This window comes from Enterobacter sp. BNK-8, from assembly GCF_048685095.1.
Classification (GTDB): domain Bacteria; phylum Pseudomonadota; class Gammaproteobacteria; order Enterobacterales; family Enterobacteriaceae; genus Enterobacter; species Enterobacter quasiroggenkampii.
Window position 1 is genome coordinate 2,155,512 of the sequence record NZ_JBLQTN010000001.1, and the last position, 922,746, is coordinate 3,078,257.

The 922,746-nt window shown below is 54.9% G+C and carries 862 protein-coding genes, 17 tRNA genes, 1 other RNA gene, 17 pseudogenes, 2 riboswitches and 2 other annotated features (2 of these 901 running past the window's edge); of the genes and pseudogenes, 333 read left to right on the plus strand and 564 right to left on the minus strand.

Annotated elements, in window-relative coordinates:
* On the plus strand, positions 1-934 hold the 3' portion of the coding sequence (locus tag ACMGGU_RS10385; RefSeq protein WP_420300970.1) for a hypothetical protein. Its footprint begins 257 nt before the window's first position; the window shows 934 of its 1,191 coding nt (coding positions 258-1,191); the start codon falls outside the window, past its left edge; it ends in the stop codon at positions 932-934.
* 199 nt (positions 935-1,133) lie between these two features.
* On the opposite strand, the gene ACMGGU_RS10390 is transcribed toward ACMGGU_RS10385, so the two are convergent.
* Complete coding sequence (locus ACMGGU_RS10390) at positions 1,134-1,817, minus strand: replication protein P (protein WP_420300515.1); 684 nt, start codon at positions 1,815-1,817, stop codon at positions 1,134-1,136.
* On the minus strand, positions 1,814-2,365 hold the full coding sequence (locus ACMGGU_RS10395; protein WP_420300516.1) for a hypothetical protein: 552 nt from the start codon (positions 2,363-2,365) through the stop codon (positions 1,814-1,816). Before ACMGGU_RS10395 ends, ACMGGU_RS10390 begins: the two co-directional genes overlap by 4 nt.
* On the opposite strand from ACMGGU_RS10395, the pseudogene ACMGGU_RS10400 reads away from it, so the two are divergent.
* Both ACMGGU_RS10400 and ACMGGU_RS10405 read left to right on the plus strand, forming a co-directional pair.
* Positions 2,353-2,775, plus strand: a pseudogene (locus ACMGGU_RS10400) (tyrosine-type recombinase/integrase); the annotation flags it as partial. The gene ACMGGU_RS10395 and the pseudogene ACMGGU_RS10400 sit on opposite strands and share 13 nt — an antisense overlap.
* A 313-nt stretch (positions 2,776-3,088) precedes the next feature.
* Positions 3,089-3,763 carry an SOS response-associated peptidase gene (locus ACMGGU_RS10405; protein ID WP_420300517.1) on the plus strand — a complete coding sequence of 225 codons (675 nt, stop codon included), beginning with the start codon at positions 3,089-3,091 and terminating at the stop codon, positions 3,761-3,763.
* A gap of 51 nt (positions 3,764-3,814) precedes the next feature.
* Here the strand turns inward: ACMGGU_RS10405 and cspF are convergent, their stop codons facing one another.
* Positions 3,815-4,027, minus strand: coding sequence for a cold shock-like protein CspF (gene cspF, locus ACMGGU_RS10410; protein WP_420300971.1), 213 nt, complete (start codon positions 4,025-4,027; stop codon positions 3,815-3,817).
* A gap of 287 nt (positions 4,028-4,314) precedes the next feature.
* On the opposite strand from cspF, the gene ACMGGU_RS10415 reads away from it, so the two are divergent.
* Entirely contained in the window at positions 4,315-4,533 is a 219-nt protein-coding gene (locus ACMGGU_RS10415; RefSeq protein WP_045370991.1) for a cold shock domain-containing protein, read from the plus strand.
* A 248-nt stretch (positions 4,534-4,781) separates the two neighbouring features.
* Here the strand turns inward: ACMGGU_RS10415 and ACMGGU_RS10420 are convergent, their stop codons facing one another.
* Positions 4,782-4,946 (minus strand): YnfU family zinc-binding protein, encoded by a 165-nt coding sequence (locus tag ACMGGU_RS10420; RefSeq protein WP_213758942.1) that lies wholly within the window; start codon positions 4,944-4,946, stop codon positions 4,782-4,784.
* Positions 4,947-5,094: 148 nt separating this feature from the next.
* Here ACMGGU_RS10420 and ACMGGU_RS10425 point away from each other — a divergent pair, with 148 nt between their 5' ends.
* Both ACMGGU_RS10425 and ACMGGU_RS10430 read left to right on the plus strand, forming a co-directional pair.
* Positions 5,095-5,322: a hypothetical protein gene (locus ACMGGU_RS10425; protein ID WP_025910815.1), complete on the plus strand. Its 228-nt coding sequence runs from the start codon at positions 5,095-5,097 to the stop codon at positions 5,320-5,322.
* A 173-nt stretch (positions 5,323-5,495) separates the two neighbouring features.
* Positions 5,496-5,834 (plus strand): hypothetical protein, encoded by a 339-nt coding sequence (locus ACMGGU_RS10430; protein WP_126296580.1) that lies wholly within the window; start codon positions 5,496-5,498, stop codon positions 5,832-5,834.
* Between the two features lie 376 nt (positions 5,835-6,210).
* Here ACMGGU_RS10430 and ACMGGU_RS10435 read toward each other — a convergent pair whose 3' ends face one another.
* The 3 genes from ACMGGU_RS10435 to ACMGGU_RS10445 all read right to left on the minus strand — a co-directional run bounded on the left by ACMGGU_RS10435 (position 6,211) and on the right by ACMGGU_RS10445 (position 8,625).
* On the minus strand, positions 6,211-7,479 hold the full coding sequence (locus tag ACMGGU_RS10435) for a Y-family DNA polymerase (protein ID WP_420300518.1): 1,269 nt from the start codon (positions 7,477-7,479) through the stop codon (positions 6,211-6,213).
* 2 nt (positions 7,480-7,481) lie between these two features.
* Positions 7,482-7,901: a translesion error-prone DNA polymerase V autoproteolytic subunit gene (locus ACMGGU_RS10440; RefSeq protein ID WP_062936140.1), complete on the minus strand. Its 420-nt coding sequence runs from the start codon at positions 7,899-7,901 to the stop codon at positions 7,482-7,484.
* A 172-nt stretch (positions 7,902-8,073) separates the two neighbouring features.
* Positions 8,074-8,625: a recombinase family protein gene (locus ACMGGU_RS10445; protein WP_420300972.1), complete on the minus strand. Its 552-nt coding sequence runs from the start codon at positions 8,623-8,625 to the stop codon at positions 8,074-8,076.
* Between the two features lie 202 nt (positions 8,626-8,827).
* Between ACMGGU_RS10445 and ACMGGU_RS10450 the strand changes: the two genes are divergently transcribed.
* Positions 8,828-9,391, plus strand: a complete 564-nt coding sequence (locus ACMGGU_RS10450) for a tail fiber domain-containing protein (protein ID WP_420289998.1) — start codon at positions 8,828-8,830, stop codon at positions 9,389-9,391.
* On the opposite strand, the gene ACMGGU_RS10455 is transcribed toward ACMGGU_RS10450, so the two are convergent.
* The 10 genes from ACMGGU_RS10455 to ACMGGU_RS10500 form a co-directional block, all read right to left on the minus strand.
* A complete protein-coding gene (locus ACMGGU_RS10455; protein WP_420300519.1) occupies positions 9,366-10,574 on the minus strand; it encodes a tail fiber domain-containing protein in 1,209 nt (402 codons plus the stop codon). The two genes, ACMGGU_RS10450 and ACMGGU_RS10455, sit on opposite strands and share 26 nt — an antisense overlap.
* A 61-nt stretch (positions 10,575-10,635) precedes the next feature.
* Positions 10,636-10,869 (minus strand): phage exclusion lipoprotein Cor, encoded by a 234-nt coding sequence (gene cor, locus ACMGGU_RS10460; protein WP_248273447.1) that lies wholly within the window; start codon positions 10,867-10,869, stop codon positions 10,636-10,638.
* Positions 10,870-10,976: 107 nt separating this feature from the next.
* Complete coding sequence (locus ACMGGU_RS10465; RefSeq protein WP_420300520.1) at positions 10,977-11,648, minus strand: hypothetical protein; 672 nt, start codon at positions 11,646-11,648, stop codon at positions 10,977-10,979.
* On the minus strand, positions 11,649-11,963 hold the full coding sequence (locus ACMGGU_RS10470; protein WP_229225958.1) for a hypothetical protein: 315 nt from the start codon (positions 11,961-11,963) through the stop codon (positions 11,649-11,651).
* 41 nt (positions 11,964-12,004) lie between these two features.
* A complete protein-coding gene (locus ACMGGU_RS10475) occupies positions 12,005-15,193 on the minus strand; it encodes a host specificity protein J (protein WP_420300521.1) in 3,189 nt (1,062 codons plus the stop codon).
* Between the two features lie 62 nt (positions 15,194-15,255).
* Positions 15,256-15,822: a hypothetical protein gene (locus ACMGGU_RS10480; protein ID WP_065102461.1), complete on the minus strand. Its 567-nt coding sequence runs from the start codon at positions 15,820-15,822 to the stop codon at positions 15,256-15,258.
* A gap of 60 nt (positions 15,823-15,882) precedes the next feature.
* Positions 15,883-16,470 (minus strand): tail assembly protein, encoded by a 588-nt coding sequence (locus tag ACMGGU_RS10485; RefSeq protein ID WP_065102460.1) that lies wholly within the window; start codon positions 16,468-16,470, stop codon positions 15,883-15,885.
* Positions 16,470-17,192, minus strand: coding sequence for a C40 family peptidase (locus tag ACMGGU_RS10490; protein WP_065102459.1), 723 nt, complete (start codon positions 17,190-17,192; stop codon positions 16,470-16,472). The genes ACMGGU_RS10485 and ACMGGU_RS10490 overlap by 1 nt, the downstream gene beginning before the upstream one ends.
* A 1-nt stretch (position 17,193) precedes the next feature.
* The gene (locus ACMGGU_RS10495; RefSeq protein ID WP_420300522.1) at positions 17,194-17,949 is read right to left on the minus strand and encodes a phage minor tail protein L; all 756 of its coding nucleotides are present in this window, start codon (positions 17,947-17,949) and stop codon (positions 17,194-17,196) included.
* The gene (locus ACMGGU_RS10500) at positions 17,946-18,293 is read right to left on the minus strand and encodes a phage tail protein (protein WP_065102457.1); all 348 of its coding nucleotides are present in this window, start codon (positions 18,291-18,293) and stop codon (positions 17,946-17,948) included. Before ACMGGU_RS10500 ends, ACMGGU_RS10495 begins: the two co-directional genes overlap by 4 nt.
* Positions 18,294-18,989: 696 nt before the next feature.
* On the opposite strand from ACMGGU_RS10500, the gene ACMGGU_RS10505 reads away from it, so the two are divergent.
* A complete protein-coding gene (locus ACMGGU_RS10505) occupies positions 18,990-19,250 on the plus strand; it encodes a hypothetical protein (protein ID WP_045371007.1) in 261 nt (86 codons plus the stop codon).
* 64 nt (positions 19,251-19,314) lie between these two features.
* On the opposite strand, the gene ACMGGU_RS10510 is transcribed toward ACMGGU_RS10505, so the two are convergent.
* From ACMGGU_RS10510 to ACMGGU_RS10645, 28 genes are all read right to left on the minus strand, one after another.
* Positions 19,315-22,227, minus strand: a complete 2,913-nt coding sequence (locus tag ACMGGU_RS10510; protein WP_420300523.1) for a phage tail tape measure protein — start codon at positions 22,225-22,227, stop codon at positions 19,315-19,317.
* Positions 22,224-22,538, minus strand: a complete 315-nt coding sequence (locus ACMGGU_RS10515) for a DUF1799 domain-containing protein (protein ID WP_084832900.1) — start codon at positions 22,536-22,538, stop codon at positions 22,224-22,226. The genes ACMGGU_RS10510 and ACMGGU_RS10515 overlap by 4 nt, the downstream gene beginning before the upstream one ends.
* Positions 22,535-22,846 carry a phage tail assembly chaperone gene (locus tag ACMGGU_RS10520; RefSeq protein WP_023344275.1) on the minus strand — a complete coding sequence of 104 codons (312 nt, stop codon included), beginning with the start codon at positions 22,844-22,846 and terminating at the stop codon, positions 22,535-22,537. The genes ACMGGU_RS10515 and ACMGGU_RS10520 overlap by 4 nt, the downstream gene beginning before the upstream one ends.
* Before the next feature lie 65 nt (positions 22,847-22,911).
* Positions 22,912-23,583: a phage tail protein gene (locus tag ACMGGU_RS10525; RefSeq protein WP_046092062.1), complete on the minus strand. Its 672-nt coding sequence runs from the start codon at positions 23,581-23,583 to the stop codon at positions 22,912-22,914.
* A 69-nt stretch (positions 23,584-23,652) separates the two neighbouring features.
* A complete protein-coding gene (locus ACMGGU_RS10530) occupies positions 23,653-24,063 on the minus strand; it encodes a DUF4128 domain-containing protein (protein ID WP_257183833.1) in 411 nt (136 codons plus the stop codon).
* Positions 24,060-24,644 (minus strand): hypothetical protein, encoded by a 585-nt coding sequence (locus tag ACMGGU_RS10535; protein ID WP_159125293.1) that lies wholly within the window; start codon positions 24,642-24,644, stop codon positions 24,060-24,062. Before ACMGGU_RS10535 ends, ACMGGU_RS10530 begins: the two co-directional genes overlap by 4 nt.
* Before the next feature lies 1 nt (position 24,645).
* A complete protein-coding gene (locus ACMGGU_RS10540) occupies positions 24,646-24,996 on the minus strand; it encodes a hypothetical protein (RefSeq protein WP_159125294.1) in 351 nt (116 codons plus the stop codon).
* The gene (locus tag ACMGGU_RS10545) at positions 24,996-25,478 is read right to left on the minus strand and encodes a DnaT-like ssDNA-binding protein (RefSeq protein WP_420300524.1); all 483 of its coding nucleotides are present in this window, start codon (positions 25,476-25,478) and stop codon (positions 24,996-24,998) included. The genes ACMGGU_RS10540 and ACMGGU_RS10545 overlap by 1 nt, the downstream gene beginning before the upstream one ends.
* Before the next feature lie 36 nt (positions 25,479-25,514).
* Positions 25,515-25,844: an Ig-like domain-containing protein gene (locus ACMGGU_RS10550; RefSeq protein WP_420300973.1), complete on the minus strand. Its 330-nt coding sequence runs from the start codon at positions 25,842-25,844 to the stop codon at positions 25,515-25,517.
* Positions 25,796-26,749: a major capsid protein gene (locus ACMGGU_RS10555; protein ID WP_069719113.1), complete on the minus strand. Its 954-nt coding sequence runs from the start codon at positions 26,747-26,749 to the stop codon at positions 25,796-25,798. The genes ACMGGU_RS10550 and ACMGGU_RS10555 overlap by 49 nt, the downstream gene beginning before the upstream one ends.
* Before the next feature lie 11 nt (positions 26,750-26,760).
* Entirely contained in the window at positions 26,761-27,531 is a 771-nt protein-coding gene (locus ACMGGU_RS10560; protein ID WP_046092055.1) for a hypothetical protein, read from the minus strand.
* A gap of 80 nt (positions 27,532-27,611) precedes the next feature.
* On the minus strand, positions 27,612-28,709 hold the full coding sequence (locus ACMGGU_RS10565; protein WP_348554869.1) for a phage minor head protein: 1,098 nt from the start codon (positions 28,707-28,709) through the stop codon (positions 27,612-27,614).
* A gap of 1 nt (position 28,710) precedes the next feature.
* Positions 28,711-30,099 (minus strand): DUF4055 domain-containing protein, encoded by a 1,389-nt coding sequence (locus tag ACMGGU_RS10570; RefSeq protein WP_420300525.1) that lies wholly within the window; start codon positions 30,097-30,099, stop codon positions 28,711-28,713.
* Position 30,100: 1 nt separating this feature from the next.
* On the minus strand, positions 30,101-31,408 hold the full coding sequence (locus tag ACMGGU_RS10575) for a terminase large subunit domain-containing protein (RefSeq protein WP_420300526.1): 1,308 nt from the start codon (positions 31,406-31,408) through the stop codon (positions 30,101-30,103).
* Entirely contained in the window at positions 31,386-32,378 is a 993-nt protein-coding gene (locus ACMGGU_RS10580; protein ID WP_420300527.1) for a terminase small subunit, read from the minus strand. Before ACMGGU_RS10580 ends, ACMGGU_RS10575 begins: the two co-directional genes overlap by 23 nt.
* Before the next feature lie 451 nt (positions 32,379-32,829).
* A complete protein-coding gene (locus tag ACMGGU_RS10585; protein ID WP_100121971.1) occupies positions 32,830-33,243 on the minus strand; it encodes an Ivy family c-type lysozyme inhibitor in 414 nt (137 codons plus the stop codon).
* 388 nt (positions 33,244-33,631) lie between these two features.
* Positions 33,632-34,150 (minus strand): hypothetical protein, encoded by a 519-nt coding sequence (locus tag ACMGGU_RS10590; RefSeq protein ID WP_045371018.1) that lies wholly within the window; start codon positions 34,148-34,150, stop codon positions 33,632-33,634.
* Positions 34,147-34,683: a lysozyme gene (locus tag ACMGGU_RS10595; protein WP_234098956.1), complete on the minus strand. Its 537-nt coding sequence runs from the start codon at positions 34,681-34,683 to the stop codon at positions 34,147-34,149. The genes ACMGGU_RS10590 and ACMGGU_RS10595 overlap by 4 nt, the downstream gene beginning before the upstream one ends.
* A complete protein-coding gene (locus tag ACMGGU_RS10600; RefSeq protein WP_196367702.1) occupies positions 34,683-34,985 on the minus strand; it encodes a hypothetical protein in 303 nt (100 codons plus the stop codon). Before ACMGGU_RS10600 ends, ACMGGU_RS10595 begins: the two co-directional genes overlap by 1 nt.
* Positions 34,986-36,064: 1,079 nt before the next feature.
* Positions 36,065-36,256 carry a hypothetical protein gene (locus ACMGGU_RS10605; protein WP_126328676.1) on the minus strand — a complete coding sequence of 64 codons (192 nt, stop codon included), beginning with the start codon at positions 36,254-36,256 and terminating at the stop codon, positions 36,065-36,067.
* Between the two features lie 192 nt (positions 36,257-36,448).
* Positions 36,449-37,264 (minus strand): antitermination protein, encoded by an 816-nt coding sequence (locus ACMGGU_RS10610; protein ID WP_420300528.1) that lies wholly within the window; start codon positions 37,262-37,264, stop codon positions 36,449-36,451.
* Positions 37,261-37,623 carry a crossover junction endodeoxyribonuclease RusA gene (rusA, locus tag ACMGGU_RS10615; RefSeq protein WP_420300529.1) on the minus strand — a complete coding sequence of 121 codons (363 nt, stop codon included), beginning with the start codon at positions 37,621-37,623 and terminating at the stop codon, positions 37,261-37,263. The genes ACMGGU_RS10610 and rusA overlap by 4 nt, the downstream gene beginning before the upstream one ends.
* Before the next feature lie 2 nt (positions 37,624-37,625).
* Positions 37,626-37,832, minus strand: a complete 207-nt coding sequence (locus tag ACMGGU_RS10620) for a hypothetical protein (protein ID WP_025913038.1) — start codon at positions 37,830-37,832, stop codon at positions 37,626-37,628.
* The gene (locus tag ACMGGU_RS10625; RefSeq protein ID WP_420300530.1) at positions 37,832-38,434 is read right to left on the minus strand and encodes a DUF1367 family protein; all 603 of its coding nucleotides are present in this window, start codon (positions 38,432-38,434) and stop codon (positions 37,832-37,834) included. The genes ACMGGU_RS10620 and ACMGGU_RS10625 overlap by 1 nt, the downstream gene beginning before the upstream one ends.
* 39 nt (positions 38,435-38,473) lie before the next feature.
* Positions 38,474-38,716, minus strand: coding sequence for a hypothetical protein (locus ACMGGU_RS10630; RefSeq protein ID WP_420300531.1), 243 nt, complete (start codon positions 38,714-38,716; stop codon positions 38,474-38,476).
* A 106-nt stretch (positions 38,717-38,822) separates the two neighbouring features.
* Positions 38,823-39,047: a DinI-like family protein gene (locus ACMGGU_RS10635; protein ID WP_420300532.1), complete on the minus strand. Its 225-nt coding sequence runs from the start codon at positions 39,045-39,047 to the stop codon at positions 38,823-38,825.
* Between the two features lie 256 nt (positions 39,048-39,303).
* A complete protein-coding gene (locus ACMGGU_RS10640) occupies positions 39,304-39,789 on the minus strand; it encodes a hypothetical protein (RefSeq protein WP_420300533.1) in 486 nt (161 codons plus the stop codon).
* Entirely contained in the window at positions 39,776-40,582 is an 807-nt protein-coding gene (locus tag ACMGGU_RS10645) for a winged helix-turn-helix domain-containing protein (RefSeq protein WP_420300534.1), read from the minus strand. The genes ACMGGU_RS10640 and ACMGGU_RS10645 overlap by 14 nt, the downstream gene beginning before the upstream one ends.
* A gap of 342 nt (positions 40,583-40,924) precedes the next feature.
* Between ACMGGU_RS10645 and ACMGGU_RS10650 the strand changes: the two genes are divergently transcribed.
* The 3 genes from ACMGGU_RS10650 (at position 40,925) to ACMGGU_RS10660 (ending at position 45,143) form a co-directional block, all read left to right on the plus strand.
* Positions 40,925-41,722, plus strand: coding sequence for an EAL domain-containing protein (locus ACMGGU_RS10650; protein WP_420300535.1), 798 nt, complete (start codon positions 40,925-40,927; stop codon positions 41,720-41,722).
* 45 nt (positions 41,723-41,767) lie between these two features.
* The gene (locus tag ACMGGU_RS10655; protein WP_420300536.1) at positions 41,768-44,548 is read left to right on the plus strand and encodes an autotransporter outer membrane beta-barrel domain-containing protein; all 2,781 of its coding nucleotides are present in this window, start codon (positions 41,768-41,770) and stop codon (positions 44,546-44,548) included.
* A gap of 397 nt (positions 44,549-44,945) precedes the next feature.
* Entirely contained in the window at positions 44,946-45,143 is a 198-nt protein-coding gene (locus ACMGGU_RS10660) for a hypothetical protein (RefSeq protein WP_325838045.1), read from the plus strand.
* Between the two features lie 166 nt (positions 45,144-45,309).
* On the opposite strand, the gene ACMGGU_RS10665 is transcribed toward ACMGGU_RS10660, so the two are convergent.
* From ACMGGU_RS10665 to ACMGGU_RS10695, 7 genes are all read right to left on the minus strand, one after another.
* Complete coding sequence (locus ACMGGU_RS10665) at positions 45,310-45,537, minus strand: hypothetical protein (RefSeq protein ID WP_420300537.1); 228 nt, start codon at positions 45,535-45,537, stop codon at positions 45,310-45,312.
* 361 nt (positions 45,538-45,898) lie between these two features.
* Positions 45,899-46,135 carry a hypothetical protein gene (locus ACMGGU_RS10670; protein WP_420300538.1) on the minus strand — a complete coding sequence of 79 codons (237 nt, stop codon included), beginning with the start codon at positions 46,133-46,135 and terminating at the stop codon, positions 45,899-45,901.
* A complete protein-coding gene (locus ACMGGU_RS10675; protein WP_196352920.1) occupies positions 46,135-46,395 on the minus strand; it encodes a hypothetical protein in 261 nt (86 codons plus the stop codon). Before ACMGGU_RS10675 ends, ACMGGU_RS10670 begins: the two co-directional genes overlap by 1 nt.
* A gap of 169 nt (positions 46,396-46,564) precedes the next feature.
* Entirely contained in the window at positions 46,565-47,251 is a 687-nt protein-coding gene (locus tag ACMGGU_RS10680) for a replication protein P (protein ID WP_420300539.1), read from the minus strand.
* Entirely contained in the window at positions 47,248-48,165 is a 918-nt protein-coding gene (locus ACMGGU_RS10685; RefSeq protein WP_420300540.1) for a replication protein, read from the minus strand. The genes ACMGGU_RS10680 and ACMGGU_RS10685 overlap by 4 nt, the downstream gene beginning before the upstream one ends.
* Before the next feature lie 84 nt (positions 48,166-48,249).
* Positions 48,250-48,801 (minus strand): toxin YdaT family protein, encoded by a 552-nt coding sequence (locus ACMGGU_RS10690; protein ID WP_420300541.1) that lies wholly within the window; start codon positions 48,799-48,801, stop codon positions 48,250-48,252.
* Between the two features lie 2 nt (positions 48,802-48,803).
* The gene (locus tag ACMGGU_RS10695; protein ID WP_061098051.1) at positions 48,804-49,031 is read right to left on the minus strand and encodes a transcriptional regulator; all 228 of its coding nucleotides are present in this window, start codon (positions 49,029-49,031) and stop codon (positions 48,804-48,806) included.
* 102 nt (positions 49,032-49,133) lie between these two features.
* On the opposite strand from ACMGGU_RS10695, the gene ACMGGU_RS10700 reads away from it, so the two are divergent.
* From ACMGGU_RS10700 to ttcA, 10 genes and pseudogenes are all read left to right on the plus strand, one after another.
* Positions 49,134-49,517, plus strand: a complete 384-nt coding sequence (locus tag ACMGGU_RS10700; protein WP_061098050.1) for a helix-turn-helix domain-containing protein — start codon at positions 49,134-49,136, stop codon at positions 49,515-49,517.
* Positions 49,518-49,835: 318 nt separating this feature from the next.
* Positions 49,836-50,912 carry a ParA family protein gene (locus ACMGGU_RS10705; RefSeq protein WP_061099659.1) on the plus strand — a complete coding sequence of 359 codons (1,077 nt, stop codon included), beginning with the start codon at positions 49,836-49,838 and terminating at the stop codon, positions 50,910-50,912.
* Between the two features lie 395 nt (positions 50,913-51,307).
* Positions 51,308-51,463: pseudogene (locus ACMGGU_RS10710) on the plus strand (hypothetical protein); the annotation flags it as partial.
* Positions 51,456-51,620: a YdaE family protein gene (locus tag ACMGGU_RS10715; RefSeq protein ID WP_420300542.1), complete on the plus strand. Its 165-nt coding sequence runs from the start codon at positions 51,456-51,458 to the stop codon at positions 51,618-51,620. The pseudogene ACMGGU_RS10710 and the gene ACMGGU_RS10715, both read left to right, overlap by 8 nt.
* 140 nt (positions 51,621-51,760) lie before the next feature.
* On the plus strand, positions 51,761-54,922 hold the full coding sequence (locus ACMGGU_RS10720; RefSeq protein ID WP_420300543.1) for a RecE family exodeoxyribonuclease: 3,162 nt from the start codon (positions 51,761-51,763) through the stop codon (positions 54,920-54,922).
* A 9-nt stretch (positions 54,923-54,931) separates the two neighbouring features.
* Positions 54,932-56,017, plus strand: coding sequence for a RecT family recombinase (locus ACMGGU_RS10725; RefSeq protein ID WP_059357662.1), 1,086 nt, complete (start codon positions 54,932-54,934; stop codon positions 56,015-56,017).
* Between the two features lie 38 nt (positions 56,018-56,055).
* Positions 56,056-56,298 (plus strand): DUF4060 family protein, encoded by a 243-nt coding sequence (locus tag ACMGGU_RS10730; protein ID WP_020882485.1) that lies wholly within the window; start codon positions 56,056-56,058, stop codon positions 56,296-56,298.
* Positions 56,299-56,362: 64 nt separating this feature from the next.
* Complete coding sequence (gene xisR, locus ACMGGU_RS10735) at positions 56,363-56,575, plus strand: excisionase family protein (protein WP_014884030.1); 213 nt, start codon at positions 56,363-56,365, stop codon at positions 56,573-56,575.
* 1 nt (position 56,576) lies between these two features.
* Positions 56,577-57,815, plus strand: a complete 1,239-nt coding sequence (locus ACMGGU_RS10740) for a site-specific integrase (protein WP_136431216.1) — start codon at positions 56,577-56,579, stop codon at positions 57,813-57,815.
* Between the two features lie 49 nt (positions 57,816-57,864).
* Positions 57,865-58,800 (plus strand): tRNA 2-thiocytidine(32) synthetase TtcA, encoded by a 936-nt coding sequence (ttcA, locus tag ACMGGU_RS10745; RefSeq protein WP_048223561.1) that lies wholly within the window; start codon positions 57,865-57,867, stop codon positions 58,798-58,800.
* Positions 58,801-58,842: 42 nt separating this feature from the next.
* On the opposite strand, the gene dbpA is transcribed toward ttcA, so the two are convergent.
* From dbpA to ACMGGU_RS10765, 4 genes are all read right to left on the minus strand, one after another.
* Positions 58,843-60,216, minus strand: coding sequence for an ATP-dependent RNA helicase DbpA (dbpA, locus tag ACMGGU_RS10750; protein WP_252077048.1), 1,374 nt, complete (start codon positions 60,214-60,216; stop codon positions 58,843-58,845).
* A gap of 27 nt (positions 60,217-60,243) precedes the next feature.
* A complete protein-coding gene (locus tag ACMGGU_RS10755; RefSeq protein WP_304665500.1) occupies positions 60,244-60,408 on the minus strand; it encodes a hypothetical protein in 165 nt (54 codons plus the stop codon).
* A 291-nt stretch (positions 60,409-60,699) separates the two neighbouring features.
* Entirely contained in the window at positions 60,700-61,683 is a 984-nt protein-coding gene (gene zntB, locus ACMGGU_RS10760) for a zinc transporter ZntB (RefSeq protein ID WP_023292275.1), read from the minus strand.
* Positions 61,684-61,926: 243 nt separating this feature from the next.
* Complete coding sequence (locus tag ACMGGU_RS10765; protein WP_069719081.1) at positions 61,927-63,069, minus strand: methyl-accepting chemotaxis protein; 1,143 nt, start codon at positions 63,067-63,069, stop codon at positions 61,927-61,929.
* A gap of 457 nt (positions 63,070-63,526) precedes the next feature.
* On the opposite strand from ACMGGU_RS10765, the gene ACMGGU_RS10770 reads away from it, so the two are divergent.
* From ACMGGU_RS10770 to ACMGGU_RS10785, 4 genes are all read left to right on the plus strand, one after another.
* A complete protein-coding gene (locus ACMGGU_RS10770) occupies positions 63,527-65,650 on the plus strand; it encodes a putative bifunctional diguanylate cyclase/phosphodiesterase (protein ID WP_252077047.1) in 2,124 nt (707 codons plus the stop codon).
* Between the two features lie 92 nt (positions 65,651-65,742).
* Positions 65,743-66,975: a sensor domain-containing diguanylate cyclase gene (locus tag ACMGGU_RS10775; RefSeq protein ID WP_252077046.1), complete on the plus strand. Its 1,233-nt coding sequence runs from the start codon at positions 65,743-65,745 to the stop codon at positions 66,973-66,975.
* A 74-nt stretch (positions 66,976-67,049) separates the two neighbouring features.
* Positions 67,050-67,190, plus strand: coding sequence for an Ecr family regulatory small membrane protein (locus ACMGGU_RS10780; RefSeq protein ID WP_045909000.1), 141 nt, complete (start codon positions 67,050-67,052; stop codon positions 67,188-67,190).
* Positions 67,191-67,407: 217 nt separating this feature from the next.
* The gene (locus ACMGGU_RS10785) at positions 67,408-67,974 is read left to right on the plus strand and encodes a DJ-1/PfpI family protein (RefSeq protein WP_080347316.1); all 567 of its coding nucleotides are present in this window, start codon (positions 67,408-67,410) and stop codon (positions 67,972-67,974) included.
* A 133-nt stretch (positions 67,975-68,107) separates the two neighbouring features.
* Here ACMGGU_RS10785 and ACMGGU_RS10790 read toward each other — a convergent pair whose 3' ends face one another.
* From ACMGGU_RS10790 to ACMGGU_RS10800, 3 genes are all read right to left on the minus strand, one after another.
* Positions 68,108-68,446: an STAS domain-containing protein gene (locus tag ACMGGU_RS10790; RefSeq protein ID WP_157189288.1), complete on the minus strand. Its 339-nt coding sequence runs from the start codon at positions 68,444-68,446 to the stop codon at positions 68,108-68,110.
* A gap of 91 nt (positions 68,447-68,537) precedes the next feature.
* A complete protein-coding gene (locus tag ACMGGU_RS10795; RefSeq protein WP_353143078.1) occupies positions 68,538-70,955 on the minus strand; it encodes a glycogen/starch/alpha-glucan phosphorylase in 2,418 nt (805 codons plus the stop codon).
* Between the two features lie 263 nt (positions 70,956-71,218).
* Entirely contained in the window at positions 71,219-72,835 is a 1,617-nt protein-coding gene (locus ACMGGU_RS10800) for a peptide ABC transporter substrate-binding protein (protein ID WP_262789627.1), read from the minus strand.
* Positions 72,836-73,020: 185 nt separating this feature from the next.
* Between ACMGGU_RS10800 and mpaA the strand changes: the two genes are divergently transcribed.
* Entirely contained in the window at positions 73,021-73,734 is a 714-nt protein-coding gene (gene mpaA / locus ACMGGU_RS10805) for a murein tripeptide amidase MpaA (RefSeq protein ID WP_104950820.1), read from the plus strand.
* On the opposite strand, the gene ycjG is transcribed toward mpaA, so the two are convergent.
* Complete coding sequence (gene ycjG, locus ACMGGU_RS10810; RefSeq protein ID WP_420300544.1) at positions 73,725-74,690, minus strand: L-Ala-D/L-Glu epimerase; 966 nt, start codon at positions 74,688-74,690, stop codon at positions 73,725-73,727. The genes mpaA and ycjG overlap by 10 nt on opposite strands.
* 107 nt (positions 74,691-74,797) lie before the next feature.
* Here ycjG and tpx point away from each other — a divergent pair, with 107 nt between their 5' ends.
* On the plus strand, positions 74,798-75,304 hold the full coding sequence (gene tpx, locus ACMGGU_RS10815; protein ID WP_023335907.1) for a thiol peroxidase: 507 nt from the start codon (positions 74,798-74,800) through the stop codon (positions 75,302-75,304).
* 275 nt (positions 75,305-75,579) lie between these two features.
* Positions 75,580-76,788 carry an aldose 1-epimerase family protein gene (locus ACMGGU_RS10820; RefSeq protein ID WP_167211065.1) on the plus strand — a complete coding sequence of 403 codons (1,209 nt, stop codon included), beginning with the start codon at positions 75,580-75,582 and terminating at the stop codon, positions 76,786-76,788.
* Between the two features lie 44 nt (positions 76,789-76,832).
* On the opposite strand, the gene tyrR is transcribed toward ACMGGU_RS10820, so the two are convergent.
* From tyrR to ACMGGU_RS10835, 3 genes are all read right to left on the minus strand, one after another.
* The gene (gene tyrR, locus ACMGGU_RS10825; RefSeq protein WP_008501254.1) at positions 76,833-78,374 is read right to left on the minus strand and encodes a transcriptional regulator TyrR; all 1,542 of its coding nucleotides are present in this window, start codon (positions 78,372-78,374) and stop codon (positions 76,833-76,835) included.
* A 112-nt stretch (positions 78,375-78,486) separates the two neighbouring features.
* A complete protein-coding gene (locus tag ACMGGU_RS10830) occupies positions 78,487-79,539 on the minus strand; it encodes a YcjF family protein (RefSeq protein ID WP_032674907.1) in 1,053 nt (350 codons plus the stop codon).
* Complete coding sequence (locus ACMGGU_RS10835) at positions 79,536-80,933, minus strand: YcjX family protein (RefSeq protein ID WP_045415711.1); 1,398 nt, start codon at positions 80,931-80,933, stop codon at positions 79,536-79,538. The genes ACMGGU_RS10830 and ACMGGU_RS10835 overlap by 4 nt, the downstream gene beginning before the upstream one ends.
* A gap of 155 nt (positions 80,934-81,088) precedes the next feature.
* On the opposite strand from ACMGGU_RS10835, the gene ACMGGU_RS10840 reads away from it, so the two are divergent.
* Positions 81,089-82,099: a LacI family DNA-binding transcriptional regulator gene (locus tag ACMGGU_RS10840; RefSeq protein ID WP_032674909.1), complete on the plus strand. Its 1,011-nt coding sequence runs from the start codon at positions 81,089-81,091 to the stop codon at positions 82,097-82,099.
* 34 nt (positions 82,100-82,133) lie between these two features.
* On the opposite strand, the gene ACMGGU_RS10845 is transcribed toward ACMGGU_RS10840, so the two are convergent.
* From ACMGGU_RS10845 to pspA, 15 genes and pseudogenes are all read right to left on the minus strand, one after another.
* Positions 82,134-83,048 (minus strand): OmpG family monomeric porin, encoded by a 915-nt coding sequence (locus ACMGGU_RS10845; RefSeq protein ID WP_045908864.1) that lies wholly within the window; start codon positions 83,046-83,048, stop codon positions 82,134-82,136.
* Between the two features lie 66 nt (positions 83,049-83,114).
* Positions 83,115-84,197 carry an ABC transporter ATP-binding protein gene (locus ACMGGU_RS10850; RefSeq protein WP_048223583.1) on the minus strand — a complete coding sequence of 361 codons (1,083 nt, stop codon included), beginning with the start codon at positions 84,195-84,197 and terminating at the stop codon, positions 83,115-83,117.
* Positions 84,198-84,210: 13 nt separating this feature from the next.
* Complete coding sequence (gene pgmB, locus ACMGGU_RS10855; protein WP_048223585.1) at positions 84,211-84,876, minus strand: beta-phosphoglucomutase; 666 nt, start codon at positions 84,874-84,876, stop codon at positions 84,211-84,213.
* A pseudogene (locus ACMGGU_RS10860) lies at positions 84,866-87,144 on the minus strand (glycoside hydrolase family 65 protein). The gene pgmB and the pseudogene ACMGGU_RS10860 overlap by 11 nt, the downstream one beginning before the upstream one ends.
* Positions 87,138-88,196: a Gfo/Idh/MocA family protein gene (locus ACMGGU_RS10865; RefSeq protein ID WP_395299345.1), complete on the minus strand. Its 1,059-nt coding sequence runs from the start codon at positions 88,194-88,196 to the stop codon at positions 87,138-87,140. Before ACMGGU_RS10865 ends, ACMGGU_RS10860 begins: the two are co-directional and overlap by 7 nt.
* Positions 88,197-88,207: 11 nt before the next feature.
* Positions 88,208-88,996, minus strand: a complete 789-nt coding sequence (locus ACMGGU_RS10870) for a sugar phosphate isomerase/epimerase family protein (RefSeq protein WP_045908869.1) — start codon at positions 88,994-88,996, stop codon at positions 88,208-88,210.
* 17 nt (positions 88,997-89,013) lie between these two features.
* Positions 89,014-90,066, minus strand: coding sequence for a zinc-dependent alcohol dehydrogenase (locus tag ACMGGU_RS10875; protein ID WP_048029783.1), 1,053 nt, complete (start codon positions 90,064-90,066; stop codon positions 89,014-89,016).
* 28 nt (positions 90,067-90,094) lie between these two features.
* Positions 90,095-90,937, minus strand: coding sequence for a carbohydrate ABC transporter permease (locus ACMGGU_RS10880; RefSeq protein ID WP_008501243.1), 843 nt, complete (start codon positions 90,935-90,937; stop codon positions 90,095-90,097).
* Positions 90,924-91,805 (minus strand): carbohydrate ABC transporter permease, encoded by an 882-nt coding sequence (locus ACMGGU_RS10885; protein ID WP_420300545.1) that lies wholly within the window; start codon positions 91,803-91,805, stop codon positions 90,924-90,926. The genes ACMGGU_RS10880 and ACMGGU_RS10885 overlap by 14 nt, the downstream gene beginning before the upstream one ends.
* A 22-nt stretch (positions 91,806-91,827) precedes the next feature.
* The gene (locus ACMGGU_RS10890; RefSeq protein WP_063621847.1) at positions 91,828-93,120 is read right to left on the minus strand and encodes an ABC transporter substrate-binding protein; all 1,293 of its coding nucleotides are present in this window, start codon (positions 93,118-93,120) and stop codon (positions 91,828-91,830) included.
* Positions 93,121-93,134: 14 nt separating this feature from the next.
* Entirely contained in the window at positions 93,135-94,832 is a 1,698-nt protein-coding gene (locus ACMGGU_RS10895; RefSeq protein ID WP_420300546.1) for an alpha-amylase family glycosyl hydrolase, read from the minus strand.
* A gap of 196 nt (positions 94,833-95,028) precedes the next feature.
* Positions 95,029-95,253, minus strand: a complete 225-nt coding sequence (pspD, locus tag ACMGGU_RS10900) for a phage shock protein PspD (RefSeq protein WP_023312043.1) — start codon at positions 95,251-95,253, stop codon at positions 95,029-95,031.
* Positions 95,254-95,265: 12 nt separating this feature from the next.
* The gene (pspC, locus tag ACMGGU_RS10905) at positions 95,266-95,625 is read right to left on the minus strand and encodes an envelope stress response membrane protein PspC (RefSeq protein WP_023617934.1); all 360 of its coding nucleotides are present in this window, start codon (positions 95,623-95,625) and stop codon (positions 95,266-95,268) included.
* Positions 95,625-95,849 carry an envelope stress response membrane protein PspB gene (gene pspB, locus ACMGGU_RS10910; protein ID WP_023312045.1) on the minus strand — a complete coding sequence of 75 codons (225 nt, stop codon included), beginning with the start codon at positions 95,847-95,849 and terminating at the stop codon, positions 95,625-95,627. Before pspB ends, pspC begins: the two co-directional genes overlap by 1 nt.
* Before the next feature lie 49 nt (positions 95,850-95,898).
* Complete coding sequence (gene pspA / locus ACMGGU_RS10915; protein WP_023617933.1) at positions 95,899-96,567, minus strand: phage shock protein PspA; 669 nt, start codon at positions 96,565-96,567, stop codon at positions 95,899-95,901.
* 151 nt (positions 96,568-96,718) lie between these two features.
* On the opposite strand from pspA, the gene pspF reads away from it, so the two are divergent.
* Together pspF and ACMGGU_RS10925 are read left to right on the plus strand one after the other, a co-directional pair.
* Positions 96,719-97,711 (plus strand): phage shock protein operon transcriptional activator, encoded by a 993-nt coding sequence (gene pspF / locus ACMGGU_RS10920; RefSeq protein WP_262777938.1) that lies wholly within the window; start codon positions 96,719-96,721, stop codon positions 97,709-97,711.
* Between the two features lie 81 nt (positions 97,712-97,792).
* Positions 97,793-98,068 (plus strand): hypothetical protein, encoded by a 276-nt coding sequence (locus ACMGGU_RS10925; RefSeq protein WP_395299347.1) that lies wholly within the window; start codon positions 97,793-97,795, stop codon positions 98,066-98,068.
* Positions 98,069-98,130: 62 nt separating this feature from the next.
* Here the strand turns inward: ACMGGU_RS10925 and ACMGGU_RS10930 are convergent, their stop codons facing one another.
* Positions 98,131-98,679: a hypothetical protein gene (locus ACMGGU_RS10930; protein WP_139177171.1), complete on the minus strand. Its 549-nt coding sequence runs from the start codon at positions 98,677-98,679 to the stop codon at positions 98,131-98,133.
* 377 nt (positions 98,680-99,056) lie between these two features.
* Here ACMGGU_RS10930 and sapA point away from each other — a divergent pair, with 377 nt between their 5' ends.
* The 6 genes from sapA to ACMGGU_RS10960 all read left to right on the plus strand — a co-directional run bounded on the left by sapA (position 99,057) and on the right by ACMGGU_RS10960 (position 105,426).
* The gene (gene sapA / locus ACMGGU_RS10935; protein WP_395299348.1) at positions 99,057-100,697 is read left to right on the plus strand and encodes an ABC transporter substrate-binding protein SapA; all 1,641 of its coding nucleotides are present in this window, start codon (positions 99,057-99,059) and stop codon (positions 100,695-100,697) included.
* Positions 100,694-101,659, plus strand: a complete 966-nt coding sequence (gene sapB, locus ACMGGU_RS10940; RefSeq protein ID WP_069719064.1) for a putrescine export ABC transporter permease SapB — start codon at positions 100,694-100,696, stop codon at positions 101,657-101,659. The genes sapA and sapB overlap by 4 nt, the downstream gene beginning before the upstream one ends.
* Positions 101,646-102,536, plus strand: a complete 891-nt coding sequence (sapC, locus tag ACMGGU_RS10945; RefSeq protein ID WP_045908876.1) for a putrescine export ABC transporter permease SapC — start codon at positions 101,646-101,648, stop codon at positions 102,534-102,536. Before sapB ends, sapC begins: the two co-directional genes overlap by 14 nt.
* A complete protein-coding gene (sapD, locus tag ACMGGU_RS10950) occupies positions 102,536-103,528 on the plus strand; it encodes a putrescine export ABC transporter ATP-binding protein SapD (protein WP_025756605.1) in 993 nt (330 codons plus the stop codon). Before sapC ends, sapD begins: the two co-directional genes overlap by 1 nt.
* A gap of 1 nt (position 103,529) precedes the next feature.
* The gene (sapF, locus tag ACMGGU_RS10955) at positions 103,530-104,336 is read left to right on the plus strand and encodes a putrescine export ABC transporter ATP-binding protein SapF (protein WP_008501227.1); all 807 of its coding nucleotides are present in this window, start codon (positions 103,530-103,532) and stop codon (positions 104,334-104,336) included.
* A gap of 148 nt (positions 104,337-104,484) precedes the next feature.
* Positions 104,485-105,426: an ATP-grasp fold amidoligase family protein gene (locus ACMGGU_RS10960; RefSeq protein ID WP_196364480.1), complete on the plus strand. Its 942-nt coding sequence runs from the start codon at positions 104,485-104,487 to the stop codon at positions 105,424-105,426.
* Here the strand turns inward: ACMGGU_RS10960 and ACMGGU_RS10965 are convergent.
* Entirely contained in the window at positions 105,407-106,471 is a 1,065-nt protein-coding gene (locus ACMGGU_RS10965) for an ATP-binding protein (RefSeq protein ID WP_021240288.1), read from the minus strand. The two genes, ACMGGU_RS10960 and ACMGGU_RS10965, sit on opposite strands and share 20 nt — an antisense overlap.
* Entirely contained in the window at positions 106,468-107,172 is a 705-nt protein-coding gene (locus ACMGGU_RS10970) for a response regulator (protein WP_223539067.1), read from the minus strand. The genes ACMGGU_RS10965 and ACMGGU_RS10970 overlap by 4 nt, the downstream gene beginning before the upstream one ends.
* A gap of 247 nt (positions 107,173-107,419) precedes the next feature.
* On the opposite strand from ACMGGU_RS10970, the gene ACMGGU_RS10975 reads away from it, so the two are divergent.
* The 6 genes and pseudogenes from ACMGGU_RS10975 to pdeR all read left to right on the plus strand — a co-directional run bounded on the left by ACMGGU_RS10975 (position 107,420) and on the right by pdeR (position 117,559).
* Positions 107,420-107,830, plus strand: a complete 411-nt coding sequence (locus ACMGGU_RS10975) for a transporter (RefSeq protein ID WP_080276751.1) — start codon at positions 107,420-107,422, stop codon at positions 107,828-107,830.
* Positions 107,831-107,925: 95 nt separating this feature from the next.
* Positions 107,926-111,021: pseudogene (locus ACMGGU_RS10980) on the plus strand (multidrug efflux RND transporter permease subunit).
* A 270-nt stretch (positions 111,022-111,291) separates the two neighbouring features.
* A complete protein-coding gene (gene fabI / locus ACMGGU_RS10985; RefSeq protein WP_003856831.1) occupies positions 111,292-112,080 on the plus strand; it encodes an enoyl-ACP reductase FabI in 789 nt (262 codons plus the stop codon).
* Between the two features lie 154 nt (positions 112,081-112,234).
* On the plus strand, positions 112,235-113,221 hold the full coding sequence (locus ACMGGU_RS10990) for a CMD domain-containing protein (RefSeq protein WP_008501221.1): 987 nt from the start codon (positions 112,235-112,237) through the stop codon (positions 113,219-113,221).
* 88 nt (positions 113,222-113,309) lie between these two features.
* On the plus strand, positions 113,310-115,244 hold the full coding sequence (locus ACMGGU_RS10995) for an exoribonuclease II (RefSeq protein WP_032647557.1): 1,935 nt from the start codon (positions 113,310-113,312) through the stop codon (positions 115,242-115,244).
* Positions 115,245-115,567: 323 nt separating this feature from the next.
* A complete protein-coding gene (gene pdeR, locus ACMGGU_RS11000; RefSeq protein WP_111966564.1) occupies positions 115,568-117,559 on the plus strand; it encodes a cyclic di-GMP phosphodiesterase in 1,992 nt (663 codons plus the stop codon).
* Here pdeR and ACMGGU_RS11005 read toward each other — a convergent pair.
* Positions 117,556-118,425 (minus strand): crotonase/enoyl-CoA hydratase family protein, encoded by an 870-nt coding sequence (locus ACMGGU_RS11005; protein ID WP_420300547.1) that lies wholly within the window; start codon positions 118,423-118,425, stop codon positions 117,556-117,558. The genes pdeR and ACMGGU_RS11005 overlap by 4 nt on opposite strands.
* A 193-nt stretch (positions 118,426-118,618) precedes the next feature.
* Here ACMGGU_RS11005 and ACMGGU_RS11010 point away from each other — a divergent pair, with 193 nt between their 5' ends.
* The 3 genes from ACMGGU_RS11010 to osmB all read left to right on the plus strand — a co-directional run bounded on the left by ACMGGU_RS11010 (position 118,619) and on the right by osmB (position 120,077).
* Positions 118,619-118,801: a hypothetical protein gene (locus ACMGGU_RS11010; RefSeq protein ID WP_045908883.1), complete on the plus strand. Its 183-nt coding sequence runs from the start codon at positions 118,619-118,621 to the stop codon at positions 118,799-118,801.
* A gap of 44 nt (positions 118,802-118,845) precedes the next feature.
* Positions 118,846-119,598: a DNA-binding transcriptional regulator YciT gene (locus ACMGGU_RS11015; protein ID WP_045908884.1), complete on the plus strand. Its 753-nt coding sequence runs from the start codon at positions 118,846-118,848 to the stop codon at positions 119,596-119,598.
* A gap of 260 nt (positions 119,599-119,858) precedes the next feature.
* On the plus strand, positions 119,859-120,077 hold the full coding sequence (gene osmB, locus ACMGGU_RS11020) for an osmotically-inducible lipoprotein OsmB (RefSeq protein ID WP_008501216.1): 219 nt from the start codon (positions 119,859-119,861) through the stop codon (positions 120,075-120,077).
* 105 nt (positions 120,078-120,182) lie between these two features.
* On the opposite strand, the gene yciH is transcribed toward osmB, so the two are convergent.
* From yciH to pgpB, 5 genes are all read right to left on the minus strand, one after another.
* Positions 120,183-120,509, minus strand: coding sequence for a stress response translation initiation inhibitor YciH (gene yciH, locus ACMGGU_RS11025; protein ID WP_063145056.1), 327 nt, complete (start codon positions 120,507-120,509; stop codon positions 120,183-120,185).
* A complete protein-coding gene (gene pyrF, locus ACMGGU_RS11030; RefSeq protein ID WP_063621865.1) occupies positions 120,509-121,246 on the minus strand; it encodes an orotidine-5'-phosphate decarboxylase in 738 nt (245 codons plus the stop codon). Before pyrF ends, yciH begins: the two co-directional genes overlap by 1 nt.
* Positions 121,247-121,431: 185 nt before the next feature.
* On the minus strand, positions 121,432-122,601 hold the full coding sequence (gene lapB / locus ACMGGU_RS11035) for a lipopolysaccharide assembly protein LapB (protein WP_063621868.1): 1,170 nt from the start codon (positions 122,599-122,601) through the stop codon (positions 121,432-121,434).
* Positions 122,602-122,607: 6 nt separating this feature from the next.
* Positions 122,608-122,916: a LapA family protein gene (locus tag ACMGGU_RS11040; protein WP_008501212.1), complete on the minus strand. Its 309-nt coding sequence runs from the start codon at positions 122,914-122,916 to the stop codon at positions 122,608-122,610.
* Between the two features lie 148 nt (positions 122,917-123,064).
* The gene (pgpB, locus tag ACMGGU_RS11045) at positions 123,065-123,832 is read right to left on the minus strand and encodes a phosphatidylglycerophosphatase B (protein ID WP_048223612.1); all 768 of its coding nucleotides are present in this window, start codon (positions 123,830-123,832) and stop codon (positions 123,065-123,067) included.
* A 197-nt stretch (positions 123,833-124,029) separates the two neighbouring features.
* Between pgpB and ribA the strand changes: the two genes are divergently transcribed.
* Positions 124,030-124,620, plus strand: a complete 591-nt coding sequence (ribA, locus tag ACMGGU_RS11050) for a GTP cyclohydrolase II (RefSeq protein ID WP_008501210.1) — start codon at positions 124,030-124,032, stop codon at positions 124,618-124,620.
* Positions 124,621-124,655: 35 nt separating this feature from the next.
* On the opposite strand, the gene acnA is transcribed toward ribA, so the two are convergent.
* From acnA to topA, 5 genes are all read right to left on the minus strand, one after another.
* Positions 124,656-127,331: an aconitate hydratase AcnA gene (gene acnA / locus ACMGGU_RS11055; RefSeq protein ID WP_032674926.1), complete on the minus strand. Its 2,676-nt coding sequence runs from the start codon at positions 127,329-127,331 to the stop codon at positions 124,656-124,658.
* Positions 127,332-127,491: 160 nt separating this feature from the next.
* The gene (gene ymiC / locus ACMGGU_RS11060) at positions 127,492-127,590 is read right to left on the minus strand and encodes a small membrane protein YmiC (RefSeq protein ID WP_032623144.1); all 99 of its coding nucleotides are present in this window, start codon (positions 127,588-127,590) and stop codon (positions 127,492-127,494) included.
* A 310-nt stretch (positions 127,591-127,900) separates the two neighbouring features.
* Complete coding sequence (locus ACMGGU_RS11065) at positions 127,901-128,041, minus strand: YmiA family putative membrane protein (protein ID WP_213327741.1); 141 nt, start codon at positions 128,039-128,041, stop codon at positions 127,901-127,903.
* A 338-nt stretch (positions 128,042-128,379) separates the two neighbouring features.
* Positions 128,380-129,354: an HTH-type transcriptional regulator CysB gene (cysB, locus tag ACMGGU_RS11070; RefSeq protein ID WP_008502814.1), complete on the minus strand. Its 975-nt coding sequence runs from the start codon at positions 129,352-129,354 to the stop codon at positions 128,380-128,382.
* A gap of 187 nt (positions 129,355-129,541) precedes the next feature.
* Positions 129,542-132,139, minus strand: coding sequence for a type I DNA topoisomerase (gene topA, locus ACMGGU_RS11075; RefSeq protein ID WP_059365098.1), 2,598 nt, complete (start codon positions 132,137-132,139; stop codon positions 129,542-129,544).
* Between the two features lie 399 nt (positions 132,140-132,538).
* Between topA and ACMGGU_RS11080 the strand changes: the two genes are divergently transcribed.
* Positions 132,539-132,790, plus strand: coding sequence for a YciN family protein (locus tag ACMGGU_RS11080; RefSeq protein WP_003856804.1), 252 nt, complete (start codon positions 132,539-132,541; stop codon positions 132,788-132,790).
* 34 nt (positions 132,791-132,824) lie between these two features.
* On the opposite strand, the gene sohB is transcribed toward ACMGGU_RS11080, so the two are convergent.
* Positions 132,825-133,871 (minus strand): protease SohB, encoded by a 1,047-nt coding sequence (sohB, locus tag ACMGGU_RS11085; protein WP_048029763.1) that lies wholly within the window; start codon positions 133,869-133,871, stop codon positions 132,825-132,827.
* A gap of 251 nt (positions 133,872-134,122) precedes the next feature.
* Between sohB and ACMGGU_RS11090 the strand changes: the two genes are divergently transcribed.
* Together ACMGGU_RS11090 and cobO are read left to right on the plus strand one after the other, a co-directional pair.
* Positions 134,123-134,884, plus strand: coding sequence for a YciK family oxidoreductase (locus ACMGGU_RS11090; RefSeq protein WP_420300548.1), 762 nt, complete (start codon positions 134,123-134,125; stop codon positions 134,882-134,884).
* Positions 134,881-135,471 (plus strand): cob(I)yrinic acid a,c-diamide adenosyltransferase, encoded by a 591-nt coding sequence (gene cobO / locus ACMGGU_RS11095; protein ID WP_420300549.1) that lies wholly within the window; start codon positions 134,881-134,883, stop codon positions 135,469-135,471. The genes ACMGGU_RS11090 and cobO overlap by 4 nt, the downstream gene beginning before the upstream one ends.
* 35 nt (positions 135,472-135,506) lie before the next feature.
* Here the strand turns inward: cobO and rluB are convergent, their stop codons facing one another.
* The 3 genes from rluB to rnm all read right to left on the minus strand — a co-directional run bounded on the left by rluB (position 135,507) and on the right by rnm (position 137,977).
* Positions 135,507-136,382 carry a 23S rRNA pseudouridine(2605) synthase RluB gene (rluB, locus tag ACMGGU_RS11100; RefSeq protein WP_420300550.1) on the minus strand — a complete coding sequence of 292 codons (876 nt, stop codon included), beginning with the start codon at positions 136,380-136,382 and terminating at the stop codon, positions 135,507-135,509.
* Positions 136,383-136,478: 96 nt separating this feature from the next.
* Positions 136,479-137,099 carry an L-threonylcarbamoyladenylate synthase gene (locus tag ACMGGU_RS11105; RefSeq protein WP_003856793.1) on the minus strand — a complete coding sequence of 207 codons (621 nt, stop codon included), beginning with the start codon at positions 137,097-137,099 and terminating at the stop codon, positions 136,479-136,481.
* The gene (gene rnm / locus ACMGGU_RS11110; RefSeq protein WP_420300551.1) at positions 137,096-137,977 is read right to left on the minus strand and encodes an RNase RNM; all 882 of its coding nucleotides are present in this window, start codon (positions 137,975-137,977) and stop codon (positions 137,096-137,098) included. The genes ACMGGU_RS11105 and rnm overlap by 4 nt, the downstream gene beginning before the upstream one ends.
* A gap of 139 nt (positions 137,978-138,116) precedes the next feature.
* Here rnm and trpL point away from each other — a divergent pair, with 139 nt between their 5' ends.
* The 9 genes from trpL to ACMGGU_RS11155 all read left to right on the plus strand — a co-directional run bounded on the left by trpL (position 138,117) and on the right by ACMGGU_RS11155 (position 146,877).
* Positions 138,117-138,161 (plus strand): trp operon leader peptide, encoded by a 45-nt coding sequence (gene trpL, locus ACMGGU_RS11115; protein ID WP_106993556.1) that lies wholly within the window; start codon positions 138,117-138,119, stop codon positions 138,159-138,161.
* Positions 138,138-138,231, plus strand: a sequence feature (Trp leader region). Its footprint overlaps the gene before it by 24 nt.
* Positions 138,232-138,256: 25 nt before the next feature.
* Complete coding sequence (locus tag ACMGGU_RS11120; RefSeq protein ID WP_395299354.1) at positions 138,257-139,819, plus strand: anthranilate synthase component 1; 1,563 nt, start codon at positions 138,257-138,259, stop codon at positions 139,817-139,819.
* Entirely contained in the window at positions 139,819-141,414 is a 1,596-nt protein-coding gene (trpD, locus tag ACMGGU_RS11125) for a bifunctional anthranilate synthase glutamate amidotransferase component TrpG/anthranilate phosphoribosyltransferase TrpD (RefSeq protein WP_008502806.1), read from the plus strand. The genes ACMGGU_RS11120 and trpD overlap by 1 nt, the downstream gene beginning before the upstream one ends.
* 3 nt (positions 141,415-141,417) lie before the next feature.
* The gene (gene trpCF / locus ACMGGU_RS11130; RefSeq protein ID WP_008502805.1) at positions 141,418-142,776 is read left to right on the plus strand and encodes a bifunctional indole-3-glycerol-phosphate synthase TrpC/phosphoribosylanthranilate isomerase TrpF; all 1,359 of its coding nucleotides are present in this window, start codon (positions 141,418-141,420) and stop codon (positions 142,774-142,776) included.
* A 10-nt stretch (positions 142,777-142,786) separates the two neighbouring features.
* The gene (trpB, locus tag ACMGGU_RS11135) at positions 142,787-143,980 is read left to right on the plus strand and encodes a tryptophan synthase subunit beta (protein ID WP_045908896.1); all 1,194 of its coding nucleotides are present in this window, start codon (positions 142,787-142,789) and stop codon (positions 143,978-143,980) included.
* Positions 143,980-144,789, plus strand: a complete 810-nt coding sequence (gene trpA / locus ACMGGU_RS11140; RefSeq protein ID WP_023312082.1) for a tryptophan synthase subunit alpha — start codon at positions 143,980-143,982, stop codon at positions 144,787-144,789. Before trpB ends, trpA begins: the two co-directional genes overlap by 1 nt.
* 181 nt (positions 144,790-144,970) lie before the next feature.
* Positions 144,971-146,182, plus strand: coding sequence for a selenium metabolism membrane protein YedE/FdhT (gene yedE / locus ACMGGU_RS11145; protein ID WP_420300552.1), 1,212 nt, complete (start codon positions 144,971-144,973; stop codon positions 146,180-146,182).
* Positions 146,179-146,412, plus strand: a complete 234-nt coding sequence (yedF, locus tag ACMGGU_RS11150) for a sulfurtransferase-like selenium metabolism protein YedF (RefSeq protein WP_003856774.1) — start codon at positions 146,179-146,181, stop codon at positions 146,410-146,412. The genes yedE and yedF overlap by 4 nt, the downstream gene beginning before the upstream one ends.
* Positions 146,413-146,538: 126 nt before the next feature.
* Positions 146,539-146,877: a hypothetical protein gene (locus ACMGGU_RS11155; protein WP_063621876.1), complete on the plus strand. Its 339-nt coding sequence runs from the start codon at positions 146,539-146,541 to the stop codon at positions 146,875-146,877.
* Positions 146,878-146,923: 46 nt separating this feature from the next.
* On the opposite strand, the gene ompW is transcribed toward ACMGGU_RS11155, so the two are convergent.
* Positions 146,924-147,556, minus strand: coding sequence for an outer membrane protein OmpW (gene ompW, locus ACMGGU_RS11160; protein WP_032674934.1), 633 nt, complete (start codon positions 147,554-147,556; stop codon positions 146,924-146,926).
* A 282-nt stretch (positions 147,557-147,838) separates the two neighbouring features.
* On the opposite strand from ompW, the gene ACMGGU_RS11165 reads away from it, so the two are divergent.
* The 4 genes from ACMGGU_RS11165 (at position 147,839) to yciA (ending at position 150,108) form a co-directional block, all read left to right on the plus strand.
* Positions 147,839-148,243: a YkgJ family cysteine cluster protein gene (locus ACMGGU_RS11165; RefSeq protein WP_420300553.1), complete on the plus strand. Its 405-nt coding sequence runs from the start codon at positions 147,839-147,841 to the stop codon at positions 148,241-148,243.
* A gap of 25 nt (positions 148,244-148,268) precedes the next feature.
* Positions 148,269-149,012: a YciC family protein gene (locus ACMGGU_RS11170; RefSeq protein ID WP_033145752.1), complete on the plus strand. Its 744-nt coding sequence runs from the start codon at positions 148,269-148,271 to the stop codon at positions 149,010-149,012.
* A 56-nt stretch (positions 149,013-149,068) separates the two neighbouring features.
* The gene (locus ACMGGU_RS11175; protein ID WP_126533730.1) at positions 149,069-149,608 is read left to right on the plus strand and encodes a septation protein A; all 540 of its coding nucleotides are present in this window, start codon (positions 149,069-149,071) and stop codon (positions 149,606-149,608) included.
* Positions 149,609-149,712: 104 nt separating this feature from the next.
* Positions 149,713-150,108, plus strand: a complete 396-nt coding sequence (yciA, locus tag ACMGGU_RS11180; RefSeq protein ID WP_008502796.1) for an acyl-CoA thioester hydrolase YciA — start codon at positions 149,713-149,715, stop codon at positions 150,106-150,108.
* A gap of 38 nt (positions 150,109-150,146) precedes the next feature.
* Here the strand turns inward: yciA and tonB are convergent, their stop codons facing one another.
* A complete protein-coding gene (gene tonB / locus ACMGGU_RS11185; protein ID WP_196364980.1) occupies positions 150,147-150,869 on the minus strand; it encodes a TonB system transport protein TonB in 723 nt (240 codons plus the stop codon).
* A gap of 220 nt (positions 150,870-151,089) precedes the next feature.
* Here tonB and ACMGGU_RS11190 point away from each other — a divergent pair, with 220 nt between their 5' ends.
* Positions 151,090-151,386, plus strand: a complete 297-nt coding sequence (locus tag ACMGGU_RS11190; protein WP_023327637.1) for a YciI family protein — start codon at positions 151,090-151,092, stop codon at positions 151,384-151,386.
* A gap of 41 nt (positions 151,387-151,427) precedes the next feature.
* Here ACMGGU_RS11190 and ACMGGU_RS11195 read toward each other — a convergent pair whose 3' ends face one another.
* The 7 genes and pseudogenes from ACMGGU_RS11195 to ACMGGU_RS11225 form a co-directional block, all read right to left on the minus strand.
* Positions 151,428-152,381, minus strand: coding sequence for a bifunctional helix-turn-helix transcriptional regulator/GNAT family N-acetyltransferase (locus tag ACMGGU_RS11195; RefSeq protein WP_420300554.1), 954 nt, complete (start codon positions 152,379-152,381; stop codon positions 151,428-151,430).
* Positions 152,382-152,598: 217 nt separating this feature from the next.
* A complete protein-coding gene (locus ACMGGU_RS11200; RefSeq protein WP_420300555.1) occupies positions 152,599-154,056 on the minus strand; it encodes an SIR2 family protein in 1,458 nt (485 codons plus the stop codon).
* Positions 154,057-154,111: 55 nt separating this feature from the next.
* Entirely contained in the window at positions 154,112-154,786 is a 675-nt protein-coding gene (locus ACMGGU_RS11205; protein ID WP_420300556.1) for a hypothetical protein, read from the minus strand.
* Between the two features lie 363 nt (positions 154,787-155,149).
* Positions 155,150-155,371 (minus strand): DNA-binding transcriptional regulator, encoded by a 222-nt coding sequence (locus ACMGGU_RS11210; protein ID WP_014884122.1) that lies wholly within the window; start codon positions 155,369-155,371, stop codon positions 155,150-155,152.
* 76 nt (positions 155,372-155,447) lie between these two features.
* A pseudogene (locus ACMGGU_RS11215) lies at positions 155,448-156,562 on the minus strand (phage late control D family protein).
* A gap of 102 nt (positions 156,563-156,664) precedes the next feature.
* A complete protein-coding gene (leuE, locus tag ACMGGU_RS11220; RefSeq protein ID WP_196346497.1) occupies positions 156,665-157,300 on the minus strand; it encodes a leucine efflux protein LeuE in 636 nt (211 codons plus the stop codon).
* Positions 157,301-157,411: 111 nt separating this feature from the next.
* Positions 157,412-157,585 carry a YciY family protein gene (locus tag ACMGGU_RS11225; RefSeq protein WP_021240326.1) on the minus strand — a complete coding sequence of 58 codons (174 nt, stop codon included), beginning with the start codon at positions 157,583-157,585 and terminating at the stop codon, positions 157,412-157,414.
* 144 nt (positions 157,586-157,729) lie between these two features.
* Between ACMGGU_RS11225 and cls the strand changes: the two genes are divergently transcribed.
* The gene (cls, locus tag ACMGGU_RS11230; protein WP_008502791.1) at positions 157,730-159,190 is read left to right on the plus strand and encodes a cardiolipin synthase; all 1,461 of its coding nucleotides are present in this window, start codon (positions 157,730-157,732) and stop codon (positions 159,188-159,190) included.
* A 33-nt stretch (positions 159,191-159,223) separates the two neighbouring features.
* Positions 159,224-159,553 (plus strand): HI1450 family dsDNA-mimic protein, encoded by a 330-nt coding sequence (locus ACMGGU_RS11235; protein ID WP_006810881.1) that lies wholly within the window; start codon positions 159,224-159,226, stop codon positions 159,551-159,553.
* A 31-nt stretch (positions 159,554-159,584) separates the two neighbouring features.
* On the opposite strand, the gene ACMGGU_RS11240 is transcribed toward ACMGGU_RS11235, so the two are convergent.
* The 7 genes from ACMGGU_RS11240 to ACMGGU_RS11270 form a co-directional block, all read right to left on the minus strand.
* Positions 159,585-160,454 carry an ion transporter gene (locus ACMGGU_RS11240; protein WP_048223634.1) on the minus strand — a complete coding sequence of 290 codons (870 nt, stop codon included), beginning with the start codon at positions 160,452-160,454 and terminating at the stop codon, positions 159,585-159,587.
* Positions 160,455-160,468: 14 nt separating this feature from the next.
* Positions 160,469-161,473: a murein tripeptide/oligopeptide ABC transporter ATP-binding protein OppF gene (gene oppF, locus ACMGGU_RS11245; protein ID WP_008502789.1), complete on the minus strand. Its 1,005-nt coding sequence runs from the start codon at positions 161,471-161,473 to the stop codon at positions 160,469-160,471.
* The gene (locus ACMGGU_RS11250; protein WP_420300557.1) at positions 161,470-162,483 is read right to left on the minus strand and encodes an ABC transporter ATP-binding protein; all 1,014 of its coding nucleotides are present in this window, start codon (positions 162,481-162,483) and stop codon (positions 161,470-161,472) included. Before ACMGGU_RS11250 ends, oppF begins: the two co-directional genes overlap by 4 nt.
* 11 nt (positions 162,484-162,494) lie before the next feature.
* On the minus strand, positions 162,495-163,403 hold the full coding sequence (gene oppC / locus ACMGGU_RS11255) for an oligopeptide ABC transporter permease OppC (protein ID WP_008502787.1): 909 nt from the start codon (positions 163,401-163,403) through the stop codon (positions 162,495-162,497).
* Positions 163,404-163,415: 12 nt separating this feature from the next.
* On the minus strand, positions 163,416-164,336 hold the full coding sequence (gene oppB, locus ACMGGU_RS11260) for an oligopeptide ABC transporter permease OppB (protein WP_008502786.1): 921 nt from the start codon (positions 164,334-164,336) through the stop codon (positions 163,416-163,418).
* A gap of 84 nt (positions 164,337-164,420) precedes the next feature.
* The gene (gene oppA, locus ACMGGU_RS11265; protein WP_008502785.1) at positions 164,421-166,052 is read right to left on the minus strand and encodes an oligopeptide ABC transporter substrate-binding protein OppA; all 1,632 of its coding nucleotides are present in this window, start codon (positions 166,050-166,052) and stop codon (positions 164,421-164,423) included.
* Between the two features lie 770 nt (positions 166,053-166,822).
* Positions 166,823-167,470, minus strand: a complete 648-nt coding sequence (locus ACMGGU_RS11270; protein WP_008502784.1) for a YchE family NAAT transporter — start codon at positions 167,468-167,470, stop codon at positions 166,823-166,825.
* A gap of 478 nt (positions 167,471-167,948) precedes the next feature.
* On the opposite strand from ACMGGU_RS11270, the gene adhE reads away from it, so the two are divergent.
* Positions 167,949-170,627 (plus strand): bifunctional acetaldehyde-CoA/alcohol dehydrogenase, encoded by a 2,679-nt coding sequence (gene adhE, locus ACMGGU_RS11275; protein WP_028013432.1) that lies wholly within the window; start codon positions 167,949-167,951, stop codon positions 170,625-170,627.
* Positions 170,628-170,695: 68 nt separating this feature from the next.
* On the opposite strand, the gene tdk is transcribed toward adhE, so the two are convergent.
* Positions 170,696-171,310 carry a thymidine kinase gene (tdk, locus tag ACMGGU_RS11280; protein ID WP_021240332.1) on the minus strand — a complete coding sequence of 205 codons (615 nt, stop codon included), beginning with the start codon at positions 171,308-171,310 and terminating at the stop codon, positions 170,696-170,698.
* A 550-nt stretch (positions 171,311-171,860) separates the two neighbouring features.
* Between tdk and hns the strand changes: the two genes are divergently transcribed.
* Positions 171,861-172,274 carry a histone-like nucleoid-structuring protein H-NS gene (hns, locus tag ACMGGU_RS11285; RefSeq protein WP_008502781.1) on the plus strand — a complete coding sequence of 138 codons (414 nt, stop codon included), beginning with the start codon at positions 171,861-171,863 and terminating at the stop codon, positions 172,272-172,274.
* A gap of 202 nt (positions 172,275-172,476) precedes the next feature.
* Here hns and galU read toward each other — a convergent pair whose 3' ends face one another.
* From galU to rssA, 3 genes are all read right to left on the minus strand, one after another.
* A complete protein-coding gene (gene galU / locus ACMGGU_RS11290; RefSeq protein WP_395299363.1) occupies positions 172,477-173,385 on the minus strand; it encodes a UTP--glucose-1-phosphate uridylyltransferase GalU in 909 nt (302 codons plus the stop codon).
* A gap of 200 nt (positions 173,386-173,585) precedes the next feature.
* A complete protein-coding gene (gene rssB, locus ACMGGU_RS11295) occupies positions 173,586-174,599 on the minus strand; it encodes a two-component system response regulator RssB (protein ID WP_032647605.1) in 1,014 nt (337 codons plus the stop codon).
* Between the two features lie 91 nt (positions 174,600-174,690).
* Positions 174,691-175,593 (minus strand): patatin-like phospholipase RssA, encoded by a 903-nt coding sequence (gene rssA / locus ACMGGU_RS11300; protein ID WP_348957364.1) that lies wholly within the window; start codon positions 175,591-175,593, stop codon positions 174,691-174,693.
* Between the two features lie 114 nt (positions 175,594-175,707).
* Between rssA and ACMGGU_RS11305 the strand changes: the two genes are divergently transcribed.
* The 4 genes from ACMGGU_RS11305 (at position 175,708) to ACMGGU_RS11320 (ending at position 177,417) form a co-directional block, all read left to right on the plus strand.
* The gene (locus tag ACMGGU_RS11305) at positions 175,708-176,166 is read left to right on the plus strand and encodes a YchJ family protein (protein ID WP_045908969.1); all 459 of its coding nucleotides are present in this window, start codon (positions 175,708-175,710) and stop codon (positions 176,164-176,166) included.
* 46 nt (positions 176,167-176,212) lie between these two features.
* Positions 176,213-177,055, plus strand: a complete 843-nt coding sequence (purU, locus tag ACMGGU_RS11310) for a formyltetrahydrofolate deformylase (protein ID WP_023312104.1) — start codon at positions 176,213-176,215, stop codon at positions 177,053-177,055.
* A gap of 157 nt (positions 177,056-177,212) precedes the next feature.
* Positions 177,213-177,297, plus strand: a tRNA-Tyr gene (locus ACMGGU_RS11315).
* A 35-nt stretch (positions 177,298-177,332) separates the two neighbouring features.
* Positions 177,333-177,417, plus strand: a tRNA-Tyr gene (locus tag ACMGGU_RS11320).
* Positions 177,418-177,494: 77 nt separating this feature from the next.
* On the opposite strand, the gene ACMGGU_RS11325 is transcribed toward ACMGGU_RS11320, so the two are convergent.
* Positions 177,495-177,938, minus strand: coding sequence for an Lrp/AsnC family transcriptional regulator (locus ACMGGU_RS11325; protein ID WP_021240337.1), 444 nt, complete (start codon positions 177,936-177,938; stop codon positions 177,495-177,497).
* A 107-nt stretch (positions 177,939-178,045) separates the two neighbouring features.
* Between ACMGGU_RS11325 and ACMGGU_RS11330 the strand changes: the two genes are divergently transcribed.
* Entirely contained in the window at positions 178,046-178,942 is an 897-nt protein-coding gene (locus tag ACMGGU_RS11330) for a DMT family transporter (protein ID WP_395299996.1), read from the plus strand.
* Here the strand turns inward: ACMGGU_RS11330 and narI are convergent.
* From narI to ACMGGU_RS11355, 5 genes are all read right to left on the minus strand, one after another.
* Complete coding sequence (narI, locus tag ACMGGU_RS11335; protein ID WP_023312107.1) at positions 178,939-179,616, minus strand: respiratory nitrate reductase subunit gamma; 678 nt, start codon at positions 179,614-179,616, stop codon at positions 178,939-178,941. The genes ACMGGU_RS11330 and narI overlap by 4 nt on opposite strands.
* Complete coding sequence (gene narJ, locus ACMGGU_RS11340; RefSeq protein ID WP_045908972.1) at positions 179,616-180,326, minus strand: nitrate reductase molybdenum cofactor assembly chaperone; 711 nt, start codon at positions 180,324-180,326, stop codon at positions 179,616-179,618. The genes narI and narJ overlap by 1 nt, the downstream gene beginning before the upstream one ends.
* The gene (gene narH / locus ACMGGU_RS11345) at positions 180,323-181,858 is read right to left on the minus strand and encodes a nitrate reductase subunit beta (protein ID WP_420300558.1); all 1,536 of its coding nucleotides are present in this window, start codon (positions 181,856-181,858) and stop codon (positions 180,323-180,325) included. The genes narJ and narH overlap by 4 nt, the downstream gene beginning before the upstream one ends.
* Positions 181,855-185,598 carry a nitrate reductase subunit alpha gene (locus ACMGGU_RS11350; RefSeq protein WP_420300559.1) on the minus strand — a complete coding sequence of 1,248 codons (3,744 nt, stop codon included), beginning with the start codon at positions 185,596-185,598 and terminating at the stop codon, positions 181,855-181,857. Before ACMGGU_RS11350 ends, narH begins: the two co-directional genes overlap by 4 nt.
* Positions 185,599-185,978: 380 nt before the next feature.
* Positions 185,979-187,376 (minus strand): NarK family nitrate/nitrite MFS transporter, encoded by a 1,398-nt coding sequence (locus ACMGGU_RS11355; protein WP_196352995.1) that lies wholly within the window; start codon positions 187,374-187,376, stop codon positions 185,979-185,981.
* 309 nt (positions 187,377-187,685) lie between these two features.
* Between ACMGGU_RS11355 and narX the strand changes: the two genes are divergently transcribed.
* Together narX and narL are read left to right on the plus strand one after the other, a co-directional pair.
* Positions 187,686-189,482 (plus strand): nitrate/nitrite two-component system sensor histidine kinase NarX, encoded by a 1,797-nt coding sequence (gene narX, locus ACMGGU_RS11360; RefSeq protein WP_048223642.1) that lies wholly within the window; start codon positions 187,686-187,688, stop codon positions 189,480-189,482.
* The gene (gene narL, locus ACMGGU_RS11365) at positions 189,475-190,125 is read left to right on the plus strand and encodes a two-component system response regulator NarL (RefSeq protein WP_008499531.1); all 651 of its coding nucleotides are present in this window, start codon (positions 189,475-189,477) and stop codon (positions 190,123-190,125) included. Before narX ends, narL begins: the two co-directional genes overlap by 8 nt.
* A 3-nt stretch (positions 190,126-190,128) precedes the next feature.
* On the opposite strand, the gene ACMGGU_RS11370 is transcribed toward narL, so the two are convergent.
* The 7 genes from ACMGGU_RS11370 to nasR all read right to left on the minus strand — a co-directional run bounded on the left by ACMGGU_RS11370 (position 190,129) and on the right by nasR (position 202,444).
* Positions 190,129-191,535, minus strand: a complete 1,407-nt coding sequence (locus tag ACMGGU_RS11370; RefSeq protein ID WP_196346465.1) for a YchO/YchP family invasin — start codon at positions 191,533-191,535, stop codon at positions 190,129-190,131.
* Between the two features lie 47 nt (positions 191,536-191,582).
* Entirely contained in the window at positions 191,583-194,108 is a 2,526-nt protein-coding gene (locus tag ACMGGU_RS11375; RefSeq protein ID WP_420300560.1) for a molybdopterin-dependent oxidoreductase, read from the minus strand.
* Positions 194,105-198,091 carry a nitrite reductase large subunit NirB gene (gene nirB, locus ACMGGU_RS11380; protein WP_420300561.1) on the minus strand — a complete coding sequence of 1,329 codons (3,987 nt, stop codon included), beginning with the start codon at positions 198,089-198,091 and terminating at the stop codon, positions 194,105-194,107. Before nirB ends, ACMGGU_RS11375 begins: the two co-directional genes overlap by 4 nt.
* A gap of 13 nt (positions 198,092-198,104) precedes the next feature.
* Complete coding sequence (locus ACMGGU_RS11385) at positions 198,105-198,893, minus strand: ABC transporter ATP-binding protein (RefSeq protein ID WP_252077017.1); 789 nt, start codon at positions 198,891-198,893, stop codon at positions 198,105-198,107.
* Positions 198,894-198,902: 9 nt separating this feature from the next.
* Positions 198,903-199,781 carry a nitrate ABC transporter permease gene (ntrB, locus tag ACMGGU_RS11390; protein ID WP_045908981.1) on the minus strand — a complete coding sequence of 293 codons (879 nt, stop codon included), beginning with the start codon at positions 199,779-199,781 and terminating at the stop codon, positions 198,903-198,905.
* A gap of 2 nt (positions 199,782-199,783) precedes the next feature.
* Complete coding sequence (locus ACMGGU_RS11395; protein ID WP_045908982.1) at positions 199,784-201,031, minus strand: CmpA/NrtA family ABC transporter substrate-binding protein; 1,248 nt, start codon at positions 201,029-201,031, stop codon at positions 199,784-199,786.
* A gap of 228 nt (positions 201,032-201,259) precedes the next feature.
* Positions 201,260-202,444 (minus strand): nitrate regulatory protein NasR, encoded by a 1,185-nt coding sequence (nasR, locus tag ACMGGU_RS11400; RefSeq protein WP_045908983.1) that lies wholly within the window; start codon positions 202,442-202,444, stop codon positions 201,260-201,262.
* A gap of 72 nt (positions 202,445-202,516) precedes the next feature.
* On the opposite strand from nasR, the gene ACMGGU_RS11405 reads away from it, so the two are divergent.
* From ACMGGU_RS11405 to ACMGGU_RS11415, 3 genes are all read left to right on the plus strand, one after another.
* On the plus strand, positions 202,517-202,870 hold the full coding sequence (locus ACMGGU_RS11405; protein ID WP_008499522.1) for a DsrE/DsrF/TusD sulfur relay family protein: 354 nt from the start codon (positions 202,517-202,519) through the stop codon (positions 202,868-202,870).
* 106 nt (positions 202,871-202,976) lie between these two features.
* Positions 202,977-204,761 carry a methyl-accepting chemotaxis protein gene (locus ACMGGU_RS11410; RefSeq protein ID WP_008499521.1) on the plus strand — a complete coding sequence of 595 codons (1,785 nt, stop codon included), beginning with the start codon at positions 202,977-202,979 and terminating at the stop codon, positions 204,759-204,761.
* Between the two features lie 211 nt (positions 204,762-204,972).
* Positions 204,973-205,212, plus strand: a complete 240-nt coding sequence (locus tag ACMGGU_RS11415) for a DUF1883 domain-containing protein (RefSeq protein ID WP_013096243.1) — start codon at positions 204,973-204,975, stop codon at positions 205,210-205,212.
* A gap of 30 nt (positions 205,213-205,242) precedes the next feature.
* On the opposite strand, the gene ACMGGU_RS11420 is transcribed toward ACMGGU_RS11415, so the two are convergent.
* A complete protein-coding gene (locus ACMGGU_RS11420; protein ID WP_048223647.1) occupies positions 205,243-205,938 on the minus strand; it encodes a gamma-glutamylcyclotransferase in 696 nt (231 codons plus the stop codon).
* A gap of 177 nt (positions 205,939-206,115) precedes the next feature.
* Positions 206,116-206,346, minus strand: coding sequence for a putative cation transport regulator ChaB (chaB, locus tag ACMGGU_RS11425; RefSeq protein WP_045908986.1), 231 nt, complete (start codon positions 206,344-206,346; stop codon positions 206,116-206,118).
* Positions 206,347-206,616: 270 nt separating this feature from the next.
* Between chaB and chaA the strand changes: the two genes are divergently transcribed.
* Positions 206,617-207,717: a sodium-potassium/proton antiporter ChaA gene (gene chaA / locus ACMGGU_RS11430; protein WP_045908987.1), complete on the plus strand. Its 1,101-nt coding sequence runs from the start codon at positions 206,617-206,619 to the stop codon at positions 207,715-207,717.
* A 114-nt stretch (positions 207,718-207,831) separates the two neighbouring features.
* Here chaA and kdsA read toward each other — a convergent pair whose 3' ends face one another.
* The 6 genes and pseudogenes from kdsA to hemA form a co-directional block, all read right to left on the minus strand.
* A complete protein-coding gene (kdsA, locus tag ACMGGU_RS11435; RefSeq protein ID WP_395299366.1) occupies positions 207,832-208,686 on the minus strand; it encodes a 3-deoxy-8-phosphooctulonate synthase in 855 nt (284 codons plus the stop codon).
* A gap of 36 nt (positions 208,687-208,722) precedes the next feature.
* The gene (gene sirB1 / locus ACMGGU_RS11440) at positions 208,723-209,532 is read right to left on the minus strand and encodes an invasion regulator SirB1 (protein WP_024907069.1); all 810 of its coding nucleotides are present in this window, start codon (positions 209,530-209,532) and stop codon (positions 208,723-208,725) included.
* Positions 209,533-209,561: 29 nt separating this feature from the next.
* Positions 209,562-209,684, minus strand: a pseudogene (locus tag ACMGGU_RS11445) (siroheme synthase); the annotation flags it as partial.
* A complete protein-coding gene (gene prmC / locus ACMGGU_RS11450; protein ID WP_395299367.1) occupies positions 209,666-210,496 on the minus strand; it encodes a peptide chain release factor N(5)-glutamine methyltransferase in 831 nt (276 codons plus the stop codon). The gene prmC and the pseudogene ACMGGU_RS11445, both read right to left, overlap by 19 nt.
* Positions 210,496-211,578: a peptide chain release factor 1 gene (gene prfA / locus ACMGGU_RS11455; RefSeq protein WP_021240360.1), complete on the minus strand. Its 1,083-nt coding sequence runs from the start codon at positions 211,576-211,578 to the stop codon at positions 210,496-210,498. The genes prmC and prfA overlap by 1 nt, the downstream gene beginning before the upstream one ends.
* Positions 211,579-211,619: 41 nt before the next feature.
* Positions 211,620-212,876 (minus strand): glutamyl-tRNA reductase, encoded by a 1,257-nt coding sequence (gene hemA, locus ACMGGU_RS11460; protein ID WP_024907067.1) that lies wholly within the window; start codon positions 212,874-212,876, stop codon positions 211,620-211,622.
* Between the two features lie 201 nt (positions 212,877-213,077).
* Between hemA and lolB the strand changes: the two genes are divergently transcribed.
* From lolB to dauA, 4 genes are all read left to right on the plus strand, one after another.
* Positions 213,078-213,689 (plus strand): lipoprotein insertase outer membrane protein LolB, encoded by a 612-nt coding sequence (gene lolB / locus ACMGGU_RS11465; RefSeq protein WP_063621904.1) that lies wholly within the window; start codon positions 213,078-213,080, stop codon positions 213,687-213,689.
* Positions 213,686-214,555, plus strand: a complete 870-nt coding sequence (ispE, locus tag ACMGGU_RS11470) for a 4-(cytidine 5'-diphospho)-2-C-methyl-D-erythritol kinase (protein WP_420300562.1) — start codon at positions 213,686-213,688, stop codon at positions 214,553-214,555. The genes lolB and ispE overlap by 4 nt, the downstream gene beginning before the upstream one ends.
* Positions 214,556-214,680: 125 nt before the next feature.
* Complete coding sequence (gene prs / locus ACMGGU_RS11475) at positions 214,681-215,628, plus strand: ribose-phosphate diphosphokinase (RefSeq protein ID WP_003856663.1); 948 nt, start codon at positions 214,681-214,683, stop codon at positions 215,626-215,628.
* Between the two features lie 124 nt (positions 215,629-215,752).
* Positions 215,753-217,432, plus strand: a complete 1,680-nt coding sequence (dauA, locus tag ACMGGU_RS11480; RefSeq protein ID WP_063621908.1) for a C4-dicarboxylic acid transporter DauA — start codon at positions 215,753-215,755, stop codon at positions 217,430-217,432.
* Here the strand turns inward: dauA and ACMGGU_RS11485 are convergent.
* The gene (locus ACMGGU_RS11485; RefSeq protein ID WP_395299368.1) at positions 217,418-218,476 is read right to left on the minus strand and encodes a MerR family transcriptional regulator; all 1,059 of its coding nucleotides are present in this window, start codon (positions 218,474-218,476) and stop codon (positions 217,418-217,420) included. The genes dauA and ACMGGU_RS11485 overlap by 15 nt on opposite strands.
* A 120-nt stretch (positions 218,477-218,596) precedes the next feature.
* Positions 218,597-218,872, minus strand: coding sequence for a stress-induced protein YchH (gene ychH / locus ACMGGU_RS11490; protein WP_024907062.1), 276 nt, complete (start codon positions 218,870-218,872; stop codon positions 218,597-218,599).
* Positions 218,873-219,146: 274 nt separating this feature from the next.
* Here ychH and pth point away from each other — a divergent pair, with 274 nt between their 5' ends.
* The gene (gene pth / locus ACMGGU_RS11495; protein WP_023336005.1) at positions 219,147-219,731 is read left to right on the plus strand and encodes an aminoacyl-tRNA hydrolase; all 585 of its coding nucleotides are present in this window, start codon (positions 219,147-219,149) and stop codon (positions 219,729-219,731) included.
* Positions 219,732-219,857: 126 nt separating this feature from the next.
* The gene (gene ychF, locus ACMGGU_RS11500; RefSeq protein ID WP_003856650.1) at positions 219,858-220,952 is read left to right on the plus strand and encodes a redox-regulated ATPase YchF; all 1,095 of its coding nucleotides are present in this window, start codon (positions 219,858-219,860) and stop codon (positions 220,950-220,952) included.
* Positions 220,953-221,010: 58 nt separating this feature from the next.
* On the opposite strand, the gene ACMGGU_RS11505 is transcribed toward ychF, so the two are convergent.
* The 36 genes from ACMGGU_RS11505 to ACMGGU_RS11680 all read right to left on the minus strand — a co-directional run bounded on the left by ACMGGU_RS11505 (position 221,011) and on the right by ACMGGU_RS11680 (position 263,424).
* Positions 221,011-221,436 (minus strand): hypothetical protein, encoded by a 426-nt coding sequence (locus ACMGGU_RS11505; RefSeq protein ID WP_395299369.1) that lies wholly within the window; start codon positions 221,434-221,436, stop codon positions 221,011-221,013.
* Between the two features lie 396 nt (positions 221,437-221,832).
* Positions 221,833-222,276 (minus strand): DUF6386 family protein, encoded by a 444-nt coding sequence (locus ACMGGU_RS11510; protein ID WP_048029736.1) that lies wholly within the window; start codon positions 222,274-222,276, stop codon positions 221,833-221,835.
* Between the two features lie 41 nt (positions 222,277-222,317).
* The gene (locus tag ACMGGU_RS11515; RefSeq protein ID WP_048029735.1) at positions 222,318-222,788 is read right to left on the minus strand and encodes an Imm26 family immunity protein; all 471 of its coding nucleotides are present in this window, start codon (positions 222,786-222,788) and stop codon (positions 222,318-222,320) included.
* A complete protein-coding gene (locus tag ACMGGU_RS11520) occupies positions 222,767-227,146 on the minus strand; it encodes an RHS repeat-associated core domain-containing protein (protein WP_420300563.1) in 4,380 nt (1,459 codons plus the stop codon). Before ACMGGU_RS11520 ends, ACMGGU_RS11515 begins: the two co-directional genes overlap by 22 nt.
* Positions 227,147-227,149: 3 nt before the next feature.
* Entirely contained in the window at positions 227,150-227,590 is a 441-nt protein-coding gene (locus tag ACMGGU_RS11525; protein WP_023344371.1) for a DcrB-related protein, read from the minus strand.
* A 75-nt stretch (positions 227,591-227,665) separates the two neighbouring features.
* Positions 227,666-228,742, minus strand: a complete 1,077-nt coding sequence (locus ACMGGU_RS11530) for a hypothetical protein (RefSeq protein WP_252077008.1) — start codon at positions 228,740-228,742, stop codon at positions 227,666-227,668.
* 3 nt (positions 228,743-228,745) lie between these two features.
* Positions 228,746-229,300 carry a hypothetical protein gene (locus tag ACMGGU_RS11535; protein ID WP_252073156.1) on the minus strand — a complete coding sequence of 185 codons (555 nt, stop codon included), beginning with the start codon at positions 229,298-229,300 and terminating at the stop codon, positions 228,746-228,748.
* Between the two features lie 75 nt (positions 229,301-229,375).
* A complete protein-coding gene (locus ACMGGU_RS11540; RefSeq protein ID WP_420300564.1) occupies positions 229,376-229,873 on the minus strand; it encodes a hypothetical protein in 498 nt (165 codons plus the stop codon).
* Complete coding sequence (locus ACMGGU_RS11545) at positions 229,866-231,788, minus strand: type VI secretion system Vgr family protein (RefSeq protein ID WP_090392345.1); 1,923 nt, start codon at positions 231,786-231,788, stop codon at positions 229,866-229,868. The genes ACMGGU_RS11540 and ACMGGU_RS11545 overlap by 8 nt, the downstream gene beginning before the upstream one ends.
* A gap of 59 nt (positions 231,789-231,847) precedes the next feature.
* Entirely contained in the window at positions 231,848-232,285 is a 438-nt protein-coding gene (locus ACMGGU_RS11550; protein WP_234083768.1) for a hypothetical protein, read from the minus strand.
* 364 nt (positions 232,286-232,649) lie between these two features.
* Complete coding sequence (tri1, locus tag ACMGGU_RS11555) at positions 232,650-233,720, minus strand: ADP-ribosylarginine hydrolase Tri1 (protein WP_420300565.1); 1,071 nt, start codon at positions 233,718-233,720, stop codon at positions 232,650-232,652.
* The gene (locus ACMGGU_RS11560; protein WP_177317618.1) at positions 233,717-235,051 is read right to left on the minus strand and encodes a PAAR domain-containing protein; all 1,335 of its coding nucleotides are present in this window, start codon (positions 235,049-235,051) and stop codon (positions 233,717-233,719) included. Before ACMGGU_RS11560 ends, tri1 begins: the two co-directional genes overlap by 4 nt.
* 2 nt (positions 235,052-235,053) lie before the next feature.
* Positions 235,054-235,848, minus strand: coding sequence for a DcrB-related protein (locus ACMGGU_RS11565; protein ID WP_196347504.1), 795 nt, complete (start codon positions 235,846-235,848; stop codon positions 235,054-235,056).
* Between the two features lie 11 nt (positions 235,849-235,859).
* On the minus strand, positions 235,860-237,788 hold the full coding sequence (locus ACMGGU_RS11570) for a type VI secretion system Vgr family protein (RefSeq protein ID WP_420300566.1): 1,929 nt from the start codon (positions 237,786-237,788) through the stop codon (positions 235,860-235,862).
* Positions 237,789-237,905: 117 nt separating this feature from the next.
* Complete coding sequence (locus ACMGGU_RS11575; protein WP_420300567.1) at positions 237,906-238,262, minus strand: hypothetical protein; 357 nt, start codon at positions 238,260-238,262, stop codon at positions 237,906-237,908.
* A gap of 233 nt (positions 238,263-238,495) precedes the next feature.
* Complete coding sequence (locus ACMGGU_RS11580) at positions 238,496-239,914, minus strand: serine/threonine protein kinase (protein WP_090392343.1); 1,419 nt, start codon at positions 239,912-239,914, stop codon at positions 238,496-238,498.
* Positions 239,915-239,938: 24 nt separating this feature from the next.
* The gene (tssH, locus tag ACMGGU_RS11585; RefSeq protein ID WP_420300568.1) at positions 239,939-242,554 is read right to left on the minus strand and encodes a type VI secretion system ATPase TssH; all 2,616 of its coding nucleotides are present in this window, start codon (positions 242,552-242,554) and stop codon (positions 239,939-239,941) included.
* Positions 242,555-242,592: 38 nt separating this feature from the next.
* On the minus strand, positions 242,593-243,636 hold the full coding sequence (gene tssG / locus ACMGGU_RS11590; protein ID WP_234083777.1) for a type VI secretion system baseplate subunit TssG: 1,044 nt from the start codon (positions 243,634-243,636) through the stop codon (positions 242,593-242,595).
* Positions 243,633-245,504, minus strand: a complete 1,872-nt coding sequence (tssF, locus tag ACMGGU_RS11595) for a type VI secretion system baseplate subunit TssF (RefSeq protein WP_420300569.1) — start codon at positions 245,502-245,504, stop codon at positions 243,633-243,635. The genes tssG (ACMGGU_RS11590) and tssF (ACMGGU_RS11595) overlap by 4 nt, the downstream gene beginning before the upstream one ends.
* Positions 245,505-245,506: 2 nt before the next feature.
* Positions 245,507-246,070: a type VI secretion system baseplate subunit TssE gene (tssE, locus tag ACMGGU_RS11600; RefSeq protein WP_024909842.1), complete on the minus strand. Its 564-nt coding sequence runs from the start codon at positions 246,068-246,070 to the stop codon at positions 245,507-245,509.
* Entirely contained in the window at positions 246,063-246,875 is an 813-nt protein-coding gene (locus tag ACMGGU_RS11605) for a type VI secretion system accessory protein TagJ (protein ID WP_420300570.1), read from the minus strand. The genes tssE (ACMGGU_RS11600) and ACMGGU_RS11605 overlap by 8 nt, the downstream gene beginning before the upstream one ends.
* A gap of 9 nt (positions 246,876-246,884) precedes the next feature.
* The gene (locus tag ACMGGU_RS11610; RefSeq protein WP_069719024.1) at positions 246,885-247,883 is read right to left on the minus strand and encodes a hypothetical protein; all 999 of its coding nucleotides are present in this window, start codon (positions 247,881-247,883) and stop codon (positions 246,885-246,887) included.
* A 16-nt stretch (positions 247,884-247,899) separates the two neighbouring features.
* A complete protein-coding gene (locus ACMGGU_RS11615) occupies positions 247,900-248,697 on the minus strand; it encodes a PP2C family protein-serine/threonine phosphatase (RefSeq protein WP_008502637.1) in 798 nt (265 codons plus the stop codon).
* Entirely contained in the window at positions 248,694-250,457 is a 1,764-nt protein-coding gene (tagH, locus tag ACMGGU_RS11620) for a type VI secretion system-associated FHA domain protein TagH (RefSeq protein ID WP_420300571.1), read from the minus strand. The genes ACMGGU_RS11615 and tagH overlap by 4 nt, the downstream gene beginning before the upstream one ends.
* 86 nt (positions 250,458-250,543) lie before the next feature.
* Positions 250,544-250,897 (minus strand): T6SS amidase immunity protein Tai4 family protein, encoded by a 354-nt coding sequence (locus ACMGGU_RS11625; RefSeq protein WP_045908268.1) that lies wholly within the window; start codon positions 250,895-250,897, stop codon positions 250,544-250,546.
* Positions 250,894-251,385, minus strand: coding sequence for a type VI secretion system amidase effector protein Tae4 (locus tag ACMGGU_RS11630; protein ID WP_032645536.1), 492 nt, complete (start codon positions 251,383-251,385; stop codon positions 250,894-250,896). Before ACMGGU_RS11630 ends, ACMGGU_RS11625 begins: the two co-directional genes overlap by 4 nt.
* A 58-nt stretch (positions 251,386-251,443) precedes the next feature.
* Complete coding sequence (locus ACMGGU_RS11635) at positions 251,444-251,926, minus strand: Hcp family type VI secretion system effector (RefSeq protein WP_008502640.1); 483 nt, start codon at positions 251,924-251,926, stop codon at positions 251,444-251,446.
* A 360-nt stretch (positions 251,927-252,286) separates the two neighbouring features.
* Entirely contained in the window at positions 252,287-253,786 is a 1,500-nt protein-coding gene (tssC, locus tag ACMGGU_RS11640; RefSeq protein WP_021240385.1) for a type VI secretion system contractile sheath large subunit, read from the minus strand.
* 3 nt (positions 253,787-253,789) lie between these two features.
* Positions 253,790-254,314, minus strand: coding sequence for a type VI secretion system contractile sheath small subunit (gene tssB, locus ACMGGU_RS11645; protein WP_008502644.1), 525 nt, complete (start codon positions 254,312-254,314; stop codon positions 253,790-253,792).
* 75 nt (positions 254,315-254,389) lie between these two features.
* Positions 254,390-255,406 carry a type VI secretion system protein TssA gene (gene tssA, locus ACMGGU_RS11650; protein ID WP_229226049.1) on the minus strand — a complete coding sequence of 339 codons (1,017 nt, stop codon included), beginning with the start codon at positions 255,404-255,406 and terminating at the stop codon, positions 254,390-254,392.
* A gap of 11 nt (positions 255,407-255,417) precedes the next feature.
* A complete protein-coding gene (tagF, locus tag ACMGGU_RS11655; RefSeq protein WP_045908265.1) occupies positions 255,418-256,134 on the minus strand; it encodes a type VI secretion system-associated protein TagF in 717 nt (238 codons plus the stop codon).
* 16 nt (positions 256,135-256,150) lie between these two features.
* Positions 256,151-259,771, minus strand: coding sequence for a type VI secretion system membrane subunit TssM (gene tssM, locus ACMGGU_RS11660; RefSeq protein WP_063621960.1), 3,621 nt, complete (start codon positions 259,769-259,771; stop codon positions 256,151-256,153).
* A 3-nt stretch (positions 259,772-259,774) separates the two neighbouring features.
* Positions 259,775-261,013, minus strand: a complete 1,239-nt coding sequence (locus ACMGGU_RS11665) for a DotU family type VI secretion system protein (RefSeq protein ID WP_045908263.1) — start codon at positions 261,011-261,013, stop codon at positions 259,775-259,777.
* A gap of 17 nt (positions 261,014-261,030) precedes the next feature.
* Entirely contained in the window at positions 261,031-262,374 is a 1,344-nt protein-coding gene (gene tssK / locus ACMGGU_RS11670; protein WP_029740099.1) for a type VI secretion system baseplate subunit TssK, read from the minus strand.
* A gap of 28 nt (positions 262,375-262,402) precedes the next feature.
* Positions 262,403-262,906, minus strand: a complete 504-nt coding sequence (gene tssJ, locus ACMGGU_RS11675; RefSeq protein WP_023618341.1) for a type VI secretion system lipoprotein TssJ — start codon at positions 262,904-262,906, stop codon at positions 262,403-262,405.
* 23 nt (positions 262,907-262,929) lie between these two features.
* On the minus strand, positions 262,930-263,424 hold the full coding sequence (locus tag ACMGGU_RS11680; RefSeq protein ID WP_045908262.1) for a hypothetical protein: 495 nt from the start codon (positions 263,422-263,424) through the stop codon (positions 262,930-262,932).
* A 1,004-nt stretch (positions 263,425-264,428) separates the two neighbouring features.
* On the opposite strand from ACMGGU_RS11680, the gene ACMGGU_RS11685 reads away from it, so the two are divergent.
* Both ACMGGU_RS11685 and ACMGGU_RS11690 read left to right on the plus strand, forming a co-directional pair.
* Positions 264,429-266,717: an FdhF/YdeP family oxidoreductase gene (locus ACMGGU_RS11685; RefSeq protein ID WP_045908261.1), complete on the plus strand. Its 2,289-nt coding sequence runs from the start codon at positions 264,429-264,431 to the stop codon at positions 266,715-266,717.
* 22 nt (positions 266,718-266,739) lie between these two features.
* The gene (locus tag ACMGGU_RS11690) at positions 266,740-267,636 is read left to right on the plus strand and encodes a LysR family transcriptional regulator (protein ID WP_420300572.1); all 897 of its coding nucleotides are present in this window, start codon (positions 266,740-266,742) and stop codon (positions 267,634-267,636) included.
* Here the strand turns inward: ACMGGU_RS11690 and ACMGGU_RS11695 are convergent.
* Positions 267,615-268,373: a phosphate/phosphite/phosphonate ABC transporter substrate-binding protein gene (locus ACMGGU_RS11695; protein ID WP_262811280.1), complete on the minus strand. Its 759-nt coding sequence runs from the start codon at positions 268,371-268,373 to the stop codon at positions 267,615-267,617. The two genes, ACMGGU_RS11690 and ACMGGU_RS11695, sit on opposite strands and share 22 nt — an antisense overlap.
* A complete protein-coding gene (locus ACMGGU_RS11700; protein ID WP_420300573.1) occupies positions 268,366-269,337 on the minus strand; it encodes a fatty acid desaturase in 972 nt (323 codons plus the stop codon). Before ACMGGU_RS11700 ends, ACMGGU_RS11695 begins: the two co-directional genes overlap by 8 nt.
* A 149-nt stretch (positions 269,338-269,486) precedes the next feature.
* Here ACMGGU_RS11700 and ACMGGU_RS11705 point away from each other — a divergent pair, with 149 nt between their 5' ends.
* A complete protein-coding gene (locus tag ACMGGU_RS11705) occupies positions 269,487-270,467 on the plus strand; it encodes a GlxA family transcriptional regulator (protein ID WP_420300574.1) in 981 nt (326 codons plus the stop codon).
* A gap of 79 nt (positions 270,468-270,546) precedes the next feature.
* Positions 270,547-271,557, plus strand: a complete 1,011-nt coding sequence (gene gap / locus ACMGGU_RS11710; protein ID WP_045908256.1) for a type I glyceraldehyde-3-phosphate dehydrogenase — start codon at positions 270,547-270,549, stop codon at positions 271,555-271,557.
* A 40-nt stretch (positions 271,558-271,597) separates the two neighbouring features.
* Here the strand turns inward: gap and ACMGGU_RS11715 are convergent, their stop codons facing one another.
* Entirely contained in the window at positions 271,598-272,785 is a 1,188-nt protein-coding gene (locus ACMGGU_RS11715; protein ID WP_420300575.1) for an MFS transporter, read from the minus strand.
* A gap of 115 nt (positions 272,786-272,900) precedes the next feature.
* On the opposite strand from ACMGGU_RS11715, the gene ACMGGU_RS11720 reads away from it, so the two are divergent.
* Entirely contained in the window at positions 272,901-273,857 is a 957-nt protein-coding gene (locus ACMGGU_RS11720; protein ID WP_048029460.1) for an AraC family transcriptional regulator, read from the plus strand.
* A gap of 13 nt (positions 273,858-273,870) precedes the next feature.
* On the opposite strand, the gene ACMGGU_RS11725 is transcribed toward ACMGGU_RS11720, so the two are convergent.
* Entirely contained in the window at positions 273,871-275,208 is a 1,338-nt protein-coding gene (locus ACMGGU_RS11725) for a carbohydrate porin (protein ID WP_048029459.1), read from the minus strand.
* Between the two features lie 425 nt (positions 275,209-275,633).
* On the opposite strand from ACMGGU_RS11725, the gene ACMGGU_RS11730 reads away from it, so the two are divergent.
* Positions 275,634-277,319, plus strand: coding sequence for an alpha,alpha-trehalase (locus ACMGGU_RS11730; RefSeq protein ID WP_420300576.1), 1,686 nt, complete (start codon positions 275,634-275,636; stop codon positions 277,317-277,319).
* 64 nt (positions 277,320-277,383) lie between these two features.
* Here the strand turns inward: ACMGGU_RS11730 and ACMGGU_RS11735 are convergent, their stop codons facing one another.
* Both ACMGGU_RS11735 and ACMGGU_RS11740 read right to left on the minus strand, forming a co-directional pair.
* Positions 277,384-279,486, minus strand: coding sequence for a TonB-dependent siderophore receptor (locus tag ACMGGU_RS11735; RefSeq protein ID WP_420300577.1), 2,103 nt, complete (start codon positions 279,484-279,486; stop codon positions 277,384-277,386).
* 112 nt (positions 279,487-279,598) lie between these two features.
* The gene (locus tag ACMGGU_RS11740) at positions 279,599-279,853 is read right to left on the minus strand and encodes a GlsB/YeaQ/YmgE family stress response membrane protein (RefSeq protein WP_008502662.1); all 255 of its coding nucleotides are present in this window, start codon (positions 279,851-279,853) and stop codon (positions 279,599-279,601) included.
* Positions 279,854-280,061: 208 nt separating this feature from the next.
* On the opposite strand from ACMGGU_RS11740, the gene ycgR reads away from it, so the two are divergent.
* A complete protein-coding gene (ycgR, locus tag ACMGGU_RS11745) occupies positions 280,062-280,793 on the plus strand; it encodes a flagellar brake protein YcgR (protein WP_048029456.1) in 732 nt (243 codons plus the stop codon).
* Positions 280,794-280,831: 38 nt separating this feature from the next.
* Here the strand turns inward: ycgR and emtA are convergent, their stop codons facing one another.
* The gene (gene emtA / locus ACMGGU_RS11750; protein WP_420300578.1) at positions 280,832-281,443 is read right to left on the minus strand and encodes a membrane-bound lytic murein transglycosylase EmtA; all 612 of its coding nucleotides are present in this window, start codon (positions 281,441-281,443) and stop codon (positions 280,832-280,834) included.
* Positions 281,444-281,549: 106 nt separating this feature from the next.
* Here emtA and ldcA point away from each other — a divergent pair, with 106 nt between their 5' ends.
* Together ldcA and ACMGGU_RS11760 are read left to right on the plus strand one after the other, a co-directional pair.
* Positions 281,550-282,464, plus strand: coding sequence for a muramoyltetrapeptide carboxypeptidase (gene ldcA / locus ACMGGU_RS11755; protein ID WP_420300579.1), 915 nt, complete (start codon positions 281,550-281,552; stop codon positions 282,462-282,464).
* Positions 282,465-282,561: 97 nt separating this feature from the next.
* Positions 282,562-284,295, plus strand: a complete 1,734-nt coding sequence (locus ACMGGU_RS11760) for a potassium/proton antiporter (protein WP_045908249.1) — start codon at positions 282,562-282,564, stop codon at positions 284,293-284,295.
* Positions 284,296-284,392: 97 nt separating this feature from the next.
* On the opposite strand, the gene dadX is transcribed toward ACMGGU_RS11760, so the two are convergent.
* Together dadX and ACMGGU_RS11770 are read right to left on the minus strand one after the other, a co-directional pair.
* Positions 284,393-285,463, minus strand: a complete 1,071-nt coding sequence (dadX, locus tag ACMGGU_RS11765; RefSeq protein ID WP_008500515.1) for a catabolic alanine racemase DadX — start codon at positions 285,461-285,463, stop codon at positions 284,393-284,395.
* 9 nt (positions 285,464-285,472) lie between these two features.
* The gene (locus tag ACMGGU_RS11770; protein WP_045908248.1) at positions 285,473-286,771 is read right to left on the minus strand and encodes a D-amino acid dehydrogenase; all 1,299 of its coding nucleotides are present in this window, start codon (positions 286,769-286,771) and stop codon (positions 285,473-285,475) included.
* Between the two features lie 321 nt (positions 286,772-287,092).
* On the opposite strand from ACMGGU_RS11770, the gene ACMGGU_RS11775 reads away from it, so the two are divergent.
* The gene (locus ACMGGU_RS11775) at positions 287,093-288,625 is read left to right on the plus strand and encodes a SpoVR family protein (protein ID WP_023293929.1); all 1,533 of its coding nucleotides are present in this window, start codon (positions 287,093-287,095) and stop codon (positions 288,623-288,625) included.
* Between the two features lie 116 nt (positions 288,626-288,741).
* Here the strand turns inward: ACMGGU_RS11775 and fadR are convergent, their stop codons facing one another.
* Positions 288,742-289,461, minus strand: a complete 720-nt coding sequence (fadR, locus tag ACMGGU_RS11780; RefSeq protein ID WP_008500512.1) for a fatty acid metabolism transcriptional regulator FadR — start codon at positions 289,459-289,461, stop codon at positions 288,742-288,744.
* A 201-nt stretch (positions 289,462-289,662) separates the two neighbouring features.
* Between fadR and nhaB the strand changes: the two genes are divergently transcribed.
* A complete protein-coding gene (gene nhaB / locus ACMGGU_RS11785; RefSeq protein WP_420300580.1) occupies positions 289,663-291,201 on the plus strand; it encodes a Na(+)/H(+) antiporter NhaB in 1,539 nt (512 codons plus the stop codon).
* Between the two features lie 143 nt (positions 291,202-291,344).
* A complete protein-coding gene (gene dsbB, locus ACMGGU_RS11790; RefSeq protein WP_045908244.1) occupies positions 291,345-291,875 on the plus strand; it encodes a disulfide bond formation protein DsbB in 531 nt (176 codons plus the stop codon).
* A 105-nt stretch (positions 291,876-291,980) separates the two neighbouring features.
* Here dsbB and ACMGGU_RS11795 read toward each other — a convergent pair whose 3' ends face one another.
* The 3 genes from ACMGGU_RS11795 to ACMGGU_RS11805 form a co-directional block, all read right to left on the minus strand.
* Entirely contained in the window at positions 291,981-292,421 is a 441-nt protein-coding gene (locus ACMGGU_RS11795; protein WP_045908282.1) for a YcgN family cysteine cluster protein, read from the minus strand.
* A gap of 93 nt (positions 292,422-292,514) precedes the next feature.
* Positions 292,515-293,174 (minus strand): fumarylacetoacetate hydrolase family protein, encoded by a 660-nt coding sequence (locus ACMGGU_RS11800; RefSeq protein ID WP_024909871.1) that lies wholly within the window; start codon positions 293,172-293,174, stop codon positions 292,515-292,517.
* Positions 293,175-293,221: 47 nt separating this feature from the next.
* Positions 293,222-293,497 (minus strand): YcgL domain-containing protein, encoded by a 276-nt coding sequence (locus ACMGGU_RS11805; RefSeq protein WP_008500507.1) that lies wholly within the window; start codon positions 293,495-293,497, stop codon positions 293,222-293,224.
* A 123-nt stretch (positions 293,498-293,620) separates the two neighbouring features.
* Here ACMGGU_RS11805 and minC point away from each other — a divergent pair, with 123 nt between their 5' ends.
* Genes minC through minE form a run of 3 tightly spaced genes read left to right on the plus strand, consistent with a single transcriptional unit; the run spans position 293,621 to position 295,437 of the window.
* Positions 293,621-294,328: a septum site-determining protein MinC gene (gene minC, locus ACMGGU_RS11810; protein WP_045908243.1), complete on the plus strand. Its 708-nt coding sequence runs from the start codon at positions 293,621-293,623 to the stop codon at positions 294,326-294,328.
* A gap of 23 nt (positions 294,329-294,351) precedes the next feature.
* Complete coding sequence (gene minD, locus ACMGGU_RS11815; RefSeq protein WP_008500505.1) at positions 294,352-295,164, plus strand: septum site-determining protein MinD; 813 nt, start codon at positions 294,352-294,354, stop codon at positions 295,162-295,164.
* A 3-nt stretch (positions 295,165-295,167) separates the two neighbouring features.
* Positions 295,168-295,437: a cell division topological specificity factor MinE gene (minE, locus tag ACMGGU_RS11820; protein WP_008500504.1), complete on the plus strand. Its 270-nt coding sequence runs from the start codon at positions 295,168-295,170 to the stop codon at positions 295,435-295,437.
* A gap of 72 nt (positions 295,438-295,509) precedes the next feature.
* Here minE and rnd read toward each other — a convergent pair whose 3' ends face one another.
* The 5 genes from rnd to ACMGGU_RS11845 form a co-directional block, all read right to left on the minus strand.
* Positions 295,510-296,637: a ribonuclease D gene (rnd, locus tag ACMGGU_RS11825; RefSeq protein WP_090392675.1), complete on the minus strand. Its 1,128-nt coding sequence runs from the start codon at positions 296,635-296,637 to the stop codon at positions 295,510-295,512.
* 71 nt (positions 296,638-296,708) lie between these two features.
* Entirely contained in the window at positions 296,709-298,394 is a 1,686-nt protein-coding gene (gene fadD / locus ACMGGU_RS11830; RefSeq protein ID WP_074180385.1) for a long-chain-fatty-acid--CoA ligase FadD, read from the minus strand.
* Positions 298,395-298,597: 203 nt separating this feature from the next.
* Positions 298,598-299,179, minus strand: a complete 582-nt coding sequence (locus ACMGGU_RS11835) for a Slp family lipoprotein (RefSeq protein ID WP_028018678.1) — start codon at positions 299,177-299,179, stop codon at positions 298,598-298,600.
* 37 nt (positions 299,180-299,216) lie between these two features.
* On the minus strand, positions 299,217-299,912 hold the full coding sequence (tsaB, locus tag ACMGGU_RS11840) for a tRNA (adenosine(37)-N6)-threonylcarbamoyltransferase complex dimerization subunit type 1 TsaB (protein WP_045908240.1): 696 nt from the start codon (positions 299,910-299,912) through the stop codon (positions 299,217-299,219).
* 66 nt (positions 299,913-299,978) lie between these two features.
* Positions 299,979-301,889: an ATP-dependent DNA helicase gene (locus ACMGGU_RS11845; RefSeq protein ID WP_023325496.1), complete on the minus strand. Its 1,911-nt coding sequence runs from the start codon at positions 301,887-301,889 to the stop codon at positions 299,979-299,981.
* A gap of 133 nt (positions 301,890-302,022) precedes the next feature.
* On the opposite strand from ACMGGU_RS11845, the gene ACMGGU_RS11850 reads away from it, so the two are divergent.
* Positions 302,023-302,367, plus strand: coding sequence for a RidA family protein (locus ACMGGU_RS11850; protein WP_008500498.1), 345 nt, complete (start codon positions 302,023-302,025; stop codon positions 302,365-302,367).
* A 6-nt stretch (positions 302,368-302,373) separates the two neighbouring features.
* Here ACMGGU_RS11850 and ACMGGU_RS11855 read toward each other — a convergent pair whose 3' ends face one another.
* Positions 302,374-302,562 (minus strand): YoaH family protein, encoded by a 189-nt coding sequence (locus tag ACMGGU_RS11855; RefSeq protein ID WP_252076989.1) that lies wholly within the window; start codon positions 302,560-302,562, stop codon positions 302,374-302,376.
* Between the two features lie 61 nt (positions 302,563-302,623).
* Here ACMGGU_RS11855 and pabB point away from each other — a divergent pair, with 61 nt between their 5' ends.
* From pabB to ACMGGU_RS11875, 4 genes are all read left to right on the plus strand, one after another.
* Complete coding sequence (pabB, locus tag ACMGGU_RS11860; protein ID WP_252077517.1) at positions 302,624-303,949, plus strand: aminodeoxychorismate synthase component 1; 1,326 nt, start codon at positions 302,624-302,626, stop codon at positions 303,947-303,949.
* A 6-nt stretch (positions 303,950-303,955) separates the two neighbouring features.
* Positions 303,956-304,534 (plus strand): CoA pyrophosphatase, encoded by a 579-nt coding sequence (locus tag ACMGGU_RS11865; RefSeq protein ID WP_045908238.1) that lies wholly within the window; start codon positions 303,956-303,958, stop codon positions 304,532-304,534.
* Positions 304,535-304,719: 185 nt separating this feature from the next.
* A complete protein-coding gene (gene sdaA / locus ACMGGU_RS11870) occupies positions 304,720-306,084 on the plus strand; it encodes an L-serine ammonia-lyase (protein ID WP_008500494.1) in 1,365 nt (454 codons plus the stop codon).
* Positions 306,085-306,214: 130 nt separating this feature from the next.
* Positions 306,215-307,813, plus strand: coding sequence for a cyclic diguanylate phosphodiesterase (locus ACMGGU_RS11875; protein ID WP_069719002.1), 1,599 nt, complete (start codon positions 306,215-306,217; stop codon positions 307,811-307,813).
* A gap of 6 nt (positions 307,814-307,819) precedes the next feature.
* On the opposite strand, the gene yoaE is transcribed toward ACMGGU_RS11875, so the two are convergent.
* Complete coding sequence (yoaE, locus tag ACMGGU_RS11880) at positions 307,820-309,379, minus strand: CNNM family cation transport protein YoaE (protein WP_008500492.1); 1,560 nt, start codon at positions 309,377-309,379, stop codon at positions 307,820-307,822.
* Positions 309,367-309,576: a protein YoaL gene (locus ACMGGU_RS11885; RefSeq protein WP_072052259.1), complete on the minus strand. Its 210-nt coding sequence runs from the start codon at positions 309,574-309,576 to the stop codon at positions 309,367-309,369. Before ACMGGU_RS11885 ends, yoaE begins: the two co-directional genes overlap by 13 nt.
* A gap of 265 nt (positions 309,577-309,841) precedes the next feature.
* Here ACMGGU_RS11885 and manX point away from each other — a divergent pair, with 265 nt between their 5' ends.
* The 5 genes from manX (at position 309,842) to mntP (ending at position 313,998) form a co-directional block, all read left to right on the plus strand.
* Positions 309,842-310,807, plus strand: a complete 966-nt coding sequence (manX, locus tag ACMGGU_RS11890) for a PTS mannose transporter subunit IIAB (protein ID WP_045908235.1) — start codon at positions 309,842-309,844, stop codon at positions 310,805-310,807.
* Between the two features lie 47 nt (positions 310,808-310,854).
* Positions 310,855-311,655, plus strand: a complete 801-nt coding sequence (gene manY, locus ACMGGU_RS11895) for a PTS mannose transporter subunit IIC (protein ID WP_024909729.1) — start codon at positions 310,855-310,857, stop codon at positions 311,653-311,655.
* Between the two features lie 12 nt (positions 311,656-311,667).
* Entirely contained in the window at positions 311,668-312,519 is an 852-nt protein-coding gene (locus ACMGGU_RS11900) for a PTS mannose transporter subunit IID (RefSeq protein ID WP_006810994.1), read from the plus strand.
* A gap of 55 nt (positions 312,520-312,574) precedes the next feature.
* The gene (locus ACMGGU_RS11905; RefSeq protein WP_048029444.1) at positions 312,575-313,033 is read left to right on the plus strand and encodes a DUF986 family protein; all 459 of its coding nucleotides are present in this window, start codon (positions 312,575-312,577) and stop codon (positions 313,031-313,033) included.
* A gap of 198 nt (positions 313,034-313,231) precedes the next feature.
* A riboswitch (yybP-ykoY riboswitch) is annotated at positions 313,232-313,421 on the plus strand.
* 10 nt (positions 313,422-313,431) lie between these two features.
* Positions 313,432-313,998, plus strand: coding sequence for a manganese efflux pump MntP (gene mntP, locus ACMGGU_RS11910; protein ID WP_045908281.1), 567 nt, complete (start codon positions 313,432-313,434; stop codon positions 313,996-313,998).
* Here mntP and rlmA read toward each other — a convergent pair.
* The 7 genes and pseudogenes from rlmA to mgrB form a co-directional block, all read right to left on the minus strand.
* Positions 313,995-314,810, minus strand: coding sequence for a 23S rRNA (guanine(745)-N(1))-methyltransferase (gene rlmA / locus ACMGGU_RS11915; protein ID WP_395299385.1), 816 nt, complete (start codon positions 314,808-314,810; stop codon positions 313,995-313,997). The two genes, mntP and rlmA, sit on opposite strands and share 4 nt — an antisense overlap.
* Before the next feature lie 65 nt (positions 314,811-314,875).
* Positions 314,876-316,594: a peptidoglycan glycosyltransferase FtsI gene (ftsI, locus tag ACMGGU_RS11920; RefSeq protein ID WP_045908232.1), complete on the minus strand. Its 1,719-nt coding sequence runs from the start codon at positions 316,592-316,594 to the stop codon at positions 314,876-314,878.
* A gap of 219 nt (positions 316,595-316,813) precedes the next feature.
* Positions 316,814-317,023: a transcription antiterminator/RNA stability regulator CspE gene (gene cspE / locus ACMGGU_RS11925; protein WP_001062678.1), complete on the minus strand. Its 210-nt coding sequence runs from the start codon at positions 317,021-317,023 to the stop codon at positions 316,814-316,816.
* Positions 317,024-317,036: 13 nt separating this feature from the next.
* Positions 317,037-317,181, minus strand: a pseudogene (locus ACMGGU_RS11930) (DUF2627 domain-containing protein).
* Positions 317,182-317,706: 525 nt separating this feature from the next.
* The gene (locus ACMGGU_RS11935) at positions 317,707-318,696 is read right to left on the minus strand and encodes an MBL fold metallo-hydrolase (protein WP_420300581.1); all 990 of its coding nucleotides are present in this window, start codon (positions 318,694-318,696) and stop codon (positions 317,707-317,709) included.
* 23 nt (positions 318,697-318,719) lie between these two features.
* Complete coding sequence (locus tag ACMGGU_RS11940; protein ID WP_024909723.1) at positions 318,720-319,010, minus strand: YebO family protein; 291 nt, start codon at positions 319,008-319,010, stop codon at positions 318,720-318,722.
* A gap of 74 nt (positions 319,011-319,084) precedes the next feature.
* Positions 319,085-319,228 carry a PhoP/PhoQ regulator MgrB gene (gene mgrB, locus ACMGGU_RS11945; protein ID WP_006175995.1) on the minus strand — a complete coding sequence of 48 codons (144 nt, stop codon included), beginning with the start codon at positions 319,226-319,228 and terminating at the stop codon, positions 319,085-319,087.
* A 161-nt stretch (positions 319,229-319,389) separates the two neighbouring features.
* On the opposite strand from mgrB, the gene ACMGGU_RS11950 reads away from it, so the two are divergent.
* Positions 319,390-319,629 carry a YobH family protein gene (locus tag ACMGGU_RS11950; RefSeq protein WP_045908230.1) on the plus strand — a complete coding sequence of 80 codons (240 nt, stop codon included), beginning with the start codon at positions 319,390-319,392 and terminating at the stop codon, positions 319,627-319,629.
* A gap of 65 nt (positions 319,630-319,694) precedes the next feature.
* Here the strand turns inward: ACMGGU_RS11950 and kdgR are convergent, their stop codons facing one another.
* On the minus strand, positions 319,695-320,486 hold the full coding sequence (gene kdgR, locus ACMGGU_RS11955; protein WP_023312208.1) for a DNA-binding transcriptional regulator KdgR: 792 nt from the start codon (positions 320,484-320,486) through the stop codon (positions 319,695-319,697).
* A gap of 178 nt (positions 320,487-320,664) precedes the next feature.
* Here kdgR and ACMGGU_RS11960 point away from each other — a divergent pair, with 178 nt between their 5' ends.
* Positions 320,665-322,038, plus strand: a complete 1,374-nt coding sequence (locus ACMGGU_RS11960; protein ID WP_262823382.1) for an MFS transporter — start codon at positions 320,665-320,667, stop codon at positions 322,036-322,038.
* 50 nt (positions 322,039-322,088) lie between these two features.
* On the opposite strand, the gene htpX is transcribed toward ACMGGU_RS11960, so the two are convergent.
* The 4 genes from htpX to ACMGGU_RS11980 all read right to left on the minus strand — a co-directional run bounded on the left by htpX (position 322,089) and on the right by ACMGGU_RS11980 (position 326,512).
* Positions 322,089-322,970, minus strand: coding sequence for a protease HtpX (gene htpX / locus ACMGGU_RS11965; protein ID WP_014884290.1), 882 nt, complete (start codon positions 322,968-322,970; stop codon positions 322,089-322,091).
* A 193-nt stretch (positions 322,971-323,163) separates the two neighbouring features.
* The gene (gene prc, locus ACMGGU_RS11970) at positions 323,164-325,212 is read right to left on the minus strand and encodes a carboxy terminal-processing peptidase (RefSeq protein WP_420300582.1); all 2,049 of its coding nucleotides are present in this window, start codon (positions 325,210-325,212) and stop codon (positions 323,164-323,166) included.
* Between the two features lie 19 nt (positions 325,213-325,231).
* Positions 325,232-325,918, minus strand: a complete 687-nt coding sequence (gene proQ, locus ACMGGU_RS11975) for an RNA chaperone ProQ (RefSeq protein ID WP_014884292.1) — start codon at positions 325,916-325,918, stop codon at positions 325,232-325,234.
* Between the two features lie 96 nt (positions 325,919-326,014).
* Positions 326,015-326,512 carry a GAF domain-containing protein gene (locus ACMGGU_RS11980; RefSeq protein ID WP_008500476.1) on the minus strand — a complete coding sequence of 166 codons (498 nt, stop codon included), beginning with the start codon at positions 326,510-326,512 and terminating at the stop codon, positions 326,015-326,017.
* Positions 326,513-326,644: 132 nt separating this feature from the next.
* Here ACMGGU_RS11980 and yebS point away from each other — a divergent pair, with 132 nt between their 5' ends.
* The 4 genes from yebS to ACMGGU_RS12000 all read left to right on the plus strand — a co-directional run bounded on the left by yebS (position 326,645) and on the right by ACMGGU_RS12000 (position 332,396).
* Positions 326,645-327,928: a membrane integrity lipid transport subunit YebS gene (gene yebS, locus ACMGGU_RS11985; RefSeq protein WP_045908227.1), complete on the plus strand. Its 1,284-nt coding sequence runs from the start codon at positions 326,645-326,647 to the stop codon at positions 327,926-327,928.
* Positions 327,897-330,530, plus strand: coding sequence for a PqiB family protein (locus tag ACMGGU_RS11990; protein WP_045908226.1), 2,634 nt, complete (start codon positions 327,897-327,899; stop codon positions 330,528-330,530). Before yebS ends, ACMGGU_RS11990 begins: the two co-directional genes overlap by 32 nt.
* 77 nt (positions 330,531-330,607) lie before the next feature.
* Positions 330,608-332,050 carry a 16S rRNA (cytosine(1407)-C(5))-methyltransferase RsmF gene (rsmF, locus tag ACMGGU_RS11995; RefSeq protein ID WP_395299387.1) on the plus strand — a complete coding sequence of 481 codons (1,443 nt, stop codon included), beginning with the start codon at positions 330,608-330,610 and terminating at the stop codon, positions 332,048-332,050.
* A 106-nt stretch (positions 332,051-332,156) separates the two neighbouring features.
* Entirely contained in the window at positions 332,157-332,396 is a 240-nt protein-coding gene (locus tag ACMGGU_RS12000) for a YebV family protein (RefSeq protein ID WP_008500472.1), read from the plus strand.
* Between the two features lie 34 nt (positions 332,397-332,430).
* Here the strand turns inward: ACMGGU_RS12000 and pphA are convergent, their stop codons facing one another.
* Entirely contained in the window at positions 332,431-333,075 is a 645-nt protein-coding gene (pphA, locus tag ACMGGU_RS12005; RefSeq protein ID WP_048223724.1) for a protein-serine/threonine phosphatase, read from the minus strand.
* 166 nt (positions 333,076-333,241) lie between these two features.
* Between pphA and ACMGGU_RS12010 the strand changes: the two genes are divergently transcribed.
* Positions 333,242-334,183 carry a VirK/YbjX family protein gene (locus ACMGGU_RS12010; protein WP_395299388.1) on the plus strand — a complete coding sequence of 314 codons (942 nt, stop codon included), beginning with the start codon at positions 333,242-333,244 and terminating at the stop codon, positions 334,181-334,183.
* A 304-nt stretch (positions 334,184-334,487) separates the two neighbouring features.
* Here the strand turns inward: ACMGGU_RS12010 and ACMGGU_RS12015 are convergent, their stop codons facing one another.
* The 4 genes from ACMGGU_RS12015 to yobA all read right to left on the minus strand — a co-directional run bounded on the left by ACMGGU_RS12015 (position 334,488) and on the right by yobA (position 337,231).
* Positions 334,488-334,979, minus strand: a complete 492-nt coding sequence (locus ACMGGU_RS12015) for a hypothetical protein (protein ID WP_395299389.1) — start codon at positions 334,977-334,979, stop codon at positions 334,488-334,490.
* A 654-nt stretch (positions 334,980-335,633) separates the two neighbouring features.
* Complete coding sequence (locus tag ACMGGU_RS12020) at positions 335,634-335,972, minus strand: YebY family protein (RefSeq protein WP_048029434.1); 339 nt, start codon at positions 335,970-335,972, stop codon at positions 335,634-335,636.
* 16 nt (positions 335,973-335,988) lie between these two features.
* Positions 335,989-336,858: a copper homeostasis membrane protein CopD gene (copD, locus tag ACMGGU_RS12025; RefSeq protein ID WP_126533677.1), complete on the minus strand. Its 870-nt coding sequence runs from the start codon at positions 336,856-336,858 to the stop codon at positions 335,989-335,991.
* 1 nt (position 336,859) lies between these two features.
* A complete protein-coding gene (gene yobA, locus ACMGGU_RS12030; protein WP_048029432.1) occupies positions 336,860-337,231 on the minus strand; it encodes a CopC domain-containing protein YobA in 372 nt (123 codons plus the stop codon).
* 137 nt (positions 337,232-337,368) lie between these two features.
* On the opposite strand from yobA, the gene ACMGGU_RS12035 reads away from it, so the two are divergent.
* The 3 genes from ACMGGU_RS12035 (at position 337,369) to exoX (ending at position 339,047) form a co-directional block, all read left to right on the plus strand.
* The gene (locus ACMGGU_RS12035; protein WP_008500465.1) at positions 337,369-337,599 is read left to right on the plus strand and encodes a DNA polymerase III subunit theta; all 231 of its coding nucleotides are present in this window, start codon (positions 337,369-337,371) and stop codon (positions 337,597-337,599) included.
* A 110-nt stretch (positions 337,600-337,709) separates the two neighbouring features.
* Positions 337,710-338,360 carry a carbon-nitrogen hydrolase family protein gene (locus ACMGGU_RS12040; RefSeq protein ID WP_048223735.1) on the plus strand — a complete coding sequence of 217 codons (651 nt, stop codon included), beginning with the start codon at positions 337,710-337,712 and terminating at the stop codon, positions 338,358-338,360.
* Between the two features lie 24 nt (positions 338,361-338,384).
* Positions 338,385-339,047: an exodeoxyribonuclease X gene (gene exoX, locus ACMGGU_RS12045; RefSeq protein WP_008500463.1), complete on the plus strand. Its 663-nt coding sequence runs from the start codon at positions 338,385-338,387 to the stop codon at positions 339,045-339,047.
* Here exoX and ptrB read toward each other — a convergent pair.
* Complete coding sequence (gene ptrB, locus ACMGGU_RS12050; protein WP_045908214.1) at positions 339,044-341,104, minus strand: oligopeptidase B; 2,061 nt, start codon at positions 341,102-341,104, stop codon at positions 339,044-339,046. The genes exoX and ptrB overlap by 4 nt on opposite strands.
* A gap of 85 nt (positions 341,105-341,189) precedes the next feature.
* Positions 341,190-341,840 (minus strand): tellurite resistance TerB family protein, encoded by a 651-nt coding sequence (locus ACMGGU_RS12055; protein ID WP_008500461.1) that lies wholly within the window; start codon positions 341,838-341,840, stop codon positions 341,190-341,192.
* 171 nt (positions 341,841-342,011) lie between these two features.
* Here ACMGGU_RS12055 and purT point away from each other — a divergent pair, with 171 nt between their 5' ends.
* Entirely contained in the window at positions 342,012-343,190 is a 1,179-nt protein-coding gene (gene purT, locus ACMGGU_RS12060) for a formate-dependent phosphoribosylglycinamide formyltransferase (RefSeq protein ID WP_395299390.1), read from the plus strand.
* Positions 343,191-343,232: 42 nt separating this feature from the next.
* Here purT and kdgA read toward each other — a convergent pair whose 3' ends face one another.
* The 3 genes from kdgA to zwf all read right to left on the minus strand — a co-directional run bounded on the left by kdgA (position 343,233) and on the right by zwf (position 347,434).
* Positions 343,233-343,874: a bifunctional 4-hydroxy-2-oxoglutarate aldolase/2-dehydro-3-deoxy-phosphogluconate aldolase gene (kdgA, locus tag ACMGGU_RS12065; RefSeq protein ID WP_008500459.1), complete on the minus strand. Its 642-nt coding sequence runs from the start codon at positions 343,872-343,874 to the stop codon at positions 343,233-343,235.
* 39 nt (positions 343,875-343,913) lie between these two features.
* On the minus strand, positions 343,914-345,725 hold the full coding sequence (gene edd, locus ACMGGU_RS12070; protein WP_045908212.1) for a phosphogluconate dehydratase: 1,812 nt from the start codon (positions 345,723-345,725) through the stop codon (positions 343,914-343,916).
* Positions 345,726-345,958: 233 nt separating this feature from the next.
* On the minus strand, positions 345,959-347,434 hold the full coding sequence (zwf, locus tag ACMGGU_RS12075; RefSeq protein ID WP_023312228.1) for a glucose-6-phosphate dehydrogenase: 1,476 nt from the start codon (positions 347,432-347,434) through the stop codon (positions 345,959-345,961).
* Positions 347,435-347,790: 356 nt separating this feature from the next.
* On the opposite strand from zwf, the gene ACMGGU_RS12080 reads away from it, so the two are divergent.
* Together ACMGGU_RS12080 and pyk are read left to right on the plus strand one after the other, a co-directional pair.
* The gene (locus tag ACMGGU_RS12080; protein WP_023312229.1) at positions 347,791-348,660 is read left to right on the plus strand and encodes a MurR/RpiR family transcriptional regulator; all 870 of its coding nucleotides are present in this window, start codon (positions 347,791-347,793) and stop codon (positions 348,658-348,660) included.
* 140 nt (positions 348,661-348,800) lie between these two features.
* Complete coding sequence (pyk, locus tag ACMGGU_RS12085) at positions 348,801-350,243, plus strand: pyruvate kinase (protein ID WP_008500455.1); 1,443 nt, start codon at positions 348,801-348,803, stop codon at positions 350,241-350,243.
* 45 nt (positions 350,244-350,288) lie between these two features.
* On the opposite strand, the gene lpxM is transcribed toward pyk, so the two are convergent.
* From lpxM to znuA, 3 genes are all read right to left on the minus strand, one after another.
* The gene (gene lpxM, locus ACMGGU_RS12090; protein ID WP_045908211.1) at positions 350,289-351,260 is read right to left on the minus strand and encodes a lauroyl-Kdo(2)-lipid IV(A) myristoyltransferase; all 972 of its coding nucleotides are present in this window, start codon (positions 351,258-351,260) and stop codon (positions 350,289-350,291) included.
* Between the two features lie 121 nt (positions 351,261-351,381).
* The gene (gene mepM, locus ACMGGU_RS12095; protein WP_048029426.1) at positions 351,382-352,701 is read right to left on the minus strand and encodes a murein DD-endopeptidase MepM; all 1,320 of its coding nucleotides are present in this window, start codon (positions 352,699-352,701) and stop codon (positions 351,382-351,384) included.
* A 15-nt stretch (positions 352,702-352,716) separates the two neighbouring features.
* The gene (gene znuA, locus ACMGGU_RS12100; RefSeq protein WP_045908280.1) at positions 352,717-353,661 is read right to left on the minus strand and encodes a zinc ABC transporter substrate-binding protein ZnuA; all 945 of its coding nucleotides are present in this window, start codon (positions 353,659-353,661) and stop codon (positions 352,717-352,719) included.
* A gap of 77 nt (positions 353,662-353,738) precedes the next feature.
* Between znuA and znuC the strand changes: the two genes are divergently transcribed.
* Positions 353,739-354,494 carry a zinc ABC transporter ATP-binding protein ZnuC gene (gene znuC, locus ACMGGU_RS12105; RefSeq protein ID WP_048029425.1) on the plus strand — a complete coding sequence of 252 codons (756 nt, stop codon included), beginning with the start codon at positions 353,739-353,741 and terminating at the stop codon, positions 354,492-354,494.
* On the plus strand, positions 354,491-355,276 hold the full coding sequence (gene znuB / locus ACMGGU_RS12110) for a zinc ABC transporter permease subunit ZnuB (RefSeq protein WP_048029424.1): 786 nt from the start codon (positions 354,491-354,493) through the stop codon (positions 355,274-355,276). Before znuC ends, znuB begins: the two co-directional genes overlap by 4 nt.
* Before the next feature lie 52 nt (positions 355,277-355,328).
* Here znuB and ruvB read toward each other — a convergent pair whose 3' ends face one another.
* The 6 genes from ruvB to aspS all read right to left on the minus strand — a co-directional run bounded on the left by ruvB (position 355,329) and on the right by aspS (position 360,584).
* Positions 355,329-356,339 carry a Holliday junction branch migration DNA helicase RuvB gene (gene ruvB / locus ACMGGU_RS12115; RefSeq protein ID WP_008500449.1) on the minus strand — a complete coding sequence of 337 codons (1,011 nt, stop codon included), beginning with the start codon at positions 356,337-356,339 and terminating at the stop codon, positions 355,329-355,331.
* Positions 356,340-356,347: 8 nt separating this feature from the next.
* Positions 356,348-356,962: a Holliday junction branch migration protein RuvA gene (gene ruvA, locus ACMGGU_RS12120; RefSeq protein ID WP_048223742.1), complete on the minus strand. Its 615-nt coding sequence runs from the start codon at positions 356,960-356,962 to the stop codon at positions 356,348-356,350.
* Between the two features lie 80 nt (positions 356,963-357,042).
* On the minus strand, positions 357,043-357,564 hold the full coding sequence (gene ruvC / locus ACMGGU_RS12125) for a crossover junction endodeoxyribonuclease RuvC (RefSeq protein ID WP_003859749.1): 522 nt from the start codon (positions 357,562-357,564) through the stop codon (positions 357,043-357,045).
* A 34-nt stretch (positions 357,565-357,598) separates the two neighbouring features.
* A complete protein-coding gene (locus tag ACMGGU_RS12130) occupies positions 357,599-358,339 on the minus strand; it encodes a YebC/PmpR family DNA-binding transcriptional regulator (protein ID WP_008500447.1) in 741 nt (246 codons plus the stop codon).
* Between the two features lie 27 nt (positions 358,340-358,366).
* Entirely contained in the window at positions 358,367-358,810 is a 444-nt protein-coding gene (gene nudB / locus ACMGGU_RS12135; protein ID WP_008500446.1) for a dihydroneopterin triphosphate diphosphatase, read from the minus strand.
* Position 358,811: 1 nt separating this feature from the next.
* A complete protein-coding gene (gene aspS, locus ACMGGU_RS12140) occupies positions 358,812-360,584 on the minus strand; it encodes an aspartate--tRNA ligase (protein WP_420300583.1) in 1,773 nt (590 codons plus the stop codon).
* A gap of 263 nt (positions 360,585-360,847) precedes the next feature.
* Here aspS and ACMGGU_RS12145 point away from each other — a divergent pair, with 263 nt between their 5' ends.
* Genes ACMGGU_RS12145 through cmoB form a run of 5 tightly spaced genes read left to right on the plus strand, consistent with a single transcriptional unit; the run spans position 360,848 to position 364,428 of the window.
* Entirely contained in the window at positions 360,848-361,414 is a 567-nt protein-coding gene (locus tag ACMGGU_RS12145) for a hydrolase (protein WP_045908206.1), read from the plus strand.
* Complete coding sequence (locus ACMGGU_RS12150) at positions 361,411-362,229, plus strand: DUF72 domain-containing protein (protein WP_420300584.1); 819 nt, start codon at positions 361,411-361,413, stop codon at positions 362,227-362,229. Before ACMGGU_RS12145 ends, ACMGGU_RS12150 begins: the two co-directional genes overlap by 4 nt.
* 51 nt (positions 362,230-362,280) lie before the next feature.
* Positions 362,281-362,676 (plus strand): MAPEG family protein, encoded by a 396-nt coding sequence (locus ACMGGU_RS12155; protein WP_021240443.1) that lies wholly within the window; start codon positions 362,281-362,283, stop codon positions 362,674-362,676.
* Positions 362,677-362,716: 40 nt separating this feature from the next.
* On the plus strand, positions 362,717-363,460 hold the full coding sequence (cmoA, locus tag ACMGGU_RS12160) for a carboxy-S-adenosyl-L-methionine synthase CmoA (protein WP_420300585.1): 744 nt from the start codon (positions 362,717-362,719) through the stop codon (positions 363,458-363,460).
* Positions 363,457-364,428 carry a tRNA 5-methoxyuridine(34)/uridine 5-oxyacetic acid(34) synthase CmoB gene (gene cmoB, locus ACMGGU_RS12165; RefSeq protein ID WP_045908203.1) on the plus strand — a complete coding sequence of 324 codons (972 nt, stop codon included), beginning with the start codon at positions 363,457-363,459 and terminating at the stop codon, positions 364,426-364,428. The genes cmoA and cmoB overlap by 4 nt, the downstream gene beginning before the upstream one ends.
* 262 nt (positions 364,429-364,690) lie before the next feature.
* Here the strand turns inward: cmoB and cutC are convergent, their stop codons facing one another.
* Positions 364,691-365,434 carry a copper homeostasis protein CutC gene (cutC, locus tag ACMGGU_RS12170; protein WP_063621990.1) on the minus strand — a complete coding sequence of 248 codons (744 nt, stop codon included), beginning with the start codon at positions 365,432-365,434 and terminating at the stop codon, positions 364,691-364,693.
* A 69-nt stretch (positions 365,435-365,503) separates the two neighbouring features.
* Positions 365,504-366,073 carry a VOC family protein gene (locus ACMGGU_RS12175; protein ID WP_045908201.1) on the minus strand — a complete coding sequence of 190 codons (570 nt, stop codon included), beginning with the start codon at positions 366,071-366,073 and terminating at the stop codon, positions 365,504-365,506.
* Positions 366,074-366,312: 239 nt separating this feature from the next.
* On the opposite strand from ACMGGU_RS12175, the gene argS reads away from it, so the two are divergent.
* Positions 366,313-368,046, plus strand: coding sequence for an arginine--tRNA ligase (gene argS, locus ACMGGU_RS12180; protein WP_008500436.1), 1,734 nt, complete (start codon positions 366,313-366,315; stop codon positions 368,044-368,046).
* A 76-nt stretch (positions 368,047-368,122) separates the two neighbouring features.
* Here the strand turns inward: argS and ACMGGU_RS12185 are convergent, their stop codons facing one another.
* From ACMGGU_RS12185 to ACMGGU_RS12260, 16 genes are all read right to left on the minus strand, one after another.
* Positions 368,123-369,262, minus strand: a complete 1,140-nt coding sequence (locus ACMGGU_RS12185; protein WP_420300974.1) for a glycoside hydrolase family 88/105 protein — start codon at positions 369,260-369,262, stop codon at positions 368,123-368,125.
* Positions 369,263-369,266: 4 nt separating this feature from the next.
* Positions 369,267-370,847, minus strand: coding sequence for an MFS transporter (locus ACMGGU_RS12190; RefSeq protein ID WP_420300586.1), 1,581 nt, complete (start codon positions 370,845-370,847; stop codon positions 369,267-369,269).
* 262 nt (positions 370,848-371,109) lie between these two features.
* On the minus strand, positions 371,110-371,502 hold the full coding sequence (gene flhE / locus ACMGGU_RS12195) for a flagellar protein FlhE (protein WP_045908198.1): 393 nt from the start codon (positions 371,500-371,502) through the stop codon (positions 371,110-371,112).
* A complete protein-coding gene (gene flhA / locus ACMGGU_RS12200) occupies positions 371,502-373,580 on the minus strand; it encodes a flagellar biosynthesis protein FlhA (protein WP_045908197.1) in 2,079 nt (692 codons plus the stop codon). Before flhA ends, flhE begins: the two co-directional genes overlap by 1 nt.
* Positions 373,573-374,721: a flagellar biosynthesis protein FlhB gene (flhB, locus tag ACMGGU_RS12205; RefSeq protein ID WP_021240449.1), complete on the minus strand. Its 1,149-nt coding sequence runs from the start codon at positions 374,719-374,721 to the stop codon at positions 373,573-373,575. Before flhB ends, flhA begins: the two co-directional genes overlap by 8 nt.
* 148 nt (positions 374,722-374,869) lie before the next feature.
* Entirely contained in the window at positions 374,870-375,514 is a 645-nt protein-coding gene (cheZ, locus tag ACMGGU_RS12210; RefSeq protein ID WP_008500432.1) for a protein phosphatase CheZ, read from the minus strand.
* A 10-nt stretch (positions 375,515-375,524) separates the two neighbouring features.
* Entirely contained in the window at positions 375,525-375,914 is a 390-nt protein-coding gene (gene cheY, locus ACMGGU_RS12215; protein WP_008500431.1) for a chemotaxis response regulator CheY, read from the minus strand.
* A 17-nt stretch (positions 375,915-375,931) separates the two neighbouring features.
* Positions 375,932-376,981 (minus strand): protein-glutamate methylesterase/protein-glutamine glutaminase, encoded by a 1,050-nt coding sequence (locus tag ACMGGU_RS12220; RefSeq protein WP_008500430.1) that lies wholly within the window; start codon positions 376,979-376,981, stop codon positions 375,932-375,934.
* Complete coding sequence (gene cheR / locus ACMGGU_RS12225) at positions 376,978-377,844, minus strand: protein-glutamate O-methyltransferase CheR (RefSeq protein WP_008500429.1); 867 nt, start codon at positions 377,842-377,844, stop codon at positions 376,978-376,980. Before cheR ends, ACMGGU_RS12220 begins: the two co-directional genes overlap by 4 nt.
* A gap of 19 nt (positions 377,845-377,863) precedes the next feature.
* On the minus strand, positions 377,864-379,465 hold the full coding sequence (tap, locus tag ACMGGU_RS12230; RefSeq protein WP_420300587.1) for a methyl-accepting chemotaxis protein IV: 1,602 nt from the start codon (positions 379,463-379,465) through the stop codon (positions 377,864-377,866).
* Positions 379,466-379,509: 44 nt separating this feature from the next.
* Positions 379,510-381,177, minus strand: a complete 1,668-nt coding sequence (gene tar / locus ACMGGU_RS12235; protein WP_063621994.1) for a methyl-accepting chemotaxis protein II — start codon at positions 381,175-381,177, stop codon at positions 379,510-379,512.
* Positions 381,178-381,261: 84 nt separating this feature from the next.
* Positions 381,262-382,224, minus strand: a complete 963-nt coding sequence (locus tag ACMGGU_RS12240) for a spore coat U domain-containing protein (RefSeq protein ID WP_045908193.1) — start codon at positions 382,222-382,224, stop codon at positions 381,262-381,264.
* Positions 382,221-384,605 carry a fimbria/pilus outer membrane usher protein gene (locus tag ACMGGU_RS12245; RefSeq protein WP_334761076.1) on the minus strand — a complete coding sequence of 795 codons (2,385 nt, stop codon included), beginning with the start codon at positions 384,603-384,605 and terminating at the stop codon, positions 382,221-382,223. Before ACMGGU_RS12245 ends, ACMGGU_RS12240 begins: the two co-directional genes overlap by 4 nt.
* Positions 384,581-385,339: a molecular chaperone gene (locus ACMGGU_RS12250; RefSeq protein ID WP_248221796.1), complete on the minus strand. Its 759-nt coding sequence runs from the start codon at positions 385,337-385,339 to the stop codon at positions 384,581-384,583. Before ACMGGU_RS12250 ends, ACMGGU_RS12245 begins: the two co-directional genes overlap by 25 nt.
* Before the next feature lie 16 nt (positions 385,340-385,355).
* Positions 385,356-385,904, minus strand: coding sequence for a spore coat U domain-containing protein (locus ACMGGU_RS12255; RefSeq protein ID WP_045908190.1), 549 nt, complete (start codon positions 385,902-385,904; stop codon positions 385,356-385,358).
* 12 nt (positions 385,905-385,916) lie between these two features.
* Positions 385,917-386,489 (minus strand): spore coat U domain-containing protein, encoded by a 573-nt coding sequence (locus ACMGGU_RS12260; RefSeq protein ID WP_008500422.1) that lies wholly within the window; start codon positions 386,487-386,489, stop codon positions 385,917-385,919.
* A gap of 430 nt (positions 386,490-386,919) precedes the next feature.
* Between ACMGGU_RS12260 and ACMGGU_RS12265 the strand changes: the two genes are divergently transcribed.
* Entirely contained in the window at positions 386,920-388,185 is a 1,266-nt protein-coding gene (locus ACMGGU_RS12265) for a dicarboxylate/amino acid:cation symporter (RefSeq protein ID WP_039266615.1), read from the plus strand.
* Positions 388,186-388,655: 470 nt separating this feature from the next.
* On the opposite strand, the gene cheW is transcribed toward ACMGGU_RS12265, so the two are convergent.
* The 6 genes from cheW to flhD all read right to left on the minus strand — a co-directional run bounded on the left by cheW (position 388,656) and on the right by flhD (position 394,088).
* Entirely contained in the window at positions 388,656-389,159 is a 504-nt protein-coding gene (cheW, locus tag ACMGGU_RS12270) for a chemotaxis protein CheW (RefSeq protein WP_008500420.1), read from the minus strand.
* Positions 389,160-389,178: 19 nt separating this feature from the next.
* Entirely contained in the window at positions 389,179-391,215 is a 2,037-nt protein-coding gene (gene cheA, locus ACMGGU_RS12275) for a chemotaxis protein CheA (protein WP_395299395.1), read from the minus strand.
* Positions 391,216-391,219: 4 nt separating this feature from the next.
* On the minus strand, positions 391,220-392,149 hold the full coding sequence (motB, locus tag ACMGGU_RS12280) for a flagellar motor protein MotB (RefSeq protein WP_032658606.1): 930 nt from the start codon (positions 392,147-392,149) through the stop codon (positions 391,220-391,222).
* A complete protein-coding gene (motA, locus tag ACMGGU_RS12285; RefSeq protein ID WP_008500417.1) occupies positions 392,146-393,033 on the minus strand; it encodes a flagellar motor stator protein MotA in 888 nt (295 codons plus the stop codon). The genes motB and motA overlap by 4 nt, the downstream gene beginning before the upstream one ends.
* 123 nt (positions 393,034-393,156) lie before the next feature.
* The gene (gene flhC / locus ACMGGU_RS12290) at positions 393,157-393,735 is read right to left on the minus strand and encodes a flagellar transcriptional regulator FlhC (RefSeq protein WP_008500416.1); all 579 of its coding nucleotides are present in this window, start codon (positions 393,733-393,735) and stop codon (positions 393,157-393,159) included.
* Between the two features lie 2 nt (positions 393,736-393,737).
* Positions 393,738-394,088 (minus strand): flagellar transcriptional regulator FlhD, encoded by a 351-nt coding sequence (flhD, locus tag ACMGGU_RS12295; protein WP_008500415.1) that lies wholly within the window; start codon positions 394,086-394,088, stop codon positions 393,738-393,740.
* Positions 394,089-394,883: 795 nt separating this feature from the next.
* Between flhD and uspC the strand changes: the two genes are divergently transcribed.
* Positions 394,884-395,312, plus strand: a complete 429-nt coding sequence (gene uspC / locus ACMGGU_RS12300; RefSeq protein ID WP_045908186.1) for a universal stress protein UspC — start codon at positions 394,884-394,886, stop codon at positions 395,310-395,312.
* A 15-nt stretch (positions 395,313-395,327) separates the two neighbouring features.
* Here uspC and otsA read toward each other — a convergent pair whose 3' ends face one another.
* From otsA to araF, 5 genes are all read right to left on the minus strand, one after another.
* On the minus strand, positions 395,328-396,752 hold the full coding sequence (gene otsA, locus ACMGGU_RS12305; protein WP_021240457.1) for an alpha,alpha-trehalose-phosphate synthase: 1,425 nt from the start codon (positions 396,750-396,752) through the stop codon (positions 395,328-395,330).
* The gene (otsB, locus tag ACMGGU_RS12310) at positions 396,727-397,530 is read right to left on the minus strand and encodes a trehalose-phosphatase (RefSeq protein ID WP_045908184.1); all 804 of its coding nucleotides are present in this window, start codon (positions 397,528-397,530) and stop codon (positions 396,727-396,729) included. Before otsB ends, otsA begins: the two co-directional genes overlap by 26 nt.
* Positions 397,531-397,706: 176 nt before the next feature.
* Entirely contained in the window at positions 397,707-398,696 is a 990-nt protein-coding gene (gene araH, locus ACMGGU_RS12315) for an L-arabinose ABC transporter permease AraH (RefSeq protein WP_171843394.1), read from the minus strand.
* An 11-nt stretch (positions 398,697-398,707) separates the two neighbouring features.
* Positions 398,708-400,222 carry an L-arabinose ABC transporter ATP-binding protein AraG gene (gene araG, locus ACMGGU_RS12320; RefSeq protein WP_045908182.1) on the minus strand — a complete coding sequence of 505 codons (1,515 nt, stop codon included), beginning with the start codon at positions 400,220-400,222 and terminating at the stop codon, positions 398,708-398,710.
* Positions 400,223-400,293: 71 nt separating this feature from the next.
* A complete protein-coding gene (gene araF, locus ACMGGU_RS12325; RefSeq protein ID WP_008500409.1) occupies positions 400,294-401,283 on the minus strand; it encodes an arabinose ABC transporter substrate-binding protein AraF in 990 nt (329 codons plus the stop codon).
* Between the two features lie 788 nt (positions 401,284-402,071).
* On the opposite strand from araF, the gene ACMGGU_RS12330 reads away from it, so the two are divergent.
* Positions 402,072-402,575: a non-heme ferritin-like protein gene (locus tag ACMGGU_RS12330; RefSeq protein WP_045908180.1), complete on the plus strand. Its 504-nt coding sequence runs from the start codon at positions 402,072-402,074 to the stop codon at positions 402,573-402,575.
* A 156-nt stretch (positions 402,576-402,731) separates the two neighbouring features.
* On the plus strand, positions 402,732-404,075 hold the full coding sequence (locus tag ACMGGU_RS12335) for an anaerobic C4-dicarboxylate transporter (protein WP_262805081.1): 1,344 nt from the start codon (positions 402,732-402,734) through the stop codon (positions 404,073-404,075).
* Positions 404,076-404,117: 42 nt separating this feature from the next.
* Here ACMGGU_RS12335 and ACMGGU_RS12340 read toward each other — a convergent pair whose 3' ends face one another.
* Positions 404,118-404,369, minus strand: coding sequence for a DUF2766 family protein (locus tag ACMGGU_RS12340; RefSeq protein ID WP_008500405.1), 252 nt, complete (start codon positions 404,367-404,369; stop codon positions 404,118-404,120).
* A 109-nt stretch (positions 404,370-404,478) separates the two neighbouring features.
* The gene (azuC, locus tag ACMGGU_RS12345) at positions 404,479-404,562 is read right to left on the minus strand and encodes a stress response protein AzuC (protein WP_014884364.1); all 84 of its coding nucleotides are present in this window, start codon (positions 404,560-404,562) and stop codon (positions 404,479-404,481) included.
* Between the two features lie 234 nt (positions 404,563-404,796).
* On the opposite strand from azuC, the gene yecR reads away from it, so the two are divergent.
* Together yecR and ftnA are read left to right on the plus strand one after the other, a co-directional pair.
* The gene (gene yecR, locus ACMGGU_RS12350; RefSeq protein ID WP_045908178.1) at positions 404,797-405,135 is read left to right on the plus strand and encodes a YecR family lipoprotein; all 339 of its coding nucleotides are present in this window, start codon (positions 404,797-404,799) and stop codon (positions 405,133-405,135) included.
* 202 nt (positions 405,136-405,337) lie between these two features.
* Complete coding sequence (gene ftnA, locus ACMGGU_RS12355) at positions 405,338-405,835, plus strand: non-heme ferritin (RefSeq protein ID WP_395299396.1); 498 nt, start codon at positions 405,338-405,340, stop codon at positions 405,833-405,835.
* A 36-nt stretch (positions 405,836-405,871) separates the two neighbouring features.
* Here the strand turns inward: ftnA and ACMGGU_RS12360 are convergent, their stop codons facing one another.
* Entirely contained in the window at positions 405,872-406,213 is a 342-nt protein-coding gene (locus ACMGGU_RS12360) for a hypothetical protein (RefSeq protein WP_395299397.1), read from the minus strand.
* Between the two features lie 228 nt (positions 406,214-406,441).
* Between ACMGGU_RS12360 and tyrP the strand changes: the two genes are divergently transcribed.
* Positions 406,442-407,653 (plus strand): tyrosine transporter TyrP, encoded by a 1,212-nt coding sequence (gene tyrP, locus ACMGGU_RS12365; RefSeq protein ID WP_024909783.1) that lies wholly within the window; start codon positions 406,442-406,444, stop codon positions 407,651-407,653.
* A gap of 156 nt (positions 407,654-407,809) precedes the next feature.
* Here the strand turns inward: tyrP and ACMGGU_RS12370 are convergent, their stop codons facing one another.
* Entirely contained in the window at positions 407,810-408,478 is a 669-nt protein-coding gene (locus ACMGGU_RS12370; protein WP_395299398.1) for a YecA family protein, read from the minus strand.
* Positions 408,479-408,901: 423 nt separating this feature from the next.
* Between ACMGGU_RS12370 and ACMGGU_RS12375 the strand changes: the two genes are divergently transcribed.
* The 5 genes from ACMGGU_RS12375 to ACMGGU_RS12395 all read left to right on the plus strand — a co-directional run bounded on the left by ACMGGU_RS12375 (position 408,902) and on the right by ACMGGU_RS12395 (position 413,908).
* The gene (locus tag ACMGGU_RS12375) at positions 408,902-410,023 is read left to right on the plus strand and encodes a branched-chain amino acid ABC transporter substrate-binding protein (protein WP_023312277.1); all 1,122 of its coding nucleotides are present in this window, start codon (positions 408,902-408,904) and stop codon (positions 410,021-410,023) included.
* Between the two features lie 99 nt (positions 410,024-410,122).
* The gene (locus ACMGGU_RS12380) at positions 410,123-411,037 is read left to right on the plus strand and encodes an ABC transporter permease subunit (protein WP_395299399.1); all 915 of its coding nucleotides are present in this window, start codon (positions 410,123-410,125) and stop codon (positions 411,035-411,037) included.
* Positions 411,038-411,048: 11 nt separating this feature from the next.
* Positions 411,049-412,323, plus strand: a complete 1,275-nt coding sequence (livM, locus tag ACMGGU_RS12385) for a high-affinity branched-chain amino acid ABC transporter permease LivM (RefSeq protein ID WP_063622006.1) — start codon at positions 411,049-411,051, stop codon at positions 412,321-412,323.
* Positions 412,320-413,195, plus strand: coding sequence for an ATP-binding cassette domain-containing protein (locus ACMGGU_RS12390; protein WP_063622007.1), 876 nt, complete (start codon positions 412,320-412,322; stop codon positions 413,193-413,195). The genes livM and ACMGGU_RS12390 overlap by 4 nt, the downstream gene beginning before the upstream one ends.
* Positions 413,192-413,908 carry an ABC transporter ATP-binding protein gene (locus ACMGGU_RS12395; protein WP_048223773.1) on the plus strand — a complete coding sequence of 239 codons (717 nt, stop codon included), beginning with the start codon at positions 413,192-413,194 and terminating at the stop codon, positions 413,906-413,908. Before ACMGGU_RS12390 ends, ACMGGU_RS12395 begins: the two co-directional genes overlap by 4 nt.
* A gap of 279 nt (positions 413,909-414,187) precedes the next feature.
* On the opposite strand, the gene ACMGGU_RS12400 is transcribed toward ACMGGU_RS12395, so the two are convergent.
* Complete coding sequence (locus tag ACMGGU_RS12400; RefSeq protein WP_395299400.1) at positions 414,188-414,865, minus strand: DUF2076 domain-containing protein; 678 nt, start codon at positions 414,863-414,865, stop codon at positions 414,188-414,190.
* 180 nt (positions 414,866-415,045) lie between these two features.
* Between ACMGGU_RS12400 and ACMGGU_RS12405 the strand changes: the two genes are divergently transcribed.
* On the plus strand, positions 415,046-415,417 hold the full coding sequence (locus ACMGGU_RS12405; protein ID WP_111966384.1) for a hypothetical protein: 372 nt from the start codon (positions 415,046-415,048) through the stop codon (positions 415,415-415,417).
* 497 nt (positions 415,418-415,914) lie between these two features.
* Here the strand turns inward: ACMGGU_RS12405 and ACMGGU_RS12410 are convergent.
* From ACMGGU_RS12410 to uvrY, 6 genes are all read right to left on the minus strand, one after another.
* Positions 415,915-416,001: transfer RNA gene (locus tag ACMGGU_RS12410), tRNA-Leu, on the minus strand.
* 11 nt (positions 416,002-416,012) lie between these two features.
* Positions 416,013-416,086: transfer RNA gene (locus ACMGGU_RS12415), tRNA-Cys, on the minus strand.
* 46 nt (positions 416,087-416,132) lie between these two features.
* A tRNA-Gly gene (locus ACMGGU_RS12420) sits at positions 416,133-416,208 on the minus strand.
* 152 nt (positions 416,209-416,360) lie between these two features.
* A complete protein-coding gene (gene pgsA / locus ACMGGU_RS12425) occupies positions 416,361-416,909 on the minus strand; it encodes a CDP-diacylglycerol--glycerol-3-phosphate 3-phosphatidyltransferase (protein WP_008500348.1) in 549 nt (182 codons plus the stop codon).
* A gap of 56 nt (positions 416,910-416,965) precedes the next feature.
* Positions 416,966-418,798 carry an excinuclease ABC subunit UvrC gene (gene uvrC / locus ACMGGU_RS12430; protein WP_126533632.1) on the minus strand — a complete coding sequence of 611 codons (1,833 nt, stop codon included), beginning with the start codon at positions 418,796-418,798 and terminating at the stop codon, positions 416,966-416,968.
* On the minus strand, positions 418,795-419,451 hold the full coding sequence (uvrY, locus tag ACMGGU_RS12435) for a UvrY/SirA/GacA family response regulator transcription factor (protein WP_008500346.1): 657 nt from the start codon (positions 419,449-419,451) through the stop codon (positions 418,795-418,797). Before uvrY ends, uvrC begins: the two co-directional genes overlap by 4 nt.
* Before the next feature lie 466 nt (positions 419,452-419,917).
* Between uvrY and ACMGGU_RS12440 the strand changes: the two genes are divergently transcribed.
* A complete protein-coding gene (locus tag ACMGGU_RS12440; protein ID WP_008500345.1) occupies positions 419,918-420,142 on the plus strand; it encodes a DUF2594 family protein in 225 nt (74 codons plus the stop codon).
* A 66-nt stretch (positions 420,143-420,208) separates the two neighbouring features.
* On the opposite strand, the gene sdiA is transcribed toward ACMGGU_RS12440, so the two are convergent.
* From sdiA to ACMGGU_RS12485, 9 genes are all read right to left on the minus strand, one after another.
* On the minus strand, positions 420,209-420,931 hold the full coding sequence (gene sdiA, locus ACMGGU_RS12445; RefSeq protein WP_045908171.1) for a transcriptional regulator SdiA: 723 nt from the start codon (positions 420,929-420,931) through the stop codon (positions 420,209-420,211).
* A gap of 221 nt (positions 420,932-421,152) precedes the next feature.
* Positions 421,153-421,905 carry an L-cystine ABC transporter ATP-binding protein TcyN gene (gene tcyN, locus ACMGGU_RS12450; RefSeq protein ID WP_008500343.1) on the minus strand — a complete coding sequence of 251 codons (753 nt, stop codon included), beginning with the start codon at positions 421,903-421,905 and terminating at the stop codon, positions 421,153-421,155.
* Positions 421,902-422,570: a cystine ABC transporter permease gene (gene tcyL / locus ACMGGU_RS12455; RefSeq protein ID WP_014884380.1), complete on the minus strand. Its 669-nt coding sequence runs from the start codon at positions 422,568-422,570 to the stop codon at positions 421,902-421,904. The genes tcyN and tcyL overlap by 4 nt, the downstream gene beginning before the upstream one ends.
* A 21-nt stretch (positions 422,571-422,591) precedes the next feature.
* A complete protein-coding gene (gene dcyD / locus ACMGGU_RS12460; RefSeq protein WP_395299401.1) occupies positions 422,592-423,578 on the minus strand; it encodes a D-cysteine desulfhydrase in 987 nt (328 codons plus the stop codon).
* Positions 423,579-423,684: 106 nt separating this feature from the next.
* Entirely contained in the window at positions 423,685-424,485 is an 801-nt protein-coding gene (gene tcyJ, locus ACMGGU_RS12465; protein WP_045908169.1) for a cystine ABC transporter substrate-binding protein, read from the minus strand.
* A gap of 86 nt (positions 424,486-424,571) precedes the next feature.
* Entirely contained in the window at positions 424,572-425,123 is a 552-nt protein-coding gene (fliZ, locus tag ACMGGU_RS12470; RefSeq protein ID WP_008500339.1) for a flagella biosynthesis regulatory protein FliZ, read from the minus strand.
* Between the two features lie 54 nt (positions 425,124-425,177).
* Positions 425,178-425,897: an RNA polymerase sigma factor FliA gene (locus tag ACMGGU_RS12475; protein ID WP_008500338.1), complete on the minus strand. Its 720-nt coding sequence runs from the start codon at positions 425,895-425,897 to the stop codon at positions 425,178-425,180.
* 129 nt (positions 425,898-426,026) lie between these two features.
* Positions 426,027-427,232 carry a flagellin lysine-N-methylase gene (gene fliB / locus ACMGGU_RS12480; RefSeq protein ID WP_262796424.1) on the minus strand — a complete coding sequence of 402 codons (1,206 nt, stop codon included), beginning with the start codon at positions 427,230-427,232 and terminating at the stop codon, positions 426,027-426,029.
* A 62-nt stretch (positions 427,233-427,294) separates the two neighbouring features.
* The gene (locus ACMGGU_RS12485) at positions 427,295-428,119 is read right to left on the minus strand and encodes a flagellin (protein ID WP_045908167.1); all 825 of its coding nucleotides are present in this window, start codon (positions 428,117-428,119) and stop codon (positions 427,295-427,297) included.
* 401 nt (positions 428,120-428,520) lie between these two features.
* Between ACMGGU_RS12485 and fliD the strand changes: the two genes are divergently transcribed.
* Genes fliD through amyA form a run of 4 tightly spaced genes read left to right on the plus strand, consistent with a single transcriptional unit; the run spans position 428,521 to position 432,290 of the window.
* Positions 428,521-429,945: a flagellar filament capping protein FliD gene (gene fliD / locus ACMGGU_RS12490; protein WP_045908166.1), complete on the plus strand. Its 1,425-nt coding sequence runs from the start codon at positions 428,521-428,523 to the stop codon at positions 429,943-429,945.
* 21 nt (positions 429,946-429,966) lie between these two features.
* Positions 429,967-430,371 (plus strand): flagellar export chaperone FliS, encoded by a 405-nt coding sequence (gene fliS, locus ACMGGU_RS12495; RefSeq protein WP_023312296.1) that lies wholly within the window; start codon positions 429,967-429,969, stop codon positions 430,369-430,371.
* Between the two features lie 5 nt (positions 430,372-430,376).
* Complete coding sequence (fliT, locus tag ACMGGU_RS12500; protein ID WP_045908165.1) at positions 430,377-430,751, plus strand: flagella biosynthesis regulatory protein FliT; 375 nt, start codon at positions 430,377-430,379, stop codon at positions 430,749-430,751.
* Positions 430,752-430,802: 51 nt separating this feature from the next.
* Positions 430,803-432,290, plus strand: coding sequence for an alpha-amylase (amyA, locus tag ACMGGU_RS12505; RefSeq protein WP_262778455.1), 1,488 nt, complete (start codon positions 430,803-430,805; stop codon positions 432,288-432,290).
* Between the two features lie 94 nt (positions 432,291-432,384).
* Here the strand turns inward: amyA and yedD are convergent, their stop codons facing one another.
* The 47 genes from yedD to ACMGGU_RS12740 all read right to left on the minus strand — a co-directional run bounded on the left by yedD (position 432,385) and on the right by ACMGGU_RS12740 (position 465,752).
* A complete protein-coding gene (gene yedD, locus ACMGGU_RS12510) occupies positions 432,385-432,798 on the minus strand; it encodes a lipoprotein YedD (protein WP_032652553.1) in 414 nt (137 codons plus the stop codon).
* 231 nt (positions 432,799-433,029) lie between these two features.
* On the minus strand, positions 433,030-433,419 hold the full coding sequence (locus ACMGGU_RS12515; RefSeq protein ID WP_196095649.1) for a S24 family peptidase: 390 nt from the start codon (positions 433,417-433,419) through the stop codon (positions 433,030-433,032).
* A 289-nt stretch (positions 433,420-433,708) separates the two neighbouring features.
* Positions 433,709-434,092 carry a hypothetical protein gene (locus ACMGGU_RS12520; protein WP_180759287.1) on the minus strand — a complete coding sequence of 128 codons (384 nt, stop codon included), beginning with the start codon at positions 434,090-434,092 and terminating at the stop codon, positions 433,709-433,711.
* 60 nt (positions 434,093-434,152) lie between these two features.
* The gene (locus tag ACMGGU_RS12525; RefSeq protein ID WP_420300588.1) at positions 434,153-435,265 is read right to left on the minus strand and encodes an acyltransferase family protein; all 1,113 of its coding nucleotides are present in this window, start codon (positions 435,263-435,265) and stop codon (positions 434,153-434,155) included.
* Between the two features lie 95 nt (positions 435,266-435,360).
* Complete coding sequence (locus ACMGGU_RS12530; protein ID WP_420300589.1) at positions 435,361-436,344, minus strand: hypothetical protein; 984 nt, start codon at positions 436,342-436,344, stop codon at positions 435,361-435,363.
* Positions 436,345-436,439: 95 nt separating this feature from the next.
* The gene (locus ACMGGU_RS12535) at positions 436,440-437,072 is read right to left on the minus strand and encodes a hypothetical protein (protein ID WP_420300590.1); all 633 of its coding nucleotides are present in this window, start codon (positions 437,070-437,072) and stop codon (positions 436,440-436,442) included.
* A gap of 57 nt (positions 437,073-437,129) precedes the next feature.
* Positions 437,130-437,834, minus strand: coding sequence for a hypothetical protein (locus ACMGGU_RS12540; protein ID WP_420300591.1), 705 nt, complete (start codon positions 437,832-437,834; stop codon positions 437,130-437,132).
* A gap of 1 nt (position 437,835) precedes the next feature.
* On the minus strand, positions 437,836-439,254 hold the full coding sequence (locus ACMGGU_RS12545; RefSeq protein ID WP_420300592.1) for a ubiquitin-activating E1 FCCH domain-containing protein: 1,419 nt from the start codon (positions 439,252-439,254) through the stop codon (positions 437,836-437,838).
* The gene (locus ACMGGU_RS12550; protein WP_241187615.1) at positions 439,251-439,583 is read right to left on the minus strand and encodes a hypothetical protein; all 333 of its coding nucleotides are present in this window, start codon (positions 439,581-439,583) and stop codon (positions 439,251-439,253) included. The genes ACMGGU_RS12545 and ACMGGU_RS12550 overlap by 4 nt, the downstream gene beginning before the upstream one ends.
* A complete protein-coding gene (locus ACMGGU_RS12555; protein WP_249564934.1) occupies positions 439,580-440,296 on the minus strand; it encodes a hypothetical protein in 717 nt (238 codons plus the stop codon). The genes ACMGGU_RS12550 and ACMGGU_RS12555 overlap by 4 nt, the downstream gene beginning before the upstream one ends.
* A complete protein-coding gene (locus tag ACMGGU_RS12560) occupies positions 440,293-441,312 on the minus strand; it encodes a hypothetical protein (RefSeq protein ID WP_420300593.1) in 1,020 nt (339 codons plus the stop codon). Before ACMGGU_RS12560 ends, ACMGGU_RS12555 begins: the two co-directional genes overlap by 4 nt.
* The gene (locus tag ACMGGU_RS12565) at positions 441,312-441,587 is read right to left on the minus strand and encodes a phage baseplate plug family protein (protein ID WP_032656038.1); all 276 of its coding nucleotides are present in this window, start codon (positions 441,585-441,587) and stop codon (positions 441,312-441,314) included. Before ACMGGU_RS12565 ends, ACMGGU_RS12560 begins: the two co-directional genes overlap by 1 nt.
* Positions 441,584-442,300: a hypothetical protein gene (locus ACMGGU_RS12570; protein ID WP_420300594.1), complete on the minus strand. Its 717-nt coding sequence runs from the start codon at positions 442,298-442,300 to the stop codon at positions 441,584-441,586. The genes ACMGGU_RS12565 and ACMGGU_RS12570 overlap by 4 nt, the downstream gene beginning before the upstream one ends.
* Positions 442,300-444,120 (minus strand): hypothetical protein, encoded by a 1,821-nt coding sequence (locus ACMGGU_RS12575; RefSeq protein ID WP_420300595.1) that lies wholly within the window; start codon positions 444,118-444,120, stop codon positions 442,300-442,302. Before ACMGGU_RS12575 ends, ACMGGU_RS12570 begins: the two co-directional genes overlap by 1 nt.
* 123 nt (positions 444,121-444,243) lie before the next feature.
* A complete protein-coding gene (locus tag ACMGGU_RS12580; RefSeq protein WP_420300596.1) occupies positions 444,244-444,846 on the minus strand; it encodes a hypothetical protein in 603 nt (200 codons plus the stop codon).
* A gap of 2 nt (positions 444,847-444,848) precedes the next feature.
* Complete coding sequence (locus ACMGGU_RS12585; RefSeq protein ID WP_023327272.1) at positions 444,849-445,286, minus strand: hypothetical protein; 438 nt, start codon at positions 445,284-445,286, stop codon at positions 444,849-444,851.
* A gap of 3 nt (positions 445,287-445,289) precedes the next feature.
* Entirely contained in the window at positions 445,290-446,684 is a 1,395-nt protein-coding gene (locus tag ACMGGU_RS12590) for a hypothetical protein (protein ID WP_420300597.1), read from the minus strand.
* Between the two features lie 4 nt (positions 446,685-446,688).
* Positions 446,689-447,630 carry a hypothetical protein gene (locus ACMGGU_RS12595; protein WP_420300598.1) on the minus strand — a complete coding sequence of 314 codons (942 nt, stop codon included), beginning with the start codon at positions 447,628-447,630 and terminating at the stop codon, positions 446,689-446,691.
* Positions 447,614-448,048 carry a hypothetical protein gene (locus tag ACMGGU_RS12600; RefSeq protein WP_023327269.1) on the minus strand — a complete coding sequence of 145 codons (435 nt, stop codon included), beginning with the start codon at positions 448,046-448,048 and terminating at the stop codon, positions 447,614-447,616. Before ACMGGU_RS12600 ends, ACMGGU_RS12595 begins: the two co-directional genes overlap by 17 nt.
* Positions 448,045-448,473, minus strand: a complete 429-nt coding sequence (locus ACMGGU_RS12605) for a hypothetical protein (RefSeq protein WP_111971718.1) — start codon at positions 448,471-448,473, stop codon at positions 448,045-448,047. The genes ACMGGU_RS12600 and ACMGGU_RS12605 overlap by 4 nt, the downstream gene beginning before the upstream one ends.
* Positions 448,470-448,952: a hypothetical protein gene (locus ACMGGU_RS12610; RefSeq protein WP_113073259.1), complete on the minus strand. Its 483-nt coding sequence runs from the start codon at positions 448,950-448,952 to the stop codon at positions 448,470-448,472. Before ACMGGU_RS12610 ends, ACMGGU_RS12605 begins: the two co-directional genes overlap by 4 nt.
* Before the next feature lie 68 nt (positions 448,953-449,020).
* Entirely contained in the window at positions 449,021-450,052 is a 1,032-nt protein-coding gene (locus ACMGGU_RS12615; RefSeq protein ID WP_045407450.1) for a hypothetical protein, read from the minus strand.
* A gap of 16 nt (positions 450,053-450,068) precedes the next feature.
* Positions 450,069-450,929: a hypothetical protein gene (locus tag ACMGGU_RS12620; RefSeq protein WP_420300599.1), complete on the minus strand. Its 861-nt coding sequence runs from the start codon at positions 450,927-450,929 to the stop codon at positions 450,069-450,071.
* A 15-nt stretch (positions 450,930-450,944) separates the two neighbouring features.
* Positions 450,945-452,558: an NUDIX domain-containing protein gene (locus tag ACMGGU_RS12625; protein ID WP_420300600.1), complete on the minus strand. Its 1,614-nt coding sequence runs from the start codon at positions 452,556-452,558 to the stop codon at positions 450,945-450,947.
* Positions 452,559-452,570: 12 nt separating this feature from the next.
* The gene (locus ACMGGU_RS12630) at positions 452,571-453,395 is read right to left on the minus strand and encodes a hypothetical protein (protein ID WP_109536373.1); all 825 of its coding nucleotides are present in this window, start codon (positions 453,393-453,395) and stop codon (positions 452,571-452,573) included.
* Positions 453,392-454,813, minus strand: coding sequence for an anti-CBASS protein Acb1 family protein (locus ACMGGU_RS12635; protein ID WP_420300601.1), 1,422 nt, complete (start codon positions 454,811-454,813; stop codon positions 453,392-453,394). The genes ACMGGU_RS12630 and ACMGGU_RS12635 overlap by 4 nt, the downstream gene beginning before the upstream one ends.
* An 11-nt stretch (positions 454,814-454,824) precedes the next feature.
* Entirely contained in the window at positions 454,825-456,156 is a 1,332-nt protein-coding gene (locus tag ACMGGU_RS12640; RefSeq protein WP_420300602.1) for a terminase large subunit domain-containing protein, read from the minus strand.
* Between the two features lies 1 nt (position 456,157).
* Positions 456,158-456,898 carry a hypothetical protein gene (locus ACMGGU_RS12645; RefSeq protein ID WP_320738747.1) on the minus strand — a complete coding sequence of 247 codons (741 nt, stop codon included), beginning with the start codon at positions 456,896-456,898 and terminating at the stop codon, positions 456,158-456,160.
* Between the two features lie 65 nt (positions 456,899-456,963).
* The gene (locus ACMGGU_RS12650; RefSeq protein ID WP_420300603.1) at positions 456,964-457,539 is read right to left on the minus strand and encodes a hypothetical protein; all 576 of its coding nucleotides are present in this window, start codon (positions 457,537-457,539) and stop codon (positions 456,964-456,966) included.
* A 123-nt stretch (positions 457,540-457,662) separates the two neighbouring features.
* On the minus strand, positions 457,663-457,986 hold the full coding sequence (lysC, locus tag ACMGGU_RS12655; RefSeq protein WP_420300604.1) for an Rz1-like lysis system protein LysC: 324 nt from the start codon (positions 457,984-457,986) through the stop codon (positions 457,663-457,665).
* 204 nt (positions 457,987-458,190) lie between these two features.
* On the minus strand, positions 458,191-458,730 hold the full coding sequence (locus tag ACMGGU_RS12660) for a lysozyme (protein ID WP_420300605.1): 540 nt from the start codon (positions 458,728-458,730) through the stop codon (positions 458,191-458,193).
* Between the two features lies 1 nt (position 458,731).
* A complete protein-coding gene (locus tag ACMGGU_RS12665; protein WP_008499363.1) occupies positions 458,732-458,980 on the minus strand; it encodes a class II holin family protein in 249 nt (82 codons plus the stop codon).
* Between the two features lie 279 nt (positions 458,981-459,259).
* Positions 459,260-459,949 (minus strand): bacteriophage antitermination protein Q, encoded by a 690-nt coding sequence (locus ACMGGU_RS12670; RefSeq protein WP_420300606.1) that lies wholly within the window; start codon positions 459,947-459,949, stop codon positions 459,260-459,262.
* Positions 459,946-460,086 carry a YlcG family protein gene (locus ACMGGU_RS12675; RefSeq protein ID WP_017693180.1) on the minus strand — a complete coding sequence of 47 codons (141 nt, stop codon included), beginning with the start codon at positions 460,084-460,086 and terminating at the stop codon, positions 459,946-459,948. Before ACMGGU_RS12675 ends, ACMGGU_RS12670 begins: the two co-directional genes overlap by 4 nt.
* Positions 460,083-460,307, minus strand: coding sequence for a hypothetical protein (locus ACMGGU_RS12680; RefSeq protein ID WP_048223834.1), 225 nt, complete (start codon positions 460,305-460,307; stop codon positions 460,083-460,085). Before ACMGGU_RS12680 ends, ACMGGU_RS12675 begins: the two co-directional genes overlap by 4 nt.
* A complete protein-coding gene (locus ACMGGU_RS12685) occupies positions 460,304-460,915 on the minus strand; it encodes a recombination protein NinG (RefSeq protein ID WP_420300607.1) in 612 nt (203 codons plus the stop codon). Before ACMGGU_RS12685 ends, ACMGGU_RS12680 begins: the two co-directional genes overlap by 4 nt.
* On the minus strand, positions 460,908-461,078 hold the full coding sequence (locus ACMGGU_RS12690; protein ID WP_182014234.1) for a NinE family protein: 171 nt from the start codon (positions 461,076-461,078) through the stop codon (positions 460,908-460,910). The genes ACMGGU_RS12685 and ACMGGU_RS12690 overlap by 8 nt, the downstream gene beginning before the upstream one ends.
* Positions 461,071-461,520, minus strand: coding sequence for a recombination protein NinB (locus ACMGGU_RS12695; RefSeq protein ID WP_420300608.1), 450 nt, complete (start codon positions 461,518-461,520; stop codon positions 461,071-461,073). Before ACMGGU_RS12695 ends, ACMGGU_RS12690 begins: the two co-directional genes overlap by 8 nt.
* Positions 461,521-461,731: 211 nt before the next feature.
* Positions 461,732-462,016, minus strand: coding sequence for a DUF4752 family protein (locus ACMGGU_RS12700; RefSeq protein WP_420300609.1), 285 nt, complete (start codon positions 462,014-462,016; stop codon positions 461,732-461,734).
* A complete protein-coding gene (locus ACMGGU_RS12705; RefSeq protein ID WP_420300610.1) occupies positions 462,016-462,813 on the minus strand; it encodes a hypothetical protein in 798 nt (265 codons plus the stop codon). Before ACMGGU_RS12705 ends, ACMGGU_RS12700 begins: the two co-directional genes overlap by 1 nt.
* Complete coding sequence (locus tag ACMGGU_RS12710; RefSeq protein WP_320714356.1) at positions 462,810-463,088, minus strand: hypothetical protein; 279 nt, start codon at positions 463,086-463,088, stop codon at positions 462,810-462,812. Before ACMGGU_RS12710 ends, ACMGGU_RS12705 begins: the two co-directional genes overlap by 4 nt.
* A complete protein-coding gene (locus ACMGGU_RS12715) occupies positions 463,085-463,384 on the minus strand; it encodes a protein ren (protein WP_420300611.1) in 300 nt (99 codons plus the stop codon). Before ACMGGU_RS12715 ends, ACMGGU_RS12710 begins: the two co-directional genes overlap by 4 nt.
* Positions 463,381-464,175: a replication protein P gene (locus tag ACMGGU_RS12720; RefSeq protein WP_420300612.1), complete on the minus strand. Its 795-nt coding sequence runs from the start codon at positions 464,173-464,175 to the stop codon at positions 463,381-463,383. The genes ACMGGU_RS12715 and ACMGGU_RS12720 overlap by 4 nt, the downstream gene beginning before the upstream one ends.
* Positions 464,157-464,885 (minus strand): helix-turn-helix domain-containing protein, encoded by a 729-nt coding sequence (locus tag ACMGGU_RS12725; protein WP_420300975.1) that lies wholly within the window; start codon positions 464,883-464,885, stop codon positions 464,157-464,159. The genes ACMGGU_RS12720 and ACMGGU_RS12725 overlap by 19 nt, the downstream gene beginning before the upstream one ends.
* Before the next feature lie 123 nt (positions 464,886-465,008).
* Positions 465,009-465,263 carry a hypothetical protein gene (locus tag ACMGGU_RS12730; protein WP_420300613.1) on the minus strand — a complete coding sequence of 85 codons (255 nt, stop codon included), beginning with the start codon at positions 465,261-465,263 and terminating at the stop codon, positions 465,009-465,011.
* A gap of 5 nt (positions 465,264-465,268) precedes the next feature.
* On the minus strand, positions 465,269-465,490 hold the full coding sequence (locus tag ACMGGU_RS12735; RefSeq protein ID WP_058654021.1) for a CII family transcriptional regulator: 222 nt from the start codon (positions 465,488-465,490) through the stop codon (positions 465,269-465,271).
* A gap of 40 nt (positions 465,491-465,530) precedes the next feature.
* On the minus strand, positions 465,531-465,752 hold the full coding sequence (locus ACMGGU_RS12740; protein WP_023296412.1) for a helix-turn-helix domain-containing protein: 222 nt from the start codon (positions 465,750-465,752) through the stop codon (positions 465,531-465,533).
* A 98-nt stretch (positions 465,753-465,850) separates the two neighbouring features.
* On the opposite strand from ACMGGU_RS12740, the gene ACMGGU_RS12745 reads away from it, so the two are divergent.
* The 23 genes and pseudogenes from ACMGGU_RS12745 (at position 465,851) to ACMGGU_RS12855 (ending at position 477,568) form a co-directional block, all read left to right on the plus strand.
* Positions 465,851-466,483, plus strand: a complete 633-nt coding sequence (locus tag ACMGGU_RS12745; RefSeq protein WP_045269903.1) for a LexA family protein — start codon at positions 465,851-465,853, stop codon at positions 466,481-466,483.
* 711 nt (positions 466,484-467,194) lie between these two features.
* Entirely contained in the window at positions 467,195-467,479 is a 285-nt protein-coding gene (locus tag ACMGGU_RS12750) for a hypothetical protein (RefSeq protein ID WP_420300614.1), read from the plus strand.
* Between the two features lie 149 nt (positions 467,480-467,628).
* Positions 467,629-467,877, plus strand: a complete 249-nt coding sequence (locus tag ACMGGU_RS12755; RefSeq protein ID WP_199991764.1) for a DUF7446 family protein — start codon at positions 467,629-467,631, stop codon at positions 467,875-467,877.
* Complete coding sequence (locus ACMGGU_RS12760) at positions 467,874-468,032, plus strand: hypothetical protein (protein WP_023327240.1); 159 nt, start codon at positions 467,874-467,876, stop codon at positions 468,030-468,032. Before ACMGGU_RS12755 ends, ACMGGU_RS12760 begins: the two co-directional genes overlap by 4 nt.
* Positions 468,029-468,169 (plus strand): host cell division inhibitory peptide Kil, encoded by a 141-nt coding sequence (locus tag ACMGGU_RS12765; RefSeq protein WP_163321452.1) that lies wholly within the window; start codon positions 468,029-468,031, stop codon positions 468,167-468,169. Before ACMGGU_RS12760 ends, ACMGGU_RS12765 begins: the two co-directional genes overlap by 4 nt.
* A gap of 70 nt (positions 468,170-468,239) precedes the next feature.
* Complete coding sequence (locus ACMGGU_RS12770; RefSeq protein ID WP_420300615.1) at positions 468,240-469,211, plus strand: hypothetical protein; 972 nt, start codon at positions 468,240-468,242, stop codon at positions 469,209-469,211.
* Positions 469,212-469,218: 7 nt separating this feature from the next.
* Positions 469,219-469,497: a host nuclease inhibitor GamL gene (gamL, locus tag ACMGGU_RS12775; RefSeq protein WP_420300616.1), complete on the plus strand. Its 279-nt coding sequence runs from the start codon at positions 469,219-469,221 to the stop codon at positions 469,495-469,497.
* 9 nt (positions 469,498-469,506) lie between these two features.
* Positions 469,507-470,424, plus strand: a complete 918-nt coding sequence (locus ACMGGU_RS12780; protein ID WP_000059964.1) for a recombinase RecT — start codon at positions 469,507-469,509, stop codon at positions 470,422-470,424.
* The gene (locus tag ACMGGU_RS12785; protein WP_420300617.1) at positions 470,421-471,101 is read left to right on the plus strand and encodes a lambda exonuclease family protein; all 681 of its coding nucleotides are present in this window, start codon (positions 470,421-470,423) and stop codon (positions 471,099-471,101) included. Before ACMGGU_RS12780 ends, ACMGGU_RS12785 begins: the two co-directional genes overlap by 4 nt.
* Positions 471,102-471,103: 2 nt before the next feature.
* Positions 471,104-471,565 carry a hypothetical protein gene (locus tag ACMGGU_RS12790; RefSeq protein WP_420300991.1) on the plus strand — a complete coding sequence of 154 codons (462 nt, stop codon included), beginning with the start codon at positions 471,104-471,106 and terminating at the stop codon, positions 471,563-471,565.
* Complete coding sequence (locus ACMGGU_RS12795) at positions 471,562-473,109, plus strand: phage N-6-adenine-methyltransferase (protein ID WP_420300618.1); 1,548 nt, start codon at positions 471,562-471,564, stop codon at positions 473,107-473,109. The genes ACMGGU_RS12790 and ACMGGU_RS12795 overlap by 4 nt, the downstream gene beginning before the upstream one ends.
* Positions 473,106-473,316: pseudogene (locus ACMGGU_RS12800) on the plus strand (hypothetical protein). The gene ACMGGU_RS12795 and the pseudogene ACMGGU_RS12800 overlap by 4 nt, the downstream one beginning before the upstream one ends.
* Complete coding sequence (locus ACMGGU_RS12805; protein ID WP_420300619.1) at positions 473,313-473,630, plus strand: hypothetical protein; 318 nt, start codon at positions 473,313-473,315, stop codon at positions 473,628-473,630. The pseudogene ACMGGU_RS12800 and the gene ACMGGU_RS12805 overlap by 4 nt, the downstream one beginning before the upstream one ends.
* Positions 473,627-473,818: a DUF1382 family protein gene (locus ACMGGU_RS12810; protein ID WP_420300620.1), complete on the plus strand. Its 192-nt coding sequence runs from the start codon at positions 473,627-473,629 to the stop codon at positions 473,816-473,818. Before ACMGGU_RS12805 ends, ACMGGU_RS12810 begins: the two co-directional genes overlap by 4 nt.
* Positions 473,815-474,045, plus strand: coding sequence for a hypothetical protein (locus ACMGGU_RS12815; RefSeq protein ID WP_420300621.1), 231 nt, complete (start codon positions 473,815-473,817; stop codon positions 474,043-474,045). The genes ACMGGU_RS12810 and ACMGGU_RS12815 overlap by 4 nt, the downstream gene beginning before the upstream one ends.
* Positions 474,046-474,136: 91 nt before the next feature.
* Positions 474,137-474,355, plus strand: coding sequence for a TraR/DksA family transcriptional regulator (locus ACMGGU_RS12820; RefSeq protein WP_420300622.1), 219 nt, complete (start codon positions 474,137-474,139; stop codon positions 474,353-474,355).
* Positions 474,355-474,738 carry a hypothetical protein gene (locus tag ACMGGU_RS12825; RefSeq protein WP_420300623.1) on the plus strand — a complete coding sequence of 128 codons (384 nt, stop codon included), beginning with the start codon at positions 474,355-474,357 and terminating at the stop codon, positions 474,736-474,738. Before ACMGGU_RS12820 ends, ACMGGU_RS12825 begins: the two co-directional genes overlap by 1 nt.
* 16 nt (positions 474,739-474,754) lie before the next feature.
* A complete protein-coding gene (locus ACMGGU_RS12830; RefSeq protein ID WP_420300624.1) occupies positions 474,755-474,994 on the plus strand; it encodes a DUF4222 domain-containing protein in 240 nt (79 codons plus the stop codon).
* 57 nt (positions 474,995-475,051) lie between these two features.
* Positions 475,052-475,324 (plus strand): annotated as a pseudogene (locus ACMGGU_RS12835) (DUF550 domain-containing protein); the annotation flags it as partial.
* A 90-nt stretch (positions 475,325-475,414) separates the two neighbouring features.
* Positions 475,415-475,612 (plus strand): hypothetical protein, encoded by a 198-nt coding sequence (locus ACMGGU_RS12840; protein WP_287658433.1) that lies wholly within the window; start codon positions 475,415-475,417, stop codon positions 475,610-475,612.
* A 160-nt stretch (positions 475,613-475,772) separates the two neighbouring features.
* Positions 475,773-475,973: a hypothetical protein gene (locus tag ACMGGU_RS12845; protein ID WP_174340436.1), complete on the plus strand. Its 201-nt coding sequence runs from the start codon at positions 475,773-475,775 to the stop codon at positions 475,971-475,973.
* A gap of 8 nt (positions 475,974-475,981) precedes the next feature.
* Positions 475,982-476,227, plus strand: coding sequence for an excisionase family protein (gene xisR / locus ACMGGU_RS12850; protein WP_025913358.1), 246 nt, complete (start codon positions 475,982-475,984; stop codon positions 476,225-476,227).
* 45 nt (positions 476,228-476,272) lie between these two features.
* Complete coding sequence (locus ACMGGU_RS12855) at positions 476,273-477,568, plus strand: tyrosine-type recombinase/integrase (protein ID WP_045407522.1); 1,296 nt, start codon at positions 476,273-476,275, stop codon at positions 477,566-477,568.
* A gap of 26 nt (positions 477,569-477,594) precedes the next feature.
* Here the strand turns inward: ACMGGU_RS12855 and fliE are convergent, their stop codons facing one another.
* A complete protein-coding gene (gene fliE / locus ACMGGU_RS12860; protein ID WP_008500329.1) occupies positions 477,595-477,909 on the minus strand; it encodes a flagellar hook-basal body complex protein FliE in 315 nt (104 codons plus the stop codon).
* A gap of 228 nt (positions 477,910-478,137) precedes the next feature.
* Here fliE and fliF point away from each other — a divergent pair.
* From fliF to rcsA, 14 genes and pseudogenes are all read left to right on the plus strand, one after another.
* Positions 478,138-479,816: pseudogene (gene fliF / locus ACMGGU_RS12865) on the plus strand (flagellar basal-body MS-ring/collar protein FliF).
* Positions 479,809-480,807, plus strand: a complete 999-nt coding sequence (gene fliG, locus ACMGGU_RS12870; RefSeq protein WP_008500327.1) for a flagellar motor switch protein FliG — start codon at positions 479,809-479,811, stop codon at positions 480,805-480,807. The pseudogene fliF and the gene fliG overlap by 8 nt, the downstream one beginning before the upstream one ends.
* Entirely contained in the window at positions 480,800-481,507 is a 708-nt protein-coding gene (fliH, locus tag ACMGGU_RS12875; protein WP_045908162.1) for a flagellar assembly protein FliH, read from the plus strand. The genes fliG and fliH overlap by 8 nt, the downstream gene beginning before the upstream one ends.
* Complete coding sequence (fliI, locus tag ACMGGU_RS12880; protein ID WP_045908161.1) at positions 481,507-482,877, plus strand: flagellar protein export ATPase FliI; 1,371 nt, start codon at positions 481,507-481,509, stop codon at positions 482,875-482,877. Before fliH ends, fliI begins: the two co-directional genes overlap by 1 nt.
* Before the next feature lie 21 nt (positions 482,878-482,898).
* Positions 482,899-483,342 (plus strand): flagellar export protein FliJ, encoded by a 444-nt coding sequence (gene fliJ, locus ACMGGU_RS12885; RefSeq protein WP_021241386.1) that lies wholly within the window; start codon positions 482,899-482,901, stop codon positions 483,340-483,342.
* Positions 483,339-484,571, plus strand: coding sequence for a flagellar hook length control protein FliK (fliK, locus tag ACMGGU_RS12890; protein WP_262766028.1), 1,233 nt, complete (start codon positions 483,339-483,341; stop codon positions 484,569-484,571). Before fliJ ends, fliK begins: the two co-directional genes overlap by 4 nt.
* Positions 484,572-484,677: 106 nt before the next feature.
* A complete protein-coding gene (gene fliL / locus ACMGGU_RS12895) occupies positions 484,678-485,148 on the plus strand; it encodes a flagellar basal body-associated protein FliL (protein ID WP_021241388.1) in 471 nt (156 codons plus the stop codon).
* A gap of 4 nt (positions 485,149-485,152) precedes the next feature.
* A complete protein-coding gene (gene fliM, locus ACMGGU_RS12900; protein ID WP_008500320.1) occupies positions 485,153-486,157 on the plus strand; it encodes a flagellar motor switch protein FliM in 1,005 nt (334 codons plus the stop codon).
* The gene (gene fliN, locus ACMGGU_RS12905; protein ID WP_008500318.1) at positions 486,154-486,567 is read left to right on the plus strand and encodes a flagellar motor switch protein FliN; all 414 of its coding nucleotides are present in this window, start codon (positions 486,154-486,156) and stop codon (positions 486,565-486,567) included. The genes fliM and fliN overlap by 4 nt, the downstream gene beginning before the upstream one ends.
* A gap of 2 nt (positions 486,568-486,569) precedes the next feature.
* Positions 486,570-486,944 carry a flagellar biosynthetic protein FliO gene (gene fliO / locus ACMGGU_RS12910; protein ID WP_028016024.1) on the plus strand — a complete coding sequence of 125 codons (375 nt, stop codon included), beginning with the start codon at positions 486,570-486,572 and terminating at the stop codon, positions 486,942-486,944.
* Positions 486,944-487,681, plus strand: coding sequence for a flagellar type III secretion system pore protein FliP (gene fliP, locus ACMGGU_RS12915; protein ID WP_008500316.1), 738 nt, complete (start codon positions 486,944-486,946; stop codon positions 487,679-487,681). The genes fliO and fliP overlap by 1 nt, the downstream gene beginning before the upstream one ends.
* 9 nt (positions 487,682-487,690) lie before the next feature.
* On the plus strand, positions 487,691-487,960 hold the full coding sequence (fliQ, locus tag ACMGGU_RS12920) for a flagellar biosynthesis protein FliQ (protein ID WP_008500315.1): 270 nt from the start codon (positions 487,691-487,693) through the stop codon (positions 487,958-487,960).
* Positions 487,961-487,967: 7 nt separating this feature from the next.
* Positions 487,968-488,760, plus strand: a pseudogene (gene fliR, locus ACMGGU_RS12925) (flagellar biosynthetic protein FliR); the annotation flags it as partial.
* A 287-nt stretch (positions 488,761-489,047) separates the two neighbouring features.
* Complete coding sequence (gene rcsA, locus ACMGGU_RS12930) at positions 489,048-489,671, plus strand: transcriptional regulator RcsA (protein WP_008500313.1); 624 nt, start codon at positions 489,048-489,050, stop codon at positions 489,669-489,671.
* Positions 489,672-489,773: 102 nt separating this feature from the next.
* On the opposite strand, the gene dsrB is transcribed toward rcsA, so the two are convergent.
* The gene (dsrB, locus tag ACMGGU_RS12935; protein ID WP_008500312.1) at positions 489,774-489,962 is read right to left on the minus strand and encodes a protein DsrB; all 189 of its coding nucleotides are present in this window, start codon (positions 489,960-489,962) and stop codon (positions 489,774-489,776) included.
* A gap of 129 nt (positions 489,963-490,091) precedes the next feature.
* Here dsrB and yodD point away from each other — a divergent pair, with 129 nt between their 5' ends.
* Both yodD and ACMGGU_RS12945 read left to right on the plus strand, forming a co-directional pair.
* Positions 490,092-490,319, plus strand: coding sequence for a YodD family peroxide/acid resistance protein (gene yodD, locus ACMGGU_RS12940; protein WP_013097742.1), 228 nt, complete (start codon positions 490,092-490,094; stop codon positions 490,317-490,319).
* Positions 490,320-490,620: 301 nt separating this feature from the next.
* Positions 490,621-491,421 (plus strand): mannosyl-3-phosphoglycerate phosphatase-related protein, encoded by an 801-nt coding sequence (locus tag ACMGGU_RS12945; RefSeq protein WP_420300625.1) that lies wholly within the window; start codon positions 490,621-490,623, stop codon positions 491,419-491,421.
* On the opposite strand, the gene dgcQ is transcribed toward ACMGGU_RS12945, so the two are convergent.
* The 3 genes from dgcQ to ACMGGU_RS12960 all read right to left on the minus strand — a co-directional run bounded on the left by dgcQ (position 491,406) and on the right by ACMGGU_RS12960 (position 494,352).
* Positions 491,406-493,106, minus strand: coding sequence for a cellulose biosynthesis regulator diguanylate cyclase DgcQ (gene dgcQ / locus ACMGGU_RS12950; protein ID WP_420300626.1), 1,701 nt, complete (start codon positions 493,104-493,106; stop codon positions 491,406-491,408). The two genes, ACMGGU_RS12945 and dgcQ, sit on opposite strands and share 16 nt — an antisense overlap.
* 73 nt (positions 493,107-493,179) lie before the next feature.
* On the minus strand, positions 493,180-493,362 hold the full coding sequence (locus ACMGGU_RS12955) for a YodC family protein (protein WP_420300627.1): 183 nt from the start codon (positions 493,360-493,362) through the stop codon (positions 493,180-493,182).
* Between the two features lie 78 nt (positions 493,363-493,440).
* Positions 493,441-494,352 carry a DUF808 domain-containing protein gene (locus ACMGGU_RS12960; RefSeq protein WP_048223883.1) on the minus strand — a complete coding sequence of 304 codons (912 nt, stop codon included), beginning with the start codon at positions 494,350-494,352 and terminating at the stop codon, positions 493,441-493,443.
* A 178-nt stretch (positions 494,353-494,530) separates the two neighbouring features.
* Between ACMGGU_RS12960 and yedA the strand changes: the two genes are divergently transcribed.
* Entirely contained in the window at positions 494,531-495,445 is a 915-nt protein-coding gene (gene yedA / locus ACMGGU_RS12965; RefSeq protein WP_262801481.1) for a drug/metabolite exporter YedA, read from the plus strand.
* On the opposite strand, the gene ACMGGU_RS12970 is transcribed toward yedA, so the two are convergent.
* The 3 genes from ACMGGU_RS12970 to ACMGGU_RS12980 form a co-directional block, all read right to left on the minus strand.
* Entirely contained in the window at positions 495,417-495,908 is a 492-nt protein-coding gene (locus ACMGGU_RS12970; RefSeq protein ID WP_048029388.1) for a very short patch repair endonuclease, read from the minus strand. The genes yedA and ACMGGU_RS12970 overlap by 29 nt on opposite strands.
* Positions 495,889-497,304: a DNA cytosine methyltransferase gene (locus ACMGGU_RS12975; protein ID WP_350223604.1), complete on the minus strand. Its 1,416-nt coding sequence runs from the start codon at positions 497,302-497,304 to the stop codon at positions 495,889-495,891. The genes ACMGGU_RS12970 and ACMGGU_RS12975 overlap by 20 nt, the downstream gene beginning before the upstream one ends.
* Positions 497,305-497,365: 61 nt before the next feature.
* Positions 497,366-498,067: a phosphohydrolase gene (locus ACMGGU_RS12980; RefSeq protein ID WP_252076961.1), complete on the minus strand. Its 702-nt coding sequence runs from the start codon at positions 498,065-498,067 to the stop codon at positions 497,366-497,368.
* Positions 498,068-498,351: 284 nt separating this feature from the next.
* On the opposite strand from ACMGGU_RS12980, the gene ompC reads away from it, so the two are divergent.
* Positions 498,352-499,515, plus strand: a complete 1,164-nt coding sequence (gene ompC / locus ACMGGU_RS12985; protein WP_325841193.1) for a porin OmpC — start codon at positions 498,352-498,354, stop codon at positions 499,513-499,515.
* A gap of 57 nt (positions 499,516-499,572) precedes the next feature.
* Here the strand turns inward: ompC and ACMGGU_RS12990 are convergent, their stop codons facing one another.
* Positions 499,573-500,436, minus strand: coding sequence for an N-acetylmuramic acid 6-phosphate etherase (locus tag ACMGGU_RS12990; RefSeq protein ID WP_048223889.1), 864 nt, complete (start codon positions 500,434-500,436; stop codon positions 499,573-499,575).
* 165 nt (positions 500,437-500,601) lie between these two features.
* Between ACMGGU_RS12990 and ACMGGU_RS12995 the strand changes: the two genes are divergently transcribed.
* Together ACMGGU_RS12995 and dcuR are read left to right on the plus strand one after the other, a co-directional pair.
* On the plus strand, positions 500,602-502,218 hold the full coding sequence (locus ACMGGU_RS12995; protein WP_048223891.1) for a sensor histidine kinase: 1,617 nt from the start codon (positions 500,602-500,604) through the stop codon (positions 502,216-502,218).
* A complete protein-coding gene (dcuR, locus tag ACMGGU_RS13000; protein WP_045908149.1) occupies positions 502,215-502,934 on the plus strand; it encodes a two-component system response regulator DcuR in 720 nt (239 codons plus the stop codon). The genes ACMGGU_RS12995 and dcuR overlap by 4 nt, the downstream gene beginning before the upstream one ends.
* Here dcuR and ACMGGU_RS13005 read toward each other — a convergent pair.
* Together ACMGGU_RS13005 and ACMGGU_RS13010 are read right to left on the minus strand one after the other, a co-directional pair.
* Positions 502,915-503,877: an FAD:protein FMN transferase gene (locus ACMGGU_RS13005; RefSeq protein WP_048223892.1), complete on the minus strand. Its 963-nt coding sequence runs from the start codon at positions 503,875-503,877 to the stop codon at positions 502,915-502,917. The two genes, dcuR and ACMGGU_RS13005, sit on opposite strands and share 20 nt — an antisense overlap.
* A gap of 94 nt (positions 503,878-503,971) precedes the next feature.
* Positions 503,972-506,752: a flavocytochrome c gene (locus tag ACMGGU_RS13010; protein ID WP_420300628.1), complete on the minus strand. Its 2,781-nt coding sequence runs from the start codon at positions 506,750-506,752 to the stop codon at positions 503,972-503,974.
* 608 nt (positions 506,753-507,360) lie between these two features.
* Between ACMGGU_RS13010 and ACMGGU_RS13015 the strand changes: the two genes are divergently transcribed.
* Together ACMGGU_RS13015 and fumA are read left to right on the plus strand one after the other, a co-directional pair.
* The gene (locus ACMGGU_RS13015) at positions 507,361-508,869 is read left to right on the plus strand and encodes an anion permease (RefSeq protein WP_008500292.1); all 1,509 of its coding nucleotides are present in this window, start codon (positions 507,361-507,363) and stop codon (positions 508,867-508,869) included.
* A gap of 52 nt (positions 508,870-508,921) precedes the next feature.
* Positions 508,922-510,571: a class I fumarate hydratase FumA gene (gene fumA / locus ACMGGU_RS13020; RefSeq protein ID WP_420300629.1), complete on the plus strand. Its 1,650-nt coding sequence runs from the start codon at positions 508,922-508,924 to the stop codon at positions 510,569-510,571.
* Here the strand turns inward: fumA and ACMGGU_RS13025 are convergent.
* Positions 510,560-511,453, minus strand: a complete 894-nt coding sequence (locus ACMGGU_RS13025) for a LysR family transcriptional regulator (protein ID WP_048029380.1) — start codon at positions 511,451-511,453, stop codon at positions 510,560-510,562. The genes fumA and ACMGGU_RS13025 overlap by 12 nt on opposite strands.
* 106 nt (positions 511,454-511,559) lie before the next feature.
* On the opposite strand from ACMGGU_RS13025, the gene ACMGGU_RS13030 reads away from it, so the two are divergent.
* The 3 genes from ACMGGU_RS13030 (at position 511,560) to ACMGGU_RS13040 (ending at position 515,237) form a co-directional block, all read left to right on the plus strand.
* Positions 511,560-512,858, plus strand: a complete 1,299-nt coding sequence (locus ACMGGU_RS13030) for a serine hydrolase domain-containing protein (protein ID WP_420300630.1) — start codon at positions 511,560-511,562, stop codon at positions 512,856-512,858.
* Positions 512,859-513,138: 280 nt separating this feature from the next.
* A complete protein-coding gene (locus tag ACMGGU_RS13035) occupies positions 513,139-514,452 on the plus strand; it encodes an MFS transporter (protein WP_420300631.1) in 1,314 nt (437 codons plus the stop codon).
* On the plus strand, positions 514,449-515,237 hold the full coding sequence (locus tag ACMGGU_RS13040) for a substrate-binding domain-containing protein (protein ID WP_420300632.1): 789 nt from the start codon (positions 514,449-514,451) through the stop codon (positions 515,235-515,237). The genes ACMGGU_RS13035 and ACMGGU_RS13040 overlap by 4 nt, the downstream gene beginning before the upstream one ends.
* Here the strand turns inward: ACMGGU_RS13040 and ACMGGU_RS13045 are convergent.
* The 3 genes from ACMGGU_RS13045 to ACMGGU_RS13055 form a co-directional block, all read right to left on the minus strand.
* Positions 515,212-516,111, minus strand: a complete 900-nt coding sequence (locus tag ACMGGU_RS13045; protein WP_045908141.1) for a LysR family transcriptional regulator — start codon at positions 516,109-516,111, stop codon at positions 515,212-515,214. The genes ACMGGU_RS13040 and ACMGGU_RS13045 overlap by 26 nt on opposite strands.
* Before the next feature lie 94 nt (positions 516,112-516,205).
* Positions 516,206-517,735, minus strand: coding sequence for a cryptochrome/photolyase family protein (locus tag ACMGGU_RS13050; protein ID WP_420300633.1), 1,530 nt, complete (start codon positions 517,733-517,735; stop codon positions 516,206-516,208).
* The gene (locus ACMGGU_RS13055) at positions 517,732-517,878 is read right to left on the minus strand and encodes a DUF2256 domain-containing protein (protein WP_071530926.1); all 147 of its coding nucleotides are present in this window, start codon (positions 517,876-517,878) and stop codon (positions 517,732-517,734) included. Before ACMGGU_RS13055 ends, ACMGGU_RS13050 begins: the two co-directional genes overlap by 4 nt.
* Before the next feature lie 216 nt (positions 517,879-518,094).
* Between ACMGGU_RS13055 and mtfA the strand changes: the two genes are divergently transcribed.
* Positions 518,095-518,892, plus strand: a complete 798-nt coding sequence (mtfA, locus tag ACMGGU_RS13060; RefSeq protein WP_223539213.1) for a DgsA anti-repressor MtfA — start codon at positions 518,095-518,097, stop codon at positions 518,890-518,892.
* On the opposite strand, the gene ACMGGU_RS13065 is transcribed toward mtfA, so the two are convergent.
* Positions 518,889-520,100 (minus strand): MFS transporter, encoded by a 1,212-nt coding sequence (locus ACMGGU_RS13065; protein ID WP_420300634.1) that lies wholly within the window; start codon positions 520,098-520,100, stop codon positions 518,889-518,891. The genes mtfA and ACMGGU_RS13065 overlap by 4 nt on opposite strands.
* A gap of 138 nt (positions 520,101-520,238) precedes the next feature.
* On the opposite strand from ACMGGU_RS13065, the gene ACMGGU_RS13070 reads away from it, so the two are divergent.
* From ACMGGU_RS13070 to ACMGGU_RS13095, 6 genes are all read left to right on the plus strand, one after another.
* On the plus strand, positions 520,239-521,981 hold the full coding sequence (locus tag ACMGGU_RS13070; RefSeq protein ID WP_420300635.1) for an IucA/IucC family protein: 1,743 nt from the start codon (positions 520,239-520,241) through the stop codon (positions 521,979-521,981).
* The gene (locus ACMGGU_RS13075) at positions 521,981-522,928 is read left to right on the plus strand and encodes a GNAT family N-acetyltransferase (RefSeq protein WP_262808468.1); all 948 of its coding nucleotides are present in this window, start codon (positions 521,981-521,983) and stop codon (positions 522,926-522,928) included. The genes ACMGGU_RS13070 and ACMGGU_RS13075 overlap by 1 nt, the downstream gene beginning before the upstream one ends.
* Positions 522,925-524,667, plus strand: coding sequence for an aerobactin synthase IucC (gene iucC, locus ACMGGU_RS13080; protein ID WP_420300636.1), 1,743 nt, complete (start codon positions 522,925-522,927; stop codon positions 524,665-524,667). Before ACMGGU_RS13075 ends, iucC begins: the two co-directional genes overlap by 4 nt.
* Complete coding sequence (locus tag ACMGGU_RS13085) at positions 524,664-525,989, plus strand: lysine N(6)-hydroxylase/L-ornithine N(5)-oxygenase family protein (protein WP_223539215.1); 1,326 nt, start codon at positions 524,664-524,666, stop codon at positions 525,987-525,989. The genes iucC and ACMGGU_RS13085 overlap by 4 nt, the downstream gene beginning before the upstream one ends.
* Before the next feature lie 26 nt (positions 525,990-526,015).
* Positions 526,016-528,205, plus strand: a complete 2,190-nt coding sequence (locus tag ACMGGU_RS13090; RefSeq protein WP_111968096.1) for a TonB-dependent siderophore receptor — start codon at positions 526,016-526,018, stop codon at positions 528,203-528,205.
* Positions 528,206-528,369: 164 nt separating this feature from the next.
* Positions 528,370-528,445: transfer RNA gene (locus ACMGGU_RS13095), tRNA-Asn, on the plus strand.
* A gap of 192 nt (positions 528,446-528,637) precedes the next feature.
* On the opposite strand, the gene ACMGGU_RS13100 is transcribed toward ACMGGU_RS13095, so the two are convergent.
* The gene (locus ACMGGU_RS13100) at positions 528,638-529,027 is read right to left on the minus strand and encodes a RidA family protein (RefSeq protein ID WP_045908132.1); all 390 of its coding nucleotides are present in this window, start codon (positions 529,025-529,027) and stop codon (positions 528,638-528,640) included.
* Positions 529,028-529,168: 141 nt separating this feature from the next.
* On the opposite strand from ACMGGU_RS13100, the gene ACMGGU_RS13105 reads away from it, so the two are divergent.
* Positions 529,169-530,101, plus strand: a complete 933-nt coding sequence (locus tag ACMGGU_RS13105) for a LysR substrate-binding domain-containing protein (RefSeq protein ID WP_420300637.1) — start codon at positions 529,169-529,171, stop codon at positions 530,099-530,101.
* Between the two features lie 73 nt (positions 530,102-530,174).
* Here ACMGGU_RS13105 and ACMGGU_RS13110 read toward each other — a convergent pair whose 3' ends face one another.
* The 3 genes and pseudogenes from ACMGGU_RS13110 to ACMGGU_RS13120 form a co-directional block, all read right to left on the minus strand.
* Positions 530,175-530,477, minus strand: a complete 303-nt coding sequence (locus ACMGGU_RS13110; protein ID WP_069718933.1) for an XRE family transcriptional regulator — start codon at positions 530,475-530,477, stop codon at positions 530,175-530,177.
* Complete coding sequence (locus ACMGGU_RS13115; protein ID WP_069718932.1) at positions 530,461-530,835, minus strand: type II toxin-antitoxin system RelE/ParE family toxin; 375 nt, start codon at positions 530,833-530,835, stop codon at positions 530,461-530,463. Before ACMGGU_RS13115 ends, ACMGGU_RS13110 begins: the two co-directional genes overlap by 17 nt.
* Before the next feature lie 178 nt (positions 530,836-531,013).
* Positions 531,014-531,151 (minus strand): annotated as a pseudogene (locus tag ACMGGU_RS13120) (transcriptional regulator); the annotation flags it as partial.
* On the opposite strand from ACMGGU_RS13120, the pseudogene ACMGGU_RS13125 reads away from it, so the two are divergent.
* Positions 531,144-531,359 (plus strand): annotated as a pseudogene (locus ACMGGU_RS13125) (glutathione S-transferase); the annotation flags it as partial. The pseudogenes ACMGGU_RS13120 and ACMGGU_RS13125 sit on opposite strands and share 8 nt — an antisense overlap.
* 19 nt (positions 531,360-531,378) lie before the next feature.
* On the opposite strand, the gene cbl reads toward ACMGGU_RS13125, so the two are convergent.
* A complete protein-coding gene (gene cbl / locus ACMGGU_RS13130; protein ID WP_028013741.1) occupies positions 531,379-532,329 on the minus strand; it encodes an HTH-type transcriptional regulator Cbl in 951 nt (316 codons plus the stop codon).
* Positions 532,330-532,425: 96 nt separating this feature from the next.
* Complete coding sequence (nac, locus tag ACMGGU_RS13135) at positions 532,426-533,343, minus strand: nitrogen assimilation transcriptional regulator NAC (RefSeq protein WP_045908128.1); 918 nt, start codon at positions 533,341-533,343, stop codon at positions 532,426-532,428.
* A 320-nt stretch (positions 533,344-533,663) separates the two neighbouring features.
* Between nac and ACMGGU_RS13140 the strand changes: the two genes are divergently transcribed.
* Positions 533,664-533,739, plus strand: a tRNA-Asn gene (locus ACMGGU_RS13140).
* Between the two features lie 134 nt (positions 533,740-533,873).
* Here the strand turns inward: ACMGGU_RS13140 and ldtA are convergent.
* The 3 genes from ldtA to ACMGGU_RS13155 form a co-directional block, all read right to left on the minus strand.
* Positions 533,874-534,770 (minus strand): L,D-transpeptidase, encoded by an 897-nt coding sequence (gene ldtA, locus ACMGGU_RS13145; RefSeq protein ID WP_045908127.1) that lies wholly within the window; start codon positions 534,768-534,770, stop codon positions 533,874-533,876.
* Positions 534,771-534,831: 61 nt separating this feature from the next.
* On the minus strand, positions 534,832-537,525 hold the full coding sequence (locus tag ACMGGU_RS13150; protein ID WP_420300638.1) for a cation-transporting P-type ATPase: 2,694 nt from the start codon (positions 537,523-537,525) through the stop codon (positions 534,832-534,834).
* Between the two features lie 47 nt (positions 537,526-537,572).
* Positions 537,573-538,004 (minus strand): universal stress protein, encoded by a 432-nt coding sequence (locus ACMGGU_RS13155; protein WP_028019628.1) that lies wholly within the window; start codon positions 538,002-538,004, stop codon positions 537,573-537,575.
* Between the two features lie 396 nt (positions 538,005-538,400).
* On the opposite strand from ACMGGU_RS13155, the gene ACMGGU_RS13160 reads away from it, so the two are divergent.
* The 3 genes from ACMGGU_RS13160 to ACMGGU_RS13170 are packed head-to-tail and all read left to right on the plus strand — an operon-like array spanning position 538,401 to position 543,510.
* Complete coding sequence (locus ACMGGU_RS13160; protein WP_048223940.1) at positions 538,401-539,486, plus strand: efflux RND transporter periplasmic adaptor subunit; 1,086 nt, start codon at positions 538,401-538,403, stop codon at positions 539,484-539,486.
* Positions 539,486-542,548 (plus strand): efflux RND transporter permease subunit, encoded by a 3,063-nt coding sequence (locus ACMGGU_RS13165; RefSeq protein WP_420300639.1) that lies wholly within the window; start codon positions 539,486-539,488, stop codon positions 542,546-542,548. The genes ACMGGU_RS13160 and ACMGGU_RS13165 overlap by 1 nt, the downstream gene beginning before the upstream one ends.
* Positions 542,545-543,510, plus strand: coding sequence for an acyltransferase (locus tag ACMGGU_RS13170; protein WP_420300640.1), 966 nt, complete (start codon positions 542,545-542,547; stop codon positions 543,508-543,510). Before ACMGGU_RS13165 ends, ACMGGU_RS13170 begins: the two co-directional genes overlap by 4 nt.
* Here the strand turns inward: ACMGGU_RS13170 and pagP are convergent.
* A complete protein-coding gene (gene pagP, locus ACMGGU_RS13175; RefSeq protein WP_045908122.1) occupies positions 543,507-544,082 on the minus strand; it encodes a lipid IV(A) palmitoyltransferase PagP in 576 nt (191 codons plus the stop codon). The two genes, ACMGGU_RS13170 and pagP, sit on opposite strands and share 4 nt — an antisense overlap.
* 256 nt (positions 544,083-544,338) lie before the next feature.
* Here pagP and shiA point away from each other — a divergent pair, with 256 nt between their 5' ends.
* The 3 genes from shiA to ACMGGU_RS13190 all read left to right on the plus strand — a co-directional run bounded on the left by shiA (position 544,339) and on the right by ACMGGU_RS13190 (position 548,974).
* On the plus strand, positions 544,339-545,655 hold the full coding sequence (gene shiA / locus ACMGGU_RS13180) for a shikimate transporter (protein WP_420300641.1): 1,317 nt from the start codon (positions 544,339-544,341) through the stop codon (positions 545,653-545,655).
* 73 nt (positions 545,656-545,728) lie between these two features.
* Positions 545,729-547,183 carry an AMP nucleosidase gene (locus ACMGGU_RS13185; protein ID WP_420300642.1) on the plus strand — a complete coding sequence of 485 codons (1,455 nt, stop codon included), beginning with the start codon at positions 545,729-545,731 and terminating at the stop codon, positions 547,181-547,183.
* A gap of 18 nt (positions 547,184-547,201) precedes the next feature.
* Positions 547,202-548,974 carry an aminopeptidase P family protein gene (locus ACMGGU_RS13190; RefSeq protein ID WP_420300643.1) on the plus strand — a complete coding sequence of 591 codons (1,773 nt, stop codon included), beginning with the start codon at positions 547,202-547,204 and terminating at the stop codon, positions 548,972-548,974.
* A gap of 145 nt (positions 548,975-549,119) precedes the next feature.
* On the opposite strand, the gene ACMGGU_RS13195 is transcribed toward ACMGGU_RS13190, so the two are convergent.
* Both ACMGGU_RS13195 and emmdR read right to left on the minus strand, forming a co-directional pair.
* Positions 549,120-549,195, minus strand: a tRNA-Asn gene (locus tag ACMGGU_RS13195).
* A gap of 103 nt (positions 549,196-549,298) precedes the next feature.
* A complete protein-coding gene (gene emmdR / locus ACMGGU_RS13200; protein WP_139125340.1) occupies positions 549,299-550,753 on the minus strand; it encodes a multidrug efflux MATE transporter EmmdR in 1,455 nt (484 codons plus the stop codon).
* Positions 550,754-550,914: 161 nt separating this feature from the next.
* On the opposite strand from emmdR, the gene ACMGGU_RS13205 reads away from it, so the two are divergent.
* Both ACMGGU_RS13205 and ACMGGU_RS13210 read left to right on the plus strand, forming a co-directional pair.
* Positions 550,915-550,990 (plus strand) — tRNA-Asn (locus ACMGGU_RS13205).
* Between the two features lie 53 nt (positions 550,991-551,043).
* Entirely contained in the window at positions 551,044-551,379 is a 336-nt protein-coding gene (locus ACMGGU_RS13210; RefSeq protein ID WP_063622051.1) for a gamma-glutamylcyclotransferase family protein, read from the plus strand.
* A 47-nt stretch (positions 551,380-551,426) separates the two neighbouring features.
* Here the strand turns inward: ACMGGU_RS13210 and ACMGGU_RS13215 are convergent, their stop codons facing one another.
* From ACMGGU_RS13215 to dacD, 4 genes are all read right to left on the minus strand, one after another.
* Positions 551,427-551,762 carry a DUF496 family protein gene (locus ACMGGU_RS13215; RefSeq protein WP_008499467.1) on the minus strand — a complete coding sequence of 112 codons (336 nt, stop codon included), beginning with the start codon at positions 551,760-551,762 and terminating at the stop codon, positions 551,427-551,429.
* Positions 551,763-551,920: 158 nt separating this feature from the next.
* Positions 551,921-552,979: an FUSC family protein gene (locus ACMGGU_RS13220; RefSeq protein ID WP_045908595.1), complete on the minus strand. Its 1,059-nt coding sequence runs from the start codon at positions 552,977-552,979 to the stop codon at positions 551,921-551,923.
* Positions 552,980-553,071: 92 nt separating this feature from the next.
* Positions 553,072-553,545, minus strand: coding sequence for a DNA gyrase inhibitor SbmC (gene sbmC, locus ACMGGU_RS13225; protein ID WP_045908596.1), 474 nt, complete (start codon positions 553,543-553,545; stop codon positions 553,072-553,074).
* A 119-nt stretch (positions 553,546-553,664) separates the two neighbouring features.
* The gene (gene dacD, locus ACMGGU_RS13230; protein WP_032646438.1) at positions 553,665-554,831 is read right to left on the minus strand and encodes a serine-type D-Ala-D-Ala carboxypeptidase DacD; all 1,167 of its coding nucleotides are present in this window, start codon (positions 554,829-554,831) and stop codon (positions 553,665-553,667) included.
* Between the two features lie 198 nt (positions 554,832-555,029).
* Between dacD and sbcB the strand changes: the two genes are divergently transcribed.
* Entirely contained in the window at positions 555,030-556,466 is a 1,437-nt protein-coding gene (sbcB, locus tag ACMGGU_RS13235; protein WP_370974986.1) for an exodeoxyribonuclease I, read from the plus strand.
* A gap of 123 nt (positions 556,467-556,589) precedes the next feature.
* Here sbcB and plaP read toward each other — a convergent pair whose 3' ends face one another.
* The 4 genes from plaP to ACMGGU_RS13255 all read right to left on the minus strand — a co-directional run bounded on the left by plaP (position 556,590) and on the right by ACMGGU_RS13255 (position 560,015).
* Positions 556,590-557,948, minus strand: a complete 1,359-nt coding sequence (gene plaP, locus ACMGGU_RS13240) for a putrescine/proton symporter PlaP (protein ID WP_008499462.1) — start codon at positions 557,946-557,948, stop codon at positions 556,590-556,592.
* A complete protein-coding gene (yoeI, locus tag ACMGGU_RS13245) occupies positions 557,938-558,000 on the minus strand; it encodes a membrane protein YoeI (protein WP_100245854.1) in 63 nt (20 codons plus the stop codon). Before yoeI ends, plaP begins: the two co-directional genes overlap by 11 nt.
* Before the next feature lie 219 nt (positions 558,001-558,219).
* On the minus strand, positions 558,220-559,149 hold the full coding sequence (locus ACMGGU_RS13250) for a LysR substrate-binding domain-containing protein (RefSeq protein WP_045908598.1): 930 nt from the start codon (positions 559,147-559,149) through the stop codon (positions 558,220-558,222).
* Positions 559,150-559,190: 41 nt separating this feature from the next.
* On the minus strand, positions 559,191-560,015 hold the full coding sequence (locus ACMGGU_RS13255) for an SDR family oxidoreductase (protein WP_045908599.1): 825 nt from the start codon (positions 560,013-560,015) through the stop codon (positions 559,191-559,193).
* Positions 560,016-560,190: 175 nt separating this feature from the next.
* Here ACMGGU_RS13255 and hisL point away from each other — a divergent pair, with 175 nt between their 5' ends.
* The 10 genes from hisL (at position 560,191) to ACMGGU_RS13305 (ending at position 568,552) form a co-directional block, all read left to right on the plus strand.
* Entirely contained in the window at positions 560,191-560,241 is a 51-nt protein-coding gene (gene hisL / locus ACMGGU_RS13260) for a his operon leader peptide (protein WP_001364200.1), read from the plus strand.
* Positions 560,217-560,339, plus strand: a sequence feature (His leader region). It overlaps the preceding gene by 25 nt.
* A gap of 44 nt (positions 560,340-560,383) precedes the next feature.
* The gene (gene hisG, locus ACMGGU_RS13265; RefSeq protein WP_000886595.1) at positions 560,384-561,283 is read left to right on the plus strand and encodes an ATP phosphoribosyltransferase; all 900 of its coding nucleotides are present in this window, start codon (positions 560,384-560,386) and stop codon (positions 561,281-561,283) included.
* A 5-nt stretch (positions 561,284-561,288) separates the two neighbouring features.
* Complete coding sequence (gene hisD, locus ACMGGU_RS13270; RefSeq protein ID WP_045908762.1) at positions 561,289-562,593, plus strand: histidinol dehydrogenase; 1,305 nt, start codon at positions 561,289-561,291, stop codon at positions 562,591-562,593.
* A complete protein-coding gene (gene hisC / locus ACMGGU_RS13275; protein ID WP_395299419.1) occupies positions 562,590-563,651 on the plus strand; it encodes a histidinol-phosphate transaminase in 1,062 nt (353 codons plus the stop codon). Before hisD ends, hisC begins: the two co-directional genes overlap by 4 nt.
* Positions 563,648-564,715 (plus strand): bifunctional histidinol-phosphatase/imidazoleglycerol-phosphate dehydratase HisB, encoded by a 1,068-nt coding sequence (hisB, locus tag ACMGGU_RS13280; RefSeq protein WP_126534992.1) that lies wholly within the window; start codon positions 563,648-563,650, stop codon positions 564,713-564,715. The genes hisC and hisB overlap by 4 nt, the downstream gene beginning before the upstream one ends.
* Positions 564,715-565,305: an imidazole glycerol phosphate synthase subunit HisH gene (gene hisH / locus ACMGGU_RS13285; RefSeq protein ID WP_126534993.1), complete on the plus strand. Its 591-nt coding sequence runs from the start codon at positions 564,715-564,717 to the stop codon at positions 565,303-565,305. The genes hisB and hisH overlap by 1 nt, the downstream gene beginning before the upstream one ends.
* Positions 565,305-566,042, plus strand: a complete 738-nt coding sequence (hisA, locus tag ACMGGU_RS13290) for a 1-(5-phosphoribosyl)-5-[(5-phosphoribosylamino)methylideneamino]imidazole-4-carboxamide isomerase (RefSeq protein WP_223539236.1) — start codon at positions 565,305-565,307, stop codon at positions 566,040-566,042. The genes hisH and hisA overlap by 1 nt, the downstream gene beginning before the upstream one ends.
* Positions 566,024-566,800, plus strand: coding sequence for an imidazole glycerol phosphate synthase subunit HisF (gene hisF / locus ACMGGU_RS13295; RefSeq protein WP_048029350.1), 777 nt, complete (start codon positions 566,024-566,026; stop codon positions 566,798-566,800). Before hisA ends, hisF begins: the two co-directional genes overlap by 19 nt.
* Positions 566,794-567,405 carry a bifunctional phosphoribosyl-AMP cyclohydrolase/phosphoribosyl-ATP diphosphatase HisIE gene (gene hisIE, locus ACMGGU_RS13300; protein WP_223539237.1) on the plus strand — a complete coding sequence of 204 codons (612 nt, stop codon included), beginning with the start codon at positions 566,794-566,796 and terminating at the stop codon, positions 567,403-567,405. Before hisF ends, hisIE begins: the two co-directional genes overlap by 7 nt.
* Positions 567,406-567,547: 142 nt before the next feature.
* Positions 567,548-568,552, plus strand: a complete 1,005-nt coding sequence (locus tag ACMGGU_RS13305; RefSeq protein ID WP_395299420.1) for an NAD-dependent epimerase — start codon at positions 567,548-567,550, stop codon at positions 568,550-568,552.
* A 52-nt stretch (positions 568,553-568,604) separates the two neighbouring features.
* Here the strand turns inward: ACMGGU_RS13305 and ugd are convergent, their stop codons facing one another.
* The 35 genes from ugd to ACMGGU_RS13480 all read right to left on the minus strand — a co-directional run bounded on the left by ugd (position 568,605) and on the right by ACMGGU_RS13480 (position 611,004).
* Complete coding sequence (gene ugd, locus ACMGGU_RS13310) at positions 568,605-569,771, minus strand: UDP-glucose 6-dehydrogenase (RefSeq protein ID WP_021241437.1); 1,167 nt, start codon at positions 569,769-569,771, stop codon at positions 568,605-568,607.
* 230 nt (positions 569,772-570,001) lie between these two features.
* Entirely contained in the window at positions 570,002-571,408 is a 1,407-nt protein-coding gene (gndA, locus tag ACMGGU_RS13315; RefSeq protein ID WP_069720594.1) for an NADP-dependent phosphogluconate dehydrogenase, read from the minus strand.
* 135 nt (positions 571,409-571,543) lie between these two features.
* Positions 571,544-572,770, minus strand: coding sequence for an acyltransferase family protein (locus tag ACMGGU_RS13320; protein ID WP_395299421.1), 1,227 nt, complete (start codon positions 572,768-572,770; stop codon positions 571,544-571,546).
* A gap of 42 nt (positions 572,771-572,812) precedes the next feature.
* A complete protein-coding gene (locus ACMGGU_RS13325; protein WP_126535000.1) occupies positions 572,813-574,162 on the minus strand; it encodes a glycosyltransferase in 1,350 nt (449 codons plus the stop codon).
* 26 nt (positions 574,163-574,188) lie between these two features.
* On the minus strand, positions 574,189-575,124 hold the full coding sequence (locus tag ACMGGU_RS13330; RefSeq protein WP_069720597.1) for an NAD-dependent epimerase/dehydratase family protein: 936 nt from the start codon (positions 575,122-575,124) through the stop codon (positions 574,189-574,191).
* A 66-nt stretch (positions 575,125-575,190) separates the two neighbouring features.
* Entirely contained in the window at positions 575,191-576,531 is a 1,341-nt protein-coding gene (locus ACMGGU_RS13335; protein WP_126535001.1) for a glycosyltransferase family 4 protein, read from the minus strand.
* Between the two features lie 11 nt (positions 576,532-576,542).
* On the minus strand, positions 576,543-580,172 hold the full coding sequence (locus ACMGGU_RS13340; RefSeq protein WP_252076935.1) for a methyltransferase domain-containing protein: 3,630 nt from the start codon (positions 580,170-580,172) through the stop codon (positions 576,543-576,545).
* A gap of 59 nt (positions 580,173-580,231) precedes the next feature.
* Entirely contained in the window at positions 580,232-581,668 is a 1,437-nt protein-coding gene (locus ACMGGU_RS13345; protein WP_262796445.1) for an ABC transporter ATP-binding protein, read from the minus strand.
* Entirely contained in the window at positions 581,658-582,476 is an 819-nt protein-coding gene (locus ACMGGU_RS13350; protein WP_065102659.1) for an ABC transporter permease, read from the minus strand. The genes ACMGGU_RS13345 and ACMGGU_RS13350 overlap by 11 nt, the downstream gene beginning before the upstream one ends.
* Positions 582,477-582,527: 51 nt before the next feature.
* Positions 582,528-583,457 carry a glycosyltransferase family 2 protein gene (locus tag ACMGGU_RS13355; RefSeq protein WP_262796446.1) on the minus strand — a complete coding sequence of 310 codons (930 nt, stop codon included), beginning with the start codon at positions 583,455-583,457 and terminating at the stop codon, positions 582,528-582,530.
* A gap of 83 nt (positions 583,458-583,540) precedes the next feature.
* Entirely contained in the window at positions 583,541-584,089 is a 549-nt protein-coding gene (gene rfbC / locus ACMGGU_RS13360) for a dTDP-4-dehydrorhamnose 3,5-epimerase (RefSeq protein ID WP_069720601.1), read from the minus strand.
* 12 nt (positions 584,090-584,101) lie between these two features.
* The gene (rfbD, locus tag ACMGGU_RS13365; protein ID WP_069720602.1) at positions 584,102-584,992 is read right to left on the minus strand and encodes a dTDP-4-dehydrorhamnose reductase; all 891 of its coding nucleotides are present in this window, start codon (positions 584,990-584,992) and stop codon (positions 584,102-584,104) included.
* Between the two features lie 24 nt (positions 584,993-585,016).
* The gene (gene rfbA, locus ACMGGU_RS13370; RefSeq protein ID WP_069720648.1) at positions 585,017-585,889 is read right to left on the minus strand and encodes a glucose-1-phosphate thymidylyltransferase RfbA; all 873 of its coding nucleotides are present in this window, start codon (positions 585,887-585,889) and stop codon (positions 585,017-585,019) included.
* A 13-nt stretch (positions 585,890-585,902) separates the two neighbouring features.
* Complete coding sequence (rfbB, locus tag ACMGGU_RS13375; protein WP_069720603.1) at positions 585,903-586,991, minus strand: dTDP-glucose 4,6-dehydratase; 1,089 nt, start codon at positions 586,989-586,991, stop codon at positions 585,903-585,905.
* A gap of 389 nt (positions 586,992-587,380) precedes the next feature.
* Positions 587,381-588,274 (minus strand): GalU regulator GalF, encoded by an 894-nt coding sequence (gene galF, locus ACMGGU_RS13380; RefSeq protein WP_048223999.1) that lies wholly within the window; start codon positions 588,272-588,274, stop codon positions 587,381-587,383.
* Positions 588,275-588,450: 176 nt separating this feature from the next.
* Positions 588,451-589,842: a colanic acid biosynthesis protein WcaM gene (gene wcaM, locus ACMGGU_RS13385; protein WP_420300644.1), complete on the minus strand. Its 1,392-nt coding sequence runs from the start codon at positions 589,840-589,842 to the stop codon at positions 588,451-588,453.
* A 12-nt stretch (positions 589,843-589,854) separates the two neighbouring features.
* Entirely contained in the window at positions 589,855-591,075 is a 1,221-nt protein-coding gene (gene wcaL / locus ACMGGU_RS13390; protein WP_063622062.1) for a colanic acid biosynthesis glycosyltransferase WcaL, read from the minus strand.
* Complete coding sequence (gene wcaK, locus ACMGGU_RS13395) at positions 591,072-592,352, minus strand: colanic acid biosynthesis pyruvyl transferase WcaK (protein ID WP_045908618.1); 1,281 nt, start codon at positions 592,350-592,352, stop codon at positions 591,072-591,074. The genes wcaL and wcaK overlap by 4 nt, the downstream gene beginning before the upstream one ends.
* A gap of 17 nt (positions 592,353-592,369) precedes the next feature.
* Entirely contained in the window at positions 592,370-593,848 is a 1,479-nt protein-coding gene (gene wzxC / locus ACMGGU_RS13400) for a colanic acid undecaprenyl disphosphate flippase WzxC (RefSeq protein WP_032646471.1), read from the minus strand.
* Between the two features lies 1 nt (position 593,849).
* Complete coding sequence (wcaJ, locus tag ACMGGU_RS13405; RefSeq protein WP_045908619.1) at positions 593,850-595,244, minus strand: undecaprenyl-phosphate glucose phosphotransferase; 1,395 nt, start codon at positions 595,242-595,244, stop codon at positions 593,850-593,852.
* 46 nt (positions 595,245-595,290) lie between these two features.
* On the minus strand, positions 595,291-596,661 hold the full coding sequence (gene cpsG / locus ACMGGU_RS13410) for a colanic acid biosynthesis phosphomannomutase CpsG (protein WP_029742028.1): 1,371 nt from the start codon (positions 596,659-596,661) through the stop codon (positions 595,291-595,293).
* A 111-nt stretch (positions 596,662-596,772) separates the two neighbouring features.
* Positions 596,773-598,209: a mannose-1-phosphate guanyltransferase gene (gene cpsB, locus ACMGGU_RS13415; protein WP_045908620.1), complete on the minus strand. Its 1,437-nt coding sequence runs from the start codon at positions 598,207-598,209 to the stop codon at positions 596,773-596,775.
* A gap of 3 nt (positions 598,210-598,212) precedes the next feature.
* Positions 598,213-599,436 carry a colanic acid biosynthesis fucosyltransferase WcaI gene (wcaI, locus tag ACMGGU_RS13420; RefSeq protein WP_063622063.1) on the minus strand — a complete coding sequence of 408 codons (1,224 nt, stop codon included), beginning with the start codon at positions 599,434-599,436 and terminating at the stop codon, positions 598,213-598,215.
* Positions 599,433-599,912, minus strand: coding sequence for a GDP-mannose mannosyl hydrolase (locus ACMGGU_RS13425; RefSeq protein ID WP_045418617.1), 480 nt, complete (start codon positions 599,910-599,912; stop codon positions 599,433-599,435). The genes wcaI and ACMGGU_RS13425 overlap by 4 nt, the downstream gene beginning before the upstream one ends.
* 2 nt (positions 599,913-599,914) lie before the next feature.
* Positions 599,915-600,880, minus strand: coding sequence for a GDP-L-fucose synthase (gene fcl, locus ACMGGU_RS13430; RefSeq protein WP_420300645.1), 966 nt, complete (start codon positions 600,878-600,880; stop codon positions 599,915-599,917).
* Positions 600,881-600,882: 2 nt separating this feature from the next.
* Complete coding sequence (gmd, locus tag ACMGGU_RS13435) at positions 600,883-602,004, minus strand: GDP-mannose 4,6-dehydratase (RefSeq protein ID WP_003863514.1); 1,122 nt, start codon at positions 602,002-602,004, stop codon at positions 600,883-600,885.
* A gap of 24 nt (positions 602,005-602,028) precedes the next feature.
* Positions 602,029-602,577 carry a colanic acid biosynthesis acetyltransferase WcaF gene (gene wcaF / locus ACMGGU_RS13440; protein WP_045908623.1) on the minus strand — a complete coding sequence of 183 codons (549 nt, stop codon included), beginning with the start codon at positions 602,575-602,577 and terminating at the stop codon, positions 602,029-602,031.
* Between the two features lie 15 nt (positions 602,578-602,592).
* Positions 602,593-603,339 carry a colanic acid biosynthesis glycosyltransferase WcaE gene (gene wcaE, locus ACMGGU_RS13445; protein ID WP_008499420.1) on the minus strand — a complete coding sequence of 249 codons (747 nt, stop codon included), beginning with the start codon at positions 603,337-603,339 and terminating at the stop codon, positions 602,593-602,595.
* Between the two features lie 16 nt (positions 603,340-603,355).
* Positions 603,356-604,576: a colanic acid polymerase WcaD gene (gene wcaD / locus ACMGGU_RS13450; RefSeq protein ID WP_045908624.1), complete on the minus strand. Its 1,221-nt coding sequence runs from the start codon at positions 604,574-604,576 to the stop codon at positions 603,356-603,358.
* Positions 604,551-605,768 carry a colanic acid biosynthesis glycosyltransferase WcaC gene (wcaC, locus tag ACMGGU_RS13455; RefSeq protein ID WP_223539248.1) on the minus strand — a complete coding sequence of 406 codons (1,218 nt, stop codon included), beginning with the start codon at positions 605,766-605,768 and terminating at the stop codon, positions 604,551-604,553. Before wcaC ends, wcaD begins: the two co-directional genes overlap by 26 nt.
* Entirely contained in the window at positions 605,765-606,256 is a 492-nt protein-coding gene (wcaB, locus tag ACMGGU_RS13460) for a colanic acid biosynthesis acetyltransferase WcaB (RefSeq protein ID WP_039025009.1), read from the minus strand. Before wcaB ends, wcaC begins: the two co-directional genes overlap by 4 nt.
* Positions 606,256-607,098, minus strand: coding sequence for a colanic acid biosynthesis glycosyltransferase WcaA (wcaA, locus tag ACMGGU_RS13465; protein ID WP_045908626.1), 843 nt, complete (start codon positions 607,096-607,098; stop codon positions 606,256-606,258). The genes wcaB and wcaA overlap by 1 nt, the downstream gene beginning before the upstream one ends.
* A gap of 151 nt (positions 607,099-607,249) precedes the next feature.
* A complete protein-coding gene (gene wzc / locus ACMGGU_RS13470; RefSeq protein WP_048028312.1) occupies positions 607,250-609,412 on the minus strand; it encodes a tyrosine-protein kinase Wzc in 2,163 nt (720 codons plus the stop codon).
* A 2-nt stretch (positions 609,413-609,414) separates the two neighbouring features.
* Positions 609,415-609,858, minus strand: coding sequence for a low molecular weight protein-tyrosine-phosphatase Wzb (gene wzb, locus ACMGGU_RS13475; RefSeq protein ID WP_045908628.1), 444 nt, complete (start codon positions 609,856-609,858; stop codon positions 609,415-609,417).
* Positions 609,859-609,864: 6 nt separating this feature from the next.
* The gene (locus ACMGGU_RS13480; RefSeq protein ID WP_008499413.1) at positions 609,865-611,004 is read right to left on the minus strand and encodes a polysaccharide export protein; all 1,140 of its coding nucleotides are present in this window, start codon (positions 611,002-611,004) and stop codon (positions 609,865-609,867) included.
* A 684-nt stretch (positions 611,005-611,688) separates the two neighbouring features.
* On the opposite strand from ACMGGU_RS13480, the gene ACMGGU_RS13485 reads away from it, so the two are divergent.
* The gene (locus ACMGGU_RS13485) at positions 611,689-613,272 is read left to right on the plus strand and encodes a TerC family protein (RefSeq protein ID WP_196346848.1); all 1,584 of its coding nucleotides are present in this window, start codon (positions 611,689-611,691) and stop codon (positions 613,270-613,272) included.
* A gap of 75 nt (positions 613,273-613,347) precedes the next feature.
* Here the strand turns inward: ACMGGU_RS13485 and asmA are convergent, their stop codons facing one another.
* The 3 genes from asmA to udk form a co-directional block, all read right to left on the minus strand.
* Positions 613,348-615,198: an outer membrane assembly protein AsmA gene (gene asmA, locus ACMGGU_RS13490; RefSeq protein WP_420300646.1), complete on the minus strand. Its 1,851-nt coding sequence runs from the start codon at positions 615,196-615,198 to the stop codon at positions 613,348-613,350.
* Between the two features lie 22 nt (positions 615,199-615,220).
* Positions 615,221-615,802, minus strand: a complete 582-nt coding sequence (gene dcd / locus ACMGGU_RS13495) for a dCTP deaminase (RefSeq protein ID WP_024908111.1) — start codon at positions 615,800-615,802, stop codon at positions 615,221-615,223.
* Positions 615,803-615,893: 91 nt separating this feature from the next.
* Entirely contained in the window at positions 615,894-616,535 is a 642-nt protein-coding gene (udk, locus tag ACMGGU_RS13500; RefSeq protein WP_334399673.1) for a uridine kinase, read from the minus strand.
* 343 nt (positions 616,536-616,878) lie between these two features.
* Here udk and ACMGGU_RS13505 point away from each other — a divergent pair, with 343 nt between their 5' ends.
* Positions 616,879-620,208: a diguanylate cyclase gene (locus ACMGGU_RS13505; RefSeq protein ID WP_045908631.1), complete on the plus strand. Its 3,330-nt coding sequence runs from the start codon at positions 616,879-616,881 to the stop codon at positions 620,206-620,208.
* Here the strand turns inward: ACMGGU_RS13505 and alkA are convergent.
* The gene (alkA, locus tag ACMGGU_RS13510; protein WP_420300976.1) at positions 620,167-621,045 is read right to left on the minus strand and encodes a DNA-3-methyladenine glycosylase 2; all 879 of its coding nucleotides are present in this window, start codon (positions 621,043-621,045) and stop codon (positions 620,167-620,169) included. The genes ACMGGU_RS13505 and alkA overlap by 42 nt on opposite strands.
* Positions 621,046-621,175: 130 nt before the next feature.
* On the opposite strand from alkA, the gene yegD reads away from it, so the two are divergent.
* The 8 genes from yegD to yegQ all read left to right on the plus strand — a co-directional run bounded on the left by yegD (position 621,176) and on the right by yegQ (position 635,262).
* Positions 621,176-622,528: a molecular chaperone gene (yegD, locus tag ACMGGU_RS13515; RefSeq protein ID WP_196365086.1), complete on the plus strand. Its 1,353-nt coding sequence runs from the start codon at positions 621,176-621,178 to the stop codon at positions 622,526-622,528.
* Positions 622,529-622,794: 266 nt separating this feature from the next.
* On the plus strand, positions 622,795-623,997 hold the full coding sequence (locus tag ACMGGU_RS13520) for an MdtA/MuxA family multidrug efflux RND transporter periplasmic adaptor subunit (RefSeq protein WP_325841167.1): 1,203 nt from the start codon (positions 622,795-622,797) through the stop codon (positions 623,995-623,997).
* Positions 623,997-627,119, plus strand: a complete 3,123-nt coding sequence (locus tag ACMGGU_RS13525) for an MdtB/MuxB family multidrug efflux RND transporter permease subunit (protein WP_063622070.1) — start codon at positions 623,997-623,999, stop codon at positions 627,117-627,119. Before ACMGGU_RS13520 ends, ACMGGU_RS13525 begins: the two co-directional genes overlap by 1 nt.
* Positions 627,120-630,197, plus strand: a complete 3,078-nt coding sequence (mdtC, locus tag ACMGGU_RS13530; protein ID WP_048028294.1) for a multidrug efflux RND transporter permease subunit MdtC — start codon at positions 627,120-627,122, stop codon at positions 630,195-630,197.
* Positions 630,198-631,613, plus strand: coding sequence for an MFS transporter (locus ACMGGU_RS13535; RefSeq protein WP_420300647.1), 1,416 nt, complete (start codon positions 630,198-630,200; stop codon positions 631,611-631,613).
* Positions 631,610-633,013, plus strand: a complete 1,404-nt coding sequence (gene baeS / locus ACMGGU_RS13540) for a two-component system sensor histidine kinase BaeS (protein WP_039025016.1) — start codon at positions 631,610-631,612, stop codon at positions 633,011-633,013. Before ACMGGU_RS13535 ends, baeS begins: the two co-directional genes overlap by 4 nt.
* Positions 633,010-633,732: a two-component system response regulator BaeR gene (gene baeR, locus ACMGGU_RS13545; RefSeq protein ID WP_024908120.1), complete on the plus strand. Its 723-nt coding sequence runs from the start codon at positions 633,010-633,012 to the stop codon at positions 633,730-633,732. Before baeS ends, baeR begins: the two co-directional genes overlap by 4 nt.
* A gap of 168 nt (positions 633,733-633,900) precedes the next feature.
* A complete protein-coding gene (gene yegQ / locus ACMGGU_RS13550) occupies positions 633,901-635,262 on the plus strand; it encodes a tRNA 5-hydroxyuridine modification protein YegQ (protein WP_008500866.1) in 1,362 nt (453 codons plus the stop codon).
* A 161-nt stretch (positions 635,263-635,423) separates the two neighbouring features.
* Here yegQ and ACMGGU_RS13555 read toward each other — a convergent pair whose 3' ends face one another.
* Positions 635,424-635,924: a DUF523 domain-containing protein gene (locus tag ACMGGU_RS13555; protein WP_229226130.1), complete on the minus strand. Its 501-nt coding sequence runs from the start codon at positions 635,922-635,924 to the stop codon at positions 635,424-635,426.
* Positions 635,925-636,065: 141 nt separating this feature from the next.
* On the opposite strand from ACMGGU_RS13555, the gene yegS reads away from it, so the two are divergent.
* Positions 636,066-636,965: a lipid kinase YegS gene (gene yegS / locus ACMGGU_RS13560; protein WP_045908639.1), complete on the plus strand. Its 900-nt coding sequence runs from the start codon at positions 636,066-636,068 to the stop codon at positions 636,963-636,965.
* Between the two features lie 53 nt (positions 636,966-637,018).
* On the opposite strand, the gene fbaB is transcribed toward yegS, so the two are convergent.
* A complete protein-coding gene (gene fbaB / locus ACMGGU_RS13565; protein WP_008500869.1) occupies positions 637,019-638,071 on the minus strand; it encodes a class I fructose-bisphosphate aldolase in 1,053 nt (350 codons plus the stop codon).
* Positions 638,072-638,321: 250 nt separating this feature from the next.
* On the opposite strand from fbaB, the gene ACMGGU_RS13570 reads away from it, so the two are divergent.
* The 3 genes from ACMGGU_RS13570 to ACMGGU_RS13580 are packed head-to-tail and all read left to right on the plus strand — an operon-like array spanning position 638,322 to position 641,550.
* On the plus strand, positions 638,322-639,599 hold the full coding sequence (locus ACMGGU_RS13570; protein ID WP_045908640.1) for a nucleoside permease: 1,278 nt from the start codon (positions 638,322-638,324) through the stop codon (positions 639,597-639,599).
* A complete protein-coding gene (locus tag ACMGGU_RS13575) occupies positions 639,596-640,600 on the plus strand; it encodes an ADP-ribosylglycohydrolase family protein (protein ID WP_420300648.1) in 1,005 nt (334 codons plus the stop codon). The genes ACMGGU_RS13570 and ACMGGU_RS13575 overlap by 4 nt, the downstream gene beginning before the upstream one ends.
* Entirely contained in the window at positions 640,597-641,550 is a 954-nt protein-coding gene (locus ACMGGU_RS13580; protein ID WP_395299430.1) for a PfkB family carbohydrate kinase, read from the plus strand. Before ACMGGU_RS13575 ends, ACMGGU_RS13580 begins: the two co-directional genes overlap by 4 nt.
* Here ACMGGU_RS13580 and ACMGGU_RS13585 read toward each other — a convergent pair.
* The 3 genes from ACMGGU_RS13585 to thiM are packed head-to-tail and all read right to left on the minus strand — an operon-like array spanning position 641,524 to position 643,880.
* Positions 641,524-642,270 carry a GntR family transcriptional regulator gene (locus tag ACMGGU_RS13585; protein WP_045908643.1) on the minus strand — a complete coding sequence of 249 codons (747 nt, stop codon included), beginning with the start codon at positions 642,268-642,270 and terminating at the stop codon, positions 641,524-641,526. The two genes, ACMGGU_RS13580 and ACMGGU_RS13585, sit on opposite strands and share 27 nt — an antisense overlap.
* A 42-nt stretch (positions 642,271-642,312) precedes the next feature.
* On the minus strand, positions 642,313-643,113 hold the full coding sequence (thiD, locus tag ACMGGU_RS13590) for a bifunctional hydroxymethylpyrimidine kinase/phosphomethylpyrimidine kinase (RefSeq protein ID WP_048028285.1): 801 nt from the start codon (positions 643,111-643,113) through the stop codon (positions 642,313-642,315).
* Positions 643,110-643,880, minus strand: coding sequence for a hydroxyethylthiazole kinase (gene thiM / locus ACMGGU_RS13595; RefSeq protein ID WP_069720626.1), 771 nt, complete (start codon positions 643,878-643,880; stop codon positions 643,110-643,112). The genes thiD and thiM overlap by 4 nt, the downstream gene beginning before the upstream one ends.
* A gap of 35 nt (positions 643,881-643,915) precedes the next feature.
* A riboswitch (TPP riboswitch) is annotated at positions 643,916-644,012 on the minus strand.
* Positions 644,013-644,430: 418 nt separating this feature from the next.
* Between thiM and ACMGGU_RS13600 the strand changes: the two genes are divergently transcribed.
* The 5 genes from ACMGGU_RS13600 to ACMGGU_RS13620 all read left to right on the plus strand — a co-directional run bounded on the left by ACMGGU_RS13600 (position 644,431) and on the right by ACMGGU_RS13620 (position 647,976).
* Positions 644,431-644,880 carry an STM2901 family protein gene (locus ACMGGU_RS13600; RefSeq protein ID WP_395299431.1) on the plus strand — a complete coding sequence of 150 codons (450 nt, stop codon included), beginning with the start codon at positions 644,431-644,433 and terminating at the stop codon, positions 644,878-644,880.
* Positions 644,874-645,200, plus strand: coding sequence for a DUF1493 family protein (locus ACMGGU_RS13605; protein ID WP_025913229.1), 327 nt, complete (start codon positions 644,874-644,876; stop codon positions 645,198-645,200). The genes ACMGGU_RS13600 and ACMGGU_RS13605 overlap by 7 nt, the downstream gene beginning before the upstream one ends.
* Before the next feature lie 18 nt (positions 645,201-645,218).
* Complete coding sequence (locus ACMGGU_RS13610) at positions 645,219-645,704, plus strand: Hcp family type VI secretion system effector (protein ID WP_045908646.1); 486 nt, start codon at positions 645,219-645,221, stop codon at positions 645,702-645,704.
* Between the two features lie 589 nt (positions 645,705-646,293).
* Positions 646,294-647,301 carry a YadA C-terminal domain-containing protein gene (locus tag ACMGGU_RS13615; protein WP_395299432.1) on the plus strand — a complete coding sequence of 336 codons (1,008 nt, stop codon included), beginning with the start codon at positions 646,294-646,296 and terminating at the stop codon, positions 647,299-647,301.
* A gap of 213 nt (positions 647,302-647,514) precedes the next feature.
* Positions 647,515-647,976, plus strand: a complete 462-nt coding sequence (locus tag ACMGGU_RS13620) for a hypothetical protein (protein WP_196346890.1) — start codon at positions 647,515-647,517, stop codon at positions 647,974-647,976.
* A gap of 84 nt (positions 647,977-648,060) precedes the next feature.
* Here the strand turns inward: ACMGGU_RS13620 and ACMGGU_RS13625 are convergent, their stop codons facing one another.
* Positions 648,061-649,494 carry a glycoside hydrolase family 32 protein gene (locus ACMGGU_RS13625; protein ID WP_420300649.1) on the minus strand — a complete coding sequence of 478 codons (1,434 nt, stop codon included), beginning with the start codon at positions 649,492-649,494 and terminating at the stop codon, positions 648,061-648,063.
* Positions 649,495-649,509: 15 nt separating this feature from the next.
* Positions 649,510-650,751 carry an MFS transporter gene (locus tag ACMGGU_RS13630; protein ID WP_420300650.1) on the minus strand — a complete coding sequence of 414 codons (1,242 nt, stop codon included), beginning with the start codon at positions 650,749-650,751 and terminating at the stop codon, positions 649,510-649,512.
* Between the two features lie 238 nt (positions 650,752-650,989).
* Here ACMGGU_RS13630 and ACMGGU_RS13635 point away from each other — a divergent pair, with 238 nt between their 5' ends.
* From ACMGGU_RS13635 to ACMGGU_RS13645, 3 genes are all read left to right on the plus strand, one after another.
* The gene (locus tag ACMGGU_RS13635; protein ID WP_111967526.1) at positions 650,990-651,997 is read left to right on the plus strand and encodes a LacI family DNA-binding transcriptional regulator; all 1,008 of its coding nucleotides are present in this window, start codon (positions 650,990-650,992) and stop codon (positions 651,995-651,997) included.
* A gap of 333 nt (positions 651,998-652,330) precedes the next feature.
* Complete coding sequence (locus ACMGGU_RS13640; RefSeq protein ID WP_014884533.1) at positions 652,331-653,707, plus strand: diaminobutyrate--2-oxoglutarate transaminase; 1,377 nt, start codon at positions 652,331-652,333, stop codon at positions 653,705-653,707.
* A gap of 18 nt (positions 653,708-653,725) precedes the next feature.
* A complete protein-coding gene (locus ACMGGU_RS13645; RefSeq protein ID WP_420300651.1) occupies positions 653,726-655,192 on the plus strand; it encodes a pyridoxal phosphate-dependent decarboxylase family protein in 1,467 nt (488 codons plus the stop codon).
* Positions 655,193-655,228: 36 nt separating this feature from the next.
* On the opposite strand, the gene ACMGGU_RS13650 is transcribed toward ACMGGU_RS13645, so the two are convergent.
* The 4 genes and pseudogenes from ACMGGU_RS13650 to ACMGGU_RS13665 all read right to left on the minus strand — a co-directional run bounded on the left by ACMGGU_RS13650 (position 655,229) and on the right by ACMGGU_RS13665 (position 659,275).
* Positions 655,229-655,744 carry a protein disulfide oxidoreductase gene (locus ACMGGU_RS13650; RefSeq protein ID WP_048028262.1) on the minus strand — a complete coding sequence of 172 codons (516 nt, stop codon included), beginning with the start codon at positions 655,742-655,744 and terminating at the stop codon, positions 655,229-655,231.
* A 76-nt stretch (positions 655,745-655,820) separates the two neighbouring features.
* The gene (locus ACMGGU_RS13655) at positions 655,821-658,001 is read right to left on the minus strand and encodes a polysaccharide biosynthesis tyrosine autokinase (RefSeq protein ID WP_395299436.1); all 2,181 of its coding nucleotides are present in this window, start codon (positions 657,999-658,001) and stop codon (positions 655,821-655,823) included.
* A 22-nt stretch (positions 658,002-658,023) separates the two neighbouring features.
* Positions 658,024-658,137 carry a hypothetical protein gene (locus ACMGGU_RS13660; RefSeq protein WP_205246186.1) on the minus strand — a complete coding sequence of 38 codons (114 nt, stop codon included), beginning with the start codon at positions 658,135-658,137 and terminating at the stop codon, positions 658,024-658,026.
* Positions 658,137-659,275, minus strand: a pseudogene (locus tag ACMGGU_RS13665) (polysaccharide export protein). The gene ACMGGU_RS13660 and the pseudogene ACMGGU_RS13665 overlap by 1 nt, the downstream one beginning before the upstream one ends.
* Before the next feature lie 488 nt (positions 659,276-659,763).
* Between ACMGGU_RS13665 and ACMGGU_RS13670 the strand changes: the two are divergent.
* Complete coding sequence (locus ACMGGU_RS13670) at positions 659,764-660,096, plus strand: RcnB family protein (RefSeq protein ID WP_008500887.1); 333 nt, start codon at positions 659,764-659,766, stop codon at positions 660,094-660,096.
* Positions 660,047-660,526, plus strand: a complete 480-nt coding sequence (locus tag ACMGGU_RS13675) for a GNAT family N-acetyltransferase (RefSeq protein WP_353145810.1) — start codon at positions 660,047-660,049, stop codon at positions 660,524-660,526. The genes ACMGGU_RS13670 and ACMGGU_RS13675 overlap by 50 nt, the downstream gene beginning before the upstream one ends.
* A gap of 95 nt (positions 660,527-660,621) precedes the next feature.
* Here the strand turns inward: ACMGGU_RS13675 and apbC are convergent, their stop codons facing one another.
* A complete protein-coding gene (apbC, locus tag ACMGGU_RS13680) occupies positions 660,622-661,731 on the minus strand; it encodes an iron-sulfur cluster carrier protein ApbC (RefSeq protein ID WP_395299437.1) in 1,110 nt (369 codons plus the stop codon).
* Between the two features lie 137 nt (positions 661,732-661,868).
* On the opposite strand from apbC, the gene metG reads away from it, so the two are divergent.
* A complete protein-coding gene (gene metG / locus ACMGGU_RS13685) occupies positions 661,869-663,902 on the plus strand; it encodes a methionine--tRNA ligase (RefSeq protein WP_048224083.1) in 2,034 nt (677 codons plus the stop codon).
* Positions 663,903-664,012: 110 nt separating this feature from the next.
* Here metG and ACMGGU_RS13690 read toward each other — a convergent pair whose 3' ends face one another.
* Genes ACMGGU_RS13690 through ACMGGU_RS13700 form a run of 3 tightly spaced genes read right to left on the minus strand, consistent with a single transcriptional unit; the run spans position 664,013 to position 666,928 of the window.
* A complete protein-coding gene (locus tag ACMGGU_RS13690) occupies positions 664,013-664,483 on the minus strand; it encodes a DUF1456 family protein (RefSeq protein ID WP_008500891.1) in 471 nt (156 codons plus the stop codon).
* A gap of 46 nt (positions 664,484-664,529) precedes the next feature.
* A complete protein-coding gene (btsR, locus tag ACMGGU_RS13695) occupies positions 664,530-665,249 on the minus strand; it encodes a two-component system response regulator BtsR (protein ID WP_196365094.1) in 720 nt (239 codons plus the stop codon).
* Entirely contained in the window at positions 665,243-666,928 is a 1,686-nt protein-coding gene (locus tag ACMGGU_RS13700; RefSeq protein WP_024908145.1) for a sensor histidine kinase, read from the minus strand. Before ACMGGU_RS13700 ends, btsR begins: the two co-directional genes overlap by 7 nt.
* 217 nt (positions 666,929-667,145) lie before the next feature.
* On the opposite strand from ACMGGU_RS13700, the gene mlrA reads away from it, so the two are divergent.
* Together mlrA and ACMGGU_RS13710 are read left to right on the plus strand one after the other, a co-directional pair.
* The gene (mlrA, locus tag ACMGGU_RS13705) at positions 667,146-667,886 is read left to right on the plus strand and encodes an HTH-type transcriptional regulator MlrA (protein ID WP_045908660.1); all 741 of its coding nucleotides are present in this window, start codon (positions 667,146-667,148) and stop codon (positions 667,884-667,886) included.
* Positions 667,887-667,955: 69 nt separating this feature from the next.
* A complete protein-coding gene (locus ACMGGU_RS13710) occupies positions 667,956-668,069 on the plus strand; it encodes a protein YohO (protein ID WP_008500895.1) in 114 nt (37 codons plus the stop codon).
* Here ACMGGU_RS13710 and ACMGGU_RS13715 read toward each other — a convergent pair.
* The 5 genes from ACMGGU_RS13715 to bglX form a co-directional block, all read right to left on the minus strand.
* Positions 668,044-668,781, minus strand: coding sequence for an ABC transporter permease (locus tag ACMGGU_RS13715; protein WP_048028250.1), 738 nt, complete (start codon positions 668,779-668,781; stop codon positions 668,044-668,046). The genes ACMGGU_RS13710 and ACMGGU_RS13715 overlap by 26 nt on opposite strands.
* Complete coding sequence (locus tag ACMGGU_RS13720) at positions 668,765-669,715, minus strand: ABC transporter ATP-binding protein (RefSeq protein ID WP_262811665.1); 951 nt, start codon at positions 669,713-669,715, stop codon at positions 668,765-668,767. The genes ACMGGU_RS13715 and ACMGGU_RS13720 overlap by 17 nt, the downstream gene beginning before the upstream one ends.
* Positions 669,708-670,865 carry an ABC transporter permease gene (locus tag ACMGGU_RS13725; RefSeq protein ID WP_196346830.1) on the minus strand — a complete coding sequence of 386 codons (1,158 nt, stop codon included), beginning with the start codon at positions 670,863-670,865 and terminating at the stop codon, positions 669,708-669,710. Before ACMGGU_RS13725 ends, ACMGGU_RS13720 begins: the two co-directional genes overlap by 8 nt.
* Positions 670,866-670,877: 12 nt before the next feature.
* Positions 670,878-671,795, minus strand: coding sequence for a glycine betaine ABC transporter substrate-binding protein OsmF (gene osmF / locus ACMGGU_RS13730; protein ID WP_420300652.1), 918 nt, complete (start codon positions 671,793-671,795; stop codon positions 670,878-670,880).
* A gap of 147 nt (positions 671,796-671,942) precedes the next feature.
* Positions 671,943-674,240: a beta-glucosidase BglX gene (gene bglX / locus ACMGGU_RS13735; protein WP_048028242.1), complete on the minus strand. Its 2,298-nt coding sequence runs from the start codon at positions 674,238-674,240 to the stop codon at positions 671,943-671,945.
* 189 nt (positions 674,241-674,429) lie between these two features.
* On the opposite strand from bglX, the gene dld reads away from it, so the two are divergent.
* Complete coding sequence (gene dld / locus ACMGGU_RS13740; RefSeq protein ID WP_048028241.1) at positions 674,430-676,178, plus strand: D-lactate dehydrogenase; 1,749 nt, start codon at positions 674,430-674,432, stop codon at positions 676,176-676,178.
* A gap of 112 nt (positions 676,179-676,290) precedes the next feature.
* Positions 676,291-676,845 (plus strand): GNAT family N-acetyltransferase, encoded by a 555-nt coding sequence (locus tag ACMGGU_RS13745; RefSeq protein ID WP_045908666.1) that lies wholly within the window; start codon positions 676,291-676,293, stop codon positions 676,843-676,845.
* A gap of 96 nt (positions 676,846-676,941) precedes the next feature.
* On the opposite strand, the gene pbpG is transcribed toward ACMGGU_RS13745, so the two are convergent.
* A complete protein-coding gene (pbpG, locus tag ACMGGU_RS13750; protein WP_420300653.1) occupies positions 676,942-677,865 on the minus strand; it encodes a D-alanyl-D-alanine endopeptidase in 924 nt (307 codons plus the stop codon).
* A 167-nt stretch (positions 677,866-678,032) separates the two neighbouring features.
* Positions 678,033-678,620 carry a Yip1 family protein gene (locus ACMGGU_RS13755; protein ID WP_023312454.1) on the minus strand — a complete coding sequence of 196 codons (588 nt, stop codon included), beginning with the start codon at positions 678,618-678,620 and terminating at the stop codon, positions 678,033-678,035.
* A gap of 157 nt (positions 678,621-678,777) precedes the next feature.
* Here ACMGGU_RS13755 and ACMGGU_RS13760 point away from each other — a divergent pair, with 157 nt between their 5' ends.
* Positions 678,778-679,350 (plus strand): DedA family protein, encoded by a 573-nt coding sequence (locus ACMGGU_RS13760; RefSeq protein ID WP_048028237.1) that lies wholly within the window; start codon positions 678,778-678,780, stop codon positions 679,348-679,350.
* Positions 679,351-679,775: 425 nt separating this feature from the next.
* On the opposite strand, the gene ACMGGU_RS13765 is transcribed toward ACMGGU_RS13760, so the two are convergent.
* From ACMGGU_RS13765 to ACMGGU_RS13800, 8 genes and pseudogenes are all read right to left on the minus strand, one after another.
* A complete protein-coding gene (locus tag ACMGGU_RS13765) occupies positions 679,776-680,540 on the minus strand; it encodes an SDR family oxidoreductase (RefSeq protein WP_023615867.1) in 765 nt (254 codons plus the stop codon).
* A gap of 50 nt (positions 680,541-680,590) precedes the next feature.
* Positions 680,591-682,009 carry a multidrug resistance outer membrane protein MdtQ gene (mdtQ, locus tag ACMGGU_RS13770; protein ID WP_420300654.1) on the minus strand — a complete coding sequence of 473 codons (1,419 nt, stop codon included), beginning with the start codon at positions 682,007-682,009 and terminating at the stop codon, positions 680,591-680,593.
* Positions 682,010-682,210: 201 nt separating this feature from the next.
* A complete protein-coding gene (locus ACMGGU_RS13775; protein ID WP_045908670.1) occupies positions 682,211-683,605 on the minus strand; it encodes a glycoside hydrolase family 1 protein in 1,395 nt (464 codons plus the stop codon).
* Between the two features lie 12 nt (positions 683,606-683,617).
* Positions 683,618-685,578: pseudogene (bglF, locus tag ACMGGU_RS13780) on the minus strand (PTS beta-glucoside transporter subunit IIABC); the annotation flags it as partial.
* 29 nt (positions 685,579-685,607) lie between these two features.
* Positions 685,608-686,441 carry a BglG family transcription antiterminator LicT gene (gene licT, locus ACMGGU_RS13785; RefSeq protein ID WP_023616723.1) on the minus strand — a complete coding sequence of 278 codons (834 nt, stop codon included), beginning with the start codon at positions 686,439-686,441 and terminating at the stop codon, positions 685,608-685,610.
* A gap of 166 nt (positions 686,442-686,607) precedes the next feature.
* Entirely contained in the window at positions 686,608-687,897 is a 1,290-nt protein-coding gene (locus tag ACMGGU_RS13790) for a carbohydrate porin (RefSeq protein ID WP_420300977.1), read from the minus strand.
* 359 nt (positions 687,898-688,256) lie between these two features.
* Positions 688,257-689,189 carry a tRNA dihydrouridine(16) synthase DusC gene (gene dusC / locus ACMGGU_RS13795; protein WP_235402161.1) on the minus strand — a complete coding sequence of 311 codons (933 nt, stop codon included), beginning with the start codon at positions 689,187-689,189 and terminating at the stop codon, positions 688,257-688,259.
* Positions 689,190-689,230: 41 nt separating this feature from the next.
* Entirely contained in the window at positions 689,231-690,028 is a 798-nt protein-coding gene (locus ACMGGU_RS13800) for a helix-turn-helix domain-containing protein (protein WP_420300655.1), read from the minus strand.
* A gap of 59 nt (positions 690,029-690,087) precedes the next feature.
* On the opposite strand from ACMGGU_RS13800, the gene ACMGGU_RS13805 reads away from it, so the two are divergent.
* From ACMGGU_RS13805 to ACMGGU_RS13830, 6 genes are all read left to right on the plus strand, one after another.
* Positions 690,088-690,798, plus strand: a complete 711-nt coding sequence (locus ACMGGU_RS13805; RefSeq protein WP_420300656.1) for a type 1 glutamine amidotransferase — start codon at positions 690,088-690,090, stop codon at positions 690,796-690,798.
* 184 nt (positions 690,799-690,982) lie between these two features.
* A complete protein-coding gene (locus tag ACMGGU_RS13810; RefSeq protein WP_014884558.1) occupies positions 690,983-691,378 on the plus strand; it encodes a CidA/LrgA family protein in 396 nt (131 codons plus the stop codon).
* Positions 691,375-692,070 carry a CidB/LrgB family autolysis modulator gene (locus ACMGGU_RS13815; protein ID WP_008500916.1) on the plus strand — a complete coding sequence of 232 codons (696 nt, stop codon included), beginning with the start codon at positions 691,375-691,377 and terminating at the stop codon, positions 692,068-692,070. The genes ACMGGU_RS13810 and ACMGGU_RS13815 overlap by 4 nt, the downstream gene beginning before the upstream one ends.
* 129 nt (positions 692,071-692,199) lie before the next feature.
* Positions 692,200-693,084 carry a cytidine deaminase gene (gene cdd / locus ACMGGU_RS13820; protein ID WP_046091540.1) on the plus strand — a complete coding sequence of 295 codons (885 nt, stop codon included), beginning with the start codon at positions 692,200-692,202 and terminating at the stop codon, positions 693,082-693,084.
* Positions 693,085-693,211: 127 nt separating this feature from the next.
* Complete coding sequence (gene sanA / locus ACMGGU_RS13825; protein WP_008500918.1) at positions 693,212-693,928, plus strand: outer membrane permeability protein SanA; 717 nt, start codon at positions 693,212-693,214, stop codon at positions 693,926-693,928.
* A 124-nt stretch (positions 693,929-694,052) separates the two neighbouring features.
* A complete protein-coding gene (locus ACMGGU_RS13830) occupies positions 694,053-695,441 on the plus strand; it encodes a glutamine synthetase family protein (protein WP_420300978.1) in 1,389 nt (462 codons plus the stop codon).
* Positions 695,442-695,490: 49 nt separating this feature from the next.
* Here ACMGGU_RS13830 and mglC read toward each other — a convergent pair whose 3' ends face one another.
* The 7 genes from mglC to ACMGGU_RS13865 all read right to left on the minus strand — a co-directional run bounded on the left by mglC (position 695,491) and on the right by ACMGGU_RS13865 (position 703,685).
* The gene (mglC, locus tag ACMGGU_RS13835; protein WP_008500921.1) at positions 695,491-696,501 is read right to left on the minus strand and encodes a galactose/methyl galactoside ABC transporter permease MglC; all 1,011 of its coding nucleotides are present in this window, start codon (positions 696,499-696,501) and stop codon (positions 695,491-695,493) included.
* Between the two features lie 15 nt (positions 696,502-696,516).
* Positions 696,517-698,037, minus strand: coding sequence for a galactose/methyl galactoside ABC transporter ATP-binding protein MglA (gene mglA / locus ACMGGU_RS13840; protein WP_420300657.1), 1,521 nt, complete (start codon positions 698,035-698,037; stop codon positions 696,517-696,519).
* A 79-nt stretch (positions 698,038-698,116) separates the two neighbouring features.
* Positions 698,117-699,115 carry a galactose/glucose ABC transporter substrate-binding protein MglB gene (mglB, locus tag ACMGGU_RS13845; protein WP_008500923.1) on the minus strand — a complete coding sequence of 333 codons (999 nt, stop codon included), beginning with the start codon at positions 699,113-699,115 and terminating at the stop codon, positions 698,117-698,119.
* A gap of 295 nt (positions 699,116-699,410) precedes the next feature.
* The gene (gene galS / locus ACMGGU_RS13850) at positions 699,411-700,433 is read right to left on the minus strand and encodes an HTH-type transcriptional regulator GalS (RefSeq protein ID WP_196365105.1); all 1,023 of its coding nucleotides are present in this window, start codon (positions 700,431-700,433) and stop codon (positions 699,411-699,413) included.
* Between the two features lie 155 nt (positions 700,434-700,588).
* Entirely contained in the window at positions 700,589-701,746 is a 1,158-nt protein-coding gene (gene yeiB, locus ACMGGU_RS13855) for a DUF418 domain-containing protein YeiB (RefSeq protein ID WP_420300658.1), read from the minus strand.
* A 19-nt stretch (positions 701,747-701,765) separates the two neighbouring features.
* Entirely contained in the window at positions 701,766-702,434 is a 669-nt protein-coding gene (gene folE / locus ACMGGU_RS13860; RefSeq protein ID WP_008500927.1) for a GTP cyclohydrolase I FolE, read from the minus strand.
* Positions 702,435-702,536: 102 nt separating this feature from the next.
* The gene (locus ACMGGU_RS13865) at positions 702,537-703,685 is read right to left on the minus strand and encodes a YbfB/YjiJ family MFS transporter (RefSeq protein WP_395299444.1); all 1,149 of its coding nucleotides are present in this window, start codon (positions 703,683-703,685) and stop codon (positions 702,537-702,539) included.
* A gap of 138 nt (positions 703,686-703,823) precedes the next feature.
* On the opposite strand from ACMGGU_RS13865, the gene fghA reads away from it, so the two are divergent.
* Positions 703,824-704,651, plus strand: a complete 828-nt coding sequence (fghA, locus tag ACMGGU_RS13870) for an S-formylglutathione hydrolase (protein ID WP_325841147.1) — start codon at positions 703,824-703,826, stop codon at positions 704,649-704,651.
* Positions 704,652-704,750: 99 nt separating this feature from the next.
* On the opposite strand, the gene cirA is transcribed toward fghA, so the two are convergent.
* The 3 genes from cirA to yieE all read right to left on the minus strand — a co-directional run bounded on the left by cirA (position 704,751) and on the right by yieE (position 709,440).
* The gene (cirA, locus tag ACMGGU_RS13875) at positions 704,751-706,721 is read right to left on the minus strand and encodes a catecholate siderophore receptor CirA (protein WP_008500930.1); all 1,971 of its coding nucleotides are present in this window, start codon (positions 706,719-706,721) and stop codon (positions 704,751-704,753) included.
* Between the two features lie 224 nt (positions 706,722-706,945).
* On the minus strand, positions 706,946-708,415 hold the full coding sequence (locus tag ACMGGU_RS13880; protein WP_008500931.1) for an amino acid permease: 1,470 nt from the start codon (positions 708,413-708,415) through the stop codon (positions 706,946-706,948).
* Between the two features lie 158 nt (positions 708,416-708,573).
* Positions 708,574-709,440 (minus strand): DNA-binding transcriptional regulator YeiE, encoded by an 867-nt coding sequence (yieE, locus tag ACMGGU_RS13885; RefSeq protein ID WP_045908684.1) that lies wholly within the window; start codon positions 709,438-709,440, stop codon positions 708,574-708,576.
* A gap of 97 nt (positions 709,441-709,537) precedes the next feature.
* Here yieE and ACMGGU_RS13890 point away from each other — a divergent pair, with 97 nt between their 5' ends.
* Positions 709,538-710,584 carry a YeiH family protein gene (locus ACMGGU_RS13890; RefSeq protein WP_023294037.1) on the plus strand — a complete coding sequence of 349 codons (1,047 nt, stop codon included), beginning with the start codon at positions 709,538-709,540 and terminating at the stop codon, positions 710,582-710,584.
* A 64-nt stretch (positions 710,585-710,648) separates the two neighbouring features.
* The gene (nfo, locus tag ACMGGU_RS13895) at positions 710,649-711,506 is read left to right on the plus strand and encodes a deoxyribonuclease IV (protein WP_023294038.1); all 858 of its coding nucleotides are present in this window, start codon (positions 710,649-710,651) and stop codon (positions 711,504-711,506) included.
* Positions 711,507-711,553: 47 nt separating this feature from the next.
* Here the strand turns inward: nfo and fruA are convergent, their stop codons facing one another.
* Genes fruA through fruB form a run of 3 tightly spaced genes read right to left on the minus strand, consistent with a single transcriptional unit; the run spans position 711,554 to position 715,324 of the window.
* Positions 711,554-713,239, minus strand: coding sequence for a PTS fructose transporter subunit IIBC (gene fruA, locus ACMGGU_RS13900; protein WP_048028207.1), 1,686 nt, complete (start codon positions 713,237-713,239; stop codon positions 711,554-711,556).
* 16 nt (positions 713,240-713,255) lie between these two features.
* Positions 713,256-714,194, minus strand: coding sequence for a 1-phosphofructokinase (gene fruK / locus ACMGGU_RS13905; RefSeq protein ID WP_008500936.1), 939 nt, complete (start codon positions 714,192-714,194; stop codon positions 713,256-713,258).
* Positions 714,194-715,324: a fused PTS fructose transporter subunit IIA/HPr protein gene (gene fruB / locus ACMGGU_RS13910; RefSeq protein WP_126534658.1), complete on the minus strand. Its 1,131-nt coding sequence runs from the start codon at positions 715,322-715,324 to the stop codon at positions 714,194-714,196. The genes fruK and fruB overlap by 1 nt, the downstream gene beginning before the upstream one ends.
* A gap of 361 nt (positions 715,325-715,685) precedes the next feature.
* Here fruB and setB point away from each other — a divergent pair, with 361 nt between their 5' ends.
* Entirely contained in the window at positions 715,686-716,867 is a 1,182-nt protein-coding gene (gene setB / locus ACMGGU_RS13915) for a sugar efflux transporter SetB (protein ID WP_063622108.1), read from the plus strand.
* On the opposite strand, the gene ACMGGU_RS13920 is transcribed toward setB, so the two are convergent.
* Positions 716,864-717,049: a Fe-S-cluster oxidoreductase gene (locus tag ACMGGU_RS13920; RefSeq protein WP_084832304.1), complete on the minus strand. Its 186-nt coding sequence runs from the start codon at positions 717,047-717,049 to the stop codon at positions 716,864-716,866. The two genes, setB and ACMGGU_RS13920, sit on opposite strands and share 4 nt — an antisense overlap.
* Before the next feature lie 89 nt (positions 717,050-717,138).
* Between ACMGGU_RS13920 and ACMGGU_RS13925 the strand changes: the two genes are divergently transcribed.
* On the plus strand, positions 717,139-719,055 hold the full coding sequence (locus ACMGGU_RS13925) for a recombinase family protein (protein ID WP_338627819.1): 1,917 nt from the start codon (positions 717,139-717,141) through the stop codon (positions 719,053-719,055).
* A 200-nt stretch (positions 719,056-719,255) separates the two neighbouring features.
* Here the strand turns inward: ACMGGU_RS13925 and ACMGGU_RS13930 are convergent, their stop codons facing one another.
* On the minus strand, positions 719,256-720,008 hold the full coding sequence (locus ACMGGU_RS13930; RefSeq protein WP_420300659.1) for a hypothetical protein: 753 nt from the start codon (positions 720,006-720,008) through the stop codon (positions 719,256-719,258).
* 1,492 nt (positions 720,009-721,500) lie between these two features.
* Here ACMGGU_RS13930 and ACMGGU_RS13935 point away from each other — a divergent pair.
* The 7 genes from ACMGGU_RS13935 to ACMGGU_RS13965 all read left to right on the plus strand — a co-directional run bounded on the left by ACMGGU_RS13935 (position 721,501) and on the right by ACMGGU_RS13965 (position 727,934).
* Entirely contained in the window at positions 721,501-722,265 is a 765-nt protein-coding gene (locus tag ACMGGU_RS13935; RefSeq protein ID WP_420300660.1) for a lysozyme inhibitor LprI family protein, read from the plus strand.
* Positions 722,255-722,623 (plus strand): hypothetical protein, encoded by a 369-nt coding sequence (locus tag ACMGGU_RS13940; protein ID WP_338627822.1) that lies wholly within the window; start codon positions 722,255-722,257, stop codon positions 722,621-722,623. The genes ACMGGU_RS13935 and ACMGGU_RS13940 overlap by 11 nt, the downstream gene beginning before the upstream one ends.
* The gene (locus tag ACMGGU_RS13945; RefSeq protein ID WP_338627823.1) at positions 722,607-723,203 is read left to right on the plus strand and encodes a hypothetical protein; all 597 of its coding nucleotides are present in this window, start codon (positions 722,607-722,609) and stop codon (positions 723,201-723,203) included. Before ACMGGU_RS13940 ends, ACMGGU_RS13945 begins: the two co-directional genes overlap by 17 nt.
* A gap of 557 nt (positions 723,204-723,760) precedes the next feature.
* The gene (locus ACMGGU_RS13950) at positions 723,761-725,512 is read left to right on the plus strand and encodes a hypothetical protein (protein WP_338627824.1); all 1,752 of its coding nucleotides are present in this window, start codon (positions 723,761-723,763) and stop codon (positions 725,510-725,512) included.
* 294 nt (positions 725,513-725,806) lie between these two features.
* Complete coding sequence (locus tag ACMGGU_RS13955) at positions 725,807-726,478, plus strand: recombinase family protein (protein WP_338628662.1); 672 nt, start codon at positions 725,807-725,809, stop codon at positions 726,476-726,478.
* 527 nt (positions 726,479-727,005) lie between these two features.
* Complete coding sequence (locus ACMGGU_RS13960; RefSeq protein ID WP_420300661.1) at positions 727,006-727,278, plus strand: hypothetical protein; 273 nt, start codon at positions 727,006-727,008, stop codon at positions 727,276-727,278.
* A complete protein-coding gene (locus ACMGGU_RS13965) occupies positions 727,275-727,934 on the plus strand; it encodes a hypothetical protein (protein WP_338627825.1) in 660 nt (219 codons plus the stop codon). Before ACMGGU_RS13960 ends, ACMGGU_RS13965 begins: the two co-directional genes overlap by 4 nt.
* A 93-nt stretch (positions 727,935-728,027) precedes the next feature.
* Here ACMGGU_RS13965 and ACMGGU_RS13970 read toward each other — a convergent pair whose 3' ends face one another.
* The 3 genes from ACMGGU_RS13970 to ACMGGU_RS13980 form a co-directional block, all read right to left on the minus strand.
* Positions 728,028-729,179: a hypothetical protein gene (locus tag ACMGGU_RS13970; RefSeq protein ID WP_420300662.1), complete on the minus strand. Its 1,152-nt coding sequence runs from the start codon at positions 729,177-729,179 to the stop codon at positions 728,028-728,030.
* Complete coding sequence (locus ACMGGU_RS13975; RefSeq protein ID WP_338627827.1) at positions 729,172-729,798, minus strand: hypothetical protein; 627 nt, start codon at positions 729,796-729,798, stop codon at positions 729,172-729,174. Before ACMGGU_RS13975 ends, ACMGGU_RS13970 begins: the two co-directional genes overlap by 8 nt.
* Positions 729,799-730,105: 307 nt before the next feature.
* Positions 730,106-730,372, minus strand: coding sequence for a YkgJ family cysteine cluster protein (locus tag ACMGGU_RS13980; RefSeq protein ID WP_072059494.1), 267 nt, complete (start codon positions 730,370-730,372; stop codon positions 730,106-730,108).
* 219 nt (positions 730,373-730,591) lie between these two features.
* Between ACMGGU_RS13980 and ACMGGU_RS13985 the strand changes: the two genes are divergently transcribed.
* Positions 730,592-731,683, plus strand: coding sequence for a DUF4236 domain-containing protein (locus tag ACMGGU_RS13985; protein ID WP_338627828.1), 1,092 nt, complete (start codon positions 730,592-730,594; stop codon positions 731,681-731,683).
* A gap of 35 nt (positions 731,684-731,718) precedes the next feature.
* Here the strand turns inward: ACMGGU_RS13985 and ACMGGU_RS13990 are convergent.
* Positions 731,719-731,802, minus strand: a pseudogene (locus ACMGGU_RS13990) (YkgJ family cysteine cluster protein); the annotation flags it as partial.
* A gap of 164 nt (positions 731,803-731,966) precedes the next feature.
* On the opposite strand from ACMGGU_RS13990, the gene yeiP reads away from it, so the two are divergent.
* On the plus strand, positions 731,967-732,539 hold the full coding sequence (gene yeiP, locus ACMGGU_RS13995) for an elongation factor P-like protein YeiP (protein ID WP_008500940.1): 573 nt from the start codon (positions 731,967-731,969) through the stop codon (positions 732,537-732,539).
* Positions 732,540-732,656: 117 nt separating this feature from the next.
* Here the strand turns inward: yeiP and uxuA are convergent, their stop codons facing one another.
* On the minus strand, positions 732,657-733,847 hold the full coding sequence (gene uxuA / locus ACMGGU_RS14000; RefSeq protein ID WP_420300663.1) for a mannonate dehydratase: 1,191 nt from the start codon (positions 733,845-733,847) through the stop codon (positions 732,657-732,659).
* Between the two features lie 205 nt (positions 733,848-734,052).
* Between uxuA and ACMGGU_RS14005 the strand changes: the two genes are divergently transcribed.
* The 9 genes from ACMGGU_RS14005 to yejF all read left to right on the plus strand — a co-directional run bounded on the left by ACMGGU_RS14005 (position 734,053) and on the right by yejF (position 745,644).
* The gene (locus ACMGGU_RS14005; protein WP_420300664.1) at positions 734,053-735,519 is read left to right on the plus strand and encodes a mannitol dehydrogenase family protein; all 1,467 of its coding nucleotides are present in this window, start codon (positions 734,053-734,055) and stop codon (positions 735,517-735,519) included.
* Between the two features lie 122 nt (positions 735,520-735,641).
* Positions 735,642-736,628 (plus strand): CobW family GTP-binding protein, encoded by a 987-nt coding sequence (locus tag ACMGGU_RS14010; RefSeq protein ID WP_126534661.1) that lies wholly within the window; start codon positions 735,642-735,644, stop codon positions 736,626-736,628.
* Positions 736,629-736,661: 33 nt separating this feature from the next.
* Complete coding sequence (locus tag ACMGGU_RS14015; protein ID WP_164712107.1) at positions 736,662-737,363, plus strand: phosphatase PAP2 family protein; 702 nt, start codon at positions 736,662-736,664, stop codon at positions 737,361-737,363.
* A 427-nt stretch (positions 737,364-737,790) separates the two neighbouring features.
* Positions 737,791-738,360 carry a bifunctional murein DD-endopeptidase/murein LD-carboxypeptidase gene (gene mepS, locus ACMGGU_RS14020; protein ID WP_008500946.1) on the plus strand — a complete coding sequence of 190 codons (570 nt, stop codon included), beginning with the start codon at positions 737,791-737,793 and terminating at the stop codon, positions 738,358-738,360.
* Between the two features lie 127 nt (positions 738,361-738,487).
* Positions 738,488-740,044: a cyclic di-GMP phosphodiesterase gene (locus ACMGGU_RS14025; protein WP_420300665.1), complete on the plus strand. Its 1,557-nt coding sequence runs from the start codon at positions 738,488-738,490 to the stop codon at positions 740,042-740,044.
* A 74-nt stretch (positions 740,045-740,118) separates the two neighbouring features.
* Positions 740,119-741,924, plus strand: a complete 1,806-nt coding sequence (locus ACMGGU_RS14030; protein ID WP_045334345.1) for an extracellular solute-binding protein — start codon at positions 740,119-740,121, stop codon at positions 741,922-741,924.
* 9 nt (positions 741,925-741,933) lie between these two features.
* Positions 741,934-743,028 carry a microcin C ABC transporter permease YejB gene (locus tag ACMGGU_RS14035; RefSeq protein ID WP_045334343.1) on the plus strand — a complete coding sequence of 365 codons (1,095 nt, stop codon included), beginning with the start codon at positions 741,934-741,936 and terminating at the stop codon, positions 743,026-743,028.
* Complete coding sequence (locus ACMGGU_RS14040; protein ID WP_045334341.1) at positions 743,028-744,053, plus strand: ABC transporter permease; 1,026 nt, start codon at positions 743,028-743,030, stop codon at positions 744,051-744,053. The genes ACMGGU_RS14035 and ACMGGU_RS14040 overlap by 1 nt, the downstream gene beginning before the upstream one ends.
* Before the next feature lies 1 nt (position 744,054).
* Positions 744,055-745,644: a microcin C ABC transporter ATP-binding protein YejF gene (yejF, locus tag ACMGGU_RS14045; RefSeq protein WP_045334339.1), complete on the plus strand. Its 1,590-nt coding sequence runs from the start codon at positions 744,055-744,057 to the stop codon at positions 745,642-745,644.
* 3 nt (positions 745,645-745,647) lie between these two features.
* On the opposite strand, the gene ACMGGU_RS14050 is transcribed toward yejF, so the two are convergent.
* The 3 genes from ACMGGU_RS14050 to rsuA form a co-directional block, all read right to left on the minus strand.
* Positions 745,648-745,992: a YejG family protein gene (locus ACMGGU_RS14050; RefSeq protein WP_008500952.1), complete on the minus strand. Its 345-nt coding sequence runs from the start codon at positions 745,990-745,992 to the stop codon at positions 745,648-745,650.
* 278 nt (positions 745,993-746,270) lie between these two features.
* Entirely contained in the window at positions 746,271-747,467 is a 1,197-nt protein-coding gene (locus tag ACMGGU_RS14055; protein ID WP_420300666.1) for a Bcr/CflA family multidrug efflux MFS transporter, read from the minus strand.
* A gap of 15 nt (positions 747,468-747,482) precedes the next feature.
* Positions 747,483-748,190 carry a 16S rRNA pseudouridine(516) synthase RsuA gene (gene rsuA / locus ACMGGU_RS14060; protein ID WP_021241522.1) on the minus strand — a complete coding sequence of 236 codons (708 nt, stop codon included), beginning with the start codon at positions 748,188-748,190 and terminating at the stop codon, positions 747,483-747,485.
* A gap of 349 nt (positions 748,191-748,539) precedes the next feature.
* Between rsuA and ACMGGU_RS14065 the strand changes: the two genes are divergently transcribed.
* Positions 748,540-750,300: a DEAD/DEAH box helicase gene (locus ACMGGU_RS14065; protein WP_262820968.1), complete on the plus strand. Its 1,761-nt coding sequence runs from the start codon at positions 748,540-748,542 to the stop codon at positions 750,298-750,300.
* A gap of 125 nt (positions 750,301-750,425) precedes the next feature.
* Positions 750,426-750,710, plus strand: a complete 285-nt coding sequence (rplY, locus tag ACMGGU_RS14070; protein WP_008500956.1) for a 50S ribosomal protein L25 — start codon at positions 750,426-750,428, stop codon at positions 750,708-750,710.
* 50 nt (positions 750,711-750,760) lie between these two features.
* Here rplY and yejK read toward each other — a convergent pair whose 3' ends face one another.
* Positions 750,761-751,768: a nucleoid-associated protein YejK gene (gene yejK / locus ACMGGU_RS14075; protein ID WP_008500957.1), complete on the minus strand. Its 1,008-nt coding sequence runs from the start codon at positions 751,766-751,768 to the stop codon at positions 750,761-750,763.
* Between the two features lie 134 nt (positions 751,769-751,902).
* Here yejK and ACMGGU_RS14080 point away from each other — a divergent pair, with 134 nt between their 5' ends.
* The 3 genes from ACMGGU_RS14080 to ACMGGU_RS14090 all read left to right on the plus strand — a co-directional run bounded on the left by ACMGGU_RS14080 (position 751,903) and on the right by ACMGGU_RS14090 (position 754,059).
* Positions 751,903-752,130: a YejL family protein gene (locus tag ACMGGU_RS14080; RefSeq protein WP_008500958.1), complete on the plus strand. Its 228-nt coding sequence runs from the start codon at positions 751,903-751,905 to the stop codon at positions 752,128-752,130.
* A gap of 19 nt (positions 752,131-752,149) precedes the next feature.
* Positions 752,150-753,910, plus strand: a complete 1,761-nt coding sequence (yejM, locus tag ACMGGU_RS14085) for an LPS biosynthesis-modulating metalloenzyme YejM (RefSeq protein ID WP_048028179.1) — start codon at positions 752,150-752,152, stop codon at positions 753,908-753,910.
* Positions 753,911-753,982: 72 nt separating this feature from the next.
* Positions 753,983-754,059 (plus strand) — tRNA-Pro (locus ACMGGU_RS14090).
* A gap of 38 nt (positions 754,060-754,097) precedes the next feature.
* On the opposite strand, the gene ACMGGU_RS14095 is transcribed toward ACMGGU_RS14090, so the two are convergent.
* Positions 754,098-755,285: an MFS transporter gene (locus ACMGGU_RS14095; RefSeq protein ID WP_420300667.1), complete on the minus strand. Its 1,188-nt coding sequence runs from the start codon at positions 755,283-755,285 to the stop codon at positions 754,098-754,100.
* A gap of 125 nt (positions 755,286-755,410) precedes the next feature.
* Entirely contained in the window at positions 755,411-755,671 is a 261-nt protein-coding gene (locus tag ACMGGU_RS14100; protein WP_420300668.1) for a DUF2534 family protein, read from the minus strand.
* Between the two features lie 209 nt (positions 755,672-755,880).
* Here ACMGGU_RS14100 and eco point away from each other — a divergent pair, with 209 nt between their 5' ends.
* Positions 755,881-756,384 (plus strand): serine protease inhibitor ecotin, encoded by a 504-nt coding sequence (eco, locus tag ACMGGU_RS14105; RefSeq protein WP_045351839.1) that lies wholly within the window; start codon positions 755,881-755,883, stop codon positions 756,382-756,384.
* A gap of 93 nt (positions 756,385-756,477) precedes the next feature.
* Here the strand turns inward: eco and mqo are convergent, their stop codons facing one another.
* Complete coding sequence (gene mqo / locus ACMGGU_RS14110; protein ID WP_420300669.1) at positions 756,478-758,127, minus strand: malate dehydrogenase (quinone); 1,650 nt, start codon at positions 758,125-758,127, stop codon at positions 756,478-756,480.
* A gap of 187 nt (positions 758,128-758,314) precedes the next feature.
* Here mqo and ACMGGU_RS14115 point away from each other — a divergent pair, with 187 nt between their 5' ends.
* Positions 758,315-759,604 carry a SulP family inorganic anion transporter gene (locus ACMGGU_RS14115; protein WP_196351919.1) on the plus strand — a complete coding sequence of 430 codons (1,290 nt, stop codon included), beginning with the start codon at positions 758,315-758,317 and terminating at the stop codon, positions 759,602-759,604.
* Here ACMGGU_RS14115 and mgtE read toward each other — a convergent pair.
* The 6 genes from mgtE to ACMGGU_RS14145 all read right to left on the minus strand — a co-directional run bounded on the left by mgtE (position 759,567) and on the right by ACMGGU_RS14145 (position 766,912).
* Entirely contained in the window at positions 759,567-761,003 is a 1,437-nt protein-coding gene (gene mgtE, locus ACMGGU_RS14120; protein ID WP_420300670.1) for a magnesium transporter, read from the minus strand. The genes ACMGGU_RS14115 and mgtE overlap by 38 nt on opposite strands.
* 148 nt (positions 761,004-761,151) lie before the next feature.
* The gene (locus ACMGGU_RS14125; RefSeq protein ID WP_045908765.1) at positions 761,152-762,795 is read right to left on the minus strand and encodes a multidrug ABC transporter permease/ATP-binding protein; all 1,644 of its coding nucleotides are present in this window, start codon (positions 762,793-762,795) and stop codon (positions 761,152-761,154) included.
* 69 nt (positions 762,796-762,864) lie between these two features.
* On the minus strand, positions 762,865-763,521 hold the full coding sequence (alkB, locus tag ACMGGU_RS14130; protein WP_063622154.1) for a DNA oxidative demethylase AlkB: 657 nt from the start codon (positions 763,519-763,521) through the stop codon (positions 762,865-762,867).
* The gene (gene ada, locus ACMGGU_RS14135; RefSeq protein ID WP_420300671.1) at positions 763,521-764,579 is read right to left on the minus strand and encodes a bifunctional DNA-binding transcriptional regulator/O6-methylguanine-DNA methyltransferase Ada; all 1,059 of its coding nucleotides are present in this window, start codon (positions 764,577-764,579) and stop codon (positions 763,521-763,523) included. The genes alkB and ada overlap by 1 nt, the downstream gene beginning before the upstream one ends.
* A gap of 72 nt (positions 764,580-764,651) precedes the next feature.
* A complete protein-coding gene (gene apbE / locus ACMGGU_RS14140; RefSeq protein WP_045908705.1) occupies positions 764,652-765,707 on the minus strand; it encodes an FAD:protein FMN transferase ApbE in 1,056 nt (351 codons plus the stop codon).
* Positions 765,708-765,823: 116 nt separating this feature from the next.
* On the minus strand, positions 765,824-766,912 hold the full coding sequence (locus tag ACMGGU_RS14145; protein ID WP_032663173.1) for a porin OmpC: 1,089 nt from the start codon (positions 766,910-766,912) through the stop codon (positions 765,824-765,826).
* 743 nt (positions 766,913-767,655) lie between these two features.
* Here ACMGGU_RS14145 and rcsD point away from each other — a divergent pair.
* Together rcsD and rcsB are read left to right on the plus strand one after the other, a co-directional pair.
* The gene (rcsD, locus tag ACMGGU_RS14150; RefSeq protein ID WP_045908706.1) at positions 767,656-770,328 is read left to right on the plus strand and encodes a phosphotransferase RcsD; all 2,673 of its coding nucleotides are present in this window, start codon (positions 767,656-767,658) and stop codon (positions 770,326-770,328) included.
* A 16-nt stretch (positions 770,329-770,344) separates the two neighbouring features.
* The gene (gene rcsB / locus ACMGGU_RS14155; RefSeq protein ID WP_003859405.1) at positions 770,345-770,995 is read left to right on the plus strand and encodes a response regulator transcription factor RcsB; all 651 of its coding nucleotides are present in this window, start codon (positions 770,345-770,347) and stop codon (positions 770,993-770,995) included.
* Positions 770,996-771,106: 111 nt separating this feature from the next.
* On the opposite strand, the gene rcsC is transcribed toward rcsB, so the two are convergent.
* On the minus strand, positions 771,107-773,953 hold the full coding sequence (gene rcsC, locus ACMGGU_RS14160; protein WP_420300672.1) for a two-component system sensor histidine kinase RcsC: 2,847 nt from the start codon (positions 773,951-773,953) through the stop codon (positions 771,107-771,109).
* A gap of 135 nt (positions 773,954-774,088) precedes the next feature.
* Positions 774,089-776,725 carry a DNA topoisomerase (ATP-hydrolyzing) subunit A gene (gene gyrA / locus ACMGGU_RS14165; RefSeq protein ID WP_045908708.1) on the minus strand — a complete coding sequence of 879 codons (2,637 nt, stop codon included), beginning with the start codon at positions 776,723-776,725 and terminating at the stop codon, positions 774,089-774,091.
* Between the two features lie 146 nt (positions 776,726-776,871).
* Here gyrA and ubiG point away from each other — a divergent pair, with 146 nt between their 5' ends.
* The 4 genes from ubiG (at position 776,872) to yfaE (ending at position 781,718) form a co-directional block, all read left to right on the plus strand.
* Positions 776,872-777,600: a bifunctional 2-polyprenyl-6-hydroxyphenol methylase/3-demethylubiquinol 3-O-methyltransferase UbiG gene (gene ubiG / locus ACMGGU_RS14170; RefSeq protein WP_252076894.1), complete on the plus strand. Its 729-nt coding sequence runs from the start codon at positions 776,872-776,874 to the stop codon at positions 777,598-777,600.
* A 347-nt stretch (positions 777,601-777,947) separates the two neighbouring features.
* Positions 777,948-780,233 (plus strand): class 1a ribonucleoside-diphosphate reductase subunit alpha, encoded by a 2,286-nt coding sequence (gene nrdA, locus ACMGGU_RS14175; protein WP_045908710.1) that lies wholly within the window; start codon positions 777,948-777,950, stop codon positions 780,231-780,233.
* 100 nt (positions 780,234-780,333) lie between these two features.
* Positions 780,334-781,464 carry a class Ia ribonucleoside-diphosphate reductase subunit beta gene (nrdB, locus tag ACMGGU_RS14180; RefSeq protein ID WP_045908711.1) on the plus strand — a complete coding sequence of 377 codons (1,131 nt, stop codon included), beginning with the start codon at positions 780,334-780,336 and terminating at the stop codon, positions 781,462-781,464.
* A complete protein-coding gene (gene yfaE, locus ACMGGU_RS14185) occupies positions 781,464-781,718 on the plus strand; it encodes a class I ribonucleotide reductase maintenance protein YfaE (protein WP_025757202.1) in 255 nt (84 codons plus the stop codon). Before nrdB ends, yfaE begins: the two co-directional genes overlap by 1 nt.
* 89 nt (positions 781,719-781,807) lie before the next feature.
* Here yfaE and glpQ read toward each other — a convergent pair whose 3' ends face one another.
* Together glpQ and glpT are read right to left on the minus strand one after the other, a co-directional pair.
* On the minus strand, positions 781,808-782,863 hold the full coding sequence (glpQ, locus tag ACMGGU_RS14190; RefSeq protein ID WP_048029690.1) for a glycerophosphodiester phosphodiesterase: 1,056 nt from the start codon (positions 782,861-782,863) through the stop codon (positions 781,808-781,810).
* Between the two features lie 11 nt (positions 782,864-782,874).
* On the minus strand, positions 782,875-784,227 hold the full coding sequence (gene glpT, locus ACMGGU_RS14195; RefSeq protein ID WP_045354273.1) for a glycerol-3-phosphate transporter: 1,353 nt from the start codon (positions 784,225-784,227) through the stop codon (positions 782,875-782,877).
* Between the two features lie 251 nt (positions 784,228-784,478).
* Here glpT and glpA point away from each other — a divergent pair, with 251 nt between their 5' ends.
* The 3 genes from glpA to glpC are packed head-to-tail and all read left to right on the plus strand — an operon-like array spanning position 784,479 to position 788,501.
* Positions 784,479-786,107, plus strand: coding sequence for an anaerobic glycerol-3-phosphate dehydrogenase subunit A (glpA, locus tag ACMGGU_RS14200; protein ID WP_167211668.1), 1,629 nt, complete (start codon positions 784,479-784,481; stop codon positions 786,105-786,107).
* Positions 786,097-787,314 carry a glycerol-3-phosphate dehydrogenase subunit GlpB gene (gene glpB / locus ACMGGU_RS14205; RefSeq protein WP_262802404.1) on the plus strand — a complete coding sequence of 406 codons (1,218 nt, stop codon included), beginning with the start codon at positions 786,097-786,099 and terminating at the stop codon, positions 787,312-787,314. The genes glpA and glpB overlap by 11 nt, the downstream gene beginning before the upstream one ends.
* On the plus strand, positions 787,311-788,501 hold the full coding sequence (gene glpC / locus ACMGGU_RS14210) for an anaerobic glycerol-3-phosphate dehydrogenase subunit GlpC (protein WP_262802405.1): 1,191 nt from the start codon (positions 787,311-787,313) through the stop codon (positions 788,499-788,501). Before glpB ends, glpC begins: the two co-directional genes overlap by 4 nt.
* Before the next feature lie 33 nt (positions 788,502-788,534).
* Here glpC and ACMGGU_RS14215 read toward each other — a convergent pair whose 3' ends face one another.
* The 10 genes from ACMGGU_RS14215 to ACMGGU_RS14260 all read right to left on the minus strand — a co-directional run bounded on the left by ACMGGU_RS14215 (position 788,535) and on the right by ACMGGU_RS14260 (position 798,403).
* On the minus strand, positions 788,535-789,734 hold the full coding sequence (locus tag ACMGGU_RS14215) for a nicotinamide mononucleotide deamidase-related protein YfaY (RefSeq protein ID WP_045908716.1): 1,200 nt from the start codon (positions 789,732-789,734) through the stop codon (positions 788,535-788,537).
* A gap of 93 nt (positions 789,735-789,827) precedes the next feature.
* Positions 789,828-790,367, minus strand: a complete 540-nt coding sequence (locus ACMGGU_RS14220) for a YfaZ family outer membrane protein (protein WP_196365123.1) — start codon at positions 790,365-790,367, stop codon at positions 789,828-789,830.
* Positions 790,368-790,491: 124 nt separating this feature from the next.
* Positions 790,492-791,853: an o-succinylbenzoate--CoA ligase gene (gene menE, locus ACMGGU_RS14225; protein ID WP_406915634.1), complete on the minus strand. Its 1,362-nt coding sequence runs from the start codon at positions 791,851-791,853 to the stop codon at positions 790,492-790,494.
* Entirely contained in the window at positions 791,850-792,815 is a 966-nt protein-coding gene (gene menC / locus ACMGGU_RS14230; protein ID WP_229226166.1) for an o-succinylbenzoate synthase, read from the minus strand. The genes menE and menC overlap by 4 nt, the downstream gene beginning before the upstream one ends.
* The gene (gene menB, locus ACMGGU_RS14235; protein ID WP_008500223.1) at positions 792,815-793,672 is read right to left on the minus strand and encodes a 1,4-dihydroxy-2-naphthoyl-CoA synthase; all 858 of its coding nucleotides are present in this window, start codon (positions 793,670-793,672) and stop codon (positions 792,815-792,817) included. The genes menC and menB overlap by 1 nt, the downstream gene beginning before the upstream one ends.
* Complete coding sequence (gene menH, locus ACMGGU_RS14240) at positions 793,669-794,445, minus strand: 2-succinyl-6-hydroxy-2,4-cyclohexadiene-1-carboxylate synthase (RefSeq protein WP_420300673.1); 777 nt, start codon at positions 794,443-794,445, stop codon at positions 793,669-793,671. Before menH ends, menB begins: the two co-directional genes overlap by 4 nt.
* Positions 794,442-796,112 (minus strand): 2-succinyl-5-enolpyruvyl-6-hydroxy-3-cyclohexene-1-carboxylic-acid synthase, encoded by a 1,671-nt coding sequence (gene menD, locus ACMGGU_RS14245; RefSeq protein ID WP_048029683.1) that lies wholly within the window; start codon positions 796,110-796,112, stop codon positions 794,442-794,444. The genes menH and menD overlap by 4 nt, the downstream gene beginning before the upstream one ends.
* Before the next feature lie 88 nt (positions 796,113-796,200).
* On the minus strand, positions 796,201-797,496 hold the full coding sequence (menF, locus tag ACMGGU_RS14250) for an isochorismate synthase MenF (RefSeq protein ID WP_048224229.1): 1,296 nt from the start codon (positions 797,494-797,496) through the stop codon (positions 796,201-796,203).
* Between the two features lie 86 nt (positions 797,497-797,582).
* Positions 797,583-797,888 carry a stress response protein ElaB gene (gene elaB, locus ACMGGU_RS14255; protein WP_008500219.1) on the minus strand — a complete coding sequence of 102 codons (306 nt, stop codon included), beginning with the start codon at positions 797,886-797,888 and terminating at the stop codon, positions 797,583-797,585.
* Between the two features lie 53 nt (positions 797,889-797,941).
* Entirely contained in the window at positions 797,942-798,403 is a 462-nt protein-coding gene (locus tag ACMGGU_RS14260; protein ID WP_023344582.1) for a GNAT family N-acetyltransferase, read from the minus strand.
* A gap of 71 nt (positions 798,404-798,474) precedes the next feature.
* Between ACMGGU_RS14260 and rbn the strand changes: the two genes are divergently transcribed.
* Both rbn and ACMGGU_RS14270 read left to right on the plus strand, forming a co-directional pair.
* Positions 798,475-799,392: a ribonuclease BN gene (rbn, locus tag ACMGGU_RS14265; protein WP_045908723.1), complete on the plus strand. Its 918-nt coding sequence runs from the start codon at positions 798,475-798,477 to the stop codon at positions 799,390-799,392.
* A 64-nt stretch (positions 799,393-799,456) separates the two neighbouring features.
* Positions 799,457-800,461: a chemotaxis protein gene (locus ACMGGU_RS14270; protein ID WP_262811159.1), complete on the plus strand. Its 1,005-nt coding sequence runs from the start codon at positions 799,457-799,459 to the stop codon at positions 800,459-800,461.
* 92 nt (positions 800,462-800,553) lie between these two features.
* On the opposite strand, the gene nuoN is transcribed toward ACMGGU_RS14270, so the two are convergent.
* The 14 genes from nuoN to lrhA form a co-directional block, all read right to left on the minus strand.
* Positions 800,554-802,011 carry an NADH-quinone oxidoreductase subunit NuoN gene (gene nuoN / locus ACMGGU_RS14275; RefSeq protein WP_024908971.1) on the minus strand — a complete coding sequence of 486 codons (1,458 nt, stop codon included), beginning with the start codon at positions 802,009-802,011 and terminating at the stop codon, positions 800,554-800,556.
* A 6-nt stretch (positions 802,012-802,017) separates the two neighbouring features.
* The gene (gene nuoM / locus ACMGGU_RS14280; RefSeq protein WP_008500214.1) at positions 802,018-803,547 is read right to left on the minus strand and encodes an NADH-quinone oxidoreductase subunit M; all 1,530 of its coding nucleotides are present in this window, start codon (positions 803,545-803,547) and stop codon (positions 802,018-802,020) included.
* 76 nt (positions 803,548-803,623) lie between these two features.
* Positions 803,624-805,465: an NADH-quinone oxidoreductase subunit L gene (gene nuoL, locus ACMGGU_RS14285; RefSeq protein ID WP_023325763.1), complete on the minus strand. Its 1,842-nt coding sequence runs from the start codon at positions 805,463-805,465 to the stop codon at positions 803,624-803,626.
* A complete protein-coding gene (gene nuoK / locus ACMGGU_RS14290) occupies positions 805,462-805,764 on the minus strand; it encodes an NADH-quinone oxidoreductase subunit NuoK (protein ID WP_003861496.1) in 303 nt (100 codons plus the stop codon). Before nuoK ends, nuoL begins: the two co-directional genes overlap by 4 nt.
* Positions 805,761-806,315: an NADH-quinone oxidoreductase subunit J gene (gene nuoJ / locus ACMGGU_RS14295; RefSeq protein WP_008500212.1), complete on the minus strand. Its 555-nt coding sequence runs from the start codon at positions 806,313-806,315 to the stop codon at positions 805,761-805,763. Before nuoJ ends, nuoK begins: the two co-directional genes overlap by 4 nt.
* A 10-nt stretch (positions 806,316-806,325) precedes the next feature.
* Positions 806,326-806,868, minus strand: a complete 543-nt coding sequence (nuoI, locus tag ACMGGU_RS14300) for an NADH-quinone oxidoreductase subunit NuoI (protein ID WP_003861491.1) — start codon at positions 806,866-806,868, stop codon at positions 806,326-806,328.
* A 13-nt stretch (positions 806,869-806,881) separates the two neighbouring features.
* A complete protein-coding gene (nuoH, locus tag ACMGGU_RS14305) occupies positions 806,882-807,859 on the minus strand; it encodes an NADH-quinone oxidoreductase subunit NuoH (protein ID WP_008500211.1) in 978 nt (325 codons plus the stop codon).
* Complete coding sequence (nuoG, locus tag ACMGGU_RS14310) at positions 807,856-810,579, minus strand: NADH-quinone oxidoreductase subunit NuoG (protein ID WP_021241554.1); 2,724 nt, start codon at positions 810,577-810,579, stop codon at positions 807,856-807,858. The genes nuoH and nuoG overlap by 4 nt, the downstream gene beginning before the upstream one ends.
* Before the next feature lie 55 nt (positions 810,580-810,634).
* Positions 810,635-811,972, minus strand: a complete 1,338-nt coding sequence (nuoF, locus tag ACMGGU_RS14315) for an NADH-quinone oxidoreductase subunit NuoF (protein ID WP_008500209.1) — start codon at positions 811,970-811,972, stop codon at positions 810,635-810,637.
* A complete protein-coding gene (nuoE, locus tag ACMGGU_RS14320) occupies positions 811,969-812,469 on the minus strand; it encodes an NADH-quinone oxidoreductase subunit NuoE (RefSeq protein ID WP_008500208.1) in 501 nt (166 codons plus the stop codon). The genes nuoF and nuoE overlap by 4 nt, the downstream gene beginning before the upstream one ends.
* 2 nt (positions 812,470-812,471) lie before the next feature.
* On the minus strand, positions 812,472-814,274 hold the full coding sequence (gene nuoC, locus ACMGGU_RS14325) for an NADH-quinone oxidoreductase subunit C/D (RefSeq protein ID WP_023312537.1): 1,803 nt from the start codon (positions 814,272-814,274) through the stop codon (positions 812,472-812,474).
* A gap of 89 nt (positions 814,275-814,363) precedes the next feature.
* A complete protein-coding gene (gene nuoB, locus ACMGGU_RS14330) occupies positions 814,364-815,038 on the minus strand; it encodes an NADH-quinone oxidoreductase subunit NuoB (protein WP_003861482.1) in 675 nt (224 codons plus the stop codon).
* A gap of 15 nt (positions 815,039-815,053) precedes the next feature.
* Complete coding sequence (gene nuoA, locus ACMGGU_RS14335) at positions 815,054-815,494, minus strand: NADH-quinone oxidoreductase subunit NuoA (protein WP_006176516.1); 441 nt, start codon at positions 815,492-815,494, stop codon at positions 815,054-815,056.
* Between the two features lie 630 nt (positions 815,495-816,124).
* Entirely contained in the window at positions 816,125-817,063 is a 939-nt protein-coding gene (gene lrhA / locus ACMGGU_RS14340) for a transcriptional regulator LrhA (RefSeq protein ID WP_021241557.1), read from the minus strand.
* A gap of 938 nt (positions 817,064-818,001) precedes the next feature.
* On the opposite strand from lrhA, the gene alaA reads away from it, so the two are divergent.
* Positions 818,002-819,216 carry an alanine transaminase AlaA gene (alaA, locus tag ACMGGU_RS14345; RefSeq protein ID WP_008500204.1) on the plus strand — a complete coding sequence of 405 codons (1,215 nt, stop codon included), beginning with the start codon at positions 818,002-818,004 and terminating at the stop codon, positions 819,214-819,216.
* Between the two features lie 118 nt (positions 819,217-819,334).
* Positions 819,335-819,934, plus strand: coding sequence for a 5'-deoxynucleotidase (gene yfbR / locus ACMGGU_RS14350; protein WP_008503531.1), 600 nt, complete (start codon positions 819,335-819,337; stop codon positions 819,932-819,934).
* Between the two features lie 80 nt (positions 819,935-820,014).
* Here yfbR and ACMGGU_RS14355 read toward each other — a convergent pair whose 3' ends face one another.
* From ACMGGU_RS14355 to yfbV, 4 genes are all read right to left on the minus strand, one after another.
* On the minus strand, positions 820,015-821,847 hold the full coding sequence (locus ACMGGU_RS14355; protein ID WP_023344589.1) for an SLC13 family permease: 1,833 nt from the start codon (positions 821,845-821,847) through the stop codon (positions 820,015-820,017).
* A 75-nt stretch (positions 821,848-821,922) separates the two neighbouring features.
* Positions 821,923-822,582, minus strand: coding sequence for a sugar phosphatase (locus ACMGGU_RS14360; RefSeq protein ID WP_420300674.1), 660 nt, complete (start codon positions 822,580-822,582; stop codon positions 821,923-821,925).
* Between the two features lie 11 nt (positions 822,583-822,593).
* Positions 822,594-823,088 carry a YfbU family protein gene (locus ACMGGU_RS14365; protein ID WP_008502874.1) on the minus strand — a complete coding sequence of 165 codons (495 nt, stop codon included), beginning with the start codon at positions 823,086-823,088 and terminating at the stop codon, positions 822,594-822,596.
* 91 nt (positions 823,089-823,179) lie between these two features.
* On the minus strand, positions 823,180-823,635 hold the full coding sequence (gene yfbV, locus ACMGGU_RS14370) for a terminus macrodomain insulation protein YfbV (RefSeq protein ID WP_008502875.1): 456 nt from the start codon (positions 823,633-823,635) through the stop codon (positions 823,180-823,182).
* Positions 823,636-823,972: 337 nt separating this feature from the next.
* On the opposite strand from yfbV, the gene ackA reads away from it, so the two are divergent.
* Positions 823,973-825,175 (plus strand): acetate kinase, encoded by a 1,203-nt coding sequence (ackA, locus tag ACMGGU_RS14375; protein WP_045334289.1) that lies wholly within the window; start codon positions 823,973-823,975, stop codon positions 825,173-825,175.
* 76 nt (positions 825,176-825,251) lie between these two features.
* Positions 825,252-827,393, plus strand: coding sequence for a phosphate acetyltransferase (gene pta / locus ACMGGU_RS14380; RefSeq protein WP_008502877.1), 2,142 nt, complete (start codon positions 825,252-825,254; stop codon positions 827,391-827,393).
* A gap of 111 nt (positions 827,394-827,504) precedes the next feature.
* On the opposite strand, the gene ACMGGU_RS14385 is transcribed toward pta, so the two are convergent.
* From ACMGGU_RS14385 to ACMGGU_RS14405, 5 genes are all read right to left on the minus strand, one after another.
* Complete coding sequence (locus ACMGGU_RS14385) at positions 827,505-828,458, minus strand: transketolase family protein (RefSeq protein WP_045908729.1); 954 nt, start codon at positions 828,456-828,458, stop codon at positions 827,505-827,507.
* Positions 828,451-829,281 (minus strand): transketolase, encoded by an 831-nt coding sequence (locus ACMGGU_RS14390; RefSeq protein WP_045908730.1) that lies wholly within the window; start codon positions 829,279-829,281, stop codon positions 828,451-828,453. The genes ACMGGU_RS14385 and ACMGGU_RS14390 overlap by 8 nt, the downstream gene beginning before the upstream one ends.
* A complete protein-coding gene (locus tag ACMGGU_RS14395) occupies positions 829,278-830,669 on the minus strand; it encodes a PTS ascorbate transporter subunit IIC (protein ID WP_023617386.1) in 1,392 nt (463 codons plus the stop codon). The genes ACMGGU_RS14390 and ACMGGU_RS14395 overlap by 4 nt, the downstream gene beginning before the upstream one ends.
* A 21-nt stretch (positions 830,670-830,690) precedes the next feature.
* Positions 830,691-830,963, minus strand: coding sequence for a PTS sugar transporter subunit IIB (locus tag ACMGGU_RS14400; protein WP_024908960.1), 273 nt, complete (start codon positions 830,961-830,963; stop codon positions 830,691-830,693).
* Positions 830,964-831,043: 80 nt separating this feature from the next.
* Complete coding sequence (locus tag ACMGGU_RS14405) at positions 831,044-831,487, minus strand: PTS sugar transporter subunit IIA (RefSeq protein WP_048029678.1); 444 nt, start codon at positions 831,485-831,487, stop codon at positions 831,044-831,046.
* A 234-nt stretch (positions 831,488-831,721) separates the two neighbouring features.
* On the opposite strand from ACMGGU_RS14405, the gene ACMGGU_RS14410 reads away from it, so the two are divergent.
* A complete protein-coding gene (locus tag ACMGGU_RS14410; protein ID WP_024908958.1) occupies positions 831,722-832,741 on the plus strand; it encodes a LacI family DNA-binding transcriptional regulator in 1,020 nt (339 codons plus the stop codon).
* A 3-nt stretch (positions 832,742-832,744) separates the two neighbouring features.
* Here ACMGGU_RS14410 and yfcD read toward each other — a convergent pair whose 3' ends face one another.
* From yfcD to yfcF, 3 genes are read right to left on the minus strand one after another with little or no spacing between them, the layout of a single operon-like run.
* Complete coding sequence (gene yfcD / locus ACMGGU_RS14415; protein ID WP_420300675.1) at positions 832,745-833,293, minus strand: NUDIX hydrolase YfcD; 549 nt, start codon at positions 833,291-833,293, stop codon at positions 832,745-832,747.
* Between the two features lie 55 nt (positions 833,294-833,348).
* Positions 833,349-833,900 (minus strand): phosphodiesterase, encoded by a 552-nt coding sequence (yfcE, locus tag ACMGGU_RS14420; RefSeq protein WP_420300676.1) that lies wholly within the window; start codon positions 833,898-833,900, stop codon positions 833,349-833,351.
* 56 nt (positions 833,901-833,956) lie between these two features.
* Positions 833,957-834,601 (minus strand): glutathione transferase, encoded by a 645-nt coding sequence (yfcF, locus tag ACMGGU_RS14425; protein WP_406915629.1) that lies wholly within the window; start codon positions 834,599-834,601, stop codon positions 833,957-833,959.
* A gap of 140 nt (positions 834,602-834,741) precedes the next feature.
* Here yfcF and yfcG point away from each other — a divergent pair, with 140 nt between their 5' ends.
* The 4 genes from yfcG to ACMGGU_RS14445 all read left to right on the plus strand — a co-directional run bounded on the left by yfcG (position 834,742) and on the right by ACMGGU_RS14445 (position 837,276).
* Positions 834,742-835,371 (plus strand): GSH-dependent disulfide bond oxidoreductase, encoded by a 630-nt coding sequence (gene yfcG / locus ACMGGU_RS14430; protein WP_048029675.1) that lies wholly within the window; start codon positions 834,742-834,744, stop codon positions 835,369-835,371.
* Between the two features lie 75 nt (positions 835,372-835,446).
* Positions 835,447-835,815, plus strand: a complete 369-nt coding sequence (gene folX, locus ACMGGU_RS14435) for a dihydroneopterin triphosphate 2'-epimerase (protein WP_023616057.1) — start codon at positions 835,447-835,449, stop codon at positions 835,813-835,815.
* Positions 835,816-835,828: 13 nt separating this feature from the next.
* The gene (locus tag ACMGGU_RS14440) at positions 835,829-836,722 is read left to right on the plus strand and encodes a TIGR01777 family oxidoreductase (protein WP_045908733.1); all 894 of its coding nucleotides are present in this window, start codon (positions 835,829-835,831) and stop codon (positions 836,720-836,722) included.
* 44 nt (positions 836,723-836,766) lie between these two features.
* The gene (locus ACMGGU_RS14445) at positions 836,767-837,276 is read left to right on the plus strand and encodes a GNAT family N-acetyltransferase (protein WP_048224257.1); all 510 of its coding nucleotides are present in this window, start codon (positions 836,767-836,769) and stop codon (positions 837,274-837,276) included.
* 98 nt (positions 837,277-837,374) lie between these two features.
* Here ACMGGU_RS14445 and hisP read toward each other — a convergent pair whose 3' ends face one another.
* The 15 genes from hisP to pdxB all read right to left on the minus strand — a co-directional run bounded on the left by hisP (position 837,375) and on the right by pdxB (position 851,396).
* Positions 837,375-838,148, minus strand: coding sequence for a histidine ABC transporter ATP-binding protein HisP (gene hisP / locus ACMGGU_RS14450; protein ID WP_045908735.1), 774 nt, complete (start codon positions 838,146-838,148; stop codon positions 837,375-837,377).
* A gap of 8 nt (positions 838,149-838,156) precedes the next feature.
* Positions 838,157-838,873: an ABC transporter permease gene (locus tag ACMGGU_RS14455; protein WP_008502590.1), complete on the minus strand. Its 717-nt coding sequence runs from the start codon at positions 838,871-838,873 to the stop codon at positions 838,157-838,159.
* Positions 838,870-839,556 carry a histidine ABC transporter permease HisQ gene (locus ACMGGU_RS14460; RefSeq protein ID WP_014832782.1) on the minus strand — a complete coding sequence of 229 codons (687 nt, stop codon included), beginning with the start codon at positions 839,554-839,556 and terminating at the stop codon, positions 838,870-838,872. Before ACMGGU_RS14460 ends, ACMGGU_RS14455 begins: the two co-directional genes overlap by 4 nt.
* 88 nt (positions 839,557-839,644) lie before the next feature.
* Positions 839,645-840,427 carry a histidine ABC transporter substrate-binding protein HisJ gene (hisJ, locus tag ACMGGU_RS14465; RefSeq protein ID WP_008502592.1) on the minus strand — a complete coding sequence of 261 codons (783 nt, stop codon included), beginning with the start codon at positions 840,425-840,427 and terminating at the stop codon, positions 839,645-839,647.
* Positions 840,428-840,653: 226 nt separating this feature from the next.
* Positions 840,654-841,436, minus strand: a complete 783-nt coding sequence (gene argT, locus ACMGGU_RS14470) for a lysine/arginine/ornithine ABC transporter substrate-binding protein ArgT (RefSeq protein WP_023616063.1) — start codon at positions 841,434-841,436, stop codon at positions 840,654-840,656.
* A gap of 291 nt (positions 841,437-841,727) precedes the next feature.
* On the minus strand, positions 841,728-842,297 hold the full coding sequence (locus tag ACMGGU_RS14475; RefSeq protein WP_045908736.1) for a UbiX family flavin prenyltransferase: 570 nt from the start codon (positions 842,295-842,297) through the stop codon (positions 841,728-841,730).
* Between the two features lie 89 nt (positions 842,298-842,386).
* The gene (gene purF, locus ACMGGU_RS14480; protein WP_021241570.1) at positions 842,387-843,904 is read right to left on the minus strand and encodes an amidophosphoribosyltransferase; all 1,518 of its coding nucleotides are present in this window, start codon (positions 843,902-843,904) and stop codon (positions 842,387-842,389) included.
* Positions 843,905-843,937: 33 nt separating this feature from the next.
* A complete protein-coding gene (gene cvpA, locus ACMGGU_RS14485; RefSeq protein WP_000262116.1) occupies positions 843,938-844,426 on the minus strand; it encodes a colicin V production protein in 489 nt (162 codons plus the stop codon).
* A gap of 165 nt (positions 844,427-844,591) precedes the next feature.
* A complete protein-coding gene (gene dedD, locus ACMGGU_RS14490; RefSeq protein WP_045908737.1) occupies positions 844,592-845,290 on the minus strand; it encodes a cell division protein DedD in 699 nt (232 codons plus the stop codon).
* A complete protein-coding gene (gene folC / locus ACMGGU_RS14495; RefSeq protein WP_196365139.1) occupies positions 845,280-846,548 on the minus strand; it encodes a bifunctional tetrahydrofolate synthase/dihydrofolate synthase in 1,269 nt (422 codons plus the stop codon). The genes dedD and folC overlap by 11 nt, the downstream gene beginning before the upstream one ends.
* Positions 846,549-846,618: 70 nt before the next feature.
* The gene (accD, locus tag ACMGGU_RS14500) at positions 846,619-847,524 is read right to left on the minus strand and encodes an acetyl-CoA carboxylase, carboxyltransferase subunit beta (protein WP_023312564.1); all 906 of its coding nucleotides are present in this window, start codon (positions 847,522-847,524) and stop codon (positions 846,619-846,621) included.
* A gap of 154 nt (positions 847,525-847,678) precedes the next feature.
* Entirely contained in the window at positions 847,679-848,338 is a 660-nt protein-coding gene (locus ACMGGU_RS14505) for a DedA family protein (protein WP_008502599.1), read from the minus strand.
* Between the two features lie 28 nt (positions 848,339-848,366).
* Positions 848,367-849,179: a tRNA pseudouridine(38-40) synthase TruA gene (gene truA / locus ACMGGU_RS14510; RefSeq protein ID WP_420300677.1), complete on the minus strand. Its 813-nt coding sequence runs from the start codon at positions 849,177-849,179 to the stop codon at positions 848,367-848,369.
* The gene (locus ACMGGU_RS14515) at positions 849,179-850,192 is read right to left on the minus strand and encodes an aspartate-semialdehyde dehydrogenase (RefSeq protein ID WP_032646629.1); all 1,014 of its coding nucleotides are present in this window, start codon (positions 850,190-850,192) and stop codon (positions 849,179-849,181) included. The genes truA and ACMGGU_RS14515 overlap by 1 nt, the downstream gene beginning before the upstream one ends.
* A gap of 67 nt (positions 850,193-850,259) precedes the next feature.
* Positions 850,260-851,396 carry a 4-phosphoerythronate dehydrogenase PdxB gene (gene pdxB, locus ACMGGU_RS14520; protein WP_252076882.1) on the minus strand — a complete coding sequence of 379 codons (1,137 nt, stop codon included), beginning with the start codon at positions 851,394-851,396 and terminating at the stop codon, positions 850,260-850,262.
* A gap of 113 nt (positions 851,397-851,509) precedes the next feature.
* Between pdxB and flk the strand changes: the two genes are divergently transcribed.
* A complete protein-coding gene (gene flk, locus ACMGGU_RS14525) occupies positions 851,510-852,514 on the plus strand; it encodes a flagella biosynthesis regulator Flk (RefSeq protein WP_420300678.1) in 1,005 nt (334 codons plus the stop codon).
* 90 nt (positions 852,515-852,604) lie between these two features.
* Here flk and ACMGGU_RS14530 read toward each other — a convergent pair whose 3' ends face one another.
* Both ACMGGU_RS14530 and fabB read right to left on the minus strand, forming a co-directional pair.
* The gene (locus ACMGGU_RS14530) at positions 852,605-853,783 is read right to left on the minus strand and encodes an MFS transporter (RefSeq protein WP_039023974.1); all 1,179 of its coding nucleotides are present in this window, start codon (positions 853,781-853,783) and stop codon (positions 852,605-852,607) included.
* A gap of 208 nt (positions 853,784-853,991) precedes the next feature.
* Positions 853,992-855,209, minus strand: coding sequence for a beta-ketoacyl-ACP synthase I (gene fabB, locus ACMGGU_RS14535; RefSeq protein WP_014832795.1), 1,218 nt, complete (start codon positions 855,207-855,209; stop codon positions 853,992-853,994).
* A gap of 158 nt (positions 855,210-855,367) precedes the next feature.
* Here fabB and mnmC point away from each other — a divergent pair, with 158 nt between their 5' ends.
* The gene (gene mnmC / locus ACMGGU_RS14540; protein WP_420300679.1) at positions 855,368-857,365 is read left to right on the plus strand and encodes a bifunctional tRNA (5-methylaminomethyl-2-thiouridine)(34)-methyltransferase MnmD/FAD-dependent 5-carboxymethylaminomethyl-2-thiouridine(34) oxidoreductase MnmC; all 1,998 of its coding nucleotides are present in this window, start codon (positions 855,368-855,370) and stop codon (positions 857,363-857,365) included.
* A gap of 63 nt (positions 857,366-857,428) precedes the next feature.
* Here the strand turns inward: mnmC and ACMGGU_RS14545 are convergent, their stop codons facing one another.
* The 6 genes from ACMGGU_RS14545 to prmB are packed head-to-tail and all read right to left on the minus strand — an operon-like array spanning position 857,429 to position 861,977.
* On the minus strand, positions 857,429-857,704 hold the full coding sequence (locus ACMGGU_RS14545) for a YfcL family protein (RefSeq protein ID WP_008502607.1): 276 nt from the start codon (positions 857,702-857,704) through the stop codon (positions 857,429-857,431).
* A gap of 13 nt (positions 857,705-857,717) precedes the next feature.
* Complete coding sequence (locus ACMGGU_RS14550) at positions 857,718-858,263, minus strand: elongation factor P hydroxylase (RefSeq protein ID WP_048029666.1); 546 nt, start codon at positions 858,261-858,263, stop codon at positions 857,718-857,720.
* Positions 858,263-859,072, minus strand: a complete 810-nt coding sequence (locus tag ACMGGU_RS14555) for a sulfite exporter TauE/SafE family protein (protein WP_045908744.1) — start codon at positions 859,070-859,072, stop codon at positions 858,263-858,265. The genes ACMGGU_RS14550 and ACMGGU_RS14555 overlap by 1 nt, the downstream gene beginning before the upstream one ends.
* The gene (gene mepA, locus ACMGGU_RS14560) at positions 859,072-859,896 is read right to left on the minus strand and encodes a penicillin-insensitive murein endopeptidase (protein WP_420300680.1); all 825 of its coding nucleotides are present in this window, start codon (positions 859,894-859,896) and stop codon (positions 859,072-859,074) included. Before mepA ends, ACMGGU_RS14555 begins: the two co-directional genes overlap by 1 nt.
* Before the next feature lie 2 nt (positions 859,897-859,898).
* Positions 859,899-860,984 (minus strand): chorismate synthase, encoded by a 1,086-nt coding sequence (gene aroC / locus ACMGGU_RS14565; protein WP_045908745.1) that lies wholly within the window; start codon positions 860,982-860,984, stop codon positions 859,899-859,901.
* 60 nt (positions 860,985-861,044) lie between these two features.
* Positions 861,045-861,977, minus strand: a complete 933-nt coding sequence (gene prmB, locus ACMGGU_RS14570; protein ID WP_008502612.1) for a 50S ribosomal protein L3 N(5)-glutamine methyltransferase — start codon at positions 861,975-861,977, stop codon at positions 861,045-861,047.
* Positions 861,978-862,122: 145 nt separating this feature from the next.
* Between prmB and smrB the strand changes: the two genes are divergently transcribed.
* Complete coding sequence (gene smrB, locus ACMGGU_RS14575) at positions 862,123-862,674, plus strand: endonuclease SmrB (protein ID WP_008502613.1); 552 nt, start codon at positions 862,123-862,125, stop codon at positions 862,672-862,674.
* A gap of 49 nt (positions 862,675-862,723) precedes the next feature.
* On the opposite strand, the gene sixA is transcribed toward smrB, so the two are convergent.
* From sixA to ACMGGU_RS14595, 4 genes are all read right to left on the minus strand, one after another.
* Positions 862,724-863,209 (minus strand): phosphohistidine phosphatase SixA, encoded by a 486-nt coding sequence (sixA, locus tag ACMGGU_RS14580; RefSeq protein WP_262790487.1) that lies wholly within the window; start codon positions 863,207-863,209, stop codon positions 862,724-862,726.
* Positions 863,210-863,418: 209 nt separating this feature from the next.
* Positions 863,419-865,566, minus strand: a complete 2,148-nt coding sequence (gene fadJ, locus ACMGGU_RS14585; RefSeq protein WP_420300681.1) for a fatty acid oxidation complex subunit alpha FadJ — start codon at positions 865,564-865,566, stop codon at positions 863,419-863,421.
* Complete coding sequence (fadI, locus tag ACMGGU_RS14590) at positions 865,566-866,876, minus strand: acetyl-CoA C-acyltransferase FadI (RefSeq protein ID WP_021241580.1); 1,311 nt, start codon at positions 866,874-866,876, stop codon at positions 865,566-865,568. The genes fadJ and fadI overlap by 1 nt, the downstream gene beginning before the upstream one ends.
* Before the next feature lie 246 nt (positions 866,877-867,122).
* Positions 867,123-867,407: a YfcZ/YiiS family protein gene (locus tag ACMGGU_RS14595; protein ID WP_023336445.1), complete on the minus strand. Its 285-nt coding sequence runs from the start codon at positions 867,405-867,407 to the stop codon at positions 867,123-867,125.
* Positions 867,408-867,779: 372 nt separating this feature from the next.
* Here ACMGGU_RS14595 and fadL point away from each other — a divergent pair, with 372 nt between their 5' ends.
* Positions 867,780-869,063, plus strand: coding sequence for a long-chain fatty acid transporter FadL (fadL, locus tag ACMGGU_RS14600; RefSeq protein WP_045908748.1), 1,284 nt, complete (start codon positions 867,780-867,782; stop codon positions 869,061-869,063).
* 44 nt (positions 869,064-869,107) lie between these two features.
* Here the strand turns inward: fadL and mlaA are convergent, their stop codons facing one another.
* The gene (gene mlaA, locus ACMGGU_RS14605; RefSeq protein WP_023336447.1) at positions 869,108-869,860 is read right to left on the minus strand and encodes a phospholipid-binding lipoprotein MlaA; all 753 of its coding nucleotides are present in this window, start codon (positions 869,858-869,860) and stop codon (positions 869,108-869,110) included.
* 315 nt (positions 869,861-870,175) lie between these two features.
* Between mlaA and ACMGGU_RS14610 the strand changes: the two genes are divergently transcribed.
* Together ACMGGU_RS14610 and ACMGGU_RS14615 are read left to right on the plus strand one after the other, a co-directional pair.
* Positions 870,176-871,105, plus strand: coding sequence for a formate/nitrite transporter family protein (locus ACMGGU_RS14610; protein WP_045908749.1), 930 nt, complete (start codon positions 870,176-870,178; stop codon positions 871,103-871,105).
* A gap of 75 nt (positions 871,106-871,180) precedes the next feature.
* Positions 871,181-871,252, plus strand: a tRNA-Arg gene (locus ACMGGU_RS14615).
* Positions 871,253-871,301: 49 nt separating this feature from the next.
* Here the strand turns inward: ACMGGU_RS14615 and ACMGGU_RS14620 are convergent.
* The 25 genes and pseudogenes from ACMGGU_RS14620 to ACMGGU_RS14740 all read right to left on the minus strand — a co-directional run bounded on the left by ACMGGU_RS14620 (position 871,302) and on the right by ACMGGU_RS14740 (position 901,748).
* On the minus strand, positions 871,302-872,633 hold the full coding sequence (locus ACMGGU_RS14620; protein WP_420300682.1) for a VasL domain-containing protein: 1,332 nt from the start codon (positions 872,631-872,633) through the stop codon (positions 871,302-871,304).
* 91 nt (positions 872,634-872,724) lie between these two features.
* Entirely contained in the window at positions 872,725-873,195 is a 471-nt protein-coding gene (locus ACMGGU_RS14625) for a hypothetical protein (RefSeq protein WP_252076875.1), read from the minus strand.
* Between the two features lie 14 nt (positions 873,196-873,209).
* Positions 873,210-873,665, minus strand: coding sequence for a type VI secretion system baseplate subunit TssE (gene tssE / locus ACMGGU_RS14630; RefSeq protein ID WP_059355594.1), 456 nt, complete (start codon positions 873,663-873,665; stop codon positions 873,210-873,212).
* A complete protein-coding gene (gene tssJ / locus ACMGGU_RS14635; RefSeq protein ID WP_048029648.1) occupies positions 873,665-874,210 on the minus strand; it encodes a type VI secretion system lipoprotein TssJ in 546 nt (181 codons plus the stop codon). Before tssJ (ACMGGU_RS14635) ends, tssE (ACMGGU_RS14630) begins: the two co-directional genes overlap by 1 nt.
* Entirely contained in the window at positions 874,188-875,273 is a 1,086-nt protein-coding gene (tssG, locus tag ACMGGU_RS14640; protein ID WP_420300683.1) for a type VI secretion system baseplate subunit TssG, read from the minus strand. The genes tssJ (ACMGGU_RS14635) and tssG (ACMGGU_RS14640) overlap by 23 nt, the downstream gene beginning before the upstream one ends.
* Positions 875,237-876,991: a type VI secretion system baseplate subunit TssF gene (gene tssF, locus ACMGGU_RS14645; protein ID WP_025912752.1), complete on the minus strand. Its 1,755-nt coding sequence runs from the start codon at positions 876,989-876,991 to the stop codon at positions 875,237-875,239. Before tssF (ACMGGU_RS14645) ends, tssG (ACMGGU_RS14640) begins: the two co-directional genes overlap by 37 nt.
* 42 nt (positions 876,992-877,033) lie before the next feature.
* Complete coding sequence (tssA, locus tag ACMGGU_RS14650) at positions 877,034-878,635, minus strand: type VI secretion system protein TssA (RefSeq protein WP_395299475.1); 1,602 nt, start codon at positions 878,633-878,635, stop codon at positions 877,034-877,036.
* Positions 878,635-882,072, minus strand: a complete 3,438-nt coding sequence (locus ACMGGU_RS14655; RefSeq protein WP_420300684.1) for an ImcF-related family protein — start codon at positions 882,070-882,072, stop codon at positions 878,635-878,637. The genes tssA (ACMGGU_RS14650) and ACMGGU_RS14655 overlap by 1 nt, the downstream gene beginning before the upstream one ends.
* Positions 882,050-883,177, minus strand: a complete 1,128-nt coding sequence (locus tag ACMGGU_RS14660) for a hypothetical protein (protein ID WP_395299477.1) — start codon at positions 883,175-883,177, stop codon at positions 882,050-882,052. The genes ACMGGU_RS14655 and ACMGGU_RS14660 overlap by 23 nt, the downstream gene beginning before the upstream one ends.
* A 5-nt stretch (positions 883,178-883,182) precedes the next feature.
* Entirely contained in the window at positions 883,183-883,440 is a 258-nt protein-coding gene (locus tag ACMGGU_RS14665) for a PAAR domain-containing protein (RefSeq protein ID WP_025912756.1), read from the minus strand.
* 14 nt (positions 883,441-883,454) lie between these two features.
* Positions 883,455-885,899 carry a T6SS phospholipase effector Tle1-like catalytic domain-containing protein gene (locus tag ACMGGU_RS14670; protein ID WP_395299478.1) on the minus strand — a complete coding sequence of 815 codons (2,445 nt, stop codon included), beginning with the start codon at positions 885,897-885,899 and terminating at the stop codon, positions 883,455-883,457.
* Positions 885,887-886,419, minus strand: a pseudogene (locus ACMGGU_RS14675) (DUF3304 domain-containing protein). The gene ACMGGU_RS14670 and the pseudogene ACMGGU_RS14675 overlap by 13 nt, the downstream one beginning before the upstream one ends.
* 181 nt (positions 886,420-886,600) lie before the next feature.
* Positions 886,601-887,134 carry a DUF3304 domain-containing protein gene (locus tag ACMGGU_RS14680; RefSeq protein ID WP_014884701.1) on the minus strand — a complete coding sequence of 178 codons (534 nt, stop codon included), beginning with the start codon at positions 887,132-887,134 and terminating at the stop codon, positions 886,601-886,603.
* Positions 887,135-887,315: 181 nt separating this feature from the next.
* The gene (locus tag ACMGGU_RS14685) at positions 887,316-887,849 is read right to left on the minus strand and encodes a DUF3304 domain-containing protein (RefSeq protein ID WP_417929466.1); all 534 of its coding nucleotides are present in this window, start codon (positions 887,847-887,849) and stop codon (positions 887,316-887,318) included.
* Positions 887,850-888,030: 181 nt separating this feature from the next.
* Positions 888,031-888,564, minus strand: coding sequence for a DUF3304 domain-containing protein (locus ACMGGU_RS14690; protein ID WP_045418373.1), 534 nt, complete (start codon positions 888,562-888,564; stop codon positions 888,031-888,033).
* A 114-nt stretch (positions 888,565-888,678) separates the two neighbouring features.
* Positions 888,679-889,461, minus strand: coding sequence for a DUF4123 domain-containing protein (locus ACMGGU_RS14695; RefSeq protein WP_248271490.1), 783 nt, complete (start codon positions 889,459-889,461; stop codon positions 888,679-888,681).
* Positions 889,462-889,464: 3 nt separating this feature from the next.
* Positions 889,465-891,843 (minus strand): type VI secretion system Vgr family protein, encoded by a 2,379-nt coding sequence (locus ACMGGU_RS14700; protein ID WP_395299480.1) that lies wholly within the window; start codon positions 891,841-891,843, stop codon positions 889,465-889,467.
* Positions 891,840-894,494 carry a type VI secretion system ATPase TssH gene (tssH, locus tag ACMGGU_RS14705; protein ID WP_395299481.1) on the minus strand — a complete coding sequence of 885 codons (2,655 nt, stop codon included), beginning with the start codon at positions 894,492-894,494 and terminating at the stop codon, positions 891,840-891,842. The genes ACMGGU_RS14700 and tssH (ACMGGU_RS14705) overlap by 4 nt, the downstream gene beginning before the upstream one ends.
* Before the next feature lie 158 nt (positions 894,495-894,652).
* A complete protein-coding gene (gene hcp / locus ACMGGU_RS14710) occupies positions 894,653-895,144 on the minus strand; it encodes a type VI secretion system effector Hcp (RefSeq protein WP_023325816.1) in 492 nt (163 codons plus the stop codon).
* A gap of 4 nt (positions 895,145-895,148) precedes the next feature.
* Positions 895,149-896,855 carry an OmpA family protein gene (locus ACMGGU_RS14715; RefSeq protein WP_045909382.1) on the minus strand — a complete coding sequence of 569 codons (1,707 nt, stop codon included), beginning with the start codon at positions 896,853-896,855 and terminating at the stop codon, positions 895,149-895,151.
* The gene (gene tssL / locus ACMGGU_RS14720; protein WP_420300685.1) at positions 896,852-897,541 is read right to left on the minus strand and encodes a type VI secretion system protein TssL, short form; all 690 of its coding nucleotides are present in this window, start codon (positions 897,539-897,541) and stop codon (positions 896,852-896,854) included. Before tssL ends, ACMGGU_RS14715 begins: the two co-directional genes overlap by 4 nt.
* Complete coding sequence (tssK, locus tag ACMGGU_RS14725) at positions 897,538-898,878, minus strand: type VI secretion system baseplate subunit TssK (protein WP_045909384.1); 1,341 nt, start codon at positions 898,876-898,878, stop codon at positions 897,538-897,540. Before tssK (ACMGGU_RS14725) ends, tssL begins: the two co-directional genes overlap by 4 nt.
* Before the next feature lie 17 nt (positions 898,879-898,895).
* Positions 898,896-900,440, minus strand: coding sequence for a type VI secretion system contractile sheath large subunit (gene tssC, locus ACMGGU_RS14730; RefSeq protein ID WP_045909385.1), 1,545 nt, complete (start codon positions 900,438-900,440; stop codon positions 898,896-898,898).
* A gap of 32 nt (positions 900,441-900,472) precedes the next feature.
* On the minus strand, positions 900,473-900,970 hold the full coding sequence (gene tssB, locus ACMGGU_RS14735; protein ID WP_045909386.1) for a type VI secretion system contractile sheath small subunit: 498 nt from the start codon (positions 900,968-900,970) through the stop codon (positions 900,473-900,475).
* Positions 900,971-901,610: 640 nt separating this feature from the next.
* Positions 901,611-901,748: a hypothetical protein gene (locus ACMGGU_RS14740; RefSeq protein WP_159427010.1), complete on the minus strand. Its 138-nt coding sequence runs from the start codon at positions 901,746-901,748 to the stop codon at positions 901,611-901,613.
* A 12-nt stretch (positions 901,749-901,760) separates the two neighbouring features.
* Between ACMGGU_RS14740 and lpxP the strand changes: the two genes are divergently transcribed.
* Positions 901,761-902,681 (plus strand): kdo(2)-lipid IV(A) palmitoleoyltransferase, encoded by a 921-nt coding sequence (gene lpxP, locus ACMGGU_RS14745; protein ID WP_395300002.1) that lies wholly within the window; start codon positions 901,761-901,763, stop codon positions 902,679-902,681.
* Positions 902,682-903,039: 358 nt separating this feature from the next.
* Positions 903,040-903,111, plus strand: a complete 72-nt coding sequence (ypdK, locus tag ACMGGU_RS14750) for a membrane protein YpdK (protein ID WP_099458937.1) — start codon at positions 903,040-903,042, stop codon at positions 903,109-903,111.
* Positions 903,112-903,163: 52 nt separating this feature from the next.
* Here the strand turns inward: ypdK and alaC are convergent, their stop codons facing one another.
* Entirely contained in the window at positions 903,164-904,402 is a 1,239-nt protein-coding gene (gene alaC, locus ACMGGU_RS14755; protein ID WP_045909388.1) for an alanine transaminase, read from the minus strand.
* A gap of 386 nt (positions 904,403-904,788) precedes the next feature.
* Between alaC and ACMGGU_RS14760 the strand changes: the two genes are divergently transcribed.
* Positions 904,789-906,495 carry a sensor histidine kinase gene (locus ACMGGU_RS14760; RefSeq protein ID WP_048029636.1) on the plus strand — a complete coding sequence of 569 codons (1,707 nt, stop codon included), beginning with the start codon at positions 904,789-904,791 and terminating at the stop codon, positions 906,493-906,495.
* A gap of 3 nt (positions 906,496-906,498) precedes the next feature.
* Entirely contained in the window at positions 906,499-907,230 is a 732-nt protein-coding gene (locus tag ACMGGU_RS14765) for a LytR/AlgR family response regulator transcription factor (protein ID WP_023294232.1), read from the plus strand.
* Between the two features lie 35 nt (positions 907,231-907,265).
* Here the strand turns inward: ACMGGU_RS14765 and glk are convergent, their stop codons facing one another.
* The gene (gene glk, locus ACMGGU_RS14770; protein ID WP_048029635.1) at positions 907,266-908,231 is read right to left on the minus strand and encodes a glucokinase; all 966 of its coding nucleotides are present in this window, start codon (positions 908,229-908,231) and stop codon (positions 907,266-907,268) included.
* 205 nt (positions 908,232-908,436) lie between these two features.
* Here glk and ACMGGU_RS14775 point away from each other — a divergent pair, with 205 nt between their 5' ends.
* On the plus strand, positions 908,437-909,672 hold the full coding sequence (locus tag ACMGGU_RS14775) for an ion channel protein (RefSeq protein WP_045909392.1): 1,236 nt from the start codon (positions 908,437-908,439) through the stop codon (positions 909,670-909,672).
* On the opposite strand, the gene ipdC is transcribed toward ACMGGU_RS14775, so the two are convergent.
* Entirely contained in the window at positions 909,673-911,331 is a 1,659-nt protein-coding gene (gene ipdC / locus ACMGGU_RS14780; protein ID WP_420300686.1) for an indolepyruvate decarboxylase, read from the minus strand.
* Positions 911,332-911,518: 187 nt separating this feature from the next.
* On the opposite strand from ipdC, the gene mgrA reads away from it, so the two are divergent.
* Entirely contained in the window at positions 911,519-912,517 is a 999-nt protein-coding gene (mgrA, locus tag ACMGGU_RS14785; protein ID WP_262805750.1) for an L-glyceraldehyde 3-phosphate reductase, read from the plus strand.
* Between the two features lie 127 nt (positions 912,518-912,644).
* Positions 912,645-912,995 (plus strand): DUF2502 domain-containing protein, encoded by a 351-nt coding sequence (locus ACMGGU_RS14790; RefSeq protein WP_048224360.1) that lies wholly within the window; start codon positions 912,645-912,647, stop codon positions 912,993-912,995.
* A 33-nt stretch (positions 912,996-913,028) separates the two neighbouring features.
* Here the strand turns inward: ACMGGU_RS14790 and ACMGGU_RS14795 are convergent, their stop codons facing one another.
* Complete coding sequence (locus ACMGGU_RS14795) at positions 913,029-914,267, minus strand: Nramp family divalent metal transporter (RefSeq protein WP_048029632.1); 1,239 nt, start codon at positions 914,265-914,267, stop codon at positions 913,029-913,031.
* 348 nt (positions 914,268-914,615) lie between these two features.
* Here ACMGGU_RS14795 and ACMGGU_RS14800 point away from each other — a divergent pair, with 348 nt between their 5' ends.
* Positions 914,616-915,803, plus strand: coding sequence for a NupC/NupG family nucleoside CNT transporter (locus tag ACMGGU_RS14800; protein ID WP_045909397.1), 1,188 nt, complete (start codon positions 914,616-914,618; stop codon positions 915,801-915,803).
* Positions 915,804-915,846: 43 nt separating this feature from the next.
* On the opposite strand, the gene ACMGGU_RS14805 is transcribed toward ACMGGU_RS14800, so the two are convergent.
* The 3 genes from ACMGGU_RS14805 to ACMGGU_RS14815 all read right to left on the minus strand — a co-directional run bounded on the left by ACMGGU_RS14805 (position 915,847) and on the right by ACMGGU_RS14815 (position 918,444).
* Positions 915,847-918,036: an EAL domain-containing protein gene (locus ACMGGU_RS14805; protein ID WP_420300687.1), complete on the minus strand. Its 2,190-nt coding sequence runs from the start codon at positions 918,034-918,036 to the stop codon at positions 915,847-915,849.
* 215 nt (positions 918,037-918,251) lie between these two features.
* Positions 918,252-918,327, minus strand: a tRNA-Ala gene (locus ACMGGU_RS14810).
* A 41-nt stretch (positions 918,328-918,368) separates the two neighbouring features.
* Positions 918,369-918,444: transfer RNA gene (locus ACMGGU_RS14815), tRNA-Ala, on the minus strand.
* Positions 918,445-918,661: 217 nt separating this feature from the next.
* Here ACMGGU_RS14815 and ACMGGU_RS14820 point away from each other — a divergent pair.
* Entirely contained in the window at positions 918,662-919,024 is a 363-nt protein-coding gene (locus tag ACMGGU_RS14820) for a YfeC-like transcriptional regulator (RefSeq protein ID WP_045909399.1), read from the plus strand.
* 1 nt (position 919,025) lies between these two features.
* Positions 919,026-919,418, plus strand: a complete 393-nt coding sequence (locus tag ACMGGU_RS14825) for a YfeC-like transcriptional regulator (protein ID WP_069719726.1) — start codon at positions 919,026-919,028, stop codon at positions 919,416-919,418.
* 42 nt (positions 919,419-919,460) lie between these two features.
* Here ACMGGU_RS14825 and gltX read toward each other — a convergent pair whose 3' ends face one another.
* Positions 919,461-920,876: a glutamate--tRNA ligase gene (gene gltX / locus ACMGGU_RS14830; protein WP_063622216.1), complete on the minus strand. Its 1,416-nt coding sequence runs from the start codon at positions 920,874-920,876 to the stop codon at positions 919,461-919,463.
* A gap of 258 nt (positions 920,877-921,134) precedes the next feature.
* Here gltX and ACMGGU_RS14835 point away from each other — a divergent pair.
* The 5 genes from ACMGGU_RS14835 (at position 921,135) to ACMGGU_RS14855 (ending at position 921,667) form a co-directional block, all read left to right on the plus strand.
* Positions 921,135-921,210: transfer RNA gene (locus ACMGGU_RS14835), tRNA-Val, on the plus strand.
* A gap of 41 nt (positions 921,211-921,251) precedes the next feature.
* A tRNA-Val gene (locus ACMGGU_RS14840) sits at positions 921,252-921,327 on the plus strand.
* Between the two features lie 29 nt (positions 921,328-921,356).
* Positions 921,357-921,432: transfer RNA gene (locus ACMGGU_RS14845), tRNA-Val, on the plus strand.
* Positions 921,433-921,436: 4 nt separating this feature from the next.
* Positions 921,437-921,512 (plus strand) — tRNA-Lys (locus ACMGGU_RS14850).
* 26 nt (positions 921,513-921,538) lie between these two features.
* Positions 921,539-921,667, plus strand: a non-coding RNA gene (locus ACMGGU_RS14855) — RtT sRNA.
* 99 nt (positions 921,668-921,766) lie between these two features.
* Here ACMGGU_RS14855 and ACMGGU_RS14860 read toward each other — a convergent pair.
* Together ACMGGU_RS14860 and ACMGGU_RS14865 are read right to left on the minus strand one after the other, a co-directional pair.
* A complete protein-coding gene (locus ACMGGU_RS14860; RefSeq protein WP_420300688.1) occupies positions 921,767-922,654 on the minus strand; it encodes a LysR family transcriptional regulator in 888 nt (295 codons plus the stop codon).
* Positions 922,655-922,721: 67 nt separating this feature from the next.
* On the minus strand, positions 922,722-922,746 hold the 3' portion of the coding sequence (locus ACMGGU_RS14865; RefSeq protein WP_420300689.1) for a nucleoside permease. Its footprint extends 1,232 nt past the window's final position; only the last 25 of its 1,257 coding nucleotides appear in the window; its start codon lies beyond the right edge, outside the window — the gene reads right to left on this strand; the stop codon is at positions 922,722-922,724.

Genomic DNA, 922,746 nt, shown 5'->3' on the forward strand with positions numbered 1-922,746 from the left:
CAGAAAATTAAATCTAACTTTAACAACAAATCTTCAACTGCCATTAACTAACAAAGAAAACAAAAGTCTTGTTTATCAAGAGCTTTGCAATGCAATCCAAATTATCAGCATATTTTCGCAAACAAACTCAAGCTTAATTGTTAGGGACATATTGAGCACATCATACACAGAAACAAAAATGTCCGCTCTAAGAAATAAGATACTTGATCTTATAAAAATAAAGAATGGCAGCCCTCTAAATAAAGACACCATTTCATTATTCCCGTCATGGATTTGTTCAATACAAAATATATTTAATTACTCACTCATTGATAGAGACACTGCGTATCAACTAAACCGATTTCTTGATATTTATGCCTGCCCATATTGTAATAGTGAAAATATAGAACCGATAATTGATGAAGCAGGTACTGATTACAGACCTGCATTTGATCACTTCATTCCAAAGTATAAATACCCCTTGATTTCTTTTAGCTTATTCAACTTGATTCCAAGCTGCGGTAAATGTAATAGTACCTATAAAAAAACTCTCGACCCAATCATGACCCCATTTTCTAACCCGTTCATCGAAGGAGTCAATGATACCCAACTTTTCATGTTCAATTACGACTTGAATTATATCTACAGGGATGGGAATATTAGCGACGACAATATCGTTGTTGTATTAATAAACCAAAATAGCAATATTGATAGGAATATGACCGAGTTTAGTATAAGAGCAAGATATAACGCCTATAATACCAAAAAAATTGCAAGAGCAATTGCGAAACAAGCTTTTGATCTAAATTCCCTCGAAAACAACCTCGATAGTGTACCATCTCTTTTCGCTTCTTTTGCTTATGAAGTTAATGTTGAACCACTTAAACAAATGCATAAAAAATTCATGCAAGATGCAATATTAACTTTTGCGAATAAACGTGTACCGTTAATTTAGTGAGTGTAAATAAAATGAATCTGATCCAAATCGAGTTCCATTCCGAAAAAGTATCACGGCTGGATCACATTCTGGGTCAGGGTCTTTGCGGCATTACTAATCCTGCATAGGAAATAAAAATTGAAAGCCAAAAAAACTATCATTGCTTGACGTTCATTAAACGCGTGGACGTTTATCCAACAATTTTGGCTCGCATTGGTTATCCCCCCTTGTCTTTGATGAGTTTGTACTGTGCTAGTAACATCTGTGCCGGTGTTGGCCCCCTCGGAGTCACTGGCGCTCCCAACGCCCGTCGAACAGGCGGGATCGGCTTTCCGGCCAAAACCCGCTTTTCCCACATACTCAAAAGATCACCGGCCTCGCGCTCGAGTTCTTTGTGACACAGCTGGCCATCGGTTCCGCGGCGACGCAGTTCGAGGCAAATATGGTAAAAAACCGGCTTCGGCCATGGGTATTGCTCGCTGCTAGGATATCGGAACACCAGCTTACGCCACTTCCAGTACTCAGTCATGACGTCAGCGGTGGTGATCCCCAGCACGCAGCGCCCTTCCCTGCACCACTTGATGAACTGGCCTGGCGAAGGCAGGAATGGGCGCTCCTGCCGCCGTACCATGCGCATGCCCGCTTCAACCTGCTCCAGAGTGTTAATCCCGTTTTCTTTGAAGGCCAGCACCCACTGACGGCGAATCTCGTTCACGTCTTCCTGGCTGCGATTAACCAGGCTTGCCGGGAACGCGGCCGCCAGCTGTACGAACAGCCCGTTGATAATCTGCGCCACCTGCTGCGTTTGTTCGCGTTCGGTGTACTGCTCGGGTAGGTTGTGCGCCACGCGGCGAGCCTGTTCCCGGTCAAAATTGCGAATGCTCTCGGCAAAGTTTTTCATTCCAGCACCCCGTCAATCCAGTCGGTGTTATGCAGGTCGATGCTGCCCAGGGAAGGTTTTGCCGTTCCGGTTGCACGCAGCCGCTTGGTAGTGAGCTGATCCCACTGCTTGCGCAGACTCGAAGGGCTCAGGATGTTGTCTTTCCAGAACTCATCCCGGTTGGCCCACTGGAACAGGTCACAAATTTCGTAGTGAGTACGCTTGTCCTGGACACGCATCAGCCTGATGGTGTTTGCCCATTCAGCCCAGTTGGGTTCGGATAGCGATGCGTTGACAGTGAGAAGCCTGTCGTAAATCCAGCGTGCGGCCTTAAGGTCGTCAGCGGATCCCCATGATTTACCTGCAGGGGTGTATATCCCGGCGGCTGCTTCTGGATGGCGTGAGAGAAACTTTTGAGTTTTCTGGTTTCGGGATTCGTCAGAATTCCGAGACGAGGATATTTTAATATTGTTCTTGTTATAGTCTTGGGTGTCTACCGTTTCCGGGAAGGTTTTTCCCGTTTTCGGGAAGGTTTTTCCCGATTTCGGTTTGTCTAAATATGTGGACATTCGCAGTTTATACAGGTGTCCGTCATGGAGAGCTTGCAGCTCTTGCCTGGGAAGATATCGACTGGGAAAAAGGGACGATTCATATACAGCGCAACCTTAATGCGCTAGGAATGTTCGTCCCACCAAAAACTGATGCAGGTGATCGAGTTATCACGCTATTAGAGCCCGCACTTGGGGCTTTGAAGGCACAGCATACGCTGACCTCGTTACAGCCTAAAACCGAGATTGTTTTTCATCACCGTGAGTATGGTGCGATGGAATATCAAAACCTGCGATTTGTTTTCATGCCCAGGATGCGCAAGGGCAAACAGAAAGCCTACTACTCTTTATCGAGTATCGGCGCCAGATTTCACGCAGCAGTAAAACGTGCTGGCATTCGCCGCCGGAATCCGTACCATACGCGGCATACAATTTTTGCCCCTGCTGGCTCCGAAGGTAGTACTCAATGCAAGAGAATCAAGAGATTAACAAAAAAGAGCAATACAACCTGAATAAGCTACGCTGATTTTGCCAACTCATTGATATCATTTACTTTACCATTGAATTCAATTAGTTATAGCATAATAACTTCTCCCTAAAGCTACCCAGATCTACATTTTTAGTGCCCTTTTTTTGCCCCTATTTCGCATTTTTGCCCCTAAATTTGCCCCTAACACTAGCCAGTGCGCCCCCCTTCTTCTCCCTGCCCTATACTTTTATTCTGACATCTGGTTAGAGGTTTCTATGTGTGGACGTTTTGCACAAGCTCAAACGCGTGAAGAATACCTGGCTTACCTGTCCGATGAAGCTGATCGCGACATCGCATACGACCCTGAACCTATTGGCCGATACAACGTCGCGCCCGGCACCAAAGTGCTGCTGTTGAGCGAACGCGACGAGCAGCTGCATCTTGATCCGGTTTTTTGGGGTTATGCGCCCGGATGGTGGAATAAGCCGCCACTGATTAACGCTCGCGTCGAAACCGCGGCCGCAAGCAGAATGTTTAAACCTCTGTGGCAACATGGCCGGGCGATCTGCTTTGCAGATGGGTGGTTCGAATGGAAGAAAGAAGGTGACAAGAAACAGCCTTATTTTATCCATCGGGCAGACGGTCAGCCGATTTTTATGGCGGCGATCGGCAGCACACCGTTTGAGCGATGCGATGAGGCAGAAGGTTTTCTGATAGTAACGTCTGCCGCTGACAAAGGCCTAGTGGATATTCACGACCGCCGGCCCCTGGTCCTATCGCCAGAAGCGGCCCGGGAATGGATGCGCCAGGACGTTGGAGGGAAAGAAGCGGAAGAGATTGTATCTGACGGCTCTGTACCAGCTGAGATGTTTATCTGGCATGCTGTGACCCGTGAAGTAGGAAATGTAAAAAATCAGGGGAGAAAATTGATAGAACAAATAGATATATAATCTGATGTACTTTTGATGTGTACTTTATATTTGGTTCAATATTATCTCACCTTAAGAAAGAAATATATTTGCAGCCATCGGACCACTAAGCCCATTTATACGATAAAATTCAACACGAACGCCAGGTTTTAACGTTTGGCCTTCATTATTTCTTAATGCAGAAATATGTAAAAAAACATCTTTTCTGCCATCTGATGGGATAATCAATCCCTTTCCGCTCTTGAAGTCAAAACTTTTGACAATTCCTGTCATTTTACGAGACAAATATTTTCCTAAGGGCAATCCAGATTTGACTATACAGGATTGGTTAATAATAGCCAATCCTATTTTATTGGCCTTCCGGAAGGCTAAAATAAAATTTGCTTAATCATTCAGCACGTGCCTTAATGGTTTGACTGATTCGTTGCGATGATGAATCTAACTTTTCCAAAAGCCGTTCTCATAACCAGGTGTTATCTCTGATACCTCCTCCTCTTGAGTCCATACATATACCAGCATACGTTTCTTATCATGAGCTTGCTTGTCAGTTGAAATGTTCAAACGGAGTTTGTATGTCATCTAAAATCATAGGTCTTGTTAAGTGGTTTAACGAAGATAAGGGGTTTGGTTTTATCTCCCCACTCGATGGAAGTAAAGATGTTGTTGTTCACACTTCTTCCCTGCTGGGAGAAACATTTAATACTCTATTTGAAGGACAAAAAGTCAAATTCGCTATCATAGCTGGAACTAAAGGTCCAATCGCTGCCAATGTAACACTTTGCGATAGATAATTTTTAGATGGTTTACTTAACTTAAGCCAGCATGACTTTATCAGTGGAAGGTGATTGTTCGGTTACGCACATCATTACAACAGGCCAGCATGTTTACTTACCATCAAGTTTGCTGACCGATGTGATGAAATGCAGGACTGCTGCATGAACAGTCTCAAAGCAGAAGCTAACTGCTTATAAAATATTAAAGTGCGTAAGAGGTTAGGCAGCCTCTAAAAGCATCACTTCTTATTTTTTTATTAATTTTTTTAGAAGCGCTGGGGAGATTTGAATAAAGCACAGCAGTATGGGCACACCAATTGAGCCCCCTTTTGTACACGATTGTAACTATGTTCGGAGTCTTTTGAGCAGTTTGGACAAGGGCATTTTACTAAATAATTTCGGCGGAATTGAGTGTTTTTACGTGCTGACATAGACTTCTCCAGTTCAAATGGACCGTTACAGTACACGTTAAGTCAGTATAATGCTTGTTTTAATTTCGAAAGAGGCAAAAAAAATGAACAAACAGCCCCCTTTCGAACACCTGCAGGGGCTAAAAGCCCTCAAAATACATGGTGATATATGAAAAAAGTAATCATTTTTTTTAATGGTAAGCCAAGTAAAGTTATCACTGTGCTTAAAGGTGTGACATCAATACGCGAAGAATATCCTAATGGAGAAGTGATAAACCTTCAGATAATGTCAGCAGGTTTTCCTTCTTTAACAGGTGACCATGAAGTGGTCTATGTGGCTTCAGATCGAGAGCTTACCTCTCAGGAAATATTAGATGCGGCGCAGAAGTATCTTTGACGCTTGGGATTCAACACCAAAATTCATGAAATCATTATTATAACTACGTTTAATTATTATAGCCTGCTTAACGCAGGCCTTTTTTTACCCCCACACAAACATTTATAATTAAGACTTGTACATCCAACGCCATGGCAATATGACTTTATTGCTGAAGCAACCATAAGGCTTCCATGAAAATCCTACATTACACAGTATTAATAGTTATTGAAGCCCCATTCTCAGATAATAATATCAACCCTCTTATCTTAGGTCTCTTGCATGACCGAAACTATTCAAGCAAGTCAAACCGAGGCGTTAAACTACCATCCCATGCATTCATTGGTTCAGAGGGTCAGGCAGTTTTAGAGTGGGAGTCTGAAAAAGATGGAGCAGAAAAACTAAAAAAAAGACTCTACCAGATGCTGCATGGAATTACACGTTTAGAAGAGTCTCCCACAGCAATTTTTCTAATGATTTGCCCAGAAGATAAAACCTTAACCTTTGTTTCAAGACTTAAAGTAAAAAAATGAACATCGATATTTTAACCTTCACCATCTGAAAATACCGTGACCGTGAAAACTGCGAAAGAAAATCATGAGGCACATCAGTAAATTTTGTATCATTTGCTAAGCATTGCTGTTACATTCGGTTTTATGATGAATCCTCCTCAGCGGCAGGGCTAACTAACCTGATGATTTGTATATCAAGCGGCTCATCGTGAATTTCTGAAGCAGCGAGTCACGAGTGGTTAGCTCAATGACTCACCGGGAGGCACCCGGCATCATATCCATAAGCCCCTGTATAATTGCAGGGGCTTATTTACATTACAAAAGCATAGTAGTAGACATATTACTCTTAATACTCATAGCCGATAATTAGGTTCGAATGAATATACCGTTTAAAGAATCATCTAACTTTTATTAGGTCTGAATACCTCGTAGTATATCGTGGAGATAACATATCCCGTTTCATCTGCCATTGCTGCTGTATGCCCTGCCCGGCAAAATAAAGTGTTCCCTTTCCATCTTTCGCGTTCAGATAATCCAGAACTTCCATCAACCTCTCGCTACCAGCACGCGGCGCGTTCTCGTCGAACAAGTTGAGCTGGGCCACACCATGGCTAAAGAAGTCACCCAGCATAATGCCGGCTTTCTGGTAACGGTGTCCGTCTTTCCAGATTTTGTCCAGGCACTTTACCGCGGCGTTAATGATGTCGCGTGAATCCTGAGTGGGGGTAAGAAGCTTCATGGACGCACTGTTACCGTAATACGGCTCGTTAAGCGCAAAGGGAGAGGTTTTCACGAACGCAGAGATAAACCGGCAATACTGGTGCTCACCACGAAGCTTTTCAGCACCACGGGCCGCATAGCTGCAGATGGCCTGACGCATCTGCTCATATTCTGTAACGCGTTCACCGAAAGAACGACTGCAGACGATTTCCTGCTTTGCCGGCGCAAACTCTTCCAGCTCAAGACAAGACTCGCCGCGCAACTCCCGGACGGTTCGCTCCAGCACGACATTGAAGTGTTTGCGAATAATCCATGTGCTTTGTTCTGATAAGTCCAGAGCCGTTTTAATACCCATGGCGTTAAGCTTCTTACTGATGCGGCGGCCAACGCCCCATACGTCCTCTACCGGCACAATAGACAACAACCGACGCTGGCGATCGATATTGGATAAATCAACCACTCCGCCCGTCTGCCGCTGCCATTTCTTTGCAGCGTGGTTTGCCAGCTTAGCGAGTGTTTTTGTCTGCGCAATGCCAACCCCGACAGTCAGGTGCGTACGCTTCAGAACTGTAGCGCGGATTTCTTTGCCGAAGTCAGTCAGGTCCCGGCAGTTCCTGACACCCGCCAGGTCACAAAATGCTTCATCGATACTGTAAATTTCAACGCGGGGGCTCATTTCCTCAAGCGTCGTCATTACCCGGTTCGACATGTCCGCATACAGCTCGTAGTTACTGCTGAAGCAAACCACGCCAGCGCGCCGGAAAAGCTCCTTTTGCTTGAAGAACGGCTCTCCCATAGTAATTCCAGCAGCTTTGGCCTCCGCGCTGCGCGCGATTACGCAGCCGTCATTATTCGACAGAACAACCACTGGCCGCCCTTTTAAATCGGGCCGAAACACCGTCTCGCATGATGCATAGAACGAATTCACATCACAGAGCGCAAACATATTCAGCTCGCAGATTTAACGATGAAAGTCACGACGCCGAAAACGTCGAGCGTGTCCTCGCTGCCGACGATGATCGGTGAGTATGCGCTATTCATCGGAATGAGCTGGACTGTCGGGCGCAGCTGCAGGCGTTTAACCGTAAACTCCCCTTCCACCGCCGCGATTACGATATCCCCATGCTCAGCTGTACGCGAACTATCGACCACCAGCAGATCGCCGTCGCTAATCCCGGCTTCGATCATAGAATCCCCCGCGGCTTTGACGAAATATGTGGAGCTCGGGTGAGCGACAAGTAACTCATTGAGATCAATGCGCTGTTCAACGTAATCAGCCGCGGGGCTTGGAAAACCACACTGTACTAAGTCACTGAAAAGCGGGAGAGCAATAATTTCTCGCAGTTCTGCAGGCCTGATAAATTCCATGTTACATACCTCAAATACTGTTTTTATATACAGTAGTTTCATTTGGGTATGCTCGCAAGACAGAGGGTCTGTCATGAATGATTAAAGCTTCGCCGTTTCGTTTCTAAGTTTCTATGCCGCTTCAAATTATGAGTTTTGTAAATTTTGTGACAGTAACTCTATGTGAGCAAATTTAAGCCGGTTTTGAAACGGGGAATTTTTTATAAAGCGTACATACTGCCACGTCATAAATTATCGCTACCTGCTTCCTGTCTACTCCGTTCGCTATCAGTCGGCCTGCTTGCGCCCATTGCTCATGGGTAAGCTTCGGACGCCTGCCACCTATTCGTCCTTTCTCTCGAGCAGCCGCCAACCCCGCCCGGGTGCGCTCAACGATCAACTCTCTCTCCATTTCAGCCAGAGCTGACATGATATGAAAGATGAAGCGCCCCATCGGGCTGGATGTATCGATACTGTCCGTGAGGCTCTTAAAGTGGATGCCGCGCTGCCGGAGTTCGTCCACCAGCAGCACGAGATTCCGCATGCTTCGCCCAAGACGATCCAGTTTCCAGACCACCAACGTGTCCCCTTCATTCAATGCCTTAAGGAGCTTTTTTAGTGCTGGACGATTTGCCACTGTTCCGCTCATTTTTTCTTCGAAAATCTGTTCACATCCTGCGCGTTCGAGTGCTTGCCGCTGAAGATCCGTATTTTGGTCAGTTGTTGACACCCTTACATAGCCAATTTACATATTTTTCACCCAGTTATTTCTGCAAAAAAATCAGGTGAAGGTATCGGCCGGGCCGCTCAAGAGCAATCTATAAAACGTCGGTTTGGGAGACAGTTCCACGAGGAACGTCGGAACCGCGGCGGGAACGGTTGCCGCCGGGGATGACGATCGACTCAGCACTCTTGAAGGTAAAACGGGAGGGTCAATCAAAGGGGCGGTGATTGCTAAAAGAACTTCTGATTCCAACCCTGCATCAGGCGGTGAGCTTGAGTCCGTTCTGCAAAACTCTGGCGGTGCTGCTCTTTCACAGTTTCACATGTTTACTCAGATGGCTGGTAATACCCGCTATGGATTCCTTCGCGTATGGGATTCTTCGACATTTAAAGACTGGTACTTCGACCATTCCAGCGGAAATGCTTATGCTGCAGCGTCATGGGTAAATAACTCAGATCGCCGGATTAAAGATGACCTCAACCCGATTGACGACCCGCTGGGAAAAATGAAAAAAGTACGCGGCTATACGTGGGTGCGGAAAGATGACCAGATGAAAGGCTCTTTTGGGATTGGCTTTGTGGCTCAGGAGGTGCAGGAGGTATTTCCTGAGGCTGTATCACATGCCCAGGAGGGTTCTTTGACAGTAGATGGCCAAGTGATAGAGCAACCATTGGCGCTATCACCTGGTGATGTGGCTGCGGCTCTCCACCATGAAGCTATATTGGAGCTTATGGAAGAGATCGCTGAGCTAAAAAAACAAGTCAGCTCCCTTTCATCTCAACACTGAGCATCCTTTTCAGTTCGTTTACTTCGTCAATGAGAGCAAGGATCGCTTCATGGTGAAGCGCTGCAGCAACTCCGTACGTATCTGGTGAAAGAACACCTTCGACTACAGAGCCATCTGAAAGAGTAACGTTCAGCCCCTTAGAAACAGCCTCAGGAAATACTTTTTGTACTTCCTGAGCTGTAAATCCGATCCCAAATGAGCCGGTTGATTTCCATTTCCAGGTTTGCCCGCGTATTAGACGCATTTTTTCAAGCGGCTCACTAATTGGGCCATCAATATCTTTAAGTCGTTCGTCACAAGTCGGTGACCATGCTACCCCCTGGGCCACTCCATCTTGTCTGAATGACCAATAGGCCGGAGTGCCACCGAACGCAAGCTGAAGATAGCCGAAGGTTCCCGTTCCCTGTACAACCTGAGCATATAATGAGAAATCAATCCCGTTATAAACTCCTGATCTGAATCTGGAGCCAATAAGTTCAGCGTTTGTTACTGTTCCTGCTGGCGGGGTGCTAGCTGGAGATGCACCGCCGGCTTTAACCTGTCCTGAAATAACCCCGCCTGTTTTTCCATTTATGCTGTCAAAGCGAGAATCGTCACCAGCGGCCACAGTTCCTAACACTGTTCCGACGTTCCTCGTGGAACTGTCTCCCAAACCGAGGTTTGTGCGAGCGCCTGACGCGGTTGTCGAACCGGTACCGCCCTGAGCTACAGACAGCGCTGTAGACAGTCCGCTGAGCGAGGTGATGTCATTGTTTGCACCTTTTGCCGCCTTGCCTGCGAGAGAAGTGGTAATGCTATTCCAGGCTGGGCCCGTCCATGTTGTTCCATCAGGCAGAGTTATCGTTATATTGCCGTTTCCAGAAAAAATGCTTTGCCAGTTCTGTTTATCGTAATTCAGTCCACGCAGTGCTTCAGCACTTTGCGCCACCAGCGCGGCAGTGACCATGTTCAATGCCACACGGGGAACAGCTGACCAGGCTGCGCCGGATTGCGTTGGCCCAGTAAAGCTGATGACCAGCGTAAGTTGCACGTTACTCTCAACCGATTTTACGGGCAATGTGTACGGTACACCGCCCACAGTAGAGACAATAAAGTCACCTGCGGCGAGTTCTGTTGCGAATGAGGTTCCGGAACCGCCAACAATAGCGGATCCGTTTGTCAGGGTGATAGTTCCTGCAGACATCTGTACTCCTTACGGGCAATAAAAAACCCCGCCGGAGCGAGGTTTATTCAAATATGACTGACTATTGGCAGGTGGTACTACTGAACGTGTTTTCGCTAACCCATGACCAGTTAAATGGGTAACCGGCGCGGTACTGGGTCTGATTACTTTGCTTCCGCACTCCGTAAATCTGGACGATGTTCTCCTGTCCGCCGATTAGGGCCGTTCCGGTACATATGGGATGCTGCTTCTGAAGAACGCCAGCGCAACCAGAGAGCAATGCAGCCACCGCCAGGCAAAGAATCATGTATTTCATAGTGGTTATATCCCAGGGTATTCAAGAGGTTAAACAATAACAAGATGAATCAAAGGGATATAATTGATTCTGTAGATCAATTTCATAAGATTGATCGCTGAAAACGATCAATCGTAGTTGGCGCAGTTGATGGCCATAATCACGTTTCTCAGATTAGAATACGCGACGTTCTGAAGGTTTCCGCTGGGCGTTGTTTGTGGTCTGGCGAATATTCGCGTATTGCCTCCCTCAAGTTTTGCCATACTCTTGTAAATCGCCGAGTAGGGCTGCGGCTGGCCGCCGGCCGATATAACTCCAGTAATTAGACCCAGCATGGCAGGTATACAGGCCCATTTCCCCGCCAGCGTGGTATTGATGTTATAACCTGAACTTGCATCTACCCCGGCAGTACCGAGGGTTACCACATCACTGAGTGTGCGCGTTTCGTTTGTCAAAATAAGCGTCCCTGACGCATCCCAGACGGCCAGCCCGAAGTCTGGCTTTGTCTGTGGGAAAATAGAGAAAAAATAAACGTACGCTGTGCCGGTTGCATTTGGTCTGAGGAAATCAACCGTAATAGTGTTCCCGCTTATCGTCTGGGTGATTTCCGCCTCAACCGTGCAATGAACGAAGGCGGCAACGGGCTGCCCTGAGGGAAATGTGTGCGTCACTTTGGTATTGAAACCCGATGTCCCCTGTAGTTCTGCTGTCTTCCGTGCCTGCAACGAAATAGGCGAACTGTTAGCGGTGACCCATACTTCTCCGGCCGTAGTCGTCAGTAAAACGCCATACTGCGCCATTTATGCCCTCTCTATCTGGAAAATGAGATACGCCGCAGCCGCAGGCTCAGTCCCTGCGGAGTAGTCGGTATCGCCTACTGCCGATACCGTTGCGGTGCCACCTGAAATAGTGATCTTCCTCCGGCTCGTTCCCCACTGATCACCGTTCATGATCTGAAAATAAGTCAGCTTACACCCCGGTGGAAGCACGACTGAGTAAAAGCCTGTTTTCTGGTTCTGAGCCAATTGAAGATATCCACTTACACTGACTGGCTTAATCCCATAGTTGTTCACCCTGCCTGAGGCGTCCCAGGTTTCAACACCGTACTGAGCCATAGCTGTTCATCCTAAAAAGGGCCCCACCTGAGGCCCAATGTTTACCATGTTCCCGTGATTCTCCCGATCTGCACCCTCAACACATTGTTGGCGTCACGCACACTGATTGTCTGGTTTGTCTGTTTCATGGCTCCCTCTCCAGCTGTCGAACCGTAGTTCTCGAATGTTCCTGATTTATCCAGCCTCCATCCGACAGACCCAGCAACGTAGTTATTGGACTGGATGAAGTCGCCGATTTTGGCATTGGTGATCGTGCCATCCTGAATAAATGCGGAGCTCATAAAGACTTGACCATTGATGACAGCGAACGGAGAGTACTGGGTATCACCGCTGCCGCTCATCAGTACAAACTGGTTAGCGTTGAAACCAACTCGGGTGACTACCGGCTTCCCCGCCTCTGCAAGCACTGCAATAGACATCCCGGCGTTGTACATCACCCCGTTTATTCTCACACCTGTTTTGAGGGTGTAGATTGCCGAAGCACCGGAGGCATCTACGACGGCTGTAAGCTTGTCTTCCAGAGAAGCGGTGACGTCCTCTATCTGCGCCTGTACCTGCGTCGAAAGTTCGGCCATTGCCTTATCAACTTCAGCAATCGTCGTTTTAACAACCAGAATATCGGCGCGCACTTCCCCGTATTGTGCCCACTGGTGCTCAACTGTTCCGTGGTTCGCCAGGGCGTTTTGTAGTATTCCCTCAATGTTTGTATCTATGTCACCAGTGAGGCGATCCCCATCAGAAGAGGTAAGAAAATCGTTAGCGATATCACCCAGATAATCATCGGCGTTATCGTTAGACATCCCCCGGATCCAGTCGGTATACCCGGACTCGTTACCCGTTCTGTCGACAAGCTGTGCGCGGTACCAGAATTCCTGCCCTGCTCTAAGGCCGAGCTGGGTGTATTCCGCAGATGGATAAGGCACGTCTGAGAGCAAAAATGGATCTGAAAAGTCACTGTTTGCTGTGTACTGAATTTCCGTTTTTAGCGTATCGCCGGTGTTTGCCGGGAAACCCCAGTTAAGACGAATCCCCCAGTTAATGCCCGTGGCTGTGAATCCTACTGGCTTAGGTGGATTGCCAACTTTGCCGGTCAACGTCTTCTCTTCTGAATATCCCCATCCTGAGGAAATTTCAGCGGCATTGATTGCACGCACGCGCACCAGGTAGCGCCCGGCATAAATCCCCGGGACGTCGAATGATGTGGTGGAGCTGCGCGGCACGTTAACCCAGTTCCCGTCGTTGCGGCGCCATTGCGCCTCATAGGCGATAGCATTTTGAGCCTGGTCCCAGCTCACGCGCATGGTTTCGACGCTGATATTCTGCTGCACCACGGAAAACGAATTGATCGCGATCTTGCCTGGTGGCGACTGGTTACCAGGAGGAATGACACTCACCGGCCGCTGATCTATAACGGCACCTGTATCGATACGGGCATATTTATCCGGATCGTGATTTGCCCCCGTGATGGTATATGTCCCGTCATTGTTATCGGTGACACTAACCACCCTGTACTGCTGCGCATAGAGTTCATCACTTTCAATAACCCATACAGCCTCGGCCTGTGGAAGCTCGCTAAAAGCGGTGGTCACGGTGACCATTTCACCTGACAGGGACTGAATCGTTCGGGATTGGGTGATACCCGACGGCAGGTTTACCATTATCCTGTCACCGGCCTTAGCACTTGGTACCCGGTCAAGTTTGAGTACACGACCATTAACCGCGGATAATCGACCGCCTAAATCTCTCCCTGAAAGATTTCGGTCAGAAACAGCAATTATGTAGCCCGGCTGAGGAATATTGCCGTCCAAGCCAACGTCAAACGTTACAACCCTGTCTTTATTGTTGGTCAGGATCCCCCAGCGCCCTTTTCTGTTAGCCTCAGACTGCCGGGTGCAACCAATGGCGGTGATCTCAAGCTGGTTGAAACCATAGCGCGCCACCAACTCCTGTTCGAAGACTGGCTCCATTGCATCAGCATACCCATTTGCCGGATCAGACCAGGAAACAAGAGCGTTTGTGTAGCGACTTTTGGTTGTGCTGCTGGAATATACGAATTTGCCGTCGACAACGTTAGCATGCGTGTAGGTAAAATCGACATCTCTGGGCATGTCCGCAAGGGCAACAATCTGGTCATCTCCCCAGTAGGTCATGCCTCGAAAAATGGCGGCGAAGTCACGCAGGACGGTGTAAGCGTCATTTCGATCCTGAATGTATACGTTGCAGGTGTAACGAGGTTCAGTTCCGCTACCACCCTTACCATCCGGTACCGGTTGATCACAATATTGAGCGACCTGATAAAGCGTCCATTTGTCGATATTGGCTGCCGTTAGCCGATTACCAAGGCCGAAGCGGTCAGTGACCACCAGATCGTAAAATATCCACGCAGGGTTATCCGTCCATGCCCACTTAAAAGCGCCCGTCCAGGTACCGCTGTACGTTCGTGTTTCGGGGTCATAGTTATCGGGCACACGAATAACACGCCCGCTGGGCTCGCAGGAAATTTGCGGAATTGAGCCATTGAACTGGCTCGAGTCAAATTCGATGTATAGTAACGCGGTATTCGGATAACGCAGTTTGGCGTCGATTACTTCCGTGAAGCTTTGCAGAGTCAACTTATCGCCGATCTTCGCGCTATTTGCGTCAGCTGTAATCTTACGCAGCCTGATGGTCCAGGTGCTGCCAGCCTGAGGAAAATCGATACGGTGGCTGCGCTCGTAACCAGAAGTCGTTTTGCCGGTCACGCTGGTATTGAGTACCGTCTGCCATGTGCCACCATCTGTCTGCAGGTCAATTGCATAGTTGACCGAATAGCCAACCAGATCGCCATCGTCCTCCTGTTTGAAGAGAGAAGGCCATTTTAGACGCAGGCGAACAGCTGAAAGCTGCGTATTGGTAAAAGTACGCGTCCATGCGGTGGTGCTGGAAACTTCGGTACCCACGTTAATTTCGTTTTCGGTACCCGGGATCCCTTGAATGTATTTTTGCGCCTGAGTTCCAGAACGAAACTCCCACGTCACACCGCTGAAGTTCTGTGAACCATCTGCGTTCTCAAGTGCGGTGCCATCGAGATAAATATCGCGCGCAGTAAGGCCACCAGCAAATTCACCCTCTCCCAGCGCGAGAAGGATTTTTGCCTTGGCTACTGACTGCAGATCGTCTGGCTGTTCTGTAGGAGTTCTTGAGCTTGAACTGCCGCCCTTGCGGCCTTTAATAGCGGTTGCTATAGCCATATTGCGCCCATAAAAAAAGCCACCCAGAGGTGGCCATGATTAGAACAATGTTGAATTAAATATTATTTGATAAGCAAACCAAAATAATAGTGTTCATCGAAAATACGGAGAAAGCGAATTGCACAATTACGAACGTACTCTAATTGTTTCGAGCGAGGAATGTCACCGTGTCGCGGATAGTTCAGGTAATAATACCCAACCTCATATTCATAATTATTTATAAAATCATCATGCAATGCGCTCCAGTACGTCATTACTCTATATAAAAGGCCATTTGGCAAGTCATACCATTTAACAAAAGTTCTAGTTAATTCACTCCAAACATCATCCTCAAGTTCAGCATAGGCGAGCTTTTTGAATGTTAGTCTCATTGCCAATATGAACGCGACTCGTTCAGTTGGCATCACTTCTCCAATCTCATCAACGTAGCCATCAAAATAGCGAAACACCTCATCTTTCGAGATTTCCTTATCTAATCCCAAAGATGCCAAAATCAAAAGATTTGAAGACTCATTGCCGGCAGAAATCTGGTTTTCAGCCCAGTCTGTGAACGCCCTTCTGTCCAAACCAGGCTCGTTTAATTTTCTTAATCCAAGCAAATCTTGAAAGTCTATAGCATAACCATCCATAAGCATTTCCAGTCTTATAATGCGTTATTTCAAGAAGATACTCTTTGTTTGGCACTATAGCTACTGCTGATCGTCAACATAAATGCCAGCAGAAATGATCGCTCCACCGATGCGGCGCTTGCCGTAAAGGAGCGGCACAGGATAACCCTGGGCTGTCGTATTGGTTACTCCCCCAAAGGCATAACTGGCCTTATTGTCTGCCGATTGCTTGCTGGCAAGTCCGGTTGTCTGTGGAGAGAGCATTTGTACGACACCGCCCAAGGCCATTGCCCCTCCGATCTGGAACATAATGTTACTCGCTGCGATACCTACTCCAGGCATCCATACTGCAGCAGCAACAAGTGCAACGCCGAGGATGGTTTGGAAAATACCCCCTCGCTTACTACCAACGATAACTGGTGCGATGCGAATATCAGCGGAGCTCTGATCCATGACGAGTTCATCATTGTTCAGGTTACGCTTACCGCTGAAAACAGCGTAGGTTAGGCCGCGCTGCTTGCTGGTATTCAAAAAACGCTCAAAGCCTGGCACGATAACGCACAATGCGCGGATGGCTTCTTTTGGTGAGGCTACCGAAAGTTGGAATTCGCGGCCAAACGTAGTACCCAAAACACCATATAGGCGAACAATACGGACGGGTTCGCACATTATCCCTCCTGCATGATTAGGTTTTTATGCCTGACAATTTTCATGGTTCTCTCCATCCAGTAACCTCCATATGGCACACGTTGACTGAGGTGACCATAAAGATGATGGAGAAGCATGTTCCCCTCCAGCAAGATCCCTGAATGGTTCCACTTATTCGATTCCACCTGCATGATGATCAAATCGCCCGGCATTGGTGATCCACTAAATTCGCGGAAACCACATTCGTACCAGCAATCCTGATAGAAATTATCCGGATAGGAGTCCTCCCACCACGGATAATCAACACGGTAATCCTTAAGTTCGACATCAAGCTCCTGCCGGAAATAGCTCATTACCAGCCCCCAACAGTCGTAGTGTCCGAGCACAAACGGGCGCCCGAGCAACGGTAATTCGCCGCGGGGAGTAATGGTACGAAAGTCTCCTTCCGGCCAACTGACAATGTGCCAGGGCAGCAACGTTGCATCGCATTGAGCCTTGTCCAGTTCGCTTGGCTGGGTCGTCGCGTCCGGGTGGCTATGTACGATTCCCGTTATCGTCCCCCAGTCTTCAGCAGCAGCGTAATCCTCTGGCGCAAGGTGAAACTGTTCCGTTGGTTCGACAGCCAGATTACGGCATGGGAAATAGCGTTCCACCCGGCTTTTCTGCGCTATCACGCCACAGCATTCGCGGGGATATTCTTTCGCAGCATGCGCCAAGATATCCTGAATTGTTTTCTGACGCATGTTAGCTCCTGATCAAAGATGTTCCAGGAAAACCACCGAAAGGAAGTTCATTGTTTTCACCAAACCGAAGCTTGCAGGCGGTGAGCGTGCCGTTGCATTCATCCAATGAGGGATCGCTTACCGGATTGTTGTTTCTGTCGAAGTAAAGCGTGCCGGCATAATCGCACCCATCGCCGGTGCGGTACCTATTCCGGATGCACCATGTGCAAAGGGAATGCAGCTGTCTGGTCGGAATCATCAACCCCTGCAGATCCATCGGGCTGGTAAGAAAAAACTCGATACTTTCACCGGGAAGCTCGCTATTTTTAGCGTCGATATAGAAAACCCGCTTTCTCACCTGCAAGGGATCTGCTGTTGGATTTCCATCCGGGAAATTGCGCGCATCCAGGTAATGCGCAAAAGTGTCATGAATCGTAACTTTGGCCTGCAGCATATCGTCATAGGCCAGACAGAGCGCAGTGATAGAGCTGTCAATGTTGGCAACAGTGAGCGTCGGCTGGGCGCTACTGCCATCGGTTGAAGCTTCCAGTCCCTCGAGCTTATATGGCCAGGCACCATACTCTTCGCCCTGCCACCAGATACTCTTCGCCTTTAACTTTGATTCGTCGCCACCAGCAGCCGCAATCTCCTCTTCAGTATGCGGGAGGTTATAAGCGTGAAAGCGCAGAACGTCGTCCAGACCAAACGCAGAACCGTCTACCTCAAGAAGACGTATTTTTTCACCCGGTTCGAGGCGTTGATAATCTTCAGTAATCATGGTGCGTATGCCTGTTTGAAGGTTGCTTTTATGGTCATCACTTTGCTGGATAGCGGCTGGGCTTTAATGGAATCAGCTTCAATCCGGTATAAACCGGTTTCGCCAACAGGAGACGTCCAGATAAAGGATTTTGTGATGTGCTTGCGGCAAAAACTCAGCGCATCGAGCATCTCTGCTTTTTTTCCCGTTAAGGTCATCGGCCATGACTGTTTTTCAGGGTTGATGCCTTCACCGGCGATCTGTTCAAACCCGTCTCCGAAGGATGCAGAGCGTGTAGCGTAAGTGAGCTCCCCTTCCATTCCCGCCTGAATCTGGGTTCGCCAGATAAATGTTTCGATCGCCAACTTTCCTCCGGGTATAAAAAAACCCGCCGAAGCGGGTCAATTGCTTAACAAAAATGATGTGTTCTTAAATGGAGTAACGTTGAAGTGCTGTCTGGCCATAAAATCAATAAGGTAACATCGCGCGGATTTCAGCATACCATTCGTTGACAGCGGGGATATCCCTTAAGAGCCAGAATCCTACGCCAATTAGCAAGAAGCTCGCTCCAAACTCAAAGATAATGCTGAACCAGTATTCAAAGGGCCTGGCATCCTTGTGAATGTACTCCTTTCGACTCGTTCCCTTGAATGTTTTGGTATAGATTCCCTTGCGCAGGTAGCCGAAAGACTGAACCAATGTTATAGGACCAATCAAAAAACAAGCACATACGGTAAACCAATATGAAAATCCCATCGCCCTTCATCCATTCATTGCATTAACACTATTATCGCATAGAAAGAATGCTAAATACCTACGATTGAAGGGTTAGTTATCACCAAGAACAGTAGTGGGATTCGTTTAATATTAATCTTTTGAAATGTTGTCGACGAACCGTGCGTTTTTGTGATTTGATAAAAAAACTCAAAAAAAGTCGAAGCGGTCTCCCCTTCACATATCTAGCAAAATGCGGGTTATGGAAAGATATCTGTCTCAGGCAGTTAAAAATACCCCACTATAAATTTAGGTTAGAGCAACCCAATATTCGCGATTGAAGTCCTATGAACAGACTGACGACACTATATATTAAAGCGCGGGCCGGGCTGTCTCCCTATGAAAAGACACCTGAAGCATCATTGATTAAAATGGCTAAGAAATGTGGCCGCAATGAAATAGCCGCCATTAACATCAGGCTCAAACAGTTCCGCTCTGAACTAGCGATGGTTGAAGAGTGGGATGGAGATCAGCAGGATATGATATGGGATGCAATTGACGAGCATTGTAAGTTATTACAACTGATCACCGACAAACAGCCCACCTGAGTAGGCTGTTTGTCGTGCTAATCGTTAGAGCCATGGAACGGTATTTCGAAGGACTGACTAAGCTTCATCGCGTTCCTTTTATTGCATTCCATAAAGGCGTCCCCGGCCGCTGCGCCTGCTCAGATATTACGTTAACTATTGCCGGCTTGAGCTGTTTGATGATATCCACATTATTTGCTGGAGCCGACCTTGTCGTTGGTTGCTCACGTCCCTGAATCACAACACCACCGACATTAACATTTATAGCGGAACTACCTCCCTGTAACCCGAACATCGGTGCGTTTCCGACGTAGCCGCCGTTTGCATATCCCTGAGCTCCACGCATAAGCGCATAGAGATTGCCAACACCAAGTGCACTGGTCGCTTCCTTCGTAAATACAAACTCACCACCATGAACTACGCCTTTCGGTTGGTATTTACCGCCATCACCGGTGTAACCGCCGCTATCGAATCCCGGCACCAGACCACCACCAGAGAAACCAAAGAACGCACCGATACCCGTTCCACCAAACGCTGACTTCATTCCATTAACCAAAGCCAGTTGTGTCAGCATCTGGGCGATGCCCTTGAGGAAAGTAGAAAGGAAGTCTGAGAAGTTAGATTTACCTGTAGTAAAAAAGTCGGTGAGCGTGCTGGCCATCCCGGCGAACGCATTGCTGGTAATCGTCTGCACCTGCGAGTAAACATTAGTCGCGCTGTCCTCAAATTCAGCCCAACCCTTTTTCACGCCGGTCAACCAGTCGCCACGCAACCTGTCCTCTGCATCATAGTAATCATTCGCCGCCTTAAGCTGCTTCTGATAGCCCTCGTCGTCAAGCGTGCCGCCGGAGTTGAACCAGCCAGAGGAAAGCTGGCTCTTTGCCAGCTCACGTTGAGCCTGACGGTCACTCATCCCGGCACCGTTCACTAATGCAGCCTGCTTCTCTGCCATCTGTGTGACGTATTTCTGCGAGGTATCCATTCGCTTGTTCAGCTGTTCCTGTGCGGTAATCTGATCACCTAACAGGGCTTTCTGCCGTGCCAACTGAAGCACCTGGTCTTTACTCGCCAGCAGGGATTGCTCCTGCTTTGTCAGAGAGCGAGATCGGGAGGCCTCCTCCAGCACCTGAAATTTCGCTTCAGTCGTCCACAGATCTTTGCGCTGCTGGCTGATAGTGTCGTTCAGCCCTTTATGCTGCTGCAGCGCGCGTAACTGAGACTGAAGCGCCAGCAACTCGGCCTGGGCAGCATCCGTGCTGCGATCGCCAGCCGATAAAGTGCCCTGCTTTCCGGTTTGCGTCTTTTTATCAAAAGAAGCGACTCCTTCCCGATCCTTCTGGGTGGTTGCGGTACTTATCTTTCTGGTCGTATCGAGGTATTTACCTGCACTGATATCAGCGGCATCCCAGTCTTTTTTCAGCTGAGAGACGCTGTCGCCATAAGCGCCGGCCATTTGTTCGTTGTAGTCCTGCCATCCCTGCAAAGTATCTGTTTTCGCCCAGTCGGGAACGAGGTTAATCGCGGCAGCGATAGAGGAAGAAATGATCTGGTTCAGCTTCTGGAAAACGATCGCAACGCTGTAATAAATTGCGTTGAATTCCTTCAGAGTATTTGATGCCAGCTCAGCTACCCACTGACCAATACTCTGCATGGCCTCAGACGCCCAGCCTTTGATATCCAGCCACAGGCGACCAAACGGTGTCAGCGAGTCATAAGCCTGCTCTCCGCGCTCAGCCATTGTGTCGCCAAACAAATCCATGGCCTGTGTAACTGCAGCAGTCTGGTCCTTCTGCTTCACCAGCTCATCAATGTGCTTAAGCTGCGAAACAGTCAGGAAGTTGTATTGTTCGTTTAGACTCTGAAGGGCTTTAACCGGATCCTTTTCAATATCCTGATATGCCTTGGTGATGTCCTGCGCCGACACAATACCGGTTTGAACTGCAAGTGCCGTAGAGCCCGCCGCTTTTTCGAGCTGCTGCTGTGTGAGCGAACCCATGCTAATCAGTTCAGTCATTAGACTCTGAACGGTTCCTACAGTAGCGCCAGTAGAGGCAGCAATAGACTGGGAGGAAGCCATGATCTGGAGCGCTGACGTGCCGGCAATGTTGCCAGTTCTGATAATAGCCTTGTTGATTTCGTCGTAGGCGGTGAAATAGTCCGCTCCCGCTTTGGCCGCAATCAGTACAGCGCCAGCCAGGCCACCAATGGCCACTCGGGCAGGAGTCACCATCGACAACATCGCTTTCAGAGCATTGCCTACACCGCCAAACGAATCGCGCAGCTGGCCGCCCTGCTGAATGGCCACCATATAAACCGGCATACCGGACGCCAGTGAGGTCACAATGTCGGTCATTTGCATCGGGAGATAACGCATCGCGTTGCGGTATTGCCCCGCGCTGATCGCTCCTGACTTCCACGCTTCCTCCTGCTCTTTCAGTCGGGCGATCATCGGTGCAGCACGATCGGACACGCCAAGTTGGGCTGCTTTTAGCTCTAACAGTTCTGCGCGCGTTTTTCCGATTGCTGTGACCTGCTCTTCCAGCGAATCGATAAAGGTTTTGCCCGCAGCAGCTGCACGCTGCGCTGCCTGAGCCTGCTCAATGCGAGCCCGCCCCTCTGCGGTTTCAGACTCCATTACCTGTGCCAGTTTTGCCCGCGTCGTCTCAAGCACGCTGTTGTAACGAGAAAAATCCTCGTCTCCCACCAGCCCTTTACCGCGAAATTTCGCCAGGCTCTCCTGGATAGTGTCCAGTTCATCCAGCGCCTTGTTTACCGGGCTGATTTTATTCAGCAGGTTCTGCAGCTCCTGACGCTGTTGCTTCAGGCTTTCGCTATTTTTCTTTTGGTTATCGATACCGGTACGGAACGTACTGTTCAGGTCATCCGCTTTACCTGCCGCGGCGGACGCCGTCTCCTGAAAGCGATCCAGTGCCTGGTTACCACGCTCCAGCTCACTGGTATTTACACGCAGGGAAATCGTGGCGATATCGTTACTCATTCCGCTCTCTCTTTATGCATAATTTTTAGCGCAGCACTTTCCATCACCCGGATATCCGAAAGCGCGGTTGCCTCATCGTCGACGTTGTGCAGGCGCATCACCCAGGACAAAACGTTGTAGTCGAGTCCGGATGGCCCGCCCATACCCGTTCGCCATTGCGTGCTGACGGCCTGAAATACGAGGAATGAAGACCAGATATCAGGCCAGACGTCGATGTATTGATCGTCGTAGTCATCCGGCGTAAGCCCGTATGGCGCCAGGTCTGCCGCTGTGGGTTCAGGCGTATAGAATGCAGAGGCAACCGCTATCAGTTTTTTTCGCGCTGCCCCATCAGTTCGCGATAGTAGGTTTCAGGGATAGCCTTCATTGCAGCCGGATAGTTTTCCAGCAGCACCGACAGATTCTCCGCGTTGAATGCATCGGGGAGCGCCCAGCCAGAAATAATTTCCATCAGAAAATCAGTGGCAGTTTTGCCTTCGAGTTTTTCCAGGTCAGCCAGTTCTTTAAGTGGTTTGTGATTAAACGTGAACGTCAGCACGCCATCCTCATCGCCGGCTCGGGGGATTGAGACATTGGCCTTAAATGTTGGTTTGGGCTGAAGAGTGAATTTGGTCGCCATCGATACCTCTTAACGAAAAAAAGCCTCCGTTATGGGAGGCTTGGAATAGTGAAAGCTCTGACGGGTCAGGCGGCAGCGTCAGTCACCTTGTAGAACGTCATCGCCGGTGACTGCAGGTTCAGCACAACACTTACTGTCTCTACCTCGTTAACCGCAGTAGTTGGCGTATCGTCAAAGGACGCCGTGGCCGCCCAGTAACGGTTTTCCTTCGCCTTCGGCACGTACATGTAAGCCGCAACCGTCTCTTCGTCTTCGTCCAGTTGGCGCAGCAACGGATATACCGGGAGAGTTGAGTCATGCGCGATCGAGTAGGTCTGGGAGACTGCGGATTTATAGGTATTCAGGTTGCGCTGGCGATCATCGCTGAGGAACTGAATCTGTGTGGTGTTCTGATCGCCACCAGATTTCGACACCTCAGTTATTTGCGGCAGCTCGGTCCATTCAAGCACCTTACGGATCGAACCGGTACCGCCACCAGCGGCATATTTGTTTTTGTTGGTGGTATTGATATTGCGAAGGGTTACGGCGCTTTCTGCAATCGCATCAATTTTTGCAATTACGTTATCAACACCGGACCAGTTGCAGTTCACATGAACAATATCACCCACCTTGAGTGCGTCCGCTTCACTCACGGTGATCACCATATTTTCGGCGTTCGTCGCCCCGGTGAAAGTAATGGCTGGGCCATAACCCGATGCCAGATAGACGTGAGCGCCGTTAGGCAATGCAAAGCCCATATTGGTTACTCCTTTAGAAACGGGAAAACCGGCTCAAGACCGGTCAGTTGTGGGACATCACAGAGGGAATCAGTTGGTAATGTCTGCCCGATAATTCAGGCTGACAGGAACGGTGTAGGACACAGGTGTAGGAACGCCGCGGAATATGCCAGGCGCGCTGCTAATCCAGCAGGTAAAGTCTTTGCCTGCAATTTCCAGCCCCTCGGGGAACAATTCAGCCACGCGGTCAGCCAGAGCCACAACATCGGTACGGCCTATGCCGACAGGGGCCACAACGTTAATCTGGTATACACCTGAATAAATGCGGCAGCGCAAACCAAGGTCCAGCGTACGCGGTGTGGCGGGCATGTCATGGACAGCAAGATAGAACCCATCAGATGGCGGTGTGAAAGGCACGTTTTCCCAGGCTACTGGGATCCCTTCAGCATCAGCCCACTCGCCGAGTCTGGCGGCCAGCGCCGCCGCGATATCGGGAATCATTTAGTCACCTCCCTTACTGCTTCCTCAAAAAATCGCTGAAACTCAGCAGCAGTAATGCGTACCATCCCTCCCGGAGCCTGGGAAGAGTGCCCCATCTCCAGTCGATACGCGTAAGGGACGTTGTTGCAGAAATAAATAGCCTTCATCCCGACTTTGAACAGCGACAGCGTGTAATTGCCGGCGGCTTTTGTCAGATTTCCGGTTTTATCGACACGGCCCGTTTCATCAGTGGTCGGTGCATCAAAGGATACCTGCCAGTTACCTCGAAAACGGCCGCCCGTATAACCCGGAGGCGCTTTGACATCCATCCCATCCACCAGCCGTGCCTTTTTCTTTAACCGTCCGGTTTTAGTCAGATTATTAGGGTCCGATTTTTGCGCTTCGTTATGGTCGTATACCGCCTGATTGTAAGAGGCTGCCGTCTGGTTGATGCCCCAGAGTTCGGGGTTGCCGACAGGTGACATCAACACCAGTTGATTAAGGATCCGAATGCCGACAGCACGTACGACCGCTTCCTGATTCGCTTTGGCTTTGTCCACGAACGCGGTGATAGCAGCCGTGAACGCCTTATTATCGCTCATGCTATGTCCTCAACTGAGATTTGTAGCAGAGCACCACCGCACCCGGTTTCACGGGGTTAGGTTTAACTACGCGGTGGCTTACGCCGTCCACGACGATCAGATCGCCGGTTTTAATTTCCTTCTCAGCAGTGAAGACAATCCGAATATCGCCGTTTTCAATGACGGTTCCATCAATTTCGCCTGGCGCGTAATCCGTCTTCACTCCTATGGCGGTGAACTGGATATCCTCGGAACGATGCTCCACACCACCGATGACGATTAACGTGCCCTTACGCGTGACATCGTATGCAATGCCGTTCTGCTTGAGCATGCGAGTCGTTGTCGCCTGCATTCTCTGATAGTTGATGGCCATTACGCGCGCTCCGCGAAAGTATTGATTGCATATCCACGCCCACCAGCTAGGTCGCCCAGAATAGCCATTACCGCCGGGTAAGTTGGCGTAAACACCTCACCGTCGGCAACCGCATAAGTCATGGTTACGGCGCCTTCGACACGTTCGGTTTTAACCGCGGCCTCACGAACGCTTGAAAGCAGATCGCCCTCAATCGCCTCGATAGCCAGCATGCATTGTGCGGTGATAACCTGCCGCGGCACCTGGTCGGGTGGGAAGTCGTGTCCATCCAGAATGACATTTGCGCGTGGCCAGGCCAGCGGCTGTCGAGGGTCTGCTTTGGAACCTACCCAATCAAGACCTTCCAGGTAGTCCATCGCCTTAATCAGTAATGGTGTGAGCTTTTCAGGCAGCTCAACTCCTCTCAGCACGGCAAATGACGCCAGTTCATCTTCACTGGCGTAACTGTTAACGTCAGCGGCGGTGATATCAGTAATAATCATCTGAGCATCCGTTGAATGGGGCTTACGCCCCATCGGTTAGCCTGCAGCAAGTGCGGTGAAGGTGATTTCCTCACTCGATTTAGCAACACCATCAACAGTACCGGTGACTGTGAAAGTACCTGCTGTATCAGAGGTAAGTTTGACCGTGGCCCCACCAGCAGAGCCGGTTTGCGAACTGGCAGTGCTAAGCGTGCCGCCGGTTGAATTCCAGGCAACGGTTTTGCCGGAAAGACCTGCGCCATTCAGCGTGTACTTCAGAGAAACAGTTACCGCGTCTGTGCTGTCAGCAGTTGCGGAGGTTTTATCCGCTGACAGCGTTACTCCCCCACTGCGGATTCCAGTTTGATCAGCACGCCTGCCGTTGATTTGTTACTGGTGAAATGCTTCTTCCAGTTACCTGCAGTGCCGATTTTGGTCAGGTCCGGGTTGTCGCCTTTGGAGGTATCCCAGCTGTAACCCAGCAAATCGACATTAACAACGCCTTCAGCACGGTAGCCGATCGCCAGGTTTTCCTGATCGTTGATGTCGTAGGAACGGAACCCCGGCGCCTGCGACTCGGTGACGGTAACCGCTCCGGCTACCAGCCCAAGGATCGCATCAGCGTCCATGGTGTCGGTCACAAGCACAGGTTTACCCAACGTACCCGGCTGCCCGCCGTAAACCACCACGCCAGCTTCTTCGTAGATTTTGTTGGCGATCGCCTCATCCACGATGTCGAAGTAAGTGGCGGAGTGCATAACGAAGAGAACAACACGGTTGAACTTGTCGCCGTACTTACGCAGGCCGCGCGTCAGGGTCTTCTTACCGTCTGTTTCGATATCGGCGGTAACCACCATGTCCGCGTTTGCGCCAATAGCAGCCGTAAGCGCCTTTAGGCCGTACTTCACGTAGCCTTCCAGCGTCGCGTCAGCCACATCAGTGCCGATTACTTCGGAGAACTCATCAACCGAGCGGCCGCGGCGTTTGAACGCTTCTTCAGTAGTTTCGTATGGACCGTATTTCCACGGTGCTTTGACGGATACGGCTTCACCGGCGCCAATCTTCTTACCCGTCACTTTTTCGGTGGAGTTAACGTCACGCGATTCGATAGAACCGCCCACTTTGTAGAAGGCTCGCTTGCGGAAGTCGCCTTCAATCAGCTCATTATCCAGCAGGATCGCACCGTTGGAGGACGCGTTGAAAATTGCGAGGTTGTCCTGGCGGCGCTCTAGGAAAGCGGTCTGCGCCAGGTCGTCATAAATGATCAGGTCACTATTAACAGTGGTAGACATGGGTTAATCCCTTATTTCGGAAGTTTGAGGAAGGCCTGCTGGCCATGCTTGCGGATGTAGTCCGCTTTGTCGCTGGCGCTCATTTCGGAACGTTTCAGGCTGCCACCACCGTTTGGTTTGTGTCCGCCCGCGCCGGTGCCTTCCGCGCGTGGGAACAGATGCGGGGCCGTCTCCTTAAGAGACTCCGCCCACTCAAGCGGGCTTAGTGGGGTTTTGCCGTCTTTACCGAACAGAACATCGCCATTTGCATCAACTGCTACGGCCTCGCCTTCGTCGTTGAGCTGGAATGTGCCTTTGGCACGCAGAATCAGATCGTCGGATGCTTCAGGCAGCGCGCCAGCTTTTGAGGCTGCTGCACGGATTGCATCGCCCAGAACTCGATCCCGGAATTTGTTGGAGAACGCTTCGGCTTTGTCGGCGCGTTCATTTGCGGCTTTGATTTGCTTATCAACGTCAGCACGCAGACGCTCGGTGCGCTTATCGAGCACCTCATCGATTTTTCCGGCGGCAATCAGCTTTGCCTCTTCGTCGTCGGAAAAACGCTGGAGGATCCCGCGCACTGCATCAGGGTCGATACCATCGAAGCGAGACAGGTTTTCTTTTTGCTGCTTGATGGTCCCCAGCAGCTCAGAGTTTTTTGATTTCAGGCCAGTGACTTCGTTGGTCACGCGCTCATCTATCAGCTTCTGGATTTCTGGGGTGATTTCGATACCACCGCCACCGCTGCCCTCGCCGCCGCTTTCAGGTGCGTAATATTTCAGAAGCATGTTTCGAATTAACATAATTTCCCCTCGGGATTTTGCCGGGCCTCGCCCATAAAAAAGCCCCGGCGGATGCCAGGGCGTGGAGTAAGATGTGATTGTTAGTTGTTTGTGCCTGAGAGCTGCTTCAGCCGTTCCAGGCTGATCCATTCGCCTTTGTCAGTGAACATATCAGTCAGGTCGATTTCACCCGCGCGGAACAGACGTCCACGCTCGGCACCCAGAACCTGATCCTGGCGTTGTGCCGACTGGCGCGCGAGCCATTCCAGATACGTGGTTTTAGCCGGTACCTGTCCATCCATGCTGGCACGACTCCCCTCGTCCATCTCATCAATATGAATGCCGAGTTCGCGCCAGGACTTGAGAATCAGGGTTTCAGTAGAACGACAGCAAAAATGAATCTTCCCGGGTCCCTGTAGGTAAGGCACCTTATGCCCGACCGGTTTGTTATCCAGGGTGTAACGCAACAGGTCACGAATAATGCAGTCGTGGCTGGTTTTATTGTCCAGCGTAGATAGCCACTGTTTACCTTTTACGATATCGCTGTTGGCGCTGGTGAAGCTGTTGCGTGCTGTGGCAGCCAGATGATTCACGGCTGTTTTAGCGATGCTGGCAGCGTTTGCCCTGCTCATCTGCAGCGCGCCGTCGCGATAATTTTTATTGGCGTGGCCGCGAACACTGCGCGCGATTGTTTCTACCGTGTCGCCGGCAAGATACCCCCTGCGGACGGCGTTCACTATCCGCGCCAGCCTGTCCGATTCCAGATTCTCCGCCCACTCACTCAGCAGCCTCCCCTGAAAGGGCTGCGCCATTGCTGCGGCATACACCATATCGGCGGTGATGCCCTGCAGAGGATAGTGAGACAGGACCTGTGATGGCAGAAGGGAATCGAACAGGCTCAGCTGATAACTGGCTTCGTTCTTTGCAAGCGCCACCAGCTCGCTCTCGAGCCCTGCCTGCATGGTGGCTACGGCCTGATGGTTAAGCTCACGCACGCTGCCCAGTAAACTCTGCAGACGGCTAACGGTGAAGCTCTCAGGAGGCAATCTGTCCAGCGCATCCAGTAGACGTGCCGACAGGTCCGCGTCCGTCTCGTTAAGCAACTTCACCATCCGGTTTGCCACTCCAGTGGCGTAGCGGCTCAACCAGACGGAATGTGCGATCGACTCATCGCGCAGGCTTTCGTTTACGGTTGCCATATCAGCCTCCGGTCAACGTGGGTGCCTGATTGCGAAGCGCATCAATAACCTCGTCCGGGCTGTCTGCCGGGTCAATGAGATCGAGCTTCTGCAGCGCGCGAATCATATCGCTATCGCGCAGCGCACCGGACTGCCAGGCGTTGACGATCGCCGTCACCATGCCCGACTCAGCAACCTTCGCAATGAATTCCTGATTGATGGTGTAACTCGTCGTTTCGCCCTTGATGCCGAGGTATTTCGCACACCAGCCAAGCGCCAGCGTATAGGCTTCAGAAACGTTTGAAACGCAGATACCGAGCACCGATGTTGAGGATGTTTGCTCACCGCTCGCCTGGGTAGCAGTCTTCGCCGTGGCGTTCTGCTCAATCAATCGGGCGCCCAGCTGCACCATGTAATCGCGTTTGCTGTCCATGGCCTCTTTAGCCAGCATGTTCGGCTGCGCCTGGGCATAGCCAAACGAGCCCTCCTTGGGAAGCAAAAGCGGTGATCGGGAACCAATTTTCACCCCCTTCTTCTCGAGGTGATCGCGCCAGCCGGTATCGAGTCCAGTCATGTACGGCTGCACCTGGCCACAGAACCACACGCTGTCCTCATAGTCAGCACTGTTTCGGTAATGACCGTGATTTATCTCCACCAGTGCAGCCAGCGGTGAATCATCAATAGTGGGATCGTTGTTCTGAGCGCCGACGAAGGTAAACGGAATTTCATCCCAGTAGTCCTTTCCTTTCGGCTTAGGGTGGTACTCACTGTCAACGGTATAGGTTCCGCTTGCGGTGCCACCAGCCCGGCGCCATACCCGGCAGATAAACCGCCCTTCTTCCAGCGCCAGTTCGCGATACTGGATTTCATCCTTGTACGCGTAACCATCTGGCTCTTCTACGCATTCGCGCAGTACCACCAGCACCAGCTGATCGCGTCCGTTAATACGCTTTGTTCGCCAGTTAATGATGTTCTCTGCCGGGTAGCGGAGGATGATTGCTTCGTCGGATTCTTCAGCGTAATCGACGTAAATGCCCTCTCGCGCAACTTCCAGCACGTTCTCGGCCACCAGCTGCGACTGCTGGTAGATACTGGTGCCGGCCCCGTCAGCATTGTCTAACAGGTAATTGAGCTTTTCAGGGCCGTTAAACGTGGGGTCCTTGCGATACGCCATCCCAAGCATGCCGATTTTCGTATTACCGGCAATGGCATAGAACACCGCGCGGCTCAGATAGTCCTCATTGCGCTTGCGATTGCGAGTGGATTTATCAGTTGGGTCGAGATAAGGCAGGTACTTATTACCCGCTGCCTTTACGGCCTCAGCTCCTTTGCAAAAGTCCCTGTATTTCCGCCAGGCAGCAGAAGCCGCCCGGTGTTCTGGTCGAACCCAGGTGATGTCGTCGTTTGCCATATCAGAAAGTGGTATCCATGGTGATTGAGTATGCCGGTTTCACGATGGGGTAATCCTTCACGATGAAGTACCCACCAGCATCATTGGGGTGATCGTTATCAGCTGATTTGTCTGGTTCGCCATTAGCCGCCCAGATTTGCTGCTCGAGGCTCTCGGTGTAAACCGGGCAGTTCTGAACGTTCACCAGATAGCGGCGTTCTCCGTTGGCGTTACAGAACATGGCGTTCATTGAGTTGATGCGGTCTTTAACCGGCGGGTTGGCATCATCAACAATGACGCTGAACCCGGCATCATTAAGCTGGGCAATATCGGTCTTGCTGGCGTTCTGCGATTTGCGTGAGTCGCCAGAGGCATCCGGATAGATGTAAATCTCCCGGCTCTTCACGTAGCGTCCATCCTCGTAGCGCCAGAACTCTTCCTGAATGCGCTTAATCATCGCCGGCGTGTCGTAGACCTTCACCAGCTCACGAACCGCGCGCGGCAGGCCGTTACGCTTAACGTGAACAATCGCGGCCATTTTCCCAACGTTGAAGTCCATACCGATAAACAGCGGATCCCCATCCTGAACCTCATCAGAACAGTTATTCAGCTTACGGTTGAACGTGTGGTATATGGTCCCGCTGTTGAGGTTGGTGAATTTTCCTCGCAGGTATGCCTGAATAAGTTCGTCAGGGTAAGAGCTCAGCAGCGATGGGATGTAATCAGGCGGTAGATTCTTCGCATTGTCGAACGTGCTGGCCTGGATCAGTCCGTATAGAGCCGCAAGCTCTGGCTTTTCACGTACCGCCTTCACGAACTGCTGGTAGACGAACTTGAACCCTTCTGGAGTTGTCGTTACATCGATGCCATTACGTAGCCCATCAACCTTGTAACGCATACGAGCGATGATTTTTCGCCACGCCTGCTGCGCTTTGGCAGCCGCCATGACGTCCAGCTCATCCACCATCGCATTACCGATTTTGAAACCGACTATCGAGCCGGGCTTCTCCATCGAGCGGCAGATGGTTGTTCCGCGGTAGCGCCGCCCCTCGTAGAAGTGAACCTCTTTGTTCCCCTCGTTGATTTTGACGGTTAGCCCCCAGTCAAAGGCCACCTCTTCAATCGTCGGATAGAAGATGTCACGAATCTGAGGGTAAGTTGGCGCAAAATAGCCCTGGTTAATCTTTGGGTGCTCCCACATCCCTTTGCAGATGCCTCCACAACCCACCCATGTCTTACCGGAACCGAACCCGGCAACGTAGGCCTTGAATTTGTGCTGCATCGCAAGGAAGCGCGCCTGAGGGATGTTAAGTGTCGGGCTGATCCCCATCGTCTGCCCTCGCATCCACTACGTTGATATTGATTGCAACTGGCGTTGGTTCATCATCCTCACCATCACTGGCCAGCTCTTTACGGAGTTTCTCGACCTCAAGCTGCCGGCGCTCGATTTCAATCTGCTGCAGGCGCTGGGCGAATTCGCTATCGGCTAGGCCAAGGCGTTTCATTACTGCTTCGAACATTCTTTCGCGGCTGATGGCTGTGATTTCGACGCCATTCTTGCCAACCTTCACGCCTGAATAGGCGAGCCGGGAAACTGCGGGAAGTTTACGTGTATCAGGGAAGTAAGGCTGGCCAATGCCGTCACCATTGCATCGCGGGCATTCAGGGTTTGGCTCTTTGTTGTGGTCGTAGCCATAGCCGCCTGTGTCTTCTGGTTGCCGGGCTCCTTCCCTTCCCTCAGCCTTTGCTGTTTCCTCATCAAACTCAACTGCATCGCGCCACTGGTAGTGGTGACCGAATCCCCAGCAATAACGACACGCACCGCGGCGATATTGCGAAAGCTGGTTTGCATCGAAAGTGGCGAGCTGCCACATCTGCGCAAGGACTTCATCAGCACTTCCAAGCGTGCGCGCAATGGACGCTTTTTGCTGCTGCGCAATGGCCTGCGCAACGTTAGGATTCGCTATGAGCTGACGACCGTAATTTGGGTCGCTATAACCAGCACGTGCAGCGGCAGCGGTGGCGTTATTGTCCTTCAGGTACTCCGCGACAAATAAACGCTGCTGAGCGGTAAGTCCATCATCTTCCACCAGCTCATTTGCGCTTTTATCTTTCTGCGCAGTGCGCACTATCTTTCGCGGGTAAATTTTTGTATTTTGCGCAGCAGTTTTCTTGATATAGCGGCGAGCAGTTACATAATTAAGGTTATGTGCCTCGCACCATTCCTTAGGGGATATGCCAGTAGCAGCGTGATCAGACAGGAACCGCTTCTGCAGCTCGCCCCAGTCCGGCTTAGCCATTGTTACCTCTAAACTGAATGAACTTTAGACGTCACTCACAGCTTCAGTATTTGAAGCAATGAAGTATTTTTCTCAAAGAAATCTTGAAATGAGGATTTAAGTTTATGAAATATGTATAACTACGATGACGTACATAAAATCAAGGCCAATCTCGAGTGGATAGTGCATCAAGCCTCTGCCCGGTCTCCTTTGCGCACTGAGCATGATCAATTAGTGATTTCCGATCTAATGGAACTCATCCAGACATATGAAACTCTTCTTGACCTCGTAAGCAAATTTGGTGCTTCTGTCTTAAATTCGGAAATCATAGCGGGTCTATCAATCACAGAGGAATTCATCGCTAAAGTTAAGCGAAATGAGGGTGCGATGTGAGCGACCAACACACTGAGTGGCGATTGATTTGTGTTTTGAAGCTTCAAACTGGTGGATTACAGTTTGAAGCTTGGGTTATTTAATTGCCGTACAGTCGATTTAAAAGCGCATTTTTCATCGCATTAGAATCAATCGGATCCACGTTTAACCAGGTCAATGTCTCACGATTCTTTTCTGCATTGAAATCAGAAAACACACCATGAATATCACCGCTATCAGGTGAGTAGAGAACAGCAATATTCTGTTCTGGACAACTGTGTGGTTTACACCCTGACAGTGCAATATACTTTTTTCCCGCAACTGTTACTTCGGTTGATGGCGTGCTCGTGCCACCACTTTTTACCCATGCAGGTAGTTTGTTTTTACTAATCAGCTGGGAGTAGCTTTTAGACGTGCTTTTTGCACTGGCGAAATCAGAAAGATACTGCCCCTCGTCGGCAAGAGCACTGAAAGATACAAAAGCCATAGCAGCGATAAACACTTTACCTTTCATATTAATCCTCATTCCATAAAGACATCTCAACACTATACCTTAGCGGCTACTATGTCAGCCCTACAGTTAGCTAGAGGATTCCATATTACTGCCTATCCCAAGTGATTAACTCAGAATCATCCTAATAGCTACCGCTTATGCTTGTTGATTACGGACTGCTTGCCAGACTATTCAAGACTCTGATGAGGAGTTTGCCAACTCCAGGGAAACATCCATAAAAAGAGCAAGTGAAACTGAGACTCTGGTAGCCCTCCTTGTGAGGGCATTTTTTTACAATGCTGCGCTTCGCTTGTTAAATATTGAGTCTTTTCTACAATTTAATAGTGCTTTGCTATGTCAGGTAAAGCCGTCGTTCAGGAATACCCGTGTGCTCAAGGACGAGCCATCCCTAATTCTTTCTTTCCAACTCGATCTGCCTTATGCCAGCGAAATTATTGTTGCCCTTTTCAATTACAGCCAGTAGCGGCTTAATCCACAATACTGCCTGGCAGTACGTCATGGAGTTGGTGGCAACGGCACGATCATCGGCTGTGTCAGGTCCATTGGAATCGGTGTGCATGGCGCTGGCACGTAAACGGTGCGCGTATTTGAGCAACCCACCAGCAATGTCAGCAGGAACAGGCAGATCACAGGTTTTTTCACGGCGGAAAATCTCCCGGTATTCGATTACGGTTTCTTCGGTGCTGGAATCAATCAGGGAGTTGAGCCTATTGGCATGTTCTGCAACCTGATTGAATCGATTGAAGTTGAATGCCTGGGTAGCGATAACCTGCCCCTGCAGAGAATTGTCACTTCGCAGAACGTCGTTTTCGCTTTGAAGATTACTGGCCTCCGAGCAGCTCCGAACGAGGGCAACCGAAAGGCCAGCAATAATGACAACGCCGATAATACCCGGATTAATTTTCACTGGTCTATCCCCCAGCACGCCAAAGCACTTTCCTGGTCTCGCCGTTCTACCTGACCATAGCAGCCGTTCTTCTGGCCTTTGGTTAGCCTGCAGTCGCGACCACCGTCTCTAATCCACCAGCGAATTGCCTCGCATGCCCCGTGGCGGTCACCGGCATTGATGCGCTTATAGAACGTGGACGGGAAGCACTTACCCGGCCCGATGTTGTACGGACAGAAAGATGCAATCCCAGCTTTCTGCGGTTCGGTAAGCGGTACCGAAATATTACGGTCAACCCATGCCAGAGCCTTATTGCGTTCGATAGCATTCACCTGATTGCATTTGGCCTGTGTCAATTTCATGCCCTGCACAACCGGTTTACCATCAACCATCGTTGCGCCGCGGCAAATAGTCCAAATACCACCGCCATCTTTGTACGCCGTGAGGCTGTTACCTTCTTTCTCATTCAGAAACTGATCGAGAATAACTGACGCCGGTGCGCCAGCCAGTACTAGGCCCAGAACTGCTGTACTCAACTTTGCTCTGGATCTCATCACTCACCTTCCTTTTGTAAGGCCTCAACGACCACGCTTGCAGCGGCAGGACGCTCTTGAATGGGTTTATCACCAACGCCTTTCAGGTAGTCATTGACCATTTTTGTTCGCTTCTCATCCTCTCTGCGCCTGCGGTTTGCATCTACCCGCCCGTTAATGTACGAGGCTAGCGAGATAAGCAGACCAGCAGCGCCAAAGAACATGAACACCAGATCCTGAGTGGTAAATCCAATGGCTGACGCCAGAGCTGCTACCCACGCGAAGAACTGCGTGAAGATGTTCCCTGAATCATTCATTTTCATGGTCTCTCACCTCGCTAGGTGCGGGTGCTGATTTTGGAATAAAAAAAGGCCGCCAAACGGCTGCCTTGTGAGGATTGAAATCTGCTGCAGCTTCCTTCTCCTGAGAAGTGCAATAAATTAAATAATCCTTAAGAAGAGCTATTTAACCCCTTAAAATAATTAACTTTTCACATAGTTTTTAACTGTTATCATTTGCGTTAAGTTAATGACTTATCCTCGTAGGGAAAAAAGAGATACAAGCAGGTAGCACTGGCATTATTCATGCGGAGAAGATTGATGTCGTTCTCCGCACTTTTTTTTTGTGCACTGAGCTAGCTATCAAATGTCCACCAGCCATTACATTAGTGCCAGAAACATGACTAGATATTTAGCCCCCTATTTCTTTCCTACCCCATTCAGAAAATTTGAATGGATAGAAAAAAAGCCCGCTCTTTTGAAACGGGCCAATGAGTTGACTATTTGTAAGGTAGGTGTGAGTAAGACTTATGCTCAGAGGTGAAGCTGTATGGGCTGATTCACTATCGGTCCAGGAGAATCACTGGGCATTCAGTTACTTCCCACAACTCAAAGCGTAGCAGCAGTTTGCAAAACCATAAAAAAGGCCTGCGTTTAATGGCAGGCTCTCAAGGAATTTGAAACTTGTATTGTTATTGTCATGGTGCCGGGTGCCTCCCGGTGACTCTACCCCAGTCAGCAAAGCCGCGCGCATACCTGCAGATAGCAGTTGACTGGAACGCCCTTTCGCTTAGAAAGGATTCACCACGTGAATAAATTACGATTAATTCATTCACCCGGTCAATACTGTTCACCATTCACAAAAAAAAGCCTGCTCGGACAAGCAGGCATAAATAGCTAGTTGGCAATAACTGAGGGAGTGGTGCCGGGTGCCTCCCGGTGGAAATGACCACAGCATTCATTTCCGCGCGCTGGTTGGACACTCTGGAGAAATGTCCTGCTGAACCGCCCCTCCGCTTAGGGGGATCCACCACAAAAACGCTTTCAGAAACATCCATTCCGCAGGATGCTTATGAAGCATATGTGCAGTATGGAGAATCTGCCACGTAATCAGGTGAATATATTCATTTAAATGGTACAGGCAGAGGGCCTTCAATCACCTCGGCCTCTCCGTTGTCGCAGATGTCGTCACCCTGTGTCAGGTGCCAAATGCCATTACAAGTTAGTCCCGTCTCAAGGTCTTCTGTAACACCATTGCTAAAGTAAGCAACCTGAATCCTGCCGTTGTGCTGTATCCAGTAGAAGCCTTCTTCCATTTTCCCTCCTGCGTGATTGGGAAAATTATAGGTGACCGCGGGCTTGTGCGGTTTTAGAAATTCTTAAATCTCTATTAAGCAAAAAGCCCCACGGGGTTAACCGCAGGGCTTTAAACGAAGGCAATGACCCATCGTTAGAGCAAAATTACCACAGATTCGGGAAAAGTAAATAGCTCACGATAAAATAACGTCCTATTTTGTTATCTGCTTAAGCTGCGCATCAGCCCATGCTTCTTCGATGTCAAACTTGGTGATTAGCTGATCGTAAAATGGCTTAACAGACTTCTTCCAGGTATCGAGGCTGATTGCATCAGTTATCTGGCACACCGCAGCGTAAGCCTCAGTTGAGGGGATACGCTCATATCCACGTCCGCCGCAGCGCTTACAGTCGGCAATAATTGGCACGCCCTGCTTTTCAGTGAGGTCTTGATTCACTGCTTTACCGCGCCCGTGGCAGTCTTTGCAGGCGCAACTGACCACTTTTTTCCCCTTGCAGGTCGAGCAAAGTACCTTAGCGACTTCTTTCACCTGGCGCTTAACCTCGAAATCACTCGGAGATTGCTTAAGGTCTTTTGCCCACTGTGGAAGCTTCATGGTGTAGTGCGATTTCATCGTGAAAACATCAGCCTCAATGAATCCTTGACCCGAGCAGCAATCACACTGTTTCACGCTGGCGGCGCTGCGGGAATAGTCCTCGAACGCGAAGGTGGCCAGCTGATGCATCACCAGTGGTTTAACCCCTGGCTCCAGCTTGCGCAGCGCCGCCACCCGATCGCACTTAGTCAGCGCATACTGGGCCAGCAACTCGATCGCCCTCTCCCGGTCATTGTTGCTGATACCCATCTTCCCGAGAAAGGCGCTATAACCCAAGGCTGCCCGTTCCTGCGTCATACCCATAGCGGCCATGATATCCGTTCCGGTTAATGAGTCTGACGCCGTTGCACGCGGAGAGTCGCTAATCATTGTCGATTTGGCAAAGTGATATTTGAGGGTGCTTTCAAGGTTCATGCGGTCTCCATCTCGGTAATGGTGAGTTCTAATTTCCCGCCCTTAACGACAGGCATTTTCACAACGCGATAGTCGACAACCTGGCAGTCATCCCGCCAGAATCCCGCCTTGGTCAAAGCGTCAAATGCAGCTTTCTGCAGGTTATCCAGATCACGGCGCCGGCGGTCGGGCATGTGATATTCAATGCGTATTTTGAGTGGTGCAGCCGTCCGGATATTAAGCCGGGCGCTTCGAATGACACTGGCAACCGCGTAGCGGTACGCTACACCATCAGCGCTAATGTGCGTGCGCCCGCGGTTGTGCCGGTAATACCGGTTGTTGCTCGGCGGCCAGGGCAAAGAGATTTGATATGTCTTCACGTTCACCCCCACATCCGGTTTCGCCAGCGACTGTCCGGGCGCGCTGGTGTATTTGAGGTCGGCAGGAATGCACTGACAGTCCAGGTCACGTAATCCGGGTTAAGACTGCGCTCGACGCGCACGCCGCGCGCTTTGTAACGCTTGACCAGTTCGTCGGCCTGTTCGGTGCTGCAATCGGTGTGGTGGAACCAAGTTTTCTTCATCCCCATTACCCCGCAAAGCCAAGCAGCTGCGCGGCGACGTTTTCAGCCTCATCGCGACTGCGGAATGAACGGGACAAGACCCAGCGCCAAAGTACATCGAGCGCAGCTTTATAGAGCTGCTGGAACTCGAGTTCGTCCATGTTGGCGAATGAGATGCTGCGAGGATGCTTTTTGAGTGTTCCGTCTGGCAGCTGAATGGCATCAAAGTGCCCTGCCTCAACGATGACCCATGAGCGGTAAGCATCGAAGGATTTGCACAGGCTAATGCCATTTGTGACGCGCCGATAAGCAACCTGCTCAAGATACTGCTCAGCAGCATCGATTAGCGCGCCCTCATTCCCGCCATAAGAAGCCAGGAATTTCGCGTAGCCGATAATCAGCTTCCGCTCGTTGCTAGAAATAGCCCCGCCGGTTGGTTCCCAGTATTCAAAACCGAGATTGAGAAGCGCGAAAAAGCGCCGATGAAATGCAGGGTTTCGTACCCGCCTGAACTCGGCAACAAGAACATCGCCGAGCCGGGTTTTTGATTGCAGGATATCGTTGGTCTCGGGGGTAGCCGGGATCAGTATTCCTGAGTGGTGTTTGATAAGTTGTAATTCTAGCGCCATGGTTCTCTCCGTGGCGCATCAGGTATAGGGTGTTCAGGCCTATGAAAGAATAATATCAGACGGTGGTGTAACTCGGTACCCCAGTCGTTTTGCAAATTGCATAAACCCGTTGAGAGTGAATATTTCTTCCTCTTCGAGTAACGGTCGTAATGAAACTATTCCATTTACTCGATAAACCAGATATCTCCCTTCCGCCGGGAAGCTACAGATAACTGCGTTATCGGCCCTTCTGACCACGTCGTACCATTGATCATCTGCATTAAAGGCATCTGCACTACACACTATTTCCCCCAGAGCGACTTATTGACGCGGTAAACAGTAATCGGGAACAGCCCGGGGAACGCAAACAGCGATACTCTTTGAAACTGCTCCAGTGAAATTCACGCGATTAATTAAACCACTCGTCAGCGCTTTCCCAGGTCTCCTGCACGATATGTTCGACCTCTTTCTTTTCGCCTCCGAAAACAGTCAGCCCATCATTGCTGGCACGCTTGATCGTTAGCTGACAATTATAGAACTGCTTGCTGAGCCTTTTGAGCAGTTCTGACTCGGGTGCAGGTATAGCCCCATCAGGAAGTTTCTTCATGCGATCAATGGTTAACTCAATTTTCATTTTTCCCTCCGCAATGAACTACTGTATGCATATACAGTATATTTATAAACGTATCTCTCGGTTTTTGCAACGCTTTAACAGCTCACTAATCACAAGGATGATGAAACAGCCAAGCAAACTACTGGCGGCTTCTTAACGCGGATTTAATGGAAGCCTAAAGTTCTTCTGGATGGAAGTTCGGGGAGAAAATCAGGTTGATTTGTGGCTCTTCTGCTGTTCGGGGTATTCGCACGCAGCAGGAAGAGCCGGTTAAGTCTCATCTGTTTACGCAAAGCGCAAACGGGGACTGCAGGTTTCCTATCAGCCAGCCATTACTTGTAGGCTCTATCTTAAGCTGGCGAACGGTACCTTCAGGAACGTAAAAGAAGCTGCTTTTGAAACTTTCATCATCAGCAGTATCGCGTGGATTTTTAACGTAGCGTGTATCGGTCAGTGAAATCTCACCCGGCCTGTTCATCTCATAGCTAAAGAGAATTGTACGTGAGATTACATTAACACCTTTGTCTGACTGGATATTACCCGACAGGACAGCCTGGCCATCGTGGTTTTTATCCAAACGGAAAACAAACTCCAGCGTAGCGATGAAATCAGGTTCATGGTGGTTATAACGTACTATTGTGGAACAGTTTACATTTAACGCACTCTGTTTTTGATGCATGTGAACATAGAACCATACCGATAACGCCAGGATGATCATTAAAATTACGGCCAGCACCCCTGTTTTTTTATTAATTGCGTTCATAACCACTCCAGTAGTTATTGAGGCAGGAAATGTATTTATCATTTCTGGCTGTACATCGACTAATAAAAGCTCGACCTTTGTTGCCGTAAAGATATGACTCAGAAACCTGGTACAAAAATGATGTTCCCTCAAGACAGTTAATACCACTCCCCTTCGCCAACTCGATGAACAATTCCTTTTTTTGTTCAGAAAGCGATGCGGAGTTTCTTTGTACAGTGTATACAGGGCACGAACCATAGTTAAAGAGAAAATAAGTCTTCAATTCTCTTACCTGAGTCAAATCTTTTGATGGAACCCTAAGCCCTAACATAATTAAGATCGCGCTTATTAAAACGACTGCCAGTGACAGAGCGATAGGTAATTTTCTGTATTTGACTCGCGCCGGAGATCGTTCTTTTACTACTTGCGCATCATTTTTATCATCTTCTAACCGAGACTCATCCTCAATAGTGGGTTGAGTCAAAACTCTCACCTCGACATCACTATTAAACATAAAACCAACGCGAGGCACAGTAGTAATACACTCCTCGACAATCCCAAGCTGTACGAAATGCTTTCTCAGTTCGGAGATATATTTGTTCAGCGTGTGACTAGAAGAACGGAGGCCATGAGCATCCCAGACGCTTTCCAGAAGTTCGTTTCGGGTCAGCACCTGACCATGCTTTTCCAGAAGACATGCAAGAAGTCTGTTCATTGTCAGGGTCAGAATGACAGTAGAGCCCTCGTCTCCGGATGGCCATATAGCACCATCTTCCGAGCGATAGAAAACCCTATTATCAATCACGAAAACCATCTCTGACTCCTTATCCATGATGGTAATTGAATGGTTTCTCTCGTTTCTCCAACTTACGGAAACCCATCAGCTTCTTTCCTTCATCCTAGCACAGCCAGGCGTAGCAGCAGTTTTTGCAGTCATATTGCTTGTAAATGGATCAACACTCAGAGCATTGATTTGTAATTTAACAAATTACCGATACATATAGCTGCATTACGTTTTTGGTTGATAGGATTATTCGCAGAAGTGAATGAGCAGGTTCTTAATCTTCAGGACGAGTCATCCGCCCTACCTCCATTCACAGCCCCGGGAACGAAGAGACCGCTCGGGTAGCGAATCCAGTAGATAAGGAGCGACATTATGATAAGCACCAAAATGCTCATGAAAGCAGAACGTTTCTTCATCAAAGCTCGTACATTGATTAGAGAAACAATCTTATCAGCGGAACTGACCAATGCTGAATTTGTACCCTTTATCCAGCCCGTATGTAAGGGAGATAAGATCGTAGGCGGAGAGGTATTACTCAGAGTTCTCAAAGATGGGATTTACCAATCTCCCGAAAAATACCTTTCGGCAATGGAATCATGTGAGGTGATTAATGATGTCACTTGCAGTCTGATGTCTGATGTTAAAACATTTTTCGAAGGCTATGAAGGTACTCTACCTGATGACTTTTATCTCTCCTTCAACATCTGTGCGAGACAGTTGAACTCTTCAAGAGTTATTGAAGCAGTGACGGACTTTAAGAAAACATTCGACGGACGCATTTCTGTCACGCTGGAAATTGTCGAACGCGGAACAATGAACCTGGACGACTTTGCACTCGAGGCTATGCAGCAACTTACTGAGTCAGGTGTGCGATTTGCGATTGATGATTTCGGCAGCGGGAGTTCATGCCTTAAATATATTGAACATGCAGGTTTCTCAACTATCAAGATTGATAAATGCCTCACAATTGCCAGCAATGGATCATTAATCTATTCCGCGGTGATTGATTCAATTATCACTCTCGCAGAGCGGCTACAAATTCATGTCATTGCTGAAGGTATAGAAAATAAAGAACAACTATCGCTTTTGAAAGATAAAGGGGTGGATATTTTTCAGGGTTATCTATTTTCAAAACCTGTAAGCATGAACGAGTTTTCCTCACATCTTTAACAGTTCATTTATCACGACACTTATTACTTATATATTGGAGTAACTATGAAATTCAGACTTTCAAAAGTGGCTATTGCTTTAGCCACAATAATTAGTTTCGTTTCATCAGGAAATGCTGTAGCGGTAGACTACCTTGTTCCCGCTGGAGCAGTTGAATCTAACGTTATTTTAAACACAGATGACATTCAAAATGTATATGGAATGTCAGTAAACACTGAAATAAACGATGGCCTACAAGCAATATATCAAGGGGGTGTAGCCATTAACAGCACGATTAACGAAGGAGTAATGAATGTAAAAAATAGAGGGTCAGATAATGGCACAACTATAAATGGAGGGACATTGGTCACAGATGGCTATACATCTGGAACTGTCATGCACAGTGGAACAATACAAGCAAGCAGAACAAGCACATTAAGAGACATAACATTACATGGTGGTGAGATATCCACTTCCGGTTATGTATCGAACATCTCATTACATAATAGCATAATGTCAATAAAAAGTAATAGTTCATCAATAGATGGAACGCGTATTTATGATGGTGGCTTCCAAGAAATACGAGACACTTACGGAGTAACAACAGGAAAAATAACCAACACTGAGATATATGGCGGGGGAAGGCAATTCGTCTATAGCGGCCATATTGATGGCGTTGACATATACAATGGAGGACATCAACAAATTTCCTATTCAGAGGAAAATTCTATAATCACCAACGTAAAAATTCATGAAGGAGGAACACAAACTTCTACAGGTGGAGTTATAAACGGAGTTGAGATTAATGGTGGTTTACAGACCCTGGCTGGATACGGTGTTACCGGATTAGTGAGTCAAGTATCAAATGTAACCATTAAAAATAATGGTCACCAGGAAATTAAAAATGGAACTGTCAAAAACACTGACACTATCAATGGAACACAGAATTTACACTATGCTATAAATTTGCCCTACCCTTTTGACATGGATGGGATTGCACTAGCCGTTAGCACAACTGTACACAACAAAGGAGTTCAAATTGTTGGTAGAGATACTCAAACCCATTTCGATGGGTATGAAATTAGAAAAGCAAGTGTAATCGATACAAATATCCTTGAGGGTGGAAACCAATTTGTATATGAGCACGGCACAACTACCGATACTAAAGTTAATGGAGGAAAGACTTGGCTCTTTACTGGTGCACTTGCCGATGGGAAAACACAAATTTACGACGCAGGTGAAATGGTTATGGAAGCAGGCTCCCGTGCTACTGATATTGCAATTAATGGCGGAACGCTTTCTATTACCGATCTGACAGATGAGACATCCAGCCTGACGCCGGCACAGGTCGATAAGCTGACAATGGATGGAGGTTCTGTCTCCTTCCTGCGCGACAGCGAAGGCGAATTCGCAGCGCTGAACATTACTGAACTTAACGGAACCGGGAACTTTCTATTTAATTCCTCTCTGGCTGAGCGTAACTCTAACTTTGTGACTATTGAGCAGGGTTCTGGTCATTTTGGTATTGCTGTATCCGACTCAGGAAAAGATATATCAGATCATACGGATCTGACTGTAAACCTCATTCACGAACAAGGCGGTGACATTGATTTTGAGATGGTTACACCCTCCGGACGAAGTACCAGAGCCGTTGACGGCGGTACCTATATGTACACATTGTTTAGCCAGCAGGATAAGGATGGTCTGAATGGAGGCAATGTATGGTATCTCGGAGCTATGACTGATGAACCTGGTGGTGGCGAGAACCCTGGCGGTGGCGAGAACCCTGGCGGTGGCGAGAACCCTGGCGGCGGTGAGAACCCTGGTGGTGGTGAGAATCCTGGCGGCGGCGAGAACACTGGCGGCGGTGAGAACCCTGGTGGCGGTGATAACGGCAACACCGGTGGTAACGGTAACGGTGGCAAGAAGCCAATGACTACCCCTGCAACCGATGCCATTCTGGCCATGTCCAATGCAGGTCTGAACGTCATCCATTCTGAGCTGGATGGCCTGCGCACTTATCGCGCAAGTCTGGATAAATCCGGACCAGAAAGTAACGTCTGGGGTCACTACCTCGGAAGCAAAAACAATATTGATACCAGCAATGGCGCTGCTTATCAGCTCAATCAAAACGGTATGGAAATCGGGGCAGATACCCGAGCTGATTTTGAACGTGGCAGCCTCGTCACGGGCGCATTCATGTCCTACAGCGACAATAAGGTTAAACATGACCGCGGCGGCAAGAGCAAAATCGACAGCTACGGCCTTGGCCTGTATGCCACCTGGTTCGATGCCAGCGGATTCTATGTTGACGGCGTAGTTAAGGGTAACCGCCTCAACAACAAACTGAGTGCAGTCATGACCAACGGCGGTAAGACCAGCGGAGACTGGAAACAATACGCGCTTAGCACTGCAGTCGAAGGCGGCTATCAGTTCGATCTAAAAGATGACGTAAGCATCACGCCTTATGGACGCCTGGCATTTGTTCAGATGACCAGTGAGGATGTGAAACTCAGCAATGGCATGAAAGGCAATACGGGCACTCCACGCTCTGTCACAGGTGAAGCCGGTGCGAAGCTTTCCGGCAAATTCAGTCTTGGTTCAACTGAATTCAAACCTTACCTGACAGCTGCGGTTGTGCAAGAGTTTGCTGACTCAAACGAAGTCACCATCAATGAGCGCAATCGCTTCGACAACAACGTCAAAGGCACATCAGGCAAGTACGGTCTGGGCGCATCAGTCAACGTCAGTAAAGACGTAACCTTGTACGGTGAGGCTAATTATCGTCAGGGTAGCCAAATCGAAACACCAATTCAGGGTGTCGCTGGTATCCGTATCGGATTCTGATGTTACCAGAGGGGGCCTTAGGGCCCCTTTTCACATTGTTCTGAGATGTTCAGGTTTTTTTATGCCTCACATGATTTTGACGAAAGATGTATTTTTGAATAAAGCGCTGTCTGTCATCCTTCAGCAAGCGTCCCCCAGCAGAAAGGTTTGCATCGTAGATATTGAATCATTCAGAAGCCTGGGTACTATTTACAACCTTCTGAAAAGGAAGAAACTGACGGAAAAACATCAGGTGATGTTCATCGGTGGAAAGGACGTCAGCTCAAGGGTCCTGGAACCACTTGTGACGATCTACAGGAAATCGTGCTTTAAGGATTTTCGAAAACAACTCATTGACGGACGGATGCATTCTCCTGAGTATGTGTTGAACCACATAGCGCGGTGCAGGAGTCTCAGTATGCTGTCAGCACAGGAAAAAAAGACTTTTTTCGCCTTGCTAGATACTGACGATACTTACACGGCAGCAAGTAAAATTTACCTGTCACCCAAAACTATCTACACCTACACCAATAATATCGGGCACAAACTTAATCTCAATTCGATACTTCAAGTCAGGCAATTTATTTATGCTGAATTTGGATTAGGGAAAGAATAAATTCCACTTCCAAGCCGCTTTTAAATTTGCTTTTTCGTTCGTGTATCGACTTAAGCTACTCCGCTGGTGTCGGCCCCTACGGAGATACTGGCGTAACCAACGCGCGGCGTATATACGGTATCGCCTACTTTCTATCATACATGTAGCAACATCGAAATATTATTTATCAAAAGTGCTCACGCCTGCATCCCCTTCCCCCTGCCAGGTTAATTCTGTCAACGCATTCCCTCAATGCTTTGACTTGATCCGGAGAGAGTTCAGATTCATCAATTGTGGCGAGAAGTGCATTGAGGGAACGTTCAATATCATTTTTAGTCAATCGTAAACAGATAACCTTAACCCAACGTGGCGAGAATTTGCTGAGGCCGATTGCTCTTGTGATGCGTAGTTTCATGAGATGCCTCTTACCACCAGTGGTGGCGATTTGTAACTCGGTTATAACACACAGTGGAGAAGACTTATGTGATTATTTCGCCATAGAAATTTCTAAGGGTCGTTTAGACTGGGCAATGAGGCTTTCAGTAAACATCTAGGTTGGTTTTCCAGCATGTCACACAAGCGCCTCGTCATAACCCGAAGCGGCTTATCACGTGAAGGTAGTTTTTACGGTCATGCACAGGCTGGGATGTCAGCTTTGTGCCAAGAGCGGACATTCATATCTTAGTATTGAGAGCCTTAAACCGCTTTGCTAATGAGGACAGGCGATCTGTGCCCAACACACAATGCGACTTCCATACCTCGTTCAGCTCTGAAACTCACCAAAGCCAACGTCTCCTGGGTTCTTGCCAGGCCCCCTGCCACAGGTCAAAACGTGTGAGTGGTTCAAGTTTTTTTAGAATAGCAGCTTCACCCACTGATGAGAGACTTCGCTCCGAAATGGAAATACCGAAAAGGCCTTCAGCGACCGGGAATATTTCACATTCTGACGTCAGCGATCCCAATGCTTTTTCTATCTTGCTACGTTCTGCTTTGATAATTAACTGAAGCACCATCAGCTTTTAAACTCCACAATGGCTACTTGCTCAAGCGCTTGCCTGACCTGGGCCTGAATCTGATCAGGGATGGATTTCCCTCTGATGTCATAGACGACCCGGCAAGTGTGAATGTGCGGTGGAAGCTGCGATAGTCCCCAGCCTATTCTGGCAATATTGTATGCAATACTGAGTCTTATCGATTCCGGTGATGCCAGGCTGTGGTTGGCCACAAGGAGAAACTCGCCGCGGTCTTCATTTATAAACTCCGGAGTAAACATTATTCCTCCCTTCCATTATCTTCGCCAACTTCTGGTAATTGAATGCTTTTTCATCAATGCATTATCTTAGCAGGAATCCTGTTCGAGTCACGATGTCCGCTTGGCGTTCAGAACGGTTCTTAAACGTCTTTATCCGTCAGCTCTTCGCTCATAGCAGACCATTTCTTTCCTATGCTCTTCCTTCAGCCTTCATCCGCTTGTACTTGGCTTTGAGAAGCTCTGCAGGTGTCGGCCCCTTCGGTGCCACTGGTGCTGTCAGCACCCTACGAACAGGCGGGATTGGCTTCCCATCCAGTACCCGCTTTTCCCACATACCCAGTATATCTCCAGCCTCACGCTCAAGCTCTTTGTGGCTCAGTTGACCATCAGTTCCGCGGCGCCGCAGCTCGAGGCAAATGTGGTAAAAAACCGGCTTCGGCCAGGGATACTGCTCGCTGTTCGGGTACCGAAACACCAGCTTGCGCCACTTCCAGTATTCAGCCATCACATCAGCGGTGGTAACCCCCAGCACGCAGCGCCCTTCCCTGCACCACTTGATAAACTGGCCCGGAGACGGCAGGAACGGACGCTCCTGACGGCGTACCATGCGCATCCCGGCTTCAACCTGCTCCAAAGTGGTGATCCTGTTTTCTTTGAACGCCAGCACCCACTGCCGGCGGATCTCATTCACGTCTTCCTGACTGCGGTTAACCAGGCTTGCCGGGAACGCGGCAGCCAGCTGTACGAACAGCCCGTTGATAATCTGCGCCACCTGCTGCGTTTGTTCGCGCTCGGTGTACTGCTCTGGCATGTTGTGCGCCACGCGGCGAGCCTGTTCCCGGTCAAAATTGCGAATGCTCTCGGCAAGGTTTTTCATTCCAGCACCCCGTCAATCCAGTCGGTGTTATGCAGGTCGATGCTGCCCCGGGAAGGCTTTGCCGTTCCGGTTGCACGCAGCCGTTTGGTAGTGAGCTGATCCCACTGCTTGCGCAGACTGGAAGGGCTCAGGATGTTGTCTTTCCAGAACTCGTCCCTGTTTGCCCACTGGAACAGGTCGCAGATTTCGTAGTGCGTGCGCTTGTCTTGGACGCGCATCAGCCTGATGGTGTTTGCCCATTCAGCCCAGTTTGGCTCGGATAGCGATGCGTTGACGGTGAGAAGCCTGTCGTAAATCCAGCGTGCGGCCTTGAGGTCGTCAGCGGATCCCCATGATTTACCTGCCGGGGTATATATCCCGGCGGCAGCTTCTGGATGGCGAGAGAGAAACTTTTGAGTTTTCTGGTTTCGGGATTCGTCAGAATTCCGAGACGAGGATATTTTAATATTGTTCTTGTTATAGTCTTGGGTGTCTACCGTTTTCGGGAAGGTTTTTCCCGTTTTCGGTAACACTTTTCCTGATTTCGGGAAGACTTTTCCCGATTTCGGTTTGTCTAAAATCCAGGCAGAAAGGTCAGTATTTATACCGACAGTTTTCATTACGCCCTGCTTTTGACTGAAGATGATTTTGCGTTCTGCAAGTGATTTGAGCACATCAGAAACATGCGAATCACTCAACCCTGTAAGCTCGGCGATCACCGTGTTCGTAACGCGGTCCTGTTTCTTGTTCCAGCCGTAGGTAAGCCAGATCACCGCCTCAAAACACTGCCACTCCCGGCCTGACATTCTCAGACGAGGCTTAAGCTGTTGGATCTCATTAGCGACCTTGGTATACCCGTTCGACAGGTCGGCCATACGACCTCCCGGTTGTTCGGTTCTGTGGGGGAAATTGATAATTTCAGCTGTGTTTGACATACTTAGCTCCGCAATTACACTCCGTATTTGCACCTGAAAGTCGGTTCTGTTCGCGCAGACCGGCTTTCGCCTTTTCTGAAGTCTTCACATTGCCCCCAGCATGGTTGTGACCATCGCCAGCAGCGGCGCCGTAAGGTCCGGATCGATCCTGAACATTTCGAAAATCCCCTCGCCTAACTCCTTCAGTTTTTCCTTCTTCGGTGCATCGAGCATCAGAGCTTGCTTCGCCTCACTCACCTCTTTTTCCAACCTGGCCATGCGGTAGGCAAACGAGTCGTTTTTAACGACACGGTCGCGGTATCGAAGCGGTAAGACAGACATGATCGCGGGTACCAGCTGTTCGACGTTCTTTCGGTACGATGCGGAGTCTTCTTTGTTGTCGAGCCAGCGGAACAGCTTCACGTTCCAGACATCGGCCTGGCCTGAGAAATTCACGCCATCAGGTTGAAGTTCTTCCGCCGCTTCCTGGATTTGAAGTGCAACAGCTACGCGCCCTTCTGCCGCAGCCCAAGCTCGAACCGCTGAGCAGATATCGCGATGATCAATATCCTGCACTGCCGATTCGCTTTGATGACACTGGAATATCAGTGGATTAGAGGAAGCTCTGTTACTCTGTTGGAATGAAACAGTCTGCATTGTTAAGGCTCCTGTTTAGGTAAACCATCAGTGGGGTTTGGGTAGAGATCTGGGCGCAGCTCGTGGGGGGTAACACCTGTCATTTTGAAAATGGGGAAGATGTAATTTGGCGGGACTATACCATGGTCACGATTCTTCCAATGACTTACAGACATACTCGTCACGCCAAGCGCGAGACCGAGTTTTCTGGCTGAGCCAGCGGCTTTGATTGCTTTATCGAGTGCGGACATTGTCTTCTCCTGCTTATTCACAGAAAAAGTAAACCACAGATTTATACAAATTACAAACCCAGTCTTTATTGAGTGTATAAACCAAATATTTACAATGGACCTATGAGAAAAGAAGAACCCAACCAGGTACTGGTAGAAAGGCTCAACGAGATCAATGCTCGTGGAGTAACAAAAGCCGATATGGCAAGAATCGCTGGAGTTACACCTCAGGCCGTGAACGGCTGGTTTAAAAAAGGCGTAATAAGCAAAAAATCTGCTCTTGCAATCGCTGATGCGGTAGGGATATCTGTGGCATGGCTTTTAGGGGAAGAGGTAAATGAAAAGGATGGACTCAAGCAGGATGAGCAGAAGCTTTTAGAACTCTACCGCCAGTTACCGGAAGAAGAACAACAAAATATGTTGCGTATCTTTTCTATTAGGTTGAAAGAACTTGACGCTCTTTATGAAAAATACATGAGCAGGAGAGTTAAAGGTGAGCCTGAGTAACGCTTAATCTGTTAACTCTTCTAAACGCATTACTACTTGTTTAATCCTTTTCCAGACATCTTAAGATGCGGGTCTTTAGTAAATGATGTTTATGTTTAGATGGGAAAGGTTGCAACCACAAGGATGTGATGCGTTCATCTATTTGAATTCGAACAATAAAATTCGAATATGAATGTTTAGTTTCAACCTTAAACCATCTACTCATACTTCTCGTTAGGGCTAATTAGCTTCAGGCTTTTCGCACCAAAATGTTAATTTTTTGTTAATGACATCTTTACGTTAATATTTTTTATGGATACAGCAAATTAGGATATGATTATGGAAACAGAAACGGTTGAAGTCGCTAATGATATGATTGATACAAACAAAAAATACTTGATTTGGAACAACAAAGGTGGTGTAGGAAAGACTTTTCTTACATACAACCTTGCAGTTGAGTATGCGATTGCCCATGAGAATGAAGACGTTGTAGTTATTGATGCTTGCCCGCAATCAAACGTTTCGGAAATTATCCTTGGGGGAAATGGTGTTGGTGAAGAAAACCTTAACCAACTCAGGGACAGAAATACAACTATCGCTGGATATATCAAAGAGCGGTTCAGCAAATCTCCTCTTTCTAGATTAGGTAATGAATCTTCTTATTTTGTTAAGGCTGATTCTGTAAATGCTAAAATGCCACCTAATTTATATTTGTTACCAGGTGATGTGGATTTAGATATTTGCTCACGTCTAATTGCTCATATTGGTTCTTCTCCAGTCAAAGAAGCCTGGAAAAAAAGTCGCTCTTTATTAATAGATCTAATTGCTTCTTTTGAAGCTGACAAAACAATTTCTGAAAGACCTAAAACCTTTTTCATTGATTGCAATCCAAGCTTCGCGAGTTATACTGAACTCGGTGTTGTTGCGTCAAATAGAGTTATAATCCCTTGTACTGCTGATGCAGCATCTATCCGTGGAATCAAAAACTTAGTTAAGTTAATCTATGGTGTATCAATTGATAACTCGGAACAAGACGAGATGTTCCTTGATTTCAATAAGGAAGCAAAACAGAGTAAGATTGAATTCCCTAAACTTCATGTATTTGTTCAAAACCGCTCCAGAACGAATGAGAAAGACGCTGCAAAAGCCTTTAAATCGCACGCTGAAGAAATTAAAAAAATCACAACTGATTTGCTGAAAACCCATTCACATTTATTCACTGAAGAAAAAATTACTGACCGAGTAATGCATGTAAAAGATGGCAATACACTAGCTGCCATCATAAACCATGAAGGTTGCCCATTAAGTAGTCTTCAACATAAAAGCTACACCATTTACGGCATGGCGACCCAAGCTAATAAAGCGCAAATCGATGCTTTAGAAACTGATGTAAATAACGTTGTAAGCTGTATCTAATCTTCCCACCCGGCTTCATGCCGGGTTTTTTATTATTAAATGCTTTATATTTCGTAAGCATACCATTCTACTCTCTAACTATCGCCTCGATAGACTAACGACTGTTGTCTCTTTCCTTCCGTTAGTCAGATGACTAAGCGTAACTCCTTAAGGTTAACCAACCTCAATCATTTGACTTATGTCCCTCGCGATGAAATGGCCTTCACATAAATGCCAAAATAAACCAAAGATTTACCCTCGATACAAATCCATGATTGACACAAATATAAACCAGTGATTTAATTGCATCTATCAAGACGCACTACGAACCACCAAGGCAGGACGCCCACGGAGTAGCCGCCGACGGCATACGAACAGTCGGATGAGGTGGAGAGATTAACGCGCATCAGGTGTAAACGTTCCGCTGGCCGGCGATAAGGCAAACGAGGGTGAGAATGATTGATTTCGCACGCAAACCAGGACGGCAGCAGGCCGTAAAGCTGAACTTCTTCGAGGTGATTATTCGCCGCCTGTGCTATCTGCTGGCGCAAAAGGGGAATCCAGATGTGTAACTCAACGAAATGCGGGTACTGCGGCAAGCCGTTTGAACCGGAGGAAGTAGTCAAAAGTACCCTTCTCTATCGCAACGGCGCACAGCTGGCGCGCAAAGAAAAAGAATACTGCTCTGAACGTTGTGCTTCATACGACCAGATGGCCCACGAGGCATAACGTAAAAGCCGCGCAAGGCGGCCCGTACGTCCGGTGCTCCCGACCAAAGTTACACCGGAAAACTACTTAAAAAACCAAAGTTCACCCAATGGGCGCTATCTCTGGCCCGGGGATCTTACATCCAAAAAAGAGGATCTCACATGGAATTTTTCTATGTAGTTAAGGCTACGCAGAAATCTGGCAAAGAAGACGCAGTGATTTGGTTCACTGCGAGATCTGAAGCCCGTGCCAACCTGCAGCTCGATGTTGAGCTGGAAGATGCTGGTATTGAAACCGGACGCGGTAAGGATTATGCCAAACCAGTTCGCACCGATTTTCCAGTTCATAACGACCTGCCGGAAGAAGGCACCGTGGATTACACCTGGTGCAAACGCTACGCCCTCCAGGACGATGGACGCACCTGGCTGCCAAAGGCTGGTGCTGAGTTTACTAGACCAGTTAACACCACTACCGCACCGGAAACGACCGTTAAAGTCGAAACTACCGTCGACAATGTCCCGCTTGAAAACCGCACTCCAGCGGTTCGTTATGCCGTCCACCTGACCAGCGACAAATACGAGTCACTCATCACTAAAGAGCAGCAACTGGCTGCCAGCGAAATGTCACTGGATGAAGGCAACACTTATCTCCAGAACCTGCTGCTGGCGAAGAACGACATCCCTGAAATTGCCGAGCTCAGCCTGAACGCTGAGTGGAAACTCGTTCAGGCGATAAAGCAGGTCTTCGCGCCAGATGAAGCGCACGAAACTGAAATTATCGCTGCATTCATGGCTGACTGGGCGAGAGCAGATGCCGGCGACCGCAATCAGTTAGTTGAAGAGTGGAGAAGCGGAAAGCTTGCTCTTCTCAAATCAGAAAGCACCAGCGGCGCCGACGTTACAACCGTTCAGGTTCTGGAACCTGATAACGGTATCCAGATTGACGAGAATGATGACGAAACCACTCGTTATCCAGTCGTGCGTATGCCGTTCCGGAAGCAGCTACTCGCCCAGTTCACCGCCGACGAACTGCGTCACCACTTAACCCGCGAAGAATACGAAGGTATCAGCGCGCTGGAGATGGACACTGACAACAGCTATGTCCAGAACCTGCTGCTGGCGGCTGAAAACTGCGAAGAGGTTAAGGGTTACGACACCAAAGACCTGTGGCGCTATACCGACGCCATTCGCAAGGTGTTCAGCCAGGAGAAGCGTCACGAACTCGCTTTGGTTCTCCGTTTCACCAGAATATGGGCGGCGACTGATTACATTGACCGCGGCATTCTCGTTCGCGAGTGGGCAGCCGGTAATCGCATCAGTAATGTCCAGCGCACAGATTCTGGTACTAATGCCGACGGTGGCTATGTAACGGATCGCGGCGAAGGCGCACATCACACTCTCGACACTCTCGATCTTGAGATCGCATGCGCCCTATTACCTATGGACTTCCACCACTTCGAAATTCCTTCCAGCGTGTTACGACGTGCCAAAGAAATCGTGGCGAAGAAAGAAGAACCATGGAAATCATGGAGCGCCATCCTGCGTAATCAGCCCGGCGTACTGGCGGTGAACCGTGCGGCAATCTTCAATCTGATCCGCATAGCGCCGGAAAACATCCACCACACGCCAGCAGCTCATCTTGAGTTTGTTAATAAAACCATGACGGCTGAGTTTATCTCTGCTGTGGAGTTACTGCCGTTGCCTACTCCTGTAGTTGAGACTGAAGCCCCAGGTGAACAACCGCAGGTTGAAAATCTCGGCAGCGGCATGTTCTCCATCGAAGGCATGATGGGTGGAAATACCGATCCAGTCATCAATACCACCTCAAATGAAGTCGAAAAAATGGAAAACACAGCGGAGACTACCAGCGATGTGCAGATGGAAACGGCTAAGCCAGAGAAAGACGAAGATGTTGGTTCGGTACCACCGGGCGAAAGCACTGATGCAGCTAATTCGCAGACAGATTCCGTAGAAGCAGACCAGTTGCAGGAAACAACAATTGACGTTCAGAAATCGAACCCAGAAGTGGAGTTCCCTGCAGACTTCGAACCTGGCCGATACGAAGGCCTACCGAATGACGTTTATCACGCTGCGAACGGCATTAGCTCAACCCAGGTAAAAGATGCCAGGGTCAGCCTGATGTACTTTAACGCGCGCCATGTAGCTAAAACCATCCCGCGAACAGCATCCAAAGTGCTGGATATGGGAAATCTGGTGCATGCCCTTGCACTGCAGCCGGAAAACCTCGAAGCAGAATTCAGCGTAGAACCTGAGATCCCGGAGGGTGCTTTCACCACCACCGCAACTCTGCGCGAGTTCATCGAGGCGTACAACGCCAGCCTGCCGGCACTACTGAGCGCTGATGAGATTAAAGCGTTGCTTGAAGAACACAACGCAGCCCTTCCCGCTCCAGTGCCGCTTGGCGCGAGCCTGGAAGAAACGGCTCAAAGCTATATGGCTCTCCCTGCTGAGTACCAGCGCATTGAAGAAGGCCAGAAGCAAACGGCAACGGCAATGAAAGCGTGCATCAAAGAGTACAACGCCACTCTGCAGACGCCGGTTAAAACCAGCGGAAGCCGTGATGCGCTACTCGAGCAATTAGCGATCATCAATCCTGATCTGGTCGCACAGGAAGCGCAGAAACCGACGCCGCTGAAAGTCTCCGGCAGCAAAGCAGACATGATCCAGGCGGTTAAATCAGTTAAGCCCGGTGCCGTGTTCGCAGACGAGCTGCTGGATGCCTGGCGCGACAACCCTGGCGAAAAGATTCTGGTTACCCGCCAGCAACTGGCCACAGCGCGGGCAATTCAGTCTGCACTCCTGGCGCACCCTACCGCAGGCATGCTGCTGACACATCCAAGCCGCGCCGTTGAAGTGAGCTACTTCGGCTTTGACGACGAAACAGGTTTAGAAGTGCGTGTACGCCCTGACCTCGAGATTGAACTGGACGGCGTGCGCATCGGTGCGGACCTGAAAACCATCAGCATGTGGAATGTGAAGCAGGAAAGCCTACGCGCCAGGCTGCACCGGGAAATCATTGACCGTGACTATCACCTCAGCGCGGCTATGTATTGCGAGACAGCGGCGCTGGACCAGTTCTTCTGGATTTTCGTCAACAAAGACGAGAACTACCACTGGATCGCCATCATCGAGGCGTCAACCGAACTGCTGGAACTGGGCATACTCGAGTACCGCAAAACGATGCGCGCTATCGCAACCGGATTCGACACGGGCGAATGGCCAGCGCCGATCACTACCGATTACACCGATGAACTGAACGACTTCGACCTGCGCCGCCTCGAAGCGCTGCGCGCTCAGGCTTAAGGGGGATTTATGCATAACACTAACGTTACCGTTGCTGACCAGAACACCGTTATTAACTCCAACGTGGCTTTGTTCGATTCCCAGTATCTGAACGCCATCAGCACGTTCGCGCAGATTATGGCCCAGGGCACTGCCACTGTTCCTAAACATCTGCAGGGCAACCAGGCCGACTGCATGGCTGTAGCGATGCAAGCGGCACAGTGGCAGATGAATCCCTTCGCCGTGGCCCAAAAGACGCACCTGATTAACGGTGTGCTCGGGTATGAAGCGCAGCTGGTTAATGCAGTCATTTCGCGCAGCGGCGTGCTGGCCAGCCGCTTTGAATATGAATGGTACGGGCCATGGGAAAAGGTAGTTGGAAAATTCCATATCCGTAAAGGCGACAAAGGCGAGTACCGCGTCCCGGGCTGGACCCTGGCTGACGAAGCCGGGATCGGCATTATTATCCGCGCAACCCTGAAAGGTGAAGATCAGCCAAGGGAACTCGATTTGCTGCTGGCTCAGGCCCGAACCCGAAACTCTACCCTCTGGGCTGACGACCCTCGCCAGCAACTGGCATACCTAGCCGTCAAACGCTGGGCGAGGCTGTTCTGCCCGGATGTGATTCTGGGCGTCTACACCCCGGATGAACTCGATGATCGCCGTGAAGAACGAGAGGTAAACCCGGTACCGGCGCAGCACGTAAGCCTTGCAGACATTTCAGGTGACAACGTCACTACCACTCAAACGGCTCAGGAATCAGCTCAAAACATCGATGCACTTGCTGATGATTTCCGTGATCGCATCGAGGCGGCACAGGATGTGGATAGTGCTAAAGCTCTGCGCGCAGATATTGAAACCGTGAAATCAACGCTGGGTTCTGCCCTGTTCACTGAGCTGAAAAACAAAGCCGTGAAGCGTTATTACCTGGTTGATGCAAGGAACAAAGTCGAAGCAGCAATCAATTCCTTGCCACCAGCAGATGAGCCCGATGCAGCCGCTCGGTTCGCGGAAGTAGAGCGCGTTCTTGCATCGTCTAAACGCCATCTGGGCGACGAATTGCATGGTCAGTTCAGCATCACCCTGGCGGATATGAAACCGGAATACGTGGACTAACGAGATCGGGAGGGGAACCCCTCCCTTAAGTAGAAGAAATGCGGCTGATTAATCGAGGCAGTAAGCAATCCCCTTTGGCTCGCCAGGCATGTGAAATCGCACTCGCAGCCCACCAGCAAAGATACGGTGACTATGGGCGCAGCAAGATGAAAGAGACTTATACGGTGAGAGTTGAAGGCGTGAAGGTCTGGGTTGAAGTGGTCAACTGCAAGGCAAGCTACGTGGCCACAGCAATGACCGGCATGCGCCGACTGCGTTCCCTGCCCGGCCAGGCAAACTGAAACTGAAATATCAACGACTACAGACCGGCATATCTATACTCATGCCGGTTACCTGAGGTAAACCATGTCGCAGGTAATTTTTAACGAAGAATGGGTTGTTGGCGCAAGACTCACAGAAAAAACAGGCCTGACCGAACGACAGATTGAGAAGTATCGCCAGGGCTGTTGGGTGGAAGGTGTCCATTTTAAACGGGTTTCTCCTTCCGGAGAAAAAACCTTGCGTGGCACAACCTGGTACAACTATCCGAGAATTAATCAGTTAATAAGGGATGCGTAAGATGGCAGCTTTGCCTACAGGTGTCGAAATCAGAAACAATAAGATTTGTATCTGGTTTATGTACCGGGGAAAGCGTTGCCGCGAAATTCTCAAAGGTTGGATTAACACCCCGGCGAACATCAAAAAAGCCGGGAACCTTCGGGCTGTGATCGTTAGCGAAATTAACCTTGGAGAGTTTGATTACCACCAGCGCTTTCCTTCATCGTCCAGAGCAAAAAAAACCGTAACCACTGTTTCAGTTCAAACCTTTTCAGAGCTGTGTGAACTGTGGACGAGCATTAAAGAAACCGAAATTAGCGCGAATACCATGCGTAAGACGCGCTCACAACTCGGTACGTTAATGCACATCATTAACGGAGATACGCCTGTTTCAACTATACGCCACAGCGACATTCTGAAATACAGAAAGGAGCTGTTGAACGGTGAGACACTTTACCTGGCAAATCCCAGAAGTAACAAACAGGGACGCACTGTGCGTACCGTGAACAATTATATATCGCTTCTGTGCTCCCTTCTTCGGTTTGCACACAAATCTGGCTTTATCAGTGGCAAACCCTTTGAAGGGATCAAGAAACTACACAAAGGGAAAGTAAAACCGGATCCTTTAACGAAGCAGGAGTTTAGTTTGCTCGCGGAATCCGAGCGTGGCCAAAGCCTCAATATGTGGACGTTCGCAGTTTATACTGGTGTCCGTCATGGAGAGCTCGCAGCTCTTGCCTGGGAAGATATCGACTGGGAAAAAGGGACGGCTCATATACAGCGCAACCTTAATGCGCTAGGAATGTTCGTCCCACCAAAAACCGATGCAGGTGATCGAGTTATCACGCTATTAGAGCCAGCACTAGAGGCCTTAAAGGCACAGCGTACGCTGACTTCGTTACAGCCCAAAACCGAGATTGTTTTTCATCACCGCGAGTATGGTGCGATGGAATATCAAAACCTGCGATTTGTTTTCATGCCCAGGATGCGCAAGGGCAAACAGAAAGCCTACTACTCTTTATCGAGTATCGGCTCCAGATTTAACGCAGCTGTAAAACGTGCTGGTATTCGCCGCCGGAATCCGTACCATACGCGGCATACTTTTGCCTGCTGGCTTTTATCTGCCGGCGCTAACCCGTCTTTCATAGCCAGCCAGATGGGGCATGAAAACGCGCAAATGGTTTATGAAGTCTACGGTGCGTGGATTGAAGAAATGAATGGCGAACAGGTGCTGATGCTTAACGATAAGCTGGCACGCTGAAAAATTTTTGCCCCTATTATGCCCCTATTGGCTCCGAAGGTAGTAATAAATGCAAGAAAATCAATCAAATACAAAGAAAGAGCAATACAACCTGAACAAACTGCAAAAGCGACTGCGCCGTAACGTGGGCGAAGCCATTGCAGACTTCAACATGATTGAAGAAGGCGACCGCATCATGGTTTGCCTGTCAGGGGGTAAAGACAGCTACACCATGCTGGAGATCCTGCGTAATCTTCAGCAAAGTGCGCCGGTGAAATTTTCTCTGGTGGCGGTCAACCTTGACCAGAAACAGCCGGGCTTCCCGGAACACATTCTGCCGGAATACCTCGAGAAGCTGGGCGTTGAGTACAAAATCGTCGAAGAAAATACCTACGGTATTGTGAAAGAGAAGATCCCGGAAGGGAAAACCACCTGTTCTCTGTGCTCTCGTCTGCGCCGCGGCATTCTGTATCGTACCGCGACGGAGCTGGGCGCGACCAAAATTGCCCTGGGCCATCACCGCGACGATATCCTGCAAACGCTGTTCCTCAATATGTTCTACGGCGGCAAGATGAAAGGTATGCCACCTAAGCTGATGAGTGATGACGGTAAACATATTGTGATCCGCCCGCTTGCCTACTGCCGTGAAAAAGACATTGAGCGTTTTTCCCAGGCGAAAGGGTTCCCGATCATTCCATGTAACCTCTGCGGCTCTCAGCCGAACCTGCAGCGTCAGGTGATTGGCGACATGCTGCGCGACTGGGATAAGCGCTATCCGGGTCGTATCGAAACCATGTTCAGCGCCATGCAGAACGTCGTCCCTTCCCATCTCGCGGATGTGGAACTGTTCGACTTTAAAGGCATCAACCATGACTCAGACGTGGTGAACGGCGGAGACCTGGCGTTTGACCGGGAAGAGATCCCGATGCAGCCAGCAGGCTGGCAGCCGGAAGACGATGACAATCAGTTTGAAGAGTTGCGTCTGAACGTGCTTGAAGTGAAGTAAGTGGTTAGCGTCTCAGAAACACCTTCTGAGACGCTTCATGCTTTATTTCAGCAGACGTACGCGGCAGGTTTTACCCTTAATTTTCCCGTTTTGCAGCTGCTTCCATGCCTTATGGGCAACCGCCTGGCGAACCGCGACGTAGACATGCGCCGGATGGACAGCAATCTTACCGATATCCGCCCCGTCCAGCCCCACATCCCCGGTCAGTGCACCGAGTACATCACCAGGTCGCATCTTGGCTTTTTTACCGCCATCAATGCACAGAGTCGCCATTTCGGCCTCCAGCGGCACAAGGCTGACGCCGGCTGGGGGATTCATCCAGTTCAGCTTAATCTGCAGCATTTCAGAGAGAATATTGGCGCGCTGCGCCTCTTCAGGTGCGCAGAAGCTGATCGCCAGACCGCTGTTTCCTGCGCGCGCGGTGCGGCCAATACGGTGCACGTGTACTTCCGGATCCCACGCCAGCTCAAAGTTCACCACCAGCTCAAGCGATTTAATATCCAGACCGCGCGCAGCGACGTCGGTCGCTACCAGTACGCGGGCGCTGCCGTTCGCGAAACGGACCAGCGTCTGATCGCGATCGCGCTGTTCCAGATCGCCATGCAGCGACAGCGCGCTCTGCCCGGCGGCATTCAGGGCATCACAAACCGACTGACAATCTTTTTTGGTATTACAGAACACCACGCAGGAGGCAGGCTGATGCTGGCTCAGCAATTTCTGCAGGAGCGGGATCTTCCCCTGCTGCGAGGTTTCAAAGAACTGCTGTTCGATCGCGGGCAGCGCATCTACGCTGTCAATTTCAATGGTAAGGGGATTTTTCTGCACGCGGCCGCTGATGGCGGCAATGGCTTCCGGCCAGGTTGCGGAGAACAGCAGCGTCTGGCGATCGGCCGGTGCAAAACGGATCACCTCGTCAATGGCATCGCTGAAACCCATGTCCAGCATGCGATCGGCCTCATCCATGACCAGCGTTTGTAGCGCATCCAGCGAGACGGTGCCCTTCTGCAGATGATCGAGAAGACGGCCAGGCGTCGCGACAATAATGTGCGGGGCATGCTGGAGCGAATCACGCTGGGCGCCGAACGGCTGCCCGCCGCAGAGGGTTAAGATCTTGGTATTGGGCAGGAAACGCGCCAGGCGACGCAGTTCACCCGCGACCTGGTCTGCCAGTTCGCGGGTCGGACACAGCACCAGAGACTGGGTCTGAAACAGCGCCGCATCGATATGCTGCAACAGGCCAAGGCCAAATGCCACCGTTTTTCCACTGCCCGTTTTCGCCTGCACGCGCACGTCACGGCCCTCGAGAATGGCAGGTAAGACGGCCGCCTGAACAGGCGTCATCGTGAGGTATCCCAACTCGTTGAGATTATCGAGTTGGGCGGCGGGCAGAACATTCAGGGTAGAAAAAGCGGTCACTGTAGTCTCTCGTGGTGATCTTTGCAGTCAGATGGCGCGTATCCTCGCAGATCTCGCGGTTCGATGCGACAATTTAATCGGTTCTTCATCGGGCGGCGGGTCCGGCATCGGCTGCGGACGCGGGATGGGATCGGGCATGGGTACCGGATCGCTGGGGATAGGATCGGACTGACGCGATTGTGGCAGTAGCAGAGCGTTAAGGATGCTCATCATTCCCTCCAGAATTTGCTGTCGTCCCTTTTAGGGTAGACGCTGAGAATCAGGAGGCAAAAAAAAGCCGACTATGAAGTCGGCGTCGTACGAATCAATTGTGCTATGCAGTAATTCAAAAAAGGAAGTAAGACAATATGGAGCGCAACGCCCATCGCTTGACGTTGCATTCACCTGCGGGAGTAATATTGCACCTTACGGGGTAGATGTTTATTGACTTCGCTCAATTAAAAGAGCGTTTTAATCCCGGAAAAAGACGAAAAAAGCGTAAATTTACAGCCATTTACTACGATGCAACCACCATGCAACACCCCCAATCAAAACAACTAACATCACGCAAAATGCCGTAAAGCCGTAGCGATAAGCGCCGCCCGGAATCCCGCCCAGGTTGACGCCAAACAGCCCGGTCAGAAACGTGCTGGGTAAAAACACCATCGCCATCAGGGACATCGTATAGGTTCTTCGCGCCAGCGACTCCTGCATCACCTGCGCGATTTCGTCCGCCATCACCGCCGTTCTGGCAATACAGGAATCAATTTCATCCAGCCCGCGGCCCAGCCTGTCGGCAATATCCTGCATTCTGCGTCGATGGTCGTCGTTCATCCAGGCGAGCCTTTCGCTGGCCAGCCGCGCATACACGTCGCGCTGCGGCGTCATGTAGCGGCGCATCACAATCAACTGCTTACGCAACAAGGCCAGAAAACCGCGCGGCGGGATCTGCTGATCGAGCAGGTTATCTTCCAGGTCGATGATTTTGTCGTGCAGTTCTTCGATAAACTCGCTCGCGTGATCGGTAAGCGCGTCACAGACGTCCACCAGCCAGCTACCGCAGTCGATCGGCCCGGTGCCCTCTTTCAGATCGTTGACGATGTCATCCAGCGCCAGAACCTTACGCTGTCGGGTGGAGACAATCAGCCCATCGTCCATATAGACCCGCATCGCAACCAGCTGATCCGGACGTTCATCCGTGCTGCCGTTAATACAGCGCAGGGTGATCAGCGTCCCGTCCCCCATTCGGCTCACGCGGGGGCGCAGGCTTTCACCGGCCAGCGCATCGCGCACATTGTTAGGCAAGAGCGGGGTCGACGCCAGCCAGTCAGCGCTGTCCGGGTGGGTGTAGTTCAGATGCAGCCAGCAGGGATGCGCACTGTCGATCACATCATTGTCTTCCAGCGGCCGGGCACCGCCGCGACCGTCCAGCACCCACGCAAAAACTGCGTCTGGAACGTTTAGTTCAGATCCTTTAATGCTTTCCACAGCTCCTCCGCCTTTTAGCTCTTTCGGTGTCAGTCTAGCTTTCATCAGGGGTTAAGCAACAACTATGTATGCCATCGCGCTGAAATCGTTCATGAAATGTACATGCCATGCGTTTCGCCCGGCGGCACTACGCTTGCACGGGCCTACAGTGAAGAGTGTAATGTATTGATATTGTGGCAGCGTGTAGGCCGGGTAAGCGCAGCGCCACCCGGCAAGAAATACGGCGAGAATGTTGCGGTTTTGTCAGAGAGAGTGCTCTGGCCGCGGGAGGAAGGATGGCGAGCCGCCAGGTAATGAGGACAACGATCCCTGATCCAGTCTGAAATTACGCGTGCGGGCCTGCAGCTCAATCACCTGATTGCGCAGGACATCAGAGGAGCCGTTGAGTTCCTCCGCCATCGCCACGTTGCTTTGCGTGACCCGCTCCAGCTCCGAAAGCGCCAGCGTGATCTGGGAAATGCCTTTCTCCTGCTCAGAGGTCGACGCGGAAATTTCATCCATCAAGCGGCTGACGTTCCCCGACCCCGTCACGATTTCATGCATATTCTTCTCTGCCTGTGACACCACGGTCGCGCCCTGCGTGACGTTACTGCTGGTGACTTCAATCAGCGCTTTGATATTCTTCGCGGCCTCTGCACTGCGGTGTGCCAGGTTTCTGACCTCCTCCGCAACGACAGAAAAACCTTTTCCGTGGTCGCCTGCCCTTGCCGCCTCAACGGCCGCGTTGAGCGCCAGAATATTGGTCTGAAACGCAATGCCGTCAATCAATGAAATAATCTCCGTCATCTGCTGGGCGCATTCGGTAATGGACTGCATATTGTTGGCGACCTGCCCCATCAGCTCCCCGCCCTTGCGCGCCTGCAGCGTCGCCACATTCGCCTGTTCACTCGCCAGGCGGGTGTTATCGGCATTGTTTTTGGTGCTCGCCGCCATTTGCTCCATGCTGGCTGCGGTTTGCACTAAAGACGCAGACTGCTGTTCGGTTTTCACCGAGAGCTGAGCGCTACGGGCCGAGAGCTGATCCGATAAGGTCATGGCGGTTTGCGACGACGCCCTGATCTCGCGCACCAGCGTCGCAATGTTACCGGACAGGCTATTGATCCCGGGAATAAGTCGACCCGCGCAGTTATTGCCAAACTCCGGGATAGAAACCCCAAGGTTGCCTGCTGTCACCTCTTCAATACTTCTCTTTACCGTATTGATCGGCGTCACAAGATAGCGGGTCATGTAGACCCAAAGCAAAAATAGCGCAACGAAATTGATAACGTTAAGGGAAATAAAGAGAGAGGACTTGCTGGAAATTAGAACAACGACACCTGCGTTTACCAAAAATAGCGATAAAAGGAACCCGATAATAAAGGTCCTGACACTAATATTTCTTAGCATGATGATACCCACGTTTTATATTTTGGTCGGCATCTAGACTTATAGCATTGGCTCAGACGTTTTTCCTCGCAAACTTCACGGGATTGTTTTTTCGCCGTTAGCAACCTGGGATTTGGCTTAAGTCAGATAAAAAAAGCGTATTAGTGAAAATGTTCTTCGCAGCGTGCTGTGATACTGGTCTGCCGCTACGTTAAGCGATACCATCCGCTGCGGCGCACTGATACAATCGCCGTTATATTTAAGGAGCTTTGCTACTTTTATTCGCTCTTGTTTAGCAATGCTTAATACGTTAACAATGAGAATATATTTTATATTCTTAATACGTTTTAGAGTATTAATATGACTGGTCATTTTACACGATAAAAAACTAATATTGTTTGAATGCGCATGTTCGTTGCCAGATAAAGATGTGCCCGGCAGGCGAAATCGGTAACCCTCTCAGGCGTGGGATTGCATAATGCTCAATATATCGTGGGACCCTGTGTTAATCGCTATCTCTTATCTGGTGGCGTTTATCGCCTCCTTTGTGGCGCTGGACAGTGCCGGAAAGATCCCCCTTTCCAGCCGAAAGGCTGCCCTGTTCTGGCGTATGGCCGGCGGCATCTCGCTCGGCATCGGCATCTGGTCGATGCACTTTATCGGCATGCTGTCGATGCAGATGCCCATGATGATGCGCTATGACCTCTGGTTAACCCTTGCATCGCTGGGCGTCGCGGTTATTGCGTCGACCACGGCCCTTGATATTGCCGTCGCGGGAAAAAAACGGTCTCTCTTTCGCCCCATCGTTGCCACCGCAATCCTGAGCGCAGGCGTGGTATCCATGCACTATATCGGTATGGCGGCCCTGATGCTGGATGGCAGCATCATCTGGGATCGCCGTATTGTGGGGTTGTCCGTGGTCATTGCCGTGGTGGCTTCCGGCACTGCGCTGTGGCTGGCTTTCCGCCTGCGAGACAAAGGGGTTTTTATCGAGCGCCTTCTCGCGGCCCTGGTCATGGCCGCCGCCATTTGTGCGATGCACTATACCGGCATGAGTGCCGCGCATTACCCGGAAATGTCGCATACCCTTCCCGGTGGGATCGGCGAGCTCGGGTTATCCATCTGGGTTTCGGTCACCACGCTCTGCCTGCTTGGCGTGATGTTAATTATTTCCCTTGTCGACTCTCACCGGCGTACCGGCCGGCTGACGGACAATCTGCGGCAGCTCAATCGGCAGCTTGAGCTGCAGGCGCGCTTTGATGCGCTCACCGGACTTGCGAATCGCCATCAGATGGACATCCGCATGCAGGACTGCCTGCGTAGCGCGTTGCTGAGTAACAGGCAATTTGCCGTCATTTTCCTGAACGTCGATCATTTCAAACGCGTCAACGATACCTGGGGTCACAGCGTCGGAGATGAGTTATTGATCACCGTTGCACAGCGCATCACTTCCCGTCTCACGCGTGAGATGACCCTGGCAAGGCTGGGAGGTGACGCCTTTATCCTGCTGGTACCGGAATGTGACGACGACAAACTCAACGCCCTGCTCGCGTCGTTGCTCGAGGATGTACGACGTCCTCTTTCGATCTGTGGTCATACGCTAAGCACGACAATCAGTGCGGGCGTCAGCCTCTATCCTCAGGATGGCGAAACGCTGCATGAGCTAAAGCTCAAGGCGGATGCAGCCCTGCATCACGTCAAAGACGACGGCCGGAACGGCTGGGCGCACTACCGATCCGAGATGTCGACAGCAATCCCGGCAATACCCGGTTTTCTGCAGGAACTCTCTCAGGCGCTTGAGCGCGATCAGTTTGAACTCTGGTACCAGCCAACCTGGTATGCACAAGAGAAGACTATCCATGGTTTTGAAGCCCTGCTGCGCTGGCGGCACCCTGAGCAAGGCGTTGTTCTGCCGGGCCTGTTTATCCCCTCGCTGGAACAAACCGGCTTAATTATTCCGGTGGGCAACTGGGCCATTGAAGCGGCATGTCGACAACTGCATTTCTGGACTGAACAAGGGTTTAGCCAGTGGACGCTGTCGCTCAACTTATCCCCCGTCCAGTTCGAACAGCCGGACATTTTCCACATCGTATCGTCGATGCTGGAAAAATATAGCTTGTCCCCGTCCAGACTAATCCTTGAGGTTACGGAGAGCACCGCGCTGAAAAATCTCGACCGCAGCATTGAGTTACTCAACGCGTTTAATCATGCGGGGATCACCGTCTCGATTGATGATTTCGGTACGGGCTACTCGAACCTGCTGATGCTGAGCGTGCTGCCGGCAAAAGAGCTCAAGATCGACAAAAGCTTTGTGACGTCGATGCTGGAAAATGAAAAAAGCTACAAGCTGGTTGAAACCATTATGAGTATCGCCCGAACCATGGAAATGAACGTGGTGGCTGAAGGGATTGAAACGCAAGAGCAGCAGGAGGTCCTTACCCGTCTCGGCTGCGACTACCTGCAGGGTTATCTTTTCTCCCGCCCCTTACCTGCCGAACAGGTGCCGTGGCTGCTTCTGCAGATAAACTCCGACAGGCAAATTATACCCATTAATAAAATTCAAACGGACCCCGCATTTATTTCGCAAAAAAACCATGCCTGACGGGGTTGAGTAGAGTATGTTTCAAAGCAGTAGACACTCATCACGTCTGTCATGATTGTCAGGCGCATTGAGCCGATGAACAGGAAATGCCTATGTCCCAAAACGGTTTTGAAGCGCTGAACGTCATTAAAACACCTGTGTGGCTGATTTCCCCCGCTTCGGAAGCGATCGTTTTTGCGAATGTGACCGCAACGCAGCTTATGGGAGAGAAGACGCTGGACCAGCTGCGTAAAGGCCTCTATTCCGCGAATGCACAGCACCTCCTGTCGATGTATGTACCTGAACTGAAAACCGGGCAGGAGATCGTCGAAATCTGGACAATAAGCCGGGATGGACAGGATACGCCGCTAAGCTGCCGTCTCTCGCTTGCCCATTATGCCCCCTGGGGGGATGTGATTGTTTTCGAGGGGATCGCCCAGCACATTCTCTCTGGGCTAAAGGCCAGCCGCTCCGCAACCTACCGGCGGAAAAAACAGGGGTTTTACGCCCGTTTTTTTCAGACCAACAGCGCGCCGATGCTGTTAATCGATCCGGCCCGCGATGGCCAGATTGTTGATGCTAACCTGGCCGCGCTCTATTTTTACGGTTACTCACATGATGACATGTGCAGTAAACATACCTGGGAAATCAATACTCTTGGGCGAGACGTCTTGCCCATTATGACTGCGATTGCCGCGCTGCCCGGCGGCCATAAGCCGCTCAACTTTGTTCACCGCCTTGCCGACGGCTCTACCCGCCACGTTCAGACGTATGCCGGCCCCATTGAGATCTACGGTGACAAGCTGATGCTGTGCATCATCCACGATATCACCGAGCAAAAAAGACTGGAGCAAGAGCTGGAACATGCCGCGCTACGTGACTCCATGACCGGGTTACTCAACCGGCGCCAGTTCTACGCGATTACCGATCCCAACAACCTGAATCATCTTCCTGCCCTACAGCAGTTTAGCCTGCTGCTGGTGGATACCGATCGCTTCAAAAACATCAACGACCTGTTTGGTCATTTGAAGGGCGATGAGGTGCTTATCGCCCTCTCCCGAACGCTGGAAGCCTGTAGCCGGGAGAATGACCTGGTGTTCCGCTGGGGAGGCGAAGAGTTCGTTATCCTGCTGCCGCATACCCCTCTCGACATCGCGTTGCAGATTGCCGAGTCGATCCGTGCAGCCGTTGCCCGCATTACGATTCCGGGCTTACCGCGGTTTACCGTTAGCATTGGCGTGGCGCGACATAACCAGGGCGAGACGATTGATGAGCTGTTTAAGCGGGTAGACGACGCGCTGTATCGCGCTAAAAATGACGGACGCAATAAAGTCCTTGCAGCATGAAACTGGAGTATACGGGAAAGCCCCGCTACAATGCCTGCCTCGACTCAATTAACTTCAGGTGGGTAAAATCTGCAATGGGAAAAACAGAAATAATACTCACCTTAATTATTTTGCTCCTTATTATATTTGGCTTATGGTTTATTTTTAGCGGTGAGATCTGGTACCTCGTCGAATTTCTCGAAAATAGTCTCTACCCGACCTTCGATGCACCATAACGCACGTTTAATATCTTGTTTCACCTACCGAATTTGTCAGGTATCTGCAAGCCTGACAGCCGCGTAAGATACGCGCCGTTATCCTCCAACTACGTTGATAACGAATCACTTATTCATTTGCTTATGTTGCCCGTGCTCTGACGGGCTTTTTTATTTCCGGCATTTCAGCCACGCCAGGCTATATCTTAATCATCTTTAATGACAAGGGAGAGGAATGATGAGCAAGAAGATCCTGATGCTGGTGGGCGATTATGCCGAAGATTACGAAACCATGGTGCCTTTTCAGGCTTTGCAGATGATTGGCCATCAGGTGGATGCAGTCTGCCCCGACAAACCAAAAGGCGACTACATCATGACGGCAATCCATGATTTCGACGGCGCCCAGACCTATAGCGAAAAACCCGGTCACCGCTTTACCCTCAACGCCGACTTTTCCGCCGTAAAGGAGCAGGACTACGACGCGCTGCTCATCCCCGGCGGCAGAGCGCCCGAGTATCTGCGGCTAAATGAGGATGTGTTAAAGCTGGTACAGGCATTTGACGCTGCGCGCAAACCGATTGCTGCAGTGTGCCATGGCCCGCAACTGCTCGCTGCCGCGGGCATCCTGAAAGGCCGTACCTGTAGCGCCTACCCGGCTTGTGCACCTGAGGTACGCCTCGCGGGTGGACACTACGCCACGATCGGCATCGATCAGGCCCATGTCGACGGCAACCTGGTGACGGCTCCCGCCTGGCCCGCCCATCCGCAGTGGCTGGCGAAGTTTAGTGCGTTATTAGCACAATAGCGCGCCGGTATCAGTCCGGGTGAATACCGTGCGGGTGGAGCGGAGCCATGTTTTCAGGACTGGCGCGAGAATGCGTCAGTTCTCGTTTTAACCGTTGGCACATCCCGCTTTCTCCCCGAAGAGCGCTGTGATATTAGCCCATCAACACCTGCAGGGCATCCTGCCGATTGGCCTTAATAGAAAAAATACGATCCATCCTGGTCAGCTTAAAGAGATCGTGTGTATTGCTGTTAAGCGAACACAGCACCAGCTCACCCTTGCCGTTTAAACTCTTGAGTATGGATACCAGCGCGCCGAGACAGCTGCTGTCAATAAAATCTACGTGGCTGAAATCCAGCAATATCTTTTTATTACTTTTTTCAATCACCTCCAGCACCTGCTGCTTAAAGGTCTGCTCGACAGAAGCATCCAGCCTGCGAACCAGCGGAACGACAATCTGTACGTCATTTTCACTCTGTATTTCAAAGTTCATAATCAGCCTCGCATCAGGGGCGTAACGTGTTCCCGAATGATGATCATAGTGCACCGATATCGCTCCCGGAAGGCAACCGGAAGCATGACCATCAGCAATTTATTCCCCAAATATCCCTTGCATAGCCCTGAATGGTTCTGTCACTCGAAAACTCTCCCATTCGGCTAATATTTAGCAACGCTTTTCGATGCCACTGGCGGGGATGTTCAAAATCAGCCATTGCCTGACGTTGGGTTTGACTGTAGCTGTCAAAATCCAGCAGATGACAATAATGATCGGCTGTTGTCAACATATGGTGTAGCGGTGCAAAAATTTCGCGATCGGCGCTAAATTCACCTGAAATAAGCGTATCCACTATACGCATCATTCGAGGATCGCTCTGACGATAGAAACGATTATTATCGCCATTTGAACGCATTTCATTGACTTCTTCAGCCGTCGCGCCGAAAAGATAGAAGTTTTCTGCCCCAACAGCATTAAGAATTTCAATGTTGGCACCATCATACGTACCCATTGTTAACGCACCATTCAGCGCGAACTTCATATTACTGGTTCCAGATGCCTCCGTACCTGCTGTGGATATTTGTTCAGACAGGTCTGTTGCCGGTATTATGCTTTCGGCTAAGGAGACTTTGTAATCCTCAAGAAAAATGACTTTCAGCTGTCCGGCAATACGCGCATCGCTGTTGATTTTATTCGCAACAGCATTAATTAACTGAATAATAAGCTTTGCCATTCGATAACCGGGTGCCGCTTTACCTGCAAAAAGATGCACCTTAGGCGCTATGGTTCTCCCATTCTCTTTAATATCAATATAGAGAGAAATGACGTGCAGAATATTCAGAAGCTGGCGCTTGTATTCGTGAATGCGTTTTACCTGGCAATCAAACATTGCCATCGGGTCCAACATAATCCCATAACGATGTGAAACAATCTGGCTCAGCGCGGATTTATTTTTGAATTTAATGCCGCGAATATGATCGATCACCCCCGTATCATCCGCATGCTTCTCCAGCTGTCGAAGCATATGTAAATCCGTCGGCCATCGGGTGCCCAATTGCTGATTCAGAAATGCGGCAAGATTTGGGTTAGCCTGCTGCAACCATCTGCGCGGCGTAATGCCGTTGGTCTGATTAATGAATTTATCTGGCGTAATAAAATAAAAATCGGGAACCAGGTGCGTTTTGATAAGCTCGGAATGGAGCATTGCCACCCCATTAACACAGTGACTCCCGACGATGGCCAGATTTGCCATCCTGATGCTTTTCTCGTTGTTCCCCGAAAACAGTGACAAGGAGGTCAATAAGTGCGGTTTGTCTGGCCATCGGGAGGCGACATCCGCAAGAAAACGGTGGTTAATCTCAAAAATAATCTGCAAGTGTCGCGGCAACAATTTTTCGAACAACGCCACTGGCCAGGTCTCCAGAGCCTCGGGCATCAACGTATGGTTGGTGTATGCACAGGTTCTTTGGGTGATATCCCAGGCCTGGTGCCAGGGAAGGCTGTATTCATCGACAAGTATTCGCATCAACTCGACAACAGCCAGCGCTGGATGCGTATCATTTAGCTGGATGGCGACATGCCGCGGCAGTAACGAAATGTCAGTTTCAATCTCAGCGTATTCGCGAAAAATATCTCGCAAGGTACATGCTACAAGAAAATACTCCTGAGTCAGTCGCAGCTCCTTGCCCGAGAGGATCTCATCAGAAGGATAGAGTATTTTTGAAATATTCTCGGAGGCGATTTTTTCACTGACCGCTTTGATGTAATCGCCATGGTTGAAAATATGAATATCAAAAGAGTTAGAGGCTACGGCACTGTATAAACGAAGCTTATTCGTGGTGCTACCTCTGTAGCCAGAAACGAAATAGTCATTTGGGATACCAACGATGGTATTCCACCCCAACCACATTGGATTATAATTCCCGTCAGCATCATCTGCATGCTCGATATATCCACCAATTGGGATCAGCATTGCCTGGCTATGATGTTCAACCAGCCAGGGGGAATGCATGGAATGCCAGTCGTCCGGATGTTCGATTTGCTGACCATTCTGAAAAGACTGCCTGAATAAACCATATTCGTATTTAATGCCATGACCTGAGGCAGCAATGTCTAACGTTGCCATTGAGTCAATAAAGCAGGCAGCTAACCGCCCAAGGCCACCATTTCCAAGCGCGGCATCGGGTTCTTCGTCAAGAATACCATCGAAATCAAACCCCAGGTCAGTGACAACCTGACGCATATCATCAAGCAAATTCAGGTTCATCAGGTTATTGCGTAATGACTGCCCAAGCAAAAATTCCATCGAGAGATAATAAACGCGTTTTTTCTTTTCCACGCGTTGCCGGGCCTGACTATCGAGAAAGCGATCTTGCTGAAAATACCGCACTGCCAGCGCCACAGCATTGAATATATCGCCGTTGGTAGCCTTGTCTATGCTAACGCATAATGTATATTTTAATTGTGTTTCGACAAGTTCACGCAACTCTCTGTTAGTGAAAGACATGTTGACCTCACTGGAGTTACTGCATGTTTTTAATATGCAGAACACAAGATATTATTTTGTTCAAGTGTAGACGGCGATATTCAACTCATGCAATTTTTACCCACCATTGCGTATGGTGTTGTTTTTGTATCGCCTGAGAAATATCAGCAGTAAGTATCGTCAGGAAAGTGCGACGTTCTGCTGTGGCGGGAGAGAATCAGAAGGAGCAACTGGCGCTAAGCTCCGCGCCAGTTCTGGATTTGGTAGCAGCGACCCCCTACTCGTCAGTGCTTCTCAATATACATCGTCCGGCTATACGCCACGTCTTCCGGGTTATTAATGGGGTACCCTTTCACCCAGGGTTTAATCAGTCGACCGTTGGTGTACTGGTAAATAGGCGCGATAGGTGCTTTCTCCATAAGGATTTTCTCCGCCAGGTTGTAGTCGGTGTTACGCGCTTTCGCCGTGGTTTCGAGCGTCGCCTGGTGGATAATTTTATCGTAAGCCGGGTCATTAAAACGCGAGATATTGCCGCTGTGGGTTGAGGTCAGCAGGGACAGGAAGGTCGAGGGCTCGTTGTAATCCCCCACCCATGACGCGCGGATCACGTCAAAATTGCCGGTATTGCGGCTGTCAATGTAGGTTTTCCACTCCTGGTTTTGCAGCTTAACATCCACACCGAGATTTTTCTTCCACATGGACGCCACCGCAATGGCGATTTTCTGGTGGTTTTCCGACGTGTTGTACAGCAGGTTCAGCTTCAGCGGACGCTGAGGGCCGTAGCCTGCGGCCTGGAGCAAGGTTTTGGCCTGAGCGTTCAGCTCCTGCTGGGACATCTGCTCGAACGGTGAAGGTTCAGGCGTGAAGCCCGCCGTCACGTCAGGGGTAAAATGCCAGGCCGGTTTTTCGCCGGTACCCAGTACCTTTTCCGCCATAATGCGGCGATCGATAGTCATACTCAGGGCAAGACGAACCCGGGCATCGGCCGTCGGCCCCTTTTGCGTATTAAACGCGTAGTAGTAGGTCCCGAGCTGAGGCGGCGTATACACCTGTCCCGGAATGTCCTTCAGGAGCTTCTGATACATGTTTTTCGGGAACGATTCGGTAATATCGATATCCCCTGCCAGATAGCGTTTCGTGGCGGACGATTCCTGGTTAATCGGAATAAAGGTCACTTTTTGCAGGACAGTTTTCGCATTGTCCCAATAGTGGGTGTTCGGCACGACAACCAGTTTTTCATTCACCACGCGGTCGTTCAGGACGTAGGCGCCATTACCGACCAGCGCTCCCGGACGCGTCCACTCTTTCCCGCTTTCGACGTTCGCTTTTTGCACCGGATAGAAGGCGAAGTTTGCCGTCAGGTTGCTAAACCACGGTAGCGGTTTATCCAGCTGGACGCGCAGCGTCCTGGCATCGACCGCCGTCACGCCCAGGGTATCAGGCGCTGCCTTACCGTCGATGATAGCCTGCGCATTGTTGATACCTGCCAGCGCTGCAAACCAGGCAAACGGAGAGGTCGTTTTTGGGTCAACCAGACGCTGCCAGCTGTAGACAAAATCCTGCGCGGTGACCGGCGTACCGTCAGACCATTTTGCGTTATCACGCAGGGTGAACGTCCAGGTACGGTTATCGTTACTCTGCCAGCGCGTCGCCACGCCCGGGGTCAGTTCCCCTTTCTCATTCTGATTCACCAGCCCTTCGAAAAGATCGCGAATCACCTGAATCTCTGGCAACCCCACCGCTTTTGCCGGATCGAGCGAAGCCGGTTCATCTTTAATATGTCTGACCAGCTCCTGTTTTTGCGCCAGCACCGTGCCCTGTGGGACATCAGCAGCGTATGAGAGTGTAGAGAGCCCGCACAGGCACAGTGCGGTGAAAAGACGCGAAACAGGATGCTTCATAAGATCCCCTTTAAAAAATTCAGGTAACAAGCAGATGCGTAATTATTTGTTTCGACAATAAGAAATGCAAATAACTTACGCCTGAATAGTGATTTAAGGCAATTCTCAGCCGCTACGGAAACTATTTGATTAACAGCGGCTTTTGCACAACACTGCCAGTAGAGACTTTTTTATCAGGATTTCGTATGGCAACCACCCGACCCCGCGCGGAACGCGGCGCCTTCCCTCCGGGCGCTGAACAATATGGCCGCTCATTTTTAGGCGCATCGCTGATCTGGTTCCCGGCACCCGATGCCGATCGCGACAGCGGTTTGATTATTGCCGGCACGCACGGTGATGAAAACTCGTCTGTCGTCACGCTCTCGTGCGCGCTGCGGACATTGACCCCTTCATTACGACGTCATCACGTGATTCTTGCCGTCAATCCGGATGGCTGTCAGCTGGGATTGCGGGCGAATGCGCGGGGCGTCGACCTGAACCGTAATTTCCCGGCAGCAAACTGGCGCGCTGGCGAAACGGTTTATCGCTGGAACAGCTCCGCCGAGGAGCGAGACGTGGTGTTGCTGACGGGAGACAACCCTGGCTCAGAGCCGGAAACGCAGGCGCTGTGCCAGCTTATCCATAAGATCCACCCCGCCTGGGTTGTCTCCTTCCACGATCCGCTGGCCTGCATTGAAGATCCGCGCCACTCTGACCTGGGCGCGTGGCTGGCACGGGCGTTCGACCTGCCGCTCGTCACCAGCGTGGGTTATGAAACACCCGGATCATTCGGGAGCTGGTGCGCCGACTTAAGCTTGCCCTGCATCACCGCTGAGTTCCCGGCGATCTCCTCCGACGAAGCCAGCGAAAAATACTTAAAAGCCATGATGGAGCTTCTGCGCTGGCAGCCTCAGAGATGAAGCACGCCGCTGGTAAATTTCAGGGCCGGTGAAACGTCAACCGCCAGCCACGTAGGGCCATCCAGATCGGCGAAACGAACCTGATTGACCAGCGGCAGCGCCGCGCCGATCGCCCGGGAGGTGCAAAGCATGCATCCCAGCATCAGGGCGAACCCCTGCGCCCTGGCGTCCGCCGCCAGAGCCAGGGCTTCAGTCAGTCCGCCTGCCTTGTCGAGCTTGATATTGACCATGTCATAGCGGCCCTTAAGCTCGCTCAAATTCTCGCGTGTGTGGCAGCTTTCATCCGCGCACACGGGCAACGGATGGATAAAATTCTTCAGCGCCGCATCCTCTTTTACCGGCAGAGGCTGCTCCAGCATCGCCACGCCCAGATCGGCCAGCAGCTGGCATCGCGCGGCCAGCCCTTCGGGATGCCAAGACTCGTTGGCGTCCACAATCAGCGTGGCTGAGGGGACCGCCGAGCGAATGGCGACCATCCGCTCGCTGATCAGACGATCGTCTAGCTTCACTTTTAACAGCGTGGCTCCGGCGTCATAGAGCGCTTTCGCACTGGCGGCCATCTGCTCCGGCTCACCAATCACGACCGTTTGCGCGGTCACGATCGATTCGGGCACGACCACGCCCAGCAATGACGTCAGCGATTTTTGCTGCTGAGCGGCTTCAAGGCTCCAGAGCGCACAGTCGATGGCGTTGCGCGCCGCCCCGGCGGGTAAACGCTGCTGTAATGCCTCGCGCGTGAGCCCTTTTTGCAGGTCTGGCACCAGGGTCATGATCTGCGCCATTACAGATGCAAGGCTTTCCCCATAGCGCGGATAAGGCGTACATTCCCCGACACCTTTCCCCCCCTCTTCTTCAATTTCAACCACGACCACGCTGGCTTCACTTCGGCTGCCGCGCGAAATCACAAACGGGGTATGCAATGGCCAGGCTTCTTCATAGACCTTAACGCTTCTCATCACTGACTCCTTGCGGCCCGGAAAGGCGAAAAATTTGGTTTGCCGTGTTATCTGCTGATGGCATACACTAGCCACGACGTTAACTATATGTAAACAGGAAGATATCTATGTCACAACTCGTTCATTTCCAGGGCAACCCGGTTGCTGTAGCAGGTTCCATTCCGCAGGCTGGCAGCAAAGCGCAGGCATTTACTCTGGTGGCTAAAGATCTGTCTGACGTCACACTGGCTCAGTTTGCGGGCAAACGCAAAGTACTGAACATTTTCCCAAGCATTGATACCGGTGTTTGTGCCGCATCCGTGCGTAAATTCAACCAGTTGGCGACTGAAATGGACAACACCGTTGTGCTGTGCATTTCCGCTGACCTGCCGTTTGCCCAGTCCCGTTTCTGCGGTGCCGAAGGCCTGAGCAACGTTATCACCCTCTCCACCCTGCGCAGCGCAGATTTCCTCGAGAAATACGGCGTCAGCATTGCGGAAGGCCCACTGAAAGGTCTGGCAGCACGTGCTGTACTGGTTCTGGACGAAAACGACACTGTCGTCTTCAGCGAACTGGTTAACGAAATCACCACCGAGCCGGACTACACTGCCGCGCTGGACGTGCTGAAAGCATAATAAGTCCTTAGCATTCTATACAACTTATTCTCAACCTCGCCTCGGCGGGGTTTTTTATTATTTCAAAGCTGAATCGTTAAAGCTTAAATGCTCGCATGTCACATTAATCCTGCAATAATCAGAACAATATGTAACATGATCGTGATCAACAACGCATAATAATCGTAAAAATCCCCCATTTTCATCCCGAGTGAAGCCCATCACATTTCCCTTTTTGTCTAAACATTAGATTTGCTTACGAAAGAAAATAATCGTTTCAGCAAAAAGGATACAATATGAAGATCAAATTCGCTTTTACGCTTCTGGCGGTCCTGGTTTCTGGCCATGCCGCGGCTAAAACCTGGGTGCTGACAAGTGCTGAAAGCAGCGTAGAGAAAGGAAACTGGAAGATTTCCAGTGATGAGCTGAAAGTTAAAGATCAGACGTTCAGCATTGAGCAAAAAATCTTACACGGCGGCAAGCAGGAAGGCAGTAAAGTCATCATTATTAGCAGTAAAGATGGCCTGACGATTACCCTGAGCCCGACACGCGGCATGAACCTTCTGCACGTTGAAGGGTTTGGCACCCGACTGGGATGGAATTCACCCGTCAAAGAGGTCGTCAATCCTGCCTATATCAATCTTGAAAGCCGAAACGGTCTCGGCTGGCTGGATGGTTTCAACGAGATGATGGTGCGCTGTGGCTACGAGTGGACAGGTCATCCGGTCACCGCAGATGGACAAATTTATACCCTTCACGGCAGGGCCGGAAATACACCGGTATCGCAGGTGGAAGTTGAGGTGGCGGATACCGCCCCGCATGAGATCCGCGTTCGGGGTTTGATCAAAGAGAGCACGTTCAAAAAAGCGGATCTGCAAACCATGACCGAACTGCGCTACGTTCCAGGGACCAACCAGTTCAGTCTGCATGATGTTCTGACCAACCATGCCGATTACCCTCATGATTATCAAATCATCTATCACAGCAACTTCGGGACGCCGATCCTCGAAGAAGGCGCACGTTTCCTTGCGCCGGCGGCGAGCGTGAGCCCATTCAATGACTACGCCAAAGCGGGCGTAAACGACTGGCAAACCTACGCCGGGCCGACAAAAGGCTTTGATGAGATGGTCTTTAATATTCAGCCGCTCGCCGACAACAACCACGAAACGCTCGCGGCTGTGGTCAATAAAGCCGGCGATAAAGGCGCGTCAATCCAGTTTGATACGCGCCAGTTGCCCGTGCTGACCTTATGGAAAAACACCGACACGCTGAAGCAGGGTTATGTCACGGGCATTGAACCGGGCACCAGCTACGCCTACCCCGTCACGATTGAACGCGAACAGAAGCGGGTTAAGCAGCTGCAGCCTGGCGCCAGCGCGCAGTTTGATCTGACCTATACCCTGCTCCACAGCCCGCAGCAGGTGAAAGAGGTTGCAAGCAGGATTGCGTCGATTCAGGGCGAGACAAAAACAGACATCGTTAACACGCCGCTGGCGAAGGAATAAATCTAAAGTGAAAAGTAAAAAGCCTCTTTGCAGAGGCTTTTTTGTTATTCGTCACCTTTCTTATGATTCAAACCATATTCACGTAGCTTATTTGCGATCGCGGTGTGCGACACGCCAAGGCGTTTTGCCAGCTTACGGGTGCTGGGATAGCTGCGGTACAGCTGCGTCAGCACAGAGCGCTCAAAACGGCTGGTGATATCATCCAGCGACCCTTCCATCGCCTCTTCGCCTACGGATACCGTCCCGGCGTCGTAATCCGGCAACAGGATATCCTGCGGACGCAGCTCATACCCTTCAAGCTGGGTCAGCGCGCGATAAACGGCGTTTTTAAGCTGACGAATGTTGCCCGGCCAGCCGTAGCGCATGAGCACCGTGCCCAGATCGGCAGACAGCTTCGGACGCGGCACACCCTGCTCGTCGGCAAAGCGGGCGACGAACAGCTCCGTAAGCGGCATGATGTCCTGCGGGCAATCGCGCAGCGGCGGAATGTTCAGCGTCAGGACGTTAAGGCGGTAATAGAGATCCTCGCGGAAGATCCCCTTTTGCACCAGTTCCACCAGATTCTTCTGGGTGGCGCAAATGACGCGCACGTCCACATGCACTTCGTGATCCTCACCGACGCGGCGGAACGTGCCGTCATTCAGGAAACGCAGCAGCTTAGCCTGCATACGCGGCGACATTTCGCCGATCTCGTCCAGCAGCACCGAGCCGCCGTTAGCCTGCTCGAAGAACCCTTTCTTGCCCTCCGGCGCGTGACCAAACAGCTCACTTTCAACGGCATCTTCCGGGATAGAGGCGCAGTTAAGTGCCAGGTAAGGCTTGGCCGCACGCGGGCTCGCCAGATGCACGGCGTGAGCCAGCAGGTCTTTCCCGGTGCCGGTATCCCCGGTAATCAACAGCGGCGCGGTCAGGCTTGCGAGCTTACGCGCCTGATCAACCACATGACGCATTTTAGGGCTGACGGCAATAATCTGGCTGAATGCGCCAACGTCCTGACTGGAGAGGTTTTGCAGCTGACGACCCATGCGCAGCGTCGAGCGCAGCATGATCACCGCCCCGGTCAACACGCGGGTATTCCCTTCCCCTTTCAGATAGACCGGCGTGATCTCCATCAGGAAATTCTGCCCGTTAATCACCACATGCTCGCTGTGCGTGTTCTGCGGATTGCTGTCCAGCCAGCGCTGGAAGTTAAAACCGGGGATCAGCTGCGCGGCGTGATGATTGCTCAGCTTCTCCTGACTCTGTGCGAAAAGCTGGCAGCTCGCGTGGTTAACGCGCTCAACTTTGCTTTTCAAATCCAGGGAGAGGAACGGCTCAGGCATGGCTTCCAGCAGCGCGCTCAGCGCCAGGTGCTCACGCTCGGACGGCATCCAGGGGATGGTGCGCACATCCGTAACGCCAGCGATACGGCGGATTTCCGCCATCAGGCTGCTAAAGGTATTAAATTCAATTTCGGCAAAATTGAGGTAAATTCGCCCGACAGGATCGATCTCAATGCCACGTAAATCAATGCTACGTAAAACAAGAAGATCGAGTAATTCGCGGGTCAGACCGAGACGGTCTTCACAGAAGACTTCAAGACGCATGGGAAATTCACCGTTTTAAGCCAATAACAGTAAAATGATATGTCAGAACACGGTGATCCGGAAGATGGCTGTCAACAAATATTGACAGCCAGCACGATTAGTGAACAAAACCTCACGGCGCAGGTTTTTTATTGAGCGTCTCTTTGAGCTGGCCGATCAGTTCACGCCTGAAATCCCCCAGACGGGGCTTATCGCCATCGATCCACGGCAGCGGACGGCAGACTTCCATCGCTTTAATCCCCAAACGCGCGGTTAATAACCCCGCACCGATGCCCTGAGCCGCACGGGCAGAGAGACGCGCCGCCAGATCCTGCGACATCCAGTCCATTCCCACTTCGCGCACCAGCTCACTCGCCCCGGCAAACGCGATATTGAGCAGGACCAGCTTAAACAGTCTGAGCCGACTGTAGTAACCCAGCTCTATACCGTAAAGGTTCGCGATACGGTTGATCAGGCGCAGGTTACGCCAGGCGATAAAGGCCATATCGACCAGCGCCAGCGGGCTGACGGCAATCATCAGGGTGGATTCCGCCGCAGACCGGCTGATTTCGCGCCGCGCCTGAGCATCCAGCACCGGCTGAACCATGTGGGAATAGAGCGTCACTACTTCCCGGTCATTCTGGGTCTCATGGATGGCGGCGTACCAGCGCTGAAGCGCCGGGTGCGACTGATCGATTCCGGCCTGACTCGCCAGCTTTTCACAGAACGCGCGACCTTTCCCGGTGCCGTGGCTGTGGAGCAGATCCCGCGCTTCATCACGCTCATGCGCGCGCTGGCGCAAACGCCAGAGCCGACGCCACTCGGTGGCAACCGACCCGACGCCCGCCCCCACAATCAGCGCGCCCGCGGCGCATCCGCCCAGCGCGACCCAGTCCTGAGTTTGCCAGGCATTCATCGTCCACTGCACGCCCTGAGCCACCACGCTTACGCCAAACAGCGCCAGACCGGCGGTAACCATCCTGCGCCACAGGCTGCGTTTTGGACGCAGCGCGGCGTCCACGACCGCCTCCGCCGGACCGTCCTCAACAGCGGGCTCGTCCTGCAGCGCCGGGGCAAAGTTATCGGCCTGGGTTCCGCTGAACGTCTGCGCCGTTTTGAACGCCTCCTGAGCGTCCTGCTCAAGCGTTCCGGTAAAGTCAATGCGCGGTTTTAACGGTTCCGTCATCGCAATTTATCTCCAATCAAAAACTCCAGCGCCGCATCCAGACGGATGTGCGGTAATGGCCTGTCGACGCTCATTGCCTGCGGGCGGAAGGCTTCAAACTGGAAGCCCTGATTCTGCCAGAAGGCCTGACCCGGCAGCCGCGCAGGCACTTCGCCCGGATACACGGTAAGCGGTTCACCGTCGCTGAGTCGGTTCCCGCGTAATGCCGGTATTTTCTCGCCGTTAAGGTCAATCAGCCCGCTTTGCGTTGCCTGCACCGACGCGAGCCCAAGGCAATCCATGCTGATCCCTTCGAAGGCGGCGTTTTGCCAGGCGTCCTGCACCAGTTGCTGCAGCAGCGACACCATATTGGCATGCTGGTCAACCGTGACGTGATCGGCTTTTGTGGCCGCAAAGAGCAGTTTGTCGATCACCGGTGAGAACAGACGGCGGAACAGCGTTCGCTGTCCATAGTGAAAACTTTGCATCAGTTGCGTCAGGGCAAGGCGCATATCGTTGAATGCCTGTGGCCCGCTGTTGAGCGGCTGCAGACAATCCACCAGCACAATCTGACGGTCAAATCGTAAAAAGTGGTTCTTATAAAATCCCTTAACCACTTTTTCACAGTAGTAATGGTAACGCTCGCGCAGCATCCCGGCGTTAGTGTGCTTATCAGCCTGCGCCAGCGTCGACTCGCCAACCCCGTCCACATCTGGCCAGGGGAAAAACTGAAGCGCAGGCGCGCCTGCTAAATCACCCGGCAGAACAAAGCGCCCCGGCTGAATGAAGTGTAACCCTTCCTGTTTACACTGGTGTAAATACGCCGTCCAGGCGTCGGCAATGGCCGCCAGACGGTTTTCATCTGCTGGGGCAAGCGGATCCAGCCCTTCACACAGCTGGCGCCATTTGGCTGACCACCCGGCGCGCTGCCCCTGCAGCAATCCCGTCATCTGGCGTGACCAGCTGAGGTAATCCTGCGCCAGCATTGGCAGGTCGAGCAGCCATTCGCCGGGGTAATCAACTATTTCAAGGTATAGCGTGGAGGTATCCTTGAAATGGCGCATCAGGGATTCATTCGAGCGGAAACGCAACGCAAGACGAATTTCACTGACCCCTCGCGTCGGCGTCGGCCACGCGGGCGGATCGCCATACAGCTGCGCCAGCCCTTCGTCATAGGTAAAACGGGGAATACCAAAATCGCGCTGAGGGACGCGCTTAACGCCCAGCAAACGCTCTTCCCGCACCGCGCCAAGCAACGGCAGACGCGCTCCGGCGTGCAGGTTCAGGAGCTGGTTCACCATCGCGGTGATAAACGCCGTCTTACCGCTGCGGCTCAATCCTGTCACCGCCAGTCGCAGATGACGGTCAACGCCGCGGTTTACCAGTGAATTGATTTCGTTTTTAAGTCGCTTCATCGCCGTCCTTCGTTGCCTGGAAGCCTTGAATGCATGGCTTCAGAATACAATAAATGGGGGCAGATCGTTGATTATCAATTCTTATTTATTGCTATTGCCGTTTTTTCTCCAGTAAGATGAACGACATTGCTGTCAGTTCTGAGTGAGTAAGGTGTATGTCACCCACCATTTATGATATCGCACGGGTTGCGGGCGTATCGAAATCAACCGTTTCCCGCGTTCTGAATAAACAAACGAATATTTCTCCCGAAGCACGTGACAAAGTGCTGAAGGCGATTGATGAATTAAATTATCAGCCCAACAAACTGGCTCGCGCCCTGACCTCTTCAGGATTCGATGCCATTATGGTTATTTCGACCCGTTCAACCAAAACCACTGCCGGCAACCCTTTTTTCTCCGATGTTCTTCATGCCATTACGGCAAAAGCGGAAGAAGAAGGATTCGATGTTATTTTACAAACCTCAAAAAGCAGTGAAGACGATCTGCTGAAATGCGTGAGTAAAATAAAACAGAAGATGATCAAAGGGATCATCATGCTGAGTTCGCCCGCAAATGAATCCTTTTTCACCACGCTGGATGCGTATGGCGTACCGGTAGTGGTTATCGGTAAAGTGGAAGGTGAGTATCAGAATATTTACTCCGTCGACACGGATAATTTTCATGACAGCGCCACGCTGACGGAAACCTTTATTAAAAACGGCCGCAAGAAAATTGCCTGTCTGCATGCGCCGCTTGATTATCATGTTTCAATCGATCGCCTGGCGGGTTATAAAGCCAGTCTGGAAAAGCACCATATTGCGATGAACCCGGACTGGATCATGGACGGCGGTTATACCCATGAGAGTGCGCTTAAAGCGGCTCTGGAATTGCTCTCATCACCCACGCCGCCTGATGCCGTATTTGCTACCGACAGCATGAAATTACTCGGCCTTTATCGCGCGGCGGATGAGTTGAATCTGATGATTCCGGAACAGGTGGTGATAGCCGGATACAGCGACCCGATGCTGTCTCTCATTTTAACGCCCGCGCCTGGCGGCTTTGATATCCCTACCCGAAAACTGGGGGAAGAGAGCTGCGATCTTCTCTTCAGGCGTATCGCGGGCCATCCCGCCCCGCAAAAAGTGCTTGTCGATACGCATTTTTTACTGGCGGCCTCGCTGCGCTAAAACCAGGGGCTTGTAGCCCCTGGAAGCCCCTCGGTCAGAACGCGTAATTTACCCCAACGCCCGCATAGTGGAAGCGGTCGTTGTCACCCTCGTCATGGTTTTCCCATTCATAGGCGTATTCAAGCGTCATGGATAAACCGTTGTTGAAGTCATAGGCGTACTGCATACCCAGGCGGTTGAAATCATGCCCTTCACGCTCAGGATCGTCCTGCCAGTCCCAGTTCGACCAGCGATCGAGCCCCAGTCGCGTGTAAGGCGTTAAGGTCGTCTGGCCCAACGAAATAGGGAGATAGGCGCGAATTTCCTGGGTGGAGAACTCGCCGTTATTACGTGAACCGTCCATATTGAAACCGCGCTCTAAATAGTAATTTACTTTAGCGGCAAAGGTTTCGTTAATGGTCCAGGTAAAGCCCGTTTCGGTTTCGACGCGGCTGTCTGAATAGCCGGTTTTTTCCAGATCGTTAGCAAATTGATACATGGCAAACCAGCCGCCAAAACGCCAGTCGTCGGTTAATTTTATATCCCAGTCAGGCTGAATTTTGTAGCGCTGCATATTTGCGCTGCCGTCTCTGGCGCCGTGTTCATCCTTAAAGTGATAACCATAATTACGGAAGCCGCCGGTCAGACCGAACGTAAAATCATCGGTTCCGATAAAGCGATAGCGTAATTCAAATTCCGGGCGATCAAAATAGGTGCCACGGGTCATGCTGCTATAATCAACCGGCCCTTCCTGATACATTGCCAGCGAAATAGTCCAGGCATCCCAGGTTGCATTAAACCACACGGAAGGTTCATATAACCCGTCTTTATCCTCCCCCTGGCCTTCGACGTTTTCTATTTCATACATCGCGCCAATATTAAATTCCCACTGTTTAGCCGTTTCTGTTGCATGTGCACAGCTAACCCCTGCGCACAGCACGAGCGCAGCACTTTTTAGTAGAGTACTCATCAAATATTCCCTTTATAAGTAACAAACAAAAAAACCGGAAATGGGTATTTCCGGCGAACACCTTTCTTATCTAATAGCCGCTTCGGTTTCAGCGTCGAAGAAATGGCACTTATTCATATCGAACTGGATGCCGATATTATCCCCAGCGGCATAATCATTCGCGGCTCCCGCGCGAACAACCAGTTCATGGCCACCAACGGTGGCGTAGAGCATGAACTCTGCACCGGTCAGTTCGGCCACGCTGACTTTTGCCGCGATGTTTTCACCGCTACTCTGCTGGGTGAGAATATCTTCCGGGCGGATCCCAAAGACCACGGCTTTACGCTGGTACCCTGCGGCATGCAGTGACGCGAGTTTGTCTTCGGGGATCTCGAGACGCAGCGTTTCCGTGACGAAATAGCGGTCGTCGATGGCGCCACGAACAAAGTTCATGGCTGGCGAGCCAATGAACCCCGCAACAAACATGTTTGCCGGCTCGTTGTATACCTGCTTCGGTGCACCAACCTGCTGAATAATGCCGTCTTTTAAGATCACAATCCGGGTCGCCATCGTCATGGCTTCCGTCTGATCGTGGGTCACGTAAATCATCGTGGTATTGAGCTTCTGATGGAGCTTGCTGATTTCAGCCCGCATTTGCACGCGAAGCTTGGCATCGAGGTTGGAGAGCGGTTCATCCATCAGGAAGACGCCCGCTTCCCGGACTATCGCCCTGCCCAACGCCACGCGCTGACGCTGGCCACCGGACAGCGCGCCGGGTTTACGCTTGAGGTACTCCCGTAAGCCGAGGATCTGTGCCGCCCAGTTAACGCGCTCTTCGATAACCGCCGGGGCGATTTTCTGCATCTTCAGGCCAAACGCCATGTTGTCGTAGACCGTCATATGCGGGTAAAGCGCATAGTTCTGGAACACCATGGCGATGTCGCGTGACTTGGCGGGCACGTCGTTCATGCAAACGCCGTCGATGACCAGTTCGCCGGCGGAGATTTCCTCCAGCCCGGCAATCATGCGCAGCGTTGTCGATTTACCGCAGCCAGACGGACCGACAAAAACGATAAACTCCTTGTCCTCGATTTCGAGATTAAAATCCTTCACCACGTGGACCTGGTTATCGTAAATTTTCTGAATATGTTTCAGTGACAGTTGTGCCATTTTTAATTCCTTATCAATACGCCCGGGAGGCCCAGAAATCGGTCAGGCATTTCCAGGTCAGTTCCTGCGTTGAATGAAGCTGTAATCCCGCATGGGTCAGGCCTGAGCCAATCCCGACCGACAGCATGCCCGCCGCGTTGATCGCCGCCACGCCTGCGGGCGCATCTTCGACCCCGATGGCCGCATCGGGGCGGACGTTCAGGCCAGCACACGCGGCGAGGAAGATCTCCGGATCCGGTTTTGAACAGACAATGCGGGAGGCATCAGCGCAAAAATCAAAGGCGTCATGAATACCCAGGGCATGCAGTATTCCAGGTGCATTGAGGGAAACGGAGGCGAGCCCAATTTTCACCTCTGCCGCTCGAATGTCCGCCAGCACCTCCCGGATACCCGGCAGCAGCGACGCCTCGGTCAATGACGACAGCGATGCGACGTAGAGCGCATTTTTCTTCCCCGCCAGCGCCAGACACTGTTTATCGTCAAACGCCCCCTCTTTCCCACCGTGTCGCAGGATCCGCTGCAGGGATTCCATGCGGCTAATTCCCTTCAGCTCCTCGTTAAACACCTCATCGATAGTGATGCCGATCTCCTGCGCGACCGAACGCCAGGCGAGAAAGTGCAGATGTGCGGTATCGGTGATAACCCCATCAAGATCGAATACAACCGCTTCAGGCTTCATCGCTGGCCTCCGTGGTAGCGGTCCCATTAAAAGATGTAAGAAATTCCCTACGAGAGAATGCCTGCCGCTCCGATACGCAAACCGTTTTTCCCCACAGCGTTAACGTGACGGGCGCGGAGGTATCGATGGTTAAAACGTCATTTTCAAACGTGAAGCGCAGGCGTGCGTTCTGCCAGCGCAGAGGGAAGACAAGTTTTCGCCAGTGAGCGGGTAGCTTCGGCGCAAGGTGCAGCTCGCCCTCAACAATCTGCATGCCGGCAAACCCCTGAATGACGCCGGACCAGATGGCACCCGTGGCCGCGGCATGAATGCCGTCATCGCTGCTGTGCGGATCGTCGCCCAGATCGATAGCCACGCCAGCGCGCCAGAAGGCGTAAGCCCCTTCCGTATCGCCACAGCGGGCGGCCACAATGCCGTGAATAGCCTTGCTCAGCGAAGAGTCATGGATCGTCCGCGGCTCGTAAAACGCCAGGTTGGCCGCGCACTGGGCTGGGGTAAATTTCTCCGGCAACAGGTAGTTAAGCATCACCACGTCAGCCTGCTTGAGGATTTGCATCTCGTTAACTTCCGCGCGAGAGTAATCCAGCAGGATGGTCTGCTTACCCGCTTTGGCTTTATAGCGGCTTAAATCGATGGCGGGTTTCGCCATGAACGAATCGTCCTGCGGGATCACTCCCCCGGCGTCGGCTTCCGGCAGCCACAAGCGGGCCAGGAAGGTGGTCGCCTTCTCCATGAAGCAGGCCTCTTCACGCTCAAACATCGATATAAACCGGCATGCGCTGGCCACGTTGTGCCAGGCCAGATAGTTGGTGTAGGCGTTGTTATTCACATGCTCGGTGTATTCGTCCGGCCCAATCACATCATGAATTTCCAGGCGCCCGTTGACCTCCGTGGCGCGGCCCATCCAGAACGTTGCCGTCTCCACCAGCAGGGTCAGCCCTTCATTACGCATAAACGCATCATCGCGCGTGGCCTGCCAGTAGGCCACAACGGCCCAGGCAATGTCCGCCACGATGTGGTGTTCGGCCAGGGCGGAGGCCACTTTCTGCCGCATGCCCGTACGGATGTTGATAGCCGCAAACTCCGGCGTCTCCTCTTTGCCGCTCGCGGCACTCTCCCACGGGAACAGCGCGCCCGGCCAGCCGTTGCGGCGGGCTTTTTCCCGGGCCCGGCCAGGTTCAGCCAGCGATAGCGCAGCAGACTGCGGGCCACTTGCGGACGAGTGAAAAGATGGAAAGGCAGCAGGAATATTTCGGTGTCCCAGAAGACATGGCCTTTATACCCCTCGCCGGTCAAGCCCTTAGCGGCAATGCTGCTCCGCTCATCATGAGCTGGCGTCATGGTGGTCAGATGCCAGACGGCATAGTCCAGCGCCATCTGATCGACAGGAGATGCAGAAGCCACTTCCACCCGGGCATCGCGCCATACGTCTTCCCATGCGCAGGCTGAACTTTCCAGCAGCGAGGCATAACTCCTTGCTGCACAAACCTTGAGATCCGCCAGCGCGCCGCGCGCGAAAGATTCCTGCGACAGGGCTTTATCGCTGCGATGGACCACCCAGACAAACTTATCCAGCGTGACAGTGTCACCCTTCGGTATCGTCAGGGAGTAGTGAGCAGAGAGCCGACGATTTTTAGCGGTAAAGCAGCTTTCGCTGTCGGCTGATAGCTGACAAAAGGCTGAGATGACAACATCAGCGGCCCGGTCCTGCGTTTCATACACACCCTGCATATAGTGCTGGTCGAACACCCTGACGGAAATTTCATCCAGATGCTGCCGGCCCGTATTGGTTTGTGTCGCATCAATGCCGGTTTTCATCACCACCTGCGAAGCATCATCCAGCGGGGTGATCGCAAGCTGCATGGCCACAAGCGGCAGCTGATCCAGAGAGACAAAACGACGACTCTCCAGGCGATAGCGCTTTCCGTTGGGCGAACGCCAGACGACGCGGCGATGCAGTTCGCCGTTGGCAAACGCCAGCTCGCGCTGCCACTCAAGCATCTCCCCGGCCAGAAGGGTGTAATTCACCCCGTCCAGCTCAACCTCGATACCGGTGATATCGGGCAAATTGATCAGCTCAGTGGTCTCGTTACGTCCCGCCTGATGATAGAGACCCGCAAGATACATTCCTCGGGTTTGCTGGGTGTAATCTTCTTCATGCGCAGCGCGAATGCCCATGTAGCCGTTACCGCATGCCATAATGGATGCGTACTTATTCAGACTGTGCGGACAAAAGCCCGGATCGGTTAATACAGACACGCTCAGCATAATGTTACGCTTTCCCCTGTTTCTGCCGACTGATAAAGCGCCGCGACAAGCTGCTGAATCACTAGCCCCTGTTCAGCATCTGCAATCATTACGGGCTCTCCCTGCACGTGGCGGACAAAGGCCTCCATGCTGCGTAAATGGCGCTGGTCGTCAGCCTCTTCACGCTGAACCAGGGTTTGTAACGTCCCGGCGTCATCCTGATAAACGTGGGCCGGGAAAAGCGTCGCCCCCGCCTTTTCACCGCAAAAGGCGACATTCATGATCGACTGCTCGCGGATATTCAGCGCGAACGAGGTGTCCAGACGCAAAATACCGCCGTTGCAGAATTCGATAGTGCCAAACAGGGCATCTTCCACCGTAAACTGTGCGGGATCCCACGCGCCGAACTGGCCGCTGCTTTTTTGGGTTCCCAGCCTCTGGAAGCCGTGCGCCGTGACTCTTTTGACCGCCGGGAAACCCAGTACGTACATCGCGGCATCCAGCATGTGAATGCCAATGTCAATCAGCGGCCCACCGCCCTGCAGCGCTTTGTTAGTGAAGACGCCCCAGCCCGGCACGCCACAGCGCCGCAGCGCCTGCGCCGAGGTGAAGTAGATTTCGCCCAGCGTTCCGTTCATCACGGCCTCGCGCAGCAGCTGCGTGTCGAGCGCGAAACGGTGATGAAAATCATATGCCAGCACCTTCCCCGCCTTGCGTGCAGCTATCCGCATCTCATCGGCCTCTTGCGGCGTCATGGCGGGCGGTTTTTCGCACATCACATGACAGCCAGCCTCCAGCGCCGCCATCACATGCTCAAAATGAAATCGGTTTGGCGAACAAACGCTCACCACATCCGGCTTAACCGCCTCCAGCATGGCGCACGCGTCCTGCCACGCCGACGGTATGGCATGACGCTTCGCAAAAGCCTGTGCCTGTTCGAGGCGGCTGTCCATGACAGCCACCATCTGAACATCACTGCGCGTGGCGTAATACGAGGCATGCACTTTGTCCGCAACCTGCCCGGCGCCAATGATGGCGACGCGCAGTGGCGACGTTGTTGAAGCACTCATCACGCTCGTCATCCTTAGCATTCACGTAAATAAGTGAGGGAATCCCGATAAGCCTGAGCGGGATCTTCAGCACGTACGCGGCACTCGTAAACCACATAGCCCTGGTAATTATCCGCACGCAGCTGATCGAACAGGCTGGCAAAATCGAGGCTACCGCTTCCCGGCTGGTAACGGTGGTTATCAGCGATGTGCACGTGGCCCAGCAGATCGCGATGCTGATGCAGCGCCTCCGTCAGCGAATCTTCTTCAATGTTCATATGATAGAAATCACCGATGATCTGCACGTGCTTGAGGGCGTTCTCTTCGATATAGCGTCGTGCGTCAGCCAGGGTGTTGATCATGTGATCCTGATAGCGGTTCAGCGGCTCCAGATAGACGGTGGTTCCGGTGCGCGCTGCCACCTCATCCAGCCAGCGCAGCGAAGCACTTACCGCTTTGCGGTCGCCTTCGAGGCTGCGTGGTGAAGTCATTGGCGGTAAACGGAAGGTGAACATGCCCCAGGCTGCAGGTACGATAATGCCCTTGCCGCCCACTTCGGCCAGCGCTTCCAGAATGCGTTCAATCTGGGCTAAGCCGTTCAGACGACGCTCTTCGATAAAGTCACCAATCCAGCCATCGTATCCGCCGCAGGCGGTCGTGACCGGCAGGCCGGTGGCCTTAATCGCCGCTTTCACCTCGGCGAGGTTTTCCACCAGCAGCTTGCCGTCAATTTCATAGCCATCAAAACCCATCGCTTTGATGTACTCGAATTTCTCCAGGATATTGCCCGGGAAAAAGGCCTGATTTTGTGTTGCGATTTTCATGAGTTGCTTTCCTTAGCTTAAAAAGTGACGCCCATTTTGATGCTCAGTTCCGGATGCTGATCCACATATTTCATGTAGCTTTCAGCGCTGCTGGTGAAGGTCACGACCGGGTCGATCAGATCTTCACAATTCAGATAACCGTTCATCAGCAGTTCCCAGCAGGTCTCTTCAATACGCTTGCGGCTCCAGCGCGGGTAGTCCGGGTTTGGCTCACTGCAGGCGCGGGAGAAGACAATCTTCGCGTTGTTGAAGTGCGCTTCACGCCCCAGATTGAAGCCTGCAGCGAACGGTTTAGCGAACGCAACGTAGGAAATAGTGCCGCCGTAGGCGAGGCCGCGCAGTGCGGACTGCAGCGCATCGGCAAAGCCGCTGGTCTCGATGATCACATCTGCGCCCTGCTTTCCGGTCAGCTTTTTAATTTCCAGACCGACATCTGTGCCGATTGGGTTGAGGCAGTAGTCCGCGCCATGACGGCGGGCAATGTCGCAACGGTGTTCGATAGGATCCACGCCGATGACGACTGACGCGCCGGCTTTTTTCGCCAGTTGGATCGCAATCTGCCCAATCGCGCCGAGGCCTACAACCACGACAAAATCCCCGACCCGCACGTTGGCATCACGCACGCCGCTCATGGCAAACTGTGCCGGATCGTAGCAGACGGCGTTCTTCCAGGAGGCACCTTGCGGCATTTTGCGCAGCTTGTAGTTGTTGACGGCATTCACGATGACCGTCTCCTGGAGCGGCCCGTAACAGCAGACGCGATCGCCCGTCTGGTATTCCGTGACGTCAGCGCCGCATTCGATAATGTCGCCAACAATCATATTGCCCAACTGGAACTTACCGAATTCTATCCCGCGGGCCGCCCCCTCTTCGCGCGGGGTAAACATCTGCCACTCCGCATTGAACTCTTCATCGATAAACGGACTTGCCGCGCGGAAATCCACCACTTCGGTACCGTGTTTCGGTGCGCCAAAGCAGGCACGAATTTTCACTTCATGTCCCGCAACCGGGCGGTCTTCATACTCTACGAGCGCCGCCACGCGTGGCGCTGTCGCAACTAATTTTTTCATGATTGACTCCTTGTTAAAATTGGCCGCCTCAGCCCTTCACGCCACCGGCGGTCAAACCACTTTTAATAAAACGTTCAGACAGGGCGTACATGATGACCACCGGAAGTGCCGTCACCAGCGATGCCGCCATCATGCGACCCCAGATATAATCAGGTGTGCTAAAGAGCGTGTTCAGCCCGACCGGCAAGGTGAAGTTGCTGGCGCTGGACAGGAAAATGGACGCAAACAGATAGTCGTTCCACGCCACCATGAAGCAGTAGACAAACACCGATACGAGCCCGGATATCGCCAGCGGCACGGTAATACGGAAGATGATTTGCAGGCGGTTAAGGCCGTCCATCATTGCGGCTTCTTCTATTTCGTCCGGAATGGTGTCGAAGTAGCTGCGCAGCATGAACACCGCCGTCGGTAACGTCTGCGTCACCATGGTGATAATCAGCGCCAGCTCGGTGTCGTAGATCCCCAGCGCGGTGATGATTTTGAACAACGGCACCACCAGCAAGATGCCGGAGAACATGTAGACGGTGTAAAAACTCGCATTGATCGTCGTGCGGCCCTTAAAACGCAGCTTGGACAAGGCGTAAGCGCCCAGCGTACCGAGAAACACGGCAATCACCGATGAGGTCAGCGACACCACCATGCTGTTTCTGAAGTAATCCACAAACGGGAAGATCAGCGGGTTAAAGATGTCGATGTAATGCTGCAGCGTCCACGCCTGCGGCAGAATGGTCGGATGGAGCGAGATCGCCTCTTTGGCGCTCTTGAATGACGTCATCAGCATCACGAAGAACGGGAAAAGCGTGATGATCAGAAATACCGCCAGCCCCAGATAAAAACCAATACGGCTCAGTACGCGTTTATTTGTTGCCATTGAGGTTCACCCTTTTTCTGGTCAGCAGAATCACAGCGAAGATGATCACGAACAGCACCACAGAGATCGCCGCTGCTTTGCCCAAGTCGTTGAAAGCGAATGCGGTTTTGTAGAGATAGACGCCCAAAATATCGACCTTCGTGGTCAGCAGGTAGACGTCAGCAAACATGTAGAACATCCAGATGGTACGAAGCGTGACCACCGTGGCCAGCACCGGCATAATCGCGGGCAGCGTGACGATACGAAAACGCTGCCAGGCATTCGCGCCGTCCATTTCCGCCGCTTCATACAGGGATTTATCAATGGTCTGTAAAATCGCCAGGAATGAGATAAACGCGTACGGGAAGTAACGCCAGATCGCGAACAGCACCACCAGTACGAAGCTGCTGTTCGGGTTGTCAAACCACAGCGGCGCCTGGTCATACAGGTGCAACAGGTCTACACCCAGATAGTTCACGATGCCGTAGCCGTTGTTGAACATGTATTTCCAGGCAAACACCAGCGAAATAGACGGCGTGACGTAGGATAAAATCACCAGTGAACGTGCCGTCTTGCGCAGGCGAAACTCGCGATTGAAAAAGATGGCGACGGCAAGCCCCAGCACCGTGCTGCCAATCACTACCAGCGCCGTGTACCAGAAGGTCATCCACAGCGAGTGCCAGAAAGCGGCATCGCTGAGAATGCGAATGTAATTGTCCAGTCCGACAAACACGGCGCTAATGCGCGGATTGAGCGGCAAGCGTAAAAAACTGATTTCAATATTGGAAATCATTGGCCAGGCCACCAGGCCCCCCAGCAGTATCAGGCTGGGGGCCAACAGCAGCATGGCGAAAGGCATATCTGAAAGACCAGAAAACAACGTCTTCATAATTTCCTTCCGCAGAGCGCTCCTATCGTTGTGTAATGAGATCAGTCAGTCGCTTCTGGCTGCTGCTTAACGTTGTGTTAAGGTCCTTCTGCCCCACCGTGACGTTATGCACCATGGAACTGATAATGCCGGAGCCCGTCACGTCGCCCATGCGGGTGAAGTTTTTATCCCCCACGGCGCCAAACACCTGCACGTTCGGGAACTGCGCAATCAGCTCATAAGGCAACTGCCCAAACGCTTTAATCACGTCGTTGTTTTTCCAGGTCTCCGTGCCCACCACCAGTTTGTTTACCGGCAGCGCCGCGCCCGGCGACATCATGACCCAGTCCGTCGCGTTTTGAGCCTGTTCCATCCAGGTAACAAACTTCTCGGCCGCTTTGGTCTCCGCTTCGGTTTGTCCGGTGGTGATCGTGAGCGAGGTGATCATGCCGTACACCGCCGATGACGTTTCAGTCGGTACAACGAAGCCCAGATTAGAAGGGTTTCCGTCCTTGTAGACGGCAGGCAGGATGTAGGTGGAGTAAACCGCCATCGGCGCAGAACCGTTCATGAAGGCGTCTTTGATCTCCATGACATCGTTCGAACCCGGCATGGTGGTCGCAGCCAGCGCTTTATAAAACGCCAGCGCTTTTGCCATTTCCGGGGTATCGATATCGACATTGCCTTTTGCATCAAACACGTTCGCGCCACCGGAAAGGGCAAACTGAGAGAATGACTGCTCGGTCATCACGCTTTCCGCCGTCGGCAGCGCGATGCCGTAATGCTTTTTAGCCGGGTCGTTCAGGCGCTGGCTGGCTTGCAGAAGCTGTTCCCAGTTATGCGGCTCCTCAATGCCCGCCGCGGCCAGCACATCTTTGTGATACCAGACGCCGGAAAGCCAGGCGCTGACCGGCACGCCCGTCCAGGCTGCGCCATCTTCCGTACGGACTACGCGTAAGATTCCGTCATAGAAGGTGTTTTCCCCCACCGCCTTAACGGCTTCCGCGATAGCGTCACGATCCAGAAGCTGTTCTTTATCCATCACTTTTGCGTAGTCATGGCTGACCTCAATCACTTCAGGCAGCGCGCCGGTTCTTGCCAGCGTAATCACCTTGGTGTTGTAGGCATCCTCTTCCACCGGTACCTGTTTTACCGTGATGTCAGGGTTCTCTTTCTCGAATTTTTCGATCAGTTTCGTAATAACGGCCTGACGCTCCTGCTCTACCGACGAGTGCATAAACTCAATGGTGACAGAGGACGCTTTGTCATCCTTACAGCCTGATAACAGGGCGCACGAAACCAGTGCTGATATCAGCACAATTCTGGGTGTTTTCATGTTTAAGGTCCTTTTTAGTTTTCTTTAATCCACAAAACCTGCCATGGATTTAGGGTCAGAGTCGTATCGGTAATATCTTCTCCGCTAATCAATTCCCTTCCGGCGTGAATATCAGCTCCAACCGTTTGAGGAGCATCACTGAAATTAAATAGCGCTGTTATTTTTTTACCACAATCCGCCACGCGAACAATTTTTAAAACATGCTCGCCTGACGTGCTAAAATAAGCCTGACTGTCAGGGTGAAATGCTTTTTCCGCACGACGCAGTACGATTAACTGGCTTAACGCACAATAGACCTGATAACGCAGACTATTTTTATCTTCAAGCGCACTATCAATTTTTCCTGCGGTATATTTTTCGCGATTTATCGCACGGTTATATCCCAGACGCTCTACCCCGTCATAATCATTACGGGAACCGAGAATACTCTGGATATAAATCGCAGGCACACCGGGGAAGCTTAAAAGGACGGCATGGGCCAGAATAAACCGGGCAATGCGATCGCTATCATGACTTTCTCGCGTACTTAATGCATCCAGATAGGTCACATTAATTTCATAAGGGCTTCGTGTGCCATCCGGGTTATTTTTCCAGTTAACCAACGCGCCTTCAGACTGCAGCTTCTCTACAAGCGAGAGGATCTCCGACTCAGGTAATATTCCGCGTAATGGGTTAAGACCAATGCCATCATGCGAGGCCAGGAAGTTGAACCAGGTGGTTTTGGTGGAAGGCAACGCCAGCGACGCCGCCCACTGGCTCAGCGTGCGCACATTCTGACAATGCACCGCATGCAGCACCAGCGGGGGCAACGAGAACTGATAAACCATCTGCGCTTCATTTTCGCCGTTACCGAAGTAAGAGACGTTATCTTTATGCGGAACATTCGTCTCGGTGATTATCACCGTGCCGGGGGCAACCGCCTCGGTAATGACGCGGAAAAGCTGGATGAGCTGGTGGGTTTGCTCAAGGTGAATGCAGCTCGTTCCCGGTATTTTCCACATGAACCCAACGGCATCCAGTCGAATATATCGCGCCCCTTCAATAAGGTAATGCAGCAGTACGTCGACCATCGCAATCAGCACCTGCGGAGAGGCGAAGTTGAGATCAACCTGGTCCTCACTGAAGGTGGTCCACAGGTGTCGTACGCTGCCATCATGAAGCGTGAAAGGGGTAAGAAGCGGTAAGGCACGCGGACGCGTCACCGCGGATAAATCTGTTTCAGGATCGACAGAAATAAAGAAATCATCATACCCTGGCATTTGCTTCAGGTAATTAGCAAACCAGGCACTTTTGGCCGACATATGATTGCAGACGAAATCAAACATCAGGCTGGCTGACTGTTTTAATTCAGCAACATCTCGCCATGTTCCGGTTTCAGGCGCAACTTCATGATAATCAATGACAGAAAAGCCGTCGTCCGAGGACCACGGATAAAAAGGCAAAAGATGGACATGAGAAAAAGAACGCGAAAGCCATTTGTTATAAAAACGTGTAAAAACAGGGAGTGCTTTCTCACCTTTCGCTGAAAACTGGTCGGCATAGGTTATCAGAACGACATCTTTTTCATCCCAGCCCATTTTACGCTTTTCTGTAATAACAGAGGCGGCCTTTTCAATATTTTCCAGCAACACATGAAGATGTGCTTCAGAAAACGTTTTTCCATAAACAAGATTAATGAGTGCTTTAATTTTTTCGTTCACTTGATTTTCCATGGTAGCGGTCCCACGGAGTGGCAATCTACTCCCATGAAAAATATCTGTCAACGGACCGGGCAGGAGAAAAACACGATTGCAAAGCAGCTCAGCACAATATTGTGAGCTGCCGCAAAGAAAGCAGGGTTAACGAGGAAGTGCGGTTAATCATCGCCAGCCCCTCTCCTGGAAGAGTAAGGGCTAACGCGTGAGGGAATTACTGGGACAAGTAGCGGCGCGACAGCCGTTTTGCCACTTTTTGCAACAGCGGTTCGAGCGCCACGGCCAGAACCATTCTGACTGGCTTGCGGGCAACAGATTTTATCGCCCACCCCGCCACGCCTGCCGGGCCGAAACGTAACGCGGTCAGCAGGACCAGTTTACCTGCGATTTTGAGGCCGGGTTTAACCTTCTGACCGGCCTGTTGCCAGTGTTGTTTCATCTCTTCTCTCTCTTAAAGCTGACGAAAACGACTTCTCAGCGTAAAAGTATCCGACGTGACATAGCGTTCCATTTCCCGTAACCGCTTCTCCCCGGCAGCGAGTTGTTCATCAACAGCATTAAGGAGATCGCTGCTGGTGGGGGCGCCTTCCGCCGCCAGTTCTCCTTCCGGCATCGGGTCAAGAACAAACGACAGCACGATGTACGCGACCAGGGTAATAAATGCCAGACCAAAGAAGATCGACAGCACCGTCACCACGCGTACCAGCTTAACCGGGACGTCAAGATAATGAGCCAGCCCGGCACAGACGCCGCGTACCATGCCCTGCTGTGGAATTCGCCACAGTTTTTTGTTCAGATTCAGTCCAGACATTAACGGTCCCTCCAGTTTGGATGTTCAGCATCCAGGATGGCTTCCAGCGCCTGAATGCGTTCGCGCATTTTGTTCGCCTCGTCGGAGAGCTGTACCAGACGCTGTTGTTCACTCTGGGAGAGTTCGCCCCGTGAGGAACGGTTGCTGTAGTGCAGCCATAGCCAAATCGGCAAAACGAACAGCACGAAAATAGTCAGGGGAATAGCCAGAAAAAGCGCGCTCATGTGTACTCCTTGTCTTACGATGCGGCACGTTCAGGTGCCGCACGAATTATTATTGGTTATCTTGCTTCATTTTGGCTTTCAGTGCCGCCAGCTGCTCGCTGATTTCATCATCGGCCTTGAGGTCAGCAAACTGCTGATCCAGCGACTTCTGCTTACCGATACCGTGACTTTCGGCTTCCGCTTCCATCTGGTCGATACGACGCTCAAACGACTCAAAACGGGCCATCGCTTCATCAAGCTTACCGCTGTCGAGCTGGCGACGCACGTCACGGGAAGAGCTTGCCGCCTGATGACGCAGGGTCAGCGCCTGCTGACGCGCGCGGGTTTCGCTCAGCTTGTTTTCCAGCTCGCCAATCTCTTTCTTCATGCGGGTGAGCGTGTCATCCACCAGCGTCACTTCATGCTCGAGCGTCGCGACCATGTCTGCCAGCTTCTGTTTTTCGATCAGCGCCGCACGGGCCAGATCCTCTTTGTCTTTGCGCAGCGCGAGTTCTGCTTTTTCCTGCCATTCGTTCAACTGAGCGGTGGCCTGTTCAATACGACGAGTAAGCTGTTTTTTCTCCGCCAGCGCGCGGGCGGAGGTAGAGCGGACTTCAACCAGCGTGTCTTCCATTTCCTGAATCATCAGACGCACCAGCTTCTGCGGATCTTCCGCTTTCTCCAGCAATGAGTTGATGTTGGCGTTCACGATGTCGGCAAAACGAGAAAAAATACCCATAATTGACTCCTCATAGTTCTGTTATCGGGCGATGCCCTGCTGCACAGATAATACAAATCTCATGCCAACTTTTTATCTTATTGATTTAACAGGTCATGGTTGATTTTCATGCAGTGAAGAACTATTCTTGCCTGGTGAATATCGCTAAGGAGTGGTTAATTTCATCATGCCTGGATACAAAGACAATTTACTCGGCGAAGCAAACAGTTTTCTGGAAGTGCTGGAACAGGTTTCTCGCCTGGCGCCGCTCAATAAACCGGTGCTGATTATCGGCGAGCGCGGTACGGGTAAGGAACTCATCGCCAACCGTCTCCACTACTTATCCGGGCGCTGGGACGGCCCCTTCATTTCCCTTAACTGCGCGGCGCTGAATGAAAACCTGCTCGACACCGAGCTCTTCGGCCATGAAGCGGGTGCGTTTACCGGTGCCCAGAAACGCCATCCCGGACGCTTTGAGCGCGCCGACGGCGGTACGCTGTTTCTTGATGAACTGGCCACCGCGCCCATGCTGGTGCAGGAGAAACTGCTGCGCGTGATTGAATACGGCGAGCTGGAGCGCGTCGGCGGTAGCCAGCCGCTGCAGGTGAACGTGCGCCTGGTGTGTGCCACTAACGCCAACCTGCCGGAGATGGTGGCACAGGAGAAATTCCGTGCCGACCTGCTCGACCGCCTGGCCTTTGACGTCGTGCAGCTTCCTCCGCTGCGCGAGCGAAGAAGCGACATTATGCTGCTGGCAGACCAGTTTGCGATTCAGATGTGCCGCGAGCTCGGACTGCCGCTGTTCCCCGGCTTCAGCGATTATGCACGGGAGACGCTGCTCTCGTACCACTGGCCGGGCAATATCCGCGAGCTGAAAAACGTCGTGGAGCGTTCCGTCTATCGCCACGGCAGCAGCGAGACGGAGCTGGACAACATCATTATCGATCCTTTTCAGCGCAGCGCCCCGACCTTGCCCGCACCAGCATCTCCAGGCGACGCCCCTGCTCTTCCCCTTGATCTGCGCCAGTTCCAGCACGACCAGGAGAAACAGCTGCTGGAGCAAAGCCTGAAGATGGCGAAATACAACCAGAAACGGGCGGCTGAACTGCTGGGTTTGACCTACCATCAGTTAAGGGCATTGCTCAAAAAGCATCAAATGCGATGACAGTGTCTATCACTTTAAAATTCACTTATTTTATGAAAAAAAAGCAATAGATGAATCAAGAAGAATAAGGATATTATTAAGATGGCTATTTTAGATTTTTTGATTTCTCTCGCATTCTGCTTAGTCGGTATTTTCTACATCTGGCATACAAGTAAAGCTCTGAGGACAGGAGTTTTTATTGGCTGGCTCAACGGAACCTATGAGAAGTATTATGTTCATTGCTCTAAACACCCCTGGAAATTCTATTTTAACCTTTTAACCATGGCGAGCGGTGGTTCGTTACTTTTAGCTGTCGGCATCATTTCACTTGATCAAAATAACTTTATTTTCAAGACACTAAGCTCACTATTCCAGTGATGCGCTTGCTTCTGGGCACTCTTATTATTCATTATGTAGCTATCTCAGGACACTCTTTTGAATTAGTGAATTGCCTCATGGCTTATTATTTTACCGCCGTGAGCATTGACTTTTTTGACCACACGAATAGAGTCTGTGTAGAAAAAAGACGAAGCGTCATCCCACTGGCAGAATTCAATTTCACGCTTTAAGAATTCGTCATAATAGACAACCCCAGCCTTGCAACGGCAATGTTTTCCGCATGAAGGTCCTGGGTAGTTCATCCTGAAAGGGTAAGTTCCGCTAACTGTTTGCGTTGCACTGGAAACGATGATTGCTTCAGTGCTTTCCCAGAGTGTGAAAGATACGACACCCACTACAAACACAAAACAAGCCAGGAAAAACTTAACGCGCTCCAGTTTACCCTCTTTGCTTTTGACGCGTGACGAAACGCGCCATGATGCAAAGGCACCTATAGCGACTGAAATCAAGATAATTGGACAATAAACAGAACCTGGTTCTATCAAGTACGCATCGCTTGTATAGATGTCAAGCCGACACATCCCGTAAAACCATAATCCCAGGCAAAAGTATGCAAACACTTCGCGTTTGGCGGGTAGTCTGAATGCCATAACTTGTTTTACTTTAGTAAAAAATCATAATATATCAGACACATATTAGAATTAAAATGATATCGCACCTGGAATGTACCCTGCATTCCTGTCATTTTACCCAGCGAAGACGTAACTATACCGACTGACTTTGCGAAACCCTGTCTGCCGGGTTAAATCCTTCGTTTATAGCGAGTCAGATACGCCACGAAAATGCTAAGATAGTCCATGAGGTATATTCAAAGTGGATTGCAGGTATGAACGTGCATCGGGTTGTGACGCTGAGTGACCGACTGCAAACGTTACTGCCCCCATTATGCCCTCAGGCTTAAACGATACTGGATAATGTCGTTTAAAATTAGTAGGATAGCCACTTCATATTTAATACCTTAAAAATTATGCGTCTGGTTTTATCGTCCTTTTTTGCACTTGGTCTGTTTAGCAGCCAGGCCTTTGCCGCGCCCGGGCAAACGCCGCAGCCTGACATTCGTGACAGCGGCTTCGTCTATTGCGTAAGCGGCCAGGTGGATACCTTCAACCCGCAAAAAGCGGGCAGCGGCCTGATTGTGGATACCCTTGCCGCGCAGCTTTACGATCGTCTGCTTGATGTTGACCCGTACACCTACCGTCTCGTGCCCGAGCTTGCGGAAAGCTGGGAAGTGCTGGATAACGGCGCAACCTACCGTTTTCACCTGCGCGATGATGTCGCGTTTCAGCGTACGCCGTGGTTTACCCCCTCGCGCAAGCTGAACGCGGATGACGTGGTCTTCACCTTCCAGCGTATCTTCAACCGCAACCATCCGTGGCATAACGTTAACGGAAGCAATTTCCCCTATTTCGACAGCCTGCAGTTTGCCGACACCGTGAAAAGCGTACGTAAGCTCGACAACCGCACGGTTGAATTCACGCTGACGCGCCCGGATGCCTCCTTCCTCTGGCACCTGGCAACGCACTATGCATCCGTCATGTCAGCCGAATACGCGGCTCAGCTGACGAAAAAAGATCGTCAGGAACTGCTCGATCGCCAGCCGGTTGGCACCGGTCCGTTCCAGTTGGCCGAATACCGCGCTGGTCAATATATTCGTCTGCAGCGCCATGAACACTTCTGGCGCGGTACGCCGCTGATGCCGCAGGTGGTGGTCGATCTCGGCTCTGGCGGAACGGGGCGGCTCTCGAAACTGCTCACCGGGGAATGTGACGTGCTTGCCTGGCCCGCGGCCAGCCAACTCACGATTTTGCGCGACGATCCGCGTCTGCGTCTGACGCTACGCCCGGGGATGAACATCGCGTATCTGGCCTTTAACACGGATAAACCGCCGTTGAACAACCCTGCCGTTCGACACGCCCTTGCGCTGGCCATTAACAACCAGCGTCTGATGCAGTCGATCTATTACGGCACGGCGGAAACCGCCGCCTCAATTTTACCGCGCGCCTCGTGGGCCTATGACGGTGAAGCTAAAATTACGGAATACAATCCGGCAAAAGCGCGTGAACAGCTGAAAGCGCTGGGGGCGGAAAACCTCACGCTGCAGCTTTGGGTGCCCACCAGTTCCCAGGCGTGGAACCCCAGCCCGCTCAAGACCGCCGAACTGCTGCAGGCAGATATGGCGCAGGTAGGCGTCAAAGTGATCATCGTACCGGTAGAGGGCCGTTTCCAGGAGGCGCGCCTGATGGATATGAATCATGATTTAACCCTCACCGGCTGGGCCACCGACAGCAACGACCCGGACAGCTTCTTCCGGCCGCTGCTGAGCTGTGCGGCGATAAACTCGCAGACCAACTACGCCCACTGGTGTAACCGGGAGTTTGACGGCGTGCTGCAAAAAGCGCTGGCTTCCCAACAGCTGGCCTCGCGCATCGACGCCTATGATGAAGCGCAGAAGATCCTTGCTCAGGAACTGCCGGTGCTGCCGCTGGCCTCTTCCCTGCGCCTTCAGGCGTATCGCTATGATATTAAAGGCCTGGTGCTGAGCCCGTTTGGCAACGCCTCGTTCGCCGGCGTGTCGCGTGAAAAAGAACAAGAGGTGAAAAAACCATGATTATTTTTACCTTGCGTCGGCTCCTTTTGCTGCTGGTGACGCTCTTTTTCCTGAACTTTGTCGGCTTTAGTCTGAGCTATTTCACACCCCACGCCCCGCTCCAGGGATCGTCGCTGTGGGATGCCTGGCTCTTCTGGTTTAACGGGCTGCTGCACTGGGATTTCGGCGTATCCAGCATTAACGGGCAGCTTATTTCCGATCAGTTGAAAGAGGTTTTCCCGGCCACGATGGAACTGTGCATTCTGGCCTTCGGTTTTGCCCTGATGGTCGGGATCCCCGTGGGCATGCTGGCCGGGATATATCGCAACAAATGGCAGGATAAGTTTATCAGCGCCCTCGCCCTGCTCGGCTTCTCCATCCCGGTCTTCTGGCTGGCGCTACTGCTGACGCTTTTCTTCTCGCTGACGATGGGCTGGCTACCGGTTTCTGGCCGTTTTGACCTGCTCTACACGGTTAAAACGGTGACGGGCTTTGCCATCATCGATGCGTGGCTGTCTGATTCGGTGTGGCGTCACGAGATGATCGTCAGCGCCCTGCGCCATATGGTATTGCCGGTGCTGACGCTGGCGGTTGCGCCAACAACCGAAGTGATCCGCCTGATGCGCCTGAGCACCATCGAGGTGTTTGACCAGAACTATGTCAAAGCCGCCGCCACGCGCGGACTGTCGCGCCTGACCATCCTGCGCCGCAACGTCCTGCACAACGCGCTGCCGCCGGTTATTCCGCGTCTGGGATTACAGTTTTCCACCATGCTCACGCTGGCCATGATCACCGAGATGGTCTTTAGCTGGCCTGGCCTGGGACGGTGGCTGATTAACGCTATCCGCCAGCAGGACTACGCCGCGATTTCCGCAGGCGTGATGGTGATTGGTTCGCTGGTGATTATTGTCAACGTGTTGTCCGATATTCTGGGTGCCATGGCCAACCCATTGAAGCATAAGGAATGGTATGCCTTACGATAGCGTATACAGTGAAAAGCGCACGCCCGGTGTGCTGCGTACCGTGTGGCGTAAATTCTATGGCGATACCACGGCAATGATCGGCCTTTATGGCTGTGCCGGTCTGGTGTTGCTGTGCGTCTTTGGCTCCTGGTTTGCGCCGTATGGCATTGACCAGCAGTTCCTTGGCTATCAGTTGCTGCCGCCGTCCTGGTCCCGCTACGGGGAAGTCTCCTTCTTCCTGGGGACGGACGACCTCGGACGTGACGTGTTGAGCCGCCTGCTGAGCGGTGCGGCCCCGACGGTGGGCGGCGCGTTTGTGGTGACGCTCGCGGCCACGATCTGCGGGCTGGCGCTGGGTATTTTTGCGGGATCCACGCATGGCCTGCGCTCGGCGGTGCTTAACCACATTCTGGATACGCTGCTGTCGATTCCGTCTCTGCTGCTGGCGATCATTGTGGTTGCCTTTGCCGGTCCGCACCTGTCTCATGCCATGTTCGCCGTCTGGCTGGCTATCCTGCCCCGCATCGTGCGCTCGGTTTACAGCATGGTGCATGACGAGCTGGAAAAAGAGTATGTCGTCGCTGCGCGTCTGGACGGCGCGACCACCTTCAACATCCTGTGGTTTGCCGTGCTGCCTAACATCGCGTCCGGGCTGGTCACCGAGATCACCCGCGCCCTGTCGATGGCGATTCTGGACATCGCGGCGCTCGGCTTCCTCGACCTCGGCGCGCAGCTGCCGTCGCCTGAATGGGGTGCGATGCTCGGTGACGCGCTGGAGTTAATTTACGTGGCGCCGTGGACGGTTATGCTGCCGGGTGCGGCCATTATGGTGAGCGTGCTGCTGATCAACCTGCTGGGCGACGGTATTCGCCGTGCAATTAACGCGGGGGTGCAATAATGCCGCTTCTTGATATTCGCAACCTCACCATTGAATTCAAAACCGGTGAAGGCTGGGTTAAAGCCGTCGATCGCATCAGTATTACCCTCGCGGAAGGTGAAATCCGCGGGCTGGTGGGGGAATCCGGCTCAGGCAAAAGCCTGATCGCCAAAGCCATCTGCGGCGTGGCGAAAGATAACTGGCGCGTGACCGCAGACCGTATGCGGTTTGATGACATCGACCTGCTGCGCCTCTCTCCCCGCGAGCGGCGTAAGCTGGTCGGGCATAACGTCTCGATGATTTTCCAGGAGCCGCAGTCCTGTCTCGACCCGTCCGAACGCGTGGGCAAACAGTTGATGCAGAACATCCCCGGCTGGACCTATAAAGGCCGCTGGTGGCAGCGCATTGGCTGGCGCAAGCGTCGTGCCATTGAGCTTTTACACCGCGTCGGGATCAAAGATCACAAAGATGCGATGCGCAGCTTCCCGTACGAGTTGACCGACGGTGAATGTCAGAAAGTGATGATTGCCATCGCGCTGGCTAATCAGCCGCGTTTGCTGATTGCTGATGAACCGACGAACGCGATGGAACCCACCACGCAGGCGCAAATCTTCCGCCTGCTGTCGCGTCTCAACCAGAACAACAACACCACCATTTTGCTGATCAGCCATGACCTGCAAATGCTCAGCAAATGGGCGGATAAAATTGACGTGATGTACTGCGGACAAACGGTCGAAACCGCGCCGAGTGAAGACCTGATCACCGCACCGCACCACCCGTATACGCAGGCGCTAATCCGCGCAATTCCCGATTTTGGCAGCGCCATGCCGCATAAGAGCCGCCTGAATACCCTGCCCGGGGCGATTCCGCTGCTGGAATCGTTGCCGATAGGCTGTCGTCTGGGGCCGCGTTGTCCGTATGCTCAGCGTAAATGTATCGAGACGCCACGCCTGACCGGGGCCAAAAATCATCTTTACGCCTGTCATTTCCCGCTGAACATGGAGAGAGAGTGAAATGGTCGAAACCTTGCTTGAAGTCCGCAACCTGAGTAAGACCTTTCGCTACCGCACGGGGCTGTTTCATCGTCAAACTGTCGACGCGGTAAAACCGCTCAGCTTTACCCTGCGTGAAAAACAGACCCTGGCGATCATCGGCGAGAACGGTTCCGGGAAATCGACCCTGGCGAAAATGCTTGCCGGCATGGTTGAACCCACGGCTGGCGAAGTATTGATTGACGATCACCCTCTGACGTTCGGGGATTACTCTTTCCGCAGCCAGCGCATCCGCATGATCTTCCAGGATCCATCGACCTCACTCAATCCGCGCCAGCGCATTTCGCAGATCCTCGATTTTCCGCTGCGTCTGAACACCGACCTGGAACCCGAGGCGCGCCGCAAGCGTATCTTCGAAACCCTGCGCATGGTTGGGCTGTTACCGGATCACGAAAGCTACTACCCACACATGCTGGCCCCCGGCCAGAAACAGCGTCTGGGTCTGGCGCGTGCGTTGATTTTGCGCCCGAAAGTGATCATTGCTGACGAAGCGCTTGCCTCGCTGGATATGTCGATGCGTTCGCAGCTGATTAACCTGATGCTGGAGCTGCAGGAAAAACAGGGCATCTCGTATATCTACGTCACCCAGCATCTGGGGATGATGAAACACATCAGCGATCAGGTGATGGTTATGCACCAGGGTGAAGTGGTCGAGCGCGGCAGCACGGCGGATGTGATGGCCTCCCCGCTTCACGAGCTGACAAAACGGCTGATAGCCGGTCATTTCGGTGAAGCACTCACAGCCGATGCGTGGCGCAAAGACCGGTAAACAAACGTTGCACCGCTTAATAAGGATTAAATAGCCTTAATACGCTGTTTAATCCTTAACTTTTTCATCTCCATTGCTGCTCCATACTCTCAGCAAAATACATCAACAGTTCTTCTCCAGAATATCCGGACATTACGGAGGAGAAGAAATGAACAACGCCACTTACATTCTCAAATATACCGAGTATCTCATCAGAAAATGTCGTTCATTTTTAATGACAGACCTGTACTTTCATACTGTGAGGCTCAAGAAAACATCGGGGAAGCATCCTGACATTAAATCCCCCACGACGTTGAGTGAAAAAATATGTCATCGTCTGGTTTATGACCACAATAACGTCTATACCCTGCTTGCCGATAAACTCGCCGTTCGGGAATACGTAATCTCCAGAACAACGCGAGTCAAAACGGTGCCATTACTCGGCGTCTACAGTAAGGTGTCCCAGATTGATTTTTCGACGCTCCCTGAAAAATTCGTCCTTAAGTGCAACCATGACAGTGGCAGCACAATAATATGTACAAACAAAGCGCAATTTAACGTCAGGGAAGCGTGTAAAAAACTCAGTCTCGCGTTAAAGAAAAATATGTACTACACCACGCGCGAATGGCAGTACAAAAACATTACGCCAAAAATACTTTGCGAACCGTATGTCGATCTCTTCGATGATGCAGACAGGAACACAGCGCCCGAAATGCTGAGGATCCATTGTTTTCATGGCGTTGCCCACTATGTTGAAGCGGATTTTACGGATGATAACGGCAAAGATTTCATCAACGTTTACGACAGGTACTGGAACTTACAACCCTTTCAGATGGAATATCCGAATACACCGTTGGCGCCAGGCGAACCGGCCTTGTTCCGACAAGCGTTGCTGGCATCCCAGGAACTGGCGGATGGCATTGACTACTGCCGCGTTGACCTCATGCTAAAAAATGATGAAATCTATTTCAGTGAAATAACCTTAAGCCCGAGACGCGGTAAACTGTCGATTACCCCGCAGGAATGGGATGCTAAGCTAGGAAAAATATGGCATTTACCGCCGGCAGGCACATTTGACCTGCCGCTGACGCTCACGAGTCGGGCCAGGTGAGTTTAAATATTGAGTGGTTTTGCGTTGATAAGGTATAGGTAACATCGCCACCATGCGCCAGCATGATGGCTTTTACCACCGACAAGCCCAAACCACAGCCTTCCGGGTTCAACTGTCTGGCGCCGTTATCGCGCTGAAAGGGCTGAAACAGGAAGTCATGAAACTCCCTGGGAATACCCGGTCCCCCATCCTGAATCAGGATAAAATTGCCTTTATCCGAAACACCATTTTTTACCGTGAGCTTGCGCGAAGTTGAATAGTGTAAGGCATTGTCAAATAAAACGGTCAGACACTGATTGATGCGTAAGGGATCGAATACGCACTGCTGCTCCCTCAGTTCAGTATGGACGGTAAATGCCTTACGGTTGAACTCGGGCATGAAGGTATCGAGCGCGTCCTGTATTGTCCCTTTCAGATCCGTTCTGGCCTGGTATAACGTGTATCCTGCCCCGCCATCCGAACTGATAACCCGGAGGTCTTCAATCAGACGGGTTAATCCTTCCGTCTGTTTGAGGAGGTTAGTAAACAGCACCGGATCCGGGGTAAACACCCCGTCAACCAGCCCCTGAAGCCTTCCGCGTAAAATGGTGACCGGGGTTCTGAGTTCATGTGCAATCGCAGCATTCCAGGATTTCCGCTGGATATCGAGCGTTTGCAGCTTTTCTGCCATTTCATTGAAATCCGTAACCAGGTGATTGATCTCTCCCAGCCGGGAACTGGCACAGAATGCCCTGGCGTCCAGATCGCCTTGGGAAATTTTTTTCAGGCTGGACGCGACCGCGTTCAGCGGGGTGAGTATTCGCGATGAAAGTTTGACCGTAAAGAATACGGCAATGATCAGGCTGATCGTTGTCGCGGTCCCAATCCATACCCAGTCCCACATCGTCATCTGCTCGTCATCGCCCGCAGCAGGGCCGCCGGGAAGATGATCCAGAATAAAGGAGTAAAAAAACCAGGAGCCCAGTATGGCGATGGCAATTATCGTAAACGTCAGCAACAGCATATACGTTAAGATCTGACGACTCAGGACAGATTCTTTATTCATTTCTTTTCCCCAAGCCGGTAACCCATGCCCCTGATGCTCTCGGGAACGCCATAAAGACCGGCCTGCTCCAGTTTTTTTCGCAGCTTGCTCATATGGCTGTCGACAGTTCTGTCGAGCGTATCGCCTTCCGGCAAACACGCGTTGAGCAACTCTTCACGGGAACAGACCTTGCGCGGATACCGCACCAGGTAAGAAAGCAATTTAAATTCGGTCGTCGTTAAGACCGGGGAGATAACCTCGGGCCCCGCAGTAACCTCCACGTAGAAATCATCCGGATAGACCGTAATGAATGGCGTTCTGAGCGGCAGGGCCCCCGCCTGCTGAAGCGCAGGCTTTGTTCTACGCAGCACCGCCTCAACCCGTGCGACAACTTCCGAAGGGTTGAAGGGTTTGATGACGTAATCATCCGCGCCGAGCCTCAGACCCATAAGTTTATCGACGTCCTGATCGAGAGCGGAAACCATAATGACGGGGACAGCACTTTCATGGCGAAGCGTGGTAAGCACGCTCCAGCCGTCACACACGGGCAGGTGAATGTCCAGCAAGATGAGATCCGGTTTATGGAGGCGATTGAGCGTTATCGCCTGCTCGCCCTGCCTGGCCCTGAGCGTTTTCATTCCCGAACGCTCTAAGTAGCTCATCAGTATATCGGCGATTTCGTCTTCGTCTTCAACAACAAGGATCAGCGTATTTTTGTTCATATTATCTCCGCGGGTGAAATCCCTTTAAGCACGCTATCAGATATCTTGAGCACAATAAGACACAGCCTCCGGGAAAAAGTGCCGTAGTCACGAAAATTTCCCGGTTGATTTAAATGCCCGGTTATTTCTCCACACAGCCTACACATTCAGTCAATAAAGACTCGACAATGTCCGTTCAAAATCGCTAATGAGGCATAACGCGTTGTGCATTGCGCGCTGCAAATTACCACTGTTTCTTAAAGATTTTATGAAGTTGGCTGAAATAATGAACATGGAATTTTCCAAATATTTTTCTCCTAAAAAACTGGGTATATATTCCCTGTTTCTGCTGCTGTCGTGGGGATTACTTTATACCTGGCTGGTGCTGGTACACAGAATGGATGAGAAAGTCGCCTCGACGCTGCTCTCTTCACCCCTTATCTATGGCTGCATCGCATTGTCAGTGATTTTTCTGGTCATACAAAATAAAGCCGGCGCGTTCATTGAGCTACTTATCATCGCCTTCTGGCTGATGGTGATTTTTGTTTATCTCATTATTACGTTCACCGTGCTGTTAAACGCGATACCCGATATTGAGGATCTGATCTTTTACTATGAATGTTATTTGATCATTTTTTTTGGTGGAGCACCGCTGTACCTCATTATGAGAATGATCTGAGCCATTGCTCCACACGGCCTCCATAAACCGCCCACTTCCGCTAAACAGGTGCGCGGTAGAGTCTCTGCCTCACTCTTTTGCACAAAAATAACCCAATGCCTCATTTTTTTATCGAACGTCCCATTTTCGCCTGGGTTGTGGCGCTGTTTATCGTCCTGACGGGTCTCCTGTCTATTCCTCGTTTGCCGGTTGCGCAGTATCCGGCGGTGGCTCCGCCAGGCATCATTATTTCCGTCAGTTACCCGGGGGCCAGCCCCGATATCATGAATACGTCGGTGATTTCGTTAATCGAGCGCGAAATCTCTGGCGTAGATAATTTGCTCTATTTCGAATCATCCAGCGACACAACCGGTTCGGCATCGATTACCGTCACGTTTAAACCCGGCACGGACATCAAGCTGGCACAGATGGATCTGCAGAACCAGATAAAGATCGTCGAGCCTCGTCTTCCTCAGGCGGTAAGACAAAACGGCATTAACGTCGAGGCCGCTAACTCTGGATTTTTAATGATGGTGGGGCTGAAGTCCACCAGCGGTCAATTCGAGGAAGCCGACTTAAGCGACTATTTTGCCCGAAACGTCAGTGACGAGCTTCGTCGCGTGCCCGGCGTAGGGAAAGTTCAGCTGTTTGGCGGCGAAAAAGCGCTGCGTATCTGGCTGGATCCGATGAAGCTCCACAGCTACGGCCTTTCGGTGAGCGATGTGCTTACTGCTGTTGGCCAGCAAAATGCCCTGGTTTCACCCGGCAAAACGGGAGATGAGCCAGCATCTGCGGGACAAGGCGTAACATATCCCATCACCGTGAAGGGGCAACTCACTTCGGTAGAGGCGTTCAGAAACATTACCCTGAAATCAGATGCATCGGGCGCGAGGCTGAAACTGTCCGACGTCGCGCGCGTTGAGTCCGGCCTGCAAAGTTACGCTTTCGGTATCCGCGAAAATGGCGTGCCCGCAACGGCTGCGGCAATCCAGCTCTCGCCGGGTGCCAACGCAATGAGTACGGCTTCAGGCGTACGCGCGCGCATCGACGAGCTTTCCCAGGTATTACCGGAAGGAATGACGTTTACGGTTCCCTTCGATACCGCGCCGTTTGTGAAACTGTCTATCATGAAGGTGGTTCAGACCTTTGTAGAAGCGATGGTCCTGGTCTTCCTGGTGATGCTTCTGTTTCTGCATAAGATACGCTGTACGCTTATCCCGGCGATTGTTGCTCCCGTCGCACTTCTTGGCACCTTCACGGTGATGTTATTGAGCGGATACTCCATCAATATTCTGACGATGTTCGGCATGGTGCTGGCGATAGGGATTATCGTTGATGATGCCATTGTGGTTGTGGAGAACGTCGAACGACTGATGGCGGAAAAAAGCCTCTCGCCACGGGACGCTACCCGGCAGGCCATGCAGGAGATCACCCCGGCGATTATCGGGATCACGCTGGTGCTCACTGCCGTCTTTATCCCCATGGGGTTTGCTGAGGGTTCGGTCGGGATTATCTATCGACAATTTTGTATTTCTATGGCGGTCTCCATACTGTTGTCCGCGTTTCTGGCCCTGACACTGACGCCTGCCCTGTGCGCAACGTTACTCAAGCCGCACAAGGCAGGAAAGAGCGGAAGTGGAAGGTTCGCGGCCAGGTTTAACGCGCGCTTCCGTTTGCTCACCGTCTGTTACGAAGCCGGGCTGGGTGCCGTTCTGAAGCGAACCGGGCGTATGCTGCTCCTGTACGTTGCGCTTTGTACGGCGCTATTTGTTGGATTGTCTTCGTTACCGTCGTCTTTTCTGCCGGACGAAGATCAGGGCTACTTTATGTCCTCTATCCAGCTGCCTTCTGACGCCACGATGCAGCGCACCCTCAACGTGGTTAAAAAATTTTAAGCGGAAATTGCGGCCCGGCCGGACATAGAAAGCAACATTATGATCCTGGGGTTTGGCTTTTCAGGTTCAGGACCGAATTCGGCCATGGCCTTCACCACGCTGAAGGACTGGAAAAATCGGCAGGGCTCGACGGCTCAGGATGAAGCCGACCACATACAGGCCAGCATGACGAACGTCACTGATGCCGTCACAATGAGCCTGCTCCCGCCGGCCATTTCGGATATGGGCACCTCCTCGGGCTTCACCTGGTACGTTCAGGACAGAGCGGGAGCGGGCTATGAGGCTCTGAAGAGGGCCGCCGACGCGCTGGTTCTGCAGGCTAATCAACGCCCTGAACTCAGTGATGTCTATATAGACGGTCTGCCAGAAGGAACCAGCCTTGCGCTCCTGGTTGACCGGGAAAAGGCGGAAGCGATGGGCGTCTCATTCGATGAAATCAACCAGACGCTTTCCGTCACCCTGGGCTCAAATTACGTCAACGACTATACGAATAACGGCCGCGTTCAACAGGTGATTATGCAGGCCGATGCCCCCTACCGAATGCAGCCTGAACAGATACTGAAACTATCAGTGAAAAACCGGATGGGTGAGATGGTGCCGGTATCAACGTTTGCGACGATCTCCTGGAACGTTGCGCCGCAGCAGTTGACGCGCTACCAGGGTTATTCTGCTATACGGATTACCGGAAGTGCGGCGTCAGGCGTATCCAGCGGCACCGCAATGAAGATCATGGAGGGTTTGTCCAGGAGCCTGCCTCAGGGCATGGCGGGTGAATGGGCCGGGAGTTCGTTGCAGGAGAAAAAATCGGAATCGCAGCTTCCGGGCCTGATCGCCCTGTCGATACTGGTCGTGTTTATGGTGCTCGCCGCCCTGTATGAGAGCTGGTCTATTCCTTTTGCGGTCATGCTGGTTGTTCCACTGGGCCTTATCGGGGCGGTGATAGCGGTGTTTGTTGCCGGCATGACCAATGACGTGTTCTTTAAGGTCGGTCTGATTACGCTTATCGGCCTGTCGGCCAAGAACGCCATTCTGATTGTGGAGTTTGCCAGGCAGCTGCATCGCGAAGGGCAACCCCTGCTGGCGGCGACCATTCATGCCGCCAGTCAGCGCCTGCGCCCCATTCTGATGACATCGTTAGCCTTTACCTTAGGGGTTGTTCCTCTGATGCTGGCCAGTGGTGCAAGCGACAGTACGCAGCATGCCATCGGTACCGGCGTGTTTGGCGGCATGATTAGCGGTACGCTTCTCGCGATCTTCTTCGTACCGGTTTTCTTTATCGTTATTGCGCGCTTCATCGGCAACATCAGGAAAGCGTGAACACCCTTGCGGGATCGCGCCTCCTCGCTGGTTGGATGAGGCGAAGCTGTTGCCGGGTGATATACTGGACGAATGCTGAAATTTCGCGCCCCCGCGTGTCCGCGACGCATTCTTCGGGACATGCGACTTCGGAGAAGTGCGAGAAATATCGTGACACAAGGGGCTGTGAGTGGGCTATAATTTCGAGCTAATTTCGAATGATTTTGAAATACTGCCTGTAACGCTATGAATTACAAGGCAAAATAAGCAATGAATATAAGGATTAAAGCTATGGGTTTTCTTTCCGGTAAGCGCATTCTGGTGACTGGCGTTGCCAGCAAACTGTCCATCGCATACGGCATCGCACAGGCAATGCATCGCGAAGGCGCTGAGCTGGCGTTCACCTACCAGAACGACAAGCTGAAAGGCCGTGTTGAAGAGTTTGCCGCGCAGCTGGGTTCCAGCATTGTTCTGGAATGTGACGTTGCACAAGACGAAAGCATCGACGGCATGTTTGCTGAACTGGCAAAAGCATGGCCGAAATTCGACGGTTTCGTTCACTCCATCGGCTTCGCTCCTGGCGACCAGCTGGACGGCGACTACGTGAACGCGGTAACCCGTGATGGCTTCAAAATCGCGCACGACATCAGCTCCTACAGCTTCGTTGCGATGGCGAAATCCTGCCGCGCGATGCTGAACCCGGGCGCAGCCCTGCTGACCCTGTCCTACCTGGGCGCTGAACGTGCTATCCCTAACTACAACGTTATGGGTCTGGCTAAAGCGTCTCTGGAAGCCAACGTACGCTACATGGCGAACGCAATGGGTCCTGAAGGCGTGCGTGTTAACGCCATCTCTGCGGGTCCTATCCGCACCCTGGCCGCTTCCGGTATTAAAGATTTCCGTAAAATGCTGGCACACTGCGAAGCGGTTACCCCGATTCGTCGTACCGTTACCATTGAAGATGTGGGTAACTCTGCAGCATTCCTGTGCTCTGACCTTTCCGCGGGTATCTCCGGCGAAGTGGTTCACGTTGACGGCGGCTTCAACATCGCTGCAATGAACGAGCTGGAAATTAAATAAGCTGTGACTCTCTTCCCGCCCGGGAAGAGAGTATTTCCCCCCGCGTCACCCCTTCGTTATTCCGTTCTGCTATTTGTTATCACCTAACAATATTTTTCCCTTTATCTGCCTTACGCCAGGATATTGATCGCCATTTTGAGATCAAGGAACGCACATGGAACAACGCCGTTTTTCCGGCAAAGGCCACTGGTATCATGAAACCCAGTCAAACCACGCGCAGACGGATGTTCTGCCCCTGGTGCCCGAAGCCGCTAACGTCGACGATCGTTTTTTGCTCGATTTAGCCCTGCCTGATGAGATTGTCGCCGCCTGTTCTGGCTGGCTTACTCCTGCCAGAGCCTTATGCCACCAGCTGTTTCCACTCTCAATTCCCGTGAACCGACTGCATACGCTCAGCGCTTACGATCGGCTCAGTACCGCGTTAACGGTCGCTCAGGCCTGCGGCGTTCAGCGGCTCTGTAACCACTACGCCGCCCTCCTCGCCCCGCTTCCCGGCCCGGACTCCTCGCGCGAAAGCAACCGCCGCCTGGCGCAAATCACCCAGTATGCCCGCCAGCTCGCCAGCTCTCCTGATGTCATTGATGATAAAGCCCGGAACCAGCTTGATGAGGTGGGCCTGTCCACGTACGACATCGTGGTGATTAACCAGATTATCGGCTTTATCGGTTTTCAGGCGCGCGTGGTCGCGATTTTCCAGGCCCTGTTGGGACATCCTGTTCGCTGGTTGCCGGGGCACCATATTCAGCCGCACACGCTTCCCGCGAGCCACGATGCGTGGATGCCGCTTTTACCCGTCGTCGAGCTGCGCTACGCGAATGCGCATCAGCTGGAGTCCCTGTCCCGCTGGCAGGCCGAACCCGCGCTCGAGGCGTTGACGCCGGTGCTTTGTCATGAGCCGACGCTGCTCGACCTGACCGGAGAAATCCTGTTAAACAGCCGCGCGGAGATCCCGCAGACCTCCCCCGCACTTTCGGCAGCGGTCGAACTGCTGACCCGCTCTCCGGACCGCTTCAGCGCCGCGCAGTTTACCCCGCTCACGGATCAAGGACTCCAGGGCGAATATGCCATCACGCTGCTTACCCAAAGTGCGTTTGATGGCTGGCTCAATCGCCTGAAAGTGGCGTTTGGTAAAGAGGAATAACCACACTCATTACCCAAAGACCGCTTGCTGAGACAGTGAGAATCGCGTAAAACTGTCAGCCGCTCAATGGCTACGAAAATAGAACATTATGTTTCAGGACAACCCGCTGCTAGCGCAGCTTAAACAGCAACTGCATTCCCAGACGCCGCGTGCAGAAGGGGTCGTAAAAGCCACGGAAAAGGGCTTTGGCTTCCTTGAAGTTGACGCGCAGAAAAGCTACTTCATTCCGCCACCGCAGATGAAGAAAGTGATGCATGGCGATCGCGTCATGGCCGTCATTCATACCGAGAAGGATCGCGAGTCCGCCGAACCGGAAGAACTGATCGAACCGTTCCTGACCCGTTTTGTGGGTAAGGTGCAGCGAAAAGACGATCGTCTTTCTATCGTGCCGGATCATCCTCTGCTGAAAGATGCCATTCCCTGCCGCGCCGCCCGTGGTGTTGAGCATGATTTTAAAGAAGGTGACTGGGCCGTAGCAGAAATGCGCCGTCATCCTCTGAAAGGCGATCGCGGTTTTTATGCGGAATTGACCCAGTTCATTACTTTTGGCGCCGATCATTTCGTGCCATGGTGGGTCACGCTGGCACGCCACAATCTTGAAAAAGAAGCGCCGAACGGCGTGGCAACCGAGATGCAGGACGAAGGTCTGACGCGTCGCGATCTTACCGCGCTGGAGTTTGTCACCATCGACAGCGCCAGCACCGAAGATATGGACGATGCGCTCTACGCTGAAGAGAGTGCCGACGGCAAACTGCACCTGACCGTTGCCATTGCCGATCCCACCGCCTGGATTGTTGAAGGCAGCAAGCTTGACGAAACGGCGAAAATCCGTGCGTTCACGAACTACCTGCCGGGCTTCAACATCCCAATGCTGCCGCGCGAATTGTCAGACGATCTCTGCTCGCTGCGTCCGAATGAAGTGCGTCCGGTCCTTGCCTGCCGCATGACCATTGCTGCGGATGGCGCGATTGAAGACGATATCGAGTTCTTTGCCGCCACCATCGAGTCGAAAGCCAAGCTGGCCTACGATAACGTCTCCGACTGGCTGGAAAATACCGGTAGCTGGAAACCTGAATCAGACGCCATTGCCGCGCAGATCCGTCTGCTGCATCGCATCTGTCTGAACCGCGGCGAGTGGCGTCAAACCCATGCGCTGGTGTTCAAAGATCGCCCGGATTATCGCTTTGTTCTGGGTGAGAAAGGCGAAGTGCTGGATATCGTGGCCGAACCGCGACGCATTGCGAACCGCATCGTTGAAGAGGCGATGATCTCCGCCAACATCTGTGCCGCACGCGTGCTGCGCGACAAGCTGGGCTTTGGCATTTACAACGTCCATACCGGCTTTGATCCGGCGAATACCGAAGCGCTGGCAGCCCTGCTGAAGAATCACGACGTGCACGTCGATCCGGAAGAAGTGCTCACGCTGCCGGGCTTCTGCAAGCTTCGCCGCGAACTGGACGCGCAGCCATCGGGCTTCCTGGACAGCCGCATTCGTCGCTTCCAGTCCTTCGCAGAAATTAGCACCGAGCCTGGCCCGCACTTTGGTCTCGGCCTCGAAGCCTACGCGACCTGGACGTCACCGATCCGTAAGTATGGCGATATGGTTAACCACCGTTTGCTGAAAGCGATTATCAAAGGCGAAACCGTTGCCCGTCCTCAGGAGGACACCACGCTGCAGATGGCCGATCGCCGTCGTCTGAACCGCATGGCGGAACGTGATGTTGGCGACTGGCTGTACGCACGCTTCCTGCAGGATAAAGCCGGTACGGATACCCGTTTCGCCGCAGAAATCATCGATATCAGCCGCGGAGGGATGCGCGTCCGTCTGGTCGATAACGGTGCTGTCGCGTTTATTCCTGCGCCATTCCTGCATGCTGTGCGCGATGAAATGGTCTGTAGTCAGGAAAACGGTACGGTGCAAATTAAAGGTGAAACAGTTTACAAAGTCACCGACGTGATTGACGTCACCATTGCTGAAGTCCGTATGGAAACCCGCAGTATTATCGCGCGTCCTGTCGCCTGATAACCTCTTCAATTGTCGGTCATTTCCTTTCCGGAAGGGCCGACAATTTTTCTTTTTACCCCCGCCACAAAAGCATTATTTTTTCTTACTATTTTCAGTCTCCCTTCGCCCAAATTCGCCATAATTATCTACAGTAAAAGAGTGTTGTTATATTCGGTTACGTGAATTTTTATACGCCCAGTATCCTTTTTAACCTGACTCGTTTTATTATCAGAAATCAGGGAAAAACAATAAGTTCACTTCGGTTTTACCGCTGTTTCTCAACGGAAAAGTCGACTGCAAATGAATAATTTGTGCGCTAATGAACAGCTGCGGGAGAAAACATGATGGACGATCTGGAGCAGAATTTGCTGTTTCGCTACATGGGGACTCACAGTCCATGGTGGCGTTTGTCAGCTGACAGCAATGCTCTGCACCTTGCCGCCAGTGAAAATGCCGATGTCACTCAGGTGATTGCGCTGGACGACGATCAGGCCGATCTTATCCGTCACTTAACCGTGATTACCTCCAGCATTTCCATGACGCTCTCGTTATTCGGGGAAGACCTTCCGGTTCACCTTGTTGGGCGGAAAATTACGCGTAACGAGTGGGCCGGTACCGCTTCCGCCTGGCATGATACCCCCTCCGTGGCGCGCGACCTGGCTCAGGGACTCTCTTTCGCGGAACAGGTCGTTTCAGAGGCTAACTCCGTCATTGTTATCCTCGATCAGAACGGCAATATTCAGCGCTTTAACCGACTAAGCGAAGAGTATACCGGCCTGAAAGAGCAGGAAGTGATTGGCCAGAACGTGTTTAAGCTGTTTATGAGCCGCAGCGAAGCGGCAGCCTCAAAGCGCAATATTTCCGGTTTCTTCCGCAACGGCAGTTCCTACGAAGTCGAGCGCTGGATCAAAACGCGTAAAGGGCAACGACTGTTTCTGTTCAGAAACAAATTCGTTCACAGCGGCAGCGGTAAAAATGAAATTTTCCTTATCTGTTCCGGTACCGATATTACCGAGGAACGCCGCGCTCAGGAACGGCTGCGCGTGCTGGCCAATACCGATACCATCACTGGCTTGCCAAACCGCAATGCAATCCACGACCTGATTTCTGACGCCATCAGTCACCGCGGCGACACGCAGGTTGGCGTGGTGTATCTCGATCTGGACAACTTTAAAAAGGTCAACGACGCTTACGGGCATATGTTTGGCGATCAGCTGTTACAGGCTGTCGCGCTCGCCATTTTGAGCTGTCTGGATGAGGAACAGGTGCTGGCACGACTTGGCGGTGATGAGTTTATCGTCATGGCCACCAATACCTCTCAGGGCTCTCTGGAAGCGATGGCGTCGCGCATTTTAACCCGCCTGCGCCAGCCGTTCCGAATCGGTCTGATTGAAATTTACACCGGCTGTTCCCTGGGCATCGCCCTCGCCCCACAGCATGGCAACGACCGGGAAAGCGTCATTCGCAACGCCGATACCGCCATGTACACCGCCAAAGAGAACGGTCGGGGCAAGTTCTGCGTCTTCTCGCCCGAGATGAACCAACGCGTGTTTGAGTATCTCTGGCTGGATACCAACCTGCGTAAAGCGCTGGATAACGATCAGCTCCTGATTCACTATCAGCCAAAAATCACCTGGCGCGGCGAGGTCAGAAGCCTGGAAGCGCTGGTCCGCTGGCAATCACCCGAACGCGGTTTGATCCCACCGCTGGAGTTTATCTCTTATGCCGAGGAGTCGGGGTTGATCGTGCCGCTGGGCCGCTGGGTGATGCTCGATGTGGTTCGCCAGGTGGCAAAATGGCGCGATAAGGGAATAAACCTGCGCGTGGCCGTGAACGTCTCTGCGCGTCAGCTGGCCGACCAGACTATCTTTAGTGACTTAAAGCAGGCGCTGAAGGATCTGAACTTTGAATACTGCCCGGTGGACGTCGAATTAACCGAAAGCTGTCTTATCGAGAACGAAGAGCTGGCGCTCTCCGTGATTCAGCAGTTCAGCAGGCTGGGGGCGCAAATTCATCTCGACGATTTTGGTACCGGCTACTCCTCCCTTTCGCAGCTGGCCCGCTTCCCTATTGACGCCATAAAACTCGATCAATCGTTTGTCAGGGATATTCATAAGCAGTCCATCTCCCAGTCACTGGTGCGCGCCATCGTCGCGGTGGCGCAGGCGTTAAACCTGCAGGTGATTGCCGAAGGGGTCGAAAATGCAAAAGAAGACGCCTTTCTGACCAAGAACGGCGTCAACGAACGGCAGGGTTTTCTGTTTGCTAAGCCGATGCCCGCTGCCGCATTCGAGCGATGGCTAAAACGCTATCAGGTGCGAAAACAGCATTAACTGGCTTTACGCAAGCCCGCCGCGTGATGGCGGTTTTGCAGCATCACCAGACGCTCCATGTAGGCGATATCTTTCGGTTCAAGGCAGAAAGCCGCGTCTACCCAGTCCTCCGTGATGTCCATCAGTTCACTGCGCGGCAATTGCAGAACGCGCGTCCGGGCGCGCAGCATCGCCCTCACGCCATTCAGTTTTGGCCGTAGCGTGTCGATGAAGGTTCGGGTGGAGACATAGCTTTGTCCGGGTTCAAACAGGAGATCCACCAGGCCGTGCTGTTCGTACCATTCCGCTGTATGGGATTCCCCTTTGTAGATGAGCTCCTCTGCCAGCTTCATGCCTGAACGGCGTGCAACCAGGGAATATCCCCCCATGCCCGGAAACAGGTTAAAGGCAATTTCGGGGAAACCTAAGCGGGCGTCGCGCTGAGCCAGAACGAAATGGTGCGCAAGAGCGGCCTCAAACCCGCCCCCTAACGCGCTGCCTTCAACCATGGCCAGAGAGATGGCCCCCGTATCAAATCCCCGCGAGGCCGCATGCACGCAATCAACGCAGGCGCGCGCATAGGCCCGTAACGCTTCACGTCGACCGTGCTGAATGCACTCAACGAAGAACTGCAGGTCACCGCCCGCGTTATACATCTCGGGAACCAGCGATCCGGTCACCCAAAAATTAACCGCAAAACCAGACTGGCGGACGAGCCATGAAAAATTCATGATCTCCTCTATCAATGCATGGTTGAAGCAAGGCCGTGGCTGAGCCCGTAACATCATCCAGACGGTATGTCGCTCCGCCTCGTAATACCCTGACAGCTGGGTGAACCGTTCAGTATCGGTAAACAGTGTACAGGTAGGCTGATTGATAACTGTCATAGTCTACTTCCTCCTATAAAAAAGCGCGTTGCGCGCAGTTTTAGACTAATCCACTCAATAAGCCCGCTGTATGAGGGGGAATAATTTTATCACTTCCGTTTATGTAATTTAGTTATTGCATTTTTTCCCTTCTCTTTTGAACCCAATTTCTGCATCATTGAAAATATTAACTTTTCGCGCCTGGGGTGAGATTATGTCTACGATTGACGCACAAGCTGTAGCACAACGAATTGATACCGTGCTGGATATCCTGGTGGCGGGCGATTATCACTCTGCTATCCGTAATCTTGAGATCCTGAAGTCTGAACTTCTTGCTCAGCATGGCGCTGACGCTGCGCCCGAAAACAGACAGCCAAAAGCGCCGTGGGAAGTTTAACGCCCACCGTTTCCGACCTCGTTTCGCTTTATTAAATGGATGCTATGAATTCCCGACAACAACTCATTTTGCAGATGGTCATCGATCAGGGACGCGTAAGCGTAGTCGATCTCGCGAAAACCACTGGCGTTTCTGAAGTCACCATCCGTCAGGATCTTAATCTGCTGGAAAAACAGAGCTACCTGCGTCGCGCGCACGGCTATGCGGTCCCGCTGGACAGTGATGACGTTGAGACGCGCATGATGAACAACTACGCGCTCAAACGTGAACTGGCGGAATTTGCTGCCTCCCTGGTGAACAACGGTGAGACCGTCTTTATTGAAAACGGCAGCAGTAATGCCCTTCTGGCGCGAACACTTGCCGATCAAAAAGACGTTACCATCATTACCGTCAGCAGCTATATCGCGCATCTGCTTAAAGAGACGCGCTGCGAGGTGATTCTGCTGGGCGGTATTTATCAGAAAAAAAGCGAAAGCATGGTTGGCCCGCTGACCCGTCAGTACGTCCAGCAGGTTCATTTCAGTAAGGCCTTTATCGGGATTGACGGCTGGCAGCCGGAGACAGGTTTTACCGGCCGGGATATGATGCGCTCTGACGTGGTCAATGCCGTACTGGAAAAAGAGTGCGAAGCCATTGTGCTCACCGACAGCTCTAAATTTGGTGCCGTTCATCCTTACACGATGGGTCCCGCTTCACGCTTTAGCCGCGTGATTACCGATGACCGTTTGAGCGAAGCGCATCGCAATAAACTCGAAGAGAGCGGTCTGATCGTCAATATTATTGAAACCAGCGCATGATTTCCCTCCGCGCCCGAATTTCGGGCGCGCATGTTCTTTCTCTGAGATGATTCTTAACCCTGCTTTAAGAGTTTTTACCTGTATAACCTGCCCTAAAGTCGTAAAATTACTGTTAGCGATATAACAGGAAGTGACTATCACCTGCGTGATGAAGTAACGCCTGCGCGACCAGCTTTCACGGGGAAAAGAATTAAGTATTCGATTCGTCTATACTTAACGTGTACATCTTTCCGTGAATCGATAATTCAGGAGAAAGTATTATGACCTTAACCAGCAAAAAATTAGCCGCCGCTGTTCTGGCAATCACTGTAGCAATGTCCCTGAGCGCATGCTCTAACTGGTCTAAACGTGACCGTAACACCGCGATTGGTGCCGGTGCCGGTGCTCTCGGTGGTGCAGTATTAACGGATGGTAGTACGCTGGGTACATTAGGTGGCGCTGCTGTCGGTGGTATTATCGGTCACCAGGTTGGCAAATAATTATTATCTAAGCCTTCCTCGATATTGCGATATTTAAACGCATTTCAGGTCTGACATACGCACGTATACAACACGAGCCACGGCATTTGCCGTGGCTCATTTATTTTAGCCGCCTGCCAGTTTAACTTTCATGCCTTTGGCTTCCAGCAGTGATTTTATTAAATCACGTTTATCACCCTGGATTTCAATAATCCCGTCCTTTACGGCACCGCCGCAGCCACATTTCTTTTTCAGCTCGGCAGCCAGCTTAGTCAGTTCTGCATCATCCAGATCAATGCCGGAGATAAGGCAGACCCCTTTCCCCTTACGTCCGCTGGTTTGACGCTGAATCCGAACGATACCGTCTCCCTTTGGACGCTCCACTTTGGCTTTCGGTTCGTCTATCCGCCCGGAATCGGTTGAGTAGACCAGACGGCTGTTGGAATCGGTCATTACGCCCCCTTGTTCAGCGATGCATTGATAGCCTTAAGCGTCTCAGCCGGGTTTGCAGACTGCGTCACCGGACGCCCGATAACCATATAGTCTACGCCCGCCGCCAGCGCCTGCTCAGGCGTCATAATGCGGCGCTGATCGCCCACGTCGCTGCCCGCAGGGCGAATCCCTGGCGTGACGAGTTTAAAATCCTGGCCCAGTGCTGATTTGAAACGTACCGCTTCCTGCGCGGAGCAGACAACACCATCCAGGCCGCACTGCTGCGTCAAACGGGCGAGACGTTCAGCATGCTCCGCAGGTGACAACGTCACGCCAAGGTCGCGTAAATCACTTTCGTCCATACTGGTCAGCACGGTGACGGCGATCAGCAACGGCGCGTCCTTACCGAACGGCAGGAGCGCCTCACGGGCGGCGGTCATCATTCTTGCCCCACCCGACGCATGGACGTTGACCATCCATACACCCAGCTCTGCGGCTGCAGCAACGGCGTGGGCCGTGGTATTCGGAATATCATGGAATTTGAGGTCGAGGAAAACGTCAAAGCCGCGCTGTTGCAGATCGCGAACGATTTGCGGTCCAAACAGCGTGAACATCTCTTTGCCAACTTTCAGACGGCAGTCGCGAGGGTCGATACCGTCGACAAACGCCAATGCAGCGTCACGCTTATTGTAATCAAGCGCAACAACAACAGGAGAATCCGTAATTACGCGGGAAGTGGAGGATGTAACAGACGTCATGACCAGCCCTTTTCGTCTATGGGCGCGCAGCGGCGCGGAACAGATAAACGGCCAGCATTCTACCTGCCGCCGCCGCAAATTGACAGAAGCCATTTATGTCCCTGCCAGGCTGGCAAACCGCACGGTATTGAGAAAGTGCTAAAAGCCATCAGTATGTTGTAACTAAAATGAAGGCTTTTAAAAAATCACTGCCCGTCCAGGCCGCGGATTGGCTTGATGGTTGACCAGGCCCGGCATGAAGGACAATGCCAATAGAGGGTATAGGCGGTAAAACCACACTTCTGGCAACGGTAACGCGGCTTGCTGCGCACCTGTTCGCCAACCATGTCGCGCAGCACCATCAGGCTCTCTTTGGCGCGCCCTTCTTCCGCGTCGTTCAGGTGGTAATCCATCAGCTTATGGAAGACCCGCATCGTCGGATGACGCTGAAGCTGTCGGGTGATATAGACTTGCGCGGTGTCGCCACCCTCATACTGCTCAACAACGTCAGCGAGCATCAGTTCCGCGGTTGCGCCGGTATTCTCTTCCACGCAGCGACGCAGGAACGCCACCCATTCTTCCTGCTTGTCCAGCTGTTGATAGCAGGTTTGCAGCATCTCCAGCGTTTCACTGACCAGCTCTTTGTCCTGATCGATAACCCGCAGCAGGCTTTCAACGGCTTTGGCGTAGTCGCCATTCGCCATAAAGACGCGCCCCATCATGATAGAGATACGGGCGCTGTTGCGGTCCGCGGCGGCACCTTTCTTCAGCAACGTCATGGCTTTATCCATGTCGTCGTTGCCCATCTGCTGAAGGGCAAGTTCACAGTAGAAATGGGCTATCTCAACGCGCTGCTTATCTTTACCCAGCTTCACCAGACGTTCGGCCGTATCAATGGCTTTTTGCCAGTCGCTGGTGGCCTGATAGATCTGCAGGAGCTGCTGCAACGCGCCGATGCGGAAATCTGTTTCATCCACCAGTTGAGCGAACATATCTTCAGCGCGATCGTACAACCCCGCGGCCATGTAATCTCGTCCCAGCTGTTGTACGGCCAGGAGTCGTTGATCGTAGGTCAGCGAGGCGCTTTCCATCAGGGTCTGGTGAATACGAATGGCGCGGTCAACCTCGCCGCGCGAGCGGAACAGGTTACCCAGGGTAAGATGCGCTTCAACGGTCCCCGTATCCTCTTTCAGCATGTCGAGGAACAGGTCCACCGCTTTGTCCTGCTGATTGCTCAGGAGGAAGTTGACCCCCGCAACGTAGTCGCGGGAGAGTCGGTTGGCCTCATCCTGTTTTGTTTGTTGCGCACTTCTGCGGCCCATATACCAGCCATAGGCTGCGGCGACAGGCAAAAGCAGAAACAACAACTCCAGCATCGTCGATTATTCCTTCACGACCGGCACGCCAGAGCTTTCCGGCATGTCGGACGCAGGCGCAATGTGATGTTCGAGTCGTTTGATTTTACGTTCTGCGCGCGCAAGCGAAACACGGACTTTTAACCAGAACAAACCGCAAACCAGCCAGCCAATGGCAAAGCCTGCAGCAAATAAGACCGCGAGCAGGCTCGACACACGGTATTCACCCTGAGCCAGCAGATAGTTAAACGTCACCTGCTGATCGTTTTGTGCACCCAATGTGACTGAAATGACAAAAATCGCCAATACCAGTAAGAAAATGAGTAAATATTTCACATTACTTCCCGTTATGTGGTTCAAGCGAATAAAGTGTGTTCAACTTAACGCAATCAGCCTTATAAACTACCATTTTAGTGACGGGCGCGAAACGGAAAAAGTGACGCGCACGTCATGGATCTATGGGCAAAATGCGGAATATCAACCGTCAGGCGTCCGTTTGGTCCCTTTCGGCTATTTCTTCTTTCTCTTCCGGCGGTGGCGTTAGCGGGCCGCAGAATCGTTCAGCCAGCCAGGTCGCCAGCATCACCAGCAGCCACGAGATGAGCGTGGCAACGACCAGATCCCGTGGCCAGTGCATCCCCAGCAGTAAGCGGCTGCCCATGACCGCCGTCGCCCAGACCAGTAGAATCACGATAGTGACCGTACGCCGTCTTGGCCAAAGCAGCCCAACCCCCAGCAGCGCCCAGCTGGCGGCAAACATGGTATGGCCAGAAGGAAACGCGAACCCGGTCTCTTTCTGCCAGTGTTTTCGCAAGAATTTCGGGATATCCTGCTGTTCCGCAAGCTGTTCTTTGACCAGCGCGCCGCGATCTTTACGCTTTAAAGTGTAGAACTCATCCACCGGAACATGGTGCGTTTTTTCCAGCCAGACGACAAAAGGACGCGGCTCCTGAACGCGATCTTTCACCCAGGATTTTACGCCCTGACCGATAAGGATAGCGCCACCGAGGATAGCAAAGAGCATCAGCGCCGCGCGCAGACGAAAGCGCAGGCACCACAGAAACCAGGCGCAGAGGAGAACGTGGGTAATAATTCCCCAGGGCTGGGTGACCGTTTCCGTAATCCAGTATAACGTTTTCAACCACGTGGCGTTCTGCCCGGGCTGCCACATCCACCCGGAAAGCCATACGGCCAAAGGCATAATCAGTAAAATGGCCGCACCTGCTGCCGTACGTCTGGCTATTGAATGCATGTCTTCTCCTTTTTCGCTAAGCGTCACAATCATAACTGAAATTTATTCACCTGGTGGAGATGTCGGATCGTGCGTTTAACGTTCATATAGCATGGTGCCCATTAGGCGAACATGCTGAGCTTGTGGCAAAATAAACTGATACAGAAAGCAAAACAGGGCACAGGCACGAAACGTGTCAGCCTACTCTGGAGAATCACATGCAGCTTAAACGTGTGGCAGAAGCCAAACTGCCAACCCCATGGGGCGATTTCCTGATGGTGGGTTTTGAAGAACTGGCAACCGGACAGGATCATGTCGCACTGGTGTATGGCGACATTTCAGGGCAGACACCGGTGCTGTCCCGCGTCCATTCAGAGTGTCTCACCGGCGATGCGTTGTTCAGCCTGCGCTGTGATTGCGGTTTCCAGCTGGAAGCAGCCCTTTCTCATATTGCTGAAGAAGGCCGCGGCGTGCTGCTTTATCACCGTCAGGAAGGACGTAATATTGGTTTGCTGAATAAAATTCGCGCCTACGCGCTTCAGGACCAGGGCTACGATACGGTTGAAGCGAACCATCAGCTCGGTTTTGCCGCCGACGAACGTGATTTCACCCTGTGCGCCGATATGTTCAAGCTGCTGGGCGTGGACGAAGTACGTCTGCTGACCAATAACCCGAAAAAAGTGGAGATCCTGACCGAAGCCGGGATCAACATCGTTGAACGCGTACCGCTGATTGTCGGCCGTAACCCGAAAAACGCCCACTACCTTGATACCAAAGCCGCCAAAATGGGCCATCTGCTGAAAGAGTGATATAAAAAGCCCGGCACGCGTGCCGGGCTCGTTCATCAATCCAGCATCTTACGAATCACGTAATGTAAAATGCCGTCGTTCTGGTAGTAGGTCAGCTCGGTTGCCGTATCAATACGGCACCGGCAATCCAGCACCTCGGTTTTCCCGTCTGCCCGCGTTAACGTTACCGGCACCGTTTTACCCGGCTGCAGGTTTTGCAGGCCGCTAATGTCAATCTGCTCTTCCCCGGTCAGGCCCAGCGTTTTACGCGTCACGCCCTGCGGGAACTCAAGCGGCAGGATCCCCATGCCAATCAGATTCGAACGGTGAATACGTTCGAACGATTCGGCGATGACCACCCGAACGCCAAGCAGGCGCGGCCCTTTCGCCGCCCAGTCGCGGCTGGAGCCGGAACCGTACTCTTTCCCGGCAATCACCGCCAGCGGCGTCCCTTCCTGTTGGTATTTAACGGCCGCATCATAGATCGACACAACTTCCGTTCCAGGCAGATGACGCGTCATGCCCCCTTCCACACCCGGCACCATTTCGTTACGAATGCGGATGTTGGCAAAGGTCCCGCGCATCATGACTTCATGGTTACCGCGGCGCGAGCCGTAAGAGTTAAAATCGCGGCGTTCGACACCCCGGCTTTGCAGGTAACGGCCTGCCGGGCTATCGGCTTTGATGCTCCCGGCCGGAGAGATATGGTCCGTCGTGACGGAATCCCCCAGCATGGCCAGGATGCGCGCGCCGTGGATATCCTTAAGCGGCGCGGGCTCGGCCTGCATCTCATCAAAGAACGGCGACAGACGAATATAGGTCGAGTCATCCTGCCAGCCATAGGTATCCGAACCTGCAACATTGATGGCTTTCCATTCCGGCGTGCCTTCAAAGACTTCCGCGTACTCTTTGCGGAACATCTCGGTAGAGACCTTCTCAACGGCCAGCGCGATTTCTCGCGAGGATGGCCAGATATCTTTCAGATAGACAGGGTCATTCTTGCGATCGTGACCAATCGGATCGGTCACCAGGTTGATATTCATGTTCCCTGCGAGAGCGTATGCCACGACCAGCGGCGGCGAAGCAAGCCAGTTGGTTTTTACCAGCGGGTGAATGCGCCCTTCAAAGTTTCGGTTACCGGAAAGAACGGCGCCTACCGTCAGGTCACCCTGCTTGATCGCCGTTTCGATGGGTTCAGGCAGTGGCCCGGAGTTACCAATACAGGTCGTACAGCCGTAGCCCACGAGGTTAAAGCCCAGCTCGTCCAGGTACGGCGTCAGTTTGGCCTGAGCCAGGTAGTCCGACACCACTTTGGATCCCGGGGCCAGCGAGGCCTTAACCCACGGCTGAGGTTTTAACCCAAGCTCGACCGCCTTTTTAGCCAGCAGACCGGCTGCCATCAATACGCTGGGGTTGGACGTGTTGGTGCAGGAGGTAATGGCGGCAATAACAACCGCGCCATCCGGAAGCTGATATTGATGCCCGTTCAGAACATAGTCGACGGGACGATGGTCTTTCTGCGCCACGTTTACTTCCAGGGCATTGCTGGCGGCAAACGCTTTCGGCACGTCAGACAACGCAACCCGATCCTGCGGACGTTTCGGCCCCGCGAGGCTCGCTTCGACGCTTCCCATATCAAGTTCAAGCGTGCTGGTGAAAACAGGCTCATCGCCCGGATTGCGCCACATGCCCTGCGCTTTGGTATACGCTTCCACCAGCGCGACCTGCTCTTCGCTGCGGCCGCTAAGGCGCATGTACTCCAGCGTGACGTCGTCAATGGGGAAAAAGCCGCAGGTGGCACCGTATTCCGGCGCCATATTGGCAATGGTGGCGCGGTCGGCCAGCGGCAGCGAATCCAGACCGTCACCGTAGAATTCAACAAACTTGCCCACCACGCCATGCTTACGCAGCATCTGGGTGACGGTCAGCACCAGATCGGTGGCGGTAATGCCTTCAGAAAGCTTTCCGGTCAGCTTGAAGCCCACCACATCCGGGATAAGCATGGATACCGGCTGGCCGAGCATGGCGGCTTCCGCTTCAATACCGCCGACGCCCCAGCCCAGCACGCCCAGACCGTTGATCATGGTGGTATGCGAATCCGTGCCCACCAGGGTGTCTGGATAAGCGACCCACTCTTTATCCTGCAATTCGCTCCAGACGGCTTTACCCAGATATTCAAGGTTCACCTGGTGACAAATGCCGGTGCCTGGCGGGACCACGCTAAACCGGCTGAACGCCTGCTGTCCCCACTTCAGAAATACGTAGCGCTCGTGGTTGCGCTCCATCTCCAGACGCACGTTTTCGCCAAAGGCGTCATCATCACCGAAGTGGTCAACGGTGACGGAGTGGTCAATGACGAGGTCAACCGGGGAAAGCGGGTTAACTTTTGCCGTATCCCCGCCGAGACGCTTAACGGCTTCGCGCATCGCGGCCAAATCAACCACGGCCGGAACACCGGTAAAGTCCTGCATCAGCACCCTTGCCGGGCGGTAGGCGATTTCTCTGTCGGCATGGGCCTTCTCAAGCCACCCTGCCAGCGCCTGGATATCATCGAGCGTGACAGAATCACCGTCCTGCCAGCGCAAGAGGTTTTCCAGTAAAACTTTCAATGACTTGGGTAAACGCGAAATGTCCCCAAGCGTTCTGGCAGCCAGCGGCAGGCTGTAGTAGTGCCAGGTTTTATTTTCTGCCTGTAATGTGTCCTTACTGGCTTCGCGTAGGGTTAACGACATAAGCTCCTCCTTAATCACAGAGATGCCCTGACAATCATCAGGGCCGTAATTAAAGATAACACAAAGATGTCGTAACGTTTTGATAACAACCCAAATTGATAAATTTAGGATTGGTCCAGCGCGGGGAAACAAAAACCCCGCCGTAGCGAGGTTTTACAATTTAGTGGAGCGCCAGCCAGATGAGCTGACTCCAGAACAGAATCGACACGGTAAAAACGCCGATCCACGACCAGTATTTGTGAGACGTCATGTTATTCATCATAGGGACACCAGGCATTATTTATAAAAATTCCGAGGTCGTTCCTCAGTGCTATATTGCTGATGTGTATTTATTAAAGAGTACAAAAGCGCAGAGTCGATATTCAGACTATTTGCATCATTACGCAATAAACTAAATTATTGTTTTTTGGGTTCGTCTTCTGCGAACACATCAATAAAAGCCTGCTGCTGCGGCGTCAGTTTCCAGGACGCGGGTACAACAGTCGCAGGTGCTTTACGCCCTCTGTGGCCGCTGTCACGATGCTGACACATCTGTTTTACCGAAGCTGTACGTACCGTCACTGACATATTTAACCCCAATATTTCCAGGCCAGGAGAGCAACCACCACCCAAAACAGGGTAGAGACGAGAAAGACCGCCAGCCAGGCTTTACGCTTGAGCGCAGGATCCCTTTGCGGTTCTTCACTTCCTGAAGGCATTGCTAACCTCATACAATCGACATCGCTTATCATTTAGGACCAAACAATTGGTACAATTAATCATCTGTTGAGATAAATCCTAAAGAAACTTTAGCCGAAAAGCCAGTGAATTTACGCACCGGGAGGTATGAAATATTCAATCTTTTGACCAGAAATAAATAATTGAAAAGAAAAATTTGCGAAGGCGTAAATTAGTTTCTACTTTTGTCGCCAATTCACGACATTATAACCTTACGTATTAAATGGATAATGACATTATATGGCAGGGGAATCGCAGATGATGATAATTCTAATTTAGCTTTGAGAGGTTATTTCGGTATCTTTCCCTGGGGGAAAGATACCGGGTGTGATTATTTTTCGGGAAGTTTGATGTCTTTAAACATCTCTTCAATATCTTCATTTGAGCGTAATGCCACGGCGGTATCAACCACATCACGCGTTAAATGAGGGGCAAAGCGCTGAATAAAATCATACATATAGCTGCGCAGGAAGGTGCTGCGGCGGAAACCAATTTTTGTGGTGCTATGGCTGAAAACATCATGCGCATCAAGACGCACCAGGTCAGGGTCTGACACCGGATCCACCGCCATGCTGGCAATGACGCCCACCCCCAATCCAAGCCGGACATAGGTCTTAATCACGTCGGCGTCCGTCGCGGTAAAGACAATGCGCGGCGTTAATCCTGCCCGGTTAAAGGCCGTATCAAGCTCAGAACGCCCGGTAAAGCCAAAGGTATACGTCACCAGAGGATACTGGGCCAGCTCTTCGATAGTGACCGACCCTTTACCCGCCAGGGGGTGATCGGGGGTCACCACAATAGAACGGTTCCAGTGGTAGCACGGGAGCATGACCAGATCGTCATAGAGGTGAAGCGCTTCGGTGGCGATGGCAAAGTCTGCATTCCCCTTGGAGACGGCTTCAGCGATTTGCGTTGGCGAGCCCTGGTGCATATGCAACGAGACGCGAGGATAACGCTCGATAAAGCCTTTGATCACGCCTGGCAGCGCATAGCGCGCCTGCGTATGCGTGGTGGCAATGTACAGCGAGCCTTTATCCGGCCAGGTATGCTCCCCTGCCACAGACTTAATCGCATCGACTTTGGAGAGGACTTCCCGCGCAATGCGGATGATTTCCTGCCCCGCCGGCGTCACCTGGGTAAGATGCTTACCGCTGCGGGCGAAAATCTGAATGCCTAACTCATCCTCCAGCATACGAACTTGTTTGCTGATGCCCGGTTGCGAGGTATATAACCCCTCGGCGGTAGAAGAGACGTTAAGGTTATGATTCACCACCTCAACGATATAACGAAGCTGCTGTAATTTCATGCCAGACCATCCGATTTAGCGCATGCGGTCAATCGCTTAAGACGATTTAATAATAAGAAACAGGTTAACTATAACCACTATATCATTTATAGCCTGACTGTATAGTACGGAACAAAAAATAATAACAAGGTAATAAAAAAGGGCCGGAAATCCGGCCCTTTCACAGGTAAGTTACGGTTAGGGAAGATTATTTCTTGCCTTCAACCCATTTGCCATCGACAAAGAAGGCTGACCATCCGGTCGCTTTACCCTCTTTCTCTGCCGCAACATACTGCTGCTTAGTTTTACGGCTAAACCGCACCACGGTTTTGTTGCCTTCCGGATCCTGCTGTGGCGCATCGGCCAGATAACGCAGTTTCTCCGGCAGACGATCGCGGAAGCGATGCAGCTCTTCCACCAGCGGCGCGCGGGTTTCACGCGATTTTGGGAAGGTGTTGGCGGCCAGGAAGACACCTGCCGCGCCGTCACGCAGCACGAAGTATGCGTCGGATTTCTCGCACGGCAACTCTGGCAGCGGAACCGGATCTTCCTTCGGCGGAGCCACTTCACCGTTACGCAGAATTTTGCGCGTGTTTTTGCATTCATCGTTGGTGCAGGCCATGTACTTACCGAAACGCCCCATTTTCAGGTGCATTTCAGAACCACACTTCTCGCACTCCACAATCGGGCCGTCATAGCCTTTAATGCGGAACTCGCCCTCTTCGATCTCATACCCGTCACACGTTGGGTTATTACCACACACGTGCAGCTTGCGTTTTGGATCGATCAGGTAGCTGTCCATTGCCGTGCCGCATTTTTTGCAGCGGCGCTTGGCACGCAGAGCGTTAGTTTCCGCATCGTCACCTTCCAGCACGTTGAGAACTTCATTCTCCGGCACCAGGTTGATGGTGGTTTTGCAGCGCTCTTTTGGCGACAGCGCATAGCCGGAGCAGCCCAGGAACACGCCCGTGGTGGCAGTACGGATCCCCATCTTGCGGCCACAGGTTGGGCAGTCGATGCTGGTCAGTACCATCTGGTTAGGCAGCATGCCGCCCTCTTCAGGGTCTTTCTCCGCTTTTTCAAGCTGGTCGGTGAAATCGCTGAAGAAGCTGTCGAGGACCTTTTTCCATTCTGCCTGGTGGCTGGCAACCTGGTCGAGACTGTCTTCCATTTGCGCGGTGAAATCGTAGTTCATCAGCTCGCGGAAGTTGGCTTCCAGACGATCGGTGACGATCTCACCCATTTTTTCCGCATAGAAACGACGGTTTTCAACACGGACGTAACCGCGATCCTGAATCGTCGAGATAATTGACGCGTAGGTCGACGGACGGCCAATACCGCGTTTTTCCAGCTCTTTTACCAGAGATGCTTCACTGAAGCGTGCAGGTGGCTTGGTGAAGTGCTGAGCCGGGATCAGCTCAACCAGAGACAGTTCATCACCTTTGTTCACCGCTGGCAGCGTTCGATCTTCATCACCTTTACGCAGCGCAGGCATCACTTTCGTCCAGCCGTCGAAACGCAGAATACGACCGCGCGCCTTGAGACGGAAATCACCCGCCCCGACGGTCAGCGTGGTGGAGTCGTACTGGGCCGGGGTCATCTGGCACGCAACAAACTGACGCCAGATCAGCTGATACAGCTTCTGCGCGTCGGCTTCCATATCTTTCAGCGATTCAGCGAGCACAGAGACATCAGAAGGACGAATCGCTTCGTGCGCTTCCTGAGAATTCTCTTTGCTGGCAAACTGGTTAGCGCTTTCCGGCAGGTATTTCTTACCGAAGTTGTCGCTAATGTAGCCACGCACCATGTTGACCGCGTCCTGACTCAGGTTGGTTGAGTCGGTACGCATGTAGGTGATGTAACCCGCTTCATACAAGCGCTGGGCCATCATCATGGTTTTCTTCACGCCGTAACCCAGACGGGTGCTTGCCGCCTGTTGCAGGGTGGAGGTGATAAACGGCGCACCAGGCTTGCTGCTGGTCGGTTTGTCTTCACGTTCCAGTACCTGATAGCGTGCCTTTTCCAGCAGCGCCACGGCGGCCATGGTCTGGTCGCGGTTTTCCGGACGGAAAGGCTTATCGTTCTGATGGCTTACCTGCAGCGGCAGAGCGTCACCGCCCGGCGTTGTCACATTGGCATCAACTTCCCAGAACTCTTCCGGCACGAAGGCTTTAATTTCGCGCTCACGCTCAACGACCAGACGCACGGCGACGGATTGCACGCGACCTGCGGACAGGCCACGGGCAATCTTCTTCCACAGCAGTGGAGAAACCATGTAACCCACGACGCGGTCCATAAAGCGACGCGCCTGCTGGGCGTTGACGCGGTCGATATTCAGCTCGCCCGGCTTCTCAAACGCCTGACGAATCGCATTCTTCGTAATTTCGTTAAACACTACGCGGCTGTAGCGTTTGTCATCACCCCCGATCACTTCCCGCAGGTGCCACGCAATGGCTTCCCCTTCGCGGTCAAGGTCGGTTGCGAGATAGATGTGGTCTGCTTTTTCAGCCAGCTGCTTCAGCTCGTTAACGACTTTTTCTTTCCCTGGAAGCACTTCATATTGTGCATCCCAGTTATGCCATGGGTTAACACCCATGCGGTTGACAAGCGCGCTACGTTCATCCTTTTTAGGCTTTTTAGCCCCTTTGGTGGAGGTAGAGTCTGCGCTCTTTTTGCTGGCTGAGCCACTGGTCGGCAAATCGCGGATATGACCCACGCTGGACTTAACCACGTAGTCATTACCCAGATACTTATTGATCGTTTTGGCTTTTGCCGGGGACTCAACGATGACGAGAGCTTTACCCATATTCACCTTTACCTAATTTAATTCTTCCAGGAATACGCCGCACGTTGATTTCCCTTCCGCTGACGACGAGCCAATGATATTGCGACTGCGTCAGGAGATATCAACCCCTTTGTCTTACCGGGCGTTAAAGAAAAGCCGCCCAGGTGATTGAGTTCTCGGGTATTTTTCTCACATCTCGTGTAATTCGTGACGAATTCCCGGTTGAATGTCAAGCAATTCTGTTGCCAGAATGACGAAAGCGCACACTCTACCTGATAAAATTCGTTACGCAACTTTATTAGCATGCAAAAGCAAATCCTGCCAGCCAGGCCCCTGCAGCTTATCCCCTCACATTACAGGGAAAATTTGCCCCCAAAGCGCCCTCGGCGTAGACTATTGTCACTGTTTAAGGAGTGGATTATGCAGAATACGACCCAACCTATTGACCGAGCCTCTCTGCTTATCGAAGCAAACAAGCTTATTCGTGACCATGAAGATACGCTGGCAGGCATTGAAGCCACCGGCGTAGAGCAGCGAAATGGCGTGCTGGTTTTCAGCGGCGAATACTTCCTTGATGAACAGGGCTTGCCGACCCCGAAAAGCACCGCCGTGTTTAACATGTTTAAATACCTGGCGCACACGCTTTCCGAGAAATATCACCTGGTCGATTAACGCAAAACGCGAGGCATAAGCCTCGCGTTTTTGTTTACAGCAGCGGTTTTTGTCCGCGCTGTAGCCAGCGGAGCAGCAGGCGGTCCGCGCTTTCTGCGGCACTGTTGGTAAAGCGGTCAAGGAGTCGCTTGCGCTGGGCAAAGCGGACGCCTACCAGTTCCCGGCCTTCCATCAGGTTGAGCAGCAGATCGTCACTGGTTCCGACTTCATCCACCAGCCCTTTCTCCTGCGCCTGAACGCCGTACCAGTGCTCACCCGTCGCGACCTGCTCAATGTCCAGCGTCGGGCGCATACGGTGCACAAAGTCTTTAAAGAGATGATGCGTTTCGTTGAGATCCTCACGGAATTTTTGGCGCCCTTCTTCCGTGTTTTCACCCAGCAGCGTCAGGGTGCGTTTGTACTGACCCGCCGTGTGAAGTTCGATATCAATCTCTTTATTTTTCAGGAAGCGGTTAAAGTTCGGGATCTGCGCGACCACGCCGATCGAGCCAATAATAGAAAACGGTGCGGCCACAATTTTGTCCGCCACGCAGGCCATCATGTAGCCACCGCTCGCCGCCACTTTATCTACGGCTACGGTCAGCGGGATCTGTTTTTCACGCAGGCGCTGTAGCTGAGAAGCGGCCAGGCCGTAGCCATGCACGACACCTCCCGGGCTTTCAAGACGAACAACAACCTGATCCTGCGGCGTCGCCACGGCCAGAACGGCCGTCACTTCCTCCCGCAAAGAGGACACTTCATGCGCATCCATGCTGCCCTTAAAATCGAGCACGTAGACGCGGGGCGTGACCTTATCCTGTGGCGTATTGAGCTTCGCCTTTGCTTTTGCCGCTTTGGCTTCCTGTTTATGCTTTTTCTTCTGCGCTTTGAGCCACAGTTTCTGTTGATGACTGTCAAGCAGCGCCAGAGACATCTCTTCCTGCATCTCTTTATACTGCTCGCTCAGGCGGGTGATGCGTAACTCCCCACGCTGACGCTTGCGCTGCGTCAGGTTGACAATCAGAACGGCAACCACCGCAATGGCAATCACCACCGTCGCGATTTTCGCCAAAAACAACCCATATTGAGAAAGTAATTCCACGCGTTCCACCTTGATTTAACCACGAATCTTTCACGGCAGTGTACAACAGCCCTGCCCATGCGTCTCGCTCGTGACATTACCTCTGCGAGCCGCCTTCAGGAATCCCCGGTCTGGCGTTTAAATATTTGCAAATTGTTAATTTTACAGCAATGCGTCCTGTAGACTGATTGAATTATCAGGCGAATTCGGGCATAAAGCCGAAAAGTCACAAAAGAAGGCGTCTTTGAGTCACCGTGCGCCGAGGAGTCACCTTGCATTATCAACCGCAAAAAAATCTGCTGCAGAACCGCATCATTCTTGTCACTGGGGCCAGCGACGGGATTGGCCGTGAAGCGGCGCTGACCTACGCTGAGTATGGCGCGATCGTCATCCTGACCGGCCGCAACGAAGAAAAACTTAAAGGGGTGGCGCAGGAGATTGAAGCCGCAGGTGGGATTCCCGCTCGCTGGTACACGCTCGATCTGCTCACCTGCACGCCCGCGTCATGTCATGAGCTTGCTCACCGCATCAGCACCCATTACCCGCGCCTGGACGGCGTACTGCACAATGCCGGCTTGCTTGGCGAAGTTCGCCCGATGGATGAACAGGATCCCGAGATCTGGCAGGAGGTCATGCAGGTCAACGTCAACGGGACGTTTTTCCTGACCCAGGCACTGCTTCCTTTATTACTCAAATCGGATTCGGGTTCACTGGTGTTCACCTCCTCCAGCGTAGGCCGTGAGGGGCGTGCAAACTGGGGTGCCTATGCCGTATCAAAATTCGCGACCGAAGGCATGATGCAGGTGCTGGCAGAGGAGTACCAAAGCCGCCATCTGCGCGTAAACTGCATTAACCCGGGCGGTACGCGCACCAAAATGCGCGCCAGCGCCTTCCCAACGGAAGATCCGCAGAAGCTGAAAACGCCGGCAGACATTATGCCGCTCTATCTCTGGCTAATGGGCGACGACAGCCGCCGCAAAACCGGGATGACCTTTGACGCCCAGCCAGGCCGTAAACCAGGAATATCGCAATGAGTGAAGAACGTCACCAGCAGCGCCAGCAGCGTCTGAAGGAACAGGTTGATGCGCGCGTCGCGGCCGCTCAGGATGAGCGCGGGATCGTCATCGTCTTTACAGGCAACGGCAAAGGGAAAACCACGGCCGCATTCGGCACGGCGACACGCGCCGTCGGCCACGGACAGAAGGTCGGCGTTATCCAGTTTATTAAAGGTGAGTGGCCTAACGGCGAGCGTAATCTGCTTGAGCCCCACGGCGTTGAGTTCCAGGTGATGGCGACCGGATTTACGTGGGACACCCAGAACCGCGAAACCGATACCGCAGCCTGTCTGGCCGTCTGGGAGCACGCTAAAAGAATGCTGGCCGATCCTTCACTCAATATGGTTCTGCTGGATGAGATCACCTATATGGTCGCCTACGACTATTTGCCGCTGGAAGACGTGCTTAATGCACTGAAAAACCGTCCCGCCCATCAGACGGTTATCATCACGGGCCGCGGGTGCCATCGGGATATTCTGGACCTGGCAGATACCGTCAGCGAGCTGCGTCCGGTAAAACATGCGTTTGATGCGGGCATCAAAGCGCAAATGGGGATTGATTACTAAAGAAAAAAGCCCGGTGTCTTCACCGGGCTTTTACATTAACTGTTGTTATTACGGCTGCCAGAGCGGCGGTTGCTGCTCACCTGGCTGTGACGCTTCACCGCACGGCGAATCTGGTTCGCCTTCATGCGGCGACGATCTTTTTCCACCGCCACTTTAGAGGTGGTTTCCGGCGTCAGGCCGACCAGCTCGCGCAGGTAGTTGGTCTGGGTCAGATCCAGTTCAGTATATCCCCCACGCGGCAGGCCTTTTGGCAGCAGGATGTCGCCGTAACGGACACGGATCAGGCGGCTAACCTGCACGCCTACCGCTTCCCAGAGACGACGCACCTCGCGGTTGCGGCCTTCGGTCAGGGTCACGTTGTACCACTGGTTGATGCCTTCCCCACCGGTAAATTTGATGGTTTTGAACGCCGCAGGACCGTCTTCCAGCTGAACGCCACGCGACAGGTCGCGCAGCTTATTCTCGTCAACCTGGCCGAACACACGCACGGCGTATTCACGTTCCACTTCACGGCTTGGGTGCATCAGACGGTTTGCCAGTTCACCATCGGTGGTAAACAGCAGCAGACCGCAGGTATTCACGTCCAGACGACCAACGGCAATCCAACGAGCGCCACGCAGTTTAGGCAGACGGTCAAACACCGTCGGGCGACCTTCCGGGTCATTGCGGGTACACAGCTCGCCTTCCGGCTTGTAGTAAGCCAGCACGCGGCAGATTTGTTCAGCAGACTCTTTCACGGAGATAATATGACCGTCGATACGGATCTTCAGCCCCGGTACGATTTCTACGCGGTCACCCAGCGTGGCGATTTTACCGTCCACACTCACGCGGCCCGCTTCAATAATGGCTTCGATTTCACGGCGTGAACCGTGGCCGGCACGCGCCAGCACTTTCTGTAACTTCTCGCTCATTGAGCTTCCTCAGGTGTCGCCTTCACAGGCGTCGAATCAGGTCAAAAGAGGGCTGAGCCCTGCTTTGATGGCCGCGTAGTATATCTGCTTATACCATTACAAGAAAGGCTTTACGTCACCCACGCCTTCTCGAATCACTTCCGGTGCATCTTCGGTTAAGTCGACCACGGTGGTTGGCTGCTGGCCGAGATAACCGCCATGAATAATCAGCTCGACCACCTTCTCCAGACGATCTTTGATCTCTTCCGGATCGGACTCGGTAAACTCGCTGCCCGGCAGCATCAGCGAGGTAGAGAGCATCGGCTCGCCGAGGGTTTCCAGCAGCGCCTGCGCAATCGGGTTCGACGGCACGCGCATGCCGATCGTCTTACGCTTTTCCTGCAGCAGGCGGCGCGGCACCTCTTTCGTCCCTTTCAGGATGAAGGTGTAGTTGCCCGGCGTGTTGTTCTTGATCAGGCGAAACGCCACGTTATCCACATAAGCATAGGTGGACAGCTCAGAGAGATCGCGGCACATCAGGGTAAAGTTATGGCCGTCCGGCAGTTGGCGAATACGGCAAATGCGTTCCATCGCCCCTTTATCTTCGATTTTGCAGCCCAGCGCGTAGCCGGAATCGGTCGGGTAGACAATCACGCCGCCTTTGCGGACGATCTCCACGGCCTGGTTAATCAGACGTGGCTGCGGGTTATCCGGATGGATATAGAAAAACTGACTCATACTTCCCTCTCTTCAATTTGCTGCGGCTGTTCCCAGAGCTGCCAGACCGGCTCAACGCCAGCGGGCAGCCAGAGCTTGCGCCCCAGTTCGATCCAGGCGCAGGGCTGATGGAAATCAGAACCCTGTGAGCCAAGCAGACCGTACTGTCGGGCATAGGTCGCGAGCTGCGCGCGCTCATTGGGCGCCTGCTGACACTGGGCGACTTCCATCGCCTCACCACCATTTTCGGCAAAGTGCGCCAGCAGCCTTTTCAGCCATTTAGCAGAAAGATTATACCGCCCCGGATGGGCCAGCACGGCCTTACCGCCAGAATGATGAATCACATCAATAGCTTGTTTTATTGTACACCACTGTGGCGGAACGTATCCGGTTTTCCCGCGCGCCAGATACTTTTTAAAGACATCCGCCATCGTCGTGGCTTTACCCGCCTCTACCAGAAAACGGGCGAAATGACCGCGCGTGACAGCCCCGCCGTTCGCCAGCTTTTGGGCACCTTCCAGCGCGCCCGCAATATGCGCCTTTTCCAGACGTTCGCCGATCATCTCTGCGCGCTGGTTGCGGCGCGTTTTTTGTTCTTGCAAAAAAGCAGTCAGTGCCGGATGGTCTATATCGATGTTCAGGCCAACGATATGAATCTCATGGTTTTCCCAGACGGTCGAAATTTCGACACCGGAGACCAGATTAAGCGCCAGCCCGCTGCGGGCGATCTCGGCGCGCGCCGCCGGAATGGCATCCGTCGTATCGTGATCGGTTATCGCCAGCGTACCGACGCGCATTTCAACGGCACGATGAACCAGGGCTTCGGGTGTCAGCAGGCCATCAGAGGCCTGAGTATGGCTGTGTAAATCATAAATAATAGCGTAGGTGGTATCGCTCAAAGCACTTCCCATAACAGGTTGGAGACATCCGAAACCATCATGATACCGACTTATATCGAAATTCTGAAATCAAGGGTTGACAATACGCCATCGAACTAGTTAACTAGTACGCAAGTTCACACGAGAAAGGTATCTGAAAATGACAGCACATTTCACTCTGCACGGTTGGTGGCGTACTTCCTGATCATCGGGCAGTGTCACGCGTCTGCGAAATGCAAACAGATACCCGCCCGCTACCCAGCGGGCTTTTTTTTGAACAGAATAAATGAGAACACCAACATGCAAACAGCCAAACCCCATCTTGAATTGCTGACCTGCGAGGCGGCCTATCGCCACAACCCGACCGCGCTGTTTCATCAGGTGTGCGGGGCTCGCCCGGCTACGCTGCTACTGGAATCTGCGGACATTGACAGCAAGGACGATCTCAAGAGCCTGCTGCTGGTCGACAGCGCGTTGCGCATTACCGCCCTAGGTGACACTGTCACAATCAAGGCCTTATCAGACAACGGCGCCTCGCTGCTGCCGCTGCTGGATGCCGCCCTGCCTTCAGGCATCGAAAACGAACGTCATCCAGAAATGCGCATTCTGCATTTCCCGCCGGTTAGCCAGCTGCTGGATGAAGACGCGCGCCTGTGCTCCCTTTCCGTCTTTGATGCCTTCCGCCTGCTGCAGAACCTGGTCACCGTTCCGCACGATGAGCGTGAAGCGATGTTCTTTGGCGGGCTGTTTGCCTACGACCTGGTCGCCGGATTTGAAGATTTACCGGAAACCGAGCAGGGCAATCGCTGCCCGGACTATTGCTTCTATCTGGCCGAAACCCTGCTGGTGATCGACCATCAGAAACAGTACACCCGTATCCAGGCCAGCCTGTTCACGCCTTCGACCGCTGAGAAAAACCGTCTTGAGCACCGTATCGCGCAGCTTCAGCAGCAGATGACGGAAGCGCCACCTGCACTGCCGGTACAGCGCGTGGAAAAAATGACCTGCGATGTGAACCAGACCGACGATCAGTACGGTGCCGTGGTTCGCCAGATGCAAAAAGCGATTCGCGCCGGGGAAATTTTCCAGGTTGTACCGTCCCGTCGCTTCTCTCTGCCCTGCCCGTCTCCGCTGGCCGCTTACGACGTGCTGAAAAAGAGCAACCCAAGCCCGTACATGTTCTTTATGCAAGACAACGACTTCACGCTGTTCGGCGCCTCGCCGGAAAGCTCGCTGAAATATGACGCCGCCAGCCGCCAGATTGAGATCTACCCGATCGCCGGAACCCGTCCACGTGGACGTCGCGCAGACGGCTCGCTGGATCGCGATCTCGACAGCCGTATCGAGCTGGAAATGCGCACCGACCATAAAGAGCTCTCCGAGCATCTGATGCTGGTTGACCTGGCACGTAACGACCTGGCTCGTATTTGCACCCCAGGCAGCCGCTACGTGGCGGACCTGACTAAAGTCGACCGCTATTCGTTCGTGATGCACCTGGTCTCCCGCGTGGTCGGTGAGCTGCGCCAGGACCTCGACGTGCTGCACGCCTACCGCGCCTGCATGAACATGGGCACCCTGAGCGGTGCGCCGAAAGTGCGCGCTATGCAGCTGATTGCCGCCGCCGAAGGGCGTCGTCGCGGCAGCTACGGCGGCGCGGTGGGTTACTTCACCGCCCATGGTGACCTCGATACCTGCATCGTGATCCGCTCCGCCTATGTTGAAGACGGTATTGCCACCGTCCAGGCGGGTGCCGGGATTGTTCTTGATTCTGTTCCGCAGTCTGAAGCTGACGAAACGCGCAGCAAAGCCCGTGCGGTCCTTCGCGCCATTGCTACCGCACACCACGCACAGGAGATTTTCTGATGGCTGACATTCTGCTGCTCGATAATATCGACTCCTTTACCTACAACCTGGCAGATCAGCTGCGTGCGAATGGCCATAACGTCGTTATCTATCGTAACCATGTACCGGCGCAAACCCTGATTGACCGTCTGGCCACCATGCAAAACCCGGTGCTGATGCTCTCTCCGGGGCCAGGCGCGCCGAGCGAAGCGGGCTGTATGCCAGAGCTGCTGACCCGTATGCGCGGCAAGCTGCCGATTATCGGCATCTGCCTGGGCCATCAGGCGATTGTTGAAGCCTATGGCGGCTACGTTGGCCAGGCAGGTGAAATCCTCCACGGTAAAGCGTCCAGCATTGAACATGACGGCCAGGCGATGTTTGCCGGGCTGCCGAATCCGCTCCCGGTCGCGCGCTACCACTCGCTGGTCGGCAGCAACATTCCCGCCGGGCTGACGATCAACGCCTCGTTTGAAGGGATGGTGATGGCGGTACGTCACGACGCGGATCGCGTCTGCGGGATGCAGTTCCATCCGGAATCCATCCTGACCTCCCACGGTGCCCGCCTGCTGGAGCAGACACTCGACTGGGCGTTACAGAAGCTGGAGCAGACCAACACCCTGCAGCCGATTCTGGAAAAACTGTATCAGGCGCAAACCCTGAGCCAGCAGGAGAGCCACCAGCTCTTCTCCGCCGTGGTTCGCGGTGAGCTGAAGCCGGAACAGCTCGCAGCCGCACTGGTGAGCATGAAGGTCCGCGGTGAAAGCCCGCAGGAGATCGCCGGTGCCGCCACGGCCCTGCTGGAAAATGCCGCCCCGTTCCCGCGTCCGGACTATCCGTTTGCCGATATCGTCGGCACCGGCGGTGACGGCAGCAACAGTATCAATATTTCAACCGCCAGCGCCTTTGTGGCCGCAGCGTGTGGCCTGAAAGTGGCGAAGCACGGTAACCGCAGCGTGTCCAGCCGGTCAGGCTCGTCTGATTTACTCGCGGCATTCGGCATTAATCTCGATATGAACGCCGAACGTTCCCGTGAAGCGCTGGATGACCTGGGCGTCTGCTTCCTGTTTGCGCCGAAGTATCACACCGGTTTCCGCCACGCAATGCCGGTTCGTCAGCAGCTTAAAACCCGCACGCTGTTTAACGTGCTCGGCCCCCTGATCAACCCGGCCCATCCGCCGCTGGCGCTGATCGGTGTCTACAGTCCGGAACTGGTCCTGCCGATTGCCGAGACCTTGCGCGTGCTGGGTTACCAGCGTGCCGCCGTGGTGCACAGCGGCGGAATGGACGAAGTGTCACTGCATGCGCCGACGCTGGTAGCCGAACTGCGCGACGGTGAAATCCTGAGCTACCAGCTCGAAGCCGCTGACTTTGGTTTAACTCCGTATCACCAGGAAGCGCTGGCCGGCGGTACCCCGGAAGAAAACCGTGACATTCTGACGCGCTTATTACAAGGTAAGGGAGAGGTCGCCCATGAGGCCGCCGTTGCCGCCAACGTCGCCATGCTGATGCGTTTGCACGGCGAGGAAGACCTGAAGGCCAACGTTCAAAAAGTTCTGGATGTACTGCGCTCCGGTGCAGCTTACGATCGCGTTACCGCACTTGCGGCAAGAGGGTAAAGAATGCAGACCGTTTTAGCGAAAATCGTTGCCGATAAGGCCATCTGGGTGGAAGCCCGCAAGCAACAGCAGCCGCTTGCCAGTTTTCAGAATGACGTCGTCCCGAGCAGCCGTCGTTTCTATGACGCCCTGCAGGGTGCGCGCACCGCGTTTATTCTTGAGTGCAAAAAAGCGTCTCCGTCTAAAGGCGTTATCCGTGACGATTTCGACCCGGCGCGTATTGCCGGCATTTATAAGCATCATGCGTCAGCCATCTCCGTGCTGACGGATGAGAAATATTTTCAGGGCAGCTTCGATTTTCTGCCGATCGTCAGCGGCATCGCGCCGCAGCCGATCCTGTGCAAAGACTTTATCATTGACCCGTATCAGATCTGGCTGGCGCGCTTTTACCAGGCTGACGCCTGCCTGCTGATGCTCTCGGTGCTTGACGACGAGCAGTATCGCCAGCTCTCTGCCGTCGCGCACAGCCTGAAAATGGGCGTGCTGACCGAAGTGAGTAATGAAGAGGAGCTGGAGCGTGCGATTGCGCTGGAAGCCAAAGTGGTAGGCATTAATAACCGCGATCTGCGTGATCTGTCCATTGACCTGAACCGTACGCGCCAGCTGGCGCCGCGTCTGGGATCTGGCGTCACGGTGATCAGCGAATCCGGCATTAACAGCTACGCCCAGGTGCGCGAGCTGAGCCACTTCGCCAACGGTTTCCTGATTGGCTCCGCCATGATGGAACATGACGATCTCAATGCGGCAGTACGTCGCGTGCTGCTGGGTGAAAACAAAGTCTGCGGCTTAACCCGCGAACAGGACGCCCAGGCCGCGTATGAAGCCGGAGCGATTTACGGCGGGCTGATTTTTGTGGATTCCTCCCCTCGCGCGGTCAGCGAAGAGCAGGCGCGTAAGGTCATCGCCGCGGCTCCGCTCAGCTATGTTGGCGTGTTCCGCAATGCAGATATCGCAGAGGTGGTTGAAAAAGCCGACGCGTTATCCCTGAGCGCGGTGCAGCTTCACGGCGATGAAGATCAGGCCTATATCGATGCCCTGCGCGCCACGCTGGCACCGCAGGTACAGATCTGGAAAGCGCAACGCGTTGACGATACGTTGCCCCCGCGTAACCTGAACCACGTGGATAAATACGTCCTCGATAACGGCCAGGGCGGAACCGGCCAGCGTTTTGACTGGTCTCTGCTGAACGGTGAAAAGCTGGACAACGTCCTGCTGGCGGGCGGTTTAAGCCCGGACAACTGTGTAGAAGCCGCGAAAACCGGCTGCGCAGGCCTCGATTTCAATTCAGGCGTAGAGTCCCAGCCGGGTAGTAAAGATGCCAGCAAACTGGCCTCGGTTTTTAAAACTCTGCGTGCATATTAAGGAAGAGAAGATGACGACATTACTTAACCCGTATTTTGGTGAGTTCGGCGGGATGTACGTCCCGCAAATCCTGATGCCCGCGCTGCGCCAGCTGGAAGAAGCGTTTGTCAGCGCGCAGAAGGATCCGGCGTTTCAGGCCGAATTTACCGACCTGCTGAAAAACTATGCAGGCCGCCCAACGGCCCTGACCAAATGCCGCAATCTGACGGAAGGCACGAAAACCACGCTGTATCTTAAGCGTGAAGACCTGCTGCACGGCGGCGCACACAAGACTAACCAGGTGCTGGGTCAGGCGCTGCTTGCGAAGCGTATGGGCAAAACCGAAATCATCGCCGAAACCGGCGCAGGCCAGCACGGCGTGGCCTCGGCGCTCGCCAGCGCCCTGCTCGGTCTGAAATGCCGCATCTATATGGGGGCGAAAGACGTTGAGCGTCAGTCTCCAAACGTTTTCCGTATGCGTCTGATGGGTGCGGAAGTGATCCCGGTGCACAGCGGCTCCGCGACGCTGAAGGATGCCTGTAACGAAGCGCTGCGCGACTGGTCCGGCAGCTACGAAACCGCGCACTATATGCTCGGTACCGCGGCGGGCCCGCACCCGTTCCCGACCATCGTGCGTGAGTTCCAGCGCATGATCGGGGAAGAGACCAAAGCACAGATCCTCGAAAAAGAGGGTCGTCTCCCGGATGCGGTCATCGCCTGCGTCGGCGGCGGATCTAACGCCATCGGTATGTTCGCAGACTTTATCGACGACACCAGCGTGGGTCTGATTGGCGTCGAGCCTGCGGGTCACGGCATTGAATCGGGTGAACACGGCGCGCCGCTGAAGCATGGCCGCGTGGGGATCTACTTCGGCATGAAATCCCCGATGATGCAGACCGATGAAGGCCAGATTGAAGAGTCTTACTCTATCTCTGCTGGCCTCGACTTCCCATCCGTCGGGCCGCAGCACGCCTATCTGAACAGCACCGGTCGTGCGGACTATGTCTCCATTACCGATGACGAAGCGCTGGAAGCGTTCAAAACGCTGTGCCGCAGCGAAGGGATCATCCCGGCGCTGGAGTCTTCACACGCTCTGGCCCATGCGCTGAAATTGATGAAAGACAATCCGGAAAAAGAACAGCTGCTGGTGGTCAACCTTTCCGGACGCGGTGACAAAGATATCTTCACCGTTCACGATATTCTGAAAGCACGAGGGGAAATCTGATGGAACGCTACGATAACGTATTTGCAGAACTGAAATCCCGCCAGGAAGGCGCGTTCGTTCCCTTCGTCACCCTGGGCGATCCGGGCCCTGAACAGTCGCTGAAGATCATCGACACCCTGATTGAAGCCGGTGCCGATGCGCTGGAGCTGGGGATCCCGTTCTCTGACCCGCTGGCGGATGGCCCGACCATCCAGAATGCGACGCTGCGCGCATTTGCCTCAGGCGTTACGCCGACCCAGTGCTTCGAGATGCTGGCGGCGATCCGTCAGAAGCACCCCACTATCCCGATTGGCCTGCTGATGTACGCCAATCTGGTGTTCAACCGCGGTATCGATGAGTTTTACGCCGAGTGCGCCCGCGTGGGTGTCGACTCCGTTCTGGTCGCCGACGTGCCGGTTGAAGAGTCCGCGCCGTTCCGCCAGGCTGCGATGCGCCATAATGTCGCCCCTATTTTCATCTGCCCGCCAAACGCGGACGATGAGCTGCTGCGCCAGATTGCCTCTTACGGGCGCGGTTACACCTACCTGCTCTCCCGCGCAGGCGTGACCGGTGCCGAGAATAAGGCCGCATTGCCGCTGCATCATCTGGTAGAGAAGTTGGCCGAGTACCATGCCGCACCGCCGCTGCAGGGCTTCGGGATCTCCTCTCCGGATCAAGTCACCGCGGCGATTGACGCGAAGGCTGCGGGTGCCATTTCCGGCTCTGCGATTGTGAAGATCATCGAGAAGAACGTGGACAAGCCCGAGCAGATGCTGGCCGAGCTGAAGGCGTTTGTAACCGCCATGAAGGCAGCGACGCGTAAAGCCTGACCCCTCCACCGTCTGGCATCCCTGCCAGACGGTTAGCCTTTATTCCCCGCCATCAACAAAGGATGACGTTAAAATTGATCCTTTCGATATTTTCGGTGTGAATGGCTTTTCAAACCGTCATGTAAGCGTATGATCTGGACTCTTTTTTATCTTTAATCCTTCTGAGTTCAGAGGCTTATTCATGTCATGGCAATCCTTCAAACAGGCTTACCTGGTTAAGTTCTGGTCACCCGTTCCGGCCGTTATCGCGGCAGGCATTCTCTCTACTTATTATTTTGGCATTACCGGTACCTTCTGGGCCGTGACCGGCGAGTTTACCCGCTGGGGTGGACAGCTGCTGCAGCTCACAGGCGTGCACGCCGAAGAGTGGGGATACTTTAAGCTCATCCACCTCGACGGTACGCCGCTCACCCGTATTGACGGGATGATGATCATCGGCATGTTCGGCGGCTGCTTCGCTGCCGCGCTGTGGGCAAACAACGTTAAGTTGCGTATGCCCAAAAGCCGGATCCGCATTGTGCAGGCGGTTGTCGGCGGCATGATTGCCGGATTCGGCGCGCGTCTGGCGATGGGGTGTAACCTTGCCGCCTTCTTTACCGGGATCCCGCAGTTTTCGCTTCACGCCTGGTTCTTTGCCGTCGCCACGGCCATCGGCTCTTACTTTGGCGCAAAATTCACCCTGCTGCCGCTGTTTCGTATTCCAGTGAAAATGACAAAAGTCAGCGCAGCATCTCCGTTAACCCAGAAGCCCTCTCAGGCCCGCCGCCGTTTTCGCCTCGGAATGCTGGTCTTTTTCGCCATGGTGGCATGGGCGCTCTGCACCGCCCTGAACCAACCTAAGCTCGGTCTGGCGATGCTGTTCGGTGTGGGTTTTGGTCTGCTCATTGAACGCGCGCAGATCTGCTTTACCTCCGCGTTTCGCGATATGTGGATCACCGGGCGCACGATGATGGCGAAAGCGATTATCGCCGGGATGGCGGTCAGCGCCATCGGCATCTTCAGCTATGTTCAACTGGGCGTCGAACCAAAAATCATGTGGGCCGGTCCTAACGCGGTCATTGGCGGCCTGCTGTTCGGCTTCGGGATCGTGCTGGCTGGCGGGTGTGAAACCGGCTGGATGTATCGCGCCGTAGAAGGTCAGGTTCACTACTGGTGGGTGGGTCTGGGAAATGTGATTGGCTCGACGATCCTGGCGTACTACTGGGATGACGTGTCTCCCGTCCTGGCCACCAGCTGGGACAAGGTCAACCTGCTGAATACCTTCGGGCCTCTCGGCGGCCTCCTCGTCACCTACGCCTTGCTGTTGGTCGCTTTTTTACTGGTCGTCGCACAGGAGAGACGTTTCTTCCGCCGTGCGAGCGTTAAAACAAAAACGCAGGAGAATGCAGCATGAAAGAGATTGTGCCTGATTATCGTCTGGATATGGTTGGCGAGCCCTGTCCATATCCGGCGGTGGCTACGCTTGAAGCGCTGCCGCAGCTTAAGAAAGGTGAAATTCTGGAGGTAGTCAGCGACTGCCCGCAGTCCATCAACAACATACCGCTGGATGCGAAAAACCACGGTTATACGGTGCTGGATATCCAGCAGGATGGCCCAACCATTCGCTATCTGATTCAAAAATGATCGTTAAGGGCCTCGTCAGGGGCCTTTATCGTATTGAATTATAAGACATCTTGATCCACGGCAAAAACGTGATTTTTGACTTAAGTAAAATCTCATTTCCCTTTTGAAGGAGGTTTTCGCGGTTTGATGTATTTACGAGCTTTACTGGTTTTCGCCTTATTGATTCCCTTCCATGCGCTGTCCCTGAATTTCTCTTCTACCTTCCTGCGCCTTAATTGTCCGCAAAGAGGACTTGTCGAGGTTATTCTGCACGTTTATGACCATACCCAGGAACGGTGGCACGGTCATTTTGAAACCGGCGCGGGACATAAACGTGCGGGTGACACCGAAATTATCCCGTTTGCCAACGGCGATATTCTCTTCCATTCCCTGTCCAGCGACGCTTTCAGCTATTTATATGATGGGGAAACGATCCTGAGGCACTGCGTAAAGCTTGATGAGCGGCCGGTTTATCCGTCGTTTTGATGTGAGCAAAGCAAACTGGCCACCCTGTGGCCAGTTTGACGGGGGATCAGAAACGATAACCCGCAGAGAACATAAACACCCACGGATCCAGGCGAGTATTGATACTTTGCTGCTGGCCGCCCGCCTTGAAGCGTACGTCCGTATCAATATCCATATACCAGACCGAGGCGTTGATCAGCCAGTCACGGTTAATCAGGTAATCCAGACCGACCTGTCCCGCCATGCCCCACGAATCTTTCAGGCTGAGGTCCGTCAGACCCGCCTCTTTACCGGTATCGTTGAATTTCTCATCAAAGAAGGTGGTGTAGTTTACACCGGCGCCAATATAAGGACGCACCTTGCTGCTTGAGTCGCCAAAGTACCATTGCGCCATCAGCGTTGGCGGTAAATGGTGGACCGTGGCGATATCACCGGTTGGTCCTAAACCGACGCGATGACGGAACGGCGTTGCGGCCAGAAGCTCAACGCCCACGTTATCCGTCGCCATCCAGGTAAAGGTTAAACCTAACTGGGTGTTATTACTGACGTTAAAACCGCCCATTCCCAGCACGTTATCCGATCCTTCAGTTGGGCGAACCGTAGCCGAACCGGCACGAATAAAGAATTCGCCTGCTTCATGCGCATACGCGCCGCCAGAGAGACTGCTTAATACAAGGGCTGCCACCGCTAATTTTTTCATATCCGCTCCATCGTTGTGGTTTTAATCGCGGATGAGAATATACTCACAAAAGGGTAATAAGTGATCTGCCACAGATCACATTAAAACCAGTAACTTAACATTCATTGATCTGGATTAATTTTTTGTTACGCATCCAAAACCAATAAGTTGTTTCCATGTCAATTTTTGGCATTTCACGGTTACAAAATTTTCCCTTTTCCCCCTCTTGCTCTTCCTCTGGCGGCTGGATAATTTATCGCTCTCACAAGTTGATTTGATGCGTTCTTCTTTTGCAGGTGTGCCATGAGTGATATTAACCCGTGCATGACGTGCGGAGCCTGTTGTGCGTATTTTCGAGTCTCTTTCTACTGGGCCGAAGCCAGCGATGGCGGCGGTACCGTTCCGGTTCATCTTACCGAGCAGTTAACACCCTTTCTGCGCTGCATGAGCGGCACGAACCAAAAGCAGGCCCGCTGTGTGGCGCTACAGGGTGAGCCTGGGGTCGCGACCCGCTGTTCCATCTATGAGGATCGCCCCAGCCCGTGCCGGGAATTTGCCATGTCGGGGGAAGATGGGCAGGTCAACGAAGCCTGTAACCGCGCCCGCGCCCGCGTTGGATTACCGCCGCTTTACAAAGATATGCTTTTCCATACAAGCCTTGATGCTGCCACAGCAGGTGCATCCGGTGTACAATTGCCGGCTAATTAACACCTGCAATACTCAAGGAGAGTGCATGTCTATCACGGCGAAGTCTGTCTACCGTGACACGGGAAACTTTTTCCGCAATCAGTTCATTACCTTTTTACTGATCGCGTTGCTTTGCGCCTTTATCACGGTGGTGCTGGGTCATGCGTTCTCACCGAGTGAAGAACAGATTGCCAGCCTGAGCCAGGGCGACCATCTTGCGGGTAGCGTGGGGTTGTTTGAGCTGGTGCAAAACATGACGCCGGAGCAGCAGCAAATTCTGCTGCGCGCTTCTGCCGCGTCCACGTTCTCAGGCCTGATTGGTAATGCGGTTCTGGCGGGCGGCGTTTTGCTGATGATTCAGCTGGTATCGGCAGGTCACCGGGTCAGCGCCTTACGGGCGATTGGTGCCAGCGCGCCGGTCTTACCTAAGCTGTTTATCCTGATCTTTTTGACCACCCTGCTGGTGCAGATGGGGATTATGCTGGTCGTGGTGCCGGGTGTATTACTGGCTATCGTGCTCTCATTTGCCCCGGTGATGGTCGTGCAGGATAAGATGGGTATTTTTACCGCGATGCGCAGCAGCATCAGACTGGCATGGGCTAATATGCGTCTGGTGGCGCCCGCCGTGATCGGCTGGCTGCTGGCCAAAACGCTGCTGTTATTGTTTGCGCCGAATTTTGCGGTTTTAACGCCTAATGTTGGCGCCGTGGTGGCGAATACGCTGAGCAATCTCATTTCAGCGGTACTGCTCGTCTATCTGTTCCGCCTGTATATGTTAATTCGTCAGTAATCCCGAGGCGGGGGGCATCGGTGTCTCCCGCCCCGCCTAGAAGATGGAATCACAGAATGAAGCAGTTTCTTGATTTTTTACCGCTCGCGGTGTTTTTCGCTGTCTATAAGTTGTACGACATTTTTGCTGCAACAAAAGCATTAATCGTTGTGACCGCCGTTGTGCTGATCTATAGCTGGATTCGCTATCGCAAAGTCGAAAAAATGGCGCTTATTACGTTCATCTTAGTGGCGGTGTTCGGTGGATTGACCATTGCCTTGCATGATGTTGAATTTATTAAGTGGAAGGTGACTGTTATTTATGCGTTGTTTGCAGCAGCATTACTGTTCAGTCAATGGTTCATGAAAAAGCCCCTTATCCAGAGCATGTTAGGTAAAGAACTCACGCTGCCGCAGGCAGTCTGGTCGCGTCTGAATACTGCCTGGGCAATCTTCTTTATTCTCTGCGGTCTCGCTAATATCTATATCGCCTTCTGGCTGCCGCAGGATATCTGGGTCAACTTTAAGGTCTTTGGCCTGACTGCGCTGACGCTTATCTTCACGCTGTTAAGCGGTGTATACATCTATCGTCATATGCCGCAGGACGACAACCACTGATTACTGACTGACCAGAACGTCAACGACGGGCGTTCTGGTCTATTCTCTCCGCACGCGAATCATAGTAGCATCCCGCCTGAAGTCTTCCGTTACGAGTTAAAACAATGACAACAACTAACGCCCCTCAGGGCGAACTGGTTTTACGCACACTGGCAATGCCCGCTGACACCAATGCCAATGGCGATATTTTTGGCGGCTGGCTGATGTCGCAGATGGATATGGGCGGCGCAATTCTGGCAAAAGAGATTGCCCACGGGCGCGTGGTCACCGTGAGAGTGGACGGCATGACCTTCCTGCGCCCGGTTGCGGTGGGTGATGTGGTTTGCTGCTACGCGCGCTGCGTGAAACGCGGTAATACCTCCATTTCCATCAACATCGAAGTCTGGGTGAAGAAAGTCTCTTCTGAGCCGATTGGGCAACGTTATAAGGCCACTGAAGCGCTGTTTATTTATGTCGCTGTGGACAGCGAGGGTAAACCTCGTCAACTTCCACAGGCCTGATCGACAGGCAAAAAAAAGCCTCCTTTCGGAGGCTTTTTTTATTCCATCTGCGCCCCGCCGTTCAGGCGGAAAACAATATTGACGATCAATCCGCTACCCGGCTTGCCTGGCTCATAGCGCCATCTGCGCATGGCAGATTTCACTTCGCGCTCAAACATATTAGAAGGTTGCGCAGATAAGATTTCCACGTTATCCACGCGGCCATCCGCAGTGACATCAAATTTCACCCGTACACGGCCTTCAATACGCAAGGCCTGAGCTCGCGCCGGATACTGAGGCTGATTGCGGCTTACGGCTCGCGGGCCCGCTGGCGCGGTAACCGTTGGCTTTGACGTCGTTGCCGTATTGTTCATCACCGGACGTGAAGGCGCTGCATTTTCGACCGGCTGGGTCGCGCGCGGTTCAACCGGACGTTCCTCGCGTTTCGGACGCTCCTCAACCTTCTTCACCGGCTTTGGCTTCGGCTTAGGTTTTGGCTTCGGTTCAGGTTTGTGGATCACCACCGGGGCTTCCTTCGGTGGCTCCGGAACGGGTTCGGGTTCTGGCTCCGGTTCAGCCACCGGCTGTGGCGGCGGAGGGGCAACCTGCGGCGGTTCAAGATCCGCTGGCGATACCATCGTCACGGAAATCGGCTGCGCGGGCGCGGGCGTTTCAATAACCTGATGAACCGAGGTATACAGCAGACCCGCCACAACGGCACCGTGAATCACGACAGAAAGCAGCGTCGGCCAGGGAAAGCGGCGAGGTAAATCAAGGGTCATCGAAGTCATATTCATCAACGTTAAAAAACCGAACCCTGATTTTAAATGCAAATAGCAATCATATTCAATAAGACACTTTGCTCTGGCGCAACTTTAGCGCCTGAGAGGCCAAAAAAGGCGCATTTAGATCAGGGTATTAACATTGTTTTTATTTTACATTGCAGTCGTTTGCCCTTTCACATAACGTAACTGACACTTTTACCGGTTAAGGAGCTTCGCCGTGTTTTACGTGATTTACTCTGAAGATGTTGCTGATTCGCTCGAAAAACGCCAGTCTGTGCGCCCTGCGCATCTGGCACGTTTGCAGTTGCTTCAGGATGAAGGCCGATTACTGACCGCTGGCCCCATGCCCGCAGTAGACAGCAACGATCCGGGTGCTGCCGGTTTCGCCGGCTCCACGGTTATTGCTGAATTTGAATCCCAGGAAGCCGCTCAGGCCTGGGCTGACGCAGACCCGTACGTTGCAGCGGGTGTGTATGCAAAAGTGACGGTCAGACCGTACAAGAAAGTGTTCTGATACCAAAGCGGCTCCGAAAGGAGCCTTTTTTAAGGCGGCGATTACGCGCCTCTGTACCGGGTAAACTGCTGCTCTGTAATCAGGCTCCCCCACTGGTCGCCTTCCCACTCTTTTACCAGCGTAAACCCAAACGACTCGTACAGACACCGGGCGGCGGTCAGCTTATTGAATGTCCAGAGGTGCACGGCAGAAAAACCGACACTGTCGCAGAACCGCATCGCTTCATTCAGCAGTTTTTTCCCCACGCCGTGTCCCCGGCAGCCATCATCAAGAATAAACCAGCGAAGATGGGCTTCACCCGGCGCCAGATCCTCGCCATCGATTGCCACCGAGCCGACAATTTTGTCGTTGAGTACTGCCAGCCAAATCTGGTTACAGGGCTTCTCCAGTCTTTCACTGAACTCGGCCAGCCCTGAAGCCACTTTGGCCTCGAAGAAGCGACCAAAGTTATGTTCCCGCGAATAATAGCTGCCATGCATCTCCGCGATACGGCCAATCATGCCGGGGATATACCCCTGCACTATCTTCAGCTCGTCGGGCTGCATATCGTTGCCCGCCTCGCGGCATGCCAGCAGCGCGTTGGCATAAAGGGAAAGCCCCTCAGAGATGATCTGCTGCTGGGCAGGAGCAAGACGCTTTATTGCTGTGACCACGCGCTCATTGCTGAAGGCATTAATTTTGCTGACCGTCTCGTGACCTTTCGCGGTCAGCCTGAGGCTCTTTGCTCTCGCATCCTCAGCAGAAATGACTTCCTCGAGTTCGCCTGCGGCAATCAGGCGAGCCAGCATCCGGCTGACGCTGGACTTTTCCAGGCCCAGCAGTTGCACCAGCTGGCTCGCCGTCATCTCTTTGCGTAGAGCAATTTCGACCAGAGTATGGACGGCCGAAGGCGAGTAATTCGTTGAGGCCAGGGTAGACCCCATAAAACCTAACTCTCGCACCATCAGGCGCGAGGAACGTCGAATAACACTGACTACCGGGGTTTCGCTGTGCATGTTGTGTCCTCACCATTTAGTTGTACTATACAACTAAATGGTGAGGGATTGTCAAACAGAATTAAAAAGGCTCCCGCAGGAGCCTTTAGAGGATGATTTAAGACAATGAAATAAAAGGATTTATTTCTGCACAAGTCCACGTATTGACCACATCAAAACATGAAGCCCCTCATTAGCTGGGGCTTCATACATTATGGAGCCCGTTAAAGTTTCAAATCTATTTTGTGACCCTATCGATAATCTCGAAAATCAAAGATACCAGAGACTCCCGGCTCTTTTTTTCGAGAAGTAAAGATGAATCAGAAAGCTGCTTCAATTCCTTATCGAACGGACGCTGTGCCCCACTCCCCGTTGTTATCAGATCTGAACTAAACAACTCCTCAGAGATAACTTTTGCAGCCCCACCAGTGGCGCCGATAGGAAGTAAAAATGCTCCACTTTCCTTGGCACATTCAAATTCTTCCAGTACGCCTTTAGCTGGGATTAAAGCTCCCTCAAAAAATTTGCTTCCACCTATGAAAATGACAATCCCTGCTTGTCTGGCAAGCTCATTTCTAAGTGCAGTCCAGTCATTATCATTTGGGCTATTATCTTTCAAGGGTTGAGGAAATGGTCGAGCAATAAGTCGTCTATCAAGATCCCAGCCCCCACCATTGCGTAGGGCAGCTAGGAAACCTGAGATTGAAGCGGAGCCTACCAAAATTCCAGCTCCTGTTACCAAATCACGGTTCGACTCACCGATTTTTCGACCAACATCTTCTGCGAGAGCGTGAATATTTGATGCTTCTTCTCCGCCATGTTCGATAGGCCAACTTCCACTAACCCAAATACGCTTTGCTGCAACTCGACGCTCCACCTTTCGTAGTAATTCAGGTACTTCATCATAGTTCTCAATCTCGACAACTTGTAAACCGTATCGTTTAAGATCTTTTGCCCACAAAGTGTGTTGAGTAAAACGTGCTTTATATTCCTCTTCAGAGGTAAAGTCAGTTTGCTGCGGAGGGCGAACTATTGCAAAATGTTCTGGGGGTGCATCTTTGAAATTTTCACGAATTAAAGATAAGACATGTTTTATATTTGGGTCAGAGAAACTAATTCCCACAAAAAGCATTGACATACTTGTCAAGTGAGCTTGAAAAAGGGGAAGGTACGCTCCTCTTTTTGAACGGAAAAGTTCATAATCATCGGTCGATATAACTAAGTCATCCACTCTATCAATTGAACCATGCATTTTATATAAACGCGATGCTCCAAATGTCGACTTTAGAGAAAGATTTTCAGCCCCTGCTATTGGTTCAAGTGGACGGTTAATCTCTTGAAATGCTCGCTCAACTAAACGATCGTAATTAGTAGTCCAGATATGACGAATTGGCAGTCTGGCAATGACTTCGACTGTATCCGGGATGGGCTTATCAGGACTAATTTTATTTTTTATGACTTCGCGAACACGTGTTGCACTGCCGTTTTCCAAGATACTCCACTGAGCTAACGCAGCAAGATCGTGAACATTTTTTGAACTAACGCCCAATTCCTCACCTATTTCTTCCAGCAATTCAGACCATGAAGGATAACCTGCGGCCATTGATACACCAGCCCCAATAAAAACTGATCCTGTACCATCATTCAAGGCAACCGGGAATTCTTTAAGAAATCTATTCATTGCAGCTTTAGTCATATATACACCTACGATAAAATAACCATTGAGCAAAACATAACTTATTAACACTTAACTACACTAACGCGCTTCTTATCTTATAATTATCTATCCCTTCATTTATTTTTATTGCTTTTTCGAGATAGTAGTCAGGTTTGGAAATGAAGTCACACCATTTAACAGAGTAAATATATGACGAATTACCGGTATAAATCCTCGATTTTTCATCATGATGAGCACAATCATTAAACTCAGGTTTTTTTATGTTAAACATATTAGACTTCAGAATATTGAATAACGTATATGTCTTCAACGTGCGGCATTTGCAATGTGGGCATGAATCATCTACGATATAATAATTATAAAGACCTTGTTCATCTGGCAATACTACAGCCAACATCGCATTTGGTAGTGAAACTCTCCCATTACGTTCCTTATGCCTCAGCGAATATGATATTTCCCAAGGCATCCACTGGTCGTCCTCTGGAATAGATTGATCTTTCATTCCTTTAGAAATCACAACTATAGTTAAAGTGCTGTCAAATATTTTATCGCCTAATTTAGTTTGAATTGTTTCATCTTTAAATTGGCTTAAATCCGTACCATCTATTTCGCCTTTGTTTATGTGACTACTCGCTTTCAGTAACTCTTGTATTTTATCCACATAGTTACGCGCAGTTGTCTCCTCATTATCAATTATGTAAACTTGATTGTCTGCGTATTTATATGTGATGAATATTTTATTTCCCATTTGCCCCCCTCAATATTGCATTAATATATCAGACAAAGAGTAGCCCCATCATGAATCAGAACTAGAAGTGAACTCTTTGACATCTTTCTGCGCAGGAGCATACTAAACCAAATCTTACAAGGTGTCGTTTTAAATTTAGAGTAAATGTATGACTTGAAACACAAATTGACGATTTAACAATAAGTCCATAGTTTTTTATCCTGTGCACTAAGCCCTCAAATTTCACTAAAGGTAGCGCTTTTAATACGAATAAATTCCCGTTTATAACTCATGACGCCTTATCAAGGTTAGGTTTCGATGTACAATTGCATAACAATTCTCCTTTAAATCATTAAGCCCCGCATTAACGGGGCTTAATTCAGGTCACTGCCAGTGGATTTGTTGCTGGCCGGATGATGTCGGGTGCGGTGCCGCTGGTACTACTACCCCCGGCGATACAATAAAGCGCTCGACCGTTTCGGTGGTCACAAACGTCGCGCTGCAGTTGATGTTTGTACACTGGTGATATCGCTCTTTGGTCGTGTCAGTAAAATAGCGACTTGTGCGGGCGTGAGCGGCGAAATGGCATTTTGGACAGTGAAACATGGCGAGCACCTCATTTAATTTCCGATGAGTTAATCTTACTCACTTTACCTTTATATAACAAACACTTAAAACCCAATCACTGCGTTAATTCTTCGCTTTCGTACTCCACATCCGAAACCTTAACCTCAAGCTCTAAGCCGGTCGTGTAGCCGCTGCCGTTGAGGTTATGCACCACCCGGCTGATTATCCACGCCTGATTGTCTATGACGCGCTTAAACCCTTTCACCGCGATTGGCGTTTCAGGAAATAAATCTGCCCGGCCAATCGCTAGCGAGATTGAAAACTCAGCGACATCGCGCTGTAGCTTGTCCCACTTCGCCTGAGCGGCGCGCATGGCCTGCGCCTTTGTCGCGTAGATGGTCGTAAGCTGCAGCACGTTGTCAGCCTCACCGGCCATATATTCACCCTCGCGCGCTTCCTGCTCTTTTTTGGCTTTGGCATTTGCCGGGGCTTTGGTCGCTTTCGGGTGCTGCAGCGCGCGGAGGTGTTGCTCTTTGGGCTTTCTCTTGAGCTTCACCTTTTGCTTTTGCGGCTTCGGATCTTTGGTGTGCAGCCACTTTGCCGTAACGCCGGTGTAGGCTTCCCGGTCAGCAATGGCAAACTGATGGCGATCGCCGTCCCCGCGCTCAAGCGTCATCTGCGGAATGGGCTTTCCGCTGGCCGTCTTCCCGCTCCCCCGCTTTCAGTAATAACAGTTTCCCTGCTTTTACCGAAACCGACGCCCCGTTCCGTTCCGTTCCGTTCCGCCAGGCGGGAAAGAAACACCGCGTCTGATTCCTGCGACTGGTCAATGTGAGGCACGGCGACGGCTTTCAGCGTGTCGGCCACGCTGGTCGTCAGTTTATTGCGTGCCGCAATCGTCTCCACAATTTGCCTGAGCGTGGTGTCATGCCATGACTGTTCCCGGCGAGAGTTCAGCGTCCCGCGAAAATCGGCGCTTCGCCCCCGGATGGTCAGCGTATCAGGCGCGCCCCTGTGCTCGATTTCGTCGACCGTGAACGTCCCTTTTTTTATCAGCGCGGAATCCTGCCAGCCTAACCACAGCGTCAACGTTGCTCCGCGCGGCGGCATTGCTATCTGGCCGTCAGTATCATCGAGCTCGATATCGAGGTGGTCAGCCTCGAATCCGCGATTGTCGGTCATGGTCAGGCTGATAAGGCGGTCACTAAAATCCTGTGTGATATCCGTTATTTATGGCTTTTGGCTGCTAGTAGTAAAACGTGAAGCCTTGTCTGGCGCGGCTTTCCAGTTACGCCAGACATTAAAAAGGCTCCCGCAGGAGCCTTTCATCAATCAATGCAACGACGCCAACCTCGCCGCAAACCCGACAAACAGCAGCCCTATCAGCCCGTTCCCCAGCTTTGCCAGTTTCTTTTTCGTTTTGAGATAACGCGTGACAAACGCACCGGAGAAGATCAGGAAGCTCATGTACATGAAGCTGATTAACTCAAGCGTCGTCGCGAGGATAAGGAAAGAGGTGCCAGTGCTCTGTGCGTTCACGTCAATGAACTGAACGAAGAACGATACGTAGAACAGAATCGCTTTTGGATTCGTCAGGCTCAATACCAGCGAACGTTTCATGATCGTGCTGGCAGGCTCGGTACCGCTCTCTTGTGCGTGATTCTGCCGGGTAATGACCGACCAGAGCATTTTGCCGCCCAGCCACAGCAGATAGAAGGCGCCGAGATAGCGCACGATATTAAACAGTACCGGCGTGGTCTGAATTAATGCCGCGACGCCCGCCCAGGCCAGAAACATCAGTACCGCATCGCCGATAAATACGCCCGACGCGGCAAGGTACCCTTTTTTAACGCCGTGTCCAATTCCGGTTTTAAGAACAAACAGGGTATTCGGCCCCGGTACGAGCACGATAAAAAACGCGCCAACAACATACGTCCAGAAATTCAGTACGCCAAACTCCGCAAACACTTCTTCTCCCTCCTTTTGCTCGACACAACAGGAATAGCGCTGCAACCACGCTACTCCCAAAAATCAAATCCTATAAAATCAGCGGGCACCATTACGGTGCCCTCATGGTACTCAGATATCCTGGACTGCGAACAGCAACGCGTTGCGATGCCGGGTCATTCCACATTTTCTGATGGCGTGAATACGCATATTGCGGCGGGATTGTGCTTCCAGCCAACGAGCCTTGCGACGACTCACCTGTCGCAACATGCGCCAGCGCCCTACTTCTGTTCTACTGCGCTTCATGTCTACAACTCTTTCTCTAACAGAGACGACATTATAAACCCATGCTGGCAGCAAACCAGCGCTTTTACCTGGCGTTTTTATTTGCCAGATGAATCCTGATGCGTACACTCATAACAATACGCTTTCAAAAGGATTTTTTTACCTATGACAACCTTCTACACCGTGGTGAGTTGGCTGGTCATTTTAGGATACTGGCTGTTAATCGCGGGTGTGACGTTACGCATCCTGATGAAGCGCAGAGCCGTACCCTCTGCCATGGCCTGGCTTCTGATCATCTACATCCTGCCGCTGGTGGGAATTATTGCCTATCTCTCTTTCGGTGAGCTTCATCTCGGCAAACGCCGTGCCGAGCGTGCCCGCGCCATGTGGCCCTCAACCGCAAAGTGGCTAAACGATCTTAAGGCCTGCAAGCATATCTTTGCCGAGGAGAACAGCAGCGTCGCCTCGTCACTGTTTAAGCTGTGCGAGCGCCGTCAGGGTATTGGTGGTGTTAAAGGCAATCAACTCCAGTTGCTGACCTCGTCCGACGACGTCATGCAGGCATTAATCCGCGATATCCAGCTGGCGCGTCATAATATCGAGATGGTTTTTTATATATGGCAGCCTGGCGGGATGGCTGACCAGGTCGCTGAATCGCTGATGGCCGCGGCGCGACGCGGCATTCACTGCCGTCTGATGCTTGATTCCGCAGGCAGCGTGGCATTTTTCCGTAGCCCCTGGGCGGGCATGATGCGCAATGCCGGTATCGAGGTGGTTGAGGCGCTGAAGGTCAATCTCCTGCGCGTGTTTCTGCGCCGGATGGATCTCCGTCAGCATCGCAAAATGATCATGATCGATAACTATATTGCCTACACCGGCAGCATGAACATGGTTGATCCGCGCTTCTTCAAGCAGGACTCGGGCGTGGGCCAGTGGGTGGATTTGATGGCGCGAATGGAGGGGCCGATTGCCACCTCGATGGGCATCGTTTACTCCTGCGACTGGGAGATAGAAACTGGCAAACGCATTCTGCCGCCACCGCCGGACGGCAATATTATGCCGTTTGAAGAGGCCAGCGGTCACACCATTCATACCATTGCTTCCGGGCCGGGCTTCCCGGAGGATTTGATCCATCAGGCGCTGCTGACGGCGACGTACTCGGCGCGTGAATACCTGATCATGACGACGCCCTACTTTGTTCCCAGCGATGATCTCCTGCACGCGATCTGTACCGCGGCGCAGCGCGGCGTAGATGTGAGCATTATTTTGCCACGCAAAAATGACTCCCTTCTGGTGGGCTGGGCCAGCCGGGCATTCTTTAGCGAACTGCTGGCTGCAGGGGTGAAGATCTATCAGTTCGAAGGCGGATTGCTCCACACCAAAAGCGTGCTTGTCGACGGCGAGTTAAGCCTGGTGGGGACAGTGAACCTGGATATGCGCAGCCTGTGGCTCAACTTTGAAATCACGCTGGTTATTGATGATGCCGGCTTTGGCGGCGATCTCGCGGCGGTGCAGGATGATTATATCTCCCGCTCGCGGCTGCTGGATGCCAGACTGTGGGTAAAACGTCCGCTGTGGCAGAGAATTGCCGAACGACTGTTTTACTTCTTTAGTCCGTTGCTGTAAAACGTGCCCAACGATGTTAAACAGGTAGTCATCATGGAAATGGATCTGAACAATCGCCTGACCGAAGACGAAACGCTCGAGCAGGCCTATGACATTTTTCTCGAACTGGCGGTTGATAACCTCGATCCCGCAGACGTGATCCTCTTTAATCTGCAGTTCGAAGAGCGCGGCGGTGCCGAACTGTTCGACCCTTCAGAAGACTGGGCTGAACATGTGGATTTCGATCTGAATCCTGACTTCTTTGCCGAAGTGGTCATCGGGCTGGCCGATGAAGACGGTGGCGAGATTAACGATATTTTCGCCCGCGTCCTGCTCTGTCGAGAGAAAGACCACAAGCTGTGCCATATTCTCTGGCGCGAATAATAAAAAAGGCTGCGATTGCAGCCTTTTTTATTTACTCCGGCAACGCACTTCCGCAGCGGTTACAAAACCGCGCGTTAAGGTCATGTTCACCCTGGTGACATGCCGGACATTTGCGCTGCTGCTTGCGGCTCTGAAATGCGCTGCTCATGTGCGTGGTAATAAGCCCGGTCGGAATAGCAATGACCGAATAGCCAATCAAAATCAGCACTGAGGCCACAATGCGGCCCAGCGGCGTATGGGGCGTGATATCACCGTACCCCACGGTCGTCACGGTCACTATCGCCCAATAAACGGACGCATTGAGCGTCGTGAAACCATATTTCGGTCCCTCTATCAAATACATCAGCGCGCCAAAAACGATCATGACGATGGCAATAAACGAGTAGAAGAGAATAAGCTGATGACGGGCGCTGACGATAGCGCTCCAGAACACGCGCAGTGAGGGCATAAAGCGCAGTAATTTCAGAATACGTAATACGCGAATAACGCGCATCGCTCGCCAGGCAAAGACATAGCTCAGGCTGATTTCCGGCCACAGCCACATGACGTAGAGCGGCAGAATGGTGGCTAAATCAATAAATCCCCAGAAGCTGAAAACATATCGGGCCGGGTTGGGCCAGGCAATTACTCTGAGCAAATATTCAGCGGTAAACACCAGGGTAATCGCCAGCTCAAGCCAGACAAAGACATGCCATTCGTCAAACGTCAGGTGGTATTGCGTCCCGGCGCCTGACTCAATAAAGATGACCACCACGCTGAGGAGCGCAAATAAACCGCAAAGACCTTCGAAGCGTCGCCCGGATACCGTTTCAGGATCGAATAAAACATGATAAAGCCGCCGACGGGCTGACGTGAATAAACGCGACACAGTGACCTCGCAAAATATAAGGGCTGACATCATGTCAGCCCTTGCGATTATAACGGGTCTACTTTCAGGCAGGAAACCGCATGTCGGAAACTGCCTTCCAGAACCGGTCGCGTTTTCGCACATTCCGGCCCGGCCATTGGGCAGCGCGTGCGGAAGACGCAGCCCGACGGCGGGTTAATCGGTGAAGGCAATTCCCCTTCCAGAAGCTGGATGGTCTTATTCTTTTCCAGATCGGGATCGGGGATCGGCACTGCCGACATCAGCGCTTTGGTGTAAGGGTGCAGCGGGTTGTGGTACACCTCGTCATAGGTGCCCAGCTCCACGGCGTGACCCAGATACATCACCAGCACGCGGTCAGAGATGTGTTTCACCACGGCAAGGTCATGCGCGATGAAGATCAGCGACAGCCCCATTTCGCGCTGCAGCTTCTGCAGCAGGTTAACCACCTGCGCCTGAATGGAGACGTCGAGCGCGGAAACCGGTTCATCACAGATAATCAGCTTCGGTTCGAGGATCAGGGCGCGCGCAATACCAATACGCTGACACTGACCGCCGGAGAACTCGTGCGGATAGCGGTTGATGAGGTTAGGCAACAGCCCGACTTTCAGCATCATCGCCTTAACGCGATCGCGCACTTCCTGACGGGACATCTTCGGATGATAGGTCCGCAGCGGCTCGGCAATAATCTCACCGATGGTCATACGCGGGTTTAACGATGCCAGCGGATCCTGGAAAATCATCTGGATATCGCTGCGCACGTCGCGCCACTCGTCGGGTTTCATGCCCAGCAGATCTTTACCCAGCCAGGCCACTTTGCCGTCGGTGGCTTTCACCAGACCGATAATGGCGCGCGCAAAGGTCGATTTACCGCAGCCGGACTCGCCCACCACGCCCAGGGTTTCCCCCTCATACAGGCGCAGCGTGACGCCGTCCACCGCTTTCAGGGTCTTCGACGGCTGCCAGAACCACTGTTTGCCGTCTTTGATGTCGAAATGCACCTTAAGGTCAGCAATCTCGAGCAGCACATTGCGTTTTTCATCTAATGCGTTCATACCAGTTCCTCCTGCGGCTTAAAGCAGGCGCGCAGGCGGCCTGGTGCAAACTCTTCCAGCGGCGGTGCGCTGTTGCAGATTTCCATCGCGTGCGGGCAGCGCGGCTGGAACGGACAGCCTTTCGGCAGGCGCAGCAGGTTTGGCGGGTTGCCCGGAATGGTGAGCAAGGATTCCCCTTCCGCATCGAGACGCGGTACCGCGTTCAGCAGGCCAATCGAGTAAGGATGCGCTGGCTGATAGAACACGTCACGCGCTTTGCCGTATTCCATGGTACGGCCGGCATACATCACCAGCACTTTGTCACAGATGCCCGCCACCACGCCCAGATCGTGGGTGATCATGATAATCGCCGTGTTGAACTCACGCTTCAGCTCGTTCAGCAGGGTCATGATTTGTGCCTGAACGGTAACGTCCAGCGCGGTGGTCGGTTCGTCGGCAATCAGCAGTTTTGGCCGGCACAGCAGCGCCATCGCAATCATCACGCGCTGACGCATACCGCCAGAGAACTCGTGCGGGAACATTCGCATGCGCTTGCGCGCTTCCGGCATTTTCACCGCATCGAGCATTTTGACTGACTCTTCAAAGGCTTCGGCTTTGCCCAGACCTTTGTGCAGCATCAGGACTTCCATCAGCTGCTCACCGACGCGCATGTACGGGTTCAGCGAGGTCATCGGATCCTGGAAAATCATCGAGATCTGCTCGGCGCGCAGCTTGTTCAGCTCGTGCTCCGGCAGGTTGAGGATTTCGCGACCGTTGAATTTCGCGGAACCGCCAATCACACCGTTAGCGGCCAGCAGGCCCATTAGCGCAAAGGCGGTCTGGGACTTCCCGGATCCGGATTCACCCACGATGCCGAGCGTTTCGCCCGCGCGCAGGTTGAAGTTGAGATCGTTCACGGCGGTCACATCCCCGTCTGGGGTCTTAAAGGTGACGCGAAGATCTTTTACGTCCAACAGAAGGTCGCTCCGCTGCTGCGCCTGTGGCGCGGTTGACGTTTCAATCATTGTCATGACGGCGCTCCTTAACGGTCTTTCGGGTCGAGGGCATCACGCAGGCCATCGCCGATAAAGTTAAAACAAAACAGGGTAACGACCAGGAAACCCGCCGGGTATAACAGCAGCCACGGTGACACTTCCATTGAGTTTGCACCGTCACTCAGCAGCGCGCCCCAGCTGCTCAGCGGCTCTTGCGTACCCAGACCGAGGAAGCTCAGGAAGGATTCAAACAGGATCATGCTTGGCACCAGCAGTGATGCATAAACCACCACCACGCCCAGCACGTTAGGAACGATATGGCGAACCACGATATTCCCGGTAGAGACACCGCCGACCTGTGCGGCTTCGATAAACTCTTTGCGTTTGAGGCTCAGCGTCTGGCCGCGGACAATACGCGCCATATCCAGCCAGGAAACCATCCCGATGGCCACGAAGATCAACAGGATATTCTGACCGAAGAAGGTCACCAGCAGAATGACGAAGAACATAAACGGGAAGGAGTTCAGGATTTCCAGCAGACGCATCATCACCGAGTCCACTTTGCCGCCAAGGTAGCCGGACAGTGAGCCGTAGAGCGTCCCCACGATCACCGCCACCAGCGCGGCAGCAATCCCGACCATCAGCGAGATACGCCCCCCGATAGCGACACGCACCAGCAGATCGCGCCCGGAGGAGTCCGTGCCAAAATAGTGGCCAGACTCCATATCCGGCGCGCTGGACATCATGCCCCAGTCGGTGTCGAAATAGGTAAATTGCGACAGCATCGGCGCCAGGGTCACAAACAGCGCGATGATCACCAGAACCACCAGACTCGCCACCGCCGCGCGGTTGTGCATAAAGCGACGGCGCGCGTCCTGCCAGAGGCTACGACCTTCCACTTCCAGTTTTTCACTGAAGTTTTCCAGCGCCTCGCTGTTTTTCTTACTCAACATCATGGCGTGCTCCAGTTAGTAACGGATTTTCGGGTCGATGACGGCGTACAGAACATCGACGATTGCGTTAAAGAGAATGGTCAGCGCACCGACGAGAATGGTCAGGCTCAGTACCAGCGAATAGTCGCGGTTGAGCGCGCCGTTAACAAACAGCTGACCGATGCCTGGCAGGCCGTAGATTGTTTCGATAACCATCGAGCCGGTGATGATCCCGACGAATGCCGGTCCCATGTAGGAGAGCACGGGCAACAGCGCCGGTTTAAGCGCGTGGCGGAAGATAATCCGACGCATCGGCAGCCCTTTCGCGCGCGCGGTACGAATGAAGTTCGAGTGCAGCACTTCGATCATTGAACCACGGGTGATACGCGCGATACTGGCGATGTACGCCAGAGATAATGCCACCATCGGCAAAATCATGAACTTGAGTGCCCCGCCGTTCCAGCCGCCGCCAGGCAGCCACTTCAGCGTAATGGCAAATATCATCACCAGTAATGGCGCGACAACGAAGCTGGGTATGACTACCCCGGTCATCGCCACCCCCATTACGGCATAATCCCATTTGGTATTTTGTCTGAGCGCGGCGATAACGCCTGCGGTGACCCCGAAAACGATCGCCAGAATGAATGCCGCAGCACCCAATTTCGCCGACACCGGGAAGCTGGACGCCACCAGGTCGTTAACGGAATAGTCTTTATATTTAAATGACGGTCCAAAATCACCGTGCGCCAGCTGCTTCAGGTAGTTGAAGTATTGGGTGGAGATAGGATCGTTTAAGTGGTATTTCGCTTCGATATTCGCCATGACTTCTGGCGGCAGCGTACGCTCACCGGTAAATGGACTTCCCGGCGCAAGGCGCATCATGAAGAAGGAAATCGTGATGAGAATAAATAGCGTCGGAATCGCTTCCAGACAGCGACGTAGGATAAATTTCAACATTGCCCGTACCTTCTGGCGTGTGCCTATATAATGTGACGTTGGTTAGACACCGTGGGGCGAGCACGCCCGCCCCACTCATTGCCATTAATGCTTGATAATATACAAGTTTTTAACGTAGATATTATCCATCGGGTCTTTACCGGTATATCCACCTACCCACGGTTTCACCAGACGGGCGTTAACGTAGTAGTAAACCGGAACGATCGCGGAATCTTTATCCAGCTGCTGCTCAGCTTTAGAGTACAGTTCAGTACGCTGTGCTTCGTCAGTAGTTTTCAGCGTGTCGGCGATCAGCTTGTCAAACGCCGGGCTCTTATAGTGCGCGGTGTTGTTTGAGCTGTCACTCAGCATGGTGTTCAGGAAGGAGGTCGGTTCGTTATAGTCCGCACACCAGCCAGCACGCGCCACGTCAAAGGTGCCCTGATGACGGCTGTCGAGGAAGGTCTTCCACTCCTGGTTCTCCAGCTTCACGTTCGCGCCCAGGTTCTTTTTCCAGATCGAGGCAACGGCGATAGCCAGTTTTTTGTGCAGATCGGAGGTGTTGTACAGCAGGCTAAAGGTCAGCGGCTTATCGGCGGTATAGCCCGCTTCGGCCAGCAGTTTCTTCGCTTCTGCGTTACGCTGTTCCTGCGTCTGTTTGAACCAGTCTGGCTCGGTCAGTTTTGCGCCATCAGTGTATGGAGGGGTATAGCTGTATGCCGGCAGATCGCCCTGGTTTTTCACTTTGTTCACGATGATATCGCGATCCAGTGCCAGCTTCAGCGCCGTACGAACGCGTACGTCGGTGAACGGTGCTTTCTGGTTGTTGATTTCATAGTAGTAGGTGCACAGGTACGGGTCGACGTGAACTTCTTTAGGGATCTCTTTCTTCAGTTTCTGGAACAGTTCAATCGGCATGTTGTTATAGGTCATGTCGATTTCGCCGCTGCGGTAGCGGTTAACGTCAGTCACTTCGGACGAAATTGGCAGGTAGGTAACCTGATTAATCACGGTTTTCGCGTTGTCCCAGTATTGCGGGTTACGCTCAAGCACCATACGCTCGTTGACCACCCAGTCTTTCAGCTTGTAGGCACCGTTGGTCACGATATTGGCAGGCTGGGTCCATTTTTCACCAAATTTTTCCACGGCGGATTTTGGTACCGGGGAGACGGACGGGTGAACCAGCAACTTATAGAAGTACGGAACAGGTTCGCTCAACGTGACTTCGAAGGTATTGGCATCGATCGCCTTAACGCCCAGATCGGTGATCGGTTTTTTGCCCGCGATGATGTCATCAATATTGGCAATATGGCCATATTGCAGGTAGCTCGCATACGGAGAGGCGGTCGTTGGATTCGCCAGACGCTGCCAGCTATAAACGAAATCTTCAGCCGTCACCGGCGTACCGTCGGACCATTTCGCATCTTTACGCAGATGGAAGGTCCAGACTTTGAAATCTTTGTTTTCCCATTTTTCTGCCACGCCCGGTGCCGGGTGGCCGTCTACGTCCGTTACCAGCAGACCTTCGAACAGGTCGCGGTTGACGTTAGACTCAGGAACACCTTCAATTTTGTGCGGGTCGAGAGACTGAACTTCCGCACCGTTGTTACGCACCAGCGTCTGCTTCTCCGCCAGCTGAACACCTGCAGGAACGTCCGCAGCCATTGCAGCGTTTCCCGCGATTAGCGCAGTTAAAATCCCCGCCGCTACCAGATTTTTTTTTGTGATGATGGACATTGTGTTGGTACTCCACTCATTATAATGACTGGCCTTCGCCAGCTGTGTAATCCCCTGTTGGGGCCTGTACAGCGCAGGAGTTTTTTTTGCTGCTGTCAGGTTCTTCTTTTACTGCTTGCTATCACCGACTTTTTTATTACTGACCGCTCGTATGGCCGTCTTGCGTCGATTCTTTACAGGCCTCCCCTGTTTGAGGCCTGCGCTGGATATCTGAGAAGAGAACTATATGAAAATAATTCTCATCTGATTGTTTTATGCTGCAAAATATTAGGCCGGAAAGTATCAAATGGCGTAAACGTGCGCCAATACATTTTGCAAATTTGTTAAGCAATTCTCTTTTACGGTGAGTACCGTATCGTTGAGGGCAGCCCTGCCAGACATCGAACATCAGTAAAACAACATGACATTCAATAGGATAGAGAAAATTTTCTCTCCAAGCGCGTCGCTGCGCTATCATCGAGTGATTTTGTACAAAAATTTAACAACTGGTTATTATTTAGCACATTCGTCTAGGGGAATGTTGAAATTACTAATATCATTTCGGTTATCTCTCAGCAAGCCCAAGAGTATCATGTGAGTAAAATAACAGAGCGATCGAAGATTTTCTGTGCAGGCGGGTTGAGGCGGAATTAATAACCTATTGAAATACAAGCAATGAACATTATTAGTAGAATTTATTATGATATGTGAGCATTTCAACTTTAGTTATATGATTTGCTGATAATCACGTAAAAAAACGGAGCCGTCGCTCCGTCCTTTCATATGAAGTATTAATGCAATAAACCGGGGAAAATGCTTTTAATACCCGTGACGATGAATTCGATCCCTAATGCCATCAGCAACAGGCCCATGATACGCGTAATGACGTTGATGCCCGTTTGACCCAGCAAGCGCACCAGCCAGGGTGCCATACGGAACACCCCCCAACAGCAGAGCGCAAAAATGGCAATAGCCACTGAAAAGCCAATCAGGTGCATCAGGCTATGGTAACGCGTCCCCCAGACGATGGTTGAACTGATGGCACCCGGACCGGCCATCAGCGGTAAGGCCAGCGGCACTACGCCAATGCTTTCGCGGATAGCGGTTTCTGACTTCTCTTGCTTATTCTGCTTATCCTCGCCCAGCTTACCGCTGATCATGGACATGGCGATGGTCACCACCAGGATCCCGCCGGCAATACGGAATGAATCAATGGAAATCCCGAACAGCTGAAGAATCGTGTCGCCGAGAAAAAGAGAGGTCAACAATATGATCGCTACCGACAGGTTAGCGGTGAGGTTGGTTTTGTTCCTGGCCGCCGCTGTCTGGTAACTCGTCATACTAATGAAGACAGGAATGATCCCCACCGGGTTGACCAGGGCAAACAGACCAATAAAAAATTTAAAATACGTTGGAAAATCAAAGAGCGTTTGGATCACGTTTTGCTCCGCTTATACACATGCCCTGGACTGACAATTTGTCGTGAGAAATCGCGCTGAAGATACCCTTTTTATCAGCATACTTCACTTGAAATCTGTACCAAAACGTTATCATTTCAGGATGTTAAACATATGTATAATCAATGATAGTGCCGCTTCCAATACTTACGTAATTATTTAACACTGGAAAAATCAGCACGAAATAACCCTGCTGAAAGGTATCAGCTTGGGGGGAAATTGACACAGATCATGATTTTCATACTCAGAAGTGAGTAATCTTGGTTACACCCCCAGGGAGGTCACCTGACAAAAAGGGATGATGCTAAGGTAAGGCTCTTTTAGTAAATTAGTGTGCTGACGCAGAAAGTAACTCTTTGTTTTACTTTGTGTTACGCAAGTCGTATCGGCTCTGTCTATACTGTGTGACGTATCGAGCGCTGGTTTACTAAAAGAGTTTAAACATTATCAGGAGAGCATTATGGCTGTTACTAATATCGCTGAACTGAACGCCCTCGTCGAGCGCGTTAAAAAAGCCCAGCGTGAATATGCCAATTTCACCCAAGAACAGGTTGATAAAATCTTCCGCGCGGCCGCACTGGCTGCTGCAGATGCTCGAATCCCTCTCGCTAAAATGGCCGTTGCCGAATCCGGCATGGGTATCGTGGAAGATAAAGTGATTAAAAACCACTTCGCTTCCGAGTATATCTACAACGCCTATAAAGATGAGAAAACCTGTGGCGTGCTGTCCGAAGACGACACCTTCGGTACCATCACCATCGCTGAACCTATCGGCATCATCTGCGGTATTGTTCCGACCACTAACCCAACGTCCACTGCAATCTTCAAATCACTGATTAGCCTGAAGACCCGTAACGCAATCATCTTCTCTCCACACCCACGTGCGAAAGACGCGACTAACAAAGCTGCAGATATCGTCCTGCAAGCGGCTATCGCAGCGGGTGCACCAAAAGACCTGATCGGCTGGATCGACCAACCTTCTGTTGAGCTCTCCAACGCGCTGATGCATCACCCGGACATTAACCTGATTCTGGCGACCGGTGGTCCAGGCATGGTTAAAGCCGCATACAGCTCCGGTAAACCTGCTATCGGCGTGGGCGCGGGTAACACCCCTGTTGTTATCGATGAAACCGCTGATATCAAACGTGCTGTCGCGTCTGTGCTGATGTCTAAAACCTTCGATAACGGCGTGATCTGTGCATCTGAACAGTCTGTTGTGGTCGTGGATTCCGTATATGACGCGGTTCGCGAACGTTTCGCCAGCCACGGCGGCTACCTGCTGCAGGGCAAAGAGCTGAAAGCGGTTCAGGACATCATCCTGAAAAATGGCGCGCTGAACGCCGCTATCGTGGGTCAGCCAGCCTACAAAATTGCTGAACTCGCAGGCTTTACCGTTCCGGCAACAACCAAAATCCTGATCGGTGAAGTGAAAGTTGTTGACGAAAGCGAGCCGTTTGCTCACGAAAAACTGTCTCCTACGCTTGCCATGTACCGTGCGAAAGATTTCGAAGACGCGGTTGAGAAAGCAGAGAAGCTGGTTGCCATGGGCGGTATCGGTCACACCTCTTGTCTGTACACTGACCAGGACAACCAGCCAGAGCGTGTTGCTCACTTCGGTCAGATGATGAAAACTGCACGTATCCTGATCAACACCCCTGCTTCTCAGGGTGGTATCGGTGACCTGTACAACTTTAAACTCGCACCTTCCCTGACTCTGGGTTGTGGTTCCTGGGGTGGTAACTCCATCTCTGAAAACGTTGGTCCAAAACACCTGATCAACAAGAAAACCGTTGCTAAGCGAGCTGAAAACATGTTGTGGCACAAACTTCCGAAATCTATCTACTTCCGCCGTGGCTCTCTGCCAATCGCGCTGGATGAAGTGATTACTGATGGCCACAAACGTGCGCTCATCGTGACTGACCGTTTCCTGTTTAACAACGGCTACGCTGACCAGATCACCTCCGTGCTGAAAGCGGCTGGCGTCGAAACTGAAGTATTCTTCGAAGTTGAAGCTGACCCAACCCTGAGCGTTGTACGTAAAGGTGCTGAACTGGCTAACTCCTTCAAACCAGATGTGATTATCGCACTGGGTGGTGGTTCCCCAATGGACGCCGCGAAAATCATGTGGGTTATGTACGAGCATCCAGAAACGCACTTCGAAGAACTGGCGCTGCGCTTTATGGACATCCGTAAACGTATCTACAAGTTCCCGAAAATGGGCGTAAAAGCGAAAATGATCGCGGTCACCACCACTTCCGGTACCGGTTCAGAAGTTACGCCATTCGCGGTAGTAACCGACGATGCAACAGGTCAGAAATACCCACTGGCTGACTATGCGCTGACGCCAGACATGGCTATCGTTGATGCGAACCTGGTCATGGAGATGCCGAAGTCACTGTGTGCATTCGGTGGTCTGGATGCGGTGACTCACGCCCTGGAAGCTTACGTTTCTGTGCTGGCGTCTGAGTTCTCAGACGGTCAGGCCCTGCAGGCTCTGAAACTGCTGAAAGAAAACCTGCCAGCGTCTTACAACGAAGGCTCTAAAAACCCTGTAGCACGTGAACGTGTCCACAGTGCAGCAACCATCGCCGGTATCGCGTTTGCCAACGCCTTCCTGGGTGTTTGCCACTCAATGGCGCACAAACTGGGCTCACAGTTCCACATTCCTCACGGTCTGGCGAACGCCCTGTTGATCAGCAACGTTATTCGTTATAACGCTAACGACAACCCAACCAAGCAGACGGCTTTCAGCCAGTACGACCGTCCACAAGCCCGTCGTCGCTATGCTGAAATCGCTGACCACCTTGGTCTGAGCGCACCGGGCGACCGCACTGCTGCGAAGATTGAGAAACTGCTGGCATGGCTGGAAAGCCTGAAGGCTGAACTGGGTATTCCTAAATCAATCCGTGAAGCGGGCGTACAGGAAGCTGACTTCCTCGCTCACGTAGACAAACTGTCTGAAGATGCATTCGATGACCAGTGTACTGGTGCTAACCCGCGCTACCCACTGATCTCCGAGCTGAAACAGATTCTGCTGGATACCTACTACGGTCGTGAGTTCAAAGAAGGTGACGTTGCCGCTGTGAAAACAGAAGCCCCAGTCATCAAAGCTGACAAGAAAGCGAAGAAAAGCGCTTAATTGACAGCCGCAGATGAAAAACCCGCCTTAATGGCGGGTTTTTTTATGTCTGAATAATAAGACTGACGTTATTTTCTGTTGTCGTGCTGAATCGCTGTCAGCGAGCCTACAGACAACGCTTCTTTATAATGCTTACGGCAGACCGAAACATAGCGTTCATTGCCGCCTATCACCACCTGCTCGCCATCTGCATAAGGTTTCCCGGACTGGTCGAGACGAAGCACCATACTCGCTTTACGACCGCAGAAGCAGATCGTTTTCAGTTCGACAAGTTTATCCGACCAGGCGAGCAAATACTGGCTCCCTTCAAAAAGCTCCCCGCGGAAATCCGTACGCAGGCCGTAACAGAGCACGGGGATATCAAGCTCATCGACCACCTCTGACAGGGCATGGACCTGTTCACGCGTCAGAAACTGGCTCTCATCGACCAGTACGCAGTGAATGGGCTGTGCCGCATGTTCTGCACGAATGTCTTCAAACAGATCGGTTTTCGGGTTAAACAGCCTGGCAGGCGACGAGAGCCCTATTCTGGAGCTCACCTTCCCTGCGCCAAAGCGATCGTCAATTTCAGCCGTATAAACAACGGTACGCATCCCGCGTTCCTGGTAATTGTACGAGGATTGCAGCAGCGCGGTGGATTTCCCGGCATTCATTGCCGAATAGTAGAAATAAAGTTGTGCCATTGGCCGTAAAACCCTAATCAATGTGTAATATTCCCGATGAGTCATTGTACCATATTTTGTCCGGTCATCAGCGATGCAGCGCACAGAGGATGCGGTTCAGTGCCGCGTTCAGCACCTTCTGTTTATGAAAATAACCCGTTAAAACATGAAGTAAACCCATTCAGCCACGCCAATATGTTATAAGTTAAGCCAAACATAACACTTCTTTTTATAGTGGAATCCCGACCCTTTAAAATTCACTATTTATTAACTATTTCAGGCTTAACACCAAGGGTGAGAACTAATACAAAAGGCTGATATTTCTCCGCCGCAACTATAATTCCTGCGGGAAATGTCACAAAAAAAAGACGCAATCGACCGGGTTAAGCAGGTTCCGGTGATAACAACCGAGACAGCGGAGTGGTGGAATTTAAGTTAGCGTAATTAATAATAGCGGCATTATTTAGTATTTTTTGAATTCCTTACATTCCTGGCTATTGCACATCTGAATTTATGGCTCTATTATTAGGTCAACAAACCACCCCCCCATTATAAGTTTGAGATTACTACAATGAGCGAAGCACTTAAAATTCTGAACAACATCCGTACTCTTCGTGCGCAGGCAAGAGAATGCACCCTCGAAACGCTTGAAGAAATGCTGGAAAAATTAGAAGTTGTAGTTAATGAACGTCGCGAAGAAGAAAGCGCTGCTGCGGCTGAAATCGAAGAACGTACTCGTAAACTGCAGCAATATCGTGAAATGCTGATTGCTGATGGTATCGATCCAAATGAATTGCTGAACAGCATGGCTGCCGCTAAAACCGGTACTAAAGCTAAGCGTGCTGCCCGTCCTGCTAAATATAGCTACGTTGATGAGAACGGCGAAACTAAAACCTGGACTGGCCAGGGTCGTACTCCTGCTGTTATCAAGAAAGCGATGGATGAGCAGGGTAAACAGCTGGACGACTTCCTGATCAAGGATTAATCGAGCCTCATTCAGAAAAATCCCGCATATTGCGGGATTTTTTTTAACCTAAATTTGTCACAAACATCCTCTTACACTCTGTCATAAAGCATTATTTAGCAATTTCATCGACTGTACTTTCAGACAGGTTTTCGGAAGTGTTATGGGCATAAAAAAACCGGTGGGCAACGCCTCACCGGTTTCGAACATTTACAACCGTGGCTTATTTCTTAATACCTACGCTCTCTTTGAGCCAGGTTTTAAATTCTTCGCCAAGGGTATTGTGACGGAGACCATATTCAACAAACGCCTGCATATAACCGAGCTTATTACCGCAGTCATGGCTCTTACCTTTCATATGGTAGGCCTCAACGGTCTCTTTCTCGATCAGCATATCGATGGCATCCGTCAGCTGGATCTCATCACCCGCTCCTGGAGGCGTTTTAGCCAGCAGAGGCCAGATTTCAGCACTCAGGACATAGCGACCTACAACAGCAAGGTTTGAAGGCGCGACATCGGCTTTAGGCTTCTCTACGACGCCCACCATTGGCACACTCTCACCCGGCTCCAGGTTAACGCCTTTGCAGTCAACCACACCGTATGCCGTTACGTCTTCAACAGGCTCAACCATAATCTGGCTGCTGCCGGTTTCGTCGAAACGTTTGATCATTTCAGCCAGGTTATCCTGAGAAAGATCGGATTCGTATTCATCCAGAATAACGTCAGGCAGAATTACCGCTACAGGCTCATCCCCCACGACAGGGTGCGCGCACATAACAGCGTGGCCCAGACCTTTAGCCAGCCCCTGACGAACCTGCATAATGGTGACGTGTGGAGGGCAAATAGACTGAACTTCTTCTAACAGCTGACGCTTAACACGTTTTTCCAGCATGGCTTCAAGTTCAAAGCTTGTATCGAAATGGTTTTCGATAGAGTTTTTAGATGAATGCGTAACCAGCACAATTTCAGTGATGCCGGCTGCGATACATTCATTCACGACATACTGGATTAATGGCTTATCAACCAGAGGCAGCATCTCTTTAGGAATCGCCTTAGTTGCTGGTAACATCCTGGTCCCCAATCCCGCTACCGGGATAACGGCCTTTCTGACTTTCGAATTTAGGGCAGCCATTCAAATTCTCCTGAGATGTTCAAGTTTTGAACTTTTATGCAATAAATAACGCGTTGAGTATATCAGTCTCGCCCCGCAGTCCGGGTCTGAAAAGAACGCGTTGCCGATCAATTAGGATAAATACGCATGAAACCGGGCAGCGATAGTAGCACTCCCCGTAAAACACAGGTAAAGCAATCTTAAAATGACGATCCAATTGCTTATTCCGTGGACAACATTAAGCGTAACCGTCCTCCGGCGCCCCAAATTTGGCACTGCCACGAGGAACAGCGGTGGCTAATTTGATTAAGATACGCCGTTCCCAACGTCCCAAGCGGTACACCGTTACTCACCTGAATATGGTGTTCACCGGTATTCAGTGATGCATTGAGACCGGCTGAAACGAGGATCAGATTTTTTAAACCGCTATGGTAATAGCCAACCAATAGCGGGAACTGTCCAGGCAGATTGGCCTGACGAAAAAGCTGGTTTACCTGTTTGAGTAAACTGCCTAACTCAGGCAACCGTTGTCCCTGATGGGATAACTGTTCCTGCAACAAACCATTAAATAGCGCACGAAGAAGTAACGCCGCTAATACACCGTTATCCCCCGCCCGGGTGACATCCAGAGAATAAAATGCAAGATCGGAATCTGACAGTGGCGCAATATCCAGCACCAGTCCTGGCTGGTCAGCGGCCACCAGCTGCCGATAATTTACGCGACAGTGTGAAATAGTTTGCTGGACGGGCGGCTGGAGTTCTTGCAACAGTTTCGCCGCGGCAGGCGGATTACTCACCAGAGCGTCCCAGTCCTGGAAAAGACGCTCCTCTTCCTCTACCCGGGAATTAAACATATTCGGATAAAGGCACGCCAGGACCGTTTCTCGCAGCCGATGCAAATCCTTAACCGGCTTAAGCAGAATATCCTGTACCCCAAGACGTAATGCTTTTGCGATGTCCGCCATGTTCTCGGTGGCAGAGATCACCAGAATCGGCGTCTGATTGCCTTCGTTACGCAGATGTTCAACCAGCTTCAGTCCATTCATGCGCGGCATCGCAATGTCGCAAATCATCAAATCGGGCGTAATGCTGATCATTTTTTCCAGGGCGTCGATGCCATCTTCAGCCAGCGACGTCATTGCGCCCAGCGAGGATAACCACGAATCCAGTAGCGATCGGAAAACGGGCTCGTCTTCAACAATCAAAATGTGTTTTCCGGCCAATGGCTGCGTCATGGTTCCTCCCCTGGCTGACAGTAACTAAATAGTGGCATGCGATCGGCACTATCGCCTGTCAGATTTTGCTGAAGTAGTCAAAAAAAGGTGCTTAACGTGCGGTCTGCACAAAAGGCAACAATTCGTCCATTTTCTTTTCGACGGCTAACGAGCCCGCTGCGATGGCGGCCTCAGCCCGATGGAAATCAAGGGTAGAGATTTGCGGACAGTACGGCTGAATAAGAATATCCGGAGGATCGCCTGCCATACGGTTACGTTTAAGGCGGTTCTCGAGAACCTGAATTGACGTGGTCATGATTTCTATCGCCGTCGGCGCGGCAACCGAACGACGCGCGGTCAGACGCCCGATTCTTCCGCGCAGGCGTTCATGCCAGGCCAGTTTCTCGCCCTCAGCATCTTCGCTCTGGAGATTGACCGGCATGAGATCCTGTTGCATCAGGTGGGCATCGTGCTGCAAGTCGACGGCAATCACAATGTCCGCCCCCATCGCACGCGTCAGAGAGATGGGAACCGGGTTAACGACGCCACCATCGACAAGCCAGTAACCGTTGTGTGGGACAGGCGCCATGAGTCCCGGCATACTGCAGGAGGCACGCACGGCAAGATGGATATCGCCTTCGGTGAGCCAGAGCTCGCGTCCTGTGCTGAGGTTTGTCGCGACGGCGCCGAAAGGCATCTGACAATCAGTGAAGTCTTCGAGAGGCATGACCTGGCGGAACTGGTTAAAGACGCGTTCGCCGCGCAGCAGTCCACCACGCTGCCAGGAGAGGTCCATCAGACGCAGCACGTCCCAGTAGCTGAAGGAGCGCACCCATGTCTCGAGCTCCGGAAGCTTCCCGCACGCGTAAGCGGAGCCGACAAGCGATCCGATTGAACACCCTGCAACAATATCGACGGTAATGCCCATCTGATTTAAGGCATTAATCACGCCGATGTGCGACCATCCCCGGGCGGCACCTGAACCCAGCGCCAGCCCAATTTTAACCTTTCTCATTAGTCCTGTTTTACTTCCCCTGGATTCCTGACATAGCGTCAACGCAACGCCTCAGTTAACATAGTGCTACCCGAAGCGTTTTACGCCTTTATATTTTGTTCCAGGAAGAGAATCGTGTCTCAACTCTGCCCTTGTGGTAGCGCTCTGGAGTATAGCCTATGTTGCCAGCGATATCTTTCTGGCGATCAGGTTGCACCAGACCCGTCACACCTTATGCGTTCACGGTACACTGCTTTTGTGATCAAAGACGCAGACTATCTGATTAAAACCTGGCATCCATCCTGCCGTGCAGCCGATTTCAAACAGGACATCGAAGCCGGGTTTGCGAACACGCAGTGGCTCGGCCTCACCGTCTATGAATCCTCTCCAGGCAGTCATGTGGATGAAGGTTACGTCAGCTTTGTTGCCCGTTTTACCGAGAATAATAAACCGGGTGCCATTATCGAGCGTTCCCGGTTCTTAAAGGAAAGCGGGCAATGGTATTATATTGACGGAACGCGCCCACAGTTTGGTCGTAACGATCCCTGCCCGTGTGGTTCAGGTAAAAAATTTAAAAAGTGTTGCGGGCAGTAATGCCTGACAACCCAGACTTCGCAAATACAAACAGGATTTCCCGGCGATGCAATCATTACAACGTAAAGTTCTGCGCACCATCTGTCCCGATCAAAAAGGGCTGATCGCACGAATTACCAACATTTGCTACAAACATGAACTGAATATCGTGCAGAACAACGAGTTCGTTGACCACCGTACCGGCCGCTTCTTCATGCGTACCGAACTGGAAGGTATTTTCAACGACACCACGCTGCTGGCCGATCTGGACAGCGCGCTTCCGGAAGGCTCCGTGCGCGAATTGACCCCTGCGGGCCGACGCCGCATCGTGATCCTGGTGACCAAAGAAGCACATTGCCTGGGTGACCTGCTGATGAAGGCCAACTACGGCGGTCTGGACGTTGAAATTGCTGCCGTGATTGGCAACCACGAGACGCTGCGTACGCTGGTCGAGCGCTTTGATATTCCGTTCGAGCTGGTCAGCCATGAAGGCCATACCCGCGAAGAGCACGACGATCTGATGGCGCAGGCCATTGAAGCGCATAACCCGGACTACGTGGTGCTGGCGAAATACATGCGCGTGTTAACGCCATCTTTCGTGGCGCGTTTCCCGAACAAGATCATCAACATCCACCACTCGTTCCTGCCGGCCTTTATTGGCGCGCGTCCATACCACCAGGCCTACGAGCGCGGCGTGAAGATCATCGGCGCGACAGCCCATTACGTGAATGACAACCTGGACGAAGGTCCCATCATCATGCAGGACGTGATTCATGTGGATCACACCTACACCGCTGAGGACATGATGCGCGCAGGTCGTGACGTTGAGAAGAATGTGTTAAGCCGCGCGCTGTATCAGGTGCTGGCTCAGCGAGTCTTCGTTTACGGTAACAGAACCATCATTCTTTAATCTTTCGGAAAATGAATTGATTAGCTTTGCGCCTTTACGGATAAAAAGCAGGCAAACAACTTCGTTTCCCTAAAGGAATGCTTTACAGGGGCGTCTCATTTGATATGATGCGCCCCGCTTCCAGCAGGAAGCAGGCCAGTAAAAAGCATTACCCCGTGGTGGGGTTCCCGAGCGGCCAAAGGGAGCAGACTGTAAATCTGCCGTCATCGACTTCGAAGGTTCGAATCCTTCCCCCACCACCATCTCTCAGCACGACCTCAAAATTTGAATTACCCCTGGTGGGGTTCCCGAGCGGCCAAAGGGAGCAGACTGTAAATCTGCCGTCATCGACTTCGAAGGTTCGAATCCTTCCCCCACCACCATCATTCCCCCAACATAAAAAAACCAAGTCCGCCTTTGTAGGCCGGGTAAGGCGCAGCCGCCACCCGGCGAAAAATGGCTACATCGGCGGCAAACGACGCCTGACCGGCGAACTCTTCACAATCGACGTATTACACTGAGCATGCTCTGCCAGACCGTCCAGCAGCGCATCCAGCTGCTCTATCGATCGCACCACCAGCCTAATCACAAAGCAATCTTCCCCGGTCACTTTGTCGCTCTCAATACACTCCGGCATCGCCTGAATGTACTTATCCACTTTATGCAACAGACCCGGTAAGGGGCGAACCCGTACCAGCGCCTGCAGCGTATACCCCAGCGCCGCCAGATTCACCCGTGCACCATAACCCTGGATCACACCGCGCTCTTCCAGCCTCTTCAGGCGTTCTGCCGTGCTGGGGGACGTCAGACCGATGCGGCCGCTGAGCACCTTCAACGACATGCGCGCATCCTCAACCAAACAGGCTAAAATTTGTCGGTCGATATCATCGATAAGGCATTCCATTCTTTTCACCTAATTTTAAAAAGTCATTTACCTTTTCAACCTTATATCACCCCTGTAAAACCCGACAGCGATTTTCGACAATAGCGTCATTAATCAGGAGGTGGATGATGCGTGATTTACATAAAGGCGTCTGGCAAATGAGCCTGGCGATGTTAATTTCCGGCTCTATCGGCGCGTTTGTTTTGCTCTCCGGTCTGCCGGTGACGGAAGTGGTGTTCTGGCGCTGTCTTATCGGGGCTATGGCGCTTTTTATTTTTATCCGGGTCAGTCAAAAGCCCTTTAGTCCCCTCACCCGCACCACGCTGCTGCTGGCTATTCTCGGCGGCGTGGCGCTCGTGGTGAACTGGCTGCTGCTCTTCGCAGCCTATGAGCGGATCTCGATTGGCCTTTCGACCGTGGTCTATAACACCCAGCCGTTTATGCTGGTCTTGATGGGGATGTTTTTAGGGGAACGCGTCAGCCTGGTGAAATGGGGCTGGCTGTTTCTCGCCTTTGGCGGCGTGGTGATACTGCTCTCCAGCGAGCTGACCGGCGCGCATGGCGGTGAATGGCTCGCCGGAATCGGTCTGGCCATGTCCGCGGCATTCTTCTACGCGCTAACGGCCATGATTGCCCGCAAGCTGAAGTCCATTGCACCGCAGCATATCGCCTTTATCCAGGTGCTGACGGGCGTCGTGATGCTTTTGCCGTTTGCAAGCCTGCCGTCATTATCCGGTGATTTCCCCTGGCCGATCCTGCTCACGCTCGGCATTGTCCATACCGGCATTATGTACCAGCTGCTCTACAGCGCGATTCAGAAGCTGCCGACGCCCATTACCGGCTCCCTGTCGTTTATCTATCCGGTGGTAGCAATTGTGGTTGATAATCTGCTGTTCGGACATGCGCTGAGCCTGACGCAGCTGGCGGGTGGCGCGCTTATCCTGTTTGCCGCCGCGGGTAACAACCTGGGCTGGGGCGAAAAAAAACCCCGCGAGTGCGGGGTTGGTATCAAAACGGCAAATTAGCGACGGGCGCGTACTATCTGGTATTTGCGCGTCAGGTACTCCACCGGCGCGCTCCAGATATGCACCAGGCGGGAGAACGGGAACAGCACAAACAGCGTCATCCCCAGCACCAGGTGAACACGGAAGATAAACGCTACGCCGTCCAGGTGCGCAGACGCTCCGCCGTGGAAGGTCACCACGGACTGCGCCCAGCCCACCAGCTTCATCATTTCACTGCCGTCCATATGCTGCGCCGAGAACGGAATGGTCAACAGACCCAGCGCGCACTGCACCATCAGCAGGGAGAGGATCAGGATGTCCGCAGCGGTCGTGGTAGCACGCACGCGTGGGCTGAACAGACGACGTTTCAGCAGCAGCAGGCCACCGACTAAGGTCATCACCCCGCAGGCACCGCCGGCGATCATCGCCATCTTCTGCTTCACCTCAATCGGTAGCCACGCTTCATACATCCAGTGCGGCGTCAGCATCCCGAGGAAGTGACCGGCAAAAATGCCCAGAATACCGATGTGGAACAGGTTAGAGCCCACATGCATCCCTTTGCGATCCAGCATCTGGCTGGAGGCGGCACGCCAGGTGTACTGGCCGTAGTCATAACGCAGCCAGCTTCCCACCAGGAACACGGTGCCCGCGATATACGGGTAAATGTCAAAGAAGAACATATTCAGGAAGTGCATTAGTGCCGTCCTCCGTTAGAGATATTCAAATATTGCGGGGCCACGGCACCGGCAAAACGACGCTGATGCGCTGAGATTTCTGATTCCCCGCAGTTCTGGTCAGCGAAGAATTTCACCTGCTCTTCTTCCCATACCGCATCCAGCGCCTGTGGCGTATCGTCACGGGCTTCATCGGCGATTTTCTCCGCCACTTTTTCACTGTCGACCGCGGCGTTGGCCAGCTTCACCAGCAGATCGAACAGCACCGCATAGCGGCTCTCACGCTGCTGAAGACGCGCGCCGAGCAGCGCCAGGATCGGCGCGATGTCCTGCAGACCACCCAACGCCTCCTCTTTCGGCAACTGCGCCAGATACTCCAGATAGAGCGGCAGATGGTCCGGCAGCTCGCGGCTGTCGAGCTGCAGGCCGTGCTGTTCGTACTGGGCCATCAGATCCACCATCGCCTGACCGCGGTCACGGGATTCACCGTGGACGTGTTCAAACAACAGCAGGGACGTTGCACGTCCACGGTCAAACAGCTGGCTGTAGTCCGCCTGCGCGTCCAGAAGGTCGCGCGCTAACAGGTCGCGGAGGAAAACGCCAAGCTTCTGGGCATCCTCTTTATCCAGGTTTTCTGAAGACGCGAGTGCATCAAAGAGTTCCTGCTGATGCTGCGCTAGCGCCGCATCCGGGTACTCAAGCAGTCGAGAAACAATGACAAGTTCAATCATGAGTGCGGCTCCGTTTTACTGGTCACATCCATGGCGTCGATGCGGCGGCTGTTGAACAGGTTGAATTTGCTGTCTGACCCGTGGCAACCATCGCCAAAGCTAAAGCCACAGCCATTTTTCTCCGGGAAGGCTTCGCGGGCCAGCTCACGGTGGCTGCTCGGCACCACGAAGCGGTCTTCGTAGTTGGCAATCGCCAGATAGCGGTACATCTCCTGCGCCTGCGCTTCGGTCAGACCAACCTCTTCCAGCGCGCGGGTATCGGTCACGCCGTCCACGGTTTCGGCACGCTTGAAGTGGCGCATCGCCAGCATACGTTTCAGCGCCAGCAGGACCGGTTGGGTATCCCCTGCGGTCAGCAGGTTTGCCAAGTACTGCACCGGAATGCGCAGGCTCTCTACGTCCGGCAGAATGCCGTTGCTGCCCAGCTCGCCCGCGTCAGCGGCAGACTGAATCGGCGACAGCGGTGGCACGTACCAGACCATCGGCAGCGTGCGGTATTCCGGATGCAGCGGCAGGGCCAGCTTCCAGTCCATCGCCATCTTGTACACCGGCGACTGCTGCGCGGCGTCAATCACGCTCTGCGGAATGCCGTCCTTCAGTGCCTGCTCAATGATCTTCGGATCGTTCGGATCGAGGAACACGTCCAGCTGATGCTGATACAGATCTTTCTCGTTCTCGGTGCTCGCTGCGTTTTCAATCGCGTCCGCGTCGTACAACAGCACGCCGAGGTAGCGAATACGGCCTACGCAGCTTTCGGAACAGACGGTCGGCATACCGGCTTCGATACGCGGGTAGCAGAAGATGCACTTCTCAGACTTGCCGCTCTTCCAGTTGAAGTAGATCTTTTTGTACGGGCAGCCGGTGATGCACATACGCCAGCCGCGGCACTTGTCCTGGTCGATCAGCACGATGCCATCTTCTTCACGCTTGTAGATGGCGCCGCTCGGGCAGGTCGCCACGCACGCCGGGTTAAGGCAGTGCTCGCACAGGCGCGGCAGATACATCATGAAGGTGTTTTCGAACTGGCCGTACATCGCCTTTTGCATGTTCTCGAAGTTCTGGTCTTTGGCGCGTTTCTCGAACTCGCCGCCCAGAATCTCTTCCCAGTTTGGACCGCTGGTAATTTTGTCCATGCGCTGACCGGTGATCAGCGAGCGAGGACGGGCGATCGGCTGGTGTTTGCCTTCCGGCGCGTTGTGCAGGTTCTGGTAGTCGTAATCAAACGGCTCGTAGTAATCATCGATGCCCGGCAGATGCGGGTTAGCGAAGATTTTTCCCAGCAACATCGCACGGTTACCCATGCGCGGCTGCAGCTTGCCGTTGATTTTGCGGATCCAGCCGCCCTTCCACTTCTCCTGGTTTTCCCAGTCGGTCGGGAAGCCGGTGCCCGGCTTGCTTTCCACGTTGTTGAACCAGGCGTATTCCATCCCTTCACGGCTGGTCCAGACGTTTTTACAGGTGACCGAGCAGGTATGGCAGCCGATGCATTTATCCAGATTCAGCACCATGCCGACTTGTGAACGAATTTTCATTTTACGCTCTCCTGTACCTGGTCATTACCTTCGCCGTCTAACCAGTTAATATTCTTCATCTTACGTACCACCACGAACTCATCGCGGTTCGATCCTACGGTGCCGTAGTAGTTAAAGCCGTAGGCCAGCTGCGCATAGCCACCGATCATGTGGGTCGGCTTCGGCGTAATGCGGGTCACGGAGTTGTGGATCCCGCCGCGCTGCTCGGTGATCTCTGACCCCGGCAGGTTAACGATACGTTCCTGCGCGTGGTACATCATGGTCATCCCGGCCGGTACGCGCTGGCTCACCACCGCACGCGCCGTCAGGGCACCGTTGCTGTTGAACACTTCGATCCAGTCGTTATCTTCAATACCCAGATCTTTGGCATCCGTTTCGCTCATCCAGACAATCGGACCGCCGCGCGACAGGGTCAGCATCAGCAGGTTGTCGCTGTAGGTGGAGTGGATCCCCCACTTCTGGTGCGGCGTCAGGAAGTTCAGCGCCTTCTCCGGGTTACCGTTCGATTTCGCGCCCATCACCGCTTTCACGGAGCGGGTGTCAACTGGCGGACGGTACACCAGCAGGCTTTCACCGAAGTCGCGCATCCACTGGTGATCCTGATACAGCGACTGGCGGCCGGACAGGGTGCGCCATGGGATCAGCTCGTGGACGTTGGTGTAGCCGGCGTTATAGGACACATGCTCGTCTTCCAGGCCAGACCAGGTCGGGCTGGAGATAATCTTGCGCGGCTGGGCCTGAATATCGCGGAAGCGGATTTTCTCTTCCTCTTTATTCGTCGCCAGGTGCGTATGGTCACGACCGGTGAACTCGCTCAGCGCCGCCCAGGCCTTCACCGCCACGTGGCCGTTGGTTTCCGGTGCCAGGGTCAGGATCATCTCTGCCGCATCAATTGCCGTGTTCAGCATTGGCTGGCCTTTGGCCGGACCGTCCGCTTTGGTGTAGTTGAGCTTGCGCAGCAGGTCCATTTCGCTCTGGGTGTTCCAGGCGATCCCTTTCCCGCCATTCCCGATTTTCTCCATCAGCGGGCCGATAGAGGTAAAGCGCTCGTACGTTGCCGGGTAGTCACGTTCAACCGGAATGATGTGCGGTGCGGTCACGCCCGGGATCAGGTCGCATTCGCCTTTTTTCCAGTCCTTCACGTCCAGCGGCTGCGCCAGTTCGGCGGCGGAGTCGTGCTGGATGGGCAGCGTCACCACGTCGGTCTCTTTGCCGAGGTGCCCCACGCAGACTTCGGAGAAGGTCTTCGCGATGTCTTTGTAGATCTCCCAGTCGCTTTTCGATTCCCACGCCGGGTCAACGGCCGCAGACAGCGGATGAATAAACGGATGCATATCCGAGGTATTCATGTCGTCTTTTTCGTACCAGGTCGCAGTTGGCAGCACGATGTCGGAGTACAGGCAGGTGCTGGACAGGCGGAAGTCGAGGGTGACCACCAGATCCAGCTTGCCGTCGAGACCGTTGTCTTTCCACTCCACCTCTTCCGGCTTCACGCCGCCCTGCTTGCCGAGATCTTTACCCTGGATACCGTTTTCGGTACCAAGCAGGTATTTCAGCATGTACTCGTGGCCTTTACCGGACGAGCCCAGCAGGTTGGAGCGCCAGATAAACAGATTACGCGGGTGGTTTTTACCGTTCTCCGGCTGTTCCGCCGCGAAGCGGATTGAGCCATCCTTCAGCGATTTCACGGTGTAATCCACCGGTGACATGCCCGCTTTCTTCGCCGCTTCCGCGATGCGCAGCGGGTTAGTGCCCAGCTGCGGCGCAGACGGCAGCCAGCCCATGCGCTCGGCGCGCACGTTGAAGTCAATCAGATGGCCGCTGTAGCGGGATTTATCCGCCATCGGCGACAGCAGCTCCTGCGCGGTGACCGTCTCGTAGCGCCACTGGCTGGAGTGGTTATAGAAGTAGGAGGTGCTGTTCATGTGGCGTGCCGGACGCTGCCAGTCGAGGGCAAACGCCAGCGGCTGCCAGCCGGTCTGCGGACGCAGTTTTTCCTGGCCCACATAGTGCGCCCAGCCGCCGCCGCTCTGTCCAACGCAGCCACAGAAGATCAGCATGTTGATCAGGCCACGGTAGTTCATATCGAGGTGATACCAGTGGTTCAGACCCGCACCGACGATAATCATTGAACGACCATGGGTTTTGTCGGCATTTTCCGCGAACTCGCGGGCGATACGCACGATCTGCGCGCGTGGAACACCGGTGATCTGCTCTGCCCATGCCGGGGTGTAGGCTTTCACATCGTCATAGTCGGTGGCGCAGTTTTCATCGCCCAGGCCGCGTTCCAGGCCGTAGTTCGCCATGGTCAGGTCATAAACGGTGGTGACCAGCGCGGTAGTCCCGTCGGCCAGCTGCAGGCGTTTTACCGGCAGCTTGTGCATCAGTACGTTTTTCAGTTCAACCTTGTTGAAGTGCTCGGAACCTTCACCGCCGAAGTACGGGAAGCCCACCTCGGCGATCTCGTCCTGGCTACCCAGCATGCTCAGGCGCAATTCCGTCTCTTCACCGGTCGTGCCGTTACGCTGCTCAAGGTTCCACTTGCCCTTCTCGCCCCAGCGGAAGCCGATAGAGCCGTTTGGCGCTACCAGCTCGCCGTTGCTGTTATAGGCAACGGTTTTCCACTCTGGGTTATTTTCCTGGCCCAGCGCGTCCACCAGATCGGCGGCACGCAGCGTACGGCCTGCTGCGTAGTACCCGTCACGCTCTTCGAGCATCACCAGCATCGGCATGTCGGTGTAGCGACGGACGTAGTCGGTGAAGTACTGGCTTGGTTTATCCAGGTGGAACTCGCGCAGCATGACGTGGCCCATTGCCATCGCCATCGCCGCATCGGTACCCTGTTTCGGTGCCAGCCACAGATCGCACAGCTTGGCGATTTCGGCGTAGTCCGGGGTGACCGCCACGGTTTTGGTGCCTTTGTAACGGACTTCGGTAAAGAAGTGTGCGTCCGGCGTACGGGTCTGCGGCACGTTAGAGCCCCAGGCGATGATGTAGCTGGAGTTGTACCAGTCCGCAGACTCCGGCACGTCGGTCTGCTCGCCCCAGGTCTGCGGAGACGCCGGTGGCAGGTCGCAGTACCAGTCGTAGAAGCTCAGGCAGGTACCGCCGATTAAGGAGAGATAGCGCGCGCCGGAGGCATAAGAGACCATCGACATCGCCGGGATCGGCGAGAAGCCCGCCACGCGGTCTGGACCGTAGGTTTTCACGGTGTAGACGTTGGAGGCAGCAATAAGCTCGTTCACTTCTTTCCAGGAGGAACGCACAAAGCCGCCGCGGCCGCGAGCCTGCTTGAAGCTTTTCGCTTTATCCGCGTCTTCAATGATAGAGGCCCAGGCATCCACCGGATCGCTGTGCTGCACTTTCGCTTCACGCCACATTTTCATCAGGCGCTTGCGCATCAGGGGGTATTTCAGACGGTTCGCGCTGTAGAGATACCAGGAGTAGCTGGCGCCACGCGGGCAACCGCGCGGTTCGTGGTTCGGCATATCCGGGCGGGTGCGCGGGTAGTCGGTCTGCTGCATTTCCCAGGTCACCAGACCGTTTTTAACGAAAATCTTCCAGCTACATGAGCCAGTGCAGTTCACGCCGTGGGTCGAACGGACGACTTTGTCATGCTGCCAGCGCTGGCGGTAACCGTCTTCCCAGTCACGGTTGGTATCCAGAACCTGGCCGTGCCCATCGGCAAACGTTTCGCCCTTCTGCTTGAAGTAGCGAAACCGGTCCAAAAATTTGCTCATCGGGTATCTCCTGTGTGGAGCCTGTGGCTCTCTAAATCGACATTGCTGATTTGCAGCGAAGGTAACGCCCTGAAAGAGGGGGAGAATTGATAACGATCAAGACGGCGAGGGACTTTCAGGCGAGGGGTTACACCGAATACCACCAAAGCGGTATCATTTAAAATATCATATCTATATGAAATATATCGTTATTTTTAATTTATCGTACAAACCGCCAGGCAAAATTCAACCTCGCAGGTATTAAGGGGTAGAGCGCCCTGTAAAGCGATGGCGATCACAGTGCTGCCTGCGGATTTCCTCTGCATGGCAACCAGTATGTTGTAACTATTTTGACGCCAAAAAAAACGCGGCCCGAAGGCCGCGTAAACGGATAATCATACTTACTTATTTTTCTTGGTATTACGGCCATATACCAGCCACGTAATCACGACGCAGGCGATATAGAAGACGAGGAAGACTTTCATGGCACCGGCCGGAGAGCCGGTCAGGTCCAGAGAGATACCGAACGCTTTCGGGATAAAGAAGCCGCCAATCGCGCCGATGGCGGAGATAAAGCCCAGCGCCGCAGCCGTATCCGTCGCCGCTTCGCGCATGGCCTGCTCTTCGCTTCCGCCCTGCGCTTTTACGCGGTCCATGGTCAGCTTACGGAAGATCACGGAGATCATCTGGAAGGTGGACGCGCTCCCCAGCCCGGCCGTCAGGAACAGCACCATAAACACGCCGAAGAAGGCGATGAAGTTACCGCCCTGTCCGTCGGCCGGCAGCGTGAGGAACAGCAACGCACAGAAGACCGCCATCACGACGAAGTTAACCAGCGTCACCCGGGTACCGCCCAGACGGTCAGACACCATGCCACCCAGCGAGCGAGCAAGGGCGCCAATAAATGGGCCGAAGAAGGCGAATTGCAGGATCTGCACGTCCGGGAATTGCGTTTTCGACAGCATCGCGAAGCCCGCCGAGAAGCCGATAAACGAACCGAAGGTCGCCAGATACAGCAGCGCCATCACCCAGAGGTGTCCACGCTTCAGCACCGGCAGCTGTTCGCTCAGCGACGCCTTCGACGCGGACAGGTCATTCATAAAGAACCAGGCTGCGAGGGTGAAGACCACGAGGAACGGCACCCAGATCCAGGCTGCGTTTTGCAGATAGAGGGAAGAACCGTCCGCCTGCTCAACGCCAGCGCCGCCAAAGGCTGCAAAAATCGAGACCGAGATCGCCAGGGGAGCGATCAGCTGCATCACGCTCACGCCCATATTGCCCAGACCGCCGTTAATCCCCAGCGCGCCGCCCTGCTTCGCTTTCGGGAAGAAGAAGCTGATGTTGGCCATGCTGGAGGCGAAGTTCGCCCCGGCAAAGCCGCACAGCAGGGAGATAATCACGAACACGCTGAACGGCGTGGAGGTATCCTGCACCGCGAAGCCCAGCCACACGCAGGGGACGATCATGATGCCCGTACTGAATGCCGTCCAGCGACGGCCGCCAAAGACCGGCACCATAAACGCGTAAGGGACGCGCAGCAACGCGCCTGACAGCGACGGCAGCGCGGTCAGCATAAACAGCTGATCGGTCGTGAACGTAAAGCCGACTTTAGGCAGGTTTACTGCCACCGCGCTAAACAACATCCATACGCAAAACGCTAATAACAAACACGGCACGGAAATCCACAGATTTCGGCTTGCTACACGATGGCCGCGCTGTTGCCAGAACGCCGGATCCTCTGGACGCCAGTCAGTAATAACGGCACCATTTTCCCTTTCGGGAGCGGATGAGTGACTCATAGACACCTCTGATTCTCGAATGATGCTGCAAACATTAGGGTTTTAGGGCGGCGGTAAGTTGATATAAATCAAAGGAAAAGTGGGAGGATTTGCGGCACAAAAAAAGGTGTTATCCTTAGTGAGTAGGCTAATTCGGTAAAAAAGACGTGGTTTTTCACGGCACTGACGATTCCCTGCAACGCCCACCTCTTGCCCCCTACTCCGTTGGCAATTTAGGGGTAATCCTTTATTGGTATGGGTATACTCCAGGGTATGCACCAGAATAGCGCCATTCCTGCAAGCAGGCCACGTCAGGAGCACGCCCACTCAATGTTAAAAAGATGCTTATCTCCGCTAACGCTCGTGAATCAGCTCGCCCTGATTGTTTTGCTGTCCACCGCCATCGGCGTGACCGGCATGGCGATCTCCGGCTGGCTGGTACAAGGGGTACAGGGTAATGCGCATGCCATCAACGAGGCAGGCTCACTACGCATGCAGAGTTATCGCCTGCTGGCGGCGGTTCCCCTGACGCAGGACGATCGGCCTTTAATCGATGAAATGGAGCGCACGGCGTTCAGCCCCGAGCTGGAAAACGCCGCTATCCGCGCAGGCCAGCAATCCCAGCTTAAGGCCCTTCAGGGGTACTGGCACACCCAGCTGCAGCCCGGCCTGAAACAGGCGCGCAGTACAGAAGCCGTTGCCCAGGACGTGGCGGGGTTTGTCTCCCGCATTGATGCGCTGGTCTCCGCTTTTGACCAGACGACCGAATTACGCATCGACCGGGTGGTAATAGTACACCGGGCCATGGCGTTGTTTATGGGCCTGCTGCTGATCTTCACCATCGTGTGGCTCCGCGCGCGGCTGTTGAATCCCTGGAAACAGCTGCTGGCGATGGCCCGCGCGGTGACCGCACGCGATTTTACCCAGCGCACGCACATCAGCGGGCGCAACGAGATGGCCATGCTCGGCCAGGCACTCAATACCATGTCGGCAGAGCTCTCCGAGAGCTACGCGGTGCTGGAACAGCGCGTTCAGGAAAAAACGGCCGGGCTGGAGCAGAAAAACGAGATCCTCTCCTTCCTCTGGCAGGCCAACCGTCGGCTGCACATGCAGGTGCCGCTGTGTGAACGTCTTTCGCCGGTGCTGAACGGCCTGCAAAATCTGACCCTGCTTCGCGACCTGGAGCTGCGGGTCTACGATGTGGAAGACGAAGAGAACCACCAGGAATTTACCTGTCAGTCCGATATGTCCTGCGATGACAAAGGCTGCCATCTTTGCCCTCGTGGCCTGCCGCCGCTGACCTCCGGCGGCACGACCCTGAAGTGGCGCCTGACGGACAGCCACACCCAGTACGGCATTCTGCTGGCCACCCTGCCAACCGGACGCCACCTGAGCCACGACCAGCAGCAGCTGGTGGATACGCTGGTTGAACAGCTGACGGCCACGCTGGCGCTCGACAGGCATCAGGAAAAACAGCAGCAGCTTATCGTCATGGAAGAGCGCGCGACCATCGCCCGCGAGCTGCACGATTCCATCGCCCAGTCGCTCTCTTGTATGAAAATGCAGGTGAGCTGCCTGCAGATGCAGGATGCGGAGATGCCCGAAAGCAACAAACAGCTGCTCAGCCAGATCCGCAACGAGCTAAACACCTCCTGGGTGCAGCTGCGCGAGCTGCTGACCACCTTCCGCCTGCAGCTGACCGAGCCGGGCCTGCGCCCGGCGCTGGAATCAAGCTGTCACGAATTTAGCGCCCGGCTGGGGTTCCCGGTGAAGCTGGATTATCAGCTGCCGCCGCGGTTTGTCCCCTCCCATCAGGCCATCCATCTACTGCAGATCGCCCGCGAAGCGCTGAGCAACGTGCTTAAACACGCTGAAGCAACGGCGGTCACGGTCACCGTCAGCCAGCACGACAATCAGGTGAAACTGACGGTTCACGATAACGGCCGCGGCGTGCCGGAAAATGCCGAACGCACTAACCACTATGGTTTAATCATTATGCGAGACCGCGCCCAAAGCCTGCGCGGTGATTGCCAGGTTCGCCGGAGAGAAACGGGCGGCACGGAAGTTGTCGTCACCTTTATTCCCGAGAAACCGCTCACAACTGCTCAAGGAGAAACCCATGACTAATCAGGAACCGGCATCCATCCTGTTGATCGACGACCATCCGATGCTGCGTACTGGCGTGAAACAGCTGGTCAGCATGGCACCCGATATCACCGTGGTGGGCGAAGCCAGTAACGGTGAACAGGGCATTGAGCTTGCCGAATCCCTCGATCCCGATCTGATCCTGCTCGATCTGAATATGCCGGGCATGAACGGTCTGGAGACCCTCGACAAGCTGCGGGAAAAATCGCTTTCAGGCCGCATCGTCGTCTTTAGCGTGTCGAACCATGAAGAGGACGTGGTCACGGCGCTGAAGCGCGGTGCGGATGGCTATCTGCTGAAAGACATGGAGCCGGAAGATCTGCTTAAGGCGCTGCAGCAGGCGGCGGCGGGCGAGATGGTGCTCAGCGAAGCCTTAACGCCGGTCCTGGCCGCCAGCCTCCGTGCCAACCGCGCCACCTCTGACCGTGACGTCAGCCAGCTCACGCCGCGCGAGCGCGACATTCTCAAGCTCATTGCCCAAGGCCTGCCGAACAAAATGATCGCTCGCCGCCTGGACATCACCGAAAGCACGGTGAAAGTGCACGTGAAGCATATGCTGAAGAAAATGAAGCTAAAATCCCGCGTTGAAGCCGCCGTGTGGGTGCATCAGGAACGCATCTTCTAAGGACTACTCCTCCGGCAGCAGCTTCCAGCGCGGATCGTCGTCAGGCAGTGCGACCAGCGGCTGCACCACGGCAAGCGTGATCTCATTGGACGAGACGCGCTGGCCTTTCTCATCTTCCACCACCGCCGACAGGTGCCAGCGGTTTGTCGCACCTTCCCGATCATCCCAGGCAGGGATAATCACGCTCCAGCCGTCGCTGCTGTTGCTTTTCGCCGGCGACGTCAGGCTCAGTGCCTGCGTATCGCCCTGCCAGTGGATCTGACGGATGCCGTGCGTGCTGCGAACCTGCAGCTTCAGCATAACGGTCTCGCCCCCTTTCAGATCCCACGGCGGCGTGGCCAGCCAGACGGACAGCGTTTTACGCTGGCGGAACTCCATCACCGGCAGGCTGGTGCGCTCCGGTGAGTCGTAGCGGCTGCCGCGCAGGGAGCGCGTGGCGGCGACCTCATCGGCGGATAGCTGCTTTGCCAGCGGCACGCCAAAGCGATAGTTGAGCTTCAGTCCGAGGTTATTCTGGCTCTCGCCGCTTTCGCCCTGCTTGTGCCCGGCGGTCAACGTCACCAGCGGAACGGGGGTATAGTTAAGCCCCAGATTGACCGCAACCGGGTTGTGATAGCCGGTGCCGCTGTTGAACAGGTCGACGTTATCGCCAAAATATTGCTCAAAGCTGACGCTGGTGTTCAGATGATGGAACCACGGCAGCCAGGCTTTAGCGGTCACGTCATATCCGCGCGCCATGCGCTGCTCCTGAACGTCAGATCGCGCGCGCCATCCGGCAAAGGGCTGATAATAGTTCGCTGACAGGCGCAGATTTTCCCCCCACGCTTCCGCCCCCAGCCCGGCACGCTGCAGGTTTTCATCCAGAAGATTATCGTAAAAGGTGTTGTAGCCCAGCAGCCACTTCCCGGCGACCCAGCGCTGACCAATTCCGGCATTGCTGACCAGGCCATCCGTCTGCTGCGTCAGGCCAAGCTGGCTCCAGCTCAGGTAGCGGTTAGTATCATTCCACGGGATAAACCAGCTCCCGCTGCTGCCGTTAAATTTGCCGTCGTTATCCACCAGCAGGTTCACGCTGGCGTTTCCCCAGGGCGACAGCCAGGACTCAATCTGCTGGTTCACTTCCCCGCTTACCGCGTCGCGCACCTGACCAAAGGCAAACTGACGCGCCTGCTCGCCGGTCGTCAGGCCATTGTCGGTCATGCTGGCTTCACCAAAGGCTTTCGCCATTTCGGCCAGGTGTTTTTCCCCTTCGCCGGTGGGCGCCGCCATGCCGAGATCGGGCAGACTGTCCCCGTTATTATCAAAGGGGTGCTGCGCCTGATGCATAAAGGAATTCGGCGCACCGTGAACGGCTCCGGCCGTAAGAAGGGGGAGTAAAAACAGCAAACGAATGCGGGACGATACAGCCATCAACGTCGTCAATAAGAACCTGTGTTTATGAATAAACTCTTATTATGTTAACGCGATAAGCCCTGAAATGCAGTCCTGGCGGACATTTCAGGATTATCCTGAAACAGCCCTTTCAGCTCCGGCACGCAGGAACCACAGTTCGTACCACAGCGCAGCTTAGCCCCCAGCGCGGTGACGGAATCACACCCTCCGGCAATCGCCTCCCGTATCGCCTCTTCCCCGACGCTGAAACAGCTACAGATAATGCGTCCCGGATCCGTCGCCCTCCCGACGCTCTGCCCGTTCAACAGGGCGTGGCGTTCTGCGGGCAGCACGGGTGGTGAATGAAAAGCGGCTTCAATCACCGTATGCGCCAGCGCCGGTAACGCGGTACCTTCCCAGAAACCCAGCATAAGCTGGCCTTCATACCAGGCCAGCACGCTGCTGCGTTCACCGGCCTGAGCAACCTGCAGTTGCCAGCCCCGGCCGCTGGCGTATTCCATTACCCACGACAGCAGCGGTTTATCGCACGCCACCGTCAGGCGTGAAGCTTTACGCCACCAGTAAATCGGAGAGGGCATTTCCAGTCCTTCGCGGGCATAGAGTTCTCCCTGCCAGGCGGGCTGCCAGGGCTGGATTCTGACGGCGGTTTGTTTACTCTCCGGCTGCCCCGAAACCGGATCGCAGCGCCCTTCCACCAGCGCATTCACCTTTCCCTGGCGGGCAAACTCAGCGTTCCAGTGCATCGGGGCAAAAGCGTTCCCTTCACGCTGAGCGTCGCTGATGCGTACTCTTGCTACCATGACGCCGCGCGGCGAACTGATGCGCGCCAGCTGGCCGCCGCACAGGGAAAACCGAACGGCGTCTGCGGGGCAAACCTCAACAAAGGGTTCGGTGATATGCTGCATGAGTCTGGCCACATATCCTGTTCGCGTCATGGTATGCCACTGATCGCGGATGCGCCCGGAGTTGAGAATCAGCGGGTACAACGCGCTGACCGTCGCACCGTGCGACTGTGGGTCAACGGGAACAATGTTTCGGCACGGAAAATCCCCCCCAGGCCACTGCCAGGGCTCAAGCCGCTCCCACTCCTCACGGGTTAACGTAGCCAGGTCGTGAAGGTTTAAGGCCCGCGCGCCGTCATTTTCAAAGGCCGTCAGCGCCGCATGCTCGCAAAAAATCTCGTGGGGATGCTGCCAGGCAAAGGCGTCGCCGTGCCCCAGCCGTTTCGCCACCTGCGCGACGATCCACCAGTCCGGCTTTGCCTCACCGGGCGCGGGCAGAAACGCGCGCTGGCGCGAAATGCGTCGCTCGGAATTGGTTACCGTACCGTCCTTCTCTCCCCAGGCCAGCGCCGGAAAGCGAATATGGGCAAACCGGCTGGTGTCGGTATCGTTCATCACCTCAGAGACAATGACCAGCGGGCAGCGCCCCAGCGCCTGACACACCGCGTGGCTGTCCGGCAGCGAGACGGCAGGATTGGTGCCCATGATCCACACCGCCTTCACCTCGCCGCGGGCAATGGCGTCAAACAGCTCCACCGCCATCAAGCCCGGCGTCTGAGCAAGCCGTTCCGTTCCCCAGAAACGCGCCACCCGCGAGAGATCGTCCGGCTCAAAGTTCATGTGCGCCGCCAGCTGATTTGCCAGCCCGCCCACCTCTCTTCCGCCCATCGCGTTTGGCTGTCCGGTCAGCGAAAACGGGCCGCAGCCCGGACGGTTAAATTTCCCGCTGGCAAGGTGCACGTTAATGATGGCGCTGCATTTGTCGCTGCCGCTGGAGGACTGGTTGATTCCCATGGTGTAGAGCGTGATGGCCCTGGGCGCCGTCATAAACCAGTCGTAAAACGTACCAATATCCTGCGGCGAGAGGCCGCAAAACGCCGCCACGCGGGATATCGGCCACGCGTCCGTTCCCTGAATCACATTGAGCAGACCGACGAACAGCCCGGCGTCGCTGCCGGGAGTGAGCGCCAGATGCAGGTCAGCAATATCACAGGAGGCGGTTCTGCGCGGATCGATGACCACCGCTTTCATCTCCGGATTGTTGTGCTTTGCCTGTACCAGGCGCTGATACAGCACCGGATGCGTCCAGGCCGCGTTTGAGCCCACCAGCACCACCAGATCGCTGTTTTCCACATCCTCGTAGCTGCACGGCACGACATCTTCACCAAAGGCGCGCTTGTAGCCCACGACCGCCGATGACATGCAGAGCCGGGAGTTGGTATCAATGTTCGCCGCGCCGATAAACCCTTTCATCAGCTTATTGGCGGCGTAATAATCCTCGGTAAGCAATTGCCCGGACGCGTAAAACGCCACCGCCTGCGGCCCCCATTTGTCGATAATGTCCTGGAGGCGCTCGCCTGCCGCTCCCAGCGCCTGCGCCCAGGCCACCTCAGCACCGTCAACAACGGGGCGCAGCAATCGCCCCTGTAACCCCATTGTTTCCCCCAGGGCCGATCCTTTCACGCACAAGCGGCCAAAGTTCGCAGGATGGGTTTCATCCCCCCGAACGCTGACCGTTTCACCGTCCACGCGGGCGACCACGCCGCAGCCGACCCCGCAGTAGGGACACGTTGTCCGGGTTTCCGTCATGAGGCCTCCGCACGCATTACCAGGGCATCATTACCGACCCACACCTTGCCGTTCTCAATTTTGACCGGCCAGGCGCGCACCGCGGGTTCGCCGTTCTCCACCTGACAGCCGTCGCGCAGGCGAATACGCTGCTTGTAGAGCGGAGAGATCACCACCGGCTCCCCCGCCGCATCGCCAAGAATGCCTCGGGAAAGCACGTTCGCGCTGCTGCCAGGCTCCCGGTCGTCAAGGGCATAGACGGTTTTGCCAAATCGGAACAACGCAATCGGCTTACGCCCAAGCCGCGCGCCAATGCCCGCCTGCTCGGGGATATCGTCGATGCCACAGATTTCCTGCCAGCATTTACCTTGATCCGCTGTGATGTCGTTCACCGTCGTGCGGAACAGCGCCAGACGGTTCGGATCGTTAAGCGTGGTTTGCCATTCGCACTGGTAGGTCTCCACCACCCGGGCCATCTCCTGCTCCAGCTCGTGGGCGATGCCCAGGCTATCGTTGAGGATCACCTCCCGAAGGTAGTCGAGACCGCCTTCCAGGTTGTCCATCCAGGTGCTGGTGCGCTGCAGGCGATCCGCCGTGCGGATGTAGAACATCAGGAATCGATCGACGGTGCGGATCAGCGTGTCATCATCGAGATCGCTGGCGAAGAGATCCGCATGGCGAGGCTTCATGCCGCCGTTGCCGCACAGGTAGAGGTTCCACCCCTTATCGGTGGCAATCACCCCCACGTCTTTACTCTGCGCCTCGGCGCATTCGCGGGTACACCCTGAGACCGCCATTTTGATTTTGTGCGGGGCGCGCAGGCCTTTGTAACGGTGCTCGAGCCTGACCGCGAGGCCGGTGGAGTCCTGCACGCCGTAGCGACACCAGGTCGACCCGACGCAGGATTTCACCGTTCGCAGGGATTTGCCGTAGGCGTGCCCGGTTTCAAATCCGGCTTCCACCAGCGCCTGCCAGATCTCCGGCAGCTGTTCCAGCGTGGCGCCAAACAGGTCGATACGCTGGCCGCCGGTGATTTTGCTGTACAGGCTGTAGCGTTTCGCAATCTGGCCGATGGCGATCAGCCCGTCGGCGGTCACTTCCCCCGCAGGCATGCGCGGCACGATGGAGTAAGTACCGTCCTTCTGGATATTGGCGAAGTAGCGGTCGTTGGTGTCCTGCAGCGGCAGGTGTGACGGTTTCAGCAGATACTCGTTCCAGCAGGAGGCGAGCACTGACCCCACCAGTGGCTTACAAATTTCGCACCCGTGTCCCTGACCGTAGCGGCTAATGAGCTGGTCAAAGGTGCGGATATGGTTGACGCGCACGAGGTGGTAAATCTCCTGACGCGAGTACGGGAAGTGTTCGCAGATGTCCTTTTTCACCTCCACGCCCTGCGCCGCCAGCTGGAACTCCATCACCTGCTTCACCAGTGCGCTACATCCTCCGCAGCCGGTCGCCGCTTTGGTGCACTGCTTAATCGCGCCGATATCCGTTGCGCCCGCACTTACCGCCTGACAGATATCGCCTTTGCTGACGTTATGACACGAACAGATTTGTGCGCTTTCCGGCAGCGCTGCCACGCCGAGCGCTTTTGGCGCACTGCCTGACGACGCGGGTAATATCAGCGTTTCCGGCTCTTTTGGCAGGGCTATCCCGTTGAGCATCATCTGTACCAGCGTGGCGTATTCGCTGGCATCACCCACCAGCACGCCGCCGAGCAGCGTTTTGCCGTCGTGGCTGACCACGATTTTCTTGTAGATTTGCTGCGGGCCGTGCGTCCACTGGTAGCTCAGCGCCCCCGGCGTGCGGCCGTGAGCATCGCCGAACGAGGCCACGTCCACGCCCAGCAGCTTGAGTTTGGTGCTCATATCCGCGCCGGCGAAGGTTTTCTCCTCTCCCGCCAGCGCGGCGGCGGCCACCCGCGCCATCTGGTAGCCGGGCGCAACCAGCCCGAAGATTTTCCCTTCCCACAGGGCGCATTCACCAATGGCCAGCACGTCCGGATCGGAGGTCTGACAGCGGTCGTCAATGCCGATCCCGCCGCGTTCGCCGATAGCCAGCCCGCTGCTGCGCGCCAGCGCGTCCTGCGGACGAATGCCGGCAGAAAACACCACCATGTCTGTTTCAAGCTGTTCGCCATCGGCAAAGCGCAGCACCAGCCCGCCGTCCGCGGCGGCGATCTCCGTCGTTGCTTTACTGGTATGCACACCGACGCCAAGCGCCTCGATTTTCTTGCGCAGCATCGCCGCGCCGTCGTTGTCGAGCTGGACCGCCATCAAATTGGGCGCAAACTCCACCACGTGAGTTTCCAGCCCGAGCTGCTTCAGGGCATTCGCCGCCTCCAGCCCCAGCAGCCCGCCGCCAATCACTACACCCCGGCGTGAGCCCGCCGCATGCGCCGCAATCTTGTCCAGATCGTCAAGCGTGCGATAAACAAAACAGCCCGGTAGATCGTGGCCCGACACCGGTGGGACAAACGGATAGGACCCGGTCGCCAGCACCAGTTTATCCCAGTGGATCTCATGCCCGCTGGCGGTACGCACCACGCGCGCGTCACGATCGATAGCGACAATCTGCTGCGACAGGCGCAGCTCAATGCCGTTGTCGGCAAAGAAATCCCCTTCCACCAGCGAAAGCGACGCCGCGCTACGGCCGCCAAAATATTCCGACAGATGCACGCGGTCGTAGGCGGCATAGCGCTCCTCGCCAAAGACAACGATCTGATACTGCTGATGCAGATTGCGGTTCACGCAATCTTCGAGGAAATGATGGCCGACCATACCGTGCCCAACCACCACCAGAGTAGGTTTTGTCATAGCGTGCTGTCCTGCAACCTGCGGTTGCGTAGTGAAACGATCAAACAGCCAGTCCGCGTGCGCGGGCGCAGCCGTTGCCAGTAATTCGGTAAATGTCGCCGCGCTGCGGCAGTCCCCCATCAGCAGCACGCCAGCCAGCGCCCCCTGATGGATCAGTAAACGACGATAGTGACGGGTCAGCGGATCCCATGCGCTCCAGACCACATCGCCCTTCTGCTCTGCCGCGCGACCAAGGCTGAACAACTCCACGCCGGTCACCTTGAGGCGCATGCCGTTGTCGGTCAGGGCAAATGGCGCGGTGACGTCTCCGGCCAGCCGTGCGGCGAGGATATCCGCCTGCGCCAGACAGGGGGCGACCAGGCCAAACGTCTGGTCGTCAATTTCACAGCATTCGCCAATGGCGTAGACGTCCGGCACGGAGGTTTGCATTTGGTGATCCACCACGATGCCGCGCGCGCAGCGAATGCCGCTGGCCTGCGCCAGTACGACGTTAGGCTGCACGCCCGTCGCCAGCACCACGCGCGCGGCGGTGACGCTGCGTCCGTTCAGCAGCGTCACGCTATTCCCGTCAATCGCCGCGATGCCAGAGGCGAGCTCACAGCGCACGCCCCGCGCCGCCAGCGCCTCTTCCAGCAGCACGCCCGCCTGCTCATCCAGTTGCTGCTCCATCAGCCACGGACCGCGATGAACAAGGATGACGTTGTCCCCTGAGCGCGCCAGCGCTGCCGCCGTCTCAACCCCGAGCACGCCGCCGCCCAGCACTACCACCGGACCGGCGATCGCCCCTATGGCCCGGATATCCTCAAGGGTACGGAACGTGAAGACATGCGGCGCATCGCAGCCGGGAATTGGCGGAACAAAGGGCGTTGATCCGGTGGCAAACACCAGCGCATCCCAGCCCAGCGTGCGGGCGGTGGTTTGCACTTCCCGCGTGTCCACATTCACGGCGAGCGCCTTTTCGCCCCGCAGCACCGTCACGCCCCGTTCCTGGTACCAGTCGTCATTCTGAAGACTGATGCCCGCCGCCGTTTTTTCACCGCCCAGCACCGGCGAAAGCTGGATGCGGTTATAGGCATGCTCCGGCTCGTCACCGATGACGGTAATTGCGAAACGATCGGCAGCACGCCCGGTGAGCGAGGCAATCAGCCGCGTGGCCGCCATGCCATTTCCGATAATGACCAGTCGCATCAAAGCCCCCTCGCTACGCCGCTTTCGGCTGCTTTTCATAGAGGAAATGCAGGATCTGCTGACGCATGTGGTGATAGCGGCTGTCGTCAGCCAGCTGCACCCGGTTACGCGGGCGCGGCAGGTCAACGTGCAGGATCTCCCCGACGGTCGCCGCCGGGCCGTTGGTCATCATCAGCACGCGATCGGAGAGCAGCACCGCCTCGTCCACGTCGTGGGTAATCAGCACGATTGTGGTGTTCAGCGCCTGCTGGATCTGCATCACCGAGTCCTGCAGATGGGCGCGCGTCAGCGCATCCAGCGCGCCGAAGGGTTCATCCATCAGCAGGACTTTCGGCTTCATCGCCAGCGCGCGGGCAATCCCGACGCGCTGCTTCATGCCGCCGGAGATCTCCCCCGGGCGCTTGTGCAGGGCGTGCCCCATCTGCACGCGGTCGAGGTTGTGCTCAATCCACTCCCGGCGCTCCGCCTTGCTCATGCTGTGGCGAAACACGTGATCTACCGCCAGGGCCACGTTGTCGAAGCAGGTGAGCCACGGTAGCAGCGAATGGTTCTGGAATACCACCGCGCGCTCCGGACCCGGCCCGGCAATTTCGCGGTTGTCGCAAATCAGCCCGCCTTCCGTCGGCAGCGTGATCCCAGCGATAAGGTTAAGCAGCGTCGATTTACCGCAGCCGGAGTGCCCAATCAGGCTGACGGTTTCGCTCTCATGGATATCAAAGGAGACGTTCTGCAGCGCCAGAAATTCGCCGCTGGCGGTGGAAAAACGCTGGCTCACGGCCTGGACCTGGATTAATGGTTTCATGTTCGCTCCTTATTTTTCCTGCCAGCTAAAGCGACGGGCGATCAGCATCAGCCCCTGCTCCAGCAGCAGCCCGACCACGCCAATGATGACGATGGCGATGAGAATGTTTTCGACGTTGAGATTGTTCCACTCGTTCCAGATCCAGAAACCGATCCCTAAACCGCCGGTCAGCATCTCGGCGGCGACAATCACCAGCCAGGCGATGCCAATAGAGAGGCGCACCCCGGTCAGCACCGCGGGCAGCACCGCCGGGAAGAGAATGCGGCGCATGATGGTCCACTCTGAAAGCTGCAGCACCCGGGCGACGTTAAGGTAGTCCTGCGGAATACACCGCACGCCTTCGGCGGTGTTGATCACCATCGGCCAGATGGAGCAGATAAAAATGGTCCAGCTCGACGCGGGCTCCGCTTTCTGGAACAGCAGCAGGCCGATGGGCAGCCAGGCCAGCGGGCTAACCGGGCGTAACAGCGCGATCAGCGGGCCGAACATGCGCGAAAAAAAGGTGAAGCGGCCAATCAGGAAACCAAGCGGGATCCCGGCGAACGCGGCCAGGCCAAACCCCACCGCCACGCGCTGTAATGAGGCGAGCACGTTCCAGCCGATGCCCATGTCGTTTGGCCCGTCGCGATAAAACGGATCGGCAAACAGGGTAATAGCGGAATCGAGCGTGCTGAGCGGCGTCGGGAAACCTTTGCTGTTAATCGCCGCCAGCTGCCAGAGCACCACCAGCAGTCCCAGCCCCAGAAAAGCCGGAATGATGCGCTGAAGGATCGCGTTAATACGACGCACAAACGTCGGCGTACGGCGGCGAACCTGCACCGGAGGCAGGAGAATCACCTCTCCACTCTCCGGCGTCTCGTGTGATTTTGTCTTTTGCAGATGCTGCATAATCAGGCCCCTTTACGGTGAATGGCGAAACGGCTGGCGTATCCTTCCGGGTCGGTACCGTTCCAGACGGTGCCGTCCATCAATGTGCTGCTGCGTAGTGGTGAAGTCGGTGTGGTAATGCCCCCCACCGCCGTGGCTGCATCCTGCCAGACCGCCGTCTGGTTAATGCGCTGTGCGATGCCCGTATAGTCCGGGGCGGCTTTGAGCAAGCCCCAGCGGCGGAACTGGGTTAAGAACCACATGCCGTCGGAGTGATACGGGTAGCTGACGGCCCCCTCGTTGAAGAAGCGGATCGGGTGCGCGTCCTGCCAGCGCTGGCCCAGGCCGTTGTCGTACTCGCCGAGCATGCGTCCGGTGAGATACTGCTCTTTGCAGTTGAGCCACGCCCGGCGGGAGAGGATCTGCGCGGTTTCGCGTTTGTTTTCCGGGGAGGCCTCAATCCAGCGCGCCGCCTCCAGCACTGCGCTCACCAGCGCCCGGGCGGTGTGCGGATTTTTCTCCACCCAGTCGCGACGCGTCCCGAGGATTTTTTCCGGATGGTCGGCCCAGATAGACTGCGACGTGGCGGCGGTAAAACCGATGCGGTCGTTGATGGCACGCGCGTTCCACGGCTCGCCGACGCAAAAGCCGACCATGTTGCCAATGCGCATGTTCATCACCATCTGCGGCGGCGGCACCACCACCGTACGCACGTCGTCAAAGGGGTGAATGCCCGCGCTGGCCAGCCAGTAGTAGAGCCACATGGCGTGCGTCCCGGTCGGGAAGGTGTGCGCGAAGGTATAGGTGCCAGGCGCCTGCTGCCCAATCAGCTTTTTCAGCCCGTCAAGGTCACGAACGCCCTTCTCTGCCAAATCGCTGGAGAGCGTAATCGCCTGGCCGTTCTGGTTGAGGGTCATCAGGTTAGCCATCTGCTGTGGCTTGCCAGCGATGCCTAGCTCCAGTCCGTACAGCAGGCCGTAAAGAATGTGCGCGGCATCGAGTTCGCCCGCCACCAGCTTGTCGCGCACCGCCGCCCAACTCGCCTCTTTGGTGGGCAGGATGGTAATACCGTATTTTTTATCAAACCCTTTCAGCGCAGCGATAACCACCGGGGCACAGTCGGTCAGCGGGATAAACCCGATGCGCACTGTTTCCTGCTCCGGTTTATCCGAGCCTGCCGCCCATGCGGCCTGCATGACACCCGGCAACAGAATTGCACCACTCGCCAGCATGCTGGCCTGCAAAAAACGCCGTCTCGACAAATCCGCCATGACCACTCCTGAAAAAAAACCAAAAAAAAGCGCCCACGGTGCCGAAGCACCAGTGGACGCCTTTATCCCGAAGACGGATGCACCGCCGTTGGCGCATCGTCAAAAATGGTTAATCTGATAATGCAAAGTGAATGCCAGGTTTTAACACACTGTTTCTTGCGGTGCTTACCGTTCTTCCCTCGCCTTTACGCACCGCAAACAGGCATAAAATGCCCACTGACCGTGCAGCTACTCCTTTGGTGTTACCTGCCATACATTCTTCACCATGAGCAGCGCGCGGGCGATATCCACCATCCTTTGGTTCTTGTCCATCGCCATTTTGCGCAGCGCCGTCCAGGCCTGTTCCTCACTCATATTCTGGTGGGTCATCAGCACGCTCTTCGCTTTATCAATGATTTTGCGCTCTTCAAGCGTATCGCGCAGCGACGCAAGCTGACGTGAGAGCTGCTCTATCTCGCGCGCCTGCTGGCGAACCAGGGTAAGCAACGGTTTTTCCGGATAGCGGATCGGCGGATCATCCTGTTCATCGCCGGGGAGCGCGTACTCATCGTCACGGTGAATGCATTCGTCCACCGCGACCATCAGATCGGCGATGATCGTCTCCTCCAGCGTGCGCAGATGCTCAAGGCGCGCGGTTTGCAGAGCAAACCAGGCCAGTGCGGTAAGGCCGTTATCGGCGGCAGGCTGGCGGGTACAGGCCACGCGCCGGAGTTGCTCCGTTTCACGATCGGGCTGACAGTGCATTGAAAAGGTGGTCTGAACGTCAGTGGAGCTGTGTGAGAGAAAGATCTCAAAGCAGGCCTGCTGCCCGTCAATGCGGTCAACCAGCCTCTGACGAGTCACATCATCGAAAAAACCCTGCGTGAAGCCAATCGCCCCCAGCGCCCGCTCCTGTCCTGCCAGCTCTTTTCCCTGCATCAGGCTATAAAGCGCGACAAAACGTCCTGCGATTTGCGGATCGTCAATGCTGTCATTAAGCTGCGGCACGATACTGAGCAGATGGCGAAGCATGCGGGAGTAGTGTTCCATCGCCTGGGGTGCCGTTACAGTCTGCTGAATCACACCGTCACGCAGCGCGGGAAGTGTATCCAGGCTCAGGAGCGCGCCGCCGATGCGTTCACAGACGGCACTTCCTGGGATCGGCGACTGTGTTTCAAGAATGCCGTAAAGGGCAGCGAGGTTTTCATCCACCAGCGCCCGGCTGGCTTTGCATTCGGGGGCGTACAGCTTGCCCTGTGAGCAGAGCCAGACGTTGGACGCCCCGCGCTCGCACTGTAACATGTGCACCAGTTGGCTAATGCCGTGCACAAGCACACCCAGCTGTGCCAGCTTGCTGAACTGCTCCTGGCGCATCATCTTTGCGCGCGTGAGCCATTCGGCAGCGCCTGGCGAAATGCCTGCCATTAATATCATGCTTACTCTCCCGGACAGCGAAACTCCGGGAAATTAAGCAATATTCGTGCCTTTATAAGAACAGGAGTCAACATGCAGAAGATTGTGATCGTCGCCAACGGTGCGGCCTACGGGAGTGAATCGCTTTTTAACAGCCTGCGCCTGGCCATTGCGCTGCGCGAAAAAGAGAGTGACCTCGCGTTACGCCTCTTTTTAATGTCGGACGCGGTCACCGCCGGGCTGAAGGGACAAAAACCGGCCGAGGGCTATAACATTCAGCAGATGCTGGAGATCCTGACCGCGCAAAACGTGCCGGTGAAGCTGTGCAAAACCTGCACCGACGGGCGCGGTATCACCGGGCTGCCGCTGATTGATGGCGTAGAAATTGGTACGCTGGTTGAGCTGGCCGAGTGGACGCTGTCCGCGGATAAAGTATTAACTTTTTAATAATAAACCCGTAAAAATATTATTTTCTTATGGACGCGGTTTCAGCATCAAGTTTACCTGCGGGGTTGCCGATAGGCATGGAAACAACACAGCAGGTATTTCACTTATGTTCAGATCGATTCGTGCACGCATCATCGCGGCGACGGCAGGCTGTCTGGTCGTCGCCCTTCTCCTCAATACCGTTATTAACTTCCAGGTCACACGCCAGGATAACCAGCAGTCACAGCGCGATATCCTGACCAGCACCAGCGCCAGCCATAACATGGCGATTGCCGACTGGGTCAAAAGCAAGATGACGGTGATTGCCTCTGCCCAGACCGTTGCGCTGAGTGACGATCCGGTTCCGGTGTTTAAACAGCTTGCGCAGGCGGGTGGATTCACCAACGTTTATGTCGGCTACGCCAGCAAAACGGCGAAATTCTCTGAGCCCGCGGGTGTCCCGGCGGATTATGACCCGACCATTCGCCCCTGGTATCAGCAGGTGGTCAGCACGGACGGCCCGGTCGTCACCGCGCCTTACGTTGATGCGGGTACCGGTAAACTGGTGGTGACTTTCGCCGTGCCGGTGAAAGAGAATGGCGCCCTGAAAGCGGTGGTGGCGGGCGATGTGGCCATGGACAGCGTGGTGGCGAACGTGCGCGGGATCCATCCAACTCCGTCCAGCAGCGGCTTGCTTCTGAACAGTGACGGCAGCGTGATAGCGGCTAACGATCCGGCGCTGACGCTTAAACCGTTTGCTGAGACCATCAAAGGCATCGATTTTGCTGCGCTGAAAAGCGGTAACCTTGTCGACGGTACGCTTAACGACGTCGAAAAAACCTTCGTGGCGACAGCCGTGCCGGGCACAAACTGGCTGCTGGTCGTCGCCCTCGACAACGGTGACGCCACCTCCGGTATGCGTTCCCTGCTTAAGGCATCGGCGATTTCGCTGGTGATCCTGGCGCTGCTGAGCGCGGCCATTGTTCACCTCCTGATTGCCCGTCTGCTGAAGCGCCTGTCTGACATTCGCGACGCGATGCACAACATTGCCAACGGGACTAACGATCTGTCGCAGCGTCTGCCGGACAGCGGCGAGGACGAGGTGGCGCAGATTGCCCAGGCCTTTAATGCCTTCAGCGATAAGCTGTCGGTGGTGATGGTGCAGCTCCGCGATGCCAGCGAGTCGGTGAAAAACGCCGCCCAGGAGATTGCGGCGGGTAACCAGGATCTCTCCGGACGTACCGAGCAGGCGGCATCCAGCCTGCGCGAGACGGCCAGCGCCGTGGAGCAGATCACCGCCTCCGTGACTCAGTCGAACGAGTCGGCGGCAGAAGCGAACGACCAGGCGAGCAAGGCCTCTGCGGCCGCTGCGCGCGGCGGCGAAGTGGTATCCCAGGCGATCAGTACCATGCAGTCCATCGAAGTCGCGTCGGCTAAAATTGGCGACATCACCAGCGTGATTGACGGTATCGCGTTCCAGACCAACATTCTGGCGCTGAACGCCTCCGTCGAGGCGGCCCGTGCCGGGGAGCAGGGGCGCGGGTTTGCCGTGGTAGCAGGCGAAGTGCGTAACCTGGCGAGCCGTAGCGCCCAGGCGGCGAAAGAGATCAAATCGCTGATCGATTCCACCACCGACAGCGTGGCCACCGGCTCCCGCTACGTGCATCTGGCCGGGGAAAGCATGGACGAGATCCGCTCCAGCATCGGTAGCGTCTCCGGCATCATGCGCGAAATCTCCATCGCCACCAGCGAGCAGATGAAGGGTATTCACGAGATCAACCACGCGGTGACCCATCTCGACCGCATGGTCCAGCAGAACGCCGAGCTGGTGGTGCAATCCGCCGCCGCTGCGGGCGCCCTGCAGAGCCAGGCGGGCGACCTTGCTGAAACCGCCGGCCATTTCCGCATTTAATTTTCTCGCGGCGCGCGTTTAGCGGGTAAAACGCGCGCCAGCGGAAATTTTGAGGAATTTTGTCATTTTTGTTTAATCGTTATGCCATTTTTTGATCAAAATCAGCATCCCACACCCTCCCCTTTGGTGTTATGCCATGAGTGAATTGTGAACAACATCACGCTCGGATATGGCAGCAGGGAGAGCGTTGTTTAGGACTACGGGGTAAAAAATGGCACTGGTAAAAACAAGTTTGAAGCTGTTTGGCGGGGATACGGTTGTGGTGCGTTGCTCAGAGCGCTGTCGTATTCATCTCATGAGTGCGAAAGCACAAAAACAATCCCAGGCGGATATTCTGACCGTGCAGGACGATAAGGCCTGGCTTACCGTGCCATATACCGGCACGTGGGATGTGCTGATCGACAGCCACAGCCAGTCACTGGAGCATTCTGTCAGTTACGTAGCAGCATAACGTCAAACGCCCGGCAATCCGGGCGTATTTTCAGGCAAAACCCGGTCGCAGCGTGCCGTTGAGCGGGTTCCCTTCCAGCAGCGCCTTCACCTTCGCCACCAGCTCATTCAGACACTCGTCCTGCATGCCGAGGCGGGTCAACTCCTGATCGAGGGAGAAGAGATACTGCGCGTTAGTTCCCAGCGGTCCGCTGGCGGCAGCAATCAACGGGGCGATGACCTGCGTGCGGGTGTCCGCTTCATACAGCGGATGGCGCGGGTCCATGATAAACACCAGCGCATTGACGGTGCGTCCGTCGTCCAGCTCCAGCTTACACCAGCTCGGCATATAGCAGCCGGTGATCATCTCACGCTTCCAGAGCAGCGTAAGCTCCTCTTCCAGGGTGGCATCCGGGAGGCGATACGCCACGCCCGTGGTGCGCCCGCCCTCTTTCAGTGCAAGCATACGTCCTGGCTGGCACGCGCTGCCGCGTCCGGCCGTCAGACGCAGGCAAAATGCGCGGTGCCAGCCAGGCAGCGTTCCCGTTGCCGATTCGACAAATTCCAGAGCCGGGTTCCACATCAGTGAACCGTAGCCAAAAATCCATACCGGGCCATCATCCGGGCGGCAAGCAAGCGTGGCAGCAAGTGACGCCGCACGTTGTTCCGCTGACCAGAGAAGCGATTCCTCAATAGCACCAAATGCCGTCTTACAATCTGCCTTCATTAAGAAATCACGCGTTAACACTTTCCACCTCCGCCACTGCATGCTTCCTTGCGACATCTGTAATTCGCCTTCCCGGCATTATGTGCTGGTCATTTTGCCAGCAGTTAAATAACGATAAGCAATTAGCGGACCAGTTGCAATACAACGGCAGTTCAACCGCCTGAAAAGTCAAAATGAAGGCAGCGAATTATTTCACGGCTATTTCTTTTTGTGCCATTTATCGTCGTCTCCTTTTTCATATTCATGTTTTACGGCGGCCCAGGCGACTTTGTGTGCCGTCTCTTCACGACTGGCATCATCCCGGCGATCCTCCTTATCTTTGTACTGATCCCAGGCACTGTTAAACGCCTCTTTGTAGATATCCTGCGCGTGAGCGGGCAGCACGTTTTGCACGTTATCGGGTAATTCGCGTTTCGTTTTATATGGCATCACTCACCTCTCTTTTGCTTAAAGAGATAAGTGTGGACGACGATATGCCAGCGTGCCACCCGGTCTTAATTTATGGATTCACATTATCTTTAATTAATTGTTATTTAATAAATATTATGTAAAAACCGTCAATTACAGGAGTCAGGCATTAAATTTATGACAAAGGGTAAAATTAAGTAAAAAATTAAGGGTGTTTAACAGAGATCTGTTAATTTAATGCCCTCAAAAATCTATCTATAATTACAAGCACCTGCATTGATGGAGAAGCACATGACAGCAACACACGAGGCGGTAAAGACCCGCCACAAGGAGACGTCTCTCATTTTCCCGGTTCTGGCACTGGCTGTGCTGCTCTTCTGGGGAAGCAGTCAGTCACTGCCAGTGGTGGTTGGTATCAATATTCTTGCCCTGGTCGGTATTTTAACCAGCGCCTTTAGCGTCGTTCGCCATGCGGACGTACTGGCCCACCGTCTGGGCGAGCCCTACGGATCGTTAATTCTCAGCCTTTCCGTCGTTATTCTCGAAGTCAGCCTGATTTCCGCGCTCATGGCGACCGGCGATGCCGCGCCGACGCTGATGCGCGACACCCTTTACTCGATCATCATGATTGTGACGGGCGGCCTGGTGGGCTTCTCTCTGCTGCTGGGCGGGCGTAAATTCGCGACCCAGTATATGAACCTGTTCGGCATTAAACAGTATCTGATTGCCCTCTTCCCGCTGGCGATTATCGTGCTGGTCTTCCCGATGGCGCTGCCGGGTGCAAACTTCTCCACCGGTCAGGCGCTGCTGGTCGCGCTGATTTCCGCAGCCATGTACGGCGTGTTCCTGTTGATTCAGACCAAAACGCACCAGAGCCTGTTTGTGTATGAGCATGAAGACGACAGCGACGACGATGACCCGCACCACGGTAAGCCGTCGGCCCACAGCAGCGCGTGGCATACGGTTTGGCTGATCGTGCATCTGATTGCGGTGATTGCCGTCACCAAGATGAACGCCAACCCGCTGGAAACGCTGTTAACCGAGCTGAACGCGCCGGTAGCCTTTACCGGCTTCCTGGTGGCGCTGCTGATCCTGTCTCCTGAAGGGCTGGGCGCGCTGAAAGCCGTCTTAAACAATCAGGTACAGCGCGCAATGAACCTGTTCTTCGGCTCCGTGCTGGCGACCATTTCACTCACCGTGCCGGTGGTGACGCTGATTGCCTTTATGACCGGTAACGAGTTGCAGTTTGCGCTGGGCGCGCCGGAGATGATTGTGATGGTAGCCTCGTTGCTGCTGTGCCAGATTTCGTTCTCAACCGGGCGCACCAACGTGCTTAACGGGGCAGCGCATATGGCGCTGTTTGCGGCTTACTTGATGACAATTTTTGCGTAGCCTTTTTGCCCAGCGGCGCTTCGCTTGCAGGGCCTACGGGTTTTGTAGGCCGGGTAAGCAAAGCGCCACCCGGCAATATGCCCCATAAAAAAACCCGCCGAAGCGGGTTTTTTATTATTTGCTGGTATCCAGCTCGTCGAAGCTCTTCACCAGATCGTCAATCGCTTTAATCTGTTTCAGGAACGGCTCCAGCTTATCCAGCGGCAGCGCGGATGGGCCGTCGCATTTTGCGTTATCCGGATCCGGGTGCGATTCAATGAACAGACCCGCCAGACCGGTTGCCATACCGGCACGCGCCAGTTCGGTCACCTGAGCACGACGGCCACCGGACGCGGCGCCAAACGGGTCGCGGCACTGCAGCGCGTGGGTCACGTCGAAAATCACCGGAGACTGTCCGGAGACATTTTTCATCACGCTGAAGCCCAGCATGTCCACCACCAGGTTGTCGTAACCGAAGTTAGCGCCACGGTCGCACAGGATCACCTGATCGTTACCGCCTTCGATAAACTTATCGACGATGTTGCCCATCTGACCCGGGCTCACGAACTGTGGTTTTTTCACGTTGATCACGGCACCGGTTTTCGCCATCGCGGCAACCAGGTCGGTCTGGCGAGCCAGGAATGCCGGGAGCTGAATCACGTCAACCACGTCTGCCACCGGCTGCGCCTGAGAGGCTTCATGCACGTCAGTGATCACTTTCACGCCAAAGGTCTGCTTCAGCTCCTGGAAAATCTTCATCCCCTCTTCCAGGCCCGGGCCACGGTAAGAGTTGATGGAGGAGCGGTTGGCTTTGTCAAAAGAGGCTTTAAACACGTACGGGATGCCCAGCTTCTGGGTCACGGTCACGTAGTGCTCGCAGATACGCATGGCGAGGTCGCGGGATTCCAGCACGTTCATGCCGCCAAACAGCACGAAAGGCAGGTCGTTTGCTACCTTGATATCACCAATGCTAACCACTTTTTGTTTCATAGGATCGCCTTATTCAGGTGTGAATCGGAATTAAGATTAATGCAGTGTAATTTGCTTGTGCGAGATCGCGTTGATCTGCGCACGAATCATTTCGCTAATGGGGTCTTCCGGACACTGCTCAACGAAATAGCTCAGATCGTTTAGCGCCACGTGCTCACAGTCGAGCTGGGCATAGATCAGCCCGCGGTCGCGAATTTCGTACGGGTCTTCCGGATTAAACTGCAGCAGCACTTCGCTGGCGCGCAGGGCCAGCTCCATCTGACGCTCTTCCATTAACGCTGACTTCAGCGTATCGAGCAGCTTGCGGATCACTTCTGCGTTATCCGCCTCGTCGAGATCTTCGTTGAAGAGCTCAGCCACCGGGCTGATGTTGCCTTTCAGCCACACGTCCAGCGTATGTTCATCCAGCGTGTCGCCGTTGAAGGGATTAATGAGCCACATCTCGCCGTCCAGCCACTCCGCACGCAGGATCATCTGCGTCGGGAAAATGACCGGCACCAGCGGAATATCCAGGCGGTGTGCGACCCACAGTAAAATAGAGCCCAGCGCAACGGCGCTGCCCTGACGATTTTTTAAGACCTGGTCCAGCCATAATGCGTCAGACAGGCGATACACGCCCCGCGTGTCGCAGAAACCCCATTCGCCGTAGAAAAGCTCAAGCAGCTTCTCTAATTGCCAGTCTTGCGGGCGCGCCTGATTAATCTCTTCACGCGCCAGGCTGACCAGATTCTCCAGCTCATCGTAGACAAACTGCGACGTAAAATCGTCGCGAATCATCTCAGAAATCAGGATCATGCCATCGCAAAGCGGCACTTTATTAAATTCGAAATCGGCTAAGGACCTCATGACTTACCCCAGTAACGACCGAGCGCACAGCGACGCCCGGACGAGATAAAACTCAAAACGATGTAGATGATAACGCCAAACCGCCTTTCAGTCAGCCTTACGCCTTTATCAGTAAATGGCAGATAGCCTGCACTCATAGCCACTGCCCCAGCGTCAGGCGTTCGTTGCCGCCATAGTCCCGGCAGGTTTTGACGTCGGCGTAGCCCGCCTGGGTAAACAATGCCCGCACGCTTTCTCCCTGCGTCCAGCCATGCTCCACGAGAAGCCAGCCGCCGGAAAGTAAATGTTGTCGTGACATTGTCACGATGTGATCGAGGTCGGCTAAACCTTCCCTGGCGGCGACCAGCGCCGTCAGGGGTTCGAAGCGCACATCACCCTGCGCAAGGTGCGGATCATGCTCGTCAATATAGGGTGGGTTACTGACAATGATGCCGAACGTCTGGTTCTCCAGCGCGCTAAACCAGCTGCTTTGCAGCACCGTTACGTTGGTCAGGCCAAGACGTTCCACGTTGCGCTGCGCCAACGCCACCGCGTCGGGCATCACATCTACCGCCGTCACAGCGCAGTCGGGTCTTTCACTGGCGAGCGCCAGCGCGATGGCCCCGGTGCCTGTGCCGAGATCGAGAATGCGGCAGGCCGCCGCCGGTAAACGCGCCAGCGCCTGCTCGACCAGACATTCGGTGTCGGGACGCGGGATCAGCGTCGCCGCCGAGACGTAAAGCGGTAACGACCAGAACTCGCGCTCACCGACAAGGTGCGCCACCGGCTCGCCGTGCTTACGGCGGGCAAGCAGCGTGGCGAGCCGTGCTTCCTGCTCAGCGGTCAGTTCGGTTTCACCGAAGGCCAGCAGGTACGTGCGGGCTTTGCCCGTCACATGCTCAAGTAAAATTTCGGCATCGCGTTTCGGGCTTTCGCTTTCGGAAAGCTCACCGGCAGCCTCACGTAACCAGCGCTGAAAATCCATTATTCCTGCTCGGACAGTGCCGCCAGCTGGTCGGCCTGGTATTCCTGCACGATAGGCTCAATCAGCATATCCAGCTTGCCTTCCATCACTTCATCCAGACGATACAGCGTCAGGTTGATGCGGTGGTCGGTCACGCGCCCCTGCGGGAAGTTGTAGGTACGGTTACGGTCGCTGCGATCGCCGCTCCCCAGCAGGTTACGACGCGTTGACGCTTCCGCCTGCTGGCGTTTCGCCATTTCGGCCGCGTGGATGCGCGCACCCAGCACGGACAGCGCTTTGGCCTTGTTTTTATGCTGGGAACGTTCGTCCTGACACTCCACCACGATACCGGTTGGAAGGTGGGTAATACGGATGGCGGAGTCGGTGGTGTTAACGTGCTGACCACCCGCCCCGGAGGAGCGGAAGGTATCAATACGCAGGTCCGCCGGGTTGATGTCCGGCAGCTCCGCTTCCGGCAGCTCCGGCATCACCGCCACCGTACAGGCGGAGGTGTGGATACGGCCCTGAGATTCGGTGGCCGGAACGCGCTGCACGCGGTGACCGCCGGATTCAAACTTGAGACGACCGTATACGCCGTCGCCGCTGATCTTGGCGATAACCTCTTTGTAGCCACCGTGTTCGCCTTCGTTGGCGCTCATGATCTCCACGCGCCAGCGACGTGACTCGGCGTAGCGGCTGTACATGCGGAACAGATCCCCGGCAAACAGTGCCGCTTCGTCACCGCCGGTCCCGGCGCGGACTTCCACGAACGCGTTACGTTCGTCGTCCGGATCTTTTGGCAGCAGAAGCACCTGAAGCTGCTGCTCCATCTCCTCAGAACGCGCTTTCGCATCCTGCAACTCTTCCTGCGCCATCTCGCGCATTTCAGGATCGTCGAGCATCATCTGCGCGGTTTCGATATCTTCCTGAACCTGTCGCCAGTCGGTAAAGCATTTAGAAACATCACTTAACTGCGCGTATTCACGTGAGAGCGCGCGAAAACGCTCCTGGTCCGCAATGGTCCCGGCATCGCCGAGCAGCGCCTGGACTTCTTCATGGCGCTCGTGCAGAGCTTCCAGTTTAGCGACGATAGAAGGCTTCATAGGCGTAAGTGCACCTTGTCTTAGAAAATGGGTATAGGGCGCTATTCCAGCCCGAGGCTGTTGCGCAGAATAGTCAGGCGTTCATCATCCCCGTCACGGGCAGCCTGCTGAAGAGATTTGGTTGGCGCATGGATCAGGCGGTTGGTCAGTTTCCACGCCAGATCCTGCATAATTGCATGTGCGTCGCCGCCCTGCTCCAGGGCCGCTAACGCTTTGGCTGTCAGGTCGTCACGCACCTGCTCCGCCTGTCCGCGATACTCGCGGATGGTCTCGCTGACGCTTTGCGCGCGCAGCCAGGCCATAAACTCACTGGTTTCCTGCTCAACAATGGTTTCCGCCTGCACCGCCGCCGCTTTACGCTGGGCGAGGTTGTGCGAAATGATGCTTTGCAGGTCATCCACGCTGTAGAGATAGGCGTTAGGCAGTTTGCCCACTTCCGGCTCAACATCGCGCGGGACGGCAATATCCACCAGCAGCATCGGCTGATTACGACGGGACTTCAGCGCGCGCTCCACCATCCCTTTGCCGATAATCGGCAGCGGACTGGCGGTCGAGCTGATAATAATGTCCGCCTCTTTCAGACGTTCATCGATGTCGCTCAGGGCAACCACCTCTGCGCCCACTTCATCCGCCAGCACCTGCGCGCGTTCGCGGGTGCGGTTAGCGATAATCATCTTTTTCACTTTATGCTCGCGCAGATGGCGCGCCACAAGTTCGATGGTTTCGCCCGCGCCCACCAGCATCACGGTGACGGTGGAGAGGGATTCAAAGATTTGGCGCGCAAGGGTGCAGGCCGCGAAAGCAACGGAAACCGCACTGGCACCAATGTCGGTTTCGGTTCGCACACGCTTCGCCACGGAGAATGACTTCTGGAACATACGCTCCAGCTCGCTGGCCTTCAGATGCCCTTTTTGCGAATCCGCAAAGGCTTTTTTCACCTGACCCAGAATTTGCGGTTCGCCGAGCACCAGCGAATCCAGCCCGCTGGCCACGCGCATCAGATGGCTGACGGCATCGTTGTCCTGATGCCAGTACAGGCTGTTGCGCAGCTCGTCTTCATTGAGATTGTGGTAGTCGCATAACCAGCGGATCAGCGCTTCGTGCAGGTTATCCTGCTCTTCCACGCTTAAATAGAGCTCGGTACGGTTGCACGTCGAGAGCACCACGCCACCCTGCACCATAGGCTGTGCAAGCAGGCTGTCCAGCGCCAGGTCGAGCGTATCTGGCGAAAACGTTACGCGTTCTCGCAGCGAAACCGGGGCCGTTTTGTGGTTGATGCCGAGTGCTAATAGGGTCATGTTGAGCGGGAGTAGTACCAGCGTTAATAAGGTTAGCAGAACGCATCATACAGGATGCGCGAGATCAATAAAAGAGACAGCCCCCTTTCGGAGTAATAGGTTACACAACGCTTTGAGATAATTTGAACGTAGACGGTAGCCCCCTTCGACGCTAGCATTAACAGTTATAACTGCAACGTATCTCAAGGATTTGTCCTCATTATGACCCGACTGATTCGCCTGCTGCCCCTGGCGGCACTGGTTCTGACCGCCTGTACCGTCACTCAACCAAAAGGCCCGGGCAAAAGCCCTGACTCGCCACAGTGGCGTCAGCACCAGCAGGACGTCCGTAATTTGAACCAGTACCAGACCCGCGGCGCGTTTGCTTATCTCTCAGATGAGCAAAAAGTGTATGCACGCTTCTTCTGGCAACAAACGGGTCAGGACAACTATCGCCTGCTGCTGCTGAACCCGCTGGGCAGCACCGAGCTGGAGCTTATCGCGAAACCGGGCGAAGCGCAGATCACCGATAACAAAGGCCAGCACTACACCGCAACCGATGCCGAAGAGATGATTGGCAAGCTGACCGGAATGCCTATCCCGCTCAACAGCCTGCGCCAGTGGATCCTCGGCCTGCCGGGTGACGCCACCGACTATACCCTGGACGATCAATATCGTCTGAGCCAGGTGAACTACACCCAGAACGGCAAAACCTGGAAAGTGGTGTACAGCGACTATGACAGCAAGAGTAAACCGTCGCTGCCATCGAATATGGAACTGACCCAGGGCAGCCAGCGCATCAAGCTGAAAATGGACAACTGGATCGTTAAATGATGACCCACTGGCCCTCTCCGGCAAAACTGAATATGTTTTTATACATTACCGGCCAGCGCGCTGACGGCTATCACACCCTGCAGACGCTGTTTCAGTTTATTGACTATGGCGACACGATCTCCATTGAACTGCGCCAGGACGGGCAGATTTGCCTCCTGACGCCAGTCGACGGCGTGGCGCATGAGGACAACCTGATTGTGCGCGCCGCGCGTCTGCTGATGAACGCCGCAGCGGAATCAGGTCGTCTGCCTGCGGGAAGCGGTGCGGATATTCGTATCGAGAAACGTCTGCCGATGGGCGGCGGTCTGGGCGGCGGCTCATCTAACGCCGCCACGGTGCTGGTTGCCCTGAACCACCTCTGGGGCTGCGGGCTGTCGCAGGACGAACTTGCCGCCCTGGGCTTGACGCTGGGCGCGGATGTTCCGGTGTTTGTTCGCGGTCATGCGGCCTTTGCCGAGGGCGTGGGGGAAATCCTCTCCCCGGTCAACCCGCCGGAAAAATGGTATCTGGTTGCTCACCCCGGCGTGAGCATTCCGACCCCGGTCATCTTTAAAGATCCTGACCTGAAAAGAAATACCCCGATTCGGTCAATAGAAACGTTATTAAATTGTGAATTCAGCAACGATTGCGAGGATATCGCAAGAAAACGTTTTCGCGAGGTTGATGCGGTGCTTTCCTGGCTGTTAGAATACGCGCCGTCGCGCCTGACTGGTACAGGGGCCTGTGTCTTTGCTGAATTTGACACCGAATCCGCCGCTCGTCAGGTGCTTGAGCAAGCGCCGGTTTGGCTGCATGGTTTTGTAGCGCGTGGGATGAACATTTCCCCCCTACAGCAGGCCATTCTGGCGCAGACTGAGTTTCGGTGACAACGTCACCCTGTTCCAGACGTTGCATCGCGCTCTTTAATACACCGCCTGGATAGCCTTTGCCTGGCCCGCACAGTTTACGGCGAACGCTATCCACCACTGGACGCATGCCTGAGGTTCTTCTCGTGCCTGATATGAAGCTTTTTGCTGGTAACGCCACCCCGGAACTAGCACAACGTATTGCCAACCGCCTGTACACTTCCCTCGGCGACGCCGCCGTAGGTCGCTTTAGCGACGGCGAAGTCAGCGTACAAATCAACGAAAATGTACGCGGTGGTGATATTTTCATCATCCAGTCCACCTGTGCTCCAACGAACGACAACCTGATGGAACTGGTTGTTATGGTCGACGCCCTGCGTCGCGCTTCCGCAGGCCGTATCACTGCTGTAATCCCTTACTTCGGCTATGCCCGCCAGGACCGTCGCGTCCGTTCCGCGCGTGTGCCAATTACCGCGAAAGTTGTCGCTGACTTCCTGTCCAGCGTTGGCGTTGACCGCGTACTGACCGTTGACCTGCACGCAGAGCAGATCCAGGGCTTCTTCGACGTCCCGGTTGATAACGTATTCGGCAGCCCAATCCTGCTGGAAGACATGCTGCAGCTGAACCTGGATAACCCAATCGTGGTTTCTCCGGACATCGGCGGCGTGGTACGTGCCCGTGCTATCGCTAAGCTGCTGAACGATACCGACATGGCGATCATCGACAAACGTCGTCCGCGCGCTAACGTTTCTCAGGTGATGCACATCATCGGTGACGTGGCTGGCCGCGACTGCGTGCTGGTTGACGACATGATCGATACCGGCGGTACGCTGTGTAAAGCGGCTGAAGCGCTGAAAGAGCGTGGTGCCAAGCGCGTATTCGCGTACGCGACCCACCCGATCTTCTCCGGCAATGCCGTAAACAACCTGCGCAACTCCGTGATTGACGAAGTTGTGGTATGCGATACCATCCCACTGAGCGACGAGATCAAGGCACTGCCAAACGTGCGTACCCTGACCCTGTCCGGGATGCTGGCAGAAGCGATTCGTCGTATCAGCAACGAAGAATCCATCTCTGCAATGTTCGAACACTGATCGAGCACGGCCAAAAAACCCGCTGCGGCGGGTTTTTTTGTCTCTGGGTTTTATTTGTATGATTAATGCCTCCTTCACCTGCCATTCATATGACAGATGATGCGCATACGGATGATAGATAATTGTGAAAAACGTAGCCTCCTCACATGTTCTGCCCTTTCGCGCCCTCATCGACGCCTGCTGGAAAGAGAAGTACACCTCCTCACGCTTTGTGCGTGACCTGATTGCCGGGATCACCGTCGGCATTATTGCCATCCCGCTGGCGATGGCGCTGGCGATTGGCAGCGGCGTTGCGCCGCAGTACGGCCTGTACACCTCAGCCGTGGCCGGGATCGTCATCGCTCTGACCGGTGGCTCGCGCTTCAGCGTCTCCGGCCCGACTGCCGCCTTTGTGGTGATCCTCTACCCCGTTTCACAGCAGTTTGGTCTGGCAGGCCTGCTGGTCGCCACCCTGATGTCCGGGGTCTTTTTAATTCTGTTTGGCCTGGCCCGTTTTGGGCGGCTGATTGAGTACATCCCCCTTTCCGTGACGCTGGGGTTCACCTCGGGGATTGGGATCACCATCGGAACCATGCAGATCAAGGATTTCCTCGGCCTGCAAATGGCTCACGTCCCTGAACACTATCTGCAAAAAGTGGGCGCGCTGTTTATGGCGCTGCCGACGGCCAACCTCGGCGACGCCGCCATCGGGATGGTGACGCTGGGCACGCTGATCGTCTGGCCTCGTCTGGGCATTCGACTGCCGGGCCATCTGCCCGCGCTGCTGTTGGGCTGCGCGGTGATGGCTATCGTGAATATGTTCGGTGGTCATGTCGCGACTATCGGCTCACAGTTCCACTATGTTCTGGCGGACGGTTCACAGGGCAGCGGCATTCCGCAACTGTTGCCGCAGCTGGTGCTGCCGTGGGATATGCCCGGCTCCAGCTTTACCTTAAGCTGGGATTCCCTGCGCGCCCTGCTTCCCGCCGCGTTCTCGATGGCGATGCTGGGGGCGATTGAATCCCTGCTCTGCGCCGTCGTTCTGGACGGGATGACCGGCACCAAGCACAAAGCTAACAGCGAACTGGTCGGTCAGGGATTGGGGAACCTCGTTGCGCCGTTCTTTGGCGGTATTACCGCAACGGCAGCCATCGCCCGTTCCGCGGCCAACGTGCGCGCGGGGGCAACGTCACCCGTTTCGGCAGTTATCCATTCCGTACTGGTGATCCTCGCACTGCTGATCCTCGCCCCGCTGCTCTCCTGGCTACCGCTTTCCGCCATGGCCGCCCTGCTACTGATGGTGGCCTGGAACATGAGTGAGGCGCACAAGGTGGTGAACCTGCTGCGTCGTGCGCCGAAAGACGACATCATTGTGATGCTGATCTGTATGTCGCTGACCGTGCTGTTCGATATGGTCATCGCCATCAGCGTCGGGATCGTGCTGGCGTCCCTGCTGTTTATGCGCCGTATCGCGCAGATGACGCGCCTCTCCCCGGTCAACGTAGAGGTGCCTGACGATGTGCTGGTTCTGCGCGTGATTGGCCCGCTGTTCTTCGCCGCGGCGGAAGGTTTGTTCAGCGATCTGGAGTCCCGCATCGCGGGCAAGCGGATTGTGGTGCTGAAATGGGATGCCGTACCGGTGCTGGATGCGGGCGGACTGGACGCCTTCCAGCGCTTTGTGAAACGTCTGCCGGAAGGCTGCGAGCTGCGGGTGAGTAACCTCGAATTCCAGCCCCTGCGCACCATGGCGCGGGCGGGCGTGCAGCCGATCCCTGGCCGCCTTGCCTTTTATCCTAACCGTGAAGCCGCGTTAGCGGATCTGTGAGCCGCCTGATGCAGAGGAACGTCTCTGCATCATCACCCCAATCGCCTGCTGAAGCCACCCAAGCACGGCAGGCGTCATCCATGTTCCCTTCATCAGATGCGGCTCCTGCTGCATGGCCGTGCGAAACTTTTGCTGGGTCTCCGGGCTGGTGCCTGCATACGACTGGAATAACGCCAGCCAGTTTTCAGCCAGCTTTTGCGCCTCCTCCGAGGCAGGATCGATATTCTCCCGCTGCGCCTGATGCAGTTTTGCCACCAGCGGCGGCCACTCCATCATGCGGTCAAAGTAGTGCTTCCGGGTAAAGGCCATCTCCTCGGCGCAAAGATATTTTTCCCAGATAATCAGCTTCGACTCGGCGAACGCTCGCGTAATGTAATCGGTCATTTCCGGCGTGATGCCGGTCTGCACTTGCATCTGTGGCTCCACGCTGTGCATCTCGTTCAGCCGGGTGAGAAACTCCGGCTTGCCCGCCGTGTCCTGCTCCAGGCGTTCCATCCAGCGCGTCGCCAGGGCCATCGCCCGCGGGTCCGTGACGGGTATGTGCTGTTTCAACAGCGTGTTTGCCTCCGCAACCAGCCCTGACCAGATGGCCGCCAGCGCATCCTTCTGCACCGCAAACGGCAGCTGCTGTAACTCTTCTTTGCTAAACCAGCGATCGTACATATTCATTAACTCCAGAGTCTGTAGCCAGGATTCCAGATCCGGCGTCGCATCGTTGAGCAGCCCGGTGCGCAGTTCGACCAGTCGGTCGCGCAGCGTATGTATGCTGCGCAGCTGTTTATCCAGCAGCGTGATTTGCGCATCGAGTAACTCAGTTAAGGACAGCGACTCCTGTTCCAGGAAATCCCTGATTTCAGCAAGTTCCAGCCCCGCCTTTGCCAGCGCCTGGATCATATGCAGACGCTGAACATCCGCCAGGTTGTAGAGCCGGTAACCTGCTGCGCTTCTGGCAGAAGGCAGCAACAACCCTGTTTGCTCATAGTGATGCAATGTGCGTACGGTGATCCCGGCCCGTTTCGCCAGCTCACCCACCTGAATCAACATAACTGCTCCTTTTACTTTGCCAGTGCCGCTACTCTGGAGCCTTACGTTACGTGAGGGTCAACCCTTGATGCAAAAAAAACGACTCCCTGAGGAGCCGTTTCGGTATTCTTTAACGTAGCGTCAGCTGTGCTTATGCTGATCGCGACGACAGCGTTTGTCGTAGTGACGCACCCACCAGTATTTGTCACACACTTCCTCATGGCCGCTCACGCGTGCTCCCGCCAGCCACAACACTGCACCAATGAAGATGCTCAATATCGCACCATGCGCAAAGTATTGCGGGAGATCAAGCTGCGGCAGTTGGTTTAAAATTGAATAACCCACGCCGGCTACCATCACGAACAGCCCCAACCCCATCAGCACGTTACCGAGTAACGAAGCGTTTTTGCGTTTCATGTGTCACCTCCGGAACTTTGGGTTGTCAGGGGAAAAGCCCCTAATCCTTGTGTGTAAAGTATAGACAACGCCCCTTTTATGAGTTGCGTGAATGATCACAATTACAGATAACTCCCAAACAAAAGTTTACAAATAACACGTTGAACAGCTTGAAATTCTAATTGTTCAGATAAGTAATTATTCGTATTTCGCTGCGACGATCGCAGAATTTTGTCAAGCGGCGCGCCAGACAGTAAACTACGCGCCAGATCTGGAACCCATTAGGAATTGAATCGTGACGATTAAACTGATTGTCGGCCTCGCCAACCCGGGCGCAGAATATGCGGCTACCCGCCACAATGCCGGGGCATGGTACGTCGATCTGCTGGCCGAGCGGTTACGTGCTCCCCTGCGTGAAGAACCTAAATTCTTCGGGTATACCTCACGTATCAACCTTGCTGGCGCGGACGTTCGCTTACTGGTGCCTACCACCTTTATGAATCTGAGCGGTAAAGCCGTGGCGGCGATGGCAACGTTTTATCGCATTAATCCGGATGAAATTCTGGTCGCCCACGATGAGCTGGATCTTCCCCCTGGCGTGGCAAAATTCAAGCTGGGCGGCGGGCACGGCGGCCACAACGGCCTAAAAGACATCATCAGCAAGCTGGGCAATAACCCGAATTTCCACCGTTTGCGCGTGGGAATCGGCCATCCGGGCGATAAAAACAAAGTTGTCGGTTTCGTGCTCGGTAAGCCACCGGTTTCTGAGCAGAAACTGATTGACGAGGCGGTAGACGAGGCGGCACGCTGCACGGAAATCTGGCTGAAAGACGGCTTAACCAAAGCGACAAACCGCTTACACGCTTTCAAAGCGCAATAATCCGCCCGATACGGCTTTTTTACCGCGCGTCATGCGGGTTACGTGTATAATAGGCGTAGTTATTTACTTTTCATCAATCGGTTATCGTTAACGGATTGATTATCAAGATATTAAGGTGATTTAGAAATGGGATTCAAATGCGGTATCGTCGGTCTGCCAAACGTGGGCAAATCCACCCTGTTTAACGCGCTTACCAAAGCGGGTATCGAAGCGGCGAACTTCCCGTTCTGTACCATCGAACCTAACACCGGCGTTGTGCCAATGCCTGATCCGCGTCTGGACCAGCTCGCGGAAATCGTGAAGCCGCAGCGCATTCTGCCAACCACCATGGAATTCGTGGACATCGCGGGCCTGGTAAAAGGCGCATCCAAAGGCGAAGGTCTGGGTAACCAGTTCCTGACCAACATTCGTGAAACCGAAGCGATCGGCCACGTTGTGCGCTGCTTCGAGAACGACAACATCATCCACGTTAACAACAAAGTGGATCCGGCTGACGACATCGACGTTATCAACACCGAGCTGGCGCTCTCTGACCTCGACACCTGCGAACGCGCGATTCACCGCGTGCAGAAGAAAGCCAAAGGTGGCGACAAGGACGCGAAAGCGGAACTGGCTGCGCTGGAAAAATGCCTGCCACAGCTTGAAAACGCCGGCATGCTGCGCGCGCTGAAAAACCTGACTGACGAAGACAAAGCGGCGATCAAATACCTGAGCTTCCTGACCCTGAAGCCAACCATGTACATCGCCAACGTTAACGAAGACGGTTTCGAGAACAACCCGTACCTGGACAAAGTGCGTGAAATCGCCGCGGCGGAAGGTTCTGTGGTTGTGGCGGTTTGCGCGGCCGTTGAATCCGACATCGCCGAGCTGGACGACGCCGACCGTGAAGAGTTCATGGCCGAGCTGGGTCTGGAAGAGCCGGGTCTGAACCGCGTGATCCGCGCGGGCTATGAGCTGCTGAACCTGCAAACCTACTTCACCGCTGGCGTGAAGGAAGTGCGTGCGTGGACCATCCCTGTGGGTGCGACTGCGCCTCAGGCTGCTGGTAAGATCCATACCGACTTCGAGAAAGGCTTTATTCGTGCGCAGACTATCGCGTTTGAAGACTTCATCACCTACAAGGGTGAGCAAGGCGCGAAAGAAGCAGGCAAGATGCGAGCAGAAGGGAAAGATTACATCGTTAAAGATGGCGATGTGATGAACTTCTTGTTTAACGTCTGATTTGTTTTGAATGAAAAAAATCCACGCTTTGGCGTGGATTTTTTTTAAGTTAACGAACTTAAGCCCTCTTGCGCAGATAGAACTCAAGGTATTTTTTAGGTCTATCCTGAAATGCTCGTTCTTTGCCGTAATTATAAGCATCGTTAAAATATTTATACGCTTCATCGAATTGATTAAGCTCGTAACAGACCATACCCAGGTCGATTAATGGTGCAGTGTCTATATCCGATCCACGTGTCCGTAATGTCGTCTCTCCCCATTTCTTTGCCTCAACGTAATCCGCGAGATCAAAATATGCGCTGTAAATGCATGCAGAGATCCAGTTAGCAAGTTCCGATTCGGACTTTGGCTCAGGAAGAGCTTGCCAGGCCTTTTGGTATTGTTCTAAAGCCTCGGCGTATTTTTGGTTGTCGTGAAACTCGTTTCCTTGTTCAACAAAGGAGTTAATTTCGGATTCAATTTTTGGGTCTTTAAGGTCATTCATGGAACAATGCTCCTTCATTGGAAATATTAGGATTTTTACTGTGGGCCAATAAAATCGGCGGAATCATTATATCTATCAGGTAGCAGAGTTCCCTGAGACCGGTTGTGGCCATAATATTCAAGCGACAGTAAAGACGTCCCTACGATGCAGTCTGCTGAGACAGTTATACTCGCTGCGGGTGCTCAGCCTCCATGGGGGCTTTCTCAGAGTGGAGTTGTTCGTCGCAAGTATGCTGACAGCTTAATGAGGCCAAGGGTGAGCAAGGTGCGAAAAAAAACAACCCAGATGCGTGCAGAAGGAAAAAAGAATATTGTCAAAAAAAGCTACGTACTAACCTAATTGTTTAATATTTGCTTTTTTGGATGAAAAAATCTAAGCCAAGGTGCATATTTTCATTCAGAGATAAATCCCCTCTTCTAAAGAGTTTTTAGTAAACGTTGCTTTAGTAAAGGAAATTAGAATATCTGAACCTTGCTTTTTATATTTAACTTCATAACTGCCAGGTTTTAAACTAATAAACTCACCTGATATAGCATCTGAGTCATCAGGCTCAAGATCTCCACCCGTGACATCCTCTCCCGCCCCAATAAAAACCTTTCCAGAAGGTACCTTTAGAAATAGCACCCCGGTATACTCATCAACATCATGTTTAATATGGACCTTATAGGCGCCATCATCTCCAAGATTGAGAAATAATACATTCCCTTTATTTATTTCTTCAAGTTCATCTTCTGGAAGACTCCACCAATCTACATCATCATTAATTCTATGCTTTAATGACATCAAATCATAAATAACTAATGCGGCAGTATCTGTTTGTATGCTTATGATTTTTCTCATTGCGTAAGCAAAAGGCCGGAAATATCTCCCGGCCTAGTCCATTAGTTAACAAAGCTTTCTATAGATTTTATAACGCTTTTATAGAATTGAATCGACTCTTCACCGATTGGTATATTCTCAGTCGGTGAGTCAATTGCCACTCCATGCTGATCATATATTTTATTTCTGACAGGATTTTTAAAATAATGTTGTGGTAAAATATCCACTTCGCTCGTTTCGATAGTTTTAAACGTTACGAAATAACCGTTTTTCCAACATGAATTATCAGTAATAATTGGCGGTAATAGCAAATTATCTTTTGCCAATACAGCATCTTCTTGAAGTGAAGATGTAAAATAGTCATATATATATATAACTATAGCATTTTTGAATGGACCGATATCTATTTTACCCAGGGAGACCATACCATAGCCTAATCGACCATCATTTAACTGAAAGTAAAAAACATCGCCTTCTTTAGGCCACTTTTTTTGTTTTTCATTTCCTGACACTACTGTAAGTCTGTCGGCCATTTTACATTAATCCCATTGTTTTTAAGCCAATTTTCACCCCACAAAACAGCATCCGAGTATAACTTTCTTGTCGGACTTATGCTATTGATAGAATTCTCAAAATGGGGATTATTGTGAATAACTGCTTGTTCTATGCTCCGTGCATGACCGCGATTTAGCGGTTCTTCAGTGATTCTAACTAATTTGTCGAATCTTTCACCATGCTGTACAGCACGGATATCTACATCCTTACTGATACCTACATAGACAGGTTTACCATCTCTATATCCTAAATACACATGGGTATTATTCCCACCTTTTGCCTTTCTTTTAATCCAGTCAGCAAATGACATGTTCCTCACTGACCGTTTAGGGCTCCCATTTTTGCAAGCGGTTAAACCTATGGGATCCACCCACCCCAGCGCATTCGGCGCATACTGGTAAAGGTTTATCCCCCCCGCCAGCCCTATCGGGTCCTGCTGCGTAAACCTTCCGCAGTCCGGGTCATAATAACGGAACAAATTGTAGTGCAGCCCTGTCTCACGGTCCAGGTATTGCCCCTGCATGCGCAGGTTCTGAGAATATCCTGATACCTGCGTCTCGCTTTCCCGCAGCAGCTTGCCCCAGGCGCTGTTTACCCCTTCCCAGCGCACCTGCCCTTCGATATCTGTCATCCGCTCCGGCGTGCCGTTGGGCTGGCAGTGGAACCAGAAGATCTCCGGAGCATCAACGCCGTCAATACGCGCCAGCGGGTCGTAGCTGTCCTGATCGCTGTAGACGTAGGTCAACGGCACATCCCCGTGCACTTCCTGCAGCAGCCGGAACCCTTCCCAGACAAACCGCGTGGTGACCGGCTTGCCGGTTGACTGTCCGCCCAGCATCTGGCGGCGCGTTTTGCTGATGCGGCGACCGAGCGGATCGTAGCGGAAGCTGACCTGCGTCTGCGGTTTGTTGCGGTCCCGCGGCAGGCTGATGACTTCCGTCAGGCGATGTTCGCCGTCGTAGCGGTAGTGCCAGCGCGTCTGGCCGTTATCCTTCTCCACGGTGCGGCCGTGGATGTCATAACGCCAGCGAATGCCGTTCAGCTGCGTCAGGCGGTTGTGCGTGACCTTCTCAGCAGAACCTTCCAGCGGGTTACCGGCTGCATCCCAGCGCCACTGCTCCTGGCCAGGCAGCGTGCCGTCCTGAACGAGCAGGCGCCCGGCGCTGTCGTACTGCCAGCGGTACCAGCTGAACGGGTTATCGTCCCGCTCTTCTCGCATCAGGTTATTGCGGTAGTCGTAATCCCAGCGGCGGGACCAGCGGCGCGGCGACGGGCGCTGGGCATTGCCGGTAAAGACGTCCCGGCGGTGCAGTCGGCCGAGGCGGTCGTACTCGCTGCGGGTGGTCAACAGCCCCTGGGTGCGGCTGGTCTCACGGTGGAGTTCGTCGCGAGTAAAATCGGAGACCGACAGCTTATCGAGAGCAATGCTGAGCAAATGCCCGCTGCCGTAGTAGAACTGCTTCAGCTCGCGACCATCGGGCAGCGTGACGGAGGTGCGGTTGCCCAGCGCGTCATACTCCCACGCCAGTTCACCGTGCTCGCCCGCTTCGCGCGTCACGCGACCGAGCGCGTCATACTCAAAGGCAAGCTCCTGCTCTGCCTCGGTGGTCCACGCGTCGGCTGAAAGCGCAGGATGCAGACCAATCCGGCTTAATAGCCCGGACGGCGTGTAATGGTAGCGGGTCTGCCCTTCCGGTGTGGTGCGGGCGACCAGCTGGCCGCTCGCGCTCCAGGCGAAGGCGTGGGTGATAGCCTCCGGATGACCGGCGGCAAAGGTGCGCGCAATCGTGCGCCCGCAGGCATCATAGCGATACTGCGAGGCTACGCCATCGAGCCCCACCTCTTCCAGCAGCAGCGAGTCTGGCCCCCAGCGGAACTGATACGCTTCGCCGTTCTCGTTTTCCAGGGCAATCAGACGCCCGCGGCTGTCCCAGCGGCGGCGCACTTCTTCACCCTGCGTATTACGGGTGGCGGTTAAGCGCCCCGCCTCATCGTATCTGAACTCGCTTTCTTTCCCGTCAGCACCCCCATGCTTCACCGGCAGGCCACGTTCGTTCCATTTGAGCGATTCCGTCCAGCCTTCAGGGCGATCGAGCTGCACCGGACGCCCTGCGGCGTCGTAGCGGTAGCGCGTCTCTTCACCGTCGGCGCCAGTCTCAGCCACCAGCCAGCCCAGCGGATGATAGCGATAGCGGGTAATACGCCCGGAACAGTCCGTCGAACGGACAATCTGCCCAGCCTCGTTGTACTCCTGGTAGCGGCTGTTGCCAGCGGCATCGACCTCTTCCACGACCTGGCCGAACGCGTCCCGGCGCAGCTGCGTCGTCTGCCCCATCGGGTCCACCACGCGCTTCAGTCCATGATGTTCGTCGTACCAGAACTGGGTGGCGCTGCCGTCGGCTTCGATAATAGCCGCGGGAAGCGCGCGGTGCTCCAGCCAGGTGGTGGTGCGGGTATTGCCGTCGGCATCGGTCTCCTGCACCCGGTTGCCCATCTCGTCGTAGACGAAGGTGACGGCGTTGCCGAGCGGATCGATGCGACGCGTGAGAAGCTCGTTATCATCCCACTCGTAGCGCCAGTTTTCACCGCGCTCGTCAACGTAGCGGACAATCAGATTCTGCGCGTTCCAGTAGTGGCGGCGCGTCTGACCATCGTAGTGCTCGACGGTCGTCAGCCCGGCGGCTAAATCATAGCTAAAGCGGCAGCCGTCGCCGGTGCTGGTGCGGTTTTCCACCACGCGCCAGTGGTCGAATTTTTGCCAGCGGTATTCGCTCTCCAGCCCGCCCGGCATCCGGTGCCAGACCATCAGGCCGTGGTCGTTGTAACGGTATTCACGCGTCACCACGCCGGAGGCGTCCGTCGCGCTCGCCAACTGGCCGCGCGCATCGTAGCACCACTGCATCAGCGGCCAGGTTTGGTTGCCGTCGAAATGGCTGGCTGCGGTCACGCGCAGCGGGAAGCGCTCATCTTCATAGCGCAGGGTGACGTCGATGGCCCGCGGCTCATCATGGATACCAATCAGCCTGCCGTGCTCGTCCCACGCCGTCAGCAGCGCGTTGCCGTATTCATCGCTAAGGGAGGCCAGACGCAGGATAGAAGGATTCATGCGGGTCGGTTTGTACAGACGCCACACCGCGCCGTCATCGTCGGCAATCGCCACGTCGCCGCTCTCATTGCGGCGGATAATGATGCCTTCGCTGATGCTGTAAAACGCGCGGTCGACAGGCGGCAGTTCAAAGCTCAGCTCGCGCCCGGTTTCGTCGAACCAGGTGGCGTTGTTTTCTTCCAGCGCCAGATAGCTGTCAAAGGTGGTTGCCCAGCCCAGACCAAACAGCCCTTCGCGGGTGGTCAGGCTGTTGTAGCTGCGCTGCCAGCGAAGCGGGAAGCGCCCCGGCAGCGAGAAGTCGAGCTCATCGTCGTCGTTCAGCACCTTCACGCCAGTGGCGGCGTGGACCGGGTGCGAGGAGCCAAACACGGCGTTGACCGCCATATCCGCCAGCATCCCGCCGCCGGCTGCGGCCAGCGCGCAGGGCATGTTTTTCAGGATCTTGCCCGGACGCCCGCGCAGCAGGGAGAGCGCAATCATCCCCAGCGCCAGACCCGGCGTTTTACCGCTTTTGATATCGCGGACCGTGAGCGTGTCCCCGCCGATGATCACGTTCGGGGAGACATCGTCGGAAACGGTGCCTTCGCAGGTGGTGCGATCTTTCGCACGCACCGCGGGCTGGCCATTGATGAAGACGCTTTTGGAGCCTTCCGCCAGATACTGTGGCCCGGAGTGCTTTTCACACGCCACCTTGTCCTCTTCCAGCGGCGAGGTCCCCGCGGCGGCAGAGGCGACACTCGGCTGCCACATTTCGCTGCCAAACTGTCCGGCGGCGGAAAGTAGCATGCCCGCGTAATCGGCAAAGCTGCCCGGTGACTGCGGCTCAGGGGACGGTGTATCGGCGGGCGTCAGCGTGCCTGCCGCACGTGCTGCGGGGATTGCGTTGGTCAGTACGTTGTTCGAACCGGTGGTAATTTTACCCGCAGGCGACGGCGGGAAAAGCGCATTGCCTAACCCTTCCGCGGCGTTGCTGATGTCGTCGGTGATCCCCGCCACGTTCGCCAGCACGCCACCGATAATCCCGCTTAACAGACAGCTGGACCCAATCGCCGCCACGCCCGCTGCGGCGGCTCCGGCACCGAGGAGTGGCGCGGCGGCCGTAGCCGCCAGCCCCACCGCCGCGCCGATCACCGCATAGGCGGCACCTTCCGCCACGATGCTGGTGATGTCAGCAAAAATGCTGGAGTGAATAATCTCGTCGCCCTTACGGGCCGCGTTGTTATCGCTCATGCCTTACACATTCCGGTTGTCGTTTAGCGTCAGACTCTGCTTAAGCGCGCTCCAGCGCACCTCGTCCTCTTCGGTAAAAGCTCTTAATGCCGAGAGGGTAAAAATCATCAATACCGGTTTGCCCGGCGTCTGCACGGCCAGCTGTTTTTGCCACAGGCGTTGCCCGTTACGGTCAAACGTGGTCTCAACTTCCAGCCCGTTAATTTTTCCGTCTGGACCGGCGTTTACGTCCCGGAATTCGCTCTGGGCGATCTCACCCATCTGAGGACGCAACACATCCCACTGGCGGTGAAACTCTTGTTCGTAGTCGCTGCCATCGGGAATCACGCCGCGGCTGACCACCACGGACAGCCCGCTTTCGTCATCGCGAATGATGTTCATGCTGTTATCCTGCCAGGCAGCAGGAAAAAGGGAAAATGAACCTTCCTGGAGGGTGTATTTCATAAGTGAACTCGGGATGATTAATATTGAGAGAAACATGAAGGCCAATCCATGTTGGCCCTTTGGCTGGCTGTTTTATTATTTACGCCATTGACCTGACTGTTCGACTAAAACATGGCTGCCTTTGCTGACAAGCAATTTCACAGGTGCATACGTCACGGTATAAGCGATCTCGCCATTCTTGTACGTTGAGCCGATTATTTTACCTGCGGGGTCGTGTAACGTTTTTCCCTTTAAGGAGATCGTACTGTTATCGCTTTTGCGCACACCGAGATAAACCATCTGGTCACATTCACCCTCGAAACGCCCGCACTTGTTTATCAGAGAGATAGTGAACTTGTCGGTGTCCAGTTTTCTGGTTTCAGCGTGATGAACCGAAGCGGCTTTCCGTAACGTATAACGCAGCGGAGTATAATCATTTCCTTTTTGTGGAGGCGTTACCAGACGCCATTCCATTTCACTCCCCTTTATTTCCAGAACAGCCCTTCCGCCTGCGCCGCCAAACGATGAGTTGAACTCTACGTTCGCACGGTTTCCCGCGATCGTACCGCTAAGATTTCGCTCATCTTCTTCCGGGCAGTCGATGCGATTACCTCTCTGGAAGATATAGCAATAAGACCCGGTGATACGGTTGCCTGATTCAGCTAACTGCAGGGTTAATGTCGAGTCGTTGCCAACCCCGCCTGCCCAAACCCCGTCAAACGCAGGTCTCGATTGGCTGTTCGTTGCAAACTGCATCGTATTGAACCTGGCGGCCCATTGCTGGATATCAGCATTAATACCCGGGCCATTATCAGAGGATTGGTAATGGATTACGTCCGACTCCGGAACCACCCAGGCCGCAAAGATTTTGCCGTCAGGATTGATAACCAGCGCTGACGCGTTCTCCAGATAAAGATCTTTTAGCCAGCCTTCAACAAACAGTCCTCCACCTGCGGTGGTGTGCGGTTCGCCGAAGACGTCAAAGTTATCAATAAAGGTTTGGTAATGATTTCCCAACAGCGTCCTGAGATTGTCTGTCACTTCACTGTCGTTAAGGATGCGATTTACCGTATCGAGCTTATTGTATTGCGATAATTCAAGTGCCGATGACGTTTCAACGACGCCTGTCAATAAAGCCGCGAACAATACGACTGCCAGATATTTTTTGGTCATAAATTATTCTTGAGAATCATTGTTGTAATTCATCGTTATTTTTATAACGTTCCCGCCTTTTATCTCAAAAGAAAGCACTTTTTTATCCAATTCGTAGGTAATCCACTGCTCCCCCGCATCATTGTCGACCTGACCGGTACCGTATGCGCTGTTCAGTTCCTTTCTCGTTGAACCCACATGGACACCACGCGGCGTTGCGAAGTCTTCGGCAGTCAGCGTAATCTGCGACACGATATAATCATCAACGCTTCGTTCAGCTTTATCCCACCAGAGATTGGAACTGAATATTTCTAACCCAGCCCTTTGATGCTGGTAGAATTTATAGTTCGTTCCGTCAAAAGGAACCTCACCGACAAAGTTGCCTTCCAACGGCACATCAATTTTACCGGCACTATCAGGAGACCATCGGTCGCCCAATGCGACAGGCTGGTCTTTGATCTGCACAGAAAAATCCCGTTTTGTCAGAACGGGAGGCATTACCTGAGCCAAAACCACATTGCTGCCGAGACAGGTAAACATCAGGATGGAACAAAGAAATATCGGCGTGTGTTTTTTCACGTTAATCGTCATTTATTGAATGTGTATTGCAATTATCACCCTGAAGAAACCGCCAGGACATGAGTGCAGTATTTCTTAGTCTGCGCTAATGACGACTGAACCCAGACAGTGAGGATTTTTCACGGTGAAACTGAAGCTCACCTTTTGTCCATTCATATCTTTTCGGGCTGTATGGCTGGTCACTTCGTTCTCCGAGCGGCCTCGTGGATAATCAGTTAACGTCAGCTGCGGATAATGCTTTTTAACGGTATCCAGCGTTATGCATTGACCTGAGGAGGGTGAAAAATTCAGTAAAGGCGCCATGCCGTCGTTATCTTTGCTTAAACGTAACTCAATTGCGGTTATGTTCGTTCCATCAGCGAGTTTGATATCGTCGGCATTGTAGAAATTGATATATTCATTTTGCCTGGTCATCTTAAACGGTAACGGCGCGTTACTAAGGGTTGTAACGGATAACGTCTTAAGCGATGCACTCATCCCGGAAATAAACATCCAGAGATCCTTTTTCTGCGCGTCTCCTCCAGCCATTCCCATCGTTAGTAACGCGATAAGTACCGCACCTGCTTTACTCATCTTTGGTCGTAAATTTCGCCTGCACCGCCGCATCAATATCCCCTTTATGTCCGGAACCCGGCGCCGTGGTGCCCGGTTTTGTACCAGAGGTATTCAGATGCAGCTTACCGCCCGTGGTGATATACCCATCCCCTTCCACGAAGAAGTTAAACTCTTTGCCGATGAGGTTAATCTTGCCGTTAGCATTCAGCTCAATGGCGCTTTCCCCTGAGACCAGCCGCAGCTTCGTCCCGGAAGCGATAACATACTGCTCTACCGCCGCATCCAGCTTGCCTTTCCCCGTCAGGATCTCGGTGCCACCTTTCACGGCCTGAGTCTGATTCGCTTCCACGCGATGCAGTTCATTTTTCTTCACGTAATGGCTGCGCTCGCCGCCGACGCTGTGCGTTTCATCATTTTTAACGCTGGTGTCCATGTTACGCTCGGCCTGGATCCATACCTGCTCTGCGCCCGCTTTATCCTCAAACCGCAGGGCGTTGGCGTTGTCCACGGAACCGTCTTTCGTGCGGCTCATAAAGCCCATCTGCGTCGCCGCAGCCGGCAGCGCCCACGGCGGCATGCTCGCGTCGTTGTACACGCGACCGGTAATGATTGGACGGTCCGGGTCGCCGTTGATAAAGTCCACCACCACCTCGTCGCCGACGCGCGGGATCTGCACCCCGCCGTAGCCCTGGCCCGCCCACGCGCTCGACACGCGCACCCAGCAGGAACTGGTGTCATCGCCCTTCGCCAGACGGTCCCAGTGGAACTTCACCTTCACCCGGCCGTATTTGTCCGTCCAGATACTCTCGCCCTTCGGCCCCACCACTTTCGCCGTCTGCGGGCCGTAGGTGCGCGGCCACGCCGTGCTCTGCGCCGGACGGTAGGCCACCGACGCAGGAATGACCGTGAAATCGGTCCGGTGAATGGTCTCCCCCTCGCCGCTGGCATAGCGGTTCTCTTCGAGGTGGTAACCCGCGGCAGTGACCAGATACTCGCCGTTGTCGCTGAAGAACGGCGCGTTGGTTAAGGTGAAGGTGTGCCCGGGCGCAATCCCCGCCGCCGTCGCGGTGGCCTGAATCTGCTGATGCTCCACCTGCCAGCGCTCCTGACGGATACGGGCATAGAACTCCCCGTGCCCCTTGTCCACAAAGCGACCCGGCCAGTCGTACACGTCGATGCTGCCCGGCTTCGGCGACGCCGGGTTCTGCTGGGCCTGAAACAGCCACGCGTTCGGCTTGCGGAAGTCATAGTCGTCGAGGCTGTAAATCCCCGGCGTCACGCTGTCCTCCAGCGCCCACTGGCTGATGCCCTCTTCGTCCGTACTGCCGCCTGACGGCGTCTGATGGTAAGGAATGACCTCATAGCCGCTGAACGGCTGGTACTGCGTGGCGGCGTCGGTGAGCACCAGGGTGTGCTTGTCCGCCTCATGGCGAAAGTGATACGCAATCCCCTCCAGCTCCATCAGGCGGCTGATGAAGTCCAGGCTCGACTCCTGATACTGCACGCAGTAGTCCCACACCCGGTAGCTGCCGGTGAGTTTGTCCTCAACGTTGACCTGATGCTCACCCAGCAGCGTTTTCACAATCTGCGGCACCGTCTGGCCCTGGAAGATACGCAGGTTACGGTCGCGCTTCATCGGCCACAGGTCCGGCTCCACCGTCAGCTGGTACACCGCATAACGGGTGCCCGTCAGCTCAACGGCGCTGACCGCCACGCGGGTAATCTTGCCGTTAATATAGCGGGACGTCAGCAGATTCTGCGTCGGGATAGCCACCGTGACCGGCTGGCCCAGCAGCTTACTGCGGTCAATGCGTGCGTCCGTGCCGAGCACGGTCAGCGTCAGCGCGAACGACTCTGACATCGCCTCGCGGCCCGTCAGTTTCCAGAACAGAAGCCCCTCCACCGGGAGCTGAACGGTAATTCGGTTGAGCATAATCTTTATTCCACTATGGACTAATCTCGGTGTTCATTGAGATATTTTTTAAATCGTGCTTATTTAAGCCATAAACCTGAAAACATAAGGACGCTACCCAGGGAAACTACGCTTTTAGCAACGATAAGTAAGCCAGGCGCAACGACGCGTATTATAGACGATATTGCTTCATAATTTTCAGCATTGTATTTTTTGTGCCCTCCTGTAATCCCGGAAAAGATCGTGCAGAGCAGCACAACGGTAACTTTTAGTCCCCATACGCACAGGAAAGACATGGAAAAGATAATCGAATATTGTTTCGCCGTTGCGACGGAGAATAATGACATTGACTGAGCGAGCCATTTCAACGTAAAACCAATAACAACCGTAGCCACTAACACCAGAACGAACATCAACCCAGCAAGGAACCATTGTTTTTTACTGAATAAGTCTTTTCCATTCCAGATAAGCGCTAGTGTCCAAATCATAAAGAGAATAAAGAAAAGCCATTGAATCATAACGTACCACATTTATACATGTTGTTCTCCAGGCATTGTCGTGTCGTCATCTCACTTCGCATCACACTCCTTTTCCAAACTAAATACCATAAAACAACAAGATACAGCTTAACGCGGCGATAGATTTTGCTACCAGGCGTAATATTGGCCCGAACCGCTGATTGACTATATCAGTGACGCCATTAATTCAACCCAACTCAATATAATTTTCTTTATCCACAAACCATGGTCACCACATCTTCTCTTCTCGAAGAATGTGTATTGTCCAATTTTTGACACGCCGGGACGCTTTTAACTAACAAACCATTAGGGACAGACAAAGAAAGAGGCACGGTACAATACCCGTGCCATATGACTAATATAATTATAAGAAATTATCCTCTGGAGCTCTATCGAACAGTTCACCTGCCATTTTGGCGATACGTTCGTGCTGAACGAGTTTGTTTTTCCACTCCTGCGGAATACCGGAATAACCATATAATGACCCCGCGATTTGTCCCGCCGTCGCTGCAACGCTGTCAGCATCATCGGCAAGGTTAGCTGCCAGTAAAATGGCATCACGGAAATTATTCGTATTCCATACGGACCACATCGCGGCCTCAAGCGTATCAATAACGTAACCACTTGAACGAATCTGGTCGCGAGTTTTTTGCTTATACTCACCCGCGTTTATGATCATTACACGCGCGCACAGTGGGAAAACATGAGGCGAAAAAGCTTCTTCTTTTTGATAACCGTTGATTAAATAGTGCAATACCAATCCGAGAAATTGGCATGCGTTAATTGATTCTACCGCGCCATGCGTTGCTCGACTCTGAGCCTGTGATTCGAAGTAAATTGCACGCAGCGATTTTCGACGAAAGATAGACACAGGTGCTTGACGAATAACCCCAGCATTACCAGCAGTGTGTTTCTCTGTATTACCATACCAGGAAGGTCCGACACGCATATACTGTTCAAGCGCGAACCGCGTCGTATTCCCGATATCGAAGCACCGACCATTACTGCTATTATCTCCGTCAAGATACCATTTCAGGAGATATTTTCTAAGCACATCGGTGTGCATTCTGTTTTCTGAAAGATAAGTCTCTGCCAGACATAATGCCATGGACGTATCATCTGTCCATTCACCAGGTTTTAATTGAAAAGGCCCGCCACCAATCATATCTGCTACATGTTCACTGTCTCTTTTCTTAAACTCAAGAGTGGTGCCGACGGCGTCCCCAACAGCCAATCCCACAAACGCCCCAAGCGCTTTATCACGTGAAACATCTTCAGTCGTAATTAAAGGTAAAGTTGCATCCCAGGCTTGTGAAGAACTCAAATTATCAATACTGTTGCTCCTTATTGCCTTACGGACATTAACTGGCATGTATGTATGATAGCGATCAGCATAATGATTGATTACTGAGTCTTCGGAATGAAGGTCGATCATGGTATTTCCTTTAATTCTATATTCGTTATCCCAAGTTCATCTGACCTGCTGATAACCTCAAACGATGTATTCGGCTTAAACAGCACTTCAGTCTCTGTTGCATTGAACTCTGAAAGGAAGTCAATTTTCCTACCGGAAAAACCTTCAATACGCATTTGGATAGGACCGCTGAAGCCTCGATTAACATCAGTACTAAGAAAGGCGGGATCGATAACTGTTTTGCCCGGAGTATATCCTTCCAATATGTGCGAAGGTAGGCTGTTCATCCCGCGGTATGTCTCGCCACTAAAAGTAGGAAGCTGGTCTAAGCCATCATTTATATGTTGAGTAAATGCTTCCATTTCTTTAGTCATTGGTTTCATACCTCGTAACGCTGGGTTTACCATTTGGTAGCCTGGATCGGTAGTATAACCATACAATGCACCTACTTGCTCATCACTGAGTAAAGCAGACAGAGCAGGATCTCGATTATCCGCCAATTCTCTGCCACGAGTAATCCATTTTTCGGCTCGTTGTTTCCCCACGGCTTCGCTTAAGCTCATCCTTGGCGAAGCTGAAGCTGTAGCAGGTTCCGCACTAACGCGCGGCATTGATTTACCAGCCCGCCACGCATCAAACCGTGCCCCGCCTTTAATGCCAGCCCCGCCGCCGATAACGGAGCCGATCAGCATCCCCCATTTCTGACCGTCGCTACCTTCGCCACACAGCATTCCACCCGCGTAGCCACCAATAGTCCCACCGCCCATCGCACCGAGGGTACTCAGAAGTGCGATTGCCGGACTGGCCAGCACCGCCATGGCTCCGGCACCAACGGCGAGCATCGTCCAGTTCACCCATTCCGGTATTTCAGGACTTATTTCATCGGTCTGAACCTTGCTTCCACCGATAATAACATTTCGCGATCCCTGGCTAATCTCAGCGCTGCATGTCAGCTTATCGCCAGTGCGAGAGGCGGGAAAGTTGTTGATGTAAACCTTTATCGAACCTTCGGCAACCCGTTGCAGACTACCGCTGTGTTCGTCACACTCTCCGGCTGACAGATGAGCGCGGATAGCCTTTCGGCTGTTGATAAAGACATTGGGTGAACCTTCTTTTAGCGTACCGGTAGTATGGCGTGGAGCCCATGACATACTGCCGAGGAGCTCACCCAACCCACCCGCAGCGCATGCCCCAGCCGCAACGGCAGAAACAGCAACCAGCGCGGTCCCTCCAGTGACGACAACGGCAGCTGCGCCCAGAATGGCCCCGCCCACCAATCCTGCAATCATCCAGCCTTTTGAGGCTGTATGTGCAATCTCATCATCTACGCGAGCAGCCTGACATTCGGACATGGCTATTCGGCTCGCTGTGCCATCAGATACTTACGGATCCGGTCGGCTGTATCAAGCGGGTCAGAACCAGACACCTGGCGGCATGCGGAAAGCTGTGAAAGTAGGTGATGTGATTTGTCTGCGAAAGTCGTCCAGAGCGCGTAACGAAGGGGTTGGCTGTCCGGAACGGGTGCAATACTGAGTGGTTTGCCACGCTTTTCAAAAAGCAAATACTGCCCCTCTTTCGCCCGCTGAAGCGAAAGGTGTCCATACAGTTCCTGAATGTTTTCAAAGACACTGAGTACCTTACTCTCACTATCAAGCGCAAAAAATGGCCCCTGGCTGTCGGCAGCGAGCATTTCTCTAGTTTCAGTCTGAGCCGGTTTGTGGAACTTAATACTGCGGATAATTTCCTGATATTGATTATGATAATAATCGCTAAACTCGCCCGGGCAAGTACCGATATAACACACCATCTTTTGGCCGCCAGGATGGTCACCGAGCAAAATAACGGTCTGCCTCTGGAAAATGATCGCATTATCATTTTTGAATTGATAAAAAAGCTCAACCGCCGGGAGACCATCAATAGAGGTCATCTGCGAGGATTCGAGACGAAAGTCGGGCACCGTAATTTCCAGTTCACGTACCAGCCGTGTTGCCGCATCATGGACTTTATCTTCGTTTTTAGCACTCGCACGAGAAACAACAAAAGTAAACTCGCTGGCTCCGTTATCACTCAGGGTAAATAAATTCATGGTTCTGTCTTTAAATACATCGGGTAAGGCAAGGGATGCTTCCTGAAGAATATATTCAGCCATTCGGGTTACTCTTATTTATTGCCATTAATAACAAAAAAACTATCCACTTCCTGCTGGATTTCACCCTGAAGGGATGCGCCAGGCGGATCGATGACATTTTGTCCATCATCAGGGTTCAAATGTAATTCGCCGGAAAGCGTATTAATTTGCGCGTTCTGTTTCGCAGTAAAGTTAAAGTTATTACAAATGATATGGACGCTGCCGTCTTTTGATAGCTCGATGGCGCTTTCACCACATTCCAGTCTCAGCGTATTTCCTGCGGAAAGTATAAAATTATTAACGACTTTATCGTTTCGACTGTTCCCCGTCAGGCATACCACATCGCCTTTAATCCCTGATTTCTGATTTTTCGCTACCCGTAAGGTTTCATCTTCGCCAACGAACTGGGTTCGATTTTTTTCAGTAGAATGTGTTTCGTCGTTTTTGACGTTAATATCCAGATTGCGCTCGGCCTGGATCCATACCTGTTCTGCGCCCGCTTTATCCTCAAACCGCAGGGCATTGGCATTGTCCACGGAACCGTCTTTCGTGCGGCTCATAAAGCCCATCTGCGTCGCCGCAGCCGGCAGCGCCCACGGCGGCATGCTCGCGTCGTTGTACACGCGACCGGTAATGATCGGACGGTCCGGGTCGCCGTTGATAAAGTCCACCACCACCTCATCGCCGACGCGCGGGATCTGCACCCCGCCGTAGCCCTGGCCCGCCCACGCGCTCGACACGCGCACCCAGCAGGAGCTGGTGTCATCGCCCTTCGCCAGACGGTCCCAGTGGAACTTCACCTTCACCCGGCCGTATTTGTCCGTCCAGATACTCTCGCCCTTCGGCCCCACCACTTTCGCCGTCTGCGGGCCGTAGGTGCGCGGCCACGCCGTGGACTGCGCCGGACGGTACACCACCGCCGACGGGATGACCGTAAAATCGGTGCGGTGAATGGTCTCCCCCTCGCCGCTGGCATAGCGGTTCTCTTCGAGGTGGTAACCCGCAGCAGTCACCAGATACTCGCCGTTGTCGCTGAAGAACGGCGCGTTGGTTAAGGTGAAGGTGTGCCCGGGCGCAATCCCCGCCGCCGTCGCGGTGGCCTGAATCTGCTGATGCTCCACCTGCCAGCGTTCCTGACGGATGCGGGCATAGAACTCCCCGTGCCCTTTGTCCACAAAGCGACCCGGCCAGTCGTACACGTCGATGCTGCCCGGCTTCGGCGATGCCGGGTTCTGCTGGGCCTGGAACAGCCACGCGTTCGGCTTGCGGAAGTCATAGTCGTCGAGGCTGTAAATCCCCGGCGTCACACTGTCCTCCAGCGCCCACTGGCTGATGCCCTCTTCATCCGTACTGCCGCCTGACGGCGTCTGGTGGTAAGGAATGACCTCATAGCCGCTGAACGGCTGGTACTGCGTGGCGGCGTCGGTGAGCACCAGGGTGTGCTTGTCCGCCTCATGGCGGAAGTGATACGCAATCCCCTCCAGCTCCATCAGGCGGCTAATAAAGTCCAGGCTCGACTCCTGATACTGCACGCAGTAGTCCCACACCCGGTAGCTGCCGGTGAGTTTGTCCTCAACGTTGACCTGATGCTCACCCAGCAGGGTTTTCACAATCTGCGGCACCGTCTGGCCCTGGAAGATACGCAGGTTACGGTCGCGCTTCATCGGCCACAGGTCCGGCTCCACCGTCAGCTGGTACACCGCATAACGGGTGCCCGTCAGCTCAACGGCGCTGACCGCCACGCGGGTAATCTTGCCGTTAATATAGCGGGACGTCAGCAGATTCTGCGTCGGGATAGCCACCGTGACCGGCTGGCCCAGCAGCTTACTGCGGTCAATGCGTGCGTCCGTGCCGAGCACGGTCAGCGTCAGCGCGAACGATTCGGACATCGCCTCGCGGCCCGTCAGTTTCCAGAACAGAAGCCCCTCCACCGGGAGCTGAACGGTAATTCGGTTGAGCATAATCTTTATTCCATCTAGCTTATGCGATGCAGAAAAGGGGTTCGCATCTGTGATAAAGCGTCATTCAAGAAAGGGGCTTTTCCCTCTTGATCATCCAAAAAACAAGAGAGTAGATTTTCAGTGACTCTGATGTGACAAATAAACCACATTCAACCAGATGTTTGAAATATCAAACATACTTAATAAAAGAGGGAACAATGAGACCGAACATCTGAATGAAATCAAGCGAAATAATTCCTGAGCAAGGGCAAATTTAACCGCTCCAATCTTTCGCTTGAAGAATAACCAGGCCGAAGTAAACAAAGAGAGTAATAAAAGTAAGTCAAGCACAAAAAAAAGCATGACCAAAATGCTGAAACCATCACCTGCATAATAATGCAACGAATCACCAAACGCTTTTGCATCAGAAATGAATGGAATTCTGTCGTGGCGAACTGAATTCACGCAATAAAGTAACATTGCGAGAAGATCCATGCTTCCCCAGAAATACCATAGATTGCTATTTAAATGAGCGAGGTTGTTTTGTGTACGCCCGATATTATTATTTACAAAAATGGGGAGGCACATGTTGGCTTCAACTCAACTCTCCAGATTAGGGTTAAATTCAAAACGCATAAACAGGAGAGACAACCTTCTCACATTCCTTTGGATGTGAAGCCTCTGGCTTCGAAGATTGTACACTTCCATAGTATCTCCTGTTTATATTCCTACGGATTCACCAGCCAGGTGCCCGGCTTGGCAATATCCAGCGTCTGGCCACGCGTTCTTCCGTTGCCCTGCAGTTCAATCTTCGCCTCACCGGCCGGCAGCTTGAGCGATGCATAGCCGTTGGTTCCCGGGCGCAGCGCTTTTGGCTCGCCGTTTACTTTCAGCGTTTCGCCGTCGAGGATGCGGATATAGACCAACGCAACAGGGCTCGCGGCAGGCGGTGGGGTCTGCTGTGCTGTCGCCGGTTCGCTCACCTTCGCCGTTTCTGGCTTCACGTCTGGGGCGTTCGCGGCAGTTTCGGTTGGACGCGTCTCTGCCGGTGCCTGCGCAGCCTGCTCTGGCGCATCGTTACCGCCGCTGAAAATCATCGCCCCGGCGACAATACCCACCAGCACGCCCGCGGCAACCATGCCCGGGATCTTGTAGCGGCGCCAGTCGAGCAGCGAAGCCGGTTTCTCGTCTTCAACCGGAACCAGCATCGTGCCGGGCTTTTTCGCCGTCAGCACGTCGTTGATCCCGGCGACCGGCATCTCAATCAGCGCGGCGAACTCGTCGATGGACTGCGGACGATCCTCCATGTGCAGCGCCAGCGCGCGGTCAATGGCCTGCAGCAGCGGGATGGAATAGCCCTGCGGCATGATTTCTACCAGCGGTTTGCAGGTATCCTGAATAGAGCGCACCACGCTGACCGGCGGCGGAGAACCCACAATCAGGGTACGCAGCACGGCGCCGAGGGCGTAAATATCCGTCCACGGGCCCTGCTCGCTTTCGTTGTCGTCGGTGTACTGCTCAATCGGCGCAAAACCCGGGCGCAGCATGGTTTCCGTTTCGTCGGAGAGGTTACCGATGGTGCGGCGCGCGGAGCCGAAATCGAGCAGCACCGGCAGGCCGTTATCCTGGATCTGGATGTTATCCAGAGAGATGTCGCGGTGCAGGTAGCCTTCGTCGTGGATGGTCTTGATCGCACCGAAGAGCATCGGCAGCGTGCGGCGGATCCAGGCTTCGTTGATCAGCTCCGGCTTTTCTTCACGCAGGCGTGACAGCGTGGTGCCGCTGTAAAACAGCGTCCCCATGTAGGCCGTGTCGTTTTGCACCCAGAAGCGCAGGACGTGCAGCAGGTTCGGGTGGTTAAAGCGCGCCAGCAGACGCGCTTCCTGAATGAAGCTGTTCAGGCCCGCGGAGAACGCTTTGCCAAAGCGCTCGCTGCGCAGCACCAGGGTCATGTCGTCGCCGCGTACGGCGAGCGAGGAAGGCATAAATTCTTTGATAGCGATAGTGCGTTCGAGCTGGTGATCCCACGCGCGATAGACAATGCCAAAACCGCCGCCGCCGATCACCTCTTTGATTTCAAACTCGTTGAAGCGGTACCCGACCGGGAGCGCGTTTGGGACAGTCCGATTGTTATCATTATCCGTCATCTTTTACAGTTCTCTTGATGATTATTACGCGGCAAACTGACAGTGAAACTCGCCCTGCTCGCAGGTGACATGCAGACGTCGGTACTGTTCGTCGCTGCGGCTGGCGGTAAGTAAGATCTGGCTCATCTGGGGCAGCAGGGTGTTAGTCAGAATAGCATCCACCATGCGTCCACCCGACTCCACCTCGGTACAGCGCTGAACAATTTGCTCCACCACGCTGTCGTCAAACTCAGAAATAATGCTGTGATTCTCTTCCAGACGACGCTGAATGCGCCTGAGCTGCAGGCGAACAATCTGCCCCAGCATCTCGTCGCTGAGCGGGTAATACGGCACCACCAGCAGACGGCCCAGCAGCGCCGGTGGGAAGACCTCCAGCAGCGGCTGACGCAGGGCACCGCTTAACGCGTCCGGCTCCGGCACCAACTCCGGATCGGCGCACATAGCGCTAATCAGCTCGGTGCCGACGTTAGACGTCAGAATAATAATGGTGTTGCGGAAATCAATGTGGCGCCCCTCGCCGTCCTCCATCCAGCCTTTATCAAAGACCTGGAAGAAGATCTCGTGGACGTCCGGGTGCGCTTTCTCAATTTCGTCCAGCAGCACGACGCTGTATGGACGGCGGCGGACGGCCTCGGTTAATACCCCGCCTTCACCATACCCTACGTACCCTGGAGGCGCACCTTTTAAGGTGGAGACGGTGTGCGCTTCCTGGAACTCGCTCATGTTGATGGTGATGACGTTCTGCTCGCCGCCGTACAGAGATTCGGCGAGCGCCAGCGCGGTTTCGGTTTTACCAACGCCGGACGGGCCGCACAGCATAAAGACGCCCACCGGCTTGTTCGGGTCGTCCAGCTTCGCCCGCGAGGTTTTCACGCGGCGGGCAATCAGATCCAGACCGTGACGCTGGCCGATAACGCGCTGGTTCAGCGTGTCGGCAAGGTTCAGAACCGCGTCGATCTCGTTTTTCACCATCCGGCCCAGCGGGATCCCGGTCCAGTCAGAGACCACCGCGGCAACCACGTTTTCATCCACCGCGGCAAACAGCAGCGGCTCGTCACCCTGTAAGGCGTTCAGCGCCAGCTGCTGTTCCGCCAGCTGGCCGCGCAGCTCAGCGGTATCTTCCTCGCCCGCCGCGAACAGCGCGGCGCGCAGGCGGATAATCTCCTGCACCAGGCTGCGTTCTTCTTCCCAGCGCCCGGACAGGGCTGCGCGTTTTGTCTCATACGCGTCGCGTTCGGCGCGTAATGCCGTGACGCGATCGGCATCACCGGCCCCCACGCGCGCTTCGCGTTCGGCAATCTCAATTTCCACGTCCAGCGCGGCAAGATGGCGCAGGCAGTCTTCCAGCTGCGCAGGCGGTGCGCTCTGGCTGACCGCGACGCGGGCGCAGGCGGTATCGAGCAGCGCAACGGCTTTGTCCGGCAACTGACGCGCCGGAATGTAGCGATGCGACAGCTTTACCGCCGCGCTGACCGCTTCGTCGAGCAGCAACACCTGGTGATGCGTCTCCAACGGCGACACGGTGCTGCGCAGCATCAGAATGGCTTTCGCTTCGTCCGGCTCGTGTACCTGCACCGTCTGGAAACGACGGGTCAGCGCCGGATCTTTCTCAATGTACTTTTTGTATTCTGCCCAAGTGGTGGCCCCGATGGTGCGCAGCTGGCCGCGCGCCAGAGCTGGCTTCAGCAGGTTCGCCGCATCGCCGGTCCCCTGCTGGCCGCCTGCGCCAATCAGGGTGTGGATCTCATCGATAAACAGAATGATCGGCGTGGCGCTGGACTGGACTTCATTAATGAGCGCCTGCAGACGGGCTTCAAACTCGCCTTTCATGCCTGCACCGGCCTGCAGCATGCCGATATCCAGCAGCCACAGCTGAATGTTCTGCAGCGGCTCCGGCACGTCGCCGTCGGCGATACGCAGCGCCAGACCTTCCACCACCGCCGTTTTGCCGACCCCGGCTTCCCCGGTCAGCAGCGGGTTGTTCTGACGACGGCGCATCAGGATATCGACCATCTGGCGGATCTCCTCGTCGCGCCCGACAACCGGGTCAATCTTCCCGTCGCGGGCACGGGCGGTCAGGTCCTGACCGTACTGGGCCAGCGTCCCCTGCGCAGCCGGTACCGCACCCGCCGGTGCATCGACGGCAGCAGCGGCCTGCTGCGTCTCTTTACTGTTGGCGCAGATGGTATCGAACTGCTCAATCAATACCTCGACGTTAAGGCGGGTAAACTGCGCCGAAATGCTTTTCAGCACGTTGGCCAGGTTCCAGGTTTTCAGCATGCCGATCAGCAAATGGCCGCCGCGAATGCGGCTGACGCCAAACTTCAGCGAGCCGAAGACCCAGGCGCGCTCCACGGCGCTGTCGATATGCTCGGAGAGATCGGAAACGGAACTCGCCCCGCGCGGGAGCACATCCAGCGCGGCAACGATATCGCGCGTCAGCTGCTGTTCATCAAGGGCAAAGTGGCGGATGACCTGCTGCAGATCGCCATCCTGCTGCTGCATCAGCTGATGCAGCCAGTGCACCAGCTCAACATAGGGGTTGCCGCGCAGCTTGCAGAACGCAGTGGCGCTTTCCAGAGAGGTAAATAACAGCGTATCCAGTTTGCCGAAAAGCACGGCACGGCTAATTTCTGACATGTTAGTTTCCATTAACAATGATTCGGTATACGGAAGGATTACCGCTCTGCGCGATACACCAGATCGCCGCGCGGGACAGGCTGCGGCTGAAGGCCCAGCCAGGTGTTATAGCCTAATCGCGCATGACTGCCGAGCGTGGCGCCCTGCACCGCGTCTGCCCGCAGGATCACCCGCGTTTCCCACTCAAACTCCACTCCAGCGTACTGACGCACCCAGTCGCGCAGCTCGGTGACCCACGCTTCACCCGGCAGAAAGCGGTTGTACTCCTCCGCGCTCAGCGGGCCAATCTCGATGCGAAACTTATGCTGCACGTCGCGGACGGCGACGCCGAGAAAGGCGGATTCACCCATGCGCGGCATGCGGCGTCCTGCTCCCAGTTGCGCCTGCTCGCGCGTGGAGAGCGGCATCCACTGCGGCACGTTGCTGACCAGTTTGACCGGCGCCTTAAAATAGCTGCGCAGGATCTTCTCCAGCCCCTCCGGATCCCGCCCGTGACGGGTCAGATGCCCGGCGTGGGTAAAGCGCGCGTGTGAGCTCAGGCTGCCGTTGTCCATCTGACCCGGCTGGCCCATACCAATCAGCGACGCCAGATAGCCCTCAAAGCGCTTGTTATCGGCGCGGTCCAGCGAGACGGTCGGCTGCGCATCCGCCCAGGCGCGGTAAAACAGCAGCGCCAGACGATGGTGGAACAGATCGGCAAACGCGCTCAGGCTGGTGTCCTGATGATGATAAATACGCTCGCGGGCGTACTCGGTCATGTGGACCGGCAGCGGACCGTTCGGGCCAAACAGGCCGAAGCTGAGGATAGACACCTCATGCAGCCCGCTCTCTTCCCGCTGACGCACCCTGGCCAGCGTCGACGGGGCAAAACTCATCGACGGCTGCTGGCCGATGCGCAGCGGTTCAAATTTTGGCAGCGGCGCGCGGCCCAGCGGGTAGCGCTCGCCGCCCTGGGCATCAATGCGCCTTAACAGCTGAAACAGATCGTAGCGCCAGGGCGTCTCGCGGACGCCGTGCCAGAACGCATCCGGCAGCTTCGTCAGGCGATGCACGCGCAGCGGTACAGTGGCGGCGTCACTCATATCAGCGCCCTTTTACCCATGCGCGGCGCCCAGTAGCCAATCTCGCCGCGCTGCTGACTCTTCAGGGAGAACTCCGTAAAGCTATTGATGGAGACCAGGCGGGCAAAAAGACGCTCCATCACGCTGCCGAAGAGCCACGGACTGGCCCCCGAAAAGGCTCGCTCATCCACCGTCAGGGTAATGCCGATCCCGCGGGCGAACACCACCGGGCCGGGTTCAGGCACGCGGCGGTGAACCGGCTCCAGCACGCAGTGACGAACGCCTTCCACCTGACGCGGAACGGGCGTTTCGGCCAGGTTAGCGTACAGTCCTAACAGCTGGCGCAGCGCGGCAGCCCCCTCCTCATTGTCACTGTCCATCAGGCTCAGGTAGTTCATCTGCAGCTGGCTGATAAGCCGCCAGGTGCTGAACCCTTCCGCCAGCGCCGGACGCGGGGGCGTCGGCCCTTTACGCAGCGTGAGGGATTTCACCGGCATGGAGTCCGCCATAATGAACTGCCCGAGCTCCTGCTGCAGCATCAGCGGCAGGTCGCGGCTGGTGCAGAGCACCTCGGCAGAGATATAGCGCAGGTTTTCCTGCCAGGGGGCGTGCTGTTCATCCACCAGCGAGACAAAGACCTCCGAGCCGATATAGCCGGTACGGGTGCCGTAGCGCAGGGCATGCTCGGACAGCACGCGCTGTTCACGGCGCAGGGAAAAATAGGCTCCGTAGTTGCCCGCATCGCCGCTCCAGGTACTCCAGAACGGGCGAAACGTCTGGTCATCGCGCTGACCATCCGCGCTGCCATAGATTTTTTTGACCGCGTAAATCTCATAATCCAGCGGACGGATGTTATCGACCACCAGATGGTATTCATGCTGGCCTTCATTCAGCTTCTGACGCGCCGCGACCTTTGGGAACAGGTTGATGACCGGGGTGCAGTGCAGCGCCAGGTGGCTGGCATCGACCACGCGCTCCAGCTGTTCATCCGACTTATCCAGCAGGATGAAGATGTCGAAGGCTTTCTCACCTTCACAGCGCTGGATCAGCGTGCTCAGGCCGCTGAGGCTGATGAACCGGAATCGGGCCGGAAAGGCGAAATACTCCTGCAGCAGACGATAGCCGTCAAAGTTGCGCAGATCGTCCGGAAGCAGCGCCTGGTCAGGCTCAAAGCCCTCCTGACGCAGCGCGTCCGACGCCAGCAGCTGTCGCTGCGGCTGCGGGCTGACCGTCTGACAGACAATCCCGGCGTGGTGCTCCATCACCAGCTCCAGCAGCTTCAGCGCCTCGATATCCGGACCGGCGAGGAAAAATTCCAGTCGGTCGAAATCCAGGTGCCCGAGATTTTGCGGGCCGTCGCAGGCGATGCGGATCCGCAGGGCGCTGCCGATCCCCCGCTGGCTCAGACCCAGCTGTGCGAGCGGCAAATCGGCGGGGACACCGCCCAGCTCGACCTTGTCGATTTTCAGCGGCAGCAGGTTGACCTCGTGCGCCGTGGTATAGCTGCAGGTCACGCCGGTTTTTTTCAGCGCCAGGCTGTCCATCATGGTACCGCGCGGCACAATGAAGCCCTTGCTCAGGTCGCCCCGGCTGCTGTCGGGCTGAATCTCCGCAATCGCCATCGACGGCGTGGGCGCAAGATAGTTCGGAGCAATCATCTCCAGCAGACGCTGGGAGAAGCGCGGAAACTCCGCGTCCATTTTCATCTGCACGCGGGAGGTCAGGAAGGCGAACCCTTCCATCAGGCGTTCGGTATACGGGTCCGCCACGTCGATGCCGCGCATGCCCAGCCGTCCGGCGACTTTAGGATAGCGTTCGGCAAATTCGGCCCCCATTTCGCGCAGGTAGGCCAGCTCACGGTTGTAGTATTCGAGCAGTTTACTTTCCATGATTACCCCGCATCTTTCAGTTCAAAATGGCCGTTTTCCAGATCGACATCTGTACGAAACAGAAACTCCAGCGGGTACGGCACACACCATAAACGTCCTTTTATCTCGATGGAGAGCACGTTGTGCAGATCCAGCGAGGAGGTATCCGACACGCAGCGGACCTGCAGCCCCTGCGGCAAAATGCGTGGTTCAAAATTAATGATGGCCTCGGTGAGCTTGCGCTGAATGTCGTGCCATTCGATGTCCGACATTCTTTTCCCGGCCAGCGGCGCGACGCCGAAGTTAACCACCGAGCGGCTCACGTGCGGTAACGCGCTCAAATCACCGGAGGCATCGTGGTTGATGGTATTAAACAGCCACTGCAGATCCCGCAGCACATTGCGACGCAGGGCGGCATGGGTGATCAGATTGCTGTTGGCCGACTCGCGCTTTTTTTCCGGGTCGTTATCAGTGAGGCGATCGAGCAGCGAAGGCTGCATTTTGTCGCGCGCCCCCACCTTCTCCTGCTTGCTGCGGGCTTGCCAGCCGCTGCGCAGCAGATCGCCTTCGCCAGCGGGATTACTCATCGGCTCCATCCGTCGCGAACGTCACGAGGCTCAAGGACAGCAGCGGGCTTTCGCTTTGCTCGCTCAGCCAGGCCTTCTGGCCCTGGCCTTCATACAGCGTGCCGTCAGTATCGAGCGGGTGCCAGTCGGTGGTGCGCCCCAGTTTGACCGCATCGGAAGCATCGGCCGCAAACGGGTAACGCGCCGGGATCTGACACACCTGCTCCGTTCCGTCGGTCAGGCGCACCAGCGCGTGACGCCAGACCAGATCGGTGACGCTGGCAGGCGCCTGGAAGCGGATCTCCGCGATAGCGTTAAACGGCAGCCAGAAATAGCGGCCGTTGACGATGGTTTCGCACACCGGGCCGAGACGGGCATCGCCGTCCATCAGCCAGTCAAAGGCCTGCGTCTCGTCGTTTTCAAGGGTGACACTACCAGGGTTTGCCTGCGCCTGTTCAAGGGCTTCCAGACGCAGCGCCTGCGCGCGCTCGCCCTCCTCGCTCAGCGCCGCGGCAAGGGTGGTCAGCCACGGCCACTGGGTTTCAGGCATCGTCGGACGCGCCTGTCCCGCCATCACCTGCGCGCGCTGCAGCTCGCCCTGAATGGACTGCTCCAGCAGCGTGACGGTGGGCTTCGCCTGCGGCTTCAACGCCAGCCAGCTTTTCAGCTGGGTCAGGGCACGCGTCCAGTTGCCGCTCAGGGTTAAAAACTGCACGAACGCGGCGCGGAGGTCGGCATCTGCCGGACGGGCTTTGATTTCTGCTTCCAGACGCGCGAGCGCGTCGTTAAGCGACTCACCCGCCAGGTGTTGATAGAGCGTATTCATTGCCATTCCTTAATTTGCCGCGCGCCATGCGCCGACGGCCGGATCGCGCAGCTGAGGACGCAGGGTGTCAATCAGAACGATATTCAGCGGAGTGCCGGGTGCCACCCAGGCGCTCCAGGTTTTTTTCACCGCAGCGATACGCGCCTGCAGTTTTGCATCATCGCTGGCGGTTTCACGGGAAATCTCCACCGCGACCGTGCCGTTGCTCTTCCAGCTGTTCAGGGCATTGTCGTAAGGCAGGATCATCCAGCTCTGGTCGCTGTTTGGGGTGCTGAATACCATGCGCTCTTTGTTGACGGAGGTGATCAGCGCGTTTTCCGGGTCGGCGCTTTGATTCAGCCCGGTGACCGGGAAGCCATGAATGTATGTCACCGCCATCTCTTTCTGCCCGCCGTTGCGGGACTGCGACACAACGGTGTGTCCGCTCAGCCAGCTGCCGTTCCCGCAGCGGGTGGTGTCAGAATCCGGAATAAAGAGCGCCGGTGCAGAAGCGCCCCCTTCCCAGAAGGTGCGCAGGTGGCAGCCGTCCTGAAGCGTAAACTCCTGCCACGGCGTACGGTCGGCGGCAACGGTGCGGGAAGCCACGTTCTGATCGGGCGGCAGTAACGCGCCGCTGGCTGGGGTAGCGGTGACGGTCGCGGCAGACGCGGCCTGCTCCTGTTTCACCACCAGCGCCCAGTCCTGCGCTTTGCCAGCCGTGCCCTGCGCCAGCGTGGTACCCGCCGGATCGTTGAGCATCCAGCTGAGTTTATTCACTTTGCTGCACTGGTGTTCCAGCAGTGAGCCAAGACGCGGCACAAAGTTCTCCAGCACGGAGACGTCTTTCTTGCCGTTCGCCACAATACGCAGCGCCACCTCAGGCTTACACCAGCTCTGCGGCGTGTTGTCTTTGATGTTGTCGATCCAGATATCCAGCTTCTGCGCAGGAGACTGCACGATGCGGAAATTTTCAGCCTGCGCGGTGGAGGTCGCCGCCAGAAGTGCCAAACCCGATAGCCAAAGTTTCATATCGTTCCTTGTGTGTCTAATCAGTTCCGCAGGGAAGAAATTGTGCTGCGTCAGAGAGGGTGTGCAGCAAAGTGGTGTCCTGAGGGTTGCCCATCCATACCGCCAGGGCAGTATAGTTATCCTGGGCATTCCCCTCCTGCTCGCCATTCTTTTGAATGATTTGGTTCATTAAGGTCAGCCACTCCTGCGGCGTATTCACCATGTGCAGCGACTGCTTCATTTGCTCTTCGCTGACGCCGTGCCAGAATCCGTCGGTGCAGAGTAAGAATGCATCGCCGTCTTCAACCTGTACCACGTCGCTGTAGCTCGCTTCCGGCCCGCCGTTTTCAATCCCGAGCGCCAGATAGAGCAGATTGCTGTTCAGGTTGTCGGTCTGGTGTCCGGCATCTTTCATCTGCTGCACCAGGCTGTGGTCGGTTGTCACATGCCACAGCCATCCCCGGCGGAACAGGTACAGGCGGCTGTCTCCGGCATGGGCCCAGTAGGCCAGCCCGTAATCACGGTCAATGAACAGGCTGACCAGCGTCGTGCCCATCCGGCGATAGTCCTGAACGGCCTGCTGTTCGCTGAGAATGGTGCGATTCGCCGTCTGCACGTAGTCGCGGATGTGCTGCGCATTAAGATGTTTGTCGCCATCGAAGCGGGAGATAATGCTGTTGCGGGCCAGCGCTGCGGCCACCTCGCCGCCCGGCAGCCCCGCGATGCCGTCGCAGACGACAAAGCAGGCTGAACGTTCCCCTATGGTTTCTCCCGTCTGATCCTGGTTGCTGGCGCGCGTCCCCTGGCGGGAGAGAGAAGCCGTTGCGATATTCATTTGTCTTCCGATCCGCTCTGTGAGTCTTTGTACTGATTGACCTCCATGTCATAGGCATGAAGGAAGGCCTCGCCGAACAGGGTGTGGAAGTCGTCCTCAATCTCGCCCGCCGTCTCGCCATAGCTGCGAACAAAGTAGTCCCACAGGGCGGCTTTGCGGCTGCCCGGCAGCGCCAGACGCGAGGTCATGCCGTTCTGCTTCGCCTGCTCTTCCAGCTGCTCCGGGTTAAAGGACTGCAGCATCGCGGCAATGATGGCGCGGATGCCGGAGATCATACCCAGCTGGTGCGCCTGCAGATCGATCAGCGCATCGCGCACGGATTTGGTTGGTGGCATAAAGCCCGGCATCGGGGTGCCGAACATTTGGATTAATACGGTTTTGCCGGTCGGCAACAGCTTGAACGGGTTGTTGGCATCGTCCAGCACCATGGTCATGTCGGCTTTTACGCCGCGCTTGAGGATAGAGCGCGAGGAGAGCAGCGCCACGGTCCCCTGAGAGAACATACCGAGGATCTGCCCCAGCTGACGCATATTTTCACGGTCAAACTGCGGAACGGGCTGCATTTCGCTCAGCCCCATCCCCTCCAGCAGCGCCTCCAGCAGCTCGCCCTGCAGCACTTCACCCTTCTCACCGCTGTTTGCCGTGGCGGCTGGCGAGGCGGCGTTATTGACCGGGTCGATGCGCAGGCGGCCCTTCGGGGCCTGCGCGCTGCTGCGCGCAACGGCCTGTGGCGTTGGCATGGTGAAGCCTGCGTAATCCGGTCGCGCGGGTTCTTCTTCAGCACGCGGTTCTTCCTGCGGCTCAGGGGCGAACAGCGGGGAATCGGCCAGCACGTCCTCTTCCTGCTCAGGTTCCGGCACGGGAGCAGGCTTCTCGTTGATAATGTCATCCGGATGGGTTAACGGCGCGCCGCCCATCAGCCCGAGCGGGTCGTCATTGCGCGCGGCTGGCGCGCTGGCTTTACCGCCAAACAGGGCCAGCGGATCGAGCTCATCGGTTGCCTCTTCTTCTGGCTTAACGGGGCTCGTCTCGCCCGGCGGCATCAGGGTTGACGGGGTGACGTCGTCAAAAATACTCTCTTTTTTGAACAACGCTTCATCGCTGAACAGCGTATCCGGATCGACATGCTTACGCTCGAGCGTCGGATCGCTGTCGTTGAACATCGCCAGCGGATCTTCGGCGTTACGCTCCGGAGCCGCAGGCTGGGAGAACGGATCGTGCGATGCAGCAGGCTGCGGCTTTGTGCGGTTGCTGGAGATGCTGTCGGAGATGGAGAACTCCTGCATCAGGCTATCCCAGATTTCCGTTGGCACGGCGGTCGGTTCGGCTTTCCCGCGCGGTGCGGCGTTCGCCGGTTTCGGCTGCTGCGCAGGCGCAGGGGCGACCGTCGGACGCGCCTGCTGGTGCAGGCTGGCCGCCATGCGGCTTACGGGCTGCGTATCGTGGATCAGTTCGGTCACTTCGATACGGTAGTCATCAATACCGAGAATATCGCCATCCTGCAGCTCAACCTGACGTCCCCGCTCCAGCGGAATGTCATTTAATACCACGCGGGTAACGCTGCCACGGTTAGTGACGCGGCATTCGCCCTGAGCGTCAACGTGAACAATGGCCTGCAGACGAGAGATGGTGCGGTCATTGTCCGGCAACACCAGATTGTTATCCGTACCGCGCCCAATGGTGCCGCCCGGGGCGTAAAAATCACAGCTGCTTTGCGGCGGCTGATGACCGGGTTTCGTAGAAATAATCGTGAATCGCATGGCGTATTCCTGCTGGTATGATTAGCGCTCAAACGCTGCCGCTCTCGGAGCGAGAACGGCGGCGTTTGGGGGCGATTCCATTGGTTCTATTTTGCGGTTTTGAGCGGACGAATCGCGTCGCTGTTGGCGATTAAGCTGCACTTTAAAACCTGATATTGACCCGGTTCGGTTCCGCCTACTTTCTCTTTCAGTAGAGAAACAATCACCTTGTCAGCTTTCTCAAAATTCTCAGCAGGGAGATTGCTTGCTTCCAGCCATGCGGCCGCACTGGCCTCTGCATCATCTTTAAGACTTTTACTGTCCGCAATCTTACTGATGCATCGATTTTGCACCCAGTTTTCAAAGATTTGTTGCTGAGAAAAAGCGCTAACATCAGGCAGGGTTTGGGCATAAACAGCAGGGGCATTTATAGCCAGGATCAGCAGTAACAAACGTTTCATTTCAGGCTCCAGAATGTTGCGTTGGTCGGAATAAATGAACCATTACCCGGTGAGCCCAGAAAATGGCAATCATCAGAGCAAATATTTCCATTCCAGAGTGTGACATGCCCGGTAGCGTCGCTCCAGCCGTGCCCGGTGAAGATGATAATGCCCTGTTTGCCTGCAAATTGCGCAGGAGTGGGAGAAGAGACAGACATATCGGCATTGCCCAGTACCGTGGGTAGAAATGCAATCATATCTTTAACGCGGAACATATAGCGCTTTTTGTCGTTTCCGGTCACTGTCGCATATTTACTGTTAGAAGGAATCGGAATGCCACAGTAATTTAAAACGTAGCTCATACGAATTGGGCAGGCATTTTTAAAAATGCCGGCGTCAATATTATGCTGAACTTTTCCACCCAACAATTTGCCAACCTGTTCTACGCTTACGTTCACTTCTCTGAATCTGTTCCAGGCGGCACCAAAAGCAGGACGCATTTGAGACATCTTGTTTCTCCTTGATAAGAAGCTCCGGATAAAGTGAGCCCTTTCGGGCCCACTATTATTACGCTTCTTTGTTCTCTTTGATGTTCCAGCCAGCGCTGCTTTCAGCACCTTTACCACCCGACGTGGTCTGCTCCCAGTACTGCTGTTTCACTTTCGCAGCCTGGAATGCGTAGGTCACACCAACGGTATCGCCGTTGTCTGCACCGGTGTACTGAACAGAGGTCACCAGCACATCTTCCAGCGTAATGCGGGAGTATTCCACCTGCTGGCCGCCCGCTTTACAGACGGACAGCTCAACTTTGGTCAGGTGTTTACCGCTGGCGCAGTGTTTCAGGATAGCGGTGGTGGATTTGTCGATCAGCGCGTTAACGTGCAGGTCGTTAAAGTTAACTTTACCGGCACCGCCGCCACCGCCAACGCTCATATTACCTGGCTGGGAAGCGCCCCAGGAGAAGGAGGTAATATCAGTCCAGCCGGTGTGGTTAGAATCTTTAGATTCGCCCGTAACACCCTCGACCTTCAGAAACATATCAATAGCCATAATATCTACTCTTCGTGGATGAACAATATTGCTTTCGAAAAAGCACTTATATGGCAAACAGGAAAGCATGGGGCTGAATAAAACCGTCCATATTTTACCTCTGCCTCATATCAAATGACCCGCGTCATTTGACAGTCTTACATTCCCCCGCAATAACGGAATGAATGTGAAGTCATTATTACCGTGCGTTATTCTGGAACTTGTTAAGGACGGCATTAACAACTTAGCCGTCTTTCTTGCCGGGTGGCGCTGTGCTTACCCGGCCTACATTGAGCAACAGTATCAATAAGTTGCACGTTTCATCGTAGGCCCGTGCAAGCATGGCGCCGCCGGGCGAAACTCACAAAACGCACGTTGCTCTTACGCGTCTTTCGTCTTCAGCGACGGCAGCTTAGAAACCAGACGCAGGGAAACGGTCAGACCTTCCAGCTGGTAGTGCGGGCGCAGGAAGAACTTCGCGGCGTAGTAGCCTGGGTTGTCCTCAATCTCCTGCACCTGCACTTCCGCAGCGGCCAGCGGTTTACGGGACTTGGTTTCCTGGGAGGAGTTCGCCGGGTCACCGTCGACGTAGTTCATGACCCAGTCGTTCAGCCAGCGTTCCATCTCTTCGCGTTCGCGGAAGGAGCCGATTTTGTCGCGCACGATGCACTTCAGGTAGTGAGCAAAACGGCAGCAGGCGAACAGGTACGGCAGGCGTGATGCCAGGCGCGCGTTAGCGGTCGCATCCGGGTCGTGGTACTCCGCCGGTTTCTGCAGGGACTGCGCGCCGATGAAGGCGGCAAAGTCGGAGTTTTTGCGGTGAACCAGCGGCATAAAGCCGTTTTTCGCCAGCTCGGCTTCACGACGATCGCTGATGGCAATCTCGGTCGGGCACTTCATGTCCACACCGCCGTCATCGCTCGGGAAGGTGTGGCACGGCAGGTTTTCCACCGCCCCGCCGGACTCCACGCCGCGAATCGAGGTGCACCAGCCGTACTCTTTGAAGGAGCGGTTGATGTTGGCGGCCATCGCGTACGCGGCGTTCGCCCACGAGTAGCTGTTGTGGTTCGCGCCGTCGGTCTGCTCTTCAAAGTCAAAGCTGTCGACCGGGTTGGTGCGAATACCGTACGGCAAGCGCGACAGGAAGCGCGGCATCACCAGGCCAAGATAGCGGGCATCTTCCGATTCACGCAGCGAACGCCAGGCGGCGTATTCGGTATTCTGGAAGATTTTGGTCAGGTCGCGCGGGTTGGCCAGCTCCTGCCAGGACTCCATCTGCATCACGCCCGGTGCGGTACCGGTAATGAACGGACAGTGCGCCGCAGAACCGATGCGCGCCATTTCCCCCAGCAACTCAACATCCTGCGGGCTGTGGTCGAAGTAGTAGTCGCCGACGATGCAGCCAAACGGCTCGCCGCCGAACTGACCGTACTCCTGCTCGTAGATTTTTTTGAAGATCGGACTCTGGTCCCAGCCCACGCCCTTGTAGCGTTTCAGGGTGCGGCCCAGCTCCTGCTTGGAGATGCTCATAAAGCGGATCTTCAGCATCTCGTCGGTTTCAGTGTTGTTCACCAGGTAGCTCAGACCGCGCCAGGCGCTCTCCAGCTTCTGAAACTCTTCGTGGTGAATGATCTGGTTCACCTGCTGCGACAGTTGCTCATCGATACCGGCAATCAGGTTCTGAATGGTGCGGTAGGTATCGTTCGAGAAGGTGACGGTATTTTCCAGCGCCTGCTGCGCCAGGGTTTTGACCGCGCTTTCTACCGCGGAGCGGGCCTGGTCGGTTTTCGGGCGGAACTCTTTGTTCAGCAGCGCGCTGAATTCATCCTGGCTGAACGCCTGACCCGCCTGCTGCTCGTGTTGTTGAGTCTGGTTGCTCATCGATTATTCCTCGCTACCTTTCGCACTTTCGTCATTTTTCGGCAACTGGCTCAGGGATTTGAGCAGCGTCGGATCCTGCAGAATTTTTGCGATCAGCTCTTCCGCACCGTTTTTACCGTCCATATAGGTCAGCAGGTTGGAGAGCTGGGTACGCGCTTCCAGCAGCTTGTTCAGCGGCTCAACCTTGCGGGCCACCGCGTCCGGCAGGAAGTCGTCCATGCTGTCGAAGGTCAGATCCACGTTGAGCTTACCTTCGCCCGTAAGGGTGTTATCCACCTGGAACGCCACACGCGGCTTCAGCGCCTTCATGCGTTCGTCAAAGTTGTCGATGTCAATTTCGAGGAATTTACGCTCGTCGACGGCCGGCAGGTTTTCCACCGGTTTGCCGACCAGATCGGCCATAACGCCCATCACAAACGGCAGCTGAATTTTACGTTCTGCACCGTAGATCTCTACGTCATACTCGATCTGCACGCGGGGGGCACGGTTACGTGCGATGAATTTCTGCCCACTGTTACTCATTGCCATGATGTTCTCCATCAAAGATGCGCGGTGAAGGTGAAACGCCAGGCTCCATGCCTGACGTCATAATGCCTGGACGCGCTATTCGCGGCGCCCAAAGATGTTTTCCAGTTGGTTAACGCCGTCTGGCGCCAGGTCGCGAATAATGTCCATAAAGTTAAGTTCTGACAGCCGCTGCACCCGTTCAATCATCAGCGGCGCGGGGTGGCTCGGTTCGTACTGTGCAAAATACTGCTTCGCTTTTTCCAGCATCAGCTGGGCATCGGCGCGGCTGGTGACCTGCACGCTGCGCCAGTCGGTGACCGGCTGAACGGGCTGCGTTGCCGTCGGCTGCTGCTCAGTCTGGGGTTCAGCCTGCGCCTCACGGTTCGGCAGCAGCTTGCTGATGTCGGTCACCTGACAGGCGCTGGCCACCAGCCCCACGGTTTTCAGCAGCTGTTCCATCTCAGGCACGCCGCTTTCACCGAGATGCCCGGTGAGCAGCTCGCGAATCGCCAGCAGACGTTCGTTGATGACGATAACCGCTGCGGTTCCCGGCTGGTCGCCGCGGGAAAGCTCGTCAATCAGCCGTGGACGGCCGCCTGGATAGTCGGGACACTCCGTCTTACTGCCGTCCAGCAGGGCCTGGGCATCCCTGAGCGAAATTTCATCGCCGTTTGAACGCAGCAGCGAGGCGTTACGCACGGCGACGGTGAGGTCAGATTTATCGCTCAGTCCTGCCAGGGCGTTAATGCGGTAGAACGGATCGGTTTCGCCATACTCTTCCAGCAGCGGATAGAGCGGCTCCCAGTAACGGGCGATCGCCTCCTGCACCAGCAGTAATCCGTCCGCGTAGCCCGCCAGCCCGCGACGGCGGGTCCAGGCATGGGTTAACGCCAGCAGGACGCGAAGATCTTTGGTGCGGGTCAGCAAGCTGGTGGCGTATTTTTCGACCGTGTTCCAGTCAGCAGGCTCCGCCGGGATAATGGTGTCGCCAAACTGCTGTTCCGCTTTCCCAAGGCTTGCCTGGTTCATCGCCTGAAAGTCGGCGTCATATTCCAGGTTTTCGCCGCAGGGCTTGTCGGGGCTTATCGGCGCGAGAAATTCTTCGATATTCATGTGATCCCTGCTTATTCAAACATAGGCGGATAGAGACCGTGACGGCCCGGACGGGCCCCCCCTGCCGGATCGAACAGCAGGGTGAAAAGCTGCCCGGTGAAGTTACCGCTGTGCACGTGGGTGTACAGCGGGTAACCATCGCAGCGGTTGGTCCACCAGTAGCTGGTCTGACGCAGCGGATCAAAACACTCTGCCGCCTGCGGCCAACCCAGCGTGCTCTGGCCGTCCTCGTCATAGCCAATCACATCCAGGATGTCGGAGCGCTTTTGCGGCTCGACCGGCTGCGGCGCCGGAATGGTCATCAGCATCTCATCCAGCTGCGAGGCGGAAAAACTGTTGCGCACCGCGTGCAGCCCCAGGCGCCCAATCTGCTGATACCAGCTTTCGGCCTGGCTGAGCAGGCTAGTCGACCACTCTGACGGCGCGAAGCTCAGCTGAAGGCAAACCGGGTATTGTCGGCCAACGCTGTCGCGGCCGGGCAGCAGACAGCCCATCTGGATCATCTGGCTGCCCAGCATGGGCGGTACCACAAAATTCCAGACTGGCGCTTTCTGAAACGGGCGCTCGCCGCTGCGCTGCTCTTCCTGCTGCCAGGCCAGCAGACCGACCTGGAACCAGTGCGACCACTGGCGCTGTAAGGTGTCAGGAAAGCGACGCTGCAAAAAATCTCCGGCGCTGGGTAACTTGCCATACCAGCTGTAGCGGTTCATCGCAGGGGTATTCGTCATACGGCTGTCCTTGCGGTTATGGGCATGAGAAACGGGGAAGCTGGAACGGGTTACGAATGCTGTTCGGCGCAAACTCCAGCGTGACCTGATGTCCGTCGACGTTGAAGGTGGCCTGACGGCTCAGGCTACCCGTGCCCGGGCTGGTGCTCGCTTTATCGAAAAAGCGGTTCAGCGCCCAGGCGCCGTTGGTGACCAGCGTCGCCGTACTGCCGTTCGCCAGCCCCAGTTGCATACGGACCTGGTTGGTGCCGCCCGGCCCCGGCCAGTTCATGATCTGTACGGCCTGCGGGCCGTGGCTGTAGCGCAGCAGCTGACCGTCAACGTCCAGGGTCAGGTTCAGAATGGTGTTATCCATTCGCACGGTGCGAACCGTCACCTTGAAAGACGGCGTGGTTGCGCCGTTAGCAAAGAAGGCGTCGCGAATCGACTGGGCCTGCTGGAACGGCCTCAGCAGCCCTTCACTTCCCGGCAGCGTTTTCCCGTCAATGCCCGGCATAAAGCGCCAGTTGGCCTGCGTGGTATCCACCTTGTTGGTCAGATTGTCGCGGAAGAAGGCGTCCATCAGCCCGGTTCCCGGCGCAAACATGCGCGCGAGATCGTCCGGCGTCACCTCGGTGCTGGCGCTGCGCACCAGCGGGTAGCGACCGGCAATTGCCTGGCGGCAGAAACCACCCACTTCAACGTTAATGCGCTTACGTACGTTTTCCAGGTCACGACGCTGGGTATCGCTGCTGGCGCCTACCGCCATGTTGCTGAACATGGTTTGCAGCCCGCCTGGCAGACGACCGGCGCTGGCCTGCAGACGGCTGATCGCCTCCCCGCCCGGCGCAGGCATGCCGCTGTTGGCCGCATCCTGAACGGCGGTCAGGTAGCGATAGAGTTCATCCACCTGCTTGAGAAAATCATCAAACACGATGGTCTTCCCGCCCTTCTCCAGCGGCTGCGCCAGCTCAATCATCGGCGCATAGTGGTCGGTCACCAGCTGTTCCGGTGCCTGCGTAACCACCGCGGCCTGCGTCGGTGCAGCGTCGTTGTTGCTGAACAGGGCTTCCAGCGTACGGGTGGCGCGGTTGCTTTGATCCTGCGCTTTACCCGCATCTTCCGGCGCTGGCGCATTGCGTGACAGCGTCAGGACCTGGCTCAGGTTCTGAACCAGACGGCGCAGCGGCGAGTTGGCGCCGGAGAGCAGGCGCGCGGTGTTGATGCGCTGGGAAAGGTCGGCGCTGTTATTGAGCTGGATGTCGGCGAGGAAGCGATCCCAGTTGGCGATAAAGTCGCGCATATAGAGCTGGCGCACGGCGTTATCGATCTGCTGCTTATCTTCCTGCGCGGTGGCGGCCCCCAGCACCCAGGCGTCGTCCTCGTGCAGCGCCGTAGTGACGCTGTCAATCTGGCCGTTAAAGCTTTTCCAGTAGCCGTCCGGCGTATAGAGACCCGGTACGCCCTCGCTCACCGGCTTGCCGCTTTTGCGCGAAAACACCAGCTCGCTCTGCGGTCCGCCGAGGTCGGAAAGGGAGACCGGCTTCAGGTTGTCATCATGTTCCAGCAGGCGCTTGAGGCGGCCATAGACGCGCGTGGAAAGCGGCTGCTGGTTGATCATCGCTCTTTCGCGTGCGACCAGGGATTCGTCCTGCGCGTACGGCGAGGCCTGAATCTTCGGCTCCAGCAGCTGCGTCAGATGCCATTCAAGCTGCTGCAGCTGCGCCTTGGTGACGTTCTGCGGCAGGTTACGCTGCAGGTTGAGCATCACCCATGAATGCAGGAATTTGCCGTCATAGTGTTTCGGCTGATACAGCATCTGATAGGCTTTCAGCGCTTCATAGCTGTATTCCACATCGCTGCCGTTGTCGTTGCGCAGCCAGGTGGTGATGTGCATGGCGACGGCAGGGAGCAGCATCTGATCCAGCGCTTTCTGGTACAGGGACTGGGAGGCGTCGCTAACGTCATCCCCGCGATAAAGCCCCATGCGGCGGGAGATCGGCGGATCGTTCACATCAAAGGCATCGCTTTTCGGCAGATCCACCAGGCTATTCAGCAGCGGCAGCAGTTCGAACAGGTCACGCTGAGTCTGGTTCTGTAGGGCTTTGCTCTGCTGATCGAGCAGCGGAACCTTTGCATCCACCTCTTCCAGATAGGCCTTGTTTTTGGCATAGCTGGTGAGCCACAGCCCGCCCAGGATCGCGAGCAGAGCCAGCAGCGCCGCATAGCCTGACCAGATCACCGCCCGGTTGCGCAGCTCCCACCAACGGTTTTCCCCGGCGATCCCGGCTTCCTGGAAGATGACGTTTTGCAGCAAGTTCTTGATGAAGAAACTCTGGCCTTTTGCACCCGGGATTGGCGCTTCTTTGCTGACCGAATCCCAGTTATCGCTCTCTGCCCCTTCCGGCAGCGACAGCGCGCGGTTCAGTTCGCCCATCACGCGGTCGAACGGCATGCCTTCCTGCGTCCCGCTGGCGAAGTAGATCCCGCGCGGGGAGAATTCGGTTTCGAAGTTGGAGCGGGCGAAAACGGTGCTCAGGTAATCCGCCAGCAGCGGACGGAGCGCGGCGAACTCCTGCGGGAAGAGATACGCTTCTGCGCGGGTTTTCGCGTCATGCTCTTTGAGCATGGTTTCCGGCAGCCCGGCGTCGAGGCGCTGCTGCAGCAGCGAAAACTCCTGCTGGAAGTTGCCCATCAGGTCGTAATCGGCGTGTTTAGTTTGTTCCCACGGCAGCGTGAAGCCCCAGATCTGATCGCGCTGCGCTTTGTCGTAGTCGGCAAACCAGGCGCGGAAGCCTTTAAGCAGGTCGGCCTTGGTCACCATCACGTAGACCGGGAAGCGGATACCCAGCTGTTCATGCAGCTCGGACAGACGCTGACGCAGGTTTACCGCCTGCTGGCGGGACGCCTCGGCTGACTGGGTGAGCAGGTCAGAAATGCTGATGGTAACGATCACGCCGTTGATCGGCTGGCGGCGGCGATACTTACGCAGTAACCCCATAAACTGCAGCCATTCCCCGGCGTCCTGCACCTGCTCGCTCTCCTGGGTGGTATAGCGACCCGCGGTGTCCAGCAGCACGGCCTCGTTGGTGAACCACCAGTCGCAGTTACGCGTGCCGCCAATACCCCGCAGGGCGGTCTTACCGAAACGGTCGGCCAGCGGGAACTGCAGCCCGGAGTTGACCAGCGCAGTGGTTTTACCGGATCCCGGCGCGCCGATAATGACGTACCACGGCAGCTGGTAGAGGTACTGCGTGCTGAAGCGCTGCGTCCACTGGGCGCCCTGTCCCGCCTTGCTGAAGTGCGCTTTTTTCAGCATCTGCGCGGCTTCATCAAAACGGCTGGCGAGGATCTGCTCCTCACTGTTCAGTCGCTTCTGCGGATCCGCCGCTTCCGGGCTGGCGGTATTCTCTTTGAGCTTATCCATCAGCTTGCGGTTCAGCCAGGCGTTGTACAGGCGCGGCAGAATATGGCCCTGCGCCCAGAGCAGGTAGACCACGGCGATGCTGATGATGCGGTTCTGTTCAGATTCAAGCGGTCGGGTGTCCACGATGGACAGCAGCGGTCCAATCATCCAGATCACCGCCGCCAGCGCCGTGACGCCGAGGAAGCTCCACAGAATGCGGTTAGTCAGTATGGAAAGAAGAGTCGTCAGCATTCCTTAGTTTCCTTGCGGCAATCCGTTCAGCTCGGCCTGGGTATTTTCAGGCGACACCAGCAGAGTAATTTCCACACGGCGGTTACGGGCGCGGTTTTCAGGCGTCGTGTTCGGCGCCACCGGGTTAATCTCGCCCCGCCCTTCCGCTTTCACGCGGCCAGGCTGAGAGAGGCTTCCCTGCAGCATTTTCTGTACCGAGCGAGCACGTTCCAGAGAGAGTTCATAGTTAGAGGCAAAGCGCGCGCTGCGGATCGGCACGTTGTCGCTGTAGCCCACCACCAGAATTTTGCCGCTCACGTTATTCATCGCCTGCGCGATGCGGTGGATGACCGGTTCATAGCGGTCACGCACGACGGTCGAGGCAGAGGCAAACAGCCCGTCGCCTTTCAGGATAACCACGCTGCGATCCGCTTCATCTTTCACCGCGACGAGGCCAGCCTCGATCTCCGGTTTCAGGAAGCCGCGCAGGTTCAGCACCGCCGGAAGCTGACGCGCCGGCTGCTGAATAGTGGTTTCCGGCAGCTGGGACTGGTAAATCTTCGCCAGCACCGGGTTGGTGCTGTCGCCAAGACGCCAGTTAAGCACGATATAAAACAGGCAGGCGATAAACCCGGCCAGCGCCACACAGGCCCACAGGGGGACCATGGGCCGCCAGAGCTTGCGCAGCACCGGACGATCTTCCGGATGAGGAGAAAGCGGCGGCGGATAGCTGCCGCGCACGCCGCGGATCATCTGCCACAGCCGCTGCTTGATGGTCTCAAGCTGGGTGCGGCCATTGTCCAGCACCCGATAGCGCCCTTCGAAACCGAGCAGCAGACAGTAGTTGATCATCTCCAGCAGCAGAATGTGCTCGCGCGGGTTTTGCGACAGGCGCGCCAGCAGCTGAAAGAACTTCTCGCCGCCCCAGGTTTCGTTATGGAACGTCACCAGCAGGCCATTGCTTGACCAGACCCCGCTGCTGCCCCAGGGGGTGAGCGCGGCAGCCTCATCGAGCGCCGTACACAGGCAGTAGCGTGCCCCGACGATCACTTCGTAGGGCAGCCCCGCCTGCTGGCAACGGACTTCAAAACGGCGAATTTCATCGATCAGGCGCTGGCGTAGCGCCACCTGATCGTCATGCGATACCGAATGACGGATCTGCGGAATCGCATTGAGCAGCGGATTGGCGGCCGCCACCAGCTGATTGTTGCTACTGGCCCCGGTGAACGCGGCATCGCTGCCGGTATCCTGTCGTTCCTGCATATTAAGCGCTCGCTTTATTATTCTGTCGGGCTACGGATGGCCCAAAACTCCATATCCAGCCCCGGGAACTCCCCTGCAAGGTGCAGGGCGAATGCGCCGGACTTATCCATCTCGTGCCACAGCTCGCTGCCCTTCTCGAGCTCGAAGTAGCTGTAGCCGGCATGCCACGGGATCTGCGGCGGTGCGACCGGCATGGCGCGCAGCATAATGCCCGGCAACTGAAGCTGAACCAGATCGCGGATTTTCGACACCGGTGCGACCTTCATCTGCGCCGGGAAATGGGTTTGCAGGTGTTCGCCCGGCACATTGGCTTTGACCGCCAGCACGAAGCCGAACTCACGCACCATGCTGGTTTCAGGCACCGTGGCGATGTTGAGGCCGTGAGAGCGTTCGTTAAGCGGCAGCTGGATCGCGTGGTCTTCCATCACCAGCGACAGCCCCTGACGCAGCATCAGCATCAGCTTGCTGAAGCAGTTTGCCAGATCGTCATGATCGTAAATCGGCAGCACGCTTTCAGCGGTTCGCTGCGATGTCCAGGTGGCAAGTTCGGTCGCGAACGGCAACCAGCTGCGCCAGAGCGTTTCCGGGTGCAGCAGCGGAAGGGTTTTTAAATGAGACACCTCGCCAAGGTGACGGTTAACCAGCGACAGCAGCGTGAACTCGATCAGTTCGGAGGTGTTAAAGCGGCCGGGCTGGCGCAAACGGCCGCCAATTTGCTGGCTGCGCTGCACCAGCAAGCCGTGCAGATCGTTGATCATGCTGTAGATCTGCGGGCTGTTATTGGCATTCAGCATCGGCGGGATGTAGCTGTTGTCGAGCCGCACATGGTTGTCGTTACGCTTCTCGGTCACAAACGCCACGCCGATGGCGGTCCACTCTGCCGTGAGGTCTTTTTCGAGCATCAGGGTCAGACGCAGGCGGCCAAACTGGACGGTGGCATCCCCCACCGACATGGCGTTATCGTCTTCAACCTCTTGCTCAAACGCGATAAAGCGCGCCAGCGAGGCTGGCTCTTCGCTGAAAATCACCTCTTCTCTCTCACCCCGACGAACCGGCAGTGCGAGCACCACTTTTTCGTTGGTGAGATTGTCAGGAATTTTCAACGGTACAGGACCGTTGCGCCCGTTACGGACCTGGAAAAAGGTGCCGTCCGGCAGCAGCCCACTGCAGTAGCTCAGTGCTATGCATCCCTGACGAAGCATCGCTTCATCCAGTTCAACGTCGAGAAAGCCCCAGAGATACGATCGCTGCAGCGCGCCCCATTCACGAACATGGTTGAGCAGATAGCTTTCAGTCCGCTGAAAATGGTGTGGACGCAGGAACATGCCTTCGGTCCAGACGACCTTTTCTGCTTTCGTCATGATGATGTGTTTCCTGTTTTGAAGCGCGTTACTGGCTGATGACCCGAATGCCGTTCACGTCGAGAAAAACGTTGGCCTGAAGTTCATCTGCGGACCATTTCCAGAACTGGTAGATATGATTTTCGCCAGGCACGGGCAGAGGGAGTGAAACGCGCCATTTTTTGCCATCCAGCACCTGATACTCCGCCATCACGCCGATGTAGCGAGCCTCCGGCGAGCTTTGCCCGCTGAGGGTTTTTGACAGCTGTCCCGGCATCAGGAAGAACACATCGCTGTTCAGCAGATTCGCGCCAAGCGTAGCTGACGCGTTGTTCTGCAGGGAGTAGAAGTCGCTGGACATGAAATCCGCATCGGATTTCAGCAACAGTACCCGGACCTTAAGCGGCGCAGATTCATTGATTTGTGGATGAGCCTGAAACTGCAGATTGTAGCGGGAGGGGTCGCTGTGTGAAGACGACGTACAACCACTGACCAGCGCGAAAATCATCGCGTAAAAGGGTAACCACAGCTTATGAAAATTTTTATTATTCATAAAAATGCGCTCATGAAAGCCGTTTAGTTCAGGATCCAGGTACCGTTAGCGCTGTCTTTGCAGGCTTTGCTGTTACCGTCGACATCAACACAGGTCGCTTTTTTACGCACCTTTGGACGAATAGCCTGTTTACGCACGGTGGCTTCGTACTGGTCGGCCTTGATAACAGCGCGCATCGGAACGTAACCAATCAGCTGTTCGTTACCTTCATCGGCAAGCGCCATCCAGTAGTGTTCAACCTGCCCCAGCACCACGTACGTTTTTCCGGTCTCGAGAGTGCGGATAACTTTACCGCCAAAGTCAGGACGGCTCATCAGGGAGGCCGGATACATGGCACGATACGGCTCGTTAACCGGGTTGAACTCCGTCGGCGCCGTCACGGCGTGACGGTGGGTTAAGGTGACGCCGTTGACCTGGCTGGTCTCGATCGTATCGTCGTTGATCACAGGTTTCTGCGGTGCTTTACAGCCCGCCACCGCCATTACAAACAGAAGTGAAAACAGTACGCGCATTTTCATATGCTTTTCCGTAGCGATATTTCGATGATGGAGATAAGGGGATGAAGTTTGACTTAAGTGCTATTGTTAAAATAGCCAGGATATTTTCGGGGCGTTACTACTTTAAGGGCATAGCTACCGCACGAGCCTTTCAGAATAAGGCTCAGTGTCTTCCTGACATATTTTGACAAACGGTAAACAAGTTTACATGAGCTTCGTATCAATTCAATATTTACCGCCGCGTAACTGTTGGTAAATGAAGCAGTCGGAAAATTATAGGATTAATCCTATGATAAAAAACGATATGGCCCACCCTTTCTTATTTCTTCACCACAAAACGACATAACTTTATGTTTTATATATTAAAAAACACAAAGGAGAACCACTTTCATTAACGCAATCACGCTATTATCGCCACTACCATAATTAGTAGAATTCGCGTTTTTTTGATGTCAAAGGAATATATCTCTGATGAATTATTTGTTGCACTAACAGGGTATCTTTAATATTGAAGACGCTTCATCGCCTGGGTGAGAATATTTCACTTATGCAGCAAGATGTTAATTTCATGCCGCAAAAAAAGCGTATATTTTCGGCCGTAATAATTCCACTGTCAGGTATACCTTATATCTATTATTCATTAAGCGTGAGTAAACCTTCCTGCCATTCTCTCAATTGAAAAATGCCTCGAGCAGCCCACCAGCCGCGAATCGCGGCGATATCCTCAGCGCATCAGCTTCATTCGAAGTTTTACTGGCGCTACATACTTTCCTGCTCACCGCCATCTATCTCGCCTACCGGACGATAGATAAGATTTATTATTAAAATGATAAAAATTCGTTATAATTTCTTTAAATATTTAAACACCAGACCAGATAAATTACTGTAATAAAAAGAGTTTGCGTTAAGGCACTTTTCCGTTCCGTATGTGCGTTGCCATTCGGTCGTCATTGCTTTCACCTATTGCTCTCGTCAGTGATTTTTTGAGCTCAGGCGTTGTGTGATCGAACAAACCAGGAGTGGGTATGAACAAGAAAAGACGCTCGGTGCCAGGCATCAGACACTATGACGGCCCTGCTGGCGGCTGGGGCGCATTGAAAGCAACGGCCATTGCGGTACGCACCCAAATGGATACCCTTGACGCCCCCGCGACGCTGCTGCGCACCAACCAACCTGACGGCTTCGACTGCCCGGGCTGCGCGTGGCCTGATAAAGAACACAAATCGACGTTCCAGTTCTGCGAGAACGGCGCCAAAGCGGTGACCTGGGAAGCGACCAGCAAACGCGTCACCCCCGCGTTTCTGGCTGAAAACAGCGTCTCCTCGCTGCTGGCAAAATCGGACTTTGAGCTGGAAGGCTACGGTCGACTCACGCACCCCCTGCGCTATGATCGGGCGAGTGACACCTTCCGCCCCGTCGACTGGGACGCGGCGTTTCAACGCATCGGCGAAGTATTGCGCGGGCTCGAGCCGGACCAGGTCGAGTTCTATACCTCCGGACGCGCCTCTAACGAAGCAGCTTATCTGTTCCAGCTGTTTGCTCGCGAATACGGCACCAACAACTTCCCCGACTGCTCGAATATGTGTCACGAGGCCACCAGCGTCGGTTTGCCCCGTTCGATCGGGATTGGGAAAGGGACCGTCTCGCTGGATGACTTTGATAAGACTGAACTGGTGATCTCCATCGGCCATAACCCCGGCACTAACCATCCGCGCATGATGGGGACCCTCCACGAGCTGGCCCGCCGCAACGTGCCGATTATCGTCTTTAACCCGCTGCGCGAGCGCGCCCTGGAACGTTTTGCGGATCCGCAGAGCGTGATTGAAATGGCGACCTACAGCTCCACGGATATCGCCTCGACCTATTTCCAGGTGAAGGCCGGAGGCGATGCCGCCGCGCTGAAAGGGATTGCCAAACACCTGCTGGAAATGGAGGCCGAACGCGGGGACGTGCTCGATCGCACGTTTATTGCCGAACACACCCAGGGCTTTGAGGACTTTGCCGACGATATCGCACAAACCCGCTGGGACGACATTGAGCGCGAGTCGGGTCTGAGCCAGGGGGCACTCAAACAGGTGGCTGAGGCCTATGCGAAATCGAATGCCACCATTATTACCTACGGGATGGGCATTACCCAGCACAATAAAGGGACGGCCAACGTCCGCCTGATCGCTGACGTGCTGCTGATGCGCGGGAATATCGGTAAGCCCGGCGCGGGAATATGCCCGCTGCGCGGTCACTCAAACGTGCAGGGGAACCGTACCGTCGGGATTAGCGAGAAACCCACGCCGGCCTTCCTGAACAGTCTGAAGGATGTATTCGGCTTTGAGCCACCGTCTCACCACGGCCATGACGCGGTGCAGGCCACGCAGGCGATGATCGACGGCCGCGCAAAAGCGCTCATTTGCCTCGGCGGTAATTTTGCGGTGGCGATGCCCGATCATGAACGCGGCTTTCCGGCCATGGGCTCCCTCGATTTGAGCGTTCACGTCGGGACCAAGCTGAACCGTACCCATCTGCTGGTGGGCAAAGAGACCTTTATTTTCCCGTGTCTTGGCCGTACCGAGCTGGATATTCAGGCCACCGGCCGCCAGTCCATTACCGTCGAAGACTCGATGTCGATGGTCCATGCCTCATCCGGCAAGTTAAAACCCGCCTCGCCGTTGCTTCGGTCAGAACCCGCTATCGTCGCGGGCATGGCGAAAGCCACCCTGCCGGATACCCGCGTAGACTGGCTGACGCTGGTTGAGGATTACGACCGCATCCGCGACCTGATCGAGCAGACCATTCCGGGCTTTGAGAACTACAACGCGCGGATCCGCGTTCCCGGCGGCTTCCGTATGCCGCTGCCGCCAACGCAACGTCTCTGGCCAACGGCGACGGGAAAAGCGATGTTCTCGGTCTTCGACGGCGTACATGAGAACGCCAGCGGTGAAGGTGAGCACGTTCTGCGCCTGATCACGCTGCGCAGCCACGACCAGTACAACACCACCATTTACGCGCTGGATGACCGCTACCGTGGCGTGTTTGGCCGTCGCGACGTGCTGTTTATGAACGAAGACGATATGGCGCAGTCAGGGCTGGAACACGGCGACCGCGTGGATATCGAAACCGCCCTGCCCGGCAACGGACAGCGTCTGGAAGACATTACCGTGGTGGCGTACAACATCGCGCCGGGGACCGTCGGGGCCTATTATCCGGAGGCCAACGTGCTGGTACCGCTTGATTATCTGGATAAGGACAGCGGTACGCCGTCGTATAAATCCGTTCCGGTTCGCATCACCCTGCGCTCAAAAGAGATCCGCATGCTGTAAGGCTGTTCGCGCAGAGAAAAAGATGGATATTAAACAGTTAAAATATTTAATCGCGCTCGACGAGACCCGCCATTTTGGCAAGGCGGCCTCGCAGTGCAACATCACCCAGCCGACCCTCTCCATGCGCATCCGCAGCCTGGAGGAGGAGCTGGGGCTGGTGCTGATTGTGCGCGGGCAGCGCTTTGAGGGGTTTACGCCGGAGGGTGAACGCATCCTCGCATGGGCCCGCGCGCTGCTGGCCGCGCATGACGGGCTACAGGCGGAAGCCGCGCTGTGCAAAGGCCAGGTGGTGGGGGAACTCCGTCTGGGGATGGTGCCGCTGGCGAGTGTGGATCCGATGATCTTTATTCGCCTGCTGACGCAAAAATACCCGGAGCTGACCTATAGCCTCTATTCCATGTCCTCCGCGCAGATTGCCGACGGCGTCAGCCGCAATCAGCTTGAGCTGGGGATTTGCTATCTCAACAGCATCGACACCAGCCAGTTCGATATTATCCAGCTTCCCAAAACGAAGATGGGCCTGCTGCACGACGTCCGCCATTTCCAGCTCGGCCATGAGAAATTGACCTGGCGCGACCTGACGGATTTTCCACTGGGGTTCCTGACCAAAGGGATGCATTACCGGGCGCATATGGAGGCCAGCTTTAAGTCTGCTGGCATTGAACCGAGGTCCGTTTTCGAGAGCGACTCCACGTTCCAGATCATTCAGGCGGTGCAAAGCGGCGTATGCTGCGCCGTGATGCCGCTGAACAACGGACTGGAAGATCTGAACAGCCATTTCAGGATTGTCCCCATCGCCGATGCGAACATTGAGGCCCCTGTCGGCCTGATTATGCGCAGGCAAAAACCGGTCTCCTCGCTGGCGCTGCGCTGCTTTACCGACGCGCAGGAGATTTATTACGCCAGCAATGAGGCGTAGGCCTGACGCGTCACGGCGCTAAACCCCTCAATCAGTACCGCGTCGCAAACGGTCCGGTGTTCCGGCAAACTCACCAGCGCGTGGAGCGCATCGCGAAGGGCGTTCAGGGTGTCAGGCGAAGTGTGGGGCGAGGTAATGAGCGGCAGCCCTGGCGTCAGCGGGGTACGGTCAATGACCGCCAGCCCCGTCAGACTTTCCGGTTCGTGACGCTGCAGCAGTGCCCAGGTGACACAGTCGATGGCCGCGATATCCCCTGCTCCGCGTTTGACATCCTTCAGCGACTGGCGATGGCTGCCGCTGAAGGACGTTTGCGCGAAAAACGGACCGTCAGCCGCCAGAGGCGCTACTTTTTTTCGCAGCGCATTGTAGCCGGACTGCGAGTCCGCAGAGTTACAGACCGCCCGTCGGCCGCGAAAATCCGCCAGCGTGAGATGCCGATCCTCCTCGCGCACCACCAGAAAGCTGCGGTACTGGATCCCTTCGCAGCCCGGAGCCGCGTAGTGAAAACAGCCGACAACCTGCACGTCCGGAAGCTGCGTGACCAGCGGGTAACCGCAGGTCTGGCTGAGGATAAGCCTGGGCTGTTGCCAGTGCGTGAGCAGATCGGACTCCGGCCCGTCGGGGAGATCATCGACGGGCACACCGCGTGCGACCAGCAGCCCCTTTACCGCCAGCCAGAGCGCGCGCGTGTCGGCGCGATCCACAGCATACATGGGAAACGCCAGCAGGTTACTCATACCCTTCTCCCTGTTGCTTTCCGGGGTGAACGGTGACGTCGACGGGACTGAGCCAGAACCGGCGTAGCCATTCACCGTAGCCCCTGACCAGAAAACCGCGGTTTCGCTCCCGGTACGCCTCCCGGTTTTGCTGGTAGATCGCCTTCAGTCCGTACCACGGCACGCCCGGTAGATCATGATGTACTGAATGATAGTTGAGATTTAAAAACAGTATCCGCCAGAACAGCCCGGCCTCGTTGATGACGGAGCGCGCCAGCGGATCGTCCGCCGCACGATGTTCGAAAAACGATCGTACCTTGGTCAGCGCCAGCGCCGGATAACTGACCGCCAGCACAAACCAGACGGGTGAAAAACCGACGTGCGTCATCCAGGCGAAGAGTGCCGCCAGCAGCGTGATGTGAACCAGCCACATCGTCATCGCCCGCAGGTGAAGATGACGAAACGCCGCCACGGCGCTGCCCAGCGTCTGGACGATATCCAGCAGCGGCGCCAGCAGAAGCCGCCCGGCAAAGGTATTACGGGCCCGAATCAGGCGCTTCTGCCAGGGGGGAAAGCGCGCCCAGCTTGCCTCGGTAAAATAGTACGACTCCGGGTCATCCACCGGATGGGTCAGGCTATCGTACCGATGGTGGGCCAGATGGGAATCCCGGTACAGGCCGTACGGGTACCAGACCGCCAGCGGGAGCGTGCCGAACAGCTGGTTAAGCCAGGCAAAACGGGTGGGATGCCCGTGGATCAGCTCATGCTGCAACGACATATACCAGGCGGTAAACCCGATGAGCAGCAGCGTGGCGGGCAGCAGGCCGAGCGTTTGCCAGAACGCCAGCGTGGCAAACCAGCCCGCATAAATCGTGAACATTAACAGCCAGGTGGGCAGTTCGCTTCGCCACAAGAAACCCGACGCGAGGCGGTGGATTTGATTGCGTTGTTGTGGATGTAAATAGAGGGAGCTTCGTTTACCCATTCCTTCAGACGCCGTTTCGCCAGAGACAGAGCCCTGAAGATCGGGGATAACGCCTGAAATAACAAAGAACTTAAATCGCTTTGCTTTGCCAGAAACACAGAGCGCACGCGTCGCTTGACTTATTCTGTATTAAAGGTACTTTTCAGGACATGAAGAAGATCCTGATTATCGTTCCCGACGGCGGCATGCTGTTTGAAGCCGCCGGTATCGCCGACATTCTGATGCAGGCCAACCGGCTGCATCCGGAAGGGCTTGCGCAGCCCCGCTACCGGATTATCATCGCCACCACGCAGCCTCACCAGGTGATCCACGGCCAGTCCGGTCTGAACCTGCTGGCGGACTATCGGCTTCCGGAGCTGGATCCGCGCGAACCACTGGACACCATTATCATCACCGGACGCGGTATGAACGAGCAGGAGAGCACCGCCGTAGTCGACTGGCTGCACCTCGCTGCGCCGCACGCCCAACGGATCGCCTCTATCTGCGGCGGCGCGATGCTGCTGGCCCAGACCGGCTTGCTGGACGGTCGTCGCGCCACCACCCACTGGCGGCTGCTGGAGACCATGCAAGCCCAGTACCCGTCAATCCAGGTTGAAGGCGGCCCACTCTACATTCAGGACGGCCCCATCTGGACCTCCGGCGGCGTGAGTTCCGGGTTCGACCTGACCCTGGCGCTGGTGGAGGAGGACTACGGATTTACCCTCGCCCGCGACGTGGCGCAGGATATGGTGATGTATCTGCGACGTCCCGGCGGACAGCTGCAGTTCAGCCGCTACAGCCTGCAGCAGCCCGGCACAGCAGGCCCGATAGGCGAGGTGCAAAGCTGGATCCTGCAGAACCTCACCGCCGATCTGTGCGTGGAGAACCTGGCCGAGAAAGCGGCGATGAGCCCGCGTAACTTCACCCGCGTGTTTACCCGCGAGGCCGGGGTCTCGCCTGCCCGCTACGTGACCGAAGCGCGTCTGGCCGCCGCCCGCCAGCTGCTTGAACAGACCCGCGATCCCCTTGAACGCATTGCTGAGCAAAGCGGCTTTGGTACCAGCATTAACTTGCGCCGCATCTTTGAGAAACAGCTTCACCTCACGCCCGGCGAATACCGCCAGCGCTTTCACTGCCGCAAGATGGCGTAATCTGATCCTTTTTTGTCGTTTACGCCAACCGGCCCGACGCCTACAGTGACTCCAGACAACAGAAGATAAGGAGTGCACCATGGTTAAGGTCGGTATTAACGGTTTCGGCCGTATCGGACGTAATGTCCTGCGCGCGGCGCTGGGCAACCCGGCGCTTCAGATTGTGGCCATCAACGATCTGACAGACAGTAAAACCCTCGCCCATCTGCTGAAACATGATTCCCTTCTGGGCAAGCTGCCCGCGCCCGTTGAAGCGGCTGACGGCGCGCTGCAGGTAGACGGCCAGCGGATCGCCGTATTTAGCGAACGCGATCCGGCGAATATCCCGTGGCGTGATGCCGGGGTAGACGTGGTGATTGAAGCCACCGGCTTCTTCACTGAACGGGAGAAAGCGGCGGTGCATATCACCCACGGCGGCGCTAAGCGCGTCATCATTTCCGCTCCCGCGAAAAACGACGACCTGACGATTGTGATGGGCGTCAACCATGATCAGTACGATCCCGACCGGCACACGGTGGTAAGCAACGGGAGTTGCACCACGAACGGTCTGGCACCAGCCGCTCAGGTGCTGCACCAGCAGTTCGGGATTGAGCATGGCCTGATGAACACGACGCACGCCTACACCAATAGCCAGGCGCTGCACGATCAGCCGGAAAAAGATCTGCGCGGTGCACGCGCGGCGGCGCTGTCGATTGTGCCCTACTCCAGCGGCGCGGCGAAAGCGCTGGGGAAAGTGATTCCCTCCCTGGACGGCAAGCTGACCGGGTACTCCCTGCGCGTGCCGGTGCCGGTGGTATCGATTGTCGATTTAACCGTGACGCTGAGCCGCAACGTGACCGCCGAAGAGGTGAATGACGCGTTCCGCAACGCGGCCGCCAGCGGCCCCCTGAAAGATATCCTGGGTTATAGCGATGAACCGCTGGTGTCCAGCGATTACCAGGGAGACCCGCGATCGTCAATTATCGACGGGCTTTCCACGCTGGTCATTGGCGGAAACATGGTGAAGATCCTGGCGTGGTATGACAATGAGTGGGGCTTCTCTAACCGCCTGGTGGATCTGGCGGTGCTGATGGATAAGAAAGGGCTGTAAGCCTGAGGCCGGGTGGCGCGAACGCTCACCCGGCAAAAAATCACTCCGCTTTCACTTTCACACCCATAAACACAATCACCATCGCCGTCACCAGCAGGAAACCGCTGCCCGCGAACACGCCGCTGGCGCCATTAAGATCAAACACTGCCCCACCTCCGGCCGCACCGGCGCTTATCGCCAGCTGGATTGAGGCCACCAGCAGCCCCCCTGCACTTTCGGCTTCATCTGGAACAGTGGTCGCAAGCCAGGTGGACCAGCCCACCGGAACCAGGCCAAATGCAAAGCCCCACAGCGCAACCAGCAGCCCGTCCAGCATGGCCAGATGACCAAAGGCGACCATCATGAGTGCGAGAACGCCCATCGCAAACGGCACCAGCGCCAGCGTCAGGCGCAGATTACGTGCCAGCAGATGCCCGGCCACGGAGGTGCCCACAAAGTTGGCGATACCAAAGCCCAGCAGGATCAGTGAAATGGTCTCCACGCTCGCCTGGCCTACCGTCTCCAGGAACGGACGCAGATAGGTAAAGAAAGCGAAATGGCCGCTGAAGATCAGGATGGTCGCCAGCATGCCGCCGATCATCCCCGGACGGCGCAGCACGCGGAACAGCGTACTCAGGCTACCGCTGCTCTCCGGCTTCATGGACGGCAGCACCCAGAGCTGCCACAGCAGCGCCAGCACGCTCGGCAGAATGCAGAGCACAAAGACGTTGCGCCAGCCGATCAGGCTGCCCAGATAGCTGCCCAGCGGCGCGGCGACTACCGTGGCAATCGATACGCTGGAGAAGATCACCGCCAGCGCTTTCGGCACTTTATCTGCCGGAACCAGACGCATCGTCGTGGCCGTCGACATCGCCCAGAATCCCCCGATCGCTATCCCCAGAAGCAGGCGCCCCATTAGCAGGACGTGCAAATTGGGCGCAAAGGCCACCAGCAGGCTGGAGATAATTTGCAGCACCGAGAAAAACATCAGAACCCAGCGGCGGTCGATACTCTTGGTTGCCGGGGTGATCAGCAATCCGGTGACCAGCGCCACCAGCGCGGTGGCGGTGACAGCTTGTCCAGCCATCCCCTCGGTAACGCCCAGGCTCGCGGCCATGGGGGTTAACAAGCTGGCGGGCAGAAATTCGGCCGTAATCAAACCAAATACCCCCAGCCCCAGTGAATAGACGGCCCGCCAGGCGGGTTTTGCAGGCGCTACCGCCTCGCTCGCCGCGACACATGAACTCATCTGTTGATCTCCCGTTATAAAAATGTGACTAGTGTCGCAAAAGCATAGAAGGTTCACTCTGGACGATCTATGACATATAATCTCCACTTATTGATTATTCGTCCGGAGTTGCGCCATGACCGTACAGTCACCCGATTTGATCAGCGAACTTTTACGCGGCATGCGCCTGTCAGGCGTGAAATACCGGCGGATTGAAGCCAGTGCGCCATTTGGCGTCGCGTTTCATCAGGCTCCCGGCAGGGCGCAGTTTCATTTTGTGAGCCACGGTAGCGCCCTGTTGCGCATGGAGAGCGGTGCAACGTTCGAACTGAGCGGTGGCGACGCCCTCTTTATTCCCGGCGGAAATTCTCATGCCCTGCTCTCTGACGAACAGGCCACCCTTACCCCTGTCAACGCCTTTCCGAGCGAGCCTATCTGCAGCTCGGTCTGTGCTATCACCTGCGAGCCCTGCCCGGAGAGCGAGAACACCCTTATCTTTAGCGGATGCATGGATTTTGAGCTGGGCGGCATGCAGCCGCTGATCAAGGCGATGCCGGAAGTGATGATGGTCAGCCGGCTGATGTCCACCTGGCCGGAAATTCATCCGCTGCTGGCGGCGATGGAGCGGGAATCCGCGGCGCGTCAGGCCGGGTATGCCGGGATCCTTGCGCGGCTGGCCGATGTGGTGGCGGCGTTAATTGTGCGGGGCTGGGTTGAAGGCGGCTGCGGCAAAGCCACCGGCTGGGTGCAGGTGTTGCGCGACCCGCGCCTGAGCCGGGCCATTTACGCTATGCACCAGCAGCCAGGCCTGAACTGGAGCGTCGCCGATCTGGCAAAAGAAGCCGGGACTTCCCGATCCGTTTTCGCGGAACGGTTTCTCGCGGCGACGGGAACGACACCGGCAAAATATCTCAGCGAGCTGAGAATGCGGCTGGCCATTCAGTATATTCGTCATGAAAACCAGCCGATCGAAACCGTCGCGTTGCGGCTGGGTTACGGATCGCTGGCGGCTTTTAGCCGGGCATTTAAGCGCATCATTGGCCATGCGCCGGGGACGCTGCGGGAAGCCAGCCAGACTCCGGAAGAAGCCTGACTGGCGTACGGCATCAGAAATAGTATTTAAAGCGTACGCGTCCGCCGTAGCGATCGTCGTTTTTATTGTCACCCTCTTTTGGAGAGGCGTTGACCCAGGACGCATACGCGCCCAGATAGATGTTGAAGTTTTTCATCTTCATGACGTTCGGAATGAGGTACGACGTATGGATGGTATGAATGTCGTACTCGCCCGGGTCGCTTATCCAGCAGTCGTTTTCACACTCGGCGTCAAAGGTTGAGGTATTAAACTCGTCGATTTCGTTATGAGCATAGATATAGCCCAGCTCAAAATTACGCCAAAGGGCATTGATGCCTGAGGTAAAGTCGGTTTCGCCCGTCGCGTCCAGGTAAGCCGTGTTGAAGTTCATGACCACCCCGTTTTCCGGATCGGTTTTAAGTCCGTCCCAGGTCATAGTAAACCCGTAGCCGGTCCGGTCTGACTGATCGACCCAGCGCCCGGCATCGTCACGATAGCCGTAAGCGTTGTTTACCAGGTTGGTCTCCATAGCGAACGCGGTTGAAAACGGTCCGCTCTGCCATGAGACAACCGGGCGCACGTAGGCGACGTTTTTATCGTTCTCAAGCTCCGCGCCGTGATAACGCTGATCGACGTACAGATCGCTGCCGTCCTTAAACAGGGTATTCAGTTCGAAATACCAGTTGTCCAGCGTTTTGCTCACCAGGAAGTTACCGCCGCTGTCGGTTCGGCCACGCCCCTCTTTCAGCATATAGATATAGCCGTAGCCGTCGCTGTAAAGGTCATCTGCCGTATTGCCCGAGTATTCCACAAAGGTATCCTGATTGAGCGGAAACATATCATACGCTTCGAAGCGACCAACCTTAATTTCCCAATCTTTTTCAGAACCGAAGAAAAATACGGCGTCATCCAGATACATTTGCCCAGCAAGATCGCCGAGCGGCTGAACGGAGAATCCGGCATAATTTCCGTTATTCATTTTACGATAACCATCAAAACCCAGCAGAATACGGCCATTAATATCCCAGCGTTCTTTATCCCCGGGTGCCCAGTCGTTATTAGCGCTTTGCTTAACAGACGTCAGGCTACCCGTTTTACTGGCAGCATCCATATTAAGCTCAACGTCACCATAAAATTTAATATCGCCAAAACCTGACAGCGTCAGTTTCGGCGGCGCCTCGTTGTTGACCGGCTCCTCTGACTGCACGGTGACCGTCGCTGCCTGCTGTACCGTCGCCTGTTGCTGCTTAAGCACTTCGATTTGCGCTTCCAGCTGCGCCAGCTTTTCCTCCACGCTTGCTGAGGACTGGGCGGCTAAAAGCGCCCCGGAATAGAGTGCACCTGTCAATATGACCATTTTCTTTAATTTCATAGATTCCGTCCTGATTAAAAAGGAAATACCCAATAATTGAGTTTCGCCATTTCGTACAAATACAGTCAGGAACGCTATTATGTTTTTTGATAACTGAATTACGAATTTTAACTTGTGTGAACCGGGCAGAATAATTTCTTTATTATTAACGAGAGAAACACAACCCGCTTCACATTATTATTTCATCGACTTGCCCGACGTTAATTATATAAAATACAAATATAATTATTTAAGATAATAATTAGACCGATTTCATTCCCACAACAAATTATCAAACGTCCTGCAGCCTGCCTGAGAACGCGGTAATTTGTCTGGTTCTGCGCAAAATGGGATATTCAACACGCGAAGCGGGCAATATTCGTCTAAGGTTTTCAGGTGATTGACAACAGCGGTCACGCTGCCCGGTAAAGACAGGAGACGAAAAGATGATAAAACCTCGTACATTGCGCCCCGCTTGTTTACATCTTGCGCTGGGAGGCGCGCTGCTCGGTGTCGCAACGTTTGGCTATGCCAACGAACAGCCTGCGACTCGGACAACCCCGCCCGATATTTTACTGGGGCCCCTCTTCAATGATGTGCAAAGCGCTAAACTGTTTCCCGATCAAAAAACCTTTGCGGATGCAGTCCCCAAAAGTGACCCGCTGATGATTCTGGCGGATTACAGGATGCAGCACGCGCAGTCCAGCTTTGACCTGCGCCATTTTGTCGAGATGAATTTCACCCTCCCAGAAGAGGGAGAAAAGTATGTTCCACCAGCGGGGCAATCGTTACGTGAGCACATTGACGATCTCTGGCCCGTACTGACGCGCACCACCGATAAAGCCAGCAACAAATGGGATTCCCTTCTGCCGTTACCGAAGCCTTACGTTGTGCCCGGCGGTCGTTTCCGCGAGGTCTACTACTGGGACAGCTACTTCACCATGCTGGGCCTGGCTGAGAGCGATCATTGGGACAAAATCAGCGACATGGTGGATAACTTTGCGTATGAGATCGACACCTTCGGCCACATTCCCAACGGCAACCGCAGCTATTACCTGAGCCGCTCCCAGCCGCCGTTTTTCTCACTGATGGTTGAACTGCTGGCGACCCATGACAGCGATGCGCTGAAAAAATATCGTCCGCAGATGGAGAAAGAGTATGCCTACTGGATGGACGGCGTCGATGCCCTGCAGCCGGGCCAGGCCAGCAAACGCGTGGTGAAACTGGATGACGGCGCGATCCTCAACCGCTACTGGGACGATCGCGACACCCCGCGCCCGGAGTCCTGGCTTGACGATGTGAATACCGCGAAAAGTAACCCTAACCGACCGGCAACCGAGATCTACCGTGATTTGCGTTCCGCCGCGGCCTCGGGATGGGACTTTAGTTCCCGCTGGATGGACGATCCGCAAAAACTCGGCACCATCCGGACCACCAGCATTGTGCCCGTGGACCTGAATGCCCTGATGTTCAAGATGGAAAAACTGCTGGCCCGGGCAAGCCAGGAAAGCGGCGATGCCGCCAGCGCAAACAAGTATGAGGCGCTGGCCACCGCGCGCCAGAAAGCCATCGAGAGCCACCTGTGGAATGATAAAGAGGGCTGGTACGCCGATTACGATCTGAAGAGTAAGAAGGTACGCAATCAGCTCACGGCTGCGGCCCTGTTCCCGCTTTACGTGAAGGCGGCGGCGCAGGATCGTGCCGATAAAGTCGCTGCGGCAACCTCTTCACGTCTGCTGCAGCCGGGCGGAATAGCGACCACCACCGTCAACAGCGGTCAGCAGTGGGATGCGCCAAATGGCTGGGCCCCGCTGCAATGGGTGGCGGCGGAAGGGTTGCAGAATTACGGGCAAGAGAAGGTCTCGATGGATGTGACCTGGCGCTTCCTGAAAAACGTTCAGCATACTTATGACCGGGAAAAGAAACTGGTCGAGAAATACGACGTGTCGACGACCGGTACGGGCGGCGGTGGCGGCGAGTATCCGCTGCAGGACGGCTTCGGCTGGAGCAACGGGGTGACGCTGAAGATGCTGGATCGGGTCTGCCCGAAAGAGAAACCGTGCGACAGCGTGCCGGAGAATCGGCCTGCCGCGAATGATGAGGTGGCGCCGGTGAAGGCGACGGCGCAGTAAGTGAGTATTGCCGGGTGGCGGCTACGCCTTACCCGGCCTACTTTTTAAACTCACAGGGCTTTGCTTAGAAACTGTAACTCGCCCCTAACTGATACGTTCTGTCGCGCCCAATCCAGCAGTTGGTCGCATCGTAGCAGGTCAGCGTCTCTTTGTTGGTGATGTTCTGCGCATTGGCCTTAAGCGTCAGCCCTGCCAGCGAAGGCAGGATTTCGCCCATCCGGTAGGATGCCGCCAGATCGTACTGGGTGGTACCGCCCAGCTTACCCGCATCGTTAGCGGGTGAGATTTCCATCGGGCCGGTATAGCGCGCCCCCGCCCCCAGCATCAACCCTTTCAGCGGCGTGTTCTCAAAGGTGTAATCCCCCCAGAGATTGAAGGCATTCTCCGGCACCTGCGTTGGACGTTTCCCTTTGTACTTATCATCTTCCGTATTGATCGCGTGGGTGTAGGCATAGTTCGCAATCAGCGTCAGGTTGTCCGTCGGGCGGCTGATGGCAGACAGCTCAGCCCCTTTGGATTCCACCTCCCCGGTCTGACGATAGTTCAGGAAGCCCGGATCGGAGGTGACGACATTTTTCTGACGGATGTTGAACACCGAGGCGGTAAAGGTGGTGGCGTAGTCGGCCAGCAGATATTTCACGCCGCCCTCCACCTGCTTGCTGGTGGTCGGTTTGACGTCTTTCGCCGCGAGCGTTCCCTTCGGCGACACTGGTGCAAAGCCTTCGGAATAGCTGATAAACGGTGACAGACCATTATCAAAAGCGTAAAGCGCGCCCAGGCGTTTGGTGACGCGATCCTGAGAGACCCAGTCCTTATCACCGTTTTGCAGATAATTGGTGGTCACGGAGCGATAATCGTCGTAGCGCAGGCTGCCCAGCAGATTTAAGCCCCCCCACTCCACCTGATCCTGCAGGTAGTAGCCGTTCTGCTGATAGCTCAGACGGTTTTTCTGGGCGGTATACAGGCCCAGCGCGCTTTCGCCGATCTGCGAATAGTCAGGGTTGCGCATATCCATGCCCGGCGTGGCCGACGCGTAACGGTAGTGGAAATGGGAATTCAGCTTCTGATAGTCAAACCCGGCCAGCAGATGGTGTTGCCAGTCGCCCAGCGCCACGGTTTTCGTCACCTGGTTATCGATGTTAAAGCTCTGCAGATCTTCATCGGTGGTGTAGGCAAAGCGGTTGAGCTGATAGACCTCGCTTCCCGTGCCCGTCGCATAGACGCTGCGCTGATGCGTATCGACGTCGAAATAGCGCGCCTTCTGGTTAAAGCCCCAGCCGCTGTCGAACGCATGTTCAAAGCTGTAGCCCAGCATCCACTGGCGCTGCTTAAATCCGTTCCACTCATCACCGGCGTAGTCGCGCTTGCCCGCGTATTTCGAGCGCAGGTAGGCGAGCGGCAGCGGGTTCGACGGCGTCAGGCTCGGGGAGTTCTGCGCCAGCGCATCCAGAGTCAGGCGGGTTTTGCTGTCGGGTTGCCAGGTGACGGACGGGGCAACCAGGTAGTTTTCATACCGGGTGGTGTGCGGCTGATCGTCATTTTCCGTCGCTTTACCCAGCAGGCGATAGTTCCAGTCGCTATCGGCGATCTGCCCGGTTGAGTCGAGATAGCCCTCTTTCAGGTTGCGGTTACCGGTGTTAAATCCGAATTCAGTTCGCGCTTCTCGCTGCGGCTTTTTACTCTGGATATTCACCAGCCCGCCCGGCGAGCCGCCGCCGTAGAGAACCGATGAGGGGCCTTTCAGGATATCAACGCTGTCAATCAACAGCGGATCGATGCGGGCTTTGGTATTGCCGGTGACGTTATAGGGCAGCTGTAGCCCGTTGTAGAACTCCTGGTCGACGGTAAAGCCACGAATTTTATATTCGCTCATGTAGGAGGTATTCCCCCGCACCTCGGTTGAGACCCCTGGCGCATAGCGCAGGATTTCATTCACGGAATTCGCATGGCGCTTGTCAATTTCCGGTGCAGAAACGGTCGTGATGACCTGCGGCGTTTTACTTTCAGCAACGGCCGATTTCGTGGCGCTGTTCGTCCAGGCCGGCAGCGCGCTGCCCTGCTCTGCGCCGGTGACGACGATAGTGGATTCTTCGGCGAATGCCGGAACATGCAGTGCGAGCGAGACGGCGCCTGCCAGGGCGCATAGCGTAAAACGTGAAGGAGTCATAATGTCGTCTTGTTGTTAGATGCGATACGGAACGACAATTATTATCATTTAGATTAACAAATCAATACGCAGGCAAAAAAACGGCCCTCCGCAGAGAGCCGTTTACGTCATGTTATGCTCGTCGCAGTAACCTGAATATGCCCAGCACCACAATGGCGCCCACGACAGCGACCAGAAAACTGTGCAGGTCAAAACCACTTATGTTGCCTCCGAAGCCAAACATCGTCGCCAGCCAGCCGCCCACAACCGCACCAACGACCCCGAGTACACAGGTCAAAATAAAGCCGCCGCCATCGTTTCCCGGCATGATCAATTTCGCGATAGCGCCAGCAATAAGACCAAAGATAATCCAGGCGATGATACCCATAGCGATGCCCTCTTGCAGGTTTAACGCATGCGCAGAAAACCTTCTGCACAGCTAACATAAGTATAGGTCATCGCCGGAAAATCATTTTCTTCTCACCGACTTATCTTTGTCTAAACAGGCAAAAAAAACTCACCGGTTTGTATTAAGTTTCATCGCAGATTGCCGATAACGCTAAGACAGTCTGTCATCTATCAAGGAGCCATCCGGCGTGAGTCATTACAGTGAGCAGTTCCTCAAGCAAAATCCGCTGGCTGTATTAGGGGTATTACGCGACCTGCAAAAAGGTGAAGTGCCGCTGCGCATCAGCTGGTCGAATAATCAGTTCATCAGCAAGATCCTTGACGCCTCGCAGGAGCGGCTGGTGATTGATTTAGGCAGCCAGGAGTATGAAAACCGCGCGGCGCTGAAGGCGGAGAATATCGCCGTGATGGCCGAAACGCAGGGCGCCAAAGTGGAGTTTGTCCTGTCGCGACTGGAACTGAGCGAATATCAGGGGCTTCCGGCCTTTGTGACCCCCCTTCCTGGCAATCTCTGGTTTGTCCAGCGTCGCGAATATTTCCGCATCAACGCCCCGCTTCATCCCGCTTACTTCTGCAAGGCCAAAATGCCGGACAAAAAAGAGATCCGCTTCCGTCTCTTCGATCTGTCGCTGGGCGGCATGGGCGCGCTGATGGATACGCCGAAGCCTGACGGACTGGTAGAGGGCATGCGGTTCACGCAAATTGAACTTGATATGGGGGGCTGGGGGCGCTTTTATTTCGATGCGCAGCTGATTGCCATCAGCGACCGCACCGTCGTGGACAGCAAAAATGAAACTATCACGACGCCGCGTCTGAGCTTCCGTTTCCTGAATGTCGGGCCCGGCGCAGAGCGCGAACTGCAGCGCATTATCTACTCCCTGGAGCGCGAGGCGCGGGAACGCGCAAATAAAGTTCTGTAAGGAACATCGGGCAGCGTGACCGCCGCCCGTCTGCGGCATTACATGGCATCCATCGCTTTCTGTACTTTCCAGATATAACGAGGCGCCTGTGGTGCCGGGTGATTTTTCGCCACATGCTCAAAGAATTCGTCTTTGTCCATGCCGTTAATCTCTTCTATCGCCTCTTTGCGGTCAGAGGAGAAGGTTCTCAGCAACGCGCCGGCACCGTTAACGTAAGAGACAACCAGCGCGTACTGCATCACCTCCGGATCCTTAATGCCCTTCAGCACGCCGTGCTCCATGATGCTCAGATAGGCCGTGCCCATTGAAATGTTGCGTTCCGGATTCTTCAGCTCGCTGGTCGACGGCTGACCGCTCCAGCCCATATAGCGGTAAACTTCTTTCCCCGCCGTTGACGCTTTAAGCTGCATCAGCCCCACCGCGTTGGATTTGCTGACAAGCGTGGGATTACCGCCGGACTCCACCGCAATGATCGCCGTGATGAGACGCGGACTGACGCCCCAGGCTTTCCCGGCTTGTTCACTGATCTGCATCCACTGCATCGCGCGCTTCACCGGCACTTCCGGGTTCCAGGGCGGGTTTTGATAATCATGTTTTGAACTACAGCCAGCGAGCAACACAATCAAAAAAGCAAACCATCTCAATTTCACGTCATCTATCCTTATAGCCGGTCATCGCGGTGCGCCGCTCTTGAAGCAGGCGGCGTATAAGCGGCATGATATAGACAATTAGTTTCTCATTCAGCAAGGAATTGCCATGTCTCAGTTTCATCTCATCGCGCCGTCGGGCTACTGCATTAACCAGGACGCGGCGCAGCGGGGCGTTCAGCGTTTGCTGGAGTCGGGCCACCGGGTAGAAAATCAGACGATTATCCCCCGCCGCCAACAGCGTTTTTCCGGTACCGAAGCGCAGCGGCTGAATGATATCAACAGCCTGGTTAACCTGAAGGGTGAAAACAACATAGTGCTGGCGGTGCGCGGCGGATATGGCGCGAGCAGGCTGCTGGAGAGCATTGACTGGCAGGGCCTGGCGCAGCGCCAGCAGCAGGATCCCCTGCTGATATGCGGCCACAGCGATTTCAGCGTCATCCAGCTTGGGCTGCTGGCGCTGCATAACGTTATCACCTTCAGCGGCCCGATGCTGGCCGGTAATTTCGGCGCCCCGGAGCTGAATGCGTTCACCGTGGAACACTTCTGGCGCGCGCTGCGCAATCCCACCTACAGCGTGGAGTGGCGGGGCTTTGGACCGCACTGGGAATGTGAAGGCCAACTCTGGGGCGGCAACCTGGCGATGCTGGTTTCGCTTATCGGCACGCCGTGGATGCCGCACATCGAGGACGGCATTCTGGTGCTGGAAGATATCAACGAACATCCGTTCCGCGTCGAGCGCATGCTGTTGCAGCTCTATCATGCCGGTATTCTTGAGCGCCAGTCCGCGATCGTGCTGGGCAGCTTCAGCGGCTCTGCCCCGAATGACTATGACGCGGGTTACTCCCTGGAAACCATGATTGAGTTCATTCGCTCGCGGCTGGATATTCCGGTGATCGCCGGTCTGGATTTCGGCCATGAGCAGCGCACCGTGACCCTGGCGCTGGGGGCGCACGCCTCCCTGATCCATAATGATTCCGGTTCCCGGCTGACCATCAGCGGCCATCCTGTCATAAAGGCATAAAAAAGCCGTTATACCCCCTTAATAAAACGCTGTTGCCGTCGTTAATATGTTAGGGTTTTAGTAACAGCGTTAACATTGAGGTGGGAGTAAGAGAACATTGGATGCCGCAGCGATAATCAGCCTTTTCATTCTGGGTTCGGTCCTTGTAACCAGCAGTATTTTATTAAGTTCATTTTCATCGCGTCTCGGCATACCTATTCTTGTTATTTTCCTCGCCATCGGCATGCTGGCCGGCATTGATGGCATTGGCGGTATCCCATTCGATAACTATCCTTTCGCCTACATGGTGAGTAACCTGGCGCTGGCGGTGATCCTGCTGGACGGCGGCATGCGCACCCAGGCGAGCTCCTTCCGCGTGGCCTTAGGGCCCGCGCTGTCGCTCGCGACGGTTGGCGTGTTGATAACCTCCGGCCTCACCGGAATGATGGCCGCGTGGCTCTTCCATCTCAATATCATGGAAGGTTTGCTGATTGGCGCGATTGTCGGCTCAACCGATGCGGCAGCGGTATTTTCTCTGCTTGGTGGAAAAGGGCTCAACGAACGCGTTGGCTCCACGCTTGAGATTGAATCCGGCAGTAACGACCCGATGGCGGTTTTTCTCACCATTACGCTTATCGAGATGATTCAGCAGCACGAAAGCGGGCTGAGCTGGACATTTGCGTGGCATATCCTGCAGCAATTTGGCCTGGGGATTGTTATCGGCCTGGCGGGCGGCTATCTGCTTCAGCAGACAATCAATCGCATATCGCTGCCGTTGGGTCTTTACCCGTTGCTGGCGCTGAGCGGCGGCATCCTCATTTTTGCCGTTACCACGGCGCTGGACGGCAGCGGCATTCTCGCCGTCTACCTCTGCGGGTTCCTGATGGGCAACCGCCCTATTCGCAACCGGCATGCCATTTTGCAGAACTTCGACGGTCTGGCCTGGCTGGCGCAGATCGGCATGTTCCTGGTGCTTGGGCTTCTGGTCACCCCCTCAGACCTGCTGCCCATCGCGGTTCCGGCGCTGCTGCTGTCCGCGTGGATGATCTTCTTCGCCCGTCCGCTGTCGGTATTTGCAGGTTTGCTGCCGTTTCGCGGCTTCAACCTGCGCGAGCGGATATTCATCAGTTGGGTGGGCCTGCGCGGCGCGGTGCCGATTATCCTTGCCGTCTTCCCGATGATGGCGGGTCTGGATAACGCCCGGCTGTTCTTTAACGTGGCGTTCTTCGTGGTGCTGATTTCGCTGCTGTTCCAGGGAACGTCCCTCGGGTGGGCGGCGAAAAAAGCCAAAGTGGTGGTGCCTCCCGTGGGCTGGCCGGTTTCCCGCGTGGGGCTCGACATTCATCCGGAAAACCCGTGGGAACAGTTCGTTTATCAGCTGAGCGCCGACAAATGGTGCGTGGGGGCTTCGCTGCGCGATTTGCACATGCCGGCCGAAACGCGCATTGCCGCCCTGTTCCGCGACAATGTTCTGCTGCACCCTACCGGCAGCACCCGCCTGCGCGAAGGGGACATTCTCTGCGTGATTGGCCGCGAGCGCGACCTGCCCGCACTGGGCAAGCTGTTCAGCCAGTCGCCTCCGGTGGCGCTGGACCAGCGTTTCTTCGGCGATTTCATTCTGGAAGCCAGCGCCAGGTTTGCCGATGTGGCGCTGATTTACGGCCTGGATGAAGGTGCTGAAGACGGAGATAGCCAGCAAACGCTGGGCGAAATCATCCAGCAGCGGCTTGGCGCTGCCCCGGTCGTGGGCGATCAGGTCGAGTTTGCCGGGATGATCTGGACGGTAGCAGAGAAAGAAGATAACGCTGTGAGGAAAGTCGGTTTGAGGCCGATGGAAGAGGAAGCGGAGTAGCGGTTTTTTTGCCGGGTGGCGCTAACGCTTACCCGGCCTACACTCGAGGATTTTGTAGGTCGGGTAAGGCGAAGCCGCCACCCGACACAAACATTTGTTACACCGTCACAACCGGCACCCTTGGTGCCAGCGCGCACATCAGTTCATACCCTACCGTCCCTGCTGCTGCGGCAACGTCATCAATTTTGATTTCGTTACCCCACAGCTCAACCGGGGAACCGATGCCCGCCTGCGGGCAGGGCGTCAGGTCAACGGCCAGCATATCCATTGATACGGTGCCTACCGTTCCCGTGCGAACCCCATCGACCCACACCGGCGTGCCGGTCGGCGCAATGCGCGGGTAGCCATCGGCATAGCCGCCCGCCACGATACCAATCCGCTGCTCGCCCTTTGCCCGATAGCGGCTGCCGTAGCCCACCGTGTCGCCAGCCTTCAGGGTTTGCACACCAATGATTTCGCTGCGCAGGGTCATTACCGGCTTCAGGCCGCTGTTGGCGATATCCTGCCACTGGCCCGAGGGCGACGCGCCGTACAGAACGATCCCCGGACGCACCCAGTTGTAGTGCGCCTCGGGATGCCAGAGCGTGGCCGCCGAGTTGGACAGCGAGCGCGGACAGTCCAGCCCTTCTGCCGCCTGCTCAATGCGGACCATGGCATCGGCAATGCCGTCCGGTTTTTCCGCGTCGGCAAAATGCGCCATCAGCGTCATTTCACCTACGTTCTTCAGCGCACGCAGCTGCTGCCAGACCGTATGCACCCGCTCAGGCTGGAAGCCCAGGCGGTTCATGCCGCTGTTCACCTTGAGATAGATATCCAGCGGCGCGTGGAGCTTCGCATCCTGAATCGCTTTGATCTGCCAGTTGCTGTGAACGCTGGTGGTCAGCCGGTACTTATCCAGCAGCGGCAGATCGTCGGCGTGGAAGAAGCCCTCGAGCAGCAGTATGGGCCCTTTCCAGCCGCGCTCGCGCAGCAGAATAGCCTCTTCCAGATTAAGTAACGCAAAGCCATCGGTGGCGCTCAGCGCGCTCCAGATACGGTCAATGCCGTGGCCGTAGGCATTCGCTTTCACGACCGACCACACGCGTGCGCCAGGTGCCGCCCGGCGAACAATCTGCAGGTTATCCTTCAGGGCCTGCAGGTTCAGCTGAGCCAGAACAGGACGGGACATGACAACTCCTTAGTTATGCGCGCCGTGCAGGTGCTGTGGACGCGACGGCGTAAACCCCGATTGATAGCGCGCGGCGCTTAAATCGTCAAACGGAATGGCTGGCGTGCGTCCGGAAATCAGGTCGCTCAGCAGCTGGCCGGAGCCACAGGCCATCGTCCAGCCAAGCGTGCCGTGTCCGGTATTGGTCCACAGGTTTTTGAACGGCGTGCGCCCCACAATCGGCGTACCGTCCGGCGTCATTGGACGCAGGCCGGTCCAGAACGTCGCCTGCTCGACAAAGCCACCGCGCGGGAAGAGATCCCCTACCACCATCTCCAGCGTTTCACGACGCGGTTTCAGCAGCTCGGTATTGAAGCCGACGATCTCCGCCATGCCGCCTACGCGGATGCGGTTATCGAAGCGGGTAATGGCGATTTTGTAGGTTTCATCCAGAATGGTAGAAACCGGTGCGCCGCTCTCCTCTTTTACCGGAATGGTCAGCGAGTAGCCTTTTAGCGGGTAGACCGGAATATCGAGAATGCCCTTCAGCATGGCGGTGGAGTACGAGCCAAACGCCATGACGTAAGCATCCGCTTTGATCACCTCTTCGCCACACTTCACGCCGTAAATTTTTTCCCCTTCCGACAGCAGCTTGTCGACAGCGGTGTTAAAGCGGAACTTCACCCCCGCCTGCTCGCACATCTGCGCCAGACGCTGCGTAAAGAGCTGGCAGTCGCCGGTTTCGTCATTCGGCAGGCGCAGGCCGCCCGTCAGCTTATGCGCTACTTCCGCCAGCGCCGGTTCAACCTGACCAAGCTGGCTGGCTTCCAGCAGCTGGTACGGTACGCCGGCATCTTCCAGCACGGCGATATCGCGGGTGGCATTTTCGTACTGCTGCGCCGTGCGGAACAGCTGCAGCGTTCCGCCCTGACGGCCTTCGTACTCAATCCCCGTCGACGCGCGCAGCGCTTTCAGGCAGTCGCGGCTGTATTCCGCCAGGCGCACCATGCGCCCTTTATTCTCCATGTAGTGGCGGGTGTCGCAGTTGCGCAGCATCTGCCACATCCACTTCAGCTGGAACTGCGTGCCGTCAAGGCTGATGGCCAGCGGCGCGTGGCGCTGGAACATCCATTTAATTGCCTTCAGCGGAACGCCCGGCGCTGCCCACGGTGCCGCATAGCCGGGAGAGATTTGCCCGGCGTTCGCCGCACTGGTTTCCAGCGCAGGGCCTGACTCACGATCGATAACGGTGACGTCATGTCCCGCCTGACTTAAATACCAGGCGCTGGTTACCCCAACGACACCACTTCCCAGTATGACAACACGCATAGCCACTCCATTATGTGCAAAAGAACAATCTTCTAATTACAGATTGATAACCTAGTTGAAAATATTATTCAACATACGACTTTTTTATGGTGACTTACCTCACACATCCCCCAGCATCAGGGGATAGTGCTAATTTGGGATCTCCTGCTGCGCGTTATTTTTAACCAGCATAATATGCTGAGGGACGCCCGTTTTTTGCCGTATCAAAAACGCGAAATCGCAAAGAAAAAATTTCAGCCTCAGCACGCTTTTTAACACGTTGATCTATGCTTGAAAGGAGGCTCTCCAGACAGAGAGAGCACCCACAACGAGGGCGCGCTAATGGCTACTATTGATTCCCTGAACAAGGACAACACACGTCTGAGCGATGGACCCGACTGGACCTTCGAGCTGCTGGATGTTTACCTCGCCGAGATCGACCGGGTCGCAAAACTGTATCGCCTGGATACTTACCCCCATCAGATTGAAGTCATTACGTCCGAACAGATGATGGACGCCTACTCCAGCGTCGGGATGCCGATCAACTATCCGCACTGGTCGTTTGGTAAGAAATTTATTGAAACGGAGCGGCTGTATAAGCACGGCCAGCAGGGTCTGGCGTATGAAATCGTCATCAACTCCAATCCGTGTATCGCCTATTTAATGGAAGAGAACACCATTACCATGCAGGCGCTGGTGATGGCGCACGCCTGCTACGGGCATAACTCCTTTTTCAAGAATAACTATCTGTTCCGCAGCTGGACGGATGCCAGCTCCATCGTCGATTACCTGATCTTCGCCCGTAAATACATTACCGACTGCGAAGAGCGCTACGGCGTGGACGAAGTGGAAAAACTGCTCGACTCCTGCCACGCGCTGATGAACTACGGCGTAGACCGCTATAAACGTCCGCAGAAAATCTCCCTGCAGGAGGAGAAAGCGCGGCAGAAAAGCCGCGAAGAGTATCTCCAGAGCCAGGTGAACATGCTGTGGCGCACCCTGCCGAAGCGTGAGGAGGAAAAAACGATCGCCGAAGCGCGTCGCTATCCGTCCGAGCCGCAGGAAAACCTGCTCTATTTTATGGAGAAGAACGCCCCGCTGCTGGAGCCGTGGCAGCGTGAGATCCTGCGCATCGTGCGTAAGGTGAGCCAGTATTTCTATCCGCAAAAGCAGACGCAGGTGATGAACGAAGGCTGGGCGACATTCTGGCACTACACCATCCTCAACCACCTGTATGACGAGGGGAAAGTTACCGAGCGGTTCATGATGGAGTTTCTCCACAGCCATACCAACGTGGTGTTCCAGCCGCCATACAACAGCCCGTGGTACAGCGGCATTAACCCGTATGCGCTTGGTTTTGCCATGTTCCAGGACATCAAGCGTATCTGCCAGTCGCCGACGGAAGAAGACAAGTACTGGTTCCCAGATATCGCCGGGTCTGACTGGCTGGAAACGCTGCACTTTGCGATGCGCGACTTTAAGGATGAGAGCTTCATCAGCCAGTTTATGTCGCCGAAGATCATGCGTGACTTCCGCTTCTTCACCGTGCTGGACGATGACCGCAACAACTATCTGGAGATCTCCGCAATCCACAACGAGGAGGGATACCGTGAGATCCGCTCTCGCCTCTCTTCCCAGTACAACCTGAGTAACCTTGAACCGAATATTCAGGTCTGGAACGTGGATTTACGCGGTGACCGCTCCCTGACGCTGCGCTATATCCCGCACAATCGCGCGCCGCTGGATAAAGGGCGTAAAGAGGTGCTGAAGCATGTGCATCGCCTGTGGGGCTTTGATGTGCAACTGGAGCAGCAGAATGAAGACGGGAGCGTCGAGCTGCTGGAACGCTGCCCGGCGCGGTTGAATACGCTGTAGTGCAGCCTTTTTTGCCCGGTGGCGCTACGCTTACCGGGCCTACAAGACCCGTAGGTCGGGTAAGGCGTAGCCGCCACCCGACGAAAAAAAACCTCTCATACGAGAGGTTTTTTATTTCAGCGGCTCTGAATCGCCAAATCGCCCGGCAGCGTTTTCTGCATGCGGTGCCAGATTTCACCAGAATCGTGACCGTAGCGGCGCACTGTCTCATAAACTTGATCGTGCAGGCCTTCAGAGCACAGCTTGCTCAGCTTATGGTAGAAGCCCAGCGCCAGGCTGCGGGCTTCTGGATTGGCAAAGTAGTGGCGACCAATGCGGGTGTAGAGCCCTTTCATGCCGTTGAGGATCAGACCGTACACCGGGTTGCCGGAGGCAAACGCCAGCCCACGGAAGACGTTGTAATCGAGGGTGGCAAACGCGTCGGCGTGATCTTCCACTTCGTTGGCACTGGCCAGTACCGCAAGCGCATCTTCCGGATGCTGACGGAAAGCCGTACGAATGAAGATCGTCGCGATGTTGGTGCGAACGGAGAGCAGATTATCAATGAGCTGCGGCACGCTTTCATGATCGAGACGCGCCAGCGTTTCAAGAATGTTCAGCCCGGAGGTTTCCCAGAAGTTGTTCACTTTTGTTGGCTTGCCGTGCTGGATCGTCAACCAGCCATCGCGCGCCAATCGCTGAAGCACTTCACGCAGCGTGGTGCGAGTGACGCCAATCAGTTCAGAGAGTTCGCGTTCAGCCGGAAGAATGGACCCCGCAGGGAAACGATTATTCCAGATGCTTTCAATGATGTACTCTTCCGCGAAACCCGCCGGGCTCTGCGCCTTAATGACCATAGTGAGATTTCCATTACACAGCTTTAGCAAATTGGACTCATCATACCAGAGGCACGCAGTGGCAGGTAGCGCGGCAAAGAGAGAAAAGAGGGATCGCCGTTTCATTTTTGTGAAATTTACACTGCAGCGTTATCCGCCTCCGGCCCGCGATTTTTGCGTATACTGATGTTTTGTCTTACTTGACGGGGAAGGACGTCTGTCGTGGAAATTTCATTTGGGCGCGCGCTGTGGCGCAATTTTTTAGGCCAGTCTCCTGACTGGTACAAACTTTTACTTCTGGTGTTCCTGGTCGTAAATCCCCTCCTCTTTAGCGTGAACCCGTTTATGGCCGGGTGGCTGTTGGTGGCGGAATTTATCTTCACCCTGGCGATGGCGCTGAAATGTTATCCCCTTCTGCCGGGCGGACTGCTGGCGTTTGAGGCCGTCGTCATCGGCATGACCCGCGCTGAGCACGTCAAGGCCGAGCTGGCAACCAATCTTGAAGTGCTTCTGCTGCTGATGTTTATGGTGGCGGGCATCTACTTTATGAAACAGCTGCTGCTGTTTATCTTCACGCGTCTGCTGCTCAGCATTCCGTCGAAAATGTTCCTCTCGCTGGCGTTTTGCCTTGCGGCTGCCTTCCTGTCGGCCTTCCTGGACGCGCTGACGGTCGTCGCGGTGGTGATAAGCGTAGCGGTGGGGTTTTACGGTATTTATCACCGCGTGGCCTCCTCTCGTCCGGGCGAGGATTTGCAGGATGACAGCCACGTCGATGCGCATAACCGTGAGGTACTGGAGCAGTTTCGTGCCTTCCTGCGCAGCCTGATGATGCATGCCGGCGTCGGTACCGCTCTGGGGGGCGTGATGACGATGGTGGGCGAGCCGCAAAACCTGATCATTGCCAAAGCGGCGGGCTGGCACTTCGGTGATTTCTTCCTGAGAATGGCGCCGGTGAGCGTGCCGGTGCTGATCTGCGGTCTGGCGACCTGTCTGCTGGTGGAGAAGTTTCGCCTCTTTGGGTACGGAGCACAACTTCCGGAGCCGGTGCGCCAGGAGCTGCATAAATTTGATCTGCAGAGCCGACGCCAGCGGACGCGCCAGGAGACGCTGCGCCTGATTGCACAGGGGATCATCGGCGTCTGGCTGATCGCCGCGCTGGCGCTCCATCTGGCTGAAGTGGGGCTGATTGGCCTGTCGGTCATTATTCTCGCCACCACCTTTACCGGCGTAACGGATGAGCATGCCATCGGCAAAGCCTTTACCGAAGCCCTGCCGTTTACCGCCCTGCTGGCTGTGTTCTTTGCGGTCGTGGCGGTGATTATCGACCAGCATCTGTTCGCGCCGATTATTGCCTTTGTCTTAAAGGCGTCGCCGGATGCTCAACTGTCGCTGTTTTACCTGTTTAACGGCCTGCTCTCGTCGATCTCAGATAACGTCTTTGTCGGGACGGTCTACATCAACGAGGCCAAAGCGGCCATGGAGCAAGGCGTTATCAGCGCCGGACAGTTTGAGCTGCTGGCGGTGGCGATCAATACCGGCACCAACCTGCCGTCGGTGGCGACGCCAAACGGCCAGGCCGCCTTCCTGTTCCTGCTGACCTCCGCCCTCGCCCCTCTCATACGTCTTTCTTATGGCCGGATGGTGTGGATGGCGCTGCCCTACACGCTGGTGCTCACGATCGTGGGATTGCTTTGCGTCAAAATTACCCTCATTCCCTGTACGCAATGGTTGATACAAGCGGGTATACTTGCGGCGCAGTAAATACTGCAACTCGGGCAGTTCGCTGCCCGTTTGCCTTTTCGCACGATAAACATCCAATTACGTTTTATTTCGCCAGGTACAGGTGGCGCGAAAAACGAATTCGTTTACACTGCGATTTCTAAGCATGTTCCAGGGAAATGATTATGTTGAGATTTTTAAACCAGTGCTCCCGCGGTCGCGGAGCGTGGTTGTTAATGGCCCTGACCGCCTTTGCGCTGGAAATGGTGGCGCTATGGTTCCAGCACGTAATGGGACTGAAACCTTGCGTACTCTGTATTTACGAACGCTGCGCCCTGTTCGGCATTATGGGTGCGGGCCTGGTGGGCGCAATTGCGCCGAAATCGCCGCTTCGCTACGCCGCTATCGCGATCTGGCTGTACAGCGCCTGGAAAGGCATTGAACTCTCCTGGCAGCACACCATGATGCAGCTGCATCCGTCACCGTTTATGACCTGCGATTTTGCCGCCCGCTTCCCGAGCTGGCTGCCGCTGGACAAATGGCTGCCGCAGGTGTTTGTTGCATCCGGTGACTGCTCAGTTCGCCAGTGGGAATTCCTGACCCTCGAGATGCCGCAGTGGCTGGTGGGCATTTTTGCCGCCTACTTCGTCGTGGCGCTGCTGGTGCTGATCGCTCAGCCGTTCAAACCGAAGAAACGCGATCTATTTGGGCGCTAATTCGCCCGGCGGCGCTTCGCTTGCGCGGGCCTACGGTTTTGTAGGTCGGGTAAGCACAGCGCCACCCGATATAATAAAAAACCCGCCTCGGCGGGTTTTTTAATCTCAGCGCGTCGGGTGGTTCATGATGTGGTCTTCCCAGTCACGCACCTCAGACTCTTTCACCGCAATGTGACGCACGGAGATACGCTCGCCGTGCATCGCCGCTTTTGAACCGGTCAGCAGCGGATGCCAGGCCGGCAGGTCTTTCCCTTCCGCCAGCAGGCGATACGCGCAGGTATGCGGCAGCCATTCGAAGGTGGGCAGATTATCCCGGGTTAACTTGATGCAGTCCGGCTCAAACTCAAAGCGGCGCTCATAGTTGCGGCACTGGCAGGTCTTAATGTTGAGCTGCTTACAGGCCACGTTGGTGAAGTAGATTTCATCCGTGTCTTCATCCATCAGCTTGTGCAGGCAGCACTGACCGCAGCCGTCGCATAAGGATTCCCATTCCGCATCAGTCATGTCGTCGAGAGTTTTGCTTTGCCAGAAAGGGATGTCGTTCATCAGGATGTCCACACGTCAAAAGAAAGCGCACCTTATAACGAGTCTGGCACGTCGTTGCAAGTTTTGCCGCCCTTTTCAGGCGGCAAGAGGATGTTACAGCACGCGGGTTTTCAGCGACAGGCCGTTAAAACCGACCTCCAGTTCATCACCGCTCACGAGCGGACCAACGCCTTCCGGCGTGCCGGTCAGGATCACATCACCCGGTTTCAGGGTAAAGAAGCGGCTCATGTAGGCGATCAGCGGCACAATCTTATGGATCATGTCTGCCGTGGTGCCCTGCTGGCGGATTTCACCGTTAACCTTCAGACTGAGCGGGGTATCCTGCGGATCGCCGGTAAATTCGCTCACCGGCACAAACGCCGAAATCGGGCAGGAATTATCAAACCCTTTGGCTTTTTCCCACGGCTGTCCGGCTTTCTTCATTTTGCCCTGCACGTCGCGTAGCGTCAGATCCAGCGCCACGCCGTATCCGGCAATCGCTTTCTGAACATGCTCTTCGGAAGCCTGACGCAGCGTCGCGCCAATCAGTACGGCGAGTTCAACCTCGTGATGCACCGAGCCGAGCCCCTGCGGCAGGGCCAGCGGCTGGCGGATATCGCAAAGCGCCGTTTCAGGCTTAATAAACAGAACCGGCTCTTCTGGCGTCGCACTGCCCATCTCCTGAATATGTTTTGCATAGTTGCTGCCCACGCAAACCACTTTGCTGACGGGATAATCCAGTAATGCACCTTGCCAGTTATGATGTTGATACATGGTCGCCCCCTAAACGGTTGATGTGTTGTGCTCAAAAACAGTTGAGACTATTTTTTTCCGTTCGCCTCAAGATGCTGTTTTAATAAATTCTCCGGTGGCGGCGGAAGCTGTAAATAATAGCCCTGCTCGGCTAATGCCGTTTTCACTTTCTCCAGATCGGCATTCACCAGTTTCTTGCGACCATCAAGCGGCAGCAGCATCGCCATCTGCGGTCGGCCAAAGCTCTTCATTAATTCTTCAGGCACGCGTGAAAAATCGTCTTTCTTTTCGACATAAAGATAGGTCTGGTCACGGGTTGTACTTCTGTAGATCACACAAAACATGTTTTTACTCTGAATTAATGGGTGGTTGCTTGCCTCAATATACTCCTGACTATAACATGCCTGATACTCTTCGGAATATCGCAGCGAGTGGTTGCGGTTAATAGCAAATTGAGTAAGGCCAGGATGTCAAACACGCCCATCGAGCTTAAAGGCAGTAGCTTCACCTTATCAGTGGTACATTTGCATGATGCAAAACCCGAGGTTATTCGTCAGGCGTTAGAAGACAAAATCGCCCAGGCTCCCGCCTTTCTGAAGCACGCCCCTGTTGTGATCAACGTCAGCGGTCTTGAGGCGCCGGTTAACTGGAAACTTCTCCAGCAGGCCGTCTCCTCTACCGGACTGCGTATTGTCGGCATCAGCGGCTGCAAAGATACTGAACTGAAAGCGGAAATCGACCGTGCGGGGCTGCCGCTTCTGAATGAAGGCAAAGAAAAAGCCCCCCGTGCGGCACCCGTTGCCGTCGAAACGCCCCCTCCTGCGGCGCAAAACGTTACAACCATCACAAAAACGCGAATGATTGATGTGCCGGTTCGTTCCGGTCAGCGCATTTATGCACCAAACTGTGATCTGATTGTTACAAGCCACGTCAGCGCTGGCGCTGAGCTGATTGCAGATGGCAATATTCACGTATACGGTATGATGCGTGGACGTGCGCTCGCGGGTGCAAGTGGCGATCGGGACGCGCAAATATTTTGTACTCACCTGACAGCGGAACTGGTGTCCATCGCAGGTGAATATTGGCTGAGCGACAAGATCCCAGCCGAATTTTATGGCAAAGCGGCTCGCCTGCTTCTGGCAGACGACGCGTTGACCGTTCAACCGTTGAATTGATCCCTTTTTAACAAGGAATTTCTATGGCACGCATTATTGTTGTTACTTCGGGTAAAGGAGGCGTTGGCAAGACCACCTCCAGCGCGGCCATCGCTACTGGTTTGGCCCAGAAGGGAAAGAAAACCGTCGTTATCGACTTCGATATCGGCCTGCGTAACCTCGACCTCATCATGGGATGTGAGCGTCGCGTCGTGTATGACTTCGTGAACGTCATTCAGGGCGATGCCACGCTGAACCAGGCGCTGATTAAAGACAAGCGCACCGAGAACCTCTACATTCTCCCGGCCTCTCAGACGCGTGACAAAGACGCCCTGACCCGTGAAGGGGTAGAAAAGGTGCTCGACGAGCTGAAAAAAATGGAGTTCGACTTCATCGTCTGTGACTCCCCTGCCGGCATCGAAACCGGTGCTCTGATGGCGCTCTACTTCGCTGATGAAGCGATCATCACCACCAACCCTGAAGTTTCATCCGTGCGTGACTCAGACCGCATTCTCGGGATCCTCGCCTCTAAATCCCGTCGTGCGGAAAATGGCGAAGACCCGATTAAAGAACACCTGCTGCTCACCCGCTACAACCCGGGCCGCGTGAACAAAGGTGACATGCTGAGCATGGAAGACGTGCTGGAGATCCTGCGCATTAAGCTGGTGGGCGTTATCCCGGAAGATCAGTCCGTGTTACGCGCCTCTAACCAGGGCGAGCCAGTGATCCTGGATACAATGGCAGATGCAGGTAAAGCTTACGCCGATACCGTTGACCGTCTGCTGGGAGAAGAACGTCCTTTCCGCTTCATTGAAGAAGAGAAGAAAGGTTTCCTCAAACGCCTGTTCGGAGGATAAGTTATGGCATTACTGGACTTTTTTCTCTCGCGGAAAAAGAACACCGCCAACATCGCAAAAGAACGTCTGCAAATTATCGTTGCGGAGCGTCGTCGTAGCGACGCCGAGCCTCACTACCTGCCGCAGCTGCGTAAGGACATCCTGGAAGTGATCTGTAAGTACGTGCAGATTGACCCGGAGATGGTGACGGTGCAGCTGGAACAAAAAGACGGGGATATTTCGATTCTGGAGCTGAACGTGACGCTCCCGGAAGCGGAAGAGTCGCGTCCGTAGATTTATGATTTCGTAGCCCCGGTAAGCGCAGCGCCACCGGGGAATATGCCGGGTTATCACCCGGCATATTTTTTATCGCGGATAACCTTCCAGCAACGTATTCAGGCGATCGGCCATCAATTCCCCGCGCCATCCCGCAACCATTTCCGGTACGCCATTCTGCGGCTTCAGCTTCCAGTGCCAGTTCAGCAGCTGGTTAATCTGACGGCGTGAGGCAAGCAGCTCCGCGCTCAGCTTGCTTTCCGTTGCCACCGTCTGCACCAGTGCTTTGATATCTTTAAACGCTTTGCGATAGCCCGGCATGTCCATCAGGTTCAGCAGCGGTTCCGGCAGCGCGTCGTCGGGTAATTCCTGCGCTTTTGCGACCAGCGCCAGCAGGGTTTTGCCGTGGAAACGGATCTCACTGCCCGAAAGCCCAATGCTGTCCAGCTCGCCGAGGCTGCCCGGCATATAGCGCGCCACCGCCCAGAGATGCTCTTCGCGGACGACAAAGTTAACGGCCAGATCGCGCTCGCGCGCTTTACGCAAGCGCCAGTCTGCCAGCAGCTGCAGGCATGCCAGCTGACGCGTGCGCAGCTGCCAGGCGTTGCTGATGTCGCGCCAGGCGTCTTTCGGATCCACCACTTCCTGACGACGCTGCTGGGTCATACGGCACTCATCCAGCGCAGCCGGGAGCCATCCGGAGGCTTCCGCCTCTTTCATCAGCTGTCCGGCGATCGGCAACAGGTAAAACACATCAGCCGCGGCATACTCCAGCTGGCGGGCGGTAAGCGGACGCGCCAGCCAGTCGGTACGGGATTCGCTTTTATCCAGGGTCAGGCCCGTATACTCCTCCACCATGGCGGCAAAGCCCCATGAGAGCGGGCGACCGCTGAACGCCGCGAGGATCTGCGTATCAATCAGCGGCTGAGGCATGATGCCAAAGGTATTCAGAAAGACTTCCAGATCTTCACTGCCTGCATGCAGGTATTTCGTGACGGCGGTATCGAGCAGCAGGTCGCGCATCGGCGTCCAGTCGGTAATGCCGAGAGGGTCGATCAGCGACACGTTTTTACCGTCGTACATCTGAATCAACCCCAGCTGCGGATAGTACGTCCGGGTACGGACAAACTCGGTATCCAGGGCAATGGCAGGAAAGTCGCGCGTCACTTCGCACAGCGAAGCCAGCTCGTCGTTGGTCGTGATCATCTGGTAATTCAAATCGGATTCTCTTTTGTTTGCGCCCATAAAAAACGCCGGCTTAACCGGCGTCTGGGCGATTAACGTGTAGCTCAGGCCTTATTGTCTACTTTGGCACGGGCTTCGTCACGTAATTCTCGTCGTAATATCTTCCCGACGTTGGATTTCGGCAGCTCATCGCGGAATTCCACCAGCTTCGGCACTTTATAGCCCGTCAGCTGACGACGACAAAACGTTACCAGCGCTTCCTCGGTGAGAGAAGGATCTTTCTTGACCACAAATATCTTCACCGCTTCACCGCTGCTGCCGGAAGGCACGCCGACCGCTGCCACTTCGAGTACGCCGCTGTGCTGCATGACCACGTCTTCGATCTCATTCGGATAGACGTTGAAGCCGGAGACCAGGATCATATCTTTCTTGCGATCGACAATGCGCAGGAAACCCTCGTCATCCATCACTGCAATGTCACCGGTATGCAGCCAGCCATCTTTGATGATTTCGTCAGTCGCGTCGGGACGCTGCCAGTAGCCCAGCATCACCTGTGGACCTTTGACGCACAGCTCACCCGGCTCACCCGGCGCAACTTCATTATCGTTATCATCGACCAGTTTCGCTTCAGTGGAAGGAACGGGCAGACCAATGCTTCCGCTGTGGTAGTCGATGTCATGCGGGTTAACGCTGACCAGCGGCGCGCATTCCGTCAGGCCATAGCCCTCCAGCAGATACTGACCGGTGAGCTTCACCCAGCGCTCGGCCACCGCCTGCTGAACCGGCATACCGCCGCCCGCAGAGAGGTGCAGCGTGGAGAAGTCCAGCTGCTGGAACTCTTTGTTATTAAGCAGCGCGTTAAACAAGGTATTTACCCCGGTCATGGCGGTGAACGGGTATTTTGCCAGCTCTTTCACCAGCCCCGGGATATCACGCGGGTTGGTAATCAGCACGTTTTGACCGCCCAGCTCAATAAACAGCAGGCAGTTCATGGTCAGTGCGAAAATGTGGTACAGCGGCAGCGCCGTGATGACCAGCTCTTTGCCGGGATGCAGCAGCGGCCCGTAGGTTGCGTTGACCTGCTCAAGGTTCGCCAGCATGTTGCGGTGAGTCAGCATTGCGCCTTTCGCCACGCCGGTGGTGCCACCGGTATACTGCAGGAAGGCGAGATCTTCTGAGACCACTTCCGGCTTGACGTACTGCATCCGATAGCCCGCATGCAGCGCGCGGCGGAAGGAGATAGCGTCCGGCAGATGGTATTTTGGCACCAGACGTTTGACGTATTTGACGACAAAGTTAACCAGCGTGCCTTTGGCGGTAGAGAGCTGATCCCCCATGCGCGTCAGGATGACGTGTTTCACCTGGGTTTTGTCGACAACTTTTTCCAGCGTATGGGCAAAGTTGGACACAATGACAATCGCAACCGCGCCGCTGTCGTTCAGCTGATGCTCCAGCTCGCGCGGGGTATACAGCGGGTTGACGTTGACGACGATCATCCCGGCACGCAGGATACCGAACAGCGCCACCGGATATTGCAGCAGGTTCGGCATCATCAGCGCGACGCGATCCCCTTTTTGCAGCCCCAGCCCTTCCTGCAGATACGCCGCAAACGCCCGGCTGCGCTCCTCCAGCTTACGGAACGTCATCACCTCGCCCATATTCACAAATGCGGGCTGATCCGCGTAGCGCCTTACCGAGTGTTCAAATAATTCCACCAGGGATTGATAACGGTCAGGATTGATCTCAGCAGGAACATCTGCGGGATAACGGTTAAGCCAAACCTTCTTCAATGCATCACCTCTGAAATGAGTGTTCGTCGTCATCACAACCCCGATAATAAACAGTTTGTTAACATTATATTAACTCAGCGTACCAGTTTATTAATTGTTCAGATTTAAGGTTGCGAAGCGCGTCACTCTTTTTTTTCGTTTTATCCGTAAAAAAACAGAGACAGCGGCTGAGCCGCTGTCTCTTTTCTAACAATAACAGTAAGTTACTCAGTAACGATCGTCTGTACCTGTGCAGGTCCCGGGTTATACCAGCCCCAGCCCGGGTAGCCATAGCGATAAGGATGCGGACCCCACATCCACGGATCGATCGGCTGCGGCGGCATGATCACCTGCTGGGCCAGCCGCCAGCGCTTGTATCCGTTGACCTGCATGGTCATAAATTTATACGGCGTGTTGCCGATTTTGCCCTGCACGGCGCCGGTAATCGGCCCGACGACGGTCACCAGCTGTCCGCGAAAATCGACCGGATCGAGGAACCCGCTGACGTCAGCATAGATACGTCCCCGGGAGGCCTCGCCCAGTACAGGCCGCGCGCCGCTGTCCAGCGGAACGGTGGCGATCTCCAGGCGGGTTTTCCCCTGCTGGTTTTGTACGTCAATCACCTTACCGCCAAAGCGCGCTTCCTGGCCCACGTACAGCTCAGGCGCATTCATCACCCGAACCAGATCCTGCTGTGGCGTCGGGCTGCTGCCCTTAATCGCATCAGGAACGGAAACGCATCCGCTCAGTGCTATGGCAACCGCGCCTGCCATAATAAGGCGTACTACTTTAGTCTGAACCGCCATGATGCGACTCCTTTTTCTCAGTTCCTGTTACTGAGATTCACTCGCGGCCCGGAAGTTTCTTCCACGCGACGGTGTTTCGCAAATAAACCGGTTCCGCCTGTTCAACAGCCACGGTTTTGCCTGCTGCGAGCAACTGGCTGGCAATCGGAAGCATATCTTCCGCAGCCGGCAAAAGCATGTTGCCGTCCACCAGCGTCAACCCGGTGTCGTTCGCCATCTCAGGCCACGCTGGCCAGCCCGTGCCGACGGTCGCCCACTCGCCGGACAGCTGTTTCAGTCGTTCTGTCACCGCTTCTGGCTTAAGCACGGCCTCCGTCTCTTCACCGTGCCACACGCCCTGCTCGTCACGGGTGTATTCGGCCCAGTAGACTTCGCCCATGCGGGCATCAATCGCTGCCAGGACGCGCGTTGCCCCGGTCGTGCGCCATGCGCCCTGCGCCATGGTGGCGAGGGTAGAGACACCGATCATCGGCAGTTCGGCGCCCAGCGCCAGCCCCTGCGCAATGCCAATCCCGATACGTACGCCCGTAAAGCTGCCGGGGCCGCGGCCAAAGGCCAGCGCGTCGAGGTCGGTTAAGGAGGTGTTTCCCTGGGTTAAAATGGCTTTTACCAGGGGCAGAATGCGTTGGGTGTGTTCCCGTGGGCACTCTTCGAAATGGGCAGAAACAGCACCGTCGTTCAACAGGGCAACAGAGCAAGCCTCTGTCGCGGTATCAATAGCCAGAATTCGCATCGGTCGTCGCGCTCTCGCAAGGGTCAGTCACAAAATGGCGCGCATCTTAGCACACTCCGGGGTAAATTACTCCGCCGTTGGGTTTGCCAGGAAACGCACCGCGCGTTTTATGTCCCGCGTCCGCGGCGCGGGCGGCAGGCTTGCAAGGAAAGTCGCACCGTAAGGACGCATCACCAACCGGTTATCGCAGATGACCAGCACGCCGCGGTCTGTGACGTCACGGATTAGGCGCCCTACCCCTTGCTTAAGCGTAATGACCGCATCCGGCAGTTGAACCTCGTCAAACGGATCGCCGCCGCGCAGACGACAGTCTTCCATCCGCGCCTTCAGCAGCGGATCGTCCGGGGAGGTAAACGGTAGCTTATCAATGATCACCAGCGAAAGCGTGTCGCCGCGCACGTCCACCCCCTCCCAGAAGCTGCTGGTTGCGACCAGCAGGGCATTACCGGCACTCACGAACTGCTGCAGAAGCTGGCCTTTGCTGGTTTCGCCCTGCAACAGCACCGGCAACGTCATCGTAGCGCGAAACTGCTCGGCGAGGTCGCGCATCATGGCGTGGGAGGTGCAGAGCATAAAGCAGCGGCCGTTATTGGCCTCGATCATTGGCTTCAGCATCGCCGCCAGCAGACGGGCCGCACCCGGCTGGTTGGGAAGCGGCAGATTGCGCGGCACGCAGAGCAGCGCCTGCTTTTCGTAATCGAACGGGCTGGGCAGAAGCAGCGATTCCGCCTGCTCAATGCCGAGGCGCTCGGTGAAGTGGTGCAGATCGTCATTCACCGACAGGGTTGCCGACGTAAAGATCCAGCTGCCCGGCTTCTGCGCCATCACCTCTTTAAATTTATCCGCCACCGTCAGCGGCGTCAGCGCCAGGGTAAAGTGGCGCGAAGTGCACTCGTACCAGTAGCTGTAACCCGGCTGGTTAATCTCTTTCAGCCGTTTGAGCCGCCCGCGATAGAGCGTGGCGCGCTCGAAGGCCGCATCCAGCAGCGCGGAGCGGCCGAGTGACAGTTTTGCCACGTCGTAGCAGAGCTCAAGCGCATCATCGAGCAGCAGCAGCGCGCGCTGGATGTTTTTGTCCGCCAGCAGCTCGCGCAGGTTACCACGATAGCCCGGCTCGCCGAGCTGTAAACGGAAATCCTGCGCGCTCTGCGCCAGACGGTCGGCGCACTTCTGCAGCTGCTGGGTATCTTTGAGTTCGGTCCGGTAAGCAATGGTGAAATCTTTCGCCAGATCCTGCAGCTGACGGCTGGAGAGCGACTGACCAAAGTACTGGCTGGCGATGTCCGGCAGCTGGTGGGCTTCGTCGAAGATCATCACGTCCGCTTCCGGGATCAGCTCACCAAAGCCGCTGTCCTTAACCACCATATCCGCAAGGAACAGATGGTGGTTCACCACCACCACATCCGCATCCATCGCCGTTTTGCGCGCTTTCACCACGAAGCAGTCTTTATACAGCGGGCAGTCGCTGCCGAGGCAGTTGTCGTTGGTGCTGGTCACCAGCGGCCAGGCGGGAGAGTCTTCCGGCACGCTCGCGCAGGTGCTGATATCGCCCTCTTCGGTCTGGTTCGCCCAGGCGCGAAGGATAATGACGTCGCTCAGGGTTTGCACCGGCAGGTCGCCGCCCGCCAGCGCCTGCTGCTCAAGGCGTTCCAGGCAAAGATAGTTGGAGCGCCCCTTCAGCAGGGCCAGACGGCCTTTATATTTCAGTGCCTTTGCCACGGTGGGCAAATCACGGCTGTAGAGCTGATCCTGCAGCGCCTTCGAACCGGTGGAAATAATCACCTTCTTTTTCGCCCGCAGCGCCGGCGCAAGGTAAGCATAGGTTTTACCCGTGCCGGTACCGGCTTCGACCACCAGCGGCTGAGCCTTATCGATGGCGCGTGCAACGGCGTGCGCCATCTGTCGCTGAGGCTCACGGGGTTTGAAGCCGGGGATAGCCTGCGCTAATTGACCTTCAGGGGAAAAATCGTCTGCCACGGTGCTCTCTCACTGTATTTTTGCACAGGGATTATGTCAGCCCATCCTCTCATGTGCCACCCCAAATAGTGACGACAGATGAACAATATGGCAGTCTTGCCGCCTGACGACGAAAAATAACGAGGAAACGTTTATGACAATTGTGCGCATTGATGCCGAAGCCCGCTGGTCTGATGTGGTGATCCATAACCAGACGCTCTACTACACCGGCGTCCCGGCTAACCTGGACGCGGATGCGTTCGAGCAGACGGCCAATACCCTGGCGCAGATTGACGCGGTGCTGGAAAAACAGGGCAGCGACAAATCCCGCATTCTGGATGCGACGATTTTCCTGGCAAACAAAGATGACTTCGCGGCAATGAACAAAGCCTGGGACGCGTGGGTGGTGGCGGGTCACGCGCCTGTACGTTGCACCGTACAGGCCACGCTGATGAAGCCGGAATACAAGGTAGAGATTAAGATTATCGCGGCGGTTTAAGCCCGATCACTCTTCATCTTCATCTTCATCCTCGAAACGCGCCACGATCCGCTCGCCGGTATGCGTGGCGCGCAGTTCTTCCGCCACCTGGGAAATCGCCTGTCCGCTGCTCATCCCCCGGGACATCAGTTCCTGAATTCGCTCAACCGCTTTCTGCTGCTGTTCATGGCTCAGAGAAGGTAAACCTGCAAACATCGTCAACTCCTGCTAAATTATTCGCGCTAATTATTTCACGCTGCCCGGTAGTATGCCACACATGAACATGCGCTTCCCCACTGTTATTACCCTGCCCTGGCGGACAGACGCCGCTGAATACTGGTTTGCCCGCCTGAGCCATCTTCCGTTTGCGATGCTGCTGCACTCCGGCCATGCGGACCATCCCTATAGCCGCTTTGATATTCTGGTCGCCGATCCGCTGAAGACGCTGACAACCGATGTTCTGTCGTTAACGGACGATCCGCTGGCGCAGCTTCAGCACGACATTAACGCGCTGGGCTTATCTGCCACCCCCAACCCGGATCTTCCTTTTCAGGGGGGCGCGCTGGGCCTGTTTGGCTACGATTTGGGTCGCCGTTTCGAAACGCTGCCCGAGCATGCGCAGGCTGATATCCCCCTGCCCGACATGGCCGTGGGGCTGTATGACTGGGCGTTAATTGTCGATCACCAGAAAAAAACGGTTTCCCTGCTGAGCCATCGTGACGTGCAGGCGCGTCTGGCCTGGCTTGAGGCGCAACAGGCTGCACCCGCAGAGACGTTCACGCTGACCTCCGGCTGGCGCTCGAACATGAGCGCCGCGGAATATGCCGAAAAATTCGCGCGCGTTCAGGCGTATCTGCAAAGCGGCGACTGCTATCAGGTTAACCTCGCCCAGCGCTTCGAGGCGACCTATCGGGGAGATGAGTGGCAGGCGTTTACCCGCCTTAATGCCAGCAATAAGGCGCCGTTCAGCGCCTTTGTGCGTCTGGAACAGGGGGCGATCCTCAGCCTGTCGCCCGAGCGCTTTATTCATCTGGCCGAGGGCACGATCCAAACCCGCCCGATTAAGGGCACGCTTCCACGCCTTGCCGATCCTGATGCCGATCGCCAGCAGGCGGAAAAACTGGCCGCCTCGCCAAAAGACCGCGCCGAAAACCTGATGATTGTCGATCTGATGCGTAACGACATTGGCCGGGTGGCCGTGCCGGGCAGCGTCCGCGTGCCGGAACTGTTTGTCGTTGAGCCTTTCCCGGCGGTGCATCATCTGGTCAGCACCATTACCGCGCGGCTGCCTGACTCGCGCACGGCCTGCGACCTGCTGCGCGCCGCGTTCCCGGGCGGCTCCATCACCGGCGCGCCGAAGGTGCGGGCAATGGAGATCATTGATGAGCTGGAGCCCCACCGCCGTAATGCCTGGTGCGGTAGCATCGGCTATATCAGCCTGTGCGGCACGCTGGATACCAGCATTACCATCCGTACGCTGACCGCCTGCAACGGAAACCTTTACTGTTCGGCCGGGGGCGGCATTGTTGCCGACAGCCAGGTCGATGCGGAATATCAGGAAACCTTTGATAAAGTTAACCGTATCCTGAAACAACTGGAGTAAACACGGGTGGAAAAAGAGAATCTGACGCTGGATGACTTTTTATCTCGCTTTCAGCTACTAAGACCGCAGGTCAACCGCGAAGCGCTGAATCAACGTCAGGCGGCCGTGCTGATCCCGGTCGTGCGTCGCGCGCAACCGGGCCTGCTGCTCACCCAGCGTTCCGCCCATTTACGCAAGCACGCGGGTCAGGTCGCTTTTCCGGGGGGCGCGGTAGACAGCTCCGACGCCTCGCTGATTGCCGCCGCGCTGCGCGAAGCGCAGGAAGAGGTTGCCATTCCACCAGAGGCCGTTGAGGTCATCGGCGTGCTGCCGCCCGTCGACAGCGTCACCGGTTTTCAGGTCACGCCGGTGGTCGGCATTATCCCGCCGGGCCTGCAGTATCACGCCAGCGTCGATGAAGTCTCCGCGGTGTTTGAAATGCCGCTGGATGAAGCCCTCCGACTGAGTCGTTATCACCCGCTGGATATTCAGCGTCGTGGGCATGACCATCGGGTCTGGTTGTCCTGGTATCAGCATTATTTTGTCTGGGGCATGACGGCGGGCATTATTCGTGAGCTGGCGTTGCAAATCGGCCTGAAGCCTTGACTATACTTTACATTCCGCCCTCTTCTGCCAGGTTTGCGATCTGCGTCGCGCTATTAGCAAAACCCATCGTTAACCATTAGTTTAATTCATGTGAATAGTTAAGCTGAGGTCGGTGTTCCCTCTTACACTATGCGCAGTTATAACATCGTTACTGGAACCCCGGTAACCCTGTCAGGAGTGTGAAAGTGATTAGTATATTCGACATGTTCAAAGTGGGAATTGGCCCTTCGTCTTCCCATACTGTTGGCCCGATGAAGGCCGGTAAACAGTTCGTCGATGATCTGGTCGAAAAAGGATTACTGGAAAGCGTTACCCGTGTCGCCGTGGATGTTTACGGCTCGCTGTCATTAACGGGTAAAGGCCACCACACCGATATCGCCATTATTATGGGTCTGGCAGGCAATATGCCAGATACCGTTGATATTGATGCCATCCCGGCATTCATCCGCGACGTGGAAACACGCGGCCGCCTGCTGCTGGCAAACGGCCAGCAGGAAGTCGATTTTCCGCAGGATGACGGCATGCGTTTCCGTAGCGACAACCTGCCGCTGCATGAAAACGGCATGACCATTCACGCTTATAGCGGTGAAAAAGAGATTTACAGCAAAACGTACTACTCCATCGGCGGTGGTTTCATCGTGGATGAAGAGCATTTTGGCAAAGACAGCGTCGGCGACGTCAGCGTACCGTACCCGTTCAAATCGGCGACCGAGATGCTGGGTTACTGCAAACAGACCGGTCTTTCCCTGTCCGGCATGGTGATGCAGAACGAACTGGCGCTGCACAGCAAACAAGAGATTGAAGACTATTTTGCCAACGTCTGGCAAACCATGCGCGCCTGTATCGATCGCGGGATGAACACTGAAGGGGTTCTGCCGGGTCCGCTGCGCGTGCCGCGTCGTGCCTCTGCTCTGCGCCGTATGCTGGTGACCACGGACAAATTCTCCAACGACCCGATGAACGTGGTCGACTGGGTGAATATGTTTGCACTTGCGGTTAACGAAGAGAACGCCGCCGGTGGCCGCGTCGTGACGGCGCCAACCAACGGCGCGTGCGGCATTGTTCCTGCGGTGCTGGCGTATTACGACCACTTTATTGAGCCCGTGACGCCGGACATCTATATCCGTTATTTCCTGGCAGCAGGTGCCATCGGCGCGCTGTACAAGATGAATGCCTCCATCTCCGGTGCGGAAGTGGGCTGTCAGGGTGAAGTCGGCGTGGCCTGCTCCATGGCGGCAGCAGGTCTGGCAGAGCTGTTGGGTGCAAGCCCTGAGCAGGTCTGCGTGGCGGCTGAAATCGGTATGGAACATAACCTCGGTCTGACCTGCGATCCGGTCGCGGGCCAGGTGCAGGTGCCGTGCATTGAGCGTAACGCGATTGCCTCGGTGAAAGCCATCAACGCCTCACGTATGGCGATGCGCCGTACCAGCGAACCTCGCGTATCGCTGGATAAGGTGATTGAAACCATGTACGAAACGGGCAAAGACATGAACGCGAAATACCGCGAGACGTCCCGTGGTGGCCTGGCCATTAAGGTGCAGTGCGACTAATACTGCCTTTCGCCCATCTGCAACGGATGGGCGAATTTCCCTCTTCTTCCTCGTCTCCTTCTGCTTTCCCCACTACACTTTTACTGTTGCGTCCGGCTTTTGTGGCTGGTGGCTTATCAGGCGACCGTTCATGCAAACTGCACAAACGATCATTAAAAACTATCGCCGAAAACGCGTTATCGTCTGTGTGACGGTTGCGCTCCTCACGCTCATCCTGACGCTGGGCATTCGCTTTATTTCCCAGCGCAACGTTAACCAACAGCGGATCCTCGATTTTACCAGCCATACCGTTCGCGCCCTTGATAACGTTTTGCTTTCCCTGGAAAACCACCGCAACGTGCTGCAGCCGCTGGTGGGACAGCCCTGCCCGCAGGTGCAGCTGGCGCTGCGACAGCAGGCAGCCATTTTGCAGACGGTACGTTCTATCGCCCTGATTAAAGACGGAATCCTGTATTGTTCGAGTATTTTCGGCAGCCGCAGCGAGCCTGTCCGTGACTTCCTTCAGGAACTCCCCGCCAGCACGGCGAAGCTGATTTTATCGACCGACCAGTGGCTGCTTAAGGGCAGCCCTGTTTTGATCCAGTGGTATCCCGTCTCCCAGGACGGTGAAGAAGGCGTCGTCGAGATTATTAATATCGACCTGATCGCCAGAATGATCCTCGAGCCCCAGCGTCCGCTCATCAATGACGTGGTGCTGACAGTCGGCGATCGTTTTTTACGCTACGGTCAACGCGTCACCGACAGTCTGACGTTTGATGAAGAGAGCGCCCTTTTCCAGCAGTCATCAACCCGAAATCCTTTCACCATTACGGTCAGCGGACCTGGCCCCGGTGAGTTAGCCTTAAAAAGCCTGCCCGCCCAGCTGCCGCTGGGGCTGATGCTCAGCCTGCTGCTGGGCTATCTCGCCTGGCTGGCGACGGCAAACCGGATGAGCTTTACGTGGGAGATCGATATGGGCATTGCGGCGCGGGAATTTGAGCTTTTCTGCCAGCCGCTGGTGAATGCCCGCACCCAGGCGTGCACGGGCGTTGAGATCCTGCTGCGCTGGAATAACCCCCGTCAGGGTTGGATCACTCCGGAGGTGTTTATCCCTCTGGCAGAAGAACATAACCAGATTGTCCCCCTGACCCGCTATGTCATCGCCGAAACGGTGCGCCAGATAGGCTACTTCCCGTCCAGCGCCGGTTTCCACATCGGCATTAACGTTGCCGCCAGCCACTTCCGTCACGCTGTACTGGTACAGGACCTGAACCGTCTCTGGTTCAGCGCCAATCCGCGACAGCAGCTGGTGATTGAACTCACGGAACGGGATGCGCTGCTGGACGCGGATTATCGCATCGTGCGCGAACTGCATCGCAAAGGGGTGAAGCTCGCTATCGACGATTTTGGCACCGGGAACAGCTCCCTCTCCTGGCTTGAAAAGCTGCATCCGGACGTCCTGAAAATTGACCAGTCCTTTACCACCGCCATTGGCACGGATGCCGTGAATTCAACGGTGACGGACATGATCATTGCGCTTGGCCAGCGGTTGAATATCGAGCTGGTTGCGGAAGGGGTCGAAACGGAAGAGCAGGCGCGCTATTTACGCCGTCATGGCGTTCCAGTCCTGCAGGGCTTTTTCTATGCGCGGCCGATGCCGCTACGGGACTTTCCAGACTGGCTGGCGGGAAGTGCTCCCCCGCCAGCGCGTCATAACGGGCACATCGTACCCTTAATGCCGCTGCGTTAAGCAGACTTACTCATCTTCGTCGTGGGCAGATTGTTCTTTAACAATACGGACCATATCAACGCGATAGTCGTTGGCTTCGACAATGGTAATATGCAGCGGCGGCAGTTCTATCACATCGCCAACACGCGGGATCTGGCCATTTACGGCGATAACCAGACCGGCAACGGTCGCGATGTCTTCTTCATCGTTGACCACGTTTTCCAGCCCCAGCGTGTGCGAGAGCGCGTGCAGGTCGGTGGTACCTTTAACCAGCCAGCCTTCGCCATCGGCAACAATTTCCGGCGTTTCGTCTTCATCCGGGAATTCACCGGCGATCGCTTCCAGCACGTCCAGCGGCGTCACCAGCCCCTGCACCACGCCAAACTCGTTGGTGACAATAACAAAGCTACCGCGAGCGCGGCGCAGCACCCCGAGCAGGTTGATCGGATCCAGCGTTTCCGGCACCACAATCGCAGGCGATGCAGCAGCAACGGCTTCGACGTTAACGCCCTCTTCCAGGGCGACCAGCATCTCTTTCGCCCGCACCACGCCGATGATCTCATCCAGTTCACCACGACATACCGGGAACAGGCTGTGCGGTGAAGAGAGCAGCTGCTGGCGAATTTCATCAACGCTCAGGTTAGCATCGACCCAGCTGATCTCCCCGCGCGGCGTCATGATGCCGCGCAGCGAACGGGAGGCCAGAGAGAGCACGCCGTTAATCATGTAGCGTTCCTGTTCCACAAACGCCCCTTCCGGGACCGGAACCGGGTTGTGGTTTTCGGAATCAGACTGCACATTCACCTGACGACGACCGCCCATCAGGCGCAGAATGGCATCTGCGGTACGGGCGCGCAGCGGCTGATTTGACTGCTGCTTGATAAAGTTACGGCGCGCAATCTGGTTGAACAGCTCGATCAGGATCGAGAAGCCAATCGCGGCGTACAGGTAGCCTTTCGGAATATGGAAGCCAAAGCCTTCCGCCACCAGGCTCAGACCAATCATCAGCAGGAAGCTCAGACACAGTACCACCACCGTTGGATGCTGGTTCACGAAACGCGTCAGCGGTTTCGACGCCAGCAGCATGACCGCCATCGCAATAACCACCGCTGCCATCATGACCGGCAGATGGTTCACCATGCCGACCGCCGTGATCACCGCATCCAGCGAGAAGACCGCATCCAGCACCACGATCTGCAGCACCACCACCCAGAAACTGGCATAGCCTTTACCGTGCCCATCATCGTGCTGACGGTTTTCCAGCCGCTCATGAAGTTCTGTCGTCGCTTTGAAGAGCAGGAATATCCCCCCGATCAGCATGATTAAATCACGGCCGGAGAAGGTGTAATCCATGACGGAGAACAGCGGTTTGGTCAGCGTGACCATCCACGAGATGACGGAGAGCAGCCCCAGTCGCATGACCAGCGCCAGCGAGAGTCCAATCAGACGCGCTTTATCACGTTGTTTTGGCGGCAGCTTATCCGCAAGAATCGCGATAAACACCAGGTTATCAATGCCGAGAACGATCTCCAGCACCACCAGCGTGAGCAATCCCACCCAGATTGACGGGTCCATTAAGAATTCCATGACAAGCTCCTGCTAAAGGAATGACGAAACGGTGCCCCACTCAATGTGGGCAAAACAGAGGCAGACAGAGTCGATACGTGGCGAGGATCGCCGGTGAAAAAGGCGCGAAATGGCCTGGAAGATGACTGACGTCGGTGACGGTCCATATAGTGGGCTGGAGCCCTATACTCCTGAACAATTAAACGGAGGCTAAACATATCAGAGAGACTGTGTTTTTAGCAAAGATTTACGTTCCTTTGCAAAGTTCTGTAACACAGCGGCTTTACGCTACAGATAATTCTGTAACGCGTGGCTAAATTACGGATCTTCATCACATAAATTATTTTTTCACTATCTAAAATAATTCGCGGAAGTCTTAGTTTTTTGAACTCTAACCCTTATCTGAATCGATTCGGTTCGCCAATACGATTCTCAGTACGACTGCCTGGCAGGCGTATTAATGATAATAAAAGGAGGTAGCAAGTGACCATTGCTATTGTCATAGGCACACATGGTTGGGCTGCTGAGCAGCTACTCAAAACGGCAGAGATGCTGTTGGGCGAGCAGGAAAACGTCGGCTGGATCGATTTCGTTCCCGGTGAAAACGCCGAGACGCTGATAGAGAAGTACAACGCTCAGCTCGAGAAGCTGGATACCAGCAAAGGCGTGCTGTTTCTCGTTGATACATGGGGCGGCAGCCCGTTCAATGCTGCCAGCCGCATTGTCGTCGATAAAGAGCACTATGAAGTTGTCGCCGGGGTCAATATTCCCATGCTGGTGGAAACCCTTATGGCACGCGACGACAATCCGTCCTTCGATGAGCTGGTTGCACTGGCTGTTGAAACCGGCCGCGAAGGGGTTAAGGCCCTGAAGGCACAGCCGGTTGAAAAACCTGCCCCTGCGCCTGCAGCGGCACCGAAAGCGGCGGCACCGGCAAAACCGATGGGCCCGAATGATTACATGGTGATCGGCCTTGCGCGTATTGATGACCGCTTAATCCACGGTCAGGTAGCCACGCGCTGGACCAAAGAGACCAACGTTCGACGCATTATCGTGGTCAGCGACGAAGTGGCCGCTGATACCGTACGTAAAACCCTTCTGACTCAGGTTGCTCCTCCTGGCGTTACCGCGCACGTTGTGGATGTCGCCAAGATGATTCGCGTATACAACAACCCGAAATATGCGGGCGAACGCGTGATGCTCCTGTTCACTAACCCGACAGACGTTGAGCGCATTGTTGAAGGCGGCGTGAAAATCACCTCCGTTAACATTGGTGGTATGGCATTCCGTCAGGGCAAAACGCAGGTCAACAACGCCATTTCAGTCGATGCGAAAGATATCGAAGCATTCAACAAGCTGAATGCACGCGGTATTGAGCTGGAAGCCCGTAAGGTTTCCACGGACCAGAAACTGAAAATGATGGATTTGATCGGCAAAGTTGGGAAATAAGCCCGCGCCGGTTTTTCACATAATGCTTATGTAATAGGAGAAGTACAATGGAGATTACCACTCTTCAGATTGTGCTGGTGTTCGTGGTCGCATGTATTGCGGGTATGGAATCCGTACTTGATGAATTTCAGTTCCACCGTCCTCTGGTGGCCTGTACGCTGATTGGGGCCGTTCTGGGTGACATGAAAACCGGTATCATCATCGGTGGTACCCTGGAAATGATCGCCCTGGGCTGGATGAACATCGGTGCGGCGGTTGCGCCCGATGCCGCGCTGGCCTCTATCATTTCTACCGTTCTGGTTATTGCCGGTCACCAGAGTATTGGTGCAGGTATCGCCCTGGCAATCCCGCTGGCAGCCGCAGGCCAGGTTCTGACCATCATCGTTCGTACGATCACCGTTGCCTTCCAGCACGCGGCGGATAAGGCGGCCGACAATGGCAACCTCACGGCCCTGTCATGGATCCACGTTTCATCCCTGTTCCTGCAGGCGATGCGTATCGCAATCCCGGCGGTTATCGTCGCGATCTCTGTGGGTACCAGTGAAGTCCAGAGCATGCTGAACGCCATTCCTGAAGTGGTCACCGGCGGCCTGAACATCGCGGGCGGTATGATCGTGGTCGTTGGTTATGCGATGGTCATCAACATGATGCGCGCAGGCTACCTGATGCCGTTCTTCTACCTCGGCTTCGTGACCGCGGCCTTCACCAACTTCAATCTGGTTGCACTGGGTGTGATCGGTGCGGTGATGGCGATTCTCTACATCCAGCTCAGCCCGAAATATAACCGCGTCGCGGGTGCCCCAGCGCAGGCTGCTGGTAACAACGATCTCGATAACGAACTGGACTAACAGGTGAGCGAAATGGTTGATATGACAAAAACTACCACCGAGAAAAAACTCACTCCGGGTGATATTCGTGGCGTGTTCATCCGTTCTAACCTGTTTCAGGGTTCATGGAACTTCGAACGTATGCAGGCGCTGGGCTTCTGCTTCTCCATGGTACCGGCGATCAAACGCCTGTACCCGGAAAACAACGAAGCACGCCGTCAGGCCATCAAGCGTCACCTGGAATTCTTTAACACCCATCCTTACGTTGCTGCCCCTGTACTGGGCGTAACGCTGGCGATGGAAGAGCAGCGTGCAAACGGCGCAGAGATTGACGATGGTGCCATCAACGGTATCAAAGTCGGTCTGATGGGTCCGCTGGCCGGTGTCGGTGACCCTATCTTCTGGGGTACCGTGCGTCCGGTCTTCGCGGCACTGGGTGCCGGTATCGCGATGAGCGGCAGCCTGCTTGGCCCGTTGCTGTTCTTCATCCTGTTCAACGCCGTGCGTCTGCTGACCCGTTACTACGGCGTGGCCTACGGCTACCGTAAAGGGGTGGACATCGTTAAGGACATGGGCGGCGGCTTCCTGCAGAAACTGACTGAGGGGGCGTCAATCCTCGGCCTGTTTGTCATGGGCGCGCTGGTAAACAAATGGACGCACGTGAATATCCCGCTGGTGGTATCGACCATCACCGGACAGGATGGTCAGACCCGCGTCACCACCGTACAGACGATTCTGGATCAGCTGATGCCGGGCCTGGTCCCGCTGCTGTTGACCTTCGCCTGTATGTGGCTGCTGCGTAAGAAAGTGAACCCGCTGTGGATCATCGTTGGCTTCTTCGTCATCGGTATTGCGGGCTACGCCGTCGGCCTGCTGGGTCTGTAAGTATCAATGCTATAGGCCGGGGGCTTGCCCCCGGTTTTTTTTATCTGGAGGATGAATGACTGTCACGGACATCGTACTGGTTTTATTTGTTGTTGCCCTTCTGGCTTACGCGATCTATGACGAGTTCATTATGCCCCGCCGTCACGGCGAGACGCTGCTCTCCCTTCCCCTGCTACGACGCGGGCGCGTGGATGCCTTTATCTTCGTGGGTCTCATCGCCATTCTTATTTACAATAACGTCACCAGCCATGGTGCATTATTAACCACATGGTTATTATGTGCGCTGGCATTAATGGCGATTTATCTGTTCTGGATCCGCACGCCAAAAATCATTTTTAAATCCCACGGATTCTTCTTCGCCAATGTATGGATAGAATATAACCGTATTAAAGAGATGAATTTATCCGAAGACGGCGTGCTGGTGATGCAATTAGAACAACGCCGCCTGCTTATTCGGGTGAAGAATATTGATGACCTGGAAAAGATATACAAGTTACTCGTTAAAACTCAATGAGTTAGATATATAGCAACGGCTATATCCTGTGTTTATTTTGCGCAAGAAATATAGCCGAAGCTATATCCCCACCGCTAATTTGAACGCTATTTGTTAACGATATTTTCACGATAAAAGACAAATGAAAATCGTTATCAATAAACGTTTTAAATAATGCCTTTTCATTGTTGTTTTATATTCTCAAAATATGTTAAGGTTGCGCCCGTCGTTGGGGAGTAGCCGATTTCCTGTTCACAGGAAATGTACGTGTCAACATACTCGTTGAAAAACGTGGCACGTACGGATCGCTTACCGCACATCTTATGTGCATTGCGATCAGGCGAGACCATAGATACATCAACTGCTGTTTACTGGGGGCAGTGATGTGTCATATGGATATCCCCGGTCTGGACGCTGTTATGAATATCTCCGCTACGATCCTTCTCGCTTTTGGCATGTCCATGGACGCATTCGCTGCTTCCATCGGAAAAGGCGCCACGCTACACAAACCTAAATTCTCAGAAGCCCTGCGTACCGGCCTGATTTTTGGCGCTATCGAAACGCTAACCCCGCTTATCGGCTGGGGACTTGGCATGCTCGCCAGCCAGTTCGTGCTGGAGTGGAACCACTGGATTGCCTTCGTCCTGCTGGTGTTCCTCGGAGGCCGAATGGTCATTGAAGGTTTTCGCGGCGGTGATGATGAACACGAGGAGCCGCAGCATCGCCACGGCTTCTGGCTGCTGGTCACCACCGCCATTGCCACCAGCCTTGATGCGATGGCCGTTGGTGTGGGTCTGGCATTTCTGCAGGTCAATATTATCGCCACCGCGCTGGCTATTGGCTGTGCAACCCTGATTATGTCCACACTGGGCATGATGGTCGGACGGTTTATCGGCCCGCTGCTGGGTAAACGCGCCGAGATCCTCGGGGGAATAGTGCTGATTGGCATTGGCGCCCAGATCCTCTGGGCACACTTCGCCGGTTAATCTTCGCGCTGCCAGATGTGGATGCTGAAGTCCGTCTGGCAGCGAAATGTTGAATGTGCCGCCAGCGTTTCCCACACCTCCGGTTTTGCCCGCCACGCGAACGGCGTCATCTGCAATAACGCGACGGCCTCTTCCCCTTTCAGCGTCATTTCGTACGCCACTGATTCCGCTTGCTTCAGGGTAAAACCGCCCAGCTGCTCTGAATTCGGGGCATGCAGACGCACTTCGTCGTAGATCAGCCCTTTCAGCTCCATCAGATGACGCGGGCCTGGGGTCACGGTGACCACCCATCCGCCCGGCTTCACCACGCGCGCCAGCTCCTCTGCCTTACACGGCGCGTAGATGCGGATAACCGCGTCCATGCTGGCATCGTCAAACGGCAGCCGGTGGCTGGACGCCACGCAGAACGTCACGTCGGTATAACGCTTTGCCGCCGCGCGTATGGCCACTTTCGACACGTCCAGACCGAATGTCTGCGCGCCCTTCTCACGAGCAACCTCCGCAAACCGTGCGGTGTAGTATCCTTCCCCACAGCCGATATCGAGCATGGCGGTGGCTGAAGCAGACAGAATGTCATTGAGCATCTGCGTGACGGCCTCCCGCAGCGGCAGATAGTGTCCGGCATCGAGAAACGCGCGGCGCGCCCGCATCATCTCAGCACTGTCGCCAGGATCGCGGGAACGCTTATGCTGGACCGGCAGAAGATTCACGTAGCCTTCTTTTGCCCGGTCAAACTGATGCCCCTGCGGGCAGGTATACCGTTTATCTGAGTGCGTCAGGGGGGCGTGGCAAAGGGGACAGCTGAAGGACATGGCAACTCCGGAGCATAATCAAAGGGCGAAGTGTACCGCTATTCGCCCCTGTTATAAACGCCCGGTTAGCGCATGACGATAAGGTGATCGGACCCCGCCGGTAACCCGTCAGGTTTGATATTCTCCAGACGCAGCACGTTACCCATAATCTCACTGAAGACAGGGGCAGAGACGGCCCCGCCGTAGTAAGCCCCGTTTTGCGGATCGTTAATCACCACCACCAGGGCAAAACGCGGATTGCTGGCAGGGGCAACCCCCGCCGTGTAGGCGACGTATTTATCGACATACTTCCCGCTATCGTCAATTTTCTTCGCCGTACCGGTTTTCACCGCCACCCGGTAATCACGCACGGCAGCCTTAACGCCTCCGCCGCCCGGCAGCGCAACGCTCTCCATCATGTGCTCCACTTCATGGGCAATCTCTTCCGGCATGACGCGATGCCCGATAACGGGGGGATCGATGCGGGTGATCGAGAGCGGACGCTCAAGCCCGTACCCACCAATCGTGGCGTAGACGTGGGCCAGCTGGAGCGGCGTAACCATCAGCCCGTAGCCGAAGGCAAAGGTCGCGCGATCGAGCTGGCTCCAGTATTTACGCTGTGGCAACAGCCCCGAGCTTTCCCCCGTTAAGCCAAGCCCCGTATTGGTGCCAAAACCAAAGTTTCGATAGGTATCGATGAGATGCTGGACAGGCATCGCCAGCGAAAGTCGGGAAACGCCGGTGTCGCTCGATTTTTGCAGGATCCCGGTCATTGTCAGCTCAGGGTAAAAGCCCACGTCGCGAATGCGATGTCCGTCAAGGGTATACGGGTGGGTGTCAATCACACTGTCCGGCTGGACCAGCCCCTGCTGCAGAGCCGTCATCAGCACCAGCGGCTTGACGGTTGAACCGGGTTCGAACGTATCACTGATTGCGCGATTGCGAAAATCGTTTATCGTCGCCCCTTCACGATTATTGGGGTTAAAATCCGGGTAGCTCGCCATGGCGAGGATTTCCCCGGTTGGGATATTAATGAGCACCGACGCCCCCGACTCGGCCTTGTTCCAGGCCACGGCATTGTCGAGCGCATCTTCGGTGATGGTTTGCAGCCGCTCGTCAATACTTAACTGGATGTTATGCGCCGGTGCGGGCGCAATTTCGGTCAGGTTTTCAACCACGCGTCCATAGCGATCTTCCCTAACCTGACGCACACCCGGCTTGCCGGTGAGTTGCGCGTTGAAGCTCTTTTCCACACCTTCGATGCCCTGCCCGTCAATATTGGTGAAGCCAATCAGGTTCGCTGCCACATGGCCAGCAGGATAAAAACGGCGGGACTCATCGCGCAAATTGATGCCGGGCAGATTCAGTTTGTCGATCCACTTTGCCTGCGCAGGATCGACCTGACGGGCAAGGTAAATAAAACGGCCCTGTGGGTTGGCGTTGATGCGTGCCGAGAGTGTGCCGAGGGAGAGATGCAGCGCGCTGGCCAGCGCCTGCCAGCGCTCATCAAGGCCGACGCCCCCTTTTGCCAGCACCGTTTTAGGATCGGCCCAGACGGCCTGGACAGGCACGCTCACCGCCAGGGGGCGACCCTCACGATCCATTATCATACCGCGCGGCGCATCAATCGCCAGCTGACGGAGGGATCGCATATCCTCCTGCTTCACCAGATTGTCAGGCTTGATGATTTGCAGCCAGGCAACGCGCCCCAGCAGAAAAGCCAGACTACAAAAAATAGCTAAACAGAGCAGAGCAAAACGCGCCGGCGTGAAATTTCCAGTTGCTGTTATCAATGTCTTCTTCACCTGAACCCCAGGGCTGTAAAACAACGCCCTGATTTAACGGGAAAAGACGGCGAGAAGGTGGCGAAACAGTGCTACTAACCTCGCAGCTTTGCAACAAGTTACTAACAAGACCGCGGATGGTAATATTTTGAAAGATAAGGGACATAAAAAAGCCCCGCGACAGGCGAGGCTTTATGTCTGAGAGTGAAGTGCCGGGCACTTCAGTCAACAGCGGTTCGATCAGATAGCAGTTACGTTAACTGCAGCTGGGCCTTTCTGGCCGTCCTGAATTTCGAACTCAACGTTCTGGCCTTCAGCCAGAGTTTTGAAGCCGTTACCCTGGATTGCAGAGAAGTGTACGAACACGTCTTTGCTGCCGTCGGCAGGAGTAATGAAACCAAAACCTTTAGACTCGTTGAACCACTTAACTTGACCTTTAATCTTTGCCATTTTGCAAAATTCCTTAGAGTGTTTTCTTAGCCCGCAGGCATTAACTGAGATAAAACTGAGACATTACTGCATGAGGCACTAATATAAGGTTCGGCAGAGAAGCGGTATTCAACGACAACGTGTTTACTCAGGACTTCTTTACTGAAAATGCCACACATAAACAGAACTGTACCTCGTTTGACCCAAAACGTGTTATCACACACTATGTTTAATATGGCAAGCCATTTTTAAACATGTCTCGATCCGCCGCACAAATTCGAACAGTGCCTGTCAGGTTTTGCACAATTATGCGCATCACGTACAGACAGCCCTGCTGCGTAACAAAGACCCAGCGTTGCTTTCACACCCGCTGTAATCTAAGACTTTTTTAACATAGCTCAATCATTACGAACCGTCCAGCAAACGGGAAAAGAAATCTTACGTCTTGATTGAGTTAGAACAATTTGTGAAAACTTATGCTTAAATCATTGTAACGCGACCAAATTGTTTCAGAGAAAAAACAGTGTTAATAACCCGCGCCCAGCTGTATTAAAATGCACCAGCGAATAAACAGCGTTATGCACCAAAATAATGAAATTTTTATGACTCTGCATCAAAAGAAGGCAAGCAAAACGTTTCGATAAAAATAAAACATTCCTGCGCGCGTTTACATCAACAATATATGCAACAATTTATCGCTTCGTTTATAAGGATAAATATTCACCAATTTTCAGTATCCTGAAAGAATGGTTAACTGGTGCTAAATTATCGAGTGCGTGAGTTAACTCCTGCACAGGTTCATCTAAGGATTCATCTGCCAGTTCAAACACGCCCCAGTGAATAGGGAACGCCAGAGGTGAGCCCAGCTGCTGCCACAATGCCACCGCAGATTGCGGATCCATATGATGGACAGCCATGAACCATCGTGGGGCATAGGCACCAATCGGTAACGCGGCGGCATCAATCTGGCCCAGGCGTTCAGGAATCAACAGCAGCTCAGGTGAATAACCGGTATCACCGCTGAACCAGAAACGGTGATACCGTCCTTCCATCACCCAGCCGCACCATAAGGAACGATTGCGGTTCCATGGCGTGCGCATGCTCCAGTGCTGTGCCGGTACGGCGGTCAGCGTCATCCCCTGCCAGGTTAAACTCTGCCACCAGTCGAGTTCGACCACGCGTTTTGCTCCCCGGCGACGAAACCAGTCGGCGAGGCCCAAAGGAACAAAAATACTGACGTCGGGAAAGCGTTTGAGGATTCGGCGAAGGGTTGCGACATCAAGATGATCGTAATGATTATGGGAAATGACGACCGCATCCAGCTGATGAAGTTGCTCGACAGACAGTACGGGGGGTGTCTTACGCTGGGGTCCCAGGAAAGGCAGCGGAGAAGCGCGTCGAGAAAACACCGGATCGGTAAGGATGACATTGCCGTCCATCTGCAGCAACACGCTCGCGTGTCCGAGCCACCATACCCCATCTTCCTGAGGTTGCGTAAGCTCAACCGGTTGCCACCACTGGCGGATAAAGTCTTCATAACCCAGCGCGGGCGGCTTCGGTAATCCGGCCTCTTTACGCGCTTTACGCCAACGGTCAAGGTCCCCGGGTTGATGTCCGACAGGATCGGTATTACAAAAACCGTTTGGAGTGTGATGTTTCAGGGAGGGGTCATACCAGGGATTTTTCCAGACCACAGCCACCTCCCAGGACAAAAAGATTAACGCTCAGCCACCAGGCGGATAAAGTCGTCTTCGTCTTTGTTATCTTCAGCGACCGCGTCTTTCGGCGCGTCTTTCTCTTCCGGTTCGTTAGCCTCACACAGACGGCGTAGCAGCGCATTCTGACGTTTTTGCTGATCGAGCAGCGCTTCCAGCAGTTCGATCTGCTCGTTAGTACGGGAACTGGCGCGGTTCACGAAAAACCAGATGACCAGCCCCACAAGCAGAACCACCAAAGAAATCATCAGGGATGCTATATTCAGCAGCCCTGAATTCAGTAACTCACCCATTTCACCACCTCAATAAAAACGTCTATTTTACCACTGGCGCGAAGGAAGGAAATCACGTTGAGAAAAAATGTCTATTACCACGGAATAAACTTGTTTATTGCGCAAACGCCGCTAAAAAACTGTACATCCTGATCGCACATCACATTGATCGTCTGCGTCCATAACACCACGCACGCTATCAGCACGATAATCAGAATTACCCAGCGTATTTTTTTCACTCCACACTCCGTCTAAGGACCTGATGTAACGAGATTATCACGCTTATCTTAAACAAGGACTAACTGTGCCTCCATCGCGCTTTTTTTCAGAATCCTGCACTTGTTTCATCGCGTAAACGCTTTACGCTAGCATTACGATAACAACGATAAAAGAGGTAATGATGCGATTCATCATTCGAACAATTATTGCACTGGCCCTTGTCTGGATTGGCCTTCTGTTAACGGGCTATGGCGTGCTCGTGGGGAGCACCGAAAACGCAGCCGGGCTAGGCATTCAGTGTAAATATCTAACAGCACAGGGAATGAGCACTGCCCAGTATCTGCATACTGACAGCGGGATCGTTGGTTTAACCCACTGCCCTGTACTGCGTAAAACATCCGTCGTGATTGATAATGGCTAATCAGCCTGGTGAATGACATACAAAAAACGCCGCATCAGATGCGGCGTTTTTTCTACCAGCAGGGATTAAAACGGGTAGTCGTGATATCCCATCTGTTCAGAAATTTTCCGTGCCGCAGTGTGCAGAATAGCCACATACTCATGCAGACGCTCTTCGGAGAAGCGTAAGGTTGGGAAGGAGATACTCAAGCCCGCGATCACCACGCCAAAGCGGTCAAATACCGGAACGCCGATGCAGCGCAGACCCTCTTCCTGCTCTTCGTTATCTTCGCCATATCCCTGCTCGCGCACGCGGTCAAGCACCGTCAGCAGCGCATCCGTGCTGGTAATGGTTCGTGAGGTACTTTGCTTGTATTCCACGCCTTCAAGGATCTGCTTCACTTCCTCGCGATCGCGCCACGCCAGCAGAACTTTACCAATGGCGGTACTGTAGAGCGGGTTGCGGCGACCAATGCGCGAATACATGCGCAGATTGTACATGGAGTCGATTTTATGGATGTAAACGATGCTGTCTTCATCCAGCGCACCGAGATGAATGGTCTCTTTGGTCAGGCGAGAGATTTCACGCATCTGAATGTCAGCGCTGCGGATCAGGTCAACATTTTGTAGCGCACGCGCACCCAATTCAAACAGCTTCAGCGTCAGAGAATACTTTTCAGATTCGCCTTCCTGCGCAACGTAACCCAGTGACTTCATGGTTTGCAAAAAGCGATAAACGGTGCTTTTTGACATCATCACGCGCTGCGACAGCTCTGTAATACCTATTTCACGCTCTTCTCCAAGCGCCTGTAAGATGCCAAACACCTTCAGCACGGAAGAAACAGAATCTGGCTGTTTATCCAAATCCGCAATAGCCATTTACCACCTCATAGCGAGTGTTTTATAAAAATCAGAACCGGTTTTTATTATAAGTTCCCGTCATGTCACCTGCAATCAATCCGCGTTTACTTCGTTACAAATCTGCGACATATCGCGGCTGTAACAATGCTAAAATAGTTACCCTGAGAATAATTTCACGCTGAGCTTTTTACTCCTGATGGAAAAGAATCTTTCTGATGGCCTGCCATTACCCCAACGGTATGGCGCAATAGCGACCATCATTATCGGTATCTCAATGGCCGTCCTTGACGGCGCGATTGCAAACGTTGCCCTGCCAACCATCGCCAGCGACCTGCATGCCTCACCCGCCAGTTCGATTTGGATTGTTAACGCCTACCAGATTGCGATTGTGGTGTCACTGCTCTCGTTCTCTTTCCTCGGCGATATGTTCGGCTACCGCCGGGTATATCAGTGCGGCCTGGTGGTTTTCACTTTTACCTCCCTGCTCTGTGCCCTTTCAGATTCACTGCATACCCTGACGCTTGCGCGTATTGCGCAGGGTTTTGGCGGCGCGGCGCTCATGAGCGTAAACACGGCGCTGATCCGCTTGATTTATCCGCAGCGTCATCTGGGGCGCGGAATGGGGATAAACTCGTTTATTGTCGCCGTCTCTTCTGCCGCCGGGCCAACGATTGCGGCGGCGATCCTCTCCGTTGCGTCATGGCAATGGCTGTTCGCCATTAACGTGCCGCTGGGTATCGTCGCCATCTTCTTTGCCCTGCGCTTTCTTCCCGCTAACGGTCCCAAAAGCAGCATGCCGCGCTTCGACGTGGCAAGTGCGGTGATGAATGCCCTGACCTTCGGACTGCTGATTACGGCGCTAAGCGGCTTTGCCCAGGGACAATCTCTGATGCTTACCGCCGCGGAGCTCATCGCCCTGCTGGCGATCGGCTTCTTCTTTGTACGCCGCCAGCTCACCCTGCCAGTTCCTTTGCTGCCCGTTGACCTGCTGCGTATTCCCCTCTTTTCGCTCTCCATCTGCACGTCTGTCTGCTCGTTCTGCGCCCAGATGCTGGCTCTGGTCTCCCTGCCCTTCTTTCTGCAGAGCGTAGTTGGCCGCTCAGAAGTGGAAACCGGGCTGCTGCTCACCCCCTGGCCGCTGGCGACGATGGTGATGGCACCGCTGGCAGGTTATTTAATTGAACGTGTTCATGCCGGTTTATTGGGCGCTTTGGGGCTGGCGGTGATGGCGACAGGCCTTTTCGCGTTAGCATTGTTGCCCTCGTCGCCTTCGGATCTGGACATCATCTGGCGCATGATCCTCTGCGGCGCAGGGTTTGGCCTGTTCCAGTCCCCCAATAATCACACCATTATCACCTCAGCACCACGGCATCGCAGCGGTGGGGCAAGCGGTATGCTGGGAACCGCGCGTCTGCTGGGCCAAAGCAGCGGTGCGGCACTGGTCGCCCTGATGTTTAACCTTGCCGGACAAAACGGTAACCATCTTGCGCTCCTCACCGCAGGCGCCCTTGCCACCCTCGCGGCGGTCGTCAGCGGCCTGCGGGTGACCCAGCCCAGGGTTCAGGCATAAAAAAAGCCGGGCGGAGTGTTCTCCCGCCCGGCTTCTTGTGTTTTGTTGCGTTACTTCAGGTATTCCCCACTGCGCAGCGCTTCAATACGCTTATCCAGCGGCGGGTGAGACATAAACAGCTCGCTCAGCGATTTGGATTTACCGTTAATGCAGAAGGCCATCATGCTGTTCGCTTCCTGCGGCTCGTAGGAGGTTTTCAGACGCTGCAGCGCGGCAATCATCTTCTCACGACCAACCAGCTTCGCAGAGCCGGCATCCGCGTGGAATTCACGGTGACGAGAGAACCACATGGTGATGATGCTCGCCAGAATACCGAATACCAGTTCCAGAACCATCGACACAGCAAAATAGATCAGCGGATTGCCGTTGCTCTCTTCGCCTTCGTCGCGGTTGCCGCCCATGAAGCCCGCGGCAATCTGCGCCAGAATACGGGAGATAAAGATCACGAAGGTGTTTACCACGCCCTGAATCAGGGTCATGGTCACCATGTCACCGTTAGCGATATGGCTAATTTCGTGGGCGATAACCGCTTCGGCTTCGTCACGGCTCATGTTCTGCAGCAGTCCGGTGCTGACAGCAACCAGTGACGCATCGCGACGGGCACCCGTGGCGAACGCGTTGATATCCGGAGCATGGTAAATGGCCACCTGCGGCATGGCGATCCCGGCCTGACGGGACTGCTGAGCCACCGTATTCATCAGCCACTGTTCCATATCGTTACGGGGTTGCTCAATGACCTCCCCCCCTACCGATTTCAGTGCCATCCACTTTGACATCAGCAGGGAGATGAACGAGCCACCAAAACCAAACAGCAGCGCCATAATCAACAGACCCTGAACGCTGCTCGACTGAATTCCTGTCAGGCTTAGCACGAGCCCGAAAACCACCATCACCGCCAGGTTGGTGAGCAGGAAGAGCGCGATTCGCATCATAATTTTCTTTTTACCTCAGTTTAACAAAACGCACTATGCGATTACCCACATCGTATGGGTATTGCGGCTATTTTCAAGCATCCTGAGGGCGTAAGTCACCAGAAAGACACAACTTTACACAATTGAAAATCTGGCTGACGGAAGGATAAAGTACAAAAAGAAACAGGCACAATGTCTTGTGCCTGTTGGGAGGTTATTTTGCCGGAGCGGGCTGTACGGCAGGTTTCTCTTTTTCCTGATTCGCCAGGTCGAGAGCGATATGCACCGTCTCGTCGAGATACGGATCCGGCTCCTGGTAATCTTTTGGCAGATCGTCCAGTTTCTTGAGCAGAGGCTTGCCTTCACGCTTGAAGCGATCGTTGATACGCGCCAGGCGGGTTGCATCGTCTTCGTTGTTCTCTTTTTCACGCTGAGCGTAGTTCAGAGAAACAATATTCCGCTTATCCTTCAGAGCATTGAATCGCGCAATGTCCTTCATGATGTACTGGAACTCCGGATCTTTCGCGATGCGGTCGTTATGCGCCTTCAGCAACTCAGGGCCAAACTGCGTCATATCACCCGCTTTCACGTAGGTCGCGGCATTGATGCTGTCCCACGGCAACGCGTTATCTTCAAACTTCTCGCCGGTTTCCGTCTCCTGAGTGCCAGTCGGCATGATGATGTCCGGCGTGACGCCCTTACGCTGCGTACTGCCGCCATTTACGCGGTAGAATTTCTGAATGGTGTACTGAACCGAGCCCAGCGCAGGCCATTCCGGACGCAGCATCTGATCGTAAATACGATTCAGAGAACGGTACTGCTGAACAGTGCCTTTCCCGAAGGTTGGCTCACCGACGATCAGCGCGCGGCCGTAGTCCTGCATGGCTGCGGCAAAGATCTCAGACGCGGAAGCGCTGAAGCGGTCAACGAGAACAACCAGCGGACCTTTGTAGTAGACCACACCGTCATTGTCCGCATCTTCGCGCACTTTACCGTTGTTATCGCGCACCTGAACCACCGGGCCAGATGGGATGAACAGGCCAGAGAGAGAAACCGCTTCCGTCAGCGCCCCGCCGCCGTTACTGCGCAGGTCGATGATGATGCTGCTGACGTTCTGCTTTTCAAGCTTCTGCAGCTGAACTTTCACATCGTCAGTCAGCCCGACGTAGAAGCCAGGGATATCCAGGACGCCCACCTTCTCTTTACCCACGGTTTTCACCGACATTTTCACCGCGCGGTCTTCCAGACGGATACGCTCACGGGTCAGGGTAACGATACGGGTTTTGGTGCCTTTTCCGGCTGGCAGAATTTCCAGACGAACCTTGCTGCCTTTCGGACCTTTGATCAGCGCAACCACGTCATCAAGACGCCAGCCGATCACGTCGACCATGTTCTGGCCGGTTTGTCCCACACCCACAATACGATCGCCTACGCTAATCGCTTTGCTTTTAGATGCCGGGCCACCCGCGACCATCGAATTGATCACCGTGTAATCATCGTCCATCTGCAGCACCGCGCCGATACCTTCCAGAGACAGGCTCATTTCGGTATTGAACTGTTCGGTGTTGCGTGGTGAGAGATAGTTGGTGTGCGGATCGATTTCGTGCGCAAAGGCCGTCATGGCCAGCGAGAAGACATCCTCACTGTTGGTCTGGGCCAGGCGACGAATGGCAAATTTGTAACGACGCGTCAGCGTGTCACGGATCTCTTTTTCGTCTTTGCCAGTGAGCTTAAGGCTCAGTTCGTCGTATTTAACTTTGCCGTCCCACAGCACATTCAGTTCGGCTTCATCTTTTGGCCAGGGCGCTTTGCTGCGGTCCAGATTGAAGGTGTCGTTGCCGGTGAAGTCCATTGGACGTTCCAGCACTTTCAGCGCGTACTGATAGCGTTCGAAGCGGCGCTTTTGCGACAGGTTGTAGAGATCGTAGAACAGATCCAGCTTGCCTGAACGCAACTCGTCACCCACCTCGGATTTTCGCTTAGCGAACTGCTCGACATCGCTGGCGAGCAAAACGTTATGGCTGTAATCCAGCAAGTTCAGATAGCGGTCAAAGATTTTGGCCGAAAAGGCCTGATCGAGATCGAACTGACGATAGTGCGAACGGGTGAAACGTGAGGTCACGCGCTCGCTCACCGTCGCGTGCTGCGTCTCTTCCTTGAGAACCGGAATTTGATCAACACGCGTGATATCGTCCACTGCAAAAGCGTGACCTGTTATAGCAAACAGACCCGCCAGCGCGGTGAGCTTAAAAAAAGTGTTCATGCCAGGCTTGGCCTCCGTTTCAGAACAACAAGTGTTCTGCGCGTACAATCATTGACATACCAGAAGTCAGCTGTACACGAACGCCATCTTTGGTGATTTCCAGTACGGTGGCGTCCATAGCATTGTTACCCGCTTTTACCTTCAGTGCCTGACCGACGCTCAGGGCGTTAATGTCAGAAACCGGAGTATGGCGCGGCTCTTCACGAGGCGCACGTGGGGCTTTTGCTGCTGGTTTGTCTGCACGCGGTTTGCGATCGTTATTATCGTGACGACGCGGCGCAGGGCGTGGTTTACGCTCACGACGAGGCGCTTCTTCCTGGCCGTTTGCCGCGGCGGCTTCGCGTTTTTTCGCTTGCTGTTCCGCACGTTGTGCCTGAACGCGTGCTTTGGCTTCTTCCAGCTGCTTGCGCGCATGCTCAACGTGCTGCTCGTCCAGCTCACCGCAAGGGTTGCCGTCGAGATCCACGCGAGTCGCGCCAGGTTTGATACCGTACAGGTAACGCCAGCTCGAAGTATAAAGACGTAAGGCGGAACGCAGCTGAGTTTTGCTGAGGTTCATTTCCCCTTCAACACGTGCCACCAGATCCTGAAAAATACCGACTTTCAGGGGACGAGCTTCGCCTTCCGCGCTGAAGCACTGCGGGAAACGCTCGGCCAGAAATGCGATAACTTCTTTACTGCTATTCAACTTAGGTTGATTTTCCATGAAATTTCCTGATTACAACGGACGTTGCCAACAAGCGCAGGCATGAACAGGCGTCATTATAATGACGCTATCAGTAAATGCTACGTTATCCGTTGATTATCCTGCGACGCTCGCAAAGAATTTTTGATAATCGGTTGCTGCGAGTACGTTTTCCAGATTCGCCACCAGCTCGCGCAGCCCCTGTTCGTCCTCGGTTGTAAAGCGACTGAAGACCGTACTGTCGATGTCCAGAACGCCAATAATCTGATTTTTGACCACCAGCGGCAGAACGATTTCAGAATTACTGGCAGCATCACAAGCAATGTGTCCGTCAAACGCATGAACGTCTTCCACACGCTGGACCTGATTCTCGGCCACCGCCGTGCCGCATACGCCACGCCCAACCGGGATACGCACGCAGGCCAGTTTGCCCTGGAACGGACCGAGCACCAGCGTTTCACCTTCCAGAAGGTAAAAGCCCGCCCAGTTTACGTCAGAGAGACGTTCAAACAGCAATGCGCTAGTATTTGCCAGAGTGGCTAAGAAGCTGGTCTCACCCGCCATCAATGCCTTAAAATCGCGGTTCAGATCCGCGTAGAATTCTGTTTTGTTCATTATTCAATCACTTAGTTGTCTTACAAAATTACCGCATAGCCTATTAAAATAAGCATTAAATGCGCTCATGCTCAAGATGAATCCGTTCATGAGTTATTATAACTTTCAACAATACTTATTTGTGCGCAGCTGATGGCCTTAAAAACAACCAAAATTACGCCGACGAGAAAGATAACTGTCCATACGGTAAGCGAAGCTTTGCCTCGTGCACATTATCAGCGTTGCCCCCAGTGCGATACGCTTTTTATGTTGCCGAAGATGAAATCGCACCAAAGTGCCTTCTGTCCCCGCTGCGACGCCAAAATTCGCGATGGCCGCGACTGGTCGTTGACCCGCCTCGCCGCCATGGCCGTCACCATGCTGCTGCTGATGCCCTTCGCCTGGAGCGAACCGCTGCTGAAGCTCTATCTGCTTGGCGTGCGCATTGATGCTAACGTGCTGCAGGGTATCTGGCAGATGACCCGTCAGGGCGATCCGATTACTGCCGCGATGGTGCTGTTCTGCACCGTGGGCGCACCGCTGGTGCTGGTTGCCGCCATTGCCTATCTCTGGTTTGGCAATATTCTTGGCATGAACCTTCGCCCGGTGCTGCTGATGCTGGATAAGCTCAAAGAGTGGGTCATGCTGGATATTTATCTGGTCGGCGTGGGCGTTGCGTCCATAAAAGTCCAGGACTACGCCTTTTTGCAGCCCGGCATTGGACTCTTTGCTTTCATCTGTCTGGTGTTGCTGAGCATCCTGACGCTGATCCACCTGAACGTTGAGCAGCTCTGGGAGCGTTTTTACCCTCAGCGCCCCGCCACGCGCCCCGATGAAAATCTGCGCGTCTGTCTGGGTTGCCACTATACCGGGTTGCCCGACCCGCGCGGACGCTGCCCGCGGTGCCACATTCCATTACGGCTGCGGCGCAACAACAGCCTGCAAAAATGCTGGGCCGCGCTGATCGCCTCCCTGGTGTTCCTGATCCCCGCCAATATGCTTCCGATTTCCATCATTTACGTGAATGGCGGACGCCAGGAGGATACTATCCTCTCCGGAATTATCTCCCTTGCGCACAGCAATGTCGGGGTGGCGGCGATCGTCTTTATTGCCAGTATCCTGGTTCCCTTTACCAAAGTGGTAGTGATGATTACCCTGCTCATCAGCATTCACTTAAAGTGTGAACAAGGTTTACGGACCCGCATTCTGCTTCTGCGATTCGTCACCTGGATTGGCCGCTGGTCAATGTTAGATTTGTTCGTGATTTCGCTGATGATGTCGCTCATCAATCGCGATCAGTTACTTGCTTTTACAATGGGACCCGCGGCTTTTTATTTCGGCTCTGCGGTGATATTGACTATTCTTGCTGTGGAATGGCTGGATAGCCGCTTACTTTGGGATGCACATGAGTCAGGAAACCCCCGCTTCGCCGACTGAAGCGAGAATTAAAACAAAACGCCGCATTTCGCCATTCTGGTTGCTGCCCGTCATCGCCCTGATGATTGCAGGCTGGCTTATCTGGACAAGCTATGAAGATCGCGGGAGTACGGTCACCATTGATTTCCAGACCGCCGACGGCATCGTCGCCGGACGAACGCCCGTTCGCTTCCAGGGGGTTGAGGTCGGTACGGTTCAGGATATCTCCCTTGGAAAAGGGCTGAATAAGATTCAGGTGCGGGTCAGTATCAAATCTGACATGCAGGATGCCCTGCGCAGCGAAACACAGTTCTGGCTGGTGACGCCAAAAGCCTCTCTGGCCGGTGTCTCCGGGCTGGATGCGCTCGTGGGCGGGAACTATATTGGCATGATGCCGGGCAAAGGCGAGCCGCAGGATCACTTTGTTGCGCTGGATACGCAGCCCAAATACCGTCTTAATAACGGCGATTTGATGATTCATCTCCAGGCGCCGGACCTCGGTTCCCTGAACAGTGGCTCCCTGGTCTATTTCCGTAAGATCCCGGTTGGCCGCGTGTACGATTACTCGATTAACCCGAACAAACAGGGCGTCACTATTGATGTGCTGATCGAGCGTCGCTTCACCAATCTGGTGAAAAAGGGCAGCCGCTTCTGGAACGTGTCCGGCGTGGATGCCGACCTCAGCCTGAGCGGCGCCAAAGTGAAGCTGGAAAGTCTGGCCGCCCTGGTGAACGGCGCCATTGCCTTTGACTCCCCGGAAAACTCGAGCCCTGCCACCGCTGATGACACGTTCGGATTGTACGCCGACCTGGCGCACAGCCAGCGCGGCGTGATCGTCAAACTTGCCCTGCCCGATGCTAAGGGGCTAAAAGCGGGTTCAACGCCGCTGATGTATCAGGGTCTGCAGGTCGGCCAGCTCACCAAAATGACGCTCAACCCGGGCGGGTCGGTCACCGGCGAAATGACGGTCGATCCGAGCGTGGTCGATCTCCTGCGCGAGAAAACGCGCATCGAAATGCGCAGTCCAAAGATCTCGCTGAACGATACCAGCCTCAGCACGCTGCTGACCGGCAATACCTTTGAGCTGATCCCGGGTGAAGGTCAGCCCAGCAACAGCTTCGTGATTGCTCCGGCGGATAAAGCTCTGTTGCAAAAACCGGGCGTGGTGACGGTTACCCTGAATGCGCCTGAAAGCTATGGGATTGAAGCCGGTCAGCCGTTGATTTTACACGGCGTGCAGGTGGGACAGGTGCTGGAGCGCAAGCTCTCCGCGGATGGGGTGCAATTCTCCGTCGCCATCGACCCGCAATACAGAGATCTTGTGCACGGTGACAGTAAATTCGTGGTGAACAGTCGCGTCGACGTGAAGGTGGGTCTGGACGGCGTGGAGTTTCTCGGCGCCAGCGCCAGCGAATGGGTCAACGGCGGTATCCGCATTTTACCGGGGGATAAAGGCCCCGTGCGCGACAGCTACCCGCTGTATGCCAACTTGGAGAAAGCGATTGAAAACAGCCTGAGCGATCTTCCTACCACCACGCTGACGTTAAGCGCTGAGACCCTGCCGGACGTTCAGGCGGGATCCGTGGTGCTGTATCGCAAGTTTGAAGTCGGGGAAGTGATTACCGTTCGCCCGCGTGCCGACGCCTTTGATATCGAACTGCACATCAAGCCGGAGTACCGCAAGCTGCTGACGCCGAACAGCGTCTTCTGGGCCGAAGGCGGCGCGAAAGTTCAGCTTAACGGTAACGGACTGACCGTGCAGGCCTCTCCGCTCTCACGCGCGTTGCGGGGGGCGATTAGCTTCGATAACCTCAGCGGTGCGGGCGCGAATCTGCGCAAGGGCGACAAACGTATTCTCTTTCCGTCCGAGACCGCCGCCCGCGCCGTGGGTGGGCAGATTACCCTGCACGCGTTTGACGCCGGTAAGCTGGCAGAAGGCATGCCCATCCGCTATCTGGGTATTGATATCGGGCAGATCCAGAAGCTGACGCTGATCACCTCGCGTAACGAGGTGCAGGCCACTGCCGTACTTTACCCGGAATATGTGCAGACCTTTGCCCGGACGGGTACGCGCTTCTCGGTGGTCACGCCGCAGATCTCGGCCGCAGGCGTTGAGCATCTCGATACCATTTTGCAGCCGTACATCAACGTGGAGCCAGGCCAGGGCAATGCCCGTCGTGATTTCGAGCTGCAGGAAGCCACGATCACCGACTCGCGCTACCTTGGCGGCCTGAGCATCGTGGTGGAAGTGCCGGAAGCGGGCTCGCTGAGCATCGGCACCCCTGTGCTGTTCCGCGGTATTGAAGTAGGTACTGTCACGGGCCTGACGCTCGGGACGCTCTCCGACCGCGTAATGGTGGCGTTGCGCATCAGTGAACGCTACCAGCACCTGGTACGTAATAACTCGGTATTCTGGCTGGCATCCGGCTATTCGCTGGACTTTGGCCTGACGGGAGGCGTGGTGAAAACCGGCACCTTCAACCAGTTCATTCGCGGTGGCATTGCTTTTGCCACGCCGCCGGGAACGCCGCTGGCACCGAAAGCGCAGCCGGGTAAACACTTCCTGCTGCTCGAAAGCGAACCGAAAGAGTGGCGCGAATGGGGAACCGCCCTGCCGCGTTAATCTGCAAGGCTCCGGTGTCAACGCACCGGAGCCTTTATGCTACACTGCGCACCTGAACTTTTCCCTGTGGTGTGCCCGTGGCTCAAAACTCCGTATTTCTTCCTGAACAATTCCTGGCGCAGATGCGCGAGGCGCTTCCTTCTCACCTGTCGTTAGACGATTTTATCGCCGCCTGCCAGCGTCCGTTACGCCGCAGTATTCGCGTCAACACGCTGAAAATCAGCGTCGAGGATTTTCTGGCACTGGTCGCCCCGTACCGCTGGCAGCTTACGCCGGTACCGTGGTGCGCTGAGGGGTTCTGGATCGAGCGCGATGACGAAGACGCCGTGCCGCTGGGAAGCACCGCTGAACATCTGAGCGGCCTGTTCTATATCCAGGAAGCCAGCTCGATGCTGCCGGTGGCAGCCCTGTTCGCCGATGGCAATTCGCCTGAACGCGTAATGGATGTGGCCGCGGCGCCTGGCTCAAAAACCACGCAGATTGCCGCCCGTATGGGTAATCGGGGCGCGATCCTCGCCAACGAGTTTTCCGCCAGCCGCGTGAAGGTATTGCATGCCAACATCAGCCGCTGCGGTATTCATAATGTTGCCCTGACGCACTTCGACGGACGCGTGTTTGGCGCCGCCTTGCCGGAAGCCTTCGACGCCATCCTGCTGGACGCCCCCTGCTCCGGCGAAGGGGTGGTGCGTAAAGACCCCGATGCGTTAAAGAACTGGTCCGTGGAAAGCAACCTTGAGATCGCCGCCACGCAGCGGGAGCTGATCGAGAGCGCATTCCATGCCCTGCGCCCTGGCGGCACGCTGGTCTATTCAACGTGCACCTTAAACCGCGATGAAAACGAAGACGTCTGTTTGTGGCTGAAAGCGCAATACCCGGATGCGGTCGAGTTCCTGCCACTCGACGATCTGTTTGCCTCAGCACAGGAGGCGGTCACCCCTGAGGGTTTCCTTCATGTGTTCCCACAGATTTACGACTGCGAAGGCTTCTTTGTGGCACGTCTGCGTAAAACACAGGCGGTTGCTCCCCTGCCAGCACCTAAATTCAAGGTCGGCAACTTCCCGTTTGCCCCCCTCAAAGGTCGCGATGCAGCACAGCTTGTCGCCGCCGCCGAAAAAATTGGCCTGGTCTGGGATGAGAGCCTGCGCCTCTGGATGCGAGATAAAGAGGTATGGCTGTTCCCGGCTGAGATCGAACCGCTCATCGGAAAGGTCCGTTTTTCCCGAATCGGGATCCGCCTGGCGGAAGTGCATAATAAAGGCTATCGCTGGCAGCATGAGGCCGTCATCGCCCTTGCCGGACGCGAGAATACCTTTGCCCTGACGCATCAGGAAGCCGAAGAGTGGTACCGTGGTCGCGATGTCTATCCTGACAGCACGCCATCAGGCGATGAAGTGATCGTGACGTATCAGGGATACCCGCTCGGGCTGGCAAAAAAAGTCGGTTCACGACTGAAAAACAGCTATCCGCGCGAGCTGGTTCGCGATGGACGGCTGTTTACCGGTAACGATCGCACGGCCTGAAAAAAAGCGCATTTTTTTACTGGCGATTTTGCTCTCCTTGTCTACGATCAAAAATGGGTGGCCGCACTGGTCATACCAGATTTTGACAACCGACCCGGAGAGCACTATGACGAAAACCAGCGTGCGTATTGGCGCTTTTGAAATCGACGACGCAGAGCTGCGCGGCGAAGCACAAGGCGATCGAACGTTAAGTATTCCCTGCAAATCCGACCCGGATTTGTGCATGCAGCTCGATGCATGGGATGCAGACACCAGCGTCCCGGCAATACTTGATGGCGAACACTCAGTCCTTTACCGTGAGCATTACGATAGTAAAACCGATGCCTGGGTCATGCGTCTTGCTTGACCTAAAGAGAACCCGCCCGAAGGCGGGTTATTTATTACTGCAGCTGCGCCAGCGTAAAGTAACCGTCAAATACGGCGCCCGTATCAATGTAGTGAAGATTGTCAAAATCATACCTTCTGTCGACAGGCGTATGTCCGAACCAGAAATGATCCGCACCGCTGATGCCCTGCCCTTTGCCCACCATAAACCCCATCAACCGATCGCGGTCCCATAAAACGCGATGGGCACTGACCGGTTTTTGCCAGCAGTATTCCGCTGCCGGATAATCCGCATGGGCAATCACGTTCAGACCGTTCGCACAGGTTATCTCAATGATATGCGGTAAATCGCGACAGGCCTCGAGCAACGACAGCGCAAGCTGTTGCTGGTCGCGTTCAAGTTGCGCAAACCACATTCCGCCATTCATCATCCAGAGAGAAAAATCGTTATTATCCAGACCGTCGAGCGCCATTTGCTCATGGTTGCCCCGGACGGCACGAAACCATTTTTCATGAATTAGCTGCAGGCATTTCACGCTATCAGGCCCACGATCGATCATATCCCCAACGGAAATAAGCAAATCCTCATACGGGTTAAAATGACGGCGTTTAAGCTCCTCCATAAGCCACTGATAACAGCCATGTATATCGCTGACAACCCAGACGTGGCGCCACATCCCACCTTCAATTCGCTGATACATAACCCCTCCTGTTAACAGTATAGCCGCCGCAGAAAATGCAACAGGCGGGCGTGGTCCTCACGAAGTGAAACAAACGGTAAACCAAACAGAAATAAAGATCCTCGCGCTATTAATCCCTTTTTCCTGGCTCTTTAGAATAAAGGGAGAAAAAAAGAGGGGTCTTCACGTGTCTAATACGCACCTGCATAACGATGTTTTCTATCCGCATCGCACAAATATTATTTCCGAGCTGGTGAACGGCAAACGCGTCCCGGGACCGATCTGGCGCAAACGCGAATATCGCCTGAAGTTCCTGTTACGTTCGCTGGTGTTCTGGTCTTCTACCCATCGAATGCTGGAGGCGCTTTCTGGTCGCGACGATTTCGACAAACTGCTGGCCTCTCAAATTACATTGCCAAGCAAAACCCACCGGCAGTACCTGATGCGCGGCCTGACGGCTAACGATCGCGCCGACGCGATCGTTAGTCATTATTACTGGATTGATAGCCTGAAAGAGAGCTGCCTCGCCCTGGCCCTGACCAGCCCGCAGGAGCAACCCGTTGCGCAGTTCCATGCAAAAGACGGTGTTATCTATACGGTCAATGCGTCCTCTGCGGGGAAAGCCGAGCGTGAAGGTGAAAGCACGCTGTGGCTTCGCGACAACGAGGATACGCTGCTGGCCAGCCTGACCTTTAGCGTCGCGCGCAGCAATGGTCAGCAAGTCATGGTCATTGGCGGGCTTCAGGGTCCCCGCCGCAGCGTAACGCGTGACGTGATTAAACAGGCCACCCGCGCCTGCCACGGCTTGTTCCCAAAGCGCGTGTTGATGGAAGTGCTTTTCCAGCTGGCTGCACAGTCCTCTGTCCGGGCGATTTTTGCCGTCAGCGATGAGGGCCACGTATTCCGCGCGTTGCGCTATCGCCTCAGCAAAGGCCGCCATTTCCACGCCAGCTACGATGAATTCTGGGCATCTCTGGACGGTAAAAAACTCTCCGCTTTCTGCTGGCAGCTGCCGCTGCAAATGGCACGCAAATCCCTTGAAGAGATCGCCAGTAAAAAACGCGCTGAATACCGCCGTCGCTTTGAGCTGCTTGATGAAATCGAGGCGTCGGTTAAGTCGCACTTTTAGACCCCGCACCCACTTTGTTGAATTGCTATAGAAAAATTAACAAGGCAGGCAAACGGGCTGAATTTAGCTATGTCGTGTTGTGAATTACAAAAAAGTTCTTAAGGGATGCTCTGTATCGTAAAGGTAGTGTTCGAAACGATTTCTTTTACGCCACAATTAACCTTCTACCATTCAAAGAGTTAAGCATTAAAAACCCGTCAAATACGGGTTTTAATGCTTACCAATACATCCATTCGGTCTGAATGTCGGTGTGCGCTGAGTTCCAAAATATTATCAAACTGAAGAACAAGCAGAGAGCTTTAATTCAGTTACATGCTTTTGCATAAAGTTCATTAAATGCTTTGATCTGAGATCGAACTTCATCGACCAGAAATTTATCATCAGTTGCGTAAGCTATCGGTCGTCGTGAATACTTGAAGCCCAGAACCAAATGATATGGTTCGGCAGCAATAAAACGAGCACCTATTTTTCGGCCTAGTTGAGTCTCACCAGAGAGAATACCGCAAACATAGGGATGCCCTTCAGAATGATGTAATGACATTTCCGTAAAAGAAACTGGCTTGGTTGTATCTAAGTCGCTGTCACAGAGACCAATCATCATTTTCCTTGTTTGCTTATCTTCAAAATTTCTTGCTAGCTGCTCTTTGAACACATTGCAACTATCAGAATTTCCTGCCCCGCGCTTAAAGAATTCAATCACTGCAGGTTTTACAGCTTCAAAATTGTATTGTTCTTGAGCATGACTGCCCTGGGCCACGGTTAAGAGTATAAACAGGAGTAAATTCTGTGTCTTCATGGACGCCATTCCCTAAAAATATCTCTTAACATATCGGCAGATTTTGGATTTACCCAACTTATTTTATCCAAATGTTCGAACCCCGCTCTGCGGAGAAAGAAAACCTGGACCGCTAACTCCTGACGGTCTTCCCCGGGCGTTCGAGAGATAAGGGATTCACCCGGGTTGAAATTCGGACCTTACTCGCCACCTTTCCATGAGAGCAGAAGCCTCGCGAACAGACCCTATGAAAAGGAGCGCGGAGAGGAGTTTGCTCAATGCTTGCTCGGCCACAAAAATTTAACAATGACCAAAAAATACCTGGACGTACGCGGTGCAGATTATGTTATGGTTTAGACAGGATATGGAATATTCGAGTAATTTTCTGGGCATTTCGGGTAAAGACCGAAAAACGCTTGAGAAACAAATAGATAAAAAGAGACCGAATACGATTCCTGTATTCGGTCCAGGGAAATGGCTCTTGGGAGAGAGCCGTGCGCTAAAAGTTGGCATTAATGCAGGCTAAGTCGCCTTGCCTTTTAAGAATAGATGACGACGCCAGGTTTTCCAGTCCACAGCTAAAGCGGTCGGAAAAAAAGCGCCAGAGCATCATAAAATGTGAAAAACCGCAGTGCTTTCGCAAGCATCTGCGGTTTTTTATTGGAAACCTGAACGTTAGCAGAGCTTGTCGGCGCGCTCGATAAACGGGGCCAGACTCATTTTCTGGCCCGGATTCGCCGGGTCATCGATCTGAATAATGCTAATCGGCTGGCCGCTGCTCTTTCCGCTGGCCACCTGCTGCTCGGCGGTTTCATTTAACGGGTATTGCACCAGCGTGCTCGGGTTGATGGCATACAGCGCATGGCCCGGACGGCAGGTCAGCATCACCTCTTCGCGGTTGAACGCCCATTTATCCTTGCCCACTTCAAAACGGCTGACGGTGATAACCTGCGGTGCGGCTAACGCGCTCCCCGTGCAGGCCAGCAATATGAGAGAAAGTACTGTCTTTTTCATATGATATTTAACCTTGTCAGAAGGGTTCCCAGGTGGCGAACAGACTGACCGTTGCCAGTACCAGCGCCCCCAGCACCACTTCTGCCTGTGTCATCCTGATAAAAATCTGTTGTGCTCGCCCGGTCTCCGGACGAAACCGTGGCACCAGAAAATACCGATTTGCCAGCGCAATTACCACCATCAACGCCACCAGCGCACATTTGAACAACAAAAACTGCACGTAGTCAGCCTGCCATGGAATATGGACGCCCAGTATCATGAGCGCATTGATCGCTCCGCTGAGCAGCACGCCCGCGACCGCATAATGGCCCACGCGCGAGAAGCGCATCATGGTATAGATGGCGGCATTCTGCCAGCGCCCTTTCGCCAGACGCATACAGAACAGCAGGGGCAGTAATCCGCCAAGCCAGGTAGCAGCACAGATCAGGTGAAACGCGTGATTAAGGCGCTGCAACGCCCCCATCGGACCGTCGTTCATCGCCGCGTGCCCTACCCCCGCCAACAGAATAAGCTGGCCCATGGCGAGCAGCAGCAGCCGCGAACCTTTCAGCGGCGCGAGCCATGCTGCAGCGACCGTCATCACAGCAAGAATTATTTGCCACAGCCAGACGCCGCCAAACTGTGTCCTCATCACGCCGAACCAGACCTGCGGGGCAAACACATCTCCCCAGCCGTTACCCATCAGTCCGCCCTGAAGCATAAACATCAGGAGTGCAGCCGTCAGGCTCACTAAGGCCGCCACTTTCTGCTGCAGCTGAAAACGCCGGGACATCAGCCGCTGGAGAGAGGAAGGCGCAAACCAGACGCTGTAAAGCGCGTTGCCAAAAACCAGCATCAGCGCCCCGAAATGGATAAAGCGCAACCCGATATAACACAGCGCCAGCATGCTATTTCACGCTAAAGTGATAGCTGCCTTTGGTTTTATGACCGTCTACAGAGACGACATGCCAGTCTACCTGGTACGTCCCTGACGTCAGCGTTTGTTCCAGCGGAACGGTGAGTTGCGCCTTGTTCTTTTCGTCTCGCGTAGCGGTACCCGTTTTGATGACCTGCTTTTGTGCGTCCGTCACCACCACACCGCTAAATCCCGGTTCGATGCCTTCTGAAAAATGCAGCGTAAGTGCCTGTGGAGCGCTCACCACGCTGTCCGCTGCCGGGATCGGCTGCTTAAGATGCGCATGCGCCAGCGCGGAGGAGGTCATCATTGTAGAGGTCAGAAAAACCAGTGCGCATACCGCGCGGGAAGCGGAGAAACCCATCGCAATCATTCCTTTTTGTTATGTCTGTATGCTAAAGAATAACGCTGTATAATAAACGAGTCGAGGAACATCCTGCCTCCGCTTGTCATCGTCGTGCAATCGCGGTAACGTTGCCGCCGCAGAAAAAGGAGAAGGTAATGAAGATCAATCTGGCCGCCCTTCCACAGGACGAGATGGATAAAGTGAATGTCGATCTCGCTGCCGCTGGCGTCGCGTTCAAAGAGCGTTACAACATGCCTGTCGTGGCTGAAGTCGTTGAACGGGAACAGCCCGCCCATCTGCGCGACTGGTTTCGCGAAAGACTCATCGCCCACCGTCTCGCCTCGGTTAACCTCTCCCGTTTACCGTACGAACCTAAAGTTAAATAAGCTTAACGAGCCGTTACACTTCCTTACGCTGAATCTGGCAGGATAAGAAAACCCTGATAAATTTAGGTGTATTCTTAAATTTCTGCGACTCAGTGTATAAGGAAGTCACGATGTCACATTGGAATATAGCGGCAGCCCAGTATGGTGGGCAGCATCAGAGTGTCGATGACCATATCACGCACCACCTGCGCTTCATCGCCGAAGCAGCACGGCAGCGGTGCGATCTGCTGGTATTCCCTGAACTCTCATTAACAGGCTCGGGTACGACGACGCTACCTCCCCCACCCGATGACGCGCAGCTGGAACCGCTGCTGGACGCGGCGCATTTTTACCGGATTACCGTGATTGCCGGGCTCCCCCTGGAACGGAACGGTCAGCGCCAGAAAGGCCTCGCGCTCTTCACGCCCGCCCGTCACCGCATCCTGCGTTACCCGCAAGGTAGCGGTGCCAGCCTGGTGCCAGGGGAGAAACAGCTCAGCATTATTGATGCGCATGCCGATTCCCCCAATCTCGATCCCAGAGCGTCGCTGTTTACCAGCAGCCAGTCCGTGGAGGATCACCGCTGGCGGCAGTCCATCAGTACCCTGCAGCGCTTCGCGCATAAATATGCCATTGCGGTGCTGATGGCGAACGCCTGCGGCGGTAGCGCGCTGTGGGATGAAAAAGGTCAGTTGATCGTCCGCGCCGATCGGGGCGAGCTGCTGTTGACCGGCACGCTCGGCGGAGAGGGTTGGCAAGGCGATATCATTCCTTTAGGCTAGGCGTTTTAAGCTCAGGAGTGTTCAATGCTGCGCGTCATCGATACCGAAACTTGCGATCTTCAGGGCGGAATTGTGGAAGTGGCCTCTGTCGACGTGGTTGATGGTAAAATCGTCAACCCAATGAGCCATCTGGTGCGTCCCGACCGCCCCATCAGCCCTCAGGCGATGGCTATCCATCGCATTACCGAATCGATGGTGGCGGACAAGCCGTGGATCGAAGAGATCATTCCCCACTATTACGGTAGCCCTTGGTACGTCGCGCATAACGCCAGTTTTGACCGCCGGGTGCTTCCTGAGATGCCGGGGGAATGGATTTGTACCATGAAGCTGGCGCGTCGCCTCTGGCCGGGCATTAAATACAGCAATATGGCGCTGTACAAGTCCCGCAAGCTCAGCGTCCGCACGCCTGAAGGGCTTCACCATCACCGGGCCCTGTATGACTGCTATATCACCGCCGCGCTACTCATCGATATTATGAACACCTCGGGCTGGACGCCGGACGATATGGCAACGATTACCGGACGCCCCGCACTGCTGACCACGTTTACTTTTGGTAAATACCGGGGCAGAGCGGTGTCGGATATTGCGGATAAAGACCCGGGCTATTTGCGCTGGCTGTATAACAACCTCGACAAAATGAGCCCGGAACTGCGCCTGACGCTGAAACATTATCTGGGCGAAGCTTAACGCTCCGCACGGCCTGGCAGCGTCTCCTGCGCCAGGCCAATCAGGAAGGCATATTCCAGAGCAACCCCTTCGTAGGATTTAAATCGACCCGATTTCCCGCCGTGACCGGAGTCCATATCGGTACACAGCAGCAGCAGGTTGTCGTCGGTTTTCAGCTCCCGCAGTTTCGCCACCCATTTTGCCGGCTCCCAGTACTGCACCTGAGAATCATGCAGACCGGTGGTGACAAGCATGTGGGGATAGGCTTTCGCTTCCACGTTATCGTACGGGCTGTACGTTTTCATATAGCGGTAGTAAATCTCATCCTGCGGATTGCCCCACTCTTCGAACTCCCCTGTTGTAAGCGGGATGGATTCATCGAGCATGGTCGTCACCACATCGACAAACGGCACCTGCGCGACAATCCCCTTAAAGCGCTCGGGGCGCTGGTTGATCACCGCCCCCATCAGCATGCCTCCCGCGCTGCCGCCCATGCCAAAGCAGAGCTGCGGATCGCCATAGCCCTGCTCAATCAGCGCATCGCAGACGTCGAGGTAGTCATTGAAGGTGTTTTTCTTTTTCAGGAATTTCCCGTCCTCGTACCAGTGCTGCCCCAGCTCACCGCCGCCGCGAATATGGGCGATGGCGAAAACAAAGCCGCGGTCGAGCAGGCTTAATCGGCTGCTGCTGAAATCGGCATCCATGCTTGAGCCGTAGGAGCCGTACCCGTACACCAGGATCGGGTTTTTGCCTTTCTGGAAATGGGCTTTGTGATAGACGAGCGAGACGGGGACCTCGACGCCATCCCGGGCGGTGACCCACAGGTGCTCGCTGCGGTAGTTTTCAGACTCAAACCCTTTGACCTCGGTCTGTTTAATCACCTGGCGCTGCCCGGTATCCATGTCCAGCTCAAACAGGGTGTCCGGTGTGGTCATCGATGAGTAGCCGTAGCGCAGCCGCGAGGATTCAGGTTCCGGGTTGAAACCAATCCACGTCACATAGGCCGGGTCGTCGAACGCGATCCCCACCACTTCCCGCGTTTTACGGTTGATTTGCCGGATACTGGTCAGCCCGCGCTGACGCTCCTCCACCACCAGCCAGTCGGTGAACAGGGTGAACCCTTCCAGCATCACCTGATCCCGCGCGGGGATAAGCACCTCCCATTTGCGCTCATCACGCACTTTGGTTTTATAGAGACCAAAGTTTTTACCCTCGCGATTCGAACGCAGATAAAAGCTGTGCTGAAAGTGATCCAGGCTGTACTCATGATCCTTCCGGCGCGGCAGGAAACAGAGCGGCTGGGCGTCGGGCAGCTCGGCATCCAGCAGCAGGACTTCCGACGTCGTGGCGCTGGCCAGGAAGATAATCACATAATGGCGCGAGGAGGTTTTATGCAGGCTGACATAGAACGTTTCGTCTTTCTCTTCATAGACCAGCTCGTCGTCTGCAGAGTCCGTTCCCACGGTATGCCGCCATACCTGATAGGGCAGCAGCGTAGAGGCATGCTTTTTGACGTAGTAAACCGTCTCGGAATCATTCGCCCAGACAAAATCCGGGGAGACGTTTTCCAGCATTTCAGGATACCAGTTGCCGGTGTCCAGATTGCGAAAACGCAGGCCGTACTGGCGACGCGAGAGATAATCCTCCGCCAGCGCCATTACCGCGTTATCCGGTGAAATGGACATGCCGCCCAGAGTATAAAACTCGCTGTGGGCGGCGCGCTGGTTGGCATCCAGCAGAATATCCCACGCATCCCATTCGGCGCTCAGCACCGACTGACGCTGGTAGATGGGATACTCGTTGCCGGGCTCGTAAATATGGCGGTAGCGATAGCCGTTTTTGGTCCAGGGCGCCGAGATATCGCGCTGAGGAATGCGCTGCACCATCTCATTCAGCAGCTGGTCCTGAAGCGTCTGCTGGCTGGACATGACCTTGCGGCCGTAGTCATTTTCCTCGTGCAGATAGTCGAGCACCTCTGGCCGGGAGCGCGAATCGTCCCGTAGCCAGTAATAGTTGTCTATACGCGTATCGCCATGCGTGGTGATCGCATAAGGTATACGTCGGGCTTTCGGTGGCATGTCATCATTCTTTTTAGTTTTACACCCTATAAGGTTGGCAAAACCCACGCATGATGCAAGCGAAACCGGATCGCAACGGCGAGCACTATCCCTGTAACGCCTGTTTTTGTTCCCGGATATCCCGCTCAATGCCCTCACGCACGTCCTGGGGGATCTTCAGCGCGTCTCCAAGCGCATTCAGGTAGCTGCGTTCCATAAAGTGATCGATATCGATGGCGGCACAGCTGAGGAAATAGAGTTCAAGCGCCTCTTCCTCATTTTTCACGCTTTGCGCCAGACGCTGCGGCTCCAGAGGCTGTTCGATGGCCTGCGCCACCAGCGCTCTGCCCTTCTCTTCAACGCCAGCTTCACGCAGTTGCTGTTCGATCGCCAGTCGTTCCTTATCGTCAATATGCCCGTCACTTTTCGCGGCAAAAACCAGCGCCAGGATCAGCCGTTCAGTACGCAGATCCAGCGGCGAGGTATGCTCGCCATAATGCGGTTCGTCGCTGTGCGCGGTCCGGACCCTGTCCTTGTATTTATTCCACAGGACGGTGCCCGCAATGGCGCCCCCACCGGCCAGCAACGCGCCTGTCCCGTACTTTGCCAGCAGCTTGCGCGAGGATTTATTCGCGACCAGCAGGCCAGCCAAGCCGCCGAGCGCCCCGGGTACCAGCAGTTTACTGAGGTCCCGCTCGCCGGAAGACGATGTTTTCTGCCCTAACAGTGATTGCAATTGATTTAGCCAGCCAGACATGGTTTCCCTCACTTAACGGTGAATATGTTCCACAGCGTAAGCGAGCAGGCGTCAGGAAATGTCTGGCCGGGCTAAAGAAGCGCAAATTTCTTCCTCCCGCGCTTAGCAGTGCACAAGACAGACGCAAACGTTTTCGTTTATACTGCCCGCAACTTTTTCAGGGGGATTGTTATGATTCGTTTAGGAACCGCGCTGCGACCTGCGGCGACGCGAGTGATGCTGTTGGGATCGGGCGAGCTGGGAAAAGAGGTCGCCATTGAGTGCCAGCGTTTAGGTGTGGAAGTCATTGCCGTAGACCGTTACGCCGATGCGCCCGCCATGCACGTCGCCCATCGTTCTTATGTGATTAACATGCTGGATGGCGATGCCCTTCGCGAGCTGATTACGCGCGAGAAACCCGATTTCGTGGTACCGGAAATTGAAGCCATCGCCACCGATACGCTGATTGCGCTTGAGCAGGAAGGCCAGCGCGTGGTGCCCTGCGCGAAAGCCGCAAAGCTGACCATGAACCGCGAGGGCATTCGTCGCCTGGCGGCGGAAGAGCTGGAATTGCCCACCTCGAGCTATCGTTTTGCTGGCGATAAGGCCGCATTCCTGCAGGCCGTAGAGGAGATTGGTTACCCGTGCATCGTTAAGCCGGTGATGAGCTCCTCCGGTAAAGGACAGAGCTTCATTCGCGACAGCAGCACGCTCGATAAGGCGTGGGATTACGCCCAGCAGGGTGGCCGCGCCGGTGCCGGTCGCGTCATCGTCGAAGGCGTGGTGAAGTTTGATTTCGAGATCACCCTGCTGACCGTCAGCGCCGTTGACGGCGTCCATTTCTGCGACCCGATTGGCCACCGCCAGGAGGATGGCGATTACCGCGAATCCTGGCAGCCGCAGCAGATGAGTGCTCTGGCGCTGGAGCGTGCGCAGGCGATCGCCCGTAAAACCGTCCTGGCGCTGGGCGGCTATGGCCTGTTTGGCGTGGAGCTGTTTGTGTGCGGTGATGAGGTGATTTTCAGCGAGGTCTCCCCGCGCCCGCATGACACCGGCATGGTCACGCTCATTTCGCAGGATCTTTCCGAGTTCGCTCTGCACGTGCGCGCCTTCCTCGGCCTGCCCGTCGGCGGTATCCGTCAGTATGGCCCGGCCGCCTCGGCGGTGATCCTGCCGCAGTTAACCAGCCAGAACGTTACGTTTGATAACGTCGACGCGGCGGTGGGTGCCGGGTTGCAGGTACGTTTGTTCGGTAAGCCGGAGATCGACGGAACCCGCCGTCTCGGCGTGGCATTAGCCACCGGGGATAACGTTGACGACGCCGTGGCGAGAGCGAAAGCGGCCGCTGCGAGCGTCAAGGTTGCAGGATAAAAAAAACGGGCCGTAAGGCCCGTTTTTCATGCGGCGAATGACTTACTGCTTCGCACCTTCCACCGCTTCGCGAGCCAGTTTTGTGATGCGATCCCAGTCGCCCGCTTCCAGCGCATCCGCCGGAACCAGCCATGAGCCACCGATGCACAGCACGCTTTTCAGCGCCAGGTAGTCACGGTAGTTGGCAGGAGAAATACCGCCCGTCGGGCAGAAGCGTACCTGGGAGAAAGGACCGGCAATGGCCTGCAGCGCTTTGGTGCCGCCGTTCGCTTCCGCCGGGAAGAATTTAAACTCTTTCAGACCGTAGTCCATGCCCAGCATCAGTTCAGAGACGGTGCTGATACCCGGGATCAGCGGAATAGTGCCTTCGGTCGCGGCCTTCAGCAGCGACTCGGTCAGGCCCGGGCTGATGGCAAACTGTGCGCCCGCTTCGGTCACTTCAGCCAGCTGTTTTGCGTTCGTCACGGTACCCGCACCGATGATGGCGTCCGGCACTTCTTTAGCAATGGCGCGAATGGCGTCCATCGCGCAGGCGGTACGCAGGGTCACTTCCAGAACGCGAACGCCGCCCGCAACCAGCGCTTTCGCCATCGGTACAGCGTGCTCCAGCTTGTTTACCACGATAACCGGCACGACAGGGCCCGTGGTCAGGATTGCTTCTGCACTTGTTTTCCAGTTTTTCATCAGAGTTTTCTCTCGCCAGATCGTTAAAATCAAGTCGTCTTAAAACGTAATACAGGTTGCGCCCTGCTCAGCACCGGAGAGTTTCTCACGCAGCGCGCCAAACATTTCGCGTCCTGTTCCCACGCGCGACGCGCTCAGGTCAGGAATATGGGGCTGACGTGCCGCCAGTTCGGCATCATCCACCAGCAGGGTTAACTCGCCTGTCTGACCGTTAACGCGGATCATGTCACCGTCACGCACTTTCGCCAGCAGGCCACCGTCGTACGCTTCCGGCGTCACGTGGATGGCTGAAGGCACTTTACCTGAGGCGCCAGAGAGGCGTCCATCGGTCACCAGTGCAATTTTGAAACGGCGGTCCAATAATACACCAAGTGGTGGCATAAGTTTATGTAATTCTGGCATCCCGTTGGCTTTTGGCCCCTGATGACGCACCACTACCACGCAGTCTTTATCGAGCAGACCGGCGTCAAAGGCAGGTAATACGTCGTGCTGGCTTTCAAATACCACCGCCGGCGCTTCGATAATCTGGTTCTCTTCCGGTACGGCAGAGGTCTTCATCACCGCGCGACCGAGGTTACCGCTGAGCACTTTGGTGCCACCGTGAGGAGAGAACGGTTTGTCGATGGTGGCGATAACCTGCGCATCAAGAGACGCGCTCGCCCCTTCACGCCAGTCCAGCTCGCCGTTGTTCAGCCATGGCTCCTGGGTGTAGCGCTGCAGGCCAAAGCCCGCCACGGTGTTGACATCTTCATGCAGCAGACCGCCTTTCAGCAACTCGCGCATCAGCAGCGGTACGCCGCCCGCGGCCTGGAAGTGGTTGATGTCCGCCGGGCCATTCGGGTACAGGCGTGCCATCAACGGCACCACGGAAGAGATCTCGGAGAAGTCATCCCAGTTAATCAGAATGCCCGCAGCACGCGCCATGGCCACCAGGTGCATGGTGTGGTTGGTTGACCCACCGGTTGCCAGCAGCGCGACAATCCCGTTGACGATGACCTTTTCGTCGACCATTTTGCCCATCGGCATCCATTCGTTGCCGTTGCCGGTAAGACGCGTGACCTGACGGGCCGCAGCCTCGGTCAGCGCTTTGCGCAGCGGCGCGTCCGGCTGGATAAAGGATGAGCCCGGAAGCTGCATCCCCATAAACTCCACCACCATCTGGTTCGTGTTCGCGGTACCGTAGAACGTACAGGTGCCCGGCGCATGGTAGGACGCGGCTTCCGCCTCCAGCAGCGCCTGACGGTCTGCTTTCCCTTCCGCGTACAGCTGGCGAATGCGCACTTTTTCTTTGTTCGGCAGGCCGCTTGCCATTGGGCCCGAGGGCACGAAGATCGCAGGCAGATGACCAAACGACAGCGCGGCCATCACCAGGCCCGGAACAATCTTGTCGCACACGCCGAGATAGAGCGCGCCATCAAACATGTTGTGTGACAGACCCACCGCCGCGGACATGGCAATCACTTCGCGGCTCAGCAGGGAGAGCTCCATACCGTCCTGACCCTGTGTTACGCCGTCGCACATGGCGGGTACCCCACCCGCCACCTGGCCGACCGCATTCACGCTGTGCAGCGCTTTACGGATGATATCCGGATAAACCTCATAGGGCTGGTGCGCGGAGAGCATATCGTTATAGGCGGTAATGATGGCGATATTGTTACGCAACATGCTTTTCAGCGACGCTTTATCGTCAGGCTGGCAGGCGGCGAAGCCGTGCGCCAGGTTACCGCAGGCCAGTTGAGATCGGTGGACGGTGTTGCTCTTTGCCTGCTCAATCCGGGCGAGGTAGGCCGAACGGGTCTCTTTCGAGCGCTCAATAATGCGCTGTGTTACGCGTAACAATGTCGGATTCATAAAAGCTCCTCTCATTTATCTGTCCGGGCTCGGGAGTTTACAAAGTCGCTGGCAGTTGTTAACAACGCTGAAACGCTTGCTGTCCGGAGCTCAGGGGCAAAATCACTTCCGGCAGTGTAATAAAAAAAGCTCCGCGGGTGAATCCACGCGGAGCTTAAAAGTTGAAAATTGTGCCACGAGCTGTGTTAGATCATGTTACCGGTAAAATAACACTTTCGGGCTAGCGGATTATCTTACTCAAACTCATTCCAGGAGCGGCCATCGCGGGTGATCATCGCCACCGATGCGACAGGCCCCCAGGTACCCGCCTGATACGGTTTTGGCGCATCCTGATCGGCAGCCCAGGCTTCGGTGATGGAGTCGACCCATTTCCACGCCTCTTCCACTTCATCGCGACGCACGAACAACGCCTGAATACCGCGCATGGTTTCCAGCAGCAGACGCTCGTACGCATCGGCCAGGTGCGTCTGGTTGAAGGTTTCGGAGTAGCTCAGATCCAGCTTGGTGGTCTGCAGGTTGTGTTTATGATCCAGGCCCGGCACTTTGTTCAGGATCTGGATATCCACGCCCTCGTCCGGCTGCAGACGAATGGTCAGCTTGTTCTGCGGCAGCTCCTGCCAGGACTCTTTGAACAGGTTCAGTTCCGGGTTCTTAAAGTAGACAACCACTTCGGAACATTTCGCAGGCAGACGCTTACCGGTGCGCAGGTAGAACGGAACACCCGCCCAGCGCCAGTCGTCGATATCCACGCGGATCGCCACGAACGTCTCGGTGTTGCTGGACTTGTTCGCGCCCTCTTCTTCCAGGTAGCCCGGCACTTTTTTGCCCTGCGCAAACCCGGCGGTGTACTGGCCGCGAACGGTCTTCTCACGCACGTTGGAGCGGTCGATGCGGCGCAGCGATTTCAGCACTTTCACTTTTGCGTCACGGATGCTGTCCGCCGTCAGGTCAGACGGTGGAGACATGGCAATCATGCACAGAATCTGCAGCAGGTGGTTCTGGATCATGTCGCGCATCTGGCCGGCCTGGTCAAAGTAACCCCAGCGGCCTTCAATACCCACCTCTTCTGCCACGGTGATTTCCACGTGGTCGATAGTGCGGTTGTCCCAGTTATTCACAAACAGCGAGTTAGCGAAACGCAGGGCCAGCAGGTTCAGTACCGTCTCTTTACCGAGATAGTGGTCGATACGGTAGACCTGGCACTCTTCAAAGAACTCGCCCACCTGGTCGTTGATTTCACGCGAGGTTGCCAGCGACGTACCCAGCGGCTTCTCCATCACGACGCGCGCCGGTTTGGCATTCAGTTTGGCTTCGCCCAGGCCTTTGCAGATGGCGCCGAAGGTGCTTGGCGGCATGGCGAAATAGTTAATCGTGACACGGTTTTTCTGATCCAGCATCGCGCCTAAGCGGGTAAACGCGCTGACGTCATTAACGTCCAGGTTGCAGAAATCGAGACGTCCACTCAGGGTATCCCACAAACTTTCATCAATTTTTTCCTTCATGAAAGTTTCGAGCGCCTCGCGGACGACTTTGGTATAAGCGTCCTTGTCCCAGTCGGCGCGCCCTACACCCAGGATACGGGTATCCGGATGAATTTGGCCCGCTTTCTCCAGTTGATACAGGGAAGGCAGCAATTTTCGGCGTGCAAGATCGCCTTTCGCGCCGAAAATGACCAGGTCACATGCCTGGGCTGTTTGCGTTACCGCCATGTCATTCTCCTCAGTTAGATCACCTGGTACTTCTGCCAGGTATCGTTGTAATTTTATTACAATGCACTGTACTGCTTTTACGTCATTCCCGAAACCATTAGCGCTTATCGTCGCGTGCGATACCGCGATTTTTCACCCTTTGGATGATTTCGACGGCTTAATGACGCAACAACCGTCGTTTCTTTGCGCAACAGGGTCATAGCAAAACCCGACACCGATCAAGTAATGAAAAAAAACAACAACATTATCTTGTCGATTGTTACCCTTAATGGAAGCCACAAGGGTAATATCGGCTAAATCGAATCACGATTTCATCAATTTATGAAATCGTTTACACCCATGAGCATCCTGTTAACATGAACATGCTGGAAAAAATCCAGTTTCAACTGGAACACCTTAGCAAATCCGAGCGAAAAGTGGCCGAGGTCATTCTCGCCTCTCCCGCTCAGGCGATTCATTCAAGCATCGCCGCTCTGGCACAGGAAGCGGGTGTTAGCGAACCCACGGTCAATCGCTTTTGCCGCAGCCTGGAAACGCGCGGCTTTCCTGATTTTAAACTGCATCTGGCGCAAAGTCTGGCTAACGGCACCCCTTATGTTAATCGTAATGTGGATGAAGACGACAGCGTTGATGCCTATACCGCGAAAATTTTTGAGTCGGCCATGGCTTCGCTCGACCACGTCCGTCAGTCACTGGACATGAGCTCCGTGAATCGCGCGGTGGATTTACTCACCCAGGCCAAGCGAATTGCGTTCTTTGGGCTCGGGTCGTCGGCAGCCGTCGCGCATGACGCCATGAACAAATTTTTCCGCTTTAACGTCCCGGTGATTTATTCCGATGACATTGTCCTGCAACGCATGAGCTGTATGAATTGCAGTGAAGATGACGTCGTGGTACTGATTTCGCATACCGGCCGCACCAAGAGTCAGGTTGAGCTGGCGCAGCTGGCCCGTGAAAACGATGCCATGGTGATTGCGCTGACCACGGCAGGCACGCCGCTGGCGCGTGAGGCAACGCTGGCGATCACCCTCGACGTGCCGGAAGACACCGACATTTATATGCCGATGGTCTCCCGCCTGGCCCAGCTCACCGTGATTGACGTGCTCGCGACCGGTTTTACCTTACGTCGGGGGGCAAAATTCCGGGATAACTTGAAGCGGGTCAAGGAAGCGCTGAAGGAATCGCGTTTTGATAAAGAATTGCTTATAAAGAGCGATGTTCCCTGATAGTTGATAACGAATACGTCACGAATAATGACGATGTAACGATTTACGGCATTCGGTCCCCTCGCCGCTGCCTTGCAGCAGATGAAGGCCGATTCAATGTTCACGCAACACCAAAGTTGTTTCAGTCAACGGAGTATTACATGTCCAGAAGGCTTCGCAGAACCAAGATCGTAACCACCTTAGGCCCGGCCACCGATCGCGATAATAATCTCGAAAAAATTATCGCCGCCGGTGCCAACGTGGTGCGTATGAACTTCTCTCACGGTACGCCAGAAGACCATAAATTACGTGCCGATAAAGTGCGTGAAATCGCAGCTAAACTGGGCCGCCACGTTGCTATCCTCGGCGATTTGCAGGGTCCTAAAATTCGTGTCTCCACCTTTAAAGAGGGGAAAGTTTTCCTCAATATCGGCGACAAATTTCTGCTGGATGCCAACCTGGGCAAAGGCGAAGGCGATAAAGAAAAAGTCGGTATCGACTATAAAGGCCTCCCGGCTGACGTCGTACCTGGCGATATCCTGCTGCTTGATGACGGCCGCGTACAGCTGAAAGTGCTGGAAGTTCAGGGCATGAAAGTGTTCACCGAAGTTACCGTCGGCGGCCCGCTCTCCAACAATAAAGGCATCAACAAACTGGGCGGCGGCCTCTCTGCAGAAGCTCTCACCGATAAAGACAAAGCGGACATCGTGACGGCTGCGCTGATCGGCGTTGATTACCTGGCTGTCTCCTTCCCGCGCTGCGGCGAAGATCTGAACTATGCGCGTCGCCTGGCACGCGATGCAGGCTGCGATGCCAAAATCGTCGCCAAAGTTGAGCGTGCGGAAGCCGTTTGCGATCAGGACGCCATGGACGACGTGATCCTCGCGTCTGACGTGGTGATGGTTGCACGCGGCGACCTGGGTGTGGAAATCGGCGACCCTGAGCTGGTCGGTATTCAGAAAGCCCTGATTCGTCGCGCACGTCAGCTGAACCGCGCGGTGATCACCGCGACTCAGATGATGGAATCGATGATCACTAACCCGATGCCAACCCGTGCCGAAGTCATGGACGTGGCAAACGCCGTGCTGGACGGAACCGATGCGGTGATGCTCTCCGCAGAAACCGCAGCGGGCCAGTATCCGGCAGAAACCGTGGCCGCCATGGCGCGCGTCTGCCTGGGCGCTGAAAAGATCCCTAGCATCAACGTCTCTAAACACCGTCTGGACGTGCAGTTCGACAACGTGGAAGAAGCGATTGCGATGTCGGCAATGTATGCGGCAAACCATCTTAAGGGCGTTACCGCGATCATTACCATGACCGAATCTGGCCGCACCGCGCTGATGACCTCGCGTATCAGCTCGGGTCTGCCGATCTTCGCCATGTCCCGTCACGAACGTACGCTGAACCTGACGGCGCTGTACCGCGGCGTGACGCCGGTTCACTTCGACAGCACCAATGACGGCGTGGCCGCCGCGCACGATGCCGTAAACCTGCTGCGCGACAAAGGCTATCTGGTGTCCGGTGATATCGTCATTGTGACCCAGGGCGATGTGATGAGCACCATCGGCTCAACCAACACCACCCGCGTTATGACCGTCGAATAATAATGTCTCTGTTAAAAAGCCCTCTCCAGATGGAGAGGGCTTTTTTTATTTCGTTGGATACAGCTCTTTGCGTTTATACGGCTCTGTTTCACCCGGTTTGCGCGTTTTAAGCAGCTTCAAAATCCACGTGTACTGTTCCGCATGCGGTCCCACCAGAATCTCCACCTCTTCGTTCATCCGACGCGCAATGGTGTGGTCATCGGCGGTGAGCAGATCGTCCATCGGCGGACGAACCTCAATACTCAGGCGATGCGTTTTGCCGTCATAGACCGGGAACAGCGGGATCACCCGGGCACGACAAACTTTCATCAGGCGACCAATCGCGGGGAGCGTCGCTTTATAAGTCGCAAAGAAATCGACAAACTCGCTGTGCTCGGGGCCATGGTCCTGATCCGGCAGATAGTAGCCCCAGTACCCCTGGCGTACCGACTGAATGAAGGGCTTAATGCCATCGTTACGGGCATGCAGGCGTCCACCAAAACGACGACGCACCGTATTCCAGACAAAATCGAAAATCTTATTGCCCTGATTGTGGAACATTGCCGCCATCTTCTGGCCCTGAGAGGCCATCAGCATCGCCGGAATATCAACGCCCCAGCCGTGTGGGACAAGAAAAATGACTTTCTCGTCATTGCGACGCATCTCCTCGATGATTTCCAGCCCTTTCCAGTCAACGCGATCGACAATTTTATCCGGCCCTTTCAGCGCCAGCTCCGCCATCATCGCCATGGCCTGCGGTGCGGTGGTATACATCTCATCAATGATTGCCTCGCGCTCGGCATCACTCTTTTCCGGAAAACAGTAATAGAGGTTGATCTGCGCGCGACGGCGGGCACTCTTGCCAAAACGTCCGGCCAGACGGCCAATTTTACCCAGGACAGGATCGCGGACGGAAGCCGGCAGCATCGCTATCCCCGCAAAGGCATAAACGCCAAGCCAGGCGCCCCAGTTGCGCGGATGACGAAAGGATTTTTCAAACTCAGGAATGTATTCAATATTGTTTTTTTGGGTTTCCATGCTGGATCCAGGGTCTGATGACGCAAAAAATTATTCAGATAGTGTAGCGAGGCAGTCGTCCGCGCACAAAAGAAAAAGCCGGCGTCAGTGTGCGCCGGCTTTTTTAACAAAAACAGAGGGCTTAGTCTAAGCTCAGCTGCGGCAATACCTCTTTCACCTGCGCCAGATAATCAGTACGATCTTTACCTGTCAGGCCTTCGGTGCGCGGCAGTTTCGCCGTCAGCGGGTTCACAGCCTGTTGGTTAATCCACACTTCATAGTGCAGATGCGGGCCGGTAGAGCGTCCGGTATTACCAGAGATCGCAATACGATCGCCACGTTTCACCTTCTGGCCCGGTTTAACCAGCAGCTTACGCAGGTGCATGTAGCGGGTCGTATACGTACGGCCATGACGTACCGCGACGTAATACCCGGCTGCACCGCTACGTTTGGCCACCACCACTTCACCATCCCCTACCGCCAGAACCGGTGTCCCCTGCGGCATGGCAAAGTCAACGCCACGGTGTGGTGCGACACGCCCGGTTACCGGGTTCAGACGACGCGGGTTAAAGTTCGAGGAGACGCGGAACTGTTTAGCCGTCGGGAAGCGCAGGAAGCCTTTTGCAAGGCCCGTACCGCTGCGGTCGTAGAACTTACCGTCTTCGGCACGGATCGCGTAGTAATCTTTGCCCTCGGAGCGCAGACGCACGCCCAGCAGCTGGCTTTGCTCGCGCTTACCATCCAGCATTTCGCGGGACATCAGAACGGAGAACTCATCGCCCTTCTTCAGTTTGCGGAAATCCATCTGCCACTGCATGGCTTTGATCACCGAACTGATTTCAGCGCTGGTCAACCCTGCATCACGCGCGCTGGAAACAAAGCTTGCCCCCACGGTGCCTTTCAGAACGCTGTTAACCCAGTCGCCCTTCTGCATTTCGCTGGTCATTTTAAAGCCCGTCGCCGTGCGATCGTAGGTGCGGGTTTCGCGGCGGGACATTTCCCAGGTCAGACGCTGCAGATCGCCATCGGCCGTTAGCGTCCAGGAGAGCTGTTGCCCAATTTTCAGGTTGCGAAGATCTTTATCTGCCGCCGCCAGCTGGCTGATATTCCCCATGTCGATGCCGTACTGGTTCAGCACGCTGCTCAGCGTGTCCCCGGTAGAAACAACATATTCGTGAATACCCGCTTCGTTCTCGGTTTTATCGTCCAGTTCATCCTGTGGAATAGCTTCATCTTCCTGAGCCGACTGGTCGATAGGCTCGCTGGCTTCAGGCAGCAAAGAGCGGATTTCGCTCTTTTCAAGCTCGATGGTTTTGATGATAGGGGCAGAACTCGGGTGGTAAACATAGGGCCGCCAGACGGCGACCGCTAAGGTGAGTACTGTAAGCGACCCCAGCATGACGCGGTGGGGTCGGGGCAGATTGTTAAATGCCAGGGCGACAGAGCGGGCTATCTGTTGCACGTATTCACTTCCTCGTTAATCTCCTTTCAGGCAGCTCGCATACTGGTTCGCCAGTTGGCTGAGGAACTGCGAATAGCTCGCTTTGCTCAACTGGATATTCGTTCCTAGCGGGTCAAGGGTCCCCATGCGCACGGATGTCCCCCTGGCCACGGCTTCTACGACCGCTGGCCTGAACTGTGGCTCAGCAAAAACGCATGTCGCTTTTTGCTCAACCAGCTGTGTTCTGATTTCATGTAAACGCTGCGCACCAGGTTGAATTTCAGGGTTGACGGTAAAATGACCCAACGGGGTCAAACCGTAGTGTTTTTCGTAATAGCCGTAGGCGTCATGAAAAACGAAATACCCTTTTCCTTTCAACGGTGCGAGCTCATTACCAACCTGCTTATCGGTTGCGGCTAATTGTGCCTCAAAATCTTTCAGGTTGGCGTCTAGTTTGGCTCGACTTTGCGGCATAAGTTCCACTAATTTGTCATGGATTGCAACCGCTGAAAGCCGCGCTATCTCTGGGGATAACCAAAGATGCATGTTGTACTCGCCGTGATGGTGATCTCCATCACCTTTTTCACCGTCGGCAGCATGATGGTCATGTTCGTCGCCGTCGTCATCCGCCCCTTTCATGAGTAACGGTTTCACGCCGGGGAGGTCGGCAATCGCGACCTGTTTTTCACCCGCCACCTGTTTTGCTGACTTCTGCATAAACGCTTCCATTTCCGGACCGATCCAGACAACTAAGTCCGCGTTTTGTAAGCGTTTTACATCGGAAGGGCGCAGGGAATAATCATGCTCCGATGCACCATCCGGGAGCAGAACCTGGGTTTCTGTTACCCCGTCAGCAATGGCTGACGCGATGAACCCGAGTGGTTTAAGCGAAGCGACAACCGCAGCGTTAACATCTTGTGCGGTTGTACCCCAAAGGGCAGCGGATAATGCTGCGAAAAGAAGCGTATTTTTATGTAACATAATGCGACTAATCATCGTAGTGAATGCGTGGAATGTGATATTATAACATTAGTTGACTTCTTCAAGCTTAAAATGACATGACGACATTGGTTTCCCTTGAAAATATTTCGGTCTCATTTGGTCAGCGCCGCGTCCTCTCTGACGTGTCGCTCGATCTGAAGCCCGGCAAAATTCTGACGCTACTCGGCCCCAATGGCGCAGGCAAATCCACTCTGGTGCGCGTGGTGCTGGGTCTGGTCGCACCCGATGAAGGCGTGATCACGCGCGAGGAAAAATTGCGCATCGGCTATGTGCCGCAAAAACTGCACCTCGACGCCACACTGCCGCTGACGGTGAGCCGTTTCCTGCGCCTGCGTCCCGGCACGCGTAAAGCCGATATTCTCCCGGCGCTGAAGCGCGTGCAGGCGGGCCATCTAGTCGATGCGCCGCTGCAAAAACTGTCCGGCGGAGAAACGCAGCGCGTTTTACTTGCCCGCGCGTTGCTCAGCAGCCCGCAGCTGCTGGTACTGGATGAGCCGACGCAGGGTGTAGACGTCAACGGCCAGGTCGCGCTATACGACCTCATTGACCAGCTGCGCCGGGAACTGAACTGCGCGGTGCTGATGGTATCCCACGACCTGCATCTGGTGATGGCAAAGACTGACGAAGTGCTGTGTCTTAACCACCATATCTGCTGCTCCGGCACGCCAGAAGTGGTCTCCATGCACCCGGAATTTATCTCCATGTTCGGCCCTCGCGGCGCTGAACAGCTCGGCATCTATCGCCATCATCATAATCATCGCCATGATTTGCAGGGACGAATCGTTCTGCGTCGGGGAAATGGACATTCATGATTGAACTGTTACTGCCCGGCTGGCTGGCCGGGATTATGCTTGCCTGCGCCGCAGGCCCGCTCGGCTCGTTTGTGGTGTGGCGCAGAATGTCTTACTTCGGTGATACCCTGGCGCACGCGTCCCTGCTGGGCGTGGCTTTTGGCCTGCTGCTGAACGTCAACCCGTTCTACGCGGTGATTGTGGTCACGCTGCTGCTGGCGGCCGGTCTGGTCTGGCTGGAAAAGCGCCCTCACCTCGCCATCGATACCCTGCTTGGCATCATGGCGCACAGTGCCCTGTCGCTGGGCCTGGTGGTGGTCAGCCTGATGTCGAATATCCGCGTGGATCTGATGGCTTACCTGTTCGGTGACCTGCTGGCCGTCACGCCAGACGATCTCATCGCTATCGCGATTGGCGTTGTGGTGGTGCTCGGCATTTTGCTCTGGCAGTGGCGTAACCTGCTGGCCATGACCGTCAGCCCGGACCTGGCGTTTGTCGACGGCGTGAAGCTGCAGCGCGTTAAGCTGCTGCTGATGCTGGTAACAGCGTTAACCATTGGCGTGGCGATGAAGTTTGTCGGCGCGCTGATTATTACGTCACTGCTGATCATCCCTGCGGCTACGGCGCGTCGTTTTGCCCGTACGCCGGAGCAGATGGCCGGTGTGGCCGTGATTGTCGGAATGATTGCGGTAACGGGTGGACTCACCTTCTCGGCGTTCTATGACACGCCTGCCGGGCCGTCCGTGGTGCTGAGTGCGGCGGTGCTGTTTATCTTCAGTATGATGAAGAAGACCGCGCAGTAGTGGACATGTCCCCGGTGGCGCTTCGCTTACCGGGGCTACAAATTATCGCTGCTTACGGCATTGCCGGTGGCGTAATGCCGAAATGATTCCACGCTCGCACCGTCGCCATACGTCCACGCGGTGTGCGCTGCAGGAAGCCCTGCTGGATCAGATACGGTTCAAGCACATCCTCAATGGTTTCACGCTCTTCCCCGATTGCCGCCGCCAGGTTATCCAGCCCGACCGGGCCACCAAAGAACTTGTCCAGCACCGCCAGCAGCAGCTTGCGGTCCATGTAGTCAAAACCTTCGGCATCGACGTTCAGCATATCCAGCGCCTGCGCGGCGATCTCAGCGGAGATCGAACCGTTGTGCTTCACCTCAGCAAAGTCACGCACGCGGCGCAGCAGGCGGTTGGCGATACGCGGCGTACCACGGGACCGTTTCGCCACTTCAAACGCCCCCTCTTCGCTCATCTCCAGCCCCATATAGCGGGCGCTGCGGCCAACGATGTGCTGGAGGTCGGCCACCTGGTAAAACTCCAGACGCTGCACGATCCCGAAACGGTCGCGCAGTGGAGAGGTCAACGACCCGGCTCGCGTTGTTGCGCCAATCAGGGTAAACGGCGGCAGATCGATTTTGATGGAGCGTGCCGCCGGACCTTCACCAATCATGATATCCAGCTGATAATCTTCCATCGCCGGATAGAGCACCTCTTCCACCACCGGTGACAGACGGTGGATCTCATCGATAAACAGCACGTCATGCGGTTCGAGGTTGGTCAGCATGGCCGCCAAATCGCCCGCCTTCTCCAGCACCGGGCCGGAGGTGGTGCGCAGGTTTACGCCCATTTCATTAGCGACGATATTCGCGAGCGTGGTTTTGCCCAACCCCGGAGGGCCAAAAATCAGCAGGTGATCGAGCGCATCGCCGCGCAGTTTTGCCGCCTGGATAAAAATCTCCATCTGGGAACGAACCTGCGGCTGGCCAATGTACTCATCAAGCAGTTTTGGGCGAATCGCGCGATCCACCACATCCTCTGCCTGAACAGTGCCTGCCGAAACCAGGCGGTCTGCTTCAATCATCCTTTACCTCACAATGCAGCGCGCAGCGCTTCACGAATCAGGGTTTCACTGCTGGCATCCGGTTTGGCAATTTTACTTACCATGCGGCTGGCCTCCTGAGGTTTATAGCCCAGCGCCACCAGCGCGGCAACCGCTTCCTGCTCGGCGTCATCATCCGTCGCAGGCGCGCCTGGGGAGGTCAACACCAGATCGGTCGCCGGCGTGAAGAGATCGCCATGCAGGCCTTTGAAGCGGTCTTTCATCTCGACAATCAGGCGCTCTGCCGTTTTCTTACCAATGCCAGGAAGCTTAATCAACGCAGCAGGATCTTCACGCTCAACGGCATTCACAAACTGTGGCGCTGACATGCCGGATAAGATCGCCAGCGCCAGCTTTGGCCCGACGCCGTTGGTTTTAATCAGCTCGCGGAACAGCGTGCGTTCCTGTTTGTTGTTGAAGCCGTACAGCAGCTGAGCATCTTCACGCACCACAAACTGAGTAAAGACAATCGCCTCTTTGCCCGCGTCCGGCAGCTCGTAGAAGCAGGTCATCGGCATATGGACTTCATAGCCCACGCCACCCACTTCCAGCAGCACTAACGGGGGTTGTTTTTCAATGATGATGCCTCTGAGTCTGCCTATCACGTGACGCTCCTGCGTTCTGGAAGAAATTAACTGCCGACATAATAAAAAAAGGCTGGATAAACATCCAGCCTGATTTGTCATTATCGTAACCTGCCTCGCGCCAGATTGAGCCGCGACTCGCTCATTTGCATCGCGTTCTGGCTGACGTGACAGTGGGTAATAGCAATCGCCAGCGCATCCGCGGCGTCAGCCTGCGGGTTTGCAGGGAGCTTCAGCAGGGTACGCACCATGTGCTGCACCTGACTTTTCTCCGCGCTACCGATGCCCACCACCGTCTGCTTGACCTGACGTGCCGCGTATTCAAATACCGGCAAATCCTGGTTTACCGCAGCCACGATGGCCACTCCGCGCGCCTGACCGAGCTTTAGCGCCGAATCGGCGTTTTTCGCCATAAAGACCTGCTCGATGGCGAAATAGTCCGGCTGAAACTGGGTGATGATCTCCGACACGCCCGCATAAATGAGCTTCAGGCGCGACGGCAGATCGTCCACTTTGGTGCGAATGCAGCCGCTGCCGAGGTAGGTTAACTGGCGTCCCACCTGGCGGATAACGCCATACCCGGTGACGCGTGAGCCTGGGTCAATCCCGAGAATAATCGACATCACGCGTCTCCTGTAACGGATCTACACGCTCTCATTAGAGAGTCGCTGCAACCTCATCAGAGATTTCACCGTTGTGGTACACTTCCTGTACGTCGTCGCAGTCTTCGAGCATGTCGATCAGACGCAGCAGTTTTGGTGCAGTTTCCGCATCCATGTCCGCTTTGGTGGACGGGATCATGGAGACTTCAGCGTTGTCCGCTTTCAGGCCAGCCGCTTCCAGCGCATCGCGCACGGCACCCATCTCTTCCCACGCGGTGTAAACGTCGATAGCACCGTCGTCAAAGGTCACCACGTCTTCCGCACCGGCTTCGAGCGCCGCTTCCATGATCGCATCTTCGTCGCCTTTCTCGAAAGAGATGACGCCTTTTTTGCTGAACAGGTACGCAACAGAACCGTCAGTGCCCAGGTTGCCACCGGTTTTGGTGAACGCGTGGCGCACTTCCGCAACGGTACGGTTACGGTTGTCGGACAGGCACTCAACCATCACCGCCGTACCGCCAGGACCGTAACCTTCATAAATGATGGTTTCCATGTTCGCGTCTTCATCGCCGCCCACGCCACGTGCGATAGCACGGTTCAGGGTGTCACGCGTCATGTTGTTGGACAGGGCTTTATCCACCGCCGCGCGCAGACGCGGGTTAGAAGCCGGGTCACCGCCGCCCAGACGCGCTGCCGTCACCAGCTCGCGAATGATTTTGGTAAAGATCTTACCGCGCTTGGCATCCTGTGCCGCTTTGCGGTGTTTGGTGTTGGCCCACTTACTATGACCTGCCATAAAAAGTTCTCCAAAAATCGCGCCTTTTCAGGCTGCGTTAATTACAAATTCTTCAATCGCCTGCCGGTTGCTCCACGACTTGGTCAGTGCGGCGGCATCCGCCGCATTCACCCAGCGGTAGGTCAGGTGTTCGGTAAACACGATCTCCCGTTCATGGGGGAGCGCGAGACAGAACCACGATTCCGTATTGCGCTCGGTACCCGGCGCGTAGCGATGACGTAAATGGCTAAAAATTTCAAACTCCACCGTGCGCTGACAGTCCTTCAGGGTCAGTTGCTCGCGGGCAACGTCAATGGCGACCTCTTCCTTTACTTCACGCGCGGCGGCCTGCGGCGCGGTTTCCCCCTCTTCCAGACTGCCGGTAACCGACTGCCAGAATTCAGGGTCATCGCGCCGCTGCAACATCAGCACCCGCTTCGTGTCTTCTGCATAAATGACCACCAGGACCGAAACGGGGAGCTTATATGTCATATCAGTTTTTCTCTTCCTTCTTCACCACCTCAATGCCCAGCTCAGCCAGTGCGGCCGGGTTGGCAAAGCTTGGCGCTTCGGTCATCAGACACGCGGCGGCAGTGGTTTTGGGGAAGGCGATCACATCACGGATGTTATCAGTGCCGGTCAGCAGCATGGTCAGACGGTCAAGACCGAAAGCCAGACCCGCGTGCGGAGGCGTACCGTATTTCAGCGCGTCCAGCAGGAAGCCGAATTTCTCGCGCTGCTCCTGCTCGTTGATGCCCAGGATGCCGAACACGGTCTGCTGCATTTCACCGCTGTGAATACGCACGGAACCGCCGCCCACTTCGTAGCCGTTAATGACCATATCGTAGGCGTTGGCGACCGCCTCTTCCGGTGCCGCTTTCAGCTCTGCCGCCGTCATCTCTTTTGGCGAGGTGAACGGGTGGTGCATCGCGGTCAGGCCGCCTTCACCGTCGTCTTCAAACATTGGGAAGTCGATAACCCACAGCGGCGCCCATTTGCTCTCGTCGGTCAGGTTCAGGTCTTTGCCGAGCTTCAGACGCAGCGCGCCCATCGCATCCGCAACGACTTTCTTGTTGTCTGCACCGAAGAAGATCATGTCGTCGTCCTGCGCGCCGGTGCGCTCCAGGATCGCTTCAACGATGTCTGCGTTCAGGAATTTCGCGACCGGGCTGGTGATACCTTCCAGACCTTTCGCACGCTCGGTCACTTTAATATAGGCCAGACCTTTCGCGCCGTAGATCTTGATGAAGTTACCGTAGTCGTCGATCTGCTTACGGCTCAGAGCCGCGCCGCCCGGTACACGCAGCGCTGCTACGCGGCCTTTGGCGTCGTTAGCCGGGCCCGCGAATACCGCGAACTCCACGTTTTTAACCAGGTCAGCTACGTCTACCAGCTCCATTGGGTTACGCAGGTCTGGTTTGTCAGAGCCATAGCGACGCTCGGCTTCCGCGAAGGTCATGATTGGGAAATCGCCCAGCTCAACGCCTTTCACGTCATTCCACAGGCTACGCACCAGGGCTTCCATCACTTCACGCACCTGCTCGGCGGTCATGAAGGAGGTTTCCACATCGATCTGGGTAAATTCAGGCTGGCGGTCAGCACGCAGGTCTTCGTCGCGGAAGCATTTCACGATCTGATAGTAGCGATCGAATCCGGACATCATCAGCAGCTGTTTGAACAGCTGTGGAGACTGCGGCAGCGCGTAGAATTTGCCTTTATGAACGCGGGATGGCACCAGGTAATCGCGCGCGCCTTCCGGCGTGGCTTTGGTCAGCATCGGGGTTTCGATATCGAGGAAACCGTGGTCATCCATAAAGCGACGCACCAGGCTGGTGATTTTCGCGCGGGTTTTCAGGCGCTGAGCCATTTCCGGGCGACGCAGATCCAGGTAGCGGTATTTCAGACGCGCTTCTTCGGTGTTGACGTGGTTGGAGTCCAGCGGCAGCGCTTCAGCACGGTTGATGATAGTCAGATCGGACGCCAGCACTTCAATGGCACCCGTCGCCATGTCGGCGTTAACGTTTTTCTCGTCACGCGCACGTACGGTGCCGGTGACCTGAATGCAGAACTCATTACGCAGCTCAGAGGCCAGCTTCAACGCATCTGCGCGATCCGGATCGAAGAACACCTGAACGATACCTTCGCGGTCGCGCATATCGATGAAGATAAGGCTACCAAGATCACGACGACGATTGACCCAACCACACAGGGTGACCTGCTGTCCGACGTGGGACTGACGCAGCTGCCCGCAATATTCTGTACGCATGAGATATCCCTTAATTAGCCGCAGGCTAAATGTCGCCTGGTATGCAGGCTACTATGTCGCAGCTTTCTGTATGTCACAACTGGATGAAAAAAGGCGGCTATTATACTGGAAATTCCGCCGGACGATAAGAGCGAACCACGGCCAGGTGGTCGTTTGCTGCACTCTTATTGCGCATTCTCACAAAAATTAACAAAATTATGCGACCAATAACAGGCCATCACGTCGTATGGTGTCTGGAAGTGATTAATTTAACGGGAGTAACGATGTTAACCCTTGATGCCAGAAAAACCGCGCTTGTAGTCATTGATTTACAGGAAGGCATTTTGCCCTTCGCCGGTGGCCCGCATACCGCGGACGATGTGGTCAGCCGCGCCGCCCGCCTGGCGGAAAAATGCCGCGCCAGCGGTGCCCCGGTTGTGATGGTGCGCGTCGGCTGGTCTGCGGATTACGCCGAAGCGTTAAAACAGCCCGTTGATGCGCAGGCACCCGCCCGTGCCCTGCCGGAAAACTGGTGGACGTACCCGGTCTCGCTTGGCAAACGCGACAGCGATATCGAAGTCACTAAACGCCAGTGGGGCGCATTTTACGGCACCGATCTTGAGCTGCAGCTCCGCCGTCGCGGCATTGACACCATTATCCTGTGCGGTATTTCCACCAACATCGGCGTGGAGTCGACTGCCCGCAACGCGTGGGAGCTCGGTTTTAATCTGGTGATCGCCGAAGATGCCTGCAGCGCGGCCTCCGCGGAACAGCACCAGGGCAGCATGACCCACATCTTCCCGCGCATCGGCCGCGTGCGCAGCACGGATGAGATTGTCAGCGCGCTATGATGTACGTCGGTTTACCCCAGTGGTCGCACCCGAAATGGGTGCGCCTTGGCATCACCAGCCTTGAAGAGTATGCCCGACACTTCAACTGCGTCGAGGGTAACACTACCCTCTATGCGCTCCCGAAAGCCGAGATTGTTGCGCGCTGGCGGGAACAAACGACCGACGACTTCCGCTTCTGCTTCAAGTTTCCGGCGACCATTTCTCACCAGGCCGCGCTGCGAAACTGCGGTGAGTTGACCGACGAATTCTTTGCCCGGATGGCGCCTCTGGCAAACCGCATTGGCCAGTACTGGCTGCAGCTTCCGGCCGTCTTTGGCCCGCGCGACCTGCCCGCACTGTGGACGTTTCTGGACGCCCTGCCCCGGGAGTTTACCTACGGCGTGGAAGTTCGACACCAGGACTTCTTTGCGAAGGGCGAAGCAGAAAAAGCGCTCAACCGCGGCCTTCTCGAGCGTTCCGTTAACCGGGTGATCCTCGATAGCCGTCCGGTGCACAGCGCGATACCGCACAGTGAGGCCATCATTGAGGCGCAGCGTAAAAAGCCAAAAGTGCCCGTTCATGCCGTGGTGACCGCGCAGAACCCCATGGTCAGGTTTATCGGCAGCGATAACATGCCGCAAAACCAGGCGCTGTTCGCCGTCTGGCTGGAAAAACTGGCCTCGTGGGAACACACCACCACGCCGTATCTCTTTTTGCACACGCCGGATATTGCCCAGGCCCCCGAACTGGTCGATGCTCTGTGGCAGCCCTTGCAGACTGCGGTGCCGTCCGTGGGCAGCGCCCCTTCCATCCCACAACAATCTTCTCTTTTCTGATATCACCCCCTATCATAGTGAAGTGCCATCTGCCAAAAACAGGGAGTTTGTATGGTCAGCGCGCTGTATGCGGTGTTAGGTGCATTACTGCTGATTAAATTTTCATTTGATGTTGTGCGCCTCAGAACGCTCTACCGCGTCTCCTACGGTGACGGCGGATTTTCCGAGCTGCAAAGCGCAATCCGCATTCACGGCAATGCGGTCGAATACATCCCCGCGGCCTTAATCCTGCTGCTGTTTATGGAGATGAATGGCGCAGAAACCTGGATGGTACACATCTGTGGCCTGCTGCTTATCGCTGGCCGCCTGATGCACTATTACGGTTTTCACCACCGCTTAATCCGCTGGCGTCGTTCCGGCATGAGTGCGACCTGGTGTTCACTTTTGCTGATGGTGCTGGCTAACCTGTGGTATATGCCGTGGGAGTTGGTTTTCTCCCTCCATTAGCGCACAATACGCCACTTTATTTTTCCCGGATTTTTACGTTATGTCAGATCGCGACACGCTTTTTTCCGCGCCTATCGCCAGCCTGGGCGACTGGACCTTCGATGAACGGGTAGCCGAAGTCTTCCCGGATATGATCCAGCGCTCTGTTCCCGGTTATTCCAATATTATCTCTATGATCGGCATGCTGGCTGAGCGCTTCGTTCAACCCGGCACGCAGGTCTATGACCTGGGCTGCTCGCTCGGCGCGGCAACGCTGTCGGTTCGTCGTAACGTTCACCACGAAGGCTGCCGAATCATAGCCGTCGATAACTCCCCGGCGATGGTTGAACGCTGCCGTCGCCATATTGACGCCTACAAAGCCCCTGTTCCGGTGGACGTGGTGGAAGGCGATATCCGCGAGATTGAGATCACTAACGCGTCGATGGTCGTGCTGAATTTCACGCTGCAGTTCCTGGTGCCGGAAGACCGCCAGCTGCTGCTTGACAAAATTTATCAGGGGTTGAATCCTGGCGGCGCGCTGGTGCTCTCAGAGAAATTCAGTTTTGAAGATGCCAAGGTTGGCGAGCTGCTGTTCAATATGCACCACGATTTCAAGCGTGCGAACGGCTACAGCGAGCTGGAGATCAGCCAGAAGCGTAGCATGCTCGAAAACGTGATGCTGACGGACTCCGTAGAAACCCACAAGGCGCGTCTGCGTCAGGCCGGATTTGAGCATAGCGAACTGTGGTTCCAGTGCTTCAACTTTGGTTCGCTGGTGGCGCTGAAAGCGGGGAAACCGGCATGATCGAGTTCAGTAACTTCTATCAGCTGATTGCCAAAAATCAGCTCTCACACTGGCTTGAGACGCTGCCTGCGCAGATTGCCGCCTGGCAGCGCGATCAGCAGCACGGCCTGTTAAAGCAGTGGGCGAATGCGGTGGAGTTTCTGCCCGAGCTGACCCCGCATCGTCTGGATCTCCTGCACAGCGTCACCGCAGAGAGTGAAGAACCGCTTCCGCCAGGACAGATCAACCGCATCGAAACGCTGATGCGCAACCTGATGCCGTGGCGCAAAGGGCCGTTCTCGCTGTACGGCGTGAACATCAATACCGAATGGCGCTCAGACTGGAAATGGGATCGCGTTCTGCCCCACCTTTCCGACCTGACCGGGCGCACCATTCTGGACGTGGGCTGCGGCAGCGGTTACCACATGTGGCGCATGATTGGCGCGGGTGCGCATCTGGCGGTGGGTATTGACCCGATGCAGCTGTTCCTGTGCCAGTTTGAAGCGGTACGTAAGCTGCTGGGTAACGACCAGCGCGCACACCTGCTGCCGCTGGGTATTGAGCAACTGCCCGCTCTGAAAGCGTTTGATACCGTGTTCTCCATGGGCGTGCTGTACCACCGTCGTTCCCCGCTGGAGCACCTGTGGCAACTGAAAGATCAGCTGGTCAGCGGCGGCGAGTTGGTGCTGGAAACGCTGGTCATCGAAGGCGATGAACATGCCGTTCTGGTGCCGGGCGATCGCTACGCGCAGATGCGCAACGTTTACTTCATCCCTTCCGCGCTGGCGCTGAAGAACTGGCTGGAGAAATGCGGGTTTGTGGACGTGCGGATTGCCGATGTCAGCGTGACCTCAATCGAAGAGCAGCGCCGCACCGACTGGATGATCACCGAATCGCTGGAGCAGTTCCTCGACCCGACCGATCACAGCAAAACCATTGAAGGCTATCCGGCCCCGATGCGTGCGGTGCTGATAGCGACGAAGCCGTAACCTGTTAGCCGGGTGGCGGCTGCGCCTTACCCGGCCTACGCGTCGCACGTTTTCTCCAAAATAGTTCAAGTTGCAGCAAGGCGGCAACGCAGCGAATCCCCGGGAGCTTACATCAGTAAGTGACCGGGGTGAGCGAGGCGGCCAACGCGGCTGCGGCTTGAAATATGAAGGAGAAAAAAAGGCCCCTGTGTAATTTGCAGGGGCCTGGTACAAGCAAGCATCATATTGGGCGACATGATGCGCGGTAAAAATCGGTACGTTGCTACACGTGATGGCGCTCAATCAGCGACTTCATTTCCGCAACCGACTCTCCCTCGACACCGTAGCGTGAATACTCATCCGCTTCAGCATCCGTCGACATAGACAATCCTGTATTGCGATAACGCATGGGTGATGGCATCCATTTGCCTGCCGAGCTGTGCAGCTCTTTTACCCCGGCGTTTAAAAACAGTTCCAGATTGCTGGCACGGACTCCCGCACCCGCCATTATTATTGGAGCGCGGGAATGTGCGTTTAGTTCCGTAATTAATTGCATTCCTTTTTCTGCAGACGCCTGTTGACCCGAGGTCAGAACGCGCGCCACGCCAAGTTCTCCAAGCGTTTCAAAGGCCTGAAGCGGATCTTTACACATATCAAATGCGCGATGAAACGTGACGGCCAGCCCCTTCGCGGCGCTCATGACCTGACGCATGCGCGGGATATCAATATTACCGTCTTCATCCAGCAGGCCGGTGACCAGCCCTGGGAACCCCAGGTCGCGAACGAGGGCGATGTCTTCAAGCATGGCACCGAACTCGCCCGCCGTGTAACAAAAATCACCGCCGCGCGGACGAATAATCGGGTGAACGGGAATGGTGACGGCCTGACGGGCGGCCCTCAGCACACCGTAAGAAGGCGTCAGCCCGCCCTCTTTGGGTGCCGCACACAGTTCAATGCGGTCAGCCCCGTGTTTTTGCGCGGTGACGGCGCACTCCACGCTGTAACAGCAAATCTCCAGCAGCGCCATTTAATCCTCCTTTACTCCCACCAAACGAGTCATCATGACATGCCGTCCGCTTTCAGTCCCGGCGGGAACTCACATCTCTTGCGCTTCACTGGCAACGATCTGCTCAATGGTCCAGGGATGAAACTTCACCGTCACCTTCCCGTCCGTGACGGCCAGCGTCGGATTCGGTAATCGCTCGCGCTCACCTTTGGGTGAACTGGTCTTCACAAAAATCCCTGGCTGGCTTAAGCCTTCGTCAGCTAACAGGGCCAGCGCACGGGCGTTTAATGTCTCCGGCTCACCCGGCAGGACAATTTCAATGTGCTCCCACCCTTCGTGCGGATAGCGCTTCTCGCCCGGCCACGGCAGTTCAACCACGGTGAATTGCCAGTGGGCCACGTTCACCGGCTCACGCAGCCTGAACAGGCAAATAGGCCGACCGTTAATGATGTTCTCGGACAGTAACTCGCCGCACTGTTCGAACCCATGACGCCAGCGCTCTGCGGTGGCATTCTGATGGCAGCGCAAAGAGATGTGATCGGCCTCAAGCGGCGCAATATCCAGACCCAGACGGGTGGCAAGTTCTGTGAACGCCTGGGTGAAGCGCGGTAAATCTGCGGAAATATCATGCAGTTCGTCAATGGATTGCCAGTTCGCCATAAGTCACTCTCTTTTCGTGTCGCAAAGCCGCTAATTTACTCTGTTGCCCTGTTTTGACCAACCGCAGAATCCGGCTTTTTATGACTGCATGTTTATGCATACCTTCTTAGCCTGGATTCTGAGCAATCTTCAGGCCCCGCGATGCTGACGGCAGAAGGCATTTGCAGTATACTCCCGCCCTAAATTCTCTAACTGGCGCGGGTGGTTGTGAGCCCGCATCAAAAAAGTAAGGTATCCAGGTGAATATTCAGGCTCTTCTCTCCGAAAAAGTCAGTCAGGCACTGATTGCCGCAGGCGCGCCTGCGGATTGCGAACCGCAGGTTCGTCAGTCAGCAAAAGTACAGTTTGGCGACTATCAGGCTAATGGCGTGATGGCAGTGGCTAAAAAACTGGGCATGCCGCCGCGACAGCTCGCTGAGCAGGTACTGACGCACCTGGATCTCGCCGGCATTGCCAGCAAAACCGAAATCGCCGGCCCGGGCTTTATCAACATCTTCCTTGAGCCTGCCTTCCTGGCAAGTCACGTTGACGCGGCGCTGAAATCTGACCGTCTGGGTGTTTCCCAGCCGGAAGCGCAGACCGTCGTGATCGACTACTCTGCCCCGAACGTGGCGAAAGAGATGCACGTTGGCCACCTGCGCTCCACCATCATCGGTGATGCCGCGGTGCGTACGCTCGAGTTCCTCGGTCACAAGGTGATCCGCGCGAACCACGTGGGCGACTGGGGTACTCAGTTCGGGATGCTGATTGCTTACCTGGAAAAACAGCAGCAGGAAAACGCGGGCGAAATGGCGCTGGCGGACCTGGAAGGGTTCTATCGTGAAGCCAAAAAACACTACGACGAAGACGAAGCCTTTGCCGAGCGCGCGCGCAGCTACGTGGTAAAACTGCAGGGCGGCGATCAATACTTCCTCGAGATGTGGCGCAAGCTGGTTGACATCACTATGTCTCAGAACCAGCTGACCTATAACCGTCTGAACGTCACCCTGACCCGTGACGACGTGATGGGTGAAAGCCTGTATAACCCAATGCTGCCCGGCATTGTGGCTGACCTGAAAGCGAAAAACCTGGCGGTTGAGAGCGAAGGCGCAACGGTTGTGTTCCTTGATGAGTACAAAAACAAGGAAGGCGAACCGATGGGCGTGATCATCCAGAAAAAGGATGGCGGCTATCTCTACACCACGACCGACATCGCCTGTGCGAAATACCGTTACGAAACGCTGCATGCCGACCGCGTGCTGTACTACATCGACTCCCGTCAGCACCAGCACCTGATGCAGGCGTGGACGATCGTGCGTAAAGCCGGTTACGTGCCGGACAGCGTTCCGCTGGAACACCACATGTTCGGCATGATGCTGGGTAAAGACGGCAAGCCGTTCAAAACCCGTGCGGGCGGGACCGTGAAGCTGTCCGACCTGCTGGACGAAGCGCTGGAACGCGCCCGTCGTCTGGTGGCCGAGAAGAATCCGGACATGCCGGCCGACGAGCTGGAAAAACTGGCCAACGCCGTGGGTATCGGTGCGGTGAAATACGCTGACCTGTCCAAAAACCGTACCACCGACTATATCTTCGACTGGGATAACATGCTGGCGTTTGAAGGCAACACGGCGCCATACATGCAGTACGCCTATACCCGCGTGCTGTCGGTCTTCCGTAAAGCCAATATCGACGAAAGCGTGCTGGCGAATGCCACCGTGACCATCACGGAAGATCGTGAAGCACAGCTGGCAGCGCGCCTGCTGCAGTTCGAAGAGACGCTGACCGTGGTCGCACGTGACGGCACGCCGCACGTGATGTGCGCATACCTGTACGATCTGGCGGGTCTGTTCTCCGGCTTCTACGAGCACTGCCCTATTCTCTCCGCGGAGAATGAATCTGTCCGCAACAGCCGCCTGAAGCTGGCGCAGCTGACGGCGAAGACCCTGAAGCTGGGTCTGGATACCCTGGGTATCGAAACCGTAGAACGTATGTAATGCAAAAAACCCGGCGCAAGCCGGGTTTTGTTTTGTAGCCCCGGTAAACGCAGCGCCACCGGGGATATCCACAGGTTCAGAAGTATTTACGCAAATACTCCGTCAGACACAGTATCGCCATCGCCTGCCCATACGGCATTGAGGTCAGCGGGATCTGACGATAAAACTCAAGATCGCTCCCCATGCCCGTGCCGAACGACGTTTGCAACAGCTCGCCTTCCGGCGAGATATTCCTGACGATACCGCGAATTGCTTTTTCTGCCACTTCGGCATACTCCGCGCCAACATAGCGCTTGCGCACGGCTTTCAGAATGCCGTAGGCAAACCCTGCCGTGGCGGACGCCTCAAGATAAGAATGTGGATCGTCAAGCAGCGTGTGCCACAAACCACTCCCGTCCTGACACTTCGCCAGCGCGGCAATCTGCGCGTTCAATACCTGCACCAGGTAGCGGCGCACGGCGTTGTTTTCCGGCAGATCCACCAGTTCGAGGAAGTCCGGGATCACGATGGTGAGCCAGCTGTTGCCGCGCGCCCAGCGGGCACGGGCAAAGTTATGATTACCGTCATAGCTCCAGCCGTGGAACCACAGTCCGGTCTCCCGGTCCATCAGATTCTGCACGTGCAGCAGGAACTGATACGCCGCCTCTTCAACGTACTCCGGTCTGTTGAGCAGCTTGCCGATTTTCGCCAGCGGCAGCACCGTCATCATTAGCGTGTCGTCCCACATCTGCTGATGGTTCTCTTCCGCCAGGGTGATGTGCTGCATCCCGCCGTGTTCAGTGCGCGGCATCTCCGCCATCGCCCATTCCGCCCAGCTTTCCAGCCACGGCAGCCAGGCCTGATTTTGGGTCTCTTCGTAACGATAAGCGAGCGTCAGGAACGGCGACATGGTATTCACGTTTTTGGTGGTTGCGCCTTCCGCAAAGCGGTCGGCAAACCAGCTGTCGATGATGTCGCGCATACCTTCGTCGCCGGTCTGGCAGTAATACTGCCAGATACCATACAGGCCGACGCCGTGCGTCCACTCCCATCCGGCCCAGCCTTTGGTGTCGATCACGCGCCCGTCGTCCAGCCGCAGCAAAAATTCACCCGTTTTGTCGCGGATATTGACCAGATTATGCGTCACCTTTTGAATCAGCGATTTCAGCTCGTCCCGGGCGATAAAGCGCTCTGGCTGACGTAATAACGGGCTATGTTTGACAGGCCAAACTTTCATCATCTTAACCTCTGTTGTATGTCGAATTCAGTACCGCGCGATCCTTAAGAGAAGGTGCCGCTGGCTTATTGCGATTCAGATAACCGATGTTGTTATTGCCCCACAGTGACTCATAAGGCATGCCAGCCAGCATCTCGACGGTGGCGCGGGCGTGTGGCGTCGCTGACTCAGGCATCGCATGACCACTCTCACGCATTTTCGCGGTCTCCTCGCGCAGCGTGCTGTGGGTTTGCAAATTGAGTTTGAAGCGCAGGGAAACAAGGAAGCCGCAGAACAGCACCAGGATGGTGCCCACGCTCAGGATCATCAAAATGGTGTGGCTCACTTCCGCAGGCTGCACTTTCTGACCACTGACAAAGCCGGACATCTGCATCACGATGCCCACCAGCATCACCGCACCGGCCTGCGACGCCTTGCGGGTAAGGGTCATGATGCCCGCGAAAATCCCTTCGCGGCGCTGGCCGGTGATCACTTCATCCACGTCAGCAATGTAGGTATAGGTATTCCATGGCACGTAATTGATACCGCCACGACCCAGCCCTGCTACCGCAGAGATCAGCAACAGCAGAGCGTAGACGTCGAGGCCAGCATAATAGAGTACGGCGTATGAGAGAGATGCCAGGCCAAACAGCACCACAACCATGCGGTAGGACGGTGCAGGCCCGAAGCGGATACACAGCGGGATCATGGCGATAACCGCAATGAACTGGAAGATAGCCATCGTGCCCAGCAGACTGGACGCCATTGACGCTTCCTGCATCAGCACGAACACCACGTAGTAGGTGAATACCGCGTTAAACACGTCCTGCGCGATATAGCCGCCGAGGTACATGCCCAGGTGCTGACGGAAAATTTTGATGCGCAGCGTGGAGCTTAACTCAACGATCAGCCGGTTGAGGCTCTGCCCCAGCGTCAGTTTCTTCTTCTCTTCTTCAGCACGCAGCGCCGCTTCAGACCACTCTTCGCGCGGGCGCTCCCAGGTGAAGCACCAGACAAAGGTCAGCATCAGCGCGCAGAGCACAGAAAAGACCAGGCTTGCGTAGAAGAAGGAAACCGCGTTGTCTTTGCCGAAGTGGGTCAACAGGATCCCCGGCAGGAAGGAGGCGAGAATGGCGGACATCTGCGCCATAGAGATGCGCGCACCGGAGAACTTCGTTTTCTGTTTAAAGTCGTCAGTCATTTCCGGCACCAGCGTTTCGTACGGCACCAGAATCATGGTGTAGACAATATCAAACACCAGATAGGTCAGCAGGTAATACCAGAAGCTCATGTCCCCAACCCACATCAGCGAGTAGCTGAACACGCACGGAATACCCAGCAGGATAAAGAACTTACGACGGCCAAAGCGCTTACCGAGCCAGGTCGTACCAAAGTTATCGGTTAAAAAGCCCATTAACGGGCTAACTACGGCATCCAGCACCCTTGCCGCGGCAAAGATGAACGTTGCTTCGATCGGTGTGAGCCCGCAGAAGGTGGTATAAAAATATAAAAGCCAGGCCGCCGTCAGGGCGGTGGTACCCGCCCCAAGGAAATCGCCTGATCCGTACGCAAGATAATTCGCGAGTCCAATTTTACGTGTTTTCATTGCCGTCAACCCTAATCAGTTTTGGGAGACTCCCTGCAAGCAAGCCTCGTCCGGGAGCTTTAATACGGCTACAGTAATTGCATCGGCTTGTTGATACCTTTCTGTTTCTGCCATTGCAAAGAGGGGGAATGGCAAAAATACAAAGAGTATGGTTACGCGCGTCACTGATTTATAAAACAGCGTTTCTTTTTGATCAAAAGGCGAGGTCAGTTTTGAGAGCCAGCCATCAAAATTGCCTGATGGCTGGTGAAAAGGCAGGGTGTTAGCGGTAGTTCACGATGACAGAATTGCTCTGTACCTTCAGCGCCGGGATCAAACGTCCTCCGCCCGGCACTTCCCAGATGAAACGCAAAGGCTCAATAGCTGGCACGCCGTTGAACGCCTGCGTTGTTCCATTTTCGCCGTCGATTTCGGTACAGCGCGTCTGAGAGCAGAGGCGCACCCGCAAGCCCGCTGGCGTAGGGCCAATCAGCCGGTAGTTCCAGACCACAAGGCCCATCTGACCGGAAACCTCTTCCGAAGCCGACAGCGGGTTAGACGACATAGCAACACCGCGGTTGCTGAGGGTCACCCCCATGCTGCTCGCCTGCCAGGTACCTCCCCCGGCAGCCTGCGCTGCCAGTGGGAAGAGCACTATCCAAAGCCACTTACGCATTATTTTCCTCCAATCGTCGCGGTCATGCGGATATGACGGTTATCCGACAGCTCCAGATTCGACAGCACGACCAGCTGGTTCAGGCTGCGACGCAGGAAGCGCGACAGCAGCGGACGCAGCGCGTGGTTCACCAGCAGCACCGGCGGCGCCCCCAGCATCTCCTGACGCGCCAGCGCCTCCTGGGTTTGCGCCAGCAGACGGTCCGCCAGGCCCGGCTCCAGGCCGCCCCCGCCTTGCAGAGCCTGCAGCAGCAGACGCTCAAGCGGCGTATCGAGGCCGATGACCTGCACTTCTCCGGTTCCCGGGAACCACTGCTGGGTGATTGCCCGTCCCAGCGCCACGCGCACCACCGCCGTCAGCTCGTGCGGATCGCTTTGTATCGGCGCGTGCTCGGCAAGGGTTTCCAGAATGGTGCGCATATCGCGGATCGGCACCTTCTCGTCGAGCAGGTTTTGCAGCACCTTATGCAGCGTGGTTAAGGTCAGCACGCCGGGGACCAGATCTTCCGTCAGCTTCGGCATCTCCTGCGTGACGCGGTCAAGCAGCTGCTGCGCTTCCTGACGGCCAAACAGCTCCGCCGAGAATTGCCCAATCAGGTGATTAAGATGGGTCGCCACCACGGTACTGGCTTCCACAACCGTATAACCCTGGATCTGCGCCTGCTCTTTCAGCGCGCTTTCAATCCAGATCGCGGCCAGACCAAAGGCCGGGTCGATAGTTTGCTCGCCCGGCAGCGTGCCTGCGGCGGTGCCGGGGTTAATCGCCAGCCAGCGGCCCGGATAGGCATCACCGCTGCCGATTTCAACGCCTTTCATCAGGATGCGGTAGCGCGCGGGTGGCAGGTCCATATTGTCGCGGATGTGAACGACCGGCGGCAGGAAGCCCATGTCCTGGGCGAATTTTTTACGGATACTGCGGATACGACCGAGCAGCTCGCCGTCCTGCTGGAAATCGACCATCGGGATCAGGCGATACCCGACTTCCATTCCCAGGGAATCTTCGAGCTGAACGTCGTTCCAGGTCGCTTCAACGGCCTGGTTATTCTCCGGCATTTTGACCGGCACAGGTTCCGCTGCCGGTTTGGTTTCACGGCCACGCATCCACCAGGCAAGGCCCAGCAGCGCCGCCGTAAACAGCAGGAAAACGAGGTTTGGCATACCCGGCACCAGACCGAGCAACCCGAGAACCGCCGCGGCCAGCAGCATCACGCGCGGGTTACTGAACAGCTGGCCCACCATCTGCTCGCCAACGTCCTGATCGGTGCTCACGCGGGTCACGATGACACCCGCCGCAGTGGAAATCACCAGCGCCGGGATCTGCGCGACCAGACCGTCACCGATGGTCAGCAGCGTATAGCTTTCCGCCGCGTGGCCCATGTCCATCCCATGCTGCAACACGCCCACCAGCAGGCCGCCGACCACGTTAATCACCATGATCAGAATGCCCGCGATGGCGTCACCGCGGACAAACTTACTCGCACCGTCCATGGAGCCGTAGAAGTCCGCCTCCTGCGTCACTTCCGCACGGCGCTTTTTGGCTTCATCTTCGGCGATAAGACCGGCGTTCAGGTCGGCGTCGATCGCCATCTGCTTGCCGGGCATCCCGTCGAGCACAAAGCGCGCGCCCACTTCCGCAATACGCCCTGCACCTTTGGTGATGACCATAAAGTTGATGATCACGAGGATGACGAACACCACGATACCGATAGCGAAATTACCGCCCACCAGGAAGTGGCCGAACGCTTCCACCACTTTACCTGCCGCTGCCGCCCCGGTGTGACCTTCCATCAGGATGATACGCGTGGACGCCACGTTCAGCGCCAGTCGCAGCAGAGTGGTAAACAGCAGGATGGTCGGGAACGCGGCGAACTCCAGGGTACGCTGGGTGAACATCGCCACCAGCAGCACCATAATGGACAGCGCGATATTGAAAGTGAAAAGCAGGTCGAGGATGAACGCCGGGAGCGGCAGTACCATCATCGACAGAATTAGCAGGATCAGAATCGGCCCGGCCAGGATCTGCCATTGGGTCGATTTCAGGTTGCCGGGCAGGCGCAACATTGCCACCAGATTAGCCATCAGTGTCCTTCTCGTTCATAAAATCCAGCGCGGCAGGCACCGGAAGGTTCTCAGGTTTCACAGGCCGTTGACCGCCGGCCAGACGCCAGCGCTTCAACTGCCATACCCAGGCCAGCACTTCCGCCACGGCGGCGTAGAGTTGTCCCGGGATCTGTTGTCCAATATCCGCATGGCGGTACAGGGCACGCGCCAGCGGAGGGGCTTCGAGGATCGGCACGCGGTGTTCGGTGCCAATTTCACGGATACGCAGCGCGATCAGCCCCGCCCCTTTCGCCACCACTTTCGGCGCGCTCATTTTGTTTTCGTCATAGCGCAGCGCAACGGAGTAGTGTGTCGGGTTGGTGACGATGACGTCGGCCTTGGGCACATCGTCCATCATGCGGCGACGGGCGGCGGCACGTTGCATCTGGCGGATACGCCCCTTCACGTGCGGGTCACCTTCCATCTGCTTATATTCGTCACGGATATCCTGACGTGACATCCGCAGTTTCTTGAAGTGGGTATAGAGCTGGAAGATCACGTCAAAACCCACCATCGGGATAATGCTGAGCACCACCAGCAGCGCGCAGAGTCCCACCAGATTCAGGGCATTGCTCATCGCGGTGAGAGGCGATTCGCTGATGAGACGCATCATTTCCGGCCAGTGGTACCAGAGGTAAAACCCCGCGGAGCTGCCCATCAACACCGATTTGAGAATAGCTTTGAGCAGCTCGGCCCCGGTCTGCGCAGAGAACATTTTCGCAATGCCCGGCAGCGGGTTCAGTTTGGAAAATTTCGGCTGCAGCGATTTGGCGCTGAAGACCAGACCGCCGAGCATCACCGGCGAGACCAGCGCGACCAGCACAACCCCGGTGATCAGGGGCAGTAGCGCAACCATGGCCCCTTTAATCAGCTGGATAATCTGGCTGAGGATCAGATTCGGATCGTTGACCATACTGTGGTCAAAACGTAAGCCGGTTGACAGCATGCCCGCCAGCTTGCGGGCGAGCGACTCCCCGCCCCACCAGATAATGCACACGCCTACGATAAGGATCAGCAGGGAGGTCAATTCTCGGGATCGGGGGATTTGCCCTTCCTCACGCGCCTTTTCTAGTCGGTGGGGTGTGGGGGCTTCCGTTTTGTCGTCGTTCTCTTCTGCCACTGTGCACGCTCAGCCCATTACGTCACGGGTATCATGCCAGCGCAGCGGAAATCCAATGGCGGGAAAAGCCCGTTTATTCGGGCTCTTTTCGGTGATTTTGTCGCAAACCGCCTCAGGGGGCATCCCTCCCCTGAGGCGGAATGGACCATCAGAAGCCGAGGCTGTCCAGCAGGTCGTCCACCTGATCCTGGCTTGCCACCACGCCCGCCTTGCTGGCGTCGAGCTGTGGACCATTGAGCAGGCTTTCGTTCTCGCGTTTTGGACGGGCTGCCGGTTCCGGGATGTTCTCCAGCAGCACCATCAGCAGCTGGCGCTCAATCTCCTGGATCACATCCATCATGCGTTTGATAACCTGACCGGTCAGGTCCTGGAAATCCTGCGCCATCATGATGTCCAGCAGCTGGGCATTGGTGAAGCTGGTGTGACCCGGCACATCCCCCAGGAACTGACGGGTATCGGTCACCAGCTCGCGGGCATCCGCCAGCTCGATAGGGTTCTCAAACCACTCGTCCCAGCGTTTGGTCAGCGCTTTCGCCCCCTTTTCCATCGCATCCTGGTGCGGCTGTGACGCTTCAACGCTGTTCAGCGCACGTTCAGCGGCCTGAGCGGTCATCTGCACGACGTAGTCCAGACGATCGCGGGCATCAGGAATCGCTTCCGCCGCTTCCGCAATCGCCTGATCCAGACCCAGCTCACGCAGGCTGTCACGCAGCATGCGCGTCAGGCTGCCGATGCGGACGATGATGTCGCTCGGCGAGTGTTCTTCAACGGGTTTCATAGCAGGTTGCATCATAACCAACACCTCACATGCCGAGTTTCTCGAAGATCTTACCGAGCTTCTCTTCCAGGGTCGCCGCGGTGAATGGCTTCACCACATAGCCGCTTGCGCCCGCCTGTGCAGCGGCAATGATGTTCTCTTTCTTCGCTTCTGCCGTGACCATCAGAACCGGCATGGACGCCATTCCCGCATCAGCACGAATGGTTTTCAACAGTTCCAGACCGTCCATGTTTGGCATGTTCCAGTCGGAGATCACAAAACCAAACCCGCCAGCCTGCAGTTTGTTCAGCGCATCAACGCCGTCTTCTGCTTCTTCAACGTTGTTGAAGCCCAGCTCTTTCAGCAGGTTGCGCACAATGCGACGCATGGTGGAAAAGTCATCCACAACCAAAAACTTAAGCTCTTTATCCGCCATAAAATAATACTCCTGAGTCAAATACGTATTGCCTGTCCGGCACTGATTTTCGCCAGCATCTGCTGGCTTACCTGGCTAAGATCGACCACTTCGCTCACGCCACCCATATTGATGGCCTCGCGCGGCATGCCGAACACCACACAACTTGCTTCATTCTGCGCAATCGTCCAGGCGCCAGCCTGGTGCATTGCAAGCATTCCGGCGGCACCGTCGTTGCCCATCCCCGTCAGGATCACCCCCACGGCGTTGCGCCCCGCATGTTTCGCCACCGAATGAAACAGCACATCCACCGACGGACGGTGCCGGTTGACCGGCGGTCCGTCATGAATTTTGATTTGATAGTTAGCGCCGCTGCGCGCCAGCTCCATATGCTTATCGCCCGGCGCGATATAGGCATGCCCCGGGAGCACGCGCTCGCCGTCTTCCGCCTCTTTCACGCTGATCTGGCACAGCTTGTTCAGGCGTTCTGCGAATGAACGGGTAAAGCCTGGCGGCATATGCTGAGTGATCAGAATACCCGGACTTGAGAGCGGCAATGGCTGGAGTACATGACGAATTGCCTCTGTTCCTCCGGTTGACGCCCCAATGACCAGCAGTTTTTCCGAGCTGAGTAAGGGACCGGCCTTCAGGGTCGCCGGCGCGGCCATCGGCGTGTGGGCGGCAAGCTTCGCCCGCGACGCGGTGCGGATCTTCTCGGCGATCATCTCGCTGTACGCCAGCATCCCTTCACGGATGCCGAGCTGCGGCTTGGTGACAAAATCGACCGCCCCCAGCTCCAGCGCGCGCAGGGTGATTTCCGATCCTTTCCCGGTCAGGGAGGAGACCATCACCACCGGCATGGGCCGCAGCCGCATTAATTTTTCGAGGAAATCTATGCCATCCATGCGCGGCATCTCGACATCCAGCGTTAGCACGTCGGGGTTATATTTTTTAATTAAATCCCGCGCTACCAGCGGATCAGGCGCGGTTGCCACCATCTCCATGTCGCTGTGGCTATTGATAATTTCAGTCATGATCTGACGCATCAGCGCTGAATCATCGACAGACAATACCCTGATTTTACTCATGCTTTTTCCTTACTCAGCGCATATACCGTTTGCCCACGCAGGCTAAACTCACGCACGAGGTTGCTGAAGTTTTCCGAGTGCCCGGCAAACAGTAAACCGTCAGGCTTGAGCAACGGAACAAACCGACGCAAAATGTCCTGTTGCGTCGTTTTATCAAAATAGATCATGACGTTACGGCAAAAAATGGCGTCGAAAGGCCCCGGCACGTTGTACTGCTTATCCAGCAGGTTAACGGGCGCGAATTCGACGCAGTTCGCCAGCTCCTGGCGTACGCGTACCAGGCCTTCATGCGGGCCCGTCCCGCGCATGAAATAACGCTGCAGCTGCTGCGGCGACAGCGTTTTCAGTTCATCCTGGCGATAAACGCCGTTACGCGCCTTCTCCAGCACTTCGGTATCGATATCGCTGGCGTAGACCTTCCAGCGCCCGGGCGCCATCCCCAGCGTATCGGCAAGGGTGATCGCCAGCGAGTACGGCTCTTCACCCGTCGAGGCGGCCGCACTCCAGACGCGATACTCCCCGGTGCGACGGCGCGCATGCTCGGCCAGAACCGGGAAGTGGTGAGCCTCACGGAAAAACGCCGTCAGGTTGGTGGTTAACGAGTTAATAAAAGCCTGCCACTCTGCGCTGTTCTGGTTCGCCTCAAGCATGCTCAGATAGCGGCCAAAATCATCCAGCCCCAGCGTACGCAAGCGCCGCACCAGACGGTTGTAGACCATGTCCCGCTTATGATCCGCAAGCACGATCCCCGCACGCTGGTAGATTAACTGACATATCCGACGAAAATGCGCGTCGGACAGCGCGAGGCGCTGTGTCATCTGCAACAATAATGACGTTTGCCCAGGGGGCATTGGTGATGTCATAGCGCCTTCTTAATTACATTCAGGATACAACTGGCACGGCCTGCGACCGCCCGACTTCTGTTACTGCTTCAACGTGCTCTTTCACATTAAATACCGCGACCAGCCCGGTCAGACGATCCGCCTGGCTGGCCAGCTGATCGGTTGCCGCTGCCGCTTCCTCAACTAACGAGGCGTTCTGTTGCGTCACCTGATCCATCTGGCTCACCGCCTGGGCAACCTGCTCAATGCCGCGACGCTGTTCATCCGACGCTGAGGCAATCTCGCCCATGATGTCGTTCACCCGCGTCACGGAGGTGACGATTTCGTGCATGGTTTTCGCCGCGGTATCCACAAGCGTTGAGCCCTGCTGAACGCGTGAGACCGACTCTTCGATCAGCACCTTAATTTCTTTCGCCGCGTTGGCGCTGCGGCTCGCCAGGTTACGCACTTCACCCGCCACCACCGCAAACCCGCGCCCCTGCTCCCCGGCACGCGCGGCTTCCACAGCGGCATTCAGCGCCAGAATGTTGGTCTGGAACGCGATACCGTCAATCACGCTGATGATGTCACCAATTTTCTGTGAACTGGTGGCGATCTCCTGCATGGTACTGGCGACGTGGGACGCCTGGTCGCCGCCCTTCTTCGCCGTCATCGCCGCCTGTTTTGACAGGTCAGACGCCTGACGCGCGTTATCGGCGTTCTGGCTTACCGTCGCGGTCAGCTGCTCCATACTGGCTGCCGTCTGCGCCAGCGAGGCCGCCTGCTGCTCGGTGCGGGACGAGAGATCGTTGTTACCCGCCGCAATCTCTGAGATCCCGGTGTGCATGGCATAACTGCCCTGACGCACGTCGGATACCGTTTCCCGCAGCGATCCCTGCATCGCCTTCAGGCTGGCAAAAATTGCCGAAATTTCGTTCTTGCCGAACACCGCAACCGGACGCGCCAGGTCGCCTTTCGCAATACTGTCGAAGTGGCTGCTGATAATGGCCAGCGGCTGCACAATCATCCTGCGCGACCAGAGCAGCGCGGCACCGGTCAGCAACCCTGCCAGAATCACCACCACGGCAAAGATGACGCCCGACATGTGATAGCTTTGACGGCTCTGGTCACCGGCACGCTGTACAAACTGGTTAATATCCTGCTGCCACGCGTTAAAGCTGCCGTCAAACGCGGCCTGCGAGGCCTGAACCGGCGCGGTCATAAAGTCCGACAGCTGGTTGTTCTCAAGCCACGTCGCCTGATGGTCCAGATCGCTGTACCACTGTTCAAAATGGGTCTTCATGGCGGCCTTCAGCGCTTTCTCTTTCTCGCTACCGGTGGCCTGTGCCGTAAAGGCCTTAAACTGTGCGTCAGCCTGTTTCAGGCTGTCGCGCGCGGTGGCCATCAGCGCCTTAATGTCATCCGGCGGATAACTTAGCGCGGTTAAGGTTCCCGCCTTGTTCAGCGCAGTGCTTGCCTGCAACAGCACGGCACGGGTTTGTGCCAGTGCGGAGCGCTGCTGATTACTCGCCTCAACGTCCTGCAAATTCTGATAGCCATCGCGAAACGCCCAAAAAGACAACCCGTTACTGCCAACCTGCAACACACCGCAAAGGATCAGAATCAAAAACAGTGTGGTCGAGATACGAATACGATTTAACATCCACGCTCCCATCATGCGGCAAGCAGCCGCGGTTTAATTGTCAGTCAAAATGTTTCCCAGTTTTCATCTTGTCCGGTCGTCGCGGTACGCGTACGGTTTGCAGCCGGTTCAGCGGCTGGCGCGCGGTACGTCGCCTGCGGGGTGACCGTGTTTCCAGCGAGTGAAGCGAGACGAAACGCCGAGACGGCCATCTTCAGACGGCTTGCCTGGTCTTCCAGCGCAGCGGCCGCCGCAGCGGATTCCTGCACCAGCGCGGCGTTTTGCTGTGTCACGCGATCCATTTCCGATACCGCCAGGGCAACCTGGTCGATACCACGACTCTGCTCATCAGACGCAGAGGCGATTTCACCCATGATGTCCGTCACGCGGGTGACAGCATTCACGATGTCATTCATCGTCTCCCCGGCGCTTTCCACCAGCACGGAGCCGGTATCCACGCGGGAGACGGAATCTTCAATCAGCGACTTGATCTCTTTTGCCGCGTTGGCGCTGCGGCTGGCCAGGTTGCGCACTTCCCCGGCCACCACGGCAAACCCGCGTCCCTGCTCGCCCGCACGCGCCGCTTCCACGGCGGCGTTCAGCGCCAGAATGTTAGTCTGGAAGGCAATGCCGTCGATGACGCTGATAATGTCGGCGATTTTCTTCGAGCTCTCGGCGATGTCGTGCATGGTTTTCACCACACCATCCACCACGCGGCCGCCACGCTGTGCCGTCTCGGAGGCGCTTTCCGCCAGCTGAGACGCCTGGCGGGCGTTATCGGCGTTCTGCTTCACGGTCGCGGTGAGCTGCTCCATGCTGGCCGCCGTCTCTTCCAGGGCGGACGCCTGCTGTTCAGTGCGCGAAGAGAGGTCGTTATTGCCCATCGCAATTTCGCTGGTGCCGGTATAGATGGCATCCGTGCCGCTACGCACGTTGGCGACGGTATCGATAAGCGAACGCTGCATATGGTCAACGCTGTTTGCCAGCTCGGTGATCTCATTGCGCCCGGACACGGTCAGCGTTTTTGTCAGGTCACCGCCTGCAATGTCACGAATGTGGGCAATGACGCGACCGAGAGGGTTCAGCAGGATATGGCGAATGCCGTACCAGACCGCAATCAGCACAATGACCAGCGCCAGCGCCAACACCGCCATCTGCCATTTCGCAAAGCGGTAGTCATTCTGGCTTTCAGCAAACGCGGAGTGATACAGATCGCCACTGACCTTCGCGTACTCCCCCAGCGCCGCGCCGAGGGCGTTTTGCATCCCCTGCGTCGGCTGCGCGAAATAGGCGTCCATGTTGCCGCTCTCAAGGAACTGAATCAGCTCTGCCAGACCGGCATGGTAGGCGTTGTATTTTTCATCAATGTTCTGGCTCACCTGCTCCATCGCAGGCTGCGGGGTAATCTTTTTGAAGGCGTCGTAATGTTTTGCGGCGTCAGCGAGGGTGGCACGGGCATTTTTCAACAGATCGGTTTTCGCGCTGCTCTGCTGATTGTTGGGATCCATCATCATGCGCGCGGACGAGCGGCTCAGGTTGATACGCGTTTGCAGCATCAGATCCCACGTTGAGGTGAGCTCACTCTGCTGCAGGCGGAGATCGTTCGAGGCCGCAAAGCTGTCCTGGTTCTGTTTTAATGACGAGAAAAAAAGCCCGCCGGAGATAAGCTGAAGTAGTGCGAAAATGACCAGCACCATCATGAGCATTGTGACAACGCGGATACGGTTCAACATACAACACCTTCTCATAGATTTATTAACGGTGTTATCGGCACAGCCAACAGGAACTTTACATTTGCGAAAGGGAAAAGCGCGGGGTTAGAAAGCCACGTCGACAATCAACGTATCGGTGTAGGTTCCGGCGGGTGGCGTGGCCTGATTGGTCAGCACTTTCGCGGTGTAGTTGTAGGTACGCAGGAGACCATCGGTACTGACCTGCGACGACGTCGCGCTGGTCCAGCGTTCGCTGCCGCTGCCGCCCCAGCGGTTACCCGTGGCTTCTTTATAGATGTCATAACTCAGGTAGTTACTGCCGCTTACCATCCGGCGCACGTTATTCAGCGCGTTAGCACCGTTGTTAATGCCGATGGTATACGTACTGCCTTTGGTACAGGTGACGGCAATCGCCTGCGAGACGGTAGGGAAACTTTGCACCAGCGGCGCGCTGTTGAAGTTGACGTCCGGCGTGGTCATGGCGCTGCAGTCGTTGGTCACGGTCAGGTTAAGGAGAATGGTGGTCGTCGCCGTGCCCGTCTGATTGATTGTGCAAATACCGAGCGCGCCCACGGAGCAGACGCTGTAGTTAACGCTGAAGGTTAACTGCACCTGATACGGCCCGGCAGAAACGTTCTGTCCGGCGACGGTACGGAAATAGAGCGGGATGTTGTACTGCTTTGACCCCAGCAGCCCCAGTAGCGTATTCCCGCTCCAGGTATACGATTTGCTTATCTGTACCTCGCTGCTGCTCGCGCAGCCCGCGAGTCCGCACAGCCGGGTGGGGATCACGTCCGTGATGGCCGCGTTGTCCGTGCGTTTCATGGTGGCCCGACTGCTGCCCGAGACCGATGCCGCGGTATAGGTCAGCGTCACCGAGTCGTTGGTCAACAGATTCAGTATGGCATCGCACGCCACCACCAGCGTGCCGGTGGTTTCCACCTCCCCGGTTCCGCTGAGCGCAAACGACGTGACGCTGCCAAACGAGGCGTTGACCGTACTGACGGTACACGCCGCCCAGCCGCCGCCGGAAAACAGCAGCAGTATCAACAGCAGCAGGCGCTTCATGGCACCTCCCGGCACACCAGCGGACCGTAGGTTTGCAGCTTGTGCTCCGGGTTGGCTCCCACGGTCAGGGTAGCCCTGCAGCGTTTTCCATCAGGCGCGATCACCTCCAGCGGGTTCACATCGCTAAGATTTTCCAGCCAGGTGATGCCGTCATACCCCACCACCGCATTGCTGCGCGAGGCGCGTCGGACCTGGCTTCCCACCGGTAGCGCCTGGCCGCGCGCATCGTGCAGAATGACGCTTGCCACCCGCTCTTGCTCCATTGGGAAATCAACCAGATAGCCGCTGTGACGCCGGATCGCGATCCGCCGCTCGGTCTCTTTCAGACGGGTATCCGCCGGCAGGTTCAGGGTATCAATGCGGTAGCTAGCCGGATAATACGCCGACACCCCGCTGACCAGCAGGTAACCGTTGTTATTCGTTTTACCGACGGGCTGATTCTCATAGCTGACGGGCACGTCCGGATGACCGTCGGTACTGATGACGACAAACGCATCGTTGATCTTATTCGCGGCAAACAGCTCGCCGTCCATCAGAACAATCGCGCCCATCGCCTCGCCCCACCAGGTCATCATGTCCCTTTCGCCGTAGCCGCCGCCCTGCAGTTCAATATTGTTATTACGCCAGCCCAGCGTGCCCTGTTGATAGTCACTGGATTTTGACTGGTTGGCCCAGGCCATGTTCCAGCTAAAGCCGCCGTCAGACGGCATGGCGTGGTTATAGTTAATGCGCTGGGTACTGCCGGCATCCGGGGTGTTTTCAACGGTGAACGCGGCGCTGTCGCGTGCCCCCAGCGGCACCTGCAGCGACAGCGCGACCGTCCAGTCTCCCCGCTGCTGGTCCCGGCTTCCGGCGAGGTAAATACTGCTCGCGCCCCACAAATTGCGGCTCCATGAGAGATTAAGCAGCTCGGTTTTTTGACTGTCAAAACTTTCCACGCCGATCCAGGCCGCGCCGATGTTGCCGTACTGTCCCAGGTTGAAGGTCAGAGAATACTGGTCCGTATTGCGGCTGAAGCTGGCGATGGGTTTATTGTTCTCGTCATACACTGTCGGCTGGTCGTAAAGGGCCAGATTGCCAAAACCGCGGTCGCGACGCGTGTGTTGAGTGGCGACGCTGAACTCGCTGGTGCTGTACTGGTAACCCCAGTTGATTTGCCCGCCCGTATCCCCCCGCATGCGGCTCTGCGAGTAAGCGGTATTCACCACGCCAAACTGGCCGAGTTTTATTACAGTCCCTGCCCCGCCCAGCGCCAGCTCCTGCGCCCCTTCCGCATGCCCTTCCAGGGTCAGCCAGTCCGTCACCCCGTAGCGATACGAGCCGCTGCCTGCCGCGGAGCCGTAGTCAAAATTCCTGATACCGTAATTACGCCGCAGGCTGCCCAGCGTCACGGCGCCGTCGCTCAGCCCTTTTTTTAGCAAGTCGCTGGTGACGTAAAACGGCAGCGTGGTGCTGACCTGTCGCCCCAGCGCATCCGTCGTGACCAGCACCGCATCCCCGGCGCCGTTGATATAGGGCAAATTGGTCAGGGTGAAGGGACCCGGCTGAAGCTGGGTTGAGCCGGAGCGATACCCGTTGATAAAAAGATCGACCGAGGTGGGTACCGCCGCTTCCCCGGCGAACTCGGGCAGCGGCCACGTCACCAGGTCAGGGCGCAGGGAGAAATCCCGCCCGACGCTGATCCCCCCCATCCGCACGCTGGAACTCCAGCTCAGGGCATCGCTGATCACGTCCCCGACGCTCCAGCTCATCGCGTCATCCTCATTGGTGAACAGCAGGGTTGTGTCATAGCGGACATATCCCTCCTGCTGCCCCTCGTTGCCGGTGAAATTTTCCCGGGCATAGCCGGTGGAGGAAAACGAACCGTTCTCGTTAAAGTAGCGGAACTCATGCCAGAGAGACGCCTGTCCGCCGATATGCTCCGTGTGGTTGGTGTAAAGATCGTAATTGAGCAGCGCGCCGCGTCCGAAGTGCGGTTTGGCCTGCGTCGCTTGCGCGCTGAACGGCGTCACACGGGACGCGACCCAGTCGCGGGGAACGGTCAGCAGCAGGCGCTGCGCGGCGCTGTCGTACTCGACCCTCACCTGAGAAAGCGAAGAGAGATTCACCTCTCCGGCAGGAACATGTTCCGGTGGCAGCCCCGCGCGCAGCAGGTCGGCGCTGGAGATAAAGAAAGCGCCTTTACGCTGCGTCACGGGCACGACCAGACCGGTGTCGTAGTGGTTAAGCACGAGGGCAAGCTGGAAGACCGCTTCATCATGTATCGCCTGTGCCTGGGGCGGCGGCGGCAGGCTGTCATCGCCGGGCTCAGCCCAGGTCGCGGAACTGACGCAAAGCAGTATCATCATCGCCGGCTTCAGTTGACGGGCGTCGACTGCCATTGTGCGTCCCTGGCATTAATCTGCGCGCTCATCCGCTCCGGCTGACGAACGCCCGCGGGTACCGGCCAGCTACGGGTGCTGCCGGGAAGTACGTAACCCAGCAATCCCTCCGCAACCGTGCGTTTCTGTCCTCCCTGCTCCAGCGCCACCTGGCTCAGCCTGACATGGACATCCCCCCGATTCCGGATCTCCAGTGCCGGCTGCCCATCCGTTCGCGTCACCCGCCAGCTCAGGTTCCGGGTCTCTACCAGCGCGTGATGCGCCCCCTCTTTTATGGTCGGGATCCCCTGACCATATACAAACAGCGGAATGGAGTAACGCATCTGCAATTTGAGGCCGATGGTGGGTTCTGCTTTGGCATCAGGCTGAGGAATTTCATCCACGATAATGCGGTAGGCTTGTTCAATGCCTGCGGGAACGGGAGCCTGCTTAATAAGGCGGATAAGCTGCTTGCTGCCTGTGCCAATCGTGACGATGGGCGGGCTGGCGACCACATCCTGCTGTGCGGTGTAGCGCTCGTGTCCGTCCTCCTGTTTCCAGCGCACAATGCGCACCTGCATCGTTGTGGCGCTGTTTCCCTGGTTCTGGATCCACAGTTCCGTGGCGTTGGCGTCTGCCGCAAGCCACGGGTCGATCGGCCAGAGCAGAATGGTGGCTGCCGCCTGCGCCTGACCGGTTGCCACAGCCATTCCCAACGCGCCCGCCAGACAAACAGGTCTGAAAATTGGCTTCATCAACACTCTCCCTTTATTACCATGACAAGGTCACGGTGAGCTGATCGGAATACGTTCCTGCCGGGCTAAATCCGGTCAGTAGCGCCACGCCAAAAAGCGGCAGCGCGATGTTATTGCTGTTGCTATAGGTCACCGGTATCGCCTGGTTGACGCCAATCTCGCTGTTCGCGGCCAGCGAGCTGCTGCTGTAAAGCCGATATCCCACCACGTCGGCGCCGTTCGAGCGTTTCATGCGGCGAACGGTTGAATAATTCTGGCCGCCATTAATGCTCATGCTCAGCGCCACGCCTGGCGTGCAGGCGATAGACAAAGCCCCGTTTGGCACAAAACTGGTGCTGACCGGTGCGCTCTCGACGCCGTTATGGGTGCCAAAATCCAGCGTCCCGAGAAGCCCTCCGCTGCCGGTGGTCACCACACATCCCGGGACGATGGTCGCGCTGACTTTAAAGGACTGTGATGTCACCGCATTCGCCGCGGGCGTCATCAGCAATCCGACGATCAGCGCGAAAAAAGGCTGCACGTGTCCCTCTGCGCATATGCGCAGACCTGTGAGAGTTGCCTTCATGGCGGTGCAGGACTAATAGGTGACGCTGACGTTAATCGTGTCTGTGTAGGTTCCGGGTACGACCGTCACGCTGTTACCGCCGCCGGTAATACGTCCGTAGAGGGTGTAACTGTCCACCCCTCCTGCCGTAGAGGCGATCGGCAACGCGGTGTTATTGGCAATCACGCTGTTAAACCCGCTATCACTGTACAGGCTGTACGCCACGCCCTGTGCCGCGTTGGCGGTGTTAACCAGATAGCGGGCAGGTGTTCCTGGGGTGCCAACAACGGTACCGGGAGCGGTGGAGTTGGTGTTGCCGGTGATCGCCACCGTATAGCTGGCGGTCGTACATTGAATGGTGAAGGTGTTTCCGCCGCTGGCGCCGGTGAGCTGGGTGGTCAGAGTGGAAAACGTTGCGGGATGGGTGCCGAAATCCAGTGTCCCGAAGTTAATGCCGTTTTGCGTGGGCGATCCATTTATCAGACAGCCGTTCGTGAGTGTCAGCGTCGCGCCGATGGTGCCGCTACTGGTCACGGCCAGCGCCTGATGGACCGTTGTCGCAGTCAGTAAGGTGCCTGCGCAGATCAAAAGGAGTTTTCTTTTCATTTACCACCCTCCAGAAGACGTCTCCGTTCCCTTGCCACATTTTATTTATTTCGTTCAAGATGTTAGCCCCGCTTAATCTTCCTCTGAGGGGGGTTATTGAGAATTTAGTTTACGGATATCGCTTCGACCACCTGCCCCTTAACGCATAAGCACTTTGTCTTATTGACTTCTTATTTCCTTAAATAACATGCAGTTAAAATCATTTTTTCCGCTTTTTTAATTTATTTTCTGAGAATATATCCATTAAAATGTGATGCAGATCACAATATATCGTCATGGCAATAACAACAAAATTAATAAAACTTAAAAAGGAGTTGTATCCCCCTACGCTTTGCGTCAATTTATGTGCCGAATAATTTCCCGCGTCGCAATAAAAAATTTATATGTATCGCCGCGGGCTACATCTGAAGCGCATAGAGGGTCTTTTTTCGTGGCAAGTGCAAACAAACTCACACTCTTCATCGTGATATTCATGCTGGCGGGTATTCTTTCAGGGGCAGCAATTCATGAATATGCATCTGCGGATGCCATCAAAGCCTGGTCGGATAATATTACCCTTCTGACCGATATTTTCCTCCGACTGATCAAAATGGTCATTGCCCCCCTGGTGTTCAGTACGCTCACCGTCGGCATTATGAAGCTGGGCGAAACCTCTACCATTGGCCGCGTGGGCGGCAAAGCGATGGTATGGTTTATCAGCTCATCCGTGCTCTCTATTCTGGTCGGCCTGTTTATCGTCACGCTGGAGCACCCGGGAAGCGGGCTGAACCTGACCGTCCCGACCGAGGCGGTGGATACCGGTCTGGCCGTTGGGGGCATGACGCTGAAAGCGTTCCTGTCACACACCATTCCAACCAGCATCGCGGGGGCGATGTCGAACAATGAGATCCTGCAGATTGTGGTGTTCTCCATGTTCTTCGGCATTGGCGGCGCGTCGCTGGGGCAGAAATTCAATGCCCCACTGGTGGCTGCGCTGGACGTGGTTTCCCATATCATGCTGAAGGTCACGGGTTATGTGATGTACGTTGCGCCGCTGGCCATTTTCGCGGCAATCTCCTCCGTTATCGCCACGCAGGGTCTGGGCATTCTGTTGAACTATGCCTCCTTTATTGGCGGCTACTATGTTGCCATTCTTCTCACCTGCATGGTGCTGCTGGCCGTGGGTTACATGGTGCTGAAAAAAGAGGTGTTCCGCCTGGTCAGCATGCTGAAAGATCCAGTTCTGGTGGCGTTTACCACCAGCAGTTCTGAAGCGGCCTACCCTAAAACGCTGGAGCAGCTGGAGCGTTTTGGCTGCTCGCGCAACATCGCCTCTTTCGTGCTGCCTATTGGCTACTCCTTCAACCTGGTGGGGTCGATGGTGTACTGCTCTTTCGCCTCAATGTTTATCGCTCAGGCTTACAACATTCACCTGAGCTTCTCTGAAGTGACGGTGCTGATGCTGACCCTGATGCTGGCCTCAAAAGGGATTGCGGGCGTACCGCGCTCCTCGCTGGTGGTGCTGGCCGCGACGATCCCAAGCTTCAACATTCCGGTCGCCGGTATTTTGCTGCTGATGGGGATCGACCACTTCCTGGACATGGGCCGTTCCGCGATTAACGTGTTGGGGAATGGTATTGCGACCGCGATGCTGTCGCAGAATGAAGGTGCGCGGGAAGCGGACGCTGAAGCTGAGCTGGTAAAGCAGGAAGCGTAATGGCATGAAAAAGCCGGGTGACGGCTTCGCCTTACCCGGCCTACAAATGGCTCGAACGCGTAGGCCGGGTAAGCGTCAGCGCCACCCGGCTTTGTTTTAGGCTACGTGACTCGCGGCGATATCCAGTGGCGAAGACGGCCCCGAGCATTAACGTATGGGTGGCCACGAAAGCTGAGCTGATGGAGCAGGATGTAAAAAAGCCGGGTGGCGGCTTCGCCTTACCCGGCCTACAAATGGCTCGAACACATAGGCCGGGTAAGCGTCAGCGCCACCCGGCTTTGTTTTAGGCTACATGGTTCGCCGCGATATCCAGCGGCGAAGACGGCCCCGAGCATTAACGTATGGGTGGCCACGAAAGCTGAGCTGGTGGAGCAGGATGTAAAAAAGCCGGGTGGCGGCTTCGCCTTACCCGGCCTACAAATGGCTCGAACACGTAGGCCGGGTAAGCGTCAGCGCCACCCGGCTTTGTTTTAGGCTACGTGACTCGCAGCGATATCCAGCAGCGCCATCTCATCGCTGTTCAGCAGCTTCTCAATGTTCACCAGAATCAGCATACGCTCGCCGAGCGCGCCCAGACCGGTCAGGTATTCGGTCGACAGCGTGACCGCAAACTCCGGCGCAGGACGAATCTGGTCAGAGGTCAGGGAAAGCACGTCAGACACGCCATCCACCACGATACCCACCACGCGCTGCCCCAGGTTCAGGACGATCACCACGGTGTTGTCGTTGTAATCAACGTCGCCCTGGCTGAACTTCACGCGCAGGTCCACGATGGGCACAATGACGCCACGCAGGTTGGTGACACCTTTAATAAACGCAGGCGTGTTAGCGATGCGGGTAACCTGGTCGTAACCACGGATTTCCTGCACTTTCAGGATATCGATGCCGTACTCTTCATCGCCTAAAGTGAATACCAGAAATTCCTGTCCTGATGGCTCGCCCGCCAGTTTCGTTACATTACTCATACCGGTCATGTTATTACCTTCTACTTAATCAGGCGGCTGTGTACGCCACACGTTGTTCACGATTTAATCCCTGAAGCGCCGACACATCGACGATCAGCGCCACGCTACCATCACCCAGAATGGTGGCGGCAGAAATACCCGGCACTTTGCGGTAGTTGCTTTCGAGGTTCTTCACCACCACCTGGTGCTGGCCAATCAGCTGATCGACCAGCAGCGCATAGCGGCGGCCCGCGCTTTGCAGGATCACCACGATACCCTGCGTGGCCTCGGTCTTCGCCCCGTCCACTTCGAACACTTTCCACAGTTCCACCAGCGGCAGGTACTCACCGCGAACCTCGAGCACGCGCTCGCCGCCCGCCAGCGGATGCAGATCTTCCTCACGCGGCTGCAGGGATTCCATCACCGCGTTCAGCGGCAGGATAAAGACTTCGTCCGCCACTTTGACGGACATGCCGTCGAGGATCGCCAGCGTCAGCGGAAGCAGGATGCGAATGGTGGTGCCGGAACCCTGTTTAGACTGGATTTCAACGTGGCCGCCCATCTCCTGGATGTTACGTTTCACCACGTCCATGCCCACGCCGCGCCCGGAGACGTCGGTCACCTGCTCTGCGGTAGAGAAGCCCGGCGCGAAGATCAGCATGCCCACTTCTTCGTCGGTCATGTTTTCATTGACCGCCATCCCCTGCGAAATCGCTTTTGCCAGGATGCGCTCGCGGTTCAGACCGGCGCCGTCATCGGTCACTTCGATACAAATGTTCCCGCCCTGGTGTTCCGCAGAGAGAATCAGGTTGCCGACCGGCGATTTCCCGGCGGCAATGCGGTTTTCCGGCAGTTCGATACCGTGGTCGAGGCTGTTACGCACCAGGTGCGTTAACGGGTCAATGATGCGCTCGATCAGGCTCTTATCCAGTTCGGTTGAGCTGCCCATCAGGGTCAGTTCAATCTGCTTGTTCAGCTTGCTGGCGAGATCGCGGACCAGACGCGGGAAGCGGCTGAAGACATATTCCATCGGCATCATACGGATGGACATGACCGATTCCTGCAGGTCGCGGGCGTTACGCTGCAGCTGGCCCATGCTGGTAATCAAATCCCCGTGGGTGACCGGGTCGAGTTCGTTTGAACGTTGCGCCAGCATCGACTGGGTGATCACCAGTTCGCCCACCAGGTTAATCAGCTGGTCAACCTTCTCAACGGCAACACGGATGCTGGTCGACTCGCTGGAGCGCGCGGCAGGTTTTTCACCACGGCCCGGTGCAGCAGCTTCTTTTGGCACCGCCTTCAGCGCCGGGGCCGCTGGGGCCACAGCCGGTGCGGCGGCCTGGGCGACAACAGCCACCTCTTCCGCAGCCACAGGGGCGTCAACTGCGACAGTTTCGGTTTCGAAGGCGATTTGATCGGCTTCAATCACAAAGCACAGCACCGCCACGATATCGTCCTGGCCAATACCGTCATCAAGCGTCGCGGCCAGGCTGTCTTTGCCTTTTACCACGTTGCTTAATTTCGCCAGGTTACCCAGCTCTTCTTCCAGCAGGTTAACTTCATTCTCTTTCAGGCGAGACAGCACAACGCGCAGTTTGCCTGCCGGTGCGTCGGCAGGGGCAGACTCCTGCGCGGCAACCGTATCCACAACGCTCAGTTTTGCGGCAGGAACCACGGCTGCGGCAACCTCACCTTTTGCTTCCAGCGCGAGCTGGCGCAGCGCATTGCAGATGTATTCAAAGCTGGCGGCATCAGGCTCTGCCGAACTTTTATAGGCGTCGAGCTGTTCCTGCATAATATCTTTGGTTTCCAAAAACAGGTTGATAATGTCGGTATTGAGCTGCATCTCACCGCGTCGTGCTTCATCAAGCAGGTTTTCCATTAAATGGGTCGTTTCCTGCAGGATGGTAAATCCAAACGTTCCGGCTCCGCCTTTAATGGAATGCGCCGCACGGAAGATGGCATTGAGCTGCTCGGAATCCGGTGCTTCGGGCACCAAATCGAGCAAGTGTTGCTCCATATCGGCCAACAATTCGTCGGCTTCATCAAAGAATGTCTGGTAAAAATCGCTAATATCCATGCTCACGCTATCACCTCGGATTGGCTGGTGGCGATGTTGGAACGGCAGCCGAAGGAACGGCCCCAGGCTGTTTTAAATCGTCCAGTGACTCATTCTGACTTTCGGCGTTTTCATGCAGGATGGCCTGCTCCGCCTGCTGGTTCAGCACTAAAAGACTGATACGACGGTTGATGGCATCATCCGGCCCGCGGTCGGAAACGCGCATGGTTGCGGCCATGCCGACTACGCGCAGTACCTTGCCATCATCAAGCCCACCTACCACCAGCTCGCGACGCGAGGCGTTGGCACGATCGGCAGAAAGTTCCCAGTTGCTGTATCCCTTCTCCCCACTGGCGTACGGGAAATCGTCCGTGTGTCCTGACAGGCTGATTCGGTTAGGAATGCCGTTCAGCACCGGTGCAATGGCGCGGAGAATATCGCGCATGTACGGTTCAACTTCCGCACTCCCGGTTTTAAACATCGGGCGGTTCTGGCTGTCGATGATCTGGATACGCAGCCCTTCCTGCACCAGATCAATCTTCAGATGCGGTCGCAGCGCGCGCAGCTTCGGATCCGCTTCAATCAGCTGGTCGAGATCGCCACGCAGTTTCTTCAGGCGTGCCTGTTCCATCTTTCTCTTCAGCTCGTCGATGTTCGGCTCTTTTTTCACCTCACCCTTCTGCTGGGTGTAATCATCGCCGCCGCCCGGGATCGGGCTTTCGCTGTTAGAGATACGCGGTCCGCCAGCCACCGCCGTTGCCAGCGGCGTGCGGAAATACTCGGCAATCTGGATCAGTTCTTTTGGGCTGGAGATGGAGATCAGCCACATCACCAGAAAGAACGCCATCATTGCGGTCATAAAATCGGCGTACGCGATTTTCCACGAGCCGTGCGCGCCATGCCCACCGCCCTTGTGCTTGCGTTTTTTTACGATGACGATCGGATGGGACTGGTTTTTCATGCGTCCTCAGTTGTCGTCTGTTGGTTTGGGTTTTTCACCGCACGCACGTGTTCTTCAAGCTCGATAAACGACGGACGCTCGCTGGAGTAAAGCGTTTTACGGCCAAACTCAACCGCGATCGGTGGCGCATAACCGTTGAGGTTAGAGAGCAGCGTGATCTTCACGCACTGCATCATTTTGGTGGTTTCCGCGCTCTTCTGGCGCAGTACGCTGGCCAGCGGAGAGATAAAACCATACGCCAGCAAAATACCGAGGAAGGTACCCACCATCGCATGGGCAATCAGCGCACCGAGCTCCGCTGCCGGACGGTCTGCTGAGGCCAGCGCGTGAACCACCCCCATGACCGCGGCAACGATACCGAATGCCGGAAGCGAGTCGCCGACCAGCGCCAGGCTGTTGGCCGGTACTTCAGATTCGCTTTCATGGGTTTCAATTTCTTCATCCATCAGCGCTTCGATTTCGAAGGTATTCATGTTGCCGCTGATGATCAGTCGCAGATAGTCGACGATGAAATCCAGCATCATGGCATCAGCAAGAATGCGCGGATAGCTGGCAAAAATTTCGCTCTCTTTCGGGTTTTCAATATCCCGCTCGAGCGAGAACATGCCCTGCTGACGCGACTTCGCCATCAGGCGATAGAGCAGTGCCAGCAGATCCATATACATGCTTTTGGTGTATTTCGAGCGACGGAACAGCAATGGAATTGCTTTCAGCGTGCCCTTGATCGATTTACCGTTGTTACCAACGATAAAAGCCCCTACCCCTGCGCCGCCGATGATAATAAGTTCAGCCGGTTGATAGAGTGCTCCAAGGTGCCCGCCGGTCATCATGTAACCGCCGAAAACTGTACCGAGAACTACCAGGTAACCTAATAAGATAAGCACGACATCATCCTTCCGCTAGTGACTATGGCAAGGACGTCCAGCTCGCAGCGTTGACCGTTTACGGGGTAAAAAAAAGCAGCGGTAATCGCTTACCGCTGCTGGAATCTTTCCCACACGTTCGGGTTAAACAGCTTGTTCGATCTGTTCATCCAGCAGTTGTGGAATAATATCGGCAGCATCCCGGGAAAGTTTACGTCTTTTTACTGCGCGGGATGGAGGCTGACATAAACTACAGGCGAAGCTGCCTGCAGGCTGATGAGCATGGGTAATAAAATTGCCGTTGCAGCAGTTGCAGCGCGACAACTCAAGCATTCCGCTCTCAACAAAACGCACCAGCGTCCATGCGCGGGTCAGCGCCAGCAGAGGACCTTCTTCCTGCTGTGGGCATTGTTCAAGGTAAAGTTTGTAGGCTTTAATCACGGCGTCAACGCCGCTACACAAACCGGTTTTGAGAAGATACTGCCAGGCATTACAGAACATGGAAGCGTGAATATTCTGCTCCCACGTCATAAACCAGTCGGTAGAAAACGGCAGCATGCCTTTCGGCGGGGGACTACCACGTAACTCTTTGTACAGTTTGATCAGACGGCCACGGCTCAACTGCGTCTCGCTTTCCAGCATTTGTAAACGAGCACCCAGTGTAATCAGCTCCATGGCTAACTGTATGTCACGCGCTTCCTGAACAATGCTTTTCTCGCTCATTGCTAGGCCCTTTTCTTACGGGCTACGTCATCAGGCTGGCTGATTTCGTTAAGCAAGCGAGTGGAAAGAAGAATACCGGTATGGATCTGTTGAAGATCGTCTACACGGGACTCCTGCGTCAGACGCGTTATTGTCTGTGAATCATCGAAACGGAACTGGCAAACCAGTTGATTCGTTTCAGCCAGTTTAACCATCTGCGGGAGGGTTAAGCCGCCCAGCATGGTTGCCATTTCTTCGTTAATACCCAGACGAAACATCGCGGACGCCTTGTCCTGACTAATCAAACGCTGCGCGAGCAGTAAATACGACAAATTGATGTCATAGATATGTTTTAGCAACTCGGATGTATGCATTGTTCCCATCCCGAATAACCAACTATTATTTTTATGCGGAAAGACCGCACCCCGTGATGTCGCCGGGAAATCACCCGGTATAAAAAAGAAAAGGCTAAATGCATAGTTGAATTTAGGTTTGTATTCATCGAAACGCGTAAGAGAGGAAACGCGAATGCGTCTCTTACATGTTTTATCATTTCTTACAAATAACTAAGATTTTTCCTAATTCGACGCAAACTCTACTCGTCAGTTTTGACACATACAATCCAGCCATCCTCAAATTTAAAAAAAATGTGATCCACGTCACACAATTTAAGTGAATATGACCCATAAATCCATCAGTATGACTTGTAATTTGTTCACTTATTGACCAATCGGCACTGTTTTGTATTCTTAATTGACGAATACTCATGCAGAAGGGGGATCAGAACTGGCATGCAATGTGCTTTTCCATCGGGGAGCATGGCGCGGAAACATTTACATCAAACACCCCTTCGGGAAACATTTTTCTTACTGTGAAAAAACATAGAGTTATGCAGGTAGCCTAAAAAAGATGTTTCAGTCCGTGATCATTCGAAATGATTTTGTAACGCGTAAAAACGATTCAACAGTCAAGGCATAAATTTGTGTGATTTACGTTAAGTTGTTAATTTTTTTCATTTAGGCCCATTTTTCAGTTATTCTTCTTATAAGAATAATTAATGAATAATTATGATAAGCTTCACACTAATGTCGTAATCAGCCCTTGCAGAACCCGGAAATTCGCGGTAAAGGTGATCAAACGCTGTCAGTCAGACACCCAAGGAGTGCGCCATGAGTTACTCCCATCTACTTGTTTCTGTTGCTGTTTCCCCAGAAAGCCATCAACTCGTCGCCCGGGCAGTGTCCATTGCCAGACCCCACAATGCCCGCATCAGCCTCATCACGCTTGCGGCCGAACCGGAGATGTATAATCAGCTGGCTGCCCCTATGCTGGAGGATATTCGTGAGGTACTTCAGGAGGAAACGCAGCAATTCCTGCGCGAGCTGGTAGAAAAGGCAGATTATCCCGTCTTTGAGACCGTTATTGCGACAGGAGAACTTAATGCCCATATTCTCGATATGTGTCGTAAACAGAATATTGATTTAGTGATATGCGGGAATCATAACCACAGCTTTTTATCGCGCGCAGCCTGCGCGGCGAAATCTATTGTCGCGTCAAGCCAGGTTGATGTGCTGTTAGTACCGCTTGGGGGGCGTTAACCCCCCAGGGAAATATCAGGCAAGTTTAGGGAAGGTTGCGATCTTTTTTTGTAAATCGCCTTCATGGCTTTGTGGGGCGATATCGCGGAGATCCTGAATAAAACGCGCCTGCCAGTGGTTAATATCGTTTTTCCGGATCGTCTCCATCATTTCAGCATGGCGGGAAATACGCTCCGTGAGCGGCATGGTCAGCGCGCGGTTCAGGGCGTTAGCCACGTCATCGCGATCGTAAGGGTTCACAATCAGCGCCGACGTGAGCTCATTTGCGGCCCCGGCAAACTGGGAGAGCACCAGCACACCCGGATCGGCGGGGTCCTGCGCCGCCACGTATTCTTTCGCGACCAGGTTCATCCCGTCGCGCAGCGGCGTCACCAGGCCGACGTCCGCGTAGCGGAAGACCTTCATCAGGATCTTACGGTCAAAGTGCTGGTTCAGATAAAACAGCGGCGTCCAGCCCAGCTGCCCGTAGCGGCCATTAATCCGCCCTGCTTCTGTCTCCAGCTGATGGCGAATGTCCTGATAGGCCTGAACCTCACCGCGCGACGTCGGCGCAATCTGGGTATAACGGATTTTACCGTGATGCTCCGGATATTTATCCAGCAGCGTTTCATATGCCAGGAAGCGCTCCGGCAGCCCTTTGGAATAATCAAGACGCTCGACTGAGAAGATATTTTTCACGTGCTTGAGTTCATTCTTAAGCTGCGCCAGCTTTGGCGGCAGCGGGCCAGAGGCCTGCTCCGCGATTTCGTCAGGTTCAATCCCTATAGGATACACTTCGGTGTGGAACGTTTTTCCCCACGCCGTATGGGTTTTCCCGCCTTTGGTCACCAGACGCGCTTTCCCTGACACGGAGTCAAGGAATGCCAGTCGGTCATTTTCCGTCTGGAAGCCCAGCAAATCGTAGTCACACAGCGCCTCCAGCAGCTCTTCATGCGGCGGCAGCGCGGTAAAAATTTCCGGCGTCGGGAACGGGATGTGCAGGAAGAAGCCAATCCGGTTATTCACTCCCCTCTTTCGCAGCTCTCTGGCGAACGGCAGCAGGTGATAATCGTGGATCCATAAAATATCGTCTTCTTCTATTAAAGGCAGCAGTTTATCCGCCAGCAGCGCATTCACGCGCGCGTAGCCTTCGAAGGATTCACGCTGGAATTTGACCAGGTCAAGACGATAGTGAAACGCCGGCCACAGGACGGCATTCGAGAACTGCGAGTAATACTCGTCGTAGTCTTTCTCTTTCAGTGCAAACGACGCCCACGTGATGTTCCCGCGCGTCACTTTTTTGAGCGGTTTCTCTTCTTCACTGATTTCTCCGCTCCAGCCAAACCACAGCCCGCCAGCGGCTTTCAAGGCACCTAACACCCCTACCGCCAGGCCACCCGCACTGGCTTTTTTATCATCAGGCGGTGCGATTCGGTTAGAGACGACGACTAAGCGACCCATAATGGTTTCCCCCTTTGTTTTGCGCTATTTGTTGTTGTTGCTGGTTAGCGATATCAGATACCCACTGCCAGACGCTGGCGACATCCGCCAGCCGCCATTCGGCGACAGTGTCACCAGGCCCTACCTTAACGGCGATCCCTCCGGCCTGATTAACCACACGGAACCCGGCCTCGTCGGTCAGGTCATCCCCAAAGAAAACAGGCGTCCGGCCCTTAAAAGGTGCCTCCGCCATAAATGCGGCGATGGCTGCGCCTTTATTAATCCCCTTAGGCTTTAACTCCACCACGCATTTGCCCGGCTGCAGCGCCAGCTGTGGATGTTCATCCGCAACCGTCTGCGCAAGCGCAAGCACGGCAGCTTCATGCTGCGGCGCCTGGCGATAATGCAGGGCAAAGGCCATGCCTTTGGCTTCCAGCTCGGTGCCAGGCAGGTCTGCCAGCGCAGCAGAGAGCTGCTTCTGGAGCGTTTGCGTGAGTGCGTCGGGGAGTGAAACGATATGCGTTTGATCATGGATGTCGCGGCGCTCCGCTCCGTGCACACCGGCCAGCGGAAAGTGGTATGGACTGGCGAGCAGATCCAGCTCGGCCATTGAGCGCCCTGATATCAATGCCAGTGCTCCCTCATTCATGAGCGAGAGCTGATGCAAATCCTGTAACACCGCCTCCGGAATAGACACCTGATCGGGGTGCGGTTTTATCCCGGCGAGCGTGCCGTCGAGATCAAAAAAGAAAGCATAGTGTCCGGGCAGTACAGGCGGTGCGGTTAACAAGTCAGCCACCCTTTTCCTCCTTACGGTTGACGAGAGGCAAACGCCTTTACCTCTTTCATAGCCATGTAAGTATAGACAGTGTGACGTCGCTCGCCATTTGACAACCGCCCCGCCAGTTTTACTGGCGGGGCGGTTAAGAGGTCAACTATGGTTATAAGTTGAGCAATAAAAGAGGTGCAAAACGGTTACACGGTACGCTTCGCTTTTTGCTTGTAACGGTCGAAAATCACCGCTGCCAGCAGGATCAGACCACGTACCACGTACTGCGAGAACGGCGAAATATTCAGCAGGTTCATGGCGTTCTCTACCGTCCCTAAAATCAGGATACCGGCCACCACATATGAGATTTTTCCGATGCCGCCCTTGAGGGAAACGCCCCCTAACACGCAGGCCGAAATAACGATCAGCTCATAACCGATAGAGGTCATTGGCTGGCCGCTGGTCATACGCGACGCCAGAATAATCCCCGCCGCGGCAGAAACCAGTCCTGAAAGCACAAAGATAATAATCTTGGTGCGCACCACCGGCACCCCGGCCAGACGGGCGGCCTCTTCATTACCGCCAATCGCCAGCGTATTACGGCCAAAGGTGGTCCGGTTAAGCAGGAAGCCGAACAGGATCAGGCAGGCCACCGTCAGCCAGATAGGCGCAGGCAGACCCAGCCAGTTGGCGTACCCCAGCGTGAAGAAGCGTTCGTCTTCAATCCCCACCGCTTTACCGTCAGAGATGATATAGGCCAGCCCGCGGACAATTTGCATTGTCGCAAGCGTCGTGATCAGGGCGTTAATCTTCAGGCGCGCGATGACAAAACCGTTCACCAGACCGCTGATGACGCCGAGTAACAGACCGGCAAAAACGCCAATCCACAGGCTCTCCGTCATGTTGATCACCACGGCCGTCGTGACGCCTGCGCAGGCAATCACCGACGCCACCGACAGGTCAAAATCGCCGGAGGCCAGGCAGAACAGCATCCCGCAGGCCACCATCCCGGACATGGAGATGGCGAGACCCAGCCCCTTCATATTAATGAAGGTGGCAAAATTGGGAACAAAGATCGCGCAGGCGACGAACAGTGCGGCAAAGACCACCAGCATGCCGTACTGATCCCAGATACGCCCAACACTCAACGCCGACTTCGACTTCGGCACTCCGGATGTAGTAACAGAGGACATCATTAACTCCTTACTCAGGCGACGGCCTGGCTAACTTTAGGCATGGCGAGGTTCAACGCCTGTTGTTCATTCGCCTGTTCATGAAGTAATTCGCCGGCAATTTCGCCTTCACGCATCACCACAATGCGGTCGGCCACGCCAAGCACCTCAGGCAGATCGCTGGAGGCGAAAAGCACCGCCACGCCGCGTTTTGCCAGCTCATAAATCACGTTATAAATCTCGTGTTTTGCCCCCACGTCGATACCGCGCGTCGGCTCATCCAGTAAGATGACCTTCATATCCTCTGACAGCCAACGGCCCAGAATAGCCTTTTGCTGGTTTCCGCCTGACAGATTCATGATCAGCTGTTCCGGACCCGGCGTTTTGATATTCAGTGAACGAATATGGTGGTCGGCGTTACTCGACTCCCAGCTATCGTTTATCAGGCAACCGGCGCGAATAAACTTACGCCGGGCGGAAATATTGATGTTGTCGCGCACCGAGTGCACCGGAATAATGCCCTCCGCTTTCCGGTCTTCCGGACAGAGCATCATCCCCGCCCTGATCGCGTGGGCTGGTTTCTGAATATCTATCCGCTCGCCGTCAATGGAGACCTGCCCATCGGTAATACGGGTACCGCCGAACAGACCTTTCATCAACTCGCTACGCCCCGCGCCCACCAGACCAAACAGGCCGACGATTTCACCGCTGCGTACGGATAACGAAATCGGCGTTCTGACGCCCGGCGCTTTTACGCTATCCAGGCGCAGGCGTTCCGGGCCGTACTGGCGCGGCTGCCAGTGATAGATATCACCCAGATCGCGTCCGACCATCGCCTGGACCAGTTGGTCATGGTTCACCTGCGCCATGTCGGTAAAAGTGCGCACATAGCGTCCATCTTTAAACACGGTGATGGCATCGCTCAGGGCAAATATTTCTTCCATGCGGTGCGAAACGTACAGAATCGTCCGGCCTTCCTGACGCAATTCGCGGATCACGCGGAACAGATTTTCGATTTCCCGCTTTGAGAGCGAACTGGTGGGTTCATCGAAGGCAATAATTCTGGCGTTACGCGCCAGCGCCTTGGCAATTTCAACCATCTGCCACTGGCCGATGGAGAGATATTTCAGCGGCGTCTGGGGATCGACGTCCAGACCCAGGTGTTTAAGCTGCAGCCCCGCTTCATAATTAAGTAGCGAACGATTCACCACGCCGCCTTTGTGCGGGAGCTGTCCTAAATAGATATTTTCCGCCACGGTCATCTCAGGGATGAGGTGCAGCTCCTGATAGATAATGGCTACCCCGGCATTGAGCGCCGCCGTGGTATCGGCAAAAGCGACCTCTTCGCCGCGGATCGCCAGCGTGCCGGTCGTGGGCGAGTAGTTGCCGCTGAGGATTTTCAACAGCGTCGATTTTCCCGCACCGTTTTCCCCCATCAGGGCGTGAACCTGGCCGGCATAGCAGTCGAAGCTGATATCGGTCAGCGCGTTAACACCGGGGAAGGTTTTCCCGATGCCGCGAAAAGAGAGATACGGATCAGACTGTCGCATAACGTCTCCGTGATTCCTGTAGTGTGTACGTCAGGCCCCTCACGAAGGATGAGGGGCACAATCACCGCGTATTACTTCCCGCCCAGTCCTTTTTTCGCCAGCTCCTCTTTGAAGTTGTCGCGGGTGATCAGCACCACGTCGGTCACTTCGGTAAATTTCGGCGGTTCAGCCCCTTTGGTGACCCAGTTGTAGAGCATCTCGCTGGATTTGTAGCCGTGAACGTCCGGGCTTGGCAGCAGTGAACCGTAGAAGCCGGTTGCCTGCGCTTTGGACAGCTCGCTGACGGCGTCAACGCCGTTGATGCCAATCCCGATCACGTCAGGCGCTTTGAAGCCCTGACCTTCCGTCGCGCGCACCCCGCCCAGCACGGTGTTGTCGTTCATGCCGACCACCAGCCAGTGTTTGACTTCTGGATGCTGCACCAGCATGGAGTTCGCGGCGTCGAATGCGCCCGGGATATCGTTGGATTTGGTTGGGACTTTATAGATCTGTTTTTCCGGGAAGCCGGCTGCTTTCAGCGCGTCCATTGACCCGGTCGTACGACGACGTGCCGTGTCCAGCTCATCCGCAGTAATGGCCATCACCGCGGTCTCTTTGACATCCCAGCCGCGTTTTTGCATCTCTTTATAAAGTTCCTGGCCCTGACGCTCACCGATTTTGGTCGCCGCCATCATCACCAGCGGGACGCTGTCCATCGGTTTGCCTTTGGCGTTAACGAACTGATCGTCAACGGCGATAACCTTCATGTCATAGCCCCGGGCCTTGGCCGCGATGGCCGAGCCCAGCTTGGGATCCGGCGTGCAGATCACAAAACCTTTCGCGCCGCTGGCCGCCAGGCTGTCGATGGCGTTCAGGGTTTTCTCACCGTCAGGCACGGCGATTTTAATCACTTCAAAACCTAAGTCTTTCCCGGCCTTATCGGCGAATTTCCACTCCGTCTGGAACCAGGGCTCTTCAGGCTGTTTTACCAAAAAACCGAGTTTTAAATTCTCAGCAATAGCGGATTGTGACATAACGGCAGCCAGACCGATGGCCGCCAGCGCTTTAGTAAATTTGTGCATGGTAAACTCCAGCTTTAGCTTTCTTTTCTGTAGGGAATATTTGCGTGCTTCTTATTTAATCGGACTTAAAACAAGGCATTAGCGCTTACCTCGTCATAAGCGTTATTGCTGGTGATAGTTTTAGCGGGAAATTAATCCTCCATAAGAGAGCCCCATCACACCGCAGAATTACAGTAATTGCGTACATAAATTCAGCGAAAAATGACATAAAAAAGGCAGGATTTATCAGACAAATGAAACGAGGGTGAGCAGGATTATCCATAAGATTAGCTAAGATATCCCTGATGCCTTTTAACAGGCGTGAGGACCCAAGACGTCAGAACGCTGCAGCATGTTTTTCATCAAAAACGCAGCACGTCCGGAGCGTTATTTATTTCGTAGAATTTGATTTAGCGCAATTTTATTAATGCATCATATATTCGAAATAATTAATCCGTAATTCATTCTTTTACGGAGCATTATTCCGGCTTAATATCCCCAAAAGAGTAACAGTATATCTCTTCGGTAAAAGCCATTAATTATCAATGGATTAATGAGATAGAAATTGATGGCGAGCTAATTGTATTTCTGTACTATATTAAAGTTTGTAATGTATGGTAAACACAGCCTATTTAAGAGTTTTCTTAGACCACAGACAAGGGTATGCTTATTTATATCGAACACAGGAAGTGAATTTCGGTCGACTTCGTTTACTGCAGAAAACGTATTTCTGCTCTTTTTCTTCGTATTTGCCTGACGCTCAGGTTAAGCAACGGACATCACGTCCCACCGTCAATAAGGATATGAGTATGGCTACCCAAACGATGATGCAAAAACTTAACGCGCAGATGAACCTTGAGTTCTATGCCTCCAATCTGCACCTGCACTTAAGTGCGTGGTGCGCTGAGAACAGTCTCACGGGGTCTGCCACCTTCTTTCGCTCTCAGGCGCAAAGTAACGTCACCCATATGATGCGGGTCTTTAACTTCCTGAAGGCCTCAGGGGCGAATCCTGTCGTTAAAGCCCTTGATGGGATCAACGAGAGCTATTCTTGCCTGGAAGAACTGTTTCAGAAGACGCTTGAAGAGTATGAACAACGCTGCAGCACCCTCAACAAACTGGCTGATGAAGCCAAAGCGCAGCAGGATATTACGACGCTCAGATTCTTACGCGATATGGACAAAGAGCAGCAGCAGGATGGCCTGCTGCTGAAGACGCTGGCGGATGAGATCCATAATGCGCAGCAGGCAGGTTTATGTCCTGAGCAAACCGACCGTCACCTGCTCGACATTGTAGCGGTGCAGCATCACTGAGTTTTTGGCCTGCTTCCGTCCCGGGGAGCAGGTCCCCTTCCCCTCTCCAACCTTCTGCTTTTGCTGAAATTTAACAAATCAGATCTGGCTCCCAATGATTAACCACACAACGTGTGATGATTTATTTAATTACATAATCATTGACGAGGGAGCATCATGATCACCATTGAGTTTGTTGTCATTCTCCTCTGCCTGCTGACGGGTACGCGTTTCGGCGGGATGGGGCTTGGGTTAATCAGCGGTATTGGTCTTTTTATTTTATGTTTCGTCTTTGGTCTGCAGCCGGGTAAACCCCCGGTTGACGTCATGCTGACCATTCTCGCGGTGATTGGTTGTGCCGCTACCCTGCAAACGGCGGGGGGCCTCAACGTCATGATGCAGTTTGCGGAACGCCTGCTGCGCAAACACCCGCAGCACATCACCCTGCTCGCTCCGTTTACCACCTGGATGCTGACCTTTCTGTGCGGCACCGGCCATGTGGTCTACACCATGTTCCCCATCATTGCGGATATTGCGTTGAAAAAAGGGATCCGCCCGGAGCGCCCCATGGCCGTGGCATCGGTGGCATCGCAGATGGCGATTACGGCCTCCCCCGTTTCGGTTGCCGTCGTGTCGCTGGTCTCCATCCTGGCGGCCCAGCATGGGATCGGCCACGCGTGGGGAATTCTGGAAATTCTCGCCGTGTCGGTTCCCGCGTCACTTTTCGGGGTGGCCATTGCTGCGCTGTGGAGTTTACGCCGCGGGAAAGATTTGGCGGACGACATAGAGTTCCAGGAAAAGCTGAACGATCCTAAACAACGTGAATTTATCTATGGCGGAACGGAGACGTTAATGAATCAGCGTTTCCCAAAACAGGCCTACTGGTCCACGTGGATTTTCTTTGCCGGTATTGCCGTGGTCGTTCTGCTGGGGGCCTTCCCTGAGCTGCGCCCGGCCTTTGAACTGAAAGGCAAAATGACGGCCCTGTCGATGAACCTTGTCATTCAGATGATGATGTTAATTGCGGGTGCCGTGATGCTGATGGCCTGTAAGGTCAATGCCTCCGCGATTTCCAACGGCGCGGTCTTCAAGGCCGGTATGGTCGCGATCTTCTCGGTATTTGGCGTGGCGTGGATGAGCGATACTTTTTTCCAGGCGCATCTCGACGAGTTAAAGCTGGCCCTGGAGGGCGTGGTGAAAAGCCACCCGTGGACATATGCGATTGTGCTGTTTCTGGTGTCAAAACTGGTCAACAGCCAGGCGGCGGCGCTGACGGCGGTTGCGCCGATGGGGCTGATGCTGGGCATCGATCCGAAAATGCTGATCGCCTTTTTCCCGGCGTCATACGGTTATTTTGTCCTGCCGACCTATCCCAGCGATTTGGCCTGCATCGGCTTTGACCGGTCAGGCACGACCCGCATCGGGAAATTTATCATCAACCACAGCTTCATTTTGCCGGGGCTGATTGGGGTGAGCTGCGCCTGTGCGGCGAGCTACCTGCTGGTTCAGACGTTCTTCTGATAGCATCAAAGGGCGACACATGCCGTCGCCCATTTCCCTGCTTTAGTGAGACTCACCCTGCGGCGTGAATCGCAGCTCGATCAGCGCGATGGCTTTCTGGATCGCACGCAGTGTAACCGGGTCAGCGGCAGCAGGATGGCTGGCGAAATCGATGTTTTTCAGCTGCGTAGACATCTTCTCGCGCACTTCAACCGGCGCAATCACGTCCAGAACATCAAGGATTTGTTTGATAACCAGCTGGCAGGCGACAACGTCAGAGACCAGTTCCTGATCGGCGCTCAGGTTTTGTGACATGGGGGCTTTCTCCTTATTTAAAGGCCGCCATAGTACCAAAACACGCCCCCTGACATCTTCCCTTCATCGGCTGCAGGTACAAAAAAACCCGCCGAAGCAGGTTTTTTTATCAGAACATGGCGCCCGGCGGCACGTCTTTGAAGGTGCGGCAGTAATTGGCCCACATACTTTTCAGGATTTTGCGCAGTTTCACGATGATGCTCCATTAACTTGTTATACAACTTTATCGTCAACCTGCTTATAATATGACCGCCATCACAAAAATCAATACTTTTGTGACAAACATCACAATTTAATCAGCCAGTGGCCTGATGGCGTTCACCTCTGACCCGTTGCGAAGAGTGAGGGCAGATTGTCCGGCTATTCCAGCCATTGCGGCGGGCATCTGCGGGTACGATAACGTATTTCCATCCACTCAGAGCGAACCATGAAAAGAGTCATTGTAGCCGGCACACTCCTGCTGCTCGCGGGGTGCAGTATTAACCGCCAGGCTGAAGTCAGCAGCCTCGACGCGCCAAACGGCATCGTCCGCCTCGATTACGGCCAGGCAGCCCTGCAAAATGCGTATTCCGATGAGTATGTGAACAACGGCACGGCGGTAAAAGCCTGTCAAAACATGGGGTATGCCACAGCCTCGGCCTATGGTCAGCCCATCAAAACCTGCACCCTCATTAGCGGTTCGTTGTGTCTGAACGAGAGCGTGACTATCCAGTATAAATGCCTGGGTTACGCCGTTAACCCTAAGTCAAATAATCCTTGGTATTAATCCAGACTGCCAGCCTGTGCTGGCAGTTTATTTCATTACGAACAAAAACAATTCTCATTAATAAATAATAAATCGGCAATGCGTTTTATTCCCATTCGTATTTTTAATAAATAAAATAAAGATTTTACGTTTTGCAAATAATTAAATAACAAATTATAGTGTCGCTCATTGTGAACCAGAAATAATAACCCGGAGCGTCACCATGCTGAAAACTGAAATGATCGACAAGCTCAACGCACAAATGAACCTTGAGCTGTTTTCGTCCCTGCTCTACCAGCAGATGAGCGCCTGGTGCAGCTACCACAGTTTCGAAGGCGCGGCCGCGTTTCTGCGTCGTCACGCTCAGGAAGAGATGACCCATATGCAGCGTCTGTTTGATTATCTGACGGATACCGGCAGCCTGCCGCGCATTGAAACCGTGGCTTCCCCTTTTGCTGAATATAAATCTCTCGATGAACTGTTCCGCGCCACCTACGAGCACGAGCAGCTGATCACGCAGAAAATTAACGAACTGGTTCATGCCGCGATGACCAGCCAGGATTATCCAACCTTTAATTTCCTGCAGTGGTATGTAGCCGAACAGCATGAAGAAGAGAAGCTGTTTAAATCCGTGCTGGATAAATTATCGCTGGTGGGTAAATCCGGTGAAGGTCTTTACTTTATTGATAAAGAACTTTCCACGCTTGATACGCAGAATTAATTTCAGCGCGGTGCCGGTTTCCGGTACCGCGTTAATTTACATACACCCGGCACAGCTGGTGCAGCGCCAGTCGTGGGGATTCACGGCCTGGTAAAAATGGCGGTAGCTGGACGTCTCCAGCGGAATCCCCCTCTCGTAGAACAAATCCGTCAACCAGTCGACATTCTCGATAATCCACTCATCTTCCTGTAAGCCTTGTGCAAAGGTCTCATCTTCAGGATCAATAACCGAATAGATCCCCCAGGTGCCCATATCCTTTTCGCGACGGGACTCGGGAAGATTCAGGGGCTGGTTCTGCCAGCTGATTATCCAGTGGCCATGGCACAACAGGTTGCCTCCCCGGCTCCATGCCGCGGTAAAAGGATTCTCCCCCGCCATAACACCCTCACTTTATTTGATAATTTATATTTATTGTTTACGTTACGCCGGAATGTCGTGCAGCAGTATTGCCCTTATGAGGTAGGCGCAGGCCTAAAAGGATCGGAGGGTCATTAATACGTAAACCATTTTTTACACCACTTGTAACGGTGATTTGACGAGTTACGGCTTTTCCCTTACTCTGCGCCGCAGATTTTGTCGCGGTTAAGAAGCGTTGTAGAGGAAAGCGTGAAAAACAGAACTCTGGGAAGTATTTTTATCGTCGCCGGAACGACAATTGGCGCAGGAATGCTGGCAATGCCTCTGGCGGCCGCGGGCGTGGGATTTGGCATGACCCTGCTGCTGCTGGGCACGCTCTGGGCGCTGATGTGTTACACCGCCCTGCTGCTGCTTGAGGTATACCAGCACGTACCCGCCGATACCGGTCTGGGTTCGCTTGCGGCGCGCTATCTGGGACGCTATGGCCAATGGATAACCGGCTTTAGCATGATGTTCCTGATGTACGCCCTGACCGCCGCCTATATCAGCGGCGCCGGGGAATTGATCGCCTCCAGCGTCAACGACTGGTTTGGCTCTGACATTACCCCTGCGACGGGTGCCATCTTCTTTGCGCTCATCGGCGGCGGCGTGGTCTGCGTCGGGACGTCGCTGGTCGATCTGTTTAACCGTTTTCTGTTCAGCGCCAAAATTCTTTTCCTGATTGTCATGCTGGTCCTGCTGGCGCCGCACGTGCATAAGGTCAACCTGCTGACGTTGCCGCTGGAAAAAGGGCTGGCGCTTTCCGCGATCCCGGTCATTTTCACCTCGTTTGGCTTCCACGGCAGCGTGCCGAGTATCGTCAGCTATATGAACGGCGATATTCGCAAGCTGCGCCGTGTCTTTGTGATTGGCAGCGCGATCCCGCTGATCGCCTATATTTTCTGGCAGCTGGTGACCCTGGGCAGCATCGACTCTTCAACCTTTATTGGGCTGATGGCGCAACACGCTGGACTGAACGGTTTTCTTCTGGCACTGCGTGAGGTTGTGACCTCGCCGCACGTGGAGCTGGCGGTACACCTGTTTGCCGACCTGGCGCTGGCAACCTCGTTCCTGGGCGTGGCGCTTGGCCTGTTTGATTATCTGGCCGACCTGTTCCAGCGTCGCAATACTGCCGCAGGACGGTTACAGACGGGGGCGATCACCTTCCTGCCGCCGCTGGCGTTCGCGCTGTTTTATCCGCGTGGGTTTGTGATGGCGCTGGGCTACGCGGGAGTGGCGCTCTCGATCCTTGCTCTGCTCCTCCCCTCCCTGCTGGCCTGGAAGAGCCGCCAGCAGCATCCGCAGCAGGGTTACCGCGTGGCGGGGGGAAAACCGCTGCTGTGCGTTGTGTTTGGCTGCGGGGTAGTGATTATTCTGGTGCAGGTGTTGATTGCAGCCGGGATGCTGCCGGAAGTGGGTTAAATAAAAAAGGGGCTGTCATCAGCCCCTTGAGATTGATGACAAACCTCATCATTTATATTGATACCGTCTTTCTTGCCGGGTGGCGCTGCGCTTACCCGGCCTACCTGCTGACTGGAGGTGAACGAAATAAATCCACCTAAGTTAATAAAAAATTGATCAGTGCAAACAACAGCTCTTAAACTTCTTCCCACTGCCGCAAGGACACGGATCGTTACGCCCGACCTTCGTGCCGTTCACAATCGGCTTCTTCGCTTCCGGCTGTTGCGGGTTGTTCGCCCAGTAGTTATACAGGCGCAGCGCCGCAGGCTGGATGCTCTCGATGCTGGCGATGTACTCCTCTTCGGACAGTTCATCCAGCTTTTCGCTGTTCTCTTCCGTCCCGTGCAGGGCAATCACCTCAAGATCGGCCTTCAGGGCTTCCGGCAAGGCTGACCAGTCCTTCAGCGCCACGCCGCGCATATAGCCGTAGCACCACTCTTCCACCACGGTATAACTCTCACCGTCCACGTCGTTATAGCCAAACATCGGTTCGAACTGATCCGGGTATTCGCTCAGGCGCTCGGCAATATCGTTCATGTGCTTAAAGCAGAGATCGATAAAACGGTTCATCTCACGATCGTTTTTCCAGCGCGGGATATATTTCTCGCCGCCCCACACCGCCACCAGCCAGGCATCTGGCTCAACGACAACAGGGCCGGAAAGCACTGCGGTAAGCATGCCGTCCAGTTCGGACACGTCAATCACGGACGCGTCATCATGACCGTAAGACATTAACGTCTCTTCAAGCCACGCCATCTCGCTTTCATTCAATGGGCCTTCAGTCATCGCTGACACTCCTGCAAAAAGGAAACGATCCTAACACATATCTCACGCCTCTCCGGGCTGAAGTTTAGGTCTTTATTGCTGCAAAAAAGTGCAAACCGTGACCTTTGCACAACTTATGGGCTTTATTGTTAACGATATGTGATCTCCGCTGTAATTTCTTCTCCTCCCGCAAGGCGGCATAACGCGGCGCTCTATACTCAAACATGTCACAAGCCCGTCAATGGGTTAACCATTCTGGCAACGTTTTTGCTTAATGTTCTTCGCGCGACGCTGCGCAGGGATACCTCGCCGTATATGCAGGATGCCGTCTGTATCTTGTTCGTTTAGTGCATTTTGTTCTTGTTCGTGTTTCGGATTGGCTGCGCCGTCGGGCGTTCGGGTTTACGCCGTGGTGCAAAAACCTCTTTGCTAAGGAACATAATAATGTCGCTGAAATTTATCAGAACTCCTCTTTCTCTTGTGCTGGCCGGTTGTCTGGTGACGGCGTTTTCCGCCCGGGCAGATATTGTGATTGGCGTGGCCGGGCCGTTTACGGGTCCCAATGCGACCTATGGCGATCAATACTGGCACGGCGCAACGCAGGCTGCTGAAGACATTAATGCCGCCGGCGGCATTAATGGTGAGAAGATCAAACTGGTTCAGGGAGATGACGCCTGCGAGCCGAAGCAGGCCGTCGCCGTTGCCAACCGTTTAGTTGACCAGGATAAAGTCAACGCCGTGGTCGGCCATTTCTGCTCCTCTTCCACCATGCCCGCCTCCGAGGTGTATAGCGATGCGGGGATCATCGCCATTACCCCCGGTTCAACCAACCCGCTGATTACCGAACGCGGCATGAGCGATATGTTCCGCATGTGCGGCCGTGACGACCAGCAGGGTCAGGTTGCCAGCGACTTCATCATCGACAAGCTGAAAGCCAAACGCGTGGTGATCATTCACGACAAAGACACCTATGGTCAGGGTCTGGCTGACGCCACCAAAGCGGCGCTGGCGAAACGCGGGGTTCAGGATGTGATGTACGAGGGGTTATCCCGCGGTGAAAAAGACTTTAACGCGCTGGTCACCAAGATCGGTGCGCAAAAACCGGACGTCGTGTTCTTCGGTGGCTGTCACCCGGAAGCCGGTCCGCTGGTTCGCCAGATGCGTGAGCAGGGCGTACAGGCAAAATTCTTCTCCGGGGACTGCATCGTCAACGAGGAGATGGTGACCGCCGCGGGTGGCCCGCAATATACCAATGGCATTTACATGACCTTCGGTAAAGACCCGCGCCTGATCCCGGACGGCAAAGCGGTTATCGAGAAATTCCGCGCCGGTAAATTCGAGCCGGAAGGTTACACGCTTTACTCCTATGCCTCCGTACAGGCGATTGCCGCGGCCTTCAAGGCCACCGGCGGCAAGGATTCTGCCAAAGCCAGCGAGTGGCTGAAGGCCAATTCCGTCGACACGGTGATGGGCAAAAAAGCCTGGGACAGCAAAGGCGATCTGAAGGTCTCTGACTACGTGGTTTACCAGTGGGACGACAAAGGAAAGTATAAGGAAGTGCAGTAACGGGACGGAGTCACGCTCAACGCCGACGGGCTCTCCCGTCGGCGCGTAATAAACATCAGGCTGCGCGGCTCGCGCAGCCTATAAAACGAGCGCGCTAAGATGAATACATTCTTCCTGCAACAGTTAATCAATGGTTTAACGCTGGGTTCTGTCTACGGCCTGATCGCCATCGGCTACACCATGGTGTACGGCATTATCGGCATGATTAATTTCGCCCACGGCGAAGTGTATATGATTTCCGCTTATCTCTGCGCTATTGGCCTGGCGCTGCTCTCGTTCTTCGGCCTGCAGTCGTTCCCGCTGCTGATCCTCGGCACGCTGGTGTTCACCATTGTGGTTACCGGGGTGTACGGCTGGACTATCGAGCGTATCGCCTACAAACCGCTACGCAACTCCACGCGCCTGGCGCCGCTGATCTCCGCCATCGGGATGTCGCTTATCCTGCAAAACTACGCGCAGCTGAGCCAGGGCCCGCGCCAGCAAGGGGTACCGACCATGCTGGACGGCGTCATTCGCCTGCATCTGGGCGAAGGGTTCGTGCAGATAACCTACACCAAAGTGTTTATCCTGGTTGCCTCGTTTGCCGGCATGCTGGTGCTCACCTGGATAATCAACCGTACCCGGCTGGGGCGGATGTGCCGCGCGGTCCAGCAGGATCGCAAAATGGCCTCCATTCTGGGCATTAACACCGACCGAATTATTTCGCTGGTCTTTGTCATCGGCGCGGCGATGGCGGGCCTGGCGGGGGTGCTGATCACCATGAACTACGGCACCTTTGATTTCTACGTCGGGTTTGTGATCGGTATTAAAGCCTTCACGGCGGCGGTACTTGGCGGCATCGGCTCCCTTCCCGGCGCCATGCTCGGTGGCCTTATCCTGGGCGTGGCGGAAGCGCAGTTCTCGGGCATGGTGAACTCGGACTATAAAGATGTCTTCTCGTTCGGCCTGCTGGTCATGATCCTTATTTTCCGTCCCCAGGGACTGCTCGGGCGCCCAATAGTGGCCAAAGTGTGAGGGAGAGAATGATGACATCACACGGTTTTTCACTTAAACGCTGCATTCTGGACGCGATTTTTTCCGGGCTGATTGCGCTGATTATCTTCGGCCCCATCGCGGGCGTGGTGCTGGACGGGTATAGCTTTACCTTCGCCGGGCAGCGCCTGGCCTGGATGGTGGGCATCGTCATGTTCGGGCGTTTTCTGTTGAGCGCTTTTTTAGGTACCGCTGCCGGGGCCCGTTTTCAGGCGCGCTTCGAGGCCGACAGCGCGGGCGTTTATGTCCGACCTCCGGATTACAAAAGCCGCATGCGCTGGATCATTCCCTTGGTGATTGCTCTTGCAGTTTGCTTCCCGTTTGTCGCCACCAAGTATGTGCTGACCGTCGCCATCCTCGGGCTGATCTACGTGCTTCTTGGCCTGGGACTGAACATCGTCGTGGGCCTGGCCGGTCTGCTGGATCTGGGGTATGTCGCGTTCTATGCGATTGGTGCGTACGGCCTGGCGCTGGGATACCAGTATCTCGGCTTAGGGTTCTGGAGCATGCTGCCGCTCGCGGCAATCATGGCCGCCGCCGCAGGCGCCCTGCTCGGCTTCCCGGTGCTGCGCATGCACGGTGACTATCTGGCCATCGTCACCCTCGGATTCGGGGAGATCATTCGCCTGATACTGAACAACTGGCTGACCTTCACCGGCGGACCCAACGGCGTGTCTGCCCCTCCCCCGACCTTTTTCGGTCTGGAATTTGGACGACGCGCGAAAGAAGGCGGCGTGCCCTTCCACGAGTTTTTCCACCTGACCTACAACCCGAACATGAAGTTTATCTTTATCTATGCGGTGCTCTTTCTGGTGGTGATGCTGGTGCTCTACATCAAGCACCGCCTGACGCGCATGCCGATTGGCCGGGCGTGGGAAGCTCTGCGTGAAGACGAAATTGCCTGCCGCTCAATGGGGTTGAACCATGTTCTGGTGAAGCTTTCCGCCTTTACGCTGGGTGCGTCGACCGCGGGCATTGCCGGGGTGTTCTTCGCCACCTATCAGGGGTTCGTGAATCCAACCTCCTTTACCTTCTTTGAATCGGCACTGATCCTCGCCATTGTGGTGCTGGGCGGTATGGGCTCGACGCTGGGCGTGGTGCTGGCCGCCTTCGTGCTCACGGTCACGCCGGAACTGCTGCGCAGTTTTGCCGAGTACCGCGTCCTGCTGTTTGGCATGTTGATGGTGGTCATGATGATCTGGCGTCCACGCGGTTTGATCCGCATTAACCGCAGCGGGTTTGCCGTGCGTAAGGGCGTCGCGCCATGAACGAAACAATATTACGCGTTGAGCATCTGATGATGCATTTTGGCGGGATTAAGGCCCTGAATGACGTCAACCTGGACGTGCAGCGCGGCTCCATTACCGCCCTGATTGGGCCAAACGGGGCGGGAAAAACCACCGTCTTTAACTGCCTGACAGGCTTCTACAGAGCCTCCGGCGGCAACATTTTATTTAATACCCGCCATAAAACGACCAACGTCATTCAGGTACTCGGGCAAAAATTCCAGCCCGGCGACTGGATTAACCCCGCGCAGCTCGGGCAGCGTCTGTTCTACAAAATGTTCGGCGGAACACACTTGGTCAACCGTGCCGGGCTGGCGCGCACGTTTCAAAATATCCGTCTTTTTCGCGAGATGTCGGTCGTGGAAAATCTGCTGGTGGCGCAGCATATGCGGGTGAACCGCAATCTGCTCGCCGGGATCCTGAATACGCCGTCCTACCGGCGGGCGGAAAGCGACGCCCTGGACAGAGCCTTTTACTGGCTTGAAGTGGTGGATCTGGTGGAGTGCGCCAATCGACTGGCGGGAGAAATGTCCTACGGCCAGCAGCGGCGACTGGAAATCGCCCGGGCAATGTGTACCGGGCCGGAAATGATCTGTCTGGATGAACCCGCCGCGGGGCTGAACCCGGTTGAAACGCACAAGCTGAGCGGGATTATTCGCTTTCTGCGGGATCATCATGACATCACGGTATTGCTGATTGAGCATGATATGGGGATGGTGATGGAAATTTCGGACGACATTATCGTGCTCGACCACGGCGATGTGATTGCCAGGGGGAAACCCGAGCAGATCCAGCATGATGAAAAGGTCATTGCCGCCTACCTGGGCACGGATGAAAGCGAGGTCTCCCTATGAGCGAACCGCTGCTGGCTTTTCGCGAAGTGGATGTGTTTTACGGCGTCATTCAGGCGCTGAAGCAGGTCTCTCTTGAGGTGAATAAGGGGGAAACCGTGGCGCTGATTGGCGCAAACGGCGCGGGTAAATCGACATTGCTGATGTCCATCTTTGGTCAACCCCGTATCCGCAGCGGGCAGATCCTGTTCTGTGGTGAAGACATCAGCCATCAATCCACCCACTACGTCGCGTCCGGCGGCATTGCGCAGGCACCGGAAGGCAGACGAATCTTCCCGGATATGACCGTTGAAGAGAATCTGCTGATGGGGACCATTCCCATCGGCAATCAGTTTGCAGCTGAAGATATGCAAACCATGTTTGACCTTTTCCCTCGCCTTAAAGAGCGACGTAAACAGCGCGCGATGACCATGTCCGGCGGAGAACAGCAGATGCTGGCGATCGCCAGGGCGCTGATGAGCCGTCCGAAGTTGCTGCTGCTGGATGAGCCCAGCCTGGGCTTAGCCCCGATTGTGGTGAAGCAGATCTTCCAGACGCTACGAGAGCTGGCCCGCAGCGGTATGACCATTTTTCTGGTGGAGCAGAATGCGCACCATGCGTTGAAGCTGTCTGACCGCGGGTATGTGATGGTGAACGGACAGATCCGGCTGAGCGGCAGCGGTGAGGAATTGCTGGGCAATCAGGACGTGAGGAAGGCGTATTTGGGCGGGGTGTGATTTGATATCTGACGAATGGGCTTATGCCGTGATGGATCATTTCGGCACATACGGGATAGCAGAACTGGAGGATACGTTAGTCGATATCGCCTCTATATTTGGATTGCTTCCGGCAATACTTACAGGTTTGTTAGTAAGAAAAGCAGTAAAAAGAAGGTGATTTATGAGCCTTCTGGTTTAGCCTCAAAGGCTTTTTTGACCCGGAAAAGCAAAGCCCCTAATCGCTGGATACCCAACTTTCGGGGTTATCTTCATTTCGGTGGTTACACGATAACGTCGTTAAATAAAACTGTCGTCGTCATTGCTGTAGTCGTCATCTACATCGTCGTTCAGCCAGGCGTCGTTATTACTGCCGAACGGATCGTTCTGGTTGAGGAAACGGGTGTCAGAGACGTTATTAACGTCGCCGTATTGATTACCGACAAACGGTTCACCACCGACGGGCATTGTCGGTTCTTCGATGATGTTCACGATCTCTTCCGGCCGCGACTGATGGAACATGCTGGTAAGCATCTCGGCAAGCGCGATGCCACCGGCCACGCCAGCGGCTGTCTGGAGCGCGCCAGCCATAAAACCACCGCCGCGAGTAGCCGGCGCTGGCGCCCGAGAGTAATCCTGCGCCGGCGGCTGTTGCGGCTGGGCATTCCAGCTGTTGTCAGGCTGCGGGTTACTTTTTCCGCCACCAAACAGGCCGCCGAGGAAACTGCCGCCCGTCGAAGGTTTGCTTTTTTGCGCGGCTAATTCGCTTTCAAGCTCCTGAACTCGGGCCTGCAGACGTTTCAGCGCCGCTTCCTGAATCAAAATCGACTGCGCCATATAGTAGGGGGCTGCAGGCTGCTGTCTGACAAATTCAGCGATCTGACGCTCCGCATCTGCATCCCGTTGGCTGTTTTGTTGTCCGGCCTGTTTAAGACGCTCGAAAAGGCCGTTGATAAGCTGCTGTTCTTCATATTGCATGACAATAACCTTCCGCTCTCCAGGGGGGATACCAACCAGTTTATCAGCGGCGGCAACCTGTGTCTGGCGAGTGAAATGTTTGTTTAAGATTGGTTGCAGGTTAGCTGAAAATCGCCCTGCTTTCCGGGCTTGATATTAGAGAGTTAGGCTTAACATTCTGGTATGGCAGCGAATATTAACATGGACAGTATTCAGGGTATTGCACAAAATTTTACCGGCGTAATGGCTGGTAAATTCATATTCGCTGAACTAACCGGAATAAAACTGGGTGCAGCCGTGTCGTCACGCATTATGACCTCGTTCGCCGCTGGCGTGGTCATCGGAAGCGCCCTCACGATTGGCGCAGAAACATCGAGAGCTATCTATACGGCCCGAAAGCTTGAAAACCAGAACCCTGCACTCTACTACCGACTTAAGGGTATGGGTGATTTGGATCTTCTGTATTTTCTAGTTGAAGAGAAATTGAAACCTTTTCTTGACGCCTGTAGCGTGGCAGATGTAAACAAGCACGAATTTAACGAAGTGTGTAAATACTTTTTTGGTGGATTATGAACACTCAGGACATTATCAAATTAATAGCATCTCGAATTTTGCGCGGGTTGGGGATGGGAATGGCTTCTGCGGGCCTATTGTTCTGTATTTATTTCTTTTCATTTTCAAAAGACGAATCCCGTTTTATCTGGGGTGCAGCGTCTGGTGCTCTCATTGTCCTTGGTTACTTTATATACCGAATCGCGATACTCAAGGTTTTTGACGAACGTTGAAGACCTCAATTGCTCATACTCCATCAAAAAGCCCACCGATTGGTGGGCTTGATGTTAAAGACTTAGTCTTAACGTCTTCCTGTCATAATAGAATGACGGAATGGCATCAAATAGGATGAAATCAACCGCAACTTTTCACGTGGTCTACATTTGAGTGGTGGTCGCTGGGCAGTAGTGCCCTCTTCTTGTGGCGAAGTTGAATGGCGAAAAACAGGCAATAAAAAAACCACCTTTCGGTGGTTTATACGACACTGCTTATTGCTTTGATTATTCTTTGTTTTCCCATGGTAGCCGGAGTGGGACTTGAACCCACACAGCGCGAACGCCGAGGGATTTTAAATCCCTTGTGTCTACCGATTCCACCATCCGGCCAGGGAAGAAAGTGGAGGCGCGTTCCGGAGTCGAACCGGACTAGACGGATTTGCAATCCGCTACATAACCGCTTTGCTAACGCGCCGTAAAACTTTTCAAACTGACACCCGCTACTGCGCATGTCTTTAATCTGGAGCGGGAAACGAGACTCGAACTCGCGACCCCGACCTTGGCAAGGTCGTGCTCTACCAACTGAGCTATTCCCGCATGTCATCAAGTAAATGTCTAACCACTTGATTTCATTATCGTCCGGCTGACTGTGCCGCCGTTCGATGCGTTGCATTCTACTGATATGACGTTATGAGTCAACGTTATTTTTTGCATCCCCGGATCGTTTGCTGAAAATTACGGCGAAACGATCACTGATCAAGCAAATCCCCGCGCGCAGCGTTCAAATATTGCAGCATTGACCACAATGTCAGCACTGCCGCCACCCACAGGAGGCCAATCCCCGCCCACTCAACCCAGGCGTTCGGACGCCAGAGCATCCAGACCAGCGCCGCCATCTGCGCCGTCGTTTTTACTTTCCCAATCCAGGAGACCGCCACGCTGCTGCGTTTCCCCAGTTCCGCCATCCATTCGCGCAGCGCAGAGATAATAATCTCACGGCCGATCATGGTTGCCGCAGGCAGCGTCACCCACCAGGTATGATAGTGCTCAGCCACCAGCACCATCGCAATCGCGACCATCACCTTATCCGCCACCGGATCGAGGAAGGCGCCGAAACGGGTGCTTTGATTCCAGCGGCGCGCCAGGTAGCCATCAAACCAGTCTGTGACCGCTGCAATAAGGAAGATCAATGCGCAGGCAAAGGGTGCCCAGACAACCGGCAGGTAAAACGCCAGCACGAAGAACGGAATGAGTACGACACGAAAAAGAGTGAGCAACGTAGGGATATTATATTGCATAGTGACGGTAACTATTTGTTGTCAGTAAAATTTAGCTCTATGTTGCTACAGAGCCCTCAATGTTTCAACGAGTAGTAGATCTTTTCTGCCAGCCCTTGCGAAATACCCGGCACTTTTGCAATTTCCTCCATGCTGGCGTTGAGTAATCCTTGCAATCCGCCCATATACTTCAGCAGCATCTGGCGACGTTTTGGCCCCACGCCTTCGATCGTCTCGAGTGAGCTGGTGTTTTTCACCTTCGCCCGTTTTTTGCGGTGACCGCTGATGGCGTGATCGTGCGATTCATCGCGAATATGCTGAATGACGTGCAGCGCCGGAGAGTCCGGCGGCAGGCTGAAGCCCTCACCTTCCGGCTCGAAGAACAGTGTCTCCAGACCGGCCTTACGATCGGCCCCTTTTGCGACGCCCAGCAGCAGCGGATGGTGTTTATCCCAGCTGACATCAAGCGATTCAAATACCGCTTTCGCCTGACCGAGCTGCCCTTTCCCGCCGTCAATCAGGATCACATCCGGGATCTTGCTCTCTTCTATGGCTTTACCATAGCGACGACGCAGCACCTGATTCATCGCCGCATAGTCATCGCCCGGCGTGATGCCGGTGATGTTATAGCGGCGATACTCGGCGCGCAGCGGACCGTTAGCATCAAACACCACGCAGGACGCGACCGTCTGTTCCCCCATCGTATGACTGATGTCGAAACACTCCATCCGTTTCACTTCCGGAAGCTTCAGCAGCGCCGCCAGGGCCGTTAAACGCTGGTGCACCGTCGACTGCTGCGACAGCTTCGTGCTCAGCGCCGTTGCCGCGTTGGTCCGCGCCAGCTTCAGATAGCGCGCACGATCGCCGCGCGGTTTGGTTTGTACATTGACCCGGCGCCCAGCCAGTTCAGAGAGCGAATCGGCCAGCAGGGTTTTATCATCAAGATTAAAATCGAGCAGGATCTCAGAAGGCAGCGTTCGCATCTGGCTCCCCTGGAGATAGAACTGGCCGACAAAGGTTTCCACCACTTCGCCCAGTTCGGTACCGCCAGGCACTTTCGGGAAATAGCTGCGGCTGCCGAGCACTTTGCCCTGGCGTATGAACAGCACATGCACGCAGGCCATCCCGGCGTCAAAGGCCACGCCGATCACGTCGAGATCGTCACCGGTATTCGAGACAAACTGTTTCTCCGTGACTCTGCGCACCGCCTGGATTTGATCGCGGATACGCGCGGCCTCTTCGAACTCGAGTGCGGCGCTGGCTTTTTCCATCCGCGCGATCAGTTGCGTTAACACCTGATCGTCTTTACCGGCCAGGAACAGGCGCACGTACTCCACCTGCTGGGCATACTCGTCTTCACTCACCAGCCCGGCCACGCACGGCCCCAGGCAGCGTCCTATCTGGTACTGCAGGCACGGGCGCGAGCGGTTACGGTAAACGCTGTTTTCGCACTGGCGGATCGGGAAGATTTTTTGCAGCAGCGCCAGCGTTTCACGTACGGCATAGCCATTGGGGAACGGCCCGAAATATTCTCCCTTCGCATGTTTTGCACCACGGTGCATGGCGAGGCGCGGATGGGTGTCACCGCTCAGAAAGATAAACGGATAGGATTTATCATCGCGCAACAGGACGTTATAGCGCGGCTGGTACAGCTTAATATAGTTGTGCTCAAGCAGCAGCGCTTCTGTCTCCGTGTGCGTGACGGTGACATCAATATTCTGGATGAGTGAGACAAGCGCTTCGGTCTTACGGGAGGCCAGGTTGCTGCGAAAATAGCTGGAAAGGCGTTTTTTAAGATCTTTTGCCTTCCCCACATAGATAACCGTACCGCCAGCGTCATACATGCGATAGACGCCAGGCTGGCTGGTTACGGTTTTCAGAAATGCTTTTGAATCGAACACATCACTCACTGACTTAACAACGTCTCCGCATTACACAAACCATGTCGGATGGCCAGATGCGTCAGTTCGACGTCACCATGAATGTTCAGTTTACTGAACATCCGATAACGATAGCTGTTTACCGTTTTCGGGCTGAGATTCAGCTGTTCCGAGATCTCATTCACCTTCTGACCTTTGGTGATCATCAGCATAATCTGCAATTCCCGCTCGGACAAACTGGCAAACGGTGATTCGGTTTTCTCGGGCTCGATCTGACTCAGCGCCATCTGCTGAGCGATGTCGGACGCAATGTAACGCTGTCCGGCAAACACGGAACGGATAGCATTGACGACTTCCTGCGGTGCAGCACCTTTACTCAGGTAACCCGCGGCCCCCGCCTGCATCACTTTCGCGGGCAGTGGATTTTCGGTATGCACGGTCAGCATGATGACTTTGGTGTCTACAAAGGTACGCGCGATTTTGCGTGTTGCCTCAAGACCACCGATACCGGGCATGTTCATATCCATCAGCACCACATCGGCGGAGTGAGTACGGCACCATTTTACCGCATCTTCACCACAGCATGCCTCACCGGCAACTTTAATACCTTTAATATCTTCAAGAATGCGTCGTATCCCTGCGCGCACCAGTTCGTGGTCATCAACAAGAAGGACGTTGATCAAAGGAAATGTCTCCAGAATAGGGATAACGCTACTGAGTGATAATTTGGTTTATATTAACGGTTTTCATGACAAGATTAAAACGTTAAAAAACCGGCTATTCGATTTTGCTCTCGTTTTTGGAAATTAGCCTGTACAGGCGGTGGAAAGAGAGCCCTTGTTTTTAGGGCTCTTGCGGCTTTTTTTAATCATCTGTATTCAAAAAGTTACAAAAAAACGTGCTGCCTTAACCTGCACAAAAACAGGGAACAACTTTTTGTAACAATAATTAACGGCAAGCGGACCCGACCTAAACAATTAATAGTCATTAACCTCGTTGAGTTTACCGGTACGTTCTGTTTACGCAATTAAACACCCGCGTAAAAGTACGAAAAACAACCGCTGCATTTTTTGCGTTAGCTTGTGGTATACTCCGCCGCCTTGACTTTCGTCGTCGCGCTCTAGCGCCGTTTAATAATGAGGAAAATAAATGAGCACACCTGAATTTGCCACTGCGGAGAATAACCAGGAACTGGCACAGGAAGTAAACTGCCTGAAGGCACTGCTGACGCTGATGCTGCAGGCGATGGGCCAGGCTGATGCCGGCCGTGTGATCATTAAAATGGAAAAACAAATCGCGGAGATGGAAGACCAGGCTGAATCAGCGGTATTTGCTAACACCGTTAAGCAAATCAAGCAAGCCTACCGCCAGTAACAAAAAACGGCTGGATGCAGTGCATTCAGCCGTTCGCTCGTCTGTCACGCAGAACGTTTTACGGAGTCAGATCAGTCCCGTTGCCGCCGCGTAGCACGCGATCTGAGTCTTATTGGGCGCGTTAAATTTCTTCTGCATATTCTTCTGATGGAAGTTAACGGTATTCTCTGAGATCGAGAGAATGATCGCTATTTCCGCTGACGTCTTCCCTTCCGCAGTCCATTTCAGAATTTCACGCTCGCGCTTGCTGAACTTCATTTCGGGCGGCATGACCATCTCATGGTCAAAACGCATCAGAGAGGTTAAGGCCATTTGCACCAGCATTTGCAACCGCAGCTCTATTTCCTCATGGGCTAATGGCCCTTCCTGTACGCGACTACGAGAAACAGACAGGAAGCCGAGCGCATGATTCGGCAGCATCAGGCACTGCGTTATTCCGGCGCGTAAACCGTGGTCCTGGGCGCTATGCCATAATTCCTGCGCCTCAGCGAATAATGCGTCTGTCCAGGGGAGATGCCCCTGAATGAAATTCTCCGGTTTTAAAACCGGATCGATCGCGAAATAGTTCGCGGATTGATATTGCGCCATCCACAGTTTTGGGTAAGTGGTATGCAGGGAGATCTTAGGGCGCGTAAATGGCACGGGATGGCGCACACAGAGCGCATAATAATCGAATTCCAGCGCCTGAGTTTGACGCTCCAGCTCCTGATATACCTCGGCGGCACAGGTCAATTCCTGAAACCGGAGGGAGCATTCCCGTCGCCAGGTGAAAAAGTCTAAATCCTTCATACTTACTAAATGAAGCCTCTGAACAGATAATCATTATTATGGTGAATATAAGCTAACACAGAAAACTTTTTTCTAACCACAAAATATCGGCAATAGCACAATTAACTTTACTATCGATAAGGTTTATCCGAGCCGGATAGAATAAAAAAACAGGGGACCTCATGCAGAGGGAGAATAATTTGCTCCAGAGTAAATTTCTGGAGCAAATGCGTGCAAAAATGCTACTGCATAAGGAATTTTTCAAGGAATTGACGGGTTCGCGGCTGTTGAGGGTTAGCGAACAGGCTTTTCGCTGGCCCCTGCTCCACAATCCGCCCCTGATCCATGAAGATGGCTCTGTCAGCGACATCGCGCGCAAAGCTCATTTCATGGGTCACGATCACCATCGTACGTTTCTCCTGTGCCAGCTGGCGAATCGTGTTCAGCACCTCGCCCACCAGTTCCGGATCGAGCGCAGAGGTCGGTTCATCAAACAGGATCACGTCCGGGCGCATCGCCAGCGCACGCGCTATCGCCACGCGCTGCTGTTGGCCGCCAGACAGGCGACGCGGATAGCTGGTCTCTTTTCCCGCCAGCCCAACTTTGGCGAGCAGTTCGCGAGCCCGCGCCGTCGCTTCCTCTTTGGGCTCACCTTTAACGATAACCGGCCCCTCAATGATGTTCTCCAGTACCGTACGATGTGGGAAAAGATTGAAGTTCTGGAAAACAAAGCCGACATGCTGGCGCAGGCGGCGAATCAACCCTTTCTGCTGACTGATGGATTTCCCGGTATCAATCGTTATCTCCCCGACCCGGATGGTGCCGCCTTCCGGCTGTTCAAGCAGGTTAATGCTGCGCAGCAGCGTCGTCTTTCCCGAACCGCTCGGTCCGATAATCGCCACCACTTCGCCCTGCTCGACCTCCAGATCGATCCCGTGGAGCACCGTTTGACCGTGGAATTTTTTCACCAGGTTTTTGACGTCAATTGCACTCATTTTGGATCACGCTCCTGGCGGTTAAGCTGGTTTTCGAAATAGTTTTGCAGAGCAGAGAGCACTGTCGCCATAACCCAGTAAATCAGCGAGGCGGCCAGATACATGGTAAAGACCTCGAGCGTACGGGAGGTGATGAGCTGTGCCTGACGGAAAAGCTCCGGAACCTGAATCGTTGCCGCCAGGGAGGTATCTTTCACCAGGCTGATAAAGCTGTTGCTGAGCGGCGGAAGCGCCACGCGCGCCGCCTGCGGCAGGATGGCGCGGCGCAGCGTCTGCCAGGGCGTCATCCCGATACTGGCCGCCGCTTCCCACTGTCCTTTGTCAATGGAGGAGATGGCCGCACGCAGGGTTTCGGAGGTGTACGCCGCGGTATTGAGCGATAGGCCAATCATCGCCGCCGGGATCGGATCCAGCTCGATACCAAACTGCGGTAAGCCGTAGTAAATCATAAAGAGCTGGGCGATAAGTGGCGTACCGCGAAACACGGAGATATAAAAGCGCGCCAGCCAGCGCACCGGCAGGATGGGCGACATGCGCATCAAGGCCAGCACAAATCCCAGAACCAGCCCAAAGAACATCCCGCCGATACTAAGCTGTAACGTAAATACCGCACCTTTCAGCAGATACGGCAGCGAATCAATAACCAGTTGAATACTTTCTTGCATTATTATTTTTCGACCTGATTTTTAGACATGAGGATGGTAGGCAAACAGCGCAGGCGCTCCGCCGGTATGGACAAATAAAATCGGCCCTTCATCCTTAAAGCGTTTTTGCGCAATGCCGTCGATCAGTCCGGCCATCGCTTTGCCGGTATAGACCGGATCGAGCAGTATGCCCTCGAGGCGCGCCAGCAGTTTCACCGCTTCCATTCCCTCTTCATTCGGCGTGCCGTAACCCGGCGCAAAATAGTCATCCCAGAGCAGAATATCGGCCTTTGCCTTAAGCTCCAGCTGCTCTGCAACCGCCTGCTGTAACGTAACCACTTTTGGCTTCTGATCCGCGACGCTGCGGGACACCGTCACGCCAATCAGTTCGACGTCCGGCAGCAGTTGCTCCAGCCCCACCGCCAGCCCGGCATGGGTGCCCGCACTGCCGGACGCGACCACCACGGAGGAAAGACTCACCGCGCCCTCGCACTGCTGCGCGATTTCCAGCGCGCTTTCCACATACCCCAGCGCACCCAGCGCATTCGACCCGCCGACGGGGATAACGTAGGGGCGGAACCCCTGCGCTTCCAGACGCGTCGCCAGCTCATCGAGCTGGGCGGTCGGATCGGTCAGCGCGTCAACCATCTCAACCTGCACGTTAAACAGATCCAGCAGCAGGCGGTTACCGTTGGTGAGATAGTTTTCAGCCCGCGTGCCAATCGGGTTTTCCATCAACGCCACGCAGTGAAGCCCAAGTTTCGCCGCTACGGCCGCCGTCTGGCGAACGTGGTTGGACTGGATGGCCCCGGCAGTAATGAGCGTATCCGCGCCTTCACGCAGGGCGTCCGCCGCCAGAAACTCCAGCTTGCGCAGCTTGTTGCCCCCCATCGCCATGGGCGTCACGTCATCACGCTTAATAAAAATATCGCGCCCTAAATAATCAGAAAATCGCGGCAGATACTCCAGCGGCGTCGGCGCGCCGATAAACTCCAGGCGAGGAAAGCGCGTTAAATTCTGTAGTGACATGGATGCTCCGGTAACTCTGACAAAATGTGATATTTTTCATTATGCACGCAGACGCGTAAGAAATAAAAAAGGCGCTTTTAAAAGCGCCTTTTTTTACGTCCGAAACTTATTTCGTGACGTCTGCCCCGAACCACTTCTCGGAAAGCGCTTTCAGGCTGCCGTCTTTTTGCATATCCGCAATCGCCGCGTCAATCGCTTTCACCAGGTCTTCGTTACCTTTACGAACAGCCACACCGGATTCCTGACGAGAGAACGCATCACCTGCGACCGCCAGGGTGTTGTTGGTTTTCTTCACCAGATCCAGCGCCGCCAGGCGGTCAACCAGAATGGCGTCGATACGGCCCACGCGCAGATCCTGGTACTTCGTCGGGTCATCATCATAGGTACGGATATCTACGCCCTGCACGTTCTGGCGCAACCACTCTTCGTAGTTGGTTCCCAGACCGACACCGACTTTCTTCCCTTTCAGGTCCGCGGCAGTTTTAATCCCACCTTCGTTGCCTTTCTTCACCAGCGCCTGAATACCGGATACGGTATACGGGGTGGAGAAGTCATACTTCTTCTTACGCTCGTCAGAAATGGTGACCTGGTTGATGACCACATCAATACGTTTCGAATCCAGCGACGCCAGCATACCGTCCCATTTGGTCGGTTTCAGGGACGCTTTCACGCCGAGGTGTTTCGCCAGCTCTTCAGCAAACTCCACTTCAAAACCGGTCAGCTTACCGTCATCGCCCTGGAAGCTGAACGGAGGATAGGTTCCTTCCAGCCCGACCAGCAGCGTACCGCGCTCTTTCACTTTATTCAGCAGGTTTTCTGCGGCGAACGTTTTCACGCTCATGCCTGCAACCAGCGCAACGGCCATAACACCCATCAGCGCCTGACGACCCAGAAGTGCAAATTTCATAAATACCCCGATATAGTGGAATTTTTACGTAGTGTAGAGAAATCGCCTGCAACGTCAAAGGCGACTGCGCTACATCTTATTCTTTTTTAATATATATCAGAAGTTGTTCCGGCGTGGGCTTTCTGCTTTATGGCACCCGGCATTTGTACCTTATATTGTGCATACTTGCGCAGCGCAATTCGGTAGTTGTTGGTGCTGGTCGCAGGCAGCCACGGCTCCAGGTTCTCGTCCAGATAACCGGTTTTCAGCAGATCGCGGGAAATGTTGTTCACGGTCAGATGCTGCCCGAGGCGGCGCAGGCGAACCACGTATTCGCGCACGGTGCCGTGGCTCATCTCCGTTTGTTCAAACAGGAATTGCTTGAAGCCGATAATGTCGAAGAAGTCGCTTTGCTCTTTGCAGTGGAGATCGCCACAGAAACGGCAAAGCGCCACCCACTCTTTTTGCTCTTCGAGCCATGCTGCTTCGTCCATCAACGTGTCGAGGCGCGAAATCGCGATCTTATTGACGATTTCGCCACGGCGAACCAGCGTGATACGATCGAGTAACTTGTTACAGTGGGCGCAATGCGTCTGGCTGTGTTTAAAGTCTTTCAGGTAGCGGCTTAAAGGCCGTCTTTTAGATTGCTGCACCGTCATGATAACTCCTGGTTGTCAATACGTTGTGCGGCATTTTTAAGGTGAATCAATCACCTATAACTTACCCAGCTTGGTTCGTAAGCGTTTAATGGCCTGGCTGTGCAGCTGGCTCACCCGCGACTCTCCCACCTCCAGAACAGCGCCAATCTCTTTGAGGTTAAGCTCTTCCTGGTAATAAAGGGTCAATACCAGCTGTTCGCGTTCAGGCAGAGCTTCAATAGCTTCCATGACGCGCTGGCGTAAATTCCCTTCCATTAAATGGTGTAACGGGTTTTCTTGCTGATGCTCATCCGTCACCAGCTCGATGCTATCGCCATGCTCTTCTCGCCACTCGTCATAAGAGAAGAGTTGGCTATTATTGGTATCGAGCAACATCTGACGATACTCTTCAACAGCAATGCCAAGACGATCCGCCACTTCAGTTTCCGTTGCGTTGCGTCCCAGTTCCTGTTCCAGCTGCCCCATCGCATGCGCCACTTCGCGTGCGTTGCGGCGAACACTGCGCGGTACCCAGTCACGGCTGCGCAGCTCGTCCAGCATCGCACCACGAATACGCTGAACTGCGTAAGTCGTAAATGCCGTTCCTTGCAGAGCGTCGTATCGGTCAACTGCATTCAATAACCCGATACCGCCCGCCTGTAGCAGATCGTCGAGTTCCACGCTCGCCGGCAAGCGCACCTGGAGGCGCAATGCTTCGTGACGCACCAGCGGGACATAACGCTGCCACAGCGAGTGTTTATCCATTACACCTTCAGCGGTATAGAGTGAATTCACGATAAACAGCCCTGCGTTAGTTGAGTTATCGGCATGATTATCCGATTCTGCAGGGCGTTCAATTGGATGAAAAAGGGGGATAAAGTGAGGTTATTCTGAGGTTGCCCTCAACCGGGGCAACTTTTCTGCCTAAATTAACAGTTGCAACAATGAAAGATCGTCGCCCAGTTTGACGCTATCTATATGTTGATGAAAGAGCTTTCCCGCTTCCTGATTATGCTGGCTAAGGGAGTGGAAGCTATAAATAACATCAATGATATTATCTTGTTCAATTTTCCCCGCCACGAGTGCCTGACCGGCAAGTAACGTTTTCAGGAAATAGTACTCGGCAACGATTAAATAAAGATTATTCAACATGCTGCGACCGTTGCTCTGCGGGAAGCCCTGCTCCCAGAGTTTGTATTTAAAAAAGTTCTTAAATAAGTGGTCATTGGTCGCCAGGTAACTACCCGCCACATCGCGCCAGACGGACTCGATGTTCTCCATGACCTTCTCTGCCGGTTCGGCATCACCGACAGATTCGAACTGTTGATAAAGCTGGGCAAAATAGTGGTTTAACACCGCACCGCCGCGGGCCGTCGCTTTCTTCGTAAAGTAACTCTGGATGAGCGAAATTAACGCGAATTTCAGGCTGTAGTTCTGATTAAATCCGCCCAGCTCCGTCTTGATTTTACCGCTCACCAGTTCGTTAACCAGCGAGAAATAAACCGTTTCGAGCGTGCCGATATTTTCTTCCAGGTTTTCGAGTTTTTCAGCCACCATGAGGAACTTCACCACGGCGTAAACCTGTTCTTCAACGCTAACGTCCTCAACGCTGAATATATTCTGGCAGAAGAGATTGATGACTTTTGCCTTTAAATCAATCATCGGCGCAGTATTGACGTCCTGCTGGACAATGACCGATTCCATCATCGACATAGACTCCCGATCGTTCAACAGAAGTCGGGTGACTTCCGGACACGAGAGATTCAATGATTTTTCGATTTCATTTTTATAGACCCGGTTTGTCCGTGGAAACGACGAACAGGTTGGGCTTAAGGCCTGCGCGCCCATGGCGCTGTGAATAGAACAGAGTTTTTCCGTATCCATAAACGGACAGTTTTTACTTTCCGTATGGAAAATCACTTCGCCCCAGTTGCCATACTGTTTTTTGGTAACTTTTATCGCCGTTTTCGCCGTGTGACGAATGGCGGCATTTTTACTGTTCAGATAGCGATTAACGGAGGATTTATCAAATGCGATGGTCCAGCCCTGACAACAATGTTCACGGCATTCCCCACCGACACATGAAAAATCTGCGACCAGCTTTGGTTGAGTGACACTGATTTGTTTCACAGGCGGATTCTCAAATAGCAGAGATAAAAAAACCCCGCCGAAGCGGGGTTTCGTGCGTAAAATTAACGCAGCAGAGACAGAACAGTCTGTGGAACCTGGTTTGCCTGAGACAGAACAGAAGTACCAGCCTGCTGCAGGATCTGCGCGCGAGACATGTTGGAAACTTCAGTTGCGTAGTCAGCGTCCTGGATACGGGACTGAGCAGCAGACAGGTTGTTAGAGGTGTTGTTCAGGTTGTTGATTGCAGAAGTGAAGCGGTTCTGCACAGCACCCAGGCCTGAACGTGCTTTATCAACGGTAGCGATAGCTTTGTCGATGGTGTCCAGATCGGTAGCACCCATAGCTTTCAGGTCGATAGCGTTCACGCCCAGAGTCGTGGTGTCAGCTTTAGCGCCGCTCAGGTCCAGATCGATGGTGTCGCCGTCGTTCACGCCAACCTGAATTTTAACTACGCCCGCAGTACCTGCAGTGCCGTCCAGCAGTTTGATGCCGTTGAAGTCAGTTTTGCCCGCAACACGGTTGATTTCAGCCAGACGAGCGGTAACTTCATCCTGCAGAGAAGCCAGGTCAGATGCGCTGTTGGTGCCGTTGCTTGCCTGAACAGCCAGTTCACGTACACGCTGCAGGTTGTTGTTGATTTCGTTCAGAGAACCTTCAGCAGTCTGCGCCATGGAGATACCGTCGTTGGCGTTACGTGCTGCCTGGGTCATCCCTTTGATCTGAGCGGTCATGCGGTTTGCAATCGCCTGGCCAGCAGCATCGTCTTTCGCGCTGTTAATACGCAGACCGGAAGACAGACGCTCGATAGCAGTGCCCAGAGAAGACTGAGATTTGTTCAGGTTGTTCTGAGTGGTCAGGGACAACAGGTTAGTATTGATAACTGCCATAATTTTCTTTCCTTCAAAAATTGGGTTTTAGGTCCGGTGCCTAACACTCACAGCGTCTCTCACCGTCAACAAGGTTATCGACGGGTCCCCAAAAGACTTTAGAATCAATTTTGAAAAAATTACAACCAACTGATTATTAACAGATTTATTTTTAAAAAATCAATTAAGGTCCGTCAACGCGTTATTATTTACGCTTTTTTAACGCGCAAAGAGATGACAAAAAAGGCACACACTTATTCGTGTTTTCAATACGCGGATAATGATCCTAAAGTGCAATCCTTTCATTTACCCCGCCAGGACGTGCCTATTCTTTGGATTATTTTTTTCTCACCATCGTAAACTTTTACGTTAAGAGGCCGATAAGAGTCCTGAACTACTTTCGTATTTTAAGGAAAATATGCATGGCTACTATCAGTAACCTCGGGATAGGTTCTGCAGGACTCGGGGATTTATATAATCAGTTGGAAGCGGCAGAGAAAACCAAGCTGACGACGATTACTTCCCAGCAATCAACGTATAACGCACAGTTAAGCGCTTACGGCAAGCTGCAGAGCGCCATGACATCGCTGCAGACTGCCACCGCTGCACTGGGTAAAGCCACCACCTGGAACTCAACGTCCGTGAGCAGCACCAACACGGCCTTTACCGCCACGACGACAGCTGATGCGTCCGTGGGTTCCTTTGTGGTTAACGTCAACCAGGTTGCAAAAGCACAGGCGCTCACTACCGGCTCCTATGCAAACAACACGGATCTGCTCGGCGATACGACAGGGACGACGCGTAAAATCACCATCACCCAGCCGGGCACGAAAACGCCTTTAGAGGTCACGCTGGCCGATGGCGATACGTCTCTGGCCGGGATCGCGAGCGCCATTAATAAAGCGAACGGCAACGTTACCGCCAGCGTCATTAAAGCGAAAGACGGTGATTACCGCCTGATGCTGTCATCAAAAACCACCGGTACCGATGGTGCGATGACCGTCAGCGTCACTGGCGACGCCAAGCTGCAAAGCGCCATTGGCTACGACTCAACCACTAAAACGGGCGCGCTGACGGTGAACACCGACGCGCAGAACGCGATTGTGGTGGTGAACAACATCTCTATCGAGCGCCAGTCGAATACCATTACCGATGCGCTGCCTGGCGTCACCTTCTCGGTGAAGGCCGAAAGCAAAGCCGATGAAACCCTTGAGGTTTCGCGCGCAACGGATGCAAACCAGAAGGCGATTACGGACTGGGTCACGGCGTACAACTCGCTGCAGTCCACCATTAACAGCCTGACGAAATATGTGCCAGTCGATGCAGGCTCCGGCAGCCAGTCTACCAGCAATGGCGCGCTGGTCGGTGATGCGAACGTGCGCGGAGTTCAGTCTCAGCTGCGCGGTCTGCTGACCGAAGTGCAGGCCGGCTCGGTTCAGATCATGGCCCAACTGGGGATTACCCAGGACCCGGTTAAAGGCTCAGACGGCACCGTCGGTAACCTGAAGGTCGATACCGACAAGCTGAAAAAAGCGCTGACCGACAACCCGAACGCCGTGCAGCAGTACTTTGTCGGTGACGGAAAGAAAACCGGTATGGCCACGCAGATGAACAACACGCTGACCGCCATGCTCAGCACCAGCACCGGTAGCGCCGGGGTGATCCAGAACGCGAAAGACGGGATCAACAAAACGCTGAAAACCCTGGGCGAACGCTACGATGCCATGGATGCCCAAATTGAAGCCACCATGGCACGTTACAAAACCCAGTTCACCAGCCTGGACGTATTAGTCACCAAAATGACCAGTACAGCCAACTACCTGACCCAACAGTTCTCACAAAAATAGTCGTCGCATTGAGGAGTGGAAATGTATAAGACCTCTGGTGTTCAATCCTATCAGCAGATAGGAGTCGAAAGTGCAGTGATGAATGCCAGTCCACACCAGCTGATTGTCATGTTGTTCGACGGGGCGCATAGCGCCCTTGTTCGCGCGCGTTTGTTCATGGAAGCCGGACAAATTCGTGAGAAAGGCGAAGCGTTATCGAAAGCCATCAACATCATCGACAACGGTTTAAAAGCAGGACTGAACATGGAGGTTGAGAGCGAGTTGTCCGGTAACCTTGCCTCCTTGTACGAATATATGGTTCGACGTTTGTTACTGGCGAATGTCAGTAATGACGTAGACGCAATTGTTGAAGTCGAGGGTTTATTAAACAACATTGCGGATGCGTGGAAGCAAATCGGCCCCAATGCGTCCTCTATTTCAGGATAATTTTGATGAATAATCCCAGCGCAGCGCTTAGCCACTGGCAGGCGTTACATGCTCAGAGCATTGCTATGCTAAATCTCGCACATTCTGGTCAATGGGATGCGCTTATCGAGCAGGAAATGCATTACGTACAACTGGTGGAAAGGATTTCTCAAACGCCCATCATGTCATGCCCTCCGGCTCAGGTTGAGCAAGCGCGTGCGCTGCTGGAAATGATCCTTGAAAATGAAAATGCGCTTAAGGCGCTGCTGAAAGTCCGCATGGACGAACTGCGCAGTCTGATCGATCAAACCGGCAAACAGCAATCCATCACGTCTACCTATGGAAAGCTGTCAGGGAATATTCTTTATCCAGAAAGTTTTACCCGCGACACACAACTATGATTTCTTCATCCATACTCCAGAAGTCTGCCAATGGCTTCTGGAGCAAGGATGATGAAAAACCCCACCCTGTTACAATGTTTTCACTGGTACTACCCTGCTGGCGGTGAATTGTGGCGAGAGGTCACGGCGTTAGCACCCAATCTTAACGAAATCGGCATTAACATGATCTGGCTACCGCCCGCCTATAAAGGCGCGTCAGGCGGCTATTCTGTCGGCTATGACTCCTATGACCTGTTCGATCTGGGCGAGTTTGACCAGAAAGGCAGTATCGCCACCAAATACGGTGACAAAGCGCAACTGCTGGAGGCCATCGACGCCCTCAAGCGCAACGACATTGCCGTGCTGCTGGACGTGGTGGTCAACCACAAAATGGGCGCCGATGAAAAAGAGCCTGTGCGCGTTCAGCGCGTGAACGAGCAGGATCGCACGCAAATCGATGATGAGGTCATCGAGTGTGAAGCCTGGACCCGCTATACCTTCCCTGCCCGCGCCGGGCAATATTCCCAGTTCATCTGGGACTACAAATGCTTCAGCGGCGTCGACCACATTGAAAACCCCGATGAAGACGGCATCTTTAAAATCGTCAACGACTACACCGGCGAAGGCTGGAACGATCAGGTTGATGATGAGATGGGTAATTTCGACTATCTGATGGGCGAAAATATCGACTTTCGCAATCACGCCGTCACCGAGGAGATCAAATACTGGGCCCGCTGGGTCATGGAACAAACGGGCTGCGACGGTTTTCGTCTGGACGCCGTCAAGCATATTCCCGCCTGGTTCTACAAAGAGTGGATTGAGCACGTCCAGGAAGTCGCCGACCAGCCGCTGTTTATCGTGGCGGAATACTGGTCCCACGAGGTGGATAAGCTTCAGGCTTATATTAACCAGGTCGAAGGCAAAACCATGCTGTTTGATGCCCCCCTGCAGATGAAATTCCACGAGGCGTCACGTCAGGGTCGGGATTACGACATGAGCCAAATCTTCACCGGCACGCTGGTGGAAGCCGATCCGTTTCATGCGGTGACCCTCGTCGCGAACCATGACACCCAACCTTTGCAGGCGCTGGAAGCCCCGGTCGAAGCCTGGTTTAAACCGCTGGCCTACGCGCTGATCCTGCTGCGGGAAAATGGCGTGCCGAGCGTCTTTTATCCGGACCTCTTTGGTGCCAGCTATGACGATACGGGTGGAGACGGAGAAACGTACCATATTGATATGCCGGTCATTGAGCAGCTCCACGAGCTGATCCTCGCGCGCCAGCGTTTTGCCCACGGCGTGCAGACGCTGTTTTTTGACCATCCTAACTGCATCGCCTTCAGCCGCAGCGGTACGGAAGACGATCCCGGCTGCGTGGTGGTGATGTCGAACGGCGACGACGGCGAGAAGGTAATTTGCCTGGGGGAAAACTACGGCAACAAAACGTGGCGTGATTTTCTCGGCAATCGCGAAGAAACGGTCACCACGGCGGCAGATGGCGAAGGAACGTTTACCTGCAAAGGCGGAAGCGTCAGCGTGTGGGTGATTGAGGATGCGTTGTAGAAACAATGCCGGGTGGCGCTGACGCTTACCCGGCCTACGGGACGGTACTTTTGTAGGCCGGGTCAGGCGAAGCCGCCACCTGGCAAAAAAACGGCTACGGTAGTTTACTCGCCAGCGGATTCTTGCTCAGGTAATCGGCACACTCAACCGTTGGGCGATCGACCTTCTGCAGCTCCAGCCCGTCGTACTCAAGCGTCGAGCCATCGCGCTCCAGCGGATAGATATCCAGCTTACGCGTCACGTTGTAATAACTGTCTGAACGCAGCATGATTTTACCCGGCACGGCAATCACGCGCTGCCACTGACGGCAGTCCAGCGTATCGCCCTCTTCCGTCACCACCAGCGTGGCAATCGCATTCGGGCTGACCATGTTGCTCTGCGGCCCTTTCGACTGCCAGTATCCCGCCAGATGCGCCGGGACAGGATGCTTGATCACGTCGTTATAATTATCGACCTGAACGCACCCGGTCAGTGCCAGCAGCGCGCCAGCAATTGCTATTTTTTTCATCATCTTTCCTGCATTCGAAGAAAAAAATATTGTGGCATTAAAGCGCTGCGGCTGCCAGCGAAGATCGACAGGTCTTAGACCTGCATCCCCATGATATGAGCATACATTTTTCATAATCGACAAAGATCGTCCAAGAGCGCACCAAATAACAGATGGTTAGAGTCGTCGAAAACATCAGTCGTCTAAGTTCACCTTAGAACGAGTGCTGTTTTGTGTCCCACCCATGCCCCATTACATCACCGGGCAGTCGTCGAACTCACCCGAGCGCGCATCGTTGATGATGTAGGTTATCACCCCGAACACTGGCCGATCAGAATCAGCCATCTCTTCCTTTTGCCGCAATAGCTCCCTCCTGCCATTCTCCAGATTCTCCAGGTGAGGCTCCGGGTGGGTGCGATACCGTTTAATGCGGAACTCACCTTCGTCAGTGCAAACCAGTAATGATCCATCACAAGGGCTCAGTGATGCGTCGACAACGAGAAGCGCACCACTGAGGATGCCTTCCCGGTAGTGTGTCGCTCCGGCTCGCATGAAATACGTTGCTGCCGGCCTGGTGATGATGCGCTTGTCGAGCGATATGCGTTCTTCAACGTAGTCTGCTGCTGGCGATGGAAATCCCATGATGCACCTCCAAAATACTGTATACACATACAGTATAATTTCAGGTGTCAGCAGATCAACTGAAGATGCGCCTCTTTACTACCGAAGCGCGGTATCGGTTTGTTTTGATGGGGAATAAATTTATGCAGCTGGTACCGGCCAGCGATAGCCGCAAGACGAACACTGGTAGTAGTATTTAACTACTCCTCCGATCGTCTTTGTAATAATGCTCACCGTCCCCACTTCCAGGCAGTTCGGGCATGTATCGGGTACGGTAGTTGCTGCGCTGCTGTCTGCTTGTTCTGCCATGTTAACCCCCATATTTCTCATCCAGAGCTTCTACATCAGAAGCGTACTTTTGAATCCGAGCCTGCAGCTTGCTGTACACAGCCGCTTTCTTCGCGTCCTCATTTGCACCGTCGAAAAGGCCGATAGTTGCGTATTCGTATACCAGGTCCTTTTTGTCCTTTTCGTACTCTGCGTTGATCGCCGCAAGATCAGCGTCATACAACTCGGCATCAGTCGGTTCCGATGGTGCGTTAGGGTTAACGAATACCCCATCCTGCCATAACCATCCCACACCCACGCCGCCTGCGCTTACTGCAATCACTTCATAATCAGGAAAGGGATTTCCGGTCCCATCCCATTCAACTATGTTTTCAACGACACCGTCTTTGACTAATGCGTATTGCATTGAGCACTCCTTAGTGCAATAAAAAACCCGCCGAAGCGGGTTAGATACGATTTGGTTTAACTATGCGGTTACCTGTCTTCTGGAAAGCATTCCTCTTATTGCCTTTCGCGCAGGAACTTCTACAACATGATACAGAAGCATTGATACTATTAATGTCGCTGCCCAGTACACCATGTACATCGTAACAGGATTACCTTTTATTACCTCAAGATAGTAAACGTTGAAATAGTTTAAAACTATCTGATGGCACATATAAACAGAAAAGCTTATCTCTCCAAGGTACACAAATATCTTTTTAGAAAGAACACTTGATATAGACCCTGACTTGTAAGCAAATACGAAAACTACACCACCAAAGAAAATAAAGCTTCCAGCGATAGCATACCAATATCCAAACGCAGAGTAATCAGTGAACTTAAGCGTAAGCCAAATCTCCTTGGCTATAAGGAGAGATACCAAAAGCAACAGGAGAATGCCAACTTCAAAAATCGTCCACACGCTGGACTTGAGATTCTTGTTGCCTAACCTTTCATATGCCACATAGACAAGCATCCCAAATGAAAACTCTATTAGTCTACTTATAGGGTAGACATACAGTAATGCAGACGAGCTAATGCTATCTCCATAAAGCGGTATTTTATAAATCACACATACAAATGATACCGCTACAGGTACTAGCAAAGGCAGAATCAAAGCCTTCGCCCCATATCTTCTATAGGCGAACAAAAGAGCAGGAAAAGCAATGTAAAAGAACGCTTCTACTGACACACTCCATGAAACAGCGTTGTATGAAAAGTAGTATTTTGCTTCAGGTATCCATGCATGGACAAGAGACAAATTAGCAACAAACACAGGAATGTACTCATTTGCCTTCCCATTAAAGACATTTGGCCCGAATATTAACAAGCAGGCAATTAATGTGGCAACGTGCAATGGGAATACTCTTGCAAATCTTGCTATGAAGAACTCTTTCACTTCACTCTTACGGGTAAGATTTTTATATGAGTGAAACAGTATAAATCCAGATAAAACATAGAAAAAAGAAACAGCATTCGAATAGTTTATTATCTGGAATTTGAAAGCCTCAAATCCAGGATAGAACCCGGCATGCCCAATAACAACAAGAGCTGCCGCAAAAAACCTTAAAGAGGTTAGTGGTTCGATTTTACCCAAGTTTTAGCCCTCATGATAACTTACTTACAATCCAATCAATCGGGCTAATATTACTTCAGAAAGTGATGTTTTGACATCACAAACTCATTATAGCATTAAGCATATTCCCACACGACAACGATGCCGCCGCTTCCTGGTCCGCCTGACTTAGCAGTCTGACTAATGTTATTCCCGGCTCCAGAGCCACCTGCTCCATATCCATTGCCTGATGTTCCGTTGCTGTTGATTGTGTTCAAAGTTCCGCCTGAACCCATTTTGCTTGATGCTCCTATCCCAGGGCATACCACGCCTGTGGCAGTAAACGAGTAGCCACCCGGCTCACCTGGGGACCAGAAAATATTTGCCCCTGTTACTGCTCCACCCGCAGGGGAACCGAGCGGACCAAATCCTGGGCTTGACGGGCCTTGTGATAACCCGCCACCACCTCCTGAGCACACCAAAAGAGATCCGAATGAAGTGCTTCCTCCGGCCCCGCCGCCAGTACCTGATGCAGGTGAACCACCGCTTCCAATCGTTACGGTTACACCGCTAAAGCCTGTGAAATAAATGCTCTTCCCGTATGAGCCAGCAGTTCCCCCACCACCAACGGAAACACTGGATGCCGCAGTTGCTGGCGCTCCGCCTCCTGCCCCGCCACCACCGATTGCTTCAACAACAACAAACTTAGTACCTGCTGTTGGCGTATACGTTCCTGATGATGTGAACGTCCTGACATTCAATAAACGTCCTGTAGTGGCATTAAGGAACTCAGCAGTATCAAGCTGGGCGAGCCCCGAGAAGCTTCCAGCTGTCATCATATTTGCAGCGATGTCATTTGCTGACCAGGCTCGAGCGGTAGTGCCCTCCTGAGCACGAACAATCGTCATTGTGTCGCCAGTTCGGGCTGTAACGTGAACGATCTCGTTTAACAGACCAGTGGCTGCATCAATCAAAGTGAGCTTGAAATAGTTCGCACCTGCTGAAGGGGTGGGAAATAATGCGCCAGTTCCTGTATTAACGGTCATCGTTGTAGCGGAAGAGTTAATACCAGCGGCCAGAACAGTTTGCGCATTATTGGCAGCTAAGAGAGTGAGTGCCATTTATCCTCCGGGATTAGGGCAATAAAAAACCCGCACAAGGCGGGTTTTTATAATATTGGTGATAAAGGTTAAGTCCAAACGTCAAAGGAACTTAATCAATAAATATTTTTGATTTCTTTTGTCCCATCTGCAATTCCATTTTTGCTTAATTTCCAACAGGCAACAGCGATATCCCTAAATTGACCTCTTACTTCCGGAGACAAGCCTGGCTGCCGTTCAACATCTGATCTTATCTGCTCTAGGCTTATACCTCTTCTCTGCCCAACACCTGCGGCCTTGCATAAGGCTCTAATATTAAGGTCAAATTCTGCTTGGTCATATGGGTTTCTTGCCATTACAAAATAATATGTAGTATTAAGATCTTTTGAAGCGGAAAGTACATTTTTTTCTTTAATGCAACTTTCATCTCTATCACAAATTGCATTATTTTTTTCACTCGTACGCCTTACCAGCTCTCCATAATAAAAGTCAAGAGCACAACTTCCAGATTTAGAGTAAGACAAGTGGTAACATTTATCAGTAAGGCGCTTTATAAAATCATTTGTTTCCCATCCATTTGAAACTAATTGACCTCGTATGTCTTTCATGCTTACCGGTATATTGCTGCCCTTCACTGAAAAATCTAGTGGCGCCCTCGAAACTAAAATATCTCTCTGTTTTTGAATAGATGGATCAGCGCACCCAAACAAAACAAAACATGACAAAAATACGCAGTATAAATTTTTCATTTTCATCCCTAGTGAGCCATAATGCATGATGAAATTTTACACTGTAACTAAGTAACTTCAACCGATAATTGTCACCGTTACTGGCTGATAAAACGGCATATGAAGTAATCCACTATCAAAAGCCTGCTTAAAGAGCGATGCGTACTCATAATTATCACTCTTAATCAGCAGGCTTTTCTTCTGGTTAAAAGTTCGCGAGTTGAAAGCAAAGCTATTGAACAATGATGTGTCTGTAAGCTTCCTGTAACCTTTTATGATCGAAATGCTTGCACCAGAACCAGAAAACAATACCGAAATACTCCAGTGCTGATCATTAACGACATCAACGCCGTCTACCCCCGTTAAAAATCTCATGATGCGGCGCTTTAGCCAGGGGATTGTGAAGTAATACCCGTCACCTTTATAGAAATTCCAGGTCATGATGCGTTTGAATAAATCGTCTGAAACGACAACCTGCTCAGACTGATTGACCACCTTGCGGCCATTGAATGGCAACTGGTTAAACAGAACAGCGTTGTACGGCCCAAATACAGTTTGCTTACCACTGACGAGCACCGGCGGTTTAACGCCATAAATCCCCCTGGCTATCCATTTTAACTGGTCACCAGCATTATACCCGCCGACAAAGATCGGAAGATTCGCGTTAATCATCCATGAGTAAATTTCCTGAGCCATGGTGTTATACGCAGTGACGAATGCCTGGAGATCATCATCGTCGTTATACTGCGTGTACAAGTAAGACTTAATGATATCTTCAAGCATATTAAAGTCCATCCACGATAACCCCGTCAGAGGCAATGAACCAGTAACTGTAAGGGTCGCCGCTGATAATGTTGGTTCCGGCATCCACTCCTGTGATAACTCCATTGACCGTAACAATAACGTTCAGTGTCGAAATCAGGCTCATATCCAGCGTGCTGTTAATCGCCTGAAGAAAAACATCTTTGACGTTATTTATATTCATCGGCTTTCCAGCGAATATCCCGTTTACATAATTGATAACCGGTTGCGTCACCAGAGAGGCTATTGTTGCATCTGTCAGGTAGTTCGCGCTTTCGGTTGCCCACTGAAACTTGATAGTCACCAGTTGCTGAAATGGTATGACAAACGGTATCAGGTAGTTATCTGGCCAGTCGTTGACCGTAACCACATTATTCCTCAGGTTCGGCGTAACTATTCCACCACCAGTCCATGCGCCTGACGAGGTGGTATTGATGCCTATTGAGAAAGTGTGTGGACTTAACACGGTTATAGTGAGAGGGACGTTATTAATCCCGCTCATGCCGGTAACACCTGCGATATTAATTACCTGGCCAGAGCTGAATCCGTGCGTGATGTCGGTCGTTACTACTCCTGGGTTCGCATTGGTGATCCCAGTGACGTTCAGGTCAGTCCCTTTTAGCCTGCTGATGTCGCCGGCTGACTTATAAATGGCCCCGGCCATCTCATAGATATCGCCGCCGCCACACATAACAATCCAGGCATTACCGCTCTGAACAACGGAAACCAGACGAGCCTGGACATTACTCAGGTCTGTCAATTTCTGGCGGATAAAGCCGGGATATCCCTGAACAGTCGACATCTGAGCTTCCCAGACGCGCTCGCGAAATTCGAAGTTAGTTTCAGGCGCACCACCTGGGGTGCCAGCAACCGGGTTGGTGCAGGTCAGAGTAATGCCAGACGGCAGGCTGGTCAGTATCTGATTAACCGATCCTACCGGTACAGCCCACGAACCAGTGTTTGTTGCAATGGCTGTTACCATCGAACTGACACCGGAAGACAGCACCACTGTCGCATCGGCGATCTGGTAGGTATACGTGCCATCGCTGACCAGAAACCCCTGTGACACTACGAAGCCGACCGGGCCCTCAAACACGACAGGTACAGTTGTCGCCCCCTGAGTTTTTTGTTCGCTGATACCTGACTGCTGGGCCAGAAGGTTCAGCATGTACATATTGGCTTTCAGCGGGCCTACGGAGTTGATGAGGTCGACACGAATCTGATCGGCAATGAGTAGCGCGCCAACATCGGTACCGACGATATCCTCGATAAGTGATCCGGGGAGGTCCGTAGTGATGCCTGGTGATAATTCTGTGGCTCTTGAAACTAAGTCGGCGCGCAGCTCTTCGGATGTTTTCGGCACTGGCCCGGCTGCGTCATAGCTAACGGACAAATCACTCATACGTTCACCGTTGTGATAATTTTAGAACCGGCGTTCGTAATCGCCGAAATGTTGTATACAGGCGGATCATCACTCACAAGGGCGATCTGCAGCGATGAAAAATACGGGCTAAATTGCCGCTGAAGCCTGTCTACATAGTAGGTAGGCAGCACCTGCTGAATAACAGAGCTCTGGGATGGTATGCCGTTGTTTGCAAAAAATGGTGATTCCTGCGGCGCCAGCTTCAGATTCTGGATCAGCGTCGTTAGATAGATAGAGTCGTTGAAGCCATTTTCATCCGGCACCACCAGCACCCACTTGCCCTCTGCATTTCTCCCATAGGTTCTCATTGCGTGATATTCCCGTTGAAAGTGGTGGTCGGAGCGCCGGTGTTTGAACCGCCATTCCCGTTTGAATGCAGATGAGAATTCAACCAGGTCACCAGCGACGCCCAGCCGGTATGCATAATCTCCGGGCTGGTGCTGGCGGTTGAATCCTGCAACTTCCCGCTCTGGCCGGTGATGCTCCACATACCCTGCGTAAGGGTGAGAACAGTGCTGCCGACTGTGACCTTAAACAGATCCACAGCAGCGATTGTTACGCTGTCAGGAGTTAGCAGAAACGTCGTGTTGCTTCCCTGGTCCCGGATAGTCACGCCCTCAGGCCCATAGATAGTGACCACGTTCCCGTCGACGGCCTCCCATTCGGTGTTGCTGATCGGCAGGTATACCAGGGCGCTAAGGTTGGCAGGAGGGGTGAGGTCGGCGATGCCACCGCCCTGCCCGCTCACGCCGCCAAGATAGGTATCCGCAGGAATAACAATCCCTTTATCTCCTGGCTGCATCGGATAGCGGATGTACTGTGGACCGAAGAGCGGGATCGTGACATTAGGGAAAACGTATGGCGTGTCATGCAGCTCGAATGACACCGTTACCATGTTGCCTTTCTGCTCAACAATGCTGGCAGGAAGTATCTTCCCGGCAGCCTGGAACGCCTCCTGGAATTTCTGCTCAGCGAACCTGTTCATGTTCCGGCCGAAATTTAGCTTCTGGTCAACGCTCATTTTGTCTTAACCGCCTCCGCCGGGTATGCCTCAATAACTGTGATCCACGCCTCAGCTGTAGGCTGCCTGCTGTTACCCAGCAACCGTACCGATTGAACAACGAATTCGCCGTTAAAGGCGGAGTCGTCTCGAAACTGGGAGTAAGAGGATGCCTGAATCATCGGCCTGGCCTTCTCAGGCATCAGGATGTGGTCGCCAGTCTGCAGGTCAGCGCGCATCACGCATATGACGCTGACAACGCCAAAGCTAATCCACGTTGGCTGGCCGATCATGTCATTGAAATTTATCTGGACAGGGTTTTTGCTCCTTTCCGTCGCGCTGGTTTTTGAACCCTGATCCGGGTGGTTGGCGTAGTCGTTATCCCACACCCGGATTTCGTTGCCATTGACCACGGCAATTTCGACCCCCGTGTAGCCGGGGTCTTTGATGCGGGATAGCGAAAATGCCCTCAGGTTTTTTGCCAACTCAGTGAGGGAGCCGCAAAACATGGGGCGATCGTAATTCAGCGTAAGCCTGTCACTGATGCTTATGTTCGGCGTAAAGCCTCCCATCGTCATGACACATTGTGTCAGCGCGACGGAGAGTTTCTGCCCCATAGACCAGGGCATGGTCACCTGAAGAGGCACCATCTGCCCGCGGACCGTGGTGTTAACGGGGCCCGCAACAATGATGAAGTCCAGCCGTAGCTCTGTGCCCTGCCAGTTACCGAACACCTGGAAAATGGTTCCCTCTATGGCAAGCTTTTTGTCCCACACTCCCGCCAGAGGCAGTCCTTTCGACATCCCGGCGAAGATCTGAATTCGCTTGCCGTAGAGGTTCTGTCTGGCCTGCTGCATATCTTTAGGGCCGATGCCCCATACAGTCAGGTGCGTTTCCCCTGCTGGCGTTGATTCACCAAAGCGCATGATGTCGAATTCGACCATCAGCGCGCCTGGGTTATAGACTCCGTTCTTCAGGCTGGAATATTGCTGGATTAAGGTGTCGCCATCAAAAATGTTAATTTCGTAATAGCGCATCAGCTCGTTACCTCAATCTGCCCGTTTTTTTCACGCCAGATCATGGTCGTCGATGTGAACACCCCATTCAGGAGGTTTATTCCACCTGAAGATGTCGACCCAACAACGGCAGTATTCAGCACCGGGTTGCCGGCGCTGTTGGTGATCAGCAAATACCAGCGCTGCGCGGCGATGTTCCATTTCATCTGGCAGGTGTAGACCGTCCCGTCGAGAACCGGCGAGAACGTCATGCTCTTTCTCTCAAGCCCGGTAAACGGGTAATTGACGGTGCTCATATGCCAAATACCCCCTGCAGCTTGCCGATCACGCCCGTTATCGCCTCTGTAACCGATCCGCCAAGCGATGTGTTGCCCAGCGCGCTGACAGTGTTTGTCCATGCACTGCTGTTGTTCTGGTCACCGCCATCAATTTTGCTGAGGAAGCTGTTTACTGCCTGATCAGCTGCAGTTTCGCTAATCAGCGGCTGCTCGAAATCCCAGAGCCAGGACCGCTGCGGAAGCGGATCATTACCGGTTGAACTGTCCTTTACAGTTTTCAGGATGCAGTTGTTGTAGATGATTGACGGCGTGGCCACGATGTAAGTCCCACCCAGGTTGGCATGCGCCTGAAGCACCGCCTGCAGCGAGCTCAGGGTTACCAGTTTGGTCATGGCTCCGGTATTCTCGTTCACTGGCGCATCCATCATCAGGCTGACTCTCAGCGGCTGTGCAAGAAGCGCGTTAGCTGCGACAGTCTGGTTAGCGAACGGATAGCGAGCGATGTCATAGTCAACCATCGTTGCGCCCTGAACAGGCCGCCAGTGACAGAAATATTTATCCAGATCGGTAAGGTTGATTGCCCCGCCGATCAGCCCGGTTACAAAGCTGGCGCTCTGGGTTAGCGCCACTATTGGCAGCATGCCGCCAGGGATAGCCTCCGCAACTCCATTGCAGAGGATAACCGGGGATATTTCGAAGCCAAGCCGGTAGAGTTCGCGAGTAAATGCCATTATCCAGTCACTCCAAGCTGTGATGATGAAACGATGGCATTGCCGCCTGTGTTGTTGAAAATCTTGATGACCGTCCCCTCGCTAACCCGGTTTCCTGCTCCCTCTTTTGTCGCCATAGCGGAAATGAGTTTTGCCAGAATCGCAGGATCATTGAGGTTCAGCCTGTCGTTAGCACCAAGACCGGTCGTTTTAACGACGTGCCGAATGTACTCCGCCGTATCGTTTTCGTTAGGAGGAGCCCATTTTTTCGCTATTTCGCTGACGGTATTGATACCGCGGGAGCCATAGATCTGTAATTGTCTGGCTGATGCGAGAACGCCTTCATCCAGGGTAGGAAAAACAGCAAAGTTTCCGCTCTTAGTATTCGAAGTTTCATATCCTGGCGCGGCACGGAGATTTCCAGGGTTATTGAAACGGTCAGCTATGGTTCTTCCCTTAGCTTTGACATCAGCCGGAGTGGAATCTACTGGCGTAATATCGCCGCTGGAAAATGCGTTTTTTATCTTTTCCCAACTACCTGAAAAGAAATTATTAACAGCCGGCCCTACGCTACGAGTATCAAATCCAGTCTTATCCTTTATCCAATCAGCAGCTGAATTCGCGCTATCTTCTGAAGACTTCATCCATCCATTAATGGTTTCGCCTTTGAGGAACTTAATGACGTTATCAATGGTTAATCCCATGTCTTTTATCTGCGCCATGAAGCTGTCAACGTCCTTGGTGAACTCTGGCGATGCCAGGTAATTCCCGAAGCGCTCTATTCCGCCCGCCAGCCCGTCAATCCATTTACCCAACTCTGGAGACTGCAGCACAGTATCAATGGCACCGGCCAGCGCGTCAGAAAGCTTGCTCAGTTGCGGGGTGAGCGGTCCAAGCCCGCGCACAAACGTGTTACGGATGCTCTGTCCGCTGTAATCCAGCTGGACGCTGAAATCCTGCCACTGCCGCGCCTGCTGATCGGTGATCTGCAGTAACTTCGCATCCTTCTGCGCCCGGCGCTCCATCGCATCGATTTCTTCATCGCTCATATTTTTAAAGCGATTCAGGTCATCCAGGCTGAAGAAGTTCGTCAGGCCGTAGGCGTTTGCCCCCTGCAGGGTGCTGCCGTTTTTGACAAAGATGTCTCGCGCATTGCGAATCAGCTGCGGCAGGAGTTTCGCCGGGTCCTGGTCGGGGTTGTTGATCCCGAGAGCCTGGAACTGCCAGCGCTTTGACAGATCCATCTGGCTGTCACGGATAGCGCCCAGCGTCCCTGTCGGGTTTCCGAGTGCTTTCTGGTAGTTAATGGCTGTGGAGTCCAGCGCGCCGATACTCGTCCCGATACCGAGAGAGGTGAAACGCTGGGACCCGGTTGTGGCCGCCAGGCGGTTAAGACCGAAAAGACCGCCTACGCCCAGCACGCCGGTGAACAGTCCGACGATACCACCCCATGACAGCAGACTTGTGGTGGCATCCCTGATATGCCCGGCCAGCGATTTCGCGTCCTTCGTGGCGTCACTCAAAAACCCCTTTGATGAGCGGGTTTTCTTGTTGAAGTCTTCCTGACTTTTGTTCGCCCGGTCCAGGCTGTCGGTGAGCCGTTCCAGTCCGCTGTTTATCGACAGTATCGCGCTGGCCCCCTCCGAAAAGGCTTTAGCCAGAAGATCTCCCTCTGCTTTCGCTTTCGCCGTCTCTTTGGTGGCATCAGTGGCACCATGCGCCAGCCCGCGCCATGCTTCAGGAAGGTCCTCAAGTGCAGCCTGATATTCTTTGAACTTCTCCATAAACGCGACGAATTTGTCGTCATTTACGTCAATATCGACAATAGACTTAGCCACCATTGAAGGAACCCCTGTCTTTTAGCGCGGAAATGATGTAACGCTGGCGGTACTGCGCCGGGCTGGCGAACTCCTCGCCGGTGATTTCCCTGATTACCCGCCAGAAACCCTCATTAGACGCCCAGTCTAGGAGGGTATATGCGACGTTTCCGGCTGGGCACTCAGGGTCTGGGTATCGGTAGGAGGATTCGACGTCTGCAAGGAATCGCGGAACGCCGTAACGTTCAATGATACGAGTTGCCCACCGAACATGCCGATCACTGAGCCCACTGTCGGGGCGATCAGGTGAGCTTTCTGAATGGCAGAGGTAACCATAAAAAAAACCACCTCACCTTCAACTTCGCGGTATTCGTCAGGAGAGATAATCCCCTGCTTCATCGCGACTTCGAAAGATGCAGTTTTCCAGTTACCGCCGTCATTCCAGACCACAGATGTAAGGCGCTGGATCTCGTCTACGATGGTTGGAGCCCGCTGGGCCTGCTGGGCCTGCTGGTTAGCTTCTTCCCTCAGCTCCTGCTCGCGCTGAAGCTTTTTACGGAGCATCATCGCGGCAACGCGCGCTGCGCCAAGGCCGCCGACCTGTGAGATGAAGTTGGTAAAGAGGTTGCCCAGCAGCAGGCAATGCTCCTCCACCACCTCATACGGGAACGGGGTCACATGCAGGTACACGATTGACCCGTCTTCCCGGGTGATGTTTGTTACCAGGTTGAGCTTTTTGTCTATTTTCACAATCAGACCCACATGTTGTCGTTAGCCAGGATATAACCGCTGATGGTAACCACGTACCCGGCATCCATACCGGTAAACGGCAGTTCGTTGAAGTTCACCAGATAAGCGTTAAGCACGGTGAAATTGCTCAGCGTGTTCGCGTCTGGGGTGATTACAACCTCGCCCAGTGCTGTATCGGTGGCGAAGCGGTTTTTATAGCTGTCGCTCAGGCCCTGGGTGCGCAGCAGATGGACGGTGACGGTCACCTGCTGATATGGCGCCTGGCTGCCTACGGTGCCGGTCAGCGTCGGGATAATATCCGTCGCCGGGCCGTCAGGACGCATGCTGATCGCGTCCTTGCCAAGATAAGAGGCGGTGATGTTCAGCGCTGGCACGTCAGTTACCGACACCGCGCCGCGTACACGATTGAGGAATCCCTGCGGTACTAATGGGTTTGCCATTTTTTACGCCCCTACAAAGTTGGTTACGTTCACGTTAAACGTGATGGATTCGAAGCCGCGGCGCGGCGTCATTACGGCGCTCAAGCCGTTATACTTGCCATCGGCGTAATCGGACGGATTCAGGCTGGTGTAATTCGCGAACGGCACGGCGTTAATCACCGCGTTCCCGGCATATGTGCCTTTCTCGTACTCGGTATTGAAATCCTGCTGCGTCAGTCCGGTACCAATTACACGACCCAAGATCAGGCCGTAACTGACACCATTACGCATGGTTTTCAGTGCGCGGCGCTGCAGGCGGTCGATGCCGTTCTGCTCGTAGTACAGCGGGTTAACGGTGGTGTTTGAACCGTTGATGATTTCGTTAGCCAGATCGAGCTCGAGGTTGATTGCAGTCCAGGCCACGGAATACCAGTAGTTGAACGGGTTCCCATCCAGCATGTGGCCAGCCACCAGCATTTTGTTGCTCAGCCCACCTTCCGCGGCAGTGCCGACGTAGTTGATGCTGTTGTCCTGGAGCTGCTTAAGCAGCGTGCCATTCCCTTCTACAGGGTACTCGGTTACGCCGTAGCCAAAACGGTAAGCCATTGGCGGAACCATGTTTGACGAGCCAGGGTCGTTTGCCAGAGAGGACTGGAACCACGCGGCCATGGAAAACTCGCCCGCAGGGATGTTTGGGGATTCGACACCCGCAAACACGGATTTGTTTTTGGTGGCGACCCAATCCGGATAGGCGGCGATCGTGGTGGTGACGAAGAAATACACCAGTGACGCTGGACTGGTGTACAGACCCGTCAGGGTTTTAAACGTCGGCTCGCCGGCCCATTCGCGAGGCGTAAGGTAGGAGAAGAATTTCTGGTAGGTGTTGCCCAGAGAGATATCCTCATCGATGAAGTCGGCCAGAGCAGCAACAGCAGCAGCAACAGACACGTCGCCCAGTTCCAGCACATAGACCGCGTGGGTAGTTCCCTGGGACCAGAACGTGGTGTTCATCTCGATGATTTCGTTTGCCGCTACGGTTTTCACCGTACCCATGACTGTTGCCGTGCCAGGGTCTGTCGCCAGCGGATAAGTGAAGGCGGTGGAAGTGGTCACAGTGGCGGTTACGGCGCGGTTATACGCTGCTGGAGTAACGCCAGAGACTACCAGCGGGATAGTGTCTCCAACATTCCAGCCATGCGCCGCTGAAAGGGTTACCGTGACCACGCCGGTTGCCCAGGTGATCGTTGAAATAGTTTTAGCCGGTGAGGTGATATCCTTCAGATCGTCTTTCGTCGTCAGGAGCTGATACTCACCTGCAGCCAGGGTTGTTCCGCCCATGGAGATCATCGCGCCGGATTTGAGCAGCTGAGAGGGCTTCGGTGGGTTGGTCACCGAGACGTTAATGTTAACAATTGCCATTTATTTATTTCTCCGGGTAAATGGACGGAATCGCTGACGTGATCAGCCTGCGCGCGACGTTCCGCATGCGCTGCTGGTAATAGTTGACTTTGAACTTGATGGTTTTTCTCATGGCGATGATGTTCAGCTCGTTCTGCGTGACGCGATCGTCCTGAACGACCGGGATATTCATCACGCCCATTTCCGCGTCATCGCCGAGCGTGTACTGCTGCACGTACCTCAGGAAATCTTCAACCCCGGCATTGCGCAGACCAGTGATGGAGATCGTCACATCCTCGGAAACCAGCTGATACTGGTTCTGTTGCTCATCGAGGTAAAAGCTCCCGGCAATCGGCGCGGTGTTGCTGCACTTCACCGTTGCGTACGGCGGTGAAAAGTTCTGCGTCGACAGCTTTGCCGGGAACATCGGCATGTACTGGCTCAGCGCCAGCCATACCGGCAATGAACTCGAAACCACCACATCAGCCAGATCGATGTCATCTGCAGAGTTGATGATCTGCGATCGCATGTAGGGGAATATTGCCTCCCCTGTGTAGTGGTAGAGATTGGCCGGTTCGTTCAGCCCGGTGCGCCGGGAGAAGGAAAACTGAAGGCCAAAGAATTCCCCGATATACAGGACATCAGATCCGATATCGTTGAACGGGTCGATGTCCGCCTGCGCGGTAAACGTCACGACGTTCCGGTCGTAAAGCTGTTCATCGTCCTGAATGGTTTCGGTCGTCAGGTGCAGATAGCCCTTAACGTCAACCGTATCCGGCTCGCTGCTGGGGTCGTCCGACAAAACAGAGGCCTTCACCCAGAAGACGAAACCATCGAGGGGCAGCACCTTGCGGATATACTTAGTGAACGTGACCACCTGAAAACGGCTCAGGTCATCAAGACCCTGCGTCAGCGTGGCGTTAAGCTCGGTTTTTGCAGTTTGCTGCAACTCATCCAGGGAAGGCATTTAGCACCCCGCTCACCCAGGCGCGCATCGCGGCCTGATAGGTTCCGGTATCGATGAATGACGGGCGCGGAGGCCCCTTTTTGTTTTTGAATCGCCGGGAGATGCCGTCCAGCGCGCGGCGCGTAGGCACACCAGGTAATCCGTTCATTTCGGTGTTGTCGAGGAAGGCGACAAACAGGTCATGGATCCGTGACATTGACTCTGCCAGAGGGTCTTTGGCTGGCGGCGCGCCGGCCATCATATTCTCAAGCGACGCCGCCAGATCGTTCGCCATCAGGTCAGCGATGTCGTTACTGTACCTGTCGAAAAACGTCTGCATGATCTGGTACTTTTCCTCCAGATACTCGGCGACGTCTCCGGTCGTGGTGTTCTCGTCCTCATACGGGACGTCAATCACCCCCAGGTGGAAGGTGATCATGACAGCCCCCACAGACTGCCGAACTGCTGGGCAATCATCAGGTACCGGCGGCCCCATGGGTCCTGCAGCATCTGCAGGTCAGCCAGTGACAGGTCTTTGAAGAAGTCCGGCACCAGGCGCTGAGCGCTGGTCGAGTTATCCCCGGCACCAGTAATCACGCCAGCCTTGAAATCGTTCAGGCCATACGTTTTCCTGAACTCGGCGAATACCGATTCCGTGCCATAGTTGACCAGGAAAGACGCGCCCAGGTTGTACACGGCAACGGTGTACAGATTCGGCGTGACGCACGCGATATCGGGGTTTACCCACTCAACCGCGCCGCCATACGCCAGGGTGAAAGACGGCGAGTCGTCGGGAACCTGCGCGGCGGTAACGCCCATGTCAGTTCGAACGAATTCGATGAATCCCGACACGCTCGTTGTCATTTTTTCTTTCTCCCGGATTGCTCAGTCACGATTGTTTCGTTGACCGTCGGAGTGTCTTCGTTGTCTTCGCGGCCTTTCGCCTGCTCAGCGCTGACTTCCATTTCGCCGGAATAGCCGGTACCGCTTTCACGCAGCGCGCTATCCAGAGCCGCTACAGATGCCTGGCGGCGGCCGTGGGCGCCACGGGTCAGGTGAATATCGTTATCACGGATTGCTTTTTCGATTACCGACGCTGATACAGGCTTGTTCAGGCTGTAGCACAAGCCGACAAACGCCTGGCTCTGGTCGATTTTCGTCGAGTCAACCAGACCGTAAACCTGGTGATGCTGCACCACCGCTTCAATCTCTTCAGTTGTGCCATCCAGCACCATCATCTGATCGCCGTGGTTAATCGGGATCTGAATAAGGCGGCCGGTCTCGAGCTTGCGATAGGCGAAAATCTGGCGCTGCTTGGTGGTGTTAGCGATATAGAGTTTCATTGGTTACCCTCGTAAAAAAGCCCCTGCTGAGTTTCCCCGGCAGAGGCTTAACCACTTCAAAGAATGGATCAGGCGCTGTACGCCATGGACAGGATGGTGATTGCTTCCGGACGAACTGCCCAGCCTGCGGTAGAACGCATTTCGGACAGAACATCGATGGCACCACCAGCGATCGGTGTCGGAATCTCGCGCGGCGCGGCCATGTCGGTAAACATCAGCGCGTTCGCGGCAAGAGACGGGGTCAGCTTGGCGAATTCGTTGGTGTTCACGGTAGAGTTGACCATCGGCACTTCGACCTCAGGGATGGTGATCACCACCGCGTCGGTACCGCCAGCGCCAGCGCCGATCAGGGTATCGTCATACACCCAGTCAACCTGGACGTTTGCGCCTTTCAGCACTTCTTTCACCGTGCCGCCGACGGTGTCAGTACCACCACCAGGACGCTGGTAAGAAGTCAGCTGAACGATCTGCTGAATCTCCATGGCGCCGAGGACGCGCTGCGGCCCCAGGATAACGACACGCTGCTGGCGGCCCAGCTGCATGGTGCGGGTCAGTGCGGCCTGTACGTGGCCCAGCAGGTATACCGCCATCTGGCCGTGGTCATAGGTCAGCACGGTGGTGTTACCGTTGCTGTCCGGAGGCAGGGACTCGGTAGTCGCGCCAGCGGTATTCAGCAGGCCTTCACCGCCAGCAGGGTTCATACCGTACAGCAGTGCAGAGCGCAGCTGCTGGAAAATGCCCTGACGCATGCCCAGGCGCTGCGCTTCCGGCAGTGCAAAGTTCCAGTTACCGGCAGCAGCCATGTCATGGTGATCGTAGATACCACGGCAGCGGAACAGATAGGTTGGGGTGGAAATCATCTTCGCATCCAGCGCCACGCTCGGCAGCTGGTTACCGTTACCGGACTGGCTGGAAGTGGTCTGGGTGCGAATATCCAGGCGGCGCATGTAGACGTACTGATCGCCTACGCCGAGACGGACTTGCGGGTTACCGCTGGCGATGGTTTCAAACGCACCTGATGCCTGCTGGTAACCAATAATCATCTCCGGCGCGATGTACGACGGATTGACGATGGTGTAGCTGGGGGTAATTGCAGCCATTTAATTCAGCTCCCGATTAAAGTAAGACCAGCGCGCAGCTGTCGGTGTTATTCCAGGTCAGGAAACCCGTCGCGCTGTCATAGCTGACAGTCTTCGAATTGCCTGATTCGATGGCGAGCACTTTTACCGGCAGCGTGATGTCGGAAAGCGTAACTGCGCCGATGGTGCCCTGCGTGGTTGCAGCGCCGCCTGGTGCAGTTGCCGGGGCATAGGTGAAGGTCGTCGTGTTCACGACTGAAAGCACGACCACAGTGCCGTTGTACGCAGCAGGAACTACACCGCTGATTTTCACGTACTGACCAGCAGTCAGGCCATGAGCTGAAGCGGTTACTGCTGTCGCCACGCCATTGGCATAGGTCACAGCAGTTGTCGCAATATCAGAACCGGCGAAACCGGCCGCCGCCGCGGTGGTGATCTGGTTGTTCACAAAATCCCAGGCCAGCGGCGTTTTCACTGAAGCGCCGGAGGCACCCAGCGCGACAACCTGCGCCGAAGCTTTCAGCGGAACGCGCATGTTTGAGCCCAGGCGGTAGTACGAAACGCTCATGCCGGATGCGTACAGTGGTACCGGAGACTGAGGAGTGGTCAGGCCATTGTGAGCCTGATTGAAGACGGTGAAGCCTTCCAGTTCGGCAACAGACACGGCACGACGGATGTATGAACCGCGCGGGCTTGAGCTGGTACCAGGCAGAAGTTCAGCAACCGGCAGACCGCCCCAAAGTGGTTTGGTTTCCGTTGCCGCCACGGTGCCCGCCGCCAGATTGAAGCGGTTAGCCGGGTCATCCAGCGCCACGCCCTGAATATAACCGTCGGACTGCACACCGAAGGAGCCCAGCGCATTCGTGGTTGCCATCGGGTTAAGAGATAAGTTAGCCATGCTTGAGAGCTCCCGTTAAGCCTGGTTGTTGAAACTGGTGACCTGACGTTTGCCTGACTGGAACGGAGCCCAGGTGGCAGCAGGATCGCCTTCGAAGGTGCTGATCTGGCGACCGGTCGCATCAGCGCGTTTAATTTCGCGCAGCATGCCAGGGCCAACAGACAGGCTTGCCGATTTCTGCGCGTCGGCGTAGATCGTCTTCTCGGCCACGCTCAGCAGCGCTGAGTCAGCAATGGAGGACAGGTCGACGGATTTGAAGTCAGGCGAATGCTCCTGCAACTGGATCATCAGGCGGCGGCGATATGCCAGCGGCTTTTCACCAGACAGCGGAACCGGCGCGCGCTTGCCGAAGCAGGAGAACACGCTATCAGCCTTCACCTGTGCGTCGGCGACTTCGTTGCGCTCTTCATCGCTCAACTCGGTTGGGATGCGGGAGCGCAGGTCGGCGATCTGCTGACGCAGTTCTGAATCAGCCTTTTCTTTCGCCATACGTTCTGCCTCTTCCGCGTCGGCCTTCTCTTTGGCTTCTGCGTCTGCTTTTTCTTTCGCGGCTTTCTCTTCCGCGTCAGCTTTGGCTTTCGCCTCTTCGGCCTCTTTTGCCTCAGCATCAGCCTTTTCTTTCTTGGCTGCTTCTTCGGCATCGGCCTTGGCTTTGGCGTCTTTTTCTTCGTCAGCCTTAGCCATGCGTGCGTCAATCGCCTTATTGATTAGCGCTACGATTTTTTCCTCGTCCATCTTTTCAGCCTCGTTTGGAATGGAATCAGATTTAACACCAGTAGGGGCAAGGAGCTTGTCCCATACGCCCTGTTCACAAATTGCAACGTGGTCGAGCAGCTCGGGGGATGGCTCCACCAGTAGAGGCTGACCGTCGACATTGATTGATTGAGCTACCTCTGAGAACTTCACAGTTGGCGAGGTGCTTAATTGCCTTGTTGCCATAATTTCAGCAGCCTCGGCGTCGTACACGCGCGCAACAGCCCACACTTCGCCCTTATCGGCTACCCAGGCATTTGTCAGGGTACCAATAACGCGCTTTGCGAACTCGTCGCTATCAAGTGTTCTTTTTTTGGGGTGAAGCCAGATAAGTGGTACACCGGCTACCCGCTGGAGAAATTCGGGGGTGAGATAATCGTCCGGGTTACGGAACGTCATCTCCTGATCTGCAGAGCGCCAGGTAACCCCCGTTCCGGTTACCCGGATGGCGAACATCCACATGTTGTAAAAATATTGCGGGCTGCTTAGCGTCCCGTCAGCGATGAGCGCGGCCACCTCGGTTTCATTGAGCGCCTGCTGCGCCAGCATCTCAGCGAAGGGCTGATGAAGCGGCTTGGGCAGATCGTCAATGTGGAACCATCCGGCAGCCAGCGATTCGTCGTTAAGCTTCGCCTCGAACCTCTCCGGCACCTCGGCGCGAAACGTCAGATAATCGCCGTACACGCTGTGCGGAGTCAGCGGGCCATCGTACTGATAACCCACCTCCTCCAGCACCTCGCGGCGCGCGGCATCAATAGCCAGCTCGCCAGGCTCTACCGTTCCGCCAGGCGGGCACCACGTGCCATCATCCGAACGCTGGATCAGGAAGACGAACTTACCCTGACGGAACATTATCCCGCTGCCAAAAATAGCCACGTTTTAATGCTCCTATGCTGCTTTCTTCATCGACTCCATGAACTTCTGCCCCTTCTGGGTCAGCATGTATTCAGGAATGCTTCGGATGTTGTAGATGTAGGTCACGTAGCACTGACAAAAAACCTCTTCGCCAGGCTGAGTGATTTCGTCGAGGTAACCAGCTGGCCCGGCTTTCACGTACCCGTTTTTTTGCGCCCAGTTCCCGCGGATCAGGTAATAAAGCTGATCGCGTTCCTTGTGGTCCTCGCGGAAGTCATAACCCGGCCGCCGCCAGTGGCTGTGCCATATCGCTGCAATCGCGTTGTTGCTGGTTGCGATCACGTTGTCGATGTTGGCTATCAGCTTATGGTTCTGGTCTATCATCACCCGCCGCGCTTCATAGTCCACCTTCTCGGCGGCCTTCTGAATGTGCGCTGCCGTCTCCCGCATCGTTCCCTGAATGCCGGTCAGCGCAATGCTGTCGGCTGAGGGAATGCTGCTGGCCCAGCCGCTAAACCGCGACAACGTGGTGTCGATGGCTTTTTTGCGGTTGAGCTGGATTAGGTCAGCGCTGGCGAGGATCCGCCTGTCGAGCTCCGTCCTCAGCTTTGGCTCAAGGTAGTTGAGCGTAAACCGGGATATGCCCTGATGGCGCTTCAGCGCGCCAGCGCGACCAACCTGCAGGTCGTATGCTTTCGTCAGGTTCCGGGTGACCATTGCCATGTAGTCATCGGCGGTTTCGCTTTCGGCTGCCTGGCGGATAATCGCCTGCCAGCGTTCCAGCTCTTCACGGGATGAGTAGCCGTTGCGGAGAAAGAACTTCACCGCATCTCTCACTGTTCGGGTGAAAGTGTTCATAGCATCATCCCGCCACCCGGCTCTTCAGCTTTCGGCGGCTCCGGCGGTGGGTTTTCCTTCAGCGAGTCGTAATCGAGATTAAGCCGCTGAGGGAAGAGGTTCTCGTTGGCATTGGCGTTTTCGCACGCCCACTCGATCAGCGTAGCCCGGTTTTCGGGGTCAGCAGTAAGCTGCGGCAGCACCACTTCCAGCATGCTGACAATAGCCTTAAAGCGCGTATCGTCGACCTTTACCTTCTCGCTTTCCGGCTCTTTCAGGGAGGACGGCCAGCGATATTCGAAGTTGTTTATCCAGCTCGCGAAATATACGCTGTAGGTGTTTTTCAGCTCTGGGAAGTCAGCACGCAGAGACTGGAAGAACTCAATGCTCCAGGCGCGGTACTGGCACACGCGGATGAAGAACGCGTAAAGCGGGTCAAGCCACTCTCGGATGTTGTCGATGTACACCGCTACGGCGCGGGCATCCTCAGTGCCCTCACCGAAGCCCTGGGCGAATGTTTCAGAGTTGAGGATGATCGCTGGCATGTCGGCAGAGGCAGCAATGTTTTCCAGGATGTGCGTGCGCGCAGAGTCGAGAGGCTTTTCCAGGTTGCTCAGGTCGATTGACTCGATGTTGTCGAGTTCGCCGATCTGCAGGACTTCCCCCGTCTTCCCGCGCTTCAGCATCATGCGCTTAATGCCGCTGAGCTTCTGCATCATGTTGTTGACGACGGAGCTTGGCCCCTTGATTTTCGTCACCAACAGGCCGCCTTTCACCGCAACCATATCGTCGGTGCGCATGGTCTGGATGAAAGACTTCAGCGGGTAGAGGGCGCGCTGGTAAACGCTGCGACCGGTGAAGCCGAACGCCGCCGGGTTGTATGCGAGGTAAATCGGATCCTCGTTCTGCACGACGACACAGCGCGATTTGTGATACGGCTTGCCAGCAACCCGGATTCCGTCGACTTTCTGGAAGTCCTGCGCGTTCGGGTCCTGATTCAGCACGATACTGCCGGCGGCGTTCAGCGGGTCGAGAATGTTAAAGCTGACGTTGTGCTTGTACAGCGTGCGGTAGTCCAGCGATTCATTCGGCTCCTGGTTATCCACCAGCATTGCGATCGCTGATACGCCATAAATTCGGGCGATGCGCGCGGCGTTGGCGATGTGCTGGTTCGCACCCATCGCTTTCCATTCGCGTTCAAACGCGTCGCGCAGGCGTTGCTCAAGGCCGTACGACTGGGCAACATGCACGGTGCGCGGCTCATTCATCGCCATTTTAATCGGGCGATCCACCATCTTGCCGCCCAGCGGGTGGTAGAGGTAAACCGTTTTGCAGGTCTGATAGCCAGCCGTAGAGCCAGGCTGGATGTCGTCGCTGTCCAGCAATGCCATCAACTCTGAGTGAGAGCAGCTGCCGATTTCGAAATCGTCTTCGTTCATTGGTTCTCTCGTCAGATTGCGTCGCCGCTGCCGAAGGCGATGATCAGCCCGTAGGTGTAATCATCGAGCAGGTCATCGGCGCGCTTATGCGCTTTCTTGTCGGCAAGGTGGAATCGGGAAACCTGCTTGTGCAGATGGTTTGCTGTCTCGCCCTTGAAGACGGCTGTCTTCTCGTAGGCGTGTCGGGAAATTTTCGCCAGGCCGCGGTAGTGGTAACCGGAGGCCATAATGGCGCGCTCGTCCTTTCCTTTGCTGGTCAGGGCGGACTCAATTTTGTTGACCGGCCATCCCAGGCTTTCGCCTTTCTGCAGGAGGATGCTGCCCATGCTGGCGTCTTCGATGAACACGCCCAGGCTGCCGTTGATGGCAACGCACTGGCCGGAAAGCTCGTTGAGGCGGTCGAATACCGAAGGCATCCACGTTTCCAGCAGAGCGCCGTCAATCTGTACGACGTCCCAGTCGAGAATGGTGAGGCGCTGAATGCCGGGCCGGGTGTCGACGGAGTAATACACCACCGCCGTACCATCATGTTCTGAACCACCTTTGACGGCGGTATCCATGACAGCAAAGACGGCCTGGCACATTTCAGGGTACTCGACAGGCTGATCCTGATTCTCACCCTCGAACCATTTGCGGACGTCGAACAGCGAAGCGGCGGACCAGTCGACGAACTCGGCCATGAACTCCTGGCGAAATACGCGCGGGTCGTTGTTGGCCCTCTCCTTCTCCAGTTCTTCCGGCGGAACGAACGGGTTGGAAGACGTTGGCGCGTGATGCTCGATAAATCCGAGATTCTTGTCATGACAAATGGCGTAGAAGAAGTTTTCTTCGTCCACCCCGTCCGGCGTTGAAAACACGTAGGCCCGGCCTTTCGTCGTCAGCAGCGTTGGCTTAATCGACTTCGGCCAGATCTCCCTCAGCATCTCCGGCGACTTGGTAAACGCCGCCTCGTCTATCAGGATGATTTCGTATTCACGACCACGGCCAGCCAGTTTGTTGTCGTTGGTGACCCAGAAGTCGATCTTCCCGCCGTTCTTCAGCAGCAGGCGCTTCTCCTGGCGGCTAAAGCTTTTCTTCAGCGGCAGCAGGATTTCTTCGAGCTTGTCGTATATTTCCTGATACTGGCGATACTCCGCGGTGAAGATACCGACGCGGCCGCCGAGCTCAATGTCCATGCCCGGGCGCTTAAACGGCGCAGTAGCATAGGTCACAGCGGCGCTGGACAGCATGAAAGTCTTACCCCAGCGGCGACCACACCGGACCGCGTGCAGTTGACCTTCCCAGGAATCGGACCAGACCTTTAACTGCCCGTCATGCAGCGTCGGGAGGTAAATGTCGGCCATATCATCTTCCAGGTATCGGCAGGGTGTTGTGTACGACGATCGCGTTGTCGCTGTCGCCGTCCTTCATGATGTCGATTTCCATTTCCACTTTTTCAGTGGCGCGTTCGCGATAAGCGGCATCGACCCGAAGCTTCTCTATCGAGCCTTTGGTGTACTCCAGCGACTCGATGCGCTGCGTGTTGCGGTGCATTGCTTTTTCAGCAGAGGAAATCAGTGAGTGCAGATCCTTCGCTTTGTCATCATCGGCCAGCTCCAGTTCAGCCTGCCAGCGCCCGATGTTCTCCGCCGCCGTCAGGTTCGCCGCGCGCAGCCAGAACAGCTCATCGTCGAGCGTGAGCAGCTTCGCGTCTTCGGTGATTGCGTCAGAGAGCAGCATCCTGCGACCGTAGCCGCCGTGCTTCAGTGCATTCTGGTTGCCAGGCTGGAAGGCGTTTGTCGGCGGTGCGGTGCGTGACCCGCGTATCGGTTTCGCGTCTCGGGAATTTTTGGCGCCGCCTGTTTCACGGGTGGATTTTTTCACCTTCCCGGATTTACTAGCCTCGCCCTTTCCCTTTTGCGAATTCGCATTTTTTTTCGCAGCTTCTTTCTGCGATTTCGCACCATACGACGTTACTTTGATGTAGCGTTTCGCAGATGCGTAATTCAGTCCCTGAGCCTGGCACCAGTCTTTGGGGGAAATACCTGTTTTGGCATGCTCGGCGAGGAACTGGTCTTGCAGTGCTCCCCAGTCCGGTTTTGCCATAATACTTACCTCACGTTGACATTATCGAAGCCCCTCAATGAAGGGCTCCTGTAATGCCGGGAGTGTTAGTGTTTTGGCCTAATGCTTTTCCCGCGCAGCGCATTCTGGCTAAACATGCACTCAGGCTTCACATTCATTTTCATGCCAGTGAGCCCTTTTGTGCGCTCAACAATTTCATTAAAAAACGCTGGAAAAGTAAGGCAGGACAATGGGGCCCCCTCGAACTCTTCGCAGAGCTGAGCAAAGATTTTATCCAGCTCTTCAGGGGTCGGTAGATCGCACTCAATAGTGAAGAATTCACTTTTCAGCAAATGAGTATTTTTTGAGAGTGCGCTCTTAATATTTCTGAGCGCGTCAGAATCAGCTTTCGCTTCTTCTTCGCCTTCATAAACTGGCGTGCACACAATGCTGTCGACGATATCGGCGCGGAAAGTAGTTAACTCGGCGTCATATGGGCCTGTAAGTAACGTGATAAACCCGTCGCGATGAGGGAGAGTAACCTTGTCTTTCGAATAACCTTCCGCGATCAGCCTTTTTAAGATTCCAATACCCCCTTGCCCCCCATTTGAAGCTATCGACATCAATGGAGATTGCTGACTGTGCTGATAGAGTTTTACCAACCAATGCTTAATGATTTTCATGTGACTACCTTTTAGATGTGAGCCTGTCGCATGGCAGAGCCGCCAAGAGTGAACGGCTTGCCCAGGCTCACGACTGAAAGTCTCTCTTCGAAATGCGCATGCGAAGCGCAATAAAAAGCCCCGCTACTGCGAGGCTCGTTTCTTTTCTGCTTCCCTGATGTCGGCCTTGTCGCGGTTGCACTGCCCAAGAGCAGAAAGCAGGCTGACATTCAGGTCCAGGCTTTGGCCCCATGACATCGGGTCCGGGATTGCCGGGTAAGGCGTCTCAGCTGTCAGGTTTACCGGGAGCGGCACCACCGGCACCTTGATGTAAACCGTCCGCGTATTGTTGCAGCCGCTTAACTGCGCCATCAGGAACAGGGCGACGAGCACAGTCATCGTTCGCAACAGAAACCTTGATATCTGCCGAGGCTTCCGATGCGTCCAGTGCGATCTGCTCTTTTGCATGCTGATTGGCCTCGGAGATGGTGTTGAAGATGGTCATGGTGGTCAGGACGTTAGAGGTCACTGACTCAGCGGCGTTAATCTGCTGCTCTGCGGCTTCCGCTCGCATCTGCTGCTTACTGGCGGCGTTGTGGTAGTGCATTACCAGCCCGCCAAGGCAGACAATCAGACACGCCACCACCGCGGCGATAATGGCGGTAAGGCGGCTCACTGATCTATCCCCCAGCACGCCAGTGCGCTTTCCTGATCACGGCGTTCAACCTGACCGTAGCAGCCGTTCTTCTGGCCCTTGGTCAGGCGACAATCCCGGCCGCCGTCTTTAATCCACCAGCGGATAGCCTCACAGGCCCCTTTACGGTCACCGGCATTGATTCGCTGGTAAAAGGTGGATGGATAGCATTTACCGGGACCAATGTTGTACGGGCAGAACGATGCAATGCCTACCTTTTGCGGAGCGGTCAGTGGAACCTTGATATTCCGGTCGACCCAGGCAAGCGCTTTATCACGCTCAACAGCGTTGACCTTCTTGCATTGCGCCTCGGTAGCGGTCATACCCTTTACGACACGTTTTCCGTCGATAACCGTCACGCCATGGCATAGCGACCAGACTCCACCAGGATCCATGACGGCTACCAGAGCATTGCCTTCCTTCTCACTAATAAACTGGTCAAACAGCACTGGCGCTGATGCTCCAGCGGCGATCAGGGATAGCATGGCGGCGCTGAGTTTTGCTCTTGTCGATGCCATGTTAATTATCCTGTGGTGGAGCGGTAATGTAGCCCTTCTTGAGGGCCTTCTCGTATGCCTTGGTCTGGCGTCTTTTGAAGTAGAGGTTGGTAAGGTAAGTGGCTATACCGATAAGAAAACCGCCAATCACGGCAACCTTGTTCCAGTCGAGGTCGTGCAACCATTGCAAAATGCCGCCTCCACAAATAAGACTGCCAGACACGCAATACGAGACTGCGGATGCGATTTTGTCAGGCATATATCGGATCATCTCTTTCTCCTCGCGTATTGGCGGGAGCTGTGTGTAATGGGTCAGGCCCTCGGGACGATTTAACAAGAAGGCATGTCGAGGATGGTTCCCGGGGCCTGAAATAAAAAAGCCCGCGACAGGCGGGCAATATGGGGGTAAGGCAATGTCGGCTCGTTGGCCGAAGGGTTGTGTGCAGCGTACCGCAAATAAAAAAGCCCCGCACGATGGCGAGGCTGTTAATTCTTTGTCGACCTACGAAGCTATGGCGACGATATCAGATTTACATGAAATATATGCGTTTCAATCCAGTTTTGCAAGACTTCTATCGAAATTTGTCGCCTTTTGTTGTGAACGTGATCGCGTAACCTGCAACAAAGCTCCGCTGTCCAGGCGCAGGAAGATGCGACGCATCTCAACCCAGCGGTCTGTAAAGGTCTCTGACCAGTTCTTTGGTGTTACGCCCACCAGCGACGCCAGTGCCTGGTATTCGTACGTCTCACGCCCTGCCAGCTCCGCTTTGACGTCCTGCGCCGCCAACCATATCAGCTTCTTCAGGCGATCCATCGTCTTGCCGGCCACCTTCTTCGTGCCGAGATGCTCCCGGAACTCATTCCACGCCCATTGAGTGATCGCCACCTGGTACTCGAAGCGGATATTCTCGCTGTAGTTCCACAGCAGCCACGCTTTCTGGTGGTCTTCCAGCGACAGCACCGCGCGGCGCCATGAGGCGGTGACGAACTCAACCGGCCCCACCAGCGCGATAGATGATCCCTTGGCGCGGGACTGGCTACCGCTCATCGGCGGTCCGTCCGGGTTGACCATACGCTGCTTATCCTTGTCGTATACTTTTTTCCGGCCACGGCTGCGCGCCGTAGCGGTGAATTGCGCGTTCTCTGCGAAAGCTACCAGTTGCCCTTTCGTCGCCCCGCTCAGATCTGCGGTTGCCACAATGAGCTGCTGACGTACGTATTCCAGTTGCTGACTGTTCATTGTGCGGCTCCTGCAGGATGATAGATGCGAACGAAGTTACGGAGAATGCGGTAATCGACCAGCACGGAGCCCGGGCGGCGGTAAATCCGGAGGCGCTGCCAGCGCGCTCGGAGTATCTCGATCGTTTCTGGCTTCACACCCCATCCTCCATGACTTGTGCATAATTCAGATACTGACCCCAACAACTGACCAGAACCCGTGCTTTAACAACTGCTCTCTCTTCGTTGCACCACCTGCAGAACCAATTAACAGCACCTTCAATCTCTTGCTTAACCTTACCGGCATTATCGAAGTGGAGGGGGTAGACAACATCATCGAAGATAGCTGCCGTGGTCATTGGGTATTGGATTTTACTCATGCTGTCTCCTGCTGTTTCAGTGCGCGAAGGTCTGCCCTGGCCTTGGCGCGGATGCCGTCCAGCTCTTCACGGGTGTATCGGAGGGTTTCGTTATTAGATTCCAGCGCCAGCACTCGCTCTTCGCCGATCAGTTCGACCAGCGCTGCGCGGTATGCCTCGATGTTCCCGGATTTGTGAACGTTGCAGGCGGAGCACTGGAGCCAGATATTGTCCGGGTTAAAGCGAAGCTGAGGTGCGGCGGCAGTGGTGCGGTAATGCCCGGCATGCCAGGCGAAGGCGGTCTTGGTACCGCAGGAGATGCAGCCATGCCCGGCGGCCAGCAGCATTTCGCGCCGCCAGTCGTTGAAGGCGCGCTGAGTCATCTGCACCCAGTGACGGATCGGCTTTAGCTCATTACGGCGCTCTGCGCGGCGCTGGCGCCCTGCTTTCTCGGCCTCCTTCTGCTCCTTGATGCGCTTAGCCGCGGCTTTCACCTTCTCCTTCTCGCGTTCTTCCATGGCGAGGATTGTTCCGTGCTCCGGGCAGCACCAGCGGATCCGGATGTCGTGGAATTTCGGCACGAAGTATTCACCGCATACTTTGCACTTACGGCGGGATGGTTTACGCATGCTTCCTCCTCGCCGCGAGTCGCAGCCATTTCTGATCCACCAGGCTGGCGGTGTAGTCTTTCAGTGTCGGGATGTCGGACGGCTTAACCGCTGGCTTGCGCTGGCGGCGCGCCGGAACGCGGAAGATTTCATTGGTGATGACGCGTGCGAGAGGACTACCCACGGGAAGACCTCCATTCTTGCGCCCAGGCGATGCGCTTGCTGGACGCTTCGGAGAACTTCACGCCGCGGTCGGTACCAAACCAGTAAATAGCCTCGATGACGTCGACCATGTAGCGCTTGCTGGATTTGGATGTGCGGACGCCGAAATAAACGCGGCCGCCGTTGATGCCAGGCGCTGATTTCTGTTCCTGGTCCTGGGTCTGGTTTACCAGAACGGTGATGAGGTCCTTCCACTCTTCGCGGGTTAGCTTCTCGCCGTGCCAGACAACCTGGTCAGACAGGTCTTTCAACAACGGCCACATCAGGCGGTTTTGCTTGTCGGTGCGGGTCTCCTCCCGGGCCTCTACCACCATAGGCGCGCGAGGGTTTACCGGCAGGGTGCGAATGTACGCGATGAGGTTCTCTTTAACGGTGTCGTTAACGATGCAGTAGTGCTGCTTCATACGCCACCTCCTAGAGGTAACGCAGAATGCAGAAAATCGCAGGTGCATTTCTGCATCTGTGACAAGGTAAGGAGTTCAGATTGTGGTCGCATTTAAGTCCCCTTAAATGCGAAGAAGTCATCGAAGTTGTTCAGGCTCCGATGACTTAATTATGGCTGGGTGATTATTGGAAATCAAACGTTGCTTGACGTTTAGTTATGCGCCGAATGGGTTAGGCATGGCGGTCACCTTTTGGACGAAGTATGTGGATCTGCATACCGCTTTCGGTGGTAATAACCACTCTCTGCCCAGGCTCGATTTCTGCCAGCCTGAACGCCTCATAAAACGAGTCCATAGCCAGGGTTTGCTCATCCTTGCGATTCCACAATCTCCAACCGCGGCGAATCAGGGCTCCTATTAACCAACTATACGCTTTTGCAACCATGTAAAACCATACGATCAGCAGCGTTACGAAAAATAACCAGTCAGTCGCTCCAAAGTCTTTGAATGCATCCATCACTTCACCTCCTGCTGCGGTGCTGCTGACTTGAAAGGCTTTCTGTCTTTCACCCAGTTAACCAACATCTGTACGTATTTTTCATGGGTGGCGTATAGCATTTCGTCTGACTCAGGAGCTGCTATTCCAGCGTTGCTGAGCGCCAAGCGCAGACCATCCGGAATCACCGGAGAGTTGCCGCCGACAACATCGGCGCGAACATATAGCGTGTCGTCAGGGTGCTGATTGTCGCTGCACCATGTTAATTCGCTGAACTCGCCGTTCTCCGGCCATACCCCAGCGGTTTGAAGCCAGATTTGCTCTGGCGCATCCTTGCATGGCGTATTGACTGGCAACTTGCAAGCCGTCGTTACAGGTTCGGCACCCTGAAGCATGGCGGCGCGGCGATTAACAACTTCTATCAGCGCCTCTTCCGCGTCGCTAAGACAATCTAAAATGGCCAGCTTGTCGCCGTCGAAGTCATTCAGATCGAGACGAATACGTGCAACTTTCTGCATTGCTGCCATCACATCATCAGGCACAGATACCGGCACAGGAGGGGCGGTGTATAGCGGCTCACATTCCCAGCCTTGCTTTTGCCAGGATGCCAGGACATTTTTTGAGCCTGTCAGAAGTCCGTGATTTTCGTAATAAAGCGATCGCCATGCCACAGGCTCCGCTTCGAGCGATGCCAGCGCCAGCTTCATCGCAGCCAGCGTGTTGCTGTCGTCTTCGTCCAGGCCGAACGGGATTTCATCGCGGGCAGCTTCCATATCGGCAATTTTCTGCTGCAGCCATTCTTTGTCGATGTTGCTCATTGGGCGGCCTCCTGCTGAGCGATATCAGCCCATGTTTTTAGGCTATCCGTTTGAACATCAACGCCTAGCAGCGCGAGAATTTCTTCAGGTGTTTCTCGTACAACTATCTTTTCTCCCGAGGTCATTTTGATATGGCTTACTCCAGCAAACAAAAACGACTCAATATGCTCAGCCACAACAAAAACAGGCTCGTAGATTGTTTTCTCTTCCCAACCGATAATCGAATCGACCGGACGAGAAACTGTTGCCTGCTGACTCAGTTTTAAAATTTTCATACCCCTACCCTCCCCCAAACCATCAATACTCGCTTCATAGCCGCACTGTTGCGGCACTCCTGAAATATTCCGTTGGTGCAGTTGCGTGCGGTGCCGTCCTGCTCTTCCGGCGTGGCCAGACGATAAGTCACAGTTCTCCAGACCTTGCTCACGCGCACAATCTTGCGGGACCGCTCCAGATCAATAGCGTTCTTCGTGATGCAGTTGATGGTCATGCCGCACTCTGTGGCCACATCCTTCGCAGTGAAGGTCCGGTGCGTTTCGAGATAACGCAGAATTGCCTGTTTGCCTTTCATTGAATAAGCCCTCTCTCTTTCCCGCGCTGATACTCTTCCCAAAGCCATTGAGCCGGGGTGAGAGCGCCGAGAGTCGCTGCGTTTGGCATGCACCCAAAGCTTTTTCCTTCCGGGTGATAACCGGCCTGACGGCTCACGTGATTTGTCGGGATCACTTCATCAGAATTCTCGAGCGCCAGGACGGGAGATGGTATTTTTTCCCCACCAGCAACTTTCAGCGCCCATTCCTCAAGTTTTTTTGCCGCGTATTTTTCAGTTTCAGCCTCGCTCAGCTGGCGCTGGTACATCGCTCTGCGCGTATCGGTGACAATCCAGTACATAACGTCATGAGACCACGGGAAAGCTTCTGCTCCGCCGGTATGCAGCCCTTTTTCGCGGCTATACCGATGGAACTCATTCATCACATCAGCCAGGCCAATGCCAAGCACAGTGCCGCTATCCTTGCACCATTTGATGAATTGCCCCGGCGACGGCCAGAAAGGTGATTCACTGGCGCGGGCATGACGCACACCAGCGGAAAGTTGTTCGCGAGTGCGGATCCCATTCTCTGAAAACGCTGCGATCCACTGACGCTTTGCAGTTTTCTCGTCTGCGTCAGTTTTCAGGTTTGTCTGCGTAGATGCAGGGAAAATCTGCTTCAGCTGGCGAAAGAGAGAGTCAACAAGCCCCTCAGCCTCAGGGTTGATAACCTTCTTCTGGTCGGTACTTCCGTTCGCCATTCTGGAAAGTAGCGCGCCATCACGGCAGTTAACTGCCTGCACAAGTTGATTATTCACAGGAAGTCCTCCCATCCCTCGCGGCTGTTCCAGTGAGGCGTTTCCTGCTCAGCACGCCCACGTTTAGCCAGCGGGTTAACCCTGGCGTTTCGAATCCAGACTCTGAAAGCCGAATTCCAGTCGATCAGAAGCGTGCCGCGGGAAAGGTGATAGTCCCGGAAGTTCAGCAGCTCAGTTTCAATGCTCACCCCCTTCTCGGCAGCCATGGCAATGTGATCTGCTGATGGCTTAAACAGGGGCGGGAATGGAATCTCCCCGTTTGGTGAAATCCCGATCCGCCGTTTTGCGGCTTCGCTCATAAAACCTTCGCGCCCAGAGAGAGAGTTAGGTTCAGTGACTGGTTCAAAAGAGTGACTGGTTCTGGTGCCATCTGGTGGCACAGGGGGTGTGCCATCTGATGGCATAGGGTGTGCTTCGTCGTGGCATACCCCTGTGCCATTTAATGGCATAGGGGTGGCATCTAATTTGAGGTAATACACATTTGACGTGTTACCTTTTCCGTTGTTGACGCCGACACGGTTCTCACGCTTGATAAGACCCATTTCTTCAAGCGCATCAATATGGTTACGAACAGCCGTTCGGCTGCATTCGCATTGATCGGCGATGTGTTGATACGAAGGCCAGCATTCGCCTTTGTCGTTGGCGTTATCAGCCAGCTTAATCAGGACGAGCTTACGCAGTGAGTTTCCCACTTTGACCCCCATTGCTTTCGCCATAAGTGACATGCTCACGTGCTACCTCCGGTTTGTTTACTCTCTTCGATTTACTTGGCATAATTGCCTCGCAATTGACTGACGTTTATTGCACCTGAAAGCCGTTGGTGTTACAGCACCGCGGCTTTCGCCATTTCAGAGCAGACCCGGCTGCTGCGTACGCTTGACGCGCTTCTTTTCGAACTTGTCAGACGGAACCTGCTGTTTCTCCGCCCAAAGCTTCGCGTGTCGTAACACGTCATCGAAAATCCTCCCCTTGCGACTGGCCTGTGACATACGCTTGTACATGTCGACGGCCTGAAATGCCCCCCCCTGAGCCACCGCTACGGTGAATCCCTGTTTAATCAGCTCATCACGCACATGCTTCTCGATGAATTCGATGTGGTTCATAGCGGCTAAGCCTCCATTTGCCCTTTCTCGGAATCCCGGTTAGAAATCAGGATGGCCAGCAGAAGCGACATGTTCGGGACCAGGTTCTCCCGCCACCGGCTGACTGTGGATTTGTTGATGCCAGCTACTTCGGCTATCCGGGCGGTACCCAGATCAGCGATTTGACGCTGCACCCAACTCTCAATTCGTCGTGCCTCCGCTTTGTTGCGTGTCGTTAAGGTTTCCATTTGCGATACTTCCTCTGAATTAATTGGTTATGGCCGCCGGTCAGGCGGCTGTTGATTTATTTGGCTCGTCGCCAAAGAGAAGCCATTCAGGCTCGCACTTAAGAGCGCGAGCCAGCTCAACCAAGTAACGTGGGCGCTTTGTTGTCCCAGCCTCAATGGCCTGGAGAGATTGCTGTTTCATGCCAGCCAGCTTCGCCAGCTGATCCTGCGACAGATTCATCTCTTCACGTTTTTGCTTGAGTCGTTGAGAAATTGTTTCCATATCTCCTCCACAGTTTTATCTGTATTCTCTGACAGTTATTTCTGTTTGTCAATTACAGTTTTAACTGTGATTATCAGGGAGGACAGAGAGAGGTATTTATGAGCCTTGCGGATCGCGTAAAGCAGAAGAGAATTGAATTGGGGTTAACCCAGGCAGAAGCAGCTGAAATGGCCGGTATACGGCAGCAATCCTGGCAGAGTATTGAAGACGGGAAAACACTTAAACCTCGGAATATAATTGGTATAGCCAAGGCTCTTAAATCCGATGCTGACTGGCTGATGAATGGCGGTGCCTTTATGCCGGTGGCAGAGGTTAACAGCAGGAGAGTTCCGTTGATAAGCTATGTACAGGCAGGCGCCTTAGCTGAAAAAAATCCCATTGAGGCTTTCGACGGAAACCTCGAGTACATCCTCACGGACTCTGATATTTCTGAATATACCTTCGCGCTGCGCATTGAAGGTGATTCGATGGAGCCTGACTTCAAGGCGGGGGACATTATCATCGTTGACCCGGAGATTGAGCCAACGCCAGGTGAGTTTGTGGTTGCTAGGAACGGCGGAGCACAGGCAACCTTTAAGAAATACCGCCCAACATACATTGACCCTATGGGCTGCCAGCACTTTGAACTGGTCCCCCTAAATGATGATTACCCTGTCATTAACAGCGATCACCAGCCATTGACCATCATTGGCGTTATGATTGAGCATCGCATCTACCGCAGAAAGCGATAGCACCCCTACCTCCTATAAAAAAATCACCGGCTCAGGCCGGTTTTTTTTCGCCTGAACAAAAATATTTTCCATTCAAATACAGAAACATATGTATTTCGCACCATTAAATACAGTTTTGTCTGTTGACGATAATACAGTTTTATCTGTATCTTTACCCCATCGAAACGAAACATCGACAGCTGAGCGAAGTTAGCCAGCGGCGGACAGCAAGTCGCCTGCTTTTTAACAACATGCAAAGTCGGAACAGCACTCGGTAATCCTGTTTAGACCCCAACGCACAAAATGCGGCGTATCACCGGCGGCGAACCGGTCGGTGAGAAGGCTACCCCCTCGCGAGAGCGATAAAGGCGTGGGAACGGGCAACACTGGCGGGATGAGAGGTGCGAAGCGCAAACAGATTTATTCCAGTCCATTCGAAGTTGAGTGGGCTGTGCTGAATTAAAGAGTCTTTCACGCCCGATTGGGCATCACGTTCAAATGGCTAGCCGCTGCCACCCTTTTCGACGCGGCACACCGTATCGGAGGAGTTATGTAACAGGTAACAGTGACGACTGAAAACCAACATTCAGCCCCGGATTATACCGGGGCACACCGTGGAATGTTTTGTAGTGCAGTGAATTGCAGCTGCATCGACGGCAACCGGAAGATAAGCACCCGGCGCTGCACCACAAAGCATTTCTCCCGCATCAGCGGGTAACGACAGAGGGTTTTATGGCAGACGACGATTATACGATGGGTGAGTTTTGGCAAGACATGAAGCCAGAACTTAAAGAGCGGCGCAGGAGGGCGAGGAACTCGGCGCATGAAGGGATGAAGGCATTCTTCCAGCGTAATGGCGTTGAGTTCGAAGAGGGAGAAAACACACTCATATTTCGCACACCGCAAGGGACTGTTGCTTATTACCCGCCAAGCAAGCGGATGCAGCATAAAACCACATGGCAAACATGCAGCCCTACAGCGTGCATGAATTACGTCAACAAGCTCAGAGCCGCCTAACCAGCGGCTTTTTTCATACCTCAGTCGCTTCACCGAGGCGGCTTAGTTATGACAACCGGCGGCCATCCACCGCCCATTGAAACACTGAATAAATGCGTTGAAGTCTTGTATTAACCGTTCCGTTCGCCGCGATAAGGCCAAGAGGATTTATGAGCAACCCAATCACAGTAGGTTTTTCAGGCCTGACGAAGCGAATTTTCGCGGGTCGTTCAAAGCCGAGCAAATTGGCGCCCGGCGTTCGCGAGTTCACCGGTGAGAAATTTGATGTCACAGACGAGGCGCTATTTGCAGTGGCCAATCTTCTCGCGGTTCGTGATGACATCCTGATATTCCCGACAGCTGATGGGAAAGAGATTCACCTCCGCGCCGACATCAAAGAAAAGCGGGAGGCATCATGACAGTCACCCACAACGGCAAGCAGTACACAGCCAAAAAGCTCAACGATAACGAGTGGCAGCTGACGTCGGTATCGGCACCACGCGACAAGCTGACTCTGAACCGCTGGCAGATGCATATCGCTGGCCTCCTGAAACAGGTTGAGGTGAAGGCATGATCAATCATCACCTGCTGCGCGCCGCGCAGAGTAAAGCAGCCATTGCCCTGTTTATCGGTGATGGCGCCATGTGGATGGCAGCCTACGACGAAATGAAGGTTGCAATCGGTTATCCGTGGCATAGAAAAGCATCCTAATTCCCCTATTCAACCGATCGGCCTGGCATTAAGCGGGCGGGATCTGCACATCCAAATTTCAGGAGAAACCATGAGCGAAGCAACGGACTTAACTGTCATCGAAATCAAGCCGGAGCAGGCGCCAGTGCTCTACGTAACGGGCGGCCTTGACGCTTATCTCGAGCAAATCCGCCAGGCAGTGAACGAAGTGCCGGACCTGTCCACGAAGAAAGGCCGTGACCGTGTCGCCTCTCTGGCGGCGCAGGTGTCCCGCAGCAAGACGGCAATCGAAAAGCCTGGTCGTGAGTACCTGAAGCGCCTGAAAGAAGCTGTGCGCCCGGCTGAGGCCGAAATTAAGCGTTTCGTTGATGCCTGTGACGAGCTGCGCGATGCGACCCGCCGCCCACTCACCGAATGGGAAGCAGAGCAGGAACGCATTAAGGCTGAAGAAGCCATGAACGCGCTGCACGCCGAAGCGCTGGTGATTAACGAAGAGTTCGACCGCCAGCGTGCCGCGCAGATCGAAGCGGACCATGAAATGGCTCTGCTGATGAATGACAAGTTTGACCGTGACCGCGAAGAACAGCGCCGCCAGGCGGAACAGGCTCAGCGTGAACGTGACGAGCGCCTGAAGCAGGAAGCGGCAGAACAAGCCCGCTGCGATGCCGAAGCGAAGCACAAAGCAGAGATAGAAGCTGCAGCGCGCCGTGAGGCTGAAGAGAAAGCCCGCGCTGAACTGGCGGAACGCCAGCGCATCGAAGCGGAACAGCGTGCGGCACGCGAGAAGCAGGAAGCAGAAGCCCGGGCAGAACGCGAAAAAGCCGCGGCGGTTGAGGCTGAGCGCCTGAAGGCAAAACAGGCAGAAGAGAAACGCCTGGCCGAAGAGAAGCGCATCGCCGACGAACAGGCAAAACGTGAAGCTGACGTGAAGCACCGCAAGACGGTAGGAAAAAACATCGTTAACGCGCTCACCAGTCACACCAGCATTACTCGCGAGCAGGCTATCGAAGTGCTCACCGCTCTGAAAGATGACCTTATCCCCTGCGCGAAAATCCATTACTGAGGCAACCATGAACGCATACCTCACTTACGACCGCATCGAAGAGCGGCGCTGGGCTGAGCAGCAGCTCACCGACGAAAAAGAGAAGTGGATCGGCGATCGGGCGAAGGAACTGATCGCTATGTTCCCTGCGAAACCTCTGGAAATGAGCAGCTTGTTCCTGCCCCAGGAAGCCCAGCTTGCGCTTATCGGAGAAAAGGCCGAAGAGGCATACAACAAATACATATCGGAATGCGCGTATGCCCGCGCCGAAGAGGAATGGCAGCGTCAGGCGCCTTGCCCGTTCTAAGGAGTGATCATGAGCTTAACCCTTGTTGATTTCGTCAAACAACAGGAACCGCTTTTCATTAAGGCGGCCACTGACGAGCGGATGGTGTGGGCGAAGGAAAGCCAGTTCGCCATCCAACTATTTCAGAACAACGACTACCTCGCGAAAGTCGCATTCCAGAACCAGACCAGCACGCAGAACGCAATCATCAACGTTGCGGCTATCGGTATTTCGCTAAACCCAGCTCAGAAGCTGGCTTATCTGGTTCCGCGTAAAGGGGCTATTTGCCTCGATATCAGTTACATGGGCCTGATGCATATTGCGCAGCAGTCAGGCGCCATTAAGTGGTGCCAGTCGGCAATTGTTCGCAGAAACGACCAGTTCCGCCGCGAAGGGCTCGATAAGCCGCCAATCCACATCTACAACGACTTCGATACTGAAGAACAGCGCGGGGACATCGTAGGCGCGTATGTAACGGTAAAAACTGACGATGGTGATTACCTCACTCACACGATGCGTATCGATGCCATCTACTCCATCCGTGACCGGTCTGAAGCATGGAAGAAGTACAAATCTGACAACAGCAAGAAGTGTCCATGGGTCACCGATGAAGAACAGATGATCCTCAAGACGGTCGTGAAGCAGGCAGCAAAATACTGGCCTCGCCGTGAGCGCCTGGACGCCGCCATAGACCACGTTAACACCGAGGGCGAAGAAGGTATCAACTTCTCTGCAGAACGCCAGCCAGAACGCGATGTAACACCAGCAGGGGACGAAATTATCAAGGAGATTAACGACGTCCTTATCGCAATGGATAAGACGTGGGAAGAAAACCTGCTCCCAGTCTGTTCGCAAATTTTCCGTCGTGATATTCGCGATTCATCCGAGCTTACCCAAGCCGAGGCAGTTAAGGCCCTAGGCTTCCTCAAGAAGAAGGCGGCAGCATGACACCAGAAATTATCCTGTCCCGGACCGGCATTGACGTAACCACTATTCAACAGGGCGATGAGGCGTGGCACCGGCTGCGCCTCGGCGTTATCACCGCCTCAGAAGTGCACAACGTCATCGCCAAGCCACGATCTGGGAAGAAGTGGACAGATATGAAAATGTCCTACTTCCACACGCTGCTCGCCGAGGTATGCACCGGCGTCGCGCCAGAGGTTAACGCCAAGGCGCTGGCCTGGGGCAAGCAGTACGAGGAAGACGCCCGCACCCTCTTCGAGTTCACCACGGACGTAAAAGTCACGGAGTCTCCGATCCTGTTCCGTGACGAGAGCATGCGCACCGCGTGCTCCCCTGACGGCCTGTGCAGTAACGGGTTCGGCCTTGAGCTTAAATGCCCTTTCACCTCCCGCGACTTCATGAAATTCCGCCTTGGCGGTTTCGAAGCCATCAAGTCTGCGTATATGGCCCAGGTGCAGTACAGCATGTGGGTAACCGGAAAAGACGCCTGGTTCTTTGCCAACTACGACCCGCGCATGAAACGCGAAGGAATTCACCACGTCGTCGTTGAGCGGGATCCGCAATACATGTCCGATTTCAACGAAATGGTGCCGGAGTTCATCGAGAAGATGGACGAGGCGCTGGCGGAGATCGGATTCACGTTCGGAGAGCAATGGAGATAGTCATGGGCGCCAATCACTGGCAGCCATGGGAAAACCTGTTCCTGCATGAAGTTGCAGGGCAGATGCCCGTCTCATTGATTGCCGAAAAACTGGAAAGAACAGAGCGCGCCGTTTACACCCAGGCCGCTCGCCTCGATGTGAAATTCCCAGCCAACACCAACCTCAGGAAGTGGACCAAAGCAGAGTTGTTTCTGTTTGGCCGATTCACTCCTGAGGAAATCGCCGCGGCAACCGGCCGCACTATCAACTCCGTGCGCAGCAAGCGCAACTCACTTGCCCGATCGTCAGGAGGAAAAGTCATGCCTGAATGGACTACCGAAGAGCTTGCGCTACTGTGGCGACACTCAAACGCTGAAGTCGCAGAGATTACCGGCCGCAGCATTGAAGAGGTCGGAGATAAGCGGCTGCAAACTAATATTGAGCGTAATGGCTGGGATGTTAACGATCCGGAGCATGCATCATGAAATACGGAAGCGTGTGCAGCGGCATCGAAGCTGCCAGTAAAGCGTGGGAGCCTCTCGGCTGGAAACCTGCCTGGTTCTCTGAAATCGAACCCTTCCCCTCAGCGGTTCTCGCCCATCACTGGCCGGAAGTATCAAACCTCGGCGACATGACCAAAATCGCCGATGCGGTGCGCGCTGGTGAAGTAGAAGCGCCTGATGTTCTGGTCGGTGGCACGCCTTGCCAGGCATTCAGTATCGCCGGCTTACGTGAAGGCCTATCTGACGACCGCGGGCAGTTAACCCTCTCTTACGTGGAATTAGCCAATGCAATCGACGCAAAGCGCCGCGAACGCAGTGAACCAGAAGCAATTATCGTCTGGGAAAACGTCCCCGGCGTGCTCAGCAGCAAAGACAATGCCTTCGGGTGCTTTCTGGCAGGACTTGCCGGAGAAAGCAGTGAGTTGCAGCCAGCAGGGGGAAAATGGACGCACGCAGGTTGTGTGTCTGGACCAGAAAGGGTTATCGCCTGGCGCGTCCTTGATGCTCAATTTTTCGGAGTGGCCCAACGACGCCGCCGTGTGTTCGTTGTCGCAAGTGCTCGAAAAGGATTCGATCCCGCAGCGGTACTTTTTGAGCAAGACGTCGGCGGCGGGTCGACTGAGGCGAATAATGTTGGGAGCAAAGGATGCTCCAGCACAGTTGATAACTGCACTCTCTATCGCTTCAGAAGAACAGACTCATACATCGATGATGGAGTAAGCAGCACGCTTTCGGCCAGAGATTATAAGGACCGTCGAGATCTTGTTGTTATGGCAGATAATCGGGTTAGAACCCTTACCCCTCTCGAATATGAAAGGCTTCAAGGATTCCCAGATGCGCACACGCTGATCCCGTACGATGGAAAACTTGCTGATGACGCGCCGCGTTACAAGGCGATCGGAAACAGCATGGCAGTACCAGTAATGCGATGGATCGGTGAGCGCATTGCAGCAGCACTTCCTGCCGAGAAGCTGAACGGTGATTATGGTGGAAGTAAGACACCGCTCGACCAGCGCGACCTCTGGCGCACACCACCAGCCCTTTTCGCTTCCCTTGATGCTGAGTTTTGCTTCCAGCTTGATGCCGCCGCGGCGCCGCATAACGCGCTGTGCAGAAAGTTCATCACCGCCGAGCAGAACACGCTGGAAACGCCATGGGCTGATTACCTGAGCATTCCCGGCTACGTCTGGATGAACCCGCCATACAGCGACATTACACCTTTCGTTAAGAAGGCCGCAGCCGAGAGCGCAAATCAGATTGGCACGGTCATGCTGGTACCGGCAGACACTTCCGTTGGCTGGTTTAAGGAGGCTATCCAGACCGCCAGCGAGGTTCGCCTCATCACCGCCGGCCGACTGGCGTTTATCAACCCGGTCACCGGTAAGCCAGTATCGGGAAATAACAAAGGTTCGATGCTCATCATCTGGCGACCGTACCCGCGTACAAACTGCCACTTCGCAACTGTGGACCGGGACGAGCTGATGGCTTTCGGGGCGAAACTTCTCGCCCGCCGGGAGGCCGCATGACGCCAGCAAATGAAAACGCCGTCCGCGCCGCCTGCCGCCGCTGCACCGAGGAAATCCAGCAGGCAATGCGCAAGAAGCCAAAGCCTAACTGGAACGAAACGGTGCCTCCCATCATCTCACAAGAAAATTGAAGCTCTGGGAGTTAGCCTCCTGGAGTTCGTCGTCAAAACTGGCCGCCTTAACGGGCGGTTTGGAGCCGAACAATGACAACAGAATTTAAAGCCCTACCCGTCGAACGCAACCAGTACGGCTACTGGACTCACCCGCTTTACGATGAATTTTGCGATGGCCGCGAATCCATATCGCCCATTGAGTTCAACGCATGGCTGGAGAAGAACGGCCTCGAGTGGAAAGTGATTTATCGTGATGAGGACGACGCTGATCCAGATGTTGACGGCTATGACATTTCGGCGTGGCAGCCCGAAACACCAGCCGGCGATGGTTGGTTTGTCGGTTCAATTCACGACACGGAAGATGGCGCGGTTTGCATCTGGCTGCGGCACGCTGGCGGTGCGGCATGAACAGAGCCTCACCAGTTGATTTGAGAAAAAGCATCGAAATTGCCAACCACCTGGCGCACATCGGGATTCGCTTTGTGCCGATCCCAGTGGCGACCGAAGAAGAATTCCAGGCGCTTGCCGCCGAGTTATCGCGACGGCTTGAGCAGATGGCAGTCGAAGCAGAGAAACATGAAGGCGGTGCAGCATGACCAAATACGCGAAACTGGATAGTGAGGTGTTAAGCGCTATCGGTGCTCAGCCAACCTCGTTTTCGGAACTATTTAGCCCTTCCGTCAGAAAGGAGTGCCTCGTCATTGCTGAAGCAGAAGGAAAGCACCCGATGGACGTCTTCCGCATTCTTGACCGCCGCCTCCAGTCACTCAGGAAGCTTGGCGTTATTCAGCACGTCAAAGGTAAAGGGTGGATACAGCCATGAAATCGCAAATCACCAGGTCGCTATCGCGGCCTTTTTTATTGCTGGCGTTCACATTCAACCGAATTAACCGACAGTTCCGGGAGCATTGACCATGGCCGATATCATCGACACAGCAGCAGAGATTGAAGAGCTTCAGCGTAACGCTGCCCTTTCCGCTCACCGCATCGACCGCAACGCCGTATCAGCTGAGCATTGTGCGGAGTGCGACGAACCAATTCCCGAGCCGCGGCGCGCTGCCGTTCCCGGCTGCCAGACCTGCGCCAGTTGCCAGGCTGATTTGGAGCTTATCCGTAAGCAAAGGGGATCTTGATGGATTACACCAAACTTAGTGACGGTGAAATCAGCGTCAGGCTCGCATATTTCCTGAAGCCAAAGTACAGCGCCACCATCCATCCGCATGAAAATACCGGTGCCAATTTGTCGTGGAACTGGTTTAACACGGTACAGAACACCGCCTGGTTTCCGTTACGTCGTGCCGAAGAGCTCTACCCTGCAATGAAGAAGCATCGAATCGGCCTGGTCCCAACAGGGAAGACCGTGTGGCGGGCAACTCATGAGTCCGGTATCAGCTCCACTCACCGTAACCCGCTGCGTGCGGTCGCGGTAGTTTTCCTCATGCTGCAGGAGAAAGAAATTGATGCAGGAGCAGCGAAACAGTGCAGGAGTAGCAAAAAAGTGCAGGTGATGCAGTAACCGCAGGAGTTAACCAATGTTCAGGATAATCCAGCCTAATACCTGGTACGCCGATCCCCACGGCGCGCCCTGCAAAATCCTCCGCGCTACCCACGAAGTCATCCACTACATCCGCAACGGTCGCACCTGCATCGCCAGCATGGGCCGCTTTAATCAGGATTTCGAACCGCTGACCAAAGCACAGGCCGCGCGGATCGCTGAAGAAATCGAAACAGCAGAACACCTGAAGAAGCTGCGCGCCCAGCGTGCGGCATGAGGAGGGAGCGTGAAACCTTACGAATCGAAGAAATCGCAGTTCACCAGAAACCTGATCCGGCGGCGCCACGCTGAATGGTCAGAAAAGACCTTCGGAAATGTCGGTCCCATTGGCCCACTGAAGCATCTTTCCAAAGAGGCGCTGGAAGCTGCCGCCAATCCTGGCGACCTCAGTGAGTGGGCTGATATGCAGTTCCTGCTATGGGACGCGCAGCGGCGCGCAGGTATCACCGATGAGCAAATCACCGCGGCGCTGGAAGAAAAGCTAAAGGTGAATATGGCTCGCCAGTGGCCGGAGCCGAAAGACGGAGAGCCGCGCCTTCACATCAAACCATGACGCAACTGATAGCCAGTTATGAGCTGGCTATTGGGTGCGAAAATTTAGTGCGATAGAATACCGTAATCATAAAGGAGGAATTAGATGAAACTGACACAGCAGCAGTGCACCATCCTAACTGGCTACACTGGGGTATTGATCGGGAGCTTTTCTGATTTTCAGCAGGATGCTGAGAAACGCCTGGGCAGAACTTTGCTTACCCACGAAATGGCCTCTGCCGAGGTTATGTCTGAATTGAAAGAACTTTATAAAAAAGATTTCCTCGCTTTAATTCCCGAATAGACCGTTTGCTACATCCCTGTCTCACCTAAATAGAACCCGCCACTGAGCGGGTTTTCTTTTGAGAGAAAACCATGCAATCAAACCCCATGACCTGGCTCATCGGCGCACTTATGGCGCTGGGCGCTCTCATCTCATTTCTTCACGAACCGGAAGGTGTGCAATGGCTGCTTTTAATGTGGGCGCAATAGTCCAGAAGAAGACCGGCGGATTGACGGGGATAGTCGAAAGCCTGCTGGAGCCGGAAAACGATAAGGCGCGGGTTTATGTCGCATGGGACGGCGGCACTTACCAGATCCACTTCGAATACGAACTCCGCGCGGCAACGCCAGACCAGCCGCAGTTTTATAAAACGATGTCATAGGAGCGATCATGAGCGAAATCATTCAAATCGTGCCCAGCGAGTGGGTGACAGAAGACCTGCTTGTAAAAATGACAGGGCTCCGTCCGGGAACGATAGCGCGGGCCCGTAAAAAAAGCTGGCTATGTGGCAGGGAGTACGTCCACATGTCGCCGGACAGCATCCCAAAGGAAAACAGCGAGTGCTTGTACAACCACAAAGCGATCGACCAGTGGGTTGAGAGCCTCAAAAAGAAACAGCCAGGTGCGCGCCAATGAGGATCCGTTTATGCTTAGCGGGCTCTTGGACGTCAGGAGGGAATAATGGCTAAGTCAGCATACCCAACAGGCGTGGAGAATCATGGCGGTACGCTCCGCATATGGTTCATCTATAAAGGAAGCCGGGTGCGTGAGAGCCTCGGCGTGCCGGATACACCAAAAAACAGAAAGGTCGCTGGCGAGCTTCGCGCGTCGGTGTGCTTTTCGATTAAAACCGGCAACTTCAACTATGCGGCCCAGTTCCCGGACTCACCGAACCTCAGAAAGTTTGGGGTGGAGAGCAAGGAAATCACAGTGCTGGAGCTGGCGAACAAGTGGCTGGAATTGAAGCGCATGGAGATCAGCACCAACGCGATGTCTCGTTATACATCTATAACGCGCAATATGGTGCCACGGATTGGCGGGGACAGGCTGGTTTCTGCGGTGACGCAGGAAGACCTGCTGTTTATCAGGAAGGAATTGCTGACCGGTTATCAGACGTTGAAGGCGGGGCATCGTACGCCTGTAAAGGGAAGGACAGTCAGAACGGTCAACAACTACATGAAGACCATGGCTGGCATGTTCAAGTTCGCTGCTGAAAGTGGTTATGTGAAGGTAAGCCCGTTCACCGGGATCGCCCTTCTCAAACGTTCGCGTTGCGAGCCTGATCCGCTCACCCGCGATGAGTTTGTCAGGCTGATTAACGCTTGCGCCACCCAGCAGTTGAAAAACATGTGGTCGCTGGCGGTGTACACCGGCGTGCGCCACGGTGAACTGGTGTCGCTGGCCTGGGAAGATATCGACCTGAAAGCAGGAACGATGATGATCCGCCGAAACCACACGTTGACGAAGGAGTTTACCCTTCCGAAAACCGAGGCCGGGACAAACCGCATCATCAACCTTATTCAGCCAGCTATTGACGTGCTGAAGAACCAGGCCGAATTAACCCGCCTGGGTAAGCAGTATCAGTTAGAGGTGAAACTGCGTGAGTTTGGTCGCACAGAGGTGCATCCGTGCACATTCGTGTTTAACCCACAAAAAGGATTGCGCAATGGCCGTGCAGGGCATCATTACGCGGTGGGGTCGATCAACCAGTCGTGGGAGGCAGCAATGCGACGCGCCGGGATTCGCTATCGCAGAGCATACCAGTCCCGACACACGTATGCATGCTGGTCGTTGGCCGCCGGTGCTAACCCTAACTTCATCGCGAAGCAAATGGGCCACACCGACGCGCAAATGGTTTACCGGGTGTACGGATCCTGGATGGCTGAAAACAACCAGGACCAGGTACTCATCCTCAACCAGAAATTGAGTGAGTTTGCCCCATCCATGCCCCACGCAGTGGGATCGGATGATTATTAATTATAAATATCATTAGGTTAGACAACCTAAACCTGCATGCCCATGACCTCTTGATAGGCCGACACCAGCTTGTTACGCACCTGGATCCCCATCTGCAGAGAAACCGAGGCTTTTTGCAAATCGGTCATCACATCATTCAGCGCCACGCCCGGCTCGCCGAGGGTGAACTTCTCAGCCTGAGTGCGCGCTGCGGTCTGGGTATCACTGATACGGTCAAGAGCGGCATGCAGTTGCCCTGCAAAGCTGATGCTCGGCTGCTGATCTGCCACATTCTGGTTACGGGCCGTCATCGCCGTTGCCTGCAACTGACTGATTACCCCTTCAATGCCCTGTATAGCCATGACTCTCCCCTGGATGGTTTTTTACGCGGTCAAGACTAACAGCTTGTCAATAAGATAATGGCGGTAAATAGCATGAAAAAACCAGGTTATTTGACGCATAGAAAATCACGAATCATCAAATAATGGCAGGGCCATCAATATGGAACTTTTGTCGTGTTTGCCGACCCGGGAGTCAGTTTTGTTTCTCTACACGAATAACGTAAACCACCAGGATTTAAGAGGTGCGCAATGAGTGCAACAGCATCGACAGCGCCGCAGAATAAATCACTCGAGTGGATGAACCGCCTTCGCGCGAATCCTAAAATCCCGTTGATCGTGGCAGGCGCTGCCGCAATTGCGATCCTTGTAGCGATGGTCCTGTGGGCGAAAAGCCCTGATTACCGGACGCTCTACAGTAACCTTTCCGATCAGGATGGCGGCGCCATCGTCACCCAGCTGACCCAGATGAACATCCCTTATCGCTTTGCCGATAATGGCGGTGCGCTGGAGGTCCCGGCAGATAAGGTGCACGAACTGCGTCTGCGCCTGGCCCAGCAGGGGCTGCCGAAAGGCGGCGCGGTGGGCTTTGAGCTGCTGGATCAGGAAAAATTCGGTATCAGCCAGTTCAGCGAGCAGGTGAACTACCAGCGTGCGCTGGAAGGTGAACTGGCCCGCACCATTGAAACATTAGGCCCGGTGAAGAGCGCCCGCGTGCACCTGGCGATGCCTAAACCTTCCTTATTTGTCCGCGAACAGAAATCACCTTCGGCTTCCGTGACCGTGAACCTTGAGCCTGGCCGCGCGCTGGACGAAGGGCAAATCAGCGCGGTGACGCATCTCGTCTCCAGCGCCGTCGCCGGTCTGCCGCCGGGTAACGTGACGCTGGTTGACCAGAGCGGTCACCTGCTGACGCAATCCAACACTGCCGGTCGCGATCTGAATGACGCGCAGCTGAAATATGCCGCCGATGTCGAAAGCCGTCTCCAGCGTCGTATCGAAGCGATCCTCGGCCCGGTTGTGGGCAACAGCAACGTGCACGCGCAGGTCACCGCGCAGATCGACTTCTCGAATAAAGAACAAACCGAAGAGCAGTACAGCCCGAACGGCGATGCGGCTCAGGCGGTCATGCGTTCGCGTCAAATCAACTCCAGCGAGCAGGTTGGCGGTGCCTACCCGGGCGGCGTGCCGGGCGCGCTGTCTAACCAGCCTGCCCGGCAAACGCGGCGCCGATCTCTACGCCGCCGGCCAATCAGCAGAACGGTCAGCAAAATAATCAGCAGACCACCTCTACGGCGAATAACAGCGGCCCACGAAACACCAGCCGTAACGAAACCACGAACTACGAAGTGGATAGAACGATTCGTCACACTAAACTGAACGTGGGCGATATTCAGCGTCTCTCTGTTGCGGTAGTGGTGAACTACAAAACGCTGGCGGATGGCAAACCGTTGCCGTTGACCGCCGAGCAGATGAAGCAGATTGAAAACCTGACCCGCGAAGCGATGGGTTACTCCGAGAAGCGCGGCGATACCCTCAACGTGGTGAACTCACCGTTCAACTCGGTTGAAGAGACCGGCGGTGAACTGCCGTTCTGGCAACAGCAGGCGTTTATCGACCAGCTGATGTCCGCAGGACGCTGGCTGCTGGTGCTGATTGTCGCGTGGCTGCTGTGGCGTAAGGGCGTTCGTCCACAGATCCAGCGCCGTGCTGAAGCTGAAAAAGCGGCTCGCGAGCAGATGAATGCGCGTCAGGAAACGGAAGAAGCGGTTGAAGTTCGCCTCAGTAAAGATGAACAGATGCAGCAGCGCCGTGCTAACCAGCGCATGGGTGCCGAGGTGATGAGCCAGCGCATTCGCGAAATGTCAGATAACGATCCGCGCGTCGTGGCGCTGGTCATCCGCCAGTGGATGGGTAACGAACATGAGTAATACGCTTACGGGCACCGATAAAAGCGTCATCCTGCTGATGACCATTGGCGAAGATCGCGCGGCAGAGGTGTTTAAACACCTCTCCCAGCGAGAAGTACAGATTCTCAGTGCGGCCATGGCCAACGTGCGTCAAATCTCCAATAAACAGCTGACCGAAGTGCTGTCGGAGTTTGAGCAGGAAGCCGAACAGTTTGCCGCGCTGAACGTCAACGCCAACGACTACCTGCGTTCCGTGCTGGTCAAGGCGCTGGGCGAAGAGCGTGCCGCCAGCCTGCTGGAAGATATTCTGGAAACGCGCGATACCGCCAGCGGTATCGAAACGCTCAACTTTATGGAGCCGCAGAGTGCCGCCGACCTTATTCGCGACGAGCACCCGCAGATTATCGCCACCATCCTTGTCCACCTCAAACGTGGTCAGGCGGCCGATATTCTGGCGCTGTTCGAAGAGCGCCTGCGTCACGATGTGATGCTGCGTATCGCCACCTTCGGCGGCGTCCAGCCAGCCGCGCTGGCGGAGCTGACCGAGGTGCTGAACAACCTGCTCGACGGCCAGAACCTCAAGCGCAGCAAAATGGGCGGCGTGAGAACGGCGGCGGAAATCATCAACCTGATGAAAACGCAGCAGGAAGAGGCCGTCATTACGGCGGTTCGCGAGTTCGACGGCGAGCTGGCACAGAAAATCATCGACGAGATGTTCCTGTTCGAAAACCTCGTCGAAGTGGACGACCGCAGCATCCAGCGCCTGCTCCAGGAAGTGGATTCCGAGTCGCTGCTTATCGCCCTCAAAGGCGCCGAGCAGCCGCTGCGCGAGAAGTTCCTGCGCAACATGTCTCAGCGTGCGGCCGATATCCTGCGCGACGACCTTGCCAACCGCGGCCCGGTTCGTCTGTCTCAGGTGGAAAACGAACAGAAAGCCATTCTGCTTATTGTTCGTCGTCTGGCGGAAACCGGCGAGATGGTGATTGGCAGCGGAGACGACACCTATGTCTAATGAGCTGCCGTGGAAGCGCTGGACGCCGGACGATCTGGCCCCTCCCCTCTCCGAGTTCACGCCAGCCGTGATCCCGACCGAGGAGCTTGACCCGGACGTCGAACAGCCTGAGCTAAGCGAAGAAGAGCAGCAAGCACAGATGCTGGCTCAGCTGCAAATGCAGGCGCACGAGCAGGGCTACAATGCCGGTCTGAACGAAGGCCGGCAGAAAGGCCACGAGCTGGGGTATCAGGAAGGCCTGTCAAAAGGGCTAGAGCACGGTATCGATCAGGCGCGCCAGCAGCAGGCGCCGATCCATGCCCGCATGCAGCAGCTGGTCAGCGAGTTTCAGCACACGCTGGACGCGCTGGACAGCGTGATTGCCTCGCGACTGATGCAGATGGCGCTGGAAGCCGCGCGTCAGGTGATCGGCCAGACGCCCGTGGTGGATAACACGGCGCTGATCAAACAAATTCAGGGCCTGCTGCAGCAGGAGCCGCTGTTCAGCGGTAAGCCGCAGCTGCGCGTCCATCCGGACGACCTGCAGCGCGTGGAAGAGAGCCTGGGCGCGACGCTAAACCTGCACGGCTGGCGTCTGCGCGGCGATCCGTCGTTACATCACGGCGGCTGCAAAGTCTCAGCCGATGAAGGCGATCTGGATGCCAGCGTCGCCACCCGCTGGCAGGAACTGTGCCGCCTGGCGGCACCGGGAGTCGTCTGATGACCGCACGCCTCACCCGCTGGCTCACCACGCTCGACAATTTTGAGACGAAGATGGCGCAACTGCCCTCTGTTCGTCGTTATGGACGACTGACGCGCGCCACCGGTCTGGTACTGGAGGCCACCGGCCTGCAGCTGCCGCTGGGCGCGACCTGCGTGATCGAGCGTCAGGACGGTCTGGAAACGCGTGAGGTGGAAAGCGAAGTGGTCGGGTTCAACGGCCAGCGCCTGTTCCTGATGCCGCTTGAAGAGGTGGAAGGCATTCTGCCCGGCGCGCGCGTGTATGCCAAAAACACGTCTGGCGATGGGCTGCAAAGCGGGAAGCAGTTGCCGCTTGGTCCTGCCCTGCTGGGTCGCGTGCTGGACGGCAGCGGGAAGCCGCTCGACGGTCTGCCCTCGCCGGACACCACTGAAACCGGCGCATTAATCACCCAGCCGTTTAACCCCCTGCAGCGAACCCCTATTGAGCATGTGCTCGATACCGGCGTGCGCCCGATTAACGCCCTGCTGACCGTGGGACGCGGACAACGTATGGGCCTCTTCGCCGGGTCAGGCGTGGGTAAATCCGTTCTGCTCGGCATGATGGCGCGCTATACCCAGGCGGACGTTATCGTTGTGGGCCTGATCGGCGAACGTGGTCGCGAAGTTAAAGATTTCATTGAAAACATTCTGGGTGCGGAAGGCCGTGCCCGCTCGGTGGTCATTGCCGCACCGGCGGACGTGTCGCCGTTACTGCGTATGCAGGGGGCTGCGTATGCCACCCGCATCGCCGAAGATTTTCGTGACCGCGGCAAGCACGTGCTGCTGATCATGGATTCGCTGACCCGCTACGCGATGGCGCAGCGTGAAATCGCGCTGGCTATCGGTGAGCCACCGGCGACCAAAGGCTACCCGCCTTCGGTCTTCGCCAAACTCCCTGCCCTGGTGGAACGTGCGGGGAACGGCATCAGCGGCGGCGGCTCCATCACCGCGTTCTATACGGTGCTGACCGAAGGCGATGACCAGCAGGATCCGATTGCCGACTCCGCGCGCGCGATCCTTGACGGCCATATTGTGCTGTCGCGTCGTCTCGCCGAAGCCGGACACTATCCGGCAATTGATATTGAAGCCTCTATCAGCCGCGCAATGACGGCGCTGATAACCGAGAAGCACTACGCCCGCGTGCGTAACTTTAAACAACTCCTCTCCAGCTTCCAGCGCAACCGCGATCTGGTCAGCGTGGGGGCGTATGCCAAAGGCAGCGACCCGATGCTCGACAAAGCGATTACCTTGTGGCCGCAGCTGGAGGCATTTTTGCAACAAGGCATTTTTGAACGTGCCAACTGGGAAGATTCAATTCAGGCACTGGAGCTGATTTTCCCGCAGGTGTAACACAGGTGGAGGGCGAAGGTCATGGCGCAAAACAGCGCGTTATCAACGCTGAAAGATCTGGCTGAAAAAGAAGTTGATGATGCCGCATTGCAGCTTGGCGCAATGCGACGCGGGTGCCAGCAGGCTGAAGAACAGTTGAAGATGTTAATCGACTATCAGCATGAATATCGCACCAACCTCAATACCGATATGACACAGGGCATTGGAAGCCAGCGCTGGATTAACTATCAGCAGTTTATCCAGACGCTGGAGAAGGCGATAGATCAGCATCGCCAGCAGCTTCACCAGTGGACCCAGAAAGTCGATACCGCGCTGAATTTCTGGCGCGAGAAGAAGCAGCGACTGCAGGCATGGCAGACCTTACAGGACCGACAGATTGCGGCCACGACCCTGGCGGAAAACCGTCTGGATCAGAAAAAAATGGATGAGTTTGCCCAGCGCGCATCAATGAGGAAACCGGAATGATCACACTGCAACAACTGCTGATGAGCGATAGCGACCTGTCAGGCGGTACGCAGACGGGGAAAGGCACCGACGGTGCACAGGATTTTCTCGCGCTGCTCGCGGGCGCCCTGTCGGACGCGACGGGCAAGGGCAAAGATGCGCCACTGACCCTGGCTGACCTGAAAGCCGCCGGCAGCAAACTGTCCCACGTTGCTCAGGACGCCAAAGGGGATACCACCCTGCAGGCCAAAATTGCCGACCTGCTCTCGCGCCAAACCGCGCTGAATGGCGATGAAACGGCGCCCGTCACCTCGCTTGATACGCTGGTTTCCGGACTGGTGCCGCTGTCTAAAGGTGACGCACTGAAGACGATCAATGCCGCGAACAGCAAAGATGACGGTAAAAGCGAGCTGAGCGAAGAGGAGCTGGCCGGATTGAGCGCCCTGATGGCGATGCTGCCGCACCAGCAAACTACCGCCTCTCGTGTAGCTGGCAGTGACGGCGTTTCCGCCACCGCAACGCTGAGTACAGCGGCGCTTGCGCAAAACGGCGCGGGCCAACCGTCCCTGAACGCGCTTCCGGGAAGCCATGATAAAGCGCAGAGTGCTGCGCCTTATCAGAGCCAGGCGAAAAACAGCGACCCGGCCCTGTCGGGCAACGCGCCGGCCACGCCGGTCGTGGCTGCAACCGCAGAGAAGCAGGAGCTCGCCAGCGCCTCCTCCTCATCATCGCCGACGGCTACCCTGGCACCGATTATGTCCAGCCATGCAACCAGTCAGACGGCCGCCACCGTTGCTCCCGCGCCGGTGTTAAGCCAGCCTCTGGGCACGCATGAATGGCAGCAGTCCCTGAGCCAGCACATCACCCTGTTCACCAAACAGGGCCAGCAGACGGCCGAGCTGCGTCTGCACCCGGAAGATCTGGGTCAGGTGCAAATTTCGCTTAAGCTGGATGATAACCAGGCGCAGTTGCAGATGGTCTCTGCGCACAGCCATGTCCGCGCGGCGCTGGAAGCCGCGCTGCCGGTACTGCGAACCTCGCTGGCAGAAAACGGCATTCAGCTTGCGCAGAGCAGCGTCAGCAGCGAGAGCTTTGCCGGGCAGCAGCAGTCCTCATCCCAGCAGCAGCACCAGGCTTCGCGTTCCGGCAACACCGGCGGTTTTAATGAAGAGAGCGATGAACTACTGCCCGTTCCTGCCGCCCTGCAATCCGCCGCGCGCGGTAACAGTGCCGTAGACATCTTCGCCTAAACGCCAGAGGTAGCGTGATTATCCCCGTCTTTTCCACGCTTTGACGACAGCAGGACACGGGATAATCACCTTATTAAGCTGTACCGAAACAGGAAGCTCGTATCAGATGACTGACTCCGCTATCACCAAAAAAAGTAAGCGTTCCATCTGGATCCCGCTGCTGGTGTTGATCACGCTCGCCGCCTGCGCTACCGCGGGCTATAGTTACTGGCGTATGCAGCAGGAACCTTCGACCGCTGCGGCCAAAGCCGAACCTGCACCGCCACCGGCGCCGGTATTTTTCCCTCTGGACACCTTCACCGTGAATCTCGGTGACGCGGATCGTGTGCTGTACGTCGGTATTACGCTGCGCCTGAAGGATGAAGCCACGCGCGCGCGTCTGAATGATTATCTTCCGGAGGTGCGTAGCCGCCTTCTGCTGCTGTTCTCTCGTCAGGACGCTTCGGCGCTGGCCACCGATGTGGGTAAGCAAAAGCTGGTCGACGCCATTAAACAAACGCTGGCGACCCCGCTGGTAAACGGCCAACCTAAGCAGGAAGTCACTGACGTTCTGTATACAGCCTTCATTCTGCGGTAACGACATGGGCGACAGTATTCTTTCTCAGGCAGAAATCGATGCGCTGCTCAACGGCGACAGCGATAAAAGTGATGATCCGCAACCGGGTATCGGCGGCGATAGCGATATTCGTCCCTATGACCCGAATACCCAGCGTCGCGTGGTACGTGAACGTCTGCAGGCGCTGGAGATCATTAACGAACGTTTTGCACGTCAGTTCCGTATGGGGCTGTTTAACCTGCTGCGTCGTAGCCCGGATATCACGGTCGGTGCGATCCGCATTCAGCCGTATCATGAGTTTGCCCGCAACCTGCCGGTGCCAACCAACCTTAACCTGATTCATCTGAAGCCGCTGCGCGGCACCGGTCTGGTGGTGTTTTCCCCAAGCCTGGTGTTCATTGCGGTGGATAACCTGTTCGGCGGCGACGGGCGCTTCCCGACCAAAGTAGAAGGTCGCGAATTCACCCACACCGAACAGCGCGTCATTAACCGCATGCTGAAGCTGGCGCTGGAGTCTTACAGCGACGCGTGGAAAGCGATTAACCCTCTGGAAGTGGAGTACGTCCGTTCTGAGATGCAGGTGAAATTTACCAATATCACCACCTCCCCGAACGATATCGTCGTTAACACCCCGTTCCACGTGGAGATCGGTAACCTGACCGGCGAGTTCAACATCTGCCTGCCGTTCAGCATGATCGAACCGCTGCGCGAGCTGCTGGTTAACCCGCCGCTGGAGAACTCCCGCAACGAAGACCAGAACTGGCGTGAAAACCTGGTCCGCCAGGTCCAGCATTCGCAGCTTGAGCTGGTGGCGAGCTTCGCCGATATCCCGCTGCGGTTATCTCAGATCCTGAAATTACAACCCGGTGATGTTTTGCCGATAGAAAAACCCGACCGCATTATTGCCCATGTGGATGGTGTCCCCGTGCTGACAAGCCAGTACGGCACGATTAACGGTCAGTATGCGTTACGCGTTGAGCACTTGATCAACCCGATTTTGAATTCGCTGAATGAGGAACAGCCCAAATGAGTGACATGAACAATCCGTCCGATGAAAACAGCGGAGCACTGGACGATCTGTGGGCTGACGCGTTAAACGAGCAAAAAGCGACCCCGGCCAAAAGCGCAGCGGATGCCGTATTCCAGCAGCTCGGCGGTGGTGATGTCAGCGGCACGCTGCAGGACATCGACCTGATTATGGATATCCCGGTTAAGCTGACCGTTGAACTGGGACGCACCCGTATGACCATTAAAGAGCTGCTGCGCCTGACGCAGGGTTCCGTGGTGGCCCTTGACGGCCTGGCCGGTGAGCCGCTGGATATTCTGATCAACGGCTATCTGATTGCTCAGGGTGAAGTGGTGGTGGTAGCCGATAAATACGGCGTACGTATCACCGACATCATTACCCCGTCTGAACGTATGCGTCGTCTGAGCCGTTAAGCATGAAAACCCAGGCAACATTATCGCAACCTTCTGCCGTTCCCGGCTCACCTCTGCTCCAGGTGAGCGGGGCGTTGTTCGGTATTATTGCCTTTATTCTTATCGCCGCCTGGCTGGCGAAGCGCTTTGGCCTGGCGGGGAAAACCGCCGGCGCCCGCGGGCTGAAGGTCAGTGCCAGCACCACCCTGGGACCACGTGAACGCGTGGTCATCGTCGAGGTGGACGATGCGCGTCTGGTTCTGGGCGTCACGGCGTCAAACATCAGCGTATTACATAAGCTGCCGCCCGCCCCTGCTGTGGTGGATGAGCGTGCAGAGGCCCCTGCGGATTTCCAGTCCGTGATGAAGAGTTTGCTTAAGCGTTCCGGGAGATCCTGATGCGCCGTTTGTTATCCCTGACGCTTGCGGGCGTTGGCCTGTTTGCTCCCGCGGTCTATGCGCAACTGCCCGGTCTGGTGTCAACCCCTCTCGCAGGCGGCGGCCAAAGCTGGTCGCTTCCGGTGCAGACGCTGGTGTTCATCACCTCGCTGACGTTTATTCCGGCTATCCTGCTGATGATGACCAGCTTCACCCGCATCATCATCGTTTTTGGTCTGCTGCGAAACGCGCTCGGCACCCCTTCCGCTCCGCCAAACCAGGTTCTGCTCGGACTGGCGCTGTTTTTGACCTTTTTCATTATGTCGCCGGTGATCGATAAGATTTACACCGACGCCTACCAGCCGTTCAGCGAAGATAAAATCTCCATGCAGGAAGCGCTGGATAAAGGCGCGCAGCCGCTGCGGGAATTTATGCTGCGCCAGACGCGCGAAGCGGATTTGGCCCTCTTTGCCCGCCTGTCCAACACCGGCGAGCTGCAGGGACCGGAAGCGGTACCCATGCGTATTCTGCTGCCCGCCTATGTGACCAGCGAGCTGAAAACCGCGTTCCAGATCGGCTTTACCATCTTTATCCCGTTCCTGATTATCGACCTGGTGATCGCCAGCGTCCTGATGGCGCTCGGGATGATGATGGTGCCGCCAGCGACCATCGCCCTGCCCTTTAAGATCATGCTCTTTGTGCTGGTCGACGGCTGGCAGCTTTTGGTCAGCTCGCTGGCGCAGAGTTTCTACAGTTAAGGAACGGCAATGACACCCGAATCGGTCATGATGATGGGCACGGAGGCGATGAAAATCGCGATTGCCGTTGCCGCTCCGCTGCTGCTTGTCGCGCTGGTTACCGGTCTGATTATCAGTATTCTGCAGGCCGCCACGCAGATTAACGAAATGACGCTGTCGTTCATCCCGAAAATCATCGCCGTGTTCGTGGCGATTATCGTGGCCGGACCGTGGATGCTGAACCTGCTGCTGGACTATATGCGCAACCTGTTTACCAATCTGCCGTACATCATCGGCTGACCTGACGATGCTGCACTTCACCAGCGACCAGTGGGTTCAGTGGCTCGGCGTCTACTTCTGGCCGATGCTGCGCATCATGGCGCTGATCTCCACCGCCCCCATTCTCAGCGAGAAATCGATACCCAAGCGTGTCAAAGTGGGGCTGGGGATTATCATCTCCATTATCGTCGCACCGTCTCTCCCTCCCGTGGATATTCCGATCTTCTCGGCGAATGCGGTGTGGGTCGCCCTGCAGCAGGTGATGATTGGCGTTGCCGTCGGCTTTACCATGCAGCTCGCTTTTGCCGCCGTGCGTACCGCGGGGGAACTGATTGGCCTGCAGATGGGGTTATCGTTCGCCACGTTTGTCGATCCCGGCAGTCATCTCAACATGCCCGTGCTGGCGCGCATTATCGATCTGCTCGCCATGCTGCTGTTCCTGTCGTTCAACGGCCATCTGTGGCTTATCTCCATGCTGGTGGACACGTTCCATACGCTGCCGATTGGCGAAAACCCGGTGAACAGCAACGCTTTCCTGGCGCTCACCCGCGCCGCGGGGCTGATCTTCCTGAATGGGCTGATGCTGGCGCTGCCGATCATCACCCTGCTGCTGACCGTCAACCTGGCATTAGGTTTACTGAACCGAATGGCGCCGCAGCTTTCGGTGTTTGTCATTGGTTTTCCGTTGACGCTGACGGTCGGAATTTTATTAATGTCATTACTGATGCCACTTATCGCTCCCTTCTGTGAACATTTATTCGGCGAGATATTCAACCTGTTAGCGGATATTGTCAGCGAACTGCCTCGTAAATAATAGACCTCACTGTTGCTACTGTCTTTCTGAGGATATTCCTAAAATAAAACGCGAAAAACATCTTCCAGGATATATCTGACGCGGTTTAATTGTTTCTAACCACCTCACAATACTTAATATTTACTTTACTTTAAGAAGATTCCTGGCAAATTATACGTAACTTTACGGGATAGTGAGTCCGCCTGAAAGTCTTTGTCATGCTCACAGGTTTATTATTTTTTTCCATCCCGTATGGCTGTTTTGAGCTCTCAGGCAGATGGTGAATTATCGTTACGCATTGAGTGAGGGTATGCCATGTCAACGATCATTATGGATTTATGCAGCTACACCCGGCTAGGGTTAACCGGGTACCTGGCAAGCAGAGGGGTAAGAAAGAGAGACATCAACGATGCACACACCGTTGACGAACTCGCAGCCGCTTGTGATGAACTAAAACCAGGCGTGGTGTTTATTAATGAGGACTGTTTCATTCACGATCCAGCCAACAGTCAGCACATTAAGCAAATCATTAATCAGCATCCAAAAACCCTGTTTATTGTTTTTATGGCGATCGCGAATATCCATTTCGATGAGTATTTGTTGGTCCGTAAAAATTTATTGATCAGTTCTAAATCGATTAAACCCGAGTCGCTGGATGACATTTTGGGTGATTATTTGAATAAAGAAGTTAAAAATGTAGGAGCGGTTAACTTACCCACCCTATCATTAAGCAGGACTGAATCAAGTATGCTGCGAATGTGGATGGCGGGACAAGGAACTATTCAGATCTCCGACCAGATGAATATTAAAGCGAAAACCGTTTCATCACACAAAGGAAATATTAAACGGAAAATTAAAACGCATAATAAGCAAGTGATCTACCACGTGGTACGCCTGACCGATAATGTGACGAACGGGATTTTCGTCAACATGCGTTAGTCGCTTAAGACCCTGTGCACCCTACCTTTGATCTCTGGCCTGGCCAGAGATTTTTGCTTCTGCAGAGGGTGTCGGGCACGCGATGTGCTACCCGACGCCATGTTAGTCTGCTTTCTCAACAAAAATACCGTCCGGATGCCCCAGTTCGTTAAAAAACCAAATGCCGAGCGGGTAGTCTTCCAGTGATACCAGGTACATTGTCCCTTCGCTAAACTCTTCAATTGCCAGCACCACACCCGGGCGGCGCGGCCCACCGTCCGTTTTAACGGTTACCCGATCGTTGACCTTCATACATTCCTCCTCTGGTTTTGAGCCAGTGTAGAACAAAACGCAAAATCGCACATCGCCGCCCGGTGTGAATGGCGTTTTTATCTACAGTCTATACTTAGCGATGGACCCGGCTGAATGAGGAACCCCGCAATGAAGACCGATAAAGAGTACAGCGACACCATCAAGCGCGAAGTCGAGGTGGATGTCGATGCCCTGCTGGCCGCCATCAATGAGATTAGCGAGTCAGAAGTCCGCAGGACGGACGACAATTCGGACCGCGTCATTGTTAACGGAAGGGATTATCACACCTATCGTGAGCTGGCGGAGGCCTTCGAGCTCGATATTCACGACTTTAGCGTGTCGGAAGCCAATCGTTAGGGCGAAAAAAATCCCGGTCATGGGGATGACCGGGATCAAAACTTGCTTATGCAAGAAGCACTTGAAAATTCGTTACACCAGGAAATCTGATGTACAAGCCACACTATCCCCAACGAATTTGTCTGACAAGCATATATTCTTATGATGAATATAATATTTTTAACATAATGCTTTTCGTTATGAGCAATAACTTACGCCGAATGCGGGTTTGCCAGGGATTGTTCCCATTTCATCTGTTAACAATTCGGTTATTTTTTAGGAATTTTCTTAGAACGAAACGCTACCGTCATCGGGAGTCACTATGCCTTCACTGCGCGATACCTTGCTGATTTTTTCTGACCTGGATGGCGCGTTGCTGGATATGCATACCTACGACTGGCAACCCGCCATGCCCTGGCTGGACAGGCTACAGGATAACCAGATTCCGATTATTCTCTGCAGCAGCAAAACCGCGGCAGAGATGCTCGATATTCAGCAGGATCTGGGGCTGGAAGGCCTGCCGTTTATTGCCGAGAACGGCGCGGTAATTCAGCCTGACGTGCGCTGGGATAAGGTCCAGCGTCAGATCCGGGGGATGACGCACCGGGATATTCGCCCGCGAATCGAGCAGATTCGTCTGCAGACGGGCTTTAAATTCACCACCTTTGACGATGTAGATGAGCACGTTATCAGCGAGTGGACCGGACTGACGCGCTTCCGTTCGACGCTTGCCCGCAAGCATGAAGCCTCCGTCACGCTCATCTGGCGCGATACCGACGAGAAATTGGTCCAGTTTGAAGAGCAGCTGGCGCACATCGGCCTCAAGTGTCTGCAGGGGGCGCGCTTCTGGCATATTCTCGACGCCCGCTGCGGTAAAGACGTGGCGGTTAACTGGCTGATTGAACAGTATCGCGAACAGGACGAGATCGAGCCCACCACGCTGGGGCTCGGCGATGGCCCTAACGATGCGCCGCTGCTCGACAGCATGGACTTCGCGGTGGTCATCAAGGGGATTAACCGCCAGGGCATCACGCTACGGGACGATAACCCTGAGCGGGTCTATCACACCCAACAGACCGGCCCGGCAGGCTGGCAGGAAGGGCTGGATCACTTCCTGTCCTGATCCCGCCACACGACCCGGTTACGCCCGCTCTGCTTAGCCTGATAGAGTCTGACGTCCGCCACGGACTGCAGCTGTTCAAAATCGTAGTTGCCCATTTCATCCGCGCTGCTGACGCCCAGCGACGCGCTGATGCGCAGGGTGGTGCTCTTCTTCACCAGGATCTCCTTACTGGTGATTCGGCAACGAATGCGGTCAGCGACGCCTCTCGCCTCCTCCAGACCAATGCCGGGAAGGACCACACAAAACTCTTCTCCGCCGACGCGTCCGGCCACATCATTCTTGCGTAACGCGCTGGCAATCACGCCTGCCGTATGGGAAAGCACCTTATCACCGGCCTGATGGCCGAAACGGTCATTAATGCTTTTAAAATGGTCGAGATCGATCTGAATCACCGAGAACGGCAGCGCCTGCTGGCGGCAGGTTTCCGCCAGCAATTTGGCGCGGTCGAACAGCGCGCCGCGATTATTGAGCCGTGTCAGCGGATCGTGCCAGGCCTGCCACTGGAGGGAGTGCTGAAGCGTATACATGTTACTCACCATCCGACGGATCACCAGCCACGAGATCAACAGCATGGCGGTAAAGAGTGCCCACAGCAGCGCCAGCACGATACTGATACTGCCGAAATCATCCTGCACCCCTTCATGCAGGGTGTGGATCCGCAGGACGACGCCATCGAAGTGATCGAGCCGCTCCCAGGTGATAAACCGGCTCCCGAGGCGGATCCCGCCGCCGGTATCATGCTCAATCGCCTGGGCAATCTGCGCCGTTTCGCGTTCGTCAAAATGGTTAACCAGGCTTCCCGCGTGGGCAGAGGTGGCTATCATATTAAGCCGGGTATCGTACAGCTGATACTCCCCCTCCGTCCGGTCTTCCGTCGCGTCGGTCAGCAGACGCTGCATCGTGTCTAAGGTAAAGTCCATCGCCACGACGCCGTACCAGTAGTGATCGAAATAGATGGGGACGCTGGCGGTGATCGTTCGTTCATCCCCGGTCCAGGATGAAGGGGTAGAGATAAACCAGCGCACGGCGCGCGCGCGATTGTTACGTTCTGACTGCTGGGTAAACCAGGACTGCGTGACCAGATGATAATAGCGGGCGGTAATATCGCCCGCCCGGTCCGGCGTATCCGTGGAAAGGAAAAAACCGGCGCGAGAGACGTAGATCACCCGCGCTTCTGTTTGTGCTCTCGATGACGCCAGCCTGAGCAGATACCCCACTTCGAGTGCGGCAGAAATTTCATGACTGATGCGCTCAGCGTCCCGGTTCAGAAGGGTGGTTTTATCCACGAATGCATCCGAGACCCCGTTAAGGGGAAGCGTGCGCTTTTTATCAACGGCAAGCTGCCAGGTGGGGAGCATGCGGACGGTATTAAAGCGTGACACCGCATCCTGTAAGACATCAAAGGCCAGCGGCGTCTCGATTGCATCATGAATGCCCTGGCGGAATAACAGCATCCTGTCGACGCTGTTCTGTAACTGCCTGTCCAGCGAACTGGCCACCGTATCCAGATGGTTGCGCTGGCTGGAGATGTACGCCTCTTCCAGCACCACCACCTCACGCCAGGTCAGGAGCGTGGAAAACACCAGAACGATCAGAAAACAGAGATTAACAATCCGCCCCGGATTGCTACGCTTATGCAGCCATTGCAAAAAAGTTTGTCTTACAACAAAGGTATCGCGCTGCACACACACTCCCTGATTACTGCTCTTTACCCGAAACCTGAGATAAAAACGCCCGGCAAAGCCGGGCGTTATGTGATTAAGCCTTGTCCCGCTGGTGCTGCCCGTCACCCGGCTGAAGCTCATCTTCACGGAATGCTTCCCGCTTGATGCTATAGCCATCGTGCCACCGACATTCCACCATTCCGCTGGAATACTCGGTGACGATCATACGTGGGCCGCCCTTCTTAGGCTTAACTTCATCACTGACCAAAAAGACCATACCTGCCTCCTGTATCAGGGTGAAACTGTTTCAATTTAGACGAGGAATGGTCTTTTTGCATCCTGCCGCGGGTAACAATTAGTGCGACGTGCCGCGAATTTTCTCAACCAGCTTCACCGCCGCGACGACGATAGCGCCAATGATAAAGCCCAGCACCAGATTGAGCAGCGTAGGCAGAATCGCCGCGATAACGGCCCCCTGCGTGGAGGAGAAATGTTCGATGGCATGGTGCAGCGGCGCAATGCCGTGAACCACAATTCCGCCGCCCACGAGGAACATCGCCAGCGTGCCCACCACCGACAGACTCTTCATCAGCCACGGGGCCAGCACCAGCAGGCTTTTGCCGATGCCTCTTGCTACCGCGCTCGACTTTTCTTCCAGCCAGTAGCCAATATCGTCCAGCTTGACGATCAGACCCACCAGACCATACACGCCCACGGTGACCAGAATCGCGATGCCGGAGAGGATCAGGACCTGATTCAGAAGCGGCGCGTCAGAGACAATGCCCAGCGTAATCGCGACGATTTCCGCAGACAGGATAAAGTCGGTCCGAATAGCGCCTTTGACCTTATCGCGCTCGAAGGTTTTCGGATCCTTCGCGGCCAGCGCTTCAAGACGCTGCTGGCGCACCTCCGGCGTATCGCTCTGCTTGCGCGAGCTAAAGGAGTGCAGCACCTTCTCCACGCCCTCGAAGCAGAGAAATGCCCCGCCAATCATCAGTAACGGCGTGATGGCCCAGGGAATAAACGCGCTGATCAGCAGCGCCAGCGGCACCAGAATCACCTTGTTCAGGAAGGAGCCTTTCGCCACGCCCCACACCACCGGCAGTTCACGGTTTGCCCTCACCCCACTCACCTGCTGGGCGTTAAGCGATAAATCATCGCCCAGCACGCCTGCGGTTTTCTTCGCCGCCAGTTTACCCATCACTGAAATGTCGTCCAGTAAGGTGGCAATATCATCCAGCAATGTTAATAAGCTACTTCCTGCCAAAATCTTAATCCTTCATTTTTTGGTAATTAAGTGAATAGTATGGAGCAAAAGCGCCAACCCGGAAACAGGCACCTTACGTCAACAAAAAATTCACATCTGCCACACAATTAAAGGGCTCGCCAGCGAGATAGTTTTCGCGTTTACTATCAGCGAACTTTTTATTTCGTCGTGAGGGATTATGCGTTTCCGGCAATTGCTACCGCTCATCGGGGCACTCTTTTCGCTGTACATCATCTGGGGGTCAACCTACTTTGTCATTCGCATCGGCGTGGAGAGCTGGCCGCCGCTGATGATGGCGGGGATTCGCTTCCTCTCGGCGGGCATCCTGCTGCTGGCCTTCCTGCTCCTGCGCGGGCATAAGCTTCCCCCGCTACGCCCGATGCTGAATGCCGCCCTGATCGGCCTGCTGCTGCTGGCGGTGGGTAACGGGTTTGTGACGATTGCCGAGCACCAGAACGTCCCGTCCGGGATCGCCGCCGTGGTCGTTGCCACCGTACCGCTGTTTACCCTCTGCTTTAGCCGCCTTTTCGGCATCCGCACCCGCAAGCTGGAATGGCTTGGGATTGGGATTGGCCTGGCCGGCATTGTTCTGCTCAACAGCGGCGGCAACCTGAGCGGCAATCCGTGGGGCGCGGTGATTATCCTGATTGGCTCGATGAGCTGGGCGTTTGGTTCCGTCTACGGGTCGCGTATCGAACTGCCGACCGGCATGATGGCCGGTGCGATTGAGATGCTCGCCGCGGGGATTGTCCTGCTGCTGGCTTCCGCGCTGACGGGAGAAACGCTGACGACCCTGCCGCCGCTGTCGGGCTTTCTGGCGGTTGGCTACCTGGCGCTGTTTGGCTCTATCATCGCCATTAACGCCTATATGTTCCTGATCCGCAATGTCTCTCCGGCTGTCGCCACCAGCTACGCCTACGTCAACCCGGTCGTGGCCGTACTGCTCGGAACAGGACTGGGGGGAGAAACGCTCTCACCTGTGGAATGGATTGCTCTTGGCATCATCGTGTTTGCCGTCGTGCTGGTCACGCTGGGCAAATATCTGCTGCCGGCAAAACCGGTGGTCACGCCTTGCGAGGTGGAGAAACCGTAAGCAGGTGAATGCCCTGCGTGTCGATCTGCGCGGTCTGGCCGCCGCCGCAGATCCACTCTTCCAGCCGTTCGCTCAGATCGGCATCGTTCAGCTTTAATCTGCCTCTCAGCGCACACTCCCAGACGATCAGCACCCGCCAGCCCTGCGCCATCAGCGTGGCCAGATCCCGCCTGTCGCGCTCGACGTTCTTGCCAATCTTATCCAGCCAGAAATCGGTGCGCGTCGCCGGGACTTTAAACAGGTAGCAGTCGTGATGGTGCCAGAAACAGCCGTGGGTAAAGATGATGCACTGCCAGGCGTCGATGACGAAATCCGGGCGCCCCGCCAGGGTGGGATCCTGCACGCGGAAGTCAAACCCCGCCTGCGTCAGCAGCGCGGCCAGGCGCTTTTCAATGGCGGTGTCACGCGTGCCGATGGCACGCATGTTTTTACTGCGCGTGGCCTTATCGTGAACATCCGTCATTGACGGCCTCACCCTGACGAAGTGCCACCGCCTGTCGGATGCGCGAGGCCAGCAGCTTTGCGACAGCCGCGAACGCCGGGACCACCACCGAGTTACCAAACTGGCGGTACGCCTGGGTGTCCGACACCGGGATGCGGAAGCGATAACCCTGCGGCGTCTCAAAGCCCATCAGCCGGGCGCATTCGCGCGGCGTTAAGCGCCGTGGGCGATGGCGCTGGTTGTGCGGATCGTCGAAATCTTTTTCACCCAGCGCCTTGTCCCAGCCTCTGTCGATCAGGATTTCCGCGCCGTCTTTATAGTAGCGAGCAGACAGCGTGCGGGTGACGCTGTGCGGATCGTTCGGGTTTACCATCCCAAAGCCGAAGCCGTTGCCTTTCGCCTGGTGCTTTTTGGCATAGCGGTAGAGGTATTTCCACAGCACCGGGGTCAGGATAAATTTCGCGTCGACGACGGGTTCCAGCAGATCGGCCACGGTGGGGCGACGCTCGGGATACAGAGAAGGAATATCACGCAGAGTGAAATCGCCTTTCAGATTGAGATCGCGGCGGAAGCCCACCAGCACGATACGTTCGCGATGCTGGGGCAGGAAATGTTTCCCATCAATAATTTTAGGATCGTCCGCGCCCATGTCCTCTGAATCGGCCACGTCATAACCCAGCTCATCCAGCGTTTGCATGATAATGCGGAAGGTTTTCCCGCCGTCGTGGCTTTTTAAGTTTTTGACATTTTCCAGCACAAAAATGGCCGGACGACGGGCGTCAATAATGCGCGCCACGTCAAAAAACAGCGTTCCCTGCGTATCGCAGGCGAAACCGTGGGCGCGTCCAAGGGCATTCTTTTTGGAGACGCCGGCCAGCGAGAACGGCTGACACGGGAAGCCTGCCAGCAGCACGTCATGCGCCGGGATCGTCTGACGAATGTGCTCGGCGGCCTGTTCATCGCTCACGCCGCTTTTATGGCTCAGGGTCACATCGCGGATATCCGCGTTGAAATGATGCTCGTGCGGATCGCAGTACCAGTTTGCCTTGTAGGTGCGCACGGCGTGCTTGTTCCACTCGCTGGTAAACACGCACTGGCCGCCGATGGCTTCAAAACCGTGACGAATGCCGCCGATACCGGCAAACAGATCGATAAACCGGAAGGCATAGTTCGGGTGTGCGGCAGAAGGACGCGGAAGCAGGTTCTGCAGACAACGAAACTCGCCTTCACTCAGGCGACGCCCTGCTCGCTCGCTGGTCAGCAGACGTTTAAGGATCGCCGGGCTCCAGTGGCTCTCGCCGTGCGCCACCAGCAGGCTGGCCAGCGTTTTAGCATCATAGATATCCAACAGCTGGCGCAGTAAGGCCTGCACCGTTGCCGTTGATTTCTCAGCCTGCGCGGGCGCGGGCTCTGTCACTGATCGATTTTCCTGCATTCTTTTAACCGGAGAGTAAAGACTGGGAACAGATTACCACAGTTCAGTTGCGCAAACTGCGACGGAAGCGGCTCAGCACCTGGCTATCCAGCCCGAGGCAGTCGCCGCGTAATTCGGCGCTGAGTTTCGCCATAAACTGGATCAGGAAATCGGCATTGTGACGTGCCAGTTCGCGGCCCATGTCCGTTTGCATTGTATCAGGCAAACGCAGCAGCTTGGTCTGAAAATGGTCGAGGGCAAACGCGCGGTCGTCGAGGGGACGCGCATCGGCAAAGGGATCGTCCGCGTCAAATAGCGGCACGCCCAGTGCGCCCGAGACGGCAAAAACGCGCGCCAGGCCGATAGCGCCTAACGCTTCCAGCCGGTCAGCGTCCTGCACAATTTTGGCTTCTATACTTTGCGGCGCAATACCGGCGCTGAAGCTGTGCGCCTCAATCGCGTGCGCGACGGCGGCAATATGCTCGGGTGGAAAGTCCGGGAAGTCGCGGCGCAGTATATCGCTCGTCTTGCGAGCAGCGAGCCGTGACGACTGGCTGCGTTCAGGATGGTTCTTCGGGAGGCTGACAATATCGTGAAAATAGCAGGCGGCCAGAATCACCCGCGGCTCGGCCGTGTGGTGAACCATGATTTTTTGCGCCGTCATCCACACCCGACGAAAATGCGAAATATCATGTGCAGTATCGTCGTTCTGGTGATTTTCCTTGAGCCAGCGCTCAAAGCCATGCTGCCACCGGGCCAGTTCCATCATCATGTCCTGTTGTTTAAAAGAAGGTGAATTATAACATAGCCAAATTAAATGAATTTAAAAATAGCGCTGCGAAATATTTAATAATAATTACTCCTTATAAATCCACCCCAATAATTCACAAGAAAAATAAAGAGATTAATAGAAATAATTTGAAATATTTCATCGAATTTAATTACATTTATTTTTGAAACTAAATCACAAGCCATAGAATAGTATCGAGCCTGTAATTACGGAGGGTGATTACATATATTCATATAAATTATCTTTAAAGGGAATATATAATGAAAAGAAAAGTTCTGGCATTTCTGGTACCCGCGTTATTAATGTCAGGCGCAGCGAATGCGGCTGAAATGTATAACAAAAATGGCAACAAAGTTGACCTGTACGGTAAGGTTGACGCGCGTCATACCTTCTCTGACAACCCTGGTGATGATGGCGATGAAACCTATGTACAGGTTGGTTTCAAAGGCGAAACCCAGATTACTCGCGATCTGGTCGGTTACGGTCAGTGGGAATATAAAACGTTCGCTAACGATACCGAAGGCGCGGGTGACAAATCCTTTAACCGTCTAGCCTACGCTGGCCTGAAATATGGCGAATACGGTTCATTTGATTATGGCCGTAATTACGGCGTCGTGTACGACGTTGAAGCCTGGACCGATATGCTGCCGGTATTTGGCGGTGATTCTTACACCTGGACCGATAACTTTATGAATGGCCGTGCCAACGGTCTGGCAACCTACCGTAATAGCGATTTCTTCGGTCTGGTTGAAGGTCTGAATTTCGCGCTGCAGTATCAGGGTGCGAATGAAGGTGCTAACGCTGATGAAAATCAGGAAGGCACCAAAAACGGACATAACAGCGTTCGTTTCCAGAACGGTGACGGCTTCGGTATGTCTACCTCCTATGACTTCTCAGGCGATCTCTCCGGCCTGAGCCTGGGTGCGGCGTACTCTTCTTCTGATCGTACTAATGAGCAGGAAGCGGCAGGCCAATACAACGCGCATTATGCGAGCGGTAAAACAGCTGAAGCGTGGACCCTTGGCGCGAAATACGACGCCAACAACGTCTATCTGGCAATGATGTACGCTGAAACCCGCAACATGACGCCATACGGTGATTATGGTATCGCGGATCAGACTCAGAACTTCGAAGCGGTAGCACAGTACCAGTTCGACTTCGGCCTGCGTCCATCCCTGGCATGGGTTTACTCTAAGGGCAAGGACATGACCTATCCAGGCAACGCCAGCAACCCTCAGGGTCAGCATGGAGACATGGACCTGGTTAACTACATCGACCTGGGCATGACCTACAGCTTCAACAAGAACTTCTCCACCTATGTTGACTACAAAATCAACATGCTGGATAACGATGAAAGCTTCTACGAAGCCAACGGTATTTCCACCGACGACATCGTTGGCGTCGGCATGACCTACCAGTTCTAATCTTTAAAAATACCAAAGGCCGCATCTGCGGCCTTTTTTATTTCTTCGCGGTCTGTGTTATGGCGCTTCCTGCAGCGCCACGCGGATGAACCCGTTATTCTGCGCCAGCAGTTCATGGGCTTTCCACGCATCCAGCCCTGTCAGCGCCATCAATACCGCCGTTTTACAGTGATGGTTACAGCTCTCCAGCGCGGCTTTTGCCTCCGCCCGGGAGCATCCCCCTGCTTCCATCACAATGGCGATTTGGCGTTCGGCCCATTTGGTACTGCTTGCCTCGAGATCCACCCGCAGGTTGCTGTAAACGCGTCCGGTTCGAACGGCCAGCCCGGTAGCGATCATCGAGAGGATCATTTTCTGCGCAATCCCCGCTTTGGTGTTGAGATAGCCGGCCACCACATCGGCCCCCAGTTCGGGAGCAATAACCATACTCGCCAGCTGCGCGGCTTCACTTTGCGCATCACCGGTAATAACGGCGACCGGCGCCCCCAGCGACCATGCATGGCGCATTGCCCCCCACACCCACGGTGTTTTTCCGCTGACGGTCACGGCCAGCATCATATCGTGTTCACCAAACTTAATGGCCTGCAGATCGGCAACGCCGCGCTCGTAGCTCCCTTCCCCCTCTTCTGCCGTGACGGCCACCACAGGGGTTTTGCCCGGCGCATAGTCATCAGCAACCTGTTGCGCGACCCGACCAGACGGTCCCGCCCCGACAATCACCAGACGGCCACCGTGATTGAGGGTCGCGGCAGCGTTATCCACCGCGCGGGCAATCACAGGTAAGCAAGGGGTGAGCGCAGCAGAAATGAGTGCATCATCCTGGTGAATGACTTTCAGCATGTCCAGCGTGGACAATCGATCGATATTCATCGTGCTGGCGTGCCGTCTTTCCTTGACCGAACCGGTAAGCAGAATGCTCATAAACAGCCTCCTTATTATGAGTACCCACACACTATAAAGTGTTTTATATAGATGACCTGCGAGGAGGGTCACGAAAAGAGGACCAAATCCACGCCTTTACATGGCTTTAAGAAAAGCGCGTCATCGGCGATAATTACCCCCTTACTTAATCATCGCGGAGTATTGATGAGCGATTTGCAGCCTTTCCTTCCGACGCGCAAGCGCCCCATGAAACTCAATACGCTGGTCACGCTGATGGTATGCGCGATTATCGGTTCAGTGCTGCTGGTGGTCTTTGCGCTCTATTCGGTGCAAATCACCCGCGCCACACGCGATGATGTCAAAGACACCGCGCTCGGCATTGCCCGCACCCTCGCCGACAGCCCCGAGATACAGCGCGGCCTGATGCAGGCGCCGCAGGAGAATATTATTCAGCCCATCGCCCAGGCGGTGACGAAACGAAACGATCTGCTGTTCACCGTGGTCACCGATATGCGCGGGATCCGCTATTCTCACCCGAACGAGGCGCTGCTGGGGCTGCATTTTATCGGCGACGATTTAACGCCCGCGCTGGAAGGCAAAGAGAACGTATCGGTTAACCGGGGTGCGCTCGCCGAAGCGCTGCGCGTATTTACCCCCGTCTACGACGGCCAGCACGAGCAGATTGGCGTGGTGGTGGTCGGTATCTCCCTCAATAAGGTGGAAGAGCAGATTACCCGCGGGCGGCTAAACGCCGTCTGGACCATTTTGTTCAGCATTTTTATGAGTTCGATGGCGATTTGGGGTCTGGTGCGGGTCCTGAAACGCATCCTGTTCGGACTCGAACCCTATGAAATTTCCGCCCTGTTCGAACAGCGCCAGGCGATGCTGCAGTCGCTTCGTGAGGGGGTGCTGGCCGTTGATATTCACGGGCGCGTGACGATGATTAATCAGACCGCCAGAGAAATATTGCTTCTCCCGTCCGGCAAGCAGACCGAAAACACCAGCGCCCCCCTGCTGGCCAGCCTGCGTGACGTCTCGAAGACGGGCATCGCGCGCCAGGATCAGGAGATCAGCTGCAACGGCCGGCTATTGCTGTGCAACATGGTCCCGGTAAAAAGTCAGGATCGGGTGATCGGCGCCATCACCACCTTCCGTGATAAAACGGAAATCAGCCAGCTGATGCAGCGTATTGATGGCATGGTGAATTACGTCGATGCCCTGCGCGCCCATACACACGAGTTTATGAATAAACTGCATGTGATCCTGGGCCTGCTGCACATGAAGCGCTACGACAAGCTGGAAGAGTACATCCTGCAGACGGCACATCATTACCAGACGGATATCGGTACGATACAGAGCAAGGTAAAATCCCCGGTGGTAGCCGGGTTCCTGCTGGGTAAAATCAACCGGGCGAAAGAAGCGGGCGTCACCCTGACGCTGGCGGATGAAAGCCAGATACCGGATACCGCAAGTGAAGAGCAGGTCGCGGTGCTGATCACCGCGCTGGGCAACCTCATTGAAAACGCGCTCGACGCGATGGAAGGACAGCAGGAAGGTGAGATTGGCCTGCTGCTGCATTATCAAAATGGCTGGCTCAGCTGTGAAGTCAGCGACGATGGCCCCGGCATTGATCCCACTCAGCTGGAGTCTATTTTTACAAAGGGCTTCTCAACAAAAGGCGACAACCGCGGCGTTGGGCTGTTCCTTGCTCGCCAGCAGATTCAGAACCTTGGCGGCGATATCAGCGTCGAGTCTGAGCCCGGCGTATTTACCCAATTTTTTGTTCACATCCCCTGGGATAGCGAGAGGAATATCGCGTGATAAATGTATTAATTGTCGATGATGACGCCATGGTGGCCGACCTCAACCGTCTGTACGTCAACCGTGTTGAAGGCTTTACCTGCTGTGGCGTCGCCTCCACGCTAAACCAGGCCGAGGCCATCATTAATGACCCCAGCCATCCTGTCGATCTGGTGCTGCTGGATGTCTATATGCAGCAGGATAACGGGCTGGATCTGCTGCCCGTCATTCGAGCATCCGGCCGCCCAATCGATGTGATCATGATCACCTCGGCCGCCGACGCCGCCACGATCCAGACCTCCATCCATTATGGCGTGGTGGATTATCTGATAAAGCCGTTCCAGTTCCCGCGCTTTGAAGAGGCGCTGAACGGCTGGAAGGCAAAGCACAGCCTGATGGGGTCGCATCAGTATTACGAGCAGGCGGACGTCGACCGTCTGATCCACGGCGGGGCACCGGAACTGGCAGACAGCAAAAAGCTGCCGAAAGGGTTAACGCCGCAAACGCTGCGCACGATTTGCCAGTGGATTGACGCACACCCGGAGACGGAGTTTTCTACTGATGACCTGGCAAACGCGGTCAATATTTCCCGCGTGTCCTGCCGCAAATATCTGATTTGGCTGGCGCAAATCAATATTCTGTTCACCAGCATTCACTACGGCGCTACCGGGCGTCCGGTGTATCGCTACCGTCTCCAGCCGGAGCAGACGGGCCTGCTCAAGCAATACTGCCAGTAACGCGGTAGGTATCGTCCAGCAGGGTAAAGCGGAAGTGGTGTGCTGAAGAGAACACCACTTCTTTTGTTTTGGTCACAAAGATCGCTTCTATGTCTGGACGCGCACGCAGCGCGGCGCAGCCCTTCTCCACGCCCATGCCGTACATCAGCGTGGTCCAGATATCGCCATCGATGGAATCTTTTGAAATGATGGTCACGCTGTCCAGTTCGTTGTCCAGCGGATACCCGGTGCGCGGATCGAGAATGTGGTGATAGCGTTTGCCGTTGTGCTCAAAGTAGCGCTCGTACGTTCCCGACGTCACGACGGAGAGGTTCTCGACGACCATCGTGCCGATCAGCGCATCCCCGGCGAACGGTTTTTTCAGCCCAACGCTCCAGCCCCCTTCCGGGGAGCCTAAGGTCTGAATGTTTCCGCCAAGGTTAATCAGCCCCAGCTCAGCGCCCTCTTTACGCAGGTAATCCCGCACCCTGTCGGCGATATAGCCTTTGGCAATCGCCCCCAGATCGATCTCCATCCCCGCCCGGGTCAGAAACACGCTGCTGCTGGCCTCATCAAGGAGAACATCCTCTGGACGGGTAATTGCCAACAGCGACGTGATTTCATCGGCAGGCGGAACGCTGTCCCCCTGAAAACCAATCTTCCAGCGCTTCACCAGCGGACCGATTGCCAGATTAAAGGCGCTGTCCTTGAGGAGGCTTGCCGCTTTTGCACAGCGGATCAGATCAAACACTGGCCGACTGACGGTGACCGGATGCTGGCCGGCCGCATGGTTGATGTCCATCACCTGCGAGTGCGCGCGGTTGACAGTGAGCAGGTCTTCATACTGTTTGATCAGGCGAAACACGCGGGACGCGAGGGCTTCGTCATGGGAAAAGAGCTTCAGGAGGATGGGTGACCCCATCAGGACGGCGGAGTAACTGTAAACGCGATGGCTATCAGGCATGGCAGGAGTCCTCAGCTGTAGCCCCGGCTGGCACCGCGCCGCCGGGGAAAATGCCGGATAACGCTGCGCGTATCCGGCCTGGGAAGCAGGAGCCTTACCTCATTTTCGAACGCAGAGCCGCCTGATGTCCTGCAAGGGTACCAAAAATAATGATATCTGCCACCGCGTTACCGCCGATACGGTTAGCACCGTGGATCCCGCCGACCACTTCACCGGCTGCAAACGCGCCTGGCAGCACGTTGTGGTTGCTGTCCAGCACGCAGGTTTCGGTGTTGATGGTCACGCCGCCCATGGTGTGGTGCACGCCCGGCGCAATCTGAATGGCGTAGAATGGCCCTTCATTGATGGGCGCACGCAGCGCGGTGGTACGACCAAAGTCGTCATCATGCTGTTTTTCAACGAAACCGTTATAACGTTCCAGGGTCGCCAGGAAAGCGTGGTAATCCATGCCGAGCGCTTCCGCCAGGGCTTTCGGCGAGCTGGCGCTGGTCACGAAGCCTTTGGCAATGTACTCATCCGCGGCTTTGTTTTTGGCGCGTACATGCTCGTCAAAGACGATGTAAGCGTATTTCTCCGGCAGGGCGATGATTGACGCCGAGACTTTATCGCGGGTCGACATTTCGTTGTAGAAGCGTTCCCCTTTCTGATTGACCAGAATCGCCCCGCCCCCGCGGATGGATTCGGAAATCAGGTACGAGGTTTTCTGCTCTACGGTCGGGTGAATTTGAATCTCGCCCATATCGACAGTGCCAGCCCCGATACGCTCCAGCAGCGCGATACCGCCACCGGTCGCCCCTTTATGGTTGGTGGTGACGAAACCTTCCAGATCCGGACGGTATTTCACGACCATCTGGCTGTTAGCGCTGAAGCCGCCGGTTGCCACAATCACGCTTTTCGCTGCCACGGTGATGGTTTCATTCTCTTCGGTGGTCAGGCGCACGCCGGTGACTTCACCGTTTTCGAAGAGAATGTCGCTGACGGAAGTATCCAGCATCACCTCGATGTTGCGTTTGTTGACGTTACGCACCAGGCCGCTAATCAGGTAACCGCCCACCGCAGAACCGTCTTTTGGACGGTGAGTACGGTCGATGCTCATCCCGCCGGTGGTGGTGATGTCGTTCAGCATGATGCCGCGGGTTGCCAGCCACTCAATTGCCTGCGGCGCGTTCTCGACGAAGCGGCGCAGCAGTTCAGGGTTGTTCTTGTTGCCGCCACCTTTCAGGCTTTCCTGGTAGAACAGCTCTTTGCTGTCCTGAATGCCCTTCACGCGCTGGAAGCGGGTTTCGGCGGCGTTCATCCCGGCAGAGGCTTTAATGGTGTTCCCGCCGATGGTTGGCATTTTCTCAACAATCAGCACGCTCGCGCCTTCGTCGTGAGCCTGAATCGCCGCCGCCAGACCGGCGCCGCCGCTGCCGACAACCACCACGTCCACGCTGCGGGTTTCGTTCGGGTCAACGCCCTCTTCCGCTGCCCGTGCTTTGCTGGATTTCAGCATCGCTTTAGAGACCGCTTTCTTCACCGCTTCACTCTGGCTGGTTGCGCCGGTGATGGCATCCACATGCGGGGTATTGGCATCCAGAATGCGGGTGCGGATCTCTTCAAAGCTGGTGACGAACTCAACGTCTTCGCTCGGGCCAGACGCCAGCTCGATGTCCGCAATGCGGTCAGTCTCCAGGCTGACGTTAATCACCAGCTCGTTCGCGTCGTCCTGCACCTTCTCGGTGAACATGCCCGGTTTGAATTTTGATTCGCCCATGCTCATGTCGCGGATCATCGCTTCCACCAGCGAGAAGCGCCACAGCGGTTCAGGAATGTTCAGCGCCTCGCGCTGGGTGCTGTCCATAAACAGCTCCAGCGTTTCCCCGGCCGCGATGCGGTCGGTCCAGTCCGGATAGGCGATGGTGGCACGGCCCACGGCAATCAGGTCGTAACCGTGTTCCAGCGCTTCATTGGCATCGGCGGCATTCACCACGCCACCCACGCCCATGACCGGAACCTGCGCCAGCGTTTCAGAACGCATCGCGCAGTATTTTTCGATAAGCGGCGTTGGGTCCTGGGTGTCGACAATGGAAGGACGCAGGGTCGCGCCGACGGAGAAGTGCAGGTAATCCACGCCGCGCGCCGCCAGTTTTTCCAGCAGGTACATGGTGTCTTCAAAGCGGATGCCCGGCACTTCCAGCTCTTCGGGGGAGAAGCGGTAGCCAATAATAAAAGCGTCGTCCGCGTACTGGCGCACCATTTTGTGGGTGATATCCAGAACCGCCAGCGGGAACTTCGCGCGATTATCGCGGCTGCCGCCCCACTCGTCGTCACGCTGGTTAGAGTTTGGCGAATAGAATTGCTGAATCAGATAGGTGTTTGCCCCGTGGATTTCCACGCCGTCGAAGCCGGCCTGGATGGCGCGGCGCACCGCTTCACCAAACTTGCCGATCATGCCATCGACTTCTTCGCCAGTCAGCGCCACTGGCGTTGCTGCGCCCTCACGCGGCGCGGCAACGGCGCTTGGGCCAACCGGCGTACGGCCACCGATCAGTTTCGGGTCAACCATGCGGCCGCCGTGGTAGATCTGCAGCAGAGCCTTAGAGCCTTTGGATTTAATCGCCTCCGCGATTTTCGCCAGCCCGGCAATTTTCTCATCATTATCAATCCCGATCGCGCCCGGGAAGGCCAGACCGAGATCGTCGACGAAGCAGCACTCCACAATGATGGTGCCGATACTGCCGGAACGGGCACGATAGTACTCCACCAGTTCACTGGTAACGGTGCCGTCGTAATAGCCGGTGCAGGTGGTCATAGGGGCCATTAACAAACGGTTTTTCAGTTCAGTGCCATTCGGTAATGTGAAGGGGCTAAGAATACGTTCGTTAGTGCTCATATTAGAAACTCCAAACTTTTAAAAAATTAAGAATTCGTTATCGGATTAGTTTTTAGTTCGTCGTTATTTGCCGATGTCATGATATTAATATAATGATTTTTTTAGTTTCTAAAGTTATTACGTTAGTTAAAAAACTATTTAATCCCTGCAATAACACAAATAACACATTGGTGTTAGCGAATGTAATTCAGTCATTCACAATAATTTAAAATTCGTTAAATAAAAATTGGTAAAACCAATTTCTATAACGCTTGCAAAATCATTAAAAACAATAAGATACAAAACAAAGAAAAAATAGATGTTACGAAAATGATAAAACAAACCAATAAAACAGGTAATACCCACATACGCCTGAGTGGTTATTAATAAAAGCATAAAAATAACTCTGCAATTCTGTTTTTTTGATCGCGATCAATAGTTATGGCATCCAAAAGCGCAATATAAAAACATCATCATTTTTTAATTTAGCGCCACCATAAAAGCGTTGAATTGCTATTACTGAAAATACAAAACCGCACCTTTAATAACTAAAAAAAGCAAAGAAACTTAAGAAAGTGATTTTGTTTTTTCAGTACGACCGAATCTTTGACAACTTAAGACGTGAAACTATGAATACAAAAACTGCTGTAACGCCCCCTGTGGCGAACCAGGCATCAAATGGAAACGCAAAACGTCTGCTGATGATGGCACTGCCCGTCATCGTCGCCGTACTGCTGCTGTTTGTTCCGGTACCGGAAGGTCTGCCTCCTTACGCATGGCACTATTTCGCTATCTTCGTTGGCGTGATCGTCGGTTTGATCTTCGAACCGCTGCCGGGTGCGGTGATCGGTCTGACCGGCGTGGTCGCCATTGCCCTGTGCAGCCAGTGGGTGCTGTTCAGTCCTGAACAGCTGGCTGATCCGAAATTCAAGCTGGCAGGCGCCTCCTTTAAGTGGGCGGTGAGCGGGTTTGGTAACTCGACCGTCTGGCTGATTTTCGGTGCCTTCATGTTCGCCGCAGGCTATGACAAAACCCGCTTCGGCCGCCGTCTGGCGCTGATTCTGGTGAAATACCTCGGCCGTCGCAGCCTGACGCTCGGTTACGCGATTACGTTTGCTGACCTGCTGCTGGCACCGTTCACCCCGTCCAACACCGCGCGCAGCGGCGGGACCATCTACCCGATTATCGCTAACCTGCCGCCGCTGTACGGTTCTAAACCGAACGACCCAAGCGCGCGTAAAATTGGTTCGTACCTGATGTGGGTGGCGATCACCGCGGCCTGTATCACCAGTTCAATGTTCCTCTCCGCCCTCGCGCCGAACCTGCTGGCGCTGGCGCTGGTGAAAAGTACGGTTGGGATCGATATCTCCTGGGGTACCTGGTTCCTCGCCTTCCTGCCGCTGGGTATCCTGCTGATTCTGGCCATGCCGCTGCTGGCCTACTGGTTCTACCCGCCAGAAGTGAAGGTGAACAACGAAGTGCCGCTGTGGGCGACCCGTGAGCTGGAAAAACTGGGCAAACTGTCCCGCAATGAAATCCTGCTGCTGGTGTTCGTATGCTGTGCGCTGCTGATGTGGATCTTCGCCGCCGCGTGGATTGAACCCGCTATGGCTGCCCTGCTCATCGTCGGCCTGATGCTGTGGACCGGCGTGCTGGAGTGGAACGATATCACCGGTAACAAAGCCGCGTGGAACACCTTCGTCTGGTTCGCCACCCTGGTTGCGCTGGCGGACGGCCTCTCCTCTACCGGCTTTATCAGCTGGCTGGGTAAAGAAGGCGGTCTGTTAATGAGCGGTATCTCTCCGGGCGTGGCGACCATCGTCCTGCTGCTGGCGTTCTACCTGCTGCACTACCTGTTTGCCAGCACCACCGCGCACACCACGGCGCTGCTGCCAGCGATGCTGACCATCGCCTCCACCATTCCGGGCATGAATATGGAAGTGTTCGTTCTGCTGATGGTGACCTCGCTGGGCGTGATGGGGATCATCACCCCGTACGGTACTGGCCCAAGCCCGATCTACTACGGTAGCGGCTACCTGCCAACCAAAGACTACTGGCGCCTCGGCACCATCTTCGGTGCCATCTTCCTGGCGGCCCTGCTGCTGATTGGCTATCCGTGGATGTCCATGATGTTCTGATTTCTGACCGCCGGGGCCTTCCTCCGGCGGTTTTATTTTTGTGGAGCAAGCTATGTCAAACAAACCGTTTATCTACCAGAACCCCTTCCCTCTTGCGCATGACGACACCGAATACTACCTGCTGACCAAAGAGCACGTCTCCGTTGCCGAGTTCGAAGGCCAGGAAATCCTGAAAGTGGAGCCGGAAGCGCTGACCCTGCTGGCCCAGCAGGCCTTCCACGACGCCGCATTTATGCTGCGTCCTTCCCACCAGAAGCAGGTTGCCGCCATCCTCAACGACCCGGAAGCCAGCCAGAACGATAAGTACGTTGCCCTGCAGTTCCTGCGCAACTCCGAAATCGCGGCCAAAGGCGTGCTGCCGACCTGCCAGGATACCGGCACCGCGATCATCATGGGTAAAAAAGGCCAGCGCGTCTGGACTGGCGGCGGTGACGAAGCGGCCCTGAGCCAGGGCGTGTATAACACCTACATTGAAGACAACCTGCGCTACTCCCAGAATGCGGCGCTGGATATGTATAAAGAAGTGAATACCGGTACCAACCTGCCCGCGCAGATCGATCTCTACAGCGTGGACGGCGACGAGTACAAATTCCTGTGCATGGCGAAAGGCGGCGGCTCTGCCAACAAAACCTATCTCTACCAGGAAACCAAAGCGCTGATCACCCCGGCTAAGCTGAAAAATTACCTGGTTGAGAAGATGCGTACCCTGGGTACCGCAGCCTGCCCGCCGTACCACATTGCCTTTGTTATCGGCGGAACCTCGGCGGAAGCCACGCTGAAAACCGTGAAGCTGGCTTCCACGCGCTACTACGACGCGCTGCCAACGGAAGGCAACGAACACGGCCAGGCGTTCCGCGATGTTCAACTGGAACAGGAGCTGCTCCAGGAAGCACAGAACCTCGGTCTCGGCGCGCAGTTTGGCGGTAAATACTTCGCCCACGACATCCGCGTGATCCGCCTGCCGCGCCACGGCGCGTCCTGCCCTATTGGCATGGGGGTTTCCTGCTCCGCGGACCGCAACATCAAAGCGAAAATCAACCGCGACGGGATCTGGATTGAGAAGCTGGAGCACAACCCGGGCCAGTACATTCCTGAATCGCTGCGCCAGCAGGGCGAAGGCGACGTGGTCAGCATCAACCTGAACAAGCCGATGAATGAGATCCTGGCGCAGCTTTCTGCGCACCCGGTCTCTACCCGCCTGTCGCTGAACGGAACCATCATCGTGGCGCGCGACATCGCCCACGCGAAGCTGAAAGAGCTGATCGACAACGGTGAAGAACTGCCGCAGTACGTCAAAGATCATCCGATTTACTACGCGGGCCCGGCCAAAACGCCGGAAGGCTACGCGTCTGGCTCACTCGGTCCAACCACTGCAGGGCGCATGGATTCGTATGTGGACTTACTGCAATCCCACGGCGCGAGCATGATCATGCTGGCAAAAGGTAACCGCAGCCAGCAGGTGACGGACGCCTGCCATAAGCACGGCGGCTTCTACCTGGGCAGCATCGGCGGCCCGGCGGCGGTGCTGGCGGAAAACAGCATTAAGAGCCTGGAGTGCGTCGCGTATCCTGAGCTGGGCATGGAAGCCATCTGGAAAATTGAAGTCGAGAACTTCCCGGCGTTTATCCTGGTGGATGACAAAGGCAACGATTTCTTCCAGCAGATCCAGAACCAGCAGTGTAAAGGCTGTTCACAGCGCTGAGTGCTTCCATACGTCCGGCAAGAGCGACAGCGTTTCAGCGATCGTGCTGCGCTTGTCGCTCCCCGGCTTCCAGATGGTGACCATCGTCTGACCAATCCCCTGGCTGCCCACTTCGGTGTGCAGCCTTTTTACGTTTTGCCACTGCCCGGCGTGAAAATGCGTCGGTAAGAATCCCCAGCCGCAGCCGCGCTCCAGCAAACCGCGCAGCATCTCCGGTTCATTGGTAAAGAGGGTATGCCCGGAAATCTGCAGGCGGCGCGCCACCGGCTCGTCCGAGGCGGGGTGCATGACGACCTGGGGCACCAGGGAGAGATCGAGCAGCGACAGAGGCGAAGAACGGTCAGCAAACAGCCCGCTGGCGGCATAAAAATCCATATCGATGGCACCCAGGGCGCGCCACTCCATATCATTGCCCACGCTGCGGTTGCGTGCCTGGCAGATGGCGAGATCCGCGTCGTTGTTCGCCAGCAGCCGTTCCGATTCATCCCGCGAGGCGCAAATAAGGCTCAGGCGGATTTTTCGCACCGCCATTTCAGCAATCACCCCGTGCAGAAAGGCTCTGGGCGTAAAAGGATCGTAGACCAGCGTCAGGTCCTGCGTGGCACCGTGCGGCACCTCTCTGGCAAACGCCTCAAAGGCTTTTACCTGCCGCATCAGCAGGTGCGCCTGGCGCTGAAGCTGCTCCCCTTCGGGCGTGAGCCGCAGGGTGCGGCCGTCGCGAATAAACAGCGCGTAGCCTAACCCATCCTCAAGAAAATCAACCAGATCGCGAAGCGTCGTTCGGTCCTTCTTCAGCGCCACCGCGGCTTTACTCAGGCTCCCGTTCTCGGCCACGGCAGTAAATGCCTCGAGCTGTGCAAAAGAGTAAATCAGTCCCGCCACGCTACGCTCCTTCTGTTTTTTGGGGGGATTTTCCCCCGCTACGCGTTTTTTATTATAGCCCCGGGGTTTTTAAACTGAAGCCGTTCCTAACCTGTAAGAGACGGATATGAAAAACAGAAAAGTAAACCATGCCCTGCTGGCGGGCCTTGTCTTCAGCACCCTGATCTCCCCTGCGGCAGTGGCGGCCTGTAAAGGCACCGACCTCAGCGCCTGCCCAGCCCCCTTCGACACCACGCTGCCTGACCCCCATAAAATGCTCACCTGGAGCCAGGCCGATCGCGTGGTGGGCTTTCGCAATGTCTACCGCAACTACGCCGGGGATCGTTTCCGCCACGGTAACGCCGTGCCGCTGCAAATGTCGGACAAGCCGCTCACGGACGCACACTATCAGGTCAACGGCAGGCGCTACGGCCTTCAGGAGTACCTTCAGCGCCAGAACGTCAGCGGCATGCTGGTGCTGAAGGACGGCAAAATCGCCTGGAAGTATCTTGGAGAGGGCAATACCGACTCGACGCTCTGGACCTCACGCTCGGTTGGGAAATCGGTGGTATCGGCGCTGGTGGGCGTGGCCCTCAAAGAGGGAAAGATCCACTCGCTTGACGATCGGATCACGCGTTATGAACCCGACCTGAAAGGTACCGCGTGGGATGGCGTGACGCTCAGACAGCTGATCACCCATACCTCCGGCGTGGCCTGGAACGAGGATTACACCAACCCCCACTCCGACTTTGCGCAGCTCACCGAGTGCGAGGCGAAGCCGGGTACCTATGACTGCGTGCGCAAGCTGGTGAAGGGGCTGCGCAGGGCACACCCGGCCGGAGAGAACTGGTCTTACTCTTCGGGTGGCGCCTGGCTGCTGGGTGACGTGCTGGAGCGGGCCACCGGCATGACGCTCGCAGCCTATCTGGAGAAAAGCATCTGGCAGCCTTACGGCATGGCGAGCGACGGCGTGTGGCATGCCTACAGCAAAGGCCAGCACGACGTCGGCGCGCACGGCTTTAACGCCACGCTGGAGGACTGGGGACGCTTCGGGCAATTTATCCTGAACAACGGTAGGCTGCCGAACGGTAAGACCATCCTGCCGGAAAACTGGATCCGGCAGTCGTCAGACTGGACGAAGGCCAAAGGCTCGGTATCAGACGCCCATCCCGAGGGGCTGTACGGCTTTCAGTGGTGGAACAATGAAGTGCCCGCGAACGCCACGGGCGTAGAGCCAACGGCACAGGATTCGCTAAAAGGTTCGCTGTGGGCGCTGGGCATTTTCGGGCAGATGATCGTGGTGAACCCGAAGGAAAATCTGGTCATCGTCCAGTGGTCTACCTGGCCGCAGGCGGAGCCGTCCTTCAGCGCCCAGCCGCTGGAAGCTTCTCTGATGTTTAGCGCGATTGCCAGGGCGCTGCGCTAAAATGCATCCGCCGGGTAATGAAGCGGTTACCCGGCGCATTCTGAAATGCGCCTCTGCGCCACATCACAAAATCGCAATATCAGAGACTTACAGATTACTGGTGAATAAAAAGCCAACGGTTTGTTAAGTTATTGTTGCCATTAATTGTATTTATCTGCCGAATTATATTCATGCAAGAAATGCATCAGTCGATGCGGCATTTGCGCTTATCTAATTCCTCATCCTGATCCAGTTTTCAGAAACAGACGCGTAAAACGTCAACAATAAACTGGAGATAACCATGTTTTCCTCAACCTCACCTGCAACCGTACGGTCGAAAGCGGGCGCGATACTTCGCGTCACGTCCGGCAACTTTCTTGAGCAATTCGATTTCTTTCTGTTCGGCTTCTATGCCACCTACATCGCCCACACGTTCTTCCCGGCGAGCAGTGAATTTGCGTCGCTGATGATGACCTTCGCCGTCTTCGGCGCGGGCTTTTTGATGCGTCCAATCGGGGCAATTGTGCTTGGCGCGTATATCGACAAGGTGGGGCGCAGAAAGGGGCTGATTGTCACGCTGTCCATCATGGCGGCGGGGACCTTCCTGATCGTGCTTATTCCGTCTTATCAAAGCATCGGTCTGTGGGCACCGCTGCTGGTGCTGACGGGCCGTCTGCTGCAGGGCTTTTCCGCCGGCGCGGAGCTTGGGGGCGTGTCGGTCTATCTGGCTGAAATCGCCACGCCGGGCCGCAAGGGTTTTTACACCAGCTGGCAGTCCGGTAGCCAGCAGGTCGCCATTATGGTCGCCGCCGCAATGGGCTTTGCGCTGAACGCGATGCTGGAAGAGAGCGCCATCCGCGAATGGGGCTGGCGCATCCCGTTCCTGTTCGGCTGTTTAATCGTGCCGTTTATCTTCTTCCTGCGCCGCAAGCTGGAAGAGACGGAAGAGTTCAGCGCGCGTCGCCATCATCTTAAGATGCGTCAGGTCTTTAAAACGCTGCTTGGCAACTGGCAGGTGGTGGTCGCGGGCATGCTGATGGTGGCGATGACCACCACCGCGTTCTATCTGATCACCGTCTACGCCCCCACCTTTGGCAAAAAGGTGCTGATGCTGAGCGCGTCAGACAGTCTGCTGGTCACGCTGCTGGTGGCGATCTCTAACTTCATCTGGCTGCCGGTGGGCGGTGCCCTGTCGGACCGTTTCGGCCGCAAGCCGGTGCTGATTGCCATGACCCTGCTGGCGCTGGCGACCAGCTACCCGGCCCTGACGCTGCTGGCGAACGCGCCCAGCTTCTCGATGATGCTGAGCGTGCTGCTGTGGCTCTCCTTCCTCTACGGCCTCTATAACGGCGCAATGATCCCGGCGCTGACGGAAATTATGCCGGCTGAAGTGCGCGTGGCGGGCTTCTCGCTGGCTTACAGCCTGGCAACGGCGGTCTTTGGCGGCTTTACCCCGGTCATGTCCACCGCGCTGATTGAATACACCGGCGACAAAGCCTCGCCGGGCTACTGGATGAGCTTCGCCGCGGTATGTGCCCTGCTGGCGACGCTCTACCTCTACCGCCGCCGCGCGGTATCGCTGCAAAACACCGTCAAGTCAGAGGGGACAATATGAAACGCACTTATCGCTATACCACCAGCGCGCTGGTGCTGACGTTCCTGAGCGTCAATGCCTTTGCCCAGGACGTGAAGGTGATGATCTCAGGCGGTTTTAAAGCCGCCCTTGAAAAGCTGGCCCCGGAATATGAACACCGGACCGGGGATAAAATTGTGATCATCCCCGGTCCCTCAATGGGCAATACGCCGCAGGCGATCCCAAACCGACTGGCGCGCGGCGAGAAGGCCGACGTGGTGATTATGGTGGGCGATGCGCTGGAGAAGCTCGAAAAGGCCAGCCAGACCCAGCCGGGTTCGCGAACGGAACTCGCGGATTCTCCCGTTGGCATGGTGGTAAAAAAAGGAGCGAAAGTACCTGATATCAGCAGCGACGCGAAACTGCGTGAAACGCTGCTGCAGGCCAGCTCCATCGCCTACTCTGACAGCGCCAGCGGCAGGTACGTCAGCCAGGCTTTATTCAAAAAGCTGGGAATAGAAAAAGAGGTGGCGGGTAAAGCGACAAAGGTCGAGCGTATTCCGGTCGCCTCAGAAGTGGCCAAAGGAAAATACACCCTCGGTTTCCAGCAGGTTAGCGAGCTGTTGCCGGTTCAGGGCGTCACCTTTGTCGGGAAAATCCCTGACAATGTGCAATACATCACGCGCTTCGCGGGCGCGGTTACCCGCCATGCAGAACATCCCGGGGAGGGGAAAGTGCTGTTGACCTATCTCGCCTCACCGCCCTCAAGGGCCGTCATTACGGAGACGGGGATGATCCCCGTTACGTCCGGCGATACTGCTCGGTGATCTGCTTTTCCAGTTCAGCCGCAATATAAGACTGGATGCGCCCCCGGCGCCGGATAAGCCCCACGGTGCGTTTCACTTCCGGCGCCATCAGCGGCAGATGCGTCAACAGCGTGTGCTCTGAGGTCGGCATTGACATGGCGGGAACGGCAGCGATGCCGATCCCCGCCTCAACCATACCGAGCATTGTGGTAACGTGACGTGTTTCGCAGACGCTGGGCCGCTCGGGAACGATATCCCCCAGCATCCGGTCGAGCAGATTGCGGTTGCCTGACGTTTTATCGAGGGAGATATAATCCTGCTGGTAGAACGTCTTCCATGTCAGGTGACTCTTCTGCGCCAGAGGATGATCCTTTCTGCACGCCGCGACGTAGACATCCTCCACCAGCGGGAAAAATTCGATTTCAGACGGCAGGTTTCCTGCAAAGCAGATACCAAAATCCGCCTGGCTGCGGGCCACGGCGTCAATCACATTGCCCGCGCTGCTGTCGATGAGCTTAATGCGAACACGCGGATAGCGAGACTGAAAACGCCGGATCACGTCAGGCATAAAGTAACAGGCCGCGGAAGGTACCGTGGCAACCGTGATCAGCCCCGTCCGCTCTTCGCTGGCCTTATCGACATCCGCGAGCATTGACTCAACGCTGTCGAGCAACTGTGCGGAGCGCTCGGCAAAGTTTTGTCCGTAGAGCGTCAGCGCCACGCGGCGGGTGGTGCGATCGAACAGCCTGTTTCCCAGCGCGGCTTCCAGCTTTTCAATCCTGCGGCTCAGCGCCGACTGGGATAAACAGATAGATTCAGCGGCGACACGGAAGTTACCGTATTCCACTAACGCTCTGAAAGCATAAAGATCGTTCAGGTCAAAATTCACGGGCATAGCGTCTGGATGTCCTGTCAGGGAATACGCAACAAAGTCAAAAATAATAGCGTCTTATTGACCTGCCGCAACCGCCCAGGCGTTGAAATACCGATCAGAGGTCGTTGAGATGCAGGCGGATGTACCCGGCGCGGTCTGCAATGGCCTGCCGATCCTCTTCCGTCATGTCCGCTAGCTGTTTAAAGACAATGCCCAGGCGGGGATTGTTACCGAGACGCGCCTTATTGCGCGCAAAGAAGTCCCAGTAAAGGGCATTGAAGGGGCACGCCTGTTCGCCGGTACGCTGGTTGTGTTGATACCGGCACCCCTGACAGTAATTACTCATCTTATGAATATATGACGCGCTCGATACGTAGGGTTTACTGGCCAGTAACCCGCCATCGCCAAACTGGCTCATGCCGAGGGTGTTGGGCAGCTCCACCCACTCAAAGGCATCAATATAGACTCCCAGATACCATTCATGGACCGCCTGCGGCGACAGGCCGCTGAGCAGGCTAAAGTTTCCAATGACCATCAGGCGCTGGATATGGTGGGCGTAAGCCTCGGTGAGCGACTGCCCAACGGCATGCGCCAGGCAGCGCATCTGCGTCTTGCCCGTCCAGAACCAGTCCGGCAGCGGGGCGTGCTGGTCTAAGGCATTCAGCTCCCGATAGCCCGGCATCTGCGACCAGTAGATCCCGCGCACATACTCCCGCCAGCCGAGAATTTGTCGGATAAACCCTTCAACGGCAGGCAGCGGCGCGTGGCCCGAACGCCACGCCTGCTGGGCGGCCGCGACCACTTCCCGCGGATTAAGCAATTTAGCGTTCAGCGCGAATGAAATTAACGAGTGGAAAAGAAAAGGTTCCTCCGCGTGCATCGCGTCCTGCCAGTTTCCAAACTGCGGGAGCACGTGCGCGATAAAATCATCCAGCCTGGCTTTGGCTTCCGCACGGTTGAGCGGCCAGCGAAAATTGTCGGCCTGCGGTTCGCCAAAGGTCTTTACGCCGCAGCGTTGGATCTCCGCCCATAAGGCGGAACGATCGTGGCAGGGACGCGCGTCCACCGGCGCGGGAGGCTCGCCGGACCAGCGCTTGCGGTTTTCAGCATCGAAATTCCATTTCCCCCCTTCCGGCTCGCCTTCAGAGGTTAACAGGACGCCGTGCTGACGACGCATTTCCCGATAAAAGTACTCCATTCGCCAGCTTTTGCGTGACGCAAATAACGCGCTGACCTGTTCCCGAGTGGTGAAAAAATGCTCGCTACTGACGCAGGCCGTTTCAACGGAGACCGTCTTCGCCCACGCCTGCAGCTGCGTATCAAGACGCCATTCGTCGGGCTCCTGCCATATCACCCTGTCCGCGCCGTAATGCGCGACAAGCGCGTTGAGATTGTCTTCCAGCGCGCCGCGGTTTGAGCCATCAGAGAGCCGGACATACCTCACCCGATGCCCCTTCTCTTTTAACGCAGAGGCAAACGCCCGCATGGCGGCGAAGATAGCGATAACTTTCTGGGCGTGATGAAGCACATAGGCGGTTTCTGCCCGGAGTTCCAGCATCACGTAAATGACGTTCGGACTGCAGGTATCAAACCAGCTGTGATGCGGATTAAGCTGATCGCCCAGGATCAGACGCAGCTCGGTCAACGGTGGCTCCTGCGGCAACGCTCAGAACAGTATTTAACCTCATTCCAGCATTTCGCCCATTTCTTGCGCCACGTCATGGGCCGCTGGCAGTGCACACACAGCCGACTGGGCAGGTCCTGCTTGTTACCTTTGAAATCGCTCATCTTTTCAATACCGCACTGATTAATTCACCCCACCTGCGGATAAAGGCCACGACAGACTTCACAAAATGAAGGTGATGCCCGCAAACCGCTACCCACCGCTACGTACGAAATGATAGTTTATTCAGGCTGGATTTGTCGCAGTGAGCGATTTTCTGGCATCTTAACCGAACCTGACTTTCCCATTTTTGTTCAAGTGACGAGTTTGCGAGCAAAGCGATGATAAAGTGGCCCTGGAAAACGAATGAGGCTGGCCGGGATGTGGCGCTGCCATGGGATGACGCGCTTACGATCCCTGTTCTGGCTAATCTAACCCCGGATGAACAATCGAAACTGGTTCAACTGGCGGATCGTTTTTTGCAGCAAAAACGCCTGGTGCCACTGCAGGGGTTTGAACTCGATCCCCTGAAAAACGCCCGCATCGCCCTGCTGTTCTGTCTGCCGGTGCTTGCACTCGGCATTGAGTGGCTGGACGGTTTCCACGAAGTGCTTATCTATCCCGCGCCGTTCGTGGTGGATGACGAATGGCAGGACGACATCGGGCTGGTGCATAACCAGCGCGTGGTGCAGTCCGGACAAAGCTGGCAGCAAGGGCCGATAATCCTCAACTGGCTCGATATTCAGGACTCGTTCGACGCCTCCGGTTTTAATCTGATTATCCATGAGGTGGCGCACAAACTGGATACCCGCAACGGCGATCGCGCCAGCGGCGTTCCGCTGATCCCGCTTCGCGAGGTCGCGGGCTGGGAGCACGACCTGCACGCGGCGATGGATAACATCCAGGATGAAATAGACCTTGTGGGCGAGAGCGCGGCCAGCATTGACGCCTATGCGGCAACCGACCCCGCTGAGTGCTTTGCGGTGCTCTCCGAGTATTTCTTCAGCGCGCCAGAGCTCTTCGCGCCCCGTTTCCCGGCTCTGTGGCAACGTTTCTGCCAGTTTTATCAGCAGGATCCGCTTCAGCGCCTGCGGCAGAATGAGGGGTCTGGCGGGCATTCCTCCCGCCAGGTCCATTAAGCTTTTTCAGCAGGGGTACGCTCAGTTGACCATCCCCCTATGCTCAGGGCTAAAAACAGCACTGCCATTCCCCATGCGGCCACCATTAAAGCCTGCTCCCCGTAAAAGCGCGTCACGACCGGCACCATCAGTGCGCTGACGCCGTAGCCTAACGTGTGGCTAGTGGCGATGACGCCCGCGCCTTTCCCCGTGGTCAGCCGATCGTTCAGCAGAAGCTGGTAGCCCGGCGTGGCCATCGCCGCCCCGAGTGACGTGATAACAATCCCCACGTAGAACAACATCAAACCGGCAACAGACATCAGCCCAAGCCCTGCCACCATCAGCACCGCCGCGATGCAGAGCAATGTCACTGGGCTGAAATGCTGCGGGCGGACCACCAGAAACTGTGCCGCGAGCGTGGCCAGCGCGGCCAGGCTCAGCAGGAGCGCGACATGATGGCTGATCTCCCGAGCGTTACCGTCCAGCAACGGGCTAAGATGCGGTGACAGGCCAATCTGCATCAGGCTCACCAGCGCCGCCAGCAGCAGCGCCAGCAGCAGGAACGGCAGCATGGAGGCCTGCAGGCGGGTTGCCTGGTGGGCTACCGGTGGCAGCGGCGGGTCAGCGACTTCGCGAAGCACCAGCAGCAGAGCGATAAGCGGCGCAACCGCCATCAGCCAGAGCGGCGCCACCGGATTAACGCTGAGCATCAGCGCCGCCAGCGGTGGGCCGAGCAAACGCCCGCAGCTGAGGCCGGAGCTGATCGTCGCCAGCGCCGCCATTCTTTTCTCCAGTCCCGCACGCTGAATCGCCCACGTCTGGGCCGCAGGCACCAGCCCCGAGACCGTCAGTCCGTAGAGCAGGCGCGAGAATATAAGCCCCGCCAGCCCCCAGACCGTATCCAGCCTTCCGGCCGCCATCGCCCAGACCACCAGCGCCATCACAACAAAACTGGCCAGATAGCCGCTTAGTGAGGCCAGCATGACGGACTTACACCCCTTCCGCTCGCTCTGACGCCCCCACCAGGGTGATGCCGGTAAAAAGAGCATGGATCCAAACATCAACAGCCCGGCCCAGACCGAGAGTGACAGCCCAGTCAGGGTGACCAGCTGCGGGAGCATCACCAGCAAACCGTTTTGCCCGATGCCCAGTAAACCCGCAGATAGCGCCAGGGGCCAGTTAGCTTTTGAGGTGACGTTTTCCGTCAAGGTTTCAGAGTCAGCGCGCATGAGAATGTGAACATAGTGTCAATAAATGTGTGGAAATTATGAAGTTTATGAAAACAAATATTGCAAAAATGGTTGCGACTGTAAACAGAATGAATATCATAACGAGAATTATTATCAATCATGGAATGAGGTACATCTATGCGTGCTCTGCTCCGCGCCGCCGGTACAGACGTTGCAGCCCAGTGTTTTTTAAACGCCCTGTTGCGCGAAACGAAGGACTGGCGCTATCACTCCGCTACCGATGCGGATGCGCTATCTGAGATCCATATCCCGCTTTCCCAAACCCAGGCGCTTCGGGTGCCGGTACGCTATTTCTCTCCCACCCAGCATCATCAGTACCGTTTCCCGGCAACGCTTATTCAGAGCAACAGCGACCGCAGTGACGCCGTCACATTCTCTCAACTGGTTGATTTAATTCTTGAAAAACCGTCCGTAAAAGGCTCACTGGATGCCGATACGCTGGCGCGTTTTAAGCAGCGCGTTCTCGAAAGCCATGCCCACACCTGGCAGGCGATTGATTTACGCCACGGCTGGGCAACCCTGCGCGATAAGCCGCTGACGTTTCCCGACGCGGAACAGGCGCTGCTGGTCGGCCATGCGTTTCATCCGGCACCGAAGTCGCACGAGCCGTTCAACGAAACCGAGGCGCGTCGCTACCTGCCAGATTTCGCCTCCCGCTTCCCGCTGCGCTGGTTTGCCGTTGAGAGCACGCTCGTTGCCGGCGACAGCCTGAACGTCTCCCTGCGTGAACGTCTGCTGCGCTTTGCGGCCCAGAGCGCGCCCGAGCTGCTCGGCCACTTCACCGACACCCGCTGGCTGCTGCCGATGCACCCGTGGCAGGCCGACTATCTGCTGGAGCAGGAATGGTGCCAGCGTCTGGCGGAAGACGGTTCACTGCAGGATCTGGGGGAAGCGGGCGCACAGTGGCTGCCCACCAGCTCCTCCCGCTCGCTGTACAGCGAGACCAACAGCGACATGATTAAGTTCTCCCTCAGCGTGCGCCTGACCAACTCCGTGCGCACGCTGTCTGTGAAAGAGGTGAAGCGCGGCATGCGCCTGGCGCGTCTGGCAAAAACGGAACGCTGGCAGGAATTACAGGCGCGCTACCCGACCATGCGTGTGATGCAGGAAGACGGCTGGGCGGGACTGCGCGATGACAGCGGCGTCATTCAGGAAGAGAGCCTGATGGCCCTGCGCGTTAATCTGCTGTTCGATACGCCAGCCACCCAGACCAACGTGCTGGTGAGCCTGACGCAGGCCGCGCCGGACGGCGGTGACAGCCTGCTCGCTGCGGCGGTGCGCCGTCTGAGCCAGCGTCTTGATTTACCGCTCGCTCAGGCCGCCCGCTGCTGGCTGGACGCCTACTGCGACCGCGTATTGCTTCCGCTGTTCAGCGCCGAAGCGGACTACGGTCTGGTTCTGTTGGCGCACCAGCAAAATATCCTCGTTGAGATGCAGCAGGATTTCCCGGTCGGGCTGATCTATCGCGACTGCCAGGGCAGCGCGTGGACCGAAAGCGCCGACGCGTGGCTGAAAGAAGCTGGCGAAACTGAGGTGGAAAACCGCTTTGGCGAGAGCCAGCTGCTGCGCTACTTCCCTTACTACCTGCTGCTGAACTCTACCCTTGCCGTTACCGCCGCCCTTGCTGCCGCCGGTTTTGACAGCGAGGAGAGCCTGATGTCCCGGGTGCGCGACGCGCTGGCGGAACTGCGCAGCACGGCGAAGCAGACCCGCTGCCTCGACTACGTGCTCGACAGCCCGACCTGGAACTGCAAAGGCAACTTCTTCTGCTACCTGCACGATCGCAATGAAAACACCATCGCCGATCCGGCGGTGATCTATTTCGACTTTAGCAACCCGTTCTACAAGGAGAATGCGTGATGGCTATCGCGAATATCGTCCATTCCGGCTACGGCTTTCACTGCACCGCAACGGATCGCCCCCTGCCGCTGGCGTTGGGTCTCGACGGCAGCGCGGTGCTGGAGCGTCTGAAGGGGATCCCAGACGGCTGGTTGATGGAAGCTCTGGATCAGCTGTTTGTGGCCGCCCCCGCGCTGACCGGCATTACGTTACCGTGGGCGGACTGGCAGGATGAACCCCAGGCGCAGGCGCTGTTTGGCCTGGCCCAGGGTGATTATCTGGCGCGCAATGCCTTCTGGCAGTTGCCGCTGTGGCTGAAAGGCGAACGGCATCAGGCAAGCGGCGGAATGCAGTTTGACGAGAGCCGTCAACTGTACTTCCCGCTGCGCCCTCACCGCCCGCAGGGCGAAGTTTATCGCCGTTACGATCCGCAAATTAAGCGCACCCTCAGCTTCCGCGTGGCCGACGTCGCGCTGGACGGCGAACGTTTTACCCGCTGGATGAACAACCCGCGCGTGAACGCCTTCTGGGAGATGGCGGGCCCGCAGGCCGAGCAGGAAAACTACCTGCGCCGTCAGCTCGACTCGACCTACTGCTACCCGGTTATCGGCTGCTTCGACGACCAGCCGTTCGGCTATTTTGAACTCTACTGGGCGGCGGAAGACCGCATTGGCCGCCACTACCGCTGGCAGCCGTTTGACCGCGGGCTACACATGCTGGTGGGCGAAGAAAACTGGCGCGGTGCGCAGTATATCCGCAGCTGGCTGCGCGGTCTGAGCCACTACCTGTATCTGGATGAACCGCGCACCACGCGGATTGTTGCCGAGCCACGCTTCGACAACCAGCGCCTGTTCCGCCATCTGGACTCTGCTGGTTTCGACACGGTGAAAGAGTTCGACTTCCCGCATAAACGCTCGCGCCTCATTATGAGCCAGCGTCACCGCTTCTTCAGCGAGGTGGGCCTGTGAACGCGCTCTGGGAAAAAGTGAACCGCGAGATGGTGGCGAAGATCCTCGCCGAGCTGGAGTATGAACGCACCCTGCGCGCCGAGCCGCTTGCGTCTGACGCCTGGCGCATCACCATGGGCAACGAGTCCTGGCAGTTTAGCGCCACGCGCGGGATCTGGGGCTGGTTGCATATCGACCCGGACAGCCTGACCACCGCCAGCGGTGCCGCCGTGGAGGCGGAGCGCGCGCTGCTGCAGCTGGCGAAGGTGCTGGAGATGAGCGACGCGCAGACGGCGGAGCACATGGAAGATCTCTACGCCACGCTGCGCGGCGACATACAGCTGCTGCAGGCGCGTGAAGCGCTGGACGCGGACGCGCTGATCCACCTCGACCCGGACGAATTACAGTGCCTGATGCGCGGTCACCCGAAGTTTATTTTCAACAAAGGCCGCCGCGGCTGGGGCCTGGACGCGCTGCGTCAGTACGCACCGGAGTATCGCGGACGTTTTCGTCTGCACTGGGTTGCCGTTCAGCGGGAGCATCTGGTCTGGAGCAGCGACGCCGATTGCGATATCAGCGCCCTGCTGGCCAGCGCCATGGACAACGCGGAGCGCGCCCGCTTTGACGCCCGCTGGCAGGCGCTGGGTCTCGACGAGAGCTGGCTGCCGGTGCCGCTTCACCCGTGGCAATGGCAGCAGAAGATCGCCATTCATTTCCTGGCGCAGCTGGCGCGCGGTGAGATGGTTGAGCTGGGCGAGTTTGGCGATGAGTACCTGGCGCAGCAGTCCCTGCGCACGCTCACCAACGCCAGCCGTCGCGCGCCGTTTGACATCAAGCTCCCGCTGACAATCTACAACACCTCCTGCTATCGCGGTATTCCGGGCAAATACATTGCCGCCGGGCCGCTGGCCTCGCGCTGGCTGCAGCAGCAGTTCGCCAGCGACGCCACGCTTGCCCGCTCTGGCGCGCAGGTCCTGGGTGAGCCCGCTGCAGGGTATCTCTCGCACCCGGGCTATGCGGCGCTGCCGAAAGCACCCTATCGCTATCAGGAGATGCTGGGCGTGATCTGGCGCGAGAACCCGTCCTGCTATCTGCAGGACGGCGAACAGGCGGTGCTGCTGGCGGCGCTAATGGAAACCGACAACGCCGGGTGTGCGCTGATCGACGCGTGGATCAGTCGCTCCGGGTTAAGCGCCGACGCATGGCTGGAAAAACTGTTTGAGGCATCGGTGATCCCGTTCTATCACCTGCTCTGCCGCTACGGCGTGGCGCTGATCGCCCACGGCCAGAACGTGACGCTTGTAATGAAGAATTACGTCCCGCAGCGCATCCTGCTGAAGGATTTTCAGGGCGATATGCGTCTTGTGGATGAAGATTTCCCGCAGGCCCAGAGCCTGCCGGAACAGGTGAAGGGCGTCACGGCGCGCCTGAGCGCGGATTACATCATTCACGATCTGCAAACCGGCAACTTTGTGACGGTGCTGCGTTTTATCTCACGCCTCACGCTGCAAAGCGGCGTCAGCGAAACGCGTTTCTATCAGATCCTCGCCGGGGTTCTGCACCGCTATATGGCCGCGCACCCCGAGCTTGCCGATCGCTTCGCGAAGTTCGACCTGTTTAAGCCGCAAATTATTCGCGTGATCCTCAACCCGGTCAAACTGACCTTCTCCGAACACGACGGCGGCAGCCGCATGCTGCCGAACTACGTCACCGACCTTGATAACCCTCTTTTTCTGGCCTCCCGGGAGTCAGCGCAATGAAAACCTATGATTTCATCGGCATTGGTATCGGCCCGTTTAACCTCAGCATCGCCGCGCTGGCGGAAGGGCTGGACGGCTTTAGCTCGCTGTTTCTTGAGCGTAAACCGCACTTCTCCTGGCACCCGGGGATGATGGTGCCGGACTGCCACATGCAGACCAGCTTCCTGAAGGATCTGGTCAGCGCCGTGGAGCCGACCAACCGCCACAGCTTCCTGAACTACCTGGTGCAGCGTAAAAAGTTTTACCGCTTCCTGACCACCGAACAGCGCACCGTTTCGCGGGAAGAGTTTGCCGATTACCTGTGCTGGGCGGCGGACAACCTCACCAACCTGTCCTTTAGCCAGCAGGTGCAGCAGGTGAGCTTTGATGAGAAAAGCGGCCTGTTTGAGGTGGTGACCCAGCGCGACCGCTTCCTGGCGCGCCACGTCTGCGTAGGGATCGGTAAGCAGATCAACCTGCCGGACTGCGTCACCGTGCAGGACGATACCTGCTTCCACGCCAGCGAGATGATGCTGCGCACGCCGGATCTTACGGGCAAGCGCGTCACCGTCGTCGGCGGCGGCCAGAGCGGCGCCGACCTGTTCCTGAATATTTTCCGTGGCGAATGGGGCCAGCCGCTGAGCCTGAACTGGGTCTCGCGCCGCAACAACTACAACGCGCTGGATGAAGCCGCCTTTGCTAACGAGTATTTCACGCCGGAGTACGTGGACAGCTTCTCCACGCTCGGTGAAGAGGCGCGTCGTCAGATGCTGCACGAGCAGAAGATGACCTCCGACGGCATCACCACCGAGTCACTGCTGGCGATTTACCGCGCCATGTACCATCGCTTCGAAGTACTGCGTGAAAAACCCTGGGCGCACCTGATGCCGTCCCGCTCGGTGACAGCCCTGACGCGCCTGGAAAACGGCCAGCGCCTGAGCATACAGCATCACCTCGATGGCGGCCGCGAGCAGCTGGAGAGCGACGTGACGATCTTTGCCACCGGCTATCGCGCCGTGCAGCCTGCGTTCCTGGCGCCGCTGTCTCACCGCCTGCATCTGGATACGGACGAAGCCTTCTGCATCAACAACGATTTCACCCTCGAATGGGACGGTCCGCAGAGCAACCGCCTGTTTGCCGTGAATGCCGGGATGCACCGTCTCGGCATTGCCGAACCCCAGCTCAGCCTGATGGCCTGGCGCGCGGCGCGAATTCTGAATCGCGCGCACGCCGACGAGCCGTTTGAGCTGGCTACCACCCCTGGCGTTATCCACTGGCGAAGCACCACCAGCCCGGAGAACAGCCAGGTTTTTAAATCATTAGCAAAAACCACCGAGTACTGACACACACAATCAGGGTCAACATAACAATGAAACGTTCTCATCTTTGGGTTTTAAATCCTTGTTTGCTTGCAATGCTTTCTACCTCTGCGTGGGCGGAAGAACAAAAGGAAGAAAATATCGTGGTCTCCGCCAGCCGTGCGCACCGCAGCGTGGCGGAGATGGCGCAGACCACCTGGGTTATTGAGCGGGCTGAAATTGAGCAGCAGGTTCAGGGCGGGAAAGAGATTAAAGAAGTGCTGGCACAGCTGATCCCGGGTATGGACGTCAGCAGCCAGGGGCGTACCAATTACGGCATGAACCTGCGCGGCCGCTCCATGATGGTGATGGTGGACGGCGTGCGCCTGAACTCGTCCCGCAGCGACAGCCGCCAGCTGGACTCTATCGATCCGTTCAACATTGACCGTATCGAGGTTATCTCCGGCGCCACGTCACTCTACGGCGGCGGCAGCACCGGTGGTCTGGTGAATATCGTCACCAAAAAGGGCCAGCCTGAGACCGAAGTCGAGTTCCAGACGGGTGCTAAAAGCGGGTTCAACAGCCACAACGACCATGATGAGAACGTATCGGCAGCGGTCAGCGGCGGCAACGATAACGCTTCCGGTCGTCTGTCGGTGTCGTATCAGCGCTACGGCGGCTGGTATGACGGCAACGGCGACGAGGTGATCATTGATAACACCCAGACCGGCTTACAGTATTCCGACCGTATCGATGTGATGGGCACAGGCACCCTCAATATTGACGATCACCAGCAGCTGCAACTGACCACTCAGTACTACAAGAGCGAGTCCGACGGAAAGCATGGTCTGTATCTCGGGAAGAACTTCTCGGCGGTTACGGGGGATGCGACCGCGTACAACAAAGGTAACCTCGATTCTGACCGCGTGCCGGGTACCGAGCGCCATCTGATCAACCTGCAGTACTCCAATACCGATTTCTGGGGCCAGGATCTGGTCGCGCAGATTTACTATCGCGACGAGAGCCTGACCTACTATCCGTTCCCGACCCTGACCAAAGGCGTGGTCAGCAGCATCGGCGCGTCGCAGCAGAAAACTGATTTCTACGGCGGCAAGCTGACGCTGAACAGCAAGCCGGTGGACGATTTAACGCTGACCTGGGGTATGGATGCCGACCACGAAACCTTCGACGCCAACCAGCAGTTCTTTAACCTGAGCAAAGCTGCAGCGAGCGGCGGCATGGAGCTGGATAACGCCTACAACGTGGGCCGCTACCCGGGCTACAGCATTACCAACCTCGCCCCGTTCCTGCAGGCCAGCTACGATATTGACGCCATCACCCTGAGCGGCGGCGTGCGCTACCAGTACACCGAGAACAAGGTAGACGATTTTGTCGGTTACACCCAGCAGCAGGCCATCGCTACCGGGAAAGCCACCTCCGCCGACGCGGTGCCGGGTGGGAAAACCGATTACAACAACTTCCTGTTTAACGCCGGGATCCTTGGTCGCCTGACCGAACAGCAGCAGGTGTGGTTTAACTTCTCCCAGGGCTTCGAAATTCCGGACCTGGCGAAGTACTACGGCTCCGGGACCTATCAGCTCAGCAACGGTCACTATCGCCTGCTGAACAGCGTCAACGTGAACGACTCGAAGCTGGACGGTATCAAGGTCAACGCTTATGAGCTGGGCTGGCGCTACACCGGGGATAACCTGCGCACGCAGGTTGCGGCGTACTACTCGCTCTCGGATAAAACCATCACCATCAACAAGACGGATATGACCATCAACCTGGAAGACGACAAGCGTCGTATCTACGGGGTGGAAGGTCAGGTGGACTATTTCTTCACCGACAGCGACTGGAGCACGGGCGCGAACTTTAACGCCATTAAGTCTGAAACCCGCGAAAACGGGAAATGGGAGAAGCTGACGGTCGACAGCGCCAGCCCGTCAAAAGCCAGCGCGTGGGTCAACTGGGCGCCGGGCGACTGGACCCTGCGCGTACAGAGCACGCAGACCTTTGACGTCTCTGACGCCGACGGCAAGAAGATCGATGGCTACAACACGGTCGACTTCCTGGGCAGCTACGCCCTGCCGGTGGGTAAAGTCAGCTTCAGCGTGGAAAACCTGCTGGACAAAGACTACACCACCGCCTGGGGCCAGCGCGCGCCGGGGCTGTATAGCCCAACCTACGGTGCACCGGGTCTGTATACCTACAAAGGCCGCGGGCGGACGTTTGGTCTGAACTACTCCGTTCTGTTCTAATCCTGCGCGCCGCCTGCGGGCGGCGCAATTTGCTGTGTAATTTCGAAGCAAATTTACTATAAAATCAGCGATTTGCTGAAATTGTCGGCAAACGAACGAAAAGTGCGTTTTCACCCTTTGACAAGGCGTAGTGAGGTCGCTACTATGCGCCTCGTTCACACGATTCCTCTGTAGTTCAGTCGGTAGAACGGCGGACTGTTAATCCGTATGTCACTGGTTCGAGTCCAGTCAGAGGAGCCAAATTTGAAAAGCCTGCTTTTGAAGCAGGCTTTTTGCTTTTCTGCGTCGGGTAAAATTGTCGGGTGGCGGCTTCGCCTTACCCGACCTACGGGACCGTAGGCCCGGTAAGCGCAGCGCCACCGGGCAATAAACCGCTGCTTTCATCAATTTACCTCTGTCTTATCTTTCGACTGGCGGAAGAACCCGTAACGCTCAGGGCAGCCGGGCAATCACCTTTATCTCAAACTGGAATCCGTACAGCCACGTCACGCCGATCCCTGTCAACGTAGGGTAAGGCGCTTCCCCCCAATATTCTGGCAGGATACTCCAGATAGCGTCGAGGTTTGACTCGGGGTCGACGACAAAGAGGGTCACGTCAACCACGTCACTGAACGTGCAGCCCGCAGCCGCGAGGACAGCATTAAGATTATCGAAGGCCAGCCTGACCTGCGTTTTCAGATCGGGCTCAGGCGAACCATCCTCGCGACTACCCACCTGCCCCGAAACGAACAAGAAACCGTTGGATTTGATGGCGGGTGAATAGCGATTACGCTCATAGAGCGCCTGCCGACCGGAGGGGAAAACTGCTTCGCGTGCTGTCATGTTTGTACCTTTGTAATGGGGCGAAATCTGCCCGGTGAACATACAGACACTTTACAGGTGCAGGTTCTGGCGGATAAACAAGCGACTTTGTCCATCATTGTTTGTAATATCCAAACAATCGGTGAAAAGAGAGGACAAGTGATGGATCGTTTCGATGCGATGCGCGCCTTTGCTCGCGTGGTGGAGGCAGGAAGTTTCACAAAGGCTGCCCAAACGCTTCATATGAGCAAAACTACAGTGACGCAGCTCATTCAGCAGCTGGAAGCGCGCCTGCGCGTCAAGCTGCTCCATCGCACCACCCGCAGGCTCGGCGTCACTCCCGATGGCGCGATCTACTACGAGCGCGTCATCCGCCTGCTGGCGGACATGGAAGATGCTGAAAACAGCCTGTCCAGTGCGACGATGCTCCCCAGGGGACATCTGCGGGTTGATGTGCCCACTCCTCTCGCCCGCCTGGTGCTGGTGCCGGCGCTACCGGCTTTCCATGCACGCTACCCGGATATCCAGTTCGACATGGGCGTGAGTGACCGGGTGGTGGATCTGATCGGCGACAACGTGGATTGCGTCCTGCGCGGTGGCGAAATCAACGACCAGTCCCTGATCGCACGTCATGTCGGTGATTTGCAAATCGGTGTTTACGTCGCACCGAGCTATGTGGAACGCCTTGGCGCCCCTGCGCATCCGCGTGAGCTGGAAAACACCGACCATCGCATAGTGGGATTCTTATCCTCACGCACCGGCAAGATTGATCCTCTGGTACTGCACAGCGAGAGTGAACATATTGAAATCAAGGGTAGCTACGTGCTTGCCGTGGATGATGGCAATGCTTACCTCGAAGCTGGGTTAGCGGGATTAGGCGTAATTGCGCTACCGGTCTATATAGCAGAAGCGCATCAGGCTTGTGGTTCCTTGATTCGGCTGTTCGAACCTTGGCGTATTAAGCCAATGCCCCTGTACCTGGCATTTCCGCCTAACCGCCATGTCAACGCCAGACTGCGCGTTTTTATTGATTGGATCGTTGAATTAATGCAGCAGCATGTCCCCAACACCAATAGAAAGGGAAATGAGATTTAGCTTATTTATTCGCCCGTTACTGGCAAAGGCGCTCCCGGTCAGAGGAGCTAAATTTGAAAAAGCTGCTTTTGCCCTACAGCACAAACTCATAGTGCGAGCCATCCGGCAGCTCAACGTCAAGCTTAAGCTTTCCACCCGCTGCCTCAACGTAGCGCTTAAGTGAAGAGAGTTTCAGATCGCGCCCTGGCTTCTCCATAATCGCGACGGTGGGCTGCTTGATGCCCAGCGCCTGCGCCATTTCAACCTGCGTTTTTTGCACCTTTTCACGTAGCTCTGCCAGGTGAATGTTAAGCAAAATGTCGGCCGCCATTGCCTGAGCGCTGGCAACAACATCCGGTTTTTCATCCGCTATAAGCTGCTCAAGGTTTCTGCCCATCGCGCAACGTCCTCTCTTTTAATGTATTCAACCAGTGAGTGAATTCCCGGTCAGCCACCAGAAGCATCTCATCGTAAAATCGTCTTTCGTTGCCTGCCTTGTTGCCAGCACAAAGCACAATGCCGGTTCGATTTGGGTCAAACGCGAAAAATGCCCGCAACGGATCGCCCTTACTCTGAATGCGCAGCTCTTTCATGTTACTGTGACGAGAGCCTTTAAGCGTATCGGCATAGGGTCTCGACAAAGCCGGCCCCTTTTCTCGCAAAACAAGCAGTGCTGCCAGCACGCAGGCCCGGTCAGTATCGTCAAGTGAACGAAACCAGCAATCAAACCTGTCCGTCGTGTTAATTGTCCACACACTTCCTCCGTGAATATAGATCAAAAGCTATATAGCAGTAAAGCTATAGCAGCAATTATCCTGAGAGAATGTGCATGATTCATGTGTTTTTACGCGAAAGCTGAAGACGTGCAGGAGTATTTCGATGAATCACCCGTCAGGCATTCACCGCATTGCGAGCAGTACCGTAAAAAAGAGTTCAGAACTCCGAGTGCTGACGCCAGGCCGCCACTTCCTCATCCAGCCACTCGACAAAGAGAGCCACCTCCGGCTTCGCCTCCGTTAACTGCGATGTCACCAGCCAGTAAGGCCAGGGATACGGCGCAGTGAAAGGGGTACAAAATGTGTATGAGCACAACCTGCGCCCGGAAGAAAAGCAGCACGGTGCCTGGGTCGATCGCATTACAGTCCAGCTGCTGGCGGCCTGCAGGGAATGGAATGCGCTGCTAAAGACGCGTCCGACCATCTACGCTCCCGATCGGGTTGCCGTCACCAGTACGGTTATCGGGACGTTTATTCAGTCAATGAGCCCGGTCAGCGCAGCGCTACCGGGCAAACCCGCACCTAAATCTGATAATCAATCGCCACTTCTTCCGGCTCCATGACCTGACGTTTAATCTCATCCACCGACAGCCCGGCGTTGCAGAGCTCGATAAAGCGCCACACATAGTTGCGCTGCAGCTGTCCACGCTTCAGGCCAAGCCATACGGTGTTGGCGTCAAACAGATGACGTGTGTCAAGACGCACCAGGTTCCCGTCTTCGCGTTCTCCACTGGACTGTTCCGCCACCAGGCCAATGCCCAGCCCCAGTTCGACGTAGGTTTTGATCACGTCAGAATCCTGCGCGCTCAGCACGATGTCCGGCGTTAACCCTTTACGGTTGAAGGCTTCATCAATACGCGAGCGTCCGGTGATCCCCTGGCGGTAGGTAATGAGTGGCCATTTCGCAATGTCTTCCAGCGTCAGGGGAGAAACCTGATTCAGCGGATGATCGACCGGAAGTAATAAGCTGTGGTACCAGCGGAACCAGGGGAAAGCCACCAGCAGTGGGTCGTTGCTCAGGCGTTCGCTGGCAATGCCGATATCCGCCCCACCGTTTTGCAACAGCACTTCAATTTCCTGCGGCGTGCCCTGGATAAGCTCCAGACGGACGTCAGGGAAAAGTTCGCGGAACGCTTTAATCACCGGCGGCAGGCTGTAGCGCGCCTGGGTGTGGGTAGTGGCAATGGTGAGCACGCCCGAGGCGTCATTGGTGAAGAGATCCGCCAGGCGACGCACGTTGCTGGCCTCGTTGAGGATCCGCTCAGCGATGGTGAGCAAAGCCTTACCCGGCTCCGTCATGCCGAGCAGCCGCTTGCCGCGACGGATAAAGATCTCTATGCCCAGTTCCTCTTCCAGCTCGCGGATATGGCGGCTGACGCCGGACTGAGAGGTATAAAGCATATTGGCGACCTCGGTCAGGTTGTAGTCCCGCCTGGCCGCCTCACGGATAATTTTAAGTTGCTGGAAATTCACGATTCACTCCGGCGCATCTGACATAGCTCTATTGTTAGAGTCAGCCGTGCTGCAGAACAAATAATAAAAACCAGCATCTTATGCTTTTATGGAATATCAGCTCACGAGCTGGAGTTCACGGTTCTCAAGCGAAGGCTTGCTGACCAGCGACATCAAAATCTCTTTTACCGCCTGCGCCTGTGGCGACAGCGAACCGCGTGCGGACATGTTCAGCGACAGCGGCAGGCTCATGGAAGGTGTGGTGATCCGCGCCATCCAGCCGTTTGCCGCACTGCACAGCGAGCGTGCTGCGGACTCCGGCAGAACGGTCACCCCCATGCCGCTGGCAATGGCTGCGGTCAGCGTGGAGATCGAGTCGATTTCGCCGATGATTTTGGCCGTCAGGCGGCGCAGGGAGAACGCTTCGTCCACGCGCACGCGTACAGCGCTGTAGTCGCGCGGCAGATAGAGGTTCATTTCTGCCACGGCGGTAAGGTCGACGCTCTGGCCCGGGCAGTCGCGGGTGCCCACGAGGTAGAGATCTTCTTTCAGCAGCGGCTGGCTGGTGATCCCGGCAACCGGGGAGCGATCGTAAAGGACCGCCATGTCCAGCTGGCCACTGAGCAGTTTATCATTCAGGACAGAACCGCTGTTTTCGTGCAGATAGACCAGCACTTCAGGCAGCTCAGCGCGGACGGCCTGCAGCAGCGGCATGGTTATGGACGATGCCGCCGTTCCCGGCGCCAGCCCGATGGACACGTGCCCGCTCAGGGTCTGCCCCACGTTATTTACCGCCAGTTGCGCCTGTTCACACTGGCGAAGAATGGTGCGCGCATGGGTATACAGGATCTTACCGGCTTCCGTGGGCGTGACGCCGCGTTTGGTGCGGATCAACAGCTGCTGATCCATCTCGCCTTCCAGAGTAGCCACCTGCTGGCTCAGCGCAGGCTGCGCGATATGCAGCACTTCTGCCGCTTGAGTCAGGCTGCCGATATCGACGATTTTTACGAAGTATTTCAGTCGTCTTAAGTTCATTTTGCCCCCTGTTCGAAATGCTGTGCCGGAACCGGCTGTCGTTGTTGAACAGGTTTTGCAATATGAATGCCACTTTTACCAGGCGGTCTTAATTGGGCGCTAAGCGCCTGAAAATAAGGAAACCTAATCATGGAGGGGGGTTTTATTACCGAAACAGCAGTTTATGATCTGCCCCATTAGAGGTATACCCGCACCAAAGCGGTGCATTCCGCTGTCAAAAACATCACTTTGCCGATTTTGTCAGCAAACGATCAAAAGGCGGCGATCCACCCTTTGACAAGGTGAACGCAGGTCGATAATATGCGCCCCGTTCACACGATTCCTCTGTAGTTCAGTCGGTAGAACGGCGGACTGTTAATCCGTATGTCACTGGTTCGAGTCCAGTCAGAGGAGCCAAATTTGAAAAGCCTGCTTTTAAAGCAGGCTTTTTGCTTTTCTGCGTCGGGTAAAATTGTCGGGTGGCGGCTTCGCCTTACCCGACCTACTGGACTGTAGGCCCGGTAAGCGCAGCGCCACCGGGCAACACAGCCTCAATAAGCAAGCTTCACCGGCATCCCTGACCGCCGGTCCAGTTCGGCTCCCGCCCCCTCGTTTATCAACTGCGTCCGCTGCGCGGCTGACATTGGCAGAGGCACTTTTCGGGTCGATTCAAACTCCGCGCGATTACGTGATAATGGCTCGTGAACCTCCACCCAGCGGCTGCCGTCCGGTTCCGTGGTGACTTTAACGGGCCGATCGATAAGCTGTACGCGGGTTCCAACGGGGACATTATCGAAAAGGTATTTGATGTCGTTATTGCGCAGACGAATACAGCCCTGGCTCACCCGCAGTCCGATGCCGAAATTCGAGTTTGTGCCGTGTATGGCATACAGCCTGCCAATATAGATCGCATACAGCCCCATCGGGTTATCCGGTCCGGCGGGCACGAAGGCAGGCAGCGTTTTTCCCTCTGCCGCATAGGCACGGCGCGTATTCGGCGTCGGAGACCAGGTTGGCCCCACCTGCTTACGTTCAACCGCCGTTACCCAGTTACGCGGGGTTTCGCGCCCGGCCTGACCGATGCCGATGGGCAGCACTTCAACGGTATTGCTGCCAGGTGGATAATAGTAAAGACGCATTTCCGCCACGTTAACGACAATCCCCTCGCGGACGGTGTCGGGCAAAATCAGCTGCTGGGGAATCACCAGCCGGGTGCCGGATTTGGGCAAGAAAGGATCCACCCCCGGATTCGCTTCCAGCATATTGCTTAGCCCCTGCCCGTACTGCGCGGCAAAGGCCTCAAGCGGTAACGTATTGCGCTCGGGAACGGTGATGATAATCGGGGTTCCCACCAGACGACTGCCTTCCGGCGGTAAGGGATAGGTTACGGCAAACGCGCCGGGTACAGCGGCACACAGCGTAAGGACGAACCAGGTAAATCGCATCATAATTTCCTGTGCTCAAAAAAGAGAAAGCCTCGACTCAGGCAGGCTTTCTCAGTTTACGCTATTACGCCTCGGTTTTGCGCCATCTGCGCGTCAGCATTTTTTCCGCCTCGACAATAAGGAACATCACAAAACCAATCAGGAAGGTGATGACCCAGTAGCGGAACGGCAGTGCTTCGGTGCCAAACAGCATCTGCATGAACGGTGCGTAAATGATAAGAAGTTGTAGCGCCAGCAGTACACCGCTCACGATCCAAATCCCTTTATTCGCCAGCAGGCCTTTGCTCAGCGAGAAGCCGTCATTAACGCGGCAGTTAAGCATGTAAAACCACTGCGCGGTCACCAGGGTTTGCAGCAGCACGGTGCGGATAAATTCCGCCGAGTAACCGCGCGGCTGTAGCCAGGCTTCCAACACGAAAGCGCTGATGGCAATCATCAGACCGACAAACACCACGCGCCAGATGGCATAGCCGTCCATCACATGCAGATTCGCCTTACGCGGTGGCCGGTTCATGATGTCCTTCTCACCCGCTTCAAACGCCAGGCCAAACGACAGCGTTGCCGACGTCGCCATGTTCATCCACAGGATCAGGACCGGCGTCAGCGGGATCAGGTTCCCCGCCAGCAGCGCAATGATGATCAGCAGGGCCTGCGCGATGTTGCTCGGGATAACGAACAGAATGGTTTTTTTCAGGTTATCGTAAACCCGACGCCCCTCGTGCACCGCATTGGCAATGGTGGCAAAGTTGTCATCCGTTAACACCATGTCGGCGGCTTCCTTGGTGACCTCTGTCCCCTTAATCCCCATGGCGATACCCACATCCGCCCGCTTGAGCGCCGGGGCATCATTTACGCCATCCCCGGTCATGCCCACCACTTCCTGTTTACTTTGCAGGGCCTGCACGAGGCGGAATTTATCCTCCGGGCTGGTTCGGGCGAAAATATCGTACTGCTGCGCGGCGTCGCTCAGCTGACGGTCGTCCATCGCCTCCAGCTCGCGTCCGGTGATAGCGCTTGCAGCGTTACCAATCCCCAGCATTTGCCCAATGCTCATGGCCGTTTGCGGGTGGTCGCCGGTGATCATTTTCACGCGAATCCCTGCCTGCAGACAGTCGGCGATTGCAGTAATGGCCTCCGGACGCGGCGGATCCATCATTCCCGCAATACCCAGCAGGATCACGCCATCACGCAGGTCCGGGTGATCCAGCTCGCACTGTCCCTCGCGGGCAGGTTTCCAGGCCGCAGCCACCATACGCAACCCTTCCCGGGCATACTCTTCGATCTTGCCTTCCCAGTAAGGTTGATCGAACGGCTGCAGTCCGTCATTCGTCTGCTGGTGCTGGCAGAGGCGGAACAGGACGTCCGGCGCGCCGGTGATTAAAATCGCCTCTTCTTCACCCAGCCGGTAGAGCGTGGACATGTATTTATACTGCGAATCAAACGGGATTTTACTGCGCATTTCCGTATCAAGCGCTGGGAGCGGGATTTTTGCCGCCAGCACCTTCAGGGCGCCCTCGGTCGGCCCCCCGGTGATTTTCCACAGCCCCTGCTCGTCTTTGATCAGCTGGCTGTCATTACAGAGGTCAATGGTGCGCAGGTAGCGTTCCAGCAGGGAACCCTGCGTCACGCTGACGGGCGTCGGGTCATCTACGGGGTGAATATTCCCCACCGGTTCGTAGCTGTCGCCCTCCACGCGATAGGTCGTGTCAGCGGTAATCACCGCTTTGACCGTCATTTCATTCATCGTCAGGGTGCCGGTTTTATCCGAGCAGATGACCGTCATTGCGCCCAGGGTTTCCACCGTGGGCAACTTACGAATGATGGCCTTGCGACGCGCCATGGCCTGTACGCCAAGCGAAAGGATGATGGAAATGATGGCCGGCAGGCCTTCCGGCACGGCGGCAACGGCGAGGCTGATAAGCGACAGCACCAGTTCAGAAACCGGCATATCCCGGAACAAGAGGCTGAAAACAAACAGCGCCACCATCATGACCAGGATAGTAATGAAGATGGTTTTACCGAGCTTATCCATCTGCACCATCAGCGGCGTGCGGTGCTTTTCAATGTCGGACATCATCTGATTGATGTGGCCAAGCTCGGTCTCGCTCCCGGTTGCCACCACCACGCCTTTACCGCCGCCGGAGCTAACGGTGGTGCCTGAGTAAAGCAGGTTATACCGGTCACCTAAAGGCAGTTCCCCGCTTAACGCATCGCTGTTTTTTTCAACAACGGTGGATTCGCCGGTCAGGATGGCCTCCTCCACGCGAAGGTTATGCGCTTCAATCACACGCAGGTCCGCAGGAATACGATCCCCGGCGCGGATCACCACGATATCACCCGGGACCAGCGACGTGGTGGGGATCGTTTCATGATTCCCCTGTCGTACCACCACGGCTTCGCTGGAGAGCATATTGCGAATACTCTGCAACGATTTTTCAGCATTGCTCTCCTGGATATGGCCAATCAGCGCGTTAATGATGGCAACCCCCAGGATCACGAACATATCTACCCAGTGGCCCATAAAGAGCTTAAGCAACGCGGCCACCAGCAGAACGTAAATCAATACATCGTTAAAATGCGCCAGGAAGCGCAGCCAGGCGGGTTTGCCCTTTTTTTGCGGCAAAGCATTCTCACCATGCTGCTGAAGTCGGGCTGATGCCTCAGTGCCGCTAAGTCCTTCCAGAGTGGAGTGGATATTCGACAGGGTTTCGTCAACGGTTTGTTGATAATATGGACGTTCAGATTTTCCTGTTTTCATCGTTCCTTCCTCAGGTTCTATTCAGAAATCACCTTGCTTTCATGTAATTAACGAATAACGAAAACAGGAACATGGGCGTAACGGACAATACTTGCCGCCTCCGATCCTAACAAATGGGTTTGAATATTTGGATTTCGAGAGCCAACAATAATCGCGCCAGCAGCAAGTTCATCCGCCAGCTTAATAACCTCATCACGAACATTTCCGCTACGAACATGGAGATGAACCCGCTCTTCTGGCAGATTCAATTTTTTGACCAGGTCAGACAGTTTTTCTTTCGAATTATTAATCATATATTCATCCATCTTGCGCGCATCTGAAATAAAACCGCGCGTCAGTTCGGCTGAAAATTTGGGCATGACGTGCAGCAAATGAATGTCACCCGATGCGCTTTGCGCCAGAAACTGTGCATGTTGCAACGCTTTATCCGCCAGGCTTGTCTCGTAGACGTCCACCGGAACGAGAATGTTTTTATACATATCGAGCATCCTTTTTATAACCAACATGAGAGTGAATGAAGCATAAAAACGCATTAAATGCAGGGGGTTGCCCTTAATGCCAGTTACGGTAAAAAGAGATGAATAATATTAAACGTAGCACAGGAATATCAGGTTTAGCGCTTCCCCACTGCTAATGGTTATTTAACATTTATCTTTTCGCCGACTATGCTCATAGTTAGCCACCGCGTCCGGCTCATGGAGGAATGTATGTATGGTATAAGCCTGATCCGACTGGGTATGTTTATTGCGCTTGCCATTATCGCCAGCACGGCGATTGGTTTATTTACCTATATGGTCGTCACTGTTCTGGCAGAATAGTGTCACCCCTGTCCAGGTTATGGAATAAATAAAACAGTTATTTATTAGGGGAATACAGTGAACCGCTACCTCTCTCTTTTACCGTTCGTTTTGTTAACGCTCACAGCGTGCGACCCGAAACCCAAAGACGTCTCCCCCCTGCCCAGGATGGTAAAAGTAGCGGAGGTGACGGTTCCCGGTAACGCCCAGCAGCGCGTTTTTCCCGCCCGCATTGAATCGGGCGATGCCACAGACCTTTCCTTCAAGCGCGCAGGTCAAATTGAAGCGCTCGATGTGCGTCAGGGCGCAGTCATCAAGCAGGGTCAACAGCTTGCAAGATTGAATGCCCGTGAAGCCCAGCAGCGGGTTAATGACAGACAAACGGCGGCGACGCTGGCCCAGAGGCAATTCGATCGCTTCCAGACGCTGGCGGGCCGCCAGGCGATTTCGAAAGCCGAAATGGACGTGCAGCGTGCGAACCGCGATTCGGCGAATGCAGCGCTACAGATCGCCCGAGAAGAGTTGAATCAAATGACGCTTGTCGCCCCCTTCAGCGGGACGGCGGCCAGCGTACATGTCCGAAACCATCAGGTAGTGTCTGCCGGTCAGCCCATCGCGACGTTAACCCGCACCGATCTGCTTGACGTGGTGTTCAGCATCCCTGAAAACCTGTTTAAGACCTTTGATATTCGCAACGCGCAGTATCGCCCGGTAGTGAGAATTAACGCCATTCCGGATCGGGAATTTACCGCCGTTTATAAAGAACACTCGGGCAGCAGCGACAGTAATACCCTGACCTGGCAGGTAATACTCACCATGCCGCGGCCAGATGATTTTCCCGCCGTCGGTGGCGTAAGCGGTACGGTGACCATTAATTTAACCAACCTCCCGGCTGGCACGGGCACTCAGGCGCTGGTCGTACCGGTTGAGGCAGTCTTTAACCCGGACAACAGCCCGCGCAATGAGCCGCACGTCTGGGTTGTGGCAGGAGAAGGCGACACGCTCCATCTTGAAGACCGCAAGGTCAGCGTGGGGCAAGTGATTACCGAAGGCGTGGTGATCACCAGCGGGCTTAAGGCGGGTGAGCGCGTCGTAGCCGCAGGCGTTGGGGAGCTGCATGCTAACCAGCCGGTGCGTATCTGGACGCGTGAACGGGGACTGTAATGGATATCTCTCGTCAATTTATTAATAACCCTGTTCGCGTCTGGCTAACGATTCTGCTGCTGGGCATCGGGGGTATTTTCGCGCTGTTGAATATCGGCAGGCTGGAAGATCCCGCCTTTACCATCAAAACCGCAGTGGTGGTCACCCACTACCCCGGCGCATCCGCTCAGCAGGTCGAAGAAGAGGTGACGCTGCCGCTGGAAAATGCCCTTCAGCAGCTGCCTTATCTGGACAACGTGAGCTCCATCTCTTCAAACGGTTTGTCGCAAATCACCGTTAACATCGCGTCACGCTATCACTCAAACGAACTGCCGCAGATTTGGGATGAACTGCGCCGCCGCGTGGGCGACGCCTCGCGTCAGTTCCCGTCCGGCGTCGTCACGCCCTTTGTGAATGACGATTTCGGCGACGTGTTCGGCTTCTTCTTCGCCATTTACGGGGATGAATTCAGTAATCCTGAACTGGTGAGATACGCGGAGCAGCTGCGCCGCGAGTTGATTCTGGTCCCCGGGGTCGCGAAGGTTGCCATCGGCGGAGCGATTAGCCAACAGGTCAATATCGATATTTCCCTGACCAAAATGGCCGCGCGCGGCATTACCCTGAACCAGCTTTCCGCCCTGCTCAGCAGGCTTAACGTCGTTTCCAGCGCCGGAGAAATCACCTCCGGCAGCGAATCCATTCGTCTGCACCCGACCGGTGAGTTCGAGAATCTGGATGAACTGGCGGATCTCATCATCACGCCTTCCGGCACGGGGGCGGCGACGCGTCTGCGGGATATCGCCACGCTGTCGCGCGGGCTGAACGAATCGCCAGCCAGTATCTACCATGCCAACGGCAAAAAAGCCGTCACCATGGGCGTCTCGTTTATTCCCGGCGTGAACGTGATCGACGTGGGCCACGCGCTTGAGGCGAAGCTCAACCAGATGTCGGCGGAAAAACCGGCAGGCATACAGATAGATCTGTTTTACGATCAGGCAGCCGAAGTGGGCCATTCTGTTAACGGTTTTATTATTAACTTCCTGATGGCGCTGGCGATTGTCATCGGCGTGCTGCTGATCTTTATGGGCGTACGCAGCGGGATCATCATCGCGTTTTCCCTCGCGCTTAACGTGCTGGGCACGCTGCTGATTATGTATCTCTGGGGCATTGAGCTACAGCGCATCTCGCTTGGGGCGCTGATTATCGCCCTCAGCATGCTGGTGGATAACGCCATCGTCATTGTCGAAGGGGTGTTGATTGCCCGACAGCAGGGCTCACCGCTATTAACCGCCGTTAACACTATCATCCGTCGCTCCGCCCTGCCGCTGCTGGGGGCGACGGTGATCGCTATCCTTGCGTTTGCGCCTATCGGGCTGTCGCAGGATTCCACCGGGGAATACTGTAAATCCCTCTTCCAGGTGCTGCTGATTTCCCTGATGCTGAGCTGGTTCTCGGCGCTCACCCTCACCCCGGTGATGATTAAGTGGTGGTTGTTTAAAAACGACAGCGCGCCGGGCACCACTGACGAGTCAGATCCTTACGACAAACGTCTCTACCGCCTCTATCAGCGCCTGCTTAACACGCTGCTGCACCATAAGGCACCGACGCTGGTAGTGATGGCCGCCCTGCTGGCCGCGTCTGTCTGGGGGTTTGGCGCGGTGCGGCAAAACTTTTTCCCGTCGTCCAATACGCCGATTTTCTTTGTCGACCTGTGGTTACCCTACGGGACCGATATCAAATGGACCGAGAAAATGACCGGTGATATTGAGAAAACCATCAAGGACCAGCCCGGCGTGGAAACCACCATCTCCACCATCGGTCAGGGGAGCATGCGGTTTATTCTGACCTACAGCGGACAGCGGCAGTACAGCAACTATGCGCAGATCATGGTGCGCATGGATGACCAGCGTAACATTTCCCCCTTGACCCGCCACGTTGACGAGTACATCGCGCGAAACTACCCGCAGGTGAACGCCAGCACGAAACGGGTGATGTTTGGCCCTTCCGGCGACAGCGCCATTGAAGTGCGCATTAAAGGCCCGGATCCTGACAGGCTGCGTCTGATTGCCAGCCAGGTGGACGATATTCTGGCGCGCGATCCGGCTACGGGGAGCGTCCGAAACGACTGGCAAAACCGCAGCAAAGTGATCCGCCCGCAGTACGTTGCCGCGCTGGGACGCGAGCTTGGCGTGGATAAACAGGACGTCGACAACGCGCTGGAGATGAATTTCTCCGGCAGCCGGGCGGGGTTGTATCGGGAAGGCAGCGACCTGCTGCCCGTGGTGGTGAGGCCCCCGGAAAGCGAAAGGCTGGATGCCAGCCACCTGAACAACGTGCTGGTGTGGAGCCAGGCGCGGCAGCAGTATATCCCGCTGAGTAACGTCGTCAGTCGCTTCTCTCTGGAGTGGGAAGATCCGCTCATTCTTCGACGCGACCGCTCGCGGGTACTGACGGTTCAGACGGACCCGGACCCGCTGACCCAGCAAACCTCCGGCGATATTCTCGCCCGCGTGAAGCCGCAGGTAGATGCCCTTCCCCTGCCACACGGTTACAGCATCGAGTGGGGGGGCGATGCGGAAAACTCCAGTGAAGCGCAGCAAGGGCTGTTCACAACGCTGCCTCTCGGGTATCTGGTGATGTTTGTCATTACGGTGCTGATGTTCAGCTCGGTAAAAAATGCCGTCGCAATCTGGCTGACCGTACCGCTGGCGTTGATTGGCGTCACACCAGGATTTTTAATTACCGGCATTCCCTTTGGCTTTATGGCGCTGATTGGTCTGCTGAGCCTGAGCGGAATGCTCATCCGCAACGGCATCGTGCTGGTGGAAGAAATCGAACAGCAGAAAACGCAAAAGGATCAGCACAGTGCGATCGTTTATGCCGCCACCTCGCGCCTGCGCCCTATCCTGCTCACCGCGTTCACGACCGTACTTGGCCTGGCTCCGCTACTGCTGGATGTTTTCTTCCAGAGCATGGCCGTTGTGATTATGTTTGGACTGGGGTTTGCTACAATCCTGACGCTACTGGTACTCCCCGTGATCTATGCGTGTTTCCATCGTAAGGACGAAGCCAAACAACAATGAATGCGACAGGGCTGAACATTATCAAGACGCTGGGCTGTATGACGGCGGTGACCTTCTTCACCATCTACAATACCTGGGATCATTATGATTATGACTATCACTGGATCCTGGGATTTTTAACCTTTATCTCGACGATCGCTACACCGCTGTTTTTTGTGGTGTCGGGCTATCTCGACGGACAATCCCGGCACGGCACGCGCTGGCAGCTGGGTAAAATTAAAAGTCTTGTGATTGTTTTTCTGTTCTGGATAACGATCTACTACCTGTGGGAGCCTTATCAGCGCGGGTATTTAATCCAGCCCTGGTTCGTGTTCGCCTTTGTCGTGATTTACACCTTCCACCCGGCGGTAGAGTGGCTTAGCCAGCGGAGATCGCTGTTCTGCGGCGCGATTGCTGTCCTGCTGTTCTTTTCCTACGGATACGATCTGTTATCGGCGCTTTATCCTGAAACGCACGCCCTTTCTCTTTCACCGCAGTATCGGCTTTGGACGTGGCTGCTGTTTTATCTGACGGGGCAACTCTTCTGCGATCCTAAAATCGCCGAGTGGATAAGCCGCAAAAATGTAGTCCGGGCGGCGGTTATCGCCATTCCGTTTATCTATCTCTTCACCTGGTTTTACGAGCGCCACTTCTTTTTTGCCCTGTTTAAGGCCGACAGAAACGCCTTTATCCTCACCGGCTCGCAGATCTACATCCTGATTATTGCCCTGGTGATTGCGGCGAACGGCGTGCGCTTTCGCCGCAATGCTGAGTTTAAGGAGTCCATACTGGCCGCCATCAGCAAAACGATGACTGGCGTATATATTGTGCACTACTCGGTGTTTCATCTGCTGACGGCGCTGATACCGGTGACGTCGCTCGGTATGAAGCTGGCGTTGATTGTACTTACGTTCGTCACCTCTGTTCTCTTCTCCATGCTGGTATTGTCTAACGCCGTGGCAAAAAAGGTGATCACCCTTTAAAAGCCTAAGCGCAGCCAGGCAAAGAGCACGTTGCCGTTGTTATAAGTCCCGGGAATATAGGTGAACTGGACGGTAACGCGCTGATAGCTGGCCGAAAAAAGCGGGAAGATGAACGGTAGCGGGACATAGTTCGCAAAATCATCGCGCGCCGTGATGCCCGCGGCGGCACCGAGCCCAAGGCGGAAATCTCTGGCATTATCCAGATACCAGCCCTTCTCCCAGCCATAGCCCATCGCGGGCTGCCATTCGTTGTGCGAGTCCTTGAACATCATCGCGAAAAGCGCGCTCCAGTTACCCTCTTCGTTATAGCGGGAAACGCCCAGCCCACCTCCCCACGGCATTTCGTTGTACTTGTCGGTTTTTTCTTTGTCGTACATAAAGCGAGCGTGCCAGCTCAGAAACGGCAGGTACAGATCGTAACGCTGAGGCTGCGCCCAGGTTTGCGAAATGTCTTCCGTCAACGCATTCCACCAGCCGCTGATGCGTTGCTCGCCATAGACGTTGGGCTCCGCCTGAAGCGGTGCGACGAATAAAAACAGAATCATCCAGAATGCCGAAAAGGTGCGTTGCATCGTTATTCCCTCAGCTTAACTCACGCGGCGGTCACTATTACTGTAAACCATTCAGCACTTAACGAAGCCAGAAGAGGCAATTATCTCGCCGCAGATGTGGATGAAATTTATTTATTCAGCACCTTCCGGAAAGATAAAAACGTTTTCTCAGGCGTTTTGTCGCGGTAGTCTCATAGGTTCCGTTTATATGACGGGCGCAATGTGAGTGACCTTTTCTTATACCAATAATTAAAAAATCAGTACGGACAGGACAACTATGGACTCCACCCTCATCTCCGATCGTCCCAACGAGGAGACACCTTCGCTCAATCGCGCCCGCCGCGCCGCACTCGGCAGCTTCGCGGGTGCCGTCGTCGACTGGTATGATTTTCTGCTTTACGGCATTACCGCCGCGCTGGTGTTTAACCGTGAATTCTTCCCCCAGATCAGCCCTGCGATGGGTACGCTCGCCGCGTTTGCCACCTTCGGCGTCGGCTTTCTGTTTCGCCCCCTGGGCGGGGTGATCTTCGGCCACTTCGGCGACCGCCTGGGCCGCAAGCGCATGCTGATGCTCACCGTCTGGATGATGGGGATCGCCACCGCGCTGATTGGCATTCTCCCGTCGTTTTCCGCCATTGGCTGGTGGGCCCCGGTATTGCTGGTGACATTACGCGCCATTCAGGGCTTCGCCGTGGGCGGCGAATGGGGCGGCGCGGCACTGTTATCCGTTGAGAGCGCGCCAAAAAATAAGAAAGCGTTTTACAGCAGCGGCGTGCAGGTCGGGTACGGCGTAGGGCTGTTGCTTTCTACAGGACTGGTGTCGTTAATCAGCCAGCTCACCACCGACGAGCAGTTCCTGAGCTGGGGCTGGCGCATTCCGTTCATCTTCAGCATCGTGCTGGTGATTGCCGCACTGTGGATCCGTAACGGCATGGAGGAGTCCGCTGAATTCGAACAGCAGCAGCAGGAAAAACCGACCGTCAAAAAGCGGCTGCCGGTGATGGAAGCCCTGATTCGGCACCCTGGCGCTTTTCTGAAAATTATCGCCCTGCGCCTGTGCGAGCTGCTGACGATGTATATCGTCACCGCCTTTGCGCTGAACTACTCGACGCAGAATCTCGGCCTGCCCAGTGAATTGTTCCTGAATATCGGCCTGCTGGTCGGCGGGATCAGTTGTCTGACAATACCCTGCTTCGCCTGGCTGGCGGACCGGTTTGGCCGCCGTCGCGTCTACATCACCGGCGCGCTGATTGGGAGCCTCAGCGCCTGGCCATTCTTTATGGCGCTGGAGGCGCAGTCGATCTTCTGGATTGTCTTCTTTGCCATCATGCTCGCGAACATCGCTCACGATATGGTGGTCTGCGTGCAGCAGCCGATGTTTACCGAACTGTTCGGCGCCAGCTACCGCTACAGCGGCGCGGGCGTGGGCTACCAGGTCGCAAGCGTGGTCGGCGGCGGGTTTACGCCGTTTATTGCCGCCGCTCTGGTGACCTTCTCCGGGGGTAACTGGCACAGCGTGGCGGTTTATCTGCTGGCCGGTTGCCTGCTGTCGGCGGCAACGGCGCTATTGATGAAAGAGACGAGCCACCGCTGATCTCACTTTTGTTTCACAGGCGTGTGACATACTATCGGGTAGAGTCGCACACCTGTGGAACAAGGAGACAGAGATGAATAATAAGGGCTCCAGCCTGACCCCGGCTCAGGCGCTGGAAAAACTCGACGCGCTGTATGAACAGTCCGTCAACGCGCTGCGCAGCGCCATCAGCGAATATATCGAAACTGGGAAACTTCCCAACGAAAAGGCCAGAACCGAGGGCCTTTTTGTTTATCCATCGCTCTCTGTGACCTGGGACGGCAGCGCCAGCACAACACCGAAAACCCGTGCCTACGCCCGTTTTACCCACTCCGGCTGCTACAGCACCACCGTCACCCGCCCGGCCCTGTTCCGCCCGTACCTCGAAGAACAACTTACGCTGCTGTATCAGGATTACGGCGCGCACATTCACGTTGAGCCCTCGCAGCATGAAATTCCATACCCCTACGTGATTGACGGTTCGGCGTTAACCCTCGACCGTTCGATGAGCGCGGGGCTAACCCGCCACTTCCCGACGACGGAACTGTCGCAGATTGGCGATGAGACGGCCGATGGGATCTATCACCCGGCAGAATTTTCTCCCCTGTCGCACTTTGATGCTCGCCGGGTCGATTTCTCCCTGGCGCGACTGCGCCACTACACCGGCACGCCCGTCGAACATTTCCAGCCGTTCGTCCTCTTTACCAACTACACCCGCTACGTTGACGAGTTTGTCCGCTGGGGCTGCAGCCAGATCCTCGACCCGGAAAGCCCGTATATCGCCCTCTCCTGTGCGGGAGGGATCTGGATCACTGCGGAGACCGAAGCGCCCGAGCAGGCCATTTCCGACCTGGCGTGGAAAAAACATCAGATGCCCGCCTGGCACCTGATCACCGCCGACGGTCAGGGCATTACGCTGATTAACATCGGCGTGGGCCCGTCAAATGCCAAGACCATCTGCGACCATCTGGCGGTGCTGCGTCCGGACGTGTGGCTGATGATCGGCCACTGCGGCGGCCTGCGTGAAAGCCAGCTGATTGGCGACTACGTGCTCGCCCACGCCTATCTGCGTGATGACCACGTGCTGGATGCGGTGCTGCCGCCGGATATCCCAATCCCGAGCATCGCCGAAGTGCAGCGTGCGCTGTATGACGCCACCAAAGAGGTCAGCGGCATGCCGGGTGAAGAAGTTAAGCAGCGCCTGCGCACCGGTACGGTCGTCACGACGGATGACCGCAACTGGGAGCTGCGTTACTCCGCCTCCGCGCTGCGGTTCAACCTGAGCCGCGCGGTGGCCATTGATATGGAAAGCGCCACCATCGCCGCGCAGGGGTATCGCTTCCGCGTCCCGTACGGCACGCTGCTGTGCGTCTCCGATAAGCCGCTGCACGGCGAAATTAAGCTGCCCGGCCAGGCCAACCGTTTCTATGAAGGGGCGATATCCGAACATCTGCAAATTGGCATTCGCGCCATTGACCTCCTGCGGGCAGAAGGTGACCGGCTCCATTCCCGCAAGCTGCGCACCTTCAACGAGCCGCCGTTCCGCTAATAACGATAAGGAATAACCATGTCCAGCACATCTCCGCTCTCTGCCCTGCGCCACTGGCTTGAGGCCAGCCATCTCGACGGGATGATCGTCCCGCGTGCGGATGCGTGGCAGAGCGAATACTGCGCGCCCTGTGACGAAAAGCTGGCCTGGCTGACAGGCTTTGACGGCTCTGCTGGCGTCGCGCTTGTACTGAAGGATAAAGCGCTGCTGTTCGTCGACGGGCGCTATCAGGTGCAGGCCCGCGTTCAGGTCAATATGGATGAGGTTGAGATCCACCATCTGCACAACGAGCCGCTGGCAGACTGGCTGACGGCAAACGTCGAGGCGGGCACGCGCATCGGTTTTGACCAAATGCTGATGACCCATTCAGAGTTTGAGCAACTGTCTGCCACGCCTTGCGAGCTGGTCCCGCTGAAAGCCTCGCCGTTTGACACACTATGGACTGACCGCCCTGCCGCACCGGCGGGGCTTATCCGGGAAATGCCGGTTGAATACAGCGGTGAAAGCAGCGCTGATAAACGTCAGCGCGTCGCCGCTGTGCTGGCTGCAAGCAATGCCGATTATCTCGCCGTTACCCTGCCGGATAATATCGCCTGGCTGTTAAACGTCCGTGGCGCGGATATCCCTTACAGCCCGGTACCGCTCTCTTTTGCTCTTCTGCGCCGTGACGGCCACGTTGAGTGGTTTGTTAACGACAGCAAGCTCGGCGCCCTGCCGGAAGACGTGCGCAATGCGTTTACCATTGCACCGCAGGACGCCTTTGTCGAACGCTGCCAGCAGATTGCTGCAGGAAAACGGGTGATGGTTGATGCCGATTCCGCGCCGGTCGCCCTGCGCTTTGCCATCGAACCCCGGGGAGAGATTGTCTGGCGGACCGACCCCATCACCCTGATGAAAGCCACCAAAAACCCGGTTGAGCTGGCCGGTTATCGCGCGTGTCATCACCAGGACGGCGCCGCCTGGGTCAACTTCCTGGCCTGGCTGAGCCGTGAAGTGCCGCTGCGCGAGGCGGCAGGGAATCCGCTAACAGAGCTGGAAGTTCAGGCGCAGCAGCTGGCGTTCCGTCAACAGCAGCCCGGGTTCATCGAGCAGAGTTTTGCGACCATCTCCGCCTCTTCGAGCAATGCGGCGATGTGCCACTATCATTCGAGCGAGGCCAGCAACAAGCCCATCGGTCATGACCATTTTTACCTTAACGATTCCGGCGGTCAGTACGTGAATGGCACCACCGACGCCACGCGCACGCTGGCATGGGGTAAGGTCGATCCGCAGCAGCGCCTGCACTACACCGCCGTGCTGAGAGGCTTCCTGTCGCTGATTACCCTGCAGTTCCCTTCCGGGACTCAGGGACATCAGCTGGATGCCTTTGCGCGTCGTCCGCTGTGGGAGATGGGACTGGATTACGATCACGGCACGGGGCATGGCGTGGGTCATCAGCTTCTTATCCATGAGAACCCGCATCGCATTGCCAAAAAGGTCAACCCGTGGCCGCTGGTGGCGGGCAATATCATGACGATTGAACCGGGATACTATCTGGGCGATAGCCACGGTATTCGTATTGAAAACCAGGTGGAGATTGTGGAGAGCCGTCCGGGGTTCTGCAGGTTTGCCTCGCTGACGCTGATCCCGATCGACTTAAGCCAGGTTGAGCTGCATTTGCTGAGCGAGCAGGAAAAGCAGTGGCTGGATGCGTATCACCAGCAGGTACGCGAGGCGCTGTCACCGCTGGTAAACAGTGATGCGCGTCCGTGGCTGGTAGAGGCGACGGCACCGGTTCGTGTGAACGGATAGTGCGGCTTTTGCCGGGTGGCGGCTTCGCCTTACCCGGCCTACGATTCGAGGTTTTTGTAGGTCGGGTAAGGCGAAGCCGCCACCCGACAATTTTACCCGACGCAGAAAAGCAAAAAGCCTGCTTTAAAAGCAGGCTTTTCAAATTTGGCTCCTCTGACTGGACTCGAACCAGTGACATACGGATTAACAGTCCGCCGTTCTACCGACTGAACTACAGAGGAATCGTGTGAACGGGGCGCATATTATCGATGCGCTCCCGGGATGTCAAAGGCAGAATGCATATTTCCGATCGTTTGACGATTTATTCTCCACTTCGCACAATTGTCAGGCATTTTGTCGCGGATATTTCCACAGCCAGCGCCCGCTGACCATACGCCAGTAGAACAGCCCGCCCCGCACGGCCCAGTCCAGGAACATCCCCAGCCAGACGCCGATCACACCCCATCCAAGCATTACACCAAGCGTATACCCCGCCACGACGCGACATCCCCACATGCCAAGCATCGACACCCACATCGCAAAGCGGGCGTCGCGCGCGCCCTTCAGCCCGGCAGGCAGTACCCATGAGGCCGCCCAGATAGGCATAAAAGCCGCATTGAGCCAGATGAGGACTTTTACAACTTCTTTAACGTCGTCTTCATGGGTATAGAACGAGGCCATCAGCCCGGCAAACGGCGCGGTTCCCCAGGCAATCACGGTCAGTCCAATGGTCGACAGCCAGAAAACGTGGCGCAGCTGTCGCTCCGCCTGGCCGATTTGCCCTTTCCCGAGCCGTTTCCCGGTAATAATGGTCGATGCAGAGCCCAGCGCGTTACCCGGCAGGTTAATCAGCGAGGCGATGGAGAAGGCGATGAAGTTACCGGCGATCACGTCGGTGCCCATCCCGGCGACAAACATCTGCGTCAGTAATTTCCCGCCGTTAAACAGCACCGACTCAATGCTTGCGGGAATGCCGATCCCCATCACTTCCCAGATAATGGCGAAATTGAAGGGGCGGAAATAGCTCTTCAGCGTGAGGCGCAGCGAGGGGGTGATCCCCGCCATCAGCACGCCGATAATCGCCGCTGCACCGATATAGCGTGAAATGGTTAGTCCCAGTCCTGCACCGACAAAGCCCAGCCCGTCCCACGAGAACACGCCGTAGATCAGCACGCTGCTGATGATAATATTCAGGATATTCATTCCGCCGTTGATCAGCAGCGGAATTTTAGTGTTCCCTGCCCCGCGCAGCGCGCCGCTGCCAATCAGGGCGATGGCCGCCGCCGGATAGCTGATGACGGTCATCTCCAGATAGGTCAGCGCCAGGTCTTTAACCTCGTTCGTGGCCTCCCCGGCGACAAAATCGATGATCTCTTTGCCGAAATAGTGGATCACCGCCGCCAGAACGGCCGAAAAGACAGTCATGATCATCAGCGACTGGCGTGCCGCCTCGCGCGCACGTTTGGGATCCAGCTTGCCGAGGCTAAAGGCCACCACCACCGTCGTCCCGAGGTCAATCGCGGCAAAGAACGAGATCACCACCATGTTAAAGCTGTCCGCCAGACCAACCCCCGCCATCGCCTCTTTTCCCAGCCAGCTCACCAGGAAGGTGCTCAGCACCCCCATCAGCAGAACGCAGGTATTTTCCAGGAAGATAGGCACGGCAAGAGGGGTGATTTCACGCCAGAAGAGAACCCGATAGCTTTTACGTTTTGCATACCATGGCGTGCGCGCGATCGCCTGGCGTAAGGAGGCAGTGACGTTCAAAATGGACCTTAGCGAGAAAAGTTGAAACTCCATTTCAAATAATGGGGGAGAAATGCTCATCCTGCAAAGTATTTTCCAGAAAAAGATGTGTGGATTTACAACAAACTGACGACAGAATCAGCAATCAGTCGCTTTTCCCTAAGATCAGGTTTGACAAAAGTTTTTTCGCCGCTAAGATAAGCCTCCACAACGATTCCTCTGTAGTTCAGTCGGTAGAACGGCGGACTGTTAATCCGTATGTCACTGGTTCGAGTCCAGTCAGAGGAGCCAAATTTGAAAAGCCTGCTTTTAAAGCAGGCTTTTTGCTTTGCGGATGAGGGAAAATGAACGCTCTGTTTGTCTACGGCACGCTGCGCCCGGGCCACTCAAATGCGCATATTCTTGAAAACATTGGCGGCGAATGGCTGGCCGGTTTCGTATCCGGTACGTTTTACGAACGCGGCTGGGGCGCTGCGGCGGACTTCCCGGGGATCGTACTCCACCCCGATGGCCCCCGCGTCGAAGGCTATCTGTTTATCTCTGATCGCCTTGCCACACACTGGTCAATGCTGGATGAGTTTGAAGACGGCTACGATCGGGTTGAGGTCACGGTGACCACCTCTGAAGGCAAGCAGGTTCAAGCCTGGATCTACCAGCTACAACCGCGTTCTGAGCCATAAAAAAAGGCTCTCTGTCACCAGAGAGCCTTTTTCACTATTCGCTGCGATTACTCGCTTTTTGCTTCGCCGTTTTTGATTTCGCCCATCACTTTCAGCTTTTTAGAGATGTCACGACGCTCTTTGGACAGCTCAGCATTTTTGATGATGTAGTCATCAACACGGTCTTCATAGTCGCTCTTCATGCTGGCGATGATGCCCTGAATAGCTTCAACGCTCATGCCTGGCTTGATGTAGTCGCTCAGGTTGTCGAGCAGCAGAACACGTTTCTGGTTGTCACGGATCTTCTTCTCAACGTCCTGGATTTCACGCTGCAGTTTGTTTTTGCGGCGGAACAGGCGGACGAATTCCAGAACATCCTGGAACGAAGGCTTGGTAGTTTCCATTTTTACACCCCTGATAATGTGAGATTCGGATTCGTTAAAGCAACCGTTGTAACAATAACCTTACTGACAGCGGCCGCGAATGACAATGAGTATATCGTTTAAAGCTATCATAACCCCAATTGCTGCTGAATCGAAGCAGCAGGCGTCACATACGCCTTTTATTTGCGCAGCGCCCGGCAAATCAGGTGCGATAACAGCTCAAGCTGCCGCGCCAGTTCCATGCTCAGCCAGACGTAGCCATGAATAGGCGTTTCCGCCACGTTATCGCTCTGGCGCTCATTGATTAACTGCTTCAGTTCCGCAACGATCTCATTCAGACGCTCGCTGTTGGCCAGGATCGGCTGCGGGTTACCTTCGTAGAGCGCATGGGCGATGGTCAACAGCGTTTGCTGCGTCATCTGCTGGGTCTCTTTGAGAGTCTGCGCGTTAAGCATCAACAGATGGCTGGGTCGCGTGGCCCAGTGTGCGTTGATTTGCAGTTCAAGCATGCAGACCAGATTGCGGCTCACCGTCTGAATAGCTTCGAAAATTGATTTCTGAATATGGGTTTCTTTGCTGGCTGGCGTGATCAAGCCGCGCATTTTGACCACGTCGTTAAGGATGGTCTGCAGGTGCTTTTCCAGGCGCGGGCGCTCAACCAGATTCGGGGAAAAACCGGCCTGATAGACGCGGTTAAACGCAGTGACGTAGCTGGCCATCTGAATACGCCAGTGCAGAAAAGCGCGCTGCGGCCAGATACCGGTGAAGAGCATCGCCAGCAGTGAACCCAGGATGACATCCCCGCTTCGCCACAGCGCCGTGGTCATATCCCCGGCGGGCGCACCGACCACCACCGCGAGAGTAATACCGATCAGCAGCGCCTGATAAGGCTTTTTACCCAACGCCAGCCAGCCGCACAGGAACATGGCGGCACCGCACCATGCCAGCATGACCGGGAACGAGATGAGCTCCAGCTTCAGGGCAATAAGCCCCAGGGCCGAACCTAACACGGTCCCGCCAATACGCTCCAGAGCGCGCGGGACAACGTTGCCCCAAAACGAGATGGGCCCCATCACCACCACCAGCGTGATCAGCGGCCACGTTCCTTCCGGAACCTCCAGCAAACGCACCAGGACAAACGTCAACACGAACGCCAGCGCGATGCGACACCCGTGCACCACGCGGTAGTGTTTGTACAACCGAATTTCAAAAGGGGTTAATGATTTGTCGGGACGCACACCCGCTCTCCAGCTACACGGCAAAGCACAATTGTACTGTGTTTTCAGCCGGGCGGATCGCTCCCGGCTTAAAAACCCTTCATTTAGCAGGCTTAAACCGTTTTGTGCTCGACGGCGATATACATTTCGATATCCCAGTAGCCGTCAGCATTGCCGTCATTGAGATAGCGCTCGAAGCAGGGTTTGAGCGCCATCTGGTACTTATTGTCCTGCAGCAGGGAATTGAAGAACTGATACCACGGCGTGGCGAAGTCGTAGTTTTCGACGCGCGCCGTCGCCACGGCATAATCCCCGGCCGCGATTTCCGTCATCATGACGCCTTCGCTGTTTTCCGGGATGACGAAATCATCCGGTACCGTCACGGCCGTATCACAGCGCAGTTTTTCTGCCGGGACTTCATCCGGGTTATCGTAATAGACCGCCACCCACTCCAGCGGCTCAATGTGACGCCCGTCGACCCACATGACCAGCTGTTCAAAGCCCTGTTTTACCGTGTGTTCCCACGGGCCGACCAAATGAAAACCGGCAATCTTACGTTTCTGTTGCTGCGTAATGCTGTAGTCCATACTGCCTCCGCTCATCACTGTATATTTATACACTATAAAACTGGATTATCATTATCAGCAAACGAGGAGTGTTTATTATGTGAGCAGACTCGCAACCCTGCCAGTCTGCTCAGCAACAGTTAAAGCGTGTGATGCAGATAATCGCTCAGACGAGAGAACAGGCCGCCTTTATCAACGGCTTCCAGCGTGACCAGCGGCCAGTGGGCTACCACCTTGTCGCGGTCATAGAGCTGAATCTCCCCGACCCGCTGATGCGCAGCAATCGGCGCTTCCAGCTCTTTCTTATCCAGCACGTACTTGGCTTTGATGTTGGGAACCTCTGCTTTCGGCAAGGCCAGCCAGAAGTCCTGATCGGTGCCCAGTTTCACCTGTTCCTTATCGCCGTACCAGATGCGCTCTGTCCCCACTTTTTTACCGCTATGCAGGATCTGCACCGTATCGAAATTCTGCTGCCCCCAGTGCAGCAGTTTCCGGGCCTGGTCCTCACGCCCTTTCGGGCTATCCGCCCCCATCACCACCGCGATTAACCGGCGCTGGCCGTCTACGGCAGACGCAATCAGGTTAAAACCGGCCCCTGAGGTATGCCCCGTTTTCAACCCGTCCACGTTCATGGTCTTATCCCACAGCAGGCCGTTACGGTTTTGCTGGGTGATTCCGTTCCAGGTCAGGCTTTTTTCGCTGTACATATGATAAAACTCAGGCTCGCCGTGGATGATGGCCCGGGACAGAACGGCCAGGTCATACGCCGAGCTGTGCTGGCCCGGCGCGTCCAGCCCATGGACGGTTTCAAAATGCGTATCGCGCAGGTTCAGCTTCTGCACGTAGTCGTTCATCATCTTCACAAACTGCGGCTGCCCGCCCGCCACGTGATCGGCCAGCGCCACGCAGGCGTCGTTACCAGAATCGACAATCAGGCCGCGGCTCAGATCGCGCACGGAGACGCGATCGCCCTCTTTCAGGAACATCAGCGATGAACCGTCAAACACCGGGTTCCCTTTTGCCCAGGCATCACGTCCTACGGTGACGATGTCATCCGGGGTAATGCGGTGGCTATCAATGGCCCGATCCACTACATAGCCCGTCATCAGCTTGGTCAGGCTCGCCGGATTACGTTGTTGATGTTCGTTGCCCGCCGTTAAAATCTGACCAGTCGTGTAATCCATCAGCACCCAGGAGCCAGCCTGAATGGCCGGAGGCTGCGGCGAAAAATCCAGTGGTTCGGCCGCAAAAGCAGATGAGACACTCGAAGCGAGTAAAGAAACAGCAATAAACAGACGGCGTTTCAACGGTATATCCTCAGGTCATTAAAAATCGATGACCTTTTTACGGGAGTTCTGATGTCGTTACCTGGCTTAATTGCAAAAAAATGTGACAGAACGCAGATTTTTCTCTGAAGCTGGCGCGCAAATTTGCGACGCGGCGGTGCTTTTTATTCGGTCTGACCCGCACGATCGTTTACCATAGTGACGTCATTTTTTAACAGGATGGTATTACTGGTGTCTGACTCTGCCGCTCGCCCGACTTTTTTGTTCCACGATTACGAAACCTTTGGCACGCACCCGGCGCTGGACCGACCGGCGCAGTTTGCCGCCATCCGTACCGACGACGAATTCAACATCATTGGCGAGCCCGAGGTCTTTTACTGCAAGCCTGCGGATGACTATCTGCCGCAGCCCGGCGCGGTCATGGTCACCGGGATCACCCCTCAGGAAGCGCGGGAAAAAGGCGTTAACGAGGCAGAATTCGCCCGACGCATCCACGACTTGTTTACCGTCCCCAATACCTGCGTGGTCGGTTATAACAACATCCGCTTCGATGACGAAGTGACGCGCAACATCTTCTATCGTAACTTCTACGATCCCTATGCCTGGAGCTGGCAGAACCGCAATTCGCGCTGGGATTTGCTCGACATCATGCGCGCCTGCTACGCCCTGCGTCCTGAGGGCATTCACTGGCCGGAAAATGAGGAAGGGCTGACCAGCTTCCGGCTGGAACACCTGACGCGCGCCAACGGCATTGAGCACAGCAATGCCCACGACGCGATGGCGGACGTCTATGCCACCATTGCCATGGCGAAGCTGGTGAAAAGCGCACAGCCCCGGCTGTTTGAGTATCTGCTGAGCCATCGCAGCAAGCAGAAGCTTATGACCCTTATCGACGTACCGCAGATGAAACCCCTGGTGCATATTTCCGGCATGTTTGGCGCCTGGCGCGGCAATACCAGCTGGGTCGCGCCGCTGGCGTGGCATCCGGACAACCGTAATGCGGTCATCATGGTGGATTTGGCGGGCGATATTTCACCGCTGCTCGAACTCGACAGCGATACCCTGCGTGAACGGCTGTACACGCCGAAGAATGAACTCGGCGATCTGCCTGCGGTGCCGGTCAAACTGGTGCATATCAATAAATGTCCGGTCCTGGCGCAGGCGAATACGCTGCGCCCGGAAGATGCTGACAGGCTGGGCATTAACCGCCAGCACTGCCTCGATAATCTCAAAGTGCTGCGTGAAAATCCGCAGGTGCGCGAGAAAGTCGTGGCCATTTTTGCCGAAGCCGAGCCGTTCGTGCCGTCTGAAAACGTGGACGCCCAGCTCTATAACGGTTTCTTCAGTGATGCCGATCGCGCGGCCATGAATATCGTTCTGCAAACCGAGCCGCGCAACTTACCGGCGCTGGATATCACCTTCGCTGATAAGCGCATCGAAAAGCTGATGTTTAATTACCGCGCGCGTAATTACCCGGGAACCCTGGATGAAGCAGAGCAGGAACGCTGGCTGCAGCACCGTCGCAACGTGTTTACGCCAGAGTATCTGCACAATTACGCCCAGGAGCTGGAAATGCTTTATGGCCAATATGAAGGGAATGCTGAGAAACAGGCGCTGCTGAAATCCCTGTACCAGTACGCGCAAGAGATAGTTTGATCGATGGGTATAAAAAAGCCGGAGGCGATGTCTCCGGCTTTTTTTTTGCCCGGTGGCGCTGCGCTTACGCGGGCCTACGGGGTATGTAGGTTGGGTAAGGCGTAGCCGCCACCCGACACAGTCTTACGCGACGTCTTCGTACTGAGGAACCGGGTTACGGAAGCTCTTCGTGACGCAGGCCAGGTACACCAGGCCGATACCCGCCCAAATCAGGCCAAGCACCATCGAGCTCTCTTCCAGGTTAACCCACAGCGCGCCCACGGTCAGGGCACCACACATCGGCAGGAACAGATACTGGAAGTGATCTTTCAGCGTCTTGTTACGCTTTTCACGGATCCAGAACTGAGAAATAACCGACAGGTTAACAAAGGTGAACGCCACCAGCGCACCGAAGTTAATCAGCGCCGTTGCCATCACCAGGTCAAAGTTAATCGCCAGAAGCGCGATCGCACCGACCAGGATAATGTTCATCGCCGGGGTACGCCAGGTTGGATGCACGTAGCCGAAGAAGCTTTTCGGGAATACGCCATCGCGGCCCATTACGTACATCAGACGCGCAACGCCGGCATGCGCGGCCATACCGGACGCCAGTACGGTGATGGTGGAGAAGATCAGCGCGCCGACCTGGAACGCTTTACCCGCCACATACAGCATAATTTCCGGCTGAGACGCATCCGGATCCTTGAAGCGAGAGATATCCGGGAAGTACAGCTGCAGGAAATAGGTCGAGAAAATAAAGATCAGACCGCCAATCAGCGCCGTCAGGAAGATGGCACGAGGAATCACGCGCTCTGCATCTTTCGTTTCTTCAGACAGGTTGCTGATCCCGTCAAAACCGGTAAAGGAGAAGCACAGAATGGTTGCCCCGGTAATCATCGGGATCACATGCGCATCACCAGACCAGAACGGTTTGCTGCTCGCCAGGGTGCCCGCGCCTTCGCCGTGGAATACGCCGTAAATAACCATGCCAAGAATAACCGCAATCAGCACAACCTGAAGCACAACGATAACAGAGTTAAAGTTGGCAACGGACTTGATGCTGCGCAGGTTAAAGGCCGTCATAAAGGCCACCAGCGCCACGACGAACATCCACGAGGGAATCGATGGCACCAGCGCTTCAAAATAGATTTTTGCCAGCAGAATGTTGATCATCGGCGCGAACAGATAGTCGAGCAGCGAAGACCAGCCCACCATAAAGCCAACCGTCGGGCTGATGGATTTCTGGGCATAGGTGTAGGCGGAACCCGCAGACGGATAGCGACGCACCAGCTTACCGTAGCTCAGCGCGGTAAAGAGGATCGCAATCAGCGCGAAGCCGTAAGCCGTCGGCACATGACCGTCGGTGAGGCCCGATACGATACCGAATGTATCGAACAGCGTCATCGGTTGCATATAGGCCAGGCCCATCATAACAACCGGAATCAACGTAAGCGTTTTACGTAATTCCACGCGAGAGGTGTTTGGAGTTGCGTTATGCGACATAGTTAATCTCCTTTACGGTGATAACCGCCACGTAAGCGAAAAATTGCCCCATTTCTTTCTTCCTCAGCGACAACAACTGTCGGATTTTAGTAAATATCTATCCGGTACGAAGCCCGGCCTCTTGGTTTTTAGTTTCGTTTCGTACATGCAAAAAAAAATAACCGACGCCTTTTATATCGTCGATTATTCATTTGGTTGCAGCGGCCGCATTTTGCCCCACATCGGATACAAAAGGCAATACTTTGCAACGCAGCGGGTAATTTTCTTTTTTCTAACTGGCTGATTTCTCGGCACTGCCCTGAGCATATACAGCAGCGATAGCACTATTTGCTAAAATTTCGTCCCGCCACCAGGCGCTGGCGAGCCCGGCGGTTTGCTCATTCCAGCCCACCCATACCGATTCATGGCTGTTTTGAGCAAGTACCTGTTTTTCAACAAGCGCACCGCTGTCAATGTACCGCTGTGCCAGATAGCGGGGTAAATAGCCGCAGCCCAGACCGCTGATTTGCAGCTCCAGCTTGGTTTTAAAGTCGAAAACGGTGATGGCCTCCTGCTCGTCAAGCAGCTGCGAGGAAACCGCACATTCCGGGCGAGAGCTGTCCCCGACCACGATGGCGCGGTAGCCTTTAATCACGCGGCGGTTAAGCGGCTCAGCTTCCTGAGCCAGCGGATGATGGGGCGCTACGGCGAACACCTGCTCCAGCACGCCCAGACGCGCAAAGCCAAACTCACTCAACTGGGGAGGCTCGTGGAGTGCACCGACAAAAATATCCGCCCTGCCCTGGGTTAGGGCATCCCAGGAGCCCCCCAGCACGCCGTTGATAAAGATCAGCCGCGTCACGCTGTGGTGTTGATAGAAGGCCTCAATCAGCGGCGTCAGGAGAGAAAACGGGAAAGTGTCATCCACGCCAATCACCAGCTCGTTTTCCCATCCCTGGTGAAGTTTGACGGCCTGTTTTTCGAGTTCACGAACGGTATGGAGGACTTCACGGCCTTTTTCCAGCAGCATCTGTCCGGTGCGGGTAAAACGGGCGCGATGCCCGGAGCGATCGAGGATCTGGATATTGAGGTCGCTTTCCAGTTTTTGGACGGTATAGCTCAGGGCCGAAGGGGTTTTGTAGAGCTTTGCCGACGCAGCGGCAAAGCTTCCCTCTTTTTCCAGTGCATCCAGAATAATAAGAACATCCAGCAGCGGTTTCATGCTCGCCCCCTTTCGGTGTGCGACGGTCTCCGCTGCGGGATTTATTCCATGGGCATCACCAGCGGATCGGGATACTGATACTCAAACCCCAGCTCATGACAAATGCGATTGCCATCAACAATTTTGCCTTTACTGCCATCCTTTGCCTCACCAAAGACCGGCGGAGCCAGGCCCAGCTGACGTGCCATCAGCGGGTAAAACGTGCTGCGCGCCGGATGAGACGGTGCACATATATTATAGATGTGTCCGCCTTTCGGAGCCTGTAAGAGTAGCTCAATCGCGCCAACCACATCATCAAGATGCACAAGATTGACAACATGTTGGCCATCTGGCGCCGACTTCCCGGCAAAAAAGCGTCCCGGATGACGACCCGGGCCTACCAGCCCCGCCAGACGTACGATATCAACCTGGGTGCCGGGAAGATGATGCAGCCAGTCTTCCAGCTCTTTCAGAACCTGACCGCTCGCCGTAACGGGACGGCGCTCGGAAGTCTCTTTTACTACGCCCTCAACCTCACCATAGACCGACGTCGAGCTGGTAAAAATAATGCGCGGAACATGATGCGCCAGCGCGCTGTCGACAATCTCCTGCATCGCCTGCAGGTAAAATGATTCGCCCGGGCCGCTGCGCCGCGCGGGTAGCGTAATTACCAGCGCATCGACGTTCATCAGGGTGTCCAGATCGTCCGCATCACACACCAGTTCCGGCTCCAGACGCAGTTCAACGCCATCAATACCGCACATGCGCGCTGCTTCGACCCCATCTCGGGTGGTCTTGCTCCCGGTCACCTGCCAGCCTTTCGCGGCTAATGACATCGCCAGCGGCATTCCCAGCCATCCTAAACCGACAATCGCGACCTTTTTCATGCGAATTCTCCTGACTCTTACTCGTCTTTCATAAGGCTACGCCAGCCCGGCAGAACACACAATTCATAGCATCAATATGAAATGAATTAATGATCAAAAAAAGCCCTTGCAATATGTCGCACAACTGGTTTAGGTTAAAAGACATCAAATGAATAAGCATTCATCGAGAATTTATATGACACGCGTTCAATTTAAACACCACCATCATCACCATCATCCTGACTAGTCTTTCAGGCGATGTGTGCTGGAAGACGTTTGGATCTTCCAGTGGTGCATGAACGCATGAAAAAGCCCCGGAAGATCTTCTTCCGGGGGCTTTTTTTGGACCGGGTTCAGACAGGTTAAAACAGGTTAACGAGGAATAAAGAATGTTAGATAACTCACGTTTACGCATAGCTATTCAAAAATCAGGCCGTTTGAGTGACGATTCACGCGAACTGCTGGCCCGCTGCGGGATTAAAATTAACCTGCACACCCAGCGCCTGATTGCTCTGGCTGAAAACATGCCCATCGACATTCTGCGCGTGCGTGATGACGATATTCCCGGCCTTGTCATGGATGGCGTCGTTGACCTCGGCATCATCGGCGAAAACGTACTGGAAGAAGAGCTGCTGACCCGCCGCGCGCAGGGCGAAGATCCACGTTACTTCACCCTGCGTCGTCTGGACTTCGGCGGCTGCCGCCTGTCGCTGGCAACGCCGGTTGATGAAGCGTGGGACGGCCCGGCCGCGCTGAACGGCAAACGTATCGCCACCTCCTACCCTCACCTGTTAAAGCGCTATCTGGATCAGAAAGGCGTGCAGTTTAAATCCTGTCTGCTGAACGGTTCTGTTGAAGTGGCGCCGCGTGCGGGTCTCGCGGACGCCATCTGTGACCTGGTCTCTACCGGCGCGACGCTGGAAGCGAACGGTCTGCGCGAAGTGGAGGTGATCTACCGCTCCAAAGCGTGCCTGATTCAGCGTGACGGCGAGATGGCCGACGCTAAGCAGCAGCTGATCGACAAACTGCTGACCCGTATTCAGGGCGTCATTCAGGCGCGTGAATCCAAATACATCATGATGCACGCCCCAACCGAGCGTCTGGATGAAGTCATTGCCCTGCTGCCGGGCGCCGAGCGCCCAACCATCCTGCCGCTGGCGGGCGATCAGCAGCGCGTGGCGATGCACATGGTGAGCAGCGAAACCCTGTTCTGGGAAACCATGGAAAAACTGAAGGCGCTGGGCGCAAGCTCCATCCTGGTGCTGCCGATTGAGAAGATGATGGAGTAATGGCCATGAGCTTTAACACAATCATCGACTGGAATACCTGTAGCGACGCACAGCAGCGCGAGCTGCTGATGCGCCCGGCGATTTCCGCCTCTGAAAGCATCTCGCGCACCGTGGCGGAGATCCTGGATAACGTCAAAGCCCGCGGCGATGACGCGCTGCGTGAATACAGTGCAAAGTTTGATAAGACGGAAGTTGGCGCATTACAGGTTACCGAGCAGGAAATGACTGATGCCAGCAATCGTCTGGGAGATGACATCAAGCAGGCGATGGCCGTTGCGGTGAAAAACATTGATACTTTCCACACCGCGCAAAAGCTGCAGACCGTAGATGTGGAAACCCTGCCCGGCGTGCGTTGCCAGCAGGTGACCCGCCCGGTTGCGTCGGTCGGCCTCTATATTCCTGGCGGCTCTGCCCCGCTTTTCTCCACCGTACTGATGCTGGCGACTCCCGCGCGCATTGCCGGGTGTCAGAAAGTGGTACTGTGCTCACCGCCACCGATTGCCGACGAGATTCTGTATGCGGCGAAGCTGTGCGGCGTGCAGGCGGTCTATAAAGTGGGCGGCGCGCAGGCGATTTCGGCCCTGGCGTTCGGCACGGAATCCATTCCCAAGGTCGACAAAATCTTTGGCCCGGGCAATGCGTATGTGACCGAGGCTAAGCGTCAGGTCAGCCAGCGTCTGGACGGCGCGGCCATCGATATGCCTGCCGGCCCGTCTGAAGTGCTGGTGATTGCCGACAGCGGCGCCACGCCGGATTTCGTGGCGTCTGACCTGCTTTCCCAGGCGGAACACGGCCCGGATTCGCAGGTCATCCTGCTGACACCGGATGCCGATATGGCGAAACGCGTGGGCGAAGCCGTGGAGCGTCAGCTTGCCGACCTGCCCCGCGCCGACACGGCACGCCAGGCGTTAGCGGCCAGCCGCCTGATTGTGGCACGCGATCTTGAGCAGTGCATTGCCATTTCTAACCAGTACGGCCCGGAGCACCTGATTATTCAGACCCGCAACGCGCGCGATCTGGTCGACAGCATTACCAGCGCGGGCTCGGTGTTCCTCGGCGACTGGTCCCCGGAGTCCGCAGGCGATTACGCCTCCGGCACCAACCACGTGCTGCCAACGTATGGCTATACCTCAACCTGTTCCAGCCTGGGACTGGCGGATTTCCAGAAACGCATGACCGTGCAGGAACTCTCCCGCGAAGGGTTTGCCTCACTGGCGTCCACCATTGAAACCCTGGCCGCCGCCGAGCGCCTGACCGCTCACAAAAATGCCGTTACGCTGCGCGTTGCAGCCCTGAAGGAGCAAGCATGAACATTGAAGAATTAGCCCGCGAAAATGTCCGTCGCCTGACGCCCTATCAGTCTGCGCGTCGTCTGGGCGGTAAAGGGGATGTCTGGCTGAACGCCAACGAATATCCAACGGCGGTGCAGTTTGAGCTGTCGCAGCAAACGCTGAACCGTTATCCGGAGTGTCAGCCGAAGGCGGTAATCGAAAACTACGCCCAGTACGCGGGCGTGAAGCCAGAGCAGGTGCTGGTCAGCCGCGGCGCGGATGAGGGCATTGAGCTGCTGATCCGCGCGTTCTGCGAGCCGGGCAAAGACGCCGTCATGTACTGCCAGCCGACCTACGGCATGTATAGCGTCAGCGCGGAAACCTTTGGGGTGGCGTGCCGCAACGTGCTCTCCCTGGAGAACTGGCAGCTGGATCTGCAGGGCATTGCCGACAATCTTGACGGCGTAAAAGTCGTCTTTGTCTGTAGCCCGAACAACCCGACCGGGCAGATTATTAACCCACAGGATATCCGAACCCTGCTGGAGATGACGCGCGGAAAAGCGCTGGTGGTGGCCGACGAAGCCTATATTGAGTTCTGCCCGCAGGCGACGCTGGCTGGCTGGCTTGAAGAATATCCGCACCTGGTCGTGCTGCGTACGCTGTCGAAGGCTTTCGCCCTCGCGGGTCTGCGCTGCGGATTCACCCTGGCGAATAAAGAGGTCATCGACCTGCTGCTGAAGGTGATCGCTCCGTACCCCCTCTCGACGCCGGTTGCCGATATTGCAGCACAGGCGCTGACGTCTCAGGGGATTAACGCGATGCGCGAGCGCGTGGCGCAAATCCTGGAGGAACGTCAGTACCTGGTGACCGCCCTGAAGGATATCCCGTGCGTGGAGCAGGTATTCGACTCGGAAACCAACTACATCCTGGTGCGCTTTACCGCCTCCAGCGCCGTATTTAAATCTTTGTGGGATCAGGGCATTATCTTACGAGACCAGAATAAACAACCTTCTCTGAGCGGATGCCTGCGCATTACCGTCGGCACCCGCGCAGAGAGCCAGCGCGTCATTGACGCCCTGAAAGCGGAGAAAGTATGACCCAGAAGATCCTTTTCATCGATCGTGACGGCACCCTTATTTCGGAGCCACCAGCTGATTTTCAGGTCGACCGATTCGACAAGCTGGCGTTTGAACCTGACGTGATCCCGGTGCTGCTCAAGCTGCAAAAAGCCGGATACAAGCTGGTGATGATCACCAACCAGGACGGTCTGGGTACCGACAGCTTCCCGCAGGCAGACTTTGACGGCCCGCATAATTTAATGATGCAGGTGCTGACCTCTCAGGGCGTGGTGTTTGATGAAGTGCTGATTTGCCCGCACATGCCAGCCGACGAGTGCGACTGCCGTAAGCCAAAGGTGAAGCTGGTCGAGCGCTATCTGGCAGAGGATGTGCTGGATAAGGCTAACAGCTATGTCATCGGCGATCGCATCACTGATATTACGCTCGCGGAAAACATGGGCATCGCGGGGCTTCGCTACGACCGCAACAACCTTAGCTGGGCGATGATTGGCGAACAGCTGACAAAACGTGACCGCTACTCGCACGTTGAACGTAACACCAAAGAGACGCAGATTGATGTGAAGGTCTGGCTGGATCGCGAAGGCGGCAGCAAGATCCACACCGGCGTGGGTTTCTTCGATCACATGCTGGACCAGATTGCCACCCACGGCGGTTTCCGCATGGAGATCACGGTAAAAGGCGATCTTTATATTGACGATCACCACACCGTGGAAGATACCGGCCTCGCGCTGGGTGAAGCCCTCAAGCTGGCGCTCGGTGATAAACGCGGCATCAACCGTTTTGGCTTTGTCCTGCCGATGGACGAGTGTCTGGCGCGCTGTGCGATGGATATCTCCGGTCGCCCGCACCTGGAATATAAAGCAGACTTCAATTACCAGCGCGTGGGCGATCTGAGCACCGAAATGGTGGAGCACTTCTTCCGTTCATTGTCCTACACCATGGGCCTGACGCTACACCTGAAGACCAAAGGCAAGAACGACCACCACCGCGTAGAGAGTCTCTTCAAGGCCTTCGGCCGCACGCTGCGCCAGGCAATCCGCGTGGAAGGTGACGCCCTGCCCTCATCAAAAGGAGTCCTGTAATGAACGTGGTGATTCTGGATACCGGATGCGCCAACCTGAACTCCGTAAAGTCGGCGATTGCGCGCCACGGCTACGAGCCGGTGGTCAGCCGTGACCCGGACGTGGTGCTGCGTGCCGACAAGTTATTCCTGCCGGGCGTGGGCACTGCGCAGGCGGCGATGGATCAGATCCACGCGCGCGAGCTGGTCGATCTCATCAAGGCTTGTACCCAGCCGGTGCTGGGGATTTGCCTGGGCATGCAGATTCTTGGCCGCCGCAGCGAAGAGAATAACGGCGTTGACCTGCTGGGCATTATCGACGAAGACGTGCCGAAGATGGCCGACCACGGTCTGCCTCTGCCGCATATGGGCTGGAACCGCGTGTACGCCAAAGCGGGCGACAGGCTTTTTCGCGGCATTGAAGACGGCGCGTATTTTTACTTCGTACACAGCTACGCCATGCCGGTGAACGCGAATACGATCGCCCAGTGCACTTACGGCGAGGCGTTTACCGCAGCCGTGCAGAAAGACAATTTCTTCGGCGTACAGTTTCACCCGGAGCGCTCTGGCGCCGCGGGCGCGCAGCTGCTGAAAAACTTCCTGGAGATGTGATGATTATTCCCGCGTTAGATTTAATTGACGGCACGGTTGTCCGTCTTCATCAGGGCGATTACGGGCAGCAGCGAGACTACGGAAACGATCCGCTGCCGCGTCTGCAGGATTATGCCGCCCAGGGGGCTCAGGTGCTGCATCTGGTCGATTTAACAGGTGCGAAAGACCCGGCAAAACGCCAGATTTCTCTGCTGAAAAATCTGGTTGCCGGTGTTGATGTGCCGGTACAGGTGGGCGGCGGCGTACGTACAGAAGATGACGTTGCGGCACTGCTGGACGCGGGCGTAGCGCGCGTGGTGGTCGGTTCAACCGGGGTGAAAGAGCCTGAGATCGTAAAAGGCTGGTTCCGCCGCTTTGGCGCCGACGCGCTGGTACTGGCGCTGGACGTGCGCATTGATGAACAAGGTAATAAGCAGGTGGCGGTCAGCGGCTGGCAGGAAAACTCCGGCGTGACGCTGGAGGCGCTGGTCGAGATGTATCTCCCCGTTGGCCTGAAGCACGTGCTGTGCACGGATATCTCCCGTGACGGCACGCTGGCGGGCTCCAACGTCTCGCTGTATGAAGAGATCTGCGCGCGTTATCCGCAGGTGGCGTTCCAGTCTTCGGGCGGAATTGGTGATTTAAACGATATTGCCGCGCTGCGCGGAACGGGCGTACAGGGCGTGATTGTGGGCCGAGCCCTGCTGGAAGGTAAATTTACGGTGACGGAGGCGATTCAATGCTGGCAAAACGGATAATCCCTTGCCTGGACGTACGTGACGGCCAGGTCGTGAAAGGCGTGCAGTTCCGCAACCACGAGATCATTGGCGACATCGTCCCGCTGGCAAAACGCTATGCCGATGAAGGCGCAGACGAGCTGGTGTTCTACGATATTACCGCCTCCAGCGATGGACGCGTGGTGGACAAAAGCTGGGTGGCGCGCGTGGCGGAAGTGATCGATATTCCGTTCTGCGTGGCGGGCGGGATTAAATCCGCTGACGATGCGGCCCAAATTCTCTCGTTTGGTGCCGACAAGATTTCCATCAACTCCCCTGCCCTGGCCGACCCGGAGTTGATTACTCGCCTCGCCGATCGTTTTGGCGTGCAGTGTATTGTGGTTGGGATCGACACCTGGTATGACGCCGCAACGGGCAAGTACCACGTCAATCAATATACGGGTGACGAAAGCCGCACGCGCGTAACGCAGTGGGAAACGCTCGACTGGGTGCAGGAAGTGCAGAAGCGTGGCGCGGGCGAGATTGTCCTCAACATGATGAACCAGGATGGCGTGCGTAACGGGTATGACCTTGAGCAGCTGAAAAAAGTCCGTGCAGTCTGCCACGTTCCGCTGATTGCCTCCGGCGGCGCGGGCACCATGGAACATTTCCTCGAAGCCTTCCGCGATGCTAACGTGGACGGCGCGCTGGCCGCTTCCGTGTTCCACAAACAGATTATTAATATTGGTGAGTTAAAAACGTACCTGGCCGACCAGGGCGTGGAGATCAGGGTATGTTAACAGAGCAACAACAGGCGCAGCTGGACTGGGAAAAAACGGATGGATTACTGCCGGTGGTTGTCCAGCATGCCATCTCAGGCGAGGTGCTGATGCTGGGCTATATGAACCAGGACGCGCTGGCGAAAACGATCGAAAGCGGCAAAGTGACGTTTTACTCCCGCACGAAACAGCGCCTGTGGACCAAAGGGGAAACCTCGGGGCATTTCCTGAACGTGGTCAGCATAACACCTGACTGCGATAACGATACCCTGCTGGTGCTGGCAAACCCAATCGGCCCGACCTGCCATAAGGGCACCAGCAGCTGCTTCGGCGAGGCGAGTCATCAGTGGCTGTTCCTGTATCAACTGGAGCAACTGCTGGCAGAACGAAAAACGGCAGATCCTGAGAGTTCTTATACCGCGAAGCTGTACGCCAGCGGAACCAAGCGTATTGCGCAGAAGGTGGGTGAAGAAGGCGTTGAGACTGCGCTGGCCGCGACCGTGCATGACCGCGAGGAGCTGACGAATGAAGCCTCTGATTTGATCTATCACCTGCTGGTGCTCCTGCAGGATCAGGCGCTGGATTTGACGGCGGTGATTGAGAATTTACGTAAAAGACATAAATAAACATCCTACCGGGGGAGCGCTCGCTCCCCTTTTCCTGTAATAAAGCAGTTATCATTCCTTCCGTGAGCGGGTATCATCAGCCGATAGTGTAAACGCACGATTTTATGCGTTAAGAGTTACTCATTTAACATTGAGGTTGAAGATGAAATTTCTGGTCACCGGCGCTGCCGGCTTTATCGGTTTCCACGTCAGCGAGCGCCTGCTGCAGGCAGGACATCAGGTTGTAGGAATTGATAACCTTAATGACTATTACGATGTCAATCTGAAGCAAGCGCGACTGGATCTGCTTACATCCGACAATTTCACTTTCCATAAGCTGGATCTGGCCGATCGCGAAGGGATGGCCTCGTTGTTTGCAGCTGAGAAGTTTGACCGCGTGATCCACCTCGCCGCGCAGGCTGGCGTACGTTACTCTCTGGAAAATCCGCACGCTTACGCGCAATCAAACCTTATCGGCCATCTCAACGTACTGGAAGGCTGCCGACACAACAAGGTGCAGCATTTACTGTATGCTTCTTCCAGCTCTGTTTACGGCCTGAACCGAAAGATGCCGTTCTCCACCGATGACTCGGTTGATCACCCGGTTTCCTTGTATGCCGCGACGAAAAAATCCAACGAACTGATATCGCATACCTACTCTCATCTTTACAATCTGCCGACGACCGGCCTGCGCTTTTTCACTGTGTATGGGCCATGGGGCCGTCCGGACATGGCGCTGTTTAAATTTACTAAGGCCATGATTGAAGGCAAAAGTATTGATGTTTACAACTATGGCAAGATGAAGCGCGACTTCACCTATATCGATGATATTGTTGAAGCGATTATTCGTCTGCAGGATGTTATCCCTCAGGCCGATGCGAACTGGACCGTTGAAACAGGGTCCCCGGCGTCCAGCTCTGCGCCGTACCGTATTTACAACATTGGCAACAGTGCGCCAGTAGAACTGATGGATTACATCACCGCGCTGGAAGAAGCGTTAGGCAAAGAAGCGGATAAAAATATGATGCCTGTTCAGCCAGGTGACGTGCTCGAAACAAGCGCGGATACCACGGCGCTCTATGACGTGATTGGGTTTAAGCCGAAAACGTCGGTGAAGGAAGGCGTGAAGAATTTTGTGGACTGGTATCGCAATTTCTACAAGGTCTAAAAAAACAAAACCCGGCGAATGCGCCGGGTTTTTTATGCGTTACGGGCAGTAATCAGTCGCTGCCGAACAGATCGCGGGTATACACTTTATCCGCAACGTCCGCCAGCTCTTCCGCCATGCGGTTAGAGATGATCACGTCCGCCTCTTTCTTGAATGCATCCAGATCACGCACCACGCGGGAATGGAAGAACTCATCTTCCTTCATTACCGGTTCATAAATAATGACCTGTACACCCTTGGCCTTAATGCGCTTCATGATGCCCTGGATGGAAGATGCACGGAAATTATCGGAGCCACTTTTCATAATCAGGCGATAGACGCCTACAACTTTCGGCTGACGGGAAAGTATTGAGTCAGCAACAAAATCTTTGCGGGTCCGGTTGGCATCAACAATCGCCGAGATGATGTTGTTAGGAACAGACTGATAGTTAGCCAGCAGCTGCTTAGTATCTTTCGGCAGGCAGTAACCGCCATAGCCAAACGACGGGTTGTTATAATGATTGCCGATACGTGGATCCAGACAAACGCCTTCGATAATTTGACGGCTATTCAACCCCAGGCTCTCTGCATAGCTGTCCAGCTCGTTAAAATATGCCACACGCATGGCAAGATACGTGTTAGCAAAAAGCTTGATGGCTTCCGCTTCGGTCGAATCGGTGAACAGCGTTGGAATATCTTTTTTGGTCGCCCCTTCCTGCAGCAGCGCGGCAAATCGCTCGGCGCGCTCTGAACGCTCGCCAATAACGATGCGTGATGGGTTCAGGTTGTCGTACAGCGCACGCCCTTCACGGAGAAATTCCGGGGAGAAGATGACATTATCAATGCCGTACTTTTCTTTAACGGACTGGGTAAAACCAACCGGGATGGTGGATTTAATGATCATCACCGCGTTCGGGTTGATTTCCGTAACATCGCGGATCACCGACTCAACGCTCGAGGTGTTGAAGTAGTTGGTTTTAGGATCATAGTCGGTCGGTGTGGCGATAATCACATAGTCCGCCCCACGGTAAGCATCCTGCTTGTCAGTGGTTGCGCGGAAGTTTAGCGGCTTCGTTGCCAGATACTCTTCAATCTCTTTATCTACAATCGGGGACTGCTTCTTGTTAAGCATGTCCACTTTAGCCTGCACGATATCCAGCGCAACCACTTCGTGGTTCTGAGCAATCAGGATACCGTTGGAGAGACCTACATAACCTGTACCGGAAATTGTTATTTTCATTCGCGAATAACTTCTATAAGTGAGCTGTAGAGATGACCGCAGGGCCATCACGATAATCAATAACTGTAGGGCTTTTTACCTCCTGCCTTGTGGGAGTGTCAAGGCGAAGCCTCAGGAATAGCCCGTCCAGGTACAACATTCAGACTACTTCGAATATGTGGTTGTGATTTTGGTGAAAAAAACCCGGAGAATATCTCCGGGTTTATATAACAACCTGAGGCTAAATCAGATTAGTCCAGCCATTCCGTGTGGAACACACCTTCTTTATCTGTACGCTTATAGGTATGCGCACCGAAATAATCACGCTGAGCCTGAATGAGGTTAGCCGGCAGTACCGCAGCACGATAGCTGTCGTAGTAGGCTACTGCAGCAGAGAAGGTCGGAACCGGGATACCGTTCTGCACCGCGTAGGCTACCACGTCACGCAGCGCCTGCTGGTATTCGTCAGCGATTTTCTTGAAGTACGGTGCCAGAAGCAGGTTGGCGATACCGGCGTTTTCAGCATAGGCATCGGTGATTTTCTGCAGGAACTGCGCACGAATGATGCAGCCCGCACGGAAAATCTTCGCGATCTCACCGTAGTTCAGATCCCAGTTGTTCTCGTCTGATGCCGCACGCAGCTGAGAGAAGCCTTGCGCGTAAGAAACGATTTTCCCCAGGTACAGTGCACGACGCACTTTCTCAACGAACTCCGCTTTATCACCTGCTGGTTTAGCCTGCGGGCCAGACAGCACTTTAGATGCCGCCACGCGCTGCTCTTTCAGAGAAGAGATGTAACGCGCAAAGACAGATTCGGTGATCAGAGACAGTGGTTCACCCAGATCCAGAGAGCTCTGGCTGGTCCATTTACCGGTGCCTTTGTTCGCTGCTTCATCCAGAATCACATCAACCAGGTATTTACCCTCTTCATCTTTCTTCGTGAAGATATCTTTGGTGATGTCGATCAGGTAGCTGTTCAGCTCGCCTTTGTTCCACTCGGTGAAGGTTTCAGCCAGCTCTTCATTGGAGAGGTTCAGGCCGCCTTTCAGCAGGGAGTATGCTTCCGCAATCAGCTGCATATCGCCGTATTCGATGCCGTTGTGCACCATTTTCACATAGTGACCGGCACCGTCAGGACCGATATAAGTCACACACGGCTCGCCATCTTCAGCAACCGCAGCAATTTTGGTCAGAATAGGCGCAACCAGCTCGTAAGCTTCTTTCTGTCCGCCCGGCATGATGGAAGGACCTTTAAGAGCCCCCTCTTCACCACCGGACACGCCGGTGCCGATAAAGTTGAAGCCTTCTGCAGACAGTTCACGATTGCGGCGAATGGTGTCCTGGAAGAAGGTATTACCGCCATCAATGATGATGTCGCCTTTTTCGAGGTAAGGCTTCAGGGAGTCGATAGCAGCATCGGTACCTGCACCTGCTTTCACCATTAACAGGATACGACGAGGGGTTTCCAGAGACTCAACGAATTCTTTAACCGTATAGAAAGGGACCAGTTTCTTGCCTGGGTTCTCGGCAATCACTTCTTCAGTTTTTTCACGGGAGCGGTTAAATACGGAAACGGTATAGCCACGGCTTTCAATGTTAAGCGCCAGGTTGCGCCCCATAACTGCCATACCGACAACGCCGATTTGTTGCTTGGACATTACATACTCCTGTCAGGTGTGAGCACCCGATAGCTTAGGTGCTATCGGGGTTAATAATCTGAGATGTTAACTCATAAAACCCAGCGTGGCATAGCAAGTGCATGCTCTTTTATGCTGTAAAAGTCATTTTATAGGTTAATAAGGGGCAAAAACTTTGATGCAAGCCAACATCACAATTACTGCTAAATAGTTAATAAACAATGACTTATCAAATATCTGTTTTGAAAATGTTCTATTCTTATACCATTCAATAATGATTCTCCTGCAAGGCAGTTCAATTAAACGGTGTAAAAACCATGCAGTTAGCAGTGATATAGACCAAAAAATTAACACTTGTTCAGTTACAGAAAGACCATTAAAAACAGATAAATTTTTCTGGAACCAGACAAGAACGCTCATATGGACCAGGTAAAGAGAAAAACTAATTTCACCCAGCAGAACAAAAAATTTAGCAGACAATATCTTATTAATTATTCCATTACCATAAGCAAAGATCAGAATAAGGAATGCAAAGGAAAAAACAGATCCGGCTTTTGATAGATAATAGCTGAGCACTACCCCGGTCTGCTCACCAATTCCTACGAAACCAGTAAATCTTGGCGAAAGCCACATTGTGAAAACTGCAATTATTATCGCCATAATTTCCGCAATGGAAAAAACAGCACTAGAGCGCGAGGTATTCCATGAATGATCGCGTGTCTTCATATATACATTACAGACAAGAACTCCAATGTAGAACTCAAAAATTCTTACCCATGGATTTATATAAAGCAGCCCCATTAAGCTAAACTGGCTATTACCTTCATCCGCAGAAACGTTCCATAACACACCGAAACACAGGTGCATAATAACAGCAATACTTAAAATGATTAATTTAAGCCATTTACCAGGTATCAGGCTTGTTATTAATAATGGAAACGCAATATAGAAAAACATCTCCGTGGAGATACTCCAGGAGACGCCGTTAAAGGTAAGAAATACATCTTTCAATGGCACCAGTGACTGAAGCAAGAAAGTATGCAGGAAAGCGGTGAACGCAATGGCCGCTCCCTGTAGCCCCCCTTGGTTAATACCACCCGTGAATATTACAAGTAAGAGCATCGCAAAAAGATGTGATGGCAGGATTCTTGCGAAGCGTGCAACATAGAATCCTTTTACTTCCGCGAAGGTTTTTAATTTAGGATAATTATAAGTGAGTATAAATCCTGACAAAACAAAAAAGAAAGATACACCCTGCGCTAAAGATAAAGTTGTTGCAATGCCTAGTGAACCAAATAAACCGTGACCATGCCCTAAAACGATCATTGCCGCAGCAAAGAACCTTAGAGAAGTAAGTGCGTCTAATTTTTTTATATTCTGCATAGTTTTTTTTCAGATTTGCTTGCTATAAAACTTAAGCATAATTCATTCATGCCTCGCCTCCCAAACATCATAGATATCATCAACATATTGGCATGATGTCTTTGGTCTTACTGAACCCTGACTTAGCCTTGTTAAATCTGCGTCTATTAAAGATTTTATTTTTTCATAAAGATCTTTATAATTGCCGGCTTCGAACAAAAGCCCATTAATATTATGGGTTATTACCGCAGAGATTCCCGGCAAATTTGACCCAATAACAGGACAATTCGCTGCCTGCGCAGAATAAATAACAAGCGGTGTGTTTTCGAACCAAACAGACGGAACCACCAGGACATCAAATTCATCTAAGACTGATAAGATTTTATTATTTGGAAATACCCCCTTAAAAGAAATATTTCCTTTTCCTGCTGCAAGACTATATAGTTCTTTAACGTAATCAGGAAATTCGTCTCCACTGCCAAAGATAGTCAATGACGCAAAATTATCTGGTAATAAATTAACAGCTTTTATTGCAACATCACAGCCTTTATGCGGTGCCAGTGTCCCAATGAAACCTATTCGTAATGGTCTATCTTTAGCCCATTTCTTATATTTAGCTTCAGTAAATCCTTCATTAAAATCAATACCAAAACTTTTTTCGTATATGATGGATGGACTGACGCCGTATTTGATGAAAAGCTCAGACATAAAACGATTGGGGGAAATAATACCCTGGATTCTATTCAGCGCACTAACAGTATTATCAATGCGATGTGCCATCGCCTTCACCTCATGGCTCATCGGATACTTGATGTTTTTATATCTCTTAGTAACGTCGGTAACTTTGTCAAAAACAACATTGGGTATTATTTGAATGATATTTGCTGTAAATCTATTTACCCTATCCTGTGCAAAATGCTTTACGCAATTTCCAGAATACCTATCAGGACCATTACAGAAACATCCATTATTAAGCATTAATTGTGCCGTTGGGCATATCATCCAGAAATCAGTTGGAGTGAAATATTGTGCGATTCCAGCGTCGGCAAGATAGTTAATAATTCTCACCCCAAGCCTGTTTAGGTGAAAATGATGCACTAATTGAGGTTGGTAACTCTCGCATACCTCAGTGAAATAATGCTCAGCTAACTTATTATTATATCCAACATCAATCATTGATGTTTGATCGGCCACCGGCGAATAAGAGTGATGGAATCGATAAATATGGATGTTTTCGTATTCATATTCATCAAATCGTTCATCTTCAGCAAGTTCACTTTTCGCTGGATGGCCTGTAAAGACACGTACATCATGACCGCGTCTTATGAGCTCTTTTACTACCGACAATGTTAATACTTCAGTACCAGCTCTGTATTCTGGAAAAAACTGATGAACGGTAATTAATATTCGCATTAATGATTACTCAATATTAATTCCTGCTATTTATTATGTATTACTTGTTTCATCCACTCTGCAGTACGGACTAGACCGTCCTGCATAGTTACTTTTGGTTCCCAGCCTAATTCATTTCGAGCCTGTTGATTGCAAAGCACACTGATATCGATATCGAATGAACGACCTGGTTTATAAATTACCTGGACCGGCTCTGTTACAATATTTTTCATCATATCAATTAATTCATTCAGGCTTGTTCCTGTTCCGGAACTTATATTAAAGCATTCTTTTTCACCTTCATAGGTGATAGCTTTTGCAAAGGCTTCAGCAACATCGCTTACATGAATATAATCTCGTTGCACATTACCATCTCCCCAAATTTCAATGGGAGCCCCCTTCAGGATGTTGTGCATAAATATACCAATTGCACCCTGCGCGGTTTCCACGCGCTGTCTTTCACCATAGGGGTTAGCAACACGCAAAGTTACCGCTTTGATCCCATGCAACTTACTGAACATATGCAAATATTTTTCTATCGCTAACTTAGTAATACCATAAGATACTACTGGCTCTGTGGGATGCTTTTCATCGATAGGAATATACTGGGGGTTTCCATAAACAGTACCACCTGAAGATATAAATACAATACGCTTAACTTTGTGTTCGACCATAGCGTTAAGCATGTGCAAGCTTGGAATGATATTTGTTTGTACGTCATAAACAGGATCATCATTAGAGCTTTTAGGCAAAGTGGTTGAAACTAAATGAACGACCCCATCCATGCCTTCAACGGCATCTTTCAAATCATGGCTACTGCTAAAATCCCCGGTTGTCCATTCAACATTTTCTGTTTCTGCAAAATGGCGATAAGGCGGCACACGAGGTCGCTCAAATATACGTAATTGATGGCCTTCCTGTAACAATCTTTCACAAATTGCAGAGCCAATAAATCCACCACCACCAAAAACAACTAATTTCATTTTCCCTCCAGGGACATATCTATACTTAACCACGCAGAACGATCGGATAAGGTGCCGGCATAGTAATTAGTTCGGCTGGTAAAGACTTAATGTTTCTTTCGCCATAACTTCCGTTGTACGCAAATATTCAGTCGTTAATGAAAGTTTGCTCAGCAATCCTGGCGTTTGCAGAATGTATGATAGCTTCTCGGTAAGATCATTTACATCACCACGTTTGAAGCTATATCCATTCTTCCCTTCAGTTAGAAACTCAGTCATTCCTTCGACGTCAGAAACCAATACCGGAGTATGCGTCGCAAGGGAGTTTAATAAAACTAAAGGACTGTTTTCGTACCAACGGGAAGGTATAACGAAGAGATCCATCTCCTGGAAAATGTTAGCGGTTAGTGACTGCTCAAAGGTACCCATAAATGAGATACCATCCACGCCTTCACTTAATCTGTTCAGTTCTTCCATATAATTTACGGACTGATTGGTAGGCCCATAAATCTTAAGCACCGCACTATTTTTAGGAAGCCTTTTAAACGCTTCAATAATGAGGTCTGTACCTTTATGAGGCGCAATCTGACCAATATAACCAATGACAGGGATATGACCTTTACTACGCAGCGGTTTTGGCTGGCGATCGATATCCATGCCGAACCACAACTTAGTCATCGGTACGCTGATGCCATTTTTCTCATAGGCTTTCTTAAGAAAAGCAGTTGGCGCAACGGCGCCTTTATAATATGTATTATAAAGGTATGATAACGTATCAGGGCGTTGTGCAAGATCTTCGACTATGCCCTCCAGATGACTATTTTTTAGCAAGCCTATCTGTTTAGCGCCAACAAGGCCTTTTGAAATGACGTTAGCAGCAACAGGTGTGGCTGCTTTTCTCAACCAACCACTGGCATAGCCATTTTGCGCAGCTTCTTTTAAATAACAGGCAATACAATTAGCTCTGGAACCTGAAGGACCGGCACATAAATCACCATTTGCTGCTTCGAGTTTATTATTAAAGCAAAACCCAAAGAAATCTGTGAACGTGGTATAAGTCGGTATATTTAATTTCCCAGCTACTTCAAGAAGAACAGAGGTATGGTTAATAAGATGCGTGATGTGAACAATATCTGGTTTAAGTTCAGCAAGAATACTTTCCAGCACGTCACGCATTTCAGGTTGATAATAAGTCTCTTTAATTCTTGAATGTGGAAGAACATTCTTATCTATTGCTATCACTGGAATGCCTTCCCAGGAATAGCGGCTGACCAATTCTGCTTGTTTAGCCTCTCCTTGAAAGACTGCAGAAACTACTGTGACATCATGGCCCCAGGCACGATAATGTTTAGCTAAACCTAAGGTATACGTTTCAGTACCATAGAAATGGTCAGGAAAAAAACAATGTACGAAGAATACAATTTTCATAGTTTGCAATATTATTTTTTCGCCATTTCAGCATAAAGCCCAGCATAGGCTTCGATCATGGCCTGCACAGAAAAATTCTCTTCTGCACGCTGTTGATGTTCACGTCCCATTTTTGCTCGCAGCTCATCGTTATTGAGTAGTTCTACGGCAATGTCTGCCAGACTCTCTGCGTCGCCGCCTGGTGCCAGCATCTCTTTTGAGTTAACTATTTCACTAATTGCCCCAATATCATAACCGATTACCGGCACCCGCATATTCATGGCAAATGGGCTCACCTGTCCGAAACTCTCTTTCCAGACTGGCGCAACGAACAGAGACATACGGCGATAATAATCAGGCAGAGTATCGTAGTCGACGTATCCAGTGAATTCAAATTGTGCTTCTACACCGGCACTTTTTACTGCCTGCTGGAAAGGCGATAGCAGACTACCTCCACCTACAATCAGAATTTTCGTTTTTGGTCTTTTCTGAGCAATGAGGATAAACGGCTTAATCGAATCCTCATTTAACTTATCGCACTCAAGTCTATAGACCATGCCTACGCAATCTGAAGGAACAGCTTCGTGGTCTGCTCGCATGAAGTGCGAAAAATCAGAACCTGGATAAACAGTAACATGCGTTGCATCAGGACGACCAAAAACATGACGCACATAATCACTCACATAAACATATCGTTTAACCGCATCGGAAATGTGGGGTGCAATTGGTGTATTGATATTCTCAATAACCGGGATATCAAGGATTCTAGCGGCTTCTATTGCCTGCGCATACCAAGGTTCATCGACATCGCCCCAATAATGGACATGGACAAAGTCTGGCTGTCTACGCTTTAAATAATTAATAAATGGGGTTATATCGTGACTGTCACGTTGCTCCTCAATGTCCAGACCAATGTATGCAGGAGGATTTGGCGCATAGCTTGTCAAAACAAACTGTTCATAGTCATGTCCTAAATATTCGACTAAATCCACAACTAAACGCGATGAACCACCCGTCATAAAGTTTGCAATGATATGGGCAATCTTAGGTGCGCCCTGCTTAGTAATGGGCTTCTTGACCCGGTATCCAGTGGATATCAATGCGTTATCAACAGTTTCAACAGGATGAGGACGCCGCGAGAAGCGATTACGTAGCCAGCTTGTAACTGGCTGTAATTTGCTTCGTAATGAACGCGGAGTAACAAGTGATGCAGAAAGGTAAGCGGCATGCATGACTTTACGCGCTCCCCACGGCTGATAAAGCATGACGTTCCGTAACCGCATCAAACGGGTTTGCATAACCGCATTAAATTCATGGAGCCTGGCTGCCTGTTCAGCTATAACCGTATCTTTTAAATTAATGGTATTTACCAGTTCAGCCGATGACGAATTCTTTAACTGCACAGAGCTTGTCAGCTCTGCTAATTCCATATCTTTTATATGCATAGCACTTGTCAGCTCTGCTAATTCCATATCTTTTAAATGCAGAGATTGAGTCAGTTCAGCTAATTCTCTTTCTTTCATCTGAACGCTATGCGCTTGTTCAGACAATTGCGTTTTTTGGTGCTGTATAACATCACGCAGAGAGGCGGCGAAAGTATCGAGCGATAAAATTTGCGTCCTAAGGGAATCACACTGACTTTTTAGCGAAACAAACTGAGCATGAGGGCTTCTCTGCAGTTGCAGCCACCACCATGGCTTATCTTTAAAATCATCCAGGTTAGTTAACGCATAGGCACAATTGCTTGCAAAGTCGAGTATGGATGATAATTCAGGCAAGGCAAATTCTACTGGAGCGCTTAAATCACCCAGACTTAGTTGCCAGTCAGCAGTTACTGCACTTTGCGCAGCTGAAATACCTGCCTTCCATGCTTCACGAGCAGATGCTTCATCACCACTATTAAGAGAAAGTTTCCCGAGGTACAGATATGCTTCAACTGTCCTGTTTGCGAGCAGAGGGCTAAATTGTAAAGGATCAATCTCAACACACTTCTTGAAAGCAATACGAGCTTTATCGTGCATACCTGCTTGTAGCCATAATTTTGCAATTACAAAATGAAGCGAAATCATCCAGCGAATTGCGTGAGGCGTTTCAGGCTTACTGACAATATATTCTTCAACCCGTTCGACAAAATCATTTATAGTATCGATGGAGGTCATTTCTTGCTTATTTAGCAACTGATACCCTTTAACACAAAGCGCTGCCCCAGCATCAGCGCTGTTGTTGTGGTTAGTATCGATAACTTTTTCTGTAAGTTCAGCCAGCAGCGCTTTGTTTTTCTGCCGCCAGCCAATATCTACCATCCCACGAACCAACCACGGATTTTTATAATCACGTGCGAAAGCAGTTACATTCCACTTTGGCTGTGGGAAGGTTTTATGCTGTGTTTCATGATATACAGCATCTTCGGCGTTGAGAGGAGATTTCATGCCCACCGCGAGCCACCATTCCGATGGAGGTGCAATGGCTTCATCTATCTCAGTACTAATCTCGTATAATTCTCGTTTTGCAGGCACCCAGTTTTTACTTCCAGCAGATTCTTTGTAATGTGTGGCGGACTGGACTGTCACATTTTCCAGCTCAAATGACGCCTTAAGCTGGCTGCGAAGTTTATCAAGCGTATAAACATGCAGGTGGAAGGGGTTGGGATCTTCCCCTGTTTCATCGCTCCAGTCGTTAGGGACACTGACGATGACGCGCCCTGCTGGTGTCAAAACGCGATGGAATTCTTTAAGTACACTCTCAGGATCGGGGATATGCTCTAGCGTTTCAAAAGAGATGACAACATCCACACTATTATCAGCGATGTTATTTAATGCTTCTGGCAACATTCCGGCAGAAAAGGAAAGGTTACGCACGTCTGGAGAAAAATTAATATTTGCGTAATCAATGGCGTAGTCGCTGCCATCAATTCCTATCGTTTTAGCCGCCATGGTATTGCATTGAAGAATATAGCTTCCATAGCCCAGACCACAAGCCGCATCAAGTACTGTATCACCAGGGCGAACAAAGGTTGCGGCCCATTGATAACGGGCGATGTGGGCATCGGAACGTTCACCTGCTTCACGGGTCATATCCATATGCAGATCGCGTTCCTCCTTGAGCGCCTCAAGGGGATAACGTTCACTCGCTGTATGGGAAATGCACTCTAATAAAATTACGGCTTCCCCGCTCTCACGGCCCAGCGCACTATAGTCATTGACTAAATAATAAGAAGGGTGCTTACGGAAATTCTCGTTAAAGAACAGACTCTCCCAACCATTGCGATCAAGAACGTTTTCATTTACGTCACTCTGCTGAGAATGTGCTGTTTTTACCCGTAAATAAACTGAACGACGCGTTACGCGTTTTAACTCTTTAATTGCCTGAACAAGGAGTTCACGATCAATGTGCTCAAAATTATAAAGGATTACAGTGGTATCGAAGCTTTTATCTGCATACGGTAATTTTTGAGCATTACCTTGCATAAAACGCCCAGGCATCAAACTGTTTGCAGTAGCTACAGCTTCAAAAGACTCATCAACGCCATGCGCGTCTATACCGTTGGCAAGCAGTGTCTGTACTAATTGTCCATTACCCGATCCAATATGGAGGAATGTTTGACCTCCACATGTGTTTAATATCTCTCGTGCAATAGTATCAATATTTTCAATATTCGTCATTTATATAGCCTGTCTTTTCCAGGTATTAGAAGCAATTGTTCAGTAATTTAACAATAATTTTAAAGCAAATCACTTACCATGCGTAAATCTGCTACACCACCGAAATGATAAGATTGAGGTTCCGTATTCACGGTAAAGAAGGCTGCCTCATCAATCCAATGAATCATACGTTGTTCAGCATAATAAGGTTTACCCTCTTCCGTGATTGAAACCTGGATCTCGTATAGATTGGGACCCATACCGCATATAAAGTCAAATTTAATACTAAATAGTTGATCCTGAGAAAAATTGCGCCGCCAGAATATGTCTCCCGGCATTGATACTCCGTTTAGTATCGCCATATCCTGGTTCAGCGTTCCCCAGGAGTACATTTTCACGCCTTCTTTATTTCTGATGCGCAAACCAACATTTAAATGTGTTAGGTCCGTATGGGCTTTGCATTGAACAATAACGGTTACTTTATCGCGAGGATCAAAATTGGAACAAGGTTCTCCCTTTTCATTAAAGAGAGATACATCCAAAACCTCTGCATCCAGATCGCCAAAAGAAAATGCTTTGAGCCGCTCTGATAATGCAGGAGAATTAACATTATTTGCTAATGTGGAAGAATCACTCATATTGAGTGACTCAATTTTTCCCTGTTCTGCTTGCTGCTCCCCCGTTTGTTTAGCAGCTCTCATTTGACGCGCTTTTTCTTTAAGTTGTAAGGCTGCCTGGCTAAGCCTTTTCGACTCAATTTCATGCAAGGATTTTCTGTACTCAAGCAACGCATCCGCAGAAGTTCCAGTGAATTTGACGACGCCATGCTCAAGGAATATAGCCTTGTCCGTCATGGTACGGACGGATTCCTGATCATGCGAAACAAAAAGCAAAGTTGTCCCGTTGGTGCGTAACCGATCCATGCGCTCAAAGCATCTTTTCTGGAATAGTGCATCCCCTACTGCGAGGGCTTCATCCACAATCAGGATATCCGGCTCGATACATACTTGTACAGCAAACGCGAGGCGAACAAGCATACCACTTGAATAAGTTTTAGTCGGCTGATCGATAAACTCACCGATATCCGCAAACGCCAAAATCTCGTCAAAGCGTTCATTAATTTCGGCTTCCGTTAAACCAAGCACCGCACCGTTCATATAGACATTCTCGCGGCCAGAAAATTCAGGGTTGAAACCCGAACCCAGTTCCAACAGAGCCGCAACACGACCTTGAGTTTTTACAGACCCTGACGTTGGGTTTAACGTGCCACAGATTAATTGCAGTAAAGTCGATTTACCTGAACCGTTTTGCCCGATGATACCTACTGATTCTCCTTTCGCTATTTCAAAGGAAACATCACGCAATGCCCAAAACTCACGGAATAACGGTTTTGGGTTTTTACCAACAAGGCGATGCAATCCTGAGTAAATGGACTGCTTCAGACGATCTGAAGGACGATCGTATATTTGATAACATTTACTCAGGTTTTTAACCTGGATTACAAAATCAGAGCACATCAGCAAAACCCTTCCGCGTTTTCTGGAACCATACAAAGCCTATCCAGGCGATAATAAAAGCAGAAACCCAGTAAATACCCAGTACGGTAAAATCAGGATGTTTCCCCCAATAAAGCGTATTACGGGTCTGCTCAATTACCGTAGTCAGAGGATTGAGGTACATTAACTGACGGAATTCTGGCGGCAAAATATCGGCTGAATAAAATACAGGGCTCAGAAACATTAAGGCAGTGGTAAAAAGCGTGATGAATTGATTAATGTCTCGCAAGAATACTCCCAAAGACGCAAGAATCCAGCTAATGCCAAGTGCTATAATCATTAATGGCATCAAAACCAATGGGAAGTAAAGTATGGTTAGATGAGGGATACCGAAAAATACACAATATGCAACAAGCCATACAAAAAGGCTAATTACCATATGAAAAAGCGCAGAGCCAAGCGATACAATTGGCAAAATCTCTAATGGATATACCACTTTTTTTACATAATTTACATTTGAGAGTATCAACTGTGGCGCTTTATTGAGACATTCGGAGAAAAGGTTAAATACAATCAACCCTGCAAAAAGAACTAAAGCAAATTCACCTTTGGAAGCACTGCCCCCATGCCAACGAGCTTTAAAAATTTCGCTAAAGACAAAAGTATAAACAGTCAGCATGAAGAGTGGATTAATTAACGACCAAATAATGCCCATTGATGAACCACGATAGCGACCCTGAATTTCTCGTATCGTTGTTGTTTTAATGAGAAATCTGTTCCGCCAAATAGACGCCAGCATTTCACGCGGGCTTACAGGGAAATATTGCATTGAACACCTTTTCGAACATCTCGTAAACGTTTAATGTGACCTTGTGATACATTAGACTTTTTTCAATAATGCTGCGACAAATACAGCCAGAGTATCTATTCTAGTCTGCCTGTACATACCTAATTTGAAAAAATAATATATTCTTTGAAATACATTTTTTGTATGAATTGCTTTGAAAAATGAAAATCTTTCCTGATTTTCCTTTGTCAATAAGAACTTTATTTTTTCAATCTCACGGATATGTGCTGCGTTCCAGGAGCGATATTGTCCTTGAATAATCTTTTTGAGACGAAGCAAACGAGCCCTTAACCCCATATTTGTACCAATCAGATTTTCACCATGCTGTCGATATCCTAAACTGGGCTGTGGATCATAATTAATTTCCCCACCAGCGCCGGAAATCAAAATATAAATCCACCAATCATGACTGACGACATTAACAATGCCTGCCTGACAAACAATTTTGCGTGCTGCTTCATTCATCACCATCGTATTGCCACCACCAATGTTCTGTACCAGGGCATTGCAAAATGACGGTGAACGAGTGAAAAGAGGAGACAAGCCAAGGCTCTCTCCTTTTTCATTGATCAGATGAGTTCTTGTACAATACAGAGCAGGTTTGTCTGTTGGTATATTTTTAAGCCATTCTACCGCGTGGGAAATTTTGTTTTCATACCAGATATCATCCTGATCTGAAAAAGAATAATAACTTGCCGTCAAATCCTCACGTAACAATAATGATAAAAAATTACTCACAAAGCCCTGTCTTGGTCCAGCCACAACTTTCACTTTCGACACATTCTTTAAGGCAAAATCAGCTACTCTGGAAAGCGTGTTATCTGTTGAACCGTCATCTGAAATAATTAACTTCCAGTTAGTATATGTTTGACGCTCAAATGATGTAAGTTGTTCGCAAATATATCGCTCTCCTTGATACGTAGCCATTAATATTGCGACATCATCATTATTTGCAAGGGTCATTTAAAAGTAATCTCATTAATGCAAAAAGTAAAATAAAGTAATAACCAGAATACCTATCCGGCCTTTATTTACGCGAATTTCAACTAATCATAAACTTGCGCTTCGGCAAAAAATTCGCCAGCTAAATCTTTCTGTGACAACTGAATATCGTTAATAGTTGGCCATTCAATATTTAGATCCGGGTCATCCCACTTGATACAACGCTCTGTTTTTGGCGCATAATAATTAGTTGCTTTATACAAAAATTGCGCTCGCTCACTTAGCGTTAAGAAGCCATGAGCAAAACCTTCAGGGATCCAGAACTGACGTTTATTTTCTGCACTTAAAATAACGCCTTCCCATTGACCAAAAGTTGGTGATGATCTGCGAAGGTCAACTGCCACATCAAAAACCTCACCTGCTACACAGCGAACGAGTTTGCCCTGAGAAAAGGGGTCAAGCTGATAATGTAAACCACGAAGAACACCGCGTTGCGATTCGGAATGATTATCCTGTACAAACTCAACACTACGTCCTATGGCCTCATCAAATATTTTCTTATTATAACTCTCAAGAAAAAAGCCTCGAGAATCCCCAAAAACTTTGGGTTCAAATATAATAACTTCTGGTATCTTTGTTTTGACTATATTCATTTCAATGCCTGATTACTTTCCTAAAATCTCAGTAACGACACGCTCCACCCCAACCTTCCAGTGCGGTAAAACAACATCAAAAGTACTCTGGAACTTTTCATTAGAAAGTCGAGAGTTAGACGGGCGTTTTGCCGGTGTCGGATAGGATGAAGTCGTCACCCCTTCAACTTTATTAATTTTCAGTAATTCGCCTTTTTGGCTGGCAAGCTCAAAAACAAATTGCGCATATTCATGCCAGTTTGTTTCACCACTCGCGACCAGATGGTAAGTACCGTAGAGCGATTTATTATGCATCGAGTTACGAATAGCAATCGCGGTGCAATCCGCTAACAATTCGGCACCTGTCGGCGCACCAAATTGGTCATTTATAATTGATAATTGTTCCTTCTCTTTGGCGAGACGTAACATTGTCTTGATGAAATTGGCTCCACGAGTTGCATAAACCCAACTTGTTCGAAAAATAAAATGTTTCGGGTTATGCGCGGCAACTGCAATTTCACCAGCCAGTTTCGTTTCACCATAAACGTTTAACGGATTTGCTTGTTCATTCTCCTGGCGATAGTGAGTACCCTCACCATTGAAAACATAGTCTGTTGAATAATGAATCAATAATGCGCCAAGTTTTGCCGACTCTTTTGCGATAGTCTCAACACTTTCAGCGTTAAGTATTCTGGCAAGCTCTTTTTCACTTTCCGCTTTATCCACTGCTGTATGGGCCGCCGCATTGACTACCACGTCAGGCTGAACCGTTCGGATAGTCTCAGCTATGCCGTGCGTATCTGTTAAATCGCCGCACAGATCTTTATCATAAAAATCGACAGCAATCAGTTCCCCCAAAATCGAGAGAGACCGCTGTAGCTCCCAGCCAACCTGGCCATTTTTTCCAATCAGCAAAATTTTCATGGTGTTCTCATCAGCCAGATCAAATTATACTTTTTCGCCGATCAGCATTTGCAGATAGCGACCATAATCGGTCTTCGATAGTTTTTTTATCTGCTCCGCTACCTGCTCTGAGCTCAACCATCCCTTGCGGAACGCAATCTCTTCCAGGCAGGCCACCTTCATACCCTGACGCTTTTCAATGGTATGAATAAACTGTGACGCTTCCACCAGGCTGTCATGGGTACCGGTATCCAGCCAGGCAAATCCGCGCCCTAATAGCTCAACCTGCAGATTCCCCTGCTCAAGATACATCTGGTTAAGCGTGGTAATTTCAAGCTCGCCGCGTGCTGATGGTTTTACCTGTTTTGCCATCTCTACGACATGCTTATCATAGAAATAGAGCCCGGTGACCGCCCAGTTTGATTTGGGTTTTAACGGTTTCTCTTCGATAGACAACGCTTTATAGTTCTCATCAAATTCCACGACGCCAAAGCGTTCTGGATCCTGCACCTGATAACCAAAGACCATCGCTCCGCTGGTCATTTGCGATGCCGCTTCCAGTTTCTTACCGAAGCTCTGACCGAAATAGATGTTATCTCCCAGCACCAGGGCACAAGGCTCATTGTTGATGAACTCTTCACCAATGATGAATGCCTGCGCCAGGCCATCTGGAGAGGGCTGAACGGCGTATGATAAGCTTATGCCAAACTGCGCCCCGTCACCCAACAAGCGTTTAAACGCGGGCATATCCTCGGGAGTGGTAATCACCAAAATCTCACGGATGCCAGCCAGCATCAGTACAGAAATGGGGTAAAAAATCATTGGCTTATCATAAACAGGAAGCAACTGCTTAGACACACCTTGCGTAATCGGATAGAGACGGGTTCCGGAACCACCAGCAAGTACAATACCTTTCATCATAATTTCCTTTTTATTCTGCCAGTCCCAGACGTTCGCCCGCATAGGAGCCATCCATTACACGCTTCCACCAGCTTTCGTTTTTCAAATACCACTCAACCGTTTTACGGATACCTGACTCAAAGGTTTCCTGAGGCACCCATCCCAGATCGTTTTTAATTTTGCTGGCATCAATGGCGTAGCGCAGGTCGTGTCCCGGGCGGTCGGTTACATAGGTAATCAGATCGGCGTAATGGGTAATGCCTGCCGGTTTATCGGCAATGATTTCGTCCAGAATGGCGCAGATTGTTTTCACGACGTCGATGTTTTTACGCTCGTTATGACCACCGATGTTATAGGTTTCGCCAATCGTTCCTTCAGTCACCACTTTGTAAAGCGCGCGAGCATGATCTTCAACGAACAACCAGTCGCGAATTTGCTCGCCATTGCCATACACCGGCAGTGGTTTACCTGCCAGAGCGTTAAGGATAATGAGCGGGATTAGTTTTTCCGGGAAATGATACGGGCCATAGTTATTTGAGCAGTTGGTCACCAGCGTCGGCAGGCCGTAGGTACGGCGCCACGCACGCACTAAATGATCGCTGGACGCTTTAGAAGAGGAGTACGGGCTGCTTGGGGAATATGGCGTGGTCTCGGTGAAGAGCGGCAGATCGCTACCGGCCGGCAGTTCATCGGGATGCGGCAGATCGCCGTACACTTCATCCGTAGAAATATGATGGAAACGAAACGCCGACTTGCGCGCGTCGTCCAGTTGCGACCAGTACTGACGCGCCGCTTCGAGCAGAACATAGGTACCGATAATGTTGGTTTCGATAAAGGCCGCAGGCCCCGTGATGGAACGGTCAACATGGCTTTCAGCTGCAAGATGCATTACCGCATCCGGCTGATGTTGCGCGAAAATGCGCGCCATGGCGCTACCGTCACAGATGTCTGCTCGCTCAAAGGCATAACGGGGATTATTTTCGATTTCTGCCAGCGATTCCAGATTACCTGCGTAGGTTAATTTATCAACGTTAACCACTGAATCGTTGGTGTTATTAATAATATGACGTACAACAGCAGATCCAATAAAACCTGCACCACCAGTGACGAGTATTTTCACAAGACTATTCCGTATTGCTTCGCAATGTTAAATTTCAAACTTCACTTCTGAGGAGTCAGCAAAGGCATGCTGAATTCTGAACACGCTACCGCCCCTGGCTCTCCAGCTACCAGTGTACTGAAAACAATAACAATGTTAACTGTTCCAAGTGCGAGAACAGAGGCCTGATTTTACCGAGGTAGGCACAAAATGCTAATCCGCTATTCTCCCCTTAAACAGTCCTGAAAACAAGGAAAAATCTCTGTCAAAACCAGGAAGCAACAGTCCGGATAGCCTCATTTTACCTATTGATATTCTTACAAAAAAAAAGGTAGCAAGAGCGATTGCTTAAGCTGTAAACAGCCCACATACGCTCATTGCCACCCATTTATGTTAAACAATCTTGCGACTTATTCTGTCAGTAATTTCTCAATTCTCTTGCGGAACTTCGCCCCTTCCTTCAGGTTGCGCAGTCCATAGTTCACAAACGCCTGCATATACCCCATCTTCTTACCGCAGTCATAGCTCTCACCGGTCATCAGCATCGCATCGACAGACTGCTTCTTCGCCAGCTCGGCAATCGCGTCGGTGAGCTGAATACGGTCCCAGGCGCCTGGCTCGGTTTTTTCCAGTTCCGCCCAGATATCCGCGTTCAGAACATAACGGCCCACCGCCATCAGGTCAGAATCCAGCGTCTGCGGCTGATCCGGTTTTTCGATGAACTCAACGATGCGGCTCACCTGCCCTTCCGTCTCCAGCGCTTCTTTCGTCTGAATTACGGAGTACTCGGAGAGATCGCCTTTCATGCGCTTCGCCAGCACCTGGCTACGGCCCGTTTCGTTGAAACGTGCCACCATTGCCGCCAGGTTGTATCGCAGCGGATCGGCAGACGCGTTATCAATAATGATATCCGGCAGCACAACGATGAAGGGGTTGTCACCCACAACCGGACGGGCACAAAGAATAGAGTGTCCCAGACCCAGCGGCTGCGCCTGACGCACGTTCATGATGGTCACGCCCGGCGGACAAATAGACTGCACTTCCGCCAGCAGCTGACGCTTAACGCGCTGCTCAAGCAACGCTTCGAGTTCGTAAGAGGTGTCGAAGTGGTTTTCTACCGCATTCTTGGACGAGTGCGTAACCAGGACGATTTCTTTGATCCCTGCAGCAACAATCTCGTCGACAATGTACTGAATCATTGGCTTATCGACGATCGGCAGCATCTCTTTAGGAATGGCTTTTGTGGCTGGCAGCATATGCATGCCCAGGCCTGCTACCGGAATGACTGCTTTCAAATTAATCATTATTTCTTCCACCTTAAAATGGTTGACGAATTATAGCTCTAAAACCTGTTTTCGCCAGCATGATTTGCCGTAATCCTGAAGCAATGTTACGCCTTAGCATTACATATTTCAGTAGTTGTAATCTGATTCGATCGCGCTTTTATGCCAGGAATAGTCTTAAAACAAATTATTATCGATTATCTGTGCGGAAGCGCAAAGTTCAGCCTTTCCACATTCACTACCTGCTGGTCGACCCGGTCAATATCCACCGAGCTTTGCCCCTTCTCATTAACGGCTTTTATGTTCGCCAACGACAGCAGCGTCTCGTCTTTCGCCATGAATTTTCCTCGCACATCCTTGCGCAGGTCGAAGTTAATCTTCAGGGCGGGCCCCACGGCAGCTTCCTGCATGACATTGATATTGCGTAAAAAAAGATGCTGCGGCTTGTTGTGTAATTCAAGCGTAGCACGCTGCATATCCACGTTGGTTATCGCCACAAACGAGGTCGCGTTACCGGATGAAATCTGTATTCCGCGCAATTTATACGCAAGCTGGCGGTTATCGAGGTGAATATTATTGAGCTTAAAGTTCTGCGGGATGGACAAATAATCGCCTTTTATCACCCCATAGCCGATTAACATTCCCGCACTGCTGACCATGTCGACATTATCAATAATGAAATTATCACAGCCATAAATGGCCACCGTGGCGTTGTCTATTCCTGCCTTTTTACTGAAGTCAGGGGTGATATTTTTGGCCTTAATATTGCGTATAACAAAGTGTTTCCCGTTTTCCACGTGCACCAGCTGACGACAGTTACTGCCGGTGATGTTGGCCACCACGAAGTCCTTAACGGTTTGCTTTTCCGGGTAGTCGTTGTCGTAGGTGCTGCCAGCGAGGCCAATGCCGATGCCCCAGTTGATCTTGCCGTTGGTGCAGTTGATGTTATCGATGACATGGTCGGAAATCAGGATATTGCGATCGTTGATAGCGACGTTCCATTCGATCGCATCGCCCTGCAGATGGCTAAATTTGCTGTTGGTGATGCGAGCGCCGTCCACCTGGTTGTGGAAACCCTGGCGCAGGATAGCGTAGTTGGCCTGACTCACGCTGATGTTATCAATCAGCAAATTGCGCATCACGCTGGGTTTCTTACCGCCGATGTAGATCTGCGTTACAGGGCCAAAACCGCTCATGGCCAGCCCTTTAATTACGCAGTCGGAGCCACGTACATCGAGAGTGATATTCTCTGTCCGCCCCTCGCCTTCCCCTATCACTTTGCTGCCTTCCTGCAGAACAAAGCGGCCGCGGCCATTGCCGGTTAACGCCCCGCGGATCAGCAGCGTTTTACCGTCGGGAATGAAAATACCCGTGTTGATGTTTTCACAGGTCAGCCCGGCAGGGACAACGACGGTGTCCCCGTCATTAAACGCCTGCTTAAAGGCCGCGATCCAGTCGTTGTTATTGTACTGTTTAACAGAGACCGTTCTTCCGCTCGCCGCCCGCGCAATGCGGGACGACAGCAGCGGCGTGGCCGCCAGAACGGACAGAGACGAGACAAAGGTGCGTCGGGTAATCTTTTTCAGCATACATCCTCGGCGTTACAACGTTTGCAGCAGGCTGGCTAACTGACGGTTAATCACCTGCTGGTTAAAATCGGCTTCAACTTTTTGTCGGGCATTGTGCAGCACGGGCTCCAGCGCCTGCTGGTCGATGTCGCTGAAAGCAGCTAACCGATCGGCGAGCGCCATGGCGTTATTCTCGGGCACCAGCCAGCCGGAATGGTCAGACTTAATCAGCTCCGGGATCCCGCTGTGCAGGGTCGAGACCACCGGTATACCCACGGCCATTGCCTCCATCAGCGCCACCGGAATGCCTTCCATATCGCCATCTGCCCCCGTGACGGAAGGCAGCAGAAATACATCTGCCTCATCGAGCATGGCCTTGACCTCGTGGCTCGGCTTGAAGCCCGGCATCTCTACGACATCTTCCAGTTGATACTGTTCGATCAGCGTGCGCAGACGACGCTCCCACGGCCCAATCCCGAGAATGCGGTAGTGGAAATCCACCCCACGCGCTTTCAGCTGGCGGCAGGCTTCAATCGCCACATGCAGCCCTTTCTTCTCGGTCAGGCGCGCGACGGAGATGATCTGCAGCGGTTTGCCCGGCACCTTCACCGGACGGCGGGTAAAGCGCGTTAAATCCACGCCCATGCGCGAAACGGCAATTTTCTCTCCCGGGCAGCCCATGTTTTTCAGGCGTCCGGCCCACAGTTCGCTGATCGGCAGCATCATGTCGCCACGCCGGAAAAGCTGCTGGTATTCCGGCGTGTAGTGGTTCAGCACTTCGCGGCTGGAGATGTCGATACCGTGGAAAATGGTCGCAATTTTACCGTCAATTACGCCCAGTTCGCGCAGCTTCGCGGCGGTGACGCCTGCCGGGCCAAAGTGGGCGATAAACACGTCGGCACGATACGGCTGCGCCGTTTGCCCGCAGATGGCCGACAGGATCAGATTGCGTGATTCTGATCCATAGCGGGAGACATTCAGCGCCCGCCACGTCGACGCGCGATGGATCCCACGTAAGGTCTGGCTGGCGCGGTGGCGCAACTTACTCAGCTTCCCGGACGGCTCATCCTGCAGCCAGCGGGTTTTTGCCTCCAGCCCATACTGGGTATACGCCGCATGGGTATTTTGGGTATCGCCCTTTTGCAGGGCGATAATCTCCACGTCATATCCCATATCGATAAACGCGGTGATTTGGTTCAGAACAAACGTTTCGGACGACAGTGGAAATTTCAGTAAGAAGAAACCAACCTTCATTTCCCCTCCCGTACGCGATCGAGTACCGATTTCACCATCCCAATGCCCTTCTCGCGCTCGGCTTTCACCGCCACCGCCAGACGTTCATTGATAGCAGGCAGTTGGCCAAGCGTGTCCCCCACCATGGCGCCGAGCGATCCGTCCAGCAGATGACGAATATCCACCGCCATTTCCGGCATACCGAGCTGCTGCATAATCCCGGCGGACTTGTGCTCATAGTTAATGGCAATGGCCGGCGTGCCAAAGTTCATAGAGATAATGGCCGAGTGTAGACGGGTGCCCACCGTCAGGTCGCAGGCGGAGAGCAGCTTGCCCATCTCCAGGTCGTTCAGTTCATCCATCACCACGTGATAACGTGACGGGTCATTGACCAGGTTGCGCAGGTTCAGCGCCACCATGCGGTCATCTTTGTTGTAGCTGTCGATGCCGGTACAGGTGGACAGCGCCAGCACCTGGTACCCGCTGTCCAGCACGCGGTTCACCACGTCGGCGAACGCCTGCTCATACGCCGCCTGCGTCGTGCCTAAACGTTTATCGAAGGGCGCCAGCTCGCGCAGGGTAATGGCGACGGTTTTCTGTTTCGCCGCCACGTCGAGCCAGTGCTGCACCGCGTAGCTCGGCTGGAAGCTGTCGTCCTGGTGATCCACCAGCCAGGCGGTATCCACGCCGTGCTCAACTTTTGACGTGTCAATCTCGCTGCGCTTCATCATCTCAAGGCTGACCGACTCGCGCAGGATCAGCGCGTCGCAGTGGCCGAAGACATAGTTTGCGAGCTGGTTAAACTGCGGATCCTGGAAAGGCCCCACGCTGTGGCCAATCATAAACAGCGGCTTTTTCGCCATGAACGTGCAGAGCGCATGCTCAAACTGCGGCACGCCGTAGAGATCGACGAAGAATGAACCGCCGACCTGGATAATGGCGTCATAGCCGGACAGCAGACGAACAAAGTCAGTGAAGCCCTGCGCGATGGCGATGTTGCGCAGCTTGCCGGTATCGGTCACCCGGGAAAGCAACACCTGATGCTGGTAGCGACGACGCAGCACTTTTTTCACGCGGCCCATTACGCCCGCGGCGTTGTTGTGCTGTTTCATCTGGCTGTAGAGCGGGTCGCCCATCACCGGGCGGTTCAGTAACCAGGATGAGCTGACCGGATAACGGCTCATCACGTCCACTTCGGTCTCAGGCTTAAGGGTGTTAATCGCATCCAGTAAACCGCGCAGGATGGCGCTGTCGCCACGGTTGCCGCAGGTATGGTTGCCAAGAATTAATAATTTCATAATGGCCTCTTAAAGAACTAGCCTGCGCGAAGCAGCGTTTTCATTTTTTCGTTACGGCAAAACTGGCGCTTCATCTCAACGACCAGCGCATTGCGAGAAAGTACGATCATCACGACGAAGGCCAGCGCCCCCGCGGCAACCTGCACCGCCAGCAGCGCGGCCAGCGGTAGATGGCCGCTGAGGATCGCGCCCAGACCGTAGCTCACCGCCAGGGTCGGCAATGAGAGATAGAACGGCAGCCACAGGCTCAGGATGTATTGACGATAGCTGGAGCCCAGCACCGGTTTAATCATGATGAAGTAGCTCAGAACGGTATTGACGATCTGCACCAGCAGGAAGCCCAGCGTGACGCCAATGGCGCCCGCCATGTGCCCGCCGACGATAATTGCCGGAATAAACAGGAAGGTTTTGAACACGTTGAATTTAAAGCTGATGTCCACGCGCGCTTTTGCCATCAGCAGGGACCCAATCGGGTTCCCCACGGAGCGCAGCAGCCCTACCACGCACAGCAGCTGAAGGATCGGGATAATACCGTTCCATTTCTCGCCAAACACCAGCGGCACGAAGTTGCTGGACACCACCATCAGCCCCAGCAGCACCGGGAAGTTGATAATCCCCACCACCGAAAGCAGCTTGTAAAAGTTAACGCGCAGCTTCTCGGTGTCGTCCTGAATCTTGGCAAACGCCGGGAACAGCACGCGGGTGATTATTGGGTTCAGCTTCATCGGCGGCACCACCGCGACGTTGTAGGCCAGGTTGTAGCCCCCCGCCACGCTGGCGCCGAGAATACGTGCCAGCACCAGCGTCGAGAGGTTGGTGTTCACGTAGTTGATAATGCTGTCCGCCGTCAGCCACGCGCCAAAGCGCAGGTTGGACGAGACGGACGCAAGAGAGAAATGCAGTCCCGGACGGTAAATTTTACGCCCAAAGTAGCCGAACAGCAGCGTACGCACGGCAGAGTTCACCAGGTAACCGAGGATGGCGGTCATCGCCAGCGGCCAGAAATGGGCGCTCACGACGGTAAAGGTAAAGCCCGCCAGCACGGCGCTGGTCTCGATCATGCCGATCTTATTGAACTCCAGCTCTTTCTGCATCAGCGCGCGGAACTGCTGCCCGTGGGGGATCACCACGAACGCAAACGACAGCGTGCGCATCAGCGGGGCGAGATCCGGGTTGTGCAGCACGCTGGCGATGGTGTCGCTCAGCAGGAACACCAGCACAAACACGAAAATCCCCAGCCCCACGTTCAGCCAGTAGAGCGTGGTCAGCTCAAGATGGCTGATCTCTTTGCGCTGGATAATCGAGTTGGCGATACCAAAGTCAGACAGCGTATCGGCCAGCGCGATGATCACCAGCGAGACGGTCAGCAGGCCGAACTGGTGATTATCGATAATGCGCGCCAGCACCGTCATCTGCACCAGGCCGAGGCCAATGATGACGATGGTCGCCATCGCTGACCACTTGGCGCCGCTGATGGTTTTTTCACGTAAGCTCATCTTAGTACGCCGCTTTGTTCACGAAACCTTTGAAGATAGTCAGAAAAACAATCTTGATATCGAACCAGAGGCTCCACTCGCGGATGTACTCCAGATCGAACTCGATGCGTTTTTCCATTTTTTCCAGCGTGTCGGTTTCGCCGCGCCAGCCGTTGATTTGCGCCCAGCCGGTGATGCCCGGCTTCACCTTATGGCGCAACATGTAGCCTTCAATCAGCGAGCGGTACTGCTCGTTATGCGCCACCGCGTGCGGACGCGGGCCAACAATCGACATCCCGCCGGTAAAGACGTTGATAAACTGTGGCAGTTCATCCAGCGAGGTGCGGCGCAGGAAGTTCCCCACGCGGGTGACGCGCGGATCGTTCTGCGTGGCCTGGGTCACGACCTTGTCGTTCTCCATCACCTTCATGGAGCGGAATTTCCACACCATAATCGGCTTACCGTCCATGCCGTAGCGGGTCTGACGGAAGATAACCGGTCCAGGAGAGCTCAGCTTCACCGCCAGGGCAATGCAGCACAGCACCGGAGAGATGAGCAGAAGAATCAGCGAAGAGAGCACGATATCTTCCAGACGCTTCAGCACGCGGTTAATACCGGACAGCGGCGTGTCGTACAGCGGTACGACCGGCACGCCGTTCACCTCTTCAATACGCGAATGAAGGATGTTGAAGGTAAACACGTCCGGGATCAGGAGCACTGAACAGGTCGTATCCGCCAGTTCGCGCATCAGCTGCTTAATGCGGGAGTCGTCTTTCATCTGCATGGCGATGTAGACGTTGTGAATTTTGCCGGCCTTGGCATCGTCAATCAGTTGGTCGTAGTTGCCCGCCCAATCGGCAGGCACGCCGCCAGGCTTCGCGTCGTGATAAATCCCGACCACTTCAAAGCCTAACCACGGCTCTTTGCGGAAGCTGTCGAGCAGCACCCTGCCGACGGGCAGATCGCCTGCTACCGCCACAAAGCGACGATTATAGCCGCGGTTGCGCAGCCAGCCCGCGCCAAAGCGGATCAGGGAGCGGCACACTACCATGCCGACGCTGCTTAACAGATACCAGCAGAGATAGGTCACGAGGCGATTATCAAAATCATGGCTGAACGCCACCAGGCCTGCGCTGAAGATCAGGCTCAGGGTCCAGTTCTGCAGCAACAGCATCAGTTCGGTGGTCATTTTGACGCCGCGCCACGAGCGGTAGAAATCGGTCATTCCGCCGATCATCTGAAACACGACCAGCGCAATCAGGGCCATCAGAAGATGCATATATAAGAACGGCAGCCCGCTGATCCGACACACCGCCCACAATCCACCGACCATGATGGTGATATCAGAAAAACGCTGCACCATAGAGATTAACGATGCATTCGTTCTCGCTCGTTCGCGTTTTTTTAGATTCGTCATCGTTGTTCCTGTATTCGGTTCCCCCTCCCACCGGGAGGGGCAGTTATTACTGATTCAACAGCGCCAGAATGTCCTTCGTTCGGGCTTCCATCAGCGCGGTGTCCGCACGGGACTCCACGTTCAGGCGCACCACCGGCTCGGTGTTGGACGAGCGCAGGTTAAAGCGCCACTGCGGGAACGCCATGCTGATGCCGTCGGTACGATCAATTTCCAGCGCGTGAATCGCAAAGTGCTGCTCCACGCGGGCAATCGCCTCGGCCGGCTGCGCCAGCTTGCTGTTGATCTCCCCGCTCGCCGGGAACGCCGCCATACGGTCGCGCACCAGCTCGCCCAGGGTCTGCCCCTTCAGGCACAGCAGCTCGGTGACCAGCAGCCACGGGATCATTCCGCTGTCGCAGTAGGCAAAGTCCCGGAAGTAGTGGTGGGCGCTCATCTCGCCGCCGTAGATGGCGTCTTCTTCGCGCATGCGCTCCTTGATGAAGGCGTGGCCGGTTTTGGACATCACCGGCGTGCCGCCTGCGGCAGACACCACGTCGACGGTGTTCCAGGACAGACGCGGGTCATGAATGATTTTCGCGCCCGGGTTTTTCTCGAGAAACGCTTCTGCCAGCAGGCCGACAATGTAGTAGCCCTCGATGAACTGCCCTTTCTCGTCGAACAGGAAGCAGCGGTCGAAATCACCGTCAAAGGCGATACCCATGTCCGCGCCGTGCTCAATCACCGCGTTACGCGTGTCGTCGCGGCACTCCGGCAACAGCGGGTTAGGAATACCGTTCGGGAAGTTGCCGTCCGGGGTGTTATGCACTTTCACGAAGGTCACCGGCACGTTCAGTGCCTTAAAGCGCGCTTCAAGGGCATCGACAACCGGGCCGGCCGCGCCGTTACCGGAGTTAATCACCAGCTTCAGCGGCTTCAGGTTCGCCACGTTGATGTAGCCCAGCAGGTGGTCGATGTACTCTTTCTGCAGGTTGATTTTTTTGTAGCTGCCGCGCTTCGCCTCGTTCACCGGCGGGAAATCGTTGGCTTCCGCCAGGCGCTGCACGTCGCGCAGGCCGGTGTCGCCGCTGATCGGGCGGGCGCCCTTGCGCACCAGCTTCATGCCGTTGTAGTCCATCGGGTTGTGGCTGGCCGTCACTTCAATACCGCCGTCCACCCCCAGGTGGAAGGTGGCAAAGTAAATCTCTTCGGTTCCGGAAAGACCGATGTCCAGCACGTCCACGCCCGCATCCTGCAGCCCTTTCGCCAGAGCCAGCTTCAGGGATTCGCTGGTCAGACGCACGTCGCCGCCCAACACGATGGTCTGCGGTTTTAAATATTCGCCGTACGCACGACCAATGCGCCACGCAATGTCTTCATTCAGCTCTTCGCCCAGCTTGCCGCGAATATCGTAGGCTTTAAAACAGGTTAATTTTTCCATGATGACCCCTTTTTCAGGCAACAGTCGGTCCTGACCACTTAATGGCCAAATTGATTTTTTTGTCATTCGTAGGCCCGGTAAGCGCAGCGCCACCGGGCATGATGCTGAGGGCTACACCCGTCCGTAGCGGTCCTGGAAGCGCACGATATCGTCCTCTTCCAGATACGAGCCGGAGCGCACCTCAATTAAGTCGAGAGGAATTTTCCCCGGGTTCTCCAGACAGTGCGTCGCCCCCAGCGGAATATAAATGGACTCGTTTTCACCCAGCAGTTTGACTTCACCGTCGATCGTGACTTTGGCGGTACCCGCGACCACCACCCAGTGCTCGGCGCGGTGATGGTGCATCTGCACCGACAGCCCCTCGCCCGGCTTCACGGTGATGCGTTTCACCTGATAACGGTCGCCTGCGTCAATGGAGTCATATTTCCCCCACGGACGGTAGACTTCGCGATGAATGTGGTGCTCGTGACGGCCATCCGCCTTGATCTTCTCCACCACTTTTTTAACGTCCTGCACGGCGTTACGGTCGGCAATCAGCACGGCGTCTTTGGTCTGGACCACCACCAGATCTTTCACCCCGACCGTGGTGACCAGGCCAGACTCGGCGTAGACGTAGCTGTTTTCCGTTTTGTGGCTAATGACATCACCGTGATGGACGTTACCCTCCGGGGTATGGGCGCTGATCTCCCACAGGGAGGACCAGGAGCCGACATCGCTCCAGCCCGCATCCATCGGCACCACAACGGCATCTGCCGTGCGTTCCATCACCGCATAGTCAATGGACTCTTCCGGACAGGCGAGGAAGGCCTCTTCATCCACGCGGATAAAGTCGAGATCCGGGTCCACCACCGCCATCGCTTTCTCGCAGGCTTGCAGAATATCCGGGCGATATTTGCTCAGCTCTTCCAGATAGCGTCCGGCGCGGAACAGGAACATCCCACTGTTCCAGTAATATTCCCCGCTGGCGACATACGCCTGCGCGGTTTCAAGATTGGGTTTTTCAACGAACTGCGCCACGTCAAACGCCACGCTGTCGCCTTCACCCGGCGTCACGTTGCCGCGACGGATGTAGCCGTAGCCGGTTTCCGGCAGATCCGGCACGATACCGAAGGTCACCAGCTTGCCGCTCTCAGCGTAAGGAATGGCCGCACGCACTGCGTCACGGAAGGCCTCTTCCTGCTGGATCACGTGGTCTGCCGCCAGCACCAGCATCAGCGGGTCACAATCCGGGCTGCTGCGTTTTGCTGCCAGCGCCGCCAGGGCGATAGCCGGTGCGGTATTGCGTCCGGCAGGCTCCAGGATGATATTTTCTGTGAGTTTGTTCAGCTGGCGCAGCTGCTCGGCAACGATAAAGCGGTGCTGTTCGTTACAGATCACCACCGGGCTTTCACACTCCACGCCGTGGAGACGGTTTACCGTCGTCTGCAGCATGGTGAGATCCCCTTTCAGGCAGAGGAACTGTTTTGGATAGAGCACGCGGGACAGCGGCCACAACCGGCTACCAGAGCCACCAGCCATCACAACCGGATACAAAGTGGTTTGACTCATGATTTATCCCCGTATATCTGCAATAAATTGGCTCAGCACGTTCTCTTTCTCGAGCGTGCGTTCGGCATATTCACGTGCCACCGTGTTCATTTTTGGCATGGCAAGTGCCTGTTCAATGCCAGTGACCAGCGCCGGGACCGATTCCGGCTCTACGCACACGGCAATCCCCGGATAGCTGTCACACAGCTGGCCTAATTCAGTTTCGGCTTCGGCCGTAATCACCGCGTTACCGCCCACTGCCAGAATGTTGGTCAGCTTGGACGGCAGCACCGCATCCGCCGCGCCGCGCTTTTGCACCACCAGATGGCAGTCGCCCATCTTCAGCAGCGCAGGCAATGCCTCGTAAGACTGAAGCGGAAAGAATTTCACGTTGGTCAGGCCGCGTTCGCTGACCATTTTTTCCAGCCGCGCTTTTCCACCACCCTGCCCGACAATCACAAACATCCATGGATGTTCTTTCAGCAGTTGAGCCGCCTCGATCACGCTCTCCAGCCCCTGCTTTTCGCCGATATTGCCTGAGTAAAGAATGATTTTTTGATCTTCAGGCAAACCGAGCTGCGCGCGCAGCGCCTGAGCATCTCGCTCAGTCACGTCGCGAAAACGCGCCACTTCGGACCAGTTCGGGAAGAAGATCACCTTCTCCGCCGGGACGCCTTTCTCCTGCGCCTTGTTCATCATCGAGCGCGAGATCGTTGAGACGTAATCCACGTTGTGTAAGCCACTGCGCTCAAACGCGCTGGCGAGCTTCGCCACCTTGCCGCCTTTGCTTTTGCCTGCCATCCCCAGGCCCAGCATGGCGTCAACTTCATAATCCTGAATGTGCAGCAGGGTGCGCGCGCCGGAGAGTTTGCCCAGCAGACGCATGCCCGGCGTGCAAAACAGCGTCGGCACCACGCCGATGATGCGATCCGGCTTCCAGCGACGCTGCGCCATCAGCGGGAAGAAACTACTCAGAGCAAAGCTGCCGAGATGAATCAACCGTTTAAGCGTTGAGGGCTGCTTAGGCACATACAGCGGGCAGCGCCAGACGGTCGCTGCACCCTCTTCGCGACGGTAGCGCCAGCTTGAGTAGCGCTCCCCCACTTTCCATTCCGGGTAGTACGGCGGCGCGGTAATGACCCGCACGTCATGTCCCTGGCTCGCCATCCACTCGACCATCTCGCCGGTGTATTTCCCGATACCGGTTAGCTCCGGCGAGTAGTTGATTCCGTATACGAGGATCTTCATAAGCCCGGCACCCCGGACTGACGTTCAGCGAGGAAATAGGCGCGACTGTTGTCATGCACATTGTCGCTCGCCAGCAGCGCCTCTGGCGTCTGCCAGCGGTAGTCATCGTGCTGAGAATCAGGCAGACGCAGGTCTGCCTCACTCACCTTCAGGCGGAACCCCAGCACGATGTAGTGCGTGGTGAACCCGGTGCCTGAAAAGTTATCGTCATAGAAGTGCTGCCAGACCCCGTAAAACTGGCCCGCTGCCATCGGCAGCTGCAGACCCAGTTCCGCCAGAGTGAGACGCTCAAACGCATCGGTAAGCGTCTCATCCTTTTGCACGCGCCCGCCGGGCACGAACCAGAAGCCCTGCGCAGGACGGTTGGTTCGTTTCCCCAGCAGGAACTCGCCGCGTTCGTTCTCCACGATCAAATCAATCGAGATGAGCGGAGTGGAACGCACCACCGTGGCAAAATCTTCCTGACTTAAAAACATCATTACCCCCGGAAGCGGTGCTGGTTTTCCAGGAACCACTGATAGGTGCTTGCCAGCCCCTGCTCCAGTGACACCTCGTGATACCAACCCAGCTGATGCAGACGGGTCACGTCCAGCAGTTTGCGCGGCGTGCCGTCCGGTTTCGTGGCATCAAACACCACGCGGCCTTTGTAGCCCACCACCTGCGCGATGGTCTGCGCCAGCTCGCGAATGGTGCAGTCCACGCCGGTGCCCACGTTGATGTGCGACAGCATCGGCTCGGTGTTCTCCTGCCACACTTCGCGATCCAGCTCCATCACGTGAATGCTGGCCGCAGCCATGTCGTCCACGTGCAGGAATTCACGCATCGGCGTACCGCTGCCCCACACCACCACATCCGGCGCGTTCTCGGCGGTTGCCTCGTGGAAACGACGCAGCAGCGCCGGGATCACGTGCGAGTTGCTCGGATGGAAGTTGTCATGCGGTCCGTACAGGTTGGTCGGCATCACCGAGCGATAGTCGCGGTTGTACTGACGGTTGTAGGACTCGCACAGCTTGATCCCGGCAATCTTGGCAATGGCGTACGGCTCGTTGGTCGCTTCCAGCGTGCCCTGCAGCAGCTCGCTTTCGGCGATCGGCTGTTTAGCCATTTTCGGGTAAATACAGGATGAGCCGAGGAACAGCAGCTTGTTCACGTTGTGCAGATGCGCCGCGTGAATGATGTTGCTCTCAATCATCATGTTTTCGTAGATGAAATCCGCCGGGTAGGTGTTGTTGGCAACAATGCCGCCCACCTTCGCCGCCGCCAGATACACCTGGTCAATGCGTTCGTTAGCAAAGAAGTCCTGTACCGCACGGCTGTCGAGCAGGTTAAGCTCGTCACGCGTGCGGACAACCACTTCGATGTCACCGCGCTGTTCGAGCTGGCGAACAATCGCGGAACCCACCATTCCGCGATGACCGGCGACAAAAATACGTTGTTTTGTCATTCTCAGGACTCCAGCGCGATGGCAACCTCGTAGCCATGAGACTTGAGCAGGGAGTGTTTTTTCGCTGCTTCAAGATCTTTGGCTACCATCTCGGAAACCATCTCCTGCAGAGTGGTTTCTGGTTTCCAGCCCAGCTTCTCGTGTGCTTTGGTTGGGTCGCCCAGCAGGGTTTCCACTTCAGCAGGACGGAAGTAGCGCGGGTCAACCTGCACAATCACGTCGCCTGGCTTCACGCCCGGTGCGTCATGGCCGGTCACGGAAACCACGATGCCCTTCTCTTCCACGCCGGTGCCTTCGAAGCGCAGCTTGATGCCCAGCTGCGCAGCAGCCATTTCAACGAACTGACGAACGGAGTACTGCACGCCGGTGGCGATCACGAAGTCTTCTGGCTGTTCCTGCTGCAGCATCATCCACTGCATTTTCACGTAGTCTTTGGCATGGCCCCAGTCACGCAGGGAGTCCATGTTGCCGAGGTGCAGGCACGATTCCAGACCCTGCGCGATGTTGGCGATAGCGCGGGTGATTTTGCGGGTCACGAAGGTTTCGCCGCGACGTGGAGATTCGTGGTTGAACAGAATGCCGTTACAGGCGTACATGCCGTAGGATTCACGGTAGTTCACGGTGATCCAGTAAGCGTACAGTTTCGCTACCGCGTACGGAGAGCGCGGATAGAATGGCGTGGTCTCTTTCTGTGGAATTTCCTGCACCAGACCGTACAGCTCAGAGGTGGATGCCTGGTAGAAACGGGTTTTCTTCTCAAGGCCGAGGAAGCGAATCGCTTCCAGCAGACGCAGCGTACCCATGGCGTCCACGTCAGCGGTGTATTCCGGAGACTCGAAGGAGACCGCAACGTGGCTCATCGCGCCCAGGTTGTAGACTTCATCCGGCTGCACTTCCTGCAGGATACGGGTCAGGTTGGAGGTATCGGTCAGGTCGCCGTAGTGCAGGTGGAATTTCGGGTTCGCCGCGTGAGGATCCTGGTAAATATGATCGACACGTTCGGTGTTGAAAGAAGACGCACGACGTTTAATACCGTGTACTTCATAACCTTTTTCCAGCAGTAACTCTGCCAGGTAAGAACCATCCTGCCCGGTAACGCCGGTGATGAGAGCGACTTTAGACATGTTTATATTCCTCTACTTATGAATTTAATCAGTTTCAACGCGTTCGCGTATCACCACTGCGGGGTTGCCACGGCAAACTTTATTTGCCGGTAGCGATTTAAAAACGCTGCTGCGGGCACCAACGACCGTGCCATCGCCAACAGAAACACCCGGTGCAACAAAAACATCCGTTGCCAGCCAGCATTTTTCGCCAATCACAATAGGCGAAGCGGTAATATCAAAATGCTGACTCATAAAGTCATGACTGCCGGTGCACAAATAACATTTCTGTGAAACCACCGAATTTGCGCCAATCGTAATCTCGCCCAAGGTATATAACACCGCGTCATCCCCTACCCAGGCGTAATCCCCAAGCGTTAATTTCCAGGGGTAGGTAATTTTCACCGAGGGCCGAATGACTACGTTTTTTCCTATTTTTGCGCCAAACAGACGCAATAAAAATGCTCGCCAGCGGTACAGTATTTGTGGTGACCAGGCAAATAAGGTGGCCTGAACGGCCCACCATAGCTGCACTTTAATACCGCCCGCCCCCCGAAAACCTTTCGGTACGGAGAAACCGTTCAGATCCTGCATTACGTTTCCTTATATTCAGGCTTTGTTATATAAGGCTTTCGTTTTACTCGTGGTGCGCACGCGTAAAAAATAAGATAATTCCGCCCAGAACCCCGGCACGCGTAATATTTTACGCTGCACGTTTTTGGCATCCTGGCACAATTCCAGATTATTCGAGGTTGACACGCCACCCATAGAAAATTCAGATACCAGCCCTTTAATTCGGCGGAACGGGTAACCTGACTTATAGAGACTGGCGGCCAGCGCATAATCGGAAGACACTTTATACTGCAAATCGTAAGGCTGTTTTTTCAGACCTTTTACCGGAAAGAAAATGGCCTGATGGCTGGCAGGTAAACTGTGATAGATATACCAGCCCGGCTTCGCGCTGCGACACACTTTATGTCCGTCGCCAAAATCGAGCAGCGCATCGCCAATATACATGGCGTCCTCTTTCTGGCGCGCCAGTTGACGGGCAAACAGCGCCACGTCATCATGGAAAATATCACCCGAATTCAGAAAGATGGCATAACGGCCCTGCGCCATATTGATGCCTTTGTTCATCGCATCGTAGATGCCTTTATCTTTCTCGCTGATGTAACGTAAGTTGAACTCACCGTTGAGTTTTTCCAGAAACTCCGCCGTGCCATCGTTCGAGCCGCCGTCGACCACAATCCACTCAAAGGTGAGGCTTGGATCGCGCGCCAGGTTGCGCAGCGAGCGCCAGGTTTTTACCACCCCTTCGTAATTACGAAAAGCGACAGTAATGACGCTAAGAAACATAAATCACCTCATTTCGTCATACGTTCGTAATATTAAGCGCTTTGCGCAGAATAAACGGACAGACAATCAAGAAAGCATATTCCGGACTAAATATTGACCCGGTAAAAAACAGCGACACCGGCGTAAACAGATAAAGCTGCACGCGAAAGTTCTGGTTATCCCCGAACGCGTTAATCATCATTTTGAAAACTTTAAACAGATACCACAGCGTCAACAGTACGGCGAACCACGAAAAATAAATAATTAACAGATACAGACCATTGTCTATGGTTTTACCGACATCCGCACCGTTAAAGATTCCGAATGATGCAACATATTCGTAAAGTGAGCCGAATCTTACTACACCATCTATATGGGTTAAGGAATAACCCACCATCACCAGCGGTCCAATGATGCGATAATAGGACGATGAGCCTTCCGTTCCCAAATCACCCAGTCGTTCTGAGATGTATGGGAAGGCAAATATCACGCCCACCATAAATACCGTCAGGGAGATAATCGCCAGCGGCAGTTTTTTCTTAATCGCATCTTTGTTCAGGTACTGAAACGCCCATTCCAGCAGGTAAAACAGGATAAATGTCATTACCCCTGAGAACGATCCAGACAGAACGATTCCTGCAAGAATCATAGCATCGGTCTTAGGCGTTTTGATACCAAACTGTTTGATGCTGAGCCAAATTGAGATTAACGCCAAAGCGAAAAACGCCGGTTCAAAATAGAGGGCCGTGGTACGCTTCCCGCCGAACTTGATGAAGTTCAAAACATAGCTGTTGCTGTAAATGAGATATTTCGAAATTATCTCCATCAGGCTACTGCCGCCGGTAAGAATAATTTGCGCCATCTCCATGGCAGCAAGCATAACAATTAACGCAACGGCAATATAAAAGAACCTGAGGATTTTCCGATAATTGTGCGGAGAAATCGTTTTGAAGCGAATACTCCAGACCATTCCGATAATAATAACGATATAAACAAACAGCATGGTCGAGGTGACGTATTTACTGGCATCCAGCGACTGGCCAAAGATGTAGTTGAACAGCGTCAGGCCCGTGCCCAACCCTAAGGCAATCATCAGCTTCTTCAGGTTGATTTTATCGACATACAGCAGAAGCAGAACGGGCAAGAAGGTGACGATGGTTATCGGAAAGCTTTCGCCGAGCTGGGCAATTTTGACGTTGACCAGCAGATAGATCAGCGGCAGCAGCAGATAACTACAGATTCTGATAGAACGAGACATACTCCTCCAGCATCTGTTGTCCACTGTAGGCCTTGCGGCTGCGGTTGCGGAACGATTCCAGGTCAGTGCCAAAAACAGCCTGAGCGATCTGCGCCTTTGGCAACTGCACCAGCGGCAGGACCTCCAGCTCGGCAAAAGTTTTCCCACCCGATTTTTCCAGCACTTCGCGTGCCGCATCGCTGTGGGTGGCAATCACCGGCACGCCGATGGAGAGCGCTTCACAGAGGATCAGCGGGTAGTTATCCACGCGGGAGCTGAATACCAGCGCATCCATTTCATTCAGCGCGCTCATCAGCTTGCGCTTATCGGTTTCAAACCCGTGGTTCACCACGTTAGCCCCTTCGAACGGTGAAAATTTGCCGAAGGTATGGAGCTCAATTTTGTCACCCAGCGCCATCATGTCGCGCACCAGCTGCTGGTTGGTTTTCCCGTCGTAGCGCAGGTCATGCGCTACGATAGCGATTTTCGGTTTGCCCGCGGTTTCTGCCACCGGCGTCAGCTCGGCGAGAATGGCTTCCGTCGCCACGTCGATGCCGTTGTTAATAATCTGGCAGCGCCCTGCCCCGTACAGGCTGTTGAAGGCATCGGCCACGTGCTGGCTCGGGGAGATAAACGTGCAGCCGAGCGAGAGCATGTCGCGGAAAAGCTGGCGCTTGCCGGCCACCAGCGTGTGCGCGCGATCCACCTTCACCGGCGGATAGTTGCTCAGCGTCGGGCATTTCTGGCAATTGTTTTTCCAGCCTTCGCAGCCGTCGGTAAACGCGCAACGGCCGGTTACGCTCCAGTGATCGTGGAGCGTCCAGACGAAGCGGGTGTCGGGCTTGTGGGCCTGCACCTTCTGACAGAACGCCACCACCTCTTCCAGATTCAGCCAGTAGCTGTGCAGCACGTGAAAATGCAGCACAACTGGGCCGGTAGTGCGGGTCACCGTGCGATAAAGCGTATTCAGGTTGCCAAACAGATCGCGGTTAAACAGACGGAATAACGCGATATTGGCAATTGAGGTCAGGCGCGGCGTGTGCTTATGCACCTGCGGGAAGTTATCGTGACTGACGCTTTTCTTGCCGCCCTTGCCATAGCCGTAAATAAAACGAGACTGAAGTCCTTTTTGCAGCGCGCGCTGGTGAAGATCCAGCGCTACCCCTGCCGCTCCGCCTTCTGCGAGGCGTACGTTAAATTGCAGAATATTCATTTAATCACCTTCACGCGGGCTTTTTCTCCCACCACCAGCGCGTTATCCGGAATGGTGTCCAGCACCACGCTGCCCGCACCAATTGTGACGTTGTTACCAATCGTAATGTCACCAATGATCACCACGTTTGCGCCCAGCTCGACGTTATTGCCAATGACCGGGCAGGCCAGGCTGTCTGGCCCACGGTTGCCAATGGTCACCCCATGGCGGATGGTGAAATCATCCCCGGCGACCACGAACTTGTTGATCACCACCGCATAGCCGTGATGGATGGTAAAGCGGCGGCCAATGGTGGCCGCGGCCTGAATTTCATAGCCAAAAAAGCATTCGGTGATGATGCGATACAGCACCAGCACGGGTGCCGCCCAGATGTTGTTCAGGACATTTTTCTTACGCCACACCGAGCAAAAGTGCGCGATGCGGTACGCCAGAACCATGCAGCACGGACGCAGGCTCCAGCTGTTAGCGCGGCAATCTTCCAGAAACATTATTTCCCCCGAAGTCCATCAGCCAGGCGCTTGCCGTTACGAACGGACAACAGCGTCAGCAGCGTGCGCCAGTTCATGCGCTTATTGCGGATCTGATAGAGGGTAAAGAGCTGATATTTACGGCTGGCACGGTCAAACTTGTCCTTGTGCTTGCGGTAAAAATGGAAGTAACCCGAGAATTTTTTCGGCGAGGAGGTAATCTGCATCTCCCCGTGATTGATGTGCAGGATCTGCGTGGCCTCTTCGACCTTCCACGGTTCGCCGTATTCCACCACCATGCGCAGAAAGATATCGTAATCCTGCGCAGCCTTCAGTTCGGTATCGAACAGGCACTCTTTGAAGCGCCACGCCCAGGTAAAGACCTGGTTACCAATGATGTTGCGCTTGTAGAACAGGCGGCGAGAGTACGGTGATTTCGGATAGAGCGGCAGGCTGGCAGGCTGCGAGTACACCTCGCCCTGACAGACATAGTCATTGGCATACAGGAACGCGTGCGTGACCAGCTGCTCTTTATGCGACAGGAAGACAGACAGGCGGTTCGGCGTCCATTCGTCGTCGTCGTCGATGCCGGTCAGATACTGCCCTTTGGCCTGCATAATCGCCTGGTTACGCACAGCACAGGCGCCGGAGTTAATGGCGTTATGTGTATAAACCACCCGCGGGTCGTTGAGGTCAGTCACAAATTTTTGCAGCTGTTCATACGAGGAAGAGCAGTCATCCACGATGATCAGCTCCCAGTTATCGTAATCCTGACGTAACACCGACTTGATTGCGCGGATCGCCAGCTGCTGACGATTCCATGTCGGCATATAGATAGAAATCAAAGGGCGTTGTGTGGTCATTTTTTCCCCTCACCCCGGCCCTCTCCCCCAAGGGGAGAGGGTGAAAGGCAGCCAGTGGTTATCATTACGTTCGTCCCCCAAATCCAGCACCGAACAGTCCCCTCTCCCCTTTGGGGAGAGGGTTAGGGTGAGGGGTGTGGGGGGTGTTTTGTTATTTACTGTCAGACTTATATTCGTACTCGTAATAGCCATAATCCTGATAGCCGGTCGCGCGACGGAAGATGGAGTTCAGGATCACCCCTTTTACCTCAATCCCGTTCTGCTCGAAGCGGCTCAGGCTGGTTTCCACCTCTTTCAGGGTGTTCACTGCGTAACGCGCCACCATCAGGGTGGTACCCGCATGGCGGCCAACAACGGCCGCGTCGGTCACGGCCAGAATCGGCGGCGTATCGATCAGCACCAGGTCGTAGTTTTTGCTCGCCCACTCCACCAGTTCGCTAAAGCGCTCGCTCATCAGCAGCTCGGACGGGTTAGGCGGCACCTGCCCACGAGGGATCAGGTCAAATTTCGGCACCGTAGTGGGCTTCGCGCTCTGGCTGATATCACCTTTGCCAAGCAGGATTTCCGACAGACCGTTAACGTTGTTGGTACCCAGCAGTTCGTGGGTGTAGCCCTTACGCATATCGCAGTCGATCAGCAGCACACGCTTGTTGGTCTGGCTGACCACCGCCGCCAGGTTGGCGCAGACAAAGGTTTTACCGATTGACGGGCTAACGCCGGTTAACATCAGGACGTTATTTTTAGCCTGCATCATGGCGAAGTGCAGACTGGTGCGCAGGCTGCGGATCGCTTCGATAGCGAGGTCGGTTGGGTTACCCACCGCCAGCAGCTGGCTCTGTTTGTAACGCTTAACGCCTTTGATGGTTTTGACGCTGTCACGGGATTTTTGCCACTCAGACAGCGGAATGCTGGCATAGACGTTGATACCGTTTTCTTCCAGCACCTGCGGGCTTTCGATACCGCGGTTGAACAGCGAACGCAGCAGCACGCCAACGATAGAGAGCATTAGGCCGAGAATAATGCTGCCGAGAATGATCAGCGCTTTCTTCGGCTTCAGCACGCCAGGCTGGGTAATGGCCGGGTCGACGATGCGCACGTCACCCACGGTGCTTGCCTCGGTGATTTTCAGCTCCTGCTGCTTGTTCAGCAGCTGCATATAAACCTGCTGTCCGGACTCCACGTCGCGGGTCAGACGCACGATCTCCTGCTGGGTTTTCGGCATCGCGGTCACGCGGTCATTGAGCTTCGCCTTCTCCTCTTCCAGCGTGCGGCGTTTCTCCAGCAGGGTGCGGTAGGCCGGGTGGCGTTTGGTGTAAAGCTTGGAAATCTCCGCCTCTTTGAAGGTCAGCTCGTTAAGCTGCGCATCAATATTGACCATCGAATCGAGGACCGATTTTGCCTCCAGCGGCAGGTCAACGGAGTCTTTATCCTGACGGTAGGCGTTCAGCTTGTTCTCGGCATCATCCAGACGGCCGCGTACTTCCGGGAGCTGTTTCGCGAGGAAGGCCAGGCTTTTCGCCGCTTCAGCAGACTTACGCTCGACGTTCTGCTCAAGATAGTTGCGGGTAATGCTGTTCAGGATGTCGCGGATCTGATCCTTATCTTCACCGGTAAAGGTCATGCTCAGCACGCCGGTATCCTTACCGTTTTCGGTGACGGTCAGGTTGTTTTGCAGATTGTTGATCATCCCCAGCGTGGAGAATTTCGTGACGGTGAATTCACCGCCCTCCTGGGCATTGATCGCGCTGACCATCATGCTGACGCCATCTTTGGTGAGCATCTGCCCCACTTCACCGCGCGCGCTAAAGCCCGCGTCGCTGGTCAGCTGGTACTGTTTCGGGCCAAGTACCGTCAGGGTAAAGGTCTGATCGGCCGCCCCTTTTGGCAGCACAAAGTCAGTGACCTTGACCGTGTCGTTGTTTCTGCCCATCAACCGATCCCAGCCCGCACCAAAGATCGGGAAGGTATTTTTGGTGACGGAGATATCAAGCCCAAGGTCATGGACCGTTTTACCCAGTACCAGACGTGACTGGATGAGCTGAATTTCAGCATCGGAGGCCGGCGGCTTGTTCGCCAGCGCAGAGCCAATGTCCTGCACCAGCGAGTTGCCGGTATTCTGCTCGATCTGCACCAGCGCATCGGCGCTGTAGATGGGGGTGGCAAACAGCGTGTAGACGACGGCCGCCGCAGCAAACACGGCAGTAATGCCCAGCACCCACCACTTTGCCTCTACAACAGTGCCGACCAGGCGTCCAATATCAATTTCATCACTGCCCGAAGTCGGGGCGGCAGAAGGTCTTGTTTTTTCGGTCATTGTTATCCCTGCTGAGCTTTCAGTGCCTGCGCCCACTGTTGGGCAGACTGGTCAAGTAAGGTGTAAACCGCCTCAAAGGCCTCATGGCTTTTGCGGTAGGGATCGGGGATTTCACGTTCATTGTCCCAGTGTCCAAACAGCATCACCTTACCGCGCATCTCCGGAGCGATATCGCACAGCGCATGAATATGGCGTTTTTCCATCGCCAGAATCAGGTCATACTCGCGGCACATGCGGCCCGTGACCTGGCGGGCAACATGCCCGTCGAGAGAGAGGTGATGATCCCGCGCCACGATCGTTGCGCGCTCATCGGCACCTTTACCGACCAGTGCACCCAGCCCTGCCGAATCAACGGTCAGTTCGGGCTGGTAGTGTTTCAACAACCGTTCAGCCGTAGGGGAACGGCAAATGTTCCCCACGCATACCACCAGAATTTTGTTAAACATCGCGGATTACCAGGTGTGAATGTCGCGCGCCGTATCCGTCATGTAGCGAACGCCACTGATGGTTGGCAGCAACTGGTTGATCAGACGGTTCCAGCGGGCAACCGGTGCGGTAGTGACATACACCACATCGTATGGCTGGAGACGGAACTCCGTCGCCATCACCAGAGAGGTCGCATCGGACATATCCAGCTGGTAGATGTTGGCAATCTTGCCTTTCGCGCTGCCCTCACCTTTCAGCGGACGGATCACGAAGATGCCGGTCGCGTTAGAGGTCGTCAGATCGATACCCTCAGCATTGCCCAGCGCTTCGGTCAGCGTCATACCGCTGAAGTCCATCTTGAGGGTGCTTTGTTTCTTCACTTCACCCATCACGAAGACTTTGAGATCGTCATTGCGTGGTACATAGAGGATGTCGCCCGGGTAAAGCAGGCGGTTCTGGGTCAGATCGCCGTTTTGCATCAGCGCCTGCAGTGAAATGCGCTGCTCCTTCCCGTTGTGGGTCAGTACCACGTTGCGCCAGTCGGCGCCGTCGGTTAACCCGCCCGCGGCGTTAATGGCATCCAGCACGGTCAGAGGAACGTTGGTGATAGCCTGCTGACCGGATTTGTTCACCTGGCCGGAGATGTAGGCTTTTTGCGAGCGGAATGCGGCGATATTAACGTCCACCTGCGGGTCGGCGATGTACTGCGCTAAGCGGCCGGTAATATCACTACGGATCTCGGCAAGCGTTTTCCCTGCCACATGGACTTTACCAATGTAGGGATAGAACATGGTGCCATCTGACTGCACCCAGTTACCGGTGTCGCTTGAGCTACGGTACTGGCCCGCTGGCGTGGTCAGTTCGGGGTGGTCCCAGACGGTCACGTTAATGACGTCTCCTGGCCCTACGCGATACTGGTAGGACGCAATTTCCTGGTCCAGTGACATATTCGGCTGGGCAACGTTTGGACGTGGGCGTAATTGTTCGACCAGACGAGGCGTAAGTGGATAAACATTCACCATTTTGTCGAGATCAAAATCGGCATCCTGTTGCTTGATCACATCCTTGCCCATTGTTGACATATTGCTGCCGGGAAAGACAGTGCAACCGCTCATCAAGGTCACAGACACCAATAATGGCATCAATTTCATTTTGGAGTTCATCATTGATTATTTATCACTTTGGCAGAGTAATTATCCTGTGCAATTTAAATACGTGTGAATCTAAAATGCATTAAGAATGTAGCTAATTAAATAAAAATATAACTAGCATCATTCCTAAAAAAAACGTTATTTGGCCAGTCACTGTTGACAACGGAATCATGGCTCATCCACACACATCCAGGCACGCTACCGCCCTTGGCTTCCAGCTACCAATACGCTATAACACGATGAATTGCATGCAAAAAATCGCCAGATTTTTTGCATTTGAAATAAATGGAGCATTCATAATACGCAGGCACTATTTCGTTAGTCGCTCAAAAAAAAAGAACTACCAGTAACAGAAGATATCCTTTTTCAGGCTATTAATCTTGTAACAGCTAATCTCAAAACAGGCAAGAAAACGGGTTCCGAACACCAAATTTTAAGAATTTGTTTAGAAAAGCAGTTTATTTTTAAGAATTTCTTTATATTGACAGCGTTATCATTGAACACCTTTTAATGCGATATTTCTTAATTTTGTTATTTCAGATAAATACAGACTTTCTTGATGAATTAGACTTATTATTCTCGGTATTATTAATTTAATGATTATTGAGAGAAATCTCATACTGACATTGCAATTTCCCCCAGCTTTATCCATGATCGAATTGTGTCATTCGTCATGTTACAGAAGGTATTGCTACTACTATGGAATGGATTGCCGATCCCTCAATCTGGGCCGGGCTGGTTACGCTGGTCGTCATCGAGCTGGTGCTCGGGATTGATAATCTGGTTTTTATCGCCATCCTCGCTGAAAAACTGCCCCCTTCCCAGCGCGATCGCGCGCGCGTAACGGGGCTGCTGCTGGCGATGGTCATGCGGCTACTGCTGCTGGCCTCTATTTCCTGGCTGGTCACGCTCACTCAGCCTCTGTTCTCCATCCACGGTCTGAGCTTTAGCGCCCGCGATCTGATCATGCTCTTCGGCGGCCTGTTCCTGCTGTTCAAAGCTACCGTGGAGCTCAACGAGCGGCTGGAAGGCAAAGACAGTGAGAACCCGACCCAGCGCCGCGGGGCAAAATTCTGGCCGGTGGTCGCGCAAATCGTGGTGCTGGATGCGGTCTTCTCCCTGGACTCGGTGATCACCGCCGTCGGGATGGTGGACCATCTTGCGGTGATGATGGCCGCGGTCATTATTGCCATCACGCTGATGGTCATGGCCAGCAAGGCACTGACCCGTTTTGTGAACAGTCACCCCACCATCGTGATCCTCTGTCTGAGCTTCCTGCTGATGATTGGCTTTAGCCTGGTGGCCGACGGTTTTGGCTTCCATATTCCGAAAGGCTACCTGTATGCCGCCATCGGGTTCTCCGTCATGATTGAAGCGCTTAACCAGCTGGCGATATTCAACCGCCGCCGCTTCCTTTCCGCAAATCAGACGCTGCGTCAGCGTACGGCCGACACGGTCATGCGGCTGTTAAGCGGTAAGAAAGAGGATGCAGAGCTGGACGCCGAATCCTCCGCGATGCTGGCCGACCACAGTGACGGGCAGATCTTTGACCCGCAGGAACGACGAATGATTGAGCGGGTGCTCAATCTTAACCAGCGTACGGTCAGCAGCATTATGACGTCGCGGCATGATATAGAGCACATTGACCTGACGGCCCCGGAAGCGCACATTCGCGCCCTGCTGGATAAAAACCAGCACACACGCGTGGTGGTGACCGGCGGGGAAGCGGAAGAAGAGCTGCTGGGCGTGGTGCACGTTATTGACCTTCTCCAGCAGCAGCTTCACGGCGAGCCGCTCAATCTCCGCGTCCTGGTTCGCCAGCCGCTGGTCTTCCCGGAGGGGCTGCCGTTGCTTTCCGCCCTTGAGCAGTTCCGTAACGCGCGGACCCACTTTGCCTTTGTGGTGGATGAGTTTGGTTCGGTGGAAGGACTGGTCACACTCAGCGACGTGATGGAAACCATTGCCGGTAATCTGCCAAACGAGGTGGATGAGATTGATGCCCGCCACGACATTCAGAAAAACGCCGATGGCTCGTGGACGGCAAACGGCCATATGCCGCTGGAAGATCTGGTGCAATATGTCCCGCTGCCGCTGGACGAAAAGCGGGAATATCACACCATTGCCGGTCTGCTGATGGAGTATCTGCAGCGTATCCCGCAGCCGGGGGAAGAGGTTCAGGTAGGCGACTATCGGCTTAAAACGCTACAAATTGAAAACCATCGCGTGCAGAAAGTTCAGCTGATACCGCTGCGGGATGAGGAAGAGCTGGATTTTGAGGTGTAAAAAAGCCGGGTGGCGCAACGGCGTCAGGCTTTTGTAGGCCGGGTAAGGCGAAGCCGCCACCCGGCGCAACAGGCATCACAGTTTATCCAGCAACTTCTTCACATCCTTGCCGTCCTGCGAATCTTTATTACGATCCGCCCAGCCGCTCAGCCGACGTTTCGCTTCATCCTGCAGATGCTTGCGCAGGATCTGATCCACCTGGAGGCTATAATTCAGAGCCTGCCATTTGCCGTATACGCTCAATGGGACCGGCGTCTCTTTCAGGAAGTCGATGAGCTTACTTTCTCCCTGCCAGCCGGAAAGTACCCGCACGTTAAAGCGCGTGTCCGCCGTCTCTTTGACCAGATCCAGCTTACCTTCGCCCGTCAATGATAAGAATGAAGAGGTACCCTGCATTCCGTCGAGAGAGAGTTGTCCGTTGTCCAGCGTCAGGTCCGTGGTGAAGCTGTCGAGTCGCGTGGCGCTGTCGTAGTTCTCCTGGGCTTTCACATCGCTGCTGCGCTCTACCGCCTGCTGCACCAGCTGCTGGAAATTGAGCCCTTCCATACGGGAGTTTTTCAGATCAAGATGCGCCTGTCCCTGCCACTCGCGGCGGAACGCCTCGGCATCAATTTTCGAGCCCGAGAAGTCCCCCGCCAGCGTCAACTGCCCCGTCAGGGATATCGGGTAGTTAAACGCGTTCAGGATGGTCCCTATCTCAACGTTATCGAGACGCGGCTGGAATTCGGCGCTGGCAACGTCTTTACGGACATCCAGCGTGCCGGGCAGCGAGAGGTGCCCTGCGCCCATCTTGCCACTCAGTTCGGAGATCACCAGCAAACCGTTATGGTTAAACATCTGGCTGCTCACGTCGGTAAAGTCCATGCCGCGCCAGCGCAGGCTATTGGCTTTCAGCAGAATATCCGCCGTGAATCCGCGCAGGGCGTTATAGTCAGGCTGATCGAGATTCGACGAAATAACCGGGCGTGATACCGCTGCCTGGCTTTGCCCCGTCTGCGCCGCATTGCTGTCCGTGGCGCTGGCTGGCAGAGGCGGCAACAGATTTTCCAGGTTGAGTTTGTCAAACTGCAGATTCAGCACCCACTTCGGCTTTTCTTCGAGCGTGACGCTGGCCTGCCCTTTCAGACTACTGTCATTTGCCTGCAGGTTGAGGTTATCCAGCTCCAGCTGTTTTTGTTCCTCGCGCCACACGGCCTGCAGCGTCCCCTGCCCGGCGATCCCCTGGGTGGGAAGATCGGCCCCCGTCAGTTGCCAGTCCAGCTGCTGAATGTCGGCGGTGAGCTGGTGCGGATAGTCTGACGCGTTAACGCTGGCATTCAGCGACAGGGTCAGATCGCGCTGATCGCGGTTCACGCGCCCGCTGAATTCCACCGACGCAATATGGTGTGCATCCTGTTCCATCTGCAGGTTAATGTTGCGAACGGTGACCTGCTCTTCGTGCTCATGCTGGAAAACCAGTACGCTATCGGCCACTTTCAGTTTGCCAATATCAAAGGACCAGCCTGTATCAGACGGCTCATCAGGCAGGGTGTTTTCGCGCGGTGCCACCGGCGCGTTAGCATCACGCACGGCCTCGGTTTGCGGGGTGAGCTGAATCACCGCGCCTTTCAGCATCACCTGATTCACCTGCAGCTGATGGGAAATGAGCGGGATCAGCGCCACATCAAGGCGCATGTTGTCTGCGGAAACCAGCGGCTGGGATGCCCCCGGCGCCGTGAGCGACATGCGGCCAGAGAGAATACTGAGCTGCGGCCAGACGTGCCAGCGCAGCGGCCCATCAAGATTCAGTTGATAACCACTGCGTGCCTCGACCTGCCGCACCATGTAAGCGCGGAAGTCATTGGGGTTAACCAGCAGAACCAACGCCGAAAGGCCAGCCACCAGCACCACCAGCAAAATCATCAGCGTTGTCAGAACTCTTCTCATGGCATCCTCAATGGACTAACGATCAGTCTTTATCAATACGGCTGGCAACCGCACCCTGCTGGTCGCGATATTTTGCGTCCTGGCGGCGGTTATACGGCCTGTCTGCCGGGCCTGACAGCGGTTCAAAACTCAACGCGCCGATCATCATGCCCGGACGAAGCGCCAGCGGCAATTTACCGGCATTGAAGAATTCCAGCACGATACGTCCTGACCAGCCTGGATCGATACGGTGCGCGGTCACGTGTACCATCAGCCCCAGTCGTGCCAGCGAAGAGCGGCCATCAAGCCAGCCGACGAGGTCCGCAGGCAGGGTGACAGATTCAAATGTGACCGCCAGCGCCAGTTCACCCGGATGCAGATAAAAGGCTTCGCCGTCGTCGATAACGATTTCGTCACTCATCACGCGATCGAGCGCGGCGCTGACTTCGTCCTTCGGCCCGCTGAGGTCGATGAACGGTGCGGTATGACCGCTAAAGGTGCGGAATTTATTCCCCAACCGGACATCAACGGTCACCCCATTGATACGCTCAACAGGTGGACGCGGGGTAATAGACAAACGGCCTTCATCCAGCCAGGCTTCTATATCGCGATCACAAAGACGCACGCCTCTTTCTCCTTTCATGCAACGTACCCTGCGTCGGTAAGCGCTCAGGGTAAAACCAGGTTATCTCTGAACGGTACACAATTCACGCGGCTTATTCAAAAAACTGGCTGATTTTCGCTTTTAAGATATCAATCGCAATGCGGTTTTTACCCCCGCGCGGCACGATAATATCGGCGTATTGTTTGGAGGGTTCAATAAACTGCAGGAACATTGGGCGGACCGTTTTCTGGTATTGCGCCATCACGGAGTCCATTGAACGGCCGCGTTCATTAACGTCACGCTTGATGCGGCGCATCAGGCAGATATCCAGCGGGGTATCGACGAAAATCGAGAAGTTCATGGATTCACGCAGGCGGGCATCGGTCAGCAGCAGGATGCCTTCAAGGATAATGACCTTTTTCGGCTCGATGCGGATCGTTTCCTTGGTACGGGTATGTTCGACATAACTGTAAACGGGCAGTTCAATCGCCTGGCCGCTCTTAAGCGCTTCTAAATGCTGGAACAGCAGGCTGTGATCCATTGCATTTGGGTGGTCATAGTTCGTTTTAACGCGCTCTTCCATCGACAGATGGGATTGATCTTTGTAATAGCTGTCTTCGGGAATGACGCCGATATGCTCATCACCTACTTGTTCACGCAGTTCGCGATAAAGCGTACTGGCAATTAGACTTTTACCTGAAGCCGATGCGCCGGCGATGCCTATAATGACGCACTGATGAGACTTATCAGTCATAAATTTAGCGACCTGATTAACCTGGATGTTAAGGAAGGACGACGCCGGAGCGTCAAACGCGGCAATTATAGGGATTTCGCGGGCGTGATACCAGTCGAATGCACAGGTTCTGCGAGACTGGCCGAAAAGTGACAACTTATTCCCTGAATGAAATTTAAATGACCATTTTTTCACCGTTTCACCGTTTTTTTTAACGGAGTAAGTATTTAATAAGTCTGTGGTGTCAAATTCTGAGCGGTCACCATATGAATTGTAAATTGTTTGTACTAGCATAAACCAAATTATCAAATTCACGCGTTCGGACATCTTCCCTGACGGCATGGCGTCTCTGGATAAAGCGGTAATGAATAAACAATACCAGCGGGTTTTGGTGACTACCCCACATCCTTTAACACGACTTGTCTGTCTGGGCCTGGTCACCTTTATCTTTACCTTATTTTCGCTGGAACTCACCCGTTTCGGCACCCTGCTGGCTCCGCTCTGGTTCCCCACCGCCATTATGATGGTGGCGTTTTACCGCCATGCCGGAAAAATGTGGCCGGGCATTGCCCTGGCCTGCTCGTTCGGCAATGTTCTGGCCTCGTGGATGCTGTTCTCCTGGGGATCGGTCAGCCTCATCTATCCTTCGATCAACGTCATTGAGGCCGCTATTGGTGCGCTGTTTCTGCGCAAATGGCTCCCATGGTACAACCCGCTGCAGAATCTGAACGACTGGATCCGCGTGGCCATCGGCAGCGCACTGGTGCCTCCGCTGGTGGGCGGTATTCTGGTGACCCTGCTGGCCCCCGGCCCAGAGCCCCTGCGTAATTTCTTCGTCTGGGTATTGTCAGAAGCGATTGGCGCGCTGGCGCTGGTGCCGCTAGGGCTGTTGTTTAAGCCGCATTATCTGCTGCGCCACCGCGATCCGCGGTTGCTGCTGGAAACGCTGACCACGCTGGCCGTGACGTTAGCCCTCAGTTGGGCAGCCATCACCTGGCTGCCGTGGCCCTTCACCTGCGTGATCGTTCTGCTGATGTGGAGCGCCGTGCGCCTGCCGCGGATGGAAGCGTTCATGGTGTTTCTGGTCACCGTGATGGTGGTGTCGCTGATGATTGCCCGCAACCCTCTGGCGCTGACCACCCAGCACGCCGGGCCGATGCTGAACGCCCCCTGGCTGCCGTTCCTGATGCTGCTCCTGCCCGCTAACGTGATGACCATGGTGATGTACGCCTTCCGCGCCGAGCGCAAACACATCACCGAAAGCGAAGAGCGTTTTCGTAATGCAATGGAATATTCTGCCATCGGTATGGCGCTGGTCAGCATCGAAGGAAAATGGCTTCAGGCGAACAAGGCGCTGTGCAATTTCCTCGGCTACAGCCAGACGGAGCTCCAGTCGCTGACCTTCCAGCAGCTTACCTGGCCGGAAGATCTGAATACCGACCTGGAGCAGCTCGAACAGCTCATTAACGGCGACATCAATACCTATACCCTCGAAAAGCGCTATTACACGCGCGATGGGGAAGTGGTCTGGGCGCTTCTTGCCGTCTCCGTGGTGCGCCATGCCGACGGCTCGCCGCTCTATTTTATCGCCCAGATTGAAGACATTAACGACCTGAAGCAGACAGAGTGGGTCAATAAACGCCTGATGGAGCGCATCACCCTGGCAAACGAAGCAGGAGGCATCGGCATCTGGGAGTGGGATCTGGAACCCGACGTTATCAGCTGGGATAAGCGGATGTTTGAGCTGTATGAAATTCCGCCGCACATCAAGCCCACCTGGCAGCTCTGGCACGACACGATGCTGCCGGAAGATCGCGCCCACGCAGAGAAGGTACTGCGGGACTCTCTGATTTCCCGTCTGCCGTTTAAGCTGGAATTCCGCATTCGCGTGAAGGAAGGCGTGCGTCATATTCGCTCCCTGGCGAACCGGGTGCTCAATAAGCAGGGGGAAGTCGAACGGCTACTCGGCATCAACATGGACATGACCGAGGTTAAGCAGCTTAACGAGGCGCTTTTCCAGGAAAAAGAGCGTCTGCACATTACCCTCGACTCCATCGGTGAAGCAGTGCTGTGCACCGATATCAACATGAACGTCACCTTTATGAACCCGGTCGCCGAGAAAATGAGCGGCTGGCTGCAGACCGAAGCTATTGGTCAACCGATCCTGAAGGTGTTACACATCACCTTTGGTGAAAAAGGGCCGCTGATGGAAAATATTCACAGCGGCGATATGTCCCGTTCCGATATCGATCAGGACGTGGTGCTGAACTGCCGTACCGGCGGCAATTTTGATATCCACTACAGCATTACGCCGCTCAGCACGCTGGATGGACAGAATATCGGCTCGGTGATCGTGATTCAGGACGTGACCGAGTCGCGCAAAATGCTGCGCCAGCTCAGCTACAGCGCTTCCCACGATGCCCTGACCCATCTTGCAAATCGGGTCAGCTTCGAAAACCATCTCAAACGGCTCCTGCAGACCGTTCGCGAAACGCGTCAGCGTCATGCCCTGGTGTTTATCGACCTCGATCGCTTCAAAGCCGTCAATGACACGGCTGGCCACGCCGCGGGCGATGCCCTGCTGCGGGAACTGGCTTCCCTGATGTTAACCATGCTCCGCTCCAGCGACGTGCTGGCGCGTCTGGGCGGGGACGAGTTCGGGTTACTGTTACCGGACTGCAATCTGGAAAGCGCGCGCTATATCGCCGGTCGCCTGATTCATGCCATCAACGACTATCACTTTATGTGGGAAGGCCGCCTGCACCGGATCGGCGCCAGCGCCGGCATCACGCTGATTGATGAAAATAACCATCAGGCGTCGGAGATCATGTCGCAGGCGGACATTGCCTGTTACGCCTCAAAAAACAGCGGACGTGGCATGGTGACGGTGTATGAACCCCAGCAGGAGCGGGATCACCACACGCGCAGCATGATGTCGCTTGATGAACAGTGGCACATGATTAAAGACAATCATCTGATGATGATTGCCCGCAGCGTCGCCTCACCGCGCATCCCTGAGAGCAGTAATTTCTGGCTGCTGTCGTTACGCCTGTGGACCAGCCAGGGCGAAGTTCAGGAAGAGCATGCCTTCCGCTCGGGCCTGGCGGAACCAGAGCTTCTGCACGCCCTCGACAGGCGGATCTTTAGCGAGTTTTTCCGCACCTCAGCCGCCCAGATCGCCAGTAAAGGCATGGGGGTGGCGCTGCCGCTCTCGGAGGCCGGTTTAGCCAGCGTGACGCTGGTCGATGAACTGCTCGACCTGCTGGATAAAAGCCCGATGCCGGGCCGTCTGCTGCATCTGGTTATCTCTGTCGATGTGGTGTGCAATCCGGATAAGAACCTGCATCGGGGTCTGCAAAAGCTCCGTCAGGCGGGCTGCCGCGTGATCTTCAGCCAGGTGGGACGCGATATGAACGTCTTTACCCACCTGACCGCGAACATGGCCGACTATCTGATGCTGGATGCGGAGGTGGTAACCAACGTGTACGGCAATCTGATGGATGAGATGATGGTGACCATTGTTCAGGGGCACGCCCAGCGTCTGGGAATGAAAACCATCGCGGGCCCCTGTAATCAGCCCATCATGATGGATACGCTCTCCGGCATCGGCATCGATTTTATCTTTGGTGACACCATCGCCGAGCCGCAGCCATTAGATCTTCTTCTCAACACCAGTTATTTCGCGATCAACTGACGGTGCCCAGCCGTCGGTATACCAGATATGCAACAGCGCGTAGGAGCGCCACGGCGTCCAGCGTTCGGCATAGCGACGAATTTGCGCGGTCGTCATTCCGGCGAAGCGTTGTTTAATCAGGTAATCATCCGGCAGAAACACATCTTTCGCCTGCCAGCCGCGCAGGGCCAGATAATTTGCCGTCCAGCGCCCTATTCCCGGCCGCTGCTGTAGCGCCTTCATCCCCTCTTCTATATTCGCGGGCGGGAAAAGCGGAAATGTTCCGTCGATAACCGACTGCGCCAGATGAATCAGCGACTCCGCGCGCTTTACCGGCATGCCCAACGCTTTCAGCGCCAGCGGGTCCACTGCCGCCAGCGCTTCCGGCGTGGGGAAGCAGAGATAGCCCGGGCAATCCGCCACGGGTTCACCGCATAACGCCACCACGCGTGACGCCAGCTTCGCCGCCATCGCCACGCTCACCAGCTGTCCGAGAATCGCCCGGACGCCCTGCTCGTACGCATCCATCGCTCCCGGCAAACGTAAGCCCGGCCTTGCAGCACCGAGATCGCCCAGCGTCTCCGCGATGTGCTGCGGATTGCAGGCAAGATCGAACAGGCGTTCGATGCGCTCAAGGCACGGCTGCGCAACCGGAATTAACCCCGGGCTGAGGGTCACGACCAGCGTGTGGGTTGCGATATCCGGCGTCACGCGGAAGATCCCCTGATGTCCCTCGCAGGCAAAACTGCGCTCGTAGTAGTCGGGCGTGACGGTTTCAATGCCCGTCACCGCACGCGCGCCAAGAAAGCCAAACATCCACTGCCAGTCGTAAGGGGGAAGCCAGTTCAGGGTGTACATCATCTCTCCTTTTGGGTTCTTCACAGCATAAACGGAAAGGTCCTGTTTCGCCTTGCTTTCATATTCCTGTTGTCGCCATGCGGACATTTCGTTAAAGTCTCGCCCCTTCTCACCGGCATGGGGATTCATCGTGTTTATTGGATTTGACTACGGAACGGCAAACTGCTCGGTTGCGATTATGCAAAACGGGCAGCCACGGCTCCTGAAAATGGAAAAAGAGAGCACGCTGCTGCCGTCAATGCTCTGCGCACCGACGCGTGAAGCGGTGAGCGAATGGCTGTTCCGCCACCATCAGGTTCCGGCTTCGGCGGCGGAAACCCAGGCGCTGTTACGCCGTGCGGTCAGCTTCAACCGCGAGGAAGATATCGACGTTACGCCGTCCAGCGTGCAGTTCGGCCTCTCCTCGCTCGGACACTACATTGAAGACCCCGAAGAGGTCTATTTCGTTAAGTCGCCAAAATCCTTCCTCGGCGCCAGCGGCCTGAAGCCGCAGCAGGTCGCGCTGTTCGAAGACCTGGTGTGTGCGATGATGCTGCACATCCGCAACCAGGCGCAGACGCAGGTCTCCGACGCGATTACCCAGGCGGTGATTGGCCGACCAATTAACTTCCAGGGGCTGGGCGGCGACGAGGCCAACCAGCAGGCGCAGGGGATCCTGGAACGCGCGGCGCACCGCGCAGGCTTCCGCGACGTGGTATTCCAGTATGAACCCGTTGCCGCAGGGCTGGACTTCGAAGCCACGCTGACGGAAGAGAAGCGCGTATTGGTCGTGGACATCGGCGGGGGCACCACCGACTGCTCGCTGCTGCTGATGGGCCCCCAGTGGCATAACCGGCGCGACCGCGAAAACAGCTTGCTGGGGCACAGCGGCTGCCGCGTAGGCGGGAACGATCTTGACATCGCCCTGGCATTCAAGAGCCTGATGCCGCTGCTCGGCATGGGGGGACAAACGGAAAAAGGCATCGCGCTGCCGATCCTGCCGTGGTGGAACGCGATTGCCATCAACGACGTGCCGGCACAGAGTGATTTTTACAGCACCGCCAACGGCCGCTTCCTTAACGATCTGGTGCGCGATGCTCAGGATGGCGAGAAAGTCGCCCTGCTCTATAAAGTGTGGCGTCAGCGTCTGAGCTACCGCGTGGTGCGTACGGCTGAAGAGAGCAAAATCGCCCTTTCCGACCGTGCTGAACATGCGGTCTCCCTGCCGTTTATCAGTGACGAACTGGCCACCGCCATTTCGCAGGACGGGCTGGAGACGGCGCTTGCCCAGCCGCTACAGCGCATTCTGGAACAGGTGCAGCTCGCGCTGGAGAACGGCAAAGAGAAGCCGGACGTAATTTACCTGACCGGGGGAAGTGCCCGTTCACCGCTGATCAAGAAAGCGCTGGCCGAACAGCTGCCGGGTATTCCGATTGCAGGTGGCGATGACTTTGGTTCCGTTACCGCTGGTCTGGCACGCTGGGCGCAGGTGATGTTTAGCTAGTGCAGTTGTGCCGGGTGGCGGCTTCGCCTTACCCGGCCTACAAAACGTGTGTTGTTGTGGTGCGGTCTGGTCCTCTCCCACAAAACACCCAAAACGGCAACTTCCGTTGCCGTTCGCATTTACCTTGTAGGCCGGGTAAGCGAAGCATCACCCGGCAACACTCAGACAATTCCCGACAGTCTTCCATATTTCCTCCATTTTTCCGCTGTGTTGCCTGACTAAACTAGTATCATTCCCCGAAGTATTCAGGATGAGAACGTATAACGATGAAAGGCAGTAACAAATCCCGCTGGGCAATCGCCGCTGGCATCATTGTGGTGGCCCTTGCCGCCGCCTGGTACTGGTACAGCCAATCCGCGAACTCCGCCGCACCTGCCGGTGCCACCAGCCAGGCTCAGCGCCCCACGGGCGGAGGGCGTCATGGAATGCGCGGCGGCGCCCTGGCGCCGGTTCAGGCGGCGACGGCGGTGAATAAAGCCGTTCCTCGCTATCTCACCGGTCTCGGGACCATTACCGCCGCCAACACCGCCACGGTGCGCAGCCGCGTCGACGGCCAGCTCATCGCGATCCACTTCCAGGAAGGTCAGCAGGTTAAGGCTGGTGACCTGCTGGCGGAAATCGACCCGAGCCAGTTTAAGGTCGCCCTCGCCCAGGCGCAGGGACAGCTCGCGAAAGACAACGCGACCCTCGCCAACGCCCGGCGCGATTTAGCCCGCTACCAGCAGCTGGTGAAAACGAATCTGGTGTCCCGCCAGGAACTGGATACCCAGCAGTCGCTGGTCAGTGAAACGCAGGGCACTATCAAAGCGGACGAAGCCGCCGTGGCCAGCGCCCAGCTGCAGCTGGACTGGAGCCGCATCACCGCGCCGATTAACGGACGCGTCGGCCTGAAGCAGGTCGATATCGGCAACCAAATCTCCAGCGGCGACACCACGGGCATCGTGGTAATCACCCAGACCCACCCGATTGATTTAGTCTTTACCCTGCCGGAAAGCGATATCGCGACCGTCATGCAGGCGCAAAAAGCCGGTAAAGGCCTGGTTGTGGAAGCCTGGGACCGCACCAACAAGCAGAAACTGAGTGAAGGGTCTCTGCTCAGTCTGGATAACCAGATCGACACCACCACCGGCACCATCAAGCTGAAGGCGCGCTTTAATAACCAGGACGATGCCCTCTTCCCGAACCAGTTCGTCAATGCGCGCATGCTGGTTGCGACCGAAGAGAACGCGGTGGTGATCCCCACCGCTGCACTGCAGATGGGTAATGAAGGTAACTTTGTCTGGGTGCTTAACAGCGACAATAAAGTCAGCAAGCATCTCGTAAAAACCGGAATTCAGGACAGCCAGACGGTGGTCATCAGCGCCGGGCTTTCCGCAGGCGACCGCGTGGTCACCGACGGCATTGACCGTCTGACCGAAGGGGCCAAAGTGGAAGTGGTTGAACCGGCGAAACAGGGAGCGACCTCCTGATGCAGGTGCTGCCACCGGGCTCTACAGGTGGGCCTTCACGCCTGTTTATCCTCCGTCCTGTCGCCACCACGTTGCTGATGGTGGCGATCCTGCTCGCCGGGATTATCGGCTATCGCTTCCTGCCCGTCTCGGCGCTGCCGGAGGTGGATTACCCAACGATTCAGGTTGTCACACTCTATCCCGGGGCCAGCCCGGACGTGGTGACGTCCGCCATTACCGCCCCGCTGGAGCGCCAGTTCGGCCAGATGTCGGGGCTCAAACAGATGTCCTCCCAGAGTTCTGGCGGGGCATCCGTCGTGACGCTGCAGTTCCAGTTGACGCTGTCGCTGGACGTCGCCGAGCAGGAGGTGCAGGCCGCCATCAACGCCGCTACCAATCTGCTGCCGTCAGACCTGCCTAACCCACCGGTCTACAGCAAGGTGAACCCGGCAGATCCGCCGATCATGACGCTTGCCGTCACCTCCTCCGCGATGCCGATGACCCAGGTCGAAGACATGGTCGAAACGCGCGTGGCGCAGAAAATTTCTCAGGTGTCCGGCGTTGGCCTCGTCACCCTCGCGGGCGGCCAGCGCCCGGCGGTGCGCGTCAAGCTGAACGCGCAGGCCATTGCCGCGCTGGGGCTCACCAGCGAAACCATCCGCAGCGCCATCAGCAACGCGAACGTCAACTCGGCGAAGGGCTCGCTGGACGGCCCAACCCGCGCCGTGACGCTCTCCGCCAACGACCAGATGCAGTCCGCCGACGAATATCGTCAGCTGATTATCGCCTACCAGAACGGCGCGCCAGTGCGTCTGGGCGACGTGGCGACCGTAGAACAAGGCGCGGAGAACAGCTGGCTGGGGGCATGGGCCAACAAGCAGCAGGCGATCGTGATGAACGTGCAACGCCAGCCGGGTGCCAACATCATCGAAACCGCCGACAGCATCCGCACCATGCTGCCGCAGCTGATCGAAAGCCTGCCGAAGTCAGTCAGCGTGAAGGTGCTCTCCGACCGTACCACCAACATTCGCGCGTCGGTCACCGACACCCAGTTCGAGCTGATGCTGGCGATTGCGCTGGTGGTGATGATCATTTATCTGTTCCTGCGCAACGTTCCGGCGACCATTATTCCCGCCGTCGCCGTACCGCTCTCGCTGGTCGGCACCTTTGCGGTGATGGTGTTCCTCGATTTTTCGATCAACAACCTGACGCTGATGGCGCTCACCATCGCCACCGGGTTCGTGGTGGATGACGCTATCGTCGTCATCGAGAACATCTCGCGCTATATCGAGAAAGGCGAAAAGCCGCTGGCCGCGGCGCTGAAAGGCGCGGGCGAGATCGGCTTTACCATTATCTCGCTGACCTTCTCGCTGATTGCGGTGCTGATCCCGCTGCTGTTTATGGGCGATATCGTCGGGCGGCTGTTCCGCGAGTTTGCCGTGACGCTGGCGGTCGCCATTCTGATCTCCGCGGTTGTGTCGCTGACCCTGACGCCGATGATGTGCGCCCGCATGCTGAGCCACGAGTCCCTGCGCAAACAAAACCGCTTCTCACGCGCCTCCGAGCGCATGTTCGAGCGCATTATTGCCGCCTACGGTCGCGTGCTGGCGAAAGTCCTCAACCACCCGTGGGCGACGCTCGGCGTGGCGCTCGGCACGCTGGCGCTCAGCGTGATGCTGTGGATTTTCATTCCGAAAGGCTTCTTCCCCATCCAGGACAACGGCATTATTCAGGGCACGCTTCAGGCCCCGCAGTCGGTCTCCTTCGCCAATATGGCGCAGCGCCAGCAGCAGGTGTCTGAGATTGTTATGAAAGATCCGGCGGTCGAGAGCCTGACCTCCTACGTGGGCGTCGACGGCACCAACCCGTCGCTCAACAGCGCGCGTCTGCAGATCAACCTTAAGCCGCTGGATGAGCGCGACGATCGCGTCAACGCCGTCATTGAGCGGCTGCAAAACGCCGTGGCCCGCGTGCCGGGCGTTGAGCTTTACCTGCAGCCGATTCAGGATTTGACCATCGATACCCAGGTCAGCCGCACGCAGTACCAGTTCACGCTGCAGGCCACCTCGCTGGACGCGCTCAGCACCTGGGTGCCGCAGTTGGTGGATAAACTCAAAACCCTGCCGCAGCTCTCGGACGTCAGCAGCGACTGGCAGGACAAAGGGCTGGCGGCGTATGTGAACGTCAACCGCGACGCCGCCAGCCGTCTGGGTATTACCATGGCGGACGTGGATAACGCCCTGTACAACGCCTTCGGTCAGCGCCTGATCTCCACCATCTACACCCAGGCGAACCAGTACCGCGTGGTGCTGGAGCACAACACCGAAAATACGCCCGGCCTGGCGGGGCTGGACTCGGTGCGCCTGACCAGCAAAGACGGCGGCATTGTGCCGCTGAGCGCTATCGCCACGGTGGAAGAACGCTATACCCCCCTGTCGATTAACCATCTGGATCAGTTCCCGTCCACCACCATCTCCTTTAACGTGCCGGACAATTACTCTCTGGGTGAAGCGGTGGAGGCCATTCAGGCGGCTGAGAAAGATCTCAGCTTCCCGTCCGACATTCAGACTCAGTTCCAGGGCAGCACCCTGGCGTTCCAGGCTGCGCTGGGCAACACCATCTGGCTGATCGTGGCGGCGGTCGTGGCGATGTACATCGTGCTCGGCGTGCTGTACGAAAGCTTTATCCACCCGATCACCATCCTCTCTACCCTGCCGACGGCGGGCGTAGGGGCACTGCTGGCATTAATGCTGGCGGGCAGCGAGCTGGACGTGATTGCCATCATCGGCATTATCCTGCTCATCGGGATCGTGAAGAAAAACGCCATCATGATGATCGACTTTGCCCTGGCCGCCGAGCGCGAGCAGGGCATGTCGCCGCGCGATGCGATTTTCCAGGCCTGCCTGCTGCGTTTTCGTCCCATTCTGATGACCACGCTGGCCGCCCTGCTGGGCGCGCTGCCGCTGATGCTGAGCACCGGCGTCGGCGCGGAGCTGCGCCGTCCGCTGGGTATCGGCATGGTCGGCGGTCTGCTGGTGAGCCAGGTGCTGACACTGTTCACCACGCCAGTGATCTACCTGCTGTTTGACCGCCTGGCGCTGTGGACCAAAAGCCGCTTCCCGAAACGTGAAGAGGAGGCATAAGTGAAGTTTTTCGCCCTCTTCATTTATCGCCCGGTGGCGACGATTTTAATCTCGCTCGCCATTACCCTCTGCGGCGTTCTGGGCTTCCGGTTGCTGCCGGTGGCGCCGCTGCCGCAGGTGGATTTCCCGGTGATCATGGTCAGCGCCTCGCTGCCGGGCGCCTCGCCGGAAACCATGGCCTCGTCCGTTGCCACGCCGCTGGAGCGTTCGCTCGGGCGGATTGCGGGGGTCAACGAGATGACATCCAGCAGCTCGCTGGGCAGCACGCGCATCATTCTGGAGTTCAGCTTCGACCGGGATATCAACGGTGCGGCGCGCGACGTGCAGGCGGCCATTAACGCCGCACAGAGCCTGCTGCCGAGCGGGATGCCGAGCCGTCCGACCTACCGCAAGGCCAACCCGTCCGACGCGCCGATCATGATCCTGACGCTGACCTCGGATACGTACTCGCAGGGGCAGCTGTACGACTTTGCGTCTACCCAGCTGGCGCAGACAATCTCACAAATTAACGGCGTCGGCGACGTGAGCGTCGGCGGGAGTTCCCTGCCCGCCGTGCGCGTGGGGTTAAACCCGCAGGCGTTATTCAACCAGGGCGTGTCGCTGGATGACGTGCGCTCCGCCATCAGCAACGCCAACGTGCGTAAACCGCAGGGGGCGATTGAGGATAACAGCCACCGCTGGCAGATCCACACCAACGACGAGCTGAAAACCGCGGCGGAATATCAACCGCTCATCATCCACTATAACAACGGCGCGGCGGTGCGATTAAGCGACGTGGCCAGCGTCACCGACTCGGTGCAGGACGTGCGCAACGCCGGGATGACCAACGCCAAACCGGCGATTTTGCTGATGATCCGCAAGCTGCCGGAGGCCAACATTATTGAGACGGTGAACAGCATTCGCGCCCGTCTTCCGGACCTGCAGGAGACCATCCCGGCAGCAATCGATCTGCAAATTGCCCAGGATCGCTCCCCGACCATTCGCGCCTCGCTGGAAGAGGTGGAGCAAACGCTGGTGATCTCCGTCGCGCTGGTGATCCTGGTGGTCTTCCTGTTCCTGCGCTCTGGCCGCGCGACGCTGATCCCGGCGGTGGCCGTGCCGGTCTCGCTGATCGGTACCTTTGCCGCCATGTATCTGTGCGGGTTTAGCCTCAACAACCTGTCGCTGATGGCCCTGACGATTGCGACGGGCTTCGTGGTGGATGACGCCATCGTGGTGCTGGAGAACATCTCCCGCCATCTGGAAGCGGGCGTGAAGCCGCTGCAGGCTGCCCTGCAGGGCACGCGCGAGGTGGGGTTTACGGTGCTCTCCATGAGCCTGTCGCTGGTGGCGGTGTTCCTGCCGCTGCTGCTGATGGGCGGGCTGCCGGGCCGGTTGCTGCGCGAGTTTGCCGTCACCCTCTCCGTCGCGATCGGCATTTCGCTGGCGATCTCCCTAACGCTGACGCCAATGATGTGCGGCTGGATGCTCAAGCGCAGCAAACCGCACTCGCAGCCGCGCCGCAAAGGCTTTGGCCGTTTCCTGATGGCAATGCAGGAAGGCTACGGTAAATCGCTGAAGTGGGTGCTGAACCATACGCGTCTGGTCGGCCTGGTGCTAATAGGCACCATCGTGCTCAACGTGTGGATGTATATCACCATCCCGAAAACTTTCTTCCCGGAGCAGGACACCGGCGTGCTAATGGGCGGCATTCAGGCGGACCAGAGTATTTCTTTCCAGGCCATGCGCGGCAAGCTGCAGGACTTTATGAAGATCATTCGGGAAGACAAAGCCGTGGATAACGTGACCGGCTTTACCGGCGGGTCGCGCGTCAACAGCGGGATGATGTTTATTACCCTGAAACCGCGCGGCGAGCGCAACGAAACCGCCCAGCAGGTGATTGACCGCCTGCGGGTGAAGCTCGCCAAAGAGCCGGGGGCAAACCTGTTTTTGATGGCCGTTCAGGATATCCGCGTCGGCGGGCGACAAGCGAACGCCAGCTATCAGTACACGTTGCTCTCGGACGATTTGGCCGCCCTGCGCGAGTGGGAGCCGAAGATCCGCAAGGCGCTGGCCGCCCTTCCCCAACTGGCGGACGTAAACTCCGATCAGCAGGACAACGGCGCCGAGATGGCCCTGACCTACGACCGTGAAACCATGTCGCGGCTGGGTATCAACGTTGAAGCCGCCAACAGCCTGCTGAACAACGCCTTCGGTCAGCGCGAGATCTCCACCATCTACCAGCCGATGAACCAGTATAAGGTGGTGATGGAAGTTGACCCGCGCTACACCCAGGACATCAGCGCCCTGGACAAAATGTTTGTGATTAACAACGACGGCAAGGCGATTCCGCTCTCCTACTTCGCCAGCTGGCAGCCTGCCAACGCGCCGCTGTCGGTGAACCATCAGGGGCTTTCGGCAGCATCGACCATCTCCTTTAACCTGCCCGCCGGTTCGTCACTGTCTGAGGCCAGCGATGCAATCAACCGCGCGATGACCCAGCTTGGTGTGCCGTCCACCGTGCGCGGCAGCTTTGCCGGGACCGCGCAGGTATTCCAGGAGACGATGAACTCGCAGGTGATTTTGATTCTGGCCGCCATCGCCACGGTCTATATTGTGCTGGGCGTGCTGTATGAGAGCTACGTGCACCCGCTGACCATCCTCTCGACGCTGCCGTCGGCGGGCGTGGGGGCACTGCTGGCTCTGGAGCTGTTCGGCGCGCCGTTCAGCCTTATCGCGCTCATCGGGATCATGCTGCTGATCGGCATCGTGAAGAAAAACGCCATCATGATGGTGGACTTCGCGCTGGACGCCCAGCGCAACGGCAACCTCTCGCCGGAAGAGGCCATCTTCCAGGCCTGCCTGCTGCGCTTCCGTCCGATCATGATGACCACCCTGGCGGCGCTGTTTGGCGCGCTGCCGCTGGTGATCTCGGGCGGCGACGGCTCAGAGCTGCGCCAGCCGCTGGGGATCACCATCGTCGGCGGCCTGGTGATGAGCCAGCTGCTGACGCTGTACACCACGCCGGTGGTCTATCTGTTCTTCGACCGCCTGCGGCTGCGCTTTTCGCGTAAAAACAGAGAAACGGTAAACGGGTAAATGACTGAGCTTCCCAGCAACGTTCGCTGGCAATTATGGATAGTCGCCTTCGGCTTCTTTATGCAGTCGCTGGATACGACCATCGTCAACACCGCCCTCCCCTCCATGGCGAAAAGCCTGGGGGAGAGCCCGCTGCATATGCACATGGTGATTGTCTCCTACGTGCTGACGGTTGCCGTGATGCTGCCCGCCAGCGGCTGGCTGGCCGATAAGGTCGGCGTGCGGAATATCTTCTTTACCGCCATCGTGCTGTTTACCACCGGCTCGCTGTTTTGCGCGCAGGCCAATACCCTCGACCAGCTGGTCATGGCGCGCGTGCTGCAGGGCATCGGCGGGGCGATGATGGTGCCCGTCGGGCGGTTAACGGTGATGAAGATTGTGCCGCGCGAGCAGTACATGGCGGCGATGACCTTTGTCACCCTGCCCGGTCAGGTGGGGCCGCTGCTGGGCCCGGCGCTGGGCGGCATGCTGGTGGAGTACGCCTCCTGGCACTGGATCTTCTTAATCAACCTCCCGGTAGGCATCATCGGCGCGATGGCCACCCTGGCGCTGATGCCGAACTACAAAATGCAGACCCGGCGCTTTGATTTCTTAGGTTTTATCCTGTTGGCCGCCGGTATGGCCACGCTCACCCTGGCGCTCGACGGGCAAAAAGGACTGGGGATTTCGCCCCTGACGCTCGGGCTCCTGATCGCGCTCGGTGTTACCGCCATACTGTGGTATCTGTGGCACGCCAGAGGAAACGACAAGGCGCTGTTCAGCCTGGCGTTGTTTAAAAACCCCACTTACCGTCTGGGCCTGTCTGGCAGCTTCGCCGGACGCATCGGCAGCGGGATGCTGCCGTTTATGACGCCCGTTTTTCTGCAAATTGGCATGGGTTTTTCGCCATTCCACGCGGGCCTGATGATGATCCCGATGGTGCTCGGCAGCATGGGAATGAAGCGCATTGTGGTGCAGGTGGTGAACCGCTTTGGCTATCGACACGTGCTGGTGGCGGCCACGCTGGGGCTGGCGCTGGTCAGTCTGCTGTTTATGGCCGTGGCGCTGATGGGCTGGTACTACGTCCTGCCGCTGGTGCTGTTCTGCCAGGGGATCATCAACTCCATGCGCTTCTCGTCGATGAATACCCTGACGCTAAAAGACCTGCCGGACGATCTGGCGAGCAGCGGCAACAGCCTGCTGTCGATGGTGATGCAGCTCTCCATGAGCGTGGGCGTGACTATTGCGGGGTTACTGCTCGGCATGTACGGTCAGCACCACCTCAGCGTCGACACGCCGGTGGCGCATCAGGTCTTTATGTATACCTACTTCAGCATGGCGATCATTATCGCCCTGCCCGCTTTCATCTTCGCCCGGGTGCCGGATGATACCAGCAAGAACGTCGTGATTAGGCGCGGCAAAAGGAGTGGCTCATGAAATTCTGGCGTCCGGGTATTACCGGCAAGCTCTTTGTAGCGATCTTCGCCACCTGTATCGTCCTGCTGATCACCATGCACTGGGCGGTGCGGGTCAGCTTTGAGCGCGGCTTTATTGATTACATCAAGCATGGCAATGAGCAGCGTTTGCAGGGACTGAGCGATGCGCTGAGTGAACAGTACGCCCAGCACGGCAACTGGCGTTTTCTGCGCAACAATGATCGCTTTATTTTTCAGATCCTGCGCTCGCTGGAGCACGATACCGGCGACGATCGTCCGGGCCCGGGCATGCCGCCGCACGGCTGGCGCACCCAGTTCTGGGTAATCGACCAGGATATGCGCCCCCTGGTTGGCCCGCGCGCGCCGATACCGCCGGACGGCACCCGGCGGGCGATTAAAGTCAATAACGCCACCGTTGGCTGGGTGATCGCCTCACCGGTGGAGCGCCTGACGCGCAACACCGACATCAACTTTGACCGCCAGCAGCGTCGCACAAGCTGGCTGATTGTCGCGCTCTCCACGCTGCTCGCCGCGCTCGCCACCTTCCCGCTGGCGCGCGGTCTGCTCGCCCCGGTGAAACGCCTGGTGGAAGGCACGCACAAGCTCGCCGCCGGGGATTTCACTACCCGCGTCGATACCCGCAGCCAGGACGAACTGGGCAAGCTGGCGCAGGACTTTAACCAGCTCGCCAGCACGCTTGAGAAAAACCAGCAGATGCGCCGCGACTTTATGGCCGATATTTCACACGAGCTGCGTACGCCGCTGGCGGTGCTGCGCGGCGAGCTCGAGGCCATTCAGGACGGCGTGCGCCAGTTTACCCCCGAATCGGTGGCCTCCCTGCAGGCGGAGGTGGGCACGCTCACCAAGCTGGTGGACGATCTCCACCAGCTCTCCATGTCCGACGAAGGCGCGCTGGCCTACCAGAAGGCGCCCGTAGACGTCATTAACGTGCTGGAAGTAGCGAGCGGCGCCTTCCGCGAACGCTTTGCCAGCCGCAACCTGAAAATCGACCTCTCCCTGCCGGACAGCGCGGTGGTGTTTGGCGACAAAGATCGGCTGATGCAGCTGTTCAACAACCTGCTGGAAAACAGCCTGCGCTATACCGACAGCGGCGGCGGGCTGCTGATTTCCGGCAGACAGGAAAACGGGCGCTTTGCCCTTACCTTCGCGGATTCCGCACCCGGCGTGCAGGACGCGCAGCTGGAAAAACTGTTTGAACGTTTTTACCGTACCGAAGGCTCCCGAAATCGCGCCAGCGGCGGATCCGGTCTGGGGCTGGCGATTTGCGTTAACATCGTCGAGGCGCATAATGGCACGATCCGCGCCGCCCATTCGCCTTTTGGCGGGGTTAGCATTACAGTAGAGTTACCTCTGGAACGGGATTTATCGAGAGAAGTATGACCGAGTTACCGATTGACGAAAACACGCCGCGCATTTTGATCGTCGAAGACGAACCCAAGCTGGGACAGCTGCTGATCGACTATTTACGCGCGGCCAGCTATGCCCCGTCACTGATAAGCCACGGCGACCAGGTGCTGCCGTACGTGCGCCAGACCCCGCCGGACCTGATCCTGCTGGATCTGATGCTTCCCGGGACCGATGGCCTGACCCTGTGCCGGGAAATTCGCCGCTTCTCCGACGTGCCGATCGTCATGGTCACCGCCAAAATTGAAGAGATTGACCGCCTGCTGGGGCTCGAAATCGGTGCGGACGACTATATCTGCAAGCCCTACAGTCCGCGCGAGGTGGTTGCCCGCGTGAAAACCATTCTGCGCCGCTGCAGGCCGCAGCGCGAGCTTCAGGTGCTGGACGCCGAAAGCCCGCTGATTGTCGACGAAAGCCGCTTCCAGGCAAGTTGGCGCAGCAAGCTGCTGGACCTGACGCCAGCGGAGTTCCGCCTGCTGAAAACCCTCTCCCACGAGCCGGGAAAAGTCTTCTCCCGCGAACAGTTGCTGAACCATCTTTACGACGATTACCGCGTGGTGACCGACCGCACCATCGACAGCCACATTAAAAACCTGCGCCGCAAGTTGGAGGCGCTGGACGCCGAACAGTCGTTTATTCGCGCGGTGTATGGCGTGGGGTATCGCTGGGAAGCGGATGCGTGCAGGATAGCCTAGCCAGCATAGGGTCAATCCAGGCCGGGTAAGGCGAAGCCGCCGCCCGGCACAATAACTTTACCTCCCTGCCCCGCAGCGCTACAATGCCCGCCCTTAAAGTGGGGGATCTCCCCTTACCGCTGCACCTGGTGCACGCGGATCTGACCTGTCATCAGAACGAGAACAAACATGTTTAAACCGGAACTCCTTTCCCCGGCGGGAACGCTGCAAAATATGCGTTACGCTTTCGCCTATGGCGCCGACGCCGTGTATGCGGGCCAGCCGCGCTACTCGCTGCGCGTACGTAATAACGAATTCAACCACGAGAACCTGCAGCTCGGCATCAACGAGGCGCACGCTCTGGGTAAAAAATTCTACGTGGTCGTGAACATCGCGCCGCACAACGCCAAGCTGAAAACGTTCATCCGTGACCTGAAGCCGGTGGTGGATATGGGGCCGGACGCGCTGATCATGTCGGACCCGGGTTTAATCATGCTGGTTCGGGAGAACTTCCCGGAGATGGATATCCACCTCTCCGTACAGGCTAACGCCGTCAACTGGGCAACGGTGAAGTTCTGGAAGCAGATGGGGCTGACCCGCGTCATCCTGTCTCGCGAGCTTTCGCTGGAAGAGATCGAAGAGATCCGCACCCAGGTGCCGGATATGGAAATCGAAATCTTCGTTCACGGCGCGCTGTGCATGGCCTATTCCGGCCGCTGCCTGCTTTCTGGCTACATCAACAAACGCGACCCGAACCAGGGCACCTGCACCAACGCCTGCCGCTGGGAATATAACGTTCAGGAAGGCAAAGAGGATGACATCGGCAACATCGTCCACAAGCATGAGCCGATCCCGGTGACCAACGTTGAGCCAACGCTGGGCATCGGCGCGCCAACCGACAGCGTGTTTATGATTGAAGAAGCCAAACGTCCGGGCGAGTACATGACCGCCTTTGAAGACGAGCACGGCACCTACATCATGAACTCGAAAGATCTGCGTGCCATCGCCCACGTCGAGCGCCTGACCCAGATGGGCGTGCACTCCCTGAAGATTGAAGGCCGCACCAAATCCTATTACTACTGCGCGCGTACCGCGCAGGTGTACCGCAAAGCCATCGACGATGCGGCCGCCGGTAAACCGTTCGATACCAGCCTGCTGGAAACTCTGGAAGGCCTGGCGCATCGCGGCTATACCGAAGGCTTCCTGCGCCGTCATACCCACGACGACTACCAGAACTACGAGCACGGCTACTCCGTATCCGAGCGCCAGCAGTTTGTCGGTGACTTCACCGGCGAGCGCAAAGGCGCGCTGGCGGCCGTCGCGGTGAAAAACAAGTTCACCAAAGGCGACAGCCTGGAGCTGATGACCCCGCAGGGCAACATGAACTTTACGCTGGAGCATCTGGAAAACGGCAAAGGCGAAGCGATTGAGGTCGCGCCGGGCGACGGGCATACCGTCTGGCTGCCGGTTCCGGAAGAGGTGGAGCTGAAGTTCGCGCTGCTGATGCGTAACTTCAACGGTGAAAGCACCCGTAACCCACACGGCAAATAGTCAATCAGGGAAATTTTTTCGCGCTGGGATAATTCTTAGAATCGGATCACATACCGCTTCGTTCAATACGGGTATTATCCCCCCGCTGAAAAACATAACCCATAAATGCTAGCTGTACCAGGAACCACCTCCTTAGCCTGCGTAATCTCCCTTACGCGGGCTTATTTTTTGCCTTCTCTCTCCTCAATCCAGGCAATGAGTTCGTCGATTTGCTTCTCTGAGAACACGGCAATCCCATGCTCTGCGAGCAACGATGCCGCAACCCCCTTCCCCGCTTTATGTATTCCGCGAAACGATCCGTCATAAATAAACTCACTGCCGCACGTTGGGCTGCCATCGGTTAACAATGCAGCGCTACACCCCGACTCCTGAGCAGCGCGTAGCGCAAGCCAGGCTGCAAGCTGATAATGTGCGGTCACGTCCTGCCCGGTATTTTCAACAATTCTGGCTTGCCCGAGCATTACGTCTTTGCCATCAGCGGACATAATCTCTGCCGGAGGACGCGGTACAGGCAGCCCGGCAGCCAGTTCAGGGCAGTGGATAACCAGACGTTGTTCCTGTTGCCAGAGAGCGAGTTGCGCGTTCATTCTCGCTTTTTCACTTCCGTTATAACGAACCCTGAAGCCCATCAGGCACGCGCTTACCAAAATTTTATTCATCATCACTTTCCTGTGATTACATTCATATCATCGCTGGAGTGTAACGCGCTTTCGGGCTTATTTTGTTCCTTTCATCCTGTTCTTACCCGCTTTTTTTCTCTCTGCTATACACTCTTACTAACGCTAAAAAAGGGAGCAGCGCGGATGGCAACCTATCCAGACAGTTTATTGATTCTCAATGGCAAAAGTGCGGGCAACGATCTCCTGCGTCAGGCAATTCAGGATTTGCGTGACGACGGCGCGCGGATCCACGTCAGGGTAACCTGGGAAAAAGGCGACGCGGCACGCTATATCAATGAAGCCCTCGGGCTTGGCGTCAACACCATCATTTCCGGCGGCGGCGATGGCACCATCAATGAAATCGCGTCAGCGCTGATCGACCTGCCCCCGGCAAACCGCCCGGTGATGGGTATTTTACCGCTCGGCACCGCCAATGACTTTGCCACCAGCGCCGGGATCCCGGAGGCGTTAGAAAAAGCGCTCCAGCTGGCGATCCTCGGTAAAGCCACCGCGGTTGATATTGCGCAGGTGAATGACAAAACCTGCTTTATCAATATGGCCACCGGCGGGTTCGGCACGCGCATCACCAGCGAAACGCCGGAAAAACTGAAGGCGGCGCTGGGCGGCGTGTCGTATCTGATCCACGGTCTGATGCGCATGGATACCCTCAAGCCTGACCGCTGCGAAATTCGCGGCGAGGATTTTCAGTGGCAGGGTGACGCGCTGGTCATTGGCATTGGCAATGGTCGACAGGCTGGCGGCGGTCAGCAGCTGTGCCCGGAGGCGCTGATCAATGACGGTCAGCTACAGCTGCGGATTTTCACGGGCGATGGCCTGCTGCCCGCGCTGTTTACCACGCTGACGCAGCCGGAAGAGAGTCCGAATATCATTGACGGGAAATCCGCATGGTTTGAGGTCAATGCCCCGCACGGGATGACGTTTAACCTCGACGGAGAGCCGCTAAGCGGAACACAGTTCCGCATTGAGGTGTTGCCCGGCGCGCTGCAGTGTCGGTTGCCGCCGGACTGTGTGCTTTTGCGCTGATGGTATTGCCGGGTGGCGGCTTCGCCTTACCCGGCCTACGCTTCGCCCTCAGGTCAGGCAATCGTGACTTTGCTGTCCAGATAGACATCCTGCACCGCATTGATCAGCTTCACGCCGTCGGCCATCGATTTCTTAAACGCCTTACGACCCAGGATCAGCCCCATGCCGCCCGCGCGTTTGTTAATAACCGCCGTACGCACTGCGTCTGACAGGTCAGTATCGCCGCCCGCCGCGCCGCCGGAGTTAATCAGCCCTGCACGTCCCATATAGCAGTTCGCCAGCTGGTAGCGCACCAGATCGATCGGGTTATCGCTGGTCAGCTTGCTGTAAACGCGGTCATCGGTGTAACCAAAGTTCACCGCTTTATAGCCGCCGTTATTCTCGGCCATTTTCTGCTTCACGATGTCTGCGCCAATGGTCGCCGCCAGATGGTTCGCCTGGCCGGTAAGATCGGCCGACACGTGGTAATCCACGCCGTCTTTTTTGAACGCCGAGTTACGCAGGTACGCCCACAGCACGGTTACCATACCCAGCTCGTGCGCGCGCTCAAACGCCGCAGAGATCTCTTCAATCTGACGACGGGACTGTTCAGAGCCAAAGTAAATCGTCGCCCCAACGGCAACCGCCCCCATATTGAACGCCTGCTCGACGCTGGCGTAGAGCGTCTGGTCATATTCGGTGGGATAGCTCAGGGTTTCATTGTGGTTCAGCTTCACGAGGAACGGAATGCGGTGGGCATAGCGACGCGAGACGGAGGCCAGCACGCCGTAGGTGGAGGCCACGCAGTTACAGCCCGCTTCAATCGCCAGCTCAACAATGTTCTTCGGATCGAAATAGAGCGGATTCGCCGCGAAAGAGGCGCCCGCCGAGTGCTCAACGCCCTGGTCTACCGGCAGAATGGAAAGATATCCGGTGCCACCGAGCCGCCCGGTGTTGTAGAGCGTCTGCATATTTCGCAAAACCGCAGGCGGACGGTTGTTATCGACCATCACGCGGTCGACGTAGTCGTGACCCGGCAGATAGAGCTGGTCGGCTGGAATGGTCATACAACGATGCTGTAAAAGGCTGTCGGCGTCTTTGCCAAGCAACTGCGCAATATCAGTCATGTGATACTCCCGTAAGTCCGACGTCGTGTCGGTGTGTGTTTATCCAGTCCCATTATTTATGGGCAGACTAAGCCTGGTACCGACTTAACAGATTTTCCACCTTTTGCATTTTTTTTCAGCACAATCTGCTGGCTCGATTCGTGTACAACAAAACTGTTACATTGATCAAACAATCGCCACAAAGGTATTTAAAAGGTATTATAGAATGGTATGTTAAAGGCGTACCCTCTCTGACATGCAGGATTAAAAAATGAAAACGAAAGTCCAACTGTCATTCATGATGTTTGTTGAATGGTTTATCTGGGGCGCGTGGTTTGTGCCGCTGTGGCTGTGGCTGAGCAAAAGCGGTTTTACCGCCGGGGAAATCGGCTGGTCTTATGCCTGTACCGCCATTGCCGCTATCCTCTCCCCAATTCTGGTCGGATCGCTGACGGACCGCTTCTTCGCCGCGCAGAAAGTGCTGGCGGTGCTGATGTTTGCCGGCGCGATTCTGATGTACTTCGCCGCACAGCAAACCCAGTTCAGCACCTTCTTCCCGCTGCTGCTGGTTTACTCCCTGACCTATATGCCCACCATCGCGCTGACCAACAGTATTGCCTTCGCGAACGTGGATGATGTCGAGGCCGATTTCCCGCGTATCCGCGTAATGGGCACTATCGGCTGGATCGCCTCCGGGCTGGCGTGCGGCTTCCTGCCGCAGATGCTGGGCTATAGCGATATTTCCGATACCAATATTCCTCTGCTGATGACGGCAGCCAGCTCCGCCCTGCTCGGCGTGTTTGCCCTCTTCCTGCCGAACACGCCGCCGAAAAGTACCGGCAAGCTGGACTTCAAAGTAATGCTGGGGCTGGACGCGCTGATCCTGCTGCGCGACAAAAACTTCCTCGTGTTCTTCTTCTGCTCGTTTCTGTTCGCCATGCCACTGGCCTTCTATTACATCTTCGCCAACGGCTATCTCACCGAAGTGGGAATGAAAAACGCCACCGGCTGGATGACGCTCGGCCAGTTCTCTGAAATCTTCTTTATGCTGGCGCTGCCGTTCTTTACCAAACGCTTTGGTATTAAGAAGGTCTTACTGCTGGGTCTGATCACGGCCGCCATCCGCTACGGGTTCTTCGTTTACGGCGGTGCGGAACAGTACTTCACCTACGCCCTGCTGTTCCTCGGCATTCTGCTGCACGGCGTGAGCTACGACTTCTACTACGTTACCGCGTACATCTACGTGGATAAAAAAGCGCCGGTGCACATGCGTACCGCCGCGCAAGGCCTGATTACGCTGTGCTGCCAGGGCTTTGGTAGCCTGCTGGGTTACCGCCTGGGCGGCGTGATGATGGAAAAAATGTTCGCATATAAAGAGCCGGTGAATGGGCTGACCTTCAACTGGGCCGGAATGTGGGCATTTGGCGCAATCATGATTGCCGTGATTGCCGTGCTGTTTATGCTGTTTTTCCGCGAATCGGACAAAGAGATCACTGCTATTGAGGTGGTTGATGGCGATACCGCGCTGACACAAGGGGAAGTTAAATGAAACAAGAACGTGTTCTCGGTGCCCTTTACGGGCAGGCGTTAGGGGATGCGATGGGCATGCCGTCGGAGCTGTGGCCGAGAAAGCGCGTCAAAGCGCACTTCGGCTGGATCGACCGCTTTTTACCCGGCCCGGCAGAAAATAACGCGGCCTGCTATTTCGGGCAGGCAGAGTTCACCGACGATACCTCAATGGCGCTGTGCCTCGCCGATGCGATCATTGAGTGCGACGGGGAGATTAACGCAGACGTTATCGGCAAGCATATCCTGAACTGGGCGCTGGATTTCGACGCGTTCAACAAGAATGTGCTCGGCCCGACCTCAAAAATCGCGCTTAATGCGATTCGTGACGGGAAGCCGGTGAGCGAACTGGAAAACAACGGCGTGACGAACGGGGCGGCGATGCGCGCCTCCCCGCTGGGCTGCCTGCTCCCGGCGACGCGGCTGGAACACTTTGTTGAACAGGTGGCGCTAGCCTCCAGCCCGACCCATAAATCGGACCTCGCCATTGCCGGCGCGGTGGTGATTGCCTGGGCGGTATCCCGCGCCATCGACGGCGAAAGCTGGCAGAACATCGTTAATGCCCTGCCGGGGATCGCCCGCTATGCGCAGGAGATGAAAACCACCACTTTCAGCGCGTCGCTGGCGGCGCGTATTGAGCTGGCGCTTAAGACCGTGCGGGAAGCCAACGGTATTGATTCCGCCAGCGAGCAGGTTTATCAGCTGATTGGCGCGGGAACCAGCACCATTGAGTCCGTTCCGGCGGCCATTGCGATGGTGGAACTGGCGGGAACCGACCCGAACCGCTGCGCCATTTTATGTGCCAATCTGGGCGGTGATACGGACACCATTGGCGCCATGGCGACGGCCATCTGCGGTGCGCTCCACGGTGTGCAGGCGATTGACCCAGCGCTCAAAGCCGAACTCGATGCCGTCAACCAGCTCAACTTCGGCCATTATTGCGAGAAACTGCTGCACTTCAGGGAGCAAAGGGAGGGCGTATGAATGCATTTGCCCAACGTCTCGAAAATCTGCACGCCACGCGCCCGGTGACGGTGCTGGGCGCAGCGGTGATTGACGTCATCGCCGACGCCTACGCCCTGCCCTGGCGCGGGTGCGATATCGAACTTAAGCAGCAGGGCGTGAATATTGGCGGCTGCGCGCTGAATATCGCCATTGCCCTGAAGCGACTCGGCATTACGGCGCAAAACGCTCTGCCCGTCGGGCACGGCGTGTGGGCGGATATTATCCGCAACGCCATGGCGAAGCAGGATCTGCACAGCGCTGTGGAGGCCGAGACGGGCGATAACGGCTGGTGCCTGGCGCTGGTTGAGCCTGACGGCGAACGCACCTTTATGTCCTTTAGCGGCGTGGAGAACCAATGGCAGCAGCGCTGGCTGGATGCGCTTCACGTCCCGCAAAACAGCCTGGTGTATTTGTCCGGCTATCAGTTGGCCTCACCGTGCGGTGAACTGCTGACAGGCTGGCTGGAGGGATTACAGGACGTGACGGCCTTCATCGATTTCGGCCCACGCATCGCGGATGTTCCTGATGCGCTGATGGAGAGAATCATGGCCTGCAGGCCAATCGTGTCGCTCAATCGTCAGGAAGCGGAACTCGCGGCTGAAAGACTGGGCGTAGAGGCTGAAAACCTGGGTGAAGTGTGGCAGCAGCGCTTTGGCGCCGCGCTGATTGTGCGCCATGATAAAGATGGTGCTACGTGGTATGACGGTGACGCCTCAGGCGTTGTTCCGGCGTTTCCGGCTACGGTTGTGGATACCATTGGTGCAGGCGACAGCCACGCGGGCGGCACGCTTGCCGGGCTGGCTGCGGGATGGTCACTGGCAGATGCCGTTTTGCTGGGGAATGCCGTGGCGTCATGGGTTGTCAGCCACCGCGGCGGCGATTGCGCCCCGACGCGCAAGGAATTACTCCTCGCACACAAAGACGTATAGGTCGCTGCGACAGTAGCTGATGCTGTACTCAATCGGCCGGTGCTGCTGGTCAAGCGCGACCTGCTTGATCACCAGCACCGGTATTTTTTCATCCATCTTAATGTGCGCCTGAAACTCGCTGTCCGGCATGCGGGCGCTCACCCTTGAGCGGGTGCGCTGCGGGAAGATATTCTGGCTGCGGAAGTAGTCGTAGAGAGAAATACCAATCGCATCCGGGTCGGGAATTAACCCGACCGGGACCCAGGACTCTTCAATCGACACCGCATCGTCATCCACATAGCGAATGCGCTTGAGCAAAAAGACCTCGCTGTCCGGGGAGATCGACAGGTGGTTCGCCACCTCTTCCGGGCATTTCACCACCCGCTTGTTAACCCAGAGCGTATTTGGCGTTTGGCCGCGCAGCACCACCTGCTGTGAGAAGCCGCGCGCCTCTTTCAGCGAATATTCGAAGATATTGTTGATTTGCGTCCCGTAGCCACGGGCGCGCGTCACCACCCCCTCTTCCTCCAGCGCCTGCATCGCTTTACGCACGGTGATGCGCGACACCCCGGTCAACTGGCTCAGATCGCGCTCACCAGGCAAAATATTCCCGTGCTCCAGCACCCCGCTGCGCACCGCATTTTTTACCGTTTCGGCAAACTTCAGGTACAGCGGCGTGTTATCGGGCGCGGCGATCCGTTCATTCAGTTGAGCGATTAACCGGGTATGCGCTTGTTCCATCTCTGTTTTCTCAGGCGTGGTGTTTCCTGCCAGTATACTGGCTTACCACCATGCATGAAAATGATGAACCGGCCCAATACCGTGACCGACTTCCAGAGTATCGGCTTTTGCCAGCGCCGCCGAGAGCCAGGCTTTCGCTTCGCGCACCGTTTCGGCCCAGCCTTCATGCCGGGGACGCAGCGCCGCCAGCGCGGCCGAGAGCGTACAGCCCGTGCCGTGGGTATTTTTGGTCTGCACGCGTGGCGCGGTAAAGCGCACTTCGCCGTCGCGGGTGAAGAGCCAGTCCGGGCTTTCCGCGTCATCCAGATGCCCACCCTTCATCAGCACCGCCCCGCAGCCCATCGCCAGCAGCGCGTTGCCCTGCGCTTTCATCTCGCGTTCCGTTTGCGCGTGCGATGTGCCCAACAGCGCGGCGGCTTCCGGCAGATTGGGCGTGATGAGCGCCACCTGTGGCAGCAGCTTTTTGCGCAGCGTTTCCACGGCAGAGGCGGAGAGCAGCGGATCGCCGCTTTTCGCCAGCATCACCGTATCCAGCACCACGTTTTGCACCTGATAGCGTTTAAGCCGCTCGGCCACCGCTTCAACGATATCCGTTTCGGCCAGCATGCCGATTTTGGTGGTATCGATGCGCACGTCGCTGAACACAGAATCCAGCTGCGCGGCAACAAAATCCGGCTCGATACGGTAGACCGACTGTACGCCGCGCGTGTTTTGCGCCACCAGCGCGGTAATGACCGAGCAGCCGTACGCGCCAAGGGCCGAGAAGGTTTTCAGGTCTGCCTGGATACCCGCGCCGCCGCTGGGATCGGTGCCGGCAATGGTCAGGGCGTTAATTCGCTTCATGCCTGCTCCTCCAGCGTGTAGAGCGCATCCAGAAACGCGCTGGCAAAACTGCCTGGGCCACGCGACTGCGCAACGGCGACCGTTCCGGCTCGTTTCATCCATCCGCAGGCGGCAGCGATGTTATCCAGCCGGTCACCCGGCAGCGAGCAGCTCGCCGCCACAACGGCAGAAAGCGCGCACCCGGTGCCCACCACGCGCGTCATCAGCGGGTCACCGCCGGTAACCGTTCGGGTACGTTGCCCGTCCGTGATGTAGTCCACCTCGCCGGTGACCACCACAATCGTATTGATCTGCCGGGCCAGCGCCTGGGCAGCAGGCACCGCGCTGGCGGCGGTATCGGTCGTATCGACGCCGCGCCCGCCGGCGCTCATCCCGGCAAGAGCAAGGATTTCGGAGGCATTGCCGCGAATGGCCGCCGGTTTCAGGGCAAGAATTTGATGGCAAAAGCGGGTGCGGAACGCCAGGGCGCCCACGGCAACCGGGTCCAGCGTCCAGGGCTTGCCTGCCGCCACCGCGCTTTCAATTGCCCGACGCATCGACTGGGCGCGCGGCGCGGTCAGCGTGCCAACGTTAACCAGCAGCGCATCGGCTATCGCGGCAAACTGCTCGGCCTCTTCGGCCTCGATCACCATCGCCGGGGATGCGCCAAGCGCCAGCAAAACGTTGGCCGTAAAGGTCTGTACGACGTCATTGGTCATACAATGGGTCAGCGGAGAACGGGTGCGGAAGTGATGTAAAACGTGTAAATCGAGCAGGTCAGGCTGCATGGGTTCGCTCCTGCCTTGCGTGAAGAAGCGATGACCGGGAAGGCATCTGACTTCCCTACGCTGGCATTATCCAGATCAGGTAATACGGGTATTTCTCAGCCTTCACAAAGAAGGGCACCCCGAGTCATTTGGTAAGCATTAGCTTACTTTTTGCCAGATTAGGGGAAGTTGCTGGCTCAAGCAAGCCCACTCTTTCGGATAATGATTCTTCACGCAAGGCAGGAGCGAAAGACTTCGAGTGCTCAGAAAGAACAACGACATTCTATTACTCACTGTCTTTTTAGTTAAACAACTAAAAGGTCCTTCACAGATAAGAAAATAATTAACATTGTAAGAGATGGTATTGAGCAGTAGCTAATGAATTTCCTTCTCTTTCCCTTATATAACTCACTGGTATGCGACTGTCTCAATGTATAGCCTGCACACATAACTTTTATCATTTAGCCAACAGCACTTTGATTTTAAGTTCTTTTTCATAAAAACAGCTTCCCCTTTGTACTTGCACGCAGTACGATTAATCAACATGTTACCTGAAACTAAAGGGTTACTGATGGATACAGTAGAAGAATTAAATGGAACATATTTCTATCGTGGCGTATGCAATATCACTGCAGGAGAGTTATTTTTTTGGATTTTACTGGATAGAGTTAACGATCAATTTGGCGGAATTAAAGATGTTATATTAATGAGCTGTATTATTCTGGGTCTGCCATTATTAAAAACAAGAGGTAAACCTTACGGAACCACAGCGGGTACGTCAATAGCATCAAAATACCTTCGCCAACTTCTTAACACTGAATTACCTGTAAGACTTCCAACCCTTACAGAAGCGAGCATAACAACACTTAGGCCTAAATATGTTACTAACCTGGGCGCTTTTGTAGGGCGTGGATTACCTGTTGTTGGTTGGGCTATAGTAGCGAGCGATATTAGTCAAATCGTTTATAAAACCGTTCGTGACTACAACACAATCGCACACGAGAAAGATCGCATATGGTAACAGATCAGGAAGTTTTAGAGCTATTCCGTAAAGAGTTACCTGTGTCAGGTACATTCACAGGAAAGCTGATACCGTTAGAGCTTGATGATATTCTTCAAGATTATGCAGACGATGATGATTTAATTTATTGCATTAATAAATACGACAGTTTTTTTAATATTGACATGTCAGCAATGAATTATCAGAAATATTATCCGTGGTTTAGAACGTGGTTCTTTAGAAGATGGTTTACTGATAAACCAGTAAAGCAAATCTCAAAACCTCTTACTGTAAGGATGTTTGCAGAATCGGCTAAAGCAGGAAGATGGTTATACGACTAACAGCAAGGAGCGTTAAAAATGGCTGTACCAGTACATTTGATTTTAAAAGATGATGGTGGATCTCAGATCATGGGATCTTGTGACGTTCATGGACGTGATGGAAGCATAGAACTACGTAGCTTACAGCATAGCGTGATCATTCCTACAGACAATTTAACAGGTAAAGTGACAGGAAGCCGACAACATTGCTCATTCAACTTCACTAAAGAGATTGACAGTTCATCACCCTATCTGTTTAAAGCTGTTGCAACGGGGCAGACTCTTAAAAGCGCTGAGTTTAATTTCTATCGTATCAACTACAGCGGGCAAGAGGAAATTTACTACACCATTACATTAGAACGTGTGAAAGTAGTTAGCTTTAGCCCTGTGATGCACGATACCCGAACGGCTACGGGTACAGGCCATATGGAAGATATTTCTTTAGCCTACGAGAAAATCACTCACCTTTATAAAGATGGCAATATCTTGCACTCCGATGCGTGGAACGAAAAGAAACAAGCATAGCAAAAAAAGCTTTAAACATGGGGCTACCCTGCCCCTCCTTCAGACTCTCCATTTTGTATAACAATTCTGTTACTAAGTCATATAAATTTATATCCAGATACATTTCGCTTGAGTTTTCAACAACAATATTTTTAGCAAAAAACTGCAGGATTACTGTTAGGCTCAACATTGCTTTCATTCAAAACTAAAGAAGGATTCAATAATAAAACAGAGAGAGAGATCCATTAACTGACATTAACTATTCCGCCTATTTTTCATCTTTCCTCGCCAAGAAACTTAAAAAATATTAATGCATTTTTATTTCATACACATCATAAAATCAAACCAACTAAAAACTTATATCATTGATATTTAACAGGTAATACCTTTTCTATTACAACGAACTAAATTAGCTATTAATGCGATTTATGATTTAGATCAATAATCATAATTACACATTCATAGATAGTTGCTGCACGTTACGAAATAAGTTATCAAACCAAAATTTTCAACGTTAATCGTGAATTAATACAGATATAACAAGACGTTATATCTTCCCGCCAGGATAGCGCCCTAATTTTTTTCTTGTATCGATGATGAGAGCTTTAATATGAAATGTTTAAATACATCAGCTACCGCTGTTTTTGTATTTGGTATTGTGTTTTCTGGTACAACATTCGCGGCAACGATCAGCACTGATGATGTTGTAGATTCTTTGGGCTGGACTCAAACCCAAATCAATCAACAAAATGCAGATCGTGAAGAGGCAAATCGTGTTGATATTGGTACAAATCGCACTGATATTATCAACATGCGAGATGAAAATTTATTGCGTGATGATGCGATTAAAAGCGCAACTGATAAAGCTGACGCAGCTTTACAAGGCGTTATGACTAACGGACAAGCAATCATTGATACAAACACGAGAGTAGATAAAGCTGAATCTGATGCTGTGCTTGCTGGTGCAAAAGCTGATACAGCGCTTACTGATGCTACTGGCGCTAAAGCCGCTGCTGATCATGCCGAAATCACCGCCATTAATGCGACCAACAAAGCAGATGCTAATACACAAGCGCTGGCAAGTAAGGTAGATAAAAGCATTTTCAACGCCGATCAGAATAGACAAGATCAAGCCCTTCAGGATGCCTCTGACAAAGCGACTCAGGCATTTAATACGGGCACTTATGCGCAATCTTTAGCTGTAGATGCACAAACGGTAGCCGCAGCGAATAAAGCTGCTATTGCTAACGTTCAGTCACGCCAGCAAACGCAGGAAGCGACGATTCAGAATCACAGCGCACAATTAGCGAATCATGAATCACGTATTACTGCGTTAGAAAGTCAAAATAACGCTAAGTTCTCTTCTCTGGAGAATCAGCAGAATGAGGATCGCAAGGAATATCGTGCTGGTATCGCTGGCGCTGCTTCTCTTGCTGGTTTGCATTACGTTGATACAGATAACGCGGTTGCCGTCGGTGCTGCCAACTTCAAAGATGCGCAAGGTTATGCGATCGGCTACCGTCATAAGTTCGCTGAGAATGTAGCCGCTACCCTCTCTACATCAGGTACATCCAACGGTGATGAAATTGTTGCGGCGTCCGCATCTTACGGATGGTGATGCTAGAGTATTAAAATAAAATGCCAGTAAGCTAAAAAACTCGCCCATGCGTTTTAATCAGCTGGCTATAACTCAATACATTGCTGCTCGCAAAGAAAATGACAAAGTACATTTTTATCTCCGCTGTTTTGTATCTCACTTTTATTTTATTAGGGATATGGATCGGCTTGATGTTAGGCACGTATATTTATAATTGTAATTACTGAGGCAATAATGAAAAAGTTAATGATGGTAGCGGCTATATTATCTCTTGCTGCGTGTTCCTCACCCGCTCAACGGATGGCTGATTGTCAAAGCAAAGGAGTGAGTAAAGATGCTTGTTATATTGCAGAGCAAAACCGCACTACAGCCATTAACGCTGCTGCTGAAAAACAGGCTTTAGAGAATGCTGCTCAACTTGCACAGTCAGCGCACAGGCATCTTCCTGAAGGCTGCACTCAGGTAATGGAAGCTGCGGGTCGTTGTGATAGCAAGCCGGCCAAAGTAAGCGGTGATTTAAAAAAGTTCTCAGGTGAAGCGGATCACGTTATGAATAAGCCAATCTCTGAAGCTGCTGAATATCTGCTTTCGAAAGGCTGGAAGCCAAATAAGGGTTCATGGCACAAGGGTGGCTATATTATGCAGCTGGTTGTCGAAAAAGAGAGAGTTGTAAACGCACAATTATCAAAAATGTGATCTTAGCATTACGCTCCCATCTCATAAGATTTACATAGCCCCATTTGTATGGGGCTTTATTTTAGCTCGTGACTAAATACACATTTACTCTAACTGCCACGCCCCGCCATGAATAAGCGACGCTCCTCCCGTCCAGGCAAATAACGCCAGCTCGCGGCAGCCTGCATCAGGATAGATACGGCTGCTGAGGCACGCCTCACCGTCGTTAACAAACACTTCCACAGACGAGCTATCAAAGAACAGGCGCAGGCTGAGCGCGTCGTTCAGGTTAAGCGCAACGCTTCGGGTCCCGCACAGGCCATACTGTGGATAGTGTCGCTCCAGCACCAGGCGCTGCATCTGCGCATCAACATAGAGGCGTAGTCCGTCGCCGAGACGAATGCCATATTGCTCCGCGCTGCTGTTCGCGCAATCCCATTGCAGAATGACCTCCATCGCATCGCAGTGTTCCACCAGCGTCATCTGCTGGTTATTAAGCGTACTTATCGGCCAGGGGAACCACGCCCCGCGCAGGGTTTCAACTTCTCTGGCCGGCCGCATTTGCAGATGGTTATCCGCACTCAGCGTCAGCTCGCGCGGTAAAGAAAGCATACCCGCCCAGCCATCCTCCTGTTCCGGCAGAGGTGATTCCCACATGTCCAGCCAGCCGATGACGATGCGTCGGCCATCCGGCGTCAGGAAACTTTGCGGCGCATAGAAATCATGCCCGTAATCCATCTCCACAAATTCACCTTCACGCACAAAGGGCTGACCGGGCTGCCATTCACCTACCAGATAGCCGCTCTGGAAAAGATTGCGATGTTTAAATCCGTCTGCGGTGAGTCCCTGAGGCGAAAACATCAGCACGCGTTTCCCACCGAGAGTGAAGAAGTCCGGGCATTCCCACATATAACCCATCTCTTTTTCAGCCACCGCGAGCACGCCCCTGTCCTGCCACTCGCGCAGATCCGCAGACCTGTACGCACGCACCTGGCCCGTATCACCCTCCCGCGCGCCAACGACCATGTACCACCACTCCCCTTCACGCCATACTTTCGGATCGCGGAAGTGATGCAGTCCAGGTGGTGTGTCAATGACGGTCCCGTGCCGTACAAAGTGGATGCCGTCACGGCTGGTTGCCAGGCACTGAACCTGGTAGAGATTAGCCTCATTGCCGGGATCGCCGTGGAATTTGTGGCCGGTGTAGATCAGCGCCAGCATGTCGCCATCCACCACGGCTGAGCCAGAAAAACAGCCGTCCTTGTCGTCTGGTCCTTCCGGTGCCAGCGCAACCGGGAGGTGCTCCCAGTTAACTAAATCTTTGCTGCGCGCATGGCCCCAGTGCATCGGACCCCATTGGGTCGAATAGGGATGATGTTGATAAAAGGCGTGATACCAGCCGTCAAACCAGACCAGGCCATTCGGGTCGTTCATCCAGCCAGCACGCGCAGCGAGGTGGTAACGGGGATACCAGCGCAGGTTGAGCCCTTCGCGTCTGGACTGAATTTCCTGTTCTGCTTTCGTAATGGAATACGTCATTTCTCTACTCTTTGATCAGATGGTGGAAGGTTGCGGCATGAGCGGGTCAGAAGAGGACTTACCCGAGCGCAACAGGAAGATGGAGATAAACGTGGTGCTGAAGACCAGTAGCCCCATGATGAGATAGGACTGGGCAAAGCCGTATTTCTCATAGCTGTAACCTGCCAGCGGCGACAGCACCGAGGCAATCACCGAGCTTGTACAGGCAAAGCCCACCAGATAGAGGGTGGAAGAGAGTCGCTTATCAAAATGCAGGCTGTTGTATTTGAAGATGGAGACCAGCAAAACGGGCAGCTCAACCGCGTGCAATAGCTTGGTAATGGAGATCAATACCGGACCCTCAACCAGACCCGATGCCACCATACGCATCGCCATCACCATTCCGGCGAAAATCAGGCCGTTTTTCGCACCGAGGCGATTCACCAGCCACGGGGCGCAAAACATGCCCGCCGCCTCCAGGAAGACCTGGAAGGAGTTGAGATAGCCATACATGGCGTTTCCTTCCTGCAGCGTCGGGAACTGTGAGGAGAAATAGACCGGGAACTGCTGGTCATAGACGCCATAAATACAGGTGCCGATAACAAAAAATACCAGCGCCCATAAGCGCGGCAGCGTCAGCAGGCGCAATGCATCCTCCAGCGTGACCTTACCGCCGAATACCGCCTCCTGCATGGCGTGCGGCGCGGAAGAGACCCGGAGGCGTGCCAGCAACACAAAAAACACCAGCCCGGCGCAGCTCGCTACCGCGAAGTTCAGCTTCGGATTAATGTTGAACAGGAGTCCTGCAAAAAAAGTTGCCACCGCCCAGCCCAGCGATCCCCACATCCTCGCCCTGCCAAACTCAAACTGGCTCTGGCGGGCCACGCGCTCGGTATAGGACTCCAGGACCCCGATTCCACCGTTAAACGTCAGCCCGATATAAACCCCGCCGAAAATACTGCCGAGTAACACGTTAATTTGCAGCAGATAACCAAACAGCAGGAAGGCCGGACCGGAAAGAATGAGCAGGCTGGTCAGAAACCAGAGCAGGTTTTTTCGCAGGCCGAGCTTGTCCTGAATGAAGCCGTAGCAGATTTGCGCGCACAGCGCGGAGACGGACAGCACGGCATAGATGACTCCCGTATCCCCTGCCTTTAACCCCACCTCCTGATGGAGCCAGATAGAGAGCAACGAGCCGGAAGATGACCATGTGACAAAAAAGAAAAAGAGTAGTGCGCTTAATAAAGGGTAGCTGTGAGAGTGATGCGTTTTCATCATGACATTCTCATGTTGGAGTAATGACGCAATGGTAACGTTAACATTTATCCTTTCTCATGCTGTTTGGTAAAAATTTAAGATGTTAATCACGAAAGTTAACGTTAACATTAAGAGAGTGAGATCGCGATCAAATATTCATCACTGAGGTAAGCCTGACCTGGCCTGTGCATCAGCCTTCCTTTTACATCAGCGACTTAGTTGTATACCCTTTCACACAGAGCATTAACGGAGTAAAAAAATGGCTTCCCTGAAGGACGTCGCAAAGCTGGCTAACGTATCGCTGATGACGGTCTCCCGTGCGCTGAACAGCCCGGAGCGCCTTAAGCCGGAAACGCTGGCGCGCGTTCAGCTGGCTATCGAGCAAACCAGCTACGTGCCCGATCTGTCCGCCAAGAAAATTCGCGGCGCGCATGCCTCGCCTAAAACCATAGGCGTACTGGCGCTCGATACGGTGACGACGCCTTTCTCGGTGGAGATCACGCTGTCGATTGAAGAGACGGCCAGAATGCACGGCTGGAACAGCTTCGTGATGAATATGTTTACCGATGACAACCCGGACGCCATTGTCGACCTTCTCCTTTCTCATCGGCCTGACGGAATTATCTACACCACCATGGGGTTACGTCAGGTTCCTCTCCCGGCCAAATTACTCACCCTTCCCTGCGTGCTGGCCAACTGCGAAAGTGACGGCGAAAAGGTCGCCAGCTATATTCCCGATGATGAACAGGGGCAATATACCGCCGTACGGGCGTTACTCGCGGAGGGTTATCGACGCCCTCTCTGCCTGCATTTGCCTGAGGGGCATCTGGCCACAACCCGACGTCGTCAGGGGCTGGAACGAGCATGCCGTGAAGCGGGGCTCGATCCGGACGGCCTGGCGCACAGCTATATGGCACTCGGCGATGAGCACTATCGTGACATTCCGTCAGTATTGCTGGCGCACATGCAGAATGGTATTCCCCGGTTCGACGCGGTTATCTGCGGCAACGATCGTATCGCGTTTATGGTCTATCAGACGCTACTGGCGCAAGGGCTTCGCATACCGGAAGATATCGCCGTTATCGGCTATGACAATATGGTGGGTATTGGGGAGTTGTTCCTACCGCCTCTCTCGACGGTTCAACTGCCGCACTATGAAATTGGTCGCCTGAGCGCCCTGCATATTATTAATGGTGAAGAACATCAGGAAACCACGCGCGTAGAAAGTCCTTTTTTACCGCGTGATTCCGTTGCGCATGCAACGTAACCGCCGTTTTTTGCCCAGGACGAAGAAACAGGAAGCGTCACCCTCCTTTTATGCCGTTCGATGGCACGATTTGTCACACTCTTTTCTGTGACTTTACACACCGGGTAAATGGCCTGTAACGCGCTGTTTTTATTTGGCATAAAATGCAATTTTCATTTTAAAAATGGGGATATTTCCTCGTTACAGCCCCGTGTCACAAAACAGTAAACAAATTAACCATTGAGCCCCGTGGCAAAAGGCTCTATATTGGCGGCGTTTTTTTCAGGCCCCCATCTGTTTTTTAACTTTTTATTCAATCGTGGCTCATAACGAAGCGGCGGTTGTAGGAGTGATATGATGACGGATAAAGTCCGTATTGACACCGTAGATGCCCACAAAAGCAACGAAACCTATCTGGCCCGTCAGGCCGAGTTTGAATCTAACGTCAGGAGTTATCCGCGCAAACTGCCTTTAGCCATCACTAAAGCAGAAGGCGTGTGGATCACCGATGCAGATAATAAAGAATACCTTGACTGTTTAGCAGGCGCAGGGACCCTTGCGCTTGGCCATAACCATCCTGATGTGCTGAAAAGCATCCAAAATGTCATTACCAGCGGCTTGCCGTTACATACTCTGGATCTGACGACGCCTCTGAAAGACGCGTTTTCCGAATACCTGCTCTCTCTGCTGCCTGGTCAGGGCAAAGAGTACTGCCTGCAGTTCACCGGCCCATCCGGCGCTGACGCCGTTGAAGCAGCGCTGAAGCTGGCGAAAAAAGTGACCGGCCGTAGCGGTATCATCAGCTTCTCTGGTGGTTACCACGGCATGACCCACGGCGCACTGTCCGTGACCGGCAACCTGTCTCCGAAAGAAGCGGTTGACGGTATGATGCCAGAAGTCCAGTTCATGCCTTACCCGCACGAATACCGCTGCCCGCTGGGTATCGGTGGTGAAGCGGGCGTGAAAGCGCTGACGTACTACTTCGATAACCTGATCAACGACGTTGAAAGCGGCGTGCGTAAGCCTGCTGCGGTGATCCTGGAAGCGGTTCAGGGCGAAGGCGGCGTGAACCCGGCTCCGGCTGAGTGGCTGCAGCGCATCCGTAAAGTCACTCAGGAACACGGCATTCTGCTGATCCTCGACGAAGTTCAGGCTGGCTTTGCCCGTACCGGTAAATTCTTCGCCTTCGAACACGCTGGCATTGAGCCAGACATCATCGTGATGTCTAAAGCCGTCGGTGGCGGTCTGCCGCTGGCCGTGCTCGGTATCAAAAAACAGTTCGATGCGTGGGCGCCAGGTCATCACACCGGTACCTTCCGCGGCAACCAGCTGGCGATGGCCACCGGTCTGACGACGCTGAAAATCCTGAAAGATCAGAACATCGCAGGCAAAGTGGCTGCACAGGGCGAATGGCTGAAAGGCCAGCTGAAAGAGATGGCGAAACGTTATCCGGTCATCGGCCACGTGCGCGGTCTGGGCATGATGATCGGTATTGAGATCGTTAAGCCACACGAAGCCGCTGACCACATGGGCTGCTTCCCGGGCGACGGCGAGCTGTCTGCACTGATTCAGAAGAAGTGCTTCGAAGCCGGTCTGATTCTGGAGCGCGGTGGTCGTAACGGTATCGTTCTGCGTCTGCTGCCTTCTCTGCTGATCAGCGATGAAGAGCTGAAGATCTTCCTGGATAAATTCGAGCAGGCACTGCTTGCTGCGGGCGTTCGCCCGGCGTAACCGGAGTTGTTGATTACGATGTCTGATTCAAACCCAATTTTGTTCTCCTCTGCGCAGAGCATTGAAGCTTACCAGCAGGCGATTGAACAAAGCACTCAGGCTGTGATGCAGTGGCTGAAACAGCCTGAGATGTACCAGGGCAAAACGGTCGCGGAACTGCGCGACCGTATTAAGCTGGATTTCAACCCGAAAGGGCTGGGCAACGAAGCGGCGATTGAACGCGCCGTCGAGTTCTTCCTGAAAGACAGCCTGTCCGTTCATCACCCGCAGTGTGTGGCGCACCTGCACTGCCCAAGCCTGGTCGTAAGCCAGGCGGCGGAAGTGCTGATCAACGCCACTAACCAGAGTATGGACTCCTGGGATCAAAGCCCGTCCGCAACCATCATTGAGATCAAACTGATCGAGTGGCTGCGTACCCGCGTGGGTTATCAGGCTGGCGACGCCGGTGTCTTCACCAGCGGCGGAACCCAGAGCAACCTGATGGGCCTGATGCTGGCGCGCGATGCGTTCTTTGCGCGTCAGAGTCACTCCGTTCAGCAGGACGGCCTTGTAGGCGATCTGCGTAAGATCCGCGTACTGTGCTCCGAAAACGCGCACTTCTCCGTGCAGAAAAACATGGCGCTGATGGGCCTGGGCTACCAGTCCGTAGTGCAGGTGAAAACGGACGAATTCTCCCGCATGGATCTGACCGATCTGGCGGCGAAAATTGAGCAGTGCAATGCGAACGGCGAGCAGATTCTGGCGATCGTCGCGACGGCAGGTACCACCGATGCCGGTGCTATCGACCCGCTGCGTGCGATTGCAGAGCTGGCGGCGAAGCAGAACATCTGGGTACACGTTGATGCAGCCTGGGGCGGCGCGCTGCTGATGTCTGAGCAGTATCGTCACTACCTGGACGGCATTGAGCTGGTGGATTCCGTGACCCTGGACTTCCACAAGCAGTTCTTCCAGACCATCAGCTGCGGCGCGTTCCTGCTGAAAGAAGCGCGCCACTATGAGCTGATGCGCTACCAGGCGGCTTACCTGAACTCTGAGTTCGACGAAGAAGCAGGCGTGCCTAACCTGGTCTCCAAATCTCTGCAGACCACCCGTCGTTTCGACGCGCTGAAGCTGTGGATGAGCCTGGAAGCGCTGGGTCAGGAGCAATACGCGGCGATCATCGATCACGGCGTGACCATGGCACAGCAGGTTGCGGCCTACGTGAAATCGCAGCCTGCGCTGGAACTGGTTATGCAGCCGCAGCTGGCAAGCGTGCTGTTCCGCTTCCGCGGACAGGTGCAGGCGGATGACGCAGGTATCGCCCTGCTGAACCAGAAAATTGGTGACGCACTGCTGGAATCCGGCCGTGCAAACGTCGGTGTGACCGAGCATAACGGCGTGACCTGCCTGAAGCTGACGCTGCTGAACCCAACCGTGACGCTGGAAGATATTAAAATCCTGCTGTCTCTGGTTGAGCGTACCGCGCAGGAAGTTCTGGCTAAGTAATACAAAACCCCTCTTCCGCCGGGAGAGGGGTTATTTTTATACGCCTGCCCACCACATCCTTAATTTTAATCCCCAGTAGCTCGTCCAGCCCGTTGTGGTACTGACCACGTTCCCCTTCGACACAACCACCAGCGTTGGCGTGACGCTCACCTGCCACTGCTGCGACAAAGCACCGTTTGCATCGTTAATGACCGGCATTTTCAGCTGTTTCTTATCAACCCAGCGCTCAAGCTTTGCGTTGTCACCAGAGCGCATGGCGATACTCACCACGTTCCCGCCCTCTTCTGCCAGTTGATTAACCGCAGGCGTCGTGTAGCGGCAAATGCTGCACCAGGTCGCCCAGACGTAGATCAGCAGCGGACGATCCTGGCTGAGCGCCGCAATATCGTGAACATTGCCGTCGATACTCGTCATCGGCGTTGCACTAAAACTGGCGGGGAGTGTCGGTTTTCGGTATTGATCCACACCCCACACCACGGCCAGCGTCAGCAGAACGAGTATTATCCCTTCCCGCGCCCAGCGGCGCAGTCGATTGATTTTGCGGTTATCCATTGTGACCTCATGTTTTAATGGAGGTCATCTTAACGGGCAATACGCCATCACGCTGTAAAGAAGTGTCGCACCAGGGTTACTCCGGGCTATAGCCGTAATCGTAATAGCTGTACCCCGAGTTGTAATAGAGCGCGGCAGATTTCACTATGTCATTGAGGATCGTGCCACTCACCTGCACGCCCATCCGTTCCATACGCTTAAGGCTGGTCTCAATCTCTTTAACGCTGGTTTTACCAAAGCGGGCGACCAGCAGCGTGGTGGCGGCTGCTCTGGCTATCAGCAAAGCATCCGTGACGGCAAGCACAGGCGGAGTGTCGATAATCACCATGTCATATCGCTTTTCAATCTGCGACATTATCCCCTGAAGGCTTTCACTCATGAGCAGATCGACGGGATGGGCAGGTTGAGGTCCGCAGGTCAGTACATCAAAACCGCCTTTTTCGAAGCGTTGAACCGCCTCCTGCCACTCGACCGTTCCGTCGAGCACGCTGGACAACCCCCGCTGATTATTCAGCCTGAACACGTTGTGGACATAACCCTTGCGCATATCCGCATCAATAAACAGCACCCGCTGTCCGGCCTGCGCCAGAATCGACGCCAGCGAAGAACTGACCAGCGTCTTTCCGCAGTCCTGCGTGGGGCCAGACACCACGACAATCCGGTTTGTGGCATCCATCATGGTAAAATGCAAACTGGTGCGCAGCCCGCGTATCGCCTCGACAAACGAATCAGCCGGACGATCGATGGGCAGAAAAGGCACGTTGGCTATCTTGTGCTTCCAGTGGGAAGTAAACAGGTTTCTCCTGCGCAGGTGCGTTTTTTTCCATAACCATGCCGAGCGCGGAAGCGTCACCAGCAGCGGCATTCCGAGCTCATCCAGTTGTTCTGAGGACGTAATGCCCCGCTTAAAGGCTGAACGCACTAAAACCGTTCCGGCAGAAAGTATCAACCCCATCAGCATACCAAACACGATAATGAGTGCTTTGCGCGGTTCAACCGGAGCAGGCTGCGTCATGGCCGGGTCAATGATACGCACGTTCCCGATCGCGCTGGAGCGCGAGATGCTCAGCTCTTGCTGACGCGTCAGCAACTGCATGTATACGGTACGCCCGGATTCAACGTCACGACTCAGACGTAATATTTCCTGCTGCGTGGAAGGCATGGATGACACGCGGCTATTCAGGCGTGCGCGCTCCCGTTCAAGGGTTTGTTTCTTCTCCCGTAAAGCACGGTAGGTCGGATGATCTTTTTTGAACAGCTGAGAGACTTCTGCTTCGCGAAATATAAGCTCGTTAAGCTGATTTTCCACGTTAACCACCTGATCAAGCACCGATTTTGCCTCAAGAGATAAATCGACCGAATCGCGCTGCTCTCGGTAAGCATTCAGTCGTGCCTCGGCTTCATTCAGTTCGAGACTGATTTTAGGTAACTGATCCTGTAAGAACGCGAGGCTGCGGGAATCTTTAGCCTCCTGGCGCGCAATGTTCTGGCTGAGAAAATGTTCAGCAATCGAATTAAGTATCGTGGCGGTCTTGTCGGGATCGTCGCCCGTTAGCGTTAAGGCGATCATACCGCTCTGTTTCGCCGACTCGGCAATCGTAAGTCTGCTCTGAAGGGCGTTGATCGCGTTAAGCCTGGTCACGGTGTTGAGGGTAAATTGCGTTCCCGGTACCGCACTGAGGGATGTCACCAGAAGCGATACGCCCTCTTTAACCAGCGCTTTCCCGACAACGCCCTCTGCCTCAAGCGTTTTCCCCTCAAGATGATATCGCCCCTGCTCCTGAACGGTGAGTAAAAGCGTTTGTGGCTCACCTTCCACAAGGGGAATATTCAGCGAGCCAATCGTGATTTCCGCCGGTTTGCGGCCCTGCACGTGCTGCCAAAGCGCCCCGATAACGGGGAACATGCGCTGGCTAACCTCGTAGGTCAGCCCTAATTGATCAACGGTCTCGCCGAGGACCATCCGTGACTTGAGGAGTAAAAGTTCTGGGGCGACATCGGGTGAAAGATCGGGCCTGAACGACGTCAGGTTCTTGAGCAGCGCGTTGCCCTGCTTCGCTTCGACCTGCACCAGGGCATCAGCCTGATAAACTGGCGTGGCGCTGAATGCGTAGATCCCCGCAAACACCGTAAACAGAAGTGTCACACACGCGATCGTTACCCGGTGATCGAACATCTCAGCAAGCAGCTGAATAAGATCCATTTCGTTATTCTGCGGCGTCGCAGCACGATATTTGTCTGATTGAGAAGACGACATTACGGCTTCATTCCTTGTTAACTTAAACGGCAGGCCCATTCCTGACGGGCTTTTCCTGATTGCCCGAAAATGGCCGCTCACCAATCGGTGAGCGGCACATATTGCCGGTGCAGACCACTAAGATTGAAGGGAACATTACTGCGGCCACGCTCTGATGTTACGAACGGTTTCGGTCAGGTCATGTACGCCGCTGATGGTGGGTACCAGCTGGGAGATCACGCGATTCCAGCGTGATAGCGGTGCCGTGGTGACATAGACAATGTCATACGGCTCAAGCTGAAATTCCGTACCCAGCACCATGGCTGACGCATCTTCCGCATTCAGCTGATAGATATTGGCGATTTTGTCGGTGTCGCCTTTTTTCGATACCTGCCGAATAACAAAAATGCCGGTTGCATCGGCCATATTTTGGTTAAGCCCCCGGCATTCCCCAGGGCCTCGGCCAGCGTCATGCCGCTACGATCCATCTTAAGCGTGCTCTGTTTAATCACTTCCCCCATCACGAACACCTTCAGCGCGTCGTTCCGGGGCACAAACAGGATATCGCCAGGATAAAGCAGCTTATTTTGGGTCAAATCGCCATGCTGCATCAGGGCATAGAGGGAAAGGTGCGCGTCCTGTCCATTATGTGTGAGCACGACGTTCCGCCAGTCGGCATCCGCCGAGAGTCCACCCGCAGCGTTAACCGCGTCCATTACCGTCAGCGGAATATTGGTTATCGGTTGTTGCCCTGATTTTTCAACCTCACCGGTGACGTAGGCTTTTTGTGAACGGAAGGCGGCAACGCTGACGTCCACCTGCGGGCTCTCAATAACGTTATCCAGTCGAGCCGTAATCTCGTCGCGTACCTGTGAAACCGTTTTTCCTGCTACCCGCAGTTTACCGACATAGGGATAAAAGAGCGTGCCGTCGGCGTTAACCCAGTTGCCGGCATCGCTCGCGCTACGATATTGTCCTGCCGGCGTCGTTAATTCAGGGTGATCCCAGACGGTGACCGTCAGGATGTCACCCGTACCAATACGGTATTCCCAGCGTTTGATCTGCGCATCCAGATTAGGATTTGCCTGAGATTTCGACACGGGCGGACGCAGTTTTTCAATCAGTTCCGGCGTCAGGGGAAATATTTCCACGCGCTTTTCGAGCTGATAATTTGCCTCTTCCGGCGAAATAACGTTCTTCCCGGACACAGTTAAGTCCAGGCCTGGTGAAAACATACACCCCGTTAACTGACTCATACTCAGAAATAAGAGCGAAAATGCAGTTGTACTTTTCATTAATATAAATATTTCTTTTCAACGTTCCGTTTATCGTCAAGCCTGTAAAAAGACTTAAGCTAACATCATGAAATTTAATTGATTACTCTTTCCCGGAGTGAAATTACTGGCATTATAAAACGCACTTCACCCGCTTTCTAAAAAGCAGAGCCTTTGCCTGGTCTTGTTAAAAAAATGGCGGTAAGCACGCTGCACTCGAAGGCGATATTAAATGCTCTTCAGGCGGAAAGCATTCGCATCGCTTTCTAACTTTGATATGAAAAGTTATTTTCAGAATTAATAAATGAAATGATAAATATTAAAAATATAAGACGCTGGCAATATTCCCGACACTGATAAACATCATGCAATTGGGCTACACAAAACCGTCCACTTTTGTTACATTTTTTTTCAAACATACCCTGCGTTGATACTTAAAATGGACTGTCTGCTTCGCTTTGCACGACCCGCAGACGAAAAGTATCTGTAACGATATCACTGGAGAAAAAATGGCTAAGCGTAAACTGCTGCTTCTGGGTGTATTACTGTCTCTGGCGGGATCTGCATTCTCTGCCCCGCAAACGGCCGCTGCACCCTCCGGCATCAAGGCCTATGAAGAACAAGAGTTCATCGCTGACTTCACGAAATTCAAGATTGGCGACACGGCGCCGGCGCAGTATCAAACGCCGGAGTACACCATCAAACAGTACCAGTTGCGTAACCTGCCGGCGCCGGATGCCGGAACCCACTGGACCTACATGGGCGAGAATTACGTGCTGATTGGCGATGCGGATGGCAAAATCTACAAAGCCTATAATGGAGATATTTTCTATCACCGCTAATACCATCCTGATCCGCCCCTGGCAGGAAAGCGATCGCCCTTTCCTGCGCACGCTCTTCCTCCACGCCCGGCGTGAAGCCTGGCCATGGCTGGACAGTTCAGACTGGCAGCTTGAAGACTTTGACGCGGCCACCCGTGACGAAGTGATTTGGGTTGCCACGCAGAACGGCCATCGACTGGGTTTTGCTTCCGTCTGGACGAACGATAATTTTCTGCACAACCTCTTTGTTGACCCGCAGTATCAAAGCCACGGCGTCGGGAAAATGCTCCTGGAACAGGTGCAGAAGACGTTTACCAGTACGGGTTCGCTTAAGTGTCTGGTGAAGAATGCGCGGGCTGTCGCGTTTTACCAGCGGCACGGCTGGCACATTGAGACGACGGGGGATTCTCCGGAGGGAGAGTATTATTTGATGCACTATCGGTTGGGTTAAAGTCGGGTGGCGGCTTCGCCTTACCCGACCTAGGTGATAGTGCCAGTTGTAGGCCGGGTAAGCGAAGCGCCACCCGGCAATTCAACGCGAAGGCGTTACACCGCGCGAAACGCGATTTCGCCCGGGATCACTTCGCCCTGCCAGTAAAGCTGCGCCGCAACGCGACCCGCCAGCTGACGATACATGTCTGCAAATTCGCTGTCCGGACGGCTGACCACCGTCGGCTTGCCGCTATCCAGATCTTCGCGCAGGGTAATGTGCAGCGGCATCTGTCCCAGCAGTTGGGTGTGATACTTCGCGGCCAGTTTTTCTGCGCCCCCCGTACCGAAGATAGGTTCGTGGTGACCGCAGTTGCTGCAGATGTGCATGCTCATGTTCTCCACGATACCGAGCACCGGCACTTCCACCTTCTCGAACATCACGATGCCTTTTTTGGCGTCGATCAGCGCGATATCCTGCGGCGTGGTCACCACAACGGCTCCCGTCACCGGAATGTTTTGCGCCAGCGTGAGCTGTATATCACCGGTGCCCGGCGGCATGTCCAGAACCAGATAATCCAGATCCGGCCACATCGTCTCCTGCAGCATCTGCAGCAGCGCTTTGCTGGCCATCGGGCCGCGCCAGACCATGGCGTTATCGTCAGTCACCAGGTAACCGATGGAGTTGGTCGCCAGACCGTGCGCCATGATCGGTGCCATGTGGGTGCCGTCCGGTGAGGTTGGACGCTGGTTTTCCGCGCCCAGCATATTTGGAATAGACGGACCGTAGATGTCGGCATCCAGAATACCGACCTTTGCCCCTTCCGCTGCCAGCGCCAGCGCCAGGTTTACGGCGGTAGAAGATTTCCCCACCCCGCCCTTGCCCGAGCTGACGGCAATGATGTTTTTCACGCCGTTCACGCCAGGCTGGTTTTTCACGCGTTTCAGCGTGGCAATACTGTGGCTCAGCTTCCAGTCGATCGCCTTCGCGCCGGTCATGCGCAGCAGCTCAGAGCTGGTCTGCTCTTTCAGCGCGTCAAAGGCGCTGGTCCAGACGAACGGCATCTGCAGCTCAATGTGCAGCGTATCGTCCAACCAGGCAACGTGGTGTAACGCTTTCAGCGTAGTGAGATTATGCTTCAGGGTTGGATGCTGAAAGTTAGCCAGCGTCCCGGCGACCATTGCGCGTAAGGCTTCCGGTGATTTGGCCTGGGATTGAGAACTCATCCCGACTCCTTTGTTCTTGTGAATAAGACCTTAGATGAACAAGTTTACCTGAAAGGCCGTGGTTTGTGCTTACTTAATAATGCCCCTTTTGGTAATATCAAAAACCCTTTTCACAGTTAAAAGAAGTAATGCCTACTATGACTCAAGTCGCGAAGAAAATTCTGGTAACGTGCGCACTGCCGTACGCCAACGGCTCAATCCACCTCGGCCACATGCTGGAGCATATCCAGGCTGATGTCTGGGTCCGTTACCAGCGAATGCGCGGCCACGAGGTTAACTTCATCTGTGCGGACGATGCCCACGGCACGCCGATCATGCTGAAAGCGCAGCAGCTGGGGATCTCCCCGGAGCAGATGATTGCCGAAATGAGTCAGGAGCATCAGACCGATTTTGCTGGCTTTGACATCAGCTATGACAACTATCACTCCACGCACAGCGACGAAAACCGCGAGCTGTCGGAGCTGATCTACACCCGTCTGAAAGAGAACGGTTTTATTAAAAACCGCACCATCTCTCAGCTGTACGATCCGGAAAAAGGCATGTTCCTGCCGGACCGCTTCGTCAAAGGCACCTGTCCGAAATGTAAATCCCCGGATCAGTACGGCGATAACTGCGAAGTGTGCGGCGCAACCTACAGCCCGACCGAGCTTATCGAGCCGAAATCCGTGGTTTCCGGCGCCACGCCTGTGATGCGTGACTCCGAGCACTTCTTCTTCGACCTGCCGTCCTTCAGCGAAATGCTGCAGGCGTGGACCCGCAGCGGCGCGCTGCAGGAGCAGGTGGCGAACAAGATGCAGGAGTGGTTCGAATCCGGCCTGCAGCAGTGGGATATCTCCCGCGATGCGCCGTACTTCGGCTTCGAAATCCCGAACGCACCGGGCAAATACTTCTACGTCTGGCTGGACGCGCCAATCGGCTACATGGGCTCCTTTAAGAACCTGTGCGACAAGCGTGGCGACACCGTAAGCTTCGACGAATACTGGAAGAAAGATTCCACGGCAGAGCTGTACCACTTCATCGGTAAAGACATTGTTTACTTCCACAGCCTGTTCTGGCCGGCCATGCTGGAAGGCAGCAACTTCCGCAAGCCAACCAACCTGTTTGTTCACGGCTACGTGACGGTGAACGGCGCCAAGATGTCCAAGTCCCGCGGGACGTTCATCAAGGCCAGCACCTGGCTGAACCACTTCGACGCGGACAGCCTGCGCTACTACTACACCGCGAAGCTCTCTTCCCGCATCGACGATATCGACCTGAACCTGGAAGATTTCGTGCAGCGCGTGAACGCGGACATCGTCAACAAGGTGGTGAACCTGGCGTCACGTAACGCGGGCTTCATCGCCAAGCGTTTTGATGGCGTGCTTTCTGCCGAACTGGCCGATCCTGAGCTGTATAAAACCTTCACCGATGCCGCCGCTGCGGTTGGCGAAGCCTGGGAAAGCCGTGAATTCGGTAAAGCGATTCGCGAAATCATGGCGCTGGCCGATGTTGCCAACCGCTATGTGGACGAGCAGGCCCCGTGGGTGGTCGCGAAACAGGAAGGCCGTGACGCCGACCTGCAGGCGATCTGCACCATGGGTCTGAACATGTTCCGCGTGCTGATGACCTGGCTGAAGCCGGTTCTGCCACAGCTGGCAGCCCGTGCTGAAGCGTTCCTGAACACCGAACTGACCTGGGATGCTATCCAGCAGCCGCTGCTCGGCCACAAGGTCAACACCTTCAAAGCGCTGTACAACCGCATCGAGATGAAGCAGGTTGAAGCCCTGGTGGAAGCCTCTAAAGAAGAGGTGAAGGCAGCAGCGGCACCGGTCACCGGCCCGCTGGCAGACGACCCGATTCAGGAAACCATTACCTTTGATGATTTCGCCAAAGTCGACCTGCGCGTGGCGCTGATCGAAAACGCGGAGTTCGTGGAAGGCTCTGACAAGCTGCTGCGCCTGACGCTGGATCTGGGCGGCGAGAAGCGTAACGTCTTCTCCGGGATCCGCTCTGCTTACCCTGATCCGCAGGAGCTGATCGGCCGTCAGACCGTGATGGTGGCGAACCTGGCGCCGCGTAAAATGCGCTTCGGCATCTCTGAGGGGATGGTGATGGCTGCAGGCCCTGGCGGGAAAGATATCTTCCTGTTAAGCCCTGACGAAGGCGCGAAGCCGGGTCAGCAGGTGAAATAACAAAAAAGCCGGAGATTATCTCCGGCTTTTTTTTGCCCGGCGGCGCTACGCTTGCACGGGCCTACGGGTTTTGTAGGCCGGGTAAGGCGAAGCCGCCACCCGGCTAAACATCACGCCTTCGGGTGATGCACCCGGTGGGTCAGCCCGCGCAGGAAATTACGCAGAAACTGGTCGCCGCATTCGCGGTAGTTTTTATGATCCGGCGCGCGCATCATGGCGGTCACTTCCGGCACGGATACGCGAAATTTTTGCTCGGTCATGATCGCCACGATATCGTCCGTTTTCAGCGAGAACGCGATACGCAGCTTTTTCAGCACCGTGTTGTTGTTCACCCGACGCTCCAGCGCCAGCTCTGGTGCGGCCGGATCTTTGCCACGCTTATCGTAAATCAGGCCGTTCAGGAAACCCGACAGAATGATGTCAGGGCAGCGGACAAAGCCCTCTTCGTCTTCTTTGGTCATCCACGTGTCAAAACTCGCAGACGTGGATTCCATATCGGACAGCGCAAGAATGCGCACCATGTCGTTATTGTTCGCTTTCAGGGTGTAGCGCAGGCTACGGAGAATATCGTTACTTAGCATAGAGCCTTCGAATGTCGATGATGCAATGGCGCGCAGTGTACCAGCTTTACAGCCCAATCGCCTCTTTCAAACTCTTCAGGTAGCGACGGCTGACGGGTACCGTTTGTCCGGCACGCAGCACCAGCTCGGCCTGGCCGTTATCTTCCAGGCGGATCTCCTTCAGATGCGCCATATTCACCAGGTACTGACGGTGACAGCGAATCAGCGGCGTGCGGCTCTCCAGCGTGCGCAGGGTCAGCTCGGTAAACCCTTCGTTCCCTTCCGCGCTGGTGACAAACACCCCGCTCAGACGGCTGCTGACAAAGGCCACATCATCCATCTGCAGAAGATAAATCCGGCTGTGCCCGGTGCAGGGGATAAACTTCAGCGGCTGCTGGTTTTCCGGCAGCAGCGTGACGTCCTGGACCGTGCGCTCCTGGCGTAAACGGATGAGCGTTTTTTCAAGACGCTTCTCTTCAATCGGCTTGAGCAGATAGTCAAACGCGTGCTCCTCAAAAGCCTTAACGGCATATTCATCAAACGCCGTCAGAAAGACGATGTAGGGACGATGTTCCGGATCGAGCATGCCGACCATCTCCAGCCCGCTGATGCGGGGCATCTGAATATCGAGGAACAGCACGTCCGGACGCAGTTTGTGCACCGCGCCGATGGCCTCAATGGCGTTCGCGCACTCTCCCACAATCTCAATATCCGGCTGCTCCTGCAGCAGAACGCGCAGGTTTTCCCGTGCCAGCGGCTCGTCATCCACAATCAGCACTCTTAACATGCGTTTTCCTCCAGCGGCAGTCGTACGGTAATACGGGTAAATCGGTCGGGCTCGCAGGCGACGGTAATGCCACAGTCATCGCCAAAATGGGCACGCAGGCGTTTATCCACCAGGCTCATCCCTAAACCGCCGGAGGCGGAAGGCTGATAAAGCCCGGCATTATCTTCAATATCCAGCACCAGGTGATGGTTGAATCGGCTGGCGGCAATGGTTATCTCCCCCGTTCCCAGCAGCTGTGACGTACCGTGTTTGATTGCGTTTTCCACAATCGGCTGCAGGGTAAAGGCCGGAAGATGCTGATACGCGAGCTCATCCGGTACGGAGAGCGACACCTGCAAACGAGACTGGAAACGCGCCTGTTCAATCTGCAGATAGGCATTCACGTGCTCAATCTCATCGGCGAGGGTGACGATCTCAGACGGACGTTTCAGATTTTTACGGAAAAAGGTCGACAGAAACTGCACCAGTTGGGCGGCCTGATCGCTGTCGCGGCGGATCACCGCCTTAAGCGTATTGAGGGCGTTGAACAGGAAATGCGGATTGACCTGGGCATGCAGCAGTTTGATCTCAGACTGCGTCAGCAGGGCTTTCTGCCGCTCATACTGTCCGGCGAGGATTTGCGCGGACAGCAGCTGGGCGATCCCCTCCCCCAGCGTGCGGTTGATCGAGCTGAACAGACGGTTTTTCGCCTCATACAGCTTGATGGTGCCCATCACCCGCTGATTCTCGCCGCGCAGCGGAATCACCAGCGTGGAGCCCAGCTTGCACTGCGGATGCAGCGAACAGCGGTAAGGCACTTCGTTTCCGTCGGCATACACCACCTCGCCGGTTTCAATGGCGCGCAGCGTATAGGCTGAGGAGATGGGTTTACCCGGCAGATGGTGATCGTCCCCGGTGCCGGTAAAGGCCAGCAGCCGCTCGCGGTCGGTGATGGCCACCGCGCCGATATCCAGCTCCTTGTAGAGCACCTGCGCCACCTTCATGCTGTTCTCTTCGTTAAACCCCTGGCGCAGGATCCCTTCGGTCGAGGCGGCAACCTTCAGCGCCGTGGCGGAAAAGGCCGAGGTGTACTTCTCAAACATGGCGCGCTTGTCGAGCAGAATGCGCATAAACAGCGCCGCGCCCACGGTGTTGGTCACCATCATCGGAGCGGCAATGCTGCTGACCAGGTGCAACGCATCCTCAAACGGACGGGCAATCAGCAGGATGATCGCCATCTGCGCCATTTCGGCCACAAAGGTGATGGCTCCGGCGGTGAGCGGGCTGAAGACTTTATCCGGGCGGCCGCGTTTAATCATGTAGCTGTGAACCAGGCCGCCAAGCAGACCTTCCACAATCGTGGAGATCATACAGCTCAGGGCCGTCATCCCGCCCATGGAATAGCGATGCAGCCCCCCGGTTAAACCGACAAGGCCACCGACGACGGGACCGCCCAGCAGCCCGCCCATCACCGCGCCAATCGCGCGCGTGTTGGCAATAGAGTCTTCGATATGGAGACCAAAATAAGTCCCCATGATGCAGAAAATAGAGAAGGTGACGTAACAGAGCAGCTTATGCGGCAGACGTACGGTGACCTGCATCAGCGGAATAAACAGGCGCGTTTTACTCATCAGCCAGGCAATGACAAGAAACACGCACATCTGCTGAAGCAACAGCAGCACCAGATTAAACTCGTACATACTCAAAACCGCACACGCTAAAAACGCGTAACATACACGGATGCGGCTTAACTTTCTTTGAAGCATCCCATAAAAGCGCAAAATCGTGTCCGTTATCACACCTTTTTCTGAATATCGCGCATGCTTCGCATTGTTTGTTCAAAAATCAATCAATCCTTCCTGGTTCGGAAAAGTGGGTCTACAGTTAAGCTGGGGACGCGTAAGCCAGGGGGCGAATATGGCGCTTTACACGATAGGTGAAGTGGCACTCCTTTGTGATATCAATCCCGTTACCCTACGGGCGTGGCAGCGACGGTATGGATTACTCAAACCGCAGAGAACGGACGGTGGTCATCGCCTTTTCAATGAGGCCGATATCGACCGCATCCGCGAGATTAAGAGCTGGATCGACAACGGCGTGCAGGTCGGCAAAGTGAAGTCCCTTCTGAGCCACGACGACCCGGATACGCTGCATCTCTGGCGCGAACAACAGGAAACCCTGCTGCGGCTCCTGCAGGCGGGCAACCTGCAGCGCCTGCGCGCGTGGATAAAAGAGCAGGGCCGCGATTACCCGGCACAGACGCTGATCTCCCATCTTTTCATTCCGCTCCGTCGACGCCTGCAGTGCCAGCAGTCTACCCTGCAGGCGCTGCTCAGCATGCTCGACGGGGTGCTGATCAACTACATTGCCGTCTGCCTTGCCTCGGCGAAGAACAAAGCCGGCAAAGATGCCCTGGTGGTGGGCTGGAACGTGCACGATACCACCCGCCTGTGGCTGGAAGCGTGGATTGCCACCCAGAAGGGCTGGCGCGTGGATGTCCTGGCGCACTCGCTGGCGCAGCTCAGACCTGAGTTTTTCGACGGCCAGACCCTGCTGGTCTGGTGTGGTGAAGTGCCGTCCGCCACGCAGCAACAGCTGCTGACGGAATGGCGTGAGAATGGTTACCCGGTTTATTCCCTTGGCCCGGATGAGCCATAACGGCATTTAATGGTTCATTAACAGCTGCGCTTCACCGTATAATTGTTCCGTTAACAACAGGAGCACATGATGAAGGCAACCAAACTGGCCATTATTACCCTTTTTGTCCTGATGGCCGTAAGCGGCATCGGCGGCGTAATGCTGGCAGGGTACTCGTTTATTGTTCGCGGCGGTGTCGGCTGAGGTACAGCGCCAGCCGCTCAAAAGCGCGATCGACGACGATTGCTGCCAGCGCGACCAGCACCGCTCCCTGCACAATATAAGCCGTATTAAACCCGCTTAAGCCGATAATGATCGGCGTTCCCAGCGTATTAGCACCGACCGTCGACGCAATGGTCGCCGTCCCGATGTTAATGATGACCGACGTGCGGATCCCGGCAATGATAACCGGTGCCGCAAGCGGCAGTTCAACCTTACGCAGCCGCTGGCCGCGACTCATCCCCACCCCTTCCGCCACGCTCAGCACGGACGCAGGTACCGCCGCGATGCCCGCCAGCGTGCCCTGCAGAACCGGTAATACGCCGTATAATATCAGCGCAATGATCGCAGGCTGTTGGCCAAAGCCCATCACCGGAACCGCTATCGCCAGCACCGCTACGGGCGGAAACGTCTGTCCGATGGCCGCAATCGTCTCCACCAGCGGACGAAACTCCCGGCCCGCCGGCCGCGTGACCGCGATGCCCGCCCCCACGCCCAGCACAACCGCGATGGCGCTTGAGAGCGCCACCAGCCAGAGATGCGCCAGGGCGAGATTAATGAAGCTCTCCTGCTGATACACCGGCCGCGGCAGTCCGGGAAAGAGGCTGTTAAACAGCGCCGCGCTGTGGGGCATCAGAAACAGTAAAGCGACAAAGAGCGCTACCAGCCAGAGGAGCGGATCACGCAGTGCCTTCACGCGTCACCTCCCCGGCCAGCAGATCGCGAAAATGTAAGGTTCCGCACGGCGCGCCCCGGGCATCCGCAACGGGCAATACCTCGCACTGGCGCGCGACAAACGCGGAGAGCGCATCCCGCAGGCTCATCTGCGCCTGCAGCGGTTCGCCGCTCACCGGCACCGCCTCCCGGCGCATATAGTCGCTGACCGTTCGCAGGGAGAGCAGCCTGACGCCCAATTCGCTGCGGCCAAAAAACTCGCGCACAAAGTCGTTCTTCGGCCAGGTTAATAGCTCAAGCGGCGAGCCCTGCTGCACCACTTCGCCATGATCCATCAGCACCAGATGGTCAGCCAGGCGCAGGGCTTCATCAATATCGTGCGTCACGAGTACGATCGTGCGTCCGAGAATGCGGTGAATACGGGTCATCTCCGCCTGCAGCGCCCCGCGCGTAACCGGATCCAGCGCGCCAAAGGGTTCGTCCATCAGCAACACCTGCGGGTTGGCCGCCAGCGCGCGCGCCACGCCCACGCGCTGCTGCTGCCCGCCGGAAAGCTGGTGCGGATAGCGATCGCGCAGCGCGGGCTCTAACCCCAGCAGAGACATCAGCTCATCAACACGATCGGCGATTTTCGCCCGCGACCATTTTTCCAGCTGCAGCACGGTGGCGATGTTCTGCGCCACCGTCCAGTGCGGAAACAGGCCGATAGACTGTATGGCATAGCCCATCCGACGGCGCAGCTCCAGCACCGGCAGGCTGCGGATCTCTTCCCCGGCAAAGCGAATCAGCCCGCTGTCATGCTCAACCAGCCGGTTGATCATCTTCAGCGTGGTGGACTTGCCCGACCCCGAGGTGCCTATCAGCACGGAAAACGCTCCCTCGGCAAAGTTCAGGTTCAGGTGGCTCGCCGCCGGGCGACCGGCAAAGGTTTTACTGACATCATGAAATTCAATCATTGGCTCTTCTCCCGAGTAGCGCGAGCCATAAGGCAAACAGTGCGTCGACGACCACCGCCAGCGCAATCGTGGGCACCACGCCCAATAACACCAGATCCAGAGCACTGCTCAGCAGCCCCTGGAACACCAGTGCGCCAAAACCCCCCGCGCCAATCAGCGCCGCAATCACCGCCATGCCGACGGTCTGGACCGCCACCACCCGCAGGCTACGCAGCAGCAGGGGCAGCGCCAGCGGGAGCTGAATTTTCCAGAAACACTGCCGCGCGCTCATTCCCATCGCATGGGCGCTTTCCAGCACGTCAGGTGCGACCTGGCCTAAACCTGCGACCACGCCGCGCACCAGCGGCAGCAGGGCATACAGCACCAGCGCGATAAGGGCGGGCGTTAGCCCCGTCCCGGCAACACCGAGCGTTCCGAGCACCGGGAATGACTTCACCAGCCCGGCCAGCGGCGCAATCAGCAGGCCAAACAGCGCAACGGAAGGAATGGTCTGGATAACGTTGAGCACGGCAAAAATCCCGCCCTGGCGTGAAGGATGGCGATAGCACCACATGCCAAGAGGGATCCCAATCAGGAGCGCCGGAACGAGCGTACCGAAGAGGATCGTCAGGTGCTGCGCGAGGGCATCATCAAACACCTCCTGACGGTTGGCGTACTCTTTTAACAGCGAGAGGTTGTTCAGTTCCCCGCTGAACAGCAGGAGTAAAGGAATACACCATATCTGCGCATTGAGCACCCAGCGCCAGACGGCGCTGGCGATGAGTCGACGAATGGCATCGCTGCAGGCCAGCAGACAGAGCGCCAGCCACAGCCACAGGCCGCTGCCGATAGTGGTTCTCGCCAGCGGACTTTCCGCCGAGGCCATATGCGTCGCCGCCAGCCCGGCGCTCCAGAACAGGAGGATAAACAGCCCTTCAGAGAGGAACAGCGTCAGCCACTGCGCCGGGCGTCCCTGCCAGAGCGACAGGATCACCCACGCGCCCAGCGACGCCACAAGCCACCCCGGCGTAAACGACCAGACCTGCCAGAGTGCTTTGCCCTCCCCCGACATCAGGCGGTTTGGGGCAACGTTGACAAACGGTAACGCGACTGCTGCGATGGCCACACAGGCCAGCAGCAGCAGGACGCGGTTATGACATTTTATTGGCACAGCCTTTTCCCGTTACTTCACAAGCCCTTGTTGCTTCAGGAAGTCGGCGGCCACTTTTTTGGCATCCAGCCCCTCGACGGCAATGCTGGCATTCAGCTGCTGCAGCGTTTTTTCATCCAGCTTTTCGAAGACCGGTTTGAGCCATTCTGCAATGTCCGGGTACGCTTTCAGCACCGCCTCACGCACCACCGGGGTCGGCGCGTAAATTGGCTGTACGCCTTTTGGATCGGTCAGGGTTTGCAGGCCAAGCGCCGCCACCGGGCCGTCTGTGCCGTAGGCCATTGCCGCGTTAACGCCGGAGGTTTGCTGTGCCGCCGCTTTGATGGTCACCGCGGTATCTCCGCCCGCCAGCGAGAGCAGCTGAGCCTGGTCGAGCTTGAAGTCGTACGCTTTTTCGAAAGCCGGGAGCGCATCAGGACGCTCGATAAACTCCGCGGACGCCGCCAGCTTAAAGTCGCCCTTCTCTTTCAGGTAGCGGCTGAGATCCGCCAGGGTAGTCAGCTTCCCTTTCTCCGCCACGTCCTTGCGCACGGCGATAGTCCAGGTATTGTTGGCCGGCGCCGGGGTCAGCCAGACCAGTTTGTTCTGTTCCGCGTCGAGTTTTTTGACTTTCTCATACCCGGCTTTGGCGTTTTTCCATGCCGGATCGTTTTCATCTTTGAAGAAGAATGCGCCGTTGCCGGTGTATTCCGGGTAGATATCCAGCTCGCCGGAGGTAATTGCGCCGCGCACAACAGGCGTAGTGCCGAGCTGGACTTTATTGACCGTTTTCACGCCGTGACTTTCCAGCACCTGCAAAATAATATTGCCGAGCAGCGCGCCTTCGGTATCGATCTTTGAGCCCACCTTTACCGGCTCCGCCGCCTGTAACGGCAGGCTCAGCGCCGCCAGTAACACCGCAGATCCCAATATCCCCTTTGCAATCGTCATTCCGCTATCCTCATTTTTTTGCTGCCTTTTTCAGAGGCTTGAGAGAAAAGCGTAGCTTAAAACGGCGGAATTAACCGTCAAAATGCCTTTTTAGCATAAGATAAGACGCCTCCCCCGCAGGACGGGGGGAGGCAAAGGAGGGAAAGGTTACAGCAGCTCGAACTCGCCTTTATTCACGCGGGCGGAGTCCACGCCGATAAAGACGTTAAATTTGCCCGGTTCCGCATCATATTTCATCTGCTGGTTCCAGAACTTCAGCGCATCCACGTCGATCGGGAAGCTGATGGTTTTGGTTTCCCCCGGCTTCAGGTTGACCTTCTCAAAACCGCGCAGCTGTTTCACCGGACGGCTCATCGACGCGGTGACATCCTGAACGTACATCTGAATCACCGTTGCCCCTTCGCGCTTGCCGGTGTTGGTCACCTCAACGCTGGCGGTGACGTTGCCGTCACGCTTCAGGCTCGGTGACGACATTTTGACGTCAGAAACCTTGAAGGTGGTGTAGCTCAGGCCGTAACCAAACGGATACAGCGGGCCGTTAGCTTCGTCAAAGTAACGAGACGTGTATTTGTTCGGCTTGTCGGCGTTGTACGGGCGACCGGTGTTCAGGTGGCTGTAATAGACCGGGATCTGCCCGACGGAGCGCGGGAAGGACATCGGCAGCTTGCCCGACGGGTTGTAATCGCCAAACAGCACGTCGGCGATGGCGTTACCGCCTTCGGTACCGGCGAACCAGGTTTCCAGGATGGCGTCAGCCTGCTGGTCTTCTTTCACCAGCGCCAGCGGACGACCGTTCATCAGCACCAGCACCAGCGGCTTGCCGGTGGCTTTCAGGGCGGCGATCAGATCGCGCTGGCTCTGCGGAATGGTGATATCGGTCCGGCTGGAGGCTTCGTGCGCCATACCCTGCGCTTCCCCCACGACCGCGACAACGACGTCAGACTGCTTCGCGGCGTTCACCGCCTCGTCAATCATCTCCTTCGGCGTGCGCGGATCGACCTTGACCGCTTCCTCGTACTGGTTGAGGAAGGTCACGATGTCTTTATCGTTGGTGACGTTCGCTCCTTTGGCGTAAACCACTTTGGCGTTTTCACCGACGGCACTCTTGATACCGGTCAGCACGGTCACGGACTGGTCAGCCACGCCCGCGGCAGACCAGCTGCCCATCACGTCGCGCTTGCTGTCGGCCAGCGGCCCCACCACGGCAATGGTGCCGGATTTTTTCAGCGGCAGCGTGTCGAGGCGGTTTTTCAGCAGCACCAGGCTTTCGCGCGCCACGTCACGCGCTTCTTTGCGGTGCAGGCGGCTTTCAGCATTGGTATCTGCCGGGTCAGACTCTTTCGGACCCAGGTGGCTGTACGGATCGTTAAACAGCCCCATGTCGTATTTGACGTTCAGCACGTGACGGGTGGCATCGTCCAGCTCCGCCATCGTCACCTTGCCGCTCTTCACCAGCCCCGGCAGGTATTTGCTGTAATACTCGTCGCTCATGCTCATGTTGATGCCGGACTTGAGCGCGACGCGCACCGCGTCTTCCGGGTCGGAAGCGGTACCGTGTTTGATCAGCTCTTTAATCGCGCCGTGGTCGGAAACGGTGATGCCTTTAAAGCCCCACTGGTCGCGCAGCACGTCTTTCAGCAGCCAGGAATCAGAGGTCGCAGGCGTGCCGTTCAGCGAGTTCAGCGCCACCATCACCGCGCCGCTGCCCGCATCCAGACCGGCCTTGTACGGCGGCATGTAGTCGTTGAACAGGCGCTGCGGGCTCATGTCGACGGTGTTGTACTCTTTACCGCCCTCCACCGCGCCGTAGGCCGCAAAGTGCTTGACGCTGGTCATCACCGAGTAGCGGTCCGCAGGGCTTTTGCCCTGCATCGCTTCCACCATGGTTTTACCCATCGTGGAGGTTAAATATGTATCTTCACCAAAGCCTTCCGAGCCGCGGCCCCAGCGCGGATCGCGCGAGACGTCCACCATAGGCGCCCAGGTCATGTTCAGGCCGTCGTCCGCCGCTTCATAAGCCGACACGCGACCGACGGTTTTCACCGCGTCGAGGTTAAAGGAGGAGGCTAAGCCGAGGCTGATGGGGAAGACGGTACGCTGGCCGTGCACCACGTCATAGGCAAAGAACAGCGGAATTTTCAGGCGGCTGAGATCCATCACCTGGTCCTGCATCTTGCGGATATCCTGGCGGGTGACGGTATTAAAGATGGCCCCTACCTGCCCGTCTTTGATCATCTCGCGGATGGCCTCTTTCGGGTTATCCGGGCCGACGCTGATCAGACGCAGCTGGCCGATTTTCTCATCGACCGTCATTTTCTTGAGCAATTCCGTGACAAACGCATCCCGCGCTTCAGGCGTGAGCGGGTGATTGCCAAACAAATCCTCTGCCAGCGCAGGTTGCAGCGCCAGGCTGACGGCGACACCTACAGAACATAGCCATTTCATGTCGTTTTACTCTCTCATCAATAACCGCCGGACGATCTCGGCCATACCGTGCGAAAAGCGCAGTGTGCCACAAACCCTCCGATCGTTGCAGGGTTATTCTCTGATTTTTCTCGTGAATACTCGACCGCTTAACAGTTAATCGCGCTATGCTTTACAGCGAGAAATTTGCCCCACCACAAGGAGTGGAAGATGTCTTCTGTTCGAACTGACGATAACAAAACATTTATTAACGAACTGTCGCGCCTGGTTGGCTCCTCTCACCTGCTTACCGACCCGGCTAAAACCGCCCGCTACCGCAAGGGCTTCCGCTCCGGTCAGGGCGAGGCGCTGGCGGTGGTTTTCCCCGGCACGCTGCTGGAGCTGTGGCGCGTCCTGAGCGCCTGCGTCGCCGCCGACAAGATTATTTTAATGCAGGCGGCCAACACCGGCCTGACCGAAGGCTCCACGCCGAACGGCAATGATTACGATCGTGACATCGTGATTATCAGTACCCTGCGCCTCGACAAGCTGCACCTGCTGGACAAGGGCGAGCAGGTGCTCGCGTTCCCCGGCACCACGCTTTACTCCCTCGAAAAAGCGCTTAAGCCGCTCGGCCGCGAACCGCACTCGGTGATCGGTTCCTCCTGCATTGGCGCCTCGGTGGTCGGCGGGATCTGCAATAACTCCGGCGGCTCGCTGGTACAGCGTGGCCCCGCCTACACCGAGATGTCGCTGTTTGCCCGTATTGACGAAAACGGCAAGCTGACGCTGGTGAACCATCTGGGAATCGATCTCGGCGTGACGCCGGAGCAGATCCTCAGCAAGCTCGACGACGATCGCGTGAAGGACGAAGACGTCCAGCACGACGGCCGCCATGCGCACGACCATGACTACGTGACCCGGGTGCGGGATATCAACGCTGACACCCCGGCGCGCTATAACGCCGACCCGGATCGCCTGTTTGAATCCTCCGGCTGCGCGGGCAAGCTGGCCGTTTTTGCGGTGCGTCTCGACACGTTCCCGGCAGAGAAAAAGCAGCAGGTATTTTACATCGGCACCAACCAGCCTGAGGTTCTGACAGAGATCCGTCGTCATATTCTGGGCGAATTCACTCATCTGCCGGTGGCGGGCGAGTACATGCACCGGGACATTTACGACATCGCCGAACGCTACGGCAAAGACACGTTCCTGATGATCGACAAGCTCGGCACCGACAAAATGCCGTTCTTCTTCACCATGAAGGGCCGTACCGACGCGATGCTGGAGAAAGTGTCGCTGTTCAAACCCCACTTCACCGACCGCTTTATGCAGAAGCTGGGCAACGTTTTCCCGGCGCATTTACCGGAGAGAATGAAAACCTGGCGCGACAAGTACGAACATCACCTGCTGCTGAAAATGGCCGGAGACGGGATCGCCGAAGCGCAGGCCTGGCTGACCGAGTTCTTCAAAACCGCCGAAGGGGATTTCTTTGCCTGTACGCCTGAAGAGGGCAGCAAAGCGTTCCTGCACCGCTTTGCTGCCGCTGGTGCCGCCATCCGATATCAGGCGGTGCATTCCGAAGAGGTGGAAGACATTCTGGCGCTGGATATCGCCCTGCGGCGTAACGACACCGAGTGGTTCGAGCACCTGCCGCCGGAAATCGACAGCAAGCTGGTGCATAAGCTCTATTACGGCCACTTTATGTGCTATGTCTTCCATCAGGATTACATCGTCAAAAAAGGGGTCGATGCACACGAACTGAAGGAGCAGATGCTCGCCCTTTTGCGTGAACGTGGCGCACAATATCCTGCGGAACACAACGTCGGACATCTTTATAAAGCCCCGGACGCACTTAAGCAGTTTTATCGCGAGAATGACCCTACAAACAGCATGAACCCCGGCATCGGTAAAACAACGCGGAAGAAATACTGGAAAGAGAGCGAAGACGCGGAGCAGCACATAACGCAAGCGTCTGATTAATTCCTACAGCCAAATTTGAGAGATTGTTAAGCGCTCCTTAATCGTAATAGAGTAACTGCTCATCGCCGGAGAAACGTTTCTCCGGCATTCGATAACGAGGAGCAGGCACATCATGTCGGCTATTGATGTTTTATCCGAGACCGAGCTGGAAGTGCGCGACGCCCTTCCCGATGATGTGCATGCCATTGCCGCGATCTATGCCTGGCATGTACTTCACGGGCGCGCGTCATTTGAAGAAGTCCCCCCGACCATTGACGAAATGCGCCAACGTATGAAAAGCGTGACTGAGAACGGTTTACCGTGGCTTATCGCGCTGTACCGCGGCATTGTGGTGGGCTACTGCTACGCCACCCCTTACCGACCGCGACACGCCTACCGCTATACCCTGGAAGAGTCGATTTACGTGGATGCCAGCATCACCGGGCGCGGTTTTGGCACGGCACTGATGGATGCGCTGATTGAACGCTGCGAGCAAGGGCCGTGGCGGCAGATGATTGCCGTAGTGGGAGATGGTAATAACAACGCCGGCTCGTTACGCCTGCATAAAAAACATGGCTTCGTGATTGTCGGTCAGTTGCGCAGCGTAGGCTATAAGAAAGGAGACTGGCGGGATACGGTGATTATGCAGCGCCCGCTCAACGACGGTGACTGGACGCTGCCGGAATAAACGCAGTGCGGTCTGGTGCCCTCACCCCGGCCCTCTCCCACAGGGAGAGGGAGAAAACATAAAAAACGGTAACATGCGTTACCGTTTTGCTTTTACCTAATCGTTCTGCGCCGTCGCCATCTGCTCGGCTTTCTGCTTTTTATACGTCAATGCCGCGGCCGGGACAGGCTGCACTTTTCCTGTTTCAATCCAGGTACGCAGGCGGCTCGCATCCGCGAAGTGCGTGTATTTGCCGAAGGCATCCATCACCACCAGCGCCACCGACTTACCGTTAAACACGGTGCGCATCACCAGACAGTGTCCAGCCGCGTTGGTAAAGCCGGTTTTGGTTAGCTGAATATTCCAGTTATCCCGGTAAACCAGATGGTTAGTATTGCGGAACGGCAGCGTATAGGCTGGGTTCGCAAAGGTCGCCATCTCTTCACGGGTGGTACTGAGCTGACCAATTAGCGGGTACTGTTTGCTGGCAATCAGCAGTTTCGTCAGATCGCGCGCCGTGGAGACGTTGTTGATCGACAGCCCCGTCGGTTCAACATAGTGCGTATTGTTCATCCCCAGCGCTTTGGCTTTGGCGTTCATCGCGCGGATAAAGGCGTCGTAGCCGCCAGGATAGTGGTGCGCCAGGCTCGCCGCCGCGCGGTTTTCAGACGACATCAGCGCCAGCAGCAGCATATTCTTACGGCTGATCTCACTGTTCAGGCGCACGCGGGAGTAGATCCCCCTCATCTCCGGCGTGTGGCTGATATCCACTTTCAGTTTTTCGTCCAGCGGCAGATGGGCATCAAGCACCACCATCGCGGTCATTAATTTGGTAATTGAGGCGATCGGTCGCACCAGATCCGGATGGCTGGCGTAAATCACCTTATTGGTGTTGAGATCGACAATCATCGCGCTGCCGGAAGCAATTTGCGGCTGAGCGGCGGTAGCAGTCACCGCGGGCGTTTTGGCGACGGCCGGCACGGCAGCGGACGCACCCAGCAACAGCGCCAGGCTAAGTAAAGAGACTCGGAATTTCAGCATGGTGAGACTTCTGATAATTATTCACGCACGTCATGACGTACACCGCCTGGGTCGACGGATAAACTCAGGCTGGCTTCGGCATCATAGCCGTCAGCGGGCGTTGTCGCCAGAGGATAATCGTGAACAGATGCTGCATTGCTGGCATTTACGCCAGCAATGCAGTGCGTTTAGAAGAGGCGGTATCCATAACCCCAAAGAATCACCGTCAGCGCCAGTAGCGCCTCCAGCACCAGCACCCCGATGGCAAGCGTTGAACTGGAGAAGCTCAGGCCCTCTTCTTTATTGATATTCAGGAAGGTTGGAACCCCCAGATACAGCAGATAACCGGTGTAAAAGAGGGCAATAGTACCGATCAGCGCGCACAGCCAGACCAGTGGATAGAGCGCAACAATACCGCTTAAGAACAGCGGAGTCGCGACATACCCGGCAAAGACCATACAGTGCGCCAGCGATGGACGTTGCGGATAGTTACGCGCCATCCAGTGAATGACACGCCCCATGACCGCCACACCCGCCAGCATCAGGCCATAAAAGACGATGGCCAGATAGAGTCCGGTAAACCAGGAAAGCTGAACCACGGTGCCGTCACCGAAGTTCCAGCCGATTTGTGTCGTTCCGATAAAAGCGCATATTACCGGCACCGCAGCCATCAGCAGCACGTGGTGCGTGTAATGATGCGAGACCGTTTCGTTCTCACTTTTAATGACATGCATTTCACGATCGGGATGGGAGAAAAGTCCCCAGACATGGTTCATAGCGCCCCCTTGTTGTCGGCCCGTCAGCGATACCTTAAGTATAATGCAGGCTTTAGATTATTTTATGTACAGTGGGAAATTTCCGTTGATTTCCCCGCTGTTGATTCATGGGGTATATGATTAAACGAGGCACGCAGAGGGAGATAACAGTTACGTAATGGATATTAACGCACTCATTGAGCAATATGGATATGCCGCGCTGGTGATCGGCAGCGTGGCAGAAGGTGAAACCATCACGCTGTTAGGGGGCGTCGCCGCGCATCAGGGGTTACTGAAATTCCCGCTGGTCGTCGCCGCGGTCGCACTGGGCGGGATGATAGGCGATCAGCTGCTCTACTTTCTGGGGCTGCGCTTTGGACCAACGCTGCTAAAGCGTTTCGCAAAGCATCAGAAGAAAATCCGCCGCGCTCAGCGGCTCATTCAACGTCATCCCTATCTGTTCGTCATTGGCACGCGCTTTATGTATGGCTTTCGCATTATCGGGCCGATACTGATTGGCGCCAGCCATCTGCCGCCCAAAATTTTTCTGCCGCTCAATATTGTGGGCGCGATTGCCTGGGCGCTGATCTTTACGACGCTCGGTTATGTAGGGGGCGAAGTGATTGCGCCCTGGCTGCACAATCTCGACCAGCACCTGAAGCACTGGGCGTGGTTGATTCTGGTGGTTGTGGCGGTGATTGCGGTTCGACTGTGGCTGAAGCATCGGGAAAAGAGGCGGGATGAGGAGTGAGTGCGGTCTGATGCCCTCACCCTAAGCCTCACCCACAGGGGTGAGGGGGAACATACGGCTGTGGAGGTCATTCCGTTCACTTTATGTTCCTTGCTACTCTGTAACGACATGACCGGTGAACGTGCCAGGGTGGCTCAATCGCCACCACCCTGGCGACCCGGGCTCCCGGCGGTAAATCGCCGCTTCGCGGTGCCCTCAGCTTATTCCTTCAGGCTATCGGGTCGGGCATGAGCCTGCATCCCTGCAGGCCACGCCCTCTCGGCGCATCCCTGCGCCTCGCCCCGGCCTTACGGAAACGCTTCGGCGATTTACAGCCGGACCAGGGCGTCGCTGTAAGTGATTAATTTTACTGAAGCAACGTTCATCGCTTCAGGTAAAAAAATTACTGGGGATCCCTCTGCCCACAGGGAGAGGGCGAAAGGATACTATCCCTCCGGCTTAAACTGCGGGTTCGCCAGCATAAAGCCCCCGTCGACGATAAACGATTGCCCTGTTGTATAGCTGGCGTCGCTGTCACACAGCCACGCCACCAGGCTGGCAATCTCTTTCGTGTGGCCCGGCCTTGCCAGCGGAATTTCCGGCATGGAGCCTTCCTTCACTTCGCTGTCGTCCATGTCATTCATTGGCGTGGCAATGGCACCCGGCGCGACGGCGTTCACCAGAATGTTGTGCTTCACCAGCTCCATCGCCATGGATTTGGTTAACCCGCCGAGCGCGTGTTTCGCCGCCGTGTAGGCGCTGGCCTCCGGCAGGGGCGTGTGTTCATGTACCGAGGTGATGTTCACAATCCGCCCCCCTTCCCCCTGCTTCACCATCTGCCTTGCGGCTATCTGTGAACAGAGAAACGCCCCGTCCACGTCGACGGTGAAAATGTTCCGCCAGTCGTCGAACGGCATCTCGAGGAACGGCGCTTTGGTCATCGCCCCTGCATTGTTAACCAGCACGTCCAGCCGGCCAAAACGCGCAATCAGCGTTTCAATGGCCTCAGCGCCTTCCGGCAGCGTGCTTAAATCAAGATGGATAGCCTCCGCACGCTGCCCCTGCGCTTCGACTTCGCGGCAGGTTTCCAGCGCCCCTTTCTCATCCGAGTGCCAGGTGACGCCAATATCAAACCCGCGCTCAGCCAGCATCAGGGCCGTGGTTTTCCCAATCCCGGAATCCGATGCGGTCACAATCGCTACTCTGGTCATACTCACCTCCTGAAAAACTGCAAAGAGGTAAGTATAGATAATGGCCTTTTTTAGCCATGATGATAGCCGCCGCCCAGCGCCGAGGTCAGCTGCAGGGTAGCGTCGACATATTGCCCCTTCAGCAGCACGCCTTCGAGGTGCTCTTTGAGGGCCGGTATTCTGGCTTCACTGACCCGGGAACCCGCAATAATCCCCGCGCTGAAACGCGCCTGAGCCAGCGCCACGACCCGTGCCGCATCTTTTTCAACCTGCTGCTGATGGCTGTTCTTCGCCATTAGCGTTTCGACTTCGCTGGCCGTGCGTGCCACCTGATTGACGGCCTCCACTACCGCTTTGTTGTAGTTGGCAACCGAGAGATTGTTCTGCGCCTGGGCGATATCCAGGCTGGCGTTCAGCCTGCCGCTGTCAAAAATTGGCAGCGTCAACCCGGCGGTCACGCCCATCTGCTGCGCGGATGAATGGAACAGATCGCTCAGGTGGAGGGCATCCTGCTGTAAGAACGCCATCAGGTTCACGTCAGGATAGAACGCTGCTCTGGCGGCCTCCACCTCGCTCATGGAGGCGTCGATATACCAGTGCGCCTCCTGAAGATCCGGGCGGCGTGCCAGCAGTTCATAGCCGAGCGTCGACGGTAACGAGGCTTCCACCGTCGGCAGGGCATGCCGCGTCAGCTTCACGGAGGGGGCGTTGGTCAGCGCGACCAGGCGCGCCTCTATGGCTTTCATCTTTCCGTTGACCCCGGCCAGCTGCTCTTCGGTTTTGCTGGCGTTGATGTCCGTTTCGACGCCCTCCACGGAGGAGGTGATGCCGTGTTGATACAGCTCGCGGTCGGCACCGATAATATTGTCCTGCTCATGTTTGATCTGCGCGAGGACCTCCCCCACGGCGGCCTGCGTTTGCCATTCCCAGTAAAGCCGCGCCACGCTGCTGGCCAGCAGCTGACGGGTCTGCTCCAGCTCCGCTTTTTGCGCATTCACTTTGCCTATCCGGGCTTCGACCTGCGCACGATTTTTTCCCCACAGATCGAGATCCCAGCCAGCGGTCAGGCCAAAGGTGCCGTTGGTGTACCACGGCCCGGTTGTCCCTGCCGCCGGGTCGGTAATGGCAAAGGGTCCCATCAGCCCTTCGGCGGACATTTTCTGGCGTTCAGCATCCGCTGAAAAATCGATCTGCGGACCGTCGGCAGCCATAGCCGCTTTGGCCTGGGCTTCAGCGAGCGTAATTCGCTGGCGGGCAATCTGCATATCCGGCGCATCGCTTAATGCTTTCGCAATCAGCGAATTAAGTTCAGGATCGTTATATGCTTTCCACCACTCATTTTTCGGCCAGTCCTGATGAGCCAGAACCGTATTTACCGACGCCGTCGTGGTTTGCGTTTTAATGGGAGATACCGTGGCATGTTCAGGCGCGCAGGCAGCCAGAATAAATGCAAAGGGAACACTCAGAGATAAAATAAAAGAACGTTTCATTACGCCATATACTCAAAAAATAAAGGCGCAAATTACGCTTGATTCTGTTTGTTTTTTTAGTAATGCGTGGCAAAGCGTAAATTGTCATAGATTTAAATATACGGAAAAGTATTCACCGAAATTATTATTTAAATTTAATTATACAAATAAAAAATAATCAACCCGACAGCGTGAACGTCCTCTGTCAGGTTGATCGCGTTATTAAACTTTCAGCGACGCGCCTTTTGTCGCAATAACCTCTTTATACCAGTAGAAGCTTTTCTTGCGGCTGCGCGCCAGCGTACCTTTTCCACTGTCATCGCGATCGACGTAAATAAAGCCGTAGCGCTTAGAGAGTTCAGCTTTTGATGCGCTCACCAGGTCGATTGGGCCCCAGCTGGTATAGCCCATCACCTCAACGCCGTCTTCGATCGCTTCACGCACCTGCACCAGATGGTCGTTAAGGTAGCTGATGCGGTAGTCATCCTGCACCGTGCCGTCCGCGTCCGGTTTATCCTTTGCTCCCAGACCATTTTCCACGATAAACAGCGGCTTCTGATAGCGATCCCAGAGCACGTTTAGCAGGGTACGCAGGCCGATGGGGTCAATCTGCCAGCCCCATTCGGAACTGGCCAGATGCGGGTTTGGCACCATGCTCAGGATGTTGCCGCGCGCCTGCTGATTGAGGGCGTCGTCCGCGGTGACACAGCCCGTCATGTAGTAGCTGAAGGAGATAAAATCGACGGTCGATTTCAGCGCCTCGCGGTCGGCGTCCGTGACCTCAAGCTGAATACCGTTGTCGCGGAAGAAGCGCTGCATATACCCCGGGTAGGCACCGCGACACTGTACGTCACCAAAGAATTGCCAGGCGCGGTTTTCCTGCAGTGTTTCCAGAACATCTTCCGGCTTGCAGGTCAGCGGATACATCAGACCGCCCAGCAGCATATTGCCAATTCTGCCATCAGGAACGATCTCATGGCAGGCCTTCACCGCCAGTGCGCTGGCCACCAGCTGATGGTGGATCGCCTGATACACTTCGCCTTTGCTGCTGGTTTCCGGCAGGCCCACGCCGGTCATCGGCGCGTGCAGAGACATATTGATCTCGTTGAAGGTCAGCCAGAGCTTGACCTTTTCTTTGTAGCGCGCAAACACGGTACGGGCGTAGCGCTCGAAGAATCCAATAGTCTGGCGGCTGCCCCATCCGCCGTACTGCTTCACCAGCCCCCACGGCATTTCGTAATGCGACAGCGTCACCAGCGGGGTAATGTTGTGCGCGGCCAGCTCGTCAAACAGCCGGTCGTAAAACGCCAACCCCGCCTCGTTCGGCTGCTGCTCGTCGCCGTTCGGAAAAATGCGGGTCCAGGCAATGGAGACGCGCAGGCAGCTAAAGCCCATCTCCGCGAACAGTTTGATGTCTTCCGGATAGCGATGATAGAAGTCGATAGCAACATCCTTGATGCCGCTGTCGCCCGCCACGCGCTCAACCACCGGGCCGAAGACCCCCTGCGGCTGAACATCAGAGGTGGACAGCCCTTTCCCCTCCTCCAGATATGCGCCCTCTACCTGATTCGCGGCAACCGCGCCGCCCCATAAAAAATCGTCCGGGAAAGTTTTCATCACGTTCTCCTGTTATTGATGGCTTACGCTGAGTAACGGCGCACCAGCATTGACGGACGTTGCCGCCACGGTCACCACGTCGCGATACTCATCGCTGTTACTGATAATAATCGGGGTCGCCAGGTCGTATCCGGCATCGATAATCGCCTGTCGGTCAAACTCCAGCAGCAGATCGCCGGGTTGCACCGTGTCACCGACCTTCACATGGGCGGTAAACGGCTTGCCGTCGAGCTTCACGGTGTCGATACCCACATGGATCAACACTTCGATTCCACTGTTACTGAGCAGGCCGATGGCGTGTTTGGTCTGGAACAGCGAGGCCACCACGCCAGCAAACGGGGCAACCACTTTGTTATCGGAGGGAATAACCGCGGCGCCGCTGCCCAGCAGGCCGCTGGCAAAGGTGGTATCCGGCACCTGGTCGAGCGCAAGAACGGTACCGGTCATCGGTGATAGCACATCGTTTTCGCCCGCGGTGACCACCCCTTCTGTCGCGGTGTTTCCTGGCATACCGGCGACCAGCGTCAGGCCGCAGCTCAGTACCAGCGCCACCACCGTACCGATAATGCCGCCCCACAGCGTGGCGTCCACGCCGCCCGGCGGGATCATCTGGGCGACAGTAAAGATATTGGCGAAGCCGAAAGAGTAAACGTGGGTGTCACTAAAGCCGACAATCGCTCCGCCGATAGCGCCTGCCACGCAGCCAAAAATAAACGGACGGCGCAGCGGCAGGTTTACGCCATACACTGCGGGTTCGGTGATACCGAAAAACCCTGCCGTCACGGATGAACCGGCCAGCATTTTCTGACGCGCATCGCGGGTACGCAGGAAAATGCCCAGTGCCGCCCCCACCTGGCCGAACACCGCAGGCAAGAGCATCGGCAGCATGGAGTCATGCCCCAGCACCGCCAGGTTGTTGATCATCAGCGGCACCAGCCCCCAGTGCAGGCCAAAAATGACGCAGACCTGCCACAGCGCGCCCATCGCTGCGCCCGCCAGCCACGGTGCCAGAACATAAATACTCTGATAGCCGTTCGCCAGCATCTGGCTCAGCCAGGTCGCCAGCGGCCCGATAACGAGGAAAGTCAGCGGCACGGTCACGGCAAGACAGATCAGCGGCGCGAAGAAGTTTTTCATCGAGGAAGGCAGCAGCCTGGTGCTCTGCTTTTCCAGCCAGCAGCTCACCCACGCGGCGAGAATAATCGGGATCACCGACGAGCTGTAGTTGAACCAGGTGACGGGAATGCCCAAAAAGGCTTCCGACACCGCGCCCGGCTGCTGGCTGGCGTTGAACGCCGCAATCATCACTGGATGGGTGAGCGCCCCGCCGATCACCATGGTAATGAATGGGTTTCCGCCGAACTTTTTCCCGGCGGTATAGCCCAGCACCAGCGGGAAGAAGAAGAACAGCGCGTCGCTGGCAGCAAACCAGATTTTATACGTGCCGCTCCCGGTCGTGAGCCAGCCGCACACCACGGCCAGCGCCAGCAGCCCTTTCAGAATACCGGACGCGGCCAGAATGCCGATAAACGGGGTAAAGATCCCGGAGACGATGTCAATCAGACGGCCCAACAGGTTACCCTTTTCACCCTTCTCTTCCACGACAGGGGCGTCATCGGTAAGGCCTGCTTCATTGCGGACAGCCTGCCAGACGTCGTGAACGTGGTTGCCAATCACCACCTGAAACTGGCCGCCGCTTTCGACCACCATGATCACGCCCGGATTTTTCTTGAGCCCTTCCGCATCCGCCCGTTGATTCTCTCTCAGTTTGAAGCGAAGCCGGGTCGCGCAGTGCACAAGACTGACGATGTTCTCTTTTCCGCCAACGTGGCCGAGAATATCCTTCGCTAAAGCCTGGTATTCCATCTCGATTTCCTTACATCCGATGCCCGCAGGCACCTGTTGACTGAGTACAAAAAATAAAAAAACCCGAGAACGGCCTTCTGACGAAGGCCGCGCTCAGGTTTTGCCTGCGAAGTGCAGTAACAATCCTGTTTGAGGCTTAACGCCCCTCTTTTCTCACCCGCTCGATATGAATGGCGAGGAACATAATTTCTTCGGTTGTCAGCTCACGCTGATAGCTTTTGTTCAGGTGCTGTGCGATTTTCTCGGCGCATTTCCACGCCTTCGCGTAGTTGTCTTTGACTGCCGTATGCAGCGAGACATCGTCATCTTCCACCACGGTGCGGGTGAGCATCCGCTGGGCAAAAAATTTCAGGTGGGTGACAAAACGCTGATAGCTGAGCGACTCTTCGTCATACTCAAGCTGCAGCTGATACTTCACCAGCTGCAGGATCTCCTGCATCACCCGCGTCACGTGCATCACCTCCGGCATTTCGCTGTTCAGCTGCGCGGTGACCAGATGCAGGGCGATAAAACCGGCCTCATCCTCCTCCAGTTCGACGTTCAGGCGTCTGGCGATAATGGCCCGCGCCTCCTGCCCTAACTCGAACTCCTTCGGATACAGTCGTTTGATATCCCACAGCAGCACGTTTTTGATGGCCAACCCGTTCTTCTGCCGCTCAATCGCAAAGTAGCAGTGATCGGTGAGGGTGATATACAAGCTCTCCTGCAGCTTGCCCAGCCGCTGCGCCGCCAGCCCGATGATGCGGTCGCAGGTGGTCATCACCTCCAGCGGAATTTGACTCAGCAGCTCGCCGAGCCGACGCACCAGTTCATCGCTTTGTAACGCAAACACCTTTTCAACCAACGCGGTATCCAGCGCTTCACCGACGCGCTTCTGAAAGGCCAGCCCACGGCCCATCACCACCTGTTCGCGCCCGCGCTCATCCTGAACAACCACCACGTTATTATTGAGTATCTTGGCGATTTTCATCTGAACCCCAGAAACAAAAAAACCTGACCTCCGGCAGATGCCAGAAAATCAGGTTTTGCCTGCCTAAGCAGTAACAATCCAGTTCTGGCACTCTATCAGTTTCATTCGTAGCCTCAATGCGTCACACGTCAGAAACGTGACGCGGATCGAACTTGCTACCGTGATATCAGAAGGTCACCACCGTTTTCAGCTCGGTGACCCAGGCATCCTGGGTGCGGCTGACCCCGCCGGGATGGTGCCAGTACTGAATGCCCGGCTGCAGTTCAAGCCATGACACCGGACGAAAACGGTAGTAAAACTCGCCGTTCAGGGAATGGCCCGGCACCGGGTGATACGCCGGATTGTCATAATCGCTTACGCCGCTCAGGCTGTTCAGGTAACGCTGGTTGCGGGCGTACTGGCTGCTCATATCAATCCAGGTTAAGCCAAAGCCAATCCAGTCTTCCGGTCGCGCATCAAACAGCCCGCGGTAGCGCAGCGAGGCGGCGTAAACCTGGTGCATGTAGTTACTGCTCTGATCCGCAAGGCTCATGCTGAACGAGGTACTCAACCCGCGATTCGGATCATCCTGATGCTGCGTTAGCTGCTGGTTCAGTCCGGCGTACATAAACCAGGTCCGGCTGTGCGTATCGAATCCGTCCGAGTCCGTCGCCCCCGCCCCACCCGATTTGCCGCGATAGAGATCGGTTTGCGGCGCGTTGGTAAACACCACACCCAGGTTGTATGCGCCCGGCAGGCCGTTAATCAGCGGACGCGCTTCGATTTCAACCGGCAGTAAGATCCCTTTGCTGCCCTTCGTCGACCAACTCCAGGCATGGCTGCGGCTGGCGGCCTGCGGATTCTGCTCCATCACGCCGCCCTTCAGGGTTAGCGTCGGCGTGAGTTTATACGCAAGCGTGGTGCCCCAGGTGTGCACGTTCCAGTTGTTCCAGGTCAGCGAGTTGGCTGACTTACCGCCGCACTGGGACAGCAGCTGGAAATCACAGGGGATAATTTGATCGAAGGTTTGTACCTTGTTCATCATCCCGATGCGCCAGGTCAGACGCCGGTCGTCAAAGCTGCGGGCAAAGGTCAGCCAGCCCAGACGGGTAATCGACTGCCCGCCCCAGCTCTCCTGGGTCAGATCGTTGAAGTTGACGCGCGGGTCCTGCACGCGCTTGGTGGTGAGGTCATCATTGTGGTTACGGTTGACGATGTTCCCCTCGATACGCGCGTCCGGGATACCGGTCCAGCGCTCCAGATCCTGGTTGAAGGTCAGCGCGAACTGGTCAATATAGGCCACGTGGGAGTCGTGGTTATATCCGCCACCGCCGTTCCAGCCAATTTCATTCAGGTATCCGAGGTTATAGGTAAAACCGTTATCGTTAAGGATTTTACGTATGCCGAGCATTTCGCCCAGCACAGGCTCCGGCGGAGCTTCAAACCCTAATACCGTTCCGTTCCAGTCTTGCGCCATCGACAGCGGGGATATCGCCAATAAGGCGAGCGCATAGAGTTTATTTTTATATGCCATAATAACAACCTGTGATTGAGTATTGAGTGCGTAACCGGCCGCAGGAAATTTTTCTATTTCCTGTCGAGAATTCATTTTTTAAAAAATCAGTAAAAGCGCTAAGCCAAATAACTCTCCTGCGTAAATGACAGGCAAAAAAAAACCTAAGCGCTCCACAGCGAAAATGCTGTGAAACGCTTAGGTTTTGCCTGTTAACCAGTAACAATCCTGCGTTGAAAACAGTGGCACCTTAACACCGTCACGCCACGTTGAAAACCGGAACTGTTTTCTGTTTTAAAAAAGTGTGAGCAATTTAACGCTTATTATTTGGACTGAATCACCCGCGCAATATCAGCCGACGTCTGTAATGTACGAATCTCCTGAAATAACCCCAGCGCTTCATCGTACTCTTTGCGTAAATAACTCAGCCACTGCTTAATTCGCGCGACGTGATACAAACCGGTGTCGCCCTGCTTTTCCAGACGGCTGTATTTTTGCAGCAACGTGACGACGTCTGCCCACGGCATCCGCGGTTCGTTATATTTCACCACCCGGCTGAGGTTGGGCACATTCAGCGCGCCGCGGCCGATCATTACCGCATCGCAGCCGGTGGCCTGCAGACAGGCCTGCGCGCTCTCGTAGTCCCAGATTTCGCCGTTAGCGATCACTGGAATGGTGAGGCGTTTGCGGATCTCACCGATCGCCTGCCAGTTAATGCGATCGGCTTTGTAGCCATCTTCTTTGGTACGGCCATGCACCACCAGCTCGGTGGCGCCGGCCTGCTGCACCGCATCGGCGATTTCAAACTGCCGCGCATCGCTGTCCCATCCCAGGCGAACCTTAACCGTCACCGGCAAATGCGCGGGTACCGCCTCGCGCATGGCTTTCGCGCCGCGGTAAATAAGTTCAGGATCTTTCAGCAACGTCGCTCCGCCGCCGCTGCCGTTCACCAGCTTAGATGGACAGCCGCAGTTGAGATCTACCCCGTAAGAGCCCAGCTCAACCGCGCGGGCGGCGTTTTCCGCCAGCCATTCCGGATACTGGCCGAGCAGTTGAATACGCACCAGCGTGCCGGAAGAGGTGCGGCTCTGGTGGTGCAATTCGGGGCAAAGCCGGAAGAAGGATTTTACCGGCAACAGCATATCGACCACGCGCAGGAACTCCGTCACGCAGAGATCGTAGTCGTTCACCTCGGTCAGAAGCTCGCGCACGAGGGAGTCGAGCACGCCTTCCATTGGGGCCAGTAAAACACGCATAGCAGTACCTGTGAAAAAAGACGCGCTATAGTAGCCGCTCTCTATATCGCTGGGAAGCGCTTCTGTTCAGGCAGAAAGTCACCCGGCGTTGCCCCAACAATGGCGCGAAACGCCGCCGCAAATGCCGCCGGGCCGGAAAACCCCAGCATCCAGGCCACCTGCTTAACCGGGTATCCGTTTGCGAGCAGGTCCAGCGAGGCACAAATCCTGGCACGCTGTCGCCAGGCCCGGAAGCTAAAGCCGGTATCGTTGATAAACGCGCGTGAAAACGTGCGTTCAGACATCGCGGCCCGTTCCGCCAGCCTTTCCAGAGAAAGATCCCAGAGATTGTTGGCAATGATGTCACAGGCAATGCGATGTAAGCGCTCATCCACGGGCATCGGTAGTTCGGCCGAGATTTGCTGAGCTTCACTGAGGATATCGAGCAGCAAAACGGCCATGCTGCGCTGACTGGCTGGCCGGTATTCCGCGCTGAACAGCCCGGCAATCAGCTCTTTGAACAACGCTGTGGCCATAATCACATGAACCTCGTCTTTCCGCTTAAAAGGCTCACATTGCGCTATCAGCGCCGGGCTAAACCAGACCGCGCGCAGCTCCGTTGTGGATAACACGCTGTAGGTATGCTCCTGAAAGGGAGGGATCCACAGCGCGCGCTGCGGCGGTATGACCCAGCGTTTGCTGCCGGTTTCGACCAGCATGACTCCTTTGATGGCAAACAAAAGTTGTCCCTGCGAATGCTGGTGAGGCGGATCGACTTCGCCGCGCGTATAGCGAATTGCCCTTCTTGACCATCCGATAGCATCGTCGTGAATTGGCGTTTTATCGATAACGGTTGGCATTTCACATTTCCCCCTTCCTCTTATGATGCTGCTTGTACACGTAACCAGAGAGAGACGCAATGCACATCCATTTTATTATTCATGAACATTTCGAGGCACCTGGCGCCTATGAAATCTGGGGGAAAAGTCGCGGCTGCAGTCTGAGCTACACCAGAGTGTATCAGGGCGATTCGTTACCTGAGGAACTGGAGAACATAGACCTGCTTGTCATCATGGGAGGCCCGCAGTCCCCCGCCACCACGCGTGAGGAATGCCCCTGGTTTGATGCGCAGGCGGAAAAGGCACTCATCAGCCGCGCGATAGAGGCAGGTAAAACGGTGATAGGCGTTTGTCTGGGCTCGCAGCTCATCGGTGAAGCGCTGGGCGCAGCGTTTTGTCATAGCCCGGAAAAAGAGATCGGCAAATTTCCCGTCAGGCTCACAGATGCAGGTAAGGCGAACCCGCTGTTTGAGGACTTTGGCAGCGTGCTGAACGTCGGTCACTGGCATAACGATATGCCTGGGTTGACGCCGCAGGCTAAAGTTCTGGCTTACAGCGAGGGCTGTCCCCGCCAGATCGTGCAATACAGCGAACGGGTTTACGGTTTCCAGTGCCATATGGAGCTGACGCCGGAGGTGGTAGAGTTGCTGATTGAGCATTCGCAGAGTGACCTCCGCCGCGCGGGTGAATTCCGTTTTGTCGAAACGGCGGAAAAACTCCGCTCGCATGATTATCGCGAAATGAACCAGGTGCTGTTTTCTTTTCTCGATAAACTGACCGCCTGTCGCTGATACCTTCTCTGGCACGCCGTTTCGCCAGCGCAATCCCTTTCCTCTAAACTGTAGCCTGCACCGGTAAGGTGATACCGGACGTTCCATTCCGGAATGTCTGGTATGCTCAAAATTCATGATGTGATCCATGGCACATTTTTAGGTTTAATTGTATGATGAATGCGTTTCAGCAAGGACTATCACCATGAGCAAATCATTGAACATTATCTGGCAATATCTGCGCGCATTCGTCCTGATTTACGCCTGCCTGTATGCCGGGATTTTCATCGCGTCGCTGCTGCCCATCACCATCCCTGGCAGCATTATCGGCATGCTGATCCTCTTCGTTTTGCTGGCGCTGCAAATCCTGCCCGCAAAGTGGGTCAACCCCGGCTGCTTCGTCCTCATTCGCTATATGGCGCTGCTTTTCGTGCCTATCGGCGTGGGCGTCATGCAGTATTTTGATTTGCTCAAAGCCCAGTTCGGCCCGATTGTGGTCTCCTGCGCGGTCAGTACGCTGGTGGTTTTCCTGGTGGTGAGCTGGAGTTCACATCTGGTGCATGGCGAACGTAACGTGATTGGGGAGAAAACAAAAAAATGATGGACAATATCTGGTGGTCCCTGCCGCTCACCCTGGCTGTGTTCTTCGCCGCACGTAAGCTTGCCGCGCGTTTCAAAATGCCCTTGCTGAACCCCCTGCTGGTGGCGATGGTGGTGATTATTCCGTTCCTGCTGCTCACCGGCATTCCTTACGAACGCTATTTTGCCGGCAGCAAAATCTTAAACGACCTGCTGCAACCCGCCGTCGTGGCGCTCGCCTTTCCTTTATACGAGCAGTTGCACCAGATCCGCGCCCGCTGGAAATCCATCATTACCATCTGTTTTGTGGGTAGCTTGGTGGCGATGATCACCGGTACGTCGGTGGCGCTGTTGATGGGGGCCTCGCCGCAAATTGCCGCCTCTATTCTGCCTAAATCGGTGACCACGCCTATCGCGATGGCTGTTGGGGGCAGCCTCGGCGGTATTCCGGCCATCAGCGCGATGTGCGTCATTTTCGTCGGTATTCTCGGCGCGGTGTTTGGCCACACCCTGCTGAACGCGATGCGTATTCATACTAAGGCGGCTCGGGGGCTGTCGATGGGCACCGCCTCGCACGCGCTGGGCACCGCCCGCTGCGCGGAGCTGGATTATCAGGAAGGGGCGTTTAGCTCCCTGGCACTGGTGATCTGCGGGATTATTACCTCCCTGCTGGCCCCGTTCATTTTCCCGCTTATTCTGGCGGTGATGGGCTAAAATTTGCGATGCGTCGCGCAAATTTCATTTTGATTTCATAAGTTGCATACATAATGAGAAGTGGATCACATATAAAGCCCTGACGGCTCCGTAAACTACCGATCCATTAACCTTTATGAGGCAAACGCCATGCACCCACGTTTTCAAGCTGCTTTCGCCCAGCTTGCAGAGAATTTGCAGTCAGCCCTTGCTCCCGTTCTGGCAGATGCGCACTTCCCCGCCCTGCTGACCGCGGAGCAGGTCACGATGCTGAAACAGGCAACGGGACTGGACGAAGACGCGCTGGCTTTCGCACTGCTTCCTCTGGCTGCCGCCTGCGCGCGGGCCGATCTCTCCCACTTCAACGTCGGGGCCATTGCGCGCGGCGTCAGCGGCACCTGGTACTTCGGCGGCAACATGGAGTTCCTGGGCGCAACCATGCAGCAAACCGTGCACGCCGAGCAGAGCGCAATCAGTCACGCCTGGCTGCGCGGTGAAAAAGCGCTGAGCGCGATTACCGTTAATTACACTCCGTGCGGCCACTGCCGTCAGTTTATGAACGAGCTGAACAGCGGGCTGCAGCTGCGCATCAATCTGCCAGGCCGCGCGCCGCACACGCTGGCGGATTACTTGCCTGACGCGTTTGGCCCGAAAGATCTGGAGATCAAAACCCTGCTGATGGACGAGCAGAACCACGGTTTCGCCCTGTCCGGCGATGACCTGAGCCAGGCGGCGATTGCCGCCGCCAACAAGAGCCACACGCCGTACAGCAAGTCCCCAAGCGGCGTGGCGCTGCAGTGCCGCGATGGCCGAATCTTCACTGGCAGCTATGCGGAAAACGCCGCGTTTAACCCAACGCTGCCGCCGCTGCAGGGCGCACTCAACCTGCTGAGCCTGAACGGCTATGATTATCCTGACATTCAGCGCGCCATTCTGGCTGAAATTGCCGATGCGCCGCTGATTCAGTGGGATGCCACTGCCGCAACGCTTAAAGCGCTGGGCTGTACGACGATTGACCGCGTACTGCTGGCGTAATCCTTCCGGCGGGCAGAAATGCCCGCCTGTTTGCTGAAAAACCCCTCAGTTGAGTCGCTGTTTCTTGCGCTAACCAGGCGGGTAAAGTAGCCTGAGTTAAATTTCACCTTCGGTACGAGCCATCTGCATGTTAAAGCGCGTTTTTTACAGCCTGTCTGTCCTGGTCGGCATACTGCTGTTGATCGTGCTCGGTCTCGACCGCTGGATGAGCTGGAAAACCGCCCCCTACATCTTTGATGACCTGCAGGACCTGCCCTATCGTCAGGTTGGCGTGGTGCTCGGCACCGCCAAGTATTACCGCACCGGCGTCATCAACCAGTATTACCGTTACCGCATCCAGGGCGCGCTGAATGCCTACAACAGCGGCAAGGTGAACTATCTGCTGCTGAGCGGCGATAACGCGCTGCAAAGCTACAATGAACCGGTGACGATGCGTAAGGACCTGATTGCCGCAGGCGTGGATCCAGCCGATATCGTGCTCGACTACGCCGGGTTCCGCACCCTGGACTCCATCGTGCGCACGCGCAAGGTCTTCGACACCAACGACTTCATCATCATCACCCAGCGCTTCCACTGCGAGCGTGCGCTGTTTATTGCCCTGCATATGGGTATTCAGGCGCAGTGCTATGCGGTGCCGTCGCCAAAAGATATGCTGAGCGTGCGCGTGCGCGAGTTCGGCGCCCGCTTTGGTGCCCTGGCCGATCTGTATATCTTTAAGCGCGAACCACGCTTTTTAGGCCCGCTGGTGCCGATTCCGGCGATGCACGAAGTGCCGGAAGACGCGCAGGGTTACCCGGCCGTCACGCCTGAGCAGCTGCTCGATATGCAGAAAAAAGAGAAATAGCGGAACCGCCTTTATACTTTCTTTACGCCGGGCCTGACGCTTTTTATCTCCCCTTTACGTCGGCTCTTTTAAGCTGAGTTCATTGCCGCTACGGCTTCATTGAAGAATGACTATGAACTCGATAATGAATGCGTTTTTCCTCAAAAGTCTCCGTCCGTACTTTAACTTTCCCGGCTTATCACTCCCTGGCGCACTCCATTCTGGTCTCTGGCTGGATGAAAAAATTGACGCCCTGCAGCACAACGTTGCCGTGGAAGTGGCCGATTATCTGGAACGTTACCCGCAGACGAAACATGTTGACGTTTACCTGAACGATATCAACGGCACGATGCGCGGCAAGCGCCTCTCGGTGGAGAGCATGCTGAGTCTGGAAAAAGGCTGTTATTTTCCGCTTTCCGTCTACTCAATGGATCAGAAGGGAAAAATCGCCGCCCCGCTTTATGATGAACCCGATCGGCTGTGCGTCCCGGTCGCCGGTTCTCTGCGCCCCTGTCCGCAGGATCCGGAGCACACCGCGCAGATCCTGCTGACGATGAATGACAGCGACGGTAACCCCTGCCCGCTTGAGCCGCGCGCGATACTGCAGAACGTCGTGGCCCGCTTCCACCAGCACGGCCTTTTCCCGGTCATTGCCCCGGAAATTGAGTTTTACCTGACGGGACAGGGCGAACGCGTTCCGCAAAATCAGGGCTGTTTTCACATGGATACCTCGTCGGCGCATGCGGCGCTGTTTGACGAGCTGGAACAGCTGGCGCACCTGCAGCGCATCCCGCTGTCAGGGGTCGTAGCGGAAGCCGAGTCCGGACAGTACGAATTAAACCTGAAGCACAGCCAGCGCGTCGTTGAGGTCTGTGATAACGTGCTGGCCCTGCGCCGCCTGACCCGCTATGTCGCTGAAAAGCACGGTCTTCAGGCCAACTTTATGGCTAAGCCTTTCAGCCAGCTGTCCGGCAGCGGTTTGCACATCCATTTCAGCCTGAACGATAGCCGTGGCGAAAACGTTTTTGCCTCGCCGGTGAACGCGCCGAGCAGCATGATGCGTTTGTGCATCGCGGGCCAGCTGGCGCTGATGCCCGCCTCCGTCGCCATTCTTGCGCCGGGGGTCAACGCGTTTCGTCGCCTGCGTAAAAACCTGACGGAACCCGTCTTTAACTCCTGGGGCTATAACACCCGCTCCGCCGCCTTGCGTATTCCCTGCTCGGATGACGGCAATCGTCGCATTGAGTACCGGCTGGCCGGGGCCGATGCGAATCCGTATCTGGTGGCGGCCACTATCCTGACTGGCATGCTGTACGGGCTGGAACATGTCGACGAGGGGGATCTCCCTGAGCCGCAGCACGACCAACGCGAACTGCCGCTGTTCCAGCAGGAGGCGATTGAGGCCTTTGCCCGCTGTGAGTATCTCACCGACAGCCTGGGCGACGCCTTTTCCGAACAGTGGGTCGCCTGCAAGCTTTCTGAACTCGACTGGTTTGAGCGCATTGTGACGCAGGAGGAGTCCCATCTGGCATAGGGCATAAAAAAGCCCGCTCGGTGAGCGGGCCGGGTATGGCGAGTGACGATTACTTCTTACGGGCGTACTTCAGTGAATCCAGCGCAACCGCGAAGATAATGATGGCGCCCTTGATGATGTACTGCCAGTACGGGTTCACGCCGATATAGGTCAACCCGTAGTTGATGACGGTGAAGATGATCACACCGGTCACCACACCGAGCACCGTCCCCACACCGCCGCTGAAGGAGACGCCGCCCACCACGCAGGCTGCGATCGCATCCAGCTCGTACATGAAGCCAAGGTTGTTCGTTGCAGAGCCGATACGGCCCGCTTCCAGCATCCCGCCGAAGGCGTAGAACACGCCGGACAGGGCATAGATGATGAGCAGATTCAGGGCAACGTTTACGCCGGAGACTTTCGCCGCTTCCGGGTTACCGCCGATAGCGAAGATGTTTTTGCCAAAGCGCGTTTTGTTCCACAGGATCCAGACGAAGGCGACCGCAATCAGCGCATAGAAGGTGATATACGACAGGCGGAAGCTGCCCAGCGCGATAAACCCTTGCGTAAAGGTCGAGAAGCCGCTGTCAAAGCCCGAGATGGGCGAAGCACCGACGAAGTCGTAGTACAGGGAGTTGATACCGTAAACGATGATCATCGTACCCAGGGTGGTGATGAATGGCGTCACGTTCAGGTAGGCGATGATAATACCGTTGATCAGACCAATCACCGCACCGATGGCGCAGACAATCAGGATCACCACGAAAATCGGCATGGTGGCCATTTCCGGGAAGACCTTGTTGGCGTTTTCCATCGACTGCAGCAGGGTTGCCGCGATAACCGCCGCCAGACCTACCTGACGCCCCGCGGAGAGGTCCGTCCCCTGGGTCACGATCAGGCCCGCCACGCCCAGCGCAATGATAATACGCACGGAGGACTGGGTCAGAATGTTACTCAGGTTCAGCAGGCTTAAGAACGTAGGGTCCTGGAAAATGATGATTGCCAGCAAGACTAAAAGAACAACGTAAATACCGCCTTCTTTCAGGTAAGTGAGAAAACTTTTTTTATTTAACGCACTCATGAGGAGCCCCTGATCTTAAAGGTGCAAAGACGCAAGACGCAAAATTTCATTTTGCGTTGTCGTTTTGGTGTCAACAATACCGGCAACGAGACCATTGCTCATAACCAGAATACGGTCTGTGATCCCTAACAATTCCGGCATTTCGGAAGAAATAATAATGATCCCTTTATTCTTTTTCGCCAACTCGGCAATCAGCTGATAAATTTCAAACTTCGCACCGACGTCAATACCGCGGGTCGGCTCATCCAGCATCAGTATTTCTGGCTGGGTTAATAACCAGCGGCCGATAATGACTTTCTGCTGGTTACCGCCTGACAGCGAACCAATCTGGGTGCGGTGGCCTGGCGTTTTCACGCGCATGGAGTCAATTACCCATTGGGTATCGCTCTTCATGCGGGAGTTATCCAGCAGCCCGACTTTGTTTTTGTAATTGCGAATGTTAGAAATTAACGAGTTAAAGTTAATATCCAGATAAGCATAAATACCGGTCGAACGACGCTCTTCCGTCACCAGCGCAAAACCATTATTAATGGCTTCGTTGGCGTTGTGGTTATTGATTTTCTTACCGTGCAGCGTAATGGTGCCTTCGGCTTTCTCACGAATGCCAAACAGGGTTTCCACGATATCGGTACGCTTTGCCCCCACCAGCCCGGCAATCCCCAGGATTTCACCCTTGTGCAGGTCGAAGGAGACATCGCGGATAGACGGCTGACGCAATGAGGTCAGATTGCGCACTTCCAGAATCACTTCACCCGGCTTGTTTTCTTTGTCCGGGAAGCGCTGGTTCAGGGAACGGCCGACCATCATGGCGATGATCTTGTCCATGTCCAGCCCTTCCAGCGGCTGCGTGGCAATCCACTGGCCGTCGCGCAGGATGGTGATCTCATCGCACAGCTGGAAGATCTCTTCCATTTTGTGGGAGATGTACACAATGCCGCAGCCGCGATCTTTCAGCTTACGAATAATGGTAAAAAGGTGGTTAACCTCTTTTTCCGTTAATGACGATGTCGGTTCGTCCATGATGACGATTTTCGCATCATAGGAGAACGCTTTGGCAATTTCGATCATCTGCATCTGGGAGACGGATAATGTTCCCACGCGGGCGCGCGGATCGATATCAATATCCAGCTCGTCGAAAATCGCCTTGGTGTCGCGATACATTTTATCCTGATCGACAAAGACACCTTTGATGGGATAACGCCCCAACCACATGTTATCCATGACTGAACGCTGCAGCACCAGGTTTAATTCCTGGTGAACCATCGAGATACCGTTTTCCAGTGCTTCTTTCGCTGAATGGAAATCGATCTCTTTCCCCTGAAAAAGAATGCTGCCAGAATCTTTTTGATAGATCCCAAAAAGGCATTTTAATAATGTTGATTTACCCGCACCGTTCTCCCCCATTAAGGCATGAATAGAGTGAGGACGCACTTTTAAATTAACATTATCGAGTGCCTTAACGCCGGGAAATGACTTGTTGATACCGCTCATTTCCAACAGGTATTCACCGGATGACTGAGTTGTTGTGCTGACCATAATTATACCTTGTTGGCCTCGCATATCGCGTTATAAAAGGGCGCAACGAATTGCGCCCAGTGGAGACAAGTTAACTCTTTTATTTACCGATAAACTCAGCCAGGTTGGACTGGTCTACGCCCACGTAAGGTACGCGAACGATTTTGTTGTCAATTTTCCAGTTGGTGCCATCTGCCGCACCTTTGCCATCGGCCAGGTTTTTCGCCAGATCGAAGGTCGCTTTCGCCTGGTTGTTGGCATCGTTCAGCACGGTACCGGCCATCGCACCGGATTTAACCAGCGCCAGCGCTTCTGGCAGCGCATCCACACCGAATACCGGGATAGAGGATTTGTTGTGTGCTTTCAGCGCTTCTACCGCACCCATTGCCATCGCATCGTTGTTGGCGATAACCACTTCGATTTTGTTGGCGTTAGGGCCGGACAGCCACGCGTCCATCTTATCTTTCGCCTGAGCGGTATCCCACATCGCGGTATCTAACGCCAGCTGCTGGGTTTTCAGGCCCTTGTCGTTCAGCTCTTTGATAACGTAGGTGGTACGCGCTTCAGCATCCGGGTGACCAGGTTCGCCTTTCAGCAGCACGAACTGAATCTGACCGTCTTTGTTCAGGTCCCAGTTCGGGTTCGCCGCCCAGTGTTTCGCGATCAGATCGCCCTGAATAATACCGGACTCTTTGGAGTCGGTACCGACGTAATACGCTTTATCGTAGCTATCCAGCGCCTTACGGGAAGGTTCTTTGTTGAAGAAGACGATCGGCACGTTCTGGCCGCGCGCTTTTTCAATAACCGTGCCTGCTGCAGCCGGGTCAACCAGGTTGATGGCCAGGGCTTTCACGCCTTTCGCCAGCAGAACGTCGATCTGGTCGTTCTGTTTGGACTGGTCATTCTGGGAGTCGTTCATCAGCAGCTGAACGTCTGGCGCTGCTTTCGCATCTTTCTCAATCGCTTTACGCACAACAGACATGAAGTTGTCGTCGTATTTATAGATGGTCACACCAATACGGGTATCCGCAGCGTGCGCTGCTGCACCAAAAAGCATGCTTGCCATTACAGCAGACAGGGTCAACACCTTCTTATTCATGGTATCTCCGGTTTTTTTTATGCAGGGTAGTTCTTGTGAATAACGAGCGGCGGGCAGATGTTAATAAAACGTTACTGACAGCCGAGGTTCACTTATAAAATTTCTCTCTTCCGTGTTCGGTAACGCTCCAGAAATGCGTTTTATTCGTTGTTTGCGGCACATTGGCTATAGTGAAAGTGAATAATCACTGTTACATAGCGTTTCAGCCCCTAAAACGCTGACATCATAGTCAGCGCCTTGTTAAGATACTGTGAATTTACTCACAGATTGAAAACGGTTACATCACCACATGTAATCAGTTAGTGATCGGAACCACAGTTTGCCGGGCCGCGACGGAGTGACGACGCACTAAAGTCGGCATGAAACAGTGTGTTGCCCCCGGATCCAGCACGCCAGCAGCCCCCTGTAACGCCAGCTCAGTCGCCAGTTTTGCCATAGAGGCAATGGGGTAACGCACGGTTGTCAGCTGCGGGTCGGTGTAACGGGCAATCGGGATATCATCGAAACCAATGAGTGATAAATGCTGTGGCACCGCAATGCCGTTATCCTTCAGCGCCGTCAGGGCGCCTGCCGCCATGCTGTCGTTATAGGCAAACACCGCAGACAGCTGCAGATTGCGGCCCAGCAGCTCTACCATCGCCGCTTCACCGCCCTGCATGTCCGGCGTGCCGGTCCCCACCCAGCTTTCGGATGGCGTAATGCCGTGCTCTTTCAGGGCATTTTGCCACCCCTCGCGCCGCAGTTCGTCATCTTCAATCTGATGGCTGGAGGCCAGATAACCGATCCGCTGATGTCCGTTGTTGATGAGCATTTTCGTGGCCATCATGGCGCCGCTGACGTTATCCAGCCCGACGCAGCGGTGGGCATAGCCGGGGACGATGCGGTTGATCAGCACCATGCCCGGGATCTGCTCCATCAATCCGGTTAGCTCTTCATCGCTTAAGGCTTTTGAATGGACAATCAAGGCGTTACAGCGCTGGCGGATCAGCACTTCAATGGCATGACGTTCTTTTTCCGCCTCATGATAGCTATTGCCGATCAGGACATATTTCTGATGCTGCTGGGCGACCATATCGACCGCTTTCACCAGTGCGCCAAAAAAGGCATCTGACACATCCATCACCACCACGCCGATGGTGTCGCTAACCTGCGTCGCTAGCGCCTGGGCATTGGCATTTGGCCGGTACCCGAGCTGGGTCACGGCCTTCATTACGGTTTCACGGGTTTCAGGGCTGACCAGCGCGCTATTGTTGAGCACGCGTGAGACGGTAGCCACAGAAACACCCGCCTGACGGGCGACGTCACGAATGGTGATCATATTCACCATCCTTCAAAGGATTGCAGCAACTCACAGACACCCCCTGTGTTTAGCAAGGTGGCTATTTTGGCAGCGAGAGAAAGGGGACTACGTGAAGAAGCTCACAGTCATGAAAACGCTTACATCCGTTTTGTTAATGATTGTGATCCAGATCGTTATCTGGATGTATTTTTCAATGATATCCCTGAAGCACGTGCGGTTAACTGACGCCATACCCACTCCAGCGGTCCCTGGCGGAAATAGCGTAGCCAGAGCACAGAAAACGCCAGGTTTACTGCCCAGACCGGAATAACAAACGCCAGCAGCGTAAGGCGGTCGAATTTCATAAACAGACCAAAGCGATAGAAAAGCGTGGTGCAGATCAGCGTTTGCAGGAGGTAATTGCTCAACGCCATGCGGCCCACGCAGGCGATAGCGCTGACCATCCACAGACGAGAAAGCGAGGGCCAGAAGCCGTAGATCAGCGCCCTGTAGCCGATGGTCTGAAACGGCGCGCTCAGTTCACGCGGCACCTGGAGCAGGAACGCGCACCAGCGGTAATCCCAGTGGATATGCCACTGCATCATCACCGCCGGGAGATTAATCAGCACGCCGAGCAGCACCAGACCGGCGCCGGTGCGACGATAGTGACGCAGGCTGAATTCCCCTTTCAGCCAGCCGGTGCGCATCAGTGACGCGCCCATCAGCATCATGCCCGCCAGCTGCCAGCCGTATTGCGCGCCCAGCGCAAGGAGGTTGTCCCCCAGCATATCCGCGCGGTTGCTTATCGCTTCCGTACCGCCCTTCAGCTTCCAGAACTGCTCGTACTGCAGGTTAGCGGCATCCGGGATCCAGGCACGGTTTGTCGTCTCGCCGGAGATCATCCCCAGCAGCAACAGCACTCCAAGCCCCATGACATAGAGCATCACCCCGGTGTTGAACAGGCTTTTAACGCTGTGCGCATCGCGAATGAGGCGCCAGCAGATGAGCCCGACTAACCCATAGGCAAGAAGAATATCGCCGTCCCAGAAGAACAGGCCATGGATAAAGCCGAGGATAACCAGCAGCGTCAGGCGCGACTGGATCCAGCGTGTGCCGCGTTTGAGGAGAAGCTGCAGGCCTGCGCCAAACAGCAGGGCAAAGAGCGTGAGGAATTTGACCTGCGCAAAGAGATCGAGGATTGCCCAAGTCCAGGCATCACTGCGGGTAATGTCGCCATACCACGCGGGATTGAGATACGCCGCCTTCGGCAAACCGAAGGCGGTGATATTAAGCAGCAGGATACCGAGAATGGCGACGCCGCGAACAAAATCGAGCGTGACGTTTCGCTCCATGGTCCCTGCCCTGTAAGACTTAGTTGTGGTGACGTACGGCGCGCAGGAACTCCTGGCGGGTATTCTGGCTCGATTTAAACAGACCGCCCAGCGAGGTTGTAGTGGTCGCACTGGTGGCATCGCGCACGCCGCGCGCTTTCACGCAGTAGTGAACCGCGTCGATAGAGACGGCCACGTTATTGGTGCCCAGCAGCGTTTGCAGCGCGGTCAGGATCTGCTGGGTCAGACGCTCCTGCACCTGCGGACGCTGAGCGAAGAACTGCACGATGCGGTTGATCTTCGACAGGCCAATCACCGTGTCTTTAGGGATATACGCCACGGTCGCTTTACCGTCAATGGTCACGAAATGGTGTTCGCAGGTGCTGGTCAGCGTGATATCGCGAACCGTGACCATCTCGTCCACTTTCATCTTGTTTTCAATGACGGTGATTTTCGGGAAGTTGGCGTAATCCAGGCCGGAGAAAATTTCGTCGACGTACATTTTCGCGATGCGGTGCGGCGTCTCCATCAGACTGTCGTCACTCAGATCGAGATTCAGCAGCTCCATGATGTCGGTCATATGACCGGCAATCAGACGCTTGCGGGTTTCATTGTCCAAGTCCTGTACGGGCGGACGCAGTGGCGTTTCAAGACCGCGCGCAACCAGGGCTTCGTGGACCAGGGCAGCTTCTTTACTGAGTGATGACATTTTGTTCTCCTGCAGGTGTGGCGTCTTTTGCCCTCGTTGTGGCAAAAGTATGCGTTCATTGTGCGTGAGGCGGCGCACATAATCCAGTATTCACGACGATAATTATTGCAATTGCTGTTGCCTTTCAGCGTGACGATTCCAGACCAGGGCTCCGCCAACGAACAGCGCCAAGCCCGCCAGCCCCAGCGCCGGCTCCAGCCGGTGGGTAAGCCAGGTTGATAACGCCGAAGTGACGGGGCCAATCAACTGCCCAATCGCATACCCGGTGGTGAGCAGGCCCGCCATATAGCGCGTGTGGTTTGGCGCCAGCTCGCGACCGTATAAAAGAGAGAGCTGCACGGCACACAAAAAGCCGCCGCCCACCAGCAGCCCGCCTGTCAGTAACCCGCCAATCCCCGGCAGCAGCCAGGCCGCCAGCACGCCCGCCCCCTGTAACCACAGTACGATAGCCAGTCTGCGGTTAGCCGTTGAGGTATGGCGTAACAGAATACTGAGCGCAATCCCCACCACGGCGGCGAGACCAAAAATCGGCCAGACAAACTGGGCAAACAGGCTGCCGGGAAAACGCACGGCCGCCATTTGCGACAGGAAGGTAGCCGGGAGGATATAGCCAAACCCGGCCAGGCTGTAGCTCCAGACCAGACGCGTTAAATCTGCCGTCAGCACCAGCGGCTCCGGCGCGGTGCCGGGTCGATGGAGCTGCCCGGATCGCGGCAGGTAGCGCGCCACCAGGGCAATCAGCACTAGCGCCAGCACGCCGTAGATTTGCCATGCCGCCCCGGCCGACAGGGACTTCGCCTGAATATAGACGGCGAGCAGGCCGCTCAGCGCAATGCCTGCCCCCGGCCCGGCAAATACGGCAGCGCTCAGGCCCGGTTTACCCAGCTGTCCCAGCCGTTCGTTAGTCCAGGCGGCAATGAGTACCATCGACCAGCCGCTCATGCAGCCGATGACAAAACGCAGCAGGCCGTGCACGACGGCATTATCCGCCGCCGCGGAGAGCAGCGTCAGCGCCACCGCGCCGGTGATGCCAAGCCAGAGGCGCGTTTCAACGAAGCGGTGCGCACGCATCGCATCCCACGCACCCACCAGATAGCCCAGATAGTTCATCGCCGCCACCAGACCCGCGCTGGTCAGCGTAAGCTGTCCGGCAGCAATCATCAGCGGCACCTGGGGCGTAAAGGCAAAACGCCCTATCCCCATCGCCACCACCAGCACGACAAACCCACTGAGCGCAATACGCAGCGCCATGACCGCTCCAATTGTTAAAGAAAAGTAAATTTATGATGCAGCATCTCGCCGTCTGGCGAAAGTGAAAGTTACTCACAGGTCAATGAAAAGGCTGTATTATGGGTTTTATGAATACGCATTCTCATTAAGGATCCCTGCATGGAACTGCTCGAAGAGCACCGTTGTTTTGAAGGTCGACAGCAGCGCTGGCGGCACGACTCCACCACCCTGAACTGTGCAATGACGTTCAGCATTTTCCTGCCGCCGACGGAAAATCCACCGGTTCTGTTCTGGCTTTCCGGCCTGACCTGCAACGACGAAAACTTCACCACCAAAGCGGGCGCGCAGCGTATTGCCGCCGAGCTGGGCATTGCGCTGGTGATGCCTGACACCAGCCCGCGTGGCGACGATGTGGCCGACGATGCCGGATACGACCTGGGCAAAGGTGCCGGGTTTTATCTCAATGCGACCGAGCAACCCTGGGCGCGCCACTACCGCATGTATGATTACCTTCGCGATGAACTTCCTGCGCTGGTGCAGTCGCAATTTGCGGTCGGTGAGCGCTGCGCAATCAGCGGCCACTCAATGGGCGGACACGGGGCGCTCATCATGGCGCTGAAAAATCCGGGGAAATACGTCAGCGTGTCGGCATTTGCACCGATTGTGAACCCAACACAGGTGCCGTGGGGGCAGAAAGCCTTCACACACTATCTGGGTGAGGATGCGGAAAAATGGCAGGCATGGGACAGCTGCGCGCTGATGCTGGCCAGCAAAGCTGAAGAGGCCATTCCCACCCTTATCGATCAGGGTGATGCGGACCAGTTCCTCGCCGGACAGCTACAGCCTGCGGTGCTGGCAGAAGCGGCACGCCAGAAGGACTGGCCGCTGACGCTGCGCATTCAGCCGGGATACGATCACAGCTATTACTTCATTGCGTCCTTCATTGAGGATCATCTCCGCTTCCATGCGGAGCATTTGTTCGGGTAAGTGCGGCCGATTGCCGGGTGGCGGCTTTGCCTTACCCGGCCTACATTCGTGGGTTTTGTAGGCCCGGTAAGCGAAGCGCCACCGGGCATAAAGGTTACATCAGAACTTATAATCCACACCGACAAAGTAGCGACGGCCATCTTCCGTGTAGCTGTAATCGTCGCGGCTCAGATCTTTGTCCAGCAGGTTCTGCACGCCCGCACGCAGCTTCACGCTTTTCGTCGCCTGCCACGCGGCGCCGGTATTCCAGATAACATAGCCACCCGGCGTTGGGTCGCTGCTGGTCAGCGCGCGTTTCTCACCGGTGTAGTTGCCCTGAACATAGAACGACCAGTCCTGCGTCGCCTTCCAGTCAACGGTCCCGTTGGCGGTATGGAACGGCAGATCGGACAGCGGCTTGTTGCCACCGTTGCTGATATCACGACCGTCGTTGTAGGTGTAGTTCAGCGTCACTTTCCAGTCGTCCGCCAGCGGGAATTTCAGCTCGGTCTCCACCCCGCGGATGCGCGCCTTGTTGACGTTGTAGTAGCGGAATATCGGTTCACCGTCCGCATTCAGGCCAACGTAGTTAGGGTAGCTCTGCGCCTGCTTCGCATTGGCCGTACGGCTGATGCTGATGCGGTCATCGACGTTATTCTGGAAGGTGGTCACGCTGGCCTGCACGCCCTCTAACCAGCCCTCTTCCCCGCTGTAGTACAGACCGAACTCGAAGCTCTCGCTGGTCTCCGGTTTCAGATCCGGGTTACCGACAATCTCACAGGCACCGCGGCACGAGCCGGTGACCCAGTCCGGGCTCAGCTGCAGCAGTGACGGCGCTTTAAACGCGGTCGCCCAGCCCCCTTTCACCGTTACGGTATCGGTCGCGTTGTAGACCAGATAGGCGCGCGGGCTCCAGTGGTCGCCGTAGGTATCATGGTCATCCATACGGATGCCGGTGGTCAGCGCCAGAGGTTCAAAGATACGCCACTCGTCCTCCAGGAACAGGGCATACTGGCTTGTCGACGTACTGCTGCTTGAACCGCCCGTCAGGTTGACCGGATCCTTCAGCTTATCGTGACGCCATTCGCCGCCGAAGGTCATCAGCTGGTTGATGTCGCCCAGCGGCAGCACGTATTTCCCGTCCACCGCGTTGCTCTCGGAGGTGATCGGATTGCTGTTGCCCGGGTTTTTGTTATCCACCTTCTCGCCGTACACCTTCAGCTCGCTGTTGCCGACGCCCCAGCGGCCGTTGTGGCTGAGAGAGTAGTTCTGACGCTCAAGGCGGTTTTTGTCGAGAGAATCCGAGTCACGATCCTGACGGTCGAAACCGTAGCCCGCCGTAAAGTCATGATTTTCAGACGGCGTCCAGGCGAACTCCACATTCGCATCGCGGCTGGTGAAGCCTTCAATGCGCGGTGTTTCACCGCTCGCCGTGGTAGAGGACTTCTGCTGCCCGTCTTTCTCACGCTTTGCGAGGCTACCGTAGGCTTTCAGCCCCAGCAGACCGTCCACCAGCGGACCGCTGGTATAGAATTGACCGTTGTAGGTGTCTCCACGGTCGCGATGTTCCTGAATTGTGGAATCGGCGCTCAGGGTACCCGTCCATTTCTGGCCGATTTTTTTGGTGATAATGTTTACCACGCCGCCCAGCGCATCGGAGCCGTAAAGAGAAGACATCGGTCCGCGCACAACTTCAATTCGTTCGATGGCGTCAACCGGCACCCAGTTGAGGTCGAAATCATTATGGCGGAACACCGCGTTACGGGAATTGACGCGCTTGCCGTCAATCAGGATCAGCGTGTAGCTGCTGTCCAGTCCGCGAATACTTACCCCTTTACGGTTGTCCCCTTCGCTCGTGAGCTGCACGCCCGGCACATCCCGTAACACATCTTTCAGATTCTGAACGGGTTTGCGCTGCAAATCTTCCTGGGTGATGACGCTGATGCTTGCCGGTGCGTCTTTCAGGTTTTGCTCGGTCGCGGAGGCCGTGACAACCATTGTGTCGCCGGATTCCGCTGCGATAACAGGCAGGGCCAGGGACATTGCGGACGCGCAAAGTCCTCCCCTGACGAAGGGATTCAACCTAAACATTCCATATCTCCATGAGGTAAATACAACTCAATCAAATCATCATTGCTCACAGCGTCTTCCTGGCCGCCCACATCTCCGGTGGGTCGGTGACACGCTTATTTTTGATAACGATAAAGCAAACGATAATTATTATCAATTAAATTGTTAAGAAATATATCTTTGTTTCAGGGGGCGGGAATAAAAAAGCCCGCTCAAACGAGCGGGCTAACAGAGAGGAAGTGCGGTTATTGTTTAAATCGTTCCGGGAATTCCATTTCACTGTAGCGAACGAAGTGTGTTCCTTTCGTCAGCTTGTAACCAAACCAGATGACGAGGAACAGCGGAATGCCAATGTAGGTTGCCGTGACGGCGCCCCAGTCAATGGTGTCCGCCAGGAACGCTTCATAGTTCTGTCCCAGCGTAATGATCAGGCACAGAATGAAGGCGAAAATGGGACCCAGCGGGAAGAAGCCGGAGCGATACGGCAGCTGGTTAACGTCATAACCCTGTTTGACGTAGCCACGGCGGAAACGATAGTGGCTAATGGCAATCCCCAGCCAGGCAATAAAGCCCGTCATCCCGGAGGTGTTAAGCAGCCACAGGTACACCGTCTGGTTGCCAAACATAGAGGTCAGGAAGCACAGACCGGCGATCACCGTAGTGGCGTACAGCGCGTTACGCGGTACGCCGCCACGGGACAGCTTCGCGAAAATACGCGGTGCTTTACCGTCGCATGCCAGCGTGTAGAGCATACGGGTGGACGCGTACATCCCGGAGTTACCGGCTGACAGTACAGCGGTCAGGATAACGGCGTTCATCACTGCCGCGGCAGAAAGCAGACCGGCGTGCTGGAAGACCAGCGTGAACGGGCTAACGCTAATGTCTTTAACGTCATTACGCAGCAGGCTTGGATCGGTGTACGGAATGATCAGGCTGATAATCAGGATCGCGAACACATAGAACAGCAGGATACGCCAGAAGACCTGACGAACCGCGCGCGGAATATTCTTCTCCGGGTTCTCTGACTCACCGGCAGCAATGCCAATCAGCTCGGTTCCCTGGAAGGAGAAGCCGACAATCATTGCCACGCCAATCATTGCCGACAGTCCACCGGCAAACGGCGCATCGCCTATTGTCCAGTTACTCCAGCCCGCAGGTTCTGCGCCTTTGAAAATACCAACGATCATCGCCACACCGACGACGATAAAGATGATGACGGTTGCCACTTTGATCAAAGAGAACCAGTATTCCGCTTCGCCGAAACCGCGCACGGAGATGTAGTTCAGCAGGAAGATGACGGCCAGGAACAGGGCGCTCCAGATCCAGCCCGGCGTATCCGGGAACCACCAGTTCATCACCAGCTGTGCGGCGACAAGGTCAACGGCGATGGTGACCGCCCAGTTGTACCAGTAGTTCCAGCCCAGCGCGAAGCCGAAGCCTTCTTCAACGTATTTTTGACCGTAGGTCGAGAACGAACCGGATACCGGCATGTACGCGGCCAGTTCGCCGAGACTGGTCATCAGGAAGTACACCATCAGGCCAATCAGGATATAAGAGAAAAGTGCCCCACCCGGGCCGGCTGCCGAAATCGTTGCGCCAGAGGCAACGAAAAGACCTGTACCGATTGAGCCGCCAATGGCGATCATCGTCAGGTGACGCGCCTTGAGTTCACGACGTAGCGTGGGCGCTTCTGTGGTTTTAATTTCTGAAACCATATGAAAATGCTGTCCATTTAATAAATGAGGCGCGATTGTAGCAGACGATCCGCGTTCCTTCCGGCAGAAATACTCAGTTATAAGAGAGCTTCATGACGCGACCAGGATTATAAGTAAAGCATAATTTTTCCCTCTCCCCTTTGGGGTGAGGGATGCTGTCAGATTTCGCAATAGCGCAGAAAACGCTGCAGGGAGCTGGAAAGGTGTTTCTGACGATGATGAATGCACCACAGCGTGCGCACCAGCTTCGGCAGCGGGATGGGGATTTCAACCAGCGATCCGGTTTCAAGCTGTTCGGCAATAACGCGCCGGGAAAGGCAGCTGATGCCCAGCCCGTGGCGCACCGCGTGCTTGATGGCCTCAGAGTTCCCAAGCTCCATCCCTAACTGGAAATGCGGCAGATGTGAAAGCAGCAGATAATCGACAATTTCACGCGTGCCGGAGCCCTGCTCGCGCAGGATCCACTGCGCCTGCGCCAGCCGTTCCAGCGTCACCTCTCCCTGCAATAACGACGAGGCCGGGGACGCAAACACCACCAGCTCGTCTTCCAGCCAGGGCTCGGCAATGATATCGACGTTATGGCAGGGACCTTCGATGAGGCCGATATCCACGCGGAAATCGATCACTGCGTTGATGACGTCCTGGCTATTGCCCACGCTCATCTCCAGCGGCAGGCTCGGGAAATCCCGGCGGTAGCGGGCAATCACTTCCGGCAGAATGTAGTTCCCGATGGTGCTGCTGGCGTAAACGCGGATCGCACCGTTGTCTTCGCGGAACAGCTGCTCGATTTCGATTGCCTGCTCGAGCAGCGCCAGCGCGCGCGGATAAAGAAGACGACCGTGCTCGTTGACCACCAGACGCTTCCCTACCCTGTCAAAAAGCTGAACGCCCAGTTGTCCTTCAAGATCGGTCAACGCCGCGCTGACCGCAGACTGTGAGAGCGCCAGCATTTGTGACGCCTGGGTCGTTGAGCCGCTTTTCAGCACCTCGGCAAAGACTTCCAGCTGACGCAGAGTAATGTGCATGGTTGCTTACCACTTATATAGATTGATTATAAGTATATAATCAATTTTATTTTTAAGCCAGAGCGCCGTAACCTTTAGCCAGACAAAGGAGAAGGTTATGTCAGAAATCACCTTACAACATCATCGTACAGTGTGGCACTTCGTGCCGGGTCTTGCGCTCAGCGCTGCAGTCACCGCCGTAGCGCTATGGGGCGGCAGCATCCCGGCCATCGCAGGCGCAGGTTTCAGCGCGCTGACGCTCGCCATTTTGCTCGGCATGGTCGTGGGTAACACCGTTTACCCGCATATCTGGAAATCCTGCGACGGCGGCGTAATCTTTGCCAAGCAGCATCTGCTGCGTCTTGGGATCATTCTTTACGGCTTCCGTCTTACCTTTTCGCAGATTGCGGATGTGGGTGCGAGCGGGATCGCCATCGACGTTCTGACCCTGACCAGCACCTTTTTACTGGCCTGCTTTATCGGTCAGAAAGTGTTTGGCCTGGACAGGCAAACCAGCTGGCTGATCGGTGCCGGGAGCAGTATCTGTGGCGCAGCGGCGGTGCTGGCCACAGAACCCGTCGTGAAAGCCGAAGCCAGCAAGGTAACGGTGGCGGTAGCGACGGTGGTGATCTTCGGTACGCTGGCGATTTTCCTCTACCCGGCCATGTATCCGCTGGTTGCCCACTGGTTCAGCCCGGAAACCTACGGCATCTATATCGGTTCGACCATGCACGAAGTGGCCCAGGTGGTCGCAGCAGGACACGCCATTAACCCGGACGCCGAAAACGCAGCGGTGATTGCCAAAATGCTGCGCGTGATGATGCTGGCCCCGTTCCTGATTTTCCTGGCCGCACGGGTTAAACAACTGGCTCCGGCGGGCGGCAGCGAGAAAAGTAAAATCACCATTCCGTGGTTTGCGATCCTGTTCATCGTGGTCGCTATCTTTAACTCCTTCCATCTGCTGCCGAAAGCGGTGGTGGATATGCTGGTGACGCTGGATACCGTACTGCTGGCAATGGCCATGGCGGCCCTGGGGGTGACCACGCACGTCAGCGCGCTGAAAAAAGCCGGTGCGAAACCGCTGCTGATGGCGCTGGTGCTCTTCATCTGGCTGATTGTTGGCGGCGGCGCGATTAACCTCGCGGTCCATAGCCTGATGGCATAAACCACTACATCCTTCTCCTGTTAACCCGCTATCATAAGCATTTCGGGTTAACAGGAGTCCCTTTATGAAATATGTTGGAGCGCACGTCAGCGCTGCAGGTGGCCTTGCGAATGCCGCCATTCGTGCCGCCGAAATTGAGGCGACCGCTTTCGCCCTGTTCACCAAAAATCAGCGCCAGTGGCGCGCCGCACCGCTCACCGCTGAGGTGATTGATGATTTCAAAGCCGCCTGTGAGAAATACCGCTACGGGCCCGGCCAGATCCTCCCCCACGACAGCTACCTGATCAACCTCGGTCACCCGGTTGAAGAGGCGCTGGAAAAATCCCGCGAGGCGTTTCTTGATGAAGTGCAGCGCTGCGAACAGCTGGGGCTGACGCTGCTGAACTTCCATCCGGGTAGCCATCTGATGCAGATCGACGAAGATGCCTGCCTGGCGCGCATTGCCGAGTCCATCAACATCACCCTGGACAAGACAAAAGGCGTCACCGCGGTGATTGAGAATACCGCCGGTCAGGGCAGCAACCTCGGCTTTAAGTTCGAACATCTGGCAGCGATTATCGACGGCGTGGAGGATAAATCCCGCGTGGGCGTGTGCATTGATACCTGCCACGCGTTTGCCGCCGGTTATGACCTGCGCACCACCGAGGCAACGAAAAACACGTTTGATGAGTTCGAGCGCATTGTGGGCTTTAAGTACCTGCGCGGAATGCACTTAAACGATGCGAAAAGCGCCTTTGGTAGCCGCGTTGACCGCCACCACAGCCTAGGCGAAGGCAACATTGGCCACGATGCGTTTCGCTTTATTATGCAGGACGCCCGCTTCGACGGTATTCCGATGGTGCTGGAAACCATTAATCCGGACATCTGGGCAGAAGAGATTGCCTGGCTGAAGGCACAGCAAACCGCTGAACAGGCGGCATAAAAAAAGCCGGGTTGCATTACGCACCCGGCTTTTTTGTTGTTTATCGCTTACGCTGCTTTTGCCACAACTTCCGCTTCCGGACGTTTCAGCACCGCGTAAGAGAGGCCCGCCACCAGCGTACCGGCAACAATCGCCAGCAGGTAGCCCAGTACCGGGGTGATGGCGCCTGGGATCAGCAGCACGAACAGACCGCCGTGTGGTGCCATCAGCTTCGCACCGACAGCCATAGAGATCGCCCCCGTTACCGCACCGCCTACGATACAGCACGGCAGCACACGCATTGGGTCACGCGCCGCGAACGGAATCGCCCCTTCGGTGATGAAGCACAGACCCAGCACCAGCGCGGCTTTACCGCCTTCCTGCTGCGCTTTATCGAACTTACGACGGGCAATAATCGTCGCCAGACCGAGCGCCAGCGGAGGCACCATACCTGCCGCCATGATCGCCGCCATCGGCGCGTAGGTCTGGGTACTCAGCAGGCCCACACCAAAGGCGTACGCCGCTTTGTTCACCGGACCACCCATGTCGGTACACATCATGCCGCCGAGGATTGCACCCAGCAGAACCGCATTCGCGGTACCCATGGTTTGCAGCCAGTGGGTCAGACCCGCCAGGATGCCCGCAACCGGCTTACCAATCAGGTAAATCATCGCCAGGCCGACCACCAGGCTGGAAATCAGCGGGATGATCAGGATCGGCTTCAGCGCTTCCATACTCTGCGGCAGCTTCAGCTTTGAGCTAATCAGCTTCGCGACGTAACCGGCGAGGAAGCCCGCAATGATACCGCCGATAAAACCGGAACCGGTGCTCACGGCCAGCATACCGCCGATAAGCCCCGGGGTCAGACCCGGGCGGTCAGCAATGGAGAAGGCAATAAAGCCCGCCAGAACCGGCACCATCAGGGCGAAGGCTGAACCACCGCCGATCTGCATCAGCGCAGCCGCCAGCGTGCCTTGTTCTTTAAACGCCGTGATACCAAACGCGAACGAGAGCGCGATACACAGACCACCCGCGACCACCATCGGCAGCATGTAAGACACGCCGGTCAGCAGGTGACGATAGGCGCCTGCGGACTCTTTCTTCCCTTCCGTCGCGGTCTGACGCGCGCCGGTTGCCTGATACGGCTTCGCTTCTACCAGCGCTTTATCAAACTCCTGCGCGGTCTTTTTCAGCGCCAGGCCGGTGGAGGTACGGTACATTGGCTTACCGGCAAATTTCGCGAGGTCCACTTCGATATCCGCCGCCACAATCACCAGATCGGCCTCCGCCACTTCTTCAGGGGTGATCGCGTTGCCGGCACCGACGGAGCCGCGTGTTTCCACTTTTACCCACCAGCCGCGTTTTTTCGCTTCGGTTTCAATGGCTTCAGCCGCCATAAAGGTGTGAGCTACCCCCGTCGGGCAGGCCGTCACCGCCACAACGCGTTTCGGACCCGTGGCCGTAGCCGGTGCCGTCGCGACAGGCGCGCTGTAGACAGACGCATGACCTTTCGCTTCGCTCAGGAACAGTTCCGGGTGTGCCACCGCGCGATTAATATCGCCCAGCCACACTTTTTTACCGTTCAGCGCACTGTCAGCCGGGATTTTGTCGCCCAGGACAATGGCCAGTTCTGCATCGCCTGGATTATCGATAATCTCCAGATGTGCTTTTTGTGCCGCCGCGCCCAGCAAGGTCTTCGCCATATAGGCGCGAGCCTGTCCGAGACCGGAGTCAATGATCAGCAGCGTTTTCATTATTCCTCTCCTGCTGTTAGTTAAAAGGTTTTAAGTCAACGCGCGCCATCATCGCGGCTAACTGGGTACGATCGGTAATACCGACATTGCTCTGGCTGACGGCCAGGGCAGCAACGGCAGTGGCAAGACGTAAGGTATGTTCACTGGATTCCCGCATCAGCAGACCATAAATCAGGCCGCCAACCATGGAATCCCCTGCGCCAACGGTACTCACAACTTCCATTGACGGCGGTTTGGCGATCCATTCGCCAGACGCGTTAACCCACAACGCGCCTTCTGCACCAAGCGAGATCACTACGTGAGCGATACCCTGCTCGCGCAGCGCATGGGCAGCGTCAATCACATCTTTTAATTCTGGCAGCTTACGACCCGCCCAGATCTCCAGCTCGCGGCGATTCGGCTTCACCAGCCATGGTGAGGCTTTCAGGCCCGCAACCAGCGCGTCACGGCTGCTGTCAAAAATGATGCATGGGCACTGGCTGCGCAGGCGCGTCATCCAGTCGGTAAAGGCTTCCGGGCTCACGCCGGACGGCAGGCTGCCGCTGACGCAGACCATGTCAAACTGCCCCAGCCAGGTCAGCGAGTCGTTGACAAAGCGCTCCCAGTCTGACGGCGTCACTTCGAAGCCTGAGAAGTTCAGATCGGTTACTTCACCGTCTTTCTCCGTCAGCTTAACGTTGATACGGGTACGGCCCTGAACAACCTGAAAACGGTTGGCAATGCCCAGCTCGCTGAAGAGCTGCTGGAAACCGTCCTGGTTGTCTTTACCGAGGAATCCGCCCACGGTGACATCAATACCGAGATCCTTGAGCACTTTCGCGACGTTAATCCCTTTGCCCGCAGCATGCAGGCCGGTGGTACGCACGAGGTTGACTTCGCCGCGCTCAATTTCCGGGCAAAATCCTACCAGGTCATAAGCCGGGTTTAGCGTAATAGTCGCAACACGTCTGCTCATTATGCGCCCTCCCCCAGACCTGCCGCGATGGCATCGCCAATCGCTTTCAGCGCCTGTTCAGCATCGGCACCCTGCGCGGTGAAACGCAGACGGTGGCCTTTCTTCACGCCCAGCGCGACCACTTTCATCAGACTACGGCCGTTGGCCGGTTTGCCCGTGCCGTCAAGATTCGCCACGGTAATCTCACTCTCGAATTGTTTAATGGTATTCACCAGCATGGTGCCCGGGCGGGCATGCAGGCCGTGTTCGTTCCGCACCACGAACTCCGCGGTTTGCACGTCATCCGTCAGCGCATCATCACTGGTCAGCAGTGCCAGCACGGTGGAGGCATCAGCGTTCAGCAGCTTTTCAGCTTTGTTGTTCAGCAGCAGGTCGCCCAGACGCTTCAGCACGGAAACCGGCTGTTCATCAGCCATCGCCACGGTCACCAGCATGGCCGCGCGTTCGCCTTCTACGTCAAATGCATTGGCCGCACGGCTCACGGCAATCGCACTGCGCAGGTTGCCTTCAGCACTGTCGTTCAGCCAGATACCCTGACCCAGATTCAACGGCTTATCGTTAATCACGCGCGTCACAAAGGTGGCATCCGCCGCGCCGGCTTCTTTCAGGCGGCCCGCGTTCAGCGCCTGCAGCGTCACCAGATCGGAAGCAACTACATCCAGCGTCAGCGTTTCATTATCCAGTTTCAGCGCTTCACTCTGTTTTTCGCCCATCAGCAAGGCGCGCAGCTCTTCCGCGGTGGTGGCGGATTTAAGCTGTTCAGCCACCGCGTCATCGCTCAGGACATGCGTCAGCTGACGCAGCAGACCTAAGTGTTCGTCGCTGCTGGCCGCGATACCGATGGCCACATAGGCTACCTGACCGTCTCCCCAGAGTACGCCCTGCGGGAACTGGTAAACCTTAACGCCGGTTTTCAACACCTGATCGCGGGTGTCGGTGGTGCCGTGCGGAATGGCGATCCCATTGCCGAGGAAGGTTGAGGTCTGCTGCTCGCGCGCCAGCATGCCGTTGACATAGCCGTCCGCGACGTTACCCGCCTGCACAAGCGCAGCGGCAACCTGGCGAATAGCCTCTTCTTTATCCCCGGCCTGAGCGCCCGGGTGGATATCCTGAACAGATAACTGGAACATGGTTCTCCACTCCTGCTGAACTTGAATCGTTTCAGCTTTAATGAGAAAAAATGCGCTAGCCTGCTCCGTTTGTTAAAACAAGATAGCGCTGAAACGTTTCAAAAAGTCTTGCGCTTTCTGCAATGCCTTGCAAGAAAACTCGTATTTCAGATTGCAGAATTTAGAGATACAGCACATTTCTTCTTCGTTCAGCTGAATTTTGCTGAAGTTCAGCAAGTCAGTTTCAGCTAAGGTCAGCCGATGTGGATGCAAGATGAAATGCCATTTTGATTTTTCGTGGCATCATTGACCGCACCCACTGTTTATTTTTTAGCTGACGGCGTACACTCCGCCCCTCTCTGCTACTCGCTAATTATAAAACATGCATAACATCCCTGCGGCTGCCTCGCCGAAGCCCTTTGATTTGACCTCAGCGGCCTTCCTGATTGTTGCCTTCTTCACGGGCATTGCCGGTGCGTTACAGACGCCGACGCTGAGCTTATTTTTGACCAATGAGGTTCATGTTCGTCCGGCGCTGGTTGGCTTCTTTTTTACCGGAAGCGCCATCATCGGCATCCTGGTCAGTCAGTTCCTGGCGGGGCGATCCGACAGAAAAGGCGATCGTAAAAGCCTGATCGTTTTCTGCTGCCTGCTGGGGGTTTTGGCCTGCGTTCTGTTTGCATGGAACCGCAACTACTTCATTCTGCTTTTCGTCGGGGTATTCCTGAGCAGCTTTGGTTCGACGGCGAACCCACAGCTGTTCGCGCTTGCCCGCGAACACGCCGACCATACCGGACGTGAAGCGGTGATGTTCAGCTCTGTCCTGCGTGCACAGGTGTCGCTGGCGTGGGTGATTGGCCCGCCGCTGGCTTACGCGCTGGCGATGGGTTTTGGCTTTACGGTGATGTACCTGAGCGCGGCGGTCGCGTTTGTGGCGTGCGGCGCGCTGGTGTGGTTCTTCCTGCCGTCCATGCGCAAAGAGCCCAAAGTGGCAACGGGCGTGCTGGAAGCGCCGCGCCGTAACCGCCGCGATGCCCTGCTCCTGTTCGCGATCTGCACGCTGATGTGGGGCACCAATAGCCTCTATATCATCAATATGCCGCTGTTTATTATTAATGAACTGCACCTGTCGGAGAAGCTGGCGGGGATCATGATGGGCACCGCGGCCGGGCTTGAGATCCCGACCATGCTTATCGCAGGCTATTACGCAAAGCGCTTCGGGAAACGTTTTTTAATGCGCATCGCAGCCGTCGCCGGTCTGCTGTTCTATCTCGGCATGCTGACGGTACATACGCCCGGGCTATTGCTGGCGTTACAGCTGCTGAACGCCATCTATATTGGCATTCTCGCCGGGATAGGCATGCTCTATTTCCAGGATCTGATGCCGGGTCAGGCAGGCTCTGCCACCACCCTTTATACTAACACCACCCGCGTGGGCTGGATTATTGCCGGCTCAATGGCCGGTGTCGTGGCCGAAATCTGGAACTATCACACGGTGTTCTGGATTGCGCTGGTGATGTGTACGCTGACGATGGGCTGTCTGGCGAAGATTAAAGACGTTTAAGGTGCGGTGAGCGATTCAAGCTCAAGAAGGTACGTCATTGCCTGCTCGCGCGTGCTGCCACACATTTCGGCCGTGGGCTGAAGCCCGGAGCAGACCTTCGGACGCAACGGTGAGCCAAAGATCATGCACAGGTTGGTTTCCGAGAGCTGAACGCAGCGGGTATTGGCAGGCTTGCCTAACATACAATTATTCACTGTTTAAAATCCACATTCCTGCTGTTAGCATCAGGTCCATTTGATCAATCAATACCATTCGAAGGGAATCACACTTAATGAAACCTAAGCTGTATTCGTACGTGCGTTTTTCATCTGTGAAACAACGGGAAGGTAACTCCCTGGAACGTCAGCAAGATACCGCTCTAAAAATTGCGGCCCGTTATAATCTCGAACTTGATACAACGGCTTTCCACGATCTCGGCATGTCCGCGTTCAAAGGAAAAAATGCTCATGAAGGGAAGCTATCGGAGTTCATCAAGCAGATTGGGGTTAAAGTTCCCGTTGGTTCGTGGCTAGTAGTCGAAAATCTTGACCGCATTAGTCGTGATGATGCCTGGACCGCTTTGGATATATTCAAGAGCATACTTAGCAAGGGGATAGTTGTTGTTACTGGCATGGATGAAAAGGTCTATAAGTACGCGGACGTAAAGAATAATCCAACCGATTTAATCATTTCATTGTTGATGTTCACACGCGCCCACGACGAATCGTTGACAAAAAAGAATCGGGTTGAAGCCCAAGCCCGTTCACTGATACGGCACAACCTGACAAGAGAAGCGGGAACGCCAGCAAAAGCAATAGAATCAGTGGGTCAGAATGTCTGGTGGGTAGATACAAAATCAGGATACGTTACCCCACACTCAATGTATTTTGCAGCAGCGCAAAAGATTATAGAGCTGAAACAAAACGGTGAAACTCTTCTTGGAATCCAAAGATATCTTAACGAACATTACCCGGCCCCTAAAAAGAGGGTTTATAAAGACCAGACAGGTCAAGCACTGACGCCCAAAACGGAACAATGGGGCAAGCATTTAATTCGAACCTTCTTGAACCCTACTGTTTATGGACAAAAAGTCTTTACGCTGGATAAGCGCGATGAATCAGGTGTCGTGATATACGATCCGGATTCAGAAGAACCATTGAAAGAAATATTCATTATTCCTGATTACTACCCGGCCCTGATTTCAGAAATAGACTATATGACTCTATCAAAACTGGACCGACACCGAGCGGTTACTAGAAGCTCCTCAAAATACCCAGAGGGCAACCCTGAACCCGAAATCCCGTTACTATCAGGAATTGGAATTCTTTTCTGTGGGAAATGTGGATCTTTTATGTTCAAATCAGGTTCAACCGAAAATAAATACCGTTATATCTGTGGCTCAAAAATTGTTCAGGGTAAACCTTGCGGTAAAAAAGGGTTTACGGCATACCAGCTTGAGCACACTGTTTTGCAACTAATTGCTGATCACGTCTGGAACAACCACCAAGAAGATAAAACGGCATGGTATGAATCTGAGATTGAAAAGATCTCAGAATCTATTGATAAGCTTCTGAAACTGGCAACTTTAACGGATAGCCTCGAAGAGCTTGCAGAACAGATTAATCTGAATAAACATAATAAAGCGAAGCTTGAGAGAGAATTTCATCAGTACAAAATCAACCGTTCAGAAATTCAAACTACGGGCTGGCAACAATTCCGAAAATTTGATGTGCATGATACAAAGAACCCTAACCGTAAGCAGATCAGACTAAAGGTAAAGCAAGCTATCAGACGCATTGATTGTTACGATATTGATGGGCGTCATGGTCATTTCGAAGTAACCTTCGCGGACGAGACAAAGCAAAGAATCGTGATTAAGTTCAATCGCAACCGATCACCTGGAGTTTCGTATGTAGAAGCGCAAACAGTCAATGATCATGACTTACTAAAAATGCAAGGACTTGTGCTGCATTCCTTCATTGATGTACTTATTTCTCCTGACAAATTTGCGCAGCATATTCAGGAAAAACACGAAGTCAGCCTTCTTAACCCGACGTATATCACTGAGCTAGAAGATGGTATTAGACGCGATGAAGTCAATGGAATAGCTATCAGGGTGGATGGCACTACAAGCAAATCATATGCAACGATAAACGGCATTAAGCATGTGATTAACTCGCTAGAAGACTTAAATAAAATTTCAAACTAAAATCACTCTTACCTATTAGCCAAGGGGAAGCCAATCAACTTCCCCGATAAACCTATACTGGATTCATCTCCCTAGTAATACTGACGTTCCACTTTCAGCAAAAAATGGTTTTTCATGGGGATGCTATCATATAATTGATGAAGGCATGAATAATTTTACTATATTTTAATCCATGGCGGGCAGGCCTATACTCAGGCTATTTATTTCGTGTTAATGCAGTATTCCATGCTTTCAATATGGTAAATCATTTCTTCAATCTTGATTAGCTCTAAACGTTCACTTTCAGGATCAATTTCGGTCTCGATTAAATCAGCAACGTAAACAGGCTCTGTTACGTCTAAATCTTCCGGTGCTTGCTCCACTACCTGTACGGCTTCTATTGCGTCCAAAATGTCCTCTGGGGCGTATTGGTACGGTTCATCAATAATCGCTGCTTCTGGGGCTGCTGAATCGGTTTTAACTAACTGGCCTTTCATAGCGTCGCCACGGGCTTTCATTGGCTTCGTATCTTCGAACGCGATTAGGAATTCATTTGCGGTATCGCCCGAAACCTTTTTCCACATACCAAGGAAGTAATCTTGTCGAGCGTTCACGCATGAATGCTTTTTCTCAACGATAATGTCTGCGGAAAGCATCAGGACCGAGCCGCAATTGTTCCCACGGCGACGGAAGCAAACACCCAGAGCGGGTTTATTCATCTTGCTATTCTGGGTGTAGAAGCAACGGTAAGCATCACCCAGCGCCATTGAATTAACTTGCTTGATGAATTTTGGGAAAGCCTGCCGGATCGCTTTATCGTAAAGACCGCTAATACGAAGAGCTCTCTTTAAATCCTCTATGGACTCCGCAACATACGCAATAGGAGAAAGTGGGGAATTTTGGTCATGCTTTGAATATTTTGTGTTAGTGCGTTTCATGCGTCCATCATAAAAAAAGTACTGAATAAAGTTCATATAACTATCTGTTTTTCCTAAAGTTGAATTCGATTCTTCTGATTGTATTCTGTTAGTACAGAGGGCTTTTTGTCTGGGTTAAGTTCAACGATTTAACGAACGCTAATCCGAATATATCCATCGAACAATACAAAGTTTCTTATGAAATGCATGATTCTTTCGGTAATTCATTTTTTACCTTCAGTATCAATGGCAAGCCATTTGGAAGCCAATATGACAAGATCATCTCCTGATAGCTTTCTTGGTCTCATTTAATACTCCCTGGCTGCAAAACTTTATTATTAGCTTCCTATAAGTTGTCAATGCTAACAAGTTTTTTTATCACATATCTATTTAGAGCGTCATTTTTCACGCGCTCAAAGAAACAGTTCAAGTATAATTCAATTTAGTGTCCAATCCCTTAATTGTATAAAAAAAGAAATTTATGACTTTTATTTAGTCAATAAAAAGTGTTTCTCACTACATGGTTTAGTGTTGACTTGGAATACTCACAAACAAGCACTTCTCCAAAGCTAATCAATGAACTCTCAACAGCTCTTTTGGTAACGCTCTAATCAACTGAGCGTTCAGCAAATAGATCGGGGAAGTTGGTTATCTCGCTTTGCTGGTATCTCTATTTTAGTTAGAGAAGGGATAACCTGAACAGGGTTTCTCACCCAAGTAAACCTCAGAAATTAATGAATTAAATACCTTACAGAAGTCGTTACAACAACTTCAAGGGCGTAAGCACCGAAGGGCGAAGCCCGAAGGGATTTCGAGCGTAGCGAAGAAATCTAGTGAATGAATCCAATCGTTCAATGATCTAATAACGGTCAATAGCGCTTCGCGCACTCGCTTCGCTCGTAGTTTTTTGAAGTGACCTTTATCCTTGTAACATGGTTATCATTGTTATTTTTACTATATAGAAGGGAACTCAAACCCTGTTACAGCAAGGGTTTACAGCCTCCTAGATCGACAAAACTCAGTAATAGAATGCGGTTTTCAGCCCCCCTAGATCGACAACCCCGCCCCCTTTCCACCAACGCCTTCTAAAAGACAAAACACACTAAAAGCCAGCGCTATTGGTGGAAAGACATTGTGACCCAAGCAGTTGCCTCCTCAATCGCATAGAACACTTCTGTTTGCGCTATGCACGAGACCCGGGGCTGGATTATCAGGTAGATATACCTTTATGCAAAGAGGATTGTGGGTTTGCCTAGTTGAGCCTGAAATCTTTCTCAACACGACCAGCAAAGAGGAGTTTTCCATCCCACGCATGCAATCCCAAAAAACTTAAAACGCTTGAATAACATATACTTAATCTTAATCCCTGTAACTTTCGGTATATCTATTGAATCAATCGATCGTTTTTATAGATCAATTTCTCGATATTGATAGATTTTACAGATCGATGTAAGATCATGATTCTTCAGTAGGTGTTTCTCGTAAGCAAGACTCACGGAACGAGTGCTCTGCCCCCCCGATCAAGTGCGAAAGAAAGAAGGTATCCAGAATGACTATCCTTATACAAACGTTAAAAATCATGGCATCAGGCGTTGTTCTCATTTCATGTATGGCTGCCGCATCTAATACCGTCTATTTATTACCAGAGGCAAAATCAGCGGGTGTCGCCAGCAGCGACCAAAAAGCCCTGATGTTTCTCGGGATGGACAGGGATGTAAATCTGAAGGGAATATGCTTCGCGATGGCAAAGCAATCATCATCGATTGTGCCGCTGGTAGATATCACTGCTACAACTAATAGTGGTAGATTCAAAATGCACGGACTACGCCCAAAGAATAACGAGGATACGAAGGAATTAGTCTGTTCACTTGGCTCAGAAGCTGGGGCTTTCTTGACTGGCATTGCGAAGTCAACCACAGTCAACGTGAAGATGGATTTCAATGGCGAGATCCGCATTTATAGTTTCAACACTACAGAGTTCAGGAAAATACTGACTGTCAATGGTCAAGGCGTGTGGGACAAAGCAGCTAAAGAGTATGCTCAGGGAGTTCGCGCACCCATTTTCTATAATAACAACCTTGAAGCCACCAATAACAATACAGCAACCTCAAATGTCGATACACACAGTTATGAAGCAAGCGATGAGAGACTAAATTTGGTCTGGAAAAACCTTAGCCCTGAAACACGAAAACGCTTACTCCCTTCTCAAAGAGAATGGATAAAACAAAAATCCGACTGCAATTACGAGCAGAAATGCCTTATCAACATGACGAACAATCGTATTCGTGAACTGGAATCTGAAAATGAAAAATAAAGCACTGACATTGGTTTTAAAAAATGACTGGATAACTTCGTCTTCTCGTCAAACCTATAATGGAAAATACGTGGTTGGACATTTTCATCTGACAGATAAGTTTATCGTTGAATATATGAATCTGATACATGGAGTCGAAATACCTGATTCATGGATAAGTAGCTGCTTCACTAATATATCAGATACTGATACCCGTAAGGTTATGTATATGGAGGGCTGCGATTTGTTATCTAAACATATAATAAATGAGATCCGTAACGCAGTTAAGTCTCCCACTGATAACGTAAAAACATACCGTAATGGTAAGCATATTGTTAAGATAGAAGTTATGGAAAAGCAAAATGATAGCAGACTCTAAATTTCACTTTAAAAAAACGATTGTAACTGTTGCCATCTCCTTCGGGATTTATATGTTGAACGGTTTAGCAATAACACCAACCCAAGCCAGCACATATGAATCAATACAAGTATCATACAGAGACTCAACTTCTTTGCAACAAAAAGAGCAACTATCCAAACCATCAATAATCGATATACTTCCAAGGGTGTATACTACCGGGGAAGTTTATGCGAAGTTTAAAGAACACGAATTCAGGGCAACGAATGATTTCAAGAAATGTCGCTTGATGGTTACTGGTAAAATTAAAAGCATCGGTACAGTCACTTTCAGTAAAAAACCGTTAGTAACGTTATATATCCCTGATTCGAATGAAGGGATAAAATTCATTTTCGAAAATACGGATTATGATAACGATAAGGTAGCAACGTTAAACTTGGGAGATATAGCAATTATTGCAGGACGGAATGCACGTCCAGGAACATTTGATGGTATTTTTTTAGATCGTTCGCAAATCATGACTAATATGATTTCAAAAAAGAAAAGACAGCTGCTGGCTGTAAATGGTGGCGTCTACGATCGGGAGATTTGCCAGAAGTAACGCTCTATACGATCTTCAAATGCAGGGGCGCCCCCTGCATCACTAATCAAAATATTAACTTATTTAATCAATATATGACCCACTGATTAGGATTAGATAAAAACATATCCGACCAAGAAAATAACAACGTTCAACCATATGTAGTGTCAGCGACGCTGGGGTTTTTATGTGTCGCAAACTGTATCCAATTTTGTAACGCAGCAGAAGCGCTAAATCTTAACACGCTGCCATCCACAGTGAAGATTCCAGTAGTTTACCCAGTCAACATTATCATGGTTGATTAGCCAAATCGATAAAAATTGCACGTAAAAATGAAATCAACCATTAGCAAACTCAAGAAGATCATGCTATTGACTTACACTGCACCAAAGACTTGTCCATAAAAAAATCGGAGATATAACTTTTTATTGCATTGGTTTATTCGCGTGTGGCTGGATCCATGTAGTTGGTGACTCAAGGTTGTAGTCAACGTCATTTCAAGTCAGGGATAGCCTGCTACCCAAATCAAGTGCGAAACGTTTGATTGATAACTTATGTTAACAAAGGATTAACGACAAATGGATAAAGATTGGATTCTTCAACAGAAAGAGACTCGACGTACGTTTTCAAAATCGACTTGGATACCCCTGCGGCAATCCTTGGAGAATGCGCAAGGAGACGTCAAGGAAATCGGCTACATCAATGAGTATTTTGGATGTGGATCAGTTGCATTCCCGCCGCAGAATCGTGAAGTCGCCGAAAGCTTAAGCTGGAGCGAAATAGGAATTGGTACAACCATATCTCCTTACGCATACAAGGATGGGTATTATTCTGCAATTGATGAGTATCAATTTAATGATAAAGACCCGATTGGTATTCACTTAGTACTTGAATTGCCTCAGCCAGTAGTCGGAGGAAGACAGTGGATACTCAATCCTGACCTTGTTGCAGCACTTCGCCTCATTAAAGAGGGAGAACAATGGGTAAGACCTGAAGAAAATTTTGTAGTTGTCGCTCGTGAAGTTATCGATGAAAACGGTGAGCACCGTCTGATCGAAATAAAGAGAGAATTTTTAATCGATTACTTAGCTGCTCGAAATCTGTCGTTACGGCTCTCTTACTACCGTCAACGCATTGAAAATGTAGCTTCACTTGAAACTAGCCAATATGCAAATTTGGTGAGCCACAAAGAACAGCGTGATGGCGGGCAATACGAGTTATTAATCCGCGAAATAAATGATGTATTTGGCGGCAGTTGGGCAATGTTCCGCGCATGGAGAACAGATGTCGACGAAGATGAAGATGCCCCCGTAATGGGGCCAGAAACTGACGAGAACACCGATTATGAAAAATCTCATGGGCGAAAAGGTGGTTATACAGGGGTTCGAGTCGAGGGGGAATTCTGGCGTGATGAGTGGATAGAACATCAAGGAGTAAGCACACGAATAAGAGGAGATTTAGATAAAAATCTACCTTATTTCATTGTTGAAACCGATGGAACTCGTTTAGCATCTGCCGAATTAGATAACGAAGATGTTGGAAGATGGTTGTGGTTTCGCTCCAGTATCGTTAGTGAACTGCTTGCTCTCAGAGGATTTTCACTCAGGTGGTATTCAGCAGAAACTGGAGGAATCATTTCCACTTCAGGGTATTCGATTCACTTCGGTATAAATTCTTCCGATTTGATTACCATTTACGCTTATGACATCGCTCGTCTTCCTGCATGGGAGCAACATATATGGGCTGCCCATAATGTTGTACCGGATGGGAAAGTTTCAGGTGAACTATTAGATTCTCAAGTAAAGTGTCGCCCTGCGTCAACCCACGCTGTGGAAGAGCTATTTTTTGATGTCATTGAGATGCTTGAAAGCGGATTCCGCGGCGTCTTCAACGTTCCGCTTTTTACACATGATATTGATCGCTCTGAGGCTATGAAGCATGTCTCCCGTTTCGCGGTCAAAGATCAAGCGTCCCTTTTGAGGTTAGCAAAAGAGCTTATACGAATTTTTACTGATCGGTTGGACGTACGCGAACTTCGTAAACTTTCAACACACGCGAACAAGGACAAGCTGGGTTCAAATAAACTGCTTGAAGATATCCTTGCTCAAAAAATTGGCCCAGAGAAAGCGCGGAAGGTATTTGGTCCCATAGCAGGAACATACGATATGCGAGTGGGAGATGCTCACCCTACCAGTTCGAAAATTGGAGATGCTTTAAAGCTTGCAGGTATTGATGACAATAATTCCTATTTAAGGCAAGGTGAGCAACTCATATCAAATTTTGGTCAATCAATTTGGTGGATTGGAAAGTTACTGTTTAAAGACACATGAATCATGTAATGTATTCATTAATAAGTATAATTTTTATACTTTATATGTTTTTACCTACCGACTCATTTTGTTCGGAATAAGGCATTAGTGAAGTCGGCTATGAACTTTTAGCCGACTCTCTATCATCTCCTGACATAAGAGTTATTACTCCCCCAAGCCAATATGTATCGATTGGGTATACCTGATAAAGACCATGATACAAAGTCTCAATAGGGTTAAATTTAACTCTATTGACAACAAAACCACGCACCGTATCATATGGGTATCGATTTAATATTCAAAAGAGAACTCATGATGAAAGTCCGTATCTATTGCCGTGCATCTACCGAAGGCCAACATGCTGATCGTGCATTAGTTAGCCTGCGCGAATTTGCGCAATGCAAAAACTGGCAAATAGCCGGAGAATACATTGAGAATGCCAGCGGTGCGAAGCTGGATCGTGTGGAACTAATGCATCTTCTTGAACAAGCACAACCCGGCGATCTACTTCTTATTGAAGCGATTGACCGTCTAAGCCGTCTTAAACATGAAGAATGGGCTGAACTCAAAGCTACGCTGAACAGTAAAGGACTGGTTATTGTATCAATGGATTTGCCAACAAGCTGGCAGATGGTTGAAATGTCCGGTAATGACCTAACCAGCGGTATTCTTCGGGCAGTCAATGCAATGCTGATCGATATCCTTGCGACAATGGCACGACAAGATTATGAAACTCGGCGTAAACGCCAAGCACAGGGTATCGCAAGAGCAAAACTGGCAGGTTTGTATGCGGGGAAAGAAAAAGATATGGAGGCCCGTGAGATCGTTCGCGAGATGCTTGCACAAAACGTAAAACCAGCACATATAATGAAGGCGGCAGATATAAGCCGTGCAACATTTTACCGCATCAAGAAAGAGTTATTAGAACGGGCTGGAACTGATAGTTTCAGCAGACGGAATGCAATCGAATCTGATCATATGCTTTGAGCGTGATGCGAAGGTTAGGAATTTTTATCACAATGGGTGAAGTATTTCGTATATTGCTTTGCCATGATCAGCCTGGAAAGGGTCTAGCTCACATCGAGGAAACATCAAGGATGTCACTAAAACGACGCAAATCTGTGTTTTGTATATTCCCAAAACTTCTTTCGCAATCAGGCACTATTATCATGCCTAAGAGGATCCTATGAGCAATATGCTTACATTTTTTTATTGAAAAAAATTAGTTTCAAAGACCTTTATGTGAATAAATCCCTTTCATGCAAAAATTGTTTGATGGTAGGATCTTGTACACATGTTAATGCTTAACTGGCGAGGGTAGACTTATAAACAAGTTATGGCTTCATCAACTTCTAACTAGACTAGTAGCACAGAGGTCTACCGATTTTGTAGGAATTGGGGTTATTGCTTATCGCACTATCGAGAACTTGCCTGTAGTTCCTTTAGGGTCGCGCCTTAATGCTGATAAAGGCTTACCCATTTCGGGTGCAGACCACGTCTTTAAGGTCCTTGCAATGTTGGCAACTCGTGGAAGCATTATGCATGATGGTTTTCACCTCATTGAGGCAAAAAGCGGAGATCTCACTCATATTGCGCAATTTGTATCTCCTCCTCTCGATGTCGCTCTTGCCAACCCATTAGCTGTTTGGCCGCAAGGTGCTCGTCAGATGACTGCTAAGCTAATATCAACCTTACCACAAGTGGAAGCTGCCGCTATAATATCCGCGGAAGGATATATACACATTTATAAAAATGGTTATGAAGATACAATTGGTGAGCTCCAATGAATAATCTTAGTCTAACTACTGCCGAGTTTGAACGCCTACTAAAAGTATTTGGCTGGCTGCTGGGGCTACTAGGCTTGCTGATTTTTCTTTTCCAATGGTATTACCTCCATCAACCAATACCCTCTGCTGCATGGAAGGCATTCAGCTTATCGCTTGGTCTTTGTGTTTTATTCTTCGGGGTATTTTCAAAATTAGCCTGGCGCTGGCGGCATCTAGCCAAATGGATGAATCGACCACTCGTCCATGGCGTTTGGGTTGGAGAGCTAAGGTCAGACTACGGTGCTATTGACGGAAACCGATTGGTCATTCCTATTTTTTTCGTGATACGACAAACCTATCTAACTCTTTCTATTCAATCTTTTACCGAAAGACAGGAAGGAGAATCCCGACTTGAAGCTCTTTTAAGAAGCTCGAAAACAGACGTGACTAGGCTTTGCTATGTCTTTGAACTAAGGAAAGTTTTTTCAGGCGCACATTCAATAACAAGCGGTGCAGGGGAATTAAAGTTAGCGGGAGATCAATTATCTTTGAACGGAACATATTGGACAAATACACCAACACACGGAGAGATAACTTTAAGACTCGTCACTCGTGACTGTAAAGGTATATCATCCTACAAAGAAGCCGAAAACACACAACGTAAAATTGCTGTATGATAAAATTATCATTTTAAAAAACCTGACTGAATGCTTTTTACTAAACTATCAAATTTTAAAGAGGGAGGCTAACTGCCTCCCTCTATTTTCAAGCTAAAGTACTTGAATGCCTTTGAGCAATTCACTTTCGTTGAGTGCTAATTGCCGTCCAAAATTACCAATGTGCTCATTCATTACTTCATTAACCAAGTTATTAACCACATTAGTTAGCTTCATCAACTCATTTAATGAATTATCATCCTCGAAGATTTTTCTAGTACCATTAGGCACATCCAATTTTTTCGCCTCAATAGGATGCGAACAAAGATAGTTTAACCATCGATGTGTTTCCACCAATACAGCAAGTTCATAATATGCATTATGCCGTAGATTATTTTCATCGGCGTGATACATAATCGATGTTAAATCATAGCTGTTAAGACCAATTTCTGTACCCTCCTCATCTTGGAAGTCAGACTTTATGGTCTTCAGTAAGCGTATGCTTTTACGCAAGCCACCATTAGAACGATCACATTTACTCTCAATTCGCTTTATATGTACAAATGGGGAGTTATAAATTCGTTTACGCTCATCTCTTTGAAGAATCATTACCCCACGGTCGCTCTCTTCCTGACTTAACTGATAGTCAATATTATCCCACCAGATTGCGGGTACTACATCTACTTCCCGTTGTAATGAGCCACCTGTAATTCTCAAAGATTTATTATTTTCATCATCAACGTATGCTTCTGGAAATGCTTTTCTTAGTTCATCGCGTGCTGTATTGCGTAATGTGAGTATAACATCATCTTCTTTCTTAGATGTGGGTGTATATAGACTCTGTCTAACCCCATCACGATCATACATTAGCATCTGCTTATCAATAACAAGCAAATCAACATCACTGAAACCCTTGATATGAATATCTAAAGCAACAGAGCCTTGCAGACGAAAGTCAAGATTATATTCACTCAGTCTTTTTTCAAGCTGGTTTTCAATCCGCTTTGCGGTATTAAGTGATACCTCAGTATATTGAGTTTCGACAGATTGCATAGCACCTATGACGTAACGTGTCGCGTTATCTCCCCTGCCACGATGCTCCCATTCTTCCTGAGAGGAAAGTACATTTGCTAATATGTCATAACTCTCAAGACCATCCATTGCAACACCACTATAAGACTCCATCGCAACCTTAACTTGTTCCGGGGAGCCCTTGCGGCGTTTTTTCATCCGCTGAATGCGGTCACTGAAAGTTGAACTAGACATTAGCGATCCTCTTGATTGTCATGGTGCCATAAGTAGCTCGGCCTTGAGCGTTGAAATAATGCCCTTCAGCCGTTAATAAATCTTCATCAAACCAGAATTCAGCAAATCCTATATGTGCATGAAGGTGCTCTTCGCCCATTTTTGGGTGGTTTTTATAGTGGTATAGCAACTGATAACCAATGCATTCATCGTAAATTATCGATGCAGTAACACTATCAGATTGCGATTGAGCAGTTTTGAGAACAATCCGGACCTTATCCCATGACTGTACGATTGTTAGCACACCTTCCCAAGGCTTACCCCCCTCCGTTTTTGTTAAGCCTTGAACTTGCCACTTACCTGAGAGGTCAGGCACGCGCAGAGCTCTGCCTACTAACGGCGCTCTCCATAGGGATTTGTCCAGTAATTTATAGAGAATTAAGTAAATGGTTCCAGCCCCACCAAGTGATAGGAGAGAAGGAGGGATATGGCTGTCGAAGTTGAAATGCTTAAGCATCTCGGCCACTTTCAACATTGAAAAGATTATAAAAGCAGACAAAGTTGAGGCAACGATCGCAAGCAATCTGCCAACCTGACTACGATTAAGTCCACATATGACAATATACTCATGACTCTTCATTCAACTCTATCCATCACATCCCACGTACTAGTGAGGTTTAAACGTGAAAAAGCCAAACCAGCTGAAGCATAAAGACTGACAAACTATAGAAGTACAACTTTTAACCAAAAAGCCTAAGACACTAGATATAGAGCCAGTGTAAAATTAATTATCGATATACTGTGTTTACAACTAAGATCTTATCGTTTTTTTAATTCAAAACAAAGCAAAAAAGCGGCAGCGCATGCAATAAACGACTTAGCACTCGCAGTTGACTGAGCCCGCCCCGATAGACAGTCCTGCCCTACAGTAGTTTATAAGCGTATACCTACAAAGTGGCAGTGGGGCAAGTTTCATCTTCGAGTTTGATTAGGTATGTCATCGCATCTGTTCGATTCGTTGAACACATATCCAAAGAGGGTTGCAGGCTACTACAAACTTTAGGACGAAGATGGGATCCAAAAATGTTACATAAATTATCATTAGATAGCTGAACACACCTTACATTTGCTGGTTTCCCTTGCGGCATACCAGGGATAGGGCTGGATATTGAAGGAGCGATGCAACAGGCCCCACAATCGATTCGGCATTCCATCAGGACATCTCAGATTCTTTGTATTCGAATAAAACATTAACACATTGTCAGAATCAGGGCGACAGTATGTAACTAAGAACTATTCCGCATAAAATTCGCGATTGTCCTCTCATATGGATTAATGCTCATTTAAAAATCTCAAGCGTATGCAGTAAAATCCATCAGTTAGATCGCCCTAGCGTAAGATGAATTCTGCCCCTCGCTTTACCAGGAGTTATAATGAGCTTTCATATCAAGAAAAGCATTCGCGTTGGACCGATGAGATTTAACCTATCTAAATCAGGAGTCGGGGCATCAATTGGTATAAAAGGACTGAGGTTTGGGACTGGCCCAAGAGGAAATTATATCCACATCGGTGCTGGTGGAGTCTATTATCGTGCTTCGCTTTCACCAAGCCTGGTCCCACAGAACAGAAAGAAGGTTCAACATGTACCAGACGAGTCCCCAATAGGACATGACACTACACATGCACCTCTTGAGGAAATCGAGTCATCCCATATCTCAGAAATCGTTGATTCAAGTTCACGAGAACTGCTTGAAGAGTTGAACAACAAACGTAAGAAGTCACAAATATGGCCCTTGATCCTCTGCCTTTCGATTGCGCTGTTACTTTACGGTTTTTCACAGGCATGGCCTGAGTGGTGCCTCGCCATAGGTTTTATCTTAGGGGCAGCAATTTCTGTTTTTGCTTACATGTACGATCAGCTAAGAAAGACTACTGTTCTTTTTTATGACTTTGATGATCAAATGATGGCATGTTACCAGCAACTTCATGATAGTGGAGCTAAGCTCGCAAGCTGCTCAAAAGTATGGCATATAGAAGCTTCTGGAGCCGTTTATGACCCCAAGTATCATGCCGGGGCTGGTAACTTATTACGCAGAAAAATAACCTCTATCAGCAAATCAAAGCCTCCCTTTGTTAAAACAAATATTGAGACGATTGCTATCAATGTCGGCCGTCAAACATTACATTTTTTTCCAGATAGAGTACTCGTTTATGACCGTGAAGGTGTTGGCGCTGTTGGTTATAACCAGCTATTCGTTAATGTTGGTGACAGTCGATTCATTGAAAGCGAAGGTGTACCTGGAGATGCCATAGTCGTTGGCAGGACATGGAAGTATGTGAACAAGTCTGGAGGCCCAGACAGAAGATTTAAAGACAATTCAGAACTTCCTATATGCTTGTATGAAAACCTTTCGTTTACAAGTCATTCTGGACTAAATGAGTTATTACAGCTGTCGAAAACTGGCTATGGAGAAAGCTTTTCACATTCAATTGAAACACTTAGCAAAAAAGTCATTTCTACTTAGCTATGACATTTTTAAACTGTGAATAATTGACTATTAGGCTTGCCCTCGGGCATTCCTGGAATGGGGCTTGAAATGGACGGTGCAGTACAGCACGCGCCACAATCGGGACGGCAATCCATAAATGCTCTCTTTCGCTGGCGAATGCCCGTACAGTCGGGTATCGCGCGCACAGTAACACCTTTTGCGTATTGATAGCAAAAGCCACGAATTCCTCTTGCCTGAAAGGCCGCGCGCGAGTAATTTGGCGCGATATTTTTTACCTCCCGTAAACAGGATTACTGCAATGCCAAGAGCGAACGAAATTAAGAAAGGTATGGTACTGAATTACAACGGCAAACTGCTGATTGTGAAAGATATCGATATTCAGGCACCAAGCGCCCGTGGTGCAGCTACGCTGTACAAAATGCGTTTCGCCGATGTGCGTACCGGCCTGAAGGTGGAAGAGCGCTTTAAAGGTGACGATATCGTCGATACCGTCACCCTGACCCGTCGCTATGTTGATTTCTCCTATATCGACGGCAACGAATATGTGTTCATGGACAAAGAAGATTACACCCCGTATATCTTCACCAAAGATCAGATTGAAGAAGAGCTGCTGTTCATCCCGGAAGGCGGTATGCCAGACATGCAGGTTCTGACCTGGGACGGCGTGTTGTTGGCGCTGGAACTGCCTCAGACGGTCGATCTGGAAATCGTTGAAACGGCACCTGGCATCAAAGGCGCATCCGCAAGTGCCCGCAACAAACCGGCGACCCTGACGACCGGCCTGGTTGTGCAGGTACCGGAATACCTCTCTGCTGGCGAGAAGATCCGCATCCATATTGAAGAAAAACGCTATATGGGCCGCGCTGACTGATTGCGGCATTTATCGGGTGGCGCTACGCTTACCCGACCTACGAAAAAACCGGCCCTGAAGCCGGTTTTTGTGTTTTTGTAGGCCGGGTAAGGCGAAGCCGCCACCCGGCAATTCCGGTTACAGCAGCTCCGGATACTTCGTCATCTTCAGCGCCAGCTCAACGCCGCGCACTTCCGCCATCCCTTTAAGACGGCCAATCGCCGAATAACCCGAGTTAGTTTTCTTACGCAGATCGTCCAGCATCTGGTGACCGTGGTCAGGACGGAACGGAATAGGACGCACATCGCCAAACTGCTTGCGACGCGCCTCTTCCGCCAGAATGGCGTCTACCACCGCCACCATATTCACATCACCGCCCAGGTGCGCCGCCTCATGGAAGGTTTTTGGATTCTCTTCACGGCAGGTCGCGCGCAGATGCGTGAAGTGGATACGATCGCCGAAGGTTTCAATCATCCGCACCAGGTCGTTATCCGCCCGCACACCGTAGGAGCCGGTACACATGGTGAAGCCGTTATAGATGCTGTCGACCGTCTCTTTCAGCCACTGCATATCTTCAATCGTGGACACGATACGCGGCAGGCCGAGGATTGGACGCGGTGGATCATCCGGATGTACGGCCAGGCGAACCCCTACCTCTTCCGCAACCGGCACGATAGCGCGCAGGAAATACGCCATGTTTTCACGTAGCTGCTGCTTATCAATATCGCCGTATTCTGCCAGGCGGGCGCGGAACTGATCCAGCGTATACCCTTCTTCAGCCCCCGGCAGGCCCGCAATAATATTACGGGTCAGCTTTTCGATATCTGCGTCACTGGCGGCGTTAAACCACGCGAGCGCCTGCTGCTGCTCTTCCGCGGTGTAATCCGCGTCGGCGCCAGGGCGTTTCAGAATGTGCAGTTCGAATGCCGCAAAGGCAATCTGATCGAAACGCAGCGCTTTCGAGCCGTCCGGCATCTGATATTCAAGGTCAGTTCGCGTCCAGTCCAGGATAGGCATGAAGTTGTAGCAAACCGTATCAATGCCGCAGGCCGCAAGGTTACGGATGCTCTGCTGGTAGTTAGCAATCCAGGTCTGGTACTCCCCTGAATGGGTTTTGATATCTTCATGAACCGGAATGCTTTCTACCACAGACCAGGTTAATCCCTTCTCCGCCAGCAGCGCCTGACGCGTCTGTATTTCCTCTACCGGCCAGACCTGACCGTTAGGAATATGATGCAGCGCCGTGACGACACCCGTTGCGCCAGCCTGACGCACATCATCAAGAGAAACCGGATCGTTCGGCCCGTACCAACGCCAGGTTTGTTCCATTGCCTCACCCTCTTAAGTTGTTATACCAATATGTGCTACTGCAATGACGACTACCATACATGTTTGCCGTGAAGGGTCAATACACCGCCACACATTGATTGATCAAACTCACATAACGGGGATAATTACGGCTCACCAATTTTATTTGCTGTCATATAACTTTACACTGGCATTGTTAATTAATGGTTAATCAGGTGTGTATCTCATGAAGACAATTGCCTCCACCGCCCTTCCTGCCCGGGTTCAGCAACCTCGCTACGATCGCCAGTCATTACGCTCCCGCATCGTCCACTTTGGCTTTGGCGCGTTTCACCGTGCGCACCAGGCATTGTTAACAAATCGGGTGCTGAATGAAAAAGGCGGCGACTGGGGGATTTGTGAGATTAGCCTTTTCAGCGGCGATGTGCTGATGAGCCAGCTGCGCGCGCAGGATCATCTGTTCACCGTGCTGGAAAAAGGGGCTGAAGGAAATGAGGCCATTATCATCGGTGCCGTCCATGAATGCCTGAACGCAAAGCTGGACTCCCTGCCCGCCATTATTGAGAAATTTTGCGAGCCTCAGGTTGCGATTGTCTCGCTCACCATCACGGAAAAAGGCTATTGCATCGATCCCGCGACCGGAAAACTCGATCTGAATAACCCCCGGATCGTCCACGACCTTGAAAACCCCTCCGAGCCACATTCGGCCCCTGGCATCCTGGTCGAAGCCCTCCACCGCCGCCGCGAGCGCGGCTTACCTGCGTTTACCGTGCTGTCCTGCGACAATATCCCTGACAACGGGCACGTGGTGAAAAACGCGGTGCTGGGCATGGCGCAAAAACGCTCCGCAGGGTTATCTGAATGGATTGATAGCCACGTGAGTTTCCCGGGGACGATGGTCGACAGGATTGTGCCCGCCGCGACGGAGGCCTCGCTGGCGGAAATCACCGACGCGCTCGGCGTGGAAGATCCGTGCGCCATCAGCTGCGAGCCGTTCATTCAGTGGGTCGTGGAAGATAATTTTGTCGCCGGGCGTCCCGAGTGGGAAGTGGCGGATGTCCAGATGGTGCAGGATGTGCTGCCTTGGGAGCAGATGAAATTACGCATGCTCAACGGCAGCCACTCTTTCCTGGCGTATCTGGGGTACCTCGCGGGCTACGCTCATATAAATGAATGCATGGAGGACGCGGCGTTCCGCGAAGCCGCCCGTCGGCTGATGCTGGACGAGCAGGCCCCCACGTTGCGCATCAAGGATGTCGACCTCACGGCATACGCCGATAGTCTGATCGAACGCTTTGCCAACCCGGCTCTCCAGCATCGGACCTGGCAAATCGCGATGGACGGTAGCCAGAAGCTGCCCCAGAGAATGCTGGACGGGATCCGCGTTCATCTTGAGCGAAATACGCCGTGGTCGCTGCTGGCCCTGGGCGTGGCCGGCTGGATACGCTACGTCAGCGGTACCGACGAACGCGGAAACGCGATTGACGTTCGCGATCCCCTCAGCGATAAAATCCGCGCCATCGTCAACGCCAGCAGCGACGCCAACCGCGTCCACGCGCTGCTGGGGCTGAGTGAGGTCTTCGGGCACGATCTTGCGCATAATCGCGTTTTTGTGGAGGCTGTCAGCCAGGCCTATGAGCGCATTACCCGCCACGGCGCGCGTCAGGCTGTTATCGAAACGTTAAATCTTTAACGATTATTGCGCTTAATGCGAACGGATGAGGCCTCCGTTCGCCCTTCCCCTTCTCACGGGGCCCGTTTTTCGCCAGGATAGAGAACAGTGTTATAGCATCACAATTCTCATCCGGAGCGCACGTGACCAAAACCAACCTCATCACCGGTTTTCTCGGCAGCGGTAAAACCACCTCAATTCTCCATCTGCTGGCGAATAAAGATCCGGCCGAGAAGTGGGCCGTGCTGGTCAATGAATTTGGCGAGGTGGGCATTGACGGCGCGTTGCTGTCATCCAGCGGCGCAATGATTAAAGAGATCCCCGGCGGGTGCATGTGCTGCGTCAATGGCCTGCCGATGCAGGTCGGGCTCAATACCCTGCTGCGTCAGGGCAAACCTGACCGCCTGCTGATTGAACCTACCGGGCTGGGTCACCCGAAGCAGATCCTCGATTTATTGACCGCACCGGTTTACGAGCCGTGGATCGATCTGCGCGCCACCCTGTGCCTGCTCGATCCGCGTCAGCTTCTGGATGACAAGGCGGTGGCCAACGAGAACTTCCGCGATCAGCTCGCCTCGGCGGACGTTATCGTCGCCAACAAGGAAGATCGCGCCACGCCAGAAAGCCAGGCCGCGCTGGAGGCGTGGTGGCACCATTTTGGCGGCAATCGCACGCTTGTGCAGGCCACCCAGGGGAATATTGATAGCGCCCTGCTTGACCTGCCTCGTCTGAACCTCACCGAGCTGCCCGCCAGCGCGGAGCATGCGCACAGTCACCCGGTTAAGCAGGGTCTGGCAGCCCTGAGTCTGCCGGAGCACCAGCGCTGGCGTCGTAATCTGAACAGCGGTCAGGGATATCAGGCCTGCGGATGGATTTTTGATGCTGAAACCGTTTTTGACACCATTGGGATCCTGGAGTGGGCCCGCCTTGCGCCCGTCGATCGCGTGAAAGGGATCATGCGTACGCTGGACGGACTGGTGCGGATCAACCGCCAGGGCGACGATTTCTTTATTGAAACGCAAAACGTAGCGCCGCCCGACAGCCGAATAGAGTTAATTAGTGCGGTTAACGCCGACTGGAATGCCCTCCAGTCCAGCCTGTTGAGGATTCGTTTAAGTTCGGGCGGCTAACGTTGCCCCAGTTTTCACTCTATGCAGAACGTTATGACAACTCGATTTCCCCTGATATTACTGCTTAATGTCGCCGGTCTGGCGCTTTTCTTCTCCTGGTATATCCCGGTGAATCATGGTTTCTGGTTCCCACTGGATTCTGCCCTCTTCCACTTCTTCAACCAGGAGCTGGTGAAGAGCAACGCGTTCCTGTGGCTGGTAGCCATCACCAACAACCGCGCCTTTGACGGCTTCTCGCTGCTGGCGATGGGCTGCCTGATGCTCTCTTTCTGGCTGAAAGAAGATAAAGCAGGACGCCGACGTATTCTGATTATCGGTCTGGTGATGCTGCTGTTTGCTGTCATCATTAACCAGCTGGCCACCGCGATTATTCCGGTTAAGCGTTCCAGCCCAACGCTCTTTTTCACCGATATTTATCGCGTCAGTGAGCTGCTGCATATTCCAACGAAAGATGCGTCGAAGGACAGTTTCCCTGGCGATCACGGCATGATGCTGCTTATTTTTTCCGCAATTATGCTTCGCTATTTCGGCAGAAAAGCGTTTGCCATAGCCCTGATTATTTTTGTGGTTTTTGCCTTCCCGCGCGTAATGATTGGCGCTCACTGGTTCACCGATATTGCCGTCGGTTCGCTTTCCGTTGCGCTGATTGCGCTGCCGTGGTGTTTGATGACCCCACTGAGCGACAGGATAATAGCGCTGTTCGATCGCTACCTTCCCGGTAAAGCGCAACAATAATTGAACAAATAACTAACCTAAATTAACGTGAGCTATCAGGGATCGACATGATCCCCGATAGCCTTCCCGCCACGATCTTTTCCCCGTGTCATATTCTTGTCATCACATTCATGATAAAAATGAAGCAATTGCGCGATAAAGCCTCGGATCTGACCGCATTTTAAGCAATTACGGATTTTTACTTTCTGTATCACATTTTCTTATAAAAAAAAGGCTTTTTTTACTCGCAATACCCCTGGCAATCGGTTAATCTCGAACTCGTTTTGCCCCATAGGGATAATTATTTCGATGGTGAATAATTTTGTGCGCTACGCCACAAATGTGACCAGAAAGAATTGTCTCAATGTGAACAGATAATTAGTCTCGTCACGTTTGGCATTTTTATAACGATATTTGTCGTTAAGGACTTCAAGGGATAATAAACAAAATGGTCAAATCTCAACCGTTTCTGAGATATATCTTACGGGGGATCCCGGCGATAGCAGTCGCGGTACTGTTATCTGCATGTAGTACATCGAACACCGCCAAGAATATGCATCCTGAGACGCGTGTTGTGGGAATGGAAGATTCCTCTTCACTGCAAGCCTCTCAGGATGAATTTGAAAATATGGTACGTAATCTGGACGTGAAGTCCCGCATTATGGACCAGTATGCTGACTGGAAAGGCGTGCGTTATCGTCTTGGCGGCAGCACGAAAACAGGTATTGATTGTTCCGGTTTTGTACAGCGTACATTCCGCGAGCAATTTGGGTTAGATCTTCCGCGTTCGACCTATGAACAGCAGGAGATGGGCAAGTCGATTTCACGTACCAAACTGCGCACCGGTGATTTAGTTCTGTTCCGTGCCGGTTCGACAGGTCGACATGTTGGCATCTACATTGGTAATGACCAGTTTGTACATGCTTCCACCAGCAGCGGTGTGACCATTTCCAGCATGAACGAACCGTACTGGAAGAAGCGTTATAACGAAGCGCGCCGCGTACTGACCCGCAGTTAATATCGCTATTGTATCGTTGGTTATCCCTTGGCTGGCGATATGATGAAAAAAAGCACTGCTTCGGCAGTGTTTTTTTTTGCCCGTTACACTGAATACATCCAGCGGCTTTTCAGGAATCACGACGTCTATGCTTACCCGCTACTTCTCCAGTAATCGCAAGATACTGATCCTCAGTATTATCACTGGTCTCATTACCGCCCTGCTTCTGGGTTCCCTGCAATTTTCCTGGAGTTACCACAAGCGAGAAGTCAAATTCGACACCCTGGTGAATGATGTGAGCGCCTACATGGGGAGCTATTTCGACGATTTAAAAAAAGCGGTCAATGTTCTCCAGCCTCTCACGCTAAATACCTGCCACGACGTCAATCAGGAACTCACCTCACGCGCGGCCTTCAGCATTAACGTTCGCGCCTTCCTGCTGGTCAGGGACAAGATGGCATTCTGCTCTTCCGCGACAGGCCCGATGAATGTCCCGATGAAGACGCTGATACCTGAGCTGAACATCGATAAACAGATCGATATGGCCCTGCTTCCGGGTACCCCCATGCTGCCTGATGAGCCTGCGATTGCGATCTGGTACCGCAACCCATTAGTAAAAGATGGCGGCGTGTTCACCTCAGTGAATATTAATCTGACGCCTTACCTGCTCTACACGGAGCGCCAGGACGAGTTCGCGGGTATCGCCATCATCATCGGCGATAACGCGCTGTCGACGCGGTCCAGCACCCTGGTTCATGCACACGAACTGCATGACATCCCGGTCCGCACGGCGACACTGAAAGACGTCCCCCTGACCATCAACCTGTATGCTGACGCATGGACAGGCGATGAAATCCTCTATGCGCTGTTTTTCGGCCTGGTATGCGGTATTTGTGCCGGATCGCTTAACTACTACATCCTCAGCATTCGGCTCAACCCGGGTAAAGAAATTTTAAGCGCCATCAAGCGCGGTCAGTTCTATGTGGTCTACCAACCCGTCGTCGATGCCAAATCGCTCAGGATGACCGGGCTTGAGGTCCTGATGCGCTGGAAACACCCGACAATGGGGGAAATTCCGCCGGACGCGTTTATTAATTTTGCCGAAGCGCAGAAGCTGATTGTCCCGCTGACGCTGCATCTCTTTGATCTTATCATTCACGACGCTCCCGTATTACAAACGCTGTTACCTCCGGGCGCCAAGGTGGGCATTAACATTGCGCCAGGTCATCTGCATGCGGAAAGCTTCAAGGACGATATGCGCACCTTCAAAGCGTTACTGCCACCGGATTATTTCCAGATCGTGCTGGAAATTACCGAGCGCGATATGCTTAACCATCGGGAAGCCAACAGCCTCTTCGAATGGCTGCATAACGAAGGGTTTGAAATCGCCATTGATGATTTTGGAACCGGCCACAGCGCGCTGATTTATCTTGAGCATTTCACCATGGACTACCTCAAAATAGACCGTGGTTTTGTTAATGCGATCGGTACTGAGACCGTGACGTCGCCGGTGCTGGATGCCGTTCTTACGCTGGCAAGACGACTGAATATGTCGACCGTCGCCGAAGGGGTAGAGACGCCGGGGCAGGCGGCCTGGCTACGCGAACACGGCGTTAACTTCCTGCAGGGATACTGGATTAGTCGTCCCATGCCGCTGGCGCAGTTCCGCGAATGGCGTCCTGATATTTCGCCCGAGGGCGATTAATTTCACATTGTCCGCGACGTCACTTATTATTCAGCTTAACCGAGCCGGTCTGTAAAAGAGGGAGCTGCCGCGAGATGCTTATGCGCTTTATGTTGCTGATGTTGGCATTCACGAGCCTGTCCAGCCAGGCGCAAGCCATCAAAGAAAATATCGCCTTCGCGGTCATTGGCGAGCCGAAATACGCGGTCAATTTTACGCACTTTGATTACGTCAACCCTGCCGCGCCGAAGGGCGGTAAGGTCACGCTTTCCGCCACGGGAACCTTCGACAACTTCAACCGCTACGCCCTACGCGGCGTGGCGGCCGCGCGGACGGAATCCCTTTACGATACGCTCTTTGTCACCTCCGATGACGAGCCCGGTAGCTATTATCCGCTGATTGCCGAGAACGTGCGCTACGCCGATAACTTCGCCTGGGCGGAAATCTCGCTGAACCCGCGAGCACGTTTTCACGACGGCACACCGGTTAAGGCCAGCGACGTCGCCTTCACCTTTCATAAATTCATGACCGAAGGCGTGCCCCAGTTCCGCATCGTGTATAAAGGCGCATCGGTCAGAGCCATTGCGCCGCTCACCGTGCGCATCGAACTGAGCGAACCCAACAAAGAGAACATGCTGAGCCTGTTCTCGTTGCCGGTGATGCCGGAATCGTTCTGGAAAGATCATAAGCTGAGCGACCCGCTCTCAACGCCACCACTGGCTGGCGGCCCCTACCGCATCACCGACTGGCGCATGGGGCAATATGTCGTCTATTCCCGCGTCAAAGACTACTGGGCGGCCAATCTGCCGGTAAACCGCGGGCGCTGGAACTTCGACACCCTTCGCTATGATTACTACCTCGACGATAACGTGGCGTTTGAGGCGTTCAAAGCCGGGGCCTTCGATTTGCGCGTCGAGAGCAGCGCCAAAAACTGGGCGACCCGCTATATCGGCAAAAATTTTGCTAAAGGCTATATCGTCAAAGACGAGCACAAAAATGCGTCTGCGCAAGACACGCGCTGGCTGGCGTTTAATATTCAACGTCCGGTATTTAGCGATCGCCGGGTGCGGGAAGCCATCTCCCTGGCCTTTGATTTTGAGTGGATGAACAAAGCGCTGTTTTACGGTGCCTACAGCCGCGCCAACAGCTATTTTCAGAATACCGAATACGCCGCGCGCGATTATCCGAAAGCCGACGAACTGGTCCTGCTGGCGCCGCTGAAAGCGGAACTGCCACCGCAGGTTTTCACCACCGTGTTTCAGCCGCCCGCATCGAAGGGTGACGGCTACGACCGCGACAACCTGCTGAAGGCCAGCAAGCTGCTGGATGAGGCGGGCTGGCACCTGAAAAATCAAAAACGTGTGGATGCCAAAACGGGCAAACCGCTCAGCTTTGAGCTGCTTCTCTCGTCCGGAGGCAACGATCAGTGGGTGCTGCCGTTTAAGCACAACCTTGAGCGGCTGGGCGTGACCATGAACATTCGCCAGGTGGATAACGCGCAGATCACCAGCCGCATGCGCAGCCGTGATTACGACATGATGCAGCGCCTGTGGCCCGCCCAACCGTGGCCCAGCTCGGACCTGCAAATCTCCTGGGCCTCCAGCTACATCGACTCCTCGTACAATGCGCCGGGGGTAAAAAGCCCGGCGATTGATGCGCTGATTGCGAAAATCGTGGCGGCGCAGGGGGATAAAGACAAGCTTCTGCCGCTCGGGCGCGCCCTCGACAGGGTCTTAACCTGGAACTACTACATGCTGCCGATGTGGTATATGGGCGAAGATCGCCTTGCGCGCTGGGATAAGTTCTCCGTGCCAGCCGTGCGCCCTGTCTACTCCCTGGGCTTTGATACCTGGTGGTATGACGTTAACAAAGCCGCCAGACTTCCCGCTGAGCGGCGATAAGGAATCATCATGGGTGCCTATCTTCTCCGCCGTCTGCTGCTGGTCATCCCTACCCTGTGGGCCATCATCACGATTAACTTTTTTATCGTGCAAATCGCCCCCGGTGGGCCGGTCGATCAGGCTATTGCCGCCATTGAATTTGGCAACAGCGGCGGCATGCCCGGCGGCGGCGGTGAAGGGATGGGTGCCAGCCATGCGCGAACCGGCGTAGGGAATATCAGTGAAAGCCACTATCGCGGGGGACGCGGTCTGGATCCGGAAGTGATCGCCGAGATCACCCACCGCTACGGCTTTGACAAACCGATTCACGAGCGCTATTTCAAGATGCTCTGGGATTACATCCGCTTTGATTTTGGCGATAGCCTGTTTCGCAGTGCGTCAGTGCTGACGCTGATCAAGCAAAGCCTGCCGGTTTCGATCACGCTGGGGCTGTGGGGTACGCTTATCATCTATCTGGTCTCTATTCCGCTCGGGATCCGCAAAGCGGTGTACAACGGCAGCCGGTTCGATATCTGGAGCAGCACGTTCATCATTATCGGCTATGCCATCCCGGCGTTTCTGTTTGCTGTCCTGCTGATCGTCTTTTTTGCCGGGGGAAGTTATTTCGACCTCTTCCCGCTGCGAGGGCTCGTCTCCGCCGATTTCAACTCCCTGCCCTGGTACCAGAAAATTACCGACTATCTCTGGCATATTACGCTGCCGGTTCTGGCAACGGTCATTGGCGGGTTTGCGGCCCTCACCATGTTGACCAAAAACGCCTTTCTCGATGAAATTCGTAAACAGTACGTCGTCACGGCCCGCGCCAAAGGCGTGAGCGAGAAGCAGATCATGTGGAAACACGTGTTCCGCAACGCCATGCTGCTGGTGATCGCCGGGTTTCCGGCCACGTTCATCAGTATGTTTTTTACCGGCTCGCTGCTGATAGAGGTGATGTTCTCGCTCAACGGCCTGGGGCTGCTGGGCTATGAGGCCACCGTGTCGCGCGATTATCCGGTAATGTTTGGCACACTCTATATATTTACCCTGATTGGCCTGCTGCTGAATATCATCAGCGATATCAGCTATACGCTGGTCGATCCCCGAATCGATTTTGAGGGCCGATGATGCTGCGTTTAAGCCCCGTCAACCAGGCCCGCTGGGCCCGCTTTCGCCACAACCGCCGCGGCTACTGGTCGCTGTGGATTTTTGCCGTGCTGTTTGTCTTGAGCCTGTTTTCAGAACTGATCGCCAACGACAAACCGCTGCTGGTGCATTTTAACGATCGCTGGTACGTGCCGGTCATCGCCAATTACAGCGAAAGCGACTTTGGCGGCCCGTTTGCGACGCCGGCGGAGTATCAGGATCCGTGGCTTCGCCAGCAGATTGAGCAGCACGGCTGGGCGCTCTGGGCGCCGGTACGTTTTGGCGCAAACAGCATTAACTTCGCCACCACAAGCCCCTTCCCTTCCCCGCCCTCCGCGCAAAACTGGCTGGGAACGGATGCTAACGGCGGCGACGTGCTGGCACGCATCCTGTACGGCACGCGAATCTCGCTTCTCTTTGGACTGATGCTGACGCTCTTCTCCAGCGTGATGGGCGTCGTGGCGGGCGCCGTTCAGGGTTACTACGGCGGGAAGATTGACCTGTGGTGTCAGCGGATTATTGAAGTCTGGTCAGGCATGCCGACGCTGTTTCTGATCATCCTGCTTTCCAGCGTCGTACAGCCCAACTTCTGGTGGCTATTAGGCATCACCGTCCTGTTCGGCTGGATGGCGCTGGTCGGTGTGGTAAGGGCCGAGTTTCTGCGCACCCGTAATTTCGACTATATTCGCGCCGCGCAGGCGCTTGGCGTGAGCGATCGCGGGATCATTTTCCGCCATATGTTGCCCAACGCCGTGGTGGCAACGCTCACCTTCCTGCCGTTTATTCTGTGTAGCTCCATCACCACCCTCACCTCACTGGATTTTCTCGGTTTCGGGTTACCGTTGGGTTCCCCATCGCTTGGCGAACTGCTGCTGCAGGGCAAGAACAACCTGCAGGCGCCGTGGTTAGGCATCGCCGCCTTTCTTTCCGTGGCCGTGCTGCTGTCGCTGCTGATTTTTATTGGCGAAGCCGTGCGCGATGCCTTTGATCCGAACAAGGCGGTATAAGATGACCCAGCCCCTGCTCAGTATTGATAACCTGTCGATTGCCTTTTCCAAACAGGACGAGACGCGCACCGTAGTCAGCGACCTGACGCTGCAGATCCAGCGCGGTGAAACGCTGGCCCTGGTGGGTGAATCGGGTTCAGGCAAGAGCGTTTCGGCGCTCTCCATCCTGCGGCTGCTGCCCTCTCCACCAGTGAGCTACCCGCAAGGGGATATTCTCTTTCACGGCCGTTCGCTGCTGCACGCCGACGAACAGACCCTGCGCGGCATTCGCGGCAACAAAATCGCGATGATCTTCCAGGAGCCGATGGTGTCGCTTAACCCGCTGCACAGCCTGGAAAAACAGCTCTATGAAGTGCTCTCCCTGCACCGTGGGATGCGCAAAGAGGCCGCGCGGGGAGAAATTCTGGATTGTCTTGAACGCACAGGCATACGCAATGCGGCCAAACGACTGAATGATTTTCCGCATCAGCTCTCCGGCGGCGAACGCCAGCGCGTGATGATCGCCATGGCCCTGCTCACGCGCCCCGAACTGCTGATAGCCGACGAGCCCACAACGGCGCTGGACGTGACGGTACAGGCGCAAATACTGACGCTGCTGCGGGAACTGCGTGACGAGCTGAACATGAGCCTGCTGTTTATCACGCACAACCTGAGCATTGTCAGAAAGCTGGCCGACAGCGTCGCGGTGATGCAGAACGGGCGCTGTGTTGAACAGAATACGGCGTCAACGCTGCTGAGCGCACCGCAGCACCCCTATACGCAGCGGTTGCTCGACAGCGAACCCTCCGGCGACCCGGTTCCTCTCGATGCGGACAGCACGCCGCTGCTGCGCGTTGAGGATCTGTCCGTCTCGTTCCCGATCCGCAAAGGTATTCTGCGCCGCATTGTCGATCGCAACCCGGTGCTGAAAAACCTCCGCTTCTCGCTGCGCCCGGGGGAATCCCTGGGGCTGGTGGGCGAATCCGGCTCGGGTAAAAGCACCACCGGTCTGGCGCTGCTGCGTTTAATTGCCTCCCAGGGCGAGATCCTGTTTGACGATATGCCGCTGCACCGCTGGAACCGCCGCCAGATGCTGCCCGTGCGTCCCCGCATGCAGGTGGTGTTTCAGGATCCCAACTCCTCGCTTAACCCACGGCTCAGCGTGTTACAGATTATAGAAGAGGGTCTGCGCGTCCATCAGCCCGGCCTGAGCGCGCAGCAACGCGAGCAGGAGGTCATGCGGGTCATGACCGAAGTGGGTCTAGATCCCGAGACGCGCCACCGCTACCCTGCGGAATTTTCCGGTGGGCAGCGCCAGCGTATCGCTATTGCCCGCGCGCTGATCCTGAAACCGGAGCTGATTATTCTGGATGAACCCACGTCGTCGCTGGACAGGACCGTTCAGGCGCAGATCCTGGCGCTGCTGAAAGGGTTACAGGAAAAGCACCGGCTGGCCTATATCTTTATCAGCCATGATTTACAGGTGGTGCGGGCGCTATGCCATCAGGTGATTGTGTTGCGTCAGGGAGAGGTGGTCGAGCAGGGCGATTGCCAGCGCGTATTTAGCGCGCCAACGCAGCGCTACACGCGCCAGCTGTTGTCGTCAGACTAGCGCTCAGAACGGGTACTGGCCGGAGAAAGGCTCGGCAATGGCAACGCCAAAATTTTTCAGACGGCAGGTGGCAGCAAACTCGTCCTGGCTTTTCACAAACAGGCACGGCTCACCTTCGCACTCCAGTACGGAGCTGTCCACTTCGATATCCGTCAGGGCCTGACTGAGGCGCTCCATCACCCGCCAGGCATTTTCGTCACTCGGGCTTAACAGCTTGAGCGCCACCAGGCAGTTTTCACAGCCCGCGACGTTTTGCGGAATCGGTTCAACTTTCGAACCAGCAAATCCCGCCGACCAGCGATAGCTCTGGGGCAAGCGATGGACAATAGAAAGTTGTAATGTATTCACGTTCGTTCCCCGGAAGCAAAATTTACTTCACAATTTATTTACATTTATAGTAACACATCATCGTCAGCCTGCACTATTCAGCACTTTTTTATCGGTATTCAGGCTCGCGTCGGCGCTATATGTACCCGTTTCTGCGATCTAACTCAACCTTTTTGAATACAATGATGTGACTTTTTACACAAATAGATTTTACATAAAATAAACAAACACAGCATAAACGAACGGGGTTTGGTTGATATGCATCAACAAAAAAGGCCCTGCCGGGCCTTCTCTGTGTTTTAGTGGACCGCTTTTCGCGGTCGGCTGGCGTAAAGATAGAAGAGTATCGAGCTGGTTGCGCAAAAAGCCATCGCCCACAGCATGGGCCATGCCGTCGTAAAGGTGGCCATCGAAAGCAACGCGCCGACGATAGCGCCGATGCCGAAGCGGAATGTCCCGGCCAGGGAAGATGCGGTTCCTGCCATGTGCGGGAACTCATCCAGAATCACCGCCATCGCATTGGATGACACCATCGACACGCAGCCGACAAAGGCCGCCACGCCGACCACCAGCGCCCAGAAGCCCACACCCAGAAACGCGCTCACCACCAGCCAGATCGCCATCACAAACTGGATCCACAGCCCGGCGCGGAACATGTTCAGCGCCCCCACCCGTCGGACAAAGCGGCTGTTAATGATGGTCATAATGAACAGGAAGACGATGTTAAGCGCAAAGTAATAGCCGAAGTGCTGCGGCGAAACGTGGTTCAGCTCGATGTAGACAAACGGCCCGGCGCTCAGGAAGGAGAACATTCCGGCGAAGCTGAACCCGCTCGCCAGCATATAGCTGAGCACGCGCTTGTGGCGAAACAGCGAGGCAAAGTTACCAATTGTGGTTCGGATGTGAAACTTCTGGCGGCGCTCGACGGGAAGCGTTTCATCAATAAAGAAGAAGATCATTGCGGAGGCCAGCAGCGCGGCCAGGGCCAGGATCCAGAAAATCACATGCCAGCTGAACCACACCAGCACCGCACCACCGGCCATCGGGGCCACCAGCGGCGCAATCGTCGTCACCAGCATGACAAACGACATCATGTGGGAGAACTCTTCTTTCGGGTAGATATCGCGCATCAGGGCGTTAATCACCACGCTTGCCGCTGCCGCCGCCAGACCGTGGAAGAAACGCATGATAATCAGATGATCGATAGTCTGCGCCAGCGCGCAGGCAACCGCTGCGGCCGCAAAGACCAGCGTCCCGCCCAGAATGACCGGCTTGCGTCCAAGGCTGTCGGCCATCGGGCCATAAAACAGCTGGCCGAGGGCAAAGCCAAGAATATAGGTGCTGAGCGTCATCTGCGCGCTGCCCGCCGGAACGCCAAACTGCGCGGAAATGACCGGCAGCGCGGGCAGGTACATATCAATAGACAGCGGCATCAGCATGGCCAGCAGGCCAAGAATGAAGACGATTTTGAACGACGAGTGTGGCCTGGTGGTCACAGAGTTCTCCTGAAATTAGTGCGAAGGCAGACCGACGCTGGCGATCTCTTCTTCCGTTAACGGGCGATATTCGCCAGGCGCCAGGTCGGGATCGAGTTCAATCGCACCAATCCGTTCGCGATGCAGGCCAACAACGTGGTTCCCCACCGCGGCAAACATACGTTTCACCTGATGATAGCGCCCTTCGCTGATGGTCAGACGGACCTCGGTCGGGGTGATGACTTCGAGCACCGCCGGTTTGGTCAGATCTTTTTCATTATGCAGCTGAACGCCTTTCGCGAAGTGCTCTGCCGTGTCATCCGACACCGGTGACTCCAGCGTCACGAGATAGGTTTTCTCGCAGTGGTGGCGTGGAGAGGTGATGCGGTGCGACCACTGACCGTCGTCGGTCATCAGCACCAGCCCGGTGGTGTCGATATCGAGTCGACCTGCGGCGTGCAGCTTGTGCGCCACCGGCTCGTCGAGGAAATAGAGCACCGTCGGGTGATCCGGATCGTCCGTTGAGCAGACGTAGCCTTCCGGCTTATTGAGCATGAAGTAGCGCGGACCGTGCTGCTGGGTCAGCGGATTGCCGTCATACTCCACCTGATGGTCAGGTTGCAGTTTGAAAGCGCTGTCTCTCACAATGTCGCCATCCACGGTAACTCGGCTGGCGCGAATTTCGCGCCCGGCAATAGCGCGGCTTACGCCGAGTTGCTGAGCGATAAACTTATCAAGTCGCATGAAATCTTTTTAGCCTTAATGGTGCAGGAAGTCGGACAACAGGTCCGAAAAAAGAAGCAGTCTGGAACGGTTCAGTATAATGGTCTGGTTGCGCCACTCAAGGGAAAAAGTTTCGTGGCATACTATCTATACCCTAAATAATTCGAGTTGCATGACAAAACGCCTATAGCGTTTTGAACAGCGCTTGCGCTGGCCCCGTAGGGGCGAGGCCACAGGCCGAGTCACGCGGCAAAGGAGTGAATCCCCGGGAGCTTACATAAGTAAGTGACCGGGGTGAACGAGTGCAGCCAACGCACAGGCAACTTGAAGTATGACGGGTATATGTGCGGAATAAAGAAACCGAGACCCTATGACTTTTACACTTCGTCCCTATCAGCAGGAAGCCGTTGACGCCACCCTCGCCTGGTTCCGCAAACATCGCGAGCCGGCGGCGATTGTGCTGCCGACCGGTGCAGGCAAAAGCCTGGTCATTGCCGAACTGGCGCGTCTGGCCCGCGGCCGCGTGCTGGTGCTGGCGCACGTTAAAGAGCTCGTCGCGCAAAACCATGCCAAGTATTGTGCGCTTGGACTGGAAGCCGACATTTTCGCCGCCGGGCTAAAGCGTAAAGAGAGCCACGGCAAAGTGGTGTTTGGCAGCGTGCAGTCGGTGGCCCGCAATCTGGATCTGTTTCGCAGCGAATTTTCGCTGCTGATTGTCGACGAATGTCACCGCATCAGCGATGACGACGACAGCCAGTATCAGCAAATCCTGTCCCACCTGAAAGAGGTGAATCCTCAGCTGCGCCTGTTGGGCCTGACGGCGACCCCGTTTCGTCTGGGGAAAGGCTGGATCTATCGCTACCATTATCACGGCATGGTGCGCGGCGATGACAAGGCCCTGTTTAGCGACTGCATCTACGAGCTTCCGCTGCGCTACATGATTAAACATGGCTACCTGACGCCGCCTGAACGGCTGGATATGCCGGTGGTGCAGTACGACTTCAGCCGCCTGCAGGCGCAGAGCAACGGGTTATTCAGCGAAGCGGATCTTAACCAGGAGCTGAAAAAGCAAAAGCGCATTACGCCGCATATCATCAGCCAGATTGAGGAGTTCGCCGCGACGCGCAAAGGGGTGATGATCTTTGCCGCCACCGTTGAGCACGCACGCGAAATCACCGGGTTACTGCCCTCCGGCGACGCGGCGCTCATCACCGGCGAGACGCCCGGCCCGGAGCGCGACCGCCTGATTGAGGCCTTTAAAGCCCAGCAGTTCCGCTATCTGGTTAACGTGTCGGTGTTGACCACCGGCTTTGACGCCCCGCACGTCGACCTGATCGCTATTTTGCGTCCGACCGAATCGGTCAGTCTGTATCAGCAAATTGTTGGCCGCGGCCTGCGTCTGGCGCCGGGGAAAACCGACTGCCTGATTCTGGATTATGCCGGTAACCCGCACGATCTCTATACGCCTGAGGTCGGCGCGCCAAAAGGGAAAAGCGACAACGTGCCCGTGCAGGTCTTTTGCCCTGCCTGCGGGTTTGCCAACACCTTCTGGGGCAAAACCACCGCCGACGGCACGCTGATCGAACATTTTGGCCGCCGCTGTCAGGGCTGGTTTGAAGATGATGACGGGCATCGCGAGCAGTGCGATTTTCGTTTCCGCTTTAAAAACTGCCCGCAGTGCAACGCCGAAAATGACATTGCCGCTCGCCGCTGTCGGGAGTGCGACACGGTGCTGGTTGACCCGGACGACATGCTGAAAGCGGCATTAAAGCTGAAAGATGCGCTGGTGCTGCGCTGTTCCGGCATGGCGTTGCAGCCCGGTGCCGATGAAAAAGGCGAATGGCTGAAAATCACCTATTACGATGAAGACGGGGCGGACGTCAGCGAGCGCTTCCGGCTTCAGACGCCAGCTCAGCGAACGGCCTTCGAACAGCTGTTTATCCGCCCGCACACCCGCACTCCGGGCGTGCCCCTGCGCTGGATCACCGTGGCCGATATCGTGCGCCAGCAGGTGCTATTGCGCCATCCGGATTTTGTGGTCGCCCGCAAAAAAGGTCAGTTCTGGCAGGTGCGCGAAAAACTCTTCGACTACGAAGGTCGCTTCCGTCGCGCCAACGAATTGCGCGGGTAGCGGGACTTTTCATTGATGTGAGGGGCATTTGAGTATAAAATGCCGCCCGCTTCACATCCGTGAGGCAGAACACTCACCTGCTGCTGGGTCGCCTGTAGTAGGGTTTTAAATACAGAGAGAAATCAATGTTTACTATCGAAGCAGAAGTACGTAACGTGCAGGGTAAGGGTGCGAGCCGCCGCCTGCGTACCGCTAACAAGTTCCCGGCTATCGTTTACGGTGGCGAAGCTGCTCCAGTTGCAATCGAACTGGATCACGACAAACTGTGGAACCTGCAGACCAAAGCTGAATTCTACAGCGAAGTTCTGACCATCGTTGTTGGCGGTAAAGAAGAAAAAGTGAAAGTTCAGGCTGTTCAGCGTCACGCGTTCAAGCCAAAACTGACTCACATCGACTTCGTTCGCGCGTAATCGCAAACCTGTCGAAAAAAACCCCGCTTCTGCGGGGTTTTTTGTGCCTGCTATTTACCGCCCGAGGTGCGGCGCTGAAGCTGATCGCGCAGATTCGGCGGCGTCCCCTTAATGGTCAGCGTATCGGTGGCCGGGTCCCAGAAGATACGTTCCCCCAGCAGCATCGCATCAAAGTTGATGGTTAACCCGCCGCCGCTGCCGGCAAACTTGGTTAACTGACGCAGCGTGCTGCGATCCGCCGGGAAGCTCTCTTCAAGCTCATAGCCCTTTTCTGCGGTAAATTCCTGGAAGCTGACTTCGCTGACGCCCGCCAACTCTTTTGACAGCGACTCCAGCTCAATCTCTTCCCCAGCCTGCAGCTGTTCGTTGCAGTAGCTGTAAACCTGCTGGCGCACCGTCTGGCGCTCAGATTTATCAAGCTGCGCTTCGGCTGTGAAATCGTCCACCGCCTGGAGCAGCCCTTTGTTCTGCGCTTTGGCGTTAAGCCCTTCACTGGCACCGAGGAAGTCCATGAAGAAATCCGCCACTTTGCGACCCACGCGTCCCTTCAGGAAAGTCAGGTAGCGGGTCGATTCCGGGTTGGTTTCCCACTCGGTCAAATCAATACGCGCCACGATATCCGCATGGTTGATATCCAGATAATGCGTCGAGCTGATATCCAGCTGCTCGTTCACGCGCATGCTGCTTAAGTTATTCAGCACGGTAACCAGCAGATACTCGACCGCCAGGTAGCGGTAGTGGCAGAACAGCACGATCCCACCGTCAGCGAACGGATATTTCGCCAGCTCGTCGCGCAGACGCCCGGTTGCCGCACGGCTAAACGCCAGGAAATCCTCTTCACCCTGGCGCTGCAGGCGCAGGCTATCGGCCAGTTCACTCTCTTCGCTAAACAGCCCATAGGCTTTATTTTTGGCGCTGTAGACGCGATGCAGCTCTGCCATCATCTCCACAACGGTCGCCGTAGGTTCCAGTAACGAATCGCGTAGCACCACTTCAAGGGTTTGCTCATCGCGCTTGATAAGCTGGTGCAAGGCAATCTGGTTGATTTCCAGACTCATGATAAACTCTCCTTTTAGACCGGGCGGTATTCAACCACCACCAGGACATGTGTGCAACAACAGATAAAAAAGGGGAAAAAAAGCTGTTGCTACGGTAATATGTTGCCCTTTCATCAACAAACTGATTTTGATTTATGCCACAACATTCCCGCTACAGTGATGAACACGTTGAACAACTGCTCAGTGAGCTGGTCAACGTACTGGAAAAACATAAAACGCCGACCGATCTCTCCCTGATGGTTTTGGGAAATATGGTCACCAATCTGATTAACACCAGCGTTGCTCCGGCTCAGCGTCAGGCGATCGCAAAATCTTTCGCCCAGGCTTTACAGTCGTCCGTCAGCAACGACCCGGCCCATTAAGGGATACGAACAACAGTTTATGGTGACGAATCGTCAGCGCTACCGTGAAAAAGTCTCCCAGATGGTCAGCTGGGGGCACTGGTTTGCCCTGTTCAACATTCTGTTGGCGACGGTCATTGGCTGTCGTTATCTGTTTGTCGCAGACTGGCCAACAACGCTCACCGGGCGTATCTACTCCTGGATAAGCGTTGTCGGTCACTTTAGCTTTTTGGTTTTCGCCACCTATCTGCTGATCCTGTTCCCCTTGACGTTTATCGTCATGTCGCAGCGTCTGATGCGATTCTTGTCCGCTATCCTTGCGACGGTGGGGATGACGCTGCTGCTTATCGACAGTGAAGTGTTCACCCGCTTCCACCTGCATCTCAACCCCATCGTCTGGGAACTGGTGATTAACCCCGACCAGAACGAAACGGCCCGTGACTGGCAGCTGATGTTTATCAGCGTCCCGGTGATCCTGTTGATTGAGATGCTGTTTGCCACCTGGAGCTGGCAAAAACTGCGCAGCCTGACCCGGCGACGCCACTACGCGAAGCCCGTCGCCGCGCTCTTCTTCGTCTCCTTTATCAGTTCGCACATCATGTATATCTGGGCGGATGCGAACTTCTATCGCCCTATTACCATGCAGCGCGCGAACCTGCCGCTCTCGTACCCAATGACGGCACGTCGCTTCCTCGAAAAACATGGCCTGCTTGATGCGCAGGAGTACCAGCGACGTCTTATCGAGCAGGGTAACCCGGAAGCCGTCAGCGTGCAGTATCCGCTGAGCGACCTGCGCTATCGCGATATGGGCCGCGGGCAAAACGTCCTGCTGATCACCGTCGATGGCCTGAACTATTCCCGTTACGAGAAGCAGATGCCTGCGCTGGCCGATTTCGCGAGTCAAAACGTCACGTTTACTCAGCATATGAGCTCCGGTAACACAACCGACGCAGGCATCTTTGGCCTCTTCTATGGCATTTCAGCCGGATATATGGACGGCGTACTCTCTACCCGCACACCTGCGGCGCTGATCACCGGGCTGAATCAGCAGGGCTATCAGTTAGGGTTGTTCTCATCCGATGGCTTTAACAGCCCGCTCTACCGCCAGGCGCTGCTGTCTGATTTTTCACTGCCAGCGGCACAAAATCAGTCCGATGCGCAGACCGCCAGCCAATGGATAAACTGGCTCCAGCGCTATGCCCAGGAAGATAACCGCTGGTTCTCATGGGTTTCCTTTAACGGCACTACGCTTGCTAACAGCAATAAGAGTGATTTCGCGCGCCGCTACGGCCGCGCGGCGGGTGATGTTGATGCGCAGATTGGCCGCGTGCTTGACGCGCTACGTGAGTCCGGCAAGCTGGATAACACCGTGGTGATCGTGACCGCAGGCCATGGCGTCCCGTTAGGTGACGAGACGAAGAGCATGAGCTGGTCACGCCCGAACCTGCAGGTTCCGCTGGTCATCCACTGGCCGGGTACGCCGGCGCAGCGCATCAATATGCTCACCGAGCATAAAGATGTGATGACCACCCTGATGCAACGCTTGCTGCACGTCAGCACGCCTGCCAATGAGTATTCCCAGGGGCAGGATCTCTTCAGCGCCGCGCGCCGTCATAACTGGGTCACGGCTGCGGGGAATAATACGCTGGTGGTGACCACGCCGAAGCTGACGCTGGTGCTGAACAACAACGGGAATTATCAGACGTATAATCTGCAGGGTGAGCGGCTGAAAGACCAGAAACCGCAGCTGAGCCTGCTGCTGCAGGTCCTGACGGATGAGAAGCGCTTCGTCGCTAACTGATTAATAATAAACCAGTTAGCGACGGATTCCCTTGCATTCGAAACGGAATCGAGTAGTATTCTTTCTATGCGTCGGCACGTAGCGCAGCCTGGTAGCGCACCGTCATGGGGTGTCGGGGGTCGGAGGTTCAAATCCTCTCGTGCCGACCAAAAACACATTGAAAACCAGCCTCTTATGGCTGGTTTTTTTATTTCGCCTCGTCCGGCGTTTTGCGCAGGTACACCAGCGTAACCAGGCAAATCACCGCTCCGGCATAGAACGTATATTCTGCGCCAAACGTTTCCCAGATGACCCCGGCGCCCAGGCTGGCGACTAACAATCCCACGCCGCTGACCAGACTAAAAATGCCGTAAGCGGTACCGCGCAGATCCGCAGGCGCAGTTTTCGCAATCATTGCCGCCAGCAGCCCCTGCGTCATCCCCATATGCACTCCCCAAAGCGCAACGCCCAGAAGCATTCCAGCCCAGTGGGTGCTCAGCGCCAGCACAATATCTGCCCCAATCAGCATCACCAGGCCCCACTGCAGTAATCGGGTGTGGCTCATCCCGTCCGATAACTTGCCAAACGGATAGGCAGAGAGGAAATAGAGCAGATTCATGGCCACCATCACCAGCGGGATCAGCGCCAGCGCCACCCCCGACTGCTGTGCGCGCAGCACAAGAAAGGCTTCACTGAAACGTGCGAGCGTGAAGATGGCCCCCAGGCCAATGACCCACCAGCAGCCTTTCCCGAGACGCCTGAGGTTCTCTTTTTTGATGGGGTTCGTGCGTTTATGTTCGACGGGCGTTTTCGGCTCATGCAGGCCGAAGAAAAGCAGCGCCACGGCGAGCACGCCGGGGATCACCGCGATCCAGAAAATCGTGCGGAAATCATTGTTCCACAGCAGCATTAATCCTACGGCCAGCAGCGGCCCGAGAAATGCGCCGACGGTGTCCATCGACTGACGCAGCCCAAAGGCCGCGCCGCGAAGTTCCGCCGGCGTAACGTCAGCAACCAGCGCATCGCGCGGCGCTCCCCGTATCCCCTTCCCGACCCGGTCGATTAAGCGCGCCCCAAGGATCATGCCGGAAGAAGAGGCGATAGCGAACAACGGTTTACTCAATGCGCCAAGACCGTAGCCCAGAACCGCCAGTCCTTTACGCTTGCCCAGATAGTCACTGATGGCGCCGGAAAACACCTTGATAAACAGCGCCGTAGCCTCAGCCAGACCTTCAATCAAACCAATGAAAATAACGCTGGCGCCCAGCGTCGTCACCATAAACAGCGGCAGCAGGCTGTGAATAATCTCCGAGGAGATATCCATTAACATACTGACGCCGCCCACCACCCAGACTCCTTTCGGGATCCGGCTGAGCGTTGCAAACCGGGATAACATTGCGCATCTCCTGCTTCATGTTGAACTGTCTTGTTCGAAACAGAATATCCTGGAAATGCGAATAAAAATTATTAGACATAAAAAAAGCCACCCCGCAGGATGGCTTCGATATCGCAAATCGGCGTCTAGTGTATATCACGTCCGCCCAGGAAGAAAATGCCCAGCGGGATGGCCAGCAGCACAGTGAACACCAGGCTGTAGACAAAGATCATCGCCGATTGCAGGACATACATGCTGGTTGTCCAGGCAGAGAGAGGAATGTTGTACTGTTCGATGACGCCAACAATGGTGGCCCGCCCCACGCACGCGGCAGCAATCATAAACACAACCAGCAGCGCCAGGAGGAACTTGCGGCCTTCAGGCGTTTTCAGTTTTGCACGAACCATCTCTCTTCCCTTTTACAGATGAATAACATTATAGAGGGTCTAAAATAACACAAACGCCTGCCGGACTCCACGCCAGTACGAATCTCTACTTAAATGGCAAATATGTGGTTTATTACGCTATTCATATTGAAAATGTAAGTAAATAACACCAATCATTCATAGTTGATATGTTAACCTGTGCAGGATCGTTTTGACATAAAGGAATGACAATGAAAAACGCACCTAAATTTGCCATCGCACTCATCGCCGCCGCGTGTGTCAGCACCAGTGCTTTCGCCAGCGAAACCCCTAAAGAGCAGCCGCTGGAAAAAGTCGCCCCGTATCCGAAAGCGGATAAAGGGATGAAGCGTCAGGTGATCCAGCTGCCGGCACAGCAGGATGAAGCGAATTTCAAAGTAGAGCTGTTAATTGGCAAGACGCTGGAAGTGGATTGCAACCAGCATCGCCTGGGTGGTCAGCTGGAAAGCAAAACGCTGGAAGGCTGGGGTTACGACTACTACGTCTTTGATAAAGTGACCTCGCCGGTCTCCACCATGATGGCCTGCCCGGATGGCAAGAAAGAGAAGAAATTTGTGACAGCGTATCTGGGCGACAATAGCCTGCTGCGCTACAACAGCAAGTTGCCGATCGTGGTTTATACGCCTGAAAACGTGGAAGTGAAGTATCGCGTGTGGAAGGCTGAAGAGAAGATTGAGCAGGCTGTCGTACGTTGAAATTAAGTCGGGTGGCGGCTTCGCCTTACCCGACCTACAAAACAACACCGAACATAGGCCGGGTAGGCGTCAGCGCCACCCGGCTTTTTTACCTTACAGCGCGATATCCGCAACCGGTTTGTTTTCCGGCTGAGGCTTCAGCTCCGCTTTTGGCGCAGCATCCGCAGCCTGTGGTTTGATGTACTGCAGCTGCAGTACGCGGCTGGTGTATTCCAGCTCCTGCTCCGTCGCGCTCACGTTACCGTTCAGCTTCGTGCCGTAGGATGGAATAATGGTCTTCAGCTTCGCCTGCCATTCCGGACTGGCGACTTTATCTTTAAACACTTTTTCCATCAGGTGCAGCATGATTGGCGCAGCGGTAGATGCACCCGGTGACGCACCCAGCAGCGCGGCGATGGTGCCGTCCTTATCGCTCACCACTTCGGTGCCCAGACGCAGCACACCGCCCTCTTTCGGATCGCGCTTGATGATCTGTACGCGCTGACCCGCCTGCCACAGGCGCCAGTCATCTTTCTTCGCCTGCGGATAGTACTCTTTCAGCGCCTCGAAACGGTCGTCGTCAGAGAGCATCACCTGGCTAATCAGGTATTTCACCAGATCGAAGTTATCCAGCCCCACGTCCATCATCGGCTTGACGTTAGAGGTGGTGGTTGCGCTCAGCAGATCCCACAGGGAGCCGTTTTTCAGGAACTTCGTGGAGAAGGTCGCGAACGGTCCAAACAGCACCACGCGTTTGCCGTCAAGCATACGGGTGTCAATGTGCGGAACAGACATTGGCGGCGCGCCCACGGAAGCCTGACCGTACACTTTTGCCAGATGACGGTTCACCACTTCCGGGTTATCGGACACCAGGAACTGACCGCCGACCGGGAAGCCCGCGTAGTCGTCCGCTTCCGGAATGCCGGACTCCTGCAACAGCTTCAGCGCCGCGCCGCCCGCACCGATAAAGACAAACTTCGCCCTGATGACGTGCTCGGCTTCATTGTTTTTCAGATCGGCAACGGTCACGCTCCAGCTGTTATCCGCGTTGCGCTTGAAACCGCGCACTTCGGTGCTGAGCTGCAGGTTGAAGTTCTCTTTTTTCTTCAGAGACGTCACCAGCTGACGGGTAATTTCACCGTAGTTGACGTCGGTACCAATTTCGGTACGGGTCGCCGCCACTTTCTGGTTCGGGTCACGACCTTCCATGACCAGCGGAGCCCACTCTTTAATCTGCGCGTGGTCTTCAGAGTATTTCATCCCGCGGAACAGTGTGCTCTGCTGCAGTGCGGCGTAGCGCGCGCGCAGGAAGTTGACGTTCTGCTCGCCCCACACAAAGCTCATGTGCGGTACAGTATTGATAAAGGAGTGCGGGTCGTGCAGCACGCCGCTGTTGACCTGGTGAGACCAGAACTGACGAGAAACCTGGAACGCCTCGTTGATCTCTACCGCTTTCTCGATACTAATGGAACCGTCCTTTTTCTGCGGCGTATAGTTCAGTTCCATGAGTGCCGAATGGCCGGTACCGGCGTTGTTCCAGCCGTTCGAACTCTCCTGCGCCACGCCATCAAGGCGCTCGACCATGGTCATTGACCAGTCCGGCTGCAGTTCTTGCAGATAGGTTCCCAGCGTGGCGCTCATGATACCGCCACCGATTAAAAGGACGTCCGTTTCCTGCTCTTTTGGTGCGTCAGCTTTCGCCGCCATGGAGACGGTGTTAAGCCCCACGGCCAGAGAAAAGAGCATGGCAGTCATTTTTTTCATAATTTATGCCTTAGTGTAAAAGTGCTTGATGCGTGGAAATTGCAGGTGAAAAAAGCTGCGGGGGCACGGTAACAACTTTTAAATATTGTTTAAAGGTTACGAAATTATTGTAATTGTGAAATTTAATGATGGATTGTTTGTGAGGAATTATCGAAGCGTCTGGTAAAGGGCGGTTTAACGGGCTAGTATGTTGCGTTTTGTGATCGCGCGCACGGAAGCCTGCCCTAACCAGCGAAACGTTATGTCCCTACCCCATTCTCCTTTATCTCCCGAAAACCGTGTCGCCAGCGTGCTGCGTTCCCCTAAGCAGCTGACGCGTGAAACGCTGGCGGGCGTGATTACCGCCCTGGCGCTGATCCCCGAGGTCATCTCATTTTCCGTGGTGGCGGGCGTTGACCCGAAGGTCAGCCTGATCGCTTCCGTGGTGCTCTGTCTTGCCCTGTCCGTACTGGGCGGTCGCCCGGCGATGGTCACGGCCGCGGCCGGTTCCGTGGCGCTGGTTATTGGGCCCATGGTGCATCAGCACGGCGTACAGTACATTCTTCCCGCCGTGCTCATGGCTGGCGTGATTCAGATTCTGTTTGGCGTGCTGGGCATGGCAAGGCTGATGCGCTTTATTCCCCAGTCGGTCATGACCGGGTTTGTTAACGCCCTCGGGATATTGATTTTCTTTGCGCAGGTTCCCCATTTCTGGAGCCGAAGCCCGCTGATTGTGGGCCTGTTCGTGCTGACGGTACTGATCGTGCTGTGGGTGCCGCGCTATATCAAAAGCATCCCTTCCCCACTGATTGCGATTGTGCTGTTAACCTTGTTTACCGTTTCAACCGGGCAAAGCCTGCCGACCGTGGGCGATGAAGGCGCCATGAGCGGCGGCTTGCCGGGTCTTAGTGAACTTCTGGTCCCTCTCAATCTCCAGACGCTGAGCATAATCTGGCCGTGCGCGTTGAGCATCGCGTTTGTCGGCCTGCTGGAATCCCTGCTGACCGCAAAGCTGGTGGATGAGCTGACCGCGACGCCGTCAAGTAAACGCCGCGAAAGCATTGGATTAGGCGTCGGCAATATCCTGGCCGGATTTTACGGTGGTATTGCGGGCTGCGCGATGATCGGACAAACCATCGTTAACGTGGAGATGGGAAAAGGCCGAAGCCGCATTTCAACCTTCGCTGCGGGCATCGTGCTGCTGATCCTGGTGACGGCGCTCAGCGACGTGATGGCCAACATCCCGATGGCGGTGCTGGCGGGCATTATGGCGATCGTCGCCGTCAAAACCTTCAGCTGGCACAGCCTTCAGCCGGCCACGCTGAAAACGGCTCCGATTGCAGAAACGGTCGTCATGCTGGTGACCGTTGCCGCCACGGTATCAACCGGCAATCTGGCGATTGGCGTGCTGGGCGGGATTATCGTCATGGTGCTGCTTCCCGCCCGCATTAAGCGTCGGCTTAAAGCAGAAAAATCGTCGCCAGCCCAAGAAAAATAAAGAAACCGCCGGTATCGGTGATGGCGGTGATCATCACGCTCGACCCCACCGCGGGGTCGCGACCCAGTTTGGTCATGGTCAACGGGATAATAACGCCCATCATCGATGCCACCAGCAGGTTCAGCACCATCGCCAGCATCATCACCCCACCCAGCGCCATATCGTCATACAACCACCAGGTGATGCCCCCCATAATCCCGCCCCAGACCAGGCCGTTGATCAGCGCCACCCCCATCTCTCTGAAGATCAGAAAGACGAAGTTGCCGGGCTGAATATTCTCCAGCGCCAGCGCGCGAACGATCATCGTGATAGTCTGATTGCCAGTATTCCCGCCTATTCCGGCCACAATCGGCATCAGCGAGGCCAGCGCCACCAGCTGCGAAATGGTGTGTTCGAAACCGTCAATCACGCGGGAGGCGATAAACGCGGTACACAGGTTAATGGCCAGCCACGCCCAGCGCGTTTTCACCGCCTTGCCGACGGAGGCATGGACGTCATCTCCCGCACTGATCCCCCCCAGCGCACGCAGGTCGTTGTCGGTTTCTTCATAAACGACGTCAACGATCTCGTCGATGGTCAGACGCCCCATCAGTTTGCCGACGGAGTCCACGACGGCGGCACTCACGAGGTCGTCACGTTCGAAGGTACGCGCCGCTTTCTCCGCATCGTCCTCCGGGGAGAAGACCATCGGCTCGTTTTCCATCACCTCGCTCACCTTCCGCTGGGTGCTGTTGAGCAGGATGGTTTTCAGCTCCAGCTCGCCGAGCAGGGTTTTATCCCGGGAGGTGACAAACAGCTTATCGGTGTTATCCGGCATTTTGCCCAGGCGACGCAGATAGCGCTGCACGGTGCCGAGCGTCACGTCCGGACGCACCGTGATCACGCCGAACTCCATAATCGCGCCGACGCTGTTTTTCTCGTAGTGCATCACCTGACGCACGCGCGCGCGTTCATCGGCAGGCAGTGACGCCAGCAGACGGCCGGTCAGGTTTCGCGGCAGGTGCTGAACCAGGTAAATCTGCTCGTCGATATCCAGGGTTTGCAGAGCGTCGAGAATATCCCGGTCGCTCATCTCGTCGATCAGGTCGTCCCAGACGTTTTCTGAGGCCTCAAGCAGCACCTGTCCGCGCTCGTGATCCTGCACCAGCCGCCACAGGGCGTGACGTTCTTCCGAGGGAAGCGCTTCCAGGGTATCCGCCAGATCCGGCGGGGGTAAGTGAGCAACCAGCGCACCTACCTCAGCAATATCGTCGGCTAAAGTGCCGACATCATATTGCTCAGCCAGGGTCAGTTTGCCTAATAGCGTAGAGGTGACCGCTTTATCGGTCGTGAGAAGCCAGATCAGTCGCGCACGTTCCTGGTCACGCTGTCTGGCGCTGTTTTTCTTTAATACCGACATCAATCATAAATCCATGAAATAAGTTGGTATTAAGCATAGCGCGAGGATATGTAAATAAGAATAAACAACGGGGCGGGATGGAGAAAAAATCGGCATTACGGCTACGATCTATCCCCTCTCCCTGTGGGAGAGGGTTAGGGTGAGGGCATCAGGCCGTGCGCGCCACCGCGTCACGCGAGGCTGCATCGCGCTCTTCACCGGTCAGCTCGCTCAGCCTGCCGTCGCGCATCTCCAGCAGACGGTCGGCATGAATAAAGTAATGATCGTCGTGGCTGATGGCGAAAATGGTTTTACCCATCTGCTGCATCAGCGGCAGCAGCACCTGATAAAACTCGCGGCGGAAGTGCGGGTCCTGATCCGCCGCCCACTCATCCAGCAGAATGATGTCACGCTCTTCCGCCAGCGCCAGCAGCAGCGCCACGCGCTTTTTCTGCCCTTTGGAAAGCTTCAGATTGAGAATTTTACCGTCCTGAAGTTCCAGCTTGTGGGACATCTGCAACTGCGCAAGCCATTTTTCCACCAGCGCAGGATTGGCCTGCTGCCCTTCCGGACCCAGCAGTTGCTCAAACAGCCAGACGTCGGTGAACACCGCCGAGAATAGCTTGCGGTAATCCTCGGGCTTCTCCGCGCTCAGCGCTCTGCCATCCAGTAAAATCTCGCCCGACTGCGGCTGATAAAGCCCGGTGAGCAGCATCGCCAGCGTCGATTTACCGCTGCCGTTACCGCCAATCAGGAACAGCAGCTCGCCGCGGCGGATCGTCAGGTTGACCGGCCCCACGGAGAAGGCGCTGTCCTGATAGCGGAACGTGACGTTACGCAGCTCCAGCGTCTGCCAGTCAGGGAAGGCTTGCGGGCGCGGGAATTCGGCTTTAAACGGCGCGAGATCGAATTTGTTGAGCTTATTAAAGGCCACCTGCGCACTCAGTAAGGTGGGCAACGCGCCGACCGCCGAGAGCAGCGGCGTGCGCAAAAACAGCAGTGTCAGCGAGTAGGTTGCCGCGACGTTGGTGTCCGCCCAGCCCAGGCTGTTCGCCATCCAGAATACCAGGCCAATGGCGCCCAGCATCATAATGTTTGACCAGTTCACCGCGCTCAGGTGGAAGGTATCGGCGCGAATGATGTGATGCCGGTACTCGCGCGCGTCCGGAATATAGAGATGGTTAAAGATATACTCGGCGCGCTCGCGGTTCAGGGTGAGTTCTTTGCGCCCTTCCAGTACCGTCTGGTAGTCGTTATAGAGCTTATCTTCGGTTTCGCGCAGCACCGCCATGTGTTTATAGACGCGTGACACCAGGACAAAACCGCCCCAGATGGTGATGGCGATCCACAGCGCAGTCACCGCCAGCATTTTGCTGGAGAGCCAGGCGAGATAGGCCGCCGAGCCAAAGGTCAGAATGATCCCCTGCACCAGCTCGGGCAGACGAACGAACGCGATGGTAATGGCGCGTACGTCGCTGGTCAGCCCCGCCAGCAGGGAGGCGCTGCCGAGCTGCTCAACGCGCTCGACCTGGGTGTCCAGGATCCGCTTGATAAACTCACTGCGCAAACGAAAAACGAAATGGTGGCCGAGCGCGGTCAGCGCCAACTGGGAGCCGAGCGTAACCGCCATCAGCAGCAGCAGTAGGCCAAGAAACTCCGGCAATACGGAGAGCGAGGTGTCGACCATTTCAATCAACCGCACGTTAATAAACGCGATCAGGCCAATACCCAGTGCGGCGCTGGCCAGGCTTAACGCCATAACGGCGATGAAGGGCCAGCGGTACTGACGCCAGACGAGGAGAAGTAGTTGCATGCAGGCAATCCGGACAATAAAAATCAGCGAGCAGTGTAAACTGCCCTGCGCGGACATCAAGAATAATTCTTATTTTAGTTTACGCATCCCCGCCTGACGGAAGGTCAGATTAAAGCGGTACTCCCCCGTGAGGGGGTGGACGCCGGGTTTCAGCGGCTGAATGCCGTGATAATAAAGCCGCGATTCCCTGCCCCACACCACCACATCGCCATGTTCCAGCATAATGCGTTTGAGCGGATCGTTGCGGCGTAATCCCCCAAACTGAAAGACGGCAGGCAGGCCTAACGATACCGAAACGATAGGCGCGCGCAGATCGGGCTCATCCTTGTCCTGATGCAGCGAGAGCTTCGCACCGACGGCGTAGCGGTTAATCAGACAGGCATCAGGACGAAAATCCGGATAATCCGCCGCCACGGCAGCCTCGTGACAAAGTGCCTGAAAAACCGCAGGCATGGGAGGCCAGGGCCGGTCGGTCGTGGGATCGTTTGGAGCATACACATACCCACGTTCGTTTGTCGCCCAGCCCAGTTCGCCGCAGTTGGCCATGGCCACCGACATGGTGTAGCCGCCCGGCGTCACCATATGGCGAAACGGTGAAACCGCCGTGACCTCTTCAATACCGGCAAGCAATGCCTCCGCACGGGAGAGAGCAAAGCGGCGCAGGATCACCGCCCCTGGCGCAAGCGGTTCCTGCCAGGGTTCAGCATCCGCAAAAAGATCGAGCATTATTCCTCCCGGCGTTTCGCCTCACGTTTCAGTAATAGCGCTTTTCGCGCCGTCCCCCAGCGATAGCCCGACAGCGCACCGTCGTTGCGAACCACCCGATGACAGGGGATCACAATTGCCAGCGTGTTTGCCGCACAGGCGCCTGCTACGGCGCGTACCGCACCGGGTTGACCAATCGCCTGCGCCACCTGCTGGTAGCTTGCCGTTTCGCCGCAGGGAATAGTGCGAAGGGCCTGCCAGACGCGCTGCTGGAACGCGGTACCGCGAATATCCAGCGGCAGCGCAAGCGGTACGTCGCGGTTATCAATACTGGCAATGACCTGGTGGATCCGCTGCACAAAGGTGTCGTCCAGCGGCGCGTGCATAGCTTTTGGAAATTGCGTGGCAAGCTCTGCGGTGACTTCCGCATCGGTGTCACCCAGCAGAATCGCGCAGATCCCCCGCTCGCTTTCGGCGACCAGACAGCGTCCTAGCGAACAGTCATGGATGGCATACCGCACGGCCACCTCTCCTTTACGGTACTGCTTCGCCGTCATGCCCAACGCATCGTTGGCTTTACGATAATAGCTGCTGCTGTCGGGAAATCCCGCCGCCAGCACGGCATCGGTAATTTTGTCTCCCTGCGCAAGCGCGGTGCGCAGACGCTGACCCCGCGCCGCCTGCTGCCAGGCTTTGGGCGTCATGCCGGTCATCGACTTAAACAGGCGGTGGAAATGGAAAGGGCTCATGGCAACCTGCTCCGCCAGTCTCTCCAGGGTTAACGCGGGATCCTGCTCCAGAAGCCGGCAGGCATGTTCCACTTTTGCCAGCTTCTGCGCCTGCGGATCGCGTTTGTCCGGCATGCAGCGCTTGCACGGACGAAAGCCCGCCTGAGCGGCGTGCCGGGCATCGGGATAAAAACGGACATTTTTACGCAGCGCGTGGCGGGCACGGCATGACGGGCGGCAGAAAATGCCCGTCGTCTGCACGGCGAAGACAAACTGATCGTCTGCGAGCGGATCGCGGGCCAGCACGGCCTGCCAGCGATCCTCATCGGTCATTAAGGTTGGGTTTTTCATGATCGGCTCCTCGTATAAGCATACATAGAGCGTGCCTGAGCGCCACCGATAAAAAACCCGCAACCTTGCTTTTTAATTTTTGTCGCTGACCAGGAAACTGTTGAACTGCGGCGAGCTCCAGGTTTTGAACCCGTCGCCCTCTTTGGTGATCATATAAACCGCCAGCCCTTCCTGACGGACCACCTCTTTGGCTTTTTCCGGGCCGAGAACCATTAATCCGGTATCCCAGGCATCCGCTTCCAGCGCGGTGGGGGCAATGACCGTTACCGAGACCAGGTTATGCGTGATGGGGCGTCCGGTCTGCGGATCAATCACGTGCGAAATACGCTTCCCGTCAAGCTCGTAATAGTTGCGATAGCTTCCGGAGGTGCTGATGCCATGTCCGTTGATATCCACTATCGCCTGCACGGCATTTTGCCGATCGGTCGGTTTTTGAATCGCTACGCGCCACGGCTTATCGCTGGCGTTCATACCCCGACTGACCAACGCGCCGCCCACCGAGACCAGATAACGGGAAATCCCTTCCTGCGCCATCAGTGCAGCAAGATGATCCGCCGCATAGCCTTCCCCGACCGTTGACAGATCGACAAACAGATCGGGGATATCTTTTTGCAGGTACTGCTGCCCGTACTGGTTGATCACGGTCAGATGCTGTAGCCCTGTCCGGGCGCGGGCGTCATCAATGGCCGCCTGTTCGGGCGTCTTCACCGGCTGTTTATTGGGGCCAAATCCCCAGAGGTTCACCAGAGGACCGACGGTCACATCCATCGCCCCGTTGGTTTTATAACCCACGCGCATTGCCTCGGTCACGATATCGGCCATCGCCTCGCTCACCGGCCACAGAGAGGTGCTGGTCGAGAGGTTAAAGCGCATCAGCGCCGAGTCATTTTTATAGGTCGACAGCAGCTGATCGTCGGCGTCCAGCTGCGACTGGATTTTGCCGCGAAGTTCATCCGTGCGTGTTTTATCGAGGTTCATCACGCTGACGCGCCAGAAGGTGCCCATCGTTTTACCTTCGAGCACCGTCGCGGCAGGTGCATCGGTTTTCGCCACGGTCGCGGGATCGTTACACGCGGTCAGGAAAAAAAGCATAGCCAGAAAGCTGGCGCGTAAAAAAGTCATGTCCATTCATTATTATCCTCATGCCAGGGCGGCAAGAGTACACCAAAACAGGGTCGTTGTGAGAATGCAGCAAGCACAAAAAAGGGGGCCATCAGGCCCCCTTACGTCACACGTTAACGCGATTAGAACTGGTAAACCAGGCCCAGCGCGACGATATCGTCAGTACCGATACCCGCCTGACGGGTGAAGTCATTTTCATCAACCAGGTTGATTTTGTAATCCACGTAGGTGGACATGTTTTTGTTGAAGTAGTAAGTCGCACCCACATCAACATATTTCAGCAGATCCTGATCGCCGTAACCTTCGATGTCTTTGCCTTTAGACTGCAGGTAAGCCACGGATGGACGCAGGCCGAAGTCGAACTGGTACTGAGCAACCACTTCGAAGTTCTGCGCTTTGTTGGCCCAACCCAGATCGCCTGCGCGAGTCGCGTTGTAGGTCTGAGTATACTGAGCAGCCAGGTAGATGTTGTTCGCGTCGTATTTCAGACCGCCGGTATAGGTTTCAGCGCGGTCGCCAGTACCGAAGCCCATGTCGTTCTGGGAACTGGTGCGCTTAGAGCTGGACACGGCAGTACCAATACCGAAGCCTTCGCCCAGGTTATAAGTGATAGAACCGCCAACGCCATCACCGTTCTGACGCAGTGCTTCACGACCGTTGTTGGTCTGGTCTTCACCGCTTACGCTACCGTTTTTACCTTGATACTGAACAGCAAAGTTCAGGCCATCAACCAGGCCGAAGAAATCGCTGTTACGATAGGTCGCAAAGCCGTTACCACGCTGCTGCATGAAGTTGTCAGAACCGTAGGTGTCACCGCCGAATTCTGGCAGAACGTCGGTCCAGGAAGTTACATCGTAAACTACGCCGTAGTTACGACCGTAGTCGAAAGAACCCGCGTCACCAAATTTCAGACCGGCAAACGCCACACGGGTCCAGGCGTTGTTTTCATTCTCACCTGAGTTACCCTGAATCTGGTATTCCCACTGGCCGTAACCGGTCAGCTGATCGTTAACCTGGGTTTCGCCTTTGAAGCCAAGACGCATGTAGGTCTGGTCGCCATCAGCGCTGTCGTCATCGGAGAAATAGTGCAGACCATCAACTTTACCGTACAGATCTAATTTGTTGCCATCTTTGTTATAAATTTCGGCCGCATTTGCTGCGCCTGCCACCAGGAGTGCTGGTACCAGGAGGGACAGTACTTTAACTTTCATTTTATTAACCCTCTGTTATATGCCTTATAATTGCCACTGCTTACTGGTTAACCCTCATTAACCAGTCGGCAATTTCATTCTCCGCAAAATTACAGAATAATCCAACGCGAATATGATACGAAAACTTTGAAGATGTTTCATTTATCCATCAACATGTTTCAAAATGTAAATATCAAGGAACTTTTACAAAGCACAAATAGCTTAGAAATTTAGCACTTATAATCAAAAGGAAAAACATACCAATAATAATCAATAAGTTATAATAAAAATCGTTACAGCACTGAATGACAAAACAAGATCTCACCTAATCTCTAAAATATCTCTCGCTATCATCATTAACTTTATTTATTACCGTCATTCAGTTTTGAATGTCTGTTTATCCCTAATTGAGCCGGATGCTTCGCATTCGGTTTTTTTTTACCTTTCTTTACGTAACTTCTCGTTTTTTGTGCTACCGCACCGAAATTGTAACGACTATTAACTAAATTCTCATCGGCCAACCTTCGCGAACACACAATTGATGTAAAACTTAATTTCTTGTTAATTCGTGCTATTTGCTGGCTAAGCGCACTTATTATTTGTACGCGCACGGCGTGTTTGTACATGTTTACTGCGCCGCCCGCCGCCGATATTGTCCGTGGAAAAAGTCGCCTTTTCCCGGACAGTGGCGCTGGAAATTCAGTTATTACCCTTTATACTGCCCTATCGCCACAGAGCATGACCATGACGGGTTAAAGATATCAATGAGTCAGACTGAAACCACCGCCCCGAGCAAATTCTCCCTCCTCCCCGGGAGCATCACCCGTTTCTTTCTTCTTTTGATCGTTGTGCTGTTAGTGACCATGGGGGTGATGGTACAAAGCGCGGTTAATGCCTGGCTGAAGGACAAGAGCTATCAGGTCGTCGATATCACCCACGCCGTGCATAAGCGCATCGATACCTGGCGCTACGCCACCTGGCAGATTTACGACAATATTGCAGCTGCACCGGCCTCCTCATCCGGAGATGGACTTCAGGAGACACGGCTTAAGCAGGATGTCTATTACCTCGAAAAACCGCAGCGTAAGACTGAGGCGCTTATTTTTGGCTCTCACGACAGCGCGACGCTTGAGATGACGCAGCGTATTTCGACCTATCTGGATACCCTCTGGGGTGCCGAAACGGTGCCATGGTCGATGTACTATCTGAACGGTCAGGACAACAGCATGATCCTGATCTCAACGCTGCCGTTAAAAGATCTCTCTTCCGGGTTTAAAGAGACCACCGTGGGCAGCATCGTCGATTCCCGCCGGGCAGAGATGCTGCAGCAGGCGAACGCCCTTGATGAACGTGAGAGCTTCTCTTCCCTGCGCCGCCTGGCCTGGCAAAACGGTCATTATTTTACTCTGCGCACCACCTTCAACCAGCCAGGACATCTGGCGACGGTGGTCGCCTTCGATTTACCCATTAATGATTTAATCCCGCCGGACATGCCGCTCGATAGCTTCCGTCTGGAGCCCGACAGCAGCACCCAGAACATGCGTGCGGCGTCTGACAAAGAGGCCGCAGAGAGCGTATCGATCTCCTTTAACGGTTCAAAAATCGAAATTGCCTCATCCCTGAACTCGACCGGTATGCGCCTAGTGTGGCAGGTGCCGTTTGGCACGCTGTTACTCGACACGCTGCAAAATATCCTGCTGCCTCTGCTGCTGAATATCGGTCTGCTGGCGCTGGCGCTGTTTGGCTACAGCACCTTCCGCTTCCAGTCGGGACGTCAGAGCGACGCCGCGGCGGTCCCGGCCGGTACCAGCAATGAGCTGCGCGTATTACGCGCGCTGAATGAAGAGATTGTTTCCGTGCTGCCGCTTGGGGTCTTAGTTCACGATCAGGAAGCAAATCGTACGGTAATGAGCAATAAAATTGCCGACCATCTGCTGCCGCATCTTAACCTGCAGAACATCACCACCATGGCGGATCAGCACCAGGGGGTGATTCAGGCCACCATCAACAATGAACTGTACGAGATCCGCCAGTTCCGCAGCCAGGTGGCTTCACGTACGCAAATCTTCATCATCCGCGATCAGGATCGCGAAGTGCTGGTGAATAAAAAGCTCAAGCAGGCGCAAAGACTTTATGAGAAAAACCAGCAGGGGCGCGCCGCATTTATGCAGAACATTGGCGATGCCTTCAAGCAGCCGTTAAAAACGCTGGCGACCCAGGCGGCGGCGTTAAATACGTCAGAAAGCCACCAGCTTGCCTGTCAGGCCGACTCGCTGGTTAGAATGGTTGATGAGATCCAGCTGGCGAACATGCTGGAGAATGATTTCTGGAAGGGAACCCCCACCCTCTTCTCCATTCAGGATCTGATCGATGAAGTGGTTCCGGAAGTCCTGCCCGTGATTAAGCGCAAAGGGCTGCAGCTGCTGATCAATAACAATCTCCCGGCAAATGATGAACGCCACGGCGATCGTGAAGCGCTGCGCCGCATACTGTTGATGATTATTCAGTACGCGGTAACCACCACGCAGATCGGCAAGATCACCCTCGAAGTCAGTACGGAGGAGTCGGCAGAAGACCGCCTGACGTTCCGCATCCTGGACACCGGGGAAGGCGTCACCACGAGTGAAATTGATAATCTGCACTTCCCGTTCCTGAATGACACGCAAAGCGATCGCTACGGCAAGGCAAATGCCCTTACCTTCTGGCTGTGCGATCAGCTGGCGCGTAAGCTCGGCGGCCATCTCAATATCAAGGCCCGTGAATCTCTCGGCACCCGCTATTCTCTGCACGTGAAAATGGCGGCCAATCCGCAGGAAGAAGATGAAGAGCGTCTGCTGGATGATGTCGTGGTGATGGTCGATGTTACGTCGAACGAGATCCGCAATATTGTCGTTCGTCAGTTAGAAAACTGGGGTGCGGCCTGCATCACCCCGGATGAAAGACTTGCAAGTCAAGAATTTGATCTGTTTTTAACTGATAATCCGTCTAATCTTACTGCCTCCGGCTTGCTTTTAAGCGATGATGAGTCAGGCGTGCGGAAAATCGGCCCTGGCCAGCTGCGCGTCAACTTTAATATAAGCAATGCGATGCAGGAAGCTGTACTACAACTAATAGAAGAGCAGCTGGCGCAGGAAGAGATAGCGGAATCACCGTTAGGCGGTAATGAAAATGCCGAGCTTCACGCCAGCGGATACTATTCACTCTTTGTTGATACAGTACCAGATGATGTTAAGCGGTTGTATACTGAGTCCGCTGCGAATGATTTTGCAGCGCTGGCACAGACAGCACACCGGCTTAAAGGGGTGTTTGCCATGCTTAATCTGGTTCCCGGCAAGCAGTTATGTGAAACGCTGGAACATCTAATTCGTGAGAAAGATGCCTCTGGCATTGAAAAATACATCAGCGACATTGACGCCTACGTCAAAAGCTTGCTGTAGCAAGGTAGCCTTATACATGAACAATATGAACGTAATTATTGCCGATGACCATCCGATTGTACTGTTCGGTATTCGCAAATCACTTGAACAGATCGAGTGGGTGAATGTAGTCGGTGAATTTGAAGACTCTACAGCACTGATCAATAACCTCCCAAAGCTTGATGCACACGTGCTCATTACCGATCTCTCCATGCCTGGAGACAAATACGGTGATGGGATCACGCTCATCAAATATATTAAACGTCACTTCCCGGATATCTCGATCATTGTTCTCACCATGAACAACAACCCGGCGATCCTGAGCGCGGTTCTGGATCTGGACATCGAAGGGATTGTGCTGAAACAAGGCGCACCGACCGATCTGCCTAAAGCGCTTGCGGCGCTGCAGAAAGGCAAGAAGTTCACGCCTGAAAGCGTTTCTCGTCTGCTGGAAAAAATCAGCGCGGGTGGCTACGGTGACAAACGCCTGTCGCCGAAAGAGAGTGAAGTTCTGCGCCTGTTCGCAGAAGGTTTCCTGGTGACCGAGATTGCCAAGAAGCTGAACCGCAGTATTAAAACCATCAGCAGCCAGAAGAAATCAGCGATGATGAAGCTGGGCGTGGATAACGATATTGCTCTGCTGAACTATCTCTCCTCCGTCACGCTGAGCGCAACCGACAAGGATTGATCTCCGCTGTTTATGCCGGGTGGCGCTCGCGCTTACCCGGCCTACAGAACCCGCAGGCCCGCGCAAGCGCAGTGCCGCCGGGCAATTAAAAAAGGCCCTTCCGGGCCTTTTTTATATCCGTGTTTTTCTCACACGCTCCGCGTAAATCGACAATGTCTGCTTCAGCACGTCCAGCGTCACCGGTTTCGACAGACAGCTGTCCATGCCTGACTCCAGACAGCGCTGCTTCTCTTCCGCCAGCGCGTTCGCCGTTACGCCCACCACTGGCAACGTCAGGCCAAGCTGTCGGATGCGCTGCGTCAGACGGTAGCCGTCCATATTAGGCATGTTGACGTCGCTCAGCACGATATCAATATGATTCTTACTCAGCACGTTCAGCGCATCCACGCCGTCATTGGCGGTTTTGCACTGGTAGCCCAGCGATCCAAGCTGGTCAGCCAGCAGGCGACGGTTTATCGGATGGTCATCCACCACCAGAATCATCATATCGTCATTCACCGACGCCAGAGACTCCGGTGACGGCAATCCACCCGCGCCGTCGCGCTCTTCCAGTTCCACTTTGTAGATGCGCGCCAGCAGGCTCAACAGCTCGTGCGGGGTGGCGACACTGTGTACCCATTCCCCTGGTGCGCGCTCAACCGGGATACCGATGTGGCGACGGCAGAAGAGCACTGACCCTCTCCCCTGCCACGGCTGTTCCGGCATCTCGTCGGCGATCAGCACATCGTCCACGTCCGGTGTTTGACCTTCATAGCGGCTCACCCTCACGCCGCTGTGGGTAAGCAGTGCCGTCAGATAGTCATTCAGCGAGGCGTTATGCACCGCCAGCCAGCAGCGCTTATCGCTCAGCCCGTCTACCGTGGCTTTTGCCGGATACTGCGCCGAATAGAGCGGAATGCGGATGGTGAACTGGCTGCCCATGCCGGGCTCGGTATCCACGGAGATGTCGCCATCCATCATGCTGACGAGCTTCTCACAAATCGCCAGCCCCAGTCCGGAGCCCTGGAAGTTACGTTGCACGCCGGTACCGACCTGGAAGAACGGATCGAACAGACGAACCACCTCCTTCGCCGGGATGCCGACGCCCGTGTCGCGCACGCGAATGCTCAGGTAATCCCCCGCCCGGCAGACGTGCAGCACAATACAGCCGGTATCGGTGAATTTAATGGCGTTGCTGAGCAGGTTAGAGATGACCTGTTGCAGGCGCATCGGATCGCCGTGCAGCGTCAGCGGCACGTCCGGCTCAATAAAGCAGTAGAGCCCCAGCTGTTTACGCACCACCAGCGGGAGATAGTTGGCGCTGATATGGTTCATCACCTCGCGCGGCGAAAACTCGCGCGGCTCGATTTTCAGCTGCTCGGACTCGATTTTAGAGAAGTCGAGAATATCGCTGATGATCTTCAGCAGCAGGCTGGAGGAGTTGTTCATCGCCGTCACCAGCCGGTCGACGCCCTTCGGCAATTCCTTGGTCTGCAGCAGATCGAGGTTACCGATGATCCCGTACAGCGGCGTACGCAGCTCGTGGCTGACGGTGGCAAGGAACATGGACTTCGACTGGCTGGCCTGCTCTGCCGCCTGCGCCATCTCCTGTAACGACTCTTCCATCTTCACGCGCGCGGAGACATCCACCAGCACGCAAATCGCCACATTTTCATTGCGATAGCGGGAATGCACAAAGCTGATCTGCAGGTTGGTGTGCGTACTGGTGAGCACGTCGACAAAGTTAACCTGCTGACCGCAGATAATTTGCGTCAGCCTCTGCCGGTCTTCGTGCGTCAGCATGTTCAGGTAGTTATGTGCCAGTTCGTTACTCAGGATATTGGTCCCGTCCTGGGTACGCAGAATACAAATCCCCACCGGCGCAGAGGCAACAATCTTGCGGTTAAACTGCTCGTGTTCCTCCAGTCGCTGGGCGTCGCTTTCGGCAGGAATAAAGATTTTCCGCTCATACATGCGCGCCAGCGTGAACAGTGCGCCCCCCGCCAGCAGGTTGAGCAGAATCGCATTCATGATAAGAATGCGTATCCGCTCAAGCACCATATCCACCGGCAGCGAATAGACGATACTGAGCGACGAAGGCGGCAGGCTCTTCTTCAGCACCAGCTCGCGGAAACCTGAGGTATAGCCAAACCACGACCGCTCCTGCATCCAGTGCGGTTCAACGTTTAGACGGTTATCGGGCCCGGCAAGCGAGATCAGCTGATGACCGTTTTCATCCAGAATGGTCACGCCCATGGGCAGGCTGCCCGGGGTGAAGAAGTTTTCCATGCGAATGGTCTGCTCAATCCCCAGCAGCGCCTGCAGGCGATTGCCCAGATAAACCGGCGTCAGGGCGTAGAAATAGCCCACGCCCGGACGCGGGCCCTGGCTCACCCAGAAGATGTTATTGCCGCGCTCGTCCTGCGGTGCATTGCGGTATTTGACAATACGTTCATGCAGGCTTTTCAGCGCATCGTCACGCTCAACGGGCACGTCGCGCAGGCCAAAGTCAGCCATGCAGAGATTCTCGCTGCCAATCAGGAAGACGCGGTTCAGGTCATAGGCGGCGGAGAAATTGTCGCGCCAGTAGCGCATAAACCAGGCGAGCGATTCCAGAGAGCCGCGCCAGGTATTGCTCATGGTGGAGCAATCGGAATCCGGGAACAGCGGCTGGAAGTCCGGGACTTCGGTTTTGTCATCACGCCCGCGAAGCGCAAGGATACCGTTTTCCGCCGTCAGACGATTTTCGGCAATATACTTCAGCTCCTTCATCACGTCAGACGTCCGCTGAATGTAGCGCTGGGCCTGGTCGGAGCTTAAGTTAAACTCCTGGCGGATCTCCGCTTCTTTCTGGTGCAGGGCGTTAACGATGTAAAACACCGAGAACAGGGCCACCAGCAGCCAAAGCAGGAGCGCCAGCGCCCGAAACAGATAGCGAGAGACTTTCAGCGTAGTACGAAAGGAGACGAGGTATTTCAAGGGGGCGAGGCTCCGCCGTCGGGGTCAAAAGAATGTGGTTAAGGTAGCGGTAAACGCGCCAGGTCGCAACGTTGACTTATCTGCTTGTGCAAAAGAAAAGGGCCGGAATCCGGCCCTTTTTTGCATCAGGAGACATTACTCGTCAGCGTCATCCGCTACGTCATCGTCGGTGTCGGCTTCCGGCGCGATATCCTCATCGCCTTCCGCGACGCTACCGTCGATGGAGTCGAGCTCTTCGTCATCCACCGGCTCAGCAACGCGCTGCAGACCCACCACGTTTTCATCTTCCGCTGTACGGATGAGGATCACGCCCTGGGTGTTACGACCCACCACGCTGATCTCAGACACGCGGGTACGCACCAGCGTACCGGCATCGGTGATCATCATGATCTGGTCCGCATCGTCCACCTGCACCGCGCCAACAACGGAACCGTTGCGCTCGGTCACCTTGATGGAGATTACGCCCTGCGTGCCGCGAGACTTGGTCGGGTATTCCCCTTCCGCCGTACGTTTACCGTAACCATTCTGCGTCACGGTCAGGATTGCCCCTTCACCGCGCGGAATAATCAGAGAAACAACGCTGTCTTCGCCAGCCAACTTGATACCACGCACGCCCGTCGCGGTACGGCCCATCGCACGAACGGCGTCTTCTTTGAAGCGAACCACTTTACCGGCCGCAGAGAAGAGCATCACTTCATCGGAACCGGAGGTCAGATCCACGCCAATCAGCTCGTCGCCTTCGTTCAGGTTCACGGCGATAATACCGGCAGAACGCGGACGGCTGAATTCGGTCAGCGCGGTCTTCTTCACGGTACCGCTGGCGGTCGCCATAAAGACGTTCACGCCCTCTTCGTACTCGCGTACCGGCAGGATAGCGGTGATACGTTCGTTCGCTTCCAGCGGCAGCAGGTTAACGATTGGACGACCACGCGCGCCACGGCTTGCTTCCGGCAGCTGATAGACTTTCATCCAGTACAGACGACCGCGGCTGGAGAAGCAGAGGATCGTGTCATGGGTGTTCGCCACCAGCAGGCGGTCAATGAAGTCTTCTTCTTTAATACGTGCTGCAGATTTGCCTTTACCGCCACGACGCTGTGCTTCGTAGTCGGTTAACGGCTGATACTTCACGTAGCCCTGGTGAGACAGGGTCACAACAACGTCTTCCTGGTTGATCAGGTCTTCGATGTTGATGTCCGCGCTGTTGGCGGTAATTTCGGTGCGGCGCTCGTCGCCGAACTGATCGCGGACCAGCTCCAGCTCTTCGCGGATCACTTCCATCAGGCGCTCTGCGCTGCCCAGAATATGAAGCAGCTCAGCAATCTGTTCCAGCAGCTCTTTGTATTCGTCGAGCAGTTTTTCATGCTCAAGGCCGGTCAGTTTCTGCAGACGCAGATCCAGAATCGCCTGGGCCTGCTGTTCAGTCAGGTAGTACTGACCGTCACGCACGCCGAATTCAGGTTCCAGCCACTCAGGACGCGCCGCGTCATCGCCCGCACGTTCCAGCATCGCGGCGACGTTGCCCAGATCCCACGGACGGGAAATCAGCGCAGTTTTCGCTTCCGCCGGGGTTGGTGCACGACGGATCAGTTCGATGATCGGGTCGATGTTGGCCAGCGCAACCGCCAGCGCTTCAAGGATGTGCGCACGGTCGCGCGCTTTGCGCAGTTCGAAGATAGTACGACGGGTCACCACTTCACGGCGGTGACGGACGAACGCGCTCAGGATCTCTTTCAGGTTCATGATCTTCGGCTGACCATGGTGCAGTGCAACCATGTTGATACCGAAGGAGACCTGAAGCTGCGTCTGGGAGTACAGGTTGTTCAGGACAACCTCACCCACCGCGTCGCGTTTGATCTCAATCACGATGCGCATGCCGTCTTTGTCAGACTCGTCACGCAGCGCGCTGATGCCTTCAACACGTTTTTCTTTTACCAGCTCCGCGATCTTTTCAATCAGACGCGCTTTGTTCACCTGATACGGGATCTCGTGAACAATGATGGTTTCACGGCCGGTTTTAGCGTCCGCTTCAACTTCGGCGCGGGCACGGATGTAGATCTTGCCGCGGCCGGTACGGTACGCTTCTTCAATACCGCGACGACCGTTGATGATCGCCGCCGTCGGGAAGTCCGGACCCGGGATGTGTGCCATCAGCCCTTCAATGCTGATGTCTTCATCGTCGATATAGGCCAGACAGCCGTTAATCACCTCAGTGATATTGTGCGGCGGAATGTTGGTTGCCATACCGACCGCGATGCCGGACGAACCGTTCACTAACAGGTTCGGGATCTTGGTGGGCATCACATCTGGGATGCGCTCGGTGCCGTCGTAGTTATCGACGAAATCAACGGTCTCTTTTTCCAGGTCGGCCATCAGCTCATGAGCGATTTTCGACATACGGATTTCCGTATAACGCATCGCCGCAGCGGAGTCGCCGTCGACTGAACCAAAGTTACCCTGACCATCTACCAGCATGTAGCGCAAGGAGAATGGCTGCGCCATACGAACGATGGTGTCATAAACGGCGGTATCACCATGCGGGTGATATTTACCGATGACGTCACCGACGACGCGGGCAGATTTTTTATAGGCTTTATTCCAGTCATTGCCCAATACGTTCATGGCGTATAGTACGCGACGGTGTACCGGCTTCAGGCCATCGCGGACATCCGGCAGCGCACGGCCAACAATGACCGACATCGCATAGTCCAGATAGGAGCTCTTCAGCTCTTCCTCGATGTTAACCGGTGTAATTTCTCTCGCAAGGTCGCTCATCTAACCGCTATCCCTCTACTGTATCCCGGATTCAAAGGTCGCAAATTATAACACAGCCGAGGTGATTGAGGTAAACCTATACGCTTTATTCACAGGGATTGCCTGATATACTCATTCGTCTTGCTAAATAAGGAGTAAAAGCACCCATGAATGCCGAAAAATCCCCGGTGGCTCACAACGTTGACCACGAAGAGATTGCCAAATTTGAAGCGGTGGCGTCCCGCTGGTGGGATCTCGAAGGTGAGTTCAAACCGCTGCACCGTATTAACCCGCTGCGTCTGGGCTATATTGCGGAGCGTTCCGGCGGTCTGTTCGGTAAAAAAGTGCTCGATGTCGGCTGCGGCGGCGGTATCCTGGCGGAAAGCATGGCGCGCGAAGGGGCGAACGTCACGGGCCTGGATATGGGTTTTGAACCGCTGCAGGTTGCCCGTCTTCACGCGCTGGAGTCTGGCATACAGGTAGACTACGTGCAGGAAACCGTGGAAGAACACGCGGCAAAACATGCCCATCAGTACGATGTGGTGACCTGCATGGAGATGCTGGAGCACGTTCCCGATCCACAGTCCGTAGTGCACGCCTGTGCAAAACTGGTGAAACCGGGCGGCCAGGTCTTCTTCTCAACCCTCAACCGCAACGCTAAAGCCTGGCTGATGGCCGTCGTCGGCGCGGAGTATGTGCTGCGCATGGTGCCGAAAGGCACGCATGACGTGAAGAAATTCATCAAGCCGGCGGAGCTGTTAAGCTGGGTTGACCAGACGTGGCTCAAGGAGCAGCACATCACCGGCCTGCACTACAATCCGCTGACCAATAAATTCAAACTCGCACCGGGCGTTGATGTTAACTATATGTTGCACACAACCGCCAAAAGCGACTAACGTCATTCGTTATTCTTATAAAGATTGCGCGACATCATGTTGCGCAATTCTGACCTCCCGTTGAAGAAATCAGCACTCGATCAAATTTTGAATTTTTTTTCTTAATTATTGACATGTCTTCCAGGCCTTACGGTACGAGGACTTAGCCTTTTTTACCCTTTCACAACCTCAATTTAACGTCAAAATCAACCCTTGTGCTGAAAAGATTCGATACTAGAATACTCACCATATAGCGTTTTTCTTATCGCAAACCCCCTATATGTAGTATTTATCCACAGAGTTAGTCACAAGACGGTTCTGTGGATAAGCGGGGGATATTTTTTATTTCACGGACAGGTAAAACCCACATGAATCAGAGTCTGCTGGTGACAAAGCGCGACGGTACTACCGAGCGTATCAATCTGGACAAAATCCATCGAGTTCTCGACTGGGCAGCAGAAGGACTGAACAACGTATCTATCTCCCAGGTTGAACTGCGTTCTCATATTCAGTTCTACGACGGCATCAAAACGTCTGATATCCACGAAACCATCATCAAAGCGGCGGCGGACCTGATCTCCCGCGAAGCACCGGATTATCAGTACCTGGCTGCACGTCTGGCGATTTTCCACCTGCGTAAAAAAGCCTACGGCCAGTTTGAGCCGCCGAAGCTTTACGATCACGTGGTGAAAATGGTTGAGCTGGGCAAATACGACACGCATCTGCTGGAAGACTATACGGAAGAAGAGTTCGAGCAGATGAACGGGTTTATCGATCACTGGCGCGACATGAACTTCTCCTACGCGGCGGTGAAGCAGCTCGAAGGCAAATACCTGGTTCAGAACCGTGTAACCGGTGAGATCTACGAAAGCGCCCAGTTCCTCTACATTCTGGTGGCCGCCTGCCTGTTCTCAAACTACCCGCGTGATACCCGTCTGGATTACGTGAAGCGATTCTACGATGCGGTATCGACGTTCAAGATTTCTCTGCCTACGCCAATCATGTCTGGCGTGCGCACCCCTACCCGTCAGTTCAGCTCCTGCGTGCTGATCGAGTGTGGTGACAGCCTGGATTCCATCAACGCCACCTCCAGCGCCATTGTGAAATACGTTTCCCAGCGCGCCGGTATCGGCATCAACGCCGGCCGCATCCGTGCGCTGGGCAGCCCGATTCGCGGCGGTGAAGCTTTCCACACCGGCTGTATCCCGTTCTATAAGCACTTCCAGACGGCAGTAAAATCCTGCTCTCAGGGCGGCGTACGCGGCGGTGCTGCGACCCTGTTCTACCCAATGTGGCACCTGGAAGTGGAAAGCCTGCTGGTTCTGAAAAACAACCGTGGTGTCGAAGGCAACCGCGTGCGTCACATGGACTACGGCGTGCAGATCAACAAGCTGATGTACACCCGTCTGCTGAAGGGCGAAGACATTACCCTGTTCAGCCCGTCCGACGTCCCGGGCCTGTACGACGCATTCTTCGCCGATCAGGACGAGTTCGAGCGTCTGTACACCAAATACGAAAAAGACGACAGCATCCGCAAGCAGCGCGTGAAGGCGGTCGATCTGTTCTCCCTGATGATGCAGGAACGTGCCTCTACCGGCCGTATCTACATCCAGAACGTTGACCACTGCAATACCCACAGCCCGTTCGATCCGGTCGTTGCGCCAGTGCGCCAGTCTAACCTGTGCCTGGAGATCGCCCTGCCGACCAAACCGCTGGAAGACGTGAACGACGAAAACGGTGAAATTGCGCTGTGTACGCTGTCCGCATTTAACCTGGGCGCAATTAAGAGCCTGGACGAGCTGGAAGAGCTGGCCGTGCTGGCAGTTCGTGCCCTCGACGCTCTGCTGGACTACCAGGATTACCCAATCCCGGCCGCGAAACGCGGTGCGATGGGCCGCCGTACCCTGGGTATCGGCGTGATCAACTTCGCCTACTGGCTGGCGAAAAACGGCAAGCGTTACTCCGACGGCAGCGCTAACAACCTGACGCACCAGACGTTCGAAGCGATTCAGTACTACCTGATGAAAGCCTCTAACGAGCTAGCGAAAGAGCAAGGCGCGTGCCCGTGGTTCAACGAAACCACCTACGCGAAAGGCATTCTGCCGATCGACACCTACAAGAAAGACCTGGATGCGATCGTCAGCGAGCCGCTGCATCTCGACTGGGAAGGCCTGCGCGAGTCCATTAAAACGCACGGCCTGCGTAACTCCACGCTCTCTGCCCTGATGCCGTCTGAGACCTCTTCGCAGATCTCTAACGCCACCAACGGCATTGAGCCACCGCGCGGCCACGTCAGCATCAAAGCCTCGAAAGACGGCGTGCTGCGTCAGGTGGTGCCGGATTACGAGACGCTGGGTGACAACTACGAGCTGCTGTGGGAAATGCCAAACAACGACGGTTACCTGCAGCTGGTGGGTATCATGCAGAAGTTTATCGACCAGTCGATCTCTGCCAATACCAACTATGACCCGACGCGCTTCCCGTCAGGCAAGGTTCCGATGCAGCAACTGCTGAAAGACCTGCTCACCGCCTACAAATTTGGCGTGAAAACGCTGTACTATCACAACACCCGTGATGGTGCGGAAGACGCGCAGGACGACCTGGTTCCGTCAATTCAGGACGATGGCTGCGAAAGCGGCGCATGTAAGATCTAAGCACTTCGCCGGGTGGCGCTACGCTTACCCGGCCTACGGTTTTGTAGGCCCGGCAAACGCATTGCCGCCGGGCAATAAAATCTCAACAGGACTCACCGCAATGGCATATACCACCTTTTCACAGACGAAAAACGACCAGCTCAAAGAGCCGATGTTCTTCGGCCAGCCGGTCAACGTGGCACGCTACGATCAGCAAAAATATGACATCTTCGAAAAGCTGATTGAAAAGCAACTCTCCTTCTTCTGGCGTCCGGAAGAAGTGGACGTCTCCCGCGACCGTATTGACTACCAGTCTCTGCCGGATCACGAAAAACATATCTTCATCAGCAACCTGAAGTACCAGACGCTGCTGGACTCCATTCAGGGCCGTAGCCCGAACGTGGCGCTGCTGCCGCTGATCTCGATTCCAGAGCTGGAAACCTGGGTGGAAACCTGGGCGTTCTCCGAGACGATCCACTCCCGCTCTTATACCCACATTATCCGCAACATCGTGAACGATCCGGCGGTGGTGTTTGACGATATCGTCACCAACGAGCAGATCCAGAAGCGCGCGGAAGGCATTGCTCATTACTACGACGAGCTGATCGAGATGACCAGCTACTGGCACCTGCTGGGTGAAGGCACCCACCACGTGGATGGCAAAACCATCACCGTAAACCTGCGTGCGCTGAAAAAGCAGTTGTACCTGTGCCTGATGAGCGTCAACGCGCTGGAAGCGATCCGCTTCTACGTGAGCTTCGCCTGCTCCTTCGCCTTTGCCGAGCGCAAGCTGATGGAAGGCAACGCCAAGATTATCCGTCTGATTGCCCGTGATGAAGCCCTGCACCTGACCGGTACCCAGCACATGCTGAACCTGCTGCGCAGCGGCACGGACGATCCTGAGATGGCGGCAATCGCCGAAGAGTGCAAGCAGGAGTGCTACGACCTGTTCGTGCTGGCGGCCCAGCAGGAGAAAGAGTGGGCAGACTATCTGTTCCGTGACGGCTCCATGATTGGCCTGAACAAAGACATCCTGTGCCAGTACGTGGAGTACATCACCAACATCCGCATGCAGGCTGTCGGTCTCGACCTGCCGTTCCAGACGCGCTCTAACCCTATCCCGTGGATCAACACCTGGCTGGTGTCCGATAACGTGCAGGTCGCGCCGCAGGAAGTGGAAGTGAGTTCTTATCTGGTCGGTCAGATTGATTCTGAAGTCAACACCGACGACCTGAGCGATTTCCAGCTCTGATGACGCGCGTCACGCTGAGCCTTTCGGGTACAGAAGTGCTGTGCCAGGAAGAGCACCCTTCCCTGCTGGTGGCGCTTGAAGCGCATCAGGTGGAGGTCGAGTACCAGTGTCGTGAAGGCTATTGCGGCTCGTGCCGCTGCCGTCTGGTCGCCGGCCAGGTGGACTGGCTGACCGAACCGCTGGCCTTTATCAACGAAGGGGAAATTTTGCCCTGCTGCTGCCGGGCAAAAGGCGATATCGAGATCGAGATGTGAATGTGTCGGGTGGCGCTTCGCTTACCCGACCTACAAAACCGCAGTTCGTAGGCCGGGTAAGGCGCAGCCGCCACCCGGCAATTTCAGCGTTAATCCTTCAAAAAGCTCACCGCTTTATCCGGGAAGTCCGTAAACAGTCCGTCCACGCCCGCCTGCTTATACAACACCTCATAAAGCTGATTCACATCCGTGGCATACGGCGGCAGCTGGTCTGCACGCACGGTGTACGGATGCACCTGCATCTTGCTGGCATGCGCCTCTTTCACCATCGCCGTCAGCTTCACGTGGCCCGGCGTTGAGCCTTCCGCCACCAGCATATGGTAATCCGGCCCAATGCCGTCGGCGTACTGCGCAATCTGCTTCATCGCGCCCGGCTTAAACATCCAGTCGTAGTTGTAGTTCACCCACGTCCCGTCCGGCTGCTTCTCCTGGGTTTCATTCCAGTCAGTGTAGGCAATCAGCTGCACCAGGTTGAGGTTCATGCCCATCTTCGGCTCCAGCTCGGTTTTGATGCGCTTCAGTTCGGCGGCATCAAAACACTGCAGGTAGACCTTGTCCTTCTTGCTGGTGTAGCCGTACTGTTTCAGCACCTCCAGCGTCTTCGCGGCAATGTCCTTCCCTTCCTGATGGTGGAACCACGGCGCTTTGATTTCCGGATAGATGCCGATGTTTTTACCGGTTGAGTGGTTCAGCCCCTGAACAAACTCAATCTCTTCCTGGAAGGTATGGATCCGGAAGTCAGATTTGCCCATCGGGAAACGTCCCGGATAGACCTGTACCTTCTTGCCGTTTTCAATCTCGAAGCCTTCGGTAAACTTCAGAGAGCGGATCTCCGCCAGCGTGAAGTCGATGGCATAGAAGCGGCCATCTTTACGGGCGCGATCCGGGAAGCGCTCCGCCACGTCCGTCACGCGGTCAAGATAGTGATCGTGCAGGACGACCAGCTGGTCGTCCTTCGTCATCACCAGATCCTGCTCCAGGTAATCCGCGCCCTGCGCATAGGCCATCGCTTTCGCCGGCAGCGTATGCTCCGGCAGATAGCCGCTCGCGCCGCGGTGGGCAATAACGATTTTATCCGCCGCCAGCGCGGACCCGGTCATCAGGCCCGCCAGCAGCAGGCCTGTCGCTAACTGAGTTAATTTCATCGCAAAGCTCCTTATTGACGACGTGCCAGCACTTCAGCGTGGTGACGTTTTTCCCCGATCATCACAACAATCAGCAGCAGTACCGCCAGCACGCTACCGCCGATCATCACCATAAAGCCGCCGTCCCAGCCGAAGAAGTCAACGGTGTAGCCTACAATGGCGCTCGCCGCGACCGAACCGCCGAGGTAGCCGAACAGGCCGGTAAAGCCCGCCGCCGTGCCCGCCGCTTTTTTCGGCGCCAGCTCCAGGGCATGCAGACCGATCAGCATCACCGGACCGTAAATCAGGAAACCGATGACGATCATGCAGGCCATATCTACTGATGGGTTACCCGGCGGGTTGAGCCAGTACACCACGGTCGCAATGGTCACCAGCGTCATAAAGAACACGCCCGTCGCACCGCGGTTACCTTTAAACACTTTGTCCGACATCCAGCCGCAAAGCAGCGTGCCCGGGATCCCGGCGTATTCATACAGGAAGTACGCCCAGGAGGATTTATCCAGCGCGAAGTGCTTCACCTCTTTCAGGTAGGTTGGCGACCAGTCGAGGATGCCGTAGCGCAGCAGGTAAACGAACACGTTCGCGACCGCGATGTACCACAGCAGCTTGTTCGGCAGCACGTACTTCATGAAGATCTGTTTTGCGGTCAGCTCTTCTTCATGTTCCTTGCTGTAATCATCCGGATAGTCGTTTTTGTACTCTTCAATCGGCGGCAGACCGCAGGACTGCGGCGTATCGCGCATCAGGGCGAAGGCAATAATCGCCACCAGAATGGCGCCAAAGGCAGGCATGTAGAGCGCCGCGTGCCAGTCGTTGAACCAGGCCATCCCCAGCAGGAACAGCAGAGGCGGAATACCGCCGCCCACGTTATGGGCGCAGTTCCACACCGACACGATGCCACCGCGCTCTTTCTGCGACCACCAGTGCACCATGGTACGCCCGCACGGTGGCCACCCCATCCCCTGGAACCAGCCGCAGAGGAACAGCAGCACGAACATGATGGCAATGCTGGAAGTTGCCCACGGCACAAAGCCCATGAACAGCATGACCGCGGCCGCCAGGATCAGACCGGCGGGCAGGAACACGCGCGGATTCGAGCGATCCGACACGGAGCCCATGATGAATTTGGAAAAACCGTAGGCGATAGAGATCCCCGACAGCGCGAACCCCAGATCGCCGCGGGAAAAGCCCTGCTCCACCAGATACGGCATAGCGAGCGCGAAGTTTTTACGTACAAGGTAGTACGCCGCGTACCCGAAGAAGATCCCCAGGAAGATTTGCCAACGCAGGCGGCGATAGAGCGGATCTATTTCTGCCTCTGGCAGACGCGCCCTGTGGGGCGCAGGTTTGAAGATACTGAGCATAACAGCCTCCGTGGCCTTGAAATGAATGAGCAGGTGGCTCGCACCTGAATTCCAGAGGCGGGGATGTTAAGAAATCACGGTGATTGTTACTGTGAATCAACGCACAGATTGTTACAGAAATATGACAGAATGCGCAAAAAAGCGCATGAAATCACGTTTCACTTTCGAATTCCGCGCGTTTATGTTCGAAATCAAACAAACCACAAAATTAATATGGCTAAATGATAAAAAACGAACATAGAGGGTAAACAATGACCAGTCACGATCCTCGTTATAGCGATGTGATAATCATTGGTGGTGGCGCAACCGGCGCCGGGATCGCGCGCGATTGCGCCCTTCGCGGCTTAAGCGTCACGCTTCTGGAACGCCATGATATCGCCACGGGCGCAACCGGGCGTAACCACGGCCTGCTGCACAGCGGCGCCCGGTATGCGGTCACCGACGCGGAATCCGCACGCGAATGTATTGCTGAAAACCAGATCCTCAAGCGTATCGCCCGACACTGCATTGAACCGACCGACGGCCTCTTTATTACCCTTCCTGAAGATGACCTCGCCTTTCAGGACACCTTTATTACCGCCTGCGGCGCCGCGGGCATTCAGGCTGAAGCCATGGATCCGGCGCTGGCGCGTAGGCTGGAACCGTCAGTTAACCCGGCGCTTATCGGCGCGGTGAAAGTCCCTGACGGCACCGTCGATCCGTTCCGCCTGACCGCCGCCAACATGCTGGACGCCCGGGAGCATGGCGCACATATCCTCACCGGGCACGAAGTGACCGGCCTTATCCGCGAAGGCCACCGCATCTGCGGTGTGCGGCTTTTTAATACGCAATACAATGAGCACAGCGAGCTGTATGCCACCGTGGTGGTCAACGCGGCGGGGATCTGGGGGCAGCGGATTGCGGAATACGCTGACCTGTCGGTGCGCATGTTCCCGGCGAAAGGCTCGCTGCTGATCCTCGACCACCGCATCAATAACCACGTGATCAACCGCTGCCGCAAACCGTCTGACGCCGATATCCTCGTGCCGGGAGATACCATTTCGTTAATCGGGACGACCTCAACCCACGTGGACTACAGCGAAATTGACTACAACCGCGTCACCGCTGAAGAGGTGGATATCCTGCTGCGCGAAGGGGAAAAACTGGCGCCGGTGATGGCGCAGACGCGCATTCTGCGCGCCTACGCGGGCGTGCGTCCGCTGGTCGCCAGCGACAACGATCCGAGCGGACGTAACGTCAGCCGGGGCATCGTGCTGCTCGATCACGCCGCGCGCGACGGCATGGACGGGTTTATCACCATCACTGGCGGCAAGCTGATGACCTATCGCCTGATGGCCGAGTGGGCAACCGATGCCGTCTGCCGCAAGCTGGGGAATACCAGGCCGTGCGTGACGGCAGAACAGCCGCTGCCGGGATCGCGGCAGTCCACCGAAAAAACGCTGCAAAAAATCATCTCTCTGCCCGCGCCGCTGCGCGGGTCCGCGGTATACCGCCACGGCGACAGAACGCCACCGTGGCTCGGTGAAGGACGAGTAAGCCGCAGCCTCGTGTGCGAGTGCGAAGCCGTCACCGCCGGTGAGGTGCAGTACGCGGTGGAGAACCTGACGGTCACCAGCCTGCTCGATCTTCGCCGACGCACCCGCGTCGGAATGGGCACCTGCCAGGGCGAACTGTGCGCCTGTCGCGCCGCCGGGCTGTTGCAGCGTTTTCACACCACCACCGCTACCCAGTCGCTCGATCAGCTCAGCGCGTTTTTAAACGAGCGCTGGAAAGGCATTCAGCCTGTCGCCTGGGGTGATGCCCTGCGTGAAAGTGAATTTACCCGCTGGGTCTACCAGGGGCTTTGCGGTCTTGAGAAGGAGCAACACGATGAAATTTGATACCGTGATTGTCGGCGGCGGGCTGGCGGGCCTGCTCTGCGGCATTAAGCTCACGAAGCAGGGGCTGCGCTGCGCGATTATCACCCGGGGGCAGAGCGCCCTGCACTTCTCGTCGGGCTCGCTGGATCTGGTAGACGAAGCGTACCGCGATAAGCTGCCACCAGAGCACCCGTATCACCTGATTGGCGCGCAGCATATTGACCGCTTTGCGCTGGAGACCGAAGCGCTGCTGGCAGACTGCGGCGCACGTCTGCAGGGCAGCGCCCGGCTCAATCACCAGCGCATCACGCCGCTCGGCACCCTGCGTTCCGCGTGGCTCAGCCCGGAGGAGGTGCCCGTTGCCCCCATTCGCGCGGAACGCGTGCGGGTGGTAGGGATTAGCGGCTTTCTGGATTTCCAGCCCCATCTCGCGGCGGCGTCGCTCTGTCGCCAGGGCGTTAACGCCGAAACGGCAGAGATAGAGCTGCCTGAGCTTGATGTCCTGCGCGATAACCCGAGCGAGTTTCGCGCGGTGAATATCGCCCGTTTTCTGGATAACGAAGAGAAATGGCCGTTGCTGTATGACGCCCTCAGGCCGCTTAGCAACAACTGTGACGCCCTGCTGATGCCCGCCTGCTTCGGTTTACGCGACAACCGGCTCTGGCGCTGGCTCTCGGATCGTCTGCCCTGCTCGCTCGGCCTGCTGCCCACGCTGCCCCCGTCCGTGCCCGGCATCCGCCTGCACACCCAGCTCCAGCGCCAGTTTGTTGCCCAGGGCGGCGTGTGGATGGCGGGGGATGAGGTGAAGAAAATTACCCTGGTGGACGGCGCGGTAAGCGAAATCTGGACGCGAAACCACGAGGATATTCCGCTTCGCGCCCGCTATACGGTGCTGGCAAGCGGCAGTTTCTTCAGCAACGGGCTGCTGAGCAGCCGGGAAGGCATTCGGGAAGCCATTATGGGGCTGGATGTTCGCCAGCGAGCCTCCCGCGCGGACTGGTATCAGAGTGATTTCTTCTCGCCGCAGCCCTGGCAGCAGTTCGGCGTGATTGTCGATAACCACCTGCATCCGCAGCTTTCCGGTAAGCCCGTCAGAACTCTTTTTGCTATCGGTTCGCTGCTGGGCGGATACGATCCCATCGCCCAGGGATGCGGTGGCGGCGTCTGCGCCGTCACGGCGCTGTATGTGGCAGAGCAGATTAGCCAGCGCACGGAGGCTGAACAATGAACGACACCCGTTTTGAAAGCTGCATCAAATGCACGGTGTGTACCACCGTCTGCCCGGTCAGCGGCGTGAACCCACGCTATCCCGGGCCTAAACAGGCCGGACCGGACGGCGAGCGCCTGCGCCTGAAGGACGGCAAGCTGTACGATGAAGCCCTGAAATACTGCATCAACTGCAAACGCTGCGAAGTCGCCTGCCCGTCGGATGTGAAAATCGGCGATATTATCCAGCGCGCCCGGGCGCGCTACAGTACGCAAAAGCCGTCGCTGCGGGACGCGATTCTGAGCCACACCGATCTGATGGGCAGCGTCTCTACGCCGTTTGCCCCGCTGGTGAATGCCGCGACCGCTCTCAAACCGGTGCGCCAGCTGCTGGATGCCACGCTGAAAATAGACCATCACCGCAGCCTGCCGAAATATTCTCACGGCACCTTCCGCCGCTGGTATAAATCCGTGGCGGCGAAGCAGGCGCAGTACGCCGAGCAGGTGGCCTTTTTCCACGGCTGCTATGTGAATTACAACCATCCGCAGCTGGGTAAAGATCTGCTGAAGGTGCTGAACGCCATGGGAACCGGCGTACAGCTGCTTAGCAAGGAGAAGTGCTGCGGCGTGCCGCTGATTGCTAACGGGTTTACCGATAAAGCGCGCAGTCAGGCTCGAAGTAATGTCACCTCCCTGCGTGAAGCCATCGTCGACAAAGGCATACCGGTGCTCGCGACCTCGTCCACCTGTACCTTCACCCTGCGCGATGAGTATCCGCATCTGCTGGACGTGGACAACACCGGCCTGCGAGAGCACATCGAGCTGGCAACGCGCTTCCTGTGGCGTAAGCTGGACAGCGGGCAGACGTTGCCGCTGGGAAAATTGCCGCTGAAAGTGGTGTATCACACGCCGTGTCATATGGAGAAGATGGGCTGGTCGCTCTATACGCTGGAGCTGCTGCGGTTAATCCCGGGGCTGGAGCTGACGGTGCTGGACTCGCGCTGCTGCGGGATCGCGGGAACCTACGGCTATAAGCGTGAAAACTACGAAACGTCGCAGGCGATCGGCGCTCCGCTGTTCCGTCAGATTGAGGAGAGCGGCGCGGATATCGTGGTAACGGACTGCGAAACCTGCAAGTGGCAGATTGAGATGTCCACCAGCAAGCGCTGCGAGCATCCGATTACGCTGCTGGCAAAGGCGCTCGGGTGAACATGGCCGGGGCGAAAGGCCCCGGCACAGGCGTTACTCCACGAACAGCGACTCAACCACGTTAATCCAGCCGTGCTCGCTGGCCACCTCTTTGCCATTCAGCCAGCGGCGCAGCATGTTCAGCGCCATCATGGCGCACACCTCCTGACGCACCGCCAGGCTGTGGCGGGTAATGCTCATTTTCACCCGCAGGGCGTGGGTGCCCTCGGGCGTCGCCAGCGCGAAGTTGAGATGTTCTTCATCCAGCCCGCCGACAAACAGCGCCAGACCGGCAAAATGCTTCACCCTTCTCTCGGACGCCCAGCGGGCGGTCTGCGCCAGGGTCTCCTGCTGGAACGGCACCACTTCGCTCGCCAGCAGCGGCGCGTTGACGCGCGACAGCTGAAGTGCCAGCAGGCCACCGGTGAACTGCTCGCTTAAGGTCACGCTCAGTTGACGCGCCTGCAGCTGCTTCGCAATCTGCGCGGGCAACCCTTCCGTACCTTCAAAGATCAGGCTTTCGCCCGCCACGCGCTGCACCTCGGGCCACAACGCCAGCATCGCCTCTTTCTGTTCGGCCGGGCCTGTCAGCTTAAGTTCAATGATCGGCATGGAGGAGCGATAGCCCATGGACACGCCCGGCGGCAGCGGAAGGTGATCGAGGCTCTGGGCCAGATCGCTTTCCGAGCGACCAAAGGTGGTCAGACGCAGGCACAGCGGCGGTTCCGGCAGGGTAAAACGATCGCGAAGGCGCGGCAGGATCTGCTGCTCGACCATCACTTTAAATTCTGAGGGCACGCCCGGCGTGAAGAACATCAGACAGCGGTTCAGCTGCATGGCAAACCCACACGCGGTACCGACCGGGTTATCGACCAGTTCAGCACTGGCGGGAATTTCAGCCTGTTTGCGGTTGCTGGGGGCCATGACGCGGCCACGTTCGGAGAAAAAACGCGCCATCTGCGAGAGCCACGCCTCATGCAGCACCAGCCCTTCGCCTTTTGCGGTCGCGGCGGCCAGGGCGCTGAGATCGTCACTGGTGGGACCGAGCCCGCCGTTCACAATCAGCACGTCGCACTGTTCACTGCGCTCGCGCAGAACAGCGACCAGTGACTCAAGATTGTCGCCCACCGTATTGCGGCGCGTTAACGGTAATCCTTGCTCAAAGAAAAGATCGGCCAGCCAGGCAGCATTGGTATCAATAATTTGTCCATGCAGCACTTCGTCGCCGGTGGATAACATCTCCACGTTAATCATTGTGTTCTCCCGCTTATTTGGTCAAAACACTATAGCGCAAACGCGGGGTGGAGCAGAGAGAAACTGGCGCGACAGCATGCCGCGCCGGAGAGATTAGAAGCCTGCGCTGACGCCCACGTACGGGCCGTCGGCCAGCGCGTTATCGCGGTTACCGTCTTTGCCGGCCAGGTTCAGATAGCGATAGCCTGCTTCGATGGTGATTGGACGCATGATGGTCCAGCGTGCGCCAGCGTTGGCCTCTTCATAGCTGTCGATACCGCTTGAGAGGGAGTCTGGAGAGTAGTAGTACTCACCAAACAGGCCAAAGCTGTCGCCAATTTTCCACTGCAGACCGCCGCCCACTGCCGCCGCGTACCCTTCATCACCGTCATTTGGGTTGGTATAGATACCTTTACCGCCGACGGTCGCCAGGAACGGGCCAAGAGGAACGTTGAAACCCAGGCCGAGGCTGGCCGCGTCGCCGTCGTCATCGTTATGCGTCCAGCCGCCGGTCATCGCCAGACCGGATGTCTCGGTACCCATGCCAAAGCCCAGGTGGGTATAATCCTGACCCGCCGAGCCGTTAATGCTAATGGCGTTCGCCGCCGCAGATACAACCATCAGGCCGAAGCCCAGTAATGCCACTTTTTTCATTGTCGTGATCCCGCACAATTTTTATAGAGAAGTCCCAAAACCGCGAGATTTTAACCTGGGTCTTCCGGGGATCAAGCACTCTGCGTGCGGCCGGTCAGTAGATTGTAACTATTTGAAACGGCTATTATCCCTTCAGCGCTGCGTTAACCCACTCCTGCAGCGCGCGGCGCGAAACTTTAATGCCGCCATTTTTGAGTTCAGTCGGCAGCAGCAGCCAGCGGACGGGTTGCTCAAAACGCGCCACCTTGTCCCTCACCCAGTCGGGTAAGCAGGTGATATCCGTTCCCGGCTCGCACTCCACGACCGCCACCGGACGTTGCCCGAATTCAGCGTCGTCCAGCGGAACGATAAACACCTGGTTAACCTGCGGGTGCGTGGCGATAACGCGCTCCAGCGATTCCGGCTGGATCCCTTCTCCGCCGCTAAAAAAGAGGTTGTCCATGCGGCCAAGGATTGTCAGACGGCCGTCATGCCATTCGCCGCGATCGCGTGTGGCGAACCATCCCTGCGCGTTGGTCAGCGGAATCAGTTCACCATCCCGCCAGTAGCCTGAGGCCATGCTTTGCGCCCTGATCCAGACTTCACCGTTAACGACCTGCACCTCTCTGCCCGGCAGCGCACAGCCCACGTCCGGCTCGCCGTCCGCCTCTTTCGCACAGACGGTAGAGGCAAACTCGGTCAGACCGTAACCGCAGAAGGTGCGTATATCCTGCTCTCGCGCCTGTTCGGTCAATTCAACAGGGATGGCCGCCCCGCCCAGCAACACCGCTTTCAGTGCGACAGGCTGGTGGGCATTCAGCAAACGCCAGAGCTGGGTTGGCACCAGTGAGGCGTGGGTGCAGCCGCACAGCGCCTGCTCCAGAGGCTGTTTCTCGCGTACGGTTAACCGCGCGCCGGCCTGCAGCCAGCGCCATAAAATCCCCTGGCCGGAAACGTGAAACAGTGGCAGCGAAAGCAGCCAGTCGTCGTCTTCACCGTAGGGCATCAGCGCCAAAACGCCGCGCGCGCTGGCAAGGTGGGCCTCGCAGGTATGGACCGCCGCTTTCGGCAGCCCGGTGGAGCCGGAGGTCAGCGTCATGGAGGCCAGCCGCACCGGTTGCCACGCAGCGCAATACGCATCGGCTGTCTCGCGCATGCACAGGGCAGGAAGAGCGTCGTAGCTGCCGTCCAGCACCAGCGCAAAGCGCAGCGTCATCTGCGGGAGCAGCACGTCCAGCAGCGGGCGCGGTAGCTGCGGATTAGCGGGAAGAATACGCGCCCCGCACTGGAGCAGCGCCAGCCACGCCAGCAGGGTTTGCGGATGATTATGGGCCTGCAGCAGCACGCCGCAGCCCTCCTCCACGCCCTGCTGGTGAAAGCCTGCCGCAAGGCTGTCGATGCGCGCGCACAGCTGTTGCCAGCTGAGCACCTCGTCGTTCAGCCTCAGGGCCGGTTTATCGGCTAACAGCGCGCACCAGTGTCGCCACGGCCAGTCGGTAAAACTCATCGCAACGGCTCCAGCGCCGCGACGTCGAGGCACGGCAGCGCGCTGTCCGGCCACGGGCGGAGAAGCTGAGCCTGCATCAGGTTCAGCGTGTCGAGGCCGGGAACCGTATCCGGCGTTAGCCAGGCGGCCATGCGCGCCAGCTGGGTTAACCCAAGGCTGGACTCAATTGACGAGCTGATCACCGCCGTCAGCCCTAAGGCGTGCGCCGCCGCGACCTGCTCGCGCACTTTCGCCAGGCTGCCGGTCAGCGTCGGTTTAATCACTACCGCGCTGACGCCGGGCTCGGCAGCAAATTCAAAATCGGCCTCGCGCAGGCTTTCATCCCAGGCGATGGCAATCCCCGTTTCGCGGGCGAACGCGCGCGAATCCTCGCGGGTTTTGCACGGCTCTTCGAGGAAGGCAATGCGGCTGCGGTACGCCGGATTGACGTACTTCGCAAACTGCTGCGCCTTAAGCGGGGTCCAGGCGCGGTTGGCGTCCAGACGCAGATGCAGATCGGGGATCGCCTCCAGCAGCAGGTTGGCGACCATGCCGTCACGCACCGCTTCATACAGCCCGACTTTGATTTTCGCGACCTTCTCGCCCGGCATGGCGGAGAGCAGCGCGAACAGCTCGTCCGGATCGCCCGTGCAGAGCGGCGCCGCGCGGTAATTCCCCGCTTCCGGCAGGCTGCCGTCCAGCTCCGCCAGCGCGCAGCTGATACCAAAGGCCGCGGAAGGGACCTCCGGCAGCGCCGGATTTGCACCCTCGCGCCACGCGTCCGCCCACGCCAGCAAGGCCGCCCGCGCGTCATCCAGCGACTCGAGGCTAAAGCCCGGCAGAGGCGAAATCTCGCCCCAGCCTTCCCGCTCGCCCTGCTGCAGATGCACGAAGAAGCCGTCACGGGTTTTTAACCGCCGTTCACGCAGCACCACGCCCGCGTCCATCGGTATCTGCCAGCGGTAAACCTGCGCGCGACGCATTACGGATTCCGTTTGTATTTGCTGAAGTCTGGCTGGCGTTTTTCGTTAAACGCATTGCGCCCTTCCTGACCCTCTTCGGTCATGTAGAACAGCATGGTGGCATTGCCCGCCAGCTCCTGCAGACCCGCCTGACCGTCGCAGTCGGCGTTGAGTGCCGCTTTCAGGCAGCGCAGCGCCATCGGGCTGTTTTGCAGCATTTCACGGCACCAGCGCACGGTCTCTTTTTCAAGATCGGCGAGCGGCACCACCGTGTTCACCAGGCCCATATCCAGCGCTTCCTGCGCGTTGTACTGACGGCACAGGAACCAGATTTCGCGGGCTTTTTTCTGACCGACGATGCGCGCCATGTAGGAGGCCCCCCAGCCGCCATCGAAAGATCCCACTTTCGGGCCCGTCTGGCCGAAGATGGCGTTCTCGGCAGCAATGGTCAGGTCGCACATCATGTGCAGCACGTGGCCACCGCCGATAGAGTAGCCCGCCACCATCGCCACCACCGGTTTTGGACAGGTGCGGATCTGACGCTGGAAATCGAGGACGTTCAGGTGATGCGTACCCGCGTCGTCCTGGTATCCGCCGTAGTCACCGCGCACTTTCTGATCGCCACCGGAGCAGAACGCTTTCTCGCCTTCGCCGGTCAGGACAATCACGCCGATGTTGTCGTCGTAGCGCGCATCCGCCAGGGCCTGAATCATCTCTTTCACGGTCAGCGGACGGAAGGCGTTACGCACCTGCGGGCGGTTGATGGTGATTTTGGCAATGCCGTCGGTGGATTTGTGGTAACGAATGTCGGTGTAGCCTTCGGAGCAGTCCTGCCATTCAACCGGGGCGTAAAGCATGTGTTCATCAGGGTAGATCATAGAGTGTCCTTTATTCGAAGACGCAGTATCTGAGCCAGACTTGCCGCAACCGCATCGGGGTTGTCCCGGTGGGCGTTGTGTCCGGCGTTGGGAATTGCATGGCGAACAGCGTTCAGCTCCGCGGCAAGGGCCGCAAACTTCTCATCACGTTCGCCATAGAGATAATCAAAAGAGAAATGGCGCGCGCTCAGGGCAGCACGCAGGTCGGGCTGCACGGCCAGCGATGTTGCCTCGAGCATCATCGCCAGCGCCGCGCCGCTGTTCTGGCTGCGCAGGGTAATCAGCGCGTCGCGCTGGGCGTCCGTCAGGGAGGCAAACACGGGCTGTTGGTACCAGTCAGCGAACACCTTATCCAGCGGTTCGCTGCGAAAACGTGCTGCCCAGCGGCGGTCGGATGCCAGCCGCGCCTGTCGCGCATCGGCATCCTGCAGGCCCGGATGTCCCCCTTCTACCGTCAGGCCCAACAGCCCCTTTGGCTGCTGGCAGGCATGGAACATCGCAATGCGGCCGCCGAGGGAGTACCCGACGAGCCAGAACTGCAGTATGTTGTAACTAATCAGAGTTCGGGTGAGCAACGCGCTCATCTCGTCGAAGCCCTCGACGCCCAGGTGCCGGGATCCACCGTGACCCGGCAGATCCAGATACAGCCGGGGGTAGTCACGAAGTCGCTCCCCAACACCCTGCCACTCGCGGCAATCGCCGGAAAAACCGTGCAAAAAGACCAGCCAGGGATAGCCTGGTTTTCCGGCCTGCTGCACACCCGAGAGGATCACAGCTGGCTCACCTGCGCCAGCAGGCTTTGCAGGGTCTGCGCACCGTCAGCCTCGTTCACCACCAGCTCAATCAGCGTCGCGCCGGGCTGTTTCCAGGCTGTACCGAGCGCGGCACCCAGCTGTTCCCAGCTTTCCGGGCGATGATATTTCAGGCTGAACATCGCCGCGGCGTGTTCGAACTGCACGTTCTGCGGCATCAGATAGAAGCGCTCGCGCTCGCTCTGCGGCGTAGGCAGCAGGGAGAAAATCTGCCCGCCGTTGTTGTTGACCACAATCAGCACGAACGGGGCTGACACCTGACGCAGCAGCGCCAGCGCGTTGAGATCGTAGAGCGCGGAGAGATCCCCCACGATGGCCAGCGTCGATTTCGCGCTGGCGCGCTGCACGCCTGCCGCCGTGGAGATCAGTCCGTCGATGCCGCTGGCGCCACGGTTGCTGTACACCGGGTAGCCTGCTGGCAGCTGCGAAAAGGCGTCTATCAGCCGCACGACCAGGCTGTTGCCGACAAACAGCTGCCCCTGCTCGGGCAGGTACTGGCGAATACGGTGCGCCAGCCCGGCCTCGCTGAACGCTTCACAGCGCGCATGGGTCAATTCCCACGCCTGGCGCGACAGGTCCGGGAGGGTAACCGCCCAGGGTTTGCGTTTTTCAGCCGGATGGAGCGCCAGCCAGGCGTCGATACGGCTGACCAGACGACGACCGCGATGGTGCGCCGGGTCAAGACGCCCTTCCAGCGCGTCCACCAGCCAGTATTCGTCCGGTGTGCAGGTGGCCTGCCACTGCAGTAACCGTTTGCCGGTTAAACTCGATCCAAGCTGGACCACAATCTGCGCCTGCGACAGCTCGGTGACCGCTTTGGCATTACCCAGCCAGAGATCCGCGCACGGCAGCGGCTGCCCGGTCTGGGAAAGCACGTCGCCTATCAGCGGCCAGCCCAGAGTTTGCGCCCACTCGGCGACCAGCTTGCCTTCGGCGGCGCTCATGCGCCCGGCGATAACCACGCCACGCTTCTGCCGCCAGAAAAACCAGTCGCGCTGTTTCGCGCTCTCAAGGTGCGTCTGCTCGCGCAGCCACGGTTTCTCACTCTGCCACCAGTCGCCGAGGGTCTGCTGCCAGTCAAGACCCGTGTCGTCCAACTCGCCGTAGAGCGGCTCGGCAAACGGGCAGTTAATATGCAGCGCCCCGCTGCGCAGCGTCTCCATGGCATGATCGACGGTGGAGACCAGCCAGCTTGCCGGAATATCCTGAGTGGGACGGGGCAGCGAAATCGTCTGCGAAGGATGTGAAGAAAAGAGTCCCGGCTGACGGATGGCCTGATTGGCGCCGCAGTCGATAAGCTCAGGGGGACGATCGGCCGTCAGCAGAATCAGCTTTTCACCTGTTAACCCGGCTTCAATCAGAGCCGGATAGAGGTTCGCCACGGCAGTACCGGAAGTGACAATCACCGCCACGGGTTCTTTGCTGACCTTCGCCAGACCCAGCGCGAGATGCCCGAGGCCACGCTCATCAAAGTGGGTGTGGTGAATCAACGCCCGGTTTTCGGCGGCCGCCAGCGTCAGCGGCGTTGAGCGAGAACCCGGTGCAATACACACGTGCCTGACGCCGTGGCGCGTCAGGGCTTCAAGGATCACCGCCGCCCAGCGTCGGTTAAAAGAACTTACTGACATGAGATTGTCCGGTATCAAGAATGCGACACAGTATAAATAATAGAAAAAATTGGAATTTTGATATGAATCGGGATTGCGCGAATCAGTATTAATCCCTAAGGAGCAGAGAGCGCAATCCGGCCGCTTTGTTTTCGATCTCCTGCCACTCCTGTTCCGGGTCAGACCCGCTGACAATGCCGGCCCCGGCGTAGAGCCGCAGGGAGTCATCCTGGACGCGGGCGGAGCGCAACGCCACGCAAAATTCACTCTGGTCAGGCGATAAATACCCGGCAGAACCGGCGTACCACTCGCGGTTAAAGGGCTCAACCTTCTGAATAAATTCGCGCGCAGGCTGTCGCGGCAAACCGGCAACGGCCGCCGTCGGCTGTAGCATATGCAGGCACTGCTCGTCGTCGGCCTGTTTGAGTTCGGTCCAGATACAGCGGCGCAAATGCTGCACTTTACGCAGGCGCACCACCTGGGGGGGCAGTACCTCAAGCGTCTGCGTGTAGTGCTGAAGACGCTGGCAAATATCTTCCACGACCAGCATATTTTCGCGCTGGTTTTTATCGTCGTTCAGCAGCCACTCGCCGAGACGCTGCGCCTCGCCATCATCGGCATGGCTGGCGACGGTGCCCGCCAGCGCTTCGGTGCGCAGCAGCGTGCAGCGCCGCCGCCAGAGACGCTCGGGGGTCGAGCCAAGAAACGCGTTGCTGGCGTCGAATATCATGCAGAAATGGTAGCAATGTAAATTCAGGGCGCGGCTGGCCGCCATCAGCGCGACAGGGTTAACGCGCTGTGTAAACCGGATATCGGTTGCCCGGGCGAGAACCACCTTTTCGAAATCACCGCGCGCGATGGCCTCTGTCGCTCTGCGGATAAGCGTCAGCCATTCGGCCTGTTGCGGCTGATGGGTTTCGTGCTCAACCTGAACGGATAGCGGACGGATAGATCTCGCAGGACGGAGCTGCTGTAAAAAATCCCGCGCGGCGAGGGCATCTTCCTGAAGTGAATAATCGCTCCACAGCTGCAGACGCAGCGTAGCGGTGCCGGCGGTACGTCGCCAGAGCAGCCGCGGTAAAAAGAGGCTGCCCTGCTCCGGAGTAAAGGCGTTCAGGCCACAGATACGGGTATCACCTGCCGCGTTTTGCTCGCGCAAAAACTGCGTGGCTAACGCCAGAGAGGAAAAGGGGATCACCGCCCCCAGCGCAGCCAGTTCTTCATCGCCGTTACGCTGCTGCCAGTAAAACTGCGGATAGCACTGCTGCGCCCCAAGCCAGGCGAGAGGGTCGAAAGCGTCGTTTAACGGGAAAGAGACGTCGAAATGACATATGCCGGGTGTTGCGGGTAACGCTTGCGAAAGCTGGGTACGCAATTGCTCCAGCGCGAGGAAAATCGAATTCACGCGAACCTCTCCCTGTTAAAACCTCGTATTATACGGGGTACTGGCAATAAATAGCAGTACCCACGTATAGGGAGTGGTTAAGCGACTTAACGACGGGCCAACAGCAGCCCCAGTACCAACCCGACGGCAGCACCGACTCCAATACCCTGCCACGGTTTTTCATGCACGTAATCATCGGCACGGTACACCGCTTTTTTAGCGCGGTAGTAGTAGGTATCGGACGCATGGCTGACGCGGTTTTTCACTTCATGCAGCGCCTGCTCGGCGCGGGCTTTTAGCTCAATATATTTCTGATCGGCAGGGTCGCCCGAGGAACGTAACACCTCTTCCAGCGTTTCGCTCAGTAAGGCCAGGTCGTCGTCGATACGGGTATCCCAGGATTGAAATGACATATTTTTCTCCATGTTAGTACACCAGTCCGCTAACTATAGCCAACGACTCGTCATTACGCCTGCTTCGCTTCCCGCGCCATGCCGATGTGAGGAATGCCGTCTTCATCGTACACCTCGGTGACCGGCACGAAACCAAAGTGGCCGTAGAAGGACTGCAGGTGCGCCTGCGCACCCAGGTATAACGCCTTGTTCGGCCACTGTTTCTGGCATGCCTCCAGCGTTTTCTCCATCAGCTGATAGCCCAGTTTTTCACCGCGCGCTTTGCCGCTGATGATGACGCGGCCAATGACGACAGGCTCAAAATCGTCTTCGCTTTTCAGAATCCTCGCATACGCCACCAGCTCGTTATTCCGCCAGCCGAGGATATGGCGGTTCTCGCCGACGAGATCGTCGCCGTCGATGTCCTGATACGGGCAGGTCTGTTCAACCACGAACACTTCGCAGCGCAGTTTCAGCACGGCGTAAAGTGAATGAACGGTGAGGTCACTATGGTGTAAATCTTGCCACTGGATCATGTCAGTCTCCTTCCTGGGGTTCATCACGTTATACTAAACCCCTTCCCGTTCGGCAAAGGGCTGATTGCGTTATGGAACTGATTTTTCTGGGTACGTCCGCGGGCGTGCCAACCCGCTCACGAAATGTGACGGCGATACTGCTGGATCTTAAACACCCCACCCGCGGCGGGCTGTGGCTGTTTGACTGTGGTGAAGGGACGCAGCATCAGCTGTTACACACCGCTTATCACCCCGGCAAGCTGGATAAAATTTTTATCACCCATCTGCACGGCGACCATCTGTTTGGCCTTCCCGGCCTGCTGTGCAGCCGCTCGATGGCCGGTAACGCCAACCCGCTGACGATTTACGGGCCTGCGGGTATTCGTGAGTTTGTTGAAACCACACTGCGCCTGAGCGGGTCGTGGACGGATTATCCGCTGGAGGTCGTTGAGATTAGCGAAGGCCTGATTTTCGATGATGGCGATTATAAGGTGAGCGCTCAGCCGCTCAATCACCCTGTCGAGTGCTATGGCTATCGCATTGACGCGCATGACAAACCCGGCGCGCTGGACGCCGCCGCGCTGATGGCCGATGGCGTAAAGCCCGGACCGCTGTTCCAGCGCCTGAAGCACGGTGAGACCGTCACGCTGGAGGACGGGCGCGTCATTAACGGTCAGGATTATCTCGCCGCCCCACAGCCTGGCAAGAAGCTGGCCATTTTTGGCGACACGGCCCCGTGCCGGGCGGCGCTCACGCTGGCCCAGGGCGTGGACGTGATGGTGCATGAAGCGACCCTTGAAACGGCGATGGAAGAGAAAGCCAACGGCCGGGGTCATAGCTCGACGCGACAGGCGGCGCAGCTTGCCCGTGACGCGGGCGTCGGGAGGCTCATCGTCACCCACGTCAGCTCGCGCTACGACGCGCGGGGCTGTGAAAAGCTGCTGGCTGAGTGTCGCGCGCTGTTCCCGGAATGTGAGCTGGCCGAAGATTTCGCTCAGGTCAGCGTTTAGTCCTTCATTTTTCCCTCAGGATGCCGATAACGATTAAAAGGTCAGCATTTCTCTCGAGGGTAGAATGGATAATTTCCAGAAAGATATTGATGACAGGGCGAATCTGACCCTGTCGAACCGTTTTGAACTGTTGCTGTTCCGTCTTGGCACCTCTCTTAACGAAAATAAATCTGAGCTGTTTGGCATTAACGTCTTTAAGCTGCGTGAAATTGTGCCGATGCCGGAGTTCACGAAACCCGCCGGGATGAAATCACCGCTGATGGGAATGGTGAATATTCGCGATCAGGTGATCCCGGTGATCGACCTGGCTGCCGTGGCAGGCTGTAAGCCCACCACCGGGCTGAATATCCTGCTGATCACCGAATACGCGCGCAGCGTGCAGGCGTTTGCCGTGGAGTCGGTTGAGAACATCATGCGTCTGGACTGGAAGCAGGTGCACGCGGCGGAAACCGCCGTCAGCGGTCGCTACATCACCAGCATTGCGTGTCTTGACGAGAAGAGCGATACCAACGATCTGGCGATGGTGCTGGACGTTGAGCAGATCCTGTATGACATCACTCCGGCCAATCATGATCTGCACGCCACCAATCTGAAAACCACCAAATTCCATATCAAGCCGGGCGCGGTCGCCATCGTCGCGGAAGACTCCAAAGTGGCGCGCTCAATGCTGGAGAAAGGCCTGCAGGCGATGGAGATCCCGGCGCAGCTGCATATCACCGGCAAAGAGGCGTGGGAGAAAATTGGGGTACTGGCCGCACAGGCGCAGACTGAGGGTGTGCCCATCACCGATAAGATCGCGCTGGTGCTGACCGACCTCGAAATGCCGGAAATGGACGGTTTTACGCTGACGCGCAAAATCAAAACCGACCCGGTACTGAAAGATATTCCGGTGGTGATCCACTCTTCCCTTTCCGGCAACGCCAACGAAGACCATATTCGTAAGGTGAAAGCGGATGGCTACGTCGCGAAGTTTGAGCTGAACGAGCTGTCGTCAGTGATTGAGGAAGTGCTGGACCGCTCGATGAAGAAGATTGACGGGCCGTTGATTAGCCGCAAACAGCTGGCTTAAGCATGGTGCGGGCTGGTGCCCTCACCCCGGCCCTCTCCCACAGGGAGAGGGAGAAAACCATAAAAAAACCCGCCGAGGCGGGTTTTTTGTTTTTACATTAATGGCATCGCTCGCTGCACGATATCAATCAGCGGCTGCGGATAGATACCGAAGATCAGCACCAGCAGCGCGGAGATGAGAACCACAATACCGCCAGCGCTGTACTGCCAGTTGGTTGGGGCATCACGGTTGAGCTGCTGAGGCGCGCTCAGGTACAGGCTCACGGCCACGCGCAGGTAGTAGTAGAGACCAATCGCGGACCCAATCACCACGCCCGCAGTCAGCCACCACAGGTGCGCCTGCACACCGACGGCCAGCACGTAGAACTTACCGATAAAGCCGAGCGTCATCGGGATACCCGCCAGAGAGAGCATCATCACGGTCATCACTGCGGACAGGATCGGACGGTGCCAGAACAGACCACGGTAGGAGAACAGTGAATCGGCATCCGGACCACGGTACGGGCTGGACATCAGGCTCACCACGCCGAAGGCGCCGAGGCTGCTGAACAGGTAACCGGCCAGATAGACGCCCACGGCTTCCATCGACATCTCACCGCTCTGCAGCGCAATCAGCGCCACCATCAGGTAGCCCAGATGAGAGATAGACGAGTAGCCCAGCAGACGTTTGATGTTGGTCTGGCTCAGCGCCATCAGGTTACCGAAGATGATGGAGACGAACGCAATAATGCCCAGCACCACGCGAACCGCTTCGCTGTCACCCACCGGTGCGTACAGGAACAGACGCATAACCACCCCGAAGATGGCGATTTTGCTCGCCGTCGCCAGGAAGGTCGACACCGGCGCTGGCGCGCCCTGGTAAACGTCTGGCGTCCACAGGTGGAACGGCACCAGAGAGAGTTTGAAGCCGAGGCCAACAATCATCATGCCCAGACCCGCCAGCAGCAGCGGCTCATGCAGCATGCCGTCACCGAGGCTCTTGCCGAGCGCCATAAAGGAGAGGTTACCGGACTGTGCGTACACCAGCGCAATACCAAACAGCAGGAACGAGGACGCCGCCGCAGACAGGATGGTGTACTTGATGCTTGCTTCCAGGGAGCGCTTCTGGCGGAAGGCGTAACCAATCAGACCGAACAGCGGCAGAGAGATCAGCTCAATGCCGAGGAACAGCGCGGCCAGGTGGTTCGCATTCGCCAGCAGAATGCCGCCCAGCGCGGCAATCAGAACCAGCAGGTAAAACTCTTCTTTGTTGTCGTTGTAGCCTTCGAGCCACGGGTACGCAAAGGTACAGGTTGCCAGGCTCGCCAGCAGCACCAGACCGGTATACAGCATGGCGTAACCGTCAACGCGCATCAGCGGGGTGACGTCCATCGCCCCACCCTGGCCAACAAACCAGAGAGAGACTAATGCGGCGTTCAGGCCGATGACCGACAGCGTGGCATTCAGGAAGTGATTGCGTCGCCACGCAATGGAGAGCATCACAACCACCACCGTCAATCCGACGATCAGCAGCGGTAGCAGCGCGATCAGTTGTTGTGGAGTTATTGTCATGGCGAATTACGGCCTTGTAGTAGAAACAGAATTAACAAACCACTGCTGGATATTGCCCATCGCGCTGTGCGAGGTATCCAGAATCGGCTGCGGGAAGAAGCCCAGCAGCACCAGCAGTACGACCAGCAGCAGGATGATGAACAGCTCACGCAGCGACATCCCCGGCAGTTCTTGTGCAGCAATTTCGCTCTTCGCTTTACCGAAGTAAGCGCGGTGCAGCATCGCCAGCGAGTAGACGGAAGCGAACACCAGACCAAAGGTGGAGATCACGGTAATCACCGGTACCACTTTGAAGCTGCCGAACAGAATCATAAATTCGCCGACGAAGTTACCGGTGCCCGGCATCCCCAGAGTCGCCACCGCGAAGAACATGGAGAGCGCTGGCAGCCACTTAATTTTGCTCCACAGGCCGCCCATCATACGCATGTCGCGGGTGTGCAGACGTTCGTACAGCTGACCGCACAGGATGAAGAGACCGGCTGCGGACAGACCGTGCGCAATCATCTGGATCACCGCCCCCTGGTACGCCAGCTGGCTGCCGGTGTAGATAGCAATCAGCACGAAGCCCATGTGGGAAACGGAGGTATAAGCAATCAGACGCTTGATGTCGTACTGGGTGAAGGCCATCCAGGCACCGTAGAAGATACCGATGACACCCAGCCACATGGCAATCGGTGCGAATTCTGCGGAGGCATTCGGGAACAGCGGCAGAGCGAAACGCAGCAGACCGTAGGCCGCCGTTTTCAGCAAGATGCCCGCCAGGTCAACGGAACCCGCCGTTGGCGCCTGAGAGTGCGCGTCTGGCAGCCAGCCGTGCAGCGGAACCACCGGCATTTTCACCGCGAAGGCGATGAAGAAGCCCAGCATCAGCAGATATTCCACGCCGTGAGACATTGGGGTCTTCAGCAGGTCTTCGTAGTTGAAGGTCCAGGTGCCGGTCGCGTTGTGGTGAACAAACACCAGCGCCAGAATGGCAATCAACATCACCAGACCACTCGCCTGGGTATAGATGAAGAACTTGGTTGCCGCCGTGATACGCGTTTTACCGTCGGATGCCTTGTGGCCCCACAGCGCGATCAGGAAGTACATCGGAACCAGCATCATCTCCCAGAAGAAGAAGAACAGGAACATGTCGATGGCAAGGAACACGCCGATCACGCCGCCCAGGATCCACATCAGGTTCAGGTGGAAGAAGCCCTGGTATTTTTCGATTTCTCGCCAGGAGCAGAGTACCGCCAGAACGCCGAGCAGACCGGTCAGCACCACCATCAGCAGTGAGAGACCGTCAATCGCCAGGTGGATCGTAATGCCGAAACGTGGGATCCACGGCAGGATGAACTCAGACTGCCACTGCGGAATGCCCGCAGACTGGGTCAGTGAGTAACCGCCCTGCAACCACAGTTGCAGGCCAAGCGCGAGCGTCAATCCCATGGTGATCAGCGCGATCCAGCGCGGCATCTTCACGCCAAAGCGTTCAGTCTGCCAGCACAGGAAGCCGCCGATGAAGGGAATTAATATTAGCCAGGGTAGTAACATGGCGATTTACATTCCTTTTTAAGGCCCCCAGCAGGGGCCTGATTTTCAACGAATTCGAATAAAATTCACTTAACGATCAACGCAACACCATCAGCAGCGCCAGCACGACAACCGCACCGATGCTCATGGACGCCACATACCAGCGCAGGTAACCGTTCTCGCTGTACAGCAGGCCTTTGCCTGCAAAGCGGGAAAGGATCGCCGGGATATTCATCAGGCTGTTCAGCGGGTCGCGCTTCAGCAGCCACGCGATGCCCAGGAATGGCTTAACGAAGATCATGTCGTACAGCCAGTCGAAGCCCCACGCGTTGTACCACCAGGTGCCCAGCAGGCGGCCCGGCGCACTGTTGGCCACGGCAGTGACCAGCGTACGTTTACCCAGCCATAGCCATGCGGCAATCAGGATGCCCGCGATAGCGACCACACCGGAGGTGATTTCAAGCGTCAGAACGCGACCGTGCTCAAGCTCGGTGGTGTCTGGCAGCACGCCCTGCAGCGGAGGCACAATCATCGCGCCAACGAAGGTGGACAGTACCAGCAGCACAATCAGCGGCAGGTGATGGGTAATCCCCTTCCCTGCGTGAGCATGAATTTGTTCTTTACCGTGGAATACGATGAAAATCATACGGAAGGTATACAGGGAGGTCATGAACGCACCGACCAGACCCGCAACCATCAGATTGATATGACCATTCGCCATGGCACCCGCAAGGATTTCGTCCTTACTGAAGAAGCCCGCGGTGATCAGCGGCAGTGCCGCCAGCGCCGCGCCGCCCACCAGGAAGCAGACATAGACCAGCGGGATAGACTTACGCAGTCCGCCCATTTTGAAGATGTTCTGCTCGTGATGGCAGGCCAGAATCACCGAACCGGATGAGAGGAACAGCAGCGCTTTAAAGAACGCGTGCGTCATCAGGTGGAAAATGGCCGCGTCCCACGCCTGAACGCCCAGCGCGAGGAACATGTAACCAATCTGGCTCATGGTTGAGTACGCGAGAACGCGCTTGATGTCGGTCTGCACCAGCGCGGCAAAGCCTGCCAGCACCAGCGTGACCGCACCGACGATACCCACCAGATGCAGAATTTCCGGGGTCATCAGGAACAGGCCATGGGTACGCGCAATCAGGTAGACACCGGCGGTGACCATGGTCGCAGCGTGGATCAGCGCGGAGACAGGGGTTGGACCCGCCATCGCATCTGCCAGCCATGTCTGCAACGGCAGCTGTGCGGATTTACCCACGGCACCACCCAGCAGCATCAGCGTTGCCCACCACAGCATGTTGTTGCCTGCGGCGAAGTGCGCTGGCGCCAGTTCCACCATTTCGCGGAAGTTCAGCGTGCCCAGTTCGTTGTAAAGAATGAACAGCGCGAAAGCGAGGAAGACATCACCCACGCGGGTCACGACGAACGCTTTCATGGCCGCTGCGCCATTCTTCGGATCGGTATAGTAGAAACCGATCAGCAGGTAAGAACACAGACCCACGCCTTCCCAGCCCAGATACATCAGCAGCAGGTTATCGGCCAGGACCAGAACCACCATGCTTGCGATAAACAGGTTGGTGTAGGCGAAGAAGCGGGAGTAACCCTCTTCACCGCGCATATACCAGGAGGCGAACATGTGGATCAGGAAGCCGACGCCGGTGACCACGGAGAGCATGGTCAGGGAGAGACCATCCAGCACCAGGTTGAAACCGATGTTGAAATCACCGACTGACATCCAGGTCCACAGCGGCACGCTGAAAGGCTGACGCCCGTTGTTAAAGAAGTCGATACCCGCATACGCTGTCACCAGCGCGGCCAGGCCAACAGAGCCCATGCCGACGGTTGCAGACAGATTCTCAGACCAGCGGCCGCGAGAAAACGCCAGCAGCACGAAGCCAATCAGCGGAAAAATAATGGTTAAGGCAAGCATGTTCATCCACGCAACTCACTTACTGAATCGATGTTCAGATTCTGGCGGCGACGATGGAGCTGCAGCAACAGCGCCAGGCCAATACTCGCTTCGGCAGCCGCGAGGCTGATGGCGAGAATGTACATCACCTGACCATCGGTCTGGCCCCAGTAGCTTCCGGCGACCACGAAGGCCAGCGCGGAGGCGTTAATCATGATTTCCAGCCCGATCAGCATAAACAGCAGATTGCGGCGGATAACCAGACCGGTCAGACCCAGAACGAATAAAATCGCAGCGAGGATCAGTCCATGTGTTAAGGGGATCATGCGCGCTCCTCCGTTTTTCTTTTCGCGCGGTCGTCAGTGCGGTTGCTCAGCACCTCGCCAGCACGCTCTTCGCGGCCAACGTGGAAAGCCACAACCAGACCTGCCAGCAGCAGCATTGAGGCCAGTTCCACTGCCAGAACGTATGGGCCAAAGAGCGTGATACCCACCTCTTTCGCGCCAATCGGCGTGCCGTCGATGCCCTGATCGTTAACACCCAGAATGGCGTAAACGATCACCACCAGCATGATGGCCGACAAAATTGCCGGGCCGATCCACACCTGCGGTTTTAACCACTGACGTTCCTGCTCAATTTCAGAGCCGCCCAGGTTCAGCATCATCACCACGAACACGAACAGCACCATGATGGCCCCGGCGTAGACGATGATTTCCAGCGCACCGGCGAAGTGCGCGCCCAGTGCGAAGAACACCCCGGAAATGGCCAGCAGCGAGATGATTAAGTACAGCAGCGCATGCACCGGATTGGTGTGCGTGATCACTCGCAGCGTAGCCAGGATGGCGATAAGGCCACAGATATAAAAAGCGAATTCCATTGCCCTCTCCTTACGGTAACAGGCTCTTGACGTCGATAGGCTTAGCTTCGTTCTCTGCTTCGCCCTTATCTTTGCCGTCGATTGCCATACCCGCCATCCGGTAGAAGTTATATTCCGGGTATTTGCCCGGACCGGAAATCAGCAGATCCTCTTTCTCGTACACCAGGTCCTGACGCTTGTACTCACCCAGCTCGAAGTCTGGAGTCAGCTGAATCGCCGTGGTTGGGCACGCTTCTTCACACAGACCGCAGAAGATGCAGCGTGAGAAGTTGATGCGGAAAAACTCAGGGTACCAGCGGCCGTCTACCGTCTCGGCTTTCTGCAGAGAGATACAGCCGACCGGGCACGCTACCGCACACAGGTTACAGGCAACGCAGCGCTCGGAACCATCCGGGTCGCGCGTCAGCACGATACGGCCACGGTAGCGCGGCGGCAGATATACCGGCTCTTCCGGGTACATCCGGGTTTCGCGTTTGGCAAACGCATGCAGGCCGATCATCCAGATACTGCGTACCTGGGTACCGAAGCCTACCAGTAATTCTTTTAAGGTCATGGTCTATTGCCCCTTATGGCTGCTGCCAGAGAATGACAGCGGCCGTTACCAACAAGTTGACGAGCGTCAGCGGCAGGCACACTTTCCAGCCGAAGGACATTACCTGGTCATAACGCGGACGCGGTAACGCTGCGCGAATCAAAATGAACATCATCATGAAGAACGCGGTTTTCAGCGCGAACCAGATGAACGGCGGTAAGAACGGGCCATGCCAGCCACCGAAGAACAGCGTTACCATCAACGCGGAAATGGTGACAATACCGATGTACTCGCCCACGAAGAACAGACCGAATTTCATACCGGAATATTCGATGTGGTAACCGTCGGCCAGTTCCTGTTCGGCTTCTGGCTGGTCAAACGGGTGACGGTGACACACTGCCACGCCCGCGATGGCAAAGGTAATAAACCCAAAGAACTGCGGAATAACGTTCCAGATGTCGGCCTGGTTGTTGACGATGTCGGTCATGTTGAATGAACCGGCCTGCGCCACCACGCCCATCAGGGAGAGACCCAGGAACACTTCGTAGCTCAGGGTCTGCGCGGAAGCACGCATCGCACCCAGCAGCGAGTATTTGTTGTTACTGGACCAGCCTGCGAACAGGACCGCGTAAACCGCGAGGCCTGCCATCATCAGGAAGAACAGAATGCCGATGTTCAGGTCAGCGACCACCCAGGTCGGGCTGACCGGCACGATAGCAAACGCCAGCAGCAGCGAGGTGAAGGCGATCATCGGTGCCAGAGTAAAGATCACGCGATCCGAGAAGCGCGGGATCCAGTCCTCTTTAAAGAACATCTTGATCATATCCGCGACCAGCTGGAGTGAACCACCCCAGCCCACGCGGTTCGGTCCGTAACGGTTCTGGAACAGACCGAGCAGACGACGTTCACCAAAGCTCATGAACGCGCCGCAGGTGACCACCACCAGCAGGATAACAATCGCTTTCAGAATGCTCAGCAGGATGTCGATAAGATCCGGCGTTAACCAACTCATGCTTTTGCCTCCTGCAGATTATCAAGACGCGCACCCGCCAGAACCGGCGCGATGCCAGGCATACCCATCGGCAGACCGACCTGCCCTGCTGTCAGACTTTCAGAAATAATCAGCGGCAGGCTGATGGTCTGGCCGTCATAGCTAAAGGCGATGTTCGCACCCGCGTTAACGCCAAGCTTCGCGGCATCCGCCGGGTTAAGCTTGATGTACGGCTGCGGCATACGGGTCTGGAAGACCGGTGAACGCTGGGACAGCTCGTCGCTACCGAACAGGTGGTAGTACGGTGCAATACGCCAGCTACCGTCCTGCGCCTGGAAGCTCGCCGGTACGGTGGTGAAGAAGTCCAGACCGGTTTCGGAAGCTTCAATCAGACGCACGCCCGGATCGCCGTGGCGCAGGGAGCCGCCCACTTCAGCCTGGAACTTGTTCCATGCCTGCGGGGAGTTCCAGCCCGGTGCCCATGCGAACGGGATTTGCGAACGCGGCGCAGACGGCTGGTTGTTCCCTTCCATGGAGAAGGCGAACATGGTGTCTTTATCCTGCGGCTGGCGCGGTTCGTGCACGCTGATATTGGCGCGCATTGCAGTACGGCCGCTGTAACGGTGCGGTTCACGCGCCAGTTTCTGGCCGCGAATGCGGAAGCTCGCTTCAGGCGCGGCATCTTTAATGCCTGCCAGCTGAGGCAGTTTTTCCACCACCGCGTCGATAACGTGGTCGAGCTGCGTCCAGTCCACTTCACGGCTCTGCACGGTGCTGTGCAGGGAGTGCAGCCAGCGCCAGCTTTCCAGCATCACGGTGTTGCTGTCGTAGTAAGACGGGTCATAAACCTGGAAGAAACGCTGCGCGCGGCCTTCGTTGTTGATAACGGTACCGTCGCTTTCTGCGAAGCTTGCCGCAGAGAGCACCAGGTGCGCTTTGTCCATAATCGCGGTGCGCTGATGGTCAATCACCATCACCAGCGGCGCTTTGGAGAGCGCGGCGTCAACGCGAGCGGCAGAAGCATGGCGATGCAGGTCGTTTTCCAGCACCACCACGGCGTCAGCGGCACCGGATTCCAGTTCGCTTAACGCAGCTTCCAGCGAGCCGCCGCCAATCATGCCCAGACCAATGCTGTTCACCGCACGGGCAATCATGGTCACACCGACGTCAGCACCGCGGCCTTTCAGGGCTTTGGCCACGTTGGCTGCGGCCTGAATGATCTCTGCGCTACCGGCGTTGGTACCGGAAATAATCAGCGGTTTCTTCGCACCGGCCAGGGCCTGAACAATCACGTCAACCTTGTTTTGCAGGTCGCGATCCAGCTCAACGGCCGGTGAGTTGTTGTCCAGCGCGTGGGCAATGGCAAAACCAAGACGCGCCTGATCTTCAACCGGTGCGCAGTAGGTCCACGCCGCGATATCGTCCAGACGGGTATTGTCGACGTTGGTCACAAACAGAGGATGCTTCGCGCGCTGACCGATGTTCAGGATCGCCGCAATCTGCCAGTCAGCCACTTTTTGCGCCGCTGCCATTTCACGTGCTTTACCCTTCACCGCCTGACGAACCGCCAGAGCTGCGCGGGCGCCTGTCTGGGTCAGGTCTTCACCCAGCACCAGGACCGCATCATAGGATTCGATTTCGCGCAGCGCAGGGGTATGGATACCGCCTTCACGCAGCACTTTCAGTACCAGCTGCAGACGTTCCTGCTCGCCCTGGGCGATGCCGGTATAGAAGTTTTCCGCCCCGACCAGCTCGCGCAGCGCGAAGTTGCTTTCGATGCTGGCACGCGGGGAGCCGATACCGATCACTTTCTTCGACTGGCGCAGAATATCTGCCGCGCCCTGCATCGCCTGTTCTGCGTTCAGGGTAATGAAATCGTCGCCACGGCGCTGAACCGGCTGACGCGGACGGTCTTTCAGGTTCACATAGCCATAGCCGAAACGACCGCGGTCGCACAGGAAGTAGTGGTTAACGGTACCGTTGTAGCGGTTTTCGATACGACGCAGTTCGCCGTAGCGCTCACCCGGGCTGGTGTTACAGCCGAGGGAACACTGCTGGCAGATGCTTGGCGCAAACTGCATGTCCCATTTACGGTTGTAACGCTCGGAGTGAGTTTTATCCGTGAAGACGCCGGTCGGGCAGATTTCTACCAGGTTACCGGAGAATTCGCTCTCCAGCACGCCGTCTTCCGGACGACCGAAGTAGACGTTGTCATGCGCGCCATACACGCCCAGATCCTGACCGTCTGCATAGTCTTTGTAGTAACGCACGCAGCGATAGCAGGCGATGCAGCGGTTCATTTCGTGAGAGATGAACGGCCCCAGATCCTGGTTACGGTGGGTACGCTTGGTAAAGCGATAGCGACGGAAGCTGTGACCGGTCATCACGGTCATATCCTGAAGGTGGCAGTTACCGCCCTCTTCACAAACCGGACAGTCGTGCGGGTGGTTGGTCATCAACCACTCCACCACGCTTTCGCGGAACTGTTTGGCTTCTTCGTCATCAATCGAAATAAAGGTGCCTTCGGTGGCTGGCGTCATACAGGACATCACCAGGCGACCACGCGTGTCTTCCGCGTTTTGATATTGCTTCACCGCACACTGGCGGCAAGCACCGACGCTGCCCAGCGCCGGATGCCAGCAAAAGTACGGAATATCGAGGCCAAGAGACAGACAAGCTTCCAGCAGGTTGTCCGCCCCGTTGACTTCGTATTCTTTGCCGTCTACATGAATCGTAGCCATTAGCATGCTTCCAGTTGGCTCGGTCGAAACCGAGCGTTAATCAAAATTCTTGTCGTTACCAGCGCGCTTTAAGCAGGTTCGGCTGAATCCCATTGATCGCATGGGTATTGCTGAACGGCTGCTTGATGCCTGCTTCGAACTCGTCGCGGAAATATTTGATCGCGCTCTGCAGAGGTTCGACGGCACCCGGTGCGTGGGCACAGAAGGTTTTACCCGGGCCTAAGAATCGACACAGTTGCTCAAGTGTTTCGATATCGCCAGGCTGGCCTTCGCCACGTTCGATTGCACGCAGGATCTTCACACTCCACGGCAGCCCATCACGGCACGGTGTACACCAACCGCAGGACTCACGGGCGAAGAACTCTTCCAGGTTACGCACCAGCGACACCATGCCGATCTCGTGGTCGACGGCCATCGCCAGCGCCGTACCCAGACGGCTGCCTGCTTTACCAATGCTTTCGAATTCCATCGGCAGGTCAAGGTGGGCTTCGGTCAGGAAGTCTGTCCCTGCCCCACCCGGCTGCCAGGCTTTGAATTTCAGGCCATCGCGCATGCCGCCGGCGTAGTCTTCAAGAATTTCGCGCGCGGTAGTACCGAACGGCAGTTCCCAGACGCCAGGATTTTTCACGCGACCGGAGAAGCCCATCAGCTTGGTACCGGCATCTTTGCTTGAGGAGATGCCCTGATACCACTCCACGCCGTTCGCGAGGATAGCCGGAACGTTACACAGGGTTTCGACGTTGTTTACGCAGGTCGGTTTCCCCCACACGCCGGAGCTGGCCGGGAACGGTGGCTTGGAACGCGGGTTCGCGCGGCGGCCTTCCAGGGAGTTAATCAGCGCGGTCTCTTCACCGCAGATATAACGCCCGGCACCGGTGTGCACGAACAGTTCGAAGTCAAACCCGGTGCCCAGGATGTTTTTGCCCAGCAGTCCCGCTTCGGTGGCTTCGGCAATCGCGCGACGCAGGTTTTCCGCTGCTTCGATGTACTCACCGCGCAGGAAGATGTAACCACGGTACGCTTTCAGCGCAAACGCGGAGATCAGCATGCCTTCCACCAGCAGGTGCGGCAGCTGCTCCATCAGCAGGCGGTCTTTATAGGTGCCCGGCTCCATTTCATCGGCGTTACACAGCAGGTAACGGATGTTCATGGATTCGTCTTTTGGCATCAGGCTCCACTTCAGACCGGTGGAGAAGCCCGCGCCGCCGCGGCCTTTCAGGCCAGACTCTTTTACCGCGTTAACGATGTCGTCCGGCGCCATGCCGCCAAGGGCTTTACGCGCACCGGCATAGCCGTTTTTGCTCTGATATTCGTCGAGCCATACCGGCTGTTTGTCATCACGCAGACGCCAGGTCAGCGGATGCGTCTCAGCAGTACGAATTACAGTTTTCATTTGTACTGCTCCAGCAGGTCAGGAATCGCTTCCGGCGTCAGATGACTATGAGTGTCCTCATCAATCATCATGGTCGGCCCCTTGTCGCAGTTACCCAGGCAGCAGGTTGGCAGCAGAGTAAAGCGACCATCGAACGTGGTCTGGCCCGGCTTGATATTGAGCTTCTTCTCAATCGCAGCCTGAATGCCCTGATAACCGGTGATGTGGCAGACCACGCTGTCACAGTAGCGGATCACATGGCGGCCTACCGGCTGACGGAAGATCTGGCTGTAGAACGTGGCTACGCCTTCTACGTCACTTGCCGGAATACCCAGCACTTTCGCGATCGCATAGATCGCCCCATCCGGCACCCAACCACGCTGTTTCTGTACGATTTTCAGCGCTTCAATGGACGCCGCACGCGGGTCTTCGTAGTGGTGCATCTCGTGCTCAATGGCGGCACGTTCTGCTTCACTCAGCTCAAAAGCCTCGGTTTGTGGTTGTTGATTCTCGTGCATAATTAGCGGTCCACATCTGACATAACAAAATCGATACTACCCAGATACACAATCAGGTCGGAGACCAGACTGCCGCGGATGGCGGACGGGATCTGCTGCAGGTGCGCAAAGCTCGGCGTACGCACGCGGGTACGGTAGCTCATGGTGCTGCCGTCACTGGTCAGGTAGTAACTGTTAATACCCTTGGTCGCTTCAATCATCTGGAAGGATTCTTGCGCCGGCATGACCGGACCCCAGGAAACCTGCAGGAAGTGGGTGATCAGGGTTTCGATATGTTGCAGCGTGCGCTCTTTCGGTGGCGGCGTCGTCAGCGGGTGATCCGCCTTGAACGGGCCTTCCGGCATGTTGTTGAGGCACTGCTCAAGGATGCGCAGACTCTGGCGCAGCTCTTCCACTTTCAGCATCACGCGGGTGTAGCAGTCGGACACGCCGCCGCCCACCGGAACTTCAAAGTCGAAGTTCTCGTAGCCAGAGTAAGGACGGGCTTTACGCACGTCGAAATCAATACCGGTGGCACGCAGACCTGCCCCTGTCGTCCCCCACTCCAGCGCCTCTTTCGCGCCGTAGGCAGCAACGCCCTGGGAACGGCCTTTCAGGATGGTGTTGCGCAGCGCGGCTTTCTCGTAAGACGCCAGACGTTTCGGCATCCAGTCGAGGAATTCACGCAGCAGACGGTCCCAGCCGCGCGGCAGATCGTGTGCCACACCGCCGATACGGAACCAGGCCGGGTGCATACGGAAACCGGTAATGGCTTCTACCAGATCGTAGATTTTCTGACGGTCGGTAAAGGCGAAGAAGACCGGGGTCATCGCGCCGACATCCTGAATGAACGTGGAGATGTACAGCAGGTGGCTGTTGATACGGAACAGTTCTGACAGCATGACGCGAATCACGTTAACGCGATCCGGCGTAACAATACCCGCCAGTTTCTCAACGGCCAGCACGTATGGCATTTCGTTGACGCAGCCGCCGAGGTACTCGATACGGTCGGTATACGGAATGTAGCTGTGCCAGGACTGACGCTCGCCCATCTTCTCAGCACCACGGTGGTGGTAACCGATGTCAGGCACGCAGTCGACAATCTCTTCGCCGTCGAGCTGAAGAATAATACGGAATGCACCGTGCGCAGACGGGTGGTTTGGACCGAGGTTGAGGAACATGAAGTCCTCGTTGTCGGTACCGCGCTTCATGCCCCAGTCTTCCGGTTTGAAGGTCAGCGCTTCCATCTCCAGATCCTGCTTGGCTTTGGTCAGCTCAAACGGATCGAATTCGGTAGCACGTGCCGGGTAGTCTTTACGCAGCGGGTGGCCGGTCCAGGTCTGCGGCATCATGATGCGCGTCAGGTGCGGGTGGCCGTCAAAGGTCATGCCGAACATTTCCCAGGTTTCACGCTCGTACCAGTTGGCGTTCGGGAAAAGTTTGGTTATCGTCGGCAGATGCATGTCGTTTTCAGACAATGCCACCTTGAGCATGATATCCGTATTACGGTCTATTGAGATCAGGTGGTAGAAAACGGAAAAATCCGCAGCAGGTAGACCCTGGCGGTGCGTTCTGAGACGTTCATCCATGCCGTGTAAGTCAAACAGCATGACGTACGGTTTTGGCAATTTCTTGAGGAAATCGACAACTTCCAGCAATTGTTCACGCTTCACCCAAACAACGGGTACCCCGGTGCGGGTAGCCTGAACAGTAAAGGCATCCGGCCCAAAACGGTTGCGCAGTTCGCCAATGACTGGGTCATCCAGATGATCCCGGGTCTGCCAGGCGGCTTCTTGCGCGGTTAAGTCGGTCATATTGTTCACCATTGCAAATGGTCCGTGGTGACTGTTGAGCCTGGCTTCGCGCTATTTGAGTAGTGATATGCGAAGGTGTTCTCCAGGCCTACAGGCGCAAATTAAATTTCGTCAGGCGTACGCAGATTGGTGACGGCAATACGTTCACCACGTTTACGCTCGCGCTCAGACTGCATGTTCGCGCGATACACACCCTGATCGCCAACGACCCACGACAGTGGGCGACGTTCTTTACCGATGGATTCCTGCAGCAGCATCAGCGCCTGCATGTAGGCTTCCGGACGAGGCGGACAACCCGGGATGTACACATCCACTGGGATAAATTTATCTACGCCCTGTACGACGGAATAGATGTCGTACATACCGCCAGAGTTAGCACATGCGCCCATGGAGATAACCCATTTTGGCTCCAGCATCTGGTCATAAAGACGCTGAATAACAGGTGCCATCTTGGTAAAGCAGGTACCGGCTACCACCATCAGGTCAGCCTGACGTGGGGAAGCACGCAGTACCTCTGCCCCAAAACGCGCAACGTCATGCACCGCAGTGAATGACGTCACCATTTCAACGTAGCAGCAAGAAAGGCCAAAGTTGTAAGGCCAGATGGAGTTCTTACGACCCCAGTTGACCATATCGTGCATGGCATGTTCGAGTTTGCCCATGTACACGCTTTTATTGACTTCTTGCTCCAGGGGGTCGGTTACGATCTCCTGTTTTTGCAGGGGGTAACGGTCATTCTCACCGTTAGGATCTATGCGGGTGAGCGTATAATCCATCTTATTGCCTCGCTGTTACTGCTGACGATTAGAGATACTGTTTTCCGGGTTGATGTGTTCACGACGTGAACGCGCAGGCGTCCAGTCAAGCGCGCCAATACGCACCAGATAAACCAGACCGGCCAGTAGCACTAAAATGAAAATTGCGGCCTCGACAAAGCCCACCCAACCACTTTCGCGAATGGAGGTCGACCATGCGAAAAGGTAAAGCGCTTCCACGTCGAAGATGACGAAGAACATGGCTACCAGATAAAACTTGGCAGACAGGCGTAAGCGAGCGGTACCTACTGAATCAATACCTGATTCGAAAGGTGTGTTTTTGTGCCTTGCACGGGCGCGACCGCCCAGGAACCAGCCGCCGACTAACATCAGGCAGCACAGGCCAATGGCTACAATAAGAAAGATTGCGAATGCCCAGTGATGAGCGATGACTTCTGTGGATGTTGACATACTCATTGCTTACTCATCAAAAGTGATACCAACGACACTGCTCTTGCTGGCAGATGGGCATCACATCGATTCATGGGGAGGAACAAATAACCTTACACTAACTGTCAGAAATGAGACGTAGACAGCAAAATGATGGGGTTTTTTACTCCTTTCTATAACCTATTGTCAACTTTAACAAAGGTTTCTTCACATTAAATTACATCGAGCGATTCTCATTAACATTTGGTGCCCTTTAACCCTGGTGGGTTCATGACTTTCCGTCAAATGTATGTTGTTGAATCGTGTCCGTTTCGGAAGTAAAAAAAATAACCCTCCTATTTTGACAGGATTTGCCAACGATTCCTCCCCCTAAATAGGAGTATTTTCTTGATCTGCGACACGCTTTTGTTAATTCAACCTGGAAAACGGCAACATATTTCCTGTTTTTTTAACATAGGAGGGATGTGGATGAAGTTAGAACGGAAAACGGACAAGTTTTAGACAAAACCATTTAGTTCATTGATAAATATAGAATATCCCGTAAACCCACGCGTCATAAGCGGGTATTTTTGCTAAAAAAAAGCCACTGCATGTGAAAATCACACGAGTGGCTTTTTTTTACACTTACATTTTGTTACCAGAATTCTGAGCTGGCAATCACTCAAAATCCCCTTCAACGATCAGGGAGTCATCCCCCCCTTCGGAGGTAACGCGCTCGAACTGCCATGGGTTATGGTAGTTTTCCATCGCCTCGAACACCACCTTAGCCAGTTCGTTATGACTGGACGAATTGTGGCAGAGCAGATACTCCGTATCCGGCAGTGCAGGAAGGCCATCGGATTTGCCCAGAACGCGCAGATCGGGGCTCATCATTTCTACCGGACGGGCGGTGACACCCAGACCGGCTTTCACGGCGGCACGCACCGCTGGCAGCGTGGATGCCACATACGCCAGACGCCACGGAATATTGGCCTCATTCAGCGCCGTCAGTACCATATCGCGGAACGGGCTCGGGTCATCCAGCAACACCAGCGGCACCGGCTCCCCTTTTTGCAGCACGTATTCGGCCGCGCAATACCAGTGCGTAGGCGATGTGCGCAGCGTCAGGCAGTCAAACTGCCCGGGACGATGCGTGGTGACCACCAGGTCGACTTTATTCTCATTTAACATCTCAACCATAAAAGCATTGCGCTTTACGCTCACGTCCAGCGCAAGCTTCGGATAAACCGAACTAATACGATTGAGAAGAAACGGCAATATAGTATCCGCCGACTCATCAGATGCACCTAACGTTAGCACGCCCTGAAGGTTGCTAAACATTAATGACATACATGCTTCATCATTAAAGCGAAGAATTTTCCTGGCATAACCCAGAAGCTGAATACCGTGTTCCGTTAAGAGCTTATTACGCCCGTGACGGGCAAAAAGCTCTTTACCAACCAGTTGCTCCAGCCGCTGCATTTGCTGGCTGACGGCGGACTGAGTTCGGCAAACGGCGGCAGCAGCTGCTGCAAAAGTGTTGAGATCGGCGACCGCAACAAACGTTCTCAGCAGATCGAGGTCGAGATTCATTATCGGACGATTTGCATTTATCATATCTATTCACTTTCAGGTTGCTCGTGCGGAGCTGCCCGGGTTGAAGCTGTGTGTGTACAGTTAAGCAATTCCCTCTGAAGATTTTCCCTCGCATCCCGGCCCGGCAGACTGCCTGACAGATAGTTATTGTGCTGCTTTATATCAACAGTCAGAAAGCACGTTTCATGACGATATTTTTATTCTCTTAAACGTTCAGGATATTTAGATGTTCGCAGGTTTATGTAAATTACATTAAAGGTATAACACCTTTTCTGCCATCTGTATCGCAGCGCTGTCAACGTAGCAGGAGATGTGCGACACATTCCAGCCAGAGATAACTCTAACAATAACAATCAATTAATTCGGAAAACCAGGGTCAGATATACAAAAAACGTGCATCTGCCCTCTGCTTTCCTGGAAGACATCTTAACCCAAATCCACTTTATTTATAAGTCTTATTGCAATATTAAGGATTAAAGAAGAATGTTAAGCTTCTAAACTAATTTTATTAAAATTAACTAAAGTTGCATTTTATAGGTTAATAATAAATAAATTTTAATTTAGATTAAGACCATTCATTAATGGCACTTAACATTAATTTCACATGGGTAACTTTTATCCACAGTATGCTATTACAGAAACAGGTATCAAGCATTCAGGTTTTACGAAAAGTCACTCAGGGTGACTGCCACCGCTGTCCAGCTCACCACTTATTTTTAACAGCACATTATACAGTATTTTGGTAAATGAATAGCACATTTAACCTAAGCTCTCGCTATGCGCACAACTTTAAGACAGTGAAAAAGCATACCCGCAGCGAAAAAGATTCATCAAAAATTTGTACCCCGCACAAAATCTTCTACTGCACACCCTTCAAAACGAAGCGAGGGGGGAGTACATTATTCCGTGCTGACTTCCACGGCAGGGAGCGGCAATAATAGCGAAAAGGTTAAAGGTTCATGTCCCCTATCGAAAAATCCAGCAAGCTAGATAACGTCTGTTATGACATCCGCGGCCCGGTTCTGAAAGAGGCAAAACGTCTTGAAGAAGAGGGCAACAAGGTTCTGAAACTCAACATTGGTAACCCTGCGCCATTTGGTTTTGAAGCGCCGGATGAAATTCTGGTTGATGTGATCCGCAACCTTCCCACTGCACAAGGCTATTGCGATTCAAAAGGACTTTACTCCGCACGTAAAGCCATCATGCAGCACTACCAGGCACGTGGTATGCGCGATGTTACCGTTGAAGATATCTATATCGGCAACGGCGTCTCCGAACTGATTGTGCAAGCCATGCAGGCCCTGCTGAACAGCGGGGACGAAATGCTGGTCCCTGCGCCAGACTATCCGCTGTGGACGGCTGCCGTGTCGCTGTCCAGCGGTAAAGCGGTGCACTATCTGTGCGACGAATCCTCTGACTGGTTCCCGGACCTGGACGATATTCGCGCAAAAATTACGCCCCGCACGCGCGGTATCGTCATTATTAACCCGAACAACCCGACGGGCGCGGTCTACTCAAAAGAGCTGCTGATGGAGATCGTCGAGCTGGCGCGTCAGCACAACCTGATCATCTTCGCCGACGAAATTTACGACAAGATCCTGTACGACGCGGCGCAGCACCACTCCATCGCCGCGCTGGCCCCGGACCTGCTGACCGTCACCTTCAACGGCCTGTCCAAAACCTACCGCGTGGCCGGTTTCCGTCAGGGCTGGATGGTGTTAAACGGTCCGAAAAAACACGCCAAAGGCTATATTGAAGGGCTGGAGATGCTGGCCTCCATGCGTTTATGCGCCAACGTTCCGGCACAGCACGCGATCCAGACCGCGCTCGGCGGCTATCAGAGCATTAGCGAGTTTATCGTGCCCGGTGGTCGCCTGTACGAACAGCGTAACCGCGCGTGGGAACTGATTAACGATATCCCGGGCGTCTCCTGCGTGAAGCCGAACGGGGCGCTCTATATGTTCCCGAAAATTGACGCGAAGCGCTTCAATATTCACGACGACCAGAAAATGGTGCTCGATTTCCTGCTGCAGGAAAAAGTGCTGCTGGTTCAGGGCACGGCGTTTAACTGGCCGTGGCCGGATCACGTGCGTATCGTGACGCTGCCGCGCGAAGATGACCTGGAAATGGCCATCAGCCGCTTCGGGCGCTTCCTCTCCGGATACCATCAGTAACATTGCCTTTCGGCCGGGTGGCGCTTCGCTTACCCGGCCTACAAAATCCGCAAATTTGCATCTTGCCTCCCCTCCCCGCACAATGAACGCCTGTCGCAGTGAAGACAAAAGGTAACCTATGAGTCAGAGTCATTTCTTTGCCCACCTCTCCCGCCTGAAACTCATCAACCGCTGGCCGCTGATGCGCAATGTCCGCACGGAAAATGTGTCAGAGCACAGCCTGCAGGTTGCGATGGTCGCTCACGCGCTGGCCGCCATTAAAAACCGCAAATTCAACGGTCAGGTCAATCCAGAGCGCATAGCCCTGCTGGCGATGTACCACGATGCGTCAGAAGTGCTGACTGGGGATCTGCCTACGCCGGTGAAATATTTCAACTCGCAAATTGCGCAGGAATATAAGGCCATTGAGAAAATTGCCCAGCAGAAGCTGATTGAGATGGTGCCCGAAGAACTGCGTGATATCTTCGAGCCGCTTATCAACGAGCATCAGTATACGGAAGATGAAAAGTCGCTGGTCAAACAGGCCGACGCGCTGTGTGCCTATCTGAAGTGTCTCGAAGAGTTGTCCGCAGGGAATAACGAATTCTTGCTGGCGAAAACGCGCCTGGAAAAAACGCTGGAATCCCGCCGCAGCGAAGAGATGGATTACTTTATGCAGGTGTTTGTACCGAGCTTCCATTTATCGCTGGATGAGATCAGCCAGGATTCGCCACTCTGATTTTCGCCCAGCGGCGCTGCGCTTGCAGGGCCTACGGGGTTGTAGGCCGGGCAAGGCGTAGCCGCCACCCGGCAAAATGCTCAGAACGGAAACAGGACCGGTATCAGTACCACGCACACCACCATCACCAGCACGGTGAACGGCACGCCCAGCTTCACGAAATCGCTGAATCGATAGTTCCCCGGTCCCAGCACCAGCGTATTCACCGGTGAAGAGACCGGCGTCATAAATGCCGCGGAAGCGGCCATCGCTACCATCATCGCAAACGGGTACGGCGACACGCCCATGGACTTCGCCATCGCCAGTGCGATAGGTGCCATCAGTACCGCCGTCGCGGTGTTCGAGATAAACAGGCCGATGGTGGCGCACATGATAAACAGGCAGACCATCATCATGTACGGCCCATACCCGCCGCCCACGTCCATTAAGCCTTTAACGATCAGATCCACCCCGCCGGTTTTTTGCAGCGCCAGGGCGAAGGGCATCATCCCAACAATGAGAATGATGCTCGGCCAGTGAATGGCTTTATAGGCGCTTTCGGCGTCAATGCAGCGGAATTTGCCCATCAACAGGCAGGCGATGATTGCGGCGACCGGATTGGGGATCTCATCGGTCAGCATCAGCGCCACCATCAGCACCAGACAAAAAATCGCGTGTGGCGCCTGGCTGTGCGCTGGCGATGCGTCGCTCTCCTCGACAGGCATGTTGAGCACCACAAAATCGCGCCCTTTTTGTCCGAGCTGGCTAATGAGCTTCCAGTTACCGACAACGAGAAAGATATCGCCCAGCAGGATCGGCTCATCCACCACCGCCCCTTCCATCGCTACACCATCGCGCTTCAGCCCCACGACGTTCAGGCCATAGCGGGTACGGAACCCCATCTCCCGCACGGTTTTACCCAACAGTTCCGACTCCGGGATCAGCGACACCTCGGCCATGCCGACATCCAGCGCCTGATCGGAGAAATACTCCCCGCGCAGCACCATCGGCTCCAGCAGCTGTTCGCTGCAAAACTCGCGCAGGTCCACATCCGCGGTGGACATATCAATCAGCAGGACGTCACGCGCGCGGAATTCCGACACCCCGTTGACGTTGACGATCACCCGACGAAACCGCCGCCAGCGCTCTACGCCGATCACGTTCGCGCCATAGCGCTCACGCAGCTTCAGGTCATCCAGCCGCTGTCCCACCATCGGCGAGCCGGGGCGAATAGCCAGACGGCGCGCGCGCCCGGTAAGGCGGTACTCCTTAATCAAATCGCGGAAGGTGCGTCGCTTCCATCCTTCTTTGTTTTTGTCCTGTTTTTCACCCTTCAGGGCGAACCGGGTCAGCAGCATATAGACCACGCCCATGACCAGAATGACCAGCCCAAGCGGGGTGACGCTGAAAAAGCTGAAACCCTCAAATCCTTCCCGGATCAGTTCGCTGTTAACGACCAGGTTCGGCGGCGTTGCCACCAGCGTCATCATCCCGCTGATCAAACCGGCAAAACTCAGGGGCATCATCAGGCGCGACGGCGAGCTCTGCATCCGCATGGAAACGCTCAGCACCACCGGGATAAAGATGGCGACCACGCCCGTGGAGCTCATAAACGCCCCCAGTCCGGCGACGGTCACCATCAGGTAGATCAACATCTTGGTTTCGCTGCTGCCCGCCACCTTCACCAGCCACGACCCCATGATGGTCGCTACGCCGGTGCGCACCAGCCCATCACCGATGATAAACAGGGCGGCAATCAGGATAACGTTGGGATCGCTAAATCCGGAGAAGGCTTCCGGCAGCGTCAGCGTTCCGCTCAGCACAAACGCGACAATGACAAACAGGGCGACGGCGTCCATGCGTACCTTGCCCGTGGCAAAAAGAATGATGGCGATTAAAAGCAGGCTCAGGACCCAAATCAGTTCACCGTTCACAACCTATCCTTGTCAGTGGAAGATGAGGAATTTTGCCATAAAAAAGCCCCAGCAATGTGGGGCCATATCATGGGATTACACTTTTAGCGAGACGGTTACAACTCCGTCAGAGGCTTTTGAAACAGACAGTGCCGTCAGGGAATCCAGCACCAAATCCGCCTCCTCCAGGCGGGGAGAACCGGCCGGAACGTTAACGGCGATGACGTGGCTCCCTGCGTTCAACCCGGCCAGTACGCCAGCCGCCGCATCTTCCACCACCACGCACTCTGCAGGATCGAGGCCCAGCAGTTCAGCGCCCAGTAAAAATGCGTCAGGCTCCGGTTTACCCCGCTTCACGCGCTCCGCCGTGATAAACACGTCCGGCGTCGGCAACCCTGCCGCCTTGTGTCGGGCGTGGGCAACCGGCACGGAACCGGAGGTGACGATAGCCCACGGGATCTGCGCCTCGTTCAGATGCTCAAGCAGTTCGCGCGCGCCCGGTAACGCGGTGATGTCGTCCGTATCGGTGGCTTCAATGTGTTCCAGGTATTTGAACTCCGCCTGAATGTCGTCCTCAGAGCGTCCGGCCAGGAAGTGCCGTAGCGAGGTGATGGCCTGTTTGCCATGGATAAAATTCAGCACGTCCTGATGGTCGATGCCATGTCTGTCAGCCCAATGACACCAGGAACGTTCCACAACCGGCAGCGAATCCACCAGCGTACCGTCCAGATCAAACAGAAAACCTCTACACTGCACACGCACCTCCGTCAGGCATTAATGATTTGTTGAATTTCGTTGCTGCTTAAATGGTACTGACGCGGGCAGGCATGCCACGCGCTCAGCATGCGCTGATATTTATCCCACATCGGGGTCTGCGCGTTGAAGCCGTGGGTACCCGCGTCAAAGTGGGTATAACGCCCTTCCGTATTCACCATAAAGCGAACATAGCTCAGATAACGCGCTTCCGTTGCGGCATCAAAGCCTAAGAAGGTGACGCGGCGCTCGTCAATGGACTGTTGATCTTTGAGATTCGTCCAGGAAACGTGCAGGGCGTGATACATCTCCATAATGTCGATCACGATGCGACAGGTTTCTTCTTTCAGCTCGCCAAACTCACGGTCCAGTTCGCGCATTTGCAGACCAAAGCCGCGTTCGACGATGGTTTGCAGGCGGCTGTAGCGCGCAGCGTTATCGGGATCAAGCATAGTCATCATCTTGTACTGGTTGGACAAAATCAGACGTTGAGCATGGGTCATTTCCATCTTTCGACTCCTGTAGCGCATTGCACTTAAAAAAAAGACACGGTAACTGATTGTTACTGTGCCCTCTTTTCGTCGTCGTTTCGATGATCAATCACAAATCATCGAGGAATGTTTTATCCAGTTGCTTAAAAGCACGCTTTAACGTGTCCGCCAGCGCCTGGTAATCCGGCTTGCCTTCCACCGGGGCGAGCGCCTGACCGGCCTCTTCCAGCTTACCGCGCACTTCATAAAACCAGTGTAAAATAGAAGGAGGAAGTGGCGTAATGGACCGTTTACCTAGCCACCACAGGCCCTGCATCGGCAGGCTTAATGCGAAGAGCGCCGTGGCAACGGCAGGTCCAAGCTGCCCACCCAGCGCAATCTGCCAGCACAGCGTAAAGATAGCGACAGGCGGCATAAAGCGAATCGCATAGCGCGTGGCGCGGATGGTGCGATTCTCAATAAACATCGGCGCAAGGCGCTTTTCCATAGGCCACGTCTTTGCGTAATGCTGTCCCCGACGAAACAGACTGAAGAAATTTACGGACGGGTTCTCTGGTGTCGACATGGCTGTACCTCAACTTCACATATAAAAATTAAAATTTTCGTGCAAAACCACAACAAGCTATGACAACGTTCAAAATATTTTGTCATCTCTACCCCGTATCGGGTATCCTGTGCCAGCCTGATAGGGCCATAGACGAGAATCATTAGCTCGTCAAATTATTGCATATTATGCCATTGGCTGAAAATTGTGCAAAATGGCATAAAATCATAGTTATTTCTTCCATCATGCCACAATGTTCGTTTGGCATGATGTTAATCATAAATGTCCGAGTCATCATGCGTTACGCTGTTAGACTCACTGACGTTTTTTTAGCCACGTATCAATAATAGGTACTTCCATGTCGAGTAAGTTAGTACTGGTTCTGAACTGCGGTAGCTCCTCACTGAAATTCGCCATCATCGATGCGCTCAACGGTGACGAATACCTCTCTGGTTTGGCCGAATGTTTCCATCTGCCTGAAGCACGTATCAAGTGGAAGATGGACGGCAGCAAACAAGAAGCGGCTTTAGGTGCAGGCGCCGCTCACAGTGAAGCGCTGAACTTTATCGTTAACACTATTCTGGCACAAAAACCAGAACTGTCTGCTCAGCTGACTGCGATTGGTCACCGTATCGTCCACGGCGGCGAAAAATACACCAGCTCCGTCGTGATCGACGACTCTGTGATCCAGGGCATCAAAGACTCTGCCTCTTTCGCACCGCTGCACAACCCGGCTCACCTGATCGGTATCGCTGAAGCGCTGAAATCCTTCCCGAATCTGAAAGACAAAAACGTGGCCGTATTCGATACCGCGTTCCATCAGACCATGCCGGAAGAGTCTTACCTCTATGCCCTGCCATACAGCCTGTACAAAGAGCACGGCGTACGTCGTTACGGCGCGCACGGCACCAGCCACTTCTATGTGACTCAGGAAGCGGCAAAAGTGCTGAACAAGCCGGTTGAAGAACTGAACATCATCACCTGCCACCTGGGCAACGGTGGTTCTGTTTCGGCTATCCGCAATGGTAAATGTGTTGATACGTCCATGGGTCTGACCCCGCTGGAAGGTCTGGTGATGGGTACCCGTTCCGGTGACATCGACCCGGCGATCATCTTCCACCTGCACGACACCCTGGGCATGAGCGTTGACCAGATCAACAAAATGCTGACCAAAGAGTCTGGCCTGCTGGGTCTGACCGAAGTCACCAGCGACTGCCGTTACGTTGAAGACAACTACGCAGAGAAAGAAGACGCTAAACGTGCAATGGACGTTTACTGCCACCGTCTGGCGAAATACATCGGCTCTTACACTGCGCTGATGGAAGGCCGTCTGGACGCGGTTATCTTCACCGGTGGTATCGGTGAGAACGCGGCAATGGTTCGTGAACTGTCCCTGGGCAAACTGGGCGTTCTGGGCTTCGAAGTTGATCACGAGCGTAACCTGGCTGCCCGCTTCGGCAAGTCTGGCTTCATCAACAAAGAAGGCACCCGCCCTGCTCTCGTTATCCCAACTAACGAAGAGCTGGTCATCGCGCAAGACGCGCACCGCCTGACTGCCTGATTCCACACCGCCAGCAATGCTGGCGGTGCTGTTTTGTAACCCGCCCCATTTGGGCGGTAACGAAAGAGGATTAACCGTGTCCCGTACTATTATGCTGATCCCTACCGGAACCAGCGTCGGCCTGACCAGCGTCAGCCTTGGCGTTATCCGTGCTATGGAACGCAAAGGCGTTCGTCTGAGCGTCTTTAAGCCCATCGCCCAGCCACGTGCCGGTGGCGATGCGCCAGACCAGACCACCACCATCGTTCGCAAGAACTCCAATCTGCCGGCGGCCGAACCGCTGAAGATGAGCCACGTTGAATCTCTGCTGTCCAGCAACCAGAAAGACGTGCTGATGGAAGAGATCATCGCCAACTACCATGCTAACGCGCAAGACGCGGAAGTGGTGCTGGTTGAAGGTCTGGTGCCAACCCGCAAACACCAGTTTGCCCAGTCTCTGAACTTCGAAATCGCGAAAACCCTGAACGCAGAGATCGTTTTCGTGATGTCTCAGGGCACTGATACCCCAGAGCAGCTGAACGAGCGTATCGAACTGACGCGCAGCAGCTTCGGCGGCGCGAAAAACACCAACATCACCGGCGTGATCGTCAACAAGCTGAACGCGCCAGTGGATGAGCAGGGCCGTACTCGCCCTGACCTGTCCGAGATCTTCGACGACTCGTCCAAAGCGAAAGTCATCAAAGTTGACCCGGCTAAGCTGCAGGAATCCAGCCCGCTTCCGGTTCTGGGCGCGGTGCCATGGAGCTTCGATCTGATTGCCACCCGTGCAATCGACATGGCGCGTCACCTGAACGCGACCGTGATTAACGAAGGCGACATCAACACCCGTCGCGTGAAGTCCGTGACCTTCTGTGCGCGTAGCATTCCGCACATGCTGGAACACTTCCGCGCAGGTTCCCTGCTGGTGACTTCCGCAGACCGTCCTGACGTTCTGGTTGCAGCCTGTCTGGCCGCAATGAACGGCGTGGAAATCGGTGCGATCCTGCTGACCGGTGCCTACGAGATGGACCCACGCGTCAGCAAGCTGTGCGAACGCGCGTTTGCTACCGGCCTGCCGGTCTTCATGGTGAACACCAACACCTGGCAGACCTCCCTGAGCCTGCAGAGCTTCAACCTGGAAGTGCCGGTTGATGACCACGAGCGTATCGAGAAAGTTCAGGAATACGTTGCAGGCTACATCAACGCAGACTGGATCGAATCCCTGACCGCGACCTCCGAGCGCAGCCGCCGTCTGTCTCCTCCAGCATTCCGTTACCAGCTGACCGAGCTGGCGCGTAAAGCGGGCAAACGCGTTGTTCTGCCAGAAGGCGACGAACCACGTACCGTTAAAGCGGCTGCTATCTGTGCAGAGCGCGGCATCGCGACCTGTGTGCTGCTGGGTAACCCGGATGAGATCAACCGCGTAGCGGCCTCTCAGGGCGTTGAGCTGGGCGCAGGCATCGAAATCGTTGACCCTGAAGTGGTTCGCGAAAGCTACGTTGCCCGTCTGGTTGAGCTGCGTAAGAGCAAAGGCATGACCGAAGCCGTTGCGCGCGAGCAGCTGGAAGACAACGTGGTGCTGGGCACGCTGATGCTGGAGCAGGACGAAGTTGACGGTCTGGTTTCCGGTGCGGTTCACACCACGGCGAACACCATCCGTCCACCGCTGCAGCTGATCAAAACTGCGCCTGGCAGCTCTCTGGTGTCTTCCGTGTTCTTCATGCTGCTGCCTGAACAGGTTTACGTTTACGGCGACTGCGCGATCAACCCGGATCCAACTGCAGAACAGCTGGCTGAGATCGCGATCCAGTCCGCAGACTCCGCGACCGCTTTCGGTATCGAGCCGCGTGTGGCGATGCTCTCCTACTCCACCGGCACCTCAGGTGCAGGTAGCGACGTAGAGAAAGTGCGTGAAGCGACCCGTATTGCGCAGGAAAAACGTCCTGATCTGATGATCGACGGCCCGCTGCAGTACGACGCCGCGGTCATGGCTGACGTTGCGAAATCCAAAGCGCCGAACTCACCGGTTGCTGGTCGCGCTACCGTGTTCATCTTCCCGGATCTGAACACCGGTAACACCACCTACAAAGCGGTACAGCGTTCTGCCGACCTGATCTCCATCGGGCCAATGCTGCAGGGCATGCGCAAACCTGTGAACGACCTGTCTCGTGGCGCACTGGTAGACGATATCGTCTACACCATCGCGCTGACGGCGATCCAGTCTTCGCAGCAGCAGTAATGTATTGCCGGATGGCGCTTCGCTTATCCGGCCTACAAAACCGTAGGCCCGGTAAGCGCTAGCGCCACCGGGCAACAAAAAGGCGACCACTTAACCGGTCGCCTTTTTTATTTACAGCAGCTCGCGTGCCGCCGATACAATGTCATGTGCCGTCAGGCCATACTCTTTTTGCAGGAAATCCTGCGTCCCCACCTGGCCGTAACGCTCCTTGACGCCCACCCGCCGCATCGGCACCGGGCAGGTTTCCACCAGCACTTCCGCCACCGCCGACCCCAGCCCGTTGTGAATGCTGTGGTTTTCACAGGTCACGATGCGCCCGGTTTTCTCGGCGTAGTTTTTCACCAGCATCCGGTCGATGGGTTTCAGGGTAAACATGTCGATGACCGCCGCGCTGACACCCTCCTGCTCAAGCTGGCGCGCGGCTTCCAGCGCTTCCGACACCATGATGCCGTTGGCAATCAGAGTGATATCACTCCCCTCGCGCAGCACGTTGCCTTTTCCGATGGTGAAGGTGGAGCCCGGGGCATACACGCTCGGCGCCTGCTTACGGATGGTCCGCACCCAGTAGAAGCCGTCGAGATCGATAAGCTGGCGCAGCACGTCCTCAAACATCACCGCATCAGTGACTTCCAGCACCACCGAGTGCGCCAGACCGCGTACGATGCCCATATCCTCAAACGACATATGCGTTCCGCCGTTGTGGCAAGCCGTCACGCCCGCATCCGACGCTATCACCTTCACGTTGTTGCGCTGATAGTCCAGGGACATAAACAGCTGGTCAAAACAGCGGCGGCTGGCAAAGGCGGTAAAGGTGTGAACGAACGGCTTACGTCCGGTAAGCGACAGCCCGGCTGCCGTGCCGATGACGTTGGCCTCCATAATGCCGCAGTTAATCACGTGCTGCGGATAATCACGCGCCACGCCGTCCATCGCCATCGAGCTCATCAGGTCGGCTTCGAGCGCAATGATGTCACTTCCGGCCTCAATCTGTTTTGCCACGAAGCCAGCGTAAACTTTACGCATCTCAACGGCGTCTTTCTGTCCTGCCGGTGCAACCTTAATCATGTGAAGCCTCCAGTTGGCGAATCGTCTCGTTGAGGGCCGCTTTGCTCTCTGCGGTCAATCGCAGGTGGTGCGAGTTGCTGAGCTGCTCCAGATACGGCACCCCCTGGCCTTTGATGCTGTCGAGGATGACGACTAACGGACGCGCATCGGCTGCCGGGATCCGCGATGTCACTGCCAGCAGACCCGGGATGTCGTCCCCCTTCACCGTCGCCACGTCAAAGCCAAAGGCGCGGAATTTTCCCTCCAGGTCAAACGCGCTGATGATCTCGTCCAGCTCGCCGTCGAGCTGCTGTTTGTTCCAGTCGACAAATACCGTCAGGTTGTTCAGGCGATGGTGGGCAATAAACTGGAACGCCTCCCAGCACTGCCCTTCGTTCAGCTCGCCGTCGCCGACGATGCAGAAGACCCGATTCGGTCGCCCGGCCAGCCTGTGCGACAGCGCCATGCCGCCCGCGATGGAAATCCCCTGCCCCAGCGAACCGGTAGTGGCGTCCACGCCGCGCGTTTTCAGGCGGTCCGGGTGGCTGGGCAGGCGCGTGCCGTTCTGGTTGAGGGTACTCAGCTCTTCTGTCGGGAAGTAGCCCTTGATCGCCAGGGTACTGTAGAGCGCCGGGCCCGCATGGCCTTTCGACAGCACAAAGTAGTCTCGCTCCGGCCAGTCCGGATCCGCCGGGTCGATTTTCATCACCGCGCCGTACAGCACGGCCAGGGTTTCTACCACCGACATGCTACCCCCGTAGTGGCCAAAGCCCAGCTGCGTCAGGGATTTCAGCGTCTCAAGACGAATCTGACGCGCGAGTTCGGTTATCTCTTTCTCATTCATGATTTGGCTCCGGTGTTTTCCTGCGCGTTACCGCCCGCAGGTTTGTTTTTCGCGAAGACGTTGTACGCCACCAGCAGCGCGAACAGCGCCACGACCAGCCCGGTGATGGCCAGCGGCGACAGGAAGCGCGCCAGGTTGCCGAGGACAATCCCGACCGCGCCGAAGTCGGCGTCAGAGAAGGTGGTGTTCGCAAAACCAATGGCGCCGAGTACCGGCAGCAGCAGGACCGGCAGGAAGGTAATCAGCAGGCCGTTGGCAAAGGCGCCAATCATTGCACCACGACGTCCGCCGGTGGCGTTACCGAACACGCCCGCCGTTGCGCCGGTGAAGAAGTGCGGCACCACGCCCGGGAGGATCAGCACCCAGCTAAACTGACCGCAGATGAACAACCCCACAATCCCGCCGAGGAAGCTGAACAGGAAGCCAATCAGCACCGCGTTAGGCGCATAGGGATAGACCACCGGGCAGTCCAGCGCAGGACGCGCGTTCGGCACCAGTTTTTCCGAGAAGCCGGTAAAGGCTGGAACGATTTCCGCCAGAATCAGGCGTACGCCCTGCAGAATGATGAACACCCCCGCCGCGAAGGTGATCGCCATGATGATGGCGTAGACGAGGTAGTTCTGCCCGGCGCTGAAGGTGGCCTCGACGTACTCGCGCCCGGCGCTCACCGCCATGATCAGGTAGATAATCATCATGGTCAGGGAGATGGAGATCGAGCTGTCGCGCAGGAAGCTCAGGTTCTTCGGCAGGTTCATCTCTTCCGTTGAGCGGGATCCTTTGCCGACCTTGCTGCCAATCCAGCCGGACAGCACGTAGCCCAGCGTGCCAAAGTGGCCGAAGGCAATCTCATCGTTGCCGGTAATGCGCTTCATGTAGCGCTGCGCAATCGCCGGGAAGAAAGCCATGATCAGGCCAAGGATCAGCGACCCGGTAAAGACCAGCCCCACGCCCTCAAAGCCCGCCACCGTCAGGATCACGCCAATCATGCACGCCATATAAAACGTGTGGTGTCCGGTCAGGAAGATATACTTCAGGCGGGTAAAGCGGGCGACGATAATATTCGCCACCATCCCGAAGGCCATAATCAGCGCGGTCGCTGCACCGTATTTTTCCAGTGCAATGGACACGATCGCTTCATTGTTTGGAATAATGCCCTGGATAGTAAAGGCATGTTCAAACATACCGCCTAAGGGATTTAATGACCCGACCAGCACCGTGGCGCCGCCGCCCAGTACAATAAAGCCCAAGATGGTTTTAATGGTCCCTTTCACCACGTCGGAAAACGCTTTTTTCTGCGCAACCAGACCGATTAACGCAATTAAACCCACCAGCACCGAAGGGACTTTTAAAATATCAACAACGAAATTCAGCGTTTCAAGGATAAACATATCCACCTCGCCTTATCAGGGTTATTGTCTTTCGAACCAGCCGCGCAGCTGCGCTTCAAGTTCGTTGATGTCGATGATGTTGTTGATCACCACCAGCTGGCTTTCCGGCACGCTGGCGCTGGCGGCAATGTCTTTTGCCATCACGAACAGATCGGCCGCGCCCGGCGTGGCTGAGGAGAGATCGGAGTGTTCAACCTCAGCTTCAATCTCCAGCTTTTTGAGCACCTTTTTAATATTCATTTCGACCATAAAACTACTGCCCAGGCCAGAACCGCAAATAGCCATAATTTTCATTGTTGTCCCCTTATTTTGAGTAGAGTACGCCCCATCACGCTGACGCGTAATGTTGTGAAAAACCGGATTAAAGAATTAAATCAGAAGCGGTTAATAATCGTTTTAATTTCCTCCAGGGTATTCACCTGATGCAGTTCGGCCATATCGGTATCGCTGGAAAATAACTCTGCCAGCGACGAGATCATCTCGATATGGCTATTTTTGTCGGGTGCCGCGAGCATAATAATGACGTCGACAGGGTCAAACTCACCGGCACCAAACGAGACGCCCTGTTTTAGTTTTAATAACGACAACCCCAGTCCTTTGGCGCCTTCCTCCGGCCGCGCATGCGGCATCGCCAGCCCTGGTGCCAGCACATAATAAGGTCCTAACGTGTGGTGCTGCTGGATGATGGCCGTGACGTATTCAGGCTCAATCACCTGCAAATCCAGCAGCGGCTTCGCGCACAGCTCCAGCGCCTGCGGCCAGTCTTCCACGCTCTCCTGCAGCGTGATGGTTGTATCATATATCCATTTTTTGAGCACTTTTCACTCCCGCGACACGCTTAAGATGAGCAAACTTTATTCAACGCATCACTGATTGACTGCGATCGCGATCACAAAGATAGCGCTACCAATCGTTATCATGCAGAAATGTGATAGCGCTATCAAATTGCAATCACGTTGCTAAATCACAGCAAAAAAAGGGATTTAAGGCGTATACTGCCTGTCACGTGAAACGAAGGAAAATAAGAACGCGTCTGGTCAGCAGGAAGGTGTATGTCTCTAACCCGAAAACGGCGCAGTACTGGTAAAGTGACACTCGCCGATGTCGCACAGCTTGCCGGTGTGGGCACGATGACCGTGTCCCGTGCGCTTCGCACGCCCGAGCAGGTTTCCGATAAACTACGAGAAAAAATTGAAGCTGCCGTGCAGGAGCTGGGTTATATGCCTAATCTTGCCGCCAGTGCCCTGGCCTCGGCGTCGTCCTGGACGATAGCCATGGTGGTGCCCAACCTCTCCGAAGCAGGCTGCTCGGAGATGTTCGCCGGGCTACAGCAGGTGCTGCAGCCTGCCGGGTATCAGATCATGCTGGCTGAGTCCCAGCATCGTCTTGAGCAGGAAGAGAAACTGCTGGAGACGCTGCTGGCGTCGAACATTGCCGCGGCTATCCTGCTCAGCGTTGAACATACCGACACCGTTCGCCACTGGCTGAAAAACGCCTCAATTCCGGTGATGGAGATGGGCGCCATGCGCGCCGATCCGATTGATATGAATATCGGGATTGATAACGTGGCGGCCATGTATGAGCTCACGGAGATGGTCATTAAGCGCGGCTATCAGAATATTGGCCTGCTGTGTGCCAACCAGGAGCAGTGGATTTTCCAGCAGCATCTGCAGGGCTGGTACAAAGCCATGCTTCGCCACCATATGTCGCCGAATCGGGTCATTAACGCGGCGATGCCGCCGAGTTTCTCGACCGGCGCGGCGCAACTGCCCGAGTTCCTGCTGGCCTGGCCGGAGCTGGATGCGCTGGTGTGCGTCTCTGACGAGCTGGCCTGCGGCGCGCTGTACGAGTGCCAGCGCAGGCGAATCAAAGTGCCGGACGATCTGGCGGTGGTAGGCTTTGGCGATAGCGACGTGAGCCGCGTCTGTCAGCCGCCGCTGACGACCATGGCGGTGCCGCATCGTAAGATTGGAATTGAAGCCGGGAAAGCGTTACTGGAGCGCCTGAATGGCGGAGACTGGCGCGATCAAAAGCCCATCGCGTCCAGTCTGTGTCTGAGAGAGAGTTGCTGAAGCTTACTCAGCCTCTTTCTCTGATTTGGTCGATTCGTTATTGGCGTTGCGGCTCATCCAGAGCGCCAGCGCTTTTAACGAATCCGGCGTGAACTCGTCGCAGCGCGCGGTAATCTCCTCCGGCGTCATCCAGTTCACTTCGCTGACTTCTTCTTCCTGCAGGGCGAACGGGCCGTGAGAGACGCAGCTAAACAGCCCGCCCCAGACGCGACAGTGTTCATCCTCGAAGTAGAACTGCCCGTGCTCGGCAAACGGCACACCGGCAATGCCTAACTCTTCTTCCGCTTCACGACGCGCGGAATCCAGCAGCACTTCATCCGCCTGGACGACGCCACCTGCAGTCGCATCCAGCATACCTGGGAGAAAATCTTTCGTGTCCGTGCGGCGCTGAACCAGAATTTTACCCATACCGTCATGCACAACGATATATGTCGCACGGTGACGCAGGCGCTCCGCACGCATTTGCTCGCGGCTGGCCTGCGCGATCACTTCATTTTCTTCGTTGACAATGTCAACCCACTCTGTACTTGCCAAATGACTCTGCTCCACCATCGGGAAACCTTCTCTTCTAAGCGCTCTTTCGGCGCGTTTGCAGTTGAGGTGTAACTTACGGATTAATCGCTACCTGCGCAATAACTTGCTGATCATTAAGTGCGATAACGCTCAGGGTATTTCCTTCCAGCATGCCGTAGCTCGCAGGATACCCGCCTTTTGGGATGCTGACCGAGCCCGGATTAAAGTGATAAATCTCACCGCGTTTTTCCGCAACCGGAATATGAGTATGACCGTAAACCAGGACATCGCCAGCCGCGAGGGCCGGAAGATTATCCGGGCTGAAAAGATGCCCGTGGGTCAGGAACAGGCGGTGTTGTTCAAGCAGCACCTGTTGCCACGGTGCGGTAAGGGGGAAATGCAGCAGCATCTGGTCCACTTCGCTGTCGCAGTTGCCGCGAACGGCAATGATGCGCGAGGCGAACTGGTTGAGTTTTTCCGCGACCTGCACAGGGGCATAGCCCTCCGGCAGCGCGTTGCGCGGGCCGTGATTCAACACGTCGCCCAAAATAATCAGCCACTGCGCACCGCTTTGTGCAAACAGGGAAAGGACACGCTCGGTAGCGGGCAGCGATCCATGGATATCCGACGCAAACATCAGTTTCATCAGTCACTCCTCGGGAAAACAGACTGCCCCCATGATACCTGAAGCGGCAGGGCTTATCAGCCCACTCGCTTAGCCGAGAGTGCCACATAGCGCTGCACGGAGGCACGCTGCCACTGGAACGCGGCATAATCCACCAGCAACTGCGGCACCTCATCACCGTTGAGGATCAGGCGGTTTAACATCAACGCCAAATCGGCATCGGCAATGCACCACTCGCCAAACAGGTTTGGGTTGCCATGGGCGAGCAGCGAGCTGGCGGTTTCAATCAGCTTCTGCGCGCTTTCTGCACCTTCTGCGCTGAGGGCTGGCTTTTTCACCCCGGCAAACACAACGTCCGTGGAGCGTTCGACGCGAATCGGCACCAGATCGCTTCGCAGCCACGCCTGGATCTGCCGCGCCCGGGCGCGCTTTTGCAGATCGTGAGGATAGATACGTTCCCACTCCGGCGGGGCGAACCGATCTTCCAGATACTCATCGATCGCCGACGATTCGCTCAGGGCAAATCCATCAATCTCCAGCACCGGCACGCGTCGGGTCAGATCGTAGCCCTGCCAGTGCGGTTTAAGATGCTCACCACCGTCAAGATCAACGGTCTTCAGCGTAAAGGTGAGCCCTTTTTCGGCCAGCGCAACGTATACGCTCATAACATAGGGGGAAAAGAAGTTCGCATCGGACCACAACGTGATGACGGGCTGGTTCATAACATCCTCATAGGCTGATCGGTTTTTACTCAACATATAATCTCTTTGCCTCGCTGTCACTTGATGAAAACTCACGATTTACAACAACCACCTATACTCATTTGTCATGGCACCACTCTTCGCATGGACAGGAGTTGAGAATGATCGACCTTTATTACGCCCCTACCCCAAACGGCCATAAGATCACCCTCTTTCTTGAAGAAGCCGAGCTGGATTACAGGATCATTCGCGTGGATATCAGCAAAGGCGAACAGTTCAGCCCTCTTTTTCTGGCTATCTCGCCGAACAATAAAATCCCGGCCATTATTGATAACCAGCCGGCGGACGGGGGCAGACCGTTGAGCCTGTTTGAATCCGGTGAAATTTTGCTCTATCTGGCAGAGAAAACCGGCAAGCTGCTGAGCGGCGAGCTGCGTGAGCGTCACCATACCCTGCAGTGGCTTTTCTGGCAGGCGAGCGGGCTGGGCCCCATGCTGGGTCAAAATCATCACTTTACCGCTTACGCCCCGCAACCCATTCCTTACGCGATAGAACGTTATCAGGTCGAGACGCAGCGGCTCTATGACGTTCTGAACCGTCGGCTGATGAAAACGCCGTGGCTCGGGGGCGATCATTACAGTATTGCCGATATCGCCTGCTGGCCATGGGTGAATACGCATGAAAAACACCGAATTGACCTGGCCTCTTACCCGGCGGTAAACAACTGGTTCGAGCGCATCCGGACCCGCCCGGCGACCGAGCGGGCGATGCAAAAAATCCAGCAAATTTAACCCGGTATGAGGCTGGGTGCCTGTGAGGCACTCATGTATTATGGGCAGGAAATACTGACACGGAGAAGACCTGCAATGTCACAGCCAGACGCCATTATTCGTATAAAAAATTTACGCCTGCGTACCTTTATCGGTATCAAAGAGGAAGAGATCGCCAACCGTCAGGATATTGTCATTAACGTGGTGATTCACTATCCCGCAGACAAAGCGCGCGCCAGCGAAGATATCAATGACGCGCTGAACTACCGCACAATCACCAAGAACATTATCCAGTTTGTGGAGAATAACCGCTTCTCTCTGCTGGAAAAATTAACTCAGGATGTGCTCGATATCGCACGCGAACATCACTGGGTCACTTATGCTGAAGTTGAGATCGATAAACTTCACGCCCTGCGCTACGCCGATTCCGTCTCCATGACGTTAAGCTGGCGGCGCCAGGCGTAAACCTGGAGGTTGTATGAAGATTTTGCTGACCGGCGGTACAGGCCTGATTGGTCGTCACCTCATTGCGCGTCTGCAGGCCTTGCATCACGACATTACCGTGGTCACGCGCAGCCCGGAGAAAGCGCGTCAGGTGCTGGGGGCGGGTGTCGATATCTGGAAAAATCTGGCCGATCAGCAAAATCTGGACGGCTTCGACGCCGTCATTAACCTCGCGGGTGAACCCATCGCCGATAAGCGCTGGACGGAAGAGCAAAAACAGCTGTTATGCAGCAGCCGGTGGAACATCACCGAAAAGCTGGTCGAGCTGATCCGCAACAGCCACACGCCGCCTTCAGTGCTGATTTCGGGTTCCGCCGTGGGCTACTACGGCGATCTTGGCGAGGTGGTGGTGACCGAGGAAGAGCCGCCCCATAACGAGTTTACCCACAAACTCTGCGCCCAGTGGGAGCGTATCGCCAGTGCGGCGCAAAGCGATCGAACCCGCGTCTGCCTGCTGCGAACCGGTGTTGTTCTGGCACCGAAAGGCGGCATCCTGGCGAAGATGCTTCCCCCTTTCAGGCTCGGACTCGGGGGCCCCATTGGTAATGGCCGTCAGTATATGGCCTGGATCCATATCGACGATATGGTCAACGGGATTCTCTGGCTGCTGGATAACGATCTGCGCGGGCCGTTCAATATGGTTGCGCCGTATCCGGTGCGTAATGAACAGTTTGCTCACGCGCTGGGGCATGCCCTGCACCGTCCGGCAATTTTGCGCGTGCCTGCCACGGTCATTCGTCTGCTGATGGGTGAAGCGTCTGTTCTGGTATTAGGCGGACAGAGAGCGCTGCCAAAACGACTGGAAGCGGCCGGGTTTGCGTTCCGCTGGTATGAATTAGAAGAGGCGCTGGGGGATGTGGTGCGGTGAATATGGTACAGTGACAGGCCATTTTCCGAAGATATGGCGTCACAATGGCAACCATCACCACACCCCGGCTTCACCTCACCCCTTTCGAACCCACTGACTGGGCCTTCTTCCGCTCGCTGCGTGAAGATCGCGCCATCATGCGCTATATGGCCGCCATCGCCCCGGAAAAAGAGACCCGACGCGTGTTTGCCGCGCGACTCGCTGCTGCTCATGTGTTTGTCATTCGCGCCCGGGATGATGATACGCCGCTGGGCGATATCGGCCTGCAAATCAGCGCAGAGAATCGTGAAGAGGCGGATATCGGTTATACGGTTGTGCCCGCCGCGCAGGGGAAAGGTATCGCCAGCGAGGCGCTGCGCGCGGTGTGTGATTACGCGTTCAACCAGACCGGCGTGAAGGCGATTAACGCGTACGTGCTGGCGGACAACGGCGGGTCGGTGCGGGTGCTGGAGAAAGCCGGGTTTGTGCGTATGCAGGTGCTGGAAAAGGCGTATGAGATTGACGGCGTGCGCTATGACGACTGGGTGTACCGGCTGGAGTGTAGTGCGGCCTGAATGCCGGGCGGCACTGCGTTTGCCCGGCCTGCGGTTTTGTAGGCCCGGTAAGCGAAGCGCCACCGGGCAACTGTGCTGCACTGCGGTCTGATGCCCTCTTACTTCAGGGAGCCTTTCAGGAATTGCTGCAAACGCGGACTTTGCGGGTTCGCCAGCACCTCATCCGGATGCCCCTGCTCTTCAATTTTCCCCTGATGCAGGAAAATCACGTGGTTCGAGACGTTACGGGCAAAGCCCATCTCGTGCGTCACCACCACCATCGTTTTGCCCTCTTCGGCCAGCTTCTGCATGATGCGCAGCACTTCGCCAACGAGTTCCGGGTCGAGCGCGGAGGTCGGTTCGTCGAACAGCAGCACCTCGGGCTCCATCGCCAGCGCGCGCGCGATGGAGACACGCTGCTGCTGACCGCCGGAGAGATGCACCGGGTATTTCATCTGCTGGCGTTCGTCGATGCCCACTTTCGCCAGGTATTTTACCGCGCGCTCGCGGGCTTCATGCTTGCTCAGACCCAGCACCTGAACCGGCGCTTCCATCACGTTCTCCAGCACCGTCATGTGGCTCCAGAGGTTAAAATGCTGGAACACCATCGTCAGACGCGTACGCAGCAGACGCAGCTGGTGCTTATCGGCCACCTTCAGCTGGCCGTCTTTGTCACGCACCAGGTTGATGTTCTGCCCGCTCACCACAATCGAGCCTTCGCTCGGCTTTTCCAGGAAGTTAATGCAGCGCAGGAAGGTACTTTTACCCGAGCCGGATGAGCCGATGATACTGATCACGTCGCCCGCGTTAGCCTGCAGCGACACCCCTTTCAGCACTTCATGTTCGCCGTAGCGTTTGTGCAAATCAATAACGTTTAATTTGTTCTCAGCCATCATCTTTCTCAGTGCGTCGAAGAAGGTTTTATATGCTGCAACCAGCGTTTTTCAGCCTTACGGAACAGGCTAATCAGAACATAAGAGATAATTAAATAGAGCACCGCCGCAATGCCAAATGCGGTAAACGGCTGATAGGTCGCGGAGTTAATATCGCGCGCGATTTTAAGCAGATCCGGCACCGTCGCGGTAAAGGCAAGCGCGGTCGAGTGCAGCATCAAAATCACCTCATTACTGTACGCGGGTAACGCGATACGCAAGGCCGACGGCAGAATGATGCAGCGGTACAGTTTCACCGACGAGAAGCCGTAGGCCCGCGCGGCTTCAATCTCACCGTAAGGGACAGAGCGAATTGCCCCCGCGAAAATCTCGGTGGTGTAGGCGCAGGTGTTGAGCGTCAACGCCAGCACCGTACAGTTCAGACCGCTGCGGAAGAACGCATTCAGCATCTCAGTGCCTTTTACGATCTCAAGCGTGTACATCCCCGAGTAGAACACCAGCAGCTGCACGTACAGCGGCGTACCGCGAAACACGTAGGTGAAGAGCCAGATCGGGAACTGGATAAATTTATTGTTCGACACGCGGCCAATGGCGAGAAACACCGCCAGAATACCGCCCATCACTACGGAGGAGATCAGCAGCCAGAGCGTAATCGCCACGCCGGTAAAGCGGTAGCCATCCGTCCACAGCAGCGATTTCCAGTATTCCTGAATAATCTCAATCACAGGTCAGCCCTCTTCACACCCACGGAGTAGCGACGCTCGAGCAGAAGCAGCACACCATTGGAGACGGTCGTAAAGACCAGATAAATCACGCCACACACCACCGCAAAGTAGAACGGCTCCCAGGTGCTCTTGCCCGCCAGTTGAGTCGCTTTCACGACGTCTTCCAGACCGAGCAGCGAGACCAGCGCTGTCGCTTTGAGGATAACCTGCCAGTTGTTGCCGATGCCCGGGAGCGCATAGCGCATCATGGCCGGGAACATAATCCGACGAAACGTTTGTGATGAGGTAAAACCAAATGCGGTTGCCGCCTCAATGTGACCTTTCGGCACGGCCATGTAAGCACCGCGGAAGGTTTCGGTGAAGTAGGCGCCGTAGATAAAACCGAGGGTAATAATACCGGCCACCATTGGGTCGATATCAATTTGTCCCATGCCCATCGCGTCCGTCACGCTGTTCAGCGCAATCTGCAGACCGTAAAAGATAAGCAGCATCAGCACCAGATCGGGAACGCCGCGAATAAGCGTGGTGTAGCCTTCAAAGATTAGCGCCAGCGGTTTGTTAGCCGAAAGCTTCGCCCCTGCGCCTGCCAGACCTATCAGCACCGCCAGCACCACGGAGCTGATAGCCAGCTCAAGGGTGACAAGCGCGCCCTGTAAAATAACGCCAGAAAATCCGTACAGCATACCGCGAGCCCTGTCGTATCGTGAGTGGTGGAACCGTGTCTTTTCCCCTCCCGCCGTGGGAGGGGCCGCACGTTATATGACGGGGCGATTAGCCGCCGTAAACATTAAAATCAAAGTACTTTTTCGCCAGCTTGTCGTAGGTGCCGTCTGCGCGCATTTCAGCGAACGCCTTGTTCAGCGCCTCACGCAGTTCGTTGTCTTCTTTGCGCAGGCCCATACCGGTGCCCACACCAAACAACTTCACATCCTTAATGGACGGGCCGCCAAACTTGTAATCTTTACCTACCGGCGTTTTCAGGAAGCCTTCGCTAGCCGCGACTTCATCCTGGAATGCGGCATCAATACGGCCTGCCGTCAGGTCAGCGTAGATATTTTCCTGGCCCTGATAGGAGACAATTTCAATCCCCTTCGGTGCCCAGTGCTCGTTGCCGTAGGTTTCCTGAGTGGTACCCTGCAGCACGCCCACGCGTTTACCCTTCAGCGACTCCAGCGTTGGCTGAATGTCAGACGATTTCGCCACCACCAGACGTGAATCGGCCGCGTAGAGTTTGTCGGTGAAGGCAATCTCCTGCTGGCGTTTTTCGGTGATGGAGAGGGAGGACATGATCACGTCGATTTTTTTCGCTTTGAGGGAAGGGATCAGCGCATCCAGCGGGTTCTCAACGTAGGTACACTGTGCTTTGATGCGTTTGCACAGCTCATTGGCCAGATCGATGTCAAAACCGACCAGTTCACCCTTTGAATTCTTCGATTCGAACGGCGCATAGGTTGGATCGGTACCAATGCGAATTTTCTGCGGAATAGCTGCGAATGCCGCGGTGGCGCTGGAAAAGGCCAGTACCAGTGATAATGACAACACGAGTTTTTTCATATTTGTCCTCAACAAACTGTCTTCATACGGGATTTTTACGACGACGGGGTGGTGCTAATGTGCCATTAATCCCCTCAGTCAGGCAAAGATTAATGCCTTTCAGGCGGGAATTTTTGCATTATAAATGCGTAAGTATGCACAAAGCGATCCAATACGGTGCAACACATGCACCGTATTGGGTCAAGCGCTCCCGTAACGCACCGTTACGGTGCGTTACCGCCAGGTGTTATTCACCGTATACGTTGAAGTCGAAGTATTTCTTCGCCAGTTTGTCGTAAGTACCGTCTTTACGCAGCTCCGCAAAGGCTTTGTCAAAGGCGGCTTTCAGCTCGGTATCATCCTTACGCAGGCCAATCCCGGTGCCGTCACCAAAGTACTTTTTGTCTTTCACCGACGGGCCTGCAAACGCGAATTCTTTGCCCGCAGGCTGCTTCAGGAAGCCTTCGCTCGCGGCGACTTCATCCTGGAATGCCGCATCCAGACGGCCTGCCGCCAGGTCAGAGTAAATCAGATCCTGGTTCTGATAAGCCACCACGTCTACACCCTTCTCACGCCAGTTAGCATTGGCATAGCCTTCCTGCGTCGAACCCTGAAGCACGCCGACGTGTTTGCCTTTCAGCGAGTCGATGGTGGGCTTAATCGGGGAGCCTTTAGGGGCAATCAGGCGCGAATCCGCGGCGTAGAGCTTGTCAGAGAAGGCAATCTCCTGCTGGCGTTTTTCGGTGATGGAGAGAGAAGAGATAATGGCGTCGATTTTCTTGGCTTTCAGCGACGGAATTAACGCGTCAAAGTCGCTGCCCACCCATGTGCATTTCACCGCAATACGCTTGCACATTTCATTACCCAGATCGATATCAAACCCCACGAAATCGCCTTTCGCATCCTTGGAAGAGAATGGCGCGTAGGTTGCGTCTGTACCGATACGTACCGTCTGTGGAAGCGCTGCGTAGCTACCTGCTGCCGCACTTAACCCCACGAGCAAAGACAGAGCCAGAACCGTCTTCTTCATACATTTACCCTCAAGTACCGTGATTTTATTATGTATTGTGTTGTGTGTTGTGTTGCAGGCTTCATCTTGCAGGTCTTATGCCACATTGCCGTCTGGTCAAAACTTCGACGTTAAATATGTTAATAAAACGTTGCGATATTGCCTTAATGGTGAAAGATAGCAGGTCTGCCGAACGAACCGGAGAGAGAAAAAGGGAAAAAACGAATTAAATGTCGAGGATATGATCGCCGTTGCATAATTGCCCTGAAACAGGGCAACTTGTCTTTTCATGCACCCGGTTTGTGCACAGATTCAGGCACCCTGCCAGCGGGTGAAGAGATCGTCGGGCAGGTCGATGTCAAACTGATCGAGCACCCGGTTAACCGTCTGGTTGATGACGTCGTCCAGCGTTTGCGGGCGATGGTAGAACGCGGGTACCGGCGGCATGATGACCGCGCCCAGCTCCGCAGCCTGCGTCATTAAGCGCAGATGGCCCAGGTGCAGCGGCGTTTCCCGCACGCACAGCACCAGAGGACGCCGCTCCTTCAGCACCACATCCGCCGCGCGCGTCACCAGGGTGTCCGTATAGCTATTCACAATGCCGGAGAGCGTTTTAATTGAACAGGGCAGGATAACCATACCGGCTGTTTTAAACGAGCCTGAGGAGATGCTGGCAGCGATATCACGGGCATCGTGAACGACATCCGCCAGCGCCTGAACATCGCGCAGGGAGAGATCGGTTTCCAGAGAGAGGGTCTGCCGCGCCGCCTGGCTCATCACCAGATGGGTTTCGACGTCCACCACGTTACGCAGAACCTGTAACAAACGTACGCCGTAAATCGCGCCGCTGGCGCCGCTGAGCCCAACTATGAGTCGTTTCATGATTTTCGCCCTTACTGATTTCAGGGCAGACTGTGCAGGATTTTCCGGGGAGTTGCAAGTGAGGGCATACGCCCTCACCTGCCAGAGCATCAACCTTCGTTGTGCATCTCTAAGCTTTCAAGATCGTTCTGCAGCTGGACGGCTTTGGCGTCGTCGTTGCGCAGCGAATCAAGATAGTCGAGATACTGCTGGTCAACGTCTTTGGTCACGTAAATACCGTTGAACACGGAGCATTCAAACTGCTGAATTTCTGGGTTCTCGGCACGTACCGCGTCGATGAGATCGTTCAGGTCCTGGAAAATCAGGCCATCAGCGCCGATGATCTGGCGAATTTCATCCACTTCACGGCCGTGAGCGATCAGCTCGTTGGCGGTTGGCATATCAATACCGTACACGTTCGGGAAGCGAATCTCCGGCGCGGCAGAGGCCAGGTAGACTTTCTTCGCACCCGCTTCGCGGGCCATCTCGATAATCTGCTCAGAGGTGGTGCCACGAACAATGGAGTCATCCACCAGCAGAACGTTCTTATCGCGGAATTCCGCGCGGTTGGCGTTCAGCTTGCGGCGCACAGACTTACGACGCAGATGCTGCCCCGGCATGATAAACGTGCGGCCAACGTAGCGGTTCTTCACGAAGCCCTGACGGTATGGCTTATCCAGAATGCGGGCGATCTCCAGCGCGATATCGCAGGAGGTTTCCGGGATAGGAATCACCACGTCGATGTCGAGATCGTCCCACTCGCGGGCAATCTTCTCGCCGAGCTTCGTGCCCATGTTGACGCGCGCGCTGTAGACGGAAATCTTGTCGATGAACGAATCCGGACGGGCAAAGTAAACGTATTCAAACAGGCACGGGTTGCTGACCGGGTTGTCGGCACACTGGCGGGTAAACAGCTGGCCCTTCTCGGTGATATACACCGCTTCGCCCGGCGCCACGTCGCGCAGGAATTCGAAGCCCAGGGTGTCCAGCGCCACGCTTTCAGAGGCAACCATATATTCGGTACGGCCATCGCCGAGGTCGCGCTTGCCGAGCACCAGCGGACGAATGCCGTTTGGATCGCGGAAGGCGACCATACCGTGACCGATGATCATCGCAACGCAGGCGTACGCGCCGCGGATCTGACGGTTTGTCGCGGCAATCGCGGCAAAAATGTTGTCTGCTTCCAGCGGATAGTGACGGAAGTTATCCAGCTCGCTGGCGAACACATTGAGCAGGATTTCAGAATCAGAGGTGGTGTTAATGTGGCGACGTTTCTCTTCGAACAGCTTTTTACGCAGTTCATGCGCGTTGGTCAGGTTGCCGTTATGAGCAAGGGTGATGCCATACGGTGAGTTGACGTAGAAAGGCTGTGCCTCAGAGGCGCTGGAACTGCCAGCAGTAGGATAACGAACGTGACCGATCCCCATATTACCTTGCAGACGCTGCATATGGCGGGCTTCAAACACATCGTTTACCAGGCCATTCGCCTTGCGTAAACGGAAGCAGTTGTTTGCATCAATGGTGATGATACCCGCAGCATCCTGCCCACGGTGCTGAAGCACCGTTAACGCGTCATAAATCGACTGGTTTACCGGCATGAAACCGGCGATACCGACAATACCGCACATTCGTCTTTTCCTCGTTAAGCCACATCTCAGGGTTTATGCCCTGGGCAAAAAACTCGACGAGCTTTGCAGATAGTCAAAGAACCATCTGATGATGAAGCTGAACTCCGGAATGAGCTGCGATTTCTGCCAGTCTTCACTTTTGGAGAACCCGGTGAAGGTATCCAGGAAGAACAGGATCGCGGCCACAATCAGCACGCCTCGTAATGCCCCGAAACAGATCCCGAGCACCCTGTCCGTTCCTGACAGACCGGTTTTCTCGACCAGCTGACCTATCACGTAATTCACGATAGCGCCGACAATCAGCGTTGCGATAAACAGCACCGCGATAGCGATTCCATTTCGGACCAGTTCATCTTCAAAGCCCGTGAACCAGACAGACAGGTAAGTGTAGTAATGACTGGCGACAAAGAAAGCACAACCCCAGGTCACCAGCGATAACGCTTCACGAACAAAGCCACGGATCAGGCTAACCAGACAGGAAAAACCAATCACCGCAATGATGGCGTAATCAATCCAGACCATATGTGTCCCACGATTTAACGCCCTGTCATCCAGTTCGGGGCGAATTCTAACAGAAAAAGAAAACGTTTGCGTAGGGATTTCCTTCCCGCGCGTAAATAAAAAAGGCGCTGAAAAAATGTTCAACGCCGTGGCTTATCGCCTCTCTCTTAAAGGAGCAGGTCGTACTTAGTTTGCGCTGTAGCCCATCACCACACCGCTCAGGCCGGAGATCTGCTTCAGCTCACCCAGCGACCCTTTCAGTTTGTCTTTAGACGCTTCTGGCCCCACGAGGATACGCGTAATTTTACCCTGCACCGGCGTGGAAGGTGAAGTGTAAACACGATATCCCGCACTGCGCAGTTTGCTCACGACCTCGTTGACTTTATCGGCATTTTTCAATGCACCGAGCTGCACCACATAGGCTTTACCCGTTGGGGCAGCAGCGTCCTGCTGCGTCGGTTTTGCTGGCGGAGGCGTCTCTGACGCCGCGGCGAGCTGTTCTGCCGCTTTATCACGCTGCGGTTTCGGCTGCGGCTTCTCAACCGGCTTCGGTTTTTCAACCGGTTTAGGCTGCTCGACCGGCACAGGATCGATATCGCTGTTGCTCGTGGCCGCCAGGCGAGACGGGTCGAGCGACGGTGCGGCGGCATCACCCGCGCGCACTTCTTCCGCCGCGCCTTCCGGTGGCTGAGCAGGCAGCGCCTGCGTCGCCGCGGGCAGCATATCCGGCTCATCGCGGTCACCCGGTTTCGGCACCAGCGGAATCGCGGCAAACTCATCCTGATAATGCTTTTTCTGCCCGTCGAGCAGCCCGGGAAGAATAATCACCCCGAGCGCGACCAGCACAATGGTTCCTGTTAAACGGTTCTGAAACTTACTCGCCACCGGTTCTCCCCGCGTCCATCACTTCCATGACATGTGCCACCGTGTGGAATGAACCACACACCAGCACGGTATCTTCTGGTTTAGCATCCGCCATCGCGGCATGCCAGGCCTGCGCCACGCTACTGTAGATTGCGCCTTTGCCGAGATGTTCCATCAGCTGCTCAGCCGTCGCGCCGCGCGGCCCCTCCAGAGGAGCACAATACCAGCTATCGACCACACTCTCCATGCAGGCCAGCGTCCCGCCGATATCTTTATCATGAAGCATACCTATAACCGCCAGCACGCGCCCGGTTTTTGGTAACGATTTGAGACGTCCCGCGAGATACGCCGCCGCGTGGGGGTTGTGCGCCACATCCAGGATCAGGCGCGGTGACTCGCTCACAATCTGGAAACGTCCGGGCAGAATCGCGTTTTGTATGCCCTCGCGGATCGCCTGTTCGCTGACCACGAGGCCGCTGGCGCGCAGTGCCGCCAGCGCGGTGGCTGCGTTCGGCTGCGGCACCTGGGGCAGCGGCAGGTTATCGAGCGCGCCCTGCGCATCGCTAAAGCGCCAGCCGTTGTCCTGAACCTCATACTGCCAGTCAACACCGCGGCGCAGCAGCTGCGCGCCCTTCTCGTTCGCCACGTCAGCAATGGTATGCGGCATATCCGGCTCGCCGACCACCGCGGGCTTATTTGCCCGGAAAATACCGGCCTTCTCACGGCCGATACTTTCACGATCGGGCCCCAGCCAGTCGACATGATCCAGCGCGATGGAAGTCACCACCGCCACGTCCGCATCCACGATATTGGTCGCATCAAGACGTCCGCCGAGACCGACCTCAAGGATCACCACATCCAGTTGCGCCTGTTTAAACAGCCACAGGGCCGACAGGGTACCGTATTCAAAATAGGTTAATGAGATCTCTCCGCGCGCGGCTTCAATTTCAGCAAACGACGCCGTATGCGCGGATTCCGGCAGCTCGCGGTTCTGTACGCGAACCCGCTCGGTGTAGCGTACCAGGTGTGGAGAGCTGTAAACGCCAACCCTGTAACCCGCCGCCATCAGGACGGATTCCAGCGTACGGCAGGTCGTGCCTTTACCGTTGGTTCCCGCGACGGTGAACACAAAAGGCGCCGGTTTGAGCACGTCAAGACGCGCCGCAACCTGGCTTACGCGTTCAAGCCCCATATCGATGGTTTTACTGTGCAGGTTTTCCAGATAAGAAAGCCACGCGGCCAGGGGCGACGTGGCTTGGGGAATGCTTTTATTTTCCATAATGCCCGGTTGTCATTAACAGATTAGAAAGCAAAAGGGCAGCGCCAACCGGCCCTGCCCTTTTCAGTTATCAGGCCTCGGGTTCCTGATCCGGTACCACCACGCCTTCGCGCGGTTCATCCGGGTTCGGCGCTGGCAGATTCATCAGCTTCGCCAGGATGCTCGCCAGCTTCAGGCGCATTTCCGGACGGCGGACGATCATGTCGATGGCGCCTTTCTCGATGAGGAACTCACTGCGCTGGAAGCCCGGCGGCAGTTTTTCACGAACGGTCTGCTCGATAACGCGAGGACCCGCAAAGCCGATCAGCGCTTTTGGCTCAGCGATGTTCAGATCGCCCAGCATCGCGAAGCTCGCGGAGACGCCGCCCATGGTTGGGTCGGTCAGCACGGAGATATACGGCAGACCGCGCTCCTGCATCTTCGCCAGCGCTGCAGAGGTTTTTGCCATCTGCATCAGTGACATCAGCGCTTCCTGCATGCGCGCACCACCGGAGGCAGAGAAGCAGATCAGCGGACAGTTGTCTTCCAGCGCCTGCTCAACGGCACGCACGAAGCGCGCACCGACCACGGAGCCCATTGAGCCGCCCATAAAGGAGAACTCAAACGCAGCGGCAACAGCCGGCATCCCGTGCAGGGTGCCTTTCATGACGACCAGCGCGTCTTTCTCGCCGGTCTCTTTCTGTGCAGAGGCCAGACGATCTTTATATTTTTTGGAATCGCGGAACTTCAGCACGTCTTTTGGCTCAAGCTCGCTGCCCAGTTCTACCAGAGAACCTTCGTCCAGCAGGCTATGCAGGCGGTTGCGCGCCGACATACGCATATGGTGGTCACACTTCGGACACACCTCAAGGTTGCGCTCCAGCTCTGCGCGATACAGAACCTGGCCGCAGCTATCACACTTCGTCCATACCCCTTCAGGAATGCTCGCTTTACGCGTTGGGGTAATGTTGCTTTTAATTCGTTCAATCCAGCTCATTGATAACCTTTCTGCCTGAACCTGGTCGTATGCCAGTTTTGCTATAAGAGGCGAATAATGCCATTTTTGCCTCCAACAGACCATGAATGTTGCACATTAAAACATAACAGCCCGAAACTTTGGATAAAAAAGTGGTCGAACCGCCAGTGTGCATTTACTTCGCTTGCTTTGCCGCCGCACGTTTGTGACGAATGATTTCGATAACGCCAGGCAGTACGGAAAGCACAATAATCGCTACAATCAGTAACTTAAGATTTTCCTGAACCACCGGGAGATCGCCAAACAGGTAGCCTGCATAGGTAAACAGCAGTACCCACAACAGCGCCCCCACGACGTTATACATGGCAAAATGACGATAGGACATATGCCCCATTCCCGCCACAAACGGTGCAAATGTGCGCACAATAGGCACAAAGCGCGCAAGGATAATGGTTTTTCCGCCATGGCGTTCATAAAACGCATGGGTTTTGTCTAAATAGCTGCGACGGAAAATTTTTGAATCCGGATTACTGAACAGCCGCTCACCGAATACGCGTCCAATCGTGTAGTTGACCGCATCACCGACGATGGCGGCAATCACCATCAGCACCACCATAAGATGCACGTTCAGATCGTTGGTGGGCAGCGCCGATAACGCCCCGGCAACGAACAGCAGAGAATCCCCCGGCAGGAACGGGGTTACAACCAGCCCGGTTTCACAGAACAGAATGAGGAACAGAATAGCGTAAACCCAGACGCCATACTGCGCGACCAGCTCCGCCAGGTGAACATCAATATGCAGGATGAAATCAATTAAAAAACGAATTACGTCCATATTGTCTAAGCCCTAATTGCACCTTTGTTTAGTCCGCTAAAAACAGCGGACCCATTGGCGGTTTCGGCAGGTCAAACCGATCCGGATAGTCTACCGAGACCAGATACAACCCTTCCGCTTTCGCCGTGGCTGCCGCAAGCGTTCTGTCCTTCGCTGCCAGCAGGTCTGCAACCCAGCTCTCCGGCTGGTGTCCGGCACCCACTTCCATCAGGCTGCCCACAATATTCCGCACCATATGATGTACAAAGGCATTGGCTTTGATATCCACCACCACATACGCGCCAAAACGGCTGACGTTGATGTGCATGACGTTACGCCATGGCGTGCGGGACTGACACTGCACCGCACGAAACGAGGTAAAGTCATTCTCCCCAATCAGACACTGCGCCGCGCGATGCATACGTTCCGCATCGAGCGGTTCATAAAAATGCGTCACGCCCTGGCTTAACACCGCCGGACGCAGACGCTGATTGTAGATGACGTAGCGGTAACGGCGCGCCGTGGCGCTGAAACGCGCGTGAAAATCATCCGGCACAGCTTTCACCCAGCGCACCGCAATGTCACCAGGCAAATTCGCATTTACCCCCAGCGTCCAGGCGGCATCCTTACGCACGGCGGTGGTTTCAAAGTGCACCACCTGCCCCGTGCCGTGAACGCCCGCATCCGTACGGCCTGCGCACAGGACGTTAATCGGCTCGTTTGCCACCTGAGAGAGCGCTTTCTCCAGCTTCTCCTGGACGCTGCGCACCTCATTCTGACGCTGCCAGCCATAATATTTACTGCCATCGTACTCAATACCGAGGGCAATTTTATGAACCGGCTTTTGTTCCACGTCTGACATCAGTACAGGTACTCCTGCACCAGTTTTTCAGCGATCTTGACCGCCATCAGCGCGCCGCCGAAACGAACGTTGTCGGCAACGGACCAGAACTGGACCTGCTCCGGCATACCGTAGTCGTTACGCACGCAGCCAACGGAAAGATGCGCGCTGCCGGTGGCATCGCCCACCTGGGTCGGGAACTCGCTCTCTTCAGAGAGGACGATGTCTTCCCCGCGGCCAAACGCATCGCGCGCCTCTTCTGCCGCCAGCGGACGCAGCGCTTCAAAGCCGACCATCTGCGCGTGGCCGTAGAAGACCGGGGACTGCACGACGCTTGCGGAGATCATCAGGCCATCGTCCTGCAGAATTTTACGCACTTCATCGACGATACGACGCTCTTCGCGCACGGAACCCTCGCGGTCCGGCAGCAGCGGCAGCATGTTGAACGCCAGCTGGCGGCCAAAGAAATCATCTTCGTCAATCGGAATGCCGTTCAGCAGCTTCGCGCTCTGCCCGGCCAGCGCGTCAACGGCCTTTTTGCCGTTTGCGGACGCGGACAGCAGACTGGTGACAGTAATGCGCGACAGGCCGCCGTCGTCGATCAGCGGTTTCAGGGCGGTCAGCAGCTGGCTGGTCAGGCTGTTCGGTACCGCAATGACGTTACGGTTGCGGTAATCAGCCAGCACAAACGGGTTCACGTCCGGCACCACCAGCGGCACATCCGGCTCCATGGAGAACAGGCCGCTCAGGTCGATGACCAGGCAGCCTGCGTTGGTCGCCTCTTCAACGTACGCCGCAGTGGCTTCAGCGCCTGCGGCGAAAAACGCCAGCTGCGCCTGCGTCCAGTCGAACGCCGCCGCATCCTGAACCATGACGGATTTACTGTTAAAACGCAGATGCTCACCCGCGCTATCGGTACGCGCCAGCGCATAGATATCGCCCACCGGGAACTGACGCTCAGCAAGCGTTTCGAGCAGGGCTTCGCCCACGGCACCCGTGGCACCTAAAATGGCAATGTTCCAGCCTTCAGACATGGTGGTTTACTCCAGAAATAAAAAAGCGTCCCTGTCGGAGTATCCGACAGGGAGCATTAAGAAGACATTAATGCGCCGGATGATGAACGGCGTTAAACCCCAGCTTATGCAGCAGCGTCGCCGCCGAGGCGTCGTCGCACATCACATACAGGGAAGACCACTCGCGGCGCTCAACGTAGTGCTTGCGCAGCTTATCAAACTCACCCGGGATCCCCGCCACTTTACGCAGCAGCGCATCATCGCGGCGCACATCATACACTAAATGCACCAGCCTTTTCAGCGTTGCCTGATCGAGCGGGCCGTGAAGGGTAATGCGGCCAAATTCAGGCGCGGGAAGTAAGGTATCCAGCGCCACCTGCTGCGGGTGACCGATAAAGGCGCTGTAGGCCTCGAAGACCTGCGTCGTGCCGCGGGCTTTCCCTTCGAGGGTATAACCGGCGATATGTGCGGTGCCAACGTCCACCTTGTTAAGCAGCTCAACGTTGAGGTCCGGCTCCGGCTCCCAGACGTCCAGCACCACGCTGAGGTCTTGTCCTTCGTTCAGACACGTCAGCAGCGCGGCGTTATCGACTACCGGACCACGACAGGCATTTATCAGAATAGTGCCAGCCTTCAGACGGCGAATGAGCGCCTCATCGGCAAGATGCAGCGACTTATACGGTCCCTCTTTAAACAGAGGCGTGTGGAACGTCAGCACGTCACACTGTTCAACCAGCTCGTCCAGCGAGCGGAAATCCCCGTCATCGCCGTTGTCTTTGCGCGGCGGATCGCACAGCAGCGTACGGATCCCTAACGCTTCCAGGCGCTTTTGCAGGCGCCCGCCGACGTTACCCACGCCGACAATCCCCACGGTGCGGTCTTTCAGCGCAAACCCGTCGCGCTCGGCCAGCATCAGCAGCGAGGAGAAAACGTATTCCACGACGGCAATCGCGTTACAGCCCGGCGCGGCGGAGAAACCGATTCCGGCCTGCTTCAGCCATTTATCATCCACATGATCGGTCCCTGCCGTTGCGGTCCCAACGAACTTAATCGCCTTACCGGCGAGCAACGCCTCATTTACTTTGGTCACCGAGCGCACCATCAGGGCGTCGGCGTCGTCCAGTTCGTTGACCGGGATCGGGCGACCAGGAACAGCCTTAACGTTACCCAGGCGGCTAAACAGCTCACGGGCGTAAGGCATATTTTCATCAACGAGGATTTTCACGTCTGAGTACCTGTTTGAGAGGAAGAAAACCTGCCAAGTGTGCCATAATCTGGCCGCCAGGCATATACGTCTGCCAGGTTTACGCTGAGTTTTGACTTTAAGGATTTTTGACGATGCAGCCCATTTCAGGTACGCCGCCACGCCCTCCGGGTGAAGGCCCTGTCACGCCAAACGTTGCCGGTGAACAACCGCTATCCACGCAACAGCGCACCGTGCTGGAACGACTGATCACGCGCCTGATTGCGCTGACTTCGCAGCAAAACGCGGAAGTCTGGGCCGGGGTGAAGCATGATTTAGGCGTGAGGAACGACGCACCGCTGCAGTCGCGTCATTTCCCCGCTGCCGAGCAAAATCTGAACCAGCGTATTACGACCGCGCAGCAAAACCACACCATGCGCCAGATTGTTTCTCAACTGACGGAGCTGCTGGGCCAGGGAAATAACCGCCAGGCGGTGAGTGATTTTATTCGCCAGCAGTATGGTCAGACCGCGCTGGGCCAGCTGACGCCCGATCAGCTCAAAACCGTACTGACACTGCTGCAGAACAATGAGCTGTCGATTCCGCAGCCGCAGGTACGCCCGGCGACCGAGCGTCCGCTGCTGCCCGCCGAGCACAATACGCTCAAGCAGATGGTGACCAAGCTAGCCGCGGCCACCGGCGAGCCGACGAAGCTCATCTGGCAATCCATGCTGGAGCTGTCCGGCGTGAAGGCGGGCGAGCTGATCCCGGCCAAACAGTTTACCCATCTGGTGACCTGGCTCCAGGCACGCCAGACGCTCAGCACCCAGAGCGCCCCGACTCTGCATACTGTCCAGGCCGCGCTGAAACAGCCGCTTGAGCCGCACGAGTTCGAGGTGATTCGGGATTATGCCCAGCAAAACTGGCAGGCCACGCCGCAGACGGTACTGACTACCGCGCAGGTGCAGGACCTGCTCAACCAGATCTTCGTTCGCCGCGCCGAACGTGAAGGCGGCGTGCCGGAGGTGAGAAATGTTCAGCCGATTTACAGCCCGCTATTTGCGCCGGTCGTGGAGACCTTCAGAACCCTCTCTGCGCGTCCGGGATTGATGTTTATTGCACTGCTGATTGCGCTGGCGATTTTCTGGCTGGTTGCCTGATATTTTGCCCGATGGCGCTGCGCTTACCGGGCCTACAACGGCTCGAACCGTCGGCCGGGTAAGGCGCAGCCGCCACCCGGCAACAAAGACTCACGTTCTGCGAAACGCCACCAGCGTCACCACGATCCCCACCACCGCGGAAACCGCACCGGCCAGGAAGACGGACGGATAGCCAAACGAGGTCGCTAACAGCCCGGCCAGCGGCCCGGTAACGCCGTATGAGATATCCTGAAACGCCGCATAGCCGCCGAGCGCCGTCCCGCGCACCTGCGGGGCCACGCGCTTCACCACTTCAACGCCCAGCGCCGGGAAGATCAGAGAACAGCCGCAGCCGGTCAGCGCCGCACCCAGCAGCGCCACGGATGCCACGGGTGCATTCCACAACAGCAGAAGACCGATGGTTTCAATGACCAGCGACGCCACCGCCACCTTCACGCCGCCGAAGCGATCCGGCATCCAGCCGAAAAGCACGCGCATCAGCACAAACGCGCCGCCAAACGCGGTAAGCGTAAAACCGGCCATCGCCCAGCCGCGGCTCATAAAATAGAGCGAGACGAATGTCCCTATTACCGCAAAACCCACACCCTGCAGCGCCAGGCCCAGGCCCGGCTGCCAGATTTGGCCGACCACACTCCACAGGGAAGGACGCTCGCCTTTGTGCGCAGGTACCTTACGCACCGAGCCGTTAAACGCCCATGCCACCAGCGGCAGCGCCATGGTGGTGGCAGCCAGCGCCGCAAAACCAAACTGGCTGTTGATCAGCAGGCCAAGCGGTGCACCGGCGGCCAGCGCGCCGTAGATGGCCATGCCGTTCCAGGACATCACCTTGCCGGAACGTGCTGGCCCCACCAGTCCCATTCCCCAGGTCAGGGTGCCGGTCAGCAGCTGGCTTTCACCAAAGCCCAGGATTAAACGGCCCAGCACCAGCAGCGCAAATTTATACGCCGCGTCGACCGGCAGAAGTGCCGCCAGCAGCCAGGCGCCGCCCGCCAGCCCGCAGGCAAACATCCCCTGCAGCGCCGAGCGTTTTGCACCGTGCTGATCCGCCAGTCGTCCGGCGTATCCGCGGGTTAATACCGTGGCTAAAAACTGAATGCCCACGGCAATGCCGACCATGGTGTTGCCATAGCCCAGCTCCTGATGAACGAACAGCGGGATCACCGGCAGCGGCAGGCCAACGGTCATATAGGTCAGGAATACCGCAAAGGCGATACGGAACAGCGAGACGTTCGCTGAAGGGGTTGTTTCTGTTTGAGTTACTGCAGTCATGCTTTACTCCGAAATGAAGAGTAAGGCGGGGAAATGCCACGCCCCCTCTACCTGATTATCAGGATTAAGGTGCGTTGGTTGACGTTAAACGCTTACGCATTATCGTGAGGATAATGTTGAGTGGTGCAGTTTGCCTGTGAGATCAGCTGCTTGTCAATGCATAAAAAAAGGGAGCCTTATGGCTCCCCTTCTGAATCAAACATAAAACTTATGCTTTCAGCTTACGCATGACCAGCGTGGCGTTGGTGCCGCCGAAACCGAAGCTGTTAGACATGACGGTAGTCAGCGTCGCTTCCGTTGGTTTGGTCACGATGTTCAGGCCAGCAGCCTGCTCGTCCATCTCTTCGATATTGATGCTTGGGGCGATAAAGCCGTTTTCCAGCATCAGCAGAGAGTAGATCGCTTCCTGAACGCCAGCCGCACCCAGAGAGTGACCGGTCATGGCTTTGGTCGCAGAGATCGCCGGGCTGTTGTCGCCGAAGACTTCGCGGATCGCACCCAGCTCTTTCACGTCGCCTACCGGCGTAGAGGTACCGTGAGAGTTCAGGTAGTCGATTGGGGTGTCAACGCCGTGCATCGCCATCTTCATGCAGCGCACCGCGCCTTCACCGGATGGCGCAACCATGTCGGCGCCGTCAGACGTTGCACCGTAGCCCACGATCTCAGCATAGATGTGCGCACCACGTGCCAGGGCGTGTTCCAGCTCTTCAACCACAACCATACCGCCGCCGCCCGCGATGACGAAACCGTCACGGTGCGCATCGTAGGTACGGGAAGCTTTGTCCGGAGTCTCATTGTACTTGGTGGACAGTGCGCCCATCGCGTCGAATTCGCAGGCCATTTCCCAGCCCAGCTCTTCGCCGCCGCCAGCAAATACGATGTCCTGTTTACCCAGCTGGATCTGCTCAACAGCATTACCGATGCAGTGCGCGGAAGTCGCACACGCAGAGCTGATGGAGTAGTTCACACCGTGGATTTTGAACGGGGTCGCCAGGCATGCGGAAACCGCAGAACCCATGGCTTTAGTCACCACGTACGGACCTACCGCTTTCAGACCACGCGGGCTACGCATTGCGTCAGCACCAAATACCTGCGCTTTAGATGAGCCGCCGGAACCAGCGATCAGACCCACGCGCGGGTTGTTCTGATAAACCTCTTCGCTCAGGCCAGAATCTTTGATCGCTTCCTGCATGGAGAGATAAGCATAAATAGAGGCATCGTTCATGAAACGAACCACTTTGCGGTCAATCAAACCGGTGGTGTCCAGTTTGACGTTACCCCATACGTGGCTACGCATACCTGAATCTTTAAACTCTTCAGAGAAAGTGATCCCGGAGCGTCCTTCACGCAGAGATGCCAGGACTTCCTGCTGGTTATTACCGATGCTGGAAACAATGCCCAGGCCAGTAATCACTGCACGTTTCATTCAATACCTCTGTAAGTCGCACTATAGTAAGTTTCGAGTCGCACAATAGCGTACACTTGTACGCCGAACAAGTCCGATCAGACATTTTCTGCGGAAATTTGCACCGATGGACTCACATCGTTAAGATCGTGCCACTGCCTGTCAGACGAGTAACTTACGTGAAACAAAACGCTATACAACCCGCCAACCTCGAATTCAACGCTGAGGGTACACCTGTTTCCCGAGATTTTGATGATGTCTATTTTTCTAATGATAACGGACTCGAAGAAACTCGCTATGTTTTCCTCGACGGAAACCAGCTCAGCACCCGCTTCCCGGCGCACCCGCGGAGCCTGTTTGTGGTCGCGGAAAGTGGATTCGGCACCGGGCTGAATTTTTTAACCCTCTGGCAGGCGTTTAACCAGTTCCACGCTGCTCACCCCGAGGCTACGCTACAAAGATTACATTTCATCAGTTTCGAAAAATTCCCGCTCACCGCGCACGATCTGCGGCTTGCCCACCAGCGCTGGCCGGAGCTTGCGCCCTGGGCGGAGCAGCTTCAGGCGCAGTGGCCGCCCCACATCGGCGGCTGTCACCGTCTGATGCTGGACGGCGGACGCGTCACGCTGGATTTATGGCTCGGCGACATCAACGACCTGACCGACAGGCTCGATGATTCGATGAATCAGAAGGTCGACGCGTGGTTCCTGGACGGTTTTGCTCCCGCCAAAAACCCGGACATGTGGAGCCAGCATCTGTTTAACGCGATGGCGCGGCTGGCTCGCCCTGGCGCAACGCTTGCCACCTTCACCTCGGCGGGCTTTGTCCGCCGTGGGTTGCAGGAGGCGGGCTTTACCATGCAGAAGACCAAAGGCTTTGGCCGCAAACGCGACATGCTGGTCGGCAGGATGGAGCAGACGCTGGACATCCCCGCTCAGACGCCCTGGTTTGCGCGCCGCGCCAGCGTATCGCGCGACGTGGCGCTCGTTGGCGGCGGGATCGCCAGCGCCCTGCTCTCGCTCGCGCTTCTCCAGCGTGGCTGGCAGGTCACGCTCTACTGCGCTGACGACGCGCCCGCCAGCGGCGCGTCCGGCAACCGTCAGGGGGCACTCTATCCGCTTTTAAGCGCGCACGACCCGGCCCTGTTCCAGTTTTTCCCGGCAGCGTTTACCTTCGCCCGTCGCCTGTATGACGCGCTTCCGGTGGCGTTCGACCATGACTGGTGCGGCGTCACGCAGCTTGGCTGGGATGAAAAGAGCCAGCAGAAGATCGCGCAGATGCTCTCTTTGGGCCTGCCCGAAGAGATTGCCCGCGCGGTGAGCGCGCAAGAGGTTAAAGACACCGCTGGCGTGGAAACCGGGTGTGGGGGCATTCAGTATCCGCTCGGCGGCTGGCTGTGCCCGGCCGAACTGACCGCGGCGGTCATTGCCCTGGCGCAGTCGCGAGGGCTGACGGTGCAGTATGGCCACAAGGTGGAATCGCTCACCCGGACAGAACACTGGGATCTGCGTTTCGCTGATGGCAGGGAGGCGAGCCATGCCAGCGTTGTGCTGGCCAACGGGCATCACATCAGCCAGTTTATTCAGACAGCGACGTTGCCGGTTTATCCGGTCGGCGGCCAGGTGAGCCATATCCCGACCGCGCCTGCGCTCGGCAAACTGCGCCAGGTGCTGTGCTATGACGGCTATCTGACGCCGCAAAATCCCTCTAACGGCCATCACTGCATCGGGGCCAGCTATCATCGTGGCGAAACGGAGATGCACTACAGCGAGGCGGATCAGTTGCAAAACCGCCAGCGCCTGATTGACTGTTTCCCGGATGCGGCGTGGGCGCAAGAGGTCGACGTTAGCGAGGGTGACGCGCGCTGCGGCGTGCGCTGCGCCACCCGCGATCATCTGCCGATGGCGGGCAACGTGCCGGACTACGAGGCGACGCTTGCGGCCTATGAGGATCTGGCTGAACACCAGGAAACGGCGGTGACTTCACCGGTCTATCCAGAGCTGTTTATGCTGGGCGGACTGGGTTCCCGCGGGCTGTGCTCTGCCCCGCTGCTGGCCGAAGTGTTAGCCGCGCAGATGAGCGACGAGCCGATTCCGCTGGACAGGGTTACGCTTGCGGGCCTGAATCCGAATCGATTATGGGTACGGAAACTGCTGAAGGGGAAGAAGGTTAAGTAAGGTGCGGCCTGGTGCCCTCACCCTAACCCTCTCCCACAGGGAGAGGGAAGAGAAGGCGGCGGCTTAGCGTTTAGCCTGCTGGAATAAATTGTCCCACATGCCCAGCACCAGAGACTGGTCGCGCGGAGAAAGTTCCCCGGCCTGAATGGCTTTCTCCAGACTGCGGGTCACTTCCTCATGAACAGCGTCGGCAGAGTGATCATCACCTGCTTCCAGCTCAGCTACCGCGAGCGTCAGGTGACCACGCAGATAACCGCTGGCGAACAGCTCATCATCGCTGGCGTGTTCCACCATGTCATCAATTAACGCCAGAATGCGTGATTCAAATTCTGCGATCATCTTCTTTCCTCTGTTAAAGATCTTCCGGCCAAGGGAAGCATTCCGCCGTGATCACCGGCGTGTGGTAATAATTCTGTAAGGCCTCAATCAGGCGCGCCGGACGTTCCGGGATGCCTTTCTCAAGATAGTCCATCACCTGCGCATGCACGCGGCGCTGGAAGACGATACGGTCTGGCTCGAAGTCGCCTTCGAGGTTGTCACAGCTCACGTTGAACGGGAAACCCGCCGCGACGCAGAATAGCCATTCCAGCGCCTGCGGCTTCACTTCCACATCCTCAAACTGCCCCTGCGTTGCGGCGTCACGCCCGTCCGGGCAGTACCAGTAACCAAAGTCCACCAGCTCGCGACGCGCTTTTCCGGCGATGCACCAGTGCGAAATTTCGTGCAAACCGCTGGCGTAAAAGCCGTGCGCAAAGACGATGCGGTTATACGGAACCTCTGCATCAGCAGGAAGATAGATCGGTTCGTCGTCGCCTTTAATCAGACGGGTATTAAAATCGTCAGCAAAACAGCCGTCAAAAATCTCAATCAGCTGTTCGTATTTATGCGTACTGTTCATTAATGCATCCCCAACCAGGTGAGGATCTCCTGTCCATGGCTGTCATAAAGAAGTTTGGCGCTCATTACGGCCGAGACGATGACGATCATAGGTCGAATCAGCTTTTGTCCTTTGCTTAACACCAGACGCGAACCCGCGCGCGCGCCCAGGAACTGCCCTGCCATCATGACGAATCCGGTTGCCCAGATGACCTTGCCGCCAATGATAAACAGCAGCAGACCGCCAAGGTTCGACGTCGCGTTGAGCACTTTGGCATGAGCGGTCGACTTGGCGAGGTTAAACCCGGCCAGCGTCACGAACGCCAGCGCGTAAAACGAGCCCGCCCCCGGGCCGAAGAAACCGTCGTAAAAGCCGACGCAGCCCCCGGCAATCAGGGCAAACGGCAGACCGTGCAGACGACGCTGGCGGTCTTCCTCGCCGAGCTTCGGCATCAGCAGGAAATAAAGCCCGATGCAGATGACCAGAACCGGCAGGATCTGGCGCAAAATATCCGACTGCACGTGCTGAACCAGCAGCGCGCCCGACGTGGAACCAATAAAGGTCATCAGGATATTGAGCTTCTGGTCGGCCAGGCTCACCACCTTGCGGCGGATAAAATAGAGCGACGCTGAGAGCGAGCCGCCGCAGGCCTGCAGCTTGTTGGTGGCAAGCGCCTGCGCCGGGCTCATGCCCGCCGCCAGCAGCGCGGGTACGGTTAATAACCCACCGCCGCCCGCAAGGGCATCAATAAAACCGGCCAGCATGGCCACGAAGAAAAGCACCACCAGCAGCAGCGGTGACACCATAAACAGATCGACGAAATTATCCATTAAAGTACATGCTCATCCAGTAGCGCCTGGCAGGAAGGCGGCAACGGAGGCGGTGTCTTCTTCTCAGGCTTAGAGGTTCCAGGTTTTGCCGGTTCAAACCAGCTTTGCAGTTCCGCACCGCAGCCATCGCCTGGCGGCGGAAGCGGCTGATCTTCACATTCCAGGCTGTTCGCCGGGCAACGCAGGCGAACGTGCATGTGCGCGCGATGCTGGAACCACGGGCGCACTTTGCGCAGCCAGTCGCGGTCCGTTCCGGCATCCAGGCAGAGCTGCTGCTTGATGGCCGGGTTGACGAAAATCCGCGTGACGTCGTTATCTTCTGCCGCCAGCTTGATCATGCTGGAGACCTCTCGCGTCCACAGGGACGGCACAACGCGCTTGCCGTCGCTCGCCACCAGATCCAGCGCCTGCGGCTTCAGCAGCTGCGCTGAACTCCAGCGCGCTTTCGGCAGCTGCAGGAAGATATCGACATCCAGTCCGGTCTGGTGACTGGCGTGTCCCCCATTAAAACGCCCGCCGGCAGGCATCCCCATATCACCGATCAGCATCGTGCCCAGCCCCAGGTTATGCACCTGGTTGCCAAGACGCTGAATAAACAGCACCAGATCCGGGTGGCCAAAATAGCGACGCTGGTCGGTACGCATCACCTGATAGGTGTCTGATTGCAGTGGAAGTTCCTGCGCGCCGATGATACAGCCGTTGGAAAAGGCGCCGATGGACTGCGCGCTCCCCGCCACCGGGTGGGTGATTTTTTGCCATGGCGTCGCGGCCAGACTGGCTCCACTGGCCAGCAGCGCCAGCAGAGCAATTGCGGTTTTTTTCATGTTTACCAGCGTGGAATGGTGGTCGTCACATCCGCATTCTGCGCGCGCTGGCGCAGGAAGTGATCCATCAGCACGATCGCCAGCATCGCCTCTGCGATCGGCACCGCGCGGATCCCCACGCACGGATCGTGACGTCCTTTGGTGATCATCTCAACTTCTTCGCCATCGCGGTTAATCGTGTGGCCCGGCACGGTAATGCTGGAGGTTGGCTTCAGCGCGATGTTGGCAATAATCTGCTGCCCGCTGCTGATACCGCCCAGAATGCCGCCCGCGTGGTTGCTCTGGAAGCCCGCTTTCGTGATCTCGTCGCGATTCTGGCTGCCGCGCAGGGATACCACGTCAAAACCGTCGCCAATCTCAACGCCCTTCACCGCGTTGATGCTCATCAGCGCGTGGGCGATGTCGGCGTCGAGACGGTCAAATACCGGCTCGCCCCAGCCTGGCGGGACGCCGTCGGCCACCACGGTCACTTTCGCCCCGATGGAGTCGCCCTCTTTTTTCAGGCCTCGCATCAGTTCGTCCAGCGCATCCAGCTTGTCGGCATCGGCACAGAAGAACGGGTTTTGCTCGACCAGATCCCAGTCTTTGATCGCCAGCGGAATGTCGCCCATCTGGGTCAGACAGCCGCGGATAACGATGCCAAATTTCTGCTGCAGGTATTTTTTGGCAATGGCACCCGCCGCCACGCGCATCGCGGTTTCACGCGCAGAAGAACGTCCGCCGCCGCGATAGTCGCGGAAGCCGTACTTTTGTTCGTAGGTATAGTCGGCATGGCCCGGACGGAACACGTCTTTGATGGCGCCGTAGTCCTGGGAGCGCTGATCGGTGTTTTCAATCAGCAGACCAATGCTGGTGCCTGTAGTGCGTCCTTCAAAGACGCCGGAGAGAATTTTGACCTGGTCCGGCTCGCGACGCTGCGTGGTGTAGCGAGAGGTGCCCGGACGACGACGGTCAAGGTCGTGTTGCAAATCGGCTTCGGTCAGTTCGATGCCTGGCGGTACGCCATCAACGATACAGCCCAGCGCCAGCCCGTGCGACTCGCCAAAGGTGGTCACGCGGAATACCTGTCCAATACTGTTTCCTGCCATCACGGCTCCGATGTTGTTGTTTGTGTTTGAGCGTTGTGAAACGGACCGAAGCCCGCTGGATTAATCTTTATAGATGCTGAAGTGCTCGCGCGCGTCGAGCAGCTGCGCTTTGGTCAGCATAAAGACGCCGTCACCGCCGTTGTCGAACTCAAGCCAGGTGAACGGCACATCCGGGTACTGCTCTATCAGATGTACCATGCTGTTGCCCACTTCACAAATCAGAACGCCGTCGTCGGTCAGATAATCCGGCGCGCAGGCCAGAATGCGGCGGGTCAGCTTCAGGCCGTCAGATCCTGAGGCCAGACCCAGCTCCGGCTCGTGACGGTATTCGTTCGGCAGATCGGACATGTCTTCCGCATCGACGTACGGCGGGTTAGTGACGATCAGATCGTACTGCAGCGTCGGCAGATCGCGGAACAGATCGGAGCGAATTGGCGTGACGTGATGGATCAGGCCGTGCTCTTCAATGTTGTGCTCGGTCACGGCCAGCGCATCGGTGGAGATATCGACGGCATCGACTTCCGCTTCCGGGAAGGCGTAAGCGCAGGCAATGGCGATACAGCCGCTGCCGGTACACATATCCAGGATGTGCTGCGGCTGATGGCCGATCAGGCCTTCAAAGTGGTTGTTAATCAGCTCACCAATCGGCGAGCGCGGCACCAGCACGCGTTCATCGACATAGAACTCGTGACCGCAGAACCAGGCTTTGTTGGTCAGGTAGGCGACCGGGATGCGTTCGTTGACGCGGCGGATCACGCGCTCAACGATGCGGTGTTTTTCGCTGGAGGTCAGGCGCGCGGTGCGCATGTCTTCCGGAATATCCAGCGGCAGATAGAGTGACGGCAGCACCAGCTGCACGGCCTCATCCCACGGGTTGTCGGTACCGTGTCCGTACCAGATATTGGCGGCGCTGAAGCGGCTAACCGACCAGCGCAACATGTCCTGTATGGTATGCAGCTCGTTTACTGCTTCATCGACAAATATTTTATCCACTCTTTCCTCCAGGGCATGCTCGCATAATTTTCGGCGGCTAGTTTGCCATGAAGACGGCGATAAATCAGCAATGACGCGTACCGCTTGAGGTTAAAAAATGCGTTTAGTCGGGTACACTATCGGAAATACGAGATGAGAATGACGAATGAAAAAGAAAACATCGCTCAGCGAGGAGGATCAGGCGCTCTTCCGCCAGCTAATGACCGGGACGCGGAAAATCGCGCAGGACACGATTGTTCATCGCCCGCAGCGTAAAAAAATCAGCGAAGTCCCGGTCAAACGGCTGCTGCAGGAGCAGGCGGATAACAGCCACTATTTTTCAGATGAATTTCAGCCGCTGCTCAATACGCAAGGTGCTGTGAAGTACGTGCGCGAAGACGTCAGCCATTTTGAACTGAAAAAGTTACGTCGCGGAGATTATTCGCCGGAGCTGTTTCTCGATCTGCATGGTTTAACTCAGATGCAGGCAAAACAGGAGCTGGGGGCCTTGATCGCCGCCTGTCGCCGCGAACATGTTTTTTGCGCCTGCGTGATGCACGGCCACGGTAAGCATATCCTCAAGCAGCAGACGCCGCTGTGGCTGGCTCAGCATCCACACGTGATGGCGTTTCATCAGGCACCCAAAGAGTACGGCGGAGATGCCGCATTGCTGGTGTTGATTGAAGTGGAAGAGTGGCAGCCGCCAGAATTACCCTGACAGGACAGCGGGAGGCCTGTTTTGCGCCCCCGCACAATCACACGTCACGTCAGATGGCTTTTGCCATCCTCAGGTTGCACGGACTCATTTGCCAGTTAAAGACACCTTTACCCGTTTCGTCCAGAGACACATTGGCAATGGCGGATGTCGTGAACATCGGCGGCGTTTCGCCCGGGCACAGCTCAGATACCAGATAGCCAACCAGTGGCAGGTGGGAAATGACCAGCGCGGACGCAACACCTTCATTGCACAGCGCCTGAAGATAGGCACTGACAAGGCCTACATCGCCACAGGGGGTGAGTTCAGGAAGAACATCCACGCTGGTCGGCAGGTTCATGCACTCCCCTACCACCTCCAGCGTCTGTTCAGCACGCAGGTACGGACTCACCAGAACGCGTTCGATGTCCACTTTTTGACCTTTAAGCCAGGTCGCCATCTGACGAGATTCGTCGCAGCCACACACGGTCAAAGGACGTACTGAGTCACTGGCGGCATCGAGTGCCGCGTCGCCGTGACGCATGATAAAAACTTGCATATTGCACCGCTTTTGTTAACCAGAATCACCGGCGTTAACTACCCGCGATAAATGCTGAGAGGTAGAAAACCCGATGGCCGGGCATTGTGCCTGATCCATTCGGTGAATGAAACGCTGTTTTTTACCTCAATGGCGTAAGTATAGTCAATCTCTGTTTACAAAATCGCCAGAACAGGTTCATTCACTTCAGGATTTACCCTTCTTTGACCTCAGCTTACGAGGACAGTTTCCCTTGCAGGCCAAAATGTCTGGCCCCGTTCCGCCATCTGCAATAATTCGTCACACGGTGTAAAGCGTGGACCATATTGCGAAGCCAGACGTTGCAGGATAGCAACCACTTCACCCGCGCCGAGCGTATCCATGTAACGGAACGGGCCGCCAAGGAACGGCGGGAAACCAATGCCAAATACCGCGCCGATGTCGCCATCGCGCGCGCTTTTGATTACCTGTTCACCAAAGCAGCGTGCCGCTTCATTGAGCATCATCATCACGCAGCGTTCAGCGCACTGAACGGCGGACAGTTTTCCCTGACCGGTGGTCGAAATAAGCCCATAAACCGAAGGGTCGACCTGTTTCTTGCTTTTACGCCCTTTCGCGCCGTAAAGATAGAAACCGCGTTCATTTTTTCTGCCTTTGCGATCGTCCTTCAAAATTGCAGAAACAATGTTTGCAGGCGGGCTAAAACGATCGCCATAAGCCGCCTCCAGTACAGGTATAATTTTAGTGCCGGTGTCTATTCCCACCTCATCCAAAAGTTGGATTGGGCCCACGGGGAAACCAAACTTTACCAGCGCCTCGTCGACGTGCTCGATCTTCTCGCCTTCCGTCAGCAGCCGCATGGCTTCATTAATGTAGGGCGCCAGAATGCGGTTGACGTAGAAGCCAGCTTTGTCTGCGACCACGATCGGCGTTTTACCCTGCTTCTTCGCAAGTTTGACTACCGTGGCGATGGTTTGCGGGCTGGTGGTCGCATGTGGAATAACTTCCACCAGCGGCATTTTTTCTACCGGGCTAAAGAAGTGCAGTCCGATCACCTGCTCCGGACGCGCGGCTTTTGCCGCGATATCGCCAATCGGTAATGACGACGTGTTAGAAGCAAAAATGGTGTGCGGGGCGCAATGCTGCTCAATGTCTGCCACCATCTGCTGCTTAAGCGCCAGATCCTCAAACACGGCTTCAATCACCAGATCGCGGTGCGCAAAACCGCTGTAATCCGTTGTGCCGGAGATCATCGCCAGGGTTTTATCACGCTCGCTTGCCTTGATATGGCGGCGCCTGACCTTTTGATCAAGGTTCTGCCAGCTGTACTGCAGCGCGTGGTTGATCCCTTTAGGAGTTATGTCTTTGATGCGTACCGGCAATTTGCCTTTGCTTGCGGTAACAAAAGCGATACCGCCGCCCATAAGCCCCCCACCCAGCACGCCAATGGCACGCAGCGGCGCAGGCGATGCCTCGCTGCCCGGGTCTTTTTTCACCTCAGTGCTGGCGAAGAAGATGCTGCGCAGCGCCTGTGACTGCGGCGTCATCGCCAGTTCGCCAAAGGCTTTGGCCTCCGCGGCATAGCCGCTGCTGCTGCCCTGCGACAGCCCGGTTTCGATCACATCCAGGATCCGCTTTGCCGCCGGGTAATTGCCTTTGGTCTTTTGTTCGGTCTTTTTGCCCACCATGTTGAACAGGAGCGTTCTGCCCAGCGGGCCGGCCAGCACGCGCTCGCGAACCGGCAGAGGACGTCTTGCCTGACGCCCTTTCAGCGCAAGCTCAACGGCGGCCTCCAGCAAAATGGACTGTGGCACGACGTCATCGACCAGACCGGCTTTCAGCGCCTGACGGGCACGCAGCTGTTTACCGGTTAAGATCATCTCCAGCGCCGTGCTGACGCCCACCAGGCGCGGCAGACGTTGCGTTCCGCCGGAGCCAGGCAGCAGCCCCAGCTGCACCTCCGGCAGGCCCAGAATGGTTTTCGGATCGTCGGTACATATACGGCTATGGCAGGCCAGCGCCAGCTCCAGCCCACCGCCCAGACACGCCCCGTGGATCGCGGCGATAACCGGGATCGGCAGGCTGTTGATCTCCGCCATCACCTGCTGGCCCTGACGCGCCAGCTTTTCGGCCTCCAGCGCGCTTTGCGCCCGGGCGATCATGTTAATATCCGCCCCGGCTATAAAGTTGTCGGGTTTGGCAGAGATAAACACCAGGCCGCGAATGGCTTTGTTCTCACGGATCTGCTTTAGCATCGCGCGCACCTGAACGCCAAATTCGGCCTTCAGGGTATTCATCTTTTCATCAGGCACATCAATAGTGATAACGGCCACGTTATCGAGGCGAACCGTCAGATTAAATGCAGATGGCATATCCATTATTCAGCCTCCAGAACCATTGCTGCGCCAAGGCCGCCCGCCGCACAGGCAGTTACAAGGCCAAACCCGCCGCCACGGCGACGGAGTTCATGTAATGTTTGCGTGATCATTCGCGCGCCGGTGGCGGCAAACGGATGACCGTAGGCGATAGAACCGCCCAGCACGTTGAATTTACTCTGATCCACTTCGCCTGTGGCATGGGCGCGGCCCAGCACATCGCGTGCGAAACGCTCGCTTGCCAGCAGTTGGACGTTTGCCAGGGTTTGTGCGGCAAACGCTTCGTGCATATCAATCAGGGTTAAATCAGCCAGCGTCAGCCCCGCGCGATCCAGCGCCAGCGGCGTGGACCACGCCGGACCTAACAGCATGTCCTGCCAGACGTCAATGGCGGTGAAGGCGTAGCTGCGCAAATAGCCCAGGGGAGTAATGCCCAACTCCTTCGCACGGGATTCCGTCATCAGGATCACGGCGGCAGCCCCGTCCGTCAGCGGCGTACTGTTTGCCGCCGTCACGGTGCCGTGCTTGCGGTCAAACGCCGGGCGCAGTTTGGCGTAATCCGCCAGCGTTGAGGTGCCGCGAATATTGTTATCTTCCGCAAGCGGTTCGCGATAGGGCGGAATGTAGGCGGTCATGACCTCGTCGGTCAGTTTGCCTTCCGACCAGGCCTTTGCCGCAAGCTGATGCGAGCGATGCGCCAGCGCATCCTGCTGTTCACGGGTAATGCCGTAGGTTTTCGCCATCTGCTCGGCGGTATCGCCCATGCGCAGGCCGGTGGAATATTCCGCTACGGCAGGGGGGACAGGCATCAGATCGCGCAGACGTAAACGCGAGAAGAGTTTGAGCTTCTGACCCGTCGTGCGGGCTTTGTTGGCATCGACCAGGATACGCGCCAGCTTTTTACTGACCCCAATCGGCAGTACCGAAGAGGAGTCCGCTCCACCCGCTATCCCGGCGCGAATGGTACCCGCCATCAGACTTTCGGCGACATTCGCCACGGCCTGGAAGCTGGTTGCGCAGGCGCGGCTGACGCTGTAGGCGTCGGTATGAACATTCATCCCGGTACCGAGGACGATTTCCCGCGCGATGTTGGGGGCTTCAGGCATCTGCACGACCTGGCCAAAAACCAGCTGTTCGATGACCTCCGGCGGAATTTCGCTGCGAGCCAGCATCTCCCCCACTACCATTTTCCCCAGGTCGACGGCCGGTATGCCATGGAACGCCGTTGCCTGACGCGCAAATGGCGTGCGCAATCCACTGACTATGGCAATGCGATCGCCCTGACGGGTAATAAGCGGTAATGCCTGACTCATAACACTCCCCTGTAAAAAAATTTTCGCAAACGCAAAGTGGTCTGACCTGATAATAGTCTTAACCATTTTTTTACATTCAGCCAATCGGGGAAACGAAAAAATGCGAGCTAAAACACAGAGAAGAAAAAGAAAATGCCCCTGCATGGTAGGGGCATTTGTGCAGTATGTTGCCGGGTGGCGGCGTTGCCTTACCCGGCCTACACGATCGTAGGCCCGTGCAAGCGAAGCGCCGCCGGGCAAAAAGGATTAACGCAGACCCAGTTGGAAAATCAGCGTTTCTGCTTCGCAAGCGAAAACAAAGTCGATGTCCAGCTTCACGCCGCCTTCCACTTCGGTAAAGGTCGACTTGATTTCACACGGATCGGATTCAACATCACGCGCACGCTTGCTCAGCGCGGCCAGGGTCTCTTCCGCTTCGGCGCGGTTGGTGAACACACGGCTGTAAGACGCGGTGCAATCGGTGTTGTCCATGATGGTCCCAACATCCATACAGCAGCAAACCGGGGTTTCATCAGCACTGCATTTACTCATAGCTCAATTTCCTCTGTATTCGCGCAGCGCGCGAGATAAACACGATGCTGCTATTTTACGCCCCGGCTCGGGCTCTCTCCAGCCGTTAATGGCGCAAAATCGGATAAGTGACCAATATCACACTAAAAAATGATCTAAAACAAAAACCACCCTTTTGGGTGAGTCGCGATGGTCACAATTTTGCCAACCAGATCTCGTTTCACGAAACATGTTTGAAAATATTAATAAACAAACTTGCAACATTTAGGCTGGTCGGACCTATACTCTGGCCACTGGTCTGATTTGTCTGTCATACCTCAGACCCTACACTTCGCGCTCCTGTTACGGTATGTAACAATTATTGAATAAAAATAACTCAATGAGGTTATGGTCATGAGCCAGAAAACCCTGTTCAACAAGACTGCGCTGGCAGTCGCAGTGGCACTCGTCTCCACTTCCGCATGGTCAGCGGGCTTTCAGTTAAACGAATTTTCTTCCTCTGGCCTTGGCCGCGCGTATTCGGGGGAAGGTGCGATTGCGGATGATGCGGGTAACGCGAGTCGTAACCCTGCATTGATCATGATGTTTGATCGTCCGACCTTCTCTGCTGGTGCGGTTTATATCGATCCTGATGTCAACATTTCAGGCAAGTCGCCATTCACTGGTGCGAGCCTTAAAGCGGACAATATTGCCCCAACAGCATGGGTCCCTAACCTGCACTTCGTTGCACCTATCAATGAACAGTTTGGCTGGGGAGCATCCGTAACCTCTAACTACGGCCTTGCTACCGAGTTCAATAGCAACTATCCGGCTGGTGAATACGGCGGTAAAACAGACCTTACTACGCTGAACCTGAACCTGAGCGGTGCTTATCGCCTGAACGATAACTGGAGCTTTGGTCTGGGCTTTGACGCCGTCTACGCCGATGCCAAAATTGAACGTTACTCCGGAGAGCAAACTGCTCGCCTGCCAAAAAACAGCAATAAAATTGCCAGTCTTGAAGGTGATGAGTGGGGCTATGGCTGGAACGCCGGTATCCTGTACGAGCTGGACAAAAACAACCGTTGGGGCCTGACCTATCGTTCCGAAGTGAAAATTGACTTCGACGGCGATTACAAGAGCGGCATCCTGAAGCCGGTGAACAACCTGGTTCCTGGTGCGGGTACCACCATTCCTTGGGGAACGTCAAACCAGACCGTTCCAGGTTCACTGTCACTGCATTTGCCAGAAATGTGGGAAGTGTCCGGTTACAACCGCGTTGCACCTCAATGGGCGATCCACTATAGCCTGGCCTATACCAGCTGGAGCCAGTTCCAGGAGCTGAAAGCGACCGGAACCAATGGTCAAACGCTGTTCTATAAGGACGAAAGCTTCCACGACGCCTATCGTATTGCGTTGGGTACCACCTACTACTACGATAAAAACTGGACTTTCCGCTCCGGTATCGCATTTGACGACAGCCCGGTTCCGGCAGACAAGCGTTCTATTTCCATTCCGGATCAGGACCGCTTCTGGTTAAGTGCTGGCGCGACATATGCGTTCAACGAGAATGCATCCATCGATGCGGGCGTTTCTTATATGCACGGTCAGAAAGTCACGTTCCAGGAAGGCCCTTACGAGTTTACCTCTGAAGGTAAAGCCTGGCTGTTCGGTACGAACTTCAACTACGCGTTCTAATCGTACTGGAATCAAAAAAGGTGAGCATTGCTCACCTTTTTTATTTACTCGGAATCGATATCTTTTAGTTCGTTTTCGATAGCCTTCGCGTTTGGATTCTCTTCCGGCTTCAGCTTACCGCCGTTGGCAATAAAGTCATGATTCTGGAAGTACGCTTCACGCACCATAATGTACGGGTCAGAAGACTGGCGCAGCAGACCGTCAGAGTCGAGCAGTTGCGCACGGGTTTCAATCCCTTCCACCGTCCATTTACCTACCGACAGCGGCCAGGTCAGCCACGACAGAACCGGATACAGCGTATCGACCATATCACCGCCATCATCACGCACAGTGAAGCTGCCATAGAACGGCAGATGAACGTAAGGGCCGTAGCCGACGCCATAATGCCCCAGCGTACTACCAAAACGGTGCGGCTGTTCACGCTGCAGTTTCGGGTTCGCCATGCCAGCGACGTCAATAAAGCCGCCCATCCCCAGAATGGAGTTCAGGAAGAAGCGGGTAAAGTGCACCATCCCCTGATACGGGTCGCCCTGCAGGAAGTAGTTCACCATTACCGCAGGCTCTTCGAGGTTGCTGGTAAAGTTACTTAACCCGTTACGCGCGGGTTGTGGAACATAATCGCGCCATGCCACTGCCACCGGGCGAACCACATACGGGTCCAGCACGTTGTAGTTGAAGCTATACATGGAGCGGTTAAATCCTTCGAGAGGATCGGAGCGTCCCGTTTGCTCCCCGGAGCTGGCGCAGCCCACAAGCATCGTCGCGCCCAGCGCAAGCGCCGACAGCCGAAGTTTCATAAATATCTCCCTGTTCAGTATGGCTATCGTTGATTGCCATCCGTAACGGAGCCGTTGACGCTCCGTCTGTAAACGTGCAAGCGATTGTAACAGCACGTTTACCGATGTCTATGAGCACAATTACGGGCAGTAACCACCGTGACTCTGATCTCAGCATAGCCTGGCTTTTGGAATTCGTTTCGCTGGCAATTTTATAATGTCTTTGAAAGAGATGTATCACCTTTGTTGTCATTGCCGCCAATTTAAGAGCATCCCCACAGGCATCCCGACAAAAGCCGCTACGCTTAACAGAAAGATCAACCTCCGGGAGCAGATATGAAAGAAGTGGGCGAAGAAAAGATTGGCGAGAGCAATGAGGAAATTGAAATTGAAAGCGAGGAGAAAGCGCGCGGCGAGAAAATAGAAATTGATGAAGATCGCCTGCCTTCCCGCGCGATGGCCATCCACGAGCATATCCGCCAGGACGGTGAAAAAGAGATGGAGCGCGATGCCATGGCCCTCTTCTGGTCAGCTATCGCCGCTGGGCTCTCAATGGGCGCATCTCTGCTCGCCAAAGGGATATTTCATGTTCAGCTGGAAGGCGTACCCGGCGGTTTTTTACTCGAGAATCTCGGCTATACCTTCGGCTTTGTGATTGTCATTATGGCCCGCCAGCAGCTGTTTACCGAGAACACGGTGACCGCCGTTCTGCCGGTAATGCAAAACCCTACCCTCGGCAACTTCGGTTTATTGATGCGTCTGTGGAGCGTCGTCCTGCTGGGTAATATCATCGGCACAGGCATCGCGGCCTGGGCGTTTGAATACATGCCGATCTTTGATGAACCCACCCGGGACGCGTTTGTAAAAATCGGCATGGATGTGATGAAAAACACGCCGGTGGAGATGTTCTCGAATGCCATCATCTCCGGTTGGATCATCGCCACAATGGTCTGGATGTTTCCTTCAGCAGGGAGCGCCAAAATTGTGGTGATTATATTGATGACCTGGCTGATTGCGCTGGCTGATACCACGCATATCGTGGTCGGTACCGTTGAAATACTGTATCTGGTCTTTAACGGTACGCTTCACTGGAGCGATTTTTTCTGGCCGTTCGCCCTACCGACGCTGGCGGGTAACATCTGCGGCGGAACGTTTATCTTCGCGCTGTTAAGCCATGCCCAAATCCGTAACGACATGTCGAACAAACGCAAAGCTGAGCTCAAGGCGCGGGAAAATGATGATAAATCGACAAAAAAATCGTCCTGAATGGTGACTCTTTGAGCAGTCAGGCGGCGATGCGCTTAACGCATAGTGTAAATAAGGCTATACTCGTGCCGCCTCGTCCCCTTAGTTAAATGGATATAACGAGCCCCTCCTAAGGGCTAGTTGCAGGTTCGATTCCTGCAGGGGACACTTTGAACTCCACGCGTTGTTGAACACATTCGCCTGTCCACCGCAGAATTCACTGCGAAGAAGAATCCCGTTTTATTTGAGCGTAACGCGTTGCCAGCTGTTTAAGACGCAACTCCAGCTGGGTCTTTTCAGCTTCAGGAAGCACACCTCCTGCGGGATGCTGTGACAGGCGTCTGAGTTGTTCTTCAGCCGGTATTGTTTGGTTAAATGACTGTATAGTCGAAAAAACCACCGATTTAAGCTCACTCACCGTGATATATTTTCCCTTCTGCTCATCCAGACTACTCAGCCGATGGCTCAGTTGCTGAAGCTTCATCATTCCCTGATACCAGCTGTTCATGGCCTCAGCAGGCAACGCTGCCGCGTTAAATTTTTGCTGCCACTGCACGGCGAGCGGCTTCGCCTCCTCCGGCCGCACCGTCTGGAGTTGCGCTAACAGCTGAAGGCTGTAGGAAATATTCCAGTCAGGGGGCAACTTATCCAGTCGGGCAAGCTGCTGCTGCGTTTCTGTGATAAACGTGGACGATAAAGTGCCTCGCTGTGCTAACGCCTCTTGCTGAGCAGGTGTAAGCGCTTCAGGTAACGGCGCCAGCGAGGCAACAGCCTGAGTCGTTAAGGGATCGGGTCTGGACAGAAAGCCCCCTCCCCACGCCACGGCGACGCAGACCACCAGCATAGAACACATCCCGGCGACAAAGGGCTTCCATGGTCTGACCGCCCCGTGCGCTGTCGTAAGCCCCTCTGCATCAGGCTGATTTTCCTGCTGCACAACATAGACCCATTTCACGTCGTCAACCGGCTCTGCCCTTTCCTGAGGTATTTCGCAACCGGGCATCATGCGTGCATTCTGATCTGATGCGTCATTACTGCTTTCCAGCCGTTCAGCATTCGAACGTATCATTGTTCGTAACGTATCGAACTGGCTTAGGTGTTTCAGTTCAAGGCGCTGGAGCACCGCACTCAGGCGGGTAAGCAACGCTTCAGTGCTATAAAGCTCGCTAAGATGGCTGTTGTTGAGTGGAAGTATACGCATACGCTGCTGCAGTCGCTGGCTCAGGCCGGTAAGGATTTCCAGACGAGTATGTAGCGTCTTCGGCCAGAAAACGTCCCATTGATGGCTAATCAGGGCCTCCAGAATCGCCAGCCCTTCGTTCAGGCCAGCCAATCCAGACAGGTGAGTCCGGGCAAGGGTGTACCAGGCCGCAGTCTGCAACTCCACACCGTTTTGTTCAAACAGAGAGAGACAGCGTTTTTCGACATATTGCCAGTTTACATCCGGGCGAGCAGGATGCGTCAGCTTGCTGAGCTCATCGCGGAGGGCGGCGTAATCTGGCAGCGTGCGCGGGTCGCCGCCGGTTTTTAACGTTATATGTGTGGTCATCCTGGAGGGCCTGCATATCCGAGTGGTTAATTTCGTCAGTTGATGTGAGGGGCTATTTTGCGTTTAAAAGTGCAATGACTCATAAATATCGCTATGGCAGCAGCGCTAAAATCAGACCGAAAAATACACCTTCATCAAATAGTTGTCCGGACCGGGATAAGGTATCAGGCGGAGTAAAGATCCAGCCATTTGCGTTCCCCACCCGCATGAACAGGCGTCCTTGAGAAATCACCTTGTCCCCGGAACAGAAAGTCACCTCGACACAACCGGCGACGCCCTGTCCATACAGAAAGATCGGCATAAAGTTGACTGCCCGGCTGTCATAGCGCAAAACGATACCGGAAATCTCAAAAGCCCCGCCCTCCACCAGCAGATCCGGAACGGATACGGTCAGTGGCTCCACATTCAGTCCCGTATCCGTCAGCCACGCGTCCATTTGCTCCTGAAGCTGGGCCATTCGCTGGCGAAACTCTGCAATATCAGCCTGACTCTTGCTGATGGCAGGAACAGGTGCAGGTTGGCGTGCCTGCAACTTCTTCAGGAACTGTAATTTTACAGACATGATGTTATCGGACCTTATATACGGAGAGTGGTGTCGAGATACTGCTGTTGCCTGAGATGCCTTAACAGGACCCGTCCTTCGGGCATAAATTCAGTCCCGTAGCGCACCAGGCCAATCCCTTTAAGTTCAGCATCAATGGCATAGCGCAGTTCGCCGGGGACGTTTTGTTCCAGCAGGACAACGGTTATTTTTTTCAGGCGGGGTTCATACTTGAGCAGGACGGCAGACAAAGTGCCCATCAGTTCATGGGCCGTTCCCGGCATGCCCTGCAGGATTTTGGTCATATCCGGCAGGCCGTAGTCAGGCAGATGCGCCAGCGTGCCGGCACGACAGTTGAGGATACGCTGCATGTTATCCAGTACCGAGAGGATGACCTGATTTTCCTCACTGACCTGGTTGAGATTGAGGCCACCTGTAAAATTTCCCGTTAACATTTCATACAGCGAAGGCGTGTTATGTCCGTAGGGCATCAGTCGTCCTTAAGCGGTTGCAGCGTCAGAGAGTTATCACCTGCTTCCAGGATACGTGGTTTATCCGGATCCAGGTCACTGCGTTTGATAACCTGCTTCCAGGCGTTGTTGTCCATATCCGGATGGCGGAACAGCCCTACCACCGCGACAAACTGCGCCTTTTCTTCCATTGGCATATCAAGGTTTGCATCGCCACCCGGTTTCACCACGACATCACGACTGGCCAGCATGTCGTCTTTCAGAATGGTGCTATCATCCTGAAGCAACTGCTGATACACCGTCTTATCAAAGGTTTTGCGGTCTTTAAGCTGGTAAACCCTTATCACCACCGGCTGAGACAGCGAGTTACTTTCACGGGAGTCGGTGTTCAGCGCTTCACGTGCGGTAAAATCCAGATGCAGGATTTTAATTTTTTTATAGAACACAGAATTGAACGCCGATCTGGTACCGTCGGTGACGCTCTGCGTTACCCCACAGCCCGTCAGAGTGAGTGCTATCAGCGGCATCAGCCAACGCGTAGTCTTAATTAAACTTGTACGTAACACGTCTGTTTCCTTGTTGTGTTTTTGCAGGCTCCAGGCCACTGTAATAACCCAGCTCTGTCGTAAAGGTCTCAGGAATATCATCCGGAAGGCTATCATCATCAGCGCCCAGCACGCCGTTCAGTCCCAGCCAGAAAGGATTGTCTCCAAGCGGTGGAACGGCCAGCAGACGTACGGAAGTGGTCAGGGTAATTCTGGCTTTAAACCGCCAGCCCAGATATACCCGTAGCATTACCAGGAAATCCAGGTACAACTGGCCATCCGGTTTCCAGCCCTGCGCTTCCTGTTCGTTGTCCGTTGCGAGAGCAACCAGCAGTTGGCTGCCGGCATCCATCGCTTCGTCACCCAGAGGCGTATTGCCATCAAGAAGAAACTCTTCGTCACCGTAAAAACCCAGCGGCTTGTCAATATCTACAGGCCGGAGACAATACGGACTCACCTGCACCGTCGTATCGGGCGCCAGCAGGCGCACCAGTGCCTGCATCCCTTCCTGAGTTTTGCCCGGCTGCTGCAGCACACCCAGTAGCGCCAGAAAGCGGGACACTGGCGTGGCTATATGATTCGCAGTGCCCGGTATTCCCAGACCAACCAGACCCAATAACGACTGCGAAATGCTGTCGGTACCTCCGGGCTCAAACGTGGCCGGATACGAGTATTTACGCCAGACGCGGTAAAACTGCGTCAGGATGCGATGACTGAAAATATCCAGAAACCCCTGCAGCGCCTCATGTCCTTCCCGGCGCTGGGAAATGTCATCGAGATAGGTGGTCGGTAGAGGCGAATCAACACCGTACATCCCCATAAAGGTCGTGCGGATAAGCGGTGGCCTGCTGTCATCATCCTCGTCATACTCGACAGCCTTCAGTTCACTGGCCGGGAATCCCATTCCAGGGTGCGGCGCAAAGCGTACCGGGTCATCCGCCGGATGGCTGGTAGAGCCCATCAGTGGCCTGTCCGGATGGCGCTTCTCCAGTAGCTGGCATAAACGATAAAAGTTGATGCGGTGAAGATCGGCCTCCAGCCGCGGGATCAGCCGGGAATGCGGCGGTTGTGCTTCTCTTCCCATTCCAGGCGCTCTCCGGTCGGTTGCAGAATAATAATCAGGCGGTTAAACAGATAGATATCGGTGTACAGTGCAAAGAAGCGGCTCAGCATCTCGCCGAACAGACAGATATCGCCGCGCCCGGCAAAGCCGTTGCTCTCAAGCGTCACCTCAATCTGCACCCCGCGCACCAGATATCCCTGCTCAAAGCGTTCCGTTTCACTGTGCTTCACATCGATAATCGCCTCCAGACGACGGCGGTTCATCTCGCTGTCAGTCCACTCGTACAGCGCCAGCGTGCCGCGCAGCACGTCGGCATTGTCCATCATCGACAGGAAGCCGCTGCCGAGATGGCTCAGCACACGCCAGTGAAAGCGATCCTGTGCCGGCGGATAACAAGGCAGCGTCGGCGCACACAGGTTACGCACGGCGATACTGGCTGAAGTGGTTTTCATCACTGTATCGAGCACGGTACTTTGCAACGCTCTGCGAGGTAGTTGGCCATTGGTGCCGGTTAGCGTCAGCGACAGGCTTTCATCCTCCGGCACCGTGTGGTTATCAAACGCTTCCCCGCCGAGGATAAGCCAGGTGTTATGCAACCCCGACGGGCCACGGCGCACGCGGGTGTGGTAGTAATATTCCGGGGCTTCATGGCGCATCATTCCGCCCTTGTGGCGGAAGCTTGAAAATGGCACGTAGGTATGCTGGCTCGATGACATCACCGAATCCACCGCGTATATCTCGGTATGGCCATCCTGCACGCGCATCGGGCGCAGCATGTATTCGGTCTGCAGGGAATTGAGCGTCAGCGGATCGGATTCCAGCGGGAACAGGTTAATCACCGGCACACAGTTCAGGCGCAGATGCTTTTCGGTAAAGCTGAAATCATGCTCCCAGCGTTCTGCCAGCACCACGTCGATTTCAAACCAGGGGAGCTCAGCCGGAAAGGCCACGGTCTCGAGCCCACGCAGCCCCGTGAACATGAATTTCTCACGGAAGGTGAAGTACTCGAGCAGCAGCTGATAGCCGCTGAAGCTGCTGCTTCCCTTCGGCCACAGGACGTCATCATCGCCAAAGCCCAGCGCGGTGAAATACCCGTCGAGCGGTCTTCTGTCCATGTCGCCCGGCATCCGCAGCCAGAGGCGCGCTGTATTCATGGTAAAGGCTTCATGCATGGCGCAGGCCAGCGGTGCATCAGCGTTGAAGTAGAGCGGGATCTGGCTGAGATCGATACGACTCCAGTCGGCAAGATGGCTGCAGTTAAAGCGCAGGCTGATAACCGAACGCCCGTCAGGATCAGTCGACAGGCGGGCTTGCTCCAGCGACAACGGCAGGAGCGTGATCTCTTTGGTTGTGGTGTACCGACAACGCGTGGCCTTCTCGCCGATCGGCCGCGAGTTCACTTCGAAACCTTTGGCGATGCGCATCTGCTCTTTCATCTCGCGCCAGTCAGGGGTGAACTCCACCACCGACATCGACGGTATGGTGCGCAGATAATGCGGCCACAGCAGGCTGACCAGCCCTTCGGTCAGTTCAGGCAGGTCGTCATCGAGCTTTTCGCGCAGCCGGCCCATCAGGAAGGCAAAGCCCTCGAAAAGCCGCTCCACGTAAGGGTCGCGCGCGCCCGCTTTATCGAGATTGAGCATTGCTGCCTGCTCGGGGTGAGCACGGGCAAACTCTTCGCCGGCTTCCAGTAGATAGCGCATTTCAGCGTCGTAGTAACGCAGGGTTAAGTCGTCCATAAAAAACCTGAATATAGGAATGTTAAAGGTAGCCAGGCGTTTTTATCCGCAAAGCACCGCACTACTTGCCGGGTCGAGCGCAATCAGACCGGCAAGAAGCTGGTCCATCTCAGGCTGAAGACGTGATTTATCGGTTTCACTGCGTGTAGCTTTCATGCGTAGCAGTCTGAGGCGACGGGATTTCACTTCAAATAACAGCGCCGGTGTCCACTGCGTGAGGGTGATTGACCGTGCGGCGCTATCGAGTTCACCCAGCAGATGCAGGGCCAGCTCATTTTTACCCTTTTGCTCGGCTATGCGGGCCATCAGCAGGCGCAGCAGCCATTTGTCTTTTGTAGAGTCGCAACCTGGACGGGTCTGGAGCCAGTGAAGTGTGGCATCCAGACCGTCAGTGTCCGCTTTATCCAGCGCTTCCGGCTCGAGGAGCAGGATATCGTTATCTGTCTCACCAGCAGCACTGACCGGCTCATCCCGCCAGTTGGACAAATCGCCCAGCACGCTCTGATTTATCCAGTTGAGCGTGACCTCATCGGCAAACGGCGTTCCGTCATTAAAGGCCAGCGTTTCAAGTCCTTTGAGACGGCTCAGCAGCCCTTTCAGATCGGCGATGATGATATCGGCCAGCACATCGTGCCCCAATTTCACCAGAGCCTGGTGGATATACCACTGCAAATCCAGCCAGAGGTGATTAGCGCCACGCGAGAAGGTGCTGTCCGCCTGCTCCAATATCTCCAGCCAGCTCTGTTGCAGGTACAACCGTTTAAGCATGGCCCGCTGGTCAGCCCGCGGTGGTTCGATACGTGTTTTCCCTTCGGCATCCGGTGCAGGGATCGCTCTCAGCGTGTCATGGCGCAAGCTTTTCATCAGCCGGTGTGCGGCTAGCCAGCCATCAGGCTGCTCGCGCAGATATCCCGTCAGGGTACGGGCCTGGGCCAGCAAATCCTGACCGGAGGTGATGCGGTTCAGAACCGGCGCATCTGACTCGGTCGCATGCGTAAAGGGCTGTGACTGCGCCTTATTCCCTGCGTTCTGCGGTACCACGGCATCCACACCCCCGGCCTTCATCAGGCGAGACTCCAGCCCGCTGTACAGGGCATTCAGCTCTGGCCGCGATGCTTCCGGCTCGGTCTCCAGACGGGTACTGATGAGCAGCAAGGCCCCGGCGGTACGCTGTGCATCCTCGCGGATGACCTCCGGAAACAGTGACAGACTGTCCAGGACACGGCTACCGGCAAGCCATTCCAGTGCAGCCTTGCGGCTTCGGTCCCGCTGCGGGTGAAGCTGCATGCCGTAGCGCTGCAATAATCCGGCAAGCAGTTCAAGCCCTTCGGCAAAGCCGGCTTCGCCATCCTGGTGCAGTCGCGCCCAGCAGTAGTAGGTCGCAATCCGGATGTCTTTGGCCGTGGTGGTCAGTAACTTTTCAGCAAGCGTGCATATCAGTTCAGTATCAATCCCGGAGAGCTTATTAACCTCTTCGCGGATACGCTGAAAATCATCGTCATATCCCGGGTCTTCCCCCGTCGGACTGGCTACGCTTACCGGAGCAAGCCAGGGCTGCCAGTTATCCGTGCGCGTCTGCGCCTGTTCACGCAGCTGAGCATCGTCAGCCTGACAGGCGGTAACCAAATTCTGCAATGTGCTCATTATTCGACACCTTCCATGTCATTGTTTTCCGTATTAGCCATCAGCGCCTGAGCGGTGGCCACGCTGTCGACACTGAATATGTGATCCGGCAGCGTGAAACCACGCAGATCCAACAGCGCCAGCGGGCCTTTTCCAAGTTGTGAGCGCAGCACCCACTGCAGGGTGCGACCATCCGGTGCGGTAAAGCTCATCATCCACTGGCTGCGGTCCAGCTGCTGACGCTTGCTCAAGTCCAGCCAGCGGATAAAGCCCCAGATCCCGCTGTAATCCCCAAACAGGCGCGCACCGGCGTTGACCGTGGTCCATGTCAGCATCGTTCCCGGCTTGTAAGTCTCTCCCGGCCAGCGGAAGCTTTGCCAGTCGGCCATCTGGTTGAAGTAGTGCAGCTTTTGTCCATCAATGGTTAGCTGCGTCTCCACCACCTGTGGCACAGGACGCGCCTGCAGCTCAAAGCTGATGCCCTGACTGCCATCGGTGAACAGGATGTCTGACAGCTGGCTCAGCTGGTTAATGGCCCGCAGGAAGGCCGGATTAAAGTTCAGTCCCTGGCTGTTGACCTTATCCGGTACCCACTGGCTGCCCTCTTTGTGCAGCACACCGTTGAGCTCTGTCGACAAGAAGCGCTCTATTCGTCCACTGTCCTTACGCACAAATTCAGCCAGCATCGGTAAAGAGGCATCGCTTTTGCTGGCAGCAAACGGGAAACGACCGTCAAAGGCAGTTTGCCAGTTCGCGACAACCGAGCGGCTCCATTTGTCATTCAGACTGGCTGCCGACGGCTGAAGTACGGTCTCCCAGGCCTGAGTCAGCGGCTGCACAAACATTGTGCTGCCAAATCCGCTCCACTCCTCGCCAAGACTTGCCGAAATCAGGCTGCCGTATTGCTGAGTGTCGGTGAGGTCCACGCTTTTGCCCTGGAATACGGTCTGCGCCAGAGTCTGCATCATTGCCTGCGGGTCAGAAGCGCTGGCCACCTGCTGCAGTCGCAGACGCACGCGGGTGATACGGGTCAGATACGTCTGCAGACTCAGGGAGTTGTCCGCCGACATGACATTACCACCTTTGTTTTTACCCAGAAGCTGTAGCAGCGGGCCAAAGGTATCGTCCAGCGGCCCCTGCGGCCCTGACGCAGACTGATCAATGGCAGGTTTATCTTTTCCACCGACGAGATCTTTAGCCGATTTGATGAGGGAGTCCGAAAGACCTTCGCTTTGCTGGCCTGTCTGTCCCTGCCAGGCGAGGGTATTCATCAGGGCAATCAGTGGCGACTGGCGGACATCGCTCATCAGCGTAAGCTGGTCGGTAACGTCCGCAATATTGTTTGCCGGGTTCCAGTGCAGGCTGTTAAGGAAATTCAACCAACTGCCTGCAAAGTCAATGAAATAACGCTCTGTCAGGCGTGCTTTGAGCGCTTCCGGCGACAGATCCGCCGATACGGCTTTACGGGAATCACTCAGCACCCAGTCAATTTCATCCCGGCGGGAATTTGCAGCCTTTTCGATAGCCTGCTGAATGCCACCTTCCCAGGCCTGGCGGGTGAACATGCCCGGCACGACCTCCTCAGTAGTAAAAAGTCGACGCGCATCGGTACCGCTGGTCATGTCCTCCAGGGAGACATCGGCGAAGTTACGACGCACTGACTTGAGCATATTTTCATACAGTGTGCTTTCAGCGTTACGACGCCCAATTTGCTGCAGCAGCAACTGGCGACTCTGGCTGACAAGCTGCGCATCCGGTGTGATTTTCCACTGTGGCTGCTTAGGCAGTTCGGTGATGTAGAAGGCCCACAAATCCGGCGCCAGGCTTTGCCACAGACCGGTAGAAATACCCATTCGTGTCGGCTGCACGGTTTTCAGGGTCTGCGCATAAAACGCGCCGTCGACTTTATCCGGACGGGCCATCATCAGCCAGGCTTTAAGCTGGTCATAACCTGGCTTCGCCAGCTGTGCACGCTGGTCGCTGTTGGGGGCAGAGTTTGCCAATGCGCTGAGTTTTTGTGTCAGCGCCTGATTCGCCGGGTCGCGTATCAGGCGGTTGTTTGCCACGCCGTACCAGGGCAGCAACGCATCGAGCAGCTGCTGGTTATGGTCCAGACCGAAGCGCTGGTACCAGGGCGCTCCTTCCTGAATACGGTGCTGCAGGCGGCCAGCGTCATTACGCAGGGTATGCAGAGCCGTGAGCTGGTAATCCGATACGGAAGGATGCTCCACCAGCGCATGCGCCTGCTCGGCAACAGAAACTATCTGCATGCGGTTGACCGCGAATGACAGCAGTGTACCCGCTCCCCAGATACCGATGATGGTCATCAGCGTCCAGGCCAGCGTCTGTTCCCAGGCCATACCAACACGGCGGCCACGAACTCGGGTGCAGTCTTCAATAATACCCTGCCAGGTTACGGGCAGAGTAAAGGCATGACGCTGTACAGACGCGATAGAGGACTCTGCGTCAGTAGATTTTTTGTCCGGCAGGCAGCTAAATATCAGGCCACGCAGCGGAACACGCTGCTGAGAGATAAAGAGCCATGGCGTCAGTTGCTGAGCCCAACGGGCAATGCCGCCGTCTTTGAGATGCTGGCCCAGACGTAGCAGGAAATCGTGACGGTTGTTCTCAGCGGCCTGGTTCACCCCCTGCGTCCGCAATGCCGGCAGCATCAGTTCAAGCTGACCGATAATGTCGCTTTCTTTAGCGCGCAGCGGGAAATGAGCCCCCACCACCTGCTCAATACGCTTAGCCTGCGACCATTTACTGTCGCGCAGTTGCCATAACCATACCGGTGCGGAATAACGCAGCAGTTCGCTGATTTTTTCCAGCCCGCGTAAATCGTTGTCACTCATCTGTGGTGTCAGGTTAAATGCTGGAGGTATGACCCGGATAACCCCGTCCAGTGGACGTCCCCGGCGAAGTTTACGCAGCGCGGTGTATTTTTCGCGATCGGGCTCAGAAGCCAGACTGCCGCCATAAATCAGTACAGTACGATTGCCTTCAAGCCACTGGTTTTCCTGCAGACCAGGAACCAGCTGTTCGATTGCCGTCTCATCACCGGTAACCAGCAGCAGGCGGACGTTACGGCGCCAGAAAAGGGTGTAGCGCTTGCGCAAAGAACCCGCGATTTCGGCTTTTAATCCCTGCTGTTTTACTTTTTGCTTTCTGTGGTTTTCTCTCTCTCCTCTCGTCGAGAGCGTCTTGACATGCCATATTTGCCACAACTGAACGCCGAGAAAACCCAGCACAATCAGGCAAACTAACGCAATCCAGGCAATGCCGCAGATAATAAGCAGGGGCCGAACCGATTCCCAGCCCAGCGAGACATCAACAGCGAAATACCAGTAGAGGAGGCCTCCAAAAAGTATCACCAAAGTGACAACAGCAAGGGTGATAGTCACCGTTACGGCAGTCGAGATACTTGTGTCTGGTTTAAGGGCGTTTTCCTTTTCCATGTGGCTTTACTATTCCAAGAGCGAGGGTATGTTGAGGATCGGTACTAATCCAGCCGCAAGGCTGTGCTTCGTTTTGGGCAAAAAGAGCGGCAAGAGAAATAACAATAAGAGGTTCCATGCTTCCCGGCATTCCCCAATAGCTGTCCTGCAGGTTATGGGTGGTATTCCAGCCACACTCGTCAATCTGGGGAATTTGAGGATGCGAAAACAAAATGCAGGCGGCCGGATCTTCCTTAAGTTCACATTGAGTAACTGCGCGTTCGCTGACGATGTTCAATTTGTCTGAAGCAGAGGCGTCATAATATTCCCCCCGAGGCATCACCACTGGTGCGTCAGTGCCTATCAGCCACAGTACTGCAGACTCCCCTGCGGGCAGCAGGCTATCAGGTGAAGCGGGGCATGAAACGCATCCAACCACAAGATACTGACTTTTCGCATCCTCACGAAGCAGGGCCGTCAATCTCGCAAGCGTCGCCTCTCCCTCCCAGCGTTCAGGCTGGTCTGGCAATGCGATCCCTGGAAAAGAGTCCTTCATTTGTGCATAAAAAGCTGACCATACGAGGGCATCTCCCAGAAAAAAGCACTGCGAGATCGACCGCGGCATATCGCGTGGGCTCGTCTTCCACTGCATCACCAGCGCGCGAACCAGCTGCTGCTCCCGTTCCTGACTCTCTGCGGAGAAGGTTCGGGCAATGCGCAGTGTTTTCCCACCAGACTCGAGACGTTCAGCAGGGGCGCGCTGAATACGGCGAAGCACCCTTTGCCAGTCCACCGTTTCCGCACCTGCCGGGCCAAGCAGCAGGACGTCTTGTAGCCCAAGCAGACTTTGATGTTCTTCCCACCACAGGCTCTGCTCGTGCCTGACGTTGCGTTGCCAGGCCATTGCATGGTGCAAAGAGAAGCGGTAATAAAGTAGTCGGCAAAGCCAGAGAAAACTGATGGAGACCAGGGCAAAGCCCATTACCGCAAAAGCCGCAGCGCTGCGGTTTTCCTCGCCAGTCAACGCCCCAGCGCCTCCGGCAAGTAAAATAATAAATGCCCCTGCCTGCAGCCAGCGACGGGTTATGGGTGCTCTGGCTGTTTCCCAGACAGGATACTCCGGCACGCTCCTCACTGTTCGATACCAAAATCAGGGAAGGAACTCACCAGCGTGCAGCCGCACGCGCAGCGATGTCCATGCAGGGCGACAGGCTGACCATCGACCTCTGAGAGTGAACTGCCTTCCGCAATGATCGTCATACCGTGCTTGTTGCATTTAACCGCATCCCCTTTAGCGGCTATCCCTTTACCAAAACAGAGATAGTGTCCCCCCAGAACCTTACCGCCATACTCCTTCAGGGTATCTCCCTCACGAATGACCTGTTTCATTCACTGCCTCCTGCTCAGGTAGTCACCAGCGATTGTGCTTTTTCCAGCCATCCGGACTGAATAATTGATTTCGCCATTTCCAGGCGCTTTTCACCTATTGCTGCGGTCTGTTGCGCCGTGACCACGCCAGGCTCTGTGGTAAAGGCTTTTAACGCATCAGCGTTGTCGACCATTGGGATAGCCAGTCCGGTCAGGTAATCCACTGCCTGAGATTCCAGCGTGAATAGCCCGGCCGTTGCGGCAAGGCCAGCCAGTTTTGCCGACGTGCCTTTCTGCCTGAAGCTGAAGATCACCCCACCCACCACCGTGGCGGCTCCAACGACATCACCGGCAATGGTCAACGGAGAGAGCGATTTATTGCAGTTATCACCGAAGTAGATCATCCGGTAGAGGAAGTAGCTCCCCCAGGGCTCACGCGTTCCCAGCGCGTAATGCATAAACCACGCACGGGAATCATGTACCTGATCGTCAAAAAGCGCTCTGACCAGCCCGGCCGGGGTGTCAGCGTTTGAGGCCTCTCCGAGCGGCGGGAACAATGTCGCAACCTTCGTGTCGGCTGAGGCTTTGATCAGGGCATATTCTCGCGGCCTGTCATCGATATTAAGCAGGAATATGGTGTTGTGCGGGATGGCCGCCAGCACCAGTTGCCCAATGCTGGTCGGGCTGCGGAGCTGTTGTCGATAGTCTTCGCCAAACTCCACCGCGGCCTGCTTCAGCTGGGTTTGAGCGATATCCGGGTCAAAGTCCTTTATCCCGGCTTCCAGCACTAACTCATCCATTTTATCTGCAGGCTGGCTGGCGATTTTCTCTCTCCGTCGGGCCTCAACCGCCCCCTGCTTCAGGTCCCGTTTAACTTTGGACGTTTCCAGCGCTCCCGGGTTGCCATCTTTGTCCGATGCCCGCAGGTAAAACGGCGTAGTAAGCATGGTGCCTTTGGCATAGCGGTCGATTCGCCACGCGGTGATCCAGGCTATCTGATTTTCGAAGGCTTTTTCGAGACTGACTGTCGCCCGAGGAGGATCATATTCTGCAGCCTGTTCGTCAGTTATTTTCTTCCCTGAGGGGGGGAGATTAAGTGTGAGTTCTCGCCAGGCGTTGAAGCGGTTAATTAACGATGGGTGGAGTGAATACTCCTTAAGGACATCAAGAGGAAGAGTTCGCCATCTATCATTTTTTAAATCATCAGGTATAGCATTAATCGCAACCTTTAATGGAGCTCCAGCACTAAAAGCGTTGCAGTACATATCATGTAACGCGATTTGGGAAAGTATCTGACTATCGCTTACATCTATATAATTTGCTTTCCCTTGATCACCTGGTGGGTACCCGCCGCCAATATCTGAATGCATACCCGGATAAACTATTTCCTTGCTGTTTGCCGGATATTGACCGTCAGCTCGACGAATAGAGTCCAGCGGGAAACAAAGACGCTGCTCGTGGGAGGACACCAGATGCACGCAATTCTTAATCAGTCCGCCGTAAGTTTTTTCATTTGGCAACTCCTGGGTGTTGTCGGCCCAGGACATATGCCCTTCCGCCACCGGGGCTACATGCGCAACCCCCACGGACGCCACGGTATCCAGCAGCCCAAGAAATTCCACGCTGACGGGAATTTTCAATTCATCAACCATCAGGCACTGCTCGGGCTTTTCGTCTTTGCCTGTTGGTACGGGCAGCAGCTCGCTCAGCCAGTTGACAAAGGCACGCGCTGCGGCCGCCCCGCGAGAGAAGCCGTACACATACAGCTTAATCGCCAACAGCTTTGGCTGCGTGGGGCTCGGCTGCTGCAACGCAGGACCCAGCAAAGGCTTCAGCTTTTTTAGCTCATCGGTAAACGTTTCGTAACGATTATGGCTCCCGGTTAAACCAAAGGTGGCCCAGCTCGTACCCATTCGATCCAGTGCTTTTCGGCTTTCAGCATTACTCATCCATTTCTGAGTCAGCGTAAATTTCAGAGCATCAATAATGCGCAGGAGCCCCCAGTTAATTCTCTCCTCTCCCATCGCCGCTGTAGCCAGCCCCCAACCGGTATAGTCAAGATCGTTAATTTCAGGAAAAGGGGTGCCCACGCCCGGAATATAATATTTAAAATACCGCCCGGAAACGGCTTCATTGCTGTCAAAAAGAGCATCAGACTGACCAATACCCCCTGCATACCCGCTGCCGATAGAGGCACGAAACAGACGAGCAATATTTGTCGGGTGTTTTTGCTCAGAGAGATAAAGGTCGTTATTAATATTATTACCGGTGCCATCAAAGAACAGACTAATATGCAGTGTTTTGCAGCAAGGCATATCTACCAGCTTGTTTTTAGCCTGGCAGAGTTCATTGCGGTAAGCTCGCTCCCGGCTTTCCTGCTGCCTGCAATTTTTCCCCACCAGTGTCGCCTGCGAAGGCAAACGTCCTTGCGCAGGAAATTCAGGCGGGTACCAGACCAAATCCGTGGTTACTTCGGACATACTTTCGGCTCCTTCATTTCCAGCGGAAGTTTGATTGGATAATTAGCATTAGCAGGTGACCAGCAGCTGGTTGTTACCTTTACGTCATCACAGGGTAAAAAATGTACCGTAATACCGCAGGTTTCCTGTCCTGTATAATCGGGAAGCGGTACTATTTTGCTATGTTCTCTGTTATTTGCACTCATTTTCTTTTCCCAGGCCTTATATTTTTCATAGTCAGCAAATCCGGGAATCCCTCTGTGGAAGCCTCACCGCTTTCCCAGTCTATACGTACTGTCATTCCGGGTTTCCAGACTGTCGGTACACCATAGCAACACCCACCGCCACCGCCGTCAAAAGGCCCGATAGCATCTATGCCCGACTGACCGTTTACGCTGAAATGATTGATGGCCCATTTGGTATGGTTAATCGCTTTTATTGTTCCCGTACCACCGCTTTGCGTTTGTGCCTCAGCCTTTGGCTGACTGCATCCGGCCAGTAAGAAAACACCCAGTAATACGCCTGAAATTGTTATCTTCATCCTTATTTTCCTTGTATTGCGTCGTCCACTCTTACAGGTAAAATCATTTAGTTGTGCCGCCGGCTGACATAATTAAATCATTTCTGTTCAGGGATAAATTTCTGTTCAGGTTATGGTCGACAGGCTTTAAGCCTGCGGCCCCGAGCAGGAAACTCAGGTGGGTACCAGACCAGATCCGTGGTTACTTCGGACATACTTTCGGCTCCTTCATTTCCAGCGGTAGTTTGATCGGGTAGGACGGACTACCGTAGGTGAAACAACTGGTCGTTACCTTTACGTCATCGCAGGGTAAAAAATGCACCGTAATACCGCAGGTCTCCTGTCCTGTATAATCTGGCAGTGGTACTGTTTTGCTAAGTTCCTTGTTATTGGCCTTCTTTATTTTTAACCACGCCTTATACTTCTCTCTATCAGCAAAACCAGGGAAACCCTCTGTTGAAGCCTCTCCTCGCTCCCAGTCTATACGTACCGTCATTCCTGGTTTCCAGACTGCCGGCACGCCGTAGCAGCAACCACCTCCGCCACCGTCAAAAGGCCCGATAGCATCTATGCCCGACTGACCGTTTACACTGAAATGATTAATGGCCCATTTGGTATGGTTAATCGCTTCTATTGTTCCTGCACCACCGCTTTGCGTTTGTGCCTCAGCCTTTGGCTGGCTGCATCCGGCCAGTAAGAAAACGCCCAGTAATACGCCTGATATTGTTATCTTCATCCTTATTTTCCTTGTATTGCGTCGTCCACTCTTACAGGTAAAATCATTTAGTTGTGCCGTCGGCTGACATAATTAAATCATTTCCGGCCCGGGATAACTTTCTGTTCAGGTTATGACAGGCAGGCTGTAAGCCTGCTGCCACGAGCAGGAAATTCAGGCGGGTACCAGACCAGAACCGTGGTTACTTCGGACATACTTTCGGCTCCTTCATTTCCAGCGGTAGTTTGATTGGATAATTAGCATTAGCAGGTGACCAGCAGCTGGTTGTTACCTTTACGTCATCACACGGTAAAAAATGTACCGTAATACCGCAGGTTTCCTGTCCTGTATAATCGGGCAGTGGTACTGTTTTGCTGTGCTGGCGTTTAAATGAGTCCATTTTTTTCTGCCATTTTAAGTATTCATCCCAATGGTCATAACCAGGAAAACCGTCTGTTCCTCCAACTCCCGTTTCCCAGTCAATTTTGACTGTCATTCCCGGTTTCCAGGCTGCAGGTACACCGTAACAGCATCCCCCGCCGCCCCCCTGAAATGGACCAATAATATCAATACCCGACTGACCGTTTACGCTGAAATGATTGATGGCCCATTTGGTATGGTTGATGGCTTTTATTGTTCCCGTACCACCGCTTTGCGTTTGCGCCTCAGCCTTTGGCTGACTGCATCCGGCCAGTAAGAAAACGCCCAGTAATACGCCTGATATTGTTATCTTCATCCTTATTTTTCTTGTATTGCGTCGTCCACTCTTACAGGTAAAATCATTTAGTTGTGCCGTTGTCTGACATAATTAAATCATTTCCGGCCCGGGATAACTTTCTGTTCAGGTTATGACAGGCAGGCTGTAAGCCTGCTGCCCCGAGCAGGAAATTCAGACAGGTACCAGACCAAATCCGTGGTTACTTCGGACATACTTTCGGCTCCTTCATTTCCAGCGGAAGTTTGATTGGATAATTAGCATTAGCAGGTGACCAGCAGCTGGTTGTTACCTTTACGTCATCACACGGTAAGAAATGTACCGTAATACCGCAGGTCTCCTGTCCTGTATAATCGGGCAGAGGTATTATTTTGCTGTGTTGGCGATTTTGTGCCGTAATTTCTCTTTCCCAGGCTTTATACTTTTCACGATCAGCGAACCCGGGGAAACCTTCAGAAGTTCCAACGCCAGTTTGCCAGTCTATGCGAACAGTCATTCCCGGTTTCCAGACTGCCGGTACGCTATAGCAACACCCACCGCCGCCGCCATCAAAAGGCCCGATAATATCAATGCCCGACTGACCGTTTACGCTGAAATGATTGATGGCCCATTTGGTATGGTTGATGGCTTTTATTGTTCCCGTACCACCGCTTTGCGTTTGCGCCTCAGCCTTTGGCTGACTGCATCCGGCCAGTAAGAAAACACCCAGTAATACGCCTGATATTGTTATCTTCATCCTTATTTTCCTTGTATTGCGTCGTCCACTCTTACACCTGCTGGACCTGAGCCGGAAATTCAGGCCGGTACCAGATCCGTGGTTACTTAGGACATACTTTCAGCACCTTCATTATCAAATTCCGGCATGCAATCGGGTCAAATAGTCGATCACCCAGGCATCACGTTTATCGTCGAACAATACGCCGGCCTGGGTAGCGCTCACCATTCCCTCAAAGCACGCCCTGAATTCAGCTTCCTTTGAGGCAAACATCGTTGTCATTAGTAACTTCTGGTCAATAAAACGTTTTGCATCACATAAGCACATAAGTTTTTCATATTGCTTATCGCTGAAATCTACTTGCTCAGCGCACTCGTCGCGCTTCGGGATTTTCCCGCTTCCTGTAAGCCATACCGACTGTCCATCACGATCCTGCCATCCCCAGCCTATTACGGGTCTTTTAAGTTGCGCCTGCTGTTCAGCGCTCAGAATATCCGTAAAAAGATAAGAAAAAATACGAGTATCCCAGAACCGAAAAACACCTTCTCTGCCTTCCTGGCGGGCATTAACGATTTCAGTAAGCCATTTACCCAATCCAGACAATGTCCATGGCGAACATATAATCAGTAAAGGTGCCGTTGAGGACATTTCTTTTGCAAGCGCCTGAAGCCAGTTCCATTGTTGCAGATCGTCAAACATAACCCGCACCAGCAGAGGCGCATCTTCGGGATAAATCTCTTCCGGTAAACCCTTATACAGCGACTGCCATTTTATCTCCGGAGAAAAGCCGGATAACGCCGGAATGATTGAATAATCCACACTACACTGATCAACAATGACATCGATATAGGTGTGTCCAATCTGCTGGCAAAGCCGTCGAGCGCTCTCCAGCATGTTTTCAGAATATTCATTCAGCACTTATTAACTCTCCCTCGGCACAAACCCTTTAGCCATTTCCTGTGCCCGTTTCAGACACTCCTTGCAGACCGAGGAAGGAAGTTCCGGTAGCGGAAAATCTTCACTCTGCGGCCCCAGCATCTTGTGCTGACCTTTCAGACTCAGAAGCCCTGGCCCGTGAATATGAATCTCTCCCTGCGGCGAAAGCCGTATATATGCGCCACCACAACCAATAGTGATACCCTTTTTCGCCGTAATCTGCAGGTGCCCCTGCGTTGACTGCACGGTAATGTCCTTCAGCGAGGTCAGCGATAAGGTGTCAGCGTGGGATTCAAGGGTCATCGGGCCCTTTCCAGAAACCAGCCGCATTCCCTCCTGCTGTGCCAGCATAGAAATCGCTTTTTCGGCGTTGACCGAATGACGTTGTGCTGTTGCTATATTGACCTCACCCAGGCTCTGCAGGTAAAGACCGTTCCCGCTGTGCATGAGCGTGGTTTCAGGCGTAACGGCTGCTATACCATTCGGGGCAGACATCAGCAGCGCGGGATCTTTAAGCCCCTCAGCTCCGTTAACGAACTCTCTCAGTGAATCGGTATCAGGCGAAAAGTTGTGATGAGTCTGCGTGATGCTTCCCCATTCCGTGACCTGGTTGAGCGCCCCTTTCAGGAGGCTGATTGCTGGTGCCATATCCAGCACCTGGCCCTGCGCCTTCGCCTGACCGTCAGCGCTGATAAACATCCCTTTCTGCGCGCGGATGGCTCCCCAGCTATCAGTCCTGAGTTCAAAGCCCTCACCGCGCTTCTGCTTCTCAGCATCCACTAAATGTCCGAGATTCAGCTGGCTCTTGCCGCCGTACTCCGTGCTGACCTTGATGTGCTCTTTTCCGCGCTCGTCATCGAGGCGGATTTTGTTGTTCGCCGGGGTACGCAGGACGTTGCGTTTGTAGTTGCGGATGGTGACGTGGTCGCCGTGCGCCGAGTCGTGCAGCACGCCGGCAATGTACGGCCGGTCCGGGTTACCGTCCTCAAAGCCAATCGCCACTTCGGTGCCCGCCAGCAGCGGCAGGTGCAGGCCGTAAGTGTCCCCTGCATACGGACGGGACTGGCGCACCCACAGGCTCTCGAACCCGGTTTCCCAGTTATCACGGTCAAACAGCATGCTGACGCGATAGCGACCGTCTTTATCGATATGCCCGTAGGTGTCATTTTCGGTGGTGCTGGTGACGCGGGCCGGTAAGGTGCCAGCCATCACCGGGCGTGAGCCAGGTTCCGGGCGGAAACCAAAATCGGTGCTGTCCGGGATGCCGTCAAAACCAACCGCAAAGTCCTTATCACGGCGGGCATATGTGTGCATCGCCGTGATGACCACGCCCTGCGCAAACACGTCGGCCACTTCATACCCGCCGGTGACTTTCAGTACCTGACCCGGCGAGAGGGTCGGACAGCTGGTGATGCCCTGCGCCCGGGTCTGACCATTCAGGTAGCGTTCGTGACGAAGGCGGGCATAAAACGCCCCGGACTCCGGGGCCGGATTACGGTCATAGGTGCTGCCCGGCGTCAGGTAGTTATCCGCCCAGTGATAGGCATCACCGTATGTGGTGACATCCCCGCGGGTCGCATCCACCAGGGTGTTCATGTCCTGCGTGGCCTGACGGTAGTTGTAGTCCCGGGTGCTGACCTGCTTCTGCACCACGTTGTGATGGCATTCCATTCCCCAGACCGAATCCACGCCTTTTGAATGCTGGCCCGATGGCGGTACCGACGGCAGCGTCAGACCTTTTTCATACCCCTGCTGGCTGTCGTAAAACTCCACCACGTCAATGTTGAGGCGCGTGTCGGTGGTGAAGCGAAACCAGATACCGACCTCACCCAGCAGGCGGATGATAAAGTGCAGGTCGTCCTCACCGTACTGCATCACCTGTTCACGGCGCGGGTATTCTTTTGACAGCGAGAACAGAAAATCCTGACCGCGCATACCGTGGCGCTCGCGCAGGATTTTTTCCACGATTTGCGGAACCGACATGTCCTGGTAAATGGCGTTCTGGTGCGAGCGGTCGAGCAGCGCCAGACGTGGCCGGAGCGTCAGGGCGTAGCGGGTTTCATCTTTTGACGTGCTGAGGCGTTCAAAACCGGTCACCACACCCTGAAGGGTGCGCACCGGTTGCTGCACTTTAATGCCGTAACCCTGGTCTACCGGGGCCTGCAGCGTCAGCGAACCGGGCTTCATCAGCATCGCCTCTCTGGCGATAGCGTGGTCACTGCTGGTGAATTCAATACGGTAGCGGAACGGCGTGCTAAGAGCCTCATCACCTTCGAAAGACAGCACGTCGAGCGCGGACTCACAGCCTTTCACCGCCAGCAGGTGGTGGCTATGGCTGTATCTTAATGGAGGATTATTACTCATGCGTCCACTCCCTGTTTCACATCAAATTCCAGCCCGATCCCCTCTTCCTCACTCCAGCTAAAGCGTAATGACTGTGGTTTCAGTTTTGCGGCCATATGGGTCAACAGTTGCTGACTGAGCACCGGCAGAATTTGCTGATTGAGCAGGCTGTCGACGTTACGCGCACCGGTATCTGGCAGCAGGCAGGCTGAAGTCAGCGCATCATAAAGACTTTCATCAATGTGCGTGCTCAGGCCGTAGTGTCGATGCAGGCGCTTGCTGACCTGTGAGAGTTTCATTTCCACGATGGTACGCATGGCTGCTTCCGAGAGGGGGCGGTAAATCACGGTCTGGAAGCGGGCCAGCAACGCCGGCTGGAAGTGATCGCGCAGTATCGGACGCAGCAGCTCGTGAAAATCGCCTTCGCTGGCCTCCGGCTGTTCGTCAAGCAGCTGCATCAGGTGGTCGCTGCCGAGATTCGAGGTCATCAGAATGACGGTGTTGCGGAAGTCGATTTCACGTCCTTCGCCGTCGCGCATAAAGCCGCGGTCAAAGACCTGATAGAACAGGTTCATCACGTCGCGGTGGGCTTTTTCGACTTCATCGAGCAAAACCACACTATACGGGCGTTTGCGCACGGCTTCGGTCAGGATCCCTCCCTGGCCATAACCGACGTAACCCGGAGGTGAGCCCTTCAGCTGGGAAACCGTATGCGGCTCCTGGTATTCGGAGAGGTTAATCGTAATGAGTGACTTTTCACCGCCGTACATGACATCGGCCAGCGCAAGCGCGGTTTCGGTTTTCCCCACCCCGCTCGGCCCCACCAGCAGAAACACGCCCTGCGGGCCATTCTCGGATGTGAGACCCGTTTTTGCCGCACGCAGACGCTGGGCGATGGCCTCGAGCGCAACATCCTGCCCGACGACACGTTTACCCATTTCATTTTCGAGGGTCAGCAGTTCGGTCTGCTCATCTTTCATCAGCGATGACAGCGGAACGCCTGTCCAGTCAGCAATCACGTTGGCAACGGTGCGTACGTCAACATCCAGAGAGAGCAGCGGATTGCTGTGCTGCATGCCGTTCAGTTCCTGCTGCAGCGTGCGCGTCTCGCTTTGACGGGAGATGTCCTGGCGGCTTTCCAGCAGTTGTTCGGTGAGTTTCAGTTCCTGCCCGTACTGCGTTTCAAGCTCGTCGAGAGCAACGATAAGAGCGTTCTCTTCCTGCTCAATGACGGTCAGGCGTTCACCATGGCTCTGATTGCCGACAGCAATATCTTCCAGCAGCGCCTGCTTCTCCATTTCAAGAGAGGTAATCTGCGAGCGAATGCAGGTCAGCTGTTCCGGTACCGTGTCGAGGCTCATTCGGACGCGCGCTGCGGCGGTGTCGAGCAGATCAACCGCCTTATCCGGCAACTGGCGGCCCGTGAGGTAGCGGCGGGAAAGCGTAACAGCAGCGCGCACCGCATCGTCGGTAATGTGCACGTTATGGTGCTCGGCGTAACGGGATTTCAAACCACGGAGCATCAGGCAGGCGGTGTCATCGTCAGGCTCATCGACTTTTACCATCTGGAAACGACGCTCCAGGGCCGCGTCGCGTTCGAAGTACTGCTTGTACTCGCTCCAGGTTGTGGCCGCAATCGTACGCAGTTCGCCACGCGCCAGCGCCGGTTTTAGCAGGTTCGCTGCATCGGCGCCTCCCGCCTGGTTGCCCGCGCCGATGATGGTATGCGCTTCATCAATAAATAGCAGGACCGGGGACGGGGATTGCTGCACCGCATCGATGACGTTTTTCAGCCGCTGTTCGAACTCGCCTTTCACGCCTGCACCGGCCTGCAGCAGGCCCAGGTCAAGGGTACGCAGAGTGACCGTTTTCAGTGATTCAGGCACATTACCCTCGGCAATACGCAATGCCAGACCTTCAACCAGTGCGGTTTTCCCCACGCCCGGCTCGCCGACCAGAATCGGATTGTTTTTGCGGCGACGAGAGAGGATATCCACCATCTGACGGATTTCTGTGTCACGGCCAAACACCGGATCGATCTTCCCTTCCTTCGCTTTGGCGGTGACATCGAGGGTGAATTTATCCAGCATGTTCTGCAGCGCAGGGCTCAGTTCCCCCTCTTTCATTTCCACACCAGCCGGACGCCCGACAAACTCCACCTCACCACCGTGGTTCTGTGCCAGCTCGGCTTCGCGCTGCATTTCCGGACGCTCATCCGATTGCGCATCCAGCAACGGTCGCAGGCGCTCCAGCTGGCTCTGAGCAAGCGTTAACAACGGCCAAAGGCCGTCACAACGTGCCAGTTTTGGTTTTTCCACCAGGGCCATCAGCAGATGGATGCTGCGAATGTGCTCTTCGCCATTGAGTGAGGCAAGTAGCCAGGCTTGCTGCATCAGAGTCTGGATGTCATCAGAGAGCTGGGGCCGATGGCGCACGGAGCGAGGTTGTCTGTCGAGCCAGCCAAGTAAATCCTGCCAAATGCCATCCATATCCCATTCATAGCGACGCGCCAACACCGTCAGGTCACCTTCCCCTTGCTCCAGCAGCTTCAGCAGCCAGTGCTCCGGCAGAATTTCGGCATGGGCACGGGTCTGACAGAGCGAAGCTGCGCCTTCCATCGCTCGGGCACAGTAAGGGTTCAGACGACGTAACAGGATGGCTGGATTTTCCATGAGATTCTCTCTTTGTCGGTTCCTGGACACGCTACCGCCCCTCGCTGTTCACCAAAGCGCATAAGGTCAGGCAGGCAGATTGTTTTTTCTTTGCTGAGTGCCCGCATCTCAGGCACTCAGCAAAAAACTGCGGACAGGAAAACCTGCCCGCATCAGGATTACGCCGTGGCGCGTTCGTTCCAGGAATCGGAATGAATGATGTTGCCGTCTTTGTAGGTCCAGGTGATTTTTTCGTAACGCAGTTCAACGCGCTCAAGGTGGTTGTGCTTCTCTTTAGAAGGATCCTTGATGTCATACATTTCAGGATTCACTTTCACTACCTTCACGTTTTCCAGTTTGGTGTTGAAGTACTCCACTTCCTGGCCCGCGTCGTTGATTTTGTACCACTTGAATTCAGCGGATTTCAGGGTCTGACCGGTTGTCACCGCCTTGTACAGATACGGGCTGGAGGAATCGATTTCCTTCGTGAACAGGAACGGCGTGTGGATACGGGTGCCGGTCAGCTTGCCGGTGTTGTTGTCGGTTGGGATGTACAGGTTATGCTCCTGTGCAACCACTTCGATGCTGCCTTCACGATCCTGAACGTCAACAGACCCTTTGATGTCCGCGCCGCCGTCGTCCTTCAGCCAAAGATAAACAGGAATTGCCATGGAATTACTCTCCATTGTGTAGTGAAGCGCCATCATCCTGCGATGGCGCCGGGTGTTTGCCGGGTATCTGACAGGCATTCGCCTGCGGTACCAGACTGATTTCGACACGGCGGTTGAGCGCACGCCCTTCCAGGGTGTCGTTGGTTGCGACAGGACGGCTTTCGCCATAGCCCTGCACCGCAAAACAGCTTTCGGGCACGTCGCCCGTGTCCCGCATCCAGTTGCGCACCGCTTCGGCGCGTTTCAGAGACAGCGTCTGGTTCAGCTGCGGATTGCCAGTGTTATCGGTATGCCCAGACACGACAATCAGCCAGCCCGGTTTCGCTTTGATGCCAACCAGTGAATTCACCAGCATCCTGGTGGAACCCGCTTTCAGCACGGACTTGCCGGAATCGAACAGCGACATGCTGTCGAGCCTCACTATTTTCGGTGCTGGTTTTGGGGTTGGCTGCGGTTTAGGAGGCGGCGGCATATACGAGCGGATCGCTTCCAGTAGGGATATCCGTAGACGTTCCCCTTGATAAAGCCCCAGGCCCAGCCGGACCGGTACGCCGTTACGTGCATAGTCATCCAGCAACGCAGAATTCTCACGAAGGGCCGCAACGGCGCTAGCTTTCGGGCCGTAGTCATCCGTGGAGAGACTGTCGTAACGGGCTATATCGAAGCTCACGCGATGCAGCAACTGGCGATTGTTCCAGCCACTGCTGAGCAGCGCGGCGATGGCCGCCAGGGTGAAAAGACCAAGGGCACAGCGCCAGGTGCGGGCGCGGGGAGTAAGTCCACTTCCTTCCGGTAGCAGCGGCAGGATGAAATCCGGTAAGGGTGAGATCACCGTGCTGTCCGTCCCTATCGGTTGCCAGCCGGCTACCTGCTGCATGGCAGTATGACGCGATAACCATGCCGTCCAGGCAGAGGACGCAAGGCTTCCGGCAAGAATCGGTCCCATTCCCCACAGCTGCGCTGCAGGTGCAATGACCGGAATATCAGGATTCTCATCGATGAATACCGCCTGGACATGCTGATGGAACCAGCTCATCAGGCTGTTCATCAGCACCTGCTGCTGCATCACAGGCGCACCGCCAGTGGTGACCCACGCGGCGATCGAACAAGGCGCATTCGACTCACGCCAGACAGTCCACCCTTCACCCGGAATAGCGGCCTGCCAGAGCATGTCATCCGTCATCGCGCTGCCAATCTGACCATTCAGAATGAGTGGCACAGACTGTCCCGTTTCTTTACGCAACTGGCTGATTTGCCAGCGCAGAGCCAGCAGACGACTTGTCAGGGCTTCGCTGTCGACATGTTTCTGCGGGCAGACACTGACCATCACCGACAGCTGACGCCCCCAGTCCGGGCGCTGCCACAGAATCTGACGGGCAACCTGCTCCAGATCCTGATGGTCCTCAACGCGGATCCAGCATCCCTGCGTGACGATCAGTACTGGTGACTGCTGCGGCCAGGTCAGAGGCATATCGCCACAAACCAACACCACAGGTTGACGGTAAGTGGTTTCAGGAAGGTCATCCAGACGCAGGTTGACGTCATGCTCCGCACGAGGTCTGGCGATATACCAGAACGCGACTATGACCCCGATCATCGCCAGCAGAACGAGCACTGAAGCCAGCCGGGATAACGGCAGAAAAGCCAGGCAGACCACAGCACTCAGCAGGGCAGCCCACAGCGCAAGCCCGCGCTGTTGTACAGGACTCATTTTACGACTCCCGGCAACAGGGTCAGCAGCATCTGATCGAGCCAGCGATCCAGTCCCCACCAGAGTGCGGCAAGAACAATCACGCTCAGGCCGATACGCGCGGGCCTTGACGCCAGCCAGCCTCCCGCTCCCCGTCCGCTGCGGCTCTCTGCCAGAACTGGATGGGTCTGCGGGTAGCTGAACGGTGTAACGCGCTCATTGAGGGCGCTGACCAGCTTCTGGCGTTCCGGATCGTTTAGCGCACGAAAATCTCCCAGAAATCCGAGCATCATTACCCGCTGGAAGCAGGTCAGTACGGCATTATCTGGTGCAGGTTCACGCAGCACATCGCGCATCCTGTCACACAAAGTGTCACCCGCGTCCATTGTGCCGAGGAAGTGTCCCTGCAGAGGAATGTCATACCACTGCACACAGGCATCATCCTCTACACCGCGCCCTTTGACTGCCTCATCAAGCAATGCACATTGTGCAGTGAGGATATGCTTACAGCTGGCTTCATCAAGTTCACTCGCTTTCAGTTCACGCTGAACGCGTTCCACATCAGCGATACAGCGTTCCCACAAGACCCGACCTTCTCCTTCCTGAAACTGCGGGCCATAGCGAAGGCTGATGACCTGAAGCCAGGTATCCTGCAGCAGTGCGTCAATATCAACAGACACGACAGCGCCGTGTTTACGTTCACTCATGTTCTCAATACCGCAAAGAGTTCAAGTTCAGGCTCGCCGAGCATGCCCGGGACGTAAAACATACATGTCCCACTCTGGAGCATTTCAGTCGCCAGAGGATGGGAGAGATCGAGACTGAAATACTGATTTTCCAGGCGCAGTGGAATGGCGGCTGGCACATGGCGCAGCGGCGTCAGCGGCACGCCCACGCGGGAAGAGTTGACGATCCCGCGCACATGGTCAGGGCTGCCCACCTTACACTGGCGCGGAAACTGCTCCTGCAGTTGCGCCACCGGAATCGGTGAGCGCACAGAAAGATAGTAATCAGCCCCTTCGCGCAGACGCGGGTCATGCAGGCGAGCCTGCCAGAAGTGCAGCCGTGGGTCATAGTCGAGTGCCAGGGCCACCACGCGTGACGGCAGGCTGGCTTCAAGCAGATCGCCAAGCAAATCAAACAGCGGTGGAAATACCGCATTGAGTTGCTCGTGATGCCAGGCCGGTATGGCGCTCACCTGATGTTCCAGGGAAAAGGTCAGCAGGCTCCCTGCAAGGCGAGAAAGTTCCGGATACAGACGTTCCGGTGGGCTTTGAAGATTACGCTGGAACTGACCCAGCACGGGCTCGGCACTGTTCAGCGCGTTGAGCAGCCAGAACAGTGATACATCTGCCACGGCGAAATCAGCCATGCGCTCATTGCTTTCACGCCGCATTGCCATCAGACGGCACAGTCGCGCACGCAGTTGTGTCAGTAGTTGTTCCAGTTGGGTAACCAGCCAACGGCTCCCCTGGAGGGTCAACAGCGGAGGAAGAAATGTTTCATCCAATAGCCATGTACCCTGCGAGTCTTGCTGCAGGCGGGCGACCGGACAAGTCAGATAATCGCTGTTGTTCTGATGGGCAAAACGCAGCGTCAGTTCAGGCTGCATCACGGCAATCTGACGAGTGTCTTCCCCAAAGGTATTGCGTACATCCCGCCAGCGCTGACGATATCGCACCGGACGCTCGGCCACCTCATCGGGTTTCAGGCAGTTGCCGCCGTTCGCCCGCAGTAGCGGGAGCGCCAGCACCACCGTCAGCTCCTGCGATTCGCTTTCAAGCGACAGTACCGGAGGCAGCGAATCAGCATTGTCTGTATCAATCAGCGTACCGTCCTGAAAACGGACATGCAGATGACGGGCCTGAAGACGTCCAAGCCTGAGAGCTTCCGGCTCGAAGGTAGCATTTATCACCCCCCACGGGCAGGAGAGGCCCAGCCGGGCAATACACTCGGCAGACCAGGCCGCATACGCGACCTGTTGCTGAAAATGCTGGGGAGCGACCATAATGCCCCTACCCCATAACGGTTGTTCCGTTTTCATCGGCTTCCTGCCTGTTATTACGATTTCGCTTTCGGCATCTGGGAAACCAGCGACAGGTTGACGTCCATCCCTTCCACCTGGAAGTGCGGAATCGCATACAATTTCACGCGGAAGAAGCCCGGGTTATCCTCAATATCTTCCACCACCACTTTTGCATCACGCAATGGATGAGATGCCTGAAGTTCGTCGCCCGGATCGGTCATTTCGGTCACCAGACTGCGGACCCAGGTGTTCAGCTCAAGCTCCAGCAGTCGGCGATCCTTGGTGGTACCGATGTTCTCGCGCTGAATCAGCTTCAGGTAGTGGGCAATACGCGACAGCAGGAAGATGTACGGCAGACGTGCGTTGATGCGGCTGTTGGCCGTTGCATCTGCGGTGTCATACAGCGCCGGTTTCTGGGCGGAGTTGGCTGAGAAGAAGCAGGCATAGTCGCGGTTTTTATAGTAGGACAAAGGAATAAAGCCCAGATTCGCGAACTCGAATTCACGCGTTTCAGGGATCATGACCTCAGACGGGATTTTTACCTGATTGCCGGTACCCAGGTCATACAGATGGATAGGCAGATCCTGAACCGCCCCCCCGGCCTGCGGGCCACGGATTTGTACACACCAGCCATTATTGATGAAGCTACGCACCATGTTGGACGCGAAGGCAAACGACGCATTCGTCCACAGATATTTGTCGTGATCCGGACCTTTGACTTCTTCAACATAGTTAAAGCTGCGAACCGGAACGGTATCCGGGCCATACGGTAAACGTCCCAGTACGCGGGGCATCACCAGACCGATGTAGCGAGCGTCGTCCGTATCGCGGAACGATTTCCACTTGATGTACTCCGCGCGGTCAAAATAGTTACCAATATCTTTAATCGCCGCGACGTCTTCCATGGACTCCTTGAGGAAGAATTTCGGGCCTGCCGAGCCGATAAATGGCATATGTGCAGCCGCAGATACTTTAGAGATGTTGCGCAGCAGAGCGACATCCTGCGCTGAAGCATCGAACTCATAAGCGGAAATCAGCGCCGCAATCGGCTCGCCGCCCGGGGTATCGTATTCATCAATGTAGGCGTGTTTATAGAGACCACTCTGGATGATTTCCGGGCTGTCTTCAAAGTCCTGGCGCAGGTCTTCTTTAGACATGCTCAGAAGCTCAATTTTCACGTTCTGGCGAAAATCCGTTTTATCAACCAGCGACTTCACGCCGCGCCACAGGCTCTCAACCGCCTGAAACTCTTCATGGTGCATAACGGCGTCGAGCTGGCGGCTTATCTGGTAATCGAGCTCAGCGATGTGGTGATCGATCAGGCTTTTATCCAGTTTTTCGACCTTCGAGCCTGCCTTGGTCAGGCATTCCAGAAAGACCTGCATACCTGCAGTGAGACGCTCGTCAGCGGTCGCATCCGACATCGCCTGCGCATCTTGCCAGATATCCAGCGCGCTCAGTTCGGAGACTGGGTTCAGATTGATTTTCTCAAACAGTGAAGCGTATACCCCACCCACAGCAGGGCGTTCCAGCACCACGCTTTCCCCGCCAGCAGTATTATTTTGTACAGACATGAGCATTCCTTGATTAATCCGTTAAAACAGCATGATGGTTAAGGTTTTTTTGAAGCCAGTGCGGATAGTTCATTTCGCAACTCAGCACTAAGTGACTGGTCAAGAACGATTTTTTCCAGCTCTTTTCGGAAAGTCTGGTTATCCAGCAGGTTGGCTTTCAGATCGCGGAGCAAGTTGCGCATTGCCAGCATCGCCTTCAGCTGTGGAATTTGGGCAGCCACCTGCTCTGGCGTGAAATCTTTCATGCTCTGGAAAGTCAGCTGAATGTTGTCCTCACCACCATCGTCAGACAGCGTATTTTTAACGGCCAGGTTAACTTTTGGGGAATATTCGGAAAGAACGCTGTCAAAATTATTTTTGGTGATGTTAATCTTTTCGCGCTCAGATATTGTCGCAGATTCCTGCCCATTACTGAAATCACCCGCAACAAGCAATTTCAAGGGTAATTCCATTTTCTTGCTTGCTCCGCCAGTATGCAGGTCAAGCTTCAGGTTAATACGTGCCTTAGGCACCTCATTCTGAAAACTGTCAGCCATCTAATCATCCCTCTTTGTTTTGCTATGCCAACTTCACGGTATCGTTCTTGATGCGCAATAATAGAATAATGATCGGAACAAAATCAAATACACAGATCATTAATCCGATACAAGAATTTTCTTAAGAATTTTCCTCTAAGACATTATCGTAAATAGGACAACCAAATCAGGAAAAGAAACTGCTCTTTTCGCACAAAGCGAATATTTGTATCGCAGAAGGGGTTGTAGCCAGAGAGATGTTTATAAAAACATCATGTTTTGATTTGCATCACAGCATAACGTCAAAAAGCGCGAAAGAACGACAATATCTTATTGCGGCACGATTAAAAGAAGACAGAAATGGATGAAAGCAGATGGCTATTCCATTGATGGTATGAATAACACTTAAGAATTTTCACGAAGAAATTTCTTATTTATTATGCGGAGGAATAAATAAAGGCGTAAATGTTTAATTTGGCGCAAATCAACAATACCGTTTTTTTTCTTTACGCCTTCCCTATGAGCGCTAACGCTTTTGCCTTCCGCTCAGGCAGGAAAGGCGCTTTCATGCGACTGCCTATAAAATCTGTAAAATCAATCACCTTCCGAACTGTCGCTTTTTTAATCAAAAACGAGTAATAGCACATATCGTATAACGGTGCTACATTACGCCGCCCGCCCAAATCAGCAGTGGCCAGGCAACGCCGTAAAGTTCGGTAAAGCCTGCAACCATCACCTTGAAGAACGGTCTTATCGGCACGTCGTATCGCAAACTCTGCGCTACCTTTACAGGCTTCACATAGGTTTCACTATTTTGTCTCAATCCAAATTTCAACGCGCGTTTTTACACCCGCGTTACTGGTTTACATGGTTTGGTCTTGGCATTCTCTGGCTGCTGGTTCAACTTCCGTACCCTGTACTGCGTTTGCTGGGGTCGAAACTGGGCAGCGCTTCCCGCGTCTTCCTGAAACGTCGCGAATCTATCGCACGGAAAAATATTGAGCTTTGCTTTCCGCAGTACAATGCCGAAGAGCGCGAGAAGCTCATCGCTGAAAACTTTAAGTCTATCGGCATGGCGCTGCTTGAAACCGGCATGGCCTGGTTCTGGCCGGATGAGCGTGTCCGTAAGTGGTTTGATGTAGAAGGACTGGATAACCTGCAACGCGCGCAGATGCAAAAACGCGGCGTGATGGTCGTCGGCGTTCACTTTATGTCGCTGGAACTGGGTGGCCGCGTGATGGGCCTGTGCCAGCCAATGATGGCGACCTATCGACCACACAACAGTGCGCTGATGGAGTGGGTCCAGACGCGTGGCCGCATGCGTTCCAATAAGGCGATGATCAGCCGTAACAATCTGCGCGGTATGGTCGGTGCCCTGAAGAAAGGTGAAGCCGTCTGGTTTGCACCCGATCAGGATTATGGACGTAAAGGCAGCAGCTTTGCGCCTTTCTTTGCGGTTAAAGAGGTTGCGACGACTAACGGCACCTTTGTCATTTCTCGTTTGTCAGGCGCCTCAATGCTGACCGTAACGATGGTGAGAAAAGCCGATAAATCAGGCTATCGTCTGCACATCTCTCCTGAAATGGCTAACTATCCGGAAAACGAGTGCGAAGCCGCGGCGTTTATCAATAAAGTCATCGAAACTGAAATCATGCGTGCGCCAGAGCAGTATCTGTGGATGCATCGTCGTTTCAAAACCCGCCCTCTTGGCGAAGCCTCGCTCTATATTTAAGCCTTTCATTAAGGTTAGTTTCGCTAAGAAACTAACCTTTTCAATCACCTGTCATCCCGTTGAGAAATCGTCTTTCATTGCGTCGCCCAAAGTGAATTTATTGCGATGCGAAATCAAACTGTCGCCGTTCCACGACACTCGTAAGTAACGGAAATTATTTAAAAAAATCCCTCTTGTCACCCCTCATTTTTAGGCGTACATTAGCGCCGTCTGGCAACAGGAAAGCACAGAATTCTGAGCTGGAGTGAGCGGCGTAACGGGAAAATTCTCATTTCCGTTTTGACCGGATTTCAGTTCTCTATAATCAGGTGGACTCTGTTTTTAAATGCGTACCACAAGATACGCGGAGCGATGAAACGTGAAATATTTCTTTATGGGCATTTCGGTGATTGTTTTAGTCTGGGCCGGAACCTTTGCCCTGATGATCTAGTGAAGAACATGCAGTCAAAAAAACAGGAGCCATAGGCTCCTGTTTTTTTATGTCATGTCGACGCGGGATGTTCAGCCACGCTCTTCGACGAAAGAAGGCCGTCCGCCCGGAACATACTCTTGATGCCCCTCACCGCCTGACGAATGCGGTCGCTGTTTTCAATCAGGGCAAATCGCACATGGGTGTCACCATAATCACCAAAGCCAATGCCCGGTGATACGCACACCTTCGCATCCTGCAGCAGTTTTTTGGCAAACTCCAGCGATCCCATCGCCGCGTACGGCTCCGGAATTTTTGCCCAGACGTACATAGACGCCTTCGGCATTTCCACCATCCAGCCCGCTTCATGCAAGCCCTTTACCAGCACGTCACGGCGGCGCTTATACTGGGCGGCAATCTCGTGAACACACTGCTGGTCGCCCTCCAGGGCAGCAATAGCCGCGACCTGTAGCGGCGTGAAGGTACCATAGTCGTGGTAACTCTTAATGCGCGCCAGTGCGCTCACCAGCGTTTTGTTACCCACCATAAAACCTATACGCCAGCCTGCCATGTTGTAGCTTTTTGACAGCGTAAAGAACTCGACCGCCACGTCACGCGCGCCCGGAACCTGCATGATTGAAGGCGCTTTCCAGCCGTCATAAACAATGTCAGCGTAGGCTAAATCATGAACCACCAGCACGTCATACCGCTTGGCCAGGGCGACGACTTTCTCGAAGAAATCGAGCTCCACGCACTGGGCGGTTGGGTTTGACGGGAAACCGAGGATCATCATCTTCGGTTTCGGATAACTTTCGCGAATCGCACGCTCAAGTTCGTTAAAGAAATCGACACCTTCCACCAGCGGAACGGAACGGACCTGCGCCCCGGCAATCACCGCGCCGTAGATGTGGATCGGGTAGCTTGGATTAGGCACCAGCACCGTATCGCCATGATCCAGCGTGGCCAACATCAGATGTGCCAGCCCCTCTTTCGAGCCGATGGTGACAATCGCTTCACTTTCCGGATCGATATCAACCTGATAGCGATCCTGATACCAACGCGAGATCGCGCGACGTAATCTGGGAATACCGCGAGAGGTCGAGTAGCCGTGCGTATCCGGACGCTGGGCAACCGTGCAGAGCTTTTCAACGATATGCGGCGGCGTTGGGCCGTCAGGGTTACCCATGCTGAAATCAATAATATCTTCGCCGCGCCGACGCGCAGCCATTTTCAGTTCAGCAGTGATATTGAAAACATAAGGGGGGAGACGATCGATACGCGTAAAACGGCGTTCAGGACTGAATTCAGCCATAGATTCCTCAGATTAACGTTAGCGCCCGGACCGTCCGAGCGACGCTGCCACCGATGTGGCATGCTTAGAAAATAACCTGAAAAAAATCATGCTGTCGAGAGGGAAATGAAAAAAAAGCGATCGCCTGAAAACCGGAACCCGGCAGTGCCAAAAAGCGGAAGCCCCTGTTTCAGGGTTGGCTTTCCGATAGCCGTTATTTAACAGGATGATATCAAAACAGTTACCTGACGATACGCTGGCTATAAAAAATCAGGCCGTGTCCGTGACCGCCGGACAATCCCCTTTAAGAATTATGGTTTTTCCTCATTTGATAAACCTGACGGATAGCTGGTCAATACGCGTCAGGTTTTTTATCATGGTTCTTTCCCGTTTTCCCAGGTCTACTCGTGCACGAAATATTCACTATGCTGCTGGCGGTTTTTGACCGTGCGGCATTAATGCTGATTTGCCTGTTCTTCCTCATCCGCATTCGCCTGTTTCGCGAGCTGTTGCACAAATCCGCCCACTCGCCAAAAGAGCTGCTGGCCGTTACCGCCATCTTTTCGCTGTTCGCCCTGTTCAGCACCTGGTCAGGCGTGCCGGTAGAGGGGTCGCTGGTTAACGTGCGCATTATCGCCGTGATGTCCGGCGGAATATTGTTTGGCCCGTGGGTGGGCGTTATCACCGGCGTGATTGCCGGAACCCATCGCTACCTGATTGATATCGGCGGCGTCACGGCGGTGCCCTGCTTTATTACCAGCATTATCGCCGGGGTGCTCTCCGGCTGGATCAGCCGCAAAATCCCGAAAAAACAGCGCTGGCGCGCCGGTATCGTCGCAGGCATGGTATGCGAAACGCTGACCATGATCCTGGTCGTCGTCTGGGCCCCGACCACCGCGCTGGGGCTGGATATCGTCTCGAAAATCGGGATTCCGATGATCCTGGGCAGCGTCTGCATCGGTTTTATCGTGCTGCTGGTGCAAAGCGTTGAAGGGGAAAAAGAGGCCAGCGCCGCCCGTCAGGCCAAGCTGGCGCTGGATATCGCCAACAAAACGCTACCGCTATTTCGCCACGTTAACGCGGAGTCGTTGCGTCAGGTCTGCGAGATTATCCGCCATGACATCCACGCAGACGCCGTCGCCATCACCAACATTGACCACGTGCTGGCCTACGTTGGCGTCGGGGAACACAACTATCGCGACAACGATGACACCATCAGCCCAACCACCAGACAGGCGATCAACTACGGTAAAATCATCATTAAAAACAATGATGAAGCCCACCGAACGCCGGAAATCCACTCGATGCTGGTGATCCCGCTGTGGGAGAAAGGCGTCGTGACGGGCACCCTGAAAATTTATTACTGTCACGCGCATCAGATCACCTCCTCGCTCCAGGAGATGGCGATTGGCCTGTCGCAGATTATCTCCACCCAGCTGGAAGTCTCCCGTGCAGAACAGTTGCGTGAGATGGCAAATAAGGCAGAGCTGCGCGCGCTGCAGAGCAAAATCAATCCCCATTTCCTGTTTAACGCGCTGAACGCGATCTCCTCGTCCATACGTCTTAATCCGGACACCGCGCGACAGCTGATTTTTAACCTGTCCCGCTATCTGCGCTACAACATCGAGTTGAAAGATGACGAGCAGATCGACATCAAAAAAGAGCTGTATCAGATCAAAGACTACATCGCGATTGAGCAGGCGCGCTTTGGCGACAAACTCACGGTCATTTACGATATTGATGAAGAGGTCAACTGCGTGATCCCGAGCCTGCTTATCCAGCCGCTGGTCGAAAACGCGATTGTTCACGGCATTCAGCCGTGTAAAGGCAAAGGCGTCGTCACCATCAGCGTCACCGAAAGCGGCAACCGCGTGCGTATTGCGGTGCGCGATACCGGACACGGCATTGATCCAAAAGTTATTGAGCGCGTGGAGTCTAACGAAATGCCCGGAAATAAAATCGGCCTGCTGAACGTGCATCACCGGGTCAAGCTGCTTTACGGCGATGGGCTGCACATTCAGCGTCTTGAACCGGGCACCGAAATTGCTTTTTACGTCCCGAACGAGCGCTCTCCCGTTCATTCAACAACATCACTGTTGCCCCAGGTGGAGTAACCCATGAAAGTCATCATCGTAGAAGATGAAATCCTGGCTCAACAGGAGCTAACCTGGCTTATCAACACCCACAGCCAGATGGAGATTGTGGGCACCTTTGATGACGGTCTGGACGTGCTGAAGTTTTTGCAGCATAACCGGGTCGACGCCATCTTCCTGGATATCAACATTCCGTCGCTGGATGGCGTATTGCTAGCGCAAAACATCAATCAGTTTGCCCATAAGCCGTTTATTGTGTTCGTTACCGCATGGAAAGAGCACGCGGTAGAGGCCTTCGAGCTGGAAGCGTTTGACTATATCCTTAAGCCTTACCAGGAGTCGCGGATTGTCAGCATGCTGCAAAAGCTGGAGGCCGCATGGCAGCAGCAGACCGCCCCTGCAAGCGCCAGCCCAACGGTACGGGAAAACGACACCATTAATCTGGTCAAAGATGAGCGCATCATCGTGACGCCGGTCAATGATATCTACTATGCCGAAGCCCATGAAAAGATGACGTTTGTTTATACGCGGCGGGAATCTTACGTGATGGCGATGAACATCACCGAGTTTTGCAGCAAGCTGCCTGCGTCGCACTTTTTCCGCTGCCACCGCTCGTTCTGCGTGAATTTAAACAAGATCCGCGAGATCGAACCGTGGTTTAACAACACCTATATCTTGCGCCTGAAGGATCTGGATTTTCAGGTGCCGGTGAGCCGCAGCAAGGTGAAAGAGTTCCGCCAGCTTATGCACCTGTAACGAAAAAGCCCTCTCCCGCGGGAGAGGGCCAGGCATCAGAGAATCTGACCGAGAACCTGACGCAGGTGGGCACCCGACCCCAGCAGCCCTGGGTTATCATGCACAATCAGATAAACCGGGATGTCCTGCACGTAGCTTCTGAAGCGCCCTTTATCCTCAAACCCGCCGCGGAAGCCGGAGGCTTTAAAGAAGTCGAGGAAGCGCGGCACAATGCCGCCCGCGATATAAACGCCCCCGAAGGTGCCCAGCGTCAGCGCCAGGTTGCCGCCGAAGCGTCCCATAATCACGCAGAACAGCGACAGGGCACGACGGCAGTCAATGCAGCTGTCCGCCAGCGCGCGTTCGGTGACGTCTTTCGGCTGCAGGTTTTCCGGCAGACGACCGTCTGACTTCACAATCGCCCGGTACAGGTTCACCAGCCCCGGCCCTGACAGCACGCGTTCGGCGGAGACGTGGCCGATCTCCGCGCGTAATTCTTCGAGGATAATGCCCTCTTCTTCGCTGTTTGGCGCAAAGTCAACGTGACCGCCTTCACCCGGCAGGCTCACCCAACGCTGAGCAACATGCACCAGATGTGAAACGCCCAGACCGGTACCGGCCCCGTAAACCGCAATCGGCTTACCTTCGACCGGCTCAGCGCCACCGAACTGGATCAGATGCTCAGGCTTCAGCATCGGGATCGCCATGGACACCGCGGTGAAGTCATTGATGATTTCAAGATGCGCAAAGCCGAGGTTTTTTTTCATCTCGGCGATGGAGAATGCCCAGGTATGGTTGGTCATGGCGACCCAGTCGCCGGTTATCGGACAGGCAATGGCGATGCAGCCATCTTCGACGCTTACCTGATGCTCGTCCAGATAGACGCGGACAACGGCCTCAAGACTTGGATAATCCAGCCCGGAATAGGTTTTCGCCCGGGAAATTTCACCGCTACTTACATCGCATAATGCGAGGCGCGCGTTCGTGCCGCCCACATCACCTACCAAAGCATACTTTGTCATTCTTCTACTGCTCCGCTAAAGTCAGAATAAATCTTTGGGACACTGTAAATTCAAGGCGTGATAACAACAACGACCGGAAGGTGAATGCCCATGGATTATCGATCTTCGTCACAGAATAACTTTACCGTTTCAGCACCTTTTGCACTATTGCCATAAGGCTTAATGTGCAAAGTAACGTCATACCGTTTTGTACAAGGAAATCATCATGCTCCACCCGCGAGCCAGAACCATGCTGTTGCTGGCCATTCCGGCGCTCATCATTGGCGTGGTTTCAAGTCTGGTGCTCATCGTCGTGATGAAAGTCGCGTCGGTGCTGCAAACACTATTATGGAACGCGCTTCCTGCAGGACTGGGCGTCACCGCTGACTCTCCTGCCTGGATCGTTGGGATGCTGACGTTAACCGGTATCGCGGTGGGCCTGGTGATCCGTTTCAGTCCCGGCCATGCTGGACCAGACCCGGCGCAGGAACCGCTGATTGGTGCCCCGGTTTCCCCTTCGGCACTGCCGGGGCTGATTATCGCGTTGATTCTCGGTCTGGCCGGCGGCGTCAGCCTGGGGCCAGAGCATCCGATTATGGCCGTGAATATTGGCCTGGCAGTTTTTCTCGGTTCACGCATTTTGCCCCGCGTCGGCGCGCTGGACTGGACCATTCTCGCCTCAGCAGGCACCATCGGGGCGCTTTTCGGCACGCCCGTGGCGGCAGCACTGATCTTTTCGCAGACGCTCAGTAGCAATAACGATGTCCCGCTCTGGGATAAACTGTTTGCTCCGCTGATGGCCGCCGCCGCCGGGGCGTTGACCACCAGCCTGTTTTTCCATCCCCATTTTTCACTCTCCTTGCCCCACTACGGCCAGATGCAAATCGCCGATATCTTCAGCGGCGCCATCGTCGTCGCCATCGCCATTGCGCTGGGCATGGTGGCAGTATGGTGTCTTCCACGTCTGCACCGGCTGATGCATCGACTCAAACACCCGGTGTTAATTCTGGGAGCTGGCGGTTTGATCCTCGGTATTTTAGGCGCAATCGGCGGGCCGGTGACGCTGTTTAAAGGGCTGGACGAGATGCAGCAGCTGGCTTTCAGCCAGATATTTAGCGTCTCCGACTATCTGCTGTTTGCCGTGATCAAGCTGGCAGCGCTGGTGGTGGCGGCCGCCTGCGGTTTCCGTGGTGGACGCATCTTCCCGGCGGTCTTTGTCGGCGTCGCGCTGGGGCTGATGCTGCACGAGCATGTCGATGCGGTCCCGGCGGCGATTACCGTCTCTTGTTCTATTCTGGGGTTGGTTCTGGTGGTCACGCGAGACGCGTGGCTAAGCCTGTTTATGGCGGCGGTCGTCGTACCGGATTCGACGCTTTTCCCTCTGCTTTGTATCGTGATGTTGCCCGCCTGGCTCCTGCTGGCGGGCAAACCGATGATGATGGCCTGGCGAAACGACAAATAATCAGGCGCTATTGCGCGCTTCCAGCGCTTTGGTGATCGCCCCCAGCAGCGGTGGGATATCGGCTTTCGGCAGCATCACCTCAATCAGCGAGAGCCGCTCGTGATACGCCACTTTTTCAAGGACGTCCGCCAGCTGCTCCGCTTCACTGACCCGCCAGCACTGGGCCTGAGGATCAAGGCTCAGTGCCTGCGGGATTTGCGTCCAGTTCCATAGCGCAATGTCGTTATACCGCTGCTCAGGCCCATGGATCGCTCTTTCCACCGTATACCCTTCGTTGTTAAGGACCAGAATGATGGGGTGTTGTTTATCCCGCAGCATCGAGCCGAGCTCCTGGATGGTGAGCTGCGCCGCGCCATCCCCCGTCAGAACAATCACGCGCCGGTTCGGGCAGGCCGTTTGTGCGCCAAATGCCGCCGCCAGCGTATAGCCAATCGATCCCCACAGCGGCTGGACGATAAAATTCACATCAGCCGGCAGACGAAGGTCGATCGCGCCGAAGGCCGAGGTGCCCTGATCCGCAAGAATAATGTCTCCCGGACGAATAAACGTCTGCAGCGTTTGCCAGAAATTCGCCTGCGTCAGCGAGCCATCCGGCTGCGGGTAGGCCATCGCGCTTTGAGAGGACGGCACGGGCGTCTCGTGCACGTGCTGTTTGCACAGCTCCACCAGCGTTTCGATTGCCTGAAGCATGGGGATGCCGGTAAACCAGATATCACCAACGCGTGAGGCATGAGGCTGAACTTCTATCGTCTGCGCCGGGGTGAGCTGATGCGTGAAGCCGGCGGTCAGGGTATCGGTAAATCGCGTGCCGATGCACAGTACGGTATCCGCCCCTTCAATCGCCTCTTTTACCGCGCCAGCGCTCGCCGAACCGCTGTAGGTGCCGTAAAAACCAGCGTGACGCTCGTCGAATATCCCTTTGCCCATCAGCATGGTGGCGTGTGCCATCGGCACGTCTTTGACCCATTTCTGTAGTGCATGCTTCAGGCCATGGCGCAGGACAAGGAAATCAGCCAGCAGCGCAGTACGCTTGCTCCTGGCAAGCCTGTTTTCTGCAGCATCCCGGAATGCTTTCAGGCAGGCGCTATCGGCATGCGTATGCCGGAGCGTGAGAGCGTTTACAGGAGGGGTGGCGGCTTTTTTTGCCACGTCGGCAGGCAGCATCAGATAGCCGGGGCGACGCTCCCGGAGCATGGTCGTTAACACCCGGTCGATTTCATAACAGGCGTTTTGTTCGGTCAGGATCGCCTGCGCAGCGGTGATCGGCTCGCTCATATGATAAAAGTGACGAAACTCACCGTCGCCCAGCGTATGGTGCAGCAGCTCACCTCTTTGCTGGGATGCCATCCCCGGCGCACCCACAATATGCAAGACCGGAACGTGCTCGGCGTAGCTGCCCGCAATGCCGTTCATGGCGCTTAACTCTCCTACGCCAAATGTCGTCAGTAGCGCGGCGAAGCCCTTACATCGTGCATATCCGTCAGCGGCGTAAGAGGCGTTTAATTCGTTGGCACAGCCCACCCAACAGATGTCCGGGCTGTCTATTACATGGTCGAGAAACTGCAGGTTATAGTCGCCCGGCACGCCAAACAGATGATCGGCTCCACAATCTGTAAGACGGTCCAGCAGGTAATCGGCGACGCAGTATGGGGTACGCATAAACAGGTATCCTTCTAATGTTTTGACCTCACCTTGAGTATTAAATAAGCGTGATGGCTGTCCAGAATTGGCGATAAGAAGGACATGGAAAGAATGCTTTACAAAAAAGGCTGCGCTATGCTGCTTTTTTTCACGTAAATGTAAACGCATACACTGATTTTTCACTTCAGCGCCAGAGGTTACGAAAATGGGTTATCAGCCGGACAAAAATCGTTACGGGACAATGGAGTATCGCCGCTGCGGACGAAGCGGGCTCAGGTTGCCTGCCATCTCGCTTGGGCTGTGGCATAACTTTGGTGACGCCACCCTTATCGAAAACAGCCGTCAACTTTTACAGCGTGCGTTCGATCTGGGCATTACGCATTTCGACCTTGCCAACAACTATGGCCCGCCCCCCGGATCCGCGGAACGTAATTTCGGCCGTATTTTGCAGGAGGATTTCCTGCCCTGGCGCGACGAGCTGATCGTCTCGACTAAAGCTGGTTATACCATGTGGGAGGGGCCTTACGGCGACTGGGGATCGCGCAAATATCTGCTGGCAAGCCTCGATCAAAGCCTGAAGCGCATGGGGCTGGAGTATGTGGATATCTTCTATCATCACCGGCCAGATCCGGAAACGCCGCTGCAGGAAACCATGAAAGCGCTTGACCATATGGTGCGTCAGGGGAAGGCTCTGTATGTCGGATTATCCAACTACCCGGCTGTTCTGGCTCGCCAGGCGATTGATATCCTTAATGACCTCGGGACACCCTGCCTGATCCACCAGCCGAAATACTCCCTCTTTGAACGTGCGCCGGAAGCGGGACTGCTGGACGTGTTGCAGGAAAAAGGGGTCGGCTGTATTCCCTTCTCGCCGCTGGCTGGCGGACAACTGACCAATCGCTATCTGAACGGCATTCCTGCAGACTCACGCGCGGCAAGCGGCAGTCAGTTCCTTAAACCCGATCAGCTCACCGAAGAGAAGCTGGAAAAAGTCAGGAAGCTGAATGCCCTGGCAGAAAGTCGCGGCCAGAAGCTGTCCCAGATGGCGCTGGCCTGGGTATTACGCCATGAGGCAGTGACGTCGGTGCTGATTGGGGCAAGTAAAGCGGCTCAGATTGATGACGCCGTAGGGATGCTGGCAAACCGCCATTTCTCAGAGGAAGAATTGGCCCGCATAGACGCGATCCTCAGCAGCTCAAAATAACACCGCTTTTAGCAAAAAGTGCTCTCACCCAGGAATTCGGAGTTGAGGCGATGATACGAAGGTTTACCAACTCGTAAAATTGCGTTAACAGGCCCAACAAAGGCCCCGATCGTGAAGGAGAAAGAGTATGTTCAGGTCACTGATTCTTGCAGCGGTATTACTGGCTTCGGCGCCGCTGATCGCCACTGCGGGCGAAATCACCCTGTTGCCATCAGTAAAATTACAAATTGGCGATCGTGACGACTACGGCAGGTACTGGGACGGCGGCTACTGGCGCGACCGTGATTACTGGCATCGTCACTATGAGTGGCGCGGCGACCGCTGGTGGAAACATGATAACGGCAGACACCGCGGCTGGTATAAAGACAGCGCCTATGAGCGCGGTTACCGTGAAGGCTGGCGGGATCGTGACGACCGTCGCGGCGGCTGGGGTCGCGGCAAAGGCCACGGACATGGCCACCACGGTCATGACGACTAACAGCAAAAAGGAGCCTCATGGCTCCTTTTTCTTTTACAGCCCCAACGCTGTGCCAATCAGCAACCACAGGTTTAGCGCCACGACCACCACCACGATGGCCCACCCGGTCCGTTTCACCAGCGTCGAGTTGACCAGCTCGCCCATCAGGGTTTTATCGCTGGTAAAGATCAGCAGCGGCACCAGCGCCAGCGCAATACCAAAACTCAGCAGCACCTGGCTCATGACCAGAATTCGCGTGGGGTCGAGCCCCATCAAAATCACCACAAATGACGGCAGCATGGTGACGGAGCGGCGCACCCACAGCGGAATATGGAACCGGACAAACCCCTGCATCACCACCTGGCCTGCCAGCGTACCCACCACTGTAGAAGAGAGACCAGCAGCCACCAGGCTAAGGCCAAATATCGTGGCGGCAGCATGGCTCAGCAGCGGCTCCAGCGTGAGATACGCCTGGTCGAGATCGGCAATACCGGTATGACCGTTAAAGTGGAAAGCGGCGGCTGCCGTTGCCATCATCGCCAGATTGACAAACCCCGCGATGGTCATGGCGATCGCGACGTCCCACTTGGTGGCGGAGTAACGCTCTTTACGCGTCCCACCGTGGAGATGCTGCGTCAGCGAGGAGTGCAGATAAATCACGTGCGGCATGATGGTCGCTCCCAGCACGCCGGCGGCCAGGAACACCGCTTCCGAGGTTGGCAGGCTTGGGATCGCCATCCCTTTAGCGAGCTGCGCCAGATTCGGCTGTGAGAAAATCAGTTCGACAATATAGGCCGCCGCCACAAACAGCAGCAGACCGCCAATGACCTTCTCCAGCGGCTTTTGACCCCGACGCTGTAGCATCAGGATCAGGAACGTGGCAATCCCGGTCAGTACCGCCCCCTGCAACAGCGACACGCCCAGAATCAGCTTAAAGCCGATTGCTGCGCCGATAAATTCAGCGAGGTCAGTAGCCATGGCGATGATTTCAGCCTGAACCCAGTAGAGCCAGACGGCGGGACGCGGATAATGGTCGCGGATTTGCTCCGCCAGGTTTTTACCCGTCGCAATCCCCAGCTTTGCGGAGAGCATCTGAATCAGCATCGCCATGAGGTTAGCCCAGACGACCACCCACAGCAGCTTATAGCCGAAGCTGGCCCCGGCCTGAATATTGGTCGCAAAGTTACCTGGATCGATATAGCCAATGGCAGCGATGAACGCAGGTCCCATTAATGCGAACCGCAACTTGCGCGCTGCTCTGCCACTGCTACCCTCTACGCGACTGTTTGTCATTTCTGCCTCTGAAATATAGCCTTTGCTATGTTTAATGCTATCAAAATGAGAATGATTATCAAGATCATTTATGAAGTTTGCAGTGATTTCTCTGATAGCTTTGAACGATAGACGGGCGGGTAAGCTGGGCGATCTAACAGAAACTCAAATCGCGGGCTCTTTTGTGAAGACTAGCACACAAACTTAACTTTTCACTCATTTACCTAACATAACAAAAATGTATTGTGGATCACTATTTTTGAGACTCGTCACAGGATGTAACTATAGTGTGTCCTCGATCTCGTTTTCTTTTCTCTTGTTACATAGAATGTGCACGAAAATTAAACCTGCCTCATATTTGGAGCAAATATGGACCGCGTCCTTCATTTTGTCCTGGCACTTGTTGTCGTTACTGCACTCGCATTGCTGGTCAGCACAGACCGCAAAAAAATTCGTATTCGTTATGTTGTCCAACTGCTGGTCATTGAAGTTTTACTTGCGTGGTTCTTCCTGAACTCCAACGTAGGCCTCGGCTTCGTGAAAGGCTTCTCCGAAATGTTCGAAAAACTGCTCGGATTCGCCAACGAAGGGACCAACTTTGTCTTCGGTAAAATGAACGACGAAGGCCTGGCGTTCTTCTTCCTGAAGGTTCTCTGCCCTATCGTCTTCATCTCCGCGCTGATCGGTATTCTGCAGCACATCCGCGTTCTGCCGTTCGTGATCCGTGGAATTGGTTTCCTGTTATCCAAAGTGAACGGCATGGGTAAGCTGGAATCTTTCAACGCCGTCAGTTCCCTGATCCTCGGTCAGTCTGAGAACTTCATCGCGTATAAAGATATTCTCGGCAAGATGTCCCGCAACCGCATGTACACCATGGCGGCAACCGCAATGTCTACCGTTTCCATGTCTATCGTGGGCGCGTATATGACCATGCTGGAACCAAAATACGTGGTGGCTGCGCTGGTTCTGAACATGTTCAGCACCTTTATCGTTCTGTCGCTGATCAACCCGTACCGCGTTGACGCCAGTGAAGAGAATATCCAGATGTCAAACCTGCACGAAGGCCAGAGCTTCTTCGAAATGCTGGGTGAGTACATTCTGGCGGGTTTCAAAGTCGCGATTATCGTTGCCGCCATGCTGATCGGTTTCATTGCGCTGATTTCTGGCCTGAACGCCCTGTTCGCCGCGGTGCTGGGTATCTCCTTCCAGGGCATTCTGGGCTACATCTTCTACCCGGTTGCATGGGTGATGGGTGTTCCGGCTCACGAAGCGCTGCAGGTGGGCAGTATCATGGCAACCAAGCTGGTTTCTAACGAATTCGTTGCGATGATGGATCTGCAGAAAATTGCCAGCACGCTTTCTCCGCGCGCGGAAGGTATTCTCTCCGTGTTCCTGGTCTCTTTCGCGAACTTCTCGTCCATCGGGATTATCGCGGGTGCGATTAAAGGCCTGAACGAAGAGCAGGGTAACGTGGTTTCTCGCTTTGGCCTGAAGCTGGTTTATGGCTCTACGCTGGTGAGCGTCCTGTCCGCGTCCATTGCGGCACTGGTTCTGTAACGTTTACCGTTAAACAAAAACCGGGAGCCTGACTCCCGGTTTTTTATGCCCGCAATTCTTCCAGCGGTTTGGGTTTACCTATCAGGTACCCCTGCAGGTAATCCACACCGAAGCGGAGCAGCATCTCCCGCTGTGCCGGTGTTTCCACATATTCCGCGACGACGCAGAGCGATTTCGTCTTTGCCAGATTACACATCGACTGCACGATCATTGCATCCATGTCGTCTGTACAAATGTCTTTCACAAAGCAGCCGTCGATTTTAATGATGTCCGCCTGCAGGCGTCTGAGACGCTCATAGTTAGCGTAGCCAGTACCAAAATCATCGATGGCGATCCGGAAACCGTAATCCCGCAGTTGCTGAATATTGTTGATACTCGAGCCTGAATTGGAGAATGCCTGCTCTTCGGTAATCTCAATCACGACGGCCTGCGGTGCCACGCCGTACCGTTCAAACAGCGCGCAAATCTCGGTCGCCACCTCTTTTTGCATCAGCGTCAGCGGCATCAGGTTGACGGAAAAACGGGCGCCAGCATGCGTTGCAGGGTTATCGCGCAGCCACACCAGTAATTTTTCCATGACGCACATATCAAACCGGTGGCTGAGGTTGAACTGCGCAATCAGCGGAATAAAGCGGTCAGGGGTAATAATCTCCCCCTCGCTCTCCATTCGCGTCAGGATTTCATAGTACCCACTTCCGTCCGCCTTCTGGATCGGCTGCGCATACAAATGGAACTGCCCCGCCTCCAGGGCATGCTTAATTCGCGCCAGCATCAGGACACGCTCTGTCGTCTGTCCTGAGGCCGCCTCAAGGCTATTCGTGAGCGCGAGTACGTTTTGCTCTCCGCAGGCCTGTTCTGCCAGCCAGCTCAGTTGCCCCAGCGTGTGATGTAGCTTTTCGCCATTTTCGACCATTCCCCAGGACGCGCCAAACTCAATATCCAGCCCGGTGTTGTTCCAGAAAATCTTATTGCTGTTGAGCCGATCGACCATATGCTGGAGACGTTCAGCAATTTCCGGCCCGAGCAAGACCAGCACCAGCTCGCTTCCGGGCAGCTGGAAGAGCAGCTCATCTTTTTGCAGGAGCGGCTGAAGCGACGTGGCGATCGTTCGTTTGCAGTGGACCCGCATGATAATGCCGTAGTGGCGGCTCAAAAACTCCAGATTGTCCATGCGCAGAATGCACACTTTGGCATCCGGATGGATCTCAAGGTAATCCTCCAGCGCACGAATATTGGGCAAACCGGTAAGAGGATCGGTCAGCGCCCTGTCCTGCCAGCCCCGCTTCAGCCACTCGCTGCGCTGGTAAATTCGCGACATATAAAGCAAGCAGATGGCGAAAGAGATCAGCACGGAGAGGATAAAGGAGAGCGAATGGCCAGATTCCACCCCGTTAAGGAAGTTGTAGTTGTAGGTCAACAGCAGGAGCGCTGAGATGGCCCACAGCAGAGAAATCAACGCATAGGTCAGGCGGCTTATCGCTAAGGTAAAAAGAATAAAAATCAGCGGCATCAAATAGCCCGCGATGACCGGTGATTCAAAAGGACCACATAAAATGACGAGAATGAAGCCTAAAAGCATCAGCCAGACAAAAATATATAATGGATTCTTGTGATAAAACACGGGCTTCACGCTTCGCCGCCAGAAGGCGATGGCATAACGAGGATTAATTATCATTCTTAATGGGTAATAGAACATCATGGTAAAAATCAGCCCCGCGCATATCAGGCTTTGAATATCCACAACGCTATAAATTACCGTTCCTTCGCCAAAATAAGTTGAAATAGTCACCGGAAAATCAAACAAATAGCCTGCCATATACATCGACAGCTTAATACCTAACGGCACCATAAAACCGAGCCAGAATATACGTAGCCCGATGTGCTTGTTAGGAATGCTGTGCCGCCAGCGCTTGCCCAGCATAAGGCGCAGCAGGCCGCACGCCGCGAACAGCGCAAAGGTCTGACAGAAAAGCAAAACTGAATATTGTAGCGGTGCTAAATCAACATAAAATAAATTAGTGACAGTAAAACCTAACACAATGGGAAGAATTGCCCGGCGCCCAAATATCAAAATTACCGCCAGCATCACGCTGAGTGGCAACCATGCTAAATAAACGTCATGACCATTAACAATTGCACGCGGAGAGAGATAACGGGAGACAGGTACCGCAATCAGGCAAAGTGCCAGGGCAATCATAAATATCTTTACATTATTATACGTTTTTCTATTCATTAAGTTGGGGAATATATTATCCGTTCGAATTATTGACCGGATGGATAATAGGTTTATTAATTGCACGAATCAAGTTCAAGTCTATTTATAGACTGGTTTATTGATGTCGATTGAGGAGAGGTACAGGAATACCTTCTTTTTGATAACAAAATGCAGTAATGGACGTTACAAACAGATAAAAAAAACCCTCGTCATATGACGAGGGTTTACAATTTTGGTGGAGCTAAGCGGGATCGAACCGCTGACCTCTTGCATGCCATGCAAGCGCTCTCCCAGCTGAGCTATAGCCCCACATGTCACTTTACTGACCGCACTCTGTTGGGTTCAGAGTTTGGTGGAGCTAAGCGGGATCGAACCGCTGACCTCTTGCATGCCATGCAAGCGCTCTCCCAGCTGAGCTATAGCCCCATCGTAAAGCTGTCATGTTGACGGGCGGCATAATATGAATTCCGCTGCGGAGTGTCAACGGCAAAATCAATGACCGCTGTTCGATCGCCGAAAAATCATGCAAATGAATCACTTTGCGAGCGTGCTCGTAATCAGGAGTTAAGCCTGTCACGTTTTCACGTAAAACGGTGCTATAAAATGAGCCGTTAATTAACCCCACAGATATTCAGGAAATTGTATGATCAAGGAACGAATGACGCCAGAAGAGTTAGCCCTGCTCACTGGCTATAGCCGCCAGACCATCAATAAATGGGTACGCAAAGAGGGTTGGATTACGTCACCAAAACCAGGCGTCCAGGGTGGAAAAGCGCGCCTGGTACATGTGAACGAAAAAGTCCGTGACTTTATCCGCAGCGCACGTCGGGCAAGCGAAACGTCCGAACTGCCAGAAGGCACCAGCCATGATCGTTCACTTCATACCCTCCTCCTGACGCTGGCTAATGAAATGACGCCGGAAGAGCAGAAGCAGATGACATCGCTGTTATTACGGGAAGGGATCACCGGATTGTTGCAACGTTTAGGGATACGCGATCGGGACTGATATGAAAAGATTACGGAGCAAAATGACCACGGAAGAGCTGGCGGAAAGTTTGGGCGTCGCCAGACAAACGGTCAATCGCTGGATACGTCAGCAGGGGTGGAAAACCGAAGGGCTCAACGGCGTGAAAGGCGGTCGCGCGCGGCTCATTCATGTCGATGCACGCGTGAAGGAACATATAATGAGTCTCCCGGCGATCCGCAACCGTCAGGCGGTTTACCATCTCGCGGAGGCCACGTCTGCCTATAATGGCCCCTCTTCAAACCTGTCTCCGGGCATTATAGAGACGCTGGAGAGTATGACGCCGTCAGAACAGAAGCGTCTGGACGCCTTTTTGAAACGCGAAGGCATTCACGGTTTTCTTACACGTCTGGGTATCGAGGAAAAAGAGGCATAAAAAAAACGGCAGGTTACCCTGCCGTTTTTTTCTTAGAGGTGATTACTGCTGATTTTCACGTTCAGCGATATAGTCCAGCGCCTTGTTAATGCGCGCCACGCTGCGTGATTTGCCGATGGCATGAACCGTTACGTCCAGCGCCGGAGACTGACCTGCACCGGTCACCGCAACGCGCAGTGGCATACCGACTTTACCCATACCGACTTCCAGCTCGTCCGCCGTCGCCTGAATGGCGTGATGCACATTCTCAGCGGTCCACTCGGTGAGGGCAGCCAGCTTGTCACGCACCACTTCCAGCGGCTGACGCGCAACCGGGCGGAGGTGTTTCTTCGCGGCGTCCGCATCGAACGCATCAAACTCTTCATAGAAGTAGCGGCAGCTTTCAGCAATCTCTTTCAGCGTTTTGCAGCGCTCGCCGAGCAGTTTCACCAGATCCGCCAGCTCAGGGCCCGTGCGGGTATCAATATTTGCCTGCTCAATGTGCCACTGCAGATACGTCGCCACATATTCTGGCGGCATGGTATTGATGTAGTGATGGTTCAGCCACAGCAGCTTGTCAGTGTTAAACGCGCTGGCGGATTTGCTGACTGAGCTCAAAGAGAAGAGTTCGATCATCTCTTCGCGGCTGAAGATCTCCTGGTCACCGTGGGCCCAGCCCAGACGCACCAGATAGTTCAGCAGCGCTTCTGGCAGATAGCCGTCGTCGCGATACTGCATGACGCTCACCGCACCGTGGCGTTTAGACAGTTTTTTGCCGTCATCACCGTTGATCATGGAGACGTGCGCATAGACAGGCACCGGCGCATTCAGCGCCTTCAGAATGTTGATCTGACGTGGCGTGTTGTTGATGTGGTCTTCACCGCGCACAACGTGGGTAATTTCCATATCCCAGTCGTCAACCACCACGCAGAAGTTGTAGGTTGGGGAACCATCGGTACGACGGATGATCAGATCGTCCAGCTCCTGGTTGCTGAATTCGATCGGGCCACGAATCTGGTCGTCAAAGATCACAGACCCCTCTTGCGGGTTAGCAAAACGCACGACGCACGGCTCATCAGCAGCATGCTCGCTGTGGTCATGGCGGCAGCGGCCGTCATAACGCGGCTTTTCACCGTTCGCCATCTGCTCTTCGCGCAGCGCATCCAGACGCTCTTTGGAGCAGTAGCATTTATACGCCGTGCCCGCGACCAGCATCTCATCAATGACGGCGTTATAGCGGTCAAAGCGTTTGGTCTGGAAATAGGGACCTTCGTCCCATTCCAGGTTCAGCCAGTTCATCCCATCCATAATGGCTTCAATTGCTTCTGGCGTGGAGCGCTCAAGATCGGTGTCTTCAATACGCAGCACGAACTCACCTTTGTTGTGGCGTGCGAAAAGCCAGGAATAGAGAGCGGTACGTGCACCACCGACGTGCAGATAGCCTGTCGGGCTCGGCGCGAAGCGAGTTTTGATTTTCATGAAATGGCCTTACGTTATAAAGATGCCGGCAATCGGCAAATCCTGGGGAAAAAACGATGGGCAATATTCTATCACTGTGCGGCGATTCCTCAATGTTGTTCCCTGAATCGGGCCAGAGTTTGCGATTTTTGTTTAGAAATCATGCGCCACTGCCCGTTTCGCGATCGTTTTGCTTAATTTTACGACGAACGAATAAAAACTTTAGAAAATGCGTTGACTCATTTTCAACTCTCCCTATAATGCGACTCCACACAGCGGGGGTGATTAGCTCAGTTGGTAGAGCATCTCCTTTACACGGAGGGGGTCGGCGGTTCGAGCCCGTCATCACCCACCATCTACTTCGGTAGGCTCGCAGTGTAGATAAGAATTGAGATTGGGCGATTAGCTCAGTTGGTAGAGCATCTCCTTTACACGGAGGGGGTCGGCGGTTCGAGCCCGTCATCGCCCACCATTCTCACCTTATCGCAGCAGTTCCGAAATGGGCGATTAGCTCAGTTGGTAGAGCATCTCCTTTACACGGAGGGGGTCGGCGGTTCGAGCCCGTCATCGCCCACCATTTCGGGTCGTTAGCTCAGTTGGTAGAGCAGTTGACTTTTAATCAATTGGTCGCAGGTTCGAATCCTGCACGACCCACCAATGTAAAAAAGCGCCCTAAAGGCGCTTTTTTGCTATCTGCGATCTGGATGATTCGAACCTGCTGCAGGTTCGAGCCGAACGCAGTGAGGCACCGGAGCCGTTTACGGCGACGGCCCGAAGGGCGAGCGAAGCGAGTCATCCTGCACGACCTACCAATGTAAAAAAGCGCCCTTAAGGCGCTTTTTTGCTATCTGCGGTACTGAGCATAAAAAACATAGCCTGATGGCGCTACGCTTATCAGGCCTACGAAACCATCACACTACTGTTAACGTTTCAATTAGCGTCTTCACCGCTGGCGTCGCCTGCTTCTCGTCATACACCACATACAAATCTGCCGGTATACGCTCTTTCAGCGGGCGGAACACCACGCCCGGCCACTGCATTTGCGCGTAACTGTCTGCGGCAAGCGTAATCACCATGCCCATGCTGATCATCGCCAGTACCGTTTGCGGCTCAACGGCTTCACGCACGATCATCGGCGAAAACCCGGCCTGCTGGCAGACGCGATGTAAAAATGCCCAGTCAGAATGCGCTGAAGGCATCGTGACAAAATACTCGTCCTGCAACTCTGCGAGCGCAATCGATGATTCGCTCACCAGTCGGTGATCTTCCGGCATCGCCACCAGAAAAGCGGCCTCGCGTAACCGCACGCTGGTAAACCCCGCGGTAGGCTCGGTTGCCATTCGCCAGATGCCCACATCCAGCTCCCGGCGCTCAAGCAGCGCCATCTGCATGACCGGGGATTTCTCGCGGAATACAACATCTACATTCGGGTGCGATTTCAAAAAAGCGCGCATCACCGTGCGCACCTCACTCCACATGGCGGTACCGACAATACCCAGCTCAATGCGCCCTGCCTCCCCCCGGCCAATCTGCTCGACGCGAGCCAGCGCCTGGTTTGCACCGGCAAGCAAACGACGGGACTCTTCCATCAGCACCTTACCGGCATGCGTCAACGCGACGCTCCGCGAGTGGCGAATAAACAGTAACGTCCCCAGTTGGCTTTCCAGCTCTTTAATATGCAGGCTCAACGGCGGCTGAGACATATTGAGACGGGCCGCAGCCCGTCCAAAATGCAGCTCCTCCGCCACGGCCAGAAAATAGCGCAGCAGCTTGAGATCGGTCCGATAGGCGCGTTCCATCAAAACATATCCTGGCGATAACACTTATGTGCCTACCTTAAAGCCTTTCATCGTCCAGAGGGGAAATTTAGTGCGCAACTGTGCGCATCTCG

Excerpts from the sequence above, each read along its gene's own strand:
- ACMGGU_RS10390 (WP_420300515.1), bottom strand. The coding sequence starts at position 1,817 with ATGAAAAACTTTGCCGAGAGCATTCGCAATTTTGACCGGGAACAGGCT.
- ACMGGU_RS10395 (WP_420300516.1), bottom strand. The coding sequence starts at position 2,365 with ATGTCCACATATTTAGACAAACCGAAATCGGGAAAAACCTTCCCGAAA.
- ACMGGU_RS10405 (WP_420300517.1), top strand. The coding sequence starts at position 3,089 with ATGTGTGGACGTTTTGCACAAGCTCAAACGCGTGAAGAATACCTGGCT.
- ACMGGU_RS10415 (WP_045370991.1), top strand. The coding sequence starts at position 4,315 with ATGTCATCTAAAATCATAGGTCTTGTTAAGTGGTTTAACGAAGATAAG.
- ACMGGU_RS10420 (WP_213758942.1), bottom strand. The coding sequence starts at position 4,946 with ATGTCAGCACGTAAAAACACTCAATTCCGCCGAAATTATTTAGTAAAA.
- ACMGGU_RS10425 (WP_025910815.1), top strand. The coding sequence starts at position 5,095 with ATGAAAAAAGTAATCATTTTTTTTAATGGTAAGCCAAGTAAAGTTATC.
- ACMGGU_RS10430 (WP_126296580.1), top strand. The coding sequence starts at position 5,496 with ATGAAAATCCTACATTACACAGTATTAATAGTTATTGAAGCCCCATTC.
- ACMGGU_RS10435 (WP_420300518.1), bottom strand. The coding sequence starts at position 7,479 with ATGTTTGCGCTCTGTGATGTGAATTCGTTCTATGCATCATGCGAGACG.
- ACMGGU_RS10440 (WP_062936140.1), bottom strand. The coding sequence starts at position 7,901 with ATGGAATTTATCAGGCCTGCAGAACTGCGAGAAATTATTGCTCTCCCG.
- ACMGGU_RS10455 (WP_420300519.1), bottom strand. The coding sequence starts at position 10,574 with ATGTCTGCAGGAACTATCACCCTGACAAACGGATCCGCTATTGTTGGC.
- cor (WP_248273447.1), bottom strand. The coding sequence starts at position 10,869 with ATGAAATACATGATTCTTTGCCTGGCGGTGGCTGCATTGCTCTCTGGT.
- ACMGGU_RS10465 (WP_420300520.1), bottom strand. The coding sequence starts at position 11,648 with ATGGCGCAGTATGGCGTTTTACTGACGACTACGGCCGGAGAAGTATGG.
- ACMGGU_RS10470 (WP_229225958.1), bottom strand. The coding sequence starts at position 11,963 with ATGGCTCAGTACGGTGTTGAAACCTGGGACGCCTCAGGCAGGGTGAAC.
- ACMGGU_RS10475 (WP_420300521.1), bottom strand. The coding sequence starts at position 15,193 with ATGGCTATAGCAACCGCTATTAAAGGCCGCAAGGGCGGCAGTTCAAGC.
- ACMGGU_RS10480 (WP_065102461.1), bottom strand. The coding sequence starts at position 15,822 with ATGGATGGTTATGCTATAGACTTTCAAGATTTGCTTGGATTAAGAAAA.
- ACMGGU_RS10485 (WP_065102460.1), bottom strand. The coding sequence starts at position 16,470 with ATGTGCGAACCCGTCCGTATTGTTCGCCTATATGGTGTTTTGGGTACT.
- ACMGGU_RS10490 (WP_065102459.1), bottom strand. The coding sequence starts at position 17,192 with ATGCGTCAGAAAACAATTCAGGATATCTTGGCGCATGCTGCGAAAGAA.
- ACMGGU_RS10495 (WP_420300522.1), bottom strand. The coding sequence starts at position 17,949 with ATGATTACTGAAGATTATCAACGCCTCGAACCGGGTGAAAAAATACGT.
- ACMGGU_RS10505 (WP_045371007.1), top strand. The coding sequence starts at position 18,990 with ATGAACAGACTGACGACACTATATATTAAAGCGCGGGCCGGGCTGTCT.
- ACMGGU_RS10510 (WP_420300523.1), bottom strand. The coding sequence starts at position 22,227 with ATGAGTAACGATATCGCCACGATTTCCCTGCGTGTAAATACCAGTGAG.
- ACMGGU_RS10520 (WP_023344275.1), bottom strand. The coding sequence starts at position 22,846 with ATGGCGACCAAATTCACTCTTCAGCCCAAACCAACATTTAAGGCCAAT.
- ACMGGU_RS10525 (WP_046092062.1), bottom strand. The coding sequence starts at position 23,583 with ATGGGCTTTGCATTGCCTAACGGCGCTCACGTCTATCTGGCATCGGGT.
- ACMGGU_RS10530 (WP_257183833.1), bottom strand. The coding sequence starts at position 24,063 with ATGATTCCCGATATCGCGGCGGCGCTGGCCGCCAGACTCGGCGAGTGG.
- ACMGGU_RS10535 (WP_159125293.1), bottom strand. The coding sequence starts at position 24,644 with ATGAGCGATAATAAGGCGTTCACGGCTGCTATCACCGCGTTCGTGGAC.
- ACMGGU_RS10540 (WP_159125294.1), bottom strand. The coding sequence starts at position 24,996 with ATGGCCATCAACTATCAGAGAATGCAGGCGACAACGACTCGCATGCTC.
- ACMGGU_RS10545 (WP_420300524.1), bottom strand. The coding sequence starts at position 25,478 with ATGATTATTACTGATATCACCGCCGCTGACGTTAACAGTTACGCCAGT.
- ACMGGU_RS10555 (WP_069719113.1), bottom strand. The coding sequence starts at position 26,749 with ATGTCTACCACTGTTAATAGTGACCTGATCATTTATGACGACCTGGCG.
- ACMGGU_RS10560 (WP_046092055.1), bottom strand. The coding sequence starts at position 27,531 with ATGTTAATTCGAAACATGCTTCTGAAATATTACGCACCTGAAAGCGGC.
- ACMGGU_RS10565 (WP_348554869.1), bottom strand. The coding sequence starts at position 28,709 with ATGGCAACCGTAAACGAAAGCCTGCGCGATGAGTCGATCGCACATTCC.
- ACMGGU_RS10570 (WP_420300525.1), bottom strand. The coding sequence starts at position 30,099 with ATGGCAAACGACGACATCACCTGGGTTCGACCAGAACACCGGGCGGCT.
- ACMGGU_RS10575 (WP_420300526.1), bottom strand. The coding sequence starts at position 31,408 with ATGGGGATCAGCCCGACACTTAACATCCCTCAGGCGCGCTTCCTTGCG.
- ACMGGU_RS10580 (WP_420300527.1), bottom strand. The coding sequence starts at position 32,378 with ATGGCTAAGCCGGACTGGGGCGAGCTGCAGAAGCGGTTCCTGTCTGAT.
- ACMGGU_RS10585 (WP_100121971.1), bottom strand. The coding sequence starts at position 33,243 with ATGAAAGGTAAAGTGTTTATCGCTGCTATGGCTTTTGTATCTTTCAGT.
- ACMGGU_RS10595 (WP_234098956.1), bottom strand. The coding sequence starts at position 34,683 with ATGAGATCCAGAGCAAAGTTGAGTACAGCAGTTCTGGGCCTAGTACTG.
- ACMGGU_RS10600 (WP_196367702.1), bottom strand. The coding sequence starts at position 34,985 with ATGAAAATGAATGATTCAGGGAACATCTTCACGCAGTTCTTCGCGTGG.
- ACMGGU_RS10605 (WP_126328676.1), bottom strand. The coding sequence starts at position 36,256 with ATGGAAGAAGGCTTCTACTGGATACAGCACAACGGCAGGATTCAGGTT.
- ACMGGU_RS10610 (WP_420300528.1), bottom strand. The coding sequence starts at position 37,264 with ATGAACCTTGAAAGCACCCTCAAATATCACTTTGCCAAATCGACAATG.
- ACMGGU_RS10620 (WP_025913038.1), bottom strand. The coding sequence starts at position 37,832 with ATGGGGATGAAGAAAACTTGGTTCCACCACACCGATTGCAGCACCGAA.
- ACMGGU_RS10625 (WP_420300530.1), bottom strand. The coding sequence starts at position 38,434 with ATGGCGCTAGAATTACAACTTATCAAACACCACTCAGGAATACTGATC.
- ACMGGU_RS10635 (WP_420300532.1), bottom strand. The coding sequence starts at position 39,047 with ATGAAAATTGAGTTAACCATTGATCGCATGAAGAAACTTCCTGATGGG.
- ACMGGU_RS10640 (WP_420300533.1), bottom strand. The coding sequence starts at position 39,789 with ATGAACGCAATTAATAAAAAAACAGGGGTGCTGGCCGTAATTTTAATG.
- ACMGGU_RS10645 (WP_420300534.1), bottom strand. The coding sequence starts at position 40,582 with ATGGTTTTCGTGATTGATAATAGGGTTTTCTATCGCTCGGAAGATGGT.
- ACMGGU_RS10650 (WP_420300535.1), top strand. The coding sequence starts at position 40,925 with ATGATAAGCACCAAAATGCTCATGAAAGCAGAACGTTTCTTCATCAAA.
- ACMGGU_RS10655 (WP_420300536.1), top strand. The coding sequence starts at position 41,768 with ATGAAATTCAGACTTTCAAAAGTGGCTATTGCTTTAGCCACAATAATT.
- ACMGGU_RS10660 (WP_325838045.1), top strand. The coding sequence starts at position 44,946 with ATGCTGTCAGCACAGGAAAAAAAGACTTTTTTCGCCTTGCTAGATACT.
- ACMGGU_RS10665 (WP_420300537.1), bottom strand. The coding sequence starts at position 45,537 with ATGAAACTACGCATCACAAGAGCAATCGGCCTCAGCAAATTCTCGCCA.
- ACMGGU_RS10670 (WP_420300538.1), bottom strand. The coding sequence starts at position 46,135 with ATGGTGCTTCAGTTAATTATCAAAGCAGAACGTAGCAAGATAGAAAAA.
- ACMGGU_RS10675 (WP_196352920.1), bottom strand. The coding sequence starts at position 46,395 with ATGTTTACTCCGGAGTTTATAAATGAAGACCGCGGCGAGTTTCTCCTT.
- ACMGGU_RS10680 (WP_420300539.1), bottom strand. The coding sequence starts at position 47,251 with ATGAAAAACCTTGCCGAGAGCATTCGCAATTTTGACCGGGAACAGGCT.
- ACMGGU_RS10685 (WP_420300540.1), bottom strand. The coding sequence starts at position 48,165 with ATGTCAAACACAGCTGAAATTATCAATTTCCCCCACAGAACCGAACAA.
- ACMGGU_RS10690 (WP_420300541.1), bottom strand. The coding sequence starts at position 48,801 with ATGCAGACTGTTTCATTCCAACAGAGTAACAGAGCTTCCTCTAATCCA.
- ACMGGU_RS10695 (WP_061098051.1), bottom strand. The coding sequence starts at position 49,031 with ATGTCCGCACTCGATAAAGCAATCAAAGCCGCTGGCTCAGCCAGAAAA.
- ACMGGU_RS10700 (WP_061098050.1), top strand. The coding sequence starts at position 49,134 with ATGAGAAAAGAAGAACCCAACCAGGTACTGGTAGAAAGGCTCAACGAG.
- ACMGGU_RS10705 (WP_061099659.1), top strand. The coding sequence starts at position 49,836 with ATGGAAACAGAAACGGTTGAAGTCGCTAATGATATGATTGATACAAAC.
- ACMGGU_RS10715 (WP_420300542.1), top strand. The coding sequence starts at position 51,456 with ATGTGTAACTCAACGAAATGCGGGTACTGCGGCAAGCCGTTTGAACCG.
- ACMGGU_RS10720 (WP_420300543.1), top strand. The coding sequence starts at position 51,761 with ATGGAATTTTTCTATGTAGTTAAGGCTACGCAGAAATCTGGCAAAGAA.
- ACMGGU_RS10725 (WP_059357662.1), top strand. The coding sequence starts at position 54,932 with ATGCATAACACTAACGTTACCGTTGCTGACCAGAACACCGTTATTAAC.
- ACMGGU_RS10730 (WP_020882485.1), top strand. The coding sequence starts at position 56,056 with ATGCGGCTGATTAATCGAGGCAGTAAGCAATCCCCTTTGGCTCGCCAG.
- xisR (WP_014884030.1), top strand. The coding sequence starts at position 56,363 with ATGTCGCAGGTAATTTTTAACGAAGAATGGGTTGTTGGCGCAAGACTC.
- ACMGGU_RS10740 (WP_136431216.1), top strand. The coding sequence starts at position 56,577 with ATGGCAGCTTTGCCTACAGGTGTCGAAATCAGAAACAATAAGATTTGT.
- ttcA (WP_048223561.1), top strand. The coding sequence starts at position 57,865 with ATGCAAGAAAATCAATCAAATACAAAGAAAGAGCAATACAACCTGAAC.
- ACMGGU_RS10765 (WP_069719081.1), bottom strand. The coding sequence starts at position 63,069 with ATGCTAAGAAATATTAGTGTCAGGACCTTTATTATCGGGTTCCTTTTA.
- ACMGGU_RS10770 (WP_252077047.1), top strand. The coding sequence starts at position 63,527 with ATGCTCAATATATCGTGGGACCCTGTGTTAATCGCTATCTCTTATCTG.
- ACMGGU_RS10775 (WP_252077046.1), top strand. The coding sequence starts at position 65,743 with ATGTCCCAAAACGGTTTTGAAGCGCTGAACGTCATTAAAACACCTGTG.
- ACMGGU_RS10780 (WP_045909000.1), top strand. The coding sequence starts at position 67,050 with ATGGGAAAAACAGAAATAATACTCACCTTAATTATTTTGCTCCTTATT.
- ACMGGU_RS10785 (WP_080347316.1), top strand. The coding sequence starts at position 67,408 with ATGAGCAAGAAGATCCTGATGCTGGTGGGCGATTATGCCGAAGATTAC.
- ACMGGU_RS10790 (WP_157189288.1), bottom strand. The coding sequence starts at position 68,446 with ATGAACTTTGAAATACAGAGTGAAAATGACGTACAGATTGTCGTTCCG.
- ACMGGU_RS10795 (WP_353143078.1), bottom strand. The coding sequence starts at position 70,955 with ATGTCTTTCACTAACAGAGAGTTGCGTGAACTTGTCGAAACACAATTA.
- ACMGGU_RS10800 (WP_262789627.1), bottom strand. The coding sequence starts at position 72,835 with ATGAAGCATCCTGTTTCGCGTCTTTTCACCGCACTGTGCCTGTGCGGG.
- mpaA (WP_104950820.1), top strand. The coding sequence starts at position 73,021 with ATGGCAACCACCCGACCCCGCGCGGAACGCGGCGCCTTCCCTCCGGGC.
- ycjG (WP_420300544.1), bottom strand. The coding sequence starts at position 74,690 with ATGAGAAGCGTTAAGGTCTATGAAGAAGCCTGGCCATTGCATACCCCG.
- tpx (WP_023335907.1), top strand. The coding sequence starts at position 74,798 with ATGTCACAACTCGTTCATTTCCAGGGCAACCCGGTTGCTGTAGCAGGT.
- ACMGGU_RS10820 (WP_167211065.1), top strand. The coding sequence starts at position 75,580 with ATGAAGATCAAATTCGCTTTTACGCTTCTGGCGGTCCTGGTTTCTGGC.
- tyrR (WP_008501254.1), bottom strand. The coding sequence starts at position 78,374 with ATGCGTCTTGAAGTCTTCTGTGAAGACCGTCTCGGTCTGACCCGCGAA.
- ACMGGU_RS10830 (WP_032674907.1), bottom strand. The coding sequence starts at position 79,539 with ATGACGGAACCGTTAAAACCGCGCATTGACTTTACCGGAACGCTTGAG.
- ACMGGU_RS10835 (WP_045415711.1), bottom strand. The coding sequence starts at position 80,933 with ATGAAGCGACTTAAAAACGAAATCAATTCACTGGTAAACCGCGGCGTT.
- ACMGGU_RS10840 (WP_032674909.1), top strand. The coding sequence starts at position 81,089 with ATGTCACCCACCATTTATGATATCGCACGGGTTGCGGGCGTATCGAAA.
- ACMGGU_RS10845 (WP_045908864.1), bottom strand. The coding sequence starts at position 83,048 with ATGAGTACTCTACTAAAAAGTGCTGCGCTCGTGCTGTGCGCAGGGGTT.
- ACMGGU_RS10850 (WP_048223583.1), bottom strand. The coding sequence starts at position 84,197 with ATGGCACAACTGTCACTGAAACATATTCAGAAAATTTACGATAACCAG.
- pgmB (WP_048223585.1), bottom strand. The coding sequence starts at position 84,876 with ATGAAGCCTGAAGCGGTTGTATTCGATCTTGATGGGGTTATCACCGAT.
- ACMGGU_RS10870 (WP_045908869.1), bottom strand. The coding sequence starts at position 88,996 with ATGAAAATCGCAACACAAAATCAGGCCTTTTTCCCGGGCAATATCCTG.
- ACMGGU_RS10875 (WP_048029783.1), bottom strand. The coding sequence starts at position 90,066 with ATGAAAAAATTAGTTGCGACAGCGCCACGCGTGGCGGCGCTCGTAGAG.
- ACMGGU_RS10880 (WP_008501243.1), bottom strand. The coding sequence starts at position 90,937 with ATGGCAACAAATAAACGCGTACTGAGCCGTATTGGTTTTTATCTGGGG.
- ACMGGU_RS10885 (WP_420300545.1), bottom strand. The coding sequence starts at position 91,805 with ATGAAGACGTTGTTTTCTGGTCTTTCAGATATGCCTTTCGCCATGCTG.
- ACMGGU_RS10890 (WP_063621847.1), bottom strand. The coding sequence starts at position 93,120 with ATGAAAACACCCAGAATTGTGCTGATATCAGCACTGGTTTCGTGCGCC.
- ACMGGU_RS10895 (WP_420300546.1), bottom strand. The coding sequence starts at position 94,832 with ATGGAAAATCAAGTGAACGAAAAAATTAAAGCACTCATTAATCTTGTT.
- pspD (WP_023312043.1), bottom strand. The coding sequence starts at position 95,253 with ATGAAACAACACTGGCAACAGGCCGGTCAGAAGGTTAAACCCGGCCTC.
- pspC (WP_023617934.1), bottom strand. The coding sequence starts at position 95,625 with ATGTCTGGACTGAATCTGAACAAAAAACTGTGGCGAATTCCACAGCAG.
- pspB (WP_023312045.1), bottom strand. The coding sequence starts at position 95,849 with ATGAGCGCGCTTTTTCTGGCTATTCCCCTGACTATTTTCGTGCTGTTC.
- pspA (WP_023617933.1), bottom strand. The coding sequence starts at position 96,567 with ATGGGTATTTTTTCTCGTTTTGCCGACATCGTGAACGCCAACATCAAC.
- ACMGGU_RS10925 (WP_395299347.1), top strand. The coding sequence starts at position 97,793 with ATGGCTATTTTAGATTTTTTGATTTCTCTCGCATTCTGCTTAGTCGGT.
- ACMGGU_RS10930 (WP_139177171.1), bottom strand. The coding sequence starts at position 98,679 with ATGGCATTCAGACTACCCGCCAAACGCGAAGTGTTTGCATACTTTTGC.
- sapA (WP_395299348.1), top strand. The coding sequence starts at position 99,057 with ATGCGTCTGGTTTTATCGTCCTTTTTTGCACTTGGTCTGTTTAGCAGC.
- sapB (WP_069719064.1), top strand. The coding sequence starts at position 100,694 with ATGATTATTTTTACCTTGCGTCGGCTCCTTTTGCTGCTGGTGACGCTC.
- sapC (WP_045908876.1), top strand. The coding sequence starts at position 101,646 with ATGCCTTACGATAGCGTATACAGTGAAAAGCGCACGCCCGGTGTGCTG.
- sapD (WP_025756605.1), top strand. The coding sequence starts at position 102,536 with ATGCCGCTTCTTGATATTCGCAACCTCACCATTGAATTCAAAACCGGT.
- sapF (WP_008501227.1), top strand. The coding sequence starts at position 103,530 with ATGGTCGAAACCTTGCTTGAAGTCCGCAACCTGAGTAAGACCTTTCGC.
- ACMGGU_RS10960 (WP_196364480.1), top strand. The coding sequence starts at position 104,485 with ATGAACAACGCCACTTACATTCTCAAATATACCGAGTATCTCATCAGA.
- ACMGGU_RS10965 (WP_021240288.1), bottom strand. The coding sequence starts at position 106,471 with ATGAATAAAGAATCTGTCCTGAGTCGTCAGATCTTAACGTATATGCTG.
- ACMGGU_RS10970 (WP_223539067.1), bottom strand. The coding sequence starts at position 107,172 with ATGAACAAAAATACGCTGATCCTTGTTGTTGAAGACGAAGACGAAATC.
- ACMGGU_RS10975 (WP_080276751.1), top strand. The coding sequence starts at position 107,420 with ATGAAGTTGGCTGAAATAATGAACATGGAATTTTCCAAATATTTTTCT.
- fabI (WP_003856831.1), top strand. The coding sequence starts at position 111,292 with ATGGGTTTTCTTTCCGGTAAGCGCATTCTGGTGACTGGCGTTGCCAGC.
- ACMGGU_RS10990 (WP_008501221.1), top strand. The coding sequence starts at position 112,235 with ATGGAACAACGCCGTTTTTCCGGCAAAGGCCACTGGTATCATGAAACC.
- ACMGGU_RS10995 (WP_032647557.1), top strand. The coding sequence starts at position 113,310 with ATGTTTCAGGACAACCCGCTGCTAGCGCAGCTTAAACAGCAACTGCAT.
- pdeR (WP_111966564.1), top strand. The coding sequence starts at position 115,568 with ATGATGGACGATCTGGAGCAGAATTTGCTGTTTCGCTACATGGGGACT.
- ACMGGU_RS11005 (WP_420300547.1), bottom strand. The coding sequence starts at position 118,425 with ATGACAGTTATCAATCAGCCTACCTGTACACTGTTTACCGATACTGAA.
- ACMGGU_RS11010 (WP_045908883.1), top strand. The coding sequence starts at position 118,619 with ATGTCTACGATTGACGCACAAGCTGTAGCACAACGAATTGATACCGTG.
- ACMGGU_RS11015 (WP_045908884.1), top strand. The coding sequence starts at position 118,846 with ATGAATTCCCGACAACAACTCATTTTGCAGATGGTCATCGATCAGGGA.
- osmB (WP_008501216.1), top strand. The coding sequence starts at position 119,859 with ATGACCTTAACCAGCAAAAAATTAGCCGCCGCTGTTCTGGCAATCACT.
- yciH (WP_063145056.1), bottom strand. The coding sequence starts at position 120,509 with ATGACCGATTCCAACAGCCGTCTGGTCTACTCAACCGATTCCGGGCGG.
- pyrF (WP_063621865.1), bottom strand. The coding sequence starts at position 121,246 with ATGACGTCTGTTACATCCTCCACTTCCCGCGTAATTACGGATTCTCCT.
- lapB (WP_063621868.1), bottom strand. The coding sequence starts at position 122,601 with ATGCTGGAGTTGTTGTTTCTGCTTTTGCCTGTCGCCGCAGCCTATGGC.
- pgpB (WP_048223612.1), bottom strand. The coding sequence starts at position 123,832 with ATGCATTCAATAGCCAGACGTACGGCAGCAGGTGCGGCCATTTTACTG.
- ribA (WP_008501210.1), top strand. The coding sequence starts at position 124,030 with ATGCAGCTTAAACGTGTGGCAGAAGCCAAACTGCCAACCCCATGGGGC.
- acnA (WP_032674926.1), bottom strand. The coding sequence starts at position 127,331 with ATGTCGTTAACCCTACGCGAAGCCAGTAAGGACACATTACAGGCAGAA.
- ymiC (WP_032623144.1), bottom strand. The coding sequence starts at position 127,590 with ATGAATAACATGACGTCTCACAAATACTGGTCGTGGATCGGCGTTTTT.
- ACMGGU_RS11065 (WP_213327741.1), bottom strand. The coding sequence starts at position 128,041 with ATGAGGTTAGCAATGCCTTCAGGAAGTGAAGAACCGCAAAGGGATCCT.
- cysB (WP_008502814.1), bottom strand. The coding sequence starts at position 129,354 with ATGAAATTACAGCAGCTTCGTTATATCGTTGAGGTGGTGAATCATAAC.
- topA (WP_059365098.1), bottom strand. The coding sequence starts at position 132,139 with ATGGGTAAAGCTCTCGTCATCGTTGAGTCCCCGGCAAAAGCCAAAACG.
- ACMGGU_RS11080 (WP_003856804.1), top strand. The coding sequence starts at position 132,539 with ATGCAGAATACGACCCAACCTATTGACCGAGCCTCTCTGCTTATCGAA.
- cobO (WP_420300549.1), top strand. The coding sequence starts at position 134,881 with ATGAGTGAAGAACGTCACCAGCAGCGCCAGCAGCGTCTGAAGGAACAG.
- rluB (WP_420300550.1), bottom strand. The coding sequence starts at position 136,382 with ATGAGCGAGAAGTTACAGAAAGTGCTGGCGCGTGCCGGCCACGGTTCA.
- ACMGGU_RS11105 (WP_003856793.1), bottom strand. The coding sequence starts at position 137,099 with ATGAGTCAGTTTTTCTATATCCATCCGGATAACCCGCAGCCACGTCTG.
- ACMGGU_RS11120 (WP_395299354.1), top strand. The coding sequence starts at position 138,257 with ATGCAAACAGCCAAACCCCATCTTGAATTGCTGACCTGCGAGGCGGCC.
- trpD (WP_008502806.1), top strand. The coding sequence starts at position 139,819 with ATGGCTGACATTCTGCTGCTCGATAATATCGACTCCTTTACCTACAAC.
- trpCF (WP_008502805.1), top strand. The coding sequence starts at position 141,418 with ATGCAGACCGTTTTAGCGAAAATCGTTGCCGATAAGGCCATCTGGGTG.
- trpB (WP_045908896.1), top strand. The coding sequence starts at position 142,787 with ATGACGACATTACTTAACCCGTATTTTGGTGAGTTCGGCGGGATGTAC.
- trpA (WP_023312082.1), top strand. The coding sequence starts at position 143,980 with ATGGAACGCTACGATAACGTATTTGCAGAACTGAAATCCCGCCAGGAA.
- yedE (WP_420300552.1), top strand. The coding sequence starts at position 144,971 with ATGTCATGGCAATCCTTCAAACAGGCTTACCTGGTTAAGTTCTGGTCA.
- yedF (WP_003856774.1), top strand. The coding sequence starts at position 146,179 with ATGAAAGAGATTGTGCCTGATTATCGTCTGGATATGGTTGGCGAGCCC.
- ACMGGU_RS11155 (WP_063621876.1), top strand. The coding sequence starts at position 146,539 with ATGTATTTACGAGCTTTACTGGTTTTCGCCTTATTGATTCCCTTCCAT.
- ompW (WP_032674934.1), bottom strand. The coding sequence starts at position 147,556 with ATGAAAAAATTAGCGGTGGCAGCCCTTGTATTAAGCAGTCTCTCTGGC.
- ACMGGU_RS11165 (WP_420300553.1), top strand. The coding sequence starts at position 147,839 with ATGAGTGATATTAACCCGTGCATGACGTGCGGAGCCTGTTGTGCGTAT.
- ACMGGU_RS11170 (WP_033145752.1), top strand. The coding sequence starts at position 148,269 with ATGTCTATCACGGCGAAGTCTGTCTACCGTGACACGGGAAACTTTTTC.
- ACMGGU_RS11175 (WP_126533730.1), top strand. The coding sequence starts at position 149,069 with ATGAAGCAGTTTCTTGATTTTTTACCGCTCGCGGTGTTTTTCGCTGTC.
- yciA (WP_008502796.1), top strand. The coding sequence starts at position 149,713 with ATGACAACAACTAACGCCCCTCAGGGCGAACTGGTTTTACGCACACTG.
- tonB (WP_196364980.1), bottom strand. The coding sequence starts at position 150,869 with ATGACCCTTGATTTACCTCGCCGCTTTCCCTGGCCGACGCTGCTTTCT.
- ACMGGU_RS11195 (WP_420300554.1), bottom strand. The coding sequence starts at position 152,381 with ATGCACAGCGAAACCCCGGTAGTCAGTGTTATTCGACGTTCCTCGCGC.
- ACMGGU_RS11200 (WP_420300555.1), bottom strand. The coding sequence starts at position 154,056 with ATGACTAAAGCTGCAATGAATAGATTTCTTAAAGAATTCCCGGTTGCC.
- ACMGGU_RS11205 (WP_420300556.1), bottom strand. The coding sequence starts at position 154,786 with ATGGGAAATAAAATATTCATCACATATAAATACGCAGACAATCAAGTT.
- ACMGGU_RS11210 (WP_014884122.1), bottom strand. The coding sequence starts at position 155,371 with ATGTTTCACTGTCCAAAATGCCATTTCGCCGCTCACGCCCGCACAAGT.
- ACMGGU_RS11225 (WP_021240326.1), bottom strand. The coding sequence starts at position 157,585 with ATGAAGCGCAGTAGAACAGAAGTAGGGCGCTGGCGCATGTTGCGACAG.
- cls (WP_008502791.1), top strand. The coding sequence starts at position 157,730 with ATGACAACCTTCTACACCGTGGTGAGTTGGCTGGTCATTTTAGGATAC.
- ACMGGU_RS11235 (WP_006810881.1), top strand. The coding sequence starts at position 159,224 with ATGGAAATGGATCTGAACAATCGCCTGACCGAAGACGAAACGCTCGAG.
- ACMGGU_RS11240 (WP_048223634.1), bottom strand. The coding sequence starts at position 160,454 with ATGATGTCAGCCCTTATATTTTGCGAGGTCACTGTGTCGCGTTTATTC.
- oppF (WP_008502789.1), bottom strand. The coding sequence starts at position 161,473 with ATGAACGCATTAGATGAAAAACGCAATGTGCTGCTCGAGATTGCTGAC.
- ACMGGU_RS11250 (WP_420300557.1), bottom strand. The coding sequence starts at position 162,483 with ATGACAATGATTGAAACGTCAACCGCGCCACAGGCGCAGCAGCGGAGC.
- oppC (WP_008502787.1), bottom strand. The coding sequence starts at position 163,403 with ATGATGTTGAGTAAGAAAAACAGCGAGGCGCTGGAAAACTTCAGTGAA.
- oppB (WP_008502786.1), bottom strand. The coding sequence starts at position 164,336 with ATGTTGAAATTTATCCTACGTCGCTGTCTGGAAGCGATTCCGACGCTA.
- oppA (WP_008502785.1), bottom strand. The coding sequence starts at position 166,052 with ATGTCCATCATCACAAAAAAAAATCTGGTAGCGGCGGGGATTTTAACT.
- adhE (WP_028013432.1), top strand. The coding sequence starts at position 167,949 with ATGGCTGTTACTAATATCGCTGAACTGAACGCCCTCGTCGAGCGCGTT.
- tdk (WP_021240332.1), bottom strand. The coding sequence starts at position 171,310 with ATGGCACAACTTTATTTCTACTATTCGGCAATGAATGCCGGGAAATCC.
- hns (WP_008502781.1), top strand. The coding sequence starts at position 171,861 with ATGAGCGAAGCACTTAAAATTCTGAACAACATCCGTACTCTTCGTGCG.
- galU (WP_395299363.1), bottom strand. The coding sequence starts at position 173,385 with ATGGCTGCCCTAAATTCGAAAGTCAGAAAGGCCGTTATCCCGGTAGCG.
- rssB (WP_032647605.1), bottom strand. The coding sequence starts at position 174,599 with ATGACGCAGCCATTGGCCGGAAAACACATTTTGATTGTTGAAGACGAG.
- rssA (WP_348957364.1), bottom strand. The coding sequence starts at position 175,593 with ATGAGAAAGGTTAAAATTGGGCTGGCGCTGGGTTCAGGTGCCGCCCGG.
- purU (WP_023312104.1), top strand. The coding sequence starts at position 176,213 with ATGCAATCATTACAACGTAAAGTTCTGCGCACCATCTGTCCCGATCAA.
- ACMGGU_RS11325 (WP_021240337.1), bottom strand. The coding sequence starts at position 177,938 with ATGGAATGCCTTATCGATGATATCGACCGACAAATTTTAGCCTGTTTG.
- ACMGGU_RS11330 (WP_395299996.1), top strand. The coding sequence starts at position 178,046 with ATGCGTGATTTACATAAAGGCGTCTGGCAAATGAGCCTGGCGATGTTA.
- narI (WP_023312107.1), bottom strand. The coding sequence starts at position 179,616 with ATGCACTTCCTGAATATGTTCTTCTTTGACATTTACCCGTATATCGCG.
- narJ (WP_045908972.1), bottom strand. The coding sequence starts at position 180,326 with ATGATTGAACTTGTCATTGTTTCTCGACTGCTTGAGTACCCGGATGCG.
- narH (WP_420300558.1), bottom strand. The coding sequence starts at position 181,858 with ATGAAAATTCGTTCACAAGTCGGCATGGTGCTGAATCTGGATAAATGC.
- ACMGGU_RS11350 (WP_420300559.1), bottom strand. The coding sequence starts at position 185,598 with ATGAGCAAATTTTTGGACCGGTTTCGCTACTTCAAGCAGAAGGGCGAA.
- ACMGGU_RS11355 (WP_196352995.1), bottom strand. The coding sequence starts at position 187,376 with ATGAGTCACTCATCCGCTCCCGAAAGGGAAAATGGTGCCGTTATTACT.
- narX (WP_048223642.1), top strand. The coding sequence starts at position 187,686 with ATGTTAAAAAGATGCTTATCTCCGCTAACGCTCGTGAATCAGCTCGCC.
- narL (WP_008499531.1), top strand. The coding sequence starts at position 189,475 with ATGACTAATCAGGAACCGGCATCCATCCTGTTGATCGACGACCATCCG.
- ACMGGU_RS11370 (WP_196346465.1), bottom strand. The coding sequence starts at position 191,535 with ATGGCTGTATCGTCCCGCATTCGTTTGCTGTTTTTACTCCCCCTTCTT.
- ACMGGU_RS11375 (WP_420300560.1), bottom strand. The coding sequence starts at position 194,108 with ATGACGGAAACCCGGACAACGTGTCCCTACTGCGGGGTCGGCTGCGGC.
- nirB (WP_420300561.1), bottom strand. The coding sequence starts at position 198,091 with ATGCGACTGGTCATTATCGGAAATGGCATGGCGGCCACGCGGCTGATT.
- ACMGGU_RS11385 (WP_252077017.1), bottom strand. The coding sequence starts at position 198,893 with ATGAAACCATTAATCCAGGTCCAGGCCGTGAGCCAGCGTTTTTCCACC.
- ntrB (WP_045908981.1), bottom strand. The coding sequence starts at position 199,781 with ATGCAGCATCTGCAAAAGACAAAATCACACGAGACGCCGGAGAGTGGA.
- ACMGGU_RS11395 (WP_045908982.1), bottom strand. The coding sequence starts at position 201,031 with ATGGCGGATTTGTCGAGACGGCGTTTTTTGCAGGCCAGCATGCTGGCG.
- nasR (WP_045908983.1), bottom strand. The coding sequence starts at position 202,444 with ATGATATTAATGGCAGGCATTTCGCCAGGCGCTGCCGAATGGCTCACG.
- ACMGGU_RS11405 (WP_008499522.1), top strand. The coding sequence starts at position 202,517 with ATGCAGAAGATTGTGATCGTCGCCAACGGTGCGGCCTACGGGAGTGAA.
- ACMGGU_RS11410 (WP_008499521.1), top strand. The coding sequence starts at position 202,977 with ATGTTCAGATCGATTCGTGCACGCATCATCGCGGCGACGGCAGGCTGT.
- ACMGGU_RS11415 (WP_013096243.1), top strand. The coding sequence starts at position 204,973 with ATGGCACTGGTAAAAACAAGTTTGAAGCTGTTTGGCGGGGATACGGTT.
- chaB (WP_045908986.1), bottom strand. The coding sequence starts at position 206,346 with ATGCCATATAAAACGAAACGCGAATTACCCGATAACGTGCAAAACGTG.
- chaA (WP_045908987.1), top strand. The coding sequence starts at position 206,617 with ATGACAGCAACACACGAGGCGGTAAAGACCCGCCACAAGGAGACGTCT.
- kdsA (WP_395299366.1), bottom strand. The coding sequence starts at position 208,686 with ATGAAACAAAAAGTGGTTAGCATTGGTGATATCAAGGTAGCAAACGAC.
- sirB1 (WP_024907069.1), bottom strand. The coding sequence starts at position 209,532 with ATGAGGTCCTTAGCCGATTTCGAATTTAATAAAGTGCCGCTTTGCGAT.
- prmC (WP_395299367.1), bottom strand. The coding sequence starts at position 210,496 with ATGGATTTTCAGCGCTGGTTACGTGAGGCTGCCGGTGAGCTTTCCGAA.
- prfA (WP_021240360.1), bottom strand. The coding sequence starts at position 211,578 with ATGAAGCCTTCTATCGTCGCTAAACTGGAAGCTCTGCACGAGCGCCAT.
- hemA (WP_024907067.1), bottom strand. The coding sequence starts at position 212,876 with ATGACCCTATTAGCACTCGGCATCAACCACAAAACGGCCCCGGTTTCG.
- lolB (WP_063621904.1), top strand. The coding sequence starts at position 213,078 with ATGACCCGACTGATTCGCCTGCTGCCCCTGGCGGCACTGGTTCTGACC.
- ispE (WP_420300562.1), top strand. The coding sequence starts at position 213,686 with ATGATGACCCACTGGCCCTCTCCGGCAAAACTGAATATGTTTTTATAC.
- ACMGGU_RS11485 (WP_395299368.1), bottom strand. The coding sequence starts at position 218,476 with ATGTTGATTCAGGTGGGTGAGCTGGCGAAACGGGCCGGGATCACCGTA.
- ychH (WP_024907062.1), bottom strand. The coding sequence starts at position 218,872 with ATGAAACGCAAAAACGCTTCGTTACTCGGTAACGTGCTGATGGGGTTG.
- ychF (WP_003856650.1), top strand. The coding sequence starts at position 219,858 with ATGGGATTCAAATGCGGTATCGTCGGTCTGCCAAACGTGGGCAAATCC.
- ACMGGU_RS11505 (WP_395299369.1), bottom strand. The coding sequence starts at position 221,436 with ATGAATGACCTTAAAGACCCAAAAATTGAATCCGAAATTAACTCCTTT.
- ACMGGU_RS11510 (WP_048029736.1), bottom strand. The coding sequence starts at position 222,276 with ATGAGAAAAATCATAAGCATACAAACAGATACTGCCGCATTAGTTATT.
- ACMGGU_RS11515 (WP_048029735.1), bottom strand. The coding sequence starts at position 222,788 with ATGGCCGACAGACTTACAGTAGTGTCAGGAAATGAAAAACAAAAAAAG.
- ACMGGU_RS11520 (WP_420300563.1), bottom strand. The coding sequence starts at position 227,146 with ATGAGCGATAACAACGCGGCCCGTAAGGGCGACGAGATTATTCACTCC.
- ACMGGU_RS11525 (WP_023344371.1), bottom strand. The coding sequence starts at position 227,590 with ATGAAATACACCCTCCAGGAAGGTTCATTTTCCCTTTTTCCTGCTGCC.
- ACMGGU_RS11530 (WP_252077008.1), bottom strand. The coding sequence starts at position 228,742 with ATGACCAAAAAATATCTGGCAGTCGTATTGTTCGCGGCTTTATTGACA.
- ACMGGU_RS11540 (WP_420300564.1), bottom strand. The coding sequence starts at position 229,873 with ATGAGTAAAGCAGGTGCGGTACTTATCGCGTTACTAACGATGGGAATG.
- ACMGGU_RS11545 (WP_090392345.1), bottom strand. The coding sequence starts at position 231,788 with ATGCTCAACCGAATTACCGTTCAGCTCCCGGTGGAGGGGCTTCTGTTC.
- ACMGGU_RS11550 (WP_234083768.1), bottom strand. The coding sequence starts at position 232,285 with ATGATTCAATGGCTTTTCTTTATTCTCTTTATGATTTGGACACTAGCG.
- tri1 (WP_420300565.1), bottom strand. The coding sequence starts at position 233,720 with ATGATCGACCTTCATTCCGAAGACTCAGTAATCAATCATTATGCTGAT.
- ACMGGU_RS11560 (WP_177317618.1), bottom strand. The coding sequence starts at position 235,051 with ATGTCCGAATGTCAGGCTGCTCGCGTAGATGATGAGATTGCACATACA.
- ACMGGU_RS11565 (WP_196347504.1), bottom strand. The coding sequence starts at position 235,848 with ATGGCTGAATATATTCTTCAGGAAGCATCCCTTGCCTTACCCGATGTA.
- ACMGGU_RS11570 (WP_420300566.1), bottom strand. The coding sequence starts at position 237,788 with ATGCTCAACCGAATTACCGTTCAGCTCCCGGTGGAGGGGCTTCTGTTC.
- ACMGGU_RS11575 (WP_420300567.1), bottom strand. The coding sequence starts at position 238,262 with ATGGATCTTCTCGCAATGTTACTTTATTGCGTGAATTCAGTTCGCCAC.
- ACMGGU_RS11580 (WP_090392343.1), bottom strand. The coding sequence starts at position 239,914 with ATGACGGATAATGATAACAATCGGACTGTCCCAAACGCGCTCCCGGTC.
- tssH (WP_420300568.1), bottom strand. The coding sequence starts at position 242,554 with ATGTCAGAAATTAGCCGTGCCGTGCTTTTCGGCAAACTGGATACGCTG.
- tssG (WP_234083777.1), bottom strand. The coding sequence starts at position 243,636 with ATGAGTGACGCCGCCACTGTACCGCTGCGCGTGCATCGCCTGACGAAG.
- tssF (WP_420300569.1), bottom strand. The coding sequence starts at position 245,504 with ATGGAAAGTAAACTGCTCGAATACTACAACCGTGAGCTGGCCTACCTG.
- tssE (WP_024909842.1), bottom strand. The coding sequence starts at position 246,070 with ATGAGTAATCCCGCTGGCGAAGGCGATCTGCTGCGCAGCGGCTGGCAA.
- ACMGGU_RS11605 (WP_420300570.1), bottom strand. The coding sequence starts at position 246,875 with ATGAATACGCTCTATCAACACCTGGCGGGTGAGTCGCTTAACGACGCG.
- ACMGGU_RS11610 (WP_069719024.1), bottom strand. The coding sequence starts at position 247,883 with ATGAAACTTTGGCTATCGGGTTTGGCACTTCTGGCGGCGACCTCCACC.
- ACMGGU_RS11615 (WP_008502637.1), bottom strand. The coding sequence starts at position 248,697 with ATGAATATCGCAACGGCTTCTCTCTCCCGCCAGGGGACGCGCGCCAGC.
- tagH (WP_420300571.1), bottom strand. The coding sequence starts at position 250,457 with ATGCGATTCACGATTATTTCTACGAAACCCGGTCATCAGCCGCCGCAA.
- ACMGGU_RS11625 (WP_045908268.1), bottom strand. The coding sequence starts at position 250,897 with ATGAAACGTTTGTTACTGCTGATCCTGGCTATAAATGCCCCTGCTGTT.
- ACMGGU_RS11630 (WP_032645536.1), bottom strand. The coding sequence starts at position 251,385 with ATGTCTCAAATGCGTCCTGCTTTTGGTGCCGCCTGGAACAGATTCAGA.
- ACMGGU_RS11635 (WP_008502640.1), bottom strand. The coding sequence starts at position 251,926 with ATGGCTATTGATATGTTTCTGAAGGTCGAGGGTGTTACGGGCGAATCT.
- tssC (WP_021240385.1), bottom strand. The coding sequence starts at position 253,786 with ATGAGCAACCAGACTCAACAACACGAGCAGCAGGCGGGTCAGGCGTTC.
- tssB (WP_008502644.1), bottom strand. The coding sequence starts at position 254,314 with ATGGCAATGAGTAACAGTGGGCAGAAATTCATCGCACGTAACCGTGCC.
- tssA (WP_229226049.1), bottom strand. The coding sequence starts at position 255,406 with ATGAATATCGAAGAATTTCTCGCGCCGATAAGCCCCGACAAGCCCTGC.
- tagF (WP_045908265.1), bottom strand. The coding sequence starts at position 256,134 with ATGACGAATACCCCTGCGATGAACCGCTACAGCTGGTATGGCAAGTTA.
- tssM (WP_063621960.1), bottom strand. The coding sequence starts at position 259,771 with ATGCTGACGACTCTTCTTTCCATACTGACTAACCGCATTCTGTGGAGC.
- ACMGGU_RS11665 (WP_045908263.1), bottom strand. The coding sequence starts at position 261,013 with ATGCAGGAACGACAGGATACCGGCAGCGATGCCGCGTTCACCGGGGCC.
- tssK (WP_029740099.1), bottom strand. The coding sequence starts at position 262,374 with ATGACGAAAGCAGAAAAGGTCGTCTGGACCGAAGGCATGTTCCTGCGT.
- tssJ (WP_023618341.1), bottom strand. The coding sequence starts at position 262,906 with ATGAATAATAAAAATTTTCATAAGCTGTGGTTACCCTTTTACGCGATG.
- ACMGGU_RS11680 (WP_045908262.1), bottom strand. The coding sequence starts at position 263,424 with ATGAAAATGCGCGTACTGTTTTCACTTCTGTTTGTAATGGCGGTGGCG.
- ACMGGU_RS11685 (WP_045908261.1), top strand. The coding sequence starts at position 264,429 with ATGAACAAGAAAAGACGCTCGGTGCCAGGCATCAGACACTATGACGGC.
- ACMGGU_RS11690 (WP_420300572.1), top strand. The coding sequence starts at position 266,740 with ATGGATATTAAACAGTTAAAATATTTAATCGCGCTCGACGAGACCCGC.
- ACMGGU_RS11695 (WP_262811280.1), bottom strand. The coding sequence starts at position 268,373 with ATGAGTAACCTGCTGGCGTTTCCCATGTATGCTGTGGATCGCGCCGAC.
- ACMGGU_RS11700 (WP_420300573.1), bottom strand. The coding sequence starts at position 269,337 with ATGGGTAAACGAAGCTCCCTCTATTTACATCCACAACAACGCAATCAA.
- ACMGGU_RS11705 (WP_420300574.1), top strand. The coding sequence starts at position 269,487 with ATGAAGAAGATCCTGATTATCGTTCCCGACGGCGGCATGCTGTTTGAA.
- gap (WP_045908256.1), top strand. The coding sequence starts at position 270,547 with ATGGTTAAGGTCGGTATTAACGGTTTCGGCCGTATCGGACGTAATGTC.
- ACMGGU_RS11715 (WP_420300575.1), bottom strand. The coding sequence starts at position 272,785 with ATGAGTTCATGTGTCGCGGCGAGCGAGGCGGTAGCGCCTGCAAAACCC.
- ACMGGU_RS11720 (WP_048029460.1), top strand. The coding sequence starts at position 272,901 with ATGACCGTACAGTCACCCGATTTGATCAGCGAACTTTTACGCGGCATG.
- ACMGGU_RS11725 (WP_048029459.1), bottom strand. The coding sequence starts at position 275,208 with ATGAAATTAAAGAAAATGGTCATATTGACAGGTGCACTCTATTCCGGG.
- ACMGGU_RS11730 (WP_420300576.1), top strand. The coding sequence starts at position 275,634 with ATGATAAAACCTCGTACATTGCGCCCCGCTTGTTTACATCTTGCGCTG.
- ACMGGU_RS11735 (WP_420300577.1), bottom strand. The coding sequence starts at position 279,486 with ATGACTCCTTCACGTTTTACGCTATGCGCCCTGGCAGGCGCCGTCTCG.
- ACMGGU_RS11740 (WP_008502662.1), bottom strand. The coding sequence starts at position 279,853 with ATGGGTATCATCGCCTGGATTATCTTTGGTCTTATTGCTGGCGCTATC.
- ldcA (WP_420300579.1), top strand. The coding sequence starts at position 281,550 with ATGTCTCAGTTTCATCTCATCGCGCCGTCGGGCTACTGCATTAACCAG.
- dadX (WP_008500515.1), bottom strand. The coding sequence starts at position 285,463 with ATGTCCCGTCCTGTTCTGGCTCAGCTGAACCTGCAGGCCCTGAAGGAT.
- ACMGGU_RS11770 (WP_045908248.1), bottom strand. The coding sequence starts at position 286,771 with ATGCGTGTTGTCATACTGGGAAGTGGTGTCGTTGGGGTAACCAGCGCC.
- ACMGGU_RS11775 (WP_023293929.1), top strand. The coding sequence starts at position 287,093 with ATGGCTACTATTGATTCCCTGAACAAGGACAACACACGTCTGAGCGAT.
- fadR (WP_008500512.1), bottom strand. The coding sequence starts at position 289,461 with ATGGTCATTAAGGCGCAGAGCCCGGCGGGTTTCGCGGAAGAGTACATC.
- dsbB (WP_045908244.1), top strand. The coding sequence starts at position 291,345 with ATGTTGAGATTTTTAAACCAGTGCTCCCGCGGTCGCGGAGCGTGGTTG.
- ACMGGU_RS11795 (WP_045908282.1), bottom strand. The coding sequence starts at position 292,421 with ATGAACGACATCCCTTTCTGGCAAAGCAAAACTCTCGACGACATGACT.
- ACMGGU_RS11800 (WP_024909871.1), bottom strand. The coding sequence starts at position 293,174 with ATGTATCAACATCATAACTGGCAAGGTGCATTACTGGATTATCCCGTC.
- ACMGGU_RS11805 (WP_008500507.1), bottom strand. The coding sequence starts at position 293,497 with ATGTTTTGTGTGATCTACAGAAGTACAACCCGTGACCAGACCTATCTT.
- minC (WP_045908243.1), top strand. The coding sequence starts at position 293,621 with ATGTCAAACACGCCCATCGAGCTTAAAGGCAGTAGCTTCACCTTATCA.
- minD (WP_008500505.1), top strand. The coding sequence starts at position 294,352 with ATGGCACGCATTATTGTTGTTACTTCGGGTAAAGGAGGCGTTGGCAAG.
- minE (WP_008500504.1), top strand. The coding sequence starts at position 295,168 with ATGGCATTACTGGACTTTTTTCTCTCGCGGAAAAAGAACACCGCCAAC.
- ACMGGU_RS11835 (WP_028018678.1), bottom strand. The coding sequence starts at position 299,179 with ATGGCGGTTCAGACTAAAGTAGTACGCCTTATTATGGCAGGCGCGGTT.
- tsaB (WP_045908240.1), bottom strand. The coding sequence starts at position 299,912 with ATGCGAATTCTGGCTATTGATACCGCGACAGAGGCTTGCTCTGTTGCC.
- ACMGGU_RS11850 (WP_008500498.1), top strand. The coding sequence starts at position 302,023 with ATGACAATTGTGCGCATTGATGCCGAAGCCCGCTGGTCTGATGTGGTG.
- ACMGGU_RS11855 (WP_252076989.1), bottom strand. The coding sequence starts at position 302,562 with ATGTTTGCAGGTTTACCTTCTCTGAGCCATGAACAGCAGCAGAAAGCG.
- pabB (WP_252077517.1), top strand. The coding sequence starts at position 302,624 with ATGAACATGCGCTTCCCCACTGTTATTACCCTGCCCTGGCGGACAGAC.
- ACMGGU_RS11875 (WP_069719002.1), top strand. The coding sequence starts at position 306,215 with ATGCAAACTGCACAAACGATCATTAAAAACTATCGCCGAAAACGCGTT.
- yoaE (WP_008500492.1), bottom strand. The coding sequence starts at position 309,379 with ATGGAATTCTTAATGGACCCGTCAATCTGGGTGGGATTGCTCACGCTG.
- ACMGGU_RS11885 (WP_072052259.1), bottom strand. The coding sequence starts at position 309,576 with ATGTTTAGCCTCCGTTTAATTGTTCAGGAGTATAGGGCTCCAGCCCAC.
- manY (WP_024909729.1), top strand. The coding sequence starts at position 310,855 with ATGGAGATTACCACTCTTCAGATTGTGCTGGTGTTCGTGGTCGCATGT.
- ACMGGU_RS11900 (WP_006810994.1), top strand. The coding sequence starts at position 311,668 with ATGGTTGATATGACAAAAACTACCACCGAGAAAAAACTCACTCCGGGT.
- ACMGGU_RS11905 (WP_048029444.1), top strand. The coding sequence starts at position 312,575 with ATGACTGTCACGGACATCGTACTGGTTTTATTTGTTGTTGCCCTTCTG.
- mntP (WP_045908281.1), top strand. The coding sequence starts at position 313,432 with ATGAATATCTCCGCTACGATCCTTCTCGCTTTTGGCATGTCCATGGAC.
- rlmA (WP_395299385.1), bottom strand. The coding sequence starts at position 314,810 with ATGTCCTTCAGCTGTCCCCTTTGCCACGCCCCCCTGACGCACTCAGAT.
- cspE (WP_001062678.1), bottom strand. The coding sequence starts at position 317,023 with ATGGCAAAGATTAAAGGTCAAGTTAAGTGGTTCAACGAGTCTAAAGGT.
- ACMGGU_RS11940 (WP_024909723.1), bottom strand. The coding sequence starts at position 319,010 with ATGGGTGAGTTACTGAATTCAGGGCTGCTGAATATAGCATCCCTGATG.
- ACMGGU_RS11950 (WP_045908230.1), top strand. The coding sequence starts at position 319,390 with ATGCGATTCATCATTCGAACAATTATTGCACTGGCCCTTGTCTGGATT.
- kdgR (WP_023312208.1), bottom strand. The coding sequence starts at position 320,486 with ATGGCTATTGCGGATTTGGATAAACAGCCAGATTCTGTTTCTTCCGTG.
- ACMGGU_RS11960 (WP_262823382.1), top strand. The coding sequence starts at position 320,665 with ATGGAAAAGAATCTTTCTGATGGCCTGCCATTACCCCAACGGTATGGC.
- htpX (WP_014884290.1), bottom strand. The coding sequence starts at position 322,970 with ATGATGCGAATCGCGCTCTTCCTGCTCACCAACCTGGCGGTGATGGTG.
- prc (WP_420300582.1), bottom strand. The coding sequence starts at position 325,212 with ATGAACACTTTTTTTAAGCTCACCGCGCTGGCGGGTCTGTTTGCTATA.
- proQ (WP_014884292.1), bottom strand. The coding sequence starts at position 325,918 with ATGGAAAATCAACCTAAGTTGAATAGCAGTAAAGAAGTTATCGCATTT.
- ACMGGU_RS11980 (WP_008500476.1), bottom strand. The coding sequence starts at position 326,512 with ATGAACAAAACAGAATTCTACGCGGATCTGAACCGCGATTTTAAGGCA.
- yebS (WP_045908227.1), top strand. The coding sequence starts at position 326,645 with ATGGCCTTAAAAACAACCAAAATTACGCCGACGAGAAAGATAACTGTC.
- ACMGGU_RS11990 (WP_045908226.1), top strand. The coding sequence starts at position 327,897 with ATGAGTCAGGAAACCCCCGCTTCGCCGACTGAAGCGAGAATTAAAACA.
- ACMGGU_RS12000 (WP_008500472.1), top strand. The coding sequence starts at position 332,157 with ATGACGAAAACCAGCGTGCGTATTGGCGCTTTTGAAATCGACGACGCA.
- pphA (WP_048223724.1), bottom strand. The coding sequence starts at position 333,075 with ATGTATCAGCGAATTGAAGGTGGGATGTGGCGCCACGTCTGGGTTGTC.
- ACMGGU_RS12015 (WP_395299389.1), bottom strand. The coding sequence starts at position 334,979 with ATGAAGACACAGAATTTACTCCTGTTTATACTCTTAACCGTGGCCCAG.
- ACMGGU_RS12020 (WP_048029434.1), bottom strand. The coding sequence starts at position 335,972 with ATGAAAAAGACAGTACTTTCTCTCATATTGCTGGCCTGCACGGGGAGC.
- copD (WP_126533677.1), bottom strand. The coding sequence starts at position 336,858 with ATGCTGGCGCTGTGTTATATCGGGTTGCGCTTTATCCATTTCGGGGCG.
- yobA (WP_048029432.1), bottom strand. The coding sequence starts at position 337,231 with ATGGGTTTCTCCGCTTCCCGCGCGGTATGCGCACTGGTTTTTCTGACC.
- ACMGGU_RS12035 (WP_008500465.1), top strand. The coding sequence starts at position 337,369 with ATGAAGATCAATCTGGCCGCCCTTCCACAGGACGAGATGGATAAAGTG.
- ACMGGU_RS12040 (WP_048223735.1), top strand. The coding sequence starts at position 337,710 with ATGTCACATTGGAATATAGCGGCAGCCCAGTATGGTGGGCAGCATCAG.
- exoX (WP_008500463.1), top strand. The coding sequence starts at position 338,385 with ATGCTGCGCGTCATCGATACCGAAACTTGCGATCTTCAGGGCGGAATT.
- ptrB (WP_045908214.1), bottom strand. The coding sequence starts at position 341,104 with ATGCCACCGAAAGCCCGACGTATACCTTATGCGATCACCACGCATGGC.
- ACMGGU_RS12055 (WP_008500461.1), bottom strand. The coding sequence starts at position 341,840 with ATGTCTGGCTGGCTAAATCAATTGCAATCACTGTTAGGGCAGAAAACA.
- purT (WP_395299390.1), top strand. The coding sequence starts at position 342,012 with ATGATTCGTTTAGGAACCGCGCTGCGACCTGCGGCGACGCGAGTGATG.
- kdgA (WP_008500459.1), bottom strand. The coding sequence starts at position 343,874 with ATGAAAAACTGGAAAACAAGTGCAGAAGCAATCCTGACCACGGGCCCT.
- edd (WP_045908212.1), bottom strand. The coding sequence starts at position 345,725 with ATGAATCCGACATTGTTACGCGTAACACAGCGCATTATTGAGCGCTCG.
- zwf (WP_023312228.1), bottom strand. The coding sequence starts at position 347,434 with ATGGCGGTAACGCAAACAGCCCAGGCATGTGACCTGGTCATTTTCGGC.
- ACMGGU_RS12080 (WP_023312229.1), top strand. The coding sequence starts at position 347,791 with ATGAACATGCTGGAAAAAATCCAGTTTCAACTGGAACACCTTAGCAAA.
- pyk (WP_008500455.1), top strand. The coding sequence starts at position 348,801 with ATGTCCAGAAGGCTTCGCAGAACCAAGATCGTAACCACCTTAGGCCCG.
- lpxM (WP_045908211.1), bottom strand. The coding sequence starts at position 351,260 with ATGGAAACCCAAAAAAACAATATTGAATACATTCCTGAGTTTGAAAAA.
- znuA (WP_045908280.1), bottom strand. The coding sequence starts at position 353,661 with ATGTTACATAAAAATACGCTTCTTTTCGCAGCATTATCCGCTGCCCTT.
- znuC (WP_048029425.1), top strand. The coding sequence starts at position 353,739 with ATGACGACATTGGTTTCCCTTGAAAATATTTCGGTCTCATTTGGTCAG.
- znuB (WP_048029424.1), top strand. The coding sequence starts at position 354,491 with ATGATTGAACTGTTACTGCCCGGCTGGCTGGCCGGGATTATGCTTGCC.
- ruvB (WP_008500449.1), bottom strand. The coding sequence starts at position 356,339 with ATGATTGAAGCAGACCGCCTGGTTTCGGCAGGCACTGTTCAGGCAGAG.
- ruvC (WP_003859749.1), bottom strand. The coding sequence starts at position 357,564 with ATGTCGATTATTCTCGGGATTGACCCAGGCTCACGCGTCACCGGGTAT.
- ACMGGU_RS12130 (WP_008500447.1), bottom strand. The coding sequence starts at position 358,339 with ATGGCAGGTCATAGTAAGTGGGCCAACACCAAACACCGCAAAGCGGCA.
- nudB (WP_008500446.1), bottom strand. The coding sequence starts at position 358,810 with ATGACATATAAGCTCCCCGTTTCGGTCCTGGTGGTCATTTATGCAGAA.
- aspS (WP_420300583.1), bottom strand. The coding sequence starts at position 360,584 with ATGCGTACAGAATATTGCGGGCAGCTGCGTCAGTCCCACGTCGGACAG.
- ACMGGU_RS12145 (WP_045908206.1), top strand. The coding sequence starts at position 360,848 with ATGTTAACCCTTGATGCCAGAAAAACCGCGCTTGTAGTCATTGATTTA.
- ACMGGU_RS12150 (WP_420300584.1), top strand. The coding sequence starts at position 361,411 with ATGATGTACGTCGGTTTACCCCAGTGGTCGCACCCGAAATGGGTGCGC.
- ACMGGU_RS12155 (WP_021240443.1), top strand. The coding sequence starts at position 362,281 with ATGGTCAGCGCGCTGTATGCGGTGTTAGGTGCATTACTGCTGATTAAA.
- cmoA (WP_420300585.1), top strand. The coding sequence starts at position 362,717 with ATGTCAGATCGCGACACGCTTTTTTCCGCGCCTATCGCCAGCCTGGGC.
- cmoB (WP_045908203.1), top strand. The coding sequence starts at position 363,457 with ATGATCGAGTTCAGTAACTTCTATCAGCTGATTGCCAAAAATCAGCTC.
- cutC (WP_063621990.1), bottom strand. The coding sequence starts at position 365,434 with ATGGCGCTGCTGGAGATTTGCTGTTACAGCGTGGAGTGCGCCGTCACC.
- ACMGGU_RS12175 (WP_045908201.1), bottom strand. The coding sequence starts at position 366,073 with ATGGCGAACTGGCAATCCATTGACGAACTGCATGATATTTCCGCAGAT.
- ACMGGU_RS12185 (WP_420300974.1), bottom strand. The coding sequence starts at position 369,262 with ATGAAAGTTTGGCCTGTCAAACATAGCCCGTTATTACGTCAGCCAGAG.
- ACMGGU_RS12190 (WP_420300586.1), bottom strand. The coding sequence starts at position 370,847 with ATGAAAACACGTAAAATTGGACTCGCGAATTATCTTGCGTACGGATCA.
- flhE (WP_045908198.1), bottom strand. The coding sequence starts at position 371,502 with ATGCGTAAGTGGCTTTGGATAGTGCTCTTCCCACTGGCAGCGCAGGCT.
- flhA (WP_045908197.1), bottom strand. The coding sequence starts at position 373,580 with ATGGCTAATCTGGTGGCAATGTTGCGCCTGCCCGGCAACCTGAAATCG.
- cheZ (WP_008500432.1), bottom strand. The coding sequence starts at position 375,514 with ATGATGCAACCTGCTATGAAACCCGTTGAAGAACACTCGCCGAGCGAC.
- cheY (WP_008500431.1), bottom strand. The coding sequence starts at position 375,914 with ATGGCGGATAAAGAGCTTAAGTTTTTGGTTGTGGATGACTTTTCCACC.
- ACMGGU_RS12220 (WP_008500430.1), bottom strand. The coding sequence starts at position 376,981 with ATGAGTAAAATCAGGGTATTGTCTGTCGATGATTCAGCGCTGATGCGT.
- cheR (WP_008500429.1), bottom strand. The coding sequence starts at position 377,844 with ATGACATCACCAATGCCCCCTGGGCAAACGTCATTATTGTTGCAGATG.
- tap (WP_420300587.1), bottom strand. The coding sequence starts at position 379,465 with ATGTTAAATCGTATTCGTATCTCGACCACACTGTTTTTGATTCTGATC.
- tar (WP_063621994.1), bottom strand. The coding sequence starts at position 381,177 with ATGTTGAACCGTATCCGCGTTGTCACAATGCTCATGATGGTGCTGGTC.
- ACMGGU_RS12240 (WP_045908193.1), bottom strand. The coding sequence starts at position 382,224 with ATGAAGCGCCTGCTGCTGTTGATACTGCTGCTGTTTTCCGGCGGCGGC.
- ACMGGU_RS12245 (WP_334761076.1), bottom strand. The coding sequence starts at position 384,605 with ATGGCAGTCGACGCCCGTCAACTGAAGCCGGCGATGATGATACTGCTT.
- ACMGGU_RS12250 (WP_248221796.1), bottom strand. The coding sequence starts at position 385,339 with ATGAAGCCAATTTTCAGACCTGTTTGTCTGGCGGGCGCGTTGGGAATG.
- ACMGGU_RS12255 (WP_045908190.1), bottom strand. The coding sequence starts at position 385,904 with ATGAAGGCAACTCTCACAGGTCTGCGCATATGCGCAGAGGGACACGTG.
- ACMGGU_RS12260 (WP_008500422.1), bottom strand. The coding sequence starts at position 386,489 with ATGAAAAGAAAACTCCTTTTGATCTGCGCAGGCACCTTACTGACTGCG.
- cheW (WP_008500420.1), bottom strand. The coding sequence starts at position 389,159 with ATGACCGGTATGAGTAATGTAACGAAACTGGCGGGCGAGCCATCAGGA.
- motB (WP_032658606.1), bottom strand. The coding sequence starts at position 392,149 with ATGAAAAACCAGTCCCATCCGATCGTCATCGTAAAAAAACGCAAGCAC.
- flhC (WP_008500416.1), bottom strand. The coding sequence starts at position 393,735 with ATGAGCGAGAAAAGCATTGTTCAGGAAGCGCGTGACATACAGTTAGCC.
- flhD (WP_008500415.1), bottom strand. The coding sequence starts at position 394,088 with ATGCATACATCCGAGTTGCTAAAACATATCTATGACATCAATTTGTCG.
- uspC (WP_045908186.1), top strand. The coding sequence starts at position 394,884 with ATGAGTTACTCCCATCTACTTGTTTCTGTTGCTGTTTCCCCAGAAAGC.
- otsA (WP_021240457.1), bottom strand. The coding sequence starts at position 396,752 with ATGGGTCGCTTAGTCGTCGTCTCTAACCGAATCGCACCGCCTGATGAT.
- araH (WP_171843394.1), bottom strand. The coding sequence starts at position 398,696 with ATGATGTCCTCTGTTACTACATCCGGAGTGCCGAAGTCGAAGTCGGCG.
- araG (WP_045908182.1), bottom strand. The coding sequence starts at position 400,222 with ATGCGACAGTCTGATCCGTATCTCTCTTTTCGCGGCATCGGGAAAACC.
- araF (WP_008500409.1), bottom strand. The coding sequence starts at position 401,283 with ATGCACAAATTTACTAAAGCGCTGGCGGCCATCGGTCTGGCTGCCGTT.
- ACMGGU_RS12330 (WP_045908180.1), top strand. The coding sequence starts at position 402,072 with ATGGCTACCCAAACGATGATGCAAAAACTTAACGCGCAGATGAACCTT.
- ACMGGU_RS12335 (WP_262805081.1), top strand. The coding sequence starts at position 402,732 with ATGATCACCATTGAGTTTGTTGTCATTCTCCTCTGCCTGCTGACGGGT.
- ACMGGU_RS12340 (WP_008500405.1), bottom strand. The coding sequence starts at position 404,369 with ATGTCACAAAACCTGAGCGCCGATCAGGAACTGGTCTCTGACGTTGTC.
- yecR (WP_045908178.1), top strand. The coding sequence starts at position 404,797 with ATGAAAAGAGTCATTGTAGCCGGCACACTCCTGCTGCTCGCGGGGTGC.
- ftnA (WP_395299396.1), top strand. The coding sequence starts at position 405,338 with ATGCTGAAAACTGAAATGATCGACAAGCTCAACGCACAAATGAACCTT.
- ACMGGU_RS12360 (WP_395299397.1), bottom strand. The coding sequence starts at position 406,213 with ATGGCGGGGGAGAATCCTTTTACCGCGGCATGGAGCCGGGGAGGCAAC.
- ACMGGU_RS12370 (WP_395299398.1), bottom strand. The coding sequence starts at position 408,478 with ATGACTGAAGGCCCATTGAATGAAAGCGAGATGGCGTGGCTTGAAGAG.
- ACMGGU_RS12375 (WP_023312277.1), top strand. The coding sequence starts at position 408,902 with ATGTCGCTGAAATTTATCAGAACTCCTCTTTCTCTTGTGCTGGCCGGT.
- ACMGGU_RS12380 (WP_395299399.1), top strand. The coding sequence starts at position 410,123 with ATGAATACATTCTTCCTGCAACAGTTAATCAATGGTTTAACGCTGGGT.
- livM (WP_063622006.1), top strand. The coding sequence starts at position 411,049 with ATGACATCACACGGTTTTTCACTTAAACGCTGCATTCTGGACGCGATT.
- ACMGGU_RS12390 (WP_063622007.1), top strand. The coding sequence starts at position 412,320 with ATGAACGAAACAATATTACGCGTTGAGCATCTGATGATGCATTTTGGC.
- ACMGGU_RS12395 (WP_048223773.1), top strand. The coding sequence starts at position 413,192 with ATGAGCGAACCGCTGCTGGCTTTTCGCGAAGTGGATGTGTTTTACGGC.
- ACMGGU_RS12400 (WP_395299400.1), bottom strand. The coding sequence starts at position 414,865 with ATGCAATATGAAGAACAGCAGCTTATCAACGGCCTTTTCGAGCGTCTT.
- ACMGGU_RS12405 (WP_111966384.1), top strand. The coding sequence starts at position 415,046 with ATGGACAGTATTCAGGGTATTGCACAAAATTTTACCGGCGTAATGGCT.
- pgsA (WP_008500348.1), bottom strand. The coding sequence starts at position 416,909 with ATGCAATATAATATCCCTACGTTGCTCACTCTTTTTCGTGTCGTACTC.
- ACMGGU_RS12440 (WP_008500345.1), top strand. The coding sequence starts at position 419,918 with ATGAGCACACCTGAATTTGCCACTGCGGAGAATAACCAGGAACTGGCA.
- sdiA (WP_045908171.1), bottom strand. The coding sequence starts at position 420,931 with ATGAAGGATTTAGACTTTTTCACCTGGCGACGGGAATGCTCCCTCCGG.
- tcyN (WP_008500343.1), bottom strand. The coding sequence starts at position 421,905 with ATGAGTGCAATTGACGTCAAAAACCTGGTGAAAAAATTCCACGGTCAA.
- tcyL (WP_014884380.1), bottom strand. The coding sequence starts at position 422,570 with ATGCAAGAAAGTATTCAACTGGTTATTGATTCGCTGCCGTATCTGCTG.
- dcyD (WP_395299401.1), bottom strand. The coding sequence starts at position 423,578 with ATGTCACTACAGAATTTAACGCGCTTTCCTCGCCTGGAGTTTATCGGC.
- tcyJ (WP_045908169.1), bottom strand. The coding sequence starts at position 424,485 with ATGAAATTTGCACTTCTGGGTCGTCAGGCGCTGATGGGTGTTATGGCC.
- fliZ (WP_008500339.1), bottom strand. The coding sequence starts at position 425,123 with ATGACGGTGCAGCAATCTAAAAGACGGCCTTTAAGCCGCTACCTGAAA.
- ACMGGU_RS12485 (WP_045908167.1), bottom strand. The coding sequence starts at position 428,119 with ATGGCAGTTATCAATACTAACCTGTTGTCCCTGACCACTCAGAACAAC.
- fliD (WP_045908166.1), top strand. The coding sequence starts at position 428,521 with ATGGCTACTATCAGTAACCTCGGGATAGGTTCTGCAGGACTCGGGGAT.
- fliS (WP_023312296.1), top strand. The coding sequence starts at position 429,967 with ATGTATAAGACCTCTGGTGTTCAATCCTATCAGCAGATAGGAGTCGAA.
- fliT (WP_045908165.1), top strand. The coding sequence starts at position 430,377 with ATGAATAATCCCAGCGCAGCGCTTAGCCACTGGCAGGCGTTACATGCT.
- amyA (WP_262778455.1), top strand. The coding sequence starts at position 430,803 with ATGAAAAACCCCACCCTGTTACAATGTTTTCACTGGTACTACCCTGCT.
- yedD (WP_032652553.1), bottom strand. The coding sequence starts at position 432,798 with ATGAAAAAAATAGCAATTGCTGGCGCGCTGCTGGCACTGACCGGGTGC.
- ACMGGU_RS12515 (WP_196095649.1), bottom strand. The coding sequence starts at position 433,419 with ATGGGATTTCCATCGCCAGCAGCAGACTACGTTGAAGAACGCATATCG.
- ACMGGU_RS12520 (WP_180759287.1), bottom strand. The coding sequence starts at position 434,092 with ATGCAATACGCATTAGTCAAAGACGGTGTCGTTGAAAACATAGTTGAA.
- ACMGGU_RS12530 (WP_420300589.1), bottom strand. The coding sequence starts at position 436,344 with ATGGCACTCACTCTCTTAGCTGCCAATAATGCGCAAACTGTTCTGGCC.
- ACMGGU_RS12535 (WP_420300590.1), bottom strand. The coding sequence starts at position 437,072 with ATGAAAAATTTATACTGCGTATTTTTGTCATGTTTTGTTTTGTTTGGG.
- ACMGGU_RS12540 (WP_420300591.1), bottom strand. The coding sequence starts at position 437,834 with ATGCTTGAAGATATCATTAAGTCTTACTTGTACACGCAGTATAACGAC.
- ACMGGU_RS12545 (WP_420300592.1), bottom strand. The coding sequence starts at position 439,254 with ATGAGTGATTTGTCCGTTAGCTATGACGCAGCCGGGCCAGTGCCGAAA.
- ACMGGU_RS12550 (WP_241187615.1), bottom strand. The coding sequence starts at position 439,583 with ATGAGAACCTATGGGAGAAATGCAGAGGGCAAGTGGGTGCTGGTGGTG.
- ACMGGU_RS12555 (WP_249564934.1), bottom strand. The coding sequence starts at position 440,296 with ATGAGCGTTGACCAGAAGCTAAATTTCGGCCGGAACATGAACAGGTTC.
- ACMGGU_RS12560 (WP_420300593.1), bottom strand. The coding sequence starts at position 441,312 with ATGCGCTATTACGAAATTAACATTTTTGATGGCGACACCTTAATCCAG.
- ACMGGU_RS12565 (WP_032656038.1), bottom strand. The coding sequence starts at position 441,587 with ATGAGCACCGTCAATTACCCGTTTACCGGGCTTGAGAGAAAGAGCATG.
- ACMGGU_RS12570 (WP_420300594.1), bottom strand. The coding sequence starts at position 442,300 with ATGGCATTTACTCGCGAACTCTACCGGCTTGGCTTCGAAATATCCCCG.
- ACMGGU_RS12575 (WP_420300595.1), bottom strand. The coding sequence starts at position 444,120 with ATGGTGGCTAAGTCTATTGTCGATATTGACGTAAATGACGACAAATTC.
- ACMGGU_RS12585 (WP_023327272.1), bottom strand. The coding sequence starts at position 445,286 with ATGGCAAACCCATTAGTACCGCAGGGATTCCTCAATCGTGTACGCGGC.
- ACMGGU_RS12590 (WP_420300597.1), bottom strand. The coding sequence starts at position 446,684 with ATGGCAATTGTTAACATTAACGTCTCGGTGACCAACCCACCGAAGCCC.
- ACMGGU_RS12595 (WP_420300598.1), bottom strand. The coding sequence starts at position 447,630 with ATGCCTTCCCTGGATGAGTTGCAGCAAACTGCAAAAACCGAGCTTAAC.
- ACMGGU_RS12600 (WP_023327269.1), bottom strand. The coding sequence starts at position 448,048 with ATGATCACCTTCCACCTGGGGGTGATTGACGTCCCGTATGAGGACGAG.
- ACMGGU_RS12605 (WP_111971718.1), bottom strand. The coding sequence starts at position 448,473 with ATGACAACGAGCGTGTCGGGATTCATCGAATTCGTTCGAACTGACATG.
- ACMGGU_RS12610 (WP_113073259.1), bottom strand. The coding sequence starts at position 448,952 with ATGAAACTCTATATCGCTAACACCACCAAGCAGCGCCAGATTTTCGCC.
- ACMGGU_RS12615 (WP_045407450.1), bottom strand. The coding sequence starts at position 450,052 with ATGGCTGCAATTACCCCCAGCTACACCATCGTCAATCCGTCGTACATC.
- ACMGGU_RS12620 (WP_420300599.1), bottom strand. The coding sequence starts at position 450,929 with ATGGCTAACTTATCTCTTAACCCGATGGCAACCACGAATGCGCTGGGC.
- ACMGGU_RS12630 (WP_109536373.1), bottom strand. The coding sequence starts at position 453,395 with ATGAACACTTTCACCCGAACAGTGAGAGATGCGGTGAAGTTCTTTCTC.
- ACMGGU_RS12635 (WP_420300601.1), bottom strand. The coding sequence starts at position 454,813 with ATGAACGAAGACGATTTCGAAATCGGCAGCTGCTCTCACTCAGAGTTG.
- ACMGGU_RS12640 (WP_420300602.1), bottom strand. The coding sequence starts at position 456,156 with ATGGCCGACATTTACCTCCCGACGCTGCATGACGGGCAGTTAAAGGTC.
- ACMGGU_RS12645 (WP_320738747.1), bottom strand. The coding sequence starts at position 456,898 with ATGGCAAAACCGGACTGGGGAGCACTGCAAGACCAGTTCCTCGCCGAG.
- ACMGGU_RS12650 (WP_420300603.1), bottom strand. The coding sequence starts at position 457,539 with ATGAAAATCATTAAGCATTGGTTGGTAAAACTCTATCAGCACAGTCAG.
- lysC (WP_420300604.1), bottom strand. The coding sequence starts at position 457,986 with ATGCAAAAGAGCAGATCGCACTGGACGCATCGGAAGCCTCGGCAGATA.
- ACMGGU_RS12660 (WP_420300605.1), bottom strand. The coding sequence starts at position 458,730 with ATGGCATCGACAAGAGCAAAACTCAGCGCCGCCATGCTATCCCTGATC.
- ACMGGU_RS12665 (WP_008499363.1), bottom strand. The coding sequence starts at position 458,980 with ATGATCCGATATATGCCTGACAAAATCGCATCCGCAGTCTCGTATTGC.
- ACMGGU_RS12670 (WP_420300606.1), bottom strand. The coding sequence starts at position 459,949 with ATGAACAGTCAGCAACTGGAATACGTACGTCAGCAGCTCATTGTGGCA.
- ACMGGU_RS12680 (WP_048223834.1), bottom strand. The coding sequence starts at position 460,307 with ATGAGTAAAATCCAATACCCAATGACCACGGCAGCTATCTTCGATGAT.
- ACMGGU_RS12685 (WP_420300607.1), bottom strand. The coding sequence starts at position 460,915 with ATGCGTAAACCATCCCGCCGTAAGTGCAAAGTATGCGGTGAATACTTC.
- ACMGGU_RS12695 (WP_420300608.1), bottom strand. The coding sequence starts at position 461,520 with ATGAAGCAGCACTACTGCATCGTTAACGACACCGTTAAAGAGAACCTC.
- ACMGGU_RS12700 (WP_420300609.1), bottom strand. The coding sequence starts at position 462,016 with ATGGATGCATTCAAAGACTTTGGAGCGACTGACTGGTTATTTTTCGTA.
- ACMGGU_RS12705 (WP_420300610.1), bottom strand. The coding sequence starts at position 462,813 with ATGAGCAACATCGACAAAGAATGGCTGCAGCAGAAAATTGCCGATATG.
- ACMGGU_RS12710 (WP_320714356.1), bottom strand. The coding sequence starts at position 463,088 with ATGAAAATTTTAAAACTGAGTCAGCAGGCAACAGTTTCTCGTCCGGTC.
- ACMGGU_RS12715 (WP_420300611.1), bottom strand. The coding sequence starts at position 463,384 with ATGAAAGGCAAACAGGCAATTCTGCGTTATCTCGAAACGCACCGGACC.
- ACMGGU_RS12720 (WP_420300612.1), bottom strand. The coding sequence starts at position 464,175 with ATGGGAGGACTTCCTGTGAATAATCAACTTGTGCAGGCAGTTAACTGC.
- ACMGGU_RS12725 (WP_420300975.1), bottom strand. The coding sequence starts at position 464,885 with ATGTCACTTATGGCGAAAGCAATGGGGGTCAAAGTGGGAAACTCACTG.
- ACMGGU_RS12730 (WP_420300613.1), bottom strand. The coding sequence starts at position 465,263 with ATGAACCACATCGAATTCATCGAGAAGCATGTGCGTGATGAGCTGATT.
- ACMGGU_RS12735 (WP_058654021.1), bottom strand. The coding sequence starts at position 465,490 with ATGGAAACCTTAACGACACGCAACAAAGCGGAGGCACGACGAATTGAG.
- ACMGGU_RS12740 (WP_023296412.1), bottom strand. The coding sequence starts at position 465,752 with ATGGAAACAATTTCTCAACGACTCAAGCAAAAACGTGAAGAGATGAAT.
- ACMGGU_RS12745 (WP_045269903.1), top strand. The coding sequence starts at position 465,851 with ATGAGCCTTGCGGATCGCGTAAAGCAGAAGAGAATTGAATTGGGGTTA.
- ACMGGU_RS12750 (WP_420300614.1), top strand. The coding sequence starts at position 467,195 with ATGGCAGACGACGATTATACGATGGGTGAGTTTTGGCAAGACATGAAG.
- ACMGGU_RS12755 (WP_199991764.1), top strand. The coding sequence starts at position 467,629 with ATGAGCAACCCAATCACAGTAGGTTTTTCAGGCCTGACGAAGCGAATT.
- ACMGGU_RS12760 (WP_023327240.1), top strand. The coding sequence starts at position 467,874 with ATGACAGTCACCCACAACGGCAAGCAGTACACAGCCAAAAAGCTCAAC.
- ACMGGU_RS12765 (WP_163321452.1), top strand. The coding sequence starts at position 468,029 with ATGATCAATCATCACCTGCTGCGCGCCGCGCAGAGTAAAGCAGCCATT.
- ACMGGU_RS12770 (WP_420300615.1), top strand. The coding sequence starts at position 468,240 with ATGAGCGAAGCAACGGACTTAACTGTCATCGAAATCAAGCCGGAGCAG.
- gamL (WP_420300616.1), top strand. The coding sequence starts at position 469,219 with ATGAACGCATACCTCACTTACGACCGCATCGAAGAGCGGCGCTGGGCT.
- ACMGGU_RS12780 (WP_000059964.1), top strand. The coding sequence starts at position 469,507 with ATGAGCTTAACCCTTGTTGATTTCGTCAAACAACAGGAACCGCTTTTC.
- ACMGGU_RS12785 (WP_420300617.1), top strand. The coding sequence starts at position 470,421 with ATGACACCAGAAATTATCCTGTCCCGGACCGGCATTGACGTAACCACT.
- ACMGGU_RS12790 (WP_420300991.1), top strand. The coding sequence starts at position 471,104 with ATGGGCGCCAATCACTGGCAGCCATGGGAAAACCTGTTCCTGCATGAA.
- ACMGGU_RS12795 (WP_420300618.1), top strand. The coding sequence starts at position 471,562 with ATGAAATACGGAAGCGTGTGCAGCGGCATCGAAGCTGCCAGTAAAGCG.
- ACMGGU_RS12805 (WP_420300619.1), top strand. The coding sequence starts at position 473,313 with ATGACAACAGAATTTAAAGCCCTACCCGTCGAACGCAACCAGTACGGC.
- ACMGGU_RS12810 (WP_420300620.1), top strand. The coding sequence starts at position 473,627 with ATGAACAGAGCCTCACCAGTTGATTTGAGAAAAAGCATCGAAATTGCC.
- ACMGGU_RS12815 (WP_420300621.1), top strand. The coding sequence starts at position 473,815 with ATGACCAAATACGCGAAACTGGATAGTGAGGTGTTAAGCGCTATCGGT.
- ACMGGU_RS12820 (WP_420300622.1), top strand. The coding sequence starts at position 474,137 with ATGGCCGATATCATCGACACAGCAGCAGAGATTGAAGAGCTTCAGCGT.
- ACMGGU_RS12825 (WP_420300623.1), top strand. The coding sequence starts at position 474,355 with ATGGATTACACCAAACTTAGTGACGGTGAAATCAGCGTCAGGCTCGCA.
- ACMGGU_RS12830 (WP_420300624.1), top strand. The coding sequence starts at position 474,755 with ATGTTCAGGATAATCCAGCCTAATACCTGGTACGCCGATCCCCACGGC.
- ACMGGU_RS12840 (WP_287658433.1), top strand. The coding sequence starts at position 475,415 with ATGAAACTGACACAGCAGCAGTGCACCATCCTAACTGGCTACACTGGG.
- ACMGGU_RS12845 (WP_174340436.1), top strand. The coding sequence starts at position 475,773 with ATGGCTGCTTTTAATGTGGGCGCAATAGTCCAGAAGAAGACCGGCGGA.
- xisR (WP_025913358.1), top strand. The coding sequence starts at position 475,982 with ATGAGCGAAATCATTCAAATCGTGCCCAGCGAGTGGGTGACAGAAGAC.
- ACMGGU_RS12855 (WP_045407522.1), top strand. The coding sequence starts at position 476,273 with ATGGCTAAGTCAGCATACCCAACAGGCGTGGAGAATCATGGCGGTACG.
- fliE (WP_008500329.1), bottom strand. The coding sequence starts at position 477,909 with ATGGCTATACAGGGCATTGAAGGGGTAATCAGTCAGTTGCAGGCAACG.
- fliG (WP_008500327.1), top strand. The coding sequence starts at position 479,809 with ATGAGTAATACGCTTACGGGCACCGATAAAAGCGTCATCCTGCTGATG.
- fliH (WP_045908162.1), top strand. The coding sequence starts at position 480,800 with ATGTCTAATGAGCTGCCGTGGAAGCGCTGGACGCCGGACGATCTGGCC.
- fliI (WP_045908161.1), top strand. The coding sequence starts at position 481,507 with ATGACCGCACGCCTCACCCGCTGGCTCACCACGCTCGACAATTTTGAG.
- fliJ (WP_021241386.1), top strand. The coding sequence starts at position 482,899 with ATGGCGCAAAACAGCGCGTTATCAACGCTGAAAGATCTGGCTGAAAAA.
- fliK (WP_262766028.1), top strand. The coding sequence starts at position 483,339 with ATGATCACACTGCAACAACTGCTGATGAGCGATAGCGACCTGTCAGGC.
- fliL (WP_021241388.1), top strand. The coding sequence starts at position 484,678 with ATGACTGACTCCGCTATCACCAAAAAAAGTAAGCGTTCCATCTGGATC.
- fliM (WP_008500320.1), top strand. The coding sequence starts at position 485,153 with ATGGGCGACAGTATTCTTTCTCAGGCAGAAATCGATGCGCTGCTCAAC.
- fliN (WP_008500318.1), top strand. The coding sequence starts at position 486,154 with ATGAGTGACATGAACAATCCGTCCGATGAAAACAGCGGAGCACTGGAC.
- fliO (WP_028016024.1), top strand. The coding sequence starts at position 486,570 with ATGAAAACCCAGGCAACATTATCGCAACCTTCTGCCGTTCCCGGCTCA.
- fliP (WP_008500316.1), top strand. The coding sequence starts at position 486,944 with ATGCGCCGTTTGTTATCCCTGACGCTTGCGGGCGTTGGCCTGTTTGCT.
- fliQ (WP_008500315.1), top strand. The coding sequence starts at position 487,691 with ATGACACCCGAATCGGTCATGATGATGGGCACGGAGGCGATGAAAATC.
- rcsA (WP_008500313.1), top strand. The coding sequence starts at position 489,048 with ATGTCAACGATCATTATGGATTTATGCAGCTACACCCGGCTAGGGTTA.
- dsrB (WP_008500312.1), bottom strand. The coding sequence starts at position 489,962 with ATGAAGGTCAACGATCGGGTAACCGTTAAAACGGACGGTGGGCCGCGC.
- yodD (WP_013097742.1), top strand. The coding sequence starts at position 490,092 with ATGAAGACCGATAAAGAGTACAGCGACACCATCAAGCGCGAAGTCGAG.
- ACMGGU_RS12945 (WP_420300625.1), top strand. The coding sequence starts at position 490,621 with ATGCCTTCACTGCGCGATACCTTGCTGATTTTTTCTGACCTGGATGGC.
- ACMGGU_RS12955 (WP_420300627.1), bottom strand. The coding sequence starts at position 493,362 with ATGGTCTTTTTGGTCAGTGATGAAGTTAAGCCTAAGAAGGGCGGCCCA.
- yedA (WP_262801481.1), top strand. The coding sequence starts at position 494,531 with ATGCGTTTCCGGCAATTGCTACCGCTCATCGGGGCACTCTTTTCGCTG.
- ACMGGU_RS12970 (WP_048029388.1), bottom strand. The coding sequence starts at position 495,908 with ATGACGGATGTTCACGATAAGGCCACGCGCAGTAAAAACATGCGTGCC.
- ACMGGU_RS12980 (WP_252076961.1), bottom strand. The coding sequence starts at position 498,067 with ATGGAACTGGCCCGGTGGCAGCATGGCTTTGAGCGCTGGCTCAAGGAA.
- ompC (WP_325841193.1), top strand. The coding sequence starts at position 498,352 with ATGAAAAGAAAAGTTCTGGCATTTCTGGTACCCGCGTTATTAATGTCA.
- ACMGGU_RS12990 (WP_048223889.1), bottom strand. The coding sequence starts at position 500,436 with ATGAGCATTCTGCTTACCGGTTCGGTCAAGGAAAGACGGCACGCCAGC.
- ACMGGU_RS12995 (WP_048223891.1), top strand. The coding sequence starts at position 500,602 with ATGAGCGATTTGCAGCCTTTCCTTCCGACGCGCAAGCGCCCCATGAAA.
- ACMGGU_RS13005 (WP_048223892.1), bottom strand. The coding sequence starts at position 503,877 with ATGCCTGATAGCCATCGCGTTTACAGTTACTCCGCCGTCCTGATGGGG.
- ACMGGU_RS13010 (WP_420300628.1), bottom strand. The coding sequence starts at position 506,752 with ATGAGCACTAACGAACGTATTCTTAGCCCCTTCACATTACCGAATGGC.
- ACMGGU_RS13015 (WP_008500292.1), top strand. The coding sequence starts at position 507,361 with ATGAATACAAAAACTGCTGTAACGCCCCCTGTGGCGAACCAGGCATCA.
- fumA (WP_420300629.1), top strand. The coding sequence starts at position 508,922 with ATGTCAAACAAACCGTTTATCTACCAGAACCCCTTCCCTCTTGCGCAT.
- ACMGGU_RS13030 (WP_420300630.1), top strand. The coding sequence starts at position 511,560 with ATGAAAAACAGAAAAGTAAACCATGCCCTGCTGGCGGGCCTTGTCTTC.
- ACMGGU_RS13035 (WP_420300631.1), top strand. The coding sequence starts at position 513,139 with ATGTTTTCCTCAACCTCACCTGCAACCGTACGGTCGAAAGCGGGCGCG.
- ACMGGU_RS13040 (WP_420300632.1), top strand. The coding sequence starts at position 514,449 with ATGAAACGCACTTATCGCTATACCACCAGCGCGCTGGTGCTGACGTTC.
- ACMGGU_RS13045 (WP_045908141.1), bottom strand. The coding sequence starts at position 516,111 with ATGCCCGTGAATTTTGACCTGAACGATCTTTATGCTTTCAGAGCGTTA.
- ACMGGU_RS13055 (WP_071530926.1), bottom strand. The coding sequence starts at position 517,878 with ATGAGCGATTTCAAAGGTAACAAGCAGGACCTGCCCAGTCGGCTGTGT.
- mtfA (WP_223539213.1), top strand. The coding sequence starts at position 518,095 with ATGATAAAGTGGCCCTGGAAAACGAATGAGGCTGGCCGGGATGTGGCG.
- ACMGGU_RS13065 (WP_420300634.1), bottom strand. The coding sequence starts at position 520,100 with ATGCGCGCTGACTCTGAAACCTTGACGGAAAACGTCACCTCAAAAGCT.
- ACMGGU_RS13070 (WP_420300635.1), top strand. The coding sequence starts at position 520,239 with ATGCGTGCTCTGCTCCGCGCCGCCGGTACAGACGTTGCAGCCCAGTGT.
- ACMGGU_RS13075 (WP_262808468.1), top strand. The coding sequence starts at position 521,981 with ATGGCTATCGCGAATATCGTCCATTCCGGCTACGGCTTTCACTGCACC.
- ACMGGU_RS13085 (WP_223539215.1), top strand. The coding sequence starts at position 524,664 with ATGAAAACCTATGATTTCATCGGCATTGGTATCGGCCCGTTTAACCTC.
- ACMGGU_RS13090 (WP_111968096.1), top strand. The coding sequence starts at position 526,016 with ATGAAACGTTCTCATCTTTGGGTTTTAAATCCTTGTTTGCTTGCAATG.
- ACMGGU_RS13100 (WP_045908132.1), bottom strand. The coding sequence starts at position 529,027 with ATGACAGCACGCGAAGCAGTTTTCCCCTCCGGTCGGCAGGCGCTCTAT.
- ACMGGU_RS13105 (WP_420300637.1), top strand. The coding sequence starts at position 529,169 with ATGGATCGTTTCGATGCGATGCGCGCCTTTGCTCGCGTGGTGGAGGCA.
- ACMGGU_RS13110 (WP_069718933.1), bottom strand. The coding sequence starts at position 530,477 with ATGGGCAGAAACCTTGAGCAGCTTATAGCGGATGAAAAACCGGATGTT.
- nac (WP_045908128.1), bottom strand. The coding sequence starts at position 533,343 with ATGAACTTAAGACGACTGAAATACTTCGTAAAAATCGTCGATATCGGC.
- ldtA (WP_045908127.1), bottom strand. The coding sequence starts at position 534,770 with ATGATGCGATTTACCTGGTTCGTCCTTACGCTGTGTGCCGCTGTACCC.
- ACMGGU_RS13150 (WP_420300638.1), bottom strand. The coding sequence starts at position 537,525 with ATGAAAACAGGAAAATCTGAACGTCCATATTATCAACAAACCGTTGAC.
- ACMGGU_RS13155 (WP_028019628.1), bottom strand. The coding sequence starts at position 538,004 with ATGTATAAAAACATTCTCGTTCCGGTGGACGTCTACGAGACAAGCCTG.
- ACMGGU_RS13165 (WP_420300639.1), top strand. The coding sequence starts at position 539,486 with ATGGATATCTCTCGTCAATTTATTAATAACCCTGTTCGCGTCTGGCTA.
- ACMGGU_RS13170 (WP_420300640.1), top strand. The coding sequence starts at position 542,545 with ATGAATGCGACAGGGCTGAACATTATCAAGACGCTGGGCTGTATGACG.
- pagP (WP_045908122.1), bottom strand. The coding sequence starts at position 544,082 with ATGCAACGCACCTTTTCGGCATTCTGGATGATTCTGTTTTTATTCGTC.
- shiA (WP_420300641.1), top strand. The coding sequence starts at position 544,339 with ATGGACTCCACCCTCATCTCCGATCGTCCCAACGAGGAGACACCTTCG.
- ACMGGU_RS13185 (WP_420300642.1), top strand. The coding sequence starts at position 545,729 with ATGAATAATAAGGGCTCCAGCCTGACCCCGGCTCAGGCGCTGGAAAAA.
- ACMGGU_RS13190 (WP_420300643.1), top strand. The coding sequence starts at position 547,202 with ATGTCCAGCACATCTCCGCTCTCTGCCCTGCGCCACTGGCTTGAGGCC.
- emmdR (WP_139125340.1), bottom strand. The coding sequence starts at position 550,753 with ATGGAGTTTCAACTTTTCTCGCTAAGGTCCATTTTGAACGTCACTGCC.
- ACMGGU_RS13210 (WP_063622051.1), top strand. The coding sequence starts at position 551,044 with ATGAACGCTCTGTTTGTCTACGGCACGCTGCGCCCGGGCCACTCAAAT.
- ACMGGU_RS13215 (WP_008499467.1), bottom strand. The coding sequence starts at position 551,762 with ATGGAAACTACCAAGCCTTCGTTCCAGGATGTTCTGGAATTCGTCCGC.
- sbmC (WP_045908596.1), bottom strand. The coding sequence starts at position 553,545 with ATGGACTACAGCATTACGCAGCAACAGAAACGTAAGATTGCCGGTTTT.
- sbcB (WP_370974986.1), top strand. The coding sequence starts at position 555,030 with ATGGTATTACTGGTGTCTGACTCTGCCGCTCGCCCGACTTTTTTGTTC.
- plaP (WP_008499462.1), bottom strand. The coding sequence starts at position 557,948 with ATGTCGCATAACGCAACTCCAAACACCTCTCGCGTGGAATTACGTAAA.
- ACMGGU_RS13250 (WP_045908598.1), bottom strand. The coding sequence starts at position 559,149 with ATGAAACCGCTGCTGGATGTTCTTATTATTCTGGATGCACTGGAAAAA.
- ACMGGU_RS13255 (WP_045908599.1), bottom strand. The coding sequence starts at position 560,015 with ATGAAAAAGGTCGCGATTGTCGGTTTAGGATGGCTGGGAATGCCGCTG.
- hisG (WP_000886595.1), top strand. The coding sequence starts at position 560,384 with ATGTTAGATAACTCACGTTTACGCATAGCTATTCAAAAATCAGGCCGT.
- hisD (WP_045908762.1), top strand. The coding sequence starts at position 561,289 with ATGAGCTTTAACACAATCATCGACTGGAATACCTGTAGCGACGCACAG.
- hisC (WP_395299419.1), top strand. The coding sequence starts at position 562,590 with ATGAACATTGAAGAATTAGCCCGCGAAAATGTCCGTCGCCTGACGCCC.
- hisB (WP_126534992.1), top strand. The coding sequence starts at position 563,648 with ATGACCCAGAAGATCCTTTTCATCGATCGTGACGGCACCCTTATTTCG.
- hisH (WP_126534993.1), top strand. The coding sequence starts at position 564,715 with ATGAACGTGGTGATTCTGGATACCGGATGCGCCAACCTGAACTCCGTA.
- hisA (WP_223539236.1), top strand. The coding sequence starts at position 565,305 with ATGATTATTCCCGCGTTAGATTTAATTGACGGCACGGTTGTCCGTCTT.
- hisF (WP_048029350.1), top strand. The coding sequence starts at position 566,024 with ATGCTGGCAAAACGGATAATCCCTTGCCTGGACGTACGTGACGGCCAG.
- hisIE (WP_223539237.1), top strand. The coding sequence starts at position 566,794 with ATGTTAACAGAGCAACAACAGGCGCAGCTGGACTGGGAAAAAACGGAT.
- ACMGGU_RS13305 (WP_395299420.1), top strand. The coding sequence starts at position 567,548 with ATGAAATTTCTGGTCACCGGCGCTGCCGGCTTTATCGGTTTCCACGTC.
- ugd (WP_021241437.1), bottom strand. The coding sequence starts at position 569,771 with ATGAAAATAACAATTTCCGGTACAGGTTATGTAGGTCTCTCCAACGGT.
- gndA (WP_069720594.1), bottom strand. The coding sequence starts at position 571,408 with ATGTCCAAGCAACAAATCGGCGTTGTCGGTATGGCAGTTATGGGGCGC.
- ACMGGU_RS13320 (WP_395299421.1), bottom strand. The coding sequence starts at position 572,770 with ATGCAGAATATAAAAAAATTAGACGCACTTACTTCTCTAAGGTTCTTT.
- ACMGGU_RS13325 (WP_126535000.1), bottom strand. The coding sequence starts at position 574,162 with ATGCGAATATTAATTACCGTTCATCAGTTTTTTCCAGAATACAGAGCT.
- ACMGGU_RS13330 (WP_069720597.1), bottom strand. The coding sequence starts at position 575,124 with ATGAAATTAGTTGTTTTTGGTGGTGGTGGATTTATTGGCTCTGCAATT.
- ACMGGU_RS13335 (WP_126535001.1), bottom strand. The coding sequence starts at position 576,531 with ATGAAAATTGTATTCTTCGTACATTGTTTTTTTCCTGACCATTTCTAT.
- ACMGGU_RS13340 (WP_252076935.1), bottom strand. The coding sequence starts at position 580,172 with ATGACGAATATTGAAAATATTGATACTATTGCACGAGAGATATTAAAC.
- ACMGGU_RS13345 (WP_262796445.1), bottom strand. The coding sequence starts at position 581,668 with ATGTGCTCTGATTTTGTAATCCAGGTTAAAAACCTGAGTAAATGTTAT.
- ACMGGU_RS13350 (WP_065102659.1), bottom strand. The coding sequence starts at position 582,476 with ATGCAATATTTCCCTGTAAGCCCGCGTGAAATGCTGGCGTCTATTTGG.
- ACMGGU_RS13355 (WP_262796446.1), bottom strand. The coding sequence starts at position 583,457 with ATGACCCTTGCAAATAATGATGATGTCGCAATATTAATGGCTACGTAT.
- rfbC (WP_069720601.1), bottom strand. The coding sequence starts at position 584,089 with ATGAATATAGTCAAAACAAAGATACCAGAAGTTATTATATTTGAACCC.
- rfbD (WP_069720602.1), bottom strand. The coding sequence starts at position 584,992 with ATGAAAATTTTGCTGATTGGAAAAAATGGCCAGGTTGGCTGGGAGCTA.
- rfbA (WP_069720648.1), bottom strand. The coding sequence starts at position 585,889 with ATGAAAGGTATTGTACTTGCTGGTGGTTCCGGAACCCGTCTCTATCCG.
- galF (WP_048223999.1), bottom strand. The coding sequence starts at position 588,274 with ATGATTAATTTGAAAGCAGTCATTCCGGTAGCAGGCCTGGGCATGCAT.
- wcaM (WP_420300644.1), bottom strand. The coding sequence starts at position 589,842 with ATGCTGAAAAAGATTACCCGACGCACCTTTGTCTCGTCTCTGTCCGTT.
- wcaL (WP_063622062.1), bottom strand. The coding sequence starts at position 591,075 with ATGAAGGTTGGTTTCTTCTTACTGAAATTTCCACTGTCGTCCGAAACG.
- wcaK (WP_045908618.1), bottom strand. The coding sequence starts at position 592,352 with ATGAAATTATTAATTCTTGGCAACCATACCTGCGGCAACCGTGGCGAC.
- wzxC (WP_032646471.1), bottom strand. The coding sequence starts at position 593,848 with ATGAGCTTACGTGAAAAAACCATCAGCGGCGCCAAGTGGTCAGCGATG.
- wcaJ (WP_045908619.1), bottom strand. The coding sequence starts at position 595,244 with ATGACGAATCTAAAAAAACGCGAACGAGCGAGAACGAATGCATCGTTA.
- cpsG (WP_029742028.1), bottom strand. The coding sequence starts at position 596,661 with ATGGAAAAATTAACCTGTTTTAAAGCCTACGATATTCGCGGCAAGCTG.
- cpsB (WP_045908620.1), bottom strand. The coding sequence starts at position 598,209 with ATGAGTCAAACCACTTTGTATCCGGTTGTGATGGCTGGTGGCTCTGGT.
- wcaI (WP_063622063.1), bottom strand. The coding sequence starts at position 599,436 with ATGAAGATCCTCGTATACGGAATCAACTACTCGCCGGAGCTAACCGGT.
- ACMGGU_RS13425 (WP_045418617.1), bottom strand. The coding sequence starts at position 599,912 with ATGTTTTTAAGTCAGGAAGATTTTGCCACGGTGGTGCGTTCCACTCCG.
- fcl (WP_420300645.1), bottom strand. The coding sequence starts at position 600,880 with ATGACAAAACAACGTATTTTTGTCGCCGGTCATCGCGGAATGGTGGGT.
- gmd (WP_003863514.1), bottom strand. The coding sequence starts at position 602,004 with ATGTCTAAAGTCGCTCTCATCACCGGCGTTACCGGGCAGGATGGTTCT.
- wcaF (WP_045908623.1), bottom strand. The coding sequence starts at position 602,577 with ATGCAGGATCTGAACGGTTTCTCCGTACCGAAAGGTTTTCGGGGGGCG.
- wcaE (WP_008499420.1), bottom strand. The coding sequence starts at position 603,339 with ATGTTTCTTAGCGTCATTACTGTCGCTTTTCGTAATTACGAAGGGGTG.
- wcaD (WP_045908624.1), bottom strand. The coding sequence starts at position 604,576 with ATGTCTCGTTCTATCAGAATCTGTAGTTATCTGCTGCTGCCGCTGATC.
- wcaC (WP_223539248.1), bottom strand. The coding sequence starts at position 605,768 with ATGAATATTCTGCAATTTAACGTACGCCTCGCAGAAGGCGGAGCGGCA.
- wcaB (WP_039025009.1), bottom strand. The coding sequence starts at position 606,256 with ATGTTTCTGGAAGATTGCCGCGCTAACAGCTGGAGCCTGCGTCCGTGC.
- wcaA (WP_045908626.1), bottom strand. The coding sequence starts at position 607,098 with ATGACCACACAACGCCCTTTGATTTCTATCTATATGCCGACATGGAAT.
- wzc (WP_048028312.1), bottom strand. The coding sequence starts at position 609,412 with ATGACCGAAAAAACAAGACCTTCTGCCGCCCCGACTTCGGGCAGTGAT.
- wzb (WP_045908628.1), bottom strand. The coding sequence starts at position 609,858 with ATGTTTAACAAAATTCTGGTGGTATGCGTGGGGAACATTTGCCGTTCC.
- ACMGGU_RS13480 (WP_008499413.1), bottom strand. The coding sequence starts at position 611,004 with ATGATGAACTCCAAAATGAAATTGATGCCATTATTGGTGTCTGTGACC.
- ACMGGU_RS13485 (WP_196346848.1), top strand. The coding sequence starts at position 611,689 with ATGGAATGGATTGCCGATCCCTCAATCTGGGCCGGGCTGGTTACGCTG.
- asmA (WP_420300646.1), bottom strand. The coding sequence starts at position 615,198 with ATGAGAAGAGTTCTGACAACGCTGATGATTTTGCTGGTGGTGCTGGTG.
- udk (WP_334399673.1), bottom strand. The coding sequence starts at position 616,535 with ATGACTGATAAGTCTCATCAGTGCGTCATTATAGGCATCGCCGGCGCA.
- ACMGGU_RS13505 (WP_045908631.1), top strand. The coding sequence starts at position 616,879 with ATGAATAAACAATACCAGCGGGTTTTGGTGACTACCCCACATCCTTTA.
- alkA (WP_420300976.1), bottom strand. The coding sequence starts at position 621,045 with ATGTACACCCTGAACTGGCTTCCCCCTTACGACTGGCAGTGGATGTTT.
- ACMGGU_RS13520 (WP_325841167.1), top strand. The coding sequence starts at position 622,795 with ATGAAAGGCAGTAACAAATCCCGCTGGGCAATCGCCGCTGGCATCATT.
- ACMGGU_RS13525 (WP_063622070.1), top strand. The coding sequence starts at position 623,997 with ATGCAGGTGCTGCCACCGGGCTCTACAGGTGGGCCTTCACGCCTGTTT.
- ACMGGU_RS13535 (WP_420300647.1), top strand. The coding sequence starts at position 630,198 with ATGACTGAGCTTCCCAGCAACGTTCGCTGGCAATTATGGATAGTCGCC.
- baeS (WP_039025016.1), top strand. The coding sequence starts at position 631,610 with ATGAAATTCTGGCGTCCGGGTATTACCGGCAAGCTCTTTGTAGCGATC.
- baeR (WP_024908120.1), top strand. The coding sequence starts at position 633,010 with ATGACCGAGTTACCGATTGACGAAAACACGCCGCGCATTTTGATCGTC.
- yegQ (WP_008500866.1), top strand. The coding sequence starts at position 633,901 with ATGTTTAAACCGGAACTCCTTTCCCCGGCGGGAACGCTGCAAAATATG.
- ACMGGU_RS13555 (WP_229226130.1), bottom strand. The coding sequence starts at position 635,924 with ATGATGAATAAAATTTTGGTAAGCGCGTGCCTGATGGGCTTCAGGGTT.
- yegS (WP_045908639.1), top strand. The coding sequence starts at position 636,066 with ATGGCAACCTATCCAGACAGTTTATTGATTCTCAATGGCAAAAGTGCG.
- fbaB (WP_008500869.1), bottom strand. The coding sequence starts at position 638,071 with ATGACTGATATTGCGCAGTTGCTTGGCAAAGACGCCGACAGCCTTTTA.
- ACMGGU_RS13570 (WP_045908640.1), top strand. The coding sequence starts at position 638,322 with ATGAAAACGAAAGTCCAACTGTCATTCATGATGTTTGTTGAATGGTTT.
- ACMGGU_RS13575 (WP_420300648.1), top strand. The coding sequence starts at position 639,596 with ATGAAACAAGAACGTGTTCTCGGTGCCCTTTACGGGCAGGCGTTAGGG.
- ACMGGU_RS13580 (WP_395299430.1), top strand. The coding sequence starts at position 640,597 with ATGAATGCATTTGCCCAACGTCTCGAAAATCTGCACGCCACGCGCCCG.
- ACMGGU_RS13585 (WP_045908643.1), bottom strand. The coding sequence starts at position 642,270 with ATGGAACAAGCGCATACCCGGTTAATCGCTCAACTGAATGAACGGATC.
- thiD (WP_048028285.1), bottom strand. The coding sequence starts at position 643,113 with ATGAAGCGAATTAACGCCCTGACCATTGCCGGCACCGATCCCAGCGGC.
- thiM (WP_069720626.1), bottom strand. The coding sequence starts at position 643,880 with ATGCAGCCTGACCTGCTCGATTTACACGTTTTACATCACTTCCGCACC.
- ACMGGU_RS13600 (WP_395299431.1), top strand. The coding sequence starts at position 644,431 with ATGGATACAGTAGAAGAATTAAATGGAACATATTTCTATCGTGGCGTA.
- ACMGGU_RS13605 (WP_025913229.1), top strand. The coding sequence starts at position 644,874 with ATGGTAACAGATCAGGAAGTTTTAGAGCTATTCCGTAAAGAGTTACCT.
- ACMGGU_RS13610 (WP_045908646.1), top strand. The coding sequence starts at position 645,219 with ATGGCTGTACCAGTACATTTGATTTTAAAAGATGATGGTGGATCTCAG.
- ACMGGU_RS13615 (WP_395299432.1), top strand. The coding sequence starts at position 646,294 with ATGAAATGTTTAAATACATCAGCTACCGCTGTTTTTGTATTTGGTATT.
- ACMGGU_RS13620 (WP_196346890.1), top strand. The coding sequence starts at position 647,515 with ATGAAAAAGTTAATGATGGTAGCGGCTATATTATCTCTTGCTGCGTGT.
- ACMGGU_RS13625 (WP_420300649.1), bottom strand. The coding sequence starts at position 649,494 with ATGACGTATTCCATTACGAAAGCAGAACAGGAAATTCAGTCCAGACGC.
- ACMGGU_RS13630 (WP_420300650.1), bottom strand. The coding sequence starts at position 650,751 with ATGATGAAAACGCATCACTCTCACAGCTACCCTTTATTAAGCGCACTA.
- ACMGGU_RS13635 (WP_111967526.1), top strand. The coding sequence starts at position 650,990 with ATGGCTTCCCTGAAGGACGTCGCAAAGCTGGCTAACGTATCGCTGATG.
- ACMGGU_RS13640 (WP_014884533.1), top strand. The coding sequence starts at position 652,331 with ATGATGACGGATAAAGTCCGTATTGACACCGTAGATGCCCACAAAAGC.
- ACMGGU_RS13645 (WP_420300651.1), top strand. The coding sequence starts at position 653,726 with ATGTCTGATTCAAACCCAATTTTGTTCTCCTCTGCGCAGAGCATTGAA.
- ACMGGU_RS13650 (WP_048028262.1), bottom strand. The coding sequence starts at position 655,744 with ATGGATAACCGCAAAATCAATCGACTGCGCCGCTGGGCGCGGGAAGGG.
- ACMGGU_RS13655 (WP_395299436.1), bottom strand. The coding sequence starts at position 658,001 with ATGTCGTCTTCTCAATCAGACAAATATCGTGCTGCGACGCCGCAGAAT.
- ACMGGU_RS13660 (WP_205246186.1), bottom strand. The coding sequence starts at position 658,137 with ATGTTCCCTTCAATCTTAGTGGTCTGCACCGGCAATATGTGCCGCTCA.
- ACMGGU_RS13670 (WP_008500887.1), top strand. The coding sequence starts at position 659,764 with ATGGCTAAGCGTAAACTGCTGCTTCTGGGTGTATTACTGTCTCTGGCG.
- ACMGGU_RS13675 (WP_353145810.1), top strand. The coding sequence starts at position 660,047 with ATGGCAAAATCTACAAAGCCTATAATGGAGATATTTTCTATCACCGCT.
- apbC (WP_395299437.1), bottom strand. The coding sequence starts at position 661,731 with ATGAGTTCTCAATCCCAGGCCAAATCACCGGAAGCCTTACGCGCAATG.
- metG (WP_048224083.1), top strand. The coding sequence starts at position 661,869 with ATGACTCAAGTCGCGAAGAAAATTCTGGTAACGTGCGCACTGCCGTAC.
- ACMGGU_RS13690 (WP_008500891.1), bottom strand. The coding sequence starts at position 664,483 with ATGCTAAGTAACGATATTCTCCGTAGCCTGCGCTACACCCTGAAAGCG.
- btsR (WP_196365094.1), bottom strand. The coding sequence starts at position 665,249 with ATGTTAAGAGTGCTGATTGTGGATGACGAGCCGCTGGCACGGGAAAAC.
- ACMGGU_RS13700 (WP_024908145.1), bottom strand. The coding sequence starts at position 666,928 with ATGTACGAGTTTAATCTGGTGCTGCTGTTGCTTCAGCAGATGTGCGTG.
- mlrA (WP_045908660.1), top strand. The coding sequence starts at position 667,146 with ATGGCGCTTTACACGATAGGTGAAGTGGCACTCCTTTGTGATATCAAT.
- ACMGGU_RS13710 (WP_008500895.1), top strand. The coding sequence starts at position 667,956 with ATGAAGGCAACCAAACTGGCCATTATTACCCTTTTTGTCCTGATGGCC.
- ACMGGU_RS13720 (WP_262811665.1), bottom strand. The coding sequence starts at position 669,715 with ATGATTGAATTTCATGATGTCAGTAAAACCTTTGCCGGTCGCCCGGCG.
- osmF (WP_420300652.1), bottom strand. The coding sequence starts at position 671,795 with ATGACGATTGCAAAGGGGATATTGGGATCTGCGGTGTTACTGGCGGCG.
- bglX (WP_048028242.1), bottom strand. The coding sequence starts at position 674,240 with ATGAAATGGCTATGTTCTGTAGGTGTCGCCGTCAGCCTGGCGCTGCAA.
- dld (WP_048028241.1), top strand. The coding sequence starts at position 674,430 with ATGTCTTCTGTTCGAACTGACGATAACAAAACATTTATTAACGAACTG.
- ACMGGU_RS13745 (WP_045908666.1), top strand. The coding sequence starts at position 676,291 with ATGTCGGCTATTGATGTTTTATCCGAGACCGAGCTGGAAGTGCGCGAC.
- pbpG (WP_420300653.1), bottom strand. The coding sequence starts at position 677,865 with ATGCTGAAATTCCGAGTCTCTTTACTTAGCCTGGCGCTGTTGCTGGGT.
- ACMGGU_RS13755 (WP_023312454.1), bottom strand. The coding sequence starts at position 678,620 with ATGAACCATGTCTGGGGACTTTTCTCCCATCCCGATCGTGAAATGCAT.
- ACMGGU_RS13760 (WP_048028237.1), top strand. The coding sequence starts at position 678,778 with ATGGATATTAACGCACTCATTGAGCAATATGGATATGCCGCGCTGGTG.
- ACMGGU_RS13765 (WP_023615867.1), bottom strand. The coding sequence starts at position 680,540 with ATGACCAGAGTAGCGATTGTGACCGCATCGGATTCCGGGATTGGGAAA.
- mdtQ (WP_420300654.1), bottom strand. The coding sequence starts at position 682,009 with ATGAAACGTTCTTTTATTTTATCTCTGAGTGTTCCCTTTGCATTTATT.
- ACMGGU_RS13775 (WP_045908670.1), bottom strand. The coding sequence starts at position 683,605 with ATGAAAACTTTCCCGGACGATTTTTTATGGGGCGGCGCGGTTGCCGCG.
- licT (WP_023616723.1), bottom strand. The coding sequence starts at position 686,441 with ATGAAAATCGCCAAGATACTCAATAATAACGTGGTGGTTGTTCAGGAT.
- ACMGGU_RS13790 (WP_420300977.1), bottom strand. The coding sequence starts at position 687,897 with ATGGCGCAAGACTGGAACGGAACGGTATTAGGGTTTGAAGCTCCGCCG.
- dusC (WP_235402161.1), bottom strand. The coding sequence starts at position 689,189 with ATGCGTGTTTTACTGGCCCCAATGGAAGGCGTGCTCGACTCCCTCGTG.
- ACMGGU_RS13800 (WP_420300655.1), bottom strand. The coding sequence starts at position 690,028 with ATGCCAACCGTTATCGATAAAACGCCAATTCACGACGATGCTATCGGA.
- ACMGGU_RS13805 (WP_420300656.1), top strand. The coding sequence starts at position 690,088 with ATGCACATCCATTTTATTATTCATGAACATTTCGAGGCACCTGGCGCC.
- ACMGGU_RS13810 (WP_014884558.1), top strand. The coding sequence starts at position 690,983 with ATGAGCAAATCATTGAACATTATCTGGCAATATCTGCGCGCATTCGTC.
- ACMGGU_RS13815 (WP_008500916.1), top strand. The coding sequence starts at position 691,375 with ATGATGGACAATATCTGGTGGTCCCTGCCGCTCACCCTGGCTGTGTTC.
- cdd (WP_046091540.1), top strand. The coding sequence starts at position 692,200 with ATGCACCCACGTTTTCAAGCTGCTTTCGCCCAGCTTGCAGAGAATTTG.
- sanA (WP_008500918.1), top strand. The coding sequence starts at position 693,212 with ATGTTAAAGCGCGTTTTTTACAGCCTGTCTGTCCTGGTCGGCATACTG.
- ACMGGU_RS13830 (WP_420300978.1), top strand. The coding sequence starts at position 694,053 with ATGAATGCGTTTTTCCTCAAAAGTCTCCGTCCGTACTTTAACTTTCCC.
- mglC (WP_008500921.1), bottom strand. The coding sequence starts at position 696,501 with ATGAGTGCGTTAAATAAAAAAAGTTTTCTCACTTACCTGAAAGAAGGC.
- mglA (WP_420300657.1), bottom strand. The coding sequence starts at position 698,037 with ATGGTCAGCACAACAACTCAGTCATCCGGTGAATACCTGTTGGAAATG.
- mglB (WP_008500923.1), bottom strand. The coding sequence starts at position 699,115 with ATGAATAAGAAGGTGTTGACCCTGTCTGCTGTAATGGCAAGCATGCTT.
- galS (WP_196365105.1), bottom strand. The coding sequence starts at position 700,433 with ATGATCACCATTCGTGACGTCGCCCGTCAGGCGGGTGTTTCTGTGGCT.
- yeiB (WP_420300658.1), bottom strand. The coding sequence starts at position 701,746 with ATGGAGCGAAACGTCACGCTCGATTTTGTTCGCGGCGTCGCCATTCTC.
- folE (WP_008500927.1), bottom strand. The coding sequence starts at position 702,434 with ATGTCATCACTCAGTAAAGAAGCTGCCCTGGTCCACGAAGCCCTGGTT.
- ACMGGU_RS13865 (WP_395299444.1), bottom strand. The coding sequence starts at position 703,685 with ATGGCGCTGCGTATTGCGCTCAGTGGGTTTGTCGTGCTGGTGGTGGCG.
- fghA (WP_325841147.1), top strand. The coding sequence starts at position 703,824 with ATGGAACTGCTCGAAGAGCACCGTTGTTTTGAAGGTCGACAGCAGCGC.
- cirA (WP_008500930.1), bottom strand. The coding sequence starts at position 706,721 with ATGTTTAGGTTGAATCCCTTCGTCAGGGGAGGACTTTGCGCGTCCGCA.
- ACMGGU_RS13880 (WP_008500931.1), bottom strand. The coding sequence starts at position 708,415 with ATGGTTTCAGAAATTAAAACCACAGAAGCGCCCACGCTACGTCGTGAA.
- yieE (WP_045908684.1), bottom strand. The coding sequence starts at position 709,440 with ATGCACATTACTCTGCGTCAGCTGGAAGTCTTTGCCGAGGTGCTGAAA.
- ACMGGU_RS13890 (WP_023294037.1), top strand. The coding sequence starts at position 709,538 with ATGTCAGAAATCACCTTACAACATCATCGTACAGTGTGGCACTTCGTG.
- nfo (WP_023294038.1), top strand. The coding sequence starts at position 710,649 with ATGAAATATGTTGGAGCGCACGTCAGCGCTGCAGGTGGCCTTGCGAAT.
- fruA (WP_048028207.1), bottom strand. The coding sequence starts at position 713,239 with ATGAAAACGCTGCTGATCATTGACTCCGGTCTCGGACAGGCTCGCGCC.
- fruK (WP_008500936.1), bottom strand. The coding sequence starts at position 714,194 with ATGAGCAGACGTGTTGCGACTATTACGCTAAACCCGGCTTATGACCTG.
- fruB (WP_126534658.1), bottom strand. The coding sequence starts at position 715,324 with ATGTTCCAGTTATCTGTTCAGGATATCCACCCGGGCGCTCAGGCCGGG.
- setB (WP_063622108.1), top strand. The coding sequence starts at position 715,686 with ATGCATAACATCCCTGCGGCTGCCTCGCCGAAGCCCTTTGATTTGACC.
- ACMGGU_RS13920 (WP_084832304.1), bottom strand. The coding sequence starts at position 717,049 with ATGTTAGGCAAGCCTGCCAATACCCGCTGCGTTCAGCTCTCGGAAACC.
- ACMGGU_RS13925 (WP_338627819.1), top strand. The coding sequence starts at position 717,139 with ATGAAACCTAAGCTGTATTCGTACGTGCGTTTTTCATCTGTGAAACAA.
- ACMGGU_RS13930 (WP_420300659.1), bottom strand. The coding sequence starts at position 720,008 with ATGAACTTTATTCAGTACTTTTTTTATGATGGACGCATGAAACGCACT.
- ACMGGU_RS13935 (WP_420300660.1), top strand. The coding sequence starts at position 721,501 with ATGACTATCCTTATACAAACGTTAAAAATCATGGCATCAGGCGTTGTT.
- ACMGGU_RS13940 (WP_338627822.1), top strand. The coding sequence starts at position 722,255 with ATGAAAAATAAAGCACTGACATTGGTTTTAAAAAATGACTGGATAACT.
- ACMGGU_RS13945 (WP_338627823.1), top strand. The coding sequence starts at position 722,607 with ATGATAGCAGACTCTAAATTTCACTTTAAAAAAACGATTGTAACTGTT.
- ACMGGU_RS13950 (WP_338627824.1), top strand. The coding sequence starts at position 723,761 with ATGGATAAAGATTGGATTCTTCAACAGAAAGAGACTCGACGTACGTTT.
- ACMGGU_RS13955 (WP_338628662.1), top strand. The coding sequence starts at position 725,807 with ATGAAAGTCCGTATCTATTGCCGTGCATCTACCGAAGGCCAACATGCT.
- ACMGGU_RS13960 (WP_420300661.1), top strand. The coding sequence starts at position 727,006 with ATGTTGGCAACTCGTGGAAGCATTATGCATGATGGTTTTCACCTCATT.
- ACMGGU_RS13965 (WP_338627825.1), top strand. The coding sequence starts at position 727,275 with ATGAATAATCTTAGTCTAACTACTGCCGAGTTTGAACGCCTACTAAAA.
- ACMGGU_RS13970 (WP_420300662.1), bottom strand. The coding sequence starts at position 729,179 with ATGTCTAGTTCAACTTTCAGTGACCGCATTCAGCGGATGAAAAAACGC.
- ACMGGU_RS13975 (WP_338627827.1), bottom strand. The coding sequence starts at position 729,798 with ATGAAGAGTCATGAGTATATTGTCATATGTGGACTTAATCGTAGTCAG.
- ACMGGU_RS13980 (WP_072059494.1), bottom strand. The coding sequence starts at position 730,372 with ATGGAATGCCGAATCGATTGTGGGGCCTGTTGCATCGCTCCTTCAATA.
- ACMGGU_RS13985 (WP_338627828.1), top strand. The coding sequence starts at position 730,592 with ATGAGCTTTCATATCAAGAAAAGCATTCGCGTTGGACCGATGAGATTT.
- yeiP (WP_008500940.1), top strand. The coding sequence starts at position 731,967 with ATGCCAAGAGCGAACGAAATTAAGAAAGGTATGGTACTGAATTACAAC.
- uxuA (WP_420300663.1), bottom strand. The coding sequence starts at position 733,847 with ATGGAACAAACCTGGCGTTGGTACGGGCCGAACGATCCGGTTTCTCTT.
- ACMGGU_RS14005 (WP_420300664.1), top strand. The coding sequence starts at position 734,053 with ATGAAGACAATTGCCTCCACCGCCCTTCCTGCCCGGGTTCAGCAACCT.
- ACMGGU_RS14015 (WP_164712107.1), top strand. The coding sequence starts at position 736,662 with ATGACAACTCGATTTCCCCTGATATTACTGCTTAATGTCGCCGGTCTG.
- mepS (WP_008500946.1), top strand. The coding sequence starts at position 737,791 with ATGGTCAAATCTCAACCGTTTCTGAGATATATCTTACGGGGGATCCCG.
- ACMGGU_RS14025 (WP_420300665.1), top strand. The coding sequence starts at position 738,488 with ATGCTTACCCGCTACTTCTCCAGTAATCGCAAGATACTGATCCTCAGT.
- ACMGGU_RS14030 (WP_045334345.1), top strand. The coding sequence starts at position 740,119 with ATGCTTATGCGCTTTATGTTGCTGATGTTGGCATTCACGAGCCTGTCC.
- ACMGGU_RS14035 (WP_045334343.1), top strand. The coding sequence starts at position 741,934 with ATGGGTGCCTATCTTCTCCGCCGTCTGCTGCTGGTCATCCCTACCCTG.
- ACMGGU_RS14040 (WP_045334341.1), top strand. The coding sequence starts at position 743,028 with ATGCTGCGTTTAAGCCCCGTCAACCAGGCCCGCTGGGCCCGCTTTCGC.
- yejF (WP_045334339.1), top strand. The coding sequence starts at position 744,055 with ATGACCCAGCCCCTGCTCAGTATTGATAACCTGTCGATTGCCTTTTCC.
- rsuA (WP_021241522.1), bottom strand. The coding sequence starts at position 748,190 with ATGCGACTTGATAAGTTTATCGCTCAGCAACTCGGCGTAAGCCGCGCT.
- ACMGGU_RS14065 (WP_262820968.1), top strand. The coding sequence starts at position 748,540 with ATGACTTTTACACTTCGTCCCTATCAGCAGGAAGCCGTTGACGCCACC.
- rplY (WP_008500956.1), top strand. The coding sequence starts at position 750,426 with ATGTTTACTATCGAAGCAGAAGTACGTAACGTGCAGGGTAAGGGTGCG.
- yejK (WP_008500957.1), bottom strand. The coding sequence starts at position 751,768 with ATGAGTCTGGAAATCAACCAGATTGCCTTGCACCAGCTTATCAAGCGC.
- ACMGGU_RS14080 (WP_008500958.1), top strand. The coding sequence starts at position 751,903 with ATGCCACAACATTCCCGCTACAGTGATGAACACGTTGAACAACTGCTC.
- yejM (WP_048028179.1), top strand. The coding sequence starts at position 752,150 with ATGGTGACGAATCGTCAGCGCTACCGTGAAAAAGTCTCCCAGATGGTC.
- ACMGGU_RS14095 (WP_420300667.1), bottom strand. The coding sequence starts at position 755,285 with ATGTTATCCCGGTTTGCAACGCTCAGCCGGATCCCGAAAGGAGTCTGG.
- ACMGGU_RS14100 (WP_420300668.1), bottom strand. The coding sequence starts at position 755,671 with ATGGTTCGTGCAAAACTGAAAACGCCTGAAGGCCGCAAGTTCCTCCTG.
- eco (WP_045351839.1), top strand. The coding sequence starts at position 755,881 with ATGAAAAACGCACCTAAATTTGCCATCGCACTCATCGCCGCCGCGTGT.
- mqo (WP_420300669.1), bottom strand. The coding sequence starts at position 758,127 with ATGAAAAAAATGACTGCCATGCTCTTTTCTCTGGCCGTGGGGCTTAAC.
- ACMGGU_RS14115 (WP_196351919.1), top strand. The coding sequence starts at position 758,315 with ATGTTGCGTTTTGTGATCGCGCGCACGGAAGCCTGCCCTAACCAGCGA.
- mgtE (WP_420300670.1), bottom strand. The coding sequence starts at position 761,003 with ATGTCGGTATTAAAGAAAAACAGCGCCAGACAGCGTGACCAGGAACGT.
- ACMGGU_RS14125 (WP_045908765.1), bottom strand. The coding sequence starts at position 762,795 with ATGCAACTACTTCTCCTCGTCTGGCGTCAGTACCGCTGGCCCTTCATC.
- alkB (WP_063622154.1), bottom strand. The coding sequence starts at position 763,521 with ATGCTCGATCTTTTTGCGGATGCTGAACCCTGGCAGGAACCGCTTGCG.
- ada (WP_420300671.1), bottom strand. The coding sequence starts at position 764,579 with ATGAAAAACCCAACCTTAATGACCGATGAGGATCGCTGGCAGGCCGTG.
- apbE (WP_045908705.1), bottom strand. The coding sequence starts at position 765,707 with ATGGACATGACTTTTTTACGCGCCAGCTTTCTGGCTATGCTTTTTTTC.
- ACMGGU_RS14145 (WP_032663173.1), bottom strand. The coding sequence starts at position 766,912 with ATGAAAGTTAAAGTACTGTCCCTCCTGGTACCAGCACTCCTGGTGGCA.
- rcsD (WP_045908706.1), top strand. The coding sequence starts at position 767,656 with ATGAGTCAGACTGAAACCACCGCCCCGAGCAAATTCTCCCTCCTCCCC.
- rcsB (WP_003859405.1), top strand. The coding sequence starts at position 770,345 with ATGAACAATATGAACGTAATTATTGCCGATGACCATCCGATTGTACTG.
- gyrA (WP_045908708.1), bottom strand. The coding sequence starts at position 776,725 with ATGAGCGACCTTGCGAGAGAAATTACACCGGTTAACATCGAGGAAGAG.
- ubiG (WP_252076894.1), top strand. The coding sequence starts at position 776,872 with ATGAATGCCGAAAAATCCCCGGTGGCTCACAACGTTGACCACGAAGAG.
- nrdA (WP_045908710.1), top strand. The coding sequence starts at position 777,948 with ATGAATCAGAGTCTGCTGGTGACAAAGCGCGACGGTACTACCGAGCGT.
- nrdB (WP_045908711.1), top strand. The coding sequence starts at position 780,334 with ATGGCATATACCACCTTTTCACAGACGAAAAACGACCAGCTCAAAGAG.
- yfaE (WP_025757202.1), top strand. The coding sequence starts at position 781,464 with ATGACGCGCGTCACGCTGAGCCTTTCGGGTACAGAAGTGCTGTGCCAG.
- glpQ (WP_048029690.1), bottom strand. The coding sequence starts at position 782,863 with ATGAAATTAACTCAGTTAGCGACAGGCCTGCTGCTGGCGGGCCTGATG.
- glpT (WP_045354273.1), bottom strand. The coding sequence starts at position 784,227 with ATGCTCAGTATCTTCAAACCTGCGCCCCACAGGGCGCGTCTGCCAGAG.
- glpA (WP_167211668.1), top strand. The coding sequence starts at position 784,479 with ATGACCAGTCACGATCCTCGTTATAGCGATGTGATAATCATTGGTGGT.
- glpB (WP_262802404.1), top strand. The coding sequence starts at position 786,097 with ATGAAATTTGATACCGTGATTGTCGGCGGCGGGCTGGCGGGCCTGCTC.
- glpC (WP_262802405.1), top strand. The coding sequence starts at position 787,311 with ATGAACGACACCCGTTTTGAAAGCTGCATCAAATGCACGGTGTGTACC.
- ACMGGU_RS14215 (WP_045908716.1), bottom strand. The coding sequence starts at position 789,734 with ATGATTAACGTGGAGATGTTATCCACCGGCGACGAAGTGCTGCATGGA.
- ACMGGU_RS14220 (WP_196365123.1), bottom strand. The coding sequence starts at position 790,367 with ATGAAAAAAGTGGCATTACTGGGCTTCGGCCTGATGGTTGTATCTGCG.
- menE (WP_406915634.1), bottom strand. The coding sequence starts at position 791,853 with ATGAGTTTTACCGACTGGCCGTGGCGACACTGGTGCGCGCTGTTAGCC.
- menC (WP_229226166.1), bottom strand. The coding sequence starts at position 792,815 with ATGCGTCGCGCGCAGGTTTACCGCTGGCAGATACCGATGGACGCGGGC.
- menB (WP_008500223.1), bottom strand. The coding sequence starts at position 793,672 with ATGATCTACCCTGATGAACACATGCTTTACGCCCCGGTTGAATGGCAG.
- menD (WP_048029683.1), bottom strand. The coding sequence starts at position 796,112 with ATGTCAGTAAGTTCTTTTAACCGACGCTGGGCGGCGGTGATCCTTGAA.
- elaB (WP_008500219.1), bottom strand. The coding sequence starts at position 797,888 with ATGTCATTTCAATCCTGGGATACCCGTATCGACGACGACCTGGCCTTA.
- ACMGGU_RS14260 (WP_023344582.1), bottom strand. The coding sequence starts at position 798,403 with ATGATCCAGTGGCAAGATTTACACCATAGTGACCTCACCGTTCATTCA.
- rbn (WP_045908723.1), top strand. The coding sequence starts at position 798,475 with ATGGAACTGATTTTTCTGGGTACGTCCGCGGGCGTGCCAACCCGCTCA.
- ACMGGU_RS14270 (WP_262811159.1), top strand. The coding sequence starts at position 799,457 with ATGGATAATTTCCAGAAAGATATTGATGACAGGGCGAATCTGACCCTG.
- nuoN (WP_024908971.1), bottom strand. The coding sequence starts at position 802,011 with ATGACAATAACTCCACAACAACTGATCGCGCTGCTACCGCTGCTGATC.
- nuoM (WP_008500214.1), bottom strand. The coding sequence starts at position 803,547 with ATGTTACTACCCTGGCTAATATTAATTCCCTTCATCGGCGGCTTCCTG.
- nuoL (WP_023325763.1), bottom strand. The coding sequence starts at position 805,465 with ATGAACATGCTTGCCTTAACCATTATTTTTCCGCTGATTGGCTTCGTG.
- nuoK (WP_003861496.1), bottom strand. The coding sequence starts at position 805,764 with ATGATCCCCTTAACACATGGACTGATCCTCGCTGCGATTTTATTCGTT.
- nuoJ (WP_008500212.1), bottom strand. The coding sequence starts at position 806,315 with ATGGAATTCGCTTTTTATATCTGTGGCCTTATCGCCATCCTGGCTACG.
- nuoI (WP_003861491.1), bottom strand. The coding sequence starts at position 806,868 with ATGACCTTAAAAGAATTACTGGTAGGCTTCGGTACCCAGGTACGCAGT.
- nuoH (WP_008500211.1), bottom strand. The coding sequence starts at position 807,859 with ATGAGTTGGTTAACGCCGGATCTTATCGACATCCTGCTGAGCATTCTG.
- nuoG (WP_021241554.1), bottom strand. The coding sequence starts at position 810,579 with ATGGCTACGATTCATGTAGACGGCAAAGAATACGAAGTCAACGGGGCG.
- nuoF (WP_008500209.1), bottom strand. The coding sequence starts at position 811,972 with ATGAAAACTGTAATTCGTACTGCTGAGACGCATCCGCTGACCTGGCGT.
- nuoE (WP_008500208.1), bottom strand. The coding sequence starts at position 812,469 with ATGCACGAGAATCAACAACCACAAACCGAGGCTTTTGAGCTGAGTGAA.
- nuoC (WP_023312537.1), bottom strand. The coding sequence starts at position 814,274 with ATGGTGAACAATATGACCGACTTAACCGCGCAAGAAGCCGCCTGGCAG.
- nuoB (WP_003861482.1), bottom strand. The coding sequence starts at position 815,038 with ATGGATTATACGCTCACCCGCATAGATCCTAACGGTGAGAATGACCGT.
- nuoA (WP_006176516.1), bottom strand. The coding sequence starts at position 815,494 with ATGAGTATGTCAACATCCACAGAAGTCATCGCTCATCACTGGGCATTC.
- lrhA (WP_021241557.1), bottom strand. The coding sequence starts at position 817,063 with ATGATAAATGCAAATCGTCCGATAATGAATCTCGACCTCGATCTGCTG.
- alaA (WP_008500204.1), top strand. The coding sequence starts at position 818,002 with ATGTCCCCTATCGAAAAATCCAGCAAGCTAGATAACGTCTGTTATGAC.
- yfbR (WP_008503531.1), top strand. The coding sequence starts at position 819,335 with ATGAGTCAGAGTCATTTCTTTGCCCACCTCTCCCGCCTGAAACTCATC.
- ACMGGU_RS14365 (WP_008502874.1), bottom strand. The coding sequence starts at position 823,088 with ATGGAAATGACCCATGCTCAACGTCTGATTTTGTCCAACCAGTACAAG.
- yfbV (WP_008502875.1), bottom strand. The coding sequence starts at position 823,635 with ATGTCGACACCAGAGAACCCGTCCGTAAATTTCTTCAGTCTGTTTCGT.
- ackA (WP_045334289.1), top strand. The coding sequence starts at position 823,973 with ATGTCGAGTAAGTTAGTACTGGTTCTGAACTGCGGTAGCTCCTCACTG.
- ACMGGU_RS14385 (WP_045908729.1), bottom strand. The coding sequence starts at position 828,458 with ATGATTAAGGTTGCACCGGCAGGACAGAAAGACGCCGTTGAGATGCGT.
- ACMGGU_RS14390 (WP_045908730.1), bottom strand. The coding sequence starts at position 829,281 with ATGAATGAGAAAGAGATAACCGAACTCGCGCGTCAGATTCGTCTTGAG.
- ACMGGU_RS14395 (WP_023617386.1), bottom strand. The coding sequence starts at position 830,669 with ATGTTTATCCTTGAAACGCTGAATTTCGTTGTTGATATTTTAAAAGTC.
- ACMGGU_RS14400 (WP_024908960.1), bottom strand. The coding sequence starts at position 830,963 with ATGAAAATTATGGCTATTTGCGGTTCTGGCCTGGGCAGTAGTTTTATG.
- ACMGGU_RS14410 (WP_024908958.1), top strand. The coding sequence starts at position 831,722 with ATGTCTCTAACCCGAAAACGGCGCAGTACTGGTAAAGTGACACTCGCC.
- yfcD (WP_420300675.1), bottom strand. The coding sequence starts at position 833,293 with ATGGTGGAGCAGAGTCATTTGGCAAGTACAGAGTGGGTTGACATTGTC.
- yfcE (WP_420300676.1), bottom strand. The coding sequence starts at position 833,900 with ATGAAACTGATGTTTGCGTCGGATATCCATGGATCGCTGCCCGCTACC.
- yfcF (WP_406915629.1), bottom strand. The coding sequence starts at position 834,601 with ATGAACCAGCCCGTCATCACGTTGTGGTCCGATGCGAACTTCTTTTCC.
- yfcG (WP_048029675.1), top strand. The coding sequence starts at position 834,742 with ATGATCGACCTTTATTACGCCCCTACCCCAAACGGCCATAAGATCACC.
- folX (WP_023616057.1), top strand. The coding sequence starts at position 835,447 with ATGTCACAGCCAGACGCCATTATTCGTATAAAAAATTTACGCCTGCGT.
- ACMGGU_RS14440 (WP_045908733.1), top strand. The coding sequence starts at position 835,829 with ATGAAGATTTTGCTGACCGGCGGTACAGGCCTGATTGGTCGTCACCTC.
- ACMGGU_RS14445 (WP_048224257.1), top strand. The coding sequence starts at position 836,767 with ATGGCAACCATCACCACACCCCGGCTTCACCTCACCCCTTTCGAACCC.
- hisP (WP_045908735.1), bottom strand. The coding sequence starts at position 838,148 with ATGGCTGAGAACAAATTAAACGTTATTGATTTGCACAAACGCTACGGC.
- ACMGGU_RS14460 (WP_014832782.1), bottom strand. The coding sequence starts at position 839,556 with ATGCTGTACGGATTTTCTGGCGTTATTTTACAGGGCGCGCTTGTCACC.
- hisJ (WP_008502592.1), bottom strand. The coding sequence starts at position 840,427 with ATGAAAAAACTCGTGTTGTCATTATCACTGGTACTGGCCTTTTCCAGC.
- argT (WP_023616063.1), bottom strand. The coding sequence starts at position 841,436 with ATGAAGAAGACGGTTCTGGCTCTGTCTTTGCTCGTGGGGTTAAGTGCG.
- ACMGGU_RS14475 (WP_045908736.1), bottom strand. The coding sequence starts at position 842,297 with ATGAAACGACTCATAGTTGGGCTCAGCGGCGCCAGCGGCGCGATTTAC.
- purF (WP_021241570.1), bottom strand. The coding sequence starts at position 843,904 with ATGTGCGGTATTGTCGGTATCGCCGGTTTCATGCCGGTAAACCAGTCG.
- cvpA (WP_000262116.1), bottom strand. The coding sequence starts at position 844,426 with ATGGTCTGGATTGATTACGCCATCATTGCGGTGATTGGTTTTTCCTGT.
- folC (WP_196365139.1), bottom strand. The coding sequence starts at position 846,548 with ATGGAAAATAAAAGCATTCCCCAAGCCACGTCGCCCCTGGCCGCGTGG.
- accD (WP_023312564.1), bottom strand. The coding sequence starts at position 847,524 with ATGAGCTGGATTGAACGAATTAAAAGCAACATTACCCCAACGCGTAAA.
- ACMGGU_RS14505 (WP_008502599.1), bottom strand. The coding sequence starts at position 848,338 with ATGGACGTAATTCGTTTTTTAATTGATTTCATCCTGCATATTGATGTT.
- truA (WP_420300677.1), bottom strand. The coding sequence starts at position 849,179 with ATGTCAGACGTGGAACAAAAGCCGGTTCATAAAATTGCCCTCGGTATT.
- ACMGGU_RS14515 (WP_032646629.1), bottom strand. The coding sequence starts at position 850,192 with ATGTCTGAAGGCTGGAACATTGCCATTTTAGGTGCCACGGGTGCCGTG.
- flk (WP_420300678.1), top strand. The coding sequence starts at position 851,510 with ATGCAGCCCATTTCAGGTACGCCGCCACGCCCTCCGGGTGAAGGCCCT.
- ACMGGU_RS14530 (WP_039023974.1), bottom strand. The coding sequence starts at position 853,783 with ATGACTGCAGTAACTCAAACAGAAACAACCCCTTCAGCGAACGTCTCG.
- fabB (WP_014832795.1), bottom strand. The coding sequence starts at position 855,209 with ATGAAACGTGCAGTGATTACTGGCCTGGGCATTGTTTCCAGCATCGGT.
- ACMGGU_RS14545 (WP_008502607.1), bottom strand. The coding sequence starts at position 857,704 with ATGATCGCAGAATTTGAATCACGCATTCTGGCGTTAATTGATGACATG.
- ACMGGU_RS14550 (WP_048029666.1), bottom strand. The coding sequence starts at position 858,263 with ATGAACAGTACGCATAAATACGAACAGCTGATTGAGATTTTTGACGGC.
- ACMGGU_RS14555 (WP_045908744.1), bottom strand. The coding sequence starts at position 859,072 with ATGGATAATTTCGTCGATCTGTTTATGGTGTCACCGCTGCTGCTGGTG.
- mepA (WP_420300680.1), bottom strand. The coding sequence starts at position 859,896 with ATGAAAAAAACCGCAATTGCTCTGCTGGCGCTGCTGGCCAGTGGAGCC.
- aroC (WP_045908745.1), bottom strand. The coding sequence starts at position 860,984 with ATGGCAGGAAACAGTATTGGACAGGTATTCCGCGTGACCACCTTTGGC.
- smrB (WP_008502613.1), top strand. The coding sequence starts at position 862,123 with ATGAAAAAGAAAACATCGCTCAGCGAGGAGGATCAGGCGCTCTTCCGC.
- sixA (WP_262790487.1), bottom strand. The coding sequence starts at position 863,209 with ATGCAAGTTTTTATCATGCGTCACGGCGACGCGGCACTCGATGCCGCC.
- fadJ (WP_420300681.1), bottom strand. The coding sequence starts at position 865,566 with ATGGATATGCCATCTGCATTTAATCTGACGGTTCGCCTCGATAACGTG.
- fadI (WP_021241580.1), bottom strand. The coding sequence starts at position 866,876 with ATGAGTCAGGCATTACCGCTTATTACCCGTCAGGGCGATCGCATTGCC.
- ACMGGU_RS14595 (WP_023336445.1), bottom strand. The coding sequence starts at position 867,407 with ATGAGTAAATGCAGTGCTGATGAAACCCCGGTTTGCTGCTGTATGGAT.
- fadL (WP_045908748.1), top strand. The coding sequence starts at position 867,780 with ATGAGCCAGAAAACCCTGTTCAACAAGACTGCGCTGGCAGTCGCAGTG.
- mlaA (WP_023336447.1), bottom strand. The coding sequence starts at position 869,860 with ATGAAACTTCGGCTGTCGGCGCTTGCGCTGGGCGCGACGATGCTTGTG.
- ACMGGU_RS14610 (WP_045908749.1), top strand. The coding sequence starts at position 870,176 with ATGAAAGAAGTGGGCGAAGAAAAGATTGGCGAGAGCAATGAGGAAATT.
- ACMGGU_RS14620 (WP_420300682.1), bottom strand. The coding sequence starts at position 872,633 with ATGACCACACATATAACGTTAAAAACCGGCGGCGACCCGCGCACGCTG.
- ACMGGU_RS14625 (WP_252076875.1), bottom strand. The coding sequence starts at position 873,195 with ATGTCTGTAAAATTACAGTTCCTGAAGAAGTTGCAGGCACGCCAACCT.
- tssE (WP_059355594.1), bottom strand. The coding sequence starts at position 873,665 with ATGCCCTACGGACATAACACGCCTTCGCTGTATGAAATGTTAACGGGA.
- tssG (WP_420300683.1), bottom strand. The coding sequence starts at position 875,273 with ATGGGAAGAGAAGCACAACCGCCGCATTCCCGGCTGATCCCGCGGCTG.
- tssF (WP_025912752.1), bottom strand. The coding sequence starts at position 876,991 with ATGGACGACTTAACCCTGCGTTACTACGACGCTGAAATGCGCTATCTA.
- tssA (WP_395299475.1), bottom strand. The coding sequence starts at position 878,635 with ATGAGCACATTGCAGAATTTGGTTACCGCCTGTCAGGCTGACGATGCT.
- ACMGGU_RS14655 (WP_420300684.1), bottom strand. The coding sequence starts at position 882,072 with ATGGAAAAGGAAAACGCCCTTAAACCAGACACAAGTATCTCGACTGCC.
- ACMGGU_RS14665 (WP_025912756.1), bottom strand. The coding sequence starts at position 883,440 with ATGAAACAGGTCATTCGTGAGGGAGATACCCTGAAGGAGTATGGCGGT.
- ACMGGU_RS14670 (WP_395299478.1), bottom strand. The coding sequence starts at position 885,899 with ATGTCCGAAGTAACCACGGATTTGGTCTGGTACCCGCCTGAATTTCCT.
- ACMGGU_RS14680 (WP_014884701.1), bottom strand. The coding sequence starts at position 887,134 with ATGAAGATAACAATATCAGGCGTATTACTGGGCGTTTTCTTACTGGCC.
- ACMGGU_RS14685 (WP_417929466.1), bottom strand. The coding sequence starts at position 887,849 with ATGAAGATAACAATATCAGGCGTATTACTGGGCGTTTTCTTACTGGCC.
- ACMGGU_RS14690 (WP_045418373.1), bottom strand. The coding sequence starts at position 888,564 with ATGAAGATAACAATATCAGGCGTATTACTGGGTGTTTTCTTACTGGCC.
- ACMGGU_RS14700 (WP_395299480.1), bottom strand. The coding sequence starts at position 891,843 with ATGAGTAATAATCCTCCATTAAGATACAGCCATAGCCACCACCTGCTG.
- tssH (WP_395299481.1), bottom strand. The coding sequence starts at position 894,494 with ATGGAAAATCCAGCCATCCTGTTACGTCGTCTGAACCCTTACTGTGCC.
- hcp (WP_023325816.1), bottom strand. The coding sequence starts at position 895,144 with ATGGCAATTCCTGTTTATCTTTGGCTGAAGGACGACGGCGGCGCGGAC.
- ACMGGU_RS14715 (WP_045909382.1), bottom strand. The coding sequence starts at position 896,855 with ATGAGTCCTGTACAACAGCGCGGGCTTGCGCTGTGGGCTGCCCTGCTG.
- tssL (WP_420300685.1), bottom strand. The coding sequence starts at position 897,541 with ATGAGTGAACGTAAACACGGCGCTGTCGTGTCTGTTGATATTGACGCA.
- tssK (WP_045909384.1), bottom strand. The coding sequence starts at position 898,878 with ATGAAAACGGAACAACCGTTATGGGGTAGGGGCATTATGGTCGCTCCC.
- tssC (WP_045909385.1), bottom strand. The coding sequence starts at position 900,440 with ATGCTCATGTCTGTACAAAATAATACTGCTGGCGGGGAAAGCGTGGTG.
- tssB (WP_045909386.1), bottom strand. The coding sequence starts at position 900,970 with ATGGCTGACAGTTTTCAGAATGAGGTGCCTAAGGCACGTATTAACCTG.
- alaC (WP_045909388.1), bottom strand. The coding sequence starts at position 904,402 with ATGGCTGAATTCAGTCCTGAACGCCGTTTTACGCGTATCGATCGTCTC.
- ACMGGU_RS14765 (WP_023294232.1), top strand. The coding sequence starts at position 906,499 with ATGAAAGTCATCATCGTAGAAGATGAAATCCTGGCTCAACAGGAGCTA.
- glk (WP_048029635.1), bottom strand. The coding sequence starts at position 908,231 with ATGACAAAGTATGCTTTGGTAGGTGATGTGGGCGGCACGAACGCGCGC.
- ACMGGU_RS14775 (WP_045909392.1), top strand. The coding sequence starts at position 908,437 with ATGCTCCACCCGCGAGCCAGAACCATGCTGTTGCTGGCCATTCCGGCG.
- ipdC (WP_420300686.1), bottom strand. The coding sequence starts at position 911,331 with ATGCGTACCCCATACTGCGTCGCCGATTACCTGCTGGACCGTCTTACA.
- mgrA (WP_262805750.1), top strand. The coding sequence starts at position 911,519 with ATGGGTTATCAGCCGGACAAAAATCGTTACGGGACAATGGAGTATCGC.
- ACMGGU_RS14790 (WP_048224360.1), top strand. The coding sequence starts at position 912,645 with ATGTTCAGGTCACTGATTCTTGCAGCGGTATTACTGGCTTCGGCGCCG.
- ACMGGU_RS14795 (WP_048029632.1), bottom strand. The coding sequence starts at position 914,267 with ATGACAAACAGTCGCGTAGAGGGTAGCAGTGGCAGAGCAGCGCGCAAG.
- ACMGGU_RS14800 (WP_045909397.1), top strand. The coding sequence starts at position 914,616 with ATGGACCGCGTCCTTCATTTTGTCCTGGCACTTGTTGTCGTTACTGCA.
- ACMGGU_RS14805 (WP_420300687.1), bottom strand. The coding sequence starts at position 918,036 with ATGAATAGAAAAACGTATAATAATGTAAAGATATTTATGATTGCCCTG.
- ACMGGU_RS14820 (WP_045909399.1), top strand. The coding sequence starts at position 918,662 with ATGATCAAGGAACGAATGACGCCAGAAGAGTTAGCCCTGCTCACTGGC.
- ACMGGU_RS14825 (WP_069719726.1), top strand. The coding sequence starts at position 919,026 with ATGAAAAGATTACGGAGCAAAATGACCACGGAAGAGCTGGCGGAAAGT.
- gltX (WP_063622216.1), bottom strand. The coding sequence starts at position 920,876 with ATGAAAATCAAAACTCGCTTCGCGCCGAGCCCGACAGGCTATCTGCAC.
- ACMGGU_RS14860 (WP_420300688.1), bottom strand. The coding sequence starts at position 922,654 with ATGGAACGCGCCTATCGGACCGATCTCAAGCTGCTGCGCTATTTTCTG.